At 61.4% G+C, this 922746-nt stretch carries 774 protein-coding genes, 18 tRNA genes, 1 other RNA gene, 14 pseudogenes and 3 riboswitches (2 of these 810 running past the window's edge); of the genes and pseudogenes, 433 read left to right on the forward strand and 374 right to left on the reverse strand.

The features are described from left to right. Nucleotides 1-39: the 5' portion of a YciK family oxidoreductase gene (locus tag C2U40_RS05000; RefSeq protein WP_016351568.1), read on the reverse strand. Its footprint begins 717 nt before the window's first position; 39 of the gene's 756 nt are visible here — the first part of the coding sequence; it begins with the start codon at nt 37-39; its stop codon lies beyond the left edge, outside the window. Between the two features lie 233 nt (nt 40-272). Between C2U40_RS05000 and sohB the strand changes: the two genes are divergently transcribed. After that, nucleotides 273-1280, forward strand: a complete 1008-nt coding sequence (sohB, locus tag C2U40_RS05005; RefSeq protein ID WP_042065667.1) for a protease SohB — start codon at nt 273-275, stop codon at nt 1278-1280. Between the two features lie 86 nt (nt 1281-1366). On the opposite strand, the gene astB is transcribed toward sohB, so the two are convergent. Beyond that, the gene (gene astB / locus C2U40_RS05010) at nt 1367-2704 is read right to left on the reverse strand and encodes an N-succinylarginine dihydrolase (RefSeq protein WP_024944132.1); all 1338 of its coding nucleotides are present in this window, start codon (nt 2702-2704) and stop codon (nt 1367-1369) included. 361 nt (nt 2705-3065) lie between these two features. Here astB and topA point away from each other — a divergent pair, with 361 nt between their 5' ends. Further along, on the forward strand, nt 3066-5687 hold the full coding sequence (topA, locus tag C2U40_RS05015; RefSeq protein WP_029304161.1) for a type I DNA topoisomerase: 2622 nt from the start codon (nt 3066-3068) through the stop codon (nt 5685-5687). Between the two features lie 114 nt (nt 5688-5801). Beyond that, nucleotides 5802-5969, forward strand: coding sequence for a hypothetical protein (locus C2U40_RS26465; RefSeq protein ID WP_005303277.1), 168 nt, complete (start codon nt 5802-5804; stop codon nt 5967-5969). A 15-nt stretch (nt 5970-5984) separates the two neighbouring features. Here the strand turns inward: C2U40_RS26465 and C2U40_RS05025 are convergent, their stop codons facing one another. The 11 genes from C2U40_RS05025 to C2U40_RS05075 all read right to left on the reverse strand — a co-directional run bounded on the left by C2U40_RS05025 (nt 5985) and on the right by C2U40_RS05075 (nt 22481). After that, the gene (locus C2U40_RS05025) at nt 5985-6341 is read right to left on the reverse strand and encodes an MGMT family protein (RefSeq protein ID WP_029299454.1); all 357 of its coding nucleotides are present in this window, start codon (nt 6339-6341) and stop codon (nt 5985-5987) included. A 67-nt stretch (nt 6342-6408) separates the two neighbouring features. Beyond that, nucleotides 6409-7962, reverse strand: a complete 1554-nt coding sequence (locus C2U40_RS05030; RefSeq protein WP_103827019.1) for a methyl-accepting chemotaxis protein — start codon at nt 7960-7962, stop codon at nt 6409-6411. A gap of 216 nt (nt 7963-8178) precedes the next feature. Further along, nucleotides 8179-10047 carry a beta-N-acetylhexosaminidase gene (locus C2U40_RS05035; RefSeq protein WP_103827020.1) on the reverse strand — a complete coding sequence of 623 codons (1869 nt, stop codon included), beginning with the start codon at nt 10045-10047 and terminating at the stop codon, nt 8179-8181. A gap of 160 nt (nt 10048-10207) precedes the next feature. Further along, nucleotides 10208-11080: a BadF/BadG/BcrA/BcrD ATPase family protein gene (locus C2U40_RS05040; protein WP_103827021.1), complete on the reverse strand. Its 873-nt coding sequence runs from the start codon at nt 11078-11080 to the stop codon at nt 10208-10210. Further along, nucleotides 11073-12806, reverse strand: coding sequence for a glycoside hydrolase family 9 protein (locus C2U40_RS05045; protein ID WP_103827022.1), 1734 nt, complete (start codon nt 12804-12806; stop codon nt 11073-11075). The genes C2U40_RS05040 and C2U40_RS05045 overlap by 8 nt, the downstream gene beginning before the upstream one ends. Nucleotides 12807-12908: 102 nt before the next feature. Then, nucleotides 12909-13901: an ABC transporter ATP-binding protein gene (locus C2U40_RS05050; protein ID WP_016351558.1), complete on the reverse strand. Its 993-nt coding sequence runs from the start codon at nt 13899-13901 to the stop codon at nt 12909-12911. Nucleotides 13902-13912: 11 nt separating this feature from the next. After that, nucleotides 13913-14935: an ABC transporter ATP-binding protein gene (locus C2U40_RS05055; protein ID WP_011706885.1), complete on the reverse strand. Its 1023-nt coding sequence runs from the start codon at nt 14933-14935 to the stop codon at nt 13913-13915. Next, entirely contained in the window at nt 14932-15852 is a 921-nt protein-coding gene (locus C2U40_RS05060) for an ABC transporter permease (RefSeq protein ID WP_011706884.1), read from the reverse strand. Before C2U40_RS05060 ends, C2U40_RS05055 begins: the two co-directional genes overlap by 4 nt. Nucleotide 15853: 1 nt before the next feature. Further along, nucleotides 15854-16837 (reverse strand): ABC transporter permease, encoded by a 984-nt coding sequence (locus C2U40_RS05065; protein ID WP_011706883.1) that lies wholly within the window; start codon nt 16835-16837, stop codon nt 15854-15856. Nucleotides 16838-16955: 118 nt separating this feature from the next. After that, nucleotides 16956-18641, reverse strand: a complete 1686-nt coding sequence (locus tag C2U40_RS05070; RefSeq protein WP_043160064.1) for an ABC transporter substrate-binding protein — start codon at nt 18639-18641, stop codon at nt 16956-16958. Between the two features lie 402 nt (nt 18642-19043). Then, a complete protein-coding gene (locus tag C2U40_RS05075; RefSeq protein WP_181014710.1) occupies nt 19044-22481 on the reverse strand; it encodes an ATP-binding protein in 3438 nt (1145 codons plus the stop codon). A 249-nt stretch (nt 22482-22730) separates the two neighbouring features. Here C2U40_RS05075 and C2U40_RS05080 point away from each other — a divergent pair. After that, nucleotides 22731-22806 (forward strand) — tRNA-Gly (locus C2U40_RS05080). Between the two features lie 55 nt (nt 22807-22861). Next, nucleotides 22862-22935 (forward strand) — tRNA-Cys (locus tag C2U40_RS05085). A 62-nt stretch (nt 22936-22997) separates the two neighbouring features. Here the strand turns inward: C2U40_RS05085 and C2U40_RS05090 are convergent. Beyond that, nucleotides 22998-23291: a hypothetical protein gene (locus tag C2U40_RS05090; RefSeq protein WP_011706880.1), complete on the reverse strand. Its 294-nt coding sequence runs from the start codon at nt 23289-23291 to the stop codon at nt 22998-23000. A gap of 214 nt (nt 23292-23505) precedes the next feature. On the opposite strand from C2U40_RS05090, the gene C2U40_RS05095 reads away from it, so the two are divergent. From C2U40_RS05095 to C2U40_RS05135, 9 genes are all read left to right on the forward strand, one after another. Further along, nucleotides 23506-23706, forward strand: a complete 201-nt coding sequence (locus C2U40_RS05095) for a YbfA family protein (RefSeq protein WP_011706879.1) — start codon at nt 23506-23508, stop codon at nt 23704-23706. Between the two features lie 358 nt (nt 23707-24064). After that, complete coding sequence (locus C2U40_RS05100) at nt 24065-24328, forward strand: BufA1 family periplasmic bufferin-type metallophore (RefSeq protein WP_016351554.1); 264 nt, start codon at nt 24065-24067, stop codon at nt 24326-24328. A gap of 71 nt (nt 24329-24399) precedes the next feature. Continuing rightward, the gene (gene bufB / locus C2U40_RS05105; RefSeq protein WP_103827024.1) at nt 24400-25248 is read left to right on the forward strand and encodes an MNIO family bufferin maturase; all 849 of its coding nucleotides are present in this window, start codon (nt 24400-24402) and stop codon (nt 25246-25248) included. Further along, on the forward strand, nt 25241-25996 hold the full coding sequence (locus C2U40_RS05110) for an HvfC/BufC N-terminal domain-containing protein (protein WP_103827025.1): 756 nt from the start codon (nt 25241-25243) through the stop codon (nt 25994-25996). The genes bufB and C2U40_RS05110 overlap by 8 nt, the downstream gene beginning before the upstream one ends. A gap of 5 nt (nt 25997-26001) precedes the next feature. Then, on the forward strand, nt 26002-26445 hold the full coding sequence (locus C2U40_RS05115; protein WP_103827026.1) for a DoxX family protein: 444 nt from the start codon (nt 26002-26004) through the stop codon (nt 26443-26445). Nucleotides 26446-26523: 78 nt separating this feature from the next. After that, complete coding sequence (locus C2U40_RS05120; RefSeq protein ID WP_103827027.1) at nt 26524-26985, forward strand: GNAT family N-acetyltransferase; 462 nt, start codon at nt 26524-26526, stop codon at nt 26983-26985. 193 nt (nt 26986-27178) lie between these two features. Continuing rightward, complete coding sequence (locus C2U40_RS05125) at nt 27179-28474, forward strand: methyl-accepting chemotaxis protein (protein WP_181014711.1); 1296 nt, start codon at nt 27179-27181, stop codon at nt 28472-28474. Nucleotides 28475-28602: 128 nt separating this feature from the next. Further along, the gene (locus tag C2U40_RS05130) at nt 28603-29223 is read left to right on the forward strand and encodes a DUF3332 domain-containing protein (protein ID WP_103827028.1); all 621 of its coding nucleotides are present in this window, start codon (nt 28603-28605) and stop codon (nt 29221-29223) included. 87 nt (nt 29224-29310) lie between these two features. Next, nucleotides 29311-30684, forward strand: a complete 1374-nt coding sequence (locus C2U40_RS05135; protein WP_103827029.1) for an HD-GYP domain-containing protein — start codon at nt 29311-29313, stop codon at nt 30682-30684. Between the two features lie 70 nt (nt 30685-30754). On the opposite strand, the gene C2U40_RS05140 is transcribed toward C2U40_RS05135, so the two are convergent. The 6 genes from C2U40_RS05140 to C2U40_RS05165 all read right to left on the reverse strand — a co-directional run bounded on the left by C2U40_RS05140 (nt 30755) and on the right by C2U40_RS05165 (nt 36651). After that, nucleotides 30755-31813: an FUSC family protein gene (locus C2U40_RS05140; RefSeq protein ID WP_103827030.1), complete on the reverse strand. Its 1059-nt coding sequence runs from the start codon at nt 31811-31813 to the stop codon at nt 30755-30757. A 63-nt stretch (nt 31814-31876) separates the two neighbouring features. After that, a complete protein-coding gene (locus C2U40_RS05145; RefSeq protein WP_103827031.1) occupies nt 31877-33622 on the reverse strand; it encodes a bifunctional molybdopterin-guanine dinucleotide biosynthesis adaptor protein MobB/molybdopterin molybdotransferase MoeA in 1746 nt (581 codons plus the stop codon). After that, a complete protein-coding gene (gene mobA / locus C2U40_RS05150) occupies nt 33619-34257 on the reverse strand; it encodes a molybdenum cofactor guanylyltransferase MobA (RefSeq protein WP_029299481.1) in 639 nt (212 codons plus the stop codon). The genes C2U40_RS05145 and mobA overlap by 4 nt, the downstream gene beginning before the upstream one ends. Then, nucleotides 34229-34924, reverse strand: a complete 696-nt coding sequence (locus C2U40_RS05155; protein ID WP_005303221.1) for an energy-coupling factor ABC transporter ATP-binding protein — start codon at nt 34922-34924, stop codon at nt 34229-34231. Before C2U40_RS05155 ends, mobA begins: the two co-directional genes overlap by 29 nt. 115 nt (nt 34925-35039) lie before the next feature. Further along, nucleotides 35040-35741, reverse strand: coding sequence for an ABC transporter permease (locus C2U40_RS05160; RefSeq protein WP_016351543.1), 702 nt, complete (start codon nt 35739-35741; stop codon nt 35040-35042). 67 nt (nt 35742-35808) lie between these two features. Continuing rightward, nucleotides 35809-36651, reverse strand: a complete 843-nt coding sequence (locus C2U40_RS05165) for a substrate-binding domain-containing protein (protein ID WP_103827032.1) — start codon at nt 36649-36651, stop codon at nt 35809-35811. Nucleotides 36652-36899: 248 nt separating this feature from the next. Here C2U40_RS05165 and C2U40_RS05170 point away from each other — a divergent pair, with 248 nt between their 5' ends. Then, nucleotides 36900-38255, forward strand: a complete 1356-nt coding sequence (locus C2U40_RS05170; protein ID WP_017409121.1) for a sigma-54-dependent transcriptional regulator — start codon at nt 36900-36902, stop codon at nt 38253-38255. A gap of 31 nt (nt 38256-38286) precedes the next feature. Continuing rightward, on the forward strand, nt 38287-40380 hold the full coding sequence (locus C2U40_RS05175; RefSeq protein WP_103827033.1) for a sensor histidine kinase: 2094 nt from the start codon (nt 38287-38289) through the stop codon (nt 40378-40380). Nucleotides 40381-40451: 71 nt separating this feature from the next. Here the strand turns inward: C2U40_RS05175 and C2U40_RS05180 are convergent, their stop codons facing one another. Then, entirely contained in the window at nt 40452-41318 is an 867-nt protein-coding gene (locus C2U40_RS05180; protein ID WP_029299489.1) for a helix-turn-helix transcriptional regulator, read from the reverse strand. Between the two features lie 15 nt (nt 41319-41333). After that, nucleotides 41334-42191: a formate dehydrogenase accessory sulfurtransferase FdhD gene (locus C2U40_RS05185; RefSeq protein ID WP_103827034.1), complete on the reverse strand. Its 858-nt coding sequence runs from the start codon at nt 42189-42191 to the stop codon at nt 41334-41336. Between the two features lie 266 nt (nt 42192-42457). On the opposite strand from C2U40_RS05185, the gene C2U40_RS05190 reads away from it, so the two are divergent. Then, nucleotides 42458-42949, forward strand: coding sequence for a hypothetical protein (locus C2U40_RS05190; protein ID WP_081013111.1), 492 nt, complete (start codon nt 42458-42460; stop codon nt 42947-42949). Between the two features lie 240 nt (nt 42950-43189). Here C2U40_RS05190 and C2U40_RS05195 read toward each other — a convergent pair whose 3' ends face one another. Then, on the reverse strand, nt 43190-44392 hold the full coding sequence (locus tag C2U40_RS05195; protein WP_081000878.1) for an ISL3-like element ISAeme19 family transposase: 1203 nt from the start codon (nt 44390-44392) through the stop codon (nt 43190-43192). On the opposite strand from C2U40_RS05195, the gene C2U40_RS05200 reads away from it, so the two are divergent. The 9 genes from C2U40_RS05200 (at nt 44384) to C2U40_RS05240 (ending at nt 53659) form a co-directional block, all read left to right on the forward strand. Continuing rightward, on the forward strand, nt 44384-44905 hold the full coding sequence (locus C2U40_RS05200; RefSeq protein WP_103829193.1) for a transglycosylase domain-containing protein: 522 nt from the start codon (nt 44384-44386) through the stop codon (nt 44903-44905). The genes C2U40_RS05195 and C2U40_RS05200 overlap by 9 nt on opposite strands. 333 nt (nt 44906-45238) lie before the next feature. After that, the gene (locus tag C2U40_RS05205; protein WP_103829192.1) at nt 45239-45805 is read left to right on the forward strand and encodes a DUF3305 domain-containing protein; all 567 of its coding nucleotides are present in this window, start codon (nt 45239-45241) and stop codon (nt 45803-45805) included. Continuing rightward, the gene (locus C2U40_RS05210) at nt 45798-46400 is read left to right on the forward strand and encodes a DUF3306 domain-containing protein (protein ID WP_181014966.1); all 603 of its coding nucleotides are present in this window, start codon (nt 45798-45800) and stop codon (nt 46398-46400) included. Before C2U40_RS05205 ends, C2U40_RS05210 begins: the two co-directional genes overlap by 8 nt. A gap of 104 nt (nt 46401-46504) precedes the next feature. Beyond that, the gene (locus C2U40_RS05215; protein ID WP_103829190.1) at nt 46505-48235 is read left to right on the forward strand and encodes a 4Fe-4S dicluster domain-containing protein; all 1731 of its coding nucleotides are present in this window, start codon (nt 46505-46507) and stop codon (nt 48233-48235) included. Between the two features lie 10 nt (nt 48236-48245). After that, nucleotides 48246-48866, forward strand: a complete 621-nt coding sequence (locus C2U40_RS05220; RefSeq protein WP_103829189.1) for a TorD/DmsD family molecular chaperone — start codon at nt 48246-48248, stop codon at nt 48864-48866. 69 nt (nt 48867-48935) lie between these two features. After that, nucleotides 48936-49139, forward strand: coding sequence for a transcriptional initiation protein Tat (locus C2U40_RS05225; protein ID WP_005303194.1), 204 nt, complete (start codon nt 48936-48938; stop codon nt 49137-49139). A 23-nt stretch (nt 49140-49162) separates the two neighbouring features. Next, a complete protein-coding gene (locus C2U40_RS05230) occupies nt 49163-52063 on the forward strand; it encodes a formate dehydrogenase subunit alpha (RefSeq protein ID WP_103829188.1) in 2901 nt (966 codons plus the stop codon). Nucleotides 52064-52067: 4 nt separating this feature from the next. Then, nucleotides 52068-52691, forward strand: a complete 624-nt coding sequence (fdh3B, locus tag C2U40_RS05235; protein WP_011706855.1) for a formate dehydrogenase FDH3 subunit beta — start codon at nt 52068-52070, stop codon at nt 52689-52691. Continuing rightward, entirely contained in the window at nt 52688-53659 is a 972-nt protein-coding gene (locus tag C2U40_RS05240) for a formate dehydrogenase subunit gamma (protein WP_103829187.1), read from the forward strand. The genes fdh3B and C2U40_RS05240 overlap by 4 nt, the downstream gene beginning before the upstream one ends. Nucleotides 53660-53724: 65 nt before the next feature. On the opposite strand, the gene C2U40_RS05245 is transcribed toward C2U40_RS05240, so the two are convergent. Continuing rightward, nucleotides 53725-54855: a hybrid sensor histidine kinase/response regulator gene (locus C2U40_RS05245; protein WP_060390040.1), complete on the reverse strand. Its 1131-nt coding sequence runs from the start codon at nt 54853-54855 to the stop codon at nt 53725-53727. 240 nt (nt 54856-55095) lie between these two features. Between C2U40_RS05245 and C2U40_RS05250 the strand changes: the two genes are divergently transcribed. Beyond that, nucleotides 55096-56811, forward strand: a complete 1716-nt coding sequence (locus C2U40_RS05250; protein WP_024944164.1) for an NAD-dependent malic enzyme — start codon at nt 55096-55098, stop codon at nt 56809-56811. A 71-nt stretch (nt 56812-56882) separates the two neighbouring features. Here C2U40_RS05250 and C2U40_RS05255 read toward each other — a convergent pair whose 3' ends face one another. Continuing rightward, complete coding sequence (locus C2U40_RS05255) at nt 56883-57224, reverse strand: RT0821/Lpp0805 family surface protein (RefSeq protein WP_103829186.1); 342 nt, start codon at nt 57222-57224, stop codon at nt 56883-56885. Beyond that, nucleotides 57221-58564 (reverse strand): hypothetical protein, encoded by a 1344-nt coding sequence (locus C2U40_RS05260; protein ID WP_103829185.1) that lies wholly within the window; start codon nt 58562-58564, stop codon nt 57221-57223. The genes C2U40_RS05255 and C2U40_RS05260 overlap by 4 nt, the downstream gene beginning before the upstream one ends. 305 nt (nt 58565-58869) lie before the next feature. Between C2U40_RS05260 and C2U40_RS05265 the strand changes: the two genes are divergently transcribed. Further along, nucleotides 58870-60108 (forward strand): uracil-xanthine permease family protein, encoded by a 1239-nt coding sequence (locus C2U40_RS05265; RefSeq protein ID WP_181014965.1) that lies wholly within the window; start codon nt 58870-58872, stop codon nt 60106-60108. Nucleotides 60109-60209: 101 nt separating this feature from the next. Here the strand turns inward: C2U40_RS05265 and pgl are convergent, their stop codons facing one another. Both pgl and C2U40_RS05275 read right to left on the reverse strand, forming a co-directional pair. After that, nucleotides 60210-61217: a 6-phosphogluconolactonase gene (pgl, locus tag C2U40_RS05270; RefSeq protein ID WP_103829183.1), complete on the reverse strand. Its 1008-nt coding sequence runs from the start codon at nt 61215-61217 to the stop codon at nt 60210-60212. A gap of 64 nt (nt 61218-61281) precedes the next feature. Continuing rightward, entirely contained in the window at nt 61282-62115 is an 834-nt protein-coding gene (locus C2U40_RS05275) for a hypothetical protein (RefSeq protein ID WP_103829182.1), read from the reverse strand. Between the two features lie 271 nt (nt 62116-62386). On the opposite strand from C2U40_RS05275, the gene C2U40_RS05280 reads away from it, so the two are divergent. After that, complete coding sequence (locus C2U40_RS05280; RefSeq protein ID WP_081000878.1) at nt 62387-63589, forward strand: ISL3-like element ISAeme19 family transposase; 1203 nt, start codon at nt 62387-62389, stop codon at nt 63587-63589. A gap of 50 nt (nt 63590-63639) precedes the next feature. Here the strand turns inward: C2U40_RS05280 and mscK are convergent, their stop codons facing one another. Together mscK and pykF are read right to left on the reverse strand one after the other, a co-directional pair. Then, on the reverse strand, nt 63640-66963 hold the full coding sequence (gene mscK / locus C2U40_RS05285; protein ID WP_039215032.1) for a mechanosensitive channel MscK: 3324 nt from the start codon (nt 66961-66963) through the stop codon (nt 63640-63642). A gap of 149 nt (nt 66964-67112) precedes the next feature. Then, nucleotides 67113-68525 (reverse strand): pyruvate kinase PykF, encoded by a 1413-nt coding sequence (gene pykF, locus C2U40_RS05290; RefSeq protein WP_019839755.1) that lies wholly within the window; start codon nt 68523-68525, stop codon nt 67113-67115. Between the two features lie 304 nt (nt 68526-68829). On the opposite strand from pykF, the gene C2U40_RS05295 reads away from it, so the two are divergent. After that, a complete protein-coding gene (locus C2U40_RS05295; RefSeq protein ID WP_043163626.1) occupies nt 68830-69042 on the forward strand; it encodes a hypothetical protein in 213 nt (70 codons plus the stop codon). Between the two features lie 74 nt (nt 69043-69116). Here C2U40_RS05295 and C2U40_RS05300 read toward each other — a convergent pair whose 3' ends face one another. The 4 genes from C2U40_RS05300 to rdgC form a co-directional block, all read right to left on the reverse strand. Further along, nucleotides 69117-70298, reverse strand: coding sequence for a M28 family metallopeptidase (locus C2U40_RS05300; RefSeq protein WP_181014894.1), 1182 nt, complete (start codon nt 70296-70298; stop codon nt 69117-69119). A gap of 400 nt (nt 70299-70698) precedes the next feature. Next, complete coding sequence (gene ybaL, locus C2U40_RS05305) at nt 70699-72342, reverse strand: YbaL family putative K(+) efflux transporter (protein ID WP_017409102.1); 1644 nt, start codon at nt 72340-72342, stop codon at nt 70699-70701. Between the two features lie 386 nt (nt 72343-72728). After that, nucleotides 72729-74507, reverse strand: coding sequence for a gamma-glutamyltransferase (gene ggt / locus C2U40_RS05310; RefSeq protein ID WP_103828573.1), 1779 nt, complete (start codon nt 74505-74507; stop codon nt 72729-72731). A 179-nt stretch (nt 74508-74686) separates the two neighbouring features. Next, on the reverse strand, nt 74687-75598 hold the full coding sequence (rdgC, locus tag C2U40_RS05315; protein ID WP_011706841.1) for a recombination-associated protein RdgC: 912 nt from the start codon (nt 75596-75598) through the stop codon (nt 74687-74689). Between the two features lie 180 nt (nt 75599-75778). Here rdgC and C2U40_RS05320 point away from each other — a divergent pair, with 180 nt between their 5' ends. The 5 genes and pseudogenes from C2U40_RS05320 to C2U40_RS05340 all read left to right on the forward strand — a co-directional run bounded on the left by C2U40_RS05320 (nt 75779) and on the right by C2U40_RS05340 (nt 82279). Further along, complete coding sequence (locus tag C2U40_RS05320) at nt 75779-76207, forward strand: GNAT family N-acetyltransferase (protein ID WP_103828572.1); 429 nt, start codon at nt 75779-75781, stop codon at nt 76205-76207. 101 nt (nt 76208-76308) lie between these two features. Then, nucleotides 76309-77535: an exonuclease SbcCD subunit D C-terminal domain-containing protein gene (locus tag C2U40_RS05325; RefSeq protein WP_103828571.1), complete on the forward strand. Its 1227-nt coding sequence runs from the start codon at nt 76309-76311 to the stop codon at nt 77533-77535. Then, a pseudogene (locus tag C2U40_RS05330) lies at nt 77532-77672 on the forward strand (exonuclease SbcC); the annotation flags it as partial. The gene C2U40_RS05325 and the pseudogene C2U40_RS05330, both read left to right, overlap by 4 nt. Nucleotides 77673-77710: 38 nt before the next feature. Then, nucleotides 77711-81463, forward strand: coding sequence for an AAA family ATPase (locus C2U40_RS05335; protein WP_103828570.1), 3753 nt, complete (start codon nt 77711-77713; stop codon nt 81461-81463). Nucleotides 81464-81637: 174 nt separating this feature from the next. After that, nucleotides 81638-82279, forward strand: coding sequence for a bactofilin family protein (locus C2U40_RS05340; protein WP_103828569.1), 642 nt, complete (start codon nt 81638-81640; stop codon nt 82277-82279). 41 nt (nt 82280-82320) lie between these two features. Here C2U40_RS05340 and C2U40_RS05345 read toward each other — a convergent pair whose 3' ends face one another. Next, complete coding sequence (locus tag C2U40_RS05345; protein ID WP_029299539.1) at nt 82321-82869, reverse strand: cytochrome b; 549 nt, start codon at nt 82867-82869, stop codon at nt 82321-82323. A gap of 219 nt (nt 82870-83088) precedes the next feature. Here C2U40_RS05345 and C2U40_RS05350 point away from each other — a divergent pair, with 219 nt between their 5' ends. Together C2U40_RS05350 and C2U40_RS05355 are read left to right on the forward strand one after the other, a co-directional pair. Next, nucleotides 83089-83829, forward strand: a complete 741-nt coding sequence (locus C2U40_RS05350) for an ABC transporter substrate-binding protein (protein ID WP_103828568.1) — start codon at nt 83089-83091, stop codon at nt 83827-83829. A 61-nt stretch (nt 83830-83890) separates the two neighbouring features. Beyond that, nucleotides 83891-84853: a sensor domain-containing diguanylate cyclase gene (locus C2U40_RS05355; RefSeq protein WP_181014893.1), complete on the forward strand. Its 963-nt coding sequence runs from the start codon at nt 83891-83893 to the stop codon at nt 84851-84853. A gap of 78 nt (nt 84854-84931) precedes the next feature. Here C2U40_RS05355 and crr read toward each other — a convergent pair whose 3' ends face one another. The 4 genes from crr to cysK form a co-directional block, all read right to left on the reverse strand. Beyond that, complete coding sequence (gene crr / locus C2U40_RS05360) at nt 84932-85441, reverse strand: PTS glucose transporter subunit IIA (RefSeq protein ID WP_005303134.1); 510 nt, start codon at nt 85439-85441, stop codon at nt 84932-84934. A gap of 43 nt (nt 85442-85484) precedes the next feature. Beyond that, a complete protein-coding gene (ptsI, locus tag C2U40_RS05365; RefSeq protein ID WP_103828566.1) occupies nt 85485-87212 on the reverse strand; it encodes a phosphoenolpyruvate-protein phosphotransferase PtsI in 1728 nt (575 codons plus the stop codon). 44 nt (nt 87213-87256) lie between these two features. Continuing rightward, nucleotides 87257-87514 carry an HPr family phosphocarrier protein gene (locus C2U40_RS05370; RefSeq protein WP_005303128.1) on the reverse strand — a complete coding sequence of 86 codons (258 nt, stop codon included), beginning with the start codon at nt 87512-87514 and terminating at the stop codon, nt 87257-87259. Between the two features lie 442 nt (nt 87515-87956). Then, nucleotides 87957-88925 (reverse strand): cysteine synthase A, encoded by a 969-nt coding sequence (gene cysK / locus C2U40_RS05375; protein ID WP_011706833.1) that lies wholly within the window; start codon nt 88923-88925, stop codon nt 87957-87959. A gap of 167 nt (nt 88926-89092) precedes the next feature. Here cysK and C2U40_RS05380 point away from each other — a divergent pair, with 167 nt between their 5' ends. The 3 genes from C2U40_RS05380 to C2U40_RS05390 are packed head-to-tail and all read left to right on the forward strand — an operon-like array spanning nt 89093 to nt 92279. Then, nucleotides 89093-89935 (forward strand): AAA family ATPase, encoded by an 843-nt coding sequence (locus tag C2U40_RS05380; protein WP_103828565.1) that lies wholly within the window; start codon nt 89093-89095, stop codon nt 89933-89935. A gap of 3 nt (nt 89936-89938) precedes the next feature. Beyond that, complete coding sequence (locus C2U40_RS05385) at nt 89939-91102, forward strand: vWA domain-containing protein (protein WP_103828564.1); 1164 nt, start codon at nt 89939-89941, stop codon at nt 91100-91102. A gap of 55 nt (nt 91103-91157) precedes the next feature. Beyond that, complete coding sequence (locus C2U40_RS05390) at nt 91158-92279, forward strand: beta-ketoacyl-ACP synthase III (RefSeq protein WP_103828563.1); 1122 nt, start codon at nt 91158-91160, stop codon at nt 92277-92279. Nucleotides 92280-92341: 62 nt separating this feature from the next. Here C2U40_RS05390 and tsaA read toward each other — a convergent pair whose 3' ends face one another. After that, nucleotides 92342-93049, reverse strand: coding sequence for a tRNA (N6-threonylcarbamoyladenosine(37)-N6)-methyltransferase TrmO (tsaA, locus tag C2U40_RS05395; RefSeq protein WP_103828562.1), 708 nt, complete (start codon nt 93047-93049; stop codon nt 92342-92344). A gap of 247 nt (nt 93050-93296) precedes the next feature. Here tsaA and C2U40_RS05400 point away from each other — a divergent pair, with 247 nt between their 5' ends. Further along, nucleotides 93297-94277: an NAD-dependent epimerase/dehydratase family protein gene (locus C2U40_RS05400; protein WP_103828561.1), complete on the forward strand. Its 981-nt coding sequence runs from the start codon at nt 93297-93299 to the stop codon at nt 94275-94277. A gap of 70 nt (nt 94278-94347) precedes the next feature. Here C2U40_RS05400 and C2U40_RS05405 read toward each other — a convergent pair whose 3' ends face one another. The 4 genes from C2U40_RS05405 to cydD all read right to left on the reverse strand — a co-directional run bounded on the left by C2U40_RS05405 (nt 94348) and on the right by cydD (nt 98895). Beyond that, nucleotides 94348-94740, reverse strand: a complete 393-nt coding sequence (locus C2U40_RS05405) for a DUF488 domain-containing protein (protein WP_011706827.1) — start codon at nt 94738-94740, stop codon at nt 94348-94350. A 22-nt stretch (nt 94741-94762) separates the two neighbouring features. Continuing rightward, entirely contained in the window at nt 94763-95134 is a 372-nt protein-coding gene (rcsF, locus tag C2U40_RS05410) for an Rcs stress response system protein RcsF (RefSeq protein WP_010633326.1), read from the reverse strand. A 253-nt stretch (nt 95135-95387) separates the two neighbouring features. Continuing rightward, complete coding sequence (gene cydC / locus C2U40_RS05415; protein ID WP_103828560.1) at nt 95388-97133, reverse strand: heme ABC transporter ATP-binding protein/permease CydC; 1746 nt, start codon at nt 97131-97133, stop codon at nt 95388-95390. Continuing rightward, entirely contained in the window at nt 97126-98895 is a 1770-nt protein-coding gene (gene cydD / locus C2U40_RS05420) for a heme ABC transporter permease/ATP-binding protein CydD (RefSeq protein ID WP_103828559.1), read from the reverse strand. The genes cydC and cydD overlap by 8 nt, the downstream gene beginning before the upstream one ends. Before the next feature lie 201 nt (nt 98896-99096). Here cydD and C2U40_RS05425 point away from each other — a divergent pair. Both C2U40_RS05425 and C2U40_RS05430 read left to right on the forward strand, forming a co-directional pair. Next, nucleotides 99097-99170: transfer RNA gene (locus C2U40_RS05425), tRNA-Gly, on the forward strand. Between the two features lie 94 nt (nt 99171-99264). Next, nucleotides 99265-99339, forward strand: a tRNA-Gly gene (locus C2U40_RS05430). Between the two features lie 146 nt (nt 99340-99485). Here C2U40_RS05430 and arcA read toward each other — a convergent pair. Next, a complete protein-coding gene (gene arcA / locus C2U40_RS05435; RefSeq protein WP_103828558.1) occupies nt 99486-100205 on the reverse strand; it encodes a two-component system response regulator ArcA in 720 nt (239 codons plus the stop codon). A gap of 376 nt (nt 100206-100581) precedes the next feature. Between arcA and C2U40_RS05440 the strand changes: the two genes are divergently transcribed. Together C2U40_RS05440 and C2U40_RS05445 are read left to right on the forward strand one after the other, a co-directional pair. After that, a complete protein-coding gene (locus tag C2U40_RS05440) occupies nt 100582-100998 on the forward strand; it encodes a DUF3293 domain-containing protein (protein ID WP_103828557.1) in 417 nt (138 codons plus the stop codon). A 42-nt stretch (nt 100999-101040) separates the two neighbouring features. Further along, on the forward strand, nt 101041-101520 hold the full coding sequence (locus C2U40_RS05445; protein ID WP_011706822.1) for a putative 4-hydroxy-4-methyl-2-oxoglutarate aldolase: 480 nt from the start codon (nt 101041-101043) through the stop codon (nt 101518-101520). Nucleotides 101521-101525: 5 nt separating this feature from the next. On the opposite strand, the gene C2U40_RS05450 is transcribed toward C2U40_RS05445, so the two are convergent. Continuing rightward, nucleotides 101526-102002, reverse strand: a complete 477-nt coding sequence (locus tag C2U40_RS05450; protein WP_103828556.1) for a hypothetical protein — start codon at nt 102000-102002, stop codon at nt 101526-101528. A 172-nt stretch (nt 102003-102174) separates the two neighbouring features. Between C2U40_RS05450 and C2U40_RS05455 the strand changes: the two genes are divergently transcribed. Then, nucleotides 102175-102573, forward strand: a complete 399-nt coding sequence (locus tag C2U40_RS05455; protein WP_103828555.1) for an META domain-containing protein — start codon at nt 102175-102177, stop codon at nt 102571-102573. 115 nt (nt 102574-102688) lie between these two features. On the opposite strand, the gene aceK is transcribed toward C2U40_RS05455, so the two are convergent. Continuing rightward, a complete protein-coding gene (gene aceK / locus C2U40_RS05460) occupies nt 102689-104416 on the reverse strand; it encodes a bifunctional isocitrate dehydrogenase kinase/phosphatase (RefSeq protein WP_024943685.1) in 1728 nt (575 codons plus the stop codon). A 195-nt stretch (nt 104417-104611) separates the two neighbouring features. Here aceK and C2U40_RS05465 point away from each other — a divergent pair, with 195 nt between their 5' ends. The 4 genes from C2U40_RS05465 to thrC all read left to right on the forward strand — a co-directional run bounded on the left by C2U40_RS05465 (nt 104612) and on the right by thrC (nt 110305). Next, nucleotides 104612-105304 (forward strand): tRNA/rRNA methyltransferase, encoded by a 693-nt coding sequence (locus C2U40_RS05465; RefSeq protein WP_103828554.1) that lies wholly within the window; start codon nt 104612-104614, stop codon nt 105302-105304. 260 nt (nt 105305-105564) lie between these two features. Further along, complete coding sequence (gene thrA, locus C2U40_RS05475) at nt 105565-108036, forward strand: bifunctional aspartate kinase/homoserine dehydrogenase I (protein ID WP_103828553.1); 2472 nt, start codon at nt 105565-105567, stop codon at nt 108034-108036. Between the two features lie 2 nt (nt 108037-108038). Continuing rightward, nucleotides 108039-109034, forward strand: a complete 996-nt coding sequence (gene thrB, locus C2U40_RS05480) for a homoserine kinase (RefSeq protein WP_103828552.1) — start codon at nt 108039-108041, stop codon at nt 109032-109034. Continuing rightward, nucleotides 109031-110305 (forward strand): threonine synthase, encoded by a 1275-nt coding sequence (thrC, locus tag C2U40_RS05485; protein ID WP_103828551.1) that lies wholly within the window; start codon nt 109031-109033, stop codon nt 110303-110305. The genes thrB and thrC overlap by 4 nt, the downstream gene beginning before the upstream one ends. Before the next feature lie 113 nt (nt 110306-110418). Here the strand turns inward: thrC and C2U40_RS05490 are convergent, their stop codons facing one another. After that, on the reverse strand, nt 110419-111333 hold the full coding sequence (locus C2U40_RS05490; RefSeq protein ID WP_044800454.1) for a DKNYY domain-containing protein: 915 nt from the start codon (nt 111331-111333) through the stop codon (nt 110419-110421). A 430-nt stretch (nt 111334-111763) separates the two neighbouring features. Here C2U40_RS05490 and C2U40_RS05495 point away from each other — a divergent pair. Next, nucleotides 111764-112998, forward strand: a pseudogene (locus C2U40_RS05495) (ATP-binding cassette domain-containing protein). Between the two features lie 155 nt (nt 112999-113153). Here C2U40_RS05495 and C2U40_RS05500 read toward each other — a convergent pair. The 3 genes from C2U40_RS05500 to C2U40_RS05510 are packed head-to-tail and all read right to left on the reverse strand — an operon-like array spanning nt 113154 to nt 115990. After that, the gene (locus C2U40_RS05500; RefSeq protein WP_181014970.1) at nt 113154-113849 is read right to left on the reverse strand and encodes a hypothetical protein; all 696 of its coding nucleotides are present in this window, start codon (nt 113847-113849) and stop codon (nt 113154-113156) included. Next, the gene (locus tag C2U40_RS05505) at nt 113836-114930 is read right to left on the reverse strand and encodes a hypothetical protein (RefSeq protein WP_103829222.1); all 1095 of its coding nucleotides are present in this window, start codon (nt 114928-114930) and stop codon (nt 113836-113838) included. The genes C2U40_RS05500 and C2U40_RS05505 overlap by 14 nt, the downstream gene beginning before the upstream one ends. Continuing rightward, a complete protein-coding gene (locus C2U40_RS05510) occupies nt 114923-115990 on the reverse strand; it encodes a hypothetical protein (RefSeq protein WP_103829221.1) in 1068 nt (355 codons plus the stop codon). Before C2U40_RS05510 ends, C2U40_RS05505 begins: the two co-directional genes overlap by 8 nt. 513 nt (nt 115991-116503) lie before the next feature. Between C2U40_RS05510 and C2U40_RS05515 the strand changes: the two genes are divergently transcribed. From C2U40_RS05515 to tsgA, 3 genes are all read left to right on the forward strand, one after another. Beyond that, the gene (locus tag C2U40_RS05515; RefSeq protein ID WP_162498663.1) at nt 116504-116884 is read left to right on the forward strand and encodes a hypothetical protein; all 381 of its coding nucleotides are present in this window, start codon (nt 116504-116506) and stop codon (nt 116882-116884) included. A 303-nt stretch (nt 116885-117187) separates the two neighbouring features. Next, nucleotides 117188-117889 carry a purine-nucleoside phosphorylase gene (deoD, locus tag C2U40_RS05520; RefSeq protein ID WP_017780915.1) on the forward strand — a complete coding sequence of 234 codons (702 nt, stop codon included), beginning with the start codon at nt 117188-117190 and terminating at the stop codon, nt 117887-117889. Between the two features lie 54 nt (nt 117890-117943). Continuing rightward, nucleotides 117944-119107 (forward strand): MFS transporter TsgA, encoded by a 1164-nt coding sequence (tsgA, locus tag C2U40_RS05525; protein WP_103829219.1) that lies wholly within the window; start codon nt 117944-117946, stop codon nt 119105-119107. A 97-nt stretch (nt 119108-119204) separates the two neighbouring features. Here the strand turns inward: tsgA and C2U40_RS05530 are convergent, their stop codons facing one another. The 5 genes from C2U40_RS05530 to C2U40_RS05550 form a co-directional block, all read right to left on the reverse strand. Further along, a complete protein-coding gene (locus tag C2U40_RS05530) occupies nt 119205-119882 on the reverse strand; it encodes a Crp/Fnr family transcriptional regulator (RefSeq protein ID WP_103829218.1) in 678 nt (225 codons plus the stop codon). 190 nt (nt 119883-120072) lie between these two features. Then, nucleotides 120073-123354: a response regulator gene (locus tag C2U40_RS05535; RefSeq protein ID WP_103829217.1), complete on the reverse strand. Its 3282-nt coding sequence runs from the start codon at nt 123352-123354 to the stop codon at nt 120073-120075. Nucleotides 123355-123517: 163 nt separating this feature from the next. Continuing rightward, nucleotides 123518-124285: a DODA-type extradiol aromatic ring-opening family dioxygenase gene (locus C2U40_RS05540; RefSeq protein ID WP_103829216.1), complete on the reverse strand. Its 768-nt coding sequence runs from the start codon at nt 124283-124285 to the stop codon at nt 123518-123520. A 247-nt stretch (nt 124286-124532) separates the two neighbouring features. After that, nucleotides 124533-125003 carry an FKBP-type peptidyl-prolyl cis-trans isomerase gene (locus C2U40_RS05545; RefSeq protein WP_103829215.1) on the reverse strand — a complete coding sequence of 157 codons (471 nt, stop codon included), beginning with the start codon at nt 125001-125003 and terminating at the stop codon, nt 124533-124535. 163 nt (nt 125004-125166) lie between these two features. Next, nucleotides 125167-126321 (reverse strand): sodium:phosphate symporter, encoded by a 1155-nt coding sequence (locus tag C2U40_RS05550; RefSeq protein ID WP_024945097.1) that lies wholly within the window; start codon nt 126319-126321, stop codon nt 125167-125169. Nucleotides 126322-126569: 248 nt separating this feature from the next. Between C2U40_RS05550 and C2U40_RS05555 the strand changes: the two genes are divergently transcribed. Further along, complete coding sequence (locus tag C2U40_RS05555; protein WP_043121510.1) at nt 126570-126950, forward strand: hypothetical protein; 381 nt, start codon at nt 126570-126572, stop codon at nt 126948-126950. Between the two features lie 98 nt (nt 126951-127048). On the opposite strand, the gene C2U40_RS05560 is transcribed toward C2U40_RS05555, so the two are convergent. Both C2U40_RS05560 and C2U40_RS26680 read right to left on the reverse strand, forming a co-directional pair. Then, complete coding sequence (locus C2U40_RS05560; RefSeq protein ID WP_103829214.1) at nt 127049-128392, reverse strand: APC family permease; 1344 nt, start codon at nt 128390-128392, stop codon at nt 127049-127051. Next, nucleotides 128392-128541 carry a hypothetical protein gene (locus tag C2U40_RS26680; RefSeq protein ID WP_162837661.1) on the reverse strand — a complete coding sequence of 50 codons (150 nt, stop codon included), beginning with the start codon at nt 128539-128541 and terminating at the stop codon, nt 128392-128394. The genes C2U40_RS05560 and C2U40_RS26680 overlap by 1 nt, the downstream gene beginning before the upstream one ends. Before the next feature lie 415 nt (nt 128542-128956). On the opposite strand from C2U40_RS26680, the gene C2U40_RS05570 reads away from it, so the two are divergent. Further along, nucleotides 128957-130159: an ISL3-like element ISAeme19 family transposase gene (locus C2U40_RS05570; RefSeq protein WP_081000878.1), complete on the forward strand. Its 1203-nt coding sequence runs from the start codon at nt 128957-128959 to the stop codon at nt 130157-130159. A 51-nt stretch (nt 130160-130210) separates the two neighbouring features. On the opposite strand, the gene C2U40_RS05575 is transcribed toward C2U40_RS05570, so the two are convergent. From C2U40_RS05575 to C2U40_RS05585, 4 genes are all read right to left on the reverse strand, one after another. Continuing rightward, entirely contained in the window at nt 130211-131554 is a 1344-nt protein-coding gene (locus C2U40_RS05575; protein ID WP_011706801.1) for an APC family permease, read from the reverse strand. Continuing rightward, nucleotides 131551-131676, reverse strand: a complete 126-nt coding sequence (locus tag C2U40_RS26825) for a hypothetical protein (protein WP_254902341.1) — start codon at nt 131674-131676, stop codon at nt 131551-131553. The genes C2U40_RS05575 and C2U40_RS26825 overlap by 4 nt, the downstream gene beginning before the upstream one ends. A gap of 235 nt (nt 131677-131911) precedes the next feature. Beyond that, complete coding sequence (gene gabT, locus C2U40_RS05580) at nt 131912-133201, reverse strand: 4-aminobutyrate--2-oxoglutarate transaminase (RefSeq protein WP_103829070.1); 1290 nt, start codon at nt 133199-133201, stop codon at nt 131912-131914. A gap of 148 nt (nt 133202-133349) precedes the next feature. Beyond that, the gene (locus C2U40_RS05585) at nt 133350-134813 is read right to left on the reverse strand and encodes an NAD-dependent succinate-semialdehyde dehydrogenase (RefSeq protein ID WP_103829071.1); all 1464 of its coding nucleotides are present in this window, start codon (nt 134811-134813) and stop codon (nt 133350-133352) included. A 310-nt stretch (nt 134814-135123) separates the two neighbouring features. Between C2U40_RS05585 and puuR the strand changes: the two genes are divergently transcribed. After that, nucleotides 135124-135735: an HTH-type transcriptional regulator PuuR gene (puuR, locus tag C2U40_RS05590; RefSeq protein ID WP_044800441.1), complete on the forward strand. Its 612-nt coding sequence runs from the start codon at nt 135124-135126 to the stop codon at nt 135733-135735. 51 nt (nt 135736-135786) lie between these two features. Beyond that, entirely contained in the window at nt 135787-137064 is a 1278-nt protein-coding gene (locus tag C2U40_RS05595; protein WP_024945092.1) for an NAD(P)/FAD-dependent oxidoreductase, read from the forward strand. A gap of 76 nt (nt 137065-137140) precedes the next feature. On the opposite strand, the gene C2U40_RS05600 is transcribed toward C2U40_RS05595, so the two are convergent. Further along, nucleotides 137141-137641 (reverse strand): SRPBCC family protein, encoded by a 501-nt coding sequence (locus tag C2U40_RS05600; RefSeq protein ID WP_011706794.1) that lies wholly within the window; start codon nt 137639-137641, stop codon nt 137141-137143. Between the two features lie 186 nt (nt 137642-137827). On the opposite strand from C2U40_RS05600, the gene C2U40_RS05605 reads away from it, so the two are divergent. Together C2U40_RS05605 and C2U40_RS05610 are read left to right on the forward strand one after the other, a co-directional pair. Then, nucleotides 137828-138250: a GNAT family N-acetyltransferase gene (locus C2U40_RS05605; RefSeq protein ID WP_181014949.1), complete on the forward strand. Its 423-nt coding sequence runs from the start codon at nt 137828-137830 to the stop codon at nt 138248-138250. A 415-nt stretch (nt 138251-138665) separates the two neighbouring features. Continuing rightward, the gene (locus C2U40_RS05610; protein WP_017410727.1) at nt 138666-139076 is read left to right on the forward strand and encodes an H-NS family histone-like protein; all 411 of its coding nucleotides are present in this window, start codon (nt 138666-138668) and stop codon (nt 139074-139076) included. Between the two features lie 581 nt (nt 139077-139657). Here C2U40_RS05610 and C2U40_RS05615 read toward each other — a convergent pair. The 9 genes from C2U40_RS05615 to nadK form a co-directional block, all read right to left on the reverse strand. Continuing rightward, a complete protein-coding gene (locus C2U40_RS05615) occupies nt 139658-140764 on the reverse strand; it encodes a 3-deoxy-7-phosphoheptulonate synthase (protein WP_181014950.1) in 1107 nt (368 codons plus the stop codon). A gap of 259 nt (nt 140765-141023) precedes the next feature. Continuing rightward, nucleotides 141024-141830, reverse strand: coding sequence for a siderophore-interacting protein (locus tag C2U40_RS05625; RefSeq protein ID WP_103829073.1), 807 nt, complete (start codon nt 141828-141830; stop codon nt 141024-141026). A 172-nt stretch (nt 141831-142002) separates the two neighbouring features. Continuing rightward, entirely contained in the window at nt 142003-143376 is a 1374-nt protein-coding gene (locus C2U40_RS05630; protein WP_103829074.1) for an efflux transporter outer membrane subunit, read from the reverse strand. Further along, complete coding sequence (locus tag C2U40_RS05635; RefSeq protein ID WP_103829075.1) at nt 143373-145316, reverse strand: MacB family efflux pump subunit; 1944 nt, start codon at nt 145314-145316, stop codon at nt 143373-143375. The genes C2U40_RS05630 and C2U40_RS05635 overlap by 4 nt, the downstream gene beginning before the upstream one ends. Continuing rightward, nucleotides 145313-146476 (reverse strand): macrolide transporter subunit MacA, encoded by a 1164-nt coding sequence (macA, locus tag C2U40_RS05640; RefSeq protein ID WP_103829076.1) that lies wholly within the window; start codon nt 146474-146476, stop codon nt 145313-145315. The genes C2U40_RS05635 and macA overlap by 4 nt, the downstream gene beginning before the upstream one ends. A gap of 215 nt (nt 146477-146691) precedes the next feature. Next, nucleotides 146692-147132: a universal stress protein gene (locus C2U40_RS05645; protein WP_011706786.1), complete on the reverse strand. Its 441-nt coding sequence runs from the start codon at nt 147130-147132 to the stop codon at nt 146692-146694. Nucleotides 147133-147482: 350 nt separating this feature from the next. After that, entirely contained in the window at nt 147483-148376 is an 894-nt protein-coding gene (locus tag C2U40_RS05650; RefSeq protein WP_043159669.1) for a DHHA2 domain-containing protein, read from the reverse strand. Nucleotides 148377-148960: 584 nt separating this feature from the next. Beyond that, nucleotides 148961-150625 carry a DNA repair protein RecN gene (gene recN / locus C2U40_RS05660; protein WP_103829078.1) on the reverse strand — a complete coding sequence of 555 codons (1665 nt, stop codon included), beginning with the start codon at nt 150623-150625 and terminating at the stop codon, nt 148961-148963. A 111-nt stretch (nt 150626-150736) separates the two neighbouring features. Next, nucleotides 150737-151621: an NAD(+) kinase gene (nadK, locus tag C2U40_RS05665; protein ID WP_005303013.1), complete on the reverse strand. Its 885-nt coding sequence runs from the start codon at nt 151619-151621 to the stop codon at nt 150737-150739. Between the two features lie 269 nt (nt 151622-151890). On the opposite strand from nadK, the gene grpE reads away from it, so the two are divergent. From grpE to dnaJ, 3 genes are all read left to right on the forward strand, one after another. Beyond that, nucleotides 151891-152466, forward strand: coding sequence for a nucleotide exchange factor GrpE (gene grpE / locus C2U40_RS05670; RefSeq protein ID WP_011706782.1), 576 nt, complete (start codon nt 151891-151893; stop codon nt 152464-152466). Nucleotides 152467-152769: 303 nt separating this feature from the next. Beyond that, the gene (dnaK, locus tag C2U40_RS05675) at nt 152770-154698 is read left to right on the forward strand and encodes a molecular chaperone DnaK (RefSeq protein WP_011706781.1); all 1929 of its coding nucleotides are present in this window, start codon (nt 152770-152772) and stop codon (nt 154696-154698) included. Between the two features lie 113 nt (nt 154699-154811). Beyond that, the gene (gene dnaJ, locus C2U40_RS05680) at nt 154812-155954 is read left to right on the forward strand and encodes a molecular chaperone DnaJ (RefSeq protein WP_011706780.1); all 1143 of its coding nucleotides are present in this window, start codon (nt 154812-154814) and stop codon (nt 155952-155954) included. Nucleotides 155955-156006: 52 nt separating this feature from the next. Here the strand turns inward: dnaJ and C2U40_RS05685 are convergent, their stop codons facing one another. Beyond that, nucleotides 156007-157209 (reverse strand): ISL3-like element ISAeme19 family transposase, encoded by a 1203-nt coding sequence (locus C2U40_RS05685; protein WP_081000878.1) that lies wholly within the window; start codon nt 157207-157209, stop codon nt 156007-156009. A 320-nt stretch (nt 157210-157529) separates the two neighbouring features. Between C2U40_RS05685 and C2U40_RS05690 the strand changes: the two genes are divergently transcribed. The 5 genes and pseudogenes from C2U40_RS05690 to C2U40_RS05710 all read left to right on the forward strand — a co-directional run. Then, nucleotides 157530-159020: a carbohydrate porin gene (locus C2U40_RS05690; protein ID WP_103828890.1), complete on the forward strand. Its 1491-nt coding sequence runs from the start codon at nt 157530-157532 to the stop codon at nt 159018-159020. A 115-nt stretch (nt 159021-159135) separates the two neighbouring features. Next, a complete protein-coding gene (locus C2U40_RS05695; protein ID WP_103828896.1) occupies nt 159136-160092 on the forward strand; it encodes an aminoimidazole riboside kinase in 957 nt (318 codons plus the stop codon). An 83-nt stretch (nt 160093-160175) separates the two neighbouring features. Then, nucleotides 160176-161540, forward strand: coding sequence for a sucrose-specific PTS transporter subunit IIBC (locus C2U40_RS05700; protein ID WP_103828889.1), 1365 nt, complete (start codon nt 160176-160178; stop codon nt 161538-161540). Then, nucleotides 161540-162955, forward strand: a complete 1416-nt coding sequence (locus C2U40_RS05705; protein ID WP_103828888.1) for a glycoside hydrolase family 32 protein — start codon at nt 161540-161542, stop codon at nt 162953-162955. Before C2U40_RS05700 ends, C2U40_RS05705 begins: the two co-directional genes overlap by 1 nt. A gap of 27 nt (nt 162956-162982) precedes the next feature. Beyond that, nucleotides 162983-163990, forward strand: a pseudogene (locus tag C2U40_RS05710) (substrate-binding domain-containing protein); the annotation flags it as partial. Nucleotides 163991-164084: 94 nt separating this feature from the next. Here the strand turns inward: C2U40_RS05710 and C2U40_RS05715 are convergent. From C2U40_RS05715 to C2U40_RS05725, 3 genes are all read right to left on the reverse strand, one after another. Next, the gene (locus C2U40_RS05715) at nt 164085-164813 is read right to left on the reverse strand and encodes an MgtC/SapB family protein (RefSeq protein ID WP_024945078.1); all 729 of its coding nucleotides are present in this window, start codon (nt 164811-164813) and stop codon (nt 164085-164087) included. Between the two features lie 203 nt (nt 164814-165016). Continuing rightward, nucleotides 165017-165391, reverse strand: coding sequence for a hypothetical protein (locus C2U40_RS05720; RefSeq protein WP_017410711.1), 375 nt, complete (start codon nt 165389-165391; stop codon nt 165017-165019). Between the two features lie 416 nt (nt 165392-165807). Next, nucleotides 165808-165993, reverse strand: coding sequence for a YgaP family membrane protein (locus tag C2U40_RS05725; RefSeq protein WP_103828887.1), 186 nt, complete (start codon nt 165991-165993; stop codon nt 165808-165810). Between the two features lie 88 nt (nt 165994-166081). Here C2U40_RS05725 and C2U40_RS05730 point away from each other — a divergent pair, with 88 nt between their 5' ends. From C2U40_RS05730 to C2U40_RS05750, 5 genes are read left to right on the forward strand one after another with little or no spacing between them, the layout of a single operon-like run. Then, nucleotides 166082-166399 carry an ArsR/SmtB family transcription factor gene (locus tag C2U40_RS05730; protein WP_024945075.1) on the forward strand — a complete coding sequence of 106 codons (318 nt, stop codon included), beginning with the start codon at nt 166082-166084 and terminating at the stop codon, nt 166397-166399. Then, nucleotides 166396-166809: a YeeE/YedE family protein gene (locus C2U40_RS05735; protein WP_181014937.1), complete on the forward strand. Its 414-nt coding sequence runs from the start codon at nt 166396-166398 to the stop codon at nt 166807-166809. Before C2U40_RS05730 ends, C2U40_RS05735 begins: the two co-directional genes overlap by 4 nt. 13 nt (nt 166810-166822) lie before the next feature. After that, nucleotides 166823-167269, forward strand: a complete 447-nt coding sequence (locus C2U40_RS05740; protein WP_167297462.1) for a YeeE/YedE family protein — start codon at nt 166823-166825, stop codon at nt 167267-167269. Between the two features lie 36 nt (nt 167270-167305). Then, nucleotides 167306-168343 carry an efflux RND transporter periplasmic adaptor subunit gene (locus C2U40_RS05745; protein WP_103828886.1) on the forward strand — a complete coding sequence of 346 codons (1038 nt, stop codon included), beginning with the start codon at nt 167306-167308 and terminating at the stop codon, nt 168341-168343. Continuing rightward, complete coding sequence (locus C2U40_RS05750) at nt 168336-171533, forward strand: efflux RND transporter permease subunit (protein WP_103828885.1); 3198 nt, start codon at nt 168336-168338, stop codon at nt 171531-171533. The genes C2U40_RS05745 and C2U40_RS05750 overlap by 8 nt, the downstream gene beginning before the upstream one ends. Nucleotides 171534-171593: 60 nt before the next feature. Here C2U40_RS05750 and C2U40_RS05755 read toward each other — a convergent pair whose 3' ends face one another. Then, nucleotides 171594-174023 carry a diguanylate cyclase domain-containing protein gene (locus C2U40_RS05755; protein WP_103828884.1) on the reverse strand — a complete coding sequence of 810 codons (2430 nt, stop codon included), beginning with the start codon at nt 174021-174023 and terminating at the stop codon, nt 171594-171596. Nucleotides 174024-174467: 444 nt separating this feature from the next. Between C2U40_RS05755 and C2U40_RS05760 the strand changes: the two genes are divergently transcribed. The 3 genes from C2U40_RS05760 to C2U40_RS05770 all read left to right on the forward strand — a co-directional run bounded on the left by C2U40_RS05760 (nt 174468) and on the right by C2U40_RS05770 (nt 178387). Then, a complete protein-coding gene (locus tag C2U40_RS05760) occupies nt 174468-175484 on the forward strand; it encodes a lipoate--protein ligase A (protein ID WP_103828883.1) in 1017 nt (338 codons plus the stop codon). A 188-nt stretch (nt 175485-175672) separates the two neighbouring features. Next, nucleotides 175673-177367: a pyridoxal phosphate-dependent decarboxylase family protein gene (locus C2U40_RS05765; RefSeq protein ID WP_103828881.1), complete on the forward strand. Its 1695-nt coding sequence runs from the start codon at nt 175673-175675 to the stop codon at nt 177365-177367. A 228-nt stretch (nt 177368-177595) separates the two neighbouring features. After that, nucleotides 177596-178387, forward strand: coding sequence for a hypothetical protein (locus tag C2U40_RS05770; RefSeq protein ID WP_103828880.1), 792 nt, complete (start codon nt 177596-177598; stop codon nt 178385-178387). Between the two features lie 103 nt (nt 178388-178490). Here C2U40_RS05770 and C2U40_RS05775 read toward each other — a convergent pair whose 3' ends face one another. The 9 genes from C2U40_RS05775 to C2U40_RS05815 all read right to left on the reverse strand — a co-directional run bounded on the left by C2U40_RS05775 (nt 178491) and on the right by C2U40_RS05815 (nt 192704). Further along, nucleotides 178491-178835: a copper-binding protein gene (locus C2U40_RS05775; RefSeq protein ID WP_181014936.1), complete on the reverse strand. Its 345-nt coding sequence runs from the start codon at nt 178833-178835 to the stop codon at nt 178491-178493. A 58-nt stretch (nt 178836-178893) separates the two neighbouring features. Continuing rightward, nucleotides 178894-182022 (reverse strand): efflux RND transporter permease subunit, encoded by a 3129-nt coding sequence (locus tag C2U40_RS05780; RefSeq protein ID WP_103828877.1) that lies wholly within the window; start codon nt 182020-182022, stop codon nt 178894-178896. Next, entirely contained in the window at nt 182019-183551 is a 1533-nt protein-coding gene (locus C2U40_RS05785) for an efflux RND transporter periplasmic adaptor subunit (RefSeq protein WP_181014935.1), read from the reverse strand. Before C2U40_RS05785 ends, C2U40_RS05780 begins: the two co-directional genes overlap by 4 nt. A 283-nt stretch (nt 183552-183834) precedes the next feature. Beyond that, nucleotides 183835-184272, reverse strand: coding sequence for a hypothetical protein (locus tag C2U40_RS05790; protein WP_103828876.1), 438 nt, complete (start codon nt 184270-184272; stop codon nt 183835-183837). Between the two features lie 174 nt (nt 184273-184446). Next, complete coding sequence (locus C2U40_RS05795; protein ID WP_011706758.1) at nt 184447-187575, reverse strand: efflux RND transporter permease subunit; 3129 nt, start codon at nt 187573-187575, stop codon at nt 184447-184449. A gap of 9 nt (nt 187576-187584) precedes the next feature. Beyond that, the gene (locus tag C2U40_RS05800; protein ID WP_103828874.1) at nt 187585-188784 is read right to left on the reverse strand and encodes an efflux RND transporter periplasmic adaptor subunit; all 1200 of its coding nucleotides are present in this window, start codon (nt 188782-188784) and stop codon (nt 187585-187587) included. 338 nt (nt 188785-189122) lie between these two features. After that, complete coding sequence (gene xthA, locus C2U40_RS05805) at nt 189123-189929, reverse strand: exodeoxyribonuclease III (protein WP_041217889.1); 807 nt, start codon at nt 189927-189929, stop codon at nt 189123-189125. 111 nt (nt 189930-190040) lie between these two features. Then, nucleotides 190041-191003, reverse strand: a complete 963-nt coding sequence (locus C2U40_RS05810; protein ID WP_103828873.1) for an ion channel — start codon at nt 191001-191003, stop codon at nt 190041-190043. Nucleotides 191004-191057: 54 nt separating this feature from the next. After that, a complete protein-coding gene (locus tag C2U40_RS05815; protein WP_043159709.1) occupies nt 191058-192704 on the reverse strand; it encodes a tetratricopeptide repeat-containing response regulator in 1647 nt (548 codons plus the stop codon). Nucleotides 192705-193030: 326 nt separating this feature from the next. On the opposite strand from C2U40_RS05815, the gene C2U40_RS05820 reads away from it, so the two are divergent. Together C2U40_RS05820 and C2U40_RS05830 are read left to right on the forward strand one after the other, a co-directional pair. Then, nucleotides 193031-194236: an MDR family MFS transporter gene (locus C2U40_RS05820; protein WP_103828872.1), complete on the forward strand. Its 1206-nt coding sequence runs from the start codon at nt 193031-193033 to the stop codon at nt 194234-194236. 228 nt (nt 194237-194464) lie between these two features. After that, nucleotides 194465-195664, forward strand: coding sequence for an ISL3 family transposase (locus tag C2U40_RS05830; protein ID WP_158656423.1), 1200 nt, complete (start codon nt 194465-194467; stop codon nt 195662-195664). A gap of 36 nt (nt 195665-195700) precedes the next feature. On the opposite strand, the gene C2U40_RS05835 is transcribed toward C2U40_RS05830, so the two are convergent. Beyond that, complete coding sequence (locus tag C2U40_RS05835) at nt 195701-196744, reverse strand: FAD:protein FMN transferase (RefSeq protein ID WP_103828467.1); 1044 nt, start codon at nt 196742-196744, stop codon at nt 195701-195703. Nucleotides 196745-197073: 329 nt separating this feature from the next. Between C2U40_RS05835 and azu the strand changes: the two genes are divergently transcribed. Together azu and C2U40_RS05845 are read left to right on the forward strand one after the other, a co-directional pair. After that, nucleotides 197074-197514 (forward strand): azurin, encoded by a 441-nt coding sequence (azu, locus tag C2U40_RS05840; protein WP_016351438.1) that lies wholly within the window; start codon nt 197074-197076, stop codon nt 197512-197514. Nucleotides 197515-197705: 191 nt separating this feature from the next. Continuing rightward, nucleotides 197706-197909, forward strand: a complete 204-nt coding sequence (locus C2U40_RS05845) for a hypothetical protein (RefSeq protein WP_011706750.1) — start codon at nt 197706-197708, stop codon at nt 197907-197909. Nucleotides 197910-197925: 16 nt separating this feature from the next. Here C2U40_RS05845 and C2U40_RS26000 read toward each other — a convergent pair whose 3' ends face one another. Together C2U40_RS26000 and C2U40_RS05850 are read right to left on the reverse strand one after the other, a co-directional pair. After that, nucleotides 197926-198381, reverse strand: coding sequence for a PD-(D/E)XK nuclease superfamily protein (locus C2U40_RS26000; RefSeq protein WP_124252374.1), 456 nt, complete (start codon nt 198379-198381; stop codon nt 197926-197928). 108 nt (nt 198382-198489) lie between these two features. Next, complete coding sequence (locus tag C2U40_RS05850) at nt 198490-199050, reverse strand: HutD family protein (RefSeq protein ID WP_103828466.1); 561 nt, start codon at nt 199048-199050, stop codon at nt 198490-198492. A 282-nt stretch (nt 199051-199332) separates the two neighbouring features. Here C2U40_RS05850 and C2U40_RS05855 point away from each other — a divergent pair, with 282 nt between their 5' ends. Both C2U40_RS05855 and C2U40_RS05860 read left to right on the forward strand, forming a co-directional pair. Next, nucleotides 199333-200301: a nucleoside hydrolase gene (locus C2U40_RS05855; RefSeq protein ID WP_016351435.1), complete on the forward strand. Its 969-nt coding sequence runs from the start codon at nt 199333-199335 to the stop codon at nt 200299-200301. Nucleotides 200302-200422: 121 nt separating this feature from the next. Continuing rightward, the gene (locus C2U40_RS05860) at nt 200423-200758 is read left to right on the forward strand and encodes a DUF3634 family protein (protein WP_017780689.1); all 336 of its coding nucleotides are present in this window, start codon (nt 200423-200425) and stop codon (nt 200756-200758) included. 62 nt (nt 200759-200820) lie between these two features. Here C2U40_RS05860 and C2U40_RS05865 read toward each other — a convergent pair whose 3' ends face one another. Continuing rightward, nucleotides 200821-202020 carry a c-type cytochrome gene (locus C2U40_RS05865; protein WP_103828465.1) on the reverse strand — a complete coding sequence of 400 codons (1200 nt, stop codon included), beginning with the start codon at nt 202018-202020 and terminating at the stop codon, nt 200821-200823. Then, nucleotides 202017-203942 carry an NAD(P)-binding protein gene (locus C2U40_RS05870; protein WP_103828464.1) on the reverse strand — a complete coding sequence of 642 codons (1926 nt, stop codon included), beginning with the start codon at nt 203940-203942 and terminating at the stop codon, nt 202017-202019. The genes C2U40_RS05865 and C2U40_RS05870 overlap by 4 nt, the downstream gene beginning before the upstream one ends. 609 nt (nt 203943-204551) lie before the next feature. Between C2U40_RS05870 and cyoA the strand changes: the two genes are divergently transcribed. The 7 genes and pseudogenes from cyoA to C2U40_RS05905 all read left to right on the forward strand — a co-directional run. After that, the gene (gene cyoA / locus C2U40_RS05875) at nt 204552-205622 is read left to right on the forward strand and encodes a cytochrome o ubiquinol oxidase subunit II (RefSeq protein WP_103828463.1); all 1071 of its coding nucleotides are present in this window, start codon (nt 204552-204554) and stop codon (nt 205620-205622) included. Next, nucleotides 205622-207598 (forward strand): cytochrome o ubiquinol oxidase subunit I, encoded by a 1977-nt coding sequence (gene cyoB, locus C2U40_RS05880; RefSeq protein WP_016351430.1) that lies wholly within the window; start codon nt 205622-205624, stop codon nt 207596-207598. Before cyoA ends, cyoB begins: the two co-directional genes overlap by 1 nt. 4 nt (nt 207599-207602) lie before the next feature. Further along, nucleotides 207603-208214 carry a cytochrome o ubiquinol oxidase subunit III gene (locus tag C2U40_RS05885; protein ID WP_103828462.1) on the forward strand — a complete coding sequence of 204 codons (612 nt, stop codon included), beginning with the start codon at nt 207603-207605 and terminating at the stop codon, nt 208212-208214. Next, nucleotides 208215-208547: a cytochrome o ubiquinol oxidase subunit IV gene (locus C2U40_RS05890; protein ID WP_041217878.1), complete on the forward strand. Its 333-nt coding sequence runs from the start codon at nt 208215-208217 to the stop codon at nt 208545-208547. It begins immediately after the preceding gene. 11 nt (nt 208548-208558) lie between these two features. Next, on the forward strand, nt 208559-209455 hold the full coding sequence (gene cyoE, locus C2U40_RS05895) for a heme o synthase (protein WP_005302932.1): 897 nt from the start codon (nt 208559-208561) through the stop codon (nt 209453-209455). Between the two features lie 189 nt (nt 209456-209644). Then, on the forward strand, nt 209645-211006 hold the full coding sequence (locus tag C2U40_RS05900) for an MFS transporter (protein WP_029304053.1): 1362 nt from the start codon (nt 209645-209647) through the stop codon (nt 211004-211006). 109 nt (nt 211007-211115) lie between these two features. Beyond that, a pseudogene (locus tag C2U40_RS05905) lies at nt 211116-211620 on the forward strand (IS1595 family transposase); the annotation flags it as partial. 6 nt (nt 211621-211626) lie between these two features. Here C2U40_RS05905 and torS read toward each other — a convergent pair. After that, nucleotides 211627-214440: a TMAO reductase system sensor histidine kinase/response regulator TorS gene (gene torS / locus C2U40_RS05910; RefSeq protein ID WP_103828461.1), complete on the reverse strand. Its 2814-nt coding sequence runs from the start codon at nt 214438-214440 to the stop codon at nt 211627-211629. Nucleotides 214441-214510: 70 nt separating this feature from the next. Between torS and torT the strand changes: the two genes are divergently transcribed. Both torT and C2U40_RS05920 read left to right on the forward strand, forming a co-directional pair. Continuing rightward, nucleotides 214511-215557 carry a TMAO reductase system periplasmic protein TorT gene (gene torT, locus C2U40_RS05915; protein ID WP_024945047.1) on the forward strand — a complete coding sequence of 349 codons (1047 nt, stop codon included), beginning with the start codon at nt 214511-214513 and terminating at the stop codon, nt 215555-215557. A gap of 37 nt (nt 215558-215594) precedes the next feature. Next, nucleotides 215595-215999, forward strand: coding sequence for a GFA family protein (locus C2U40_RS05920; protein ID WP_016351423.1), 405 nt, complete (start codon nt 215595-215597; stop codon nt 215997-215999). A 36-nt stretch (nt 216000-216035) separates the two neighbouring features. Here the strand turns inward: C2U40_RS05920 and torR are convergent, their stop codons facing one another. Next, complete coding sequence (gene torR, locus C2U40_RS05925; RefSeq protein WP_103828460.1) at nt 216036-216749, reverse strand: two-component system response regulator TorR; 714 nt, start codon at nt 216747-216749, stop codon at nt 216036-216038. Nucleotides 216750-216894: 145 nt separating this feature from the next. Between torR and torC the strand changes: the two genes are divergently transcribed. The 3 genes from torC (at nt 216895) to torD (ending at nt 221340) form a co-directional block, all read left to right on the forward strand. After that, on the forward strand, nt 216895-218061 hold the full coding sequence (gene torC / locus C2U40_RS05930; protein WP_005343495.1) for a pentaheme c-type cytochrome TorC: 1167 nt from the start codon (nt 216895-216897) through the stop codon (nt 218059-218061). Between the two features lie 27 nt (nt 218062-218088). Then, nucleotides 218089-220581 (forward strand): trimethylamine-N-oxide reductase TorA, encoded by a 2493-nt coding sequence (torA, locus tag C2U40_RS05935; protein WP_103828459.1) that lies wholly within the window; start codon nt 218089-218091, stop codon nt 220579-220581. Nucleotides 220582-220680: 99 nt separating this feature from the next. After that, nucleotides 220681-221340 carry a molecular chaperone TorD gene (gene torD / locus C2U40_RS05940; RefSeq protein WP_024945044.1) on the forward strand — a complete coding sequence of 220 codons (660 nt, stop codon included), beginning with the start codon at nt 220681-220683 and terminating at the stop codon, nt 221338-221340. 33 nt (nt 221341-221373) lie between these two features. On the opposite strand, the pseudogene C2U40_RS05945 reads toward torD, so the two are convergent. From C2U40_RS05945 to C2U40_RS06010, 13 genes and pseudogenes are all read right to left on the reverse strand, one after another. Beyond that, nucleotides 221374-221757: pseudogene (locus C2U40_RS05945) on the reverse strand (type IV toxin-antitoxin system YeeU family antitoxin). A 183-nt stretch (nt 221758-221940) separates the two neighbouring features. Continuing rightward, the gene (locus tag C2U40_RS05950) at nt 221941-222261 is read right to left on the reverse strand and encodes a hypothetical protein (RefSeq protein WP_103828458.1); all 321 of its coding nucleotides are present in this window, start codon (nt 222259-222261) and stop codon (nt 221941-221943) included. A 1-nt stretch (nt 222262) separates the two neighbouring features. Then, nucleotides 222263-222805 carry a hypothetical protein gene (locus tag C2U40_RS05955; RefSeq protein WP_016351418.1) on the reverse strand — a complete coding sequence of 181 codons (543 nt, stop codon included), beginning with the start codon at nt 222803-222805 and terminating at the stop codon, nt 222263-222265. Nucleotides 222806-222884: 79 nt separating this feature from the next. Then, nucleotides 222885-223247: a hypothetical protein gene (locus C2U40_RS05960; RefSeq protein WP_016351417.1), complete on the reverse strand. Its 363-nt coding sequence runs from the start codon at nt 223245-223247 to the stop codon at nt 222885-222887. Beyond that, nucleotides 223244-223459 (reverse strand): hypothetical protein, encoded by a 216-nt coding sequence (locus C2U40_RS05965; RefSeq protein ID WP_016351416.1) that lies wholly within the window; start codon nt 223457-223459, stop codon nt 223244-223246. The genes C2U40_RS05960 and C2U40_RS05965 overlap by 4 nt, the downstream gene beginning before the upstream one ends. After that, the gene (locus C2U40_RS05970; protein WP_103828457.1) at nt 223459-223965 is read right to left on the reverse strand and encodes a hypothetical protein; all 507 of its coding nucleotides are present in this window, start codon (nt 223963-223965) and stop codon (nt 223459-223461) included. Before C2U40_RS05970 ends, C2U40_RS05965 begins: the two co-directional genes overlap by 1 nt. A 110-nt stretch (nt 223966-224075) precedes the next feature. Beyond that, complete coding sequence (locus C2U40_RS05975; protein WP_016351414.1) at nt 224076-224618, reverse strand: hypothetical protein; 543 nt, start codon at nt 224616-224618, stop codon at nt 224076-224078. After that, complete coding sequence (gene radC, locus C2U40_RS05980) at nt 224615-225112, reverse strand: RadC family protein (RefSeq protein ID WP_016351413.1); 498 nt, start codon at nt 225110-225112, stop codon at nt 224615-224617. The genes C2U40_RS05975 and radC overlap by 4 nt, the downstream gene beginning before the upstream one ends. Nucleotides 225113-225455: 343 nt before the next feature. Further along, nucleotides 225456-225884 carry a hypothetical protein gene (locus tag C2U40_RS05990; protein WP_016351411.1) on the reverse strand — a complete coding sequence of 143 codons (429 nt, stop codon included), beginning with the start codon at nt 225882-225884 and terminating at the stop codon, nt 225456-225458. Nucleotides 225885-225894: 10 nt separating this feature from the next. Further along, nucleotides 225895-226320 (reverse strand): DUF2787 family protein, encoded by a 426-nt coding sequence (locus C2U40_RS05995; RefSeq protein ID WP_016351410.1) that lies wholly within the window; start codon nt 226318-226320, stop codon nt 225895-225897. A 35-nt stretch (nt 226321-226355) separates the two neighbouring features. Continuing rightward, complete coding sequence (locus C2U40_RS06000) at nt 226356-226919, reverse strand: lecithin retinol acyltransferase family protein (protein ID WP_103828456.1); 564 nt, start codon at nt 226917-226919, stop codon at nt 226356-226358. An 84-nt stretch (nt 226920-227003) separates the two neighbouring features. After that, nucleotides 227004-227690, reverse strand: a complete 687-nt coding sequence (locus C2U40_RS06005) for a hypothetical protein (RefSeq protein ID WP_016351408.1) — start codon at nt 227688-227690, stop codon at nt 227004-227006. 17 nt (nt 227691-227707) lie between these two features. Then, a complete protein-coding gene (locus tag C2U40_RS06010) occupies nt 227708-228073 on the reverse strand; it encodes a hypothetical protein (protein WP_060390113.1) in 366 nt (121 codons plus the stop codon). A 271-nt stretch (nt 228074-228344) separates the two neighbouring features. Here C2U40_RS06010 and C2U40_RS06015 point away from each other — a divergent pair, with 271 nt between their 5' ends. Beyond that, the gene (locus C2U40_RS06015) at nt 228345-228689 is read left to right on the forward strand and encodes a helix-turn-helix domain-containing protein (RefSeq protein WP_016351406.1); all 345 of its coding nucleotides are present in this window, start codon (nt 228345-228347) and stop codon (nt 228687-228689) included. A 320-nt stretch (nt 228690-229009) separates the two neighbouring features. After that, entirely contained in the window at nt 229010-229948 is a 939-nt protein-coding gene (locus C2U40_RS06020) for a LysR substrate-binding domain-containing protein (RefSeq protein ID WP_232105288.1), read from the forward strand. A 56-nt stretch (nt 229949-230004) separates the two neighbouring features. Here C2U40_RS06020 and C2U40_RS06025 read toward each other — a convergent pair whose 3' ends face one another. The 6 genes from C2U40_RS06025 to C2U40_RS06050 form a co-directional block, all read right to left on the reverse strand. Further along, entirely contained in the window at nt 230005-231249 is a 1245-nt protein-coding gene (locus C2U40_RS06025) for a cytosine permease (RefSeq protein WP_103828455.1), read from the reverse strand. 15 nt (nt 231250-231264) lie between these two features. Next, on the reverse strand, nt 231265-231660 hold the full coding sequence (locus C2U40_RS06030) for an allophanate hydrolase-related protein (protein ID WP_103828454.1): 396 nt from the start codon (nt 231658-231660) through the stop codon (nt 231265-231267). Between the two features lie 62 nt (nt 231661-231722). Further along, entirely contained in the window at nt 231723-232679 is a 957-nt protein-coding gene (locus C2U40_RS06035) for a carbamate kinase (protein ID WP_103828453.1), read from the reverse strand. Between the two features lie 2 nt (nt 232680-232681). Then, complete coding sequence (locus C2U40_RS06040) at nt 232682-234094, reverse strand: DUF1116 domain-containing protein (protein ID WP_103828452.1); 1413 nt, start codon at nt 234092-234094, stop codon at nt 232682-232684. 8 nt (nt 234095-234102) lie between these two features. Beyond that, nucleotides 234103-235650 carry an acyl-CoA synthetase FdrA gene (fdrA, locus tag C2U40_RS06045; protein ID WP_103828451.1) on the reverse strand — a complete coding sequence of 516 codons (1548 nt, stop codon included), beginning with the start codon at nt 235648-235650 and terminating at the stop codon, nt 234103-234105. 94 nt (nt 235651-235744) lie between these two features. Next, nucleotides 235745-236410 carry a cysteine hydrolase family protein gene (locus tag C2U40_RS06050; RefSeq protein ID WP_101613913.1) on the reverse strand — a complete coding sequence of 222 codons (666 nt, stop codon included), beginning with the start codon at nt 236408-236410 and terminating at the stop codon, nt 235745-235747. Between the two features lie 252 nt (nt 236411-236662). On the opposite strand from C2U40_RS06050, the gene C2U40_RS06055 reads away from it, so the two are divergent. Next, nucleotides 236663-237472, forward strand: coding sequence for a DUF2877 domain-containing protein (locus tag C2U40_RS06055; RefSeq protein ID WP_158656428.1), 810 nt, complete (start codon nt 236663-236665; stop codon nt 237470-237472). A 266-nt stretch (nt 237473-237738) separates the two neighbouring features. On the opposite strand, the gene C2U40_RS06060 is transcribed toward C2U40_RS06055, so the two are convergent. Then, on the reverse strand, nt 237739-238719 hold the full coding sequence (locus tag C2U40_RS06060; RefSeq protein WP_225319273.1) for a YagK/YfjJ domain-containing protein: 981 nt from the start codon (nt 238717-238719) through the stop codon (nt 237739-237741). Between the two features lie 373 nt (nt 238720-239092). Further along, complete coding sequence (locus tag C2U40_RS06065) at nt 239093-239296, reverse strand: helix-turn-helix transcriptional regulator (RefSeq protein ID WP_103828449.1); 204 nt, start codon at nt 239294-239296, stop codon at nt 239093-239095. Between the two features lie 458 nt (nt 239297-239754). Between C2U40_RS06065 and C2U40_RS06070 the strand changes: the two genes are divergently transcribed. Continuing rightward, nucleotides 239755-241254: a histone-like nucleoid structuring protein gene (locus tag C2U40_RS06070; protein ID WP_233768823.1), complete on the forward strand. Its 1500-nt coding sequence runs from the start codon at nt 239755-239757 to the stop codon at nt 241252-241254. 875 nt (nt 241255-242129) lie between these two features. After that, nucleotides 242130-242300 (forward strand): annotated as a pseudogene (gene cas5e / locus C2U40_RS26685) (type I-E CRISPR-associated protein Cas5/CasD); the annotation flags it as partial. 289 nt (nt 242301-242589) lie between these two features. Here cas5e and C2U40_RS06090 read toward each other — a convergent pair. Next, nucleotides 242590-243744, reverse strand: coding sequence for a YdcF family protein (locus tag C2U40_RS06090; protein WP_181014884.1), 1155 nt, complete (start codon nt 243742-243744; stop codon nt 242590-242592). Between the two features lie 482 nt (nt 243745-244226). On the opposite strand from C2U40_RS06090, the gene C2U40_RS06095 reads away from it, so the two are divergent. Both C2U40_RS06095 and C2U40_RS06100 read left to right on the forward strand, forming a co-directional pair. Beyond that, a complete protein-coding gene (locus C2U40_RS06095; RefSeq protein WP_017765670.1) occupies nt 244227-245438 on the forward strand; it encodes a NupC/NupG family nucleoside CNT transporter in 1212 nt (403 codons plus the stop codon). Nucleotides 245439-245620: 182 nt separating this feature from the next. Further along, the gene (locus tag C2U40_RS06100) at nt 245621-246064 is read left to right on the forward strand and encodes an inhibitor of vertebrate lysozyme family protein (protein WP_043159737.1); all 444 of its coding nucleotides are present in this window, start codon (nt 245621-245623) and stop codon (nt 246062-246064) included. Nucleotides 246065-246133: 69 nt separating this feature from the next. Here C2U40_RS06100 and C2U40_RS06105 read toward each other — a convergent pair whose 3' ends face one another. From C2U40_RS06105 to C2U40_RS06120, 4 genes are all read right to left on the reverse strand, one after another. Beyond that, on the reverse strand, nt 246134-246676 hold the full coding sequence (locus tag C2U40_RS06105; protein ID WP_043169783.1) for a beta/gamma crystallin-related protein: 543 nt from the start codon (nt 246674-246676) through the stop codon (nt 246134-246136). Between the two features lie 197 nt (nt 246677-246873). Continuing rightward, entirely contained in the window at nt 246874-247116 is a 243-nt protein-coding gene (locus C2U40_RS06110; RefSeq protein ID WP_005302916.1) for a DUF3297 family protein, read from the reverse strand. Between the two features lie 98 nt (nt 247117-247214). Further along, nucleotides 247215-248531 carry a HipA domain-containing protein gene (locus C2U40_RS06115; protein ID WP_103828447.1) on the reverse strand — a complete coding sequence of 439 codons (1317 nt, stop codon included), beginning with the start codon at nt 248529-248531 and terminating at the stop codon, nt 247215-247217. Next, the gene (locus tag C2U40_RS06120) at nt 248515-248718 is read right to left on the reverse strand and encodes a helix-turn-helix domain-containing protein (protein ID WP_230599148.1); all 204 of its coding nucleotides are present in this window, start codon (nt 248716-248718) and stop codon (nt 248515-248517) included. The genes C2U40_RS06115 and C2U40_RS06120 overlap by 17 nt, the downstream gene beginning before the upstream one ends. A gap of 370 nt (nt 248719-249088) precedes the next feature. Here C2U40_RS06120 and C2U40_RS06125 point away from each other — a divergent pair, with 370 nt between their 5' ends. Both C2U40_RS06125 and C2U40_RS06140 read left to right on the forward strand, forming a co-directional pair. After that, nucleotides 249089-249631, forward strand: coding sequence for a metal-dependent hydrolase (locus C2U40_RS06125; protein ID WP_043169781.1), 543 nt, complete (start codon nt 249089-249091; stop codon nt 249629-249631). Between the two features lie 231 nt (nt 249632-249862). Continuing rightward, nucleotides 249863-250843, forward strand: coding sequence for an IS5-like element IS5 family transposase (locus C2U40_RS06140; RefSeq protein ID WP_000019402.1), 981 nt, complete (start codon nt 249863-249865; stop codon nt 250841-250843). Between the two features lie 1260 nt (nt 250844-252103). Here C2U40_RS06140 and trpA read toward each other — a convergent pair. From trpA to C2U40_RS06175, 6 genes are all read right to left on the reverse strand, one after another. Then, complete coding sequence (trpA, locus tag C2U40_RS06150) at nt 252104-252910, reverse strand: tryptophan synthase subunit alpha (RefSeq protein ID WP_103828741.1); 807 nt, start codon at nt 252908-252910, stop codon at nt 252104-252106. Then, on the reverse strand, nt 252907-254100 hold the full coding sequence (gene trpB, locus C2U40_RS06155; protein WP_017780792.1) for a tryptophan synthase subunit beta: 1194 nt from the start codon (nt 254098-254100) through the stop codon (nt 252907-252909). The genes trpA and trpB overlap by 4 nt, the downstream gene beginning before the upstream one ends. Before the next feature lie 80 nt (nt 254101-254180). After that, nucleotides 254181-255689 (reverse strand): bifunctional indole-3-glycerol-phosphate synthase TrpC/phosphoribosylanthranilate isomerase TrpF, encoded by a 1509-nt coding sequence (gene trpCF / locus C2U40_RS06160; RefSeq protein ID WP_162498628.1) that lies wholly within the window; start codon nt 255687-255689, stop codon nt 254181-254183. Further along, entirely contained in the window at nt 255689-256717 is a 1029-nt protein-coding gene (gene trpD, locus C2U40_RS06165; protein ID WP_010633416.1) for an anthranilate phosphoribosyltransferase, read from the reverse strand. Before trpD ends, trpCF begins: the two co-directional genes overlap by 1 nt. Before the next feature lie 10 nt (nt 256718-256727). Further along, the gene (locus tag C2U40_RS06170) at nt 256728-257327 is read right to left on the reverse strand and encodes an aminodeoxychorismate/anthranilate synthase component II (RefSeq protein WP_016351382.1); all 600 of its coding nucleotides are present in this window, start codon (nt 257325-257327) and stop codon (nt 256728-256730) included. Then, complete coding sequence (locus C2U40_RS06175; RefSeq protein WP_103828742.1) at nt 257320-258954, reverse strand: anthranilate synthase component 1; 1635 nt, start codon at nt 258952-258954, stop codon at nt 257320-257322. Before C2U40_RS06175 ends, C2U40_RS06170 begins: the two co-directional genes overlap by 8 nt. Nucleotides 258955-259391: 437 nt before the next feature. Here C2U40_RS06175 and rnm point away from each other — a divergent pair, with 437 nt between their 5' ends. From rnm to tesB, 6 genes are all read left to right on the forward strand, one after another. Further along, nucleotides 259392-260273 (forward strand): RNase RNM, encoded by an 882-nt coding sequence (rnm, locus tag C2U40_RS06180; RefSeq protein WP_103828743.1) that lies wholly within the window; start codon nt 259392-259394, stop codon nt 260271-260273. Between the two features lie 102 nt (nt 260274-260375). After that, nucleotides 260376-260996: an L-threonylcarbamoyladenylate synthase gene (locus C2U40_RS06185; protein WP_016351379.1), complete on the forward strand. Its 621-nt coding sequence runs from the start codon at nt 260376-260378 to the stop codon at nt 260994-260996. After that, the gene (locus tag C2U40_RS06190) at nt 260989-261900 is read left to right on the forward strand and encodes a segregation and condensation protein A (RefSeq protein ID WP_162498629.1); all 912 of its coding nucleotides are present in this window, start codon (nt 260989-260991) and stop codon (nt 261898-261900) included. The genes C2U40_RS06185 and C2U40_RS06190 overlap by 8 nt, the downstream gene beginning before the upstream one ends. A 35-nt stretch (nt 261901-261935) precedes the next feature. Further along, nucleotides 261936-262532 (forward strand): SMC-Scp complex subunit ScpB, encoded by a 597-nt coding sequence (gene scpB, locus C2U40_RS06195; RefSeq protein ID WP_011706719.1) that lies wholly within the window; start codon nt 261936-261938, stop codon nt 262530-262532. Then, on the forward strand, nt 262525-263448 hold the full coding sequence (gene rluB / locus C2U40_RS06200; RefSeq protein WP_076360029.1) for a 23S rRNA pseudouridine(2605) synthase RluB: 924 nt from the start codon (nt 262525-262527) through the stop codon (nt 263446-263448). Before scpB ends, rluB begins: the two co-directional genes overlap by 8 nt. Nucleotides 263449-263648: 200 nt before the next feature. Then, nucleotides 263649-264512, forward strand: a complete 864-nt coding sequence (gene tesB, locus C2U40_RS06205; RefSeq protein WP_016351376.1) for an acyl-CoA thioesterase II — start codon at nt 263649-263651, stop codon at nt 264510-264512. Nucleotides 264513-264577: 65 nt separating this feature from the next. Here the strand turns inward: tesB and C2U40_RS06210 are convergent, their stop codons facing one another. From C2U40_RS06210 to C2U40_RS06220, 3 genes are all read right to left on the reverse strand, one after another. Then, nucleotides 264578-265756, reverse strand: coding sequence for a dicarboxylate/amino acid:cation symporter (locus C2U40_RS06210; RefSeq protein ID WP_103828744.1), 1179 nt, complete (start codon nt 265754-265756; stop codon nt 264578-264580). 195 nt (nt 265757-265951) lie between these two features. Next, entirely contained in the window at nt 265952-266443 is a 492-nt protein-coding gene (locus tag C2U40_RS06215) for a class I SAM-dependent methyltransferase (protein ID WP_324828668.1), read from the reverse strand. Between the two features lie 251 nt (nt 266444-266694). Beyond that, nucleotides 266695-267336 (reverse strand): TetR family transcriptional regulator, encoded by a 642-nt coding sequence (locus C2U40_RS06220; RefSeq protein WP_103828764.1) that lies wholly within the window; start codon nt 267334-267336, stop codon nt 266695-266697. 143 nt (nt 267337-267479) lie between these two features. On the opposite strand from C2U40_RS06220, the gene C2U40_RS06225 reads away from it, so the two are divergent. The 28 genes and pseudogenes from C2U40_RS06225 to C2U40_RS06355 all read left to right on the forward strand — a co-directional run bounded on the left by C2U40_RS06225 (nt 267480) and on the right by C2U40_RS06355 (nt 304366). Next, the gene (locus tag C2U40_RS06225) at nt 267480-268673 is read left to right on the forward strand and encodes an efflux RND transporter periplasmic adaptor subunit (protein ID WP_103828745.1); all 1194 of its coding nucleotides are present in this window, start codon (nt 267480-267482) and stop codon (nt 268671-268673) included. A gap of 17 nt (nt 268674-268690) precedes the next feature. Continuing rightward, nucleotides 268691-271840, forward strand: a complete 3150-nt coding sequence (locus tag C2U40_RS06230) for an efflux RND transporter permease subunit (RefSeq protein WP_103828746.1) — start codon at nt 268691-268693, stop codon at nt 271838-271840. Next, a complete protein-coding gene (locus C2U40_RS06235; RefSeq protein ID WP_103828747.1) occupies nt 271833-273242 on the forward strand; it encodes an efflux transporter outer membrane subunit in 1410 nt (469 codons plus the stop codon). The genes C2U40_RS06230 and C2U40_RS06235 overlap by 8 nt, the downstream gene beginning before the upstream one ends. Before the next feature lie 690 nt (nt 273243-273932). Beyond that, nucleotides 273933-275018, forward strand: a complete 1086-nt coding sequence (gene rfbB / locus C2U40_RS06240; RefSeq protein WP_103828748.1) for a dTDP-glucose 4,6-dehydratase — start codon at nt 273933-273935, stop codon at nt 275016-275018. Further along, a complete protein-coding gene (rfbA, locus tag C2U40_RS06245; RefSeq protein WP_103828749.1) occupies nt 275018-275899 on the forward strand; it encodes a glucose-1-phosphate thymidylyltransferase RfbA in 882 nt (293 codons plus the stop codon). Before rfbB (C2U40_RS06240) ends, rfbA begins: the two co-directional genes overlap by 1 nt. Continuing rightward, nucleotides 275896-277011: a DegT/DnrJ/EryC1/StrS family aminotransferase gene (locus C2U40_RS06250; protein WP_103828750.1), complete on the forward strand. Its 1116-nt coding sequence runs from the start codon at nt 275896-275898 to the stop codon at nt 277009-277011. Before rfbA ends, C2U40_RS06250 begins: the two co-directional genes overlap by 4 nt. Further along, the gene (locus C2U40_RS06255) at nt 277008-277694 is read left to right on the forward strand and encodes a WbqC family protein (RefSeq protein WP_162847486.1); all 687 of its coding nucleotides are present in this window, start codon (nt 277008-277010) and stop codon (nt 277692-277694) included. Before C2U40_RS06250 ends, C2U40_RS06255 begins: the two co-directional genes overlap by 4 nt. Nucleotide 277695: 1 nt before the next feature. Beyond that, the gene (purN, locus tag C2U40_RS06260) at nt 277696-278349 is read left to right on the forward strand and encodes a phosphoribosylglycinamide formyltransferase (RefSeq protein ID WP_103828751.1); all 654 of its coding nucleotides are present in this window, start codon (nt 277696-277698) and stop codon (nt 278347-278349) included. 2 nt (nt 278350-278351) lie between these two features. Continuing rightward, a complete protein-coding gene (locus C2U40_RS06265) occupies nt 278352-279872 on the forward strand; it encodes an oligosaccharide flippase family protein (RefSeq protein ID WP_103828752.1) in 1521 nt (506 codons plus the stop codon). Beyond that, a complete protein-coding gene (locus C2U40_RS06270; protein WP_103828753.1) occupies nt 279869-280747 on the forward strand; it encodes a glycosyltransferase family 2 protein in 879 nt (292 codons plus the stop codon). Before C2U40_RS06265 ends, C2U40_RS06270 begins: the two co-directional genes overlap by 4 nt. Further along, nucleotides 280744-281271 carry a serine O-acetyltransferase gene (locus C2U40_RS06275; RefSeq protein WP_162498630.1) on the forward strand — a complete coding sequence of 176 codons (528 nt, stop codon included), beginning with the start codon at nt 280744-280746 and terminating at the stop codon, nt 281269-281271. Before C2U40_RS06270 ends, C2U40_RS06275 begins: the two co-directional genes overlap by 4 nt. 9 nt (nt 281272-281280) lie before the next feature. Then, nucleotides 281281-282483, forward strand: coding sequence for an oligosaccharide repeat unit polymerase (wzy, locus tag C2U40_RS26005; protein ID WP_133295826.1), 1203 nt, complete (start codon nt 281281-281283; stop codon nt 282481-282483). Next, nucleotides 282483-284375 (forward strand): asparagine synthase (glutamine-hydrolyzing), encoded by a 1893-nt coding sequence (gene asnB / locus C2U40_RS06280; RefSeq protein WP_103828754.1) that lies wholly within the window; start codon nt 282483-282485, stop codon nt 284373-284375. Before wzy ends, asnB (C2U40_RS06280) begins: the two co-directional genes overlap by 1 nt. Further along, nucleotides 284375-285490, forward strand: a complete 1116-nt coding sequence (locus tag C2U40_RS06285) for a glycosyltransferase family 4 protein (protein ID WP_158656429.1) — start codon at nt 284375-284377, stop codon at nt 285488-285490. The genes asnB (C2U40_RS06280) and C2U40_RS06285 overlap by 1 nt, the downstream gene beginning before the upstream one ends. Nucleotides 285491-285524: 34 nt before the next feature. Next, nucleotides 285525-286793, forward strand: coding sequence for a Vi polysaccharide biosynthesis UDP-N-acetylglucosamine C-6 dehydrogenase TviB (gene tviB / locus C2U40_RS06290; RefSeq protein ID WP_103828756.1), 1269 nt, complete (start codon nt 285525-285527; stop codon nt 286791-286793). Between the two features lie 23 nt (nt 286794-286816). Then, the gene (locus C2U40_RS06295) at nt 286817-287830 is read left to right on the forward strand and encodes an NAD-dependent epimerase/dehydratase family protein (RefSeq protein ID WP_103828757.1); all 1014 of its coding nucleotides are present in this window, start codon (nt 286817-286819) and stop codon (nt 287828-287830) included. Nucleotides 287831-288024: 194 nt separating this feature from the next. Next, complete coding sequence (locus tag C2U40_RS06300) at nt 288025-289164, forward strand: glycosyltransferase family 4 protein (RefSeq protein ID WP_103828758.1); 1140 nt, start codon at nt 288025-288027, stop codon at nt 289162-289164. A 9-nt stretch (nt 289165-289173) separates the two neighbouring features. Beyond that, on the forward strand, nt 289174-290142 hold the full coding sequence (locus C2U40_RS06305) for a UDP-glucose 4-epimerase family protein (protein ID WP_103828759.1): 969 nt from the start codon (nt 289174-289176) through the stop codon (nt 290140-290142). 2 nt (nt 290143-290144) lie between these two features. Next, nucleotides 290145-290702: a sugar transferase gene (locus tag C2U40_RS06310; protein WP_103828760.1), complete on the forward strand. Its 558-nt coding sequence runs from the start codon at nt 290145-290147 to the stop codon at nt 290700-290702. 60 nt (nt 290703-290762) lie between these two features. Beyond that, entirely contained in the window at nt 290763-292724 is a 1962-nt protein-coding gene (locus tag C2U40_RS06315) for a polysaccharide biosynthesis protein (RefSeq protein ID WP_104467479.1), read from the forward strand. A gap of 203 nt (nt 292725-292927) precedes the next feature. Further along, the gene (rfbB, locus tag C2U40_RS06320) at nt 292928-294013 is read left to right on the forward strand and encodes a dTDP-glucose 4,6-dehydratase (protein WP_103827940.1); all 1086 of its coding nucleotides are present in this window, start codon (nt 292928-292930) and stop codon (nt 294011-294013) included. Further along, nucleotides 294013-294900, forward strand: coding sequence for a dTDP-4-dehydrorhamnose reductase (rfbD, locus tag C2U40_RS06325; protein ID WP_076360017.1), 888 nt, complete (start codon nt 294013-294015; stop codon nt 294898-294900). Before rfbB (C2U40_RS06320) ends, rfbD begins: the two co-directional genes overlap by 1 nt. A 175-nt stretch (nt 294901-295075) precedes the next feature. Continuing rightward, nucleotides 295076-295674: pseudogene (locus tag C2U40_RS06330) on the forward strand (sugar phosphate nucleotidyltransferase); the annotation flags it as partial. Between the two features lie 362 nt (nt 295675-296036). After that, a complete protein-coding gene (rfbC, locus tag C2U40_RS06335; RefSeq protein WP_233768824.1) occupies nt 296037-296543 on the forward strand; it encodes a dTDP-4-dehydrorhamnose 3,5-epimerase in 507 nt (168 codons plus the stop codon). Nucleotides 296544-296617: 74 nt separating this feature from the next. Next, complete coding sequence (locus tag C2U40_RS06340) at nt 296618-297679, forward strand: LPS O-antigen chain length determinant protein WzzB (protein WP_103827941.1); 1062 nt, start codon at nt 296618-296620, stop codon at nt 297677-297679. Nucleotides 297680-297788: 109 nt separating this feature from the next. Next, nucleotides 297789-299504, forward strand: a complete 1716-nt coding sequence (locus C2U40_RS06345; protein ID WP_103827921.1) for a PglL family O-oligosaccharyltransferase — start codon at nt 297789-297791, stop codon at nt 299502-299504. A 151-nt stretch (nt 299505-299655) separates the two neighbouring features. Then, nucleotides 299656-300309 carry a YceH family protein gene (locus C2U40_RS06350; RefSeq protein WP_024944808.1) on the forward strand — a complete coding sequence of 218 codons (654 nt, stop codon included), beginning with the start codon at nt 299656-299658 and terminating at the stop codon, nt 300307-300309. Between the two features lie 214 nt (nt 300310-300523). Beyond that, the gene (locus tag C2U40_RS06355; RefSeq protein WP_103827922.1) at nt 300524-304366 is read left to right on the forward strand and encodes a DEAD/DEAH box helicase; all 3843 of its coding nucleotides are present in this window, start codon (nt 300524-300526) and stop codon (nt 304364-304366) included. 136 nt (nt 304367-304502) lie between these two features. Here the strand turns inward: C2U40_RS06355 and C2U40_RS06360 are convergent, their stop codons facing one another. Then, nucleotides 304503-305396 (reverse strand): DNA replication terminus site-binding protein, encoded by an 894-nt coding sequence (locus tag C2U40_RS06360; protein ID WP_024944810.1) that lies wholly within the window; start codon nt 305394-305396, stop codon nt 304503-304505. A 521-nt stretch (nt 305397-305917) separates the two neighbouring features. On the opposite strand from C2U40_RS06360, the gene C2U40_RS06365 reads away from it, so the two are divergent. The 7 genes from C2U40_RS06365 (at nt 305918) to C2U40_RS06395 (ending at nt 311722) form a co-directional block, all read left to right on the forward strand. Further along, entirely contained in the window at nt 305918-306127 is a 210-nt protein-coding gene (locus C2U40_RS06365) for a DUF1127 domain-containing protein (protein ID WP_011706670.1), read from the forward strand. A gap of 275 nt (nt 306128-306402) precedes the next feature. Further along, nucleotides 306403-307428 (forward strand): succinylglutamate desuccinylase, encoded by a 1026-nt coding sequence (astE, locus tag C2U40_RS06370; protein ID WP_024944811.1) that lies wholly within the window; start codon nt 306403-306405, stop codon nt 307426-307428. A 281-nt stretch (nt 307429-307709) separates the two neighbouring features. Then, nucleotides 307710-308801, forward strand: coding sequence for a pyruvate dehydrogenase (acetyl-transferring) E1 component subunit alpha (pdhA, locus tag C2U40_RS06375; protein WP_024944812.1), 1092 nt, complete (start codon nt 307710-307712; stop codon nt 308799-308801). Continuing rightward, nucleotides 308798-309784 carry an alpha-ketoacid dehydrogenase subunit beta gene (locus C2U40_RS06380; RefSeq protein WP_024944813.1) on the forward strand — a complete coding sequence of 329 codons (987 nt, stop codon included), beginning with the start codon at nt 308798-308800 and terminating at the stop codon, nt 309782-309784. The genes pdhA and C2U40_RS06380 overlap by 4 nt, the downstream gene beginning before the upstream one ends. Beyond that, the gene (locus tag C2U40_RS06385; protein ID WP_024944814.1) at nt 309781-310881 is read left to right on the forward strand and encodes a dihydrolipoamide acetyltransferase family protein; all 1101 of its coding nucleotides are present in this window, start codon (nt 309781-309783) and stop codon (nt 310879-310881) included. Before C2U40_RS06380 ends, C2U40_RS06385 begins: the two co-directional genes overlap by 4 nt. 204 nt (nt 310882-311085) lie before the next feature. Next, nucleotides 311086-311295 (forward strand): cold-shock protein, encoded by a 210-nt coding sequence (locus C2U40_RS06390; RefSeq protein WP_005331438.1) that lies wholly within the window; start codon nt 311086-311088, stop codon nt 311293-311295. A gap of 121 nt (nt 311296-311416) precedes the next feature. Beyond that, complete coding sequence (locus tag C2U40_RS06395; protein ID WP_024944815.1) at nt 311417-311722, forward strand: hypothetical protein; 306 nt, start codon at nt 311417-311419, stop codon at nt 311720-311722. On the opposite strand, the gene C2U40_RS06400 is transcribed toward C2U40_RS06395, so the two are convergent. Then, nucleotides 311709-311957 (reverse strand): TIGR02647 family protein, encoded by a 249-nt coding sequence (locus tag C2U40_RS06400; RefSeq protein ID WP_011706664.1) that lies wholly within the window; start codon nt 311955-311957, stop codon nt 311709-311711. The two genes, C2U40_RS06395 and C2U40_RS06400, sit on opposite strands and share 14 nt — an antisense overlap. Nucleotides 311958-312207: 250 nt before the next feature. Between C2U40_RS06400 and C2U40_RS06405 the strand changes: the two genes are divergently transcribed. Next, nucleotides 312208-312765 (forward strand): hypothetical protein, encoded by a 558-nt coding sequence (locus C2U40_RS06405; RefSeq protein WP_024944816.1) that lies wholly within the window; start codon nt 312208-312210, stop codon nt 312763-312765. Nucleotides 312766-312858: 93 nt separating this feature from the next. Beyond that, the gene (locus C2U40_RS06410; protein WP_005302792.1) at nt 312859-313251 is read left to right on the forward strand and encodes a DUF2750 domain-containing protein; all 393 of its coding nucleotides are present in this window, start codon (nt 312859-312861) and stop codon (nt 313249-313251) included. 114 nt (nt 313252-313365) lie between these two features. On the opposite strand, the gene C2U40_RS06415 is transcribed toward C2U40_RS06410, so the two are convergent. The 5 genes from C2U40_RS06415 to C2U40_RS06435 all read right to left on the reverse strand — a co-directional run bounded on the left by C2U40_RS06415 (nt 313366) and on the right by C2U40_RS06435 (nt 320601). Beyond that, nucleotides 313366-315216 carry an extracellular solute-binding protein gene (locus tag C2U40_RS06415; RefSeq protein ID WP_077095372.1) on the reverse strand — a complete coding sequence of 617 codons (1851 nt, stop codon included), beginning with the start codon at nt 315214-315216 and terminating at the stop codon, nt 313366-313368. A gap of 121 nt (nt 315217-315337) precedes the next feature. Next, entirely contained in the window at nt 315338-316231 is an 894-nt protein-coding gene (locus C2U40_RS06420) for an EamA family transporter (RefSeq protein WP_024944818.1), read from the reverse strand. Nucleotides 316232-316358: 127 nt separating this feature from the next. Then, the gene (locus C2U40_RS06425; RefSeq protein ID WP_011706659.1) at nt 316359-317105 is read right to left on the reverse strand and encodes a DeoR/GlpR family DNA-binding transcription regulator; all 747 of its coding nucleotides are present in this window, start codon (nt 317103-317105) and stop codon (nt 316359-316361) included. 92 nt (nt 317106-317197) lie between these two features. After that, on the reverse strand, nt 317198-319630 hold the full coding sequence (locus tag C2U40_RS06430; protein ID WP_024944819.1) for a formate C-acetyltransferase/glycerol dehydratase family glycyl radical enzyme: 2433 nt from the start codon (nt 319628-319630) through the stop codon (nt 317198-317200). Nucleotides 319631-319704: 74 nt separating this feature from the next. After that, on the reverse strand, nt 319705-320601 hold the full coding sequence (locus C2U40_RS06435; protein ID WP_024944820.1) for a glycyl-radical enzyme activating protein: 897 nt from the start codon (nt 320599-320601) through the stop codon (nt 319705-319707). Between the two features lie 128 nt (nt 320602-320729). On the opposite strand from C2U40_RS06435, the gene fsa reads away from it, so the two are divergent. Next, complete coding sequence (gene fsa, locus C2U40_RS06440) at nt 320730-321380, forward strand: fructose-6-phosphate aldolase (RefSeq protein ID WP_024944821.1); 651 nt, start codon at nt 320730-320732, stop codon at nt 321378-321380. 99 nt (nt 321381-321479) lie between these two features. Continuing rightward, complete coding sequence (locus tag C2U40_RS06445) at nt 321480-321668, forward strand: hypothetical protein (protein WP_024944822.1); 189 nt, start codon at nt 321480-321482, stop codon at nt 321666-321668. Here the strand turns inward: C2U40_RS06445 and C2U40_RS06450 are convergent. Further along, nucleotides 321665-322861 (reverse strand): HD-GYP domain-containing protein, encoded by a 1197-nt coding sequence (locus C2U40_RS06450; protein WP_024944823.1) that lies wholly within the window; start codon nt 322859-322861, stop codon nt 321665-321667. The genes C2U40_RS06445 and C2U40_RS06450 overlap by 4 nt on opposite strands. Nucleotides 322862-323035: 174 nt before the next feature. Between C2U40_RS06450 and rsuA the strand changes: the two genes are divergently transcribed. Beyond that, the gene (rsuA, locus tag C2U40_RS06455; protein WP_016351327.1) at nt 323036-323728 is read left to right on the forward strand and encodes a 16S rRNA pseudouridine(516) synthase RsuA; all 693 of its coding nucleotides are present in this window, start codon (nt 323036-323038) and stop codon (nt 323726-323728) included. An 11-nt stretch (nt 323729-323739) separates the two neighbouring features. Here the strand turns inward: rsuA and C2U40_RS06460 are convergent, their stop codons facing one another. Then, complete coding sequence (locus C2U40_RS06460) at nt 323740-324645, reverse strand: DMT family transporter (protein ID WP_024944824.1); 906 nt, start codon at nt 324643-324645, stop codon at nt 323740-323742. Between the two features lie 273 nt (nt 324646-324918). On the opposite strand from C2U40_RS06460, the gene C2U40_RS06465 reads away from it, so the two are divergent. Beyond that, nucleotides 324919-326508, forward strand: a complete 1590-nt coding sequence (locus tag C2U40_RS06465; protein WP_051505334.1) for a peptide ABC transporter substrate-binding protein — start codon at nt 324919-324921, stop codon at nt 326506-326508. Between the two features lie 10 nt (nt 326509-326518). Continuing rightward, entirely contained in the window at nt 326519-327061 is a 543-nt protein-coding gene (gene yfcE / locus C2U40_RS06470; protein WP_024944826.1) for a phosphodiesterase, read from the forward strand. Nucleotides 327062-327118: 57 nt separating this feature from the next. Here the strand turns inward: yfcE and C2U40_RS06475 are convergent, their stop codons facing one another. The 3 genes from C2U40_RS06475 to flgA all read right to left on the reverse strand — a co-directional run bounded on the left by C2U40_RS06475 (nt 327119) and on the right by flgA (nt 328548). Continuing rightward, nucleotides 327119-327532 (reverse strand): flagella synthesis protein FlgN, encoded by a 414-nt coding sequence (locus C2U40_RS06475; protein ID WP_042862833.1) that lies wholly within the window; start codon nt 327530-327532, stop codon nt 327119-327121. Then, nucleotides 327532-327852, reverse strand: coding sequence for a flagellar biosynthesis anti-sigma factor FlgM (flgM, locus tag C2U40_RS06480; RefSeq protein ID WP_011706648.1), 321 nt, complete (start codon nt 327850-327852; stop codon nt 327532-327534). The genes C2U40_RS06475 and flgM overlap by 1 nt, the downstream gene beginning before the upstream one ends. 90 nt (nt 327853-327942) lie before the next feature. Further along, nucleotides 327943-328548 (reverse strand): flagellar basal body P-ring formation chaperone FlgA, encoded by a 606-nt coding sequence (flgA, locus tag C2U40_RS06485; protein ID WP_024944828.1) that lies wholly within the window; start codon nt 328546-328548, stop codon nt 327943-327945. Between the two features lie 222 nt (nt 328549-328770). Here flgA and C2U40_RS06490 point away from each other — a divergent pair, with 222 nt between their 5' ends. From C2U40_RS06490 to mgtE, 14 genes are all read left to right on the forward strand, one after another. Further along, complete coding sequence (locus tag C2U40_RS06490) at nt 328771-329682, forward strand: chemotaxis protein CheV (RefSeq protein WP_011706646.1); 912 nt, start codon at nt 328771-328773, stop codon at nt 329680-329682. A gap of 18 nt (nt 329683-329700) precedes the next feature. After that, complete coding sequence (locus C2U40_RS06495; protein WP_011706645.1) at nt 329701-330525, forward strand: CheR family methyltransferase; 825 nt, start codon at nt 329701-329703, stop codon at nt 330523-330525. A 63-nt stretch (nt 330526-330588) separates the two neighbouring features. After that, on the forward strand, nt 330589-330987 hold the full coding sequence (gene flgB / locus C2U40_RS06500) for a flagellar basal body rod protein FlgB (RefSeq protein ID WP_011706644.1): 399 nt from the start codon (nt 330589-330591) through the stop codon (nt 330985-330987). Continuing rightward, nucleotides 330987-331406, forward strand: a complete 420-nt coding sequence (gene flgC / locus C2U40_RS06505) for a flagellar basal body rod protein FlgC (RefSeq protein WP_011706643.1) — start codon at nt 330987-330989, stop codon at nt 331404-331406. The genes flgB and flgC overlap by 1 nt, the downstream gene beginning before the upstream one ends. Before the next feature lie 15 nt (nt 331407-331421). Next, entirely contained in the window at nt 331422-332150 is a 729-nt protein-coding gene (locus C2U40_RS06510; RefSeq protein WP_011706642.1) for a flagellar hook assembly protein FlgD, read from the forward strand. 10 nt (nt 332151-332160) lie between these two features. Beyond that, nucleotides 332161-333495: a flagellar hook protein FlgE gene (flgE, locus tag C2U40_RS06515; RefSeq protein ID WP_103827923.1), complete on the forward strand. Its 1335-nt coding sequence runs from the start codon at nt 332161-332163 to the stop codon at nt 333493-333495. A gap of 135 nt (nt 333496-333630) precedes the next feature. Continuing rightward, nucleotides 333631-334377: a flagellar basal-body rod protein FlgF gene (gene flgF / locus C2U40_RS06520; RefSeq protein ID WP_011706640.1), complete on the forward strand. Its 747-nt coding sequence runs from the start codon at nt 333631-333633 to the stop codon at nt 334375-334377. Nucleotides 334378-334391: 14 nt separating this feature from the next. Then, nucleotides 334392-335180 carry a flagellar basal-body rod protein FlgG gene (flgG, locus tag C2U40_RS06525; RefSeq protein ID WP_011706639.1) on the forward strand — a complete coding sequence of 263 codons (789 nt, stop codon included), beginning with the start codon at nt 334392-334394 and terminating at the stop codon, nt 335178-335180. A 14-nt stretch (nt 335181-335194) separates the two neighbouring features. Further along, nucleotides 335195-335866, forward strand: a complete 672-nt coding sequence (gene flgH, locus C2U40_RS06530; protein WP_011706638.1) for a flagellar basal body L-ring protein FlgH — start codon at nt 335195-335197, stop codon at nt 335864-335866. Between the two features lie 8 nt (nt 335867-335874). After that, complete coding sequence (locus C2U40_RS06535; RefSeq protein WP_103827924.1) at nt 335875-336972, forward strand: flagellar basal body P-ring protein FlgI; 1098 nt, start codon at nt 335875-335877, stop codon at nt 336970-336972. 44 nt (nt 336973-337016) lie between these two features. Further along, nucleotides 337017-338108: a flagellar assembly peptidoglycan hydrolase FlgJ gene (gene flgJ, locus C2U40_RS06540; RefSeq protein ID WP_181014812.1), complete on the forward strand. Its 1092-nt coding sequence runs from the start codon at nt 337017-337019 to the stop codon at nt 338106-338108. Between the two features lie 3 nt (nt 338109-338111). Next, on the forward strand, nt 338112-340112 hold the full coding sequence (locus tag C2U40_RS06545) for a FlgK family flagellar hook-associated protein (RefSeq protein ID WP_103827925.1): 2001 nt from the start codon (nt 338112-338114) through the stop codon (nt 340110-340112). 4 nt (nt 340113-340116) lie between these two features. Then, the gene (gene flgL, locus C2U40_RS06550; protein ID WP_017410419.1) at nt 340117-341325 is read left to right on the forward strand and encodes a flagellar hook-associated protein FlgL; all 1209 of its coding nucleotides are present in this window, start codon (nt 340117-340119) and stop codon (nt 341323-341325) included. A 214-nt stretch (nt 341326-341539) separates the two neighbouring features. Then, a riboswitch (M-box (ykoK) riboswitch) is annotated at nt 341540-341709 on the forward strand. 120 nt (nt 341710-341829) lie between these two features. Next, on the forward strand, nt 341830-343173 hold the full coding sequence (gene mgtE / locus C2U40_RS06555; protein WP_103827926.1) for a magnesium transporter: 1344 nt from the start codon (nt 341830-341832) through the stop codon (nt 343171-343173). A 297-nt stretch (nt 343174-343470) separates the two neighbouring features. On the opposite strand, the gene C2U40_RS06560 is transcribed toward mgtE, so the two are convergent. Further along, entirely contained in the window at nt 343471-344988 is a 1518-nt protein-coding gene (locus C2U40_RS06560; RefSeq protein ID WP_103827927.1) for an HD domain-containing phosphohydrolase, read from the reverse strand. A 165-nt stretch (nt 344989-345153) separates the two neighbouring features. Continuing rightward, nucleotides 345154-347610, reverse strand: a complete 2457-nt coding sequence (fadE, locus tag C2U40_RS06565; RefSeq protein WP_103827928.1) for an acyl-CoA dehydrogenase FadE — start codon at nt 347608-347610, stop codon at nt 345154-345156. A 244-nt stretch (nt 347611-347854) separates the two neighbouring features. Between fadE and lpcA the strand changes: the two genes are divergently transcribed. From lpcA to C2U40_RS06580, 3 genes are all read left to right on the forward strand, one after another. Continuing rightward, nucleotides 347855-348433, forward strand: coding sequence for a D-sedoheptulose 7-phosphate isomerase (gene lpcA, locus C2U40_RS06570; RefSeq protein ID WP_011705469.1), 579 nt, complete (start codon nt 347855-347857; stop codon nt 348431-348433). 141 nt (nt 348434-348574) lie between these two features. Then, on the forward strand, nt 348575-349354 hold the full coding sequence (locus C2U40_RS06575) for a class II glutamine amidotransferase (RefSeq protein ID WP_060388970.1): 780 nt from the start codon (nt 348575-348577) through the stop codon (nt 349352-349354). A 321-nt stretch (nt 349355-349675) separates the two neighbouring features. After that, nucleotides 349676-350011: an Hpt domain-containing protein gene (locus tag C2U40_RS06580; RefSeq protein WP_017410426.1), complete on the forward strand. Its 336-nt coding sequence runs from the start codon at nt 349676-349678 to the stop codon at nt 350009-350011. A gap of 51 nt (nt 350012-350062) precedes the next feature. On the opposite strand, the gene C2U40_RS06585 is transcribed toward C2U40_RS06580, so the two are convergent. Next, entirely contained in the window at nt 350063-350974 is a 912-nt protein-coding gene (locus C2U40_RS06585; protein WP_103827929.1) for a gluconeogenesis factor YvcK family protein, read from the reverse strand. A gap of 113 nt (nt 350975-351087) precedes the next feature. On the opposite strand from C2U40_RS06585, the gene C2U40_RS06590 reads away from it, so the two are divergent. Together C2U40_RS06590 and C2U40_RS06595 are read left to right on the forward strand one after the other, a co-directional pair. After that, nucleotides 351088-352272 (forward strand): FIST signal transduction protein, encoded by a 1185-nt coding sequence (locus C2U40_RS06590; protein ID WP_029303435.1) that lies wholly within the window; start codon nt 351088-351090, stop codon nt 352270-352272. Between the two features lie 18 nt (nt 352273-352290). Further along, nucleotides 352291-354387 (forward strand): ATP-binding protein, encoded by a 2097-nt coding sequence (locus C2U40_RS06595; RefSeq protein WP_181014813.1) that lies wholly within the window; start codon nt 352291-352293, stop codon nt 354385-354387. Nucleotides 354388-354614: 227 nt separating this feature from the next. On the opposite strand, the gene C2U40_RS06600 is transcribed toward C2U40_RS06595, so the two are convergent. The 3 genes from C2U40_RS06600 to narQ all read right to left on the reverse strand — a co-directional run bounded on the left by C2U40_RS06600 (nt 354615) and on the right by narQ (nt 357645). Beyond that, nucleotides 354615-355190: an LON peptidase substrate-binding domain-containing protein gene (locus tag C2U40_RS06600; RefSeq protein ID WP_017410430.1), complete on the reverse strand. Its 576-nt coding sequence runs from the start codon at nt 355188-355190 to the stop codon at nt 354615-354617. 104 nt (nt 355191-355294) lie between these two features. Further along, a complete protein-coding gene (narL, locus tag C2U40_RS06605) occupies nt 355295-355933 on the reverse strand; it encodes a two-component system response regulator NarL (protein WP_017410431.1) in 639 nt (212 codons plus the stop codon). Next, on the reverse strand, nt 355933-357645 hold the full coding sequence (gene narQ / locus C2U40_RS06610) for a nitrate/nitrite two-component system sensor histidine kinase NarQ (protein WP_016350249.1): 1713 nt from the start codon (nt 357643-357645) through the stop codon (nt 355933-355935). The genes narL and narQ overlap by 1 nt, the downstream gene beginning before the upstream one ends. A gap of 79 nt (nt 357646-357724) precedes the next feature. Next, a riboswitch (molybdenum cofactor riboswitch) is annotated at nt 357725-357864 on the forward strand. Between narQ and moaA the strand changes: the two genes are divergently transcribed. The 20 genes from moaA to C2U40_RS06710 all read left to right on the forward strand — a co-directional run bounded on the left by moaA (nt 357852) and on the right by C2U40_RS06710 (nt 373637). Beyond that, the gene (moaA, locus tag C2U40_RS06615) at nt 357852-358847 is read left to right on the forward strand and encodes a GTP 3',8-cyclase MoaA (RefSeq protein ID WP_103827930.1); all 996 of its coding nucleotides are present in this window, start codon (nt 357852-357854) and stop codon (nt 358845-358847) included. (Overlaps the previous riboswitch by 13 nt.) A gap of 249 nt (nt 358848-359096) precedes the next feature. After that, a complete protein-coding gene (napF, locus tag C2U40_RS06620) occupies nt 359097-359606 on the forward strand; it encodes a ferredoxin-type protein NapF (RefSeq protein WP_103827931.1) in 510 nt (169 codons plus the stop codon). 29 nt (nt 359607-359635) lie between these two features. Beyond that, a complete protein-coding gene (locus C2U40_RS06625) occupies nt 359636-359899 on the forward strand; it encodes a chaperone NapD (RefSeq protein ID WP_024943776.1) in 264 nt (87 codons plus the stop codon). A gap of 148 nt (nt 359900-360047) precedes the next feature. Continuing rightward, the gene (gene napA, locus C2U40_RS06630) at nt 360048-362537 is read left to right on the forward strand and encodes a nitrate reductase catalytic subunit NapA (RefSeq protein ID WP_103827932.1); all 2490 of its coding nucleotides are present in this window, start codon (nt 360048-360050) and stop codon (nt 362535-362537) included. Nucleotides 362538-362553: 16 nt separating this feature from the next. Continuing rightward, complete coding sequence (gene napG, locus C2U40_RS06635) at nt 362554-363288, forward strand: ferredoxin-type protein NapG (RefSeq protein WP_103827933.1); 735 nt, start codon at nt 362554-362556, stop codon at nt 363286-363288. Next, complete coding sequence (gene napH, locus C2U40_RS06640) at nt 363285-364160, forward strand: quinol dehydrogenase ferredoxin subunit NapH (RefSeq protein ID WP_103827934.1); 876 nt, start codon at nt 363285-363287, stop codon at nt 364158-364160. The genes napG and napH overlap by 4 nt, the downstream gene beginning before the upstream one ends. Further along, nucleotides 364160-364615: a nitrate reductase cytochrome c-type subunit gene (locus tag C2U40_RS06645; RefSeq protein WP_005299342.1), complete on the forward strand. Its 456-nt coding sequence runs from the start codon at nt 364160-364162 to the stop codon at nt 364613-364615. The genes napH and C2U40_RS06645 overlap by 1 nt, the downstream gene beginning before the upstream one ends. An 11-nt stretch (nt 364616-364626) precedes the next feature. Beyond that, nucleotides 364627-365217 carry a cytochrome c3 family protein gene (locus tag C2U40_RS06650; protein ID WP_011705485.1) on the forward strand — a complete coding sequence of 197 codons (591 nt, stop codon included), beginning with the start codon at nt 364627-364629 and terminating at the stop codon, nt 365215-365217. A gap of 262 nt (nt 365218-365479) precedes the next feature. After that, a complete protein-coding gene (moaB, locus tag C2U40_RS06655) occupies nt 365480-365986 on the forward strand; it encodes a molybdenum cofactor biosynthesis protein B (RefSeq protein WP_011705486.1) in 507 nt (168 codons plus the stop codon). Between the two features lie 9 nt (nt 365987-365995). Further along, entirely contained in the window at nt 365996-366520 is a 525-nt protein-coding gene (gene moaC / locus C2U40_RS06660) for a cyclic pyranopterin monophosphate synthase MoaC (protein WP_011705487.1), read from the forward strand. After that, nucleotides 366517-366762 (forward strand): molybdopterin synthase sulfur carrier subunit, encoded by a 246-nt coding sequence (moaD, locus tag C2U40_RS06665; RefSeq protein ID WP_077095555.1) that lies wholly within the window; start codon nt 366517-366519, stop codon nt 366760-366762. Before moaC ends, moaD begins: the two co-directional genes overlap by 4 nt. A gap of 2 nt (nt 366763-366764) precedes the next feature. Beyond that, complete coding sequence (moaE, locus tag C2U40_RS06670) at nt 366765-367238, forward strand: molybdopterin synthase catalytic subunit MoaE (RefSeq protein ID WP_011705489.1); 474 nt, start codon at nt 366765-366767, stop codon at nt 367236-367238. Between the two features lie 103 nt (nt 367239-367341). Beyond that, nucleotides 367342-368070, forward strand: coding sequence for a molybdate ABC transporter substrate-binding protein (gene modA, locus C2U40_RS06675; RefSeq protein ID WP_103827935.1), 729 nt, complete (start codon nt 367342-367344; stop codon nt 368068-368070). Between the two features lie 223 nt (nt 368071-368293). Beyond that, on the forward strand, nt 368294-368974 hold the full coding sequence (gene modB / locus C2U40_RS06680) for a molybdate ABC transporter permease subunit (RefSeq protein ID WP_016350259.1): 681 nt from the start codon (nt 368294-368296) through the stop codon (nt 368972-368974). Continuing rightward, nucleotides 368971-370047 (forward strand): molybdenum ABC transporter ATP-binding protein, encoded by a 1077-nt coding sequence (gene modC, locus C2U40_RS06685; RefSeq protein ID WP_103827936.1) that lies wholly within the window; start codon nt 368971-368973, stop codon nt 370045-370047. Before modB ends, modC begins: the two co-directional genes overlap by 4 nt. Before the next feature lie 64 nt (nt 370048-370111). Continuing rightward, entirely contained in the window at nt 370112-370888 is a 777-nt protein-coding gene (locus C2U40_RS06690) for an alpha/beta fold hydrolase (RefSeq protein ID WP_039213728.1), read from the forward strand. A 121-nt stretch (nt 370889-371009) separates the two neighbouring features. Further along, on the forward strand, nt 371010-372035 hold the full coding sequence (gene parM, locus C2U40_RS06695; protein WP_103827937.1) for a plasmid segregation protein ParM domain-containing protein: 1026 nt from the start codon (nt 371010-371012) through the stop codon (nt 372033-372035). Continuing rightward, entirely contained in the window at nt 372028-372846 is an 819-nt protein-coding gene (locus C2U40_RS06700) for a hypothetical protein (RefSeq protein ID WP_233768826.1), read from the forward strand. The genes parM and C2U40_RS06700 overlap by 8 nt, the downstream gene beginning before the upstream one ends. Nucleotides 372847-372897: 51 nt before the next feature. Further along, nucleotides 372898-373173 (forward strand): Bor family protein, encoded by a 276-nt coding sequence (locus C2U40_RS06705; RefSeq protein WP_233768840.1) that lies wholly within the window; start codon nt 372898-372900, stop codon nt 373171-373173. A 173-nt stretch (nt 373174-373346) separates the two neighbouring features. Next, nucleotides 373347-373637, forward strand: coding sequence for a Bor family protein (locus tag C2U40_RS06710; protein ID WP_017410450.1), 291 nt, complete (start codon nt 373347-373349; stop codon nt 373635-373637). A 72-nt stretch (nt 373638-373709) separates the two neighbouring features. Here the strand turns inward: C2U40_RS06710 and C2U40_RS06715 are convergent, their stop codons facing one another. The 3 genes from C2U40_RS06715 to C2U40_RS06725 form a co-directional block, all read right to left on the reverse strand. Then, entirely contained in the window at nt 373710-375218 is a 1509-nt protein-coding gene (locus tag C2U40_RS06715) for a helicase HerA-like domain-containing protein (protein WP_103827939.1), read from the reverse strand. A 122-nt stretch (nt 375219-375340) separates the two neighbouring features. Beyond that, nucleotides 375341-375835, reverse strand: a complete 495-nt coding sequence (locus tag C2U40_RS06720; protein ID WP_076361372.1) for a DUF2062 domain-containing protein — start codon at nt 375833-375835, stop codon at nt 375341-375343. Then, nucleotides 375829-376347, reverse strand: coding sequence for a DUF2062 domain-containing protein (locus C2U40_RS06725; protein WP_011706585.1), 519 nt, complete (start codon nt 376345-376347; stop codon nt 375829-375831). The genes C2U40_RS06720 and C2U40_RS06725 overlap by 7 nt, the downstream gene beginning before the upstream one ends. Between C2U40_RS06725 and C2U40_RS06730 the strand changes: the two are divergent. Continuing rightward, nucleotides 376285-377969 (forward strand): annotated as a pseudogene (locus C2U40_RS06730) (DNA internalization-related competence protein ComEC/Rec2); the annotation flags it as partial. The gene C2U40_RS06725 and the pseudogene C2U40_RS06730 sit on opposite strands and share 63 nt — an antisense overlap. Nucleotides 377970-377973: 4 nt before the next feature. Here the strand turns inward: C2U40_RS06730 and C2U40_RS06735 are convergent. Continuing rightward, nucleotides 377974-379176: an ISL3-like element ISAeme19 family transposase gene (locus tag C2U40_RS06735; protein ID WP_081000878.1), complete on the reverse strand. Its 1203-nt coding sequence runs from the start codon at nt 379174-379176 to the stop codon at nt 377974-377976. Between the two features lie 99 nt (nt 379177-379275). On the opposite strand from C2U40_RS06735, the pseudogene C2U40_RS06740 reads away from it, so the two are divergent. The 11 genes and pseudogenes from C2U40_RS06740 to C2U40_RS06790 form a co-directional block, all read left to right on the forward strand. After that, a pseudogene (locus C2U40_RS06740) lies at nt 379276-379887 on the forward strand (ComEC/Rec2 family competence protein); the annotation flags it as partial. Nucleotides 379888-380151: 264 nt separating this feature from the next. Next, a complete protein-coding gene (msbA, locus tag C2U40_RS06745) occupies nt 380152-381921 on the forward strand; it encodes a lipid A ABC transporter ATP-binding protein/permease MsbA (protein WP_011706583.1) in 1770 nt (589 codons plus the stop codon). Next, the gene (gene lpxK / locus C2U40_RS06750) at nt 381921-382922 is read left to right on the forward strand and encodes a tetraacyldisaccharide 4'-kinase (RefSeq protein WP_103828975.1); all 1002 of its coding nucleotides are present in this window, start codon (nt 381921-381923) and stop codon (nt 382920-382922) included. Before msbA ends, lpxK begins: the two co-directional genes overlap by 1 nt. A 121-nt stretch (nt 382923-383043) precedes the next feature. After that, a complete protein-coding gene (locus C2U40_RS06755) occupies nt 383044-383232 on the forward strand; it encodes a Trm112 family protein (RefSeq protein WP_011706581.1) in 189 nt (62 codons plus the stop codon). After that, nucleotides 383229-383990 (forward strand): 3-deoxy-manno-octulosonate cytidylyltransferase, encoded by a 762-nt coding sequence (gene kdsB, locus C2U40_RS06760; protein ID WP_039213717.1) that lies wholly within the window; start codon nt 383229-383231, stop codon nt 383988-383990. Before C2U40_RS06755 ends, kdsB begins: the two co-directional genes overlap by 4 nt. 212 nt (nt 383991-384202) lie before the next feature. Next, complete coding sequence (gene uvrY, locus C2U40_RS06765; RefSeq protein ID WP_011706579.1) at nt 384203-384847, forward strand: UvrY/SirA/GacA family response regulator transcription factor; 645 nt, start codon at nt 384203-384205, stop codon at nt 384845-384847. Nucleotides 384848-385035: 188 nt separating this feature from the next. Continuing rightward, entirely contained in the window at nt 385036-386886 is a 1851-nt protein-coding gene (uvrC, locus tag C2U40_RS06770) for an excinuclease ABC subunit UvrC (protein WP_011706578.1), read from the forward strand. Between the two features lie 269 nt (nt 386887-387155). Next, nucleotides 387156-387710: a CDP-diacylglycerol--glycerol-3-phosphate 3-phosphatidyltransferase gene (gene pgsA, locus C2U40_RS06775; RefSeq protein WP_011706577.1), complete on the forward strand. Its 555-nt coding sequence runs from the start codon at nt 387156-387158 to the stop codon at nt 387708-387710. 181 nt (nt 387711-387891) lie between these two features. Further along, nucleotides 387892-387967, forward strand: a tRNA-Gly gene (locus C2U40_RS06780). Between the two features lie 34 nt (nt 387968-388001). Continuing rightward, nucleotides 388002-388075 (forward strand) — tRNA-Cys (locus C2U40_RS06785). Nucleotides 388076-388116: 41 nt separating this feature from the next. Next, nucleotides 388117-388203 (forward strand) — tRNA-Leu (locus C2U40_RS06790). Nucleotides 388204-388433: 230 nt separating this feature from the next. Here C2U40_RS06790 and C2U40_RS26975 read toward each other — a convergent pair. After that, nucleotides 388434-388871: a methyl-accepting chemotaxis protein gene (locus tag C2U40_RS26975; protein WP_260094749.1), complete on the reverse strand. Its 438-nt coding sequence runs from the start codon at nt 388869-388871 to the stop codon at nt 388434-388436. A 135-nt stretch (nt 388872-389006) separates the two neighbouring features. Continuing rightward, a pseudogene (locus tag C2U40_RS26980) lies at nt 389007-389723 on the reverse strand (PAS domain-containing protein); the annotation flags it as partial. 553 nt (nt 389724-390276) lie between these two features. Between C2U40_RS26980 and C2U40_RS06805 the strand changes: the two are divergent. Next, complete coding sequence (locus C2U40_RS06805) at nt 390277-392358, forward strand: methyl-accepting chemotaxis protein (RefSeq protein ID WP_103828972.1); 2082 nt, start codon at nt 390277-390279, stop codon at nt 392356-392358. A gap of 178 nt (nt 392359-392536) precedes the next feature. Here C2U40_RS06805 and C2U40_RS06810 read toward each other — a convergent pair whose 3' ends face one another. From C2U40_RS06810 to C2U40_RS06820, 3 genes are read right to left on the reverse strand one after another with little or no spacing between them, the layout of a single operon-like run. Then, nucleotides 392537-394528, reverse strand: coding sequence for an MtrB/PioB family decaheme-associated outer membrane protein (locus tag C2U40_RS06810; protein WP_103828971.1), 1992 nt, complete (start codon nt 394526-394528; stop codon nt 392537-392539). An 11-nt stretch (nt 394529-394539) separates the two neighbouring features. After that, nucleotides 394540-395511 (reverse strand): DmsE family decaheme c-type cytochrome, encoded by a 972-nt coding sequence (locus tag C2U40_RS06815; RefSeq protein WP_077097851.1) that lies wholly within the window; start codon nt 395509-395511, stop codon nt 394540-394542. A 56-nt stretch (nt 395512-395567) separates the two neighbouring features. Further along, a complete protein-coding gene (locus tag C2U40_RS06820; RefSeq protein ID WP_181014942.1) occupies nt 395568-397682 on the reverse strand; it encodes an OmcA/MtrC family decaheme c-type cytochrome in 2115 nt (704 codons plus the stop codon). A gap of 247 nt (nt 397683-397929) precedes the next feature. Between C2U40_RS06820 and pdsA the strand changes: the two genes are divergently transcribed. The 4 genes from pdsA to netD all read left to right on the forward strand — a co-directional run bounded on the left by pdsA (nt 397930) and on the right by netD (nt 400987). Continuing rightward, complete coding sequence (gene pdsA, locus C2U40_RS26985; RefSeq protein WP_103828969.1) at nt 397930-398541, forward strand: periplasmic diheme shuttle PdsA; 612 nt, start codon at nt 397930-397932, stop codon at nt 398539-398541. Between the two features lie 149 nt (nt 398542-398690). Next, the gene (gene netB, locus C2U40_RS06830) at nt 398691-399320 is read left to right on the forward strand and encodes an Nrf-like electron transfer protein NetB (protein ID WP_103828968.1); all 630 of its coding nucleotides are present in this window, start codon (nt 398691-398693) and stop codon (nt 399318-399320) included. Continuing rightward, nucleotides 399317-399985, forward strand: a complete 669-nt coding sequence (gene netC / locus C2U40_RS06835) for an Nrf-like electron transfer protein NetC (protein WP_103828967.1) — start codon at nt 399317-399319, stop codon at nt 399983-399985. Before netB ends, netC begins: the two co-directional genes overlap by 4 nt. A gap of 48 nt (nt 399986-400033) precedes the next feature. Continuing rightward, nucleotides 400034-400987 carry an Nrf-like electron transfer protein NetD gene (netD, locus tag C2U40_RS06840; protein ID WP_103828966.1) on the forward strand — a complete coding sequence of 318 codons (954 nt, stop codon included), beginning with the start codon at nt 400034-400036 and terminating at the stop codon, nt 400985-400987. 79 nt (nt 400988-401066) lie between these two features. Here the strand turns inward: netD and lpxH are convergent, their stop codons facing one another. Genes lpxH through C2U40_RS06855 form a run of 3 tightly spaced genes read right to left on the reverse strand, consistent with a single transcriptional unit; the run spans nt 401067 to nt 403001 of the window. Next, on the reverse strand, nt 401067-401792 hold the full coding sequence (gene lpxH / locus C2U40_RS06845) for a UDP-2,3-diacylglucosamine diphosphatase (RefSeq protein ID WP_103828965.1): 726 nt from the start codon (nt 401790-401792) through the stop codon (nt 401067-401069). Further along, the gene (locus tag C2U40_RS06850) at nt 401789-402514 is read right to left on the reverse strand and encodes a DUF4269 domain-containing protein (RefSeq protein ID WP_103828964.1); all 726 of its coding nucleotides are present in this window, start codon (nt 402512-402514) and stop codon (nt 401789-401791) included. The genes lpxH and C2U40_RS06850 overlap by 4 nt, the downstream gene beginning before the upstream one ends. Next, complete coding sequence (locus tag C2U40_RS06855; RefSeq protein WP_005302674.1) at nt 402504-403001, reverse strand: peptidylprolyl isomerase; 498 nt, start codon at nt 402999-403001, stop codon at nt 402504-402506. Before C2U40_RS06855 ends, C2U40_RS06850 begins: the two co-directional genes overlap by 11 nt. Nucleotides 403002-403191: 190 nt before the next feature. Here C2U40_RS06855 and cysS point away from each other — a divergent pair, with 190 nt between their 5' ends. Continuing rightward, on the forward strand, nt 403192-404568 hold the full coding sequence (cysS, locus tag C2U40_RS06860; protein WP_017782367.1) for a cysteine--tRNA ligase: 1377 nt from the start codon (nt 403192-403194) through the stop codon (nt 404566-404568). Nucleotides 404569-405055: 487 nt separating this feature from the next. Here cysS and C2U40_RS06865 read toward each other — a convergent pair whose 3' ends face one another. From C2U40_RS06865 to C2U40_RS06875, 3 genes are all read right to left on the reverse strand, one after another. Beyond that, nucleotides 405056-406822: an ATP-binding protein gene (locus C2U40_RS06865; RefSeq protein WP_103828963.1), complete on the reverse strand. Its 1767-nt coding sequence runs from the start codon at nt 406820-406822 to the stop codon at nt 405056-405058. Further along, entirely contained in the window at nt 406812-407990 is a 1179-nt protein-coding gene (locus C2U40_RS06870; protein WP_103828962.1) for a hypothetical protein, read from the reverse strand. Before C2U40_RS06870 ends, C2U40_RS06865 begins: the two co-directional genes overlap by 11 nt. A 551-nt stretch (nt 407991-408541) precedes the next feature. After that, complete coding sequence (locus C2U40_RS06875) at nt 408542-409744, reverse strand: ISL3-like element ISAeme19 family transposase (protein ID WP_081000878.1); 1203 nt, start codon at nt 409742-409744, stop codon at nt 408542-408544. Between the two features lie 594 nt (nt 409745-410338). Between C2U40_RS06875 and C2U40_RS06880 the strand changes: the two genes are divergently transcribed. The 3 genes from C2U40_RS06880 (at nt 410339) to C2U40_RS06885 (ending at nt 412292) form a co-directional block, all read left to right on the forward strand. Next, nucleotides 410339-410647, forward strand: coding sequence for a hypothetical protein (locus tag C2U40_RS06880; RefSeq protein ID WP_076361387.1), 309 nt, complete (start codon nt 410339-410341; stop codon nt 410645-410647). A 197-nt stretch (nt 410648-410844) separates the two neighbouring features. Then, on the forward strand, nt 410845-410997 hold the full coding sequence (locus C2U40_RS26010) for a hypothetical protein (RefSeq protein ID WP_158656430.1): 153 nt from the start codon (nt 410845-410847) through the stop codon (nt 410995-410997). A 281-nt stretch (nt 410998-411278) separates the two neighbouring features. Then, the gene (locus tag C2U40_RS06885; protein ID WP_103828726.1) at nt 411279-412292 is read left to right on the forward strand and encodes a sensor domain-containing diguanylate cyclase; all 1014 of its coding nucleotides are present in this window, start codon (nt 411279-411281) and stop codon (nt 412290-412292) included. A gap of 57 nt (nt 412293-412349) precedes the next feature. Here C2U40_RS06885 and C2U40_RS06890 read toward each other — a convergent pair whose 3' ends face one another. The 7 genes from C2U40_RS06890 to C2U40_RS06920 all read right to left on the reverse strand — a co-directional run bounded on the left by C2U40_RS06890 (nt 412350) and on the right by C2U40_RS06920 (nt 417796). Further along, nucleotides 412350-413096 (reverse strand): substrate-binding periplasmic protein, encoded by a 747-nt coding sequence (locus C2U40_RS06890; RefSeq protein ID WP_011706560.1) that lies wholly within the window; start codon nt 413094-413096, stop codon nt 412350-412352. 101 nt (nt 413097-413197) lie between these two features. Continuing rightward, nucleotides 413198-413944 (reverse strand): substrate-binding periplasmic protein, encoded by a 747-nt coding sequence (locus tag C2U40_RS06895; protein WP_041216775.1) that lies wholly within the window; start codon nt 413942-413944, stop codon nt 413198-413200. A 73-nt stretch (nt 413945-414017) separates the two neighbouring features. Then, nucleotides 414018-414515: a GDYXXLXY domain-containing protein gene (locus C2U40_RS06900; protein WP_103828725.1), complete on the reverse strand. Its 498-nt coding sequence runs from the start codon at nt 414513-414515 to the stop codon at nt 414018-414020. After that, the gene (locus tag C2U40_RS06905) at nt 414512-415519 is read right to left on the reverse strand and encodes a DUF4401 domain-containing protein (protein ID WP_103828724.1); all 1008 of its coding nucleotides are present in this window, start codon (nt 415517-415519) and stop codon (nt 414512-414514) included. The genes C2U40_RS06900 and C2U40_RS06905 overlap by 4 nt, the downstream gene beginning before the upstream one ends. Further along, the gene (locus C2U40_RS06910; RefSeq protein WP_181014923.1) at nt 415512-416450 is read right to left on the reverse strand and encodes a DUF2157 domain-containing protein; all 939 of its coding nucleotides are present in this window, start codon (nt 416448-416450) and stop codon (nt 415512-415514) included. The genes C2U40_RS06905 and C2U40_RS06910 overlap by 8 nt, the downstream gene beginning before the upstream one ends. A 202-nt stretch (nt 416451-416652) precedes the next feature. Further along, on the reverse strand, nt 416653-417210 hold the full coding sequence (locus tag C2U40_RS06915) for a TMEM165/GDT1 family protein (RefSeq protein ID WP_103828722.1): 558 nt from the start codon (nt 417208-417210) through the stop codon (nt 416653-416655). A 256-nt stretch (nt 417211-417466) separates the two neighbouring features. Continuing rightward, nucleotides 417467-417796, reverse strand: coding sequence for a translation initiation factor (locus C2U40_RS06920; RefSeq protein WP_043123987.1), 330 nt, complete (start codon nt 417794-417796; stop codon nt 417467-417469). Between the two features lie 119 nt (nt 417797-417915). Between C2U40_RS06920 and C2U40_RS06925 the strand changes: the two genes are divergently transcribed. The 3 genes from C2U40_RS06925 to C2U40_RS06935 are packed head-to-tail and all read left to right on the forward strand — an operon-like array spanning nt 417916 to nt 420711. Beyond that, complete coding sequence (locus tag C2U40_RS06925) at nt 417916-418143, forward strand: FeoA family protein (RefSeq protein ID WP_005302641.1); 228 nt, start codon at nt 417916-417918, stop codon at nt 418141-418143. A 55-nt stretch (nt 418144-418198) separates the two neighbouring features. Beyond that, a complete protein-coding gene (gene feoB / locus C2U40_RS06930; RefSeq protein WP_044800326.1) occupies nt 418199-420472 on the forward strand; it encodes a Fe(2+) transporter permease subunit FeoB in 2274 nt (757 codons plus the stop codon). After that, nucleotides 420469-420711 carry a FeoC-like transcriptional regulator gene (locus tag C2U40_RS06935; protein ID WP_011706553.1) on the forward strand — a complete coding sequence of 81 codons (243 nt, stop codon included), beginning with the start codon at nt 420469-420471 and terminating at the stop codon, nt 420709-420711. The genes feoB and C2U40_RS06935 overlap by 4 nt, the downstream gene beginning before the upstream one ends. Before the next feature lie 113 nt (nt 420712-420824). Here C2U40_RS06935 and C2U40_RS06940 read toward each other — a convergent pair whose 3' ends face one another. The 4 genes from C2U40_RS06940 to C2U40_RS06955 form a co-directional block, all read right to left on the reverse strand. Continuing rightward, nucleotides 420825-421304, reverse strand: a complete 480-nt coding sequence (locus C2U40_RS06940; RefSeq protein ID WP_181014922.1) for a WbuC family cupin fold metalloprotein — start codon at nt 421302-421304, stop codon at nt 420825-420827. A gap of 135 nt (nt 421305-421439) precedes the next feature. Next, nucleotides 421440-422711, reverse strand: a complete 1272-nt coding sequence (gene glgC / locus C2U40_RS06945; protein WP_011706551.1) for a glucose-1-phosphate adenylyltransferase — start codon at nt 422709-422711, stop codon at nt 421440-421442. A gap of 282 nt (nt 422712-422993) precedes the next feature. Beyond that, the gene (gene tapW, locus C2U40_RS06950; protein WP_011706550.1) at nt 422994-424133 is read right to left on the reverse strand and encodes a type IVa pilus ATPase TapW; all 1140 of its coding nucleotides are present in this window, start codon (nt 424131-424133) and stop codon (nt 422994-422996) included. A 60-nt stretch (nt 424134-424193) separates the two neighbouring features. Then, complete coding sequence (locus tag C2U40_RS06955) at nt 424194-424550, reverse strand: DMT family protein (RefSeq protein ID WP_005302630.1); 357 nt, start codon at nt 424548-424550, stop codon at nt 424194-424196. Nucleotides 424551-424663: 113 nt separating this feature from the next. Here C2U40_RS06955 and C2U40_RS06960 point away from each other — a divergent pair, with 113 nt between their 5' ends. The 3 genes from C2U40_RS06960 to C2U40_RS06970 all read left to right on the forward strand — a co-directional run bounded on the left by C2U40_RS06960 (nt 424664) and on the right by C2U40_RS06970 (nt 427275). Beyond that, on the forward strand, nt 424664-425395 hold the full coding sequence (locus C2U40_RS06960) for a substrate-binding periplasmic protein (protein ID WP_103828719.1): 732 nt from the start codon (nt 424664-424666) through the stop codon (nt 425393-425395). A 100-nt stretch (nt 425396-425495) separates the two neighbouring features. Further along, nucleotides 425496-426503: a vitamin B12 ABC transporter permease BtuC gene (gene btuC / locus C2U40_RS06965; protein ID WP_103828718.1), complete on the forward strand. Its 1008-nt coding sequence runs from the start codon at nt 425496-425498 to the stop codon at nt 426501-426503. Further along, on the forward strand, nt 426490-427275 hold the full coding sequence (locus tag C2U40_RS06970) for an ATP-binding cassette domain-containing protein (RefSeq protein ID WP_181014921.1): 786 nt from the start codon (nt 426490-426492) through the stop codon (nt 427273-427275). Before btuC ends, C2U40_RS06970 begins: the two co-directional genes overlap by 14 nt. A gap of 21 nt (nt 427276-427296) precedes the next feature. Here C2U40_RS06970 and aac(6') read toward each other — a convergent pair whose 3' ends face one another. Next, nucleotides 427297-427755 carry an aminoglycoside 6'-N-acetyltransferase gene (gene aac(6'), locus C2U40_RS06975; RefSeq protein ID WP_103828717.1) on the reverse strand — a complete coding sequence of 153 codons (459 nt, stop codon included), beginning with the start codon at nt 427753-427755 and terminating at the stop codon, nt 427297-427299. A 6-nt stretch (nt 427756-427761) separates the two neighbouring features. Continuing rightward, nucleotides 427762-428826, reverse strand: a complete 1065-nt coding sequence (locus tag C2U40_RS06980; RefSeq protein WP_017410874.1) for a 3-deoxy-7-phosphoheptulonate synthase — start codon at nt 428824-428826, stop codon at nt 427762-427764. A gap of 155 nt (nt 428827-428981) precedes the next feature. On the opposite strand from C2U40_RS06980, the gene C2U40_RS06985 reads away from it, so the two are divergent. Continuing rightward, a complete protein-coding gene (locus C2U40_RS06985) occupies nt 428982-429362 on the forward strand; it encodes a diacylglycerol kinase (RefSeq protein WP_011706544.1) in 381 nt (126 codons plus the stop codon). A 207-nt stretch (nt 429363-429569) separates the two neighbouring features. Here C2U40_RS06985 and serA read toward each other — a convergent pair whose 3' ends face one another. The 4 genes from serA to C2U40_RS07005 all read right to left on the reverse strand — a co-directional run bounded on the left by serA (nt 429570) and on the right by C2U40_RS07005 (nt 433926). Then, a complete protein-coding gene (serA, locus tag C2U40_RS06990) occupies nt 429570-430802 on the reverse strand; it encodes a phosphoglycerate dehydrogenase (RefSeq protein ID WP_024946386.1) in 1233 nt (410 codons plus the stop codon). Between the two features lie 218 nt (nt 430803-431020). Beyond that, nucleotides 431021-431674: a ribose-5-phosphate isomerase RpiA gene (gene rpiA, locus C2U40_RS06995; protein WP_011706540.1), complete on the reverse strand. Its 654-nt coding sequence runs from the start codon at nt 431672-431674 to the stop codon at nt 431021-431023. 185 nt (nt 431675-431859) lie between these two features. Then, nucleotides 431860-432459, reverse strand: a complete 600-nt coding sequence (locus C2U40_RS07000; protein ID WP_039216002.1) for a 5-formyltetrahydrofolate cyclo-ligase — start codon at nt 432457-432459, stop codon at nt 431860-431862. Nucleotides 432460-432591: 132 nt separating this feature from the next. Next, a complete protein-coding gene (locus C2U40_RS07005; protein WP_016351189.1) occupies nt 432592-433926 on the reverse strand; it encodes a Na+/H+ antiporter NhaC family protein in 1335 nt (444 codons plus the stop codon). Between the two features lie 310 nt (nt 433927-434236). Between C2U40_RS07005 and dapB the strand changes: the two genes are divergently transcribed. The 5 genes from dapB (at nt 434237) to C2U40_RS07030 (ending at nt 443617) form a co-directional block, all read left to right on the forward strand. After that, nucleotides 434237-435049: a 4-hydroxy-tetrahydrodipicolinate reductase gene (gene dapB / locus C2U40_RS07010; protein WP_011706537.1), complete on the forward strand. Its 813-nt coding sequence runs from the start codon at nt 434237-434239 to the stop codon at nt 435047-435049. A gap of 688 nt (nt 435050-435737) precedes the next feature. After that, nucleotides 435738-436874, forward strand: coding sequence for a glutamine-hydrolyzing carbamoyl-phosphate synthase small subunit (gene carA / locus C2U40_RS07015; RefSeq protein ID WP_029300048.1), 1137 nt, complete (start codon nt 435738-435740; stop codon nt 436872-436874). A 16-nt stretch (nt 436875-436890) separates the two neighbouring features. Continuing rightward, complete coding sequence (gene carB, locus C2U40_RS07020) at nt 436891-440127, forward strand: carbamoyl-phosphate synthase large subunit (protein ID WP_103828716.1); 3237 nt, start codon at nt 436891-436893, stop codon at nt 440125-440127. A 485-nt stretch (nt 440128-440612) separates the two neighbouring features. Then, complete coding sequence (gene leuA / locus C2U40_RS07025; RefSeq protein WP_103828715.1) at nt 440613-442271, forward strand: 2-isopropylmalate synthase; 1659 nt, start codon at nt 440613-440615, stop codon at nt 442269-442271. 92 nt (nt 442272-442363) lie between these two features. Next, the gene (locus C2U40_RS07030; protein ID WP_103828714.1) at nt 442364-443617 is read left to right on the forward strand and encodes a DUF1615 domain-containing protein; all 1254 of its coding nucleotides are present in this window, start codon (nt 442364-442366) and stop codon (nt 443615-443617) included. 54 nt (nt 443618-443671) lie between these two features. Here C2U40_RS07030 and C2U40_RS07035 read toward each other — a convergent pair whose 3' ends face one another. Both C2U40_RS07035 and C2U40_RS07040 read right to left on the reverse strand, forming a co-directional pair. Further along, complete coding sequence (locus C2U40_RS07035) at nt 443672-444526, reverse strand: nuclease-related domain-containing protein (protein WP_103828713.1); 855 nt, start codon at nt 444524-444526, stop codon at nt 443672-443674. 222 nt (nt 444527-444748) lie between these two features. Then, a complete protein-coding gene (locus C2U40_RS07040; RefSeq protein ID WP_103828712.1) occupies nt 444749-445705 on the reverse strand; it encodes a hypothetical protein in 957 nt (318 codons plus the stop codon). 222 nt (nt 445706-445927) lie between these two features. Between C2U40_RS07040 and C2U40_RS07045 the strand changes: the two genes are divergently transcribed. The 7 genes from C2U40_RS07045 to C2U40_RS07075 all read left to right on the forward strand — a co-directional run bounded on the left by C2U40_RS07045 (nt 445928) and on the right by C2U40_RS07075 (nt 453122). Next, nucleotides 445928-447511, forward strand: a complete 1584-nt coding sequence (locus C2U40_RS07045) for a CHASE4 domain-containing protein (protein ID WP_043123959.1) — start codon at nt 445928-445930, stop codon at nt 447509-447511. Between the two features lie 230 nt (nt 447512-447741). Then, entirely contained in the window at nt 447742-448392 is a 651-nt protein-coding gene (locus C2U40_RS07050) for a DedA family protein (protein WP_011706529.1), read from the forward strand. 99 nt (nt 448393-448491) lie between these two features. Continuing rightward, nucleotides 448492-449025, forward strand: a complete 534-nt coding sequence (gene speG / locus C2U40_RS07055; RefSeq protein ID WP_016351180.1) for a spermidine N1-acetyltransferase — start codon at nt 448492-448494, stop codon at nt 449023-449025. Between the two features lie 251 nt (nt 449026-449276). Continuing rightward, nucleotides 449277-450572 carry a DEAD/DEAH box helicase gene (locus C2U40_RS07060; RefSeq protein ID WP_016351179.1) on the forward strand — a complete coding sequence of 432 codons (1296 nt, stop codon included), beginning with the start codon at nt 449277-449279 and terminating at the stop codon, nt 450570-450572. A gap of 99 nt (nt 450573-450671) precedes the next feature. Next, a complete protein-coding gene (locus C2U40_RS07065; RefSeq protein ID WP_103828711.1) occupies nt 450672-451310 on the forward strand; it encodes a DUF2913 family protein in 639 nt (212 codons plus the stop codon). Nucleotides 451311-451579: 269 nt separating this feature from the next. Beyond that, nucleotides 451580-452623: a M35 family metallo-endopeptidase gene (locus C2U40_RS07070; RefSeq protein ID WP_181014959.1), complete on the forward strand. Its 1044-nt coding sequence runs from the start codon at nt 451580-451582 to the stop codon at nt 452621-452623. A 64-nt stretch (nt 452624-452687) separates the two neighbouring features. Then, complete coding sequence (locus C2U40_RS07075; RefSeq protein WP_175610253.1) at nt 452688-453122, forward strand: protease; 435 nt, start codon at nt 452688-452690, stop codon at nt 453120-453122. Nucleotides 453123-453141: 19 nt separating this feature from the next. Here the strand turns inward: C2U40_RS07075 and C2U40_RS07080 are convergent, their stop codons facing one another. After that, nucleotides 453142-454137: a questin oxidase family protein gene (locus C2U40_RS07080; protein ID WP_181014958.1), complete on the reverse strand. Its 996-nt coding sequence runs from the start codon at nt 454135-454137 to the stop codon at nt 453142-453144. 66 nt (nt 454138-454203) lie between these two features. Here C2U40_RS07080 and soxR point away from each other — a divergent pair, with 66 nt between their 5' ends. The 6 genes from soxR to C2U40_RS07110 all read left to right on the forward strand — a co-directional run bounded on the left by soxR (nt 454204) and on the right by C2U40_RS07110 (nt 458251). Further along, nucleotides 454204-454671, forward strand: coding sequence for a redox-sensitive transcriptional activator SoxR (gene soxR, locus C2U40_RS07085; RefSeq protein WP_043167051.1), 468 nt, complete (start codon nt 454204-454206; stop codon nt 454669-454671). 68 nt (nt 454672-454739) lie between these two features. Then, the gene (locus C2U40_RS07090) at nt 454740-455318 is read left to right on the forward strand and encodes an O-methyltransferase (protein ID WP_103829127.1); all 579 of its coding nucleotides are present in this window, start codon (nt 454740-454742) and stop codon (nt 455316-455318) included. Nucleotides 455319-455327: 9 nt separating this feature from the next. Further along, on the forward strand, nt 455328-455738 hold the full coding sequence (locus C2U40_RS07095) for a nuclear transport factor 2 family protein (RefSeq protein WP_041217827.1): 411 nt from the start codon (nt 455328-455330) through the stop codon (nt 455736-455738). Between the two features lie 267 nt (nt 455739-456005). Further along, nucleotides 456006-456779 carry an amino acid ABC transporter substrate-binding protein gene (locus C2U40_RS07100; RefSeq protein ID WP_103829126.1) on the forward strand — a complete coding sequence of 258 codons (774 nt, stop codon included), beginning with the start codon at nt 456006-456008 and terminating at the stop codon, nt 456777-456779. Between the two features lie 57 nt (nt 456780-456836). Beyond that, on the forward strand, nt 456837-457493 hold the full coding sequence (locus tag C2U40_RS07105) for an amino acid ABC transporter permease (protein WP_175044332.1): 657 nt from the start codon (nt 456837-456839) through the stop codon (nt 457491-457493). Beyond that, nucleotides 457490-458251: an amino acid ABC transporter ATP-binding protein gene (locus C2U40_RS07110; RefSeq protein ID WP_103829125.1), complete on the forward strand. Its 762-nt coding sequence runs from the start codon at nt 457490-457492 to the stop codon at nt 458249-458251. Before C2U40_RS07105 ends, C2U40_RS07110 begins: the two co-directional genes overlap by 4 nt. A gap of 79 nt (nt 458252-458330) precedes the next feature. On the opposite strand, the gene C2U40_RS07115 is transcribed toward C2U40_RS07110, so the two are convergent. Continuing rightward, nucleotides 458331-459746 (reverse strand): FAD-dependent oxidoreductase, encoded by a 1416-nt coding sequence (locus C2U40_RS07115; RefSeq protein WP_103829124.1) that lies wholly within the window; start codon nt 459744-459746, stop codon nt 458331-458333. A 12-nt stretch (nt 459747-459758) separates the two neighbouring features. Continuing rightward, on the reverse strand, nt 459759-464216 hold the full coding sequence (gene gltB / locus C2U40_RS07120) for a glutamate synthase large subunit (RefSeq protein ID WP_103829123.1): 4458 nt from the start codon (nt 464214-464216) through the stop codon (nt 459759-459761). Nucleotides 464217-464829: 613 nt separating this feature from the next. On the opposite strand from gltB, the gene C2U40_RS07125 reads away from it, so the two are divergent. From C2U40_RS07125 to C2U40_RS07150, 6 genes are all read left to right on the forward strand, one after another. Next, on the forward strand, nt 464830-465765 hold the full coding sequence (locus C2U40_RS07125; RefSeq protein WP_103829122.1) for a TIGR01212 family radical SAM protein: 936 nt from the start codon (nt 464830-464832) through the stop codon (nt 465763-465765). Nucleotides 465766-466168: 403 nt separating this feature from the next. Further along, entirely contained in the window at nt 466169-468313 is a 2145-nt protein-coding gene (locus tag C2U40_RS07130) for a type I secretion system permease/ATPase (RefSeq protein ID WP_017410900.1), read from the forward strand. Beyond that, nucleotides 468306-469724 carry an HlyD family type I secretion periplasmic adaptor subunit gene (locus C2U40_RS07135; RefSeq protein WP_011706512.1) on the forward strand — a complete coding sequence of 473 codons (1419 nt, stop codon included), beginning with the start codon at nt 468306-468308 and terminating at the stop codon, nt 469722-469724. Before C2U40_RS07130 ends, C2U40_RS07135 begins: the two co-directional genes overlap by 8 nt. Before the next feature lie 35 nt (nt 469725-469759). Continuing rightward, the gene (locus tag C2U40_RS07140) at nt 469760-471088 is read left to right on the forward strand and encodes a TolC family outer membrane protein (protein WP_103829121.1); all 1329 of its coding nucleotides are present in this window, start codon (nt 469760-469762) and stop codon (nt 471086-471088) included. A gap of 158 nt (nt 471089-471246) precedes the next feature. After that, the gene (locus C2U40_RS07145; RefSeq protein WP_024945793.1) at nt 471247-471969 is read left to right on the forward strand and encodes a transglutaminase-like cysteine peptidase; all 723 of its coding nucleotides are present in this window, start codon (nt 471247-471249) and stop codon (nt 471967-471969) included. A 3-nt stretch (nt 471970-471972) separates the two neighbouring features. Then, complete coding sequence (locus C2U40_RS07150) at nt 471973-473898, forward strand: EAL domain-containing protein (protein ID WP_016351162.1); 1926 nt, start codon at nt 471973-471975, stop codon at nt 473896-473898. 70 nt (nt 473899-473968) lie between these two features. Here the strand turns inward: C2U40_RS07150 and C2U40_RS26700 are convergent, their stop codons facing one another. Then, nucleotides 473969-474337, reverse strand: a complete 369-nt coding sequence (locus C2U40_RS26700) for a hypothetical protein (RefSeq protein WP_233768841.1) — start codon at nt 474335-474337, stop codon at nt 473969-473971. Here C2U40_RS26700 and C2U40_RS26470 point away from each other — a divergent pair. The 4 genes and pseudogenes from C2U40_RS26470 to C2U40_RS07180 all read left to right on the forward strand — a co-directional run. Then, nucleotides 474227-475258, forward strand: a pseudogene (locus C2U40_RS26470) (retention module-containing protein); the annotation flags it as partial. The gene C2U40_RS26700 and the pseudogene C2U40_RS26470 sit on opposite strands and share 111 nt — an antisense overlap. A gap of 546 nt (nt 475259-475804) precedes the next feature. Further along, complete coding sequence (locus tag C2U40_RS26705) at nt 475805-487393, forward strand: DUF5801 repeats-in-toxin domain-containing protein (protein ID WP_104467480.1); 11589 nt, start codon at nt 475805-475807, stop codon at nt 487391-487393. 86 nt (nt 487394-487479) lie between these two features. Next, nucleotides 487480-488037: a hypothetical protein gene (locus C2U40_RS07175; RefSeq protein ID WP_103828138.1), complete on the forward strand. Its 558-nt coding sequence runs from the start codon at nt 487480-487482 to the stop codon at nt 488035-488037. A gap of 56 nt (nt 488038-488093) precedes the next feature. Next, nucleotides 488094-488798, forward strand: a complete 705-nt coding sequence (locus tag C2U40_RS07180; protein WP_029300114.1) for an SIMPL domain-containing protein — start codon at nt 488094-488096, stop codon at nt 488796-488798. A gap of 239 nt (nt 488799-489037) precedes the next feature. Here the strand turns inward: C2U40_RS07180 and C2U40_RS07185 are convergent, their stop codons facing one another. Beyond that, complete coding sequence (locus tag C2U40_RS07185) at nt 489038-490414, reverse strand: amino acid permease (RefSeq protein ID WP_039213294.1); 1377 nt, start codon at nt 490412-490414, stop codon at nt 489038-489040. A gap of 362 nt (nt 490415-490776) precedes the next feature. Here C2U40_RS07185 and C2U40_RS07190 point away from each other — a divergent pair, with 362 nt between their 5' ends. After that, the gene (locus C2U40_RS07190) at nt 490777-491064 is read left to right on the forward strand and encodes a hypothetical protein (protein WP_017407966.1); all 288 of its coding nucleotides are present in this window, start codon (nt 490777-490779) and stop codon (nt 491062-491064) included. Nucleotides 491065-491154: 90 nt separating this feature from the next. Here C2U40_RS07190 and ppsR read toward each other — a convergent pair whose 3' ends face one another. Continuing rightward, nucleotides 491155-491967 carry a posphoenolpyruvate synthetase regulatory kinase/phosphorylase PpsR gene (gene ppsR, locus C2U40_RS07195; RefSeq protein ID WP_005302533.1) on the reverse strand — a complete coding sequence of 271 codons (813 nt, stop codon included), beginning with the start codon at nt 491965-491967 and terminating at the stop codon, nt 491155-491157. A 308-nt stretch (nt 491968-492275) separates the two neighbouring features. Here ppsR and ppsA point away from each other — a divergent pair, with 308 nt between their 5' ends. Continuing rightward, nucleotides 492276-494654, forward strand: coding sequence for a phosphoenolpyruvate synthase (gene ppsA / locus C2U40_RS07200; RefSeq protein WP_181014838.1), 2379 nt, complete (start codon nt 492276-492278; stop codon nt 494652-494654). Nucleotides 494655-494954: 300 nt separating this feature from the next. Further along, nucleotides 494955-495932, forward strand: coding sequence for an AraC family transcriptional regulator (locus C2U40_RS07205; RefSeq protein WP_103828137.1), 978 nt, complete (start codon nt 494955-494957; stop codon nt 495930-495932). A 95-nt stretch (nt 495933-496027) separates the two neighbouring features. Here the strand turns inward: C2U40_RS07205 and C2U40_RS07210 are convergent, their stop codons facing one another. The 6 genes from C2U40_RS07210 to C2U40_RS07235 all read right to left on the reverse strand — a co-directional run bounded on the left by C2U40_RS07210 (nt 496028) and on the right by C2U40_RS07235 (nt 503527). After that, a complete protein-coding gene (locus C2U40_RS07210) occupies nt 496028-498409 on the reverse strand; it encodes a beta-glucosidase (protein WP_181014837.1) in 2382 nt (793 codons plus the stop codon). Nucleotides 498410-498829: 420 nt separating this feature from the next. Continuing rightward, complete coding sequence (locus tag C2U40_RS07215; RefSeq protein WP_103828136.1) at nt 498830-499288, reverse strand: serine protease chaperone; 459 nt, start codon at nt 499286-499288, stop codon at nt 498830-498832. 17 nt (nt 499289-499305) lie between these two features. After that, a complete protein-coding gene (gene asp / locus C2U40_RS07220; protein WP_103828135.1) occupies nt 499306-501180 on the reverse strand; it encodes a serine protease Asp in 1875 nt (624 codons plus the stop codon). 483 nt (nt 501181-501663) lie between these two features. Continuing rightward, on the reverse strand, nt 501664-502203 hold the full coding sequence (locus tag C2U40_RS07225; RefSeq protein ID WP_103828134.1) for an isochorismatase family protein: 540 nt from the start codon (nt 502201-502203) through the stop codon (nt 501664-501666). Nucleotides 502204-502218: 15 nt separating this feature from the next. Beyond that, nucleotides 502219-502593: a hypothetical protein gene (locus C2U40_RS07230; RefSeq protein ID WP_103828133.1), complete on the reverse strand. Its 375-nt coding sequence runs from the start codon at nt 502591-502593 to the stop codon at nt 502219-502221. 199 nt (nt 502594-502792) lie between these two features. Next, entirely contained in the window at nt 502793-503527 is a 735-nt protein-coding gene (locus C2U40_RS07235) for an NYN domain-containing protein (protein ID WP_073350749.1), read from the reverse strand. Nucleotides 503528-504011: 484 nt separating this feature from the next. On the opposite strand from C2U40_RS07235, the gene C2U40_RS07240 reads away from it, so the two are divergent. After that, nucleotides 504012-504842 (forward strand): MetQ/NlpA family ABC transporter substrate-binding protein, encoded by an 831-nt coding sequence (locus tag C2U40_RS07240; RefSeq protein WP_103828132.1) that lies wholly within the window; start codon nt 504012-504014, stop codon nt 504840-504842. Nucleotides 504843-504913: 71 nt separating this feature from the next. On the opposite strand, the gene C2U40_RS07245 is transcribed toward C2U40_RS07240, so the two are convergent. Then, complete coding sequence (locus tag C2U40_RS07245; RefSeq protein ID WP_042862780.1) at nt 504914-505636, reverse strand: phosphatase PAP2 family protein; 723 nt, start codon at nt 505634-505636, stop codon at nt 504914-504916. A 347-nt stretch (nt 505637-505983) separates the two neighbouring features. On the opposite strand from C2U40_RS07245, the gene C2U40_RS07250 reads away from it, so the two are divergent. The 7 genes from C2U40_RS07250 (at nt 505984) to dedD (ending at nt 514855) form a co-directional block, all read left to right on the forward strand. Then, on the forward strand, nt 505984-507114 hold the full coding sequence (locus tag C2U40_RS07250; protein ID WP_103828131.1) for a 4-phosphoerythronate dehydrogenase: 1131 nt from the start codon (nt 505984-505986) through the stop codon (nt 507112-507114). 142 nt (nt 507115-507256) lie between these two features. Continuing rightward, the gene (locus C2U40_RS07255) at nt 507257-508273 is read left to right on the forward strand and encodes an aspartate-semialdehyde dehydrogenase (protein ID WP_016351142.1); all 1017 of its coding nucleotides are present in this window, start codon (nt 507257-507259) and stop codon (nt 508271-508273) included. Nucleotides 508274-508548: 275 nt separating this feature from the next. After that, on the forward strand, nt 508549-510747 hold the full coding sequence (locus C2U40_RS07260) for a FimV/HubP family polar landmark protein (protein ID WP_103828130.1): 2199 nt from the start codon (nt 508549-508551) through the stop codon (nt 510745-510747). 178 nt (nt 510748-510925) lie between these two features. Beyond that, nucleotides 510926-511735 carry a tRNA pseudouridine(38-40) synthase TruA gene (gene truA / locus C2U40_RS07265; protein ID WP_103828129.1) on the forward strand — a complete coding sequence of 270 codons (810 nt, stop codon included), beginning with the start codon at nt 510926-510928 and terminating at the stop codon, nt 511733-511735. Nucleotides 511736-511854: 119 nt separating this feature from the next. Continuing rightward, nucleotides 511855-512718, forward strand: coding sequence for an acetyl-CoA carboxylase, carboxyltransferase subunit beta (gene accD, locus C2U40_RS07270; RefSeq protein WP_011706493.1), 864 nt, complete (start codon nt 511855-511857; stop codon nt 512716-512718). Between the two features lie 2 nt (nt 512719-512720). Continuing rightward, a complete protein-coding gene (folC, locus tag C2U40_RS07275; RefSeq protein WP_181014836.1) occupies nt 512721-513980 on the forward strand; it encodes a bifunctional tetrahydrofolate synthase/dihydrofolate synthase in 1260 nt (419 codons plus the stop codon). A gap of 74 nt (nt 513981-514054) precedes the next feature. Next, nucleotides 514055-514855, forward strand: coding sequence for a cell division protein DedD (gene dedD, locus C2U40_RS07280; RefSeq protein ID WP_103828128.1), 801 nt, complete (start codon nt 514055-514057; stop codon nt 514853-514855). A 57-nt stretch (nt 514856-514912) separates the two neighbouring features. Here the strand turns inward: dedD and C2U40_RS07285 are convergent, their stop codons facing one another. From C2U40_RS07285 to C2U40_RS07295, 3 genes are all read right to left on the reverse strand, one after another. Then, nucleotides 514913-515257, reverse strand: coding sequence for a TusE/DsrC/DsvC family sulfur relay protein (locus C2U40_RS07285; protein ID WP_011706490.1), 345 nt, complete (start codon nt 515255-515257; stop codon nt 514913-514915). Between the two features lie 20 nt (nt 515258-515277). Then, nucleotides 515278-517431: a YccS family putative transporter gene (gene yccS / locus C2U40_RS07290; protein ID WP_011706489.1), complete on the reverse strand. Its 2154-nt coding sequence runs from the start codon at nt 517429-517431 to the stop codon at nt 515278-515280. Nucleotides 517432-517594: 163 nt separating this feature from the next. After that, nucleotides 517595-518251, reverse strand: a complete 657-nt coding sequence (locus tag C2U40_RS07295) for a Bax inhibitor-1/YccA family protein (protein ID WP_016351136.1) — start codon at nt 518249-518251, stop codon at nt 517595-517597. A gap of 183 nt (nt 518252-518434) precedes the next feature. Between C2U40_RS07295 and C2U40_RS07300 the strand changes: the two genes are divergently transcribed. Then, nucleotides 518435-518522: transfer RNA gene (locus C2U40_RS07300), tRNA-Ser, on the forward strand. 102 nt (nt 518523-518624) lie between these two features. On the opposite strand, the gene C2U40_RS07305 is transcribed toward C2U40_RS07300, so the two are convergent. From C2U40_RS07305 to ascN, 10 genes are all read right to left on the reverse strand, one after another. Next, nucleotides 518625-519011, reverse strand: a complete 387-nt coding sequence (locus C2U40_RS07305; RefSeq protein ID WP_103828127.1) for a hypothetical protein — start codon at nt 519009-519011, stop codon at nt 518625-518627. Next, nucleotides 519008-519205, reverse strand: coding sequence for a hypothetical protein (locus C2U40_RS26015; RefSeq protein ID WP_141742635.1), 198 nt, complete (start codon nt 519203-519205; stop codon nt 519008-519010). Before C2U40_RS26015 ends, C2U40_RS07305 begins: the two co-directional genes overlap by 4 nt. A gap of 119 nt (nt 519206-519324) precedes the next feature. Next, nucleotides 519325-520383: a SctU family type III secretion system export apparatus subunit AscU gene (gene ascU / locus C2U40_RS07310; protein WP_039213268.1), complete on the reverse strand. Its 1059-nt coding sequence runs from the start codon at nt 520381-520383 to the stop codon at nt 519325-519327. Beyond that, on the reverse strand, nt 520380-521168 hold the full coding sequence (sctT, locus tag C2U40_RS07315; protein WP_029300156.1) for a type III secretion system export apparatus subunit SctT: 789 nt from the start codon (nt 521166-521168) through the stop codon (nt 520380-520382). Before sctT ends, ascU begins: the two co-directional genes overlap by 4 nt. Beyond that, nucleotides 521165-521431 (reverse strand): SctS family type III secretion system export apparatus subunit AscS, encoded by a 267-nt coding sequence (ascS, locus tag C2U40_RS07320; protein ID WP_017408012.1) that lies wholly within the window; start codon nt 521429-521431, stop codon nt 521165-521167. The genes sctT and ascS overlap by 4 nt, the downstream gene beginning before the upstream one ends. A gap of 1 nt (nt 521432) precedes the next feature. Then, nucleotides 521433-522086: a SctR family type III secretion system export apparatus subunit AscR gene (gene ascR / locus C2U40_RS07325; RefSeq protein WP_017408013.1), complete on the reverse strand. Its 654-nt coding sequence runs from the start codon at nt 522084-522086 to the stop codon at nt 521433-521435. Then, nucleotides 522083-523006: a type III secretion system cytoplasmic ring protein SctQ gene (gene sctQ / locus C2U40_RS07330; RefSeq protein ID WP_103828126.1), complete on the reverse strand. Its 924-nt coding sequence runs from the start codon at nt 523004-523006 to the stop codon at nt 522083-522085. Before sctQ ends, ascR begins: the two co-directional genes overlap by 4 nt. After that, nucleotides 523003-524118, reverse strand: coding sequence for a type III secretion system needle length determinant (locus tag C2U40_RS07335; RefSeq protein WP_103828125.1), 1116 nt, complete (start codon nt 524116-524118; stop codon nt 523003-523005). The genes sctQ and C2U40_RS07335 overlap by 4 nt, the downstream gene beginning before the upstream one ends. Before the next feature lie 6 nt (nt 524119-524124). Beyond that, nucleotides 524125-524586 carry a type III secretion system stalk subunit SctO gene (gene sctO / locus C2U40_RS07340; RefSeq protein ID WP_103828124.1) on the reverse strand — a complete coding sequence of 154 codons (462 nt, stop codon included), beginning with the start codon at nt 524584-524586 and terminating at the stop codon, nt 524125-524127. Further along, on the reverse strand, nt 524583-525905 hold the full coding sequence (gene ascN / locus C2U40_RS07345; RefSeq protein WP_103828123.1) for a SctN family type III secretion system ATPase AscN: 1323 nt from the start codon (nt 525903-525905) through the stop codon (nt 524583-524585). The genes sctO and ascN overlap by 4 nt, the downstream gene beginning before the upstream one ends. A gap of 190 nt (nt 525906-526095) precedes the next feature. Between ascN and sctW the strand changes: the two genes are divergently transcribed. From sctW to C2U40_RS07485, 28 genes are all read left to right on the forward strand, one after another. Continuing rightward, the gene (sctW, locus tag C2U40_RS07350; protein WP_017408018.1) at nt 526096-526974 is read left to right on the forward strand and encodes a type III secretion system gatekeeper subunit SctW; all 879 of its coding nucleotides are present in this window, start codon (nt 526096-526098) and stop codon (nt 526972-526974) included. Continuing rightward, on the forward strand, nt 526955-527236 hold the full coding sequence (locus C2U40_RS07355) for a TyeA family type III secretion system gatekeeper subunit (RefSeq protein ID WP_029300169.1): 282 nt from the start codon (nt 526955-526957) through the stop codon (nt 527234-527236). The genes sctW and C2U40_RS07355 overlap by 20 nt, the downstream gene beginning before the upstream one ends. Then, entirely contained in the window at nt 527233-527604 is a 372-nt protein-coding gene (gene acr2 / locus C2U40_RS07360) for a SycN family type III secretion system chaperone Acr2 (RefSeq protein ID WP_103828122.1), read from the forward strand. The genes C2U40_RS07355 and acr2 overlap by 4 nt, the downstream gene beginning before the upstream one ends. Before the next feature lie 79 nt (nt 527605-527683). Further along, nucleotides 527684-528049, forward strand: a complete 366-nt coding sequence (ascX, locus tag C2U40_RS07365) for a type III secretion system protein AscX (protein ID WP_103828121.1) — start codon at nt 527684-527686, stop codon at nt 528047-528049. A gap of 2 nt (nt 528050-528051) precedes the next feature. After that, the gene (gene ascY, locus C2U40_RS07370; RefSeq protein ID WP_103828120.1) at nt 528052-528396 is read left to right on the forward strand and encodes a type III secretion system chaperone AscY; all 345 of its coding nucleotides are present in this window, start codon (nt 528052-528054) and stop codon (nt 528394-528396) included. Continuing rightward, on the forward strand, nt 528329-530491 hold the full coding sequence (gene ascV / locus C2U40_RS07375) for a SctV family type III secretion system export apparatus subunit AscV (protein WP_275945684.1): 2163 nt from the start codon (nt 528329-528331) through the stop codon (nt 530489-530491). The genes ascY and ascV overlap by 68 nt, the downstream gene beginning before the upstream one ends. Continuing rightward, nucleotides 530488-530928, forward strand: coding sequence for an LcrR family type III secretion system chaperone (locus tag C2U40_RS07380; protein WP_103828119.1), 441 nt, complete (start codon nt 530488-530490; stop codon nt 530926-530928). The genes ascV and C2U40_RS07380 overlap by 4 nt, the downstream gene beginning before the upstream one ends. Before the next feature lie 39 nt (nt 530929-530967). Next, complete coding sequence (locus C2U40_RS07385) at nt 530968-531255, forward strand: LcrG family type III secretion system chaperone (RefSeq protein ID WP_158656432.1); 288 nt, start codon at nt 530968-530970, stop codon at nt 531253-531255. Between the two features lie 9 nt (nt 531256-531264). Further along, nucleotides 531265-532383 (forward strand): virulence-associated V antigen, encoded by a 1119-nt coding sequence (locus tag C2U40_RS07390; RefSeq protein WP_103828117.1) that lies wholly within the window; start codon nt 531265-531267, stop codon nt 532381-532383. A 15-nt stretch (nt 532384-532398) separates the two neighbouring features. Next, nucleotides 532399-532893, forward strand: coding sequence for a SycD/LcrH family type III secretion system chaperone AcrH (acrH, locus tag C2U40_RS07395; RefSeq protein ID WP_103828116.1), 495 nt, complete (start codon nt 532399-532401; stop codon nt 532891-532893). Continuing rightward, the gene (gene sctE / locus C2U40_RS07400; RefSeq protein ID WP_029300182.1) at nt 532877-533920 is read left to right on the forward strand and encodes a type III secretion system translocon subunit SctE; all 1044 of its coding nucleotides are present in this window, start codon (nt 532877-532879) and stop codon (nt 533918-533920) included. Before acrH ends, sctE begins: the two co-directional genes overlap by 17 nt. 12 nt (nt 533921-533932) lie before the next feature. Next, nucleotides 533933-534832 (forward strand): YopD family type III secretion system translocon subunit, encoded by a 900-nt coding sequence (locus tag C2U40_RS07405; RefSeq protein WP_181014834.1) that lies wholly within the window; start codon nt 533933-533935, stop codon nt 534830-534832. Nucleotides 534833-534967: 135 nt separating this feature from the next. Beyond that, nucleotides 534968-535411: a type III secretion system chaperone gene (locus C2U40_RS07410; RefSeq protein WP_103828115.1), complete on the forward strand. Its 444-nt coding sequence runs from the start codon at nt 534968-534970 to the stop codon at nt 535409-535411. A gap of 2 nt (nt 535412-535413) precedes the next feature. After that, nucleotides 535414-535647, forward strand: coding sequence for a T3SS regulon translocated regulator ExsE family protein (locus C2U40_RS07415; RefSeq protein WP_103828114.1), 234 nt, complete (start codon nt 535414-535416; stop codon nt 535645-535647). Beyond that, entirely contained in the window at nt 535644-536045 is a 402-nt protein-coding gene (locus C2U40_RS07420; protein ID WP_103828113.1) for a YscW family type III secretion system pilotin, read from the forward strand. Before C2U40_RS07415 ends, C2U40_RS07420 begins: the two co-directional genes overlap by 4 nt. A 338-nt stretch (nt 536046-536383) precedes the next feature. Next, complete coding sequence (locus C2U40_RS07425; RefSeq protein WP_103828112.1) at nt 536384-537199, forward strand: AraC family transcriptional regulator; 816 nt, start codon at nt 536384-536386, stop codon at nt 537197-537199. A gap of 118 nt (nt 537200-537317) precedes the next feature. Further along, a complete protein-coding gene (locus tag C2U40_RS07430) occupies nt 537318-538133 on the forward strand; it encodes a T3SS regulon anti-activator ExsD domain-containing protein (protein WP_103828111.1) in 816 nt (271 codons plus the stop codon). Nucleotides 538134-538148: 15 nt separating this feature from the next. Continuing rightward, complete coding sequence (locus tag C2U40_RS07435; protein WP_039213244.1) at nt 538149-538574, forward strand: YscB family type III secretion system chaperone; 426 nt, start codon at nt 538149-538151, stop codon at nt 538572-538574. After that, nucleotides 538547-540391: a type III secretion system outer membrane ring subunit SctC gene (sctC, locus tag C2U40_RS07440; protein ID WP_181014833.1), complete on the forward strand. Its 1845-nt coding sequence runs from the start codon at nt 538547-538549 to the stop codon at nt 540389-540391. Before C2U40_RS07435 ends, sctC begins: the two co-directional genes overlap by 28 nt. Beyond that, nucleotides 540388-541689, forward strand: a complete 1302-nt coding sequence (gene sctD / locus C2U40_RS07445) for a type III secretion system inner membrane ring subunit SctD (RefSeq protein WP_103828109.1) — start codon at nt 540388-540390, stop codon at nt 541687-541689. The genes sctC and sctD overlap by 4 nt, the downstream gene beginning before the upstream one ends. Further along, nucleotides 541652-541855: an EscE/YscE/SsaE family type III secretion system needle protein co-chaperone gene (locus tag C2U40_RS07450; protein WP_103828108.1), complete on the forward strand. Its 204-nt coding sequence runs from the start codon at nt 541652-541654 to the stop codon at nt 541853-541855. The genes sctD and C2U40_RS07450 overlap by 38 nt, the downstream gene beginning before the upstream one ends. 2 nt (nt 541856-541857) lie before the next feature. Further along, on the forward strand, nt 541858-542121 hold the full coding sequence (gene sctF / locus C2U40_RS07455) for a type III secretion system needle filament subunit SctF (RefSeq protein ID WP_045527187.1): 264 nt from the start codon (nt 541858-541860) through the stop codon (nt 542119-542121). Next, complete coding sequence (locus tag C2U40_RS07460) at nt 542121-542474, forward strand: YscG family type III secretion system chaperone (protein WP_103828107.1); 354 nt, start codon at nt 542121-542123, stop codon at nt 542472-542474. Before sctF ends, C2U40_RS07460 begins: the two co-directional genes overlap by 1 nt. Next, nucleotides 542471-543025, forward strand: coding sequence for a YopR family T3SS polymerization control protein (locus tag C2U40_RS07465; protein ID WP_103828106.1), 555 nt, complete (start codon nt 542471-542473; stop codon nt 543023-543025). The genes C2U40_RS07460 and C2U40_RS07465 overlap by 4 nt, the downstream gene beginning before the upstream one ends. Then, the gene (gene sctI, locus C2U40_RS07470) at nt 543025-543363 is read left to right on the forward strand and encodes a type III secretion system inner rod subunit SctI (protein ID WP_029302735.1); all 339 of its coding nucleotides are present in this window, start codon (nt 543025-543027) and stop codon (nt 543361-543363) included. Before C2U40_RS07465 ends, sctI begins: the two co-directional genes overlap by 1 nt. Before the next feature lie 6 nt (nt 543364-543369). After that, the gene (gene sctJ / locus C2U40_RS07475; protein ID WP_308457479.1) at nt 543370-544107 is read left to right on the forward strand and encodes a type III secretion system inner membrane ring lipoprotein SctJ; all 738 of its coding nucleotides are present in this window, start codon (nt 543370-543372) and stop codon (nt 544105-544107) included. Then, nucleotides 544107-544733 carry a Yop proteins translocation protein K gene (locus C2U40_RS07480; RefSeq protein ID WP_103828104.1) on the forward strand — a complete coding sequence of 209 codons (627 nt, stop codon included), beginning with the start codon at nt 544107-544109 and terminating at the stop codon, nt 544731-544733. The genes sctJ and C2U40_RS07480 overlap by 1 nt, the downstream gene beginning before the upstream one ends. Then, nucleotides 544712-545347 carry an HrpE/YscL family type III secretion apparatus protein gene (locus C2U40_RS07485; protein ID WP_103828103.1) on the forward strand — a complete coding sequence of 212 codons (636 nt, stop codon included), beginning with the start codon at nt 544712-544714 and terminating at the stop codon, nt 545345-545347. Before C2U40_RS07480 ends, C2U40_RS07485 begins: the two co-directional genes overlap by 22 nt. A gap of 220 nt (nt 545348-545567) precedes the next feature. Here the strand turns inward: C2U40_RS07485 and C2U40_RS07490 are convergent, their stop codons facing one another. Continuing rightward, nucleotides 545568-546782, reverse strand: a complete 1215-nt coding sequence (locus C2U40_RS07490) for an MFS transporter (protein ID WP_103828102.1) — start codon at nt 546780-546782, stop codon at nt 545568-545570. Between the two features lie 85 nt (nt 546783-546867). Continuing rightward, nucleotides 546868-547647, reverse strand: a complete 780-nt coding sequence (locus tag C2U40_RS07495) for a COG4705 family protein (protein ID WP_044800260.1) — start codon at nt 547645-547647, stop codon at nt 546868-546870. 380 nt (nt 547648-548027) lie between these two features. On the opposite strand from C2U40_RS07495, the gene C2U40_RS07500 reads away from it, so the two are divergent. The 4 genes from C2U40_RS07500 (at nt 548028) to C2U40_RS07520 (ending at nt 555087) form a co-directional block, all read left to right on the forward strand. Next, nucleotides 548028-549653 carry an MCR-3-related phosphoethanolamine--lipid A transferase gene (locus C2U40_RS07500; RefSeq protein ID WP_103828101.1) on the forward strand — a complete coding sequence of 542 codons (1626 nt, stop codon included), beginning with the start codon at nt 548028-548030 and terminating at the stop codon, nt 549651-549653. A gap of 477 nt (nt 549654-550130) precedes the next feature. Then, on the forward strand, nt 550131-552680 hold the full coding sequence (gene mprF, locus C2U40_RS07510; protein WP_103828099.1) for a bifunctional lysylphosphatidylglycerol flippase/synthetase MprF: 2550 nt from the start codon (nt 550131-550133) through the stop codon (nt 552678-552680). 9 nt (nt 552681-552689) lie between these two features. After that, nucleotides 552690-553376, forward strand: a complete 687-nt coding sequence (locus tag C2U40_RS07515) for an AcvB/VirJ family lysyl-phosphatidylglycerol hydrolase (RefSeq protein WP_029300220.1) — start codon at nt 552690-552692, stop codon at nt 553374-553376. Nucleotides 553377-553533: 157 nt separating this feature from the next. Continuing rightward, a complete protein-coding gene (locus C2U40_RS07520) occupies nt 553534-555087 on the forward strand; it encodes a methyl-accepting chemotaxis protein (RefSeq protein WP_103828098.1) in 1554 nt (517 codons plus the stop codon). Between the two features lie 68 nt (nt 555088-555155). Here C2U40_RS07520 and C2U40_RS07525 read toward each other — a convergent pair whose 3' ends face one another. Then, nucleotides 555156-556739 (reverse strand): GGDEF domain-containing protein, encoded by a 1584-nt coding sequence (locus tag C2U40_RS07525; protein ID WP_103828097.1) that lies wholly within the window; start codon nt 556737-556739, stop codon nt 555156-555158. An 86-nt stretch (nt 556740-556825) separates the two neighbouring features. Here C2U40_RS07525 and C2U40_RS07530 point away from each other — a divergent pair, with 86 nt between their 5' ends. From C2U40_RS07530 to maiA, 7 genes are all read left to right on the forward strand, one after another. After that, nucleotides 556826-557485 (forward strand): TIGR01621 family pseudouridine synthase, encoded by a 660-nt coding sequence (locus C2U40_RS07530; RefSeq protein WP_042066717.1) that lies wholly within the window; start codon nt 556826-556828, stop codon nt 557483-557485. Further along, complete coding sequence (locus tag C2U40_RS07535; protein ID WP_103828096.1) at nt 557482-558150, forward strand: HAD family hydrolase; 669 nt, start codon at nt 557482-557484, stop codon at nt 558148-558150. Before C2U40_RS07530 ends, C2U40_RS07535 begins: the two co-directional genes overlap by 4 nt. 236 nt (nt 558151-558386) lie before the next feature. After that, nucleotides 558387-559484: a 4-hydroxyphenylpyruvate dioxygenase gene (gene hppD, locus C2U40_RS07540; protein ID WP_017408053.1), complete on the forward strand. Its 1098-nt coding sequence runs from the start codon at nt 558387-558389 to the stop codon at nt 559482-559484. Between the two features lie 47 nt (nt 559485-559531). Beyond that, nucleotides 559532-560692, forward strand: a complete 1161-nt coding sequence (locus C2U40_RS07545; protein ID WP_011706477.1) for a homogentisate 1,2-dioxygenase — start codon at nt 559532-559534, stop codon at nt 560690-560692. Between the two features lie 100 nt (nt 560693-560792). Next, nucleotides 560793-561995, forward strand: a complete 1203-nt coding sequence (locus tag C2U40_RS07550; RefSeq protein ID WP_081000878.1) for an ISL3-like element ISAeme19 family transposase — start codon at nt 560793-560795, stop codon at nt 561993-561995. A gap of 20 nt (nt 561996-562015) precedes the next feature. Beyond that, on the forward strand, nt 562016-563014 hold the full coding sequence (locus C2U40_RS07555) for a fumarylacetoacetate hydrolase family protein (protein ID WP_016351125.1): 999 nt from the start codon (nt 562016-562018) through the stop codon (nt 563012-563014). A 72-nt stretch (nt 563015-563086) separates the two neighbouring features. Continuing rightward, nucleotides 563087-563725: a maleylacetoacetate isomerase gene (gene maiA, locus C2U40_RS07560; protein WP_181014978.1), complete on the forward strand. Its 639-nt coding sequence runs from the start codon at nt 563087-563089 to the stop codon at nt 563723-563725. A 78-nt stretch (nt 563726-563803) separates the two neighbouring features. Here maiA and C2U40_RS07565 read toward each other — a convergent pair whose 3' ends face one another. The 6 genes from C2U40_RS07565 to C2U40_RS07590 all read right to left on the reverse strand — a co-directional run bounded on the left by C2U40_RS07565 (nt 563804) and on the right by C2U40_RS07590 (nt 569978). Then, nucleotides 563804-564427, reverse strand: a complete 624-nt coding sequence (locus tag C2U40_RS07565; protein WP_103829318.1) for a glutathione S-transferase family protein — start codon at nt 564425-564427, stop codon at nt 563804-563806. Between the two features lie 123 nt (nt 564428-564550). Continuing rightward, nucleotides 564551-565051: a thioredoxin family protein gene (locus C2U40_RS07570; RefSeq protein ID WP_103829319.1), complete on the reverse strand. Its 501-nt coding sequence runs from the start codon at nt 565049-565051 to the stop codon at nt 564551-564553. Nucleotides 565052-565230: 179 nt separating this feature from the next. Next, nucleotides 565231-566895 carry an asparagine synthase B gene (gene asnB / locus C2U40_RS07575; RefSeq protein ID WP_029300238.1) on the reverse strand — a complete coding sequence of 555 codons (1665 nt, stop codon included), beginning with the start codon at nt 566893-566895 and terminating at the stop codon, nt 565231-565233. A 193-nt stretch (nt 566896-567088) separates the two neighbouring features. Further along, on the reverse strand, nt 567089-567457 hold the full coding sequence (locus C2U40_RS07580) for a cupin domain-containing protein (protein ID WP_017784880.1): 369 nt from the start codon (nt 567455-567457) through the stop codon (nt 567089-567091). A 127-nt stretch (nt 567458-567584) separates the two neighbouring features. Then, nucleotides 567585-569159, reverse strand: coding sequence for a cation:proton antiporter family protein (locus tag C2U40_RS07585; RefSeq protein ID WP_011706470.1), 1575 nt, complete (start codon nt 569157-569159; stop codon nt 567585-567587). A gap of 69 nt (nt 569160-569228) precedes the next feature. Next, entirely contained in the window at nt 569229-569978 is a 750-nt protein-coding gene (locus tag C2U40_RS07590) for an HAD-IIA family hydrolase (RefSeq protein WP_011706469.1), read from the reverse strand. A gap of 214 nt (nt 569979-570192) precedes the next feature. On the opposite strand from C2U40_RS07590, the pseudogene C2U40_RS07595 reads away from it, so the two are divergent. Both C2U40_RS07595 and C2U40_RS07600 read left to right on the forward strand, forming a co-directional pair. Beyond that, nucleotides 570193-571211, forward strand: a pseudogene (locus tag C2U40_RS07595) (adenosine deaminase). Nucleotides 571212-571379: 168 nt separating this feature from the next. Further along, nucleotides 571380-572582, forward strand: coding sequence for an ISL3-like element ISAeme19 family transposase (locus C2U40_RS07600; RefSeq protein WP_081000878.1), 1203 nt, complete (start codon nt 571380-571382; stop codon nt 572580-572582). A 28-nt stretch (nt 572583-572610) separates the two neighbouring features. On the opposite strand, the gene C2U40_RS07605 is transcribed toward C2U40_RS07600, so the two are convergent. The 3 genes from C2U40_RS07605 to C2U40_RS07615 all read right to left on the reverse strand — a co-directional run bounded on the left by C2U40_RS07605 (nt 572611) and on the right by C2U40_RS07615 (nt 576696). Further along, nucleotides 572611-573732, reverse strand: coding sequence for an alkene reductase (locus C2U40_RS07605; protein ID WP_103828528.1), 1122 nt, complete (start codon nt 573730-573732; stop codon nt 572611-572613). Between the two features lie 188 nt (nt 573733-573920). Beyond that, complete coding sequence (locus C2U40_RS07610; RefSeq protein WP_103828529.1) at nt 573921-575456, reverse strand: TerC family protein; 1536 nt, start codon at nt 575454-575456, stop codon at nt 573921-573923. A gap of 313 nt (nt 575457-575769) precedes the next feature. Beyond that, nucleotides 575770-576696 carry a cation diffusion facilitator family transporter gene (locus tag C2U40_RS07615; protein ID WP_011706465.1) on the reverse strand — a complete coding sequence of 309 codons (927 nt, stop codon included), beginning with the start codon at nt 576694-576696 and terminating at the stop codon, nt 575770-575772. A gap of 169 nt (nt 576697-576865) precedes the next feature. Here C2U40_RS07615 and ydiJ point away from each other — a divergent pair, with 169 nt between their 5' ends. From ydiJ to C2U40_RS07635, 4 genes are all read left to right on the forward strand, one after another. After that, the gene (gene ydiJ, locus C2U40_RS07620; RefSeq protein ID WP_181014889.1) at nt 576866-579925 is read left to right on the forward strand and encodes a D-2-hydroxyglutarate dehydrogenase YdiJ; all 3060 of its coding nucleotides are present in this window, start codon (nt 576866-576868) and stop codon (nt 579923-579925) included. Further along, entirely contained in the window at nt 579925-580413 is a 489-nt protein-coding gene (locus C2U40_RS07625) for a hypothetical protein (RefSeq protein WP_103828531.1), read from the forward strand. Before ydiJ ends, C2U40_RS07625 begins: the two co-directional genes overlap by 1 nt. 126 nt (nt 580414-580539) lie before the next feature. Beyond that, nucleotides 580540-581001 (forward strand): hotdog fold thioesterase, encoded by a 462-nt coding sequence (locus tag C2U40_RS07630; RefSeq protein WP_103828532.1) that lies wholly within the window; start codon nt 580540-580542, stop codon nt 580999-581001. A gap of 180 nt (nt 581002-581181) precedes the next feature. Beyond that, a complete protein-coding gene (locus C2U40_RS07635) occupies nt 581182-583077 on the forward strand; it encodes a DEAD/DEAH box helicase (protein ID WP_026080084.1) in 1896 nt (631 codons plus the stop codon). A 365-nt stretch (nt 583078-583442) separates the two neighbouring features. Here the strand turns inward: C2U40_RS07635 and C2U40_RS07640 are convergent, their stop codons facing one another. Both C2U40_RS07640 and rnt read right to left on the reverse strand, forming a co-directional pair. Continuing rightward, nucleotides 583443-584765 carry a Na+/H+ antiporter family protein gene (locus tag C2U40_RS07640; protein WP_024944876.1) on the reverse strand — a complete coding sequence of 441 codons (1323 nt, stop codon included), beginning with the start codon at nt 584763-584765 and terminating at the stop codon, nt 583443-583445. A gap of 259 nt (nt 584766-585024) precedes the next feature. Further along, on the reverse strand, nt 585025-585684 hold the full coding sequence (gene rnt, locus C2U40_RS07645) for a ribonuclease T (RefSeq protein ID WP_162901887.1): 660 nt from the start codon (nt 585682-585684) through the stop codon (nt 585025-585027). Between the two features lie 148 nt (nt 585685-585832). Here rnt and C2U40_RS07650 point away from each other — a divergent pair, with 148 nt between their 5' ends. After that, the gene (locus C2U40_RS07650; protein ID WP_103828533.1) at nt 585833-587806 is read left to right on the forward strand and encodes a methyl-accepting chemotaxis protein; all 1974 of its coding nucleotides are present in this window, start codon (nt 585833-585835) and stop codon (nt 587804-587806) included. Nucleotides 587807-587874: 68 nt separating this feature from the next. Beyond that, a complete protein-coding gene (locus C2U40_RS07655) occupies nt 587875-588750 on the forward strand; it encodes a flagellar protein MotY (RefSeq protein WP_024944879.1) in 876 nt (291 codons plus the stop codon). A 65-nt stretch (nt 588751-588815) separates the two neighbouring features. Here C2U40_RS07655 and gloA read toward each other — a convergent pair whose 3' ends face one another. The 8 genes from gloA to rsxA form a co-directional block, all read right to left on the reverse strand. Beyond that, nucleotides 588816-589229: a lactoylglutathione lyase gene (gloA, locus tag C2U40_RS07660; protein WP_016351107.1), complete on the reverse strand. Its 414-nt coding sequence runs from the start codon at nt 589227-589229 to the stop codon at nt 588816-588818. 132 nt (nt 589230-589361) lie between these two features. After that, nucleotides 589362-590003 carry an endonuclease III gene (nth, locus tag C2U40_RS07665; RefSeq protein WP_103828534.1) on the reverse strand — a complete coding sequence of 214 codons (642 nt, stop codon included), beginning with the start codon at nt 590001-590003 and terminating at the stop codon, nt 589362-589364. A 14-nt stretch (nt 590004-590017) separates the two neighbouring features. Beyond that, entirely contained in the window at nt 590018-590776 is a 759-nt protein-coding gene (locus C2U40_RS07670; RefSeq protein ID WP_181014890.1) for an electron transport complex subunit E, read from the reverse strand. A gap of 16 nt (nt 590777-590792) precedes the next feature. Further along, nucleotides 590793-591425 (reverse strand): electron transport complex subunit RsxG, encoded by a 633-nt coding sequence (gene rsxG, locus C2U40_RS07675; RefSeq protein ID WP_039214549.1) that lies wholly within the window; start codon nt 591423-591425, stop codon nt 590793-590795. Between the two features lie 34 nt (nt 591426-591459). Next, nucleotides 591460-592512, reverse strand: coding sequence for an electron transport complex subunit RsxD (gene rsxD, locus C2U40_RS07680; RefSeq protein WP_024944882.1), 1053 nt, complete (start codon nt 592510-592512; stop codon nt 591460-591462). A 3-nt stretch (nt 592513-592515) separates the two neighbouring features. Beyond that, the gene (gene rsxC, locus C2U40_RS07685; RefSeq protein ID WP_103850988.1) at nt 592516-595227 is read right to left on the reverse strand and encodes an electron transport complex subunit RsxC; all 2712 of its coding nucleotides are present in this window, start codon (nt 595225-595227) and stop codon (nt 592516-592518) included. Between the two features lie 6 nt (nt 595228-595233). Continuing rightward, nucleotides 595234-595797: an electron transport complex subunit RsxB gene (gene rsxB, locus C2U40_RS07690; RefSeq protein ID WP_011706450.1), complete on the reverse strand. Its 564-nt coding sequence runs from the start codon at nt 595795-595797 to the stop codon at nt 595234-595236. A 4-nt stretch (nt 595798-595801) separates the two neighbouring features. Beyond that, on the reverse strand, nt 595802-596383 hold the full coding sequence (gene rsxA / locus C2U40_RS07695) for an electron transport complex subunit RsxA (RefSeq protein ID WP_005302262.1): 582 nt from the start codon (nt 596381-596383) through the stop codon (nt 595802-595804). A 112-nt stretch (nt 596384-596495) separates the two neighbouring features. Between rsxA and C2U40_RS07700 the strand changes: the two genes are divergently transcribed. Continuing rightward, nucleotides 596496-597392 carry a DMT family transporter gene (locus C2U40_RS07700; protein ID WP_181014891.1) on the forward strand — a complete coding sequence of 299 codons (897 nt, stop codon included), beginning with the start codon at nt 596496-596498 and terminating at the stop codon, nt 597390-597392. Nucleotides 597393-597442: 50 nt separating this feature from the next. Next, complete coding sequence (locus C2U40_RS07705; RefSeq protein WP_103828536.1) at nt 597443-597640, forward strand: hypothetical protein; 198 nt, start codon at nt 597443-597445, stop codon at nt 597638-597640. Between the two features lie 61 nt (nt 597641-597701). Here the strand turns inward: C2U40_RS07705 and C2U40_RS26990 are convergent, their stop codons facing one another. Then, nucleotides 597702-598277, reverse strand: a complete 576-nt coding sequence (locus C2U40_RS26990) for a methyl-accepting chemotaxis protein (RefSeq protein ID WP_378003951.1) — start codon at nt 598275-598277, stop codon at nt 597702-597704. A 12-nt stretch (nt 598278-598289) separates the two neighbouring features. Beyond that, nucleotides 598290-599096 (reverse strand): annotated as a pseudogene (locus tag C2U40_RS26995) (PAS domain-containing protein); the annotation flags it as partial. A 230-nt stretch (nt 599097-599326) separates the two neighbouring features. On the opposite strand from C2U40_RS26995, the gene fabV reads away from it, so the two are divergent. Beyond that, nucleotides 599327-600520, forward strand: a complete 1194-nt coding sequence (gene fabV / locus C2U40_RS07720; protein WP_103828539.1) for an enoyl-ACP reductase FabV — start codon at nt 599327-599329, stop codon at nt 600518-600520. A gap of 163 nt (nt 600521-600683) precedes the next feature. Continuing rightward, nucleotides 600684-602159: a YfcC family protein gene (locus C2U40_RS07725; protein ID WP_103828540.1), complete on the forward strand. Its 1476-nt coding sequence runs from the start codon at nt 600684-600686 to the stop codon at nt 602157-602159. Nucleotides 602160-602224: 65 nt separating this feature from the next. Here the strand turns inward: C2U40_RS07725 and C2U40_RS07730 are convergent, their stop codons facing one another. Beyond that, the gene (locus C2U40_RS07730; RefSeq protein WP_011706443.1) at nt 602225-603439 is read right to left on the reverse strand and encodes a pyridoxal phosphate-dependent aminotransferase; all 1215 of its coding nucleotides are present in this window, start codon (nt 603437-603439) and stop codon (nt 602225-602227) included. Nucleotides 603440-603818: 379 nt separating this feature from the next. Between C2U40_RS07730 and C2U40_RS26490 the strand changes: the two genes are divergently transcribed. Further along, entirely contained in the window at nt 603819-604031 is a 213-nt protein-coding gene (locus tag C2U40_RS26490) for a DUF1653 domain-containing protein (RefSeq protein ID WP_017408079.1), read from the forward strand. Nucleotides 604032-604087: 56 nt separating this feature from the next. On the opposite strand, the gene C2U40_RS07740 is transcribed toward C2U40_RS26490, so the two are convergent. The 11 genes from C2U40_RS07740 to C2U40_RS07790 all read right to left on the reverse strand — a co-directional run bounded on the left by C2U40_RS07740 (nt 604088) and on the right by C2U40_RS07790 (nt 618890). Then, nucleotides 604088-604351, reverse strand: a complete 264-nt coding sequence (locus tag C2U40_RS07740; protein ID WP_010633640.1) for a GrxA family glutaredoxin — start codon at nt 604349-604351, stop codon at nt 604088-604090. 142 nt (nt 604352-604493) lie between these two features. Further along, a complete protein-coding gene (gene dacB, locus C2U40_RS07745; RefSeq protein ID WP_103828542.1) occupies nt 604494-605930 on the reverse strand; it encodes a D-alanyl-D-alanine carboxypeptidase/D-alanyl-D-alanine endopeptidase in 1437 nt (478 codons plus the stop codon). 131 nt (nt 605931-606061) lie between these two features. Further along, nucleotides 606062-607822, reverse strand: coding sequence for a DEAD/DEAH box helicase (locus C2U40_RS07750; RefSeq protein ID WP_103828550.1), 1761 nt, complete (start codon nt 607820-607822; stop codon nt 606062-606064). Nucleotides 607823-607936: 114 nt separating this feature from the next. Beyond that, nucleotides 607937-608974: an HlyD family secretion protein gene (locus C2U40_RS07755; protein ID WP_011706439.1), complete on the reverse strand. Its 1038-nt coding sequence runs from the start codon at nt 608972-608974 to the stop codon at nt 607937-607939. A gap of 3 nt (nt 608975-608977) precedes the next feature. Continuing rightward, the gene (locus tag C2U40_RS07760) at nt 608978-609316 is read right to left on the reverse strand and encodes a DUF3302 domain-containing protein (RefSeq protein ID WP_011706438.1); all 339 of its coding nucleotides are present in this window, start codon (nt 609314-609316) and stop codon (nt 608978-608980) included. A 289-nt stretch (nt 609317-609605) separates the two neighbouring features. Then, nucleotides 609606-611027 (reverse strand): carbon starvation CstA family protein, encoded by a 1422-nt coding sequence (locus tag C2U40_RS07765; protein ID WP_103828543.1) that lies wholly within the window; start codon nt 611025-611027, stop codon nt 609606-609608. A gap of 140 nt (nt 611028-611167) precedes the next feature. Then, the gene (gene btsR / locus C2U40_RS07770; RefSeq protein ID WP_103828544.1) at nt 611168-611872 is read right to left on the reverse strand and encodes a two-component system response regulator BtsR; all 705 of its coding nucleotides are present in this window, start codon (nt 611870-611872) and stop codon (nt 611168-611170) included. Between the two features lie 57 nt (nt 611873-611929). Next, nucleotides 611930-613600: a sensor histidine kinase gene (locus C2U40_RS07775; protein WP_103850989.1), complete on the reverse strand. Its 1671-nt coding sequence runs from the start codon at nt 613598-613600 to the stop codon at nt 611930-611932. A gap of 353 nt (nt 613601-613953) precedes the next feature. Further along, nucleotides 613954-615189: an HD-GYP domain-containing protein gene (locus C2U40_RS07780; protein ID WP_103828546.1), complete on the reverse strand. Its 1236-nt coding sequence runs from the start codon at nt 615187-615189 to the stop codon at nt 613954-613956. Between the two features lie 109 nt (nt 615190-615298). Then, nucleotides 615299-617962 carry a bifunctional acetaldehyde-CoA/alcohol dehydrogenase gene (adhE, locus tag C2U40_RS07785; RefSeq protein ID WP_016351087.1) on the reverse strand — a complete coding sequence of 888 codons (2664 nt, stop codon included), beginning with the start codon at nt 617960-617962 and terminating at the stop codon, nt 615299-615301. A gap of 295 nt (nt 617963-618257) precedes the next feature. Next, on the reverse strand, nt 618258-618890 hold the full coding sequence (locus tag C2U40_RS07790) for a 2OG-Fe dioxygenase family protein (RefSeq protein WP_181014892.1): 633 nt from the start codon (nt 618888-618890) through the stop codon (nt 618258-618260). A gap of 269 nt (nt 618891-619159) precedes the next feature. Here C2U40_RS07790 and C2U40_RS07795 point away from each other — a divergent pair, with 269 nt between their 5' ends. The 7 genes from C2U40_RS07795 (at nt 619160) to C2U40_RS07825 (ending at nt 626971) form a co-directional block, all read left to right on the forward strand. Beyond that, nucleotides 619160-619795: a YchE family NAAT transporter gene (locus C2U40_RS07795; RefSeq protein ID WP_016351085.1), complete on the forward strand. Its 636-nt coding sequence runs from the start codon at nt 619160-619162 to the stop codon at nt 619793-619795. A 279-nt stretch (nt 619796-620074) separates the two neighbouring features. Beyond that, nucleotides 620075-621694: an ABC transporter substrate-binding protein gene (locus C2U40_RS07800; RefSeq protein ID WP_011706430.1), complete on the forward strand. Its 1620-nt coding sequence runs from the start codon at nt 620075-620077 to the stop codon at nt 621692-621694. A 97-nt stretch (nt 621695-621791) separates the two neighbouring features. Then, nucleotides 621792-622712, forward strand: a complete 921-nt coding sequence (gene oppB / locus C2U40_RS07805; RefSeq protein WP_011706429.1) for an oligopeptide ABC transporter permease OppB — start codon at nt 621792-621794, stop codon at nt 622710-622712. A gap of 14 nt (nt 622713-622726) precedes the next feature. Next, the gene (oppC, locus tag C2U40_RS07810; protein ID WP_011706428.1) at nt 622727-623638 is read left to right on the forward strand and encodes an oligopeptide ABC transporter permease OppC; all 912 of its coding nucleotides are present in this window, start codon (nt 622727-622729) and stop codon (nt 623636-623638) included. Between the two features lie 118 nt (nt 623639-623756). Beyond that, nucleotides 623757-624737 carry an ABC transporter ATP-binding protein gene (locus C2U40_RS07815; RefSeq protein WP_017408089.1) on the forward strand — a complete coding sequence of 327 codons (981 nt, stop codon included), beginning with the start codon at nt 623757-623759 and terminating at the stop codon, nt 624735-624737. Beyond that, complete coding sequence (gene oppF / locus C2U40_RS07820; protein ID WP_011706426.1) at nt 624738-625733, forward strand: murein tripeptide/oligopeptide ABC transporter ATP binding protein OppF; 996 nt, start codon at nt 624738-624740, stop codon at nt 625731-625733. Between the two features lie 293 nt (nt 625734-626026). Beyond that, complete coding sequence (locus C2U40_RS07825) at nt 626027-626971, forward strand: TerC family protein (protein WP_017408090.1); 945 nt, start codon at nt 626027-626029, stop codon at nt 626969-626971. A gap of 58 nt (nt 626972-627029) precedes the next feature. Here C2U40_RS07825 and C2U40_RS07830 read toward each other — a convergent pair whose 3' ends face one another. Together C2U40_RS07830 and alr (C2U40_RS07835) are read right to left on the reverse strand one after the other, a co-directional pair. After that, nucleotides 627030-628232 carry an ISL3-like element ISAeme19 family transposase gene (locus C2U40_RS07830; protein ID WP_104467481.1) on the reverse strand — a complete coding sequence of 401 codons (1203 nt, stop codon included), beginning with the start codon at nt 628230-628232 and terminating at the stop codon, nt 627030-627032. A 120-nt stretch (nt 628233-628352) separates the two neighbouring features. Beyond that, nucleotides 628353-629579, reverse strand: a complete 1227-nt coding sequence (gene alr / locus C2U40_RS07835) for an alanine racemase (RefSeq protein ID WP_029300389.1) — start codon at nt 629577-629579, stop codon at nt 628353-628355. Nucleotides 629580-629767: 188 nt separating this feature from the next. Between alr (C2U40_RS07835) and C2U40_RS07840 the strand changes: the two genes are divergently transcribed. Beyond that, complete coding sequence (locus C2U40_RS07840) at nt 629768-630223, forward strand: methyltransferase family protein (RefSeq protein WP_103829105.1); 456 nt, start codon at nt 629768-629770, stop codon at nt 630221-630223. A gap of 74 nt (nt 630224-630297) precedes the next feature. Here C2U40_RS07840 and C2U40_RS07845 read toward each other — a convergent pair whose 3' ends face one another. From C2U40_RS07845 to C2U40_RS07860, 4 genes are all read right to left on the reverse strand, one after another. Beyond that, nucleotides 630298-631557, reverse strand: coding sequence for a dicarboxylate/amino acid:cation symporter (locus C2U40_RS07845; RefSeq protein WP_026080087.1), 1260 nt, complete (start codon nt 631555-631557; stop codon nt 630298-630300). A gap of 205 nt (nt 631558-631762) precedes the next feature. Beyond that, the gene (locus C2U40_RS07850; protein WP_045789529.1) at nt 631763-632239 is read right to left on the reverse strand and encodes a CC0125/CC1285 family lipoprotein; all 477 of its coding nucleotides are present in this window, start codon (nt 632237-632239) and stop codon (nt 631763-631765) included. Between the two features lie 133 nt (nt 632240-632372). Further along, nucleotides 632373-632449, reverse strand: a tRNA-Pro gene (locus C2U40_RS07855). Nucleotides 632450-632681: 232 nt separating this feature from the next. Further along, nucleotides 632682-634025, reverse strand: a complete 1344-nt coding sequence (locus C2U40_RS07860) for a dihydroorotase (protein WP_011706420.1) — start codon at nt 634023-634025, stop codon at nt 632682-632684. A gap of 79 nt (nt 634026-634104) precedes the next feature. Here C2U40_RS07860 and C2U40_RS07865 point away from each other — a divergent pair, with 79 nt between their 5' ends. Next, complete coding sequence (locus tag C2U40_RS07865) at nt 634105-634989, forward strand: 6-carboxytetrahydropterin synthase (RefSeq protein WP_029302773.1); 885 nt, start codon at nt 634105-634107, stop codon at nt 634987-634989. Nucleotides 634990-635064: 75 nt separating this feature from the next. Here the strand turns inward: C2U40_RS07865 and C2U40_RS07870 are convergent, their stop codons facing one another. Further along, complete coding sequence (locus C2U40_RS07870) at nt 635065-637065, reverse strand: methyl-accepting chemotaxis protein (protein WP_233768827.1); 2001 nt, start codon at nt 637063-637065, stop codon at nt 635065-635067. Between the two features lie 262 nt (nt 637066-637327). Here C2U40_RS07870 and hinT point away from each other — a divergent pair, with 262 nt between their 5' ends. From hinT to secF, 9 genes are all read left to right on the forward strand, one after another. After that, a complete protein-coding gene (gene hinT / locus C2U40_RS07875) occupies nt 637328-637678 on the forward strand; it encodes a purine nucleoside phosphoramidase (protein ID WP_010633658.1) in 351 nt (116 codons plus the stop codon). Further along, a complete protein-coding gene (locus C2U40_RS07880; protein WP_181014955.1) occupies nt 637678-639099 on the forward strand; it encodes a COG3014 family protein in 1422 nt (473 codons plus the stop codon). The genes hinT and C2U40_RS07880 overlap by 1 nt, the downstream gene beginning before the upstream one ends. Before the next feature lie 68 nt (nt 639100-639167). Continuing rightward, entirely contained in the window at nt 639168-639566 is a 399-nt protein-coding gene (locus C2U40_RS07885) for a YcfL family protein (RefSeq protein ID WP_016351074.1), read from the forward strand. Next, nucleotides 639566-640162, forward strand: coding sequence for a penicillin-binding protein activator LpoB (gene lpoB, locus C2U40_RS07890; protein WP_103829102.1), 597 nt, complete (start codon nt 639566-639568; stop codon nt 640160-640162). Before C2U40_RS07885 ends, lpoB begins: the two co-directional genes overlap by 1 nt. Beyond that, the gene (locus tag C2U40_RS07895; protein WP_103829101.1) at nt 640152-641006 is read left to right on the forward strand and encodes a choline kinase family protein; all 855 of its coding nucleotides are present in this window, start codon (nt 640152-640154) and stop codon (nt 641004-641006) included. Before lpoB ends, C2U40_RS07895 begins: the two co-directional genes overlap by 11 nt. Nucleotides 641007-641067: 61 nt before the next feature. Then, nucleotides 641068-641925 (forward strand): DUF6279 family lipoprotein, encoded by an 858-nt coding sequence (locus tag C2U40_RS07900; RefSeq protein ID WP_103829100.1) that lies wholly within the window; start codon nt 641068-641070, stop codon nt 641923-641925. Between the two features lie 66 nt (nt 641926-641991). Next, the gene (locus tag C2U40_RS07905) at nt 641992-642498 is read left to right on the forward strand and encodes a hypothetical protein (RefSeq protein WP_103829099.1); all 507 of its coding nucleotides are present in this window, start codon (nt 641992-641994) and stop codon (nt 642496-642498) included. Nucleotides 642499-642645: 147 nt separating this feature from the next. Then, nucleotides 642646-644448 (forward strand): protein translocase subunit SecD, encoded by a 1803-nt coding sequence (gene secD, locus C2U40_RS07910; RefSeq protein ID WP_024944905.1) that lies wholly within the window; start codon nt 642646-642648, stop codon nt 644446-644448. 112 nt (nt 644449-644560) lie between these two features. Next, complete coding sequence (secF, locus tag C2U40_RS07915; protein WP_024944906.1) at nt 644561-645475, forward strand: protein translocase subunit SecF; 915 nt, start codon at nt 644561-644563, stop codon at nt 645473-645475. A 64-nt stretch (nt 645476-645539) separates the two neighbouring features. On the opposite strand, the gene C2U40_RS07920 is transcribed toward secF, so the two are convergent. Continuing rightward, a complete protein-coding gene (locus C2U40_RS07920) occupies nt 645540-646142 on the reverse strand; it encodes a DUF924 family protein (protein WP_103829097.1) in 603 nt (200 codons plus the stop codon). 258 nt (nt 646143-646400) lie between these two features. Between C2U40_RS07920 and C2U40_RS07925 the strand changes: the two genes are divergently transcribed. The 3 genes from C2U40_RS07925 (at nt 646401) to C2U40_RS07935 (ending at nt 651180) form a co-directional block, all read left to right on the forward strand. Next, the gene (locus C2U40_RS07925) at nt 646401-647318 is read left to right on the forward strand and encodes a DUF808 domain-containing protein (protein ID WP_103829096.1); all 918 of its coding nucleotides are present in this window, start codon (nt 646401-646403) and stop codon (nt 647316-647318) included. A 181-nt stretch (nt 647319-647499) separates the two neighbouring features. After that, entirely contained in the window at nt 647500-649278 is a 1779-nt protein-coding gene (locus C2U40_RS07930; protein ID WP_103829095.1) for a M3 family oligoendopeptidase, read from the forward strand. Between the two features lie 93 nt (nt 649279-649371). Beyond that, complete coding sequence (locus C2U40_RS07935; protein ID WP_103829094.1) at nt 649372-651180, forward strand: M3 family oligoendopeptidase; 1809 nt, start codon at nt 649372-649374, stop codon at nt 651178-651180. A 52-nt stretch (nt 651181-651232) separates the two neighbouring features. Here C2U40_RS07935 and C2U40_RS07940 read toward each other — a convergent pair whose 3' ends face one another. Beyond that, nucleotides 651233-652654: a nucleobase:cation symporter-2 family protein gene (locus C2U40_RS07940; RefSeq protein WP_103829093.1), complete on the reverse strand. Its 1422-nt coding sequence runs from the start codon at nt 652652-652654 to the stop codon at nt 651233-651235. A gap of 469 nt (nt 652655-653123) precedes the next feature. Between C2U40_RS07940 and ycfP the strand changes: the two genes are divergently transcribed. Both ycfP and C2U40_RS07950 read left to right on the forward strand, forming a co-directional pair. Next, a complete protein-coding gene (gene ycfP / locus C2U40_RS07945) occupies nt 653124-653663 on the forward strand; it encodes an alpha/beta hydrolase YcfP (RefSeq protein ID WP_016351064.1) in 540 nt (179 codons plus the stop codon). Between the two features lie 78 nt (nt 653664-653741). Beyond that, nucleotides 653742-655034, forward strand: coding sequence for an NAD(P)/FAD-dependent oxidoreductase (locus C2U40_RS07950; RefSeq protein WP_044800224.1), 1293 nt, complete (start codon nt 653742-653744; stop codon nt 655032-655034). Between the two features lie 105 nt (nt 655035-655139). On the opposite strand, the gene C2U40_RS07955 is transcribed toward C2U40_RS07950, so the two are convergent. Genes C2U40_RS07955 through C2U40_RS07965 form a run of 3 tightly spaced genes read right to left on the reverse strand, consistent with a single transcriptional unit; the run spans nt 655140 to nt 658209 of the window. Then, on the reverse strand, nt 655140-655940 hold the full coding sequence (locus C2U40_RS07955; RefSeq protein ID WP_060390297.1) for a hypothetical protein: 801 nt from the start codon (nt 655938-655940) through the stop codon (nt 655140-655142). Between the two features lie 46 nt (nt 655941-655986). Next, complete coding sequence (locus C2U40_RS07960; protein ID WP_016351061.1) at nt 655987-657066, reverse strand: HBL/NHE enterotoxin family protein; 1080 nt, start codon at nt 657064-657066, stop codon at nt 655987-655989. A gap of 24 nt (nt 657067-657090) precedes the next feature. Continuing rightward, a complete protein-coding gene (locus C2U40_RS07965) occupies nt 657091-658209 on the reverse strand; it encodes a hypothetical protein (protein ID WP_181014957.1) in 1119 nt (372 codons plus the stop codon). A gap of 437 nt (nt 658210-658646) precedes the next feature. On the opposite strand from C2U40_RS07965, the gene C2U40_RS07970 reads away from it, so the two are divergent. Beyond that, nucleotides 658647-658964: a heavy metal-binding domain-containing protein gene (locus tag C2U40_RS07970; protein WP_011706400.1), complete on the forward strand. Its 318-nt coding sequence runs from the start codon at nt 658647-658649 to the stop codon at nt 658962-658964. A gap of 273 nt (nt 658965-659237) precedes the next feature. Beyond that, a complete protein-coding gene (locus tag C2U40_RS07975; protein WP_103829108.1) occupies nt 659238-659840 on the forward strand; it encodes a hypothetical protein in 603 nt (200 codons plus the stop codon). 219 nt (nt 659841-660059) lie between these two features. Here C2U40_RS07975 and C2U40_RS07980 read toward each other — a convergent pair whose 3' ends face one another. Further along, nucleotides 660060-660902, reverse strand: a complete 843-nt coding sequence (locus tag C2U40_RS07980) for a patatin-like phospholipase family protein (RefSeq protein WP_103829109.1) — start codon at nt 660900-660902, stop codon at nt 660060-660062. Nucleotides 660903-661167: 265 nt separating this feature from the next. On the opposite strand from C2U40_RS07980, the gene C2U40_RS07985 reads away from it, so the two are divergent. Beyond that, nucleotides 661168-662181 (forward strand): S66 family peptidase, encoded by a 1014-nt coding sequence (locus C2U40_RS07985; protein WP_103829110.1) that lies wholly within the window; start codon nt 661168-661170, stop codon nt 662179-662181. An 89-nt stretch (nt 662182-662270) separates the two neighbouring features. Here C2U40_RS07985 and C2U40_RS07990 read toward each other — a convergent pair whose 3' ends face one another. After that, complete coding sequence (locus C2U40_RS07990; RefSeq protein WP_103829111.1) at nt 662271-664532, reverse strand: LTA synthase family protein; 2262 nt, start codon at nt 664530-664532, stop codon at nt 662271-662273. A 254-nt stretch (nt 664533-664786) separates the two neighbouring features. Here C2U40_RS07990 and C2U40_RS07995 point away from each other — a divergent pair, with 254 nt between their 5' ends. Then, a complete protein-coding gene (locus C2U40_RS07995) occupies nt 664787-665875 on the forward strand; it encodes a hypothetical protein (RefSeq protein ID WP_103829112.1) in 1089 nt (362 codons plus the stop codon). Nucleotides 665876-665969: 94 nt separating this feature from the next. Here C2U40_RS07995 and lysC read toward each other — a convergent pair whose 3' ends face one another. Both lysC and argA read right to left on the reverse strand, forming a co-directional pair. After that, nucleotides 665970-667322 carry a lysine-sensitive aspartokinase 3 gene (gene lysC, locus C2U40_RS08000; RefSeq protein ID WP_017408119.1) on the reverse strand — a complete coding sequence of 451 codons (1353 nt, stop codon included), beginning with the start codon at nt 667320-667322 and terminating at the stop codon, nt 665970-665972. An 89-nt stretch (nt 667323-667411) separates the two neighbouring features. Then, nucleotides 667412-667636, reverse strand: a riboswitch (Lysine riboswitch). Nucleotides 667637-667743: 107 nt separating this feature from the next. After that, nucleotides 667744-669072 (reverse strand): amino-acid N-acetyltransferase, encoded by a 1329-nt coding sequence (argA, locus tag C2U40_RS08005; protein ID WP_103829113.1) that lies wholly within the window; start codon nt 669070-669072, stop codon nt 667744-667746. 259 nt (nt 669073-669331) lie between these two features. On the opposite strand from argA, the gene msrA reads away from it, so the two are divergent. Beyond that, complete coding sequence (gene msrA, locus C2U40_RS08010) at nt 669332-669964, forward strand: peptide-methionine (S)-S-oxide reductase MsrA (RefSeq protein ID WP_024944924.1); 633 nt, start codon at nt 669332-669334, stop codon at nt 669962-669964. A gap of 340 nt (nt 669965-670304) precedes the next feature. On the opposite strand, the gene C2U40_RS08020 is transcribed toward msrA, so the two are convergent. Genes C2U40_RS08020 through C2U40_RS08030 form a run of 3 tightly spaced genes read right to left on the reverse strand, consistent with a single transcriptional unit; the run spans nt 670305 to nt 671537 of the window. After that, complete coding sequence (locus C2U40_RS08020; protein ID WP_024944925.1) at nt 670305-670640, reverse strand: DUF3802 family protein; 336 nt, start codon at nt 670638-670640, stop codon at nt 670305-670307. 55 nt (nt 670641-670695) lie between these two features. After that, nucleotides 670696-671184 carry a GNAT family N-acetyltransferase gene (locus tag C2U40_RS08025; RefSeq protein ID WP_103829114.1) on the reverse strand — a complete coding sequence of 163 codons (489 nt, stop codon included), beginning with the start codon at nt 671182-671184 and terminating at the stop codon, nt 670696-670698. Next, nucleotides 671181-671537 carry an MmcQ/YjbR family DNA-binding protein gene (locus C2U40_RS08030; protein WP_103829115.1) on the reverse strand — a complete coding sequence of 119 codons (357 nt, stop codon included), beginning with the start codon at nt 671535-671537 and terminating at the stop codon, nt 671181-671183. The genes C2U40_RS08025 and C2U40_RS08030 overlap by 4 nt, the downstream gene beginning before the upstream one ends. Nucleotides 671538-671643: 106 nt before the next feature. On the opposite strand from C2U40_RS08030, the gene C2U40_RS08035 reads away from it, so the two are divergent. Beyond that, complete coding sequence (locus C2U40_RS08035; protein ID WP_005302068.1) at nt 671644-672426, forward strand: alpha/beta fold hydrolase; 783 nt, start codon at nt 671644-671646, stop codon at nt 672424-672426. 153 nt (nt 672427-672579) lie between these two features. Continuing rightward, nucleotides 672580-672975: a VOC family protein gene (locus tag C2U40_RS08040; protein ID WP_103829116.1), complete on the forward strand. Its 396-nt coding sequence runs from the start codon at nt 672580-672582 to the stop codon at nt 672973-672975. Between the two features lie 76 nt (nt 672976-673051). On the opposite strand, the gene C2U40_RS08045 is transcribed toward C2U40_RS08040, so the two are convergent. Together C2U40_RS08045 and C2U40_RS08050 are read right to left on the reverse strand one after the other, a co-directional pair. Next, nucleotides 673052-673366, reverse strand: a complete 315-nt coding sequence (locus C2U40_RS08045) for a ribbon-helix-helix domain-containing protein (RefSeq protein WP_011706383.1) — start codon at nt 673364-673366, stop codon at nt 673052-673054. Between the two features lie 65 nt (nt 673367-673431). Beyond that, nucleotides 673432-674337, reverse strand: a complete 906-nt coding sequence (locus C2U40_RS08050) for a LysR family transcriptional regulator (protein ID WP_103829117.1) — start codon at nt 674335-674337, stop codon at nt 673432-673434. 132 nt (nt 674338-674469) lie between these two features. Here C2U40_RS08050 and C2U40_RS08055 point away from each other — a divergent pair, with 132 nt between their 5' ends. From C2U40_RS08055 to C2U40_RS08075, 5 genes are read left to right on the forward strand one after another with little or no spacing between them, the layout of a single operon-like run. Further along, nucleotides 674470-676167 carry an L-lactate permease gene (locus C2U40_RS08055; RefSeq protein ID WP_103829118.1) on the forward strand — a complete coding sequence of 566 codons (1698 nt, stop codon included), beginning with the start codon at nt 674470-674472 and terminating at the stop codon, nt 676165-676167. A 13-nt stretch (nt 676168-676180) separates the two neighbouring features. Continuing rightward, the gene (locus C2U40_RS08060) at nt 676181-676972 is read left to right on the forward strand and encodes a (Fe-S)-binding protein (protein WP_103829119.1); all 792 of its coding nucleotides are present in this window, start codon (nt 676181-676183) and stop codon (nt 676970-676972) included. After that, nucleotides 676965-678401 carry a LutB/LldF family L-lactate oxidation iron-sulfur protein gene (locus C2U40_RS08065; RefSeq protein WP_104467482.1) on the forward strand — a complete coding sequence of 479 codons (1437 nt, stop codon included), beginning with the start codon at nt 676965-676967 and terminating at the stop codon, nt 678399-678401. The genes C2U40_RS08060 and C2U40_RS08065 overlap by 8 nt, the downstream gene beginning before the upstream one ends. Before the next feature lies 1 nt (nt 678402). Then, on the forward strand, nt 678403-679047 hold the full coding sequence (locus tag C2U40_RS08070; protein WP_103827536.1) for a LutC/YkgG family protein: 645 nt from the start codon (nt 678403-678405) through the stop codon (nt 679045-679047). Beyond that, the gene (locus C2U40_RS08075; protein WP_103827537.1) at nt 679047-681839 is read left to right on the forward strand and encodes an FAD-binding and (Fe-S)-binding domain-containing protein; all 2793 of its coding nucleotides are present in this window, start codon (nt 679047-679049) and stop codon (nt 681837-681839) included. The genes C2U40_RS08070 and C2U40_RS08075 overlap by 1 nt, the downstream gene beginning before the upstream one ends. Nucleotides 681840-682030: 191 nt before the next feature. On the opposite strand, the gene C2U40_RS26020 is transcribed toward C2U40_RS08075, so the two are convergent. Then, nucleotides 682031-682423 carry a hypothetical protein gene (locus C2U40_RS26020; protein ID WP_146054378.1) on the reverse strand — a complete coding sequence of 131 codons (393 nt, stop codon included), beginning with the start codon at nt 682421-682423 and terminating at the stop codon, nt 682031-682033. Nucleotides 682424-683091: 668 nt separating this feature from the next. On the opposite strand from C2U40_RS26020, the gene C2U40_RS08080 reads away from it, so the two are divergent. Continuing rightward, the gene (locus C2U40_RS08080; protein ID WP_103827538.1) at nt 683092-684030 is read left to right on the forward strand and encodes a hypothetical protein; all 939 of its coding nucleotides are present in this window, start codon (nt 683092-683094) and stop codon (nt 684028-684030) included. A gap of 78 nt (nt 684031-684108) precedes the next feature. Here C2U40_RS08080 and C2U40_RS08085 read toward each other — a convergent pair whose 3' ends face one another. The 4 genes from C2U40_RS08085 to C2U40_RS08100 all read right to left on the reverse strand — a co-directional run bounded on the left by C2U40_RS08085 (nt 684109) and on the right by C2U40_RS08100 (nt 688975). Then, a complete protein-coding gene (locus tag C2U40_RS08085) occupies nt 684109-684474 on the reverse strand; it encodes a hypothetical protein (protein ID WP_065477079.1) in 366 nt (121 codons plus the stop codon). Nucleotides 684475-684776: 302 nt separating this feature from the next. Then, nucleotides 684777-685841 carry a lipocalin-like domain-containing protein gene (locus tag C2U40_RS08090; RefSeq protein WP_103827539.1) on the reverse strand — a complete coding sequence of 355 codons (1065 nt, stop codon included), beginning with the start codon at nt 685839-685841 and terminating at the stop codon, nt 684777-684779. After that, on the reverse strand, nt 685838-688273 hold the full coding sequence (locus C2U40_RS08095; RefSeq protein ID WP_103827540.1) for an FtsX-like permease family protein: 2436 nt from the start codon (nt 688271-688273) through the stop codon (nt 685838-685840). Before C2U40_RS08095 ends, C2U40_RS08090 begins: the two co-directional genes overlap by 4 nt. Nucleotides 688274-688294: 21 nt before the next feature. Beyond that, complete coding sequence (locus C2U40_RS08100) at nt 688295-688975, reverse strand: ABC transporter ATP-binding protein (RefSeq protein ID WP_103827541.1); 681 nt, start codon at nt 688973-688975, stop codon at nt 688295-688297. A gap of 197 nt (nt 688976-689172) precedes the next feature. Between C2U40_RS08100 and C2U40_RS08105 the strand changes: the two genes are divergently transcribed. Continuing rightward, a complete protein-coding gene (locus C2U40_RS08105) occupies nt 689173-689640 on the forward strand; it encodes a DUF4357 domain-containing protein (RefSeq protein ID WP_016351033.1) in 468 nt (155 codons plus the stop codon). Between the two features lie 108 nt (nt 689641-689748). Here C2U40_RS08105 and C2U40_RS08110 read toward each other — a convergent pair whose 3' ends face one another. From C2U40_RS08110 to C2U40_RS08155, 10 genes are all read right to left on the reverse strand, one after another. After that, the gene (locus C2U40_RS08110) at nt 689749-690936 is read right to left on the reverse strand and encodes a Bcr/CflA family multidrug efflux MFS transporter (RefSeq protein ID WP_016351032.1); all 1188 of its coding nucleotides are present in this window, start codon (nt 690934-690936) and stop codon (nt 689749-689751) included. A 51-nt stretch (nt 690937-690987) separates the two neighbouring features. Then, nucleotides 690988-692271, reverse strand: a complete 1284-nt coding sequence (locus tag C2U40_RS08115; protein WP_103827542.1) for a hypothetical protein — start codon at nt 692269-692271, stop codon at nt 690988-690990. 106 nt (nt 692272-692377) lie between these two features. Further along, nucleotides 692378-692938 (reverse strand): hypothetical protein, encoded by a 561-nt coding sequence (locus tag C2U40_RS08120; protein WP_103827543.1) that lies wholly within the window; start codon nt 692936-692938, stop codon nt 692378-692380. 131 nt (nt 692939-693069) lie between these two features. Then, nucleotides 693070-694494 carry an FAD-dependent oxidoreductase gene (locus C2U40_RS08125; protein WP_181014771.1) on the reverse strand — a complete coding sequence of 475 codons (1425 nt, stop codon included), beginning with the start codon at nt 694492-694494 and terminating at the stop codon, nt 693070-693072. Nucleotides 694495-694590: 96 nt separating this feature from the next. Beyond that, a complete protein-coding gene (locus C2U40_RS08130; protein ID WP_103827545.1) occupies nt 694591-695409 on the reverse strand; it encodes an FTR1 family iron permease in 819 nt (272 codons plus the stop codon). Next, nucleotides 695409-698393, reverse strand: coding sequence for a YncE family protein (locus C2U40_RS08135; protein WP_181014772.1), 2985 nt, complete (start codon nt 698391-698393; stop codon nt 695409-695411). Before C2U40_RS08135 ends, C2U40_RS08130 begins: the two co-directional genes overlap by 1 nt. 4 nt (nt 698394-698397) lie before the next feature. Continuing rightward, nucleotides 698398-698847: a hypothetical protein gene (locus tag C2U40_RS08140; protein ID WP_011706365.1), complete on the reverse strand. Its 450-nt coding sequence runs from the start codon at nt 698845-698847 to the stop codon at nt 698398-698400. A 117-nt stretch (nt 698848-698964) separates the two neighbouring features. Further along, nucleotides 698965-699450 (reverse strand): YqhA family protein, encoded by a 486-nt coding sequence (locus tag C2U40_RS08145; protein ID WP_011706364.1) that lies wholly within the window; start codon nt 699448-699450, stop codon nt 698965-698967. Between the two features lie 143 nt (nt 699451-699593). Further along, nucleotides 699594-699669, reverse strand: a tRNA-Asn gene (locus tag C2U40_RS08150). A gap of 2 nt (nt 699670-699671) precedes the next feature. Further along, nucleotides 699672-699747: transfer RNA gene (locus C2U40_RS08155), tRNA-Asn, on the reverse strand. Nucleotides 699748-700241: 494 nt separating this feature from the next. Between C2U40_RS08155 and dauA the strand changes: the two genes are divergently transcribed. Together dauA and C2U40_RS08170 are read left to right on the forward strand one after the other, a co-directional pair. Continuing rightward, entirely contained in the window at nt 700242-702038 is a 1797-nt protein-coding gene (gene dauA, locus C2U40_RS08160; protein ID WP_175610140.1) for a C4-dicarboxylic acid transporter DauA, read from the forward strand. A gap of 183 nt (nt 702039-702221) precedes the next feature. Beyond that, a tRNA-Ser gene (locus C2U40_RS08170) sits at nt 702222-702309 on the forward strand. Nucleotides 702310-702640: 331 nt separating this feature from the next. Here C2U40_RS08170 and C2U40_RS08175 read toward each other — a convergent pair. Beyond that, nucleotides 702641-703243, reverse strand: coding sequence for a helix-turn-helix domain-containing protein (locus tag C2U40_RS08175; protein WP_103827547.1), 603 nt, complete (start codon nt 703241-703243; stop codon nt 702641-702643). Between the two features lie 43 nt (nt 703244-703286). Here C2U40_RS08175 and C2U40_RS08180 point away from each other — a divergent pair, with 43 nt between their 5' ends. Continuing rightward, nucleotides 703287-703982: a B3/B4 domain-containing protein gene (locus C2U40_RS08180; RefSeq protein ID WP_103827548.1), complete on the forward strand. Its 696-nt coding sequence runs from the start codon at nt 703287-703289 to the stop codon at nt 703980-703982. A 146-nt stretch (nt 703983-704128) separates the two neighbouring features. Here the strand turns inward: C2U40_RS08180 and alr (C2U40_RS08185) are convergent, their stop codons facing one another. The 10 genes from alr (C2U40_RS08185) to C2U40_RS08230 all read right to left on the reverse strand — a co-directional run bounded on the left by alr (C2U40_RS08185) (nt 704129) and on the right by C2U40_RS08230 (nt 715695). Next, on the reverse strand, nt 704129-705241 hold the full coding sequence (alr, locus tag C2U40_RS08185) for an alanine racemase (protein ID WP_181014773.1): 1113 nt from the start codon (nt 705239-705241) through the stop codon (nt 704129-704131). Nucleotides 705242-705716: 475 nt separating this feature from the next. Further along, on the reverse strand, nt 705717-707348 hold the full coding sequence (locus tag C2U40_RS08190; protein WP_029302814.1) for a methyl-accepting chemotaxis protein: 1632 nt from the start codon (nt 707346-707348) through the stop codon (nt 705717-705719). Nucleotides 707349-707459: 111 nt separating this feature from the next. Next, nucleotides 707460-708668, reverse strand: a complete 1209-nt coding sequence (locus tag C2U40_RS08195; protein ID WP_011706358.1) for an EAL domain-containing response regulator — start codon at nt 708666-708668, stop codon at nt 707460-707462. Between the two features lie 2 nt (nt 708669-708670). Further along, nucleotides 708671-709747: a protein-glutamate methylesterase/protein-glutamine glutaminase gene (locus C2U40_RS08200; RefSeq protein WP_103827549.1), complete on the reverse strand. Its 1077-nt coding sequence runs from the start codon at nt 709745-709747 to the stop codon at nt 708671-708673. Further along, entirely contained in the window at nt 709744-710607 is an 864-nt protein-coding gene (locus C2U40_RS08205) for a CheR family methyltransferase (RefSeq protein WP_103827550.1), read from the reverse strand. The genes C2U40_RS08200 and C2U40_RS08205 overlap by 4 nt, the downstream gene beginning before the upstream one ends. A 2-nt stretch (nt 710608-710609) precedes the next feature. After that, on the reverse strand, nt 710610-711137 hold the full coding sequence (locus tag C2U40_RS08210) for a chemotaxis protein CheW (protein ID WP_103827551.1): 528 nt from the start codon (nt 711135-711137) through the stop codon (nt 710610-710612). Nucleotides 711138-711146: 9 nt separating this feature from the next. Then, on the reverse strand, nt 711147-712823 hold the full coding sequence (locus C2U40_RS08215; RefSeq protein WP_103827552.1) for a methyl-accepting chemotaxis protein: 1677 nt from the start codon (nt 712821-712823) through the stop codon (nt 711147-711149). Nucleotides 712824-712866: 43 nt separating this feature from the next. Then, nucleotides 712867-715023: a chemotaxis protein CheA gene (locus tag C2U40_RS08220; RefSeq protein ID WP_103827553.1), complete on the reverse strand. Its 2157-nt coding sequence runs from the start codon at nt 715021-715023 to the stop codon at nt 712867-712869. Continuing rightward, nucleotides 715010-715330 carry an STAS domain-containing protein gene (locus tag C2U40_RS08225; protein ID WP_103827554.1) on the reverse strand — a complete coding sequence of 107 codons (321 nt, stop codon included), beginning with the start codon at nt 715328-715330 and terminating at the stop codon, nt 715010-715012. The genes C2U40_RS08220 and C2U40_RS08225 overlap by 14 nt, the downstream gene beginning before the upstream one ends. Continuing rightward, the gene (locus C2U40_RS08230; RefSeq protein WP_024941904.1) at nt 715327-715695 is read right to left on the reverse strand and encodes a response regulator; all 369 of its coding nucleotides are present in this window, start codon (nt 715693-715695) and stop codon (nt 715327-715329) included. The genes C2U40_RS08225 and C2U40_RS08230 overlap by 4 nt, the downstream gene beginning before the upstream one ends. Before the next feature lie 731 nt (nt 715696-716426). Here C2U40_RS08230 and hybO point away from each other — a divergent pair. The 11 genes from hybO to C2U40_RS08285 all read left to right on the forward strand — a co-directional run bounded on the left by hybO (nt 716427) and on the right by C2U40_RS08285 (nt 727600). Beyond that, a complete protein-coding gene (gene hybO, locus C2U40_RS08235) occupies nt 716427-717560 on the forward strand; it encodes a hydrogenase 2 small subunit (RefSeq protein ID WP_065477131.1) in 1134 nt (377 codons plus the stop codon). 2 nt (nt 717561-717562) lie between these two features. Next, nucleotides 717563-718588, forward strand: a complete 1026-nt coding sequence (gene hybA, locus C2U40_RS08240; RefSeq protein ID WP_102988576.1) for a hydrogenase 2 operon protein HybA — start codon at nt 717563-717565, stop codon at nt 718586-718588. Then, nucleotides 718581-719768 (forward strand): Ni/Fe-hydrogenase cytochrome b subunit, encoded by a 1188-nt coding sequence (hybB, locus tag C2U40_RS08245; RefSeq protein WP_011706348.1) that lies wholly within the window; start codon nt 718581-718583, stop codon nt 719766-719768. The genes hybA and hybB overlap by 8 nt, the downstream gene beginning before the upstream one ends. Further along, nucleotides 719765-721468: a hydrogenase 2 large subunit gene (hybC, locus tag C2U40_RS08250; RefSeq protein ID WP_103827555.1), complete on the forward strand. Its 1704-nt coding sequence runs from the start codon at nt 719765-719767 to the stop codon at nt 721466-721468. Before hybB ends, hybC begins: the two co-directional genes overlap by 4 nt. Then, nucleotides 721468-721998: a HyaD/HybD family hydrogenase maturation endopeptidase gene (locus C2U40_RS08255; protein ID WP_103827556.1), complete on the forward strand. Its 531-nt coding sequence runs from the start codon at nt 721468-721470 to the stop codon at nt 721996-721998. Before hybC ends, C2U40_RS08255 begins: the two co-directional genes overlap by 1 nt. Beyond that, nucleotides 721980-722540 (forward strand): hydrogenase-2 assembly chaperone, encoded by a 561-nt coding sequence (gene hybE / locus C2U40_RS08260; RefSeq protein WP_103827557.1) that lies wholly within the window; start codon nt 721980-721982, stop codon nt 722538-722540. The genes C2U40_RS08255 and hybE overlap by 19 nt, the downstream gene beginning before the upstream one ends. 107 nt (nt 722541-722647) lie before the next feature. Beyond that, nucleotides 722648-724279 (forward strand): ABC transporter substrate-binding protein, encoded by a 1632-nt coding sequence (locus tag C2U40_RS08265; RefSeq protein ID WP_103827558.1) that lies wholly within the window; start codon nt 722648-722650, stop codon nt 724277-724279. Continuing rightward, on the forward strand, nt 724264-725268 hold the full coding sequence (locus C2U40_RS08270) for an ABC transporter permease (protein WP_103827559.1): 1005 nt from the start codon (nt 724264-724266) through the stop codon (nt 725266-725268). Before C2U40_RS08265 ends, C2U40_RS08270 begins: the two co-directional genes overlap by 16 nt. Continuing rightward, nucleotides 725258-726070 (forward strand): ABC transporter permease, encoded by an 813-nt coding sequence (locus C2U40_RS08275; RefSeq protein ID WP_103827560.1) that lies wholly within the window; start codon nt 725258-725260, stop codon nt 726068-726070. Before C2U40_RS08270 ends, C2U40_RS08275 begins: the two co-directional genes overlap by 11 nt. A gap of 100 nt (nt 726071-726170) precedes the next feature. After that, nucleotides 726171-726959 (forward strand): ATP-binding cassette domain-containing protein, encoded by a 789-nt coding sequence (locus C2U40_RS08280; protein ID WP_103827561.1) that lies wholly within the window; start codon nt 726171-726173, stop codon nt 726957-726959. Continuing rightward, entirely contained in the window at nt 726959-727600 is a 642-nt protein-coding gene (locus tag C2U40_RS08285; RefSeq protein ID WP_103827562.1) for an ATP-binding cassette domain-containing protein, read from the forward strand. Before C2U40_RS08280 ends, C2U40_RS08285 begins: the two co-directional genes overlap by 1 nt. 301 nt (nt 727601-727901) lie before the next feature. Here the strand turns inward: C2U40_RS08285 and hypB are convergent, their stop codons facing one another. Continuing rightward, nucleotides 727902-728792 carry a hydrogenase nickel incorporation protein HypB gene (gene hypB / locus C2U40_RS08290; RefSeq protein ID WP_233768830.1) on the reverse strand — a complete coding sequence of 297 codons (891 nt, stop codon included), beginning with the start codon at nt 728790-728792 and terminating at the stop codon, nt 727902-727904. On the opposite strand from hypB, the gene C2U40_RS26720 reads away from it, so the two are divergent. Continuing rightward, on the forward strand, nt 728679-729053 hold the full coding sequence (locus tag C2U40_RS26720; RefSeq protein ID WP_233768831.1) for a hypothetical protein: 375 nt from the start codon (nt 728679-728681) through the stop codon (nt 729051-729053). The two genes, hypB and C2U40_RS26720, sit on opposite strands and share 114 nt — an antisense overlap. Here the strand turns inward: C2U40_RS26720 and hypA are convergent. The 18 genes from hypA to C2U40_RS08375 all read right to left on the reverse strand — a co-directional run bounded on the left by hypA (nt 729031) and on the right by C2U40_RS08375 (nt 749525). Next, the gene (gene hypA, locus C2U40_RS08295) at nt 729031-729372 is read right to left on the reverse strand and encodes a hydrogenase maturation nickel metallochaperone HypA (protein ID WP_024944968.1); all 342 of its coding nucleotides are present in this window, start codon (nt 729370-729372) and stop codon (nt 729031-729033) included. The genes C2U40_RS26720 and hypA overlap by 23 nt on opposite strands. 69 nt (nt 729373-729441) lie before the next feature. Next, entirely contained in the window at nt 729442-730446 is a 1005-nt protein-coding gene (gene hypE / locus C2U40_RS08300; RefSeq protein WP_103827564.1) for a hydrogenase expression/formation protein HypE, read from the reverse strand. Then, nucleotides 730443-731561, reverse strand: a complete 1119-nt coding sequence (gene hypD / locus C2U40_RS08305; RefSeq protein WP_103827565.1) for a hydrogenase formation protein HypD — start codon at nt 731559-731561, stop codon at nt 730443-730445. Before hypD ends, hypE begins: the two co-directional genes overlap by 4 nt. After that, nucleotides 731555-731806 (reverse strand): HypC/HybG/HupF family hydrogenase formation chaperone, encoded by a 252-nt coding sequence (locus C2U40_RS08310; RefSeq protein WP_042061786.1) that lies wholly within the window; start codon nt 731804-731806, stop codon nt 731555-731557. The genes hypD and C2U40_RS08310 overlap by 7 nt, the downstream gene beginning before the upstream one ends. A 5-nt stretch (nt 731807-731811) precedes the next feature. After that, nucleotides 731812-734250, reverse strand: a complete 2439-nt coding sequence (hypF, locus tag C2U40_RS08315; protein ID WP_103827566.1) for a carbamoyltransferase HypF — start codon at nt 734248-734250, stop codon at nt 731812-731814. After that, nucleotides 734247-736130 (reverse strand): selenocysteine-specific translation elongation factor, encoded by a 1884-nt coding sequence (gene selB / locus C2U40_RS08320; RefSeq protein WP_103827567.1) that lies wholly within the window; start codon nt 736128-736130, stop codon nt 734247-734249. The genes hypF and selB overlap by 4 nt, the downstream gene beginning before the upstream one ends. A 4-nt stretch (nt 736131-736134) precedes the next feature. Further along, nucleotides 736135-737613 carry an L-seryl-tRNA(Sec) selenium transferase gene (gene selA, locus C2U40_RS08325; RefSeq protein ID WP_181014775.1) on the reverse strand — a complete coding sequence of 493 codons (1479 nt, stop codon included), beginning with the start codon at nt 737611-737613 and terminating at the stop codon, nt 736135-736137. 313 nt (nt 737614-737926) lie between these two features. Further along, a tRNA-Sec gene (locus C2U40_RS26025) sits at nt 737927-738018 on the reverse strand. Between the two features lie 213 nt (nt 738019-738231). Further along, entirely contained in the window at nt 738232-738723 is a 492-nt protein-coding gene (gene hycI, locus C2U40_RS08330; RefSeq protein WP_103827568.1) for a hydrogenase maturation peptidase HycI, read from the reverse strand. Beyond that, the gene (locus C2U40_RS08335; RefSeq protein ID WP_103827569.1) at nt 738723-739136 is read right to left on the reverse strand and encodes a formate hydrogenlyase maturation HycH family protein; all 414 of its coding nucleotides are present in this window, start codon (nt 739134-739136) and stop codon (nt 738723-738725) included. Before C2U40_RS08335 ends, hycI begins: the two co-directional genes overlap by 1 nt. Next, nucleotides 739129-739944 carry an NADH-quinone oxidoreductase subunit B family protein gene (locus tag C2U40_RS08340; RefSeq protein WP_103827570.1) on the reverse strand — a complete coding sequence of 272 codons (816 nt, stop codon included), beginning with the start codon at nt 739942-739944 and terminating at the stop codon, nt 739129-739131. Before C2U40_RS08340 ends, C2U40_RS08335 begins: the two co-directional genes overlap by 8 nt. Continuing rightward, entirely contained in the window at nt 739944-740501 is a 558-nt protein-coding gene (locus tag C2U40_RS08345; RefSeq protein ID WP_005345227.1) for a formate hydrogenlyase complex iron-sulfur subunit, read from the reverse strand. The genes C2U40_RS08340 and C2U40_RS08345 overlap by 1 nt, the downstream gene beginning before the upstream one ends. 9 nt (nt 740502-740510) lie before the next feature. After that, on the reverse strand, nt 740511-742229 hold the full coding sequence (locus tag C2U40_RS08350; RefSeq protein ID WP_103827571.1) for a hydrogenase large subunit: 1719 nt from the start codon (nt 742227-742229) through the stop codon (nt 740511-740513). Nucleotides 742230-742294: 65 nt separating this feature from the next. Beyond that, nucleotides 742295-743251 carry a respiratory chain complex I subunit 1 family protein gene (locus C2U40_RS08355; RefSeq protein ID WP_103827572.1) on the reverse strand — a complete coding sequence of 319 codons (957 nt, stop codon included), beginning with the start codon at nt 743249-743251 and terminating at the stop codon, nt 742295-742297. 1 nt (nt 743252) lies between these two features. Beyond that, the gene (hyfB, locus tag C2U40_RS08360) at nt 743253-745124 is read right to left on the reverse strand and encodes a hydrogenase 4 subunit B (RefSeq protein WP_103827573.1); all 1872 of its coding nucleotides are present in this window, start codon (nt 745122-745124) and stop codon (nt 743253-743255) included. Continuing rightward, nucleotides 745124-745789 (reverse strand): 4Fe-4S dicluster domain-containing protein, encoded by a 666-nt coding sequence (locus C2U40_RS08365; protein WP_103827574.1) that lies wholly within the window; start codon nt 745787-745789, stop codon nt 745124-745126. The genes hyfB and C2U40_RS08365 overlap by 1 nt, the downstream gene beginning before the upstream one ends. A gap of 463 nt (nt 745790-746252) precedes the next feature. Beyond that, nucleotides 746253-748121, reverse strand: coding sequence for a low affinity potassium transporter Kup (gene kup, locus C2U40_RS08370; RefSeq protein WP_010633733.1), 1869 nt, complete (start codon nt 748119-748121; stop codon nt 746253-746255). A gap of 504 nt (nt 748122-748625) precedes the next feature. Beyond that, entirely contained in the window at nt 748626-749525 is a 900-nt protein-coding gene (locus C2U40_RS08375) for an HNH endonuclease (protein WP_103827575.1), read from the reverse strand. A 596-nt stretch (nt 749526-750121) separates the two neighbouring features. On the opposite strand from C2U40_RS08375, the gene C2U40_RS08380 reads away from it, so the two are divergent. The 13 genes from C2U40_RS08380 (at nt 750122) to C2U40_RS08450 (ending at nt 764771) form a co-directional block, all read left to right on the forward strand. After that, nucleotides 750122-750721, forward strand: coding sequence for a 4Fe-4S binding protein (locus C2U40_RS08380; protein WP_005301859.1), 600 nt, complete (start codon nt 750122-750124; stop codon nt 750719-750721). 46 nt (nt 750722-750767) lie between these two features. After that, the gene (fdhF, locus tag C2U40_RS08385; RefSeq protein ID WP_103827576.1) at nt 750768-752912 is read left to right on the forward strand and encodes a formate dehydrogenase subunit alpha; all 2145 of its coding nucleotides are present in this window, start codon (nt 750768-750770) and stop codon (nt 752910-752912) included. Between the two features lie 81 nt (nt 752913-752993). Continuing rightward, nucleotides 752994-753392 carry a hypothetical protein gene (locus C2U40_RS08390; RefSeq protein ID WP_103827577.1) on the forward strand — a complete coding sequence of 133 codons (399 nt, stop codon included), beginning with the start codon at nt 752994-752996 and terminating at the stop codon, nt 753390-753392. Nucleotides 753393-753746: 354 nt separating this feature from the next. Further along, nucleotides 753747-755876 carry a sigma 54-interacting transcriptional regulator gene (locus tag C2U40_RS08395; protein WP_103827578.1) on the forward strand — a complete coding sequence of 710 codons (2130 nt, stop codon included), beginning with the start codon at nt 753747-753749 and terminating at the stop codon, nt 755874-755876. Between the two features lie 11 nt (nt 755877-755887). Beyond that, the gene (gene fdhD / locus C2U40_RS08400) at nt 755888-756745 is read left to right on the forward strand and encodes a formate dehydrogenase accessory sulfurtransferase FdhD (RefSeq protein ID WP_017784686.1); all 858 of its coding nucleotides are present in this window, start codon (nt 755888-755890) and stop codon (nt 756743-756745) included. Between the two features lie 125 nt (nt 756746-756870). Continuing rightward, nucleotides 756871-757473: a recombination mediator RecR gene (recR, locus tag C2U40_RS08405; protein ID WP_010633741.1), complete on the forward strand. Its 603-nt coding sequence runs from the start codon at nt 756871-756873 to the stop codon at nt 757471-757473. 233 nt (nt 757474-757706) lie between these two features. Next, the gene (gene htpG / locus C2U40_RS08415; RefSeq protein ID WP_044800159.1) at nt 757707-759620 is read left to right on the forward strand and encodes a molecular chaperone HtpG; all 1914 of its coding nucleotides are present in this window, start codon (nt 757707-757709) and stop codon (nt 759618-759620) included. Nucleotides 759621-759874: 254 nt separating this feature from the next. Then, the gene (gene adk, locus C2U40_RS08425; protein ID WP_011706319.1) at nt 759875-760519 is read left to right on the forward strand and encodes an adenylate kinase; all 645 of its coding nucleotides are present in this window, start codon (nt 759875-759877) and stop codon (nt 760517-760519) included. 114 nt (nt 760520-760633) lie between these two features. Continuing rightward, the gene (hemH, locus tag C2U40_RS08430) at nt 760634-761608 is read left to right on the forward strand and encodes a ferrochelatase (protein WP_181014776.1); all 975 of its coding nucleotides are present in this window, start codon (nt 760634-760636) and stop codon (nt 761606-761608) included. Between the two features lie 73 nt (nt 761609-761681). Further along, entirely contained in the window at nt 761682-762074 is a 393-nt protein-coding gene (locus C2U40_RS08435; protein WP_011706317.1) for an MAPEG family protein, read from the forward strand. A gap of 179 nt (nt 762075-762253) precedes the next feature. After that, a complete protein-coding gene (locus tag C2U40_RS08440) occupies nt 762254-763558 on the forward strand; it encodes an inosine/guanosine kinase (RefSeq protein WP_011706316.1) in 1305 nt (434 codons plus the stop codon). Nucleotides 763559-763745: 187 nt separating this feature from the next. After that, nucleotides 763746-764108, forward strand: coding sequence for a DUF2750 domain-containing protein (locus C2U40_RS08445; protein WP_010674427.1), 363 nt, complete (start codon nt 763746-763748; stop codon nt 764106-764108). A 168-nt stretch (nt 764109-764276) separates the two neighbouring features. Further along, on the forward strand, nt 764277-764771 hold the full coding sequence (locus C2U40_RS08450) for a hypothetical protein (protein ID WP_017408190.1): 495 nt from the start codon (nt 764277-764279) through the stop codon (nt 764769-764771). Here the strand turns inward: C2U40_RS08450 and C2U40_RS08455 are convergent. Continuing rightward, on the reverse strand, nt 764734-766374 hold the full coding sequence (locus tag C2U40_RS08455; protein ID WP_029302852.1) for an EAL domain-containing protein: 1641 nt from the start codon (nt 766372-766374) through the stop codon (nt 764734-764736). The two genes, C2U40_RS08450 and C2U40_RS08455, sit on opposite strands and share 38 nt — an antisense overlap. 188 nt (nt 766375-766562) lie before the next feature. Here C2U40_RS08455 and glgC (C2U40_RS08460) point away from each other — a divergent pair, with 188 nt between their 5' ends. Then, a complete protein-coding gene (glgC, locus tag C2U40_RS08460; protein WP_039038908.1) occupies nt 766563-767837 on the forward strand; it encodes a glucose-1-phosphate adenylyltransferase in 1275 nt (424 codons plus the stop codon). A 58-nt stretch (nt 767838-767895) separates the two neighbouring features. Here glgC (C2U40_RS08460) and C2U40_RS08465 read toward each other — a convergent pair whose 3' ends face one another. Beyond that, nucleotides 767896-769896, reverse strand: coding sequence for a hypothetical protein (locus C2U40_RS08465; RefSeq protein WP_103827581.1), 2001 nt, complete (start codon nt 769894-769896; stop codon nt 767896-767898). Nucleotides 769897-770041: 145 nt separating this feature from the next. Next, nucleotides 770042-770593: a lipoprotein gene (locus tag C2U40_RS08470; protein ID WP_024944003.1), complete on the reverse strand. Its 552-nt coding sequence runs from the start codon at nt 770591-770593 to the stop codon at nt 770042-770044. Nucleotides 770594-770918: 325 nt separating this feature from the next. On the opposite strand from C2U40_RS08470, the gene amoC reads away from it, so the two are divergent. The 7 genes from amoC (at nt 770919) to amoH (ending at nt 786478) form a co-directional block, all read left to right on the forward strand. Continuing rightward, nucleotides 770919-772112: an amonabactin biosynthesis isochorismate synthase AmoC gene (amoC, locus tag C2U40_RS08475; RefSeq protein ID WP_103827582.1), complete on the forward strand. Its 1194-nt coding sequence runs from the start codon at nt 770919-770921 to the stop codon at nt 772110-772112. A gap of 76 nt (nt 772113-772188) precedes the next feature. Further along, on the forward strand, nt 772189-773850 hold the full coding sequence (amoE, locus tag C2U40_RS08480) for an amonabactin biosynthesis (2,3-dihydroxybenzoyl)adenylate synthase AmoE (RefSeq protein WP_103827583.1): 1662 nt from the start codon (nt 772189-772191) through the stop codon (nt 773848-773850). A 23-nt stretch (nt 773851-773873) separates the two neighbouring features. Beyond that, nucleotides 773874-774782 (forward strand): amonabactin biosynthesis bifunctional protein AmoB, encoded by a 909-nt coding sequence (gene amoB / locus C2U40_RS08485; RefSeq protein WP_103827584.1) that lies wholly within the window; start codon nt 773874-773876, stop codon nt 774780-774782. Next, nucleotides 774779-777868, forward strand: coding sequence for an amonabactin biosynthesis non-ribosomal peptide synthetase AmoF (amoF, locus tag C2U40_RS08490; protein ID WP_103827585.1), 3090 nt, complete (start codon nt 774779-774781; stop codon nt 777866-777868). The genes amoB and amoF overlap by 4 nt, the downstream gene beginning before the upstream one ends. Before the next feature lie 20 nt (nt 777869-777888). Then, complete coding sequence (gene amoA, locus C2U40_RS08495; protein ID WP_005301647.1) at nt 777889-778638, forward strand: amonabactin biosynthesis protein AmoA; 750 nt, start codon at nt 777889-777891, stop codon at nt 778636-778638. 14 nt (nt 778639-778652) lie between these two features. Further along, on the forward strand, nt 778653-784937 hold the full coding sequence (amoG, locus tag C2U40_RS08500) for an amonabactin biosynthesis non-ribosomal peptide synthetase AmoG (RefSeq protein WP_146054369.1): 6285 nt from the start codon (nt 778653-778655) through the stop codon (nt 784935-784937). Continuing rightward, nucleotides 784934-786478: an amonabactin biosynthesis glycine adenylation protein AmoH gene (amoH, locus tag C2U40_RS08505; RefSeq protein WP_103827586.1), complete on the forward strand. Its 1545-nt coding sequence runs from the start codon at nt 784934-784936 to the stop codon at nt 786476-786478. Before amoG ends, amoH begins: the two co-directional genes overlap by 4 nt. Before the next feature lie 68 nt (nt 786479-786546). On the opposite strand, the gene C2U40_RS08510 is transcribed toward amoH, so the two are convergent. Then, nucleotides 786547-787491 carry an amonabactin ABC transporter substrate-binding protein gene (locus tag C2U40_RS08510; RefSeq protein ID WP_017778923.1) on the reverse strand — a complete coding sequence of 315 codons (945 nt, stop codon included), beginning with the start codon at nt 787489-787491 and terminating at the stop codon, nt 786547-786549. A gap of 156 nt (nt 787492-787647) precedes the next feature. Here C2U40_RS08510 and amoD point away from each other — a divergent pair, with 156 nt between their 5' ends. Further along, nucleotides 787648-788418: an amonabactin biosynthesis phosphopantetheinyl transferase AmoD gene (gene amoD, locus C2U40_RS08515; protein ID WP_158656433.1), complete on the forward strand. Its 771-nt coding sequence runs from the start codon at nt 787648-787650 to the stop codon at nt 788416-788418. 61 nt (nt 788419-788479) lie between these two features. On the opposite strand, the gene C2U40_RS08520 is transcribed toward amoD, so the two are convergent. The 5 genes from C2U40_RS08520 to C2U40_RS08540 all read right to left on the reverse strand — a co-directional run bounded on the left by C2U40_RS08520 (nt 788480) and on the right by C2U40_RS08540 (nt 794752). Beyond that, nucleotides 788480-789283, reverse strand: a complete 804-nt coding sequence (locus tag C2U40_RS08520) for an amonabactin ABC transporter ATP-binding protein (protein ID WP_045526902.1) — start codon at nt 789281-789283, stop codon at nt 788480-788482. Between the two features lie 43 nt (nt 789284-789326). Next, nucleotides 789327-790394 (reverse strand): amonabactin ABC transporter permease subunit 1, encoded by a 1068-nt coding sequence (locus C2U40_RS08525; RefSeq protein ID WP_158656434.1) that lies wholly within the window; start codon nt 790392-790394, stop codon nt 789327-789329. A 13-nt stretch (nt 790395-790407) separates the two neighbouring features. Next, entirely contained in the window at nt 790408-791424 is a 1017-nt protein-coding gene (locus C2U40_RS08530; protein WP_011705838.1) for an amonabactin ABC transporter permease subunit 2, read from the reverse strand. Nucleotides 791425-791491: 67 nt separating this feature from the next. Continuing rightward, nucleotides 791492-793465 (reverse strand): siderophore amonabactin TonB-dependent receptor, encoded by a 1974-nt coding sequence (locus C2U40_RS08535; RefSeq protein WP_103827588.1) that lies wholly within the window; start codon nt 793463-793465, stop codon nt 791492-791494. Nucleotides 793466-793522: 57 nt separating this feature from the next. Beyond that, nucleotides 793523-794752 (reverse strand): siderophore amonabactin export MFS transporter, encoded by a 1230-nt coding sequence (locus C2U40_RS08540; protein WP_158656435.1) that lies wholly within the window; start codon nt 794750-794752, stop codon nt 793523-793525. A gap of 250 nt (nt 794753-795002) precedes the next feature. Between C2U40_RS08540 and C2U40_RS08545 the strand changes: the two genes are divergently transcribed. Then, nucleotides 795003-795755 carry a hypothetical protein gene (locus tag C2U40_RS08545; protein WP_103827590.1) on the forward strand — a complete coding sequence of 251 codons (753 nt, stop codon included), beginning with the start codon at nt 795003-795005 and terminating at the stop codon, nt 795753-795755. A gap of 13 nt (nt 795756-795768) precedes the next feature. Here C2U40_RS08545 and C2U40_RS08550 read toward each other — a convergent pair whose 3' ends face one another. The 3 genes from C2U40_RS08550 to C2U40_RS08560 all read right to left on the reverse strand — a co-directional run bounded on the left by C2U40_RS08550 (nt 795769) and on the right by C2U40_RS08560 (nt 799394). Further along, entirely contained in the window at nt 795769-796239 is a 471-nt protein-coding gene (locus C2U40_RS08550) for a DUF2919 domain-containing protein (protein ID WP_181014777.1), read from the reverse strand. Between the two features lie 142 nt (nt 796240-796381). Further along, entirely contained in the window at nt 796382-797329 is a 948-nt protein-coding gene (gene corA, locus C2U40_RS08555; protein ID WP_011705843.1) for a magnesium/cobalt transporter CorA, read from the reverse strand. 421 nt (nt 797330-797750) lie between these two features. Then, nucleotides 797751-799394 carry an electron transfer flavoprotein-ubiquinone oxidoreductase gene (locus C2U40_RS08560; RefSeq protein WP_103827592.1) on the reverse strand — a complete coding sequence of 548 codons (1644 nt, stop codon included), beginning with the start codon at nt 799392-799394 and terminating at the stop codon, nt 797751-797753. 124 nt (nt 799395-799518) lie between these two features. Here C2U40_RS08560 and C2U40_RS08565 point away from each other — a divergent pair, with 124 nt between their 5' ends. The 5 genes from C2U40_RS08565 (at nt 799519) to aroG (ending at nt 805319) form a co-directional block, all read left to right on the forward strand. Further along, entirely contained in the window at nt 799519-800268 is a 750-nt protein-coding gene (locus C2U40_RS08565; RefSeq protein ID WP_181014778.1) for an electron transfer flavoprotein subunit beta/FixA family protein, read from the forward strand. Between the two features lie 100 nt (nt 800269-800368). Next, a complete protein-coding gene (locus tag C2U40_RS08570; RefSeq protein ID WP_017408213.1) occupies nt 800369-801295 on the forward strand; it encodes an electron transfer flavoprotein subunit alpha/FixB family protein in 927 nt (308 codons plus the stop codon). A gap of 211 nt (nt 801296-801506) precedes the next feature. After that, on the forward strand, nt 801507-802595 hold the full coding sequence (gene serC, locus C2U40_RS08575) for a 3-phosphoserine/phosphohydroxythreonine transaminase (RefSeq protein ID WP_103827594.1): 1089 nt from the start codon (nt 801507-801509) through the stop codon (nt 802593-802595). A gap of 171 nt (nt 802596-802766) precedes the next feature. Further along, nucleotides 802767-804050 (forward strand): 3-phosphoshikimate 1-carboxyvinyltransferase, encoded by a 1284-nt coding sequence (aroA, locus tag C2U40_RS08580; protein ID WP_039213554.1) that lies wholly within the window; start codon nt 802767-802769, stop codon nt 804048-804050. A 213-nt stretch (nt 804051-804263) separates the two neighbouring features. Next, nucleotides 804264-805319 carry a 3-deoxy-7-phosphoheptulonate synthase AroG gene (gene aroG / locus C2U40_RS08585; RefSeq protein WP_011705850.1) on the forward strand — a complete coding sequence of 352 codons (1056 nt, stop codon included), beginning with the start codon at nt 804264-804266 and terminating at the stop codon, nt 805317-805319. A 106-nt stretch (nt 805320-805425) separates the two neighbouring features. On the opposite strand, the gene C2U40_RS08590 is transcribed toward aroG, so the two are convergent. Further along, nucleotides 805426-807021 (reverse strand): methyl-accepting chemotaxis protein, encoded by a 1596-nt coding sequence (locus tag C2U40_RS08590; RefSeq protein ID WP_026080109.1) that lies wholly within the window; start codon nt 807019-807021, stop codon nt 805426-805428. Between the two features lie 262 nt (nt 807022-807283). Between C2U40_RS08590 and hutW the strand changes: the two genes are divergently transcribed. Further along, complete coding sequence (hutW, locus tag C2U40_RS08595) at nt 807284-808654, forward strand: heme anaerobic degradation radical SAM methyltransferase ChuW/HutW (RefSeq protein WP_181014779.1); 1371 nt, start codon at nt 807284-807286, stop codon at nt 808652-808654. Nucleotides 808655-808726: 72 nt separating this feature from the next. Here hutW and xseA read toward each other — a convergent pair whose 3' ends face one another. From xseA to C2U40_RS08625, 6 genes are all read right to left on the reverse strand, one after another. Then, complete coding sequence (xseA, locus tag C2U40_RS08600; protein ID WP_103827596.1) at nt 808727-810091, reverse strand: exodeoxyribonuclease VII large subunit; 1365 nt, start codon at nt 810089-810091, stop codon at nt 808727-808729. A 107-nt stretch (nt 810092-810198) separates the two neighbouring features. Next, nucleotides 810199-811128 carry a DMT family transporter gene (locus C2U40_RS08605; protein ID WP_103827597.1) on the reverse strand — a complete coding sequence of 310 codons (930 nt, stop codon included), beginning with the start codon at nt 811126-811128 and terminating at the stop codon, nt 810199-810201. A 138-nt stretch (nt 811129-811266) separates the two neighbouring features. After that, a complete protein-coding gene (locus C2U40_RS08610; protein WP_039213559.1) occupies nt 811267-811686 on the reverse strand; it encodes an ExbD/TolR family protein in 420 nt (139 codons plus the stop codon). Continuing rightward, nucleotides 811686-812441 (reverse strand): MotA/TolQ/ExbB proton channel family protein, encoded by a 756-nt coding sequence (locus C2U40_RS08615; protein WP_039213560.1) that lies wholly within the window; start codon nt 812439-812441, stop codon nt 811686-811688. The genes C2U40_RS08610 and C2U40_RS08615 overlap by 1 nt, the downstream gene beginning before the upstream one ends. 2 nt (nt 812442-812443) lie before the next feature. Then, nucleotides 812444-813229 (reverse strand): energy transducer TonB, encoded by a 786-nt coding sequence (locus C2U40_RS08620; RefSeq protein ID WP_103827598.1) that lies wholly within the window; start codon nt 813227-813229, stop codon nt 812444-812446. 250 nt (nt 813230-813479) lie between these two features. Continuing rightward, nucleotides 813480-815348: a potassium transporter Kup gene (locus C2U40_RS08625; protein ID WP_199773243.1), complete on the reverse strand. Its 1869-nt coding sequence runs from the start codon at nt 815346-815348 to the stop codon at nt 813480-813482. A gap of 465 nt (nt 815349-815813) precedes the next feature. Here C2U40_RS08625 and guaB point away from each other — a divergent pair, with 465 nt between their 5' ends. The 4 genes from guaB to C2U40_RS08645 all read left to right on the forward strand — a co-directional run bounded on the left by guaB (nt 815814) and on the right by C2U40_RS08645 (nt 823751). Beyond that, the gene (gene guaB / locus C2U40_RS08630; protein ID WP_011705859.1) at nt 815814-817277 is read left to right on the forward strand and encodes an IMP dehydrogenase; all 1464 of its coding nucleotides are present in this window, start codon (nt 815814-815816) and stop codon (nt 817275-817277) included. An 83-nt stretch (nt 817278-817360) separates the two neighbouring features. Beyond that, nucleotides 817361-818950 carry a glutamine-hydrolyzing GMP synthase gene (gene guaA, locus C2U40_RS08635; protein WP_076360617.1) on the forward strand — a complete coding sequence of 530 codons (1590 nt, stop codon included), beginning with the start codon at nt 817361-817363 and terminating at the stop codon, nt 818948-818950. Nucleotides 818951-819328: 378 nt separating this feature from the next. Beyond that, a complete protein-coding gene (locus tag C2U40_RS26495) occupies nt 819329-819601 on the forward strand; it encodes a hypothetical protein (protein ID WP_042065037.1) in 273 nt (90 codons plus the stop codon). 298 nt (nt 819602-819899) lie between these two features. Beyond that, on the forward strand, nt 819900-823751 hold the full coding sequence (locus tag C2U40_RS08645; protein WP_103827600.1) for a hypothetical protein: 3852 nt from the start codon (nt 819900-819902) through the stop codon (nt 823749-823751). 315 nt (nt 823752-824066) lie between these two features. Here the strand turns inward: C2U40_RS08645 and C2U40_RS08650 are convergent, their stop codons facing one another. Further along, nucleotides 824067-824894: a bifunctional transcriptional activator/DNA repair enzyme AdaA gene (locus C2U40_RS08650; protein WP_103827601.1), complete on the reverse strand. Its 828-nt coding sequence runs from the start codon at nt 824892-824894 to the stop codon at nt 824067-824069. A 51-nt stretch (nt 824895-824945) separates the two neighbouring features. Then, entirely contained in the window at nt 824946-825710 is a 765-nt protein-coding gene (locus C2U40_RS08655) for an SDR family oxidoreductase (protein WP_181014780.1), read from the reverse strand. Nucleotides 825711-826034: 324 nt separating this feature from the next. On the opposite strand from C2U40_RS08655, the gene C2U40_RS08660 reads away from it, so the two are divergent. Together C2U40_RS08660 and C2U40_RS08665 are read left to right on the forward strand one after the other, a co-directional pair. Further along, nucleotides 826035-827384, forward strand: a complete 1350-nt coding sequence (locus C2U40_RS08660; protein WP_181025001.1) for a leucine-rich repeat-containing protein kinase family protein — start codon at nt 826035-826037, stop codon at nt 827382-827384. 204 nt (nt 827385-827588) lie between these two features. Continuing rightward, nucleotides 827589-828242: a thiopurine S-methyltransferase gene (locus tag C2U40_RS08665; RefSeq protein WP_103828423.1), complete on the forward strand. Its 654-nt coding sequence runs from the start codon at nt 827589-827591 to the stop codon at nt 828240-828242. A gap of 308 nt (nt 828243-828550) precedes the next feature. On the opposite strand, the gene C2U40_RS08670 is transcribed toward C2U40_RS08665, so the two are convergent. Beyond that, nucleotides 828551-831325, reverse strand: a complete 2775-nt coding sequence (locus tag C2U40_RS08670; protein WP_103828422.1) for an insulinase family protein — start codon at nt 831323-831325, stop codon at nt 828551-828553. Between the two features lie 162 nt (nt 831326-831487). Here C2U40_RS08670 and sixA point away from each other — a divergent pair, with 162 nt between their 5' ends. The 3 genes from sixA (at nt 831488) to C2U40_RS08685 (ending at nt 833413) form a co-directional block, all read left to right on the forward strand. Beyond that, nucleotides 831488-831955 carry a phosphohistidine phosphatase SixA gene (gene sixA, locus C2U40_RS08675; RefSeq protein ID WP_103828421.1) on the forward strand — a complete coding sequence of 156 codons (468 nt, stop codon included), beginning with the start codon at nt 831488-831490 and terminating at the stop codon, nt 831953-831955. Between the two features lie 133 nt (nt 831956-832088). After that, nucleotides 832089-832295, forward strand: a complete 207-nt coding sequence (locus tag C2U40_RS08680; RefSeq protein WP_016350921.1) for a DUF1107 domain-containing protein — start codon at nt 832089-832091, stop codon at nt 832293-832295. A 200-nt stretch (nt 832296-832495) separates the two neighbouring features. After that, nucleotides 832496-833413, forward strand: a complete 918-nt coding sequence (locus C2U40_RS08685) for a DMT family transporter (protein WP_011705870.1) — start codon at nt 832496-832498, stop codon at nt 833411-833413. A 49-nt stretch (nt 833414-833462) separates the two neighbouring features. On the opposite strand, the gene C2U40_RS08690 is transcribed toward C2U40_RS08685, so the two are convergent. Next, nucleotides 833463-835079, reverse strand: coding sequence for a peptide ABC transporter substrate-binding protein (locus tag C2U40_RS08690; RefSeq protein ID WP_073350532.1), 1617 nt, complete (start codon nt 835077-835079; stop codon nt 833463-833465). 384 nt (nt 835080-835463) lie between these two features. On the opposite strand from C2U40_RS08690, the gene fbp reads away from it, so the two are divergent. Beyond that, nucleotides 835464-836498 carry a class 1 fructose-bisphosphatase gene (gene fbp, locus C2U40_RS08695; protein ID WP_077096996.1) on the forward strand — a complete coding sequence of 345 codons (1035 nt, stop codon included), beginning with the start codon at nt 835464-835466 and terminating at the stop codon, nt 836496-836498. A 217-nt stretch (nt 836499-836715) separates the two neighbouring features. On the opposite strand, the gene mfd is transcribed toward fbp, so the two are convergent. Together mfd and C2U40_RS08705 are read right to left on the reverse strand one after the other, a co-directional pair. Further along, entirely contained in the window at nt 836716-840177 is a 3462-nt protein-coding gene (mfd, locus tag C2U40_RS08700; protein WP_103828420.1) for a transcription-repair coupling factor, read from the reverse strand. Between the two features lie 9 nt (nt 840178-840186). After that, nucleotides 840187-840762 carry a hypothetical protein gene (locus C2U40_RS08705; protein ID WP_011705874.1) on the reverse strand — a complete coding sequence of 192 codons (576 nt, stop codon included), beginning with the start codon at nt 840760-840762 and terminating at the stop codon, nt 840187-840189. A gap of 76 nt (nt 840763-840838) precedes the next feature. Here C2U40_RS08705 and C2U40_RS08710 point away from each other — a divergent pair, with 76 nt between their 5' ends. From C2U40_RS08710 to lolE, 3 genes are all read left to right on the forward strand, one after another. Then, nucleotides 840839-842074, forward strand: coding sequence for a lipoprotein-releasing ABC transporter permease subunit (locus C2U40_RS08710; RefSeq protein ID WP_016350916.1), 1236 nt, complete (start codon nt 840839-840841; stop codon nt 842072-842074). Between the two features lie 76 nt (nt 842075-842150). After that, a complete protein-coding gene (gene lolD, locus C2U40_RS08715) occupies nt 842151-842849 on the forward strand; it encodes a lipoprotein-releasing ABC transporter ATP-binding protein LolD (RefSeq protein ID WP_020480138.1) in 699 nt (232 codons plus the stop codon). Then, entirely contained in the window at nt 842849-844090 is a 1242-nt protein-coding gene (lolE, locus tag C2U40_RS08720; RefSeq protein WP_065477260.1) for a lipoprotein-releasing ABC transporter permease subunit LolE, read from the forward strand. Before lolD ends, lolE begins: the two co-directional genes overlap by 1 nt. Nucleotides 844091-844176: 86 nt before the next feature. On the opposite strand, the gene yfbR is transcribed toward lolE, so the two are convergent. Continuing rightward, a complete protein-coding gene (gene yfbR / locus C2U40_RS08725) occupies nt 844177-844767 on the reverse strand; it encodes a 5'-deoxynucleotidase (RefSeq protein ID WP_011705878.1) in 591 nt (196 codons plus the stop codon). A gap of 73 nt (nt 844768-844840) precedes the next feature. Beyond that, complete coding sequence (locus C2U40_RS08730) at nt 844841-845275, reverse strand: YccF domain-containing protein (protein ID WP_103828418.1); 435 nt, start codon at nt 845273-845275, stop codon at nt 844841-844843. A 428-nt stretch (nt 845276-845703) separates the two neighbouring features. On the opposite strand from C2U40_RS08730, the gene tig reads away from it, so the two are divergent. The 6 genes from tig (at nt 845704) to ppiD (ending at nt 854219) form a co-directional block, all read left to right on the forward strand. Next, nucleotides 845704-847014 carry a trigger factor gene (tig, locus tag C2U40_RS08740; RefSeq protein ID WP_016350912.1) on the forward strand — a complete coding sequence of 437 codons (1311 nt, stop codon included), beginning with the start codon at nt 845704-845706 and terminating at the stop codon, nt 847012-847014. An 86-nt stretch (nt 847015-847100) separates the two neighbouring features. Beyond that, nucleotides 847101-847724, forward strand: a complete 624-nt coding sequence (clpP, locus tag C2U40_RS08745) for an ATP-dependent Clp endopeptidase proteolytic subunit ClpP (RefSeq protein ID WP_005301526.1) — start codon at nt 847101-847103, stop codon at nt 847722-847724. A 146-nt stretch (nt 847725-847870) separates the two neighbouring features. Continuing rightward, a complete protein-coding gene (gene clpX / locus C2U40_RS08750) occupies nt 847871-849145 on the forward strand; it encodes an ATP-dependent protease ATP-binding subunit ClpX (protein WP_005301524.1) in 1275 nt (424 codons plus the stop codon). Nucleotides 849146-849286: 141 nt separating this feature from the next. Next, a complete protein-coding gene (gene lon, locus C2U40_RS08755; RefSeq protein WP_011705882.1) occupies nt 849287-851641 on the forward strand; it encodes an endopeptidase La in 2355 nt (784 codons plus the stop codon). A 240-nt stretch (nt 851642-851881) separates the two neighbouring features. Further along, complete coding sequence (gene hupB, locus C2U40_RS08760; protein WP_005315375.1) at nt 851882-852154, forward strand: nucleoid-associated protein HU-beta; 273 nt, start codon at nt 851882-851884, stop codon at nt 852152-852154. 151 nt (nt 852155-852305) lie between these two features. After that, nucleotides 852306-854219: a peptidylprolyl isomerase gene (gene ppiD, locus C2U40_RS08765; protein ID WP_181014879.1), complete on the forward strand. Its 1914-nt coding sequence runs from the start codon at nt 852306-852308 to the stop codon at nt 854217-854219. Nucleotides 854220-854446: 227 nt separating this feature from the next. Here the strand turns inward: ppiD and C2U40_RS08770 are convergent, their stop codons facing one another. From C2U40_RS08770 to C2U40_RS08790, 5 genes are all read right to left on the reverse strand, one after another. After that, nucleotides 854447-856039, reverse strand: a complete 1593-nt coding sequence (locus C2U40_RS08770; RefSeq protein ID WP_011705884.1) for an ABC-F family ATPase — start codon at nt 856037-856039, stop codon at nt 854447-854449. Between the two features lie 235 nt (nt 856040-856274). Further along, nucleotides 856275-857930 (reverse strand): cation acetate symporter, encoded by a 1656-nt coding sequence (locus C2U40_RS08775; RefSeq protein WP_017408234.1) that lies wholly within the window; start codon nt 857928-857930, stop codon nt 856275-856277. After that, nucleotides 857927-858238, reverse strand: a complete 312-nt coding sequence (locus tag C2U40_RS08780; RefSeq protein WP_011705924.1) for a DUF485 domain-containing protein — start codon at nt 858236-858238, stop codon at nt 857927-857929. The genes C2U40_RS08775 and C2U40_RS08780 overlap by 4 nt, the downstream gene beginning before the upstream one ends. A 109-nt stretch (nt 858239-858347) precedes the next feature. Next, the gene (locus C2U40_RS08785; protein ID WP_095592645.1) at nt 858348-858974 is read right to left on the reverse strand and encodes a 3'-5' exonuclease; all 627 of its coding nucleotides are present in this window, start codon (nt 858972-858974) and stop codon (nt 858348-858350) included. 2 nt (nt 858975-858976) lie between these two features. Then, nucleotides 858977-860764, reverse strand: coding sequence for a putative nucleotidyltransferase substrate binding domain-containing protein (locus tag C2U40_RS08790; RefSeq protein ID WP_103828417.1), 1788 nt, complete (start codon nt 860762-860764; stop codon nt 858977-858979). Nucleotides 860765-860940: 176 nt separating this feature from the next. Here C2U40_RS08790 and C2U40_RS08795 point away from each other — a divergent pair, with 176 nt between their 5' ends. Further along, entirely contained in the window at nt 860941-861747 is an 807-nt protein-coding gene (locus C2U40_RS08795) for a crotonase/enoyl-CoA hydratase family protein (protein WP_073350516.1), read from the forward strand. A 63-nt stretch (nt 861748-861810) separates the two neighbouring features. On the opposite strand, the gene C2U40_RS08800 is transcribed toward C2U40_RS08795, so the two are convergent. Next, a complete protein-coding gene (locus tag C2U40_RS08800) occupies nt 861811-863310 on the reverse strand; it encodes an alanine/glycine:cation symporter family protein (RefSeq protein ID WP_011705934.1) in 1500 nt (499 codons plus the stop codon). Between the two features lie 314 nt (nt 863311-863624). On the opposite strand from C2U40_RS08800, the gene C2U40_RS08805 reads away from it, so the two are divergent. Both C2U40_RS08805 and C2U40_RS08810 read left to right on the forward strand, forming a co-directional pair. Next, on the forward strand, nt 863625-864062 hold the full coding sequence (locus C2U40_RS08805; RefSeq protein WP_181014878.1) for a GNAT family N-acetyltransferase: 438 nt from the start codon (nt 863625-863627) through the stop codon (nt 864060-864062). Between the two features lie 18 nt (nt 864063-864080). Then, nucleotides 864081-864890 (forward strand): zinc-dependent peptidase, encoded by an 810-nt coding sequence (locus C2U40_RS08810; RefSeq protein ID WP_103828415.1) that lies wholly within the window; start codon nt 864081-864083, stop codon nt 864888-864890. Between the two features lie 82 nt (nt 864891-864972). On the opposite strand, the gene C2U40_RS08815 is transcribed toward C2U40_RS08810, so the two are convergent. From C2U40_RS08815 to C2U40_RS08855, 9 genes and pseudogenes are all read right to left on the reverse strand, one after another. After that, the gene (locus C2U40_RS08815) at nt 864973-865569 is read right to left on the reverse strand and encodes an acetate uptake transporter (RefSeq protein ID WP_011705937.1); all 597 of its coding nucleotides are present in this window, start codon (nt 865567-865569) and stop codon (nt 864973-864975) included. 674 nt (nt 865570-866243) lie between these two features. After that, nucleotides 866244-869144 carry a DUF748 domain-containing protein gene (locus tag C2U40_RS08820; RefSeq protein WP_103828414.1) on the reverse strand — a complete coding sequence of 967 codons (2901 nt, stop codon included), beginning with the start codon at nt 869142-869144 and terminating at the stop codon, nt 866244-866246. Between the two features lie 48 nt (nt 869145-869192). Next, nucleotides 869193-869952 (reverse strand): annotated as a pseudogene (locus tag C2U40_RS08825) (substrate-binding periplasmic protein). A gap of 37 nt (nt 869953-869989) precedes the next feature. Further along, entirely contained in the window at nt 869990-870412 is a 423-nt protein-coding gene (locus tag C2U40_RS08830) for a MerR family transcriptional regulator (protein WP_103828413.1), read from the reverse strand. Nucleotides 870413-870423: 11 nt separating this feature from the next. After that, nucleotides 870424-871380, reverse strand: coding sequence for a hydroxymethylglutaryl-CoA lyase (locus C2U40_RS08835; RefSeq protein WP_103828412.1), 957 nt, complete (start codon nt 871378-871380; stop codon nt 870424-870426). Further along, nucleotides 871377-873341, reverse strand: coding sequence for an acetyl/propionyl/methylcrotonyl-CoA carboxylase subunit alpha (locus tag C2U40_RS08840; RefSeq protein WP_103828411.1), 1965 nt, complete (start codon nt 873339-873341; stop codon nt 871377-871379). The genes C2U40_RS08835 and C2U40_RS08840 overlap by 4 nt, the downstream gene beginning before the upstream one ends. A 109-nt stretch (nt 873342-873450) precedes the next feature. After that, the gene (locus C2U40_RS08845; RefSeq protein WP_103828410.1) at nt 873451-874290 is read right to left on the reverse strand and encodes an enoyl-CoA hydratase-related protein; all 840 of its coding nucleotides are present in this window, start codon (nt 874288-874290) and stop codon (nt 873451-873453) included. A gap of 9 nt (nt 874291-874299) precedes the next feature. Next, nucleotides 874300-875901 carry a carboxyl transferase domain-containing protein gene (locus C2U40_RS08850; protein ID WP_103828409.1) on the reverse strand — a complete coding sequence of 534 codons (1602 nt, stop codon included), beginning with the start codon at nt 875899-875901 and terminating at the stop codon, nt 874300-874302. Beyond that, entirely contained in the window at nt 875898-877046 is a 1149-nt protein-coding gene (locus C2U40_RS08855; RefSeq protein WP_103828408.1) for an isovaleryl-CoA dehydrogenase, read from the reverse strand. The genes C2U40_RS08850 and C2U40_RS08855 overlap by 4 nt, the downstream gene beginning before the upstream one ends. A gap of 245 nt (nt 877047-877291) precedes the next feature. On the opposite strand from C2U40_RS08855, the gene C2U40_RS08860 reads away from it, so the two are divergent. The 9 genes from C2U40_RS08860 (at nt 877292) to ffs (ending at nt 886820) form a co-directional block, all read left to right on the forward strand. Next, the gene (locus tag C2U40_RS08860) at nt 877292-878803 is read left to right on the forward strand and encodes a CoA-acylating methylmalonate-semialdehyde dehydrogenase (protein WP_029302904.1); all 1512 of its coding nucleotides are present in this window, start codon (nt 877292-877294) and stop codon (nt 878801-878803) included. 65 nt (nt 878804-878868) lie between these two features. Then, nucleotides 878869-880026, forward strand: a complete 1158-nt coding sequence (locus tag C2U40_RS08865; RefSeq protein ID WP_181014877.1) for an acyl-CoA dehydrogenase family protein — start codon at nt 878869-878871, stop codon at nt 880024-880026. A gap of 135 nt (nt 880027-880161) precedes the next feature. Further along, nucleotides 880162-880974 (forward strand): enoyl-CoA hydratase, encoded by an 813-nt coding sequence (locus C2U40_RS08870; RefSeq protein ID WP_011705948.1) that lies wholly within the window; start codon nt 880162-880164, stop codon nt 880972-880974. Between the two features lie 59 nt (nt 880975-881033). Then, complete coding sequence (locus C2U40_RS08875) at nt 881034-882137, forward strand: enoyl-CoA hydratase/isomerase family protein (protein ID WP_103828424.1); 1104 nt, start codon at nt 881034-881036, stop codon at nt 882135-882137. Nucleotides 882138-882162: 25 nt separating this feature from the next. Then, nucleotides 882163-883083: a 3-hydroxyisobutyrate dehydrogenase gene (gene mmsB, locus C2U40_RS08880; protein WP_103828406.1), complete on the forward strand. Its 921-nt coding sequence runs from the start codon at nt 882163-882165 to the stop codon at nt 883081-883083. 71 nt (nt 883084-883154) lie between these two features. Further along, nucleotides 883155-883916, forward strand: coding sequence for an SDR family oxidoreductase (locus C2U40_RS08885; RefSeq protein WP_104467483.1), 762 nt, complete (start codon nt 883155-883157; stop codon nt 883914-883916). A gap of 389 nt (nt 883917-884305) precedes the next feature. Then, entirely contained in the window at nt 884306-885742 is a 1437-nt protein-coding gene (arcD, locus tag C2U40_RS08890) for an arginine-ornithine antiporter (protein ID WP_103827532.1), read from the forward strand. A 90-nt stretch (nt 885743-885832) separates the two neighbouring features. Further along, entirely contained in the window at nt 885833-886621 is a 789-nt protein-coding gene (locus tag C2U40_RS08895) for a sulfite exporter TauE/SafE family protein (RefSeq protein WP_103827531.1), read from the forward strand. 102 nt (nt 886622-886723) lie between these two features. Beyond that, nucleotides 886724-886820, forward strand: an RNA gene (gene ffs / locus C2U40_RS08900) — signal recognition particle sRNA small type. 560 nt (nt 886821-887380) lie between these two features. On the opposite strand, the gene C2U40_RS08910 is transcribed toward ffs, so the two are convergent. The 6 genes from C2U40_RS08910 to C2U40_RS08935 all read right to left on the reverse strand — a co-directional run bounded on the left by C2U40_RS08910 (nt 887381) and on the right by C2U40_RS08935 (nt 896295). After that, complete coding sequence (locus tag C2U40_RS08910; RefSeq protein WP_103827530.1) at nt 887381-891913, reverse strand: putative Ig domain-containing protein; 4533 nt, start codon at nt 891911-891913, stop codon at nt 887381-887383. 282 nt (nt 891914-892195) lie between these two features. After that, a complete protein-coding gene (locus C2U40_RS08915) occupies nt 892196-892732 on the reverse strand; it encodes a GNAT family N-acetyltransferase (RefSeq protein WP_103827529.1) in 537 nt (178 codons plus the stop codon). Further along, nucleotides 892732-893271 carry a phage tail protein gene (locus C2U40_RS08920; protein WP_103827528.1) on the reverse strand — a complete coding sequence of 180 codons (540 nt, stop codon included), beginning with the start codon at nt 893269-893271 and terminating at the stop codon, nt 892732-892734. The genes C2U40_RS08915 and C2U40_RS08920 overlap by 1 nt, the downstream gene beginning before the upstream one ends. 30 nt (nt 893272-893301) lie before the next feature. Continuing rightward, nucleotides 893302-893877 (reverse strand): phage tail protein, encoded by a 576-nt coding sequence (locus tag C2U40_RS08925; protein WP_103827527.1) that lies wholly within the window; start codon nt 893875-893877, stop codon nt 893302-893304. Nucleotides 893878-893912: 35 nt separating this feature from the next. Beyond that, nucleotides 893913-894467, reverse strand: coding sequence for a phage tail protein (locus tag C2U40_RS08930; protein ID WP_103827535.1), 555 nt, complete (start codon nt 894465-894467; stop codon nt 893913-893915). A gap of 925 nt (nt 894468-895392) precedes the next feature. Next, entirely contained in the window at nt 895393-896295 is a 903-nt protein-coding gene (locus C2U40_RS08935; protein ID WP_103827526.1) for a LysR family transcriptional regulator, read from the reverse strand. Nucleotides 896296-896452: 157 nt separating this feature from the next. On the opposite strand from C2U40_RS08935, the gene C2U40_RS08940 reads away from it, so the two are divergent. Further along, nucleotides 896453-897886, forward strand: a complete 1434-nt coding sequence (locus C2U40_RS08940) for a glycoside hydrolase family 1 protein (protein ID WP_103827525.1) — start codon at nt 896453-896455, stop codon at nt 897884-897886. Between the two features lie 113 nt (nt 897887-897999). Here the strand turns inward: C2U40_RS08940 and C2U40_RS08945 are convergent, their stop codons facing one another. Both C2U40_RS08945 and C2U40_RS08950 read right to left on the reverse strand, forming a co-directional pair. Beyond that, nucleotides 898000-899925 (reverse strand): putative bifunctional diguanylate cyclase/phosphodiesterase, encoded by a 1926-nt coding sequence (locus C2U40_RS08945; RefSeq protein WP_181014769.1) that lies wholly within the window; start codon nt 899923-899925, stop codon nt 898000-898002. Beyond that, complete coding sequence (locus C2U40_RS08950; protein WP_103827524.1) at nt 899925-900410, reverse strand: molybdopterin-dependent oxidoreductase; 486 nt, start codon at nt 900408-900410, stop codon at nt 899925-899927. Before C2U40_RS08950 ends, C2U40_RS08945 begins: the two co-directional genes overlap by 1 nt. A gap of 302 nt (nt 900411-900712) precedes the next feature. On the opposite strand from C2U40_RS08950, the gene C2U40_RS08955 reads away from it, so the two are divergent. After that, entirely contained in the window at nt 900713-902002 is a 1290-nt protein-coding gene (locus tag C2U40_RS08955) for an HD-GYP domain-containing protein (protein ID WP_233768832.1), read from the forward strand. 45 nt (nt 902003-902047) lie between these two features. On the opposite strand, the gene C2U40_RS08960 is transcribed toward C2U40_RS08955, so the two are convergent. Next, nucleotides 902048-902803, reverse strand: a complete 756-nt coding sequence (locus tag C2U40_RS08960) for an SDR family NAD(P)-dependent oxidoreductase (RefSeq protein WP_103827522.1) — start codon at nt 902801-902803, stop codon at nt 902048-902050. 126 nt (nt 902804-902929) lie between these two features. Between C2U40_RS08960 and C2U40_RS08965 the strand changes: the two genes are divergently transcribed. From C2U40_RS08965 to C2U40_RS08975, 3 genes are all read left to right on the forward strand, one after another. Then, the gene (locus C2U40_RS08965) at nt 902930-903883 is read left to right on the forward strand and encodes a LysR family transcriptional regulator (protein ID WP_103827521.1); all 954 of its coding nucleotides are present in this window, start codon (nt 902930-902932) and stop codon (nt 903881-903883) included. Nucleotides 903884-904047: 164 nt separating this feature from the next. Continuing rightward, on the forward strand, nt 904048-904893 hold the full coding sequence (gene nfo, locus C2U40_RS08970; RefSeq protein WP_103827520.1) for a deoxyribonuclease IV: 846 nt from the start codon (nt 904048-904050) through the stop codon (nt 904891-904893). Between the two features lie 33 nt (nt 904894-904926). Continuing rightward, entirely contained in the window at nt 904927-905916 is a 990-nt protein-coding gene (locus C2U40_RS08975; RefSeq protein WP_103827519.1) for a Gfo/Idh/MocA family protein, read from the forward strand. Between the two features lie 104 nt (nt 905917-906020). On the opposite strand, the gene C2U40_RS08980 is transcribed toward C2U40_RS08975, so the two are convergent. Beyond that, nucleotides 906021-906929, reverse strand: coding sequence for a LysR substrate-binding domain-containing protein (locus tag C2U40_RS08980; protein WP_041217995.1), 909 nt, complete (start codon nt 906927-906929; stop codon nt 906021-906023). A 99-nt stretch (nt 906930-907028) separates the two neighbouring features. On the opposite strand from C2U40_RS08980, the gene C2U40_RS08985 reads away from it, so the two are divergent. The 4 genes from C2U40_RS08985 to C2U40_RS09000 all read left to right on the forward strand — a co-directional run bounded on the left by C2U40_RS08985 (nt 907029) and on the right by C2U40_RS09000 (nt 911439). Then, nucleotides 907029-908012: a TDT family transporter gene (locus C2U40_RS08985; protein ID WP_103827518.1), complete on the forward strand. Its 984-nt coding sequence runs from the start codon at nt 907029-907031 to the stop codon at nt 908010-908012. Nucleotides 908013-908279: 267 nt separating this feature from the next. Next, on the forward strand, nt 908280-909269 hold the full coding sequence (gene lpxM / locus C2U40_RS08990; RefSeq protein WP_103827517.1) for a lauroyl-Kdo(2)-lipid IV(A) myristoyltransferase: 990 nt from the start codon (nt 908280-908282) through the stop codon (nt 909267-909269). A 172-nt stretch (nt 909270-909441) separates the two neighbouring features. Next, nucleotides 909442-910437, forward strand: coding sequence for an LpxL/LpxP family acyltransferase (locus C2U40_RS08995; protein WP_043161760.1), 996 nt, complete (start codon nt 909442-909444; stop codon nt 910435-910437). A gap of 141 nt (nt 910438-910578) precedes the next feature. Beyond that, on the forward strand, nt 910579-911439 hold the full coding sequence (locus C2U40_RS09000; RefSeq protein WP_103827516.1) for a PA4780 family RIO1-like protein kinase: 861 nt from the start codon (nt 910579-910581) through the stop codon (nt 911437-911439). 54 nt (nt 911440-911493) lie between these two features. Here C2U40_RS09000 and C2U40_RS09005 read toward each other — a convergent pair whose 3' ends face one another. From C2U40_RS09005 to C2U40_RS09015, 3 genes are all read right to left on the reverse strand, one after another. Next, nucleotides 911494-912021 carry a GNAT family N-acetyltransferase gene (locus C2U40_RS09005; RefSeq protein WP_181014767.1) on the reverse strand — a complete coding sequence of 176 codons (528 nt, stop codon included), beginning with the start codon at nt 912019-912021 and terminating at the stop codon, nt 911494-911496. Further along, the gene (locus tag C2U40_RS09010) at nt 912021-913259 is read right to left on the reverse strand and encodes a GGDEF domain-containing protein (protein WP_181014766.1); all 1239 of its coding nucleotides are present in this window, start codon (nt 913257-913259) and stop codon (nt 912021-912023) included. The genes C2U40_RS09005 and C2U40_RS09010 overlap by 1 nt, the downstream gene beginning before the upstream one ends. Nucleotides 913260-913467: 208 nt before the next feature. Continuing rightward, on the reverse strand, nt 913468-913959 hold the full coding sequence (locus C2U40_RS09015) for a prolyl-tRNA synthetase associated domain-containing protein (protein ID WP_103827513.1): 492 nt from the start codon (nt 913957-913959) through the stop codon (nt 913468-913470). A 210-nt stretch (nt 913960-914169) separates the two neighbouring features. Here C2U40_RS09015 and C2U40_RS09020 point away from each other — a divergent pair, with 210 nt between their 5' ends. Next, nucleotides 914170-916608 (forward strand): DNA polymerase II, encoded by a 2439-nt coding sequence (locus tag C2U40_RS09020; protein WP_181014765.1) that lies wholly within the window; start codon nt 914170-914172, stop codon nt 916606-916608. A gap of 134 nt (nt 916609-916742) precedes the next feature. Here the strand turns inward: C2U40_RS09020 and C2U40_RS09025 are convergent. From C2U40_RS09025 to C2U40_RS09055, 7 genes are all read right to left on the reverse strand, one after another. Then, nucleotides 916743-916819: transfer RNA gene (locus C2U40_RS09025), tRNA-Val, on the reverse strand. A gap of 37 nt (nt 916820-916856) precedes the next feature. Then, a tRNA-Val gene (locus C2U40_RS09030) sits at nt 916857-916933 on the reverse strand. A gap of 58 nt (nt 916934-916991) precedes the next feature. Then, a tRNA-Val gene (locus C2U40_RS09035) sits at nt 916992-917068 on the reverse strand. Between the two features lie 17 nt (nt 917069-917085). Beyond that, nucleotides 917086-917162: transfer RNA gene (locus C2U40_RS09040), tRNA-Val, on the reverse strand. 12 nt (nt 917163-917174) lie between these two features. Next, nucleotides 917175-917251: transfer RNA gene (locus tag C2U40_RS09045), tRNA-Val, on the reverse strand. 160 nt (nt 917252-917411) lie between these two features. Continuing rightward, nucleotides 917412-918791 (reverse strand): MATE family efflux transporter, encoded by a 1380-nt coding sequence (locus C2U40_RS09050; protein ID WP_103827511.1) that lies wholly within the window; start codon nt 918789-918791, stop codon nt 917412-917414. A 146-nt stretch (nt 918792-918937) separates the two neighbouring features. Then, nucleotides 918938-919144, reverse strand: a complete 207-nt coding sequence (locus C2U40_RS09055) for a YaeP family protein (protein ID WP_005301307.1) — start codon at nt 919142-919144, stop codon at nt 918938-918940. Nucleotides 919145-919274: 130 nt separating this feature from the next. On the opposite strand from C2U40_RS09055, the gene C2U40_RS09060 reads away from it, so the two are divergent. Further along, nucleotides 919275-919892, forward strand: a complete 618-nt coding sequence (locus tag C2U40_RS09060; RefSeq protein WP_103827510.1) for a riboflavin synthase subunit alpha — start codon at nt 919275-919277, stop codon at nt 919890-919892. Between the two features lie 89 nt (nt 919893-919981). Here C2U40_RS09060 and C2U40_RS09065 read toward each other — a convergent pair whose 3' ends face one another. From C2U40_RS09065 to C2U40_RS09080, 4 genes are all read right to left on the reverse strand, one after another. Further along, the gene (locus C2U40_RS09065; protein WP_005301298.1) at nt 919982-920185 is read right to left on the reverse strand and encodes a CPXCG motif-containing cysteine-rich protein; all 204 of its coding nucleotides are present in this window, start codon (nt 920183-920185) and stop codon (nt 919982-919984) included. A gap of 269 nt (nt 920186-920454) precedes the next feature. After that, nucleotides 920455-921114, reverse strand: a complete 660-nt coding sequence (gene hxpB, locus C2U40_RS09070; RefSeq protein WP_039214391.1) for a hexitol phosphatase HxpB — start codon at nt 921112-921114, stop codon at nt 920455-920457. A gap of 128 nt (nt 921115-921242) precedes the next feature. Then, complete coding sequence (gene purT / locus C2U40_RS09075; RefSeq protein ID WP_103827509.1) at nt 921243-922421, reverse strand: formate-dependent phosphoribosylglycinamide formyltransferase; 1179 nt, start codon at nt 922419-922421, stop codon at nt 921243-921245. Nucleotides 922422-922506: 85 nt separating this feature from the next. Beyond that, nucleotides 922507-922746, reverse strand: partial view of a DMT family transporter gene (locus tag C2U40_RS09080; protein WP_042006472.1) — the final stretch only. Its footprint extends 651 nt past the window's final position; the window shows 240 of its 891 coding nt (coding positions 652-891); the start codon falls outside the window, past its right edge — the gene reads right to left on this strand; its stop codon occupies nt 922507-922509.

Below are 922746 nucleotides of genomic sequence, written 5' to 3' on the forward strand. Positions count from 1 at the left end.
GTCCTTGAGCAGATCCCGGGGGGCCTGATAGTTGAACATGACAACTCCTGTTAACAATTCGTGGCAGATGCGCGCGGCAAATAGAGGGGCAAGTGTACTGATCCCGCACGGCGTTTGACCAGTATGAGATGGCAAAAATGTGAATAAATCAGAGGGGTTGTGATTGTCGATTGGCATTTTTGACGGGTTGACGCAGAGTTTTTGCGCACACCGGGCAAACTCCCTAGAATGTGAAAAAATCGTCCCCCCGGGGCACACCAGTGGAGCATCAAGTGGCATTTTTGACCGAATACGGCCTGTTCCTGGCCAAGACCCTCACCCTACTGCTCGCCATCGGCGCCGTCATCCTGATGGTGGTGAGCAGCCGTCAGCCCAAATCCCGCAAGGGGGAGCTGGTGGTGACCGATCTCTCCAGCGAGCTGGAGCAGGGACGTCACCAGTTGCAGGCCGCGCTGGCCGGCAAGGCGGAGCGTAAGCAGCTGGAGAAGGCGCGCAAGGCCGAGCACAAGGCCCGGGCCAAGAGCGAAGATGCGCGCAGCCGGCTGTTCGTCATCGATTTTCACGGCAGCATGGATGCCAAGGAGGTGGCCTCCCTGCGTGAAGAGGTGAGCGCCGTGATAGGGGTGGCCCAGCCGGGGGACGAAGTGCTGCTGCGGCTCGAATCCGGCGGCGGCGTGGTGCACGGCTACGGCCTGGCTGCCTCCCAGCTGCAGCGGCTGCGGGATCGTGACATCAAGCTGACCGTGGCCATCGACAAGGTGGCGGCGAGCGGCGGCTACATGATGGCGTGCGTGGCGGATCAGATCCTGGCGGCGCCGTTCGCCATCGTCGGCTCCATCGGGGTGATCGCCCAGCTGCCGAACTTCAACAAGCTGCTCAAAAAGCACGACATCGAGTTCGAGATGCACACCGCCGGTCAGTACAAGCGCACCATCACCATGTTCGGCGAGAACGACGATCAGGGGCGCGAGAAGTTTCGCGAGGAGCTGGGCGCCATCCACGAGCGCTTCAAGGCATTCGTGGCCGAGCACAGACCCAACCTCGACATCGACAGCGTCACCACCGGCGAGCACTGGCTGGCGAGCCAGGCCAAGCAGCTCGGGCTGGTAGACAGCCTCTGCACCAGCGATGACTATCTGCTGGCTCAGGCCAGCCAGCACAAGGTGGTCGGCATTCGGTACAGCAAGCCAAAGAGTCTGACCCAGAAGCTCGGTCAGCAGGCCGCCGTGGCGCTGGAGTCCGGTCTTGGTCGGCTGTGGCAGCAGGGCCCCTGGCGCTGAGTCTGGGCAACGTAAAACCCAATAAAAAAAGCCGGGCACTTGCCCGGCTTTTTCATGGGGTCGGCGCTGCAGGCCGATGGCGCGTCTCAGCGCTGGAACGGGTAGACGGAGCCGAGTTTGAGGATCTGGGTCAGCTCGTCCAGCGCGGTGCGGGACTCCATGACCAGCGCCGGATCCCGCAGGTCGTCCAGTGCCAGGCTGTCGCGGTAGTGGCGATCGACCCAACCATCGAGTCGGGCAAACTGGCTGTCGGTGATGAGGCAGGCAGGGTTGACCGCGGCCAGTTCGGTGTCGTTCATGGCCACCCGCAGCCGCAGGCAGGCGGGGCCGCCGCCGTTGCGCATGCTCTGCTTCACGTCCATGTAGTGCACCCCCTTGATCGGGGTCCCCAGGGTCACCAGCTTGGCCAGATAGGCCGATACCGCCGGGTTGTCGCGACATTCGGTGGGGGCAATGATCGCCATCTCGCCGGAAGGCAGGGTGAGGATCTGGGTGTTGAACAGATAGGACTTCACCGCATCCTGCACCGACACCTCGGCAGTCGGCACCTCGATAAAGTGCAGCTCGCCGTCGCCGAACTTGGTGCGCACCTCGGCCAGCGCCGAGGCGGTGTTGAGGAACGCCTGCTGGTGGAAGAACAGCACGTTCTGGTTGCCCACCGCGATCACGTCGTTGTGGAACACCCCCTGATCGATGACGTCCGGGTTCTGCTGGATGAAGACCGCGCTCTCGTCCCCCAGGCCGTGCAGGCGGGCGATGGCCTGGCTCGCTTCCAGGGTCTGGCGGGCCGGGTAGCGTTTGGGGGCGGGTTGGGAGACATCGAAGGCGCTGCGGCCATAGACGAACAGCTCGACCCCGGATTCGCCATAGGCGCGGCACAGCCGGGTGTGGTTGGCGGCCCCCTCGTCACCGAAGTGGTCGTTCTCCGGCAGGTGCTGATGGTGATAGAAGTGGCGGTCATTGTTGAACACGGCGCGCAGGATGCGGCCGGTCACCTCGGGTTCGAGGGAGCGGTGAAACTTGTTGGTCAGGTTGGCGGGGGTGAAGTGGATGCGGCCATCCTGGGTATCGGCACTCGGCGAGACGGTGGCGGCGTTGGCGGTCCACATGCTGGAGGCCGAGTAACAGGCGGCCAGCACGGCGGGGGCCTGTTTGGCGGCCTGGGCCAGCACGCTGGCATCGTTGCCGGTGAAGCCGAGGCGGCGCAGGGTGGCGAGATCCGGTCGCTCCTGGGGGGCCAGCACTCCCTGGGTCATGCCGAGTTCGGTCAGTGCCTTCATCTTGCGCAGACCCTGCTTGGCCGCCTCCTTCGGATTGGACGCCTCTTTGGCATTGTTCTGGGAGGCGACGTTGCCATAGGACAAGCCGGCATAGTTGTGAGTCGGGCCGACCAGGCCGTCGAAGTTGACCTCGAAGTGCTTCATTGAGTACATCCTTTCGATTTTTATATGGGTAGCGGTTCCTTCCGCGCACAATGCTGCGGGATGCAGCCATTATAAGGAGATTTTGTCTTTTGTAACAAGCCGATAACGAAACTGGTTTGTTATGTTACAAGAGCGGTTGGTTATGTCGTTTCAAATATAAAAAGAGGGTGGATATAGCATAAAAATAAAAAAGCGGTTGCTTCCCGCGGCTCGGCTTCGCATTAATAAATAAAGAAACAAAGTGGTTCGGGCTGCCGGGCAAATTTGCTCACAAGATTGCTTTTTCCCGTCAAATCTCTTATATAGCCCCACAAAACCGCACACCAACCCCGTCGGGTGCAATGAGGATAATAGTTACAGCATGGGCAAATCACTGGTCATAGTGGAGTCTCCGGCCAAGGCCAAGACCATCAACAAATATTTGGGCAAGGACTACGTGGTGAAATCCAGCGTCGGTCACGTGCGCGATCTGCCCACCAGCGGCAGCGCCAGCAACGAGCCCAAAAAACCTGTCATTCGCGGCATCAAGCTGAGCGAAGCAGAGAAGGCTGCCAAGGATCGCAATGCCCTGTTCTCACGGATGGGGATCAATCCGACCGCAGGCTGGCAGGCCAACTACCAGATTTTGCCCGGCAAGGAAAAAGTGGTCAGCGAGTTGCAGAGTCTGGCCGAGAAGGCCGACACCATCTATCTCGCAACCGACTTGGATAGAGAGGGAGAAGCGATCGCCTGGCACCTGCGCGAGATCATCGGCGGCGACGACAGCCGCTACAAGCGCGTGGTGTTCAACGAGATCACCAAGACCGCCATCCAGGAGGCGTTTGCCCAGCCATCCGAGCTGAACATTCACCGCGTCAACGCCCAGCAGGCCCGTCGTTTCCTCGACCGGGTGGTGGGCTACATGGTCTCTCCGCTGCTTTGGAAGAAGCTGGCCCGCGGCCTCTCTGCCGGTCGGGTACAGTCCGTCGCGGTACGTCTCATCGTTGATAAAGAGCGCGAAATCAAGGCGTTCGTGCCGGTCGAGTTCTGGGATCTCAACGCGGATCTGCTGACCGCCGACAAGAGCGATCTGCGGATGGAAGTGGTCAGCCGCAACGGTGCCGACTTCAAGCCGGTGACCCAGGCCGAGACCTTCGCCGCCGTGGCCGCCCTGGAAGGGGTCGACTACAAGGTGGTGAACCGGGAAGACAAGCCGACCGGCTCCAAGCCGTCCGCCCCCTTCATCACCTCCACCCTGCAGCAGGCGGCCTCTACCCGGCTGAGCTTCGGGGTCAAGAAGACCATGATGATGGCCCAGCGTCTCTATGAAGCGGGTTACATCACCTACATGCGTACCGACTCCACCAACCTCAGCAAAGAGGCGGTCGAGGCGGTGCGGGAATACATTGGCGAGCAGTATGGCGCCGCCTACCTGCCGAGCGATCCGAACCTGTACGGCGCCAAGGCCAATGCCCAGGAGGCCCACGAGGCGATCCGTCCCTCCAGCGTGCTGGTAACCGCCGAGATGCTGGAAGGGATGGAGCCCGACGCCATGCGGCTCTATGACCTCATCTGGCGTCAGTTTGTCGCCTGTCAGATGACGCCGGCCCAGTACGACTCCTCCACCCTGACCGTCAAGGCGGGTGAGTTCGAGCTCAAGGCGCGCGGTCGTACCCTGCGTTTCGCCGGTTGGACCAAGGCGCTGCCGCCCATGGGCCGCAAGGGCGAAGACAGCCAGTTGCCGGCGGTGACCGTCGGCGAGATCCTCAAACTCGTCAAGCTGGATCCGCGCCAGCACTTCACCAAGCCGCCCGCCCGCTTCACCGAAGCGGCGCTGGTACGGGAGCTGGAGAAGCGCGGCATCGGCCGTCCGTCTACCTACGCCTCCATCATCTCCACCATCGTCGACCGTGGTTATGTGCGGGTCGAGAGCCGCCGTTTCTTCGCCGAGAAGATGGGTGAGATCGTCACCGACCGGCTGGTGGAGAACTTCGTCGAGCTGATGAACTACGAGTTCACCGCCAAGATGGAAGACAAGCTCGATGGCATCGCCGAAGGGAGCCTGGAGTGGAAGAAGGTGCTGGACGCCTTCTACGCCGAGTTCACCCAGGAGCTGGAAAAAGCGGACAAGGCGCCGGAAGAGGGGGGCATGCGTGCCAACCAGATGGTGCTGACCGACATCGACTGCCCGGATTGCGGCCGCAAGATGGGTATCCGTACCGCCACCACCGGGGTGTTCCTCGGCTGTTCCGGCTACGCCTTGCCGCCCAAAGAGCGTTGCAAGAAGACCATCAATCTGGTTTCCGCCGACGAGTTCGTCTCCGCCACCGACGGTGAAGAGGCAGAAACCGAGGCGCTGCGTGCCAAGCACCGCTGTGGTGTGTGTGGCACCGCCATGGATGCCTACATCATCGACGACAGCCGCAAGCTGCACGTCTGTGGTCGCAACCCGGATTGTGATGGCTACGAAATCGAAAAAGGCCAGTTCAAGCTCAAGGGCTACGAAGGACCGAGCATCGAGTGCGACCGCTGCGGCTCCGAGATGCAGCTCAAGAACGGCCGCTTCGGCAAGTACATGGGTTGCACCAACGACACTTGCAAGAACACCCGCAAGATCCTGAAAAACGGTGATATCGCGCCGCCGAAGGAAGACCCGGTCCCGCTGCCGGAGCTCAAGTGCACCCAGTCCGACGCCCACTTCGTGCTGCGTGACGGGGCGGCCGGCCTGTTCCTGGCCGCCAGCAACTTCCCGAAATCCCGCGAGACCCGTGCGCCGCTGGTGGAAGAGCTCAAGCGCTTCAAGGAGCGTCTGTCGCCCAAGCACCAGTATCTGGCCGATGCCCCGGCGTCAGATCCTGACGGAAACCCCGCCATCGTGCGCTTCAGTCGCAAGACCAAGGAGCAGTACGTGATGACCGAAGTCAACGGCAAGGCGACCGGCTGGACGGCGCACTACGACAATGGCAAGTGGCAGGAGAGCCTGGCCAAGTCGAAGAAGGCGTGATTGCGCGCAGTTCACACTCTGATGAAAGAGGCCCCTCACAGGGGCCTTTTTGTTTTCGGATGGAGGTATACTGAAACCGCTGCAAGGATGGCAGCGCTGGACACGGAGGTTGTGATGGAGATTAACGAGATCCGGCCGGGAATGACCTGTCTGACCCGGGAAGGAACCGCCTATGTGCTGGAAGTCGACAAGCAGAGTCTGCTGGTGCTGCTGCAGCGGGAGTACGAAACCATCCCGGTGCAGGTGCGCAGCGACGAGATCCTGGCCCCCATCACCCGGTGAGGCGGGCCGCCATCGTCAAAAGGGCAGGAGAAACAGCAGCTCGGCGAGGTCGGGCTGCCACTGCCACTCCCGCATCCTGACCCGCCCGCCAATCACGGGCACCCCCTCTTCCTGCAGCAATCCCGCCTGTCTGTCGAAGCCTGCCGACCCCTTGGGCAGTGAGATGGTGCCCGCCGCGCCCAGCACCCGGTGCCAGGGCAGTACCTTGTCGGTCTCCCGCAGCACCTTGCCCACCAGCCTGGCCCGACCGGGCAGCCCCGCCAAATCCGCCACCTGGCCGTAACTCACCACGCGACCAGCCGGGATCAGGGCGAGGATCGCCTCGATGCGGGCAACCTTGTTCAGCGGGGCAGGCGTCGATTCCATTCTCATCCGGATCACTCGTCAATAACGACAGAAGCGCCATTGTGGCGCTTCTGTCGGGTGGCTGGCAAATGGGTCAGCCGAAGGTCTGGCTGAACCCCTTGAGCTGCTTGGCCCGCTCCAGCAGCTCCTGACTGGAGTCGTCGACCTCCTGCATCTTCTGGCTGTTGGCGTGGGAGTACTCGGAGATCTGGTTGATGCTGCGGCTGATGTCCTCCACCACCGTCTGCTGCTGCTCGGCGGCGGCGGCGATCTGGGTGGAGAACTCGGTGACCAGCTCGATCTCCTGCAGCACGGTATGCAGGCTGCTGGAGCCCTGGCGGGTCATCTCGGCGCATTCGCGGGTCTGCTGCAGGTTCTCCTGCATCATCCCCTTCCAGCGGCCCAGGGTGTGCTGGATCTGCTGGATGCTGCCCTGGATCTGCTCGGTCGCCTTGTGGGTGCGGGTCGACAGGGTACGCACCTCGTCGGCCACCACCGCAAAGCCGCGCCCCTGCTCGCCAGCCCGAGCCGCCTCGATGGCGGCGTTGAGCGCCAGCAGGTTGGTCTGGTCTGCGATGCCCTGGATCTCCCCCATCACGCTGCCGATCCGCTCCGACTCGCTGGCCAGCTCCACCGCCGAGTTGAAGGCGAGCTCTGCCTGTCTGGCGAGCTGCTCGATGCGCTGCTCGGTCTGGGCCAGCTGCTTGTCCGTGTGCTGGCAGCGGCTGCGGGCCTCGCTGACCTGACCGTTGGAGTCCTGGATGTTGCGGGCAATCTCGTGGGCCGTGCTGGCCATCTGGGTCATGGCGGCGGCCATCTGCTGGGTCTGGGCATCCTGCTCGTTGATGTCGAGACAGGCCTGATGGGAGGCCTGCTTCAGATTGGTGGCCAGGGTCTGCAACGGATTGGTCGCATCGTTGACCCGGCCCAGCACGGTGCGGATGCGGGCCTGCAGCATCTTGATGTGAAAGTCGGCGATGGCGCCGGGGCCGTCCCCGGAGTAGACCAGCCGGGTCAGGCTGTCATATTCGCGGCCCAGCTGCTGCAGATAGAGCGGCAGGGCGAAGAGCTCGCGCCAGTAGGCGCCGCCGATGAGCAGCAGGGGCAGCAGCATCAGCAGGGCGGCCATCGGGCCCTGACTGCTGGCGGTCCAGCCCAGCAGGCCGAGCAGCAACAGCGCGAGCAGCGGCAGGCGGGCACGGGTGAGGGAGGGGAGGCGGCTGCTGGTGCCGCGCTCCGCCTTGAGCAGGGCCTGGTAGGTCTGGCTGGCGATGCGCTTGAGCTGGGGATCCGGCTTGCAGCGCACCGACTGGTAGCCGCTGATCCGGTTGCCCTCGTAGATGGGGGTCACATAGGCATCGACCCAGTAGTAGCGGCCATCCTTGCAGCGGTTCTTCACCATGCCGCGCCAGGGTTTGCCCTCCTTGAGGCGGGCCCAGAGATCGGCGAAGGCGGCCTTGGGCATGTCGGGGTGGCGTACCAGGTTGTGATTGTGGCCGACCAGCTCCTCGACGGGGTAGCCGGCGATGCGGCAGAAGGCGGGGTTGGCGTAGGTGATCACCCCGCGCAGATCCGTGGTGGAAACCAGTTGTTCGTCGGCAGGAAACTCCACTTCGCTGTCCAGGGTATGGACGTCTCTGCGGGCCATAGGAATACGCTCCGATGTTCTTGTTGATAACTTTGTCGTTGTTATTGTGGCAGATCTGGAGGTGGCTGCAGGCTCGTGCCAGCAGGCGGCAGACCGGCTTCATAGGGGGCTGAATTTTGCCAACAATGGCGGATGAATGGTAGGGGCAAGTTGATGTTTTGTTGGCGAATCGTAAAAAAAAGGCGGCCATCGGGCCGCCAAGGAAAAAAGATAACACTACCTCTGTGGTACCCGGTAACGCACCTGAAGCTGGTCGAGGATCTGCAGCTGGCCCGGCAGACGGGCGGCGAAGTGCTCCCACGCCTTGCGGGCGGGGTCGCTCCAGGCCACCTCGGCGGTCGCCAGCATGCGCGGGAACAACATATAGTCGAGGCGATCGCGAGAGGTGATCAGCTCCGACCATAAGGGGCTCAACACCCCCAGGATGTTATCGTTGGCATGGAAATCGGCTGGGGCCGGGTCACATGCGTAGACCTGCGCCAGATTGAGGGTACCCGCCCAGTAGAGGCCGGGTTCATGGATGTCCTGGCTCCAGGCGAGATCCAGATAGAGGTGCTGGGCCGGTGCCATCACCACCGGATAGCCCGCCGTCGCCGCATCGAGCCCGGCCTGGAAGCTGGTCCAGGCGAAGACGGTGGCCTCCCGGCTCACCTTGTCACCGTGCAGTATCTCCTCCCACCCCAGCATCTGCTTGCCCTTGCCAGCCAGGTAGTGCTGGCAGTGGCGCAGCAGGTGGCCCTGCAGCTCGCGGCAATCCTGATACCCTTGCTCGGCCATCAGCTGCTGGCAGGCGGGACTGTCGGTCCAGACGCCGGTGGGCACTTCGTCCCCCCCCATGTGAACCTGACTCCCTGGGAAGAGATCGCACACCTCGTCCATCACGGCGTCCAGGAACCGGTAGGTGCCGGGCAGCGCCGGGTTGAGCACGTTGTCGTCAAAATATTGCACCGACAGGTAGCGGGAGCGGTCGGCTGCCTCCACCAGCAGCTCGGGCAGTGCCTTGATGGCGGCGTGGCAGTGACCCGGGATGTCAATTTCCGGAATGATGGTGATGCCTAGCCCGGCGCCGTAGGCCACCAGCTCGCGCACCTCGCTCTGGGTGTAGTAACCGCCGTAGGGCTCGGGACCGCCGCTCAGCTGGGGCCCCACCGGCAGGGCGTGACCGCGCCAGGCGGCCAGCTCGGTCAGCTGGGGGAAGGCCTTGATCTCGAGTCGCCACCCCTCGTCATCGGTGAGGTGCCAGTGGAAGCGGTTGAACTTGTAGAGACTCATCAGCTTGAGCAGGCGCTTGAGGGTGGCGAGGGAGTGAAAGTGGCGGGCACAGTCGAGAAAGATGCCGCGAAAACCGAAGCGCGGTGCATCGCTGAGCTCGATGCAGGGCAGGCTCTCGCCGTGCTGCAGATACCACTGGGCCAGGCTGACGAGGCCGTGGCGCCAGCCCGCCTCGCCGCCGGCGGCAATCACTATCTCCTCCGGGGTGATGGTCAGCCGGTAGGCCTCCGGGCCCAGCCCGCTTTCAACCAGCCGGATCTCGGCGTCGTGATCCTGCGCCAGCGCGAGCCCGGTCAGTTCGTTGAAGTGGGCCAGCAGCGGGCCGAGCAGGGGGCTCGGGCCGCTGACGTGGGCGCGCTCCGCCAGCCGGAAGTTGCCCTCCAGCAGCAACAGCCGATCCGGCAGGGGCACGATGCCGGCGAGGGGTTCCACCTCGGGCAGATCCGGCGCCGCAGCGGCGGATTGTGGCAGGCCCAGCTCCTCGCCGGTCAGTTCCACCGGCATCAGCTGGGGGCCGCCGCTGGCCTGGGGCAGGCTCAGGAAGAAGCCGCGCGGCATGTCGGAGAGGCGCTTGATGGGGGTGTTGCGACAGCAGAAGCACAGCTCGCTGGCCCCCGTTTGCGGGATCAAGACCTTGTAGCTGCCGCTCTGGCGCTCCAGCTCCCCCCCCTCTACCGAGCCGGGGTCGATGTGGCGGGCCAGGCAGAAGTGGAGTTTCCAGGGGGCATCCGGCAGCTGGCTCAGGCTGAAACGAAACCAGACGTCGTCACCGTCGCGTCGGTCGACCTGGGTGTGGATCAGGGGTGCAGACATGAAAATTCCTCTGATGGAGTGAAGGGGACGAACAGCCAGACAGCGTCCTTGTGGTATTGGTCAACCCCGGCAGGGAGCCGCAGGGCTGACATGGGCACCCCCCGCAGCGGGCAGACCGGGGTCAGGCCCGCACTTTGGGGTGGGGTGGATGGGGATAGGTTCAGGGATGCAGACACGGGTAGGCCTCCGAGCGGGCAAACAGGATGGCCCCCTCCAGCGCGTCAGCAGTGGGGCTGACCAGCGGCAGGTGTGCCAGGCGGGGGGCGAGGCGCATGCCGATGCCGCCGAGCAGGGCTATCCGGTCGGCGCCCAGCTGGCGCATCCCCTCCAGCAGAGTAGCCAGCTGTTGGCAGGTCTCGTCCAGCAGCTGGCAGGCAAGCTCGTCGCCGTCGCTGGCGGCATCGAACACCCAGGGGGCGAAGCGGCCGTAGTCGGCGGGAATGGCGCGGGCGGCCCAGCGCACCACCTCGGCCTGATCCCGCTTGAAGTGATCGAGCAAGCGAATGGCCAGCGTGCTGGGGGGCAGGATGCCGTCGTGACAGAGCAGGGATTGCTGGATGGCGCGCAGCCCCAGCCAGGCGCCGCTGCCCAGATCCGAGATGGGAAAACCGCGACCGGAGCAGGTGTGCAGCTGGCCGTGGCGATAGATGAGCCCGGCCGAGCCGGTGCCGGCGATGAGGATGGCCCCCTCCTCGCCGCCAAAGGCGCCGAGGCAGGCACCGAAGGCGTCGGAGGTGAGCCGCACGCTCGCAAACGGGAAGGGCATGGTCAGCATGGCGTGATAGCAGTCGGCCAGCTCGGCGGAGGCGAGCGCCAGCCCGACTCCCATCCGTTGCTGAGCATCCTCAGCCAGCCCGGCCTCGATACGGGCCTGTTCGATGGCGGCCAGCACGTTGCCGTGAGCGAGCGCGATGCCGAGCTCCAGATTGGAGCCGGCGGCGCGCCCCTCGCCGAGCAGCTTGCCGGCCCGATCCCGAATGCGGGCGCGGGTGTGGGTGCCGCCGCCATCCACCCCGACCCAGAACTCAATCATGTCGACCTCCATTTCCCTGCGCATTCTGCCAAGTGATGGCCAGAGCAAACCAGGCGGCGTGGGGGATCCACTGCTCGCCCCAGCGCCAGTTCTGATCCAGCCGATCCTTGTACGCCTCTGGAATGAATGCGATCTCCGCCTCGTCATCGAAGCCGGCGGTGATGCCGTTGCAGATCCCCCCCAGCGCATTGGGATAACCGGCGGTGTAGGCGGGGTTGTTGCTGCCATGGCCTGCCAGCATGCAGGCGTTGAACGGGTTCTGCCCCAGGATCCAGTCGAGCTGGTGCTGGCCGAAGCTGAGCAGCGGCTTGCGTTGGCGCGGCAGCTGGGCCGCGGCGGCAAACGCCATGGCGGCGAGCGACGCGAGGCGAGCGTTCTCCCCCTGCCACCAGTAACCAGATTCGTTGTTGTGAGGCATAAAGAAGCTCACCCGAGGGGCCTCATCGACCCCCTTCACATACTGGCGGGCGAGGGTGAAGGGGTTGCCGGGCCGGGCGCAGAGCGCCAGCTCGGCGGCCAGCGCCTGTTCGATGACGCGCTGGGCCGTTCCCTGGCGCGCCGGATCCGGCTCGATGGCGAGATACTCCAGCAGCGCCAGCACCGGCAGGCCCGCCTCGGCGGCGTGGTAGTAGGGGCGCGAGCTATCCTCGTTGGCCGACCAGTAGTGGCCGAGCTCAGGGTGAGGGTGCTGGCGGGCGCACAGCCTGTCGGCCCGCACTCTGGCCTCTGCCAGCCACTCGGGACCCAGGGTGCGGGTCAGTTCGATGGCGGCCAGCAGGGCGCAGTAGTCGTCGATGATGTTCTCGACCCCGTCGTCCAGATAGGCCAGGTTGTGTTCACGCAGGTGCAGGTAGCCGCGGCGGGCCGCCTCGGCGTAACGGCTGGCATCAAAGTCGCCGCTGACGCTCTCGCGGGCGGCGCGGGCCAGCGCCGCGATGGCCATGCCGCCCCCTTGTCGAAAACCCGCCTGCCAGCTGGTGGACTTGAGCCCCTGTTGGGTGGCGTAGGCGCACAGCTCGCGCTGGGCGGGATCCTTGCTCCACTTGTCGAACAGGGTCATGTAGAAGAAGCCCGACTCATCCTGCATCCGGCAGAGAAAATCGGCGCCGTGCAGCGCCTCGTCGTTGAGCCGCTTGCAGAGGTTGACCCCGTCGATGTCCTGGCGCGGGGCCAAAAGCTCCCGGCACCTGAGCAGGGACCAGACCACCATGGGGGTCTGCTGGGGGTTGAGGTAGTTGGCGTAGGAGAGGTGGCTCAGGTACTTGCTCACATCCCCGCTGGCGTCATACCAGCCGCCGTGCACGTCTTTGCGCTGATCGCTGTCAAACAGGCGGGCGCTGCGGTCGGCCCGATCGAAGGCGCCGCTGGCGCGCTGCCCCTTGAAGTAGTGAATGAGGTCGGAGAGGCAGCGGCTGGCCAGCAGATCCTGGCCGATGGTGAAGGGGGCGGTGCGCACGATGCGCTCCTTGGTGCCCGTCTGGATGAGGGCCTCCAGCCGGTAGTGGCCGGGCTCTTTGCAGGGGGAGAAGTCGGCGCGCCAGTAGTGGCGCCCCTGCCAGCCCTCGACCTGGCCGGCCGGCTGCAGCGGGATTTCCAGCAGGATGCGTTCGTCATCCTGGCGCAGCAGCCTGAGGTGGCCGCGGATATCGAGGTCGGTGTCGCTCTGCAGCAGGGCGATCTTCTCCCCGTCGCACTGGTAACCCACCTGATTGATCAAGAGTTCCATCAACGTCTTACTCCTGTGGCTCGCCTGGCGTGGCGAGGCACATTGCGGGGCCCTGACGGCCCCGTGGCGAGGCGTGGCCGGACGCCGTGTCCGGCCGGTCTGTCATTGGTAGAGGTAGCAGCGCACGAAGTGGTTGTCGGCGAGCTTGCTGACGGGGGGCAGGGTCTCCTTGCAGCGGGGCATCGCCTGATTGCAGCGCCCGGCAAACGGGCAGCCGCAGGATTCCGGCGTCCAGAGCGGGATCTCCCCCTTGCGGCCCCCCTCCAGCTCGGCGTGGATGCTCTTCTCGGGGTCCGGCACCGCCGAGATGAGCAGCTGGGTGTAGGGGTGCTGGGGGTGGTGCAGGATCTCGTCCACCTCGCCCCACTCCACCATGTGGCCCACGTACATCACCGCCAGATCTTCGGCCACGTAGCGGGCGGTGGCGATGTCGTGGGTGATGTAGAGCATGGAGACCCCGAGCTCATCCTTCATCTGCTCCATCAGGTTGAGGATACCGATGCGAATGGAGACGTCGAGCATGGAGGTGGGCTCGTCCGCCAGCACCACTTCGGCCTCCACCGCCAGGTTGCGGGCGATGTTGACCCGCTGGCGCTGGCCGCCGGAGAGCTGGTGCGGGTACTTGGCCGCGGTGGCCTTGGCGGGGGTGAGCCCCACCTTCTCCAGCAGGCCGTAGACCATGTCGGGCAGATCTTTCTTGTCGATCACCTTGCTGTGCAGCAGCAGGGGGCGGGCGATGTGGTGGTAGATGGTGTGGGTCGGGTTCAGCGAACCGAACGGATCTTGCCACACCATCTGCACGCTCTGGCGGTAGTCGAGCAGGGCGGTGCCCTTGTTGAACTCCTCGAGGTCGCGGCCACGATAGAGGATGCGGCCGCCAGAGAGCTTGTACATCTTGGCGATGATCTTGGCGATGGTGCTCTTGCCGGAGCCGGACTCCCCCACCACTGCCAGGGCGCGGCCCCGGTGCAGGTTGAAGGTGATGTCCGAGAGGGCCCGCATCTTGCCGCTCTTGATGGCGTTGGAGTTGACGGGGAAGTCCTTGTAGAGGTGCTGGACTTCGATGATGGGGGCGTCGGTTTGGGCGATTTGCATGACAGACATCCTTAACAGCCAGCGGCCTTGTCCAGATAGATCAGGGGATCTTGTTGCTCATCCTGCGCCTCATAGAGGTGGCAGGCGGTTTGTTGGCCGGGGCGGATCTCGGCCAGTTTGGTGTACTGCTGGCGGCAGCGCTCGTGCACCCTGGCGCAGCGGGCCTGAAAGCGGCAGCCCACCGGCACCTCCAGCAGGTTGAGCGGGGTGCCCGGGATCCCTTCCAGCACGGTTTTTGGGCCGTGCAGAGGCGGGAAGGAGTTGCCGAGCCCCTTGGTATAGGGGTGCAGCGGCGCGGTCAGGATCGCTTTGGCCGGCGCCACCTCCACCAGTTCACCGGCATACATGATGCCGATGCGATCGCAGAACTCGACCATCAAGGAGAGGTCGTGGGTGATGAACAGGATGGAGAAGTTGAACTTCTCTTTCAGGGCATAGACCTTCTGCAGGATCTCCCGCTGCACCACCACGTCGAGCGCCGTGGTCGGCTCGTCCATGATGAGCAGCTCAGGGTTGAGCGCCATGGCGATGGCGATCACCAGCCGCTGGCGCATGCCGCCGGAGAACTGGTGCGGGTAGTCCTTGAGCCGGCTCGGGTGGATGTCGACGATGGCGAGCAGCTCCTGGGCGCGCTTGATCGCCTCGTAGCGGGTCAGCCCCGGGTTGTGGGCCAGCAGCACGTCGCAGAACTGCTCCTCCATGCGCAGCACCGGGTTGAGCGCATTCATGGCGGACTGGAACACCACCGACACCTGCTGCCAGCGGTAGGATCGCAGGCGCTCGTCGCCGTAATGGAGGATGTTCTCCCCCTTGAACAGGATCTCGCCACCGCTGATGTAGGCGGGCGGCTTGTGCAGCCGCGCCACCGAGAAGGCGACGGTGGACTTGCCGCAGCCCGACTCGCCGGCCAGGCCGAACACTTCACCGGGGGCGATGTCGAAGCTGACCGAGTTGACGGCGCGCACGTCGCCGTTCTCGGTGATGTAGTCGACGCAGAGGTTGCGTACCGACAGCAGGGGTTGTTGCGATCTCATGCTGTCTTCTCCTGTACGGCCGGCACCGGCGTGGTGACGGGGGCGGCGAGTTTCTTCCAGCGATTGAGCCCCTTGTGGGAGCGCAGCTGCGGGTTGGCGATTTCGTCGATGGCGAAGTTGAGCAGGGCCAGGCCGGCACCGAGCGTTGCGATGGCGAAGCAGGGGGCCAGGATCTCCCACCAGGCGCCGACTAGGATGGCGCTCGAGGTCTGGGCGTTGTAGAGCATGATGCCCCAGCTCACTACGGTGGGGTCGCCCAGGCCGAGGAACTCCAGGGTCGCCTCGGTAACGATGGCGTAGATGATGGAGCCGATGAAGCTCACCCCTATGATGGAGATAAGGTTCGGCAGAATTTCCACCAGGATGATGCGCCAGGCCGGCTCGCCCAGCACCTCGGCGGCGATGACGAACTCTTTTTCGCGCAGCGCCAGAGTCTGGGCCCGGATGACGCGCGCGCCATAGGCCCAGGAGGTAAAGCCTATGATGAGCGCGATCACCGTCGGTGACGCCTCCCCGATAAAGCTTGCCAGCACCAGCAGCAAGGGGAGGTTGGGGATCACCAGCACCACGTTCATCAGGAAGGTGAGGCACTCGTCTATGACGCCGCCGAAGTAGCCGGCGGTGATGCCGACCGTGATGGCGAGGGCGCACACCAGAATGCCGGCACCGAAGCCCACCATCAGGGAGATGCGGGCGCCGTTGGTGAACTGGGCCCAGATGTCGTGGCCCATGCGGGTGGTGCCCATCACGTACTCGGCACTGGGCGGCTGGTGCGGGCGGGAGACCCGCTTGGTCGGCTCATAGCTGGCCAGCAGCGGGGCGAACAGCGCCATCAGCACGAAGCTGACCACGATGAAGAGGCCGCAGGCGGCCTTCTTGTTGCCCAGCAGGATTTTCAGAATAGTCGGCATGCGCATCTTATTTGCCTCCGGTACGCAGACGGGGATCCAGGAAGACGTAGAGCACGTCGGCCAGGAAGTTGAAGCTGAGCATGGTGATGGTCATGATGAGCAGCTGCCCCTGAATGAGCGGGTAGTCGCGGGCCAGAATGCCCTGATAGAGGGTCAGACCCAGTCCCGGGTAGTTGAAGATCACCTCGGTGATGAGGGATCCGCCGATGACGAAGCCCAGCGCCATGGAGAGGGCGGTGACGCTCGGCAAGATGGCGTTGCGGGCGCCGTAGTTGAAGATCACCCGGTTGCTGGAGAGCCCCTTGGCCTTGGCCATGGTGATGTAGTCCTCGCCGAGCAGGTTGATCATGTTGTTGCGCATGGTGATGAGAAAGCCCCCCACCTGCACCATGGCCAGGGTGCCTACCGGCATGATGGCGTGGGTCAGGATGCTCTTGATGTGCTCCCAGCCCCAGTCAGGCTTGATCTCCGGGCTGTAGGCGTAGCCGATGGGCAGCCACTCCAGGCTCACCCCGAACAGGAAGAGCGCCAGCAGCGAGATGACCACCGGCGGAATGGCCTGCATCACCAGGGTGAGTGGGGAGAGGAAGCTGTCCATGCGTCCGCCCCGGTGCCAGGCGGCGAAGATGCCGACGATGGAACCGATGGAGAAGCTCAGAATGGTGGAGGTGCCCACCAGGAACAGGGTCCAGCCGATGGCGCGGCCGAGCACGTCGGCGACCGGTTGGGGGTAGTAGCGCACCGAGGTGCCGAGATCCCAGGTGAAGACACTCTTCACATAGGTGAGAAATTGGGTGCCGATGGGGCCGTCCACGAACCCGAAGGTGGCCTTGAGGGCTTCCAGGGCGGCGGGTTCCATCATGGCGCCGGCCCGGGCAAACATGACGGAGACGGGATCCCCCGGCATGGCTCTGGGTAGCAGGAAGTTGATGGTGGCGGCCACCAGAAAGGCGACCAGATAGAAGGAAAAGCGTCTCAGTATGAATCCCATTATGATACCTTTTACTGCTGGTCCGCCCCGCGCCGGGCATAGTTACCCCAACCCCGGCAGAGCCGGGAAAAAGGGGGATGGGCGGGGAAGAGGGCCCCCCGCAGGGGGCCGGGATTGATTAGCTGTTCGGCTTGAGTGACAACACGTGCAGCAGACGCTCCGGGGTGTCCGGGTGAACCTGCGGCTTGGCGACCGGGTTGTCGGCACTGAACCAGCCGTGGAAACGCTTGGTGCTGTATTCGTACCAGGTCGGGTTGTTGAATACCGGGATGATGGTCTGGTTGGCACCGACCCTGTCCTGGATCTCGAACATGATCTCCTTCTGCTTGGCGGCATCAGCGGTCTGGGTAAAGTCGTCGATCAGCTTGTCCAGCGCCGGATCCTTGTAGCGGGGCGCCGCAAAGCGGTTGCCGCGCTCACCCATGTTGCGGGAGTGGAAAGCCGTCTCGAAGTACTTGTGCGGGTTGGCACCGGCAAAGTAACCCTGCAGGGCGACGTCGAAGTCACCGGTGATGAGGTTTTCAGTCCAGACGGTGGCTTCCGGGGTGGCGGTCTTGGCGTTCAGGCCCAGTGCCTGCAGCCCTTCCACGCCGATCTGGGCGGTGTTGACCCAGTCGGTCCAGCCGTTCGGTACCAGCACCTTGAACTCGATCTTCTGGCAGGTGGGGGTGTCGAGGAACTTGTCGCCGTCACAATCCTTGTAGCCGGCCTGTTTCAGCAGGGCCTTGGCGCCTTCCAGATCGAACTTGTTGTACTTGCCGTACTTCTTGTCCACTTCCGGGTTGTTCCAGGAGTCAAAGGCTTTGCCGAGCCCTGACGGGTACTCGTTGACGGTCGGGTAGCCATAGCCCGCGATATCCACCATGGACTGGCGATCCATCGCCATGGAGAAGGCGCGACGGAAGTTGATGTCGTTGAAGGCTTCGTGGTTACCCGGTTTCTTGGCCTGGAAGTTGACGTTGAACGCCACCGTGCCGGAGGCCGGGAACCAGTACTTGTTGTTCTTCGGATCGTTGCCGACGTAGAGGCGCTCGATGTCCGGAACGAAGGAGCCGAACCAGTCCACGTCACCCTTCATCACCGCGGCCAGAACCTGGTCGTTGGTGGCCATCTGCGGCATGCGCAGGCAGTCGATGGAGAGGTTGGCGTTGTCCCAGTAGTGCGGGTTGCGGCACTGGGTGTAGAGCTGGGCGGAGAAGTTGTCCACTTCGGTGAAGGGACCGGTGCCGACCGGTTTGTCGTTGGTGAAGGCGACCGGATCTTTCACCGATTTCCACTGGTGCTCGGGCACGATGGGCACCAGTACCAGGTCGTTCACCACGTTGGTGTTGACGTCGGTCAGGTCGAACTTGACCTTGTTGGGGGCCAGCTTCTCGACGCTCTTGATCTGGGTCCAGATTGAGCGCTCGTCCAGCGCCTTGTTGGCCTTGACCAGATTGAAGGAGAACAGGATGTCATCGGCGGTAAAGGGCTGACCGTCCGACCACTTCACGCCGTCACGCAGATCGAAGGTGACGGACTTGAGGTCCTTGCTGAACTCGTAGTGGGTGGCCAGACGATAGACGGGTTTGCCACCCTGCATATCGTTGAAGATCACCAGCGGTTCATAGATGAAGTGACGAGTGGTGTGCAACAGACCCGCTTGCAGGAAGGGGTTGAAGTTCTTGACCCACGCGGTCTCCTGTTGTGCGACCAGGGTCAGCACCGTCTTGTTGTCGGCCGCCATGGCGTTGCCGGCAGCGCCGGCAAGCATCATGGTGCCCAGCATTACAGCAGTAGAGATTTTGGATACTTTGGCAAGCATATTATTTCCTTTCTTATTTATATTCCTTGTTTGGATTTGAGCACCGACTTCGCATGCTGGGGAGGTCGGCCCTCAATGTTGGCCAGGTTTTGCACCCTTGTAGTTGTGTCATCCAACGTCCCTAGCAAAGCAGAGTTAACAGGAAAACAACAACTGTTCAGATCGTCGATATCGTAAAAATCGACGCCCTCACGTCAATTTCGTCAAAACCGCTTTTAACTCGATTTAAATCATTAGGTTATGTTAATTGCTTTGGCGTAATAAGTCCCTGTCAATCGACCTTCCATGACAATTGTGTGAATTGGATCGGCTCTTGTTTTGACGTATGGCGAAGGCTTAATTCTGCACAAAAAAAAACCGCCCCGGCAAGTGTGAGCCAGGGCGCAGATTGGGCGGTGGATATCAGGGCTTGCGGTTGGCGAGCTGACGCAGGGTCTGGGCGCTGTGGTGCAACTGCTGGCGCTGAGCCTCGTTGAGCGGGCCGTGGCTCAGCACATACTCGGCGGTGGCGACCACCGTCTTCCAGCGCGGCGCCTTGGGCAGGGTATCCAGGCTCAGGTACTTGTCGAGGGTGCGGGTCTGCGGGCTGGAGCGATCCATGTAGACCCGCCACAGCTTGCTCTTCTCGGCCAGCACTATCTTGCCCTTGCCGGTGCTCTGCTGCCAGGCATCCAGAGTGAGCCGCATGGTGTCCACCAGGGCGCGGCGCAAGGGCTCGTCATCCTGCTGGCGGATGAGGTCGTCGGCCAGCGAGCGGAACTCTCCGCCCAGCCGGCTCAGCTCGCCCAGCAGCTGGCCATCCTCGATGATGGCCTGGCGTGACAGGCTCTTGAGGGCGTTCTCCAGCGCCATCACCCGGTTCTCGTCCTGCCGCAGCTCGGTGCTGAGAGTGAGGGCGAAGGCGGCCTGGCCCCCCAGGCTGATGGGCAGGGCGCGGGCATTGAGCTCGTCTTTCTGGCCGGCCACCAGAAACGCCAGCTGCTGCTCCCCCCGATCGTGCAGCTCGGGCCACTGGCTGGTCAGCGGGCTGGCCAGCCAGTCGTCCAGCGGTTGTCCCTCCATGGCTTCCGGCTCCTGGCCCAGCAGGCGGGCCAGCGCCCGCGAGGCGAACAGCACTGTGCCCTGGCCGTCGATGAACACCATGGGGTCGGCCCCTTCGCCGAGCAGACCCAGCAGTCGCTCCTGATCCTGATGCAGCTGTTCCTGCAGCAGCAGACGGTGCTCTATCTCCTGCTTGAGCAAGCGATTCTCTACCAGAGAGGCGCGCCCGGCGCTGGCTTCCAGCAGGGCCCTGACCCGGGCGAACAGCTCCTCCTTGCAGAAGGGTTTGACCAGATAGTCGTTGGCGCCGGCGTTGAAGCCCTCCTCGATGTCTTTGGGCTGGTTGAGGGCGGTGAGCAGCAGTACCGGCAGCTTCTCCTTGGGGTGCTGCTGGCGTAGCCGGCGGCAGACGTCGAAACCGGAGAGGGTGGGCATCATCACGTCCAGCAGGATGAGGTCGACCGGCTCCTGAGCCAGCTTGGCCAGCGCATCGTGGCCGTCGCTGCTGGGCAGGATGCGATAACCGCAGGGCTGCAGCAGGTGGCGCAGGATGTGCAAATTGATGGGCTCGTCGTCCACCACCAGGATGAGAGGCGCATCCTCGGGGGGAGGGGGGAGATCCTCGCTCTCCCAGTCCGGCAGGATCAGCGGCTGCTGGCGCACCAGCTGGTGCTCGATCTGGCGGCTGTCGAGGGTCAGGCTGCCCGCCTTGCCGCTGGCGAGCGGCAGGGTGAAGGCGAAGGTGGAGCCGACGCTCGGCTCGCTCTCCACGAACAGCTCGCCCCCCATCAGGTGCACCAGCTGGCGGGTGATGGAGAGGCCGAGGCCGGCCCCCTGCTTGCTGACCTCCGGGCTCATCTGCACCAGCGGCTCGAAGATGTGCTCCAGGTGATCCGGGGCTATGCCGATGCCGGTGTCGGTCACCTTGATGCGCAGGAAGTTGTCCTCCACCAGGGCGCTCAGCACCACCTTGCCCTGCGGGGTGTACTTGATGGCGTTGCCCACCAGGTTGTAGAGCACCTGTTCGAGCCGCTGCTCGTCGGCCAGTACCGGCGGCAGCTCCACCGGGCTGATGTCTACCAGGGTGAGCGGCTTGGCCTGCACCAGGTGCTGGCAGAGATCCAGCACCAGCCGGATGACTCCCTTGGAGGAGACCGGCTGGGGGTGGATCTCCAGCTGGCCGTAGCGCATCTGGTGGTAGTCGAGCAGATCGTCCACCAGCCGGGCCAGGCCGTCGGCGCTCTTGATGATGAGCCCCAGCTGTTTTTGCTGTCCTTCGGTCAAGTCCTGCTGGCTGGCGAGCATGGACTCGGCCATCCCCTTGATGCCGTGAATGGGGGTGCGCAGCTCGTGGGAGGTGTTGGCCAGCAGTTCATCCTTGAGTTTGTCCGCCTGCTGCAGACTGAGGTTCTGCTTGTGGGTCAGCTTGACCTGCTGCTGCAGCTCCTGGGTCTGGCGCTCGATGAGTTCGATCTTGTCCTTCACCGAGCGCTGCATGTGGCGAAACGCCTGGGCGAGCCGGTCGATGTCGTCGTCGGTACGTTCGATGGCGATGGGGTGATCCAGCGCACCGTCGGCCACCTGTTCGGCGGCGGCGGTGAGGGAGCGCAGCGGCGCCGTGATGGAGTGGGAGAGCCAGCGGGAGAAGAGGATCAGCAGCAGTAGGGAGCCGGCCCCCAGCAGGATCACCAGGGTCTCCAGCTGGCGGATGGGGCGATAGGCCTCGCTGGTGGAGATCTCGGCGATGAAGGCCCACTCGGTGTCGAACACCTTCACCTGGGTGTAGGCGGCCAGCACCTCGTCATCGTGGTAGGAGCGAAACAGCCCGACCCCCTGCTCGCCGGAGAGCGCCTTGACTACCAGCGGGGTCTGCAGCGGCCGGAAGTTGGGGCTGAAGCTATTCTCCACGCTGAATTCAGGCGCCAGCCAGGCGTTGGCCCGCATCCGCTTGTCCGGGCCGATGAGGATGGTCTCGCCGGTCTCGCCCAGTCCTTCCCGCTCCGCCATGATCTGGTTGAGCTTGTCAGGCAGCAGCTCGAAGATCACCACGCCGCGCACATAGTCGTATTGCATAACGGGGGCCGCCATGTAGGCGACCACCTGGCCGGTCAGCTCGTTGCGGCCAAAATCGGTGAACTCGAAGATTTGCTGCGGCTTCTGGCCACCGTCGAGGCGGCGCTTGATTTTGGCAAAGGTGCTGCCAAGGCCGCTCGACTGGTAGGGGCCGGAGAGCAGGTTGGTGGCGAAGTTGGCGTGTTTGGTGACCGAATAGACCACGTCGCCGTTGAGATCGATGAGAAAGATGTCGCTGTAGTTGGACTTGCGCACCATGTCGGCGTAGCCGCGGTGAAAGCGCTGGTGTACCCGGCCGTACATCTCGTCCGCCAGGATCAGGGCGCTGATGGAGGGTTCGATGTCGCTGGTGCTGTCGGGTTTTTGCAGCTGATCCCAGGAGCCCGGCACATAGCGGGCCTGGGCGCGGGCGCGGGCCTCCTGCGGTGTGGTGCCGAGTTTCTCGAAGGCACCGGTGAAGCCGTAGAAGCGACCGATACTGTTGCCGGCAAAATCCTGCTGGGAGAAGTTGATGATCTGCTCTTTGAGGTTGCCGAAATAGTCTTCCAGCTGGTTCTTCTTGATGTTGCGAACGGAAACCAGATGGTTGGAAGTCTGGGTGGTGAGATCCTTGCCGTGGCTATAGAGGAAAAACAGGGTGACGACCAGGAAGGGCACCATGGCTAGCATGAAAAATGCCAGCATCAGCTGCGGCCTGAGCCCACGGGGCTTGAAGATCCATTTCATTGGGTGATTTTCAATTGAGAATCCGGTTACTAACCGCAGCAAGTCTCTGACTAAAGGCTAATCATTTCAATGACTTTATCTCAAATTCGCCTGTGGGGTCACAGCCTGGTGCGGATTTTTTGGGCAAGCCGTCTAAACCCTGAGCAAACAGCACGGGAAAGGGGCCAAAGTGCGAAAAAAGGGTTGTGCCCGCGCTCGGGGTACGTATAATGCGCCTCGTTGTCAGGCAACTGGCAGCAAGCAGTACAGGCGGGAATAGCTCAGTTGGTAGAGCACGACCTTGCCAAGGTCGGGGTCGCGAGTTCGAGTCTCGTTTCCCGCTCCAATTTTCCATGGCACCAATCATGGATATCACTTTCAAGGCAATGCCTTGTCAGCATGGCGCGTTAGCAAAGCGGTTATGCAGCGGATTGCAAATCCGTTTAGTCCGGTTCGACTCCGGAACGTGCCTCCATTTTCTCCTAGCTTCATTTCTTAAAGCATTTCATCACACCAGCCCGGTGTGGATCACTCTGCTCAATATCCTTGCTGCAACAACAGCTGCTCACAGCCCTGTTGCTGCCACTCTCGTTCCAGATAGCGGTTGACCTGCGTCAGGTCCTGTCCCCGGTATTGAAACTGCACTTCGGCCGAGTGTTCGGTCACATCCATCATCTTCTGTTTCAACTGGCCGCATTGCCACATGCTGACGGTCGGTGCTCCCTTGTAGGCCAGCGTGATGCTGTCGGCCTGGTTGAGTTGCCAATCCTGCCATTCCGACCAGAGCAGCAGGCCCAGTATCCCTATGATCGCCATTTCTGCGGGTTTCATCGCACCGACTCCATCTTGAGTGCCAACTCATTAAATCTGGTCGACGGGAGCTGCTTTGCCAGCTTTTGTTGCCTGTAAGTTAATGGATGTAACCCAATTTCACTTTAAGGCTTTTAAGGGATCTTTTTGCAAAAAAATGGGAATCTTGGTGTAGTAATCCTACAAATTGTGGAGTAATCTTTGTTCAGTGGTCTTACCAGTAAGGAGTTCTATCATGTTTCATCCCTATTCCCTGACTCAGATAATTCTTCGTCGCATCTATGTGCTGCTGGTGGGTATGCTGGCTTTCCCCGTGATGCTGTTTCGCAGCGATCGGGCCCGTTTCTACAGCTATCTGCACCGGATCTGGAACAAGACCAGCACCAAGCCGGTATGGCTCAAGATGAGCGAGCGTGGCGAGCGGATCTTCTACTAAGTCAGGTTTCAATTGAAAAAGACAGCTGCGGCTGTCTTTTTTGTCATTAAGTATCGACCGCCGATGCCCGCACGGTTGTATCGTGCCAATCAAACCCCGCCCTCTGGCGGGGTTTTTTATTGCCTGCATCCCTGGGATTGGCGGCGGCAGGGTGGCGCAGTGCACATTTTCATGGCGAAAGAACATTTGAAAGGGGAATGGAATAACCCTTTAAAAACAATATTTTGCCAATTGTGTTTTTTATAGATGTGTCGATTTTGCATTTTTTTTGAAATCAATTCGTCGGCGCTCCGGTTCTATGGAGGGCATCCGGTCGTGACCGATCGGGCACACCACACACAATCAGAAGGAACAGAGAATGAACGTTAAAAAGAGCACTGCCATCGCCTCCGCCATGACCGGTCTGCTGGCCCTCGGCGCCCAGTTCGTCGCCGCCCCGGCCATGGCGGCCGATGAAAAGGAGAAGTGCTACGGGGTGGTGAAGGCGAGCAAGAACGACTGCGCGACCAAGACCAGCTCCTGCGCCGGTACCGCCAAGATGGATGCCCAGGGTGACGCCTTCGTAGTGGTGCCAAAGGGGCTGTGCGAGAAGCTGGCGGGCGGCTCGCTGCAACCCAAGTAAGGCTGGGTGCCACGGTGTTGCCTCAGGGGCACCGTGGCCTTCTTTTGGCTGGTTTGCAGCGAGGCTTTGCGATGAACCCCTTGATTGGTATTGGATTGCGCACGCCCCATTACGACGAGATATTGCGCACCCTGCCGGCGGTTGGCTGGCTGGAGGTGCACAGCGAAAATTACTTTGAGCGTCACAGCCGGGGTTTTCAGGTGCTGAGCGAGTTGGCCCGGCACTATCCCGTCAGCCTGCACGGCGTCGGCATGTCCTTGGGCTCGGCCGATGCACTCGACCTTGATCACCTCGCCAGCCTCTCGGCGCTGGCCCGCGCCATCAAACCGGTGCGCATCTCGGAACACCTCAGCTGGGGCAGCATTGGGGGGCGCCACTTCAACGATCTGCTGCCGGTCCCCTATACCCGGGAGAGCCTGCTCAACATGAGCGACAAGATCATGCAGGTGCAGGAGGCGCTCGGCTGCCGGCTGCTGATCGAGAACCCCTCTTCATACCTGCAACTGGCGGGGGAGATGCCGGAGTGGGAGTTTCTGGCGGAGCTGCAGCAGCGCAGCGACTGCGCCATCCTGCTCGATCTCAACAACCTCTATGTCAGTGCCTTCAACCACGGCTTTGCATGCCGCGACTATCTGGCCGCCATCGACATCGCTACGGTAGGCGAAATTCACCTGGCCGGTTTTACCGATCAGTCCCTGCCGCAGGGGCACCTCTATATCGATACCCACAGCGCGCCGGTGAGCGAACCGGTGTGGGCCCTCTATGCCGAGATCTGCCGCCAGCGCGCCATCCCCACTCTGATCGAGTGGGACCTCGAGATCCCGCCGCTCCCCGTGCTGTTGGCAGAGGCCGAGCGCGCGAGCGCCATGCTGGACGCCGCCATGGCCGCTGATCTTGTGCCGGAGGCCGCCCATGTCTGAACTGGCTCGCCGGCAGCAGCAGTTTGCCGAGGGGCTGCTTGGCCAGAGCGAGGCCATTCTGCCCCACATCCACTCCCGTCTCTTTACGGCGAATGCCGTACTGCAGGTCTATCGCAACCACTTCATCCTGAGCCTTGGCGAGGTGCTGGCGGGCAGCTATCCGGCCGTCAAAGCCATGGTGGGGGAGGCGTTTTTCGACGCCGCGGCGCGCGGCTTCGTGCTGGCAGAGCCGCTCTGCGAAGGGAGCGTGATGCATTACGGCGCCGGCTTTGGCGACTGGCTTGCCCGGCTGCCGACCACCGCAAATCTGCCCTGGCTGGGGGAGCTGGCCCGCTTTGAGTGGGTACTGGAGCGCACCAGTTTGCTGGCTGCCGAGGGGCGCCACTGGCCGGCCGAGCGGGTGGCCGCCCTGTCACCAGCGGCCTGGCAGACGCTGGTGCTGATCCCGGCCTGCGATCTGTGTCTGTTCGACAGCCCGCGCCCGGTTGATGCCCTCTGGCAGATGGCCCTGCACGAGGGCGAGACAGTGCAGGATCTGGCGGCTCCCGCCTGGCTCGCCCTCAAGAAACAGCCCGATTGTCGGGTATTGCCGCTGAGCCTGAGCGAAGGAGAGTGGCGCCTGCTGGATGGCTGCCGCCGGGGCATAGCCCTGTCGGCCCTGCTGGCTCAGGACTCGCAGGCTGCAGAGTCTCTGACCCGCCTCGTCACCCTGGGCCTGCTGGTCGATGTGACCTCAACGCTGGAGTAATTTCGATGACAAATCACAAGTGGACACTGATGCAACCGGTGGGCCCTGCCGTTCCCTGGTGGCTGAGCGGCGCCCTGTTGCTGCTGGCCAGGTGCTGGGTGGCGGCGGCCTTCTTTCGTTCTGGCTGGCTCAAGCTGAGCGCCTGGGACAGCACCCTCTATCTGTTCGAGTTCGAGTATCAGGTGCCCCTGCTGCCCTGGCAGTGGGCGGCCTGGCTTGGCACGGCCACCGAGCTGTTGCTGCCGGTGCTGCTCTTGGCCGGCCTCTTTACCCGGCCGGTCGCCGCCCTGTTGTTTGCCTTCAACATGGTGGCGGTGATCTCCTATCCCACCCTCTGGGCCGGCGGTTTTTACGATCACCAGCTGTGGGGCTGGATGCTGCTGACCCTGGTCGTCTGGGGCGCGGGGCCGCTGGCCTGGGACCAGTGGCGCCTTGCCAGGCGGGCGTGAAGTCTCCACACTGGCGCTTTGTTCAGGCGCCCGCGGGGTGTCTGTTCACCTCAACGAGCGTCACAAGGAGAAGCGCCGATGATCATCCGTCAGGCAACGCAGGCAGACATTCCCGCGCTGGTGACCCTGCGCATGGCACTGTTTTGCGAGGTGGGGGAGCTGAGCGAACCGCTGGCTGACCTCGATCTCTGGCAGGCAACCAGCCGCTACTTCAGCACGGCGCAGGCCGAGGAGAGCGCCCGCTCCTGGGTGGCGGAAGTGGATGGCGAGGTGGTGGCGAGTGTGACCCTGGCCCTCTTCGTGCGCCCGCCCTATCCCGGCAACCTGGCGGGGAAGGAGGGCTATCTGCTCAACATGTATACCCTGCCGGCCCACCGTCGGCAGGGGTTGGCGGGCGCCCTGCTGGATCAGATGGCGGATTATGCCAGAGCGCAGCAACTGGGCCGGGTCTGGCTGCATGCCAGCGACGAGGGGCGCCCGCTCTATGAACGGATCGGTTTTGTGGCCAATCCGGCTTACCTGGAGTGGCAGCCCGGGTGATCCCTCGCCGGGCCTTGCACGTATCAGGCGCAGGCTGCACTGCGAGCCCCTCGCCGGCTGTGGCAAAATATCGGCCAAATTCTGATCGCACCACGGTGCTCAACTAAGATCAGCCTCAACAGGTTCGTGACGGTTCACCCAGCACCGAGTCTTGTGCCCTTTTCCATCTTGTCAGTACAGAGGTATGACATCCATGTTCAACAACAAGCTGAAGGCGCAGTTGCAGGCCTGCCAGGCACAGCTGGCCGAATTCCAGGGCTTCGTGGAGGCGGTCAAGGAAGGGATCGCAACCATCATGTTCACCCCGGATGGCGAGATCCTGGAGGCCAACCAGCCATTCTTGAGCCTGATGGGTTACAGCGCGATGGAGTTGCAGGGGCAGCACCACCGAATGTTTTGCAGCCCGGAGCTGGCTCGCTCTGCCGATTACCAGCAGTTCTGGGCCCAGCTCAAGCAGGGCCGGGTCAAGTCCGGCATCTTCTCGCGTCTCAACAAGCGGGGCGAGGTGGTCTGGCTGGAGGCGAGCTACTTCCCGGTCAAGTCGCAGGGGCGGGTGACCCGAGTGATCAAGATCGCCAGCGACATTACTGACAAGCATCAACAACTGCTGCGTCAGGAAGCTGTCACCAAGGCGCTGGAACGCTCGCTGGCGATGATCGAGTTCACCCCGAATGGCGACATCATTTCGGCCAATCCCAACTTCCTGAGCTGTCTCGGCTACACCCTGGCCGAGATAAAGGGGCGCAATCACCGCATGTTCTGTGATGACGCCTTCTATGAAGAGCATCCCCGCTTCTGGGAGGAGCTGGCTCAGGGACAGTTCAAGTCCGGGCTCTTCTTGCGGCGCAACAGTCATGGCGATGCGATCTGGCTGGAGGCCACCTACAACCCGATCTGCGACGAAAGCGGCAAGGTGAACCGGGTCATCAAGTTTGCCAGCGACATCACCGAGCGGGTGACCAAGAGCCACGCCGTGCGCGATGCCGCTCAGGTGGCCCATGCCACGGCGCAGGAGACCCTGCGCAGTGCCGAGCAGGGGGCGGATCTGTTGCGCTCGGTGGTGGACACCTCGTCGCTCATCAGCGAGCAGGTGGACAAGACCATTCTGCTCATCAACCAGCTCAACGAGCAGTCCAAAAGCATCGAGGCCATTGTCTCCACCATCAGCAGCATCGCCGATCAGACCAATCTGCTGGCCCTCAATGCAGCCATCGAGGCGGCCCGGGCCGGGGATCAGGGGCGCGGTTTCGCAGTGGTAGCCGATGAGGTGCGCCAGCTGGCGGCACGCACGTCGCTCTCCACCGACGAGATTGCCAAGGTGGTGCAGAAGAACCGCGAGCTGACCGCCAAAGTGACCGACGACATGGCCAGGGTGGCCGGCAGCGCCGAGCTCGGCAAGCAGCAGATCGACAAGGTCAACGAAGTGATGGCGGAGATCCGGCAGGAGGCCAACAACGTCTCGGCGACCGTCTCCAGCCTCTCCATCTGATGCCGTTCAGGGAGCCTGCCTCGTGAGAGGCAGGCTGTCATCCTGGCCGTTATTTCGACAGGCTGTGTGAATGGTGAGCAGTCGATATCCCAGTCTGAACCCCCGCTGTATCGCGCCCTGCTTGTGAATTGCCCGTTGGTGGCGGCCTGTTTAGGCTTGCCGCCTCATTATTTCTGGAGCAAGCGAAGACGATGGCAACGAGAAGAAAGGGCAGGGCACTGGCGCTGCTGGCGGGCATGGTGGCAAGCGTGGGACTGAGCGGCTGCATGGGGCAGATGGGGTTCTCCTCCATGGTGACCAAGGGCAACCTCAGCGTGGTGGACAACCGTTATGGCCGGGCCGGGGTCTTCGTCCTGCTCTCGCCGGTCTACGGCCTGGCGGCCACCGCCGATCTGTTCGTGTTCAACACCATCGAATTCTGGTCGGGCAAGAACCCCATCACCGGCAAGTCGCCGGCGCTGGTGGATCAGAAGCTGGACGCCCTGATCAAGGTCAACCAGCACCTGGATCCGTCCCTCAACAAGGTGCCGCTGGCCATGCTGCCGCAAGGGGTACGTGAGGTGGAGGTGAGCTACCCGGACGAGCGCACCGCCCAGATGGAGGTGCACTACCTGGACGGGCGCAGCAGCCTGATGCGTGGCGAGAAGCGCGGCGCGTTGCTGGACATCTACTTCGACGGCCGGCTGGTGTCGACCCTGACCCCGGCCCAGCTGGAGGAAAAAGCCCGGACTGGCAGCGCCGAGGCGTAAATTCATCTGAATCCAGATCTATTCCTCTCTGGATAAGGTATACCTAGTCAGCAGGCAAGATCGCCATGATGTCCAAGGGAGCAGGCTATGACGGTGAATGGATTGCGGTTGGCAGAGTTGATTGGTTCCCTCAGTCATGCACTCGACATGACCGAGGGGCAACCAAGAGGGCACTGCATTCGCTGTTGCTGGATAGGTTCCCGACTGGCCGAGCGGTTGGCGCTGGATGCCCGGCAGCGCCATGATCTCTATTACATGCTGCTGCTCAAGGATCTGGGGTGCAGCAGCAATGCGGCCCGTATCTGCGAGCTCTATCTCACCGACGATCTTCACTTCAAACGCGACTTCAAGCTGGTGGATGGCTCCCTCTCGGAGGTGGTTAACTTCGTGCTGGGCCACACCGGCCTACAGGCGGACCTGCTGGGGCGTTTTCGCAGCCTGTTCCATATCTTTCGCAACGGCGATCAGATAGCCAACGAACTGATCCAGACCCGTTGTCATCGGGGGGCGGACATTGCTCGCCAGCTGCGGTTCAGTGAAGAGCTCGCCGCCGGCATCCTCTCTCTGGACGAGCACTGGAACGGCAAAGGTCGACCGTTGCAACTGGCCGGTGACGCGATTCCGCTCTTCTCCCGTATTGCCCTGCTCTGCCAGGTGGTGGATGTGTTTCACGCCGCAGCTGGCCCAGATTCAGCCCTCAAAGAGCTGCGTGAGCGCAGCGGCAGCTGGTTTGATCCTCAATTGGTTAGCGAGTTTGAGGCGTTGGCGGATGACGACTTCTGGCAAGGACTGGCGGATCCCGGTTTGGCTGAGTGGGTGTTCGTTCACCCGGCCGGGCAGGGTGAAGTCGCTCTGGATGAAGATTATCTGGACGAGATCGCGGCGGCGTTCGGCCAGGTGGTCGACTCCAAAAGTCCCTACACCGCCGGTCATAGTAGCCGGGTGGCGCTCTATACCGACATCCTCGCCACCCAGATGGGCCTGTCCGAGCAGCGAAGACGCTGGCTCAAGCGCGGCGCCCTGCTCCATGACGTGGGCAAGCTGGGGGTGAGCAACGCCATTCTCGACAAGCCGGGCAAGCTGGATGCGCAGGAGTGGGCCGCCGTGCAGATGCATGCCGCCTATACCGAGGAGATCCTGAGTCGCATCGGGGCGTTCGAGGAGCTGGCGCAAGTGGCGGGTGCCCACCATGAGCGCCTCGATGGCAAGGGTTACCCCAAAGGATTGAAAGGGGACGAGATAGCCTTGGAGACCCGCATCATCACCACGGCCGACATTTTTGATGCCATCACTGCCAAACGGCCCTATCGCGGTGCTATCCCGGTGCCCCAGGCGCTGGAGATGATGGCCGAGACGCTGGGTTCGGCCATTGATCCGGACTGCTTTGCTGCCCTGCAGGCGGGGATCCAGGATTTTTCCCTTTACCTCCCGCTCAAGCAGCCGCTGGCAAACGCCAGTTAATGTTGGCGCCATATCGGGCCTCAAGTCACTGGCCTTTTAACGACAACGCCCCGCTTTGCGGGGCGTTTTGCTATGGGTGGTTCTGGCTGCGGGGCGGGTGTATCACCAGACCCAGCAGCCGGCGCAGGTGGATGAGCTGTTCGGTGAGCTGCAGATTGAGCCACAGATAGCCGCTGATGGCGGCCTCGCCACCGGCATCGATCCGCACCCTACCGGCCGCCTCCTGCAGACGGCTGATGGCCAGTTCAGAGCCCTGCAGCTCGCCGCTTTTGAGCATCAGCGCCAGCTCGCTCATCAGCGCCTCGGTCGCCTGCTGGCAGGCGCGCAGCTCCGGGGTGCTCTGCATCAGAAAGTGGCTCTGGCGATCGCGCCAGTAGGTGTTGGCCAGCATCTCCAGGGTGCAGAGGGTGTTGCGCATGGTGGTCTGGATCGCTTCGAACAGGGCGCTGCCAAGGCGGGTCTCCTTGACGGCCGGGGTCAGCAGGGGGCGCAGGCTCACCATCTTGGAGAGCAGTCTGGCGTGGCTGTGGGCGAGGCGCGGCCGCTCCAGCACGTTGGGGGAGAGGTGGGTGTGGTAGAGCCGCTGGGCCTGCTGCAGGGTGTCGTGCATCTGCAACCGCCAGTGGCTGTAGGCGCGCTGGGGATAGATGCTGCAAAACAGCAGCGCCAGCAGGGATCCCAGGATCACGTCGGCACTGCGCCACAGGGCGGTTTCGATGTCGCCGGGCATGGCCCCCATGGTGACGCCGAGGGTGATGCCGATGAGCAGCCCCACGTAGGGGCGCTTGCCGAGCGCCAGATAGCCGCACAGGAACATGATGCAGCCGCACCACAGCAGCATCAGCGGCAGGGAGTAGAGCTCGAGATAGAGCGCCACCACCCCGCAGCTGGCGCCGAAGATGGTGCCGACCACCCGCTGCAGGGCGCGCGACAGCACATTGCCCCAAAACGAGATGGGGCCCATCACCACCACCAGGGTGATGAGGGGCCAGGTGCTTTCCGGCAGCTTGAGCTCGCGGGTCAGCAGAAAGGTGAGCATGAAGGCGAGCGCGATGCGCAGGCCGTGGACGATGCGGTAGTGACCGTAGATCAATAGATCGAGTCGGGAGAGGGGGGCATTCAGGCGCAAGGGACAAGCCTCGGATTCATGGGGGCAGCCACCCCGCCACGCCCGGCGGGGTAGACACCGGTATCAGGCCACTCGTCCCTGGAGTGGGTGGATCCAGACCCGCTCGCCGACCGTGATGGCTGGCTGGGCGGGGACGATTTCAATCAGGCAGTTGGCATCACTCATGGAGCTGAGGATGCCGGAGCCCTGCGGCCCTGTGGTGCGTACCCGCAGCACGCCGCTGGCGTCCTGATGGAAGATGCCGCGCAGGAACTCGGTGCGTCCCGGCCGGCTCTTCATCTGCTGTTCGGCCAGCGCCGACAGGCGCAGCGGCTGCCACACCCGGCCTTGCAGGCGGGCGATGGCGGGTTCGACGAATTGCAGGAAGCAGATCATGGCGGCCACCGGGTTGCCGGGCAGGCCGAAGAAGGGGGTCTGCCCCAGCTTGCCGAAGGCGAGCGGACGGCCCGGCCGCATCTGGATGCGCCAGAAGGCGATCTGGCCAAGCTCGGCCAGCACCTGCTTGATGAAGTCGGCATTGCCCACCGACACCCCGCCCGAGCTCAGCACCAGGTCGGCGTCGGCCGCGGCCTGTGCCAGCTGCTGGTGCAGGATGGCGGGATCATCGGGGATGATGCCAAGGTCCATCACCTCGCAGCCGGCCCCGGCGATGAGCGCCATCAGGGTGAAGCGGTTGCTGTCGAAGATGTGGCCGGGGGCGAGCGTCTCGCCCGGTGCCTGCACCTCGTCGCCGGTGCTGAACAGCGCCACCTTGAGCGGCGCGCGTACCGTCAGCGTTGCCTGCCCCAGAGAAGCCGCAAGCCCGAGCTGAGGGGCGCCGAGGCGGGTGCCGGCTGGGATGGCGACCGCGCCCAGCGCCAGATCTTCGCCGGCCTGGCGCACGTTCTGCCCCGCCTTGACGGGGGCGCTGACGCTGACCCACTCATCCTCAAGCTGGGTCTCTTCGCGCATCACCACGGTGTCGACACCGGGGGGCAGCGGGGCGCCCGTCATGATCTGCACCGCCTGTCCGGTCAGTACCGGCTCGCTGCGCGGTTGGCCTGCCAGCACTTCTCCCACCAGCTGCCAGCGGCCGGCGGCGAGATCGTCGCTGCGCAGGCCAATGCCGTCCATCGCCGAGTTGGCGTGGGGCGGCACATTGATGGGACTGACGAGATCCCCCGCCAGCACGGCGCCGTGGCAGCGGGCGAGCGGCAGGTCGATGCTGCGGGTAGAGGGGGTGAGTGCATCAAGAATGGCCTGGCGCGCCCCCTCGACCGACAGGAAGCCGGCCCCCGGCGCCTGCTCCTGCTGCCGGCTCTGCACCAGGTAGGCGCAGACGAAGTCGGCGATGGCCTCCAGATCATTGATGTCGAGCCGGGGCAGGGCGGTCTCTGTGGGCTGATCGCTGGCCACGGCGATGATGTCGCGATCAAGCGGGAACAGCAGCGGCTTGCCGATGGCGGCGCGGTGCAGCTCGATTTTCGGGAAGTGCTCGTGCTTGAACCCTTCCACCAGCAGCAGGTCGAGGCTGCGCTGATCGAAGCTGGCCAGCAGCTCGCGAAAATCGGCCTCACCCAGATCGGTCTCAACGATGCGGGCGTGACGGCGGCGGGAGGCCACCATCATCTGGCTGGCACCGGCCTGGCGCAGGCGGTGGCTGTCTTTGCCCGGCTGGTCGATATCAAAGTCGTGGTGGGCGTGCTTGAGCACCCCGAGGCGCAGGCCGCGGCTCACCAGCAGGGGGATGAGCTGCTCGAGCAGAGTGGTCTTGCCGGTGCCGCTCCAGGCGGCAAAGCCGAGCAGGGGCAGGGTGGGGGCCGGGGTCATGAAGTGGCTCCTTGTCCGGTCGCGGAGTCTGGCAGGCGCGCCTCGTAGGCGGCCAGCTCGTCCGGGCTGTTGAGATTGATGAAGGCATCCGGCTGGTCGGCAAAGCTCACCACCGCCATCTGGTGGCGGGCAAACCAGATATCGATTTTGCGCTCTCCCTCGGCCAGCGCGGCGGATAGGGAGGGGAGCAGGGATTTGTGCAGCAGGGCCACCACGGGTTGCAGCCAGTCACCGTCATGGGCCACCACCAGCTCGGTCGCCGGGGTCAGGGCGGCGCGAAAGCGCGCCATCAGATCGCGGGGCAGGGCGGGGCCGTCGCAGGGCACGAACAGCACCCAGTCGTGGCGGGCGGCGGCAAGGCCTGCCTGCATGCCGGCCAGTGGGCCGAGATAGTCGGGGTTGTCGTCGCCGATGACCGGGGCCAGCGCCTGGTAGCGGGCCTGGCTGCGGTTGGCGTTGATCAGGATCTCGTCCACCTGGGGCCTCAGTCGGTCAAGCACGTGGTCGATGAGCGGGCGGCCCGCCAACTCGACCCAGCCCTTGTCGGCGCCCCCCATGCGGGTGGCACGGCCGCCGGCCAGCACCACGGCGGAGACGGGAAAGCGGTCAGTACGAGGTTCGCTGTTTGAGGTCATGTCGCTCGATGATTTTCAAAGGAGTGGGTTCGTGCAGCCGGCCCCGGGCGAGGGTCCATTGCCGCTCGCACAGGTCGGTCAGATCGTTGCTCTGGTGGCTGATGATGACCAGGCCGCTGCCCTGTTCCCGCAGATCTTGCGCCATGGCGGCCATCAGGGCAACCGAATGTGCATCCAGATTGGCGGTGGGCTCGTCCATCAGCAAAAAGGCGGGCTGCAGTGCCCAGGCGCGGGCCATGGCCAGACGCTGACGCTCGCCGCCAGACAAAATGCTGATGTGCTCCCGTGCCAGGCTCTCCAGTTCGACCCGGCGCAGCGCCTCGAACACCCGTACCTCGTCGGCGGCGCGATGGCCGAGGGCCCAGGCCACGTTGTCGTGCACGCTGCGATCAAACAGGTAGGGGGTCTGGTGCAGGTAGGTGACCCGGCCCGGCCCCGGATCGCGCTTGAGCCACTGGCCGAGCTTGCCGCGCCAGCCAGAAGGGAGGTTGGTGTGGCCCCGGGTCGGGGTGAGCAGACCGGCCAGGATCTTGAGCAAGGTGGTCTTGCCCACCCCGTTCGCGCCGCGCAGCCAGATGGCGTCGCCGGCCGCGATGGAGAGCTGCTCAATCTGGAACAGGTCGCGCTCGCCAAAGCGCATCATCAGCTGGTGGGCGGTCAGGGCCATGGCGTACTCCGGTGGATGGACGGTGGGGGCATGGTCGGTTCTTCACATAACCGTGACCGCGATAGAGAGGGGGTCAGCAGCATTTGGCTAGGGATGACAGTGCGCTGCGCCATGGTCAGTTCTTCAGATAGCTGTGACCACGGCACGCGGTCAGCAACAGGTTGAGCAGCAGGGCCAGGGCCAGCAGGACGATGCCGAGCGCGACCCCCTGGGTGAAGGCCCCTTTCTGGGTCTCCAGCGCGATGGCGGTGGGAATGTTGCGGGTGAAGTGCAAAATGTTGCCCCCCACCATCATGGAGCAGCCCACCTCGGTGACGATGCGGCTGAAGGCGCCGATTACCGCCGCCAACAGGCCGAAGCGGCACTCGCGCATCAGCCCGAGCAGCGCCCTGGGCCAGGAGAGCCCCAGGGTGCGGGCGGTCTCCCAGGCGCGCCGGTCGCTCTGCACGAACGCGGCGTGGGCCATGGTGGCGATCACCGGAAAGGCGATCAGCATCTGCCCCACCACCATGGCCTGCTGGGTGAACAGCATCTTCCAGTCGCCGAAGGGGCCGGCTCGCGACAGCAGCATGTAGAGCAAGAGGCCAATCACCACGGTCGGCACCGACTGCAGGGTATTGATGCAGGAGAGCCAGAGCCAGCGCGCCGGGATCGGCAGATAAGCCAGCGCGAAGCCGAGCAGCAGGGCTGGCAGCAGCACCAGCCCGAGCGCGAGGCCCGATACCGAGAAGGAGACCCCCACCACCTGCCACAGCTCGGCATCGCCGCTGAACAGCAGCGCCAGGGCCGCCAGTGTGGTTTCGATCAGGGTCGGCACCGGGCGCCTCCGTCACTCAAGGTGGCGAGGGGCGCCAGGGGCAGGTCGCGCAGGGTCGGCCGTGGCATCACTGTGGCTTGGCGTCGGCCACGAACAGCGGCTGGCCGGCCACCTTGAAGTCACCGATCAGCTGCTGGCCATGCTGGGAGACCAGCCAGTTCTTCAGGGTGCGGGCCCCTTCGGTGTTGAGATCCGGGTAGCGCTTGGGATTGACCAGGATCACCTGGTAGGGGTTGAACAACCGCTTGTCCCCCTCCAGCAGCACGGCGAGATCCAGCTTGCTCTGGTAGGCGAGCCAGGTGCCGCGGTCGGTCAGGGTGTAGGCACCCAGCTCCGAAGCCATGGTCAGGGTCGGCCCCATGCCCTGGCCGATGGACTTGTAGCCAGCGAACTCGGGCTTGACGTCGGCCGCCTGCCACAGGGTCTTCTCCTTGATGTGGGTGCCGGACTCGTCCCCGCGGGAGATAAAGGTCTGCTCCTTGTCCTTGATGGCTTCCAGCGCCTTGGCGGCATCGTGCAGCTTGCCAAGACCGGCCGGGTCTTTCGCCGGGCCGACGATGACGAAGTCGTTGTACATCAGGTGCTCAGGCTCGATGCCAAAGCCCGCCTCGACGAAGGCCTTCTCGGCAGAGGGGGCGTGGGTCATCACCAGATCCGCGTCGCCGTTCTCGCCCATCTTCAGGCTCTGGCCGGTACCGGCCGCCATCACCTGCACCGGGTAGCCGGTCTCCTTGGTGAACTGGGGCAGCAGCCAGCCCAGCAGGCCGGACTGTTCGGTGCTGGTGGTGGTGGCGAGGCGGATGGGTGCCTTGGTTTCGGCATGGCTGGCAGCGCTCCAGAGCGGCAGGCTGAGCAGCAGGGCGGAGGAGAGGGCAAGGGCGAGGCGTTTGCGCACTGTGGCTGTGATCATGATGTCAGGGTACCCGGTGATGGAGAGAGGGCAGGACTAAGCAAGCAGGGTGCCAAGCTGACCGCGAGCCTTGTTCGGCCCAGTTTTTAATGTGAAAACAGTCGGTTAAGCGCACTAATTGCGTGATGGCACCGTCGCTTTTAATAAACGGAGTTGGCACTTGGGGCCGGTTAGCGACAAAATGTCCCACAGTTTATAAGGTCGGTGGGACAATCCCGGAACCTTGTCGAATCTGAGGTACTTTTTTCATGACTGCACCCGCCAGCCGCTGGTCCGCCCTCTCCTTGCTCATCGTCGACGACGAACCAGGCATGCGCAGCTTCCTCGCCAAGGCGCTGGCCCGCCGCTTCGCCCAGATAGAGACGGCCGCCAGCGTGGAGGAGGCCGAGGCCCTGCGCTGCCGCCTGCATTTTGATCTCATCATCGCCGACATCCGCCTGCCGGGGCGCTCCGGCATCGAGTGGCACGAGGCCATCGATCCCGCCACCCGGCGCAGCGACATCATCTTCATGACCGGCTTTGGCGACATGGAGACCGCCCTCAAGGCGCTGCGGCTCGGCGCCAGCGACTTCATTCTCAAGCCTTTCAACCTGGATCAGATGGTGCAGGCGGTGGACCGGGTCATCGAGCGCCGCCAGATGGAGCGGGAGAACCTGCTGCTGCGCCGGGAGGTGAGCAAGCTGTTCCCGCCCACCCTGATCGGCGACAGCGCCAAGACCCGCGAGCTCAAGACGCTGATCGCCCGGGTCGCCCCCTCCAACGCCGCCGTGCTGGTGGAGGGGGAGTCCGGCACCGGCAAGGAGCTGGTGGCCCGCGCCCTGCACCAGCTCTCCGGCCGGATGGGGGCCTTCGTGCCGCTCAACTGCGCCTCCATCGCCCCCGAGCTTTTGGAGAGCGAGCTGTTCGGCCACGTGCAGGGGGCCTTTACCGGGGCCCGCAAGGGGCGCGACGGCCTGTTCCGGGTCGCCCACCAGGGCACGCTGTTTCTGGACGAGATCGGCGAGATGCCGCTCGCCATGCAGGCCTCCCTGCTGCGGGCGCTGGAGCAGAAAGCCATCCGCCCGGTGGGGGCCGAGCGGGAGCTTTCGGTGGATGTGCGCATCGTCGCCGCCACCAACCGCAACCTGAAGGCGGAGGTGGAGGCGGGCCGTTTTCGTGAAGACCTCTTCTATCGCCTCAACGTGGTGGCGCTGCCGGTGGCCCCCCTGCGCGAGCGCATCGATGACATCCCCGCCCTGGTGCACCACTTCACCCGCCAGCTCACCGCCGAGATGGGCATGGGCGCCCTGCACTGGACCCACGAGGACGTGGTGGCCATGCAGGCCTACCCCTGGCCCGGCAACGTGCGCGAGCTGCGCAACCTGATCGAGCGTTGCCTGCTGCTGGGCAAGCCGCCCGCCGAGTACTGGCAGAGCGCCAAGCCGGCCGAGTCGGCACGGAGCGAGGAGGGCTATCCGCTGGAGTGGGCGCTGGCCGAGGTGGAGAAGGCTCACATCCTGCAGGTGGTGGCGAGCCATGATGGCAACAAGTCGGCCGCCTCCCGGGTGCTCGGGGTGGCGCGCAAGACCCTGGAGCGCAAGTTCAAGGAGTGGGCCATCGAATGAGCCGGCTCGCCCCTTGTCGCCGGAGTGAGTCATGAGGCTGGCGCAGATCCCTGGGTTGCTCAGAACCAAGGTGCGCTGGCGCCTGCTGCTGCTCACCTCGGTGCCCATCATGCTGACTTTGGCCGGCATGATAGGACTGACCCTCTACTGGACCCTCACCTACAGCTGGCAGAACCTGCTCACCACGGTGCGCAGCGACCTTGGCGTTGCCCACCACGCGGTGAGCGTGCAGCAGCAGCGTCAGGCCGAGCACCTCGAACACCTGCGCGATGCCTGGGCCTTCCAGCTGCAACTGCGTGAATCCCCCGCTCGCTTGCGCCAATGGGTGATGCCACTGGCCGCCAACTACGGCCTCGATTTTTTGCGCCTGCGCAGCGGCAGCGAGCTGGATCTGCTGCCAGCGCAGGATCGCGCGGCCCTCGCCGCCGGGCGCAGCGTCAGCCATTTCGTGGTCTGGTCGCGGGAGCAACTGTTGGCGCTCTCGCCGGCACTGGCCAGCCGCGCCGTGCTGGAGCGGGAATATGATCCGGTGGCGGGGCAGGAGACCCGCGGCCTGGTCAGCCTCTCGCTGACCCCGGTGATGGGGCGGGACGGCGGTCTCTGGGGCGTGCTGGAGGGAGGCGAGCTCATCAACGGCAGCACCCGGCTGGTGGACGAGCTCAAGGGCCAGGTGTTCGCCAAGAACACCCTGCCTGCCGGCAGCATCGGCACCGTCACCCTGTTTCTCGGCGACCTGCGAGTGAGCACCAACGTGCCTGCCAGCAGCAGTCGCCAGCTGGGGCGGGCGGTGGGCACCCGGGTCTCGGCGCCGGTGCGCGAGCAGGTACTGGGGCGCGGCGAGCCCTGGATTGATCGCGCCTTCGTGCACGACGCCTGGTATGTGTCGGGCTACGAGCCGCTCTTGGGCGCCAATGGCGAGCGCATCGGCATGCTCTACGTCGGTTTTCTCGAGTGGCCCATCATCCGCACCTACCTCACCAACCTGCTGGAGCTGGGCTCCGGCGTGGTGGTGTTGCTGCTGCTCTCCGGCCTGCTGGTCTATCGCGGCGCGCGGGACTTGTTCACCCCCATCGAGCGGATGCACAAGGTGGTGCGCCAGGTGCAGGCGGGTCAGCCGGCCCGCATCGGCGTGCTGGCCCTCGACCCCGATCACGAGCTGGCCCAGCTCGGTCGCCAGTTCGACGCCATGCTGGACCAGCAGGCGGCGCACCAGCAGCAGCTGGCCCGCAGCGCCGACGAGCTGGAGCAGAAGGTGGCCGAGCGCACCCAGAGCCTTGAGCAGAAGACCGCCGAGCTCGAGCACCACATCCACATGCTGACCCAGGCCCGCCAGCAGCTGCTCATCAGCGAGAAGCTGGCGGCCCTCGGCGAGCTCTGTGCCGGGGTGGCCCACGAGATCAACAACCCGCTGGCGGTGATCCTCGGCAATGTGGAGCTGATGAAGCTGGAGCTGGGGGAGGCGGCCGCGCCGGTGAGCGAGGAGCTGGCGCTGGTGCTGGCCCAGATCGAGCGCATTCGCGCCATCACCCGCAGCCTGCTGCAATATTCCCGTCCCGGCGACTACGAGACGGCGCCGGTGTGGCAGCACCTCACCCCCATCATCGAGGAGAGTCTGACCCTGGTGCGCTCCGCCCTGCGCCAGCAGCAGGTGAACCTGGTGGCCGATCTCAGGGCCCAGCAGCCCATCGAGGCGGATCGCCAGCAGCTGCTGCAGGTGCTGATCAACCTCTTGGTCAACGCCAGCCATGCGCTGGGGGAGCAGGGGGAGATCCGGGTCGAGAGCCGCGACTGGCTGGATGACGCCGGCCAGTTGCAAGGGGCCGAGGTGCGGGTCATCGACAATGGCAGCGGCATCGAGGCGGCCATCATCGACAAGATCTTCGACCCCTTCTTCACCACCCGCGCCACCGGCACTGGGCTGGGGCTGGCCCTGAGCCACCGCATCATCAGCCGCTGGGGCGGGGAGCTGTTGGTGGATTCAACCCCGGGGCAGGGCAGCTGCTTTACCATCCGCCTGCGCAGCCACGCCCGGCTGGCCAGCGGTGGCGAGCGCGACCGGCTGGAGGGGTGGCGCATCGCGCTCAATGCCGAGGGGCGTGAGGCCGGTGGCGACCACCCGTCTTAACCACGCCAGTCACAAAAAAGCCCGTCAATATTGGTCTTGGCGGGCTTTTTTACGGGCGAGTGAGTGGTTATTTACTGCGGGCTCCACACCAGCTTGCCGCTCTGGGTCAGGTCATAGCCGCCGAGGCGGGCCGCCAGCTCGCGCCCCTCGGGGGATTGCAGCCAGCCGATCAGCTGCTGCAGCAGGGTGCGAAAGAAGACCCCCTGCGGCATCACCAGATCGAAGCACTCCTGAGAGAGCGGCATGAAATCGAGGCCGAACTCGGTGGCGGTGCTCTGGGCACCGGGCCCGACATCGGCATCGCCCCGGCTGATGGCGGCGGCCAGCTCCCGCTCGCTGTTGACCTCGAGGGTGCGCTCCAGCCGGGTCAGCGACTCCCCTTGCGTTTGCAGCCACTCCTGCAGGGCGCGCTGGCTGCCGGCCCCCTCCTGGCGCATGGCCCAGCGCCAGTCGAGCGCCTGTCTCGCCTCTTTCGGTTGCAAGCCTCGGCGCAGCACCAGTCCCTGCACCCGCCGAAATCCATGAACGATCACCCATTGCCGGTGGCCCTGATACTGCTGCACCAGCGCCGGATGGCGCAGGTGGGCCTCCTCGGCCTGGCCCCAGTGAATGGCGCAGAGATCCACGTGGCCGCGTGCCAGCATCGCCAGCCCCTGACGGGTGCCGCACGGAGTGTAGCCCACCAGTGCCTGGGTGCCGAGCTGCTGGGCCAAACGGCTGCTGGCGTAGTGGAGCAGCACGTCGTCGGAGCCTGCCAGCAGCAGGCGGTCGTTCATCACCCCCTCGTGGCAGCTGCCAAGCAGCCAGCGATCGAGCAGGGAGCGGGGAAACAGCCACTTGCCGGTCGCCTTGGTGGCGGGGATGCGCGCCTCGTTGGCGAGCTGGTAGACCTTCTTCTCGTTGAGATCGAGATACTCCGCCACCTGCTTCACGTTCATAAATTCATTCATGGCTTAGTCCCGCATCCCGAGACCGGCCGAACTGGGCGCCAGCACCGGCGGCTTCTCGTCCAGCACGAGATGGTCGTGGCCGCTGAATACCTCGAAGTGGCGCCCCTTGGCGCGGGCAATCATGGTGATGCCGAGCTGGCGGGCGAGATCCAGCCCCATTTGGGTGACGCCGGAGCGCGACAGCAGCACCGGAATGCCCATCTGCGCCACCTTGATCACCATCTCCGAGGTGAGCCGCCCGGTGGTGTAGAAGATCTTGTCGTGGCCAGCCTCGCCACTCATCCAGAGCTCGCCCGCCAGGGTATCCACCGCATTGTGGCGCCCCACGTCCTCGACAAAGGAGAGGATTTCGCTGCCGCGACAGATGGCGCAGCCATGGACTGCACCCGCCATCTTGTAGGTTTCGTTATGGGCCGACAGCGCCTTGAGCAGGGCGTAGAGGGTGCTCTGTTTAAGCTCGGGCGCCGCCAAGACCACCCCTTCGAGCTTCTTCATCACGCTGCCATACATGGTGCCCTGACCGCAGCCGGAGGTGACCGTCTTCTTCTCCAGTGACTTGTCGAGATCTTCGGCCTGCTGGCTGCTCACCACGGCGGCGGCCTCGCTCTCCCAGTCGACGATGACCGACTCGATGGTCGAAATATCCTCGATAAAGCCCTGATTTTTCAGATAACCCAGTACCAGCGCCTCGGGGCGGGCCCCCAGCGTCATCAGGGTTACGATTTCCTTCCAGTTGAGGTAGACCGTCAGTGGCCGTTCACAGGCGATTTGGCGGGTTTGCAGCATGCCCTGTTCATCCATCACCTCGACGGCCATGGTGAGCTGGGCGGCTGCATTGCTTTTGATAAAGGTCGGTGTCATGGGCCCCTCGCGACCGGTTGCCGAGATCTAAGGGGAGGGATACAGCAAGTTTTGTTCCAGATAAATGTGAGAAGACTAAGTATCAGAGTGATAGTTCGCAGCCAGCATTATTTGGAAGTTCAGACGTTATGCACGATGTCATTTTGATAAGGAAGTAAGTAATCATGCTTTTCTTTGAAAACTCATATGGTTAGAATTGGGAGGAATTAGGTTAAGATACAAAATTTAATGCCGATTAATAAGCAGCTAATGAAGGAAATAAGAATATGGATAATCTTTGGGGTGATGTATTAGCAACAGTGATCGGTGGTTGCATTCTAACATTTCTATTCTTCTTGATTAGGGAAAAATGTTTCCCTCTTCCTAATATAAGTGGCATGTGGCACTTAAAGAATATTACAGTAGATAGTGCTTATAACCCATACAAAGGAATGACTCTTGGCTATACTGCTATTCTTTGGTGCGAAGGAAATAGAGTTTCAGGCACTACAGAGAAAGTTTATGAGGATTCTGTCAATGGAGAAAGACCATTTATTGGTAAAAACAGATGTCGCGGTGTTGTTGATGGGTATATCCATAAAAACTATTTTTCAAAAGACATGGTAGTATTACATGTTGTAGAGGATGGTTTTGGGCGGGAGTCTACTTACTCGTACAAGCTCAAAATTCAAAATAAAACAGATACGCTGGAAGGTATATTTTCTACAATGGTTGCTGATCAGAATGGTTATACAACTTGGAGCCGGGAGAAAATTTGAGGTACATATATATAATATTATCTTCACCTTATTTATTAGCCTATTATTTTGTGTTCGCGTTTAGCCCCTATTTCCGTTTGCTACAGAGTAAAGTAGTCAATTCAATAGGTGAGCTTTGGTGTGACTTTCCATCAGATTATAAGTATTACTTGCAGATAGCAGAAGATCATAGGGGAGACTATCATTACGGGATAGACCAGATATCTTTCTGCAGAATAATTTATCAGTATATTTTTAGGTTCATCGCGGCTTTCCGGGGAAGGCCGCCTTGATTTTCAGAAAAAAGTATTCTGAGTCCCTAAATCCATATGCCATACGCTTTATCACTTTGATCTTGTTGTTCACCCCTTCCAGCACACTCGTGTGCATCGGGTAGTTTGCACTCGCCAGGATCCCCCGCATATATTTCGATAAATTTCGACCAAATCGTTGCAGCGGCGCTAGCCCGCTTTCCTTCACCTGCCGCATCCAGCTCCGCCATCGTCGCCATCCTTCCCACACGCTCGGCGCATACCAGATGCCCTTCAACCCCTCTTTCAGCACGTACACCATCGCCAGCGGTTGATTCGCCGCCAACAGCTCCTGCAACTTCACATCCTGTTTTTCACTCAACTTCGCCCGATTACGTAGCAGCAACCAACGCGCACTTTTGACCACTTTTCGCGCCGGTTTATCGCTTTTCAGTGCATTCGCCTGCTCCACTCGCACCCGGTCCACCACCTCTCGGCCATAGCGAGCCACCACGTGGAACAGGTCGTAGACCACCTCCGCCTGCGGGCAGTGTTGCTTCACCTCCAGGTCGAACGCCGTGTTCATGTCCATCGCCACCGCTTCAATCTGCTGGCATCGCTCGCCGAGCTGCTCGAAGAAGGGACGGATAGCGGCCCGGCTGTTGCCGTGCCCCACCCACAGGACGCGGGTTCGCTCGGCATCCATGATCACGGTGGCATAGCGGTGTCCCTTGTGCAGGGCAAACTCATCCATCACCAGCCGCCGCACCTCCCCAAGTTCGATGGTGCCCACACTGGTCTGCAAACGGCGCTTGTCGATCTCCTTGATGGTGTGCCAACCGACCCCGGTGAGCTGGCTGACATGGCGGATGGGGAGGTACTGAACGAGCGCTTCAATCCAGCACTGCATGCGCCGGGTGAGGCGGGAGCCAGAGGGGAGCCAGTCGATATGTTCACTGACGCGACCACAGCGCAGACAGTCGACGCGGCGAACAGGCAGTTGTAACCAGACTTGTCGGTCAAATAGGTCTCGCTCACGCACCCGGCGGATACGTTGGTCGTGGATCAATGGCGTGGGTTGCAGGCATCGGCGACAACGGGGCAAGAAGTCGGCGCGAGGCTCAAGGGTAAACAGGGTGTGATGGTTGGCAGAAAGCGCTTGGGCGATGACGGTATAACCTGGCCAGAAGGAGGCAATATCAATATGATGCACGGCGACAGCAGGGTGATGGTGGTGGTGTGTTTGGAGACAGCCAGTTTACCAGCACCCTGTCTGTCAACTTCCACTTCCCCAAGATCCCGCGAAGAACCTATTTTTAGGGGAATAAAGCAAGGGGGGAGCACCATTGAACAGCAATTAGTGAGGACTATTACTGGCCATTATGAGCCTACATTGAAGAGAAAGTTAATGGAACAACTATTAGCTATATCTATCGCTAGAAAATTCAATAAAGATCAGATTGTTTCTGCATATGTACAAGTTGCATATCTGGGGACAAAAATTTCTGGTGTTTTTGAATTAGCCAAATGTCTTGGGTTAGATGTTTTCCGAGATAGTACAATACTCTCAATTGAGCTATCCATACGATTAAAATACCCTGAGCCATCTAAATATAGTCTTATATGGCATGCAAAATATCAACGCAGAAAAAATCATATTATTAACCTGGCAAGTAAAAAGCTACCAAAGCATATAAGGGAAAATGTAAATGCTAGACAGATATAGCCCTTTTTAATGTTCCCTATATTTAGGAGCTTTTTATTTGAAAAGGTGGTTATTGGATAATTTGGTGTTATCCGATGACTGCTATCCCCCTTGAGTAGGCGCAGGTGAACTGGTTTTACTCCACATACTGGGCTTCGCTGCGCTCAGCGCTAACCCATGTGATGCACGACGCCCCAACCCGCAGTAAAGCCCCCATCAACCACCAAACCGGCCTTGGCCCCACTCTTGCTAAGTCTTATCCCACTGATGGCCGTGGCTGCCCTGAATGTACTGCCTTGATCCGCCCCGACTGGGGCTAAGCAAGGGGGAGGGTGGCCCGGCAGAGACCTTCTGATGGGAGCCGTGACAGTGCAAGAGACAACCAACCCCCTCTCCCCGCAGCGCTGGCTGCAGCTGGAGTTAAAGGCCATCGACAGTCAGGTTGGCCGCTGGCAGAGCCGCCGTTTCGAGATTGCGGCGCTCCACCCCGCCGAACCTGAGGCCGCCGGTGCCTTGCCCCTTACCCTGTTTCGCGATGAGCGGGGGGATTATCGCTTCAATCTGAGCTCCGGCTCGCCCCGCCTCTTTGTCACTGGAAGCCGCGTGGACAGTGGCTTTGTGGCCGATGGCCTCACCCTGAGTCAGACCGTGGCCGCCGCCTATATGGATGGTGAGCGGCAAGTGCTCTCCTGCCCGCTGCCCGAAGCGCTGCAAGCCTGGGTGGAGGCCTTTATCGGCCGCCACGGCGAGCTGCTGGAGGCCCGTCGCAAGGGCAAGAAGGGCAAGGGGCGGGCGCAGGATCAGCTGGGTGTCGATAGCCAGGAGCAAGCCAGCTGTGGCGCCGTCAAGGCTACCGGCCCCGATGGTCGCGAGCGTGGCAGCGATGCCGGAAACAAGGCCGGAAACAGCGCCCATGAGTGAGTTCCTCAAGCGCTGGTCGTCTCGCAAGAGCGAGGCGCGCAAGCATCAGGCATTGCAGCCACGAGAAGAGGTCACTCCTGAGGCACTTGCGACCCCCATCGATGGCAGCGGCGAAGGTGAAATGCCAGGTACAGAACTGGATGGCCGCGTAGTCAGCACTGACAAGGGGAGTGATGTTCCTCTTCGCGTTGAAGGGGGCAAGCCGCGCGGATCAGAGCCCAAAACGACCCCCTCAGAGAAGCCGGCACTCCCCGACAAGGAGGTGCTGCGCGCCATGTTTCGCAGCCACAAGCCGGATGGGCTCGACGACTACACCCAGGATTTCAGCCAGCCCGAATTGCTGCCCGCAGCCTTGAGCGCCGGGCTGCGTAACTGGCTGGTGGAGCAGGCGACGGCGCCCGATGGTGAAGCGCCTCACTTATCCTCCGCCGCACCCGAACCGGCGACGGTGGCCGCCACGGCCATAACCAGCGAGCCGCAAGGGTTGGCTGATAACCATTCTCAAAACCCTACCGATGATCGGGACATTTTGGTTGACCATGATGGACAAAATGTCCCAACCAAGGGTGGGGGAATGGAGCATTTGGGATCCTGACTCCCTGCCAGTCACTTTTTTCCTGGGGGAGTTGGCTCGGCTCTTGCTCTCCCAGCTGACCAACAAGCACGCCATCCCACGAGGTGGCGCGCACAGGAGTGCATGTGAGCATCGAACAACCCATAACAACATCCGTCGCAACTCTGACCGCCGATGGCGTGGCCGCGCGCAACGAACGTGCCCGCGCCCATGCCCTGCAGCATGCGGTCAAGACCGACAACCTGATCCCGGCTACTGTCTCCTACCAGAGTCAGGGGCGCCTGCTGCTGGTCGGCCCGGAAGACCGCATTCGCCGCGCGGCCAGCCTGCTGCCCCAAGGCGTGATGCCGACCCTGCTGGTCACCGAATCCGTCCACAATGCCGAGGCGGCGGATCTCGAGGCCATCTTCGAGGCTACCGCCACCCTGGATGCCCTGACCCTGCGCGAGCCGAGCCTGACCGGGTATCTCGGCCAGTTCCAGCTCACCGGCCTCAATGGGCAGGGTGAGCGTATTTCTCTGGCTGCGCTCTGTTTTACTCAGCAGGCCGCTGCAAATGGCGAACCACGCTTCGATCTGGTGGCCGATCTGGGCCGCGTCCCGCTGTTTGCGCTGGAACGCCCGCCAGTCGGTTATCTGCATCTTGCCGATGACCAAGGGCTGGCCGAACGGCTTGCCGAGCTCTGTGCGCTGACAGGTATCTTTGACAAGCCGCGCTATTTTCGCCTCGACCCCGAGGCCTGCGCCTTTACCGCCCGCGGCGTGCCCGGTTGCAGCCGCTGTCTCGATGTCTGCCCGACCGATGCGCTCAAGCCCGTCAATGGTCGCATCCAGATCGATCCCCATCTCTGTCAGGGCTTTGGCAGCTGCGCCTCGGCCTGTCCGACCGGGGCGATTGCCTATCACCAACCCGATGCCAACACCAGCGGCGACTATCTGCTGCGGCTGCTCAAGCACTACCGGGAGGCGGGGGGCGACGCGCCTCGGCTGCTGATCGCCGGTGAAAGCGAGCGGGAATGGGTGGAAGCCGAGCTCACCCGCCTATCTGCCAACTGGCTGCCGGTCTGGGTGGAGGAGAGCGCGAGTCTAGGCATCGATAGCTGGCTGGCCGCTATTGCCTATGGCGCCAACGCGGTGCGCATCGCGCTGGGCGATGGTGCCCCCGAGAGCGTCCGTGCGCTGGTTGAGCGGGAGCTGGCGAGCGCCGCCGTGCTGCTGGCTGGCGCCGGTCTTGCTGCCGATCGCATCGCCTTGTTTAACCCGGATGTCGAATTAGATAAGCCGATCTCCGGTGAGCCGACCCTTGCCCTGCTGGACAAGCCGCTCAAAGGAGACAAACGGGAGAACCTGTTTGCCGCCTTCGATGCCCTCTGGCAAGCCAACAATGGCGGCCTCGAGCCGCTGGCGGTGCCCCACGGCGCCCCTTACGGCAGCGTCGAGCTCAAAGACGCTGACTGCACCCTCTGCATGGGCTGCGTGGCGGTCTGCCCAAGCCGCGCTTTGCATGCGGTGGGGCATGCCCCCGGCCTCAACTTTATCGAGCAGGATTGCATCCAGTGCGGCATGTGCGAAAAGGCCTGCCCCGAGCAGGCCATCGTGCTGGTGCCCCGCCTGCAACCGGTGCCCGAGGCGCGCCGCGCCGTGCAGAGCCTCAAAGCCGAAGAGGCGGCCTGCTGCATTCGCTGTGGCAAGCCGTTTGCGCCGGCCTCCCTTATCCGCCGCATCCAGCAAAAACTGGCCGGTCACTCCCACTTTCAGAACGAGGCCGCCCAGCGGCTGCTGATGTGCGAGGACTGCCGGGTCAAGGATGTGTTTGCGGCGCTGGCGGCGGATCCCGTCTCCCAGCTCAAGGTGTGAGGGGGCTCTGATGACTGAACAACGCAATAACTACCTGGAGGCGCCGGCAATGACCGACCTGGATCGCAATAGCGCCGACATGTACGCCCTGCTGGCGAGCCTCTGGCGCGCCGCCCCCCGAGGCGAGCAGCTCGTCTGGCTGCAAGGCCTGCAGGCCATGCCCGGCCCCTTTGCCAGAGGGCTGGGGCTGGTGCAGCTGGCGGCCAGCAGCCACCACGAGCATGAGCTTGCCGAGGAGTATCAGGATCTCTTTATCGGGCTGGGGCGCGGGGAGATCGTGCCGTTTGCCTCCTGGTATCTCACCGGCTCATTGATGGAGCTGCCACTGGCGGTGCTGCGCGCCGATCTCCAGTCCCTCGGTTTCGAGCGCCAGAGCGGAGTGTGCGAGCCGGAAGATCACCTGGCCGCCCTCTGCGAGGTGATGGCGGTGTTGATTGCCGAGCAGCACCCGGAGCGTAACCGCTTCTATGAACGCCACCTTGCCCCCTGGGTACTGGCCTGCTGCCGCGATCAGCAACAGGCGAAAGGGGGCAGCTTCTACCGGGCGGTCGGTGCTCTTGCCGAAGACTTTTTCAAACTGGAACAGGAACTGCGCCTGCCCTTTGGCAGCCCGGTGGTGACGCAGCCATGACGCTGCTCCACCCACTCATAGCAAAGCCGGCTCACCGCAGCCGACCATAACAACAGAGGTCACAGAAAGATGAGCGATGAACAGCTGAAAGACCCGTCCCGCCGCAATCTGATCAAGGGGGTGGGGGTGGTTGCCACCATAGGCGTGCTGGCCGGTGCCACCGGCCGGGTGGTGGGCAAGGAGGTGCTGACCCACGACACCGAGCCCGACAAGGGCTATCGGGAGACCCCCCATGTTCACGACTTTTATCGCACCCTGCGCGGCACCGACTGAGCCGACTCAGTGAAGGAGAACTCATGAAACTGACGAAACGTGCCGAGCAGCCCCAGGCGGGCGAGCAGGGCAGCTTGCAAGGCGGTTTGCAAAATAATGGGGCCGCTCGCGGTCAGGGGCTGACCCGTCGCGCCTTTATGGTCAACTCGGGTCTGGTGGCCGGTGGCGCCGTGGCCGCCGGCTGGCTGGCGCCGGCCATGATGCAGCGGGCGGAGGCCAAAACCGTGGCAGCCGAGGTGCCGGTCGAGGTGAAGCGCACCATCTGCTCTCACTGCTCGGTGGGCTGCGGCGTTTATGCCGAGGTGCAAAACGGCGTCTGGACCGGGCAGGAGCCGGCCTTCGATCACCCCTTCAACTTGGGCGGTCACTGCGCCAAGGGGGCGGCCCTGCGCGAGCATGGTCACGGCGAGCGTCGCCTCAAGTACCCGATGAAGCTGGTGAGCGGCAAGTGGCAGCGTCTGAGCTGGGAGCAGGCCATCGAAGAGGTGGGCAATGAGGTGCTGCGGCTGCGCAAGGAGTCCGGCCCCGACAGCGTCTACTGGCTCGGCTCCGCCAAGCATTCCAACGAGCAGGCCTACCTGTTTCGCAAGATGGCGTCCCTGTGGGGCACCAACAACGTGGATCACCAGGCGCGGATCTGCCACTCCACCACGGTCGCCGGGGTCGCCAACACCTGGGGCTACGGCGCCATGACCAACAGCCTGAACGACATGCACAACAGCAAGTCGATCATGTTTATCGGCTCCAACCCGGCGGAGGCCCACCCGGTCGCCATGCAGCACATCCTGCTGGCGAAAGAGCGCAACGGCTGCAAGATCCTAGTGGTCGACCCGCGCCGTACCCGCACCGCTGCCAAGGCGGACATGTACCTCTCCCTGCGCCCGGGCACCGACGTCGCCTTTATCTGGGGCATGCTCTGGCACATCTTCAAGAACGGCTGGGAAGATAAAGAGTTCATCCGCACCCGCGTCTACGGCATGGACGAGGTGCAAAAAGAGGTGGCGCGCTGGACCCCGGCCGAAGTGGAACGGGTGACCGGCCTCAACGAACAGCAGGTTCATGGCGCCGCCAAGCTGCTGGCCGACAACCGCCCCGGCTGCGTGGTCTGGTGCATGGGCGGTACCCAGCACACCACCGGCAACAACAACACCCGCGCCTACTGCATCCTCGAACTGGCCCTCGGCAACGTGGGCAAAAGCGGGGCGGGCACCAACATCTTCCGCGGTCACGACAACGTGCAGGGCGCCACCGACTTTGGCGTCACCTCAGACTCCCTGCCCGGTTACTACGGGCTGGAAGAGGGCTCCTGGAAGCACTGGGCCCGGGTGTGGGACGTCGATTACGAGTGGATCAAGGCCCGTTTTGACAACAAGGCCTACAACGGCAAGCTGCCGATGAACAACAACGGCATTCCGGTCTCCCGCTGGGTGGACGGGGTGCTGGAGAACGCCGATCTCATCGAGCAGGGCTCCAACATCCGCGCCATGTTCTACTGGGGCCATGCGGTCAACTCCCAGACCCGCGGCCCCGAGATGAAGAAGGCGATGCAAAAGCTCGACATGATGGTGATTGTCGACCCGTACCCCACCGTCGCCGCCGTCATGAACGATCGCACCGACGGCGTCTACCTGCTGCCGGCCACCACCCAGTTCGAGACCTATGGTTCCGTCACCGCCACCAACCGCTCCATGCAGTGGCGCGACAAGGTGGTCGAGCCGCTGTTCGAATCCAAGGTGGACCACGAGATCATGTATCTCTTGAGCAAGAAGCTCGGCTTTGCCGATGAGCTGTTCAAGCACATCAAGGTGGAGAACAACGAGCCGCTCTTGGAAGACATCACCCGCGAATACAACCGCGGCATGTGGAGCGTGGGTTACACCGGCCAGAGCCCGGAGCGGCTCAAGGCGCACCAGCAGAACTGGCACACCTTCCACAAGACCAACCTCAAGGCCGAAGGGGGCCCGGTCAGCGGCGAAGTGTACGGTCTGCCCTGGCCCTGCTGGGGCACCCCGGAGATGAAACACCCCGGCAGCCATATCCTCTACGACACCAGCATTCCGGTCTCGGAAGGGGGCGGCGGTTTCCGCGCCCGTTTCGGCATCGAGTATCAGGGCGTCTCGCTGCTGGCCGAAGACTCCTGGCCGAAGGGGAGCGAGGTGGAAGACGGCTATCCCGAGATCACCGCCGATCTGCTGAAACAGCTTGGCTGGTGGGACGAGCTGACCGAGGCCGAGAAGAAAGAGGCCGAGGGCAAGAACTGGAAGACCGATCTCTCCGGCGGCATTCAGCGGGTGGCCATCAAGCACGGCTTCGTGCCTTACGGCAACGCCAAGGCGCGCTGCGTGGTGTGGACCTTCCCGGATCAGGTGCCCAAGCACCGCGAGCCGCTCTATACCCCGCGCCGGGATCTGCTGGCCGACTACGCCACCTGGCCGGACGCCAAGAGCCTGTGGCGCCTGCCGACCCAGTACGCCTCGGTGCAGGAGAAGGACGTCAGCAAGGAGTTCCCAATCATCCTTACCTCCGGCCGTCTGGTGGAATACGAGGGTGGCGGCGACGAGACCCGCTCCAACCCCTGGCTGGCCGAGTTGCAGCAGGAGATGTTCGTCGAGATGAACCCGGCGGATGCCAACGATGTCGGCGTGCGCGACGGTCAGGACGTGTGGGTGGAGGGGCCGGAAGGAGGCAGAGTGAAAGTGAAGGCGCTGGTGACCCCGCGGGTCAAACCGGGGCTCGCCTTTATGCCGTTCCACTTCGGCGGTCACTTCGAGGGCCAGGATCTGCGCGCCAAATATCCGGAAGGGTCAGACCCCTATGTGCTGGGGGAGTCGGTCAACATAGTCACCACTTATGGCTATGACCCGGTTACCCAGATGCAGGAGACCAAGGTCACCCTGTGCCGTTTTCGCCAAGTAGGAGCCTGATCTCATGGCCAGAATGAAATTCATGTGTGACACCAAGCGCTGCATCGAGTGCAACGGCTGTGTGACGGCGTGCAAGAACGAGAACGACGATGCCCTGGAGTGGGGCATCCAGCGCCGCCGGGTGGTGACCCTCAACGACGGCCTGCCGGGAGAAACCTCCATCTCGGTGGCCTGCATGCACTGTACCGACGCTCCCTGCATGGCGGTCTGCCCGGCCGACTGCTTCTATCACACCGACGACGGCATAGTTCTGCACAACAAGGATCTCTGCATCGGTTGCGGCTACTGCCTGTTCGCCTGCCCGTTTGGGGCGCCCCAGTTCCCGAAGACCGCCGCCTTCGGCGATCGCGGCAAGATGGACAAGTGCACCTTCTGCGCCGGTGGCCCGGAAGAGGATCACAGCGAGGCGGAGCGCCAGAAGTACGGTGCCAACCGCATCGCCGAGGGCAAGCTGCCCATGTGTGCCGAGCTCTGCTCCACCAAGGCGCTGCTGGCGGGGGATGCGCAGGTCATCTCCGACATCTTCCGCGAGCGGGTCGCCTATCGCGGCGCCAAGGAAGCGGGCTGGGGCAGCGGTGAAGAGCTGTTTTACGACGCCAGCAAGGCGGGCAAGGGAGGGGCGGCATGAAAACCTGGCTAATGGCCCTGTTTGCCGCCCTGCTGCTGGTGAGTACCGCCAGCTTCGCCGACGCCGAGAAAGAGGCGGTCGGCTTTGCCGGCGCCGACTACTGGCGAGCGGTGAAGGACGGGCAGGAGGGGGTGACCACCTCCCGCTCGCCGGAGCACGGGGTGCTGATCTCGGTGCCGGGCCAGCTCTGGTTCGAGGTGAAGACCAAGTGGGTGTCGCCGCTCGGTGCCATCGCCATCTTCGGCTCCTTGGCCATGTGCGGCCTGATGTACTGGGCTGTGGGGCCGACCAGGCTCTCCAAACCGCGCACCGGGCGCAAGCTCAAGCGCTGGAGCCGGCTCGATCGGGCGCTGCACTGGAGCACGGCGGGCATGTTCCTGACCCTGTCCGGGTCGGGGCTGGCCATCATCTATGGCAAGCACTTCATCAAGCCGGTGGTGAGCATGGGGGTGTGGGAGAACTGGATCTGGTTCGCCAAGGTGTTCCACAACTACGTGGGGCCGCTCTTCTTCCTCTGCCTGATGGGAGTGCTCATCAAGTGGTTTCGCCACAACATCGTCAACATGGTGGACGTGCAGTGGTTTATGAAGGCGGGCGGCATGCTGGGGCCCCACAAGGGGAGTCACCCCTCGGCGGGCTTCTCCAACGGCGGCGAGAAGGCGATCTTCTGGCTGCTGATCTGGTTTGGCGGCATCGTGGTGGCGACCGGGCTGTTTCTGGACTTCCCCATCTTCGGCCAGCTGCGCCGCCAGATGGAGTGGGCCAGTTTCATCCACATCGTCGGGGCCCTCATCCTCATCTGCGGCTTCATCTTCCATATCTACATGGGCCTGTTCCAGCTGGAAGGGGCGCTGGAGGGGATGATCAGCGGCGAGGTGGACGAAACCTGGGCCAAGGAGCACCACGACCTCTGGTATGAAGAGGTGAAGCACACTCTCGATGAGCCGAAGGCGGGCAAGTCAGGCTGAGGCTGATCGCGACATCAGGATGAAAGAGAAGGGGCGCTGCGGCGCCCCTTTGTTGTGTCTGCCGCTCAGAGCGGTGGCTGCAGCGGCAGCCGGATGCGGTAGCAGAGCCCCTCGCCGGGGGGGCTGGTGACGGCAAGCTGGCCGTGCAGGTTGTTCTCCACCAGATTGTGGATGCGACAGGCGCTCAGCCCGCAGTGGCGGGCGTCACCGCGCAGGGTGGTGAAGAAGGGCTCGAACAGATGGGCCAGCTGCTCGGCCGCCATGCCGGGGCCGTTGTCCCGGTAGATCAGCAGCAGCTCGCTGCCGGCCCGCTCCACCTGCAGGGAGAGGCGGTGTTCCCCCGGCCCCTTGAAGGCGTGCTCCATGCTGTTCTTGATGAGCTCCTGCACCAGGTCGAGAAACAGCGACTCGGGGGCGGTCAGGGTGACCTCTTCGCCGCCCAGATCGGCGTTGACCCGGGCGATGAGAAACTCGGGGGTGAAGGCCTGCAGCAGCTTGCGTAGGCTCTTCTGTACGGCGAAGGGGGTGGCGGGCAGTTCGGTCTGATCCCGGGTCAGCTCCTTGAAGCGGGTCACCAGCAGGGCGACCCGGCGCAGGCTGGACTCCACCAGCTCGGTGCCCTCCTTGATGTCGGTGAGCTGCTGCTGGAGCAGGCGCTGCCCCAGCATGCCGTTTTGCACCGCGCTGGCCAGCAGATCGCCGGCGCCGTGAATGAGGCTGGAGGCGGTGATGCCGATGCCGATGGGGGTGTTGATCTCGTGGGCGATGCCGGCGGTGAGCTGAAACAGGCTCTGGTAGAGCTGCACCTTGGCCTGCTGGCGCCCCAGCTCCTTGAGGCGCAGCTGGTTTTGCACCCGGGCCAGCACCTCGAGCTGGTGGAACGGCTTGGATACATAGTCGCAGCCGCCGGCCTGAAAGGCCTGCTCGAGCGCCCCGATCCCGCTGTTGGTGCTGATGAAGAGTACCGGCAGGCACCACTGGCCCGGCAACTGCTTGATGCGGCGGCACGCCTCGTAACCGTCCATCACCGGCATGTTGATGTCCATCAGCACCAGATCGGGGGGGAACTCGGTGGCGGCATCCACCGCCTGCAGGCCGTCGGTGGCCTCCCGCACCCGGTAACCCGCCTCTTCCAGCAGACTGCGCAAGATGTAGCGGTTGGATGCCATGTCATCGACGATCAGGATTTCACTCATCTGTGTGTTCTCTCCTGCCCCCGGGAACCTCTCCCTGCCGGTGGCCTGCTGTTGAGCATAGTTGGCCGCTCTCTGCGGCGCGTGGCCGGTATGAGACCATCATCCACCTCGGCGCGGATTTTGGCCGCAGGGTATGCCCAAGCTCACAAAACTAAACAGGCAAACGTCATATGATTGATTTCATTATGAGTCTTGCTCTCCTGCCGAACGGCAATTTCACGTAAATCAAAGAGAATGACTATGGCTACCGGACAATATCTGCTGTGGAAAGATGCACAGGGACAAGATTTTCGCCCCGTTGCACTGACTGGCACCGATCTGCTCAACGATCGCAATCTCAACAAGGGCACCGCCTTTACCGAACAGGAGCGCGCCGACTTCGAGCTCGACGGCCTGTTGCCTCCCCAGGTGCAAACCTTCGAAGCCCAGCTGGATCGGGTCTATCAGGGCTTTTTGAGCGCCTGCAGCGACATCGAGAAGTATCAGAACCTGCGGGCATTGCAGGATCGCAACGAGACCCTGTTCTACGCCCTGCTGGCGCGCCACGTGGAGGAGATGACCCCCATCATCTACACCCCGACCGTGGGCAAGGCATGCCAGGAGTTCAGCCACCGCTACCAGAAGGCGCGCGGCCTCTACATCACCCCGAAGAACGTCGATGACATGGGCTCCCTGGCCCGTCAGCTGGATGCCAAATCGGTGCGCATCATCGTCGTGACCGACAGCCAGGGGATCCTGGGGATCGGTGACCAGGGGGTGGGCGGCATGGGGATTCCCATCGGCAAGCTCTCCCTCTATACCCTGGCCGCTGGCATTCACCCCGCCTGCTGCCTGCCTATCGCGCTCGACGTGGGCACCGACAATCAGGCGCTGCTGGATGATCCCATGTACCTGGGTCAGCCCCACAAGCGCATTCGCGGCAAGGAGTACGACGACTTCATCGACAAGTTCGTGGCCGGGGTCAAGCGCCACTTCCCGAACGCCGTGCTGCAGTGGGAGGACTTCAGCAAGTCCAACGCCTTCAACAATCTCTCCCGCTATCAGCAGTCGCTGCCGTCGTTCAACGACGACATCCAGGGCACAGGTGCCGTGGTGCTGGCGGGCATCATAGGGGCGGTCAAGGTCAAGGGCGAGACCCTGGGCCAGCAGAACTACCTGGTCTATGGCGCCGGTGCCGGCGGGGTCGGGGTGGCGGATCAGATCTGCGCGGGCATGATCCGCGAAGGGCTGGATCCGCAGGCGGCTCGCGATCGCATCTACATCCTGGATACCCAGGGGCTGGTGTGTGACAACCGAGAGGGGCTCGACGAGTACAAGCGCCGCTACGCCAAGCCGGGCCTGCTGCTGGCCGGCTGGGACACCGAGGTGCCCGGCAAGGCCAACCTGACCGACGTGCTGCGCCACGTGCCGATCACCGTGCTGCTGGGCACCAGCGGCTCGGGCGGCGCCTTCAAGGAGGAGCACGTGCAGCTGATGCAAAAACACTGCGCGCGCCCCATGGTGTTCCCGCTCTCCAACCCGACCGCCAACTGCGAGGCGCTGCCGGACGATATCTATCGCTGGAGCCAGGGCAAGGCCATTGTCGCCACCGGCAGCCCGTTCAAGGATGTGCACTACGAAGGGCAGGAGTTCCGGGTCGGTCAGGGCAACAACGTCTTCATCTTCCCGGGGGTGGGTCTGGCGGCCATCGTCAGCCAGATCCGCGAAATTACGCCGGACATTTTCACCACCGCCGCCTTTGCGCTGGCAGAGTGCGTGAGCGAGGTGGACCTGGCCAAGGGGGCCGTCTATCCGCGCATTCGCGAGCTTCGCAACATCTCGGTGCACGTGGCGACGGCGGTGCTCAAGGACATAGTGCGGCGGGATCCTTCCCACCCGCTGATCGGTCAGGATCTGCAGCAGCATATCCTCAACCACATGTGGGAGCCGGTCTACCTGCCCTATCGCCGGGTATGATGGCCGCAAGCTTGCAGTTGCAATAGAAGGAGGGTGGCCATGGCCACCCTCCTTTTTTGTTACCTGAGCTGTCAGCCGCGCAGCGGCAGCCAGTGCCCCGCCTTGCTGCGGCAGGCGGTGTCCTGCCACTGCTGGCTGGTCTGGCCTATATAGAGCTGCTCGCGGTAGTCGCGGCACCAGAGGCCGTTGGGGTGGCGAAAGGTGCGCAGCGGGGTGACGCTGCCTGAGTGGCGGTTGGCGGAGTTGAACCAGGTGAGGCTCTGGCCCTTGGGGCGGGTTTGCAGCGCCTCGGCCAGCGCCTGATTGGCCAGCGCCACGTCCTGCTTGTCCATCTGGTGATAGAACGGGGCGGCTGGCTGGGTGGCACAGGCGGACAACCACATTGCCAGGCAGATCAGCAGATAACGGCTCATGGTTGCACCTTGCTGTTGAACCCTTGCTGGATCAGCGCTTGCTCTTGCGCATCGGTCAGGGTCTGGCCGCGATCGTCGACCGTACCGTCGCCCCGGATCTGGTTGCCACTGGCATCGACGGCATCTACCCCGTTGTCGTCGATCGTGCCGTCACCCCGGATCTTGTTGCCATTGGCGTCGACGGCGTCTACCCCGTTGTCGTCGACCGTACCGTCACCCCGGATCTCGTTGCCATTGGCGTCGACGGCATCCATGCCATTGTCGTCGACCGTGCCGTCACCACGGATCTCGTTGCCGTTGGTATCGACGGCGTCTACCCCGTTGTCATCGAGGCCGTTGCCGAGGCCACGCCCGCCACCATGACGATCTCCGCCGGCGTGGCGGTCCTCTCCGCCATGCTGTTCACCACCGGCATGCCGATCACCCCCTGCATGCTGCTCGCCGCCGGCGTGTTCCCCACCGCCGTTGTCATCACCACCATGGTTGCTGTCGCTGCCGCCATCGTGACTGCTTCCACCGCTGTTGCTACCGCCATCGCTGTCACTGCCTCCACCACCACTGCTGCCGCTGCCATCGCTGTCACTACCTCCACCACTGCTACCGCCGCCATCGCTGTCACTACCTCCACCGCTGCTGCCACCGCCGTCGCTGTCACTGCCTCCACTACTGCTATCGCCTCCGCCGCTGCTTCCTCCTCCACCGTTTCCACTGCCGCCGCCACTGCCATCGCCATCCTTGTTGTGAACGATCAGCCCATTGGCGACATAGCTGTGGCTGCCATCCAGGATCAGGTTGAACAGTGCGGTGGTGGGCGGGGCGTCAAGCCAGCAGAGGGACTCCACTAGTAGTTCGACGGGGTGCGGGGCCAGCGCCAGGTTGCCTGCGCTGCCGTGTTCCGACCAACCCAGCAGATGCATGCCGGTAAAGAGCGGCAGCACGGCGAGGGTCGGATTTTCGGTGCGGGTCATGGCCGGGGCGATGGCCGCCCAGCCGCGGGTGGTCAGCAAGGGGTGTTCGGCGGTGAAGAAGGGGGCCAGCCGGTTGAGCCCGTAGAGCCTGCGCTCTCCCAGCAGTACCCGTTCGATCGCCAGGATCCGGTTGCTGTGGCCATATTGATCCCGTACCCGTTCACCGATCCGCAGGGTCTCGATGGGACGCTCCTCCCCATCGGCCATCAGGATGCGGGTGCCGGCCACGAAACAAGACTTGGTATAGGCCTGATTCAGCTGCCATTGATGGTGGCTGAAGTCATAGCTCAGCGGGGTGGCAAACAGGGCCAGGGCGATGGCCGAGCCCACCAGCAGTCGACGCTGGCTGGGCTTGAAAGCGGGCAGTGACATGGGGGACTCCTTGTCCGGCTGGGTTCACGCCATCAAGTATAGAGGGGGCCGGTGGCGGGGCAGGGGCAACACCTGACAACAAAACAGCGTGGAAAAACGATTGGCGTCGGCCATAAAAGTGCGTAAAATCGCTTCCTCGATGCTTGTAGCAACGAATCCCGCCTAAAAAGCCAGTTTCATGCTCTCCCCAAGCAGTAAGAGGCAACAAATGACGCCGAATGGCTCATTCAGTGCCTTGAAAAAGTCTTGTGATAACTGAAAAGTGTCAAATATCCCTGTCAGTTATCAAAAAATTAAGGACATCCATGTTTTCCTTAGTCAAGCAAAGTGTCGCCGGGCTGCAAATCCTGTTTGTCGCCTTCGGTGCCATGGTTCTGGTGCCCCTGCTCACCGGACTGAACCCCTCCATGGCCCTGCTTGGCGCCGGTGTGGGCACCCTGCTGTTCCAGCTCTGCACCCGCCGCCAGGTCCCGATTTTCCTCGGTTCCAGCTTTGCCTTCATCGCCCCCATCATTTATGCCACCCAAACCTGGGGCCTGCCCTCCACCATGTTCGGCCTGTTTGCCGCCGGTTTCATGTACTTCATCCTGGCCGCGCTCATTCGCGTGCGTGGGATGGGCTTCGTGCACAAACTGCTGCCGCCGGTGGTGATTGGTCCGGTGATCATGGTGATCGGTCTGTCGGTCGCCCAGGTGGCCTGCAACATGGCGATGGGCCGCGCCGGTGGTGAGCAGGTGGTGCCAGCCTCGGTTGCGCTGACCCTGGCCGGCATCTCGCTGGCGGTGACCCTGATTGCGGCGGTGTTCTGCAAGGGCTGGATCAAGCTCATCCCCATCCTCTCCGGCGTCATCGCCGGTTATGTGGCCGCCGTGCTGATGGGGCAGGTGAGCTTTGATGGCATGGTGAACGCCCCCTGGTTGGCGATGCCCCACTTCGTGACCCCCGAGATCAACTGGGCCGCGGCGCTGTTCATGCTGCCGGTGGCCATCGCCCCCTGTATCGAACACATCGGCGGCGTGCTGGCCATCGGTGGCGTGACGGGCAAGGATTACACCAAGAACCCGGGTCTGCACCGTACCCTCGCCGGTGACGGCATCGGCGTCTGCTTCGCCGGATTCATCGGTGGTCCCCCCGTTACCACCTATGCCGAAGTGACCGGCGCCGTGATGATCACTCGCAACTTCAACCCGGTCACCATGACCTGGGCCGCGGTGTTCGCCATCATTCTGGCCTTCTTCGGCAAGTTCAACGCCCTGCTCACCTCCATCCCGATGCCGGTGATGGGCGGCATCATGCTGCTGCTGTTCGGATCCATCGCCGCCATCGGTCTCAAGACCCTGGTGGAGTCCAAGGTGGATCTGGGGCTGTCGCGCAACATCGCCATCGTGGCCGTGACCCTGACCGTGGGTGTCGGTGCGCTGGAGATGAAGATCGGTGACTTCGCCCTGGCGGGTGTGGGCCTGGCCTCGGTGGCCGCCATCCTGCTCAACCTCATCCTGCCCCAGCATTCTGAAGAGGGTGCCATGGAGAGCGCCAAGGATTAAATCCCTGCGTTGACTTGCATTGAGATGATGAAAAAGAGGCCACCCCAGGGTGGCCTCTCTGTTTTGTCGGTGCGCTGGACCCGAGGTTCAGGGCTAAGGGCTCAGGGCGCCAGCGTCAATACCCGCACCCACATGGCCCCTTTGCCCACCGGCTGGCGTGCCTGCAGGGTGAGGGCGCCACTGGCCGGATCGATGCGGTGCAGCGCCAGCTGGTGGGAAGCCTGCCCTGCCGCCAGCAGCCAACGGCCCTGCCCGTCGATGGCAAAGCCGCGCGGCATGGTTTCGGTGGGGAAGTGGCCGACCACCCCGAGCTCGCCATCCGGCGCAATGGCGAACTGGGTCAGCAGGCTGCTGGCCCGCTCGCTGCTGTAGAGAAAGCGCCCATCCGGCGTCACGTGCAGATCCGCGCCCCAGTACTCCCCATGATAACCGGCGGGCAGCATCTCCAGGCTCTGGCACAGTGTGATGTCGCCATCGGCGCTACGCCGGTAGCGGTTGATGGTGCAGTCGAGCTCGTTCAGGCAATAGAGGTCGCCATTGCTTGGGTGCAGCGCCAGATGGCGCGGGCCGGCGCCGCTGGCGGTCTGCAGATCCCCCAGCGGATGGGGGCGCAGCCGACCCTCCCGGCAGAGCACAAAGCGGCGGATACGGTCCTCCTTGAGGCAGGCGACCAGCACCTCCTGCTCGCCCCGGTCGTCGGTGGCCAGCAGGGTGACCGAGTGGGCGGCCTGCAAGCCGTCAAGCTGCTGGTGGGGCGGCGCTGCCCGACCGGTGCTGCCGATGGCGGAGACGGTGACATGATTGAAGGCATAGGAGGCTGCCAGCAGGAAGCGGCCGTTGGCCGAGATGGCGGTGTGGGAGGCGCTGCCCGCCAGCGGCGCCGAGCTCGGCTCGCTGAGCCGGCCATCCACGCCAATCCGGTAGCTGATGAGCGCAAAATCGGGCCGTACGGCGGCATGGAGCCAGTGCCCGTCCGGGCTGATCACCAGCGGCTGGACCTGGCCCGGGGTGTCGACCACTTGCAATGGCGCGAGCTCCCCGCTCCCGGCCAGAGCGAACACATGGATTTGCTGGCTGGCGGGGCTCGCCACATAAACGACCTGCTGCATCTGCTCTCTACTCCTTGTCATGGGCAACGGCGGTCATCTTATCCTCTTTCGGGCCCGCTCTGGCCTACTCTTTTGCCCGCCCCGGGCAGACCACCTGACGGGCCTTGAGGTGGTAGAGCTCCACCTGCGGGTGGCTGAAGAAGCCCACTTCCCACGGGTTCTTCTGCACGAAGGCGGCACGGATGGGCTCGAACAGCGGGTGATCCTGCGGGATCTGGTAGGCATCGGCGGCGATGATGGTGTAGTTCCACTCGATGGCGCGGGTGTAGGTGAACACTGCCCGCGAGTCGATGGCGAAGTGGCAGCGGTCGTCGCGCTTGAGCAACTGCGACTTGAAGGTCTCGGGGAAGGTGATGAAGAAGATATCGTCCTCATCGGAGGAGAGAAACGCCAACACAGTGGTGTGCGGCTGGGACTGGGCCCGGGTCACCAGCACCCCGATCTTGTTCTCCACTTCGCGCAGGTCAGGTACCGGCAGGCCGGTGAGCGGGGTGACCGGCAGCTCGCGAGCGGGGCGTTCATCGGCCGGATGCTGATAGTCCGGCCGGGCGAAGCCATAGACCACCCGGTTGCCGTACCAGAGCTCGAACTGCAGCGGGGTGACCTGCACCTTGTCCGGGGCGGTTTTTGTTATCACCCCCTTGTAGGAGACGCGATAGACGCTCAAGGAGGCGTCGTACTCGTCGACCCCGGTGCGGTTGTCCAGATGCAGGGTGATCTTCTCCCCCACTGCCAGCTGGTGCCCCTTGGGGAAGCTCAGCAACAGCTCGTCACCGGCCTGGATCTCGACCCCGCAGATGTAGACGCCGGTCTCCTTGCTGGCGGGGTCGACATAGGTAGCGGCCACCCCGAGCAGGGGAGAGCCGAGAAAAGAGAGCAGAGAGGATTGGGAACTCATTGGCGCACCTTGGCAAATGTGGGGGTTGGCCCCTCAGTGTATCGCGGCCGGCCCGGATTGGCAGACCCCCTCACTGGGGGAGGTAAGCGCTTCAGGCTAGCGGCAAACGGTGGCCCATTCTGGCCGGCACGTCACAAAACCAGCGTGGGCGGCCGGCCGCCGACCATAAAAAAGGTTCTTCGCGGGATCTTGGGGAAGTGGAAGTTGACAGACAGGGTGCTGGTAAACTGGCTGTCTCCAAACACACCACCACCATCACCCTGCTGTCGCCGTGCATCATATTGATATTGCCTCCTTCTGGCCAGGTTATACCGTCATCGCCCAAGCGCTTTCTGCCAACCATCACACCCTGTTTACCCTTGAGCCTCGCGCCGACTTCTTGCCCCGTTGTCGCCGATGCCTGCAACCCACGCCATTGATCCACGACCAACGTATCCGCCGGGTGCGTGAGCGAGACCTATTTGACCGACAAGTCTGGTTACAACTGCCTGTTCGCCGCGTCGACTGTCTGCGCTGTGGTCGCGTCAGTGAACATATCGACTGGCTCCCCTCTGGCTCCCGCCTCACCCGGCGCATGCAGTGCTGGATTGAAGCGCTCGTTCAGTACCTCCCCATCCGCCATGTCAGCCAGCTCACCGGGGTCGGTTGGCACACCATCAAGGAGATCGACAAGCGCCGTTTGCAGACCAGTGTGGGCACCATCGAACTTGGGGAGGTGCGGCGGCTGGTGATGGATGAGTTTGCCCTGCACAAGGGACACCGCTATGCCACCGTGATCATGGATGCCGAGCGAACCCGCGTCCTGTGGGTGGGGCACGGCAACAGCCGGGCCGCTATCCGTCCCTTCTTCGAGCAGCTCGGCGAGCGATGCCAGCAGATTGAAGCGGTGGCGATGGACATGAACACGGCGTTCGACCTGGAGGTGAAGCAACACTGCCCGCAGGCGGAGGTGGTCTACGACCTGTTCCACGTGGTGGCTCGCTATGGCCGAGAGGTGGTGGACCGGGTGCGAGTGGAGCAGGCGAATGCACTGAAAAGCGATAAACCGGCGCGAAAAGTGGTCAAAAGTGCGCGTTGGTTGCTGCTACGTAATCGGGCGAAGTTGAGTGAAAAACAGGATGTGAAGTTGCAGGAGCTGTTGGCGGCGAATCAACCGCTGGCGATGGTGTACGTGCTGAAAGAGGGGTTGAAGGGCATCTGGTATGCGCCGAGCGTGTGGGAAGGATGGCGACGATGGCGGAGCTGGATGCGGCAGGTGAAGGAAAGCGGGCTAGCGCCGCTGCAACGATTTGGTCGAAATTTATCGAAATATATGCGGGGGATCCTGGCGAGTGCAAACTACCCGATGCACACGAGTGTGCTGGAAGGGGTGAACAACAAGATCAAAGTGATAAAGCGTATGGCATATGGATTTAGGGACTCAGAATACTTTTTTCTGAAAATCAAGGCGGCCTTCCCCGGAAAGCCGCGATGAACCATAAAAAAGGCCCCTTGCGGGGCCTTCGAGTGGCATGGCGTGCTGCCTTAGCCGGGCTGGGCACCCGGCAGGGCAGGAGGCTGGGCGGAGTCGGACTCCACCTTCTGCTCTTCGCCCTTCATGTTCTTGATGTAGACGTCCATCTGGTTGAACGCAATCTCGATGCCGTTGGCCTTGAACAGGGCGTCGATCTTGCGGTTCAGCTCGTCCACCGCCGGGTTGCGATCGCCGAGCTCGCTCACGAAGAAGCGCAGCTCGTGATCCAGGGTGCTGGGGCCGAAGGTGAGGAAGTAGACGATGGGGGCCGGGTCTTTCAAGACGCGGCTGTTGTCGTCCGCCGCCTGTTTCAGCAGGGTGCGGGTCAGCTCCAGATCCGAGCCGTAGGCCACACCTACCCGCACGATGACGCGGGTGACGGTGTCGCTCAGCGACCAGTTGATCAGCCGCTCGGTCATCAGCACCTTGTTGGGGATGATCACCTCCTTGCGGTCGAAGTCGGTGATGGTGGTGGCGCGGATGCGGATCTTGGAGACGGTGCCGGAGAAGGTACCGATGGTGACGGTGTCACCGATCCGCACCGGACGCTCGAACAGAATGATGATGCCGGAGACGAAGTTGCCGACCACCTCCTGCAGACCGAAACCGATACCGACCGTCAGACCGGCGGCGAGCCATTGCAGCTTGTCCCACTGCATGCCCATCAGGGAGAGGGCGGTGAGGGTACCGACCCCGATCAGCACATAGTTGAGCATGGTGGTGATGGCGTAGGCCGTACCCTGGGCCAGGCGCAGTTTGGAGAGCACCAACACCTCCAGCAGACCTGGCAGGTTGCGAGCCAGTGACCAGGCCGCCCCCAGCATGAAGATGGCGGTCAGCACATCGCTCAGGCTGACGGGGTAGAGCACCGCATTGGCGCCGGAGCCCACGCTCTTGTGCCACAGCACCATGCTGTCGAGGTAGGAGAAGACCGCCACCAGATCGGACCAGAGCCAGTAGAAAGCGACGCCGAACACCAGCAGCAGCACGGTGCGGGTCAGGCGCAGGGACTGCTGGCTGACATCCTCCAGATCCATGGGCTGCTCTTCGATGGACTCACCCCCTTCCGCATCTTCCGAGGACTTGTGCTCGCGCTTGGCCACCGCACGGCGATAGGCCAGGCGGCGGGCCGCCAGCTCCAGCCCGCGCAGGGCGGTGCGGTAGACCAGGCTCCAGATGATGATGAGGTAGAAGGATTCGATCAGCCGGCCGGTCAGCTTGAGGGCGGTGTAGTAGTAGCCCAGCCCGACCAGCACCATCAGCGCCACCGGTGCCAGCGCCAGGGCGATGGCGGTGATGGACTGCTGCATGCTCGCCTCGCCCTTGATGCGGGCGCGGGAGATGGGGAACACCAGGTAGGCGGCCAGCCCCAGCAGGGCCAGGGTCAGCGCCTGACCCACCACGTCGTTGCCCAGCGACGAGGGTTCTACCACCGCCTTGGTCGACAGCATGATGAGCGGCAGCAAGGGCACCCACAGGTAGCGCATGCTGGTGCGCTTGGCCTGCAGCTCGGCTCTGGCAATGCGGAAATGGGTCTCGGCAATGCCGCCCGGCCGCATCACCGCCAGATAGACGCTGAACACCAGGTAACCGAGCGCCAGGTTGAGGGTGATCTGGAAAATCAGCTTGGAGCTGAGCAGACCGCAGTCGGTCAGCAGCAGGCCGGCAGCCAGGATGAACAGGCTGCCCGGCAGGCGCTGCAGCACGGTAAACAACAGGGCACGCGGGGTGTGCCACTGGCTGTCCTGACGAAAACGCCCCAGATCCTTGGTGATCTTCTTCTGCCGCTCCACCAGCGCCGGACGCTTCCAGATCAGCAGACCACCCACCAGCAGCAGCGGGAAGGCGAGCAGGGTGATGGGCAGCAAGGTTTCACCCCAGCCGCTCCAGTCCGGTTTCAGCACCCAGTCGGAGGCCTGCTTGTAGGCCTGGGCCGGCCAGCTGATGAACCACTTGCCATCGATGGGCTTGTTGCTGCTCACCCAGAAGATGTGCTGCTGCAGGGTAAATTCGATGGAGGAGTAGATCCGCGCCAGCTGCTGCTGGGTCAGCTGCAGGCTGATGGCGTTGGTCAGCTGGGCATCCAGCTGGCGGTTGAGCTGGTCGAGCAGGCTGATGCGGGTGTCGAGCAGCTTGGAGAGGCTGGTTCTGTCCTCCTCGCTCACCGGCTCGCTGCTGTTGGCGATCAGGTTGTCCAGATACTGGGTCTTCTGGAACAGCTGGTCGCGCTGCTGGCTCAGCTCGAACTGGGCCAGGTGCAGGTCGGCGATCTGCTCTTCCAGGTTCTTCACCAGCGTGGAAGGCGACGACTCCAGCTGTTGATAGAGCTGGTAGAGAATGCGTGACAGCAACAGGTTGCCCTTGAGCATCTGCACTTGTTCGTTGAGGTTGCGCTCGGTCTGGGTGCCGCGCTCCAGCCAGCTCTTGGCCTGCAGGTTCTTCTGCACCAGCGAGTTGAGGTTGGTGGTGGCGCTGACCAGCTGCTGGCTGAGCTGATGGTTGAGCTCCTGCTCTTTTTGTACCAGCGGGTTGTCATCCGCGGCGACCAGCTCGCCGGTCTGCTCGGCGGTCTTTTCGGTGTCACCGAGGCGCTTGGCACTGCTCTGCTCTTGCAGCAGTTGCAGCTTCTGCTCTTCGCTCGCGAGGCGGGCGCTCTGGTAGTCGCGCTGCTTGACCGCCAGATCCTGCATGCTGGTGCGGTTATCCAGCTGCTGTTGCAGGTTGGCCAGTTGCAGCTCCTGCAAGGCCAGCTCGGCGCCCAGCTTCATCTTCTCGGCACCGCTCACCCCATCACCGGCATTGAGGCGGGTACGGATCTCCTGGCTGCGCTGATAGGCGCGGCTCATCAGGGCCTGGGCCCGCTCCGGCAGGGTTTGCAGGCTGGTGATCTGGCTGCCGATGGTGCCGAGGGCTTCCTGGGCATCCTGCATGTTGGCCATGACGTCGGGCTGGCGACTCTCCAGCTCGCTCAGGCTCATGCTGGCGTATTCACTCTTGATCTGCTCGGCACTCTTGTTCTGGGTCAGGGCATCGAGCTTGGCGCTGATGTCCCTGAGCTCGGCCGGCAGGGAACGGATGCGCTCGCTCTGGCTCTTGGCCTTGCTCTTCTCCTTCTCGATGCTGTCGAGCAGGGTGAGGGTGTCGGTCAGGAATTTCTGGTCGGCCTGCTGGCTGACGGTGAGGGTATCAGACTTGCCAAGGGCATCGAGCGCCCGCTGCACACTGGCACGTGAGGGCACATCCTGCGCCATGGCTTGCGGGGCGCAGAGGCTGACGAGTAAGCAGAGCAGCGGCAACAGGGTGGCCGAGGCTCTTTTGAAGCGTGTTGAGAGCATAAAACTTCCGGGTTATTACGCGATATTTGGGAGATTTCCCACTTGGATTAAATCCGCGTGGATTCTAACACCGGGCAGGAATGGGCAGCAGGGGGGCAGATAAAAAAAACGGCGCCCGCAGGCGCCGTTTTCAGCTTGTTCAGTTCCGATTAAAGAACGTGAACAGAAGCGGTGTTGGTGGTGCCGCTCGGTACCAGAGCACCGGAGACCATGACAACCACGTCACCCTTCAGACCCATGCCGCTGGCCAGTGCCGCTTCTTTACCGATGCGATAGAAATCGTCGGTGGAGGCGATGCTGTCAACCACGTGAGCAACCACACCCTTGGTCAGTACCAGCTGGGCAGCGGTCTTCTTGTTGGTGGTGATGGCCAGGATCCAGGCTTTCGGGAAGTACTTGCGGATGGCCTTGGCAGACTTGCCGCCTTCGGTGGCAACCACGATCAGCGGGGCGTCCAGCTTCTCGGAGGTCTCTACCGCGCCTTTACATACGGCTTCGGTGATGCGCAGCTTGTTGCTGTCGTTGGCAGCAGACAGGTTGGACGGCATCACGGCATCGGTACGCTCGCAGATGGTGGCCATGATGGTCACGGCTTCCAGCGGGTATTTGCCCTTGGCGGACTCACCGGACAGCATGACTGCGTCGGTACCGTCCAGGATGGCGTTGGCCACGTCGCCGGCTTCGGCGCGGGTCGGACGCGGGTTCTTGATCATGGAGTCCAGCATCTGGGTGGCGGTGATGACCACTTTGCGGGCTTTGTTGCACTTCTCGATGATCATCTTCTGGGCGAAGATCACTTCTTCAACCGGGATTTCGACACCCATGTCGCCGCGGGCAACCATGATGCCGTCGGAGACAGCCAGGATCTCGTCGAAGTTGTCCAGGCCTTCCTGGTTTTCGATTTTGGAGATGATCTGGATGTTCTCGCCACCGTGGGCTTTCAGGTGCTCACGGATTTCCAGCACGTCTTCTTTCTTGCGAATGAAGGAGGCGGCAACGAAATCAACGCCTTGCTCGCAACCGAAGATCAGGTCGCGCTTGTCTTTCTCGGCCAGGGCCGGCAGCTTGATGGAGACGCCCGGCAGGTTGATGCCCTTGTTCTCGCCCAGATCGCCGTTGTTCAGTACTTTACAGACAACTTCGCGCTCGGTGATCTCGATGACGTCCAGCCCGATCAGGCCATCGTCAACCAGGATGCGGTTGCCGACGCGCAGGTCGTTGGCGAAACCGGCATAGGTCACGGCTACTTTGTCTTTGTTGCCAACCACGGTCTGGTCGGTGGTGAAGGTGAAGGTCTGGCCAGCGACCAGGGCAACGTCGTTGCCGCCTTCCAGCTTGATGGTACGGATTTCCGGACCCTTGGTGTCCAGCAGAATGGCTGCGTGCTTGCCGGTTTCGGCCATGACAGCGCGCAGGTTGCTGATGCGACCACCGTGCTCGGCGTAGTCGCCGTGGGAGAAGTTCAGGCGCATGACGTTCATGCCGGCGTCCAGCATCTTGGCCAGCATTTCTTTGGATTCGGTCTTGGGACCGATGGTGCAGACGATTTTGGTCTTTTTCATGTCAGTCTTCATGGTTAAGGAGTTTCCGCCGTGCAATATACACCAGTTTTTGGATACTTTTTATGATCCAGAAACAACGTTTTGACCAGATAACGTTTTCTTTTCAGGGATAACGTTTTCCTCTTGGCTACTTTTTAGGGCATAAATTAACTGGTCCGCGCATATTTGGCATAAATGTCGCCATATGTATCTCGGCGCCGGCCCGCCTCGTCAGATGTTGTAAAATGACGATCCCATCCCGTCATCAAGCCGTCATCGGTCCTCGACAAGAATAGACACTCTGCTGCCACCGGAGTGCTGCAAGATGGCCCCTTATCTGTTGCTGTTGTCCGTTGCCCTGCTGGGCGTGCAGGCGCTGCCCGCCAGCTGCTGGCCGGCGGATCCCGCTCCCCGCGATGGCGCGCTGCGCGCGTTCGAGCGCCTTGAAATGCACCAGACCCAGGCCGCCACGGCCCGCGCAAAGCAAGGCTTGCCGCGCCCCAATCCCCCGCTTGACGGGGCGCATCGACTGCCCTGAGTGGCAGATGCAGAGACACAAGAGGGAGGCCTGGCCTCCCTCTTGTTTTAGGTGCGTCACCTCGCCTTGGCGGCTCAGTTTATCTTGCCCATCTCGATGGCGAAGCTGGTGGCCAGCTGGGCGAACTTGAGGGCGTGGGCAGCCGAGGGATCTGAGTTCTGCAAGGTGTCCTGGGCGGTGTGGATGTTGGGGTTGTAGTCATTGAAGCGCGACTCGAACGGCATGGCGGCCGGGTAACCCTGATTGTGCCAGGAGGCGTGATCCGAGCAGCCGTAACCGCAACTGTCATAGCCGTAGCGGATCTGGGGCAGATAGGCGTCGAGCAGCTGGGCCAGATAGCCGGTCAGCCCCTTGTCGGTGTAGTCGGTCATGAAGACGATATCTTCCGCCGACCCCTGGTAGTTGGTCATGTCCAGCTGCAGCGCCGCCAGCACCTTGGTATTGGCCGCCTTGTAGCGGGTGGCGATGTCCTTGGAGCCGCGCAGCCCCACCTCTTCCGCCGCATAGCCGATGAACTGCAGGGTGCGCTCCGGCTGGCGGCCCTGCTCGGCGATGACCCGCAGTACCTCGGTCAGGGTAGCGATGCCGGAGGCATCGTCATCGGCGCCTGGGGCCAGGGTGCGGCTGTTGGGGGCCGAGCCCGCGGTGGAGTCGAGGTGACCGCCGAGTACCACCACTTCGTCCGGGTAGCGGCTGCCCTTGAGGGTCAGCACCACGGATTGTTGCGGATAGCCGCTGTGCTTGACCCGGCTGACGCTGGCCCAGGGCAGGGTGGCGCTCAGGGTCTGCCACTGGCCGGCCACCCAGTCCGCCGACTGCACCCCTGTGGTGGTGGTGTAGTAGCGGTTGCGCCAGCTGGCGAGCTGGCTGATGGTGCCGACTATGTTGCCCTGATCCAGATAGGGCAGCAGCCGGTTGACGCTGGCCCCCTGGGTCAGCGGCGGGGCGCTGAACAGGTTCTGGCTGATGGGTTGGGCCATGCTCTGCAGGGCGTCGGCCAAGGTGCTGTGCACCACATAGCCGCCGCAGCGTTGGTGCCCTTCGTGCATCAGGTGGGAGAGGGTGCCAAGCTCGCTCGCCTCGACCTGGGCCAGCTGAACGGGGGCACCGCTGGCGCTGAACAGGGGGGCCAGCTTGGCCTTGACCTGCTGGAGTTCGACGCCGCTGTCGGCACCGACCGTGATCCAGACGGGTTCGGCGGCTTGCGCAGCGAAGGGGAGCAGGGGGAGCAAGAGGGCGGTCAACAAGGGTTTCATAGCGGATCCTTCCAGAATGAGTTGCAGGCATGTGTGCCAAGTGGGTGTCATAAGACGACTGGCCCAGTCTAGCCAAAGGAAGAAAACGGCGAATTTGCCCATCTGGCGCGACCCTACCCCCGTCCGGTGGGGGCCGCTGCAGGATCTGCTGTCTACTGTGCCCCGCTGGGGGTGACCGCTGGAGCTTTGTGCTGGCGAGGGGAAGCTGCGCAGCGTGCCCGCCGCAGAGGCGGCGCGCAGCCCTGACCTGGGGGGCTGACAAAGGGAGTCAAATTGTGCCATCTCGGCGCGAAACGCCGGCGGGAATGGGTGGGGAGGGGTGTGGGTACCCAAAAGCGCGGGTGGACAAAGGGGCATAAAAAAGAGGGGCCAAGGCCCCTCAGGTTCACTGGATGGCGGTTTATGCGGTGGCCTGGGCCAGCATGCCGAGGGCTATCTCCCGCTCGCCCATGATCACCTTGTCCGCCCCCTGCTTGGTGAGGAAGCTCACCTCGTCGTCGCTGTGGGCGCGGGCGATCACCCGGATCGCCGGGTTGATGAGCTTGGCCTGGGCGATGGCCTCGCCGGCCTCGAAGCTGTTGGGGATGGCCACCAGCAGCCAGCTGGCGTCGGTGATGGCGGCGCGGCACAGCACCTCGTCATCGGCCACGTTGCCGTTGACGTGGGGAATGTCGGCCTGGCGCAGGCTCTCCAGCCGGTGCGGATCCTGCTCGATCACCACCAGCTCGCGCCCGGCCTGCTGCAGGCCGCTCACCAGCAGGCGGCCGACCCGGCCATAGCCCACCAGTATGGTGTGGGCCTTCATCTCCACCGCCGGGCATTTGCACTCGGCCAGCACCTTGGCGTTGTCGGCGTCCGGGTGTTTCTCCAGGTAGCGCTCGACGGCGTTGAACACCAGCGGGTTGAGCATGATGGAGAGGCTGGCGCCCACCAGGATCAGGTCGCGGGCCCCTTCCGGCACCAGCTTGAGCACGATGGCCAGCCCGATGAGGATGAAGGAGAACTCGCCGATCTGGGCCAGGCTGGCGGAGATGGTGAGGGCGGTGCGCCGGCTGTAGCGGAACAGCCGCACGATGGCGTAGGCCGCCGCCGACTTGCCGAACATGATGATGAACAGGGTGGCCAGCACCGCCAGCGGCTCGGTCAGCAGCACCGCCGGGTTGAACAGCATGCCCACCGAGACGAAGAACAGCACCGCGAAGGCGTCCTGCAGCGGCAGGGTGTTGTTGGCGGCGCGGTGGCTCAGCTCGGAGCGGTTCATGACGATGCCGGTGAAGAAGGCGCCGAGGGCGAAGGAGACGCCAAACAGCTTGACCGCGCCGAAGGCGATGCCGAGCGAGCAGGTCAGCACCGCCAGGGTGAACAACTCACGCGAGCCGGTGCTGGCGGTGTGGGCCAGCAGCCAGGGGATGAAGCGGCTGCCCACCACCATCATCAGCGCCACGAAAAGGCTCACCTTGCCTAAGGTCCAGCCCAGATCCAGCGCTATGCTCTGCCAGCTCAGGGTCTGCTCGCCGAACTGGATGTCGGCGATGATCGGCAGCATCACCAGCGCCAGCACCATCACCAGATCCTCGACGATGAGCCAGCCGATGGCGATGCGCCCCTGCAGGGTTTCCAGATTCTGGCGGCTCTCCAGCGCCCGCAGCAGCACCACGGTACTGGCGGTGGAGAGGGCGAGGCCGAACATCAGGCCGGCGACCGGATCCCAGCCCAGCAGGGAGGAGAGCCCCATGCCGAGCAGGGTGGCGACGGCGATCTGGGCGATGGCGCCGGGGATGGCGATCCGCTTCACCGACATCAGATCGCGGAAGGAGAAGTGCAGCCCCACCCCGAACATCAGCAGGATCACCCCCAGCTCCGCCAGCTCGGGCACCAGCTTCATGTCGGCCACATAACCCGGGGTGAAGGGGCCCGAGATCACCCCGGCCGCCAGATAACCCACCATGGGGGAGATCTTGAGGCGCTGGGCAAACATGCCGAGGATGTAGGCCAGCACGAAGCCGCCGACCAGAGTGGTAATCAGGGGAAGGGAGTGGTCCATGTCGTCACCTCGCTAATGGCAGTCAGGGGGCTACCAGATCACCGCGCGGGCGAAGAGGGCAGCTGTCAATGAGCAGGGGGCGAAAGAGACAGATGCTGGCCGCATGCACAGAGGGTGTGTCTGGGGGACAACAGTTGCCGTTTCTGTTGAAAAATAATACGTTTTTGGTAGAAAAACAATATTTATCCACATTTAAGACTTAATTTGCGATTAAAACTGTATAAGTGGCTATTTTGAGGCGAAAGCACGCTTCTCTGGCGGTCAGGCTGGCAACAGTAATCAATCGGTGATGGTTTTCTCCGGCACAACTGGGGGAGGGAGAGCACAAAAAAGCGGCCGACTGGCCGCTTCGCTGCATGGGGGGCTGAATGCAGATTCAGCCGAGTTCACTGGCCCTTGGCGATCCCCTCCCGGCGCGGATCGGCGGCACCAAGCCAGCCGTTTGCGTTGCGCTGCACGCCCTGCAGGCCCGAGGTCTGCTCGCTCAGCACCACTTCGTGCCCCTTCGCCTTGAGCGCCTCGACCACCGCGGCCGGGGTGCGGCCCGCCTCCAGCTCGGTGGGGCCGTTGCGACTGCCGAAGTTGGGCAGATTGATCGCCTGCTGCAGGTTGAGCCCCCAATCCTGGGTGCCCAGCAACGTCTTGCCCACGTAGTTGATGATGGCGGAACCCCCCGGCGAGCCCAGGCTCATCTCCAGCTCGCCGCTGCTCTTGTCAAACACCAGCAGGGGGGACATGGAGGAGCGCGGCCGCTTGCCCGGCTCCACCCGGTTGGCCACCGGCAGCCCGGCGGCGTCCTGCGAGGTGAAGGAGAAGTCGGTGAGCTGGTTGTTGAGCAGGTAGCCGTTGACCATCAGCCGCGAGCCGAAGCCGTCTTCGATGGAGCTGGTCATGGAGACCGCCATCCCCGCTTTGTCGACGATGGAGACGTGGCTGGTGGAGGGGAGTTCCGGGGTGGCATCCTGGCCGCGAGCCGGCGCCAGCGGCGGGGTGCCCGCTTTGGCCAGGCCCATGGAGCGCGCGCCGATGAGGGCGCCGCGCCGGGCCAGATAGTGCTTGTCGAGCAGGCCGCTGACGGGGACCGCCACATAATCGCTGTCTGCCACGTACTGGTTGCGATCGGCAAAGGCGAGCCGCGCCGCCTCGCTGTAGAGGTGGATCGCCTCGGCGGAGGCGGCCGGCTGGCCCTGCTCCCCCTGCACCGGCTTGAGGGCCGCCATGTTGCGGCTCTCCAGCATGCCGAAGATCTGGCCGAGCGCTATGGTGCCGGACGAGGGGGCCGGAAAGCCGCACACCCGGCTCTGGCGATAGTCAAAGCAGAGGCCGTCGCGCAGCTTGGCGCGGTAGCTGGCGAGATCGACCGCGCTCAGTACCCCGGGGTTGGTCGGGTGGGCGTGCACCTTGGCCACCATGGCCTCGGCCAGCGGGCCGCGATAGAAGGCGTCCGGCCCCTGGCTTGCCAGGGTTCGCAGCACCTTGGCCAGCGCAGGGTTGGTCAGTCGGGTTCCCGCCGCTTTGGGGCTGCCGTCGGCCTGATAGAAGTAGGCCCGTGCGTCCGGGTCCTTGGCAATGTAAGGGTCCTTGGCCAGCAGCGCGGCCAGCCGCGGGCTTATCACGAATCCCTGCTCCGCGAGGGTGATGGCGGGCTCGAACAGCGCAGCCCAGGGCAGCTTGCCATAGCGCTGATGGACCAGCGCCAATGCCCGTACCGTGCCCGGCGCGCCCACCGAGCGCCCGCCCACCACGCCGTCGTAGAAGGCCATCGGCTTGCCATCCTTCATGAACAGCTGATCGGTAGCAGCGGCGGGGGCCGTCTCGCGGCCATCCACCGCCGTGACTTTCTGGCCATCCCACACCAGCAGCAGGGAGCCGCCGCCGATGCCGGAGGATTGCGGCTCCACCAGGGTCAACACCAGTTGCACCGCGATGGCGGCATCCACCGCACTGCCACCGGCCTGGATCATCTGGTAGCCCGCCTCCACCGCCAGCGGGTTGGCGGCGGCCACCATGAAGTCGCGGCCTTGCCAGCCCTGCTTGTCCTGCCAGCCGCTGGCGGCCTCCGGCGCGATCAAGGTGTGGGCGGGGGGGGCTTGCAGGCTCTGCTGAGTGGCGCAGCCGGCCAGCAGTGCGAGGGCGATGGCCAGCCCCAGTGGTTTGCGCAACATGACATTCTCCTTGTCTGTTTTATGAGCATGAGTGGGGGACTATGTCACGATTGGCGCTAATGACTCAAGTTGTTGAATCAGATCAACAAGTTACTCATCTATCAACAAGTCGCACCGAGTGCACGCCCATAAAAAAACCGCCCGGAGGCGGTTTTTGCAATCAGGCTGAGCCAATTCGCTTAGATAGACTGCTCTTCACCACCCAGGGCGGCAAACAGGGCCGGGATGAACTGGGCCAGCTCGGCGGTGACCAGGGCGAAGTCGGCATCCAGACGGGCGGCCGGATCTTCGCTGGTGACGTCGTCGTTCTGCTCGCGCAGCTCTTCGCTGAATTTCAGGCGCTTGATGGAGAGATCGTCCCCCAGCACGAAGCTCAGGGTTTCGCCCCAGTTGAGGGCCAGCTTGGTGACCAGCTTGTCGTTGGCCAGGTGGTTCTTGATCTCGTCCGTCATCAGATCCTGCTGCTTGCAGCGGATGATGCCGCCGTGCTCCATGGCGCTGCGCAGCTCTGCCTCGTCCTCCAGGGTGAAGGAGGCGGGCAGGTTGCCCTCGTTCAGCCACTCGGTCATGGTGATTTCTGGCGGGTTCTTGAGGGCCACCGGCACCACCGGCAGGGTGCCGATGGATTTGCGCAGCAGGGCCAGCAGGTCGTCCGCCTTCTTGGCGGAGCCTGCGTCCACCACCATCAGGTTGTCGGCCGGGTTGATCCAGGCGAAGGTCTGGCTGGTGCGGCTGAAGGCGCGCGGCAGCAAGGTGTGGAGGATCTCCTCTTTCAGCGCTTCCTTCTCTTTCTTCTTGAGGGCGCGGCCCTGCTCGAACTCGATCGCTTCTACCTTCTCCGCCAGCATCTCCTTGACCACGGTGCCGGGCAGCATCTTCTCTTCCTTGCGGGCACAGATGAGGATGTGGCCGGCGGCGGAGTGGGTCAGGGTGGAGCCGAATTTGCCAAGGGGCTTGACCCACCCGAACCGGGAGATGTCCTGGCTGCCGCACGGGGTGAAGGCACAGGCTTCCAGCTGGGTTTCCAACTGCTCGACGGTCAGCTCGAAGGGGCGGGTAAAGCGATAAATCTGCAGGTTTTTAAACCACATGGCGTCCTCGGTCTCATAGATTGTCCGGCGGGCATTGTACTAGAGAGGCGCTTTGTGATCAGCCAATCATTCTTGTTAAATAAAGGGCGATCGACTTCACAGGGAGTCATATTCGTCCCCAAAGCCGTCATCAAACTCCCCTAGACTGCGGATGTTCAGGTTGTTAACAAGGATACCAATATGCTGAGGGCGAGTCGGTCCGACGACATGGACGAGATCGTCGAAATCTGGTTGCTGGCCTCCCTGCAGGCCCACGACTTTGTCGATGCCTCCTGCTGGTGGCAGGCCCAGGAAGATCTGCGCACCCGCTATCTCGAGCACGCCCGCATCTGGGTGTTCGAGGAGCGCGGCGAGCTGCTCGGTTTCATGGCGCTGGTGGATGATTACCTGGCGGCCCTGTTCGTGCGCCCCGACCGCCAGGGGCGGGGGGTGGGCCATGCCCTGCTGCAGGAGGCCAAATCCAAGGGGGCCCGGCTGCATGCGCGGGTGTTCGTGGAAAACGATCTGGCGGTGCGCTTCTATCGTCGCCACGGTTTCGTGATCGAGGGGGAGGTGGCCGATCCCCTCACCGGTCATCCCCAGTACCAGATGTGCTGCGAGCCCGCCTGAATCTGCCGGCCACGCCGGGTATGGCTTGAAAAAGGGGAGGCATATCCTCATCTTGTCTGCATCGGGTGCCGCTGACACCTCCTCCATACGAGCCGTTTTTCATGAAGATCCTGCATACCGCCGACTGGCATCTTGGCCATCAACTCCATGGCCACGATCGCCGTTTTGAACACGATGCCTTTCTTGACTGGCTGGCCGACACCATCAAGCGCCGCGACATCGACGCCCTGCTGGTGGCGGGCGACCTGTTCGATACCGCCAACCCCCCCGCCAGTGCCTGGCAGCAGCTCTACCGTTGTCTGGCGCGGCTGCGCGCCGAGCACCCGGCACTGGAGATGGTGCTGATTGGCGGCAACCACGACTCCCCCTCCAAGCTGGATGCCCCCCACGAGCTGCTGCGCGCCTTCGACCTGCATCTGGTGGGCAGCATCAGCCGGGACGACGAGGGGCGGCTCGAGACCGAGCGTCTGCTGGTGCCGCTGCGAGGCAAGGACGGCGAGGTGGCCGCCTGGTGCGCCGCCGTGCCGTTTCTGCGCAGCAGCGATCTGCGCCCGGAAGGGCTCAGCGAGGGGCAGGACAGACTGATCGAAGGGGTACGCCAGATCTATGAGGCGGTGCTGAGCGAGGGGCGTGCGCGCTGCCATCCGGAGCAGGCCCTCATCGCCATGGGCCACGCCTATCTGGCGGCGGGCCAGCTCTCCGAGCTCTCCGAGCGGCGGGTGCTCGGCGGCAACCAGCATGCCCTGCCTGCCGAGCTGTTTGCCGCCGCCGACTACACGGCGCTGGGCCACCTGCACCTGGCCCAGAGCCCGGCCGAGGGGGTGCACTACAGCGGCTCGCCGCTGCCGCTCTCGCTGGCCGAGGCGAACTACAACCATCAGGTGCTGGAGGTGACGTTTGAGGGGGGCAAGCTGGCCCGGCTTGAGCGGATCCCGGTGCCCCGCGCGGTGGAGATGATCCGGCTGCCCCAGAGCGGCCTCGACGAGGCGCTCCAGGCCATCGAGGCGCTGGCGCTGCCCGCTTGCCCGCAGCAGGCCCAGCCCTTCCTCGAGGTGCGGCTGCTGTTGCCCAAACCCGAGGCCCGCATCCGCGAGCGCGTGCTGGCCGCCATCGGCGACAAGCCGGTGCGCCTTGCCCGCATCACGACCAGTTATCAGGGCTCGGGCCAGGGGCTGGCGGATGGTGCCGGCCAGCGCCGGCTCGATGAGCTCTCCCCCACCGAGGTGTTTCGCCTCTGCTATCAGCGTCAGTTCGACGGGGAGCCGGAGGCCGAGCTGGTGGCGTCGTTTGAAGAGATCCTGGAGCAGGTGAAGGAGTCTAGCCAATGAAAATCTTGTCGCTGTCAGGGGAGAATCTGGCCAGCCTGACCGGCCCCTTTACCATCGATTTTGCCGGTGGCGCCCTGGGGGCTGCCGGCCTGTTTGCCATCACCGGCAATACCCGGGCTGATGGGGGCAAGAGCACGCGCGATATCGGGTCGGTATGGATGGAGGCGTGTGGCGTATGAAGATCCTCTCTTTGAGTGGTGAGAACCTCGCCAGCCTGACCGGTCAATTCACCATCGATTTTGCTGGTGGCGCCCTGGGGGCCGCCGGCCTGTTTGCCATCACCGGCAATACCGGCGCCGGCAAGAGCACCCTGCTCGATGCCATCTGTCTGGCGCTCTACGACGAGATGCCGCGCTTTATCGCCAATCGCAAGAACGTCGCCGAAGTGGGCCGCATGGACGACGAGGAGAAGCTCAAGGCCAACGACGTGCGCGGCATCCTCAGCCGCGGCCACGCCAGCGGTTTCGCCGAGGTGCAGTTTCGCGGCTGTGACGGCCGCATCTGGCTGGCCCGCTGGGCGGTGCGCCGGGCCCGCAACCGCGCCGAGGGGCGCTTTCAGGCCCAGGAGCGCAGCCTGACCGACGTGGCGTCGGGCCAGGTGTTCAGTGGCAGCAAGCGGGAGCTGCAGGATCGCATCGACGAGCTGGTGGGGCTCTCCTGGGAGCAGTTTCGCCGCGCCGTCATCCTGCCGCAGGGGGAGTTTGCCGCCTTCCTCAAATCGAGCGCCGACGAGCGTTCGGCCCTGCTCGAACGGATGACCGGCACCGAGCTCTACTCCGCCATTTCGGTCCAGACCCATGAGCGGGCGCGGGAGGAGCAGCAGAAACTGGCCGCCATCAGCCAGCGGCTCGGCGATGTGGCACTGATGGACGAGGCGACCCGCGAGCAGTGGGTGAGCCAGCAGGTGAGCCTTGCCACCAGCCTCAAACACGAGCAGCAGCAACAGCAGCTGATGCAGGACTTGCGCGATCTCAACGGCCGCATCGCCGCCCAGTTGCAGGCCTGTCAGGAGGGAGAGGCGGCCCTTGCCGCGGCCGAGGCGGCCCACGCTGCGGCCGTCCCCGAGCGCGAGGAGTTCGCCCGCGCCGAGCAGACCCAGGTGGCCCGCGCCGATCACGACGAGCTGGCCCGCCTTACCCTGGAGGTGCAGCAGCAGGAGAAGGCGCTGGCCGAGCTTGCCCCCGAACTTGGCAAGCTGGAGGAGCAGACCCAGCAGAGTGCCCTCACCGAGCAGCAACTGCTGGCGGAGAAGATCGCCGCCGAGCGCGAGTGGGGCGCCCTGCAGCCCGAGCTCAAACGGGCGCAGGAGCTCGACACCCGCATTCGGGAAAAGCAGCAGCAACTGCAGAAGATCCAGCAGGAGGGGGCGCAGGAGCGGGAGGTGCAGCTCACCCTGGAACAGGGCTGGCGCCAGCAGCGCCAGCAGGTGGAACAGCTCAAGGCCCAGCACCAGCAGTGGGGCGCCTGGCTTGAGGAGCACAAGGAGCTGGCGCCGGTGGCTCGCCAGTGGCAACCCCTGCTCACCGCCATGCAGGATTGGGCCGAGGATGCCGACAGGCTGCAGCAACTGCTCACCCTGCGCGAACACAAGCTGCGCGCCCTCAGGCAGTTGCAGCACCAGCTGGAGCAGGGGCAGCAGGAGCGCGACTACTGGCAGTGCGAGCAGGAGCGACTGCAGCAGCAACAGCACGAGCTGCAGGAGCAGCAGTGGGAGGGGCGTCTGGCCAAGGCGCAGGAGCAGTGGCAAGGGCAGACCGAGCAGCTGGGCCAGCTGCGCCAGCTGCTGGAGCTGGCGGACTATGGCCGCAATCACGGCGAGCAGCATGGTCGCCTGCAGCAGGAGATCGCCCAGCTGGAGCAGGCGGTCGGCAAGCTGGCCATCCTCGGCGACGAGCTGACGCCGGCCCGCGAGCGGCTCGCCCTGCAACGGGACGAGGCACGCCACGCGCTGGAGCAGTCCCGCGCCATCGCCAGTTTCGAGCAGCATCGCCACATCCTGCGCGACGGTGAACCTTGCCCGCTCTGCGGCGCCGAGGAGCATCCCTATCACCAGAGCCAGCCACAGGTGGCGGGCATTCTGGGGCAGTTGGCGGAGCGCGTCCGCAGCCTGGAGCTCGAGTGGGAGCGGCTCAATCACCAATATATTCAGTGCGAGAGCGAGCGCCAGGAGCTGGCCCGCCAGCTGGTGGTGCGCCAGCAGCATCTGCCTGAGCTGGAGACGCGCGCCGAGCAGCTGACCCAGCGCTGGCAGCAGCTCGGCGGTGCCGAGCTGCTGGGCCATCCGCTGCCGCTGCGTCAGAGCCCGATCGAGTGGAACGAACTGATGAGTACCCTGCTCGGCCGTGGCCAGAGTCTGGAGCTGGGGCTGGGCCGCAGCCAGCAGCAGCTGCGCGAGGCCCAGCTCGGCCAGCAGCAGTTGCAGGCCGTGCGCCAGCAGCTGAGCCAGCTGGCCAGCCAGCACCAGCAGTTTGAGCAGCAGTGGCAGGAGGCCGACCGCCAGCGCATCGCCCTGGAAGGGGAGGTGAAGGCGATGGGCGAGCAGGAAACGACCTTGCGCCAGCGCCTTGAGCAGGGGGGCAGCCGGCTCGACGAGCAGATGGGGGGCCAGCCCTGGCGTCAGTGGCTGGGCAGCCAGCAGTGGCGCGAGTGGCAGCGGGCCTGCGAGGCCTGGCTGCACGGCCAGAGCGAGTGGGAGCGGCTGACCGGCGAGATTGCCAGCCTCACCCCGGCCCTGAGCGCCCAGGAGGCGCGTCTGCAGACCCAGCGTGAGCTGCTGCACAAGCTCGAGCGCGACTACAAGGAGCATGAACAGCAACGGCAGGGGCTGGTTACCAGTCGTGCCACCTGTCTGGGGGGCGAAGAGATTGCCCTGGTGGAGAGCCGCTGGCAGCAGCGGCTGCAGCAACTGGCGAGCGAGCTGGAGACGATGCAGGGGGCGGCCCGCGCCCTGCGCGAGCGCCAGACCGAGCTCAAGACCCGTCTCAGCCATCTGGAGCAGGAGAAGCAGGTGAGCAGCCGGCGGCGACGGGAGGTGCTTGGACGCTGGGCTGCCCACGCCAGCAGCCTCGGCATCGCCGAATATGACCTGCGCCGCCTGCTGGCCATGAGCCCGGATGAGCTCAAGGCGCGCCGCGCCGCCTTGCAGGTGCTGGAGGATGCCCGTGCCGAGGCGCGTACCCGTTTGACCGAGCGGCAGCGGGCGCTGGCGCTGGAGGAGAGCAAGCGGGATCGTTACCGTGAGCATCACCCCGAGCTGGCCGCGTTGGCGCCGCAGGAGCTCGCCAGCCGGCTGACGGCGCTGGAGGCGCACTGCCGCGCCCTCGACGAGCAGCTGTTCCAGTGCAAGAGCACGCTGGCCCAGGCCGAGGCAGCAGCCCTCAAGGCGGGTACCTTGCAGGAGGAGCTGGCCGCCCAGCAGGCGGTGGCGGATCACTGGCAGCGCCTATCCGACCTTATCGGCTCGGCCAGCGGCGCCAAGCTGCGCACCTTCGCCCAGAGCCTCACGCTGGAGCGGCTGCTGCTGGAGGCCAACGCCCAGCTCGCCGAGCTCTCGCCCCGCTATCGGCTGGAGCGGGTGCCCGGCACCGATCTGGCGCTACAGGTGGTGGATCTCGACATGGGGGACGAGGTGCGCTCGGTGGACTCCCTCTCCGGCGGCGAGAGCTTCCTGGTGTCGCTGGCGCTGGCGCTGGCCCTCTCCAGCCTGTCGTCGCGCCAGACCCAGGTCGAATCGCTCTTTATCGACGAGGGCTTCGGCACGCTCGATCCCGACAGCCTGGATCTGGCGCTCTCCAGCCTTGACTCCCTGCAGGCGGCCGGCCGCCAGATCGGGGTCATCTCCCACGTGCAGACCCTGGTGGAGCGGATCGGCGTGCAGGTGCGGGTGGAGGCCCTCGGCGGCGGCGAAAGTCGGGTGGTGTTGCCCTGAGTCCTGCTTGGGTTTGCGGATGAATCGCGGCCCCGCCTTCTGGCGGGGCTTTTTTGTTTCAGTGTTTCGGCAATCTGGTCGCTTGAGCTAGGTCCATGCCCGCGTATCGCGGAAAACGAGAGTGAGGGGTTGACCCCGGTCTTGCATCCATCTGCCCGCAAGAGGGAATGGTCAATGACATTGATGCCTGAAAGGATCTTGGCTCGCATCGCGATGCGGCCACGCAGTGACGCGCTGTATCTCATCTGGTTCTGCTGGGGCCTGGCGTTGCTGCTCTATGTGGCGGGATCTGCATATTACAAATTACCCATAGTGCCGTTGCTACTGATGGTGCTGCTGTTGATGGTGGAGAAAACCAAGATGTTTGGACGAAAGCGCAATGAGTCTGAGGTGGTCGGGGCGGGGAGCACGACGACGGTGATCGCCAAGGGGGCCCGTTTCAAGGGCGAGTTGCAGGTGGAGGGCAATCTGGATGTGTATGGCCAGTTCGTCGGGACGCTGCTGCTGAACGGCGGGACGGTACGCATCATGGAAGGCGGCAGGATTGAAGGGGATGTCAGCGCCGCCCACGTGATCATCAATGGCACTCTGGATGGCACCTGCGCCTCGAGCGAGGTGGAGATCCTCGAAAACGGCAAGATGAAGGGGTTGTTCAAGGGCGGGAGCCTCTCCATCCGCAAGGGAGGCCAGTTTGTCGGCCAGTCCCAGTCTCAGGAGGAGCAGAAGGGCGAGAGCAAGGGCAACGTCAAGCAACTGCAGCCTGAAGGTAAAAGCAAGGCTGCTGATACCGCCGAGGTTGTGGCCAAACAGGCCTGATCCAAAGAGGGGCGAGTACGCCCCTCTTTGCTGGCAAGGGATTAACTGCGTCGCTCGGGCAGCATATTGGTCAGGGTGTTGTCCTTGAGCACATGATGGTGGTAGATGGCTGCCGCCGCGTGCAGGGCAATCAGGGCATAGCCAATGTTGGCCAGCGTCTCGTGCAGCTCCTTGATGGTGCCCTTCAGGCCGTCGTCGGGGGCGATGAGGGCAGGGAGCTCCAGGCCGAAGAAGGGAATGGGCTTGCCGCCCGCGCTCAGCAGCAGCCAGCCCAGCAGGGGGGTGAGGATCAGGAAGCCATAAAGCGCCAGGTGGGCGAGCTTGGCCAGTGTGAGCATCAGGGGTGAGAGCTCGGGCACGATGCGCGGTGAAGGGCTACCCACGCGCACCAGCAGGCGCACGACCACCAGCGCCAGGATCAGCAGACCCACCATGAAGTGAAACTCCTTCATCAGGTCGCGGCCAGCCGACCCTTTGGGGAAGATGTCCCTGAACTCCATCAGCGCATAGACGGCGATCATCAGCAGCAGGGTCAACCAGTGCAGCCCTATGCTCAGGCTGCCATAACGTTGTTCGGTATTTTTCAACATGCTCATATCCTTCTCGGGGCTCGCATTGCGTCAAGGGTGGTCGCAGCGGGCATCCTGCCCCTGCACCATTCTGTTTCATGTTACCGCGCAGATGTGTCAAAACCTTGATCTCGGTGTGTTTTTTAACATCTTATTTGCAACTCGCCCGACACGCTCTGTGCCGAGTCTATGCTTCTGATCAACAGGGCCATGCCGGCCAGGGTGGTGAGGGGTTGCATCATGAAGCATCTGAGAGTGGGCGTGCTGGCAGGCTTGATGCTGCTGGCCATGCTGCTGGGGATGGCGGGGCTCATCGATTCCAACGGCACCGGTCCCTTCGTCGACCTGGTCAAGGCCATCGCCGGGCTGGATGACGGGGTGGAGGTGAGCGTGATGGTCTACCCCATGTCCCGTGCCACCCGCAGCGTGGTGGTGGGGGAGGCGGACTTCAACCTGCCGGCGCTGCGCAATCCCTACATCGACGAGTCCATGCTGCCCTATCGCTTCAGCTCGGCGACCTTTGGCAAGGTGACCCACGTGCTCTACAGCAACAGTGCGGCGCCCATTACTCCCGCCATGGTACTCGGTTACGAGTACACCAAGCGCGATCTGCTCATCGAGGGGGTGACCGACTTCTGGCCCTTCTCGGTCAAGCGCTCCCTCTCACTCGAACAATCCCTCGGCAAGTTGAGCCGGGGCCGCATCGATGCTTTTCTGTGGGCGCAGGAGGAGGCGGATTTCACCCTGCGCAAGATGGGGCTGACCAATATCCACCGGGTCTATTTCGGTGAGTTTGACGATGTGTTCATCATCCCCAAGGGACCGAAAGGGGATGCGGTCGACCGCTTTCTGACCCAGTCCATCGAACGGCTGAGAGCCTCCGGTCAGCTCGACAAGATCTACTCCGCCATTCACGGTCCCTATCAGGAGTGGCAACCGGGAGAAAATGCTGCGACCAAGGCGGTCAGAGCCGCGCAATGAGCGCTTTACCCGCGATCTGCGCTCACTTACCTTGGAACGATACCTTGGTAAAGGAGTTACCTTGAACATCACCGATCCTGTGATCCTGACCGAGCTGCAGCAGATCCTGTTTCGCTCCTTCGACGTGATCCCGTTTCCGATCCTAATTTCGGAATCCGCCTGCAGCGAGACGCTGGGCAGCATACCCACCCGACTGTCGGAGATCCCGGCCCGTCATCACAGGTTCGTGAACCGGGCCTTCGTGACTCAGCTGGGCTACGACCTGACGGATCTGCCCGACATGGCCAGCTGGTTTGCCACCGTCTATCGCGATGAAGAGAGCAGGGCCCAGGCGATTGAGCGCTGGAACCAGGCGGTGATGACCAGTCTGGCCAACGGCGCGGCGGTGGCCGAGATGAACGCCTGTCTCTACTGCAAGAACGGCCAGCAGCGCTGGTTTACCATCACGGCCCAGCTGACGGCGGATGCCATGCCGGGCTGGCACATAGTGACGCTGCGCGACATCCACGACCTGCACTGCATGATCGAGGAGGTGAGCCGGCTCTCCTGCACCGATCCGCTGACCGAGCTCGGCAACCGGCGTGCCGCCGGCCAGCAGTTGCAGGCGCTCTGGCTGCAGGGGGAGCCTTTCTCGGTGATCCTGTGCGATATCGACCACTTCAAGCAGATCAATGATCGCTACGGCCATCCCGTCGGGGATGCGGCGTTGTGCGAGGTGGCCCGCATCATGACGCATCAGCTGCAGCCCGCAGAGCATCTGGCCCGCTGGGGTGGGGAGGAGTTTCTGTTGATCCTGCCTGGGGTGGACGCTGAACAGGTGGTCGAGCGAGCCGAGCAGTTGCGCCGGCAGTTTGTCGGCCATGCTGTGGGCTGGCAAGGAGAGCACTTCTCCCTGACGGTGAGCCTGGGTTGTGCCACCCATGAGGAGGGACAGGGCATCGACAGCCTGCTGCAGGTGGCGGACAAGGCGCTCTACCAGGCCAAGAGCAACGGCCGCAACCGGGTGGTATTTGGCAGGGCCTAGCCGGCAAACGCCCATAAAAAAACCGAAGCCAGGGCTTCGGTTTTTTGTTGCGGCGACGGGCGCTCGGCCCATGCGGCATTATTTCTTGATGCGGATCACCGGGGTCTCGCCCACGGTCACGGCACCCGTCATCTTCACCAGCTCTTTGATCTCGTCCATGTTGGAGATGACCACCGGAGTCAGGGTAGATTTGGCTTTGGCTTCCAGAACGGCCAGATCGAACTCGATGATGGTGTCACCGCGCTTGACCTGTTGACCTTCCTGAGCGATACGCTTGAAGCCTTCGCCTTTCAGTTCAACGGTGTCGATACCGAAGTGAACGAACAGCTCGATACCAGAGTCAGATTCCAGCGAGAACGCGTGGTTGGTCTCGAAGATCTTGCCGATGGTGCCGTCGCACGGAGCAACCATCTTGTTGCCAGCCGGCTTGATGGCGATGCCGTCGCCGACGATCTTCTCGGCGAAGACTACGTCGGGTACATCTTCGATCGGTACGATTTCGCCTGACAGCGGGGCAAAGATTTCGATGCCGCCGGTATCAGAACTGTCATCGGAAACCAGTTTCTTCAGTTTATCAAACAGACCCATAGTAAAAGCTCCTAGAGATGATTGTCGCTGTTTGCAGCCGATCTTAGCAGACTGCCTTCTGCTTAATAAAGTTATCTACACAGGCTTCGATTTCGGCGGCGGTGGCAAAGCTCAGCGCTTGATCAGCCATGGCCTTCACATCTTCGAAGTTGGTGTTGCGGATAAGCTTCTTGATACGCGGTACAGAGATGGCGCTCATGGAGAACTCATCCAGACCCATACCCAGCAGCAGCAGGGTGGCACGCTCGTCACCAGCCAGTTCACCACACATACCGGTCCACTTGCCTTCGGCGTGGGATGCATCGATAACCATCTTGATCAGCGTCAGGACGGAGGGTGACAGCGGGTTGTACATGGCGGAAATCATCTCGTTACCACGGTCGACAGCCAGGGTGTACTGGGTCAGGTCGTTAGTACCGATACTGAAGAAATCCACTTCCTTGGCCAGATGATGAGCCATCACGGCAGCGGCCGGGGTCTCGATCATGATACCCACTTCGATGGATTCATCAAAGGCTTTGCCTTCGGCGCGCAGTTCGGCTTTCAGCGTCTCTACGGTAGCCTTCAGGCTGCGGAACTCTTCGACAGAGATGATCATCGGGAACATGATGCGCAGTTTGCCGAAGGCAGACGCACGCAGGATGGCCCGCAGCTGGGCGTGCATGATGTCGGCGCGATCGAAGAAGATCCGCACGGCACGCCAGCCCAGGAAGGGGTTCATCTCTTTCGGGAAATTCATGTAGGGCAGTTCTTTGTCGCCGCCGATGTCCATGGTGCGCACGATGATCGGCTGATCCGGCATCGCTTCGGCCACTTCTTTGTAGGCTTTGAACTGCTCGTCTTCGGTCGGCAGCGCGTCACGGTCCATGAACAGGAACTCGGTACGGTACAGACCCACGCCCTCGGCGCCGTTGCGGATGGCACCTTCGGTATCCTTGACGGTACCGATGTTGGCGCACACTTCGACCTGATGGCCATCAAGGGTGATGGCAGGCAGATCTTTGAGCTTGGCCAGTTCATCTTTCTCGGCCTGGAACTGGGCCTGGAATTGCTTGGCTTCGTTCAGCTGTTCGGCGGTCGGATTGATGATGATCTGGTTGTTGATCGCGTCCAGCACCAGCACGTCACCATTCTTGACGCGCTCGGTGATGTCGTTGGTACCCACGATGGCCGGCAGCTCCAGGGAGCGGGCCATGATGGAGGTGTGGGAAGTACGGCCACCGATGTCGGTGACGAAACCCAGCACGTATTTCAGGTTGATCTGAGCGGTTTCGGACGGGGTCAGGTCTTTGGCGACCAGGATCACCTCTTCGTCGATGGTGCTCAGGTTGACAACGGCGATGCCCAGTACGTTCTTGACCAGACGGGTACCGATGTCACGGAAGTCTGTGGCGCGCTCGCGCAGATAGGGATCATCCAGCTCGGCCATCATCTTCGCGTACTGCTCGATGACCTCGTAGATGGCCTTGTCAGCGGTGGCCTTGTTGTCTTTGATGAAGGATCTGATATCCCCTTCCAGCTCTTCATCTTCGAGCAGCATGATGTGGCCTTCGAAGATGGCCTCTTTTTCTTCACCGAAGGTGCGACCGGCCATCTCTTTGATGGCTTCCAGCTGTGCGGCTGACTTGGTGCGGGCTTCGAGGAAGCGGTTGATTTCGGCATCAATCTGTTCGACAGCAATTTTGCCCTGATTGATAACGATTTCATCTTCTTTCAGAAGAAGCGCCTTGCCGAATGCGATACCGGGGGACGCAAGAATGCCAGATATCATAATCCTTCCTATTAAAACGACTGTGGGGGAGGAATAAAGCTGGATTACTCCAGCTCGTCCATCAGGGCAACCAGCTTCTCAACGGCTTTCTGAGCGTCCGGGCCGTCGGCCTGGATGGTCACGTTGGTGCCTTTGGTCAGGCCCAGGGTCTGCAGCTTGAACAGGCTCTTGGCGCTGGCGGATTTGCCACCGGAGACCACAGTGATCTCGCTTTGGAATTCTTTGGCTTCTTTCACGAACTGAGCTGCCGGACGGGTGTGCAGGCCGTTTTCAGCAGTAATAACAACAGACTTCTCGTACATGGTTTCACCCCATATTATTGATATTTTTTGGTGTGAGGGATGCTTTTGACGCTTCCTTCTCGCACCGTGTCAGTATGGATATGTTGTAAAGTAACGAAATTAGACCTGCAATGGTTTAATCCAGGTCAATTTTCTGTGCAGTATTCGGTGTCTGCCTCAACTCTTTTCCGTTATCGCTCTACAAGCCGCGTCAATGCTGGCTTGAAATTATTTTATAACGAAAAATAACACTTTGTTACTTTGTGATACCTAGTCGGCAAACACCTCGTGACGCGGCACAGGATATGAGATTTATCACAGAATGTCTGCTTTTTTTGTCGCTGGGTTGCTTGTTATTTTACCCCGAAAAATAAGGGGTCGACTGGCGCTGCCAAGTGCTCAGTCTAGCTCATAAAGAAACGGCGCTCCTGGGAGCGCCGTTGTTTTGAAATAATCCGATCACTTATTGCTGCAGTTCCTGCTCGCTGAACACCCCGGCAAACAGGGCGCTGGAGAGGTAACGCTCGGCGGCGCTCGGCAGAATGACGACGATGGTCTTGTCGGCAAACTCCGGCAGCTCGGCGAGACGGGCTGCGGCCACCACGGCGGCGCCTGAGCTGATCCCGGCCAGGATCCCTTCCTCTTCCATCAGACGGCGAGCCATCTCGATGGCATCATCGCTGTTCACCTGCTCGACGCGGTCCAGCAGGGTGAGGTCCAGGTTGCCCGGGATGAAGCCGGCACCGATCCCCTGGATCTTGTGGGGACCCGGCTTGATTTCAAGGCCGGCCAGACGCTGGCTGATCACCGGCGATTCGCTCGGCTCGACGGCGACGGAGACCACCGCCTTGCCCTTGGTCTGTTTCAGGTAGCGGGAGACACCCGTGATGGTGCCGCCGGTGCCGACGCCGGCCACGAACACATCCACCTGACCGTCGGTGGCATCCCAGATCTCGGGGCCAGTGGTCTTCTCGTGGATCTCCGGGTTGGCGGGGTTTTCAAACTGTTGCAGCAGTACGTATTTGCCCGGCTCGGACTCGAGGATCTCGTTGGCCTTGGCAATGGCGCCCTTCATGCCGAGCGGCCCTTCGGTCAGCACCAGGTTGGCGCCGAGTGCCTTGAGCAGCTTGCGGCGCTCCAGGCTCATGGTGGCCGGCATGGTCAATGTGATGGGATAGCCACGGGCGGCGGCCACGAAGGCCAGAGCAATACCCGTGTTGCCGCTGGTGGGTTCGATGATCTCCTTGCCCTTGGTCAGGACGCCGCGTTTCTCGGCATCCCAGATCAGGTTGGCGCCGATACGGCACTTGACGCTGAAGCTCGGGTTACGGCTCTCAATCTTGGCCAGCACGCGGCCCTTGGTAACACGGTTGAGACGAACCAGCGGGGTGTGACCTATGGTCTGGCTGTTGTCCTCAAAAATTTTGCTCATGGTGCTATCCCTGTTTGTTACGGCGATGAAACAAGATTACCCTGTGGTTTCTGAATGAGAAGTGACGATTTGTTATAACAATATGTTATTACAAGATATAGAGCTTATTCTTTCTTATTGAGGCCTCGATCTCAAAAAGGTCTCTCATCGTCAAAGGAATGGACGTTATGGGATTTGCAGGAAGCGATCGCTATCTCGCCTCTGAATCGCTCAAGATGGCGGTCAATGCCGCCATCGTGCTGGAAAAGCCCTTGCTTATCAAAGGGGAACCCGGCACAGGCAAGACCGAGCTGGCCGAAGCGGTGGCCCGCCATCTGGGCACCGAGCTTATCGCCTGGCACATCAAATCCACTACCAAAGCCCAGCAGGGGCTCTATGAGTACGATACGGTGGCCAGGCTGCGCGACTCCCAGCTCGGCGACCCCAGGGTAGGGGAGATCAGCCACTATATCCGTCGTGGCAAGCTGTGGCAGGCCTTCACCGCCGACCAGCGCCCGGTGCTGCTTATCGATGAAATCGACAAGGCGGACATCGAGTTCCCCAACGATCTGCTGCAGGAGCTGGATCGGATGGAGTTCGACGTCTACGAGACCGGCGAGCGAGTCAAGGCGCGCCAGCGGCCCGTGGTCATCATCACCTCCAACAACGAGAAGGAGTTGCCGGACGCCTTCCTGCGCCGCTGCTTCTTCCACTACATCCGCTTCCCCGACAAGGCCGAGATGCAGGACATCGTCAAGCTCCACTACCCCGACCTCAAGGAGAGCCTGCTCGGTGAAGCGATGGATCTCTTCTTCGAGCTGCGCGAGGTAGAGGGGCTGCGCAAGAAGCCCTCCACCTCGGAGCTTTTGGACTGGATCCGGTTGCTGTTGGCCGACGACATCGCCCCCGAGGCGATGCGTGCCCGCGAGCCCGGCAAGCTGGTGCCCGCCCTCTACGGCGCTCTGCTCAAGACCGAGCAGGACCTGCATCTGTTCGAAAAGCTCGCCTTTCTGGCCAGACGCGGCAGCTGACTCATGCTCATCGACTTCTTTACTCACCTGCGCCGCCACAAGCTTCCCTGCAGTCTGCGTGAACTGCTGGACTTGCACGGAGCGCTGGCAGCCCGGCTGGCCAGCCTAGACATGGACGAGTTCTACCAGCTCTCCCGCTGCCTGCTGGTGAAAGACGAGGCCCATTACGATCGCTTCGATCGCGCCTTTGCCGAGTATTACGAGGGGTTGGCCGCCATCCCCCTGTTGCCGGAGAGCCTGCCCGAGGAGTGGCTGCGTAAGGAGTTCGAGCGATTGCTGAGCGCCGAGGAGAAGGCGTTGCTCCAATCCCTTGGCGGACTCGACCAACTGCTGGCGACCCTCAACCAGCGGTTAAGCGAGCAGAAGGAGCGCCACGCCGGCGGCAACAAGTGGGTGGGTACCGGCGGGAGCAGCCCATTCGGCCACGGCGGCTTTCACCCGGAAGGGATCCGCATGGGGGAAGAGGGCCAGCATGGCAAGGCGGTCAAGGTGTGGGAGGCGCGCCACTATCGCAACTTCAGCGACGATTCCCCGCTGGGGCAACGGGCCATCCAGCTGGCGCTGCGCAAGCTCAGGCGCTGGGTGCGCAAGGGCAACCCCGACGAGCTGGATCTCGACGACACCATCCAGAGCACGGCCAGACAGGGCTGGCTCGATGTGAAGCTCAGGCCCGAGCGCCACAACGGGGTCAAGCTGCTGGTCTTCTTCGACGTGGGGGGATCCATGGATGCCCACGTGGCCGAGGTGCAGCGCCTCTTCTCGGCCCTGCGTCACGAGTTCAAGCATCTGGAGTACTTCTATTTTCACAACTGTCTCTACGACTTCGTCTGGCAGGACAACGCCCGCCGGCACGAGGCGCGCTTCGATACTCTGCGCCTGCTGCGCACTTACGGCAGCGACTACAAGGTGATCCTGGTGGGGGATGCCACCATGGGCCCCTATGAGATCACCTGGCCCGGCGGCAGCGTCGAGTATTGGAACGAGGAGGCCGGCCAGGTGTGGCTGGCCCGCCTGCAGCAGCACTTTCCCAAGCTGGTGTGGATCAACCCCACCCCGCGCCGGGAGTGGCTCTGGCACCCCTCCATCAAGCTGATGAACGAATTGATCGGCGGGCGCATGCACCCGTTGACTCTGGCGGGTCTGGCTGCGGCCATCGACCAGCTGTGACCCTCTCTACCCGAACAGACCAACAAGCCGGGAATGAACCCGGCGAGGAGCAAAGATGACCTCTATCGTGATCAGTGGCTCAGGCCTCTATACCCCTCCCTTTGCCGTCAGCAATGAAGAACTGGTGGCCGCCTTCAACCAGTATGTGGATCTCTACAACGAGGAGAACGCCTCCGCCATCGACGCCGGCCAGCTCCCCGCCAAGCAGCATTCGAGCAGCGAGTTCATCGAGAAGGCCTCCGGCATCAAGAGCCGCTATCTGGTGAGCAAGGAGGGGGTGCTGGACCCCGACATCATGCAGCCGCTGCTGCCCGAGCGACCCGATGACAAGCCCTCCATCATGGTGGAGATGGCGGTGGCCGCCGCCGAGCAGGCGCTGATCGCCGCCGGTCGCGAGCCCGGCGAGATCGATCTGGTGATCGTCGCCGCCTCCAACATGCCGCGCCCCTACCCGGCCCTCTCCATTGAGCTGCAGCACTATCTGGGGGCGGGCGGCATGGCGTTTGACATGAACGTGGCCTGCTCCTCCGCCACTTTCGGCATCAAGACGGCGGCAGACATGCTGGCGGCCGGCAGCGCCAAACTGGCGCTGGTGGTCAACCCGGAGATCTGCTCGGGGCACCTCAACTTCCGCGATCGGGACAGTCACTTCATCTTCGGCGACGCCTGTACCGCCGTGCTGCTGGAGCGGGAGGCCGATTGCAAGGTGGCCAACCCCTGGCAACTGGTGGCCAGCAAGCTGGTGACCCAGTACTCCAACAACATCCGCAACAACTTCGGCTTCCTCAATCGGCTCAGCCCGCGCACCCGCTACGGCGATGACAAGCTGTTCCGCCAACAGGGGCGCAAGGTGTTCAAGGAGGTGCTGCCGCTGGTGTGTGACCAGATTGCCGGCCAGCTCGACGAGCAGGGCTGGGCAGCAGATTCCCTGAGCCGGCTCTGGCTCCATCAGGCCAACCTCACCATGAACCAGTTCATCGCCCGCAAGCTGCTGGGCCACGATGCCAGCCAGCAGGAGGCGCCGGTCATTCTCGACAGCTACGGCAACACCAGCTCGGCGGGCTCCATCATTGCGTTCCACCTTCACAGCGGCGACCTTCCCGCCGGGGCGCGCGGCGTGCTCTGCTCGTTTGGGGCCGGTTACTCCATCGGCAGCCTGTTGCTCACCCGTTTGTAAGGGGGGCCTAGCCGCGGCAAGCAACAAAAAACCACCCGGGCGGGTGGTTTTTTATGGCTGGCTCACAGGGCCGGTTCGATGGCGAGCACCAGGCAACTGGGCTCGCTGATGCGAAAGCGCACGTTGCAGTCAAACAGCCTGACGCCGTACTCCTTGTCATCCGGCTTGCCCTTCTTGTAGGCGGGGCGCGGATCCTGGGCCAGCACCTCGCTCACCAGCAGGCGCAGCTCGGGGTGGGCCTTGAGCCAGGGTTGCAGCTGCTGCTCCGCCTCGGGGCTGAAACTCACCGCCAGCGGTGGGGTGGGCGCATCGGGGGCGAAACCGCCGCGAGCATCCGGCAGGCTGTCGGCATAGGGGATATAGGGCTTGATGTCGACGATGGGGGTGCCATCGAGCAGGTCCACCGCCCCCAGTTCGAGCCAGAGTTTGCCGCGCTCACGACCAACCCCGTGCAGTTCGACCACCGAAAGGCCGAGCGGGTTGGGACGAAAGGTGGAGCGGGTGGCAAACACCCCGACCCGCTCGTTGCCGCCCAGGCGCGGCGGGCGCACGGTCGGGTGCCAGCCCTGCGTCATGGTCTGGTGAAACACGAAGCTGAGCCAGAGGTGGGAGAACTGCTCGATGCCGCGCAGCACGTCCGGCTGATCGTAGGGGGGCTGCAACTCGAGGCGGGCGCGGGCCGATTTGACCAGACCGGGCTGGCGCGGGATGGCGAACTTCTCCTTGTAGGGAGAGCGGATGATACCCAGGGTGTCGATTTCGAACTTCATGGCGGATCCTGACTGAAAACCCCGGCAATGTAGCACAGCGGCCCTCAAAACGCAGGCTTGCCCGCCGGCCGGTGGCTGCCTGCTTGCCGTGATCCCGCTCCCATCCCGGCCGCTTCGGGGCTGTATCGCGCCGCCAAGTTGCGTAGGGTGGGCGCAGGATGAGTGAACGGCGCGTCCGCCAGCAGGGCGGCTCGCTACAACCGGCGTGACTGCAGGAGAGGGGCCGCGCCGCACAGGAGAGACAGGGATGAAACTGCTGATCATCGGCGGCACCGGATTTCTGGGGCGCCATCTCACTGCGCTGGCGCTGGACTGGGGCCACGAGGTGACCTTGTTCAATCGCGGCCGACGCCAGCACCCGGACTGGCGCGAACTCAGCCAGCTGCAGGGGGACCGGGATCAGGACCTGACCCCGCTGCATCGCTATCAGGGAAGCTGGGATCTGGCCATCGACACCTGCTGCTATCGTCCCGAACAGGCGACGAGCCTCTCGGCCGCCCTGCTCGGGCGCTGCGAGCGGTTGATCTTCATCTCCACCATCAGCGTCTACCGCGACTTCGCCCAGCCCGGGCAGGACGAATCGGCGCCGCTGCACGAGATTGCCGAGGGGGAGATGCCGGAAGATTACGGCCCCCTCAAGGTACTGTGCGAGGCCACGTATCGGGCCCGTTGGGGCGAGCGGCTCTGTGTTTTGCGCCCAGGTGTCTTGTGCGGCCCCCATGATCCCACCGGCCGGCTGGCCTGGTGGGTGAAGCGGGTGCAGCAGGGCGGTCCCTGGCTGCTGCCGGGGCAGGGGGAAGACCGGCTGCAATATCTGGACGTGCGCGACTGCGCCGAGTTTGTGCTGCGGGCCGCCGAGCAGCAATTGAGCGGCATCTTCAATCTGGTCAAGCCCGGTATCGCGCTGAACGACTGGGTGGATCGCCTGGCCGCCAGGCTGGCACCTGCTACCCCTATCGTGCCCAAATGGACACCCTGGCCTGCGCTGCTGGCCGCCGGGGTGGAGCCCTGGCAGAGCTATCCGACCCTGTTGCCCAACGAGCAGCCCGAGTATGCCGGTTATGGCCGCATCAGCGCCGAGGCGGCCATCGTGCAGGGCCTCAACTTTCGGCCGCTGGAGGAGACGGTGGCGGATGTGGCCGAGTGGCTGGCCGGCGCGCCGGACGCCGCGGTGGCTGCCGGCATCACGGCCGAGCAGGAGACGCGGCTGCGTCAGCTTGTCCGCTAGAGGCCGGCAAATGCGGTTTCAAAGCAAAAGGGCATCGAGAGATGCCCTTTTCTTTTCGGCGTGAGCGCAGCTACTCGGTGCGCATGGCGGCGCCGGCGGCGGTCAGTTGCTCGCGCAAGATGGCGCGATGACAGCGGGACTCCTGCTCGCAGTAACAGCCCACTGACAGGTTGGTGGTGTGGGAGAGGGCGGCCAGCAGCGCCAGATCGTGCCTGGCGGCCGGGGTCGCCAGCTCGGCCTTGTACTGTTTGCAGAAGGCGCTCCACTGGGCGGGCGTCTCGGCAGCCTGGCCCAGCTTCATGGTGTCGTTGCTGGGGGCTAGATTGGGGAACCAGACGTCGTACCAATCCTGGCTGGCAAACTCGGTTTTCGGCACGCCGCGGGGCGGACGGCGCACGGTGCCGATCCGCAGTCCCTCGTCGGGCAGGCGGGGCGTGCCGAGGCGAACGATGGCCAGTGCCATGCAGGCTCCTTGCAGTTGACGCTTATTTCTCGGTGGCGACTTTCAGCGCCTGGCCGTAGCAGATCACCTGCTTCAGGCAGCCCGGGGTGTCGCTGAATTCGGCGCACTTGTCGAAGGTGACGCCGTTGCCGCCCATGTCGGCCACGCGGCGGCGGGCCAGGGTTCGGGCCTCGCCGGCGTTGGGGATCGGCTGCTTGGCATCGCTCTGGCAGGACTCCCCTTCGACGGTGCCGAGATAGAGGTAGTTGAGATCGGCCAGCTGGCCCTGTTCATAGATCTGAACGCTGCCCGGCTTGAAGTACTCGTCGAAGTTCTCTTTGTCCAGATTGCTGTTGAAGGCAAAGTCGGCGCAGCCGGAGGCAATCAGGGGCATCATCAGGATCAGGCGTTTCATCGTCTCGTATCTTGTGTCGGTGATGAGGACAGTAGCAAGGCGCAGGCGCTCCATGTCGGCATCTTGTGGAATAACGAAGGGGCCATTATAGGGGCCAGTCGACGGTGTCGACCAGCCCCATTTTTAGCCGTATGGGCGGGGTGTGACCAGGATCCGGCCGTGTGTTGTCCGTGCAGCTTCACGCTGCCGGCAAAGATGACTGGCCTGGTGTCATGAGAGAGGGGCTCACCGGGCACCCCTCTCTCGTTGCTCATCAGGCCGGCGCCAGCCGCTGATGCAGGCTGCGGTAGTAGTCGTCCGCCAGCAGCGTCTGATGGGGGGCGCAGAGGCGGATCTGCCCCTCTTCCATCAGGGCGATCCGGTCCATCTGCTCCAGCCCCAGCAAACGGTGGGAGATGAGCAGCAGGGTGCGATCCGCCCCCAGCTTGAACAGCAGATCCATGATCTCTCGCTCGGTCTGGCTGTCGAGCCCCTCGGTCGGCTCATCCAGCAGCCAGAGCGGCGCGTCGTGCAGCAGGGCGCGGGCGATGCCGATGCGGCGGCGCTCGCCACCGGAGAGCGGCCGACCGCCATCCCCCAGCCAGGCATCGAGCCCGCTGTCGCTGTGGCCGTTGTCATCTTCCAGCAGATTGGCAAGGCCGACCTGGGTCAGCACCTGCACCAGCTGCTCGTCACTGGCATGGGGGGCGGCCAGCTTGAGGTTGCCGCGCAGGGTATCAGCAAACAGGTGCACCCGCTGGCTCACCACCGAGAGGGAGGCGCGCAGCGCCCCTTCGCTGTAGTCGGTGAGCGGCTTGCCATCGAGCAGGATCTTGCCGGCCTGCGGGTTCCATTCGCGGGTCAGCAGTCCCATCAGGGTCGATTTGCCGCAGCCGGTCTGGCCCAGCAGCGCCAGTTTTTCACCGGCCTGCAACTGCAGGGTGCAACCGCGCAGCACCGGCTGCGGGTTGCCTGGGTAGCTGAAGTAGAGGTCGCTAATCTGCAGCGCCCCCTGTGGCGCGTGGCGCTGTTCGTGGCCCCACTCGGGGGCCTTGGCCTCCTGCAGGATCTCGTTGAGGCGGCGGGCCGAGGTGAGGCTGGTGGAGAGGTGCTGGAAGGCACCGGCCAGCGGCATCAGCGCCTCGAAGCTGGCCAGGGTGGCGAACACCATCAGCGCCGTGATGGGATCCGGCGCGGCGCCTGCTACCCCGTGACCGGCCAGCCACAGCATCAGGGTGAGGGTCCAGCCGCTCAGCAGTTGCACCGAGCAGTTGGCCAGCCCGCTCACCCGGGCCATGCGGGCCTGGGCCTGGATCAGCGCCTGTTCGGCCTGCTGCAGCTCGTCGCGCGCCCGGGGGGCGGCGGCAAACATCTGCAGCTCGGCCTGGCCGTCCAGATAGTCCACCAGACGGGTACGCAGGTTGGACTTCTCGGCGATCAGCTGGCGACCGGGCTGGCGGCCGAGGAAGTAGAACACCAGCGGCAGGGCCAGCATGCCGAACAGCAGGATGGCGCCCAGTATCAGGGCCAGGTCGGCATCGAACAGCGAGAGGAAGAACACCAGACCGGCGCTGCTGAGCAGGGCCGCACCTATGGGGGTGACCAGCCGCAGGTAGACGTGGTCCATGGCGTCGATGTCGGCCACCAGCCGGTTGAGCAGATCCGCCTGGCGAAAGCCCGCCAGGGCGCCGGTGGAGAGCGGCGAAAGCTTTTGCCAGAACCAGACCCGCAGCCGGGTCAGCACCCGGAAGGTGGCGTCGTGGCTCACCACCCGCTCACCCCAGCGGCCGGCGGTGCGGATGATGGAGAAGAAGCGTACCCCGCCAGCCGGAGTCATGTAGTTGAAGGTATCACGGCTGGCGACGGCCAGCCCCGCCACGGCGGCGGCGGAGAGGAACCAGCCGGAGAGCGACAGCAGTCCCATGCCGGCCACCAGGGTCACCAGGGCCAGCAGCAGGCCGAGGGAGAGGCTCAGCCAGTGCTGGCGATAGAGGCGCAGAAACGGCAATAGATCAGTCATCGAGAGAATCCCCCGGGTGTTGGGACAAGAGGCGGGCAAACGGGCCTTGCGCCCTGCTCAGTTGCTGGAAGTTGCCTTGCTCCACCAGCTGGCCGCGCGCCAGCACCAGTATCTTGTCCATCTTGGTGAGCTGGTCGATGCGGTGGGTGATCATCAGCAGGGTCTGGCCTGCTGCGGCCTGTTCGAGCGTGGTCATGATGGCGCGCTCCGAGTGGCGGTCCAGGCTGGCGGTGGGCTCATCCAGTACCATCAGCTGGGTGGACTTGAGCAGGGTACGGGCCAGGGCGAGGCGCTGGGCCTGGCCGACCGAGAGGCCGCCGGCCTGATCCCCCACCGCATAGTCGAGCCCCTTCTCCATGGCAAACTCCCACGCCTGAGCCCGTTTCAGGGCCTTCTCCAGTTCGCTGTCACTGGCGGAGGGGTTGGCCAGCAGCAGGTTGTCGCGCAGCGAGGCATGGAACAGCTGCGGGTTCTGGGAGAGCCAGCCCAGCTGGCGGCGCCACTGGCTCATGTCGAGGCTGGCGAGCTCCTGGCCGTTGACCTTGAGCTCGCCGCGATAGGGGGCAAAGCCGAGCAGGGCATTGACCAGCGAACTCTTGCCGGCGCCGCTGATGCCGATGAGGGCGGTGCGCGAACCGGACGCCAGGGTGAAGTCGATGGGGCCGACCAGCACCTTGCCCTCGGCGCTCAGCACTTCAAGGCCTTTGGCTTCTACCTTGATGGGGGCGTCGGCATGGAAGGGCGCATGGCCTGAGGCGGGTTCCGTCACCTCGGCTTCGAGGAACTCCAGCAGCTGTTCGGCGGCGCCGATGGCCTGCGCCTTGGCATGGTAGTGGGCACCCAGTTCCCGCAGCGGAGCATAGAACTCGGGGGCCAGAAACAGCACGAACAGGCCGGTAAACAGGGTAACTTTGCTGCCATAGTGGCCGAAGTTCAGGTGATCGATATAGGAGAAGCCGAAGTAGACGGCTACCAGCGCCACCGAGAGAGCGGCGAAGAACTCCAGCACGGCGGTACTGAGGAAGGCAAGGCGCAGCACCTCCATGGTGCGTTCGCGAAAATCTTCCGACGCATCGCGAATGGCATCCCCTTCCGCCTGGGTGCGCATGAACAGCTGCAGGGTGCGCAGCCCCTTCAGGCGATCGAGGAAGTGGCCGGAGAGACGGGCCAGCGCCTGGAAGTTGCGGCGGTTGGCGTCGGCGGCGCCGACCCCCACCAGGATCATGAAGAGGGGAATGAGGGGCGCCGTGCCCAGCAGGATCAGGCCAGCGGCCCAGTTGACCGGGAACACGGCCACCAGGATCACCACCGGAATGAACACGGCAATCGCCATCTGCGGCAAGTAGCGGGAGAAGAAATCCTGCATGTTTTCAATCTGCTCCAGCAGCAGGCTGGCCCAGCTGCCGGCCGGTCGACGCTGGATGTAGGCCGGTCCTAACCGGCCAAGACGGGTGAGCACCAGCTCGCGGATGGCCTGGCGCACCGCGCTGCCGGCCTGGAAGCTGGCTACTTCACGGCCATAGGCCAGCACCGCCTTGCCGAGGGTAACCAACAGCAGGGCGATGAAGAGGGGAATGGATTGCGCCGGCGTGGTGCCTTCGATGATGAAACCGTGCAGCAGGGTGGCCAGCAGCCAGGCCTGTGCCACCATCAGGATGCCCTGACCCAGGCCAAAGCCGATGGAGAGGCCGATCCAGCGCCGGCCGTGGCTCGATTGATTGCGCAACCAGCCATAGAGTCGTTTTTGCGTTTTTTTATCCATTACCACCATCCTCGCGTCGAGTGGCGCAAGACTATCCTCGCCCCCCAGGCTTGGCAACCTTGTAAATTCCGGCTTGTGAAAACGGTTGATTGAAAAAGCGGCTTGCTGCTCATTAGTTGGTCGAACAGATTGATTTACGGTAAAAAACCGTATCGAGGTGATTGCGCTCGGCGGCAAAATGCATATAGTAGAGGCCCTGACGCGGGTGTAGTTCAATGGTAGAACGGTAGCTTCCCAAGCTGCATACGTGGGTTCGATTCCCATCACCCGCTCCAAATTCCAGATAATGGTCAAGGCCGTTGTCACCTCAGCCGAAACGGCTGTCTGTCATGGGGTTTCCCCATCACACCAAGCAAGTTTTGATGCCAGGCGGGCATCGTATAATGGCTATTACCTCAGCCTTCCAAGCTGATGATGCGGGTTCGATTCCCGCTGCCCGCTCCAGCCTTCATGCAAAAAGCCCACTCCTGCGAGTGGGCTTTTTGTTGTCTGTTTTTTGATGCCGGCGAGAGTGCCAGAGCGGCCACCCTGAAAGGCACAGAAATGGAAAAGGCGCCAACGGCGCCTTTTCAACTCGGGAGGAGGGAGGATTACTCCTGCTCCAGCTCGCCGCAGAAGCGATAGCCTTCGCCGTGGATGGTGGCGATGATCTCCGGAGTGTCGTTGACGCTCTCGAAGTGCTTGCGGATACGGCGGATGGTGACATCCACGGTGCGGTCGTGGGGCTTGAGCTCACGGCCGGTCATCTTCTTGAGCAGCTCGGCACGGGTCTGGATCTGGCCCGGGTTTTCACAGAAGTGCAGCATGGCGCGGAACTCGGAGCGCGGCAGCTTGAACATGTCGCCAGCCGGGCTGACCAGGGCGCGGCTGTTGATGTCCAGTGCCCAGCCGTTGAACAGGTAACGCTCCACCAGCTTCTTCTCTTCGCCACCAGCGGCCACATTCATGGTGCGGCTCAGCAGGTTGCGGGCACGGATGGTCAGCTCACGGGGATTGAACGGCTTGGTGATGTAATCGTCGGCACCGATCTCCAGACCCAGGATCTTGTCCACTTCGTTGTCACGACCGGTCAGGAACATCAGGGCGATGTTGTCGTCCTCACGCAGCTCGCGTGCCAGCAGCAGGCCATTCTTGCCCGGCAGGTTGATGTCCATGATCACCAGATTGATGGTGTGGGAAGTCAGAGCCTGATGCATCTCGTCGCCATTGTTGGCTTCGAGCACGATATAGCCCTCTGCCTCGAAGATGCTTTTCAGGGTATTGCGAGTGGCCAGTTCGTCTTCGACGATCAGAATGTGTGGTGTTTGCATGAGTATTCCCAGATTCTTATCAGTTAGTTATCTAAATTTTAACACTCTTTGGCGTTACCCGACCGGTCCTGAAAATTTATTACGTCATCCTGGGTATGAATGTCAGGTCGGATTATCGCGAATTTGGCATCAGCGTTGGCAAACATCCCTGTGCCACACATAGGCTCTCAATAAGTCTGATCGAGAGAAGCCTGGAAAGGTAGTCCATTACAAAAGTGGCTGCATTTTATCAGTTAACAGGCGCATAACAACACTCTTTGCCGTCAGATAGCAACTTTTTAACTCTGGTTTGATATAGGTCAAACCCTGAGTTCACAGCATGATACTTGGGGTTGCCCCTATTTTCGCCCCTATAAAATGTAATGGAATGTAACATGTGGTTGACATGAATTTGTGGGAAAACTACAGAAAAATCTGCTTTATTGCACCCTTTTCGGCGCCGAAATGGCCTGCCTACGCCATTGTGACGGCCTGGAATCCTGCCAGTCGCCAGCTGGGAATGCGTCGCAATACCCGCCGTCAGCGGGCCCTGTGGCGGGCCATTGCGGCGGTTCCTCGCTGGCAGGTGATGGGGCCCTGCCGGGGCAGTTCGCTGGATGAAAGCTGGCAGGAGTCGTCGCTGCTGCTGGCCTCCACGCGCAGCGAGGCCATCCAGCTGGCGGCCCGCTTTGGCCAGAATGCCATCTACTGGGTGGAACAGGGGGAGCTCTGGCTGCTGCCGGTGTTGCTGGCGGGGGAGCCACACCATCTGGGCAGAATTGAATCTCACTGGATTGTCAGGGGCTCTGCTTGATGAAAGAATGAGCGAATTCATGTCCATGGAAGGAGACTTATGATGCTGGATCTACTGCCCGATCTCTGTGACGAGTACGGCGATGCTCTGCAGGTGGCGGAGCCGCTGTTTCAAAATTTTGGTGGCAAGGCGCTGTTTCACGGCCAGGCGGTCACTCTCTCCTGCTATGAGGACAACAGCCTGGTGCGGGAGCTGGTCAACCGGCCCGGGCAGGGGCGGGTGATGGTGATCGATGGTGGTGGCTCCCTGCGCCGCGCCCTGCTCGGCGATCAGCTGGCGATCAAGGCGGCGGAGCAGGGCTGGGAAGGCATCGTGATCTACGGCGCCGTGCGCGACGTGGGCACGCTGGCGACACTGGCGCTGGGGGTCAAGGCATTGGCGCCCTGTCCGGTCAAAACCGAGAAGCGGGGACAAGGGGAACTGGATGCCGTGGTGTCGTTTGCCGGGGTAACCATACATCCGGGTGACTACGTCTACGCCGATCTCAACGGCGTGCTGGTGAGCGCCACCCGGCTGATCTGATCCCGCTAGAAGTTGAAGCCGACCCCGACGCTGAGGGATTGTTCGGTGCGAAAGGCGCTGACGCCGTAATTGGCGGTGATGGCCAGTTGCGGGGTCAGCAGCAGGCTGGTGTTGAGCTCCAGCAGGGTGCTGGGTTTGTTCACTTCCAGCTGTTTGAGCTGGCTGCCGATGTTGAGCATGGGGGAGAGCTGATAGCGCACCCCCGAGCTCAGGTTGTAGCCGGATTGCTCGCTGCTGGGGCCGATGGCTGGGCCTGCTTCCATGTAGAGGCTGACGCCATCGTGCAGCGGATACTGATAGCCGGTATTGATGAGCCAGAGATCGAAACTGTCGTTGTGATGAGCCTGATTGTCGAGCAGCACGCCGGAGTAACTCTTGACGTAGAGCTGGCTGTTGGCGTCGTTCTTGAGGAAATCCCAGTCGGCGGCCTGGGCGGTAAGGCTGAGGCATGAGACGAGTGCGATGACGGATGATTTGACCATTCTTTTCCCCTCCCTGGGTCCGGAACAGGAATACAAGCATGGCACATGCCAGCTGGTAGTAAAGGGAACCCCGATCACAATAAAACAGTTTTGATTTGCCCCGCTCTCATGATACACAGGCCCCCATCACCATGTTTCTTCCCCTATTTTGCTGATATCAAGAGGTGAACCCATGAACAAAAAACTGACTCTGCTGGCCGTACTGGCCCTGGGAGGCTGCGCCATGGCAACTGGTTCCAAGCTGACTCAACTGCAAGCTTCCACCTGGCAACTGCAAGGGGCGAACGGCGACACCTTTACCCTGCAAGTCGCCGGTGACAAGGTGGCGGGAAAGGGCGGCTGCAACCGCTATTTCGGCGCCATCACCCAGCAGGGTGACGGCGTGCTGGCGCTGGGCCCCATGGGGTCGACCCGCATGATGTGCATGGGCGATCTGGCCGGCAAGGAGATGCTCTATCTGCAGAAGCTGGAGAAAGTGGCGAGCTTCCAGATCAGCGGTCAGCAGCTGGTATTGAGCGACGCCAACAAGGCGGCGCTGCTTACCTTCGACGCCATGCCTGCCGCCAAGTAACTGACGGTTTTGTCAGGGACTGTCGTAGCGCGAGCTGACGGCCCAACGCAAAAGGGACGCCTCGGCGTCCCTTTTGCTATTTGCACTCCCTTTTGCAACTGGGCTCCCGGACAGGCTAGCCCCCCCGCTGAAACTTGAAGCGCTTCTTGCGCCGATAGGGATAGACATCCTCGAACACCCCCTCCTTGATGTTGCTCTGCAGCATCTTCCAGTAGTTGGCATCGAACAGCTCCTTGTGCAGCTGCATCATGATGTCGCGTACCTGGGGTTTTTGCAGCAAGAAGGTGGCGAACTCCTCGGGGAAGATGTCGTTGGGGGCCACCGAGTACCAGGGTTCTGCGCTCCACTCATCCTCGGGGTAGCGTGGTGGCGGGATCTGGCGGAAGTTGCACTCCGTCATGTAGCAGATCTCGTCGTAGTCGTAGAACACCACCCGGCCGTGGCGGGTGACCCCGAAGTTCTTGAACAGCATGTCGCCAGGGAAGATGTTGGCCGCCGCCAGCTGCTTGATGGCGTTGCCGTACTCCTCCAGCGCGAGTCGGGTCTGCTGCTCGTCCGCCTTGTCCAGATAGAGGTTGAGCGGGATCATCTTGCGCTCGGTGTAGAGGTGCTTGATCACCAGCTTGTCGTCGGTGAGGGTCAACGCAGACGGGGCCACCGTCTTGAGCTCGGCCAACAGCTCCGGCGAGATGCGATCGAGGGGAAACTCGAAGTTGGTGAACTCCTGGGTATCGGCCATGCGGCCCACCCGATCGTGCTGTTTTACCAGCCGGTATTTCGCCTTCACCTGCTCGTGGCTCACGTCCTTGGGCGGCGTGAACTCGTCCTTGATCACCTTGAACACCACGTCATAGGAGGGGAGGGTAAACACGCTCATCACCATCCCCTTGATGCCGGGGGCGATGACGAACTGCTCCCGGCTCTGGGCCAGGTGCTGCTGATAGTGGCGATAGAGCTCGGTCTTGCCGTGCTTCTGGCAACCGATGGCGTTGTAGATCTCGTAGTCCGGCTTGTGGGGCATGATCTGGCGTAGAAACAACACGAACAGCGCCGGCACGGGGGCATAGACCATGAAGTAGGCGCGGGCGAAGCCGAACACGATGGAGGCCAGCTCAGGCTCGAAGATGACGGTGTCCACATAGATGCTCTGACCGGTGCTGAGCAGCGGAAGGATGAAGGGGAAGACCTGCCCCTTGACCCGGATCAGCCCCACCAGATAGGCCCCCTTGTTGCGGTAGAACACCTCCTTGAGCAACTCGATGGCGAACGGCTCATCGTGCAGGATGGCCGGCCCGTTCTCGGCAAGATGGCGCTGGATGTCGACAATATCCCGCTGTTTGTCCTCATAGGGCAGGGTGAAGCTGTAATCCCCCAGCAGCTGGCTCAGGGTCTGCGGCAGATGGGCGAGATCGGTGCGATAGATGCGCAGCAAGGCGCTCAGGTCGGGGTGCTCCCCCCGGCTGCGAAATGGATGGATATAGAGGTTCTCGTCGCGAATGTTGCGATGGCGGAAGATACGGCGATAGACGGAGTTGAAGAAGGACTCCGCCACCTCGAAGTTCTCGCACTTGGGCAGCAGATCGCTGAACGCCCCCTTCACCTGCTTGAGCAGGGCCTGGCTCGGCAGGGTCGCCCCCATCATCTGCTTGATCAGCGCCGTGGTGGCGCCGACGTGATGATCGTAGAGGCGAATACGCTCGCGCCCGGCGAGCTGCACCCCCAGCCAGTCGCTGTTCTCGAAGCGGCTCTTGCTGCCCTGGGTTATTTCGAGAAACCGGCTGTAAAACGACTCGAAGCGTTGCAGAATCGTCTCGGCGACGGCCTGTTCCAATGGCTGCTGCATCTCTCTCTTCCTTGTGATCTGTCGGGCCGATGGCGCCTGGGATTGGCTGCAATTTGTTCACATTCCCGGCCACTATGGCAACATTCAAACGTCTGTTCAAGTGGCAATTTTCGGGTGAAAACGGTAGATTGCGCCCCTGTTTTGCCGATGATCCGCTGTTGTTTGCGCATTCGGCCCTGCCCAGGAGAAAACCCGATGAAACTCTATTTTGTGCTGGTGGCCCCCGCCCGCCCGGCCAACGTGGGCGCTGCCGCCCGCGCCATGAAAACCATGGGCTTTGATGCCATGCGACTGGTGGCAAGCCGGGTGCACGAAGAGGAGGAGGCGAGCTGGGTGGCCCACGGTGCGCAGGAGGTCCTGACCCAGGCCGAGGCGTTCGACACCCTGGAAGAGGCGCTGGCCGACATGGATCTGGTGGTGGCCACCACCGCCCGCCAGCGCGGTCGTTATCAGCACTACCTCACTCCGGCCGAGATCCGCGACCAGATCAAGGCCAAGCCATCGCTGGACAAGGTCGCCATCGTGTTTGGCTGCGAAGAGTCGGGGCTCTCCAACGAGCAGCTGGCCCAGGTCGACCTCATCAGCTATCTGCCGCTCAAGGTAAGCTACCCGTCCCTGAACCTGGGGCAGGCGATCATGCTGTACGCCTACGAGCTGAGCCAGTTGCTTGATGAGCCCGAGGTGCCAGCAGAAAATGTTGATAACTCCGGACAGGTTCGGGTGCTGAAAAGCAAAACAGCAGAAATTCTTGGTGATCTCGGGGTTTCGCAGGATGAAAAACTACATCAGTGGGTAATGGACCGAGTGCCCATGCTGCCGCAGCGGGATTTGAATATGCTTCACCTGCTCTGCAAAGACCTTGCCCGCAAACTTGGCAAAGAGGTTTAGGTTGACAGCCCGGCGCCCGGCGCGGTATTGCTAAAAGCCAGCTTCGTTCAAGAGTGTTCGTCATGCAGTTATTCACCAACGTCATCACCACCACCATTATTACCGGTACCACCACAGGTGGCACTGGGGCCGGTTGATGCGCTGACGAACAAGCACAGAAATCAGAAAAGGCCCGTACCCACCCAGTACGGGCCTTTTTGTTGGATGATTTTCAGAACCATTTTCGGGCAAATTTGCAAGGATCACAGGGAGAGAAAGCGATGAGAGTGTTGAAGTTTGGCGGGTCGTCACTGGCCGATGCAGAGCGTTTTTTACGGGTCGCCGATATCGCGGTGAATACCCACGGCCAATCCCAGGTTGCCCTGGTGCTGTCGGCACCGGCCAAGGTGACCAACCACCTGGTGGCGCTGGTGGAACAGACCAGCCGCGGCATGGATGCCAGCAGCACATTGTTCGAGATCAACGGTATCTTCTCCCGCCTGCTGGCAGGCTTGAAGGCAGCCTATCCGGCACTGGATGACAAGGCGCTGCAGGCCCGCCTCACCGCCGAGCTGGATCAGGTGGAGCGGCTGATGCAGGGCATCCGCCTGCTGGGGCTCTGCCCGGACAACGTGCAGGCCCGCATCCTGAGCCGGGGCGAGAACCTCTCCATCGCCTTCATGCACGAGCTGCTGCGGGTACGCGGCCTCGAGCTGGACATCATAGTGCCGGAGCAGCTGCTGGTGACCGACGGCGGCTACCTGGAGGCTCACGTCGACATCGAAGCCTCCCGCCTGCGCTTCGCCGCCAAGGGCCTGCGCTCCGATTGCCTCTACCTGATGCCGGGCTTTACCGGTGGCAGCGACAAGGGCGAGACCGTGCTGCTCGGTCGTAACGGCTCCGATTACTCCGCCGCCGTGCTGGCCGCCTGTGTCGATGCCGAGTGCTGCGAGATCTGGACCGACGTCGAGGGCTGCTACAACTGCGACCCGCGCCTGGTGCCGGACGCCTATCTGCTGAAGACCCTCTCCTACAAGGAGGCGATGGAGCTCTCCTACTTCGGTGCCAAGGTACTGCACCCGAAAACCATCGCGCCGGTGGCCCAGTTCCACATTCCCTGCCTCATCAAGAACAGCTTCAACCCGCAGGGGCCGGGCACCTTGATTGGCGTCGAGCAGGGGGATGACGACCTGAAAGTGAAGGCCATCTCGGATCTCTCCGGCATGTGCATGTTCAACGTCTCCGGCCCCGGCATGAAGGGCATGGTCGGCATGGCCGGCCGTATCTTCTCCGCCGTCTCCCGCGCCGGGGTCAGCATCGTCCTCATCACCCAATCCTCCTCCGAGTACAGCGTCAGCTTCTGTATCCACAGCTATGACTGCGACAAGACCCGCAAGGTGCTGGAGCGCGAGTTCGAGCTGGAATTCAAGAACCAGCTGCTGGATCCGCTCGAGATCATGCAGGATCTGGCGATCATCTCTCTCATCGGTGACGGCATGCGCACCTCCAAGGGGATGGCGGCACGCTTCTTCACCTCGCTGGCGCAAGCCTCCATCAACATCGTCGCCATCGCCCAGGGCTCGAGCGAGCGCTCCATCTCGGCGGTGGTGCGGGATCGCAAAGTGGCGGAAGCCATCAAGGCCTGCCACCAGAACTTCTTCGGCAGCCAGCAGTTCATCGACTTGTTCGTGGTCGGCGTCGGCGGTGTCGGCGCGGCTCTGGTGGACCAGATTGCCCGTCAGCAGCCGGTATTGGCCGAGCAGGGCACCGGCCTGCGGGTGGTGGGCATTGCCAACAGCCGCCAGATGGCGGTCAACAAGGACGGGCTGAACCTCGCCAACTGGCGTGAACAGCTGGTGGAGGCTCGTGACAGCTTCAGCCTGGAAGCGGTGCAAAAGCTGGTGGAAGAGAGCCACCTCATCAACCCGGTGATCGTCGACTGCACCTCCAGCGAGGCCATCGCCGTTCAGTACGCCGACTTCCTCGCCGCCGGTTTCCACGTGGTCACCCCGAACAAGAAGGCCAACACCGGGTCGCTCGATTACTACAAGGCGCTGCGCCGCACCGCCCGCCAGACCCGTCGCAAGTTCCTGTACGAGACCAACGTGGGCGCCGGCCTGCCGGTCATCGAGAACCTGCAGAACCTGATCAAGGCCGGCGACAAGCTGCGCGCCTTCGACGGCGTGCTGTCCGGTTCGCTCTCCTTTATCTTCGGCAAGCTGGACGAGGGGATGGCTTTCTCCGACGCCACCAAGATTGCCCGTGGCAACGGCTTTACCGAGCCGGATCCCCGCGACGATCTCAACGGCATGGACGTGGCGCGCAAGCTGCTCATCCTGGCTCGCGAGGCCGGCATGGCGTTGGAGCTCTCCGATGTGGAAGTGGAGCAGGCCCTGCCGCCATCTTTTGTAAAAGAGGGTGATGTGAGCGAGGATGTGGAATCCTTCATGGCCCGCCTGCCGGAGGCTGACGGCTGGTTCCGCGACCAGTTCGCGGCGGCCCAGCGTGACGGCAAGGTGCTGCGCTACGTGGGTTCCATCGAGGGTGGCAAGTGCAAGGTCGCCATCAAGGCGGTCGGCGCCGACGAGCCGCTGTTCAAGGTCAAAGACGGGGAGAACGCGCTCGCCTTCTTCTCTACCTACTACCAGCCGATCCCGCTGGTGCTGCGCGGCTATGGCGCCGGTACCGAAGTGACCGCTGCGGGCGTCTTTGCCGACGTGCTGCGCACCCAGAACTGGAAGCAGGAGTTGTAAGCATGAGTTCAGACATGTACCCCTCTTATATGACTGAAGGCAGCAGCGTGGTGGCCTATGCCCCCGCCTCCAGCGCCAATCTGAGCGTGGGATTCGATGTATTGGGGGCGGCGCTCGCCCCCGTGGATGGCTCTCTGCTCGGGGATCGCGTCCAGGTCAAGGCGGCTGATGTGCCGTTTGCCCTCTCCTCCGTGGGCCGTTACGCCCACAAGTTGCCGGCTGACCCGAAAAAGAACATCCTCCATGACTGCTGGCTCGCCTATGGCGAGGCGCTGGAGAAGCGCGGCCTTGGTCTCAAGCCGCTCGAAATGGTGCTGGAGAAGAACCTGCCGGTGGGCTCGGGTCTGGGTTCCAGCGCCTGCAGCGTGGTGGCAGCACTCGAAGGCCTCAACGCTTTTCACGGCTCGCCCCTCAATGAACACGACCTGCTGCTGTTGATGGGGGAGATGGAAGGCAAGATCTCCGGCTCCGTCCACTACGACAACGTCGCCCCCTGCTATCTGGGGGGCATGCAGCTGGTGCTGGAAGAGCACGGCGTCATCAGCCAGGGCATTCCGGTGTTTGAGCAGTGGTACTGGGTGGTCTGCTATCCGGGCACAGTGGTCTCCACCGCCGCCGCCCGCGCCATTCTGCCGGCCCAGTATCGCCGGCAGGATTGCCTCACCTATGGCCGCCGGCTGGCCGCCTTCGTGCACGCCAGCTACACCGGGCAGGAGGGGCTGGCGGCGAGCGTATTGAAGGACGTGATTGCCGAGCCCTACCGCGCGGCGCTCATTGAAGGTTTTGCCGAGGTGCGGGCCCAGGCCGCCCAGAACGGGGCGCTGGCTACCGGCATCTCGGGCTCCGGCCCCAGCGTGTTCGTGGTGATGAAGGATCTGGCCCAGGCCGAGCGGATGAAAGATTGGATGGATGCACATTTCGTGCAGAATGAAGATGGATTTGCCCGGGTTTGCAAACTCGACATGGCCGGGGCACGGGTAACAGGAAGCGAGCTATGAATCTTTACAATATCAAGGACAAGAGTGAACAGGTGAGCTTCGCCCAGGCGGTGCGTCAGGGTCTGGGCCGCGAACAGGGTCTGTTCTTCCCCGAGCGGCTCGAGCCGCTGGCCGATGTGGATGCCCTGCTGGAGTTGCCGTTGGTGGAGCGCTCCGCCCGCATCCTCAGCCACCTGCTGGGGGACGAAGTGGCCGCGCCTCAGGTACACGAACTGGTCAAGGCGGCCTTCACCTTCCCGGCGCCGCTGGTGAAACTCAAAGATGGCACCTATGCCCTCGAACTGTTCCACGGCCCGACCTTGGCGTTCAAGGACTTCGGCGGCCGCTTTATGGCCCAGTGCCTCGCGGCGTTTAGAACCAACGACAAGATCACCATACTCACCGCCACCTCCGGTGACACCGGCGCCGCCGTGGCCCACGCCTTCTACGGGCTGGAGGGGATCGAAGTGGTGATCCTCTACCCCAAGGGCAAGATAAGCCCGCTGCAGGAAGCGCTGTTCTGCACCTTAGGGGGCAACATCCGCACTATCGCCATCGACGGCGATTTCGATGCCTGCCAGGCGCTGGTGAAGCAGTCCTTCGATGATGAGGAGCTGAAAAAGGCGATTGGTCTGAACTCCGCCAACTCCATCAACATCAGTCGCTTGCTGGCCCAGGTTTGCTACTACTTCGAGGCGCTGGCCCAGTTGCCGAAAGCCGATCGTGCCAAGGCGGTCATCAGCGTGCCGTCCGGCAACTTTGGCAACCTCACCGCAGGTCTTATCGCCAAGGCACTGGGGCTGCCGGTGAAGCGCTTTATCGCCGCCACCAACGCCAACGATACCGTGCCGCGCTACCTGAAAACCGGCCAGTGGGAACCGCACCAGACAGTGGCCACTCTGTCGAATGCCATGGATGTGAGCCGCCCCAACAACTGGCCTAGGGTGGAAGAGCTGTGCCGTCGCAACGGCTGGGCACTGGAAACCCTGGGGTCTGGCATGCGCAGTGATGCCCAGACTCGAGACGCACTCAAGCGCCTGCATGAGCTGGATTACCTGTGCGAACCCCACGGGGCGATTGCCTGGGATCTGCTGGGCGAACAGCTGGTTGAGGACGAAGTGGGGGTGTTCCTCTGTACCGCTCATCCGGCCAAGTTCAAGGAGTCGGTGGACGAGATCCTGGGGCTGGACGTGCCGCTCCCTGGCCCGCTCGCCAAGCACGCCGTGCTGCCGCTCTTGTCCCATAACCTGCCGGCGGAGTTTGCCCGGTTAAGAGCATTTTTGGTTGAATAAAAAGGTTGAGCAAAATAGCTGGGTGCTGAATGGCAGCCATAAAAAATCCCCCGATATCGGGGGATTTTTGTTTTCTGCGTTGAGGTCGAGAGCAACCCGAAATCGGGAGCAAGTTATTCCACGGCCGTTTTTTCACAGCTGGGGTTGCCCAGATCATCGTGAACACTGCAATCCCAGTTGTGCACCCCATCGCTGAGCTGGTCGTATTCCACCTTGGCTGCAGCCAGGTTGACCCCTTCCAGTTCAGTCGGCTGGACGTTCACATACCACACGCGTGTGCCGTCGGTGACGAAGTTCTCCTGCAACGGTTTGATAAGGGCGCTGTCGACTCCTTTTGGCAGGGGAGCGATCCGCTGGTTGCCGCTATAGAAGCCGTCTTTGGTCACGGCGGAAGAGAAGTTCAGGCAGTGGAAGCTGGTGGCATCCACCCCTTGTTGGGGTTCACCTTCGAAATAGAGGGTGCCATCGATGTTGGCCCACCCTTGGCAGACGTCGTACAACGCCACTTTTCCTCGATGAGGGATGACCTTGGTCTGGTCGGCCACATAGTAGTAGTGGCGCTGGTCAGCAGCCTGACCATGGGCCGTCTTCAGGTGTTTGGGGTCCGCTCCCTCGAGCAGTTCACCGGTGATGAGAAAGACATGACGATCGTCGCTGGCAAAAGGGTGGTCAAGCAAGGTAAAGGCGGCGGTATTCACTGGCACCTTGATCTGCTCGCAATAGGCATAGGCCTGCTGCCCGCTCAGCAGAAAACTGCCGAGCGCCTTGGCAGTGTTGAGATCGAAGCTGTCGGGCAGTGGCTGGGCATTGCAGAAATAGCGCCCCTGCGAGTGGGCAATGCTGAAATCATCGTTGCGGTATGTGACATCAAAGTCGCTCGGCACAGCTCCGGCCAGCGGGATCCCCGCTTGATTGCCATAGGGTTTGAAGATGACCTTGCCGGCATCAAGCTGATAGGGGGCAACAATCTCTGCATGGCTTGCCAGCGGCAGACAGCACGCCAACAGGGCGCAGTAGCGAACATTCATAAGGGCTCACTGTTCATTGAGAAGGTGGGTGATGATGCGAAATGGCCGCCAGGGCTGCGAGAGCACTGCACGCCCCAAAACGGTGCCGTTTGGCATCATACGTAGATGGGTTTCCATATGGCAAGCATTAAGCGCTGCTAAGAGTGCCCACCCAGCTTGCACCTTGGCAGCAAGCTGTATGTTCAGTTGACCAACTCACCTTCGTCGGGTTAGCCTCTTGGCTCTTCTGATATATGAGTACTTCCTCCGATGCGCATTTAACCTGTCCGCACCCCGCTTTTGATTCCTCTCCCGCCAGGGAGATCGGGTGCGTCTTACCGTGACAGGTTGATGCTGATTCCTCTGCTTTTTTCCCACTTGTGGACACGTGTCCCTGTCATTTGGCTTGGCTCTTGGCCTGCGGCTTCCGCATTGGCCCACAGGAGTTCAGATGACCCATATCGCATGTCATATCAACGCCTTGCAACTGCCCTTCGGCGCCTGCACTGTGCCCCTTACCTTCACTTTACCCGCTGCGGGCTGCTCCCTGATCGGCCGCAACGGCATCGGCAAGAGCCTGCTGCTCGAACTGCTGGCGGGCCAGCGCCGCGCGGCTGCTGGCAAGATTGAGTGGTTGACCCCCATCAGCTGGTTGTCCCAGTTCGCGCCCGCGCAGGCTCATGACGACGGAGCCAGCGTGGCCGACCTTATCGGCTGGGGCGAGCCGCTGCGGGCCCTTGAGCGCATCGAGCAGGGGAGCTGTGCCCTGGACGATTTCGAGCGGCTGGCTGATCGCTGGAACCTGCGCAGCGATCTTGCCGACCTGCTGGCAGAGGCGGGCCTCAGGCTCGATGCCCATACTCCGGTCAGCACCCTGAGCGGCGGCCAGCTCACCCGCTTGCGCCTGCTGGCACTGTTTGCGAGATCTGCTCACTTTCTGTTGCTCGATGAGCCGGACAACCACCTGGATGCCAGTGGCATCGCGTGGCTGAGCCAGCGATTGGCCAGCCACAGTGGTGGCTATCTGCTGGTAAGCCACGACCGGCGCCTGCTCAATCAGACCAGCCAGATTCTGGAGCTGGGCGAGCAGGGGCTGCAGAGCGCGATCGCAAGGGGGCGGCCCAGCCGCTGGTGATCACGGCGGCGCGCCACAGGCGCTGGCACGATCAGCAGGTAGATCTGGTGCTGCAACGGGGAGAGCGTTGTTTGCTGGTCGGTCGCAACGGCAGCGGCAAGTCGAGCCTGCTGCAAATGCTGCGCGGTGAGTTGGCGCCCGAGGCGGGCAGCTTTCGCATCAATGGCCGGCTGGCGTGTCTTGATCAGGGGCTCAGCCTGATTGCGCGAGACCTCAGCCCGCTGGCCAATCTGCTGGCGGTTGCACCGACACTGTCTGAGAGCGACGCAAGAACCCGGTTGGCGGGTATCAAACTGCGCGGCGATCGCGCTCTGATGCCCTGTCATGGTCTGAGCGGTGGCGAGCGACTAAAACTGGGCCTGCTGATGGTGCTGGCGCAACTGCCAGACCTGTTGCTGCTGGACGAGCCGGACAACCATCTGGATCATGTCTCGCGCCAGCTGCTTATTCAGGTGTTGGCCGACTACCCGGGTACCCTGCTGCTGGTCTCCCACGATCCCGAGTTTATGGCCGGGGTAGGGGTTGAAAGGGAGTATTGGTTGGGGGGATAGGGGGCTAAATCGTGAGCCAGCCAAGGAATGGCTGGCTCAGAAAGGTGGGGGGCCTAGATTATGACTCATATAATACTCTTCTTGAACAGGATGTAAGTCTCATCTAAACAAAGCAGGTGTTCTCATAGTTATTATTCGCAGTAGATACAGAAAAATTATTGTTTGATTAATGTGTCTTTTAGTGATGGTATTATTTTTTTGATATGTTCCTCATGTATTTGCAAGCTACAGAACTTGGATATTTCAAAAGCTACAGTGGTATTATTGATATTAATAGAGGTGCTTAGCTTATCAATTTTGTATTCTTTGTTGGCTATTAACTGGGTTAACGATTCGAAGGCATCTTTTGTACTAGTTATTTCTATTGTGGCTCTTGCATTTTTATCTATAGCTAGCTGACTTACTTTAACTTTTTCTGCACCATTGATCTTGGATTGTAATTCTAGCTCAAGAATATCCTTGAATTTTTTTAAGTTTATTTCAGGGGTGCTGAATCCAATTTGAAAGTCCAGTGCGCTTGAAAAATTCCTTATAAAGTTTTTAATGGTACTCGGTGGGTTGTTAATTACCATCAACATTCTATTTGTATCTAATGTCTCAATGTGAAAATTGATGTTGCGATATGTTATGTATGAGATTTCATCGACTACATTTCCGAACTGATCATAAGCTTCCTCATGAAATTCAAGTTTCTCTGAGTAAGTGGCATAAAGAGTTTCATCCTCACTTAGCGATAATCCATAAAATGTAAAATCGTTATTCTCATTACCTGTTTTTTTTAAATCAGAGAGTATATTGAAAGTGTTCTTTTTACTGTTTATTAGTAACATTCTGAATCTATTTCGACTCATCTGAATTTTCCTCCAAAGCTGAGATCAAGATTTCATTAATTATTTTTTTAGCTGTTGTTTCTATGGCTTTTGATATTTCAAGCTCCTCTTTGGCATCTAATCTAGATGGGTTTTTATTATATTCACCTTGACTCTTATATTTATACTTGCCTCGGGTTATATAAGAAAAGTTTTCAAATGTTTCTGGTTCACCAAACATAGCCTCTATTTCATATATGTCCGAACCTATAAGGTTCTCTTCAAATTTCCATCTAATTTTAGATATGTAATACCCTCGTTCATAAAGCTCTTGAAGTTCACCTGACTGTAATACTCCTTCGCCTTTTAATGACGCTCTACTAATATGTATGCCTAGCTCACCAGATCTTTCTTTGTCATCATCAGAGGGTTTGGGATGATATACATAGACATCTGTCACATCGATAGGTTTATGGTTCTCCATGCCATATAATAATTTTTGGAAAAAAGATGTTCTCGCAATAGCATCATCAACAGATGCTAAATTTATGTTTGTAAAATCGAAAGGTGAGTCTGTTTCTTCGGCTTTTCGGACAAGGGATTCACGAATTATTTTTTCATACTCTCTTACTTTAGGGTTGTCTGGGTATCTTACCGTATAACCGGTATCATTTTTCTCAATTGTAATGCAGGCCTCTTTTTTTACTATTTGTTTAAACTCAGATTTAGTGTAGTCAGGTGTTTCATATGTTATGTCTATGATATAGCTACCATTTGAATCTTCATGCCATATGCATAAGTCTCTTTCTTGGGTTATCTTTGTTTTTAGGGTATTAAGAGTTTCTTCCAAAGCATCTTGATCAATTCTAGTCGTATAATCACCAGTAGTTACTTTTTCTTTACGTTGTATAATGCCCATTGCACTGGCTATTTTTTGATGATCATAGTAGTCGTGATTATATTTCGAGAACTCACGCGATAGATCTTCTCGTTTACTTTCTATTGAAATAATAACTCTTCGTGAAAGAAATAAATCTCTCAATTCTGAGTTGTTGATTTTGGATGTGTTTAATGCGTCAAATAAAGCCTTATCTGTAACGCTATATAGATAATTTTTATGCATGAACACTCTTCCAGCCAATGTTTTCAGAATCGTAGAACTCTCTTGTATATGGAATCATATCAAGATGTATATTTAGACTTCTTCCCGCATCATCGTAGCCCCATTCATGAGCATACTTTTCTAAAGCCCTTGTAAAATGAGAGCGAGCTGAAGAATCGGCATTAACTTGAGGTATTTTTAATCTTATTTTGTTTTCGCTATTTAGAAGTTGATATTTAGATAGCAAATCTAGTAGATAGATAAACTCTTTGTCTGTTTTTCCCTCTCGATTATAATAAACGATATACCCTGGGCCGGATACAGTTTCTATATTGGAATTTACAATTTCTTTTACTTCATCATGCTTAATTATAATAAATGGGGATGATAATAACTCTATAGTAGCTGGAAGATATTTCTCTGATGATGTTACCTTGTGGAAAGTTAGCTGTGGATAGTAGAATCCATAGTCATTTTTTGGAAATGTGCTTAAGCGAATCATATCGCTAATATCAGCAGCAATACTCATCCAATAGTTAATTAAAAGAGGTTCGACGAAATGAAGTTGTTTATCCTTGGGTACAGGGATTTTAGATAGTTGTATCGGCTTTGGTGGTCTGCCTAGCTGTCCTTTCTCTCTTTTTGGAGGATAAAAAAATTCATAAAACTCTTTTTGTTGCTTGTTGTCATGATTGTAAACAAAAAGGAGTCCACGGACTTCATAATCTCCAGGAGGAATAGCGTATTTTCGTTGCCAATCGGGGCTGTTCTCGGCGCAATCAATAGTTTTTGCTAATGATATTAATGCATCCTCTACCATTGTAGAGTTTATGGTTCCCTCACCATAACTCTTTAGATCTGTATTAAGAAGAACATTCTTGTTGCTGTATGGGTCTTTATATCCAAAGACAACATCTACAGGATGTGTATGCTTTTGGGTTTTATCTTTTTCTAGATGTTTTTGTTGTTTCCGACATGGAAAATCTTGGTCGTATGGGCCATATTGCTTCCATTTAAAAATGCTCAATAATTTTTCAGATACAATTTTTGCTATGTCCTCACGAGGACCATTTTCAGCCATTTAATATCTCCTATTTTGAAGTAATAACTTACTGACTTTCAACTCTAATTAAAGAACACGCTACCGCCCATGGATTACAGCTTCCAATATGCTCCATCGACCTGCAGGCGGGGCCCGGATGGTGCTGTAGGCGCCGAATGACCAGCATATCCTCAAGCCTCATACGCAAACCAGTCAAAAATTGACGTAACTATCAGGAAGATCTGCGTTTTATGCGCCAGTTCAAAAATGGGAGAGGCAGGACAAGGATTCCCATGGCCTTTGATTTTATTGGTGTTGGCGGGCGTGGTGGAGAAGAGGGGTCTGACTTGCTGTTGAGACGGAGCTGGCTGGGGAGAATCCCGCTTGGCCAATCGGCGCTATAGTGCGGCTATGGTGCCCTGTGCTCCGTGGCCCTGGCTGGCAAGGCGAGGGATCTGCGGCAACAATCAGCTGTTGTCATAACAGTTACTTGCAATCAGATCATCATGCAAACGGGTCACCATGCCAACACATCACAATAAGGAACGTCATATGAAGCGTATTGCCATCCTGTTCGGCCTGCTCTGCGGCAGTGTGCTGCTGGCCAATCCGGTCTTTGCCAACGACTCGGCCCAGTTGCAGTGCGAGGCGCAGGCCGCGGCCAAAAAGCTTAACGGCGCCGCCAAGACCAGCTTTGTCGGCAAGTGCGTGAAAGATGCCGCCGGCGCTGTGAGCGGCGAATGCGAGAAGGCGGCCGCCGACAAGAAGCTGGCCGGCGCGGCCAAGAACAGCTTTATTCAGAAGTGCGTGAAGACGGGGGCTGCGGTGGATCCGGCGGCCAAGTGCGAGAAGGCGGCGGCCGACAAGAAGCTGGCCGGTGCGGCCAAGAACAGCTTTGTCCAGAAGTGCGTGAAGGATAGCGCCGCCAAGTAAGGCGTTTTCTTGTCCGGTGTGTTTGCGGGGGGCCTGATGGCCCCCCGCGCTTTTTGGGGCGTGGGGCGTTATCGCTGACCGGGTGACTAGGCTGTGTTCTCAAAATGCTAGGGGCTTGCCGCAAGGGCTGGGCTGATTCAGAGCCAACAAGCGGCGGCGAAGGGGGGCAAGCTGAGGTGGTTCTGGAGAAGTTGCCGGAACTGGGATCTCGATCGGGGCAACAGGACTTTTGTCCTGCAAGGGGCGAGGGGGCGGGGGCTAGGATGCCCTCATCCACACGAGTCAAACTGGAGCACAACAACAATGACCGCTCATATCAATGCCAACCCGGGCGATTTCGCCGAGACAGTCATCATGCCGGGGGACCCGCTGCGGGCCCGCTATATTGCCGAGACCTTTCTGACCGATGCGCGCGAGGTGACCAATGTGCGCAACATGCTGGGCTACACCGGCTACTACAATGGCCAGCGCATCTCGGTGATGGGCCACGGCATGGGGATCCCCTCCATGGTGCTCTACGCCCACGAGCTGGTGAACGACTTCGGGGTCAAGCGCATTATCCGCATCGGCAGTCTGGGGGCGACCCAGCGCCACGTGCAGATGCGTGACGTGATCCTGGCGCAGGCGGCGGGCACCGATTCCCCCACCAATGCCAAGCGCAGCGCCGGTTACCAGATGGCCACCTCGGCCGATTTTGCCCTGTTGCACAAGGCCTTTACCAAGGCGCAGGAGAAGGCGATTCCGGTCAAGGTGGGCAATATCTTCACCGGCGACCTCTATTACGATCCGGACGACAACCTGATCCCGGCGCTGGAGAAGTTCGGCGTGCTCGGCATCGACATGGAGGTGGCCGGTCTCTACGGGCTGGCCCATCAGCAGGGGATCGAGGCGCTCGCCATCCTGACTGTCTCCGACCACTGCCTGACCGGTGAAGAGACCACTGCCGAAGAGCGGCAGCTCTCCTTCAACCAGATGATCGAGCTGGCGCTGCACACCGCGCTGTAAGCGCCGCGGCCTGCCCAACCCTGCACGCACCCTGACCCTTATGAGAGATCCAATATGAACAATAAGCTCTCCCTCACTGCCATCAGCTTCCTGGCCAACTTCGTGATGGCCGGTTTTGCGACCCAGTTCGGCATGCTGATCGACCCCATCGCCGCCAAGTTTGGCGCCGACGTCAATCAGGTGGCCTCCATCTTCTCCCTGCTCAACGGCGGGGCACTGGCGGGCACCATTGCCGCCTTCTTCCTCATCGAGAAGGTGGGCCTCAAGCGGATGACGCTGCTCTGCTACGGCCTGATCGCGCTGGCGGCGGCCGCGCTCCATCTGACCGGCTCGCTCTATGTGGTGATGGCGGCCATGACGGTGATCGGCCTGTGCGGCGGGGTAGGGCTCTGCATTGCGGGGACCCTGGTGGTGAGCGTCTGGCAGGCGCGGATGCAGAGCACCATGCTGGTGGTGCAGGATGCCACCTTCAACGTGGCCGGGGTGGTCTTCCCGCTCATCACCACCTACACCCTGACCCACGCCATGGCGTGGAGCTGGAGCTATCTGGCGGTGGGCGTGGTGGCGCTGGCGACCATGCTGGTGGCGGTGCTGACCAACTTCCGCAGCTGCGAGGCGGGCGGCGAGAGCGCCGGCAACGAGCACTCGGAGTGGAACCTCGGCATCATCAGCGGCGGATTGGGGCTCTTTCTCGGCATGCTGGCGCTCTACACCTTCCTCACCTGGGCGCCCATGTTCGTGAAGAACAAGTTCGGCATCCCCTTCGAGGAGGCGGGCAACATCATCACCCAGTACTGGACGGCGGCCCTGCTCGGCGCGCTGGTCTCGACCGCCATCGTGACCCGCATTGCGATCCGCACCTTCCTCTTGGTGATCATCACGCTGGCGATGGGGATGACGGCGCTTATCGTCACCACCGACAACCTGAGCCAGCTGCCTTACCTCACCTACGGTTACGGCTTTGTCTGCGCGGCCCTCTACAACGCCTTTATCGCCTACGGGGTGTCGTTTGTGCGCCAGGCATCGAGCAAGAACGTCTCCTACATCCTCATCAGCGGCAGCGCGGGGGCCATGTTCAGCCCGGCCATCAGTGCCATGTTCGAGCAGGTGATCGGCCTGCAGGCGGTGATGTACGCCATCCCGCTTATCTATGGCGTGATCCTCGCCATGCTGGTGGCGTCGCTGCGCATGGCCCGGCCCCAGCCTTGTCTGGCCTGAGCGGGGGAGTAAACAGCAAGAGGGGCGGTATCGACCGCCCCTCTTTTTTGTTGCTGTTCCGCTTGTTGCTGTTCAGGCGGCGACTGATGCCTGCGACTTATGGCTGCTCCAGAAAGGCCTTGAGCCCCGCCAGATCGCGGATCTGCAACCCCTCCTCGCCGCGCTCCACCAATCCTTTATCCATCAACTCTTTCACCGCCCGCCGGTAGACCCGGTCGGTGGTGCCGAAGCGTTCCGCCTCCTGATACCCCTTGCGAAAGCCGCTCACCGGGTTGTGGTGGCAGTGGCTGTGATAGAGGTCGAGGGCGATGTTGTAGCTGATGGGGTAGAGCATGCGGCAGGTGAAGATATCCACCGTGTCCTGATAGTCGATGGCAATGGCGGTGGCAAAGAAGAGCGCCACCTTGGGGTGGGCGACCAGCGCCTGCTCCAGCTGCTCGCCGTCGATGCGGGCCACCTCCAGCGGCTCCTCGGCGATGATGTCGAGCTGGCAGCGGTAGCCGGTGAAGAACTCCATCTCGCCAAACAGCTGGTGGTCGCACTCCAGGGTGCCGAGCTGAAAGCGGCGGCCATTCATGGCGGTGTGGCCCATGGCGATGCGGCCGCTCTTGACCAGCACCAGATCCCGCAGCGGTTCACCCTGGCGCATCAGGGGCTCTCCCTCGGGGATGAGACGCTGCTCCGTGATGCAGGAGCTGACCACCTGTTCGATGAGATGGTGGCCGGCCTGCCAGTGGGGCTGAAAGCGCCCCTTGAGAAGGGGTTTGAGTTGCATGGGGTTCCGGGTCGTCGCCAAACACAAACGGCTATTACACACCCTGCCGCTGGCAGACTCCAGCCCGAAGGCGCTGAGGGCCGGCGTGAGCATGCGAGGGTGTGACGGGGATCGGGCTGGCAGGACTGGGGCGGACACGGCTGGAGCGGATAGGGTGGGAGCACAGCCCAGCGCAAGCTGGCTCAGATTATCAGACCGGACTCAGGGCGCTGGCGCTGTTCTGCTCCAGGCTGGCGAGGGCCGTGCGCAGCCGGGCCAGGCCGATGGGCTTGTAGAGGCACTCGTCCATGCCGGCGGCCAGGCAGCGCTCCCGCTCGCGCGCGGTGGCGTGGGCGGTAAAGCCCCAGATAGGCAGGGTATGGCCGCGGGCGCGCAGGCGGCGGGTCAGCTCGAAGCCATCCATCAGCGGCATCTGGCAGTCGGTGATGACCAGATCGAAGGGGTGGCTCTGGATGGCTCGCAGCGCCTCGACCCCATTGCCGCGCACGCTCACCTCGTGGCCCAGGTGCTTGAGCTGCTGGCGCAGCAGCACCTGGTTGGCGTGGTTGTCGTCCACCACCAGCACCCGCAGCCGGCCGGAGGCGGCAGGGGGGGATGGCCGCTTGGGGGAGGGCACCATGGCCGACGCGGTGTCGAGCGGCGCAGGCAAGGGTTCGCACTCTAGCTTTGGCTCTGGCGCTGGCGCCAGCGGGGTGAGCGGCAGCCGGATCCTGAGCTCGGTGCCGGCGCCAAGCTCGCTGCTGACCGCTATCTTGCCCCCCATCAGCTGGCACAGCATGCGGGCGATGTTGAGGCCAAGACCCGTGCCGGCGAACTGGTAGGGGTAGTGGGCGCGGTAGAAGGGGTTGAACAGCCCGGGCAGCTTGTCGGGCGCTATGCCCACCCCGCTGTCGCGGATGAGCAGGTGCAGCTGGGGTTGCTCCGCGCTCCCCGCGAGGCTGGCCTGCAGGCTCACTTCCCCCTGCTCGGTGAACTTGATGGCGTTGCCGAGCAGGTTGAAGACGATCTGGCGCAGGCGCGGCCCGTCGATCAGCACCCGCGGCAGGGGATCCAGCTCGACCCGGTAGCTGAGCCCCTTCTGCTCGGCCATGCCCGCAAAGGCACGGGCCACCGAGTGCAGCAGCGGCGCCAGCTCGCACGGCTCAGGGGCCAGAGTCAGCTGGCCCGACTCGATGCTGGAGATGTCCAGCACGTCGCCGATGAGATCCAGCAGGCCGTTGGCGGATTCGGAGGCGATGCGCAGCTGCTCGCCGGTGTAAGGGGCGAGGGCGGGATCCTGGCTCGCCAGCTCCAGCATGCCGAGGATGGCGTTCATGGGGGTGCGGATCTCGTGGCTCATGGTGGCCAGAAAGTCGCTCTTGGCGCGGCTGGCGCGGTCGGCCTGCTCCTTGGCGCGGCGCAGCGCCTCCTCCATGGTCTTGCGCTCGGTGATGTCGATCCAGCCGTTGATCACCCCGCTGATGGCGCCGCGGTAGTCAAAGTAGGGCACCATCCAGTGGTAGACGAACTGGCGCGGGCCGCGCTGGCTGAAGATGCGATCCGACAAGATGGGGCTGCCGCTTTGCAGCACCTGCTGAAAATCCTGCTCCAGGGTAGTGATGGCGTCGGCGCCAAGCAGCCCCTTGAGCCCCTCGGCAAACGAGGTGCCGAGCACCCGCTCGATGGGGGCGTTGAGGATGGCCAGGTACTTGCTGTTGCAGAGGATCACCTTGCCGCGCTTGTCACGCACGACGATGGGGTGGGGCAGGCTCTCGCCGAGCGCCTCGATGAAGCGCACGTGCTCCTCCAGCTGGCGGCGGGAGGCCTGCTCCGAGCGGGCCAGCCGGTTGAGCATGCGGTTGCGATAGAGCAGCAGCAGGGCGACGGCGAACAGGCCGGCCAGCAGCAGGTAGAAGTAGGGGGCGTTGCGCTCCATGAAGGTGGGGGCCGGCAGTTTGCGGTTGCGCCACTGGTAGCTCATGGTGGCCAGCTCGTTGGGGGCGATGGAGAGGATGGTCTTGTCGATGACATCCATCAGCATCTGGTTGCCGGGCAGGCTGGCAAAGCCCATCCGGATGGGCTGGTTGTCGGCGGGGCCGGCGATGCGGATCTGGCTGAGCCGGCCGCACTCCACCGCGTGCTGGGCAAAATAGAGCGGCACGATGGCGGCGTCGAGCCGGCCGTCGTCGACTGCCGCCATCGCCTTGTCGGCGCTCTCCAGATAGCTCACTCTGCTGTTGTCGAGCCGCCTGGCGATGGGGTTGTAGTGGGTGCTGCCCACCCGCTTGCCGGCGAGCTGTGCCAGATCGCCGCTCAAGGCATCCCCCTTGCGGGCCACCAGCACATAGATGTCGTCGGTGGCATAGGGCAGGGAGGGGCGCAGCCGGTAGCTCTCGGCCACCGGGCGGGAGATGGCGCCGATGAGATCCAGCTCGCCCCTGAGCAGGGCCTCGTTGCGCGCGAGCTCCGAGCCATAACTGACGAACTCGAAGCGCAGGCCGGAGCGCCGGCTGATCTTCTCCAGCATCTCCACCGACATGCCGGTGAGCTGGTTGTCGTAGTCGCGCACCCCGTAGGGGTAGAGATCGTCCATCAACCACACCCTGACTGGGCCGGCCGTCGCCAGCCAGGCGCGCTCCTCTGCGCTGTAGAGCTCGCTGGGGCGCTCGACGATGTCGCGGATGGGGCCGTTCCACTGGCTGAAGATGAGGCTGTGGGTAATGTCGCTCACCCCCGCCAGGGCGTGATTGAGCAGCGCCAGCAGCCGGGGGCTGTCGGACGAAACCGCAAAGCGAAAGCCGTCTGCCGCGATGGCGGGCTGCGCCTGGCTGCGCTGCCGGATCTTGTCGAAGCGCTCGCTGTTGAGGTAGTGCAGGGAGTGGGGGTCGCTTAGCAGCAGCGGCTCGCGACCGAAGAAGACCGCATCGAAGGCCGCCACGTTGGAGGGGTAGTTGACCAGCACCAGATCCGGGTAGTAGCGCTTGAAGGCGGCCTCGTCCACATACCCCTGTACGGTGGCGACCCGCTGGCCCGGCAGCAGCAGCGGGCCCTGTTCGGCGGCGAGCGCCGAGAAGACCGGGGCACTGCTGAAATAGCGCTGGCTGAGGGCGATGCCCGCCTGGTCGGGGCCGCTCAGGCTGAGGTTGCCGAGATTGACGAGATCAAGCTCCCCCGCCCGCAGCGCCGCCAGTACGCTGCGCTTGTCGTCGAACACCCGCAGCTCGACCGGCTTTTGCAGGGTCTTGGCGACGATGTCGAGATAGTCGGCGGAGTTCCCCTCGAAGTGCTCGTCCGGCCCGGTCATGGCGAACGGGCGGTAGTCGTGGCGCAGCACACCGACGCGCAGCAGCTGGTGTTGGGCCAGCCACTGCTGTTCGGCCGCCTGCGTGGGGGCCGGGCTGCTCTGCAGATAGTGACGGCTGTGCAGGGTGAGCGCCTGGGCGCAGAGGGGAAACAGCAGGCAGAGCAGCAGCAGGGGTCGAATAAGGTTCATTGCCGGCTTGTACCCCTCCCGCTGGTCAGATGGTGATCGAAAGCGGCGATTCTACCGAAGAGCAGCGGACAATGAACCTTTATTCAGCAGTTTGTCAGTGCCGGCGCCATAAAAAATGGCGGGAAGCGACCCGCCATCTTGCACTGTCTGGCACTGCCAGGGCTCAACCGAAGCGGTAGGATCCCATGTAGAGGCTGCCGCCATCCCAGCTGTCGTGCAGCTTGACCGGCTTGTCCTGGCCGGCGGCACCGAGTGCCACAAACAGCGGACGCAGGTGATCGTCGTGGGGATGGGATTCCACCGCCCCCGGCGCGCGCGCCCGGTAATCTTCCAGCGCGGTCCGGTCGCCTTCGCTCATGGTCAGCTCCAGCCAGTTGACGAAGCTGCGGGCCCAGCCCGGCACCGGCGAGTTCTCCGGCCCCAGTGCCCGCAGGTTGTGGGTGATGGCGCCGGAGGCCAGGATGCCGATCCCCTGGGTGCGCAGCTGCTGCAGCGCCTCCCCCAGTTGCCACAGCTGGCGCGGGGTGAAGCTGGCCGGGATGGAGAGCTGCACCAGCGGGACGCTGCTGGCGGGATCCATCAGCGAGAGCGGCGACCAGACCCCGTGATCCAGCTCGCGGCGTACCGGCTCGGCGGGCAGGCCCGCCAGCAGCAGCTGATCGCTCACCGCCTCCTGCAGCCAGAGCGGGCTGCTGGCCGGCCAGCGGATGTGGTAGAGCGGCTCGGGGAAGCCGTAGAAGTCGTACATCAAGGCCGGATTGGGCTCGACGTTGATCTGCAGCTCGCTGCGGGTAAACCAGTGGGCCGAGATGACCACCAGCCCCTTGAGATCGCCAAGGCGCAGATTTTTGAGGAAATGGGTCGCCGGCTGGTCGCGCAGAACCAGATCCGGGGCGCCATGGGAGATGAACCAGACGGGGGCGATAGACATGACAGACTCCATATGCGTTGTGCCGGTGCGCGGCGCACCAAAAACTCTGGGCCAGGGCGACATGCCACTGACGATATGGTCATTATCTGCCCCGACAATGAAGTTAACAATCCAGCTTGATGAATAAGCACTGTTCACTATTGGTTGATAGTGAAGGGGGGGAAGGAGGGGTGGTTTACTTATGACAAGGCCGGCGCAGTGGCCGGCCCTGGGGGATCAAACAGGCGACAGGCCTGCCATCAACAACTTACTGAATACCCAGCAGTTCCACGTCGAAGATCAATACAGATCCCGGCGGGATCTTGCCGGCGGCGCGATCGCCGTAGGCCAGGTTGGCGGGGATGTAGAAGCGGGTCTTCTCCCCTTCCACCATCAGCTGTACCCCTTCGGTCCAGCCGGCGATCACCTGGTTGAGGCCAAACTCGATGGGCTCGCCGCGGGCGACCGAGCTGTCGAAGACGGTGCCATCCAGCAGCTTGCCTTCGTAGTGCACCTTCACCTTGCTGGTGGCGGTGGGGTGAACGGTGCCGGTGCCCGGGGTCAGCACTTCATACTGCAGGCCGGAGGCGGTGGTGGTCACCAGGGTTTTTTCCTTGTTGGCGGCGAGGAACTCGGCGCCCTTGCGCACGTTTTCCACGGCCTGCTTCTTGTTGTTGCTGCTCGAGTAGAAGTAGTAGGCGACGCCGGCAACCAGCAGCGCGATCAAAACGAATTTCATCGGGTATCCCTATGTCGTGAAATGCCGAGAGGGCAGTGAGTGCGGCATCTTATCCCAGCCGGGGGGCGAGGGCGAGCCGGCGGGCGGCAAGATGTGACTGGGCGGGCAAAGCCAGAGTTAGAGCCAGAGCCGAGGGACGCAGCGCATCCCCCGGCCCCTGTCGTTACTTGGCAGCCACCATCATCAGGGCGGGCAGGGCGAAGAAGAGGCCCGCCACGTAACCGAGCGCCAGCAGCTTGTTCTCGCTGCCGACCCGGGCCAGCCCCTCGGCCGCCTTGACCGGCAGCTCGCGCAGGAAGGGCACCCCGTAGATGAGCACCACGGCGAACAGGTTGAACAGCACGTGCACCAGGGCGATGGTCAGCGCCAGCTTGGCACCGGCGCCGCTGATGGCGGTGGCGGCCAGCAGGGCGGTGATGGTGGTGCCGATGTTGGCGCCCAGGGTGAAGGGGTAGAGCTGACGGGTGCTGAACACGCCGCCGCCGGCCAGCGGGATCATCAGGCTGGTGGTGGTGGAAGAGGACTGCACCATCACGGTGACCAGGGTGCCGGAGGCGATGCCGGTCAGCGGGCCGCGGCCCAGCGCCCGGTGCAACAGATCTCTGGCACGGCCCACCAGCACCCGTTGCAGCACCTTGCCGAGCCAGGTGACGCAGCCGAGGATCAGCAGGATGCCGATGCAGATGGTGGCGATGGCGGGCCCTTTGCCCGGCAGGAAGGCTACCAGGCCGTCGATGAAGGTGAGGGCCGGGGAGAGCAGCGGCTTCATGAAGTCCATCCCCTGCATCGACATGTCGGCGGAGCCCGCCAGCAGGTCGGCCAGCGCCTCTGCGCTCTTTTGCAGCAGGCCGAACATCAGTTCCAGCGGCAGGAAGATGAACACCGCCAGCAGGTTGAAGAAGTCGTGCACGGTGGCGGCGGCAAAGGCGCGGCGAAACTCGCCCCGATCCCGGATATGACCGAGAGAGACGATGGTGTTGGTGATGGTGGTGCCGAGGTTGGCGCCCATCACCATGGGGATGGCCATGCCGATGGGCAGGCCGCCGGCCACCAGGCCGACGATGACCGAGGTCACCGTGCTGGAGGATTGCACCAGGGCGGTCGCCAGGATGCCGAGCAGCAGGGCGACGAAGGGGTTGCTGGCGAAGGCGAAGATCTGGGCCGCGCCCTCGGCGCCGCCGGAGAAGCCCTTGAAGCCGTGGGAGACGGCGCCGACGGCAACCAGGATCAGGTAGATCAGAGTGATGACAGCGAGCCAGTTGAACAGTGGGCCGGTACGACGGGTCTGCTGTTGTGCGAAAGATGGGGTGCTGTGCATGAAGCCTCTTGGGACAGTCTGCGTGAAAATGGACGGGCGCATTAGACCAAGGCTCCATGACAGAAATATGACAAAGTGACACTTTTGTGATGCTTTGATGACATGAAAGGCGGGGCTCATTGGACAGGAGGTGTCGGAGCTGGCCGGGATCCCGGCCGGTTTGGCCGCAGATCCCCCGCGCGGCTTGCAGCCGGGAGTCAGGGCGCTATGCTGCCCCCTTTCCTTCCCTCAACGAGAGTGATGTTGTTATGCGTGCATGGGTGCTGTGTCTGTCCCTGGGTCTGCTGTCTGCCGGTGCGCAGGCGAGCGTGTTCAAATCCGAGTGCAACCTCGACAAGGCGGTGAAGAACGAGGCGCTCAACGCGACCCTGGGGGTCAAGGGCAACTGCGACACCGACAAGCTGGTGCGCCAGCAGAAAGAGAAGGCCAAGGCCGAGGTGAAGAAGCACACCACGGACGTGCTGGACCAGAAGACCGCTGGCCTCAAAGAGGGCAAGAGCCAGCTGCAGGGGACTCAGCAGAAGGTCAATCAGGCCGGTCAGCAGCTCAAGCAGACCCAACAGGATGTGAAGGCGGTAGCCAAGGATCCGCTCAAGGCGGCCGCCACCGCGGTGATCAATCAGGGCTGATCAGCCTGCCTGCTTTGGGCGGGGCCGCGAGCGCGGCGTGCACAGCAAGAAGGGGAGCCATGGCTCCCCTTCTGCATTTGTGCTTGTTCTTGCCGCCCTTACTGGGTGTCGGCCGCCTCTTCGTACTGACGGAAGGGGATGCGGAACACCGCGAGGCGCAGGAACAGGTAGGTGACGCCGAGGCCGGCCCAGATCAGGCCCAGCTCCAGCGAGCTCTGCTCCAGGTTGATCCAGAGCGCGCCTATGGTGGCGGCGCCCAGCAGCGGCAGCACCAGGAACAGCAGGTGCTCCTTGAGGCTCTTGTTGCGCTTCTCGCGCACCCAGAACTGGCCGATGACCGACAGGTTGACGAAGGTGAAAGCCACCAGGGCACCGAAGTTCACCAGCGCCAGCGCCATGTCCAGATCGAACGACACCGCGGAGAGCGCCAGGGCGCCCACCATCAGCACGTTGATGGCCGGGGTGCGGAATTTGGGGTGGATGTAGCCGAACACCCGCTCCGGGAGCATCCGGTCACGCCCCATCACGTAGAGGATGCGCGACACGCCGGCGTGGGCGGCCATGCCGGAGGCCAGCACCGCCACCGTGGTGCACACCAGTACCACGCTCTGGAACAGGGTGCCACCGACGTAGAGGGCGATCTCCGGCAGTACGGCGTCCGGCTCCTTGAAGCGGGCCAGATCCGGGAAGTAGAGCTGCAGGAAGTAGGAGACGGCCACGAAGATGATGCCGCCGATCAGCGCGGTCAGCACGATGGCGCGAGGGATCACCTTGCCGGCGTTGGGGGTCTCTTCGGAGAGCGAGCTCAAGCCGTCAAAGCCCAGGAACGAGAAGCAGAGGATGGTGGCGCCGGTAAACAGCGGCACCATGCCGGCCGACTCGAAGTGGAACGGCCGGCTGCTCAGCAGGGTCGCCGCCCCTTCACCGTGATAGATGCCCCAGCCCATCAGGCCGAGGAAGACGGTGATGATGGCGAGCTGGATGAAGACGATGACGCCGTTGAAGTTGGCCACCAGGTTGATGCCGCGCAGGTTGAGGAAGGTCATCACGGTCACCAGACCGAAGATGAAGATCCAGGGCTCGACGCCGGGAAACATGGCGGTCAGGTAGATCTTGGCCAGCAGGATGTTGATCATCGGCATGAACATGTAGTCGAGCAGGGAGGACCAGCCGACCATGAAACCGATGTAGGGGTTGAACACCTTCTGGGCATAGGTATAAGCCGAGCCCGCGGAGGGGAAGCGGCGCACCAGATGGCCGTAGCTGAAGGCGGTCAGCAGAATGCCGCCGAGCGCCAGCAGATAGGCGGTGGCGACGCGGCCTTCGGTAATGTCACCGACGATGGCAAAGGTATCGAATACCGCCATGGGTGTGAGGTAAGCCAGACCCATCACCACTACCTGGAACAGGGTGAGCGTCTTGAGCAGCTTGGCACCGGCCATCACGCTTTCTCCTCTGCGATCGCCAGGTCGGCGAAGGGGGACGGGATCAGGGACGCAGCGCGTCGCTGGACACAGGGGACGCCGGTCTGTGGCACAGACGGGTGGCGTACGCCGGCGGGCACCGGCAGGAAAGCAGTGAAATGCCCCATGTTTTTCCTCACAACGTCGGGAGATTGCCTGGCAATCTCGATATCAATTCCGGTACAAAGTCCGGCCTCTTGGTGAATGTGGTTTTCCCCTAAAAAACGAAGAACCGATGCTGCAAAAAACATCGGCTCTCAGGGGCGGCGTATTGTGCCCTCAGGGGGGGGAGGACACAAGCAAAAAAGCCCCGGTCGGGGGATTTTGTTGACCTGGGTCAGGTCGGGCTGCGCCACCGGGCTGGCAGCCAGTGTTGACGGGGGCTGCAGCGACGCAGGTCACGCGCGAAAAAGGCTGTTGCGCAGGGCTGACAGGGGTAAAAAAAGGTTCTTCGCGGGATCTTGGGGAAGTGGAAGTTGACAGACAGGGTGCTGGTAAACTGGCTGTCTCCAAACACACCACCACCATCACCCTGCTGTCGCCGTGCATCATATTGATATTGCCTCCTTCTGGCCAGGTTATACCGTCATCGCCCAAGCGCTTTCTGCCAACCATCACACCCTGTTTACCCTTGAGCCTCGCGCCGACTTCTTGCCCCGTTGTCGCCGATGCCTGCAACCCACGCCATTGATCCACGACCAACGTATCCGCCGGGTGCGTGAGCGAGACCTATTTGACCGACAAGTCTGGTTACAACTGCCTGTTCGCCGCGTCGACTGTCTGCGCTGTGGTCGCGTCAGTGAACATATCGACTGGCTCCCCTCTGGCTCCCGCCTCACCCGGCGCATGCAGTGCTGGATTGAAGCGCTCGTTCAGTACCTCCCCATCCGCCATGTCAGCCAGCTCACCGGGGTCGGTTGGCACACCATCAAGGAGATCGACAAGCGCCGTTTGCAGACCAGTGTGGGCACCATCGAACTTGGGGAGGTGCGGCGGCTGGTGATGGATGAGTTTGCCCTGCACAAGGGACACCGCTATGCCACCGTGATCATGGATGCCGAGCGAACCCGCGTCCTGTGGGTGGGGCACGGCAACAGCCGGGCCGCTATCCGTCCCTTCTTCGAGCAGCTCGGCGAGCGATGCCAGCAGATTGAAGCGGTGGCGATGGACATGAACACGGCGTTCGACCTGGAGGTGAAGCAACACTGCCCGCAGGCGGAGGTGGTCTACGACCTGTTCCACGTGGTGGCTCGCTATGGCCGAGAGGTGGTGGACCGGGTGCGAGTGGAGCAGGCGAATGCACTGAAAAGCGATAAACCGGCGCGAAAAGTGGTCAAAAGTGCGCGTTGGTTGCTGCTACGTAATCGGGCGAAGTTGAGTGAAAAACAGGATGTGAAGTTGCAGGAGCTGTTGGCGGCGAATCAACCGCTGGCGATGGTGTACGTGCTGAAAGAGGGGTTGAAGGGCATCTGGTATGCGCCGAGCGTGTGGGAAGGATGGCGACGATGGCGGAGCTGGATGCGGCAGGTGAAGGAAAGCGGGCTAGCGCCGCTGCAACGATTTGGTCGAAATTTATCGAAATATATGCGGGGGATCCTGGCGAGTGCAAACTACCCGATGCACACGAGTGTGCTGGAAGGGGTGAACAACAAGATCAAAGTGATAAAGCGTATGGCATATGGATTTAGGGACTCAGAATACTTTTTTCTGAAAATCAAGGCGGCCTTCCCCGGAAAGCCGCGATGAACCTAAAAAAAAGCGCCCGCAGAGGGCGGGCGCAGTGAACGCAAAGAAGGCTCAGGAGGCGTCTGTTTCGGGCCGGCGCAGCTGGACCCGGAACACGGTGAGCCGCAGCAGCAGATAGAGGGCGCCGAGGGCGGCCCAGATCAGCCCCAGTTCGAAGGAGGCCGGCTCCAGGTTGAGCCAGAGCACGCCGATGCAGGCGGCCCCGCACAGGGGCAGCAGCAGGAACACCAGATGGTCCCGCAGCGTCTTGTTGTGACCGAGCTTGACGTAGAAGTGGGCGATCACCGCCAGGTTGACGAAGGTGAAGGCCACCAGGGCACCGAAGTTGATCAGCGCCAGCGCCATCTCCAGGTCGAACGACACCGCTGAGAGGGCCAGTACCCCCACCAGCAGCACGTTCAGGGCCGGGGTCTGCCAGGTCGGGTGAACGTAGGCGAAGAAGCGGCTCGGCAGGGCGCGATCCCGCCCCATCACGTAAAGCAGGCGTGACACGCCGGCGTGGGAGGCGAGCCCCGAGGCCAGCACCGCCACCGTGGTGCAGACCAGCACCACCGCCTGGAACAGCTTGCCGCCCACATAGAGGGCGATCTCCGGCAGCACCGCATCCGGTTGCTGGAAGCGGGAGATGTCCGGGAAGAACAGCTGCAGGAAGTAGGAGACGGAGATGAACAGCACGCCGCCGATCAGCGCCGTCAGAACGATGGCGCGGGGGATCACCCGGGAGGCGTCCGGGGTCTCTTCGCTCAATGTGGTGATGGCGTCAAAGCCGAGGAACGACAGGCAGAGAATGGAGGCGCCGGTCAGCAGAGGGGCCACATTCATGTGCTCGGAGAAGAAGGGACGGCTGCTCGCCACCGTGCCGAGCCCCTCGCCATGGTAGACACCCCAGGCGATGAGGCCGATGAAGACGGCGATGATGCTGAACTGCATGATGACGATCAGGCTGTTGAAGTTGGCCACCAGCTTGATGCCGCGCAGGTTGAGCAGGGTCATGACGGTGGCCAGACCGAGAATGTAGGTCCAGGGTTCCACGCTCGGGAACAGGGCCTCCATGTAGATCTTGGCCAACAGCATGTTGATCATCGGCATGAACATGTAGTCGAGCAGGGAGACCCAGCCCACCATGAAACCCACGTAAGGGTGAAACACCTTCTGGGCATAGGTATAGGCGGAGCCTGCCGAGGGAAACTTGCGTACCAGATGGCCGTAGCTCATGGCGGTGAACAGCATGCCGATGAGGGCGAACAGGTAGGCGGTGGGCACATGGCCTTCGGTGATCTCGGTGACGATGCCGAAGGTGTCGAACACGGCCATGGGGGTCAGGTAAGCCAGCCCCATGATGACCACGTGCCACAGTTTGAGGCTTTTTTTCAGGCCGACGGGTTGGGCATTCATTGTGCTTTCCCCTCAATCCGGGCCGAAGGGATCAGGCTGACGGTATCAACCTGGGCATAGGGGGCGCCAGAGACGCGGCGCAGACCGGCGTGGGCCGGCAGGAAAGCAGTGAAATACCCCATGGTGTTCCTCACTAGAGAAGCGGGTGTCGTGAGATGGCAACCCATCTCGCTATCATTTCCGGTCGGTTCCGGCCTCGTTGTGGATTTGTTTGCCGCAAAAAAAGAACCTGACTCAGCAAGTGGTCGGTCCTTTGTTGCGGCGGCGCATTGTGCATTCGTGTTGCCCCCTTGACAAGCATATCAAGGGGGCAAAAACGCATTTTTTTGCACTGATGAGCGGATGTTGCGGTTCTGATCAGCCCTGGGCTGCCAGCAGGGCCTGCTCGAGCAGATCCAGCCCCTCGTCGATGAGGGCCGGCGAGGCCGTCAGCGGCGCCAGGAAGCGGATGACGTTGGCACGCACACCGCAGGCCAGCAGCACCAGCCCACGCTTGCCCGCCTCGGCCACCAGCCGCTTGGTGAGGTCGGCATCCGGTCTGGCCGCATCGCGCTGCTTGACCAGCTCCATGGCCACCATGGCGCCGGGGCCGCGGATGTCGCCGATGCAGTCAAAACGCTCCGCCAGCTGCTGCAGGCGGGCCTTGATCTGCTCGCCCTGAGCCTGGGCCCGTTGGTTGAGCTGCTCCTCCTCGATCACCTCCAGCACCGCCAGGGCGGCGGCGCAGGCGATGGGGGAGCCAGCATAGGTGCCACCCAGCCCACCCGGCTTGGCGGCGTTCATCACCTCTGCCTTGCCCACCACGGCGGAGAGCGGGAAGCCGCCGGCCAGGCTCTTGGCCAGGGTCATGATATCCGGCTCGATGCCGGCATATTCGGTGGCGAAGGTCTTGCCGGTGCGACAGAAACCGCTCTGGATCTCGTCACAGATGAGCAGGATGCTGTGCTGATCGCACAGCTGGCGCAGGCGCTGCATGAAGCTGGCGGAGGCGGGGTAGAAGCCCCCTTCACCCTGCACCGGCTCGATGATGATGGCGGCGACCCGGGTCGGCTCGATATCCGAGCTGAAGCAGAGATCCAGCGCGGCCAGCGCATCGGCCTCGCTCACTTCCAAGTAGTCGCTCGGGAAGGGCAGGTGATAGACCTCTCCCGGGAAGGGGCCGAAGCCGGTCTTGTAGGGCACCACCTTGCCGGTGAGCGCCATCCCCATCATGGTGCGGCCGTGAAAGCCCCCCTTGAAGGCGATGGTGCCGCTGCGACCGGTGTGGGCGCGGGCGATCTTGATGGCGTTCTCCACTGCCTCGGCGCCGGTGGAGAGAAACAGGGTGCGCTTTGGGGTGGGACCGGGCACCAGGGCATTCAACTTTTCCGCCAGCTCGATATAGCCGGGGTAGGGGGTAACCTGGAAACAGGTGTGGCTGAACTTCTCCAGCTGCGCGCGCACCGCCGCCACCACTTTCGGGTGGTTGTGGCCGGTGTTGAGCACGGCGATGCCGGAAGCAAAATCGATGTAGCGGTTGCCCTCCACATCCCACAGCTCGGCGTTTTGCGCCCGCTCGATAAACACCGGCAGCAGGGTACCGACGCCGTTGACTACGGCCGCTTCACGGCGCGCTTGCCACGCCTTGTTTGATGCTGACTGACTCATCTTTCCTCCCTGAGGGGCCGGGGGCCCCTGTCTCAATGTGGCGAGGCCCCTTGGGAGCACTCACTTCGTCCTTGTGAACTGATATGGCTGCGCCGGCGGGTGGCGGGCCCCTGTTGCAGGCCCGGCCGCCGGCGCAAGATGTGACTGCCTAGCGGATGCCGCCGAAGCAGAGGTATTTGGTCTCCAGGTACTCCTCCAGCCCCTCGGCCGCCCCTTCACGACCCAGGCCCGACTCCTTGATGCCGCCAAAGGGGGCCAATTCGGTCGAGATAATCCCCTCGTTGATGCCGACCATGCCGTATTCGAGCTGCTCGGCCACCCGCCAGACGCGGGCGATGTCGCGGCCATAGAAGTAGGCGGCCAGACCATAGGGGGTATCGTTGGCCAGGGCGATGGCCTCGGCTTCGGTGTCAAAGCGCACCAGCGGCGCCACCGGGCCGAAGATCTCCTCCTGCAGGATGGGGTTGGTTTTATCGACCTTGCCCAGAATGGTGGGCTGGTAGAAGAGCGGGCCGGCGGGGTGGGCTTCGCCCCCCAGCAGCAGCTCGGCGCCGGCGGCGGTGGCCTGTTTGACCAGCTCGGCTACCTTGCTGGCGGCGGCCGGGTTGATGAGCGGGCCTATCTGGGTGCCCTCGCCCATGCCGTCGCCCACCTTGAAGGCCTTGACTGCGGCGGTGAGCTTCTCGGCGAAGGCGTCGTAGATGCCGGCCTGCACCAGGATGCGGTTGGCGCAGACGCAGGTCTGGCCGGCGTTGCGGTATTTGGAGGCGAGTGCGCCGGCGATGGCGGCGTCGAGGTCGGCGTCGTCAAACACGATGAAGGGGGCGTTGCCGCCGAGCTCCAGCGACAGCTTTTTCATGGTGTCGGCGCACTGGCGCATCAACAGCTTGCCGATACGGGTGGAGCCGGTGAAGGAGAGCTTGCGCACCGTCTTGTTGTTGCACAGCTCGTTGCCCACCGCCGCGGCCTGATGGCTGGTGACGATGTTGATGACCCCGGCCGGGATGTCTGCCTGCTCCGCCAGTGCCGCCAGCGCCAGCGCGCACAGCGGGGTCTCGGCAGCCGGCTTGATGACGATGGTGCAACCGGCGGCCAGCGCCGGGCCCGCCTTGCGGGTGATCATGGCGATGGGGAAGTTCCAGGGGGTGATGGCGGCGACCACCCCGACCGGCTGCTTGATGGTGGCCAGACGGCGGTCGCTGGAAAAGCCCGGAATGGTGCGGCCGTAGGCGCGTTTGCCCTCTTCCGCGAACCACTGGATGAAGCTGGCGCCGTAGGCCACTTCCCCCTTGGCCTCGGCCAGCGGCTTGCCCTGCTCGCAGGTCATGATGCGGGCCAGCTCCTCCTGGTTGGCCATGATGAGTTCGAACCAGGCGTAGAGCCGGTTGCTGCGCTCCTTGGCGGTGAGCGCGGCCCAGCCGGGTTGGGCTGCGTGGGCGGCGGCGATGGCGCGGCGGGTGTCGCCCTCGTCCATGTCGGGCACCTGGGTAATGACCTGACCGGTGGCCGGGTTGTGCACCTCGAACCGGCGTCCGCCGCCGGCTTCACACCAGCGGCCATCTATATAGGCAAGGGATTTGATCAGGGAGAGTGCGGGTTGTGATGCTGACATAGATAGCAAGCCTCGATTGTGGGTCAGGGGGCCGGCTCATCCTGTGCCGCCACCGTATAGAATAATAAGCACAGGAAGACCATAAATTGAGCTTAAATGTTTTTCAAGTGTTAAATATATTTGAGTAAACTGTGTCTCGCGTGCTAGAAATGGAGCTGTTGGAGCGATTTTACCGGTTTTTGTGGCGCAGGGTGTGCAAAATAATGAACGGCATGCACTGTGCAGGATAACAAACAGGCCGGCGGGATTGACTCGCTATTTTAACCGGGTGCCCAGCTGGCACCTGACAGGCACACAGGGAGGTGGCCGAATGCAGCAACCACAGGGCGAGACGCGCTGGCAGTCCATGACCGACAACCCCATGACGGACAAGGGGGGGGCGCAGAGCATGGGCGAGCGTCTGGCGGCCACCCGCCGCCGGCTCGGCCTCTCCCAGCGGAGGGTCGCCGAGCTGAGCGGCCTGACCCATGGCGCCATCTGCATGATAGAGCAGGACAAGGTGAGCCCCTCGGTGGCCTCTTTGCAAAAACTGCTCAGCGTCTATGAACTGCCGCTGTCGCGCTTCTTCGCGGAGGAGGAGGGCGGTACGCCGAGCGTGGTGATCAAGGCCGAGCAGCTGATCGAGCTGGGCAGCCAGGGGGTCTCCATGAAGCTGGTGCACAACGGCAACAACCGCCGCCAGCTCGGTTTCATGCTGGAGACTTACGCCCCCGGTACCGACACAGGCGGCCAGGTCACGCATCTGGGGGAGGAGGTGGGCACCGTGCTGGAGGGATCGGTGATCCTGACGGTGGCGGGCCAGGCCTATCCGCTCAGCGCCGGGGACAGCTACGTGATCGACACGGGCGAGCCTCACAGTTTCAGCAATCCGTCGGGGCAGGTGTGCCGCATCGTCAGCGCCCACACCCCGGCCAACTTCTAGTGCCGAGACATCGTCTCGTTTGGGAAAAGAACCGGTAAGGAAACAGGGATCATGACCGAACATGTAAACAGTTACTACGCAGCCAGTGCCAACAAACACGCGCCCTATCCGACGCTGACCGAACAGCTGGAGTGCGACGTCTGCGTCATCGGGGCGGGTTATACCGGCCTCTCCAGCGCGCTGCATCTGGTGGAAAAGGGTTATTCGGTGGTGGTGCTGGAGGCGGCCCGGGTGGGCTTTGGCGCCAGCGGTCGCAACGGCGGCCAGATCGTCAACTCCTACAGTCGCGACATCGACACCATAGAAGCGAACTGCCCGCCGGATCAGGCCAGGCTGCTCGGTTCCATGCTGTTTGAGGGGGGCCAGATCATCCGCGAGCGGATCAAGCGCTACAACATCCAGTGCGATCTGCAGGAGGGCGGGGTGTTCGCCGCCGAGACCGAGAAGCAGCTGCACGAGCTCAAGGCGCAGCAGGCGCGCTGGGAGAAGTGGGGCAACGACAAGCTGGAGCTGCTCGATGCCGACGGCGTGCGCGAGGTGGTGGCGAGCGATCGCTACGTCGGTGCCCTGCTCGACAAGAGCGGCGGCCACATCCACCCCCTCAACCTGGCGCTGGGGGAGGCGGAGGCCATCCGCTTGCAGGGGGGCAAGATCTTCGAACAGTCCGCCGTCATCAGCATCACCCCGGGTACGCCTGCGTTGGTCAAGACCGCCAAGGGGGCGGTGAAGGCGCGCTTCGTGGTGGTGGCCGGCAACGCCTATCTCGGTAATCTGGTGCCTGAGCTCGCCGGCAAGAGCATGCCCTGCGGCACTCAGGTGATCGCCACCGAGGTGCTGGGGGAGGAGCGGGCCCGCTCGCTGCTGCCGCAAAACTACTGCCTGGAAGATTGCAACTACCTGCTCGACTACTACCGTACCTCCGGTGATCACCGGCTGATCTATGGCGGTGGCGTGGTCTATGGGGCGCGGGATCCGGCGGACATCGAGCGGCTGATCATCCCCAAGATGCTGAAGACCTTCCCCCAGCTGGCGGACGTCAAGGTGGAGTACACCTGGACCGGCAACTTCCTGCTCACCCTGTCGCGCCTGCCGCAGTTTGGTCGCATCGGCTCCAACATCTACTACATGCAGGGCTACAGCGGCCATGGTGTCACCTGTACCCATCTGGCGGGCAAGCTGCTCTCCGAGGTGTTGAGCGGTCAGGCGGAGCGCTTCGATGCGTTTGCCAAACTGCCGCACTACCCCTTCCCGGGGGGGCGCCTGTTCCGTATCCCCTTCACCGCCGCTGGCGCCGCCTGGTATACCCTGCGCGATCGGCTGGGGGTGTGAGTCAGCGTGCGCCGAGTCTGATCTCCATGAAAAAAGAAACACCGCCAGCTGGCGGTGTTCTTCTTTATATGGGCTCTTATTGAGCCAGGGATTTCAGTTGCTGCTTGTCCGGCGGGTTGTTCCAGTCGATGGGGCCGTGGGTGAAGCGGTATTGCAGGCGGGGCAGGCTGGTTTCCAGCCACTCTTCGCGAAAATAGGCGTAGCCCTGATCCCAGTCCGGGTCGTTGGCCCAGCCGGTTTGCAGGAAGTAGAGCCGGGTGCCCTGGCCTTCCGGCACGAATCGCAGGCTGACCTGGGTCTTCTGCAGGCGTATGTGGGGCAGGGAGGGCGGAAAATTCCAGCTGAAGCTGAGCAGGTCGTGGGGCATGACGGCCATCACCCGGCAACCTTCGCTGCCACGTTCACCCAGCGGGGCATCGGGTCTGAAATAGATTTCGAAGGGACCATTCGGTTCGGGTACCATCAGGCACTCCGGCGCCAGAAAACTGCGCAGGCCACTCTCGGTTGTCCAGGCGCGCCAGACATCGTCGATATGGGCCGGAACAAAGATGTTGCCTTCTATCTGCTTGTTATCCATAAATCAGCGAGCCTCAAACCATCCATACATGGGACTCAGGCAGTATAGTCCCATGGCTGATGAAATGGACAGAGGTGTGTCACACCCCTGCCATCGCCGAGAGACTATTATGCCCGTGCGATTTGACATGGTGCCTGTGTTCCATTGAGAGTGGGGTCAGGCAGTCACAATGACAAGGACGCTTTGATGATCAGAGTCATGCAAGAGACGGATATTCCCCAGCTGGCGCAGCTGTTTCTCAAAGGGCGGCGGCAGACGTTTCACTGGGTCGATCCCGCGCATTTTCGGCTGGAAAATTTTGACGAGCAGACCCGGGGCGAGCAGATCTGGGTAGCCGAGCAGGGGGGAGCGCCTTGCGGATTTGTCTCCATCTGGGGAGATGAAAGCTTCGTTCACCACCTGTATGTCTCGGCCGACTGGCATGGGCAGGGGGTGGGGCGGGCCCTGCTGAGTCACGGGTTGGCCTCTTTTCAAAAGCCCGCCTCACTCAAGGTGGCGACCCACAACACGGCGGCGCTGGCCTTTTATCATCGACTGGGATGGCAGAATACGGCAGAAACCGGCCACTGCGAGATCACCGGCCCCTGGCGGCGGTTGATCCTGGAATAGGGCGCCAGCGTCCTGCGACTGATCAGATCATGGTTGCAGAGCTGCATTGCCGGCAGTAACGAGCGGATGCTGCCGGTAATATATAGTGTCAATCGTCTACCTTGAGTCTCATGTGGGTGAGTCAGGTTTTAACAACCGTGGCCAATTGTAAAATAGCGGTCGCAACTGTGATGGAAAATATAACGGGGCACATCTGCGCTATTTGCCATACCCGGTATGGGGAATTGCATGGCAAAAGATGAGCTGGTGTGACGTAATGGGGAATGGCTGAATAAAGTCAGCGGTATATTCAGCCGCTCTTTTTTGTTAAGAAAGTGACAGCGGCTATAAAATCATTATGTTGTCATCAAACAGCCGTGCTATTCTCAAGCTGTGTTATCCCTGTGACAAACAAAAATAATTCTGTGAGGAAGTAATGAACGAGTTTCTGAAAGTTCTGCTGAACATTCGCAGCCTGCGCGCTGCCATCCGTGAATTGCCGTTTGAACAGCTGCAAGAAGCAAAAGAAAAGTTCGAGCTGGTATATAACGAGCGTGCCGAGTCTGTTGAACAAGAGCGTGCCGAACAGGAAGAGCGTCAGCGCAAGCTGAGCGAGTTCACTGAAATGCTGCAGCAGGCCGGTATCGATCCCCGTGAGCTGCTGAACAGCGCCGCCGCCCCGGCTGCCGCTGCTGGTGCGACCAAGAGCAAGCGCGCCCCGCGTCCTGCCAAGTACAAGTACCAGGAAGATGGCCAGGAGAAAACCTGGACTGGTCAAGGCCGCATGCCGAAAGCCATTGCCGAGCAAGTGGCACTGGGCAAGGATCTGAATGATTTCCTGATCTGATCCACGGGATCAGTCATGAATGATGCCGCCCATGAGGCGGCATTATTATTTGTGCTCACCAAAAATATCTTCTGTCAATTCCCCAACTCCCCTGATACGACCTTGTTGTGTCGCATTCAGACCGGCACTCTGCACGTCAATTGGTCGCCCCATGATGGAATGATTAATTGCAGATGGTCGTACCGATAGCTCCCTGTACGCGCTTTTGTTGTCACGTGATCATCGAAATGTCAGCCATATCTGGACTCATATAGCCCGTCAGGTATTAGTGGCTGGCGATGCGGCAATGGAAAAAGCATTAAGTCAGTCGTAGGGCGTGCCTCTTTTTTGCTCCGTAACCCGCCGAATTTTACTGAGTGGTTATCCACCCTGACCGGGGGCAGACTGCTTGTCTGCGGCGTGCAGTGGGTAATACCTGAGCCAACATATTATTAATTCCTGCCGGATCCGAATGTCAGCGTACTTTGCATGGAAAAAGAGTGAGCTGGTCATTTAATCGGTAGACCAGAGCGGTCGACAGGGTAGGAATATCTCCAAAATAATAAGGCTCCCGTCGCGGGAGCCTTATTGCTGATGGTGGTTCAACTGGCCAGCTGGGCATGCCAGCGGGTGATGTCCGGTTGTGCCCGACCAGGATGCTGGCGCCGTGTCTCGACGGCCTCTGCCAGCATGGCGAGCAGGGTCTGGGTATCGTCCCAGCACAGGCAGGCATCGGTGACCGACTGGCCATATACCAGCTCGGTCAGCGGCGCCGGTTTTTGGCTGCCTCCCTGCAGGAAGCTCTCGACCATGACGGCGGCGATGGCGTCGCTGCCTTCCCCCAGCTGGCGGCAGAGCTCTCCTGCCACCCGGATCTGGTTTTTGTGCAGCTTCTGGCTGTTGCCGTGGCTGCAATCCACCATCAACCGGGGCGTGAGCCCCTGCTGTGCCAGTCGCTCGGCCGCCTCTTCCACGTCGCTCTGGTGATAATTGGGGCGGGTACCGCCGCGCAAGATGATGTGGCCGGCCGGGTTGCCCTCACTCTTGATCACCACCATGCCGCCCTGGCTGCCGGGGGCGGTAAACAGGTGGGAGGCTTCGCTGGCCTGGATGGCATCGATGGCCACCCGGATGTTGCCATCGGTACCGTTCTTGAAACCGATGGGACAGGGCAGGGCCGAGGCCAGCTGCCGGTGCACCTGTGACTCCGTGGTCCGGGCGCCGATCGCTCCCCAGCTGATGAGATCGGCCAGGTAGAGGAAGCTGGTGGTATCGAGAAACTCGGTGGCGGTGGCCAGCCCCAGCTGGTTGATGTCGAGCAGCAGCTGGCGTGCCAGCTGCAGGCCATTACCTATGTCGTTGCTGCCGTCCAGATGGGGATCGAACACCAGCCCCTTCCAGCCCACCGTGGTGCGGGGCTTCTCGAAATAGGTGCGCATCACAATCTGCAGCCGATCCCGATAGTCGTGGGCCAGCACCGCCAGCCGCCGGGCGTAATCGAGGGCGGCGAGGGGATCGTGAATGGAGCAGGGACCGATGACCACCAGCAGGCGATCGTCATCCCCGCTCAGGATCTGGCGAACCTGCTGACGGTGCTGATCGATCCCGGTTGCCAGGTCGGCGGGACAGGGGTGAAGTGCCAACAGGTCGGCAGGAGTGGGGAGAGCCTCCACCGCGAAGGCGCGCATTACCGAGTTCAAGACTGCCATCTGGATTACCTTGCTGTGCAAATGGAGTGAATGACGTGCACTCCACACCGGGACCCGGGCGAGGGAGCTGCAATGGGGCGTCATCACCTGTTACTGTTGAGAGTGATTATCATTATCTTGTTGTCGGCCACAAATGCAAGCACAACCGAGTGGCATACCAGAATGGGGGGGAGAACAGGTGGGTGGCATTGCACCAATGGCAATCAAGCCCATGGCCGGCAGACCATGAGCTTGATATTTCAGGACAAAATCAGCTGATTCAGCTGTCCATCACGTCGTGACGCGCATGGTGATAGGCCTCTTCATCCTTGCCGTGGCGCCAGTAGGGCACGGCGTAGACCCGGGTGCGATCCACCTCGAGTGTGCGCCGTACGTGGCGGCGCATGGGGACCACCAATCCCTCTTCCCCGCCGAACCAGAAGTAGCTCTGTTGCTCCTCCAGCGGCAGGGCGGTGAAGTACTCCACCAGTGGCGCCGTCTCTTCGGGGGAACCGACAAACCAGCGCAGGGTCACCCCGGCGGGCAGCGACAGATCCTGCACATCTTCCTGATAGGGCACCAGCAGGGTGATGTGGCCGCGGGCATCGGCGGGCATCACCTCGGCCATGGCGCTGATGGCGGGCAGGGCGGTGAGATCCCCCACCATGTAGTAGTGGCTGGCAGGCTGCAACATGGGGTCCGGACCACCTGGGCCCGAGATGGCCAGCAGATCGCCTGGCTTGACCTCGTTGGCAAAGCGGCTGGCGGGGCCGCCATCGCCGTGCAGGGCGAAGTCGATATCCAGCTCCAGCGCCTCGCGGCGAAACGCGCGAATGGTGAAGGTGCGCATGATGGGGCGCTGGCTCGGATCTTCCCAGCGCGGCCCCTGCGGGGTGGGGGTGGGCAGCACGGCATGGGCCTGGCCCGGCTGGGGCAGCATGATCTTGATATGGGCGCCGCCACAGGTGAAGGGGTAGTCAGCGAGCTCCGGGCTGCTCAGGCAGATCCGGCGCAGGTGCGGGCTCACATCCTGAATGTGCTTGACCGTGAGCAGACGGGGACGATTGACCGGGGCGGACTGGGACATGGGCATACTCCTGACTGATAATGGCGCCCATTTTTCATTAAATGAAAATTATTATCAATTGCTTTGTGTGCCAGCGGTCAGACCCTGGCCGAGGGGGAAAAGGCACGCAAGGGGAGAAGTAAGGGAGAGGCCTCATGCCCTCGCACCGCGCGAGGGCATGAGGCAAGGCCGGTCAGCTGCGATCGCTCCCCCCCAGCGCCTTGTAGATCCTGGCCATGGTGTTGAGCTGCTCCTTCTGCTGGCCGAGCAGGGCGAGCTCGGCATCCCACAACCGGTTCTGCTCATCCAGCCAGGGTTGTACCCCGGTGGCGCCGGCCTGGTAGCGGGCTCTGGCCAGCCGCTCCGCCTCTTTGGCAAAGTCCAGCTGCTCGGCCAGGTAGTTCAGGCGCTGCTCGCCGTGGTGGCGGGCGGTCAGACCATCTTCCACCTCCACCAGCGCGCTGTAGAGCTGCTTGCGAAACTCTGCCTCGGCTATCTGGTAATCGAGCCTGGAGCCCGCGATGGCGAGCCGGGTCTTGTTGTATTCGAGGAAGGGCAGCGCCAGCGTGGCGCCCAGGGTTCCCACCGGGTTTTGCAGCACCTGTGTCAGGGTGTCCGAGCTGCTGCTGGCCCCGCCGGTCAGGCTCAGGGTGGGGTAGAAACCGGTGCGGATCTCGTCCCCCTTCGCCAGGGTCTTGCGCAGGCGCAGCTCGGCGGCGCGCACGTCGGGGCGCCGCGCCAGCACATCGGCCGGAATGCCGACCGCCAGCGTGGGGATGGGGGCCGTCGGCAGTGCCTTGGGTTCGAACGCCAGCGAGCCGCTGCTGCGACCGAGCAACAGCCGCAGGGCATTGCGGGCCTGCTCCTGTTGCATCAGGAGCGAGCTGAGCTCCGCCTGCTTGCCGGCTTTCTGCTGGCTGGCCTGCACCAGGTCGAGCCGGGTCACGGCGCCGGCCCGGTACTTGGCCTGGGTCAGCTGCTCGGCGCGCTCATAGTTGGCGAGCTGCTGCTGGCCGAGGGTGATGGCCGAGCCGAGATAGGCCAGCTGCCAGTACTGCTCCAGCGCCTTGCCGATCAGCATCAGGCGGGTGGCCGCCAGATCCTGGGCGGAGGCCTCGGCCTCCCAGCTCGCCTGATCCCGCACCGAGGCGAGCCGGCCCCACAGATCCACCTCGTAGCCGAGGGTGAGGGTGGGGCCCATGCTGCCGCTGGCCTTGCCGCTCTTCAGATCCTTGGTGCCATTGCCGCTGATGCCGGCATTGACCGAGGGAGTCAGGTTGGTGTCGGCCAGATCGGCGCCGAGCAGGGCACTGCGCAGGCGCAGGCCGGCTACCTGCATGTCCGGGTTGGCGGCCAGCACGGTCTCGATCAGCCGATCCAGCTCGGGGTCGTGGAAGCCTTGCCACCAGGGGCCGGCCTGCTGCCGGGTGAGGCCGTCGTCCGGCTGTTGCCAGTGGTCGGCCAGCGCCAGATCCTGCCGCTGATAGCTGCTCTGCTGGCTGCAGGCGCCGAGACCGAGCGCCAGGGTGAGGCAGAGCCCCAGTTTGGATAAGTGGTACATCGTCATTCCCTCGCCAGCGCCTCGACCGGGTCAAGCCGGGCGGCATTGCGGGCGGGCAGGTAGCCAAACAGGATCCCGATGAGCGAGGAACAGCCAAACGCCATCAGGATGGAAAAGAGCGAGAAGTGCATCTGGATGCTCTCCACAAAAAGGGAGAAGAGCAGGCCGATGAAGAGAGAGACGCCGACCCCGAGCATGCCGCCCAGTAGGCTCACCATCACCGCCTCGATCAAAAACTGCTGCAGTATGTCCGACTGGCGGGCGCCGACCGCGATGCGGATGCCGATCTCGCGGGTACGCTCCACCACCGACACCAGCATGATGTTCATTACCCCGACACCGCCGACAATGAGGGAGATCACCGCGATGGCGGAGACCAAGAGCGTCATGGTGGCGGTGGTCTTCTCCACCGACTTGATGATGCTGTCGCTGCTGAAGGTGAAGAAGTCCTTCACCCCGTGGCGCTGGGTCAGCAGCTCGATGGCGGCCTGTTCGGCCAGCGCCGGTTGCACCCCGTCCTTGACCCGGATGGTGAGCTGGCTGAAGTGGTTCTGGGAGATGAGACGGCTCATCACGGCGCTGTAGGGCAGCCAGACGTTCACCGACTGGCTGCTGCGGCCAAATCCGGTCTCCTCTTCCACCACGCCGATGATGCGCACCGGCAGGGTGCCGACCAGTACCACCTGGCCGACGGGATCCTGCTTGCCGAGCAGGCTCTCGATGGTCTTGCCGTCCACCACCGCCACTGCCGCCCGGTTCTGGATGTCACGCTCGTCGAACAACCGGCCGTTGGTGAGCTTCATCCCCTTGACCCGGAAGAAGTCGTTGCCGACCCCCACTATGCTGCCGCTGCTGGTCTTGTTGCGATAACGCAACTGGCCGGGAGCGGCTATCTGGGGACTGGCCCCTTCCAGATAGGGCTGACCGAGCAGGGCGTCGAGATCCCGCTTGTTGAGGGTCTGGATGCTGGCCGCCTTCTCGTCCCCCCAATCCTTGCCGGGGAAGATGTCGATGGTGTTGGTGCCCATGGCGTTGATCTGATCGATCACCTTGGCGCGCGCCCCTTGACCGAGCGCCACCACGCTCACCACGGCGGCGATGCCGATGATGATGCCAAGCATGGTGAGGAAGGTGCGCATGCGGTGGGCCAGCATGGCGTGCAGCGCCATGCGCGCCGCTTCCCGGTAGCGATCCCAGTCGTGGCCAGCTCCTTCCTTGCCGGCAGGGGCGGCGGTCGGGGTCACGGGGACGGCCGCCGGCTTGCGACCGCTGTCCTCCTGCACCCGGCCATCTTTCAGGGTGATGATCCGGTCGGCGTGGCTGGCCACCTCCATGTCGTGGGTCACCAGAATGATGGTGTGGCCCTGGGCGTGGAGCTCCTTGAGAATGGCCATCACCTCCTTGCCGCTCTGGCTGTCGAGGGCCCCGGTCGGTTCGTCCGCCAGGATCACCTCGCCGCCATTGGCCAGCGCCCGGGCGATACTGACCCGCTGCTGCTGGCCGCCGGAGAGCTGGCTCGGGGTATGATGGCTGCGCTCGCTGAGCCCCAGCCGGGTGAGCAGCGCCTGTGAGCGGGCCTGGCGCTCGGCCCGTGGCGTACCGGCGTAGACGGCCGGGATCTCCACGTTGGCGGCGGCATTGAGGTGCGGCAGCAGGTGGTAGCGCTGAAAGATGAAGCCGAAGTGGTGGCAGCGCAGCCGGGCGAGGGAGAGGGCATCCAGGGTCGCGGTATCCTGGCCACGGAACAGGTACTGGCCACTGCTCGGCCGATCGAGGCAGCCCAGCAGGTTCATCAGGGTCGACTTGCCGGAGCCTGAGGCACCGACGATGGCGATCATCTCCCCCGCCTCGATGGTGAGGTCGAGCGGATGGAGCACGGTCACTTCCTGCTCCCCGCTCTGGTAGCGGCGCTCGATCCCCTTGAGCTGGATCAGCGGCTCGCTCACAGCATGATCTCCACGTCATTGTTGCTGGCTGGCTTGCCCTGGCCCAGGGTGACCTTCTCCTGTTCGCTCAGGCCGCTAACCACTTCGATCTTGATGTCGTCCTTCATGCCGGTCTTGATGCGGCGGGTCTCCTTCTGATCGTCCTCCTTGAGCAGGGTGACCTCGTACTCGTTTTCCCCGAGCTTCTTGCCAAGGGCGGTCTGCGGAATCGTCAGCACCTGCTTGCGCTCGCCGAGCACTATGGTGACCTGGGTGGTCATGGCGACCCGCAGGGTGTGATCCGGGTTTGGCACGTCGAACAGGGCGTAGTAGTAGACGGCGGCGTTGCTGGTGGCCGTGGTGCTGGTGGCCTGTTCGTTGATGTTGGTGGGGGCCAGCTCGACGGTGCGCAGGGTGCCGTGGTAGCGGGTATCCGGGTCTCCCATCAGGGTGAAGTAGACCGGCATGCCGGCTTTGACCCGGGTGACGTCCGCTTCCGAGATCTGCGCCTTGACCGTCATGGTCTCCAGATTGGCGAGCTTGAGCAGGGTCGGCACCGTCTGGCTGGCGGCCAGGGTCTGGCCCTGACGGGTCACAATGCTGACGACGGTGCCATCCATGGGGGCCTGAATGCGGTTGTAGCCGAGCTCGGTCTTGGTTCTCTCCACCTTGATCTGGGCATTCTCGACCTCGGCCTGGGCGCTTTGCAGCTCGGCCCTGGTCACGGCCAGGAGGGCTTCGGCGCTCTCCAGATCGGCGCGCGAGCTTGCCTCCTGCCTGAACATCTGCTGCTGACGGCGCCAGCTCAGCTCGTTCTGCTTGAGCTGGGCCTGCTTGATCTTGAGCTGGGCGCGGCGGCTGGCGAGATCCGCCTCGGCGGTCTTGAGGTTGTTCTGGGCGATCAGCGGGTCGATCTCGGCCAGCAAATCCCCCTGCTTGACCTTCTGGCCCGCTTCCACCGCGAGATAGGTGACCTGGCCGGAGACCTGGGCACCGACGTCCACCTGCTCGATGGCCTGCAGTACCCCGCTGGCCAGCACGGTCTGCTCCACATCCTGACGGGTTACCTGGGCGGTCAGCACCGGCTCGGGCGTCTTGCTCGGCCAGAGCAGCCAGCCGATGGCGAGCAAGAGGACGAGGACGAGCAGGGCAACTTTTCTCTGCTGGGGAGTTATGTTCATGTTTCACCTGAAAGAAGCGAACGAAGGCGTGCAAGGGCAATATCCTGCAGCAAACGAGGCTTAAAAAACAGCGATGAATATGTAAGGAAACATGTAAATAGCCTTGTCATTAGGCCGGGGCAATGAGGAGGGCAAGCAGGGGATGGCGGGGTAAAAAGGACCCCGAAAGGGAGGTGGCAACAGGGTGCCCACCTCGCGGGTGGGCACCCCGGTCATCAACCGACGGCTTTGAGCTGCTCGCTGTAGGGTTCGTGGCAGATCTGGATGTCGATCGGCAGCTTGTAGATGAGCAGGCGGGCCAGGGAGCCTTCCATCCAGTGGTGGCGGCTGCCGACCAGCAGCAGATCGGTCGGGTTGGCGGCCAGCCAGCGTTTCAGGTCGGGCACCACGTCATCGACCACCAGACACTGGTAATCCACCGGGTGCTGCAGGGTGGTGATGAGTTCGCTGATGATGGCCTTGGCATCCAGCGTGCCCTGGGCGCTGCGCTCCTCTTCCGACAGCGACAGGCTCTTGCGGCGCATCTTGCTGCTGTGGGTCAGGTGCAACAGGGTCAGCTCGCCCCCCATGGCTTGTGCCAATTGACTCGCTTTGGCCAGCGTCTCCTGCTCGTAATCCTTGCCTTCCAGCAACAGCACAATATTGGTTGAGGTCATAAGCAGTTCTCCCTTGGCATGGCGCGGGTCACCCGGGACAAACGGCCTGTCCCATACCACTGTGTGCCCGCTATGTGTCGCATAGCACGAACCTGGCTCTCTGTACGGCAGGCGTCACCTCGTGTCGGTGATGCATCGCCAGGCCATGTTCGTTTACATCATCATAACAGACTGAGTTGAATGGAAAATGAAGGAAAACCGGGTTTTGGCGGGAAAATGGGATACGAGGCGGTAAAAGTGTGAGCAAAGCATGAGTCGTCTGGCCGGGAAGCGCCGTGAATGGGCCGGTGAGGCGGGGCTGAAAAGAGGAGTGGGCGGCGAGTCGGCAGAGGCCGGCCCGCCGCCTGGGGTCAGAGCTGCTCGCCGGAGAGATAGCGGGTCAGCCAGGGCAGCCCCTCCTTCTTGCGGCTGACGGCGCCAACCAGATGTGTCGGCTGCTCGGGCAGAATGCCGTTGCTGGCGAAGTAGAGTTGGCTGCCCCCCTTGGCCAGATCGGTCAGCATCAACACATAGGCATCCAGCTCGTCCTGCATCAGCCGCTCTTGCATGGCTTGCTCCAGCTCAGCCTGGCGGCTGTGCAGCTGGGCGGGATCCATCACGCAGATCTGGCTGACATAGAGCTGGTAGCCGGCGATCTGGTAGGCCTTCTCGTCGGCGGCAAGCAGCTCGGTCATAGGGGCGTCACCGAGCTGGGTGCGCCGTTCCAGCAGGGTCTGGGCAAAGGGCTCCAGCGCCAGATCGGCCAGCGGCAGCAGGGCATGGACGGCGGCGCGGTCGCGGGCCGTGGTGGTGGGCGAGGTGAGGCTGAAGGTATCGCTGATGATGGCCCCCAGCAGCAGGCGAGCCTGGGCGCGGGAGAGGGTGTCATAGCCCATCAGCTCCAGCAGCACGGTGGCGCTGCACCCGACGGCCCGGATCCAGGCATCGAGCGGGCCCCGGGTGATGAGGGTACCGATGCGATGGTGATCGATGAGGCCCTGCACGTCCGCCTCGGCCAGCCCTTCGGGGCCCTGCTCCAGCTCGCTGAAATCCACCAAGAACACCTCCTTGTTGGCCACGCTGCCCTGCAGCAGAGGCGGGGCGGCAACGCCGGCGGTTTCCAGAATGAAGCGGGTTTCGGCGATGGGCTCACCGAGGGCATAGGCCTGGGCCGCGCGGCCCTGACGATTGAGCCAGTCGGCGGCAACCAGAGCGGTACAGATACTGTCGCTGTCGGGATTCTTGTGACCAAACACGTGGAGCATGGTGCCATTCCTGCGGTTGATGACGTACCTGAGGCAAGATCAGGTATGCGGGGCAAATGGGAAAACAGGGGCTGACCCCCGCTCTGGTTTCACTCTATGCGCCGTCCCTGCTGATGGCAACCGGCGCAGGCCGCCCTACGGCGGGCGAAACCCTGTGGTCAAAGGGGCGCACACTTCTGCTGCTGAATCGTCTTGGGGCAGGGCAGGGAGGCAGACCAGGGCAGCAGATTAGGGCAGGGAGGCAAGCCCGGACAGGGAGACAAGCGGGAGGAGATGGCTGTGTGGCAAGCGCTGGCGGGCTCGCTAATCGCCGCAAGGTTCACGTTGCAAGAGGTGGATAGAGGGATGGGCAAGCAAAGAGATGAGATTGTGGCTCGGGTTGGTTAGCGACAAGAATGCTCCAACCCGGTTAGGCAGGCCGTGACCATCCAAACCGCCGGGGGTGACCCTTCAGGATACGGCAACGGCAGCATGGTGATGATGCTCCAGCCGCTAAGCCGCAAACCGCCGTCACCAAGGGGCTGGGTTACGCGGGGTACCTGATCCTCACCGTGGGCCCCGCGTTCAGATGGCTGATCTGTATCTCAGCAGGCCAGCAATTCGCGGGCGTTGGCCAGGGTATTGTCGGTGATCTGATCCCCCCCCAGCAGGCGGGCCAGCTCGTTGAGACGGGCCCCTTGATCCAGCGCCTGCATCTGGGTTTCCGTGGTCTTGCCGTCAGTGTGCTTGCTGACCACCATGTGCTGATGGCCCTTGCCCGCGACTTGTGGCAGGTGGGTGACCACCATCACCTGGGTGGATTCACCCAGCTGGCGCAGCAGGCGCCCCACTACGGCGGCGGTCGGGCCGCTGATGCCCACGTCCACTTCGTCGAAGATCAGGGTGGGGGTGGAGACCTTGCGGGCGCTGATGACCACGATGGCCAGGCTGATGCGCGACAGTTCACCGCCGGAGGCCACCTTGCCGAGCGGCTGGATGGGCTGGCCCGGGTTGGTGGTGACCATGAACTCCACCCGATCGATGCCAAGGGGCGAGAGGCTGCTCTGGGCATCGGGGCGTACCTCGATGGCGAAGCGGCCATCCGGCATCGCCAGCTCGTGCATGCTGGCACTCACCTTGGCGCCAAGCTCCTCGGCGTAGCGCTGGCGACTCTGGCTCAGGGCCTCGGCGGCTTGCACGAATGCCAGGCGGGCCTCGGCCAGCTCGTCTTCCATGCCCTCGAGGCGCTCCTCGTCGAAGTTGAGGCGCGCCAGATCGGCGGCCAGCTCCTGATGGTGCAGGGCCAGTTCGGCCGGTTTGACGTGGTGCTTTCGGGCGAGATTGATGGCCTTGGAGAGGCGGGCTTCCAGCTCGTTGAAACGCTCGGGATCCAGCTCCAGCCGGTCCAGATAATTGCGCAGTTCGCTGTGGCTCTCCTGCACCCCGATCAGCGCCTCGTTGAGCATGCCGAGCACGTCGCCAAGCCGGCTATCCATGGCGACCAGGCTCTCGGCCCGATCGACGACGGTCTGCAGCAGGCCGGCGATGGTGGTCTCTTCGTTGTCATAGAGCAGGTCGAGACAGGCGCCGCACTCCTGCATCAGCTCGGTGCCGTTGGCCAGGCGCTGGTGTTCCTCTTCAATCTCTTCAAACTCCCCCGGCTGCAGCGCGAACTCGTCCAGCTCCTGCACCTGATATTCGATGAGCTGGCGACGGGCCTCCCGCTGCTGCTGCTCGGCCTTGAGCCGGTTGAGTTCGTTCTGCAGCTGGCGCCACTGCTGGTAGTGGCGACGCACCTCATCGAGCAGCAGATGGTGGCCGGCGTAGCCATCGAGCAGGGCGAGCTGGTAGTCGGGTTTGAGCAACATCTGGTGGGCATGCTGGCCATGGACGTTGACCAGCAGCTGGCCCAGGTTCTTGAGCTGGGTGAGGGGGACGGGCACGCCGTTGATGTAGCTGCGCGAGCGCCCCTCGGCGGAGATGACCCGCCGCACGATACACTCCCCTTCGTTTTCCAGCTCGTTGGTGGCAAGCCAGGCGCGGGCGGCCGGGTTGCCGTCCAGCAGGAAGCGGGCGCTGACCTCGCTCTTGTCGCTGTCCGGTCGTACCATGCCGGCCTCGGCGCGCTCCCCCAGGCACAGGCCCAGGGCGTCGATGGCGATGGATTTACCGGCCCCGGTCTCACCCGTGATGCAGGTCATGCCCGGTTGCAGATCGAGTTCGAGAAACTTGACGATGGCGAAGTTGTTGACGGTCAGCTGGGTCAGCATGGTCTCATCCTGTATGGGCCAACATTACTGTGTATGCATCCAGTATATACTGGTTTTCCATACAGTAAAGAGTCGACCCGCAACAGGATGCGCAGGAACGTCAAGCGCGCGTCAGAACAGCTTGCTGCCCCAGCCGAGCTTGTTGCGCAGCACGTGGAAGTAGCTGTAATCGAGCGGATGCACCAGATGCAGCTTGTGGCTGCTCTTCTTGATGAGGATCTCGTCCCCCGGGTGGACCGCCAGGGTCACCTGACCGTCGCAGCTCACCTGCATGGCGTCATCCTGATTGTCCGGTGAGACCAGCAGCCGCACTTCGCTGTCGGCGTCCAGCACGATGGGGCGGCTGCTCAGGGTGTGCGGAAACATGGGCACCAGCGTGATGGCGTTGAGTTTGGGGGTGAGGATGGCACCGCCCGCTGACAATGAGTAGGCGGTGGAGCCGGTGGGGGTGGCCACTATGATGCCGTCCGAGCGCTGGCTGTACATGAAGCTGCCGTCGATGTAGACCTCGAACTCGATCATGTGGGCAATCTTGCCCGGGTGCAGCACCGCCTCGTTGACCGCCAGATTGTTGGACTTGCGCTCGCCATGGCGATAAACCGCCGCCTCCAGCAGGAAGCGGTGCTCGCTCTTGTAGTGGCCGCACAGCACCTGCTCCAGCGGCAGCAGGTAATCCTGCGGTGAGAGATCGGTGAGAAAACCGAGGTTGCCCCGGTTCACCCCGATCACCGCCACGTCGAAGCGCGACAGCACCCGTGCGGCCCCCAGCATGTTGCCGTCACCACCGACCACGATGGCGAGATCCGCCTGCTGGCCCAGCTGCACCAGATCCATCACGTTCTCGTCCATGATGCCGAGGGCATGGGCCACCCGGCTCTCCACCAGGACCCGAAAACCGCGGGTGGTCAGGTATTGATGCAGGCCGGTCAGGGTCTGGTTGGCCCCTTCGTGGTGGGGTTTGCCAATCAGGGCGATGGTTTTGAACGGAGAATCCATAGTCTGTCGGGTCTGGGATGAGTATTGGGGGGAGTATACCGCGCTTTGGGGGGGATTTGTCTGCCACCGGCTGGTCCGGCCGCGGCGGATGCCGGGAAAAAGCCCCAAATTGCCCGCCGCCGCACGCTCTTGGCGATAATGGCGCCCTTTTCCCCTTGAAAGCCGGGGATCCATCCCCATAATAGCGCCAACATAGTCGGCCCATTGCCGTCCGGTCGCTCAACCGGGTGGTCGGGCCCTCAATAAGTAACCCCGGAATTGGAGATGTCATGAACCACGAAGAACAAAAGGTTGAAGCGATGGAGCAAGTGGAAGCCCAGCCAGTCGAGCCGACCGATGTAGACAGTGAAGTGACAGCCGAGCAGGCCCGCATTGCCGAGCTTGAGGCACAACTGGATGCCGCCCAGCAAGCCTCCCTCGAGGAGCGCGAGCGTGCCATTCGTGCCGTCGCCGAGATGGAAAACCTGCGTCGCCGTGCGGCCCAGGACGTGGAGAAGGCCCACAAGTTCGCGCTGGAGAAGTTTGCCGCCGAGCTCTTGCCGGTACTGGACAACCTGGAGCGTGCCATCGAGCTGGCCGACAAGGAAAACGAGGCGCTCAAGCCGATGATCGAAGGGGTCGAGCTGACCCTGAAATCCATGCAGAGCTCGGTCGGCAAGTTCGGCCTCAATCCGCTGGACCCGCTCAATCAGCCGTTCGACCCCAATGCCCATCAGGCGATGAGCATGATCGAAAACGCCGAGCTTGCCCCCAACACCGTCATTGCGGTGATGCAGAAGGGTTACGAGCTCAACGGCCGTGTCATTCGTCCGGCCATGGTGATGGTCTCCAAGGCCCCGGCCTGAGCCCCATCGCTGTGCTGAGCCCGCCGCTCGGCGGGCTTTTTATTGGCAAGTGCCCCGGCCCTGTGGTCGCCGGGGGCACAGATAGCCGGCCTTCATCCTGCCAATGGCAATGAATGAAGGCAGGTTTTTTCAGGGCGGGGCTTGAAGCGGCGGCTTGCGACCCCATATAGGATGCAAGGCCACGGCGGCACAAAAAATTTGATGCCGGGAGCTTGAAAGCCAGATTGGCAGCCCCCACCTAGCCGTTAACGCATTAAGGCGAGCCCCTCGCCAGTTTATTCAAAGTATTTGGAGATTCGTCAAATGGGTAAAATCATCGGTATTGACCTGGGTACTACCAACTCCTGCGTCGCTATTCTGGATGGCGACCATGCTCGCGTGATCGAGAACGCGGAAGGCGACCGTACTACTCCGTCCATCATTGCCTATGCCGATGACGGCGAAATCCTGGTTGGTCAGCCGGCCAAGCGCCAAGCCATCACCAACCCGAAGAACACGCTGTTCGCCATCAAGCGTCTGATCGGCCGTCGTTTCGAAGATGACGAAGTACAGCGCGATCTGGAGATCATGCCGTACGCCATCGCCAAGGCCGACAACGGTGACGCCTGGGTAGAAGTCAAAGGCAAGAAAATGGCACCGCCGCAGATCTCTGCCGAAGTGCTGAAGAAAATGAAGAAGACCGCCGAAGATTATCTGGGCGAGCCGGTGACCGAAGCCGTCATCACAGTGCCGGCCTACTTCAACGATGCCCAGCGTCAGGCAACCAAGGATGCCGGTCGCATCGCCGGTCTGGATGTAAAACGCATCATCAACGAACCGACTGCCGCGGCTTTCGCCTACGGCGTGAACAAGGTCAAGGGCGAGCGCAAGGTTGCCGTCTATGACCTGGGTGGCGGTACCTTCGACATCTCCATCATCGAGATCGACGAAGTGGAAGGCGAGACCACCTTCGAAGTACTGGCGACCAACGGTAACACCCACCTGGGTGGTGAAGACTTCGACAACCGCGTCATCAACTACCTGGTTGAAGAGTTCAAGCGCGAGCAGGGCATCGACCTGCGCAAGGATCAGCTGGCCCTGCAACGTCTGAAAGACGCAGCCGAGAAAGCCAAGATCGAGCTCTCTTCCGCCCAGCAGACCGACGTCAACCTGCCGTACATCACTGCAGATGCCACCGGTCCGAAGCACATGAACATCAAGGTGACCCGCGCCAAGCTGGAATCCCTGGTGGAAGACATGGTGAAAGACTCCCTGGAGCCGGTCCGTGTCGCTCTGAAAGACTCCGGTCTGGCCGTTGGCGAGATCGACGACGTCATCCTGGTAGGCGGTCAGACCCGTATGCCGATGGTGCAGAAGGCCGTTGCCGACTTCTTCGGCAAAGAGCCGCGCAAAGACGTCAACCCGGACGAAGCCGTGGCCATGGGTGCTGCCATCCAGGGTGCCGTACTGTCCGGTGACAAGACCGACGTACTGCTGCTGGACGTGACCCCGCTCTCCCTGGGTATCGAAACCATGGGTAGCGTGATGACTGCGTTGATCGAGAAGAACACCACCATTCCGACCAAGAAGTCCCAGGTGTTCTCCACTGCCGAAGACAACCAGTCTGCCGTGACCATTCACGTGCTGCAGGGTGAGCGCAAGCGCGCCAGCGACAACAAGTCTCTGGGCCAGTTCAACCTGGAAGGCATCCGTCCGGCACCGCGTGGTCTGCCGCAGATTGAAGTGACCTTCGACATCGACGCCAACGGCATCCTGCACGTCTCCGCCAAAGACAAGGAGACCAACAAGGAGCAGAAGATCACCATCCAGGCCTCCTCTGGTCTGTCTGATGACGAGATCGAACGCATGGTACGCGAAGCCGAAGCCAACGCGGCCGAGGACAAGAAGTTCGAAGAGCTGGTGCAGACCCGCAACCAGGCTGATGGTCTGGTCCACTCCGTCCGCAAGCAGATCACCGAAGCCGGTGAAGCCCTGCCTGCCGACGACAAGACCAAGATCGAAGCCGCACTGAGCGAGCTGGAAAGCGCCATCAAGGGTGACGACAAGGCTGCCATCGAAGCCAAACAGCAGGCACTGCTGGAAGCGTCCCAGAAGCTGATGGAAATTGCCCAGCAGCAGGCTCAGGCGCAAGGTGCCGCCGGTGCTGATGCCGGTCAGTCCTCTTCTTCTGCCAAGGCTGACGACGACGTGGTCGACGCCGAGTTCGAAGAAGTGAAAGACGACAAGAAGTAAGCCCGACCCAGATGGGCGAAGCAGGCTTCGTCCATCGGCTTAGTCAATGAATTTACGGGCGTTGGGTGACCAACGCCCGTCTGCGTAACTGCTGATATAGCAACAGGATAAGTATGTCGAAGCGCGATTTCTACGAAGTGCTCGGGGTATCCAAGGATGCCGACGAACGCGAGATCAAGAAGGCGTACAAGCGTCTGGCCATGAAGTATCACCCTGACCGCAACCAGGGCGATGCCGGGGCCGAAGAGAAGTTCAAAGAGGTCAAGGAAGCCTACGAGATCCTGACCGATGCCAATCTGCGTGCCCGCTATGACCAGTACGGCCATGCCGGCGTGGATCAGAGCCAGGGTGGCGGTGGCCACGGCGGCTTTGGCGGCGGTGCCGATTTCGGCGACATCTTCGGCGACGTGTTTGGCGATATTTTTGGTGGCAGCCGTGGCGGTGGCCGTCGTGGCCCGGCCCGTGGCTCCGATCTGCGCTACACCATGGAGCTGACGCTGGAAGAGGCGGTACGCGGGGTCTCCAAGGAGATCAAGGTGCCGACCCTGGTCCACTGTGAAGTCTGTAACGGCTCCGGTGCCCATACCGGCAGCTCGGCCCAGACCTGCCCGACCTGCCACGGCTCCGGCCAGGTGCAGATGCGTCAGGGCTTCTTCGCGGTGCAGCAGGCGTGCCCGCACTGCCATGGTCGCGGCAAGATCATCAAGGATCCGTGCCGCAAGTGCCATGGCGAGGGTCGCTACCAGAAGACCAAGACCCTGTCGGTCAAGATCCCGGCTGGCGTCGACACCGGCGATCGCATCCGTCTCTCCGGCGAAGGGGAAGCGGGGGAAGCCGGTGCACCGGCGGGCGATCTGTACGTACAGGTACACGTCAAGGAGCACGAAATCTTCGTGCGTGACGGCAACAACCTCTACTGCGAAGTGCCCATCAGCTTTACCGCGGCAGCCCTGGGTGGCGAGATCGAAGTGCCGACCCTGGATGGCCGGGTCAAGCTCAAGGTCACCCCGGAAACCCAAACCGGCAAGATGTTCCGCATGCGGGGCAAGGGCGTGAAGTCCGTGCGCTCCGGCCAGGTGGGGGATCTGATGTGCAAGGTGGTGGTGGAGACCCCGGTCAAGCTGACCGAGTCCCAGAAAGAGCTGCTGCGCCAGCTGGACGAGTCCTTCAGCGGCGCCGCCGCCAAGACCCACAAGCCGAAATCGGAAGGCTTCTTCGAAGGGGTGAAACGCTTCTTCGACGATCTGACCAGCTGATTTTCGCGACCCAGATATAAAGAGCCGGCCCTGCGCCGGCTCTTTTTTTGGTTCATCGCGGCTTTCCGGGGAAGGCCGCCTTGATTTTCAGAAAAAAGTATTCTGAGTCCCTAAATCCATATGCCATACGCTTTATCACTTTGATCTTGTTGTTCACCCCTTCCAGCACACTCGTGTGCATCGGGTAGTTTGCACTCGCCAGGATCCCCCGCATATATTTCGATAAATTTCGACCAAATCGTTGCAGCGGCGCTAGCCCGCTTTCCTTCACCTGCCGCATCCAGCTCCGCCATCGTCGCCATCCTTCCCACACGCTCGGCGCATACCAGATGCCCTTCAACCCCTCTTTCAGCACGTACACCATCGCCAGCGGTTGATTCGCCGCCAACAGCTCCTGCAACTTCACATCCTGTTTTTCACTCAACTTCGCCCGATTACGTAGCAGCAACCAACGCGCACTTTTGACCACTTTTCGCGCCGGTTTATCGCTTTTCAGTGCATTCGCCTGCTCCACTCGCACCCGGTCCACCACCTCTCGGCCATAGCGAGCCACCACGTGGAACAGGTCGTAGACCACCTCCGCCTGCGGGCAGTGTTGCTTCACCTCCAGGTCGAACGCCGTGTTCATGTCCATCGCCACCGCTTCAATCTGCTGGCATCGCTCGCCGAGCTGCTCGAAGAAGGGACGGATAGCGGCCCGGCTGTTGCCGTGCCCCACCCACAGGACGCGGGTTCGCTCGGCATCCATGATCACGGTGGCATAGCGGTGTCCCTTGTGCAGGGCAAACTCATCCATCACCAGCCGCCGCACCTCCCCAAGTTCGATGGTGCCCACACTGGTCTGCAAACGGCGCTTGTCGATCTCCTTGATGGTGTGCCAACCGACCCCGGTGAGCTGGCTGACATGGCGGATGGGGAGGTACTGAACGAGCGCTTCAATCCAGCACTGCATGCGCCGGGTGAGGCGGGAGCCAGAGGGGAGCCAGTCGATATGTTCACTGACGCGACCACAGCGCAGACAGTCGACGCGGCGAACAGGCAGTTGTAACCAGACTTGTCGGTCAAATAGGTCTCGCTCACGCACCCGGCGGATACGTTGGTCGTGGATCAATGGCGTGGGTTGCAGGCATCGGCGACAACGGGGCAAGAAGTCGGCGCGAGGCTCAAGGGTAAACAGGGTGTGATGGTTGGCAGAAAGCGCTTGGGCGATGACGGTATAACCTGGCCAGAAGGAGGCAATATCAATATGATGCACGGCGACAGCAGGGTGATGGTGGTGGTGTGTTTGGAGACAGCCAGTTTACCAGCACCCTGTCTGTCAACTTCCACTTCCCCAAGATCCCGCGAAGAACCCTTTTTTTGCCCCTGTTTTAGCAAGATCCCCGCTTATTGAGTGGATCCCGATGAGGGATCTTCCTCACAACTTCCGCCAATTCCTGCTGTACGAATGTTATCCCGCTCACACTGCAGCTGAAACGGTTTAGCTGGCGTATTGAGTTAGCTAAATTGGTTTAGCTATGCTCTTGTCGTCGATAACAACAGGCCCGACCGGGCAACAGATGACAGGTGAGGACGATGACGATGTGCAAGAACAAGTTGGCGCTGGCGGTAGCGCTGGGATTGGGAATGAGCTGCCCGCTGTGGGCGGCGGATGGCGGTATCGAGGCCCGTCTGGCGGCGCTGGAGGCGCGGGTACAGGCAGCCGAGGCGCGCGCCACCGCCGCCGAAGCGCGGGCTGATGAGGCCCAGAGCAAGGCAAACGAAGCCCGCGAGACGGCCGTGGTGGCCAAGGCCCAGAGCGAGAAGGTGGACAAGCAGACCGCCGGGGCCCAGGGCTTGGAGTTCCACGGTTATGCCCGCTCGGGCCTCTTGGTCAACGGCAATGGCAACGGGGGCCGCGGTGGCCCCTATATCACCCCGGCCGGCTCGGTAGGCGGCGCTGTGGGTCGCCTTGGCAACGAGGATGACACCTACATGGAGGCCAATCTGCTGAAGACCCAGACCTTCGCCGATGGCAGCTGGGCCCGTTACAAGCTGATGCTGGCGGACGGGGTGGAGACCAGCAACGACTGGACCGCCAGCGATTCGAGCCTCAACACCCGTCAGGTGTTTGCCGAGATCGGCAATCTGGCGAGCTTCGACGGCCCCTTCAAGAATGCGGTACTGTGGGCGGGCAAGCGCTTTGACCGGGACAACTTCGACATCCACTGGCTCGACTCGGACGTGGTGTTCCTGGCCGGTACCGGCGGCGGTGTCTACGACGTGCAGCTGGCCGACAGCTGGAAGGCCAACTTCTCTCTCTATGGGCGCGACTACGGCGACATCAGCGCCAGCGGTCTCTCCGACATCGAGAGCTACATCCTCACCATGAACAACCGCGTTGGCAACTGGCAGTGGATGGTGAACGGCCTCTCCGCCAAGGACAACGAGACCCGCATCAACGATGGTGGCGCCGGCAGCGAAGCGGCGAACAAGGGGGCGCACACCCTGCTGGCCTACCACGCCGACAGCTTCTTTGGCATCAACCCCGGCTTCTCCAAGGCGGCGGTGCTGTATGGCCATGGCCTGGGTGCCGAGCTCAAGGGGCTGGGCTCCGACAGCGAGCTGCTGCCGGACGCCGATGCGGTGCGGGTCGCTGTGTTTGGCGCCACCGATCTCGCTCCGCGCTGGCGTATCGCCCCGGCCCTGCTGGCCGAGCAGAGCAAGGATCGCTACGTGAAGGGGGACGAATACCGCTGGGTGACCCTCAATGGCCGGCTGGCCCAGGTGCTGAGCCAGAACGTCGAGCTGGTCTACGAGGCCACCTGGCAGTACATGGACCTGGATCCCAAGGGCTACAAGGGCCGCCAGGCGGTGAGCGGCGACTTCACCAAACTCACCTTCGCCCCCACCTTCAAGGCGCAGACCGCCGGCTTCTTCGAGCGGCCTGAGCTGCGGGTGTTCGCCACCTGGATGGACTGGTCTTCCGAGCTCGACCACTACGCCAGCAACGATGCCATGGGTCAGAGCAACTTCACCGCCGGCGGCGAGTGGAACTTTGGCGTGCAGATGGAAACCTGGTTCTAGTTCGTTATCCCGATCACAAAAATGGCAGCCGGTATCGGGATCTGTTGGTTGGCTAAAACGGTTTAGCTGATAATGCCAGCCAACAGAACAGAGTCTGGGTTTGGCAGTCGATCCGATGCAGCAGTGGAGTAGCAAGGTGACGAATCGTGTGTGGGTAATGGGGGATGCGGTGGTGGACTTGATCCCGGAAGGGGAGAGGCACTACCTCCAGTGTCCGGGTGGTGCGCCCGCCAATGTGGCGGTCGGTGTGGCTCGGCTTGGTGGCGATGCGGCCTTTATCGGCCGGGTTGGTGCCGATCCGTTCGGTCGCTTTATGGCCGACACCCTGAGCGGAGAGGGGGTGGATGTGGCCGCGCTGCGGCTCGATCCAGACCATCGCACCTCTACCGTGCTGGTGGCATTGGATGACGAGGGGGAGCGCAGCTTCACCTTTATGGTGCGCCCCAGTGCCGACCAGTTCCTCACCCCGAATGAGTTGCCCCGCTTCGATGCCGGTCAGTGGTTGCTGACTTGCTCCATCGCGCTTGCCAACGAGCCGGTGCGCGGCAGTTGCCTGCAGGCTATGGCTGCCATCAAGGCGGCCGGGGGACGGGTCTGCTTCGACCCCAACCTGAGGCCCGAGGTATGGGGCAACCCGGCCGAGATGCTGCCGCTGGTGCGCGAAGCCATCGCGCAGGCGGACGTGGTCAAGCTCTCCATCGAGGAGCTGCAACTGCTGAGCGGTCTGGACGATCTGGCCGCAGGGATCGCCACCATAGCGGGGCCGGCGCTGGTGCTGGTGACCCGGGGGGCGGGGGGCGTGGTGGCCCGTCTGGGTGGCGAGCAGTTGGAGTGGGTAGGGCCGAAAGTGACCCCGCTCGACACCACGGGGGCGGGGGACGCCTTCGTCGCCGGTCTGCTGGCGGCCCTGTCCGGGCGGACCTCGCTGCCGACGCTGGCCGAGCTGCCCGCCATCCTGGCGCAGGCCCACGGCTGCGGGGCGCTTGCCACCACCGCCAAGGGGGCGATGACGGCGCTGCCGACCCGCTCCGAACTGGATGCCTTTTTGCGATCAGGCGCAGAGGGCTGTTGAGCTGCGGCTAGAAGCTCGGCTCGACAGCCCCTACTCTCATGTGACTAGGGCCCGCCAGTGTGGCGGGTCATAAGAGGAAGAATATGAATATCAGTGCGATAGCCAAGGATCTGGTGCCCCTGCTCGGGGGCAGGGAGAACATCGTCAGCGCCGCCCACTGTGCCACCCGGCTGCGGCTGGTGCTGGCAGACGACAGCAAGGTGAACAAGGCCGCCATCGACAAGCTGGAGGGGGTCAAGGGGTGCTTCAGCAACGCGGGCCAGATCCAGGTGATCTTCGGCACCGGTCTGGTCAACAAGGTCTATGCGGAGTTCGTGGCGCTGACCGGGACCGGCACCGCCAGCAAGGCGGAGCTGACCGACATGGCGACGGCCAAGCTCAATGTGGCCCAGCGGCTGGCACGGACCCTCTCCAACATCTTCGTGCCGATCATTCCGGCCATCGTCGCCTCGGGCCTGCTGATGGGGCTGCTCGGCATGGTGCGCACCTACGGCTGGGTCAACGCCGACAGCGCCCTGTTCGTCATGCTCGACATGTTCAGCTCGGCGGCCTTCATCATTTTGCCGATCCTCATCGGCTTTACGGCGGCGCGGGAGTTTGGCGGCAATCCCTATCTGGGTGCGACCCTCGGCGGCATCCTCACCCACCCGGCGCTGACCAACGCCTGGGGGGTGGCCGGTGGCTTCAAGACCATGGACTTCTTCGGGCTGGACGTGGCCATGATCGGCTACCAGGGCACCGTCTTCCCGGTGCTGCTGGCGGTCTGGTTCATGTCCCACCTGGAGAAACAGCTGAGAAGGCGCATCCCCGATGCGCTGGATCTGATCCTCACCCCGTTTTTGACCGTCATCATTACCGGCTTCGTGGCGCTGCTCTTCATCGGCCCCGCCGGGCGGGTGCTGGGGGATGGCATCTCGTTCGGCCTGAGCGCCCTCTATGAGCAGGCGGGCTGGCTGGCGGGGCTGGTGTTTGGCGGCACTTACTCGCTTATCGTCATCACCGGCATCCATCACAGCTTCCACGCCATCGAGGCGGGGCTGCTGGCCAATCCGCAGATCGGCGTCAACTTCCTGCTACCCATCTGGGCCATGGCCAACGTGGCCCAGGGCGGGGCTTGCCTCGCGGTCTACTTCAAGACTCGGGATGTGAAGATCAAGGCCATCACGGTGCCGGCTGCCATGTCCTGTCTGCTCGGTATCACCGAAGCGGCGATCTTCGGGGTGAACCTGCGTTACATCAAGCCCTTCCTCGCCGGTCTGTTTGGCGGGGCCTGCGGCGGCGCCTACGTGGTGGCGGCCAAGGTGGGGATGACGGCGGTGGGGCTGACCGGTATTCCCGGCATGGCCATCGTCCAGCCCATGAGCCTTATTCACTACATCATCGGGCTGGTGATCGCCTTTGGCGCCGCCTTCGCCGCTTCCTACCTGCTCAAGTACAAGGTGGAGTGATGAAGGAAAGCGATCTTCTCAACCAGATTGTCCGGTCGCTGCTGGCCGGACAGATCAAGGCGGCGGCCGATCCCCATCGGCCCCGATTGCATCTGGCAGCCCCGGTGGGGCTGCTCAACGACCCCAACGGCTTTATCGAGCACGGCGGGCGCTACCACCTCTTCTACCAGTGGAATCCGCTCGGCTGCGAGCACCGCAACAAGGGCTGGGGCCATGTCACCTCTACCGATCTGTTGCACTGGCAGCACGAGCCGGTGGCGCTGTTGCCCACCGAAGCCTATGAGAGCCACGGCTGCTACTCGGGCTCGGCGGTGAGCGACGAGCAGGGGCGCCTGACCCTCATCTATACCGGCAACGTCAAATACCCGGACGGCAGCCGCACCGCCTACCAGTGTCTGGCCCGCGCCGACGCTGAGGGGGGCTTTGCCAAGCTGGGGCCCGTGCTGGAGCTGCCGCAAGGCTACAGCGGCCATGTGCGCGACCCCAAGGTGTGGCACGACGGTCGGCAGTGGCTGATGGTGCTGGGGGCCCGCACCCTGGATGACAAGGGTGAAGTGCTGCTCTATCGCGGCGACGCGCTGGATGCCTGGACGCTGGTGGGCCCCATCGCCGGCAGTGGGCGCGGAGGGCTCGATGAGTTTGGTTATATGTGGGAGTGCCCGGATCTGTTTGCACTTGGTGAGCGGCATGTGCTGATCAGCTGCCCGCAGGGGATTGCCCCCCGGGGAGAGGACTATCGCAACCTCTACCAGTGCGGCTGGCTGGCGGGCGACTTCGACGGCGAGCACTTCGCGCACGGGGCTTTCCACGAGCTGGACCGGGGCTTCGAGTTCTATGCCCCGCAGACCACCCAGGACAGCCAGGGGCGGCGCCTCTTGTTTGGCTGGCTGGGACTGCCCGAAGAGAACGAGATGAGCCAGCCCACCATCCCCTATGGCTGGCTGCACCAGATGAGCTGCCCGCGGGAGCTGTTCTGGCAAGGCGACTGGCTCTGCCAGCGGCCGGTGGCGGAGCTGGCGGCACTGAAGGGAGAACAGACCCGCTTCGAGGGGGCGCTCGGCGAATTTCCTGGGCTGGCAGTTGAGTCGGCCTGGCTCGATCTGGCGCTGTGCGGTGAGGGGAGCTTCTGGTTTGGCGCCGTGGCCGAGCTGTGCTGGCAGCCGGGGCGCCTGGTGTTGCGCCGCCTGAACTGGCAGAGCGGAGCGTGGGAGGAGCGATGCTGCCCTTGGCTGGGCGGCGGCATCACCATCTTGTGCGATCGATCCAGTCTCGAGTGTTTCGTCGATGGCGGCCGCCATTCCCTGTCGGCGCGCTACTTCCCGGGACCGGGGCCGCAGCTTGCGCCGGGCAAACCGGTCGCGGGCGGCAAAATTTGCCTCGATCACTGGCCGCTGGCGGCCTGCCTAGTACAATAGCCCGGTGTCAGTTTGCCGGGAGGCCAGGTGGAGAAGAAGAAACGGATCACGATTGCCCAGATAGCCGAGTTGGCGGGGGTGTCCAAGGCGACCGCCAGTCTGGTGCTCAACGGCAAGAGTGCGGAGTACCGCATCGCCGACGACACCCGCAAGCGGATCCAGGCGGTGGCGGACGAGTGCCACTACCAGCCGAGCTTTCATGCCCGCGCCCTGCGCGAGACCCGCAGTTACACCTGGGGGCTGGTGATCCCCGACCTCACCAACTTCGGCTTTGCCAGCATCGCCCGTGCCCTCGAGGCGCACTGCCGGGAGGCGGGGATCCAGCTGCTCATCGCCTGCTCCGAGGATGATCCCACCCTGGAGCAGCGGGTGGTGGACAACCTCATCAGCCGCCAGGTGGATGGGCTGATTGTCGCCTCCAGCGGCCACAGCGATGATATCTATGCCCGCATTCACGACCGCCTGCCGGTGGTGCAACTCGACCGCCACATCGGTGAGTCGCGTCTGCCCATGGTGATCTCCGATGCCTGCAAGGCCACCGCCGAGCTGGTGCAGGAGATGGCCGGCCAGTGCGGCGAGGAGATCTACTACTTCGGCGGCCTGCTGGATCTCTCCCCCAGCCGCCACCGGCTGGCGGGCTATGAGCTGGGGTTGCACCGCGCCGGGCTGGAGGCGGACCCGACCCGGGTGCGCCACCGCGACTACCAGCCAAGCTCGGGCTATCAGTTGATGGCCGAGCTGGTGGCCGAGCTCGGCGCGCCGCCCAAGGGGCTCTTCACCGCCTCCTTTACCCTGCTGGAGGGGGTGCTGCGCTACCTCAACGAGGCGGGGCTGATGGAGACGGGTATGCGGCTCTGTACCTTCGATGATCACGACCTGCTCGACTGCATCCCCATGCGCATCGACTCGGTGGCCCAGGATTGCCCGGCCCTGGCCCGGGCGACCTTCGAGCTGATGCAAAAGCTTATTGCGGGCAATCCGCCGCCCCAGACCGCCCAGGTGATCAATCCGCGCATCCGCTGGCGCAGTCAGCGGGCTGCCCGGGTCGCCAGAGCTCCCCGCATCCTGAAAAGCAAAAGCCCCGCTGGCAATAGTGGGGCTTTTGCATTTTCAATGGTGGAGTCTGGTGTCAGTCGGTGGTACTGGCGCGCCAGAACACCTGCTTGATGTGGGGGTGGATGCCGAGCTTTACCATCAGGGCGTCGAGCTCGTCGCCATCGATGGAGGTGGCCAGCAGCACTGCCGAAATTTCCAGATCCCGCTCGCCGAAGGGCTCGATGTCGAGCTCGCTCAACGGGTAGTTGGCCTGCTCCAGCATCTCTTCCAGCCAGTGCAGCACCTCCTTCTGGTACTCGCGCTGGGTGAGGGCGGTCACCCGGTAGGTCACCTCGGTGTCGGTGTTGTCCACCGGGCGGCGGTTGATCTGGTTGACCAGCGGGCGCAGCAGGGTGTTGGCGGCCAGCACGAATAGGGCGCCGAGGATCGCCTCCATGGCCAGCCCGGCCCCGCTGGCGGCGCCAACTGCCGCCACGCCCCACAGGGTGGCCGCGGTGTTGATGCCGCGGATGTTGCCGGATTCACGCATGATGACGCCGGCGCCGAGAAAGCCGATACCGGAGACGATGTAGGCCACCACGTGCACCACCCCATAGGTGCCGCCGTGCAGGTCATAGATGCGCTGGGCCAGGTTGACGAACAGGGCCGCGCCCACCGCCACCAGCACGTTGGTGCGCAGGCCCGCGGTGCGCTGGCGGTACTGGCGCTCCAGCCCCACCAGGCTGCCCAGCACGAAGGCCAGCAGCAGGCTGGCCAGGGTGTCGAGCAGAGAGATCATGTCGAATTGCTGCCACATTCTCATGGCGTACTCCTTCTGTTGCAGATGGCCTTTCTGAAGGCGGGCGAGGGGACGGTACCCCCGCCAACGGCCCCGTGCGTGCAGGCCATGAATTGACGAGAAACACGCACGAGGCGCCCGGCCCGTCCATCCAGGATGGCGGGCAGGGCGGTGAAACGGATTGAAAGGGGCCAGCATGGCTGGCCCCGGATATCAGTCGTGCACGATCAATTGAGCACGAGTTCGGGGTCGCGGCGGGGATGCAGCTCCCAGCGAACCGGGTGATGTACCCCCACCTGATGCACGAACTGCACCAGATAGCGACGCTGGGGCGGGGTGCAGTGCAGGTTGAGCACCAGCTCCCGCCCGCCGCTGCGACCGGGTCGCAGGGACTGCAGAGGTTGCAGGCCCGCCGGTTGCAGGGTGTGGTTCACCAGATCCAGCACCTGCTCCATGTCGGCCCGATCCTCGCAACGGATCTGCAGCCGGTAGTGGTGCTGGCGCCGTTTGCCGCGCAACCAGAGCGGCAGCAAGCCGCGGCCCAGTCTGCTCAGCAGGGGGTGAGTCCGGTTGGATACGGACAGAGTTGAAACAAAACGCATAGCAGCCTCCTTGTGGGAAGCAGAAACTATGCAGGCAAAGTGTCATGGCAAAGCCAGGTCACCTGACGTCAAGTGTAAAAAAGAGAAGAGGGGAGTGGATTTCCGCTTCTCGCAGGGCTGCGAGCATGCGGCAGAGGAAGACCTGCGGCTAGCTCGCGACCCGGGTACCGACGACGAGGGTCGGTCTACAACTGTCACTTGATGAGTTGCCCACTGATGGTCTCCGCTGTTGATTGACGGCCTGATGGTACTCATCTAGAGCGGGGAGGTAAAGCCTCATCACCCTTTCAGCAACATTTAGATACAAGTTTGTCAATAATCGGGGCCGGCTGGCTACCGCTAGGACGATGAAAGCGCGGTGAGCATCCTCACCGCTCTCGTTCCACCTTCTGCTTTCCCCCTCGTTACCCGTCACGCTATTTCAGCCCCAGCCGCTTGAGAAGCATCGCGGCCGGACAGAAACCGGTGAAGGCGCTCTGGATCAGATTGACCCCGACAAAGACGCTCAGCCAGACAAACCCCGGGTGCACCCAGGCGGTAAGCAGCAGCGAGAGCAGCAACATGCAGCCCGCGAGGACTCTGACCCCGTTGTCTACCGTCATGACCTTCTCCCTAGTTAATTTAGATATTGCTAATTTAGTGTCGCTTTATACAATAGAACCAAATATCAGCAATTGCTAATTTACTGTCATGAGCCAATTCGACGAGATGAACAGACACGCGACAGCCGCCGCCTCCCTGCTCAAGGCGCTGGCTCATCCCGAGCGGCTGCTGGTGCTCTGCCAGCTGGTGGAGGGGGAGAAGGGGGTCGGGGAGCTGCTGGCTCACAGCCAGCTCGGGCAGTCGGCCTTCTCCCAGCAACTGTCGGTATTGAAGCGCCAGGGCCTTATCCGCTCGCGCAAAGTCTCCCAGCAGATCTACTACTCGCTGGTGAGCGAGGCCGCCGTCGATGTGCTGGCGGCGCTGCAAACCCATTTTTGTCACTCAGAAATTAAGGAATCTCGATGATGGAAAGCCAATGGCTGCTCTCTCTGGGCGGCGGCATGCTGGTGGGGCTCGCGGCCCTGATCCTGATGCTGTTCAACGGCCGGGTGGCCGGGATCAGCGGCATTCTGGCCGGTGCGCTGCAACACAGGGCGCCTTGGCGGCTGCTCTTCTTGCTGGGACTGGGGGCGGGGGCCTGGCTGGCGCTGAGCCTGGGCTGGGCCAGCATGCCCGCATTCAGCACCTTGCCAGGCTGGCCACTGGTGCTGCTGGCCGGGCTGCTGGTCGGCATCGGCACCCGCCTTGGCAATGGCTGCACCAGCGGCCACGGCATCTGCGGCATGGGGCGGCTTTCAGCACGATCCATCGTCGCCACCCTCACCTTTATGGCGGCCGGCTTTATCACCGTGTTCGTCACTCATCATCTGCTGTAAGGGACTGATCGCCATGAAGTTGCTGACAAGTTTGCTCGCGGGTCTGCTGTTTGGTCTGGGTCTTGCCATCTCCGGCATGATAGATCCGGCCCGGGTCATCGGGTTTCTCGACCTGGCGGGTCACTGGGATCCCAGCCTGGCGTTCGTAATGGGCGGGGCACTGCTGGCGTTCATGCCGGGTTACTTCCTGCTGGTCAAACCGCTCAAGCGCAGCCTGCTGGGGGAACCCATGGCCAGCGTACCGGCCCCCAAACTGGATCGCCGCCTCATCGGGGGCTCGGCCCTGTTCGGCATTGGCTGGGGGCTGGCGGGGATCTGCCCAGGGCCAGGCTTGAGTCTCATTTCCAGCGGCCAGCCCATGGTACTGTTGTTTGTCGCCGCCATGGTGGCCGGGATTTTGCTTGTTGATCGGGTTTGGGTGAAGGTGCGGGAGAAGCGCTGCCACCCCCACTCGGCCTGAATGGATTGCCCCTGGTGTCGGGGAAGGAGGAATATCATGGAACAGATCCGCTTGCTGGGGGCCACCATGCTGGCCGTGGTCTCCGCTCTTGTCTCTCCGATAACATGGTCTGCCGAGGCGACTGGCGATGCGATCCTGATCCTGACTCCCCGTCAGGTGACCGACTGGCTCACCCTGGATGGCACCGTGAGTGCCATCCATCAGGGGACGGTGGCGGCCCAGACCAGCGGCCGGGTCTCCCGTATGCTGGTGGATGTGAACGATGAGGTCGTCGCCGGGCAGCCCCTGCTGGAGATCAGCGGCAAGGAGCAGTTTGCCGCCGTCACGGGTGCCCAAGCGCGACTGGCGCGGGCACAGGCCCAGCAGGTGGAGGCAGAGCGCCAGCTTGCCCGCTTTCAGGCGCTGATCGCCAAAGGGGTTATCACCCGCGCCCAGCTCGACAGTGCCCAGGCGACTGACCGGGCTGCCCGCGCCGAGGTGAACGCCGCCGATGCTGCCCTCACTCAGGCCCGCGAGGCCTACGGCTATACCCGCATTCTGGCCCCCTACGCCGGAGTGGTGACCAAACGGCTGGTGGAGCTGGGGGAGACTGTCGCCCCGGGTACGCCGCTGCTCTCCGGCTTCTCTCTTGATGCGCTGCGAGTGGAGGTAGATCTGCCCCAATCTGCGCTCGCACTCGCCAGTCAGCCAGCGGATGTGCAGGTGCTGCTGCCGGATGGCAACACCGTTACCCCCCTCAAACTGACCCGTTTCAACTATGCCGACAGCCAGAGCCACGCCTTCAGGCTGCGCCTCGACTTGCCGCCGCAAACCGCGGGGGTGCTGCCCGGCATGTGGCTCAAGGTGCAGCTCAAGCAGGGTGAACGTCAGGTGTTGCAGGTGCCGGAGCAGGCCCTGCTCAGGCAGGGTGAGTTCAGCGGTCTCTACCTCAAACAGGGGGATGGCTGGGCGCTGACGCCGGTGCGGGTGGGTCACTGTCAGGGGGCGCAGTGCGACATTCTGGCTGGCGTCCAGAGTGGCGATCAGGTCGCGGCGGATGGCTGGGCTCGCCAGCAGGCGGTGGCCCATGAGTAAGGATGTTGACGGCAATAAAGGCAGGCTGGGGCCAGCGGGCCGACTGGCTGCGCTGTTTCAGGGCTCGGCCATCACCCCGCTGCTGGCGCTGGTGGGGCTGTTGCTCGGTCTGTTTGCGGTGCTGGTGACCCCCAAGGAGGAGGAGCCGCAGATCGATGTCACCTTCGCCGATGTCTATATTCCCTTCCCGGGAGCCACCCCGGCAGAGGTGGAGTCTCTCGTCACCACCCCTGCCGAGCAGGTGGTCTCCCAAATCAAGGGGGTCGATACCCTCTACTCTTTCTCTCGCCCTGATGGCGCCTTGCTGGTGGTGGTGTTCAAGGTGGGGGTGAGCCGCGAGCAGGCCATTGTCGCTCTCAACAACCAGCTCGACTCCAACCGCGACTGGCTGCCACAGGGTATTGGAGTCGGCCAGCCATTGGTGAAACCCCGGGGGATCGACGATGTCCCCATCGTCAGCCTCACCCTGTGGAGCAAGGAGTGGCAAAAGCAACTGGGCGCCGCCGAGCTGACCCGGGTTGCCCACGAGCTGGAGACCGAGCTCAAGCGACTGCCCGGCACCCGCGATATCTACAGTCTGGGCAGCCAGCGTGCCGTGCTGCGGGTGATGCCGGATCCGGCGGCCCTCAGCGCCCATGGCATCAGCTGGGGCGAGCTGAACCAGCGGCTTGCGGCCGCCAATCAGGTGGGTAGCGAGCAGGCCGTGGTGCAGGACAATCGGGAGATCAAGGTGCAGGTGGGGCAGTTCCTGCAAAGCGAGCAGGAGGCCCGCGAGCTGGTGGTGGGGTTGCAGGGCGGCAAGCCGGTTTACCTTGGTGATGTGGCGAGCGTGGCGCTCGGGGAGGAGACCCCGGTACAGTGCAGCTGGATGGGGCAGGGGGATCGCAGTTATCCGGCGGTGACCCTGGCCATCGGCAAGCAGCCCGGCCAGAACGCGGTCGAGGTGGCCAAGCGGGTGGAAGCGCGGGTCGAGAGCCTCAAGAATCGACTCATCCCTGTCGGCGTCGAGGTGACGGTGACCCGTGACTACGGCGTTACCGCCGAGACCAAATCCAACACCCTGATCGGCAAGCTGATTTTTGCCACCACGGCGGTGGTGCTGCTGGTGCTGGTGAGCATGGGCTGGCGCGAGGCGCTGGTGGTGGGTGTGGCCATCGTTATTACCCTGGCACTGACCCTGTTTGCCAGCTGGGCGTGGGGTTTTACCCTCAACCGGGTGTCGCTGTTTGCGCTGATCTTCTCCATCGGCATTCTGGTGGATGACGCCATAGTCGTGGTGGAGAACATTCACCGCCATCGCGGTTTGGGCAGGGGGTCGCTCAAGGATCTGATTCCGGGGGCGGTGGACGAGGTGGGGGGGCCGACCATACTGGCGACCCTGACCGTGATCGCGGCCCTGCTGCCGATGGCCTTTGTCAGCGGCCTGATGGGCCCCTACATGAGTCCCATCCCCATCAATGCCAGCATGGGGATGCTTATCTCCCTGCTGGTGGCCTTTATCTTCTCCCCCTGGCTGGCGAGCCACCTGCTCAGGAGCGAGGAACATGTCGCCCACGGTGAGGCCAGGGCCGGCCTCTTTCAGCGGCTGATGACCCCTTTCCTGATCGGTGACGGTGCCAAGAAATCCAGACGCAAACTCTGGCTGGCCATCCTGTTGTTGGTGGCGGGCGCTGCCGCCATGCCCATGGTGCAGTGGGTGGTGCTCAAGATGCTCCCCTTCGACAACAAGTCGGAATTCCAGCTGGTGCTCGACATGCCGGAGGGGGCGACGCTGGAGCAGACCGAACGCACCCTGCTGGCGGTCGGGCGGGAGCTTGCCAGGGTGCCCGAGGTGAAGGATTACCAGATCTACGCCGGCACCGCCGCCCCCATCAACTTCAATGGGCTGGTGCGCCACTACTTTATTCACAGCGGCGCCAACGTGGGGGATATTCAGGTCAATCTGGTGGACAAGCATGAGCGCCATCGTAGCAGCCACCAGATTGCCCAGTCGGTACGGGCGCCGCTGCAGGCCATCGCCAGCGCGGTGGGGGGCAACCTGAAAGTCGTTGAGGTGCCGCCCGGCCCGCCGGTCTGGTCACCCATTGTCGCCGAGGTGTATGGCCCGACTCAGGCCGCCCGCGAGGCGGCCGCGCGCGCCGTACAAGCCCGTTTTGTGGCGACGGCGGATCTGGTGGACGTGGATATCTATCTGACCGACCCGCAGCCCAAGTGGCGGCTGGTGCTGGACCGCAGCAAGGCGGCCCTGCTCGGGGTCGATCTCGGGGATCTGGTAGCGACCCTCAACGGGGGCGTGGGCTATCAGGATGCCAGCTGGTTCCATGGTCAGGGGGCCAAGTATCCGGTACCGATCCGCATCGAACTGGCCCCCGGTGACAAGCGGGATCTGGCGGGTGTGCTGGCGCTCAAGGTGCGCAGCCAGAGCGGCCAGCTGGTGCGGGTATCCGAGTTGGTGAGTCGCCGTGATGAGCTGGCTCCCAGCTATATCATGCACAAGAACATGCAGCCCATGGTGATGGTGGTGGCCGACATGGGCGGCCATACCGACAGCCCGCTCTACGGCATGTTTGCCGCTGGCGCCGATATCGAGCTGCCCCAGTATTACGTGCAGCAGCCCGACAAGCTGGGTGAGGTGGCGCTGTTGTGGGACGGGGAGTGGAAAATCACCTATGAGACCTTCCGCGACATGGGGATTGCCTACGGGGTGGGGATGATCCTCATCTACCTGCTGGTGGTGGCCCAGTTCCGCTCCTATCTGGTGCCGCTCATCATCATGGCGCCCATTCCGCTCACCCTTATCGGGGTGATGCCGGGCCACGCCCTGCTGGGGGCCCAGTTTACCGCCACCTCGATGATCGGGATGATTGCGCTCGCCGGGATCATAGTGCGCAACAGCATCCTGCTGGTGGACTTTATCGAACAGCAGCGCAGCGCCGGAGTGGCGTTCGAGCTGGCGGTGATCGAAGCGGCGCAGGTGCGGGCCAAACCCATCATGCTGACGGCGCTGGCGGCGATGATCGGGGCCCTGTTCATCCTCGATGATCCCATCTTCAACGGGCTGGCCATCAGCCTGATTTTCGGGATCCTGGTCTCCACCTTGCTCACCCTGGTGGTGATCCCGCTGCTCTACTACAGCCTGATGTCGCGCCCTGGAGTCGCGATCGCGGCAGACCAGCCGGGCGCACAATGACAGAAGGGCCACTTGGGTGGCCCTTCTCGTTTCACACGTTCAGGTGGCTGGGGCGCTGGGTCAGCGTCCTTTCATCAGCGGGAAGTAGCGCCGGTCGGCTTGGCTCATGTGGCCGACGACCAGCTCCTGAATGATGAAGTTGAGCAACTCGTCGTTGCCCAGGGTGCCCGCCCTAGCGGCGGTCATCAGCTGGCTGGCTTTTTGCAGCAACAGCTGGTGGTCTTGCTGGTGGCTGGCCAGCTCCGGATAGCCGAGTTCGGCCAGCATCTGCTCTTCAAAGGCGAAGTGGTGGCGGGCCACATCGAACAGGCTCTCCATGCACTCCAGGAACAGGGCCGGGTGCTCCTGGTGATCCTTCATGTGTTCCAGCAGCCGGTTGGTCAGCACGAACAGCTGGCGATGTTCGGCATCGATGCGGGGATGGCCGCATTCGTGGCTGCTCTGCCACACCAGCGAGCCCTGCTCCGGATCCAGTCCGGCGGTGAACAGACAGACCCGGCCCCGCCCTCTGCCCTTGGCCTGATACATGGCCTGATCGGCGTGGTGCATCAGGGTCTTGGGATCGGTGCCGTGCTCCGGATAGAGCGCCACCCCTATGCTGCTGGAGATGCGCAGCTCCTGCTCCTCGTCGATGCGAAACGGATGGCGCAGGCTCTGGTGCAGATGGTCGGCCACCGCCAGCGCCTCGTCCCCGGTGTCGGGCAGCAGGATCACGAATTCGTCCCCTCCCAGCCGTGCCACCAGATCCCGCTCCCGCACGCAGTGGCGCATCCGCTCCGCCACCATGTTGAGCAGCACGTCGCCGGTCTCGTGGCCGAAGGTGTCGTTGATCGGCTTGAAGTGGTCGAGATCGATGAACAGCAGGGCCAGCTGCGCTTCGCCCTCCATGGCTTCCTTCAACCGCTGCTGCAGCAGTCGGCGGTTGGGCAGGTTGGTGAGGGGATCGTAGAAGGCGAGCCGGCGCATCATCTCCTCGCGGGCGGCCCGCTCGGTGATGTCACGGGTCACCCCCAGGATCGCCTCCGGCTCCCCTTGCTCGTTGCCGTGCAGGGTGGTGACCGTTTCGGTGGCCACCAGATGTCCCTCTTTGTGACGCAGCTGGGTACGAATGACGCAGCGGGTCTGCTCGTGATCGCCGCGTTGCCAGGCGGCGAGGGAACCGCTCAGCTCGGCGCGCAGCTGCTTTCTGGATGTCTCCGGAATAAGCTGCCTGATGGGGAGGGTCAGCACGTCGATCGCCTCGTAACCGCTGAGCGGCAAGATGGCCGGGCTGACGTAGCGAAAGCGCAGGGTGGCGGTGTCCATGGTCCAGATCACGTCAGCGCTGTTCTCCGCCACGAAGCGGTAGTGCTGCTCGCTCTGGGCCAGCTCGCGGGTGAGCCGCTGGCGGTCGCGCGCCTCCTGGCGCAGGCGCAGGTAGAGGTAGCAGAAGATGCCGAGCAGGGTCAGCAGGGAGAAGGTCACCAGCATGGCTACCGCCACGCTCTTGTCGAGCAGCTGGCGCTGCTGGCGGATCCGCTCTCGATCCGGGTTGTAGAGGAAGTGTTCGAGGTCGGGCAGGGCCGAGAGCAGGCCTGCCTCGAGGTAGCTTTTGGCGATCTGCTGCCAGCGCTCCGGCTGCATGTAACCGGGCTCGACCAGATCTGGCTGCATCAGTTCCCGGGTGGCGCTGGCTTCGAACTCCAACTGCTCGCGGCCATAACCGCTCGGGTACTGCTCCATGATCCAGTTGATCATCTCGGCCGGGTTTTCCATGGCATAGCGCCACCCCTTGAGGCTCGCCTGCTGAAAGGCGTAGACCCGCTCCGGCCGGTTGTTCAGCTCGCGCTCCGAGGTGAACAGGTTGTCACCGTAGAAATCGAAGTCGATGCTGCGGGGGGAGAACACCCGATAGGGGATCCCCATCCGGGCCAGATAGAAGGGCTCGGTGGTGCTGTAAGCACTGATGGCGTCCACCTGGCCGGCGAGCAGCGCCTTCAGCCCCTGTTCATAGGGCAGCTTGCTCCAGCTGCCCGGCGGGGCATGACGATTGAGGTAGATCTGCAGCTCCTGGGAGCCGGGCTCCAGCATCAGCCGTTTGCCCGCCAGATCCGCCGGTTGGCGAATGTCGGGCCGCTCCAGGGTGAGCAGCACCAGCGGGGAATGCTGCAGCATGGAGGCCAGCACCACGACCTGCTGGCCACTGGCGCGCGCCAGCAGCAGATCGCTGCCGCTGACCCCGTACTGGGCATTGCCCGACATCACCTCGTTGACCACATTGGTGCCGGTGACGGCGGGTCGCAGGGTGACATCCAGCCCGGCATCTCGATAGAAGCCTCTGGCCTGGGCCGCGTAATAACCGGCAAACTGGAACTGATGTTGCCAGGGCAGTTGCACCACTATCTTGTCCACCGCCTTGGATGGCAGGGAGAAAAGGGTGCAAAACATCGCTGAACCAAGCATGGGCAGATACCGGAGCAGGCGATGAAGGGAGGAATTTACGACACTCATACTCATTCCTCTCGGGAGACGGGGGTCAGTCCTAGAGTCAAACAATTCCTTGTTGCCCGCAAGGGGGCGAAAGGGCGTTGGAATGGGGGATGCGTAACAGAAAAAAAGATTTCTGTGTCACTCATCACATTTGGCTTTCCTGCTCGGTATTTTTGGCAATTATGCGAATAATTACGGAGCCATATGACCAATAAAAACGGTCGCATTTTAATCGTATTTGCCAGCCGTTTACCTCAATATCAGTGAGTGATTACTTAATTTTCAGCGCAATGCGTCAGCCTGTGTCGCCGTATCAACGGATACATTTATGTTGCTGTCAGATTGTGTCGACCTTTCATTTGTTGCGTTATCAGTCAGTAACGAGCCGAAACAGGCAGAAGGGGGCCGGATCCTGTCGACCCGGGTGTTATGATAGCGACTCTTCCATCCCGATGAGGCCTTCTCATGTCCCGATTGCGTCTGTTGCTGTCCGACTCTCACGACCCTCTGTTCAACCTGGCGGTGGAGGAGTGCATCTTCCGTCAGATGGATCCGAACCAGCGGGTGCTGTTCCTGTGGCGCAACGCCAATACTGTAGTGATCGGCCGGGCCCAGAATCCCTGGAAGGAGTGCAACACCCGCCGCATGGAGGAGGACGGGGTGACCCTGGCCAGGCGCAGCAGCGGTGGCGGCGCCGTGTTTCACGACCTTGGCAACAGCTGCTTCACCTTCATGGCGGGCAAGCCGGAGTACGACAAGAGTATCTCCACCGCCATCGTGCTGGACGCGCTCACGCGGCTCGGGGTCGAGGCCTTTGCCTCCGGGCGCAACGATCTGCTGGTGGCGACCCCGGACGGAGAGCGCAAGGTGTCTGGCTCGGCCTATCGGGAGACCCATGATCGCGGCTTTCACCACGGCACCCTGCTGCTGGACGCCGACCTCGGCCGGCTCGCCAACTACCTCAATCCCGACCCGAAGAAGTTGGCGGCCAAGGGCATCAGCTCGGTGCGCAGCCGGGTGGCCAACCTCTGCGAGCTGCTGCCGGGCATCGATCACCCACAGGTGAGCGAGGCGCTGCAGGAGGCTTTCTTCAGCCATTACGGCGAGCGGGTGCTGCCTGAGCATATCTCCCCCGCGCAGATGCCCGACCTGCCCGGCTTTGCCGACACCTTCGCCCGCCAGCGCAGCTGGGAGTGGAACTTCGGCCATGCGCCTGCATTCAGTCATCAGCTGGACGAGCGCTTCGGCTGGGGCGGGGTGGAGCTGCACTTCGACGTGGAGAAAGGGGTGATCGGGCGGGCGCAGATCTTCAGCGACAGCCTGGATCCGGCGCCGCTCGATGCGCTGGCCGCGCGGTTGCCCGGTACGGCCTACCGCGCCGATGCCCTCGACGCCTTGCTGCGCCAGTGGCGCAGCGAGTTTCCTGCCCGCGAGGCTGAGCTGGAGGCGCTCTCTCGCTGGTTGCTGGCGGCGCTGCGCTGACGTTTTTCTCGCCGATGGGGCGGGTGGATCACAAAATCAAAAGAGGCGCCCGAAAGGCGCCTTTTTGCCAGCCGCCGTCCGCCCTCATGCATGACAAAAAGTAGGGGAGGCCATTAGATATTGTCGCTGTTTCAAACGGCGACCCGGGGGTATAAGGACTGCACATTTGCTGTACTAATGGTATAAAAATGAGTGACTTGGTCTATTTGAAAGATGAAGGCGTCAACGCCATCCACCCCGAATTCGAACGTCGTTTTGCCACAGTCAAAGCCAACTTCTTCTCGCGCAACCCCGATCTCTGGCCGGTCTTTCGTGAACCCGGTTTTGCCACCCTCAACGAGTTTCGCGCCCGTGGCCTGGCCCCGGACGCGCGGCTCAATGCCTGGCCCGATGGCCGCGCCCGCCTCGCCGACTTGTGCGAGACCATGCCGGTGCCGGCCACCATGCGTACCCCGTGCGAGCCCATGGCCGAGCTGCTGTTTGCCGGCGCCTTGTCCAAAGACTGGGAGAACCCCTCCAGCGTCGAGAACGTCATCACCATGTCGGCGGATCCCGCCATCTACGGCGCCCAGATGGGCATTCTCGCCAACCCCAACCTGGTCTACTCCGAGTATGCCGGGGTAGCCGAGGAGCTGGAGAAGAAGGTGGTGCGCCAGATAGCACTGCTGGCAGGTTACGATCCGGCCCGCGCCACCGGCATCTTCACCCAGGGCGGCACCTTCTGTAACCTCTACGGCTACCTGCTCGGCATCCGCAAGAGCCTGCCGGAGGCCAAGCACAAGGGGCTCGGCCACTATCAGGACTACCGCATCATCAACTCCCAGGGCGGCCACTACTCCAACATCACCAACCTCTCCCTGCTCGGGGTCGACATCGAGAACAAGACCATCCGCATCCAGGTTGGCGAGAACAACGACATCGACCTTGACCACCTGGAACGCACCCTGACTGCCTGCTTCGCTCTCAAGCACGTGGTGCCCACCATCATGCTCACCATGGGCACCACCGACACCTTCGGGGTGGACCAGGTGAAACCCGTGGTCGAGCTGCGGGATCGCCTCTGCGAGCGGTTCGAGGTGGTGGTCAAGCCGCACATCCACGTCGACGCCGCCATCGGCTGGTCGATGATCTTCTTCCTGGACTACGACTTTGCCGCCAACCCGCTGGCCATCAACAGCGCCACCCTGGCGGGGATCGAGCGCAATGTGAGCCGCTTTGCCGAGCTCAAATACGCCGACTCCTTCACCGTCGACTTCCAGAAGTGGGGCTATGTGCCCTACACCTCCAGCCTGGTGATGATCAAGGAGCAGGACGACCTCAAGGCGATGGAGAACGACCCGGAGAACTTCTCCTACTTTGAGCGGGATATTCAGGGCCAGACCCACCTGCAGTCCACCATCGAGTGCTCTCGCGGGGCGAGCGGCCTGTTCGGTGCCTATGCGGCGCTCAACTACCTGGGGGTGGAGGGCTATCGCACCGTGCTGGCCCACTGCCTGCAAAACGCCAACTACTTCCGCTTCCGGTTAAGCCAGCTCGGCAACGTCAAACTGGTGGCCCAAGAGAACCAGGGGCCGAGCGTGGGCTTCAAGATCTACAACCCCGAGTGGGTACAGGACCCCGACGCCGAGTTTGCCTTCGAGCTGGCGCGCAGCCCGGATGCGGCCTACAAGGCGCGCTTGCAGCGCAACACCGACTACCACCGCAGCCTGTTTACCGGGCGCGGCAAGGTGGGGCTCTACACCAACTGGGTGGAGGCCATCGCTCACTCCGACTATGACGCCCGCGGCAAGTACTCCTACATCGCCGGGGAGAAGGCGGTCTTCATGAACCCGGCCTGCGGCCGCGAACAGATCGATGCCTTTATCGACCATATCCGCGGCTGATGGTGCAGCAGTGACGGAGCGCAGGCGGGTTTCCCCCTGCGCCCTGTTTTTTTGATACGCCAAGCAATTGAATCAAAAGGGCTTGCTTGCGAATGGCCCGGGAAGTGTGAGGCGCTGCACGTTCCTCCCCTCTGCCTCCCTTTCTGACTTTTATCCCCCTGTTTTTTCCGTACGGTATGGACTCCAACGGGTTGATTTTCAGCCGTGGACATCAACAAAGGAGTCGTTATGGACAAGCACAGACGCAGAGTGACCCTGGGGCTGTTGAGTACCCCCCTGATCGCCACCCTGGCCGGTTGCAACAGCAGCAATGACAGCCAGGGGAGTACGGCGGATTTTCGCACCACCCTGACCGACCGGCTGAACACCGAGCTGCACGACGAGCAGACGGCCCGCCAGCTGGCCCCCTTCATCGAGGAGGCCTGCTTCAACATGACCCCGTCCCGGGTCGCCATCGACAGCGTCAACTGCGTCATCGCCTTTGCCTTTGGCAACCGCCCCAACGCCTCGGGCAACCCGGATGCACTGGCCGAGCCCGGCCCCATGAACGAGGCGCTGGCCGCCTGCTGCGCGGCTCTCTATCGGCAAAAGCCGGTGCCCATGTACGTACAGTGGGAGATCGCCCGCTTCCTGGACTCTAAAACTTATGGGGATATTCCAACCACGGATATCATCCCCATCGAGCCTTACTGGGATGACGCTGGCAAGCTTATCTATCTGAGCACGGATGATGTGGTTAAAAAGATTATTGAGGAGCACACCCAGGATCAAGACCCGGCCAGCCTCGGCACGGCGGCCGTCATTGGTCACCGCGACCACGTCAAACGCTGCATCATCACCTGCCGTGCCCGCAAGGTGACGAGCCATGCCCCGGAGGGGATCGAACTGCCCGTCTGGTATGACGAGCAATCCGATCAACCCTGGACCCGTCGCCGCGACCTCTATGTGCTGCAGGACATGTCTGTTCAGTTGCTCGGGATAGCTCAGGCGAATATCGCTCAGGCTTATCCGAACGGCTGAGGAGGCCGCTCGGCGGATAGTGCAGTAGCGGATGGTGCAGTAGATAGCGCAGTAAAAGAAAACGGCGGGATGATCCCGCCGTCTTTTATTGAAATGACTCCGCTTACTGTTTCTGGATGGCGGTCACGGTGAGTTTGCCGGCCGGGTTCTCGGCGTGAAAGCGGACCGCATCCCCCACCTTCAGATCCTGGAGCAGGGCCGGATCGGCCACCCGAAAGACCATGGTCATCGCGGGCATCTTGAGGTTGTCGATCGCCTCGTGCTTGATGCCGACCTTGCCGTTGGCCGCGTCGATGCGGCTGATGACCCCCTGGGTCATCGCCATCTCGTTCATGCCTTCCATCTGGCCCATGTCGTGGCCGGCATGGTTCATCATCTCCTCGGCCTGCAGGCTGGTGTGGGTGGCAAGGCCAAGCAGCAGGGTCAGGGTCAGCGTCTTGTAGTTCATGGTGTTTCCTCGTCGTTGATTCAGATTCTTGGTTGTCAAAAGGGGCGCTGCCACCGGGTTAGCCGGCGGGTTGGTGCTCGGTCGTGCCCAGGTGCCGGCTGCGCCACAGGTAGTAGGCGGCGGGCAGCACCAGCAGGGTCAGCACCAGCGCGCTCACCATGCCGCCGATCATGGGGGCGGCGATGCGCTGCATCACCTCGGAGCCGGTGCCGTGGCTCCACATGATGGGCAAGAGGCCGGCGATGATGGTCACCACCGTCATCATCTTGGGGCGCAGGCGCAGGGCGGCGCCGTGGATCACCGCCCGGTGCAGGCCCGCCTGGTCCGGTTTGCCGCTGGCAATGAGGTCATCCCAGGCGTGGTTGAGGTAGACCAGCATCAAGACGCCGGTTTCCACCGCCACCCCGGCCAGAGCGATAAAGCCCACCCCGACTGCCACCGAGAGGTTGAAGTCGAGCAGCCAGAGGGTCCAGATCCCGCCCACCACCGCCAGCGGCAAGGTGGTGAGAATGAGCAGCACCTCCTGGAAGCGGCGAAACGCCAGATAGAGCAGCAGCACTATGATGGCGACCGTGAGCGGCACCACGTAGGCGAGACGCGCCTTGGCCCGCTCCATGTATTCGAACTGACCGGACCAGGTGAGGGCGTAGCCCGCCGGCAGCACCAGCTGTTTGTCCACTTGTGCTTTGGCTTCATCGACGAAAGAGCCGATGTCGCGGCCGCGAATGTCGACGTAGACCCAGCCGTTGAGCCGCGCGTTTTCACTGCGCAGCATGGGGGCCTCGTCGCTGATGTAGACCCGCGCCACGTCCGCCAGCGCGATGCGCGCACCGCTCGGGGTCACCAGCGGCAGCAGCTCCAGGCTCGCCACCGAATCGCGATAGCTCTGGGGATAGCGCAGGTTGATGGGGTAGCGCTCGCGCCCCTCGATGGTCTGGCCCACCTCCATGCCGCCCACTGCGGTGGCGAGCACCGCCTGTACGTCGGCGATGTTGAGGCCGTAACGGGCCGCCTTGAGCCGGTCGATGTCCACCTTCACATAGCGGCCACCGGCCACCCGCTCGGCGTAGACCGATGAGGCGCCCTCCACCTTGCCGACAATCTGTTCCAGCTGCTGGCCGAGCTGCTGGATCACCTTGAGATCCGGCCCCGCAATCTTGATGCCGACCGGGGTCTTGATGCCGGTGGCCAGCATGTCGATGCGGGTCTTGATGGGGGGCACCCAGGCGTTGGTGAGACCGGGGAAGCGGATGAGGGAGTCGAGCTCCTCCTTGAGCTTCTCCGGGGTCATGCCGGGGCGCCACTGATCGCGGGGCTTGAGCTGGATGCTGGTCTCCATCATCACCAGATCCGCAGGGTCGGTGGCCGATTCGGCGCGCCCCGCCTTGCCGAACACGTTCTGCACCTCGGGCACGGTGCGGATCAGCTTGTCGGTCTGCTGCAAAATCTCCCGCGCCTTGCCCACCGAGATATTGGCCGCGGTGGTGGGCATATACATGATGTCCCCCTCATCGAGCGGCGGAATGAACTCGGAGCCCAGGTACTTGAGCGGCCAGAAGCCCGCCACCGTCACCACGGCGGCGATGGCCAGGGTGGTTTTCGGACGGGCCAGCACGGCTTTGAGCAGTGGCACATAGCCCTGGCTCAGCCAGCGGTTGAGGGGGTTGGCCTGCTCCGCCAGCACCTTGCCACGGATGAAGTAACCCATGATCACCGGCACCAGCGTGATGGCGAGCCCGGCCGCCGCCGCCATGGCGTAGGTCTTGGTGTAGGCGAGGGGGTGGAACATCCGCCCCTCCTGCGCCTCCAGCGCGAACACCGGCAGGAAGCTGATGGTGATGATCAGCAGGGAGAAGAAGATGGCGGGGCCCACCTCTATGCTCGCCTCGGTGATGATGCGCCAGCGGTTCTTGTCGGTGAGCGCCTCCCGCTCCATGTGCTTGTGGACGTTCTCGATCATCACGATGGCGCCGTCCACCATGGCGCCGATGGCGATGGCGATGCCACCCAGCGACATGATGTTGGCGTTGATCCCCTGCAGGTGCATCACGATAAAGGCGGTCAGGATGGCGATGGGCAAGGAGATGACCACCACCAGGGATGAACGCAAGTGGAACAGGAAGGCCAGACAGACCAGCACCACCACCGCGAACTCCTCCACCAGCTTGCCGGAGAGGTTGTCGATGGCGCGCTGGATAAGGTCGGAGCGATCGTAGACGGTGACGACCTCGACCCCCTCTGGCAGGCTGCTTTTCAGCTCCGCCAGCCGCGCCTTGACCCCGTCGATGGTGTGCTGGGCATTCTCGCCGTAGCGCATGACGATGATGCCACCCACCACTTCCCCTTCACCGTTGAGCTCGGCCAGACCGCGCCGGCTCTGGGGGCCGGTGACCACATCCGCCACGTCACCCAGCAGCAGCGGGGCGCCGCGCACAGTGGTACCGAGCGGGATCTGCTTCAGATCCTCGACGCTTTTCAGATAGCCATTGGAGCGCACCATGTACTCCGCTTCCGCCATCTCGATGACGGAGGCGCCGGTCTCCTGATTGCCCTGCTTGATGGCGGTCTCGATAAGGGAGAGCGGGATGCCGTAGGCGCGCAGCTTGTCCGGGTCGACCCGCACCTGATACTGGCGCACCATGCCGCCGACGGTGGCAACCTCGGAGACCCCCTCCACCGTCTGCAACTCGTACTTGAGGAACCAGTTCTGCAGCGAGGTGAGCTGGCTGAGGTCATGCTTGCCGGTTTTGTCCACCAGCGCGTACTGGTAGACCCAGCCCACCCCGGTGGCATCGGGGCCGAGCTGGGGGCGGGCGGAGGCGGGCAGATTGGGCGCAACCTGGCTTAAATACTCCAGCACCCGGGCGCGGGCCCAGTAGAGGTCGGTGTTGTCGTCAAACAGCACATAGACGAAGGAGTCGCCGAAGAAGGAGTAGCCGCGCACCGTGGTGGCCCCCGGCACCGCCAGCATGGCGGTGGTGAGCGGGTAGGTCACCTGATCCTCCACCACCTGAGGCGCCTGGCCCGGATAGGAAGTCTTGATGATCACCTGCACATCGGAGAGATCCGGCAGGGCATCCACCGGGGTTTGCTTGACCGACCAGAGCCCCCAGGCGGTGAGCATGAGGGTCAATAACAGCACCAGAAAGCGGTTGCCGATGGACCAGCGAATAATCGACGGGATCATGACTTCTTCTCCATCTCGGGCATCGCCATCTGATGCTGGCTATGATCCATGCCTTCCATCGTCTCCATCTCATCCGTTGCGGGCTTGGTGGCATCGCCGTTGGCCAGCGCTTGCTCCTGATGGATGCTGGTGATGCGGTACTCATCCCCCTCCTGCATCACTTGCAGATGGAGGGTCTGCCCTTCGGTGAGCTTGCTCATATCGACCCCGTCGGCCACGGTGAACTCCATCTCCATGGCGGGCCACTGCCACTCGGGGATGGGCTGGTGGGAGACCATCAGGGTGCGGTTGGCCAGATCGATGCTTTCAACCTCGCCCTGGGTCCACACCTGGGCGGGGCGCACCGCCGTCATGCGCTGGAAGTCAGAATCGATGGCCGATTCGGAGTCGAGCAGGAACTGGGCCGAGCTGACGATGTTATCCCCAGCCTCTACCCCTGCCTTGATGGCGACCTTGTCGCCAAACTGGGGGCCCAGGGTGACGGCCACTGACTTGAAGCTGCCATCCCCCAGTGCCAGCACCAGCCGGTCCTGGCTGCCGGTACGGATCACCGCTTCGCTCGGTACCACCAGCCGGGGTTCGCCCAGCCCGGTGCGAATGCTCACCTTGGCGAACATATTGGGCTTCAGGAACTCGTCCGGGTTGGCAAAGCGCAGCCGTACCTTGAGAGTACGGGTGGCAGCATCCAGGGTCGGGTAGAGGTAATCGACCCGGCCCTGCCAGTGGCGGCCGGGGGCGTAGTCCAGGGTCATGGTGACCGGATCGCCCACCTTCAGCTGGGCGGCCTGGCGCTCGAACACCTCGGCACTCACCCACACCTGCTTGAGGGTGCTGATATTAAAGAGTGCCGCGGCGGGCTCCACATACTGACCTTCGCGCACCTTCAGCTCGGAAACATAACCGCTGCTGGGAGCATAGATACGCACCGTCTCCTGCACCTGGCGGCTGCGCTTGAGGGCCGCAATCTGATCCGCCGGCACCTGCAGGGACTTGAGCTTGCCCTCGGCGGCGCGCAGCAGCAGCGGGTTGGCGGTATTGAGAGCGAGCAGATACTCGTGCTGGGCGTTGACCAGATCCGGGGCGTAGAGCTCGTAAATCAGGCTGCCCTTGCTCACCTGCTGCCCCTCGCTCTTGATGGCGAGGGTGCGGATCCAGCCCGCCATGCGGGCGTTGACCGCCTCCAGCCGGTCCTCGTCATAGCCGACGTAGCCCACCGTCTCGATCTGCTGGTGGATGGGGAGCTTCTCCACCTTGGCGAGCCGCACCCCCAGGTTCTGCTGGATCTCGGGGCTGATGGTGACGGTGCCGGGCGATCCGCCCTGTTTTTCCTCATAGACGGGGATGAAGTCCATCCCCATGTTGTCCTTGGCGGGGGCATCGCGCTTGTCGCGCGGATCCATGGGGTTGACCCAGTAGAGCGGCGTCTTCTCCTTGGCTGCAGTGCCAGTGGTGGTCTGTTTGGCGGCCCAGTAGCCGCCACCGGCGCCGAGGGCCAGCAGCAGGGCGGACATCAACAACGTCTTGTTCATGACAAGCCTCCGGCGCGCGGGAGGCGAAGGGGCGGCTGGCACGGCTGCGCGCAGGCAGACCGGGTAACGGGGGTGGATGACATGGTATCTCTTCTCTTCTGTCAGGCCGCCGGTGTGGTGGTGTGCGCGGGCAGGGCATCATCACGAGGCGGCAAACGGGGCGCAGCTGTGTCAGCGCGCACGGCTCCCTGCGCGCGGGCCGGTTTGGCCAGGGCGCAGGGTCAGGCAAGGCGGCAGAAAACGGACAAGCCGAGGCTTGCCGCTGCCGCGAGAGAAGATCTTTCTAGTGGCGCAGCACCGACAACATCAGGTGTCGGCGCGGCCAGGAGGGAGGGTGGGTGCCGCGGGATCGCAGGAAGGGATCCCGCAACCAGTTGTCCAGCACGCTGCTCGCCGTCCCGAGGGGCAGCAGCAACAGTGGCAGAGCGAGCAGGGTCAGCAGGGCGGCCAGCAGCGGCAGACCGGGAGTACCGGTCGAGGTGAGCCCGCCGTGCATCTGGCACTCCTGGCTGGCAGCATCTTGCGCTCCCGCATCCGGGCTTGCCCCGTGGCAGGAGAGCCCCTGCATGGCGCTGTCGCTCATGGCCTGATTGCCGTGAGTCATGGCAGCGTTGAGGGCATCCATCCCGTGCCAGCCGATGCAGAGGGTGAGATTGCAGACGAGCATCAGCCCCAGCAACAGCCGGGCAATGCGTTCGATGGGCAATCTCGCTACGATCATGGGGAAATCCTGACAATGACTGGGGGCACTGTAAACCTTACCTTGAGAGCAAGGTCAAGGTATGTGGGCAACGGGATGCCGGCCGCGTGATCCCGCTCGCGGCTCGGGCCCGGCTGCGAGGTGTTGGCCCGCCTGGCGGATAAAAAAAAGCCCCCGCATGGCGGGGGCTGTGACTTACGACTTGGGTTGCGCCGTCTTGCCGCCGGCGCGTTCCGAGCGCCGCATGATGAGGCGGAAGAACAGCGGGATGAAGAAGATGGCGATGAAGGTCGCCGCCAGCATGCCGCCGATGACCGGCCAGCCGAGGGCATGACGGCTCGCCGCCCCGGCGCCGCTGGAGGTGACCAGCGGCACACAGCCGAGGATGAAGGCGAGCGAGGTCATGACGATGGGGCGAAAACGCAGCCGCGCCGCCTCCAGCGCCGACTCGATGAGGCTCATCCCCTCTTCGTGCTTCATCACCGCGAACTCCACGATCAGGATGGCGTTCTTGGCCGCCAGGCCCACCAGGGTCACCAACCCTATCTGGAAGTAGACGTTGTTGGTCAGACCCACCAGCCAGGTGGCCAGCAGGGCGCCGAACAGGGCGAACGGGACGGCGGTGATCACCGCAAACGGCAGGCTCCAGCGTTCGTACTGGGCCGCCAGGATGAGGAAGATCATCACGATGCCGAAGCCGAACGCGGTGCCCGCACTGCCGGCGGCCGCCTTTTCCTGATAGGCGGAGCCAGTCCACTCCAGCTTGGCGTCGTTGCCGAGGGACTCGTCGGCCACGGCTTCCAGCGCGGCGATAGCCTGGCCGGAGCTGTAGCCCGGCGCCGGCTGCGCCATGATCTTGGCCGCCTGGAAGATGTTGAAGCGCTCCACCAGTTCGGGGCCGGTGGCATCACGCACCGTCACCAGGCTGCTGAGCGGGATCATCTCCCCCTTGTCGGAGCGCACATAGACGTTGCGGATGTCGCTCTTCTTGGCGCGGTAGTCCGCCTCGGACTGCAACTGCACCCGGTAGGTACGGCCGAACTGGTTGAAGTCGTTGACATAGACCTGGCCGAAGGTGGCCTGCATGGTGTCGAACACGGCGTTGATGGGCAGCCCCAGCGCCTTGGCCTTTTCGCGATCCAGATCGAGATAGACCTGGGGCACGTTGGCGCGGTAGGTGCTGGTCACGCTGGCGAACTCGGGGCGCTGCTTGGCCGCCTCGAGGAAGCGCTGCACCTCGGCCGAGAAGGCCTGGGCATTGCCGGTGCTGCGGTTCTGCAGGTAGGCCTCCAGCCCGCCGGTGGTGGACATGCCGGTGATGGGGGGCGGGTTGAAGGAGGCGACGAAGCCGTCCGCCAGCCCCATCAGGCTCATGCCCTGGAAGGTCTTGGCCAGGGAGAAGGAGTCCTGCCCGGCACCTTGCCGTTCACTCCAGTCCTTGAGGGTGATGAAGCTGATGCCGCTGTTGCTGATGATGGCGTTGGAGAGAATGTCAAAGCCCGAGAAGGTGATGACATCCTTCACGTTGGGGTTGGCCATCGCCATCTGGTCGAAGTCGTTCGCCACCGCCTGGGTGCGGGTGAGGGAGGCCGCATCCGGCAGCATGACGGCGGAAAGCAGGTAGCCCTGATCTTCGTTCGGCACCAGTTCGCCCGGCACCTTCATCAGCAGGCCGTAGATGGAGACCAGGATGAAGGCGATGATGGTGAACGCCACCCCGACCCGGCGGTTGAGGAAGGCGACACCGCGCACGTAACGGCGGGTGAGGCCGTCGAAGGCGTTGTTGAACCAGACGAAGAAGCGGGCCGGCTTGTGGTGGCCCTCTTTGAGCAACACGGCACAAAGGGCCGGCGACAGGGTCAGCGCCACCAGACCGGAGATGGCTACCGACACCGCCACCGTGATGGCGAACTGCTTGTACATCACCCCGGTCATGCCGCCCATGAAGGCGACTGGCAGGAACACGGCGCACAGCACCAGCACGATGGCGACCACCGGGCCGGAGACCTCCTGCATGGCGAGGATGGCCGCCTCTTTGGGCGAGCACTTCTTCTCCTGCATGATCCGCTCGACGTTCTCCAGCACCACGATGGCGTCATCCACCACGATACCGATGGCGAGCACCATGCCGAACAGGGTCAGCAGGTTGATGGAGAAGCCCAGCACCAGCATGCCGGCGAAGGTGCCGATGAGCGACACCGGCACCGCGATACAGGGGATCAGGGTGGCGCGGAAGTTCTGCAGGAACAGATAGACCACCACGAACACCAGCACGATCGCCTCGAACAGGGTGTGTACCACCTCCTCGATGGAGATCTTCACGAACTCGGTGGTGTCGTAGGGGATCTGGTATTCGATGTCCTGCGGGAAACGCTCCTTGAGGCGCAGCATGGTGGCGTGCACCTGATCGGCCACCGCCACGGCGTTGGCGCCCGGTTGCAGATAGGTGGCGATACCGATGGCCGGCTTGCCGTTGGCCTTGGCCAGCAGGTCGTAGTCCTTGCCGCCGAGCTCGACCCTGGCCACGTCCTTGACCCGGATCTTCGAGCCGTCCGGCATGGAGCGGATGATGATGTTCTGGAACTCGCGCACATCCTCCAGCCGTCCCTTGGTCTGCACCGTGTAGGTGAAGTCGATGGGAGCCGTGGTGGGCTGGGCGCCGATCTTGCCGGCCGCGAACTGGGTGTTCTGCTCGCGGATGGCGCCGATCACGTCGCTCGGGGTGAGCTCGAGCTGGGCCAGTCGATCCGGCCTGAGCCAGATGCGCATGGCGTAGTCGGTGCCGCCGAACAGGGTGGTGTCACCGACCCCGGGAATTCGCTTGAGCTCGTCGATGATGTTGAGCAGGGCGTAGTTCGACAGGTAGGTGGTGTCGAAGGTGCCGTCAGGCGATTGCAGGGTCACCACCTGCAGGATCGAGGTCGATTTCTTCTTGACCGTCACCCCCTGCTTCTTCACCTCTTCCGGCAGCTGGGCCATGGCGGCCGAGACCCGGTTGTTGACGTTGATGGTGGCCTGATCCGGATCGGTGCCGATCTCGAAGTAAACGTTGAGGTTCATCTGGCCGTTGGAGGCCGAACCCGACTGCATGTAGAGCATCCGCTCCACGCCGTTGATCTGCTGCTCGAGCGGCGCGGCCACCGTCTGGGAGATCACCTCGGGGGTGGCGCCCGGATAGAAGGCGGTGACCGACACCACCGGCGGGGTGATCTGCGGGTACTGCTCGATGGGCAGGGATCGCATCGCCGCCAACCCGCCCAGCACTATGATGATCGAAATCACGCTGGCGAAGATGGGGCGTTCGATGAAGAACTTGGAAAACATACGAACTCCTTACTTGGCCGCGTTCTGGCCGACCATCTTGGTGGTGATCGCCTTCATCTCGGAGGCCGTGACGGGCTTGACCACGGCGCCGGGCCGGGCCTTCATCAGCCCCTCGACGATATAGCGCTCACCGGGTTCGAGGCCGCTGTCGATCAGCACGCCGCTGTCGACCACGGAGCCCAGCTTGACGGGGCGGGGCACCACCTTGTTTTCTTTGTCCACCACCATCACCATGCGGTCGGCCTGGGACTGGACGATGGCGCGCGGCGGCACCAGGATGGCATTTTTGCGGGTGCCCAGATCGATGGTCATGCGCACGAACTGGCCCGGCAGCAGCACGCCGTCCTTGTTGTCGAAGATGGCGCGGGCCCGGATGGTGCCGGTTTGCGGGTCGACCCGGCTGTCGGAGAAGTTGAGCTTGCCCGCCTCGGGGTAGACGGAGCCGTCCGCCAGCCGGATGTGGGTGCGCCAGTTGGTGGCATCCTTGGCCTCAATCAATCCCTTTTTCACCGAGTTCTCGAAGTTGAGGCGATCCTGTTCCGAGTAGGAGAAGTTGACGTAGAGCGGGTCGAACTGGGTGATGGTGGTGAGCAGGCCGTTTTCGCCGCTGGTGGAGATGAGGCTGCCCTCGGACTGGGAGCTCTTGCTCGCCATGCCGTTGATGGGGGCGGTGACCTGGGTGTAGCTGAGGTTGAGTTCGGCCTCTTTCACCTTGGCCTGAGCCGCCTGATGACTGGCGATGGCGGCTTCGTAGTTGGCGATGGTGTCGTCATAGTCCTTGCGGCTCACCACCTGGCGCTTGAACAGCGGGATGATGCGATCCCGGTCGGCGCGGGCCTTGTTGAGGCGGGCCTGCTCCTGGGCCAGGGTGCCCTTGGCCTGCTCCAGCGCCACCTTGTAGGGCTCGGGGTCGATCAGGAACAGCGCCTGACCGGCGGTGACCGGCTGCCCCTCGATGTAGGTGCGTTTGAGCAGGATGCCGCTCACCCGGGAACGCACGTCAATTTCGCGAAAACCGGCGGTCTCGCCCACCATCTCGGTGGTCATCGGCACGTCGGTCAGCTTGACCTCGGCCACCACCACGGGCACCGGCGGCAGTGCCTGGGCTCCGGTGGCCGGTTCATCACCACAGGCGGTCAGTGCGCTGGCCAGTGCCAGGGCGATACAGCCGCGCTTTAACATCTCTTCCCTGACGTATTGCACCTTCATCATCACACTCCTGTGGGATGGTGCGCGATTGCCGCGCCCAGCCTTTTTCTTCATGAACATGGTTAACTGCATGGTTACAAATTTAACTCATTGGATTACTGACAGTTTTCTAATGATAGAGCACGAATATTGAACCCAGGCTGCTCGACACTGAAAGTTGTCGGTGTCGATCGCGCAGTGGCGGAGGGGGCCGCGACAATTTGTGTCAGGCACGCAGACCCTGCATCGTGACCTTGCTGGGGAGCTGGAGACCCGGAGGGAATTATAAGAAGGAAAAAGCGGGGGAAGTGGGGGCTTGGTCACAGAGGGGGCTTCAAATGCCCCCTCTGTTGTCGTTATCAGGCGAAGCATGCCCAGATGGGGGCGTGATCCGAAGGCTTGTCGATGCCGCGCAGCTCGTAGTCGATGCCGGTCTCGGTCACGGTGTCCTTGAGGGCGTCGGAAGCCATGATGAGGTCGATGCGCAGGCCCCGATTCTCGTCAAAGCCCCTGGAGCGGTAGTCAAACCAGGAGAAGCGCTCGCACTCGGTGGGGTTGGCGGCGCGGAAGGTGTCGGTCAGGCCGAACCCTTTCAGGCGCTCCATCCATTCGCGTTCGATGGGCAGGAAGGAGCACTTGCCATCCCGCAGCCAGCGCTTGCGATTGGCCTCGCCGATGCCGATGTCGAGATCGGTGGGGGAGATATTCATATCCCCGATCAGCACCAGCTGATCGCCCGGGGTGTGGTGGGTCTCCAGATAGTGCTGCAGATCCTCGTAGAACTTCTGCTTGGCCGGGAACTTGGTCTCGTGATCCTGGCTTTCACCCTGCGGGAAGTAGCCGTTCATCACCTTGATGAGGGAGCCGTCTTCGCGCTCGAAGGTGGCCATGATCATCCGGCGCTGGGCCTCTTCATCGTCGGTGGGGAAGCCTTTCTCCACCTTGACCGGCTTCTGCTTGCTCATGATGGCCACCCCGTAGTGGGCCTTCTGGCCGTGAAACGCCACGTGATAGCCCATGGCCTCCACATCCGCCAGCGGGAAGGCTTCGTCGTGCACCTTGATCTCCTGCAGGCCGATCACATCCGGCTGATGCTTGTCGATGATGGCTTGCAGCTGGTGCAGGCGGGCGCGCAGGCCATTGATATTGAAAGAGATGATCTTCATGTCCGGGATGCTCATGTCATTTTTATAAGTGGCTATTGGACTAGGAATCCGCCGTGGATGCAAGTGAAGGCGAGGGGCCACATCCGGGGTGGGCCGCCCGCCGCAGCGGGCTCAGCGGGTCATCTTCTTGACGAACACCACCACAAACAGCGCCAGCGTGAAGCTGCCGGTGAAGGCCTCGAAGGCGGCGAAGAGCCTTGAGAGGCCGATGGGGGTGAAGTCGCCATAACCCAGGGTGGTGAAGGTCACCACGCTGTAGTAGAGGCACTCCAGCAGGAAGATGGCGTTCTGCTCAAAAGGGGCGCCGGGCCGGTAGATGAGGTGGTTGCCGTTGAAGCTCAGGCCAAAGAAGAAGTAGAAGATGCTGCAGATGAAGATGAGCAGCAGGGAGAAGAGCACCACCCGCATGGGGGCCTCGCCGTAGCCGCAGAACAGATCGACGATCCAGGAGGTGAAGCGCTGGGTCGACCAGAACGGCAGCTGCAGCCGGCGCATGGTCAGCTCCTGCTGGATGTAGCGGCCGGACATGGTGAAGATGCCTTGCGCCTCCGAGGCCTTGCGCAGATCGCGATAGGTCTCTTCGGCCTCCTTCAGCCAGATGCGGGCCTGTACCGGGTCGCGCTCCTTGCGGCCGCGCCGCTCCTGCATCAGCCGTTTGCCGGTATCCAGGTTGTCGAGGCGGGTATTGTGCCAGCGAATGCCGAGCAGGTTGACGTCGTCGAGGGTGGCGCAGTGCAGGTTCGCTTCGCTGAGATCCGCCTTCATCAGGCTGCCGCCCTTGATGCGAATGCCGTAGAGGTGGGCCCCCTGCAGGTTGACGCGGTAGAGGTTGCACTGCTCCAGCAGGAATCCTTGCGGGGCTCCTTTTTTCACCAGGTTGAGGCCCGCCAGATTGGCGCGGGCCAGTTGCAGGCCGTGGCACAGCCCGCCCTGCTGGATGTAGTGCTCCAGCTCGCGGGCGGTGTGGGGATCCTGATGATTGGCGTGGGGATCGTGCCAGCGGCACAGATCATGGTCTCCCGCCTCTTCGCTGCAGTGGCGACCGTCCGCCACCAGATATCGACACATGGCCATCGCCACTCTCCTCCCTTTGCCGAGTCAGTATCAGCATAGGCGAGCGGGCCCTGGTCAGCTGAGCTGGGTAAACTCCTGACGCAGCTTGCGAAAACGATCCTGCTGGGCCGGATTGAGGGGGATGCCGTCCAGCACCTCCAGGGTCTCCTTGCACTCGGCGCCAAACTCCGGGCTCTTGCGGTTTTTCTGCATCAGCTGCAGCAGCACCTGGATCTTGTTGAGGGCGGCGCCGGTATTGGCCGGGGCACGGCGCAGCGCCTCGCGAAAGTGGCCAAGCGCCTGCTCCAGCTCGCCGCTCTGATAGGCCTTGATGCCCAGTTCGTTGAGCTGCTGGTAGCGCTGGCGACGCTCAAGCACCGTCTTGTCATCGCGGGTGGCCTGGATGCAGGTGGTGAGCAGCCGATCCTCGTCTTCGGCCAGCAGCGCCTGCAGGCTCTCGGCATACTCGAACTCGCCGAGCTGGTAGAGGGCGAGGATGGTCTCGCCCAGCAGGCTGGGGGGCATGGTGGCCGGCTGATCGAGCCAGTTCTGGTTGGCGCGGTAGAGCATCTTCTTGCCCTTGAGCAGCTCGCCCAGGGCGATCTGCACCCGGGCCTGGCAGATCTGCTCGAACACCGGGTAGTTGAACTCCGACATCATCAGTGAATCGCGGATGCGCGACAGGGCCGAGTTGACCTGCTTTTGCAGGTTGGCGATGTGGTAGATGTCGTTGCTGTTGAGGGCGTAGAGGGTCAGCGACTGGATATAGGCCCCCAGGTAGTGGGGGGTGCGATGGATGGAGTTGCGCGACAGGTCGATGAGCGACAGCAGCACGTCCTTGGCCTGGGCGTAGTCGTGGCGCAGCAGGCACACCTCCGCCAGCCGGCGGGAGAGCTGCACCGACTGGGGCGAGATGTCGACCGCCCGCTTCAGCTCCTGCTGGGCCTGTTCGTCGTTGCCGAGCGCCAGCTGGGACTCTGCCAGCCAGAGGTGGGCCTCCACCATCAGCGGGGTGTTCTTGAGGGTGGCCTGCAGGTGGCTCACCGCCTCTTCGTTCAGCCCCAGGGTGTGGCACGCCTTGCCGAGGGTGAGCCGGGCCCAGCTGTTCTCCTGGCCGGCCAGCAGCTGGCGCATCAGGCTGCGGGCCTCCTTGGCCTGGCCCAGCTTGAGTTGGGTATCGGCCTGCAGACAGCGGCAGAAGTTGGCAAAGCGCGGCACCGCGTCGGCTCGCTCGGCGCAGGCGGCGAGCAGGGTGGGCAGATCCTCTTTGGCAAGGGCGCTGAACACGCTCTCCAGCGCCTGACGGCGGGCGAGGGCGCGTTTGAGGCGAAACGAAAACTGCTCCTGGGAGAAGGGCTTCATCAGGTATTCGTCGGGCTCGGCTTCCAGCGCGCTCAGCACCATGGCGCGGGAGCTGTCGCCGCTTACCATGATCACCACGCTCTGGGGCGGAATGAGCTTCTGATCCCGCAGGCTCTCCAGCAGCTGGCGGCCGTTCTCGCCAACCCCCAGCTCGTAATCGAGCAGGTAGATGTCAAAGGTCTCTTTCTGGCAGCGCCGTCTCGCCTCTTCGGCCGAGTTGACATAGGTAATGCGGTTGATGCCGATGTTGATCAGCATTGCCTTCATCATCACCTGAAAGGAGCGCTGTTCGTTGACCAGCAGGATGCGCTTCGGTTTGGGTGGGGCTTTTTTCTCTGGCTCGGATTCCGGTGTCTGCATCTGTCTGGTCAGGGCGCTACGGGCGGATAACAGAAGTGTGCCACCAAAGCGCGCAGACAGGCAATTGAACATGGGGCGCAGCCGTGGTTTTTCCGCCAAGCCCCGCCATTCATGGCTTCTGCCGGACCAAATAGGGGGCAGATTGGGGGAGGGGAGGCGGCGGACGCCTGCCTGACTTGAACGGCGAAGCCGCCCACCGCCCGGCGCTGAGATCGCCCCTTCGGGTGGTTTTTTTTCCGGACGGGGATTGTGCGCTCAGGTGTCTTTTGATACCACTGAACGCTTTCCCCTGCGGATCAGCTGCGATTGCGCGACAAGGAGTTCCCATGCGCCTGCCCCCCTTTCCTCCGCTGGTCTGGATCGTGATCCTGGGCACCTTCATGGTGCGCACCAGTTTCTTCATGGTCTGGCCCTTTCTCTCCATCCTGCTCTACCGGGAGTATGATCTCTCGGCGTCCGGCATCGGGATGCTGCTGGGTGGCGCGGCCGTGCTCTCCTGCCTCATCGGCTTCTACGTCGGCTGGCTCTCCGACCGGCTTGGCCGGCGCACCATACTGCTGCTCGGCTGCGCCCTGTCGTGCGGCGCCTACCTGCTGCTCGGGTTTGGCCACTCCCTCTGGCTCATCGCCCTCGGGGTGTTTGGCTCGGGTCTCTCCTACGCCTTCATCGACACGCCGGGCAAGGCGTTGATGGGGGACCTGCTGCCCGAGAAGGCGCAGCGGGAGCTGGCTCAGCACCTGCGCTACTTCCTGCTCAACGTGGGGGCGGGAGTGGGTCCGCTCATCGGCGTCATGGTGGGGCTCGGTGCGCGCCAGGAGACCTTCGTGGTGACGGCCGCCAGCTATGGCCTGCTCGGCATCGCTTTCCTGCTCGGTTTTCGCCGCGAGTGCGCTGGCCGGCCGGATGCGGGTCTCACCCTGGGGGCCATGCTCAGGGTGGTGGGGCGGGATCGGGCCTTCATGCTGTTCATCCTCGCCAATCTGCTGATGATGCTGGTCTACGCCCAGGTGGAGTCGCCGCTGATCCAGTACCTGACCCGCGCCGGTGCCCGCGAGGTGGAGACCCTGGTGGCCCTGCTGGTGGCCACCAATGCGTTGACCATCATCACCCTGCAGTTTCCGCTGCTGCACCTGACCCGGCGCTGGCGGGTGAGCCTGCGGCTGCAGTTCTCCATCCTGCTGATGGCGTCCGCCCAGGTGCTGTTCGCCCTGTCGAGCCCAGCCCTGCTGTGGCCCTGGCTGGTGGCGGTGTTCTTGCTGAGCGTGGGGGAGGCGGTGCTGTTCCCGCTCTTCAACGTGCTGATCGACGAGATGGCACCGGCCCACCTCAAGGGGAGCTACTTTGGGGCCAGCGCACTGGCCGGGCTCGGCTGGGCGCTCTCGCCCCTGGTGGGGGGCTGGCTGTTGCAGGTGTGGGGCGGCCCGGCCCTGTTCGCCGTGATGACCGCAACTTGCGTGCTGGTGTTTTTCCTCTATGGGGCGGGCAACCGGGTGGCGCGTCCGTCTGCCGACTCGGCCGGCTGCGGGGAGTAGCATGAAAGCAGCCGGTCGGCGGTCACTGGCCTGATGCCAAGCCGCCGGTGGCCCCGGCGCCTTGGTGCATTCCCATCGACTCGCGCCGACATGAAGAGAACGAGGCCCCGCAGTGCGGGGCCTCTTTTTAGGTTCTTCGCGCAAGCGTGGGGAAAGGTAAGTTGACAGACAGGGATCGGGTAAACTGGTAGTCGCCAAACAAACCGGTTCCTTCACCCTGCTGTCACTATGCATGATATTAATTTTGCCTCGTTCTGGCCAGGCTACGACGTTTCTGTCCATAGCCGCTGTGCCACACAAATTACTTTCGCTCTTGAACCTCGTTCTAACCACCTGCCTCTTTGTGGCAAGTGTCATCAGCCCTGCCCATTGGTCCACGATCGTCGCACCCGCCTAGTCCGTGACCGCGATCTGTTTGAACTGCGGGTTCGCCTGCAAGTCCCCATCCGTCGCGTTGACTGCCTGCACTGCGGCCGGGTGTCTGAACATATCGCGTGGTTGCCTCCCAGTTCACGCATCACACAACGATTGCAGAGCTGGGTTGAGGCCTTGCTTGAGTTGATGCCCATCAGTCATGTCAACCTGCTCACCGGACTGCATTGGCATACCATCAAGACCATCGACATACGCCGACTCCAAGCCAGTGTTGGCACCTTTGAACCTGGCGCTGTGCGACGGCTGGTGATGGACGAGTTCGCCCTGCATAAAGGCCATCGTTATGCCACTGTGATCATGGATGCTGAACGGACTCGTGTGTTGTGGGTGGGCCACGGTAATAGCCGGGAGGCCATTCGCCCCTTTTTCAAGCTGTTGGGCGAACAATGCCAACAGATTGAAGCCGTTGCCATGGACATGAACTCCGCCTTCGATCTGGAGGTGAAAGAGCACTGTCCGCAAGCCGAGGTGGTTTATGACTTGTTCCATGTCGTGGCGGGCTACGGTCGGAAGGTGATAGACCGTATCCGGGTGGATCAGGCCAACGCATTGCAGCATGACAAGCCAGCTCGCAAGGTGGTCAAGCAAGCGCGTTGGCTGCTGCTGCGCAATCGGGAGAACCTCAAGGAAGGGCAAGAGGTGCAATTGCAGGAACTACTGGCCGCCAATCAGCCCTTGGCCACAGCCTATGTACTCAAGGATGCCTTGAAGGAAATTTGGTACGCCCCCGACATCCGGGAAGGCTGGCGACGGTGGAGGGGCTGGACGCGGCACGCCAGGGAAAGTGGTCTGGCACCCTTGAAGGATTTTGCCAGAAACCTCCGGCGTTACATCCGAGGCATCTTAGCGAGCGCCCTCTTTCCAATGCACACCAGCCAGTTGGAGGGGGTGAATAATCGAATCAAGGTGATAAAACGCATGGCCTATGGGTTTCGGGACTCAGAATACTTTTTCCTGAAAATCAAGGCCGCCTTCCCCGGAAAGACGCGATGAACCTCTTTTTATGACGGCTGGTTTATAGCTGCTGATTTATGGTTTTTTGGCCACCAGGTAGGGGGCGAACTGGGGTGTATGGCTGGCGGCGAAGCCCTGCTCGGTCTTGACGATGAGATAGACCGCGAGACCGTGCGCTTTGGCAAAGGCCATCGCCTGCTCCGGCCCCATCACCATGAGGGCGGTGTCGAGGGCGTCGGCCTCGAGCGCGGTCGGGGTGATGACGCTGGCGGAGACCAGCTTGTGGCTGATGGGCTGGCCGGTGGCGGGGTCGATGATGTGGGAGTAGCGCTTGCCGTCGAGCTCGTAGTAGTTGCGATAGCTGCCGGCGGTGCTGAGGGCCATGCCGTTGGGGATCACCACGTCCGAGAAGGCGCCGGGCTGGTCGGACGGCTCGACGATGGCCACTCGCCAGGGCTTGCCCTTGACGTTGTTGCCCTTGCTGCGCACGGCGCCGGCCACCTCGATGAGGTAGTTGTGCACCCCTTTTTGCTCCAGCAGGCCGGCAATCTCGTCAGAGGCCGCCCCTTCGCCCAGGGTGGAGAGATCGAGGTATAGATCGGGGATGCGCTTGCCGAGCAGGAAGTGATCCCCCTCGGGCACCAATGTCAGCCGGTCGATGCCCACCTTGTGGCGGGCGCTGGCGATCTGCTCGGCGCTGGGTCGTTTGACGGGCCGCTTGTCCGGCCCGAATCCCCACAGGTTGACCAGCGGCCCCACGGTGACGTCGAGCTTGCCTGCGGTGAGATGGCCGGCGTCGATGCCCTGCTGCACGATGTTGGCCATGGTGGCGGGAATGACCATGGGGGGCTGGCCGCGGCCCTGATTGAAGCGGGAGATGAGGGAGTTCGGGTCGTAGGTGGAGATCTCGTGATTCATGCGCAGCAGCAGGGCATCGACCTCTTGCTGCAGCGCCGGCTCGCCGCCCGGGAAGGGGTCGCTCAGGGTCACCGCGTAAAAGGTGCCCATGGTCTTGCCCTGAATGCGGGTCTGGGTCGGGGCTGGCTGACAGGCGGTCAGCAGCAGCAGCAGCAGGGTCAACAACAGGCCACGGTGGGCCGGGCGAGCAAAAAGCGACATGACGGATCTCTTTGGCTGAAACGGATGGCACGGGGCGCAAGCGTGCCGGGGTCGCCAGCTTAGCCAAGGGGGCGGCGGCGGGCGAGTCGCGGCTGGACAAAAGTGCGGGGGATAATTAAACAAAGAGTGATTAGTGCGTGGCGCGGCCGGTTCGTCCAGACAAAAAAGGGGGATAATCTGGTGACCTGACCCGCAGCTTTGCGCTAAAGACATAGCCGAATGACGACAGTTGAGTAGAATAAGGTCGATTTTGACAGCATGTTTGCCAGCCATGGTGCGAGCCCGCAGGCAATTGTGTTGCCATCTATTGCCAATCAAAGGAGAGGATGATGAAAAAGGCGATTACCCTGCTGTTTCTGAGCACCCTGGCGGCCCCGGCTCTGGCCGATGAGTGCGCGTTGGTCATCGAAGGCAATGATGCCATGCAGTACAACCTCAAGGAGATGAGCGTCCCGGCCACCTGCAAAGAGGTCACCGTGACCCTGAACCATACCGGCAAGATGCCGGTGACCGCCATGGGCCACAACTGGGCGCTGGCCAACACCGCCGACTATCAGGCCGTGGCCACTGCCGGCATGAGCGCTGGTGCTGACAACAACTACCTGCCCAAGGATGACCCGCGCGTGCTGGCCCACACCAAACTGGTGGGCGGTGGCGAGAGCACCAGCGTCACCTTCAAGACCGACGGCCTGGCCGGCAAAGATCTCACCTTCTTCTGCTCCTTCCCCGGCCACTTCGCCATGATGAAGGGCACCTTCAAGGTCGGCTAAGCACGTTGTGCCGATCCAGAAGCCGGGTACTGCCCGGCTTTTTTGTGGCCGCTTGCGGCGTGAGTTGGATGTCTGTGATGGCGCTATGGCGCGCCGTTTTATGATCCGGCGCCAGGTGAGCGGGGGAGTGAAGGGGTAAAATAGGCGCCTTTCGGGCCTGCTAGGCCCGCTCGAGAGGAACCAAGGTCATCATGAAAGCCATGAAATGGGTGATCAGCGGTTGCCTGCTGCTGGTGTGCGCCATCGCGCTGGCAGCGGAGCCGCCGGTCAAGAAGAGCAGAAACGGTATCTGCCATCCCCAGGGCGGCACCTATTACAGCCGCACCAAGCACTACACCCCCTACGACTCCATGCAGGCCTGCCTCGACAGCGGCGGGCGGGCGCCCAAACGCTGATTACTACACAGAGATATCAAATCCAAAGTGTGAAATCGGCCAAGTCAAAACATCGGATGTTTTTAGTTGTGCATTTGGCTGACTCAGTCTTTAACCATTCAAAGGCTGCTTTTTTATGTCCTTGTCCTTCTATCAAAATAATGACATTAGGTTCAGGCGCCTTATAGGCACTTTGTAGGAAGAAAGGGAACTTACGGTCAACAGAGCCAGATACCTGTTGTTGGTGGGGCTCAATTCGAGTGAGGCCATATAGAGGATGGTTAATTACAAAAGCGCTAATGGCTTTAAGACCGTATAAATCTTCATAAGGAACACGGCATTTGAATGTTTTTGGCGCAGACATTTTACTGTCTTCAACATACTGAAATTCAATAAGAATTTCTCTTATTTTGGTTTGTAGTTGTTGATTGCTTTTTTCTTCTTCTGAGGTCAGTTCTGGTGGCGCCTCGAATCCTTCAAGAGTGTATTGCATAGGGCCTCTCATTACATGAAAGCAATGAGACCCATACTACCCTCCAATATTGATGACATTCAATATTGGAGGGTGTTTTTTGAGCATGGCTATTATAGGAAAGTTTCTTCAAATAATGGGCTGCAGGGTAAAGAAGGCGATGGCGCTCTTCTTCTGGCAGTCGAAGTGGATGCTCTGCTCGCCGTTGATCAGCAGGGTTTCGTTGACCGCCATGGGGTGGCCCGCCGCTGTGAGCTGGCCGCTCAACAGGTAACAGAGATAGGTCTTGTCCGCTTCCAGAGTGAGGGTGAGCGGGAAGGGCAGGTTGAGCACCCGCACGTTGGCGCTGAGGCAGGCCGGATCATAGATGAGCCCCAGATCCGTCACCTCTTTTTTCAGCAGTTCGCAGTGGGTGTCGTCATCCCCGCTGAAGTGGGCCGCCTCGAAGGTGGCGTAGGGGTGGCCGTTGAGCACGAAGCCGGCCCCGCTGATGGGCAGCAGGATGCGCTGATAGCCGGGAAATTTCGAGAAGGGGCCGGCCCCCTTGATGGGCGCCGAGCTCAGCCGGTAGGCAAAATCGAGCTTGTCGAGGCTGGCGCCGGCAGGGGAGATGAGGATCTGGGCTGTGGTGCCCTGCTTGTTCTTCCAGGGCATCTTCAGCTGGTCGGACTCTTTTATCAGGGTGATCAATGGCGCCTCGGCAGGTGGTGAGCGGGGTGAATCGTGAGGCCAGTGATACCACCCCGCCCGCCGCTCCACAAGGCTGCGGCACTCACCGGCCATTCGCTTGCCCACTATTTCGCCGGCGCCACCCGCTTCGACCCTCCTGGTCCCCTGCCGCGTCGTCATCCCGGTATGAAATGCCGCCACTTGGGCAAGACGGGCAAGGGCAAAGCCTCAGGCTGTGATCCCGGCGCTGTTAAAGCGGCGGCGGCTCGCTACACTGGCTGCTCTGTTGCCCAAGGAGGCCCCATGACTCACAAGATCATTCTGGATACCGATCCCGGTATCGATGACGCCATGGCAATTCTGTTTGCCGAAGCCCACCCCGCCATCGAGCTGCTTGCCATCACCACCGTATTTGGCAATGCCACCATCGAGAACGGTACCCGTAACGCCCTCTGGCTCAAGCAGCAATACGGCATGAAGGCGGACGTGGCGCAGGGGGCGGCCGCCCCGTTGCGGCGCGAGCCGGTGGGCCCAACCACCGTAGTGCACGGGCCGAGCGGGTTTGGGGACGTGACGGCGGGGGAAGTGACCCTGGCGCCGGATCCCCGGCCGGCCTGGCAGTATATCGTCGAGGCGGTGAAGGCCGCGCCCGGCGAGATCACCCTGGTCACCATAGGTCCGCTCACCAACCTGGCGCTGGCGCTGCAAGAGGCCCCCGAGATCACCGGCCTGGTGAAGCAGGTGGTGGTGATGGGGGGCGCCTTTGGCGTCAATGGTCATCGCGGCAACGTGACTCCCTATGCCGAGGCCAACATCCACGACGATCCGGATGCCGCCGACCGGGTGTTCACCGCCGACTGGCCGGTGGTGATCATCGGGCTGGACGTGACCCAGCAGAGCTTCTTCAGCAGCGCCTATCTGGATGCGCTGCGCGACGACGCGGGCGAGCCGGGGCGCTTCCTGTGGGATGTCAGCCGCTTCTATCTGCGCTTCTACTCGGAGCGGATCGGGCTCGACGGCTGCCACGTGCATGACCCGTCCGCCATCGCCTACGTGATCGATCCGACCCTGTTCACCCTGCGCGAGGGGCCGGTGCGGGTCATCAACGAGGGGCCCGCCATCGGCCACACCCTGCAGAAATTTGACGGCAAGTCCCATCCCCATGACGGCTGGGCCGATTATCGTGCCCAGCAGGTCGGGGTGGCGGTGCGGGATCAGGCGCTGCTGGCGCTCTATCGGGAGACGCTGGTGGCCTGGGGCCGCAGCCGCTAGCGGGCTAGGCAAGCTGGGTAGCCTGCGGCCGGGCTTGAGGCGCGGCTGTGATCCGCGCCAAACAATCGGGGGCCAGTTGCGGCTTATACTGTCCGCAACCGTGTGAAGAAGGAGAAACAGGATGGCCTGGTTGTCGTTGCTGGTGGCGATCGCCCTCATCTGGTGGTTGATGAAGCTGGGGCGTGGCGCCCTGTTCGAGATCCGGCTTGCGCCAGGCAAGGTGCAGGTCAAGCGGGGCAAGGTGTCGCCTGCGTTCATCGAGCATGCCAGGCAGATCCTGCGCCACGAGACGGTGCGCGGGCGCATCCTGGGTCAGCGCGATGGAGATGGAGTCAAGCTGGTCTTCTCCCGCTCCATTCCCGAGCCGGTGGCCCAGCGCTTTCGCAACATCTTCCCCTATGGTGACTACCGGCTGGGGGCGGTGCCGCTCTCCGGCTCCAAACCGCGCAAGGGGTGAGTCGTCACTCACATAGCAAACGGGCCTCCACAGGAGGCCCGTTTCGTTATGGTCGGTGCGAGTTATTGGTGCAGGGCGCGCTGGGCCTTGACCGTCTCCGGCTTGATGGCCACCCCTTCATTGCCCCAGGAGGCGCGCAGGGTGTTGACCAGCTCGGCGATCTGCTGATCGTTGAGGGTCCAGCCATAACCCGGCATGTGGTAGCCGATGTTGCCCTGGGTGACCGGGGTCTCGGCGCCGTGCAGCAGCACGTTGAGCAGGCTGCTCGGGTCCTCGGCCAGCACGGTCTGGTTGCCCACCAGCGAGGGGATGACGTGGTCATTGCCCTGGCCGTTGACTCCGTGGCAGGTGGAACAGTACATGGCGTAGTCCGCCTTGCCGCCGGCGCTGGCGTAGGCCCGGTTGCCCTTGCTGGCCGCCGCGTCTCCGCCGAGTTCGGTCAGGTAGGTGGCGATGCTGGCCAGATCGGCGTCGCTGAAGTACTGGCTGCTGTGCGTGATCACTTCCGCCATGGGGCCGCTGACGGCCTGATGCTGGCTGCGGCCGGTTTTCAGCAGGTCGATCAGCGCCTGCTTGTCGTAGCGGGTGCCGCGAATGTTGGGGGCATACCAGCCATCCAGGGTGGCGCCGCTCAGATAGAGGGGATCTGCCTCGGTCAGGGCTTTTTCCTGCATGCCGAGCCCGCGCGGGGTGTGGCAGCTGCCGCAGTGACCCGCCCCCTGCACCAGATAGGCGCCGCGATTCCACGCCTCGCTCTTGCCGGCTACCGGGGTAAAGCGACTGTCATCGTGATAGACCCAGTTCCAGCCGTTGAGCGGCCAGCGCATGTTGAGCGGCCAGGGGATGTCGCTCTCCTTGTTGGCAACAGCCTGCGGCTGCACATCCTGCATCAAGTAGTGGTAGAGGGCGGTGAGATCCTCGTCGCTCATCTTGGCGTAGGCGGTGTAGGGCATGGCCGGGTAGAGGGGATCGCCGCTGCGGGTGATCCCTTCGCGCATCACCTTGATGAACTCGGGTAGGCTGTAGTTGCCGATGCCGTGGGTCTTGTCGGGGGTGATGTTGGTGGCATAGACGGTGCCGATGGGGGTGGGGAAGCCCTTGCCGCCCGCCAGCGGTTTGCTCGCCTCGCTGGTGTGGCAGGCGGCGCAGTCCCCCAGCTTGGCCACGTATTCGCCGGCCGACATGGCAGGCGCAGCCTGCAGGGTGTAGGCGGGCAGGGCCAGCAGCACGGCGCTGGCTGTCAGGGTCAGGGAACGGATCATTTGGCACCTCCCTTGTGCATGGCAACCAGCTCGTTGACGGCGCGCCAGGCCTGATCGATGGCGGAGTGGGCGTAGGGGCTCCAGTCCGAGTCGGAGTTGGCGATGGTGATGTTGCCGACCGGCTGGCGACCCAGCTCGATCCACTTGTCGCACTGCTCCTCGTCATCGAACAGGGTGTTGGTGATGTAGGAGTAGCCGTGGGACCAGCGGTTGACCGTGATGGCGAGGATATCCTGCTCGTGGTTGAAACCGGCGCCGCCCAGCATCCCCTGCAACTGTTCGCGGATCATCTGCTCGTGCTGCTCGAACGGCATGCCGAGGATCATGGCGCGCCCCTTGCGGGACTGCTCGCGGGCCGAGAGGCCGCTGCCAGGCAGGGTCGGCACGTAGACCATGTGCAGGCACATGGGCTGATCCGGGTTCTTGGGATGCTCGTAGCCACCGAGGTTGACCGGGTAGTCGAGCTTGACCCGGCTGTAGGGGGCGGCGGGGGAGTAGACCTCGTGCACCCCCAGCTTGACGAAGGACTGCCAGTTCTTGATCACCACCTTGGTGTAGACCAGCGGCGCCTTGACGTTCTGGCGCAGCGCCTCCTTCTGGGGCTCCGCCATCTCGGGCACCATGTAGGGGATCATCATGTTGTAGCCGGCCATGATGGACTGCCTGGCCCGCACCCGGTGCAGTTTCCCCTCCTTGATGTAAGTGACGTCCACTCCCTGTTTGCCGTCTTTGAGCGGCACGTTTTTGGCCTGCAGCGCCGTGCTGCCGAGGCGCAGCTGCACCTTGTGCTCGGGCAGGTCGAGCTTGCTGTAGTCAAACTTGGCCAGCACCACGTCCTGCATGGTGTGGCCGGGGGCTACCTGCGGGATGAGCTTGCGCACCATCAACCGGGTCAGGCCGGCGTTGCCGTCCGGGAAGTGGAAGATGTAGGGATCGTCGAGCTCCGCCTGCTCTTCGGCATCGAGCGGGGTCAGGTTCATGCCGCCGAAACCGGGCAGGGCGCACAGGCGTGCATCGGCGCAGGCGGTGGCGTCGATGCCGACCGCCTGGAAGTCGTTAGTGCGTTGCTGGAAGTAGGTGATGGCCCGCTCGCTCAGGCCCACCTTGTCGCGCAGGAAGGTGGTGTAGCTGTTGCGGGTCATCCAGAGGTCTTTTTCCGCCTGGGTCATGCCGCTCAGGTAGTCGGTCTGCTCCTCGTGCAGTGCCAGCAGGGCCGCCTTGTCGCTCTCATCGAGCGGGAAGTCGCCGATAAACTCTGCCAGCGGCCGGCCGTTCAGGCGATCGCGCGGGATGTCGTCGGCCACGTTGTGGCCCGGGTCACCGCTCACCACCTTGTTGACGCCAAAGTGCTTCTCGTCGAAGTAGACGCCGCGGCTCAGGCCCAGATCCGGGTAGAAGGTCTGCTGGAAGCCTTTGGCCAGTTCGTCGATGTTGACCTCGAGCGCCTTGAGCAGCCCCAGCGCCACCGGGCTGTAGACAGATCGCGGCGATTGCAGGGATTCGCTGCCACCGTAACCCAGCCGCAGGCCGTCGGGGGTGGTGAACTCGTTGCGCTTGGCGTGGCCGCCGAAGTCGTCGTGGTTGTCGAGCAGCAGGATCTTTTTGTCCGCGCCGAGCAGTTGCTGATAGAAGCAGGCGGCCGCCAGACCGCTGATGCCGGCGCCGACGATCACCAGGTCGTATTCGCCCTCGAGGGGAATGTTGGCGAAGTCATACTGCTTGCCGTCGCGGGCGATGCTGTGGGCCGGTTCGAAGGAGCCCGGGTGGTTGCCACGCAGCCCGGTGAGGGCGGGCGGGTAGACCAGCGTTTTTTCAGCCAGTGCCGTGCCGCCTTCGGCCGCTTGCAGCAACTTGATGGGGGCAACCCCGGCCGCAATGGTGATGGCGACGCCGTTGAGAAAGTCTCTGCGTGTGATGCTCATGGCAATCCCTGTGTATGAAGAGTCGAGTGAGAAATGGGATAAGGTTGAATTCGTGACTGGCGAGTAACGAAGGGGCGCAACCTACCGCCATATCCGGATGGAGTCCATGGGTTTGATAATAACTTATTAAACAAAATGATGGACCCTGTGATCGGCCAAGTTGCATGAGACGTATGTGGTGTGCATGTTTGCGGGTAAAGCCGCACCAACCTCATGGAATTAATTGAAATTTAATTTGATTAATTATGGTTGATTTCGAGTCCCGCTGTTGTTCGGCCCTGAGCGACCAAATGTGCACGGATTTCAGCCCGAAATTTCGCCGGCTAGCCACAAAGGGGTGTCATTTTTCCTTGTTAAGTAAAGGGTTAAATCGCGGAGTGTCTGTTTAATAAACAGATACAGGGTGAAATGGCACCAGCTGGCGATGAAAGGGGGTCGAGGCGGTTTTGATAATTTTCATGACGTCAAGGCATTAACATGCAACACACAGAAATCGCAATCCACACACAAGTGAAAGATTAATTTTTCATGTTGTTCACATCCCCCCCGGGTGAAATAGAATGCTGCGTTTTTCTTACAACTTTAGCCCTGCGAAGATGAGGACATTGCATGAGACCTTTTGATGTAAAGAGGGGCTTGGGCGCTTTGCTGTTGCTCGCGACTGCCGGCTTGCTGAGCGGCTGCGACATGGCTCTGATGAGCCCCAAGGGACAAGTTGGTCTGGAGCAGAAGTCACTGATACTGACCGCACTCGGCTTGATGCTGATCGTGGTGGTGCCGGTGATCGTGATGGCGGTGGCGTTCGCTTACAAATACCGAGCGTCCAACACCAAGGCCACCTATGCACCGGACTGGGCCCACTCCAACAAGATTGAAGCGGTCGTCTGGACCGTACCCGTCATCATTATCGCCATCCTGGCGGTGATCACCTGGAAAACCTCCCATTCTCTGGATCCTTACAAACCGTTGGAATCCGAGGTGAAACCGATCCAGGTCGATGTCATTTCCCTTGACTGGAAATGGTTGTTTGTCTATCCGGAACTGGGCATCGCCTCGGTCAACGAGCTGGCATTCCCGGTCAACACCCCGGTCAATTTCCGGGTGACGTCCGACACCGTGATGAACTCCTTCTTCATTCCCCAGCTGGGCGGCCAGATCTACGCCATGGCGGGCATGCAGACCAAGCTGCACCTGATCGCCAACGAGGCAGGCCAGTACAAGGGCATCTCGGGCGGCTACAGCGGCGCCGGTTTCTCAGGCATGAAGTTCAACGCCATCGCGACCCAGGATCAAGCCGGTTTCGACGCCTGGGTTGCCAAGGTGAAGGCCTCCTCCAAGGCGCTCAACACCATGGATGAGTTCAATGCCCTGGCCAAGAAGAGCGAAAACCACCCGGTGGAGTATTTCGCCAGCGCCGATCCCAAGCTGTTCGTCAACATCATCAACAAGTTCATGGGCGACATGAAGCACGGCGAGCACGCCGCCATGCAACACGGCGAAAAGCAGGCCGCGATGTCCCATGACGAGTCCATGAGCCACGAGGGGATGGAGCATGACGCCTCCATGAACCACGCAGGCATGGCGCACGGCGACGCCATGCACCATGAGGCCCAGGGCGAGCAGATGGACCACGCCGGCCACATGCCGGCCGACAAGACTGTGAAAGCGGGTACTAACTGATGTTTGGAAAATTAACACTCGACGCTATTCCGTACCATGAACCCATCATCATGGTCACGATAGCCGGTATCATTCTGGGGGGCCTGGCCGTCGCCGGGCTCATCACCTATTTCGGCAAGTGGCAATATCTGTGGAAAGAGTGGCTCACCTCGGTGGACCACAAACGCCTGGGTATCATGTATCTCATCCTCGGCATGGTGATGCTGCTGCGCGGCTTTGCTGATGCGGTAATGATGCGTACCCAGCAAGTCATGGCCTCGGCCGGTGGCGAGGGCATACTGCCGCCGCACCACTACGACCAGATCTTCACCGCCCACGGCGTCATCATGATCTTCTTCGTGGCCATGCCGCTGGTGATCGGTCTGATGAACATCGTGGTGCCGCTGCAGATCGGTGCCCGTGACGTCGCCTTCCCCTTCCTGAACAACCTGAGCTTCTGGTTCACCGCCGCTGCCGTGGTGCTGATCAACGTCTCCCTCGGGGTCGGTGAATTCGCCCAGACCGGCTGGCTGGCCTATCCGCCCTTGTCGGGGCTGGAGTTCAGTCCGGGGGTCGGGGTCGATTACTGGATCTGGAGTCTGCAGATCTCGGGTCTGGGGACCCTGCTGACCGGCGTGAACTTCTTCGCCACCATCATCAAGATGCGCGCCCCTGGCATGACCATGATGCGCCTGCCGGTGTTCACCTGGACCGCCCTGTGCGCCAACGTGCTGATCATCGCCTCCTTCCCGATCCTGACCGTCACCATCGCCCTGCTCACCGCAGACCGTTACCTGGGTACCCATTTCTTTACCAATGACATGGGTGGCAACATGATGATGTACATCAACCTGATCTGGGCCTGGGGTCACCCCGAGGTGTACATCCTGGTACTGCCGGTCTTCGGGATCTTCTCCGAAGTGGTGGCGACCTTCTGCAAGAAGAAGCTGTTCGGTTACACCTCGCTGGTGTGGGCGACCATCGCCATTACCGTGCTCTCCTTCATCGTCTGGCTGCACCACTTCTTTACCATGGGGTCGGGCGCCAACGTGAATGCCTTCTTCGGCATCACCACCATGATCATCTCCATCCCGACCGGGGTGAAGATCTTCAACTGGCTGTTCACCATGTACCGCGGGCGCATCGAGTTCACCTCGCCCATGCTGTGGACCGTCGGTTTCATTATCACCTTCACCGTGGGTGGCATGACCGGGGTACTGCTCTCCGTACCGGCCGCCAACTTCGTGCTGCACAACAGCCTGTTCCTGATCGCCCACTTCCACAACGTCATCATCGGCGGCGTGGTGTTCGGTTGCTTCGCCGGTATCACCTACTGGTTCCCGAAAGCGTTCGGCTTCAAGCTGGATGACGTCTGGGGCAAGCGCGCCTTCTGGTGCTGGATCACCGGCTTCTTCGTGGCCTTCATGCCGCTCTACGTACTGGGCTTCATGGGCATGACCCGTCGCGTCAGCCAGAACATCGATCCCGAGTTCCACGGCTGGCTGGTGGTGGCTGCCTGCGGCGCCGGCCTCATCGCGCTGGGCGTCCTGTGCCAGGTGATCCAGATCGTGGTCAGCATCCGCGACCGCGAGAAGAACCGCGACCTGACCGGCGATCCCTGGGGCGGTCGTACCCTGGAGTGGTCCACTTCCTCGCCGCCTCCCTTCTACAACTTCGCCATCGAGCCGAAGATCAAGGGGCTGGATGCGTTCTGGGAAGCCAAGCAGGACGGTTCCGCTTATCAGCAGCCCAAGCACTATGACCCGATCCACATGCCGAAAAACTCCGGTGCCGGCGTGATCATCGCCGCCTTCAGCGTGGTGTTCGGCTTTGCCATGATCTGGCACATCTGGTGGATGGCCATCGCGGGCTTCGTCGGCATGATCGCCACCTGGATCATCCACAGCTTCAACGACGACGTGGACTACTACGTGCAGGTTGACGAGATCGAGCGGATCGAGCGTCAGCATTTTGAAAATATCAACAAGGTGGCTTAATTCCATGGCGACTGACGTTCTACATCACCCCCAGGGTGCCCATGAGGATGGGCACCATGATGCCGGTGCCAACAAGGTATTCGGCTTCTGGATCTACCTGATGAGTGACTGCATCCTGTTCGCGACCCTGTTCGCGACCTATGCGGTCCTGGTCAACGGCACTGCCGGCGGTCCGAGCGGCAAGGACATCTTCGAACTGCCGTTCGTGTTTGCCGAAACCATGCTGCTGCTGCTGAGCTCCATCACCTTCGGCTTTGGCATGCTGGCCATGAACAAGAACAAGGTCGCGGCGGTGAACACCTGGTTGTTCATCACCTTCCTGTTCGGCGCCGGCTTCATCGCGATGGAGATCTATGAATTCCATCACCTGATTGCCGAGGGCTACGGTCCGGATCGCAGTGGCTTCCTCTCTGCCTTCTTCACCCTGGTGGGCACCCACGGTATCCACGTGACCAGCGGTCTTGTCTGGATCATCGTGATGATGGTGCTGGTCGCCAAGAAGGGGCTGACCGATCGCAACCGTACCCGTCTGATGTGCCTGAGCCTGTTCTGGCACTTCCTCGATGTGGTGTGGATCTGCGTCTTCACCGTGGTCTATCTGATGGGGGTCATGTAAATGAGCAATCATACCGTTGACAGTCACGGCGCCAGCCACGGCAGCGCCAAGAGCTACCTGATCGGCTTCGTGCTGTCCCTGATCCTGACCGCGGTGCCGTTCTGGATGGTGATGGACGGTTCTGCCTCCCACACTACCGTGCTGGCCACCGTGGTCGGCATGGCGGTGGTGCAGATCTTCGTGCACCTGGTCTACTTCCTGCACATGAACACCTCGTCCGAGGAGCGCTGGAACCTGGTGGCACTGATCTTTACCGTGCTCATCATCGCCATCGTGGTCGTGGGTTCCCTGTGGATCATGTACAACCTCAACATCAACATGATGGTTCACTGAGCAGGTTGGCAATGATGATGAAGCAATACCTGCAAGTGACCAAGCCGGGCATCATCTTCGGTAACCTCATCTCGGTTATCGGAGGATTCCTGCTGGCCTCCAAGGGGAGCCTGGATGTGCCCCTGTTCATTCTGACCATGGCTGGTGTATCACTGGTGGTCGCCTCCGGTTGCGTGTTCAACAACTACATCGACCGGGACATCGACTGCATCATGGAGCGCACCAAGAACCGTGCTCTGGTGAAGGGTCTGATCGCCCCCGGCGTATCGCTCTGGTACGCCACCGCGCTCGGCATTGCGGGCATTGCACTACTCTACTTTGCGGCCAATCCGTTGGCCGCCCTGCTGGCGGTGCTGGGCTTCATTGTCTATGTGGGGGTCTACAGCCTCTACATGAAGCGTCACTCGGTCTATGGCACCTTGGTCGGCAGCCTCTCCGGCGCCGCGCCGCCGGTCATCGGCTACTGCGCGGTGAGCGGTCAGTTCGACTCGGGGGCGCTGATCCTGCTGGCGATCTTCAGCCTGTGGCAGATGCCGCACTCCTATGCGATCGCCATTTTCCGCTTCAAGGATTACCAGGCGGCCAACATCCCGGTACTGCCGGTGGTGAAGGGGATCCCGGTGGCCAAGCTCCACATCACCCTCTACATCCTGGCCTTCATGGTGCCGACCCTGATGCTGTTCCTCGGTGGTTACGCCGGTTACAAGTATCTGGTGGTGGCCACCGCAGTGAGCGTCTGGTGGCTGGGGATGGCGCTGTCTGGCTACAAGGCGGCGGTGGATGACTCCCTCTGGGCGCGCAAGCTGTTCATGTTCTCCATCGTCACCATCACTTGCCTCAGCGTGATGATGTCGGTGGACTTCCAGCCGGAGGCCGAGCCTGCGGTGCTGGTGAGCATGCTGCCCTGAGTGGCCTGCCTGTCATGCTCCGTGTTGTGATGCGACGCGGGAAAATCAGTAGAATCCAGAGCCGGGAACCTTCCCGGCTCTGTTATTATGGGGCCGCCCCGTCGGGCACTTTTCCCCTCTGCCGGGTGTGGCATGGCGCGTGTCGGCCACCCCTTGAGTCTTCCTTTTCCCTGACCTATCGAGGCCATCATGAATGATTTCACCATGACGAGGGGCGAGCGCCGTGCCACCTGGGCGCTCGGCTCCGTCTTCTCGTTGCGCATGCTCGGCATGTTTATGGTGCTGCCGGTGCTGACCACCTACGGCATGTCGCTGGCGGGGGCCTCCGAGGCGCTCATCGGCCTGGCCATCGGCATCTACGGCATGACCCAGGCGCTGTTCCAGATCCCGTTCGGCCTGCTCTCCGACAAGGTGGGCCGCAAGCCCCTCATCGTCGGCGGCCTGCTGATGTTTGCCCTCGGCAGCGTGATCGCGGCGCTGACCCACTCCATCTGGGGCGTGATCCTTGGCCGTGCCCTGCAGGGCAGCGGTGCCATCTCGGCTGCCGTGATGGCGCTCTTGTCGGATCTCACCCGCGAACAGAACCGCACCAAGGCGATGGCCTTCATCGGGGTGAGCTTTGGCATCACCTTTGCCATCGCCATGGTGACCGGCCCCCTCATCACCCATGCGCTGGGGCTCTCCGGCCTGTTCTGGCTGATCGCCCTGCTGGCGCTGGGGGGTATCGCCGTCACCCTCTGGCTGGTGCCGACTCCGAGTGGCCACCTGCTCAATCGCGAGTCTGGCATGGTGAAGGGGGGGATGCGCACCGTGCTGACCAACCCGCGCCTGCTCAAGCTCAACTTCGGCATCCTCTGCGTGCACACCCTGCTGATGTCGAGCTTCGTGGCGTTGCCGCCGCTGCTGGAGCGCGCCGGCTTGCCCCGCGACAGCCAGTGGCAGGCTTATCTGGTCACCATGCTGATCGCCTTCGTCAGCGTGGTGCCGTTCATCATCTATGCCGAGAAGCGCAGAAAGATGAAGCGGGTGTTCCAGATCTGCGTGCTGGTGATGCTCATCGCCGAGCTGGTGCTCTGGCAAAGCGGCCTGCAGCTGTGGGGCCTGCTCGCCGGGCTGCAGATCTTCTTCATCGGTTTCAACGTGATGGAGGCACTGCTGCCCTCTCTTATCAGCAAGGAGTCGCCCCCCGGCTACAAGGGCACCGCCATGGGGATCTACTCCACCAGCCAGTTCATCGGGGTGGCCATCGGTGGCAGCCTCGGCGGCCTGCTCTACAGCCTGGGCGGCGGCGCCCTGGTGTTTGGCGGCTGCGCCGCGCTGGCCCTCGTCTGGCTCGGGGTCAGCCTGACCATGGCCGAGCCCCCCTATGTGAGCAGCCTGCGCATCGTGTTGCCGGAAGGGGTGGCGGCCGACGCGGCGCTCGAGCAGAAGATCCGCGCCTGCGAGGGGGTGAGCGACGTGCTGCTGGCCGCCTCGGAGCGCTCCGTCTATGTGAAGGTGGACAGCAAGCGCCTGAGCCGGCGCGATCTGGAGTCGTTGGTCGCCGCCTGAGGACGCCTGCCAGCATGAAAAAGCCCGCCAATCCTGAAGTGAACCCTTAGTGTTGTGTAGTAATGCACTGCTGGCGTTGTGAATCGCCCCGGCCTCTCTAGACACTTTTGAGTCGTTCAAAGGACAGCCGGATTACCCCGCCCGGCCCGCCATCGTGGAGACAAAGGCCGTACCCGGGGGACAGGGCCGGATTACATCCCAGTCATGGTGGTGCAAGACCGAGTAGGCCACCTGGCTGACTTCCAGTTGGAACGGCTGAATGCCAGGGCAAGTGAAGGCGGTGCTTCAGCCGCTTATCGCCCCGTATGCCGTCCTGTGCAGCGATGGTGCCGGGGGTGTATGCGAGTTTCAGCGAGGGACTGGGGATAACACACCAAGTGGTGCGCAATCGTGCAGGAGAGCGGGTGGTGGGTGCATATCACATCCAACATGTGAACGGGTACCACAGGCGATTGAAGGAGTGGATGGAGCGGTTCCATGGGGTAGCGACCCACTATCTGAGGAATTATCTGGGTTGGCGCAGGATGTTGGAGCGCTATGGGCGGGAAGTGAATATCTCACGTTGCTTGCATGAGGCGCTGGGGCACCCCATGCAACACGTAATTGGGACATAGCCTAATTTATGGGGCTTCATGATTTGCTTCGAGCCAACATTCTAAGTTTCTGACGGCTACTTTAAATGTTGTTTCCAGTTCGACAGGATTTCCAATAGCTGATTCTAAGTCTGAGCAATGTTTCGCAAACATATCAAGACCAAGGCTTAAGGCGCTTCCTTTAAGTTTGTGTATCAGTGATGCCCGTTCTTTAGGCTCGCTTGCTATAATTTCAGCAATAATAATCGTACCTTGTGTTTCAAATAACTCGATGAGTTCCCTTATTTTCACCATACCGAGCAGAGGCAAGTCGGTATCCAACACTGGATTGATGTTCCAGTGCCTCATAGGATTGGTCTCGACCGGCACCATTTTGGCCTGTGGTAAACTTTTATCCTGAAACTGACGAACAATGGCTGTTGCCAATGCGGCCAGCCGCACCGGCTTGCCGACAAAATCGACAAACCCGGCTGCAAGGCAGCGGCGGATATCCTCCGGATACATCTGGGCCGAGATGGCGATTGCAGGCAACGGGCGCTCATGCATCTCTTCACTGATGGCAGCCAGATCCTCGCGCAGGGTCATCCCGTCCATATCGGGCAGGTTGATATCGAGCAGCGCCAGCTCGAAGGGGCGCTCGGTCACCAGCGCCAGCGCGCTGCGACCATCCTCCGCCAGGGTGACGCGATGGCCGAGGCGGGTCAGCATGCCGTGCGCCACCAACCGGTTGATCTCGTTATCCTCCACCAGCAGGATGTCGCGGGACTGACCAAGGTGCAGCGGTTGCGCCTCGGCAGGCAGCTGGGCGCTCGAGCGTTGCAAGGGTAGGCTGAAGCTGAATTCACTCCCCTTGCCCGGTTCGCTAGCTAGGATAAGCTCGCCCCCCATGGCGGCCACCAGCTTGCGGCTGATCGCCAGTCCCAGCCCGGTGCCGCCCTGATGGCCCATATCGCGCTTGCGCTGGTGAAACGCCTCGAACACCGCCTCCTGTTCATCGGCCGGAATGCCGGGGCCGGTATCGCGCACCACGAAGCGGATGCAGGGCTCGGCGCAAGGGCCTTGGCAGACAAGCGGCGCTACCATCAGGGTAATCTGGCCACGGGCGGTAAACTTGACTGCATTGCCGAGTAAGTTACCGAGCACCTGCCGCAGCTTGCCCAGATCCCCCTCGACCACAGGCGCCAGCTCGGGTGCATATTCCAGCGCCAGGGTGACCCCCTTGGCCGCTGCCTTTGGCCGAAACAACGCGCTGAGCTCATTCACCAGCTGGAACAGGGGGAAGGGTTCACGGCGTGCCTCCACATGGCCTGCCTCGATCTTGGAGTAGTCGAGAATGTCGTTGAGGATCTCCAGCAGGGATTCGCCGCTATGCTCGATGGCGGCCAGATAGCGCTGCTGGGGCTCGCTGAGGTGGGTATCTTCCAGCAGCGTCAGACCGCCCAGAATGCCGTTCATGGGGGTGCGGATCTCGTGGCTCATGGTGGCGAGAAACACCGACTTGGCCCGGTTGGCCTGCTCGGCCTCGGCGCGGGCCTGCCGCTGCTTCTCCACCTCCTCATTGAGCCGCTCGTTGGCGTGGCTGAGCTGGCCTGTGCGCTCCTCGACCCACGACTCCAGCTCTCGCTGATAGCGGCCCAGCTCCACCGCATTGTCACGAAACACCTGCAGGGCCCGTCCCAGCTCCGCCAGCTCATCACGCCCGGTGCTGGCGATCGGCTCAAGGGGAGCCAGATCTCCGCGCGCCAACCGGCTCATCCCCGCCACCGCCCGTTGCAGCGGCCAGACGATCCGGCCATAGACCATGCGCCACATCAACAGCATCAGCAGTACCAGCGTAAACAGGCCAATGCCCATCAGCGCCTGCTCCAGCAGCCTGAGGCGCTGACTTAACGCCTGCTGGCTCTGCCCCAGCGAATCGCGGGCACGGCTGACCAGCTCACCGACCTGCTGGTTGAGGCTGCTCATCAGGGCTTCATTGGCATTGGCCAGCACCTGCAGCGCCTCCCCCTTGCCGAGCCAGTCACTGCGCAGTTGCACCAGCTTGTCGCTCTGCGCCAGCACGGTCAGCGCCTGTTCCACCGCCTGCCGGCGAGCCGGATCGGTCACCGCTCCGGCCCGCAGTTGCAAGATGGCCAACTCCCGCAGCCCCTCTTGCAATAGCGTTTGCAATTGTTCTTGTCGATCGCTGCGCCACATCTCTTCGATGCGCTGTTGCTGCATCAGGGTGCGATGACGCAGCTCGGTCATCTGCTCCTGCCAGTCGAGATCCTGCTCCAGCAGGCGGTCCAGCGTCCGGGCCGCCTGCACGCCTTGCTGTTGGTAGAGGGAACCCAATCCCGCCACCATCACGGTTTCGGCGTTCTCCATCTGGCTGCGTGCCAGCTCGGCAATCTGTCCGGCCGCCGCCACCAGACGGGCCCGCTGCGCCTCCCCCTGCGTCATCAGGGTCAGGCGCTCTCCCACCAGCCAGCCCTGCTGACCCAGATTGCCGATGATGCTCTGACTGAGCTGATCGAGGCTTGTTGAACCCTGCCCACGGCCAAGTTGTGCCAGTACCTGTTGTAGCTGTTGTCCCTGCAGGGTGAGCAAGCGCCCCTGATGCTCCCGCTCCTGCTCGCTGGTCGCGGTGGCCAGCAGCCGCGACGCGCTCTGGACCTCGCTGCTGAGACGAGAGAGCGTGCGCGCCAGCTCCTGGTCGGCCAGAGTCTGCTGCACCCCTTGCTCCAGCTGGCGCAGATGGCTAAGCCCCACCCAACCCAGCAGGGAGGCACTCAGTGTGAGTAATGCCATCAGGGAGAAGGCCAGCAGCAACTTGCCACCCAGGCCGGAAAAGATTCTCACGGTAAGTCCCTTGGTTGTGGTCGGCTTTGACCGGATAATATGGCCCAACACTTTAACAAAACCTCTGACCATGCGAAGCGTCTATCTCTCCCCGTTGTTGCTGATCTGGTTGCTAATGCTTCCCCGAGCCACTCTCGCCTTTGCGGTGGATCTCTGGCCCAGCGGTGAATTCAGCGGCCAACCGGTACGCCAGCAGTGGCCGGAACCCGCCGCCGCAACCAAACCACTGACCCTCTGTGCCCTCTACCCCCATCTGCGCGACGCCTACTGGCTCTCGGTCAATCAGGGCATGGTGGACGAGGCGAAGCGGCTGGGAGTCAAGTTGCAGATCCATGAAGCGGGGGGCTATGGCGCCCTCGCCGAGCAGCGCCAGCAGTTGCAGCGCTGCGTGCAGGAAGGGAGCGACGCCATCTTGCTCGGCGCGGTGAGCTATCAGGGCTTGCGCGAGGCAATCAAGGTCACGCCGCTGCCGGTCTTTGGGTTGGTCAACGATCTACCCAGCGGTCTGGTGCAGGCGAAGGTGGGGGTCTCCTGGTACCAGATGGGGTGGCAGATTGGCCACTGGCTGGCGCAGCGCCACCCCGCAGGCAGCAAACCGGTCTCGGTCGCCCTCTTCCCCGGCCCGCAAGCGAGCGGCGGCAACAACTTCGTCGAGCCGGGCTTTGCCGATGCCATCAAGGGGAGCGCCATCAAGCTGGTCACCACCGAGCGCGGCGACAACAGCCGGGAAATCCAGCGTACCCTGGTGCAGAAGATGCTGGCCCGCTATTCCGACCTCGACTATCTGGTGGGGGGCGCCATCGCCGCCGAAGTGGCGGTCAACGAGCTGGCACAGCGCCATCTCGACAGGCCCCAGGTGCTGAGCACTTACTTCAGCCACGGCGTACAGCGGGGCTTGCGCCGGGGCAAAATCCTGGCCGCCAACAGCGATCAGATGCGGCTGCAGGGGCGCCTTGCAGTGGCTCAGGCGGCCTGCCTGCTGCAACACCCTGATGCCAGTGCCGAGCAGTGCCCGCGGGTGATGGGGCCACCCATTCTGACGCTGTCTGCACCACTGGCTGATCCCGCCGATTCCCTCTCGGATGGCGCTTTTCGTCCCGTTTATCGGGTCGAATAGCTGTCCAAAATCCGATTAGCACACTCAAGGAGAAGAGATGAAAGAGTTACATGCCAGCTGCCTGTGCGGCGCCGTCGCCCTGACCCTGCCGGATCAGTTCGACTATATGGGGAACTGCCACTGCAGCGAATGCCGCAAGTTTTCAGGGGGTGATTACGCCTCGGTCGGCGGACTGGATGGCAACAAGGTCACCATAGTGAAGGGGGAAGAGGCCATCGGCCGCTACCGGAAATCGGCAGAGACCACCCTGGCCTTCTGTCGTCACTGCGGCTCCAGCCTGTTCAGCCAGAAGAGCAGCAGCGGCAAGATCAACCTGCGCCTCGGGGTGCTGGACGATGTGCCGAGCCAGCGGCCCGCGTTTCACATCTTTGTCGGCTCCAAGGCCCCCTGGCACCAGATTGGCGACGACTGCCCGCAATTTGAAACTCGCCCGCCGGTCTGATACCCGGCCAAACAGGCCAAGGCCACCGCAACGGGGTCAGGAGGCTATCTCGCCGGCAAACAGATAGCCTTCACCGTGGATGGTGACAAACAGCTGGGGATCTCGCGGATCTACTTCCATCTTGCCGCGCAGCCGCCGGATCAACACGTCTATGGTACGATCGCTCGGGCCATCGCCACGATGGCTGATGAGAGTCAGGATCCGCTCCCGACTGAGCACCCGCCCGGCATGGGCGACAAAGGCCACCAGCACTTCATATTCAGCCTTGGTCAGACGCACCGGCACCCCATCCTTGCTGAGCTGGCGGCGGGGAATGTCAAAACGCCAGGAGCCGAAGCGCACCGCATCGTCAACGACCGCAGGCTCGCTCGGCGCGGCGGCCGACAGCGAGATCCGCCACAGCAGATTCTTGACCCGCACCAGCAGTTCCCTGAGCTCGAACGGCTTGGTGACATAGTCGTCGGCCCCCATCTCGAGGCCGACAATCCGGTCCACCGCATCACTGCGGCCGGTGACCAGAATGATCCCCACCGTGCTGCGCGCCCGCAGTTCACGGGTTAGCAGCAGACCATCTTCCCCCGGCAGATTGATATCCAGCATCACCAGATCGACCGTCTGTTCCGCCAGCACGGCGCGCATCTCCTGGCCGTTTTCGACCGCAGTCACCCGATAACCCTCCCGCTCGAAATAGCCGGTCAGCTTCTCGCGGGTCACCGCATCATCTTCAACAACCAGAATGTGGTAGCTCATGGGCAGGGTTCACGAAGGTCGACAAGGGAGGATTATTCTATTCACATTTTGTCATAAATACCCCTATTTCATTAATTTGTGGCGGTAACCCTGTTCACAACACCTCCCTATCATGGCTCCCATCAAAAAAGTGATGTGAGAGAGCATGATGAAAAAACTGTGGCACTTCCTGCGCACCCCCAGCCGTCGCTGGTCGGTACTGGCGCTACTTCTGGTGGGCGTCGGCGTCACCCTCGCGGGCACCGTCGGCCTGCACTATGGTTTTGAGAAAACCAGCAGCCTCGAATTCTGTATCTCCTGCCACTCCATGAAAGACACCGTCTATCCGGAGTACAAGGAGTCCATCCACTTCAAGAATGCCTCCGGGGTACAGGCGGTCTGTACCGACTGTCACCAGCCGAAGGACTTTGTCGGCAAGGTGGCCCGCAAGATGGAGGCAGCCAACGACCTCTATCAGGAGTACATAGGCCACAGCATCGACACCCAGGAGAAGTTCGAGGACCGGCGCCTGCATCTGGCCGAGAAGGTGTGGGCTCGGATGAGCAGCCAGAACTCCAAGACCTGCAAGTCCTGCCACAGCTACGACAACATGGATCACGCCAAGCAGTCCCCGGCAGCAGCGCTGGCGATGAAAGATGCGGCGGCGAAGAACATGAACTGCATCGAGTGCCACAAGGGGATCGCCCACGAACTGCCCAACATGGCGGGCGGCTTCCGGGCCACTTACGCCACCTTGGTCAACGACGCGCAAGAGGCGCCAGCCGCCGAGACCCTCTACAACTTGGGTGAAAAAGATCTCTATGCCAGCGAACAGAGCACCGACCCGGTCGGCAAACTGCTGCCAGCCTCCCGCATCGACGTCGTAGACCGCAGCGGCGATCGCCTCAAGGTGACCATCGAAGGGTGGCGCGAGAGCGACGGCAAGGGCCGGGTGCTGAGCGAATACATGGGCAAGCGGGTCTTCGTCGCCACCATCCGTGACGAACTGAAAGCGAGCGAGAAAGTGCTCAAGCAGGAGACCGACAGCGCCACCCATATCAAGTGGGAACAGGTTCAGGTGCAGGCTTGGGTCGATGGCAAGGGCTTTGAATCCTCGCTCAAACCGATCTGGGATTACGCCGGCGAGATGTACAAATCCACCTGCAACTCCTGCCACGGCGCGCCGGATCCCGCTCACTTCACTGCCAACGGCTGGATCTCGGGACTCAAGGCGATGTCTGCCTACTATCGCCTGAGCAAGGAAGAGGAGCGCACCCTGCTCAAATACCTGCAAAACCATGCCGCCGATACCGGTGGTCAGGGCAGCCACTAAGTCCGGATTCGAAAGAGGAATAACAAGATGATCAATATTTCCCGTCGTGGTTTTCTGGGTGGCTTGCTGGCCAGCGGTGCCTCTGCCCTGATCGGCCCCTCCCTGCTCGGTCGCGCCGTGATGGCCGCCGAGTCCGGCGAAAAACTGGTGCAGTCCGGCTCCCACTGGGGCGCCTTCCGCGCCCGGGTGGTCGATGGCCGCTGGGTCGAGACCCTGCCGTTCGAGCATGACAAGCATCCGACCGAGATGCTCAAGGCCTTGAGTGAAGTGGTCTACAACCCCTCCCGCATCCGCTACCCCATGGTGCGACTGGACTGGCTGCGCAAGGGCCACCAGTCCGACACCAGCGAACGCGGCCAGAACCGCTTTGTTCGGGTCACCTGGTCACAGGCGCTCGATTTTTTCTATCACGAGCTGGAGCGGGTGCAGAAGACCTATGGTCCGAGCGCCCTCTATGCCGGTCACTCTGGCTGGCAGTCAGTGGGCAAACTGCACTCAGCTGGTGCCATGCTGGGACGCGCCATGAACCTGCACGGCACCTATCTGGCCAAGGCCGGTGACTACTCCACCGGTGCCGCCCAGGTAATCCTGCCCCACGTGGCGGGCGCCATGGAGGTGTATGAGCAGCAGACCTCTTGGCCGCTGGTGCTGGAGCACAGCAAGACCATCGTTATCTGGGGCTCCGATCCCATCAAGAACCTGCAAGTGGGCTGGCTGGTGCCGGATCACAGCGTCTACGACTATTGGGCGCAGCTCAAAGAGAAGGTGGCCAAGGGCGAGATCCGGGTGATCAGCGTCGATCCGGTCAAATCCAAGACCCAGAAATACCTCAACTGCGATCAGGTGACCCTGAATCCGCAGACCGATGTGCCGCTAATGCTGGGCATCGCCCACACCCTCTACAGCGAGAAGCGCCACGACGAGGCGTTCCTGAAAGACTACACCACCGGCTTTGACAAGTTCTTGCCCTACCTGCTGGGCACCAGCGATGGTCAGGTGAAGAATGCCGAGTGGGCGTCCGCCATCTGTGGCGTACCTGCCGAGACCATCCGCGAGCTGGCCCGCGCCATGAGCAGCGGCCGTACCCAGCTTATCGGCGGCTGGTGTGTGCAGCGCATGCACCACGGCGAGCAGTACTCCTGGATGCTGGTAGTACTGGCCTCGATGATTGGCCAGATCGGCCTGCCGGGCGGCGGTTACGGCTTTGGCTGGCACTACAACGGGGCGGGCACCATCACCTCCAGCGGCCCCATCATGTCCGGTTTCAGTTCGGTCATTCCCGGGGTCAAACCGCGCCATGACGGCGACTGGAAGGGCTACTCCAAATTCATTCCGGTGGCCCGTTTCATCGACTGCATCCTCAATCCGGGCAAGCAGATCGCCTTCAACGGCCAGACCATCACCTACCCCCACATGAAGATGGCGGTGTTCTGCGGCAACAACCCGTTCCACCACCAGCAGGATCGCAACAAGATGGTCGCCGCCTGGCGCAAGCTGGAAACCGTGGTCAGCATCGATCACCAGTGGACTGCCAGCTGCCGCTTCGCCGACATCGTGCTGCCCGCCACCACCACCTATGAGCGCGATGACATCGAGCAGTGGGGCTCCCACTCCAACGCGGGCATTCTGGCCATGTACAAGGTAGTGGAGCCGCTGTTCGAGGCGCGCGATGACTACGACATCTTTGCCGATCTCTGCCGTCGCTTCGGTCGTGAGGCCGAGTTCACCGGTGGCAAGAGCAAGCTGGAGTGGATCCAGAGCATCTATGACGACGCCCGCCTGCAGGGCCGCGGCATCGGCATTCGTCTGCCCCGTTTCAGCCAGTTCTGGCACGGGGAAGGCTTCGTCACCTTCCCGGCGGGCCAACCCTGGGTACGCCACGAGTCGTTCCGTCAGGAGCCGGATCTAGAACCGCTCGGCACCCCGTCCGGCCTTATCGAGATCTACTCCAAGACCATCGCTGACTACGGCTATGGGGATTGTCCGGGTCACCCGGTCTGGATCGAGCCCTACGAGCGCTCTCACGGCGGGCCGGGCAGCAAACAGTATCCGCTGCACCTGCAATCCTGCCACCCGGACAAGCGGCTGCACAGCCAGCTCTGCTCCTCCGACAACTACCGCGCCACCTACACGGTACAGGGTCGCGAGCCAGTCTATATGAATCCACAGGATGCCAAATCCCGTGGCCTCAAGGACGGCGATCTGGTGCGGGTATTCAACGGCCGCGGTCAGGTATTGGCTGGTCTGGTGGTAAGCGATGATTACGCCCCCGGCGTGGTACGCATTCAGGAAGGTGCCTGGTATGGTCCGCAAGAAGGCGGCAAAGTAGGTACGCTCTGTACCTACGGCGATCCCAACGTGCTGACTGCCGACATCGGCTCCTCCAGCCTGGCGCAGGCCACCACGGCCCATACCGCGCTGGTGGAGATCGAGAAGTTCCGCGGACAGGCTCCCGCCGTCACTGCCTTCGGCGCGCCGGAATCTGCCAAGGGCATCGACCCCATGTTCCCGGCACTCTGACCCCAAAGGGACGAAAGCGCCCCCTTGAGTTTTCTTTATTTTTAACGTCGTTAGAATCGGGAGCCTCTATGGCTCCTGATTGCCATCCACGGAGGAAAAATGCAGGAATTTATGGCTACCAGCGAACGCCGGGCCGAACTCTACTGGTGGTTCTCCACCCTGTTCGCCGCCGAGCTCAGTGATGAGCAGATCGCCGAATATGACACCTATGATGTACGAAGCTTCCTGAAAAGCCTCTCCACCCAGGATCCAATGCGCGAAGCCGTGGCCGAACTCAACGACGCCATCGCGCGCCTGCTGGTGCGCCCGGATCGCCAGCTGGAACTGGCCGCCGACTTCGCCGGCCTGTTTCTGGTGGATCCCAAACAGGGCGCCCTGCCCTACGAATCGCTCTACCGCGGCGAGGCCAAGTTGCTGATGCAGGCCCCGATGACCGAGATGCAAGCCCGCCTCGATCGCCTTGGTATCAATGTCAGCGATAAATACAAAGAGCCTGCGGATCATCTGGCCATCGAGCTGGATCTGATGGGCAATCTCATCATCCGCGCGGCGGAAGCCAAGAGCGCGGCCGAGCGGGAACGCTGGCTCGACGAGCAGGAAGCGCTGCTGCACGGCCACCTGCTGGGGTGGTTCGACAAGTTCGAAAGCGCCTGTCGCGCTGCCGACCAGTTTGGCTTTTATGGCGCCAGTGCACACTTGCTTGGATTGTTTCTCAAAATGGATACCAATTACTTGGATGAGCTCAAATATGTGTATTAATGCCATGAATGGATGAGAACAATTGAAATAATATTACTCAATAGAGCCAATTACGATATAGAGGTAACTATGGCTGCAGAAGGTATCAGCTTCACAGGGGACCCCATCATGCTTGATTGTGATGCATTGCTGACGTTGGGCGTCCAGTTCACCGGCCAGTAACTTGGTCTCCAGTTGTTTGATAATGACTGCAAAGGCATTGTCGAGCCTATCTATATTTCCTTTAGTCTATTTGCCGATCAGACTGGTTCGCTCGGATAAAAAATCGAATCGGTAGCGGCTCTGTATCAGACGATCGCCAAAGCGTGGTGAGATCTCATGCGGCAGACCCCAGCTGATGCTGGAAGGCAGTGTGAAAGCTTGGATCTCAGGAATGTGAATGTGTGTGGCAGGACATGTGGGATGGGGCATGGCCATAGGTTGAGCAGATGCAGCCTGTTATGCTCGGGGGCATCGCGATGCACCTCGAGCCTGTTGATAAGGCAGGTTGTGTTCGGTGACCCCAATGATGCAAAGGGCCAGCCTGTGAGGGCTGGCCCTTTATGCTGTTTGGGGATAAACGAGACGGAGGGGTGTCAACGAGCGATGTCAGTCGTCTCATTAATAACCGCTAGCCATTGAGCCGGTCCAGCAAGAGCAGTGAGCCGTACTGGGCCACCAATCAGTCTGGGCGCAGGCCGTTCTGCTGGGCTTATTTTCAGGTATTTCGTAACGCGCTGTGAGCCAGCCGCCGAGCAGGGCGATGCGGTAGCTGCTCGGGATGTGGGTGAGCGACGTCTCTATGCCCCTCCCGTGAATCAGGAAGAGCACGGCCTGGCCGCCGATGTCGATATCCATGCGTTGCCCCTTGGGCTCGAAGGTAGTGTGTTCCCCGGTTTGCGGATGTTTGCCGGGCACCTTGATAGTGATGTTCTTTGCCATCTCACACCTCCGGTTTGGCTTCAAAGTGGTGGGTCACAACGCCTACGTCCGGGTCGATACTGATAAACGCAGGGGCTTGCTGGTAGTACTGGTAGAGCCGCGCCAGTTCAGAGCGAAACGCCTCGACGTTCGGTGCTATCACATGGCAGGTATCCCCTTCGGCGTAGGTAAAGGTTTCGAGCTTCTCTGTGTGAATCCAGATGCCGAAATACCATGCATCTTCCTCGGTGTCGTATTGCTGCCAGCCCTGGGCCAGTAGTGTTCGGTCGTAGTAGTAGCGGTCTGCCTGATGGCTCCCTCGGTCGATGCGGCAACCCGTCACGGTGAGTTCAAACGGGATACAGCCCGCCTTGCGGGCCTTCTTGACCCGGTGCAGTAGCTTGAGGGCTTTGGCTCTGCTACGGCCATTACCTAGCGAGTGTGGTTGTGTGGCCCGCAATGCCAAGTGGGTCATTATCTTCGGGGCGGTGTTGTGGTTGAGCTGACCGATGGCAGCAGTGATCTGCCGAGCGGACAGGGTGTTGTAATCACGTAAGTCATGCATGGTGGGGTTTCCTTAAAATGCAAACAGCCCCTCGGAGTGAGGGGTTGTATGGGGTCTTGTTTGTGCTGGTGGCCGTGGCTCAGGTGTGACTACTCCAATCCGGCTTGTCATTACTACCGTGGTTGACGTAGGCCCCGACAATTACCCGTTGCCACTCACCGACCGGCTGACCCGCTGCATTACAGGAGCAGCGAAAGCGTGCGAAGTTAATCTCTCGTGGCAGGTGCTCACGCATATCCCGTGGGCTGACAAAGAGCGTGGTCTTGTGCAACACCGGGTTGGGCGCCACCAGCGGGCCTGCAATACGCCGCCCCTCCACATCGTGGGCATAGGCAAAGCCCGGCAGCATCAACTGCTGACTGATGAGCTTGGCGAGTCCTGAATGGGCACACATGGCCTCCGCTACGGCGGCTTGGCTAAAGCTGTCGTTGAACTCAATCATTGTTGTTTCTCCATTTCAGCTGGTGAACGGTAGGCCGCTGCAAGCAGCGCAAACTGTTCGACCAGATAACTGATATTGATGCCCAGTTCATCGCTCACCGCATCTCCCAGACGATGATGCAGGTGTGCCATGTCATCGGCGATGCGCTGAGCCAGGTGGGCGCTTGAGTTCGATAGTGAGCTTGTCACCGTCAGGGTGATGGAGAGAACCATTACATCTCTCCCCAGGGTGCTTGCTCCCACAGTGACAGCCGGGTCAGCACGTCTTGCGCCAGCGCCTGCTGCAACTGCTGTATTACTTTTACAAGCCGGGGAGCCTGCTCGGTGCTCCCACTCCATTCGCTCGATTGGTACAGGGTGCAGAAGGTGAATTTGTACAGCGCCACCAGCTCGCTATCGGTGAGCGATTCCTGGTGGTAATGATGGGCAGGTTTAAGCGGACTCAGCTTGTTTGAACGGTGCTGGCGCGGTTCCTTGCGTTCCTGCTGACGTCCTAGCTGATAGCGATGCCAGACCGCCCGCCGATTGGCGAGCATCATCAGTCGCACTAACCGGTCAACCCGCCACGTCCAGGTACTGGTCGTGCCTGCTGGCGGCAGCCACCAGAAGGATCGCAGCAACTCAAGGGTGTAGTGCGGTGGCATGGGGGCATTGCAAAAGCGGTGCAACTGTACGGCAAAGGCCAGGTAATCCTGGCGGTCGATCATGAAGGCAGACATGGTAATAGCTCCTTGAAATGCAAAAGGCCACCTGCAGTGAGGTGGCCCTTTAGGTGATATCGGGATATCCGGATCGTGGCGCTGATGATCCAGGTTTGGGGATGCTGGCGTTATTCGTGCACCAGTACTGCGCTTGGGTGAGCCACATCGAACAGGATGGCGTAGAATGCACAATCAATGCCATTGACGGCATCGTGGTGCGGGAAATAGGGCGGTGTGTCTCGGGATCGCTCGAAGTAGTCGCCAAAGTAACTGAGGCAGTCACGGATCTCGATGGTGGATCCCCGCGGCAAGGTCTCTTCAAACTGCTTGGCATAAACCTCGTCGTCACAGGCCTTGGTGACGGCCTTCTCCAGCAATGTCAACGCCTCCTCGTTGCTGGCGGCTGCCAGGCTATGACGCAGTTTGCCTAGGGTTTCCTCCAGAGAATAGGGATTGGGTAATCGCATGGTGTTTGTCTCTTCTTGGCGCAGCTGATGGAGCTGTGCATCAATGGCCTCGATACAGTCAGCCTGGGTGAGCCGGTAGCAATTGGGCTGATGAGCCACGATGGTGGGTTCTGCTTGCATCTCGACGTTGTCTGTCAGCCAACAGCGCAACTCGATGAGGATATCGAGGGCGGTGAGGTGTGATTTCGCTGAAGTAAGGTTCATAGCAGACCTCGCTCGACCAGCGAGACGACTCCCTCGGCACCGACCACCAGATGGTCAAGCAATCGTACATCGACCAGCGCCAAGGCCTCTTTGAGGGCTTGGGTGAAGACCCGGTCTGAGTGACTGGGCTCCGGGTCACCGCTGGGGTGATTGTGGACTGCGATGATGGCCCCGCAATTGAGTCGCAGGGCACGCTTGACCACTTCCCGTGGGTAGATGCTGGTACTGTCCAAAGTGCCACGAAACAGCTCCTCAAAAGCCAGTATGCGATACTGGGAGTCAAGGAACAGTGCGCCAAACACTTCGTGCTCCCGGTCCTGCAGCAGGGTTTGCAGCCGCTTGGCGGCCTCGGTGGTGTTGGTGATGGCGGTGCCTTTGGCCAGTCGCTTGCGAGCAATCTGGTTGGCGATACGCAGCAGGTCTTGCTCGGTCACCGGCTCGGTGACGACATAAGTGCCGGGGCATTCCCCAGCTTTGAGTTTGTGGTAACGCATGGTGGTCTCCAGAAAAAGAAAAACCCCGGCAGCGCGAGGCATCCCGGGGCTAAATGCAAAGAGGTTGTTGGTTCACTTTGAAGGTAGTTCAGTTGGCCTGGGTGGTGACGCCTTCCCTAGCGGTGGGTTCCTGCTTCATCGGTATCAGCGATGCCGGGGACCTGCACGGTGAGGGGGCTGCGAGCGCAACGCTCAGCCGTTCCGCCAGTTGGTAGGCGGTACCGATGGCGTCGTAGTCAGCGACCCAGGTGGCCAAGGCCAGCCCGCTGGTTTCCACTGCACGCAGGTGCCTTGTACGGTTAGGCCACTGTCACGCACCACCTGCGTCTCGCCATCTTCCAGCTCAACGGCTATCGGTTGTTTGGGCATCGTGCGCCTCCTCTTGGGGTAAGGGGTCACTCTCCACGCGATAACCGTGATGAATGCAGGTGCGCTGCAGGTTGCTCAAAAAGCTCCCCAATACACGGGGCTGGTCAGAGAGCGGGACTGGACCTGCCTGACAGCGCCAGAAACAGCGACGCTGAGGGTCTACACAGATTTCATCTATAGGCTGGCTCATGGTGTGCCAGTCCTCGGCATTGGTGAGGGATAACAGTTGCCACTGCACGCCAGACCAGCACAGATGCAGTGTGACGGTGCGGGCATTTGGACTACCAGGGGTGAGATGCAGCAACCAGCGCTCGCCTTGGCGAGTTGGTTGCAGCTTGGCTTTGGCGGCGACCAGCCCTAGCCACTGGCATGAGTAGTAGGAGAGCGGCAGTTTGTTAGTCATTACACACCTCCTAATCTCCGCTGACCGTGACGGTGAAATACCCCAACTGGGCGTAGCTAATGAAATTGCGCTGCCACAGGGTAAACAGTTCCCGTGCTTCCACGCCGGGCAGTGGTCCCCAGCCCTGCAGATAGTGCTTGTCGCAAGAGAAGTTGAAGTCGAGTTCCTTGCAGAGCTCGGCATCCTGGCCCAGCCTCTGATAACTGAAGTCAGTGATGTAATCGAAGACCCAGCCGTGCAACCCCCGGATCAGTCGCAGCTCTAACGGATGGATGCCACCTGTTTCGGCACTGTAGCCGGGGCTGCGAAAGTTAAAAGTCAGTGTCGAGAGGTGGGTGAGGTCGAGCCGTTGTTCCCGCACGACGCTGCGCAGCAAGTCAGACAGTTCGGGAGAAATCGGCAGGGCCATCCCTGCCAGGTGAAATGGCATGGTCATCATGGTGTGTCCTTTCGTATCGAATGTGAGAACCGTTAATCCCTGAGCCAGCGCCAGACGCGGTAGAGGCCGTAGGTGGCTGCCAAGGGGGCCGCCAGCGAGGTGGCTGAGCTTCCCAGCAACGTACCTACTGCAGCGGTCACAGCGGTAGTTGCTGACGGGGTCAGTACCGTGTTGGTGGCCATGCCAGGCAGGGCCGTAAGGGTAGGCTGCCGAGCCACAGTGCGAAGTGCCTGATGTGCGATACACCCCGTGGCAATGAGTTGGTTTATCTGCTTGCTGTAGTGAAAGCCCTCGATGCACCAAAGCACAAAGTGCTCGCAGTTGTTAAAGAGTGTGCTGTAGTGTGCCTCTCCTAGGCGGGAGTAAGCACGGTCGATACTCTCCTCCCGGTTGAAGGCTCGTGCGCTATGGTGCTGGATGCGATAGCCCCGCCCTTGGCTAAACTCGGCAAGCGTGGTGATAGCTATCTGACCGGAATGTATACCGGCACTGACCCCCTGGTAGTGGATGACCTGATGGCCCCCTAGATAGAGACCGTGGTGCTGGTAACCTGTGCGGAGTGAAACGAGGTGGTCCCCCGGTTGTGGTAATGACATGAACAGTTCCTTAAATAAAATGCGGCATAAAACAGAGGGCACCTTCGGGTGCCCTGATGGTGGTGAATGTGTGGAGGCTGGTGGTCAGGACTGCTTGCGCAGCGTCAAGCTGTTGGTATCCCATACCCAGCGCTGACGAGGATTGCCGGGCAGGTCGAGGGTGAAACCGTTGGGGGCGGGGGTCAGCTTGCCTTCATCACTACAGGTACCAAAGGGCTGTGAAAGCATGGTCAACACACCCGTCTGGGCGACAGCCAACTGATAGAGCACCGGGCATGCCACTCCGCCACTGTGTAGCTCAAACAAGACCGCCTGCCCGTTGGCCAGCGGCAATCGGTGCGTGAGCTTGATGGCGTCATATTCATCGGTGCGCAGCAGCACGTCATCCCCATACCGGATGACGATACTGTCCTCGTCATTTTTCACGATGGTAAATGACGTGGTACTTGATGCAACTGACGCAGGTGCAAAGGAGGGCTCGAAGTAACGACTGCCATCTGAATAGGTCAGCATAAAACCGTTCAGTGAAACCGGCTGGCTGACCCTGGGTATGAGCCTTGGCTCATCTTCATCCAGCGGCATCAGCATGATGCGTTCCCCTTTCGAGGTCTCTATCCAAAACTGCATGCTGGCGAAATTGAGGGTACCATCAACGTTGGCCGGTACCCGTTTAGTGACCGTTGGCACAGTGAACTGGGGCGCAGCCCAGGCCGGTAAGGCAAACAGCGATAACCATGTGCACCACAGGGCCAGTTTGATGTTTTCTGTCATGTCACTCTCCAGACGACTTATTCAATGGTGTAAGAGGCATTGCCCAGATTGGTGAAAAGGGTGACCTCTCTCAATCGGCACGGCTCGGTCATGACCAGCCGCCAGCTTTCGGTGTAATTGAGCTTGAACGGGAAATGGGTCCCCCCAAGCTGACCACCGATGTCATTGCGCAGCATCACCCGGCATTTACTCTTGCCGCCATTAATCAGCACCTTCTGAATAGTGACTTGATCGTTGAGCGAGGTGACGACTATCTGAGGTCGCCCGATAGCGGTGTATTCCACTTCCAGACTGAATTCTGGGCTATTAGCGGATGCTGTATCGCAAGCGCTCAGTGATAGGCCACAAGCCAGCAGTAAGGGATAAAACAGTGCGCGATTCATGATCTCTCCTTAATAAAAATGGCAAACGGATGCCTGACCGACGAGGCGAGCCTGTCGGGCTAATGGGTGTAAACGTAATGGGTTAATGGTGGTGAGGGCTGATAGCCAAATGCCACCAAGGGGATAGATTGAGGTTAGGTCGTGTTGAACTCCTTTCGATGTTGGGGTGACTATTCCAGTGAATTAGATCTAATAGGGTGATCCTCATCGCAAAGGGTCCTTAATGTCAATGAAAGTCCATAGTCAACTATCAGGGTTGACTGGAGGACTTATGACAAGCATCAACTCTGAAGAGCTGGCCAAGAGCGTGGGCAAAGCGATTGGACGCCAACGCCAGCTGGCAGGACTGACTCAGGAGCAAGTGGCAGAGCACTTAAAGATAGGTATGGAAGCGGTCTCCCGGATGGAGCGAGGTCTCGTGGTGCCGACCGTCGTGCGGCTCGCTGAGCTGGCTCAGCTGTTTGGCTGTGAGCTCGCAGACTTCCTGCGTGAGACCAGCAACCGCCCTACCGAACAAGGCATTGTGCTCAGCCAACAGTTGGCCAAACTCGATACAGCTGACAGAGCGCTGGTGCTGGAGGTGGTTGATAAGCTGGTGGCGCGACTGGCGCCTTAATGACTCACAGTGCGCATCGATGACAGACCGATGGGATACCAGGACCGATAACTTGGGAGGCCGCAATGGTGCTCCCAAGCGGACTTACGGCGATCTTTGCTTGGTGTCTCCTGATGATATCTATCTGAGTTACTTTTCAATCGCACTGATAGCAGACTAATCAGGTCTATTAATGCGGCAGTTGGAACTATAGCCGTGATGAAGCCAATGATTAATTGCGTTGGTATCGCTCAAGAAGGCAAGTGGCAACACGGTTAATCAAGTATTTTGAATCACCCCCAGTATTCATTGTCCCGTTGCGAAGTGAGGGAGATGTTACAATGCACCCCAAAAAGGAGCTGTACTTCATGGTAATCACTGCCGACGCGATCAAAGTTGTTATTGCCATTGTCCGTTGTGGTAGTTTTGCTGCAGCGTCGCAAGAGCTTCACAAGGTTCCGAGTGCGCTCAGCTATACCTTGCACAAACTGGAAGACTCTCTCGGTGTCAGTCTGTTTGAACGTCAGGGAAAGCAGTTGGTGCTTACTGAGGCTGGCTACCACTTTATCAAGCGTGGTGAGTTGATCTTAGGAGAGCTTAACAGTCTGGAGGACTCAACTCGCCTGATTGCCATGGGGGTTGAACCCTCGATACGCCTCTCTTTTAACAACATCCTCTCGTTGGCGCCGCTTACCCATTTGCTACATGAATGCGAGCAGCTTTTCCCCCAAACTGAAATTCAGCTGGCCATTGATGTTCACGATGGGGTGTGGGATGCCCTGTTGGGGAAACGTGCCGATATTGCTGTCGGTGCACCCAATCAGGTGATTGCCAACAGCGAAATAGGTGCAGAACCGATGGGAATGGTGGAATGGGTCTTTGCCGTAAGCCCGAATCATCCGGTAGCCAAGTTACCCCAGCCTATTACTGAACGCGCCCTGCGCCGTTACCCGGCGATTTGCATTCGAGATACCTCTGTGCAGCTCAAGCCCAAAGAAGCTTGGTTGCTGCGCGGCCAGAAAGCGCTACAGGTACCCGATTTTCACAGCAAACTCTCGCTTCAGACTGAGGGGGTCGGTATTGGTTTTGTGCCGCGTCATTTTGGCCAGCCGTTGATTGATGATGGTCGCCTGCAGGTGATGACGGTGGAATCTCCGAAGCAATCCACGCCTCTGTTCCTGGCCTGGCAGCGTCAGCACACGCGCCCCTGTTTTAGCTGGTGGTTACAGCAATTACGCGATCCGGCCTTGCTGCAAGGCTTGCTTGGGCCACTTGGCTAGTGCCGATCTGTTCATAAAAAAGGCCGCAGATGCGGCCTTTTGACTATATGCGGAACTCAGCTTGTCCGCTTGCTGACCATGAGGGCCGGACGGCGGCTCAGGGCCAGGTAACCCAGACTGGCGACCAGTATGGAGTCCGGCGACGGGATCATGGTCAGTGTGATGACGCTGTTGGCGGTCAAAAAGCCGACTAGCGAGCCGAGGATCCAGACTACAAAGGTGATCCATTTGATCGCCGGCTCTTGGGCCAGCAGGCGCTCGTCATACCCTTGGCTGCGATAGCGCAGGAAGTCGGCGATGTAGATGCCGGCCACCGGCGGCGTTGCGATACCCAAGAAGAGCAGGAAGGGGATAAACCAGCTCATAATGTCCATGCTGCCAACTAGGGTCGCCAGCACACCCAGTGCGATGGTGATCTGCCACTTGGGGATGCGTTCAAGCAGGGTCGAGACCACCAGTGTACCCTGAAACATATTGCCGGCATTACCGGTCACGCAGGCAAAGACCAGCAGCAGAGCCGCGGGTAGCGCTGCGCCGAGCGGTGCCATTGCTCCCAATAGGGAGCCTTGCCCCGTGATGTTGCTCGGGGTGGCCCCGGCCCAGAACAGAAGTGGGTAAGCGACCATAAAGGTGAGCGCTGCGGCGATAAGGGCATGCTTTCGGTTATGCACGAAGCTGCCAAAATCGGGCAAGGTTGCCACGAGGACGATAATGGTACCGACCACACTGGACACCGCGACGCCAGTCTCCATTCCGTTCAAGGTTTCGGTGACAGGCGCGGGCGGGGTATCGAGAACTACGCTCAGGATATAACAGAGCATCAGAGCAATCACTGGCACGGCCAGCTGGGCCACTTTGCCAAGCACGGCAAAACCGAAAGCAGTCGATATGGTGAATATCACACATCCAATTGTCACCAACAGGGGCGCCGGGACAGATACGCCTTGCTGTGCGAGCAGATCCTGTACCGTGTGACCAAACATGTTGGCTGTGACCGAGATCCAGCCAAACAGACTGATTGCCATCAAAATGTTGATGGCAATGGCGCCCTTATTGCCAAAAGAGAATTTGACTATGCCATAGGTTGGTAGTCGGGCCTTTTCTCCTACGCTGATGGTGATGGCAGAGAGGATGGCCAGGATAGCACCCCCCAATGCAACGACGCTGATCAGCTGCCCCTCCAGCAACTGGTTACCCAAGCTGGATGATGAGAGCAGGACTGGGGTCATGGCGATACCCAGCAGGATCATGGTGATATGCAGGCCGGATGCAGTTCCCGGGCTTGTTTCGGTTTTGCGCATGATGCTCTCCCTTGCTTAGTTGATGTGGTGGTGACCTGTGTAATTGCGCCAGCCGCCTGTTTCAGTGATCTCCCGTTCGCCCTCAACTAGCCAAGGCTCGGCCAGCACGCCCAGCACTTCCTGACCGTCCTTGAGGGTGACTTTGCCAATCGAGAGACCAGCCGGCTCTTTTTGCAGGATGTTGCCAAGTCCTGCGGGCGGCACAGCCCAAAGCTCCAGTGCAATCTCGGCACCTTCACCAGGGAAGCGGAGCATGCCGGGGTGGCGATCGCCGATGCTCCAGCAGCGGTAATCCGCGGTGGTGGATGACTCGGCGACAAACTCGGCGTCGACGGCCAGCATGTTGGGATTCAGTTCCAGGCCGCGCATCAGCGTGCCGTTGACTGCGAGCAGAACCTTGTTGTCAGACATGAGTACTCCTTAAATAGTGTGGTGCTGTGTATCTTGTGGTGGGGCCGTAGCCTCTTTTGTCGTCAGTGACCAAGAAAACGGGTGCCAGCCTGGCCAAGCACTGCCTTGCCCATGGAAGGCGGATTAGTGATAAGACCCACCCCATCAGGACATCCTTTGAGGTAGCTCAACATGGCTTCTACTTTGGGGCCCATGCTGCCGGCACCGAAGTGGCCGTCGGCTAGCAGTTGAGTTGCCTCTGCAAGGTTCAGGGTCTCGAGCCAACGTTGTTCTGGTGTTCCGAAATGGATGGCAACCTGTTCGACACCGGTCGGGATTAACAGCATGTCGGCTTGCAGCTCGATAGCGAGCAGGGCAGAGGCGCGGTCCTTGTCGATGACCGCTTGGGCGGCCTGCAGGGAACCGTCTTTTTCCCTCACCACAGGAATGCCGCCACCGCCACAGGCAATGACAAGCGCATCCTGCTCGAGTAGGGCTCGTATGGTGGGTGTCTCAACGATGCCAAGTGGTGCTGGTGAGGCGACCACTCGTCGCCAGCCGCGCCCGGCATCTTCGGCAATCTGCCACCCCTGCTCTGCGGCTAGCTGCTCGGCGATCGGCTGACTCATGTGTGCACCAATGGGTTTGTCGGGATGAGTAAAGGCCGGGTCGCAGCGATCAATCAGGGTCTGGGTGACCAGTGCGATGACCTTGGTGTGTGCCAGCCCACTGCGCCGCAACTCGTTACCGAGGGCGTTTTGGAACATAAAGCCAGTAGCGCCCTGGGTATCGCCAACGGCGTACTCGAGCGGCACGGTCGGCACTTGCGCACTGGCCAGCTCGCTTCGGCGCAAAATAAAGCCCACCTGTGGCCCATTGCCGTGGGTCAACACCACCTGCCAGCCCGCAGCAATCAGGTCCGCTACATGGCGCGCTGTTTCGACTACCGCATCGTATTGCTGATCGAGTGACACTTCGTCATTGCTTCGGATCAGGGCATTGCCGCCAACAGCAACAACCGCAAGTTTCTTCTTCTGCATGCTTATTCCTCCAGACTGCCAGCGATGGCCGAGAGAGCGCTGACAAAGCAGGAGAGCGGGGCAGTAGTGATCCCCGCGCCAATCTGGCCAACGCCAGCTTGCTTGTGAGCGATGCCGGTGTTGATGACAGGCAGGATGATGCGATCTACGACCTTGCGGGCATCGATACAGGTTGCTGAACCGGCAAAGTTGAGTGCAGGCAGGGTAAAGGCTGGATGCTGGGTCAGCGTGATTTGCTGCATCGCCATGCTGTGACCGATGGCATCAGCTGGGGTACCGCCAACAAACTTGACGATGGCAGGTGAAGCGGCCATGGCGAACCCGCCAATCCCTGCCGTTTCGGTAATGGCGGAATCGCCAAGGTCGGCGGCCGCATCATCGGCGCCGTAGCCAGGGAAGAATAGGCCATTTACTGGGTTGGCCGGAGCCTGGAACCAGCGATCGCCAGTGCCGGAGAGGCGGATGCCGAAGTTGACGCCGTTACGGGCCATCACGGTCACCATGGTGCTGTGAGGCACCCCGTGCGCCGCATCGAGCATCACCTTGCAGGCGGCCATCGAGAGGTTGAGGAAGAAGTGATCGTTGGCTGCGATGAACTCCAGCACCTCGGGTCCACGCTCAAGTCTGGCGAGGGTTGGAGCAAGCCGCTTGAACAGCAGGCCGCTGGCTGCCGCATTACGGTTATGGCACTCGTCACCCATATGCAAGGCTTGGGCAATAAGAGGCTTGAGTTCAATTTTGCCGTATTGCTCGAGTGCTGCGGCCAGGGTCGGGGCCAGTACGTCCCCCATCCAGCGCAGGCGTTTCAGCACCTCATCACTGTTGGAGCCAAAACGCAGGACCTTGCCGAGCCCTTCGTTGAAGTTGCAAAACGCACGGTTGCCGTGGGCACGATTTTCTACCACCCAGACGGGCATAGAAGGACTGATGATGCCGGACATGGGGCCGACAGCCTGATAGTGGTGGCAGGGCTCGAGTGCGATATCGCCCCGAGCGGCCATAGCCATGGCGCTGTCGACATCCTTGGCCCAGCCTTCGAACACAATGGCACCTGCGATGGCGCCCTGCATCGGGCCGCACATCTCGCTCCAATCGATGGGAGGGCCAGCGTGCAGGATGCGGCGTTTGCCATTCAGGGCTGATATTTCGCGGCTGGCGACACTCACACCGACCAGGGTGGGTTGGGCTTCTAGGTAGCGTTGCATAGCCTGCTCGTTGGCAGCCTGAATACGCGGATCTTCCAGTAGGGTGGCCAGCGTCCAGTTGGCGGCATCATCCCCTTCTGCGACCGGCTGCCAGGCCAGATGCAATATCTGACCACCGGCGTTGGTCAGGTTGTCAGAAAAGCTCTGCAGGCCCAGCCCCAAAACCCGGAGCGGTTGTTGAAACAGGGAGTTGGCGGATTGAATGCTCATCTTGGTTCTCACTTCAGTTGCAGGGCCAGTCGGGCGGCAAGCTGGGCGGCTTGCATGTTGCTTTGGGCGATCAGCACCCCCGCATCGTGCAGGCGATCGATCTGCTGCTGGCGCGGTTGGGGATCGAGTTCGGTGCCGCAGACGTGGGCGATGGTGATGAGCTGGCGGCCTGCCTGCCCAGCCTTTTGGCGCGCATGCACCAGCGTGGCAAGTAGTTCGCCAGTGGGATCGAGGTTCGCGCCATAGCCCAGTACCACATCAAAGAGCAAGATGGCGGTAGTGGGATCGGCGGCCTCTTGCAACAGACGTGCGTTGCGCAGGGTTGGGTCGATCATGGGGTGAGGACGGCCTTGAGTGAATTCGTCATCACCCATGTCCACCAAGCTGTGGCCATAACCACGGGCGGGGTCTTGCAGCGTGCTTGCGCCTTTAACTGGTGCGTTGGATTCGCACTCGAGACCGGCAGCAATGAGGGCAAGCTGTGCTTCGTAGCAGAAGGTGCCGCCGGCAAAGATGCCGCGAATATCCCGCTGCCCTGGTGCCATGGCGCCGAGTGTGCTTTGCACCTGATCCAGTGCCGCGTCATCAAGGTTGGTGGAGGAGGGCAGAGGTTCATTGCGCAGAATGGCAACGGCCATATCAGCTGCATGTTGCAGGCTGGTAGCGGGGAGGACGCCTTGTGCTGCCAATGCGGCACAGTCGGCGCCAAGGAAATGCACCACAACCGGCTTGCCGCACTCACGGGCCTGGGTCAGCACCTGTTGGCTCACGGCTTCTGAGGGCGGCTTGGAGATCAGGACGATAAGGCGGGTGCCGGGATCGGCGGCCAGCATCCGGAGCGCTTGCTGCATGCTCAGGCCACCGATCTCCTCATGCAGATCGCGCCCGCCGGTGCCGAGTGCTTGGGAGACACCTTCGCCCAGATGATGAATACGGCAGCTCACTTCTTGCAGGCCTGTACCGGATGCCGCTACCAGGCCAATGGTGCCGCGGCGTACCACATTGGCAAACCCCAGCGGCATGCCATTAACGATGGCGGTGCCGCAGTCGGGACCCATCACTAGCAAGTCGCGCTGCGCGGCGAACGCCTTGATGGCGAGCTCTTGTGCTTCGGGCACGTTGTCGGAAAACAGCATGACGTTCATGCCAAGGTGCAGTGCCTTGAGTGCTTCGGCGGCAGCGTAACGACCGGGTACCGAGATGAGGGCGAGGTTGGCGTCGTTGTCACGCTCCTTGCCCATGGCCAGAGCGGTGGCAGGCCGCTGGCCGACAGCTCCAGGGGTGTCGTCAACCGGTGCAGGGCGCAGCAGTTCGTCGGCCAGTGCCAGCGCCTGTTCGCCAACGGCCTCATCGGCCAGCAGGGCGATCAGCAGATCGCTGGGTTTGGCCGCAACAGTGATCGCCATTCCTGCATCGCGCATCCGATCGAGGTTGGCATCGGTTGCCATGGCGACGGAGGCCTGACGCACGCCCTCCAGTCCACTCAGACGGGAGGAGACCTGCATCAGCGAGACAGAGTCCTTGTAGAGATTTGAATAGATTTTGTAGTGCAACATGTCAGCGTTTCCGTAGTAAACGGGTGCAGAAGGCCCTGACCCGGTCACGGGCCTTCTGTCAGTCAATAGAAGGTGGGGCGATAGGCCCCGGGGGTCAGTCTTTTAGGGCTGCGACCAGTTGTTCTGCGTCGCTAACCCAGCCGACGATGGCGCCCTGGGCCTGGATCATCTCGAGGGTGATCCTGTGGAATTCGGGGAAGTAGGACGCGCAGCAATCTGCCGGGATCACCAACTCATAGCCACGGTCGTTGGCTTCACGGGCGGTGGTCTGCACACAGACCTCGGTGGTGACGCCGCAGATGATGAGGGAGCGAATGCCGCAGGCTTGCAAGATCAGGTGCAGGTCGGTGGAGTAAAACGCCCCCTTGCCCGGCTTGTCGATCACCGGTTCGCCAGCGATGGGGTAGAGCTCGGGGATAATGTCGTGGCCCGCTTCACCTTGCACCAGGATGCGACCCATGGCGCCTGGCTCCCCGATGAAACGCTTGCCGCCACGGACCAGCTTGGCAGGCAGACAGTCGGTCAGATCTGGACGATGACCTTCACGTGTGTGGATGACCAACATGCCTTTGGCTCGAGCCGCATCCAGTACTTTGCGGCAGGGCTCGATAGCCCGGCGCACGAGGGAAACATCGTTACCGAGGGCATGACCAAATCCATTTGGTTCGACGAAATCACGCTGCATGTCGATCACGATGAGGGCTGTGGTGGCCGGGTCGAAGGTGAAATCGAAGGGCTGTGCACTGATACGCTTGTTCATGGTGTTCTCCTACGAGGTGGATGATTCATGGCCAGTCTATGGAGGGGGTTGAGGGGGTGCGCAGAAAGAAATTGAGCCCAACCGACAAAAGATTTGAAGGATGGTAATTAACGCTGGTGGCACAATGGCTAAGAGTCCGGTCATTGCTGGCATTGCACCATACCGGTATCACATGACTGTCTGTTCAGCAGTTAGTGAAGCAGATCATAGAACTGTGATCCCCCTCGCCAATCCATGTTCAAGGAGCCTCTTTTGTCACAGCGTTCTCTCTCTGTCATTCGTGGTTGTCAGCGACTCCTGGTGATGCCAAAGCAGGATGTGTTGACCGTTCACTCTCGTTTTCAGCGAAGCTGCAATTTTATCTCGGACCAAGGTGAATGGTTGACTTTGGTGATAAATGGCGTGGCTTTGCCCCCGGCAGGGATGGAGCTGGCGACTGGATTGTTACCTGATGACATGCAGCCCGGGAGTCGCTGGCTTTGGCACGAGAATACACTGGTGGGGCCTCACTGTAAGATCCGGCTTGTCGATTGTCAGTGGCAGTCGACCCGCCTAACCTCGGGTCAGGGGAGCATGCCATGCCTGTTACCTTCGTTGGATCACTTCTTGTCATTAGCCCCTCCTGCAGGTGGTTTTTGGGCTCAATGGCATGGAGCAGACCATGACTATCTGTTTCCTCCATTAACAGCCCTGCAAAATTGGTTGGGTGGCACCAAGGTGGAGCTGGGTCCTGTTCTCACCCCTTTGCTGGGTTATGGGCATGGCCTGACACCCTCTGGCGATGACTTTCTGCTTGGGATTCTATTTGCTCTGGAGTGGACTGCATTTCAAGGGAGGGATGAGCTTATCGCTGCTTTGTTACCCCTTCTAACACGCACAACGGAGATCAGTTCTGTGATGCTTAAAATGGGGACAGCAGGTCATTATGGTGAGCGTTTGCTGCAACTGGTGACAGCCCGAAAAGAAGATGTTATGTGCGCCATTAAGAACATTGCGGATTATGGACACTCGTCAGGCCACGACATGTTATGTGGGATTAGATTTGCACTGGCAAACGGTTGAAAAACTGTGGGTTTAATCTAAATCGAACAGCCTGTAATGGCCTCACCAGCCTAAAGTGCCCGCTACACTCGGAGCTTTCTTCTTATTGGCAGATCAAGGGAATGTGGCTTTCTTATCGTGCTCACATACGCCATCGCGTCTCCTACCTGACAACTGTATTGTCAGAGACTAAAGTTTCCCGCCAGCAACGGTTGGAATCGGTATATTACCGCGTCTGTAAACGAGCGATGCTGCTCCCCCCCTATATCTGTGCAAGCAAGGGTAATTCAGTATGTAAGTGCATAGCTGGAGCGCCTTGGCCTGCCAAGGCGAGGTTGGGGCGATGGTCTCTCCATACGCCCGAAGGTCCGACGACCGGCTGGTAATATCGCCAGTATTTGCGTATCCAGCTTGGTCAGATAACTCAGCGCATTAATCAGGTTTTGACACTTGGTTGTATCGCTGTAGTGGACCATCCCAATGCCATCAGTGCCCCATCGTTGATATTCCTCCCGCCTGACTTGGCAGTTGTAATAGCTCCCGTCATTGTCGGTCATGACCTCCCACAGCTCCCCCAGTGTTCTACCCAGCGAGATATCTCGTTGGTGTACTGCCCCATTAAAAATGAACGTAATGTGGGTATGAAAATATCTATCAACACCGTACTCCAGTTTCCAGATATACCCCACCAATGCAGGATATTTATTCTGTATTCGACGAAGGTAACTATTCCGATCATTCGTCACGAGGTCTAACGTTAACTGGTCGTAGTAGTCTTCGTGATAGCCGATATCCAATCGGATGATTAATAGCTTGGCATGCTGGTCGAATAGGCTATTAACATACGTCGCTATACTGAGCTGATTGCGGTTCTCAACGCGTTTAAGGTTCTTGAGACGCTTTCGGTGTGCCTTACTCTTGCATTCTCTTAGAAACGCATACAGCGCGTTATTGATATCCTTGGCTAATTCATTGCCTTCATCACTATCGAGATATCGCTCATGGATGAGGTGCAACCCAAACACCTCTCGCATATGCGTTAGGAATAGCGCTACCGTTGGATGCGCTGACGATATCTCCTCATGACAATAAAAATAATCACACACAGTATTCAACGTATTAAAGAGTTGGGTTGATAGCTTACGGTCAATGCAAGTAATGCGTGACTTACCTGGGGCTGAATCAACAGCCATGACAATAGGAGGCGTTGTATTTTGGAGCAGGTCTGGTATGGATAGGATATCTAATAGTCTGACTGAGTTAAACATGATGGCCTCGCTTAGGCAGGAGTAACCCTACACTGTGTGATAGACACTCGTGTATATAGCGGCGATTGGTGGAGTGGTATTGGCTACCTATGCTGGTGGTAGCATGACCACCATATGGGAGTTGTGTAATGGTATGCGATAGTGGTAATGGTTATTGGTTGTATATGGGTGACTGTACATAGCGTAGGAATAGTATTGAATGGTAGTGATGTTAAATAATAAATAAACCTAAACGTGATGCGCCTATCCCACCTACGAAAACACCCAAAAACATATATAAGAAGGAATGGTTATTTCCCTAACCAATTAGCCTATCAAGGCATGATTGATAACGCTGGAAGTTATGGAGCTCACTAGGGATGAAAAAATGCACTCAAGACTGGCTTCTACCAATAAGCCAGCTATCAACATCGTGCTCAAACCAGCCAATAGAGGACTGCCCTATCTTGAAAGGTTTAGGGAAGGTCTCGTCATAACGAGGAGACTTGGGATTAAGCCAGTCATAGATAGTAGACCTGAACATGCCAATCTTGTTGGTGAGATCTTTGATGCGCAGGACTTTGATGGGGTTGTTCATGATGTACTCCTGATGATGAGGTAGTTGTTCATCAGAAGAGCGCGCCAGTTAAAAAAAACAGGGTATCGCATCATTCTCTTTAGAAGTTAGAAGTTAGAAGTTAGAAGTTAGAAGTTAGAAGTTAGAAGAGTGTGAACTGTAATTCCTATCCAAACTGCTTGCTATAACGCTACATAAAGTGACCAATCCAGGCAGCTGATACATGGATTGTAGGTAATGCAAAATTGCAGGCCCCTAGGTTAGGGCTATACCGATAGATGCTATTCATCTATCCGCAGCAAAGAGAACTGAAGAGCCTCCACCTGGATAAGGGCAGCTCAAAATATACTAAGTGCAACCATGCTATAAGTTAAGTGATGCTTGCATCACATCCTTAGTGCAACCTTGTTGATGTGGCTACATAAATCTATAGAATTGAAGGTTATGCTGGAATTAACACACCATAAAGAAGGTTAAATATGGCAAGAAATAAAAAATACAGACCACATCATCATATTGGTGTAAAAGCCAAAAGTGAGCTTCGCGCCCCCCCAACACAGCATAAAAAAGAAGACATTAAAATAAATGATGATATGTTCGCTGATGATAATAAAGTGGAGCAACCAACTAAAATCAAACGTGTTTTGCGAGGAAGTAAAACCGACAATAATAAAGATAAAAATAGTAAAATAAAAACAACAGAAAGGCCATATTCAATATACGACTGTGATAAAGAATGGCTCCTCGCTGCACAGCGAACTAGAAAGACTCCACATCTGGCAATTAGACATGAAGGGCTTAGTAAGAATGGATTGCAGATTGAGAACGACACACCTATCGGTCATTTTATTGAAAATAATAAGTCTAGCGAAGTAACTTACTATCAAAAAATTATAGCAACTGAAGATTACAGTAACTTCGAACATATTTATAATATATTGTTATTTATTTCATCTGTTAGGGAATATAGCTACCATGAACAATTTAAAATTGGGAGGCAATTTAAAAACAACAATCGATTAGAATTAACCGTTCAGGATGAGGTTAATCTAAATAAAGCACTTGTGTATAGTGCTCAGCAGAAAGTAGAAATAAAAAATAAAATAAGAATTTTGTTGAGGTCAAACGTAAATAACATTCTCAATAACCAGGATTATCTTGAACACTTTGATGTGCATCCCGCTGTATCTATATTCATAAAGATAGTAAATGAGAATGGCATTGACATCACATATAGAGATGATTTTGAAGAGTATTTCTCAATCGATCTGATGACCGCTTTCATCAATAAATTCAATGCAACCTATAACTCTCCACATTATAAAAAAGAGGTTTCTAAAAGACTTTACAATGTAAGAAAGAATATAAACTCTATCACTGACTTCATAAATAGAAAGGTCGATGGCGATTCTACGCATGTGATAAGGTGCTGTTTAGGATTTAACTGCATTTTCGATGATGGATATGATTCAAAATATGAAAAAGAAATTTATGAAATCTATAAAAGCCCTAACTCCTTATACTATTACAAGCTAACAAAGCTATTTGATGGCAGAGATGCAATATTTAGGCGAGGAGCAAAAAAACCAGTTATGAAGTATATAGATGGGTATATTTGGAAAGTCGATTATTGCTCAATAAGGAAGTATTATCTTCATCTATTTTTATTTTTAAAACCAGACTGGGGGAAGAGCTTTGATATCGTAGAAGAGATCGGTAACATGTGGAGAAGCAATGTAATCAACGGTGATGTTTTTAAATATAGCGGTGAAATAGACAACTTCCCAATTAAAAATAAAAGCGGTCGTGACATGCTGGCTAAATCTTTAAACGACTTATTCATTCAGGACATATTGGCTTATGCGATAGTGCGCAAGCCTAATGAAAAACATCTTCGTTCATTTGGAAAAAGTGGAAATAATGAAAGCACTGACAACCCATTACAAAAAATAATTAAATCAACACCAGTGAAAATATAGCGCAATATGATGATGATCTATTCGCTATAAATTGGCCATCTGGTTTAAACACTCCATGAGGGTATGATATGAATAAAAATGGAGGTTACACTCAGTGTAACCTCCATAGGCAAAGTCTAAAACTAGAGACTTAATAAACCCTATCCAACTTGTAGATGCACAATATTGTCAGCCGTTTTTTCTGATGGTTTAAAAATTCATCCCCATAACTCCAGCGCCATTTTTTGTTCCGGTAACCGAACTGTATGAACATAGTGAGCCATGCCTCCGGGTAAGGCATGACCTAATATCTGCTCCACAACATGAGCGGCGATCCCAGCCTCATTTAGCCGGGTAGCTAAGCTCCGTCGCTCCAAGGGAGTAGTATGCCCGATCCGTTTCCAAATCCCTCTTTCCCACTGACTGACAGCCTCTGGTCACTTGAGCTTCCTAGCAAGTATGAGGGTGACTGTGCGGCAGCTGCTTTCAGCAAGGCGTCTATCGTCGGCCGAATAAAATCAGGTATTGGTCTCACGATTTTATTACCTGTTTTTGATTTGGATGCAGGTACTGTCTATGTACCTTCGGCTAGATTCCATTCTTCGGGAGCTGATAGCCGATCTTCTTGAGTTCTTGCACCGAACGACAACAGAATCTTGGCCAAACTTCCGTAGTAGCAATATGGACCTAGCTTCTCAGCCCACTCCCATAGTGTTAGCAGCAGTGGGAAAGTGATCCACCGATGGGTCAGAATCCGACTGCTGTTGACACTCGAAGACTACCTCACCAAGAAAGAGGCTCTCACCGGCAGCCTGTTTGGCAAGCTGAGAGATTAGGAGTGGGGAGGATGTGTGGATCACCTGATCGCTAAGCTGCAAAGTCATGTGGAGTAACTCATGAATCAACCCTACCTGCTACTATGGCTGGAGGGGCCGCTACAAAGCTGGGGGCACGATTCCCGCTTTGGACGGCGTGAGACCCTGAACTTCCCGACCAAGTCCTGGGTCCTCGGGATGGTCTGCCCTGCCCTGGGGATTGGTGGCCCCCAGACATCCCTACTCGCCCATTTTGCTGCTCTCGATATGCAGGTCCACAGCTTTGCCCGTTGTCACCAGAACGGGGAGCTGGCTCCCCGCGAGCCTTTGTTGCGCGAGACGACGCTGACGCGAAGTGAGCAATGGGAAGAAGGACAGTAGCTGTTGAAAGGCTTGGGTATCCATGATGGAGACCCTCAAGGTGATGACCTACTTCAAGGTTATCCTTTCAACAAATAATTGGGACAGCACTATTAATAACGCCTTGTGATGCAAAAAGATCGCAGAGGCAACGAGCCGGGCGAGAGCGGCCCACCCGGGATCAGCGCTCCAGCAGGGGAGCAGAGCGGTAGCTCCAGAGCCCGTAGGTGCGCAGGGCGTCGCGGTAGATGCCGAGCAGCTCGCTGTCGCTCACCTTGGCAAGCTCGGAGAGCGGTTTGTCGGGATAGCTGACGCTGTCAATCCGGATCCCGGCCGGCCCGCTCTGCCAGCAGGCGATCTCCAGCAATGTCTGGCCCCGGCGCACATGGCTGGCGGAGCTCACCAGAGTGGCGTACTCGATCTGGTGGCGGGCGAGGGCATAGCCGCTGTAGAGGGCGTTCTCCACCGTGCTGGTGGCGTAGTTCTCCTCGATGATACGCGAGCGAGCGATCCCCTTTTTCACCAGCCAGTCGGCCATCAGCTTGCCCTCGGTCTGACGGTGCTGGGGCACGCCGCCGGTCAGGATGATGAGGGCCGCCGGGTTGGCCTTGGCCAGCGCCCGGGTGGTTTCCAGCCGGCCCAGCAGGATGTCGTGCATGGAGCCGTCGGGATTGAGGGCATAACCCAGGGTGACGATGGCCCGGTTGCCCGGCTTGGGTGAGCGCTCCCCCTGCTCTTTGAGCGGGGTGGCGATGACGCGGTCGACCGTGTCGAAGATGCGCTGCAGATCGGCGGCGCGGCCGGGATTGAGGGTCGCCAGCTTGCTCTGATAGCCCTTGGCGGCGGCCTCGTTGTGCTTGAAGGTCTGCCAGGTGGCGAGGTAGCTCAGCAGGTCGATGTCATCGGGCGCGGTGCTGAGGGCCTGCTCGAACAGGCCGATGGCCTTGTCCACGTTGCCGTTGTAGATCTGGGCGTTGGCCGCCGAGATGAGCAGGTCGGTGCGATAGGGCTCGAGCTGGTAGGCCTGCAGCAGCAGTTCGGTCACCTGTTCCATGTTGCTTGGCATCTTGGCGGTGAAGCCGGCGGTGGAGATGCGGGCGGGGGATTTGAAGATCTGCCAGGCATCCGCCAGCAGCTGATCCACCACCTGGCGCTTGCTGATGTACTGGTCGTAATTCTGCTCCTTTTGCAGGGAGCGTACCGGGGTAGCCCAGGCTGCGGAAGGGAGCACGGCAGGCAGTGTCAGCAGGCCGGCCAGCGTCAGGGCAATCGCGGTTCTTTTCATCATGATGGCGTTCCACCGAAGGTTGATGGCACCAGGCCATTCCAGGACCATGGGGCTTTTTCAATAAAAACATAAACTTGGTGATTGGTCAGTGTACCGCGTCGTGGCGTGAAAAAACGTGAACCGCTTCGGTTATCCGGGGAAGGGGGGGCGCCTGCCGTATCCGGGTGTTGCAAGGAGTGCTTTCCCTGTGGGTTTGCTCAGTTGTGGCGCAATCCTGCCGCGTTTTGGGTAATGCTCAGCGCTGCCGTGAAAAAGTTGGCGGGGCCAATCGTTTTACCGCTTTTTCTGTGACGGCGATCACTGTACCATCGCCGCCCGACCTGCCACCCGGCCGCAGCTCCCCCTGCGACGGCGCTGGCGTCACCCGATACTCGCCGTCACCCGGAACGTGAATGACCCCAGGATGGGACCCGCCACTAACCTGTAGGTTTGTGGTCTGCGTGTCGCGGGGTCGGCACCTCTCTCGCCCGCTCCCTGCGATGCCTGTCTGCAGACTTGCCGTATGAAACTTCTCTCTTCATAGGTGCAAGATGACGCTGTTATTGAGTCTGGTCGGTATGCTGGCCCTGATGTTTATCGCCTGGCTGGCCAGTGAAAACCGCCGTGCCATCCGCTGGCGGACCGTGCTGGGGGCCCTCGCCCTGCAAACCGGCTTTGCCGCCCTGGTGCTCTACTTCCCCCCCGGTCAAATCATGCTCGGTGCCATGAGCAACGGCGTCTCCGCCCTGCTCGGCTTTGCCGACAGCGGCATCCGTTTCGTGTTTGGCGATCTGGCCAGCAACGGCTTCATCTTCGCCGTGCGGGTACTGCCGCTGGTGATCTTCATCAGCGCGCTGATCGCGGTGCTCTATCACTTCGGCATCATGCAGTGGGTGATCCGGGTGCTGGGGGGCGGTATTCACCGCCTGCTCGGCACCAGCCGCGCCGAATCCCTGGTGGCCACCGGCAACATCTTCCTCTCCCAGGGTGAATCGCCGCTGCTGATCCGCCCCTTCCTGGCGGGCATGACCCGCTCCGAGCTGTTTGCGGTGATGACCTGTGGCATGGCCTCAGTGGCTGGCTCTGTGCTCGGTGGCTACGCAGGGCTGGGTGTGGATCTGAAATACCTGATCGCCGCCTCCTTTATGGCGGCGCCGGGGGGCCTCTTGATGGCCAAGCTGCTGGTGCCTGAGCAGCAGCAGGTGAACGATCAGGCCGAGATCACCCTCGACAAGAGCGACTACAGCAACGCCATCGACGCCCTGGCGGGTGGCGCCATGAGCGGCATGAAGATCGCGGTGGCCATCGGCACCATACTGCTGGCCTTTGTCAGCGTGATCACCATGATCAACGCCGGTCTCACCACGGTGGGCGAGTGGTTCGGCTGGGCCGATCTCTCCCTGCAGCAGCTGCTGGGTTACCTGTTTGCCCCGGTGGCCTGGCTTATCGGCGTGCCGGCCAGCGAGATGATGGCGGCAGGGTCACTCATCGGCCAGAAGGTGATCATGAACGAGTTCGTCGCCTACCTGGACTTTGCCAACATCAAGCAGGATCTGAGCGCCCACACCCAGATCATCATCACCTTCGCCCTCTGTGGTTTTGCCAACCTGGGCTCCATTGCGGTGCAGCTCGGCTCCATCGGCACCATGGCGCCGGAGCGCCGCCACGACGTGGCGAGCCTCGGTTTCAAGGCGGTGCTGGCCGCGACCCTGGCCAACCTGATGAGCGCCACCCTGGCGGGGCTGTTCGCCTCCCTCGGCTAAGCGACCCTTGCCCCCATGCACACCCCGTCTCGCCACTGGCGCGGCGGGGTGTCGTCCATCTGGCGCCAACCACTGACGCCTCGGCACGGCGTGGGCTCGACAGGGGCGGGCGCAGGCGGTAGCGTGATGGCGCGCGGCCAGTCCGTGCCCGTTCAGGCATTCATATAACAAGGAATCACACCATGACCCGTCTCTCACGCGCATTGGCGCTCTCCCTGCTGCTGGCCGGCGCCGCGCCGGCGTTTGCCGCCGCCACCTATACCTCTGATCTGCTGTTGTCGGCGGACTTCAAGGCCCCCTGGGCCAAGGCGACTCAGGGCATCAAGAACCTGCCCAAGTGGGTGCGCAGCGGCAATGGCACCAGCTCCCCGCTCGAAGCCGTGGCTGGCACCCCGTATCAGAGCGGTTCGGTCTGCAAACCCCACGACTGCGCCAGCCACTACATGCAGCTGTTGGTGGATGCCAAGGCCAAGCGGGTGTGGGGCGTGCTGATCGACCTGCCGGATAGCGACGCCGCTCGCGAAACCCCGTCCAAGTTCGCCCGCTACACCTGGCTCGGCCAGCCGGACAAGGGGATGCAGGCCGCCCTGATGAAGCAGGTTGAGGCCGACCCCAACTGGCAGTAAGCATCGAAAAGCAAAAACCTCTGCCCGGGCAGAGGTTTTTTTATGGCGAAGAGGTGATGGGGCAGGGTGCTAGCGGCTCAGGATCCGCACCGAGCGGATGCGATTGTTGAAGTCGGTCGCCTCCTGCTCGCCGCCCTTGCGGGTGTAGTAGCCACCGCGAAAATCGGTCTCCTCGAAGAAACGCACCACCCAGCCAGCTGGCACGGTGAAGGAGGAGATGCGGTTGGCAAAGCCGTAGCGGCCGAGATCCGCAATATCCCGGTCGATGCGCAGGGAGTCGCCGCTCTGATGGGCACCGTCAAACACCAGCAGGGGGCTGGCGTCGTCCCCTTCGTCCAATCGGGTTGTCAGGCAGCTCGCCTTGGCCGCCTCGCAGAACAGGCTGTTGTTGCCCTGGCCCTGCTGGCAGCGGCGGCTCACCTTCTGGCGCGCCAGCCATTCGCTGCGCCCCGCATCGGCATAGACGCTGTTGAAGGGGGTCAGGGTACAGATGTGGATACGCCCGCCACCCTGGCTTTGGCCGTTCACCACGATCTGCGGATTGATAAGGATATCGGCGTGGGCCGCTGTGCTCAGGGTCAACAGCGCCAGCAGGACAAACAGCTTGTTCATGGATGAGATCTTGCCAGTTCAAGGGGCGGCAAGGATTGCCGAGACGCCGCCCCGATGCAAGTGGGGGCGGCGCCCGCTGCGACACTCCTTGCCCGCCACAGGCGTCAAGATGAAAGGCCCAAAGCAGAACACCGGCACAAGGCCGGTGTTCTGAGCAGCATGGCGGCGGGCCCGACGGGGCGCGCGGTCAGGGCGGCTTAGGCGTAGAAAGCCTCGACGGTGCCTTTGACGGTGATCAGCATGGGGTTGCCATAGCGATCCTTGGCCTTGGGGGAGGGGATCTTCACCCAGCCTTCGCTGATGCAGTACTCCTCGACATTGGTGCGCTCCTTGCCGTTCACGCGAATGCCGATCTCGTGCTGGAAGCACTCCGCCACATGGTGCGGGCTGCGCGGGTTGGCCGCCAGACGGTCGGGCAGGGCCGGTTTGTTGTCGCTCATTTTATTTACCTGAGTGTGATAAAAAGTGGGCCATTGTAGGCAATGCCCGTCATGGGCTCAAGGCTGGGTTACGTCCCATGGGGGTGGACAAGGTTTGGCTATAGCTGCAGTTCGGGCAACAGCCCCGCCTGCTCCTGAAAATGGTGGCAACGGCGCTTAACGTCATCTTTATAGCGTGCTAGATAATCCAGCTCGGCGGGATGGTCTGTCTCGACCATGGCTATAGCGGCATCCAAATGGTGGAGGATGTCGCTGGCTATCTTCTGCAAGGTCTGTTGCAGCAGGCGTTCGGGTAGGTCACATGCCTCGGCCATTTCCAGCAACTGCCATGCGTTGATCGCCTCGGGAGCAAATTCGTCGCCTATGGCCATGGCCAGATGCTGGTTGAACTCGGGGTAAAGCCCCACATTGACCAGATCGTACCAAGGGGTGGGCGTCAGCCCTGCTTTTGATACGAAGAAGCTGTAGTTCTTGCCGTGGGCATCGTGATTGTTGACGCAGAGGTTGAAGAGCAGCCATTGCAGCATGTCCAGTCTGGCCTGCGCTGGATTGACGCAGAGAGCGCTAAGGCTGAACAGCCGTGGCAGGCTCACCCCTTCCCGAATATGGGCCACGTCCCGACCATCACCGAAGTTGCGTTCATATTTTCGGGCGACGGGGAACCCCAGCCCCTGACAGGCATCGATCATGTGGCGACGGCGGACCCTCATGCCATCCTCATCAAGACGACGGTCGAACCGTTCCACCAGCAAGCTTCTGTGGGACTTCTCACCCTGACCCACAGTATGCAGTTCGACCCGCGCCACCGGCATGCTAAGCTGTGCGGCCAGCTGCATGGTTACAAATTCATTGATCACTAGATGAGGGTGATGCTCGAACTTGAGGAGGTGGGTTGAACAGAGTTCACCTTCGCCAAATCCTAGCCTCCCCTCGAGTCGCAGCAGGTTGAGTTTGGCCTGCACACCCGCAACCGAGAGTCGGGGGCGGCCATCCCAGACTTCCAGCGGCCAAATCTCGGGTTGATCGAGGCGCAGCATCAACTCCTCTGGTGTGATGGGGCGAAACCGGGTGGGAATGTCGGGCTCTGCGGGTAGGGTGAAGGTGACAGCCCCGGATACATCGCGGCCGATACCGTGGATTAGGGCAAAGAGATTGCTGCGCGAAACGGAGAGTACCTCAATCAGATGATCCAGCCCGCGATTTTCTGGCAGTAAGTTGCCGAGATACGCCCGGATCTGAGCGCTGCTGGCCGAGCCATCCAACGCCAGTGGCGGTGAGAGTGGGAATCCGCGCGCTTGCCACTCTGGCAGATAGCCGAGCTGAAACGAATCCCGGTTGGAGTCATATTCGAGATGGCCAATCAGCTGATTACCCAGCCGAAGTTCCAGCCGATGGTGCTCAGAACCATTCATCATCACCGACCTCTGGTTGGCTGTAGCTGCTCATTACCTGTGATCCCGCTTCTTGCACCAGTTGCAACCTCAGTCCCAGCGCCTTCATCACCTGCAGCAGGGTCGAGAGGTAGACATCCCCCCCTTTTTCAATCTTGATCAGGGTTTTCTTGGAGATGCCGCACAGTGAGGCCGTCACCTCTTGGGTCATCTTGGCTGCTTTGCGTCTCTCCCGTATCGCCAGTCCCAGCGAGGCGGGATCCAGTTCTTTCGTGCCGGTTGGCAACGGTGTATCTGTCATCATGATCACGGAAAAAGTGTAGGTTGTTACACCTTAGCTCATGGTAAGAGCAAACAGCAACAAAAAGTGTACGATGGTGCACTTTTTATAGTCTCAGCGTTGTTTTCGATAAAAAAGTGTAGAAGTGTTCACCTTTTAGAACAGAAAAGGTGGTTAGGGAGGGTCTGGGAGATGATAGAGGGGCCGGGAGGATGTTGTGTGCAGAGCCGCATTGCACTTCACCTTCACTTCACCGAGCGGGGGTAGGGTAGGCTTACGTCTTCATTTGGAGCTTTATTCTATGCCCACCATGGTCACTCACGCTGCCGTTCCTCTCTGCCTTGGACTCGGGCTTGGCAGCCGGATCATTCCGCCGCGCCTGCTGCTGGCGGGGGTTGCCATCGCCATGCTGCCCGATGCCGATGTGCTCGCCTTCAAACTGGGGGTTGCCTATGGCCATGTCTTTGGCCACCGCGGTTTTACCCACTCCCTGCTGTTTGCCTTTGCCTTGCCCACCCTGGCCATGCTGTTTCAGCGCCAATTTCGGGCCAGCGCCGCCACCGTCTGGTCGTTTCTGCTGGTCTCCCTGCTCTCCCACAGCCTGCTCGATTCCCTCACCACCGGCGGCAAGGGGGTTGGCTGGCTCTGGCCGTGGCGTGACGAGCGTTTCTTCGCCCCCTGGCAGGTGATCCGGGTCGCCCCCTTCAAGCTGGAGGCCTATCTCACCGCCCGGGGCGAAGCGGTGATCCTCTCCGAGCTCTACTGGGTCTGGCTGCCGGGGGTTGTATTGATGCTGGTGTTGATGGGATGGCGGGTGTGGAGCAGGGGGGCTAGGGGATGCTGAGACTAGCGGCCAAGTGATGAAGATAGCCATAACTGTGCCACTGTATGGCACAGAGAGCGAGTAGGGCTGATGCCCTCAAGGCACCCTGATCCCGGTGTCGGAGCAATACACGTAATGCATGTATTATGCAGAGACCCAAGATCGTCAGGTAAATGATGGCTAAGGAAGGTGCGAACAAGTCCCTGATATGAGATCATGTTTGTCATCTGGAGCCATGGAACAGGGTTCATCATGAGTCATCAACTTACCTTCGCCGACAGTGAATTCAGCAGTAAGCGCCGTCAGACCAGAAAAGAGATTTTCTTGTCCCGCATGGAGCAGATTCTGCCATGGCAAAACATGGTGGAAGTCATCGAGCCGTTTTACCCCAAGGCTGGTAATGGCCGGCGACCTTATCCGCTGGAAACCATGCTACGCATTCACTGCATGCAGCATTGGTACAACCTGAGCGATGGCGCGATGGAAGATGCTCTGTACGAAATCGCCTCCATGCGTCTGTTTGCCCGGTTATCCCTGGATAGCGCCTTGCCGGACCGCACCACCATCATGAATTTCCGCCACCTGCTGGAGCAGCATCAACTGGCCCGCCAATTGTTCAAGACCATCAATCGCTGGCTGGCCGAAGCAGGCGTCATGATGACCCAAGGCACCTTGGTCGATGCCACCATCATTGAGGCTCCCAGCTCGACCAAGAACAAAGAGCAGCAACGCGATCCGGAGATGCATCAGACCAAGAAAGGCAATCAGTGGCACTTTGGCATGAAGGCCCACATTGGTGTCGACGCCAAGAGTGGCCTGACCCACAGCCTAGTCACCACCGCGGCCAACGAGCATGACCTCAATCAGCTGGGTAATCTGCTGCATGGAGAGGAGCAATTTGTCTCAGCCGATGCCGGCTACCAAGGGGCGCCACAGCGCGAGGAGCTGGCCGAGGTGGATGTGGACTGGCTGATCGCCGAGCGCCCCGGCAAGGTAAGAACCTTGAAACAGCATCCACGCAAGAACAAAACGGCCATCAACATCGAATACATGAAAGCCAGCATCCGGGCCAAGGTGGAGCACCCGTTTCGCATCATCAAGCGACAGTTCGGCTTCGTGAAAGCCAGATACAAGGGGTTGCTGAAAAACGATAACCAACTGGCGATGTTATTCACGCTGGCCAACCTGTTTCGGGCGGACCAAATGATACGTCAGTGGGAGAGATCTCACTAAAAACTGGGAATAACGCCTTAAATGGCGAAGAAACGGTCTAAATAGGCTGATTCAAGGCATTTACGGGAGAAAAGATCGGCTCAAACTGAAAAAATGAAATGACTGAGTCAGCCGAGAAGAATTTCCCCGCTTATTCGCACCTTCCCTAAAAATCGTAGGTTGGTGCTGAACGAAGTGAAGCCCAACGTTTACCGCGAAATATATCTATCAATCTGTTTTACGGATCTGCCACATCCATATTTATCCCGCTCTGGTTGGCGCAATGATTCTCGCCTGTTGGGCTTTGCTTCGCTCTGCACCAACCTGCAAAAACCACGCTACCGCCCCTGAGTGACAGCCCCCAGTTTGCTGCTGTTAACCTGCGAGATAGCAACAATCGCAGCCATGGTGTGCTCCCGAGAGAGAGATTGTCGTTTGGCTATCTTAATGGCGAGGGGAGAGAGTTGAGAAGCGTGTTTTGGTGGGAATCTGTGTTGGATCAATAAATTAGTCATTAAGGCGTGCGCTGTATGAACAACCAGCTTGGCTGGGGATGCACAATTCCCCTCACCCCAGCCCTCTCCCAAGGGGAGAGGGGGGCTTGTTCACTGTTGCACGGTAGCCTCAGGCGGGCACGGTTTTGATCCCCCTCTTATTCGCTGAGGCGAGTCCTCTTGTCCAGGCCGCGAGGCAGGACGCCGAGCGAGCGGCGTTGGGCTATGGGCAAAATCGGGAAAGGGCGAGCACCGCTCGACCCGATTTGGCGCGAGAACACGGATGTTCGAAGCGGGCTTTGGGCGAAGCCATGGATGGCGGAGGCCAAAGGCCCATCGGCGCGTGCCGTTGGACAAGAGGATGAGCCGAAGGTACCCGACGTCAGTCGGGCAAATAAGCGGGGGTGGCCTTTCTTTTGGTGACTTTTCTTTGGCCACGCAAAGAAAAGTCACTCGCCCCAGCCCGAAGGGCGGGCGAAACCCCGTCGAGGGCGGAGCCCTCGCATCCAGCGTGGCAAAGCCATGCCATCAGGAATATCTGCCGGCTCGAGCGTTCGGATTAACTCCGCCCGGATCGCGAATGTCCGAATACGCTTCGCTATTCGAACCTACATTCGAACCTACGATTCGATAACGTCGGAGGATTATGGGTTCCCTCACCCTGCCCCTCTCCCAAGGGGAGAGGGGACAAAGACGCAGGGAGCGGCAACAAGCAGGAAATAGAAAGGGAGCCTATCAGGCTCCCTTTTCGCAGACATGGCCAATGGCATTTGGTCAATGCCGCTCTTTACCGATTGGTCGCGGCCTTCATCCCTTCTACAAACTCTTTCAGACGAGTGAGCATATGCTCCGGGTTCTGGTGGTGGGTCTCGATGATCTTCACCACGGCGGAGCCGGAGATGGCACCGGCGGCGCCGGCGGCGATGGCTTCACGCACCTGAGCCGGTTCGCTGATGCCAAAGCCGAGCAAGGCAGGGGGGGCGTTGAACTCGCGCAGGGTGTTGATGAGCCCCTCCACCGGCATGCCGGCCTTGGTCTCGGCACCGGTGACGCCGGCGCGGCTCACCAGATAGGTGTAACCATTGCCCAGCTCCGCCACCTGTTTCAGGGTCCCGGCGTCGCCATTGGGCGGCGCGATAAAGATGCTGTCGATGCCGAACTTGTCGGCGGCCGCCTTGTAGGGCTCGCACATCTGCACCGGCACGTCGGCCACCAGCACCGAATCCACGCCCGCCTGCCGGCACTTCTCGTAGAAATCGTCAATTTTGCGCACATAGACCAGATTGGCGTAGACCAAGAGGCCAATGGGCAGCTGCGGGTACTTGGCGCGGATGCGGCCGAGCAGCTCGAAACAGTCGTCCGGGGTGGTGTGGCTGGCAAACGCGCGCAGGGCGGCGCCCTGAATGGTGGGGCCGTCCGCTACCGGATCGGAGAAGGGAATGCCGAGTTCGAGGGCATCGGCGCCCCCTGCGACCAGCGCATCGACGATGGCCAGCGACAATTCGGGAGTCGGGTCACCCAGCATCACGAACGGCACAAAGGCGCCCTGATTGGCTTCATCCAGACGGGAGAAGAGTTGTGCGTAACGGTTCATGACAAGGTTCCTTCTTTCTCGAAAATATCGGCAACGGTGAAGATATCTTTGTCGCCACGGCCGGAGAGGTTGACGATGAGCACCTGCTCTTTTTCCGGTTCACTGCGGGCCATCTTGAGGGCGTGGGCCAGTGCGTGGGAGGACTCCAGCGCCGGTATGATGCCTTCGGATTTGGCCAGCTCCTGGAAGGCGTCAAGCGCCTCCTTGTCGGTCACCGAGGGGTACTCGGCGCGGCCGATGGCGGCCAGGTGGGCGTGCTGCGGGCCGACGGAGGGGAAATCCAGTCCTGCCGAAACAGAGTAGGACTCCTGGATCTGGCCCTGATTGTCCTGCATCAGGTAGGAGTGCATACCAAAGAAGACCCCCTTGCTGCCGTGACCGAGCGGCGCACCGTGCTCGCCGCTCTCGATGCCGTGACCACCCGGCTCGACACCGATGAGACGCACCGACGGTTCATCGATAAAGTCGGCAAACATACCGATGGCGTTCGAGCCGCCGCCGACGCAGGCGATCACCGCATCGGGCAAGCGCTCTTCCTTCTCGAAGCACTGGGCCTTGGCCTCTTCGCCGATCATCTTCTGGAACTCCCGCACGATAGTGGGGAAGGGGTGTGGGCCGGCGGCGGTGCCCAGCAGGTAGTGGGCCGACTCGTAGTTGGCGGCCCAATCACGCAGCGCCTCGTTGCAGGCATCTTTCAGGGTGCTGGAGCCTGAGTGCACCGGGATCACCGTGGCGCCCATCAGCTTCATGCGAAAGACGTTGGGCTTCTGGCGCTCGCAATCCTTGGCGCCCATATAGACCCGGCACTTGAGGCCGAGCAGGGCGCAGGCCAGCGCGGTGGCCACGCCATGCTGACCGGCGCCGGTCTCGGCGATGATCTCTTTCTTGCCCATCCGCTTGGCCAGCAGCGCCTGACCCAGCACCTGGTTGGTCTTGTGGGCGCCGCCGTGCAGCAGGTCTTCACGCTTCAGATAGAGGCGGGTCTTGGTGCCCTTGGTCAGGTTGCGAGTCAGGGTGAGCGGGGTCGGGCGACCGGCATACTCGGTCAGCAGGGTCTGAAACTCGGCGATAAAGGCCGGATCATCCTTGGCGTCGACGAAGGCCTTCTCCAGCTGGAGCAGGGCGGGGATGAGGATCTGGGGCACGTACATGCCGCCAAATTCACCAAAAAACGGGTTGAGCAGGGTCATGGTTTCTTCCTTATACCTTGAGTCGAAAACGGAACATCAATTACGAAACAGTGATTCAGTAGTGGCCTCACAGGGCGCGCTTACAGGTTGCGCAGGGCGGCAAACGCCGCCGCCAGCTTGTGTGCATCCTTCTGGCCCGGGGCACTCTCTACCCCGGAGTTGAAATCAAGGCCGAGGCAGCCCACTTGCGCGGCTTGCAGGGCGTTGTCGGGATTAAGGCCGCCCGCCAGCATCAGCTTGGCTTTATCGAGATTGGCCAGCAGAGTCCAGTCGAACGCCTGACCAGTGCCGCCGCTCTGGCTGCCGACTTTCGTATCCAGCAGCAGGCGATCGGCCGGATAGTCGAGGGCGGGCAGCGGTTCGCCACTTGTGACTCCAACTGCCTTCCAGATCTGGCAGCCTGCTGGCAGCAGTGGGCGCAGCGTCTCGATATAGGCTGCATCCTCATCGCCATGGAGCTGCACCGCAGCGAGTCCCAGCGCCTCCACCGTCTTGACGATGGTGGCGGGCTGGGCATTGCGAAATACCCCGACGTAAGAGAGCGGCGCGCCCGCCATCACGGCGCGGGCGGCGGGAATGTCCACATAACGCGGGCTTTTGGCCACGAAGATCAGGCCGCCAAATACCGCGCCCGCCTGATGGGCGGCGGCGGCGTCTTCGGCGCGGGTCAGGCCACACACCTTGTTCTGGCCCAGAGTGAGCTTGCGCACAGCCGCCTCCAGATCCGGCTCGGCCATGAGGGATGAGCCCACCAGAAAGCCCTTGGCGTGGTGGCGCAGATCCGCCACTTGGGCGCGGTGATTGATGCCGGACTCGCTGATCACCACCTGATCGGCCGGGGCTTTTTGTGACAAGATGGCCGCCAGCTGTTTGGTGCGGTTCAGATCCACGCTCAAGTCCCGCAGATCCCGGTTGTTGATGCCGATCACCGGCGCCCCCAGCGCGATGGCGCGGGTCAGCTCCTCCTCGTTGCTCACCTCGGTGAGCACGCCAAGGCCCAGCTCCTTGGCCACTGCGAACAGGGCGCGATAGCCCTCGTCGGTGAGCACCGAGAGCATCAGCAGGATGGCGTCCGCCTGATAGTGGCGGGCCAGATAGACCTGATAGGGGTCAATCATGAAATCCTTGCAGAGCACCGGCTGGCTGACGCGACTGCGCACCCGGCTTAGATAAGCAAAATCCCCCTGAAAGAACTTCTCGTCGGTCAGCACCGAGATGGCAGTGGCGTATTTGCCATAGATGTCGGCGATGGCCTCCGGGCTGAAATCGTCGCGGATCAAGCCCTTGGAGGGGGAGGCCTTCTTGCACTCCAGAATGAAGCGGGTGGAGCCCGCCTTGAGCGCCCCGACGAAATCCCGATCGCTTGGGGTCAGAGCGCTCTCGAAGCTCTCCAGCGGCTGGGCCAGCTTGCGGGCGGCAACCCACTCCTGTTTGGCCGCCACGATTTTGCCGAGAATGGTCTGGCTGATGGAGGCCATGTTCAGAAAAGCATGGGGGGCAATAAGGTCTGACATCTCGTTATCCTTGCGAAACTGGCTCTTGCCCTGCGGGCGTTCTGAATGACTGTTATGCGACATGGTGGCTGACATCATGCCTCCTGATGGCCCGCTTCCTGATGGCTTAAAGTGGCCAGACGAGCGGCGAGCTCTGCCGTCTTGCCGCTTGCCAGCACCGCCAGCACCTCGGCCGCCGCGCTCTTGAGATCCTTCGCCTTGCCCGCCATCAGCAGCAGCGGTGCCACGTTGGCGGCGATGGCTGCGTTGTGGGCCGGGGTGCCACGCCCTTCCAGAATGGCGGCGGTGATGGCGCGGTTCTCTTCAGGCTCTCCGCCCTGAATGGCGCTGACCGGATAGGTCTCGAGACCAAAGTCAGCCGGGGTGAGCAGAAATTCGCGGATCTCGCCGTCACGGATCTGGGCCACCTGGGTCGGGCCGTGGATGGCAATTTCATCCAGCCCGGCGCCGTGCACCACCATACCGGTTTTCAGCCCCAGTGCCAGCAGGGTTTCGGCGATGGGGCGCACCAGCTCGGGGGCATAGACCCCCATCAGCTGATAGGTGGGGCGAGCGGGGTTGATGAGTGGCCCCAGCACGTTGAACAGGGTGCGGGTCTTGAGGGCCTGGCGCACCGGCATGGCGTGGCGCACGCCGGCGTGGTACTGGGGGGCGAACAGGAAGCAGATGCCGAGCTCATCCAGGCAGCGGCGCGCCTGCGCCGGGCTCATGTCGAGCTTGATGCCCATCTTGTCCAGCAGATCGCTTGAACCCGACTTGCTCGAGACCGAGCGGTTGCCGTGCTTGGCCACTTTCAGGCCGCAGGCGGCGGCGACCAGCGCCGAGGTGGTGGAGACGTTGATGGTGTTGAGGCCATCGCCACCGGTGCCGACGATATCGCAAAACTCATAATCCGGACGTGGGAAGTCGCGCGCTTCTGCCAAGAGGGCCTCGGCGGCGCCGGCGATCTCCTCCGGGGTCTCCCCCTTGATCTTGAGGGCGGTCAAGAGACTGGCGAGCACGATGGGATCCACTTCGCCACGTACCACCTGGCCGAAGGCGTCGCGGGTACTTTCACGGCTCAGAGACTGACCCTGATAGAGGGTGTTGAGATGATGATGCATGTTGGTCTCCTTACCGCACACTGCTTTCTGGACGGGTGATATGGGCGAGCGCCTGGGTCAGCAGACGGGCCCCTTCCGAGGTCATGATGGATTCCGGGTGGAACTGGAAACCCAGCACCCGCTCATCCTGCTGCTCGATGGCCATGGGCATGCCCTGATAGTGGGCAATCACCGTCAGCTCTTCCGGTACATAGGTGGCGACCAGCGAGTGGTAGCGGGCCACCGGTAAGGGGCTTTGCAGCCCCGCGAAGGCGCCGTGGCCGTTGTGCTCAATCAGGGAACGCTTGCCGTGGACGATCTCGCCCGCCGCGCCGACGGTGCCACCGTAGGCTTCGCACAGGGCTTGATGGCCGAGACAGATACCGAGGATGGGCACCTGACCGCGGGCCAGCTTGATGAGGTCTATCAGGCAACCCGCTTCATGGGGGGCGCCCGGGCCCGGCGAGAGCACCAGCACGGCGTCCCCTTCACAGGCGGCGATCTCGCTCATGATGCGGCTCGCCGGCAGGCTGTTGCGGTAGATCCGCACCGGATAGCCGAGGGAGCGGAACTGGTCGACGAGGTTGTAGGTAAATGAGTCGAAGTTGTCGAGCAGGAAGATATTAGTCATGGCTCACGTCCTTATGTTGCTCCTGCTGGGCGCTCAGGGCTTGCAGGGAGGTGCCATGGCTGGCGGCGATGGCGGCCAGCACGGCCGCCGCCTTGGCGCGGGTCTCGTCCGCCTCGGCCTGGGGTTTGGAGTCATAGACCACCCCGGCACCGGCCTGCACGTGGGCCACGCCCTCTTTGACAAACGCGGAGCGGATGACGATGCAGGTATCCATCTCGCCGGCGCCGTTGAGGTAGCCGACCGCGCCGCCGTAGCTGCCGCGGCGCTTGCCTTCCACCATGCGAATAAGCTCGCTGGCGCGGATCTTCGGCGCGCCGGTGAGGGTGCCCATGTTCATGCAGGCCTGATAGGCGTGCAGGGCGTCAAGGTCGGCGCGCAAGGTGCCGACCACCTTGGAGACCAGGTGCATCACGTGGCTGTAGCGATCCACCTTCAGCAGCTCCTTGACGTAGCGGGTGCCGGGCTCGGAGATGCGGGCGATGTCGTTGCGGCCCAGATCCACCAGCATCAGGTGTTCGGCCACCTCTTTCTCGTCCTGACGCAGTTCCAGCTCGATGCGGCCGTCGAGATCTCGGTTGATGCTGCCATCGGGGTTGAAGCCGCGGCGGCGGGTACCGGCGATGGGGTACATCTCCACGTCGCGGCTGGTGGCGCAGAATTTCACCGCGCTCTCCGGCGAGGCGCCAAACAGGGTGAAGCCCTCGTCCTGCACATAGAACATGTAGGGGCTGGGGTTGGTCTGTTTGAGGCGGCGATAGGCGGCGACGGGGCTGGGGCAGGGCAGGGAGAAGCAGCGGGACGGCACCACCTGGAAGATGTCGCCGCGGCGGATAAAGCCCTTGAGCTTCTCCACCTCGGCGCAGAACTGCTTGTCGCTCTTGTCCACGCTCATGCCGCCGGCGAGGGTCGGGGTGGCCGGAGCCTGCGCGGGGGCTTGCTGGCAGGCGTGCTTGAACTGGGCGAGGCGCTCGCTCAGGCGGTGGTATCTGTCTTCCACCTGGCTCTCGTCGCTGTCACCGCCGAAGATGCAGGCGAGCAGCGCAGTGGAGCGCGCGATGTGGTCGATGGTGATCAGGGTCTCGGCCACGTAGAAGCAGTAGTCGGGGCAGTCGTTGCTCCCCTCTGGCACTACGGGCAGATCTTCAAAGGAGGCGATGAGGTCGTAGGCGAAGCTGCCCGCCATAAACAGCGCCTCTTTGCCGAGCTGGCAATCAAGCTCTCGCTGCAGGGTGCGCAGCACGTCCAGCACGCTGATCCCCTTGAGGCGGCTGTCTTCATCGAGCGCCCGATCTGAGGCCGGGAAGTCGAGCTGCAGCTCGCCGGCCACCATGCTCTGGGCAACGGCGGCGGGCAGGCGCTCGGCCAGCAGGCTCTGCAGCTGGGCGCCGTTGTCGTTGAGGCTGCGCACCCGCACGGTGCGACCACGGCATTCGATGCGCAGGCAGGCGTCCACCAGTAGCAGGCTCTGTTTGCCGGCCTTGGAGTCGATCTCCACCGATTCAAGCAGCAGGTTGTTGGGGCGACCCTGGCAGAGCTCGCTGTAGAGTGCCAGCGGATCGGCCACATAGGGGGCGTTGAGGGTGAGGGTATCGAATTCACCCAGAGGAAGGCGATGGCTGGCTGTCATAGTGCGTTCCCTTGCGTGTGATGCTGTTTACCGATGTTCATGACGTTGAATTCCTTGAAAATTTAATGGGTCTGGGGTGGCTGGTTCAGGGGCGCCATCGCCAGGTCAGCTTGCTTGTCTGAATTCTCGGTTTCATCACAGGTCCATTTGCCGGATAATAAAAAAGCCCGCTGGGGTCAGCGGGCTTTTTCTTTGGGTTCTTTATTTGCTGTCAGATTTACAGGTACAGCAACGACCACACGCCCGCATGTCAGGGAGTGTGCCACCACCAGATGGTCAGGATGGAAGTCGTTTGCATGATAAAGTCCTGTAAAAAGATGTTTGCAATGAAGTGCCTACAGAAAACGATAAAGCCGCGGCCAAGTCAAGTCGCTTTTTAGCCTTCTTTCACCGAATGTGTACCCATGGTGACCTGACCACGAGAGCGGAATAATCTGATGAGATTCGATCTACACTGCCATACCACGGCCTCGGATGGGGTGCTGAGCCCCGCCGAACTGGTGCGCCGCGCCGCCGAAAAACAGGTCGAGGTGTTAGCAGTTACTGACCACGATACTCTTGCCGGGCTTGATGAGGTGCGCCGCACCATCGAGAATGAGCAACTGCCGCTGCGGCTGGTGAGCGGGGTCGAGATCTCCACCGGCTGGGAGCATCACGAGATCCATATCGTGGCGCTGGGGGTGGATGAAAAAAATCCGCAGCTGGTGGCGTTTCTGGCCGGCCAGCTGGCCCGTCGTGAGGCACGCGCCCAGGAAATAGGGCGTCGTCTGGAGAAGTGCCAACTCCCCGGCACCTATGAAGAGGCCAAGCAGCTGGCTGGCGACGCCGCCGTGACCCGGGCCCACTTTGCCCGGGTGCTGATGGCGCGCGGGGTGGCCGATACCATGCAGAAGGTCTTCAAAAAGTACCTGAGTCGGGGCAACAAGGGCTATGCTCCGGCCGAGTGGCCGGAGATGGGCGAGGCGATCAGCGCCATTCACGCTGCTGGCGGTCTGGCGGTGCTGGCCCACCCGAGCCGTTACGACCTCACCGCCAAGTGGATCAAGCGGCTGCTGGTGGCCTTCAAGGCGGCCGGTGGCGATGCCATGGAGGTTTCGCTGCCCCAGCAGAGCCCGCAGGAGCGGGCGAATCTCGGCCAGTGGGCCAAGGAGCACGACCTCTACATCTCGGTGGGATCGGATTTTCACTTCCCCTCCAACTGGACCGAGCTGGGGCGCCACCTCTGGTTGCCCAAGGAAGGGATGCCGCTCTGGCTGGCCCATCCCGGTCACTTCGGGCTCACCACCGAACAGCACGCCGCTCTGCTGGCCAGCCGTTAAGAGGCGTCTGCAGGCGTCAAACAGATTAAGGTAGTGTCGTGGAGCCCGGCTCCACGGCCATCAAGCGGGCAGGCATTGCCGCCCCCATTGCGAGAACGAGTCATGAGTCAGCACTTTTACGTACATCCGGAAAACCCCCAGGCCCGTCTGATCAGCCAGGCGGTACAGATCATTCAGAACGGCGGCGTCATCGTCTATCCCACCGACTCGGGCTATGCGCTGGGTTGCCAGATGGGCGACAAGGGCGCGCTGGAGCGCATCTGCCGCATCCGCCGCATCGATCCCAACCACGACTTTACCCTGGTGTGCCGCGATCTCTCCGAGATCTCCACCTATGCCAAGGTGGACAACACGGCGTTTCGCCTGATCAAGAACAACACCCCCGGCCCCTACACCTTCATCTTCAAGGCCACCAAGGAAGTACCGCGTCGCCTGATGAACGAGAAGAAGAAGACCATCGGCATCCGGGTACCGGACAACAAGATTGCCCAGGCGCTGCTGGAAGCGCTCGGCGAGCCGCTGCTCTCCACCACATTGATCCTGCCGGAATCGGACATGGCGGAGTTCGACCCGGAGGAGATCTTCGACAAGCTGGGCAAACAGCTGGATCTGGTGGTCAACGGCGGTTATCTGGGCGAGCAGCCCACTACCGTGGTGGACTTCTCCGACGACGAGCCGGTGCTGCGCCGGCGTGGTGCCGGTGACCCGACTCCGTTTGAGTGATACTGCCGATCCTGTGCCGGTGATGACCACGCCCACGGCGGGCGAGAGGGGGGCGAGCCCGGCGGGGGAGGCCATTCCCCCCCAGGCCGTCCCGTCTCCCATCGCCCGGGTGCTGGGGCAGCCCTATCACGAGCTGCCCCAGGATTTGTTCATCCCGCCCGATGCGCTGGAGGTGTTTCTCGATACCTTCGAGGGGCCGCTCGATCTCTTGCTCTACCTCATCCGGCGCCAGCAGCTCGACATCCTCAACCTGCCGATCCTGCAGATCACCTCCCAGTACATGGAGTACGTGGAGCTGATGCAGGGCCTCAATCTGGAGCTGGCGGCCGAATACCTGCTGATGGCGGCCTGGCTGGCGGAGATAAAATCCCGTCTGCTGCTGCCCAAGGCGCCGGAGCTGGAAGATGAGGAGGAGGGGGAAGACCCCCGCGTCACCCTCATTCGCCGGCTGCAGGAGTACGAGCGCTACAAGGTGGGGGCGGAGCGAGTCAACGAGTTGCCGCGGCTGGAGCGGGAGATCTTCATCGCCACCGCGCTGCCGCCGGATTTTGGCGATCTCAAACCATTGACGCCCGATGTTTCGCTGGTTGAGCTCGCCCTTTACATGCAAAGTGTGGTAAAACGCGCGACTCATTTTGAACATCACCAGATCCGCCGTGAGCAGATCCCGACCCGGGTGCGCATGGCGGAGATCCTTGCCATGCTCTCGCTGGGCCAGACCCTGCGCCTGGATCGGGTGCTGCGCGCCGAAGAGGGGCGCATGGGGGTATTGGTGACGTTTCTGGCGCTGCTGGAGCTGTGCAAGGAGCAGCTGATCTGGATCCTGCAGGCGGAACCGCTGGGGCCGATCCACTTTGCCTTGGCCGGCCAGCATGAGGAGAGCGTGCGTGGCGCTGCCCACTGAACGGTTGAAGAGGCCGATGTTGCGAGGAGCGGACCATGGCGCTGCCGGCTGAACGACTCAAGACGCTGATCGAGGCGGCGCTGTTCGTCGCCGGACGCCCGCTCAACGTCAGCGAGCTCAAGAGCAGCGTACTGGCGGACTACCCGGTCACCAGCCGCTACGTCCAGCTGTTGCTGGCGGAGCTCAGACAGGATTACAGCGAACGGGGGGTGGAGCTCAAGGAGGTGGCCTCCGGCTGGCGCTTTCAGGCCCGCCAGGAGTACGCCGAGGAGCTCTCCAGGCTCTGGAGCGAGCGGGCGCCCCGTTATTCGCGCGCCGTGATGGAGACGCTGACGTTGATCGCCTATCGTCAGCCCATCACCCGGGCCGAGATCGAAGCCATCCGCGGGGTGGCGGTCTCGAGCCAGATAGTGAATACCCTGAAAGAACGTGGCTGGGTGCGCAGCATCGGTCACAAGGAGGTGGTGGGCCGCCCGGAGCTGCTCGCCACCACCCGAGAATTTCTGGATTATTTTAATCTGCAGAGTCTGGAGCAGCTCCCCGAGCTTGACCCCGAACTGCAACCCTCGTTGTCCACGCTGACATTGGCAGCAGCGGGCAGCGATCAACAATCAGGTAACCCCGATGAGTGAAAAACTGCAAAAAGTGTTGGCCCGCGCGGGTCACGGCTCCCGTCGTGAGATGGAGGCCCTGATCACCGCAGGTCGGGTCAGTGTGGATGGCAAGGTCGCCACACTGGGGGATCGCGTCGAAGTGAACGCCGTGATCCGGGTGGATGGTCACCAGGTCAAGACCCGTGCCGCAGAGGAAGTGATCTGCCGCGTGCTGGCTTACCACAAGCCGGAAGGGGAGATGTGTACCCGTCACGATCCGGAAGGTCGTCCCACCGTGTTTGATCGTCTGCCCAAGATGGAAGGGGCCCGCTGGATTGCGGTCGGCCGCCTCGACGTCAACACCTCAGGTCTCTTGCTGTTCACCACCGACGGTGAACTGGCCAACCGGCTGATGCACCCGAGCCACGAAGTGGAGCGGGAATACGCGGTGCGGGTCTTTGGCGAGATCACCGAAGCCATGCTGCAGCGCCTGCGCAAGGGTGTGCAGCTGGAAGACGGCATGGCCAAGTTCAACAAGATCAAGCCGGCCGGTGGCGAGGGTCTGAACCAGTGGTTCAACGTCACCCTGACCGAAGGGCGCAACCGTGAAGTGCGCCGCCTGTGGGAATCCCAGGAAGTGCAGGTGAGCCGCCTGATGCGGATTCGCTACGGCGACGTGCAGCTGGATCGCGGCATCCCGCGCGGTGGCTGGCAGGAGCTGAAACTGCCCGAGGTGAACTACCTGCGAGGCCTGGTCAACCTGCCCAACGAGACCGAATCCAAGGTCGATCTGCAGCAGGATGGCAAAACCAGCCGTCACAAGCAGGCCGCCCAGATCCGTCGCGCCGTCAAGCGCCACAAGGAGATGCAGGGCAAGGAGCCGCGCGCCCGCGCCACCACGGCCCGTCGCAAGCCGACCTCTTCCACCCGCAACTCGGGTACCGGCAGCAAGTAAGCGCTGCGTGGCCGCAAGGCCGCACTGCAAAAGGCCCGCCTCTTCGGCGGGCCTTTTCGTTGGCGCCTTTTGAGTTCGTTATTGTTCAAGTTCGCATGAAGCTGAATTAATGGGGCCGGGCAGGTGACTGCCAGGGGCGGGGGTGGTTGCTCGGCACGGGCGGGCTTGTTAGCCTTCCCGCACTGACACAGGAGATAATAATGAGCAAGGTACTTGATGAGCTGCTGGCGTTGCTGGCGCTCGAGAAAATCGAGGAGGGCCTGTTTCGGGGCCAGAGCCAGGATCTCGGTCTGCGGGCCGTGTTTGGCGGACAGGTAATGGGGCAGGCCTTGTCAGCCGCCAAGCAGACGGTGGCAAGCGATCGCCAGGTGCACAGCTTCCACTCCTACTTCCTGCGCCCCGGCGATGCCAACCGTCCCATCGTCTACGACGTGGAGAACATCCGCGACGGCCAGACCGTCTCCACCCGCCGGGTCAAGGCCATTCAGGGCGGCAAGCCCATCTTCTATCTCAACGCCTCCTTCCAGGTCGAGGCGGACGGCTTTGAACACCAGATCGCCATGCCGGCGGGGATCACGCCGCCCGAGCAGCTCAAGAGCGAGCTGGAGCTGGTGCGCCCCTACGAGCAGCAGATCCCGCCCGCCCTGCGCGACAAGATCATGTGCGAGAAGCCCATCGAGATTCGCCCGGTGACTCTGGTCGATCCGATCCGCCCCGACGTGCACGAGCCGCTGCGCCACGTCTGGTTCAAGGCCAATGGCCAGATGCCGGACGATCAGCGGGTGCACAAGTACCTGCTGGCCTATGCCTCCGACTTCCACTTCCTGTTCACCGCACTGCAGCCCCACGGCGTGTCGTACTGGGAGCCGGACATGCAGGTGGCTACCATCGATCACTCCATGTGGTTCCACCGGGACTTCCGGCTGGACGACTGGCTGCTCTACGTGGTGGACAGCCCGAGCGCCAGCGCCGGTCGTGGCCTGGTGCGCGGCCAGTTCTTCACCCGCGATGGGGTGCTGGTGGCGAGCACGGCGCAGGAAGGGGTGATCCGCCGTCGCGGTTGAGCAGCGCTGAGCGCCAACAAAAAAACGGGAGCCGATGGCTCCCGTTTTTTTATGCGCTTGCGCTATCAGGCGGCGTCTTGCTCGGCGCTGAGCGCTGGCTCGCCGCTCTGGGCGAAACGGTCGGCCCACAGGGCGATGACGCCGTCGCCGGTGACGTTGCAGGCGGTACCGAAGCTGTCCTGCGCCAGATAGAGGGCGATCATCAGGGCGATGGAGGCCTCACCGAACCCCAGCATGGAGGTGAGCAGGCCCAGTGCGGACATGACGCCACCACCCGGAGCACCCGGCGCGGCAATCATGATGACACCCAGCATCATGATGAAGGGCAGCATGGTGCCTATGCCCGGAATGGCCAGATGCTCGGAGAGGAACATCACCGCGGTGGCGCAGGTCACCAGGGTGATGGTGGAGCCACACAGGTGAATGGTGGCGCACAGCGGCACGGTGAAGTTGGCGATGCCATCGCTCACGCCGTTGTTCTTGCTGGCCTGCAGGGCGACCGGGATGGTGGCGGCGCTGGACATGGTACCCAGCGCGGTGAAGTAGGCCGGCAGCATGTTCTTGATGAGCTGGGCCGGGGAGCGGCCCAGGGCCAGACCGGTGCCGACGAACAGCACGGAGAGCCAGAGCCAGTGCATGACGATGGCCATCACCAGTACCACGCCGAAGGTCTTCAGGGTGGCGAATACGGTACCTTCCACCGTCATCTCGACGAAGACGCCGGCGATGTAGAACGGTAGCAGCGGGATGATCACCTTGGCCAGCAGGCGGTCGATGATGTCACGGCCCTGATCGGCGACCCGGCGCAGATCGGTGGCCTGGGTGGCGCTGATGCCGATGCCGAACACGAAGGCGGCGGCCAGTGCCGACATCACCCCGAACAGCGGCGGGATCTCCAGGTTGATGTAGGAGGCGAGCTTGATGGCGCTCTCGGCGGTGGGCTCGGCGGCGGTGGTCAGGCGCGGGATCAGGTTGCTGGCCACGGTAAAGGCAAACAGCCCCGCCAGTATGGTGGAGCAGTAGGAGAGGGCGACCGTCTTGCCCAGCAGCTTGCCGGAGTTCTTTGGCAGGCTGGCGATGCCGCTCATGATGAAGAACAGGATGATGAGCGGAATGGTGAAGGTGATCAGCTGACCTATGACTGTCTTGGCCGTAAACAGCACGCGTGCGACCCATTCAGGGGCGTAGAGACCGAGCAAGAGACCGGCGAGGATGCCGGCAACCAGTTTGAGGACAAGTTTCATAAGTAAATCCAGGTGTTAGTGTCTGATTTGTTATTTAATTTTGATTTTAATGCCGCTTTTTAACACAAAATCCGCATCATGTCTGTCGTGGGTGCGTTAATGTCGAGTTAAATATTGTTAAATGTGATCATGGTGGTGATAGCCACTGGCGACCTGATCGCGAGGTGCGGTGGGTGATTAATTTTGCGCGCCCTTTCAGGCGCGGATCAGCAGGGCGTGCAGCCAGCGGCTATCCGTCTGCTCGCTCTCCCAGCACTGCTGCAGTTGCAGCGGCAGCGGGGCGATGAGCCGGCGCAGGCCGTCTTCATCGAGCCGGGTCTGGGAGAGGTGCTCCTCGGCAGGAGTGCTGCCGGTGGCAACGGGCTGGCCACTGGGGTGGGGAAAGGCACAATAGAGCGGCCCGGCGGGCTTGAGCAGCCCAGCCAGATGGGCCAGCGCGTCGCTGAGCTCGTCTGGCGCGATCGCTGGCAAGGCCCCGCGCGCCCAAATACCGTCATAGGGCACCACGCTGCGCAGCTGCTCGACGCGGCAGACCCGCACCGGCTGGCCGCTGCGCCGCGAGGCGATCCTGGCTTGTGCCAGGCGGGCATCGAAGGCCGTCACCACCAGCCCCTGCTGGCGAAAGAAACAGAGATCGTCGCCTTCGCCGCAGCCCGCCTCCAGCAGGTGGGCTCCCGTTGGCAGCAGCGCCAGAAACGATTGGCGCGCCGCTGACCATGGATCGGCTGAGGGCGTGGCAATGGAGGCCGGAGGGCAGGAGGGAGACGGACGGGACATGGCGGGCACCTTTGCTCTGGGGCGCAACTCAATTTCGGGGGCGTGACTATAGCAAACTTGAGCCAATTTGGCGCCGGGGCGCCAAAGGAATGAAAGGAGATGGAAGGGAGTGAGGGGTTGTCTGCGCCGGGCCAGGGCCGCCAGTGTTCGGCCTTGCTGGTTCAGGGGCGACGGGCGGCCGGGCTGGTTGGCTGGGCGATCAGGGCGAACAGGCTGTCCAGCAGGAAGTCGGCCTCCTGGCGCAGATCGATGCGCTCCGGAAAGTGCAGCCAGTTGATGATGTAGCCATCCAGGGTGCAGTGCAGCAGGGTGGCGGCCCGCTGCAGATCCAGCCCCTGCGGCAGCTGGCCGAGGCGCACCGCATTGGCCAGGGTGGCTTCCAGATCCCGGAAGAAGTTGTTTGACTGGCTGCGCATGTGCTCGCGCAAGGAGATGGCTTCCCCTTCCAGCGACTCCAGGTTGAACAGTATGGTGAACATCTGCTGATGGGCTGGCTCGCTGCTTATCTTGATGATCACTCCCTTGAGGAAGGTGCGCAGCTTGCCGAGGGGATCGGGTTCCAGCTCGGAGACGCAGGCGTCGAGCTGGTGGGAGAGGGGTTGGCACAGCTCCTCCCAGAGGGAGACGAACAGCTCTTCTTTGTTTTTGAAATGCCAGTAAATGGCGCCCCGGGTCAGCTCGGCGGCCCTGGCGATGTCGGTCAGGCTGGTCTTGGCCAGGCCTTGTGAGCAGAACAGATCCAGGGCCGTACTCATGATGTGGCAGCGGGTCTGCTGCGCCTCTTCTTTGGTTCTTCTGGCCATCTCTGCGCGCACCTTGTAAAAGTAAAAAAAGTCACTTACATACATTTATGAATGTATGTATATTGCCTCATCTTTCCGATTTTACCAACCGGGTCCTATAAACCCTGTGGTTATTCATTGATAGACAGAGGCTCAGGTTCTCCATGCATAAACATATTCTCGCACGTTCAGTCGGCCTTGCGCTGCTGGCGAGCGGTCTGCTGACCGCTTGCGGCGAACAGGGCAGTGCCCAGCAGGGGCCCGGTGCGATGCCGCCGGCCGCGGTGGATGTCGTCACCCTGCACACGGCGCCGCTGCAGCTCACCACCGAGCTGACCGGTCGCAGCGCCCCGCTGCGGGTCGCCGAGGTGCGTCCCCAGGTGAGCGGCATCATTCTCAAGCGTCTCTTTACCGAGGGCAGCGACGTCAAGGCCGGTCAGCTGCTGTACCAGATCGACCCCGCCGTCTATCAGGCTGCGGTGGCCAGTGCCAAGGCCAACCTGGCCAAGGCGCAGGCCAATGAGCAGAGCGCCCGCCTCAAGGCCAAGCGCTATGCCGAGCTGGTGAAGGTGAAGGCCATCAGCAGCCAGGAGTATGACGACGCCGATGCGGCCTGGAAGCAACAGCTGGCCGAAATCGGTGCCGCCAAGGCGGCACTGCAGACCGCCAACATCAACCTGGCCTACACCCGCATCACGGCCCCCATCAGCGGTCGCATCGGCAAGTCCGCGGTGACCGAGGGTGCTCTGGTGACGGCCCAGCAGGCTGACAGTCTCACCTCTATTCAGCAGCTCGATCCCATGTATGTGGACGTGCGCCAGTCCACCGCCGATCTGCTGCGCCTCAAGCGCCAGGTGGCGGCTGGCAAGCTGACCCAGGACGAGCAGAAAGGCGCCCGGGTGAGCTTCCAGCTGGAAGATGGCTCCACCTACGGTGAAGAGGGCTCGCTGCAGTTCTCCGACGTGACCGTGGATGAGACCACCGGCATGGTGACCCTGCGGGTGATCGTCCCCAACCCTCATCAGCTGCTGCTGCCGGGCATGTTCATGCGTGCCACCCTGCAGGAGGGCGAGCGCGCCGAAGGGTTGTTGGTGCCGCAGACCGCGGTGACCCGTACCCCGAAAGGCGGCGCCACCGTGATGGTGGTGACGGCGGACAACAAGGTGGAGCTGCGTGAAGTGCAGCTGGGCCGCATCGTCGGCAGTGACTGGGCGGTGGAATCCGGTCTCAAGGCGGGCGAACGGGTGATCGTCGCCGGCCTGCAAAAGGTAAAACCCGGGGTCGTCGTGGCACCTGCTGAACAGAGTGCCGCTGCGCAGTCTGCCCAGGCACCGGCCAATGCCCCGGCCAACAAGTAGGATGGAGTAGTCGCCTCATGGCACGATTTTTCATAGACAGACCCATTTTCGCCTGGGTGATCGCCCTGGTGATCATGCTGGCGGGGAGCCTGGCCATCATCAAGCTGCCGGTCGCCCAGTACCCGAGCATTGCGCCGCCGGCGGTGGGCATTTCCGCCAGCTACCCCGGGGCCTCCGCCAAGACGGTGGAAGACTCGGTGACCCAGATCATCGAGCAGAACATGACCGGCCTGGATCACCTGCTCTACATGTCCTCCCAGTCGGACTCCTCCGGCCGGGTATCGGTGACCCTCACCTTCCAGCCGGGGACCGATCCCGACATCGCCCAGGTGCAGGTGCAGAACAAGTTGCAGCAAGCCATGTCGCTGTTGCCGCAAGAGGTGCAGCAGCAGGGGATCCGGGTCCAGAAGACCTCCAGCAGCTTCCTGATGGTGGCCGCCTTTATCTCCAAAGATGGCGCCATGACCAACGATGACCTGGCCGACTACGTGGTGGCCAACATCAAGGAGCCGCTCAGTCGTCTGGACGGGGTAGGGGACATCACCCTGTTCGGCAGCCAGTACTCCATGCGGGTCTGGCTTGATCCCAACAAGCTCAACCGGGTGCAAATGACCCCTGGTGATGTACAGGCCGCCATCAAGGCGCAAAATACCCAGGTGGCCTTCGGCAAGCTGGGGGGCACCCCGGCGGTGACCGATCAGCAGTTCACCGCCACCATCATGGGGCAGACCCGGCTCTCCACCGTGGAGGAGTTCAACGACATCCTGTTGCGGGTGAACCAGGACGGCTCCAAGGTGCGGCTCAAAGACGTGGCTCGGGTCGAACTGGCCGGCGAAAGCTACGATGCCGAGGCGCTCTACAACGGTCAGTCGACCGCAGCGGTAGCCATCAAGCTGGCGACCGGTGCCAACGCGCTGGATACCGCCGAGAAGGTGCGTGGCAAGCTGAATGAGCTCTCCACTTACTTCCCGGCCAACATGGAGATCGTCTACCCGTACGACACCACGCCGTTCGTGAAGATCTCCATCGAGGAGGTGGTACAGACCCTGGTGGAGGCGATCTTCCTGGTGTTCTGCGTGATGTATCTGTTCCTGCAGAACTTCCGCGCCACCCTGATCCCGACCATTGCGGTGCCCGTGGTGCTGCTGGGCACCTTCGGGGTCATGTCGGCGTTCGGCTTCTCCATCAACACCCTGACCATGTTCGGTCTGGTGCTGGCCATCGGCCTGTTGGTGGATGACGCCATCGTGGTGGTGGAGAACGTGGAGCGCCTGATGAGCGAAGAGGATCTCTCTCCACTCGAGGCGACCCGCAAGTCCATGACCCAGATCACCGGCGCCCTGGTGGGGATCGCCCTGGTGCTCTCGGCGGTGTTCGTGCCGATGGCCTTCTTCGGCGGTTCGACCGGTGCCATTTATCGCCAGTTCTCCCTCACCATCGTTTCGGCCATGGTGCTGTCGGTGCTGGTGGCGCTGATCCTGACCCCGGCCCTGTGCGCCACCCTGCTCAAGCCCATCAAGCATGGCGAGTTCGGTGCCAAGCGCGGTTTCTTCGGCTGGTTCAACCGGGCCTTCGACGCCAGCGCCAACCGCTACCAGAGCGGCGTGCGCAAGGTGGTCAAACAGGGCGTACGCTACGGCATCATCTATGCGGCCATGCTGGCGGTACTGGCCATCCTGTTCATGCGCATGCCCACCTCCTTCCTGCCAGAAGAGGATCAGGGGGTCATCATGTCCATGGTGCAGCTGCCGGTCGGTGCGACCAAGCAGCGCACCGAGGTGGTGCTGGCCGACATGCGTGACTACTTCATGAAAAACGAGAAGGATAACGTCGACTCAGTGCTGACTGTGGCGGGCTTCAGCTTCGCCGGTAGCGGTCAGAACAGCGGCATGGCGTTCATCAAGCTGAAAGACTGGAAGGAGCGCAACACGCCGGATCGTAGCGCCAATGCCATCATCGGCCGTGCCATGGGCTACCTGTTCAGCATCAAGGAAGCCCAGGTGTTCGCCTTCAACCTGCCTCCGATCCCGGAGCTCGGGACGGCGACCGGCTTTGACTTCTTCCTGCAGGATCGGGCCGGCGTGGGCCACGACAAGCTGATGGCGGCACGCAACCAGCTGCTCGGCATGGCGGCGCAGGATCCCAATCTGGTGCGGGTGCGCCCGAACGGGATGGAAGATACCCCCCAGCTCGACATCAAGATCGACTACGAGAAGGCGTTGGCGCAGGGACTCTCCATCAGCGACATCAACAGCACGCTCTCCAGTGCCTGGGGCTCTGCCTATGTGAACGACTTTGTCGACAGAGGCCGGGTCAAGAAGGTCTACCTGCAGGCGGATGCCCCCTTCCGGATGAATCCGGAAGATCTCAAGCTCTGGTACGTGCGCAACAGCGCCGGTCAGATGGTGCCCTTCTCCGCCTTTGCCAGTACCGACTGGAGCTTCGGCTCGCCACGGCTGGAGCGTTACAACGGCGTGCCGGCGATGGAAATCGTCGGGGAAGCGGCGCCGGGCAAGAGTACCGGTGACGCCATGGCCGCCATCGAGCAGATGGTGAAGCAACTGCCGGAAGGCATCGGCATCGAGTGGACCGGTCTCTCCTATCAGGAGCGGCAGGCGGGCTCTCAGGCACCGGCACTGTATGCCATCTCCCTGCTGGTGGTGTTCCTCTGTCTGGCCGCCCTCTACGAGAGCTGGAGCATTCCGTTCTCGGTGATGCTGGTGGTGCCGCTCGGGGTGCTGGGGGCCATTGTGGCGGCCACCCTGCGGGGGCTCGAGAACGACGTCTACTTCCAGGTGGGTCTGCTGACCACCATCGGTTTGTCGGCCAAGAACGCGATCCTCATCGTCGAGTTCGCCAAGGAGCTCTATGACAGGGGCATGGGGCTGAGCGAAGCCGTGGTGGAGGCGGCGCGCCTGCGTCTGCGCCCGATCCTGATGACCTCGCTCGCCTTCATCCTCGGCGTATTGCCGCTGGTGATCAGTACCGGGGCCGGCGCCAGCAGCCGCAACGCCATCGGTACCGGCGTGATGGGGGGGATGATCAGTGCCACCGTGCTGGCCATCTTCTTCGTGCCGCTGTTCTTCGTGCTGGTGATGCGCTATTTCACCAAGCACAGCACCAGGCAGGCGCGTCTGGCCCATGCCGAGGAGATCAAACATGACTAAGACCCTGATCGCCCTGAGCGTGACTCTGCTGCTGGGGGGCTGTTCCATGGCCCCCGATTACCAGCGCCCGGCGCTGCCGCAAGGCGCCGCCTGGCAAAGCAACCAGGCAGGGGAGGCGGCCGTCTCCCCCTGGCGCCAGCAGTTCCTGGATCCCGCCCTGCAGCAGTTGATTGCCACGGCCCTCGAGAACAACCGGGATCTGCGCCTTGCGGCGCTCAACGTGGAGGCCTACGAGGCCAGATACCGGATCCAGCGGGCGGCCCAACTGCCGACCCTGGCGGCCAATGGCTCGGGTACCCGTCAGCAGGGATCGGACGATCTCAGCAGCACGGGGCAGGGCACCATCAGCAGCCAGTACGGCGCCAACATCGGCATCACCTCCTACGAGCTGGACCTGTTCGGCCGGATCCAGAGCCTCAAAGATCAGGCGCTGGAAAACTATCTGGCGCAGGTTGAGACCCAGCGCAGCACCCAGATCGCGCTGATTGCCTCGGTGGCCAACGCTTATCTCACTCTGCTGGCGGATCAGGAGTTGCTGGCGCTGAGCGAGGCGACCCTGGCCACCGAGCAGGAGAGCTATGGTCTGACCGAGCACAAGTACCGGCTGGGTGCCGCCTCCGAAATGGAGCTGGCCCAGGGCCGTACCGCACTGGAGAGTGCCAAGGTGAGCCTGGCCCAGTATCAACGGCAGGTGAAGCAGGATCGCAACGGCCTGGCGCTGCTGCTCGGGACCGGCGTCCCCGCGCTGATGACCCAGCCGGCGACCCTGGCCGAGGTGCAGCTGGCGGCCATCCCGGTGGGTGCACCATCCAGCCTGCTGCAACAGCGCCCGGACATCCTGGCGGCCGAGCACAGCCTGAAGGCGGCCAATGCCAATATCGGCGCCGCCCGTGCGGCCTTCTTCCCGACCATCTCGCTGACCGCGACGGCGGGCACCGCCAGCAACCAGTTGAGCGGGCTGTTTGATGGCGGCACCGGCACCTGGACCTTTATGCCGCAGATCAACCTGCCGATTTTTGACGGCGGCAAGCGCATCGCGGATCTGGACGTGGCCGAGGTGAGCACCAGGCAGGCGGTGGCGAGCTACGAGAAAAGCATCCAGACCGCGTTCAAGGAAGTGGCAGATACGCTCGGCGCCCAGGCCGACTATCAGCAGCAACTGCAGGCGCAGCAGGCACTGGTGGAGGCAAACCAGACCTACTTCAAGCTGGCGGAGGTGCGCTACGAGAAGGGGGTGGACAGCTATCTCACCCGACTCGATGCCCAGCGCTCGCTGTTCAGTGCCAAACAGGGGCTGATCAGTACCCGTCTGGCGCAGCTCAGCAACCAGGTTGCACTCTACAAGGCTGTCGGTGGCGGCTGGCAAGCCACCGATACCGAGGGTGGCAAAGGAAAAAGCTGACAGTAGCCACAGATCTCTCCTTGCGTTATCTTACCGTCACAGGGCGAACTATCAGGTTCGCCCTGTTTGTTTTGAGCAAAAACATATACATATGAAACCTAAGTGACATAATACGTCGTGCAGACAGCGTGTCGGCAGGCTGCAGAAATGGGTGAAAAAGCCTGAATGTTACGTACCCAGTGAATGGCAATTGTAAGAAAGTGTTACTCATCTTCTTCAACGATTGGGGCAAAGTGGTGTTCTTGTGAGCAAGCATCTACTTCGATGCGTTATTTATCACTATTTTTACTTGGGAACCCTGCTGTTTAGGATGATGGAAGGGTTTCAATAGGGGCTTTCTTGAATGGCGAGCGAACATTTTCGGCAGCCAATAGAACGTTGAGCATCAACAAAGCTGGTTATAAATGACTTGTCTTGAGCAAGGTTGTTTTGGCTATTCAAGCTGCCGTGAAAGGCGCTAGAATTCAGACTTTTCTGACAGCGATAGCCAATTTTCTCAAGCTGGAGGGCATCATGGCCAACAGCACACACAATCTGGTTAAAAGCAGCAAACTGGGAGCTGTAACTCAGGGGCGGTAGCTATTGCTTTTGACTTGCACTGCATCAGACATCCGCTGCAGAAACGAGAGTCACCGTCGCTTTAATCGCCTTCATAAAATAAAATTTCTCTTAATTTTCAAGAGCATGCATATGAAAATTCTTGTCACTGGTGGCGCCGGCTTTATCGGCTCTGCGGTTGTTCGTCATATCATTCAAAATACCAACGACTCAGTTCTCAACCTCGACAAACTCACCTATGCGGGCAACCTGGAATCCTTGGCCAGTGTCGCAAACAGTGAACGTTATGCCTTTGAACAGGTGGATATCTGCAACCGCGCCGAACTGGATCGGGTGTTTGCCCAGCATCAACCGGACGCCGTGATGCACCTGGCCGCCGAGAGCCATGTTGATCGTTCCATCACCGGTCCTGCTGACTTCATCGAAACCAACATCGTCGGCACCTATATGCTGCTGGAAGCGGCTCGCGCCTACTGGAACGGTCTGGACGAGGTACGCAAGGCGGCTTTCCGTTTCCACCATATCTCCACCGACGAGGTGTATGGCGACCTGCCCCATCCGGATGAAGTGGCCCCCGGTGTGGCACTGCCGCTCTTCACCGAAACCACCCCTTATGCCCCCAGCAGCCCCTATTCTGCTTCCAAGGCCTCCAGTGACCATCTGGTGCGCGCCTGGCGCCGTACTTACGGCCTGCCGACTGTCGTCACCAACTGCTCCAACAACTACGGCCCGTACCACTTCCCCGAGAAGCTGATCCCGCTGGTGATCCTCAACGCGTTGGATGGCAAACCGCTGCCGGTATACGGCAAGGGTGACCAGATCCGTGACTGGCTCTATGTGGAAGATCACGCCCGCGCGCTTTATACCGTGGTTACCACAGGTGTCATCGGCGAGACCTACAACATCGGCGGTCATAACGAGAAACAGAATCTGGAAGTCGTGCATACCATCTGCGATCTGCTGGATGAAATGGTGCCCAAGGCCGGCTCCTACCGCGATCAAATCACCTATGTGGCCGACCGCCCTGGCCATGACCGCCGTTATGCCATTGATGCCAGCAAGATGAGCGCCGAGCTCGCCTGGCAACCACAAGAAACCTTTGAATCCGGTATCCGCAAAACAGTGCAGTGGTATCTGGATAACCAGCAGTGGGTCAACAACGTGAAGAATGGATCCTATCAGTCCTGGATCGATCAGCAGTACGGGGAAAAGAAATAATGAAAGGTATTATTCTGGCTGGCGGCTCTGGCACCCGTCTCTATCCGATTACCATGGGTGTTTCCAAGCAGTTACTGCCTATTTACGATAAGCCGATGATATATTACCCTCTATCGGTATTAATGTTGGCTGGTATCAGGGAAATTTTGATTATCACCACCCCTGAAGATCAAGCTGCGTTTCAGCGCTTGCTGGGTGATGGCAACCAATTAGGAATAGCACTGGAATATGCCGTGCAACCTAGCCCCGATGGCTTGGCTCAAGCCTTTATCATTGGTGCGGAATTTATTGGTAACGATGCCGTATGTTTGGTGCTGGGTGATAATATTTTTTATGGCCAAAATTTCAGCGCCAAGTTGAAAAAGGCGGTTACCAAAGCGCAGACAGGTGAAGCTGCCACCGTATTTGGTTATCAAGTTAAAGACCCCGAACGCTTCGGTGTAGTCGAATTTGATCAAGACCAAAAAGCAATCAGCATTGAAGAAAAACCAGCAAATGCAAAGAGTAATTACGCCGTAACTGGGTTGTATTTTTACCCAAATGATGTGGTAAAACAGGCGAAAATAGTTAAGCCTTCGCACCGTGGTGAACTGGAAATTACCACCCTAAATGAGATGTACCTTAATCAAGATAACTTGCATGTGGAAATGCTCTCTCGTGGTTTTGCTTGGCTTGATACCGGAACCCATGAAAGCATGCTTGAAGCTGCACAATTTGTAGAAACCATTGAAAAACGCCAAGGCTACAAAGTAGCTTGTCTAGAAGAAATTGCCTACAACAATGGGTGGATGAGCAAAGAACGGTTGCAACAAGCCGGTAAATTAATGAACAAAAACAGCTATGGTCAATATCTGTTAGCACTTGCAAATGGTGAAGTATGAGCAACAAACAAATTTATGTAACACAGCCTTATTTACCCCCAATGGAAGAATTTGTGGTGTATCTGGAGCAGATCTGGCAAAGCAAAGTGCTGACTAATGGTGGCCCGATGCACCAGCAGTTAGAGAAAGAGCTTGCAGAATACTTGGGTGTCAATCAGGTTGTGCTGTTTAACAACGGCACCAATGCCCTGTTAACCGCACTGCAAGCGCTAGACTTAAGTGGTGAAGTGATCACTACACCGTATTCGTTTGTTGCGACGACTAACTCCTTGGTATGGAACAACTTAACGCCGGTTTTCGTGGATATTGATCCAATAACTTTGAATCTTGACCCAGCTAAAATCGAAGCTGCAATCACCGACAAAACCACTGCCATTATGCCTGTGCATTGTTATGGTAATAGCTGTGATGTACAGGCCATTCAGGCTATCGCTGACAAACATGGTTTGAAGGTATTGTACGATGCGGCTCATGCTTTTGGTGTGCAAGATGAAAGTGGCAGTATTCTTCGCCGTGGTGATTTAAGTGTTCTCAGTTTTCACGCCACCAAGGTATTTAGCACTTTTGAAGGCGGTGCAATTATCTGTCACGATGAAGCAACCAAGCAACGCATTAACCAGCTTAAAAATTTTGGCATTATTGATGAGGTAACTATTAATGATGCTGGCATTAATGGAAAAATGAGCGAAGTCAATGCTGCTTTTGGATTGTTACAACTCAAGCATATTAAAACAGCGTTAGCTGCCCGACAAGCTGTTGATGCGTTTTACAGAGAACATTTAGTACATGTTCCCGGTATAAATATTCTAACCAGTACAGCAGAAATCGTGCGCAACTATTCGTACTTTCCAGTACTGGTGACGGAAGAATACCCACTGAGCCGTGATGAACTGTACGAAAAACTTAAGCAAAATAATGTATTTGCTCGTCGTTATTTTTATCCGCTAATCAGCCACTTCCCAATGTACTCCGGTTTAAGTTCGGCTGACGCAAAAAACTTGAGTGTAGCAGAAGAAGCTACTCATCAGGTTCTGTGTTTACCTATTTTTCCAGATATGTCAGAAGATGATGTGAAAAAGGTAATCTTTAATATTATGGATGGTGCCCTATGATTGCAGTAATGCAGCCATACATATTCCCATATCTGGGTTACTACCAGTTGGTGAATATGGTCGATGTCTTTATACTGTATGATGATGTTAACTTCATAAATCGTGGCTATATTAATCGGAATAATATTTTGGTTAATGGAGCTGTGCAGCGATTTACGCTTCCTGTCCCAGGTTCGTCACAAAATAAGAAAATTTGTGAGTTGAGTTTCTCGCCTGACACTAAGAAAATTTTAAAAGCTATATCTCAGGCATATTCAAAAGCACCTTTTTACAGTGATGTGTACCCATTAATAGAAATGGTTTTGCAAAAGGAAGACCGTCGTATTGCATCTGTTTGCCAGGTGGGTATTAAAAGTGTTTTTGATTACTTGGATGTCGATAAAAAAATTATCAAGTCAACTGATCTTACTTATGACAGAGGGGCTAGCCCTGCTGATAGGCTCATAGAAATGACCAAGTTATTTGATGATTCCGTATATGTAAATAGTATTGGTGGTCAAGCATTGTACGATAAGGGATATTTTGATACTCGAGGTGTAGAGTTGAAATTCATGAAGATGAAGTCACTTCAATATTCACAAGCAAAAGGGGAGTTCATTCCAAATCTCTCGATGATTGATGTCCTAATGTGGAATAGTAAAGAGAAAGTAAAGCAAATTCTAGAACAATACGAGTTACTTTAAAATGAAGATAGTCTTTATATGCTCTACTAATGGTAGCGTTATAAAAGAAGCGATTAGTACGTCATTTTTATCTGAGCATGAGATTGAATTTGTTAGTGATAGACAATGTGGGATAATTGATTACGCAAACTCAAATAATTTTCCTGCCAAAGTTCTTAACGCTAAGTGTGGTCATGATTTCTCTAAGTTATTAGTTCAAGAGTATTCAAGTGGTGAGAATGTATTATTTATATCATTCTATACACGTTTGCTAAGTGATGTGTTTTTAAAGGCTCATCCTCACAGAGTGATTAATTTCCACCCATCAATTTTGCCCGCTTGTCCTGGTATGGATGGATTTGGTGATACATTGAAAAGTGGTGCATTATTTATTGGTTCAACTGTGCACTTTATCGATGAAGGTATGGATACAGGTAAACCTATTTTGCAAGCTGCATTCCCCAGAAATCCGGGAGAAAGTATCACTAAACTTAGACATAGAGTATTCTTACAGCAGGTAATAAGTTTATTACAAGTTGTGGATTGGTTTTTAAATAATCATGTAATTTGCGAAAATGATATTCATATTGAAAATGTTATGTTTGAACTGTCCGAATTTTCACCGAATATCAGCCATGAATATATGGTGATGTACCAAAAGTGGCTTTGTGAGTAGTTATGAAGAGTAGTCCTTCACTTAAAGTCAATATCTTAGCTAATTACGCCAGTCAGCTTTACTCCGCTGGCATTGGCATTGTAATTTTGCCCCTTTACATAAAGTACATGGGGGCCGAGTCCTATGGTTTAGTGGGGTTTTTTACCATGCTGCAAGCATGGTTTGCACTGCTTGATTTAGGCTTAACACCGACCATCGCACGTGAAACAGCTCGCTACTATGGCGGTTCTATGTCGGCATTGCACTACCGACAGCTCTTTCGTGCACTCAGTACCATTTTTGTCGGCACAGCAGTCATTGGTGGTACAGCCTTATGGCTATTAGCAGAACCCATCGCTTACAAATGGCTTCAGGTTGAAACCCTTAGCATGAATATGGTGGTAGTTGCTGTTCAGATCATGGCTGCCAGCGTTGCGTTGCGTTGGTTGGGGGGGTTGTATCGAGGTGTTATTACCGGTTCCGAACGCTTGGTTTGGTTGAGTGGCTTCAATGCCATCATCGCAACACTGCGCTTTCCGGCGGTATTTATCACTATGTGGCGGTATGGTTTTACACCAACAGTATTTTTCTGGCATCAACTCGCAGTGGCCATTATTGAAGTGCTAGGGTTGTACTTAATAAGTAACAAGCTTAAGCCTGCCGTCGCTAAGACTGAACTTATTGGCTGGAGCATACAACCCGTTAAACCTGTGCTGAAATTTGCATTAACCATAGCCTTTACGTCTTCGGTTTGGGTTTTGGTAACACAAACGGACAAGTTAATACTCTCCGGTATTTTACCGTTGGCAGAGTATGGCTTCTTTACCTTGGCTGTGCTGGTTGCCAGTGGGATTATGATTCTGAGCGCACCGGTAAGCTCCGTCATTATGCCCCGTATGACCAGGCTCCATACCGAAGGTAAGCATGATGAGATGATTCAGGTCTACCGCAATGCAACGCAGTTAGTGAGCGTGGTTGCGGGTTCCGCCTCGCTTACTATCGCATTTTTTGCCGAGCCATTGCTCTACGCATGGACGGGGGATAAAGAAATCGCCAGTAATGCCGCCCCGATCCTGACGCTGTATGCACTCGGTAATGGCGTACTGGCTGTATCCGCATTTCCGTATTACCTGCAATACGCTTTAGGAAACTTACGCTACCACCTGATAGGGAATCTGGTAATCGTAATCACGCTTATCCCTACTATCATCTGGGCAGCATCAGAGCATGGTGGTGTAGGTGCAGGCTGGGCGTGGCTGAGTATTAATAGTTTGTATTTAATACTTTGGGTTGGGTATGTGCATCATAAATTACAGCCAGGCGTGCACGTAGGTTGGTTGTCTAAAGATATTTTAGGAATTTATGCACCAGTCATACTACTTTTATTTCTAGCGAATGCTTATATGAGTTATCAAACTCGGCAAGAAGCATTATTTTCTGTGGTTGTGTTGTCATTTTTTGCAATTTCTGTTGCTACAGTTTCATCTTCGGTAGCCCGTAAAGTGCTTAACAAAAAATTATTTAGTGGTAAATGTAAATTATGAGCTCAGAGATTAAAGTGTCGGTATGTGTTGTTACATACAATCAAGAAAAATACATTGCTAAATGCTTACAAAGCTTAGTAGATCAGGTAACGGATTTTCCTTTTGAGATTATAGTCGGTGAGGATTGTTCTACGGATAAAACTCGTGAAATAGTTCTAGAGTTCCAAAAGAAATATCCAGATATCATTAAGCCGTTGTTACATGAGCAGAATGTTGGCGCTTGTCAAAACTATTTGATGACGCATGCTAAGGCACATGGTAAGTATATTGCACATATGGATGCTGATGATTATGCTTTGCCTGGTAAACTGCAAACGCAAGCTGACTTTTTAGATAAAAACCCCAAGTGTAATATGGTGTTTCATCGAATGGATTTTATTGATGGTGATAATTATATGTATACAAAAATGGTAACAAGGGGGGTGTTGGACTATAAGTTTTACAGGAAAGATATAATTGAATTTGTGGCAATAGCAGCTAATAGCTCGAAAATGTATAGGTCTAAGTTGAGAGAAATAGAATTGCCAAAATTCGAAATTGTTGATTATACAGTAAACGTAATACAAGTCGACGCTGGCTACGGCGCTTATTGTAGTCCAAATGCTCTAGGAGTTTATAGGCGCGGTATTGGTATTTCTGGAAGCTCTGTGGTATATGATTCTGTTTTGAACTCTTTAAGTTATTTTATAGATGCATACCCTGAATACATGCAGCACATAAACTCTTCTGCATGGACTTGGTTTTTATCTAATGTAAAACATCGAAAGGAAAGTAAATGGAGGTTTTTAATAATGGTTATAAAAACATTCTCTTTCAAAGGTCTTATTAGGTACTTAATGAGTAGAAAAATTAGACGGGAGTTGAGTGGCTTATGAATATAATTTTGTTAATAAATAAGGATTTAAGTAAATATGTGTCTTCTGGTGGTTTAAAAATAAAACTAAAGACAGTAATTGCAAGTCATGCGTTTCATTTGGTTTTGTGCATACGTATTGGGCAGCTCCTAAGAACTATCCCCTTCATTGGGTCACTATTAGGAGTGGTTGTTGAGTACTTTATTCGAGTTGTGTTTGCTAGTGACATTTCATTAAAGTCAAGAATAGGTCCAGGGCTTATGATTGTACATGGCCACGATATCGTGATCGGTGGCGATGTGTTAATTGGTGAAAACTGCAAAATACTTAATGGTGTTACACTTGGTAATAAAGATACTGAGTCTGCTATAAATCAACAGCCAGAAATTGGTAGCAATGTTGTGATTGGAGCTGGAGCTAAAATTCTTGGAAATATAAAAATTGGTGACAATGTGAAAGTCGGAGCAAATAGTGTAGTGTTAAGCGAGGTGCCTGACAATCATGTAGCTGTAGGTGTTCCTGCTAGAAATATGCTTAAACCTTAGGTGCGGGCCGTGACTGTTAATCCTGTTATATCTCTTTTTTATCTTTATTTTTTTGCTAATTTTATTGCATTGGTTCAGGGTATTAGTGGTAATGGATTGGTCCTTGAAGGACAGTTTTTTGAGCTAAAGGCCTCCTCGCTTGCTTATTCATTTTTATTGCAAGTGTTAATTCTCCTGTCCTTTTTATGGGTGTTTAAGTTTTTTCATTCCAGATTAAATTTTAAAAAAATCACATATGGAAAAGTCTGGGGTTGGTTTTTAATAATAATTCAAATGTTTTTTTTGATTTTTAATATAAAAACAGGCGTTAATATAGCTGGTGATGGTGCACGTATCGAAGGTGGCTCTATTATTAACTACATTTTTATTTTGTTGCAACCCGATATGCTTTTTATTTTGGTTGGAACTTCATTGTTATCTGGTCGGTTATTGCTTGTTAATTTGATTATTTTTTTGGTTTCGATGGCGCTACGTGGTTGGATGGGCGGGTTTTTTATAATTATTTTTATGCTATTATCAAGATATTACCCTGTTCGCATTTCCTTGCGGAGTTTATTTTATATTTTATTTTTAGTGCTGTTATTTATTTTGGTTTTACCCGTTATTATTGATATGAAATGGTCAATGCGACAGGGTGTTTCTGTTGGGGATTTTTTTTCTAGTATTTTCAACTCGTTTTCAGCTGAAAAGTATAACTTGGCTATTAGCTATTTACTAAATCGTTTTCAGCATCTTGGGCATGTGGCTCTGCTACTTGAAAACTCTGATAAATTATATTTTGATTTGTCTAATGGTTTATTTTCAAGTTACTGGATGGATGGTCTGCCTCAATACACTATTTCAAAGCTTTTTGGTTTTGAGCAATATTTACTTAATTCTTATATGGTTGAATATTTTTTTGGAATAGAAGATCCGACGTGGAATACTAATCCAGGTCTGGCTGGTTGGATTTTTATCCTGCAAGAAAAAGTAGTGTTTATGGTTTTATATTTGTTTCTTGTTGTCGTTGCTCCATTCTATTTTATTGGTAGGTATGCTGGAAGCACAATGCTTATGTTGATCGCTTGTTTTTCAATAGTTTATCTTTTTCATGGTTGGTTTGGAGCTTATTTCAATATAATGTTTTATGGATTGGCTCTGGTTATTATTAGTAAATTAAAGTTTACTAATAGATCTAGTGTAGAGTCATCAACAAATAAGGCTGTTAACTAATGTGTGGCGTATCTGGATTTTTACTATCCCGTCAACTTTCTAAGGCGGAACCAAAATTTCTGCAATGCATGATCGCTGCAATCAGCTATCGTGGCCCCGATGATTCAGGCGCTTGGTATAACGAAAAGCAAGGCATTGCTTTAGGCCATGCCCGTTTGGCTATCGTTGATTTATCATCCGCAGGACACCAGCCAATGACTTCGGCTGGTGATCGTTTTGTTATTGCCTTCAATGGTGAAATCTATAATCACCTTGATCTGCGAGATCAACTTGAATCTCAAGGTTCTGCACCTTCTTGGCGTGGCTATTCCGATACAGAAACCTTGTTAGCTTGTTTTAGTGCCTGGGGTGTCGAAGCTACGTTAAAAGCGACGGTTGGTATGTTTGCGCTGGCTCTATGGGATAAGCAAGCACAGCAATTAACTCTAGCCCGTGATCGTTTAGGTGAAAAACCCCTTTATTGGGGTTGGTGTGGTGATACCTTGTTGTTTGGGTCAGAGCTTAAAGCCCTCAAGGCTCATCCTGCATTCGATACACAAGTTGATCGTGGTTCTTTATCGTTGTTGCTACGCTACAACTATATTCCTGCACCTTATACGATTTACCAAGGTATTGAAAAATTACCTGCTGGCCAGTATGTGCAGATCAAAAAAGGGCAACTGCGTGCTGACGTTCAGCTGAAGGCATATTGGCAGTTGAATCAGTCGATTGAACGCTGTTTGGCTAACCCGTTCAGCGGCACTGATACTCAAGCAGCCGATTTATTGGAGCAAACGATTAGCCAAGCGGTAAGCGGGCAGATGCTATCTGATGTGCCTTTGGGGGCATTTCTCAGTGGTGGGGTAGATAGCAGTACCGTTGTCGCGTTGATGCAGCAGCAATCCAAGCAGCCTGTACGCACTTTTGCCATTGGTTTCGATGAGCCTGGCTACAACGAGGCTGAGTATGCGAAGGAAGTTGCGCGGTATTTGGGGACAGATCATACAGAACTGTATGTGAGTGCTCAGGATGCGGTGGATTTAGTACCGCATTTACCGGATATTTATTGCGAGCCTTTTGCCGATAGTTCTCAGTTACCTACTTTTCTTGTTAGCCGTATGGCAAAGCAACATGTTACGGTTGCACTCAGTGGTGATGGAGGTGATGAGCTATTTGGTGGTTATAATCCTTATCAATTTGCACCCCGGGTGTGGAGCAAATTACAACTGCTACCTTTGCCACTTCGGCAGATTGCTAGCCGATTATTATCTGGTCTGCCACTTCCTGATAAGCTTGCAAAGCTGTTACGTGTATTACCTGCCAAAGATCAAGAGCAGTTTTATCGGATATTGATGAGCCACTGGGATAACCCCGGGCAATTGGTGATCGGTGGAAATGAATATCCTACATTGATTAATAGTGCCGCGCAGTGGCCGAAAACTGACTGTTTTGAGCATTGGATGATGGCGATGGATGCCGGTCAGTACATGATCGATGACATTCTGGTAAAAGTTGATCGCGCTGCCATGGCGAATAGTCTGGAAACTAGGGTTCCTTTACTTGACCACCGGGTTGTGGAGTTAGCTTGGAAATTACCCTTGCACATGAAAATACGTGGGGGTGTCAGTAAATGGGTGCTGCGTGAGGTTCTATATCGTCATGTACCTCGTGAAATGATTGAACGTCCCAAGAAGGGCTTTTCGGTGCCTCTGGGGCAGTGGCTACGTGGGCCTTTACGAGATTGGGCTGAGGCGTTGCTGAATGAACAGCGTTTAGAACAAGATGGTTACTTAAATTCTGCTGTTGTGCGCCGTGTCTGGAGTGATCATTTGCAAGGCAAGCGTGATCATTCACTTAAACTGTGGAGTATTTTAATGTTTCAAGCGTGGTTAGAAAAACAATGGAAAAAATAATGCATGTTATCACCGGCTTAGGTGATGGCGGTGCTGAAGGTGTGCTTACTCGTTTGTGTCTTCTAAGTAAAAACTTAGAGCATGAGGTGGTTTCTCTTATCGATGCAGGTAAGTATGGAGAAGTTCTTGTTGCTGCAGGTATTAAGGTGCATTACCTGAAAATGAATCCTGCTAGGCCTAATCCTTTGAAGTTGATCAAACTAATTTCTATCATTCGGGAAAGTAAACCAAGTGTAGTTCAAACTTGGATGTATCATGCTGACTTGCTTGGTGGGATTGCCGCCAAGCTTGCTGGTGTAAAGCGAATTATTTGGGGTGTGCGGCACTCAACTTTAGATAAAGGTAATGCAAAGAGAAGCACTATATATGTTGCGTGGTTGTTAGCAAAGCTATCCTATTTTATACCTGATAAAATTGTTTGCTGTGCGCGTAAGGCATTGGAGGTTCATTCGGACCTTGGCTATGATAAATCAAAGCTCATATTGATACCCAACGGCTATGATTTAGAGTCTTTGAGGCATGATCCTGAAGCTGGGTTTCGCATCAGAAAAGAACTTTGTATCAGTAAAGATTCTTTTTTGATTGGCAAGGTTGGTCGATATGATCCTTTCAAAGACCATTCTAATTTATTGAAAGCTTTATCGATAATTAAGAATTCAGGAATCGAATTTACTTGTCTCTTGGTTGGAAATAGATTAACAACAGAGAATAAGTTACTAACTAAAGAGATTGCTGATTTGGGGCTTATTGATTGCATTCAGCTTGTTGGTCAACGTGCAGATATACCAGCAATAATGAATGCTTTAGATTTACATGTTTTAGCCAGCTCATCTGAAGCATTCCCGAATGTTCTGGCCGAGGCTATGGCATGTGGTGTGGTTTGTGTTAGTACAGATGTAGGTGATGCAAAGGAGATTTTAAATGAACCTAATTTAATTTGCTCACCAAAGAATCCCGAAATGTTGTCGGAATTGATAATTAAAGCGAAATATTTGTGGGCTAATGACAAGCAGCGCTGGTCGGAATTTAAACAGCGTAATATCGATAGAATTATAGGTCAATATTCTATTGCTAGTATGGTGCGGCAATATGAGCAGTGTTGGGTTGGTAAATAATTTTTAATCCTAATTAATATGGAATGTTTGAAACATGAGAAATTTAAGCATTGGTATCGTTGGTCTTGGCTACGTTGGTCTGCCACTCGCAGTTGAGTTTGGCAAGAAGTACCCCGTTGTCGGTTTTGATATTAATACAACTCGCTTGGTTGAATTAAGCAAGGGCAATGACAGTACATTGGAAGTGGAGGATCAGGAGTTGGCAGAGGCCAAACATCTGACTTACAGCAGCTCACTCGATGACTTAAAGGCATGTAATGTTTTCATCGTGACCGTGCCAACGCCTATTAATCAACACAAACAGCCTGACCTGACTCCACTGATTAAAGCCAGTGAAACCATTGGCAAAGTGCTCAAGCAAGGCGATATCGTTATTTATGAATCCACAGTTTACCCCGGCGCAACCGAGGAAGAGTGTGTACCTGTGCTTGAGCGGGTCTCAGGTTTAATCTTTAACAAAGATTTCTTCTGCGGTTACAGCCCAGAGCGTATTAACCCCGGCGACAAAGAACACCGGGTTACTACCATTTTGAAAGTAACGTCTGGTTCTACACCAGAAGTAGCAGAAACAGTCGATCAGCTGTATCGCTCGATCATTACCGCCGGTACGCACAAAGCCAGTTCCATCAAAATTGCTGAGGCAGCTAAGGTGATTGAAAATACTCAGCGTGATGTGAATATTGGCTTGATCAACGAATTAGCACTTATTTTTAACAAGCTGGGTATCGATACCGAAGAAGTGCTGAAAGCTGCTGGTACTAAATGGAATTTCTTACCTTTCCGTCCTGGCTTGGTGGGGGGGCATTGCATTGGCGTAGACCCTTACTATCTTACCTATAAGGCCCAATCGGTTGGTTATCACCCCGAAATTATTCTGGCAGGCCGTCGCTTGAATGATGGTATGGGTGCTTTTGTTGCCAGCCATCTGGTGAAGGCGATGCTGAAAAAATGCATTCAGGTTGAAGGTTCGCGTGTGCTCGTGTTGGGATTAACCTTTAAAGAAAACTGCCCCGATCTGCGCAATACCAAGGTGGTGGATATTATTGCTGAACTGCAAGACTACGGTGTTAGTGTTGATTGCTACGATCCTTGGATTAACGCTACAGAAGCACAGCATGAATACGGTATTACACCAGTTTCGAAACCTGATGCGGGAGCTTATGACGGTATTGTGTTGGCCGTAGCCCATAAAGAGTTTGCAGCAATGGGTGCTGAAAAAATACGTGCATTGGGCAAACCTGCCCATGTGTTGTACGATCTTAAGTATGTGCTGCCAGCTTCAGCAGCTGATTTACGTCTGTAACACTAAGGGAGCTTATTAATACAATGACTGTTTACAGTGAATTACTGAAAGCATTACCAACCCAGCCTAAAGTGTGGCTGATTACGGGCGTTGCTGGTTTTATTGGTTCTAATTTATTAGAGCAATTACTAAAGCTGAATCAGGCTGTGGTTGGGTTGGATAACTTTGCTACCGGTTATCAGCATAATTTGGATGAAGTAAAAGGTTTGGTTACAGCTGAACAATGGGCTGGTTTTACCTTTATTGAAGGTGATATCTGTAATTTGGATGATTGCCAGAAGGCATGTACAGGGGTGGACTACGTTCTGCATCAGGCGGCATTAGGCTCTGTACCACGCTCCATTAATGACCCAATCACCACTAACTCCACAAATATAAGTGGCTTTTTGAATATGCTGGTTGCTGCTCGGGATGCTGGTGTAAAAAGCTTTACTTACGCAGCCAGTAGCTCGACCTATGGTGACCATCCAGCGTTGCCGAAAGTTGAAGAAAACATCGGCAGACCATTGTCACCTTATGCTGTAACCAAATATGTAAACGAGCTGTATGCCGATGTATTTGCCAAAACCTATGGTTTCAAAGCCATTGGTTTGCGGTATTTTAATGTGTTTGGTAAACGGCAGGACCCGAACGGCGCTTACGCGGCGGTTATCCCCAAATGGGCAGCCTCTATGCTGTTGGGTGATGATGTGTTCATTAATGGTGATGGTGAAACCAGCCGTGATTTCTGCTTCATCGATAATGCTGTACAGGCTAACTTGTTAGCGGCAACGGCAGCTGAAGATGCCAAAAACGAAGTATACAACGTCGCTGTGGGCGACCGCACTACGTTGAATGATTTGTACCGTGCACTGCAGGCAGCTTTGGCCCAGAACGGCAAGCCCTATGAGAAAACAGCGGTTTATCGCGATTTTCGTACTGGCGATGTTCGTCATTCACAGGCGGATATTGGTAAAGCGGCTAGCAAATTAGGTTACGCGCCGGAATACCGAATTATGGAGGGTATTGCCAAAGCCATGCCTTGGTATATACCTTAGCCATCCCCTTATACGAGGCGTGGCGCGGCTTTCAGGGTATGATCACCGCAGGGCCAGAGCGTGAACTAATTGTTAAATTAACGTCAGTGCAGCTAGCCCTGCATCCAGCACTTTTTCCAAATAGGCACTGCTCATACCTGCAAATTGCTGCTTCTTCCGCAAGCTTGCCTTCCGGTTAGAGATTAATTAATGATATGAACAATAAAAAACTCGTTCTTGTTGTCAATACTGCTTGGTGCATGTTCAATTTTCGTTACGGTTTATTAAATCGTTTAATTCATGACGGCTATCAGCTTACCATTATTTCAGCACGCGATGAATTTTCGGATAAGTTACGGGCTATGGGCTGTGAGGTCATAGATATATTGATAGCGGCCAAGGGGATCAATCCGCTGCAAGATCTTAAATTGATCTACACCTTGTACCAACTATATCAAAAAATAGCACCTGATTTTATTATCCATTATACTATCAAACCCAATATTTATGGTTCGCTTGCGGCTAAATGGGCTGGTATTCCTTCTATTGCCATCACGACCGGTTTGGGGTATACGTTTGTTAACGATAATTTAGTGGCTAAGGTGGCTAGGTGCTTATATAAGCTTGCATTTCGCTTCCCCAAAGAGGTGTGGTTTTTAAATGAAGATGATCGCCAGGTGTTTTTGAAACATCAACTCATCACTGAAAATAAAGCGGTGTTGCTGCATGGTGAAGGGGTGGATTTAATGCATTTTGCACCACAGTCTAAGGTGGATAATGATGGCAAGATGCGTTTTTTGTTGAGCGCCAGAATGTTATGGGATAAGGGCGTAGGTGAATATGTTGAGGCTGCGAGGATTGTCCGTCAGAAATACCCGCAAGCGATCTTTCAGCTGCTCGGCGCGTGCGACGTGGCTAACCCCAGCGTGATTGAGCGCGAGCAAATTGCCAAGTGGGAACAAGCTGGGTTGGTTGAATACTTAGGCACTACGTCAGATGTGCGGCCCATTATCGCGAATGCTGATTGCGTGGTGTTGCCATCATTTTATCGCGAGGGTGTTCCGCGCACACTGATGGAAGCTGCTGCCATGTCAAAGCCATTAATTACCACGGATAACGTCGGTTGCCGTGATGTGGTGTTGCCCGACCAAACTGGCTATTTGTGCCCAGTGAAAGATGCCGCGGCACTCGCCGCTTGTTGTGAGAAAATTATTGTCATGTCGCCAGAAGCGCGTGCAGAAATGGGCGCTGCCGGCCGCTGTTTTATGCGCGATACTTTTGATGAACAATTAGTGATTCAGCAGTATTTAGCGACGTTAAAAAAATACGGTGTACAACAACACCCAGTTGAATAAGGTATTCTAATGATTCTACTAACTGGTGCCACCGGCTTTGTGGGTAATGCTGTGTTAAAGAAGTTAATGCAGCAACCTGATGTGGCCGTCCGTACTTATGGTCGCCGTGTGCCGGTGCTGGTGAACATTGACAGTGTTGCCGACGCCAGAGCCCAGATGATTAGCCATGTGACGGGTGAGATTAGCGCTACGGCAAATTATGCCTCTGCTTTGGTTGATGTTGATGTGGTCATTCATTGCGCCGCGCAGGCGCATGTGATGGATCATTCAGCGAATAACGGAGCTGATATTTATCGGGATATTAATGTTGATGGCACCTTGCACTTAGCGCGGCAAGCCATTGCTGCGGGCGTGAGGCGTTTTATCTTTATCAGTTCTATTAAGGTCAATGGCGAATCGACCTACGATAGTCAGCCCTTTACGCATAATTGTGCTGCAGCACCTGAGGATGCCTATGGGCGTTCAAAACAAGCCGCTGAGGATGGGCTACGAAAATTGGTAACTAATTCCAGCATGGAGTTGGTGATTATTCGCCCACCTCTGGTTTATGGACCAGGAGTTAAAGGTAATTTTCTTTCATTATTGACTATTGCGAAAAAAAATTTTCCGCTTCCATTTGGAGCTATCAATAACCAACGCAGTATGGTGGCGCTGGCTAATCTGGTCCATTTGATCATCACCTGTATCCGTCATCCAAATGCGGCGAATCAAACCTTTTTAGTCAGTGATGATGACGATATTTCAACAACCGAATTGCTTGAGATGATGACTCGCGCAGTGGGTAAACGGCCACGGCTATTAACTGTGCCGATGAGTTGGCTACAGTTCTTGGGACGTATGACTGGAAAACAGGCTGTGATAGAGCGACTGTGTGGTAATCTTCAGGTTGATATCAGTCACACCAAGCATACGCTGGGTTGGCAACCACCTATATCGGTCGCAGAAGGTATCCAGCGCTGTTTTATTGAGGAAGAATAATTATGTTGTTCCGGCTGTTGGATTTTTGCTCAGCTTTTTTGGGTTTGCTGCTGTTGTGGCCCATTTTGCTTATCGTCACTATTATTGGCCTATTTGACACCGGCTCACCGATTTTTGTGCAAACTAGGGTTGGTAAACACAAAAAACCATTCAAGCTGATTAAATTTCGCACTATGTCGGTCGATACCCAGTCGGTGGCGAGCCACTTGGCGAGCACAAGTTCGATCACCAAGTTAGGTGCCTTTCTACGCAAGAGTAAAATTGATGAGCTTCCACAACTCATCAATGTTCTTAAAGGTGAGATGAGTTTGGTTGGGCCGCGGCCTAATCTCTTTAATCAGGAGGAGCTGATTAAAGAGCGTGATGCCCTAGGCGTTTATGATGTTTTACCCGGGATTACAGGCTTGGCTCAGGTACAAAATATCGATATGTCGACCCCAGCATTGCTTGCCAAAATAGATCGGCAGATGATCGATACGCTCACCCTAACTAGCTACTTTCGCTATATCATCATGACTGCAACTGGTAGCGGTGCAGGCGATGCGGTTGGATCGAAATAGTATTTTTACCGATTTGCTTCACCTTATTTTACTTACTGCCGTTAACGAGATGATGCTATTATGTTAACCTCTTTCTTGGCTATCCCCCGTGTTTATAAACGGGGGATTAGCGTCTGTGCTGATCTGCTACTGCTAACTTTGGCATTCTGGGGCGGTTATTGGGTACGCCTTGATGACAATATTCCATTGCAGAGTCCGCTGCACTGGCAAATGCTGGCGTTGTTACTACCGATCACTATCGTGATCTTTATACGGTTAGGGCTGTATCGCGCTGTATTACGTTATGTCGGTTTCAAGGTATTGTGGACTGTTTCGCTTGGAGCTCTTCTTTCCACAATGTCGTTGGTTATGCTGGCGTTTTTTATGGGGGTTCCACTTCCTCGTACAGTATCTGTTATCTATTTTGCTTTTTCAGTGTTGCTGATCGGTGGGGTGCGTCTGTTTTTCCGGGCGCTGGTCCAGCGTGGTGGTCAGCAACGAGTGGCTGTGCTGATTTATGGCGCTGGTTCTTCCGGGCGGCAGTTGCAACTTGCGTTGAATCAAGGGCAGGAGTACCTGCCTGTGGCGTTTGTTGACGATGATTCCGCATTGGTTAAGACCGTGATTCAGGGGGTGAACGTTTACAGCACTGACGCTATCGAGGCGCTGATTGAGCGCTTTGATATTAAAAAAATCTTGCTGGCTATCCCGAGTGCTTCGCGTAGTGTGAGGCAAGCGGTGATCAATCGATTGGAACAGTGCCCATGTGAGGTTCTCTCTATCCCTGGTATGGCTGATCTGGTTGAGGGGAATGCTCATATCGATGAGCTTAAAGAGGTCAGTATTGAGGATTTGTTGGGGCGTGATGCAGTGGCCCCTATCCCTGAACTGATCAATGCCAATATATCTGGCAAACGGGTGATGGTGACGGGAGCGGGCGGTTCCATCGGCTCTGAATTATGTCGTCAGATAATCCGTTGTAAACCTGCTCGACTGGTATTGTTTGAGCTTTCTGAATATGGCCTATATGCCATTGATAAAGAGCTGCAAGAAATCAGCCGGCAGGAAGGGTTGCAGGTTGAGATATTGCCATTACTGGGGTCGGTGCAGCGGCAACATCGCTTGCAAGCTGTAATGAGTACCTTCCAAATCCAGACGGTTTACCATGCAGCTGCTTACAAGCATGTCCCCTTGGTTGAATACAACGTGGTGGAGGGGGTGCGCAATAATGTTTTTGGCACTCTTTATTGTGCACAGGCGGCTATCAGGGCAAAGGTTGAAACCTTTGTGTTGATTTCGACTGATAAGGCGGTGCGTCCCACTAATACCATGGGTACCACCAAGCGATTGGCCGAACTGGTGCTGCAATCTTTGGCAGCTGCGCAGCAGCAAACCCGTTTTTGCATGGTGCGTTTTGGTAATGTTCTGGGTTCTTCTGGGTCTGTTGTGCCATTGTTTAGTAAGCAGATCCGCGATGGTGGCCCTTTGACTTTGACCCACCCCGACATCATTCGTTATTTCATGACCATTCCTGAAGCATCACAGCTGGTGATACAGGCGGGGGCCATGGGGCAGGGGGGGGATGTGTTTGTGTTGGACATGGGGGAGCCGGTCAAGATCATTGATTTGGCGCACCGGATGATCCGTTTGAGTGGCCTGAAGCTCAAGAGCGACAAATACCCCACAGGTGATATCGAGGTTAAGATCACCGGCTTGCGCCCCGGTGAGAAGCTGTTTGAAGAGCTGCTAATTGGCGAGCAGGTTGAGGGAACTGCCCATCCCCGGATTATGAAAGCCTCAGAGTCGATGCTGCCATGGCCACAGCTACGGGCGTTTTTGGCCGAGCTCGATAGCGCGTGTTTCCGTTTTGATCATGAACAGATCCGTAGCCTGTTGTTAAGTATGCCAACCGGTTTTAATCCTACTGACGGGATCTGCGATCTGGTATGGCAGGCAAAAAATACTTTGTCGCATGAACCGAGCCTGAGTGTGGTCGAGGACATTGATTTTCTTAATTCAGAGAGTCATCAGCCAATGCATTAAACGGTGTGTTTTATGGGATGCCCACTGCTTGTGTGAATGAGAGAGCAGATAGATGGACAGAGGGACAAAATGCTGAGTACCAATAGTTTGTCTGGGCCAAAGCAACCCTCTGTTCTCATCAGGGGCAATACTCTGTCAGAGTGTGGCCTTCAACCATGTCTTGTCAGTCGGCCTTATATCGCAGAAATTCTCGCTTAAAAATGTTGAAAATTCTCGTTACTGGTGGCGCAGGCTTTATCGGCTCTGCCGTGGTACGCCATATCATCCATGATACTCAGGATGCCGTTGTCAATCTCGATAAACTCACCTATGCGGGCAATCTGGAATCCTTGGCCTATGCATCGACAAGCGAGCGTTATGCGTTTGAGCAGGTGGATATCTGCAACCGTGCAGAGCTGGATCGGGTGTTTGCGCAGCACCAGCCGGATGCCGTGATGCACCTGGCCGCCGAGAGCCATGTTGATCGCTCCATCACCGGTCCTGCTGACTTCATCGAGACCAATATCGTCGGCACCTACATGCTGCTAGAAGCGGCCCGCGCCTACTGGAACGGCCTGGATGAGGTACGCAAGGCGGCCTTCCGCTTCCACCATATCTCTACCGACGAGGTGTATGGCGATCTGCCCCATCCAGATGAAGTGGCTGCCGGTGAGCCACTGCCGCTTTTCACCGAAACTACCCCTTATGCCCCCAGCAGCCCCTATTCTGCCTCCAAGGCCTCCAGCGACCATTTGGTGCGTGCCTGGCGCCGTACTTACGGCCTGCCGACCATCGTCACCAACTGCTCCAATAACTACGGTCCTTATCACTTCCCCGAGAAGCTGATCCCGCTGGTGATCCTCAACGCCCTGGATGGCAAACCGCTGCCGGTATACGGCAAGGGTGACCAGATCCGTGACTGGCTCTATGTGGAAGAGCACGCCCGCGCACTTTATACCGTGGTCACCACAGGTGTCATCGGCGAGACCTACAACATCGGCGGTCACAACGAGAAACAGAATCTGGAAGTCGTGCATACCATTTGCGATCTGCTGGATGAAATGGTGCCCAAGGCCGGCTCCTACCGCGATCAAATCACCTATGTGGCCGACCGCCCTGGCCATGACCGCCGTTATGCCATTGATGCCAGCAAGATGAGCGCCGAGCTCGCTTGGCAACCGCAAGAGACCTTTGAATCCGGCATTCGCAAAACTGTGCAGTGGTATCTGGATAACCAGCAGTGGGTCAACAACGTCAAGAGCGGCGCCTACCAGTCCTGGATTGAGCAGAACTACGGGGAGCGTGCCTGATGCATATTCTGCTGTTTGGCAAAAACGGCCAAGTAGGCTGGGAGCTGCAGCGCGCACTGGCACCGCTGGGGCGCATCACTGCCGTTGATTTTGACTCCACCGACTATTGCGGTGATTTCAGCAACCCGGCCGGCGTGGCGGAGACTGTGCGCCAGGTGAAGCCGGATGTCATCGTGAACGCAGCAGCCCACACTGCGGTAGACAAAGCCGAGAGCGAACGAGAGTTTGCCGAGCTGCTCAACGCCACCAGTGTGGCTGCGATTGCCAAAGAAGCGGAGACATTGGGAGCCTGGTTGGTGCACTACTCCACTGACTATGTGTTCGATGGCAGTGGTGAGCGCCCTTGGCTTGAAACCGATGCGACCGCTCCGCTCAACGTCTACGGCGAGACCAAGCTGGCGGGTGAGCAGGCTGCGGCCCTGTGCTCGCGCCACCTGATCTTCCGCACCAGCTGGGTCTACGCTGCCCGTGGCGCCAACTTTGCCAAGACCATGCTGCGTTTTGGCAAGGAGCGTAGCGAGATGTCGGTCATCAATGACCAGTTTGGTGCCCCGACCGGTGCCGAATTGCTGGCAGATTGCACCGTTCATGCGCTCCGCGTGGCGCAGAACAGATCCGAGGTTGCCGGGTTGTACCATCTGATTGCCTCCGGTACCACCACTTGGTTTGACTACGCCCAGCTGGTTTTTGCCAAAGCCAGAGAGGCCGGGGTTGAACTGGCAGTCACGCAGCTCAATGCGGTGCCGACCAGTTCCTTCCCGACCCCGGCCAAGCGCCCTCATAACTCCCGCTTGGATACCAGCAAGTTCCAGCGCACCTTCGATCTGGTACTGCCGGACTGGACGGTCGGTGTGGAGCGGATGTTGACCGAGATCCTCGGCAAGTAAATCACAGGCCAGGGATGTACTGAATACATCTCTGGTTGACAGGGATAAAGCAGAAAGGTGTGGCCTCAAACCACCCTTCTCTTTTGCAATTTAAAAATAAGAAACAAGCATCATGACCAAACGTAAAGGCATTATTCTGGCAGGTGGCTCTGGCCCCCGTCTCTATCCAGTCACCATGGCGGTGAGCAAGCAGCTGCTACCCATCTATGACAAGCCGATGATCTACTATCCGCTGAGCACCCTGATGCTGGCGGGGATTCGCGATATTTTGATCATCAGCACCCCGCAAGATACCCCCTGTTTTGAGCAACTGCTGGGGGATGGCAGACAGTGGGGCCTGAATTTGCAATACAAGGTGCACCAAGCCCGGACGGGTTGGCACAGGCCTTTATTCTGGGCGAAGAATTTATCGGCTCAGACCCCTGTGCACTGGTGCTGGGCGACAACATTTTCTACGGCCATGACCTGCAGAAACGACTGGAAGCGGCAGCAAGTAAAGACAGTGGTGCAACCGTCTTTGCCTACCATGTGCATGACCCTGAGCGTTATGGGGTGGTGGAATTTGATAAGCAAGGCACAGCTATTTCACTGGAAGAGAAGCCACTGGAGCCCAAGAGCAACTATGCGGTTACTGGCCTCTATTTCTACGACAACAGCGTGGTGGAGATCGCCAAGAGCCTGAAGCCATCGCCACGCGGTGAGCTGGAAATCACCGATGTGAACCGGATCTACCTAGAACAAGGCAATTTGTCGGTCGCCATGATGGGCCGTGGCTATGCCTGGCTTGATACCGGCACCCACGAGAGAATGATTGAAGCGAGCAACTTTATTCAGACCATCGAGACTCGCCAGGGACTGAAAGTCGCGTGTCCGGAAGAGATCGCCTTTCGCAAGGGGTTTATCGATGCCGATCAGTTGCGCGTACTTGCTATCCCGTTGGCAAAGAATGAATATTATCAATACCTGCTTCGATTGTTTGTGACGCAACCTGATGTGTGACCTGAGGGGATTTGCGAGCATAAGTGGAAACTCTCAAGCTACTATCCTAGCAACAAAAACGTCAGTAAGTGATCACTTGGTTCTTTTTTCGTATGGGTTTATCAATGCAATATCGTACAACATCTCTGGAGGGGGTGATGATACTTACGCCCACGACTTTTTCAGATCATCGCGGTCAATTTCGTGAGTGTTTTCGTCAAGATGAGTTTGAAAAGCACTGTGGCCATTACCCGTTGGTGCAAGACAATCTGAGTCGTTCGGTCGGGGGCACGTTGCGCGGTTTGCATTACCAACATAATCGACCACAAGGTAAACTGGTACAGGTTATCAGCGGGGCTATTTTTGATGTGGCGGTTGATATTCGGCCAGCGTCGCTCACGTACGGACAATGGTTGGGTTGTCGATTAAATGCAGAACTCGGTGAGCTTATATGGATCCCCCCCGGTTTTGCGCATGGTTTTTATGTGCTAAGTGACAGCGCCGATGTTTTTTACAGATGCAGCGATTATTATTATCCTAGTGATGAGGTTGCTATTCGATGGGATAGTCCTAACTTGGCGATAAAGTGGCCATTATCTGAGCGTCAGCCGTTATTATTGTCTGAAAAGGATCGTTTTGCACCCTGTTTTGCTGATTACTCTTAGCGTCGTTCGTCAAAGGATAGTAGTGCATCGCAGTTGTGAGATATTTTTACACCTTGATAATCAAGAGAGAAAAGATGAACGAAAAAACACCGGTTATTCCCAATCAGTGGGTGCAAGAACCCAGCTCGGAGGAGATTGATCTTCGTGAGTTGATGGTGGTGTTGTGGCGCCAGAAGCTGCTTATTGTACTTATTGCCGGCGTATTTGCTGTGGGTGGTATCTTTTATGCTCTGTTGGCACCACAGCAGTGGTCGGCCAAGGCGGTGATCACAGAGCCCAAGCCGGAAGAGCTGCAACCGATGCAGAAGGTCGCTAGGCAGGCCGTGGCGCTCGGGCTGACGGGATTCCCCGATGGTAAAGGCCTTTATCAGGAGTTTGTGCAGGAGTTTAACTCTTATGAAAATCGCAGCGCGTATCTGAAGACAAGTCCGCTGTTTGCCAACGAAGTGACGGCGAAGGCGCTGGATGAAAAGGCCCAGCGGCGCTGGTTGCGTGACTGGGGCAAGCTGGTGGTAGCGCAGCCAGTCGATAAGAAGGGGGAGACGTTAGACATCGAGATTGCTTTTGCGGCCCCCACTAATGATGATTCGCTTGCGATGCTAAAGGGTTATGTCGATTACATCGTTACCTTGCAACAGCAACAGTTGATGAGAAGGCTTGGTGAACAACGTACCCTGCAGTTGGAGGAGATGGGTACTCGTTATACAGTGATGAAAGAAGAGGCCAAACGTACGCTGCAACAGGAGATCTCCGAGATCGCGTTGGCTATTAGAGTGGCCAAGGCGGCTGGTGTAAGTACACCGCTGGAGAGGGTTGGCATTACTCAGGATCGTTTCTCGATCGCGTTGGGCTCCAAGGGGCTAGAAGAGAAACTGACCTTGCTGAAATCCGTGGATCTGGCTTTCTACCAGCCGGGGTTGCAGCAGTTACAAGCGCAGATGGATCGCTTGAAGCGTGTCTCTTTGGAAGGAATAAGCTTCCGTCCATTTTCTTATCTGGACGCCCCCGAAGAGCCCCTGAGCCGTGATAAACCCAAGCGCCCTCTGGTGGTCGTGCTGGCCACCTTGCTTGGCGGCATGCTGGGGATCGGTGTGGTTCTGGTGAGGCATGCTTTTCGCCGGTCAAAGCAGGTATGATGACCAAATGAAATAAGGAACGGGGGGCTATGGCCCCCTTTTTTTCTGTATTTTTGTCACGCCGCTGACTTATGAACAGGGCTCAACAACATAAAGGGGATCAAGGAAGATGAGCAATAAGGGTCTCTTTGCTGCCGTCTGCGCTCTGTACTGGCTGCTGGGCATGCATTTTTTCATGCACAACCCCGGTGGGGCCGGGCTCTATCTGCCGTTCAATGCCTGGGGCTGGATCTTCGCGAGCCTGGTCATCGGCCTGGGGCTGTGGCAGGTGACGCTGCAGCAGCGGCTGGTGTTCTCCTCTTTGCAGGGCTGGCTCTGGCTGGGGGCGTTGCTGCTGCTGCTACCCATGGCCTATCCCGGCTTTGACCTGAAAGACTATGCGATTCCCCGTTTGCTGGGGTTGTTCGCCGGTCTGCTGTTTCTGTTCTGTCTCTATCAGTGGCAGCTGGTGCGGGCATCTCGTGATCGGCTGCTCTATCTGCTGCTGGGGGCGGTGGCCATCGAGGCGCTGCTGGGCCTGGTGCAGTACTACCTGCTGATCCCGGGTAATTGGCTGGGGTACGACACCCACGCCAATCGCCCCTACGGTATCTTTCAACAACCCAATGTGATGGCGACCTTCATGGCGACCGGGCTTGCCCTGGCCGGCTGGCTGGAGCTGCGCGGTAATGCCAACCCTTGGCTGAAGGGGCTGCGCTATGGGGTGATCCTGGCGGCCAGCCTGCTGCTGGTGGCGCTGCAATCCCGGGTGGGGCAGTTGGGGGGTCTGCTGGTGCTGCTCCTGCTCGTGCCCGCATTGCATCGTCAGGGGCGGCTGGCACAGGTACTGGGACTGGTTGCACTCGGTGTCGGGCTGGGGATCGCCTCCCAGTACGGGATCAGTGGTGTCAAACGTGGGCTGGAGGCTTATCAGTCCGGCGGAATGCGTTCCATCTACTGGCCCTATGCCGCCAAGCTGATTGCCCAGTCTCCGTGGGTTGGTTGGGGTTATGGCAGCTTTGAAACCACCTTTTTGCACCACTACATGGCCGACAAGGCGCTGAACCCGGCCATGGTACAGATTGAATACAACCTCGATCACCCCCACAACGAGTTCCTCTACTGGGCGGTGGAAGGGGGGCTGGCCCCCATGATCGGCATGGTGCTGATGGGCGGCGCTCTGTTGTGGCGTGTGCTCAAGGCCGGTTGGGTCAAGGGGGCGGCGCTGCTGGCGCTGGTGACCCCCATCCTGCTGCACACCCAGACCGAGTATCCGCTTTATCACGCCATCGCACTGTGGTGGGCCCTGCTGCTGCTGGTGTATGTGCTGGATGCGGAAGTGGAGGAGGGGCTGCAGGCCTCGGGCCGTGCCAGCTGGCGCGAGTATGTCTATCGCCCCTGGTTGTTGCTGCGCTTCGTGGCCATCATCATTCCCCTGCTGGTGGTGCCCTTCATGCTGACCGCCATTCATACCGCCTGGGTGGTCACCAAGTACGAGCGCGGCGGCTACAAGGAGCCGACCCTGCTGCTCGAGATCGTCAATCCCATGGCCTGGTTGACCCGGGTCGAGTTTGACGTCAACTCGGTGCGGCTGATGGTGGGTTTGCAGGCCAACAATCACGCAGAGCTGGAGGCGTATCTCGACTGGGGTCAGGCGTTTGTGCGCCACACGCCGAGAGCCAACATCTACGCCAACATGGTGATCGCGCTGGATGCACTGGGACGAAAAGAGGAGGCCAGAGTACTGCGCCGCGAGGCGCTGGTGCTCTACCCGGGTGATCCCTTGCTGACCGGCTCGGCCGCCACCTCCGTGGCCACGGCGCTGGAGCGCAAACCCTCGGCCTGATAGCGGCTGTCGAGGCCATGCCGGGCGGGCAGGCTGTGCGATGTTTCATCAACTGCCCCATCGCCTCGCAAAAATGGCGGCCGCTGCTGGACGGCAGAGGCACCATGGCTAAGATAGTGGCCTCAACGTCTTGTTCAGTAGGGAGTATGAAATGGAGTTAGTGCTTGGCCCGTTGGAGGCCCGCGTGATCGGCTGTCTGATCGAAAAAGAGATCTGCACCCCGGATCAATACCCCCTCTCTCTCAATGCGCTGGTCAATGCCTGCAACCAGAAGAGCAACCGCGAGCCGGTGCTGGAGCTGTCCGAGCTCGACATCCGGGCCGTGGTGGATGAGCTGATCCGCAAGCGTCTGGTGGTCAATACCGCCGGCTTCAATGCCCGGGTTCCCCGTTACCAACACCGCTTCTGCAACACCGAGTTCGGCGAGCTGAAGTTCACGGCCCAGGAGCTCGGCATTATCTGCGAACTCTTGCTGCGCGGCCCGCAGACGCCGGGGGAGCTGCGCTCGCGCACCAACCGCCTGTGCAGCTTCGATGACGTGACCCAGGTCGATGCGGTATTGGCCAAGCTCGCCGAACAGGGGCCCTACGTGGTCAAGCTGCCGCGCGAGCCGGGCAAGCGCGAGTCCCGGTATGCCCACCTGTTCAGTGGCGAGGTGGATCTGCAGGCGCTTGCCGAGGCGGCCCCCGCCAGCAGTTATGCCTCGCCCGCAGCGGATCGACTGACGGTGCTGGAGGAGGAGGTCGAGAGCCTCAAGGCGCAGCTGCAGCTGCTGGCCGAGCGTCTGGCGCAGCTGGAAGGCTGACACGCTGACAATATGTCCATCAAGAGGCGCCCAGGCGCCTTTTTTTGTGCGCCTTTTCTGTCATCTCCATCCGGTGAACCCCCTGGTCTCACCTTGCCCCAAGCCCGCCCCTGACGGGGATGCCGCAGCTTTTTTGCGTTATTTCGTCGTTAAGGGTCGAGCCGCCGTCGCTTTCCCGTTAAAATTCCGCTTTTGCACCTGCCCGTGAGTCTCGATGTCTGCGTCCACTCTCTCTTCAGATTGTTATGCCCTGCTCGGTGAGCTGCAGTTGCAGCGCACCGCCAGTACCCGCTATTTGCAAGAACAGCTGCCGTTCGGGCAGGCCCTGCTCGACAAGTTGAGTCAGTTGCAACTGCTGGGGTTGGTGCGGCTGCGTGGGGAACAACAGTGGAGTCTGACGGCAGAGGGAACCCTGGCGTTGATCCTGGCGGTGCGTCGCGGCGATTGTCCCATGCCCAACTGGGCACGGGTGCCGTCGGTCACCGGCCAGGAGATGGCACAGGCGCTGGTGCGTGAGCTCTGTCTGGGGGAGGCCGGGCAAGTGCCCGCTTACTATCTGGCGGCCGATCTGCTGAGCCTGCTCGATCTGCCCGATGCCCACCGCTTGCTGGCAGGCTCGAGCCCCCAGTGGCAGCGGCTGATGCTGCAGCACTTCGCCCTGCAAACGCTATTGGATGCCGAGCCCCATGGGCAGTGGCCGCTGGCCCAGGCGGCCGGCGAGTGTGCCGCCGAGCTGGCCAAGCTCAGCGACGGCTTTGCTGCCGAGTGGCAGTGGCTCTGTGGCGAGCTGAGCGGGAAAGCAAACACTCACTGGCCCGCCCTGCAACAACTGGCGGAGCAGGGGGGAGAGCAGCCCCTTGCCGAGCGCCTGTTGGCAGCGCTTGGGGCTTGGCAGACGCAGGAGGGGCAAGAGGATGGGCAGGGTAAGTGGCCACTGACTTTCAGTGCCTTGCTCTGGCTAGGCTGGTTGCAGCAGGCCGATCCCGTGCTCGCCAGCGAGCAGCGCAAGAAGTGGCAGCGCAGTCTGGCCAACCAGTTTCCTTTGCTGGCGGATCTGCTGGGGCAGTGGGCGGGTGATCGCCACGGTCAGGCGGTCGGGCTGTTCGATACCCTGCAATTGCCGCCGGAAGAGCTGCACTGGGGCTACCTCTGGCTCGATCTCTGCGCCCTTGCCCGGCATGGGGAGCAGAGCCCCCAGGTGGCCATCCTGCACAAATGGGATCTCTCCCACGTGCTGGATGCCGCGCCCCGCCACAGGTTGATGGCCTTCTGTCAGGATCTGCTGCGGCTGTTGTTGGGGCAGGGGGCGCAGCAGCAGCCGCTGCAGCAACTGCGCGCCGCCAGCGGCGAGCAGGAGGCCGACGAGCAGGACGGGGAGGACAAGACGCCTGCCTCTGCCAGCTGGCTCAACTGGCTGCAGGGGCTGGGACGCGCCAGCGGCGTGCGCAAGCCGCAGGAGCGACTGGTCTGGCTGCTGCATGCGGAAGGGCCCGAGCTCGATTGCAAGATCCAGAAGCAGAGCACCAAGGGGGAGTGGACTGCCGGTCGCCGGGTCGATCCCACCCTGCTCTCCACCCAGTACGCCAACCTGCTCGACGAGGAGGACTGGGCGCTGGTTCGCACGCTGCCGCGTACGCTGGGGCGGTTGCCGCGCGAGGTGTGGGCACCGCTTGCCAACCATTCCCGCCTGTTCAATGCCAGAGGGCAGAAGCTGCAGCTGGCCATCACGGCACCCTTGCTGCAGATAGTGGCCACCGAGCAGGGCATGAGCGCCGTGCTGAGCCCGGCTGCCGCGGCGCGAGGGGCTCACATACTGCCGCTGGCGCAGGATCTGTGGCAGCTCATTCTCACCCCGCAGCCGCTGCTCGACCGGCTGCCTGCGCTGGAGGCCATTCCGCTGCTGCCGGCCGAGGGGCTGGCGGAACTGCAGCATACCCTGGACGCCATTGCGGGGCTGCCCTGGCACAGCCAGGTGGCGGGCCTGCACGGCAATGCCGAGCTGGCTCCCTGGCCCGGTGTGGCCTCGGTTCAGCTCGACTGGCAGGATGGCCAGCTGGCGGTCCGGCTGGTGACCCGGTTTGACGACTTGCCGCCGCAGCCCCTTGGCAAGGGCGAGGCCATCGTGCGCCAGGGGATCAAGGATTATCACTACTGGCAGCGGGATCTGGCGGCCGAGAAAGGCGAGGCCCAGCGGCTGCGCAATCAGTTGCCCATCGAGTTGCCTGGCAGCGAGTGGCGCCTCGAGGGAGAGCAGGCACTGGCGCTGGTCAATGCCCTGCCGGAGCTGGTGGATGCCGGCGTGGTCATTCACTGGCATCAGGACAGCGCGCGTCTGAAGAGCCTCGATGAAGCTGCCCTGAGCCTGCGGATCGAGCGGCGCCAGGATTGGTTCCAGGTGGAAGGGGCGCTCTCTCTCGATGAGCACCAGATCCTCGACCTGCGCCTCATCCTGCGCCAGCTGACCCCGGGCCAACGCACCGTTCAGCTGGACGAGAAGACCAGCCTGATGTTGAGCGACAAGCTGGTGGAGCGGCTCACCATGCTGGGCGCCATGCTCGACGAAGAGCAGCGCATCAATCACAAGCTGGCCTACCCGCTGACCCGCCTGCTCTCCGTCATCACCACCGAGGGGGATGCCGCCTGGCACTCCCTGCAACAGGAGTGGCAGCAGGAGGTGGAATGCCCGGCCGAGTTGATGGGGCCGCTGCGGGATTATCAGAAGGAGGGGGTACGCTGGCTGGCGACCCTGGCCCACCATGGCTTTGGCGCCTGTCTGGCCGACGACATGGGCCTTGGCAAGACGCTGCAGGCGCTCATCGTGCTGCGCATGCGCCAGCATCTGGGCCCGGCGCTGGTGGTGGTACCCAAGTCAGTGGTCACCAACTGGCAGGAGGAGGTCGCACGCTTCGCTCCCGAGCTGGAGGTGGTGGTGTTCGACAACCCGTCCGAGCGGGAAGGGATGATCCGCGAAGCCAAGGCGGGCCAGATCATCCTGCTCAACTACGGCATGCTCGGCAGTCTGGCGGAGGCGCTCAAAGCCCGTCGCTGGTCCTCCATGGTGCTGGATGAGGCGCAGCAGATCAAAAATGCCGGTACCCAGCGGGCCAAGCTGCTGTTCCAGCTGGACGGCGATTTTCGGCTCGCCCTCTCCGGCACGCCCATCGAGAACCACCTGGGGGAGCTGTGGAGCCTGTTCACCTTCATCAACCCCGGCCTGCTCGGCAGCCTCGGCGAGTTCAAGCGCCGCTTCGGCAAGGCGGTGAAGGATCCCCAGCACATGGCGCTGCTGCGTGCGGTGATCAGCCCCTTCATCCTGCGCCGGCTCAAGCAGCAGGTGCTGACCGAACTGCCGGACAAGACCGAGATCATTCATCACATCAGCCTCTCCCCCGAAGAGCGTCAGCTCTACGAGGCAACCCGGCGCGAAGTGGTGCAGCAGGTACAAAGTGCCGACGGCCGCGCCCTGATGCACGTGCTGAGCGGGCTGACCCGGCTGCGCCGGCTCTGCTGCTCGCCCCAGCTGGTGATGCCCGAGTGGTCCCAGGCCAGCAGCAAGCTGGACGAGGCGATGGCGCTGCTGGAGGAGGCCATCGGCAATGGTCATCGGGTGCTGGTGTTCAGCCAGTTCGTCGATCTGCTGAGCCTGTTGCGGGCCCGCATCGAGCAGCAGCAGTGGGACTACTGCTACCTGGACGGCGGCTGCTCGGCCAAGTCCCGGCAGGAGTCCATCCTGCGTTTTCGCCACGAGGCGGTGCCGCTGTTTCTGATCAGCCTCAAGGCGGGGGGCACAGGCCTCAACCTCACCCAGGCCGATACCGTGCTGCACCTGGATCCCTGGTGGAACCCGGCGGTGGAAGATCAGGCGAGCGATCGGGCCCACCGCATGGGGCAGACCCAGCCGGTGACCGTCTATCGCCTGGTGTGCGAACAGACGGTGGAGGAGAAGATCGTCGCCCTGCACGATGAGAAGCGGGCGCTGGCCGACGGCCTGCTGAGCGGCCAGTCGGAAGTGCGCGGGCTGGATGTGGAGAGCCTGCGAGCCCTGCTGATGAGCTGACCGCGATCAGCTGGCTCGGGCTACAGACAAGGGGAGCATCCAATGATGCTCCCCTTGTTGTTTGGTACGTGTTATTTGGCTCGTGCCGTTTGGCGCACGTGACGCCTGGGCGAGGCTGCACAACAGTTCGTGCCGGTTATCCCTGATAGAGGTAGAGATGCAACCGCTCTATGATGGGCTCGCCGCCAATCTTGCGATCCCGCCGGGCCTGGCGCAGCTTGGGCGGGTAGTGGCCAAGGTGGGTGACGGCGGGCTGGGTGTCCGAGCAGAGCAGCAGGGGCAGGCTCGCCTTGAGCTGCTGCTTGCGAGGCTCCCGGTCCTGCCAGAGCAGGTTGATCATCGGGTGGGTCTTGACCGGCCGGCGGATCCTGAGCTCTGCATCCGCAGGCAGGCGGCGGATGTCGTACACCTCTTGATCCACCATCTTGCTCCACTCCTCGTTGTTCGACAGCGCCGGGATATAGCGGCGGCTGCGCTCCAGCATCTCCAGCACCTGCTCCCGACTGAGCCGACTGATGCTCTGCTTGTCAGCCCAGGTGAAGCCGAGCGAGTGCAGCTCTCCCTCAAGCCAAGTGAGCTTGCGATAGACCTGCAGGGTAATGACTCCTGGCAGGGCCCTGTGCACCAACTCGAACTTCTCATCCCGCCCGCCCGCCTGCTGCACCAGCGCCTTGAAAGCGAGCTTGCACCCGTTGACCTCGTCGATCAGCGGTCGCAGCAGGGGGGCACTGGCGGCAGGAAAGCGCAGCCAGCCCGGCAGGCGGTGGGTGGCCTTGGTGGAGCAACCGGGGCGGGCGCTGTGATCCCGATAGGCGCTGAGGGTCGCGGCCAGTGCGGCCTCCTCGCCCAGATAGCCCACCTCGATCTGCTCGATGGGCTCATGCTCCTGTCCTTGCGGTACGGCGGGCAGGGGATAGACGTGGGCCTCCAGCAACTCAAGCTGTTCCAGCTGCGTGGCCAGGCTGTCCAGCGCCTGTTCAAGTCGCTCCATCTGCTGGCGCAAGGCGGCTGTGGGGGTAAATGTCTCCATCGGCATGTCCTGTATTTGCCCCTGTCAGCCCTGGTGAATGGGCTGATCGTAGGGCAGTGAAAGCACTGTATAAATAACCATATCAGCCTGCGGCATGGGTGCCAAGTGCCTGCGTTCCAGGGGGTTGGAGAGGGACAAAAGATCGGAGTCATTTGAGGGTAAAATCTTTGTATCTAGCTGTTAATAAAGGATCAATAAAAGATCGCTTGGTTAACAACTGAATGTAAAGGCCAGGTTGCCCGCCTTGCTTGTGCCCACAGTGAATGCATAGCCAGTAGAGGAAACTGCATAGTTAGAAGGGATCCATGCAGGAGAATATGCTGCAGGGTATTCTGTACAGACGAAAAGATGATTAAGTTGTTATTAATCAATGCGTTATATTCATGCTCATGACGACATCAACCATTAGTTTTAATAATGTCTGCTATCAAAATTCGTCAATTGAGTCGGCTACCCCCCCTGACTAAGCTTTGCGCAACAAATTCGCACCCCGCGCAGACATTGTAAAGAGGAGCCACATCATGGCCAACATGACTTATACCGAAGCCGGTTACCAGCATTCCAGCCAACTGAATCTGGCTGCTCGCGTCAAAATGACCGTACTGACCTGGCTGGAACGCAGCCGCAGCCGTCGCCAGCTCTCCGAGCTGCCCGAGTACCTGCTCAAGGACATTGGTCTGAACGAAGCCGATCGTTATCAAGAGACCACCAAGCCGTTCTGGCGTGGTTGATCTGCCGGGCAAGGATGCCTCGTTTTACTGCTGACTCACTGTTGCCAGCCAGCGTCGCCATGGCGTGACAGACAGCCCCGTTTGCCTGGGCCCGTTCTCTTCGTTGTACCCGTTCCCCTCTCTCACGGCCTGTAGCCGACCCCTTTTGTTCCCTCGTGATGTTCCTCCCTCCCACACTTGTAACATTACTGTTTGAATTTGTTTAAAAATTGATTTTAAGCCCGAGGGCCTTGCGTATAATCCGGCCAAGCGTTCCTGACAAAAGGGTGAGATGGATGATTCCCCAGCATGACTTTTTGGCCCTGACTCGCCGCCACGAGTGGCAGCTTGAGCCGTTCTCATTTGATCTGCCGGATGGTGCTCGCGCGAGTGTGTGGGATACGGGGGTGCTCTGCCTGGAGCCTGCCAGCGGTGCCGGCGACCTGCCGGGCGGGCGCAAGGATATCGTGCTCTCCTGCGGCATCCACGGCAACGAGACGGCCCCCATCGAGATCTGCAACCAGCTGCTGAGCCGTCTGCTCAGTGGCGAGCTCAGGGCTTGTCACCGGGTGCTGTTTCTGTTCGGCAACCCGGCGGCCATGAACCTGGGCGTGCGCGAAGTGGAGGAGAACATGAACCGGCTCTTCTCCGGCGCCCACAGCAAGGGGGAGGGGCTGTGCAACCAGGAGCGGATCCGCGCCATGCGCCTCGAGCAGTATGTGAGCCGCTTCTTCGCCGACCCGGCCAGACCGCGCTACCACTACGACCTGCACACTGCCATTCGCGGCTCGCGTCACGAGAAATTTGCCGTCTATCCCTTCCCCCACGAGCGGCCCCATTGCAAGGAGCAGGTGCAGTTTCTCGGCGCCTGCGGCGTGCGCACCATTCTGCTCTCCAGCGGCCCCACCACCACCTTCAGCTATTACAGCTCCCACCGCCACGGTGCTCACGCCTTTACGGTGGAGCTGGGCAAGGTGCGCCCGTTTGGCGAGAACGACATGACCCGTTTCATCGAAACCCGGCAGGCGCTGCAGGATCTGGTGACCCGGGACGAGGTGGTGCTGGAGCCCTGGCGGGCGGATGACTTCACCATCTTTGCCATCGATCGGGTGATCAACAAGCGCTCGGAGCAGTTTCGTTTCCTGTTTGCCAGCGATGTGGACAATTTCACCGAATTTCCCCAGGGTTTCGTGCTGGCCGAGGATGGCGAGCTGCGCTACACGGTAGAGAAACCGCGGGAGGCGGTGGTGTTCCCCAACGCCAACGTGGCGATCGGCCAGCGTACCGTGTTGCTGGTGGTGCCGACCCGGCTGTGGGAGTAACCCGGCGCCACTTTTGATGGCAATGGCAGGCTGCCACCGGCATTGCCGGGCGTGCAGCCCTTTTCGGGAGCCTTGAGCGATCCCGCCCCCATCCTGACAGGGAGCCCGATGCAGCTCCCTGTTTCGTTTTCTCTCAGCCGAAAAATCCAGCTTCTTTCTGAAATTAAAGAAGTTTCTACTGGTCCTACCTGGCTAAATCTCATTGCCCTTTGGTTAACAATCTATTTACATTCAAAGGGTCACCTCATGGTGGTGACGTTGACAACGGCAAGGAGCCAGTTATGACCCATGTCGACATCCCTTTCCTTCGTTACCTCGATGAGGAAGGGCGCCCGGTCGCCACACTACCGACCTGGCTGGACAAGGCGATACTGCACACCTTCTACTGCAACATGGTGATGGTGCGCAGCTATGACAAGAAAGCGATCGCGCTGCAGCGAACCGGCAAGCTTGGTACGTTTCCCTCCCACCTGGGCGCCGAGGCGGTCGGGATAGGGGTCGGGCTCGCCATGCAGCCGCAGGATGTCTATGTGCCCTACTACCGGGACATGCCCACCCTCTATGTTCGGGGCGTGCCCATGGAGAAAAACCTGCAGTACTGGGGCGGAGACGAGCGTGGCAGCGTCTTTTACAAGGCGGATGGCGAACTCTCCGAGGACCTGCCCATCTGCGTGCCCATCGCCACCCAGATCACCCATGCCGCCGGCATCGCCGCGGCCTTCAAACTGCGCAATCAGCCCAGGGTCGCCGTGGTGACCATCGGCGATGGCGGCACCTCCAAGGGCGACTTCCTGGAGGGGCTCAACTGTGCCGGTGTCTGGCACCTGCCCATGGTGATGATCATCAACAACAACCAGTGGGCCATCTCGGTGCCACGCAAGCTGCAGTCGAGCGCTCCCACCCTGGCCCAGAAAGGGATAGGGGCCGGTGTGCGCAGCATTCAGGTGGACGGCAACGACGTGGTCGCCGTCTATGAGGCCACCCGCAGCGCCGTCGAGCGCGCCCGCAGCGGCAAGGGACCGACCCTGATCGAGGCGGTCAGCTATCGGCTGGGGGATCACACCACGGCCGACGATGCGACCCGTTATCGGGAAGCGGCCGAGGTGGAAGCCGCCTGGGCCAAGGAGCCAGTCAAGCGGCTGCGCCAGTTCATGTTTGCACAGGGCTGGTGGGACGAGCAGCAGGAGCAGGCATTGCTGGCCGAGGCGGCCCGCGAGGTCGAGCGCGCCGTGGCCGTGTATGAAAACACGGCGGCGCAGGCCCCGGAAACCCTGCTTGACTATCAGTTTGCCGAGTTGCCGAAGGATTACCGCACGCAGCGCCAGCGCATCATCGCCAAGGGCATGCAGCAGCACAGCGGGGAGGAAGCATGAGTGATATGACGTTGCTCGAGGCCGTCAATCTGGCGTTGCATCACGAGATGGAGCGGGACCCGGACGTGGTGGTACTCGGCGAGGATGTGGGGGTCAACGGCGGGGTGTTTCGCGCCACCGTGGGCCTGCGCGACAAGTTCGGCTTCAAGCGGGTGATCGATACCCCGCTGGCCGAGGGGCTGATCGCCGGGGTAGCGGTCGGGATGGCCACCCAGGGGCTCAAGCCGGTGGCTGAATTCCAGTTTCAGGGCTTCATCTTCCCGGGTATGGAGCAGATCATCTGCCAGGCGGCGCGGATGCGCAACCGCACCCGGGGCCGCATCACCTGCCCCATCGTTTACCGCTCCCCCTACGGCGCCGGCATTCACTCCCCCGAACACCACAGCGAGAGCGTGGAAGCCCTGTTCGCCCACATTCCCGGGCTGCGGGTGGTGATACCCTCCAGCCCGAAACGGGCCTATGGTCTGCTGTTGTCGGCCATTCGCGACCCGGATCCCGTGATGTTCTTCGAGCCAGACCGCATCTATCGCTCGATGAAATCCGACGTGGTGGATGACGGCATCGGGTTGCCGCTGGATGTCTGCTTTACCCTGCGTCCCGGCCGCGACCTCACGGTCGTCGCCTGGGGAGCCTGCATCCAGGAGGTGATGCGGGCCGCGACCCTGCTGGCGGAGCAGGACATTCAGTGCGAAGTGCTGGATCTCGCCACCATCAAGCCGCTGGACATGGAGAGCATCCTGGCATCGGTACGCAAGACCGGTCGCCTGCTGGTGGTACACGAGGCGTGCGGCAGTTTCGGGGTCGGCGCCGAGATCGTGGCGCGGGTCACCGAGGAGGCGCTGACTTCCCTCAAGGCACCGCCCAGACGGCTCACCGGGGTGGACGCCGCCGTCCCCTATTACCGCAACGAAGAGTATTACCTCATCACCGAGCAGGACATTGCCGATGCGGCTCATCAGCTGATGGAGAACCAGTGGCTATGAAATTTTTCAAATTACCGGATCTGGGTGAAGGCTTGGCCGAAGCCGAGATCGTCGAATGGAAGGTCAGCGCCGGCGACACCGTGAGCGTCGATCAGGTGTTGTTGTCAGTAGAGACGGCCAAGGCGCTGGTGGATGTACCTTCGCCAGTGGCGGGGGTCATCGCCAGGTTGTGTGGTGCCGAGGGGGACATCCTTCACATCGGCGCTCCGCTGGTGGAGTTTGAAGGCGGTGAGGATGACGGCACCGTTGTGGGCAAGGTCAATGCCCATCAGCAGCACATCGAGGATCACTTCGTAGTAGGGGCCATCGCTCCCGGCGGTGCCTTGGTGCAGGCCATGCCGGCTGTACGCCTGCTGGCCCAGAAACTGGGGCTGGATATCGAGCGGCTCAAGGGGAGCGGCAGTGCCGGCATGGTGACCGAACAGGATGTGCAGCAAGCATTCGAGGCCCAGCAGAGCAGTGGCAACGAGTTCCTCAAGGGCTCGCGCCGGGCCATGGCCAAGGCGATGGAGCTGTCCCACAAAACGGTAGTGCCGGTCAGCATCACCGATGAGGTGGACTTGCGTCACTGGCGCCCCGATGAAGACGTCACGGTGCGCCTTATCAAGGCCATCGGTGTGGCTTGTCGGGCGGAACCCTCCATGAATGCCTGGTTTGACGGTGACACCCTGTCAAGACGGCTGTTCAGAGAGGTCAACGTGGCCATTGCGGTGGATTCCAAACATGGGCTCTACGTGCCGGTAATGGAAAACGTGGCCGAACGGGAAGGGGCCGATCTACGGCAGGGACTGGATCGAATGATTGCCGACGTGAAGGCGCGCGCGGTGCCGCGCGAGATGTTGCAGGGGGCGACCATCACCCTCACCAACTTCGGCGCCATCGCGGGGCGCTATGCCAGCCCGATCGTGACGCCGCCTCAGGTGGCCATCATAGGGGCGGGCAAATTGTTTGAGAAAGTCGTGTTCATCCACGGGGAGGCACGCCCGGTCAGAGCACTGCCGTTGTCGATGACATTCGACCACAGAGCCTGCACCGGCGGTGAGGCGGCACGCTTCCTCAAGGCCCTGGTACAGGCGCTGGAAGCCCCCTCATTGTGACATTTGTGCCCTGCCGTGGCAGGGCACAAATTGTTTGCGTAATCCCCAAAGCCACGTATAATCTAAACCAGCTTGAAAGGGCGATAGTTATGTCAATGAATATGATGTTTTACATCTTTTCCTGTTGTTCATAAGTTAATCCCGTTTTTTGAGCTTTATCCGCTGAAAAGCATAAGTAATTATTTTGAATACAGGTTTAAAGATATGTCTAACATGATCACCGGTACCGTTAAGTTTTTCAACGAAACCAAAGGTTTTGGCTTCATCCAGCAAGAAAACGGCCCGGACGTTTTCGTTCACTTCAGCGCTATCAGCGGTAACGGCTTCCGTACCCTGGCTGAAGGTCAGCGCGTACAGTTCTCTGTGACTCAAGGTCAGAAAGGCCCGCAGGCTGAGAACGTAACTGCTCTGTAATTCTTACAGAATTTAAGAAAGCCGTGGTGCCTCTGGTTCCGCGGCTTTTTGTTTATGGACGCTTCACTCCCATCTGTGGGGAGTGAATGGTGCTACTTCCTACTCTCTCGTTGCCTCCACCATGCTGCCATCTCTTCTGCTTGCCGCCACGCTGATCACTTCTGCCGATGTACAGGGGCGGGATGCTGTCGAGGCCGAGGCAAAAGCCGTATGCCAGCAGTTTGTCGAGGTGCGCGTGGACGGCGGCTCCCTGCCCGACGAGATCAAGGCTCAACCATTGCCAAAACGGGTGGGGGAGTGGATGGTCGATGGCAAAGTAAAAGGACCCGAAGGTCCTTTGCTGTTTGCCTGTTTGCTGCGTCAGGGGAAACGCTGGGAGCTGCTCAACTTTTCGCTGTGGGCTCCCAAAGCAATCAAAGCGGTTTGAGTGCGACCAGCAGGTGCTGCAGGTGCTCGACCATGGTCATGCCGAATGGCGTCAGATAGCCACCATCTTCCGCGCTGATGAGCCCCTGCTGATGCAGGCGTGATGCTGCCTGGCAGAGTTCGTCGGACATGTCGCTGCGCAACTTGATCCCCAGGCTCATGTTGGCCGGATCAAAACATGCCAGTATTTTCAAATCGTTTACAAACTCGTTAGAAACCTGGTCGATCCCGATCATGAATGCACTCCTTACGCTAAAGATGTATGCAAACTAGCATTCCCGGATCCACTTTAGTGGGCGCTGGCTCAAACTATTGGGCTTTCTCCTTTCCATGCGTGCTCAAACGCTGCTTTTTTGGCCGTCCTGCCAGTGCTTGCAGGAGGCGTAGTTGAGTCCGCCCCTGCCATGCCAAACATGATAGGATAGGTGCCTCCTTTGTCTTTCTGGCCGAACGCTGTGTATCGGCCTCCGGTTCAAGGCGTATTCCATGGTCAAGATCACACTGGTATCACTGCTGCACACTCTGGGGACGCGTTTCCCCGTCTATCCCGCCTCCCTGTTGTTGCCCCTGCTCGAGCAGCATCAGGGCGATGTCTGGCTGCCAGCCTGCAAGGGAGCGGATGTCGCTGCCCTGCGTCAGCATGGCAAGGGGGCCGCCGCCCGGACCCTGGCCCCGCTGACGGCGGCCTGGTGTGATTTTGCCACCGGTGAAGAGGGGGCGACGCCCGAGCTGGATGCGCTGGCCAATTACGACAGCGAAATGATGGACAATTTGCTGATGTACTGGCACAGCCCGGCCAAGATCAACAGCCCGATCACCGACAACCTGTTCGAGTTGCGCCGCGAGGTGGTGGATGAGGCCCATGGCGGCAAGCTGGCCGCCGCCTGGCAAGCGCAACAACAGGCCCGTTTCGAGCAGATCATGGCCGCTGCCCTGGCCGGACGGGAGCCGCTCTGCTTCGTCGAGGTGGAGTCCGCCTACTGGCTGCGCCAGCGTTTCAGCGAGATGGCGGAGATCACCCTGGTGACCCCCGAGCTGGGATGAGATCGCGAAAAATCGGTGACCGATCTCTCATACTGGACAAGGCGCCGGCAAGATGTGAACATGGCGCCCTTTATTGCACAAGAGACTTGACCGATGAGCTATGAACTGAGCGACACCGAGCGCAATGCAGCGCTGCAACTGAACGCGGACTACCGCTTTGATCACTTCATCAGCAAGCTGGTCGAGCACGAAGAGCTGTTCGTTCTGACCGACGAGCACGGCGTCATGATGCTGACCACCGACGATGAAGACTGCATCCCGGTATGGCCGCATCCGGAATACGCCAAGGCGTGGGCCGAAGGGGAGTGGGCCGACTGCAAGCCGCAGTCCATCACCCTCAAGGTGTGGCTGGAGCGCTGGATCGACGGCATGGAGCAGGATGAGTTGTGCGTTGCCGTGTTCCCGACCCCGGATCAGGAAGGTATCGTGCTGGAGCCGGCCGACGTGGCCGACGCTATCGCCCAGAAGCAGGCCAAGCGCGGTTAATCGCTGCTGCTTCCAGCTGGCAACCCCGGTAGCAAAAAAGACCCCGCCACTGTGCGGGGTCTTTTTGTTGGTGGCCTAGGCCAACCTTGGCAAAGAGGCAGGCTGCGCAGGCCCCTATTTCTGCTGATAGGTGGTATCAATCCGGGTGACGGCCGGAAAGGTCTGATCCGCCTCGATGGCGGCCTGGGTCTGCGTCTTGGCCTCTTCATCAATCCAGAACAGGCCACCGTAGCTGTAGCCGCTGTTGCTGCCGTCCAGCGGCCAGTAGAGCACCTCGCTCTTGGGCGTCGCCGGCAGCTTGGGCAGTTTTATCCAGCGCCAGGCCCCTTCCCGGGTGTAGGGCACCTGGTAGGCGGGCACGAAGCTGGCCAGCTCATAGAGCCTCTGCTGGATCTGGCGCGACAGCGCCGTTTTTTTGGCGAAGTCGAACTCCTTGTCGTACTGCTCCACCAGGGCCGTGATGGCGTCATCATCGATGTTCATGATGTTGTTGGTCTGCGGCTTGTTGGCGTTGATCTTGTGGAAGAACTCCCAATAGGCGGGATAACGGCTGCCTGACCAGGCCATCCAGGCGCTCTGGTGCTTTTTCTCCAGCATCGACTTGAAGCCGGCCGAGGCATCCATCAGGTTGAGCTCGAGGTTGAGCCCCGCCTTCTTGGCCTCTTCGCGCAGCAGGGTGAGGCGCTGGGCGTGCTCCGCCGTGGTGTAGGTGATGGTCAGAGTCAGCGGCTGGCCCTGGCTGTTTTGCAGGGTACCGTCGGGACCGGGCTTGGTGAAGCCGGCCTTGGCGAAGTAGTGGCGCGCCAGCTCGGGATCAAACGGGCGGGCCTTGAGCTCCGTATTGGTGAATTCCCCCTGGCCGGAGCCATAGCTGTTGAGGCGCTGGTAATCTCCCCGTAGCAGGGTGGTGAGCATCTTGTCGAGATTGAGGGCGTGCTGGATGCCGAGCCGCACATCGAGATTGCGCAGCAGCGGATCGGCGGTGTTGAGATAGAGCCCCGTTGGGGGCTGGGGTGTCTGGTTGTAGAACCAGAGGCGTTCGATATAGCCCTTGGCGAACTCCGGCGTTTTGCTCTTGTCGTGCCACCAGTTGGGCATCACCAGCGGGAAGGTATCGAGCTCGCCGCGCAGGAAGTGCTGCCAGGCGATGTTCTGATCCCTGAGCACCTTGAGCTCGATCCGATCCGGGTTGAAGCGGTGCTGGAAGTAGCGCTCGTCATTGCCCCACCAATCCTTGACCCGCTCGAAGGTGACCGACTTGCCCTTCTTCACCTCGCCAAGCTGATAGGGGCCGGTCACCGGCAGCAGCTTCCAGTTGTACGCCTTGACCCAGTCGGCGGTGATCTTGATGGCGTGGCTGGGGGCCGGGCTGAAGGGCAGGGATTCCAGCAGATCCTGGCGACTCTTGGCACTGCCGCTGGAGATGGCCAGGGTGTGGTCATCAAACTTGGTCACTTCGCTTATCTGGGTGCTGTAGTAGTTGTTGTACCAGGGGTCGTTGATCTCTTTGCTGCGCAGCAGCTTGAGGGTGAACAGCCAGTCATCGGCGGTGACCGGTTGACCGTCCGACCAGCGTGCCTTGGGATTGATGCGCAGATAGAGGGTCTTGTGGTCAGCTCCGAAGGCCCATTCGTTGGCCAGCATCGGCATGGGATTGCCGGTGACGGGATGGGTGCTCAAGAGCGGCAGGTTGGTCTCCCGCATATAGCCGGCGAAGCCGCCGTTGGAGTCCGGGCCGTAGACCCGCAGGGTCAGCGGAAAACTGGTCATGAAGCCGCGAAAGGTACCGCCCCGCTTGGCGGCCGGATCCGCGAAAGCCGGATCCGCGTTGTTGCTCTCCCAGGTCAGATCGGCTGGCAGGGTGGCGCTCCAGCCGTAGTGGCTCAGGCAGAGGGTCAGGGCAATGGCGCTGGTGCGCAGAAGGCGCGGGATGATGCGGGGGCTGGCGGTGAAGGTCGATGGCATGTCCTTGCTCTCCTGATGGCTGCGTCCTGCAGGCCACTGGTGGGTGGCTCCAGCCCCGATGGGGGCTGGCTCATCATGGAAAGTTTCCCCGCCCTGGTCAATGGCGGCGGGCAAATAAGGATCAGGCTGCAGCCTGCGGCTTGAACCAGCGCAGCCGGCCGCCCAGCAGATGCACCACGAATCCCAGCAGCACCAGGGCCGAGCCCAGCCACTGCAAGGGGGTGGGGTGCTCATCCAGCAGCAGGGCCGCTGCCACCATGCCGACGCAGGGCACCAGCAGGGAGAGAGGGGCCACCTGCGCCACCGGGTAGCGCATCAGCAGCCGTCCCCACAGGCCGTAGCCGAGCCAGGTGGCGACAAAGGAGAGATAGAGCACGCACAGGAACCCCTGCCAGCTGATGTTGAGCAGGCTGCTGGCCATCAGCTCGGGCCCCTCGAACAACCAGGAGAGCGCGAAGAAGGGGAGGATGGGCACCAGTCCACCCCAGGCGATAAGGCTCGGCAGCGTGGTCTGGTAGCGCAGCCCGATCTGGCGATTGATGACGTTGCCAAGCCCCCAGCAGGCGGCCGCGCAGAGGGTCAGCACGAAGCCGAGCAGAGTGAGATTGCCTTCGCCATGGGTGGCGATGAGATAGAGGCCGGCCCCCGCCAGCGGCAGGGCCACCCAGTGGTGGGGTTGCCAGCGCTCACCCAGCCAGATCATGGCGAACAGCAGGGTGAACACCACCTGGGATTGCAGCACCAGCGAGGCCATGCCCGCCGGCATGCCAAACTTCATGGCGCAAAACAGAAAGGAGAACTGCCCCAGACTGATGGCTCCGCCATAGGCCAGCAGCCAGCGCCACGGCATGGCGGGTCTGGGGACCAGCAAGATGGCGGGAAAGACCACCCCGACGAAGCGCAGCGCCCCCAGCAGCAGCGGGGGAATCCCCTCCAGCCCCCACTTGATGGCGACGAAGTTGAGCCCCCAGCAGAGGATGACCAGAGCAGCCAGAAATTTGTCCTTGGTGTGCATGCAGCGTCCTTCGGTCTGTGGCCTCTGGCAGGAGAGGCCAAAAGAGGACGAGCATACCCCAGCCTCGGTGGGCGCCGTCAAGCCGCCAGGCGGGGGAGCAACCTGGCAACGGGGGGCAAGGTGCGATTCAGGCGGCGACGCAGTGCACTGTGATGCCGCGTGCGGCCAGGGTGGCCCGCATGGGGGCGGGCAGGGCGTCGTCGGTGACCAGCACGCCGATCTGGCCTGGCGTGCCGAGCGGGCTCGGGTGGATGGCGCCGAACTTGCTGCTGTCGGTGATGACCACATTAGTCACCCCCTTGGCCAGCACGCTGTTGACCACGTCGGCCCGCATCATGTCGCGGCCGGTGAAGCCCATCTCGGGATGAAAACCGTCTACCCCGATGAAGGCCTTTGAGAAGTGTACCTGCTCGATGCACAGCCGGGTCAGTGGCCCCACCACGCTCTCGCTCTGATGCTGGAACAGGCCGCCGAGCAGCACTACCTGAGCCTGGGTGTCGCGCAGCAGGTGGGCGATGTAGCTGCTGATGGTGATGATGGTGACCCGCTTGTGCAGGGCCAGATGACGGGCCAGCAGGGCGTTGGCGCTGCCTCCTTCGATAAAGACCGTCTCGCCATCCTCTACCAGCTGGGCGGCTCGCTCGGCGAGGCGCTCCTTGAGCAGGTAATTGATGTTCATCCGGGCGTCGGGATCGTCGCTCTCCAGCGCCATGGCCGAGCCGTGCACCCGCTTGAGCAGCCCCTGTTTTTCGAGCGCGGTCAGGTCGTTGCGCACCGTCACCTCCGATACCCCGGTACGTTGGGAGAGCTCGCTCACGCTCATCTTGCGGGCCTGATGGACCAGGGTGAGGATCAGTTGGTGGCGTGGGTTCATGGGGCCTCGCTGGCTGGCAGTGGATAGCGGCAAGCCACCGCGCGGGTGGCTTGCCGGTCATAAAGGGGCACAGCTGCCCCTGGTGGGGCCCGTCAGAGACTGTGCTCGGTGCGGGCGATGATATCATCTTGCGCATCGGGGGATAAGGCGGTGAAGAAGGCCGAATAGCCCGCCACCCGCACCACCAGATCCCGATACTGGTCGGGATGGGCCTTGGCGGCCAGCAGGGTTTCCCGCGAGACGATGTTGTACTGCACGTGCCACCCCTTGTGCACCTCGAAGAAGGTGCGCAGCAGGCTCATCAGCTTGGTCTTGTCCCGCTCGTTTTCAAGGCTGGCCGGGCTCAGCTTCTGGTTGAGCAGCACGCCGCCGAGGATGGCCGCCGTGGGCAGCTTGCCGAGCGAGTTGAACACAGCCGTGGGGCCGAGGCGATCCGAGCCTGACGCTGGGCTGGCCCCTTCCGCCAGCGGGGTGCGGGCGTGGCGGCCATCCGGGGTGGCCATGGTGGCCGCCCCAAACGGCACGTTGGCCGAGATGGAGGAGGTGCCCGCATAGTAGGTGCCGCCGATGGGGCCACGGCCGAAGCGGGTGTTGTGCAGCCCCTTGAGCTCGTCGATGTAGCTCTGGTAGGCCTGCACCAGCAGCAGGTCGACCTCGTCCAGATCGTTGCCGTATTTGGGGGCCGCGTGGGTGAGGCGCTGGCGCAGCTGTTCGCCCTCGAGCCCGGCAAAATCCTGCTCGAGCGCTTCGGCCAGCTCGCGCTGATCCACCACGCCCTGCTCGAACACCAGTTTCTTCAGCGCCGCCAGGCTGTTGCCCAGGTTGGCGATCCCCACCTGCAGGCCGGAGACCCAGTCATAGACGGCGCCCCCCTGCTTGATGGTCTTGCCGCGTTCGATGCAGTCATCCACCAGGGCGCTGCAGAGGATGTCGTGGGCCTGGGCCTCCAGCACGCTGTCGACCACGCAGTCGATCTCGATGGATTTGCGGGTGAAGTAGCGCACCTGCTCATCCCAGCGGGCCATCACCTCGTCGAAGTGGCCGAACGAGCCTTGCCGCAGTGACTGGGGCTGGGGCAGGAAGACCTTGCCGGTGGTGGCGTCACGGCCGCCATCCAGCGCCGCCAGCAGGATGCGGGCGAAGTTGATGAAGCTCATGCCGGTGCAGCGATAGCCCCACTTGCCGGGCACCGCGGTTTCGATGCAGCCGATGGCGGCGTAGTGGTGGGCATCCTCCTCGCTCACCCCGAGCTTGATGAACTCGGGGATCACCACCTCGTCGTTGTTGAAGGCGGGCATGCCGAAGCCGCAGCGGATCACCTGGATGCAGGCGTCGAGGAAATCCTCGCTCATTCGTGCGTGGTAGCGCACCGAGAGGTTGGGCTGGGTCGAGCGCAGCTGGCCGCAGGACTCCAGAATCGCGTAGGAGAGGCCGTTGACCGCGTCATGGGCCTTGCCATCCCGCCAGTTCTGGCCGCCGATGGTGACGTTTTGATAGAGCGGGCTGCCGGCGGAGGCCTTGGAGTGGGTGCCGGAGCGGATCTTGTTTACCTCCAGCAACTTGAGCCAGCACCCTTGCAGCAGCTCGATGGCGCGTGTGCGCGGCAGGGATTCCGACAGCTCTACTTCGCGGCGATACCAGGGATAGAGGTATTGGTCCATCCGGCCAAACGACACCGAGTGGCCGTTGGACTCGATCTGCAGGATGAGCTGAATGAAGTAGCAGAGCTGCAGCGCCTGCCAGAAGGTCTCGGGGGGCCGGTGGGCGATGTGAGCGCAGTTGAGGGCTATGGTCTCAAGCTCGCAGCGGCGCTCTGGGCGCGGCTCCTGCTGCGCCAGTTCGCGGGCCAGTGCGGCGTAACGCTCGATGTGCTGGCTGACGGCATCGAAGGTGATGGCGACGGCCTGCAGGAACTGCTCGCGCTGCAGATCGGCCCAGTCCGCCAGATCGAGCCGGCCGCGCCGCTCGGCCACCTTGGCCTTGAGGCCGTCGAGGCCGAGGGCAAGCAGTTGCTCGTAATTGACCGCGAGGTGGGCATCCCCCGAGGTCATGTTGCCCTCGGCCTTGATGATGCCGCTCTCCAGCAGCCCCTTCTGCTCGTCGGTAAAGAGGCCGTAGCAGCGATCCTGCACCGTCTGGCCACGCCAGAAGGGGGTGAGGGCGTGAATGGCCAGCTTGTCTGCCTCGCTCACCGCAAAGCCGGCGCCGGGGCGGTCGGCCAGCTCGTCGATCTCCTTCTCGATCCAGCCCACCGTGTATTCGGGAAAGAGCGGCGCCGCCCGCACCTGACTCGCCTGGTTGCCGACGATGAGCTCGTCGTGCTTGATCCAGATGGTGCGCTCCTTGAGGTGGTGGGCCAGCGCCAGGGCGCGGCGCACCGGCAGCGGCCGGGCCAGATGGGCCTGATAGGCTTGCGTGTAGTGGCGGGCGCGCTCGGTGCAGACCGGCGGTTGGACGATGTGGATCAGGCTCTCCTTGTGGGCACGGATCCGCGGGGGCAGGGTAGTGAGGTCGAGCTGGGTCATGGTCTTATCCTCTGGTCATAGGACGGTGAGTTGACGGTAAATGGTCGGTCAGTGGCGGATGTCATGGGGTGTTGCTAGCCCCGGGTGAGCGGGGTCAGCCCCTGCGCACGGGCACACTCATGGGCAAAGGCGAGCAGTGCCGGGTCATCGAGTGGCTGCAGGGGCGCCTGATAGGGTTGGTCGAGCAGGGCGTATTTGCCTGCGCCCAGGGTGTGGTAGGGGAGAAAGTGGATCTCCTGCACTGTGCCAAGAGTGGCGGCAGCTTGGGTAATGGCCTCGATGGAGGCGCGGTCGGCATTGAAGCCGGGGATGAGCGGCACCCGGATCTGCATGGCCACGCCGCGCTCGGCCAGACGCTTGAGGTTGGCCAGGGGCAGGGCGACCTTGCCGCGGGTCCAGTCGAAGAAGCGCTCCTCATCCACATGCTTGAGATCAGCCAGCAGCAGGTCGAGGTGGGGGAGGCTAGGTTCAATCTGGTGCCAAGGCACGTGCAGGCAGCTTTCTACCGCGGTATGCAGTCCCTCGGCCTTGCAGCGGGCCAGCAGGCTGGCGGCAAATTCGGGCTGCATGAAGGGCTCGCCGCCGGAGAGGGTGACCCCGCCGCCGCTGCGCTCGAAGAAGGGGCGATCCCGCAGGATGGTGGCCATCAGGGTGTCCAGACTCTCCTCCCGGCCGCACACCTGCAGCGCTTCGCTGGGGCAGAGGCCGCGCAGCCGTTCCACATCCTGATTGCCGAGGGCTGAGCGGGTGAGCTGGACACCCTGGCTGTCACGCAAGATTGCCGGGCAGGCATCGCTGCAGAGCCGGCATCCCTCGATGCATTGGCGCCGGTCGAGTAGTATGTCCGGCTTGGGAGAGCGGCTTTCCGGGTTTTGACACCAGCGACAGGCCAGCGAGCACCCCTTGAGAAACACCAGGGTGCGAATGCCGGGGCCATCGTGAGTTGAATAGCGTTGCAGGTCGAAAATCATACCGCCTCCTTTTGTTTTTGCATTCTATTTTCTTTCGTTCGAAAGTTGATTTGATTTTGATCAAACAATGTGCGGATGTTATCTCGCTAGAATGGCGACAGATTGAACATCCCATTAAGGAGTCAGAGATGGAGCTTTATCTCGATACTGCCGATGTGGCTGCGGTGCGCCGCTGGTCACGGATCCTGCCGCTGGCCGGCGTCACCACCAACCCGTCCATTACCGCGGCAGGCGGTATGCCGCTGACCGAGTTGCTGCCCGCCCTGCGGGAGGTGCTGGGTCCCAAGGCGCGGCTGTTTGCCCAGGTGATGGCCAAAACCGAGACCGAGATGGTGCGCGAGGCATTTGCCCTGCGTGAGCTGGACCGGGACCTGGTGATCAAGATCCCGGTATGTGAAGAGGGGCTGGCGGCCATCAAGACCCTGACGGCCAACGGGGTACCGACCCTGGGCACGGCGGTCTATACCCCGCTGCAGGGCTGGCTGGCGGCGGTGGCGGGGGCGGAATACGTGGCGCCCTACGTCAACCGGCTGGATGCCCAGGGGGGCGATGGCATCGCCACCGTACAGGAGCTGCAACAGCTGCTGGCGCTGCATGCGCCGCACAGCAAGGTGCTGGCGGCATCGTTCCGCACTCCGCGCCAGGCGCTTGACTGCCTGCTGGCGGGTTGCCAGTCCATCACATTACCGCTCGACGTGGCCGAACAGTTGCTGCGGGTGCCGGCGGTGGATGCGGCGCTGGCGAAGTTTGACGAGGATTGGCAGCGGGCGTTTGCCTGAGGCTGCTTGAAGGCAGGATGAAGGGGCGACAGGCGGGCTAAGCTAGAAGAGAGGGCCCGCAGTGATGGGCCACTATCGATGGCTGATCGGAGGTGCCCCATGAGCGACCATACCCTGCTGCCCCATGGTGAAGATCTGCGCCGCGCCGTGCGCTGGCTCAGCGAGCACCATCAACACGACATCCGGGCCATCGAAGAGGCCTGCATCCGCTTCGATCTGTCGCCGCTGGATGAGGAGTTTCTCATCCAGCACTGCGTCGAGCGGTTGCGGGAGGGAGATGCCGACTAGACGAAGTTGGCGAGGTTGATGCCGAACTCCTTGGGATCGACCGTGCTCTCGATGGTTTCCTGCACCCCGTTCTTGGCCAGATCCAGCCACTGCACCTCGAGGTAGTGGCGCTGGGTCCCGTGATAGATCACCTTCACCACCGGTTTGAGCGGCTCATGGGGATTGCGCTGCATGACGATGGCCAGCCGCTGGTTGGAGAGCTGCACCAGCGTCCCCACCGGATAGACCCCCATGCACTTGATGAACTTGGTGACCAGTTCGGCATCGAAGTGGTGGTTGATCCCTTTGAGCAGAATGCGAAAGGCCTGGGTTGGCTGCATCCCCTGCTTGTAGACCCGATCCGCCGTAACGGCGTCATAGACATCGACGATGCCGCTCATGCGGGTATAGAGCGAGAGCTGCTCGCCTTTGAGCCGCTGCGGGTAACCGGTGCCGTCGAGCCGTTCGTGGTGGTTGGCGGCCACCTCCAGCATGGTGGCGGTGATGCCGGGGGTGTTGCTCAGGATCTCGTAGCTGTGCACCACGTGCTGGCGCATGACGGCGAACTCCTCGTCGGTGAGCTTGCCCGGTTTGTTGAGCACCTCGTCCGGGGTCATGATCTTGCCCACGTCGTGCAGCAGGCCTCCCAGGGTCAGCTCCTTGAGCACGCTGCGATCCAGGTCCAGATAGCGGCCGAAGTTCGCCAGCAGGATGGCGACGTTCATCGAGTGCTCCATCAAGTAGGCATCCTTGGCGCGAATGCGGGCCAGACAGAGCATGGCGTCACCGTGGGTGAACATGGTGTCCACCATCTCCTCGGCGACCGCCGCCAGCGGCGTGATGTCGATGGGCTCCCCCGCCTTGAGATGGCGGATGAACTTGCCCTGCAGCTCGCGGGCCTCCTGATAAAGCCGGCGGATCTTCAGCTCGCGCCCCTCGCTGTTGCCGCTGCCGGAGGGACGCTGGGTGCTGGCCGGGGAGATGGCCGGGTCGGGGGAGATGACCTGCTCGATGCCGGGCAGCTTGCTGCGGGCGAGATCGACCCGCACCGTGAGTACGCCACGCTTGACCAGATCGTTGATCTGCTGGCGGGTGGTCACCAGCCCCATCTGGGCAATCTCCATGCCGCCGGTCTGGCTGATGATGGCGATCACGTACATGCCGGGTTGCAGCTGGTTGACGGGAATAACGGGATGAGGTGTTTGCGACTTCATACGGCTTCCTGAACTTTATTATTATGCGTAACGTTAGGCCCTCTGTTGGCAGTCTAACACCGGCGCCCCGGTTCGTCATGGCGACATGCGTGGCGGCCGCGGTGCTTAGTGCTGGAGTTGTCGGCCCCGGCCGATATAATGACGCCCCTTTCTTGATGGACTCTGAGGTTGTGCATGCGGCTCGATAAATTTCTTTGCGATTGTTCCGACTTGACCCGCTCGCTGGCGGGCAAACTGATCCGGCAGGGAGAGGTGATGGTGGACGGTATCGTGGTCAAGCAGCCCGCCTTCCACATCAACGAGCAGAGCCAGGTGGAATTTGACGGTGTCACCCTGACCCTGGATCAGCGCAATCGCTACTTCATGCTGCACAAGCCGGAAGGGTATGTCTGCTCCAACGAAGATCCGGATCACCCCACCGTGTTCTTCCTGATGGATGAGCCGGCCATGGGCAAGCTGCACGTGGTGGGACGGCTCGATCTCGACACCACCGGCCTGGTGCTGGTGACCGACGACGGCCAGTGGTCCCATCGCATCACTTCCCCCCGTCACGAGTGCGCGAAGACCTACCACGTCTGGCTGGCCGACCCGGTCAGCCCGGATGCCATTGCACTGTTTGCCGAAGGGGTGCTGCTGCGCAGCGAGACCGAGAAGACCCGGCCGGCCCAGCTGGAGATCCTGGGAGAGTGCGAGGCGCGTCTGACCATCCACGAGGGCAAGTACCATCAGGTGAAGCGGATGTTTGCCGCCATCGGCAACAAGGTGGTGGGACTGCACCGGGAGCGGGTGGGTGACCTGACGCTGGATGAAGAGCTGGCACCGGGCGAATATCGCGAGCTCACCGCCGACGAGATCGCCCGGTTCTGACCCTTCTGGAGTCAGTGTCCGCTGGCTCCCAGTACCAGCGTGGTGCCCAGGGTCGCCAGCAGGGCGCCGGCCCAGGCCGCCAGGGAAGGGCGCTGGCCCGAGTGCCACCACAGCAGTGGCAACAGGATCACCGGCGTGGTGGAGGAGAGGATCGCCACCATGCCGACGTCTCCCTGGCGCAAAGCGACCAGGATCAGCGTCATGCCCATGGCCATCGCCAGAAAGCCGTTGATGCCGATCATCCCCAATACCTGGCGGTTGATGGGGTTGTGCGGCAATGACAGCGGCACTCTCAGCGCACGCAGGGTGCAGTGGGCCAGCAGGGCGCTGCCCATGCGGATGCCGGAGGCGCTGATCGCATCCACGGTGCCACTTATCATCACCGGTTTGGCGATGATGGCACCCAGACTTTGGCAGAAGGCGGCGGTCAGGCCCAGACCGATGCCGATGACGAGATGGCCGCGCACCTGTTCCCATTCACTCTGCTGAGCATTGCCACGGCGGCCGAACAGGATGGCCAGCATGACACCGGCAAACACCAGCATGGCCCCCACCAGTCGCCAGCCACCGAGCTGTTCGCCAAACAGCCAGAGGCCGAGCAGGGCGGAGAAGAGGGCATGGCAGGAGAACAGCAGGCCGCTGCGTCTTGGCCCCAGCCGGTTCATGCAGGCAAACAGGGCGGTGTCGCCAACGAAGATGCCGATCAAGCCCGACAGTGCCAGCAGGGGCAGGGCGCTCTGGGTCAGGGTCTGCCAGCCGCCGGTGGCCAGACTGGCCGAACCCAGCATCAGGCTGACCAGCAACATACGCCAGCGGCTGTAGGCAAATGCCCCCAGGTGGCGAGCCGGTTTGACGGAGATGAGGGCAGCTACCGCCCATAAACTGGCTGCTGCCAGTGCCAGCCACTCGTACCCCATAAAAACTCCTGAAAATGTAGCCAGATGCAGGACGCAGGCGACAACCGCTCGCACCTCATAAAAAACTACGGAAAAAATAGCCCGAGAGACTCCATCTCTTGGGCAAGCCCGATACAATACGGGGCGTCTTCGGGGATAACAAGCGCGGCATCATGCATTCGTATTCAGGCGCGCCGCCGGCCTTCCCCCCTTCTTGAAATAAGTGTTTTGAACGAGGTTTATGTCATGGTTTTGTTCCCCGCTTCCCGGCCAGCCCGTCGCTGGCTCTCTCCCATGCTGCTGGGTCTGCTGCTGGCGCCGCCGCTGCAGGCGACCACGGTATCCCAGGAGCCTGCGCTGTCTGATCGCCAGATTCTGGTCAAGGGCAATGGCGCCGAACCCGAGTCCCTCGATCCGGCCCAGATCCGCTCCGGTTTCCCCGGTGAAGTGGTGCTGGTGGACTTGTTCGAGGGATTGGTGAGCGAAGATGGGCAGGGGCGGATCGTGCCGGCCCAGGCCCAGCGCTGGGAGACCAGCGAGGACGGGCTGGTCTGGCGTTTCTTCCTGCGCCCCCAGCTCAAGTGGTCCAACGGTGACGCGCTCACCGCCGCCGATTTCGTCTATGCCTGGCGCCGTCTGCTGGATCCGGCCCAGGCCTCGCCCTCAGCCGGCCTGCTGCTGGCGACCGGCATCAACAATGCCCAGTCCATCTACGCCGGTGCGCTCGATCTCAACACCCTGGGGGTGGAGGCGGAAAGCGACCAGATCCTCAAAGTGACGCTGGAGCGGCCGGTGCCTTACTTCCTGCAGCTGATAAGCCAGCGCCCCTTCGTGCCGGTCAACCAGAAAGCGGTCAGCCAGTTTGGCAAACAGTGGACCCAGCCTGGCAAGCTGGTGAGCAATGGCGCCTACAAGCTGGTGAACTGGGTGCCCAATGAGCGCATCGAGGCCGAACGCAACGTCCAGTACTGGGATGATGCCCACACCCGGATCCAGCGGGTGACCTACCTGCCGCTCGCCTCCCAGCATGCCGAACGGCTGCGCTACGAGGCGGGGGAGATACAGCTCACCAACAAGGTGGCGCTGGAGTATTACCAGAAGACCAAGGAAGCGACCCCCGAGCGGATCTGGGGGCTGCCGCTATTGGGCACCTACCTCTACACCTTCAACCTGCGTCGCCCCGAGCTGCAGGACGTGCGGGTGCGCCAGGCGCTGGCCATGACCATCGATCGGCACCTGTTGACCGAGAAGGTCAGCGGGCAAGGGGAGCAGGCCGCCTGGTCGCTGCTGCCCGGCATGCCGGGCTACGAGGCGCTGAGCTCCCCCCTGGCCCTGCAGGATCAGCCGACCCGGTTGGCCAAGGCGGCGGCGCTGCTGGCCCAGGCGGGCTATGACAGTCAGCATCCTCTCAAGCTGACGCTCACCTACAACACCTCGGAGAATCACAAGAAGCTGGCGCTGGCGGTCGCGTCCATGTGGAAGCCGCTGGGGGTTGAAGTGACGCTCAACAACATGGAGTGGAATGCCTATCAGGTGGCCAAAGACAGCGGTGATTTCATGCTGGCCCGCTCCTTCCTGTTCGGGGATTACGTGGAGCCCTCCGCCATGCTCAACAGCTTCCGCTGCCAGGATCCCCAGAACGAGAGTGGTTACTGCAACCCAGCCTTCGACGGCTTGCTGCAACAGGCGGCTGATACGCTGGATGGCAATGCGCGGACCGGGCTCTACCACCAGGCCGAGCAGCTGCTGATGGACGAGATGCCGGCCATTCCCGTCTATCACTACAACCAGATGCGGCTGGTGGATCCCACCCTGCGCGGCCTGCCGGTGCAGAACCTCAAGGGGGCGATCGCCACCAAGGATCTCTACTTCAGCCAGCAGTAAGGAGCTTGCCATGAAAATTGCCATTCTTTCCGATCTGCACGGCAGCCTGAGTGCGCTGGAGCGGGTGCTGGACCAGCTTGCCTCTTGGCAGCCGGATCACTACCTGCTGCTCGGCGATCTGCTCAACCACGGCCCGCGCAACCCGGTGCCGCCGGGCTATGCCCCTGCGGCCGTGGCCGAGCGACTCAATACGCTGGCTTCCCGCATCATGGCGGTACGGGGCAACTGTGATTCGGAAGTGGATCAGATGTTGCTGGATTTCCCCATCACAGCCCCTTACAACCAGATGCTGGTGGATGGTCGGCGCTGGTTCGTCAGCCACGGCCATCTCTATCGGCCTGCAGAGGTGCCGCTGCCTGCCGGCAGCCTGTTCATCAGCGGTCACACCCATTTGCCCGTGCTGCAGCGCGAAGGGGAGCTGGTACTGATGAACCCGGGATCCATCTGTTTTCCACGCGGCAATCTGGCGGCAAGTTATGGCCGCTACGAGGATGGGGTGCTCGGGATCCACGCCTGTGCGGACAGCGAAGAGCTGTTGCGGCTGGAACTGTAAAAGAGAGGGGGTTGGGATGGTCGTGCTGCGGAGCAGCCAATCGTCGTAACGGAGAGGTCAGGCCTTGATGCCGATGGAGCGGGTACCGGAGCGGGTATTGCCCTTGGCGTCATAGGTCAGGGAGTTGCGATCCCGCAGCTTGCTCAGGTAGCTGGCCAGCCGGCGGTTGGAGACGATGCTGAGCTCGAGCAGGCGCCCGTTCAGATCGTTCTGTTCCTGGCAGGCATCGAGTTTCTCACGCAGGGTGCGCATCTGCTCGGGGTAGGCATTCAGTTGCTGGTTCAGGTCTGGCAGCAGCGCCATGGCCTTGTCCAGTTCTTCAATATCGGCAAGCAGCTTCTGCTTGCGCTCTGCCAGCTCGGGCAGCGCCAGCGCCTGGTGCTGCTTGAGCAGGTTGAACTCCTCCTCCAGCAAACCTTGCATCTGGGAGAGGTAGTCATCTTGAGTGTGCAGCAGCGAAGGTAAATCCATTATCCCAGCAACTTGTCGAGGTTGGATTCGAAGCTGAACATCTTCTTGGCCACAGCTTCGCTGTTGACCTGATATTCACCATTGGCCACGGCTTTCTTCAGGCTCTCGACCCGGCTTTCATTGCCGGTGGAGGCTGAGTTGAGGTTCTTCTGCATCTGTTGCAATTGCTGCGCCTCGCTGGTCAAGGAGACGGAGTCGGTCTTGACGGTCGCCGCACGGTTATCGGGGGACGAGGTCGCTGGTTTGGTATTGGCACCCTGGCTGCTCCCGGTATTTTGCAACCGGTTGTTCGCCAAGTTGTTGATATTGTTAATAGCCATAGTGTTTACCTTCGTCTGCTTTGCTGTTCGCTTACCTGTTTATCGGTGGTCATCGCCATAACTTTAGAAAAAAAGTGATCTGAAAAACACTCAGAAGGTGACCACCACGGAGCCAACAGCGTTGACTTTACCCTGCACCGTTTTGCCTGAGCGGATATTGACGAGCCTGATCATGTCTCCGAAGCTGCCATCTTGCAAGGCTCGGGCCATGGTTTTGATTTGCATGCTGCTATTTTCTGCGCTGAGGGTCACCTGATCGCCCTTGCAGACCACGCAGACCTGACTGAACCTGATAGGCTGGCCTGGCTTGAGTTCGCGCTTGCTGCGCACGCCAATGAGCGCCGTGGTATCGCTGAGATAGTCGCCGCGCATCAGCGTCTGATCCTGATAGGCCTGCGTCAGCACGCCTTCGCTCAGAATATCGCCCTTGGCCACCGGGGTGGAGACGGTCACATAAGGCTTCTGTATGCTGACCCGCACCGGCAGGTAGAGATCCCAGGGTTTCTCTTCCTCACATTTGAGGTAGACGGTGGTATTGCGGCGGATCTCCATCTTGGCGGGCAGCGTGATGGCAAGATGTTCGTCGCAGCGACTCAAAGGCAGGCGTTCATCGATGGAGGCTGCCTGCACCTGTACCTGGGCATCGAGCGGGACATCGAGCTGGCCGAGCACAAAATCCTGCGCCTTTTCTTGCAAGTAACTGGTCACCTCGGATGCCGTGGCGTGAGAAATGCCGCAAAACAGCAGTAAGGTGAGGAAAAGTCTACTAATCATTTTCGCTCGCTGGCCGATAAGTTGTTCACGTATATCACCATATTTAACTATGCTTGCTTCAGAATTCGTTCGCAGTGACATCGATAGTCTGACGCAAGCCAACACGCATGCATGATTAATGCCAAGCGTTTTTAGGGAGTGTTTATGGCCAGTATCCTGGACTCGGTCAACCAACGTACCCAGCTAGTTGGGCAAAACCGGCTGGAGTTATTGTTGTTTCGTCTCAACGGACGTCAAAGATTTGGCATCAACGTATTCAAGGTACGTGAAGTGTTGCAGTGTCCTCCCTTGACTGTCATGCCCAAGCTGAACTCCTGCATTCGCGGGGTGGCCCATATTCGCGGCCAGACCATCTCGGTGATCGACCTCAGCATGGCGATGGGCAAGCGTCCGATCGAAGATCTGACCAAATGCTTCATCATCATCTCCGAATACAACCGCTCCATTCAGGGCTTCCTGGTGCACTCGGTCGAGCGCATCATCAACATGAACTGGGAATCCATCCTGCCGCCGCCGAAAGGGGCGGGGCGCATCAACTATATGACGGCAGTGACCGAGGTCGACGGTGAGTTGGTCGAGATTCTGGACGTGGAACGCATTCTCAACGAAATTTCTCCGGTATCGACCGAGGTCAGCAAAGAGCTGGTGGAAGCCAGCGTGGAGCATCCGACTCTGGGACGCCCGGTGCTGGTGGCTGATGACTCCTCCGTGGCTCGCAAGCAGGTACAGCGTGCGCTCGAAGCCATCGGCGTGCAGTGCGTACTGGCGAAGGATGGGCGTGAAGCGCTCAACATGTTGCTGGAGATGTCCAAAAACGGTCCCATCAAGGATCAGATTGCCTTGGTGATTTCGGACATCGAGATGCCGGAAATGGATGGTTATACTTTTACCGCCGAGATCCGCAACAATCCCAACCTCAAGGACTTACATGTTATTCTGCACACATCCCTCAGTGGGGTGTTCAATCAGGCCATGGTGCAGAAAGTTGGTGCGAACAATTTCATTGCCAAATTCCAGCCGGATGAATTGGCCAAGGCCGTACAAGGCGCACTCTAATCAAGAAGAACAAACTGCATGAAGACACTTTCGGACGACTTATACAAACAATTCAGCAATTTTCTGGCGGTACAGAGCGGAATCGTGCTGGGTGACAACAAACAGTATCTGGTCAAGAGTCGGCTTTCACCCTTGATGACTCAGTTTGGTATTGAGAGTCTGTCTGATCTGGTTACTCGAGCGATGAGTGTGCGTGAGCGTGACCTGAAAATGGCAGTGGTTGATGCCATGACTACCAACGAAACCCTGTGGTTTCGCGATACCTACCCCTTCCAGCTGCTGACGGACAAGATATTTCCCGAGCTCGGCAAGAGTGGCAGACCGATCAAGATCTGGTCTGCGGCCTCCTCTTCTGGGCAGGAGCCCTACTCCATTGCCATGACGGCACTGGAACAGCAGGTCAAAAAACCGGGCACCTTGCCAGGTGGGGTACAGATCGTCGGGACTGATATTTCCAGCACCATGCTCAATCAGTGCAAGGAAGGGGTGTACGACAGTCTGGCGTTGGCTCGCGGTCTGTCGCCCGAGCGCAAGAAGCTGTTCTTCGAACCTTACGGTGACAACAAGATGCGGGTGGTGGAGCGTGTCAGAAAATTGACCACCTTCCGGCCATTGAACCTGCTGGAAAGCTACAGCCTGCTCGGCAAGTTCGACATCATCTTCTGTCGCAACGTGCTCATCTATTTTGCACCGGAAGTGAAGTCCAAGATCCTCAACCAGTTTGCTGCCAGCCTCAATCCCGGCGGCTATCTGATGCTGGGGGCTTCTGAGTCGCTGGCCGGGTTGACCGACAGGTTCGAGATGATTCGGTGCAACCCAGGCATCGTCTACAAGGTTAAATGATCCCCGCTTAAATCCCTCTTTGGCACACCTCTTGCTAATAATTTCTCAAGCAGGAGGTGTGCTATGGCAATTTCATTCGACAAGGCATTTGGTATTCATCAATACACGCTGAGCGTTCGCTCCAAGCGTGCGGAGGTGTTGTCCAGCAACATTGCCAACGCGGACACGCCGGGCTTCAAGGCTCGGGATATCAACTTCTCGCAAGCATTGGAAGAGGCCCAGCAACAACAGGGCTTTGGCCTTGCCACGACCAGTGAGAAGCATTTCGCCCTGCAGATGGATGCCCCAGGCGTTACGCAATATCGCAATCCCCTGCAGCCCGATACCGGTGATGGCAACACGGTTGACGTGCAGCAGGAGCGCAGCGAGTTTTTGCGCAACAGCCTTGAATACCAGACCTCCCTTGAATTTATGAACAGCAAGATCAGCGGCCTGCTGAAGGCCTTGAAAGGAGAACAGTGATGAGTTTGTTCAAGGTCTTTGACATTGCAGGCTCGGCCATGAGTGCACAGTCTGTTCGCCTCAACACGGTAGCCAGCAACATGGCCAACGCCGACAGCGTCAGCTCCAGCGTGGAAAAAACTTACCATGCCAGGCGGCCAATTTTTGCCGCCCAGCTGGATCAGGCCATGTCGGACAAGCAGGCGTCGGCCGGGGTTGAAGTAAAGGGGATTGTCGAGAGCGAGGCACCCTTGCTCAAGGAGTACAACCCCAACCACCCCATGGCGGATAAAGATGGCTTCATCTTCAAACCCAACGTCAACATGGTGGAAGAGATGGCGGACATGATCAACGCCTCGCGCAGCTATCAAACCAATGTGCAGGTTGCAGACTCTGCCAAGAAGATGCTGCAGCAGACGCTCAACCTCGGCAAGTCCTGACAGGGGGACGCATAGATGGCAGATACAACCAGTGGCGTGAACGGCATCGGCCGCACGACCACCCAGACCACGGGAACGACGTCGACGCCCAAGAAGGAGCTGGATCAGGAGTCGTTCCTGAAGCTGCTGACCATGCAGCTCTCCTATCAGGATCCGTTCAAACCGGTGGACAACGCCCAGATGCTTTCCCAGATGACCTCCATGTCGACGTCACAGGGGATCAGCAGCCTCTCCAACCAGATTGGCAGCCTCAATAGCCTGATGACCTCCAGCCAGGCGCTGCAAGCCTCGGCACTGGTGGGACAAAACGTCTTGCTGCAGAGCAATGTGGGTTACCTGGAAAAAGACGGCTCTTTGCCAGGCGTGGTCGCCGTGGGTACAGAAAACAAGTATTCGAACGTCAAGATCACCATCGAAGACGAGAGCGGGCAGGTCATCAAGGAGTTTCCGCTGGAAGGTGACCAGAAGGGCAACGTCGAAATCGTCTGGGATGGCAAGGACAAGGACGGCAACCCGGCCAAAGAGGGCAAATACACCCTCAAGGCAAACGGTACCGTGGACGGGAAGTCGGAGAGTGTCCCAATCTTTGCCTATGGCAAGGTCGACAGCGTGATCCTAGGTACGGCAAGCAATCCGACTCAGCTGAATTTGAAAGGCCTCGGTACAACAAGTCTGAACAGTATCTTGCAGATTGCAGGTACGGTGAAAACACCATCAACTCCCACGCCAACAGCATCGATCTAAGGAGCTGGATATGTCATTTAACAATGCCTTGAGCGGTGTCAACGCGGCACAAAAAGATCTGAACGTTACCGCCAACAACATTGCCAACGTCAATACCACGGGCTTTAAAGAGTCTCGTGCCGAGTTTGCGGACGTCTACGCCAACTCCATCTTCGTCAATGCCAAGACCCAGGTCGGCAATGGTGTGGCAACGGGGGCGGTGGCACAGCAGTTTCACCAGGGGGCGCTGCAGTTCACCAACAACGCCCTTGATTTGTCCATTCAGGGCAACGGCTTTTTCGTGACGTCGGACGGTCTGACCAACCTGGATCGTACCTTTACCCGGGCCGGCGCCTTCAAGCTGAATGAAAACAGCTACATGGTCAACAATCAGGGCAACTATCTGCAAGGTTATGAAATCAACACGGATGGGACGCCCAAGGCGGTCAGCATCAACGCCACCAAACCGATTCAAATACCGGATCGGGCGGGTGAGCCCAAAATGACCGAGCTGGTGGAAGCCAGTTTCAACCTGAGTATCGAGTCGAAAACCAAACCAACGTCACCGGCTTCGTTTGATCCAACCAACTCGGCCACCTTTGCCCACTCAACCTCGGTGACAATTTATGATTCGCTTGGTGCTCCCCATGTGATCACCAAATATTTTGTCCGCCATGAGGATCCGGCTGCCCCGGGAACGCCGCTGACACCGGGTACCTGGAGCATGTACATGTATGAAGGGAACAAACCCATCGATATCGCTGGTGGTTCACCCAGCCCAGCCGCAGGCATCCCCACTGGCGTGAAGATGACGTTTACCTCCGCCGGTAAATTGGATCCCACGCTGACTGTCCCATTAGATCCGATCAAAACCGTCGCCCTTGGCACTGCGGCCGGGATTATCACCAACGGTGCCGATCCCACTCAGACATTGGAGATCCGTCTCGGTGATGTGACTCAATACAGCTCTCCTTTCAACGTCACCAAACTGACCCAGGATGGCGCCACCGTTGGTAACCTGACCAAGGTCGAGATTACGCCGGACGGTATTGTGTCAGCGACCTACAGCAATGCGACGACGTTGAAGGTTGCTATGGTGGCACTTGCCAAATTCTCCAACTCGCAAGGATTGACCCAGGTCGGCGATACCTCCTGGCGCCAGTCTCTGCTGTCTGGTGATGCGTTGCCCGGTACACCCAACTCGGGTACCTTGGGTAGCATCAAGTCCTCTGCGCTGGAGCAATCCAACGTGGATTTGACCTCCCAGCTGGTCAACCTCATCACCGCGCAGCGCAACTTCCAGGCCAACTCCCGTTCGCTGGAAGTGAACAGCTCCCTGCAGCAGACCATACTGCAGATCCGCTAATCATCCTCTTGTTAACAAAGGGCGCTACGGCGCCCTTTTTCATGGGGATTTGCTGCCTTGACGACCCAAGGTAATGGGGATTGGCATTCAAATTGCAGTTCCTCTGTCAGAGTCATCAGTTTGACGGAGGATCCCATGGATCACCTGCTATACATCGCCATGTCGGGCGCCAAGGAGAGCATGAACAGCCTGGCTGTTCGAAGCAACAACTTGGCCAACGCTAATACCACCGGCTTCAAGTCCGACTTCGAGCAGGCGCGCAGCATGCAGGCGTTTGGCGAGGGGCTGCCCACCCGGGTGTTCGCCATGGCGGAGCGGCCAGGCCAGAACCTGCAGCATGGCATGCTGATGACCACGGGTCGGGATCTTGACGTTGCCGTTGACGGCCAGGGTTGGATTGCGGTGCAGGATCCCAAGGGCGGTGAAGCCTATACCCGCATGGGCAATCTGCAGCTGAGCGCGACCGGCAACTTGCAAACCTCCACCGGGTTGAACGTGGTGGACGACGGCGGTCAGCCCATCGTGCTGCCGCTGCCGATGGAGAAAATTGAAATCAATCGGGACGGCACCATCAGTGGCCGTCCGGAAGGGGCTGCCGCCAACCTGCCGGAGAATTTCCAGCGCATCAAGCTGGTCAATCCGGCGGTGGATGCGGTGGAGAAGGGGCAGGACGGCCTGTTCCGTCGCAAGGATGGCCAGAATGAAGCGGCATCGGCCACTGTCGGCCTGATTGCCGGCTCCCTCGAGGGGAGCAACGTCAACGTGGTCGATGAAATGACCAACCTTATTCGGTTGCAACGTCAGTTTGAAACCCAGGTCAAAATAATGAAGACCGCGGAAGAGAATGACGAGGCTCAAACCCAGCTGCTGCGTATCAGCTAACCAAGGAGTTTTACATGAACCCTGCACTCTGGATCAGCAAGACCGGCTTGGATGCACAGCAGACCAACATCTCGGTTACCTCGAACAACTTGGCGAACGCCAGCACCGTGGGTTACAAAAAATCCCGGGCCATCTTCGAGGATCTGCTCTATCAAAACATCAACCAGCCCGGTGGCCGTTCATCGGCCGACACCGAGCGCCCTTCCGGCCTGATGCTGGGGGCGGGGGCCAAGGTGGTGGCCACCCAGAAGAACCACAGCCAGGGCAACGTGCAAACCACGGACAACTCGCTGGATCTGATGATAAGCGGCCGTGGCTACTTCGAGATCCAGCTGCCCGATGGCAGCGCGGCCTATACCCGCAACGGCCAGTTCACTCTCAACAGTGAAGGGACCATCGTCACGCCGGGCAACGGTTACCCGTTGCAGCCGGAGATCCAGATCCCGGAGAACGCCCAGAGCGTGACGATTGGCGAGGATGGTCAGGTGTCGGTACAGCTCAAAGGGGATGGCGCCTCCCAGGTGGTGGGTCAAATCAACACCACCGACTTCGTCAACGCCTCGGGCCTGCAGCCCATGGGCGAAAACATGTTTGTCGAGACCCAGTCCAGCGGTGCACCGGTTCAGGGTGTCGCCGGGACGGACGGACTGGGGGTGATCAAGCAGGGCATGCTGGAGACCTCCAACGTCAACGTGACCGAAGAGCTGGTGAACCTGATCCAGGCCCAGCGGGTGTACGAGATGAACTCCAAGGTTCTCTCGGCGGTGGATGGCATGATGTCCTTCCTGATCCAGCGCACATAAGTAGGAGGCGCATGATGAAAGCCATATGGATGCTGGGGCTGCTGGCGTTAGGGGGCTGCAGCAGCACCCCCAATACCGCCAAACCCGATGATCCCGAGTTTGCCCCCGTCTACGGGGAGTCGGAGCCGGTCTCGGTCAGACCGACCGGTGCCATCTTCCAGCCCGATCAGGTCAACGGCATCTATTCGGACATCAAGGCGCACAAGGTGGGCGACATCATAACCATCGAGCTGGCCGAGTCCACTTCCGCCTCCAAGAAGGCCAATACCCAGAGCGGCAAGGATAATAAATTCACCATGAATCCGGCTGTGTTGGGCGGTGTGCCAGTGACGGCCGGCCCCTACGATCTGTCGGCCTCCCTCAGCCAGAACGGTGCCTTCAAGGGGCAGGCTAAGGCGGATCAGAGCAACAGCCTGCAGGGCAACATCTCCGTCAGCGTGGCCAAGGTCCTGCCCAACGGCAACCTGCTGGTGCGCGGCGAGAAGTGGATCATGCTCAACAACGGCAACGAATATATCCGGATCACCGGCATGATCCGCCCCGAGGATGTGACCACCGACAACAGCGTCTCCTCCCAAAAGGTGGCCAATGCGCGCATCCATTACGGTGGCACCGGCGATCTGGCCAATACCCAGGAACAGGGGTGGCTCACCAGCTTTTTCAATGGCCCCTGGTGGCCGCTCTAGGAGGTGTTATGAAGTCGCTCCGTCTTGTTGCCCTGTTCTGCTGCCTGTTGCCCCTGGGGATGGCCCATGCCTCCCGGATCAAGGACATCAGCTCGGTGGAAGGGGTACGTAGCAACCAGCTGATCGGCTACGGTCTGGTGGTCGGTCTGCCGGGCACGGGTGAGAAGAGCAATGCCTTCACCGAGCAGACCTTTCGCACCATGCTGAACAATTTCGGCATCAAGGTGCCGGACAACATCAAGCCCAAGATCAAGGACGTGGCGCCGGTGGCCATTCATGCGGATCTGCCGCCGTTTGCCAAGCCGGGCCAGACCATAGACGTGACGGTGTCGGCCATCGGCGAGGCCAAGAGCCTGCGCGGAGGCACCCTGCTGCAAAGCTTCCTCAAGGGGCTGGATGGCCGGGTCTATGCGGTGGCGCAGGGCAGTCTGGTGGTTGGCGGGCTGGGTGCCGAGGGGGCCGACGGCTCCAAGGTGGTGATCAATACCCCGACCGTGGGTCGTATCGCCAACGGAGCGACCGTGGAGCGGGAAGTCCCGAACTCCTTCAGCCAGGGGGATACCATCACCTTCAACCTGAACCGCCCCGACTTCACCACAGCGCGCCGGCTGGCTGACGTGGTCAACGATCTGGTCGGCCCCAATACGGCGCAGGCGCTCGATGCCACCTCGGTCAAGGTCTACGCACCGCGGGACCCGGGCCAGCGGGTCTCCTACCTCGCCACCATCGAGAACCTGGAGGTGGATCCGGCCAGCGAGGCAGCCAAAATCATCGTCAACTCCCGGACCGGCACCATCGTCATCGGCAGCCAGGTGCGGCTCAAACCGGCTGCCATCAGCCACGGCGGCTTGACGGTCACCATCGCGGAAAATCAGCAGGTGTCCCAGCCCAATCCGCTCTCCGGCGGACAGACGGCGGTCACCAACAACTCCACCATCAACGTGCAGCAGGAAAAAGGACGCATGTTCAAGCTGGATACCGGGGCCACCCTGGATGATCTGGTGCGGGCAGTGAATCAGGTCGGGGTGGCGCCCGGCGATCTGATGGCGATCCTGGAGGCGCTGCAACAGGCCGGCGCCATCGAAGGCCAGCTGGTCATACTGTAATAAAGCGGCAAGGGGTTGCCACGGGCGGCAATGAGGTAAGCAAAATGGCAGAGTTAGATACCAACAGCGGCGTGAATCTGGGCATGGTGCAGGATATCCAGAACCTGGATCGCCTGCGCCAGCTGAGCCAGAGCAAGGAGGGCAAGGCGGATGCGCTCATGGCGGCTTCTCGCCAGTTTGAGTCCATTTTTACTCAGACCCTGTTTCAAAGCATGCGCCAGGCCAACCAGGTATTGACCCAGGACAGCCCCTTCAACAGCAGCTACACCCAGTTCTACGAGGGGATGCTGGACGAGCAGCGGGTCGCCGACATGTCGAGCAAGGGTGGCATCGGCCTGGCTGCCATGGTGGCCAAGCAGCTCTCGCCGGAGACCTTTACCCATCACGACGGGCGGGTGCTCAAGATGCCGCAGCGTACCGAGCGGGTCTATAAACCCTATCAACCGCCTACCTCGGCCGCCAACGATCTCATCTCAGCCTCAAAAGTTGGCAAAGATTTTGCTGACAAGGAGATGAGTGGCGATGTGCAGCCTTTGGCAACGGCTCATCGCAGTCGCCGCACCATACCGCCGATGGGGCCTGCACAAGTGGGACACGGCATTCGCGGCGCCAAGGCGCTCGATAAAACGACACAGGTGTTTGACACCCCTGAAGAGTTTGTCAACCGGCTGATGCCGCTGGCCAAGAAGGCGGCCGACAAGCTGGGATTGAGCCCGGCAGTGCTGGTAGCCCAGGCGGCGCTGGAAAGCGGCTGGGGCAAGCGGGTGATCAAGAACGGGGAGGGGCAGGTGACCCACAACCTGTTTGGCATCAAGGCCGATCCGCGCTGGGAAGGGCCCAAGACGGTGGTCAGCACCCTGGAATATGAGAAAGGAGTGGCATCGCGCCAGAAGGCGGCGTTTCGCTCCTACGAGTCGTTCGAGGAGAGCTTCAACGACTATGTCGATTTCCTGACCTCGGGTTCCCGCTACAAGGGAGCCTTGGCCAAGGTGGACAGTCCGGACCGTTATTTCGAAGCCTTGCAACAGGCTGGATACGCCACCGACCCGCACTACGCCAGGAAACTGAAACAGGTATTGCGCAGTGATGCCATTGCCGGCTACTCCGCGACCAACAATACAGAAATGGAGCTGTAAGTCATGGCAAGCGATCTGCTTGGAATTGGTACCTCGGGTGTGATGGCCCAGCAGCGACTGCTGCAGACCACCAGTAACAACATCGTCAACGTCAATAGCCAGGGCTATGTGCGTGAACGGACCCTGATCTATACCAATGCCAACGGACTTGGTACCGGCGACATGCTGACCGAGCGGGTCATCAACGCCTATGCCCAGGGAGAGGTCAGGCGCGACACGTCCGCCTTCTATGCCTCCACCACCCGTTATCAGCAGCTCGCCAACACCGACAGCTTGCTGGGAGACACCAGCAACAGCGTCGGCGCCGCCATCAGCTCCTATTTCGAAGGGTTCCATACCGCCAACGAAGCCCCCGCCGATATCTCTGGCCGCAAGACCACCCTGAGCCAGTTGAGCGGCATGGTAAACCGCTTTCACACCCTGTCGGCTCAGCTGGACAAGCAGACCGACACCATCAACACCACTATTGGCGATGAGGCCAAGCGGGTGAACAGCCTGATCAACAGCATCAACGATCTGAATCAGGCCATCATTCGCACCCAGGGCACGCCGGAAGAGAACCTGATGCTGTTCGACCAGCGCGACGAGGCCATCCGCCAGCTCTCCGAGAAGATGGAGATCCGCACCGTGCCGCAGGACAACGGCAGCATGCTGGTCAACATGAGCACCGGCCACTCCCTTGTACTCAATGGCAGCGTTGCCCAGCTCAGCGTGGTGCCGGGCAATCCCGATGCCCGTGAGCCCGAGTTGCAGCTGAACATGGACCCCAACAAGATCACCCTGAACAACAAGGATATTGGTGGCGGTCTCGGCGGTCTCTTCTCCGCCCGCAACGATCTGGAGCCATCCAAGCGCGAGCTGGGCCAGCTGGCCGCCGCCATGGCCGATGCCATGAACCAGCAGAACCGGTTGGGGATGGATCTGGACAACGAGCTGGGAGGGGATCTCTTCTCCCTCGGCTCGAGCGATGGTATGGCCTACAGCCAGAACACCGGCAGCGGCGCCGCCAAGGTGAGCTTCGTGCCCGGCAAGGGCACGGAAGTGACCACCTTCGACTACGAAGTGCAGTTCAGCAGCGCCACCGGTTACGAGGTGTTCTCGGTGGACAAGGATGGCAACCGCACCTCGCTGACCACAGGTACCACGCCGCCCGCCACGGTACAGGTGGCGGGTCACGGCATCCAGATCGATCTCTCCGGCACCCCGGCGGCGGGGGATAAGATCCTGCTGCAACCGACCAAGCGGGCGGCAGCCGGCCTGGGTCAGCTGGCAACCCGGGCCGAAGATCTGGCGCTGGCATCGCCGCTCAAGGCCGACAAAGGCAAGAACAACTTCGGTGCGGGCGAGATCAAGCTCAACAGCATCACCAATACCGGTGCCGGCTCCGGCTTTGGCACCAACAGTCTGGATCCGGCCTCACCCCAGGTGGTGAAGATCGACGGCAGTGGCAACTACGAGGTCTATGCGGCGGACGGTACCACGCTGATTGGGGTAGCCCCCGCTTCCAGCAAGGGGCAGAACCTGATGGCCGCCCTCGAGAGTCCGCTGGGTGGGCCCAAGGTCTACGCCACCCCGGCCCAGACTCCGGGGTACGAGTTCAGCATCACCGGCAAGGTGGAGGCCAAAGACAGCTTTACCCTCAGCTACAACACCGACGGTTTTGCCGACAACGCCAACGGGCTGGCACTGGCGGATCTGCAGAACAAGGATCTGGTGCGCAAGAGCAGCAACGCCGGCACCAGCAACGACAAGATGACCTTCAACGAGGCTTACTCCAGCCTGGTGACCGGGGTGGGCAACACCGCCAGCCAGGCCAAGAGCCAGCTCAAGGCAGACGAAACGAAATTGACCCAGAGCAGGGGGATTTTCGAGAGTGTCTCCGGCGTCAGCCTGGAAGAGGAAGCGGCCAACCTGATCCGTTATCAGCAGTCCTATGCCGCCTCCGCCCAGATCGTCAGCACCGCCAAGACCATTTTCGATACCCTGTTGTCATCAGTGAGGTAAATCGATGCGTATCACCACCAACATGGTCTATGACCGCAATATCTCCTCGCTGAATGGCGCCAACGAACGGCTGAGCACGGCGTATGAGCAGCTGATGACCGGCAACAAGTTCAAGACGGCGGGGGAAGATCCCTCCGGCATGAGCCAGAAGCTGGCGCTGACCAAGGAGATCGATCTCTTCAAGCAGTACGGGGTCAACGGCAGCCTGCTGGAAAACAGCCTGGGCCACGAGGAGACGGTGCTGACCGCCCTCAACACCGCCATGACCAGCGCCCAGACCCTGATCCAGAAGGCGAACGACTCGGCGGTGGGGTACGAGGATCGTCAGGCCATTGCCAGCGAGCTGGAGGGGCTGCAAAAGCAGATGTTCGACCTGATGAACAGCAAGAACTCCCAGGGCGAATATATCTTCGGCGGCAACCAGAGCAAGACCCAGCCTTTCATTCAGGATGCCAGCGGCAATTATGTGTTTCAGGGGGATACCGGCCAGCGCAACATTCAGGTGTCGCCGACGGTGCAGATCCCTGCCAATGATTCCGGCTTCAACCTGTTCGAGATAGTGCCGACCCGCAGAACCAGCAGCGCGGGGAGCGCCAATATTCAGGTCGGGGTGGCCGATCAGGGCCACTTCGACAGCTTCTACCGCAACAACTACGACCCCTCGCTCGCCAGCAACCAGTATACGGTGAACACCATCGCCGGCACGCCGGATACCTATGAGATCAGGGATGGCGGCGGTGCCTTGCTGCAAAGCGGCGACTATGTGGCGGGCAACAAGATCCCTTTCAACGGGCTGGAGTTGACCCTGTCGCTGCCGGCGGGGGGGGCGGCGCAAAACTTCGTGCTGGATCCGCCCCAGAACAACAACATCCTCGATGGCATGTCCGATTTCATCACGGCGCTGCGGGATCCCAACATCACGCCGGATACCTTCCAGCTGAAGGTGGCGGATGCCACCGCCCACATGAAGAATGCCCGGCTGAACGTGGATCAGGGGCTGGGGGAGATTGGCGGCAGAATGAACGGGCTGGAGCAGGTGATGGGCTCGAACGAAGGGCTGAGCACCTTGAACCAGCAGGCGAGGGCCAAGGTCTCCGAAGCGGATCTCTATGAGGTGATTGCCACCCTGTCAAAAGAGGATGCGGCACTGAGCGCCACCCAGCTCTCCTTCAGCAAGATCAGCAAGCTGACCCTGTTCGACTACATTCGTTGACCGGTCACCCATCGCTCGCGGCCCTGATGGCTGCGAGCGATGATTGCCCGCTTGGCTCCTGTTTTTCCCGTTCGTTTATCCTCATTCAACTCCCCATGTCGGCCAATTGTAACAAGCTGTTGCCACAGGCTATTTAGCGCATTGCGACGGGTTGACTCCTATTGAGCATTCGATAATCATGCAGCCCGCACAACAGAGGGTTGTGCGCATATTTGCAGCATCTCGTTAGGCGAGGCTCCTGTATAAACACAGGCCACTGATCTCACGACGTCCAGAGACGCCCAAGATCAGGACAGTTTTCATCGGATTAAGGTGTAAACCCAAGTGGCTTCCGGCATGCCGGATACGTTATGCAGTGCTAAAGCTGGTACGTGGGGATGATGACACGCCGGACGGCGTCATTTCCTGCCTATTACTCGTCAATCAAATTGCTGTTTTCTTTCAGACGGCGACGGATCACCGTTCGCGCTCAGGCTTGCCTGAAATCACATGAGGTCATTTGTGATGAAGAAAACACAGACTTTACTCAATCGTCATCAACTGCTCGATCTGGCTGCCCTGCAGGGCTGGCTAGAGCACAACCTGGATCCGGTTCAGCGTGCCGATCAGCTGCTGACCCTGCGTCCGGAAGAGCTCAACTGCATCTTCGATACCCTGCCCACTGCCGAGGGTGCGGCGCTGCTCAGTTCGCTGTCGGCTGACTGTGCCGGGCGTCTGCTGATGCGGCTGCATGCCAGCATCGTCAGCGTGTTGCAGGGGGCCATGCCCCGCCGCGACATGCTGGCCATTCTGCGCCGGCTGGGCAGCAGTGATCGCACCATGCTGCTTGCCCGCTTCCCGGAGCAGGTACAGTCCACCTTCTACTCCCTGCTCGACTGGCCGACCGAATCGGTGGGCGCCAACATGCGCCACGAATTCCTGGCCATCAGCGATCAGGAGACGGTGGGCAGTGCCAAGCAGCTGATCCACGATGCCTGGGACAACGCCCAGCTGTTCCAGAACCTCTATGTGGTCAACAACGACCACCGCCTGCTTGGCAGCATCTCGCTCAAATCCCTGCTGATTGCCGACCCGCAACTGCCGGTGAGCGAGTTGATGGACCGGGAGACGGTGCGCATCAACGCCCGGGCGGATCAGGAACTGGCAGCCCGCCTGCTGATCGACCGCGATATCTCGACCCTGCCGGTCGAGGATCAGGGCAAGCTGGTGGGTATCTTCCACGTGGACGATGCCGCCGACATCCTGGAGCTCGAATCCACCGAGGATGCGGAGATGCAGGGTGGTTCCTCGCCGCTCGACACTCCCTATCTGCAGGCGACCCCCTGGCAACTGTGGCGCAAGCGGGTGGGCTGGCTGCTGATCCTGTTCGTGGCCGAAGCCTATACCGGTACCGTGTTGCGGGCGTTTGAAGAGCAGCTGGAAGCGGCCATCGCGCTGGCCTTCTTCATTCCGCTCCTGATCGGCACTGGCGGCAACAGTGGTACCCAGATCACTACCACCATAGTGCGAGCCATGGCGGTCGGGGAGGTGAGTCTGCGCAACCTCGGCACCGTGCTGAAAAAGGAGATCTCCACCGGTCTGCTCATCTCGGCCGCCATCGCGCTGGCCGCCTGGGTACGGGCCTGGAGCCTGGGGGTTGGTCCCCAGATCGGCATGGTCGTCACCCTGACCATCATCGCCATCGTGCTGTGGAGCGCCACCGTTGCTTCTGTGATCCCCATGGTGTTGCGTCGCTTCCGCATCGACCCGGCCGTGGTATCCGCCCCCTTCATCGCCACCCTGGTGGATGGTACCGGTCTTATCATCTACTTCGAAATCGCCAAGTTGCTGCTGCCCGAACTGCAGTAAGCCGCCATCCCGCAAATGCAAAAGGCAGCCCATGGGCTGCCTTTTTTGTATTGGTTTATCCAGTTTTGAAAATGTGTTAGGGGAATGAGTGAGTGGTACATTGAAAGGTAAGTTTCTGATGTAGGGCTAGTTGAGCCTAACGCATGAGATAGGGGATATTTATAACTGGGTTCGCTCGCATAAGGCACTGCAATATGGCGCCTCCGATGCAGTGCATCGGAGGCGCTGAGCCACTAGAGGTTATCCGAGAATGTGCCCCCTATTTTAGGACTTGGTAGTGAGTATTAATCTTCAACATCAATGTTCCCCGACGTAGATGTCCTTGTGTTGATCACGGATCTCGAGGAATTTGTCGAGGTTGGCCAGCATCAGTTCTACCAACTGAGGATCGAAGTGCTGACCTTTCTCCTCCTGGATCAGCGCCAGCACCTTGTCCAGCGGCCAGGCCTTCTTGTAGCAGCGATCCGAGCCGAGCGCATCAAACACGTCGGCCAGCGCCACCACCCGCCCTTCCAACGGAATGGCATCACCCTTGAGGCCACGGGGATAGCCGCTGCCATTCCACTTTTCATGGTGGTTGCCGGCGATGGTGGCGCCAATCTGGAACAGCGCCAGATCGCTGCCGGAAAGTATGTCCTGCCCCAGTTGGGCGTGGGTCTTCATGATCTCCCACTCCTCGGGGGTCAGCTTGCCCGGTTTGTGAAGGATGGCATCCGGGATGCCCACCTTGCCGATGTCGTGCAGCGGGGAGGCGCGTTTGATGAGCTCGCTCTGCTCCTCGCTCATGCCAAGCAACTGGCAGAACAGTTCGGTGTAGAGGGCGACCTGTTTCACGTGCAGGCCGGACTCCTTGGAGCGGGTCTCCACCAGCTCGCCGATCCGATAGATGATCTCGCGCTGGTTGTCGGCGATGACCTCGTTGAGCCGGATGTTCTCCAGCGCCACTATGATGTTTTCGGTAAACAGGCTGAGCAGCCCCATGTCCATCTGGCTGAGCTGACGAGTGGTCTCGATATGAAACAGCAGGTGATGACGGGGGTTCTGGCAGTAGAGCACCATCTGGTTGCCATCATAGACGTTGGCACGATTGGCCATGGCCTGGCGCAGAATAGAGGGTGCATCCGCCAGTCGCAGTGACGGGTGACCCGGCAGCAGGGGCTCCAGAATTTGATCCCGCACTTCGTAGGCGAACTGCTTCACGTCGTAGATTTGCGACTCTTCCAGACTGAGCAGGGCCCCGAGCTGTTCCTGAGCCCCTTCAACAAACTGGCGCAGCGCCCGTTTCTCGAAGATCCCCTTGGAGGCCTCGATGACTTTTTCCAGCCCCTGGCGATTGCTCTCCAGCGTGCGGATGTCGCGGTATGAACGCAGGCTGGCCCGCAGCAGGGTGCGCAGCTTCTGGGAGGTGAGCTCGGTCTTGTCCTTGTAGTCGTTGATGTCGTAGTTGGTGACCACGTCATCTTCCGGGGCCTGACCGGGTTGGCCGGTACGCAGCACGATGCGCACCATCTTGTTTTGCAGATCCTCGCGCACGAATTTGACCACATCGAGGCCGGCGTGATCGACCTCCATGACCACGTCCAGCAGCAACAGTGCTACGTCCGGGGTCTTGGCGAGCAACTCCCTGGCCTGGGCGGCTGAATAAGCATGCAAAAATTCAATGGGTCTATTATCGAATTCAAACTTGCTCAGGGTGATCTTGGTGATGCGATGAACCTCGGGTTCATCGTCCACAATCATCACCTTCCATCCTGCCTGCTGGTCATCGAGAAGGGGCAGATCGTCATCGTCAATAATCAGGATTTGGTCATCCATCATGCAATCCTGTTTGGGATCCTGTGCTTACATTAACTGCTTCACTAAGGATAGGAAACTTATTGAGAAATAAAATTTGATCTGTGAAATCTCTTTGTCGTCATCCTGTTGTAGCCCCATAAAAAACGCCTCCACTTAGGAGGCGTTTGACTATCAATGTGTCTGTCAGGCGGCTCTGTGATAGGCCGATGGCTCGAACAGCGCCTTGTTGGCCACCAGGTCGATAGGATCAAAATCATCGACGTTGATGGTGCGCAAGCGGCTCTCTTCGGCGCGGCGCAGCAGGTCCGCTTCGGTCTGGTTGAGTACTCCCTGCGCCAGGCCGATCTCTGCCACCTTGTCCAGTTGCATAAACGGACGCTTGATACCGTCAGCCTTGCATACTTTCTCAAACAGCGGCTCGGCAGAGAGCACGTCGTCCAGTGCCTGCTCCAGCAGGCCGAAGGGGTTGCCCTCTTCGCGGGTGAGATACTGCCCCTGGGCCAGACGGCTGCGGGTTTCACTCGGAGTTTGCAGCAGGCGGGCGACCTGGCTGTCCAGCTTGTCGCTCGGGCGCTTCAGGTCGCGACCCAGCGGCAGCACGATGACGCGCAGAGCCAAGCCAATCCAGCGATTCGGGAAGTTGCGCAGCAATTCGTCGATGGCTTCCTGCGCCTTGAACAGGGCATCTTGCAGTGCCCAGTGCAGCAGCGGTAGGTCGGCGTGCTGACGACCCTCATCCTGATAGCGCTTGAGGGCACTGGAGGCCAGATAGAGCTGGCTCAGTACGTCGCCGAGACGGGCGGAGACCCGCTCCTTGCGCTTGAGCTCGCCCCCCAGGGTGCCCATCGCCATGTCTGACAGGAAGGCCAGGTTGGCAGAGAGGCGGGAGAGCTGCTGGTAGTAGCCCTTGGTCTGATCCTTGAACGGCGCGGCGGCGAAGCGAGCACCGGTTAACCCTAACCAGAAGCTGCGCACCAGATTGCTGATGGCAAAGCCGACGTGGCTGAACATCGCCTTGTCGAAGTCCTTGAGGGCCTGTTCTTGATCCGGATGGCTGGCGGCCAGCATCTCCGGCAGCACGTACGGGTGGCAGCGGATGGCGCCCTGACCGTAGATGATCATGCTGCGGGTCAGGATGTTGGCCCCTTCGACCGTGACGGCGATGGGGGCACCTTGATAGCCGCGGGCCAGATAGTTGTTGGGGCCCATGCAGATGGCCTTGCCGCCGTGGATGTCCATGGCATCGATGATGCACTTCTGGGCGCGGTCGGTGAGGTGGTATTTGACGATGGCGGAGATGACCGAGGGTTTCTCGCCCAGGTCGATGCCGGTCACGGTCAGGTTGGCGGCGGCCCCCATGATGTAGGCGTTGCCACCGAGACGGGCCAGCGGCTCTTCAATCCCTTCCATCTTGCCGATGGGCAGCTTGAACTGGCGACGGATCCGGCTGTAGGCGCCGGTCGCTAAGGCCAGCATCTTGACACCGCCGGTGCTGTTGGAGGGCAGGGTGATACCGCGTCCGACCGAGAGGCATTCCACCAGCATGCGCCAGCCCTGACCGGCCATGGCCGGGCCGCCAATGATGAAGTCGAGCGGGACGAACACGTCCTTGCCGCGGGTCGGGCCGTTCTGGAACGGCACGTTGAGCGGGAAATGGCGGCGGCCGATGTCGACCCCCTTGATGTGGGTCGGAATGAGGGCGCAGGTGATGCCAAGCTCTTCTTCGTCACCCAGCAGGTGATCCGGGTCGCGCAGTTTGAAGGCCAGACCCAGAACGGTGGCAATCGGGGCGAGAGTGATGTAGCGCTTGTTCCAGGTGAGGCGCATGCCGAGCACCTCTTCTCCTTCCCATTCCCCCTTGGCGATGATGCCGAAGTCGGGGATGGAGCCGGCGTCTGAACCCGCTTCCGGACTGGTCAGGGCGAAGCAGGGGATCTCCTTGCCGACCGCCAGACGGGGCAGGTAGTAATCCTTCTGCTCGTCGGTGCCATAGTGTTGCAGCAGCTCACCCGGGCCCAGCGAGTTGGGCACGCCGACGGTGGAGGCCAGCACTGCGCTGGCGCCGCACAGCTTTTGCAGCACGCAGGATTGGGCATAGGCGGAGAATTCCAGCCCGCCGTATTTCTTCTTGATGATCATGGCGAAGAACTTGTGGTCCTTCAGGTATTGCCACACTTCGGGAGAGAGGTCGGCTCGCTCGTGGGTCACTTCCCAGTCGTTGACCATGCGGCACACTTCTTCAACCGGGCCGTCCATAAACGCCTGCTCTTCGGCAGACAGCGTGCTGACCGGAATGGCGTGCAGCTTTTTCCAGTTCGGGTTGCCGGCAAACAGGTCTGCTTCCCACCAGGTGGTGCCCGCTTCAATGGCCTCTTTTTCGGTGCGGGACATCTCCGGCATGATGGATTTGTAGAGTTTGAACAGCGGTTTGGTCAGCTGGTTGCGACGAAAATCCACCAGGTTGAGGGGGATGGCGATCACGGCAAACAGCGCCCAGACCAGCAGGGGGACGTGGCCATAGAGGGTGCCGACAATCAGGGCTGCCGCCGTGGCAAGCGTGGAGGTGAACAGAGACGCCCGGCGATAAGCCATGGCGCCGATCACCAGGATCACTCCGAGCAGAGTGAGGGTCGTCGTCATTTTTCGCTCCTTGCATGAGTTGCCGAAGTTGGGTGAATATGGTTGAACTGATCCAGAGGTCTGACCTGTTGGATATGGTCCCTGTTGTAATTCATACGCACAAACTTATCAAGCTGTTTACAAGCTCGTTACCTTGGCTCTGTGATCGGCATAACGTCCTGCAGAGGGGCGCTTGACGGGCAGGGGGCGACTCCGGGATTGGCTTGTGCGACAATGGCGCGGCCCATATTTTGGAAGAGACATCATGTACCAAGAACTGATCCGCAATGAATTGACCGAAGCTGCCAGCGTGCTCCAGGCGTTCCTGGCAGATGAGCAAAATCTCAAGGACATCGAAGCGGCCGCCAAGCTGCTCGCTGACTCCTTCAAGCAGGAAGGCAAGGTACTCTCCTGTGGCAACGGTGGCTCCCACTGCGACGCCATGCACTTTGCCGAAGAGCTGACCGGCCGTTATCGCGAGAACCGCCCCGGTTATGCCGGTATCGCCATCTCCGATCCCAGCCACCTCTCCTGTGTGTCCAACGACTTTGGCTATGACTACGTCTTCTCCCGCTACGTGGAAGCGGTCGGCCGTCGCGGTGACGTGCTGCTCGGCATCTCCACCAGCGGCAACTCCGGCAATATCCTGAAAGCCATCGAAGCTGCCCACGCCAAAGGCATGAAGGTGATTGCGCTGACCGGCAAGGACGGCGGCAAGATGGCCGGTCTGGCCGATGTCGAGATCCGGGTGCCGCACTTTGGTTACGCCGACCGCATTCAGGAAGTGCACATCAAGGTGATCCACATCCTGATCCAGCTGGTCGAAAAAGAGATGGCCAAGTAAGGCAGGGATCTCGAGCCGGGATAGTCGTGCCTTGTCTGGCCGTGTCCCGGCGGGATCTTGCGCAAGCGGCCGGTGTCAGCGCAGGCTGAGCCGGCCGATTGGCAAAATGAGATGGTCAAGTAAGCAAGGAGCCCGCAGCCTATGTGCGAACTGCTCGGCATGAGTGCCAATGTGCCGACCGATATCTGCTTCAGCTTCACCGGCCTGATGCTGCGCGGCGGCAAGACCGGGCCTCACAAGGATGGCTGGGGCATCACTTTTTACGAAGGGAAAGGCTTTCGTACCTTCAAGGATCCCGAGCCCAGTGCCCAGTCGCCGATTGCCAGGCTGGTGCAGGCGCTGCCTATCAAGAGCCGCGCCGTGGTCAGCCATATTCGGCAGGCTAACCGCGGCTGCGTCTCGCTGGAGAATACCCACCCCTTTACCCGCGAGCTGTGGGGCCGTTACTGGACCTTTGCCCACAATGGCCAGTTGACGGGTTACAAAGGGTTGGCCACCGGCCGCCATCGACCGGTGGGCGACACCGACAGCGAGCACGCCTTCTGCTGGCTGCTCGATCGGCTGGAACAGAAATATCCCCGACGCCCTGCCAACTTTCCCGCCATGTTTCGCTACCTAGCGACCCTGTGCGACGAGCTGCGCAGCCTGGGGGTATTCAACATGTTGCTGTCGGATGGGGAGTTCGTGATGACCTACTGCAGCAACAACCTCTACTGGCTGACTCGGCGAGCCCCGTTCGGGGAGGCCCGTCTGCTGGATGAAGATGTCGCCATCGACTTTCAGAGCGAGACGACACCGGACGATGTGGTAACCCTGATTGCGACCCGGCCGCTGACCGGTAATGAAGACTGGGTAAAAATGGCGCCAGGCGAGTTCAGTCTGTTTCGACTGGGTGAGCGGGTGGGTGCCAATCAGCTGTGATAATCAACTGATCCAGAGATAAAAAAATACCAGGGTAGAATCCTACCCTGGTTCTTCGCAGCAGCCATACAGGCAAAAGGGATGAGAGAGGTGTTGCTGAGTCGCATCATTCTCACGGCCGCCATTGTTATTTAATTGTTAATTTCATGGCAACATTTATGTTGCAACTCGGCCATCTATTGTCTGGTTAGGCGATCCTGATCACGTTTTTCTGATTCACGTCCCGTTTGAGTTCGATTTTCTGACGGCGATGAGACGTGACTGAGTCGTGCCGGGCATCTATAGTATGGTCTGTTTGAATACCATCAGGAGGATGACGGAATGGAGTGGCTGGATCAGAAGGTGTTGCGACAGCTGGCGGAAGATATCGGCCAGGAGATGATGCCGGTGGTGATCTCGGTCTTCATCGAAGAGGTGGGGGAACAGCTTGCCCAGCTGCGCCCGCTCTATGAACAGCAGGACTGGCCCGCATTAGCACGGCTTGCCCACAGCATGAAGTCCTCCTGTGGCAGCTATGGCGCCCAGCTCAGTTACCAGCAGGTGGTGGCGCTGGAACAAGCCTGCAAACATGAAGATGGCGAGCAAGTCGCCCGTCTGCTGGCCGAGCTGGAGCAATCCCTGCCCCAGGTGCTTTCCCACCTCGCCAACTATCACTGAGTCCCTGCAGCCGGCGCATCGGCGCCGGACTTGCCATCCTCTACCCGTCCGCTAGCGTTGATTGACCAGTTGCTGGATAACCCTGTCCAGTGCCAGCTTCAATTTCAGGCGATCGTGCCGATGGGGGAGGGCGGCCTCACCCAGCTCGGCCAGGATCAATCGGCCAGCCAGTTCTGCCGGGTATTCCCCCGCCGGGGCCAGAATGGCATCGACCCGACCCGCTCCGACCCGTGATTCCAGCCAGCGCCATTGATTGTGCAGGCTGAGCTGGCTGGCAGGGCCGTTTTCGGGGACCAGATTGCAGATGAACACCAGCATGGCATCGCTCTCGTTGATGGCCTGGGCCACCTCAGCCAGCAGCAGGGGCGGCATGATGGAGGTCAGAAAGCTGCCGGGGCCGAGGATGATCATGTCGGCCTGTGCCAATGCCTGCACCGCCTCGCGGGTGGCCGGTACCTCCGGGCTCAGGCTGAGAGAGAGCGGCGGGGTGTCGAGCTGATCGATGGAGACTTCCCCCAGGATCTGGTTGCCACAGACCGTGTGAGCGCACAGGTCGGTGGGAAATTCAGACATGGGTAACAATTGTGACTCTATTTTCAGCATGTCGCTGATGAGCTTGATAGCATCAAGAGGGCGCACGCAGAGGTTGTCGAGCGCCAGCAGCATCAGATTGCCGAGGTTGTGGCCCGCCAGTTCGCCGCGACCGGCGAACCGATATTCGAACAGCAGGCTGCCGATACTGGGATCGGTCACCAGTTGATTAAGGCAGTTGCGCAGATCCCCCCAGGCGATACACTCCTGGCTCTTGCGCAGTCGTCCGGTAGAGCCGCCATCATCGGTGGTGGTGACGATGCCGGTCAGGCGCGATCCCAGAAATGAGAGTGAAGAGAGCACACGGCCCATGCCGTGGCCGCCACCGATGGCGACGACCCGGTCAAAATCATTGATGTTCTTCTGCCACATGCCGTTTTCCTGTGGTTGGGCTCAATTGAATGTGATTCTAATCGATAAGACGGGATAATTGTTTGATTAAGGTATGATTTTTGCTTACCCCCAGCATCATGAACAACTAGGAGATGGTGTTGAACTTCCTGACGGCTCACTCTCTTGAAGAGACCTCCCTGCTGGCTGCCCGGCAGGTCAGTGAGCGGCTGCTCGCTCAATCACCTCATTCCCCTTCGCTGTTACTGGTCTATTTTACTCAGGCTCACGATGCCGAGGAACTGCGCCATCACTTCAAACAGCAGTTCCCGTCGTCTCGGATGATAGGTTGCAGCTCCTGTGGCGGGGTCATGACCCAGACCGGCCATCATGCCCGCCAGGGGATCGGTCTGGCAGTGGCGGCCATCTACGATGACAAGGGGGCCTACGGCGTGGCGGGCCAGGCGGGGGATGCGGTGGATGTGCGCCAGCTGCTGCGCAGTGCCATCGCCGACGGGGGGCGCCCCGGCGAGCTGCCACAACTCATCTTGCTGCATGCCAGCCCGGGCCAGGAGGAGGCGATGCTGGAGAGCATCGAGGCCGAGCTGGGCACGACGGTCCCGGTCGTCGGGGGCTCCGCCGCCGACAACAGTGTCAGCGGTGACTGGCAGCTGTGCTGGGATGAGGGCAGTACCCGCGAGGGCGTCGCGCTGGCCGTGCTCTATCCCGATTGCCAGCTGGCGTTCCAGTTTCACTCCGGCTATGTCCCCACCGAATATCGCGGCACCATCACGGCCCTGTCGGGGCGGGAGATCCTCACCATCGATCATGAGCCGGCGGCCGAGGTCTATGCTCGCTGGAGCGGACGGACAACCCCCTGGCCGGTCGGTCCCATCTTGCGGGAGACCACCCTGTCGCCGCTGGCGAGACAGGTTGGTACCCTGGATGATATGCCCTATTACAAGCTCTCCCACCCGGAAGCCGTGACAGAAGGTGGCGGATTGCGCCTCTTTACCGATACTCAGGTCGGGGAGCGGTTGCTGCTGATGTACAGCAGTCAGGAGGGCTTGCTGCAACGCAGTCTGAATGCAACCCGCATCGAACCCGAGTACGGCATGGCCACCGAGATGCAGCCGTTTGGCGCCCTTGTGATTTTTTGTGCTGGTTGTCGCTTGGCTCTTGGTGATAGCTTATGCCAATTTGTCGATCAATTTCATACCCGGCTGGGGGACATCCCCTTCATCACCCCGTTCACCTTCGGCGAGCAGGGCCGCCTGCCCCATGGTGAGCTGGCGCACGGCAACCTGATGGTCTCGAGCGTGATCTTCCTCGACAGCTGACATTGCGCTGGAAACAAGATGATTGGTAACACGGAACTGGAAGCCCTCGGCGACAAGCTGCAGACCACCCTGGTGGAGCTGGTGCGTTGCCGGGAACGCGAGGCCAAATACCGCCAGGAGTCGCAAACCCTGTTGTGCGGGGTGGCGACGCTGGCCGATGCCCAGACGCTGGAACAGGTGCTGGACAGCCTCATTCAGGTGCTCAAGCCCTTCATCGGCTTCGAACATGCGGATGTGGTGGCCTGGGAGGGAGAGGGCGGCATCACCCACCTCAGCACCCAGGATGGTGAAGTGGGGCGCAGCTGGCAGCTGACCCCGCTGTTCTCTCGTGCCATCGAGGGAGAGACCCTGGTCATCTATGATCCGACCCAGTTGCCGGAACTGGCGCCGCTGGCCGATGTGGCGGGCTGGGCCAGCGTCATGATGACGGGCTTGCGCGCTCCCGGTTTTTCCGGCGTGCTCATCTGCCGTCACGCCGTGATGGGGACCTTCGATCTCAAGAGCAAGGCTGCCATGCAGCGCTGTCGCCCGCTCATCTCCCAGGCGCTGGTCAACATCGCCTATCGAGCCCGTCTGCAGGAACAGGTCGAGCTGAAAACGCTGGCCCTGCAAGCGGGCGAACAGCGTTTTCGCAGCTTTGCCGGCATGGCGTCCGACTGGTTCTGGGAGACGGATACCGAGCACAGGCTGAGCTATGTATCCGCCCCCGGTCAGCAGGGAGACATGCTGGTGCATCAACCCGGCCAGAGCCTCTACGATTACGCCCATGACAGGCGCGACCCCGAATGGGGCAAGTATCGCCGGCTCATCGGTCTGCACCTGCCGGTGCGGGCGGTGCGGGCCCAGGTCAGCCTGGCAAAGGGGCCACGCTGGATGGAGATCAACGCCGAGCCCTGTTTCGATGCGGCCGGCGTCTTCATCGGTTATCGCGGCACGGCGCGGGACGTGGGCAACCAGATCCGCCGTGAGCAGGAGCTGGCCAGGGCGCGGGACGAAGCGGAAGCGGCCAACCGCGCCAAGTCGCAGTTCCTGGCCATGATGACCCACGAGATCCGCTCTCCCATGAACGCGGTGCTGGGCATGCTGGACCTGCTGCAACACGCCCAGCTTGAACCCCAGCAACAGACGCTGCTGGGCCATGCCACCCATGCCGCTCGCCTGCTGCAAACCATCATCGACGACGTGCTCGATTTCTCGAAGATTGAATCCCATACCCTGGAGTTTCACTGCGAGACGCTGCAGCCGGCCCAGCTCTGCCAGTCCCTCATCGAGCCGCTGCTGGCCCAGGCGGGCAGCAAGGGCATCGACCTGCGTTGGCGGGTAGACGACGCCGTACCAGCCCAGCTGCAGGGGGATCCGGTGCGCCTCTCCCAGGTGATCAGCAATCTGCTCGGCAACGCGGTGAAATTCACCAGTCAGGGCAGCGTATTGCTGCAACTGAGCTGGCATGAACAGCAGTTGAGGGTCTCGGTGACCGACAGCGGGATCGGTATCTCGGCCGAGGATCAGGCGCTGCTGTTTGAACCCTTCTCTCAGGTCGACAGTTCGGCCACCCGTCGCTTCTCGGGCACCGGGCTGGGGCTGGCTATCAGCAAGCGGCTGGTGGAGTTGATGGGCGGCAGCATTCAGCTGCGCAGTGCCCCCGGTGAGGGGAGCTGCTTCTGGTTCGATTTGCCGGGCATGGCGCTGCCATGCGAATGCAGCAGCCGGCCCGAGCCGGATCAGCAGCCCATTCAGGATCTGGATGTGCTGGTGGTGGAAGACAGTCCGGTCAATCAGCTGGTGGTATCGCTCATGCTGCAAAAGCTGGTGAGCCGGGTCAGAGTCGCGGCCAACGGGCTGGAGGCGCTGGCCCAGGTGGCGGAGCAACGGCCTGATCTCATCCTGATGGACATGCGGATGCCGCAGATGGATGGACTGGAGGCGACCCGGCGTCTGCGAGAACTGGGTTGTAGCGTGCCCATCGTGGCGCTGACAGCCAACGCCATGGCGGAAGACAGGGCTCGTTGCCTGGCCCAGGGGATGGATGACTTTCTGGCCAAACCGATAAGTCTGATGCGGCTGCGAGAGTGTCTGCAACGCCATTTTCAGCCCGCAGCGCCGGATCGTAGCTAAAAAAAATGGTCAACCTGGGTGGTTGACCAATTCTTCAGCAAATACTGAAGAGAGCACGGGATAAATCGGGTTGTACGATTCTATATGAAAAAGTCGTGCCAACTTTTCAGAACCAGTTTATGCGGCTTGCAGCGCGGTTATTGATTTCTATTGGGCGCTTGATTTGCAAAATGCGAAATTCTTGTTTTCATTATCGGAATATTCGCATTTTGCAATACACTTCTGACTCACTGTGCGATCAGTCGGCGCAAGAATTGACGGGCCGCTTCGCTATTTTGTTTGGCAATCAACATCTGCTTTTCATAGATCGGCATCGGCAGGATTTCGAGCCAGCGTTGGCAGAGCCAGGCCGCATCGTCAAACTGCTTGTCCGGGTAAAGTTCATCCAGTTCCGGATACTGTTCAAACACTTCCCGTAGCCGGGTCACCAGCGGCTTGTCGCTGAAGTCTGAATGGGTGCTCGGCCAGTTGGGCAGGGCTTCGACTCTGGCCCGGCGCAGACCCAGCTCGTCCGTTTCCATCTCGTGGATGCAGAAACGTTCCATGCCGAGTACGGTGACGCCGAGCAGGCCGTCATTCAGGGTGTAAAAGTCGGTGACTTTGACCCGGGTGCCGACCGGCAGGATCCGCCCGGACTTGCCAGTCGTTGTCGCCTCTTCCATCACGATGCCGAAGCCCTGGTCATTGATGAATGACTCCTTGAGCATCTGCAGGTGGCGCGGTTCAAACAAACGCAGAGGAAGCTTGCCACCAGGCAGTATGTGGGAAGGCAAGGGGAACAGTGCCAAGGGTTGAAGTTTCATGTTCCATCCTCCATTGAGTAGTTGCTGAATAGGACAATGCAGCGACTGTGCCAGAGAATGAAAAAAGCCACCGGAAGGTGGCTTTTTGCTGGATGGGAGGGCGTTTAGTTGCGCTGCTCCAGGTACATGACAGCAGCTTCCACGCGGCTTTGCGCCTCGAGTTTCTTGAGCAGGCTCTTGACGTGTACCTTGACCGTGCCTTCGGAAATATGGAGCACGGAGGCGACCTGTTTGTTGGAGAGGCCCTTTGCAATTTCGCGCAGGATTTGCATTTCGCGACGCGTTAAGCTCTCCAGCTTCTGCTGCAGGTGATCCAGCTCGTAGATGTTCTCGAGGTAGGGACGCAGCGGCTCGCTCAGGATCTGTTTGCCGGTCATCACGTCCGCCAGCTGGGCCAGCAGCATGTCTGGCTCGGTATCCTTGAGCAGGTAGCCGTCGGCGCCGGCCTTGAGCAGCGCCACCACGTCCTGACGGGCGTCGGAAACGGTCAGGATCACCACCCGGGAGGTCACTTCCTCGGTGCGCAGCGCCTTGAGGGTGTCCAGACCGGAGAGGCCTTTCATGTTGAGGTCGAGCAGGATCAGATCCGGTTCGGACTCCTTGGCCATGGCGACGGCATCGGTACCGTTGGAAGCTTCACCGACGACTTCGATGTTCTCCTCCAGGGCCAGCAGCTGCACAATCCCTTTGCGCATGAGGGGATGGTCATCCACGACCAGAACACTATATTTCATCTCGTCCATCAGGCATCTCTTGTTAGGCTGGTGGGAAAGGTCAGATGTACGCAGGTGCCTCTGGGCGGCCTTTCGCTGATGGTCAGCAGACCATGCAGCTTGCTGGCACGCTCGTTCATGATGCTCAGGCCATAGTGGTTGACCGCCGAGCTTGCGATCCCTATTCCGACACCATCATCTGAAATCTGAACCTGGATGTTACCATCGGCGAGGGTCTCACAGCTAACATCAATCACTTGCGCACTGGCATGTTTGATGGCATTGAGCACTGCCTCACGGATCAGCTGCAAGATATGGATATGCTGACCGGCTTCGAGATCGGTATCGGCCAGACCGTAATGGAGCCTGATGTCGGCCTGGGTCTGCGGCTTGAGCTGCTCCAGCATCACCTTGATGGCTTCACCGAGGTTGGCGTCGCCAATGCTGAGGCGGAAGGTGCCGAGCAGCTCGCGCAACTGGGTATAGGCGCTGCCAAGCCCCTCATCGATCTGCTGCATGGCGGCTTCGGCTTTGACCGTATCCCCCTTGGCGAAGGAGCGCTTGAGCAGGGTGGACTGGATTTTGAGATAGGAGAGGGCCTGGGCCAGCGAGTCGTGCAGCTCGCGGGCGATGACGGCCCGCTCTTCCATCAGCAGCAGACGCTGGTGTTGCAGCAGGGTCTGATCCTTGTGCAGCACCTGGGCCAGCAGCATGGAGAAGTTCTTCATCAGCCGCTCGTCGATGGGGTGGCTGCTGATGACGTCGAGCCGGCCATACTCCTGCTCGTCCATCTGCAGATAGAAGCTGACCACGGCATCCAGATCGCCGGGCCAGCCCTTGCGGCCTGTGATGTAGTCCGGCATGGCATTGTGCTCGAAGCGGGTCAGCCGGATATAGTCGATGTGCTGGTGGGCCGCCGCCCGCTCCAGCAACTTGAGCAGGGTACGCCGGCTCAGCGGCGCCGCGTGCAGCTTCTGGGCGGTGCTGTAGAGGAAGGAGAGGGTGTCGTTGGCCTGCTGCAGCTTGGCGGTCTTCTCTTCGACCTTGCTCTCCAGCTCCCGGTAGAGCTTGCCGAGCTCGTCGGCCATGGTGACGAAAGCCCCCGACAGCTCCCCCAGCTCGTTTTCGCAGTGGGGAGGCAGGGTCAGGTCGAACTCCTGGCGCTGGATCTGGCGAGCGCAATAGACCAGCTGATTGAGCGGAGCCACCACCTGCTGGCGGGTAAAGCGCACCGTGAACCAGGCGATGGTGATGATGGAGAGCAGCCCCAGCCCTTCGGCCAGCGCCAGCATGCGCACCTTGAACTCCACGTGGTATTGCATCTGGTTGACGAAGTCGTCGATGGCCGCGACGAACTGCTCGGTGTTGTCGGTGTAGCGCCGCGGGGTGGCGTTTTCGATGTGTTCGCGCATCACCTGCCACTGCTGCAGCACCTCGCCATAGGTGCGGCGCAGGGAGGCGGGAGTGATCCAGCGCTGGGTCTCCTGCAGCTCGGCGGCATGCAGGGTCTGCTCGAACTGATCGAGCCGGCTCAGCACCTGCTGGCCCTGTTCAATCTCGTAGGCCATCCGGTAGGCCTGCATCCGCAGGGAGCCGGAGAGGTTGATCGCCTTGGCATCGGGGACCGAATAGAACAGGGTCACCATGGCCACCACGGCGATCAGGCTTGCCATGAACAGGATGAGCACCATGGAGCGCCCGATGGCGCTGCTGACCGAATGTACCTTGAACCACTTTCCCATGCCGGCTCTCTTCCTTCACTTCAGACAATAACCCCACAAAGTAGCATGGGAGTGTACTCCAACTTGTGCTAGCATCGAAAAACTAGATGAACTCCGAGCGGTTTTGCCTAAGTCCTCATGATAGGGGGAAACCGCCGTCAGCCGATGTTCGAGCTGTAAGGGTCAGGAAAGAAATGCCCTGGCCTCCCGTATTTGGAAAGGTGTTTATGTCGCCACTGCAAGATGGTTTTTCCCGTCGTTTCTACTATTTGCGCCTGTCGATCACCGACGTGTGCAATTTTCGCTGTACCTACTGCCTGCCCGATGGTTACCGTCCACCGGCCGGTGACAAGGCGGGGCGTCGGCCCTTTCTCTCTCTGGAAGAGATCCGCCGTGTCGTGTCTGGATTTGCCGCCATGGGCACCCGCAAGGTGCGTCTGACCGGCGGGGAGCCCTCCCTGCGCCGGGACTTCACCGCCATCATAGAGACGGTGGCCAATACCCCCGGCATCGAGAAGGTGGCCATGACCACCAATGGTTATCGTTTGAAAGAACGGGCCCAGGAGTGGTTCGATGCGGGCCTGACCGCCCTCAACGTCAGTGTCGACAGCCTGGATCCGCGCCAGTTTCACCAGATCACCGGTGAGAACAAGCTGGCGGAGGTAATGGATGGCATCGAAGCGGCGCTGGCCGCTGGCTTCAAGTCGGTCAAGATCAATGCCGTGCTGCTCAAGGGACTCAACGATCATCAGCTGGATGCGTTTCTGGCCTGGATCCGGCACAAGCCCATCGAGCTGCGCTTCATCGAGCTGATGCAGACCGGTGAGATGGATACCCTGTTTCGCGATCATCACGCCAGCGGGGCGCTCATCAAGCAGCGTCTGCTCGATGCCGGTTGGCTGCAGCAGCTGCGCGGTGCCGACGATGGCCCCGCCCAGGTATTCATGCACCCGGAGTCGATGGGCGGGGTTGGGCTCATCATGCCCTACAGCAAGGATTTCTGTGCCGGTTGCAACCGGCTGCGGGTCTCTTCCCTCGGCAAGCTGCACCTCTGTTTGTTCGGCGACCACGGGGTGGAGCTGCGGGATCTGTTGACGGCCGACGGCCAGCAGGATGAATTGCAGCAGCGGATCCGCAGTGCCCTTGCCGGCAAGGCGGCGACCCATCGACTGCACGAAGGCAATGCCGGCATGACCCCGCATTTGGCCTCCATCGGCGGCTGATCCACGGCAGCCGACAAAAATAGCCATCGATTAATAAGCAATCCTCAAATGGGGGTATTTTGCCTTGCCCCCGTTGTTCTTTATTGCGCCAAGGGTTTGATCCAGCGCAAGAATCCCCCCTGATTATCTCCCTGGTGGTATATCCCTGAACTTGTCAGGGCCGCAATATACACCCACTCTTATAATAGGTATTGAAAATACCTGTCATGGGACTCACTCGTGCGCCATTACCAGCAGCAAGGAGCCGTTATGCCGGATGGGGTCAACCTGTCGCGTCGCAGTCTGTTTCGGGGTCGTCTGACATTGAATGAGCCTCGGGTGCAACTGCCCTGGTCTGTCGCCTGGTCCGATTTTGCCGCCGACTGCACCCGCTGCGGTGACTGCCTCACGGCTTGCCCGGAGCAGATCCTGGTCAAGGGCGATGGTGGTTTTCCAAGCGTGGATTTTCTGCGCGGCGAGTGCACTTTTTGCGGGGAATGTGTCGCCGCTTGCAAAGTGCCGATATTTCGCCCGACCACGGAGGCACCCTGGCAATACATCGCCCATATTGAAGCCAACTGTCTGGCCTATGGCCAGGTATTTTGCCAGCGCTGCCAGGACAGTTGCGAGCCCCGGGCGATCCGTTTCTCCCCCGTGCTGGGCCGGGTGCCGACCCCCAGCATCGATGCGGCAGCCTGCACCGGTTGCGGTGCCTGCGTGATGGATTGTCCGGTGGGCAGCATCCGGGTGGGGGCCCCCGCTGGCGAGGAGTCCAGATGAAGCAGGATCTGTGTGAAGCAGGAGTCACAATGAAACAAGAGTTCCATGTATCGAGCCTGGTGGTGCTGACCCAGCCCTCCTTGCGTCACCAGCTCGCAGACGAGATCGCGACCCTCGAGGGGGCCGAGATCCATGCCGTCAGTGATGAGGGCAAGCTGGTGGTGACCCTGGAAGGTCCGAGCCAGCGTCCCATCATGGCGGCCATCGACGCCATCAATGCGATGCCGGGCGTATTGTCCGCCGCCCTGATTTACCACCAGTTTGATGAGCTCGAGGCCCAGTGCAAGGAGTAGCGCCATGAGGCCGAGCCTGCGTGACTCATCGTAATGGCCGCCATGGATGCAAAGATAAAGCGATGCCGGGGTACGAGTTCGCCGCCCTGAGCCAAAACCAGTTCGATACACTCGACAACTTACGCGATAAGCAATGTGAGGATATGCCATGAAGCTGAGTCGACGCGACTTTATGAAGGCCAACGCGGTGGCGGCAGCCGCTGCCGTTGCTGGTGTCAGTGCCCCCACGCTGGCGGCCAATCTGATCACCAGTACCGACAAGACCGCTATCACCTGGGACAAGGCTCCGTGCCGTTTCTGCGGTACCGGCTGTTCCGTGCTGGTGGGTTCCCAGGATGGGCGCGTCGTGGCGACCCAGGGCGATCCCGATGCACCGGTCAACCGCGGCCTTAACTGCATCAAGGGTTACTTCCTGTCCAAGATCATGTATGGCCAGGATCGCTTGACCCAGCCCATGCTGCGCATGACGGACGGCAAGTTCGACAAGAACGGCAACTTTGCCCCCATCAGCTGGGATCAGGCCTTCGACATCATGGCCGAGAAGTTCAAGACCACCCTGAAAGAGAAGGGACCGACCGCTGTCGGCATGTTCGGCTCCGGCCAGTGGACCGTGTGGGAAGGCTATGCCGCCGCCAAGCTGATGAAGGCGGGTCTGCGCACCAACAACCTGGATCCCAATGCCCGTCACTGCATGGCTTCCGCAGTCGTGGGCTTCATGCGTACCTTCGGCATGGATGAACCCATGGGCTGCTACGACGACATCGAGCAGGCCGACGCCTTCGTGCTGTGGGGCTCCAACATGGCCGAGATGCACCCTATTCTCTGGTCGCGCATCTCCGATCGCCGTCTGTCCCATCAGGATGTGCAGGTGCACGTGCTCTCCACCTTCGAGCACCGCAGCTTCGAGCTGGCAGACAACGGCATGGTGTTCACCCCGCAGACCGACTTGGCGATCCTTAACTACATCGCCAACTACATCATCCAGAACGACAAGGTGAACTGGGAGTTCGTGAACAAGCACACCCAGTTCCGCAAAGGGGTGACCGACATCGGCTACGGCCTGCGTCCCACCAACCCGCTGCAGCAGAAGGCCAAGAACCCGGACAGCGGCGACTCCACCCCGATGAGCTTCGACGACTTCGCCAAGTTCGTGGCGGATTACGATCTGGAGTCCGTTTCCAAGCTCTCCGGCGTGCCGAAGGACAAGCTCGAGAAGCTGGCCCAGCTCTATGCCGATCCGAGCAAGAAGGTGGTCTCCTACTGGACCATGGGCTTCAACCAGCATACCCGCGGTGTCTGGGCCAACAACCTCTGCTACAACATCCACCTGCTGACCGGCAAGATCTCTACCCCGGGCTCGGGTCCGTTCTCCCTGACCGGTCAGCCCTCCGCCTGCGGTACCGCCCGTGAAGTGGGTACCTTCGCCCACCGTCTGCCGGCCGACATGGTGGTGACCGAACCCAAGCACCGCGCCATCGCCGAGAAGATCTGGAAATTGCCGGAAGGCACCATCCCGGAGCAGGTGGGTTATCACGCCGTGCTGCAAAACCGCATGCTCAAGGACGGCAAGCTCAACGCCTACTGGGTGATGTGCAACAACAACATGCAAGCCGGCCCGAACATGAACGAAGAGGGGCTGCCCGGTTATCGCAACCCGGCCAACTTCATCGTGGTGTCCGACCCTTATCCGACCGTAACCGCCCAGGCGGCCGACCTCATCCTGCCGACCGCCATGTGGGTGGAGAAAGAGGGGGCCTACGGCAACGCCGAGCGCCGTACCCAGTTCTGGCACCAGCAGGTCAAGCCGCCGGAAGGGGCCAAGTCCGACCTGTGGCAGCTGATGGAGTTCTCCAAGCGCTTCAAGGTGGAAGAGGTATGGCCGGCCGAACTCATCGCCAAGATGCCGGAAGTGAAGGGCAAGACCCTGTTCGACGTGCTCTATACCAACGGTCAGGTCAACCAGTTCCCGAAAGAGCAGAGCAAGGGGGCCCTGAACGATGAGGCCGAGCACTTTGGTTTCTATGTCCAGAAGGGGCTGTTCGAAGAGTACGCCACCTTCGGTCGCGGCCATGGCCACGATCTGGCTCCGTTCGATCAGTATCACGAAGCCCGTGGCCTGCGCTGGCCGGTGGTGGACGGCAAGGAGACCCTGTGGCGCTATCGCGAAGGGTTCGACCCTTATGTGAAAGCGGGCGAAGGGGTGCGTTTCTACGGCAAGCCCGACGGCAAGGCGGTCATCTTCGCGCTGCCCTATGAGCCGGCCGCCGAAGCTCCCGACAAAGAGTACGACATGTGGCTCTCCACCGGTCGCGTGCTGGAGCACTGGCACACCGGCACCATGACCCGTCGCGTGCCCGAGCTCTATCGCGCCTTCCCGGATGCGGTGCTGTTCATGCACCCGGAAGATGCCAAGGCCCGTGGCGTGCGCCGTGGTGAAGAGGTGATCGTCTCCTCCCGCCGGGGCGAGGTGAAGACCCGGGTCGAGACCCGCGGCCGCAACCGTCCGCCCAAGGGACTGGTGTTCATGCCCTTCTTCGACGCGAGCCAGCTGGTCAACAAGCTGACCCTGGACGCCACCGATCCGCTCTCCAAAGAGACGGATTACAAGAAGTGCGCCGTCAAGGTCGTCAAGGCATAAGGCGGGGGAGCGCGAGATGAGTCGTAGTCGGCGCCAGTTTCTGGCCGACATGGCCAAGGGGGCCTGCGGTGTGGGCCTGCTTGGCGTGGGGCTCGGCGGCATGGCGCGCCAGCAGGTGCAGGCGGTGCCTGCCCAGGCGCTGCGCCCGCCGGCCGCCCTCGACGAGGCACAGTTCCTCGGCGCCTGCGTGCGCTGTGGGCTCTGCGTCGAGGCCTGCCCCTACGACACTCTCAAGCTCGCCCGGCTGTTTGAACCCGTGACCACCGGCACCCCCTACTTCAAGGCGCGCGCCGTCCCGTGCGAGATGTGTGAAGACATCCCCTGCGTGGTGGCCTGCCCGAGCGGGGCGCTGGATCAGACCATGACCGACATCGATCAGGCACGGATGGGAGTGGCTGTGCTCATCGATCATGAGACCTGCCTCAACTACTTGGGGCTGCGCTGCGACGTCTGCTACCGGGTCTGCCCGCTGATCGACAAGGCGATCACCCTGGAGCTGCAGCACAACCAGCGCACCGGCAAGCACGCCATGTTCCTGCCCACGGTGCACAGCGATGTCTGCACCGGTTGCGGCAAGTGCGAGCATGCCTGCGTGCTGGAGGAGGCGGCCATCAAGGTGGTGCCTCGCCAGCTCGCCAAGGGGGAGATCGGCCACCACTACCGGCTCGGCTGGGAAGAGAAGGCGAAGGCGGGCAAATCGCTCATCGGCGACAGGCTCATTCTGCCGACCCGCAAACCGGAGGGGCTATGAGTCGTTATCCGGGAGCCGAGGCTGCCGCCAGGCTGGGCTGGTGGCGGTCACACCGCTTCCTGCTGCTGCGCCGGCTCTGCCAGTTCGGTGTGCTGACGCTGTTCCTGCTGGGGCCGCTGGCGGGCATCTGGATCCTCAAGGGCAACCTCTCCAGCTCGCTGCTGCTGGAGACGGTGCCGCTCACGGATCCGCTGACCCTGCTGCAGTCGTTGGCGGCGGGCCATTGGCCCATCCCCACCCTCTGGCTGGGGGCCGTCATCGTGCTGCTGGGTTACTGGCTGGTCGGGGGGAGAGTGTTCTGCTCCTGGGTCTGTCCGGTCAACCTGGTCACCGATGCCGCGGCCTGGCTCAGGGGGCGACTTGGCCTCAAGGGCAACGGTCAGTTCAGCCGTACCACCCGCTACTGGCTGCTGGCCATGGTGCTGGTGGCACCGGCCATCGCTGGGGTGCTGGTGTGGGAGCTGGTCAATCCGGTGTCGCTCACCCTGCGCGGCCTGTTGTTTGGCATGGGGGCGGGCTGGGCCTTGCTGGCGGTGCTGTTCCTGTTCGACCTCTTCGTGGTAGAGCGGGGCTGGTGCGGTCACCTCTGTCCGGTGGGGGCCTTCTATGCCCTGGTCAACCGGGTCGGGTTCATCAAGATTTCTGCCAAGGGGCGCGAGCGGTGCAGCAACTGCATGGATTGTTATGCGGTCTGCCCGGAACGTCCCATCCTGCGCGGCCCCGTTCACGGTGCCAAGCGTGGTCACGGGCCCTTGATTGTGGCTCAGGAGTGTACCAACTGCGGCCGTTGCATCGATGTCTGCGCGGAGCAAGTTTTTGAAATCACTGTAGGTTTTGCCGTCAAGGCAGAGAAAACGTCGGAGAACACATAATGAAGAAGCTGATTGGAGCAATGCTGGCCTGTCTGATGGCAGGTTCCTTGATGGCGGCAGTCCCCGAAATCACCAACAGCACGGGGGGCATCAAATCGGAGCGGGGGAGCACGGATCTGGTGACGGATGCCGATGCGGCTCCCATGAAGAACTTTCGCAAGGATGGTGATCTCTATGATCGCCAGTACATGCATCAGCCCCCGCTGATCCCCCACGACACCCGCAACTATGAAGTGGACAACAAGGTCAACAAGTGCCTGGCCTGTCACAGCTTCAAGAACGCCAGCGCCATGAAGGCCCCCAAGATCAGCCCGACTCACTTCGAGACCCGTGACGGCATGACCCTGGGCGAGGTCTCGCCGCGTCGTTACTTCTGCCTGCAGTGCCATGTGCCGCAAGCGGATGCCAAGCCGCTGGTGGAAAACACGTTTAAACCAGTTGAAGCGCTGAACTGAGGAGCCCATAGATGAAATTACCCGGTTTTGTGCAGCGTCTGTGGACCACCTTCAAGTCTCCCTCGAAGGCCGCCCTCTGGGTGCTGCTGTTGATGGGATTCTTCGGCGGGGTCATCTTCTGGGGCGGTTTCAACACCGCCATGGAAGCCTCCAACACCGAGAAGTTCTGTACCGGTTGCCACGAGATGAAGGACAACGTGTTCGTGGAGTACCGCGACACCATCCACTACGCCAACCGTTCCGGCGTGCGCGCCAGCTGCCCGGATTGCCACGTGCCGCATGAATGGACCTACAAGATCATTCGCAAGGTGCAGGCGTCCAAGGAGCTGTGGGGCATGCTGACCGGCAAGGTGGATACCCGCGAGAAGTTCGAGTCGCACCGGCGCGAGATGGCTGAGCGGGAGTGGAAGCGGATGAAGGACACGGATTCAAGGGAGTGTCGCAACTGCCATAACTTCGAGTACATGGACTTCTCCCTGCAAGGCAAACGGGGTGCCCAGATGCACTCCACCAGTCTGGCCAGCGGCGAGAGCACCTGTATCGATTGTCACAAGGGTATTGCTCACCAGCTGCCCGACATGACGGGCGTGAAGGGCTTCTAAACCCACCTGATGCAGGCCGGGTTCGCCCGGCCTGTTCATATTCCGCCCGGTCAGGGCAAAAGCGCCGCCGTGCGCCCTTTTAATCCCCCCTCTGGCGCGAGTTTTGGTAGAATCGGCCCGCCGTGAGTCGCAGCGCGTGACCGACTGGTCAAGGTTTGGTCCTGATGGACACGAGCCTCTCCTCGCAATCGAGCGCTGCCAGCCGGGATCCTGGCCACTTTTCTTCTCTTTGCTCACGGTCCTTTGCCATCAGGAGCTGCCCATGGGACAGAAAAACAACGCATTCATTCCCCTCAAGATCGCCGTGCTGACGGTCTCCGACAGCCGTACCGCCGCCGATGACAGTGCGGGCGACTATCTGGTTTCTGCCCTGACCGATGCCGGCCACGTGCTGGCCGACCGGGCGCTCTGCCCCGACAATCTGTTTCGGATCCGCGCTCAGGTGAGCGACTGGATCGCCGATGAAGGGGTGCAGGTAGTGCTCATCAACGGCGGCACCGGCTTCAACGAACAAAACCGGGTGCCCGAGGCAGTCGGCGTGCTGTTCGAGCGCACCGTGCAGGGCTTTGGCGAACTGTTCCGCCAGCTCTCCTTTGCCGAAATCAAGGGCTCCGCCATGCAGAGCCGCGCGCTGGCGGGGCTCGCCAATCGCACCCTGATCTGCTGCCTGCCGGGCTCCCCCGGCGCCTGCCAGCTGGGTTGGGAGAAGCTTGTCCAGGACCAGCTCGATGCCCGCACCAAGCCGTGCAACTTTGTCTCCCATCTTTGAGGGCCTTTGATGAACCCGACCGAACCCAAGCAGACTCAGCCCAATCTGACCCATCTCAACCAGAGCGGCGAAGCTCACATGGTGGATGTGACCGACAAGCAGGTGACCGAGCGTGAGGCTCGCGCCGAGGCATTTGTCACCATGGCCCCCGCTACCCTGGCCCTGATCCTGAGCGGTCAGCACCACAAGGGGGACGTGTTTGCCACCGCCCGCATCGCCGGCATCATGGCGGCCAAGAAGACTTCGGATCTCATTCCCCTCTGCCATCCGCTGGCCCTTACCCGGGTGGAGGTAGAGATAGAACCCCAGGCGGAGCAAAATAGGGTCCACATTCGCACCCTCTGCAAGCTGGCCGGCAAGACCGGGGTCGAGATGGAGGCACTGACCGCCGCCTCGGTGGCGGCGCTGACCATCTACGACATGTGCAAGGCGGTGCAAAAGGACATGGTGATCGAACAGGTGCGGCTGGTGGAGAAAAAGGGCGGCAAGTCCGGCCATTTTCAGCTGGGAGTGACTGACGGAGAGCAAGCATGATCAAGGTACTCTTTTTTGCCCAGGTAAAAGAGCTGGTGGCCTGCGACGAGCTGAGCCTGCCGTGCGACTACGCGAGTGCCGAGCAGTTGCGAAGCGCCTTGAGCGAGCGCGGCGACAAGTGGGCGCTGGCGCTGGAGGCGGGCAAGCTGCTGGTGGCGGTCAACCAGACCCTGGTGCCGCTGGATACGCCTCTCCATGATGGCGATGAGGTCGCCTTCTTCCCGCCGGTGACCGGAGGTTAAGGATGAGCGAGGCAACCATGACCGATCGCATTCTGGTGCAGCGGGATGACTTCTCGCTGGCCGACGAATATGCCCGCCTCGCCGCCCGGCAGGACACCGGCGCCGTGGTCAGCTTTGTCGGCAAGGTACGCGACTTCAATCAGGGGGAGCAGGTGAAGGGGCTGGCCCTCGAGCACTATCCCGGCATGACCGAGAAGGCGCTGACGGACATAGTGGCCGAGGCCCGCAGCCGCTGGCCCCTGCAGGAGTGCACCCTGATCCACCGCATCGGCGAGCTGCTGCTCGGCGATCAGATCGTGCTGGTGGTGGTGAGCAGTGCCCACCGCGAGGCGGCCTTCGAAGCCTGCCACTTCATCATGGATTTCTTGAAAACCCGGGCGCCGTTCTGGAAAAAAGAGCTGACCGCCGAAGGGGTACAACGCTGGGTCGAGGCCAAGGAGAGCGACAACACTGCCGCCGCCCGCTGGCAAGCTTGACCTGTTCAAGGGGGCTGGCTCATCGGGAGCCGCGGCCCCTGTTTTCGGGGCCGCCCCCTTGGCTGGGGATTCATAAAAGTGGCCCCAGTCAGGAGGTAAAGGAATGAAACCGCTGTTATCCGTTGTCATCGCCGGGGTCTGCGCCAGTGCGCTGCAGGCAGGTGCCGTGCAGGCCGACGAGGTCAAGGTGGCCGTGGCCGCCAACTTCAAGGGCACCATAGAGCGCATCGGCAAGGAGTTCACCGCCAAGACCGGCCACACCCTGGCCATCTCCTCCGCCGCGACCGGGGTGCTCTACACCCAGATCAGCCACGGCGCCCCGTTCGATCTCTTCCTCTCCGCCGATGTGAAAACCCCGCAGAAGCTGGAGCAGGAGGGCAAGGGCAGCGAGCGTTTCACCTATGCCATCGGCCAGCTGGGCTTGTGGAAGAAGGGCGGGCCTGCTCCTGACGAGGCAACCCTGCGCAGCTGGAAGGGCAATCTCGCCATCGCCAACCCGAAAACCGCTCCCTACGGCACCGCCGCCATGGCAACCCTCGACCATCTCAAGATCGATCCCAAGCAGTACCGCCTGCTGACCGGCACCAACATCGGCCAGACCTGGCAGTTCGTCGACACCGGCAACGCCGAGCTGGGCTTCGTCGCCTGGGCCAACCTGGTGGAAGCGGGCAAGACCGGTGAAGCCTGGGCCGTGCCGGCCGACTTCTATCCGCCCATCGAACAGCAGGGGCTGATATTGAAGAAAGGGGCGGCAGTCGAGGCGCTGGTGGCCTGGCTCAAGGGGCCGGGTCAGGTAGAGATCAAAGCGGCGGGTTATGCGCTGCCCCACTGATGGCGCAACCACACACCTGCCTGATGAGTGGCCGGCCCTCGGGTCGGCCCACTTTTGCCATAAGGATGCGCACCATGCCGTTGCCTGAACTGACCCGGGAGGTGGGCGATGAGTATTGAAAGAGATCTGCTGGCAATGACTCGTTTAACTCGGGAGCAGCGCTACCGGGAGTGCGGCTTATTCGCCGTGTCTGGTGCTGGATCTGGCGTTGGGAGTGAGTCCGATGAGTGAAGGGGATCTGCTGGCGGTCTGGCTCACCCTGAGACTGGCAGCCAGCACCACCGCCATCCTGCTGCTGCTCTCGCCGCCGTTGGCCTGGTGGCTGTCGCGCAGTCAGCACAGGCTCAGACCCGTGGTGGAGGCCCTGGTGGCGCTGCCGCTGGTGCTGCCGCCAACGGTGCTCGGTTTCTATCTGTTGCTGGCCTTCTCCCCCTCCTATGGCCTGGGCGCCTGGTGGCGCGACACCTTCGGGGCGCCGCTCGCGTTCAGTTTTACCGGCCTGCTGCTGGCTTCCATCCTCTACTCGCTCCCTTTCGTGGTGCAGCCGCTCACCTCCGCCTTCGTCAACATGGGCAACAAGGAGCTGGAGGCCGCCGCCACTCTGGGGCTCGGGCCGGTGGAGCGCTTCTTTCACATCATCTTGCCAATGACGCTGCCCAGCTTCGTGATGGCGGCGGCGCTCGGTTTTGCCCACACCCTGGGGGAGTTCGGGGTGGTGCTGATGATTGGCGGCAATATCCCCGGCGAAACCCAGGTGCTCTCCATCGCCCTGTTTGATCACGTTGAAACGATGGACTATCAAAATGCCCACCTGCTGGCGGGCGGCCTGATGGGCTTCTCGCTGGTGATGCTGGTGCTGGTGTACGGGGTGCTGCAGCGCCGGCAACGGAGGCTGTTCGGATGAGCGACACCCGCAAGGCGCAACCTTTGCTGCTCAAGGCGAAGCGGGCGTTTGGCGCCTTTACCCTCGACTGTGAACTGGCCCTGGAGCTGGGGGGCATCCTCGGTCTGTTTGGCCCCTCCGGCTGCGGCAAGAGCAGCCTGCTGCGCATCATCGCCGGGCTGGACAGGGTGCCGGACGACAAGCTGAACTGGCAGGGCAGGGCGCTGAGCGAGCTTCTGCCCGAGGCGCGCCGCATCGGGCTGGTGTTTCAGGATTCGCGTCTCTTCCCCCATCTGAGCGTGCTCGGCAACCTGCAACTGGCGGCCCGCAAGGGGCGAGGGCGCTGGCAACCCGAGGCGCTGGCGACCCGGCTCGGCTTTGCCGAACTGCTGCCCCAGCCGGCCCACGGCCTCTCTGGCGGCCAGCGCCAGCGGGTGGCATTGGCCCGGGCCCTGTTGGCCGAGCCCGATCTGCTGCTGCTGGATGAACCTTTTTCTGCGCTGGACAGGCGCAGCCGCATCCACCAGGCCCACGTGCTCAAGGGCTTGCAGCAGGAGAGCGGCATTCCGATGATCTTCGTCAGCCACGCCATGGAGGAGGTGAGCCTGCTCTGCGATCAGCTGGTGCTGCTGGCGGATGGCCGGGTGGAGGCGCAAGGCCGGCCGAGCGAGATCTTCGCCCGCACCGACTTGTCGCTCGCCAGTCGCGACGACGCCGGGGTGATGCTGGCGGCGACCCTCTCTCACTACGATGACGACGAGCAGATGGCGACCCTGCAGCTCGGCGAGCAGCAGCTGCGGGTCACCATGACCCAGGTGCCGGACGATGGTGGCCCCCTGCAAATAAAGGTGGCCGGGCGGGACGTGGTGATTGCCACCGCCCCCATCGAACACTCCAGTCTCTCCAACTGCCTCACCACCCGATTGCTGGCCGAACGTGAAGTGCGCCCCGGTCAGACCCTGTTGCAGTTGGCGCTGGGTCAGCAGATACTGCTGGCCCGAATCACCAGCCGCTCCGCCAGACGGCTGGCACTCGCCCCGAACCAGCAGATCTACGCCTACATCAAGGCGGTGAGCCTGGTCAGCGAGGGTTGAGTGGATTGCAGAAGAGGCAGAAAATCAGGATGGTTCAGCGGATGAGTCGAGAGGCAATGAACTGATGCGCCGCAATCAGGTGATGAAATCCAACGGTCTTGCCCTGCGCAGCGCGGGGGAGGGCCCCTTGTTGTTGCTGCTGCACGGGCTGGGCTCCTCCAGCCTCGACTGGCAGGCGCAGATCGAACGCTTTTCCGAGCACTACCGGGTGGTGGCGCTGGATCTGCGCGGCCACGGACAGAGCATGCAGGAGGGGCCGTTCGATGTGACGACCCTGGCGGCGGACGTGGTGAACTGGCTGGACGAACAGCCTGAGCCCGCCTGGGTGGTGGGATTGTCATTGGGGGCCATGGTGGCGCTGGAGCTGGCACTGCAACTGCCCCACAAGGTGCAGGGGCTGGTGCTGGTCAACGGCTTCAGCGAATTTCTGCTGGAGACGCCAAAAGAGCAGGAGCGCTTTGCCCAGCGCCTCAAGTGGCTGCGCTGGTTCGGCCTGCGGCCGCTCGCCTGGTGGCTTGGCCGCGAGCTCTTTCCCGGCCCCGACCTTGCCCAGGTGCGTCACACCTTCCGGCTGCGTTTCGTGCGCAACAAGAAGAAAACCTACAAGGCGCTGCTGGAGGCACTGCCCGGCTGGTCGGTGCGCGCCCGGCTCGGCAACATCTGGCAACCGGTGGCCATCATCTCCACCAGTCACGACTATCTGCCGCTCGCCAAGCGGGTGGAGCAGTTCGCCTCCCTGCCCAACGCCACCATCCACACCCCCAACGGCCACCATGCTTGGCCGGCGGAAGATCCCTCCGGCTTCAATCATTTGCTTCACCGGATTTTAGAAACTCATTAAACTGGTCGCCCTTTTATCCCGTGTATGTATTGGTCCGATCGCCTTGCCACGCAAAAAGGCAAGGCAATCGGACCCATTTTGCTCTATCAACAGGTATTTCCTCATGTCTGAAGTAATGAAAATGGCCATCGATGATGGTTCAACCAACGTCAAGGTGAGCTGGATTGAGAACAAGGTGCTCAAGACCATCATCTCTCCCAACTCCTTTCGCAAGGACTGGAAGAGCGCCGCCTTGCGCAAGGACAAGAAGATCTACAACTACGAGATAGGCAACACCAAGTACACCTATGACGCCACTTCCGATAAGTCGCTGGCGACCACCCACGTGGAGTATCAGTACGATGATCTGAACCTGCTCTCCGTGCATCACGCCCTGCTGCAGACCGGCGTGACCCCCTGTGATGTGGCCATCACCGTGACCCTGCCCATCACCGAGTTCTACAACCCGGACGATTGTCAGCGCAACGAGGATAAGATCGAGAAGAAGCGCCGCAACCTGATGCGGGCCATCTCCCTCAACAAGGGGGAACTGTTCAACATCGTCAGCGTGGAAGTGATGCCGGAGAGCCTGCCTGCGGCGCTCTCCCGTCTGATCGGTTCGGGCTGCAACGAGTTTACCAAGACCCTGGTGATCGATTGTGGCGGTACCACCCTCGATATGGGGATCATCGTCGGTGAGTTTGACGATGTCTCCGATGTCTATGGCAACAACGAGATTGGTGTGTCCATGGTGACCGATGCCGTGCGCAAGGCACTGGCGGCGGCGGACAGCGATTCCAGTTATCTGGTGGCCAACGAGTTCATCAAGCGTCGCCACGACACGAGCTTCGTGCGCGATGTGGTGAACGACGAGAGCCAGATCCCCAAGATCCTCGAGAAGATGCAGAACAAGATTGACGAACTGGGCTCCCAGGTAGCGCATGAAGCCAAGAAGTTTGCCAAGAACCCGAACCGTGTTTACTTGGTTGGGGGCGGGGCGTCGCTTATCCACGAAGCAATCAAGAACGCCTACCCGACTCTGGGTGACAGGGTCGAACTGCTGGACGATGCCCAGTCAGCCCTGGCTCGCGAGATCTGCCTCTACACCACCGAAGAAGAGGAAGTGTACCGCGAAGCAGCCGTGATGGCCGAGGTTGGTGATGAGTAGTCAACTCAAGCGCATGACCTTCTCCATCTATATGGATCCGGGTGCGCTGGAGTCTGATCGTTACGCGGTCGGGGTATTGCAGAACTGGTACCAACGGGCCCGCAAGATCCAGGATGGCAGCGAGGAGTTCGACTTCTCCAAGAGTCGTTTCCACAAGGATATCTATCTCTCCGGCATGTTCATGTATGTGCTGGCGCCCAACCTCTGCAAGGCCATTGCCAATGCGCTGGGTCCCGAGCAGGTAAGCATGACCACCTTGCGTCATGCCTTTGCCAGTTGTGGCTTCAACCTGGGAGAGGGGGGGGCATCGGCGCAACCTGCTGCCGATCTCATGATCGAGCAGATAGTGGCCAGATTATCCCCCCGGCTTGGCCAGGGTGATACCGGCGGGCTGGTGGATGAAATCGTTCAGCGTCTGGGTCAGCAAGCCGCCGTGTCCTCTTCGGACAGTCTGGTCGAAGAGATCGTCAGCCGGCTTGGGGAGCAGCAGCCCACCGAGCTGTGGGATGAGTTGCGGCAGGGAATGCCGGCTCCTCTCGACCATGAACAGCTGGCCGAGGCGATCGCGGGCAAGCTGCCATCTTCTGCCGGCGAGCAGGATCTGGCGCCGCTGCAGAGCAGCATTCAACAGCTCTCTCGTCAATTGGAAGAGCAGTCGCGGCTTATTCGTGAGCAGCATCGGCTGATCCAGCGTCTGGCCAGTGCCCCTGGTCGCCAAATGACGGCCGCGGGGGACACCGAGCCGCTGGTGCAAGATCTCTCCAACCAGGTGGCCAACATGAAAAAGGTCAAGGCCAAAGGGATCTTCTAAGGCTTCCTACTGACCATCGCCAGAGTAAGAGAGATGAAAAAAATAGTATGGATGGCGTGCGGCGCCTTGCTGTTGTCGGGGTGTGCCCAGCAAACCTTTTTCGTGCACGAGGGTAACCCGGGTCAGCCAACCCGAGAAGTGAGCCATGATTTCGTACTGGCGGGGATTGGCCAGAGTGAGATGGTTGATGCAGCTCTGGCCTGCCATGATGATCCGCAGAAAGTGGTACGAGTAGAAATGCAACAGAGCCCGCAGGACACTTTGATGGCCGTCTTGACGTTGGGAATATATACCCCGAGGACGGCTCGGGTTTATTGCAGACTGTGATTTTTGTACTGACATTATAAAGTCTCAAATAAAGCCTTGTTGCCCTTTCTGGATTTTGATAATGTGCGCGCACTCAGGAGTGCTTCTTTATTTATATCATTGATAATTAACGGAAATGTTTCTTTGTGTGGCACCGGCATAGCCGGGAAAATAATGTTGTCAGGGATAATAAAATGAAAAAAATGGTATTGACTGCAGCCGTTGCAATGATGATGGCGGGCTGTGCTCAGCAAGGTTTTACCGTGCATTCCGGTAATGCAGTGAAACCCACCAAAGAAGTGACCCACCACTTCTTCATCTCCGGCCTGGGTCAGAGCAAAACCATCGATGCCGCCGCCGTTTGCAACGGTGCCGACAAGGTAGTGCGTGTTGAAGCGCAGCATACCTTCCTCAATGGCCTGCTGGGGGCAGTGACCTTCGGTGTTTACACCCCGCGCGAGGCGCGTGTTTACTGCGCTGGTTAATCCCCGCCGTACGCATGTTGCAAAAAGCCGACCTCATGGGTCGGCTTTTTTGTTGGGTGTATTACGGCTGTGTCAGCGGCGGCGTTTGCCGCCCCCCAGCAGAGAGCCAAGAACGCCGCGTACCAGCTGGCGACCCACCTCGCTGCCGATGGTGCGGGCCACGCTCTTGGCAGCGGTCTGCACCACGCCGTCGTGCTGGCCGCCACGGGGGCCGGTGCGGCCAAACAGGATACCATTGAGAGCATCGAGCAAGCCGCCTTCCCTGTTGGATGACGGCTCACTGCCTTGCTCGCCAGTGGTTGTCTCCTTGCCGCCGTTGAGCCGCTCGAAAGCCGACTCGCGATCCTCCGGCGTCTCGTAGCGGCCGTGCAGCAGGGAGCCCTGAATGAGCGCCTGCCGCTCGGCGTCGCTCAAGGGGCCGATGCGGCTGGCTGGCGGGGCGATGAAGGCGCGCTCCACCATGCTGGGCCGCCCTTTCTCGTCGAGCAGAGAGACCAGCGCCTCGCCGACACCGAGTTCGGTGATGACGCCGGCGGCATCGAAGGCGGGGTTGGCCCGCAGGGTGTTGGCGGCGATCCGCACCGCCTTCTGATCGCTCGGGGTAAAGGCGCGCAGGGCGTGCTGCACCCGGTTGCCAAGCTGCCCCAGCACGCTGTCGGGGATGTCGGCTGGGCTCTGGGTCACGAAGTAGACGCCCACCCCCTTTGAGCGGATGAGCCGCACCACCAGTTCGATCTTCTCCAGCAGCGCCTTGGGCGCGTCGTTGAACAGCAGGTGCGCCTCGTCGAAGAAGAACACCAGCACCGGCTTGTCGGGATCCCCCACCTCCGGCAACTGCTCGAACAGCTCGGAGAGCAGCCAGAGCAGGAAGCAGGCATAGAGCCGGCTGGATTGGGTCAGCTTGCTGGCGGCCAGTACATTGATATGACCGTGGCCAGCCTCATCGGTCTGCAACAGGTCCTGAATGTCCAGCATGGGTTCGCCGAAGAAGTGATCGCCGCCCGCACTCTCCAGGGTGAGCAGGTTGCGCAGGATGGCGCCGATGGAGGCGGTGGAGACGTTGCCGTAACGGGTGGTGAGCGATTTGGCGTTGTCACCGGCAAACTGCACCATGGCGCGCAGGTCCTTGAGATCGAGCAGCAGCAGCCCCTCGTCGTCCGCCACCTTGAACACCAGCTCCAGTACCCCGCTCTGGGTATCGTTGAGGCCGAGCAGGCGGGCGAGCAGCAGGGGGCCCATGTCGGAGACGGTGGCCCGCACCGGGTGGCCCTGTTCGGCAAACAGATCCCAGAACAGAGTGGGGCTGGCGGCAAAGGCGGGGGCCGCAATGCCGAGCTGGGCCAGCCTGGCGTCCAGCTTGGCCGAGCCCGCCCCGGCGGCGCCCAGTCCGCTCAGATCCCCCTTCACGTCGGCCAGAAAGACTGGCACGCCGAGGCGGGAGAACCCCTCCGCCAGCACCTGCAGGGTGACGGTCTTGCCGGTACCGGTGGCGCCGGTGATGAGGCCGTGGCGATTGGCCATGGCTGGCAGCAGAGAGAGAGGATGACCATTGGCATGGGCCAGCGTGAGCGGTTCGGCCATGGTGGGCTCCTTGTGGCAAATGGGGGACGAAAAACAACGGGTTACAAGGAGTGTGGTAGCGGGGCCAGGGGATGGCAAGGCAGTGCCTCGTCAGCGCGCCAGAGGCTGACGAGGCGGGGGGATCAGCGGGGGCGGACCAGCTTGCCGAGGCGCAACAGCAACAGGGTGAGGAGGCCGCCGGTGGCGGCGGTCAGCACCGCCAGCAGCAGGCTGCCGAGCAGGAAGGGGGGCACCAGGGTGGCCGCCTCGTGCTCCAGCCAGTGCAGGGTCCAGCTGAGGTGGAACGGCTCCGGCGTCTTGTGCAGCACCAGACAACCGGTGCGATAGGCATAGAGGTACATGAAGGGCAGGGTCAGCGGGTTGTTGAACCAGACCGCCAGCAGTGCCAGCGGCAGGTTGAGGCTGAACGCCAGCGCCAGCCCGACCGCGATGAGTGAATGCATGGGGATGGGAAACCAGCAGGCGAAGATGCCCGCCGCCACCGCCCCGCTCAGGGCGCGCGGCCCTCCTTGCCAGAGGGCGGGTGCGAGCAGGCGCTCGCCAAACAGGGAGAACCACTTCTGCTGGCGCAGGGTATCGGGGTCAATCTTGAAGCGGGCAAACCAGCGATTCAGCATGCGCGTGCCACCTTGCGTTTCTGCCACTGACGCACGGTGCTGATGCGCCAGCAGGTACGAATGAGGGCGTAGCCGATAAGGGAGCTGAGCAGGGCGAGCACCAGGGAACCCAGCAGCAGCGGCGGTGCCACGGTCTCGAACACCGACACCAGCCAGGCCCAGGTGAACTCGATCTCGATGTGCTGGGAGGATTGCCCCAGCAGCTGGCAGCCGGTCAGATAGGCGCCGTAGAACAGTGGCGGCATGGTAAAGGGGTTGGAGAGCCAGACCAGGGCTACCGAGAGCGGCAGATTGACCCGGCAGGCGATGGCGCCGCCGGCCGCCAGCAACATCTGGCAGGGGAGCGGCACCCAGGCCATGAACAGCCCCACCGCGAAGGCACCGGCCGCCGAGCGCCGATTGAGGTGCCACAGGTTGGCATCCAGCAGCAGCTTGCCAAACAGCCGCAAGTGCTTGTGTTCCTTGAGTGTCGCCGGATCAGGCAGCCAGCGTTGTATGAGTCGTTTGGGCATATTGAAACCTTGCTAAATACTTGCACCATGGATCTGCGTCTGTTGTCGTTTGCCCTCGGGGCAAGCTCCTCACTGCTTTGGCCATGGTTGCCTTCATGGGAATGGGGTGGCCTGATGCTGCTGCTCGCGTTCCCCCTGGCCGGTTACCGCTGCTGGCGGCTGCTGTTTCTGCTGTGCGGCATCCTCTGGATGCAGGGGAGTTTGCACTACCGGCTTGCCTGGCTGGATCAGCTCGGCAAAAAAACGAGCCACATCATAACCGCACAGCTGCAAAGTGCAGAACCCGAGGGCGATAAATTTATCCGGCTGGTGCTGCGGGTGAACAGGCTCGACGAGCAGGCGCTCACTCCGGCGCCGCTGGTGCGCATCAATGCCTACCAGGCGCTGCCCGCCATGACGGCAGGTAGTCGCCTCACTCTGGTGGTCTCTCTCAAACCGGCCCACGGCCTGGCCAACGAGGCGGGGATGGATGGGCGGCGCCTGCTGCTCGGCAAGGGGATCACCGCCACCGGCAACCTGCGCCGGGTGATCCAGATTGAGCCGGCGCAGACGGGGCTGCGCGAGCGCTGGCTGGCCCGGGCCGCCGCCAGCTGGCAGGATCTGAGCCAGGGCCCGCTGCTGGCGGCGCTCACCTTCGGCGAACAGGGCGGTATCACGGATGAGCAGTGGAGCTTGTTTCGAGGCAGCGGGCTGACCCACATCATCGCCATCTCGGGACAGCATATCGCGCTGGTGGCGGTGCTCGGCTGGTGGCTGGGGCGGCTGTTCGGGTTGCGGGGGGCGACTCTGGTTGCCCTGTTGTTTGCCGCCCTCTACAGCTGGCTGGCCGGTTTTGCGGTGGCCACCGAACGGGCCCTCATCATGGTGCTGGTGTGGAGCCTGCTGCGCTGGCGACGGCGGGAGTGGCCGGCCCATCGCATCTGGTTGTGGGCCTTCGTGGTGCTCACGTTCTGGGATCCCTTCGCCCTCTACTCGGCCGGATTCTGGCTCTCCTTCCTGGCGGTGGCTCTGCTGTTGGTGGCGAGCCTGCTGGAGGCCAAACCCGGGCTCATTCGCCTGCAGGGCTTGTTGCTGCTGGGGCTGCTGCCACTGCAACTGGCGCTGTTCGAGGGAATGCCCCGCTGTCGCTGCTGCTCAATCTGCTGGCATTGCCGATCTTTTGCATCGGCATCATACCGCTGGCGCTCATCGGGGTGCTGCTGGCGCCGCTGTCGGGGGAGCTGGCCCACCTGCTGTTCTGGCTGGCGGATGTCGGCCTGCAGTGGGTGTTGTGGGCATTGGCCCGGCTGGCCAGCCAGTGGCAGCTCTGGTGGCCGGTGCCGGGCTGGGTACTGCCGTTCACGGCGCTGCTGACCCTGCTCTGGTGCGCCTGGCATGTGCCGGGCGGCCGTCCGCTGCTGTTGCCGGGGGGAGTGGCTCTGCTGCTGGCGGCCTGGCCGGCGCCGACCCACTGGCAACTGAGGGTGCTGGACGTGGGGCAGGGGCTGGCGGTACTGATCACCCGGGGTGAGCGTGGCATCCTCTTCGACACCGGCGATCGCTACCCGGGCGGCTACAACATGGCGGATGCCGTAATCCTGCCGCTGCTCAACCGGCTCGATGTGCGGGTGCTGGATTATTTGAGGTTCATCGCGGCTTTCCGGGGAAGGCCGCCTTGATTTTCAGAAAAAAGTATTCTGAGTCCCTAAATCCATATGCCATACGCTTTATCACTTTGATCTTGTTGTTCACCCCTTCCAGCACACTCGTGTGCATCGGGTAGTTTGCACTCGCCAGGATCCCCCGCATATATTTCGATAAATTTCGACCAAATCGTTGCAGCGGCGCTAGCCCGCTTTCCTTCACCTGCCGCATCCAGCTCCGCCATCGTCGCCATCCTTCCCACACGCTCGGCGCATACCAGATGCCCTTCAACCCCTCTTTCAGCACGTACACCATCGCCAGCGGTTGATTCGCCGCCAACAGCTCCTGCAACTTCACATCCTGTTTTTCACTCAACTTCGCCCGATTACGTAGCAGCAACCAACGCGCACTTTTGACCACTTTTCGCGCCGGTTTATCGCTTTTCAGTGCATTCGCCTGCTCCACTCGCACCCGGTCCACCACCTCTCGGCCATAGCGAGCCACCACGTGGAACAGGTCGTAGACCACCTCCGCCTGCGGGCAGTGTTGCTTCACCTCCAGGTCGAACGCCGTGTTCATGTCCATCGCCACCGCTTCAATCTGCTGGCATCGCTCGCCGAGCTGCTCGAAGAAGGGACGGATAGCGGCCCGGCTGTTGCCGTGCCCCACCCACAGGACGCGGGTTCGCTCGGCATCCATGATCACGGTGGCATAGCGGTGTCCCTTGTGCAGGGCAAACTCATCCATCACCAGCCGCCGCACCTCCCCAAGTTCGATGGTGCCCACACTGGTCTGCAAACGGCGCTTGTCGATCTCCTTGATGGTGTGCCAACCGACCCCGGTGAGCTGGCTGACATGGCGGATGGGGAGGTACTGAACGAGCGCTTCAATCCAGCACTGCATGCGCCGGGTGAGGCGGGAGCCAGAGGGGAGCCAGTCGATATGTTCACTGACGCGACCACAGCGCAGACAGTCGACGCGGCGAACAGGCAGTTGTAACCAGACTTGTCGGTCAAATAGGTCTCGCTCACGCACCCGGCGGATACGTTGGTCGTGGATCAATGGCGTGGGTTGCAGGCATCGGCGACAACGGGGCAAGAAGTCGGCGCGAGGCTCAAGGGTAAACAGGGTGTGATGGTTGGCAGAAAGCGCTTGGGCGATGACGGTATAACCTGGCCAGAAGGAGGCAATATCAATATGATGCACGGCGACAGCAGGGTGATGGTGGTGGTGTGTTTGGAGACAGCCAGTTTACCAGCACCCTGTCTGTCAACTTCCACTTCCCCAAGATCCCGCGAAGAACCTTATTTGATCATTAGTCACAAGGACCGGGATCACGCCGGCAATCGGCGCGCCATCCTGCAGGCTCTGCCGGTACGCCATGAGCTCTCGTCATTCGACTTTGGCCGCTTCACGGCCCTGTGCCGGCGTGGCCAGCAGTGGCGCTGGCAGGGGCTCGAGATGGCGGTGCTCTGGCCGCAGCAACCGGGGCGCGGTCACAACAACGACGGCTGTGTGCTGCAGATCCGCGACGGGGAGCGGCGCATCCTGCTCAGTGCCGATATCGAGCGACAGGCAGAGCAGCGGTTGCTGGCGCTGGAAGGGGAGGGGCTTGCCAGCACCCTGCTGGTGAGCCCTCACCACGGCAGCCGCACCTCCTCCACGGCGCCCTTCGTGGCGGCGGTGGCCCCCCGCTATGTGGTGCACAGCGCCGGCTTCATGAACCAGTGGGGCTTTCCCCGCCCCGAGGTGGTGGCCCGCTACCAGGAGGCGCAGCAATGGGTCACCGGGCTGGACGGAGAAATTCTGGTCGAGCCTGCGCCGGGTGGGCTGCGGATCCGGGCCGAACGGGAGCAGGGCCCCTGGTTTCGCCGCCATGGTGACTGGTGGCGGCCTGCATTCTGGCCTGATCGCTGAGCGTAAACCCGGCTTTGGCTGGGATAACGGCCGTCATTTCCTCTTTTGGCGAGGGACATGCGCTGGCGATGCTTGGTGTAATCCTGCGCTTTGGCTGGGATAACGACCGTGATTTCCCGCCTTAGTGATGCGCACCGCTTGGTGTAATCCTGCGCTTTGGCTGGGATAACGACCGTCATTTCCCGCCTTGGTGATGGGCACCGCTTGGTGTAATCCTGCGCTTTGGCTAGAATAGCCCGTCATTTCCCTTATTAACGGCTATTCATGCAACAAGAAACCTCACAAGACAGCTGGCCTGTCTTCAAGCGTCTGCTCGGCTATGTCCGTGACCGCAAGCTTGGCCTGATCGGCGGCATCATCGGCATGCTGGGCTACGCCGCCGTGGATACCACCTTCGTCTATTCCATCAAGCCGCTGATCGACCAGGGGATCAACGGCAACGATCCGACCGTGCTCAAGTGGATGCCCTTCTTCGTTCTGGGTATCGTGGCCCTGCGCGGCGTCGCCAACTTCCTCTCCAACTACTGCATGGCCTGGGTCGGCAACCACGTGGTGATGCGTCTGCAGCAGCAGGTGTTCAATCACATGGTGGCGATGCCGATGAGCTTCTTCGACCGCCAGAACACCGGTCACCTGCTCTCCAAGGTGACCTATGACGCCAGCCAAGTCTCCTCGGCTGCCAGTACCACTCTGGTCACCCTGGTGCGGGAAGGGGCGACCGTGATCGGCCTGCTCGGCCTGATGTTCTGGCACTCCTGGCAGCTGTCGGTGATCTTCCTGGTGGTGGGGCCCGTGGTGGGTATCATCATCGGCCTCATCAGCCGTCGCTTCCGTCAGATCAGCCGCCACATCCAGCAGGCGGTGGGTGACATCACCACCTCCACCGAGCAGATGCTCAAGGGGCACAAAGAGGTGCTGATGTTCGGTGGCCAGAAGGTGGAGGAGAAGCGCTTCTTCAAGGTCAGCAACAACATGCGCCAGCAGACCATGAAGATGGTCGCCGCCGATGCCATCGGCAGTCCGGTGGTGCAGATGGTTGCCTCCATCGCGCTGGCGGCCTTCCTCTATGTGGCCACCATCGACAGCGTGCGCAGCGAGCTGACTGCCGGTACTTTCACCGTCATGATCACCTCCATGATGATGCTGCTCAAGCCGCTGAAAAGCCTGACCGACGTCAACAACCAGTTCCAGCGCGCCATTACTGCGTGCCACAGCCTGTTCGGCCTGCTCGACACCGAGCCGGAGCAGGATACCGGTACCCGTACCCTGGAGCGCGCCCGCGGCGAGATCGAGTTTCGCAACGTCACCTTCACCTACCCGACCAAGGACACCCCGGCGCTGCACAACGTCAGCTTCAAGGTGGAGGCGGGCAAATCGGTGGCGCTGGTGGGGCGGTCCGGCTCCGGCAAGAGCACCATCGCCAGCCTGTTGACCCGCTTCTACGACATCGAACAGGGGGAGATCCTGCTGGACGGTGTCAATATCCGCGATTACCGCCTGAGCGAGCTGCGCAAGCAGTACGCGCTGGTCTCCCAGCATGTCCACCTGTTCAACGACACGGTGGCGAGCAACATCGCCTACGCCGCGGAAGAGAAATACAGCCTCGACGAGATCAAGCAAGCGGCCCGCATCGCCCACGCCGACGAGTTCGTCAGCAAGATGAGCAACGGTTATGACACCGTGGTCGGCGAGAACGGCGCGTCGCTCTCCGGTGGTCAGCGTCAGCGTATCGCCATCGCCCGCGCCCTGCTGCGCGATGCGCCCGTGCTGCTGCTGGACGAGGCCACCTCGGCGCTGGATACCGAATCCGAGCGCCACATCCAGGCGGCCATCGACGAGCTGTGCAAGGCGCGCACCTCGCTGGTGATCGCTCACCGCCTCTCCACCATCGAGAAGGCGGACGAGATCCTGGTGATCGATGAAGGCCATATCGTCGAGCGCGGCAACCACGCGGCGCTGATGGCTCAGCAGGGCACCTATGCCCAGCTGCGCGCCATCCAGTTCGGCCATGCCACCGCAGGTGGCAACGCCTGATGCTGGAGCGGCTCTGGTATGCAAAGAGTGGCTGGCGCTGGTTGCTGGCCCCCTTTGCCCTGCTGTTCGCCGTCATCAGCGGCACTCGCCGCTACGCCTATCGCCACGGCTGGCGCAAGGGCTATCGTGCCTCTTTGCCGGTCATCGTCGTGGGCAATATCTCGGTGGGGGGCAACGGCAAGACCCCGGTAGTGGTCTGGCTGGTGGAGCAATTGCAGGCCCGCGGCTATCGCCCCGGGGTGGTGAGCCGCGGCTATGGCGGCAAGGCGCCCCATTACCCGTACCGGCTCGATGCCGCCAGCACCACGGCGCAGGCGGGGGATGAACCGGTACTGATTGCCCGGCGCTGTGGCTGCCCGGTGGTGGTGGCGCCCAGGCGGGCCGATGCGGTGCGTCTACTGGAGCAGAGCGGCGAAGTGGACATCATCATCACCGACGACGGCCTGCAGCACTATGCGCTGGCCCGCGACATCGAGCTGGTGGTGGTGGATGGCGCCCGCCGTTTCGGCAACGCCTGCCTGCTGCCCATGGGGCCGCTGCGCGAGCCGGTCACCCGGCTCAAGCGGGTGGACGCCATCATCTGCAACGGCGGCGAGCCGGGGCGGGGAGAGTACCCCATGCAACTGGTGGCCGACGCTCCCCGCCGGGTGTGCGACGAGGCCCCGCTGGCCACGCCGTTGGTCGGTCCGGTCGACGCGCTGGCGGGGATTGGTCATCCGCCCCGTTTCTTCGCCACCCTCGAGGGGCTCGGTTACCAGCTGGATCAGCGGGTGGCTTACGGGGATCACCACCCCTTCGATCGGGTCGAGCTGGTGGGCCGTTTTGCCGGCAAGCCGCTGCTGATGACCGAGAAGGATGCGGTCAAGTGCCGCTCTTTTGCCCTCGACAACTGGTGGTATCTGCCGGTCAGCGCCGAGTTGCCCGCCTCCCTGCTCGATACCCTGCTGCACAAGCTGGGGGCAAACGGGAAGGGGCAAGGCGCAACCAAGGCACAAGGTTAATCTCTCTCGCCCGCGTGGGGGGGAAGGGGCTTATCATGCCCCGCATGGCATATCTGGTTGCTCGACATCCATCGCCGGCGTGATGAAACAGCCGGCGCGACATCGTTGAAGGAGTATCGTTTTGGCTTTGGACATCAAGTTGCTCGACATCATTGCCTGCCCGGTCTGCAAGGGCAAGCTGCACTACAACAAGGCCGTGCATGAGCTGGTCTGCCGGTTCGACAAGCTGGCCTATCCGCTGGAGGAGGGGATCCCGGTGCTGCTGGAGAACCGCGCCCGTCCGCTCAGCAGCGACGAGCTGTCGTCATGAGCTTCGTCGTCGTCATTCCTGCCCGCTACGCCTCCACCCGGCTGCCGGGCAAGCCGCTGGCCGACATCCACGGCAAGCCCATGGTGCAGCACGTGGTGGAAAAGGCTCTGCAGTCGGGCGCCGATCGGGTGATTGTCGCCACCGATGACGAGCGGGTGCAGCAGGCACTGGCCGCCTGCGCCGGGCAGGCGGGTTTCGAGGTGTGCATGACCTCTAAGGATCACCAGTCCGGTACCGAGCGGCTGGCCGAGGTGTGCCGTCACTACGGCTTTGCCGCCGATACCATAGTGGTCAACGTGCAGGGAGATGAGCCGCTCATTCCGCCGGTCATCATCCGTCAGGTGGCGGACAACCTGGCAGCTGCCACAGCGCCCATGGCCACCCTGTCGGTGCCGATCCAGGACGCCGAGGAGGTGTTCAACCCGAATGCCGTCAAGGTGGTGACCGACCAGGAGGGCTATGCGCTCTACTTCAGTCGCGCCTCCATTCCGTGGGATCGGGATCGCTTTGCCGCGAATCGCGAGCAGATTGGCGATCACTACCAGCGCCACATCGGCATCTACGCCTATCGCGCCGGCTTCATCCAGCGTTATGTGGACTGGGCGCCGAGCGCGCTCGAGCAGATCGAGGCGCTGGAGCAGCTGCGGGTGCTCTGGTATGGGGAGAAGATCCACGTGGCCCAGGCGCTCGAGGCGCCGCCGGTCGGGGTGGATACCCAGGCCGATCTGGACAAGGTGCGCGCGCTGCTGGCGAACTGATGCCGACAACAGCAAAAATGACTCTGAACGGTGCCTGTGGGCGCCGTTTTTTGTGTTTAATATTTATATAATTATTTGATTCAAAACACCATTTATGAGCACTTTCAAACTTTTCCCGGCCATGGTTTGCCAAATCAGCGAGTTTGGTTATGATGCAAGACGCCGTGTTAACCCTAACTGGCATATAACGAGATAAAAAACGGGGTGTTTGGGTGATTAATGTATTCCTGGTCGATGATCATGAGTTGGTGCGTACAGGGATAAGACGCATTCTGGAAGATGTCCGCGGGATCAAGGTGGTGGGCGAGGCGCAGAGCGGGGAAACCGCAGTCACTTTCTGTCGTCAGCACCATCCCGACGTGATCCTGATGGACATGAACATGCCGGGCATCGGCGGCCTGGAGGCGACCCGCAAGATCCTGCGGATCCGGCCCGATGTGCGCATCATAGTGCTGACCATTCATTCAGAAAATCCGTTCCCGACCAAGGTGATGCAGGCGGGTGCCGCCGGCTATCTCACCAAGGGGGCCGCGCCGGACGAGATGATCCACGCCATTCGCCTGGTCCACTCCGGTCAGCGTTACATCTCCCCGGAGATCGCCCAGCAGATGGCCCTGAGCCAGTTTGCCTCGGCCGACGAGAACCCCTTCAAGTCCCTCTCCGAGCGCGAGCTGCAGATCATGATGATGATCACCAAGGGGCAGAAGGTGACCGATATTTCCGAACAGCTCAACCTGAGCCCGAAGACGGTCAACAGCTACCGCTACCGGCTGTTCAGCAAGCTCAACATCAATGGCGATGTGGAGCTGACCCATCTGGCCATTCGCTATGGCATGCTGGATGCCGACACCCTGTAACGGGCGGCGTGTAGCCATCAAAGGCGGCCTGTGCCGCCTTTTTGCTTTTTGCCGGCCTGGCGCAGTATGCTCTGTGCCGTCTTCTGCTTTCATCCGTTGAGCCGAGTTGCCGATGAGCCTCTCTTTCGATCTTCCGTTTGCCGCGATCCCCCAGATCCAGCACCTCGATCCCCGTTGCCGGAGCCAGCATGACCTCGTCTGAACCTCTCTTCGACAGCAAGGCGTTTCTCAGTGCCGTCACCCACCAGAGCGGCGTCTACCGCATGTATGACAGCGGCGGCACCGTCATCTACGTGGGCAAGGCCAAGGATCTGAAAAAACGGCTTGCCTCTTACTTTCGGGCCAACGTCGACAGCATCAAGACCCGCACCCTGGTGCGCCAGATCGCCGACGTGCAGGTGACGGTCACCCACACAGAGACCGAGGCGCTGATCCTCGAGCACAACCTCATCAAGCAGTACCAGCCCCGCTACAACGTGCTGCTGCGCGACGACAAATCCTACCCCTGGATCATCATCACCGCGCACCAGCACCCGCGCATCGGCGTCCATCGCGGTGCCCGCAAGGTGAAGGGGGAGTACTTCGGCCCGTACCCCTCCGGCGGTGCGGTGCGCGAGAGCCTGCACCTGATGCAGAAGATCTTCCCGGTGCGCCAGTGCGAGGATGCGGTCTATGCCAACCGCAGCCGCCCGTGCTTGCTCTACCAGCTCAAGCGCTGTGCCGGCCCTTGCGTGGCTGGGCTGGTGAGCGAAGCCGAGTATGCCCAGCAGGTGGAGCTGGCCAAGCTGTTTCTGGCGGGCAAGAACCAGCAGGTGATCGGCGAACTGGTGGGCAAGATGGAGTCCGCCAGCGGCGATCTGCGTTTCGAGGAGGCGGCCCGCTACCGGGATCAGATCCAGGCGCTGCGCCGGGTGACCGAACAGCAGTCGGTAAGCGGCAACGTGCTGGACGAGCTCGACGTGGTGGGGGTGGCTTTCGAGCAGGGGACTGCCTGCATCCACGTGCTTTTCATCCGCCAGGGCAAGGTGCTGGGCTCGCGCAGCTACTTCCCGAAAGTGCCGGCCGATACCCAGCTTGACGAAGTGGTGCAATCCTTCCTGCTGCAGTTCTATCTGTCGGGGCAGGGGGGGCGGCAGATCCCGAGCGAGGTGCTGCTGGACGTGGCGCTCGAAGACGAGAACGTCATCGCCGAGACCCTGAGCCAGACCGCCGGCTACAAGGTGCGGGTGGTGAGCCGTACTCGCGCCGAGCGGGCTCGCTTCATCAAGCTTGCCTCCATCAACGCCCAGACCGCGCTGCGCTCGCGGCTCGCCCACAAGAGCACCACCACCGCCCGCTACGACCAGCTGGAGGAGCTGCTGGAGCTGGAGCGCCCCATCGCCCGCATGGAGTGCTTCGATATCTCCCACACCATGGGTGAGCGCACCGTGGCCTCCTGCGTGGTGTTCAACCGGGAGGGACCGCTCTCATCGGAATATCGGCGCTTCAACATCGACGGCATCACCGGCGGCGATGACTATGCCGCCATGGAGCAGGCGCTGGAGCGGCGTTTTGGCAAGCAGCAGGAGCCGGACAAGGTGCCGGACGTGCTGTTTATCGACGGCGGTCTCGGCCAGTTGCGTCGCGCCGAGGAGATCCTGGCCCGCCAGCTGGAGTTTCTGGGGGGCAAATATCCGCTGCTGGTGGGCATCGCCAAGGGGGTGACCCGCAAGGCGGGGCTGGAGACCCTGATCCTGGGGGAGAGTCACGAAGAGCTGCATTTGCCGGCAGATATGCCCGCCTTGCACCTGATTCAGCACATCCGCGATGAATCCCACCGTTTTGCCATCACCGGCCACCGCGCGAGACGGGCGAAAGCCCGCACCACCAGTACCCTGGAGGACATTCCGGGGGTGGGGCCGAAACGGCGGCAGGCGCTGCTCAAGTACCTGGGCGGCCTGCAGGAGGTGAAGAAAGCCGGGGTGGAGGAGCTCGCCAAGGTACCCGGCATCAGCCAGGAGCTGGCCCAGTCCATCCACGACGCCCTGCACTCGCTCTAGCCATTGGTAGCCGAGAAGGGGTGAATGCGCCTCCATGTCGCCCCGGGTATCGGCAAGGGGCGAATTGAGTCACATCATTCACCCTGGGTTCATTCACTTCGGGGATCCCGGCACACAAGAGCCGTGACGCAGGGGGCCCGTAAATGCCATAATGGCCCGCATCCTGAGGTTGTTGATGGATTCATAGACCAAGGCGGGCGCCTGTCCGGTTGCATCCGTGATCGGCTTGGGGCTACCATGTAGCGGCATACAAGAAGTGGCTGAAAATAATGACAAATATTCCTAATCTACTGACGTTTTTTCGGATCTTGCTCATCCCCGTCTTCGTCATCCTGTTCTACCTTCCCTATCAATGGTCCTATCTGGCGGCGGCCATCGTCTTCATCCTGGCGGCGGCGACCGACTGGTTTGACGGCTACCTTGCCCGCAAGCTGAACCAGTCCACTGCCTTCGGTGCTTTCCTCGATCCGGTAGCCGACAAGATCATGGTGGCGGCGGCGCTGGTGGTGATCGTCGAGCACTACAACACCATCTGGGTGACCATTCCCGCCATGACCATGATTGGCCGCGAGATCATCATCTCCGCCCTGCGCGAGTGGATGGCCGAGCTGGGCAAGCGCTCCTCGGTGGCGGTCAGCTGGATTGGCAAGTGGAAGACCATGATCCAGATGGTGTCGCTCACCGGTCTCATCTGGCAGTACGACATCTGGATGGTGTGGCTGGCCTATGTGCTGCTCTATGTGGCCACCGTGCTCACCTTCTGGTCCATGTTCCAGTACATGAAGGCCGCCTGGGGCGATCTGACCTACCACTCCCGCTTCTAGTCTGCGCTTGCACTAAGCACCGTTTCCCCGCACTTGGGGCAGGGAAACGGTCGTGAACGTTGAAAATGCAGGAAAAGGGCAAAAAACACCCGAACGATCAGGGTATTAAACATTTTTGGTTGACTGGGCTAGGAACATCGCTAGAATGCGTCCTCGTAGTCAGGCAGTCAGCCAGACCATTGCGGGAATAGCTCAGTTGGTAGAGCACGACCTTGCCAAGGTCGGGGTCGCGAGTTCGAGTCTCGTTTCCCGCTCCAAATTCAGACAATAGAGAGTTTCTCTCTTTTGCATGGCGCGTTAGCAAAGCGGTTATGCAGCGGATTGCAAATCCGTTTAGTCCGGTTCGACTCCGGAACGTGCCTCCATATTGACAAGCCCGCGGTGCGAGCTTGATACCGATTACGGTGCCCGAGTGGTGAAATCGGTAGACACAAGGGATTTAAAATCCCTCGACGTTCGCGTCGTGCCGGTTCGATTCCGGCCTCGGGCACCATTAAAATCAAAGACTTACTAAGGCCGCTAGCAATAGCGGCCTTTTTGTTTTTCATCCATATCCACATTTTGTCCACGCAGATTTATTCCGGTAGCTCCTCGAGTTTCACCTCTAGCTGGAGGCGGTTGGTGTAGCCCTGGTTGGTGAGGTCGTGCACCACCTGGGTGAGTAGCCAGTCTGCCTTGTCTACCAGAGGGGTTGAGCTCCTAAGGTGACCCTTGTTGCTTTTTCTAGAGTTCCGAGATGATGGTCGACACTTCTTCGGCGCCATTTCTTATCTCTTGCATCACTTTCGCGACATCATCGATCTGTCTTTGTCCATGGATGGCGCCATCAGCTGCGGACTGGATCTGTTCGCTGACCTGATGGGTGAGCTGCTGGTTCTGGCTGACCACGCTTGCTATCTCGTTGGTGGATTGAGAGGTTCTTGCCGCCAGTTGACGAACTTCATCAGCGACGACGGCAAAGCCTCTGCCTTGTTCACCGGCTCGCGCGGCTTCGATGGCGGCGTTGAGTGCCAGCAGGTTGGTCTGATCTGCAATGCTGCTGATAGTTGAAACGATGGCGGTGATATTTTGGGATTGGGCATGCAGCTTGCTCATCAGCGTACTGGCATTTTCCATCTGGGTGACGATGTTGTCCGAGGTGGAGACGACGGTGGTCAGCATGTCCTCACCCTTGATGGCGGAAGCCTTGGTGGTGACGGAGGTTTCGTTGGCCACTTTGGCCACATTTTGCACGGCCTGATCTTTTTTGATTTGCGAGGTGATGTTGGAGGCGAACTTGATGACCTTGATCACCTTGCCATGGCTGCCCCGCACTGCGTTGTAGGTCGCTTCCAGCCAGATTTCATGGCCTTGCTTGTCAAAGCGCTGAAAGCGCCCCGATTTGAAGGTTCCCTGAGCCAGTTCCTGCCAGAAATCGGGGTGTTCCCGATAAAACAACTCATCACAGAACATGCGATGCTGACGACCTTTTATTTCATCGAGTCGATAGCCCATGGTGTCGAGAAAATTGCGGTTGGCGTTGATGATGACGCCGCTTGGCTCAAACTCGATGACCGCAAGGGAGCGATCCAGCGCTTCGAATATCGCTTTCTGCGTCATGAGCTGATCATGTTGCAAGGTCACGTCGGAGGCGATTTTAACTACTTTGCTGACCTTGCCATCCTGGCTGACCGGGAAGTAGGTTGCTTCCAGCCAGATTTCCTGGCCGTGCTTGCCGACCCTTTGAAACGTGCCGTGCTGGTTGTGACCATTGGCCAGATTTCTCCAGAATTCCCGGTAAGAGGGGGAGTCTGAGTCCTCTTTTCGACAGAAGATGGCATGGTGCTGCCCCACGATCTCCTTGAGGCTGTAGCCGACGGTGCTCAGAAACAGCGGGCTGGCATCGAGGATATGGCCCTCGGGAGTGAATTCTATCATGGGGAGATGGGCGTGCATGGCGTGGTTCAGCGCCTCGCTCTGCAAGGCTCTTGCTCTCTCTGCAACCAGCTCTTGTTTCAGTTTCGTGTTAAACATAAGCACTCCCCAGCCAGGTAGTAATTGTGCATGTGCAATGAGCCTTCAATCCACTTCATACAACTTAGTAGGTATAAGGCTCCATTTGTGAGTGTAACAGACGCCGACAACTGACTCAGGTTACTCCATACAAAAATCAGGCCTAATACTCCATGGTGCACTGACTGGTGGTGTTCACTTCTAGGTTGGGCTGCCACCAATACTATGTTTTTCATCAATATGACTGAGTGTTGAACGTGACTCCCCCTTGGCTGAGAAGCTGTGTCTGTGCACTTTGTATGGTAAAGGGGACCGCCCTTATCAGGGCTGAGCATGGTTATCCAAGGGCGAACGGGCAAAATACAGCACTTTTTTTGCAGTTTGCATCGCGTTTTGCTCGCCTTGGGCGGGCTTTGTGGCAAGTTGCCCGCATTGGGGGTGGGAGAGGGGGGAAATCCGGCCATTTTTTCTGGCTTGGGTTTTGCTTGGGTCGACAAAACGGATCGGCTCTTTGCAGCTGAATGCCTTGCTGCGATGGCCCAATGACGCTCTGCTACCAGGATGAGGTGATGCCATGGCTACTGCACAAGGACTCTTGCAGGACACCGCCTTCGACCAGACCGAGGCACATGCGATGTCGCATGCGCCCCGAGGAAGGCATTCGGTCAAACGGATGATGATCCTGGGGGGGATCCTGGTGGCGGTGCCGCTGATCATGGCATCCATCGTCTCCTTGTGGAGCAGCCAGGCCCAGCTGCGTGCGCAGGAGAAGGTCGAGCGCTTCAATCAGGCTCACCTCATCTTCAAGGAGACGCGCTATGACCTGGTGCAGATCCAGCAGTTCATCACAGATGCGGCGGTGACCGGCAACACGGAAGAGGGCCTCGCCGAGGCCGCCACGTTCCGCGATACCGCCTTGCAGAATCTCGATACCCTGATGCGCAGCCTGCCGGACTTGAGCGACGAACTGCTGCCGATGCAGGAGACGGTCAAAGGGCTGTATGAGAAAGGGGAGGCCATGGTGGATACCTACAGTCGCCAGGGCCAGGCGGCGGGCAACCTGATGATGAGCAGCCAGGGTGGCTTTGATCACATGGTGATAAGCATCAACGAGCGGCTTGAGCGTATCAATCATCAGCTGGACAGCCGGATCACCAGTGCCGTCGCCAGCCGCGACGAGGCCAAGGAGCTGGCCCTGCTGATGGGGCTGGTGGCCGGGCTGGTTTCCCTGCTGTTCGTGGTGCTGGCCTATTTCATCCAGTACCGTCACCTGATGCGCACCCTGGGCGGCGAGCCGGATTATGCCGCGCGGGTGGCCGCCGAGATTGCGGCGGGCAACCTCACCGTTACCATCCAGACCCGTTCGGCAGACAATCACAGCGTGCTCGGAGCCATGCGGCTGATGGCGGCGCAACTCAGCCGCCACATGCGCCAGATAGACCTGCGGACCCGGCAACTGGCCCAGTCCTCCTATCAGATCTCCGATATCTCGAGAACCATCACCGATGCTTCCCAGCTGGAGCAGCACCACTCGACGGAAGTGACCCGCGCCAGCAATGACCTCTCCTGCGCGGCCGAGGCGGTCTCCGGCCTGGCAAGCCAGGTGGGGCAGCAGGCCGAGCTTGCCTATCAGAGCGCCCATCGAAGCACCCGGGTGATGAGTGAAAACATCGAAGAGATGCGCCACGCCGTGACCGAGGCGCAGCAGGCGGAGCAGAAGACCCGCCAGCTAAGCGAGGCGAGCCAGCGCATTCAGGTGATCACCCAGTCCATCACCGCCATCACCGAGCAGACCAACCTGCTGGCTCTCAACGCCGCCATCGAGGCGGCCAGGGCCGGGGAGTATGGCCGCGGCTTTGCGGTGGTGGCCGACGAGGTGCGCAAGCTGGCCAACAATGCCGGTCAGGCCACCAAGGAGATCAACGAGATCGTCACGACCCTGAGCCGGCTCATCGGCGAGAACGAGTCCTCGGTGAAGAGTGTCATCGCCCGTACTCACCTGACCATGGACAAGGCGCACGAGGCGAGCCAGTCCATCAACGGCCTGATGACGGAGATCGAGCGCAGCGTCGGCGCGGCGGATCAGATCCGCGGCACCAGCGACGAGCAGATGGGCAAGCTCTCCTCGCTCAATGCCCATCTGCACGATCTGCTGCATGCGCTCGCGGAAAACACCGAGAAGGTGCAGACCACCGGGATCATCAGCCGCACCCTCTATCAGGAGTCGAGCCAGCTGCGCGATATCATGGAGCAGTTCCGCTTCGAGGCCGAGAGTGGGGCGGATCGCAGCGAGCACGAGCTGCGCCGGGCGCCGCGCATGTACCAGCACATGATGGTGAAGGTACAGGCCGGGGGCGGGTTCCACGAGTCGATCACCGAGGACTTCAGCATCACCGGCCTGCGGCTGCGCACGGTACAGCCCCTGGCTCTGGACAAGCGTGCCGAGGTGGAGCTCAAGATCTACACCCCCAAGCCCTCCATCGAGCTGTATCGCAACCAGACGCCGCTGGCGATCAAGGCCAGGGTGATGTGGTCCCGTCAGGCGGAAGAGGGCGAGGTATACGGGCTGGAGTTCATCGAGGTGGCACCGCAGGCACGCAGCCAGCTGGAGGCCTGCTTCAAGCACTATGCGCTGGAGCCGACCTATACCGGCTGATGCCGTGTCGAGCCCGACAGGTGGATGGCCGCCATGCGGCAGCCTGCTTGGCCGACAGAGTGAAGAGGCAATCAAGAGAACAAAGACGAAATGATGAAAGAGGGGAGCCTGGGCTCCCCTCTTTATTGCTGGGCTGGCAACACAGGGTGTCTGCCCTTATGCGGCGCGTGGCGCCCCTTTAGAACTTGTAGAGCCAGGAGACGGCGGTGAAGTAGCCGTTGTAGTCCTGGTTCAGGTTGCCGAGGTTGCGCTCTTCGCCGGTGTAGAGGTAATCCACGTCCTGGAAGTATTCGTAGCGCACATCCCAGCGCAGCGAATGCTGCTTGGTCAGCTGATAGAGGGCGTAGCCTTCCAGCCGGTGCTGCTTGCTGGTCAGATCCGGGTAGTCATAGCCCTTGCTGGCGTCGGTTTTGCCGCGGCCATAGGCGAAGCTGTAATCGAGCCCAAGCTCGAGATCCCGGTCAAACGCCTTCTTATGGGTGAGCCCGAGCCCGAGGGTGGTGATCTCGTCGCGCACCGCCGTGCTGTAGGGATCCCAGTCCGGTGCGCCGGTGTAGGCGTGGTTCTGGCTGGAGGTGATCCACTGCAGGTTGCTGAACAGGTGGCCGCTCAGGTTGTCGTCGAACTGCTGGTTGAGGGTCAGGTCGATGCCATAATCCTTGCCCTCGCTGCGCCCTATGTCCGGCTCCTTGTAGTCATCCCTGGCCCACCACCCTTCGAGGCGGGCATCCATCCCCTCGCTGAACTGATAGCCGAGATCCCCCCTGAGTTCGACCCTGTCCCTGTCCGCCAGATAGAACTGGCGCAGGGTCGGGCTGCCGTTGCCACCGGCGCTGTCGTGGCGCCAGTCCGAGCCGTCGCGGGTGCTCCAGGCGAGCTTGCCGCCCAGTTGCAGCGCCCCGGCCGGGCGGTAACGCCCCTTGAGGAACAGGGTGTGCTCGTCGGTATCCTGCCGGTCGGCCTGCTCGCGCTGGTCGGCCTTGTACTGATAGCCGGTGGTGAGCTTGACCGAGCGGCTGAGCCGGTAGTCGGCCGCCAGATCCGCCTTGCTGCGGGTGCGATCGCTCTTGCCGCGCTGCTTGCCGACCACCGCGTATTCATCGGACTTGTCCTTGCGGTCCCGATACTCGCCGCCGGCGCGCAGGGTGAGATCCCGGCCAAAGCGACCCACCCACTTGGCATCGGCCTGCAGGGTGCTGACCTCGCCGTGGAAGTCATCCTGGGTGATGGGGGCGTTGCGAAATGCGGTCAGGCTGCCATTGGAGGTGGCCTGACTGGTGAGCACGCGGCCGGTCAGGCTCTGCCGGTCCCAGTTGTACTGGCCGGAGAGGCTCAGCTGGTGGAAGTTGTTGTCCGGCTCGTAGGCGCGCTCGTTGGCGTAAGGGTCGGCGACGCTGCCATAGTAGAGCGCCGTGTCATCGGTACGGTAGAGGGAGCCGTTGTAGGCGAGATCGACCAGCCAGCCTTCTCCCAGGTAACTGACGCCGCTCTTGACCAGGGTGGTCGAGCTGCCGTCGACGGGTTTGGGCAAGAGGCCTGGCCCGCTGCCGATGCCGGGCACGCTCGACTGGTAGTAGGCGAGGGTGGCCTCTTTTTTCTCATGAGAAAAATCGGCGTAGGGGCGCCACGGGCTCTTCGGGGTATAGGCGAGCCCGGCGGTCAGCTTCTTGCGCACCACCTCCTTGTCGAACTCGGCCAGCGATCCCTGGGTCAGCGGGCTCTCGCCCGGCTGATAGACGCTGCGGCCGTGGCTGTTCCAGTAGAAGGGGGACTCCGAGTAGCCCAGCCGGGCGCGCATGCCGTCGTAGTGGCCCTGTTCGGTCGCCAGGCTGAAGCGCTCCATGCCGAGGTTTTTCACCTCCAGGCTGCCGTAGCGGGAGCCTTCCCCCCGGTATTGCAGGTCGGCGTTGAAGATGCCGAGCATGCCGCTGTCCTGCTGGCTGGGAACCCAGTTGCGAAAGCGGGTGGCGCCATCGTCGTTGGCATAGCCGGCACCCAGCCCCACTTCGCCAAACCAGCCCTCATCGCGCTCGCAGGACTTGCAGCTCCAGCGTTCGGTCTTGGCCGGTTTGCTCTGCTGCAGGGCGTAATCCCCGACTGCAAGCGGCTCCTCGGCCGCCTGGGCCGAGCAGACCGCCAGCAGGGAGAGCCAAAGTGTTGAGTATTTCATGACTTCTCTCCTCAGCGCCGCAGTGATTGACCGTTGGGATGGTTGGTCCCGTGGATCTGGTTATGACAGTTCAGGCAACTGCCGCCACGCACCTTGAGATCCCCTTCGGGGATGGAGACGTTGGCATGGGGCACGCTGTGGCACTCCTGGCACAGCTGGGGCACCCGCTTGTTGAGCAGCGCCTGGTTGATGGAGCCGTGCGGGCTGTGGCAGAGGGAGCAATCCTCGGTCACCGGCTCGTGTTCCCACAGGAAGGGGCCCCGTTTCTCGGCGTGGCACTCGTAGCAACTCTCGTTGAGGCTGGGCTGCTTGAGGCTGGCCTCGTTCTGCGACTGGTGCGGGTTGTGACAGCTGGAGCAGGGCAGCTCGCCATTGAGAATGGGGTGGCTGGTGCGCTTGTGCAGATCGGCTTTTTGCTGGGCGTGGCAGTTGGTACAGGTCTCCACCTGCAGCTTGCTGTCCATCACCGGATCCTTGGCCTGGTGCAGGCTGTGGCAGCTGGTGCAGGAGACATCCTCCACCGCGTGAGCGCTGGCATGCCAGCCCATCCGCTGGGTATCGGTGTGGCAGGAGAGGCAGACGCTGTTCTGCTTCTCCACCGGTACCGGCGAATCGGGGCCGAAGGTGATCATGGGTTCCCGCTTCTGCCCCTTGCGGGGATTGCGCGGGTGGTTGCCGGCGGGGCCGTGGCAGGCTTCACACTGTTTGTCGGCCATCGGCCCGTTCTGGTTGCCGAGGTTGCCGTGCACATTGTGGAAGATGCCGGTGGCGGGCTTGCGCGAGTCGGCATCGTGGCACTTGAGGCAGGTATCGGCCCCCTTGGGGGAGTATTTGCCCTGGTCGAATTTCTGGTCGAGGGTGGCCTCGACCTGCAGGCGCGGATCGGCATCGGCCGCCGGCTGGGCATCGCTCTTGGCCCAGACCGGCAGGCAACCGAGTGCCAGCAAACCCGCCAGGAGCCACTGCGGGGTGATTCTTTTCATATCGTGTCCTTCAACGGCAAAGGGCCGGGGGGAGGCATCCCCCCGGCCTGGTGGTCTCAACGGAAGTCATACACCTTGTGAACCTTGTCAACGCCCTGCTCCTGCCCGACGGCATGGCAGGACGCGCACTGTTCAACTCCGGTGGCGGCCTCTATCGTCTCTGCACCAAAGATGGCGCCGTTGTTCTTCATGTGGGTGGCCCACTCATCCCCGGCGACCGGGTTGTCCGGCTTGACCAGCCCCAGCAGCGACTTGAGGTGGCAGCTGGCGCAAACCACCAGGGTCGGGCTGAAGAACTTGGGCTGCTTGTTGTCCGCCGTGGTCGCCACCAGCGAGGGTCGTTCGTTCTGCTGGTTGGGCAGGTTGTACTGACCCTTGGTGTGGCAGGACTCGCAGTTGTTCAGCTTGCCCGGGAAGGTGGCATCACCGCTGCGATGGGAGCCGAAGGCGTGGAAGGAGTGCACGTGGTACTTCAGATCCCCCGGCACACCCGCATAGAAGGAGGTGCGGGTGGCGTTGTGACAGCTGGTGCACTGGGCGAAGTCCTTGGAGGCGTGGGCCGAGCCCGCGTTGCCCTCGGTGTGGACAGCCAGATCCTTGTGACAGCCGTTGCAGGAGGCCAGATCCGCGCCTGCCTTGAGCACATAGCTGCCGTCGACCCCGCCTTCGACCCGGAAGTAGGCCTTGACCGGGTTGATGGCCACGTAGGAGAGGGCGCTGGCGGTGCTGCTGCAGGGGAGCAGATCCCCGGCGGCGAAGGCACCGTTGCGATCCGCCTTGCGGGCCACGCACACCTGCAGTTCGGCGACCGTGGCCGCCAGGGTGCCGGTCACCTCGTTACCCACCTCTTTGCGGCACAGGAAGCTGCCGCCGCCCTGGCTTTCACACTTGGTGAAGTCAATCTTGTTGCCGGCGACGAAGGTCTGCGGGTTGGTGTAGCCCAGCTCGAAGCCGCTGCCCTGATCCCAGTTGACCAGCACGTAGGGGGCCTTGGCCAGATCGCCGTACTTGATGTACTTGAGCACCCCGTCCATGGTCTCGACCGGCGTGCCGTTGGCGGTCACGGTCAGCTCGACCTCGATGTTGGGCGCGGCGTAGCGCACGTCGTCAAACTTGAACACCAGTTTGTCGCGACCGGCGGCCTCGTTGGCGAGGTAGCCCATGTGCACGCTGCTGGGGGACTTGGTGTTGCCGGGGGTCTCGGCGTGGCACTGGGTACAGAGGGTACCGCTGGTGATCTTGCCGTTGATGTGGCTGACGTAGCCGGTCGCCGTGGTGGAGTCCGCGTGGCAGGCGCCGCAGGGTTTCTCCTGGGCGTGCTGCCAGTTGTTGGCATCCGGGGTGGTCGGAGTGACGCCCTTGTGGCAGGTGTCGCAGTTGCGCGGATCCTGCGGGAAGTGGCTCACCAGCTTGGTGGCGGTGGCATCCAGGTTGCCGTGCAGCTTGTGCACCAGGGTGGTCAGATCGCCCCGTCCGCTGCCGGGCACGCTCTCGTTGTGGCAGGTGACACAGAGCTTGGGATCGGCCCGGTTGCTGTGGTGGATCGGTTGCTTCATGTGGCAGCTGTCGCAGCTCTGTTGCTCCAGGATGTCGCGGGTCAGCAGTGGCGGCGTGCCGGCCGGTACCCAGTCCAGCACGTAGTCGGTGACCGGAATGCCGTTGCTGCCGCCAAAGTAGATACCGAGGCGGTGGGTCGCTGCCTCATCCCAGCGGATCAAGCCGTTGTTGTCCTGCGAATCGCTCGGATAAGGGTCGCGCACCGTGGTGGTATTGAAGGAGAAGGTGTAGCGGTACTGGCCATTGCCAAGGGTTTCCAGCTTGCCGCCGTTCTCGCCGGTGGGCCGGTTGTTCTTGGTGCTGTAGATGAAGCTCTTCCAGATGACAGGGTCTTCCCGTTTGGCGTCGCGGCCGGGGATCACCTTGGCCAGGGTGAAGGAGGGAAGGGTGGTTCCCAGCTCATAACCCTTGCCTTGCTTGTCGGTTACCTTGAATTGCACCGAGAGCTGACCGCTCTCGCCAAGTTGTGGGGTGGAGGCCGAGATCACCAGTGAATCTGGGGTTCCCGGCGGAGGGGGAGGTGGATCCGTCTTGTCGTTGCCATCACCACCGCCCCCACAGGAGGAGAGGGTGAACACCATTGCTGCAGCCACCAATACTTTCCAGTATTTCATTGTTTTATCCTTTTTTATCGGACTTATTGTTCCATATATGAGCCAGCTCAAAAAATTCCCAAAAAGATACCACTTAAGGGTCAAAAGAGGACTGAATACGGTATAAATCATTTCCATCTTAATTGTAAGGTTTATATATTAGACGGCGTTGATCTAAGTCTCAAAAACGGATCGAAAATCAACCTTGAGTATAAAAATGTCTGTTTTTACTGGGGTTTATAGACCTTTTCTGGAAGAGGGATAAGAAATGAAACGCAGTGTGAAGCTGGAAATACTGGTACTGTCGTTGCTTTTGGGCTCTATTGGCACCGCACATGCCAGCCTGGACTCATTGGTGGATACATGTAACTCATGTCATGGAAATCAAGGGATCAGCACCCAGAACGATATTCCGACTATTGCAGGGCTGGCAGAATCAAATCTTGCCGAGCAGATGCGCACCTACCTGGACGGCCGGCCAGCAAAGACCGTTAATCATGTCACCGGTGATACCAGCAAGAAGGGGAACATGACCGACATTGTTAAGGGCCTTAGCGACGAGCAGATCGACGAGTTGGCGGCGCACTATGCCGAGCTGCCTTACAAGCCGATGAAGCAGCCGTTCGATGCGGCGCTGGCCAAGGCGGGGCAGAAACTGCACGACGACTCCGGCTGCAAGAAGTGCCACTCCGAAGGGGGTTCGGTGGCCGAAGACGAGGCCTCCATCCTGGCCGGCCAGCCCAAGGGCTACCTGCTGACCTCCCTGCAGGAGTTCAAGGCCGGCAAGCGCAGCAACGACGAGAAGATGAACAAGGCCATCATCGCCATGAGCGATGCCGACCTCAAGGCGCTGGCCGAGTACTACGCCAGCCAGCAGTAACGTCGCTGCCCCTCCCGTTGACGCAGCCACCCCGCTTCTGGCGGGGTGTGGTCTCGTGTTCATGACCGTCAAAGGAGCTGTCACCAGCTCCTTTTTGTTGCCAGGCGGGCAGACGGCACCCTTCGGGTGCCACCGTTTCGGAGTTTCCTATGAAAAAGATCATCAAGTGGCTGCTGCTTGCCTCCCTCGCCTTGGGGGCGGGTCAGCTGGCGCTGGCCAGCGCGCAGGCAGCCGATGTCACGCCAGCCGCGCCGAGTGCCACATCCAGTGCCGATCAGGCAGCGCAACCCACCCTGGCTGAACGGCAGGCCAAGGCGGAAAAGAAGAAAGCCGCCGCCAAGAAGGCCGCGGCCCGCTTCGCCAAGTGCGAGAAGTGCCACGACGGGGAGGAGGGGATGCACGGCAAGCACGGCCAGGTCACCAACCCCAACACGGGGGAGCAGGTCACCTGCACCAACTGCCACGGCAATGCGTCGGCCGATCACCGTAAACAGCGCGGTGGCATGGTCGATGTGATGCGCTTTGGCAATGACGCCTTCCCGCTGAGCCAGCAAAACGGCGTCTGCATGAGCTGCCATGAACCGGACGATTTGCGCAAGGCTCTCTGGGCCCACGACGTGCACGCCACCCGGATCAGCTGCACCAGCTGTCACCAGCTGCACCCGGCCAAGGAGCCCATGGTGGGGATCCCCGAGAAGTCGCGCATCAAGCTGTGCGTCGACTGTCACCGCAAGCAGCACGAAGCCGATCTGGGCGGCGCCGCCAAGGAGGGTTCATGAGCACGACCCGCCGCGACTTCATGGTGGGCATGAGTGCCGGCGCCCTGATCCTGCTGACGGGGGCCCCGCGCGCTCTGGCCAACAGCATGACCATCAAGGGCGTGCGCTACGGCATGATCCACGACGAGACGGCCTGCATCGGCTGCACCGCCTGCATGGACGCCTGCCGCGAGGTGAACCAGGTGCCGGCAGGGGTGGCCCGCCTGCAGATCCTGCGCAGCGGCCCGGTGGGGGAGTATCCGGCGCAGGAGTATCGCTTCTTTCGCAAGTCCTGCCAGCACTGCGACAACGCCCCCTGCGTGCACGTCTGCCCGACCGGCGCCTCCCACATCCGGGTGGAGGATGGCATCGTCGACATCAACCCCGACCTCTGCGTCGGCTGTCGCTATTGCCTGGCCGCCTGCCCCTATCAGGTGCGCTTCATCAACCCGGTCACCCGCGTTGCCGACAAGTGCGACTTCTGCCGCAAGACCAATCTGGCCAACGGCAAGCAGCCGGCCTGTGTGGAAGCCTGCCCGACCAAGGCGCTGGTGTTCGGCAATCTGGACGATCCCGACAGCCCCATCGCCAAACGGCTGGTGCAGGAGACCACCTATCGCTACAAGCAGTTCCTCGGTACTTCGCCCAAGATGTACCGGGTGCCGAAAGGGGAGGTGAAGTCATGATCCCATCTCATCTGTATGACGCAGACCGGCTGACAGGAGGGAGGCACCATGTGGCATGATGCGTTTCACTTCGACTCGCTGGTGTGGGATGGCCCCATCGCCATCTACCTGTTTCTGCTCGGCATCTCGGCAGGCTCGGCGACCCTCTCGGTGCTGCTGCGCCGGCAGGGAGCCGGCAGCGAGAGCGGCATCATCAAGGCGACCGCCATTCTGGCGCCGGTGAGCGTCGTGTTGGGGCTGCTTATCCTCATCTTCCACCTGGCCCGCCCCTGGACCTTCTGGAAGCTGATGTTCCACTACCAGTTCGACTCCGTGATGTCGATGGGGGTCATGCTGTTTCAGATCTACATGGCGGTGCTGTTCGCCTGGCTGGCGGTGGTGTTCCGGGCTGAAATCGAAGCCCTGCGCCGACGGCTGCTGGTGGACAGGCTTGCCTTTGTGGATGGGGTGATCGGCTGGCTTGCACGCCTCGAGCGGCTGTTGGCGCCGCTGCTGTTGCTGCTGGCCGTGCTGCTCGGGGCCTACACCGGCTTTCTGCTCTCCGCCCTCAAGACCTACCCCATGCTCAACAACCCGATCCTGCCGGCGCTGTTTCTGGTCTCCGGCATCAGCTCGGGGGTGGCCTCCACCATCTTGCTGGCGGTCACCCTGTTTCGGGAGGATGGCCACAGCCGCGGGGTGAGCTTCGTGCACCGCTTCGAGCGGCCCATCGTCGCCATCGAGCTGTTCCTGCTGCTCTGCTTCTTCACCGGCCTCTATTTTGGTGGCGGCCAGCGGGAAGCGGCCATGTGGGCGGCCATCGGCGGTGGCTTCTGGTCCCAGGTGTTCTGGTTCGGGGTCATCGGGCTGGGGATCCTGTTGCCCCAGCTGCTGGGGCTGGTGGGCAGTCCGGCCAAGGCCCATCAACCGGCCCGGCTGGCACTTATCTGCAGCCTGAGCCTGGTGGGGATATTGCTGCTGCGCTACTTCATCCTCTACGCGGGGCAGATGACGGTGATGTAGCCGTTATAGAGGTAGATCGCAGGCAAACAAAAGGCGGGATCTTCCCGCCTTTTTTATTGCCGCCAGCCAGCCGGCTAATTCAGATCAGCGCGCGTTGCTCGAGGCGCTGCTCGCCGGGGCGGCAGATCAGCACCGAGCCTTGCTCGAACCAGTCCCCCAGCACGATACGCCGAGCAGGCGCGCCGTCGAGGTTGAAGTCGTGGATGGCGGGCCTGTGGGTGTGGCCGTGGATCATCATCCGGCAGTCGTGCTGGCGCAGCATCTCGTCCACTGCCGCCGGGGTCACGTCCATGATGGTCTGGCTCTTGTGGGCATTTTCCATCTGGCTCTGGCCACGCATCTTGTGGGCGATGGCCTGGCGGCGCGCGAGCGGCAGGCGCAGGAACAGCCAGCGCAGCCACTTGAGCTGGGTGATGCGGCGAAACTTCTGGTAGCCCTCATCCAGGGTGCAGAGCAGATCGCCGTGGCTCAGCACCACCCGCTCGCCATAGAGCTCGATGACGCAGGGATCCCCCAGCAATGTCATGCCGGCGCGCTTGGCAAAGGCCTGGCCCAGCAAGAAGTCGCGGTTGCCGTGAATGAAGTAGAGGGGCACCCCCTGCTGGCTCAGGGCCGCAAAGGCGTCGGCCACCTCGCCGTGGAGGGGATTGGGATCGTCGTCGCCAATCCAGAATTCAAACAGATCGCCCAACACGTAGAGGGCATCGGCGCCGGGGGCGTCGTGCGCCAGAAAGCGCACCAGGGCGGCGGTCATGTCGGGCCGCTGGGCACACAGGTGAATGTCACTGATAAAGAGGGTGCTCATGAGAAAGTGCGCTGGGCCCTGTTGAGGTGGCTGGAAGTGGAACTGGTATTGGAGCTAGCAGTGAAATTAGCAGTGAAGTAAGGGCCCGTTGTCACCGGCTGCCACACCAATGGGGCAAGCTCGCCGCCCTCCAGGGTGAGCAGCGCGGCATACGGGTCGCCGGCAAGGCCCAGCAAGTGGCACATGGCCGCTTCCCCTTTGAACCCTTCCTCGAGGCGCAGGCGCAGCACTTGGTGATAAAACACCGCGCCGAACTGCTCAAGCAGGGCGGCCATCAGGCTGAGGTGGCGCCAGCCGTTGAGGCGCTCGAGGGGTTCTGGGGTGAGGTAGAGCTCAAAGGGCCAAGGGTGGCCATCGGCGCCGGTGACGGTCTGCTCGGCGAGCCAGATGTCAGCGCCCTTTTGCACAACCCGCCAGCCTTGGGCGGCCAGCGCCGCCGCAAACGTGGCCGGCTCCGGATGCTGGCAGACGATGTCGAGATCGCTGCCGGGTTTGTCGAGCCCGATGGCGACCGTGCTCACCAGCGCCAGGTCGCTGCACTGCGCTGCCAGCGCATCCCACACACCGGCTGTGAGCAGGGCATGGGCCGAGCGTTGGCGTGGGTTGCCGTGGGCCAGGTAGTCGAGACGGCGCCAGTCGATGGGGCCGGCCTTCACAGATGGAAAAACTGCGGCCGGGGCCGCAGTCAGTTCATCTCGTAGAAGGCAGAGATCACTCGGCAAGGGTCACCTTGGTGATCACCACGTCTTCGGTCGGCACGTCCTGGTGGATGCGGCCGTAGTTGCCGGTCTTGACGCCCTTGATCTTGTTGACCACGTCCATGCCGGCGGTCACTTCACCGAACACGCAGTAGCCGAAGCCCTGGGTGGTGGCGGATTTGAAGTCGAGGAAGTCGTTGTTGTTCACGTTGATGAAGAACTGGGCGCTGGCAGAGTGCGGCTCCATGGTGCGGGCCATGGCAATGGTGCCGACCTTGTTGGACAGGCCGTTGGCCGCTTCGTTCTTGATGGGGGCGCGGGTGTCTTTCTCTTCGAAGCCCGGGGCATAGCCGCCGCCCTGGATCATGAAGCCGTCGATGACGCGGTGGAAGATGGTGTTGTCGTAGTGACCGTCACGGCAGTATTGCAGGAAGTTGGCCACGGTTTCCGGGGCTTTTTCAGCGTTCAGGGTGAGGGTGATGTCGCCGTGATTGGTGTGCAGAGTGACCATGATATGTCCTTTCATTTGATGCGGGCGACCAGGTGCCCGCAGGTGTATGGCATAAAGTGGTGGCAATTCTAGCCCATCAGGGCCCTGCGGCATAGATGGTGCGCCTGATCCGGCACGTTTTCTGCCTCGTTTTCTACGCGCGATGCGGGTAGAATGGCAGGCCATTTTACTCACAGGCAGTGGTCATAAGATGCTGAAGATATACAACACACTCACTCGTCAAAAAGAAGAATTCAAACCTATCCACCCGGGCAAGGTGGGCATGTATGTGTGTGGCGTCACTATCTACGATCACTGTCATATCGGCCACGGCCGCACCTTCGTCGCCTTCGACGTCGTGGCCCGTTACCTGCGCTACAGCGGCTATCAGCTCAACTACGTGCGCAACGTCACCGACGTGGACGACAAGATCATCAAGCGCGCCGCCGAAACCGGCGTCACCTGTGACGACCTGACCGAGCGCCTGATCGGCGACATGCACGCCGACTTCGATGCCCTCGGCATGGTGCGCCCGGACGTCGAGCCGCGCGCCACCCAGCACATCGGCGAGATCATCGAGCTGGTGCAATCCCTGCTGGATAAAGAGCACGCCTACGTGGCGGACAACGGCGATGTCATGTTCATCGTCGACTCCTACGCCGACTACGGCAAGCTCTCCGGCCAGGATCTGGAACAGCTGCAGGCCGGCGCTCGGGTTGACGTGGTGGATGCCAAGAGGAACCCCTTGGACTTCGTGCTGTGGAAGATGTCCAAGCCCGGCGAACCGACCTGGGACAGCCCCTGGGGCCCGGGCCGTCCTGGCTGGCACATCGAGTGCTCCGCCATGAACTCCAAGCACCTTGGCAACCACTTCGACATCCACGGCGGCGGCTCCGATCTGCAGTTCCCGCACCACGAGAACGAGATCGCCCAGTCCTGCTGCGCCCACGGTGGCGACTACGTCAACACCTGGATGCACAGCGGCATGGTGATGGTGGATAAAGAGAAGATGTCCAAATCCCTTGGCAACTTCTTCACCATCCGCGACGTCCTGGCCCACTACGATGCCGAAACCGTCCGTTACTTCCTGATGTCTGGCCACTACCGCAGCCAGCTCAACTACTCGGAAGATAACCTCAAGCAGGCCCGCGCCGCGCTGGAGCGCATGTACACCGCCCTGCGCGATCTGCCGGCGGCCGCTGCTGCCGGTGGTGACGAGCAGGTGGCCCGCTTCAAAGAGGCGATGGACGACGACTTCAACACCCCGGAAGCCTACTCCGCCCTGTTCGATCTGGTGCGCGAGATCAACCGCCAGAAGGGTGAAGACATGGCCGTTGCCGCTGCGCTGGGCGCCCGTCTGCGTGAGCTGGGAGCCGTGCTCGGCATCCTGCAACAGGATCCGGATGCCTTCTTGAAGGGTGATGAAGCGGACGAAGAGGTCGCCGAAATCGAGCAACTGATCGCCCAGCGCAATCAGGCCCGTGCCGACAAGAACTGGGCCGCTGCCGATGCCGCCCGCAACCGTCTCACCGAGATGGGCATCGTGCTGGAAGACAGCGCCGGCAAGACCAGCTGGCGCCGTGCCTAAGGCCGGTGGCGCTGTTGGCGTCTGGAGCCAACAGGTTGAGCCAATAAAAAAACCGCAGCCTTAGGGCTGCGGTTTTTTTGTGGCCTGTCTGAGAGCTGGCACCTTCCCTCTCTCCTGATTGGCATGGCTTCGCCATGCAGGACATGAGGGCGCTGCCCTCGATGGGGTTTCGCCCGCCCTTCGGGCTGGGGCGAGTGACTTTGGAAAGACCCAAAGTCACCAAAAGTCTTCTCCCCCGGCAAACCGCCCGCTTCGCGGGTTCCCTCCTCTCATCCAACGGGTCGGACGGAGCGCCGCAGACGGCACATCCCTGTGCCGACTGCGGCTGCGCCATCATCCCTGATGGCACTCCTGACCCGTTGAACTCGACTCGGCGGTTTGCAGGGGGAACCAATACCGTGCCCGATTCAGACAGGGGGAGCAGATCGCCGAACTGTTGGCCGCTATGCGGTTCTCAGAACAATGGTGGCCCCAATTTAGGTACTCATTATTTTCTCCAGCGTTTGATAACTTGTGCGAAGGCAACTTCGCGCCACGGTTCCTTCCACTCCTTATGAACCTTAACGCTTTGGGAATGAGGTTCGGGGGCCGGGAGTGGCATTTTTATTACTGCTGGGAGCAGTACTGCGTCACCAACCACAACGCACTCACCCGGAGCTAGGTTCGGCAAAATTTCCGTTATCGCGTTAGAGTTGTCGGGAAAGAGCCGCCGAATGTAGGCTTGATCAGCGTCATTTGTAAGGCGTAAGGACATAAAATTGTTGCACTGGGCGAAAATTGTCTCTGATACCTCAGAGGGCCGCTGACTTACGACCATCAGGCTCAAGCCGTATTTTCGTCCCTCCTTTGCGATCCTCTCAATGGACTTGCGGGACGCCCGATAGGCTGCAAGATTATCTCGGGGTACGTAGTTGTGTGCTTCTTCGCAAACAAGCATAACTGGGATGTCATTGAGCTTGCCTTGTGCATGTTGCAATTTGGAATAGTGGAAGCAAAAGTCAAAGATGAGGCGAGAAATCAGGCTGACAGTGATGCTGAGAACCTCGAAAGGAATGCCACTCAAATCTACGATAGTGACGTTAGCCTTATCGAGGTAGCCGATAAACTGCTTCATCAATACTTCAAAGTCTGCCGTTACGTGAGTCTGTCCATCAGGCTTCTTCGCATTTAGAAGAAACCTGAGACGCCTGTCACCCAGCTTCGCCTCCAACCGGGAAGTGAACCTGTTAAACTCTCCGTTGAATGGCCCATTGGTCGCTCTGGTCGCAGCTGCGGTGGAATTTGCAATGAAGTCGTGGATCTTGTCGAAATAAATTTTCCGATCAGTCACCAATTTTCCATCAGCCAGCTTAGGCTTATCCTCCCCGGCTAATCGTCCAATAACCTCTCGATTCAAGTTTTCAATAAAGTAGTATACCTCCTTGATTGAAAAATAAACTGGAGTGTCGTAAGTAACCTCCGGAATATCCGGGTTATGCATTTCTTTATTTAATGTGACAGCATGTTTAAATTGACTAACTTGATTATGAGAGTTTGCTTCATTGCTTTCAATGAACATGCTTTCCAACTCTTCCGAGTTCATAAGCCAGTAGGGAAGCTGTAAAGAGTCGATGTCGAGTCGACTTAATGTAAAAAGTTCATCTTGATCAAGGGTAAATGCTGCGGAATATTCATCATGAATATCGAAAATCACTATGTGAGAGTTATTTTGTTCTCCCTTGGTCTTGTTTTTATGCTGGGAAACACCAACAACGTTTTGCAGCATACTTGCAACTGTACATGACTTACCAGAACCAGTCGAACCAACAACAGCGATATGCTTGCTAAAAAATCTATTTCCATTAATCATGAGGTCAATAGATTTATTCATGGAGAGCTTTCCTAGTGTAAAATTGTGTTCTCCATCAGCTGAGAACATTTTGTCGAGAGTGTTTTTATCCACGAGGAATGCATGCTCTGTCGGAACAGGTAAAAGAAGACTACCACGATCAAATGTCTTGTCTTCAAGCAAAGTCCCTATGGCTTGGCATTCAATCTGAAAATTCCAGACTGGCTGTCCGTTTATATCGTTGGTATTTGTTCCTTTAATATTTCGGATAACGGCTATTGTAAAGTCATGGTTTCCTTGTGCAATTTTTAAAAAACGACCAACCTGTAGTCCTGCCTTATTTTGCTCGAAGGTTTCTAGGTTATCTACCGCGACAATGACTGCTTCTGGCGAGCATGAAAGCACAGCTCCAATTTTAATATGCATAATCTATCCCCATTACATATCTGATTTCACCAAAATTTTCGGTGTCAAGTATCTCTAGGTTTATATCTTGGACGTTTAAACTCTCGATATTCCCATGCCCGAGGACAAATAGATCATCCGCTTTTTTATTAATCGTGATGTTCTTGTAATCATCCCAGCGAATAAGTCTTAGAGAAAATTCCTTTTTGTCCTTTATCATCATTGGTTCTCGCAAGAAATGAACTTCTGAAAAATTTATTACTGGGCGACCATGGTTTGGTATTATATCTTTCGCAATTAGTCGCTCCGCAATCTCATCAAATTCTCTTTGTGGAACGTCTAATGCGAATAGTGGTGTCTGCGTATGCGCGACCTTAAAATGGTATTTGTCGATGAACGATTTTATAAAAATGACAATTTGATCGTCAAATTGGTCCAAAAGCTTAGGGAATACGACTAAGTGACGTAAGCGAGCATTTGTGTTTAAGTTACCTTTGAGTTGCTTACGCCGCGTATCTAGAATTTTTTGTCGTGTTTTAAGTGCCAACGTCCATTGAGAAATAGCTGTAGCCTTTATTTTCCTTAGCGAATCAAAAAATTCCTTTTTGGTAATGCTTCTCAATTTTGCATCGTGCTTAACACTTAAGTCGGCAATCATTTGAATTGCATTAGGGTAAAATAGTACTTCCACTTCACTTTTATCGAAGCCCATGTCCACAAGCTTCTCTGAATTCTCTGTCATCAAGTCATCGTATTTAGGCGTTACAGAAATAAAAAACACCTTTAGGAAACCATCAACATCAACGCCATCAACTTCTGCAGTTAAGTCTTTCAATGCTTTATTTTTAGATTTGATCGCAGCATTAAGTTCTAATGCAGATATTTTTATATCTGGATTGTTAGGGAAATGCGCAAATAAGTGATAACTTATTTTTGCGTTAGGGTTGGATTTATACTGCTTCATCATTTGAAGTAACGGGTGATAAAGAATGCTTGGAGTATAGTTGTCTTGGGTTTCGTGATACTTACACTGAATTACCTTGGTGCCTTCAAAGTTAACCACCTCTATGTCTTCGACAATTTCCTCTATAGTAATCACGTCTTCATCCTCCGCAATTATTAATTCGGAGAGTGTCTGATTAAATTGGTACAGAAAGCCTTGAATGGTATAGTCTGCTGAACGGCCCATTTTGACCCCTACAAGTTGATTTTAAATATCATGGATACCAAATTTTTTGGGGGATGGAATCCAATTATAAAGGACCATAGGCTCGATTAGCGAAGCGTAATCGGACGTATGAGAAATAAGGTTTTATTACGGTGAAATATTCACTATCGAGCCTTCAATATAAAACTGTTTCCTGATAGGGGTTTGTGCCGAATTCTGTTGTACTCATAGTGATTCTTTCACCCATTCAACCACGTTGATGATTCTTGTTTCATCGGTGCGGCAATCTGGCCTCGCAATACGGCGGGTGAGGGGTCGGATTAGAGATAACGTCTCTCCCGATCACAGCCTCGAATACACCGGATGCTGTTAACCAGTCTCGGTGCTGCAGGTTCGGTGTTGCCCCCTGTTGTTCGCCGAGGTGAGCCCGTTTGTCCAGGCCGCGAGGCAGGACGCCGAGCGAGCGCCGCTGGGCCATGGATGGCCCATCGGCGCGTGCCGTGGGACAAACGGGTGAACCGAGGGGACCCGACGCAGGAGGGCGAACAAGTGGGGGTGGCCTTTCTTTTGGTTCATCGCGGCTTTCCGGGGAAGGCCGCCTTGATTTTCAGAAAAAAGTATTCTGAGTCCCTAAATCCATATGCCATACGCTTTATCACTTTGATCTTGTTGTTCACCCCTTCCAGCACACTCGTGTGCATCGGGTAGTTTGCACTCGCCAGGATCCCCCGCATATATTTCGATAAATTTCGACCAAATCGTTGCAGCGGCGCTAGCCCGCTTTCCTTCACCTGCCGCATCCAGCTCCGCCATCGTCGCCATCCTTCCCACACGCTCGGCGCATACCAGATGCCCTTCAACCCCTCTTTCAGCACGTACACCATCGCCAGCGGTTGATTCGCCGCCAACAGCTCCTGCAACTTCACATCCTGTTTTTCACTCAACTTCGCCCGATTACGTAGCAGCAACCAACGCGCACTTTTGACCACTTTTCGCGCCGGTTTATCGCTTTTCAGTGCATTCGCCTGCTCCACTCGCACCCGGTCCACCACCTCTCGGCCATAGCGAGCCACCACGTGGAACAGGTCGTAGACCACCTCCGCCTGCGGGCAGTGTTGCTTCACCTCCAGGTCGAACGCCGTGTTCATGTCCATCGCCACCGCTTCAATCTGCTGGCATCGCTCGCCGAGCTGCTCGAAGAAGGGACGGATAGCGGCCCGGCTGTTGCCGTGCCCCACCCACAGGACGCGGGTTCGCTCGGCATCCATGATCACGGTGGCATAGCGGTGTCCCTTGTGCAGGGCAAACTCATCCATCACCAGCCGCCGCACCTCCCCAAGTTCGATGGTGCCCACACTGGTCTGCAAACGGCGCTTGTCGATCTCCTTGATGGTGTGCCAACCGACCCCGGTGAGCTGGCTGACATGGCGGATGGGGAGGTACTGAACGAGCGCTTCAATCCAGCACTGCATGCGCCGGGTGAGGCGGGAGCCAGAGGGGAGCCAGTCGATATGTTCACTGACGCGACCACAGCGCAGACAGTCGACGCGGCGAACAGGCAGTTGTAACCAGACTTGTCGGTCAAATAGGTCTCGCTCACGCACCCGGCGGATACGTTGGTCGTGGATCAATGGCGTGGGTTGCAGGCATCGGCGACAACGGGGCAAGAAGTCGGCGCGAGGCTCAAGGGTAAACAGGGTGTGATGGTTGGCAGAAAGCGCTTGGGCGATGACGGTATAACCTGGCCAGAAGGAGGCAATATCAATATGATGCACGGCGACAGCAGGGTGATGGTGGTGGTGTGTTTGGAGACAGCCAGTTTACCAGCACCCTGTCTGTCAACTTCCACTTCCCCAAGATCCCGCGAAGAACCTTTCTTTTGGTGACTTTTCTTTGGCCACGCAAAGAAAAGTCACTCGCCCAGCCGCGCAGCGGCGGCGAAACCCCATCGAGGACGGAGTCCTCGTGTCCTGCATGGCGAAGCCGTGCCATTTAGACGGCGATATTTAGCCAAGCAAAGACGTTACCGAACCCCTCACCCTAACCCTCTCCCACAAGGGGAGAGGGGACGGTTACCGCGGACGATTACGCTCCGCTAATCGACCCTACTCGACCCCACCCATTGACCCCAAGGGGAGAGGGGATCGTTCCCCGGTGCAATGCGCTTCGCTTATTGGCACCCTACCTGTCTCCCGCAGGGGGAGAGGGGATGGTTACCGCGGACGATTACGCTGCGCTAATCGACCCTACAGGCTTATTGCACCCTGCGCCTCATCCCGTGGTGGGAGAGGTGCACTCCCGCTGCTTGGTGACCCATCCTCTGGAATGCTAGGATGCCCAACCGTTTTCTTACCCAACTCTTATCACTTATGGCAAACCGGCTCGTTGGCAGTAAAAACAGGATCACTCGGGCAGGGCGCTGGCTCGCGACCCGCGGGGCCGCGCTCTTTGCCGAACTCTCGGAGTTTCAGCAGCGCATCTGGGTGGTCAGCATAGTGAACGACACCTACACGGATACCTTTATCGTCAACGAAGGCAGCTTCGAGGAGCCCATGCAGTGGATGCGGCGCAAGCAGTACAGCGCCGACATGCTGCAGCGGGTCGATGCCATGCAGCGCTCCCAGGTGATCCAGGTCGAGCTGGGTGACATCCGCCATCGCCTGATGCGGGTCAAATAACCCGGATAGTGCCGAGCCGTATCGGGTGTTGGGCCAAACAGGGCGGCTGGCTCACAGTCCGCGTGCTATCTGCCAAAGACGCTGCCGCCCCTGACTGTCGCCGCCACCTTGCGCCCTTGACCATCCATGAATACTCGGGGCCAACAGGGGCCGATGGTCATCTTACGGAACCCGCTTCGGCGGGGCCATCCAAATCCATGAAATTAGTGATGCAACTATCAGAATTAAATGGTTTTTCTCCTTTGCTGCAAAGTGGCAACCGGCGGTTGACCCGCGACCGGGGTGTGATGGAAGATGAGCGCCGCGTCTGGCTGATAAGCAGACAAGCAGAGCGCCAGGGGCCATCATGAGCCCAGTCCTCGACAGCATTCGCGCCACAGCCAAGCCGCCGCAGCCAATAATGCCGCCCGACAGGCGCCGCTGCCCTCAATAGGGGGCGGTCACCACGGCTCAGATCGGGCCGCCCCGCGTTGGCTGCAAACGGAGCGCGTTGTCGGACAATCGAGGGCCGTTCGACGACAAAGGCTGCCAAAACCGCAAAAATTGTGCCACGGCGGGCGCGCGCGGCTTGTGAAGGGCCCCCGAGGTTGGCTATCGTTTCAGCAATAGACATGCAAGCAGGGAGGTGTGCATGGACAGAATATTGCAGGCGTTGTCGCTGCAAGTGACCGGGGCGCGGGATCTGGAGAGCCTGACCCGCCCGCTGCTGGAGATGCTCGAGACGGTCACCGGGCTTGAATCCACCTATCTGACCGAAATCGACCTTGGTCACGACACCCAACATATCCGTTTTGCCCGCAACGCCGCCGCCCTGCAGATCCCCGAGGGGGCCTCGGTGGCCTGGGGCGATACCCTTTGCCGACGGGCCCTCGACGAGGGGCGTTTTTACACCGAAGATGTGGCGAGCTGCTGGGGGGATTCCCAGGCGGCGCGGGCCCTTGGCATCCGCACCTACCTGAGCTGTCCGGTGCAGACCCCTTCGGGCTCCCTCTATGGCACCCTGTGCGCCGCCAGTGCCGAGCAAAAGCCGCTGACGGCGGGCTCGGATCACCTGATCGCCTTCTTTGCCCGATTGATCGCCGAACAGGTGGAGCGCGAACAGCTGCTGCAGCAGTTGCAGCAGGCCAACCACGAGCTGTCGCGCCAGGCGCTGAGCGACCCGCTGACCGGGCTGCCCAACCGGCGGGCGCTGATGCACGAGCTCAACCGGCTGTTTTCACTGGCGGAGCGGGTCGAACATCCGCTGCTGCTCGGCTTCATCGATCTCGACGGCTTCAAGGCCATCAACGATACCCACGGTCACGACACCGGCGACCTGCTGTTGCAACGGGTGGCTGCGGCGCTCTCAACCGTGCTGCGCGGCAGCGATCTGCTGGCGCGGGTGGGGGGCGACGAGTTCGTGGCGGTGGGAATGGGGCCGCAGTGCGGCGAAGAGACGCGGGAGGCGGCGGTGCAGGGCTTTCAGCGCCGGCTGTTCGAGGCGAGCCTGGTGCAGCTCGAGGTGCCCGCCGGCCTGCTGCACTACCCCGGCGCCAGCGTGGGGGTGGTGGCCATCGATCCGGCCAGCAGTACGGTGGACGAGGCGCTGAGGCTGGCCGATGCCTGCATGTACGAGGTCAAGCGCCAGCGCCGTCGGCCGAGCTGACCGCGCAGGCGAGACAAACAAAAGGGGCCCCGGCGGGCCCCTTTTTCATGCCGCCCCTCAGCGGGCGGGGAAGTACTTGGCCTGGATCTGCTGGAACTCGCTGCTGGCCAGCACCTGGGTCAGGCCGCTCTGGAACTCCTTGACCAACTCGTCGCTCACCGGGTGGCTGAAGGCGAAGCAGAACTGCTCCGAGCTCAGCATCCAGAACACCTTGAACTGGGCGGGATCCAGCTGCTGGGAGGCGATCAGATCCAGCATGGTGGTCTTGTTGGTGGAGATGAGATCGACCCGGCCCGAGGTGAGCATCTTGAGCGCCTGGGGCAGGCGGTTGGCGGTCATGATCTTCTGCTCGTCAAAGCCGTTGTTGAGCAGCAGCTGCTCCCCCACGTCGGCCCGCACCGCCCCTATGTTGTACTTTTCGGCATCTTCCAGCTTGGCGATGTTGACCGGGCTCTTGGCCAGCCCCATCAGCACGATTTCGGCATAGCCGATGGGACAGGCCCACTTGAACAGCGGATCCCGCGCCTCGGTGCGGGCGGTGGAGAAGAGCACCACGTTGGGTTTCTGGGTCAGCAAGTAGTAACCCCGCGCCCAGGGCATGATGGTGATGGGTTGCTGCGGGGTGTTGGTCTTCTGCCATACCTGCTGCAGCAGCTCGACGGCGAGCCCGGTGGGGGCGCCGGATTCGTTGGAGAAGTTGTAGGGTTTGTACTCTTCGGTGAGGTAGTGCAGCTTGCCAAGCTCCGGGCTGGCCTGGGCGAGGGTGACAAACGCGAGTGCGGCGAATCCAATCCATTTTTTCATGTTGGCCATCCTGGTGGGGTGTAGCGTCATTCTCAAGTGTTATCAAAGCCCGCCAAATCGCCACTCACGACTGACTGGCGGCGAGAGGTAGCGGGCCTTGCTCAGGGGGCAGGCAGGTATTTGAGCCGCAGTCCCTGATATTCCGAAGAGGCGAGCGCCTGGGTGAGGGCGCGCTGGAACTGCTTGATGACGCCGTCATCCACCTGGCGACTGAAGGCGTAGCAGAGCTCCTCGGCATCCAGCACGAAGGCTACCGTGAAGTCATTGGCATCGAGCTGCAGCGCCTTGATGGCGTCATAACCCGCCAGCTTGCCGGTGGCCAGCAGATCGGCGCGGCCCGACACCAGCATCTTCAGCGCCTGGCTCAGCCGGTTGGCGGAGATGATGCGGCTCTCGTCCATGCCGCGGTTGAGCAGCAGCTGTTCGGAGGCATCGGCGCGCACGGCGCTGATGCGGTAGTCGTTGATCTGCTCGACGGCGCTGAGGGTGAGGGGGCGGCGCTTGTGGGCCAGCAGCACGTACTCGGAGTAGCCGATGGGACACACCCACTTGAACAGGGGGTCGCGGGTGTCGGTGCGGGCGGTGGAGAAGAGCACCACGTTGGGTTTCTGGGTCAGCAGGTAGTAACCCCGCGCCCAGGGCAGGATGCGTATCGGCTGGGCAGGGGTCTGGGTGCGCTGCCAGATCAGTTGCAGCAGCTCCACCGCCAGCCCGCCGGGCTGACCGCTCTGGTCGGTGAAGTTGTAGGGGGGATACTCCTCGGTCAGGTACTCCAGCTTGCCGAGCTCGGCCTGCGCCGTGCCAAGGCATGACAACAGCAGCAGGCAACCGCAAAACCTTATCCTCATGGGCATTCCTTGGCGTAGTGCGGGCGATCCATCTTGCCCTAGTGTGGGCAAAAAAGCCTGATATTGCCAGTAGTTACCAGCGCGCTCTGGTATTTCCCACCGGTTTCAACTGCTCATCGCGAAGCCCCACCAAGAGCGCCTTGCCGCTCTCCTGCAGGCGAAATTCGCCGTAGCGCGCCGCCTCGTACTGCTCGCCGGTGCCCTCTTCGAAGAAGTAGGCGTCGGGGCCGATGAGCCACTGGCCGTCGCTGCGGCGCACCTGCAGCCGCCGCTCATCGCGGGCCAGCTGATCCGGCTTGCCCCCTTCCACCCAGCTGGCGACCTGCTGCTCGTCGAGGCGGATCACCAGGGTGTTGGTGGGGGCCTCATCTTGCTGCCGGTTGCCAAGCTGGCGGGCCAGCTCGTAGTTGAGGCGCATGTAATCCCCCTGCATCAGGGAGCGGGGGTCGACCGGGGCGAGGCGCAGCAGCACCACCTCGCCGCTGCTCATGGCGCGCTCGTAGCGCCAGACGGTGACATTGATGGCCGCCAGGATGGTGATACCGGTCAGCAGCAGGGCGAGTCGTCTCATGAGGGGCTCCGCAGGCTCAGCCGTTTGAGCAGCTGGCGGGCGCCGAGCAGCAGGGCGCCCGAGCCCAGCAGCAGCCAGGATTTGGTCATCAGGGTCAGCCCCAGATCGTAGTAATAGAGGGAGCCAAAGCCGACCAGCAGCAGGCCGGCCAGGGTCATCAGGCCGACGCTGCCGGCATAGAAGCCGAGCACCAGCACCAGGGCGCCGGCCCCCATGCCGGGAATGAGGGCGCTGATCAGCACCAGCGGCAGCCCGTACAGCAGCGGCAGTTTCAGCCGGACCATCAGCCCCAGCAACAGGGCGGCGCAGAGCAGCGGGTTGAGCCAGAGCGGCAGGCGGGAGTGGCCCAGCTCGTCGAGCATGCTGGCGCCGCCGTCCCATAGCGGGTGGTGCAGGCGCCCCAGCACCAGCAGGGAGAGCGCCAGCCCCAGGGTGAGGGATTCATAGAGCTGGTGGCGCACTGGATCGCGCTCGGCCTGCAGCCAGCAGAGGGCCACCGCCGTCATCACCAGCGGCAGGGCCAGCAGTTGCAGACCGAGGCAGGCGAGGCCAAGGGTGAGCAGGATGGCGGCGGCGAAGCTGTGGAACAGCCGGATCAGCCAGTGCTCGAACAGGGCGGCGATGGCCAGCGACAGCAGGGCGAGGCCGAACCAGAGCGGAGCCGAGTGCAGATCCAGCCGATCGAGCAGGCCGTAGAGCAGCCAGGCGTCGCCGGTCAGCGCCAGCGCCAGCACGAACTGATCCCACAGATCGCTGCGGGTGGCGAAGCGGTTGAGGCAAAAGGCGATGACCATCAGCACGGCACCCATCAGCAGGGCGCTGTCGGCATCCCGGGTGAGCTGGGAGAACGACATGAACAGGAAGAACAGCAGGAACAGGGCGGCAATCCAGCCCACCATGCCCAGCAGAAAGCGGCTCGACCAGTGGGGCTGGTCGTCACGGGGGGCATCCCCTTCTACCAGTTGGGCCCGTTGCAGTCGCTGCCAGGGGGTCAGATCACTCATGGGGCCTCCGTTGTTGTTGCAGCCAGCGGCTGGCAGCCACCGACAGGCCGATGGCGATGAGGCAGAGCAGCAGGAAGCCGTCCACGTCCGGCTCCATCCATTTGCCGAGCGCGGTCAGCAGCACCACGATGAGGCTCAGGCAGCCCATGGCGAGCCCGGCGATGAATCTGTGATGCCAGCGCAGGTAGGCGGCCGCCAGCCAGCTGAGCCAGGCCGGCCAGACCCAGGGGGAGGCGACATCGAACAGCGCCAGCAGGGTGAGCAGGGTGACGCCGAACCCGGCGGCCAGCCCCGCCAGCCAGGAGGGCATCAGCCGGTAGTGAGCGGGCACCAGCAGCAATATGCCCCAGAGGGCGGCATTGAACAGGGTCAGGCACCAGCCGAGGGCCTCCTCGTTGAAGGCGAAGAAGAAGTTGAACAGGCCGAGCCGCCAGTAGAGCACCAGCGCCAGCTGGCCGAGCAGCCAGCTCAAGGTCCACAGCAGCGGGCTCTGGCCGAGCGCCGCCAGCGGCAGCAGCATCAGCGCCCAGGTGGCGAACAGCTGCCAGGGATCGGCACCGGTCTGGTAGGTCTGTCCCACCAGCGCCAGCAGGGCGCCGATGTTGAGGGCGATGGCGAGCAGCAGCGCCTGGCGCTGGCTATCGGCGAGGGGCTTGCGCCACAGCAACAGCAGCATGGCGAGCAGCGGCAGCTCCAGCAGCACGAGGCGCGAGAGGCGGCCCAGCTCCTGCCAGTTGAAGGCGACGAAGAACACCAGGCCGGCGCCGAGACACAGGCTGCCAAGCCAGAGCAGCAGCCGATCGAACAGCCACTGCCAGCGGGCAGGGCCGGGGGGCAGCTCGCACAGGGCGAGGGCGGCGGGCAGACTGGCCCGCTCGAGGCGTCCACGCCTGACCCAGTCGAGCAGCGTCTGTCTTGAAGTGAAGTGCATGGGATGCTCCATCAGGTTTGCCGCATTATGCCACGGCCATGGCGCCGATTGGCAGCCCCCGTCTGCGGTCGCAACCAGCCCGGCAAGCGGATGCAAAAAGCCCCGCCAAAGGGCGGGGCTTGCTTGCAAAGACACGACATGGGCGCGGGAGTGGCGTCGGCAAGTGCTCACCCTTGCCTCGCCACCTTCTGATCCGGCCGGGTCAGGCGAACAGCAGGGTGCTTACCCCGAGGCCCACAAACAGGATGGCGCAGGCGATGCGGATCCCCTTGAGCGGCAGGCGGTCGGCCCCCAGCTTGCCAAGCAGCACCACTGGCACGTTGGCCAGCATCATGCCGAGGGTGGTGCCGGTGATGACCTGGGTCAGCGAGTCGTACTTGGCTGCCAGCAGTACGGTGGCGATCTGGGTCTTGTCGCCGATCTCGGCGATGAAGAACAGCACGAAGGTGGCCATGAAGGGGCCGTATTTGTCGAGCGGGCTCTCCTCGTCGTCCATCTTGTCCGGCACCAGGATCCAGGCGGCCATGGCGATGAAGGCACCGGCCACCAGATAGATCATTACCTTGGGATCGAGCCAGCGGCTGATGAACTCGCCAAGCCAGGCGGCGCCGGCGTGGTTGAGCAGGGTGGCTGCCAGCATGCCGGCGATGATGGGCCAGGGCTTGCGAAAACGACAGATGAGCAACAGCGCCAGCAGCTGGGTCTTGTCGCCGATTTCGGCGATGGCCACGCTGAGGGTTGAGGTTAACAAGGCTTCCATAAAAATGACCGGGGGACGGAATTGTTATACCTGAGACAAGCCTGCGCCATCCGTCCCCGGTATTGGCACTGGCCCGTCAAAGGTCTTGTCAAATCCGCGGCTGGCGTGGATCACCCTGACCATGGTGAGTTGGCACCAAGTATGTTGATCAGGGTCGCGAACCGGTTTGGGGCCGGCTGGCGAGACTACTCCCCCTCGATGGGAGCGGGCATTCTAGGGAAAAAGCGAAAATGACGCAAGCCGGGCGGCGCGGGGATCAGCCGCCCACCAGCTTGACGCTGAAACCGGCCTTCTCGAGCTCGGCCTTGATCAGATCCCGTTTGTCCCCCTGGATCTCGATCACCCCCTCTTTCAGGCCGCCGCCGGTGCCGCACTTTTTCTTGAGCAGGGTGGCGAGGCTCTTTTGCTGTTCGGCCGGGACGCCGTGGATGGTGATGACCCCGGCGCCCTTGCGCCCCTTGGTTTCGCGGCGAATGCGCACCACCCCGTCGGTGGGGAAGGGGGAGGCGGATTGCGGCTGGCTTTGTTCTTTGATGATGCCGCCGTCCGTGCTGTAAACCAGGCGGCTGTTGTTGTCGTGACTCATGGCAGTTATTTGTAGGTTAGCTAAGCGGAGTTTGATTTTACTCAAATAAGCGTTGAAAACACGGATTATAATGCCCCAAGTAAAAGAGAATTATTATTGTTTAACTTCAGGAGTCAGTCATGGTACTCGCGCAGTTGTCACCGGGACAGAGTGCTCGCATCAAGAACATGAATCAATTGACCCGTCCCCTGCGGCGCAAGCTGATGGTGATGGGCTTGCTGCCCCAGACTGAAGTCATCTATTTGCGCGCGGCCCCGCTCGGGGATCCGCTGCAGATCCAGTGTCAGGGGATCTGCCTCTCCATGCAAAAAAGCCTTGCCCAGCAAATCGAGGTCGAGCCGGTATGAAACACACCTCACAAAACAATCGTCTTGGTCAAAGCACTATCGAGGTCGAACCGGTATGAACTACTCCCTGGTAACCGTCGGCAATCCCAATAGCGGCAAGACCTCCCTGTTCAACGCCCTGACCGGGGCCCGCCAGCAGGTGGGCAACTGGAGCGGCGTCACCGTCGACAAGAAGATGGGCGAATTCAGTGCCCAGGGCCACGACTACAAACTGATGGACCTGCCCGGCATTTACAGCCTGGCCAACCAGGAGGGGAGCCTGGACGAGCAGATCGCCAGCCGCTTCGTGGAAGGCCAGCAGCCGGATCTGCTGCTCAACGTCATCGACGCCGCCAACCTGGAGCGCTCCCTCTACCTCACGCTGCAACTGCGCGAGCTGGGGCTGCCCATGGTGGTGGTGCTCAACAAGATGGACATCCTGCAAAAGCGGCGCATCACCATCGACGAGAGCAAGCTCGCCAACACCCTCGGCTGCCCGGTGGTGGCCCTCTCGGCCCACAACCGCCAGCAGGTCGCCGCCTTCAAGAACCAGATCCAGCAGTTCATCGGCCAGCCGCAGCCGGCGCTGTTGCTGGACTACGGAAGCGAGCTGGAAAAAGATCTGGCGGAGCTCGAGACCCTGCTTGCCCCGCACCACCTCACCACCCGTGGCCGCGCCCTGCGCCTGCTGGAAGAGGATGCGGTGATGCAGGAGACCCTGCTGCCCGGCCAGCAGGCCGCCGCCGCCAACGTGGTGGCCCGCGCTCACCACGGGCAGGACGTGGACCTGCAACTGGCGGACATCCGCTACGGCCACATCCACCAGTGGGCCGCCCAGGCGTGCCAGCAGAAGGGCAAGCTCACCGCGGCCCAGAGCGAGCGGCTCGATCGGGTGCTGCTCAACCGCTGGTTCGGTATCCCCTTCTTCCTGCTGGTGATGTACCTGATGTTCATGTTCGCCATCAAGGTGGGCAGCGCCTTCATCGACTTCTTCGACATCATGGGTGGTGCCCTGTTTGTCGACGGGGTGCACCACCTGCTGGGGCTGATCCATGCGCCGGACTGGCTGGGGGCCATCCTGGCGGACGGCTTCGGCGTCGGCTTGCAGACCGTTGCCACCTTCATTCCGGTGATCGGCTGCCTCTACCTGTTCCTGGCGGTGCTGGAGAGCTCCGGCTACCTGGCCCGCGCCGCCTTTGTGGTGGATGCCCTGATGCGCCGCCTCGGCCTGCCGGGCAAGGCGTTCGTCCCCATGCTGATGGGCTTTGGCTGTACCGTGCCCTCGGTGATGGCGACCCGTACCCTCAACTCCGAGCGGGAGCGGCTGATGACCTCGGCCATGGCCCCCTTCATGTCGTGCGGTGCCCGCCTGCCGGTCTACGCCCTGTTCGCGGTGGCCTTCTTCCCCGAATCCGGCCAGAACCTGGTGTTCGGTCTCTATCTCATCGGCATCCTGGTGGCGGTGCTCACCGGCCTGTTGCTGCGCAGCACCCTGCTGCCGGGCAAGAGCGACTCCATGCTGATGGAGATGCCGGACTACGAGTGGCCGCGCCCGGTCAACGTCGGCATCAAGACCTGGCAGAAGCTCAAATCCTTCGTCTTTGGCGCCGGTAAAACCATCGTGCTGGTGGTCGCCGTGCTGAGCGTGCTCAACTCGCTCGGCACCGACGGCAGCTTCGGTCATCAGGATCAGGAGAGCTCGGTGCTGAGCAAAATCAGCCAGGCGGTGACCCCGGTGCTGCACCCCATCGGTGTGCGCGACGACAACTGGCAGGCCACGGTCGGCATCGTCACCGGCATCTTCGCCAAAGAGGCGGTGGTCGGTACCCTGAACAGCCTCTACGCCGGCAGCGGTGACGGGGAAGAGGAGGCGAGCGAGTTCTCTCTGGTGAACAGCTTCCAGGAGGCGATCGCCGCGGTCGCCACCAATCTGGCCGACATCGACCCGACCGACCCCATGGGGCTGGCGGTGGGCAACCTGGATGACCAGAAAGCTGCCGCCGAGGCGCAGGAGGTGGACGTCTCCACCTACGGCAACATGCAGAGCCACTTCGACGGCGCGGCCGGTGCCTTCGCCTACCTCTTGTTCGTGCTGCTCTACATGCCCTGCGCCGCCGCCATGGGCGCCCTGGTGCGGGAAACCGGCCGCCAGTGGGCCCTGCTGACTGCCGCCTGGTGCAACTACATGGCCTTTATGTGCGCCACCGTCTTCTATCAGCTGGCCACCTTTGCCGCGCACCCCGAGCAGAGCCTGTTCTGGGTGGCGAGCTACGGCGGCTCCCTGCTGCTGCTCTGGTGGGCCGGCCGTCGCCACGGCGACATCGTCGCCCGCAAGGTGGTGACCCTGTGATCCTGCGCGAGCTTGGGGAGTACCTCGCCGCGCAGCAGAAGGTGAGCCGGCGCGAGCTGGCCCGCCACTTCCACACCTCGGAAGATGCGGTGGAGGCCATGCTCGGCGTCTGGATGCGCAAGGGGCGGGTCGCCAAGCGGGAGACCCAGGTGTGCGGCGGATCCTGCTGCGGCAAGAGCCAGGAGGTGATGTTCGAGTGGTGCGAGCCGGGCCAGATTGGTCTGGTGCAGAAGGGCTGAGCTCGCGCCCGATGCCCCGCATTCAGATATATAAAAAGACCCGCCGCTGGCGGGTCTTTTTATTGGCGCGTGTTCGCTGTGTTGGCTGTGTTCACGTTGGGGGGGGGGGCAGATCAGCGCCCCAGCCAGCGCTGGCCCACCTCGGCGTGGCGATACCAGGCCATCAGCGCCTGCTGGCCGGCGATGTCGTCCACCGCCGGTGACCAGGGGGCGAAGTCCTCTTCCCGAAAGGGGGCGTAGGGGCCGTGTTTCACCTCGAAGATGACGGCGCCGGGATCCAGAGAGAGCACCGCATGCCAGCTGGCGATCGGGGTCTCCAGCACCGAGGTCTCTTCCCCCAGCACGGCTCGGGCAATGACGGTGCCCTCGTCATCGAAGTTGAGCACCACGAAGCGCCCTTGCAGCGAGGTGAGCAGCTCCCAGGTCTGCAGGTGGCGATGGGGGTGGATATAGGTGCCCGGCTCCATGGCGATGGCCAGGCGCTGGATGGGGTCGGCCAGCTCCTGATGCAGGTTGTGGTTCATGCGCAGGCGCGGGGAGTGGGCGGCCTCGTCGGCGAGGCTGGCAAGGCGGGCAACATCCAGTTTTTTCATATGCGATTCCATGGTGAGACGAAGGCAGGGCCGAGCGCAGAGTAGCATGCCCGGCAACCTGTCAGGCAAGGGGCGAGCGGTAAGCAAATGTAAAAAGGGAGCCTCTATGACTCCCTCTGCTATGACTGTTCGGCATCACAATCTGGCCAGCATCTCCTTGGTGACCAGCACTATGCCCTGCTCGGAGCGGTAGAAGCGGCGGGCATCCTCGCAGGCGTTTTCCCCCACCACCAGCCCTTCCGGCAGCTTGCAGCCCTTGTCGATCACCACCCGGCGCAGCCGGCAGCCCGGGCCTATCTCGACCCCGGGGAAGATCACCGCCTGATCCAGGGTGCAGAAGGAGTCGACCCGCACATTGGTAAACAGCACCGAGCTCACGATGAAGGAGCCGCTGACGATGGTGCCGCCGGCAAACATGGAGTTGATGGTCATGCCGTGCTGGCCGTTTCTGTCCTGCACGAACTTGGCGGGCGGGGTCATGTTCTGGCTGGTCCAGATGGGCCAGTCCTGATCGTAGATGTCGAGCTCCGGGGTGACGGAGGCGAGATCCATGTTGGCCTCCCAGAACGAATCCACCGTGCCCACGTCGCGCCAGTAGGGGCGCTTTTGCGGGCAGCAGCCGACGCAGGACATGCTGAACGGGTGGGCGTAGGCGGTGCCCTCTTGCACCACCCGCGGGATCACGTCCATGCCGAAATCGTGGTGGGAGGCCGGGTTGGCGAGATCCTCTTCCAGCAACTGGTAGAGATAGTCGGCCTCGAAGATGTAGACCCCCATGGAGGCCAGCGCGGTGTCGGGCTTGCCCGGCATGGCGGGCGGGTTGGCGGGCTTCTCGACGAAGGCGTTGATCTTGCGATCCCCATCCACCGCCATCACCCCGAAGGCGCTCGCCTCATCCCGCGGCACCTCGATGCAGGCCACCGTCACCCTGGCCCCCATGTTGACGTGATCGAGCAGCATGGCGGCGTAATCCATCTTGTAGATGTGATCTCCCGCCAGCACCACCACATACTTGGGACCGTGATCGCGAATGATATCCAGATTCTGGTAGACCGCATCGGCGGTGCCGCGATACCAGTTGACCTCGTCCACCCGTTGCTGGGCGGGCAGCAGGTCGATGAACTCGTTCATCTGGTAGCGCAGAAAGGACCAGCCGGACTGCAGGTGGCGCAGCAGGCTGTGGGATTTGTATTGGGTCACCACCCCGACCCGGCGAATGCCGGAGTTGATGCAGTTGGAGAGTACGAAGTCGATGATGCGGAACTTGCCGCCGAAATGCACTGCCGGTTTCGCCCTGTTGTCCGTCAACTGTTTGAGGCGACTGCCCCGCCCTCCTGCGAGAACCAAGGCCATGGTCTCGTTCAGCAACTGTCTGGACTGTGCTGTATTGGCAGGTTGTAACAACATTGAATACCCCTTTATTGATAGAACTCCTTGATACTGCCTCCTTTGAAGCCAGTATGAAAGTGCTTTCACTCACACTTCTCACACGGTTTTTCGGTGAAGTGATGGTTTTGTCATTTGTGATGACAAAACCTGTCGCAGATGGTGCGATAGTTCACCAGATGTCACGGCGGCGCTGGGCTGGCGGGGAGGGAGGTGGCGTTGAGGGACGGCCAGATGCGGGCGTTTCTTGTGCAAACACCCGCCGAAGCGGGTGTTTGCAGGTGCCGTCAGGGGCGGGCGAGGTCAGAACAGATCGTCTTTTTCGTCCTTGGTGGGCTCCAGGCTCCAGCCGGTGGCATCGCTGCTGCTCGCGATCTGGCCCTTCTCCTTCCACAGCTTGATCTTGAGGCGCAGGTTGTTGGCCGAGTCGGCGTTCTTCACCGCCTCCTCCTCGTCGATCACCCCCTCTACCACCAGATCGAACAGGGCGCTGTCGAAGGTGACCATGCCGAGGGCCTTGGATTTCTCCATCACCTCCTTGAGGCCGCCAAATTCGCCGCGTTTGATCATGTCGCGAATGGTGTGGGTGCCCAGCATGATCTCCACCGCTGCCCGGCGACCACCGTCGCTGGTTTTGACCAGCCGCTGGGAGACAAACGCCTTGAGGTTGTTGCCAAGGTCGTTGAGCAGCTGGGGCCGGCGCTCTTCCGGGAAGAAGTTGATGATGCGATCCAGCGCCTGGTTGGCGTTGTTGGCGTGCAGGGTGGAAATCGCCAGGTGGCCGGTTTCGGAGAAGGCCAGCGCATGCTCCATGGTCTCGCGATCGCGGATCTCGCCGATGAGGATCACGTCCGGCGCCTGGCGCAGGGTGTTCTTGAGGGCAGCGTGGAAGCTGCGGGTGTCCACCCCCACCTCGCGCTGGTTGATGATGCTCTTGCGGTGACGGTGCACGAACTCCACCGGATCCTCGATGGTGATGATGTGGCCGCCGCTGTTGCGGTTGCGATGGTCGATGAGGGCCGCCAGCGAGGTGGACTTGCCCGAGCCGGTACCGCCGACGAACAGCACCAGGCCGCGCTTCTCCATGATGGTGTCGAGCAGCACGGGGGGCAGTTTCAGATCCTCGAAGCGGGGGATTTCGGTCTTGATGTTGCGCGCCACCAGCGACACTTCGTTGCGCTGCTTGAAGATGTTGATCCGAAAGCGGCCGATCTGGGGCAGCGAGATGGCGAGGTTCATCTCCAGCTCCCGCTCGAACTGCTGCTTTTGCTCGCCGTCCATGATGGCGTCGGCTATTCTGGCCACCTCGCCGGGCTCGAGCGGCGTTTCACTGAGCGGACGCAGGCCGCCGTTGAACTTGGCGCAAGGGGGGGCGCCGGTCGACAGATAGAGGTCGGAGCCATCCTGTTTGGCCAGGATCTGTAGCATGTCTCGCAATTCCATTGGTTTTGCCTCGTCTATCAAGCAGATGCAATTACATCGAATGTCATTGAGTGTACAGCGTCAGGCGCCGGTGAGTTTCTCGCGAAAAACAAAAAACACCGCGCCCAGGATGCACAGGCCGGCCCACAGGTAATCCCATTTCAGATCCTCTTTCAGATAGAAGATGGAGAAGGGGACGAACACGGTGAGGGTGATCACCTCCTGCAGGATCTTGAGCTGGCCGACGGAGAGCACGGTGTGGCCGATGCGGTTGGCAGGCACCTGCAGCAGGTATTCGAACAGTGCAATGCCCCAGCTCACCAGGGCGGCGATGATCCAGGGTTTGTGATTCATGCTCTTGAGGTGGGCATACCAGGCGAAGGTCATGAAGACGTTGCTGCACAGCAGCAGGCCGATGCTGGTAAAGATAGGGTTCATTAGGTTCTCCTTTAAAATCAATCGCATTTTATCTCCGAACCACGGGTTTTCATAAGTGGGGCGGCAGGGTATTTTTAATCCATCAAGGATGAAGTCACAGAGGGTTGTACGGGATGGGCAAGACAAGCTGGGGTGTGCTTGGTCTGCTGTTTGCCTGCCTGGTGCATGGGGCGCCGACCCTGACGGTGGCCACCGATGTCTGGCCGCCGTTTCGGATCGTGCAGCCGGACGGCCGCTTCGGCGGACTGGACATGGACATCTTGCAGCAGTTGCAGCGCCGCAGCGGCATCCGCTTCGAGGTGAAACGGGTGCCCTGGGGGCGGGCGCTCAAGCAGATGCAGACCGGCCAGGTCGACCTCATGATCGGGCTGGCGATGACGGTGGAGCGGGCGGCCTTCATCGATTATCTGCAGCCGGCCTACTATCAGTGCCGGCCGGCCTTCTATGGCAAGGCGGCGGCGGTATCGACCCTGCGCACCTACGCCGACCTGCAGGGCAAGAAGGTGGGCTATGTGCTCAATTCGGCCTATTTTGCCCCCTTTGATGCCGATAACCGACTCGACAAGCACGGGGTGCCCACCGAGGATCAGCTGCTGCGCATGGTGCAGCGCGGCCACCTGCCGCTGATGATCGGCACCGACTGCCAGGTGGACTACGCCCTGAGCCAGGACAACGAGGCCGGCCTGCTCAAGGCGGCCTATCAGCCACCGCAACCTGTGGTGCTCTATCTGGGCATGAGCAAGCACTCCCCCCATCAGGCGCTGCAGCAACCGCTGGCCTTGGCCCTGCAGGAGCTGGTGGCAAGCGGCGAAATTGCCGCCCTCGCCAAGCCTTACCAGCCTTGACCTCGGGTAGTAACACGCTGTTATCATGCGTTTTTCATGACTCGCGCCGGCTGCTCGACAGGCTCTGGCGCCGGCTCCTTCTCACCTTCGGAGAGCCTCTGTGTATCTCTCTTTGCTCGCCCGCCAGCAGCGCTGGCAGCGGCGCTGGTTGCTCGGCCTGCTGCTGCTGACCCTGGCGCTGTTCCTCTGCTCCCTCGCCTGGGGCGAATTCGTCTTGTTGCCCTGGCAGCCGCTGGGGGATCTCGAGCAGCGCATCCTGCTGGAGCTGCGCCTGCCGCGCGCCCTGCTGGCCCTGCTGGCGGGGGCGGCGCTCGCCTGCGGTGGCGCCGTGCTGCAGGTGATGCTGCACAACCCGGTGGCCGAACCCGGCCTGCTCGGCGTCTCGAGCGGGGCGGGATTGGCCGCCATGGTGGCGATGGCGGTGGCCAAGGCCCTCGGCGTTTATCTGCCGGGCTGGGGGCTGTCGCTGGCGGCCTTCGGCGGCGCCCTGCTGGTGACCATGCTGCTCATTCGGCTGGCGCGCCGGGCTCGGCTCGGCCACGCCCGGCTGCTGCTGTTCGGGGTCGCCATCGGCATCCTCACCAACGCCGCCATGACCTGGCTGATGTACTTTGCCGATGACGGCTCCCTGCGTGAATTCATGTTCTGGATGATGGGCAGCCTGGCCTACGGCAGCCAGCAACTGGCCTGGTGGTGGCTGCTGTTCCCGCTCGCCCTCGGCTGGCTCGGTTGGCAGGGCAAGGCGCTGCAGCAACTGCTGCTGGGAGAGACCCAGGCCCGCCTGATGGGGCTCGATGTGGACAAGATGCGGGTGCGGCTGGTGCTGGCGGTGTGCCTGCTCACCGGCATGGCGGTGGCGCTGTGCGGCGTCATCGGTTTCGTCGGGCTGGTGGTACCCCATCTGCTGCGGCTGTGTGGCGGCAGCGATCAGCGCTTCCTGCTGCCCGCCTCGGCGCTGGGGGGCGGCGCCCTGCTGCTGGCAGCCGATCTCATTGCCCGCTCCGCCCTGCAGGCGGGGGAGCTGCCCATCGGGGTCATCACCGCCTCGGTCGGCGCCCCGCTCTTCATCTATCTGTTGTTGAGGCAAGATGCCCATGCCAGCACCTGATCTCCTCGGGGGCCAGCCCCCCTTGCTGGCGGCCCGCGCCCTGGCCGTCGCCAACCGGCTCGCACCCCTCGACCTTGCCTGGCAGGGGGGCCAGCTGGTAGCCCTGCTCGGCCCCAACGGCAGCGGCAAGTCGACCCTGCTCGGCGCCCTGGCCGGCCTCTTGCCGGGGCAAGGGGAGGTGCGCATCGGCGGGGCGTCGCTGGCGGACTTGAGCTGGCCGGCGCTGGCACAGCGGCGGGCCATGCTGCCCCAGCGCCAGCCCCAGCTGTTCCATATTCCGGTGTTCCAGGTGCTGAGCTTGGGGCTCGATGAGGCTCAACCTGCGGCCAGACAGAACGAGGCTATTCAGGCGCTGTGCCAGGCGCTGGAGCTGGAAGCCTTGCTGGCGCGGGACTTCAGCCGCCTGTCGGGCGGGGAGCAGCAGCGGGTGCTGATCGCCCGCACCCTGCTGCAGGTGTGGCCGAGCCTCAATCCGGGCGGGCGCGTATTGCTGCTGGACGAACCGCTGGCGGGGCTGGATCTGCACCATCAGCTGGCGCTGCTGCGGCTGCTCAAGCAGCTGGCCGGGCAGGGGTTGCTGGTGGTGCTCGCCATCCACGACATCAACCTGGCCATCGACTGGGCTGATCGCCTGCTCTGTCTGCAACAGGGACGGGTGGTGCGGGAGGGGGGCGTCGAGCTGGTGGACGAGGCGCTGCTGGCGCAGGTGTTTCAGATAAAGACCGATCGCATCGAGGCGGGCGGCCGGGTCTGGTTTATGCCGAGCCTGTGAGAGACAAGCAAGGCCCTGGCGTCAGCCGAGGGCCTTTTTGAAGAAGACGACCCGCTCCGTTTCGGCAAAGCCGAGCCGCTGGTGCAGCTGCTGGGAGGCAAGGTTGTCGATGGCGACATCGGAGGCCAGCTCGCGACAACCCAGCTCGCGGCCCCACTGGGCCACCCGGGCGATCAAGGCCTGGGCCAACCCGCGCCGGCGTGAAGCCGGCTGCACATAGACCCCTTCCAGATAGACCACCGGGCTGCTCTCGCAGCCGTTCACGTAATCGCGGCGCAGGGCCGCATCGGCAAAGGCCACGGCCTGGCTCTGCGCATCCAGCACCAGAAAGGCGTTGAGATGGGCTGCGGCCAGCAGTTCGGCCCCGTCCTGCAGATGGGCCGCCATTTTGTGGTGCGGCCACAGCTGCTGGCGCAGGGTTGCCCACTGCGCCAGCAGCGTCTCGTCGAGGGGCACTATCCGCCAGTCGGCGTTCGTCATCCGCACTCAACCCTGCTGCTTGGCAAGGCGCACCAGGGCGGCCTCGGCCAGCATGGCCAGCAGGGTTTCGGTGTCGCTCCAGGAGAGGCAGGCATCGGTGATGCTCTGGCCGAAGGTGACGGCGCAGCCGTTCTCCACATCCTGCCGCCCTTCCACCAGGAAGCTCTCGGCCATGATGCCGGCAATGCCGGTGCGGCCGCGGCGCAGCTGATCGCAGATGTCCTGCGCCACCAGCAGCTGGCGACGGTGATCCTTCATGCTGTTGCCGTGGCTGAAATCCACCACCAGCCGCTCGGGCAGGCCGACGTCGGCCAGCGCTTCGCACGCTTCATCGATGCTGGCGGTGTCGTAGTTGGGGCGGTGACCGCCGCGCAGGATCACGTGACCATAGGGGTTGCCGGCGGTGCGGTAGATGGTCATCTTGCCGTCCTTGTCCGGGGAATAGAAGATGTGGCTGTGACGGGCGGCGCGCACCGCATCGATGGCGATGCGGGTGTTGCCGTCGGTGCCGTTCTTGAAGCCGACCGGGCAGGAGAGGGCGGAGGCCATCTCGCGGTGCACCTGGGATTCGGTGGTGCGCGCGCCGATGGCACCCCAGGTGATGAGATCGCTGATGTACTGGCCGGTCACCATGTCGAGGAACTCGGTGGCGGTGGGCATGCCGAGGGCGTTGATGTCCACCAGCAGCTTGCGGGCCAGTTTCAGCCCTTCGTTGACGTCGAAGCTGCCATCGAGGCGCGGATCATTGATGAGGCCTTTCCAGCCGACGATGGTGCGCGGCTTCTCGAAATAGGTGCGCATCACGATGCACAGGCTCTCTTTATACTGCTCGCGCAGGGCATTGAGGCGCAGAGCGTACTCGTGGGCGGCGGCCGGGTCGTGAATGGAGCAGGGACCGACGATGACCAGCAGGCGCTGATCCTCACCGGCCAGGATCGCTTCCACTTCGCGGCGGGCATCCAGCAGATTCTGGGCAACGGTGTCGCTTAACGGGAAGGCGTGCGCCAGTTCGCTGGGAGTGATCAGGGACTCCAGGCGACGGGTGCGCAATTCATCGGTGTGAATGGACATACGACTCGATTCTCGAAATGGGTGGCGTGGGCAGTAGCAATGACTGAGTGCCGAAGAGGCAAAGGGATAAAATAAAGCAAAAAACCCCTGATGGAAACCTCGAGGGGCTCTGATAGGATGTGAGCCCCAAAACGATTCCAAATGAGGTAGATAGCGTGGCAAAGCCAGGGGCAACCGGGGTCACCCGCATCATCAATGCAACCGGTTACAGCATGAAGGGGCTCAAGTCAGCCTGGATCAACGAGGCGGCCTTCCGGCAGGAGCTGATGCTGATCCTGCTGTTGATGCCGCTGGCATTCTGGATCGGCGATACGCTCGAGCAAATCCTGCTGCTGGTCTGTATCAGCTGGCTGGTGGTGATCGTCGAGGTGCTCAACTCCGCCGTCGAGGCGGTGGTGGATCGCATTGGCTCCGAACATCACGAGCTCTCCGGTCGCGCCAAGGATCTGGGCTCCGCCGCCGTCTTTATCGCGCTGGCCCTGAACGCCCTGGTGTGGGGCGCTTTGGTTGGCCGAAATCTGCTGGGTTGGTGGTAAGTCAGGCCGCATTTTCTATCGCGTCATTGCTCTTTCCTTTGGAAGATGGCTGGGTGAGGGAGGTCTCCTCTCCCCCTCATCCCCACCCCTTCTCCCACGAGGGGAGAAGGGGGTAAAGGAGCAAGGACGCGGATGTGCGTTGAGCATCGCAGCATAAAAAAGCCCGTCATCACGACGGGCTTTTTGCTGGGCGGCTCTGCAGGCCAATCAGTGCAGGATACGGGCACGGATGGTGCCGCCGATCTCCTTGAGCTTGGCCAGCGCCTTCTCGCTGTGCTCGGTCTCCACGTCGATCACCACGTAGCCGATGTGGCTGCTGGTCTGCAGGTATTGACCGGCGATGTTGATCCCCTCGTCGGCGAAGATCTGGTTGATCTGGTTCATCACGCCGGGCTGGTTGCGGTGAATGTGCAGCAGGCGGCTGGAGCCCTTGTGGCCGGGCAGGGAGACCTCGGGGAAGTTGACGGCGGAGAGGGTGGAGCCGTTGTCCGAGTATTTGACCAGCTTGTTGGCCACTTCCAGCCCGATGTTCTCCTGGGCTTCCTGGGTGGAGCCGCCGATGTGGGGGGTCAGGATCACGTTGTCCAGCCCGCGCAGCGGAGTGAGGAACTCCTCGTCATTGGACTTGGGTTCGCTTGGGAAGACGTCGATGGCGGCGCCGGAGATGTGACCGCTCTTGATGACGTCGGCCAGGGCATCGATGTCCACCACGGTGCCGCGGGAGGCGTTGATGAAGATGGCGCCCGGTTTCATCATGCGCAGTTGCTCGGCACCGATCAGATCCTTGGTGGAGGCGGTCTCAGGCACGTGCAGGCTGATGACGTCGGACATGTTGAGCAGCTCGACCATGCTCGGCACCTGGATGGCGTTGCCGAGGGAGAGCTTGTTCTCGATGTCGTAGTAGTAGACCTTCATGCCGATGCTCTCGGCGATGATGCCGAGCTGGGTGCCGATGTGGCCGTAGCCGATGATGCCAAGCTTCTTGCCACGGGCTTCCACCGAACGGTTGGCCAGTTTTTCCCACACACCGCGATGGCACTTGGCGTTCTTCTCGGGGATGCCGCGCAGCAGCAGCAGGATCTCGCCCAGCACCAGTTCGGCCACCGAGCGGGTGTTGGAGAAGGGAGCGTTGAACACCGGGATGCCGCGCAGATGGGCGGCGTCGAGCTCGACCTGGTTGGTGCCGATGCAGAAGCAGCCGATGGCCACCAGCTTGTTGGCGGCATCCAGCACCTTCTCGGTGATCTGGGTGCGCGAGCGCAGCCCCACGAAATGCACGTCACGAATGCGCTCGATCAGATCTTCTTCGGAGAGAGAGGTCTTCAGATACTCCACACTGGTGTAACCTGCGGCACGAAAGGTTTCCACCGTGTTGGGGTGAACCCCCTCCAGCAGCAGTACCTTGATTTTATCCTTGTCCAGTGAAAACTTGGCAGTCATGACGATCCCTCTATGTTTGCAAAAGTGAGTGCAGATATGGTGTGTGAAGAAAACCGTAAAGTAGCAAAAACGTTTGGGAGAGGGAATATTTGTGACGAAAGTCAAATTCTTTGAAGTTTTCAACGATAGTTGTAAACGAGGGTTTGCAACTCATTGAGCAACCAATAAAAACGGCGCCATGGGGCGCCGTCTTTCATTGGGGTGTCTTGGCAGGCACCTTATTGGGTGATGACCCCGTCGGGAGTACCAATCAGCACCACGTCTGCACCGCGGTGGGCGAACAGGCCGTTGGTGACGGTGCCTACGATGGCATTGAGCTGCACTTCCAGCCCCTTGGCGTCGGTGATGGCCATGCCTTTCACGTCCAGGATGTGGTTGCCGTTGTCGGTGACCACCCCTTCACGCCAGACCGGGTTGCCGCCGAGCTTTCTGATCTCGCGGGCCACGTATTCGCGGGCCATGGGGATCACTTCCACCGGCAGCGGGAAGGTGCCGAGCACGTCGACTGTCTTGGTGTTGTCGATGATGCAGATGAACTTGTCGGCCACGGCGGCGACGATCTTCTCGCGGGTGAGGGCGGCGCCACCACCCTTGATCATGTCGCGGGTGCCGTTGATCTCGTCGGCACCGTCCACGTAGACGGAGAGGGCGTCGATCTCGTTGAGGTCATACACGGTGATGCCGAAGCCCTTGAGGCGTTCGGTGGAGGCCACGGAGCTGGATACCGCCCCCTTGATCTCGTCCTTCATGGTCGCCAGTGCATCGATGAAGTGGTTGACGGTAGAGCCGGTGCCTACCCCGACGATGGTGCCGGGAACCACATACTTGAGCGCAGCCCAACCGGCCGCCTTCTTCATTTCATCTTGAGTCATGATCGATCCTTTGGAAAAAAGCGGCCGCATTATATCCAAGCCGCCCCCCCAGAGCGACCACCCAGCTCACGTTCCGGGCCAAAAACTCGCAAGATGTAAATCGTTTGCCTGTTTATTGTGCCATGTCATTGCACCATGGCTGTGGCAGCAGGGCGTGACGAGTGCGGCAGAGGGGGCAGACGGTCCTAGCCGGGAAAGTGCCAGCAGCGGCTGGGGGTGATGATCTGGGGCAGCGGTACGTCCCACTCCTCCTGCGGCACCGCGTCCACCTGCTGGCAGTCGTGGGCGAGCCCCAGTGGCTTGGGACCGAGCCGATGTTCATGCCAGCAGGCGAGGGTGCGATCGTAGTAGCCGCCGCCCATGCCGAGCCGGTTGCCCGCTGCATCGAACGCCACCAGAGGGGTGCAAATCAGATCGAGGGTGCTGTGGGGCACCACCTGCTGCATGTCGAGCTCCGGCTCGGCGATGCTGTAACGGTTGCGGGTCATGGGGCTGGTGGCGGTGTAGCGCAAGAAGAGCAGGTGGCCCGGGGTGAAGGGGTGCAGCACCGGCAGGTAGACCTCTTTTTGCTGGGCCCACAGCCAGTGGATGGCGGGCAGGGGATTGAGCTCGCCGTCGTTGGCCAGATAGAGGGCGATGCGTTTGGCCGCCAGGATCTCGGGATGCTGCTTGAACTGGGCAACCAGCTGCTGGGCCGCCTGCTGCTGCTCGGCCTGGGTCAGGCTCTTTCTGCGCTGGCGGATGAGCTGGCGCAGGGATTGTCTTTCAGGCTGGGTATCCGGCATGGGGGCTCCTCTGATGAACGGGCGGGGGGCGACGAGCGGATCGCGCTGACAGGCGATCACCTTAACAAGGCCGCGCCGGGTTGAACAGCGCGGTTCGGCCGCCGGATCCTCGAGGACCCGGCGGCCGCACTATCAGGCGTGGGCGGCTTTGCGCATCTGGTGCTTGACGAACACCGCCACCAGGGCGGCCAGCGCCAGCGCCATGGGGTAGAAGCTCATGCTCACCACCGCCAGCGGCGAGAGGGCGAAGATGGAGCCCAGCAGCAGTGCCTGGGCACCCCAGGGGATGAGCCCCTGCACCACGCAGGAGAAAATGTCGAGCATGGAGGCGGCGCGGCGCGGGGTGACCCCGTGGTGATCCGCCAGCTCCTTGGCCACCTTGCTGGCGACTATGATGGCCACCGTGTTGTTGGCGGTGCAGAGGTTGGTGAGGCTCACCACCCCGGCGATGCCGAGCTCGGCCGCCTTCTCGTTCTGCTCGCCGTCGTGCTGACGGGTGAAGCGGGCGATGAGGGCGCTGATGCGGGCGCTGATCCAGGCCAGCCCCCCCTGACGCTCCATCAGGGCGCCGAGGCCGCCGATCAGCATGGAGAGCAGGAAGATCTCCTGCATGCCGGTGAAGCCCTGATAGATGTCCTTGCTGAACTGGCCGAGGGGGTAATCCCCCAGCAGACCGACCCCGCCGGCTGCCAGAATGCCGAGCCCCAGCACCATGAAGACGTTCATGCCAGAGAGGGCCAGCACCAGGATCAGCAGGTAGGGCATCACCTTGAGCAGCTCGACATGGGCCTCGGTGGCAGGGGCATCCCCGACCGACCCCAGGGTCAGATAGAGCAGGATCACCCCGATGGCGGCCGGGGCGGCAATCTTGAAGTTCTCGCGAAACTTGTCCTTCATCTCGCAGCCCTGGCTGCGGGTGGCCGCAATGGTGGTGTCGGAGATGATGGAGAGGTTGTCGCCAAACATGGCGCCGGAGAGGATGGTGCCCGCCATCAGCACCGGATCGATGCCGGCGGCCTGGGCCACACCGAGCGCCACCGGTGCCACGGCGCCAATGGTCCCCATGGAGGTACCCATGGCGGTGGCGATGAAGGCGGAGATGAGGAACAGCCCCGGCAGCAGGAACCAGCCGGGGATGAGGGAGAGGCCGAGCGCGACCGTGGCATCCACCCCGCCGGTGGCCTTGGCCACGGTGGCGAAGGCACCCGCCAGCAGATAGATGAGGCACATCGCCATGATGTTGCTGTCACCGACCCCTTTGAAGAAGGTCTCGAGGTTCTTGTTGAACCCCTCCTTGCCCAGCACCAGCGCCAGCATGACGGCGGGGAGAGCGGCGACGGGGGCGGGCAGCTGATAGAAGGCGAACTCGACCCCCTGCAGGGTCAGCCAGGTGCCGGTACCGATAAAGAGAGCAAGAAAGACCAGCAGAGGCAGCAGGGCTCTGGCGCTGGGTTGAGTCTGGATCATGTGTTCCTCGATGGTTGAACATGACCTCCCTGTCTCAGCCAGCCCGCAGTGGGGTGAGCGTGGCGGGCATCCTGCCGCTATGGGGCGTCTACAGTAGTGAGTCGTGCCCGCCCGGTCAAGATAGCCGTCCAGATGGATGCTGCTTTTTGTCTGGTGATTTTGCTTAATTGATTAAATCCGTCAAATATTCGGATTTAAAGAGATATGTCGTTGAATTTTCGGGTGACTAACGGCGGCCACGGCGGGCTTTTCAAAGCCGGCGCAGGCTGGTAAAACGGTCTCTTTCCTTAATAGAGATGAGAGGGTGGAGATGGACAATCCGATCCGTGTGGCCGTGATGGGCTGTAATGGTCGTATGGGCAAGGTGCTGCTGGAGGCGATCAGCCATGCCGAGGGCGTGGTGGTCGGGGCGGCGCTGGAGCGACCGGGCTCCGCCGTGATCGGGCTGGATGCCGGCGAACTCAACGGGCTGGGTCGGCTCGGCGTCATCATCAGCGACAGCCTGGACAAGGTACGGGACGAGTTTGATCTCATCATCGATTTCACCCGCCCCGAGGTGACCCTGGCCAACCTGGCCTTCGCCCGGGCCCACCACAAGCAGATGGTGATCGGTACCACCGGCTTTGACGACGCGGGCAAGGCGGCGCTCAAGGCTGCCGCCGGCGAGATCGGCATCGTCTTCGCCTCCAACTACTCGGTCGGCGTCAACCTGGTGTTCAAGCTGCTGGAGCAGGCCGCCAAGGTGATGGGGGATTACACCGACATCGAGATCATCGAGGGGCACCACAGACACAAGGTGGATGCACCGTCCGGCACTGCGCTCTCCATGGGCGAGGTGGTGGCCAAGACGCTCGGACGTGACTTGAAAGAGTGCGCCGTCTACGGCCGCGAGGGGATCACCGGCGAGCGGGATCGCAACACCATCGGCTTTGCCACCATTCGCGCCGGCGATCTGGTGGGGGAGCACACCGTCATGTTCGCCGACATCGGCGAGCGGGTGGAGATTAGCCACAAGGCCTCCAGCCGCCTCACCTTCGCCAACGGTGCGGTGCGCGCCGGCAAATGGCTCAAGGGGCAGGGTGCCGGCCTCTATGACATGCAGGACGTGCTCGGCCTCAAGTAACCAGATCAGCTGACAACAGGGGCCCCGTGGTGCGCACGAAGAGGCTGCCCGGCCCGTTTGTCTGTTAAAAACCCCGCTCATGCGGGGTTTTTTATTGGTGATTTTGTATAAATGCCGATTACGCAGCGATTTTCATGCGAAATGGCATAAATCCTTCCTCTCTGCTGCTGCGCCGGATCTGCCATTGCACAAATGTCATCGGCTGGTAACGAAATTGGGCCTCAATAGCCCCTGTCAGGGCATTTTTTTACATCCATCAAAACAGACTAAAAATTCAAACACAGAAAAACGTTTTCCATTTTTCAAGGCCACTCATCTTCCATAAAAAAGCTGTTTGCAGGCTTTGATATTTTTTATGTAAAACTTCATTTTATTGTTTTTTAAGGATTAAAAATGGATTTTTGTATCAATGGCGGCCTCTTGGTCTGGATCGGTAGCAACTTTTGCCTTTTCTTTTCAGGGTGGGGGTTGCAAAGCGATTGAGTGCATAGATAATGGGTAATGTTGCTTGTTTATTGAATTTAGATGCATTTCAGATGAGAAAAGACGTTGAAATGCGATCGTTTTTAAGTAGAATGCGCCCAATTTGCCAGAAATCTGCCGGGTTCGAGTCCTGTCCAAGGCCGGAACCGAGCCCGCAACACCCAGGTAAATTGCTGAATTTAAAGCTAAATAACTGGAGGTTGTCTTGAATCACACTGCATTGCTAGTGCTGGAAGATGGAACTGTGTTCAAAGGCGTGTCGATAGGCGCCGAGGGATGTTCCGTTGGTGAAGTGGTTTTCAATACGTCGATGACGGGCTATCAGGAAATCCTCACCGATCCCTCTTATTCCCGCCAGATAGTCACCCTCACTTACCCCCATATAGGCAACACCGGCACCAACAGCGAAGATGAAGAGTCCAGTCAAATCCACGCGCAGGGATTGATCATCCGGGACCTTCCGATACTTGCCTCCAATTTCCGCAATCAGCAATCCCTCTCCGAATACCTCAAGTCTCACAACATCGTTGGCATCGCCGACATCGACACCCGCAAACTGACCCGCATCCTGCGCGAGAAAGGCGCCCAGGCCGGCTGCATCCTGGCGGGTAAACAGATAGATGAAGGGTTTGCCCTCGAACAGGCCCGTGCCTTCCCCGGTCTGAAGGGGATGGACCTGGCCAAAGAGGTGACGGTTGGCGAGGCGTACAACTGGACCGAGGGCAGCTGGCAGCTCGGCAAGGGGCACGTCACCCCGGCTGCCGACCAGCTCAAATACCACGTGGTGGCCTATGACTTTGGCGTCAAGCGCAACATCCTGCGCATGCTGGTGGACCGTGGCTGCCGCCTGACCGTGGTGCCGGCCAAGACCCCGGCTGCCGAGGTACTGGCGCTGAACCCCGATGGCATCTTCCTCTCCAACGGCCCTGGCGACCCCGAGCCGTGCGACTACGCCATCGAGGCCATCGAGGCCTTCCTCAAGACCAATATCCCGGTGTTCGGCATCTGCCTGGGTCACCAGCTGCTGGGTCTGGCCTCCGGCGCCAAGACCATCAAGATGAAGTTCGGCCACCACGGTGCCAACCACCCGGTGAAGAGCCTCGACGACAACACCGTCATGATCACCGCCCAGAACCACGGCTTTGCGGTGGACGAGCAGACCCTGCCGGCTTGCCTGCGCGCGACCCACGTCTCCCTGTTCGACGGGTCACTGCAGGGCATCCATCGCACCGACCGTCCGGCCTTCAGCTTCCAGGGTCACCCCGAAGCGAGCCCGGGCCCGCACGACTGTGCCGGTCTGTTCGACCACTTTATTGAATTGATCAAGCAGTATCGCGCTTAAGAGGAAAAGAGAAGCCATGCCAAAACGTAACGACCTACAGAGCATCCTGATCCTCGGCGCCGGCCCCATCGTCATCGGCCAGGCCTGCGAATTCGACTACTCCGGCGCCCAGGCCTGCAAGGCCCTGCGCGAGGAGGGCTACCGCGTCATTCTGGTGAACTCCAACCCGGCCACCATCATGACCGACCCGGAGATGGCCGACGCCACCTACATCGAGCCCATCACCTGGGAAGTGGTGCGCGAGATCATCAAGAAAGAGCGCCCGGACGCCATCTTGCCCACCATGGGTGGCCAGACCGCACTCAACTGCGCGCTGGATCTGGAAAAGCACGGCGTGCTGGCCGAGTTCGGCGTGGAGATGATCGGCGCCACCGCCGATGCCATCGACAAGGCTGAAGATCGCTCCCGCTTCGACAAGGCGATGCGCAGCATTGGCCTGGAGTGCCCGCGCGCCGGCATCGCCCACAACATGGAAGAGGCCTGGGGCGTGCAACAGATGGTGGGCTTTCCCTGCATCATCCGTCCCTCCTTTACCATGGGCGGCTCCGGCGGCGGCATCGCCTACAACCCGGAAGAGTTCGTCGAGATCTGCGAGCGCGGTCTGGACCTGTCGCCGACCAAAGAGCTGCTCATCGACGAGTCGCTGATCGGCTGGAAAGAGTACGAGATGGAGGTGGTACGGGATCGCAACGACAACTGCATCATCGTCTGCGCCATCGAAAACTTCGACCCCATGGGTATCCACACCGGTGACTCCATCACGGTCGCGCCAGCCCAGACGCTGACCGACAAGGAGTACCAGCTGATGCGCAACGCCTCCATGGCGGTGCTGCGCGAGATCGGCGTCGAGACCGGCGGCTCCAACGTCCAGTTCGGCATCAACCCGAAAGATGGCCGCATGGTCATCATCGAGATGAACCCGCGGGTGTCGCGCTCCTCCGCGCTGGCTTCCAAGGCGACCGGCTTCCCCATCGCCAAGATCGCCGCCAAGCTCGCCATCGGTTACACCCTGGACGAGCTGATGAACGACATCACCGGCGGTCGCACCCCGGCCTCCTTCGAGCCGGCCATCGACTACGTGGTCACCAAGGTGCCGCGCTTCAACTTCGAGAAGTTCGCGGGCGCCAACGACCGCCTGACCACCCAGATGAAGTCCGTCGGCGAAGTGATGGCCATCGGCCGCAACTTCCAGGAGTCCCTGCACAAGGCGCTGCGCGGCCTCGAGACCGGCAAGACCGGCTTCGACCCCATGGTTGACCTGAACGCTCCTGACTCCCTGACCCGCATCCGTCACGAGCTGCAGGATGCCGGCGCCGAGCGTATCTTCTACATCGCCGACGCCTTCCGCGCTGGTCTCTCCATGGACGGCGTGTTCAAGCTGACCAAGATTGACCCCTGGTTCCTGGTGCAGATTGAAGAGCTGGTCAAACTCGAAGAGCAGGTGAAAGAGCGCGGCATGGCGGGTCTGGATGCCGACTTCCTGCGCGCCCTCAAGCGCAAGGGCTTTGCCGACGCCCGTCTGGCCAAGATCCTCGGCGTGGCCGAAGGGGAAGTGCGCAAGCTGCGTGCCCGCCACAACATCTTCCCGGTCTACAAGCGGGTCGATACCTGCGCCGCCGAGTTCGCCACCAACACCGCCTACATGTACTCCAGCTATGACGAGGAGTGCGAAGCCAACCCCACCAACCGCGACAAGATCATGGTCATCGGTGGCGGCCCGAACCGCATCGGTCAGGGCATCGAGTTTGACTACTGCTGCGTACACGCGGCGCTGGCCCTGCGCGAAGATGGTTACGAGACCATCATGGTCAACTGCAACCCGGAGACCGTCTCCACCGACTACGACACCTCGGACCGTCTCTACTTCGAACCGGTCACTCTGGAAGACGTGCTGGAAATCGTGCGCGTCGAAAACCCGAAAGGCGTCATCGTCCAGTACGGCGGCCAGACTCCGCTCAAGCTTGCGCGAGCATTGGAGGCCAACGGCGTGCCGGTCATCGGCACCAGCCCGGACGCCATCGACCGCGCCGAAGACCGTGAGCGCTTCCAGTCCGCCGTCGAGCGCCTCGGCCTCAAGCAGCCGGAAAACGGCACCGTCACCGCGCTGGAGCAAGCGGTGCTGACCGCCGAGCGCATCACCTACCCGCTGGTGGTCCGTCCCTCCTACGTACTGGGTGGTCGCGCCATGGAGATCGTCTATGACGAGCAGGACCTGCGCCGCTACTTCGCCGAGGCGGTGAGCGTCTCCAACGAGTCGCCGGTACTGCTGGACCGCTTCCTGGACGACGCCACCGAGGTGGACGTGGACGCCATCTGCGACGGTGTGGATGTGGTCATCGGCGGCATCATGGAGCACATCGAACAGGCCGGCATTCACTCCGGTGACTCTGCCTGCTCCCTGCCGCCCTACACCTTGTCCAAGGCCATCCAGGACGAGATGCGCGAGCAGGTTCGCAAGCTGGCCCTGGAGCTTGGCGTAGTCGGTCTGATGAACGTGCAGTTCGCGGTGAAAGACAACGAAATTTACCTCATCGAGGTGAACCCCCGTGCCGCCCGTACCGTGCCGTTCGTCTCCAAGGCCACCGGCGCCCCGCTGGCCAAGATCGCCGCCCGTGTGATGGCCGGCCAGAGCCTGAAAGAACAGGGCTTTACCCAGGAGATCATCCCGCCCTACTACTCGGTGAAGGAAGTGGTACTGCCGTTTGCCAAGTTCCCAGGCGTGGATCCGCTGCTGGGGCCAGAGATGCGCTCCACTGGTGAAGTGATGGGCGTGGGCAGCAGCTTTGCCGAGGCCTATGCCAAGGCGCAGCTGGGTGCCGGTCATCAGGTGCCGCGCGAAGGGCGTGCCCTGCTCTCCGTTCGCCACAGCGACAAGGAGCGGGTGGTCAACCTGGCCGCCAAGCTGCTGGAGCTGGGCTATGACCTCGACGCCACCCACGGCACCGCGGTGACCTTGGGGGAGGCGAGCATCAACCCGCGCCTGGTCAACAAGGTGCACGAAGGTCGCCCGCACATTCTGGATCGCATCAAGAATGGCGAGTACACCTACATCGTCAACACCGCCGAGGGTCGTCAGGCCATCCAGGACTCCAAGCAGCTGCGCCGCGGGGCCCTGCAGCACAAGGTGGCCTACACCACCACGCTGCACGCCGCCTTTGCCACCTGCATGGCCATCAGCGTGGATGCCACCGCCAACGTCAACTCGGTGCAGGAGCTGCACCAGAAGGTCGAGAGCCAGCTGAAAAGCCGCTAAGACCGCGTGATGAAGGAGGGACGCCTCCTTTGTGACCCGATAAAACCCCGCCAGCGATGGCGGGGTTTTTTATTGGCAAACAGGTTGGACTGTGATGGCAACCGGCGTCACCGAGCAACAGGTTCAGGGTGATATTCACCACCGTGAAGCAGAAAGTGTCGCAATGATTGCGCAATAGATGTATTTGACAGCATTCTTTGCAATCTCTCGCTCGCGTCACCTCTCTATACTGGTTTCTCGTCACAGGATTTATCGACCCAGGTCGTCTGCGCCTGCCAACGCAGGGGCAAGCAGATCGGGCCCGCAGCCTTATCGGGTTGTGCGGCCGGCCCCCACTTACCGGAAGGGGCCACAGGAAACCGGGCGTGGGGCTACCGCCGCACGACCGGCCAGGGCCAGCGTTATCGCGCCAACCCGCTTCCCCTCCTTGTCCCCGTCAATCAGCCCAGCCGTACCGCCAGGACATCTGCCAAGGGAATCAGAATATGAGCTTCGATCATCGCAAATACCGCCGTGCCCCCGTCATCAATCTGTCGGATCGCCAGTGGCCCAACCGGGTGCTGGAGCGGGCCCCGCTCTGGTGCGCGGTGGATCTGCGCGACGGCAACCAGGCGCTGGTCGAGCCCATGACGGTGGCCCAGAAGCTGCAGATGTGGGCGCTGATGGTGCACATCGGCTTCAAGCACATCGAGGTAGGCTTTCCGGCCGCCTCTCAGCCCGATTTCGACTTCGTGCGCGAGCTTATCGACCGCAATCTCATTCCGGACGACGTCACCATCCAGGTGCTGGTGCAGGCGCGCGAAGATCTGATTGCCCGTACCTTTGAGGCCCTCAAGGGGGCGAAGCGGGCCATCGTCCACGTCTACAACTCGGTCAACCCGACCCAGCGCAACTACGTGTTCAACTCCGGGCGCGAAGGGGTCAAGGCCATCGCCGTGCAGGGGGCGCGCTGGGTGCGGGAGTATGCGGCCCGCAATCCGGGCACCGAGTGGAGTTTCCAGTATTCCCCGGAGAGCTTCAGCAGCACCGAGGTGGAGTTCGCCGTCGAGGTGTGTGACGCCGTTATCGATCAGTGGCGCCCGGCTGCCCGCCCGATGATCCTGAACCTGCCCGCCACCGTGGAGGTGAGCACCCCCAACGTGTTTGCCGATCAGGTGGAGTGGTTCTGTCGTCACCTCAAGGCGCGCCCCGAGGTGAGCATCTCCATCCACACTCACAACGATCGGGGCTGCGGGGTGGCCGCCGCCGAGCTGGCGGTGCTGGCGGGGGCGGATCGCATCGAGGGCACCCTGCTCGGCAACGGTGAGCGCACCGGCAACATGGACATCGTCACCATGGCCATGAACCTCTACAGCCAGGGGATCGATCCCGAGCTCAATCTGGCGGACATGGATGCCATCGTCGCCACCGTGGGGGCCTGCACCCAGATTGCCCTGCACCCGCGCCACCCCTATGCCGGCGAGCTGGTTTACACGGCGTTTTCCGGCAGCCACCAGGATGCCATCCGCAAATCGCTGGCGGCAGAAAAACCGGATCACTACTGGGACGTGGCTTACCTGCCCATCGATCCTGCCGATCTCGGCCGCAGCTACGAGGCGGTGATCCGCATCAACAGCCAGTCCGGCAAGGGGGGCGTCACCTATCTGCTGGAGCGCGACCTTGGCCTGCAACTGCCGCGCTGGCTGCAAATTGACTTCAGCCGCCGGGTCCAGGCCGAGGCTGAGGCAAGCAGCAGCGAGGTAAGTCCGGAGCAGATCCGCACCCTGTTCGAGCGCCACTATCTCGAGCCCGCCCACGGCTATCGCATCGGTCGCTTCCAGCTCGGTCGCGACAGCCAGGAGAGCCTGCGCCTCGAGCTGCAGACCCCGACGGGCTCGCTGCAGCTCAGTGGTGAAGGGGAGGGGGCCATCACGGCGCTGGTCAACGGCTGGCAGCGCCAGACCGGCATGCACATCGACGTGCTGGATTACTCGGAACATGCCTTAAGCGCCGGCACCGAGTCCCGCGCCGCCGCCTACGTGCTGCTGAGCGTCGACGGGACCCGCACCTGCGGGGTGGCCATCGGCCGCGACGTGGTCAGTGCCTCCCTGCAGGCGGTGATCAATGGCGCCGCCCAGATAGAGGCGCTGCGCCAGAGCGCCTGATCCTGGCATCGTCTCGACCCTTGGGGGCCCTCGCCACACAGGCGGGGGCCCTTGTCATTGATGGCTTCTGCTCCCCGTCTCAATCCTCTACAATGCCCTGCCTGTCTGCGTCCGGATACCCTTTGCGGGGGCCGGGACGCCTCATCCACCGGGAAGCATTCATGTCTCATCTCATCGTCTGTCGTCATTATCTGGCCCCGCTGCTGGCCACCTTGCTGCTGGCCGCCTGTGCCAGTGAACCCGTCAGTCAGGGCGATGCCAGCAAGCCTGGCAGCGCCGCCGTCACCGGGCCGGCCATCGCCAGGCCCGCCCCGCTGCCCAAGGCCCAGGTCCCCCGGGCGCCCGCCAGCATGCAGTCACGCATTGTGCGGCTGCTGCCGGCCCGCACTGTGGATCGCAACGGCTGGGCCCAGGATATCGTCACCGCCCTCGCCAAACAGGAGCTGGCGGTGACCGACGAGAACGTCTGCTCCGTGCTGGCGGTGGCGGAGCAGGAGTCCACCTTTCAGGCCGACCCCGTGGTGCCGGGCCTTGGCAAGATCGCCTGGAAGGAGATCAACGCCCGCGCCGGCAAGCTGCTGATCCCCGAGTTCGTGGTGCGCACCGCGCTCTCCATCAACTCGCCTACCGGCAAAACTTACGCCGAGCGCATCGACAAGTTGCGCACCGAGCGGGAGATGAGCGAGATCTTCGAGGACATGATAGGGGAGGTGCCCATGGGCAAGACCCTGTTCGGCAACATGAACCCGGTGCGCACCGGCGGCCCCATGCAGGTGAGCATCGCCTTTGCCGAGGCCAACACCGACGGCTATCCCTATCCGATCAAGGAGTCCATTCGCCACGAGGTATTCAGTCGCCGTGGCGGCATCTGGTTCGGCACCCGTCACCTGCTCAACTACCCGGCCCAGTATCCGGATCACCTCTACCGTTATGCCGACTTCAATGCCGGCTGGTACGCCAGTCGCAACGCCGCCTTCCAGGCGGCGGTGAGCCGGTTGAGCGGCAAGCCGCTGGCGCTGGATGGGGATCTCATTCGCTACGACTCCGAGCTGCCGGGCAAGACAGAGCTGGCGGTGCATACCATCGCCGGCCAGCTCAGCATGAGCCAGCAGGCCATCCACCAGAGCCTGAAGCTCGGCGACACCAGCGAGTTTGCCCAAAGCGATCTCTACCACAGGGTCTTCGTACTGGCCGATCGCAAGGCGGGCAGCCGGCTGCCCCGCGCCGTGCTGCCGGGGATCTCTCTCAAGAGCCCCAAGATCACCCGCAACCTCACCACCGCCTGGTTTGCCAAGCGGGTGCAGTGGCGCCAGCAAACCTGTCTGAAGCGGCTGGGGTCGCTGTAACTGCAATAACAAAGGCGGCCAATGGGCCGCCTTTGTTTTATGTCGTGAAGTGGATCAATTCCCCTGCAAAATGCCTCTACATTTTGGAAATCCGCTGCATCCCCAAAACTGATTGCCCTTGTTCTCCCCTCGAGTTGCGGTGCGCAATACCATTGTGCTGCCACATCTGGGGCAGAGCGGGGGTGGATTGTCCGCTGGCGATACGCTCTGTGAGGGTGGGTTTGCAACGGATTGCCTGACAGGCGTGCGGGTGGAAACATGGTTGGCGGATGGGTCGGCATGGCGTGCCTTGAGCTGGGTGACATGCTGCCGGTGGGTTTGCCAACTGGCGGTCAAGCGGCCTTGCTGAATGGTGTCGACAATCCGATCAACGTCGGCGGTGCTCAAGACGGGAGTGGTCTTGCTCTTGATATGGCTGATCAGTCCGCGACGCATGACGTTCTCCGGCATGGGGGTCTTGAAGGTGCAGTCGCCAATAAAATAGACGATGGAATGCAACTGGTGATCCGCCAGCCCCAGCAGGGATTTGAGGGTCATCAGGTGCAGATAGTTTTGATGCAGCGGGTTTTGAAAGCCGTGCCGGCGTCGAAACAGCTGCTGGGTCCAGCGCTTGTGTCTGGGATCGCCGAAGATCCACCCTTTCATGTTTTTGGTTTCTATCACGAATACCCCGAAGCGGGAGATGATCACCTGATCGATCTGGGTGCTGCCCTGCTCGAGCGGCAAGGTGACATTGCTAAGCAGATGATATTCCTGCCGATCGAGAAAGAGCCGGATGCTGAGATTGAGCAGCCACTCCCCGATCATGCCCTTGAACCAGGGGCTCTTGGCGATGGTGGCCAGCAAAAACAGTGGCAGCAGAAACCAGAGCTGGTTCAGCAGAACGGCCATCAGGGCGGTAACGTCCATGTCATCTCTCCTCGCTCCCGATACCTCTCCCTGGTGACGGGGCACTCTTATGGTGTGAGCCTGGTGTGGCACCAGAGGATTGGCGCCATCCGGAAAATGGGGTGCCGAAGTGAGCACTGTAGCGAGTTGACCAGAAGGAATGTGTGACCGCTTGCACCAACTGAGCGGCGCATCACTCTTTTTGTGCCAATGCCAGAGAGGGAAGCAGCCGCAGGGAGTGGCCTAGAAGCTCATCGCCAGCCCGACGCCGTAGCCGCTGGTGTTGTGGCTGAACATATAGCGGGCCACCAGCCGGGTGCGGGTGACGAAGATATCGTACTTGCTGCTGTCGAGCTCCACCCCGAGGCCGAGGGAGTTGAGGGAGTTGAAGCCGAGCAGGCCGCGCTGCTCGCCCAGGTATTCGGTGCGGGCTCCCTCCATCACGTAGCGCACGGGTTTGCCCAGCAACGTCAGATTGCCGATGGGGGCGCGCCGACGCAGATAGAGGCCGAGGTTTTCGGCATTGGCCTGGCCGGTCACGCTGGCGGCAGTGCCACCGAAGCTCTGCAGATGCTGATAGGAGTAACGCAGCTCGGCGTCGATGTCCTGGCTGGGGGAAAACAGCTCGTAGTCCAGCATCATGGCGCCGCCGAGGCCGTAGACGTCGAGCCGGCCACCATCGAGAAAATCGAGGTTCTTGCCGGTGTACTGGCCCAGCAGCCAGTTGCCGATGCGCAGATCGCTCGCCACCGTGCCGAGGGTGACGTTGCCGATGGGGCGCAGCACCCAGTTGCCGCCGTGGCTGTCCCGGTGCAGCCCTATGTCCCAGCCGATCCCGCCGGTGGCCGTCAGGCTGTTCCACTTGGTGGGAACGGTGCGGCTCTCGCTGCCGTTGCTGACCACGAACTGGGGATCGTAGCGGCTGAACCCCAGGGTTCCTTCCAGATAAATCGGCACGCTCTCGCTCATGGTGGCGCCACCGCCGACCTGGGTCATGTTGAGCGCCGCCGACTGGTTGGTGCCGCTGCCGATGTTGATGTTGCTGGCGGTGATGTCGGGCACCACGGTAAAGGTCATCAGGGAGACCACGGCGTTGGCGCGCTGCTGCACCAGCGAGTCGTCGTCAGCCATGGCCTGGCAGCTGCACAGCAGGCCGAGCAGCAGGGCGGGGCGAAGCGGAAGGGTGAGAGGTGTGAACATGCCGGGATCCCGTGAAGCCTCTTCCGATGAGGCACGGTTACACTGTAGCGATTTTTTGTTCGCTTGGCAGCCCCAACCGTGAGCCGGATGACGCCATTTGTGCCCATTCACGCCATGGCAGTGCAGGCAGGTCACCCTGGCGAGCTTTTTCGCGCAAGGGGCAGGCGCAGAGGCAAAATCCATTAAACTCAATGGGTCACCTGTTCGGGAGTGTGGGTAAAGATGAAGATCAGCCGCAAGATTACGCTGACCATAGTGCTGACGCTGCTGCTGTTGCTGGGGGTCGGCTATGTCGGCCTTCATTATGTGGTCGGCAACAAGTTCGGCGAGCTGGAGCGCATGAGCGTGGAGCGCAACCGCGAGCGGGTCCGGGCCGTGGTGCAGGCCGAGCTTGGTCAGCTCACCATGCTGGGGCAGGACTGGTCCGAGTGGGACGAGACCTACGCCTACATGGTGAGCCGCGATCCCGCCTATCTGGCGGCCAATCTCAACGTGCGCACCTTCGAGACCCTGGGGGTGGATCTGGTGGCCCTCTATGATGCGGACAAGCAGCCGCAGGCGGCGTTTGCCTATCATGGCGGCCAGCTGGTGACGCAGACCCCGGCCCAGCTGGCGCCTCTGACCGATTATCTGGTGCGCTACGGCAGCCTCAAGCCCAATGCCGGCATCTGGTTTGACGGCGAGCGTTACTACCTGCTGGCCGCCACCCAGATCCTGACCAGCGAGGGGGAGGGGCCGAGTCGCGGCACCCTGCTGCTGCTCAAGGCCTTCACCACCCGGCTGGTCCATCAGCTGCAAAAGCGCACCAATCTCTCGCTCTCCTTTTTGAGCCCGCAGCAGCTGGCCACCAGCCTGGGGGTCACCACCCTGGCCCGGCTCAGGGCCAACGACAGCCTGATACTGCCGCAGGAGGAGCGGCTGCTCACCCTGGCCCAGATCGATACCCTGCAGGAGGACTCTCCCCTCATTTTTCGCTTCACCCTGCCACGGGATCTGATGCTGGAGGGCAAGGCCATCGAGCGCCACATCTTCTGGCTGCTGAGCCTGGGGACCTTGCTGTTCGGGGCTCTGGTGCTGCTGATCCTCAACGGCTATATCGCCGCCCGTCTGCAGCGGCTGAGCGCCAATCTGCGGCTCATCGGCGACGACGGTGCGGTGCGCCGGCTGCTGGTGGAGGGCAACGACGAGATCTCCCAGGTGGCCATCGACTGCAATCGGATGCTCGATCATCTGGACAGCCTGCGTCAGCGCCAGCTCGACAGTGAAGCCCGCCAGAAACTGCAGCATGGCGCCCTCATTCATCTGGCCAAGAGCGATCTGCTGAGCGGCGAGGATCCGGGTCAGGCGGCGCGCCACATCAACGAGGCGATCTGTTCCGGCACCGGCGCGGCGCGGGCCAGCGTCTGGTTCAGTGCCGAAGACAAGCAGAGCATGTACTGCCAGGATCTGTTCTTTTTGCCCAAGCTCCATCACCAGCAGGGCTTTCACCTGCCCTATGCCTTGATCCAGGGGCGCTACGAGGTCTCCAAACCCGAGCATGAACCCTGCCTCATCCTGCGCGAGCCCTACGATCTGGCGCGCTTTGGCGCCATGCTGGCCCAGCTCGGGCTGGAGGGGCTCTCCGGCACCATCTTGATGGCCCCCCTCAAGCAGGGGGATGAGCTGCTCGGCTTCATCATTGCCGAGCGGGCCAGGCTGAGCGAGGTATGGCATCCCGACGAACTCGCCTTCGTGTTGTCGGTGTGCGATCTCTCGGCCCAGACCCTGCTCACTCTCACCAAGCTGCAGCGCCTCAAGCGCAGTTGACGCCGTTTTGCTGTCTGGGCCCCTCCAGCCGGAGCGGGCCCGATTTTTTTGCTGGCCCTGGCCGATTATCTCTCCTATCCATGACCTGTATTAATTTCTTGTTCACTTGGCCGGGTGTATAACGGGCCACCCTCAGGGAGAAAAGGGGTTGGCGACAGGGAGGGTCTGCCGCACCGGAGGCCGTCAGGCCGCCCAGGATGGATGCTCACGAAGTTGATGGGAGTCACCAGATGCAGGACATGCTGCTTGCCATATGGCAACAGGACTTTGACCAATTGATCCAGATGCAGGCGGTGGGCCTGCTCGTCACCTGCCTGGTGGTGATCCTTTTTCTCGAATCGAGTTTCGTGTTTCTGCCCCTGCCCGGCGACAGTCTGGTGCTGCTGGCCGGCGGGCTGGTGGGAATGGGGGTGCTCGGCCCCGAGGTTACGCTGCTCTACATGCCGCTGGCGGCGGGGCTGGGCAGCCTGATCGCCTATGTGCAAGGGCAGGCGCTGCACGGCACCGCCTTCATGGGCCACGTGGAGCGGATGATCCCGGACGGCAGCCTGCCGCGAGCCTCCCGCCTGCTGCACAACTACGGCTTCTGGGCCATGTTCTCCTCCCGTTTCGTGCCCTTCGTGCGGGTGCTGACGCCCATGCTGATGGGGGTCTCGCGGCTGCACCTGCCGCGGGTGATGATCGCCAGTTTTGCCAGCGCCTTCCTCTGGGCGCTGGTGCTGAGCCTGGTGGGCAAGGCGGTGATGGCGGCCCCGGTGTTCGCCCAGTATCACGAGCTGCTGACCAAGTGCCTGCTGGTGACCTCCCTCGGTCTGTTCGTCATCGCCATGGCCGCCATCGCCATCCGGCTGCTCAAGCGCCCGACCAACCGCATTCGCTGACCGGCCGGGGCAGGGGCCCCGCCGTCTGTTGCTCTCACTCTTCATGGCGCCGCCGCCCCTGGCTGGCCGGCGTCCCTTCACTCTGCAAGCAGGTACCTTATGTCATCCCACGACACCTTGACCCTTCGCCCCCTCGAGCGCGAGGATCTCAAGTTCGTCCATCAACTCAACAACAACGCCAGCATCATGCGCTACTGGTTCGAAGAGCCTTACGAGGCGTACATGGAACTGGCCCAGCTCTATGACAAGCACATCCACGACCAGCACGAGCGCCGCTTCATCCTCGAGGTGGCGGGCGACAACGTGGGGCTGGTGGAGCTGGTGGACATCCGCAGCATCCATCGCCGCGCCGAATTCCAGATCATCATCGCCCCCGCCCATCAGGGGAAGGGCTATGCCAAGACCGCCACCTTGAAGGCGATGAAGTACGGCTTCAATGTGCTCAACCTGCACAAGCTCTATCTCATCGTCGATCGGGACAACGCCCGGGCGATCCACATCTATCAGGAGCTGGGCTTCGAGCCGGAAGGGGAGCTCAAAGAGGAGTTCTTCATCGATGGCCAATACCGCACCGCCATTCGCATGTGCCTGTTCCAAAGAGACTTCCTGGCCCAGAATGGTCGAGGTGGCTGAACTCCCGTGCGGACATGAAGGGCTGCTGGCGGGGCGTGTTCGCCTTGCCAGCCAGGCGGCCCTGGCCCCATGAAAAGGGCGCGTATTTGAGGCAGAATTTGCGCCATCTATCTGTTACACTTCGCGCCCGCCATTTTCCGGCCACTCTCTGACTTGATGTCAGGCACAGCCGTCGGTGGTCTGCACCGACTTTTCGCTCATGCCGAGCTAACCAAGCCAGCCACAGTCCAGCTGGAACACAGGAACCCATTATGAGATTTGAATCGTTCGATTTTGCCCCCGAGATTTTGCGCGCCATCTCAGAGTGCGGTTATCAGGAGATGACCCCTGTGCAGCAGCAGGCGATCCCGGCCATCCGCCGTGGTCGTGACGTGCTGGCCAGCGCCCAGACCGGCACCGGCAAGACCGCCGCCTTTGCCTTGCCCATCCTGCAGCGGCTGGTGGACAACCCCGCACCGGTGCAGCCGTCCAATGCCCGGGTGCTGATCCTGACCCCGACTCGCGAGCTGGCGGCCCAGGTGGCGAGCAACATCAATGACTTCGCCAAGCATCTGGATATCACCACCCTCACCATCTACGGCGGTGGCAAGCAGGATGTGCAGGCCAGAAAACTGAAAGCGGGCGCTCACATCATAGTGGCGACCCCGGGCCGGCTGCTGGAGCACCTCACCGCCTGCAACCTGAGCCTCTCCGGTGTCGAGTGCCTGGTGCTGGATGAAGCGGACCGCATCCTCGACATGGGCTTCAGTGCCGATGTGCAGCAGATCCTGCAAGCGGTCAACAAGACCCGTCAGAACCTGCTGTTCTCCGCCACCTTCTCCGAGGCGGTGAAGAAGCTGGCCAACCTGATGCTGGACAAGCCTCAGATAGTGAGCGTCAACAAGCAGAACTCCACCGCCGATACCGTCAGCCACACCGTCTATCCGGTGGAGCAGAAGCGCAAGCGCGAGCTGCTCTCCGAGCTCATCGGCAAGCAGAACTGGCCGCAGGTGCTGGTGTTTGCCAGTACCCGCGAGAGCTGCGACGAGCTGGTGGCTGAGCTGAACCTCGACGGCATCAAGTCGGCCGTGGTGCACGGTGACAAGGCGCAGGGCAGCCGTCGCCGCGCCCTGCGCGAGTTCACCGAGGGCAAGTTGCGGGTACTGGTGGCCACCGAAGTGGCCGCCCGTGGCCTGGACATCCCGGATCTCGAATACGTGGTCAACTATGATCTGCCGTTCCTGGCGGAAGACTACGTGCACCGCATCGGCCGTACCGGCCGTGCCGGCAAGAGCGGCATGGCCATCTCCTTCGTCAGTCGTGAAGAAGAGCGCACCCTGCTGGAGATCGAGGCGCTGATCGGCCAGAAGATCCGCCGCATCATGGTGCCGGGCTACGAGGTGAGCAGCCGCGACGAGCTGATCAAGCAGCTGCAGGAGCGTCGCCGCTTCGGCAAGCGGCCGCAGCGGGAAGACAACGCCGCCGCCCAGGCCATGGCCGAGGCCAAGCTGCAGGGCCAGCGCCTCAAGCGCCTGGCTGCCGCCAAGAAGCCGCGCCAGCCGAAATAAGGCGCGCAGGCCGCTCTATTGAACCGCAAAGGCGCCACTGGCGCCTTTGCTATCTCTGTCATCGGTGTTGACCCATGGTGGTCAACTCAAGGATTGCTTATGACCGCTCCTACCTACAATCAGGCCCTGTTCGAGATGGCCAGCCAGAGCCTGGCCGAGCTGGCGCGCACCGCCGAACTGAAGGCCGGCAAGCGTACCCCCGCCCAGGAGAGCCACTTCCTCTGCACCTGGATGGCCGACTCCCTCAAGGAGAAGCGCTTCTCCCGGCTGGTGATGGAGGATTTGAAGGATTGGGTGCAGCTTGGCCGCACCCTGGGGGCCGGCGCCGATCTCAAGGGGCTGCTTGAGCGGATCATGGGCCAGTATGAGCGGGCCATGGCCGAGCCGACTGGGCTGGGCAGCCGGCTGGCCGCCCTGCTGGCCGAGCTCGCGGCCGAGGGTTGGTTAGTGATTACCGACAGCGAGGTGAGCGCCAAGCTGCGTCTGCAATCGGGCGGTCAGCCGAGCCTCATCATCAGCGCCAGCGAGTATCAGGGCCACATCGAGGCGGGCGAGCTGGTCAAGCCGCTCACCCTCTATGTGCGCGGCGACGAGGCCCGGCTGGCACGGGCAGCCTTTGCCCATTGCCTGCTGCTGAGCCAGGGCAACAAGAAAACCACCCTGGTCAAGCACCACAAGGCTTACCGGCTGGTGCCGGGCAACGCGCAGCCAGCGCTGGCGCTGCTGATGGGCCCCTGAGCTGGGTCTGCTTCATTTGTCTGATACCCCGGCCCGGTGCCGGGGTTTTTTATGGGCGCGGGGCGGGGTGGCAGGCAGGAGAAAGGGGGAGGGCGGCGCGACTCTTGTCGCAGCAAGAGGGGGCATCTGGCATTCCCCCTATCCTGGGGGGCGTCCCCCATATGGTGGGATGGTCGCGGGAAAAAACTGCTCTAGGGTGAGTGGGCCCCAAAGAGGGCCTTGAAGGAAGCAAACCGCCTGACAAGGCGACACTCAATGAATGAGGAAACATGATGAAAGCGACTCCCATTGCCCTGTTGCTGGCCGGCGTGCTGGCCTCCCCGCTCTGCGCCGCAGGGCTCGACGCCCAGCTCACCCTGGTGGATGGCAACAGTGACGACGTGCGCGTCAACCTGACCCTGACCAACAGCGGGGACAAGCCGGTTAGCCTGCTCAAATGGCAACTGCCGGGCAGCGAAGATGCCCCCCTGTTCCTGGTGGAGCGGGACGGCCAGCCGGTCAGCTACGAGGGGGCCCTGATCAAGCGGGCTGCCCCGACCGACAAGGACTTCCAGCTGCTCAAGGCCGGCCAGAGCCTGACGGTGCAGGCCGAGGTCTCCGGTCTCTACGACATGAGTGCCCAGGGCCAGTACAGCATCCGCTACCTGCTGCCGACGTTGCCGCAAGAGGCGAAAGTCGCCAAGGCCAAGCAGGCCCAGGCGAGCGAATCCAATGCCGTGACCCTGTGGGTGGACGGAGTGAGTGACGAGCGGGTGCTGGCCAAGGCAGCCCCCCTGGCCGAGCCGCAGGCGGTGACCGCCTCGGTCAGCTTCAGCGGCCGCTGCACCAACACCCAGAAGAGCGACATCCTGGCGGCGCTCGATGCGGCCAGCGGCATCACCAACAACTCCAGCAGCTACCTGGCGGTGGACAAGCCGGAAGGCCAGCGTTATCGCAGCTGGTTTGGTGCCTATGATGCATCGCGCTGGGATCAGGCCGAGACCCACTTCAGCAAGATCAAGGATGCCATCGACAACAAGCCGCTCACCTTCGACTGCGGTTGCAAGCAGAGCTACTTTGCCTATGTCTATCCGGATCAGCCCTACAAGGTCTACCTGTGCAAGAGCTTCTGGACCGCACCGGTCAGCGGGACCGACTCCCGTGCCGGCACCATCGTTCACGAGCTGAGCCACTTCAACGTGGTGGCGGGCACCGACGATCTGGGTTACGGTCAGGCCAATGCCCGCAACCTGGCGAAGACGGATCCGGCCAAGGCGCTCAACAACGCCGACAACCACGAGTACTTCGCCGAGAATACGCCGAGCGAAAACTGATTTGCCGACCGGGGGCCGCAAGGCCCCTTCTTGTCCATGTCGTTTGTCACAGGAAGGAGCGACCATGATGACACTCTTGCTCACCACCCTGGCGCTGGCCCCCCTGCAGTGCGATCTGTCGGTCAAGGCACAAAGCCGGGTCAACGAGCCGCTGCCGCTGGTGATGACCCTGACCAACCGGGGGGAGGTGCCGCTCGAGGTGCTGAGCTGGTTCACGCCGTTTGAAGGCTGGTTTGCCGATGCCATCGATCTCACCCTCGATGATCGGCCGATACCCTACAAGGGCCCGCTGGCCAAGCGGGGCAACCCGGGCGCCGAGGATTTCTTCTTGCTGGGGGCCGGTCAGCAGAGCCAGGCCGACGCGGATCTGACCCTGGTCTACGATCTCTCCCACCCCGGCCGCTACCAACTGAGCTACCGCGCCCAGCCGCTGACCCTGACCCGGGGCGTGGCTCCCCGCTGCCCCGTCATTCACTTCACCCGGCTGCCCGCCTCCTAGGGCAGCCCCTGTGTACTACCTAGATGGCATCCGGCCCGGTGTGAGGCGCCAGCAGCCCTGCCGTGCGGGCGGCCACCGCCAGATAGCGGTCTGCCAGCAAAGGCCTGGCGAGCCCCTCTCGCCAGCAGCAATGCACCAGCTTGATCACATGATCGTCGAGGCTCGCCACTGCCCGGGCCAGCACGTTTTGCCACGACAGCTTGCCGGTATCGGGCCAGACCGGCGTCTGCAGTGACGGCGCGCAGACCGTGACATAGGCGGCCGTCACCGCCTGCCACATCAGGGTCTGCCAGCGCGCGAGCCATGGCGCGGGCAGATAGCTGGCGACGATGGCGGCGGCGCGACTGCCGGTCACCATGTGCAGCACGGTAAAATTGCCGGTCTGCCAGTAGAGGGTGAGGGCCGCGTCGGCCAGCTGCACCAGCAGATCCGATGATGATACCCCGCTCGGCAACCCGCTCGCCCAGGTCGGCGCATCCGTCACCTGCCGCAGTCGTTCGGTGATCCACTCGCCTTGCCAGCATGCGCCTTCCCATTGCTGGGCCAGCGCGCTCAGCAGAGCGTCGATATGCTGCACCGGTGCCCGCTGCCCGGCCGGCACCCGCAGGGGGCTGCACTGCCAGGCGGCCAGTGCGGCGGCCTGCTCTCCCAGATGGCCATTTTCCAGCGCGCAGGCAAAGCGGATCAGCGGATGGAAGGCGCCGCCGGCCGGCGAGAGACCCTGCTCCAGCAGGGCGGCAAAGGTGGGCAGCCACCCCTCGTCGGCCAGCCGTGTTGCCAACTGCTGACGCAGCCGGACAAACTGCAGTTCCTCCTCATCCCCCTGCTGTTGTTCACCCCCCGGCAGGGCATAGTTGGCCTGCCAGTGTGCGAAGAACTGTTGCAGCTGGCGGGGATTGGCGCCCATCTCGTGCAGGGCGTGCAATGCCATCGGGCAGTGGTTGGTGGTGCCGCGTTCGTTGAGGGCAAAGGCTCGATTGGCATCGAGCAGATGATGAAGATAATGCATAATCATTTGACTCCTTTCATAAGGGGAGACAGGATTGTGCAAGTTAAAGCTAACTTGAGGTCAAGCGTGGCGATGGAACGCAAATGGCTGGCCATCGGCCAGATAGCCAAACGCTCGGGCGTCAAGGCCAGCGCCCTGCGCTTCTACGAGCAGAAGGGGCTGATTGGCAGCGTGCGCAGCGAGGGGGGCCAGCGGCTCTATCCGCAGGATGTGCTGCGCCGCATCGCCTTCATCCGGGTGGCGCAGGGCATGGGGTTGAGTCTGGGCGAGATAGGGGAAGCCCTGGCCGGCCTGCCCGAGGGGCGCACCCCGGATCGCCGTGACTGGGACGGCATTGCCGGCCAGTGGCAGAGCCTGCTCGATCGGCGCATCACCGCTCTGCAGCAGCTCAAGGAGAAGCTCGGCGCCTGCATTGGTTGCGGTTGCCTCTCGCTGGAGCACTGCGCACTTTACAATCCGGATGATCAGGCCGCCGGGCAGGGCGAGGGCCCCCGCTACCTGCTGGGGGATACGCCACCGAGCGGGCCGACAGCAACATGATGAACATGAGGGGCGGTCCAGCCATGCCATGCACCGGGCCGACTCGTTTACACCGTCAAGGAGGAGACATGGCACTGGAACAACTGAAACGGGAGTTGGAGCTGTTTGGCGAACAGAATGACGGCGCGCAACAGTCCCGTGGCAGCAAGATGCTCAACATTACCCGCGATACCGGCGAGCTGCTGGCGGTGCTGGTACAGACGAGGGGGGCCGATGCGGTGTTGGAGATCGGCACCTCCAACGGTTACTCCACCCTCTGGCTGGCCGAGGCAGTAAAACGGCTGGGGGGCCGGGTCACTACCATCGAGCTGGACGAGGGAAAACGGGCCATGGCGGCCGCCAACTTTGAGCGGGCCGGTCTTGAACCCTGGATTGAGCAGTTGGCAGGGGAAGCTGGTACGCTGCTGCCCACCCTGCCGACGGCCGCTTATCCGCTCATCTTCCTCGACTCCGATCGCCAGCACTACCAGGCCTGGTGGCCCGAGATCCAGCGCCTTCTGGCCCCCCGCGGTCTGCTGGTGGTGGACAATGCCATCTCCCATCGCGAGGAGCTGGCCGAGTGGATGGCAGAGGTGGAGCAGGATCCGGCCTTCGCGACCTCGCTGGTGCCGGTGGGCAAGGGGGAGTGGCTGGTGGTGCGGTTGTAGGGGAGAGGCATGGAAAACAAGACCATGGAACCAAAAGCAGTGGTGGAGGCCTACTGGCAGGCCATGCAGAGCAACGATTTCGTCAAGGCCTCCAGGTGGCTGAGCGATGACTTCCTCTGTGACTGGCCCCAGTCGGGGGAGCGGATCGAGGGGCGGGCCAACTTCGTCGAGATCAATCGGCGCTACCCGGCGGCCGGGCCCTGGAATTTCGATGTCGTCCGCCTGCTGGAGCAGGGGCGAGAGGTGGTGACCGAAGTGGTGATCACCGACGGTGAAGTGGAGGCGCGCGCCATCACCTTCCACACGGTGCGTGGCAATACCATCTGCCATCAGACCGAATTCTGGCCCGATCTCTACGAGGCGCCGCACTGGCGTCGTCACTGGGTCACCAGCATCCCGCGGGAGCCGCAACCCGCCTGATATGGTTTCCGCTGGCGGAGCGCCGCCAGCGGGGCTATTCCTCGGCCAGCCCGGCCACTATTTTTTCGTTATCCATTATTTCGCTAAATATCCCCGTATTTCATGGTTGGGTCATGCCATGAGCCACGTTATGTTTCATCCATACCGCCGGCAAGCATTATGAAAGTTCTCTCTGCCGATAATTAATTTCAACATGATAACCGGCTGGTTTTATTTTGTGGTGGTTGGCAAGCGTTCTGGATGTTCATAAATATAACGAGGTGAATAATGAAAAAACGGCACTCTCTGTTTTTAATGGCGGCACTTCAGCTGGCACTGATGACCTCGGTACAGGCACAATCAAGCCTGGCCGAGATCCAGCGGGCCGGGGTGATCAAGATCGGCACCGAAGGGGCCTATCCTCCCTTCACCTATCACGACAAGAGCGGCAAGCTGGTGGGCTTTGACGTGGAGATCGGCGAGCTGATTGCAAGCGGTCTCGGCGTGAAGCCGCAGTTCGTCGAGGGCAAGTGGGACGGGCTCATCGCCGGGGTGGACGCCAAGCGCTACGACCTGGTGCTCAACGAAGTGGCCATCACCCCGGAGCGGCTGAAAAAGTATGATTTTTCAGATCCCTACATCACCTCCAAGGCGGTGATCGTGGTGCACAGCGACAACCACAGCATCAAGAGTTTTGCCGATCTGAAGGGCAAGAAATCCTCCCAGTCGCTGACCAGCAACTTCGCTCAGCTGGCGAAATCATCGGGCGCCGAGGTGGTGGCCACCGAGGGATTCAACCAGTCCCTTGAACTGGTGCTGACCGGGCGGGTGGATGCCACCCTCAACGACAGCCTCTCCTTCCTCGACTTCAAGAAACAGAAGCCGGACGCCAAGTTGAAGGTGGCGGCCACCGAGGCCAAGGGAGATCAATCTGCCGCCCTGCTCGCCAAGGGACAACCCGAGTTGCTGGCCGCCATCAATCAGGCGCTGCGCAATGCCAAGCAGGATGGCGCATATCAGAAAATATCGCAGAAATATTTCGGCACCGACGTCTCGCAATAATATCGCGGCAACATAATAACAACTGAGGATATTAACGTGCCGGCCTGGTTGCAGTTAATGATCGACTCTTTTTGGCCCCTGCTTAGTGCGGGGCTTATTTTTACCGTGCCACTCACCCTGATTACCTTCGTGCTGGGAATTGTGCTCGGCTTGTCGGTGGCGCTGGCCAGATTATATGGTCCGGCCCCGCTGGTGATGCTGGTCCGGTTTTATGTCTGGCTTATTCGGGGCACTCCGCTGCTGGTGCAGCTGTTTCTGATCTTTTACGGTTTGCCGAGCGCCGGTATCGTGCTGGATGCCTTCACCGCCGCCGTCATCGGGTTCACCCTCAACATCGGTGCCTACAGCTCGGAGATCATCCGTGCCACCCTGGCGGCGATCCCCAAGGGGCAGTGGGAGGCGGCCTATTCCATCGGCATGAACTGGCCTCAGGTGATGTGGCGGGTGATCCTGCCGCAGGCGGCGCGCATCGCGGTGCCGCCGCTCTCCAACACCTTCATCTCCTTGGTCAAGGACACCTCGCTGGCGGCAGCGGTGACCGTGCCCGAGCTGTTTCAGGCGGCTCAGCGACTCGCCTCCGTCACCTATGAGCCGCTCATCCTCTATGTCGAGACGGCCCTCATCTACCTGTTGTTCAGTTCGGTACTCTCCACCCTGCAAGACAAGCTGGAGCAGCGACTGGCTCACAAAGAGACCCGGGAGGTCGCCCTATGATCCGCTTGAGTGGCATCGAGAAACAGTTTGCGGGGCAGCGAGTGTTGAAAGGGGTAGGGTTGGCGATGGCCGCGGGCAGCGTCACCGCCCTGATCGGCCCCTCCGGCAGCGGCAAGAGTACCCTGCTGCGCTGCGTGAACCTGCTGGAACGACCCGACGCAGGCCAGCTGGTGCTGGGGGGCAGCGAGCTCGACTTTGCCCATCACCTGTCCCGGCAAAGCGTGCTGAGCCTGCGCCAGCAGACCGGCATGGTGTTCCAGAACTTTCAGCTGTTTCCGCACATGACGGTGCTGGAGAATGTGCTGGAAGGGTTGGTGACTGTGTTGAAGTGGCCGAGGGAGCGGGCGGCGGCGCGCGCCCTGCAACTGCTCGACAAGGTGGGGCTCAGGCACAAGGCCCAGGCGGTGCCTGCCACCCTCTCCGGTGGTCAGCAGCAGCGGGTGGCCATTGCCCGGGCGCTGGCGCCAGCTCCCAAGGTGTTGCTCTGTGACGAGCCCACCTCGGCGCTGGATCCCGAGCTTGCCCAGGAGGTGGTGGCGGTGCTGCGCCAGCTGGCCAGTGAGGGCACCACCATGCTGATCGCCACCCACGACTTGCGCCTGGCGGCCCAGATCGCCCAGCAGGTGATCTTCCTGGAGGCGGGGGAGGTGGTGGAGGCGGGCAGTGCGCGCCAGATGTTCACCACCCCCAAGCGGGCGCGTACCTTCGAATACATCTCCACCCTCACCGAGCGGCTGCCGGAGAGCTGGAGCATCTAGCCGGTACTGCCTGATCGAGAGCGATATAAAAAAAACAGCCCCGCACGAGCGGGGCTGTTTGCTTGGCTGCGATGGCAGATCACACGGCCAGGTAGTCCATGATCCCTTCGGCCGCCTTGCGCCCCTCATAGATGGCGGTGACCACCAGATCGGAGCCGCGCACCGCGTCGCCACCGGCGAACACCTTGGGGTTACTGGTCTGGAAGGGATGTTCGGCCTGCTCGGAGGCCTTGATACGATCCCGGCCGTCAAGCTCGATGCCGTGTTCCGCCATCCAGGGCTGGGGGTTGGGCTGGAAGCCGAACGCCATTACCACCGCATCGGCAGCCAGCACCTGCTCGGAGCCGGCGATCACCACCGGGTTGCGGCGGCCATTGGCATCGGGGGCGCCGAGCTCGGTGCTCACCACCTTGATGCCGCAGGTGCGGCCCTGGGCGTCCAGCTCGACGCCGACCGGCTGCAGGTTGAACATGAATTCAACCCCCTCTTCGCGGGCATTCTTCACCTCCCGCTTGGAGCCCGGCATGTTCTCCTCGTCGCGGCGATAGGCGCAGATCACCTTGTCGGCCCCCTGACGGATGGCGGTACGCACGCAGTCCATGGCGGTATCGCCACCGCCGAGCACCACTACCTGCTTGCCGGCGAAGTCGATGTAGTCGGCTTGCGCCTTCTCAAAGCCCAGCAGCCGATTGGCGTTGGCGATGAGGTAGGGCAGGGCGTCGTAGACTCCCGGTGCCTCCTCGTTGGCAAAGCCGCCCTTCATGTACTTGTAGGTGCCGACCCCGAGGAAGACCGCATCGAATTCGCCGAGCAGGTCGGCGAAGGTGACATCGCGACCCACCTCGGTCTCGAGACGAAACTCCACCCCCATCCCCTCGAAGATCTCGCGGCGACGCTGCATCACCTCTTTTTCCAGCTTGAAGGAGGGAATGCCGAAGGTGAGCAGACCGCCGATCTCCGGATACTTGTCGAACACCACCGGGGTGACGCCGCCCCGTGCCAGCACGTCGGCGCAGGCAAGACCCGCCGGGCCGGCGCCGATGACGGCGACCCGCTTGCCGGTCTTGACCACCTTGGAGAGGTCGGGCTTCCAGCCCATCTCGAACGCCTTGTCGGTGATGTATTTTTCGATGTTGCCGATGGTGACGGCACCGAAGCGATCGTTGAGGGTGCAGGCACCCTCACACAGTCTGTCTTGCGGGCAGACCCGGCCACACACCTCCGGCAGGCTGTTGGTCTGGTGGGAGAGCTCCACCGCCTCCAGAATGCGTCCCTCGTTGGCCAGCTTCAGCCAGTTGGGGATGTAGTTGTGCACCGGGCACTTCCACTCGCAGTAAGGGTTGCCGCAGTCGAGGCAGCGATCCGCCTGCATGCCGACCTGGGCCTGGTTGAAGGACTCGTAGATCTCCACGAACTGGATCTTGCGGATCTTGAGCGGCTTCTTGGGCGGGTCGACCCGCTGCACGTCGATAAACTGAAATACGTTCTGGCTCATAGGGTTCCCTCCTTATTGCGCCTGGATTCTGAGTTCTGCACTGGAACGGCTGGTGTGGCCAAGCAGCGATTTGACGTCGCTGGACTTGGGTTTGATCAGCCTGAACTTGGGCACATAGGAGTCGAAGTTGGCCAGGATCTCCTCGGCGCGCGAGCTGCCGGTTTCGTTGAGGTGCGCCGTGATGATGCCGCGCAGGTGCTCCTGATGGATGGCGAGGTCCGCCACGTCCAGCAGTTCCACCAGCTCGGGGTTGGTGCGCTTGGCAAAGTTGCCGCACTCGTCGAGCACGTAGGCGAAGCCGCCGGTCATGCCCGCCGCGAAGTTGACGCCTGTGGTGCCGAGCACGGTGACGATGCCGCCGGTCATGTATTCACAGCCGTTGTCGCCGATCCCCTCGACTACCGCCAGCGCCCCTGAGTTGCGCACCGCGAAGCGCTCGCCGGCGGTACCTGCGGCATAGAGTTTGCCGCCGGTGGCGCCGTAGAGGCAGGTGTTGCCGATGATGGCCGCCTCGTGGGATTTGAATGCCACGCCGACATGGGGTTTGATCACCAGCTTGCCGCCGGTCATCCCCTTGCCCACGTAGTCGTTGGCGTCCCCGGTGAGGATCATCTCAAGGCCGCCGGCGTTCCAGACGCCGAAGCTCTGGCCGGCGGTACCGTTGAAGTGGACCCGCACCGGATCGGCCGCCATCCCCTGGTTGCCGTGGCGCTTGACGATTTCGCCGGACAGACGCGCCCCCACCGAGCGGTCGGTGTTGCGGATGTCGTAGCGAAACTCGCCGCCGCTCATGTTTTCCACCGCCTCCAGCAGATCTTCCACCATCTTGAGGTTCAAAGGCCCCTTGTCGAAGGTGGGGTTGTGCTGCTGGCTGAACAGGCTGGAGCCTGCCGGTGCCACCGGGCTGGTCAGAATGCCGGAGAGATCCAGCTTGGCCTGACGGGCGGTGAGGCCGGGCAGCGCTTCCAGCAGGTCGGTACGACCGATGAGATCGGTCAGCTGGGTGACGCCAAGCTGGGCCATCAGCTCGCGGGTCTCCTCGGCGATGAACTTGAAGTAGTTCATCACCATCTCCGGCAGGCCGGTGAAGTGCTCGCGGCGCAGCTTCTCATCCTGGGTGGCGACGCCGGTGGCGCAGTTGTTCAGGTGGCAGATACGCAGGTATTTGCAGCCCAGCGCCACCATGGGGCCGGTACCGAAACCGAAGCTCTCGGCGCCGAGAATGGCCGCCTTGATGATGTCCAGACCCGTTTTGAGGCCGCCATCCACCTGCAGCCGCACCTTGTGGCGCAGGCCGTTGGCGACCAGCGCCTGCTGGGTCTCGGCCAGGCCCAGTTCCCAGGGGGATCCGGCGTATTTGACCGAGGTGAGGGGGCTCGCGCCGGTGCCGCCGTCGTAGCCGGAGACGGTGATGAAGTCCGCATAGGCCTTGGCCACGCCGCAGGCGATGGTGCCAACGCCGGGCTCGGACACCAGTTTCACCGACACCAGGCAGTTCGGGTTGATCTGCTTGATGTCGAAGATGAGCTGGGCCAGATCCTCGATGGAGTAGATATCGTGGTGGGGTGGCGGCGAGATCAGGGTCACGCCGGGCACGGAGTAGCGCAGCTTGGCGATCTGGGCCGTCACCTTGTCACCGGGCAACTGGCCCCCTTCGCCGGGCTTGGCGCCCTGGGCCACCTTGATCTGCACCACGTCGGCGTTCATCAGGTAGTGGGGGGTGACGCCAAAGCGCCCCGAGGCCACCTGCTTGATGCGCGAATTCTTCTCGGTGCCGAAGCGCTTGGGATCCTCGCCGCCTTCACCCGAGTTGCTCTGGCCGCCGAGCCGGTTCATGGCCACCGCCAGCGCCTCGTGGGCTTCCGGGCCCAGCGCACCGATGGACATGGCGGCGGAGTCGAAGCGGGGGAACAGCTTGGCAGCCGGCTCCACCTGCTCCAGTGCCACCGGGTTGTCGACCTTTTTCAGGGTGAGCAGATCACGCAGGGTGGCGACCGGCCGTTCGTTCACCAGACGGGCGTACTCCTTGTAATCGGCATAGTTGCCGGAGCGCACCGCCACTTGCAGGGTCTGCACCACATCCGGGTTGTAGGTGTGGTACTCGCCGCCGTGGACGAATTTGAGCAGGCCACCCTGGGTGAGGGCCTTGCGGGCCAGCCAGGCTTGACGGGCCAGATTGAACTGATCCTGCTGGATGTCGGTAAAATCGGCGCCCTGAATGCGGCTCGATACGCCGCGAAAACACATCTCGACCACGGCTTTGGAGAGGCCCACCGCTTCGAACAGCTGGGAGCAGCGGTAGCTGGCCACCGTGCTGATGCCCATCTTGGACATCACCTTGTAGAGCCCCTTGTTGATGCCGTTGCGGTAGTTGAGCATGGCCTGGCGCAGGCTCATCTTGAGCACGCCCTCTTCTACCTGCTTGGCGAGCGTCTCGTAGGCGAGGTAGGGGTAGATGGCAGTGGCGCCAAAGCCCAGCAGCACAGAGAAGTGGTGCGGGTCGCGCACGCTGGCGGTCTCCACCAGGATGTTGGCGTCGCAGCGCAGGTTGTTGTCCACCAGGGTGCGCTGCACCGCCCCCACCGCCATGGCAGCCGGGATGGGCAGGGTGTCGGCACTGACGTCCCGATCCGAGAGGATCAGCAGCACGGTACCGGCCTTTGCGGCAGCCTGGGCCTCTTCACAGATGCGCAGGATCGCCGCTTCCAGTCCCTCTTCGGGTTTGAAGTTGAGGCTGATCACCTGATGGCGATAGTGCTCCCCTTCCAGTGCCAGCAGCTGGTGGAAGTCGGAGTAGAGCAGGATCGGCGACTGGAACAGCACCCGGTGGGCGTGGCCGAAGGTCTCGTTGAACACGTTCTGCTCGCGGCCGATACAGGTGGCCAGCGACATGACGTGGTTTTCCCGCAGCGGATCGATGGGCGGGTTGGTGACCTGGGCGAACATCTGGCGGAAGTAGTCGTACAGGGTGCGCTGGCTGGAGGAGAGCACCGCCATCGGGGTGTCATCCCCCATGGAGCCCACCGCTTCCTGGCCGTTTTCACCCAGTACCCGGATGATCTGGTCCAGCTCCTCATAGGAGTAGCCGAACAGTTTCTGATAGGTTTTCAGCTGATCGTCGGAGAACTCGCGGGCGCCGGTACTGGCGTCATCCATCTGTTCGAACGGCACCAGCCGCTTGCAGTGCTTGTCCATCCACTGCTTGTAGGTGTGACGGCTCTTGAGATCGTCGTCGATCTCGAAGCTGGTCCAGATCTTGCCGTTGCTGGTGTCGACCACGAACAGCTCGCCCGGGCCGACCCGGCCCTTCTCCAGCACTTCGTCCGGGGTGTAGTCCCAGGTGCCGACCTCGGACGCGAGGGTGATGAACTTGTCCTTGGTGATGACGTAGCGGGCCGGACGCAGGCCGTTTCTGTCGAGCGCGCAGGTGGCGTAGCGGCCGTCGGTCATGACGATGCCAGCCGGGCCATCCCAGGGCTCCATGTGCATGGAGTTGAAGTCGTAGAAGGCGCGCAGGTCGTCATCCATGTTTGGGTGCTTCTGCCACGCAGGCGGGATCAACAGGCGCATGGCGCGGAACAGGTCCATGCCGCCGGCCAGGAACAGATCCAGCATGTTGTCGAGGCTGGAGGAATCCGACCCCGTGGTGTTGACGAAGGGGGCGGCCTCTTGCAGATCGGGGATCAGCGGGGTGGCGAACTTGTAGCTGCGTGCCTTGGCCCACTGGCGGTTGCCGGCTATGGTGTTGATCTCGCCGTTGTGGGCCAGATAGCGGAACGGTTGCGCCAGCGGCCAGCGCGGGCTGGTGTTGGTGGAGAAACGTTGGTGGAACACGCAGATGGCCGCCTGCATGCGGATGTCGGCCAAATCCAGATAAAAACGCGGCAAGTCCACCGGCATGCACAGTCCTTTATAGACGGTGACCAGGTTGGAGAGGCTGACCACGTAGAAGTAGTCGTCGCTGATGCGTTTCTCGATGCGGCGGCGCACGATATAGAGGCGGCGCTCGAGATCCTTGTCGACCCAGCCGGGGGGGGCGTTGACAAAGACCTGTTCGATGCTGGGCAGGGAGGACTTGGCGATGGGGCCGAGTACATTGGTATCGATAGGCACCTTGCGCCAACCGACCAGGCTCAGGGTCTCCTTTTCCAGCTCTTCGTCGATGATGTCGCGAGTGGCTTGCGCCAAGACGGGATCGGGGTTGAGAAACAGCATGCCGACCGCGTAGTTGCGGCCCAGGTGCCATCCCTTCTCTTCGGCGACAGCTCTGAAGAAGCTGTCGGGTTTTTGCAGCAACAGACCGCAGCCGTCGCCGGTCTTGCCGTCGGCGGAGATGCCGCCACGGTGCTGCATGCGAGCCAATGCTGACATCGCGAGACGGACAAGCTTGTGGCTGGCTTCACCTTCCATGTGGGCCAACAGGCCGAAGCCACAGTTATCCCTCTCCAGCTTTGGATCATATAGTGACATTGCATTTCTCCCTTGCTCGGCCTTGCATCGCACTGTCATCAACAGACTGCATAAATTGCGATTGGCTCTTGTGGTTCCGTCCGCCTGAGGTGGCGAATCTCCAAACTAATGGGATTTTTCGGCAAGGTCAATTGGACATCCCGGCTGTTTTCATTATCACAAACCCATAACAAAATGTCGGGGTGCGGGTATATATGGGGTATTAACTGGCGATTGCTCTGGTTATTTTTGTTTTCGTGGAGTTTTGTATTGCCATATTGGACTTTGCTGGTTGACTCAATGGGGGCAAGGATTTGTAGTAATTTTACCAATCCACTCGACAAGTGAATGGCCGAGATCACAATAACGATGCAGGTGACTTGCATTTGCAAAACCACCGTCTATGAGAAAATTTTCATTATTCAACAAACTGTTAGAAGATGGTTTTGTGGTGGTGTTGAGCCTTCGTCAAATTTGGGATGAGTCTCGAAAGCGTCGATAACTACCCATTCGCTGATATTTATCCGGTTATTGGTGAATATTTATATGTTTTCCCGACCCTCTCCTCCCTTGATCCAGCGCAGCGCCGAGCGCGGCCAAGCTCGTACAATGACGCCCCTTTACTGGAGGTGTCATGCAGTTACACGAACTCGTCAATACATTCGGCCAGGATCTCAAGCAACGCCATGGCCAGAAGATCCACAAGCTCTCCATTCACGGTGCCTTCACCTGCCCGAACCGGGACGGCACGCTGGGCCGTGGTGGCTGCACCTTCTGCAATGTCTCCTCCTTTGCCGACGAGTCGGCCCAGCAGCTTTCGGTGGTGCAGCAACTGCTGGCTCGCCGGGATGAAGTGACCCGGGCCAAACGTTATCTCGCCTACTTTCAGGCCTATACCAGCACTTATGCCGAGGTGGAGTACCTGCAGCGCATGTATGAAGAGGCACTGTCGGTGAGCGACATGGTGGGCTTGTGTGTGGGGACGCGCCCAGATTGCGTGCCGGATGCGGTACTGGACCTGCTGGCCGGTTATCAGGCTCGGGGTTACGAGGTGTGGCTGGAGCTGGGGCTGCAGAGCGCCAACGACAAGACGCTGCAGCGCATCAACCGGGGTCATGGCTATGCCGCCTATGTTGACGCTGTGACCAGGGCCCATCAGCGCGGCATCAAGGTGTGCGCCCACCTGATCGTCGGTCTGCCCGGTGAAGTCGCCATGGACAGCCTGAATACGCTGCAGCGCATCGTGGAGACGGGGGTGGAGGGGATAAAACTGCACCCGCTGCACGTGGTAGAGGGAAGCACCCTTGGCAAGGCGTGGCAGGCGGGTCGACTGGAGGTGCCGAGCCTGGCGCAGTATGTGGAAGCGGCGGTTGCCATGATCCAGCACACGCCGCCCGAGGTGGTGTACCATCGCATCTCGGCGTCGGCACGCCGTCCGACTCTGTTGGCGCCGGCCTGGTGCGAGAATCGCTGGACAGCCATGGCTGACATTGCTAGTGAACTGGCCCGCTCCGGCGCCCAGGGTCATGCGCTGAGGCGCCCTTTTTCGCTTTCTGGCAATATCGGCTAGGTAATCAGATTTCATCAAAAAAACAGTGAGTTATTAGATGAAATTCAGTCTTTGCGGTATAGTTTCGGTAAAATTGTCTTGATATAGTACTTGGCTTGAAAAAGATATCATTATCAATAAGCTTGTATTATTTCCAATTTGGACGGGATATATCGGAGGTGGCGCCATCTTGTGTCGCGATCCGCAACCAAACTGCCCGTCTCGCCTTTGGGTGTAATGCCTACCAGGTCTGCCAATGACATTCAGTGTCATGTACCTGTGCTTAATGTGTATCAGGCTGTTGATCCCTTCTCGGGGAGCTCTGTTCTTTATGTCACGGGATCGTCTGCGCCAAACTGCGCCCGTGAAGCTTGAATATCGGTGTGGCGATAGAGCCGGCCCAATCATGCAGTGACAGGATGCTATGCAAGCAGAAACTAACCGTATTGACGAGTTGTTGGAGTGCCTGGTCTTTCTGACCCGCTTTTATGGGGTGCCCAACAGCAAGGATGCCCTGACGACCGGTTTGCCACTGGTGTCCGGCCTGCTGACGCCCAACCTGTTTGGCCGTGCCGCCGAGCGGGGCGGACTGTCGGCCCGGGAAGTGATCCAGCCGCTTGCCGAAATCTCTCCCTTGTTGCTGCCTTGCGTGCTGCAGATGCGCAATGGTGGCGCCTGCATTCTGCTGGAGTGGAATGAAGACAGAAGCCAGGGCAAGGTCATCTTTCCTCAGGCGGGAGATGCGGCCCAGTGGCTCAATGCAGCCCAGCTGGGTGATGAGTATCTGGGTCGACTGTTTTTTGTCAAAAAGCAGTTCAAATTTGATGAGCGCTCCCCCAAGGTGCTGGAGACCCGTGATGGGCACTGGTTCTGGAGCACTCTGTTTGAATCCCGTGGCATCTATCGTGACGTACTGATCGCGTCCATCCTGATCAACCTGTTTGCCATCGCCAGCCCGCTGTTCACCATGAACGTCTACGACAAGATAGTGCCCAATCTGGCATTCGATTCCCTTTGGGTGCTTGCGGTCGGGGCCATGGTGGTGTTCACCTTCGATTTCGTGATGCGTCAGCTGCGCAGCTACTTCATCGACATTGCCGGTAAAAAATCGGATGTGCTGTTGTCGGCCAAGATCTTCGCCAAGGTAATGGGCATGCGGATGGAGTCGCGGCCGGCCTCGACCGGAGCGTTTGCCAAACATCTGCAGGAGTTTGAATCGGTACGGGAGTTTTTTACCTCCGCCACCGTCTCTACCCTCATCGACCTGCCGTTCGCGGTCTTCTTCCTGTTCATCATCTGGATTTTCGCCGGGGTTATGGTCGTGGTGCCGATCGTCGCCATGCTGATCCTCATTATTTACAGCTTCTATATTCAGGCGCCGCTCAAGCAGTCCATCGAAGAGGGATCGCGGCTTGCCTCCCAGAAGAATGCCAATCTGATCGAGAGCATTTCAGGCCTTGAGACCGTCAAGATTTTCGGGGCCGAGAGCATGTTCCAGCATCGCTGGGAGCAGGCCGTCTCCCATATCTCGACCTGGGGCGTGCAGACCCGCCGCATCACCAACTCCATGTCCTCGCTGGCCAGTTACATCCAGCAGGTGGTGACGGTGGCACTGGTGATTGTCGGTGTTTATCAGATCTCGGAAGGGTTGGTCACCATGGGGGGCATGATTGCTGCCGTCATGCTGTCAAGCCGTGCCATTGCGCCCATGGTGCAGTTGTCGGTGCTCTCCACCCGTTACAACCAGGCCAAGTCCGCACTGGAAATCCTGGAAAAAATCATGGTGACACCGGGTGAGCAGGAAGAGGGCAAACAGTATATCCACCATCCCGTGATCTCCGGTCGGATCGAATTTGACAATGTCTCGTTCAAGTACCCGGGGATGGAAACCAGCACGCTGCACAACATCAATCTGCGTATCGAGCCGGGTGAGAAGGTGGCCATCATAGGCCGGATCGGGGCGGGCAAAACCACGCTCGAGAAGATCTTGATGGGCTTGTATCGGCCCACCGATGGCTCGGTGCGACTCGATGGGTTCGAGCTGGATCAACTGCCGGCCTCGGTTATCCGGCGCAACATAGGTTGTGTCCCGCAGGACGTGACCCTGTTTTTTGGCTCGGTACGCGACAATATCATGCTGGGCAATCCGCTGGTGGACGATGTGCGGGTCATGCGGGCCGCCAAACGGGCTGGCGTCACCAATTTTACCAATCGGGATCCCAACGGGTTGGATCGGCAAATCGGCGAAGGAGGCCGTCAGCTCTCGGGTGGTCAGCGTCAGGCCATCCTGCTGGCGCGAGCCTTGCTCAACGACCCCCCCATTCTGGTGATGGACGAGCCCACCTCCAACATGGATAACCAGTCCGAGATGCAGGTCAAGCATGAGCTGGCACGATTGGGGCCGGAAACAACCCTGATCCTGATCACGCACAAAACCTCCATGCTCGATGTCGCTTCACGGGTCATCGTGGTTGAGCAGGGGCAGGTGGTGGCCGATGGGCCCAAAGAGGCTGTGCTGCAACAGTTGAAAGAGGGCAAGGTGCGTGTGCAGGAGGCGTCCAATGGCTAAGTTTGGACTGTTTAAGAAGGCGCCATCCGATACCGTACTGCCGGCGCCGGAGCACCTTGAATTCGTTGATGACGGTGCGGCTGCGGTACTGCTGAGTACTCCGACTCGAGCCAGGGCATTGCTGTGGGCCTGCTTCCTGTTTTTCATGAGCGCCATCGTCTGGGCCGCCTGGGCCGAGCTCGATGAGGTCACCGTTGGACAGGGCAAGGTCATCCCTTCCCGTCAGTTGCAGGTGATCCAGAATCTGGAGGGGGGGATCGTCAAGGAGATCTTCGTCAAAGAGGGTGACATCGTTGAAAAAGGGCAGCCGCTCTTGCGCATCGATGACACCCGCTTCCGCTCCGATTTTCGTGAACGGGAGCAGGAGCTGGTGACCCTCAAGGGGGATATTGCCAGGCTGCGCTCCGAAATCCAGAGCGTGGTGGTCAAGACCGGCCCCAATTTGGGATGGCGCGAACAGGTCGTGGTCGACAAGCAGCCCATCGATTTCCCTGATGGTTTCGAAAACGTCTTTGCCGAATATGCGGCTCGAGAAAAATCAGTTCAGGATGAGCGTCTCAACAATTTGAACAACCAGCTCTATATTCTGGGGCAACAGATTGAACAGAAAGAGCAGGAGACCATAGAGCTCAACGCCAAGATCAGGACGGTGGCGCGTAGCGTGGATCTGGCGCGGCAGGAGCTCAATATCAGCCGCCCCTTGGCCAAGGAGGGGATAGTACCTCAGGTCGAGCTCATCAAGCTGGAACGTCAGGTCAACGAAATGCAGGGGGAATTGGAGAGCAACCGACTGCTTATTCCCAAACTCGATTCCGTGTTGCGGGAAACCATCTCCAAGCGCAACGACATTGCCTTGAAATTCCGGGCCGATTCACAGACCGAGCTCAATGAACGGCAAGGCAAATTGAGCCAGCTGTCCGAAGGCCAGGTTGGGCTGCGGGATCGGGTGGATCGCACCAGCGTCATTGCGCCGCTCAAGGGTACCATCAAGAAGCTCAAGATCAACACGCTGGGTGGTGTGGTGCAACCCGGTATGGATCTGATGGAAATTGTTCCACTGGAAGACACTCTGCTGGTCGAGGCCAAAGTGTCGCCCAAAGATATCGCGTTCTTGCGGCCAGGGCTGGAGGCCGTGGTCAAGATTACTGCCTATGACTTCACAATTTATGGAGGATTACATGGCAAGGTTGAACAGATAAGTGCTGACTCGATCCAGGATGAAGATGGCAACTCCTTTTACCTGGTACGAGTACGCACCGAGAAAAGTTACTTGGGCGATGAGCTTAACGCACTTCCCATCATCCCCGGTATGTTAGCCAGTGCAGATATTATTACTGGTAAAAAAAGTGTCCTAGACTATTTGCTTAAGCCGATTTTACGGGCAAAGCAGTCGGCACTGAGAGAACGATAAGCCAACAATCTAAAAACAACATGACTGGAGATACCATGAAGAAGACGATTGTTGCCATGTTAGTAAGTGGCGCCGTGCTGTTCCCGGGCCTTACCCAGGCCCAAACACTGGAACAGTCAGTGGCACAGTCACTGGCTACCCATCCCAAAATCAAGGAAGCTTTTGATCTCTATCAGGCGCGACTGTATCAGCATGATGGGGCCAAAGGTGGTTACTATCCCACCATCGATCTGCGTGGCGGTGTTGGCTATGAGAAAACTGACAGCCCGTCAACTCGTGCGGCCGATGCGAACTCGACCACTATCGATGACTCCATGACCCGTAAAGAGGCGGGTATCAGCCTGCGCCAGATGCTGTTTGATGGTTTCAACGTCAGCAGCAACGTGGCTCGTACCGATGCCGAAGCCAATGCTCAGCGTCTGGCCATGATCTCCGAGGCGGAGAATACAGCCCTGCGCGTGGCTGAGGTTTACCTCAACATGCTGCGTCAGCAGGAGATCCTGGAGCTGTCTAAACAGAACCTGGAAACTCACGAGCAGATCCGCAGCGACATCAGCAAGCGGACCGATTCAGGCTTGGGATCCACGGCAGACCAGACTCAGATTGATGGTCGTGTCGCCAGAGCCTATGCCAATCAGGCGGCTGCCGAAAACAACTACCGGGATGCCGAGAGCGAGTTCATCCGGGTAGTCAACGAGATGCCAAAAGATTTGGTACAGCCGGTGCCGGATGCTCAGCTCATTCCGAGCAGCCTGGATGCCGCCTTGAAGACGGCGACCGAGGTGCATCCGACCTTGCTGTCATCCTTGCAGGATATCGAAGCCGCCAAGTATCAGCATGAAGGCTCCAAGTCCGGTTTTTATCCCAACGTCACGTTTGAAGTGGATCAGAACTGGAACGAGGACATTGATGCAGTCAAGGGACGCAATGACGATCTGACCGCCATGGTGCGCATGCGTTACAACCTGTTCCGTGGTGGTTCCGATCTGGCGCAGAGCAAGGCGACGTCCGCTCTCTATTCCCAGGCGAAAGATATTCATATGAATGCTTTCCGTCAGGTTGAAGAGGGAACCCGCCTGGCCTGGAACGCCAAAGAGTCTTTGACCAAACAGAAGACCTTCCTGAAAGAGCACGTGGATGCCAGCTATGACACTGTACAGGCGTACAAGAAGCAGTTCGGATTGGGCCAGCGTACCTTGCTGGACGTACTGAACACCGAGAACGAACTGTTTGAGGCCCGTCGCAGCTACATCACGGCCGAGTACGACTCCTTGTTGGCGGATTATCGGATCCTCAATGCCACTGGTAGTCTGCTCAATGCGTTTAATGTGAAGCAGCCCGCCGATTGGCAAGCTAAACAGTAATGGAGTGCGCATCAGGTTTGATGCGAGTGAAAGGGATGGCTGCAGCCGGGCTGCCGCCATCCCTTGTCTCTGACGGCCACTTCTGGCCAGCGTTGTAACAGCCAATGGATCTTTTGAAGATGCATGTGACTGAGCAGTATCGGGCAGGCAGTGTCGGCATGGCGTCAAGCTTCGGCTTGGCTCCGTTTTTGCGCGCGCGCTGGTTGCGCTGGTCTCTCTGGCTGCTGTTGGTTTCTCTGCCTTTGCTGCTTTCTGCCAGCCAGCCTCTTACCCCCGAAGATCTCAAACTGGTACAGCGGGCACAGGAAACATACGGTGTCAGAGCCGGCAAACGGGTCACGACTTGGCGTACGCTGGTCATGCAGAATCGTGCCGCCGGTCTGACAGACCGTCAGAAACTGGAGAAGGTAAACCAGTTTTTCAACCAGATGCGTTTTATCGACGACATCAAGTTGTGGCGCAAAAAAGACTATTGGGCGACCCCGTTGGAATTTTTAGGCGCGGCGGGTGGTGATTGTGAAGACTTCAGCATTTCAAAGTACTTTACCCTGCTGGAATTGGGGGTGCCGGATGAAAAAATGCGGATGGTCTATGTCAAGGCATTGGATTACAACCAGTTTCATATGGTGGTTGCTTACTATGACACGCCATCCTCAGTCCCCGTGATTTTGGATAACTTGATTGGGTCGATCCGGCCAGCCAGCCAGCGCCGGGATCTGATGCCGATATACAGCTTTAACGGTAGTCACTTGTGGTTGATGAAGGCGCGTGGTCAAGGGGAACTGGCTGGACAGTCCTCACGCCTGGGATTATGGAATGATTTACGCAATCGCATGACTTCGGGGCGATTGGCTCAGCCTGTGTTGAATTTGGATGATTAACCTATGACGCTCTACAGACAATTACTGGCCACCATGTTGATCCTGTTCGGGTTGTTATTTGCAGCCACCTATTGGGTGCAATTCAACTCGACTCGTACCTATCTGGCGCAGCAGCAGGAAACCACAGTCATCAACACCGCCACATCCCTGGGATTGGCGTTGACACCTTATCTGGAAAATGGTGACAAGGTGGGGGCTGAATCCGTCATCCAGGCGATATTTGATGGGGGATATTATCGCTTGGTCCGTCTGGACTTGTTGGCTTCCAAGGATGTCATTGAGCAGGAAAATACCAACAATATTCAGGGGGTGCCGCAGTGGTTCATTAATTTGGGCCTGTTTCCGGAAGTATCCAACGAATCGATTCTGACCTCTGGCTGGCTGCAACTGGGCAAATTGAAGGTTGTTGGTCACCCCGGGCAAGCCTACTACGAGTTGTGGCGTGGTATGAGCGAACTGGCGAGCTGGTTTCTGATAGGTTTTCTCATCACCACCATTTTGTTGATGCGTGCGCTCAATTATTTGCTCAAGCCGCTCAAGCAGATCTGCGAGCAGGCGGTGGAGATCGAACTGCACCACTTTGGCCATGCCATTCCTGAACCCAAGACCCATGAATTGAAACAGGTGGTACAAGCCATCAATACACTTTCCAGCAAGCTGGCCCTGCAGTTCAAGGAACAGGCTGATGAGGCTGAAAAATTGCGGGAGCGGGTTTATGTGGACGCTGTATCCGGCTTGGGCAACCGTGCTTATTTCGTGGGTCAGGTAAACGCATGGATTGCCGAGGCAGGACAAGGCGGCGTCATGCTGGTCGCTGTCGATATGCTGGATGACCTGTACCGTGAGGAGGGGTTTGCCGCTCGCGACAACATGGTCAAGTCGATAGCACAGGCTCTAAAGGAGCAGCTGAAAGGCTGGGATGGGTCGGCACTGGCGCGGATTTCGGCCACGGAATATGCCTTGCTGTGTCCTACCGATGATCTGGCCCAGCTGAAAGATTTGGCGGAAGTGATCAATAGTCGCATTGCCGACCTGGTTGTGAACCCCATGGGTGAGGGCGGTGCACTCTCCGTTATCGGTATTGCAGGGCGCGATGGTAATGATGATTTGTCAGCGTTGCTGACCAAGGCCGACAACGCCTTGGGCAAAGCGCGTAATGAACGTCGTGGTGCAGTAGTCATGGAGGGCGGTGTTGATCAAGGACTGATGGGACGTCTGGCTTGGCGCGATCTGGTACAAGACGCCATCGCTCGGCACTTGTGGCGCTTCAAGGCGCAACCTGCCTGCCGATTTGATAACGGCGTTCGTTTGCATGCGGAATTGTTTGCCTCTATTTCTCGTGATGGCACTGATTATTTTGCCGGTCAATTCTTGCCTGCCATCGAACAGTTCAAATTGGGCGGCGAATTCGATCAGGCGATACTTGAAGCTTCTATTCCATTGCTCCAGCAACAGGCGGATCTGGTCTTGGCGGTCAATATTACCGCTGGCTCGCTGTGTTCCGATGAGTTCAGGGCGTGGTTGACCGGCTATCTGACGGATCATACCGAGCTGCAAGAACGGCTGCTGTTTGAAATCCCGGAAGCCGCCATCATGAAGCATAAAGATCATGTCACCGCCTTGGTTAAGGCCTTGCAGGAACATGGATTCCAGTGGGGCGTGGATCATTATGGACGTCACTTCCAGTCACTGGGATATCTGGAAGAGCTGGCTCCAGCCTATGTCAAGGTTGATCATGGCTATACCAGTCAGGTGATGGAGCCGGGGGCGGATACCTCTTTCTTGGCAGCAGTGTGCCGCGCCGCTCACAATGCAGGCGTCACAACCATTGCGACCCGGGTGGAAGATCAACATCAGGTTGAGCTGCTTGCTAAATTGCATATCGATGGTTATCAGGGTTTTGTTCATCCCGCATTCCCACTGGCTTGAACGTTATCAAATCAAAAGGGGCCCATAAGGGCCCTTTTTTTATTCTAAAGATGAATAAGAATAGGTATTTTTAGGGCACCTCTCTGTTTGAGATTCGCTTGAGCCGCCACCAAGTGATTGATTTGACATTATAAAAAAGACCCTTCGATTTAATACTTTGCATTCCCCCAAGACGGAACAAATCCAATACATTTTTGCAACGGATGCGAAGCGTACAGACATCTATGGTGTAGACATCGAGATCTGTCACGTTGGAGCAAAGGATATGCGCACTCAAATCATCGACAAAACGGTTGTGGTCTCTTCCATTGAAGGCAGTGTTCAAATCGTGCTGGCTGATGGAAGCAGCCGCCCATTGCAAAAAGGCGAGATCCTCCAGCCGGGAGCCAAGCTTAATATTGCAGATGACGCCAAACTGGTATTGGCTCCCTATGACGATTCCCCTGCCGCTGCTACTCCAGATGCTCCTGCTCATGACGCACCAGCCCCTGGTCAACCTCAAGCCCCTGATGCGGGTACTGCGGCTTCTCCTGATATCGCTGCATTGCAAAAATCAATTCTGCAAGGGGTAGACCCGACACAAAACTTTGAAGCTTCTGCTGCCGGTGGGGCACCTGCCGCCGGTGGTGGTGGCGGGATCGGTGGTGTAGCCGGCGCCAGTGGCAATGGTGGCTTTGTCACCATTGACCGTATTGGTGATGCAACCATTGCTGCCGCAGGCTTTGACACCACATATCAGACAGAGCCGGTTGTAGATACACAACAAGTAGTAGAGCCTTTGCTGGTCAATGAACTGACGGATCAGGGCGAGCAGCTGGTTGTTGCGGAAGACGGTGTATTGAATGGCAATTTGCTGGATAACACGGTCAATACCGATGGGCCGTCAGCTGCGTCTGTTCTGCTCTTCAGCTGGGGAGGCAACGCCAATGTGGCTGTCGGAACCAGTGTGACAATCGACGGGATCGGTACGCTTGTCGTCAATGGCGATGGCAGCTTCACATTCACTCCGGCTCCCAACTACGACGGTGCTGTTCCCCCTGTCGTATACACGGTTACCGATGGCACCGATACGGTCCAATCCACCTTGGAACTCACTATCACGCCAGTCAATGATCTTGCTGATCAGGGTGAGAACGTCGTGGTGACGGAGGATGCGACGGTATCGGGCAATTTGCTTGACAACACCGTCGATAATGATGGGCCCCAGGCTGCTACTGTCACCGGATTTAGCTGGGGTGGGGTTGCCAACACGACTCTGGGCACCCCCGTCACTCTGGCAGGGGTCGGTACCCTGCTGGTCAATGCAGATGGCAGTTATCAGTTTACGCCTGCCACCAATTATGACGGCCCTGTCCCGGCGGTGAGTTATACCGTCACAGATGGTACAGATTCAGTACAGTCCTTACTGACTATCACGATCACTCCTGTTGATGAGCCGGTTGAGCTTGCCGGTCTGCAGCTGGAGGGCGGAGAACTGACATTAAATGAATCCTCATTGGCAGGAGGGAGTAATCCGAATGCAGCCGCTGTGACTCAGAGCGGTACTTTTACCTTCAGTGCAGCCGATGGTGTGCAGAGTCTGACACTGGGAGGTGTCGCCTTGGTCACCAATGGGCAAGCTGTTACAGCCTTCCCACAAACCATTACCAGCCCACTTGGTAATCAATTGATCGTTACCGGCATTAATTACAATCCCGTGACCGGCACTGGTAGCGTGAACTACAGCTACACCTTGGGAGGGAGTGAAACCCACACTCAACCTGCCAATGACAATTCGCTTAGCGAGAGTTTCAGCGTTGTACTGGTTGATACCGATGGTGACAATACCAGCGGGAGCCTGGATGTGGTCATTCTGGATGATGTTCCCAGTGTCACCCTTACTACCAATTCTGAAGGATTGGGCGCAGTGTCCGTGGATGAAAGCCTGGTCAGCCTGGGCGGTGCCGGCAGCGACGGGGTGGCCAGTGCCACCCTGAGTGCGGCCAATGTGCAGGCCCAGTTCAACCCGGCCTTTGGGGCCGACGGGGCGGGCAGCATCGGCTACAGCCTGGCGCTGACCGGCAGCAACGTGGCGAGCGGCCTGTATGCGGTCGATCCGGCCGCGGCCAACGGCCAGGGTGCTGCCATCGTGCTCAATCAGGTGGGCAACGTCATCACCGGCAGCGCGGGTGGGGTGGACTACTTCACCCTGACTATCAACCCGAGCACCGGTGAAGTGACCCTGGCCCTGCTGGACAACGTCTGGCACGGTGATACCACCAATGCGGATGACAGCGTGGCGCTGACGCTGGGTCAGGGCGTGCTGACCCTGGTGCAGACCGTGACCGATGCCGATGGCGACAGCGCCAGTGCGGCGGTGGACTTGGGCGCCAACGGTGTGTTCCGCTTCGAGGATGACGGCCCGCGGGCCGGGCTGGCGGTGGAAGCGCCGAGCCTGGGTGCGAGCGTGGATGAAAGCCTGGTCAGCCTGGGCGGTGTCGGCAGCGACGGGGTGGCCAGTGCCACCCTGAGTGCGACCAATGTGCAGGCCCAGTTCAACCCGGCCTTTGGGGCCGACGGGGCGGGCAGCATCGGCTACAGCCTGGCGCTGACCGGCAGCAACGTGGCGAGCGGCCTGTATGCGGTCGATCCGGCCGCGGCCAACGGCCAGGGTGCTGCCATCGTGCTCAATCAGGTGGGCAACGTCATCACCGGCAGCGCGGGTGGGGTGGACTACTTCACCCTGACTATCAACCCGAGCACCGGTGAAGTGACCCTGGCCCTGCTGGACAACGTCTGGCACGGCGATACCACCAATGCGGATGACAGCGTGGCGCTGACGCTGGGTCAGGGCGTGCTGACCCTGGTGCAGACCGTGACGGATGCCGATGGCGATAGCGCCAGTGCGGCGGTGGACTTGGGCGCCAACGGTGTGTTCCGCTTCGAGGATGACGGCCCGCGGGCCGGGCTGGCGGTGGAAGCGCCGAGCCTGGGTGCGACCGTGGATGAAAGCCTGGTCAGCCTGGGCGGTGTCGGCAGCGACGGGGTGGCCAGTGCCACCCTGAGTGCGACCAATGTGCAGGCCCAGTTCAACCCGGCCTTTGGGGCCGACGGGGCGGGCAGCATCGGCTACAGCCTGGCGCTGACCGGCAGCAACGTGGCGAGCGGCCTGTATGCGGTCGATCCGGCCGCGGCCAACGGCCAGGGTGCTGCCATCGTGCTCAATCAGGTGGGCAACGTCATCACCGGCAGCGCGGGTGGGGTGGACTACTTCACCCTGACTATCAACCCGAGCACCGGTGAAGTGACCCTGGCCCTGCTGGACAACGTCTGGCACGGTGATACCACCAATGCGGATGACAGCGTGGCGCTGACGCTGGGTCAGGGCGTGCTGACCCTGGTGCAGACCGTGACCGATGCCGATGGCGACAGCGCCAGTGCGGCGGTGGACTTGGGCGCCAACGGTGTGTTCCGCTTCGAGGATGACGGCCCGCGGGCCGGGCTGGCGGTGGAAGCGCCGAGCCTGGGTGCGACCGTGGATGAAAGCCTGGTCAGCCTGGGCGGTGTCGGCAGCGACGGGGTGGCCAGTGCCACCCTGAGTGCGACCAATGTGCAGGCCCAGTTCAACCCGGCCTTTGGGGCCGACGGGGCGGGCAGCATCGGCTACAGCCTGGCGCTGACCGGCAGCAACGTGGCGAGCGGCCTGTATGCGGTCGATCCGGCCGCGGCCAACGGCCAGGGTGCTGCCATCGTGCTCAATCAGGTGGGCAACGTCATCACCGGCAGCGCGGGTGGGGTGGACTACTTCACCCTGACTATCAACCCGAGCACCGGTGAAGTGACCCTGGCCCTGCTGGACAACGTCTGGCACGGTGATACCACCAATGCGGATGACAGCGTGGCGCTGACGCTGGGTCAGGGCGTGCTGACCCTGGTGCAGACCGTGACCGATGCCGATGGCGACAGCGCCAGTGCGGCGGTGGACTTGGGCGCCAACGGTGTGTTCCGCTTCGAGGATGACGGCCCGCGGGCCGGGCTGGCGGTGGAAGCGCCGAGCCTGGGTGCGAGCGTGGATGAAAGCCTGGTCAGCCTGGGCGGTGTCGGCAGCGACGGGGTGGCCAGTGCCACCCTGAGTGCGGCCAATGTGCAGGCCCAGTTCAACCCGGCCTTTGGGGCCGACGGGGCGGGCAGCATCGGCTACAGCCTGGCGCTGACCGGCAGCAACGTGGCGAGCGGCCTGTATGCGGTCGATCCGGCCGCGGCCAACGGCCAGGGTGCTGCCATCGTGCTCAATCAGGTGGGCAACGTCATCACCGGCAGCGCGGGTGGGGTGGACTACTTCACCCTGACTATCAACCCGAGCACCGGTGAAGTGACCCTGGCCCTGCTGGACAACGTCTGGCACGGCGATACCACCAATGCGGATGACAGCGTGGCGCTGACGCTGGGTCAGGGCGTGCTGACCCTGGTGCAGACCGTGACGGATGCCGATGGCGATAGCGCCAGTGCGGCGGTGGACTTGGGCGCCAACGGTGTGTTCCGCTTCGAGGATGACGGCCCGCGGGCCGGGCTGGCGGTGGAAGCGCCGAGCCTGGGTGCGAGCGTGGATGAAAGCCTGGTCAGCCTGGGCGGTGTCGGCAGCGACGGGGTGGCCAGTGCCACCCTGAGTGCGGCCAATGTGCAGGCCCAGTTCAACCCGGCCTTTGGGGCCGACGGGGCGGGCAGCATCGGCTACAGCCTGGCGCTGACCGGCAGCAACGTGGCGAGCGGCCTGTATGCGGTCGATCCGGCCGCAGCCAACGGCCAGGGTGCTGCCATCGTGCTCAATCAGGTGGGCAACGTCATCACCGGCAGCGCGGGTGGGGTGGACTACTTCACCCTGACCATCAACCCGAGCACCGGTGAAGTGACCCTGGCCCTGCTGGACAACGTCTGGCACGGCGATACCACCAATGCGGATGACAGCGTGGCGCTGACGCTGGGTCAGGGCGTGCTGACCCTGGTGCAGACCGTGACGGATGCCGATGGCGATAGCGCCAGTGCGGCGGTGGACTTGGGCGCCAACGGTGTGTTCCGCTTCGAGGATGACGGCCCGCGGGCCGGGCTGGCGGTGGAAGCGCCGAGCCTGGGTGCGAGCGTGGATGAAAGCCTGGTCAGCCTGGGCGGTGTCGGCAGCGACGGGGTGGCCAGTGCCACCCTGAGTGCGGCCAATGTGCAGGCCCAGTTCAACCCGGCCTTTGGGGCCGACGGGGCGGGCAGCATCGGCTACAGCCTGGCGCTGACCGGCAGCAACGTGGCGAGCGGCCTGTATGCGGTCGATCCGGCCGCAGCCAACGGCCAGGGTGCTGCCATCGTGCTCAATCAGGTGGGCAACGTCATCACTGGCAGCACGGGTGGGGTGGACTACTTCACCCTGACTATCAACCCGAGCACCGGTGAAGTGACCCTGGCCCTGCTGGACAACGTCTGGCACGGCGATACCACCAATGCGGATGACAGCGTGGCGCTGACGCTGGGTCAGGGCGTGCTGACCCTGGTGCAGACCGTGACGGATGCCGATGGCGATAGCGCCAGTGCGGCGGTGGACTTGGGCGCCAACGGTGTGTTCCGCTTCGAGGATGACGGCCCGCGGGCCGGGCTGGCGGTGGAAGCGCCGAGCCTGGGGGCGAGCGTGGATGAAAGCCTGGTCAGCCTGGGCGGTGTCGGCAGCGACGGGGTGGCCAGTGCCACCCTGAGTGCGGCCAATGTGCAGGCCCAGTTCAACCCGGCCTTTGGGGCCGACGGGGCGGGCAGCATCGGCTACAGCCTGGCGCTGACCGGCAGCAACGTGGCGAGCGGCCTGTATGCGGTCGATCCGGCCGCAGCCAACGGCCAGGGTGCTGCCATCGTGCTCAATCAGGTGGGCAACGTCATCACTGGCAGCACGGGTGGGGTGGACTACTTCACCCTGACCATCAACCCGACCACCGGTGAAGTGACCCTGGCCCTGCTGGACAACGTCTGGCACGGCGACACCACCAATGCGGATGACAGCGTGGCGCTGACGCTGGGTCAGGGCGTGCTGACCCTGGTGCAGACCGTGACGGATGCCGATGGCGATAGCGCCAGTGCGGCGGTGGACTTGGGCGCCAACGGTGTGTTCCGCTTCGAGGATGACGGCCCGCGGGCCGGGCTGGCGGTGGAAGCGCCGAGCCTGGGTGCGACCGTGGATGAAAGCCTGGTCAGCCTGGGCGGTGTCGGCAGCGACGGGGTGGCCAGTGCCACCCTGAGTGCGGCCAATGTGCAGGCCCAGTTCAACCCGGCCTTTGGGGCCGACGGGGCGGGCAGCATCGGCTACAGCCTGGCGCTGACCGGCAGCAACGTGGCGAGCGGCCTGTATGCGGTCGATCCGGCCGCAGCCAACGGCCAGGGTGCTGCCATCGTGCTCAATCAGGTGGGCAACGTCATCACTGGCAGCACGGGTGGGGTGGACTACTTCACCCTGACCATCAACCCGACCACCGGTGAAGTGACCCTGGCCCTGCTGGACAACGTCTGGCACGGCGACACCACCAATGCGGATGACAGCGTGGCGCTGACGCTGGGTCAGGGCGTGCTGACCCTGGTGCAGACCGTGACGGATGCCGATGGCGATAGCGCCAGTGCGGCGGTGGACTTGGGCGCCAACGGCGTGTTCCGCTTCGAGGATGACGGCCCCAGCGTGACCATCAACGCGGTGGCGGACGGTGGCATCACTCTGACTACCCAGGATGCACAGACCATCGGGTCGGCCAGTGACACGGCGACCGGCAGCTTTGCGGCGGCGTTCCTGGCAGCGGCGGTGCCGAGCTATGGCGCGGACGGTCCGGGCACCACGACGGTGAGCGATTACAGCCTGAGCGTGACCGACAGCAACAGCGGGCTGACCAGCAATGGGCTGGCCATCACCCTGACCAAGGTGGGCAGCGACATCGTTGGCTCGACCACGGCCGGGGAGGTGTTCCGCATCAGCGTGGCGAGCAATGGCACGGTGACGCTGACGCAGTCAGCGGAGCTGGACCATCTGCCGGAGGACGTGGACAACAGCAACGACAACAACCTCATCAGCCTGGCCAATGGCAAGGTGCTGCTGAGTGCGACGGTGACGGTGGTGGATGGTGACAACGATACCGCGACCGGGACAGTGAGTGCAGACCTTGGTGGCAACATCAGCTTCGAGGACGACGTACCGAGCGTGACCATCAACGCGGTGGTAGACGGTGGCATCACTCTGACTACCCAGGATGCACAGACCATCGGGTCGGCCAGTGACACGGCGACCGGCAGCTTTGCGGCGGCATTCCTGGCGGCGGCGGTGCCGAGCTATGGCGCGGACGGTGCGGGCACCACCACGGTGAGCGGCTACAGCCTGAGCGTGACTGACAGCAACAGCGGGCTGACCAGCAATGGGTTGGCCATCACCCTGACCAAGGTGGGCAGCGACATCGTTGGCTCGACCACGGCTGGGGAGGTGTTCCGCATCAGCGTGGCGAGCAATGGCACGGTGACGCTGACGCAGTCGGCGGAGCTGGACCATCTGCCGGAGGACGTGGACAACAGCAACGACAACAACCTCATCAGCCTGGCCAATGGCAAGGTACTGCTGAGTGCGACCGTGACGGTGGTGGATGGTGACAACGACACCGCGACCGGGACAGTGAGTGCAGACCTTGGTGGCAACATCAGCTTCGAGGACGACGTACCGAGCGTGACCATCAATGCGGTGGCGGACGGTGGCATCACCCTGACCACCCAGGATGCACAGACCATCGGGTCGGCCAGTGACACGGCGACCGGCAGCTTTGCGGCGGCGTTCCTGGCAGCGGCGGTGCCGAGCTATGGCGCGGACGGTCCGGGCACCACGACGGTGAGCGATTACAGCCTGAGCGTGACCGACAGCAACAGCGGGCTGACCAGCAATGGGCTGGCCATCACCCTGACCAAGGTGGGCAGCGACATCGTTGGCTCGACCACGGCCGGGGAGGTGTTCCGCATCAGCGTGGCGAGCAATGGCACGGTGACGCTGACGCAGTCAGCGGAGCTGGACCATCTGCCGGAGGACGTGGACAACAGCAACGACAACAACCTCATCAGCCTGGCCAATGGCAAGGTGCTGCTGAGTGCGACGGTGACGGTGGTGGATGGTGACAACGACACCGCGACCGGGACAGTGAGTGCAGACCTTGGTGGCAACATCAGCTTCGAGGACGATGTACCGAGCGTGACCATCAATGCGGTGGCGGACGGTGGCATCACCCTGACCACCCAGGATGCACAGACCATCGGGTCGGCCAGTGACACGGCGACCGGCAGCTTTGCGGCGGCGTTCCTGGCAGCGGCGGTGCCGAGCTATGGCGCGGACGGTCCGGGCACCACCACGGTGAGCGATTACAGCCTGAGCGTGACCGACAGCAACAGCGGGCTGACCAGCAATGGGCTGGCCATCACCCTGACCAAGGTGGGCAGCGACATCGTTGGCTCGACCACGGCCGGGGAGGTGTTCCGCATCAGCGTGGCGAGCAATGGCACGGTGACGCTGACGCAGTCAGCGGAGCTGGACCATCTGCCGGAGGACGTGGACAACAGCAACGACAACAACCTCATCAGCCTGGCCAATGGCAAGGTGCTGCTGAGTGCGACGGTGACGGTGGTGGATGGTGACAACGATACCGCGACCGGGACAGTGAGTGCAGACCTTGGTGGCAACATCAGCTTCGAGGACGACGTACCGAGCGTGACCATCAACGCGGTGGTAGACGGTGGCATCACTCTGACTACCCAGGATGCACAGACCATCGGGTCGGCCAGTGACACGGCGACCGGCAGCTTTGCGGCGGCGTTCCTGGCAGCGGCGGTGCCGAGCTATGGCGCGGACGGTCCGGGCACCACCACGGTGAGCGATTACAGCCTGAGCGTGACCGACAGCAACAGCGGGCTGACCAGCAATGGGCTGGCCATCACCCTGACCAAGGTGGGCAGCGACATCGTTGGCTCGACCACGGCCGGGGAGGTGTTCCGCATCAGCGTGGCGAGCAATGGCACGGTGACGCTGACGCAGTCAGCGGAGCTGGACCATCTGCCGGAGGACGTGGACAACAGCAACGACAACAACCTCATCAGCCTGGCCAATGGCAAGGTGCTGCTGAGTGCGACGGTGACGGTGGTGGATGGTGACAACGATACCGCGACCGGGACAGTGAGTGCAGACCTTGGTGGCAACATCAGCTTCGAGGACGACGTACCGAGCGTGACCATCAACGCGGTGGTAGACGGTGGCATCACTCTGACTACCCAGGATGCACAGACCATCGGGTCGGCCAGTGACACGGCGACCGGCAGCTTTGCGGCGGCATTCCTGGCGGCGGCGGTGCCGAGCTATGGCGCGGACGGTGCGGGCACCACCACGGTGAGCGGCTACAGCCTGAGCGTGACTGACAGCAACAGCGGGCTGACCAGCAATGGGTTGGCCATCACCCTGACCAAGGTGGGCAGCGACATCGTTGGCTCGACCACGGCCGGGGAGGTGTTCCGCATCAGCGTGGCGAGCAATGGCACGGTGACGCTGACGCAGTCAGCGGAGCTGGACCATCTGCCGGAGGACGTGGACAACAGCAACGACAACAACCTCATCAGCCTGGCCAATGGCAAGGTGCTGCTGAGTGCGACGGTGACGGTGGTGGATGGTGACAACGATACCGCGACCGGGACAGTGAGTGCAGACCTTGGTGGCAACATCAGCTTCGAGGACGACGTACCGAGCGTGACCATCAACGCGGTGGTAGACGGTGGCATCACTCTGACTACCCAGGATGCACAGACCATCGGGTCGGCCAGTGACACGGCGACCGGCAGCTTTGCGGCGGCATTCCTGGCGGCGGCGGTGCCGAGCTATGGCGCGGACGGTGCGGGCACCACCACGGTGAGCGGCTACAGCCTGAGCGTGACTGACAGCAACAGCGGGCTGACCAGCAATGGGTTGGCCATCACCCTGACCAAGGTGGGCAGCGACATCGTTGGCTCGACCACGGCTGGGGAGGTGTTCCGCATCAGCGTGGCGAGCAATGGCACGGTGACGCAGACGCAGTCGGCGGAGCTGGACCATCTGCCGGAGGACGTGGACAACAGCAACGACAACAACCTCATCAGCCTGGCCAATGGCAAGGTACTGCTGAGTGCGACCGTGACGGTGGTGGATGGTGACAACGACACCGCGACCGGTACGGTGAGTGCGGACCTTGGTGGCAACATCCGGTTCGAAGACGATGTACCTACAGCCAAAGACAACAGCGTCGTTATCCCCGAAGCAGGGTTGCCCCCCTTCAACCTGGTGATGGTCATCGATACATCAGGCAGCATGTTGTGGCAGATCGGTACGTCGACAAATGGTTCGCAAAATCGCCTGGAACTGGCGAAGGATGCACTAAACCACATGATCGACTCCTATGTGGCGCTGGGTGTGCCGCTGGTCTTCACGGTCATTGATTTTGCTAGTGGAGCAGTATTGATCCCGCAAACCAGCGATCCTGATGTGGCCAAGGCCAGTATTTCCGGTTTGCCGACAGATGGTGGCGGTACCAACTACAACGCACCACTCGTATTGGCGCAGAATCAATTGACAGCGGATCTGGCGAACCCCGCTTTGGCTGGGTATGAAACCAAGGTCTATTTCCTGTCGGATGGTGCTCCCAACGAGGGGAATGTACCGGCTGGCTGGACCAGCTTTGTGAACAGCAACAATGTTGAGGTTTACGCGGTGGGGTTGAACGTCAGTGGCAATGCGACGGCGATCGCTCAGCTTGGTCTGGTGGAGGATCATGGGGATGCCGTCACGTTGGTCAACAACATCTATGACCTGGACGCCACACTCCAGGCCACCGTGCCGCCGCCAGCTACCGGCAATGTGATCACGGATGTGGATGCCAGTGCCGGTGTGGACAGTGCCGGTGCCGATACCCCCGTGACCGTATTGCAGGTCAGCTTTACCGTCAGCAATCCGGCCGCTTATGTCGGGGTTGCCGACAGTGTGAATGGCAATGTGGTGACCTTCCTGGTGCAAGGAGGAACGACCGGCCCCATCACTACACCTCTGGGTGGGCATCTGACAGTGAATGCGGACGGTTCCTACTCCTATACTCCGCCCAATGATGTGGCCGTCGATACACAGGAGACCTTTACCTACACCATTGTGGATGCCGATGGAGACACCTCCAGCGCCCTGTTGAAGATACTGGTACTGGATACCACCCCGATCACGGCTTCCGTGTTCGAAGATGGCCTGCCTGCCGGTCTGCCTGGCAACAACCCGACCCTGACCACGGTTGCAGGCTCTCTGGCCCATATGGTGGTCGACAGTATCGGCGTCAACTTCGGCGTCGGCAGTACAGCCGGTTTGCCTGCGTTGACCTCCGGTGGTGTGGCGATTACCTACAGCATCATCCACGGTGTCGGAGTCGATACCCTGGTTGCAGTGGCAGGCAGCAAACCCATCTTCACGCTGGCTGTCGAGGCTGATGGTGATTACACCTTTACCCTGCAGGGCCCGATTGATCATGCCCTGGCTGATGGCAACGATCTGGAACTGAAGGCGCTGAATCTGTCCAGTGCGATCACGGCCCACGAAGGGGTGGATAATGTGACACTGGTTCGCGACTTCATCGTGCAGGTTGAGGACGATGTGCCGGTTGTCATGACGCCGGCCATGGGTGTCATGCTGAATCAGTCCGGGGTGACTGGCATTTTCCTGCTGGATGGTGATGGCTCCTTGTCCAACAACTACGGGGGGGATGGTGGTTCAATCCGGTTCGACAGCAGCTTGAATGGCAGCAGCAGTGGCATGACCTCAGGCGGTTTGCCTGTCACCTATACCTTGTCTTCGGATGGCATTACGCTGACTGCCGCAACAGCGGCGGGTACTGTGTTCATTGCTACCCTGCAGCCGGCATCCGGGACCTATCAGGTTCAGATGATTGGTGAGGTCGATGGCGGACAGACCACGATCGACTTCAATGGTGGTGATTACAACTTCGTCGGTGGTAATGCTTCCTGGGCCGGTTTTAATACGATTGCGAATGACAACAGCAAGGATCTGCTGTTGACGGCGATGACCAATGGTGCGGATGGTGGCACCGTAAACACCTCTGCCAATACGGGGGGGATTAGCAGTGGGGCATCGGTTGGATCTGGTGAGGCGATGCGGATCGACTTTGTCATCGACCTGACAGGTAATCCGGTCAGTGGTGGGTCTTACGGCAACCTGGCCAACCAGACCCATGCCTTTGAAGCCCACTACGATGTGAATGGCGCTTCCGCCCTGTTCACATCAATCAGCAGCGGTGGTTCCAGTGTAAAAGTGGTTGCCCGTCAGGATGTCGATAGTGACAACGATATTGGCGATGGCAACAAGGAGTCGCTGACCGCCGTTGCAATCAGCTTCAACGGTTCAACCAGGATCGTCAGCATCGGTGCAGGCATGTCCCAGACTGTGGCGGTGGGAGGCCGCAGCTTTACAGTCAACTTTACTGACGATGATCCCACCTCTGGCGTTGCATATGCCGCGACTGTGGTAGGGGTTGTGTCCAATACCAAGCTGGCGGCCTACACCGCGGATGGCTATAACAGCCTGGAATTCCATTATGCGGCCGGGAGTGACTTCAAGATTGGGGACTTCGGTTCCAGTGTCGCCACTCCCGGGATCCCGGTCAGTTTGCAGCTGCCGGTCACGCTGACGGATGGAGATGGTGATGCAGTCCACAGCAACATTGGTCTTAGCCTGCTGCCGGAAGCACCGTTTACCTTGGACTACGACAATTCTGCCAGCGGTGTGAATGTGACCTTCAACAGCACGCAAGGGCACGCCATCGGGTCTGATTTCGGTGACAGCATCACGGGCAACAGTCTGGACAACATCTTGTCTGGCGGTGATGGTGATGACTTGCTGTACGGAATGGGTGGCAAGGATACCCTGGTCGGTGGCAAGGGCAACGACGTACTGGATGGTGGCAGCGGCAACGACACGCTCTACGGGGAAGCTGGCGACGATACCCTGATAGGCGGGATTGGCAACGACATACTGCAAGGAGGCGATGGCAAGGATCTGCTGATCGGTGGTCTGGGTAGCGATACCATGACGGGTGGTGCCGGTAGCGATACCTTCAAGTGGCTTGCTGGCGATGCGGATGGCAGTACCGACAAGATTACCGACTTTACGTTGGGTAATCCGACCAGCGGTGGCGATGTACTGGATCTGTCGGATCTGCTGGTTGGTGTTCCCTCGGCAGCCAACAACAACGATCTGGCGACGGCGCTGGACAACTACTTGAAGTTTGATACTGCAACCAACAAGCTGACCATTGATACAAATGGTCTTACCAGTGGTGGTTCACAACTGACGGTACAGTTCCAGGGTAGCCTGGATCTGGATCACAGCGGTGGGCTGACGACCAACCACGACATCATCAAGCAACTGCTGGATGACGGCAACCTCAAGGTTGATCCGTAACCAGCCAAGGGGGCCGGGTAATACCTGGCCCCTGTTTTTTGACTGAGGGGGCGGCTAAGATAGCAGCAGTACAGGAGAGGGTCACCATGCAGTCATTTAATTGGGTCGATATCGATGGCATTCGCTATAGCTGGGACGGGCAGGGCAGCATTACCTGTACCGGCCAGTTTGGCTATCACGCCACGATGGCGGGTGATCGGATTGATGCGATGGATCTGGAGAGCGATGATGGCGAGGTTGCTGGTTCACTGAATGTGGACTTTGCGGCGGCCACTATCTCATTTACGCCAGCCTTCGATGCCGCCCCACCCCACATGATGGTGCTGGTTGGTCATGAACAGGGGCAGCAGGAGTATACGTTGCAGAGTTTGAGCGATGTGTGCCTGCAGGATCTGCTCGGCCACTCCGACAACATCGACTGTGCTCCTCTGGTGACCACCACGATGACGGAGCCGGTAGCTCCGCTGGCCGGACATGTTCTGTCGTGGGACTCCTTCCATTTTGATGATGACGTGCTGCTGGGTTCCCGCAGCGCCACACCATTGGCTGCTGCTCATCAGGGGCTGCCGGGTGGCGAGATCAGCATCAATATCGATATGACCAATCAGGTGCTGGATCAGATCCCGCCGTTGCACGATATATGAATCCCATTCGACGACGGGCATAATGACCTCACTCCAATAGATTGAGGTCTTTTTTTATGTGGCGTCCCCTGCTTACCCTGTCAGCCCTGGTTATCAGTGCACCCCTGTTTGCCCTTGAAGTGCCGCAAGCCCCCCATCTGGTGGTGAGCGGTTATGCCGAGCAAAAAGCCGAGCCCGACATGCTGACGCTGAATGTCTCCGTGACGGCGCTGGAAAAACAGGGCATCAAGGCCAAGCAGCAGGTGGATGGCAAGGTTGCCGCTTTCTTTGGCCAGCTGGAAGGGCTGGGCATCAAGCGCAGCGACGTTGAGGCGGGCAATCTGGTGATCTCTCCGGAATACCAGTATCCGCAGAACAAGAAGCCGGAACTGGTGGGCTACCGTGCCCAGCGCCAGCTTGCGGTCAAACTCTATCAACTCGACAAGCTGAGCGAGCTGATGGACACCGCACTCAAGGCCGGGCTGGAATCCGTGTCCCAGATTGAGTACGGGCTCAAGGCGCCGCAAACCATCAAGGAGCAGGCGCGTCTCGGAGCGGTTGAAGATGCCAAAACCAAGGCTGAGTCTCTGGCCAAGGCGTTTGGCATGAAACTCGGCAAGGTTTACAGCGTCGAGTACCGCAACAATAGCCCCATGCCGATCTACAGCCGGGCCCTCAAGGCTGCCGCCATGGCACCTGCCGCCGACATGATGGAAAACAGCTACCAACAGCAGCAGATCACCATCACGGACAACGTGGAAGCCGTCTTCCTGCTGGAATAATCCTGCGCGGTTTTCTACCTGCCTTTTTGCAACAAGCCCGAGCGCTCTGTCTCGGGCTTGTTGTTTTTAGACGAGCAAGGATGCTTGCCAAAGAGAGAGGGCTGGCGATGGCCAGCGTGCTCACATGGTCATGGCGGGCTGGAAGGGGGAGGCGGGCGGTGGCAGCCTGCAGGGGTAATATCCGGGTAGAAAAAAAGCCGGTCAGTGACCGGCTTTTGAGGGGGATGAGGCTGATGCCATCAGCCCAGGTTGGCCGCGACGCGAGCCCGGCGCTTCTGCTTGAACTGATAGCCGATGGCCAGCACGATGATCCAGACCGGAATGAGCAGTACCGAGATCTGGATGCCCGGGGTCAGGTACATGATGACCAGGATGCCGGCCATGAAGGCAAGGCAGAGGTAATTGCCGAACGGGTACCAGAACGCCTTGAACTTGGGAACCACGCCTTCGGCTTGCTTGCTCTTGCGAAACTTCAGGTGCGCCAGGCTTATCATGGCCCAGTTGATGACCAGGGCGGAAACCACCAGCGCCATCAACAGCTCGAACGCCTTGCCCGGCATCAGGTAGTTGATGAGTACGCACAGCAGGGTTGCTGCGGCGGAGACGGAGATGGCCACCACCGGCACCCCGCTCTTGTTGGTCTTGAGCAGACTGCGCGGGCCGTTGCCCTGCTTGGCCAGACCAAACAGCATGCGGCTGTTGCAGTAGACACAGCTGTTGTAAACCGACAGGGCTGCGGTCAGTACCACCATGTTGAGCACGGTTGCCACCAGATTGCTGTCCAGTGCATGGAAGATCATGACGAAGGGACTGCCACCTTCTACCACCTTGCCCCAGGGGTAGAGGGACATCAGCACGGCCAGGGCGCCGATGTAGAAGATGAGGATCCGGTAGATCACCTGATTGGTGGCCTTGGGGATGCTCTTCTCGGGATTGTCGGCCTCGGCAGCCGTGATGCCGACCAGCTCGAGCCCGCCAAACGAGAACATGATCACCGCCATCGCCATCACCAGACCGCTGATGCCGTTGGGGAAGAAGCCGCCCTGGGCCCACAGGTTGCTGACGCTGGCGTCCGGGCCGCCGTTGCCGCTGGCCAGCAGGTAGCCGCCAAAGCCGATCATGCCGATGATGGCCACCACCTTGATGATGGCAAACCAGAACTCCATCTCGCCAAACGCCTTGACGTTGGAGAGGTTGATGGCGTTGATCAACACGAAGAAGAAGGCCGCCGACATCCAGGTCGGGATCTCGGGCCACCAGTACTGGACATAAATGCCCACCGCGGTCAGCTCGGCCATGCTCACCAGCACGTAGAGCACCCAGTAGTTCCAGCCGGAGGCAAAGCCGGCGAAGTCACCCCAGTATTTGTAAGCGAAGTGGCTGAAGGAGCCGGCTACCGGCTCTTCCACCACCATCTCGCCCAGCTGGCGCATGATCAGGAAGGCGATAAAACCACCGATGGCATAGCCAAGCAGCACGGAGGGGCCCGCCATCTTGATGGTCTGGGCAATGCCGAGAAACAGGCCGGTGCCGATGGCGCCGCCCAGCGCGATGAGCTGGATATGGCGGTTTTTCAAACCGCGTTTCAGCTCCTCGCCGTTTTGTTGAAGATCCATTCTTCCTTCCTTACGTCTTCTGAAATCATTCGTCTGTCATCTCGCCCGTCGGGTCACTCCATGTGACCGTGCACGGCAAAGCGTGCCTGAAACGTGACGAAATCCGTATTTATTTCGTTACAGTGAGTCGCTTTCTGTTTTTTATGGCGACTACCAACGGAAGCAGAATAGTGATAATCCATCGCTGATGCACCTGTTTTCCTCATCATTCGCTGGTTTTTTCGGCAAAAGACAGGTTTTTAGGGAGCGGTGAAGCTGGCAGGGAAGTGGTTGGTTGTATTGTGAGCAGTTGGGCGCGGTTTGGTTGACTCTATCGGCAATTCCTGTTTTATGAAGCCTCCTTTGCAACAAGGATGCACTTCATGCAACGTATTATTGGCAGTTTGCTGGCCGTCGCGCTGTGGCTCACCGTGTGGCTTTCGCCCCTGCTGCTGACCATGGCGGCAGGATGTCTGCTGGTGTGGGCCGTGCAGGGTGATGATTATCTGGTGATGCACTTGCGGACGGTCTTGTTGATCGCCGGTGCCATCGGCCTGCTACCGGCCCTCTGGCTGACCGAGCGGGTACGCCGGCGTCACGGTGTGCTCAACTTCTACGCCATGCTGATGAACAACAGAGAGCTGAACCGCCCGGGCTCCCAGCCCCGCTGAGGTCCAGTCGACAAGCGCCGGATACGGTTGTATCCGGCGCTTTTTTATTGGCGTTTGCCGTGTCGTCAGCTTGCCGGCAGGCGGTGCTGCTCAATAAAGCTGACGGCGCAGGCCGGTGGCCTCAAGGATCTTGGCGCTGATCTCCTCCACCGAGTGGGAACTGGTGTCGAGGAAGCGGATCGCCTCCTGGCGAAACAGCCGCTCGACGCAGGCCAGCTCCTGTTCGCACTGCTCCAGCGAGGAGTAGCGGCTGTTGGCGCGGCGCTGGTTGCGGATCTCGTGCAGCCGCTGGGGAGCGATGGTGAGGCCGAACAGCTTGTGGCGATTGGCCTTGAGGGCGGCCGGCAGATCCAGGACCCCCATGTCCTGCTCGATGAAGGGGTAGTTGGCGGCGCGAATGCCGAACTGCAGCGCCAGATAGAGGCTGGTGGGGGTCTTGCCGCAGCGGGAGACCCCGATCAGGATGATGTCGGCCTCCTCATACTCCTTGGTGGTGATGCCATCGTCGTTGGCCAGCGCGAAGTTGACTGCCTCGATACGATCGTCATAGAGCTTGCGGTTCTCCATGCCGTGGGTGCGGTGCAGCCTAGGTTCGGCCTTTACCCCAAGCTCGTGTTCCAGCGGGCTGACGAAGGTGTTGAGAAAGTCGTGGCTGCTGGCCTGGGCCTTGAGCACCTCCTCGCGCACCTGATGATCGACAATGGTGTGGAACAAAATGGGGCGTACCCCGGTCTGGCGGAACTGCTCGTCGATTCGCATCCGTACCTGGCGCGCCTTCTCCAGGGTTTCGACAAAGGGAATGGTGATCTGCTCGAAGGCCAGCGGAAACTGGCTCAACACGGCGTGGCCGAACACTTCGGCGGTGATGGCGGTGCCGTCTGAAACATAGAATACGGTGTGCACTGGAGGCTCCTGTGAGGGGGTCGGCGAGCTGGCAAGCAAGAAGTATCTCTCGAAACCATATCGTTTTTGTCAACCGGTCTGCCGTGCCCAAGTTGTGAAGTGGCTTGCAAACCTGAGTCGTTACCTTTTTGTGTTGGCATTGTAGAATGTCTGTGTCATTCGACCATCCCCAAATCTTGCTCGGGGATTTTTTTGACAATAAGTAGAAAACGTTTTCATGGTCGTTGGCAACAGTAGAAACAGGCAATAACGCACATAAACTGGCGCACAAGGTGCCATGGCGGCACAGTGCCCACCAACCTGGAGACATGCAAGTGCAACAGTACGTACTCTGGTACGAGCAACTCGGAATGCAGGATGTAGAACGAGTTGGCGGCAAAAATGCATCCCTTGGCGAGATGATCAGCAACCTCTCTGGTGCCGGCGTGTCGGTGCCGGGCGGGTTTGCCACCACCGCCTTTGCGTTTAACGAGTTTCTGGAGTCAAGCGGCCTCAACGGCAAGATCCACGATCTGCTCGACAGCCTGGATGTGGACGACATCGCCGCCCTCAACCGGGCCGGCCAGCAGATCCGTGACTGGGTGATCGAAGCCCCGTTCCAGAGCGCACTGGAACAGGCGATCCGGGTTGCCTACGACAAGCTCAGCGGTGGGCTTGATGCGTCCTTTGCGGTGCGCTCCTCCGCCACTGCCGAGGACATGCCGGATGCCTCGTTTGCCGGCCAGCAGGAGACCTTCCTCAACGTGCGTGGCATCGACGCCGTCATGATTGCCGTCAAGCATGTGTTTGCTTCACTGTTCAACGATCGCGCCATCTCATATCGGGTGCATCAGGGCTATGACCACAAGGGGGTCGCCCTGTCGGCCGGGATCCAGCGCATGGTGCGCTCGGATCTCGCCGCCTCCGGCGTCATGTTCACCCTGGATACCGAGTCGGGCTTCAACGACGTGGTGTTCATCACCGGCGCCCAGGGTCTTGGCGAGATGGTGGTGCAGGGGGCGGTCAACCCCGACGAGTTCTACGTGCACAAGCCGACCCTCAAGGCAGGACGCCCGGCGGTGGTGCGCAAGACGCTGGGCTCCAAGCTCATCAAGATGACCTATTCCGGCGATGCCAGCCACGGCCGCCAGGTGCAGATCGTCGACACCAGCGAGGCTGAGCGCAGCCGCTTCTGCATCACGGATGCCGAGGTGATGGAGCTGGCCAAGCAGGCCCTCATCATCGAGCAGCACTACGGCCGGCCGATGGACATCGAGTGGGCCAAGGACGGGCAGGATGGCAAGCTCTACATCGTGCAGGCGCGCCCGGAAACCGTGCGCAGCCGCCAGGAGGCCAACACCCTCGAGCGCTTTGCCCTCAAGCAAGCGGGCAAGGTGCTGATCGAGGGGCGCGCCATCGGCCACAAGATCGGGGCGGGCCCGGCGCGGGTCATCTCCTCCATCAGCCAGATGGACGAAGTGCAGCCCGGCGACGTGCTGGTCACCGACATGACCGACCCGGACTGGGAGCCCATCATGAAGCGGGCCTCCGCCATCGTCACCAACCGGGGCGGGCGCACCTGCCACGCCGCCATCATCGCTCGCGAACTGGGCATTCCGGCGGTGGTGGGTTGCGGTGATGCCACCAAGCGCATCGAACCGGGCCAGCTCATTACCGTTTCCTGCGCGGAAGGGGATACCGGTTTCATCTACGACGGCGAACTCGACTTCGACGTGGCGGTGACCGAGGTGGGCAACATGCCGCGCCTGCCCATCAAGATCATGATGAACGTTGGCAACCCGGACAGAGCATTCGACTTCGCCCAGCTGCCCAATGCCGGTGTCGGTCTGGCCCGCCTCGAATTCATCATCAACCGGATGATCGGGGTGCACCCCAAGGCGCTGCTGGAATTCGACCAGCAGAGCTCCGAGCTCAAGGCCACCATTGGCAAGATGATCGCTGGCTACGAGAGCCCGCGCGAGTTCTACGTCGCCAAGCTGACCGAGGGCATCGCCACCCTGGCTGCCGCCTTCTGGCCGGAGCGGGTGATCGTGCGGATGTCGGACTTCAAGTCCAACGAGTACGCCAACCTGGTGGGCGGCCGTGGCTACGAGCCTCACGAAGAGAACCCGATGATCGGTTTTCGTGGTGCGTCGCGCTACATCGCCGACAGCTTCCGTCCCTGTTTTGCCCTCGAGTGCGAGGCGATCAAGCGGGTGCGCGATGTGATGGGGCTGACCAACGTTGAGGTGATGATCCCCTTCGTGCGCACCGTGGGCGAGGCGGAGCAGGTGATCGACATCCTGGCCGAGAACGGTCTGCGCCGTGGCGAGCGGGGGCTCAAGGTGATCATGATGTGCGAGATCCCGAGCAACGCCCTGCTGGCAGACAAGTTCCTCGAGCACGTGGATGGCTTCTCCATCGGTTCCAACGACATGACCCAGCTCACCCTTGGACTTGATAGGGACTCGGGGCTTATCGCCCACCTGTTCGACGAGCGCAACGAGGCGGTCAAGGCGCTGCTGGCGATGGCCATTGCCGCCGCCCGCAAGGCGGGCAAGTACGTGGGGATCTGCGGTCAGGGGCCGTCCGATCACCCGGACTTCGCCGCCTGGCTGGTCGAGCAGGGCATAGACTCTGTGTCGCTCAACCCGGATACCGTGGTCGACACCTGGCTCTATCTGGCCGAGCAGCACAAGGTGAACTGACGCCGGCTGCACAGCCCCCATCAAAATGGCGCCCACGGGCGCCATTTTTCATGGCCGAACCTGACGCAACTGGTCCGATATGGCAGCCACATCTGCCCAAAATGGCGCGCTGGCGCGTGCTTTTACACTCCGTTACATCTGCTCGCTTTGCAACCGCCCCATAATGGTCGCGCCAGCCCGCTGCACGGGGTGGCAGGCCCGCCGTCAGTGGCGGGCCGGGGGATCACGAGCAGTTTCCTGTCAGCACGGAGGCCAGGACGGCAGATGTCACAGAGCGTATCAAACCAGGTGATCAGACGAATGCTGGGCGCCTGCCAGCAGCAGGGGGGCGATCCCGATGCCATTCTGATGGCGGGCGGCCTCACGTCGTTCGACATCGAGCGGGAGCAGGGCCGGCTGCCGGCCCACAGCCACTACCGGATGCTGCAGCTGATGCAGCCCTATCTGGCCAGTTTTCACGAAACCATCCTCTCCTACGACATCGGCCAGCTCTACCAGCACTATCCGCCGCTCATCAGCCTGTGCCTGAACCAGCCCTCGCCGCGGGCGGCGCTCGAGGTGCTGCTGGCTTATCGCCCCATCATCGGCAGTTGTGACGAGCTGCGGGTGCGGCGGGGGGCGCAGGCCAGCCAATACCTGTATGTCAATCAGGGGCCTGCCAGCCTGGGGGCGAGTCAGGCCATCCCCAACTTCATCATGCTCTACCGGATTTTGCGGGTCTATCTGGCGGATCCTCGGGTCTCGGTGGGCTTCACGGGACGGCCGCCACCGCGCCATCAACTGCTGGATCAGTTCTTCGCCACTCGCTGCCGCTGGGAGCAGGGGGAAAACACCCTGACTATCGACAACGGCCAACTCGACTGCCCCAGCCACTGCTACAACGAACCGCTGGGTCATCTGCAACTGGCCCAGCTGGCGCAGATCTGCGCCGACATCGCCGAGCGGGCCCCTTTTGCCTATCTGGTGGGGGAGCGGATCCGCCACAAGATCCGGGAAGGGGAGCTGGAGAGCGACGAGAGCCTGCTCAAGGAGGTGTGCGCGGCCATGAATGTCAGCCGCTGGACCCTGAATCGCAAATTGCAGGGGGAGGGGAGCAGCTTCTCCACCCTGCTGAGAGAAGCGAGGGTGAGCGAAGCCTGCCGCTTGCTGGGTGAGGGGGATCAACCGCTGCAGAACATCAGCGATCGGGTCGGTTTCTCGTCCCAGAGCGCCTTCAACCGCTTCTTCAAGGCTAACACCCGGATGACGCCGCTGGCCTATCGCAACGCCCGCCAATAAGAACGGGACCGGCGCAAGGCCGGTCCCGTGGTCGGGTCATTGCTGAGGAACTATCGGGCAAGGCCAGGCTGGGAGCCCGGCCGTGCCTGCCTCTGTTAGCGGGTGATTGTGGTGACGCTGGCGGGATCCACCCCGGCCGGCAGTGCCAGTGCCCCTGGCGTGGTGTTGCTCACCACGATCTCCTTGCTTACCGTGAAGCTGACCGGCGTGCTGGCGGAGACATCCGACGAGGGGCTGATGTAGGCGCTGTAGCGACCCGGCTCCACGATCCACTGGTTGCTGGCCTCATCGAAGCTGGCGAGGATGCTGGCCGGAATGGTGAAGCTCAGCTGTTCGCTGGCCCCCGGTGCCAGTTGCGCCGTCTTGGCAAAGGCCTTGAGCTCGATGAGCGGTTTCTTCAGTTTGACCTCGGGGGCGGTCACATAGACCTGGGCCGCCTCCTTGCCTGCCACGGCGCCGGTGTTGGTGATGGTGGCGGTCAGCACCAGGTTGCCGGCACTGCCGCCCTCCAGGGTATTGCTGGCGATGGCGGGGCTGGTGTAGCTGAAGCTGGTGTAGGAGAGACCGAAGCCGAACGGGTAGGAGACCGCCTGCTCGAAGGTGCTGTAGTAGCGATAGCCCACGTAGATCCCCTCGTTGTAGTAGAGATCGTCCGGTTCGCCGTCCCCGTCGGTGTCCTCACCCGGGAAGGTGCCGGCAGAGGGTACGCTGGCGTAGCTGTGCGGGAAGCTCTGGGCCAGTTTGCCGCTCGGGTTGACCGCGCCGGAGAGCACGTCCGCCACCGCGTGACCGGTCTCCTGGCCAGCCATGTAGGCCAGCAGGATGCCATCCACCTTGTCGCTCCACTGGGCGGTGTCGATGACGCCGTTGACGTTGAGCACCACCACCACCTTCTTGCCTTGGGCGTGGAAGGCGCTGCTCACCGCGTCGATGAGGGCGCGCTCGTCATCACCGAGCAGATAGTCCCCCTTGCCGCTGCTGCGATCCGCCCCTTCCCCGGCCTGGCGGCCGATGCTGATGACGGCGGCTTGCTGGGTGGTGGCCGCATTGGCGATCAGGGCCGCCAGATCGCCGCTGATTGGCGCCTCGGCGCAGGTGTAGTAGCCCTTGGCACCAAATTGCCCCTCGTGATAGACCTTGTTGTTCTCGTAAAAATCGCGGTAGTAGCTCTGCAACGCCTCGTTGACCGGGAAGCGTGCCGCCAGTCCCTGCGCGATGGTGGTGGTGCTGGCGGCGTTCACATCCCCGCTGCCGGTGCCACCCTTGTAGGTGTTGATCTGGTTGATGCCAAAACTGGCCAGGGTGCTGCTTGCCGAAAGCGGCAAGGCCGCGGCGTCGTTGCGCAGCAGCACCATGCTCTCGGCACCGGCCTGACGGGCCAGTTTGGCGTGAGCGATCAGATCCGGGCTGTTGCTGATGGCCAGCTGGCTGTAGGAGGGGCTCTTCATCACCTGGGTCAGGATGTGGATGGCGGCCTCGTTTACCTTGGCCTCGTCAAGATCGCCGTGCTCGATGGATTGCTGCAACTGCTCCTTGACGTTGCCCGGCTCGATCAAATCCTGTCCCGCCAGCACCTGCTTGTAGGCGTTGTTGGCCACATCGCCAGCAAACCAGTCGGACATCACCAGGCCGTCGAACTTCCACTCGCCACGCAGCAGGTCGGTCACCGCATCCCTGCGTTCGTTGACATAGGTGCCGTTGACCTTGTTGTAGGAGGTCATCACCGCCCAGGGCTGGGCCTCGTCCACCGCTATCTGGAAGCCGCGCAGATAGATCTCGCGGAAGGTTCTCGGCTCGCCGATGTCGTTGATCTGGTTGCGGTTGGTCTCGGAGTTGTTGCCGAAGTAGTGCTTGATGGTGGTGCCCACCCCGTTGCTTTCCACCCCGTTGACCATGGCGGCGCCGATTTTGCCGGTGAGCAGGGGGTCTTCCGAGTAGTACTCGAAGTTGCGGCCATTGAGCGGGTTGCGCTGGATGTTCATGCCCGGGGCCAGCAGGATGTCGACCCCGTACTGGCGCACCTCGTCCCCCATGGCTTCGCCGACGGCCTTGACCAGCTTGACGTCCCAGCTGGAGGCGAGCAGCGAGCCGATGGGCCAGGCGGTGGCGTAGTAGCTGGCGCTGTCACCGTCGCGGTTGGCGTTGATCCGCACCCCGGCCGGCCCGTCCGCCAGTTTGAGGGCTGGAATGTCGATGCCGTCCGCGCTGCGCAGCACGCCGTTGATGTAACCCGCCACGCCGGGCACGTCCTGCTTGACGTTGATGGCGCCGTTGGCACTGCCGTAACCGGGGCCGGAGAGCAGGTCCAGCTTCTCGCCGAGGGTCAGCTTGGCCACCATGGCCTCGGCCTGACCGCGGTAATAGGCATCGTCCTTGACCAGGGGATCCGAGTCATTCTGGTTGCAACCGACCAGCAGGCCGGCCAGCGCTAGGCTGACACCCAGTGAAACCGCTTTCAATTTTGTGGTGATAGGCATGAAGACGTCCTCGTAACTGTCTGAATAAAAATAAAAAGGAGATATCGACACCGGGTGGAAGGCATCCGCCCGGGCTGGGCCGCTCTGCTGGCGGCTGCCATTGGATATCGCAAGGAAGGCCGAACGGGCCCGTGGGCAGACGTTTGGCTGCAGGCAGGTTAACAAGCCGGGCGAGGGCCGCCTTGCCCCGGGGGAGCGAGAAATGTGCCGGCGGGAGCAAGGGTGTCGAGTTGTGAGCAAGGTCGCATCGAAAGGCGGTGCCAAACCAAGGGTGGAAGGTGGCAAGAGGGGAAAAGGGCAGGGGAGATTGGGGAAACGGGTGGCCTGATGGCCAATGAGGATGGCTGCGAGCAACGCGCGAGGGGGCCGGCGGCCCCCTCGAAGATCAGCTGATATGCCCGGGCAATGGCCCGGGACGGCTCACTTGGGCTGTTTGAGGGCCCCGGCGAGTTCAATCTGCACCTTGACCCCCTCCTGCTTGAGCGCCGTGGCGACGGCGTTCAGATCGGTGCCCGGCTTGGCTTCCAGCAGGGCGATGCCGCCGCTGCTCTGCTTGAAGCGCAGGCCGTGACGGCTGGCCAGCGCGCTGGCCTGGTTGTCATCGGCTTCCACCAGCAGGGTGCCGCTGGCGGTGAGCTGTGGGCTGGCCACCCCTTGCAGCAGCACGTCGCCGCTGCGCAGGGTTTGCCGGGGCGCCTTGCCGTCTGCGCTGCGGGCGACCCGCTGCTTGCTGCCGTTGTCCGGGGTGAGGTAGGTCTGACCGTTCACCTCGATGGTGCGGTACTGCTTGCCGTCGATCACCACCGACTCATCGGCGGCGTGTGCGCCGGCCGAAGCCAGGAGGCCGGCCAGAGCGAGGCCGAGTAAGCTGTGTTTCATCTTGTGACTCCTTGTGATCATGAGCGGGCGGCATCGTGGCCGATCACCCGCAGGGACCAGTTGAGCAGTTGACCCGGCTGGCTGTTGTTGCGCTCGGTCAGGGTGCTGCGGCGGTTGGTGTTGAGGTCAACCAGCGTCAGCTGGCGGCTGCTGTTGGAGACGTCGGTCACCTCCAGTCGCCACTCGCCCTGGGCCGCTTCGCCATAGAACTTGTGGGAGAGCATACGCATGTCGCGCAGCCCCTTGGTGCGCACGTAACCCAGCTGCTGCCGGTCGAGGGATTGCCCCACCAGGCTGTTGTTGGGGTTGAGCAGCACGCTGCGGGTACCGGACGGGGAGACCAGCTCGATCAGCAGGTCGGGCAGGCGCTGATGATCCAGGCTCACCGTGACCTGGACCGCTTCCACGGTCAAGGCTTGCGCCACCTGGGTGCTGGAGCGGGTGGCACTGCTGCCCACATCCGCGATGCTCCCTTCACTGCGTGGCACAGTGACCTTCTGAGCCGGCAATTGCACCAGCGGCGGTAGCGGGGTGTGGTTGGCGGCGGCTGTCAGGGTCTTGTTCACGTCGATGAGACCAAAGCCGTAGGTGGGGCTGTACCAGAGGCCGGCGGCGTTTCGCTCCCACCCTTCCAGGCCGGTGACCTGGCGGGGTTGACCGTTGGCGGCGGTATAACTGACCTGGACCGGCTGCTGGCCGGCATCGATGCGGGTGGCGTTGCGGGCCAGCAGATCGCGCAGATCCCGCACCGACAGATCCGGATAGGCGGACATCAGCAGCGCCATGGCGCCCGAGGTGTTGGGGGTGGCCGACGAGGTGCCGTTCATCACGCCGTTGTAGTCGCAGGTGGCATCCAGCTGCGGGTTGTTGTGCAGCCGGTTGGTGCTGGGATCGTCGGTGCGGTTGTAGCCCATGTCGCAGCCGGGCAGATCCGTGGTCACCATGGCCGGCGCATCGGTACCGTACTCCCCGCCGGGGGCGCTCAGGAAGACGTTGCTGCCGACGCTGGAGTAGGAGGAACGCACTCCATCGGCGTTGATGGCGCTCACCACCAGGTTCCAGAAGTTGCTGTTGGAGGGGTCTATGTTGCTGTTCTCGAACGGCAGCTTGGGCAGGACGCCGGTGCGGCTGAACATGTAGTCACCCGCAGCGATGCGGTTGAAGCCGTTACCTGCCGCCTTGATGTAGGCCGCGCCCTGCGCCTGCTGGGTCTGCTGCTCGAACAGGCGATCGAGCTGAACCTGATCCAGCCCGCTGGCGCTTTGCGGATCCACCAGGCTCATGCCGTAGCTCTGGTTGAAGACCCGGTTGTCGGCGGTGGCGGTGCTGCCGCCCAGCGCATAGATCCAGTCTTTCTGCAGCTGCTTGCTGCGCTCATCCAGCAGGTTGAACCCCTGCAGCTGGACACGGGGGGCCACCCCCAGAGTACCTATGCCATTGTCGACCGCCCCGATCAGGCCAGAGACCGAGGTGCCGTGGGCACTGTCCGGCTCGGTCGGGGTGGGGTCGCTGCTGCCGGTCACCACGTTTTTCGAGCCGGGGCGCACATTGTCGGCCAAGTCCGGGTGGGCGATGGCCAGGCCGTCATCCACCACGGCCACGTTGATGCCCTGACCCTGCACGCCGGTACGGTGTGCCCACCAGAGGTTGAGGTCGTTGCCTGCCACGCCGCCGCGGGAGCTGAAGGCATTCTGGCCGCTGTTGAGCAGGTGCCACTGCTGATCCTGCAGCGGGTTGATGCCGGGCAGGCAGCGCGCTGCGCTGCTGCGGCCGGTATCGAGGCCGGCTTCCTTGCCGGTCAATGGGGTGCAACTCTCACTCGCCTGAACTGAAGCGATGGGCAGGGCCGAGAGCAGGGCCGAGATTGCCAACGCTAACGATGTTTTTCTCATTAATAAACTCCATCTTATATCGCACCGTCCTGGGTGCGACTGGCATCTATACACGGGAAAAACAGAGTCAAAAAGCACTCGTTTTGATTCTGAGATAAGGCTCAAAAAAATCCCACAACAAATATTTTACAGACCATGTGGGGGTTCCTGTGAATCCTTTTATGTGGTGTATTGAGAACTTTTCTCAGCTGGCTAGTGTTGATATTTATCTTTGTAGATCAACCTATTAGTAACCGTTCATTAACGTTTGGTGAGGATGCCGGTGCGAAAGGGGTGTGCGGAGCGGCGTGAAATGGGAGGCGCCCCGTGCTGGCGGGGGGCGCCGAGATCGAAAGCAGAGTGAGGGTCAGTGCAGGGAGGCCACACGGCGCCAATGGCGCCATGTGGGATGAAGCCGCTGGTCGGCAGGGAAGGCGATTTGATCAGCGCCAGCATGGCGCGAAACGTCGGATGGGCGGACGGAGAGGCCGGGCGGCAGGAGGGCTATTTGATCAACGCCAGAATGGCGCGAAACGCCGGATGGCGGCAATCGCCCAGCAGTTCGTAGAGGCACATCTCCACCGAGGTGAGTTCGGCCCCGTGCGCCGCCAGCTTGTTGATGGCGAGCTCTCGGTTGGCGGCGCTGCGCGACGACACCGCATCCACCACCAGCGACACCTGGCTGCCCGCGTCCAGCAGTCCCTGCACCGTCTGGTAGACGCAGATATGGGCCTCGATGCCGCACACCAGCCAGTGGCTGACGCCCTGGCGGGCGAGGGCGTTGGCCAGCGCCGGTTCCCCCAGGGCGCCGAAGCTGTGCTTGGGCAGCACAAGATCGCCTGCCTGCATCAACTGCAGCTCGGGCACGGTGGCCCCGAGCTTGTCCGGGTTCTGCTCCAGCCAGACAACCGGCAGGCCCAGCAGTCTGGCCCCCGCCACCAGTCTGGCGGTGTTGGCGATCAGGGCGTCGCTCCCCTCAACCAGCCGAGCCAGTTTGCCCTGAATATCGACGACCAGCAGGCCGGTGTTCGTGGTGGTCAGCATGGATACTCTCCCGGATCAGAGTGAGACAGTGGCGCCGAGTGGGCGGGCGAGGGATGCGCGCGACAGGTTCCACAGATAGATGAGGGTCAGCGCGATGACGGTACCTATCGGAAAGGCGAACAACTGCAGGGCGACGAAGCACCAGAAGACCACCTTGAAGGCCGTCACCTGTTCGGTGAGCCCGCGGTAGGCCACATAGTTGAAGGCGAGCACAAACAGGGCGATGGCTGTTGCCAGGCCAAGGCTGAGACTCTGCGATGGTGCCATGTCAGCCGGATGGAGCGGGCTGACCGTGACGACGGCCCAGGCAACGAACGCAATCATGGCGAGGGAGAGCATGGTCGCAACGACAAAGATGGCCTTGGCGAGCAGATGTTGTTTGGGGGTCATGGTTACTCCTGAAGGTGGTAACGGTTACTTTGGGATGACTATGTGAATCACTTCCGCAAATTACCGGCAGGGCGGGAACAGGTCAAAAATAAAGTAATGCAAAATGTAAATTTAGTTGCAGCCTGGCCATACAATGAAAGCCTGAGGTAAGGCGTTTTCCTTATGTCAGCCTGCCAATCGAAAAAAAACGACCATCGTTTCATTTGGATTTGGTTAATTGGGATGCCCGCTTTTTATCTCTTACCCATAAGACCGAGTTGTCAGTTTTCTTCATTTCGAACAGATCAATTGCCATGAATAGATCGCTGAGCTTTCTAAAACCATAATTTCTTTGATCGAAAGAAGCATGATTTGATATATGATTCCCTATCGCTCCCAACATTGCCCAACCACCACCTTCTTCAACAGCATCGATGGCTTGGCGTAGCAAATTAATTAGACGAGTATCACTTTTAATGTTTTTTATCTGTTTTGCGATTGGAAGATCTTCTTTAATGTTATTACACTCTGCATCCAGATAGAGAAAACGAGAGCAGCTATTGACGAAAGGCATCGGGGCTTTCCGTTCGCCAAACCCGATCACAAACTTGCCATCAGCCAGACATCGAGTAACAAGTGGGGTGAAGTCACAGTCAGAAGAGACGAGGCAAATAACGTCGACATCCTTGGTATAGAGAACATCCATGACATCAATCACCAGTGCCATATCGGTGGCATTTTTCCCCTTGGTCAAGTCGAATTGCTGAATTGGTTGAATTGCAAACTCGTGCAGTATTTCCTCCCATGACTTGAGGGTTGGGTTTTTCCAGTTACCATATGCCTTACGAATATTGACTACACCATAGCGAGCCAGTTCTGACAATACCCTGTCCATCTTACCGGCTGGCGCATTATCTGCATCTATAAAGACCGCTATTTTCTCTTTATCCTTCAAGTGACCTCCTGTCATCACAATAAATCCAATTGTAAAAAACGTATCACGGTCTAGATACTCTTCCTGTTTGGAATAATAACTGTGCGGTAGTCTGCTGCATGCATGGAATATGCTCAGCCTGCAAAATGAGAGCATTGACACCCAGATATGTGTCCACAGCAGTTCCTTTGCTGATTGAATAACAAGGTTAATCAAATGCAACAGCCATCAAGTGACCACAATAAGTCACTTGAGGCCCGCTTGGGGAGGGGGTCAATCAATAACTGTGTGGTTTATCAAATATTTCTTGTCATGGGTACCCGGCAGAGCTGAGTGCCGGGCTTCACTGCCATCCGGTAAAGCTTGCCCGGTTTTGTTGCTTGGCGAAGAGAAACGGCTCTGTTATGGTGTGGTTAATTAGCCGTTTGGATGGCTAGATGGTTGCGGTGGTTCAAGCACGACTCTGCCATCGCGCCAGCCGTTGAGATGTTTACAGGGAGTTTTTATGCAGCGTTGTTCCTTCTTTACCCTTTCCGCCCTGGCCCTGCTGGCCGGTACTCTGCCATTGGCCGCGCTGGCTGCCGATCCGGCCAAACAGGAAATCGTCATCGGCACTACTGTGGGGGATTTTGCCGACATGGTGACCGACTCCATCAAGCCGCAGCTCGAAGCCAAGGGCTACCAGGTCAAACTGGTGGAGTTCACCGACTACGTGACGCCCAATATCGCGCTGGCCGACGGCTCGCTCGATGTGAACTGCTTCCAGCATAAGCCCTACCTGGAGAGCTTTGCCAAGGATCGGGGGCTGTCGCTTGCCCCCATCACCCAGGTACCGACCGGCCCCATGGGCCTCTATGCCGGCAAGCTGGGAGAGCTGAAGGCGGTGAAGGAGGGGAGCACGGTGGCCATTCCGAACGACCCCACCAATCAGGCGCGGGCGCTGCTGATGCTGCAGGATCTGGGCTGGCTGACCCTGAAGGAGGGGATCAACCCGCTCAAGGCGAGCGAGTTCGATGTGGTGAAAAACCCGCACAACCTCAAGCTGGTGCTGCTGGAGGCGGCCCAGTTGCCTCGCTCGCGCGAAGACGTGGACTTCTCGGTCATCAACGGCAACTTTGCCGCCTCCAGCGGCATTCCCTTCAGCTCAGGCCTGTTCCTTGAGCGCAGCTACGACTTTATCAACTGGGTGGTGGTAAAAAGCACCGATGCGGACAAGCCTTTTGCCAAAGATGTGGCTGCGGCCTACAACTCGGCCGCCTTCAAGGCTTATGCCGCCAAGCGCTTCGTCGATTACAAGTACCCCGAAGGGTGGCAGGGAGCGAGCGCCAGCAACTGAGTGGCCAGCGTCACAGGCTTTGAACAAAAACGGGCACCCGCGGGTGCCCGTTTTTTTGTGTCGTGCAGATGTCAGTAATGGCGCAGCCACCAGCGGGCGGCGAACAGTGCGGTGAGGCTGCCGAGCAGGGCGCTCGCCAGCACATCCAGCGGCCAGTGCATGCCGATCAGCATGCGCGAGAGGCCGACACCGATGGCCCACAGCGGCAGCAGCCAGGCGCCGGCAGGGGCGCGCGCCAGCCAGATCAGGCCGAAGAACTGGGCCAGGCTCATGGCGGCGATGCTGTGGCCGGAGGGGAAGGCGTAGTTCACCTCCGCCTGCCAGTGGTTGGCGAGCCACTCGGGCAGTGCCAGCAGCTGGCTGGCGGCATGGACCTGCTCGCTGCGCACCTCCACCTTGCCGGCGTAGAACTGCTGGATGGCGGGGATCAGTTGCTGGCTCTCCAGCCAGAGCAGGTAGGGGCGGGGCTCCTCGGTCAGATGCTTGATCAGGCTCTTGATGAGCCAGTCGCCGGCCAGCACGGCAAACAGGGCGCCGCCGAGGGCCAGCAGCGCCGGCAGGCTCAGCGTCAGCTTGTGACGGGTCAGCAGCAGCAGGGCCAGGATGCTGACGGCGATGCCGGGCACATCCACCATGCGGGTGAGGGCGTAGGGCCACCAGAGCCAGTCCGAGTGAAGGGCCTGGCTCATGAACGGTTGCCAGGGGAGGCAGGCCAGCAGGAGCAGCGGCAGGATCAGGGCGGCACTGAAACACAGCACCTGGCGGCGCGGCAGGGAAGAGGCGTGAGTCGGCATAACGGGGCTCGGCAAGGTGCCCATTCATGGGCAGCAAAAAAAGAGGCGCCATTGTGCCAGCCCAGTCCGGTCGGTCAAGTCGCGCCCCGCTCGCTGTAACACGGGGTTACAAATGAGTGTGGTGATGGCCAACCCGCCGAGTGCAATCCGGCTGGTGGTGAGGGGGATCGTCCGGGGTTGCCCGTGCAGACCGTCCCACTCGGTTGAGCAGAGATGAGTCAGCAGCGCGCAGATTCCCGCCAGAAAGTCGCGGCGGCGGCCGCTCATGGATGAATAAGCATCTGAAACTTCGGTCTGTTTGGGCTAGAATGGCGCGCTTGTGGCCGCTAGCGAAGTGAGAGAGCCCGATGAAGATCGTCGTTGATGAAAATATGCCCCACGCCCGTGAACTGTTTGCCGAATTTGGCGAGGTCATCCCGCTGCCCGGCAGGCAGATGCAGGCGGCAGATCTGCAAGAGGCCGACGTGCTGCTGGTGCGCTCCGTCACCCGGGTAGACGCCGCGCTGCTGGCCAGCTGCCCTCGGCTGAGCTTCGTCGGCACCGCCACCATCGGTACCGATCACGTGGACAAGGGGCTGCTGGCCGAGCGGGGCATTCCCTTCTTCAGCGCCCCCGGCTGCAACAAATATTCGGTCGGCGACTATGTGCTCTCTGCTCTGCTGGTGCTGGCCGAGCGCCATGAGCTCAACTTGAACGAGATGAGCCTCGCGGTCATCGGTGCCGGCAATACCGGCGAGTGTGTGGCAGGCAAGGCCGAGGCCCTCGGCATGCGGGTACTGCGCTGCGATCCGCCCCGTGCTCGCGCCGCCGAGGCCAACGAGGCTGCGCAGTTTGTCGACTACCAGCAGGCCCTTGGCGCCGACATCGTCAGCTTCCACGTTCCCATCACCCGTCAGGGGCCGGACGCCACCTTCCACCTGCTGGATGCGGCGCAGATTGCCGCCCGCCCGGCCGGGCAGATCCTCATCAACGCCTCCCGTGGCGAGGTGTGGGACAACCAGGCCTTGCTGGCGCGCCAGCAGAGCCAGGCGCCGCTGCGGCTGGTGATGGACGTGTGGGAAGGGGAGCCGGAGCCGCTGCAGGCCCTGGTACCCCACACCGAGCTCGCGACCCCGCACATCGCGGGTTACAGCCTGGAAGGCAAGGCCCGCGGCACCTGGATGCTCTATGAAGCTCTCTGCCGGCAACTGGGGCGCACACCGCGCCAGGATCTGCAGAGCTTGCTGCCCATTCCCGAGGTGCGCGAGGTGACGCCGGGCCAGCCGGCGGATCAGGCATTGATCAAGCAACTGGTCCACCTTGTTTATGACGTGCGCCGCGATGACGCCCGTTTTCGCAACCGACTCGGTGTGGCGGGCAGTTTCGATGAGCAGCGCAAACACTATCCGGAGCGGCGCGAGCTCTCTTCCCTGCAACTGAAGGGGCCGTTTGCGGGCGATGCCCTGGCCCGGCTCGGGTTTGTCTGCCAGCCAGACTGAACACTTTACATACTTGAAGGGGCGGGAGCCTTGTCCCGCCCATACCCGGTCTGGCCCGACGCCAGACCCGCTATCAGGCAGGTCCGCCTGCCAGCGGTGATGCCAGCGCGCGTCACCGGCACCATCATAGGAGAGAACAGCAGTGAGTCAGCAATTCAACGTAGCGGTATTGGGCGCCAGCGGCGCCGTGGGCGAGGCGATGATCGAGATCCTGGAAGAGCGAGCATTCCCGATCGCCACCCTCTATCCGCTGGCCTCCAGCCGCAGCGCCGGCGACACGGTGCGTTTTGCCGGCAAGAACGTCGAAATTCTGGACGTGGAGGAGTTTGACTGGAGCCAGGTGCAGATCGCCCTCTTCTCCGCCGGGGCCGAGGTCTCTGCCAAGTGGGCGCCGATTGCCGCCGAGCACGGTTGCATCGTCATCGACAACACCTCCTGCTTCCGTTACGACGAAGACATTCCGCTGGTCATTCCGGAAGTGAACCCGGATGCGCTGGCCGATTTTCGCAACCGCAACATCATCGCCAACCCCAACTGCTCCACCATCCAGATGCTGGTGGCGCTCAAGCCTTTGCATGATGAAGTGGGTATTGCCCGCATCAACGTGGCGACCTATCAGTCCGTCTCCGGCTCCGGCAAGGAGGGGGTGAGCGAGCTGGCCGGCCAGACCGCCCACCTGCTCAACGGTCGTCCGGTGGAGCCGAGCCTCTACCCGCAGCAGATCGCCTTCAACCTGATCCCGCAGATCGACAGCTTCACCGACAACGGCTACACCCGGGAAGAGATGAAGATGGTGTGGGAGACCCAGAAGATCCTGGGGGATGCCAGCATCGCCGTGAACCCCACCTGCGTGCGGGTGCCGGTGTTCTACGGCCATGCCGAGGCGGTCCACGTCGAGCTGCACCAGCCACTCGACGCCGAACAGGTAAAAGAGCTGCTGCGCAATGCGCCGGGCGTCACCCTGTTTGACGACGAGAACGACTATCCGACCCCGGTGCGCGACGCAACCGGCAAGGACGAGGTGCTGGTGGGCCGGGTTCGCCAGGATATTTCTCACCCCTGCGGTATAAATATGTGGATCGTGGCCGATAACGTTCGTAAGGGCGCGGCGACCAACAGCGTACAGATTGCCGAACTGCTGGTGCGCGATTACCTCTGATCGTCGGGTCCATTGGCCTGGCGGGGAGGGAAATCCGCCAGGCTGCCAGCCTGTGCACCCATGGGGTGGATGTGACCGGGGGCGCACTCTGCAGCCCCGAGAATTTTTCGCGATATCAACTGATTAAGTTTTTTCCTACACTCAGGGGCAAGTTGGGTGCTAAATGTGTCGGACTGCTGGCTTGCAACCTGAGCCTGATTTATATTGAACCGACTGTTTTGGGGTAACTATCCAGATTTTTCAATGTGATAGGGCCGTCATACGAAGGAACGAATATGGGACATTCCCGCATAACATTGGCAACGCTACTCGCATTGGGTCTGCTGGGCACGGCCCAGGCCGAAGACTCGGCGCGGGAGCCTTTTTTTGTTGAGCTCAAAGGCCCGGACGAGCCGGCTCCGCCCGCCGTCAGTTCCCAGCCGCTGGCACAACCCGTCGCCGCTCCCCGCGCCACGTCCCAACCCAGCCGAGCCACGACCCAGCCGATCGTGCGGCAGGTCGCGAGCAATGCCGGCAGTTATGGCCCCATTCGTCCCACCGACACCCTCTGGAGCCTGGCGAGCAAGTACCGTCCCTCCAGCAGTGTCAGCGTCTACCAGACCATGGTGGCGATCTACGAAAAGAACCCCCGCAGTTTCGCCGACGGCAACATCAACCACATTCTGGTGGGCTCGCGCATCCAGCTGCCCACCACCGCCGAGGCCAGCGTCATCACCGATGCCGAGGCCCGCGCCAAATTCCGCAGTGACAACGCCAGCTGGAAAGGGCTGAGCCCGAAATACCTGGCCAGCAAGCATACCCAGCCGGCCAAGCCGGTGACCACCAAAGCGGCCCCGACCAAGGCGGCCGAGCCGGCCAAACCCGAGGTAGCCAAGGTCGCACCCGCCAAGGCGGCGCCCATTCCGGCCCCGGCACCCAAGGTGGAGACGCCCCAGCCGGCCACCGAGGTGAAGGCGGTCGCCAAGGCTCCCGAGCCGGTAGCCAGCCAGGCGGCTGCCACCAGCGCCGCCACGGCCAGCGCACCGGCGCCGTTGCCGGCCGATGTCAATCAACCGGTCGGCAAGCCCTCCACCGAGATGGCGCTGGCGCTGGAAGATGCCAACGCCCAGCTCGGCCAGGTCACCGAGATGAACCACAGGCTCAAGCTGCGGCTGCAATCCCTGACCGAAGAGGTGGAGACCCTCAAGGCCCAGTTGCAGGATCAGACCGCGCTGCAAAAAGAGATTGCCGAGCTCAAGGCCAAGCCGGTTCCGCCGGTGGCACCGGCCCCCGAGCCCAAGCAGAACTGGCTGATGGACCTGCTCTCCTCGCCGCTCAACCTGGCCATGATCATCCTGTTGCCGGTGCTGCTGGTGCTGGCATTGGTGACCCTGTGGCTGCGGGCGCGGGCCCGTCGCGAGCTGGAAGAGCAGGAGAAGAGCCTGTCCGAATCCACCGCCATGGTGATGGATCAGGAGAGCAGCGAATTTGACGAGCTGATGACGGTCGGCATCACCGACGACGAGCCGGTACGACCGCGCCCGGATCTCAACACGCCGGATGGCTACATGGCGGTGGAAGAGCCTGCCGCGCCGGCCGATCTGGTGTTCAGCGACGACGGCGAGATGGACCTGGCCAGCTTCGATGCCGAGCCGGCCCCGCCCGCCAAGGCCGCCATCCGGGATCCGGATCTGGTGCCCGAGCTGGATCTGGCCCATGACGAGTCCATCACCCTCGACACCGAGCCGGATCTGGACCTTGCCAGCGAATTCAATCCCAAGCCCAAGGCTGGCAACGAGATCATGAGCGAAGAGGAGCTGCAGGCAGCCCTGTTCGCCGAGCTGGACGCAGACCTGGAAGCCGATCTGGCGCTGGACGGCAGCGATGACGGTCAGCCCGATGCCGACCCCATGGTTAGCGACGAGGATCTCGCCTCCTTCGATTTGAGCGACTTCGAGACCGCCTTTGCCGAGCCGGGCGCCGACAAGGCAGCCAGTGGCACGGCCGATGCCAGTGCCGATGAGCTGTTGGCGGAGCTGGGGCTGGAGCCCGAGCCGACCAAGGGGAAACAGGAGGCCGCTGCGGATCTGGAGTGGGATCCCAACGAGCTGGCCCTGGCCGATTTCGAGGATGCCTTCGCCGAGGTGGAGTCCCATCCGGGCGAGGTGAAGCCACGGGAGCAGGCCCAGGAGAGCGGCTATGTCGAGATCGACAAGCTGCTGGCCGAGGCGGACGCCACCACCACCGAGCAGGAGCCCTATCAGGGCTTCTCGCTGGATGTGGGGCTGGATGGCTTCCCCGAGGTGTTGCCGGAGTCCACCGGGTTTGACGTGGATGCCGACGATGGCGGTGTGGGTGCCAAGCTGGATCTGGCTCGTGCCTACCTCGAGATCGACGACAAGGATAGCGCCCGCGAACTGCTGCAAGAAGCCGCGGAGCAGGGCACCGAGTATCAACGGGCCGAGGCCGAGAAGCTGCTCAAGCGTCTTGGCTAGAGAGCCAGCGCATAGTGGTGAAACAAGGGGCAGCCGATGGGCTGCCCCTTGTTTTTGGTACCTGTGTTTTGGGCGTCTGGTCCGGCCTGGGCGCGGCTATTTGGGATTTTTGAGGCGAGACGCGTATAATCCGCCCCGTTTCGTTCACCGCCCTTTTCATCAGAAGACAAGTTTATCCATGCGAATTGCCCTAGGTATTGAATACGACGGCAGCCGGTATTTCGGCTGGCAGCGTCAGCGCGAAGTGATCAGCGTACAGGAGGAGCTGGAGAAGGCCCTCAGCCGGATCGCCAATCACCCTGTCTCCATCCAGTGCGCAGGGCGCACCGATGCTGGTGTCCACGCCACCGGCCAGGTGATCCACTTCGATACCGATGCAAATCGCGCCGAAGGGGCCTGGACCCTGGGTCTCAACTCCAACCTGCCACCGGACATCGCCGTGCGCTGGGTCAAGCAGGTGGACGAGGGGTTTCATGCCCGCTTCAGCGCCACCGCCCGTCGCTACCGCTACGTCATCTACAACCACAACTTCCGGCCGGCCATTCTCGGCAGTGGCGTCAGTCACTACCACGAAACCATCGATGCCGATCTGATGCACCAGGCGGGCCAGAGCCTGCTCGGAGAGCACGACTTCAGCACCTTCCGGGCCGTCGCCTGCCAGTCCAACACCCCCTGGCGCAATGTGACCCACCTCTGTGTCAGCCGCTCCGGCCCCTACATCGTGCTCGACATCAAGGCCAACGCCTTCCTGCACCACATGGTGCGCAACATCACCGGCTCCCTGCTGCTGGTGGGGCAGGGGCTCCAGCCGGTGGAGTGGATTGCCGAGGTGCTGGCGGCAAAGGATCGCAACCTGGCGGGCCCGACTGCCAAGGCGGGGGGACTCTATCTGGTGGACGTGGATTACCCGGCAGAACTGGGGTTGCCGCAGATGCCGCTGGGCCCGTTGTGGCTGCCGGACTCGGCACCGGGTACGACCAGTTTTTAGTAACTGGCCCCGAAAATTTGTGGTTTAATGATCCGTCATTTATTGCCATCGAGCTATTAAGTCATTGAACAATCTAGGCTCGATGCGTTTTGTCAGGCACAAAAGCATTAAGGAATTCCATGAGCTGGCTTGAGAAGATCCTTCCCAAGAGCAAGATCACTACACCTCGTCGTCACAACATTCCGGAAGGGGTGTGGACCAAGTGCAGTGCTTGTGAACAGGTGCTCTACCGGGCAGAGTTGGAGCGCAATCTCGAAGTGTGCCCCAAGTGTGATCATCATATGCGCATCAGCGCCCGTGCCCGTCTCGAGAGTTTTCTCGACGAGCAGGGCCGCACCGAGATCGGTGCCGAGCTGGAGCCGCAGGATGTCTTGAAATTCAAGGATTCCAAGCGCTACAAGGATCGTTTGTCTGCCGCCCAGAAAGAGACGGGAGAAAAAGATGCGCTGGTGGTGATGAAGGGGACCCTCAAGGGGGTGCCGGTCGTCGCCTGTTCATTCGAGTTCTCCTTCATCGGTGGCTCCATGTCCTCCGTGGTGGGTGCCCGCTTCGTGCGCGCCGTCGAGGAGAGCATCAAGGAAGGTCGCGGTCTGGTCTGTTTCTCCACCTCGGGTGGTGCCCGCATGCAGGAAGCGCTGTTCTCCCTGATGCAGATGGCCAAGACCAGTGCGGCGCTGGACCGCCTCTCCAAGGCTGGTCTGCCCTATATCTCCGTGCTGACCGACCCCACCATGGGTGGCGTCTCCGCCAGTCTGGCCATGCTGGGTGACATCAACGTGGGCGAGCCCAAGGCACTGATCGGCTTTGCCGGTCCGCGCGTCATCGAGCAGACCGTGCGCGAGAAGCTGCCGGAAGGCTTCCAGCGCTCCGAGTTCCTGCTGGAGAAGGGCGCCATCGACCTCATCATCGATCGCCGCGAGATGCGTAACCGTCTGGCCAGCCTGCTCGCCAAAATGCTGAATACTCACGTCATCGAAGAGTGAAGATGAGTTCCAACATGCAACAATCCCAAAGCCGGTCGCTGGTCGACTGGCTTTCTTATTTGGAGCAGATCCACCCGGTCAACATCGACATGGGGCTGGATCGGGTCGGCGCCGTGGCCCGCCGCATGGGTCTTACCCAACTGCCGTTCAAGGTGATCACGGTGGCGGGCACCAACGGCAAGGGCTCCAGCTGTGCCATGGCGGCCAGCATACTGATGGAAGCCGGTTATCAGGTCGGCGTCTACTCCTCCCCCCATCTGCTGCGCTTCACCGAGCGGGTGCGGATCAACGGGGCCGAACTGGCCGACAGCGATCACTGCATCGCCTTTGCCGAGGTGGAAGCGGCCCGCGGCGAGATTGCCCTTACCTTCTTCGAGTTCGCCACCCTGGCGGGCTTGTGGCTGTTCCGGCGTGCCGCGCCGGATGTGCTGCTGCTGGAAGTGGGGCTGGGCGGCCGGCTCGATGCCACCAATGTGGTGGAATCCGATGTCGCCATGATCACCTCCATTGCGCTCGATCACTGCGACTGGCTCGGGGATACCCGCGAGGCAGTGGCGGTGGAGAAGGCGGGGGTGTATCGCGCCGGCAAACCCGCCATCAGCGGTGAGCCCAATCCGCCCGTCACCATCGCCAGCGAGGCTGCCCACCTCGGTGCTTGCCTGCGTCAGGTCGGCATTGATTTTCATGGCGATGAGCACGCCACCGGCTGGGATTATCACGGCCTTCATCAGTGGCGCGACCTGTCCAAACCGGCCCTGCCGCTGATGAACGCGGTCACAGTTCTGGCGGCGCTGGAGTCCCTCGGCCTGCCGCTGCCGGAAGAGGCTATTCGGCAAGGGCTGGCCAATGCCCGGCTGGCCGGGCGGATGCAGCAACTGCAAAGCGCGCCGCTGGTCATCGTCGATGTGGCCCACAATCCCCATTCAGCCGCCTACCTGGCAGCCCAGCTGCGCAAGATGCCCTGCACCGGCGTGCGCCGCGCCGTGGTCGGCATGCTCAAGGACAAGGACATGGCGGGCTCGCTTGCCGAGCTCGATGGTCTCATCGGCAAATGGTATCTGGCCAGCCTGACCGGCCCGCGGGCGGCGAGCTCGGCCCAGCTGGCGGCCGCCCTTGGCAGCGAGCGGGGGCCGGCGACCACCTTTGACAGCGTGGGGCAGGCCTATGCTGCCGCGTTGGCCGCATCGAGTCCTGATGATATGGTCATTGTGTTTGGTTCGTTTTACACTGTTGCCGACATTCTGGCGGGTGTCGCCGTCTAGGCCACACCCCGGCTCCCCGGCCCTCTGGCGGGGAGCCAAATCGCATATTGAGTTACGTAAAGGTAGGATTCAACTTGGCCTCTAAGTTTCAAAACCGTCTGGTGGGCACCGTCATCCTGGTGGCCCTGGTTGTCATTTTTCTGCCGGATTTGATGGACGGCCACAAGCTGGAGCAGAAGGAAGAGGCGTTTGCCAAGATCCCGCTGCGCCCTGAGCTGGAGCCCGCCAAGCCCGCCTTGCAGGTATCGGCCGCCAGCACCTTGCCGGCGGAACACCTGGCCAGCCAGCAGCAGGCCTCTGCCGCCGAGCAGTGGCAGGTGGAAGAGGTATCTGAGCCGGTAACCCTGGGGGCCAAGCAGGGCCAGCCGCCGGTGCAGCAACCGGCCGCCAAGCCGGTGACCCAGCCCGTCACTCCGCCTGTGGTCAAGCTCCAGCCCAAGCCTGAAGTGATCGCCAAGAAACCGGTGGAGCAGCCCAAGCCCAAGGTGGTGCCGCCCAAGCCGGTCGAGGTGCAAAAACCGGTTGAGAACAAGCCGCAGGCGGGCCAGATCAAGTCGATGGACGATCTCATCGCCAGCAAGATGGGACAACCGACCACGACGACAGCCCCGGCGCCTGCCGCTACTGCGCCGGCCCAGGGCAGCTGGATCCTGCAGCTCGGCGCCTTCAAGAACGTCGACAGCGTCAATGCGCTGGTGGGCAAGCTGCGGGCTGCGGGCTACTCGGCGCACACCTCGCCGCGCACGCCGGTCCAGGGTCAGCTCAACCGGGTCTTCATCGGGCCGGATGTCTCCAAGGCCAAGCTGCAGGGCATGCAGAGCCGCATCGGCCAGATGACCGGCTTGAGTGGTTCCGTGGTGGCTTACAACCCCTAAGAGGGTCGACAAGGTAAAAAAATACCGCGCTGCATCTTGGATGGGCGCGGTATTTTTTTAGATGCATTTCACCGGTTTGGGCAGGCCGCCAATCTTGGTGGCCTGCTTGGCGGGGCCTTCCGGGAACAGCTTGTAGAGGTAGCGGCTGTTGCCCTTTTCGGGGCCATACTGCTTCTCCATCGCCTTGACCAGGGCGCGGATGGCGGGGGAGGTGTTGAACTCCAGATAGAAGGCGCGCACGAAGCGCACCACTTCCCAGTGCGGCTCCTCCAGCACGATACCTTCCTGCTCGGCCAGTACCAGTGCCAGCGCCTCGCTCCAGTCGTTGCTGTTGAGCAGATAACCCTTGGCATCGGTTTCGATGAGTTGGCCGTTGAATTCCAGCTGGTGATGCTCGGACATGGTGGGCTCCTTGTGGCCTGTCAGGATTGGGCGGGCATGGTAGCGCCTTGTTCCCGGGTGAGCAACCGGCTCTCGTTGGCCAGGGTGAGCAACTCATCCGCCAGCTGGCTGATGAGGTTGAGCTGCTGGGTCAGCATCAGCTGCTCCTCGCTGCTGTCCGGGGTGATGACCGGGCACTGCCCCTCGATCTGCTCCGGCATCTCTCCCGCCAGGTGGCCGGCAGCCCGCTCCAGAGTGTGGCTCAGGTGACGGCTGATCTCGTCCAGCTCGCCGATGGCCTCCAGCTTGTCGCGATGGGCCCCCAGCGCCGAGATGTAGGAGAGCAGGGCGTGGTTGCGCCAGGTGAGGGTGAAGCAGAGGTCGAGAAAACGACGGCGCTTTTGCGGCTCCACCAGCATGCTCTGCCAGGCCATGGCCAGCTCGCTGTCTGCCAGATGGGCGCTCTTGCGCGCCACCCGGTAGTCGATGGACTCATCCCGCTGCTGCTGCAGGCTGGCGAGCACCGCCGAGAGATAGCGGGCGTTGGCCGAGAGCGAATTGGCGATCAGGGTCGGCAGCCGCTTGTACTGCCAGTCCGGCCACAACCAGGCCACCAGGGCGTAGGAGAGCAGGCAGCCGAGGAAGGTATCGAGCATGCGCGGCCCCAGGATGGCGAAGCCGATGCCGTCCAGCAGGTTGAACGCCATCAGCACGTAGAGGGTGATGAAGCAGACCGCGGCGCTGTAGTTGCTGCGCACCTGGGTGAAGAACAGGAAGGCGGCCAGCCCCATCACCACCAGCTGTACGTGCAATTCGGGGAACAGCCAAAGCACCGGGATCCCCACCAGCAGGCCGGCGAAGGTGCCGAGCATGCGCTGCACCAGCCGGCGACGGGTGGCGCTGTAGCTTGGCTGACAGACGAACAGCACGGTCAGCAGGATCCAGTAGCCCTTGTCCAGGTGGAACGCCTGCAGGATGCCATAGCCCACCACCAGCCCGAGCGACAGCCGCAGGGCATGGCGAAACACCATGGAGTTGGGGGTGAGATGCTGTTTGAGCTGGGTCAGCAGCGGCAGGCGGGCGGGGCGGGCCAGGGGCGGCAGGCTCTGCGGGGCCTGCTCGGGATTTTGCAGCTCCTCGGCGCTTTGCAGCAGCTGGTTGATGCTGGCCAGATTGCGGCGCAGGAACTTCATCGGCGTCAGCAGGGTTTTCGGGTAGTGCTGCTTGAGGTGGGTGAACTCCAGCTGATCGCCGAGGGCCTCCAGCGTCCAGTGGATGCGCTTGTTGTGGGCATAGGGCTTGTGTACCAGGATGGCGTAGCCGAGCCGCTGACACGCCTCGGAGAGCTGCAGGAACACCTCCTGAAAGCCGTCAAGCACGATGCCCTGCTTGAGTTCGGCCTCCAGCTTGCTGTAGGGGTAGTGGCTGGAAGTGGCCCGCTCGTGGATCTCCAGCGCCAGCAGGTAGAGGCGCAGCAGGCTGGCCAGCTCGGGGGAGGCCCGGTGACGGGTGCTGAGACGGGCGTTGAGCGCCGACTTGGTGAGCGTCAGGGCGTTGACCAGGTTGATGTTGAGCTGGGCCAGGTTGTGACGAATGGCCTGGGCGCCGTGCTCGTCGGCCGGAAAGAAGCGGGATTTTTCCAGCAAATAGCGGGAGAGGGCAAAGTAGCTCTGGGCCAGCTGTTCGTGCAGGGTCTTGTAGGGCAGCAGCCAGAGCCAGACCAGCGATACCAGGCCATACCAGAGTGCCCCGGCGCCGAGGGCCAGCGGCTGATAGAAGAGATCCGGCGCCTTGGCGGCCCCCAGCATGGTGTAGATGGCGATGAGCAGGGAGCCGAAGCTGATGGTGGCGTAGCGCTGACCGAGCGCCCCCACCATCACGAAGATAAAGGTGGAACCCGCCAGCCCCAGGGCGAACAGCCAGGGAGTGGGGAAGAGGTACTGCACGCACAGGGAAGCGAACAGGAAGCAGAGCAGGGTCATGGCGAGGTTCTTGACCCGGCCCCACAAACTGTCGTCGGTCTCGGCGATGGCGCCGGCCACCACCCCGAGGGAGAGCAGCACGGTGAGCTGGATGTCGCCGGTCGCCAGGGTGAAGGCAAGCAGCCCCATGATGGCCAGCAGTACCTTGAGGGCGAAATAGATATGACTGTCAGTCAGCAAACGGCGCAACAGGCCAGAGAAATCCATGGGCATGGGAGAGCGCAACCCTTGAGCGAAACGAAAACCAGAGCATAACCGGTCAACAACGAAACGGCCCTGATTTGGATCAGGGCCACTTCGCTTCATATCCTTGATTTACAACTTATCCTGACAGAAACAGGTGCCAATAAAAACCCCGCCGAAGCGGGGTGTTTGATTAGTTGCGGTTGCCGCCGAGCAGACTCAGCAGGCTCAGGAAGATGTTGTAGATAGAGACGTACAGGGTGACGGTGGCCGAGATGTAGTTGGTCTCGCCGCCGCGCACGATCTGCTGGGTGGTCAGCAAGATGGCACCGGAGGAGAACAGCATGAACATGGCAGACAGGGCCAGGCTCAGGGCGCTCATCTGCAGGAAGATGTTGGCGATCATGGCCACCAGCAGTACCCAGAAACCGACGAACAGCATGCCGCCGATGAAGGAGAGGTCACGCTTGGTGGTCAGGGCATAGGCCGACAGACCGAAGAAGGTGAGCGCGGTGCCGCCGAGCGCGGTCATCACGATCTCGCCACCGCCGTTGTTCATGTACATGTTGATGATGGGGCCCAGGCTGTAGCCCAGCAGACCGGTCAGGGCGAAGGTAAACACCAGCCCCATGCCGTTTTCGCGATTCTTCTCGGTCAGGAACATCAGACCGTAGACGCCGATGAGGAAGATGGCCCAGTGCAGGGGCGGCATGTTCATCACGGTGGCTACCCCGGCCACCACGGCAGAGAAGCCAAGAGTGAGGGAGAGCAGCATATAGGTGTTGCGCAGTACCTTGTTGGTATCGCGCGCGGCACTCTGGGTGCCGGTATAGATAGAACGGGTATCCATCTTGGGTGTCCTCTTGATTTCCGGGGTGAGACGGCAATCCGCCTCGTTAACGCATTGTATGCACTGAATGTCGGGATGACGAGCGCTGATTTCAAGCCCCACCCCAGCCTGTTGCCCCCTACTATCCCAAATCAAATATGTATTGCATATGAACAAGGGGCTGACGTAGTATGCACGCCGTTCGGAGGGGTGGCAGAGCGGCTGAATGCACCGGTCTTGAAAACCGGCGATGGGCGACCATCCGTGGGTTCAAATCCCACCTCCTCCGCCATCTTCAGAAAAGCCCCCGGCAACCTGGTTGCCGGGGGCTTTTGCTATCCGGCCGCTCAACATTTAGCCGGAGTCTTGTCGGGATGAGTTCCCTGTAGGGCATTTAGCTATGAAGATCTGCAGAGTGTCGATTGTCTGACAAAGTAGTGGACGGTTGGCTGTCCAGTGTCAAGGCTTGCGCCTGATGCAGCATGCGGCTAATCAAATCCACCATGATTTCTTGGTTGAGCTTGTCGAGCCACTCGCGAGCCCAGAGCAGGGTATTACGTTCATCTGTGTTACTGAGCTGGAGTATTGGCCAATCAGCCATGTTGGCGAGCGATGTGGCCTGAATATCGCCCAATGGAATGAACAGGGTGACCAGCCGATCCTGCTGTCTGATATGAAGAGTGAAGGGGCCCACCGGGATGTCCAGTCCATCTGCATGTTGATAGTGTGGAGGCAGGTAAAGATGGCGGCAGAGGGCGGATAGCATGGCATCGAATGTCATGGGAATTCCTGGCTGGTGGTTTCAAAAACGGACGTTGCTTGTGGCCATAAATTAGCCATCAATGCTCTGTCTGGAGTGTCGGCTGGCGAGCGTCTATCCGCTGCGAGCAGCCGCCACTCGTCGGTAGACAGTTGATTGAGTTGATAGGCATCCAGTTGTCTGGCCAGTCGGGGCAAGCGGGAATTGAGTTCCATACCCATCTCTTCGTGTGGTTGATGATTGGCGCACAGGATCGCAAAAACAGGGGCCAACTGGATATAAATTGAAGCCGGGTATTTTTAGATGAAGCGGTGCGCAGATAACCCGATGGCGGTTACCATTGCGGCCCTTCGTTTTGACGCCACTGTTCCAACCAGCGCAGCACCTCGGCGGTCGCTTCGATCTGATCGGCAGGGATGTAGTTGTTGATCAGCGCATCTCGATAGAGGGCACGGGCCAATGGGATACGCTGCAGCACTGGGATACCTTCCTCTTCGGCTATCTTGCGAACCTGCAGTGCTTGGGCATCGGTGAATTTGAGAGTCACCACAGGCAGGGGCGTCTCCCCTCGCTCGTAGCGGATGCCGATGGCAATATGGGTCGGGTTGGCGACGATGACCGAGGAACGCTTCACGTCGGCACGCATGTTGCTCGACTGCAGCTCTTGATGGAATTGACGGCGTTTGCTCTTGATCTCTGGACTCCCTTCCATTTCTTTGTATTCCCGTTTTACCTCGTCCTTGCTCATCTTGAGCTGCTTGGTGTGCTGATAGTGTTCGAAGGCGTAGTCGGCGATGGCGATCACCACGAAGCCCATGGCGCAGACCGCCATCAGCTGGCCCAGCATGCCTCCCAGCACAGGAGGAATGCAGCTCATGCCGCACCCTGGCAGCTGCAACAACGCCTGCAGGTTGCCCTCGATGGTGATCCAGACCAGCAGGCTGAGCAGAGTGACCTTGAGCAGGGATTTGACGAACTCCATCAGGCTCTTGATGGAGAATATCTTCTTGGCCCCTTCCACCGGGTTGATCTTCTTGATGTCCGGTTTGATGGATTCGCCGCTCAGCAGAAAGCCGTACTGGGCAAAGTGGGAGATGAGCACCACCAGTACCGAGACTCCGAGCAGCGGGATGCATAGATAAGCCATCTCCTGCATCAGGTTTTCCAGCACATGGTTGAGAGCCTGGGTAAAAGGGAGGTTGAGATGGGATTCCGGGATCAGCATCAATTTGCCCAGGTGTTCCAGATAGTAATCGGACATCGCCATCAACATGCCGATAAGACTCAGAATGATGGCGGTGGAAACCACCTCCTTGCTTTTGACCACCTGACCCTTCTTGCGTGCGTCTCGCAATTTTTTAGGGGTGGGCAGCTCGGTTTTCTCTCCGCTCATCGGGCCTCCAGAATGGGGATCAGCAGTCGCAGCGGATCCATGACCGCCAGCACCTGCCTATAGGCGTGGTCCATCATCAACTTGATGTAGATAACCAGCAGCAGACTGGCAACGGCGCTCTTGATCGGCATTGCCAGTACGAAGACGTTGAGGGAGGGGGCAAAGCGGCTGATGAGTGCCAGCCCGAATTCAGCCAGAAACATGGCGATAAGCAGCGGTGCGGCCAGCAGAGCGCAAAGCAGCAGCATCTGGCTGAACTGGCTGTAGAAGAAGCTGACCCAGTGATCGCCGATAGTGGGGAAGAAGTGTGCGACAGGCCAGCTGGCATAGCTCTGAAACAGAGCAGAAAGGAGGGCGAGAAAGGCACCGCTGGCAAAGAAGAGGGTGATAAGAGTCTGGGTCAGCAATAGTCCGGTCGGGCTGGTTTGGCTGGCAAGACTCGGGTTGAAAATGGAGGCCATGGCGGCGCCACGCTGGTTGTCGATGAGAAAGCCGCTTGCCTCGATAGCCCAGAAGGGGATAGCTGCCACAAAGCCGATCAGTAGGCCAAGCAGTACTTCCTTTGCTACCAGCAGGGCAAGATCCAGAGCTGTGATGGTGGGTGGCAACGTGTCGGCCACCATGGGGTAGGCAAAGAGGGCCAGCGAACAGATTACGCCATTGCGGATCATCGCCCCCCCCAGCATCTGTTTGCTCAGTACCGGCAACATGACGAAACAGCTGATAAAGCGCGGCAGCAACAGGGTGTAGGCCAGCATCTGGCCCTGCAGGCTATCCAGGTTCATTGGATCTGAGGCACCTTGAATAGCACCATGTCGGCAAAGCTGTAGAGTTCGTTGCCAAGCCAGGCGGTAGTGGCAAACAGGGTGATCACCACGGCAATCAGTTTGGCGACGAAGCCCAGTGTTTGTTCTTGGATCTGGGTCAAGGCTTGCAATAAAGAGACAAGCGTCCCCACCAGCGCTGCCACCAACACCGGCGGCATGGAGAGGATCAGCACCAGCCAGAGGGTCTGGCTGGTGAAGTGGAGGATATCGGCGTGACTCATGTTAGCCTCCGTAACTGATGACCAGCCCGTGGGTGAGACGGGCCCAGCCATCAAGCAGCACAAACAGCAGCAGTTTGAAGGGTAGCGAGATGGTCATGGGGGACACCATCATCATCCCCATCGCCAGCAGAATGTTGGAGATGATGAGGTCGATGGCGATAAAGGGGAGATAAATCAGGAACCCTATCTCGAAGGCCCGGCTCAACTCGCTCACGGTAAAAGCAGGCAGCAGGATCAGCAGGCTGTCGGATTCCAGTCGATCGGCATACTCGCTGGGCCAAAGCTGTTTGGTGCTGTCGATGAAGAAGGCGTGCTCCCGCGGCTTGATCTGTTTTTTCAGGAAGGCGCGATAGGGGGCCATTCCCTCGTCGAGAAACTTCTCCACCGATTCGGATTTGGCCAGCGACACCTCGTTTTGGCGCAGGTAATCCTGGGTTGCGAAACCGACCGGGGCCATCACATAGATGCTGAGGATGATGGCCAGTCCGTACATCGCCATGTTGGGGGGGATCTGCTGTACCCCCAGGGCGTTGCGCAGCAGCGAGAAGACCACCGCCAGCTTGACGAAGGAGGTAGCCATCACGGCAATAAAGGGGAGCAGCGCCAGCAGCGCCAGCCCGACGATAAGGTTTAGCTCGTCTGGCAACTGGATCATGACGCTGGCTCGCTCTTGAGGCTCTCGACCCGCACACCGAGTCGCCCCTGGATCTCAACCAGTCTGCCGCTACCGAGCTGATGGCCATTGCTGATGATGCGTACCTCGCCGTCGATGGGGGTGCCGAGATCGATGAGTGAGCCCGGTTGCAAGGTGGTCAGAGAGTGCCAGTCCAGCGTCTGGCGGCCCACTTCAAAGGTAACTTGGATGGGGAGGTTATCCAGCTGGGTGGCATCGAGATTGTCATCGGCGGCGTTGTGCATGGCAGTCAGTTCCAGATGTTGTTGATGGGGAAGGCAGTAGGCAAAGGGTCGCCCCTCGACGCAGACCAGCAATTGCTGGCCGAGCAATGGGTGAGGTGGTGGCAACAACACATCGCCACAGGTCAGCGTCTCAAGCTCACTGATGGCGACCCGCATTGCCCCCCACTGCAAGGAGAGGGTGAGGGGCAGCGCCAGGCGCTGTTGGCTTGGTCGAGTGGGCAGCTTGCCAAACAGCGGGCCTGGTTCGGCAAGCCAAAAGGCGAGAGTGGCCCCCTCCCGCTTGAGCAGCAGCTGCAGTGCCGGCTGACTGGCGGCTTCGTTGGTGGTGAGCGGAGCCAACGCCGAGCAGCTGAGGTTGCCAAGAGGTTGACCAAGGCGCTCGACCAGCGCCAGTTGCAGCGATTCTGGCAGGCTGAACAGTGCTGCCTGCTGCAAGTCCGGCGCAAGCCAGCGGGCCAGTTCGGCGCCATGGCACAAAAGCGGCAGGGAGAGCCCCTGCCACTGCAGTTGCAAGCGGTAGTCGAGGGACGCCGGCTGCGATGCGATGGCGAGCATGAGCTCGCCGCCGCTCCAGCCATAGTGGTGGCGGCACTGGCTGAGCCGCTGTTGCAGGGCCAGCTCCGCCGGTGAGGCGGAGGTAAAGGCAATCGATGTCATGCGTCGGCATCCCATTCGTCATAGATGGATCGTTTCTGGCGTGACCCCTGTTCGCTGTCGCCCCGGGTAAAGAGATCAACGGCGACTCGCTCACCGGGGTAGAGACGTTGCAGGCGATCGATAAGCTCACTGCGACCCTGATTGAGTAGCTGGGAGCCCTGTTCGCTGGCCAGCATCTCCACCTGCAGCATGCCCTGATGACGCTCGATGCGGATGGTGAGTTCCCCGAGCGCGGGCAGGGAGAGTTGCAGCAGAGGGGGGCGATCCAGACGATCCAGTTCAAGGTGCATATCCACCGCCAGCCGGCTGATCAGCTGGCCCAGTTCGTGATGATTGACACTGGGCGTTACCCGGGCCAGCAGCAGGTCTCCAGGCGTGGTCGCGAGAGGAGGAACCCGGATGGCCGAGCCGGCAAAATTCTCTCTGGCAAGCAACTCCTCCTCACTGGCCACCGGTGCCAGTTCAATAGGTTCATCTTCTGTTTGCAGCCGTTCGCTGACCTCAGGCCGAGTGGCCAGTTCGCCGGGCTCTTGCAGTTTGTTGCTGTCGCTTAGCTGTAGCCGGCTGAGTATTTCGTTGGAAACCTCGGTCAGTGGCAGGTCTGCTGCATTTTCATAAATTCCGTCCCTAGTCTCCGGTTCGGCTGCGCCAAGTAACTCATGACTGCTGGTGATATCACTAGGCACTCTCCTGGACTGCTCAGCTTGTGCTGTCTCGCGCTCTTGCTGAGTAGTTGGTACCAATACGCCCTCGGGTATCTGCGGCAACATCGCAGGAAGCAACTGGGATTCCTGCCAATCGCCTCCCTCCTGTTTGTCATAGGGGGCTTTGGCGTGTGGGGCTGGACGTGCCAGCTTCCTCTCTGCCAGTTCCGACTCCTTGTTAGCCACTTTGCTGTTTGACAGGGGGGCATCCGGTTTTGACCGACGCTCTTGCTCCTGTTTGCCTAGCACTCTTTTTTGATCACGCACTTTCTGTGATGCGGACTCGAGCTGCAGGGCCTGCTCGAAGCGCTGCTGCTGCGCCGGATCAGCCTTGTTCGCTTCGCGTTGCAAGCTGTGCTGCTCGCAAGCAATCTTGGTATCAGCGCGGGGGGCGGTGAGTCGGTTCATCTCTGGTCACATCCTGATCTGCTGGCGGAACTCTTCCTGTTCCTGCTCTTCGTTGTAGTCGCGCAGGGCTTGCTGGGCTGTCAGCTCCTGCCGGTGTAATTCGGCAAACTTTTCCTGCTGCTGGCGGGCACGATGCACTGCTAGCTGGCATGCCTGTAGTCGGGTGCGTTCTTCGGCGACCCGCTCGCCCTGTTCGGCGGCCAGTTGTTCAAGGTAGGCTTCTTGTTCTCGCAGCAGAGCGACCTGCTGTTGCCACTCTTTGAGTCCTCTGCGATCAAGCGGCTCTGCCTGACAGAGGGCAAACAGACGATCTTCTTCGACGAGGCGCCACTGACGGTAGTCAAGGCACTTCTGCTGCGCCTCTCGTTGCCGGGCATGGGCCTGCTGCAATCTGGCCTGCTGGGCGGCGAGCTGCTGCTCGGCCCGCTCCAGCCGCAACTGTTTTATCTGTTGCAGACGGCTGATCATCGGGTCAACGCCTCCAGGGTTGCGAGCGCCTCGGGCAGCGAGCTCGGCTCATGGGTGCCTTGTTTGAGCCACTGGCGGATCGCTTCAATGCGGGCGATTGCCTCGTCGGCCACCTTGTCTTGACCCTTCTGGTATTCGCCGATCTGCAGCAGCAGTTCGACCTCTTCGTACTTGGCCAGCCAGCTGCGCAGGCGACCGGCCTGTGCCTGATGCTCAGGCTCGATGATCTGGTTCATGACCCGACTGGCGGAGCGCAGTACGTCGATAGCCGGGTAGTGATTGGCGGCCGCCAGCTTGCGCGAGAGGATGATGTGGCCATCGAGGATGGAGCGGGTCTCATCGGCCACCGGTTCGGTCATGTCATCACCTTCCACCAGCACGGTATAAAGAGCGGTGATGGAACCTTTGTCCGACTGGCCTGCCCGTTCCATCAGACGGGGCAGGGCAGCAAACACCGACGGCGGGTAGCCGCGGCGGGTTGGCGGTTCACCGGCGGCCAGGCCAATCTCGCGCTGGGCACGGGCGAAGCGGGTGACGGAATCCATCAACAGCAGCACGCGTTTGCCCTGATCCCGGAAGTATTCAGCGATGGAAGTGGCGACAAAGCCGGCTTTGGCGCGCTCCATGGCGGGGCGATCAGAGGTGGCCACCACCAGCACGGCCTTTTTTAACCCCTCTTCTCCCAGATCCGCCTCGATAAACTCCCGCACTTCCCGGCCACGTTCGCCGATGAGGGCAAGCACGGTGACATCCACTTCGGCGCTGCGAATAAGCGAAGCCAGCAGGGTGCTCTTGCCGCCACCGGCTGCGGCGAAGATCCCCATCCGCTGTCCCTCGCCACAGGTCAGCAGACCGTCGATGGTGCGAATGCCCAGCGAAATGGGTTGAGCGATCCGTTTTCGGCTCATGGGAGGAGGAGCATCCCGATAGACCGGATACCAGGCGGCTGGCTCTGGCAGGTGTCCGCCGGCAAAAGGATTGCCAAGCCCGTCCAATACCTGGCCCAGCAAATGCTCGCCCACTCCGACCTGATGCATGGCACCGGTAGGGCTCACCTCGGTGTTGGAGGAGATGCCGAACATCTCGCCAAGGGGGGTGAGCAGCGCCTGATTCTGAGCAAATCCGATCACTTCTGCTTGCAAGGAGAGGGTGTTGTCCGGGTTGCGCAGATGGCACAACTCGCCAATGCGAACGCCGGGGACCACGGCTTTCAGCAGGGTCCCGGTCACCTGGGTGACCCGGCCACGGATCTGGATCAACCGGGCGTCGTCAATGGCGTGACGCAGTTGGCCTGCAATGTGGTCGAAGGAAAGATTCATAGGAAGCAACACCAGTAAAAGCGGTGAGCACTATAAGTGATGGCGGCCAGAGCTGGATTTCAGCGCGAGTCGGGACTTTTTAGAAAACAGTTGGGAGAGGGCTAAAAATTCACGGCTGATTTTGGCATAGGTGAGGAACGGTGATTTTTATAATGCAATCCTCGTCAATCCATTCATCACGGGAGTTTCCATGGCCATTATCCAGAGCAACCCCTACCTCTCTGCCGCCCAGCCTGAAGGGCGCGCGGCAGAGGAGGTGTCCCGGCAACCCGCTTTGCAGAGAGGGCAATTTCAGGGCGAGCGGGTCGTACTGGTGCCTGCATCCCAATCCCTGGCTGATGCGGCTGAAGAGCTCACGTTTGCCTTTTCCGAGCGAGCCGAATTATCCCTGTCCAAGCGCAAGCTGAGTGACAGCCATGCCCGGATCAGCGAGATCGAGGCGCTGGTGGGGGAGTACCTGGACAAGGTTCCCGAGCTTGAACGCCAACAGAAGATAAAGGAAATGGTGAGTCATCTTGGCAGCGGGCGACTGGCCAATCTATCGCAACTTCTGGCCTACCTGGAGAGCTATTCCGGTGAGGTTAGCGAACAGTTTGAAGCGCTTTGCCAGGCGCGAACAACCCTGGCGGGACGCCCCGAGATGCAGGGCACCCTCAATCTCATTGAGCAGGCGCTGGCCAAACTGGCTGATGAGCAGGGAACTGCCATCGTACTTGGCGCGCGCATCACGGGCCCGGCAGCCGAAGCTGCCAGGCAAGGTGTGGGGAGTGAGCAGGCACTGCGGGACCTCTATCGTGATGCGGTGCAGGACTATCGCGCCCTCTCCAGTGCGTGGCGTGATATTCACCATCGTTTTGGCAACGGTTCTCTGGAAAAGGTAACCGGTTTCATGATGAAGGCACTCAGTGCTGATCTGGACTCACAGCAGCGCTGGCTCGATCCGGTCAAGTTGGAACGGGTGATGAGCGACATGCACAAGCTGCGGTTGCTCAATACCCTCTCGGCTCAGGTAGATGAACTGTGGCAGCGGGTGAAGGAGGGGGCGGCCCATGGCATACGGGCCTTCTGATCTGATGGGCGATCTGATTGCATTGGTGGAGAAGCGCTGGGCAACGGTACGGGATGTAGAGCAGGTCGGGACTGCACTGGAATTGGAGGATACCCGGCAGCAGGTGCAGCTCTATCAGGAGCTCAAGCGGTTGATCCGTTTGTTGCCGATCGAGCTGTTCAGTGAGGAAGAGCAGCGTCAAAACCTGTTGCAATGTTGTCAGGGGGCGCTCGATAACGCCATCGAGCGGGAAGAGGATGAATTGTCTGGAGACCCGTCATGAACTGGATTGAACCTCAGCTGGTACAGTTTTGCCAGGATCTGGGCATTCCCATTGGAGAGCACCCTCACCACCTGATCCAGCTGGAACTGGAACAGAGCGGTACGTTGCAACTGGAGCGTCATCAGGGACGGCTCACTCTCTGGTTGGCTTGCCGAGTGCCGTGGCATCAGAGTGCGGATGCCATTCGCCATGCGATGACCCTTACCGCTGCGGCGCAGGCTCCCGTCTTGCCAGTGCGTTGTGGTTGGCTGGGTGAGGATCAACTGCTTTTGTTTGTCACGCTGGATGAGCGAGCGGTTACTCTGCCGCTGCTGCATCAGGCGCTGAGAACCCTGACGCAGCTGCAACGAGAGGCCCTGGCACCATGAGCTGGATCACGACAGCCTGTCATCCAGCAATCGCCTGCTTTGACGAGATCACTGAGCTCTTTCGCAAGGGATGGAGACGATGAGCCGTATTACTGCCGCCCATATCGGCATAGAGCAGCTCAGCGCCCTCACTCTGGATGAGCAAGAGCAGAGCTTGCCCGGACGCTACGCTCTATTGCCTGATGGACAGTCCATCGAACCTCACATCAACCGGCTCTATCCCGAACGCCTGGCAGAACGAGCACTGCTGGATTTTGCCGCTCCCGCCCACGGCTTTCACGATTTGCTGCGGCCACGGGATTTCACCCTGGCGATGCAGGGGTTGCGAGCCCTTTTGAAAGAGGGGGGAACGGACGAGCTCATAGCGGCGTCGGTATTGCTCGAACAGATGCATGAAGATGAACAACTGATGCAGATGACGCTTCATCTGTTGCACAAGGTATGACCATGCCCCTTTCGTCACAGCAACAGGATCTGTTGTTGCTCACCGGCTGGCTGCATTTGCAGTACGGCCACCCTGATCGTGCCCGTACCCTGCTGACGGCACTGCTGCAGCTCCACCCGGGACATGAGAGCGGGCGACGTACGCTGTTGGTGGCCTTGCTCAAGCTGGGCAGAGGAGAGGAGGCACTGGCTCATGTCGATTATCTGGTCTCAAAAGGCGTGACCGACGAGGCTTTATGGCTCTGCCGCAGCCGAGCCTGCCAGCTGGCAGGGCGACTCGATGAAGCCCGTTTTGCCTATCAATACTATCTCGAACTGGAAGAGCAGAATGAATCAACGCACCCTTGAGCTGCTGCGCCGGATTGGCGAGCGCAAGGACATCATGCTGGCGGTATTGCTGCTTGCCATCGTCTTTATGATGGTACTGCCGTTGCCGCCGGTGGCGCTCGATATTCTCATTGCCATCAACATGACCATCTCGGTGGTGCTGCTGATGATGGCGGTCTATATCAACTCACCATTGCAGTTCTCCGCCTTTCCGGCGGTGTTGCTGATCACCACCCTGTTCCGGCTCGCCCTCTCGGTGAGTACTACCCGAATGATCCTGCTGCAGGCCGATGCCGGCCAGATCGTCTACACCTTCGGCAACTTCGTGGTAGGGGGCAATCTGGTAGTGGGGATCGTCATCTTCCTCATCATCACCATCGTCCAGTTTCTGGTGATCACCAAGGGCTCGGAGCGGGTGGCGGAGGTTAGCGCCCGCTTCTCCCTCGATGCCATGCCCGGCAAGCAGATGAGTATCGACGGCGACATGCGTGCCGGGGTGATCGACGTTCATGAGGCGCGGGAGCGGCGCAGCGTCATCGAGAAGGAGAGCCAGATGTTTGGCTCCATGGATGGCGCCATGAAGTTCGTGAAGGGGGACGCCATCGCGGGCCTCATCATCATCTTTGTCAACATACTCGGTGGCGTCACCATAGGGGTGACCCAGAAGGGGTTGTCGGCGGCCGATGCGTTGCAGCTCTACTCCATCCTGACCGTGGGGGACGGCATGGTCTCCCAGGTGCCGGCGCTACTTATCGCCATCACGGCGGGCATTATCGTGACCCGGGTTTCTTCCGAAGAGTCGGCCGATCTCGGTTCCGACATCGGTGCCCAGGTGGTGGCCCAGCCCAAGGCGATGCTGATCGGTGGTGTGCTGCTGGTGCTGTTTGGTCTGATCCCTGGCTTCCCGATGGTGACCTTCTTCACCCTTGCCGCCGTCGTGACCGCTGGTGGCTACTTTATCGGATTGCGCCAGCGTAACGCGCAGACCAGCAACCAGGATTTGCCCACTGTCCTGGCGCAGGGAGCAGGGGCCCCGGCGGCTCGCAGCAAACCCAAGGCCGGTGGTAAACCCCGCGGCAAGCTCGGTGAAAAGGAAGAGTTTGCCATGACGGTTCCTCTGCTGATCGATGTGGACGCCGCCCTGCAAGCTGAGCTGGAGGCGATAGCCCTCAACGATGAGTTGGTGCGGGTGAGGCGGGCTCTCTACCTCGATCTGGGGGTGCCTTTTCCTGGGATCCACTTGCGATTCAACGAAGGTGTGGGCGCCGGTGAATATCTGATCCAGCTGCAGGAGGTACCAGTAGCCCGTGGCCTGCTAAGACCAGGCTATCTGCTGGTACAGGAGAATGCCTCTCAGCTTGAGCTGTTGGGGATCCCCTATGAAGAGGGCACTCCGCTGTTGCCGGGGCAGCCCACCCTGTGGGTGGCCAAGGAGCATCAGGAGCGGATCGAGAAGATGCGCCTTGCTGCTCTGACCCCCGATCAGGTGGTGACCTGGCACCTATCCCATGTGCTGCGTGAGTATGCCGAGGACTTTATCGGTATTCAGGAGACCCGCTATCTGCTGGAGCAGATGGAGGGGAGCTATGGAGAGCTGGTGAAAGAGGCTCAGCGGATCATCCCGTTACAGCGGATGACTGAAATATTGCAACGGCTGGTAGGGGAGGACATCTCCATCCGCAACATGCGTGCGATTCTGGAGGCCATGGTTGAATGGGGTCAGAAGGAGAAGGATGTGGTGCAGCTCACCGAATATATCCGCAGCAGCCTCAAACGCTACATCTGCTACAAGTACGCCAACGGCAACAACATTCTGCCTGCTTATCTGCTTGATCAGCAGGTGGAGGAGCAGATCCGTGGCGGTGTTCGTCAAACCAGCGCGGGCAGTTACCTGGCGCTCGACCCCACTATTACCCAGAGCTTTCTGGAACAGGTGCGCCATACGGTAGGAGACCTGACCCAGATGCAGAACAAACCGGTGCTCATCGTCTCCATGGATATTCGCCGCTATGTGCGCAAGCTCATCGAAGGTGATTACCATGCGCTGCCGGTACTCTCCTATCAGGAGTTGACTCAGCAGATCAATATTCAGCCGCTGGGGAGAGTGGGTCTATGACGCAGGATCCCTTGCTGCCCTGGTTTGCAGAAAGAGGGATTGCCTGCGCCGTGCATACCCTGTGCAGAACGCCTATCCCGCTTGGCCATGTGTTTGAGCATGCAGGGCTGCGGGTTGCCTGGCGTGTCGAGGCGTCAGAGCGGCGTATCTGGATTGTATTTATTGAGCGAGTGCATGAACGAGCAGGACTCAGTAATCCATTCGCCGCCCTTTATCTTTTGGCCCGAGCCGGCTTTTCCGTCTTGGGGAACGGTTATGTGCTGTATGGCAATGTCTGTGTGCTGGGGGAAAGTCCCCTGAGCAGTGACCGTCTTTCCCGTTTTTACCGTCGTTGGGCCGGGGCAAGTGAGCCGCAGCCAGGTTGGTTTTCACTCGATGTTGCAAAAGTTATCTCGTTGACATCCATGAGAAAACAACAAAACAGCGACCTCCCTTGATAGGAAGGGACGGCACGCAAAATTAAAATGGGAGGCAAGATGAAAGAACGCTCGGGCAATACCGATGAGGCAACGATTGCGCAAGCGGAGCTGGCCATAAAAGACAGTGAGCAGCGCACCGCCTTGTTGAATGAAATGTGGGATTCCCTTGGTATCAGCCCACAAATAACCCACTTGTTGTTTGCGGAAGGTTCGGCGGCACAAAAGTCACAGGCTGAGCAGGAGTTGCTGGGGGAGCTGCATCGACGTCGTCAACACTCCCCACAGGAAAAAAACAGTGGGGCTCGTCCCAGACGCCCGGCCATGATGCGCGGTTTGGTCATATAGGATATAGCGATGGAAATTAGCTCGTACAAAAAAGATCCCCAACTGTTCCTCTCGGGGCTTGATTCGGTCGAACTGGATAAGTTGCAAGGTGGCGGTTCATCGGAACTGCAAAAACTGGTCAAACTTCTTCAAGAGAAGAAAATAATCATTACCGCCACCTACGACAAGAAAATAGACAGCAATCCTTTTGCCGACAAGGTCGTCACCGAAAATGAGATGCTGTTGAAAAAAGTACTCGCCTATTTTATGCCTGCCGATTCGAAGAATCCGGGCGGACAATATGATCTTCAGATAAAAGCCGGATTTGAGCAGCTTCATAAGTTAATTAATGAGGCTGCCGCCGCTGGCAAGACGAAATTTACCCTGCGAGAGTTCTTGGCTGCCACCCACTTTTCCCTGACCCCCGATCGCATCGATGATGATGTCATCGGAGCCATGCTCGATGCCATGGGCAGCCACAGCAGCAAACGGGATACGCTCAAACACGAGGTGGGCAAGTTGACTGCCGAGTTGCGAAGCTACTCAATCATACAGACGGAGATCAGTACCGCACAGCAGCATAACGGTACCGTAGAAGTCGGCAGGAAAGGCGCCAATATATTCGATTACCAGCATTATGGTTATAACAGCCATGAGGCTTTTGCCAAGAAAGATGCCAATGGCCAATATAACCCGCAGTACCAGCTGCTGAAAGAAATTGCTGTCGAGAGAAAAGAGGCAATGTTGGTCAGCGGTAATGGTGATATTGATAAAATAGTGGATTATGAAGCTTCAGAGCTGGGCATTACCAGTGAGCAATATCGCGCTAAGCTAAGAAATGAACTGAGCGATCTTAAAAGTGACAAACCGGTATTCCTCTCGGCTAGAGATTTTCTGACTTCACCAAAGAAAGATACCGGTGCTCTGAGCAACGTTCATCATTCCTATAAATATGAAAAAGATAACAATCCACTGAGCAATTTTGCGACCACAGTGGGCGATCGGGCCAAACCTCTCAATGACAAACTCGGCCAGAAGACCACTGAGTTGAATGATATCAGCTCTCGTTATAACTCGGTTATTGAAGCGCTCAATCGTTTTATCCAGAAATATGAAAGCGTAATGCAGCAGATCCTTCAGGCTATTTAATTTTCAGGAGCAGTAATGGAACACGACATGACCCAAGTGAATGAGCAGGCGGTAGAGGCCTTCCTGCAGGATGGTGGCACCCTCGCCATGCTCAACGATGTATCTACCGATACCCTCGAGCAGCTCTATACCTTGGGTTTCAATCAATATCACGCCGGCAAGCATGACGAGGCACACAAGATTTTTCAGGCCCTCTGCGTGCTGGATCATTACGAAGCGCGTTTTTTTCTGGGACTGGGGGCTTGCCGCCAGGCGCTGGGACAATTCCGGCTGGCCATCGACAGTTATAGCTATGGCGCCATGATGGACCTGCAGGAGCCCCGCTTTCCTTTCCATGCCGCCGAGTGTCTCCTGCAGTTGGGAGAACTCGAGGGGGCCGAGAGTGGCTTCCACTCGGCCCAGTTGCTGGCGGCAGCAAAGCCGGAGCTGGCGGAACTGGCCGCCCGTGCCGGCATCATGTTGGAAGTAGTCAAAACCAAAAAGGATATGGAGCATGCATTCGATAAGTAGTGAACGCCCTCTCTCCATCGGAGGGATGCAACCCCCTCTGGTTGAGGACAACAAGGGGAGCAGTCAAGCCACTCAGGTGGCTGCCGGGGATAGCCATCGTCACGTCGAAAAACATGGGCAGGGGGTGGTGTTGCCGCAACCCATGCCAGGTGTCAGGCAGCAGGTGAGTGCATCCCAACAGCAGGAACTTGATCAATTGAGGAAGACGGCGCAGCTGGGGGCCGCCAACGCGGCCAAGCTGCTGGGCAGCAGTACCTTGCTGAACAAACTGGCGTTTGCGTCTCCCGAAGAGTTCGAGATTGAGCTGGGCAAGATGACCAGCGAACTGGAGCAGACCCAGAAGAAGTTGAAACTGGCCGATCTCGAGCGGATCCGCGCCGAGAATCTGAAAAAAATTGATGAAAACCAGACCAAGATGAAGGAAGCCAGCGAGGCTGCCGACAAGGCCAAGAAGTCTGGTCTGGCTTCCAAAATCTTTGGCTGGATCAGCGCCATCGCTTCCATGGTCATTGGTGCCATCTTGATCGCTACCGGCGTAGGGGCTGCCGTTGGAGCCATGATGATCGTCGGCGGTGCCGTTGGGGTCGCGAATATGGCGATCCAGCAAGCCGCTGCAGATGGCCGTATTTCGCCCGAAACGATGAAAGTATTGGGGCCCATCATGATTGCGGCCGAGATTTTAGTGGCCATTGTTTCTATTGCGGTCACCTTTGGGGCAAGTGCCGCAAGTACCGCCATGAAGGCCGTCAAATTTGCCACTCAGGCGGCCGATCTTGTAGTTGATATTGGCACCGGGACAGCCAAGGCCATCGATAGCGGGTTGCAGGCCGATGCGCAGATCAAACAGGCGAACCTGCTGGAGAATCGGCAGGTGATGACCGAGCTGCAAGGGGTGATGGATAAACTCAAGGAGGCCTTGTCGCAGATGACGGAATCATTCCAGCAGGTAATGGAGATGATTTTCCAGATGATCACGGCCAAGGGGGCCATGCTCAACAGCCTTGCCAGCAGACCGACAGCCATTTAAGGAGAATACAAGATGAACAATATCAATGCGAATAACTACATCCCGGGTAACACCTATGTAGGACCTGCCGATGGGCAGGGGGTAGAAAACAAAGAGGGCTTGACAGGGCAGGGGACCACCCATGAGCCAGGTCACAAAACAGTGCACACAACCCCGCAACGTCAAGCATTGCCCGAGTTGATAGGGCCACGTCAGGGGCTGGATTCGAGCCTGCTGAGCAAGGGGGGGTCTGAGCTCGACAATGTTCTCAGTATTATGAGCCTGCTGTTCGAGATGGCGCGCAAGGCCCGCGAGATGGGTTTGCTGCAGCGGGACATGGAAAATCAGGCCGTGATCGCCGCCCAGAAGGATCAGGTGAGCGAGATGCGACATGGTGCCAATCTGATGATCGCCATGGCGGTGGTATCCGGTGTGATGACCGTCGCTTCGGCCGTCATGGGCGGCTTTTCCTTGAGCAAGTCTGCCAAAGCCATCAAACAGGACAAGGCACTGAACGCCAATATGGCGGGTCGAGAGAAAGATCTGCAAAAAATGGCGGACGTGAAGAAGAGTACGGGGCAAGAAATGGGGGATGCTGGTCAGGAGTTAATGACCAGGAACCAGCATGACAAGGCTGCCTTGAAAACACTGAACAAGAAGTTTGAGGCCAACAATGCGCGTCAGCAGCTGGCTGGCACCGTGTTGCAAGGGTCTGCCCAAGTGGGAAATAGCACCACACAGGTTTTCCAGGGCTATTCCCAGGCCGATGCCAAGGAAGATGAAGTGCGCTCCAGCATTGCCCAGACACAGAAGCAAAAAGTGGAAGATCTGATGAACTTCAACAACAACTTCATGAAAGATGTGCTTCAGATGATGCAGCAATACGCCCAGAGTCACAATCAGGCCATGCGCGCCGCATTTGGCGTGGCATAACGGCCTCGTCACCAATGTGTGTCAAGCGCCCATCCGGGCGCTTTTTTTATCATTTTTCTTAAAAGAGCCGCCTTTGAGTGACAGCCAGCGTGGTACAGGCAGGCTAACATCCTCTCCTCTCTGCTGGAGGACATCATGGATCTAACCCTCACCATCAATCAGCTGTTTGCTGAGTTTGCTACCAAATATGGCTTGCCATCTTTAGCCTTGAATCCGGAAGGCGTTGCGGCATTGTGCTTTGATGACCAGCTAAAGCTGGGTCTGATCCTGGTGCCAGAGCGGGATCATCTGGTTTTGCAGGTTGATGTCGCCGAATTGCATCAGGTTGGCGAAGGTATTTTTCGTCAACTGGCCAGTTTCAACCGCCATTGGTATCAGTTCAATCTGCACTTCGGTTTTGATGACGAGAGCCTGACGGTACAGCTATATCGTCAGATGTCCGCCAGTCAACTGACACTGACAGCCCTCGAAGATAGTCTGGCCAGCATGCTGGAACATGCCGAGTTCTGGCAGGAGTTGCTGCAATCACGGCATGAGGTCGAGCATGGCCATGAAGAGATGAGGGGAGTTCGGGTATAGCCATGAAGATACAGGAACAGCAAGCGATGACGGTATCGCAAGACACGCTCCAAGCAAGAGATGGCAGCTTTGCCGGGCGAGCGATGCATGTGCTCCCCATGACCCGCGTTCAGCAGCCCTTGTCGGTATTGTTGCGTGGTTGCATAACCCTCGATCGGGTTCAGGAAGTGGCGTTGCAGCGTTTGCAGCAGGGTGAGCATTTGCCGCTGTCCGCACGCAGGATCAGGGTCGTATGAGAATATGGCTTGCGCTGGTGCTGCTGACTGCGCTGAGTGGTTGCGTCACGACACCCGTGTTCAAACCCGCGTTGACACAGGTAAAAGGAGAGGTGCGTCTGGCGGGAAAATTGCCTTTCCCAGCCCGGGTGGAGGTCACTGTGCTGAGCGTGATCGATGGTCGTCCTTTGGCTGTGGCGGCAACGGAATATGATGTGACCATGTTGCCACTGGTATTTGAACTACGCCTGACACCTTTGCAAATGGCGGAGGGTGACTTATATCTGCGTACGCGATTGCGTTTCATCGGCAGTTCAGCAGTACAAGCCAGTCATCAACAGAAAGTTTTTAAGGCGTTTAATCCTGATGGTTACGTCATTAATTTGCAGCCCAGAACTTGCTATCCATTATGTCAATAATGACGTTATTCACAAACAACACTGAAATCAGCTGTTTATGGCTCTTATGATTCAATGGGAAAGTTTCTTTTTGTAACAAACTATCCCAGCATATAACAGTAACTTAATTTTAATCTCCAAATAACGCATGACTAGTGTATTGACTCTAATTTGTGGCTGGTTTTCTTGCATATAGCTGTTGTAGGATGCTCCCCCTCATTTCAATGGTGATTAATTAGTTGCTGGTATTGAGATGAATTAATTTAAAAATAAAACGCCAATAATAAGACTCCCAGCAGAAATCCTGTCTTTGCTGAGGCGTCACAGGCACCACACGCAGATTCAGGAAAACGAAAAATATGAAAGGCATTACAACCACAGAGAAGGGCGATATAGCCCAGCTCCAGTGGTGCATGTCTGCTTTTAACGTCATTGAGCATACACAGGAGGGAATATACATCCTGCTGGAAGGCTCCATGACTTGGCAAGACTGCACCGATACCTACGAGTTATCCGCCAATGAGTTGATGTTCGTACGTCGTGGCAATTATGCGGTTTGTACCGGTGAAGAACCTTGCCACCTGCTTTGGTTACCCCTTTCAAATACCTTTCTGCAAGGCTTCTTGCAACGTTTTGGTTCACTGCTGAGCGACGTGCCCAGAATTGACGCCATGGCCCCCAGTCTGTTGCCATTTTGTGCCTCGCCACTATTGACCCAATGTATTCAGGGTTTACGTGGCTTGACGGAACATGAATACCCGCCAGCATTAGCTCAGCTACGTACTGAGGAGCTGTTGTTTCTATTGGCTTTTGGTGAGTCCGGCCCTCAATTGATGTCGATTCTGCGTCAATTGAGCAACCGCCAGGTTGAACGATTACAGCACTTCATGGAAAAGCATTACTTGATGGAGTGGAAACTCAGTGAATTTGCCAAAGAATTTGGCATGGGCTTGACCACATTCAAGGAGCTTTTCGGGTCTATTTATGGAGTGTCTCCCCGAGCCTGGATCAGCGAGCGGCGTATTCTCTATGCTCATCAGTTATTACTCAATAGCGAGATGAGCATAGTGGATATTGCGATGGAAGCCGGGTTCTCCAGCCAGTCCTATTTCACCCAGAGTTATCGCCGCCGTTTCGGTTGTACGCCAAGTCGTGCCAGACATGGCAAAGATTAACGTCGGACTAAAATAATCTGACGTTTTTTATAAGTCAGGGAAGGGCTTAATGGATAGAATGGTCGCATATCAAAACATTATCCCATTATTGCCCGCAGCAAGATGAGCAAGGCATAGCATGAGTCAGCAAGATCACCACTCTCCCAAACGAGGTCTGTTTGCAGGCCGCCGGGTCACTGTCGTCCAGTCAGCGTCTCTTTGTAAAGACCAGCTGGTTGGCCAGCAGTCCGTGCTCAGCTATCAGGATGCCGGTGTGTTGACTGCCCAGCAGATGAGTCTGTTGCAGCGGGTGTTGCCCAGAACCCGTCTGGAGAGTCTGCTGGCATCGGTCTGGTTTCAGCGTCGTGTGGATGTCGCCATGGCCGTGTCACGTCAGGATCTGCAACGGATCCTGCGGTTGGCTGCGGGTGAGGAGGGTGACTGGATTGCCCAACTGGGGGATAGCATCAATCTGGCAGAACGGTCGAAATTATGGCATTGGGTGCTGTATCCCTTGCATCGCTGGTGGGTCCGTCATCAGGAACCCCTTCACACCGGCTGGATCAATGAGTTGGCACAGTTGCAGGTCATGCGACGGCAGTTGCATGCCCAGGCCGCCTTCTGGCAGACGGTGGTGGATGTACAGTCTGGCATTGAGAGCAAGATTGCAGCCCAGCTGGCGCAGCTGACCCAGCGTGAACGGGAACTGCAACAGCTGCAGGCCGAATGTGAAGATCGCCTTCATCTGGCCTGGCCTGCCTGGTATGGGCAGCAGACTGAGGAGGGGGACCCGGCTGTGCTCATGCCGGTACCGCTCGAGCTGGAGGCATTCTGGCATGCCCTGCAGGTGTTACCGCATCAATCCACAGCTGCTCATATGTTGCACGAGTGGCTTGCTGAAAGAGGGCTGGCCCTTTCTCAGGACCGCTTCTACTGGCAGCCACCGGCCCGCTAGATAACCCGAGGAACTATGCAAAATCTACTTAATCGATTGGCCGAAAAGCTTGGCCAAGGGCCTTTTGTTGCCGACGTTCAGGGCAAATATCATTTGCGACTCGATGGTTATCCTCTGTTTCTGCTACCCAGGCACAACGAACTGCTGCTGAGCACTCCTCTGGCAAGCGCCGTCACGTCAGAAGGTGAATCTCTGGATCCGGCATTGTTGAAACGCCTCTTGCAACAAGTTGTGGCCTGGGGGCGCCATGCGCCCCAGGCTCTGACACTCGATGAACTCGGCAATCTGCAACTGGAAGCCAGGCTGGAGCTTGACGGGCTTGATGAACACCAGCTGGAAGTCTTTCTGAGCCAGCACATTACCTTGCTGGAGCGGTTGGAGCCCCAGTTGAATGAGGCGGCCTTAGCCCCGGAATGGAGACAGATGATATGGCATCCGTAAACATGCAACGTCTGCTGCATCCTCTGCTATGGCTCGGCATGGGGATTATGATGTGGTCGCGTCCCACATTGGCACAAGAGCTTGACTGGTTGCCCATGCCCTATAGCTATGTGGCGGAAGGGGAAAGCCTGCGTGATGTGCTTGTCAACTTCGGTGCCAACTACGAGGTGTCGGTCGTCGTCAGCGATAAGGTCAATGATCAGGTCAACGGCCAGTTCGAACATGATGAGCCGCAGGCGTTCTTGCAGCAGCTTGCCTCTCTCTACAACCTGGTCTGGTACTACGATGGCAACGTGCTGTACGTGTTCAAGAACAGTGAAGTTCAGTCTCGTCTCATCAAATTGGCACAGACTGGTGCGGCGGAATTGCAGCAAGCGCTGCAGCGTGCCGGGATCTGGGAGGCGCGTTTTGGCTGGCGCCCAGACACAGACAATCGCCTGGTCTATGTTTCCGGCCCTCCCCGCTACCTTGAGCTGGTTGAACAAACTGCCCTGGCGCTGGAGCAACAGTCCCAATTGCGTAGCGAGAAGACGGGACCGCTTGCCATCGAGATCTTCCCGCTCAAGTACGCTTCCGCGACCGATCGTTCCATTCAGTATCGCGATACGGATGTTGAAGCACCCGGCGTTGCCACCATTCTCTCTCGCTTGCTCAGCGATGCTGGCGTACAGATGGTCAATGGTGAGGGCACAAAAGGGGGCACATCCCATTCAGGGCAGGCAATCGTGCAGGCTGATCCTTCCCTTAATGCCGTGTTGGTGCGCGATGCTCCGGAGCGGATGGCCATGTATGGCAAATTGATTGCTGCACTGGACAAGCCGTCTGCCCGTATTGAAGTGGCGCTCTCCATCATTGATATCAATGCCGAGGATCTCTCCCAGCTGGGGGTAGATTGGCGAGTCGGGATCCGTACCGGCTCCAACCAGCAGGTGATCATCAAGACCACCGGCGATCGCAAGGGCATTGAGGGAGGCGCAGCCCTCGGCAGCCTGGTGGATTCCAAGGGACTCGACTATCTGCTGGCCAGAGTGAATTTGCTGGAGAACCAGGGCAATGCCCAGGTTGTCTCCCGGCCGACACTGCTGACCCAGGAAAACACCCAGGCGGTGATCGACCACAGCGAAACCTACTACGTCAAGATCAGTGGCGAGCGGGTGGCGGAGCTGAAAGGGATCACCTATGGCACCATGTTGAGAATGACGCCCAGAGTGATCCAGTTGGGGGACAGACCGGAAGTGAGTCTGAGCCTGCATATCGAGGATGGTAATCAAAAACCAAACAGCTCGGGTCTGGATGGCATTCCCACCATCAGTCGTACCGTGGTGGATACCATAGCCCGGGTAGGACATGGCCAGAGCCTGCTGATCGGCGGTATCTACCGCGATGAACTGAGCGAAAGCCTGAGCAAGGTGCCTTTTTTGGGCGACATCCCCTATCTGGGTGCCCTGTTTCGCAGCAAAGAGAGTCAGACACGTCGTCAGGTTCGGCTCTTCGTCATCGAGCCTCGGCTGATCGACGATGGCATCGCTCACTATCTGTCGCTCGGGCATGGTCAGGATCTGCGTGCAGGTGTGCTGGGGGTTGACGAGATATCCAACCAGAGTCTCTCTCTTGGCAAGGTACTGGGAGGTGCCCAGTGTCAGCCGTTGGCGGCCGCTCGTGAGGTGCAGCAACTGATGCGCCAGGGAGGCAAGAGTTCTTCTTTGACGCAATGCCAGATGGGCAATGAACTGGGGTGGCGGCTGGTCGAAATGGGCAAGGCGCAGAAGTGTACGCCGGCATTGACCTGGTGCGTGCAAGCCGGGGAAGCCCGATGAGCTGGAAATGTCGCATATACCGCGGGTTGAACCACGGCGTTGAAGTCTCCCTGCCGGAGGGACGCCTGATAATCGGTGCCGATCCGCTGCAAGCCGACTTGGTATTGGTGGACGAGGGCATGGCGCCTGTTCATCTGACGCTGATGGTGACGGCAGAGGGCATCGTACTGCAGGAGTGGGCCGAGGGCGTGATGCCGACTCAGGATGGGGAAGTGTTGGCTGCTGGGGCTTTGCTCAAGGCGGCAACCCGGCTGGAAGCGGGCCCGCTGCTCTGGAGTTTTTGTGATAGCAGTCGTTCGTTGCCAGAGCAGCTTGAGCCACTGACTACCGTGCAGACGGCCCTTCGCCCACCGAAACGGGCTGCACGTGCCGATGTCTGGATGGGAGGGCTATGCCTGATGTTGATCATCGCCGTGCTGGCACTGCTAGGGCATGGCTGGTGGCAGGGGAGCAGTGAAAATGATGCGGCACGCCAGGAGCAGGCTCTGAAGCGTTTCCTTGTGGCGCCAGCCTATCAGCAGGTCACGCTGATTAACGATACCCATGGTATTTGGCAGCTGGCTGGTTATGTCGATGAGAACAGCACGCGACTGGCTCTGCAGCAGTATCTGGAGGGGAACGGTTTCAATTATCGGCTGGACGTTCGCACCATGGAGGATCTGCGTCAGGGAGCCGGTTTCATCTTGCAAAAGCTGGGATATGAGCGACTGCAGATCCGCAATGGCAAGGAACCTGGCTGGCTGCGGCTAAGTGGCGAGATTGATACGCAGGACCCGAAGTGGAGCACGCTCGATACGCTACTAAGGCAAGAGGTGCCCGGTGTGCTGGGGATAGAGAATCAGGTTCAGGTGGCAGGGGCCTATCGTAAACGACTCGATGACCTGCTGCAGGAGCAGGGGTTGGTCGGGCTGTTGCGGGTGGCTGAAACCAGCGGCCGTATCGAGGTGTCCGGTCAGCTGGACAGTGCCCAGCTTGCCAAGTTTCAGCTGGCCCAGCAGCAATTCAAGCGCGAGTTTGGTTCCCACCCTGTGCTGGAGCTGGTCAATCAGGAGCGGATCCCACGTCAGGATGAGCTGGAGTTTGAGGTACGCAGTGTCTCGTTTGGCCGGATTCCTTACGTGACCCTGGCGGATAAGCAGCGTTATCCAATCGGCGGGGCGACTGCCAACGGGGTTCGCGTATTAGCGATTCGTCCTGATGCCGTGGTGGTCAGCAAGGGCAAACAGCAATATATCGTCAAGTTAAAAGGAGTCGAGCGTCATGATGACCAATTTGGAAACGCGACTGTCCGGCGCTGATCCGGTATTTGCCCGCGAGCTGCATGCGCAGCTTGTCCAGGCGCTGGGTGACGTGAAGCGGCGACTGCTACGTGGGGGTACCCAGCAGCAGTATCAGCAGTGGCAACAAGAAGCCGACGCCATCGAGGCGGGGCTCAACATAATTGAGAAAATAAAAGGAGAGTAACCATGGCTATCGAGAGATTTTTTGACAATGGAGGGGATAATAACAACACCCTTGATAGTGTTGCCAAAGCATTGAAAGATCAGGCTAATGAGAGCAATCAAGCAGTTAACAAAGCTATTGCTGATATGAAAACTGCCCCGGACAACCCGGCCCTGCTGGCCGAGCTGCAGCACAAGATCAACAAATGGTCGGTGGTGTACAACATCAACTCTACCGTGACGCGGGCGATGAAAGACTTGATGCAGGGCATTTTACAGAAGATCTGATGATGAACGTTCAACTGAAAAAACAACTGGCAGAACTGGCCCTGGCTGGAACAGGTCATCATTGCCACCAAGAGGCTGCATCCATTGCCGACTGGCTGGCGCAAGAGGAGTGCATGGCCGAATGCGTCACGTTGATCCGCCTCTCATCTTTGATGAATCAAGGGGATTATCAGAGCGCACTGCTGCTGGAAACCTCGCACCACTCTGCGGATGTTGAACCCTGGTTCGCCCTGTGTGAATGGCGGCTCGGTATGCATGATGAGCTGGTATTGCGCTTGGCAAGGCTGGAAGCGAGCGGTCAGCCCTCCCTGTGTCAGTTTGCGGCAGGCTTGCGTGAACAGATGGCATTATGAAGATTGAAGGCAGCGAGCATCCGCCCCGAAGCGGATTTACCGATATCGAACCACTTCCCAGGCAACAGGTTCAACATCAATTTGAACGGCTGCTGGCAAAAGCAGATGAGCCTACCCTGTTCAGTCGCTGGCAGCAGGGGGCTGGGCTTGAGACCCTGCTCGAGGGTGCTTCACCTTCTGCCCAGCGGGACCTGCTCTGGCAGATCCATCAGCAGGGAGGAGAGCATGCCCAGGCGGTTGGCAAGCGACTGTTCCAGCCTGTCACCGACAAGTTGGTGGCACATTTTTCCGGCCGTCAGCTGCCTGTCGTTGCTGCCATTGACCAGCCTGAGCTGCGCGCGCTGATGCGAGAGTTTGATCCACTGTCATCACGGCGGGAGACTGTGCTGCTGAACGTGATGGCAGATATCAAGAAGGCTGCCAATGGAACTCAGGTTGACCTGGCATATCTCGAGGAATTGGCTCGTCGTGAGCTGATGACGTTGATCCCGCTTAACGGCGTGGTGAACAACCTGATACGGCATTCACACAAACTTGATCTGGAGGCGTAATGGAGATTACCCAGTCAGCCCAGGCGGTCGTGACCAGCCTGGATGAGTTGAAAACGGCGGACACAGCCTCTTCCCAAGTTGCCAGCTTTGAACAGGCGATGAGTACTCCATCCCAGGGCATAGGCGGTTCTTTGCTTGGTGAGCTGGGGGAAATAAAGCAGCAGTTTGTGGAGGCCAAGGAGAGCCTGCGGGCCGAGCTGTCGACACCGGGAGACGATCCCAACAGCCTGATGCAGATGCAGTGGGCGCTGATGCGTATCACCATGCAGGAAGAGCTGATTGCCAAGACAGTTGGCAAGATGAGTCAGAACGTAGAAACCCTGTTGAAGACCCAGTGAGGTAGTGTGAAGAAATCGATGCTGATGGGGGTGTTGTGCACCTCACTGCTGCTAGGTGGCTGCAAAGTGGAGCTCTATACCGGAGTCAGTCAGAAAGAAGGTAATGAAATGCTGGCGTTTCTGCGTACCGAGGGGATCTCCTCAGACAAGCAACCGGACAAGGATGGTAATATCAAGTTGTTGGTGGAGGAGTCCGATGTAGCGCAAGCCATCGAGGCACTCAAGCGCAAGGGCTATCCGCGGGAGAGTTTCTCCACCTTGCAGGACGTATTTCCCAAGGATGGTCTCATCTCTTCGCCTACCGAAGAGCGGGCTAGGCTCAACTACGCCAAAGCCCAGGAGATTTCCCACACCCTCTCGGAGATAGATGGCGTATTGGTTGCGAGAGTACATGTGGTACTGCCAGAAGGAAATGAAGGGATCAGCAAGAAACCCTCACCCGCTTCGGCATCCGTTTTCATCAAGCATGCCGCCGATATCCAGCTGGACAGTTATATTCCGCAGATCAAGCAGCTGGTCAACAACAGCATTGAGGGGTTGGCTTACGATCGGATCAGCGTGGTGCTGGTACCCTCGGCCGATATTCGCCAGATGCCTCTGGTATCGCGTAATACCAGCCTCTTCTCCATCGAGGTGAGTGAGTCGTCGAAGTGGCGGCTGGCAGGACTGATTGCCCTGTTGTTGATGCTGGTCGTGACCACCAATCTGGCCCAGTACATGTGGCACCGGAGCCGGAGTCGTTGATGACGGTAGGCCTGACACCTTACCAATTGCGCTTCTGTCCGGCAGCCTATCTTGATGACGGCCATTTTCCCGATTCATGGCGCTGGCTGCAGGATGCACTGCCTGACTGGCGTACCCACCCCGCCGTTAATGAAGCGCTGCTGGAGGAGCTGGCCTTGGACATTGCCTATGAGTCGCCCTCATCCCTTGGCGGCTTGGCATTATTCCCCCAGTCTGAGCTCGCGAGTACCTTGTCACACCTTGGTGCCGTGTTGCATGGGGAGGCCATTCGTCATTGTCTGCAGGGGAGCACGCTGCGCCATATCATCGGCTTGTTGGGGGAAGAGGGGCACAGGAATCTGCTGTCCCAGCTTGATCTGTTGATCGGCCCCTGGCCTGCAGGCTGGCAGCAGCCGTTGCCGCTTGAACTGAATGGCTCTTATCTGGAAGCGGCCGGCTTGCAATTTTGGTTGGCAGCCGCAGGGAATGCTGAATCTGGCTGGGCTCGCAGGCTTGCCCTGCGTCTTCCTCCATCATCCACCGTACCATCCTGGCATCTGGCGAGTGAGTCGTTGCCACTGGCTCGGGCGCTCTGTCTTAAAATCGCCAAACAGGTCACACCACAATGCTGCCATTTGTTGAAATAAAGAGTGAACACCTGCAACTGGAGCCTGGTCAGCGGATCCTGCGCAGTCAGGATTACCAATCCTATCTGAGTGCCCAGGCACTGGTTGAGGCGGCCAGGGAACAGGCGGCCGAGATTGTGCAGGAAGCTCGTACCGTGTACGAGCAACAGCGCGAGCTTGGTTGGCAAGCTGGCATGGAGCAGGCTCGCCGTGAACAGGCGGTGTTGATCCACCAGACTCAACTGCAGTGCCAAGAGTACTATCGCACTGTAGAGCAGCAGATGAGCGAGGTGGTGTTGCAAGCCGTGCGCAAGATCCTGCATGACTATGACCAGGTTGCATTGACCCTCAAGGTAGTGCGCGAGGCACTCTCGTTGGTGAGCAACCAGAAGCAGGTCACTGTGCGGGTGCACCCTGAGCAAGTCACGGCGGTACGGGATCAAATCGCCAGGGTACACAAGGATTTCCCGGAGATCGGTTATCTGGATATTTCCGCCGATGCCCGGCTCGATCAGGGGGGATGTATCCTGGAAACCGAAGTGGGGATCATTGATGCCAGTCTGGATGGCCAGTTGGAGGCACTGTCACGGGCTATTTCCATGACGCTTGAGCGGGGCGACCATCCTGCGCATTAATACGTACCATGTCAGGTGATTTGCGCCACAGAGCATATATCACTCTGCTGCCGCTGTTGCAGAGAGGATGCTGTCCCCGTCCATGCTAGCAATCTATTTGTCTGAAAATAACCGTTGATGATGGGGTTGAGCACCTCCGCCATATTCAGAAAAAGCCCCCGGCAACCTGGTTGCCGGGGGCTTTTTGCTATGCAGGTTCCGATATTTTCGGGTCATGGTGTCATGGTGTCATGGTGGATGGCGGCGGCTGGTGTTTATTGAGTATCAGCAGGGTGAGCAGGCAGCAGGCGGCGCCGGCGTAGAAGGTGAAGGCGGGGCTCAGATGGTCCCACAGCAGGCCGGCCAGCAGGCTGGCCAGCAACATGGCGAGGCCGCAGACGAGGTTGAATAAGCCAAACGCGCTGCCGCGCAGATCCGCCGGGGCCGTGTCGGCCACCATGGCGGCCAGCAGCCCCTGGGTCATTCCCATGTGAATGCCCCACAGCATCACCCCTGCCAGCAGCACGCCCCAGTGGGTGCTGGTCGCCAGCACCAGGTCGGCGGCAATCAGCACCAGCAACCCCCAGATCAGCAGGGTGCGGTGACTCATGCGATCCGAGAGGCGGCCGAACGGGTAGGCGCTGAGGGCATAGACCAGATTCATCGCCACCATGACCAGCGGCACCAGTGCCAGCGCCATGCCGCTTTGTTGGGCACGCAGCACCAGAAAGGCTTCGCTGAAGCGGGCCAGGGTAAACAGGGCGCCGATCAGCAGCACCCAGCGATAGGGTTTACCCAGCCGGCGCAGGTTGTCGCGTCGCAGGGGGTTGCGGCGCTCGCGCCGGTCGCTCTCTTTGGGTTCACGTAGGCCGATGGCGAGCAGGGCGACCGAGGCCAGCCCGGGAATGACCGCCAGCCAGAAGATGGCGCGAAAATCATCGTGCCAGAGCAGCATCAATCCCACGGCCAGCAGTGGCCCCAGCAGGGCGCCGACCGTGTCGAGGGACTGGCGCAGGCCAAAGGCGGCGCCGCGCAGCTCAAGGGGGGTGAGGTCGGCCACCAGCGCATCGCGGGGGGCGCCCCGAATGCCTTTGCCAATCCTGTCCAGCAGGCGGGCGGTCAGTATCAACCCGCTGCCAGTGGCGATGGCGAACAGCGGTTTGGTCAGGGCTCCCAGCCCGTAACCCAGCAGGGCCAACCCCTTTCGTCTCCCCAGATAGTCGCTCAAGGTGCCGGAGAAGACCTTGACCATCAGTGCCGTGGCCTCCGCCATCCCTTCGATGAGCCCGATGGTGAGGGCGCTGCTGCCGAGCACCGTCACCATGAACAGGGGCAGCAGGCTGTGGATCATCTCGGACGAGATATCCATCAGCAGGCTGACGAAGCCCAGCACCCAGACCCCGCGCGGGATCTGGCGGGAGGGAGTGGTCGGGTCTTGTCTGTTGCCTGTCGTCATCGGGGGGAGCCTTGCCTCGCATCAATTCCCACAGAGCATAGCCAGCCCGGCGACCCAGAGGCGGCCGGGCTGGCTTGCTGCGTGATTACTGTTCGATATCGAGTTCAGCCTGGACCGGTTGCCGGTTGCGCAGAGTGGAGATCAGCACCAGCGCGGCGATGGCGGCCAGCAGGGTGAAGGAAGCGGAGTAACGACTCAGCTCCAGCCCGCCCTTGCTGAGCGGCTTGTCCAGAAAATCCCCCACCACGGCTCCCAGCGGCCTGGTCAGAATGAAGGCGGCCCAGAACAGCAGGGTCCGCGACACCCGGGTCAGGTAGTAGGTAGCGACGATGGCGGCCAGCATGCCGCCGAACAGCACGGCACTGCCTGCATAACCAAAGCCGGCCTCGTCTGCGGTCCAGTCACCCAGTGCGGTGCCCAGTGTCTGGGAGAACATGATGGTGACCCAGTAGAACAGCTCGGTGCGCGGGGTGGTAATGCTGCCGGTGGAGATGCTGCCTTGCAGCCGATACCAGAGCAGGAAGGAGCCCATCAGCAAGGCCAGCAGCAGGGTGGAACCACCGGCATAGCCCAGCCCGAGCGAGCGATCGGCAAAGTCTGCCAGGGTGGTGCCGACCGTGGTGGTGGCGATGATGGTGGTCCAGTAAAGGAGGGGGTTGTAGGAGGTTGCCGCGATCTGCGCGCTGACCGACACGAAAAAGATCACGGCAAAGATGGCCGTGCTCACCAGATAACCGAGTTCCATCGACATGGAGACGGCGTCACCCCCCGTCTCCCCCAGGGTGGTCGCCAGAATCTTGATGACCCAGAACGCCAGGGTGATCTCTGGCACCTTGCTGATTGCTGCGCTGTTGCTGTTGTGCATGTTAACCCTCTCTCGCATCTGTCGTGTGACGAGGACTCGTCAGGGAACAGCCTCGCCGAGCAGTCTTAAGCAAAACTTAAGGACGAGCGGTCGTCTTGAAAAAGAGTGGTGCGAGCGCGAGGCGGGGAGGTGAGTCGTATATGCATGGCTGTTTTTTGAGCGGTTTCATAACACGAGTATCTTAATTTTTCCTTAAGTATTGTCGGCTAGGCTGTCAGTTTGCTGATGATTGTTGATATACATCACATTATTGAAGATATTTGAAAATAGTATATTTGGTGTTTTCAGCACGCTGTTACTATCCGGCGCCAAATATCGGCGTGTCGACTCTGGTTCGGCTATTTCGACGTGTAATAAAGAAGCGTAACAGGGAGATATGCATGCCTTCTTTTCTTAGAATAAGAATTGTTCCATTTATTTTGTTGTTGGCATTTATTTTTGCCTTCTTGCTCAACTGGCCAGTCCTGCTACATTTTTATGAGATATTGACGCAGCTTGAGCATTTTAAAATCGGGTTTGCCATCTCCATTCCCATCGTATTGGTCGCGGCATTGAACTTTGTATTCATGCCATTCTCTGTGCGTTATTTCATCAAGCCTTTCTTTGCCTTTCTGTTTATCACCGGTGCCATTGCCAGCTACACCATGATGAAATACAAGGTGCTGTTTGATGGCGACATGATCCAGAACATCTTTGAGACCAACCAGAGCGAGGCTTACTCCTACCTGAGCGTGCCCATCGTGGTCTGGGTATTGCTGGCCGGGGTGCTGCCGGCGGTACTGCTGTTCTTCGTCAAGATAGAGTATCCGGCCAAATGGTATCAGGGCCTGTTGCAGCGCGGCCTCTCCATGCTGGCCTCGCTGGCGGTATTGGGGATCATCGCCGCAGCCTACTATCAGGACTATGCCTCGGTCGGGCGCAACAACCAGACCTTGAACCGGGAGATCACGCCGGCCAACTACATGTACAGCACCACCAAGTATCTCTACAAACGCTATCTGGCGGAGCCGGTGCCGTTCCAGCGCATGGGCGACGACGCCAAGCGGGTGGCCGGCAAGGAGAAGCCGACCATGATGTTCCTGGTGGTGGGGGAGACGGCGCGTGGCAAGAACTTCTCCATGAACGGCTATCACAAGGAGACCAACCCCTTCACCAGCAAGCAGGCGGGGATCATCTCCTTCAACGACGTGCGCTCCTGCGGCACGGCGACGGCGGTCTCGGTGCCCTGCATGTTCTCCAACATGGGGCGCAACCAGTTCGACGGCAACCAGGCCCGCAACAGCGAAGGGCTGCTGGATGTGCTGCAAAAGAGTGGTATCTCCATCTTCTGGAAGGAGAATGACGGCGGCTGCAAGGGGGTGTGCGATCGGGTGCCGAACATGGTGGTCAAACCCAAGGATCACCCCAAGTTCTGCGACAAGAACACCTGCTATGACGAGGTGGTGCTGGAGGGGCTGGACGACGAGCTGGCCGCCATGAAGGGGGACAAGCTGGTGGGCTTCCACCTGATCGGCAGCCATGGCCCGACCTATTACAAGCGTTATCCGGGGTCGCATCGCCATTTCCTGCCGGATTGCCAGCGCAGCGATATCGAAAACTGCACCGATCAGGAGCTGGAGAATACCTACGACAACACCATTCGCTACACCGATTTTGTGATTGCCAGCATGATCGAACGGCTGAAAAAATATGAAGACAAATACAACACGGCGCTGATCTATATTTCCGACCATGGCGAGTCACTGGGGGCATTGGGGCTCTATCTGCACGGTACCCCTTACAAGTTTGCGCCGGATGATCAGACCCGGGTGCCCATGCAGGTGTGGATGTCGCCCGGTTTCTCCAAAGAGAAGGGGATGAATCTCGATTGTCTGCAGCAGAAGGCAGCCAATACCCGTTATTCCCACGACAACCTGTTCTCGTCCATGCTGGGGATCTGGGATGTGAATACGGCGGTATATGACCAGCAGCTGGATATCTTCAGCCAGTGTCGCGGCGTGCAGTAACGCCATATTGAGATAAAGGGGAGCCTGGCTCCCCTTTTTATTTGGGCGCAGCCTGATGATGACCCGTGAGCGGCTTGCCAGCCTGACCAGATGGGTCGGGTAAACCCCGTTATCTGGTGTATGATGTCACTGCTCATTAATTGTGCTGTGCGCCAACGGGATGTGGCGGGGCTGACCGCCAGGGTAAGCGGCGAATTAATCTGCCAGCAGCTGAGTAATTTTATTTCGGAGGCAAGACTCGTCTTTTGCAAAAAAGTCGATATAAAGTGGGATGCCATGCTGGGCGGGGGCATTTTCCGGGCAGCCAGGGCCAAACTGGCCATGTCATCAGTGCCGACCGTTCGCCGCCCACGGCCCATAAAACATCTATTTGAAGGCCAAGGCGCGAAGGAGTGCAGTCTGTGCTTCCCGCTGCGGGTGGCCATGTTCAGCAACGTGACGCGCATGGCCATGGCCTCGCGTCGGTAGGGATCGGCAATGCGGCGTCATCTGTTTATCTGGTTAGGCCCGTTATGTAGCTTGTTGTTGTTGGGGGCGGCGCTGGCCGTGCTCTATCGTCTGACTCACCTCTGGCACTGGCACGACATCCGGCTGGCCATCTGGTCTTTGCCGCTGCCGCTGCTGGGCGGTGCCCTGTTGCTGACCCTGCTCAGCTATGCCTGCCTCTGCTGCTACGACATGCTGGCGGTGCATGCCCTCGGCAAGCGGCTGCCCTGGCAGCAGGTGGGGGTCACCTCGTTCATCGCCTACACCTTCTCCAATACTCTGGGTTTCGCCCTGCTGACCGGCTCGTCGGTGCGCTATCGCATCTACTCGTCGCTGGGGCTTGGCACCGGGGAGGTGGCCAGGATCATCGTCTTCTGCTCGGTGACCTTCTTCCTCGGCCTGCTGGCCTGGGGGGGCACGGCACTGCTGGTGGGACAGGCTACCACCTTGCTGCCGGACTGGCCGCTGTGGGCCGATCAGCTGCTCAACGTGGCGGGTGGGCTGGCACTCTTGGCGGTGCTTGGCTACCTGTTCTGGCCAAAGCCTGCGCTGGTCTGGCGCGGCCACGAGCTGGTGTTGCCGGTATTCAGAACCCGGCTGCTGCAACTGCTGGTGGCGCTGCTGGACTGGATGGCCGCCGCCGCCGTGCTCTATGTGCTGCTGCCGGCGGACAGCGTCTCCTATCCGGTGCTGCTCAGTGCCTTCGTGCTGGCCAGCTTCCTCGGGGTGCTGGCCCATGTGCCCGGCGGGATCGGGGTGTTCGAGGCGAGCATGAGCCTGCTGCTGGCCAAATACCTGCCGGTGGACAAGCTCTTGGCCTCCCTGCTGCTCTATCGCTGCATCTACTATGTGCTGCCTTTCCTGTGCGCCCTGCTGCTGTTCACCAGCCAGGAGCTGCTGCAGCAGAAGGCGCGCTGGAGCCGGTTGCAGGGCATCATGACCGCAGTGCGCGAGTTCCTGCCAGCGCTGATCAGCCTAGGGGCGTTCGCGGCGGGCAGCCTGCTGCTCTGCTCGGGGATGATCCCCACCATGCGCGGGCGCATCGAGATGTTCCTGCAGGTATTGCCGTTGCACCTGCTGGAGCTCTCCCATGTGCTTGGCAGCGTCAGCGGCGTGCTGCTGATCCTGCTGGCCCGCAGCCTCTACCGGCGCCACGATGCGGCGTTTCGCATCACCCAGCTGCTGCTGGGGCTGGGGATGATCTTTTCCTTGCTCAAGGGGTTCGACTGGGAGTCGGCCCTGCTGCTCGGGCTGTTCCTGCTCATCATCACTCCCTGCCGCTCGCTGTTCTATCGCAAGGGCTCCCTGCTGCACGCCCAGTTCACCCCGGGCTGGCTCATCTCGGTGGGGGCCGTGCTGCTGGGGGCGCTCTGGCTGCTGCTCTTCTCCTACCGCCAGGTGGAATATGACCACGCCCTCTGGTTCCACTTCTCGCCCCATGGCGCCGCCTCCCGCGGGCTGCGGGCCATGGGCAGCGTGGTGGCCGTGCTGGCCGTGGTCGGGGTAGCCCAGCTGCTGGCGCCGCTGCGGGTCTCCGGGCGCAAGCCGGAAGCAGAGGAGCTGGCCCGCGCCCATGCCCTGGTGCTGCGCGAGGGGGGCGGTCATGGCTACCTGGCCCAGCTTGGCGACAAGTCGCTGCTGTTTCATCCCGGCGGCGAGGCGTTCTTGATGTACGGCGTCGAGGGCAATGGCTGGATCGTGATGGGGGATCCCATCGGTCAGCCTGAGCTTATCGAGGAGCTGCTCTGGCAGTTTCGCGAGCTGTGCGATCAGCACGATGCCAGCCCGGTGTTCTATCAGGTGTCGGCACGCTACCTGCCGCTCTATCTGGAGCTGGGCCTGATCCCGTTCAAGCTGGGGGAGGAGGCCATCGTCGATCTGGCAGCCTTCGAGCTGGCCGGCAGCCGGCTGCGCAACCTGCGTCAGAGCCATGCCAAGGGCAAGCGGGAGGGGCTGTCGTTCGAAGTGGTGGCGCCTGAATGCGTGCCTGCACTGTTACCGCGCCTCAAGGAGGTATCGGACACCTGGCTGCAGAGCAAGCAGGGCAAGGAGAAGGGCTTCTCGGTGGGCAGTTTCGAGCCCGCTTACCTCAGCCTGAGCCCGGCCGCGCTGGTGCGTCACGAGGGGCAGATCGTCGGCTTTGCCAACCTCTGGGTCAGCGACAACAAGGAGAGCCTCTCCATCGATCTGATGCGCTACAGCCTGGACACGGGCACGGCGCCCATCATGGACTTCCTGTTCGTCGAGCTGCTGCTGTGGGGCAAGGCCGAGGGCTACGCCAGCTTCAACCTCGGCATGGCGCCCATGTCCGGTTTCAACGATCACCCCCTGAGCGGCTACTGGACCCGGCTTGGCAACACCATCTTCACCCGGGGCAGCCGTTTCTACAATTTCCAGGGACTCAGACGCTACAAGGAGAAGTTCTCGCCGGACTGGGAGCCGCGCTACCTGCTCTGTACCAGCAAGCTGGTGCTGCCGAGGGTGCTGACCAACCTGATATCCCTGATCAGCCGAGGCCCGTTCGGGCTCATCAAAAAATAGGAGTCGGCCATGAAAATCCTGTTATTGCTGCTGGCGTGCTGCGCCTTTTCGCTCTCTGCCGCGCCGGTGAAAGAGGAGTTGGGGTTGGTGGAGCTGCCGGTGGCGCAAGCCTCAAGTGCCCCCATGGTGGTGTTCATGAGCGGTGACGGCGGCTGGGCGGCGCTGGACAAGGGCCTCAGTGCCCAGTTGCAGCAGCACGGCATGCCGGTGGTGGGCTGGAGCTCACTCACCTACTACTGGAAGAAGAAGGATCCAGAGCAGGTCACCGCCGATCTGGTGCGGATCCTGGACGATTACCAGTCCCGCTGGGGGCGCCAGCGCTGGCTGCTGGTGGGCTTCTCCTTCGGTGCCGAGATAGTGCCCTTCGTCATCAACCGGTTGCCAGAACCTTATCGGCAGAGCCTGATCGGGGCCGTGATGCTCTCGCCCTCGACCGCCTCCGACTTCGAGATCCACGTCAGCGACATGGTGACCCACGACAAGGCGGGCAGCTATCCCACCCAGCCCGAGGTCAACGCCATCCACACCCTGCCGATGCTCTGCGTGCAGGGGGCGGATGACGACTCGCCGGTACGGCTCTGTCCCCGTCTGCAGCAGCCCAACGTGACCACGGTGACCCTGCCCGGTTCGCACCATTTCGAGGATGACTACCCGGTGCTGTTCAAGACCATTGCCAGCCATCTTTCACTGCAATAAATATCGCGTGCCGGCAGGAAATATTGATTTAAATCAATGATTATTTCCTGCCGACCCGATCCATTTTCGGCCCGTCAGAATCTTTTTGCATTGACCTTTACAGGTGCTGATTGCTTCCCAACACTCTACTGAGCAATAACGCAAGAGTGGGGGCTACATGCGCGAACAAAAAGGCCATCTTGTTGATCAGGAAGTGGATTTCGCAGCTGATGAACAGCTGGTGTCCACCACGGATCTGCGGGGCGTGATCACCTACGCCAATGACAACTTCTGCCGGGTCGCCGGTTACAGCCGGGCCGAGCTGGTAGGGCAGCACCACAACATGGTGCGCCATCCCGACATGCCCAAGGCGGCATTTGCCGACTTGTGGGGCAAACTCAAGCAGGGCCAGCCATGGCGCGGCATGGTGAAGAACCGCTGTCAGGATGGTCGTTATTACTGGGTGGATGCCTACGTCACCCCCATCTTCGAGCAGGGCAAGATCAGCGGCTATCAGTCGGTGCGATGCCGCGCCGATCCGCAGATGAAGCAGATCGCCGCCCGTACCTATGCGCGGCTGCGGGCGGCGGAGCAGGGTGGCGGCAAGCCCAGGATTTCGCTGGCACGGCTGCGCCACGGGGTCGCGGTGGCCGGGTTGTTGGCGCTGGGCTGGCTCGGCACAGTGCAACTGGGCGGTTGGGCTGCGCTTTACATGGCGTTGCCGCTGATCTTGCTGGGGTTGCTCTATCGCCACGAGCTCATCACCACCCCCCGTTATCTGCAGCAACTGGCCGGCGAGTACGACAGCCTGACCCGGCTCATCTACTCGGGCCAGGAGCCAAGCGCCATCGCCGACTTCCACATCAAGCTGCTGCAGGCCCGTATTCGCACCGTACTCGGCCGGGTGGATGATGCCACTCACGCCCTGCAGGATCTGGCGGTGCACCTGAAGAGCGCTTCGAGCGAGGCCAGCTCGGATATCGCCGAGCAGGATGCCCAGACCCAGCAGATGGCGGCCGCCATCACCGAGATGGCGAGCACGGCCCAGGAGATCGCCCGCAACATCCAGGACACCAACAGCCAGATTGCCGAGGCCAAGTCTCACTGCCAGCACACGGATCAGCAGTTGATCGAGACCGAGCACAAGATCACCGAGCTGGCGAAGGAGGCGGAGCACGCCTTTGCCTCGGCGGTGGCGCTGGCCAGCGAGTCGGATCGCATCGGGGTGCTGATGGGAGAAATCCAGGGCATTGCCGATCAGACCAACCTGCTGGCGCTCAACGCCGCCATCGAGGCGGCCCGGGCAGGCGAACAGGGGCGCGGCTTTGCAGTGGTGGCGGACGAGGTGCGTACTCTGTCTACCCGCACCCACAAGGCGACCGAACAGATCCAGAGCAGCATCGGCCAGATCCAGCGCACCCTGAACGGCTGGAAGGGGATGATGCAGAACAACCTGCAACAGACCCAGGCCTGCGTAGCGATGACCCGAATGGGATCGGACAGCCTGCATCAGGTGCTGGCGGAGATCGAGCTGGTGATGGACTTCTCGGCCCAGATCTCGGCGGCGGCGGAGGAGCAGCAGGCGGTGGTGGAAGACATCAGCCAGAACGTCAACCTCATCTCCCAGCACTCCCATGCCAACAGCAACAAGATGCAGGATGTGGACGAGTCGAGCGAGATCCTGCTGACCAAGGCCAGACAGCTCAAATCCCTGGGGCAGACCTTCGGCTAGCCGCCGCTGCCATCCATACAACAACAAGGCCACCCGCGGGTGGCCTTGTTGTTGTAGGGGGCTTGGGGTCAGCCTGGGGGCGCTGCCAGCGGAGCCCCCTTGTCCTGGTACATGGCGCGATCGGCCTGGATCAGCCACTGCTCGGGGCGCCAGCCCGGCTGGTACTGGCTGATGCCGACGCTGATGCCGACCGCCAGCGGAACCCCTTCCACCTCGAATGGCGACTGCATGGTGGCCCTGATCTGCTCGGCGATGGCGTCGGCCTGCGCCTGATCATGGCCCGGCAACAGCAGCACAAACTCGTCGCCGGCCAGTCTGGCGAAGAAGTGCTGTGGCCCGAGGCTGCGGCTGATCCGCTCCGCCAGCTGGCAGAGGAGGGCATCGCCGTGGCTGTGGCCGAAGTTGTCGTTGACCTGCTTGAAGTCGTCGAGGTCGCAAAACAGCAGGCAGCCGGGGGCCGGGCCCTTGATCTGGGCATCGAGCCGCTCCATCAGGCTCAGCCGGTTGGGCAGGCCAGTGAGCGGGTCGCGGCGGGCCAGCTGCCAGATCTCCTCCTCCCGCTGGCGGCGCAAGGCGATTTCGCGATTGAGCCGCTGGTTGCACATCAATAGATAGAGGGCCAGCAGCAGGATCAGCACGCTGGCCGCCAGGCTCAGCAGGAACCAGGGACGCCAGAAGATCCACTGCTCGGAAGGGGCCTGATAGAGAAATTCGTGCAAGGAGACCGGCTTGGACACCAGCCCGATCTCGACCAGCTGCTGCATGACGTGGGTCATGCGATCGGGATTCATATACCCGATCTCCACATAGAGCGGCTGGATCATCTCCTTGCTCACCTGCAGCTCGTACTCCATGTGGGCCTGACTGCGGTTGACGCCATACTCCTCGCGCAGCAGGGCGATGGCTTCTTGCGGGTGGGCGAGGGCGTAGCGCCAGCCCGCCAGGCTCGCGGCCCGAAACCGGGCCACCCGATCCGAATGGGCGCGCTCCTGCGCCTGGGTGGTGAACAGGATGTCGCTGTAGAAATCGATGCCGTAGTTGCGCGGATTGATGACGGAGACGGGAATGCCGCGCTCCTCCAGATAGAAGGGCTCGTTGCTGAGGTAGGCGTTGAAGATATCGACCCGGCCCTCGATGAGATCCTCGATGTTGACCGAGGTGGGCAGCGGGATGAGCTGGTGCTCATTGAGCCCCTGATAGAAGAGAGTGGCCAGCAGTTCGGCGTCCTGATGGGCCGAAAACATCATGATCCGTTTGCCACGCATGTCGTCAACGGTGAGAATGCCGCTGTCACGGCGAGCCAGAAAGATGGACGGGGAGTGCTGATAGACGCTGGCAAGCGCCAACAGCGGCTGGCCGCTGGCGTAGCTGGTGAGCACCTCGGTGTTGCCGACCCCGAAATCGGCCCGCCCGCTCAGCACCTCTTCTACCGGGCTGATGTCCTTGCCGCCGGGCCGTATCTCGACGTCCAGCCCGGCACTGGCATAAAAGCCCTTGGCCTTGGCCATGTGATAGCCAACGAACTGGGGCTGATGCAGCCAGCGCAGCTGGAGTACGACCCGCTCCGGTGCTTCAAGGGTGGATTCGCTGGCCCGCAAGGGAACAGCATGACTGATGCCTATCAGCAGTAGCCAAAGCAGGTATCTCTTCATCCGTGCGAGTCTTGTTCTGAGTGTTCATGGGGTGCGACCCCACAGGGTCATGTTCTTGTAATTAAAAACATTCTAAAGGGTTATTGATGTACCGGATACTAGCGCAGCACAAAGATTTCATGGTTATCAACAAGGGGCCCGGGCTCGGCATGCATGACGAGACCGACGAGGCCGGCCTGCTCCATCCGGGGCTGGTCAGTCGGGTCAAGGCCGACACCGGTCTGCTGCTCTATCCGGTGCATCGGCTCGACAAGATGACCTCCGGGCTGGTGCTCTTGGCGCGCACCACCGAGGCCAACCGGGCCCTCAGCATGGCCTTTGCCGCGCGGGAAGTGAGCAAGCAGTATCTGGCCCTCTCCGATCGCAAGCCCAAGAAGAAGCAGGGCTGGGTGAAGGGGGACATGCAGAAGGGACGGGGCGGCAGCTGGATGCTGGCGCGCAGCCAGGACAACCCCGCCATCAGCTGGTTCGACTCGGTCTCGGTGCGCGAGGGCTTGCGGCTCTACCGGATCAAGCCCAGAACCGGCAAGACCCACCAGATCAGGGTTGCCCTCAAAAGCGTGGGGGCGCCGATCTTGGGGGATGAGCGCTACGGCGGTACGGCGGCCGATCGCGGCTATCTGCACGCCTGGCGCCTCGCGTTCACCCTGGCGGGGGAGGCGTTCGATTTCGTCTGTCCGCCCGACGAAGGCACGCTGTTTGTGCTGCCCGAGTTGCATGCCGCCATCGCGGGGTTGGCCGAATGAAGGGGGCAACAGTACCAGGAGTGCCGGATCTGCCCGCCAGCGGCTGGATCCTGGCGGATTTTGACGACACCCTGGCGCCGGATGACAGCCATGCCGGGCTGCTGCGCTTCATCCTGCGCCGCCGCATCTGGCCGCTGCTGCTGTGGCCGGTGATGGCGCTGGGCGGGCTGGTCTATCTGCTGCCAAGCCAGCGTCGGCGCGGCATTTCACTGATCTGGTGGGCCATCACCCTGGGGCTGTCGCCGCTGGGGTGGCGACGCCTGGTGCGGGCCTATTGCCGCACCCGGCCTGGGCTGTTTCGTGAAGCGCGCGCCCTGCTGCTGGCCGAAGGGCATCGCTGCTGGGTGCTCTCTGCCAGCCCTCGCGCCCTGGTGCGGGGCCAGCTCCATCAGCAACTGCCCGGCCAGCTGCCCCATCGCATTCTGGGGTCGCGGATGCACTATCGCCTCGGCGGCCTGATGCCGCGTTTTTACTGCCACGGCCGCCACAAGATCCTGCCCGGGATCCACACCCTCGGCGCTACCCTGGCCCTGAGCGACAGCCTGCACGACTTGCCACTGCTGGCAGAGGGGCAGGCGGCCTGGCTCATCAATCCCACCCCGGCGCGGCTGCAACAGGCGCGGCAGGCATTGCCCCGCATCGAGCCCAGATACTGGTCCCTGTAAGGCAAAGCTGACAGCCTTGCGGGGCGCCACCGAGCGCGCCACAAGGCTGCGGCCTTAATGTCACAATCTATTTACATCTTTTGGACGTCCCCCCCGGCAAACTATCTGAACGCCGCCTCTTCTCTTCCGCCGCGCCGCCACCTCTAATGAAACAAGTTGTTAACAATGCTGGTGCAGCTGCCCGCAGCGCCCCGGTGTTACCCTCTTCGTTATCAGTCAATCGCAAGGAGCGCATCATGACGACCACTTCTTCTGCCCGTACTCACACCATCAATCCGCTCGGTACCGATGGTTTCGAATTCGTCGAGTACACGGCGCCGGATGCCAAAGGGATTGCCGCTCTCAAGGCGCTGTTCGTCTCGCTGGGCTTTGCCGAGGTGGCGCAGCACAAACACAAGCAGTGCTGGCTCTACCGCCAGGGGGACATCAACTTCGTGGTCAATGCCGAGCCCCACTCCCAGGCCGAGCAGTTTGCCAGCCTGCACGGGCCGAGCGTCTGCGGCATGGCGTTTCGGGTGAGCGATGCCGGCAAGGCCCAGCAGTACGCCATCGGCAAGGGTGCCAAGCCGTTCGTCGGCAAGATTGGCCCCATGGAGCTCAACATCCCCGCTATCTACGGCATCGGCGAGAGCACCCTCTCCTTTGTCGATCGCTACGGCGACAAGGGCTCCATCTATGACGTGGACTTCGTCTTCTATCCCGACTGGCAGGCCCGCATGGCCGAGGTGGATGCCGGGCTGTACGAGATTGACCACCTGACCCACAACGTGCAGCGCGGCAACATGGATGTCTGGTCCAATTTCTACGAGCGGATCGGCAACTTCCGCGAAATTCGCTACTTCGACATCGAGGGCAAGCTGACCGGGCTCCATTCCCGCGCCATGACAGCCCCCTGCGGTAAAATTCGCATCCCCATCAATGAATCTTCCGACGACAAGTCCCAGATCGAGGAGTACCTGCGTCAGTACAAGGGGGAGGGGATCCAGCACATCGCCATGGCGTCGAGCGATATCTACCACACCATCCGTACCCTGCGTGGCCGTGGTACCGGCTTTATGCCGACCCCGGACACCTACTACGAGAAGGTGGACAGCCGGGTCGAGGGGCACCAGGAGGATCTGGCGGCGCTCAAAGAGCTGCGCATTCTCATCGACGGCTCCCCCACCAAGGACGGTATCCTGCTGCAGATCTTCACCGACACCGTGATCGGCCCGGTGTTCTTCGAGATCATCCAGCGCAAGGGCAACGAAGGCTTTGGTGAGGGCAACTTCCAGGCACTGTTCGAATCCATCGAGCTGGATCAGATCCGCCGCGGGGTGCTCAATGATGCGTAACGGGAGCCGCCACGGGCGGGTTGGTTGTCAAGCAAGGGAGGTTGGCGATGCGCAACTGGATTAACTTTCCCCACCGGGAGGGGACACACTCCCGTCAGGCTCATGCCGACCTGCCCGAGCAGGCCATCTATGAGCGCGAACTGGGCCGCTCCGGCTTTTTCGGGCCGGCCACCCACATGCACCACAAGCATGCCCCCACCGACTGGGTCAACTGGGAGGGGCCGCTGCGCCCGCGCCTGTTTGATCTCAACGCCCTCGGCGAGGAGGTGAGTTCCCTCTCCCCCTGGGTGATGCCGGATATTCTCAGCAACCCCCACTGCCGCTACCGTATCTGGCGCCTGCATGAGCCCATGCCGTTTCTGGTGCGCAACGCCGACGGCGACGAGCTCCTGTTCATCCATGAGGGGAGCGGCGAGTTCTATTGCGACTACGGTCACCTGACCCTGCGCGATGGCGACTACCTGGTGATCCCCCGCGGCACCATGTGGCGCATCGAGCCGACGGCGCCCCTGTTCATCCTGATGATCGAGGCGACCAACGACAGCTACCAGCTGCCGGACAAGGGGCTGGTGGGCAATCACGCCATCTTCGATCCGGCGGCGCTGGACGTGCCGGCCATCAACGAGCGCTTCCTGGCCCAGCAGGATGAGAACCCCTGGTCGCTGCAGGTGAAGCGTCACAACCAGGTCTCGGTCATCACCTGGCCGTTCAACCCGCTGGATGCACAAGGGTGGCACGGGGATCTCTGCGTGGTGCGCCTCAACTGGCGGGACATCCGCCCGCTGATGAGCCACCGCTACCATCTGCCGCCCTCGGCTCACTCCACCTTCGTGGCGAGCCGCTTCGTGGTCTGCACCTTCGTGCCGCGCCCCATCGAGAGCGATCCCGGTGCCCTCAAGGTGCCCTTCTATCACAGCAACGACGACTACGACGAGGTGCTCTTCTACCACGCCGGGGATTTCTTCAGCCGGGACAACATCGAGCGGGGCATGGTCACCTTCCATCCTGCCGGGTTCACCCACGGTCCCCATCCCAAGGCGTTTGCGGCGGGTCAGGCCTATGCCAAGAAGTTCACCGACGAGGTAGCGGTGATGCTCGATACCCGCGATGCGCTCAACGTCGGCAGCTTGTGTGACGGGGTGGAAAACCCGCGTTACGTCACCAGCTGGTTGCGCCCGGAACTCACGCCAGCCACGAACGGCAAATAAAAGGTTCTTCGCGGGATCTTGGGGAAGTGGAAGTTGACAGACAGGGTGCTGGTAAACTGGCTGTCTCCAAACACACCACCACCATCACCCTGCTGTCGCCGTGCATCATATTGATATTGCCTCCTTCTGGCCAGGTTATACCGTCATCGCCCAAGCGCTTTCTGCCAACCATCACACCCTGTTTACCCTTGAGCCTCGCGCCGACTTCTTGCCCCGTTGTCGCCGATGCCTGCAACCCACGCCATTGATCCACGACCAACGTATCCGCCGGGTGCGTGAGCGAGACCTATTTGACCGACAAGTCTGGTTACAACTGCCTGTTCGCCGCGTCGACTGTCTGCGCTGTGGTCGCGTCAGTGAACATATCGACTGGCTCCCCTCTGGCTCCCGCCTCACCCGGCGCATGCAGTGCTGGATTGAAGCGCTCGTTCAGTACCTCCCCATCCGCCATGTCAGCCAGCTCACCGGGGTCGGTTGGCACACCATCAAGGAGATCGACAAGCGCCGTTTGCAGACCAGTGTGGGCACCATCGAACTTGGGGAGGTGCGGCGGCTGGTGATGGATGAGTTTGCCCTGCACAAGGGACACCGCTATGCCACCGTGATCATGGATGCCGAGCGAACCCGCGTCCTGTGGGTGGGGCACGGCAACAGCCGGGCCGCTATCCGTCCCTTCTTCGAGCAGCTCGGCGAGCGATGCCAGCAGATTGAAGCGGTGGCGATGGACATGAACACGGCGTTCGACCTGGAGGTGAAGCAACACTGCCCGCAGGCGGAGGTGGTCTACGACCTGTTCCACGTGGTGGCTCGCTATGGCCGAGAGGTGGTGGACCGGGTGCGAGTGGAGCAGGCGAATGCACTGAAAAGCGATAAACCGGCGCGAAAAGTGGTCAAAAGTGCGCGTTGGTTGCTGCTACGTAATCGGGCGAAGTTGAGTGAAAAACAGGATGTGAAGTTGCAGGAGCTGTTGGCGGCGAATCAACCGCTGGCGATGGTGTACGTGCTGAAAGAGGGGTTGAAGGGCATCTGGTATGCGCCGAGCGTGTGGGAAGGATGGCGACGATGGCGGAGCTGGATGCGGCAGGTGAAGGAAAGCGGGCTAGCGCCGCTGCAACGATTTGGTCGAAATTTATCGAAATATATGCGGGGGATCCTGGCGAGTGCAAACTACCCGATGCACACGAGTGTGCTGGAAGGGGTGAACAACAAGATCAAAGTGATAAAGCGTATGGCATATGGATTTAGGGACTCAGAATACTTTTTTCTGAAAATCAAGGCGGCCTTCCCCGGAAAGCCGCGATGAACCAAATAAAAGGAATCCCTATGAAACTGGCAACCCTGAACAATGGCAAACGGGACGGCGCCCTGGTGGTGGTGAGTCGCGATCTGAGCCGCGCGGTGCGCGTGCCGCAGCTGGCCGCCACCCTGCAGGCGGCCCTCGACGAGTGGGCCGAACTTGCGCCAAAACTGACCGCCGTCTATCAGCAGCTCAATGATGGCGCCTGCGCCGACGCCTTCCCGTTCGACGAGACTGCCTGTCTCTCCCCGCTGCCGCGCGCCTACCAGTGGGCCGACGGCAGTGCCTACGTCAACCATGTGGAGCTGGTGCGCAAGGCCCGCGGCGCCGAGATGCCGGAAAGCTTCTGGCACGATCCCCTGATGTACCAAGGGGGCTCGGACAGCTTCCTGCCGCCCCGTGGCACCATCCCGATGGGGTCGGAGGAGTGGGGCATCGATTTCGAGTCGGAGATCGCCGTCATCACCGACGACGTGCCGATGGGCACCAGCCCGCAGGCGGCCGCCGGCCACATCAAGCTGCTGATGCTGGTCAACGACGTGAGCCTGCGCAACCTCATCCCGGGGGAGCTGGCCAAGGGCTTTGGCTTCTTCCAGTCCAAGCCCTCCAGCAGCTTCTCGCCGCTGGCCATTACCCCGGACGAGCTGGGGGATGACTGGCGCGACGGCAAGGTGCATCTGCCCCTCGAGACCCACCTCAACGGCGCCCTGTTCGGAGCCCCGGACGCCGGGGTGGACATGACCTTCAACTTTTATGAGCTGATCGCCCACGCCGCCAAGACCCGGCCGCTCGGGGCGGGCTGCATCATCGGCTCGGGCACCGTCTCCAACTACGACAGAAGCCGCGGTTCATCTTGCCTCGCCGAGCTGCGAATGCTGGAAATTATCGAGTCAGGTCAAGCCACTACACCCTTTCTGCGCTTTGGTGATACAGTGTCCATCGCGATGCAGGATCGCAACGGGATGAGTCTGTTTGGCACCATTTTGCAGCGGGTCACGCCGGCGGGGGCCAGTCAGACGAAGTGAGGGGCCAGCATGGATACGAGGCCGGCTGGTGAGCGGCAGGTGCCCTTGCACCTGCCAACACAGGGACAGATTATGTTGCAGTTGTTTGGATATTGGCGTTCATCGGCAAGTTATCGGGTACGGATCGTGATGCAGCTCAAGGGGCTCGATTATGAGCAGCATCCGGTCAATCTGCGGCAGGGCGAGCAGCGCGAGAAGGCCTACCGTCGGCTCAACCCTCAGGGGCTGGTGCCGTTTCTGGTGGATGGCGAGGTGCAGGTGGGCCAGTCGGTGGCCATCATGGAGTACCTCGACGAAACCTACCCCGCCCACCCGCTGATGCCCTCAGCCCCGCAGGAGCGCGCCCGGGTACGCCAGATCGTCAACATGATCGCCTGCGACATCCACCCCCTCAACAACCTGCGGGTGCTCAACTATCTGGAGCAATCGCTGGGGCAGGGCAAGGCACACCGCGATGAGTGGTATCGCCACTGGATTGACGAGACCTTCACCGCGCTGGAGCAACTGCTGATGACCACCGCCGGCATCTATTGCGTCGGCAACGAGGTGACCCTGGCCGACTGCATGCTGGTGCCCCAGGTCTACAACGCCCGCCGTTACGACATGTCGCTGGAAGACTACCCCACCATCAATCGCATCGTCGCCAACTGCGAGCAGCTGCAGGCCTTTATCAAGGCCGCGCCAGAGCAGCAGCCGGATACCCAACCCTGACATACGGCAGGCCGGGCCTGGTCATCCCGGCCCGGCCTGCCGTGTTCACTCTGCCAACACCCTCCCTTCCCGTTCGCCTCAGGGCGTTCCGTTGCAGCCATAGCGCCGAAAGCCGGGCCGCTCGCCCAGTCGCTGGTAGTAGTCGTTCACGGCCGGCAGTTGCGGACGATCATAGGGCGTCTCCAGCCAGCGGTTGACCGACAGCCCGATGGGAATGTCCGCCAGCGAGAAGTGGGGGCCGGCCACATATCCCCCGGTTGCTTGAAGCTGTCTCTCCAGGATCTCCATATAGTGAGACCACTGCAGGCACGCTGCGTGAAGGGTCTGATGGTCTTGATGCTGGGGGGATCGCCGCACCAGCGACAGGAAGGCGTAGCGCCAGGCGCTGTTCAAGTCCGATGCCTGCCAGTCAATCCATTGATCGACCCGGGCCCTTGCTCTCGCCTCGACGGGATAGAGCGCGTTGTCGCCGTAGCGCGCCGCCAGATAGCGGATGATGGTGTTCGACTCCCACAGGGTGAAGTCGTCATCCTGAATGACCGGCACCATGGCATTGGGGTTGAGTGCCAGGAACGCCGGGGTATCCGTCGGCTTGAAGCCGGACCCCCACTGCTCCAGCTCGAACGGGAGATCCAGCTCGGCGCAGGCCCACAGCACCTTGCGCACATTGATGGAGGAGGCCTTGCCCAGTATCCGTAACATCTTTTCGTCCTTGTCGGGGGGATGGCCGGCTTGCCGCAGGCCTACAACCTCCCTGCTTGCACGGCCATCGGGGCCCAGCACAGTCACCGACCGTGCAGGGCCCTGATTGCATCGATTGGCGAGTCAGCCGTGGGTGGTCTTGGGCTGGAAGAAGGCGATGAACTTGCCGAATTTCTCCCCGTCGTAGCTGTCACCCTTCTCCAGCAACCCGGTGTTGAAGGATTCCAGCAGCTTGCCCTTGGCATCCAGCACGTAGAAGTGGGGCACCCCCAGATACTCGGGATAACCGTTGAGGAAGGATTCGTTCTTGTTCTGCTTGCTGACGTTCACCTTGACCACCACGAAGGTGCGGTTGAGCTGACTGGCAAGATCGGGTTGTTGGTCCAGAAAGTGGTTCATCTCCTGGCACCAGCTGCACCACTCGCCGCCCACCAGCAGCAGGACTTTCTTGCCCTCGGCGCAGGCCTTGGCGGTAGCGGCGGCGAGATCGCGGGCCGGGTCTCGTTGCTCGTCATAGCCCTGGCTGTAATCGGGCAGGCTCTGGCTCCAGAGGTGGCCGGCGCTGTACGCCTCGCCATGAAACAGGGCGGTGCCAAGCACCAGCGGCAATAGCAGTCGGTTCATCACGTGCTCCTTGTGTTGTTGTGGTTGCTTCCAAGCCGCAACAATGTGACACGAGCGAGCCCGGCCGCCAAGGGCGAGATGGGCGCTTGTTATGCAAAAAGCGGGAATGGGTCGGCGGGAAAAAACAAAGCCCCTCGCAGGAGGGGCTTGGTATTCAGGCAAGGAAGGTCGCCGGCAGATCAGTAACCCTGCTGGTGGACGTCCATCACGGCGCGACCGGAGGGGTCTGCCATCTCCTTGAACTTGGCATCCCACTCCAGCGCGGTCGGGGTGGAGCAGGCGACCGACTTGCCGTAGGGCACGGTACGGGCGGCGGACTCCAGCGGGAAGTGCTCGTCAAAGATGGCGCGGTAGAAGTAGGCCTCCTTGGTGAGCGGGGTGTTGACGGGGAAGCGGAAGGCCGCCGCCTCGAACATCTGATCCGTCACCTCTTCCTCGACCATGGCTTTTAGGCTGTCGATCCACGAATAGCCCACGCCGTCGGAGAACTGCTCCTTCTGGCGCCACGCCACTTCGTGGGGCAGCAGATCCTCGAACGCTTCGCGCAGGATGTGCTTCTCGATCTTGCCCTTGCCGCACATCTTGTCGGCAGGCTGCAGGCGCATCGCCACGTCCATGAACTCCTTGTCGAGGAAGGGCACGCGACCCTCCACCCCCCAGGCGGCCATCGACTTGTTGGCGCGCAGGCAGTCATAGAGGTGCAAAGAGGCGAGCTTGCGCACGTTCTCTTCGTGGAACTCGCGGGCGTTGGGTGCCTTGTGGAAGTAGAGGTAGCCGCCGAACAGCTCGTCGGAGCCTTCGCCGGAGAGCACCATCTTGATCCCCATCGCCTTGATGTAGCGGGCCATCAGGTACATCGGCGTGGAGGCGCGGATGGTGGTGACGTCATAGGTCTCGAGGTGATAGATGACGTCCCGCAGGGCATCCAGACCCTCCTGCACGGTGAAGTGGATCTGGTGGTGGATGGTGCCGAGGTGATCGGCCACCTTGCGGGCGGCGGCGAGATCCGGCGAGCCTTCCAGGCCGACGGCGAAGGAGTGCAGCTGGGGCCACCAGGCTTCGCTCTTGCCATCGTCTTCAACCCGGCGGGCGGCATAGAGCTTGGTGATGGCGGAGATGACGGACGAATCCAGCCCGCCGGAGAGCAGCACGCCGTAGGGCACGTCGCACATCAGCTGGCGCTTGACCGCCGCTTCCAGCGCGGCTTTCAGCTCGGCCTTGTCGCTGACGTTGTGCTCGACCGCGCCGTACTCCATCCAGTCGCGTTTGTACCAAGTTTTAAGCTCGCCATCCTTGCTCCACAGGTAATGTCCCGGCGGGAAGGTTTCGACGCTCTTGCAGACCGGTACCAGCGCCTTCATCTCGGAGGCGACGTAGAAGTTGCCGTGCTCGTCGCGACCGGTATAGAGGGGGATGATCCCCATATGGTCACGACCAATCAGGTAGGCATCCTGCTCGGCGTCATAGAGGATGAAGGCGAAGATGCCGTTCAGGTCATCCAGGAAGGCGGGGCCCTTCTCCTTGTAGAGGGCCAGCAGCACCTCGCAGTCGGAGTGGGTCTGGAACTGGAAGTCGACCTTGAGGTTCTTCTCCAGCTCCTTGTGGTTGTAGATCTCGCCGTTGACGGCCAGCACGTGGGTGCGCTCGGGGTTGTAGAGCGGCTGGGCGCCGTTGCCCGGATCGACGATGGCCAGGCGCTCGTGCACCAGAATGGCTTTGTCGGAGCTGTAGACGCCGGACCAGTCAGGACCGCGGTGGCGCAATCGCTTGGACATCTCCAGCGCCGATTTGCGCAGCGCGGCCGCATCGGATTTGATGTCCAGAATGCCGAAAATAGAACACATTGGCGGTAATCCTCTTGATTTTTATATGAGCCCCCCACGTTCGGGCTCGAAATTCCATTTACATTCCTCGCCAATCACAATGCCTAGTGCAAAAACCTTTTGCAAGCGGGAAAACCGCAGAAAATCATGCCGCTCACGTCAACCCGGTCAGCCTGAAAAAGGGCGGCTACGGCGGCCCGGGTTGACGCAGACGTCAAGTCGCGGCGGGCTCGAAGATCACGTAGAGCTTGCGGCAGGGGGTGAGGGTCTCCCACTCCCCGACAAAGCCGGCCGGGATGACGAACTGATCGCCGGGCTTGAGGGGCAGCCTGCCGCCCTGGCCGTCGTGGATCACCGCCTCGCCCTCCAGCAGCTGGCAATATTCGTGCTCGGTGTAGTGGATGGCCCAGCGGCCGGGCTCGCAAGCCCAGAAGCCGACGTGAAACTGCTGGCTGGGGTCGGAGTAGTGGTTCCATACCGTCTGGCGCGGATTGCCGGCGCGCAGGCGCTCGGGGGCGGGCATCAGCGGGGTGGGGGCCGCCTCGTGGCGGTCGAGCAGGATCCAGTCGTTGAGGGTCTTCATGCTGCCTCCTTGGTAAGGGATAAAAAAACGGGGCCATCCAGACCCCGAGATTGTTCGTTTTATTAAACGAGGTTGCGCATAACGTAAACGATAGCGCCTCCCTTGCCAAGGGGGCTGCCGCCCCCCGTCAGCGTGGTTGCAGCCGCTTGATGACGTGGCGGGCGAAGCCGCTGCCCGCTTCGTCGTAGACGTTGAACACCGCATCCACCCCTTGTTCTTTCAGGGAGGCGATGTCGTCCTCGAAGCGGACGATGGCGGCAATCTTGCCGGCAAAGCCGTGGCTGCGCAGTTTCTCGATGGCGTAGAGGTTGCCCGAGTGGTGAGGCATGGCCAGCAGCACCAGGTTGACCTGGTTGGAGAGCAGCACCTTGTCCCAGAAGTCGGTATCGGTGGCATCCCCCTCGATGACGTTCATGCCCTGGGCGCGCAGGGTGGGCAGCTTCTCGCTGTCGTTCTCCACCCCGAGGATCACGGTGCCGTACTTGTTCTCCAGCTCGAAGTAGGCGCCCTGACCGATCCGCCCCATGCCGAGGATGATCACCTCGGCATCGCCGAGCTCGATGGGCCTGTCCTCCGGGTGCAAAGTGGTGGCCTGCATGCCGCGCAGCCAGTTGCCGAGCCGATGGTAAATGCGCTCGCTCTGGCCGTTGAGGGGGGCCGAGATCATAAAGCTGGCCGCCAGCGCCAGAGAGAGAGCAACCAGCCACTCGTGGGAAATCCAGCCCGCCTTGGCGGCGATGGCCGCGACGATGAGACCGAACTCCGAGAAGTTGGTGAGCGCCAGGGTGGAGAGCAGGGCGGTACGCACCCGAAGGTGGGCGCCGCTGTAGACCAGATAGTAGAGCGCGCTTTTGAGCGGCAGGGCCAGCACCAGGGCCAGCGCCAGCAACATGGTGTCGTGGGTCGGCAGGCCGTTGAGGCCGATGGTGAGAAAGAAGCAGATGAGAAACAGATCTTTGAGGTTGAACAGCGACTTGGCCAGCCCAGCGGAGGCGGGGTGGGAGGCGATCAGCATGCCGATGACCAGCGCCCCCAGATCGGGCTTGAGCCCCACCACCTCGAAGCCGGCAGCCCCCACCACCAGCGCCAGGAAGATCCCGAACAGCACCTGCAACTCGCCGTGACCGGCCCGCTCCAACAGTTTCAGCAGCAAGGGGCGCAGCAGTGGCAGCCCCAGGATCCAGAGCGCCCAGATGCTGGGCCACTGACCGCTGGAGACCGCCAGGAAGGCCACCGCGAACAGATCCTGCATCACCAGCACGCCGACGGCGAGGCGGGCATAGAGGGCGTTCATGTCGCTGCGCTCCTCCAGCACCTTGACCGCAAACACGGTACTGGAGAAGGAGAGGGCAAAGCCCAGCAGCAGTGCCAGCCGCCAGTCCAGCGACATGGCCAGTGCCAGCCCGAGCCCCTTGCACACCAGCAGCACCACGGTGAACAGCAGGGTGGAGAGCAGCAGGTGCAAGCTGGTGGTGCCCCAGACGTCGCGCCGCATCAGGATCTTGACGTTGAGCTTGAGGCCGATGGTGAACAGCAGCAGGGTGACGCCCAGATCGGCAATTTCGTTCAGGGCCGGGGTGTTCTGATAGCCCATGCCGTTGAGCAGAAAACCGGCCGCCAGAAAGCCCAGCAGGGGCGGCAGGCCGATGAGGTTGACCAGCATGCCGCAGCCGAAGGCCACGGCGATCATGACAGGTTCCATTACACGTCCTTCAGGGGTAACGAGGCAGACCTGGGCCTTGCGCCAGGCCGGCCCGTCAGCCGGCAGGGATCAGACGATGTCGATATCCACCACTGAATCGAAGATGTGGTTCGGCCGAAACGGCATGCGGTCGATGTCGGCCACCTTGCTCACCCCGGAGAGCACCAGCACCGTCTCGAGGCCGGCCTGGAAGCCCGCCAGAATGTCGGTGCGCAGGTTGTCGCCGATGATGATGGTGTCGTCGGAGTGGGCCTCCATCCGGTTGAGCGCCGCGCGGATGATCCAGGCGCTCGGCTTGCCGACGTAAAACGGCTTCTTGCCGGTCATCCGCTCGATGGGGGCGCACAGGGCGCCGCAGGCCGGGTGCATCATGGGGCCGTGGGTATCGGGGTTGGTGGCGATGAAGCGGGCCCCCTGATCGACGAACTTTGCCCCCAGCTGCATCATGGTCCAGTTGTAGTTGCGGGTCTCGCCCACCACCACGAAGTCGGGGTCGATGTCGGTGATGGTGAAGCCGGCCTTGTAGAGTTCGTGGGTCAGCGCCCCTTCGCCGATCACATAGGCCTTCTTGCCGTCCTGGCGCTTGAGAAAGTCGGCGGTGCCCATGGCGGAGGTGTAGAAGCACTCCTCCGGCACCTCGATCCCGGCGGATCGGAAGCGGTTTTGCAGATCTTTCTGGGTCTGGGCCGGGTAGTTGGTCAGAAACAGCAGCTTGCTGCCCTGCTCCAGCAGGCGGTGGACGAAGCGGTCGGCACCGGGCACCAGATCGTTGTTGTGCAGGATGACGCCGTCGATGTCGCAGATGACGTTTTTCTTCATGGGGACTCCTTGTGTAGGCGCAAGAGGCGGCGGAAAGTTGCGCCAACTCTCAAGATCTTCAAATAGTTATGTTGTTTTTGTGACGCCATTATAAGTCTGTTTGATGACAAGTCTCCCCCATAAACAGAGATAGGTGCACAATGAACGACAGAGGGGAGGGATCCGCTCTGCCACTGGCTGGTCCCGCTGTCTGTGAACCGATGGAGCCGTCATCATGGATAACTTTATTGCCGGTCTGCCCAAGCTGGAGCTGCACCTCCATATCGAAGGCTCGCTCGAGCCGGAACTGATGTTTGCCCTGGGCCAGCGCAACGGCGTTGCCCTGCCCTGGCCCGACGTGGCCAGCGTGCGCGCCGCCTACGAATTCGACTGTCTGCAATCCTTCCTCGATCTCTATTACCTGGGGGCCAGCGTGCTCATCACCGAGCAGGATTTCTTCGACCTCACCTGGGCCTATCTGGAACGCTGCGCCGCCGACAAGGTGGTACACGTGGAGATCTTCTTCGACCCCCAGACCCACACCACCCGCGGCGTGCCCTTCGCCACCGTGCTGGGCGGCATCGAGCGGGCGCTGCAGCGCGGGGAGAAAGCGTTTGGCATCAGCTGGCGGCTCATCATGAGCTTCCTGCGCCACCTGAGCGAGAAGATGCCTTTGCCACGTTGGCAGAGGCCACTCCCTTCCTGTCGCGCATTCACGGCATCGGCCTTGACTCGGGGGAGAAGGGCAACCCGCCCAGCAAGTTTGCCCGGGTCTTTGCCCGCTGCCGCGAGCTGGGGTTGCCGGTGGTGGCCCACGCCGGCGAAGAGGGGCCGGCGGACTACATCTGGCAGGCCATCCGGGAGCTTGAAGTGCGGCGCATCGATCACGGGGTACGCTGCGTCGATGATCCCGATCTGCTGCGCTATCTGGCCGATACCCGGCTGCCGCTCACCGTCTGCCCCCTCTCCAACACCCGTCTCAAGGTGTTTGACAAGATGGCCCACCACAACGTGCTGGCGCTGCTGGAGCAGGGGCTGTGCGTCACCATCAACTCCGACGATCCCGCCTATTTTGGCGGCTACATGAGTGCCAACTTCCACGCCCTGGCCCATGAGCTGGGGGCCAGCATGAACCAGCTCTGCCGCTTGTCACTGAACGCGGTGGAGGCGAGCTGGCTGAGCCTGGCCGACAAGGCGCGGCTGACCCGGGAGATCAGAAGCTACGCCGCCTGCTACGGGGTCAGCCTCCATTAACCTGCGGTGCCGGCAAGCATGACAGGTAAAAAACGACGCGCCCACCAGAGAGGTGGGCGCGTTTTTTTATGGTTCTTCGCGGGATCTTGGGGAAGTGGAAGTTGACAGACAGGGTGCTGGTAAACTGGCTGTCTCCAAACACACCACCACCATCACCCTGCTGTCGCCGTGCATCATATTGATATTGCCTCCTTCTGGCCAGGTTATACCGTCATCGCCCAAGCGCTTTCTGCCAACCATCACACCCTGTTTACCCTTGAGCCTCGCGCCGACTTCTTGCCCCGTTGTCGCCGATGCCTGCAACCCACGCCATTGATCCACGACCAACGTATCCGCCGGGTGCGTGAGCGAGACCTATTTGACCGACAAGTCTGGTTACAACTGCCTGTTCGCCGCGTCGACTGTCTGCGCTGTGGTCGCGTCAGTGAACATATCGACTGGCTCCCCTCTGGCTCCCGCCTCACCCGGCGCATGCAGTGCTGGATTGAAGCGCTCGTTCAGTACCTCCCCATCCGCCATGTCAGCCAGCTCACCGGGGTCGGTTGGCACACCATCAAGGAGATCGACAAGCGCCGTTTGCAGACCAGTGTGGGCACCATCGAACTTGGGGAGGTGCGGCGGCTGGTGATGGATGAGTTTGCCCTGCACAAGGGACACCGCTATGCCACCGTGATCATGGATGCCGAGCGAACCCGCGTCCTGTGGGTGGGGCACGGCAACAGCCGGGCCGCTATCCGTCCCTTCTTCGAGCAGCTCGGCGAGCGATGCCAGCAGATTGAAGCGGTGGCGATGGACATGAACACGGCGTTCGACCTGGAGGTGAAGCAACACTGCCCGCAGGCGGAGGTGGTCTACGACCTGTTCCACGTGGTGGCTCGCTATGGCCGAGAGGTGGTGGACCGGGTGCGAGTGGAGCAGGCGAATGCACTGAAAAGCGATAAACCGGCGCGAAAAGTGGTCAAAAGTGCGCGTTGGTTGCTGCTACGTAATCGGGCGAAGTTGAGTGAAAAACAGGATGTGAAGTTGCAGGAGCTGTTGGCGGCGAATCAACCGCTGGCGATGGTGTACGTGCTGAAAGAGGGGTTGAAGGGCATCTGGTATGCGCCGAGCGTGTGGGAAGGATGGCGACGATGGCGGAGCTGGATGCGGCAGGTGAAGGAAAGCGGGCTAGCGCCGCTGCAACGATTTGGTCGAAATTTATCGAAATATATGCGGGGGATCCTGGCGAGTGCAAACTACCCGATGCACACGAGTGTGCTGGAAGGGGTGAACAACAAGATCAAAGTGATAAAGCGTATGGCATATGGATTTAGGGACTCAGAATACTTTTTTCTGAAAATCAAGGCGGCCTTCCCCGGAAAGCCGCGATGAACCTTTTTTATGCCTGGGCGGGTTTGATTCAGGCCGTGTGGGGCTGGGGGGCTGCCTGATAGGTCGGGTAGTCAATCAAGCCCTTTTCGCCGCCACCGAACAGGGTGGCCGGATCGTGGGGGGCGAACGGGTAGCCGTGGCGCAGCCGCTCGGGCAGGTCGGGGTTGGCCACGAAGGGGCGGCCGAAGCCTATCATGTCGGCCCAGCCCGCCTCGAGCGCCGCCCGGGCACGCTCGCCGTCGTACTTGCCGGCATAGATGAGGGTGTTGGGGAAGGCGTCGCGCAGCCCCTGCTTGAAGCCCTCCGCCATCAGCGGGGCATCGTCCCAGTCCGCCTCGGCGATGTGCAGGTAGACCACGTCGAGCCGGCCCAGCAGGCGGGCGGCGGCCAGGTAGGTCTCCTGCGGGTTGGCATCCACGGTGCCGTTGAGGGTGGTGAGTGGCGCGAGGCGCACCCCGACCCGGTCGGCCCCGATCTCGCTGCAGACTGCCTCGGTCACCTCTTTGAGGAAGCGCAGACGATTTTCCAGCGAACCGCCGTAGCCGTCGGTGCGGGTATTGGACTCGGAGTCGAGGAACTGGTTGATGAGGTAGCCGTTGGCGGCGTGCAGCTCGATGCCGTCAAAGCCGGCCAGCATGGCGTTGCGAGCCGCCTGACGGAACTGGCCCACTACCGCGTCGATATCGGCCTGGGTCATGGCGCGCGGGGTGACGGTTTCGACGAACCCGGGGGCATCGCTGCCGTTGTCGACGAACACCCGTACCCCTTTCGCCTGAATGGCGGAGGAGGAGATGGGCTGGGCACCGCCGAGGTTGTCAGGGTGAGTGACCCGGCCCACGTGCCAGAGCTGGGCGAACATGGTGCCGCCCTTGGCGTGGACGGCGTCGGTCACCAGCTTCCAGCCGGCCACTTGTTCGGCGCTGTGGATCCCCGGCGTCCAGGCATAGCCCTTGCCCATGGGGTCAATCTGGGTGCCTTCACTGATGATGAGGCCGGCCCCGGCGCGCTGGGCGTAGTAGATGGCCATCATGGCATTGGCCACGTCACCGGGCTGGCTGGCGCGGGAGCGGGTCATGGGGGGCATGACGATGCGATTGTTGAGGTGCAGCTGGCCGAGGCGCAGGGGGCAGAACAGGTGATCGTGGTGCATGGTGAATTCCTCATGGTGATGATGGGCTCACTCTAGTGCCGGCATCCCTTGCGAAAAAGAGGGGTAATTGCACAAAAGAATTGCACTGATGGCAGCAATGGTGAAACGAGGGAGGGGCAGGGGGAGGCGCCGGAATAAAAAAGGGGACCAGCAAGGCCCCCTTTTTCAGCATGGTTCACGTAATGGTATCAGGCCTCCAGCGGCATGACGCGCACCCGCTCGATGCGCCGCTCGCTCACCTCGACCACCTCGAAGCCGAGCTGCTGCAGTTGCAGCTGCTGGCCCGGGGCGGGCAGGGTGCCGAAGTGGGAGAGCAGCATGCCGGCCAGGGTCACGTACTCGTCGCTCTCGCTCACCAGCCCTTCGTGTTCCAGCACCTGCTCCACGTGGTGGATGTTGGTGCTGCCGTTGATGAGCCAGCCTTCTCCATCGCGGACGATGTCCGGCGTTTCGTCTTCATCGGGCAGCTCGCCGACGATGGCCTCCAGCAGGTCGTGGGTGGTCACCAGGCCCTGGATCACGCCGAACTCGTCGGCCACCAGGATGAGGCTGCCCTTGGCCTGGCGCAGCTCTGCCAGCAGCTTAATCACGTTGATGGTCTGCGGCACTATGATGGGGTCGTTCTGCTTGGCCAGCTCGCTCAAGGATTGCCCTTCATTGAGGGCAAACAGCAGATCGCGTGCCTTGACCACCCCGATCACCTCGTCCAGATCGCCGTCACAGACCGGGAACAGGCTGTGGGGCTCCTGCTGCAGCAGGGCGCGGATCTCGTCGTTGGAGTCGTTGACGTCGATCCAGGCCATCTCGGAGCGCGGGGTCATGATGGTGCGGATGGAGCGTTCGGCCAGCGACAGCACCCCGGTCACCATGTAGCGCTCCTCCTCGCCAAAGCTCACCGGCTCGGCGGCGGGGGCGTCCAGATCGTCGTCCGGTCGGTCCTGATACGCCTTGCTGCCCATCAGTTTGAAAATGGCGGCGGTGGTGCGCTCGCGCAGGGGCTGCTTGGCCTCGTGGCGCTCGGCACTGCGCTGGGAGAGCTGGTTGAAAAACTCGATCAGCACCGAGAAGCCAATGGCCGCGTAGAGGTAACCCTTCGGAATATGGAAGCCAAACCCTTCCGCCACCAAGCTAAAACCGATCATCAGCAGGAAGCTCAGACAGAGTACCACGACTGTGGGGTGGGCGTTGACGAAGCGGGTCAGCGGCTTGGAGGCGAGCACCATCACCAGCATGGCGATGGTGACGGCCGCCATCATGACGCCGAGGTGTTCCACCATGCCGACGGCGGTGATGATGGAGTCCAGCGAGAAGATGGCATCCAGCACCAGGATCTGGGTGATCACCACGCCGAAGCTGGCGTAGACGCCGACCGGCCCGTCCTCGGGCGGCTTGGCCTCCAGCCGCTCATGCAGCTCGGAGGTGGCCTTGAACAGCAGGAACAGGCCGCCCCCCATCAGGATCAGGTCCCGACCGGAGAAGGGGTGATCCCACAGGTGCAAAATGGGGGCGGTCAGGGTGACCAGCCAGGACATCACGCTCAGGAGCCCCAGGCGCATCAGCAGCGCCAGCGACAGGCCGATGACACGGGCCTTGTCCCGCTGGGCGGGGGGCAGCTTTTTCACCAGGATGGCGATGAAGACCAGGTTGTCGATCCCGAGCACGATTTCCAGGACGATCAGGGTAAACAGACCGATCCAGATGTGGGGATCCAGCAGCAATTCCATGTAGTGACCTCAATAAAAAACAGACAGAGCAGAGAGTAAGCACGGCGTACGATGGCCGCAGTGACAGCAAGGCAATGGCGTTATTCAGAGGCGCTGATTAAGCAGATAAAGATAGGCTTTGACGGGAAGAAACGAAGGGCAACTTCGGGGATTGTCCATGATGGGCAATAAAACCTCGGGTTAAAAGTGAGCCCTGATGATAACGGGAATCCCGTATTTGGCAAGAGGGGTGGGCAGCGCAGGGGAAAGGGGTATTAACCGAGCGGGGCGACAGGAGCGGGCGGAGCTTGCCAGGCAAGCCCCGCCGTGCGGCTTACAGCCAGCGTTTCTCGCGGGTGAAGCAGACCGACAGCCAGGCGTCCCCCAGGGTATCGCCGAGGCGGGACCAGAGCTCCTGGCGCAGGGCATCCTGGCGCTCGACGGGCCACTCCTGACCTGGCGCCACCAGAATGTTGAGTTCGAGATCGAAGCGGCGGCCGCTTTTCGCCAGGTGGCTGTAGCACTCGATGCCATGGCGCAGGCGCAGGGCCTCGACTTCGCTGGCCACCAGCCGGGAGACATCCCCCTTGGGGGCGATCTTCAGCACTTCCCGCAGGTTGCGACCGAGCACCTTGATGGGAATGAGGGTGGCGCACAGGGCCAGCAGCGAGACCAGCACCGGGTCTATGTAGCGGTTGTAGTGGCCGTAGCCGATGGCATCGAGACCGATAGCGACCACGAAGCCGATGAGCAGGGTGGTGCTGAGCAGGGTGTCGACCAGCCACTCCTTGGAGTCCACCCGCACCAGCTCGGAGTTGACCCGCTCGGCCACGTCGGCCTCGACCCGGTAGATGATGCCGCAGAAGAAGGTGGAGACGACGGCATAGATGAGGGCGTGGCCGAGATCGATCTCCCGTCCGCCCGCCAGCAGGGTGGTGAGGCCGTTGTAGAGGGCCGCTAGGCAGAGCAGCAGAATGATGGTGCCGTTGATGACGTTGGCGATGGGTTCGAAGTGGGCGTAGCCGTATTGAAAGCGGGCGTCGGAGGGACGGGTCACCAGGTAGGCGGTGATGAGCCCCAGCCCCGTCATGCCCATGCTGAACAGGGTGAAGATGCCGTCCAGCATGATGGCGTTGGAACCGACGAACAGGCCATAGCCGATCCCGAAAATGGCAAAGGTGATGCAACCAAACAGCGACAGGGTCAGCGCCTGTTTTTCGGTGCGAATAAGCGTACTGATAACATGGCTGTAATGAGCCATAAAAGTCCTCCTTTCAAATGGTGAAGATTGCGCGCGCAAGCGGTTTTCTAGCTGATATACTGCCCGCTCACATGTGAGCGGACTGGTTCGGGGGCCCGCGAAGAGGCTGGCCCGAACGGTCGTTGTCGCCGGAGTTCCGGCATCAAGCAAAGGAAGGGAACAAGGATTCATGATCCCGAGACTCGATTACCAGGACAGTTTGTCACCTACAACCCTGCAGTTTCTTGAGTTGCTGGCGCGATCAGCATTTCGTGGTGATATCGAAAAGTCTTATGCAAGCCGGTTGGCGATGGCGACGGATAACAGCGTCTATCAGGTAGTACCTCAGGCGGTTCTCTATCCGCGCAGTGCGGACGATATTGCGGTGATGCTCAAGCTGGCCCAGGGGCCCGAGTACGCAACCTTGAGTTTCTTCCCTCGCGGCGGCGGTACCGGCACCAATGGTCAATCCTTGGGCGGCGGCATTATCGTCGATCTCTCGCGCCATATGAACCAGATCATGGAAATTAATCTGGAAGAGGGCTGGGTGCGGGCCCAGGCCGGGGTGGTTAAAGATCAGCTCAACGCCTATTTGAAGCCCCACGGCTACTTCTTCTCGCCGGATCTCTCCACCTCCAACCGCGCCACCCTGGGGGGCATGGTCAACACCGACGCCTCGGGGCAGGGCTCCTTGGTGTACGGCAAGACCTCGGATCACGTGCTCGGCCTCAAAGCCGTGCTGGAGAATGGCGATCTCATGGCCACCGAGCCGGTGACCGGCCCGCGTCTGGCGGACAAGCTGGCCCTCGACAACCGCGAAGGGGAGGTCTATCGCACCCTCTATCGCATCGGCAAGGAGCGCCGCGCCGACATCGAGGCCACCTTCCCCAGGCTCAACCGCTTTCTGACCGGTTACGATCTCAAGCACCTCTATCAGCCCGATACCGACACCCTGGACGTCAGCCGGGTGCTGTGTGGCTCGGAAGGCTCCTTGGGCTTTATCACCGAAGCCAGGCTCAACATCACTCCCATCCCGCGCTACCGCACCCTGGTCAACGTCAAGTACGACAGCTTCCCGTCGGCCCTGCGCAATGCCCCCTTTATGGTACAGGCCCAGGCGCTGTCGGTAGAGACGGTGGACTCCCGGGTGCTGGGGCTGGCTCGCGCCGACATCATCTGGCACTCGGTCAAAGAGTTCATTCAGGAGGTGCCGGGCAAGGATCTGCAGGGGCTCAACATCGTCGAGTTTGCCGACACCGACGAGGATGAGCACCAAGCCAAGGTGGCCGAGCTGTGCCGGCGCATCGACGCCCTGCTGGCCAAGGGGGAGGCGGGGATCATCGGCTATCAGGTGTGCAACCACCTGGCCAGCATCGAGACCATCTACGCCATGCGCAAGAAGTCGGTGGGGCTGCTCGGCAACGCCGAAGGGCGCAAGAAGCCGGTGGCCTTCACCGAAGACACCGCCGTGCCGCCGGAGTCGTTGGCGGACTTCATCATGGAGTTTCGTGCCCTGCTGGATGCTCACGGCCTTGACTACGGCATGTTCGGCCACGTCGATGCCGGGGTGCTGCACGTGCGCCCGGCGCTGGACTTGTGCGACCCCGAGCAGGAGGTGCTGCTGCGGCGTATCTCCGATCAGGTGGTGGCGCTCACCGCCAAATACGGCGGCCTGATGTGGGGGGAGCACGGCAAGGGCTTTCGCTCCGAATACAGCCCCGCCTTCTTCGGCGAGCTGTGGGAGGAGCTGCAACGGGTCAAGGGGGCGTTCGACCCGGCCAACCGCATCAACCCGGGCAAGATCTGCATGCCTTATGGCAGCGGCGCCGAGCTGGTGTCGGTGGATGGGCCCAAGCGCGGCAAGTTCGACCGCCAGATCCCGCTGGCGGTGCGCACCAGCTATACCCGGGCGCTGGATTGCAACGGCAATGGTCTGTGCTTCACCTTCGAGACCGACTCCCCCATGTGCCCCTCGGTCAAGATCAGCCGCGACCGCCGTCACTCTCCCAAGGGGCGGGCCGGCCTGATGCGCGAATGGCTGCGCCAGCTGGCAGAGCAGGGCTTCGATCCGCTGAGTGAGGAGGTGGCCCTGCAAAGCGGCGGTCTGCGCTTCAAGCAGATTGTCGACAAGTTTCGCAACACAGTGGCCCGCGCCCGCGGCGAGTATGACTTCTCCCACGAGGTGATGGAGGCGATGGAGGGGTGCCTGGCGTGTAAAGCCTGCACCAGCCAGTGCCCCATCAAGGTGGATGTGCCCACCTTCCGCGCCCGCTTCATGCAGCTCTATCACAGCCGCTATCTGCGCGGCCCCAAGGATTACTTCGTCGGCACGGTGGAAAGCTATGCCCCCCTGCTGGCCAAGGCGCCGAAACTGGTCAACTTCTTCCTCGAGAAGGAGTGGGCCCAGAAGGCGACCGAGAAGAGCATCGGCATGGTGGACGTGCCGTTATTGAGCGTGCCGACCCTGGCCGAGGAGCTGCGCGACCATCGCGCCCGCTATTTCGATCTGCCGGGCCTGGAGGCCATGAGCCCCGAGCAGCGTCAAAAAGTGGTGCTCATCGTGCAGGATCCCTTCACCAGCTACTACGACGCCCCCGTGGTGCGTGATCTGGTGAAGCTCGCCAGCAAGCTCGGCCTGCAGCCCTATCTGCTGCCGTTCAAGCCCAACGGCAAGCCCCAGCACGTGAAGGGCTTCCTGCGCGCCTTCGCCCGTACCGCGGCCAGCAGCGCCCAGTTCCTCAACAAGGTGGCGGCGCTCGGCATCCCCATGGTGGGGGTCGATCCCTCCCTGGTGCTCTGCTATCGGGACGAATACGTGAAGGCGCTCGGCCCCGCCCGCGGTGACTTCCAGGTGCTGCTGCCCCAGGAGTGGCTGCTCTCCTTGCCGGCCGAGGCGTTGCCGGTGCGAGAAGCGGATGCCGGCGTCGAGCCCTGGTATCTGTTCGCCCACTGTACCGAGAAGACCGCCAAGCCGTCGACCCACGGTGACTGGAGTACCCTGTTCCGCCGCTTCGGTGCCACGCTGCAACCGGTGTCGGTGGGCTGCTGCGGCATGGCCGGTACCTATGGCCACGATGCCAAACAGGTGGATAACTCCAAGGGCATTTATGGCCTGAGCTGGGCCGAGCCCCTGGCTCGCCTGCCGCAAGCCCGTTGTCTGGCCACCGGATATTCGTGCCGCAGCCAGGTGAAGCGGATGGAGGGGGAGAAGCTCAAGCACCCGCTGCAGGCCCTGCTGGAACTGCTCTGATGCTGACGCTCCCCAAGCGGTTTCGGGTGCCGCAAGCCTATCGGCACCCGCACTTCCTGCTGCTGCCGGTCAATCCGACCCAGGCGGTGGTGGAGTTCGTCGCCATGCTGCGCGAGCGCGAGCAGCTTCATCAGCTGTTTCGCCCGGACGATGTGTGGCCCTCCGCCAATTTCAGCCTGAGCCAGCACGAGGCCGATCTGGAGTGGCAGCACTCCGAGTTTCTGGCCAAACGCTCCTTTGCCTATGGTCTCTGGAGCCCGGCGCGGGAGCCCGAGTTCTGGGGCGGGGTTTACCTCTATCCCTCGGTGTTGCCGGAGGTGGCGGTGGAGCTCTTCTTCTGGAAGGTGGCCGAGGCGCCGCTCACCGATGCCGAACTGGAGGCCGAACTGCGCGCCTGGCTCGGCAAGGTGTGGCAGTGGTCCGCGCCGCGTCTGCCGGGGCGCGACCAGCCCTGGGCCGAGTGGCCAGGGGTGACCTATCCCTGGTGAGGGTCAACCTCGATACAAGATGCCCCAGCGTGGGCATCTTTTTTTTTGGTCCTTTTTCGCCGACACTGCTGGTTTGCCGCTATGGCGCAGTGATAACCCGTTGATCACGCAAGGAGTCCGCTCACCATGAGTCAAGAAAGCAGCCCTATCTGGCGCAAACCCATGAGCCTTGAAGGGCTCAACGCCAGCTCTCGCAACACCCTGATGGCCCACCTCGACATCGTCTACACCGCCTTTGGCCCCGACTGGCTGGAGGCAACCATGCCGGTGGATCACCGCACCCATCAGCCGCTCGGCATGTTGCACGGCGGCGCCTCCGTGGTGCTGGCGGAGACGCTGGGATCGCTCGCGGCCAACATGGCGGTCGGGCCTGACAGTTACTGCGTGGGGCTGGAGGTCAATGCCAACCACCTGAGAGCCAAGCGGGAAGGGGTGGTGACGGGGCGTTGCACGCCACTGCATCTGGGGGCGACGACTCAGGTGTGGCAGATAGAAATTCGCGATGAACGTGGTCGTTTATTGTGCACCAGCCGGTTGACCATGGCGGTGCTCAAACACAAGCGGGACAAGGACTCTGGCGAAGCGTGATCTGCAATAACGCACCATGAGTGAAAAATAAGCAAGCCATAGTCGCAAGATCCCTCTATAATTGCCAACGTCTTGAGAGGCTTATCACATTTTTCAAGACAGCAGAACAAAGTGGCGCTATAATCGCCGCCTTTTTGCTATTCCGCGGTGTTAGCCGCCTGCCTTAATCTGGAAGAATCTATGTCTGATACCGAACAACTGCCCCTTTTTAGTGAGCTTGGACTGGCCGCGCCTGTACTGAAAGCGCTGCAGGACGTGGGCTATGAGCGCCCGTCCCCCATCCAGGCCGCAGCAATTCCCCACCTGATGGCGGGCCACGATCTGCTGGGGCAGGCGCAAACCGGTACAGGGAAGACCGCTGCTTTTGCCTTGCCTCTGTTGTCTCGTCTGGAAGCTGGTAACCGCAACACCCAGATCCTGGTGCTGGCACCGACTCGTGAACTGGCTCTGCAGGTGGCTGAAGCGTGCCAACGCTATGCCCACCACATGCCTGATTTCCACGTGCTGCCCATCTACGGCGGCGCCTCCTACGAAACCCAGACCCGCGCCCTGCGCCGCGGTGCTCAGGTTGTCGTGGGTACCCCGGGCCGTGTGATGGACCTGATCCGTCGCAAGAACCTGGACCTCTCCGGCCTGAAAGCCCTGGTGCTGGACGAAGCGGACGAGATGCTGCGCATGGGCTTCATCGACGACGTGGACTGGATCATGGAACAGTGCCCGGCCGGTCGTCAGGTTGCCCTGTTCTCCGCCACCATGCCGGAGCAGATCCGTCGTGTGGCCCAGAAGCACCTGAAGCAGCCCAAAGAGATCAAGATCGCCTCCAAGACTGCGACCGCTACCACCATCCGTCAGCGTTACTGGCAGGTGACCGGTCTGCACAAGCTGGACGCCATGACCCGTCTGCTGGAAGTCGAGCCCTACGAAGCCCTGCTGGTGTTCGTACGCACCAAGAACGCCGCCGAAGAACTGGCTGGCAAGCTGGCTGCCCGTGGTCACGCCTGTGAAGCGCTGCACGGTGACATCCCGCAGAAGCTGCGTGAGCGTACCGTCGACAAGCTGCGCCAAGGCCAGCTGGACATCCTGATCGCCACCGACGTGGTCGCCCGTGGTCTGGACGTTGAGCGCATCACCCACGTGGTGAACTACGACATCCCCTACGACACCGAATCCTACGTTCACCGTATCGGCCGTACCGGTCGTGCCGGTCGCAAGGGTGAAGCCATCCTGTTCGTGGCACCGCGCGAGCGTCGCATGCTGCGTGCCATCGAGCACGCAACCCGTCAGGCCATCGAGCCGATGAAGATGCCGAGCACCGAGGACATCAACCAGCACCGTCTGGCCAAGTTCAAGGAGCGCATCCGCGAAACCATGATGGGCGAAGAGCTCGAGATCTACGTGAACCTGGTGAACGAGCTGATCGAAGAAGACTCTGCCGATCCGCTGGAACTGGCTGCCGCACTGGCCAAACTGGTACAGGGCGACCAACCGCTGCTGCTGGATGACTCCATTCCGGATCCGGTGTTCAACGCCGGCAACGATCGCGGTGGTTTCGAGCGTCGTGACTTCAACGACCGTGGTGGCCGTGATTTCGCCGACCGTGGCGATCGCCCGGCTCGTCGCATGCCGTCCCTGGAACCGCGTCCGCTCAAGGACAACCCGGATGTGGAGATGGAGCGCTACCGCGTCGACGTGGGTGCCCATCACGGCGTCAAGCCGGGCCAGATTGTGGGTGCCATCGCCAACGAAGCGAACATCGAGAGCCGCTTCATCGGCAACATCGATATCGCCGATGACTTCTCCACCGTCGATCTGCCCAAGGGCATGAGCGCCGACGTGCTGGAAGTGATCAAGAAGGCCCGTGTCTGCCAGCGTCCGCTGCAGATCAGCCGCTACACCGAAGTGCCGGCCGGCAGCAACACGGCTCCCCGTCCGCCCCGTGGTGATCGTCCGTTCCGTGGCGACCGTCCTTTCAACAAGGATCGCCGTCCGCAGGGTGACCGTCCCTTCAACAAGGATCGCCGTGAAGGCGGTTTTGACAAGGGTCGCAAATTCGGTGGCAAGCGCCGCGACAGCTAAACCCTGACTGCTAGCTAAAAAGGCCGCTCATCGAGCGGCCTTTTTGTTGCCCGTCGTTCACCCAGGCGACGTTGCAGCGCCGCATGGGGGGATGTGAAAGGGTCAGTCCATGGCGCACCGTTGATGTTGCCGATGGGTTGCCTGACATCGTCCTGGTAGTGTGGGGATGGGGCAGGGAAGCGACGGGTAAACGCAGGGTAGCGGAGGGTTGGGACGAGCGACGCCAGCATAAAGGGAAGAATGTAGCAGCAAGAGCAGGCTGAGAGGGGCGCCCGGGCTGACTTGTCCGGACCTATGCCATCGCGGTGAAGGCAGCAAAAAGGCGACCCTGGGGTCGCCTTTTATGTTTATGCATCTTGAGGGGCTTAGAGCACCATGGCGGCAATCCAGCCGAAGATGATGAGCGGGATGTTGTAGTGGATAAAGGTGGGCACCACGCTGTCCCAGATATGGTCGTGCTGGCCGTCGGCGTTGAGGCCCGAGGTGGGGCCCAGGGTCGAGTCGGAGGCGGGAGAGCCCGCATCCCCCAGGGCGCCGGCGGTGCCGACCAGAGAGATGGTCGCCAGGGGGGAGAAGCCGAGGTGCAGGCACAGCGGCACATAGATGGTGGCGATGATGGGCACGGTGGAGAAGGAGGAGCCGATCCCCATGGTGATGAGCAGGCCCACCAGCAGCATCAGGAAGGCGGCCAGCCCCTTGTGGCCCGCCATCATGCCGGAGACGGCCTGTACCAGGCTCTCCACCCCGTGGGTCTCTTTCATCACGGCGGCGAAGCCGGCGGCGGAGATCATGATGAAGCCGATGAGGGACATCATGCGCACCCCCTGGGTGAAGGCATCCTGGCTCTCGCGGAACTTGATGACGCCGCCACAGGTGAAGATGACGAAGCCGGCCAGCGCCCCCAGCACGATGCTGTTGGTCATCAGCTGCAGCCCCAGCGCCACGGCGATGGCCAGCAGGGCGACCCAGATGTGGTTGAGGTTGAGATCGACCGTCTCCGGCTCGGCGGCCAGGATCTTCTCCAGATCATACTGGCGTGGCTTGCGATAGCTGAAGAAGACGGCGATCAGCAGGCCGACGAACATGCCCAGTACCGGAATGGCCATCGCCAGCGGCAGCTGGCTGTGCTCGACTGGCACGCCGTTGTCGATCAGGTTCTTGGCCAGGATGTTGTTGAGGAAGATGCCGCCAAAGCCCACCGGCAGCAGCATATAGGTCGCGGTCAGGCCAAAGGTGATGACGCAGGCCACCTGACGGCGGTCGATCTGCATCTGGGCCATGACGTGCAACAGCGGCGGGATCAGGATGGGAATGAAGGCGATATGGACCGGGATCAGGTTCTGGGAGGAGATGGAGACCCCCAGCACCGAGCTGAGCAGCAGGGCCTTGACCCAGAGGATGCGGGAGCTGCTGGCATCCTTGCCGAGTTGGCTGATCACCTTGCGCGCCAGCAGATCCGTGATGCCGGAGCGGGAGATGGCGACTGCGAAGGCCCCCAGCATGGCGTAGGAGAGGGCGATCTCGGCGCCGCCACCCAGGCCACCGCTGAAGGTGCTGAGGGTCTGCTCGAGGGAGAGACCGCCGATCAGGCCGCCGACGATGGCGCCGATGGCGAGAGAGACCACCACATTGATCCGCAGCAGGCTGAGCACCAGCATCAGCGCCACCGCGATAACAACAGGATTCATTTGCTTTCCTTATAGTTTGTGTTGCTGTCTGTCGTGTGAAAGGCAGTTAGTTTGCGAAAAATGTGACAAATGTCGAGTAAAAAATCAGGTGAATGGCCTATCTACAGCATTCCCGGCGGTTCAACCCAGGTGATGAGTCTTGAGAGGTAAAAAACGGTGCTGGATGGGCCTTTTTTCGACATTCTGGTCAAACCAGATGGCTTGCCAAATGGCGCAAGAAAAGAGGCTGCCGTGGCAGCCTCTTGGGAAGGGGGCGTCGTTACTCGCTGGCGTCGTTGGCCACCTCGTCCGGGTGGGCCGGGGGCCAGCCACCCAGGCTCTTCCAGCGGTTGACGATATGACAGAACAGCTCGGTGGTGCGCTCGGTGTCGTAGAGGGCGGAGTGCGCCTCTTTATTGTCAAACGGAATGCGCGCGCTCTGGCACGCCTTGGCCAGCACCGTCTGGCCAAGCGCCAGGCCGGAGAGGGCGGCGGTGTCGAAGGTGGCAAACGGATGGAACGGATTGCGCTTGAGGCCGGCCCGCTCGGCGGCGGCCATGACGAAGCCGTGATCGAAGGTGGCGTTGTGGGCCACTATGATGGCGCGGCCGCAATCCTGCTCCTTCATCCCCTTGCGGATGCCCTTGAAGATCTCGGTCAGCGCCTCTTTCTCGCTGACGGCGCCGCGCAGCGGATTGAAGGGGTCGATGCCGGTGAACTCCAGCGCCGCTTTTTCCAGATTGGCCCCTTCAAACGGCTCGACATGAAAATGGAAGATCTGGTCGGGCACGAGCCAGCCCTGCTCGTCCATCTTGAGGGTATAGGCGGCGATTTCCAGCAAGGCGTCGGTTCTGGCATTGAACCCGGCGGTTTCAACATCGATGACGACGGGGTAAAAGCCACGAAAACGGCCCTTGAGGGTGTGAACAGCGTCGGTCATGGTATCTCGGTCGGCGTGAAATGAGGCGGCATTATGGCAAAAAAGCCGGCCTTTGTCCCTCATCGGCCGCCATCGGCACAGTGGCCGATTCTATTATCGACACGCGGGCTTATAATTGACCACTTCAACAATGGAATGGGGAGCAACGATGAAGAAGCTGGGATTGGCGCACAAGATGTTGCTGGTGGTCTGCCTGCCACTGCTGGCCTTGCTGTTCTTCTCCGGCCGATACGTCTATGAGCGTTATCGGGTCGAGCAGGAGATGAGTCAGGCCCAGTCCGCACTGGCGGTGGTGCGGGAAGCGGCGCAGCTGGCCCACGAGCTGCAAAAGGAGCGCGGCATGTCGGCCGGCTTCCTGGGTTCCGGTGGCAACAAGTTTCGCGATGCCCTGCCGGCGCAGCGCAAGCAGGTAGATACCCTGCTGCAGCGCTTTCATGAGGATCCCGCTCTGCTGGCGCTCAAAGAGGTGCAGCAGGAGCTGGCCGGGCTCACCGCCATGCGCGAGCGGGTCAGTGCGCTGGGGGTCGAGGTGGCCGAGCAGGTCAGCTTCTATACCCGGATGATCACCCAGTTGCTGGCGGTGGTGGATCAGATCAGCATCAATAGCCGGGATGCCACCATAGCGCTGCAGACCAATGCCTATGCCGCCTTCTTGCAGAGCAAGGAGCGGATGGGGCTGGAGCGGGCAACCTTGAGCAACGTGTTCGGCCGCGACAGCTTCACACCGGCGCTGTTGCAGCAGTTCATCTCCCTGTTGGCGGCCCAGAATACCTATCTCGAGCGTTTCCAGGCGGTGGCGAGCCCCTCCCAGCGTCAGCTGCTGGCCGACAGCCTGGCCTCGCCGGTGGTGAGCAAGGTGGCCGCCATGGAGAAGCTGGCGCTGGACAAGGCGGCCGGCGGCGGCTTCGGGGTGGATGCCGAGGCCTGGTTTGCCTTGAGCACCGACAAGATCAGCCTGCTCAAGGAGAGCGAAGACCGCCTTTATCAGCAGCTGTCCGAGCGGGTGGACCAGATGCGGGCGAAGAGCGCCAGCGACTTCTGGTGGGCCGCCACCGGAGTCCTGCTGTGCGTGCTGCTCACCAGCTTCGTCTGCTGGCGGGTGGTGCGGGATCTGCATCTGGGCTTCATGGCCCTGCACCATACCTTCAAGCGGCTGGTGCAGGAGAACGATCTGACGGTGCGGGTCAACTGGCGATCCGGTGATGAACTGGGGGCACTGTCGCGGGATCTGAACCACTTCCTCGAACATCTGGAGGGACTGATGCTGGCGGTGCGCCGCTCCTGCGAGGTGCTGGCCCGCAGCGCCGCCGCCTCGGCCAACGTCATTGCCGAAGTCAACGCCGGGGTGGCCAAGGGGTTTGGCCAGGTGGATCTGGTGGCGACGGCGGCCACCGAGATGGCCTCGACGGTGGCCGAGATCGCACGCAACGCGACCCAGACCTCGCTGGCGACCCAGCAGGCCATCGGCCGGGCCCGGCAGGGTGACAAAGAGGTGGATCAGACCATCGATGCCATCCAGCAGGTCGCGGGTACCTTGAGTGATACCCAGCAGCTGGTGGACAGCCTGCATCAGGACACCGAATCGGTGGGCGAGGCGCTCAACCTCATCAAGCAGATCTCGGATCGCACCAACCTGCTGGCCCTCAACGCCGCCATCGAGGCAGCCCGCGCCGGCGAGTCCGGCCGCGGTTTTGCGGTGGTGGCGGAAGAGGTGCGGGCGCTGGCGTCGCGCACCCAGCAGGCCGCCGACGACATAGAGCGGATGCTGGTGCGGCTGCGACAGGGGGCCAATCAGGCGGTCACCGCCATGCACCTGGGGACCGAGCAGGCGGGGCTGAGCGTGACCGAGGCCAAGCGGGCGGGCAGCGAGTTGACCGACATCGTCAACGAGGTGCGCAAGGTGAGCGACATGACCGCCCAGGTGGCGACCGCCACCGAGGAGCAGCGCTATGTCACCGACGACATCCAGCACAACGTGATGACCATCCGCGAGGTGTACGAAGCGCATCGCCAGCACTCGGAAACCCTGCAGCAAAACAGCGCCGAGCTGGATCAGCTGGCGCGGGAGCTGGCGGGGCGCATCGCCCGCTTCAAACTGATGGACGCCGCCTCGACCCACTGATCGGTTTGCCCTAAAGCTTGTCCTGCCCCTGCCGATATCTAACCTGAGATCGTGTGGAGGGCAGGCAGTTGAACGCTTGGATGTTGGGGTTGGTCAGCATATCCGTGAGTATGCAGTTACAGGCGGGAGTCACCGAGTTCGGTGCCGGCCTGGATCAATCCGTCTGGCGCTTGACCTCCGACACCCAGGTGGAGTGCCGGCTCGAGCACCCCATCCCCAACTGGGGAACAGGGGCATTCGTCAGCCGCGCCGGTCGTAAGATCAATCTGGATTTCGAGCTCAAGGGGCTGCGCCAGCAGGCCCAGACCCAGACGGTCAGCCTGGGCATCATGCCGCCGGTCTGGCGCCCCGGCATCGCCGGGCGGGAAGTGAGCCAGCTGCGCTTTTACCAGCAGTTTGACGGGCTGGTGGAGGGGCAGACCGCCTGGACCATGCTGGACGAGCTGGAAGGGGGGCGCATGCCGACCTTCCAGTACCGCGACTGGTATCGGCAGAATCGACCGGTGCGGGTCTCGCTCTCCTCGGTCAACTTCCGGGTCAAGTATCAGGCATTCGTGGATTGCCTCAATGGCCTGCTGCCCTACAGTTTCAACGACATCGCCTTCAGCGTGCTCACCTATGACAAGAACAGTGACGAGCTGTCGCTGGCTTCCAAGCGGCGGCTGGCGATGATCGGCGAGTATGTGAAGGTGGACAAGAGCATCGACGTGGTGGTGATCGACGCCTACAGCGACAGTTATGGCGGTCGCTGGCCGAACCAGAAGCTCTCCGAGAAACGGGCCGATGCCATCAAGAAGGTGTTTGTGGATCTGGGCATCGAACCCGGCAAGATATCGGTGGAGGGGCACGGCGAGAAGCAGCACGTCGCTTCCAACGAAACCGAAGATGGTCGCGCCAAGAACCGGCGGGTGGTGATCAACATGGGCCGTAACGGCGCCATCTGAGGAAAACGAATCCATAAAAAAGAGCGCCTTGGCGCTCTTTTGGTTTTTCTGGGGATCAGGCTGGTTTAGACGCTGTCGCCGAGGCCGCTGCCGGCATCCTTCTTGGCGATCAGCTCAATCTTGTAACCGTCCGGATCTTCCACGAAGGCGATGACGGTGGTGCCGCCCTTGACCGGGCCCGGCTCGCGGGTGATCTTGGCACCGGCGGCGCGCAGCGCCTCACAGGTTGCGTAGATGTCGTCCGCTTCCAGCGCGATGTGACCGTAGGCCGAGCCCAGTTCGTACTCGCTGACACCCCAGTTGTAGGTGAGCTCGATCACCGCTTCATCTTTCTCGTCACCGTAGCCGACGAAGGCCAGGGTGTACTTGTATTCGCTGTTCTCGCTCTTGCGCAGCAGTTTCATCCCCAGCACTCGGGTATAGAAGTCGATGGAGCGTTGCAGATCGCCGACGCGCAACATGGTATGCAGGATTCTCATTGCTCAATTCTCCGGGTAGTGGTTCTTGTGGTATGGGTACCGCCCAGGGGGGCGGATACCGGCGCTGGGCTCAAGCCCGTGCTCGCCAGGAGCGGCGCCATGACTGCGCCGCTTGCGGGCCGGCAGCCGTGTTCAGCTCTCCGGGTAGACCTTTTCCTTGTACTCGCACAAGTCCTCGATGATACAGGAACCGCAGCGCGGTTTGCGAGCCAGACAGGTGTAGCGCCCGTGCAGGATCAGCCAGTGGTGCACGTCCAGCTTGAATTCGGCGGGGACCACCTTGAGCAGCTTCTCCTCCACCTGATCGACGTTCTTGCCCACCGCAAAGCCGGTGCGGTTGGAAACCCGGAAGATATGGGTATCGACGGCGATGGTGGGCCAGCCGAAGGCGGTGTTGAGCACCACGTTGGCGGTCTTGCGGCCGACCCCGGGCAGGGCCTCAAGGGCCTCGCGGTTCTCCGGCACCTCGCCACTGTGGCGCTCCAGCAGGATGGCGCAGGTCTTGATGACGTTCTCGGCCTTGGTGTTGAACAGGCCAATGGTCTTGATGTACTCCTTGACCCCGTCTACCCCCAGTTCCAGCATGGTCTGGGGGGTGTTGGCCACCGGGTAGAGCTTGTCGGTGGCCTTGTTGACGCTGACATCGGTGGCCTGGGCCGACAGCAGCACGGCGATCAGCAGCTCGAACGGCGTCTTGAAGTTGAGCTCGGTGGTGGGGTGGGGGTTGTCGTCCCGCAGTCGCTCCAGTATCTGCCTACGTTTCTGATTGTTCATGGCTCTCTCTTGGCTCAGAGCTGGGTCGCGCGGGCACCCGCGGCCGGCACGCTGCAGTGGGCCTTCTCGGCGCTCTGCTTGCGACCCATCCAGTCGTTGATGGCGTTCTTGCTGGCGATCATCAGACCGAGGCCGATGAAGCCGCCAGGGGGCAGGATTGCCAGCAGCAGGCTGGCATCGGCGTGGAACAGCTCGATGCGCAATGACTTGGCCCACTCTCCCAGCAGCAGGTCGGCACCGTCGAACAGGGTACCCATGCCAATGATCTCGCGCAGCCCGCCCAGCACCAGCAGCACCAGGGTAAAGCCGAGCCCCATCATGAAGCCGTCGAGGGCCGCCAGCAGCGGCGGGTTCTTGGAGGCATAGGCCTCGGCCCGGCCGATGATGACGCAGTTGGTGACGATGAGGGCGATGAAGATGCCGAGCGCCTGATAGAGGCCGTAGGTGTAGGCGTTCATCAGCAACTGCACGCTGGTCACCAGCGCCGCGATGATCATCACGTAGACCGGGATGCGAATATCCTTGGGCACCAGGTTGCGCACCAGCGAGATGGCGAGGTTGGAGCTGACCAGCACCGCCATGGTGGCAAGGCCGAGCCCCAGCGCATTGGTGAAGGTGGAGGAAACCGCCAGAGTGGGGCAGAGACCCAGCACCTGCACCAGGGAGGGGTTGTTCTTCCACAGCCCCTGCAGCATCAGCTCCTTGAGCTCTTCGCGGCGGCCATTGCTCTCGCTGAGCGGGCCCTGCCCGTCAATCACATCGACTTGTTCCATAGCTTGTGCTCCGGCGTTAGGGGGTGGCGTCACAGGCGGGGGCGTCGCGCAGCAACTCTGGGTGCTCCTGTTGCAGCAGCAGCAGGTTCTTCACCGCCTTGACAACGGCCCGGGGGGTGATGGTGGCACCGGTGAAGGCGTCGAACTCGCCGCCGTCTTTCTTCACGGCCCAGCTGGGCTCGTTGTCGTGGCTGAGAAACTTGCCGACGAAGCTGTTGATCCAGTCCGATTTCTTCAGCTCGATCTTGTCGCCAAGGCCGGGGGTTTCCTTGTGGGCCAACACCCGCACCGCGCTCACGGCGCCCTTGGCATCGGTGCCCACGATGAGGCGAATGGCCCCACTGTAGCCGTCGGGGGCGACGGTTTCCAGCGCGTAGCCGGTGATTTCGCCCTGCTTGGTCGCGGTGTAGAGCGGCATGGCTTGGTCGCTGCCCAGATAGCGTCTGCTCTGCACCAGCTTGCAGCTGGCGACCAGATCGTTGTCATAGCTCCCCTCCGGCAGCAGGGCGGAGAGGGTGCGCAGCTTCTCCAGCTGTTGCTGATGGGCGATCCGCCCCTGGGTCAGCTCGTTGGTCAGCACCACCACGGCGGTGCAGGCGAGGGCAAACAGGGCGAGAGTGACGCCGTTTTTGCGCATGCTCTTTAACATTGCATCATTCCTGAGGGTGAGGTGTGCGCGAGGGTCATTTGCGACGGGCTCCGTAGACTTTCGGGCGCGTCAGGCTGTCGATCAGCGGTACGCACAGGTTGGCCAGCAGCACGGCAAAGGCGAAGGCATCCGGGTAGCCGCCAAAGCGGCGGATGACATAGACCAGCACGCCGATGAGCACGCCATAGACCAGGCGGCCGCGCGGGGTGGTGCTGGCACTCACCGGATCGGTGGCAATGAAGAAGGCCCCCAGCATGGTGGCACCGCTGAACAGGTGGAACATGGGGGTGGCGGTGGCATCCGGGGTGATCAGATAACCCAGGGTGGCCGCCAGCAGCAAGGAACCGAGGATGGCCCCCGGAATGCGCCAGTTGATCACCTTCTGCTGCAGCAGGAACAGGCCGCCCAACAGGTAGCCGAGGTTGACCCAGCTCCAGCCGATGCCGCCCCAGCCTTCGAATACGGTGTGGGTCATCACCTCGCCGGCGGTGAGGCCCTGAGTCAACCCGGTTTTCAGGGTGTCGAGCGGCGTGGCCATGGTCAGCCCATCCACCCCCTGCTTGAGCTGCGCCATGCTGTAACCGTCGAGGCTGAAGCCGGTGAAGATCACCGAGGCCGCATCGCCAAAGCCGATGTCATAGGCGGCGATGCTGGAGGGCGGCAACCAGCTGGTCATCTGCACCGGGAAGGAGACCAGCAGCAGCACATAGGCCACCATGGCGGGGTTGAACAGGTTTTGACCGAGCCCGCCATAGAGGTGTTTGGCGATGATGATGGCAAACGCCGTGCCCAGCACCAGCATCCACCAGGGCAGCAGCGGCGGCAGGGAGAGACCGATCAGCACGGCGGTCAGGGCCGCGCTGCCATCCAGCAGGGCCGGTTTGACGGGGCGTCCGCGCAGGCGCAGCACCAGCGCCTCCGAGCCCAGCGCCGTGACCAGCGCCAGCAGGATCTGGATCAGGGTGCCCCAACCAAAGAACCAGCTCTGCGCCAGAAAACCGGGCAGGCAGGCCAGGATCACCAGCAACATCAGGGTTTGGGTCTGTTTGCGGTTGTGGGCAAACGGCGCACTCGCGATATTGAACATGGATCAGTGGCTCTTGTCGGTCGATGGAGAAGGAGAGGCCTGGGCTGCTGCCTCGGCCGCCAGTTTCCGGGCCTTGGCACGGGCCACGGCGGCGGCAATGGCCGCTTTCTTGGGATCCGCATCGGCGGCTGGCTGCGGTGCGTCGGCAGCCGGTGCCGCCACTGTGGTCACCTCGGGCTGGGCAGCGGCCTCCTCGTCATGCACCTCTGCGGGCTTGGCAACGGCCTCTTTACCTTCGACCACGGCTATGTTCCCTTGCGCCTGAGCAGCCTTCTTGGCCTTGGCGCGGGCAATGGCAGCTGCGATGGCGGCTTTCTTGGGATCCGCGTCGGCAGCAGAGTCAGGCTGCGGCGCTGCTGCAGGGGCTGCCACGGCGGCCTCTTCACTTTCGACCACGGCTGTGTCCCCTTGCGCCTGAGCGGCCTTCTTGGCCTTGGCACGGGCGATGGCGGCAGCAATGGCGGCCTTCTTGGGATCCGTGTCGGCGGCTGAGTCAGGCTGCGGCGCTGCTGCAGGGTTATCCGCAGCCGCTTCATCACCTTGCGCTTGAGCGGCTTTTTTGGCCTTGGCGCGGGCAATGGCAGCAGCAATGGCCGCCTTCTTGGGATCCGCGTCGGCAGCTGAGTCAGGTTGCGGCGCTGCAGCAGGGGCTGCCACGGCAGCTTCGTCACCTTCGGTCACGGCTGCGTCCCCTTGCGCCTGAGCGACCTTCTTGGCCTTGGCACGGGCGATGGCGGCTGCGATGGCCGCCTTCTTGGGATCCGCGTCGGCAGCGGGGTCAGACTGGGGCGCGCCTACAGGGCTATCCGCAGCCGCTTCATCGCCTTGCGTGCTAGCGGCTTTCTTGGCCTTGGCGCGGGCGATGGCAGCAGCAATGGCGGCCTTCTTGGGATCCGCGTCGGCGGCTGAGTCAGGCTGAGGCGCAGCAGCAGGGCTATCCACAGCCGCTGCTTCGCCTGGCTCCTGAGCCGCTTTTTTGGCCTTGGCACGTGCCAGCGCCGCCGCAATGGCCGCTTTCTTGGCATCCTGCCCGTCCGCTGCCGGTGCATCGGCCTGGACCGAGCCGGGCTCGCCGGCGGCCGCCTTGGCGGCGCGGCGGGCGATGGCCTCCTGCTTGCGCGCCTCGCGGGCGGCAATCATGGCGCTGTTGTCCGGTGCGAGTTCGCTGGCACCGACTGGCGCAGCGTCCTGTTTGGCCTTGATGCGGGCCAGTGCCGCGGCTACCGGATCTTCTCCGCCGGCCGCCGCCATGGCCTGGCGACGCTGGGCGGCAGCCTCGGCATGGCGGGCTTCGCGGGCGGCTTTTTCCCGCTCGAAGCGGGCCTGTTTGGCCTCGAAGCGCTGCTTGGCGCGTTCGGCCTTCTCGGCCTCGGCACGCGCCTCGCGAATGTCATCCTTGGCAATCTTGTAGTACTGCACCAGCGGGATCTCGCTTGGGCAGACCCAGGCACAGGCGCCGCACTCGATGCAGTCGAACAGGTTGAGCCCCTCGGCCTTGTCATACTCCTTGGCCCGGCTGTACCAGTAGAGCTCTTGGGGCAGCAGATTGGCCGGGCAGGCGTCGGCACAGGCACTGCAGCGAATGCAGGCCTGCTCCGGACCGGGCGGTGGCAGCTCGGCCCGGGTGGGGGAGAGCAGGCAGTTGGTGGCCTTGACCACCGGCACCATGGCATGGGGCAGGGTGAAGCCCATCATGGGGCCGCCCATGATCACCCGCTGATCCGCCTCGGGCTGCAGCTCGAAACGCTGCAGCAACCAGCGCACCGGGGTGCCCAGCAGCACCCAGGCGTTTCCCGGCTTCTTGAAGGCGTCGCCGGTGAGGGTGACGATGCGGGAGATGAGCGGCTCGCCGTCGATGATGGCGCGCTTGATGGCAAACACGGTGGCCACGTTGAGCACCATGATGCCCATGTCCACGGCGCGGCCCCCCTTGGGAACCTGGCGGCCGGTGAGCAGCTCGATGGTCTGCTTGGCACCGCCCGAGGGGTACTTGGTGGGCACCGTCTTGACCAGTACGTCTTCGTCGGTGGCATGACGAGTCAGCTCACCGATGGCGGCCGGCTTGTTGTCTTCCACCCCGATCAGGGTCAGCTTGGGCTTGAGCAGGTGCTTGAGCACCCGGATGCCGTCCATGATCTCGTCGGCATACTCCTGCATCAGCCGGTCATCGGTGGTGATGTAGGGTTCGCACTCCAGGCCGTTGACGATCAGGATCTCGGTCAGCTGACCGCGGCCATCGAGCTTGCTGTGGGTCGGGAACACGGCGCCGCCAAGGCCCGCGATGCCGGCCTGCTGGATGCGTTCGAGCAGCTCGCTCCGCTCCAAATTCCAGTAGTCGCTGCGACCCTGACGCTCGCCCCAGGCATCTTCGCCATCCGGGGTTAGGGTGATGCAGAGATCGTCGAGACCGGAGGGGTGGGCCACCGTGTGGTGACCGATGGCGGTGATGGTGCCGGAGGTGGAGGCGTGCACCGGCACGAAACGCCCCTTGTCATGGCGGGTGAGCGGCTGGCCCTTCTTGACCTTGTCACCGACCCGCACCAGCAGGTCGCCGGCCGGGCCCGCGTGCTGGCGCACCGGGATGATGAGCTGGGGCGGCAGACCCGCGTCCACCACCGGGGTGAGACTGGATTGGTCTTTGTTCTCGGGAGGGTGAATGCCGCCGTGAAAATCCCACAGAGTGCCGGCTTTGATGCGTTCGAGTAAGGACTGCATGGTTACTTATTCCACTATCTTGACCGGAATGGCGACGTTGGCCAGATCCCACTTCCAGTTGTCGACCGTGGTCGGCACCGGGATCATTTCGATACAGTCGGTCGGGCAGGGATCGACACAGAGATCGCAGCCGGTGCACTCGTCGGCAATGACGGTGTGCATCGCCTTGGTGGCGCCGACGATGGCATCGACCGGACAGGCCTGGATGCACTTGGTGCAGCCGATGCATTGATCTTCATGAATGAAGGCGACTTTCTTGATGGGGGCGGCGGCTTCGGCGCCGCCGAGCGGCTGGGGTTCGACCCCCATCAGGTCGGCAATCTTGCGCATGGTGGCATCGCCACCTGGCACGCACTTGTTGATCTGGTCGCCATTGGCCAGCGCCTCGGCGTAGGGCTTGCAGCCCGGGTAGCCGCACTGGCCGCACTGGGTTTGCGGCAGCAGGGCGTCGAGCTGATCAACGATGGGATCGGCTTCCACATGAAATTTGACGGCGGCAAAGCCCAGGATGATGCCGAAGGCCAGAGCCAGCAGCGCCAACACCAGAACGGCAAAGAGTATGTGAGTCATAGCGCTATATCTTGATGAGGCCGGTAAAGCCCATAAAGGCCAGCGACATCAGGCCGGCGGTGATCATGGCGATGGAGACGCCGCGAAACGGAGTGGGCACGTCGGCGGCCACCAGACGTTCACGCATGGCGGCAAACAGGATCAGCACCAGCGAGAAACCGGTGGCGGCGCCGAAGCCGTAGATGATGCTCTGGATGAAATTGTGGTGCTCGTTGATGCTGAGCAGGGCCACCCCCAGTACGGCGCAGTTGGTGGTGATGAGCGGCAGGAAGATGCCCAGCAGACGATAGAGGGTGGGGCTGCTTTTGCGGATAACCATCTCGGTAAACTGAACCACGACGGCGATCACAAGAATGAAGGCGAGCGTGCGCAGGTAGGCGATGTTCAGCGGGATCAGGATATAGTGTTCCATCAGATAGGAACAGGCGCTGGCCAGGGTCATCACGAAGGTGGTCGCCAGCCCCATGCCGATGGCGGTTTCCAGCTTGCCGGAGACGCCCATGAAGGGGCACAGGCCGAGGAATTTCACCAGCACGAAGTTGTTAATCAGCACAGTGCCGACCAATAAAAGCAGGTACTCAGTCATTGCAGGTTGGTTATCCGGTGTGAAGGCGGCGGTATTATCTGATTTTAGGTGCCTTTTAACAACCGCAAGGCCGCATGGTTATTATTCAAATGGCCAATTTCATGGAGGAAACGTGCGCCCTTTACCCATTTTTACCCTGACCCTGGCGATGCTGCTCTGGTCCAGCTCCTTCATCGCGCTCAAGCACGTGCTGGGGGTCTGGGGCTTCGGCCAGGTGCTCTTCATGCGCATGAGCGTGGCCGCGCTCTGCTGGCTGCTCTGCTACCGCTACCTGGGTAATTTTTGCTATCAAAAGGGAGACTGGCGCTGGCTGACCCTGATGGGGGGACTGGAGCCCTGCCTCTATTTCCTGCTGGAGGTGAATGCTCTGCGCTACACCAGCGCCGGCCAGGCGGGCATGGTCTGCGCCTTGTTGCCGCTCATCGTGGCCCTGGTGGCTTTTGTGCTGCTCAGGGAGCGGGTGAGTCGCCGCCAGTTGCTCGGGTTTGCCATCGCCATCTTCGGCATAGCCCTGTTGGGGCTGGGCAGCGGGGTGGACGAGTTTGCCCCCAACGCCCTGCTCGGCAACAGCCTGGAGATGGCGGCCATGTTCTGCGCCGCCACCTACTCCGTGGTGTTCAAGAAGCTCTGCAGCCGTTACAGCGTGTTGACCCTGACCGCGTTGCAGGCCTTCGTCGGCACCCTCTTCTTCGCCCCCTTTGCCTTTGGCGAACCCTGGCCGACGGCCTGGGTGTGGCAGGATATGGCGGTCATCGTCTTTCTCGGCGCCTGCGTGACCCTGGGGGCCTACCTGCTCTACAACTGGTCGGTGACCCAGGTGAAGGTGACGCTGGCGGCGGCCTACGTCAATCTCATCCCGGTGTTCACCCTGCTGCTGGCCTATCTGCTGCTGGGAGAGACCCTCAACGCCTTGCAATGGGTGGCCTGTGGCGCCGTGCTGCTGGGGATCGCGGTGGGACAGCTGCCGGCCAGGCGCGTGCGGATGCCAGCGGCCACCACAGGATCGTGATGGCCGCAAATTGACTACAGTCAGGGCTGGTAGCAGCGAGGAGCGAGATCATGAGTGACATGAGGTTACTGGCGCAGGCGCGACTGCTGCTTGGCCACCATCCCTTCACCCTGGCCGATGCGCGGGCACTGGAGGCGCTGGAAGAGGAAGCGGTGGGCGAGGAGGGGCTCTGCATCGCCGAGTTGTGGGAGTGCGCCCTGCAGCAGGCCGACGAGGAGGCCAGGCACTATCTGTCGGGGCAGGATTGACACTTTGATCGGAAGATAAAAAACACGGGGCCTGGCCCCGTGTTTTGTGATGGCGAGGCCCCTAGATGGAGAGGCCCTTGACGGTGTCCGACACCGAGTTGGCGTCCTCGATGATCTCCTGAATGACGCCAGCGATGATGTCGGCCTGGGCCTGGCCCGCCATCGCCTTGTCCGATACCACCGAGACGGTCTGGGTGATCCTGGAGGTGATGTCGGAGTTGAGCCGGATGACGGAGACTATCTCGCCGGTGGAGGTGGAGGTTCTCGCCGCCAGCTGGCGCACTTCATCGGCCACCACCGCAAACCCACGACCCTGCTCGCCGGCGCGGGCGGCCTCGATGGCGGCGTTGAGCGCCAGCAGGTTGGTCTGATCCGCGATGCTGCTGATGGTCGAGATGATGGACTCGATGCTTCTGGATTGCTGGTTGAGGTTCTCTATCTGCCGGCTGACTTCACTGACCGAGCTGTTGATGTGGGCCGAGGTTTCCAGCACCTTGTCGATCACTTCCCGGCCCCTGGCGGCGCTCAGTACCGTCTCTCCGGCAATGGCGCAGGCCTTCTGGGCCGCTTCGCGCACCGAGATGGACTTCTCCACCCGTTCGCTGATGTTGCTCGCCAGCTTGATGATTTTGATCACCTTGCTTTCATGGTTGAAGATGGGGTTGTAGGTGGCCTCCAGCCAGATCTTCTCGCCGTGGCGGCCACGGCGCATGAAGAGCCCGGACTGGATGGAGCCCGTCCCCAGATCCCGCCAGAAGTTGGGATTCTGCTGATAGAAGGACTCGTCGCAGAACATGCGGTGGGACTGGCCCACCACCTCGTCCAGCCGGTAGCCGAAGCAGTGCAGGAAATTCTGGTTGGCAGTGATGACGGTGCCATCGGGCTGGAAGTCGATGACGGCCAGGGATTTGTCCAGTGCCGCCAGCAGAGCCTGGCTGCGTTCCAGGGTGGATTGCTGCTCGGTGACGTTGGAGGCCACCTTGGCTACCTTGATCACCTTGCCATCGAGGAGGATCGGGAAGTAGCTGGCTTCGAGCCAGACCGCCTTGCCCGATTTGGCCTGCCGGATGAAACGGCCGTTACGTGATTCCCCCCTGCGCAGATCCTGCCACAGCTGCTCATATTCGCGGGTTTTCACGTCCTCGGGAAAGCAGAGGGCGCTGTGGTGCTTGCCGATCACCTCCTCCCGGGCATAACCCACGATGGCGAGCAAACGATCGTTGACGAAGGTGACCACCCCCTCCGGGGTGAACTCGATATAGGGAACCCGTGACTGGATGGCCTGCTCAAAGGCGCCAAGTTCTGCGATCTGTGCCGCTTGTTCACTCTGTTCACTTTTACCCGTGCGATTCCAAAACATGGCGGAGCTCCTTGTTAAGACCCTGGTGAGGCCTTTCATGACAATACCCGACCGGCTGAATACTAGTACAGGTTGTTTGGCCGTCGCCTCAGCCATCAGGGTTAATTGTTTGTTTTATCATTATCGATCTTGTCATGTCGTCAAGCCATGCAGAGGGGCGGGGAGGCCGGTCCTGTTCCTGCAGGCTGACGGCAGGCCCCTGCGGCGGCATTTGTCCCACGCTTTGCTCATTTTCCCTGCGATTCAACACATCAGAGCACCTTATCGCGGCAAGATGAGGTATCTTATGCCCCGATTTCATCCATTAAACGGATCCGAGACCCCATATGATCATCAAACCCAAGGTTCGCGGCTTTATCTGCACCACCACTCACCCGGTCGGTTGTGAAGCCAATGTTCGTCGCCAGATCGCTTATACAAAGGCCAAGGGCACCATCGAAAATGGTCCCAAGAAGGTGCTGGTGATCGGCGCTTCCACCGGTTATGGCCTGGCTTCCCGCATTGCCGCCGCCTTTGGCTCTGGCGCTGCCACCCTCGGTGTCTTCTTCGAAAAAGCCGGCAGTGAGACCAAGACTGCCACCGCCGGCTGGTACAACTCCGCTGCCTTCGACAAGGCCGCCAAAGAGGCGGGCCTCTACGCCAAGAGCATCAACGGCGATGCCTTCTCCAACGAGTGCCGCGCCAAGGTGATCGAGCTCATCAAGCAGGATCTGGGTCAGATTGATCTGGTGGTCTACTCCCTGGCCTCACCGGTGCGCAAGTTGCCGGATACCGGCGAAGTGGTGCGCTCAGCCCTGAAACCCATCGGCGAGGTCTACACCACCACCGCCATCGATACCAACAAGGATCAGATCATCACCGCCACCGTCGAGCCGGCGAATGAGGAAGAGATCCAGAACACCATCACCGTCATGGGCGGTCAGGATTGGGAGCTGTGGATGGCGGCCCTGCGCGATGCAGGCGTGCTGGCCGACGGCGCCAAGTCCGTGGCCTACTCCTACATCGGCACCGACCTGACCTGGCCAATCTACTGGCACGGTACTCTGGGCCGCGCCAAGGAAGATCTGGACCGCGCCGCCGCCGCCATCCGTGGCGATCTGGCTGCCAAGGGCGGCACCGCCCACGTGGCCGTGCTGAAATCCGTGGTGACCCAGGCCTCCTCCGCCATTCCGGTGATGCCGCTCTACATCTCTATGGCCTTCAAGATCATGAAGGAGAAGGGCATTCACGAAGGCTGCATGGAGCAGGTGGACCGCATGATGCGCACCCGTCTCTATGGCGAGGAGCTGGCGCTGGACGATCAGGCTCGCATCCGCATGGATGACTGGGAACTGCGCGAAGACGTGCAGCAGACCTGCCGCGACCTGTGGCCGTCTATCACCAGCGAGAACCTCTCCGAACTGACCGACTACACCGGTTACAAGCAGGAGTTCCTGCGTCTGTTCGGTTTCGGGCTGGACGAAGTGGATTACGATGCGGATGTGAATCCGGACGTGAAATTCGATGTGGTCGAGCTCTGAGTCTGACCCAAGTGAAAACAGGGCCCCGCGGGGCCCTGTTTTTTTGGCAAAAATCCCGCTAAGTTGCGGAATTTTATTATCCGCGATCACCTTTTTCCCATATCAAACCCGCTAGTCTGGCGGTGATCGGATCACATGACGGCATTGCCGAGGTACGGAAGCTATGACCACTCCACATGAGGCGCCCAAGAAGCGCCAACTCCCCACTGTCTATACCCTGCTTTTCATCATCATCGCCCTGATGGCGGCCCTGACCTGGGTGCTGCCGGCGGGCAAATACAACTACGTGACGGCCAAGACCCAGCAGCCGATTGCTGCGGCGGCCGTGGCCGACTACAGCGGCGACGAGCGGCTGTTGCCGGTGCCCGGCAGCTACACCGAGCTGCCCTCCCAACCGCAGGGGGTATTCGATGTGCTCAAGGCGCCGATCCAGGGCTTTCACAAGGCGGCCGACGTGGCGCTGTTCGTGCTCATCATCGGCGGTTTTCTGGCGGTGACCATGCAGAGCGGCGCACTGGATGCCGGGGTAGGGGCCATCGTGCGCGGCTTTGCCGGGCGCGAGCGGCTGCTGATCCCGGTGCTGATCGCCCTGTTTGCCCTCGGCGGCTCCACCTTCGGCATGGCGGAGGAGACGGTGGCCTTCTGGGCACTGATCGTGCCGGTGATGATGGCGGCGGGCTTCGATCGCATGGTGGCGGCAGGGATCATATTGCTCGGCTCCGGGGTCGGGGTGCTCGCTTCCACCGTCAACCCGTTTGCCACCGGCATCGCCTCCGGTTTTGCCGGCATCCCCATCGGTGAGGGGATTGGCCTTAGGGTTGTGCAGTGGCTGCTGTTGGTGATCTTCGCCTCCTGGTTCGTGATGCGCTACGCCAAGCAGGTGCAGCAGGACAAGTCCCGCTCCGTGCTGGCCGACATCGCCTATGACGACGAGTTCTCCCAGATGAAGAGCGGCAACCTCGCCTTCAGCGGCAAGCAGAAGCTCACCATGCTGGTCTTCTTCGGCACCTTCCTGCTGATGATCTATGCGGTGGTACCCTGGTCGGATCTGGGCATCGATCTGCTGCCCACCCTGGGCTGGTGGTTTGACGAGCTTTCCACCCTGTTCTTCAGCGCCTCCATCCTGATCGCGCTGATCAACCGGATGCCGGAGTCCAACTACGTGGCAACCTTCCTGAGCGGGGCGCGGGACCTTATCGGGGTGGCGCTGGTGGTGGCGGTGGCACGCGGCATCTATGTGGTGATGGAGCATGGCGTCATCATCGACACCATACTGCACTGGGCCGAGGGGCTGGTGAGCGGGCTGTCGTCGTCGGTGTTCATCCTGATGGCCTATCTGGTGCACATCATCCTGAGCTTCTTCATCCCCTCCACCTCGGGGCTGGCGACCGTCTCCATGCCGCTGATGGGGCCGCTGGCGGACTTCTCCGGCATCTCGCGGGATCTGGTGATCACTGCCTATCAGTCCGCCTCCGGCTGGATCAACCTGTTCGCCCCCACAGCCGCTCATCTGGTGGCGGGGCTGGCGCTGGCCAAGATCCCCTACGATCGCTTCGTGCGCTGGGTGCTGCCCTTCATCATCGGGGTGGCTCTCATCACCATGGCGGTACTGGTGGCCGGTGCCCTGCTGCACGGCTGATGGCACGGATAGCAAACGACAGACAAAAAAAAGGCTCCCGCGGGAGCCTTTTTCATGAGCCTTGCTTACTGCTTGTAGCCCTTGAGGAAGCGGGCGAGACGGCCGATGGCCTCTTCCAGCTCCTCTTCCCGGGGCAGGAACACCAGCCGGAAGTGATCCGGTGCCGGCCAGTTGAAGCCGGTGCCCTGCACCAGCAGCAATTTTTCCTGCTGCAGCAGATCGAACACCATCTTCTGGTCGTCGCGGATGTCGTACACCTTGGGGTCGAGGCGCGGGAACATGTAGAGCGCCCCCTTGGGCTTGACGCAGGAGACCCCAGGAATGTCGTTGAGCAGCTCCCACGCCTTGTCGCGCTGGCGGCGCAGACGGCCGCCCGGCAGGATCAGCTCGTTGATGCTCTGGTAGCCGCCAAGGGCGGTCTGGATGGCGTGCTGCATCGGCACGTTGGCACAGAGCCGCATGGAGGCCAGCATCTCCAGCCCCTCGATGTAGCCCTTGGCACGGCCTTTGGGACCGGTGATGACCATCCAGCCCTGGCGGAAGCCGCAGGCGCGGTAGGCCTTGGAGAGGCCGTTGAAGGTCACCACCATCACATCGTCGCACAGGGTGCAGACGCTGGTGTGGGAGATGTCGTCGTAGAGGATCTTGTCGTAGATCTCGTCGGCGAAGATGATGAGGTTGTGCTGACGGGCGATCTCGATCACTTCAAGCAGGAACTCGCTGCCGTAGACGGCGCCGGTCGGGTTGTTGGGGTTGATCAGCACCAGGCCGCGGGTGCGCGGGGTGATGCGGGCGCGGATGTCGTCGAGATCCGGATACCAGTCGGCCCCTTCGTCGCAGCGATAGTGCACCGCATGGCCGCCGGAGAGGGTCACTGCCGCCGTCCACAGCGGATAGTCGGGGGAGGGCACCAGCATCTCGTCGCCGTTGTTGAGCAGCGCCTGCATCGCCATCACGATGAGCTCGCTGGCACCGTTGCCGATGTAGATGTCGTCGATGTCGACCTTGCGCATCCCTTTCTGCTGGTAGTACTGCATCACCGCCTTGCGGGCCGAGAACAGCCCCTTGGAGTCGCAGTAGCCCTGGCTGAGCGGCATGTTGAGGATCACATCCTTGATGATCTCTTCCGGCGCATCGAAACCGAACGGGGCCGGGTTGCCGATGTTGAGCTTGATGATGCGGTGGCCTTCGTCTTCGAGACGGCGAGCTTCTTTATGCACCGGGCCGCGGATGTCATAGCAGACATCGTCGAGCTTGTGCGACTTGTCGATAGTGAACATGGTGAGTGTGATTCCTTCCCCTGGGGGCGCGTTGGCGAAAAAGGCGTTTTTTAGTATCAAATTTCTTTTCCCCTATTCTTCACAGAATTGAATGCTAGAACAATCCTCTTTTTAGTAGAATTCCCTGATTTTTAGCCCTAAAACAGGGTTGCCAAAACGTTAAATTCAGCACGATCGTTTGTGGTAACCGAGTTTCACCAGTGAAAGATGAGGGGCTGATTAACAAAGCTACCCGACTGTGTTGAAATATTCACTCTCGCTGGCACGATTGGCTTGCGTGAAAAATGTCATTATTTTTGTCGGCGCCGGTCCAAAAAGCAGAGCATGTGGTCTGCGCACCATGCTGGCGCCGCCCGGCGTCGATATCGAAGGAGTTCCCATGCAAGCCCCCGCAGTTGGTCGCTACCGCCATTTCAAGGGTGGGTATTATCAGGTGTTGACCCTGGCCCTGCACACCGAAACCGGGGAGCAGCTGGTGATCTACCAGAGCGAGCAGGATGGCGCCGTCTACGCCCGCCCGGTGGCCATGTTCATGGAGTGGATCGAGCATCAGGGAGACGTGGTGAGCCGTTTCACCCCGGTTGCCGGCTGAGGCTGACCATTGACCATGAAAAAGGCGCCTGACGGCGCCTTTTTCACAACGTGAGCTTACTGGTAGAGACCCAGGTTCTCTTTGGCATAGGCTTCGAAATCGGTGCAGCCACCGATGTGCTGCTCGTCCAGGAAGATTTGCGGCACGGTATTGACCGGCTTGCCGGCGCTCTTGGCCAGATCTTCCTTGGTGATGCCCTCGGCGTGGATGTCCACGTAGCGGAATTTGAAATCGTCACGCTGTTCAACCAGCTGCTCGGCGATCTGCTTGGCACGGACACAATAGGGGCAACCGGGACGACCAAAAATCACTGCAAACATGTTCTCTCTCCATTCATATGAGACTGGGGACAGGATAGCCCCGCCTCGTGACTAGTCAAAGTGGAAATTGTCGATACGGCCGTTCGCCATCTTCGATAAGGCGCGCTTCGCCGGCCGTCATCGTCAATCACCTTGCGGCAGCTCAACCCTGATCGGCGATCTGGATCGGCTGCTGCTGATAGATGCTCTCCAGCACTCCCTTCTCGAACACGGTCCAGGGCCAGGCGGCCTTGCTGGCGCGGTAGCGCTCGTGGGTTGCCGGATCCTGCGACAGGCCACGCTGGAACATCACGAAGGCCTTGCGCTGGCCGCCGGCGGTGTCGATGAAGCCCACCAGGTTGGAGGTGCCGGTGATGGTGCCGGTCTTGGCATGCACCTTGTTCTTCATCATGGGGGCGGTGACGCTGCGTCGCCAGGCCAGGGTGCCATCCACCTGGGAGCTCGGCAGCAGCTTGATGAGGCCAAGTTCCGCGTCATTTTTCTGGATGAAGTTAAGCACCGACAGCATCTGGCGGGCGCTGATGAGGTTGTGGGCGGAGAGGCCCGAGCAGTCGGCCAGGGTGGCGTTGCCCAGATCGATGCCATTCTTGGTCAGGATGGCGCGCACTGCCATGGTGCCGCTGCGATAGCTGCCCGGCTTGTTGTAGTAGTGGCGACCGACGGTCTTGAGGAAGGTATCGGCGTAGAGGTTGTCCGATTTCTTCAGCATCTTGGCCAGCATCACCGGCAATGAGACCGAGTAGTGGGTGCCCAGCGTCTCGGCATTGTCCGGGGACTTGTGGGTCACCCGCAGCAGGCCGTCATGCTTGATACCGGCCCTGTCCATGGCCCAGCGGATGTTGTCCCAGCCCCAGGCCTCCACGTCGTGGATGGCGAAGCGCAGCCCCTGGGGCTCCTTGTTCGGGGTGATGCAGCCCTTGAGCTCGTAGAAGTTGCCCTTGGCCATGTCCACTTCCAGTGCGCAGAACTGGCGCGCCATGTCGGCGTAGCTCATCACCTCCACGTTGTCGGCACCGATGCCGATGGGCACACCGGTGGCCACGTTGCCGGTGGCCGGTTTGCCGATCTGGGTGGCGGTGATGGTGCCGTAGGCGCAGTTCTTGTCGATGATGACCGAGGAGACCGGGGCGGCGAAGCAGAGGGTCTGATCCCCCCACGACCAGCCGTTGCCGCGCTCGTAACCGTTGTAGGCGCCGGTGTTGACGTAGACGTTGCCCTTGATGCGGTTCACGCCAAGCTGCTTGAACAGGGCCAGCAGGTCCATGCGGGAGAGGGTGGGGTCGCCGACGAAGTTGATCCAGATGTCGCCATTGATGGCATCACCCTGCTTGGCGCCGGGCTGAGCCTGAATATCGGTGGCAAAGCGGAAGTCGGCACCGAGCTCGAGACGGGCCGCCAGCGCGGTGAGTACCTTCATGGTGGAGGCGGGGGCGATCATCTGATCCGCATGGCGGGCAAATTCAACCCCGTTGTTGCCCTGCACTATGATGGCGTACTGGCCCCCCTGGGGCGGGGTGAGCGGGGCGGCCTGGGCCGCCAGGGAAAAGAGAGTACAAAAACCAATCAACAGCCGCTGCATAACATCCTCTAAACGTGACGAAGGGCCCGGCAGTGGTGCCGGCCCTGACAATTCAACCTTGTTTCACCCGCCGATGCGGGATCGACCGTGGCAAAGCCATTCATACGATTTATGCCGGTCGCCACTGGCCATCACGCCATCGAGTTGGCGGTGCGATAGCGACCCTCATAATCAAAAATCTTCTCTTTTATCTGCCAGAACCGCCCCGCTTTGCGGGCGATGACGAAATCGGGGTGGCGAAACTGGCTTTGCGCCGCCAGCACGCTCGCCAGGGTGGCAAATTCGGGTTCCAGACCCGGTGCGGGCCAATGATGACGCACAAAGACCTGTTGAAACAAGCGCCGTGCGCCCTCGGAGTGAAATCCGAAGTACTCATTGAGGGTGAGACCATCCTCATCGTGATAGACCACCTCCAGCCGCTCCCCCTGTTTGCCACGTCCGACACTCAGCGTCAGCCCGGCGCAGCGAATGACCATGCAGTCCTTGAGATTGAGCGCCTCTTTGAGCTTGTCGTCAGGGTCCACCAGCAGCTGATCGCAGCTCTGGCAGCGGCGGGCGGCGATGTCGTTTTCGCTGCCGCAGGCGGGGCAGACCTTGGCGCGAAAGCGGTAGTCGCACTCCTCGCGATGGCCCTCGTCATCTTCAAACAGCCCCTGGCAGCGGCGACCGTAGTGCTCGATCACCTTGCCATCCTCGTCGGTCTTGCCCCAGAAGGTGTTGGCAAAGCCGCAGGCGGGGCAGGGCACCTGCACCGGCTCGGTGCCAGCGTGGGGTCTGGGCTCCCCCACCTCGGGGGCGAACAGGTTGAAGTTGTTGCCCGCATAGTCGAGCACCAGACAGTCCGTCTTGCCGGGCGAGAGGCGCAGGCCCCGACCGACGATCTGCTGGTAGAGCGAGACCGACTCGGTGGGTCTGAGCATCACGATGAGATCCACGTGGGGGGCGTCGAAGCCGGTGGTGAGCACCGCCACGTTGACCAGAAACTTGAGCTCGCGCGCCTTGAAGGCGTTGATGAGGGCGTCGCGCTCCGGCCCCGGCGTCTCGCCGGTGATGAGAGCGGCCTGCTGGCCTCTGGCGCCCAGCAGGCCGTGAATTTCGCGGGCATGTTCGACGGTGGCGGCGAAGATCATCACCCCCTGCCGGTCGGCCGCATACTCCAGCACCTGGCTCAGGATATGGGGGGTGACCCGCTGCTGACGCTTGAGCTCGCCGTTGAGATCCGCCTCGCTGAACAGGCCATTCTCCCGCGCCACCAGCTTGCTGAAGTTGTAGTGGACGATGGGGGCATCCACCATGCGCGGCGGCGTCAGATAACCGTTCTTGACCATGAAGCGCAGCGGCAGTTCGAACACGCAGTCGCCAAACAGCCGCTCACCGTGGCTCTTGACCATGCCGTGGTAGTGGCGCCGGTAGATCCAGCCCAGCCCCAGCCGATAGGGGGTGGCGGTGAGACCGAGAATCTTGAGGGCCGGATTGGCGGCCTTGAGGTGCTCGATCACCCGATGGTACTGGCTGTCGTCATCGAGCGAGACCCGGTGGCACTCGTCGATGATGAGCAGCGAAAACGCCCCGTCGAAGGCGTCCAGATTGCGCGCCACCGACTGCACCGAGCCAAACACCACCTGGGCGCTCGCCTCCTTGCGAGCGAGCCCTGCGGCGAAGATGTCGGCCTTGAGCCCCCACGCCTCGTACTTGGCGTGGTTCTGCTCCACCAGCTCCTTGACGTGGGCCAGCACCAGCACCCGGCCGCGCGCCTTGCGGGCCAGTTCGGCGATCACCAGACTCTTGCCGGCCCCGGTGGGCAGCACCACCACGGCGGGATCCGGGTGCTGACGAAAGTGGCTGATCACGGCGTTGACGGCGTCGGTCTGATAGGGTCTGAGAACGAACATGCAGGCTTGGTGGTATCGATATGGGGTGGTGCAGGATGGCGCCATTATAGGGATCTTGGCGCCAAAAAACAGCGGGCCGGCATGGTGCCGGCCCGCTGGCGATGACGTCTTCGCTTAGTGGAAGGGGAAGACGTAGTTCATCCAGCTGGCCATGCGCAGCAGCACCTTGCGCATCACCGAGACATGGTGGAAGTGCTTGGTGTAGATGGCAGCCTGGCCGCTGGCCCCGGCGATCACCTGATACTTGGGCCATTCGGGGTCGGTGATGGAGATGAGCACCGGCAGGCGGCCCGGCTGAACGGCACTGGCCTGATCGAGCAGGCCGGCGTTGGCCTGCACGTTGCCGGCGGCGATGGCCGGGATCACGGCGGTCACCTGGCCCTGGAAGATCTTGCCGGGGATGCCGTCGATCACCACTTCGGCCTCATCGCCCACCGCCAGGCGCTGCATGCTGTTCTGCCAGAACCAGCCCACATAGGCGGTCTCGTCCTTGTGGATGAAGGTCATCACCGGGCGATACATGAAGGGGGTGGCTATCATGCCGGGGCGCAGGGCCAGCTGCACCACGTGGCCGTCGCTCGGGGCATAGACCACTGTCTGTTCGACCTGATACCTGGCCTCGTCGAGCTGGGCCTGCAGATCTTCCAGCGTCGCCTGTTGTTGCTCGATCTGGGCCACGATGTCGTCCACGTTGGCCTGGGTGACGTCGAGGTCACGCTGCTTGCCGACGCCGCGACGCATCAGGTCGCTGGCGCGATCCCGGTCGAGCTTGGCGGAGCGCAGCCTGGCCTCGATGGACTTGAGGTGGTTGCGGTTGGATTCAACCCGCGCCGTCAGGCTGTCCGCCCTCAACTGGAAGGGGGCGGCATCCAGACGAAACAGCACGTCGCCCTTCTTCACCGGCTGGTTGGCCTGTACCGGCACCTCGATGACCCGGCCCTTGACCAGCGGCACGATCGGGGTGGAGACGTAGTAGTTGCGTGCCATCTCGGAGTAGGGATGGTTGTAGTTCATCAGCATGATCAGGGTGCCGATGAGCAGCACGCCACCCAGCGCGGCGGTGGGCACGGTCCACTTGTTGAGCGGGATACGGAAGATTTTGAAGATGGCCACGCAGACGGCCGTGTAGGTCAGGATCAGTAGCAGGTCCATGATTTATCCCTGTTGCTCGGTCTGTTCGATGGTATTGAGGCGGGCCTTGAGGTCGGCCAGCTCCTGTTTGAGCTGCTGGATATCATCTTCATCCTGCTGCAGCCGCTGGTTGAAGCCCCAGCCCCGCTCGGGACGATAGAGGGTGGCCCAGATCCAGAGGAAGGGCCACAGCACGTGCAGGGTGAACAGACTGACCCAGCCGGCCACGTGAATGGCGTCCTGATGGGGGTGTTGACGATGTTTGGCTATTTCATAGGGAATGTCGTGAATGACGATGACCCCGTAAAAAATGACCAAACCCACAAAAAAAAGCAGACCAAGAGCAAAATAATCGAGTGCCATTTACGCCTCCGCTGGCTTGACGCACCGCATTGTCATTGGGATCAGGGCTCTGCAAGGCAGTCAGCCACCTGATTTCCCTCCTGTCGGGCCCGAAATCTTAAGTTGTTTTGTTGTACTGAAGCTTAAGCAGTTTCCAAGTCGTCAAAACAGACGCTGATGTTGTTGGGGGCAAGTCCGTAAAGTCGTATCCATGACAAGGACTTACGCTGGGAGTATGGCATTGCTGAAGGGAAATGTTCAGCAAAAAAAGGAGCCCTGACGGCTCCTTTTTTGACATGGTTGGCGTGGATCAACTTTCGCTGGGCTTGTTGATCAGCGCGGGCCTAAATTTCACCAGGAAGGCCACTGTGACGATCAGGGTGCTGGCCAGTCCAATTGTGGTGGAGACGCCCATCTCCAGCCCGAACCCGATAGGGGCGTTGGCCAGGTAGGTGAACACCACGGCGGTCATGAACATGGCGGGAATGGTGCAGACCCAGTGCAGCTTGCCCTCTTTGGCGAGGTAGGCCGCCGCCGCCCACAGCATCATCACCGCGGTGGTCTGGTTGGCCCAGCCGAAATAGCGCCAGATCACCCCGAATTCGGCCTTGGAGATGATGAAACCGAGGATGAACATGGGGATGGCGATGAGCAGTCGCTTGGCCATGGGCTTCTGGGTCAGTGTCAGGAAGTCCGCGACGATGAGGCGGGCACTGCGAAACGCGGTGTCACCGGAGGTGATGGGCAGGATCACCACGCCGAGGATGGCGAGGATGCCGCCGACGGTGCCGAGCAGGCTGGTGGAGACCTCGTGCACCACGGCAGAGGGGCCGCCGCTGGCCAGGGTGGCGTTGAGCGCCTCGGTGCTGTCGTAGAAGGAGAGACCCAGGGTGCACCAGATGAGGGCGATGATCCCTTCACCAATCATGGCGCCGTAGAAGATGAAGCGGCCGGAACTCTCGTTTTGCATGCAGCGCGCCATCAGCGGCGACTGGGTGGCGTGGAAGCCCGACACGGCGCCGCAGGCGATGGTGATGAAGAGCAGCGGCCAGAGCGGCAGCTCGGTCGGGTGCAGGTTGGAGAAATCCATCCCGGTGTTGTAGAAGCCTTTGCCGGAGACGATGAGGCCGATGATGAGGCCGACCGACATGAACACCAGCAGGGCGCCGAAGATGGGGTAGAAACGGCCGATGATCTTGTCGATGGGGACGATGGTCGCCAGGATGTAGTAGGCGAAGATGGCCGCAATCCAGTAGACCAGATCGGTGGAGGTGAGGTTGGCCAGAAGGCCAGCCGGGCTCAGCACGAACACCACGCCCACCAGCATCAACAGCACCACGGCGAACAGGTTCATGAAGTGCTTGGCGGTGGTGCCGAGGTGTTCACCGACCACGGTCGGCACCGAGGCGCCCTTGGCGCGCACTGACAGCATGCCGGAGAAGTAGTCGTGCACCGCACCGGCGAAGATGCAGCCGAACACGATCCAGAGCATGGCGACCGGACCGTAGAGGGCGCCCAGGATGGGGCCGAAGATGGGGCCGACGCCGGCGATGTTGAGCAGCTGAACCAGATAGACCTTCTTGTCCGACATGGGGACATAGTCCACCCCGTCCGCCATGGTGATGGCGGGGGTTTTCAGCTCCGGCTTGGGGCCAAATATCCGTTCGATGAATTTGCCGTATACGAAATAGCCGGCCACAAGTAAGCCGACACAGAGGAAGAACCAGATCATTGCTACGCTCCTGCTTTGTTATTGTTGGGTGTGCGCGGCCAGTGTAGGGGCTTGCTCTGTTAACGGCAGGTAAAACGGCATGAGCGGTCATATGGCGGACCGAGCGGTCGGCGCTCGTGATCCGGCTCACATCGTGGGGCTTATTCCAGCCCCAGCATCTCCTTCAACTCCTTCAGGTAACGGCGGCTGACCGGCACCCGGGCGCCGCTCGGCGTCACTATCTCCGCCAGCTGGTTCTCCAGCAGCCGGATCTCGAAGATGGCGGCCGGGGCCACCAGATACTGGCGGTGGCAGCGCAGCAGCGGGGTCTTCTCCTCCAGCGATTTGAGGGTGAGCTGGGTGTGAAACAGCTCGCCCTGGCTCGCCACGTGCACCCCGCCGAGATCGGAGAAGGCGTACTCAACCTGCTCGATGGGCAGCAGCCGTACCCGGTTGTGCAGGTAGCCCGGGATGTGGCGAATGGCGGGGACGAGCGCCGTCATGGGCTGGGGGGTTAGATCTTGCCTGAGCCGCGCCAGCGTCTTGGCCAGACGCACCGGCTCCACCGGCTTGAGCAGGTAGTCGAAGGCGTTCTCCTCGAACGCCTGGATGGCGTACTCGTCAAAGGCGGTGACGAAGACGATGCGGGGCAGGGGATCGAGCATGGCCACCAGCTCCATGCCGCTGAGCTTGGGCATCTGGATGTCAAGAAACACCACGTCGGGTTTGAGCCGCTGAATAAGCGGCAGCGCCTCGATGGCGTTGGCGGCCGCCCCCAGCAGTTCGATATCGGACTCGGCGGCCATGTGCTGCATCAGCTCCTCGCGGGCATAAAGCTCGTCATCGACGATGAGGGTGCGGATCATGGGGTTCTCCTGCGTGATGGGGGGGGTGGGTGAGGATGGTGTTGTACGGCGGCCGGATCATGGCAGCTCCCTTGGCAGGGTGACGGAGACCCGGGTCCAGCAGTCGGGCTCACAACTGACGCTCAGGCCATAGCGGTTGCCGAAGGCGCTCTTGAGACGCCGGTCCACCAGGGTCATGCCGAGCCCGTCACCGGCTGGTTTCTCCTGCCAGGTGCCGGCATTGTCCTCCACGTGGATGGTGACCCGCTCTGCCGTCTGCTCGGTGTAGAGGCGAATGTGTCCCAGCTCCAGCAGAGTGGAGATGCCGTGCTTGATGGCGTTCTCGATGAGGGGCTGCAGGGTGAAGCTCGGCAGCTTGAGGTCGGCGAGGGCCGGCGGGATCTCGTTTTGCACCGTCAGCCGGTCGCCAAAGCGGGCCAGCTCGATCTCCAGATAGGATTGGCAGTGCTCCTGCTCCTCCTGCAGGGTGGCCAGGCCGCTCTGGCGCTTGAGGTTCTTGCGAAAGAACAGGGAGAGGTGCAGCAGCAGCTGGCGCGCCCGCTCCGGTTCGCGCCGGGTGATGGCGCTGATGGTGTTGAGGGTGTTGAACAGAAAGTGGGGATTGATCTGGGCCTGCACCAGCTTGAGCTCGGACTGCACCAGCAGCCGCTGCTGCTGCTCCAGCCGGCCGGTCAGCAACTGCTGGGAGAGCAGGTTGGCAATCCCTTCTCCCAGGGTGTGGTTGATCTTGAGAAACAGCCGCTTCTTGGGCTCGTAGAGCTTGATGGTGCCGATCACCCCCTCGTCGCCGTGCAGCGGGATCACCAGCACCGAGCCGAGCTGGCACTGGGGCGAGATGCTGCAGCGGTAGGGCTGGCTGTTGCCGTCGGCAAACAGCACCTTGTTGCGGGCGATGGCCTGCATGGTGATGGCCGAGGTGATGGGGGTGCCAGGCTGGTGGTGATCCTCGCCGATGCCGATGAAGGCGAGGATCTTGTCGGTATCCGTGATGGCGACGGCGCCGACCCCGGTCTCCTCTTGGATAATGCGGGCAATCTTGTGGCTGGCCTCTGGGGTGAAGCCCTGGCTCATGATGCCGACGGTGCGGTTGGCTATATTGAGCGCCTTGGCGGAGAAGACCCGGGAGAACTTCTCGTACATCTGCTGCTGATCGCGGATCATGCTGATGAAGAGCGCAGCGCCGCAGGAGTTGGCCAGGATCATGGGGGTGGCGATGGTACGCACCAGCAGCAGGGATTTATCGAATGGCGTGGCCACCAGCAGGATGATCACCATCTGCATGATCTCGGCGTAGAGGGTGGTGAAGAAGGCGATGCGCGGCTCGAACAGCGCATCCATCTTGCCCGCCCGCATCAGCCGCCAGTGCACCAGCCCGCCCAGCAGCCCCTCGCAGGTGGTGGAGATGGCACAGGCCAGATCGGTGAAGCCGCCCAGGGTATAGCGGTGCAGGCCGCCGGTCAGCCCCACCAGAAAGCCCACCAACGGGCCCCCCAGCAGCCCGCCCAGCACGGCGCCGACGGCGCGGGTATTGGCGATGGCGTCGTCGATATCCAGCCCCACGTAGGTGCCGAGAATGCAGAAGCAGGAGAAGGTGATGTAGATGAGCACCTTGTGAGGCAGCCTGACCGAGTAGTTGGCCAGCGGACGCAGCAGCGGACTCTTGGAAAAGAGGTAGGCGATGACCAGGCTGACGCTCATCTGTTGAAGCAGGGAGAGGACCAACTGCATAAAAAACGTTCCTCAGAGTCCGTGCCGAAAAAAGCGGCAACCTTGAATAAATGTGATCAGGATCTTGTTCTGCGGGGCGCCAGGGCGGGATTGCGGCCGCAGTGTGCCAGAAACGTGAAATAAAACCATATTAAATCAGCATGTTAAATTGATATTTGTGTAATCGCCCAAGGGTTGATATTGCTGGATGGAGCATGAATGTATCCGCTGGATACGCCACACGGAGGTGGCATGCTCCGCCCGGCCCCTTGGCTGGGCGTTTTTTATCCATGGTGGATGGCGAACAATTTTGCGGGCAATCGAGTGATTATTCAGGTTTGTCCAATGAGTTATCCCCAGCTTCTGGGGATAACTCAGAAGGCAAAATAGTAACAGAAGCGTCGGGTCAGGTTGAAAAACAGCCGTTGCCCCTCATCCAGCTCTTCCTGCTTGATAAATGATTTGATGGTGCGCTCATCTTCCCGCAGGTCGATCATCGCCACCCCTTCCGGCCGCTGCGCCTTGATGTAGGGCAGCACCTTGGGCTTGAGCGGCATGGTGGGCTCGGTGGAGAGCACCAGCGCCACCGAGTCGTCGGAGAGCATCACCAGCGAACCGGGCGGATAGACCCCCAGCACCTTGATCAGCAGCTTGACCAGATCCTGGTCGAATTTCTTCTGCGACAGCTTGTAGAGCTGGCTGATGGCCTGGCTCGGCGCCGCGGGCGTGGCGCTGTTGCGCGGGTGCAGCAGCTCGTCATAGTAATCCACCAGCCCGATGATCCGCGCCAGCGGCGGGATCTCGCCCCCCTTGATGCCGAGCGGAAAGCCGCTGCCGTCGAGGCGCTCATGATGCAGATGGGCCACCTGGCGGATCTTGGGCTCGAAGGCCTGCAACTGGGTCAGCATCTCCAGACCGTACTGGGGGTGCATGTTGAGGAAGTTTTGCTCTGACTTGTTGAGCTCCCCACGTTTCTGGGTGATCTGGGTCGGGATCTTCAGCTCGCCGATGTCGTGCACCAGGCCGGCCAGCCCGGTTTCTTCGATTTCAATGGGGCTCATGCCGAGCTCGCGGGCCATCAGCATGGCGATGAAAGCCACGTTCAGGCTGTGCTGCAGCAGGATGTCGGTGTGCGGGCTGCGAATGAGGTGCAGGCCGAGCGGGCCTTCGTGGGCACTGATGCGGGCGGCGGCGTTGCGCACTATCTGCGCCGTGTTGGCGAGCCCTTCGTCCGGCTTGAGATTGAGAGCCCCCAGTGCATCGCGCAGTTCGGACATGGATTGGCCGAAGGCCTTGTCGGCGGCGCGCAGGGAGCGGCGAAAGGCTTTCTCATCAAACGGGGCAGGGCCGCTCTCCACCAGCTCTTCGATGATCGAGAGGTCAGGCCCGGCGGAAGGAATATCACCGCGCAAGATGGGTTCGATAGGCAGGTCGCTCTTGTCGGGATCCACCATCAGCAGGCTGAGATCGAGATGGCGAATGATGTCGAGTTGCTGCTGATCCTTGATCTTGAATGCATTGAACATAAAAGGGTGGTTGGTCCATCCCGTGGGGAGATGGATGTAGTGGCCTACCCGCAACTGCTCGATGGAGGCTTGTATCAGCGCCATACGCTAGCTCGCATTTCATGAATGCCTATGAACAAGCTAGCAAAATTAAGCAGATAGACAAACAAAAAAGCCCGCGCATGTGCGCGGGCTCTCGAGTCGGTTCAGCTTATCAGGCTTTGGACTTCTTCTTGCCTTCAACCTTGGCTTCAACCTTGGCCGCTACCTGAGCGTCTTCGGTGAAGGGACGGCCGTAGTAGGTGTCCAGCAGGATGGCTTTCAGCTCGCTGATCAGCGGGTAGCGCGGGTTGGCGCCGGTGCACTGGTCATCGAAGGCTTCCACGGCCAGCTGGTCAACTTTGGCCAGGAAGTCAGCTTCAGACACGCCGGCTTCACGGATGGAGGCCGGGATACCCAGAGTGGCTTTCAGCTCGTCCAGCCATACCAGCAGCTTCTCGATCTTGGCTGCGGTACGGTCACCGGCGGCAGTCAGACCCAGGTGGTCGGCCACTTCGGCGTAGCGACGGCGAGCCTGCGGGCGGTCGTACTGGGAGAACGCAGTCTGCTTGGTCGGGTTGTCGTTGGCGTTGTAGCGGATCACGTTGCTGATCAGCAGGGCGTTGGCCAGACCGTGCGGAATGTGGAACTCAGCACCCAGTTTGTGAGCCATGGAGTGGCACACACCCAGGAAGGCGTTGGCGAACGCGATACCGGCGATGGTGGCAGCGTTGTGCACTTTCTCGCGAGCAACCGGGTCGTTGGCACCGTTCTGGTAGCTGGACGGCAGGTACTCTTTGAGCAGTTTCAGGGCTTGCAGCGCCTGACCGTCGGAGTACTCGTTGGCCAGTACGGAAACGTAGGCTTCCATGGCGTGAGTCACGGCATCGATACCACCGAAGGCACACAGGGATTTGGGCATGCCCATGACCAGGTTGGCGTCGACGATGGCCATGTTCGGGGTCAGCTCGTAGTCGGCCAGCGGGTATTTCATGCCGGTGGCGTCGTCGGTCACGACCGCAAACGGGGTCACTTCAGAACCGGTACCGGAAGTGGTGGTGATACAGACCAGTTCGGCCTTCACGCCCATTTTCGGGAACTTGTAGATACGCTTGCGGATGTCCATGAAGCGCATGGCCAGGTCTTCGAACGCGGTTTCCGGGTGCTCGTACATTACCCACATGATCTTGGCCGCATCCATCGGTGAACCACCGCCCAGCGCGACGATTACGTCCGGCTTGAAGGAGTGGGCCATCTCGGCGCCTTTGCGAACCACAGACAGAGTCGGGTCGGCTTCTACTTCGTAGAACACTTCCACTTCCATCTTCAGGCCCTTGAGCAGACGAACCACTTCGTCGGCGTAGCCGTTGTTGAACAGGAAGCGGTCGGTCACGACCAGTGCGCGCTTTTTACCTTCCAGGTCGCCCAGGGCGATCGGCAGGGAACCACGACGGAAGTAGATGGATTTCGGAAGTTTGTGCCACAGCATATTTTCTGCCCGTTTTGCGACTGTCTTCTTGTTGATCAGGTGCTTGGGACCCACGTTTTCGGAGATGGAGTTACCACCCCAGGAACCGCAACCCAGCGTCAAGGACGGTGCGATGGCAAAGTTGTACAGGTCACCGATACCACCCTGGGTGGTCGGGGTGTTGATCAGGATACGGGCGGTCTTCATCTTGTCGCCGAAGTACTTGATGCGGTCGGCGTTGCGATCCTGGTCGGTGTACAGGCCGGAGGTGTGGCCGATACCACCCAGGTTGACCATGGTGCAGGCCATTTCGACGGCTTCTTCAAAGTTCTTGGCACGGAACATACCCAGGGTCGGGGAGAGCTTCTCGTGAGCGAACTCTTCCTCTTCACACACTTCCAGACCTTCACCGATGAGGATCTTGGTGGTGGGGGGCACGGTCACGCCGGACATTTCGGCGATCTTGGTGGCCGGCTGGCCCACGATGTTGGCGTTCATGGCGCCGTTGATCAGGATGACCTTGCGGACCTTGTCAGCTTCTTCTTTGGTCAGCACATAACCGTTGTGAGTCGCGAAACGCTCTTTCACCTGGTCATAGATGGAGTCAACCACGATGACGGCTTGCTCGGAGGCACAGACCACGCCGTTGTCGAAGGTTTTGGACATCAGAATGGAGGCGACAGCGCGCTTCACATCGGCAGTTTCGTCGATGACAACGGGGACGTTACCGGCACCTACACCGATGGCAGGCTTGCCAGAGGAGTAAGCGGCTTTCACCATGCCCGGGCCACCGGTGGCCAGGATCAGGTTGATGTCGTTGTGCTTCATCAGGGCGTTGGAGAGTTCAACGGTCGGTTGATCGATCCAGCCGATGATGTCTTTCGGTGCACCGGCGGCAATGGCTGCATCCAGTACCAGCTTGGCAGCGGTATTGGTGGAGTTCTTGGCACGGGGGTGCGGGGAGAAGATGATGGCGTTGCGGGTCTTCAGGGAGATCAGTGATTTGAAGATCGCAGTGGAGGTCGGGTTGGTGGTTGGTACGATACCGCAGATGATACCTACCGGCTCGGCGATGGTGATGGTACCCATCTCGTCATCTTCACTGAGGATGCCGCAGGTCTTCTCTTCTTTGTACTTGTTGTAGATGTATTCGGAGGCGAAGTGGTTCTTGATAACCTTGTCTTCGATGATACCCATACCGGATTCTTCCACGGCCATCTGGGCCAGGGGGATACGGGCATTGCTGGCGGCCAGGGCGGCGGCACGGAAGATCTTGTCTACCTGCTCTTGCGAGAAGCTGGCGAATTCACGCTGTGCTTCTTTGACGCGGGCGACCAGTGCATCCAGTTCAGCCATATTGGTTACTGCCATGTTTATCTCCTGATGATTTGAAAACTGTTTAGTAAGACGTTGGCAATGCCCGGCAATTATAGATGCCCTGTCAAGAACAGAATCACCACAACGGGGTATTTACATGCCTTACTAAATCGCTTTCTGAGTCGATTATAGAGCGGGGCTGACTCAGAAAAACTTGATCTGGATCATGTGTAACAAAAGAACAAAAGAAATTTTGTTTCACAATACATGTTTGCTAGATGTTGCGCAGTTGTTGAGTGGGCCAGAAGCGGGATGAATGGGGCGTGAACAGGGGCTCACGCACCATTTTTCAAGCAGTTAGCACGATTACGTCCCAGTGTCCCCGGTGCGGACCCTGGGGCAGTATGGGGGCGGCATTGTGATAGAAACGGTGATCATCCAGGATCAGATACTCGCCAGCGTTTAATTGTTGTTGAAAAAATGGTTGTTCTTTTAATCCATGATAGAGCTGCAAGACACCGCCGCTGACCCCGTCACTGCCACAAAAGAACACCCCGATGAAATCAAAGCCGTCCTGATGCACGCCTTCCGGGGCGGGTGGCACGCTTTCACCTTCGCCGGTGACGATGCGCATCTGGTGAATGCCGATGGCCTGGCCATCCGCCAGCCGGGTATGGCGGGCAAAGCGGGTCAGCATCAGCTGAAAGGTGGGGTGGGCGACGAAGGCGGGATCCAGCTCGGCATAGGTTCTGGGCACGTCCCCCAGAAACTTGTTGATGGCGGCCGCCTGAAAGAAAACGCCGTTGTCGAGGGGGTAAAAGCGGCTGCCCTCTTTTTCAACCCGGCCGTAACGGCGTTCGCGAAAGCGGCCCTGGATATAGGGATCAACCGGCAGCCGCTCGAAGAAGCCCTGCAGGGGGGCGACACTGCCTGCGGGCAGTGAATCCAGATGCCATTGCAACTTGATGTCCGTATCAATCATTACAAAATCCTTTTTTACGAAGATGAAATGTTGCGCCAAAACTCCGTGGCCGCATAAAACTCGAAGTGATTTTATCAGAGTGTTAAATGGCGACAATCTTTATTAACAACTCGATATGTTGAATTTCGTCGTTACATTAGAGGAACTAACTGAAAAGCCACGGAAAGGGTGAGATTATTTGATTGGTGAAGGTTTCGGCCATGGTGTAAATTTACGCACGGTTTATCGGGGTGGCCCGCAGGGCCTCGTTCTACTTCTGGATGGCGCCTATGGCAGCAATTGACGTCTCTTTATATCTGAAGTTTTTCATCGGTTTGTTTGCGATCATCAACCCGCTCGGCCTGTTGCCGGTGTTTGTCAGCCTGACCAGCCATCAAACGCCGGAAGAGCGGATGAAGACCAATACCACCGCCAACATTGCGGTGATGATCATCCTGCTGGTCTCCATGTACATGGGGCAGCTGATCCTCGATGGTTTCGGCATCTCGCTGGCGTCGTTTCGCATTGCCGGCGGCTCGCTCATCACCCTGATTGCCTGGTCCATGCTGCAGGGCAAGCTGGGGGAGGTGAAGCACAACAAGCAGGAGAAAGGGGAGCTCGCCGCGCGGGAATCTGTCGCTGTGGTGCCGCTGGCGCTGCCGTTGATGGCCGGCCCCGGCGCCATCTCTTCCTCTATTGTCTATGCCAGCCAGAGCACCTGGTCCCAGATGCTGGGGATGTCGGTGGTGGTGATGGTGTTTGCCTTCTGCTCCTGGCTCATCTTCCGCGCCGCCCCCCTGCTGTTCAAGGTGATGGGCAACACCGGCATCAACGTGGTCACCCGGATCATGGGTCTCATCATGATGTCGCTTGGCATCGAGATCATGGTGGCGGGGATCAAGGGGGTCTTCCCCGGATTGATGTGATTCAGGTCTGTTTCGTTGGAGCCGGTCCTCGTGACCGGCTTTTTATTGTTTCTTTTTTGTTGGTCATTTCCTAGAATCGAGCGGGTTTGTATAAAAAACGTCCATCACGCGATATTTAAATTCTGAATAATTGGTTAAAAGCTGCTTTTTTGACCATGAAGCCCAGTCCTGCCTGACAATATCTATTGCATTATCAGAAATGTCAGGGAATTATGCTGGCAGCGGGGTACTTGTCCCGTTGATGGAAAATTGCATGGAATGTTCTTGTGGAGTATGGAAATGACTCATAAAAAAACAATGATTAATACCCTCTTGGTGGCAGCACTGTTCGGCGGTGTCAACGCGGCACAAGCCGCCGATGTTCCCGCAGGTACCAAACTGGCTGACGTTCAGCAGCTGGTAAAAGGCAATGGCTCCGAGCCTGCCACTCTCGACCCGCACAAAACCGAAGGAACGGTTGAATCCAATATTCTGCGTGACCTGTTCGAAGGTCTCGTTGCCTCCGGCCCCAAAGGGGAAGTGCTTCCCGCCATGGCCGAGTCCTGGGAAACCAAGGACAACAAACACTTCGTGTTCCACCTGCGCAAAGATGCCAAGTGGTCCAACGGGGATCCCGTGACAGCCCATGATTTCGAGTTCGCCTTCAAGCGGGCCGTGGATCCCAAGACGGCGTCTCCCTACTCCTGGTATCTGGAGATCCCGACCATCGTCAATGCCAGCGAGATCATCGCCGGCAAGAAAGCGGCCGACACCCTGGGTGTGAAGGCGGTGGACGACTACACCTTCGAGGTGCAGCTGGAGAAGGCGGTGCCTTACTTCGTCAGCATGCTCTCCCACACCACCACCTACCCGGTGCCGAAGAAGGTGATCGAGAAGTTCGGTGACAAGTGGACCCAGCCCGGCAACATGGTATCCAACGGTGCCTATGTGCTGAAGGATTGGGTGGTCAACGAGCGCGTCGACGTCGAGCGCAACCCGAACTACTGGAACAACGCCAAAACCGTCATCAACAAGGTGACCTATCTGCCGATCCAGTCCACCAACGCCGAGCTGAACCGCTATCTGGCCGGCGAAGTGGATCTCACCTACAACATGCCCATCGAGCGCTTCAAGCAGATGAAGAAAGAGCTGCCGAACGAGGTGAAGGTGAGCGGCTATGTCGGTACCTACTACTACCAGTACAACTTCAAGCACAAGCCGTTTGATGACGTGCGGGTGCGTACCGCCCTCTCTTATGCCATCGACCGCAACGTGATCGCCGACAAGGTGATGGGCAAGGGCGAGACTCCGGGCTACACCCTGGTGCCTGATTTCGTGGACGGCTTCAAGCCGGTGGCGCCGGCCTGGTCCAAGCTGACCCAGGCAGAGCGTGATGCCAAGGCGAAAGAGCTGCTGACCGAAGCCGGTTTCGGCCCGGGCAAACCGCTCAAGTTCGAGCTGCTCTACAACACCGACGACAACCACAAGAAGGTGGCGGTTGCCGTGGCTTCCATGTGGAAGAAGCTGGGCGTGCAGGTGAGCCTGGTCAACCAGGAATGGAAAACCTACCTGGAAACCAAGAAGCAGGGTCAGTTTGATGTGGGTCGTGCCGGCTGGATCGCCGACTACAACGAAGCCTCTTCCATGCTGGATCTGATGCAGACCACCCACGGCAACAACGACGGCAAATACTCCAACCCGGCGTTTGACAAGCTGATGAACGAGTCGCGCAATCAGGTGGATGCCGATGCCCGCAACAAGCTCTATGTGCAGGCTGAAGAGATCCTGGCCAAGGACATGCCGATCGCTCCCATCTATCAGTACGTGACCTCCCGTATGGTCAAGTCCTACGTGGGCGGCTACCCGGCCAACCCGCTGGACAACCTCTACAGCAAAGACATGTACATCATTGCTCACTGAGTAAAGTAACACGTCGCATAACAAAGCAGGCCCGCCGGATGGCGGGCCTTTATTACAACCGCGACCCTTTGGAAGCAGTACAGGACAGGAATTGTCTATGTTGAAATTCATTTTTAAACGTCTACTGGAAGCGATCCCGACTCTGCTGGTCTTGATCACCGTCTCCTTCTTCATGATGCGTTTCGCGCCGGGCAACCCCTTCACCAGCGAACGCTCCCTGCCGCCGGAAGTTCTGGCCAACATCGAAGCCAAATATGGCCTCGACAAGCCCATCGGCGTGCAATACCTCACCTATTTGGGCAACCTTGTGCAGGGCGACCTCGGTCCCTCCTTCAAATACAAGGACTTCACCGTCAACGATCTGGTGAGCCAGGCGCTGCCGGTATCAGCCAAGATTGGCTCCTTTGCCTTTCTGTTTGCGGTGACACTGGGGGTCACCTTCGGCACCATTGCCGCCTTGAAACAGAATACCGTCATCGACTACCTGTTGATGTCGTCGGCCATGGCCGGGGTGGTGATCCCGGGCTTTGTGTTGGCGCCCTTGCTGGTGTTGCTGTTCAGTATTCATCTCGGCTGGTTCCCGGCCGGTGGCTGGCAGGGCGGCGGGGTGCAATTCATGGTGCTGCCGGTGTTCGGCATGATGATGTACTACATCTCCGCCATCTCGCGGATCATGCGGGGCAGCATGATCGAGACCATGAACTCCAACTTCATCCGTACCGCCCGCGCCAAGGGCTTGCCGCTGCGTCACATCATCCTCAAGCACGCGCTGCGTCCGGCCATGCTGCCGGTGGTCTCCTATCTGGGGCCGGCATTCGTCGGCATCATCACGGGTTCCGTGGTGATCGAGACCATCTTCGGCCTGCCGGGGATTGGCCAGCTGTTCGTCAACGGTGCCCTCAACCGTGATTACTCCATGGTGCTCGGTCTGACCATTCTGGTCGGTGCCCTCACCATCACCTTTAACGCCGTGGTCGATATTCTCTATGCCTTTATCGATCCCAAGATCCGTTACTAAGTCGGGAGTACATCATGGTTGTCACAACTGAAAAACGCGAAGCCGTCGAGGCGTTCGCCCAGCAAGTGGAAGTGGTGGAAGGACGCTCCCTGTGGAAGGATGCCCGTCGCCGTTTCCTGCGCAACAAGGCCGCGCTCACCAGCCTCATCATCCTGACCATCATCGGTCTGGCGGTGATCGTGGGACCGCATCTGTCCCAATACACCTTCGACGATCCTGACTGGGGCGCCATGCAGGCAGCCCCGGACATGGAAACCGGCCACTGGTTCGGCACCGACAGCCTGGGGCGCGATCTGTTCGTGCGCACACTGCTCGGCGGGCGCATCTCGCTGATGGTCGGCATCATGGGGGCCATGGTGGCCGTCATCATCGGCACCCTCTACGGCGCGGCCTCCGGTTTCATCGGCGGTCGGGTCGACAGCCTGATGATGCGGGTCCTTGAGATCCTCAACGCCTTCCCCTTCATGTTCTTCGTGATCATGCTGGTGACCTTCTTCGGCCGCAACCTGGCGCTCATCTTCATCGCCATCGGCGCGGTGAGCTGGCTCGACATGGCGCGGATCGTGCGAGGCCAGACCCTGAGCCTCAAGAGCAAGGAGTTCATCGAGGCGGCTCACGTCTGCGGTGTCTCCAAGTGGAAGATCATCACCCGTCACATCGTGCCGAACGTGCTGGGTATCGTGGCGGTCTACGCCACCCTGCTGGTGCCGGGCATGATCATGTTCGAATCCTTCCTGAGCTTCCTGGGGCTGGGCGTACAAGAGCCCATGACCAGCTGGGGCGCTCTGCTGGATGAAGGCTCCAAATCGATGGAAGTGGCCATCTGGCAACTCCTGTTCCCCGCCGGTTTCATGGTGGTGACCCTGTTTTGCTTCAACTTCCTCGGGGATGGTCTGCGTGACGCCCTCGATCCGAAGGATCGCTGAGAAAGCGGCGAAGAAGCGCTGAAACAACGCGCCGAGGGGCCGCAGAGTGCGGCTCAATCGGGCGGATAGCGCATCGGATCGACAGGAAAACGTCACGAAAGATCGATAAGGAGTTTTTATGAAATTACTGGATGTAAAAGATCTGCGGGTCGAGTTCAAGACCCCGGACGGCAATGTGGTGGCGGTCAACGATCTCAACTTCTCCCTCGCTGCGGGCGAGACCCTGGGGATCGTCGGTGAGTCCGGTTCGGGCAAGTCCCAGACCGCGTTCGCCATCATGGGGCTGCTGGCCAAGAACGGCGTCATCACCGGCTCGGCCAAATTTCAGGGCGACGAGATCCTGAATCTGCCCGAGCACAAGCTCAACAAGATCCGCTCCGAGAAGATCGCCATGATCTTCCAGGACCCCATGACCTCGCTCAACCCCTACATGAAGGTGAAGGATCAGCTGATGGAAGTGCTGATGCTGCACAAGGGCGTCAGCAAGGCTGAAGCGTTCGAAGAGTCGGTGCGCATGCTGGATGCGGTCAAGATCCCGGAAGCGCGCAAGCGGATGGGGATGTACCCTCACGAATTTTCCGGTGGCATGCGCCAGCGGGTGATGATCGCCATGGCGCTGTTGTGCCGGCCGCAGCTGCTCATCGCAGACGAGCCGACCACCGCGCTGGACGTGACCGTACAGGCCCAGATCATGACCCTGATGAACGAGCTCAAGCGCGAGTTCAACACCGCCATCATCATGATCACCCACGATCTGGGCGTGGTGGCGGGGATCTGCGACAAGGTGCTGGTGATGTATGCCGGCCGTACCATGGAGTACGGCAAGGTCAACGATATCTTCTATCGCCCGAGCCACCCCTATACCGAAGGCTTGTTGCGCGCCATTCCCCGCCTCGACACCGAAGGGGAAGAGCTGCCCACCATCCCGGGCAACCCGCCCAACCTGCTGCGTCTGCCCACCGGCTGCCCCTTCCAGGAGCGCTGCCACCGAGTGAGCGAGATTTGCGGCAAGCAGTCACCGATCCTGACGCCGTTCAACGACGGCCGGGAGCGGGCCTGCCACTGGGTATCGGATGCCATGATCAAGGGAGTGAACTAAATGGGGACTGACAAGAAACTGCTGCTGGAAGTGTCTGACCTCAAGGTCCACTTCAGCATCAAGAGTGACAAGGCCTGGCCCTGGGCCAAACCCTCCGCCCTGAAGGCGGTGGACGGGGTGACCCTGCGCCTGTACGAAGGGGAGACCCTCGGCGTGGTGGGCGAGTCGGGCTGTGGCAAATCCACCTTTGCCCGGGCGCTGATCGGCCTGGTGCCGGCCACCGACGGCAAGGTGGTGTGGCTGGGCAACGATCTGACCAAGCTCGACCAGAAGGCGCTGCGCGAGAAGCGCAAAGAGATCCAGATGATCTTCCAGGATCCGCTGGCCTCCCTCAACCCGCGCATGACCATCGGCGACATCATCGCCGAGCCGCTCATCACCTTCTATCCCGACCTCTCCCGAGATCAGGTGAAGGAGAAGGTGCGGGCCATGATGAGCAAGGTGGGGCTCTTGCCCAACCTGGTCAACCGCTACCCCCATGAGTTCTCCGGCGGTCAGTGCCAGCGCATCGGCATCGCCCGGGCGCTGATCCTAGAGCCCAAGATGATCATCTGTGACGAGCCGGTGTCGGCGCTGGACGTTTCCATCCAGGCGCAGGTGGTCAACCTGCTCAAGGCTATCCAGAAGGAGATGGGGCTGTCGCTCATCTTCATCGCCCACGACCTGTCGGTGGTCAAGCACATCTCGGATCGGGTGCTGGTGATGTATCTGGGCAATGCGGTGGAGCTGGGGACCCGCAAGGAGATCTTCGCCAACCCCTTGCACCCCTATACCAAGGCGCTGATGTCGGCCGTGCCCATTCCGGATCCGGATCTGGAGCGCAGCAAGACCATCCAGATCCTGGAGGGGGATTTGCCATCGCCGATGAACCCGCCCTCAGGCTGCGTGTTCCGCACCCGCTGCCCGGTGGCCGGCCCTGAGTGTGCCAAGACCCGGCCTCAGCTCGAGGGCAACTTCGACCATGCGGTCTCCTGCCTCAAGGCGGATCCGCTCTGAGGGTGAGCAGGCAGAACAGGGCGCCCGGGTGGCGCCCTGTTTTTTGCTGCCGGCATGAAGATGCCTCTTGGCGTTATCTTTTTCCGCTGTTACTATCCGCGCAACAAGGGGAGTAACTTCTCGCCGGTTTGTCGTCATTACGGTGCACCCATATCCTGCAGTGCACCCGGCAGCCGGGCAGTTGACGCAAGTCGGCTGTAAGTGAGACCTTGCCGAGAGGCAAGGTGTATCTGCTCCAAACGCAAACCCACGCCTCTCGGTCGTGGGTTTTGTCGTTTTTGGGAGAAGTGAATATGGGTGAATGGTGGATGTGGACCGGTTTCTTCAGCATAGTGCTGGTCCTGTTATGGATAGACATACGGTTTGTCGGTGGTGGCAAATCCCACAAGGTGTCGCTCAAAGAGGCAGGGATCTGGTCCCTTATCTGGGTCAGCGTGGCGCTGCTCTTCAATCTGGCCATCTGGCTCTGGCTGGATCACAGCGCAGGCCGTGAAATTGCTAACCAGAAGGGGCTGGAGTTCCTCACCGGCTACCTCATCGAGAAGGCGCTGGCGGTGGACAACGTCTTTGTCTGGCTGATGCTGTTCGGCTACTTTGCCATTCCGGCCGAGCTGCAGCGCCGGGTGCTGCTGTACGGGGTACTGGGTGCCATCGTGATGCGGGCCGGTATGGTGTTTGCGGGTAGCTGGCTTATCGAGCAGTTCCACTGGATCCTCTACCTGTTTGGCGCCTTCCTGCTGCTGACCGGGGTCAAGATGCTGTGGGCTGCCGACAAGGAGCCGGATCTGGCCAACAACCCGCTGCTTGGCTGGATGCGCCGTCGCTTCAAGGTGACGGAGACGCTGGAGGGGGAGAACTTCTTCGTCTGGCGCGATGGCGTGCGTTACGCCACGCCGCTGCTGCTCATTCTGGTGCTGGTGGAGGTGAGCGATCTCATCTTTGCGGTGGACAGCATCCCGGCCATCTTCGCGGTGACCACGGATCCCTTCATCGTGCTGACCTCCAACATCTTCGCCATCATGGGTCTGCGTGCCATGTACTTCCTGCTGGCGGGCGTAGCCGAGCGTTTCGCTCTGCTCAAGTACGGCCTGGCGCTGATCCTGATGTTCATCGGGGTCAAGATGCTGCTGCTGGATATCTTCAAGATCCCCACCGGCATTGCATTGGGCGTGGTTGCGCTGATCCTGCTGGCCTCCATGGGGTTGAGCCTCTGGGTGACCCGCAAAAAAGCCGCTTGAACGCGGCAGACTATAAAGCATTAACAAAAAGGGCTCCCGCGGGAGCCCTTTTTTAGGTTCATCGCGGCTTTCCGGGGAAGGCCGCCTTGATTTTCAGAAAAAAGTATTCTGAGTCCCTAAATCCATATGCCATACGCTTTATCACTTTGATCTTGTTGTTCACCCCTTCCAGCACACTCGTGTGCATCGGGTAGTTTGCACTCGCCAGGATCCCCCGCATATATTTCGATAAATTTCGACCAAATCGTTGCAGCGGCGCTAGCCCGCTTTCCTTCACCTGCCGCATCCAGCTCCGCCATCGTCGCCATCCTTCCCACACGCTCGGCGCATACCAGATGCCCTTCAACCCCTCTTTCAGCACGTACACCATCGCCAGCGGTTGATTCGCCGCCAACAGCTCCTGCAACTTCACATCCTGTTTTTCACTCAACTTCGCCCGATTACGTAGCAGCAACCAACGCGCACTTTTGACCACTTTTCGCGCCGGTTTATCGCTTTTCAGTGCATTCGCCTGCTCCACTCGCACCTGGTCCACCACCTCTCGGCCATAGCGAGCCACCACGTGGAACAGGTCGTAGACCACCTCCGCCTGCGGGCAGTGTTGCTTCACCTCCAGGTCGAACGCCGTGTTCATGTCCATCGCCACCGCTTCAATCTGCTGGCATCGCTCGCCGAGCTGCTCGAAGAAGGGACGGATAGCGGCCCGGCTGTTGCCGTGCCCCACCCACAGGACGCGGGTTCGCTCGGCATCCATGATCACGGTGGCATAGCGGTGTCCCTTGTGCAGGGCAAACTCATCCATCACCAGCCGCCGCACCTCCCCAAGTTCGATGGTGCCCACACTGGTCTGCAAACGGCGCTTGTCGATCTCCTTGATGGTGTGCCAACCGACCCCGGTGAGCTGGCTGACATGGCGGATGGGGAGGTACTGAACGAGCGCTTCAATCCAGCACTGCATGCGCCGGGTGAGGCGGGAGCCAGAGGGGAGCCAGTCGATATGTTCACTGACGCGACCACAGCGCAGACAGTCGACGCGGCGAACAGGCAGTTGTAACCAGACTTGTCGGTCAAATAGGTCTCGCTCACGCACCCGGCGGATACGTTGGTCGTGGATCAATGGCGTGGGTTGCAGGCATCGGCGACAACGGGGCAAGAAGTCGGCGCGAGGCTCAAGGGTAAACAGGGTGTGATGGTTGGCAGAAAGCGCTTGGGCGATGACGGTATAACCTGGCCAGAAGGAGGCAATATCAATATGATGCACGGCGACAGCAGGGTGATGGTGGTGGTGTGTTTGGAGACAGCCAGTTTACCAGCACCCTGTCTGTCAACTTCCACTTCCCCAAGATCCCGCGAAGAACCCTTTTTTATGGCAAAGACTGGCTTAGCGCTTGATCTTCTTGGGGTTGGTGTAGCCCCAGATGGTGTACATGTCCGCCAGCAGGGCGCCGTTGTACTCCTCGAGATCCGCCTGTTTCACCTCGGTTTCACCCTGGCGGCCGAACAGCACCACCTCGTCACCGGGTTTGACTCCCTTGAGATCGGTCACGTCCACCATGATGGTGTTCATGGAGGTCTTGCCCACCACCGGCACCTTCTGGCCCTGGATCAGCACATAGGCCTTGTTGCTCAGCGCCCGACGATAGCCGTCGGAGTAGCCCAGCGGCAGGTTGGCGAGCCAGGAGTCGCGCTTGAGGGTGAAGGTGCGGTCATAACCGACGGTGTTGCCGGCCGGGTAGTGGTTGACGGAGGCAACCTGGGTCTTGAACGCCATCACCCGCTTGTACTCGGTGTAGGAGGGGATGGAGTCACCGTACAGCAGGCCGCCCGGGCGCACCATGTCGAAGTAGGCGTCCGGCACTTCCAGAGTGGCGAAGGAGTTGGCGGCGTGGATGGTGATCTTGCTGCGATCCAGCTTGCCCGCTTCCAGCAGCCACTGGGAGTCCAGCTTGAACTGGGCCAGTCCCATCTTGACGTCCTCTTTCTCCTCCACCGGGAAGTGGGTCATGATGCCGACCGGGGTGATCCCCTTGAGCTTGAGCATGGCCAGCGCGTCTTCCTTGGAGTCAGCCAGCCGCAGATCGATGCCGTTGCGGCTCATGCCGGCGGAGTTGAGCGCGATGTGTACCGGGATATTGGTGTGGTGGCGCTGGGCGATGTCGGCGATGCCCTGGGCACTCACCAGGCTGCCGATGAGTTCTTCCATCTTGTAGGGCAGGGCCTGTTCCACTTCGGCCGGGGTGGCGGCACGCACCCGCATCAGGCGGCCGGTGAAGCCCTTCTCGCGGGCCACGCGGGCCTCTTCGTTGCTGGCGATGCCGATGCAGGGGATGCCGGCCTTGACCACAGAGGGGACCAGCAGGTCGATGCCGTGGCCGTAGGCGTCGGCCTTCATGATGGCGCAGATCTTCGGCCCTTTGTCACCGAGGCGATCCTTGAGGGTCTGGATGTTGTGCTCGAAGGCGCCGAGATCGACTTCCAGCCAGGCATTGCTGGCGGTCTGCACTTCGCCGTTGCGATGATCGCTGGCCAGCGGCAGGTAAGGGGCCGCGACGGCCTGACCGGCCAGCAGGCCCAGGATCAGCGTGGCCAGCAGTGTCTTCTTGTGCATGGGGTGGTTCCTTTTTATTGTTTGGGTTGAGGTGCATGACGGTCGCTAGGGGCCGTTTTCACGCAGATGGGATAAAGTGTAGCCAAGGCATTGTTATTGTTATGAACTTTGACAATTTTCCAGGGCGCTATTCCCGTCGGGAAGTGTAACGCAAGGTGCCGATCGTGGCACCCTCCAGGAGTCAATAGATGATGAGTCTTGAGTGTCGGGTGCCACCGCTGCTGCTGTTTGGCCTGATCGTGGCGGCCATGCTGGGGTGGGGGGGCGTAGCAGAGAGCAATTCTGGCGCCGGTTGGCGGCTGGCCGCTCTGTTGTTGGCGGTGCTGGGCACTGTGTTTGGCTTGGGGGGCGTGCTGCGCTTTCGCCGCCAGGGCACCACGGTGACGCCGCTGCACCCCGAGCAGGCCAGTGCACTGGTAACGGGCGGGCTCTATCGCCTCAGCCGCAATCCCATGTACCTGGGGCTGCTCTGCTGGACGATGGCGCTGGCCTGCTATCTGGGCGGGCTGCTGGTGTGGCTCGGTCCGCTGCTGCTGTGGGGCTGGCTCAGCCGCTGGCAGATAGTGCCGGAGGAGCGGGCGCTGCAGGCCCGCTTTGGCGATGCCTATGCCGATTATTGCCGGCGGGTGAGGCGTTGGTGTTGAGCCTTGCCGTGTCGCCATGAAGCATAAAAAACGGCCCGCAAATGCGGGCCGTTTGTATGTGAATGATGCGGGGATCACGCCTTGGCGGTATCCACGTCACCCAGAGGTTCGGTTTCACCTAGGCTGTCTTCGCTCTTGGCGACCACGCTGGCGGCGATGGCGTTGCCCAGCACGTTGGTGGCGGAGCGACCCATGTCGAGGAAGTGGTCGATGCCAAGCAGCAGCAGGATGCCTGCTTCCGGGATGTGGAACTGGTTGAGGGTGGCGGCAATCACCACCAGAGAGGCGCGCGGTACGCCGGCCATCCCCTTGGAGGTGACCATCAGCAGCAGCAGCATGGTGATCTGCTGGGCCATGGAGAGCTCGATGCCGTAGGCCTGGGCGATGAACATCACCGCGAAGGTGCAGTACATCATGGAGCCATCCAGGTTGAAGGAGTAGCCCATCGGCAGCACGAAGCTGGCGATGCGTTTGTCACAACCGAACTTCTCAAGACGATCCAGGGTTTTCGGGTAGGCAGCTTCGGAGCTGGCGGTGGAGAAGGCCAGCAGGATCGGCTCGCGGATCATCGCCAACAGGGTCACGATGCGGCGGCGGATAAACAGGCTGCCCATGGCGATCAGCAGCAGCCAGAGGCAACCCAGAGCCAGGTAGAACTGTGCCATGAAGGTGCCATAGGTGGCCAGGATGCCGAGCCCTTCCTTGGCGACCATGGCGGCAATGGCGCCAAACACCGCGAACGGGGCGAAGTTCATCACGTAGCCGGTCACTTTGAGCATGATCTCGGCGGCGCTGGCCATCAGCATCACCACCGGTTTGGCGGCATCACCCAGCGCGGCAGCAGCCAGCCCGAAGAACAGGGAGAACACCACGATCTGCAGGATCTCGTTGGTGGCCATCGCCTCGATCACGCTTTTGGGAATGGCGTGGGTGACGAAATCCTTGAGGGAGATGGCGCTGGCAACCACACCGGAGCTGGCGGTGTCGTCAGGCAGGGAGAGGGAGAGTCCCACGCCCGGTTGCATCAGGGTGACCATCACCAGACCCAGGGTCAGTGACAGCAGGGAGGCCAGCATGAACCAGCCCAGGGTCTTGGCGCCGATACGGCCCACGGTCCGGGTATCGCCCATCTTGGCGATGCCGACCACCAGAGTGGTAAACACCAGGGGGGCGATGATCATCTTGATCAGACGCAGGAAGATATCGGTCAACAGGGTGATGTCGCTGGCAAAGCCGGCGGCCTGGTCAGGGGCAAACATGCGATAGCCCTGGCCAGTCAGGATACCAACCAGCATCGCGATGAGGATGGCAACCGTCAATTTGTTCATTTTCATGGGGTGGGTCCCAGTTTTGATAAGTGCAGAGCGTTTCAAGCGGCAAGGGTGCCACTTCAGTCCGTTTTTGTGATCCGAGCCGTAGATTCCTGACAGCCGGTGTGCTGGCAGCATGCCTAATCCGGGGGGGTAAATCCAGCGCCTTGTGGCAGAATTTTATCTTGTCATTAGTTGTATGTGATATAGATCTTGCAATTTGGCTATATTAATCGCTGTTTATTTTAATCTTTGCAAGATAATCAGCTTTCATGGTTTGGTCGTTTTTCGCACTGCGAGTGAGGGTGAAGATGAGCAACGCCGAGATGCGGTGCTCCACGGTGCGCTGATCCAGAAAGGGATCTGGCTCGTCGTCATCGAACCCGAACAAGGGACGACTGGGCGTCACCCTGACCGCGTCCCGTTGCAGGGTCAATTCATTGACCTCAAGCCACTGATAACCTTCGGCTTGTGCCACTTCACCGGCCCGTTTCAGCACATACTTGCGAGCGGTTTCCCGGCTCACCAGATCGTTGCCGACAAATTCCAGCTGCCACTTGTCAGGCCCGAGCCGGGTCTGGGAGAAACCGGTCTGGCCGTTCCAGAACGATGGCTGGCTCTGATAAGGGGTGGCGCAGCCGAGCAGCAGGAGAGCGCAGAGGCCGAGCCACAGCAGACGCTGGCAAAAGGGGCGGGGAGAGGACATCTCGAACACCGGTTGGCAACACAGGGCATCACTACAGCACAAACCGATCGGCGGCACAATGCAGGCTGCGTGGTGGCGCGCCGTACCAAAAAGAAAAGGCCTTGTCATCTGACAAGGCCTTTCTCGGGGAATTTGGTCGGTGTGAGAGGATTCGAACCTCCGACCCTCTACACCCCATGCAGATGCGCTACCTGGCTGCGCTACACACCGACGGAGTCAGCTCGGCTGACGGGGGCTGAGTTTATGGAGATGGACCCTGCCTGTCAACAGTGGAAATTCCACTCCGGGATCGTTCGCCTGCTTTGCGAGCAATCTGCGCTTAAAGTGCCGCCAATCGCCGAAAAACCGCGCATGACAGGGCCGTGAGCGGCTGCAAAAAAACAGGCCGCCCGGGTGGGCGGCCTGTGGTGGCGCTGTGGTGACGGCGCACATACAAGAGGGATCAGCGGGTGAAGGTGAGCCGCTTGCCCAGCACCTCGTTGGTGACCTGGCCGTTTTGCCAGGCGATCTGGCCGTTGACCAGGGTCATCTCCACCGTGCTGTGGAAACGGTAGCCGTTGAAGGGCGACCAGCCGCACAGATAGAGCAGGTTGCTGTCGTTGACCACGTAGGGCTTGCCCAGATCCAGCAGCACCAGGTCGGCGAAGTAACCCTCGCGGATGTAGCCGCGATCCTGCACCTGGAAGCGCTCGGCCACCGCGTGGGAGGTCTTCTTGACGATGGTTTCCAGCGAGAATACCCCGTTGTGGTAGAGCTCCAGCAGGGCCAGCAGGGAGTGCTGCACCAGCGGCACGCCGGACGGTGCCTTGAAGTAGCTGTTCTGCTTCTCTTCCCAGGTGTGGGGAGCGTGGTCGGTGGCGATAATGTCGAGCACGTCATTGCGCACCGCATCCAGCAGGGCGTGCTGGTCGGCGGCACTCTTCACCGCCGGGTTGCACTTGATCTGGCTGCCCAGGGTGTCGTAGTCCGCCTCATTGAAGAACAGATGGTGAACGCACACCTCGGCGGTGATGTTCTTGTCCTTGAGATCCTTCAGATCCGGGGTGGCGGTGAAGAGCGACAGCTCCTTGGCGGTGGTCAGGTGCAGCACGTGCAGCTTGGCGCCGTACTGCTTGGCCAGGGAGACCGCCAGGCTGGAAGATTTGTAGCAGGCGTCGGCGCTGCGGATGCGGCCGTGCTCGCGCATCGGCACATCCTCGCCCCACTTGGCGCGGGCTTCGTCTTCCAGCACCTTGATGGTGGGGGTGTCCTCGCAGTGGGTGACGATCATCACCGGGCTCTCGCGGAAGATGGCGGCCAGGGTCTCCTGATTGTCCACCAGCATGTTGCCGGTAGAGGCGCCCATGAAGATCTTGATGCCGCAGGACTGTTTGGGATCGAGCTTCTTGATCTCTTCCAGGTTGTCGTTGGTGGCGCCGAGGTAGAAGCTGTAGTTGGCGGCGGAGGAGTTGGCGGCTATCTGGTATTTGGCTTCGAGGGCATCGAGGGTGGTGGTCTGGGGATTGACGTTGGGCATTTCCATGAAGCTGGTGGTGCCACCGGCCACGGCGGCCCGGGATTCACTGGCGATGGTCCCCTTGTGGGTCAGCCCTGGCTCCCGGAAGTGGACCTGATCATCGATCATTCCGGGGATGAGGTGACGGCCCGCAGCATCGATCACCACTGCATCGGGCGCCTGGATATCCGGGGCGATGCGGGCGATCCGTTCCCCCTCGATCAGCACGTCGGAGGCATAGATGCGGCCTTCATTGACCAGGGTGGCATTCTTGATAAGCAATTTGTTCATGGGGGAGTCCGGTTCCTTTGTCAGTGATCGCGGGTCATAATAGCGCAAACCGCCCTTTCTCTGTAGCAAGGCCTGACTGATGAAGTTATTTGTAAAAGATTTGACCGTGATCGACTCCAGCTACCTGTGCGAACGCCGCGGTATGGTGGGGGAGAGCTGGTTGGTGGACATCGAAATGAGCGGCGAGCTCAACGAGATGAGCATGTTGCTGGACTTCGGCCGGGTCAAGAAACTGATCAAGTCGATCATCGACGACGAGGTGGATCACAAGCTGCTGGTGCCGACCGAGTGCCCCCTGGTGCAGGTGGCCCAGCTGGACGGTGACGAGAGTACCGTCGATCTGCTGCGGCCGGGTCGCTCCATTCACCTGCGCTGCCCGAGCCAGGGCTTTGCCTTCATTCCGGCCCCTCAGGTGGACAAGGAGTCCGTCACCCGCTATCTGCTGGCGGTGCTGGCCAAGCGGCTGCCGGGCAACATCAAGGATCTGTCGCTGACCCTGCGCCAGGAGGCCATCGACGGCGCCTTCTACCACTACAGCCACGGCCTCAAGAAGCACGACGGCAACTGCCAGCGCATCGCCCACGGCCACCGCTCTCCCATCGAGATCCACGTGGACGGCGAGCGCGACCAGGAGCTTGAGCTCAACTGGGCCGAGCGCTGGGCCGACATCTACCTGGGGACCGACGAGGATCGGGTGGCCCTCGGCGATCTCGCGTTGAGTGAGCAGGCCAAGGCCATCCTGCAAGAGGCTGGCGAGCACTATGTCGGCTTCAAGTATGTGGCGCCGCAAGGGCTGTTCCAGCTGGCCATGCCGGCGGCGGAGGTGGAGATGATCGACACCGACACCACCATCGAGCTGCTGGCCCACTACATCGCCCGCGAAGTGAAGAAGAGCGTGGGCGACAAGTTCATCAAGATTGTCGCCTATGAAGGGGTGGGCAAGGGCGCCATCGCCTACGCCTGATCCCGCGCCGCTTGCCAGTAAAAAACAAGGCCCCGCATCTGCGGGGCCTTGTCGTTGCCGGGGCTGGCGTGGGCGTCAGGCGCTGAGCCTAAAGCGCTTGACCAGGCTCTCCTGCTGCTCGGCCAGCGAGTCGAGCTGCTGGCTGGTCTCGGCCACCCGCTCTATGCCCTGATAGTTGAGATCCGAGATGTCGGAGATGCGGTTGAGGTTGGTGGCGATGTCGGCGCTGGTGGCCTGCTGCTGCTCGGCGGCGGAGGCGATCTGGCTCGACATGTCGCTGATGAGCACCACTATGCCCTGTACCTCCTCCATGGCGTTGTTGGCGTGGGAGCTCTGATCCATGCAGCTGTCCATCTCGCGCGAGCACTCCTGCATCACGCTGACCGCCTTGGCGACCCCCTGCTGCAGGTTCTCGATCATGGTCTGGATTTCGCTGGTGGACTGGGCGGTGCGCCCGGCCAGGCTGCGCACCTCGTCAGCCACCACCGCAAAGCCGCGTCCCTGCTCGCCGGCCCGCGCCGCTTCGATGGCCGCATTGAGGGCCAGCAGGTTGGTCTGCTCGGCGATGCCGCGAATGACGTCGAGGATGTTGCCGATCTGGCCGCTCATGGCACTCACGTCGCCAATCACCTTGCCGGTCTGCTGCAGCTTGCCCGCCAGCTGGTGGGTGGTGGTGATGTTGCCGGCCATCACCTTGCGGCCGGTCTCGGAGGCTTTCTCCACGTCCATCACCCGCTCCAGGGTCTGGTTGGCGGCCTGGGCCACCTCGCGCACCGAGGCCTCCATCTGGGTCATGGCGGCGGCGACCGAGGCGGTCTCCTGGCGCTGTTTTTCCAGGTCCGCCCGCACCGATTCGGTGGTGTGGCGGTTGTCATGGGCGGCGTTGTTGAGCTGGGCCGACGCCTGGGAGAGCTGGCTCAGCACTTCGCCCATCTGCTCGATCAGCAGGTTGACCTGGCTGCCGAGCCGGCCAAATTCGTTGTTGCTGCGAAAACCGATGCGCTGGGTCATGTCGCCCTGGGTCACCTCGGTCAGCACCCGCAGCAGCTCCTTGAGCGGACGGCGGATGGCCTTGCCGAGGGTGTAGGCCACCAGGATGGCGATGGTGATGGCGATGACCAGCGCCACCCCCTGGGTGAGGGTGCTCTGGGTCTGCACCTTGCCGGAGGCGCGGATGCTGTTGTTCATCAGCTGCTGGCTCTGGGCGGTGATCTGCTCGAGCTTGCTCTGGATGTTGACGATGAGCTTGCTGGCCTGCTTGCTCTGCTCGCGCATCCGCTCCTGCTGCTGCATCAGCGCCAGGTACTGGGCCAGTACGCCGTCGCTGGCGGTGGTGTCGCGCACGAAGCCGTGCACGTAGTGGCCCATGTTGTTGTCAAAATCCTTGAGCTCCCCCTGCAGATCCTTGATGGTGCTGTTGAAGCCCTCGATCTGCATCTTGTTGCGCTTGAGCGCCGCCTCGATGGGGGCGGGGATGCTCTGGTTGAGGGCATCCATGGTGGAGAGTTCAATGGCGGAGAGCTTGGTGGTCAGGGTCTCGGAGAGCATCTTGATGAAGCTGTCGTCGATGGTGATCATCATGTCGCCGAGGTTCTTCTTGAACTGGGGCAGGCTGACCTGGAACTGACCCTTGGCCTGATTCACCTTGTAGAGCCGGGTGAGCAGGGCCTGGTGTTCGGTGGGCAGGGTGTCGGTCAGCTGCAGGTAGTCCTTGACCAGCTGGTTGAGCGTACCGAGCTCCCCCTGCAGCTCCGGGTGCTCCGCCGCCTGCCGGGCGAGGGTGGCGAGGGTCTGGTCGACCAGCGCCTTGGCCTGCTGCAGCTCTGCCACTTCGGCCGGGATCTGCTTGAGATCCTGCTCGGTCAGCACGTCGGTGAGCCACTTGTTGGCGCTGAGCAGGCTGATCTGGGTCTGGCTGCTGGCGATCACCAGCGGCATGGTCTGCCGGGTGACCTGATCCAGCGCCTGATTGAGCTCGCTCTGGCTGCGGAAGGTGAGTACCGAGGTGGCCGCCATCACGGCCACCAGGATGGCAAAGCCAAGATAGACCCTCTGCAAGATGGAGAGGTCTGACATTGTTTGTTTCATTATTGTCCCGCTGTATATGCAAAAGTCCCTTGCCTGAATACCCCGTCCATTTGATACCCTGCTACCACTGTGGGCGAGCAACGTCGGCAGACGTCTTCCGGCTATCGGTATTTTTAACAATAACTGAAGAGAATGGGACAACGGCTGTGTCAAATGTCGGCTTGTGTCACACTTGCCGGGCCTCGATGACGGGCGTTGGAACCGCTTGAGACAGGCATTGAATTTTCTTTTTCATATAAAGGAGTTATCCATGGCGCAAGAAACCATTTTCAGCAAAATCATCCGCAAAGAGATCCCCGCCGACATCCTTTATCAAGACGACCTGGTGACCGCCTTTCGCGACATCCAGCCCAAGGCCAAGACCCATATCCTGATCATCCCCAACGTGCTGATCCCCACCGTCAACGACGTGGAGCCGGATCACGAGCTGGCGCTGGGCCGGATGTTCACCGTCGCCCGCAAGCTGGCCAGCGAGGCAGGCATTGCCGAGGATGGCTACCGCCTCATCATGAACTGCAACCGCCACGGCGGGCAGGAGGTCTACCACATCCACCTGCATCTGGTCGGCGGCCAGCCGCTGGGACCCCTGCTCAGCCTGTGATGCCGCGCCTTCCGCTGGCCGGTCTGCTGCTGGCCGGTTCCCTGCTGGGGGGCTGTGCCTCCCACTGGCAAGACATGTTCGTCTCTTATTCCGATCAGATGGTGCCGCTGCGCAACCAGCTGTTGCTGGGTCATGCCGCCGAGGCGCTGCCCGAGGTGCGCGACTCCACGCCGGGGGACGATACCTATGTGCTGGACCGGCTCGAGCAGGGGCGCATCGCCTGGCTGGCGAGTCAGGACGCCGCCAGCAAGCAGGCCTTTGCCGCCGCCGACAGCCGGCTGGCGTGGGAAGACAATCAGGCCGAGTACCGGGTCAGCCAGGGGCTGGCCCAGGCGGGCAGCCTGCTCACCAACGACCAGACCATGGTTTACCGTGCGCCCGATTACGAGCGCACCATGCTGCACCACTATCTGGCTCTCAACTACCTGCAGCGCGGGGATGCTGAGGGGGCCCTGGTGGAGGTGCGCCGCGCCAACCAGGTGCAGGAGCAGGCCCTCAAACGGCGGGCCGACGAGGTGCGCAAGGCAAAGGATGAGAGCGAAGAGGCCGAGGCCGAAGGGGAGATGCGCCAGCTGATGTCGCGCGGCGCCCCCGAGCTCGACCGGCTGATCGGGCGGGTCAAGAACGGTTTTCAGAACGCCTACACCTTCTATTTCTCCGGCGTGCTCTATGAGGCGGCCGGTGATCTCAACGATGCCTGGGTCGACTATCAGCGCGGTTACCAGATAGCGCCGGACAACCGCAGCCTGCAGGATGCCTTGCTGCGCTTGGCCCGGCAGCGTGGCGCTGCAGACGAGATCCGCGAAACCGAGAAAAAGGTGGGCCGCAAGGCACCGCCCTTGGCCAAGGATCAGGGCCAGCTGGTGGTGCTGTTTGAAGATGGGCTGATCCCGGCGCGGCGCGAGCTGTTCCTGCCGCTGCCTATCTCCACCTCCGGCGGCGATTTTCGCACCTTTACCGTGGCCATCCCCTATTACGATAATCGGGCCAGCGACACCGGGCCGCTCACGGTATCGGTGGGCAAGCGGGTCGAGCAGACCAGCGAGCTGGTCAGGCTGGAGGCGCTGGCGGCCAAAGATCTGCAGGAGCGGCTGCCCGGCATGCTGACCCGCCAGGCGCTGCGGCTGGTGGCCAAGGAGCAGGTGCGGCGCACCGCGGCCAAGGAGGGGGGCGATGTGGGCAACATTCTGGTCGGCATCTTCAATACCCTCTCGGAGCGGGCTGACACCCGCAGCTGGCTGACGCTGCCGGCGCAGGCAGCGAGCTGGCAGGGGATGCTGCCTGCGGGCGACGTGGCCCTCACCCTGGGCGCGGGGGCAGCACAGCGGCAATTGCCGCTCACCATCCACCAGGGACGCACCACCCTGGTGTGGGTGCAGCGCCTCGGCGCCGGGTTGACGACGCGGGTGATGCCGCTGTGACGGCGAACGATGGCAATACACATGAGTGACCGGTCGGGCCCCTCGGGGTCGCCGGCAAGGAGAGCAAGATGAAAGCACACGGGTTGGCTCTGGGCCTGGTTCTGCTGCTGGCAGGCTGCGCCACCAATACCTCCGGCGTGGCGCTCTATGGGGCGGCGGGCGCCGCGCCAGTGACGGAGCAGCATCAAAACGTCAATGTCACCCTGACCGAGCTCAGCCGGCGCGAACAGAACGGCCTGCTGCAGGTCAATGTGGCGGCGGCCAGCACCCAGCGCGGTGACAACAAGCTGCAATACCTGTTCTATTGGTATGATGAGGCGGGGCAGGAGGTGGCCAGCGATGGCCGCGGCTGGACGCCGCTCAAGCTGCACGGCTATCAGACCCGCACCCTGTCTGCCCTGGCGCCGAGCCCGGCCGCCCGGGGCTACCGGATTTACGTACGCGAAGTGATTGAGGAATCCTACTGATGAAAATGAATCATGCCCTGCTGATCCTGACCGGCGCCCTGGTGCTGGGCGGCTGCTCCAGCACCACCGTCAGCTATGGCGATCCGACCGAAACCGAGACGGTGACCGTCGATTACGGTTCCAGCGATCTGCAGGCCATCGCCGACAAGATGGCGGATTCCATGCTGGCGTCGCCGGCCACCAGCGAGATCACCGCCGGCGGCCGTCCGGTGATGTTCATGGACTCCATCCGCAACAAGACCTCCGAACACATCGACACCGAAGCCATCACCGACACCATCCGTACCAAGCTGCTGCGCGCCGGCAAGTTCCGCTTCGTCGACATGAGCAAGGTGGCGGCGGTCAAGCAGCAGCTCGAATACCAGCAGAGCAGCGGCATGGTGGATCCTGCCTCCATGGTGCGCCTGGGCAAGCAGACCGGCGCCCGCTACATGGTCTATGGCAACCTCGCCAGCATCGTCAAGGACAACGGCAAGGTGAAGGATGTCTACTACCAGATGACCATGAACCTGATGGATCTGCAAAACGGCGAGCTGCTGTGGGCCGATCAGAAAGAGATCCGCAAGCAGGCCAAGAAGTCCACCTTTGGCTGGTAAGTCGAGCGAGGCCTCTCTGGAAGCGGCCGAGCGCGCCCTGCTGGCCCGCCTGCCGCCGCCCTGGCGCTCGGGCCGGCTGGAGCCATTGGCCAGCGGCCTGACCAACTGCAACTATCGACTGCGCCTCCCCTCGGGGCGCAGTCACTTTTTGCGCCAGGGCCACCCCGATCCGGTGCGCCTTGGCATCGATCGGGCCACCGAATGGCAGCTCTATCAGGGGGCCGTGGGGCAGGGGCTGGCCTTGCCCTGCCATCACAGCGATCCCGCCACTGGCCTGATGCTGCTGGACTGGTGCGACGAGCCGAACTGGCTGGCGGCGCCGCCCCCGGCTGCGTTGCAGCCAGCGCTGCTGGCCGGGGTGCTGACGCGGCTGCACCGGCTGCCGGTGCCGACCGTGGTGATGGCGGTGCGGGCCCACAGCGCCGGCTATCGTGCCAGGCTGGCCCGGGTGCCGGCCTGGCTGCCGGCGCTGGAGCGGGGGCTGCTGGCCAGCCGCGAGCCTGCCGATTGCTGGCTCCCTTGCCATCATGATCTCAATCCGGCTAATTTGTTGGGGAGCCGGCCCTGGGTCATAGACTGGGAGTATGGCGCCGCCGGGCATCCCGGTTTCGAGGTGGCCAGCATCCAGCGCACCCACAACTGGCAGGATGCCCAGCGCGAGGCTCTGGAGCAGAGCTATTGCGAGCGGGCAGGGGGGCCGGTCGGCCCGCGCGGCTTTCAGAGCCGGGCCTTTTTGCCCTGGGTCGATTACATAGGGCTGCTGTGGGCGCTGCTGATGGCCGAGCAGCAGCCGGGGCCCGACTACCAGGCGCTGATCGATCTCAACCGGCAGCGGTTGGAGTAGGCATCAGGCATTATGAATCATCCGTTGCGTCAACCCTGTTTCATCAACATTGGAGCCCTGCATGGTGACCACCTTTTCCTGGCGCAAGCCCAGTAGCTGGAGTCTGCTGCTGTTCTGTCTGCTGCTGGCTGGCTGCTCCACCCGGGTCGTCTATTACTGGCTCGACGTGGCCATCGTCTGGCAGCTGGACGACTACTTCTCGCTGGATCGCGGCCAGAAGCGCTTGCTGGACAACGAAGTGAAGGGGCTGATGGCCTGGCACCGCCAGCGCGAGGTGCCCCGTTATGCCGATGATCTCGATGCGCTGGCCAAGGCGGTGGCGAGCCCCATGACCCCGGCCCAGGTCTCCCGCCATCTGGATGCGGCCCAGCAGAGCCTGACCCGCACCCTGGAGAACACGGTGCCACGGGCGGTGCGGCTGGCACGCACCCTGACCGAGGCGCAGGTGGCCATGTTCATGAAGGACCGGCTCACCCGCCAGGCGGAACGGGAAAAGGAGTTTGCCGACAAGCCCAGGGAGGAGATGCTCAAGGAGTTTCGCGACAAGATGAACGAGCGGCTGGTGTTCTGGATTGGCGAGGTGAAACCGGCCCAGGCCCCGCTGGTGGCCCAGTGGGCCCAGTGGCAGTACGAGCTGCAGGCCCCCTGGCTTGAGTTTCAGACCGCCTGGACCAAGGAGCTGGACCGGCTGATGAAGCAGCGCCAGAGCCAGGACTTCGGCGCCCAGCTCACCGCCCTGCTGCAACAGGGGGACGGCCTGATGGATGGGCGCTTCACCGGCTACACCGATCAGTCGCGCCAGCGCACCGTCAACTGGCTGAGCGATCTCAGCCAGTCGCTGGACATCTCCCAGCGGGCCCACCTCTACAGTCTGCTCAAGGGCTATGCCCGCGATTTCAGGCAGATGTCGGAGGGATAATGGCGCCAAGGGGGCCGCAGGGCAGGGGCCGGCCGGCCCCCATGCCCTTGTTCTGGCGGGGCCCCTGTGGTAGTTTGCCCTTTCTATTATGCGGGAATTAACTTTTTGAGCCTGACCGACAAAGTGAAACTGGCGCTGATGACCCTGCTCATCACCCTCGCTCTGTTGTTCTCTACCCTCTCGGTGGAGGGGTTCAAGCTGCCCGCAGCCCAGCAGTCGACCCAGCAGGTACAGCTGATGGGGGAGAGTGCGGCGCCGACCGATGGCGGTCAGGTGATCCACTCGGCCAGCGACAGCGACGACGGGGTCGTCAAGTTCGTCAGCTCCCATCAGAATCACCTGCTGCGGCTCGAACACTCCCTGCGCAGCGATCATCAGCCCGGCAACGTGGTGTATCAGCTGATCATGAGCTGGTCCCAGCAGGCGATCCTGTTGCTGCTGTGCGGCCTGCTGTTCTATGCCGCCCTCTTCTATCGCAAACACAGTTTCCGCGATCGGTTTGCCACCATCCATCGGCACCGGTTGCAACGCCAGCATCTGCAATACCGTTTCTGTCAGAGTTACCTCGCCTGATCCCGATGGGGTCCGGTCCTTTCGCACCACCTCATCGCCTCCTGCTGCCTGCTCACCGCGTGTGAACGGGCCACTGTCTCATTCGTATTTTCTTGCGTGCCGCCTGCGTGGCGAGTGCGCAGCCTTCTCCTGACAGAGGCTGATTTCATGAGAAAAAAGAGTCGTATCACCTTGAACCGCATGAACATGTGGCAGTACGCCCTGCTGCTGCTCATGCTGTTCACCTTTGCATTTTACTCCCTGCCCACCTTCTTCGGTGAGCAGCCCTCTCTCGGTCTGCACGGCCAGACCAGCCTGACCGAGGCGCAGCGTACCCTGCTGGCCGACAACCGCATCGAGCCACTCAAACAGGTGCAGCAGGGCGAGCGGGTCGAGCTGGTGTTTGCCAGCCAGGCCGAACAGCAGCGCGCCAAGCAGCTGCTGGAGCAGCAGGGCTATGACAGCTCGGCGCTGACCCTGGAGTTCTACTCCAACGCCCCGGGCTGGATCAGCCAGCTCGGCGCCGCCCCCATCAAGCTCGGGCTGGATCTGCGCGGCGGCTCCCAGCTGCTGATCGGGGTCGATCTGAGCTTTGTGGTCGACAACCAGACCAAGAACCTGGTGGATATGCTGCGCACCCAGTTTCGCGAGGCGCGCCTGCGCGGCGCCAACGTGGCCCGGGTGAGCGAAGGGGAGGTGAGGGTGATTTTGCCTGAGGTGGCCGATCAGGCGCCCTGGCTCACCATCATCAAGGATTCCGCCGGCACCCGGCAGGATCAGTGGACCCTCAAGCGCAGCGGCAACGAGCTGCGGCTGGTGATGAGCGAGGCCGAGCGCACCCTGCTGGCCAACAACGCGGTGACCCAGAACCTGTCGATCCTGAAAAAGCGGATCAACGAGCTCGGCATCGTCGAGGCCTCGGTACAGCGCCAGGGTCAGGACGGCATCCGCATCGAGCTGCCCGGGGTGCACAATCCCAAGCAGGCGAAAGAGGTGATCGGGGCCACTGCCTCGCTGGCCTTCTACGAGGCCCAGGCCGACAGCCGCTTCTTCATGGCGGATCGCAACGGCCAGGCGGTGGGGCTGGCCCGCAAGCCGGTGCTGACCGGTGAGCACATCGTCGATGCCCGCGCCAACATGGGCGAGATGGGGCAACCCCAGGTCAACATCGTGCTCGACAGCCTGGGTGGCAGCAAGATGAACCAGTTCAGCCGCCAGAACGTGGGCAAGCCGATGGCCACCGTCTTTACCGAGTACAAGACCAATGCCGAAGGCAAGCTGCGGGCCCGGAGCGAGGTGATCAACGTCGCCACCATCCAGACCGCCCTTGGCAACCAGTTCCGCATCACCGGGATAGGTAGCCTGCCGGAAGCCCAGGAGCTGGCCATGCTGCTGCGCGCCGGCGCCCTCACCGCGCCCCTCAAGATCCTGGAAGAGCGCAGCATAGGCCCGACCCTGGGTCTGCAGAACATCGAGGCGGGCTTCACCGCGCTGGCGTTCGGCATGGCCGGCATGATGCTGTTCATGATGGCCTGGTATCGCAAGTTCGGCTGGGTCGCCATCACCGCGCTCATCGCCAACCTGTTGATGCAGGTGGGCATGCTGGCAGTGCTGCCGGGCGCCGTACTGACCCTGCCGGGGATCGCCGGTCTGGTGCTCACCGTCGGCATGGCGGTGGATACCCATGTGCTGATCTTTGAGCGGATCAAGGACCGGCTGCGGGAAGGGGGCTCGTTGGCCAACGCCATCGACTTTGGGTACCGCTCGGCGTTTCGCACCATCTTCGATGCCAACATCACCACGCTCATCTGCGCCGTGGTGCTCTATGCCATCGGTTCCGGGCCGCTGCAGGGCTTCTCCATCACCCTGATCCTGGGCCTCATCTCCAGCATGGTGACCGGCATCTGGGGCACGCGCGCCATCATCAACCCCCTGTGGGGCAAGAGCAGCGCCAAGCTGCTGAGGGTGTGACCATGACTGACCACCACCTGTGTCATCGCGCCGCGCGTTCGAGCCTGCTCCGCGCCCGCGTCACACGCTTCCCTGTGGGAAGCCCGAGCCATCTGCTGTCGAGGGAACAACAATGCTGAGAATGATCATTGCCATGGGGCTGACCCGCTGGCGTTACATCGGCCTGTGGGCCTCCGTGCTGCTGACCGTGGCGAGCATCGCGGTGCTGGCCATCAACGGCCTCTCCCTCGGTCTCGACTTCACCGGCGGCATCCTGCTGGAGTTTCGCATCCAGACCCTGAAGGAGGCTCATGAGCTCAACGCCCTGTTGACGGCCCCCCTGGCGGGCGTGGTCGAGCTGCACGGCGCCGGCGTGCCCGGCGAGTGGCTGATCAAGCTGCCGCCCCACGAGCTGCCCTGGGCGGCCGAGGAGCTGGCGGTGATGCTGGGTCAGCAGCTCAACCTGCCGGTGGAGCTGCTGCGCACCACCATCGTCGGCCCCCAGGTGGGCGCCGAGCTGTTCCAGCAGGGGATGCTGGCGGTGCTGGTGGCCTCGCTTGCCATCTCCGCCTACCTGGCGGTGCGTTTCGAGTGGCGCCAAGCCATCGGCATCCTGGTGTCGGTGCTGCACGACGGTCTGGTGGCGCTGGGGCTGCTGGCGCTGTTCAACATCGAGTTCGACCTCAACGTCATCGCCGGTCTGATGGCGGTGATCGGCTACTCCCTCAACGACAGCATCGTCATCTCCGACCGCTTGCGGGACTTGCTCAGCTCGCGCACCCAGATGGGGATCCACGACTGCTCCGACGTGGCCATCAAGGCCACCTTCAGCCGCACCATGATCACCTCGGGCACCACCTTGTTCACGGTGGGGGCCCTGCTGCTGTTCGGTGGCGACGCCCTCTACGGTTTCTCCTTCACCCTGTTCGCCGGCATTCTGGTGGGCACCATCTCCTCCATCACGGTGGCCTCCACCGTGCAGGAGCTGCTGGGCCTCTCGCCGCAGGCTTACCAGAAAAAAGAAGAGGAGCTGGCGGAGGCGGCGTGACCCCGCCATTCCCATGCAAAACGGGCCCTCGGGCCCGTTTTTTTATGCGCATCTGAAATGAGCCTCAAAAGCCCGAGCCAGGTTGCAGCAAGAAGGCGGCCTCCTCGGTCGTGTCCTGGCGGCCCAGGATGGCGTTGCGGTGGGGGAAGCGGCCAAAACGCTCGACGATCACCTGATGGCGGCGGGCAAAGTCGGCAAAGCCGGCGAAGGTCTCCCGCGCCGGGCCGTCAGCCTGCTCGGCCGCCAGCCCCTCGAACAGGGTCACGCTTCTGGCCTGCTGCTCGCGGGATTCGGCGTGCTCCAGCGGCAGGTAGAAAAAGACCCGTCCCAGCGGGGGCAGTGCCAGATCCGCCCCCAGCGAGAGCCCCTTGAGGCAGAGATCCCGCGCCTTGGCATCCTGGGCAAAGGCGGCGGGAGTGCCGCGGTGGATGTTGCGCGGCAGCTGGTCCAGCAGCAGGATCAGGGCCAGCCGGCCCTCGGCCGAATCGGCCCAGTGGGCGAGCTCGCCGGCAGCGGCTGCCGCGGCCAGATCACCGAAGCGGCTGGCGAGCAGGGCGTCGGTGTCGCTGTTTTTGCCCCACCAGAGGGGCGCTTGGCGTTTGGCGCGGGTGACGTCGTCGGTCTCTTCACCAAACCAGAATGTGATCAGCGGTTGCCAGGGTTGCATGGAATACTCCTTGGGCCTGCGGGCACCGGATGAATCAAGGCCAAATGACCCTGATGTGGTTGCTGCCGAACGGGCGGCTTCTCGTTACACTGTGCCATCTTTTCCCGCAATAGGGATCCCCCTTCGGCCGGCATCGGTTGGTCGGTCCTGTCGGATGACATGGCCAATGTACTCGATGGTGTGGCGCAGATGATGTGGCCAACAAGGGCGTGGTGTGCTGCGGGAAGCTCTCTTCTACTGACATAAGGATTCTCTGATATGGCCGGAACCAGTTTGTTGGCCCTGCTCGACGATATTGCCAGCGTGCTCGACGACGTGGCGCTGATGACCAAGATGGCGGCGAAGAAGACCGCCGGGGTGCTGGGGGACGATCTGGCCCTCAATGCCGAGCAGGTCTCCGGGGTGCGCGCCGAGCGGGAGCTGCCGGTGGTGTGGGCGGTGGCCAAGGGGTCGTTTCGCAACAAGCTCATTCTGGTGCCCGCCGCCATCGCCATCAGTGCCCTGGTGCCCTGGCTCATCACCCCGCTCCTGATGCTGGGGGGCGCCTACCTCTGCTTCGAGGGGGCCGAGAAGCTGGCCCACAAGTTTCTGCCCCACGAGGAGAGCGAGGGGGAGGCGCACACCGCACCCATTCCCGATGATCTGGTGGCGTTTGAACAGCAGAAGATAAAGGGGGCCATTCGCACCGACTTTATTCTGTCGGCCGAGATCATCGTCATCGCCCTTGGCACGGCACAGGGGGCGAGCCTGGCGCTGCAGCTGTCAGTGGTGGCGGGCATCGCCCTGCTGATGACGGTGGGGGTCTACGGTCTGGTGGGGCTCATCGTCAAGCTCGATGACATCGGCCTGCACCTGCTGCAAAAGCCCGATGGCAGTGCCTTGCGCCGGGCGGTGGGGCAGGGGCTGCTGGTGACGGCGCCGCGGCTGATGCACCTGCTGGCACTGGTCGGCACCATCGCCATGTTCATGGTGGGGGGCGGCATTTTGGTGCACGGCTGGCCTTTCGTGCACCACCTGATTGAAGGGGCCGCCGCCGCCGTGGCTACCCTGCCTGCGGTCGGCGCCGCCCTCGCGCTGGTGACGCCGACCCTGCTCAATGCCGTGGCCGGCGTGGTGGCCGGGCTGGTGCTGGTGCTGGCCATGACCCTGGTGAGCAAGCTCAAGCCCGCCAAATAGTGGCGGCGGGCTGACCCTCGCGGGGGATATCCCTGCGATGGGGGGCCTCCCGTCAGATACTGTCTCGTCTGTTGCCTCGGATGGGGGCTAGGCAAGGACCTGCCCCCTTCGTACTATCCGGCAGACACCCGCTCACAGAGGCGGGGTCAGCCCACATGGACGCAAACAGACAAGGAAGGTCATGAAACCACCCGTTTGGCTGGATGATCACATCTATGCCGCCCCCGACTGCCCGGCGATCGACGCCGATTTCCAGCGTGCCCGCGAGGCCCTTAACCGCCTGCCACCCCTGCTGGATGAACTACCCAAGACCAACGACATCAATGCCTTGCGCCATCTGCTTCGGGCCATTCGGGCCTGCTGGCGCGAGGTGCGCAGGCTGGAGTGGAACTGCCAGATCTACGGTTACAACCGGCTCAGCCGGGATGGGCGCGACGAGGCGGCCCGGCTGCTGCTCTCCCGTGGCCAGCAGTTGCAGGCAAGCCTGGCCCAGCTCTGCAAACCGGTGACCCTGTTCTGGGTGCGAGCCCCCGAGGAGCTGGTGCGCGCCCTGCTGCAGGATCCCGAGCTGTTCGAACTCGCCTACGCCATTCGCCACGATCGGCGCCAGCGGGATCAGTGGTTGTCGCTCGAGAGCGAGCAGTTGATCGCGGGGCTGAGCGTGGATGGCCTGCAGGGGTGGGGGGATCTCTACGGTAGCCTGGTCGGCAGGCTCAGGCCGGTGGTGGAGGGGCAGCCCATGGGGCTGGCCCAGGCGGACAACCTGCTGGCCCACCCGCAGCGGGCGCGGCGCGCCGCCGCCTGGCACGCCATCCAGGCTGCCTGGGGGGCGGAGCAGGAGACGGTGGCCGCCATCCTCAACGCCATCAACGGCTGGCGCAACGAGCTGACCCGCCAGCGTGGCAGGGAACGCAGGTGGGATGCGCTCGACGTTTCCTGCCATCAGGGGCACCTGGAGCGGGTCACCCTGGAGACCCTGATGACGGCAGCCGGCGAGCACAAGGCGCTGGGGCGACGGGCCTTGCGCGCCATGGCCTGCGGCCAGCAGATCAGTGATTTCGCCCCCTGGGATCTCTATGCCCCGGCGCCGGCTGCGGCGAGCGGCCTGATCAGTTTCGAGCAGGCGCTGGCCCTGGTGGCCGACGCCTTCGCCGGGTTTGACCCCGAGATGGGGGCCTTTGCCCGCATGATGGCGGCCAATGGTTGGATCGACGCCGCCCCGAGCGAACACAGGCGCAGCGGTGCCTACAGCACCGAGTATGCCGATCCGCCCGAACCGCGGGTGTTTCTCACCTTCGAGGGGACCCTGGACAACGTCATCACGCTCGCCCACGAGTTGGGCCACGCCTGGCACAGCTGGCTGCTGCGGGAGTTGCCACTGGAGCAGCGTGACTACCCCAAGACGCTGGCGGAGACCGCCTCCCTGTTTGCCGAGGCGCTGGTGCGCGATGCCCTGCTGGCGGCCACCGACAACATGGAGCAGCGCCGGGCCATCGCCTGGCTGGACGGGGAGCGCGCTGCCAGCCTGCTGCTCGACGTGCCGGCCCGCTTTACCTTCGAGCGGGCCCTGGTGGCGGCGCGGGAGCAGGGCTACGTGGGGGCCGGCCAGCTGCGGCAGATGATGAAATCGGCGCAACAGCAGTGGTATGGTGACACCCTGAGTCAATATGACGAGCTGTTCTGGGCCAGCAAGGGCCACTTCTCCATCGCCGAGCTCGGGTTCTACAACTACCCCTATCTGTTTGGCTATCTGTTCAGCCTGGGGCTCTATGCCCAGCAGGCGCGGGCGGGGCGCGAGTTCGTCCACGCCTATCGGGAGCTGCTGCGCGACACCGGCCGCATGAGCGCAGAAGAGCTGGTGGAGAAGCATTTGGGGGTCGACATCCGTGAGCCCGCCTTCTGGCAGGAGAGCCTCGATTATGTGGAAGAAGCGGTCGCCCGCCTCGAGCGGCTGGTGTAGGCAGTACGGCGGTTTTTATCCTGGTGGCGGGCCCTGTGGCTCGCCACGCGCATTCAAAGGGGCTCGGCCCCGCAACCTGATGACGAGCATTTGATGCAGCAACCAATCTACCCACAACAGTGGCAAAACCAGCATATCTATCCCGCCCTCGACTGCCCGCAGGTGGCCGCCGATCTCGCCCTGGCGCGCGCCAGTGTGGACGAACTCGGCCTGTTCCTCGAGGGGCTTGGCGCCGTGCGGGCCAATGCGCAGGCACTGCAGGATTTCTTGCGTGAAGTGCGGCTGCGGGCCCAGTGCATTCGCAACATCGGCTGGAACCTGGCCGTGCTGGCGGCCTGTCAGGGCAGTCAGGATGCCCGCGACGAGCTGGCCAAGCAGCTGGCCTCCCGCGCCCGCGCCCTCAATGCCGATCTGTTCAAGACCCTGGCCCCGGTCGAGGATCTGATGCTGGCGCTGCCGGAGCCCGAATTCGAGCAGCTGATGGCCGACTCTCTGCTGGGGGAGGAGGCGTACCGGCTGCGTCACGAGCGCCGCTTGCAGGATCAGCGCCTGCCGGTGGAGGCGGAGCAGCTGGTGATCGGCCTTGGTACCGACGGTCTGCACGCCTGGGGTAACCTCTACAACGATCTGGTGGGCAAGATCCGGCTGGTGATCGATGGCCGCGAGATGGGGTTGGCCGAGGCGAGCAACCTGCTCTCCAGCTCGCTGCGTGCCCTGCGCCGGGAGGCGTTCGATGCCATCAGCGCCGGCTGGGAGGGGGAGCAGGAGACGGTGGCCGCCATCCTCAACGCCATCAACGGCTGGCGGCTTGAGCTTTCGCGCCAGCGCGGTCGCAGCCGCCAGCTCGATGCGCTCGACCTCTCCTGCCATCAGAGCCATATCGAGCGGGCGACCCTGGATACCCTGATGCAGGAGACCTGGCGCGCACGCGGGCTCGGTCAGCGGGCGCTGGGACTGATGGCCGAGCGCCTCGGCATCGAAGAGCTGGGGCCGGAGGATTTGTTTGCCCCGCCGCCGGCCGCGGTGAGCCGCGAGATCCCGTTCGAGGAGGCGATCGAGATCATCGCCGAGGCGTTCTCTCGTTTTGATCCCGAGATGGGCGAGTTTGCCCGTATGATGGCCGAAAAGGGGTGGATCGATGCCGCGCCCACCCCCAACCGGCGCACCGGGGCCTACTGCACCAAGTTTGCCGAGCCGGTGGAGCCGCGGGTCTTCATCACCTATGCCGGCACCATGGACAACGTCATTACCCTTGCTCACGAGCTCGGCCATGCCTGGCACAACTGGCTCATTCGCGATCTGCCCATGAGCCAGCGCAGCTACCCCATGACGCTGGCCGAAACAGCCTCCATCTTCGCCGAGACCCTGGTGCGCAGCGCCCTGTTCGAGCAGGCGCAGACCCCCGAGGAGCAGCAGGCCATTGCCTGGGCGGAAGCGGACGGCGCCGCCACCTTCCTGGTCAATATCCCGGCCCGCTTCGATTTCGAGCGCGCCCTGGTGGCGGAGCGGGCGGCGGGCTATGTCTCGCCAGCACGGCTCAAGGCGTTGACCGACGAGGCCTGGGGCCGCTGGTACGAGCAGAGTCTGTGCCGTTATCACCCCCTGTTCTGGGCGGCCAAGGCGCACTTCTCCATCGCGGGCTTGGGTTTTTACAACTATCCCTACCTGTTCGGCTATCTGTTTAGTCTCGGCGTCTATCAGCAACTGATGCATCGCCAGAAGGCGGGAGAACAGAATGTGGCCCAGGCCTATCGCGACCTGCTGCGCGATACCGGCCGCATGAGCGCCGAAGATCTGGTGGCCAAGCACTTGGGCCAGGACATCCGCCAGAGCGCCTTCTGGCAGGGCAGCCTGGCGCTGGTGGAAGCGGCGGTAGAGCGTTTCGCCCAGACCTGCGGCTAACACAGGCTTGCTGAATGAAACCGCCGGGCAGCAATGCTGCCCGGCGGTTTTTTTATGGGACGGGTTTGCCTGGCTGCGGCTGAGCGGGCGGGCGCACCGGCCCCACCAGCAGGGGCCTCGGTTGGTGGCGAAGATCTGGCTGGTAGCCGTTGAAAAAGAGGTTGAGCAGCACCGAGCTGAGGGTGGCCAGCAGAATGCCGCTGTGAAACAGCGGTTGCAGGGCGGCGGGGAAGTGCTGGAAGAAGTGGCCGGAGACGGTGGGGATCATGCCGACGCCTAGGCTGATGGCGACAATGTAGAGGTTGTGGCGATTGCTGTTGTAGTCGGCCCTGGCCAGGATGCGGATGCCGGTAGCCAGCACCATGCCGAACATCACGATACCGGCGCCCCCCAGCACGAAGGGGGGAATGGAGGCGACCAGCACCGACATCTTGGGCACCAGGCCGAAGGCGAGCAGGATCCCCCCCGACATGACGCAGACCCAGCGGCTCGATACCCCGGTCACGCTCACCAGGCCGATGTTCTGGGAGAAGGAAGTGTGGGGGAAGCTGTTGAAGATGCCGCCGATGATGGTGCCGATGCCGTCCACCCGCAGGCCGCGCACTATGTCGCCCCGGCTGGCCGGGTGGCCGACGATGTCGCCGAGCGCCAGAAACATCCCCATCGACTCGATGAAGGTGATCAGCATGATGACGGTAAGGGTGGCGATGGAGATGGGATCGAAGGTGGGCCAGCCGAAGGCGAACGGCACTATGGGGGCGAACCAGGCCGCTTCACTCAGACCGTCCAGGCTCACTTCTCCCATGGCAATGGCCACTCCGAAACCGAAGATGATCCCGAGCAGTACCGAGATGTTGCTGAAAAAGCCCTTGGTGAAGCGGGTCACCAGCAGGATGAAGGCCAGCACCAGAAAGCTGGTGCCGATGTAGCGCAGGCTGCCGTACTCGGGGTTGCCCTTGCCCCCCGCCATCCAGTCGATCCCCACCTGCATGATGCTGATGCCGATAGAGGTGATAACCACCCCGGTCACCACGGTGGGAAAGAGCGGCATCAAGCGGCCGATGAGGGGCACCAGCAGGGTGGAGAGGATGCCGGCGGCGATGGTGGCGCCGAAGATGCCGGTGAGCCCCAGCGCCGGGTTGGCGCCGATGGCCAGCATGGGCATGACGGCGGCGAAGGTGACCGACATGATGACCGGCAGGCGGATCCCGGCGAAGCGGCCGATGCCAAGGCACTGCAGCAGGGTGACGATGCCGCAGCAGAAGAGATCCGAACTGATGAGATAGGAGATTTGATCCTTGGGCAGCCCCAGGCTGCCGCCGATGACCAGCGGCACCGCCACGGCGCCGGCATACATCACCAGCACATGCTGCAGGCCGAGGGTAAAGAGCTGGCCGGGGGGGAGCAGGCGCTCCACTTCGTCGATGGCGCGGCCCTTGGCCGCCCCGGGGGGCTGGGTCTGGTTCTGGTTCATGAACAGATCACTCCTTGCGACCCGGCGGCGAGAGCCGGGCAAGATGGGGCAGGCTGGCTGTCCCGTTCATGGATGGGGTCCGGGTCGCCCTGGATCCGGCCGCGCAGGCGAAGGTTGCCTTCACGCGGTATCGCAGGGGGAGTGCAGGAACCGTGCTCAGCCGGCAGGCATGGGTGTCTGTTGGCCCTGTTTTTGGGTATTTTTGCAGGCGGGATCACGCTTGCACGCGCCGACGGCTGACAATCGTTTGCCAGTCGATGGGGGCGGGCTTTCAGATTGGTAGCCCGGTTATCATTTCGGTCGGTCGGGCTCTCAGATTGATAGCCGGCAGCGGACGGCAGCGCGCCGTCTGGTTTCATCCGTAACCGAGGGCGTGATCCAAAGCAAGAAAGTAGGATGTTTTGGTGGCGCAGGGCCCTGCCGCTGGGGTAGTTTCGATAAAACCGACACAGATCCTGAGGTCTTATCCATGATCATCTATCTGCATGGCTTCGATGCCACCAGCCCGGGCAATCACGAGAAAGTGCTGCAGTTGCAGTTTATTGATGATGATGTGCGTTTCGTGCACTACAGCACGGTTCACCCCCGTCATGACATGAGCCACCTGCTCAAGGAAGTGAAGAAGCAGCTCGACATGAGCACCGATCCCAAACCCCTCATCTGCGGGGTGGGGCTGGGTGGGTACTGGAGCGAGCGCATCGGCTTCCTGTGCGGCATCAAGCAGGTGATCTTCAACCCCAACCTGCACCCCGAAATCACCATGCAGGGCAAGATCGACCGACCGGAAGAGTACGAGGATATCGGCACCAAATGTGTGTCTGAATTTCGTAGTAAAAATTCAGGAAATTGCCTCTGCATCCTTTCCGTTCAGGATGAAGTGCGCGATAATGGCGAAACTGAGCGTGAATTGAAGAATTATTACAACATCGTGTGGGATGAGCGAGAGACGCACAAGTTCAAGAACATCTCTCATCACCTGCAACAGATGAAGGCTTTCAAAGAAGCCTGATTGATCGTCACGTCATGGATTCAACTATCAAGGGAGCCGATGGCTCCCTTCGCTTTAATGGAACCGAGGTAATTAACCATGACCAATATTGTTGTCGTCGGCGGCGGTGCCGGCGGTCTGGAGCTGGCCACCAGCCTGGGCCGCAAGCTGGGCAAGAAGAACAAGGCCAAGATCACCCTGGTTGATCGCAACCGTACCCACCTGTGGAAACCCCTGCTGCACGAAGTGGCCACTGGCTCCATGGACGCGGGCATCGACGCCCTGAGCTACCAGTCCCACGCCAAGAATCACGGCTTCGACTTCCAGCTGGGAACCCTGACCGACATCAAGCGCGACGAGAAACGCATCGTGCTGGGGAAGATCGTCGACGATAACGGCGACATCGTGGTCAACGAGCGCGAGCTGCCCTACGACTACCTGGTGATGGCCATCGGTTCCGTCTCCAACGACTTCAACACCAAGGGCATCAAGGATCACTGCATCTTCCTGGACAGCCCCACCCAGGCGCACCGTTTCCACAACAGCATGATGAACCGCTTCCTGCAGTTCGCCACCGAATACCAGCCGGGCGACAAGGTGAAGATTGCCATCGTCGGCGGCGGCGCCACCGGGGTGGAGCTCTCCGCCGAGCTCTACAACGCGGTCGAGCAGCTCTATGCCTACGGCTTCAAGAACCTGACCACCGACAGCCTGAAGGTGACCCTGGTGGAAGCGGGCCCCCGCATCCTGCCGGCCCTGCCGGAGCGCATCAGCGGCGCTGCTCATCAGGAGCTGGTCAAGCTCGGCGTGGACGTGCGTACCGCCACCATGATCACCGAAGCGACAGCCGAAGGTCTGCACACCAAGGATGGCGAGCTGATTGAAGCGGACCTGATGGTGTGGGCGGCCGGTATCAAGGCGCCGGACTTCATGAAAGATATCGCCGGTCTTGAGACCAACCGCATCAACCAGCTGGTGGTGAAAGAGACCCTGCAGACCACTCGCGACGAGAACATCTTCGTCATCGGTGACTGCGCCGCCTGCCCGCAGCCGGACGGCAAGTTCGTGCCGCCGCGCGCCCAGTCCGCCCACCAAATGGCGACCCAGGCGTTCAAGAACATCCTGGCCAAGATGAACGGCGGCGAGCTCAAGCCCTACCTCTACCACGACCACGGTTCGCTGGTGTCCCTGAGCCGCTTCTCCACCGTGGGCAGCCTGATGGGCAACCTGATGCGCGGTTCCATGATGGTGGAAGGCTACATCGCCCGTCTGGTCTACATCTCGCTCTACCGGATGCACCAGATCGCCCTGCACGGCTACGTCAAGACCGGCCTCATCATGCTGGTGGGCCGCATCAACCGGGTGCTGCGCCCGACCCTGAAGCTGCACTAAGCCGCTTGGGGCAAACGTGGCGGGGCGGCAATGGCCCCGCGCACCATGAAACGCGCACTATGAAAAAGGAGAGGCCTTGGCCTCTCCTTTTTTGTGGCTGGGGTATCAGGAGGCGTCCACCTGCAGGGTGCGCACCTCGGTGAGGGCGGCGGTGAAGAACAGCCGCGCCAGCTCCGGATCCCCTTGCCCGGCATCGCGGGCGACGTTGGCAATGTCGCCGCCGAGCAGGGTGATGGTGTTGCCGACCTTGCTCACCCGATCGATGAGGGAGCCGAACTGCTGGGAGAAGGCCGTCGTCTGGCCGAGGAAGCCTTGCTGACGCTGGATCTGCCCCTCAATCTGGTTCACCTGTCCCTCCAGGCTGCTCACCTTGTTCTGGGTCTGCGTCAGGGTGACGGCCAGGGCGATGAGGCCCGGCAGCCCCAGCAATCCCAGCCCCAGCAGGTAGAGTTTTTTCTTGTTGAGGGAGTCGAGCTCCTGCCGGGCGCCATCCAGGTTGGATTGCAGCCCGGCGATGGTGGCTTGCAGCTCCACGCCGATCCGTTGCAACGCGATGTTGTCTTGCGTGATGCGATCGTTGGCGGTCTGGCTGGCGGTCAGGGTCTGGGCGGTCAGGGTCTGGATGGGGGCGATCTCCTGCTGGACCAGATCGACGAACGCCTTGAGCGCCTCGGGGTTGAAGGGGCCGGTATTGGCCAGCTGCTGGGTCAGTTGCTGCTCCAGGCGGGCAGCAAATGCCAGGACTTGCTGCTGCATGGTTTGCACCTGGGGCAGCAGGGCGGCAACCACCTCACCGACGTTTTGCTGGATGTTGACGGCGTTTTGCGGCAGACCGCTGAAGGACTGAATGGTCGCTTCGGCCTGCTGCATGTTGGCAATGGATTGGGAAAGAATGCCGTTGCTCATGGGGTCTCCTTGATGGAAGAGGGCGGCCAGGCCGCCCTCCCGTGGTTTAGGCGGCCAGGCGCGCCACGAAGTTGGCGATGGTGTCGGTCTGCGGCACTTGCAGCGGGCTCACCCCGGCCATCTGGGCCTTGATGGTGGTCACGTCGGTGAGCACCGTCTTGACCGTGGTGTCGGCGGCGGTCAGCCAGAGCTGGCGGATGTCGTCGCCGCTGGTGATCCCCTTGTCCAGGTCGGTGATCAGGCTGCCCAGATCGGAGGTGAGGGAGTCCCAGGCGTTGCTCATCTGGGTGGCGGCGGTGACGGCGTTTTGCGCCTGCACCTGCAGCCCCTTGTAGCCGTTGCCGATCTGGGTGGCGATCAGCACCTCGCTGTTGAGGCTGCTGCGTTTTTGGTACAGATCCTGACGGGCGCCCAGCGAGTTGTGCAGCACAATGGCGCCAGCCGTGATGCCGCCGGCCCCGGCCACCATCATGGCAACCCCGCCGATGACCACCGGGGTCGAGGTGCCGGCGGTGACGAAGTCAGCCACGGCACCGATGGCGGTGACGAAGGCGCCACCAATCACCAGCAGCCCCCCGGCGACGATGCCGGCGATGGCGCCGTCGATGGCCGCGTTCACCTTGTCGATGTCGCCGTTGAGCTGGGCGAGCACCCCGTTATCCCCCTGCACCTTGCTGTTGAGGTTCACCACGATCCCCTGGAAGTTGCTGGAGTCGGTGATGAGGTTGTTGTTGAGATTGACGATCACCAGGCGGGTGTCGGAGGAGAGGCGCTGATATTCGGTGGCCTGCTCCTTGATGACGCTCAGCTGCCTGAGCCACTGCGCCTTGGTAGAGCCAGGCGGCAGCACGGCCGGAATGGCGTTTTGCAGGGCAAAGTAGTTGGAGATGTTGCTGATGTTGGTGATGATCTGCGGCTGGATGGTATTGAGATAGAGGTCGGCGTGCCCCTTCGCCAGATCGAGCCCCTGGTTGATCTGGGTCTGGTTGTCCTTGAGGTTCGGGAACTGGCTGAAGTCCACCGGCACCTGCTGCTTGACGCTGTTGCAGTAGGTCTGGATCTGCATGGCTTGGGAAGCCTGGTTGGCCATACCCTGGTCCATGGTGATGGTTGTTGCGTTGGTCATTTGGCGTGTCCTTGCGTGGTGGGATTAAGCGTCGGGCAGGATGCCGTTGCCGGCGTAGGCTGCCTTGATGTCGTCAACCTGGCTCGAGAGCAGCTGCCAGGACTGGGTGTTGAGCGCCACGGTGCGCCGCAGCTGGCGTACGTCGTCGGGGCTGTTGAGGTCAGTGACCACGGGCACGGCCCCTTGATAGGCGTCGGCCACCTTCTGCCAGCCTGCGGGCAACTGGGTGACGGTGTCGGCAACCCGGCTGTAGGTGTCGACAAACAGCTGGTTTTGCGCCTGGACCGACTTGGCCACGCTCAGCAGGGTGTTGGTGGCAGCCAGTGCCTGATAGGCCTGGGCCAGCTTGTCGGTGTTGGTCTTGAGCTCGCGGGCCGCCTGGCTGGAGCCAGCGATGCCTGAGGAGAGCGCCTTGAGACCGGAGATCATGTACTGGGTCTGCTGATCGGTCTCTTTGGCTATCTCCTGCGACGTGGCGGGTTTGGCCCCCTTGTCGGCCGGTTTCTGCTCCAGTGTCAGCGAGGTGACGATGGCTCGCCCCAGCTGGTTGACCCCTTCACCGGCCTTGCCACCCTCATCGACGATCGCCTGGATATTGGCGGCGATAGCCTGGTTGAGGGTGTCAATGATCTCGGTCTGACGCTTGGCGTCGGCCATCAGATCCTGCTCGAGCTGGGTGATCACGCCGTTGAACTGGGTCATCAGGGGGCGCAGGGAGCCCCAGGCCACCTGCACGCGGGTATTGAGTGCCTGGGCATTGAGCCGGTAGCTCTGGGCCTGATCGACGAGGGACGTCAGTTGCTGTCCCAGCCGGGCTCCGCCCGCGAGAACGGCGGCGTCGTCTTCCTGACCCAGCAGGCGGTTGAACGCGGCGACCAGGGCGTAGAAGTTGGAGCCGTTGCTCAGCAGGTGGATAAGACCGGACAGGTTGGTCTGCTGGTAATAGCGTGCCTGATTCATCATCTGGGCCTGGTAGGCCTCGATTTTTACCGCGAGGGTGGAGTCGATCTCGCTATTGGCCAAGGACTGCTGCATCAACAGCAAGTTCGCATAGGTCTGGTTGAGCAGGGCGGGTGAGGTCGCCGACAGGTAGGCGGCCAGCAGACCTTGATCCCCCAGATCCAGGGTGGCGATCGTGGTCATGACATGGCCTCCATCGCGGTGTCGGCGAGCGGACTGGCGGGGGAACATGCCCCCAGTGCGAGGGTGGGGTGAGGTAGTCGGGTATCCTGCTGCATCATGCTGCTCTCCTCGTGACGAAGTGGGTCTGTCCCCGCGCTGGTGCCGGGACAGACTCACCCTAGGGAAAGGCAAAATGGGTCACAACTGATAGTTTTGTCACTTGATGTTTGAGCCGGATCGGCTAATGAAAGGGGCGTCTGCACGGGGCGTTTTGGCGGCCCGGCGTTACCTTTTGTCGATAACTTCTGCCGGTAAACAGGCCTGTCATCGGGCACTGGCTTCGGGATATGGGAGACGATCAGTCATGGTCTGGCTGGCACGTATCGAGTCTGCCTGCTTGCCTGGTCCCCTGCGCTGCTTTAGGCTGTCTCCCCAGTACACTCCACAAGGAAAGCAAGATGATCCTCTCAACCACTCCCACCCTGGAAGGCAAGACCATTCGCGAGTACCGCGGCATCGTCGTGGGCGAAGCCATTCTTGGCGCCAACGTGTTCAAGGATCTGTTCGCCGGCATCCGCGACATCATCGGCGGCCGCTCCGGCGCCTATGAAAAAGAGCTGGCCCGGGCCCGGGAAATCGCCTTCGACGAGCTCAAGGAGCGCGCCGCGGCACTGGGGGCCAATGCGGTGGTCGGCATCGACATCGACTACGAGGTGGTGGGACAAAGCGGCAGCATGCTGATGGTCAGCATCAGCGGAACCGCCGTGCTGGTTTAAGCCTGCGTCCCTGCTGTTGTGGCAAAGGCCGATAACCTGGTTATCGGCTTTTTTGTGGGTGCTGGCGGTGCCACTTCCCTGGCGATCAGCGGGAAAAGTGCAGATGTATGTTCATAACTTGTTGATTGTTATCTTTAATATTTTTTAATAATGGCCCGCTGCCGATTTCATATTTTTTAACTGGGCGGCGGTGAGCCGTCAGCACTAGAGTGATGTGCCATCAGGACGACATCCGGCACGGATGACATTTCATCTCTCTCAAGGCGTATCAAGATGCACAAGAAATCAGCTCTGTTGACCATCATCACCCTGGCCATCACCGCCCATGCCGGCAGCGTTGCGGCGGCCGTGCCCAACTTCAGCGCCAGCTGCCCCATGAATATCCAGGTCAAGGGAGAAGGGGGCAGCGTCTACATCAACGGCAAGAAGGCCACCCTGAAAACCGATGCCCCCAATGCCTATTCGGCCCAGAGCGGCAAGATCATGATCGGCATCACGTCAGATTCCGCCACCAGCGAGCCCAGCATCGACTACGCCATCAAGCACGACAACCGGGCCAACGGCCTCTGTACCGTGCAATCCTGGTCGGCGGGCAAGGCGGCCGCGTTGCCGATGGTCAAGGGAAACTCTCCCTATCAGGGCAAGTGGACCGCCAAGAACAGCGGGACCGGTCAGACCGTGGCCGAGATCCGGATCGATGGCAAGGAGCAGGTGTGGGTCAACGAGGTCAAGGTGAAGGCGAAGCGCACCGACGGTACCCTGCAGTTTCGTCAGGGGATGATCTTCTATACCCTGCAGGGCGATCCGCGAGTACGCAGCGAAAGCAGCTGGCAGGATACGGATGCCGGCTCGACCGGTCCGATCACGCTGGAATAACCGACAGTTCATCTCGAGGGGAACAGCGGTGCAGGCGATGGCTTGTGCCGCTTTTTTGTGTGGCCAAGAAAAAAAGGGGAAGCGGAGCCACGCGCCGGCCGACGACAGATCCCCACCGGTTGTCGACCTTGATGCTCTGCTTCCCCAAACGAGGTTACGGTTGGGTTGTGATGAGGGACGAGCCAGCCAGTTGCCCGGCGGCGTCACTCTCTGTCGGTGCTAGTTGAGCAGGGCGGCCTGATAGCCGGCGCACTTGCCCATCACGTAACCGAGCTCCAGCTTGTCGGGATCACGGGTAAAGCGGGAGACCGGGAAGTAGTCGGCCGGTGCTATCACCTCGATCTGGCAGTCCGCCGGCGGATGGGCGATGAAATCGAGCGCCCGGTTGTAGCTGCGATCCCGCTGTTCCAGCGCCTGCGCCAGGGCGGGGCGGGTTTTCAGCAGGGTGCGGATCATCCAGGGGAAGGGCATCGGCTTGAGCCGATAGCCGAGCGGCTCGGAGAGGATCACCGTCAGCTGACGGGCACCGCGCCGGTAGGCCTCGATCACCGGGATGGAGTCGGCCACCCCGCCATCGGTCATCGGCACCCCGTGCACCTCGGGATATTCGCGAGAGGCGAGGGGAATGGCGCAGCTGGCGGGCAGTACCTCGTTCATGTTCTCCGGTTTGACCCGGATGTACTCCGCCTTGCCAGTCAGGGTGTTGGTCACCACTGCGTAGAAGGGGATGCCGGTCTCCCGGTAGGCGTGAATATCGAGGGGGTACTTGCGGCAGCTGGTGTTCCATAGCCAGTGGATATCCACCAGATTGCCCCCCTTGGCAAAACGCAGCGGATCCATGAACTCCTGGCGGCAGGCCAGCTCGGTCAGGATGTCGTGGCTGCGACCATGCTGGCTGGCGAGATAGGCCAGCAGGTTGGTGGCACCCGCCGAGACGCCGATGGCAAAGTCAAACGGGCGATAGTCATGCTCGATGAAGGCATCCAGCACGCCGCTGGCAAATATGCCGCGCATGGCGCCGCCTTCGACAACCAGAGCGCTGGGGGATGGGTGTGTATTCATGACTGACGCCTCATCGATGATCCGGCCAAACAGAGCCGTATTAGAAAGGCCAGCAGCGGGCTGGCGAGCTGATTAGGTTTATTCTAGGCAGGGGATTTTGTTCGGTATATCTGTAAATTTTGAATCAGTCGTTTTGTTTTAATAAACAAAAGGGGTTGCTTGACTGCTTGTGAAGCAGGCCAGAAAGGGACTAGTATGGGGACGTTTTTATCCTCGACCCCGGGAAGGAGGGGCCCCATCATCTCTGTCAGGGAGTACGCAATTCATGGCTCTGCTCAAACCGCCGGGGCTCAAGCCCGGCGATACCATCGGCTTTTTTTCTCCCTCCAGTGCGGCCACCGCCTGGGCACCAAACCGCTTTGCCCGTGCCGGGGCGTTTCTGGAGGAGCAGGGCTTCAGACTCAAGGCGGGCAGCCTCACCGGCCAGCAGGATCACTGGCGATCCGGCTCCATCGCCGCCCGGGCCGAGGAGCTCAATGCCCTCATTCGCGATCCAGCGGTGCGCTGCATCATGTCGGTGATTGGCGGCAACAACTCCAACTCCCTGCTGCCCCACCTCGATTTCGATGCGCTCAAGCGCGATCCCAAGATAGTGATCGGTTACTCCGACGTGACGGCCCTGCTGCTCGGCATTCATGCCCGCACTGGCCTCGTCACCTTCTACGGGCCGGCGCTGGTGGCCTCTTTCGGCGAGCTCTCTCCGCTGGTGGACGAGACGCTGGCGGGCTTTCGCCAGATCTGCCAGGCCGGTGGCGCCGCCGTGCCCCACACAGTGCCGACCCCGGCGCAATGGACCGAGGAGCGGCTTGACTGGGAGAACCAGACCCGTGCCAAGCAGTGCCAACCAAACCGGCTGATCTCGGTGGGCTCCGGTCGGGTGCGGGGCCGGCTTATCGGTGGCAACCTCAATACGATGGCGGGGATCTGGGGCTCCCCCTATATGCCGGCCATCGAGCAAGGGGACATTCTGCTGCTGGAAGACAGCCTCCATTTGGCAGCGACGGTGGAGCGCTCGTTTGCCCACCTCAAGCTGTGCGGGGTGTTTGATCGCATCGGCGCCCTGGTGCTCGGCAAACACGAGCTGTTCGACTGTCAGGGCAGCGGCCGGCGGCCGCTCGATATCCTGCTGGAGGTGGTGGGGGAGCCGACCTTCCCCATTCTGGCTGAGTATGACTGTGCCCATACCCACCCCATGCTGACCCTGCCCCTTGGCATCGAGGCGATGCTGGATCTCGATGCCCAGCGTCTCACCCTGTGCGAGCCCTGGCTCGGCGAGTGAACCCGCTTTGGCTGCCATGGCCGCATCGGCACATAGACAAAGAGGTCGCCTGGGCGACCTCTTTGTCATCTGTCCCGCGGTAGCGGGGCTCAGGGCAGGGCGTCGGGCCGGAAGCTGGCGCGGATCTGCGGCACCAGGGGAGCGACATCGAATCCCTTCTCTTCTCCCAGCACCGGGTGGAGCAGGGCCAGATCCGGGATGGGGGTCATGTCGCCGGCCAGCAGCTGGCGAGTGGCCTGGCCCATCTGATAGAGCTGGCGCACCGGGGCAAACTGGGTCGCCAGATTGAGGGAGTCATCGGCGCGGGCAAAGGCCATCATGGGGATCTGGTAGCTGGCATCGCGGGGCGGCTTGTCGCCGTGAATGCCCTTGCCGGCGGACATCAGGAACGGCTGGTGATCGCCAAACGCCACCACCAGGTAGCGTTTGCCTGAGCGATCCAGGCTGGTCAGCAGATGCTCCAGCGACGCCATGGCATCCACCACGCCGGTGTAGTAGGTGTTGAGCAGCTGGCGATCGGCGTCGCTCTGATCCGGGCAGGCTTTGTCGAGCTGCTGGGCCTGGTAGCGATCCCCGTCGAAGGGGCCGTGCCCCTGCATGGTGACCGCGTAGGCAAACAGCGGTTTGTCATCCTGCTCGCTGCGCTTGAGCAGGTGGTCGACGAGGGCATCGTCCGAGATATAGAGCCCCTTGTGTTCGAGCGTGGAGAAGCGGGTATCGAACCAGCGCTCCTCATAGCCAAGGGCCGGGATCGCCTTGGCGCGGCCCCAGAATTTCTCCACATAGGGGTGGGCAAACAGGGTCTGGTAGCCACTTTGCTTCGCACTTTGCGCCAGACCCGGCACCTGCTCCGAGAGGTAGTAGTAGGGCACCACCCCCTGTTTGAGCAGCCCTACCGGCAGACCGGTGTTCATCTCGAACTCCGCCAGTACCGTCATGCCGCCGGTGGTGGGGGAGTGGATGGTCTTGTGCCACTGTTGCACGCTGGCCGGCAGGCTCAGGGTGGGGGGCGGCGCGCAGATCTTGCCCTGCCAGCCGAGCCAGAGAGATTCATATTGCAGCACGATCACCAGATCGAAGCGGGGCGGCTGGCTCAGGCTGACGTGGCTGAGCTGAGGGGTGAACTCGTTGATCTGCAAGGGATAGCGAAACACGCTGCCACTTTGCAGCATCTCGTCCACCAGGTTGAACAGATAGAGGCCGGGCCCCGAGCGGATGATGTCCCTGTGGTAGTTGACCGCTCTGTCCACGTAGCGAATGTTGTGCCCCAGCAGCTTGTTGCCGGTCTGGGTGGCGAACACGCACAGCGCAAAGAAGGCGGCGGTGGCGGCCATGGTGCGCAGGATCCAGCGCGACAGGGCGAAGCGCCAGCACAAGAAGAGGGCGAGCGCACCGCCCAGCAGCGGCAGCACCGGGTGCTGCTCCAGCAGGATGCGCAGCAGCGCCACCAGGTTGCCGAGATCGTCCCCCCCGAGCGGTACCCCGTAGATGGCGATCTTCATGAAATTTGCCAGCAGCCCGATGCCGGACAGCGCCGTGAACACCAGCCCCATGTAGAGGTTGAAGCCCGCCAGCGCGCAGAGGCTCCAGCCCAGCACCATGCTGCCCCAGGCCAGGTAGTAGTGCTCCGGGCGAAAGCCTGACCAGAGCAGAAACTCCCCCAGCTTGAACACCACGAAGCCGTGCAGCAGCACGAAGGTGAGGTTGCCGAGCAGCAGGCTGCCGGCGATGCGCCAGCGCAGATTGCGCCTGAGGGTGGGCAGCACCACCTTCAGCACGGCGGCGCTCAGGGCCAGCACCAGCAGCAGACTGGTGCAGAGATAGGTGAGGTTGAAACCCCGCTCCGGCAGGGTTTGCAGGATCTGGCTGAATTCACCGCTCTCGGGTCTCTCCTTGAGCAGCAGGCCGATCCGCAGCTGATAGCGGCTGGCCAGGGCGTCGTCGGGGGCGCGCAGGGTGCTGTTGAGATCCAGGGTACAGCGCCCCTTGCGGCACTGCTGGCGCTTGTCCACCGGCTGGCTCAGCTGATCGATGCGCTCACCCCTCTCATTGAGCAGCTCCACCCTGACCTTGTCACCCTCCTGCAGCGGCCCGCGCAACTGCCACTGGCTGCGAACCACCAGATAGAGGCCGCGGCTGTCGCTCTTGTAGAGCAGGGCGTGACGGGTGAGGGTGGCGATGGGGTTGTCCGCCGGCCCCAGCACCAGCGGCTGGGCCCGGCCGAGCCAGCTGGCGGGGTTGATCTGCGGCAGCAACAGGGTCAGCAGCAGCAGCGCGGCCAGCAGGGCGAGCAGCACGGCGGGCAGAGCGGGCACCCTGGCTGACAAGCGCGCTGAAGTGGGGGCTTTCATATGGGCTCATCCTTTGAGCGAGTGACGATGAAATATGGCTGCTGCCTTTAATTTGACCCGATGGTGATGGGCTTATTCCTTGTTGTCAATTTAATGACCGAACAATGAACATTACGTGACCGTGAAACCATGCAAACTGTGATCCCGATCCGGGGGCCGCACTCATTCTGTGATGAAAGCGTCATCATGGCGCTTTGCCACTGGCCTGCCTCTGCCTTGCTGCTTAGTCTCTCAATATGGATGGAGGTACATGTATGAATCCCAAAGTAGCGGCACGTCAGGCAAGATTGCTCCGCATGCTGGAGAGCAAACAGGAGATCCGGATCGGGCGCGAGCAGGACTGTCCCTTGTCCGTGGCCAAGCTGGTGCGACTCAAGGAGGATCATCCAGCGGTGCTCAAGGTCTATCGTCACGGCCTCACCGCCGAGGTGTTCCACCTCAAGGTGGAGGGACATCACTGGTGCCTGAAGCGGCGCCGGCACGACTCCCTGGTGGCCAACGTGGACGGCAGAACCGCCTTCCTGACCGAGCTGGAGCGCCGCCGCGAGATAGAGGCCCTGCGGGAGTTGCACCCCACCATCCTGGCCAACGTGGTCTGTACCTGTTTTGGCTCGGCCCGGGCCGGCGTGCTGGTCTCCCCCTGGCTGCGGGGCGTGCCGGTGCATGCACTGAACGAGCGCAACCTGGCGCAGATGCTGGCGGTGCAGGCGGAGCTGGCCCATTGGGGCTGGTTCGACTGGGATCCGAGCCCCGGCAACCTGCTCGACGACGGTCAGCAGATCAGCGTGTTCGACTTTGGCTACATGTGGCCCTTTGACCCCCGCCATGAATTCAACTCCAACGGCCTCACCGATCCCGCATTTCACGTGCCGGAGCGGCTGGAGACCCGCACCCTCTCGGGCCTGTGGCTCGACGAGCCGGATCCGCTGCCGCAGTTTCGCTACTGGCGCGGCCTGTGTATCAATTGGGCGCAGCGGGAGCTGCAACACCTGACCCGGGAGGGGGCGAGTGCGCCGGTGCTTGCCCGCTTGCAGAGCCTGCTGGGGGAGTGGCGCTCGGCGCTGGCCAGCGAGGAAGCGCTCGCCGCCAACTGGTGGCGCGACATGTATCGCAGCCATCGGCTCGACATTGCCGACGATCTCAGCGGCAAGAGCTGCGGTCCGCTTACCCTGCGCCGGCTCGACTGGTTGCAGCAGGCGGTGACCGAGCATTTCGCCGAGCTGGTGGACAACCTGGGCCCCGACGAGGCGGGCTTAAGTCAGGTGGCGCTGCTGAGCCGGCTGGAAGGGCTGCGCGAGGAGATCCGGGCCAACCTGCTGCCGGTACCGACCCTGGTGGGCTAGGGAGAACCGCACTTAGGTTTCATCTGCGTATCACCCTATATAAAGAGAGGGGCCAGCCGGCCCCTCTCTTTATTTCCATGCTGTGCCTGCACAATCAGTCGAGCAGCTCCTGGTGGAGGCGGTTGACGATGTGGCCCGCCTCGTCCTCCTTGACCAGGAAGCAGAGGTTGTGGGCGCTGGCGCCGTAACAGATCATGCGGATGTTGTGCTCGCGAATGGCGTCAAAGACCTGACTGCCCACCCCGGCCGCTTCGCTCATCCGGTTGCCGATGAGCGCCACCAGCGCCAGCCCCGTCTCCACCTGCACCTTGCACAGCTGGCCAAGCTCCGCCAGCACCTTGTCGCCGAGGATGGGCTCGCCATTGCTCTGGCTGCCGGTGTGATCCAGGGTGAGCGACACGCTCACCTCCGAGGTGGTGATGAGATCCACCGAGATGCGGTGGCGGGCCAGGATGCCGAACACCTCGGCCAGAAAACCGTAGGCGTGGAACATGTTGAGGCTGTGCAGGGTGACCAGTACCTGGTTGCGGCGCAGGGCCACGGCGCGAAACAGCGGATTGGTGCGAGTGCTGGCGCGGATCCAGGTGCCGCCGGCAGCCGGATCCTTGCTGGAGCCGACAAACACCGGGATGTCCTGGCGCACCGCCGGCTGCAAGGTGGCCGGGTGCAGCACCTTGGCGCCGAAGGTGGCCATCTCGGCTGCCTCCACGAAGCTAATCTCGGGGATGGGGCGGGCCCGGGTGACCAGGCGCGGATCCGTGGTGTAGATGCCGGGCACGTCGGTCCAGATTTCGATGGTTCCGGCGTCGAGCGCTTCGGCCAAGAGGGCCGCGCTGTAATCGGAGCCGCCCCGGCCCAGGGTGGTGGTGCGCCCATCGCCGTCGGCACCGATAAAGCCCTGGGTGATGATGAGGCTGTCGCCAAGCAGGGGGCCCAGCGCGGCCTGGCAGAGGGCGCGGGTGGCGGCCAGATCCACGCTGGCCTTGCCAAAGCGGCTGTCGGTGCGCAGCAGCTGGCGCGCATCCTGCCAGCAGGCTTTCACGCCGCGCTGGCGCAGCAGTTCGGTAAAGAGGCGGGTGGACATCAGCTCGCCGCAGGCGATGAGCCTGTCTGCCAGCTCGGCATCGGTGTGCAGATGGGCCTGGCGTGCCATGGTGCGGATCTCGCCGAGCTGGCCGTGGATGAGGTCGCTCAGATCGCCTGGGTCGCCCAGCTCCGTCAGAATGGCCTGCTGGATCTCGGTGAGCCTGGCCAGTTGCGCCTCCTGGCCCGCCTCGTCCAGATCGCCCTGAGCCAGTGCCACCAGCAGGTTGGTGACGCCGGCGCTGGCGCTCAGCACTACCACCCGGGTGGCCGGGTTGGCCAGCACCACATCGGCGCAGTTGTTCATGGCCGCCGCGTTGGCGACGCTGGTTCCGCCAAACTTGGCGACATTGATCGGGCTCATTGCTTACTCCTGTCTTAATATGAAAATCCGGATCCATCGGGCAAAAAGAGAGGAGGAGGCTAAAAATGGCAGGAATGATCGAAGCTATCCCGGCCAGAAGCACTCCACCCGCAGAGCCCATCCCGTACCCGCCCCTGACGGGGCGCGGTGGGGGATGACCACTACCGATGACAACCCGGGGGATTCAGCCCCCGCAGCCGACACTGAGGTATCCAGTTGCCTCAGATGTCTCGGCGCTGCTCCCCCTGACCCAAGTTCACCGGACACTGGTGTCCTCCCTCGGGCTGCCTGGGCAGCGCTCCTCTTCTGGCTCCACCAGGGCGGTGGAGTGCATTTAGAAATACCTTGCGTTGGATTGCACTGTCAATCGAGTTTGTGAAAAAGTTCAAAAAGTCAGCCAAGGCAACGCAAAATCAATGGCTTATACGATTGTCTTTGACAAAACCTTGGAGCGACGCTGCCAGTTGTAGAGGCGCTGGCGTGCCACCGGCAGATCTTCCACCTCCAGCGGATCGAAGCCCCGTTCCCGGAACCAGTGGATGGAGCGGGTGGTGAGCACGAACAGGCGGCGGATGCCGAGCCGTTTCGCCCGCTCGGCCACCTTGGCCACCAGCTGATCCCCCCGGTTGGAGTTGCGGTAGTCGGGGTGGATGGCGACGCAGGCCATCTCCGCCATCGCCTCTTCCATGAAGCAGTAGAGCGCCGCGCAGCCGATGATGAGACCGTCGCGCTCTATGATGGTGAACTTGTCGATCTCCATCTCCAGCTGCTCGCGGGAGCGGCGTACCAGAATGCCTTCCTCCTCCAGCGGGCGGATGAGATCCAGGATGCCACCGATGTCTTCGATGGTGGCGGCGCGCGCCTGCTCGGCACTTTCCCGCACGATCTGGGTGCCGAGGCCGTCGCGGCTGAACAGCTCCTGCAGCATGGCGCCGTCATCCTGATAGCTCACCAGGTGGGAGCGGGGCACGCCGCCGCGGCAGGAGGCGATGGCCGCGCGCAGGTAGCGGGCGGTGCCGGACATCTCTTCCCCTGCCTGCTCCAGCTCTACCAGCAACTCTTCGGCCTGCTCGGGGAAGAGTTCGGAGATGGCCTCGCCGTGGCGGTCCATCACCCCCTGGGTGCTGCTGAAGCAGATGAGTTTGTCTGCTTTGAGGTCCACCGCCACCCGGCGGGCCACCTCTTCCGAGCTCAGGTTGAAGCTCTCGCCGGTGACCGAGCAGCCGATGGGGGAGATGAGCACCAGGCTCTTCTGATCCAGCTGGCGGGTGATCCCTTCCACGTCGATGCGGCGCACCCGACCGCTGTGGCAAAAATCGATACCGTCATCCACCCCGAGCGGCTGGGCGGTGACGAAGTTGCCGCTCACCACGCTGATGCGGGCACCCTGCATGGGGGTGTTGGCGAGCCCCATGGAGAGCTGGGCTGTGATGTCGTACTGCAAGCCACCGCACACCTGCTTGATGATGGCGAAGCTTTCGTCATCGGTGACCCGGATGCGCTTGTGGTAGTGGGCCTCGATGCCGGCACGGGCCAGCGCCTCGTCGTTCTGCGGACGGGAGCCGAATACCAGCACCAGGCGAATGCCCAAGGTCTGCAGCAGGGCGATATCGCTGACGATGTTGGCGAAATTGGGGTGGCAGAGGGCTTCCCCCCCCATCATCAGCACGAAGGTGGCGCCTCTGTGCACATTGACGTAGGGGGTAGACTGCCGAAAGGCATAGACCAGGCTGGGTTCGCGTTCACGCACTTGAGGCTTCTTCCATAAAAAAACAGCAATGGGCTCAATATATGAAAATAAATGCACAAATCAAGATTAAATATTGATTTGGCGCGATTTTGTCATCGGGACGGCCTGGCGGCCCGAACAGCGGCGACACCAGGCAGGGCAGGGGTGTCAGCGGTATGACGGTGCGCCTCAGGTTGATCCCGGCCCATAAACTGTTATCTTCGATATTCCTTTTCGTCAGCTGTGCGATCGCACAGGTTTTTATACAAGGACAGGGTGCATGGAACAGATTATTTCGCCGGCAGACGCGCTGCCGGGACGCCGCGAGGCGATGGTGATTGGCCAGCAGCATGCGGTCAATGGTCACCCGACTCAGGGACCCTGGCCTGAAGGGATGGCGGTGGCCTGGTTCGGGATGGGCTGCTTCTGGGGTGTGGAACGCCTGTTCTGGCAACAGCCCGGGGTCTACTCCACCGCCGCCGGCTATCAGGGCGGGGTGACCCAGAATCCCACCTACAAGGAGGTGTGCAGCGGATTGACCGGCCATGCCGAGACGGTGCAGGTGGTGTTTGATCCCAAGGTGATCAGCTACGGCGACCTGCTCAAGCTGTTCTGGGAGCAGCACGATCCGGCCCAGGGCATGCGCCAGGGTGGCGACATCGGCACCCAGTACCGTTCCGTCATCTTCTTCGGGGACGACACCCAGGAGGCGATTGCCCAGCAGAGTCTGGCCGCCTACCAGCAGGCGATGACGGCCAGCGGTGACGGGCGCACCATCACCACCCGCATTCTGCCGCTGGCTCCCTTCTATTACGCCGAGGATTACCATCAGCAATATCTGGAGAAGAATCCGGACGGGTATTGCGGCCTGGGTGGCATCGGCGTCTGCCTGCCACCGAGCCTCAACCGCTAGGTGAAGATGACGGGTATCTGTTACTTGTCATTGATTGAAAAAGAAAAAGGCCGCGTTTGCGGCCTTTTTATCGGGCTTTGTCAGGAGAGTGAAAAAAATCATAAAAAAATGTGTCATGGGCGGGAACTAAATTGAACCCGCTTTGCCTAACCTAGTAGCCACCATGGATGGCGGCTAAGACCAGACACATTTCTTGCCTCGAAAATTCATAAAAGTCATTGAAAAGCTTGATGAGTTGAAATGATAGCAAGCAGGGCTGCCCGTTGAAGGCGGCCCTTTTCATGTTTGCGGTGCGGACAAATTTGCGAGGGAGTGACGAACTTGGCGTTCGCCATTGTGATCAGCTGATGGCGCCGTCAAACAGGTTCTTGATGAGATCGATGAACTCTTCGAGGAAGGCTTTCTGCTCCGGGGTCGGGGCGCGCAGCCAGACGGCGGAGAGCACCTCTTCCAGATCGGCCACTACCGCATCGGCTTCTTGCATGATCACGAAGCGCAATTTGGGATCGAGCTGCGGGTTCTGCTCGCAGATGGCCATCAGGTTGCTGGCCACCCGGCCGCTCACCAGATCTTCGATGGTCTGTTCACCACTGCTCTGTTGCTGGGTTTCAAACAGTCCCAGACTCTCCACCAGATACTCAATCAGGGCGATATAGCCTTCGCTTTCTACAACCATGGCGGCCTCAATCCTCAACAATACGAAAAAACTGTGCGTATTTTAGTGGCTGGACCTAGCTTGGCAAGCGGCAGTGCAGGCGATAACGGATAAAACCGACCCCGCCGCGCTCCACACTCTCCAATCCGGTCAGCTCAAAGCCATACCGTAAAAATAGCCCATAGCTGAAGGCGCTGGCTTCCGTTGTCAGCTGTGTGAGTCCGAGCCGTTTTGCCTCGGCGAGGGCCGCAGCCAGCAGCAGGCCGCCATAGCCCCGGCGCGGGTGATCGGCGCTCACATAGAGCAGGCTGAGGTGGCCATCCTGGCTCAGGGTGACAAAACCGAGTGGCTCACCGCCTTGCTCCAGCACCCAGCCATGGTGCTCGCGCAGCTGGCCGGCAAAGCCGGGATGATGGGCGCCGAGGGCCCACTGCTCCACCTGCTCCGGGCTGTAGTGCTGCGGGCCAATCCTTCGCACCGACTGCTCGAACAGGGCGCAAAGGGCGGGGATGTGCTGCTCGTTCAGCTGAACGAGCCTGGGCTCTGCCGCCATGGCGGGGTTCATCGCTGCAGCGCCTGCGGGCGCTTGGCTTTGGGCAGACCGGCCACCACCCGCTCGTAGGAGTGATGCACCCAGCCTTGCCAGAGATCGTCGGCCAGGCTGTCGCTGAAGGTGACCGTGTTCCAGTGCTGCTTGTTCATGTGCCAGCCCGATTTGACCTCGGGGTGGAGTTCGCGCAGCAGCAGGGCCAGCTCGGGTTCGCACTTGAGGTTCAGCCGCAGCGGCTCGGCCTGCCAGTCCAGCAGGGCAAACATCTTGCCGGCGATGCGATAGACCAGGATCTCTGGGCCGAAGGGGGTATCCTCCTGAGCGCCCGGCAGGGTCAGCAGAAAGGATCTCAAACGGGTCAACTCCATGGTCATGCTCCTCGCCGCTTGCGGTGCAAACGTATTAGTCGGGTGAAAAAATCTGCTAAGATGCGCGCCTACTATACCCCAATGCCGTTGATGAGGGAGTCGCAAGATGCTGTATCACAAGACCTTCGAGCTGGGTCCCGAGCGGGATTGGGTAGTATTCGTGCACGGGGCGGGCGGCAGCTCCTCCATCTGGTTCAAGCAGCTGCGCGCCTATCGCGAACACTTCAACGTGCTGCTGCTGGATCTGCGCGGCCACGGCCAGTCCCACAAGCTGCAGCAGGTGATCAAGGGCCACTACAGCTTTCGGGCGGTGACCGAGGATATCCTGCAACTGCTCGATCATCTCAACATTCGCCGCGCCCACTTTGTCGGCATCTCCCTTGGCACCATCCTCATTCGCCATCTGGCGGAGCTCTGTCCCGAGCGGGTCAAGAGCATGGTGCTGGGCGGCGCCATTCTGCGGCTCGACATCCGCTCGCGGGTGCTGGTGCAGCTCGGCCGCCTCGGCCAGCACATCCTGCCTTACATGTGGCTATACCGGTTGTTTGCCTTCATCATCATGCCCCGTCAGCACCATCAGGAGTCGCGCAACCTGTTCGTGCGCGAGGCGCGCAAATTGTGCCAAAAAGAGTTCAAGCGCTGGTTTCGCCTCGCCACCGAGGTGAACCCCCTGATGCGCTACTTCAAGGAGCGGGCCCTGCCCATTCCGACCCTCTATGTGATGGGGGAGGAGGATCACATGTTCCTGGCGCCGGTGCGCGAGCAGGTGGCGCGTGATCCCTACAGCCGGCTCGAGATCATCGACGGTTGCGGCCACGTCTGCAACGTGGAGCGGCCCGAGCACTTCAACCGCCAGTCGCTGGCTTTTCTCACCGCCCAGCCCGGCTGAATCGGCGCCAGCCGTCGATTTGATGCGGCCCTGGTGGCTTGATCCTGCGAGGTCATGTCAGGTTTTGGCCGCCAATTTCCGGGTGCTAGTCCACTACTACCCGGCCGGCTGAGCCCTTGGTTACCCTGTGACTCCCATCACCAAGGAGTCCCTATGACCAAACTCGTCCACACCATGATCCGGGTTCGCGACCTGGATAGATCCGTGCGTTTCTACCGCGAGGCCCTCGAGCTGGCGGTGCGGGATCACTTTCCCTTCGACGGTTTTTCCCTCACCTACCTCGCCAATGACCAGAGTGGCTTCGAGCTCGAATTGACGCACAACCAGGGCCAGGCCGAGCCCTATCGCCACGGCAACGGCTACGGCCATCTGGCGGTGACGGTGGAAGACATCGAGGCGGCGCATCAGCGTCTGACGGCACTGGATCTGGCCCCTGCACCGGTCAAGGCGATGTACCATGAGGGCACCCTGCTGGCCCGGCTGTTCTTTTTGACCGACCCCGACGGTTACCAGATCGAGTTCATCGAGCGGGCCGGCCGCTTCGCCTGAGCTTGAAGCGTGGAATAAGAAGGGGCCGCAGCCCGGTGCTGCGGCCCTTTTTTCATGAGGAAGGAAGCGGCGCCCCTCAGGCGGCGACGTCCGGCTCCTGTCTTGTTTCCAGATGGACCAGGCAGGAGCAGCGCAGCAGGGAGGCAAAGTTGCTCATCTCCATGCCGTTGCCGAGAGCCTCCTGATAGAGCTCGGAGAGAAACAGCCCCATGGAGCGCCCCTGGGCCTGACAGAGCTGCTCCAGGATGGTCCAGAACTTGTTTTCCAGCCGGATGCTGGTGCTGTGGCCGCAGATCCGCACCGAGCGGGTGGTGCAGGCGTAGTGACTGGGATCCTGGCCGGAGAAGACGGTGCACATGGGCTGGTCCTGAGCGGTAAAGGGGAGGGCCATGGTAGGCAACTCTGCCGTCCGGGTCAAAAAAGCCCCCCGTAGTACAGGATGCTCACCATCCTCCGTCAGCCAAAATAGTGGGCGATGTCGAGATAGCGCTGGCGGATGTGCTCGATCAGCAGCCGGATCTTGCGCGGCGGCTGGCGGGTAAAGGGGTAGACGGCGTAGATGCCGAGCTTCTTGCCCACCTGATCGGGGAAGAGATCCACCAGCTCGCCGTTCATCAGGTCGTGATAGACCAGGCAGCGCGGCACATAGACGATGCCGCGCCCCCCCAGCGCCGCCTTGCGCAGGGCGCCGGCGTTGTCGGTGCAAAAGCTGCCCGATACCGACAGCAGGTAGTTGCCCCCTTCCCCCTTGAAGGCCCACTCCGAGGCCCCCGTGCTCTGGTAGGCGTAGCGCAGACAGTTGTGGGTGAGCAAGTCTGATGGCTCACGCGGTGCACCGAAGCGGCGCACGTAGGCGGGGGCGGCGCAGATCACCCACTGGGAGTCGAGAATGTGGCGGGCAATCAGGCTCGAGTCATCCAGATAGCCGGTGCGAATGACCAGGTCGAACCCCTCTTCCACCAGATTGACGAAGCGGTTGTCCAGCGACATCTCCACCGTGAGCCCCGGGTGCTGCTGGCAAAAATCGGCCACCGCGTCGGCCAGCAGCAGCTCGCCGGAGATGGTGGGCACCGACATCCGCACATGGCCGCTCACCTTTTCACCAAAACCCGCCACCGCATCGAAGGCGTCCAGTGCGGCGGCCTTCACATTTTTGGCACCCTGATAGAGCGCCTTGCCCGCCTCGCTCAAGGTGAGCCGGCGGGTGGTGCGATAGAGCAGCTGCACCCCGAGCTCCTCTTCAAGACGCCCGATCCGCTTGCTAACCACTGAATTTGTCAGGGAATTTTGTTCAGCTACCTTGCTGAAGGAGCCGGCCTCCACCACCTGGGCGAAGAGGATGAGGTCGTCGGTACTGGCCATATTGATCAACTTTTGGAACTAATGTTGTTCATTATTTCCATATATCGCGAAAAAGGAACAGGGTAAGGTCACGTCCGCTTAACAAAACAACAACAAGGTGCGCCTCTGCACCGCTCGGACAAGGACGCAATGATGACAGACACCCTGCTGGCCCTGGTGGCCTTCTCGCCGATCCTGGTGGCCGCCGTGCTGCTGGTCGGCCTCAACTGGCCCGCCAAACGCGCCATGCCCGTCGCCTTTTTGTTGACCGTGTTCATTGCCCTGTGGGGCTGGCAGATGAGCCCGACCCGGGTCTTTGCCTCCACCCTGCAGGGGCTGGTGATCACGGTGACCGTGCTCTGGATCGTGTTCGGCGCCATCCTGATGCTCAACACCCTCAAACACACCGGCGCCATCAGTGCCATTCGCGGCGGCTTTACCAACATCTCGCCGGATCGGCGCATCCAGGCCATCATCATCGCCTGGTGCTTCGGCGCCTTTATCGAAGGGGCCTCCGGTTTTGGCACTCCGGCGGCCATCGCGGCGCCGCTGCTGGTGGCCATCGGCTTTCCGGCGCTGGCCGCGGTGCTGCTCGGCATGATGATCCAGTCCACACCTGTGTCGTTCGGTGCGGTGGGTACCCCCATTCTGGTGGGGATCAACAAGGGGCTCGACAGCCAGACCATCGGCCAGACCCTGAGCGCCGGCGGCAGCAGCTGGGAGGTCTACCTGCAGCAGGTGACCACCAACGTGGCCCTCATTCACGCCGTGGTCGGCACCCTGATGCCGGTGCTGATGGTGATGATGCTGACCCGCTTCTTCGGCCGTCATCGCAGCTGGACCGAGGGGCTCGCCATCCTGCCGTTCGCGATTTTTGCCGGGCTTGCCTTCACCGTCCCCTATGCCCTGACCGGCATGCTGCTTGGCCCCGAGTTCCCGTCCCTCATCGGCGGCCTGGTGGGGCTGGCCCTGGTGGTGACGGCGGCGCGTGCCGGTTTTCTGGTGCCAAAAACCAGCTGGGATTTTGCCCCCGAGCAGGAGTGGCCCGCCGAGTGGCTGGGCTCCCTCAAGCTCGATCTCAAAGAGGCCGCCGCCCGCCCCATGTCGCTGCTGCTGGCCTGGCTCCCCTATGTGGCGCTGGCGCTCTTGCTGGTGGCCAGCCGGGTAAGCCCGGCATTCAAGGCCAGCCTCCTGTCGGTGAGCCTCGCCTTCACGGATCTGCTGGGGGAGAAGGGGGTCAGCGCCTCCATTGAGCCGCTCTACCTGCCGGGGGGGCTGCTGGTGCTCTGCGCCCTGCTCGCCACCTTGCTGCAATCGCGCTCCCTGGCCCCCTTCGGGCGGGCGCTGGGGGAGTCCAGCCGCACCCTGATCGGCGCCGGCTTCGTGCTCATCTTCACCGTGCCCATGGTGCGCATCTTCATCAACTCCGGCGTCAACGGGGCGGATCTCGCCAGCATGCCGGTGACCACCGCGAATTTTGCTGCGGGGCTGGTGGGGGAGTTCTTCCCGGCGCTCAGCGCCACCATAGGCGCGCTGGGGGCCTTTATCGCCGGATCCAACACGGTGTCGAACATGATGTTCAGCCAGTTCCAGTTTGAAGTGGCGCAGACCCTGGGGGTCTCTACCGCCGCCATGCTGGCGCTGCAGGCCGTGGGCGCCGCCGCCGGCAACATGATTGCCATTCACAACGTGGTGGCGGCGTCGGCCACCGTGGGGCTGCTCGGCCGTGAGGGGGCGACGCTGCGCAAGACCGCGCTGCCGACCCTCTACTACCTGCTGGCCACCGGCCTGATCGGGCTGGCGCTCATGTACAGCTTCCACATCTCGGACGTCCTGCTGCAGTTGAAGTAAAGGAGAGCAAGTGATGAAGGTAATGCGGGTCTATCCGGCCAAGCCGGCCGATGTCTATCTCTACGCCACCTGTCTGGTGGACCTGTTCGACCCGGTGGCGGGGCTCGATGCCATCGCCCTGCTCGAGCGGGAAGGGATCAGGGTGCACTTTGTCGAGAAACAGACCTGCTGCGGGCAGCCGGCCTACACCTCGGGCCATGAAGAGGAGGCACGCCAGGTGGCGCAAAGCCAGATGGCACTCTTCCCCGAGCCTTGGCCGGTGGTGGTGCTGTCGGGCTCCTGTGGCGGCATGATGCACCACCACTACCGCCGACTCTTCCCCGAGAGCTCCGAGGTGGCGGCGTTTTGCGAGCGGGTGTTCGAGCTCACCGAGTTTCTGGCCCAGGTCTGCCGGGTGCGCTGGCACGGGGTGGGGAGGGCGAGCATCGTCATGCACACCTCCTGCTCGGCCCGGCGCGAGATGCAGGTACACAGCCGGGCCCGCGCCCTGCTGGGCCAGCTCGATGGGGTCACCTTGCATGAGCAGGCCTATGAGAGCGAGTGCTGCGGCTTTGGCGGCACCTTCTCGGTGCGCCATCCCCACATCAGTCAGGCCATGGTGGAGGACAAGACCCGTCACCTGCTGGCCACCGGCGCCGACACCCTGGTGAGCGCCGACTGGGGGTGCCTCTTGAACATCAAGGGGTCCCTGGCCTATCAGGGCAAGACACTGCCCGCCATGCACTTGGCCAGCTTCCTGCTCGCTCACAGCAAGCCGGTGGCTCCGTGCTTACAAGAGCCAAAACAGGAGGCCCATCATGAGTGAGCACGCCAAGTATTCGCCGCGCCGCTTCCATCCCCAGGCCGAGGCGGCCCTGGCCGACCCGGTACTGCGCCAGAATTTTCGCGGCGCCATGGATTACCTGCGCGCCAAGCGCCGCGACGCCTTCGCCGATCCCGCCGAAGAAGCGGCGGTGCGCGATGCGGCGGAGCACATTCGCCAGCGCTGTCTCTCGCGCCTGCCGGAGCTTTTGGAGCAGCTCGAAGCCAACTGCGAGCGCAACGGCATCCGGGTGCACTGGGCCCAGACGCCGGCCGAGGCCAACGCCATCATCCTTGGCATCGCCCAGCAACACGGGGTGAGCTCCATCGTCAAGGGCAAGTCCATGGTGAGTGAGGAGGTGGGCTTCAATCACGAGATGGCGCGCCACGGCATCCGCTGCCTGGAGAGTGACATGGGGGAGTTTATCGTCCAGCTCGACGGCGACACCCCGTCCCACATCATCATGCCCGCCATCCACAAGAACAAGCAGGAGGTGAGCGACACCTTCGCCGGCAATCTGGCGGATTTCACCCCCACCACCGACGTGGACGCCCTGATCCAGACCGGACGGCGGGCCCTGCGTGAAGAGTTTCGCCGCGCCGGCATGGGGCTCTCCGGCGTCAACTTCGCGGTAGCCGAGACCGGCAGCCTGTGCCTCGTCGAGAACGAGGGCAACGGGCGCATGTGCACTACTGTGCCGAAAGTGCACGTGGCCATCACCGGCATCGAGAAGGTGGTGGAGTTCTTATCCGACGTGCTGCCCCTTTATAGTGCCCTGACCCGCTCGGCCACCGGTCAGGCCATCACCACCTACTTCAACGTCATCAGCGGCCCGCGCCGGGCAGGGGAGTTGGATGGCCCGGACGAGGTGCACCTGGTATTGCTCGACAACGGCCGCAGCCAGGCCTATCGGGACGAAGAGCTGCGCAAGACCCTGCAGTGCATCCGCTGCGGCGCCTGCATGAATCACTGCCCGGTCTACACCCGTATCGGTGGTCACGCCTACGGCACCATTTACCCGGGCCCCATCGGCAAAATCATCTCCCCCCATCTGCTGGGGCTGGAAAGTACCCAGGATCTGGTGACCGCCTCGAGCCTGTGCGGCGCCTGCGGCGAGGTGTGCCCGGTGCGCATCCCCATTCCAGACCTGTTGCAGCGTCTGCGCCGGGAGGCCAAGCACGACGCACAGCCCGGCCACGCACCGCTGGCGGGGCAGGGGGCGGCCAAGAGCCGGCTCGAGACGCTTGCCATGCAGGGCTTTGCCTTTGCCGCCACCCACCCGCGCCTCTATCACGCCGCGACCGGTGTCGCCGGTCGCCTGCGGGGCTTGATGCCCAAACATCTGGGCCCCTGGACCCAGTGCCGCGAAGCCCCCCAACCCGCCCCCCAGAGCCTGCATGCCCTGCTGCGCCAGAAGAAGAAGGAGTCCTGAGATGTCGAGCAAAGAGGCCATATTAAGTCGCCTGCGCGGCGCCGCCCCCCCCATTGCCCACGCCCCCCATGGCTGGCAGCCCTGGCGCGGGGTAGATGATGGCGCGCGGCGCGAGCGCTTTGTTGCCGGGATCAGCGCCAGCCACGCCGAGATCCTCACCGTCAAGGAGGCGACCCTTGCCAGGGAGCTGAGCGCCTGGCTGGATGAAGAAGGCGTGACGCATCTGGCCTGTGGCCAGGGCGGCCGCTGGCAGGCGGCGGTCGCGGCCGCCTGCGCCGGGCGCTCTGTGTTGACCCCGGCGGGGGAGTTCGCCGGCTGGAAAGACGATCTGTTTGACGTTTGTCAGGCGGGCATCACCCACTGCGCGGGCGCCATCGCCGATACCGGCACCCTGGTGTTGCTGCCGGATGGCGGCGAGCCGCGCACCCTATCTCTGGTGCCCCCCTGCCATATCGCCCTGCTGGCGGCCTCCACCATAACCGACAACCTGGCGGGATTGGTGGCGGCCGGGCGCTGGCAGCAGGCCATGCCCACCAACCTGCTGCTGGTTTCCGGTCCCTCCAAGACTGCCGACATCCAGCAGACCCTGGCCTATGGCGCCCACGGCCCGAGCCGCCTCTTGGTAGTGCTGGTGGAGGATTGCTGATGCCCTGGAACCAGTTTGATGCCGCCGTACTCTCGCGCATCCCGCCGGAGCGGCTGGTGAGCGACCCAGATCTTCGGCTGGCCCACGGCACGGACGCCAGCTTCTACCGGCTGGTGCCCGAGCGCATCGTGCGCCTCGACTCCCTCGATGAAGTGCGCTTTGTGCTGGCGGTGTGCCGCAAATTGCACCTGCCGTGCACCTTTCGCGCCGCCGGCACCAGCCTCTCGGGCCAGGCCCTGAGCGATTCGGTGCTCATTACCCTGACCGACAGCTGGCGCGGCCATCGCATTCTGGACGAGGGGGCACGCATTGCCCTGCAACCCGGGGTGATCGGCGCCGATGCCAACCGCTATCTGGCGCCTCTGGGGCGCAAGATTGGGCCGGATCCGGCCTCCATCAACGCCTGCAAGCTCGGTGGCATCGCCGCCAACAACGCGAGCGGCATGTGTTGCGGCACCGCCCACAACAGCTATCACACCCTGCACGCCATGACCCTGCTGCTGGCCGATGGCACCGTGCTGGACAGCGGCGATCCGCAAAGCCGCGCCGCCTTTGCGGACAAGCGCCCGGAGCTGCTCACGGGGCTCGCCGCCCTGCGCGCCGAAGTGCTGGCGAACGCCGAGCTTGCCGCCAAAATTCGCCACAAGTACCGGCTCAAGAACACCACCGGCTACGCCATCAATGCCCTGCTCGATCATGAGGACCCCGTCGATATCCTCACCCACCTGATGATCGGCTCGGAGGGGACCCTCGGCTTTATCGCCGAGGTGGTGCTCGACACCGTGCCGGAATACCCCCACAAGGCCTCGGCCCTGCTGGTGTTCCGGGACGCCGAGCAGGCCTGTCTGGCCACCTCGCGCCTGAAAAGTGCGCCGGTGGCGGCGGTGGAGCTGATGGATGGGCGATCCCTTCGCTCGGTCGCGGGCAAGCCCGGCCTGCCGGACTTTATCAAGACGCTGGATCTGGCTGCCTGCGCCTTGCTGATCGAAGTGCATGGGGAATCGAAAGAGGAGCTGGTGGATCGCTGCGAGCAGGTGACGGCCATGGCGGCCGAGTTCGTTCAGGTCGCCTCTGTGCCTTTTACCGTCGACTACGCCGGGCTCTGGGCCATTCGCAAGGGGCTCTTCCCGGCGGTGGGGGCGGTGCGCACCACCGGCACCACCGTCATCATCGAGGATGTCGCCTTTCCCATCGAGCGTCTGGCCGAAGGGGTGGCGGGGCTGCAAGCCCTGTTCGATCGCTTCGCATACGGTGAAGCCATCATCTTCGGCCACGCGCTGGAGGGGAACCTGCACTTCGTCTTTACCCAGGGTTTTGACGAGCAGGCCCAGGTGGCCCGCTACGGCGCCTTTATGGATGCGGTGGCCGAGCTGGTCGCGGTGCGCTTTGGCGGGTCGCTCAAGGCCGAGCATGGCACCGGCCGCAACATGGCCCCCTATGTGGAGCTCGAATGGGGGCCGGAGGGGATGGCGCTGATGCGCCGCATCAAGGCGCTGCTGGACCCGGACGGCCTGCTCAATCCCGGCGTCATCATCAACGACGACCCCAAGGCCCACCTGGCCCATCTCAAGCCTATGCCGGCGAGCGATGCCATCGTCGATCCATGCATCGAGTGCGGCTTTTGCGAGGCGGTCTGCCCCTCGCGCACCCTGTCGCTCTCGCCGCGCCAGCGCATCGTGCTCTATCGCGAACTGGCCCGCCGCAATCGTGCCGATGAGCCCTCCAACCAACTGGCCCGGTTGTTTGACTATCAGGGCATCGACACCTGCGCCGCGACCGGGCTTTGCGCCGATCGCTGCCCGGTCGGCATCAATACCGGTGCGCTCATCAAGAAGCTGCGCACTGACAAGTACCGGCGCTTCGTGCCCATCGCCCGCTGGAGCGCTGATCACTTCGCAGGGGTCACCCGCACGGCGCGTGGGGCCCTCGGCCTCAAAGCCATTGCCGGCAAGGTGTTGGGAGACAAGGCGCTGGCAGGATTGGTGGGGGGCGTGCGCAAGCTTAGCGGCCAGCGCACACCCGCTTGGCTGCCGACCCTGCCGGGGCCGAGCCGCTACCAATGGCCCTCAGGGGAGGGGAGCAATGATGGATCCATCGAGCGCGCCGTGGTTTATCTGCCTTCCTGTGCCAGCCGGGTATTCGGCCAGCAGGAGAATGCCCCGTCACTGCCGGACGTGGTGTTATCCCTGCTCAAGAAGGCGGGTTGCCGGGTCATAGTGCCGGTGAGAGTTGAGGGGCTCTGCTGCGGCATGCCCTATGACAGCAAGGGGATGGTCGAGGTGGCGGAAGCCAAGCGTACGGAACTGGCCGAGGCGCTGTGGCAGGCAAGCGAGCAAGGGCGCTGGCCCGTGCTGCTCGACACCAGCCCCTGCGTGCAGCGACTGCTGTCGGGGGAGCTCGGCAAGGGGCTTCGGGTGTTCGAGCCCTCCGCCTTTGTGCTGGAACACCTGCTGCCCCACCTTGAGCTGACCCCCATCGATGAGACTGTGATGCTCCATATCACCTGCAGCAGCCGGCGCATGGGGCTCGGCGATAAGATGCTGGCGGTGGCCCGCGCCTGCGCCCGCGAGGTGATAGTTCCCGAGCATATCCAGTGCTGCGGCTTTGCTGGCGACAAGGGGCTGATGACCCCGGAGCTCAACGCCGCCGCGCTTTCCAGCCTGCCCGCCCAGGTCCCCAGCGATTGCCGGCAGGGATTCAGCAACAGCCGCACCTGCGAAATGGGGCTCAGCCAGCACGCCGGCATTCCCTATCACAGCATCCTCTATCTGGTTGATCAGGCGGCGAAATAGATAATCCCCTGGCAGAATATATTCTGCCAGGGGATTATCTCATGAAGAGTGAATGTTTTTAGTAATTCGTGTTGCCTTTGTATTGGTCAATGTGACTTAAATATATGCAGGGTTCCTTTTCATTTCATATGAAATTTCATGTGAAATCAGACTGTCAATTTCGGATGAAAAATCATTCATGAAAACAGAGTTTACTTCGTGGTAGGAGTAAAACATTGATATACCACTGCGATATGAGCGCTCTTCCCTGTTCCCCAGTCACATGGTTCTCTATTATAAGTGGTGTAGAATAAGACACCACCATTTGGCATATCTTGTGCCTGTTTTGGGTTCATAACAGTCACACCATCCTCTGCTCCACCACATATACTATGCACACTAATAGAGCCAACACATTGTCCTTGAGGAAGGAATTGGCAGTCATCCTCTTTCCAAGAATATCTATTGTCTGCTCTTTTAACCTCACCTACATTAAAAACCTTTTTACATTCAGTAATAAATGAAAATGGCAGTTTTGTATTTGCGTTAGCGAACGCTGGAATTGAAAAAAATACCATTAGCAAAAGTAGCAAAAGTTTTTTCATGTTTTTTCTCCAATGTGAATATGTCATGTTACAGATAGATTAATTCTTGGTGAAGTGCCCATGTGGGGGGCAATATTGATTTAATTTATTTGAATCTTTAGTGTTCTGTGGCATCCATTGAAATTTCTTTGCGGAGGGTAGTGTTTTTAGTTGATGGGGATTGTGAGCAGATATTGGTTTCGGAATGGAGGGGCATAATAGATTATGCCCTTCTAAGAAGGGTAAAAATCTGTGGGGTTCGTCATTTAAATGCCTTGTTTAATAATGGGATACCGGTCATTAATCGTAGCATGGGTATATTTAGGGCCAGCTAATTTTCAGTCATCACGCTGACATTCCTTACCACAGAATTCTGTGAGACGAAGAGATACATAAAGCCCTGTTAGAGTGATTTGTGGTGTTTTTTTTGAGCAGTGGTGCCTGATCACGCCTTGCAATGCCCCGTTGCATACATCCCTCTTGAGAGCCTCGTTACTTGTGTTTTTGTCATACCACTTTGCTGCACCGCCCTGGTCAACCAAGTCATGTGTTATCTCTTGCTCATCAATGCCTTGTAACAGCTGGTTACAGATCTTGCGTCGACCGGCGAACCCTTCCTCCAGTAAATTCAGCGGCGATTGAATGCACCTCACATAACAAAGCAATTGCAAGGAACAAGAGTCATGAGAATGCACCACAAGGCCATGCTGGCCATCGCCTGCACCGCCGTCCTGTCCGCCTGTGACAGCGAGAAGGCGGCCAACAGCATCGCCAAGCGCGCGCCGCTGCCGTTGCCCGATGCCGGCGTCTATGAGGCGAACCTGCTCAGCCGCGATGGCGATGGGCCGCTCAAGATGATCAAGGGACTGGAGGGATTGGCGCTGGTCTATCCCAAGGGGGATGGCGAGCAGCGCTGGGGCGTCTGGGTCGAGAACGACGGCAAGTCGATTACCTCTTCGCAGTGGATGGGGCAGGCGGCCCAGAAAGAGAACAAGGAGGGTATCTATCCGGTGCTGCTGGAGCGCACCTCGGTGCGGGGCAAGCGGCTCGATGCCCAGAGCAACGACCACAACCTCATCAGTTTTCAAGACAAGGCGGTAACCGATCTGGCTGGCAAGGAGGTCAAGCGCTGGACCTTTGACTTCAGCCGTACCGGCACCCAGTTCCGGGATCCGGATCAGAGCACCGCCCTCTATCGCGACTGGAGCGGCCACCTGGCCGTGAACAAGCTCGCCACCCGGACGATCAGCTGCGACAGCTGGCGGGTGGCAGAGGACGCCGGCTTTGGCGATGCCATGGTGGGGCTGATCCGCAGCACCAACAATGGCGGCTCCCTGACCCTGGAGATCGAATTTCCCAAGGCGGGCTGTACCCTGACCGGCAAGGGCAATGCAGAGTCTGGCAAGGGGCTCAGCAAGCTTAACCTGAGCGGGTTTGGCAAGTGCAGCTTCAAGGCATCAAGCGATCTCAACCCGCTTGAGAACAAGTGGATGCTGGGCCTGGCCAAGGCTAAAGAGGGGGCAGCGGCCTACGTCGCCGCATTCGAGATGCCGGAAACCCGCAAAACTACTCTGGTGGTGGGCTTCCCCGAACAGCACGGTCTGATGATGGTGGGCGAGAAATACTGACCATCTTGTGTTATCAATCAGACCGTGGGGTTGCCTAGGGTCTGATTGGCACAATCTTAAAATGTGTCAGGGGAGGATTTAGACTTTATCCAATGCTTTGGTATCTGACGCATACTTGCACATGGTGGCGGTATTATCAGGGGCATAATTATAGCTGGTCTCAATATAACTGCCACGATCGCCAGTCAAAATGATATTCACTTTACTGTTTGGATTAGGGTAGTGGTTATCACCATCACCACCATACCAATGACCTTTATTAAGGTCATAGGAATATATATTTTCCAGCACTCTGATTTTTAATATGAATCGTTCAAAGTTGGTTGCAACCTTTGCCACTGCTGATTGGCCATTCTTGATGGTCAGCGTCATGAATTGGTAAGGGCTTGCTTCGATAATCTCTACATCAACACCTAGGGCATTCACTATGGTTAAACTTCCCATATTATCATCCTCTAATTTGTAGTAATGATGCAATTTTTTAATTTCGAAGAGGCCGGATGGACGACTTAACTTGCCATCAAGGACACCGATGAAATTAAAGGCATGAAGACTTTTCTGATTGCCGATAGATGTTCAACACTCTCTATATAAGTATCAACTGCAAGATTTGACACTTTGCATGCGGTGGATCTCTGCTATTTTGTCTGAGAATAAAAACCCTTTATTTTCAATCTATTGAGTATGGTAAGAGAAAGCCATTCAGAAATCAGGTGAACAAACTCATTGCCGAATATCTGAACAGCTCAATACCCCGTCATCTCCAGATAGCCGACCCCCTTGGCATCCCCCGAGACGGAAACCGCCCCCTCCCAGTAGTCAAAGCGCCCCGTCATGGCCTGATCGGGCTGGCGGGCCTTGATAACGAGCTTCATATCGGCGGCTTCCAGTTGCCACTCGATGGGGTAGGCTTGCCCCTTGGGGCCGCGCCAGGTCTTGCCGGGGGTGAGGCGGATCTGCGCAGGATTCAGCACCTGGCTGCTGCCATCCCGTTCAATCAGGATGCCGTAGCGGTTCTCCGGCTCGGTGCGTCCTGCTTTGGTGCGCAGGCGAAACAGCATCAGCTCGCGGCCATCTTCAAATTGCAGCGAAAACCAGTCCCAGCCCGATTGCCACTGGGCCAAGACCGAGCTGCTCCACTCGTGATCAAACCAGCCCTCACCGCTGACGTTGCGGGTCTCGCCATCCAGGGTCAGCGTGCCGCTGATGGTCAGGCGCGGGTAGGAGTAGTAGAAGGAGGCGTTGCCCGGGCTCTTCTCGCTGTAACCCAGTTTGCCTTGCAGCACCGCCGGCTTGGCGGCACTCACCTGCAAATCAAGATCCCCCGCCTTGCTCTGCACCTTGAGGGTGGCGGGAAAAAGCGATTCCCCTTGAGAGGTAAGCCGCCACTCTTTCAGCCAATACTGACCGCCGCTGGCACCGGCCAGCCCTGGCCCCTGGCGGCTGGTGCGCTCGTCCTGCTGGTGGCTGCCTTTGCTCACATCCGTGATGGCGAACTGGGCCAGCCAGAGCTGGGGCGTGAGCCAGGGGTTGTCGGATGTTATCTCCTGCTCGATGCCTTGGCGAAACAGGGTCCACTGCATGCCGTAGACGCGCCCCTGCTGGTCTTTCAGATTGCCAGTGAGATACCACCACTCGGAGCGGTAGTCGGGGTGGGCACCGTGATCCGTGGGCAGGTGGATGGATTGACCCGGCAGGGCCTTTTTGAAGTGATCGTTGCCGCCGCCAAGGATGGCACCCAGATCGTTGGCACTGCTCCCGGCGCCATACAGGGTGCAGATCAGTGCCAGCGGCCAGATGATTGCTTTCATACCACTCTCCTTGCTGCGTACCAGGAGGCGAGCGCGCCACAGACGGGGGCGAGCAGGAGCGCCGTGACGGCGTGTAAGGGGGCGGCCTCGAAGGCCAGCCGCCAGCCGAAGGCGCGGGGGTTGACCACCTCAATCAGCACCCAGGCAAGGCCATAGCCCACCGGCAGGGCCAGCAACGCGGTGAGCAGCCCGAGGCCCGCCCCTTGCCACACCAGCAGCCGGCGGCAGTGGCGCGGGCTCAATCCAAGACTTTGCAGGGTCTGCAACTCGCCGCGCCGGGCCAGCCCCAGCACCATGAAGGCCGAGCCGATGCCGACGAAGGCGATCCCCAGGATCAGCAACTTCAATAGCTCGGTCACCACGAAGGTTTGGTCGAACACCTTCAGCGCCGCGGCGTGGATGGCGGGGGCGGGCAACAGGTTCACCCGCTCGCCAAACTGGGCCCGCAGGCGATCGGCGAGGCGATCAACGTGCGGGCTGAAGAGGGCCAGGGATTGCACCTTGCCCCCCTCGAAGGCGTGCAGTATCTGCCCCTTGTCGCTGCCGTAATCCTGATAGACGCCGGTGACAGTGAGCGTGCGCGGCCCCTGCTCGCCGCTCACCTCGAGGCGCTGACCCACCTTGACCCCTAGGCGCACCGTCAGCGGTTCGCTGGCCAGCACCTCGTCGGGGGTGGCGGGCCAGCGTCCGGTCAGCAGCGGATAGGCGGCTTTGAGCTCGGGGATAAAGTCCATCTGCGCCCACTCGATGGGCTGCCCCTGCCAGCGGGCCGGGTGCACCGAGCGGCGCGAGGCGGCGCCCACGTCCGGCGCGGCCAGTATGGTGTTGAGGGTCTGCTCGCTCAGGGCGCCCTTGTTGCCGGCCACCCCCTTGGGGGCGGTGACATAAAGATCGGCGGCCAGGCGCTGGCCGAGCCAGATCTCCACGCTCGAGCGAAAGCTCGACACCATGACGCCGATACCGATGGCCGCCGCGATGGCCAGTTGCAGCGCCATCACCGCGATGGCGGTGCGATCCAGGTGATAGAGGGTTTCGGCCACCCCGAGCCGGGCGCTGAGGGGGCTGCGCTCGCATCGGCGCAGCCGGCCCAGCACGGCGCGCAGCACATCGGGCAGGGCGAGCGCCATGGCCAGCAGCCAGCCGCCGGCCACGAAGAGGGCGCCGCCCAGCCCGGTTTCTGGCCGCCACAGACAAAGTGCGCAGAGCAGCAAGATGGCGATGGCGAGCCCCCGACGTTGCCAGGGATGAGCCGGCGGGCGGCTGTTGCCCTCTCGCAGCTCTAGGGGGGATTGGCGCAGCAGTTGCCACCAGCCGGGCAGGTTGGCGGCGAGCGTGCCCAGCAGGCCAATCACCAGCGCCTTGCCAAGGCTGGCGGGGGAGAGGCGCAGCAGGTCGATGGGGTTGGGGCCATAGAGATCGGCCAGCGCCTGGGTGAGCTGCCCCATCAGGGCGAGGGCCAAAAGGCTCCCCAGCAGCAGCCCGAGCAGGGTGCCGATGCTGGCGAGGATCAGGATCTCCAGGGTCAGCCAGCGCAGCAGCCGGCGCGGCGGCATGCCGAGGATGATGAGCTGGGCCAGCTGGGGGCGGCGCACGCTCTGCACGAAGCGCTGGGCGTTGAACACCAAAAACAATCCCACCGCCATGGCGAGAAGGGAGAGCGCCGTGAGGTTCAGCGCCAGCGCATCGCCGAGCTGGCTAGCATCGAGCGCCGGGCTGATGGGCTCAAGCCAGAGCGGCTGATGGGGGGCATAGGATTGCAGGGCCGCCTGCAAGGCCGTGGCCTCTTGCTCGCTGAGCTTGAAGACGATGCGATCGAGCCGCCCTTCCTTGCCAAGCAGCGGCTGGGCGAGGCCGATGTCGGTCACCAGCAGCCGCTCCATGGGCACGGCGCCGGGCTCGAAGGTGCCGGCCAGGGTGAGGGTCAGCGGGCGGGGCGACGCCCCTTCACCGCCGCCCAGCACGAAGCGCCGGCTCTGGCCCGTTTGCCAGCCAAGGCGCTTGGCCTCGGGGGTGGCCAGCCAGACGCTGTCGGCGCGGGTGAGGGAGAAGGTGGGCTCTTTGTCCGGCGCGGCGCCAAACAGCCGGCGCAAGGGGCCGGGGTTGAACAGATCCATCCCCAGCAGCTGAAAACTGCGCCCCTGTTCGTCCTGCAGCCAGCCGTGCAGCTGGGGCATGGCGTCGAGGTTCGGTTGGCTGCGCACCAGCGTCACATAGAGCTGTTCGTCCAGCCCGCCGTCCGGTGCCAGCCGGTAGTTCGCTTCCCCCGCCAGCTGGCTGCGGGCGGCGACGAAGTTGGTGCGGGCGCTGTGGTTCAAGAGCTCTATGGCCACCACCAGGGAGACCCCGAGGGTGAGCCCGACCAGGCTCATCAGCAGCAGCCAGGGGTGGGCGCGATAGAGGCGCAGCAGCGCCTTGAGCGGCAGCGGCAACATCACTGCCCTCCGTGGCGGGCGTCAGTCATGGCGGCGCCCCTTGAGCTCGACCAGATGGCCCCCTTCAAGGCGCAGCACCCGATCCGCCAGGGCGCCATAGGCGGGGTTGTGGCTCACCAGCAAGAGGCCTGCGCCGGTGCCCCGCACCGCCGTCATCATCAGCGCCATCACCTGCTCGGCGTTGTGTTCATCGAGACTGCCGGTGGGCTCGTCGGCGAGCAGCCACTGGGGCTGGTGAATGAGGGCGCGGGCCAGCGCCACCCGCTGGCGCTGGCCGCCGGAGAGCTGCTCCGGCCAAGCATGGCGCTTGTGGGCCAGATCGAGGCGCTCCAGCAGGCCGTCAATGCGTGTCTCATCGCGGGCAAGCTGGTTGATGGCCAGGGGCAGGGCGAGGTTCTCGGCCACGGTCAGGGTCGGCAGCAGGTTGAAGTCCTGATAGACGATGCCAAAATGGCGGCCGCGCAGGCGGGCCCGCTCGTCCGCCGACTGGTTGTCAAGGCGGGTCTCCCCCAGCCAGATCTCCCCCTCATCCGGGGGGAGGAGGCCGGCGATGAGGTTCAGCAGAGTCGACTTGCCGCAGCCGCTCTGCCCCAGCAGCAGGGTGATCTCGCCGGCCGCCAGGGTCAGATCAAGGTGGTGAAACAGCGGCAGCCGTTCGCTGCCGTTATCGAAGCTCTTGCCGAGATTGCGCAGGGTCAGCATGGGATAACCGGTTGATGGTCAATGGCTTTCATCATGCCATGTACGTTGCTCCCCTGCCTAATGATCACGCTGCTTTGCTTTTGCGCGAGAGTGCCAGTTAGTGATCAAGGCTGCAAAAGAGGTGAGGATCCTAGCTGGATCCCGCTCGCCTGTGGTGGTTAGAATAGGGGCCTCCATGGGTCACAGGATGCGCAAGGATGTTACACAAGCAAGTCAGTTTTATCATCGACAGCAAGGGCAACAAGCAGGCTGCCGTGGTCCCCATCGAGATTTACAACGAGCTGATGACCCTGCAAAAGGCGCTCTCCGACAACAAGCCGGGCGAGCGCGAGCTTTACCACTTCAACGGCAAGGGGGCCGAGGCCCACGGTTATCCGGTGGGCAAGCGGCAGAACCCCGGCTTCATGGTGCTGGCGGGCTCCACCGCCAACGGCGAGGATGCGGCTTCCCTGCGCGAGGCGGTGATCGAACTGCGCCAGGAGCTGCTGGGCAAGGGGATCCTGGCCCCGCGCAGCGAAGGGGGCTTCGTCTTTACTGCCGATCAGCTGTTCAACAGCCCGAGCCTGGCCGCCAGCCTGGTGGCGGGCAACAACCGCAGCGGGCTGGACGCCTGGCAAAACAGCGCCGGCTACACCCTCAAGCGCTCGGGGTTTGGCAAGAAGTAGGCTGAGCCCTCACCCCTCGGGGCAGAGGATGGGTTGACAAGGTGCAGATAACACAAGGCCGCCCCTGCGATGCAGGTGGGCGGCCTTGTTGCTTGTTGGTGGTTGGGCTTATTTTTTGCCGGTCAGCAGCCAGTAGCTCAGGGTCGAGCCGAACCCGCAGCCGGCGATGGCGATGGCCATCGGCAACGGCGATTCGGGGGGATTGAGGTTGACCAGGATCCCCACCACGGCGCCGATGCCAAAGCGCAAGGTGCCCGCCAGCGCCGAGGCGGTGCCTGCCGACTGCGGGAAGTGGCCCATCAGGCCGGTCATGGCGTTGGCCCCCACCAGGCTGATGTGGCCGACGAACAGCACCACCGGAATGACGATGCCCCACAGGCCGCCGGTCTGGCTCCAGGCGTTGTAGATGAGCAGGGCGCCGGCACAGGGCAGCACCAGCAGACCGTATTGCAGCATCCGCTCGGCGCCCACCCCCTTCACCAGCCGGCTGTTGACGAAGGTGACCACCATCATCAGCAGGATGTTGAGGCCAAACAGCCAGCCATAGTGCTCGGTCGGTACCTTGAAGTACTCGATGTAGACGTAGGGGGAGGCGCTCAGGAAGGCGAACATGCCGGAGCTTGAGAGCGAGCCGCACAGCACGTAGCCCATGGCGCCGCGATGGGAGAGCACGCCCCAGTAGTTCTTCAGGATCTGGCCGAGGTTGAGGGGCTGCTTGTGCTCGGGCTTCAGGGTCTCCTGAATTTTCCACTGCATCATCAGGCAGATGAGCAGGCTGATCCCCACCAGCAGCCAGAAGATCACCCGCCAGTCGCTGTGGGCGCTGATGTAGCCGCCCACCACCGGCGCGACAAGAGGGGCGAGCGTCATCACCAGAATGACGAACGACATGGCGCGGGAGAAGGCCTCCTTCTCGAACAGGTCGCGCAGCAGCGCATTGACCACCACAGAGCCGGCCGCCCCGCCAGCTGCCTGCAACATCCGATACGCCAGCAGCTCGGGCAGGGAGTCCGCCATGGCGCAGCCCACCGAGGCGATGGCAAACATCACCAGCCCCGCCAGGATCACCGGCTTGCGGCCATAGCTGTCGGCGAGCGGGCCGTAGAACAGCTGGCCGATGGCGAAGCCACCCAGAAAGGCGCTGATGGTGAGCTGGGCGCCGTCGATGCTGGTGGCCAGATCCCGGGCGATGGCCGGAATGGCGGGCAGGTACATGTCGACCGCGAGCGGGGTCAGGCCCGCCAGCGCGCCGAGCAGGATGAACAGGAAACGGGGGGAGAGGGGGGCGTGGGGCATAGGCTATCCAGTCTTGATGAGTGCGAAGTCAGGGAGTGACAAACATCCAGTCTACCAGTTTTGGTGACGGGGGTGATCCTGTATGCCGAGCCACAGGCCGGGCTCGGCGTGAAAGCGGGGGGCAAACCAGACCCGTTGGCCGCCGGCGGGCAGATCCTCCGGGCCGAGGGGACGCCGGCTGAGCCGGCAGGCCCCTTGTGCCAAAGCGAGGCGAGCATCCCCCTGATACCAGCCGTCGGTGACGGGCAGGGGCGTGGTTTCGCGCAGCAGCCTCACCCCCCACTGGGTCACCAGCGCCGGGCACGCCTGCTCGGCCAACCTGGTGGCCCGGGTCATGGCTGGCGCCGTGGGAGGGGTGAGGGTGCAGAGCAGCAGCAACAGGGCTCCCAGCATGGCTGGCAGCTCGCCCCGGCGCGGCAGCCAGCCTGCCAGCAGCACCAGGCCGAGCAGGGTGATGGGGGCCAGATGACGGGGATTGTCCGGGTTCTGGCCAAACAGGGTCCACAGCAGCAGGACGAGCCAGTAGAGGATCCAGAGCACGGAGGGGGCTGCATTGTGATCCTTTGACCGTTGCCAGAGTGGCAGCATCAGCAAGGTTCCCATCAACAGGGGCCAGAGCGGGGTCAGCTGCTCGTTGAAGGTACGGGCCCAGCTGAGCAGTCGATCGCCGTGGGCCGCCGCCGTGTTGCCCCACAGGGTAAAGTGACCGTCGGTGAAGCGGCGCCCCTCGGCAAAATAGGCCCAGCCATCGGCCTGCCAGACAAACAGCAGGCAGGCTAGCCCCACCAGAACAATGGGGAGCAGAAAGTTAAGTCGCTGACCCTTTTGCGCCATCCCGAGCCAAAGGGGCAGCAGGGCCAGCACGAAGTAGGAGGGGCGCAGCGCCAGCATAAGGCCCAGCAGCAGACCCGCCAGCGCTATCTTGCGCTGTTGCAAAGCCAGGATCGCGCCCAGCCAGGCGGCCAGCGCCGGCCCGTCCGAGAGGCCGGAAAGAGCGAGCGTCGGGGTGAGCGGCAGGGCCAGCACCAGCAGCCAGACCGGCGCCAGCAGGCTGGGCCGCTGCCACAATCTGACCGCGAGGGAGGCGGCGAGCGGCGCCAGCAAACTGCTACCCAAGAGGCTGGCCCACTGCACCGCGCGGGCGGGATCGTCCAGCAGCAGATTGATCAGCCGCGCCAGCCAGATAAAGGCGGGGTAGCCCGGAAAGTGGGGGGAGAACTCCAGCACGCTGAAGCGCACCACCCCGTGGGCGAAATTGAGGGCATCGTCGGAATCGAGCGCCACCGGGAAGGTCAGCAACCAGCCAAACCAAGCCAGTTGCAGCAGGATTAGCAAGTAGGGCCGATTGGCGAAGCGTAATCGGCCGTGGTGACGCCCCCCTTCTCCCCGTGCGGGAGAAGGGTTGGGGATGAGGGGGGCCATCGGCATCAATGAGAGGCCATCAAAGCGGTGCCAGCACGGCCATCAGCGCTTTTTCGGCGTCGGCGAAGGCGGCGGCATCGGCAGGCTTGGCACCCACCCCGAACACCCCAGGGTTGCCGATGGCATCCAGCACCTTGGCCAGCGCCTGTTCGGCGGCCTTGCGATCTCCTTCATTCAGGGAGGGGAGGATCAAATCCAAGAAGCGCTTGCTCTTGACTACCAGCACCTTGGCGGTCTGGTAGTCGCCAAGGTTCTGGCTGGCCCCCTCGAGGCGGCGCTCGATCTCCGCCTTGTAGGCCCGGTTGAGCAGGGCGGCGGTAGCTGCGGCGTCTTTGGCCTTGATGGCGGCCGCGAGCGGTGCTTGCAGCTCGACCTTGTGGTGCTGTTCCAGATAGGTCAGCTCCTCGGCAATCTCGCTCAAGGTGGCACTGGCATCCTTGCCGTCAGTGGCGGCGCCCAGCAGCGCTTCGCGGGCGTCGATCAGCGGCTCCTTGCCGGCGGCGGCGTAGGAGTAAGCCTGCGCCTGCCCGCAGAGGGCCAGCAGCAGGGTGAGGGCAAGTAAACCCGGGCGGATGGTCATCCAGTTCTCCTTACTTATGCCAATGGCGCGGTCAGGCCACGCTCTGGGTTTCAATCACGGTGTTTTCGTTGCGATGGTTGAAGGTGTTGCGGCGTCTGTGCACCTCTCTCGTTCACCACATTCAGGGGCCATCAGGCCACGCTCTGGGTTTCAATCACGGTGTTTTCGTTGCGATGATTGAAGATGGCGTGGCGTCTGTCCACCCCGTCGATCACCATGTCGGCGGCCATCATCCCCATCTCCATGGCGGTGTCGGTGAAGATGTAGCGGAATGTCCCCTGACGGCCGGTCATGATGAGGTTGCCTATCGGCATCAGCGCCTTGATGGCTTCGTTGCGGCGGGCCTGATAGCCGAGATCCATCAGCGGATAGGCGTACTCGCTACGTGCTTCAAAAGTTTCATCGCCAAGCTTCTGGGTATCGACGCCGAGGCTGGCGAGATCGGCGGTGACCCGGCCGCGCAGATCAGAGAGCGGCGCCTGCCAGGTGGCATCTCCCGGGTTGCAGGGGATCTCCAGCATCACGGATGTTTGCCCCATTGGCGCCATAAAGGGGCTGCGCCGGCGCGGCTCCTGCAGGCGGGTCGCCAGAATATGGGGGTCGGAGAGGTACTGCCAGGTGTTGTCCGACAGGTTCTCCTGTTTGAGCGGCATATTGACGAAGCGTAGGGACCGGTAGTGCAGATCGCACGGCAAGCCCAGGTGCTGGCAGGTGAGCGGCAGCGGCAGGGTGGAGATCACCTGATCAAAGCGCTCGCTCTGCTCCACATTATCTTGTGACCAATAGACCCGTTCGATGCGGCCATCGGTCTGCTCGAGGCGGGTGATGGTGGCGCCGGTTTTGAGCTCAACCCCTTCGGCAACCAGCCGCTCCCCCAGGGTGGTGAAGATCTGGCCGAAGCCGTACTTGGGGTAGCGGTACTTGCGGGCATAGGTGCGCACCGAGATGCTGCCGTTGCGTCTTGGCAGCAGGCGGCGCGCCACGTCTTTGAGATCGATCAGGCTGATGCGCTGGCCGGCCCAGTCGGCGGAGAGCTGGTCCGGGTTGATGCCCCACAGCTTGCCGGTGTAGCCCTCGAAGAACTGGCGATAGAGGGTGCGACCGAAGTGGCTCTGGATCCACTCGGCAAAGCTCGCCTTGGCAAAATCGGTGGGCTTCTTGGCAAAGGGCAACAGCAGCAAGTCTTTTACCGCACCGGCCATCAGGGCGAGCGGCGCCGTCTTGAGCAGGTTGGGCAGGTTCAAGGGGTAGTCATAGGTGCGCCCGCCAAAGCGGATCACGCTCTTGCGCTCCGCGTGGAGCAGATCGTCCCCCATCAGCTCGTCGATAAAAGCGAGCAGCTCGGGGTTCTTGGTGATGAAGCGGTGGCCGCCGTAGTCGAAGCGATACTCGCCGTCGCGCCCCTTGAAGGTCTGGGTGGCGCACATGCCGCCCACCACGCTCTCCTGCTCGAACAGGGTGACCGCAAAACCGGCCTGGCGCAGGCGCCAGGCGGCCATCAGACCGGCAGGGCCGGCACCCAGTACCGCAATGTGTTGTGTGTTGTTGTCGCTCATGACTCTGTTATCCGAAAAGCTGACCAAAAGAGAAGACGTTGAAAAGGCGGCCCCGCTGAGCCGCCTTGTCATCCGCTGCTGCGCCGCGCTGGGCGATCAGCGCTGGGGACGATAGTTGCGATGCCAGACGGTGACGAAGATCACCAGGTAGCTGGCCCAGGTCAGCAACTGCAGGCCGGCTGGTGAGGCATTGTAGCCAAACAGGGCGCGCAGGAAGGTACCAAATACCCCCTGATCGTCGAGAATGTGACTGATGTTGAAGACCGGCGTCGTCCAGAAGGTGATGAGCCCGGCCGCCTGCAGCATGTTGACGGCGGACGACAGCAGCCCGGCGGCGATGATGATGATGAGCAGGCCGGTCCAGCGGAAGAAGGGGGCCAGCGCCACCTTGCGGGTGGAGCGCAGCAGCCCCCACACCAGCACCACCGACAGCAGCAGGCCGCCCAGCGCTCCCATCAGCCCCTCGTGCAGATCCACCCCTTGTCCGGAGTAGACCAGGGCCGAGAAGAACAGCACGGTTTCAAAGCCTTCGCGCATTACCGCCAGGAAGGCGAGCAGCACCAGACCAAACAGGTTGCCGCCGTCGATGGCGGCATCGATGCGCGCCGTCATGGCCCCCACCTGGGATTTGGCCTGCTTCTGCATCCAGACCGCCATGTAGGTGAGCACCAGGGTGGCGAAAATCAGGATCCCCGCCATTAGTAAATGGTTGTAGCGCTCGCTCTCGAACTGGCTCACCACCACCTGGAACAGGAAGGCGACGACGAGAGAGGCAAACAGACCCAGCCCCACCCCCAGATAGACGAATTTGTTGTAGCGGCTTGCCCCCAGCTTGGCGAGGTAGGAGAGGCAGATGCCGACCAGCAGGAAGGCTTCCAGCCCCTCGCGCAGGGTAATGAGAAAACTTGCAAACATCAGGTTTGAGGCTCCGTAGCGGGCGTGACGGGGAGAGGCGGCAAGGTGAGTTGCAGCCGATTGAGTAGCACTATGGGTGGCTCCGGGAGGCTCGGCTCGGCGGCGCGCACCGCATCATTGACCCACTTGGGATAGGTGCGGAAATTGAGTTTGATATCGGCCTTGAAGGGCCCCTTGGCATCCGCCGGCAGCGGCCAGGCTTCATCGCGCCAGCCATCGGCCGGAATGCGGGTATCTTCCAAGAGCTTGGCGTAGCGCCAGAACTTGAGCCCCATCGGCTTGCCCTCGGCATCGCCGAACACTTTTCTAAATAGCCGCGCATCGTCGGGCACGGCGCCATCCACCGGCTGGCCGCTGGCAAGCACCCGCTTGCCGCTGGCGTCGGTGACGGTCAGCTCCAACCAGAGTTCACGGAAATCGGCGACCCCGGTGGGCAGGGCGTGGCCGGCGCCGGTATTGGCGACTCTCACTACCAGCACGGGTTGGCCACTCTGGTTTTCAATGCGGGCCGAGAGGGTGGCGCTGGAGCGCAAGAGCGCCAGGCTTTCCTGCTCGAGCGTTGCACTTCTCAGCCCCACCAGCTGATGCTGGGCGCCGGTAAAGTTGTGGCGATAGAGCCGTTCTTTCACTGTGCCGTTTTCGGTGGACTGGCCCGCCACCGGCGCGCCGCCGTTGCCCGGCTCCGGATTCATGTGGCAGTCGATGCAGGTGCGCCGCTTGGCGGGATCGTCCGCCTTGGCGAAGCTGGAGTTCTCCCACTCGTCCCAGGTGTTGACGATGTTGGCGCCGGTGCCGGGGGCAAACTCGTTGTGGCACGATTTGCACAGGGCCGCGTCGCGGTAGAAATCCTTCTGGTAAGAGGCCTTGTGCATGGCGGGGCGGGCGTTGATCTGACGCTCGGCCAGCCAGTGCTGGAGGCTGCCGCCCTGGGCATCCTCGAACACATAGCTCTCGCGGTCTTTCAGATTCACGGTAAAGGCGCTGTTGCCACCGGCATCCTCGAGCCGGGTGATGCGATGGCAGAGCACGCAGCCGGTGCCTTCTTCCACCACGGGTTCGCCTTTCTGGTGTGCCGCAATGAGCGAGGCGCCACCGCGCTCAAACATGTGGGAGCCCTTGGGCAGATCCTGCTGGCCGTTCATCACCTGCTGGGGCATGTGGCAGCCCTGGCACCACTGGCCGAAGGCTTCGCCCTCGGTTTCGCGAGCCAACGCCTGCACCACCTTGTAGTAGGGGTGGGAGTTGCCCATCAGCCGGTGGTTGCTCTCGCTCCAATCCTGGAACGCCTGTTGGTGGCAGTTCTGGCAGGAGGCGGAGTTGAGCCACTCCTTGGGATGAGTGGTCGGCGCCTTGGCGGGATCCGTGCGCGGGGCATCGAGCCTGAGCCAGTTGGCAAGATAGGGGAGGTTGCCATCGGCGGTGACGAAGGCGTGTAACTCCTCCATCATCGCCTTCACCTCTGCTTGGGGCTTGGTGGGGTCGACCGGCTCGGCCCCATCGCGGGTGTCATGACCCATGCCGCCCTGGGTCTGCTGGGTCATGCGCAGGTATTCGCCGATAAAGTCCCCCGCCACCATGTTGGCGAGGTTGGCGTGGCCGTTGATGGCATTGTCGCCGCTCTGCTGGCGGTGGGCCGCCATCAGATAGCGGTTGGTGAAGTTGAAACCGTCCAGATGGCAGGAGTTGCAGCTCATCCAGTTGTCCCCCGCCATGGGGAAGCGGCTATTGGCGGCAGTGTTGCCCAGGTTGAACAACCGCTCGCCGCGCTGAAGCGGTTCAGGGCGCTGATCCGTCTCTACCAGTTTGGCGAAGTGGGGCAGATCCACGGTGACCCGGGCAAACGGGCCGCTGCCACCGGTGTTGAGGCGGGTGAGATCCTGCCCCATGACGTTGTGCACCAGGATGTGGTCGCCGTCGACAAACAAGTCGCGCGGATTCTGGCCCGGCAGGTGGCGAAGGAGCTGGGTCGCCTTGGCGCCCCCCTGGAACTTCTTGCGGCGGTGGCGGTTGCTGTTCTGCTTGCCGCTGCGCGACAGGTCGAACACCAGCAGATCCTCCGAGCCCGCCAGGGTCAGATAAACCCGCTTGCCGTCGGCGGCGAAGCGCGCCGCAAACGGATTGGAGACGATCTGGCTGCGGTTGCCGACGCTGGGCAGGTTGATCTGTAAAAAGAGCTGCTTGCGCTCGTCCACCCGCTCTTTCTCTTCATCGAGATCGATGATGGAGACGGCCGGGAAGACGGTGCTCTGAAACTGGAAGGGGTGGTCGAAGCTCCACAGCACGTGGGGCAGCCAGGCTTCGCTGCCATCGGGGGAGAGGGTGATGCCATCCAGCAGGCGCGGCAGGCCCTGCGAGTCGCTTGGGGTGTCGCTGTGGGTCTCGGCCAGGGTGATGAGCTTGGGCTTGGGCAGGGTGGTGTCGAGCAGGGAGGCACCCTTGGCACCGCTGCCCAGTTTGGCGAGATCATAGATGGCAAGCTGGCCGGTCATGGCGTGGGTGAGCAGCAGGCGATCGTCGTCGGTCAAAGCCAGCCCGCGCGGGGTTTCGGCAGTGGCCACATCCAGCTGCAGCTTGCCCGCGCTGTCATAGGCCTGCAGGCGAGCTGATTCGAACAACGTGACCCAGAACCATTTCCGCTTGGGATCGAAGATGACCCCGTAAGGGCGATGGCCGGTGGGGATCGCCTTGTCCAGGGTGAGATCATCATCCAGCAGCAGCAGGCGATCGCCGCGATAATCGCTCACCAGCAGGGTGCCATCGTCTGCGCGGGCCAACTGGCGCAGATCGCCCCCCAACTGCATCTCTTTGAGTCGCTTGCCGCTATTGCGCTCAAGCAGGGTGACCGAGCCGGCGCTCTGGTTGGCGGTAACAAGGCGCGGGGCGTTCCCCTCGTCATAGGCAATCATGGCGGTGCCCATCTCCTGGGCCGAGGCGGTCCCCAGCAGCAGGGTGGCCAACATCAGGGATAACAACAACTTCAACATAAGATCAGGTGCGCCATTTCAAGATGGTCCAGCGCCAGGCGTGGCGCAGCACCAGGGGAGTCAACGCGAGCGCGCTCAGCCAGTGGGCCCAGCTGGCAAGGTTGCCCATGCCATCGCCCGGGGTGCCGTGCAGTACCAGCAGCAGCCCGCTGGCCAGACAGACCAGCAGCAAGGCTTCGATGATGCGGCCGGTGGTGCGCAAGAAAGGCTTGCGGCTTTTGCGCAGCAGGCTGCGATGAGAGAGCCAGAAGGCGCCGAACAGCAAGGGGAACAGGGTGAGCGAGAGGGCGACGTGCAGAAACAGGTTCCAGCGCGCCAGCGACCAGAGCGGGGTCAGCGGTTCCCACAGCAGCAGGCCGGAGAAGAACATCAGATAGAGGGAGCCCTCGGCGGCCTGATGGTGATAGGCCAGCCACTGCCAGCAGTGTCGTGGTGAGAGGGAAAGGCTTGTCATAGGTGCTCCAACGCCCGGGCAGTGCAGCCCGGGGGAGCAAGTTTACAATGCAGGAAAGGTAATGAAAAGAGTTATCAATTCCGCTCTTGATGAATAAAGGCTGAATGAAAACCGGCGCTATTTGTGGTCCGCCAGCCGCTCGGTCACCGCGTAGATGAGTGCCGCGGTGGAGAAGGCGAGAAACACGATCACCGACCACTTCATCTCCACCTCGTTGCCGACCCCGTCATCCAGGAAGGCCTTGAGCACTTCAATCCCGGCAATGGTGACCAGGGAGTTGATGACGATGAGCTTGAGGGAGGCGAAGTTGATCTTGCTGAGCCAGTTGTTGCCGAGCGCCTCGCGCTGCTCCTGGGTCTGGATGAACTGCACATAGCCGCAGATGGAGACCAGTATCAGCATCTGGGCCACCAGCACGAAGTCCACCAGGGTGAGCACGCCGGTGATGAGATCCATGTAGTGAATGCCCACGATGTCGATGCACAGGGCATAAAGCAGCATGGCGAATTTCACCATCAGCAGGGCCACGCAGACCAGAATGCAGACATAGAAGGGGAACATCATCAACCGGCTGCCATTGAGCATGAAGTTGAAACGGCGCATGAAAACTCCTGAAGAGGGTGAGGTTGCGCTGATTATGGCGCGGATCCGCCATCGAGGGCATCCCTGTTTGCGCACAGAGGGCTGATGGCGGCAGAGCAAGCGGAAACGAAAAAAGCCCAGCCATAAGGCTGGGCTTTATAATTTGGCTCCCTCGACAGGACTTGAACCTGTGACATACGGATTAACAGTCCGCCGTTCTACCGACTGAACTACGAGGGAATTGGCTCCTCCTACTGGACTTGAACCAGTGACATACGGATTAACAGTCCGCCGTTCTACCGACTGAACTAAGGAGGAATTGCCTGTCTCGTCGAGACGGTGCGGATATTAATGGCCCATCCGCCGGGTGTCAACCCGCGATCCGCTGCAAAAAGGGTATTTTGGCCCGTTTGCCCAAAACTTGGCCGTTGCGGACTATTTTCAGCACAATCAGCAGCTTGGCGTTGGCCCCTTGGGCTGAGTGAGACGGCTCAGTGGCATGAAGAGGGGATGGATGAGGATATGTCGATGCCCGGGATGGCATGGTGCGGGATAGGCAGCTGTCTTAGGGCCGAGCAATGGCAGATACAACAGAGGGGAGAGACAGGGCATGCATAAGGGCGGAATAAATTGGTTAGCAGGCGAAGTGAGAGTGCTGCGTAATGGTGAGAAAAGTGGCCGATATGCTGACAATAAACGGTAATTCTGCGTGGTAACGGTCATTCATTGATCCCGCCCATCGAAATATTTCATCGGCTGGGGTATGGTTGGCCAGGATACCATCGCCGTGTCGACAGCTCTGCCGGCCCTTGATGATGATCGGGCGCCGGTTCAATCCGGCCTTTATCTCCCTCTTCTGGTATTACGAATACATGCACAACCAAGCACCTTTGCAAAGCGTGAAGCTGGCCATTGCTTTACGCCAATCCTGTATTGACGAACCCTACAGCGTTCCCCGCTTCGGCCGCGACCTGATCGCCGGCATCACGGTCGGCATCATCGCCATTCCGCTGGCCATGGCGCTGGCCATCGCCAGTGGCGTGCCGCCGCAGCACGGTCTTTATACCGCCATCATCGCCGGTATCGTCATCGCCGTGACCGGTGGCTCCCGCTTCTCCATTTCGGGGCCGACCGCCGCCTTCGTGGTGATCCTCTATCCGGTGGCCCAGCAGTTCGGTGTGGGCGGCCTGTTGATGGCGACCCTGATCTCGGGCTTCTTTCTGGTGGCCATGGGGGTGGCCCGGCTCGGACGTCTCATCGAGTACATTCCGCCTTCGGTGACCCTGGGCTTCACCGGTGGTATCGCCATCGTGATCGCAACCCTGCAGATCAAGGACTTCTTCGGTCTGCACGTGCCCGAGATGCCGGAAACCTACATCGGCAAGGTCGAGGCGCTGGCTCATGCCCTGCCCAGCTGGCAGTGGGGGGATACCCTGGTCGGGATTGCGACCCTGGCGGTGCTGTTGCTCTGGCCGCGCCTGCGGCTGCCGGTGCCCGGCCACCTGCCCGCCGTGCTGGTGGGGGTGGGCCTTGGCTTTGGCCTGCATCAGTTCGGGGTGGACGTCGCCACCATCGGCAGCAAGTTCAGCTATACCCTGGCCGACGGCAGTCAGGGCATGGGGATCCCGCCCATCGCGCCGACTCTGGTGATGCCCTGGGCCCTGCCGGGGCCGGATGGCTCGCCGGTGGAGTGGAACCTGGCTGCCATCGAGCGCCTGTTGCCCGCCGCCTTCTCCATGGCGATGCTGGGGGCCATCGAATCCTTGCTCTGCGCCGTGGTGCTGGACGGCATGACAGGTCGCAAGCACAGCTCCAACGCCGAGCTGGTGGGGCAGGGGCTTGGCAACATAGTCGCCCCCTTCTTCGGCGGCATCACCGCCACCGCCGCCATTGCCCGCTCCGCCGCCAACGTGCGGGCCGGGGCTACTTCTCCCATCTCCGGCATCGTGCATGCGCTGGTGGTGCTGGCGGCCATCCTGGTGCTGGCGCCCTGGCTCTCCTGGCTGCCGCTCTCGGCCATGGCGGCCCTGCTGCTCATCGTCGCCTGGAACATGAGCGAGGCGCACAAGGTGGTGGAGCTGATCCGGCGTGCACCAAAATCCGACGTGCTGGTGCTGCTGGTCTGTCTGTCGCTGACCGTCATCTTCGACATGGTCATCGCCATCACCTTCGGGGTGATCCTCGCCTCCCTGCTGTTCATGCGCGAGATTGCCAAGATGACCAAGCTGCACGATCTGGCGGATCACAAGCGCTATGCCCATGAGGTGCCGGAGCAGGCGCTGCTCTACAAGATCAACGGCCCGCTGTTCTTTGCCGCTGCCGAGCGGGTGTTCGGCGAGCTGGTAGCCCAGGTCAAGGGCCACAAGCTGCTGGTGTTGCAGATGGAGGCGGTCTCCATCCTGGACGCGGGCGGGCTCTCCGCCTTCCTGCAGTTTGAAAAGCAGATGGCCAAGGCGGGAGTGCAACTGCGGGTCGCCGAGTTGCAGTTCCAGCCGCTCAAGACCCTGGCGCGCGCCAAGGTGCGCCCGGTGCCCGGTCAGCTGGAGTTTTACGGCTCGCTGGAAGAGGCGCTCAAAGGCGAGCACTTGCACGAAGCGACTGGAAATTGATGGAAAGGGATACGAAATGGCATGTTTTTAGTCACTTGGTTCGGATAATGAGCAAACGAACGCAAAAAGTGAAAAATTGCATTGACCGCATGCCGTCGTATCCCGTACATTACGCCCCGTTCCAGCGCAACAGCGCAGCGAACATCGTGCTGGCTGAGCACGTTAAACAGCAGACCAAAATTTGGTGAGGTGTCCGAGTGGCTGAAGGAGCACGCCTGGAAAGTGTGTATACGGCAACGTATCGAGGGTTCGAATCCCTCCCTCACCGCCAAATAAAGTAAAAGGGCCTGTCTTTCGACAGGCCCTTTTACTTTATCCGGTGACGGGCGGCTCGGTTCGAGCCCTGGTTCGACAGGTGGGCAGGATAGCCCATCTGGACGGCCAGAGGCTCGCCCGCAGGGCGAGCGCCAGGGATGGCGCGAGTCAATCCCGACCCATCGCCCATATTGAAGAACCGACCTGATGGTCGGTTTTTTGTTTTGGGCGCAGCAATGTCCGTGCTCGCCACCAATTGGCAAAGGCCCCGTCGCAAGACGGGGCCTTTTTGTTTATCAGGAGGCGTGTTTACCAGGATACGGCTTGTCACCTCGCAGCGACCAGCCTCAGCCGTGTGGCTCCATCACCGTCATGGTAAAGCGCAGCACGCTGTCGCCTGCGTTGCGATAGGCATGGGGCCGGTCGGTGCGGGCCACCGCAGAGCAGCCCTGAGTGACGGCAAGCTCGCTCGCTCCCAGCTGCAGTTGCAGGGTGCCCTGCTCGACGTGAAACAGCTCCACCGTGCCGGGCGGGTGGCCGTCAGAGTCAAACTGCTCGCCGGGGTACAGTTGCCAATGCCACAGCTCGATCATGTCCGGTCCCCGGGTACCGGCCAGCAGGCGGGCCGAGCCGCCGAGCGGGCCCTGCCACAGGGTCGGGATGGCTTGCGGCTCGATCAGGTGCACCGTCGGGGTGCTGGCTACGTCGACGATATCGGCAACCGATACCCCGAGCGCGGCGGCCAGCTTGCACAGGATGGCGATGCTGGGGTTGGCCGCCCCCTTTTCGATTTCGACCAGCATCCCCTTGCTCACCCCGGCCCGGCGCGACAGCTCATCGAGCGACAGTCGGCCCTGTTGTCTGTACTCCTTGAGCCGGCGGGAGACGGCGGCAGTGACATGCCCCACATCGGCGCCGGCATCGGTCGTTATATTGACTCTCTTGGTCATCGGTCATTATCATGAAATAAAATAGTCGATATAAGGATGTTCCATGAGATCGGTACAACCGTCAATCGATCCCGCGCTGGCGACGCTGGCCCCGGGATTTCGGGCTATCAGCATTACCCTGCAGACCGACGATATCGTCAATCCTGCCATCGCCGCGGAGGCGCTGGCGCAGGCCTGCCTGCGGGTTCTGCACGACCCCGCACCCTGGACCGAGGCGCATCTGGCCGCCTGGGCCGAGGTATTCAAGGGGTTTGGCGCCAAGCCCCAGCGTACACCCTGTTCGGCGGATGCCCTGCGCAAGCGGGTGCTGCGTGATGGCGCCCTGCCGAGCATCGATCCCGTGGTGGATCTCTACAACGCCATCAGCCTCGCCTACGCCCTTCCGGTCGGCGGGGAAAACCTGGCCGCCTATGTCGGGACGCCCCGTCTGGTCATTGCCGATGGCAGCGAAGCCTTTGACACCATGAAAGAGGGAGCGCCGGCGCAGGAGTGCCCGGAGGCGGGCGAGGTGATCTGGCGCGACGATCAGGGTGTTACCTGCCGGCGCTGGAACTGGCGTCAGGGGGTGAGAACGCGCCTGGATAGCGATGCCAGACAGATGTGGTTCATTCTGGAGAGCCTGCCCGAGATGCCGCTGGCGGCGTTGCAGGAGGCCGCTGCCAGGCTGGTGGACGGGCTGCGGCGCATGATGCCTGACGCCCGCATCGAGCAGAGCCTGGTCGGCTTCGATCTTCCTTGAACCGGGCAGCAGGGGAGCCCTTCATCCCAACGCTGGGAGGAAGGGCGCCCCCGCCGTGGTATTGCTGCTCCCGCCATGAGGAGCGGCCAACTTATTGCCTGATGACGGCATAACAGGGCCCACATTGCAGGCCCGTACCCGCTTGCTCAGGCCAGCTTCAACATCGGCATCTGGTCGCGCTTGTCACAGTGCCTGAGATGGACCCGGCTGGTCAGGCGGGTCAGCAGCTCGTAGGGGATGGTGCCTATCTTTTCGGCCACCTGTTCCACCGGCAGCCCTTCCCCCCACAGCGTTACTTCGTCTCCTACCTTGTCGCGGGCCGCCGGCCCCAGATCGACGGTGATCATGTCCATGGAAACCCGACCCACGATGGGTACCCGGCGGCCATTGATCAGCATGGGGGTCCCTTGGGGCGCCATGCGCGGGTAACCATCCCCGTAGCCCGCCGCCACCACGCCGAGGGTGGTATTGCGATCCGCCACCCAGTGTCCCCCATAGCCGACCGCCTCGCCCTGCGCGCAGGCGCGGGTGGCAATGAGCTGGCTCTTGAGGGTCATGACCGGGCGCAGGTCATGGTCGGTGGCGAGCTGACCGGCAAACGGGGAGGCGCCGTAGAGCATGAGGCCAGGCCGGATCCAGTCGCTGCGCGATGCCGGCCAGGCGAGGATGCCGGCGGAGTTGGCCATGGCCCGCTCGCCCGGCAGATGAGCAGAGAGGCGGTTGAACTCCTCGATCTGCAACTGAGTGGCCTGGGTATCCTGCTCATCGGACTGGCTGAAGTGCGTCATCAGATGGAACGGCTGCACCACGTTGCGACAATGGCTCAGCCGCTCGATGAAGGCGGGCAGCTCCTCGGCGCGCAGCCCGAGTCGGTTCATCCCGGTATCGAGCTTGAGCCACACCTTGATGGGGGCGGGCAGACTGGCCTGCTCGAGCAGTGCCAGCTGCTCCCAGGTATGCAAGGTGGTTTGCAGTTCGTGTTTCACCAGCAGCGGCAGTGCTTCGGCACTGAAGAAGCCTCCCAGCACCAGAATGGGCTTGGTGATGGCGTTGGCGCGCAGCACCAGCGCCTCCTCGACCCTGGCCACCGCATAGGCATCGGCCTGGGCGAGTGCATGGGCCACCGGCAGCAGCCCGTGGCCATAGGCATTGGCCTTGAGTACCGCGATGATCTTGCTGTGGGGGGCATGGCGGCGCACCACGGCGAAATTGTGCTGGAGTGCATCGATATCGATGCTGGCCGTAACTGTGTTCATCATGGGGTCGGGTGTCTGCTCGATGAGAAGTTGGCTGCTGGTTTCAATCCTGATCCGGTGATCCTGGCTGCCACGACGAGCAAACGGGGGGTCACTGAATCATGTTGTTTTATATGCTTTAAAATGTAAAAAGATGTTATCAGTTGTTTTTTGGTTGGTAAATTATGTGGCGAATGGGAATATGAAAATGCGCAAAATACGGGATATTCCTCTGTATAAATTTGCCTGCCAACGCTTTCTCTGGCTCCCTATGACCCAGTATTTATCACTGGTTTTGTCCCTCCAAACGGGAGGGGCATGAGGCTGTTTTGGGCTGTTTCTGATGGATGGTTGAGCGGATACCGCTCTGATGTCGGCATTCCTGCGTCGGACCGTCGTGAGCCCGTGGCAAGGAGGCGGGGTAAAGATGGGAGCTTGATGGCAGGATAAGGAAGAGGGACCCGCCAGGCCCATGGCCGGGCGGGTCTCGGCGTTTTTATTAGACCTTGAAGAACCCGATGCCCTGATTGAGCTGCTGGATGATGGTGGTCAGCTGGGAGGCGTCGTGATTGACGCTTTCGGCGGCGGAGACGTTTTCCAGCGACATCTGGGTGATCTCTTCCACGGACTGGGCGATGAGCTGGCTGGCGGCAGCCTGCTCGTGGAGCATGGAGCTTATCTCCTGGATCAGCTCCACCACCTTGCGGGAGCTCTGATCCACCTGGGCCATGGTTTCGCTGGATCCCTCGGTGGTCTCCCGCACCGTGCTCATGCTGTCGGAGCAGGCGTTCATCCCCTTGACCGCGCTGGTGGCCCCCTGCTGGATGGAGGTGAGCATCTCGTTGATCTCCTGGGTGGCCTGGGTAGTGCGTGCCGCCAGGGTCCGCACCTCGTCGGCCACCACGGCGAAGCCACGGCCCATGTCGCCGGCCCGGGCCGCTTCGATGGCGGCGTTGAGCGCCAGCAGGTTGGTCTGATCCGCGACCCCTTGGATCATCACCGAGATCTGGCTGATGCGGGTGATGTCGTCAAACAGTCCCTGCACCTGCTTGGCGGAGTCGTTGACCGCCGTGGTGACTCTGAGCACCTCCTGGGAGGCGTGCTTGACCTGCTTCTCGCCGGCCTGGGCTATCTCCCCGGATTGCATCACCACGCTGTTGGCCTGATTGGCAAACGAGGAGAGCTGGGAGACAGAGGTGGTGAGCTCTTCGACCGAGGCGGCCGTGTTGGCGGTGGCGAGGGATTGCTGCTGGGAGCTGGTATTGACCTGCTCGGCCGCCGCACCCAGCTGGGAGGCGCTGGCAGTGAGGCTCTCGGCGGCATGCTGCATGGTCGAGACGATGTCGCGCAGGCTGCGGCGGGTGCTGATCATCGCCTGCTGCATGCGGGTCAGCTCGTCGTTGCCCTCGGCCTGATCCGGGGCGGTGAGTCGGCCCTGCGCCAGTTGCTGCAGATCCTGCATGATGGCGAGCAGCGGCTGGTTGATGCTGCCGCTGAGCAGCCAGCCCAGCAGCAAGGAGAGCAGCACCGAGATGGCTAGTATGGTGTAGGTAGCGGTGGTGATGTCGCTGGCAATCACGTCGCTCTCATCGAAGGCCTGTTTGCCCAGCCCTTGGTTGATGTCGACCAGCTTGCTGAGCAGATCGTCCACCACCTGAAACGTGGTGGCAGCCTCGCCTTTCATCAGCTTGATGGCGCTGTCGTTGTCGTTGGCGTAACTTGCCGCCATCGCCTTGTGCGCCGCTTCCTTGTAAAGCGGCCAGGCGCGGTCAAAGTCCGCCAGAGCCAGTTTCTCCGGTTCGCTCAGCTGGGTTGCCCGGTACTTGTCCAGCAGGGCGGCCATCTTCTGCTCGTGCAGATCCATATCCCTGGCAATCTTGTCCATGCCGCTTTGGGTCGGCTCGATGACGTAATCGAACAGCGAGCGGTTGTGATAGATGGCCTGCATGTTGGCGTTGGCAACATCCGTGATGGGGGTCAGGATGTTGAGGTACATGTCGTTGAGCATGTCATTGATGGTGTTGGTGTTCTGCTTGCCGTAGAGCCCGACCCCGATCAGGATGAGATTCAGCAACAGGAAGGAGACGATAAGCCGCGTCTTGATGGAGAGCTGGCGAAGTAGGTTGTTCATGGTAGCCTCATGCTTGTTTCAAGCGTCCATGCAGCGATGTCGATACTGCCGGTGTTGTTGTTATCCCGCCCTCTCAGAGCGGGGTTCCTCAATAGCGCAAAGGGACACGATTCAGGTCGCCCTGGCCTGCCATTCGGCAAACCATTTTTCAATCTGATCGACCGGCAGCGGTCGGCTGATGTAATAGCCTTGCGCCAGCTCGCAGCCAAGCAGTGCCAGTTGCTTCCAGTCCTCTTCGGTCTCCACTCCCTCGGCGACCGTCTTGAGGTTGAGCTTCTGGCTCATGACGATCGCTGAGGTCAATATAGCCAGCTTCTTGGGGCTGCTATGGGCGTCGTGCACGAATTCCTTGTCAATCTTGATCTCGGTGAAAGGACAGCGAGATAGCTGCTTCATGGAGGAGTAGCCGGTGCCATAATCATCCATTGCGATGCCGAATCCCCGCAGTCTCAAGCGTGCCAGGGTGCCCAGCGACATGGCGAGGTTGGACATGAAGGTGGTCTCGGTGACTTCGATGATGATGGCGCTGCAGGGCAGTTGATGGGCCTGCACGATGGCAATCATGTTCTCGACCAGCTTGTCCGTCAGCAGCAGGCTGACCGGCATGTTGATGGAGCAGGTGGGGTGCTCGGACAGTGCGCCCAGGGTGGTGAGCGCCTCGCAGGTGGCGTGCAGAAACTGGTAGAAGAAATCGAGCGCCAGCTGCCCCTCTTCCAGGTGATGAACGAAGCAGATGGGGGGGATGACCCCGTGCTCGGGATGGATCCAGCGCACCAGTGCCTCGAAGCCGTAGAGACTGGCGTCCGCCATCAGCACCTTGGGCTGCAGGAAGGGGATCAGCTGGCGGTTGTCCAGCGCCTGCTGTACATCCTCGGCGGTGAAGGTGAGCTGCATCCACTTCTTGTTTTCCCGGTGTGCCAGCGGATCGCAATGCTGCAGCATGTTGCGCAGATCGCTTTGTCGCAGCGGCTTTGACAGCACGCCGATCACCTCCAGGGTGCTGGCATCGGCGATGGCGTGGATCACGTCCAGCACGTCCCGCTCCACCCCGCTCATCACGGCCACGAACATCCGGTAGTGGGTGTTCTTCTCCAGGTTGCTGATGAGCTCGACTCCGTCCATGCCGGGCATGTTGAGGTCGGTCAGCAGCAGATCGATGCGCTCGAGCTGCTGCAGCTTGTTCAGGGCATCCTGGCCATCATGGGCAACGTGGATCTGGCCGAACCCCAGCTCCTGCAGCAGACAGGTCACTTCGTACTGCTGGGTGCGGGAGTCATCCACCACCATGGCACTGCGGCCTTGCCATTTTTCCAATGACATAATTACACGCCTCGTAGATCCGGACGGCTGAGCGTCTGGGTAATGTGGGTGAGGGACATGACTTCATCCACTCCGCCGTGGGCTATGGCCTCTTTGGGCATGCCGAACACCACGCAACTGGCTTCATCCTGGGCAATGGTGCGAGCGCCCGTGTCGTGCAGCTCCCGCATGCCGCGGGCGCCGTCATCCCCCATGCCGGTCATGATGACGCCGAGGGCGTTGCGCCCCGCACTCACCGCCACCGAGCGAAACAGCACGTCCACCGAGGGGCAGTGACGGGAGACCGGCGGCCCCTCTTTGACTTCCGCCAGATACTGGGTGCCACTGCGCTGGATCAGCAGGTGCTTGCCCCCCGGTGCTATGATGGCGACCCCGGGCAGCAGGCGATCGCCGGTCTCGGCCTCTTTCACCTCCAGCTGGGAGAGGCCGTTGAGCCGCTCGGCAAAGGAGGCGGTGAAGCGGGCCGGCATGTGCTGGACGATGGCGATCCCCGGGCAGGTGGCGGGCAGGCGGGAGAGCAGGTACTCCAGCGCCTGGGTGCCACCGGTGGAGGTGCCGAGCGCAACTATCTTCTCGGTGGTGCGAAAGGAGATCCGCTCCGCCGGCGGGGAGAGCACCTCGTCGGCATTACGCCTCGGGGTGACCGGCAGCGGGGCGGCACCTGGCAGCAGATTGCGCAGCTTGGCGCCGACGGCGCCCCGGATCTCCTGGATGAAGTCGTTGGCGGACTGCTGCAGGAAGCTCTTGATGCCGACGCTGGGCTTGGTGACGATGGAGATGGCCCCCGCCGACATCGCCTCCAGGGTGATCATGGCTCCCTCTTCGGTGAGGGAGGAGCAGATGATGACCGGGGTGGGGTGCTCGGCCATGATCTTCTTGAGGAAGGTAAGGCCGTCCATGCGCGGCATCTCGATGTCGAGAATGATGACGTCGGGCCAGCACTTCTTCATCTGCTGCATGGCGAAGATGGGATCGAAGGCGGCGCCGATCACCTCGATATCCTCCGCATTGCTCAGCATCTGGGTCAGTACCTCTCGTACCAGGGCCGAGTCGTCAACGATAAGCACGCGTATAGTCATGGCAGTTCCTTGGGCTGAAGGGGCAGGCAGCGGTAGCGGGAGGGGGCCTCCTGCACCAGCGGCAGATCCTGCTGGCGAATGATCTCGGAGTGGCCGACCAGCAGGTAGCCGTCCGGGCGCAACAGGTTGCAGAGCTGCGTCAGTACCCGGGCCTTGGTCTCCTCATTGAAGTAGATGAGCACGTTGCGCAGGAAGATGACGTCGAAGTTGCGCTCCGGATAGTCGCCGCAGGTCAGCAGGTTGAGGTTGGCAAAGGTGACCTTGCCGGCCAGCTCCGGCTTGACCCGGATCTTGCCGGCGAACTCGTCATGGCCGCGCTGAAAATAGCGCAGCCACAGATGGGGCGGCACGTGCTGGGCTCGCTCGACCGAGTAGACGGCGCGGCGGGCAAAAGGGATGACCCGGGTGTTGATGTCGGTGCCGTGGATGCTCCAGCGATCGTTGATGCCGAGCTGTTCGGCCAGCACCATGGCGGCGGAGTAGGCCTCTTCCCCGGTGGAGCAGGCGGCGGACCAGATCCGCAGCGGCTGGCGGCGAGTGGCAAGCAGTTGTTCGGCATGGTGCTTGAGCCAGCTGAAGTGCTGGGATTCGCGAAAGAAATAGGTCTCGTTGGTGGAGAGCAGGTTGATGGCGAGCTGCCGCTCGTGGGGATCGATGGACTGATTGATCCGCTCCCAGTAGGCGTGATAGCTGGAGAGGTGCAGTGCCCGCAGCCGCTTGGCGAGCCGGGATTGCACCAGCGCCCGCTTGCAGGGGGCAAGATCGATGCCGGCCGAATTCAGAATGAAGCGGCGAAACAGATCGAACTCGCTCTGGCTGAGGGTCGGGGTAAGTTCGGACGTGAAGGGGGGCGCCACCATGGTCAGCCGCCCTGTTCCGGGGAGAACTGCTGCTCGGTGGCCGCCTCGGCCATGGCGCTCAGCTCGGCGATGGAGAGGGCCCTGTGCATGTCGAGCAGGATGGCGAACTGCTGATCGATGGTGACCACCCCCTGAATGAAGTCGCCGCGGATGTGGGTGCCGAAGGTGGGAGCCGGTTCGATGGTGTCGCTGCGGATCTCCAGCACCTCGCAGACCGCATCCAGCAGCATGCCGATCTCCTGCTCCTCGCCGGTGCTGTTGGGCAGGGAGAGAATGGCAACGCAGGTGGTGGGTTGCAGCAGGGTCTGGCCCCGGCCGAAACGGATTGAGAGGTCGATCACCGGCACCACGGCGCCGCGCAGGTTGATGATGCCCCGCACGAAACGCGGCATCATGGGCACCGGGGTCATCCCCTCGAACTCGATGATCTCGCGGATGCAGCCGATGTCGATGCCGTACAGTTCGCCGCCCAGCATGAAGGTGACGCAGTGAAAGTGGGCGCTGGTGTCAGGGGCAAGCTTGTCTCTCATCGCCAGCTCCTAGTAGTTGGTGAACTTGCCATCGTCTATCTCTCGCTCCAGATCCTCTTCATGAAAGGGGTAGGGGCGGGAGAATGCCGACTTCGGCTTGCTGCGCCGGATGACATGGGCGCCGCCGTGCGGGGTATAGGGCTGGCGGGTGTTGCCGCCGCGCAGGGTGAACTGCTGCATCAGCTCCTGCAACTGCAGGGCGGTGGAGCTCAGCTCTTCCGAAGTGGAGCTCAGTTCTTCCGCCGAGGCGGCCGAGGCCTGCATGCCGTCGCTTATCTGGGTCACGGCGATGTTGATCTGGGAGACGCTGGCCCGCTGTTCGCGGGAGGCGGAGGCGATCTCCTGCACCAGGGTGGCAGTCTGATCGATGCCGGGCAGCATTTCACGCAGCAAGGATCCTGCCTGTTCGGCGACGCTGACCGAGCGCCCGGCCAGCTCGCCAATCTCCTTGGCGGCGGTCTGGGAGCGTTCGGCCAGTTTGCGCACTTCGGCGGCAACGGTGGCAAAGCCCTTGCCGTGCTCGCCGGCGCGGGCCGCCTCGATGGCGGCGTTGATGGCCAGCAGGTCAGTCTTGTTGGCGATGTCGTTGATGACGGTGATGCGCGACGCTATCTCCTTCATGGCGTGCACCATCTCACCGACCGCCTTGCCGCTTTCGGTGGCGCTGCTGGCCGCCCGGGTGGAGATGTTTTCGGTCACCTTGGCATTGTCGGCATTCTGGCTGACGGTGGCGGTCATCTCCTCGACCGAGGCACTGGTCTGTTCGACGCTGGAGGCGAGCTCGGAGGAGGTCTGGGAGAGGGCATTGGCGGTGGCGGCCACTTGCTCGGAGGCCGAGCCGATGGCTTCCGACATGGCGCCCACCTCGTTGAGGGTGTCGGAGAGGCGGTGGGCCATGCTCTTGATTGCATAGAGCAGGCTCGAGGTGTCGTCGGCCTTGAGCAGCACCGGGGTGGAGAGATCCCCCTCCGCGACCAGGGCTACCACCTGCACCGTGTAGGAGGGGTCGCCCCCCAGCTGGCGCAATATGCTGCGAGTCACCAGCAAAGCCAGGATGAGGCAGATGAGAAAGGCGGCGCTGGCGATGGCGATGAGGATCTGCAGGTTGTCCTGATAGATGTTCTGGCTCTCATCCATGGATTGGGTGGCGAGCTCGGCATTCACCTTGACCAGATCGCTCAGCAGGGCATCGGCGATGTCGAAGGCGGGGCGCCCCTTGTCACCCATCAGCCGAAAGGCGTTGCGCTCGGGCACCCCATCCTGGCCCGGTGTCTGAGCCAGCTTCAGGATCTCGCTGGCGTACTGCTTGTAAGTGGCCCAGGCCTGATCGAAGCGGGTCAGCAGGTCCACCTCCCGCTGGGTGAGATAGGTCTTGCGGTAACTGGCCAGAAAATCCCACATCCCCTTCTCGAACTTGTCGACATTGACCAACGCCTGGGCCTTGAGATCCGGGTCGACCTCACCGATGTAGCGATAGAGGGCCCGGTTCTGGTAGACCGCATAGATGTTGGCGTTGGCGATGTCCTTGATCGGCAACAGCTGGTTGGCGTGCATGTTGCTGACCAGCTGCACCATGGTCCTGGTGGAGTAGTAGCTGGTGAGCGACAGCACCACCAGCAGCACCATGAGGATGGAGAACGAGAACACCAGCTTTGTTCTGACTTGCAAGTTGTGAAACCAGTCCATGGTCTGACTCCGTCAATTCCGTTGATGTGCTTAAGGTGTGTGGTCAATCTCTGAGACTGTAAAGGGCATCGGCCTGTTGCCGGAGCGCATGCTGTTCCCGCCGCCAGGCCAGCTGGATGAGCTGGGGGACGTCGAGGATGAGCGCTGGCTGGCCGTTGCCAAGAATGGTGGAGCCGCTCACGTAGCGCAGGGACTTGAACAGCTCGCCGAGCGGCTTGATGACGGCCTGTACCTCGCCAATCAGGCGATCCACCACGATGCCGGCACGGTGGTCGGCATAGTCCACCATCACCACGAATTCGGGTTCGTCGGCAGGGGGCAGGGCAAACAGCTCGCGCAGGACGATGAAGGGCACCCATTCGCCGCGCACGTTGATCTGGCGGGCCGGGGTGCGCAGGGCATCCGGCGGCAGGTCGATGCACTCGACCATCATGTCGAGGGGGATCACCAGGGAGGCGTGATCCACCTCGATGCGAAAACCGTCGATGATGGCCAGGGTGAGCGGCAGTCTCAGCCTGAAGGTAGTGCCCAGCCCCAGCCGGCTGTCGATGGTGGTTTCGCCGCGCAGAAACTCCAGATTGCGCTTGACCACGTCGAGCCCGACTCCCCGCCCGGAGAGATCGCTGACATCGCTGGCCGTCGAGAAACCGGGCAGAAACAGCAGTTGAAAGATCTCCTGTTCACTCAATACCTTGCCTTCCGGCAGCAGCCCCTGGCCATGGGCCTTGGCGAGGATCTTGTCGCGGTCGATGCCGCGGCCGTCATCGCTGACCTCCACCACCACGGCGCCGGCGTCGTGATAGGCATTGAGGGTGATGGTGCCCTGCGCCGGCTTGCCGGCGGCGAGCCGAATCTGTTGCTCTTCGAGGCCATGGTCGGCGGCGTTGCGCACCAGGTGCATCAGGGGGTCGGTCAGCTTCTCGACCATCGACTTGTCGATGTCGGTATCGGCGTTGCGGATCTGCAGCTGGATCTCCTTGCCGGTCTGTTGGGACAGTTCGTGCACCAATCGCGGGAAGCGGTTGAAGATCTCGTTGATGGGCACCATGCGCAGAGTGAGCGCGTCGTCGCGGATCCCTTCCACCAGGGTGTTGACGATGGCGACTGACTCGATGAGCTCCGCATCGCCCCTCATCCTCGCCTGCAGGGTGGTGGCCGAGGTGGCGATCACCAGCTCGCCGACCCGATTGATCAGCCGATCGAGCTTGGCCGCCTCGATGCGGATGTAGTGCCCCTCCGCCCGCAGCGGTGCGGGTCTGCTCTGTTGTTGGGGGACCTCTTGCGGCGCGGGGGCTGAGTGGGTGGTAGCCACGGGGACCGGTTCGGCGCTTGCCGTGCCGGGGGCCAGTTCGCCCCGCGCGATGCAGGCCGCTTCCTCTTCGCTTAGCGCGCCGGCCTGCACCCAGCGCTGCAACTGGGCCGCGAGCGGCTCATTGCGCCAGGCTGCCAGCTTTTGCCCCTGTTCTGAAAACTGCGCCAGATCCTGATGGGGGCTGAGCAGGCAGATGAGACTGGCGTGGGCAACGAAATCAAAGGTGCTCCGGATCCGCTCGGCCGGTTCGGCACTGAGCAGGCCAATTTCGTAGCCGAGAAAACACTCGGTGGCATCGAGCAGTTGCAGCGGGGGCCACTCCTGCCAGACCGGCTGGATGACGCGGATTTCCCCCAGGTTGCCGAGGTAGCGGATGAAGGCCAGCAGATCGAAACCGTCCTGGTAGAGGGCGGGATAGAAGCGCAGGGAGAGGTGCCAGGCGCGCCGATCCGTCTGATTGACCGGGGCGGGAGCCGGCATGATCAGCGGCTGGCTGGGCAGGGTCTGGTGCCCTTGCAGCTGGGAGAGCAGGGCCAGGATCTGCTGGGTCTCGGTCTGCTGCAGCTCGGGGTTGTGTTCGGCTCCCTGCAGCAGGTCGCGCAGTTGATCGTTGCAGGCCAGCAGCAGGTTGATGAGGTGTTCGTCCAGCGCGATCTCGCCGCTGCGCAGCCGCTCCAGCATGTTCTCCATGGCGTGGGCGAAGCGCACCAGCATGGCCAGCCCCAGCATGCCGGCCGAGCCCTTGATGGTGTGGGCGGTGCGAAACATCAGGTTGTAGGTGTCGGGGTTGGCCGGATAGGTGTCGCGATCCAGCAGGGCGTGTTCCAGATTGTCGCACTGCTCGTAGGCCTCTTCGAAGAAGAGGGCGCGGGCCTTATTGATGTCCATCCACGTGGCCCTCCCCATGGTCGGTCGGCCACAATCCCATCAGGCTCAAGACATGGCGGGCCTGGCTCCCTTCAGCGGCCTCGAGTCGCAGCTGCTTGCCCTGCTGGCCGGCCTCCTGCCGCAGGATGGCGATGAGCTGGGCACCGCAGCCATCGAGCATCTCCAGCGGGGTGAGATCCAGCGTCAGCACCGAGAAATTGAGCAGACCGAACAGATCATCCTGCAGATCACCCAGCGTAATGACGCTGAGCTCGCCGCTCAGGGTGGCGGTCACCGGTGTCTGCCGGGTGTCGATCGTCAGGCTCATGGCTGCACCACCTTGCAGACATCGTCCAGCAGCTTGAGCGGTTCGAACGGCTTGGTGAGCCAGACTCGGGCGCCGGCCTCGAATCCTTCCCGCTTGATCTGCTCGGAGTCTTCGGTGGTCAGCATGATGAAGGGGAGGTAGCGGGTAGTCTGCTGGGCCTTGACCCGTCTTAGCAGGGTCATGCCATCCATGCCGGGCATGTTGAGATCGGAGATGATGAGGTGTACCCGCCGCTGATCCAGTTCGATGAGAGCGGCTTCGCCGTCGCCGGCCTCAATCACCTCAAAACCGGCGCTGCTGAGCGTCATGGTGATGGCCGCCCTGATCCCCACGGAATCATCCACCACCAGTATGGTTTTGCTCATCGGTCATCCTCATCGACTTCATGGGTTCCTTGCCCTTAGCGCCAAGGGCAGAGCTCGCACAGGGCTCAGTGATAATTGTTGTTCAACAGCTTGATGTTGGAGAGATTTTTATGTCATCACTGACTAATAGAGACAAATGGCGCCAGTTGTACGGGCCAGGTGGTGCAGCCGGGCCGGGCAGGAGGGGGCGGGTCACCCGTTGCAAGAGGGGGAATAGGGGGGAAATGCAGATACCCTGTTGATGACAGTTAATTAATCAAGCAAGGGAGATATTTCTTGAAATAGGCAGGTAAGCTTATTTTAGAAGCTGATAATAAATATCGTTTGCGCGTCCGTTCCACTTGTTTACATATAATCATACAAATATAAAGGTATATATTATCAGCCACTTTTGACGAGGTAAAATAGCCTATGGCTGGTAACATAAAGACCGGGTCAAATAGTGTGACAACGCTTTCATTCTGATTATTTAACATCACGAATTAACGGGTAATTTAAATGAATTAAATTCATTAACACGCAAAATTACCCCCTAGTGGGTATTTTGACGGTGTGCGCCATGCTTTCTAAGTCTATGCTACATATGAAATTTTTAAATCCATGCTGATGAGTTTTCTATTTGAATAATGTTCCGTCACTTGATGGAGATCAACGCGGGGCAGGGGGGGAGTACTTAGCATTTCCGCTATTAAGCATTTATCAAACAAGTGCTCACTACGGGAATAAAAAGAATGGTCGAGGATACTTTTTTATCGGCTCATGGAATTAATCGCCGTGACTTTATGAAACTGTGCGCCGGGATGGCCGCAACCCTTGGATTAAGCCAGCATGCCGTGGCCAGGATGGCCACCGCGCTCACCAGCCCCGAGCGGCCACCGGTGATCTGGATAGGGGCGCAGGAGTGTACCGGTTGCACCGAATCGCTGCTACGCGCCACCCACCCCACCATCGAGAACCTGATCCTCAACACCATTTCGCTGGAGTACCACGAGGTGCTCTCGGCGGCCTTCGGTCATCAGGCCGAAGAGAACAAGCACAATGCCATCGAACGCTACAAGGGCAAGTATGTGCTGGTGGTGGATGGCTCCATCCCGCTCAAGGATGGCGGCATCTACTGCATGGTAGCGGGTGAACCCATCGTCGACCATATTCGCCGCGCGGCTGCCGATGCGGCTGCCGTCATCGCCATCGGCTCCTGCGCCGCCTGGGGCGGGGTGCCCGCCAGCGGTGGCAACCCGACCGGTGCCGTCAGCCTGGAGGAGGCCCTCGGCAACCTCGGCACGCCGATTATCAATATCCCGGGCTGCCCGCCCAACCCTCACAACTTCCTCACCACGGTCGCCTACTACATCACCTACGGCAAGCTGCCGGCGCTCGATGCCAAGAAGCGGCCGCTGTTTGCCTATGAGCGGCTCATCCACGAAAACTGCGAGCGCCGCCCGCACTTCGATGCCGGCCGCTTCGCCAAGGAGTTTGGCGACGAGGGCCACCGTCAGGGCTGGTGTCTCTACCATCTTGGCTGCAAGGGGCCGGAGACCTACGGCAACTGCTCGACCCTGGAGTTCTGCGATGTGGGCGGCGGCATCTGGCCGGTGGGCATCGGCCACCCCTGCTATGGCTGCAACGAGCAGGGGGTGGGTTTCAGCAAGGGGATCTTCCAGCTCGCCAAGGTGGAGAATCCCACCCCGCGGGTGAACAAGCCCGACGTGGCCATCCAGGAGGGAGGACACATGTCGCCCACCGCCACCGGCCTTATCGGTGGGGCGCTCGGGGTGCTGGTCGGGGTGAGTCTGATGACGGTGCGTGAGCTCGGTCGCCAGCAGAAGCGCCATGAAGCCGGGCAGCACACCTCACGGGAGGAGTGACCGTGAACAGACGCAACTTCCTCAAATTCGCCTCCGTCGGTGCGTTGGCGGCGGGCACCACCGTCTCCGGTACTGCCCTGGCGGCGGCCGAGAACAAGCCGCCCATTCCCGGCGCACTCGGCATGCTCTACGACTCCACCCTCTGCATCGGCTGCCAGGCCTGCGTGGCGGAGTGTCAGCGCCTCAACGGCAACCCGGCCAATCCGGCCGGGGAAGCGACCTGGTCCAACAACGACAAGCTGAGCCCCTACACCAACAACATCATTCAGGTGTGGAAGAGCGGCACGGGTGAGCACAAGGATCAGCTGGTGGATGGCTATGCCTACATCAAGAAGCAGTGCATGCACTGTGTCGATCCCAACTGCGTCTCCGTCTGCCCGGTGCAGGCGCTGACCAAGGATCCCAAGACCGGCATCGTCCATTACGACCCGGATGTCTGCACCGGCTGCCGCTACTGCATGGTGGGCTGCCCGTTCGACGTGCCCAAATATGACTACGACAACCCGTTCGGAGCGATCCACAAGTGCGAGCTCTGCAACCAGAAGGGGCTTGCGCGCATCGATCAGGGCAAGTTGCCCGGCTGCGTGGAGGTGTGCCCCACCGGCGCCGTCATCTTCGGCACCCGCGAGGCGCTGATGGCCGAGGCCAAGCGCCGGCTGCTGGCAACGCCGGGCAGCGAATATGCCTATCCGCGCCAGACCTTCAGCGCCAACGATCCCTACCTGCATGAAGTGCCCAACTACCAGCCTTACGTCTATGGCGAGAAGGAGGGGGGCGGCACCCAGGTGCTGGTGCTGGCCGGGGTGCCCTACACCAAGCTCGACATGCCTGACTTGCCGGAGCTCTCCTCCGGGGCGCGCTCCGAGCACATCCAGCACACCCTCTACAAGGGGATGGTGCTGCCGCTGGTGGTGCTGACCGGGCTGTCGGTGCTCATTCGCCGCAACACCAAGGACCATCAGGATGGCGACGATCATGACTCGCACGCGGGCCATGACAAGCAATCGGGAGGCAAGGATCATGAGTAATCACAAGGCACATCCGCTGGGGGGCAGGCTGGTCAGCTGGCCGGTCATGGTGCTGGCGCCGTTCGTCATCCTGTGCGGCATGCTGATCCTCAAACGCCTGATCTTCGGGCTGGGCTCGGTCACCGATCTCAACGGCGGCTACCCCTGGGGGCTCTGGATCTCGTTCGATCTGCTGATCGGCACCGGTTTCGCCTGCGGCGGCTGGGCGCTGGCCTGGGCGGTCTACGTCTTCAACCGGGGCGAGTATCATCCCCTGGTGCGGCCGGCCCTGCTGGCGAGCCTGTTCGGCTATTCGCTGGGCGGCCTCTCCATCACCATCGACGTCGGCCGTTACTGGAACCTGCCCTACTTCTACATTCCGGGTTTCTTCAACACCTCTTCGGTGCTGTTCGAGACGGCGGTCTGCATGACCATCTACATCGGGGTGATGGCGCTGGAGTTTGCCCCCGTGCTGATGGAGAAGTTCGGCTGGAAGGTCTCCCTTGCGCGGATCAACAAGGTCATGTTCTTCATCCTGGCGCTGGGGGCCCTGCTGCCCACCATGCACCAATCCTCCATGGGATCCCTGATGATAGTGGCGGGAGAGAAGATCCATCCGCTCTGGCAGAGCTACGAGCTGCTGCCGGTCTTCTCCTTGCTCACCGCCTTCATCATGGGCTTCTCCATCGTGGTGTTTGAAGGCTCCCTGGTGCAGGCCGGGCTGGCGGGGCGCGGCCCCAACGAGAAGCCGCTGTTCTACAAGTTGACCCAGGTGATCGACATCTTCCTGATCCTGTTTGTGGCGCTGCGCTTTGCCGAGATCGTCATCAACGACAAGTCGGAGTACCTCTCCCAGTGGGATCGCTACGCCTTGATGTTCTGGAGCGAGATCGCGCTGATGATCTTCCCGCTGCTGGTGTTCCACTGGGACAAGAGCCGCCGCGATTCGCGCATGTTGTTCCTGGGGGCCCTCAGCATGCTGCTGGGCGCCGCCCTCTGGCGACTGGACTACTCCCTGCTCGCCTTCAACCCCGGCAATGGCTACCACTACTTCCCCTCCGCGGCGGAAGTGCTGATCTCCTTGGGCTTCGTCGCCATCGAGGTGTGTGCCTATTTGCTGCTGATCCGGCTCTTGCCGGTACTGCCATCACTTGAACGTGTTCACCAAGATTATCAGGCCCGAGGGAAAGCCAACGTATGAGCCAACGTATCACCATAGACCCCATCACCCGCATCGAGGGTCACCTGCGTATCGACTGTGAAATCGAAGGCGGCGTCGTCACCAAGGCCTGGTCGTCCGGCACCATGTGGCGCGGGATGGAGGAGATCGTCAAGGGCAACGACCCGCGCGATGCCTGGATGATAGTGCAGCGCATCTGCGGGGTCTGCACCTCCATTCATGCCATCGCCTCGGTGCGGGCGGTGGAGAATGCCATCGGCGCCAAGGTGCCGGTCAACGCCCAGTACATCCGCAACCTGATCATTGCGGCCCACAACATCCACGATCACATCGTCCACTTCTATCAGCTCTCCGCGCTGGACTGGGTGGACATCACCGCGGCCCTTGAGGCCAATCCGCAAAAAGCGGCCGACCTGCTCAAGGGGGTATCGACCTGGTCCCTCAACAGCGCCGACGAGCTGACCAAGGTGCAGGACAAGATCCGCGCCCTGGTGGCGAGCGGCCAGCTCGGCATCTTTGCCAACGGCTACTGGGGCCACAAGGCGATGAAACTGAGCCCGGAGGTGAACCTCATCGCCGTGGCCCACTACTTGCAGGCACTGGAGTGCCAGCGCGATGCCAACCGCATCGTCGCCATCCTCGGCGGCAAGACCCCCCACATCCAGAACCTGGCGGTGGGCGGCGTGGCCAACCCCATCAACCTGGATGCACCGAGCGTGCTCAACCTGGAGCGCTTGCTCTATGTGAAGAGCTTTATCGATCGGCTCGGCGAGTTTATCGAGCAGGTCTACAAGGTGGATGCCGCCATCATAGCCGCGCACTACCCCGAGTGGCTGAACCTGGGGCAGGGGGCCAAGCACTACCTGAGCGTGCCTGAGCTGCCCACCGACGGTGACGGCGGCAGCTTCCTGATGCCGGGTGGCTACATCGAGAACGGCGATCTGGCCGGCTATCGCCCCATCGAGAGCCATCAGGATGCCTGGCTGATGGATGGCATCGCCGAGAGCAACAAGCACGCCTGGTACAAGGATGATGCCCCCCTCAAACCCTGGGAGGGCAAGACCGAGCCCAACTACACCGGCTGGCAGGATGACGGCAAGTACTCCTGGGTCAAATCCCCCACCTTCTACGGCAAGGTGGTGGAGGTGGGGCCGCTCGCAGACCTCTTGGTCAAGCTGGCCGCCAAGCACCCGGAGACGGTGGCGCACTTCGATCAGCTCAACGGCTTCTATAAGACGCTCACCGGTTCAGCCATCAAGACTGAACAGCTGCACTCCACCCTGGGCCGCATCATCGGCCGGGCGGTGCGCTGCTGCGTGCTCAAAGACACCTTGTCTCATCAGTGGAAGGCGCTGGTGGACAACATCGGCAAGGGGGATTTCAGCGCCTACATCAAGACCGAGATCCCGGCGGACAAAGAGTTTCGCGGGGTAGGCTTTGAAGAGGCGCCGCGCGGCATGCTCTCCCACTGGGTAGTCATCAAGGGCGGCAAGATCGAGAACTATCAGGCGGTGGTGCCATCGACCTGGAACTCGGGCCCGCGCAACTTCAACGACGAACCCGGCCCCTACGAGCAATCCCTGGTAGGCACCCCGGTGGCCGATCCCGCCAAGCCGCTGGAGGTGGTGCGCACCATCCACTCGTTCGACCCCTGCATGTCCTGCGCGGTGCACGTGGTGGATACCCAGAGTGGTGAAACGACTCAGGTGAAGGTGCTGTGATGAACACCCTGATCCTGGGCGTGGGCAACCTGCTGTTGAGTGACGAGGCCGTGGGTGTGCGGATCGTCGAGGGGCTGGAGTGCGACTACCGTTTCGCCCCCGGCATCGAGCTGCTCGATGGCGGCACCGCCGGCATGGAACTGCTCGAAGCGATGGCCAGTCGCGACCACATCATACTGGCGGACGCGGTGCGCAGCGGCAATCCGCCGGGCACAGTGGTGACCCTGAAGGATGAGGAGATCCCGACCCTGTTCGGTCGCAAGATCTCCCCCCATCAGCTGGGGCTGGCGGACGTGCTCTCGGCGCTGCACATGACGGGGGAGTCGCCCAAGCGGCTCACCCTGATCGGGGTCGAACCCGAATCCCTCGAGCCCCGCATCGGCCTCACCCCCGTGGTGGCGGCGGCGTTGGGGGAGGCGACAGATCGGATCCTGACCCTGTTGGCCAGTCTGGGTGCTCCGGCCATCCCGCTCTCTGAGCAGGAGAAGGCCGAGCGAGCGCGGGAGGGTGTATGGCGCAATCCATTGTGAATGAGGCAGTGAACGAGACAGTGAACGAAGCCGCGAAAGAGTCGGTGCAGGAATTTGCCGGTTTTGCCGCGAATCCCGCGCCATTGCTGGTAGCCCAGTACGAGCGGATCGCCAGAGAAGAGATGCAGGCCCTGCCCTTCTATCACCCGGCCATGCCCATCGTGGCCGAGTGCACCCTGTTTGAAGGGCAGTGGCTCGGCTGCGTGCTCACCCCCTGGATGCTGAGCGTGGTGGTGTTGCCGGGGCCGGATCAGCTCTGGCCGGTGCGCGGCAGCAGCGAACGCCTCGCCCTGCAGCTCCCCTGCGGCAACCTGACCTTTATGGTGGGGGCATTGCCCGAGACGGGGCAGTTGCTGGCCTGCTCGCTCATGTCCCCCATCGACCCGCACCTGGGGGCCGACGAGGGGCGCGCGCTGGTGAGCAGCACCCTCAAGATGCTGCTTTCGCTTCCGGTGCAGCAGGGGGAGGGCGGCGTGAACTTGAGCCGGCGTCGCCTGTTCAGCGGCCGGCGCGGCGACCCTGTGGGCGACACCCAGCGCTAGGTCTCATCTGCAATCAGGTTTAGAATAGGGGCCGTTTTGGCCCCTCACTCGCTTCTGTCGTGCCCCTGTTTTTTGGGTAGTGAGTGGTAAAACGAACAAGGGATCTTATGACCATTCAATGCTTTGGCTGCCACTCAGGCAGCAATGCCACCCGCCGCAAAGGCCTCTCTGTCACTGCGGCCGCCTTGCTGGCCCTGCTCTCGGGCGGTTTCTCTTCCATGGCGCTGGCGGCCCAGCCCGTCCCCGCCGAACTCAAGCTCGCCATCGGCAGTGAGCCCACCGAAGGGTTCGACCCGCTGCTCGGCTGGAGCCACGGCAGCTACCTGCTGCTGCACAGCCCGCTGCTCAAGCAGAACGTCGACCTCAGCTGGCAAAACGTGCTTACCCAAGCGGTGACTCCGAACCAGGATGGTAAGGGGTGGCTTATCCGCCTCAAGCCGGATTTGACATTCTCCAACGGCGCGCCGCTCACCGCCGAAGACGTGGCCTTTACCTACAACAGCGCAGCCCAGGGTGGCGGCAAGATCGACATGGGCAACTTTGTCTCGGCCAAGGTGCTCTCACCTACCGAGGTTGCCATCAGCCTGAGCGCCCCCCAGAGTACCTTCGTCAACGTGCTGGGATCGCTCGGGATAGTGTCGAAGCGGGATTACGATCCCAAGGCTTACGCCCGCCATCCAGTCGGCGCCGGCCCCTACCGGCTGGTGAGCTTCCTGCCCGGCCAGCAGCTGGTGGTGGAGGCCAACCCCCATTACGCCGGCGGCAACAATGACTTCAAACGGCTGGTGTTTGTCTTTATCGATGAAGAGAGCGCCTATGCCGCCGCCCAGAGCAGCCAGCTCGACCTGGTGCGCATCGCCCCGTCGCTGGCGCCCACAGTCCCTGCCTCCCTCAAGCTCTGGGTGCGGCCAAGCGTGGAGAACCGCGGCATCGTCTTCCCCATTCCACCAGCGGGCGGCAAGGATGCCAAGGGTTATCCCATCGGCAACGACGTGACCTCGGATGTAGCGGTGCGCCGCGCCATCAACTACGCCATCGACCGCAAGCTGCTGGCCGATCAACTGCTGGAAGGGCACGCCATCCCCGCTTACAGCGCGGTGGAAGGCTTGCCCTGGCTGAACAAAGCCACCGCCTTCAAGGATGGTGATGCGGCCCACGCCAACGCCCTGCTCGATGAAGCTGGCTGGCAGAGGGGGAGCGACGGCGTTCGCCACAAGGGCTCCCTGCGCGCCACCTTTACCCTCTGGTACACCAGTGGCGACAGCACTCGCCGGGATCTGGCGGAAGCGGTGCGGGCCATGCTCAAACCCATCGGCCTCGAAGTGAGCCTCAAATCCGGCAGCTGGGAGCAGGTGGAGCGCGAGATGCATGCCAATCCGGTGCTGATGGGGTGGGGGAGCCTGGATCCCATGGAGCTCTACCACCACTACCAGAGCGGTTCCGCCGGCGTGGAGTTCTACAACCCGGGCTATTACCAGAATCCGGTGGTGGATGGCCACCTCAAGCAGGCGCTGGATGCCCCCGATTGGCAGGCGGCCGTGCCGTTCTGGCAGCAGGTGGAGTGGGATGGCAAGCGTGGCGCCGGGGTGCAGGGGGATGCGGCCTGGGCCTGGCTGCTCAACGTGCAGCATACCTATCTGGCCAATCGCTGCATCGACCTTGGCAAGGGGGCGCCGGAAATTCACGGTAGCTGGTCTTTGCTCAACAACCTGCAGGATTGGCGGTGGACGTGCCGCTAAGTTCGTCCACCATGATGACTGCCACTCTGAAAGCCCTGCTGCGTTTGGCAGGGCTGCTCTGTCTGGTCTCGGTTGCCACCTTTGTGCTGCTGAGCTACTCCCCCATCGATCCCATCAAGGCCTATATCGGCAACGATCTGCTCCATGTGCCGCCCGAGCAGTACGCCCGCATCGCCGCTCGCTGGGGGCTGGATCAGCCGCTCTGGCTGCGCTACTGGCACTGGTTTACCCAGGTGCTGCGGGGGGATCTCGGCTACTCCATGCTCTACAACGCGCCTGTAGGTGAAGTCATAGGCCAGCGCTTTGCTGCCTCCTTCCTGCTGCTGGCGGGTGCCTGGCTGCTCTCCGGCTTTTTCGGCATTCTGCTTGGCCTCTGCGCCGGTCGCTATCTCAACCGCTGGCCCGACCGCCTGATTTGCCGCTTTGCCTACCTGCTCGCCTCTCTGCCCACCTTCTGGGTGGGCCTCTTGCTGCTGGCGCTGTTTGCGGTGCACTGGCCACTGTTGCCGGTCTGCTGCGCCTGGACGCCGGGACTGGCTGCCGATGAGGCGGATTGGGCCATGCGGTTGCGTCATCTGCTGTTGCCGGTGACCACCCTGGCCCTGCTGGGGCTTGGCAATATCGCGCTGCACACCCGGGAGCGGGTGGCCGAGGTGCTGGCGAGCGATTTTATTCGCTACGCCCGCGCCCAGGGCGATGGCGGCTGGCCCATGCTGCGCTTTCACGTGCTGCGTCATGCCCTGACCCCGGCGCTCTGCCTGCAGTTTGCCTCGCTGGGGGAGCTGATTGGCGGATCGCTCTTGGCAGAGAAGGTCTTCTCCTACCCGGGGCTCGGTCAGGCCACCGTGGATGCGGGGCTGCGGGGCGATATCCCCCTACTGATGGGAATCGTGCTCTTCTGCACCCTGCTGGTCTTTTTGGGCAACACGGCGGCGCGGGTGCTGCTGGCCCGCATCAACCGCGGTTGGGAGGGTGTGCATGCTGTTTAATCCGCTCCCCTCCTTGCTGCGTCTTGGTTTTGCGCTGATCTGCCTGCTGCTGCTGGCCAGCTACGGCTGGAGCCTCTCTCATCAGGATGTGCCGATGGATCTGCTGGCGCGCCAGCAGCCCCCCTCGCTGGCCCACTGGTTCGGTACCGATCAGATCGGGCGGGATCTCTGGCTGCGGGCCTTTCAGGGCACCCTCACCAGTCTGGAGCTGGGCATCAGCACGGCCCTGTGCAGTGGCCTGCTGGCCATGGTGGCGGCCAGCCTCTCGCTTATCCATCCCAGGTGCGATGCGGCGGTGCGCCTCGTGATCGACGCCATGCTGGCGCTGCCCCATATGCTGCTGTTGATCCTCATCTGCTTTACCGCAGGGGGGGGCATGCGCGGGGTGATCCTGGCGGTGGCGCTCACCCACTGGCCCAAGCTGGCGCTCATTCTCTGCGCCGAGGCGCGGCGCATCGCCAGCAGCGACTACGTGGTGCTGGCCCGCTGTCAGGGGATGGGGGCGCTGCGCCGCTGGCGTACCCACCTGCTGCCGGGGCTGTTGCCACAGTGGTTTATCGGCACCCTGCTGATGTTCCCCCACGCTGTGCTGCACAGCGCGGCGCTGAGCTTCCTCGGTTTTGGCCTGGCGGCCCACGAGGCTTCGCTGGGTCTGCTGCTGGCCGATGCCCTGCGTTATCTGGCCGGTGGCGGCTGGTGGCTGGCCCTCTTCCCTGGTCTGATGTTGCTGACGTTGGTCCTGCTGTTTGATCAGGCTACCCGCGCCCTGCAACAACTCTGGTTTGGGGGTGAAGCATGCTGAGTTTTGAAAGCGCCATCTGGCGTCAGCACAGTCTGGCTGGCGCCGCTGTTCGATCAGGTGGCTCGCGCGCCCTGCAACAACTCTGGTTTGGGGGTGAACAATGCTGAGCTTCGACCAGGTGACCATAGAAGCGGCCCACTACTCCTGGCTGGGGCGGCGCAGCTGGCAGCCTTTGCTGACCGACATCAGCCTGCAACTGGCGCCGGGGGAGATCGTCGCGCTGGTGGGGGGGAGCGGCGAGGGCAAGAGCCTGCTGCTGCAAAGCGCCCTGACATTGCTGCCGGACAACCTGCGCATGCGCGGCACTATCTCCCTCGATGGCGTGCCCCTGTGCGACGCCAGCCGGGCCGGACTGCGCGGCCACACCCTCTGCTATGTGCCGCAGGGGGTGAGCGCCCTCAATCCGTTGCTGACGGTGGAGCGCCAGCTGGGCAGGGCGGCGCGCCTTTGCGGTCAAAGTGGTTCCCGCGAGCGGCTCGGCGAGCAGCTGCTGCGCTACCAGCTGCCCGCCACCACCCTGGACAGCTATCCGCGCCAGCTCTCCGGCGGCATGGCCAAGCGCATTCTGGCCTGCACTGCGGCGCTCGGCGGTGCCCGCTACATTCTGGCAGACGAGATCACCGCCTGGCTCGACGAGGGGCTGGCCTGTCTGCTGCTCGGCCAGTTGCGTGAATTGGCCAATCAGGGCAGCGGTATCCTCTGGGTGACCCACGATCTGGCGCTGGCGGCCCGCTTTGCCGATCGCATCGTCGCGCTGCATCAGGGGCAGGTGAGCGACACCTTGAGTTGCCACCACTTGCGCCAGGGACAGGGGAGCGAGATGCTCAGAGCCCACTGGCAGGCGCTGCCGGAGTTCAATGCACTCTTCTCTGTGCCGGAGGTTTCCTGATGTTGGAACTACGAAATCTCACCATCGCCCAGGGGGAACGCCCCCTCTGGCAGGGGTTGTCGCTGACGGTGAAAGCGGGGGCGCGGCTTGGCATCTCCGCGCCGAGCGGTCATGGCAAGACCACCCTGGGGCGGGTATTGGCGAGTTGGCAATCGGTTGGGGCTGGCGGGCAGATCCTGCTGGATGGGCTGCCTGTGCCTGAACAGGTAAAAGGCTATAACCCTATCCAGCTGGTGCCCCAGCACCCGGAACTCACCTTCAATCCCTATCGCACTACCGGCCAAGCGCTGTGGGATGTATGGCGCCCCGATGACACCGTGCTGGCCCGTTTTATGGTCAAGCCTGCGTGGCTTGGTCGTAAACCCGGCCAGCTTTCCGGCGGCGAGCTGGCCCGCATCGCGCTGCTGCGCGCCCTCGATCCTCGCACCCGTCTGCTGATTGCCGATGAGGTGACCGCCCAGCTGGACCCGCAAATTCAGCGCCAGCTCTGGCTGGAGTTGATGGTTGAATGCGAGCAGCGCGGGCTCGCCATGCTTGTCTTCAGTCACCAGCAGGCGCTGCTGCGCCAGATATGCCATCGGGTGCTGCGCTTTGGTGAAGTGCCTGCGGAGCAGGAGGCGATGGCCCGTAGCGTGGCCTGAGGATTGGCTTCCCCCTCATCCCCAGCCCTTCTCCCGCAAGGGGAGAAGGGAGCAATATGCGATTCGCCAGCAAGATGTACCTAGGCGTATCTGGATACTGGCATAGCATTATCGGTGTTCACTCATCGGTTCCCTCTCCCTGGGGAGAGGGTTAGGGTGAGGGGGGCGAGTATGAAACGCTGGCTATTCGGTATAGAGAGAGCGCCTGACAAGGTTCGCAGATAACAGATAGAAGAGAGGGAGGCATCAGCCTCCCTCTCTTGCTATCCGCCGTTGGTAACGGCATTTAACCGGTTCTGGTTCAGGCTGTAGCCAGCCAGTTGAGCCAGGCATCCATCCCTTCGCCCGCGGTGGCGCTGACCTGGATCACCTGGATATAGGGGTTGACCCGTTTGGCGTTCTCGATGCAGCGGGCCACGTCAAAGCTGACATAGGGCAGCAGATCGATCTTGTTGATCACCATCAGCTGGGCGGCGGCGAACATGTCCGGGTATTTCAGCGGCTTCTCTTCCCCCTCGGTGACGGAGAGGATCGCCACCTTGTACTTCTCGCCGAGATCGAAGCTGGCGGGGCAGACCAGATTGCCGACGTTCTCGATAAAGAGAATGCCCCCTTCATTGGCAGGCAGCTGGTGGCAGGCGTCGTGGACCATTTTGGCGTCCAGATGACAGCCCTTGCCGGTGTTGATCTGCACCGCAGGGACGCCGGTGGCGCGAATGCGATCCGCATCGGCGCTGGTCTGCTGATCCCCTTCGATTACCGCGCAAGGCCGCTTGTCGGCCAGCTGGCGCAGGGTTTCGCACAGCAGGGTGGTTTTGCCTGAACCCGGGCTAGAGACCAGGTTGAGTACCAGCTGGGCCGCCTCATCGAAGTGTTCGCGGTTGTGGGCGGCCAGCGCGTTGTTCTTGGCCAGTACGTCCATCTCGATGGCGATCAGCTGGCGCTGCCCCATGCCGGGGACCGACAATCCCGCTTCCCCTTTGCCGTAGTGCAGATCAGCCTGCTGATGGTCATGGTCATGGTCATGGTCATGGTCATGGTCATGGTCATGGTCATGGTCATGGCTGTGGGGGTGATCATGGGGATGTGCGTGGGAATGGCCGTGGTCATGATAGTGGGCATGTTCATGATGATGGTCGTGGGGGTGATCATGGTGGTGTTCATGCGTCTGATCATGACCCTCATGGCTCATCGGAGCCCGTACCCCGTGGTAGTGGTGATGGACATCCCCCTGATGGTGATAGTGGTGGTGAATGATCAGGGTGCGCGGCGCACTCTGCTCGTGGTCATGATGGTGATGGGCGTCATGAGCATGATGATGGTCGTGCTCATGACCATGTTCATGGTGATGCTCATGCTCGTGATGATGCTCATGATCGTGCTCATGGCCGGCGATCCGCGCCTGACCGCATCCGCATACGCTACACATATCAACTTACCTCGATGTCGGTGATGCGCAGGCTATCGCCCTGCGCGACTCGTAATTTGTATCCGCCACACTCGGGACAGGCTTGCCCGCGTTCGGTGAGGGTGACCGTCTGGTTGCAGTCGTAACACCAGGCCTCTGCCGCCTGGTGCTGAAAGTGCAGCTGGGCTCCTTCGACGGCGGTGCCCTTGGCGGCCGCCTCGAAACAGAAGGCAATGGTGTCCGGGTCGACGCAGGAGAAGCTGCCGACCTCGAGCCAGAGGGCGGTCACCTTGGTAAAGCCCCGCTGGGTGGCCTGCTCGGCCGCCAGATCGATGGCGGCCATGGCCAGAGACATTTCGTGCATGGTGGCTCCTTAACCGATAGGAGGAGGAGCAGTGACTCCTCCCTGTAATTGACCGAACGGCATGGCCGCTCAACAGATCCGCGGTAGCAATTCCCCTTGCGGCAGCTCCAGATAACGGCGGCTGCCCCAGGGGTTGTTCAGGATCACCTTGTGGCGCTCGCTCGCCTGCACCACGCCGATCTGGCTGGCTGAGGGGTTGAACTGCCGCAAGATGCCCAGCGCGTCCTGCGCCTGTTCAGCAGGCAGGGCCAGTACCATGGTTCCCTCGTTGGCGAGATCATGGGGCTCGAAACCGTAGAGCTCGCACAGGCCGCGCACCGGATCGCACACCGGAATGGCGGACTCCTCCAGCTCGATGGCAACGCCGGAGGCGCTGCTCCACTCGTTGAGCACTGCCGCGAGGCCACCGCGGGTGGCATCGCGCAGGGCGTGAGGGGTAATCCCCGCTTTTAGCAGCGCTTCTACTTGTGGCCAGAGGGTGGTGCAGTCGCTCTTGAGATCGGAGCCCAGTTGCAGGGCGTCACGGGCCATCAGGATGCAGGCGCCGTGGCTGCCGATATCCCGCGACACCAGGATGGCGTCACCGGCCTTGAGGCTCCGTACCGAGATGCCTCGGCTCTGTTCGGGCAGCGGGAAGGTGCCGACCCCGCTGGTGTTGATAAAGATCTTGTCGGCTGCCCCCTTGGGCACCACCTTGGTGTCGCCGCAGACGATGCGGGCACCGCTCTTGGCAAGCTCAGTGGCCATCGACTCGACGATGCGGGCCAGATCGGCGTAGGGGAAACCCTCCTCGATGATAAAGCTGGCGCTCAGATACTCTGGTTTGGCACCCATCATGGCGAGATCATTGACCGTGCCGGCAATGGCCAGCTTGCCGATATCCCCCCCCTCGAAGAAGAGCGGCGAGACGGTAAAGCTGTCGGTGGTGAAGGCGACGGGGCCGCTCACCGGCAATAGGGCGGCATCCTCACCGCGCAGCAGGATCTCGTTGCCAAAGTGGCGAAAGAAGAGCTGGTTGATCAGCTGATTCATTTCCACACCGCCGCCGCCGTGGCTAAGTTGGATTTCTCTCATCGTTCCTGGATCCCCATATATCGGTAGTAGGCATTGCAGGCCCCTTCGGAGCTGACCATGCAGCTGCCCATGGGCTGGGTCGGGGTGCAGCCCCGGCCAAAGACTTTGCACTGGTTCGGTTTGGCCAGGCCGCGCAGAATATCGGCGCACTGGCACGCCTTGTGGTCATCAATGGGAGTCTGATCAAGCTGGAAGTGGCGCTCCGCATCGCGTTTGGCAAACGCATCGCGCAGGCGCAGGGCGGAGGCGTTGATATCCCCGAGACCTCGCCAGCGAAAGTGCTCGCGGGTCTCGAAAAAGCGCTCGACCAGCCGCTGTGCGGCTTTATTGCCACTGGCGGTAACGGCGCGGCTGTACTGCACCTCCAGCGCGTAGCGACCCTCCACCTTCTGGCGCACCATCATCAAGAGCGCCTCCATCACGTCCACCGGCTCGAAGCCACTCACCACCACCGGCACCTGATAGCGATCGACGATGGGCAGGTAGATATCGGCGCCGGTGATGACGCTGACGTGGGAGGGGCCGATAAAGGCGTTCACCTTGGCCACCCCGTCGGCCATCACGGCGTGGATGGCGGGCGGTACCAGCACATGGTTGATATGAAACAGCAGGTTCTCAATCCCCTCAGCTTCAGCGGCAGCCAGCAAGGCGGCGGTCATGGGGGTAGAGGTCTCGAAACCGATGGCGAAGAAGACCACGGTTTTCTCCGGGTTCTCCTTGGCGATGCGCAGCGCATCGAGGGGGTCATAGACCGGGCGAATATCGCTCCCCTTGGCCCGCTGCTGGGCCAGCGTGCCTTTGGAGCCCGGCACCCGGATCATGTCACCCAGGGTGACCAGAATGACGCTGGGCTGGCTCGCCAGCTCGATGGCCTGATCGATGCGCTCTTTGGGCATGATGCAGACCGGGCAGCCGGGGCCGTGAACGAACTCGATGCTGGCCGGCAGCAGCTGGTGCAGGCCGTACTTCATGATGGTGTGGGTATGGCCGCCACACACCTCCATCACCCGCAGCGGTTCGGGCAGATCTTTGGCCAGTTCGGTGATCTGGGCTGCGAGGGCGCGGATCACCTCAGGCTGGCGAAAGCCCTGAAAGAGATCATTCAAGGTCAGCATGGCAAGATATCCTGGTTGGGCATCAGGGCCACCATCTGGCGGAAGCTCTCGAGGCTGGCCTGCGCCTCCTCTTCGTCAATCTTGCTCATCACAAAGCCGATATGGAGCAGCACATAGTCGCCCACCTGGAGGGGCTCTTCGAGCAGCATGCAGCTGACGCGTCGCTGCACCCCCAGGGTGTCGACGGTGACGCAGTTATCTTCGGGGTGCAGCTGCACCACCTGAGAGGGAATGGATAGACACATGGATTTCAGGACTCCGACAAGGTGGCACAACCGGTTGTGACAGGCTGATGCGTGGCAAGATGGTGGATGGCAAACCAGAGCTGACCGGCGGCGATGCCACCGTCATTGAGCGGCAGGGTTTCGCTGGTTAATACCTGCCGGCCGGCGGCTTCGAGAGCGGGCACCAGCTGGTCCATCAGCACCCGGTTTTGAAAGACGCCGCCCCCGAGCGCCACCGGATAGCCGGGGAAACTCTCGGCCAGGGCGATGACCAAAGCGCTGATGGCGCGGATAAAACCGGCGGCCAGGCTAGCGGTGGAGGTGCCTTGGCGCCGCTCGCTGACAAGGGTATTGATGAGCTCTGCCCACTCGATATGCAGTGACCCCTCTGATGATTGGCTGAGATCAAAGGCGAGGGGGAAGGGCTGTTCATCGGGGGCCAGCTGCAAGGCGGCCGCCTCCAGCAGGAGCCCCGTTTCACCCTCGTAATCGGGGGTATCGATAACCCCCAGTAGTGCCGCCACCGCATCGAACAGCCGACCGATGGAGCTGGTGTAGGGGGCGTTGCGACCGAGATGCCAGAGCTGGTGCAGGTTGCGGATCCGCTTAAGGGGCAGTTGCTTGATCAACGGAATATCGAGGGCACTGATCTGCTCAGGGCTGTGCGATTCAAACAGCAGCCCCAGCAGCTGACGTACCGGCTCGCGGATGGCCGCTTCGCCGCCGATCAGCTTGAAGGGGGCAAGGTGGGCAACACGCTCGAAGCCCTTCACATCGGCCAGCAGCAGCTCGCCGCCCCAGAGGGTGCCGTCATTGCCAAGGCCGGTGCCATCGAAGGCAACCCCCAGCACCGGGCCCGTGATGTCGTGCTCGGCCATCACCCCCAGCAGGTGGGCGTGATGGTGCTGCACCTCGAGGTGGGTCGCACCCTGATCGCGGCAATAGCCTTTGGCCCACTGGTGGCTGAGGTAGCCGGGATGGCAGTCCGAGACCAGCAGCTCGGGCTTGAGATCGTAGAGATCGCGAAAGGTGGCCAGGGTCTGCTCGAAGTGGCTCTGCATCGGCAGGCTGTGCAGATCGCCGATATAGGGGCTGTAGATGCGCTGGCGGCCGAAGGCGAGCGCCAGCTGGTTCTTCTGCTGGGCTCCGACCGCCAGCAGCGGCACCTTGACCGCCTCTTGCAGGCTGGGGGTGCAGGGGGCATAGCCCCGGGCTAGCCGCAACGTCTGGTGTCGCCCACCGGCCCACTGCACCAGACTGTCGTCGCAGGGGTGCAGGATGGGGCGGTTGTGATCCAGGATGCCGTCAATCTCGCCCCCGAGTTCCCTGACCACAGCCTCGTACTCGATAAGGATCGGGCTGCCGCGACCATTGGCACTGGTGGCCACCAGCGGCATGGCGCAGGCATCCAGCAACAACTGGTGCAGCGGGGTATAGGGGAGCATGACGCCGAGGTAGGGGATGCCGGGTGCGATCCCCTCGGCCAGCGGGGCCGCTGGTTGTTGCGATTCTGAGAGCCGATCATCGTTTTTGCGCTTGCGCAGCAAGGTGATGGGTCTGGCCTGAGAGGCGAGCAGTTGCCACTCTTCTTCGCTGCCGGTGACATGCAGTTTGGCCTCGGCAAGGGAGCCCATCATCACCGCCAGCGGCTTGCGCGCGCGCCGTTTGAGCGTTCGCAATCTGGCGACACTCTGTTCATTGCGGGCATCGCATATCAGGTGATAACCCCCCATCCCCTTGACCGCAATCAGGGCTCCCGCTTGCAGGGCGCGGGCGGCTTCGAGCAGGGCATCCTCGCGCTCGGCCAGCGCATCGCCGCGGCCGGAGCGCCAACTGAGATGGGGCCCGCACTCGGGGCAGCTCACCGGCTGGGCGTGGTAGCGTCTGTCCAGCGGGTTTTCATAGGCCGCTGCGCAGCGCGGGCACATGGCAAAGCCCGCCATGGCGGTATGGGGGCGGTCGTAGGGAAGGCGGCGGATGATGGTGTAGCGCGGGCCGCAGTGGGTGCAGTTGGTAAAAGGGTAGCGGTGGTGGCGATCCGCCGGATTGGCCACATCCGTGGCGCACGCCTCGCACATCCCCTGATCCGGCGAGATGGCGACCGTGGCAGCGCTCTGCTGCTGGCTGGCTTTAATTCGAAACTGGCCATGAAATTGGCCATCGAAGTCGGGATCATGAGCGAGGGGCAGTTCCCGCTCGCTGAAGTGATCGATACGGCTTAAGGGCGGCGCCAGTTCCCGCAGTTCGCGGGCAAAGCTGGCGAGCTGCTCGGGGGAACCTTCGGCGCCTATGGTGACGCCGTTGGCATCGTTCAAGACATAACCGGCAAGGCCGTGGTGCAGTGCCAGTCCATAGACGAAGGGGCGAAAGCCGACCCCCTGTACGATGCCGTCGATATGAAATTCGCGGCGCAGCCGGCTGGCCACAGGATTGGAAGAGCCAGAGGAGGCTATGGTGGCGCTCATGCTGGCTCCATCTCATCTTGAGTCTGCGGCAAACGCAGCACCCGGCGCTCGTTCTCCTCGCGTCGCACCCAGCCATCCATCTCCATGCGCAGGCAGAACGGAATGGCGTATTTGCGCGACAAACCGGTGATCTCCTTGAAGGATGCCATGTCGATCAGATCTCCTACCTGCTGGCCCGCCAGCACGGCGGCGACCATCTGGTTGTAAAGGGCGGCGTCGTAGTAGATGGGGCCGTCGAGCTGCACCAGATACTTGAGTCGCGCCAGGTTACGCAGCTGCTTTTGCAACGCGCCTTTTTGTAGCAGGCCCTGCTGCAGAACTGCGGGCAGCTTGCGGGTGATAAAGGGATCCAGCTCCACGCCGCCGGGGCCCAGTTTACCGGGCTCGTAACCCTCCTTGCCTTGATCTCGCACCACCTTGAGCACCAGCTGCGCCTCTTCCCCCAGATCATCTTCCGACTCGCCGCTGCCCGGCTGCCACTTGTCATGGTGCAGGCGAACAAGTTGCTCACTTTTGAGCTGCTGGAGCAGGGCCTGAATGACCGGCAGGGCGATGCCGAAGCGGGTCGTGAGCTCCGCAGCACTGAGCGGTTCGCTGGCCAGGGTGGCGAGCAGCTGGTCGCGGCTCTGGGTGAGCCAGCAGCTATCCAGCAGCCACTCACCGAGGGGGGTAACCTGCTCGGGCCGCTGGTCAAAGCGGCTGGCCAGCACATAGCCGTTGAGCCCCAGTTGCAGGGTGGCCGGGTTGTATCGCTCCAAGCCATCCGGCAGCTCGCCCAGCAGGGCGTGCAGCGTCTTGCGTCTGGCGGGATGGATATCGCCGCACCAGACGATGCGGGCGCCGTGCAGCAGTTCGCTGCTGCCGTGGCGAATGATGGCGAGCGGCTGGCCAAAGAAGCAGGGGATGGGGCTGGTAAAGATCAGCCGTGCCAGCCGGGTGTCCTTGATGGGCACGAAACGGGCTCGGCCATGCCAGCTGCCGAGGGCCACCTCCACCTCCTGCGTGCGTAGCGCCTTGCCGCTCAGGCTCTCGGCGTTGAGTCGCACGATAAGGTGGGTTGCCACCTCGCACTGGCCAGTTGCGCTGGTCAGGCAGTGACCGCGGGCCACCTCCTTGTGGGGCACTTTTTTCAATCCCACCGCCACCCGGCAGACGGCGCCGATCTCGTCGACGCTCTGGTGATAGGCCTGCAGGGAGCGCACCTGTACTTCCCGATCGGCGGGGTAGAGGCGCAGCTTGTCCCCCACCTTGAGGCTGCCCTGCTGCAGGGTGCCGGTGAGCACGGTGCCGGTGCCATTGGCGGTAAAGACCCTGTCTACATACAGTCGCGGGGCGGCCTGTTCGCGGGGGGCATGATGCTCGGCCATATCCCCCAACTGGCGCACGATGGCGACGTGCAGGGCAGCCATATTGGCGCCGGTTTTGGCGCTGACGCTGACGATGTCGGGCACCATGCCGCTCTCGTCCATCACCCGCTCCAGCAGGCTTTCTTCCAACAGCAAAAGCTCGTCAGGGGAGACCAGATCGCACTTGTTGATGCAGACCAAGAGGCGCGGCACCCCCATCGCCCTGAGCAGGCGCAGGTGATCGCCGGTCATCGGCATCCACCCCTCGTCGGCGGCGATGACCAGCAGCACCAGATCCAGACTCCAGAGCCCCGCCACCATGTTGCGGATATAGCGCTCGTGACCGGGTACGTCGATGACGCCTATGGTGTTGCCCTGACCGTCGTCGAAGTGGGCAAAGCCGAGATCCTGGGTCATGCCGATGGCCTGCTCATGGGCGCGGGCGGTGGTGATGCCGGTGAGGGCCTTGATCAGCAGGGTCTTGCCGTGATCCACGTGGCCGGCAAGACCGATAACGGCGCGATAGGGGGTCATGGGATCAGGGCTCCTCGGTCGCATTTGTTGCATTGAACGGGGTGGGCAGCAGCAACTCCTTGAGTTGGGCGATCAACAGCGCCATCTCCGCCGGCAGCAGGGTGGCCATATTGAGCAGCACCTTCTGCTGGCGCACGGTGGCGATGACCGGCACCGGCAGTTCGCGCAGAGCGTCGAGCAGCTGCTGGGCCGGACGCGGGTCGGTGCACTCCAGCGCAGGCGCCGGATAGAACTCGTCCGGCAAGGTGCCGCCGCCCACCACCAGTTGGGCGGGAACCGGCACAAAGCAGCCGGGAAGGGCGGCCATCAGCTGGTCTGCTCTAGCCTGCATGGCGGCCGGGTTGCTTAAGACTTGCTGGGCGATGCCCTCGCCGACGGGAGATTTGTTGAGCTTGTGGATGAGCAGCCGTTCGAGCAGGGAGTAGACGATGCGGCTCGGGCGGAAGGTGCGCATCATGGGGTGTTTTTCCAGCCGCTTGATAAGGTCGCTGCGGCCGCTGATGATGCCCGATTGCGGGCCCCCCAAGAGCTTGTCGCCTGAGTAGCAGACCAGATCCGCCCCTGCCTTGATGTACTGGCGCACCGAGGTTTCATCCGGAGCAAACTCTTCGCTGGTCAAGCCGGAGCCCTGATCCACCGCCAGCACCACGTGTTCGGGCAGGGCGCGGGCCACCTCGCCGATATCGGGGGTCTCGGTAAAGCCGCGAATGGCGAAATTGGATCTGTGCACCATCAGTACCAGCGCGGTCTGATCGGTGATGGCATCGAGGTAATCTTTGGCGGTAGTGATATTGGTAGTGCCCACCTCCACCAGTTTGGCACCGGAGAGCGCCAGAATATCGGGAATGCGAAAGCCGCCGCCAATCTGGATCTGCTCGCCGCGCGAGACGATCACCTCGCGTCCCTTGGCCACCTCCTGCAGCAGCAAAAAGAGCGAGGCGGCGTTGTTGTTGACCACCAGTGAATCTTCGGCCTGGGTGAGGCAACGGAGCAGGGGGGCGATTAGCCCCTTGCGCCCGCCACGCTTGCCGGTGGCGAGATCCAGCTCCAGATTGTTGTAGCCGGTGTTGAGGTCACGCACCTCATCCCACAGATCGGCACTTAACGGCGAACGCCCCAAATTGGTATGCACCAAGGTGCCGGTAGCGTTGATCACCCGGGTTTGACGCTGGCGCAACTGCTGTTGGCAGCGTTTGGCAATTAGCGCCTCGATCTGCTCGGGGGCAACGCCATGCTGGCGAAAATCTTCGCTCTGGCGCAGCTCGCTCAGGGTGTCGCGCACCGCCTGAGTCACCAGCGGGCGGCTCAGCGCCTCGATAAAACCGGCGAGAAAGGGTTGCTGCAGCAGTTGCTCCACTTGCGGCAAACGGCGCGTTTGTTGCTGGCTGGGCTGTTGCTGTGAATCTGGCAGTGAATCGTCGGCAGCCGTACCTGATGCAGGCTGGCGGTGGGGGATGGCTGACGCGTGAGACGAGTTCGGCATGGGATTACCAGTGCAGTGCGTGGGTTCGGGATGCGCACCGGTTTGCCGATAGAGAGGCCGAGCTGACGGGTTATGGCACTGCTGGCGATTTGCGGATGAGTGCAAACTGGGTGCATCCATGAGCGGGTATAAATTAATGCTGCATCAATGCTGATAAATTAATTTTTGGCCAGCGAGATAACCTGAGTTCGGATTATATTGGCAAGCGGCAAGCACCTTTTTAAGGTATTACTTCAAACATATTGAACAAATAATGGAAATAACATCCAGGCCGAAAAATTCAGCGAGAGAGTATTTGTTCAATAGATAAATTTGGCGGAAGAGGCAGGAATCGAACCTGCCAAAGCCTTCTCGGCTCACATCGGTTTTGAAGACCGAGGAGGCCACCAGACCCCATCAACTTCCGTAACGGCCGCCATTTTGTGGCAAATTTCTGTGACTGGCAACGCTTTTTTTGTCATAAAAATGCGAGAGTTAGCGATTTTTTGAAAAAATCAAAGAACCTTGTTTTATATCAAGTTCAGCACAATTAGCCCGATGTTTTTAATTTAACATCGGGCCTCGATCACATTGCCATAACCGTTGGTCAATAACGGTCGTTAACAACTCGCTAAATAATCACCGCTTGGCGTTGGCAATATTCCACTGATCCAGTTTATCTATTAACAGACTGGTGTCACTGGCGGCATCAAGATGCTGATAAAGATAATCCATCGCCTCGCTCACCATCTCGGTCATCGGGAAGGAGAACGCCACGATGGCCGGTTGTACCCCGACAAAGATCACCTCTGGGACAAAGGTCTTGAGCTCGTCGATCAGGAAATTGAGCGGCATATTGTGGGTCGAGAAGATAAACATCTCGGCGATGGTCTCGGGGGGGATCACCTGCAGGGTGCCCGCCTTCTCGCCGATCTCGGCGGCATCCACCAGCACCACTCGCTCCGGTTGCAGCTCCCGCACCTTGTAGACCACATTTTCCGGCGCGATGCCGCCGTCGATATGGATCCAGCCGGGCATGGGGGCGGCCTGCAGCTTGTCGGCGAGATAGGGGCCGGCACCGTCGTCCCCCATCATGGCATTGCCCACGGTCAACACGAGATTGCAGCCCATCAGCGGCTCCTTACCATCAGGTACATATGGGGGTCGTTAAAGAGGGCGGTGAGCTGATCCATAAAGGTATTGGTCCAGCCCAGCTCCTGCTCATCGAGCAGATTGTCGGCTTTGCGCAGTCGGTCGAAGGCGCAGGCCAGCATATGGCAGTGCTCGCGATAGATGGTGATCTCGCCAAAGGTGAGAAACCCCTCCATCTTGCGGCGCGCCTCGCTCCCCTCTGGCAGCTTGGCTACCCAGTCGCGATAACCGGTCAGCGAGCAGACTAGGTCTGCTCGCAGGCAATCGACGATGCCGAGGTGATGGCCGATGGCGAGGCTGTAGTACATCACCTCCTTGGCCTCTTTCGGCACGTCGAACTGCTCGTCGACGAACTTGCGCGAGAGGCGATAGAAGAAAACCTCGTCAGCCATGCACCGCCTCTCCCTTGCCGGCCGCCCGGCTGAGGCAGGCGTTTGCGAGGTTGTTGACGATCTCCGCCAGACGCGGATCGTCGTGCTGATCGAGGTAGCTCTGGATGCGCAGATCCACATCCTGCTGGGTTGCCCCTTCGAGCAGGGCCATGAACTCGTCGGCGATGATCCGCCCCTGACGGTAACCGGCCATGCGGCGCGCTTCGCGCTCGATCATTACCCGGATTTCGTTGGGGATGCCGGTGAGGCGCAGCTCGACCCGCTCACCCGGTTGCACCTCGTGGCTGGTGGCTTTGAGTTTCTGCTCAAGCAGACCGAGCGCCACGGCAAAGCCATAAATGGTAGCCGCCGGTGTCGGAGGGCAGCCCGGGATATAGACATCCACCGGCACGATCTTGTCGGTGCCGCCCCAGACGCAGTAGAGGTCGTGGAAGATGCCACCGTCACAGCCGCAGGCGCCGTAGGCGATGCAGATCTTGGGATCGGGCGCCGCCTCGTAGGCACGCAGGGCCGGCACCCGCATCGCCCGGGTCACCGCGCCGGTAAAGAGCAGGATGTCGGCGTGGCGGGGGGAGGCGACCACCTTGATGCCGAAACGCTCGGCATCGAACAGCGGGGTGATGGTGGCGAAGATCTCGATTTCGCAGGCGTTGCAGCCGCCGCAATCGACCCGGTAGACATAGGCCGAGCGGCGAATGTCCTTGAGCAGGGTCTTCTTGAGTTTGGTGATCTCGGGATCCTGTGCCAGCGGCACGGCGCGGGTATGGGCATGGCCGACAACCGGTTCTATGCCTTTGATCTTGCTCATCACATCCACTCCTTTTGTGCGGCCATCGGTGTGGCTATCGGTGTGATCAGGGCCGAGTCAGGCTGGCTCAGCATGCTCTGTTTTCGTTTGCAGTCGGGGCAGTGGTGCAGTCGCTCCGGGGTGGCCAGCGGCGTGCCCGCCTGCTTGAGGGTGTCCTCCACCAGTGCTACCAGTTTGCTCGGGGCAAAGTAGGTGCCGCACAGGGTGCAGGGGGCCAGCGCGAAGCGGGCCTCCTCATAGAGATCCGCCTTGTTGGTCACCGCCAGCTCGAACTCGGGGGAGAGGGCGATGGCGCGGGTCGGGCAGACCTCTTCGCAGCGGCCGCAGAAGATGCAGCGCGCCATGGAGATCTCCCAGCGCCGCTCGCCGGTCTCCATGTCCACTTCCATCACCAGCGCGTTGGCCGGGCAGGCCTTGGTGCAGGCGGCGCAGGCGATGCACTGATCCGCCTGATATTTGGGTTTGCCGCGAAAATCCCGGTTCACCTCATAAGGGGCGAAGGGGTACTTGGCGGTCGGGGTGCCAGCCTTGAGGATGGTCTTGAACAGCTTGATCATGATGACCCCTTATTTCAGCGGAGAGTTTTTGCGATCGATGCCGTAGCGCTCGATCTCCTTGTAGGAGACCACGGTGGATTTGCCCTTCTTGGGGTCGACCAGAGTGACCCGGTCGGTACAGGAGTAGCAGGGATCCAGACTGCCGATGATGAGCGGCGCATCCGCCACGGTATTGCCGCGCAGCATGTAGCGCAGAGCAGGCCAGTTGGCGTAGGTGGCGGCGCGGCAGCGCCAGCGGAACAGCTTCTGGTTATCCCCGGTCATGCTCCAGTGGACGTTCTCGCCACGGGGCGCTTCGGTAAAGCCCAGCGCAAACTTGCCCGGCTGGTAGGTGAAGCCTTCGGTCAAAAGCGGCCCCTGTGGCAGGTGCTCCAGACCGAACTCAATCATGTCGAGGGAGTCGTAGAGCTCGTGGATCCGCACCAGCACCCGGGATTGCACATCGCAGCCCGCCTTGGTCTGGATCTCCATCGGCAGCTCGCGGTAGCCGGCAAAGTCGTGGACCCGGCGCACGTCGCGCTTGAAGCCGCTCGCCCGTACCATGGGGCCGACGCAGCTGAAATCGCGGGCAATTTGCGGGTCGAGCTTGCCGATGCCGATGAGGCGGGAAGAGATGTTGGCGGTATCCAGCAGCATGGCCACCAAGGGTTTGAGCTCATCACGCAGCTCGCGTACCAGCTGGGCCCCCTTGATGCGATCCTCCTTGAAGATGTCGCGGCGCACCCCGCCAATCAGGTTGAGGCCGTAGGTTTTGCGGGCGCCGGTCAGCAGCTCGGCCAGGGTCATGGACTTCTCCCGCACCCGGAAGAACTGCATGAAGCCGGTGTCGAAACCGGTGAAGTGGCTCGACAGGCCGATGTTGAGGATATGGCTGTGCAGGCGCTCCACCTCCAGCAGCACGGCGCGGATCATCTTGGCCCGCTCGGGTACCACAATACCCATGGCGTTCTCCACCGAGGTGGTGTAGGCGACGCTGTGGGTAAAACCGCAGATGCCGCAGACCCGGTCGGTCAGAAACGCCACTTCGTTGTAGCCCATGCGGGTTTCCGCCAGCTTCTCCATGCCGCGATGGACATAGAAGAGGCGGTAGTCGGCATCGATGATGTCTTCACCATCGACGAACAGACGAAAGTGGCCCGGTTCATCCGAGGTGATGTGCAGCGGGCCGACCGGCACGATGCGGTTGGCATCATTGCCGAGCTCGTTGACGAAGGGGTAGGTCTCGGTGTCAGTGGTGGGCATCGGGCGCTGGCGATAATCCATGGCGTCCTTGCGCAGGGGGTGGATATCCTCCGGCCAGTCGTCCGGCAACACCAGACGGCGTTCGTCCGGCAGACCGATGGCGCGCAGGCCGTACATGTCGCGGATCTCCCGCTCGCCCCACACCGCCGCCGGAATGGTCGGGGTGATGGAGGGGTACTCCTGGGTATCGGCATCCACCAGCACCTTGACGGTGATCCAGCACTTGGTGTCGCCCTCCATGGAGAAGACGTGGTAGACCGCGAAGTGGCCGTTGAGGCTGCGCTCGTCATTGGCAAAGGAGAGCGGAAGCCAGCCCCCCAGCTGATGGAAGATCAGGCTGGCGGTCTCGACCAGACTGGTGGGCTTGACGGTGATGGTGGCCTGATCGGCGGTTTGCCACTCCTCGTCGACGATGGCGTGGGGCAGTTGTGCTCGCACCTGCTGGATGTAGTCGCAGCCGATGCGATCCGAAATGGCGATGGTCATGCAGTTCTCACTTTAAATTCACAAAAGGTGAAATCGAAAAAAATGGCTGTGATGGCGGGCATGGCTTATATCCCGACCAGATAGGCGAGCAGCGCCAGCAGGGCCAGCCCCAAGCCGTAGCGGGTGAGCTTGTGGGTGCGCACGAACTGGGTACGGGCCATGGCGTTTTCGATGATGCCAGCCAGCAAAAAGGCCACCAGCAGCTTGCAGGCGAGGATCAGCGCCGCGCCGATCAGTGCAGGCAGACTCCAGTTGGCCGCCTTGCCGAAGGGCAGGAAAATCACCAGAAAGAGCTGCACCACCACCAGTTGCTTGAGGCCGATGGAGAGCTTGAGCAGGGCCAGGTCCGCACCGGAATACTCGGTGAGCGGCCCCTCCTGCAACTCCTGCTCGGCCTCGGCGCAGTCAAAGGGCAGCTTGCCCATCTCGACAAACACCGCGAAGGCGCAGGCGGCGCCCGCCAGCAGGGTGGCAACCGGCGCGGCCAGCGGCTGGGTCGCCACATAGCGGCTGATGTTGCCCAGATCCGAGCTGCCCACCATCATCGCCATGATGAAGCAGGCGAGCACCAGAATGGGCTCCACCAGAATGCCCAGCGTCAGCTCGCGGCGGGCACCGATCCCTGCAAACATGCTGCCGCTGTCGAGCCCCGAGAGGGAGAAGAAGAAGAAGCGGAAGATGGCGAACAGATAGATGTCGGTGATGAGATCCCCGGCGATGGGGAAGGGAGACTCGTGAGTCAGGGTCGGCAGCGCCATCCCCACCAGCAACAGAGCGGCAATGAGCAGCGCAGGCATCAGGTTGAAGATGATGCCGGCAGGCTCCGGGGTCACCTCCTGACGGCGCAGGAGCTTGGCGATATCCCGGTAATCCTGCAGCAGGCCCGGCCCCTGACGGGAGTGCATCTTGGCCCGCAGCACCCGGTTGAAACCGGTGGCGAGCGGCGCCAGCGCCAGCATGGCGATGGCCTGGGTCAGGGCGAGGGCGACCATGCCCCAGCTCGGCATTTCAAGAACAGGCATATCAGACTCCTACTGCCATCAGGATAAAGAGCGCCAGCACAAGGCCGTGCAGCAGCCAGCCGGTCGTCCCGCTGGTATCGCTCACCCCGTGCAGGGCGCTGGCCAGATCGAGCTGCGGCTGCTTGCGATAGAGCGGCGCGCAGAGTTGGCGCAAGGTGTGGGTGACACCGCCAGAGGTGAGGCTCATGCGCTCCTCGTAGGCGTAACCGCAAGCCCACGGCGTGCCGGCGTGACGACGACCCAGCTTGGGCCCCTTGAAGATGGCCAGTACCAGCAGCGGGATGAGGAACAGACCCAGCAAGGTGATGGCGATAACGGGCGGGGAGAGGATCGCTTGTGAGCTGTCGAGTGGCAGCAGGGTGGCGCCGGTGGCCACGTTCATTTGGCCGCTTACCAAGGCTTGGCCATAGCTGGCGATATGGGGGGCAATCCAGGGGGCGCCCAGACCCAGCACCAGACAGACTGCGGCCAGCAGCAGGGTGCCTGCCACCATGGCGCCCGGCACTTCGCGGGCGTGGCTCGCCTTCTCGCTGCGCGGGGCGCCGCAGAAGCAGATGCCGTACACCTTGACGAAACACATCACCGCCATGGCGCCGGTCACTGCCAGCATCACTACCGCGAGCGGCGCGACAACGGAGGTGCCGAGTTTGGTCATGGAGAGCAGAGACTGGTAGATAAACCACTCGCTGACAAAGCCGTTGAGCGGCGGCAGCGCCGAGATGGCCATGGCACCGATCAGGAACGCCAGCGCGGTCCAGGGCATCAGCTTGGCCAGGCCCCCCATATTGTCCATGTCGCGGGTGTGCAGGCGGAACATCACAGATCCGGTGCCCATAAAGAGCAGGCTCTTGAAGATGGCGTGGTTGAGCAGGTGATAGAGGGCGCCGAGCAGCCCCAGCACCACCAGCGCCGGCTGCTGGTTGGCGATGCCGATCATGCCGATCCCCATCCCCATCAGGATGATGCCGATGTTCTCTACCGTGTGGTAGGCGAGCAGCCGCTTGAGGTCATGCTCGGCCAGCGCAAACAGCACCCCGAGCACTGCCGAGCAGGCACCGAAGATCAGCACCACATAGCCCCACCAGAGCTGGCTGGCGCCGAGAAAATCGATGCTGACCCGCAAAATACCAAACAGCCCCAGCTTGACCATGACGCCGGACATCAGAGCCGAGATATGGGACGGCGCAACGGGCTCGGCCACCGGCAGCCAGCCGTGCAGCGGCACGAAACCGGCGCGCAGGCCAAAGCCGCAGAAGCTGAGCAGGAAAACCAGAGAGGCCAATCCGCCCGCCAGATGGTGCTCGCGCAGCGCGGCGAACTCCAGCGAGCCGCTTTCGCGGCAGAGCAGCCAGAAGGCGATCAGCACCAGCGCCATGCCGATATGGTTCATCACCAGATAGAGACGGCTCTGTTTGGCGGCTTCCGGGTTGGTCTTGACCAGCCAGTAGGTGGTGAGGGTCACCAGCTCGTAGCAGAGCAAGAAACCGAGCGCGTTGTCGGCCAGTACCATGCCCACCATGGCAAAGAGGAAGAGGTTCATCAGCGCGCCGATGGCCACATCCCCCTTGCCCTGATATTCGCGAATATAGGCAAAGGAGTAGAGGGCGACGGCGACGCCGACGGTGCTGATCACCAGCAGCATCAGCGCGGCAAGCATATCGAGGTGAACCGAACCCAGCAGCCAGAGCTGGCCGTCGACGGGGGCGCCTTGGGCAAAGATCTGGATGGCGGCGATGAGGCCCGTGAGCGAGCCCAGCAGGGCAAGGCCACTGTTGAGGCGGTTGGCCAGTGCGGGCAGCTTTTGCAGCAACAAACCGGCGGCGGCGCCCAGCAAAAAGAGCAGGAGCGTGGCCATAACAAGGGGGGACAACATCAGCATGCTCCCTCTGTGGTGGATAGATCGGATGTAGGGAGCGCCGTGATGGGCGCCGAGAAGGCAGAGGCCCCCTGCGGGTTGGTGTCGGCTGCTTGCTGGCGACGGATACGGGCGGCGCGTTCGGTGTCGCTGTCATTGACCAGCTTCAGCGCCTGGGAGGGGCAGGCATCGACACAGGCCGGGCCTTCGGCACGAAATTCGCACAGGTCGCATTTGACCGCGATGCTGCGCACGCCCGGCTCCCAGCTCAGCAGATCCTCGCCAAAGCAGCGCAGGCCAGCGGAGGTGGAGGGGTTGCTGGAGCGGATGGAGCTGGGAATATAGGTGTCGTAACTGGTGGCCATGGCCACCGGACGGCTGCCGCCGCTCTGGATGGCGCCAAAGGGACAGGCCACGGCGCAGAGGTTGCAGCCGATGCAGAGCGACTCGTTGAGTTGCACGCAATCGCCGGTCTGGCGAATTGCCTCGACCGGGCACACCTTGCTGCAGGGGGCATCGTCACAGTGACGGCACTGAACCGGCATGGTCGCCTGCTCGTGTCGCATAACGGTTAAACGGGGGGCTTGTTGCAAACCTTGCGCCTTGTGTACCTCGCTGCAGGCCGCCATACAGGTGCCACAGCCGATACAAAGCTTGGGGTCAGCGATAACGAAGCGGTTCATAGCCTACCTTGTCGTGTCGCGAACGGAGAAAGTAGGGGCAGGTTGGCAAGATACGGGCCAGCTTGGTTTTGCCTGGCTGGATGAGTGTAAGTGTTTGTTTTTAAATGACGTTAAAAATAGCGCCGACGGGTGTCGAGGCCTTGACCCACTGTCGAAGCGTGACGTTCGTCACTTGTGACGAAGGGTTGGAGAGGGTTCGTCACCTTGGAAAACACAGCATGAGTAGGGTGCAATGAACGAAGTGAATTGCACCGCTATCAAAATATGTTTGTGGTGCACGGCGCTGCGCTTGTTGCACCCTACGGTTGTTGTGAGAGGGGAGATGAGCTGGTTCGATTTGCCGTGGTTTGCCCCTTTCTCCCCTCGGGGGAGAAGGGGGGGGGATGAGGGGGCGGCCATCGGGGTTAACGGTAAAAAAGAGGGAGGCCAATGCCTCCCTCTCTCTTTAGCGCAACTCACGCCATCAGATATCCACCTGGGATCCCAGCTCGATGACCCGGTTGGGCGGGATCTCGAACTGATCCGGTGCGCGCAGGGCATTGCGCTGCAGCAGCATAAAGAGTTTGCCGCGCAGGTAGAGGTACCAGGGGCGCTCCTTCATGATCAGCGACTCGTGGGCCATGAAGAAGGAGGTCTCCATCATCCGGCAGCTCAGCCCCTCGGCGTTGCAGCGGTGGAAGATCTCCTCCACGTTGGGAGTCTCGCGCCAGCCATAGCTTGCCACCACCCGCCAGAAGGTGGGGGATAGCTGCTCGATGCAGACCCGGCGCACGTTGTGAACGTAGGGCACCTCTTCCACCCGCAGGGTGAGCAGGATGATCCGCTCGTGCAGCACCTTGTTGTGCTTGAGGTTGTGCAGGAGCGCATGGGGGATCACGTTGACCACCCGCGACATATAGACCGCCGTGCCGGCCACCCGGGTCGGCGGGGATTTTTCCAGCGAGGCGATCATCGGCTCCAGCGAATTGCCGTGCTCGTTGAGGCGACGAATAAGTTGGAAGCGCTCGCTCTTCCAGCTGGTCATCACGGTGAACATCACCGCGCCCAGGGTGAGCGGCAGCCAGCCGCCGGAGAAGATCTTGGCAAGGTTGGCGGCAAACAGCGGCACGTCGATGGCCAGCAGCGCGATAAACAGGGCGGCCACCAGGTACTTGTTCCAGTGCCAGCTGTGGCGGGCCACCGAGCAGGAGAGGATGGAGGTGAGCACCATGGTGCCGGTGACGGCGATGCCGTAGGCCGCCGCCAGATTGCTGGAGTGCTCGAAGCTCATGATGACGATCACCACCGAGATATAGAGCATCCAGTTGATGACCGGAATATAGATCTGGCCGGACTCCTGCTCGGAGGTGTGCACGATGCGGATGGGAGAGAGATAACCGAGCCGTACCGCCTGCCGGGTCAGTGAAAAGACCCCGGAGATCACGGCCTGCGAGGCGATCACCGTGGCCAGGGTCGCCAGCAGCAGCAGCGGCAGCAGCGCCCATTTCGGTGCAAGCAGGAAGAAGGGGTTGGTGATGGCCTCGGGATGAGCCAGCAGCAGCGCCCCCTGGCCGAAGTAGTTGAGCACCAGAGAGGGCAACACCACCATAAACCAGGCGCGCCGGATCGGGCTCTTGCCAAAGTGGCCCATGTCGGCGTAGAGCGCCTCTACCCCGGTGATGGCCAGCACCACGGCGCCGAGGGCAAAGAAGGAGGCCGTCTGGTACTTGGCAAAGAAGCGCAGCGCCCAGACGGGGTTGAGCGCCCCCAGCACCTCGGGGTGCTGGAAGATGCTGTTCAGACCCAGCACCGCCAGGGTGATGAACCAGGTGAGCATGATGGGGGCGAACAGCTTGCCCACGGTGGCGGTGCCGTGTTTCTGGATGGCGAACAGCAGGGTCAGCACCAGCACCGAGAGCGGCACTATATAGGGGTCGAGGGAGGGGGCGGCGATGTTCAAGCCCTCGATGGCCGACATCACCGACATGGCCGGGGTGATCACCACCTCGCCATAGAAGAAGCTGCCGCCAATCAGCCCCAGGATGATCAGCAAGGGGGTCCACTTGGCCGGGGTGTTGCGGGTGGCCAGCGACATCAGGGTGAGGATGCCCCCTTCGCCGGCGTTGTCGGCCCGCATCACGAAGGAGAGATACTTGACCGAGACCACCAGGATCAGCAGCCAGAAGATCAGTGAAAGAAAGCCCAGGATGGAGGCGGGCTCCACCCCGAAACCGAACTGGCCGGAGAGGCACTCGCGCAGGGTATAGAGCGGGCTGGTGCCGATGTCGCCATAGACCACGCCGATCGCCGCCAGCGTAACGCCGGACAGGGCTTGTTTGTGATTACCGTTCATGAAGTTGTCTGTCAGTTTGATGGTGACAATTGGCCAGCACGGGCCGCCCCCGTCTATCGGGCGTGCGGCAGGTGCCGCAGGAACGCATTAATGGATTGCGATGGGAAAGGGAGCTAACTGGATATAAAGAGGCTTATCATGGGACACAGTCTGTTCATCTGCCGTTAAGGGTATAATGACACACCCGTCGTGGGTTTATGCTCAGGTATAAATAATCAAAAAGGGGTGGCTAACGAAATTATTAATTGGCCACTGATTGAAATACCCCGCCCAGACCATGGCAAGTGATTGTTTTAACTGGCTATCCATTTTTGCCAGCGTTTTGCATCAAGCTGGCTAAGAAATAAACGATAAAATGCTGACCAATAAAGAGGGGCTCTGGCAGTAAAGGATGGGGGGTAAGGCTGCGATGGAGTCTTTATTAGACGAAAGGTCAGGTGCAATGAACGATGTTCATTGCACTATTTACATGAATAGCTAGGTTATGAAATAAGGGTAAATTTTCTAATAATAATTGCCAGAGAGAACAAGACTTTTCAACTGAGATAGTGTTTTCATTGGACTATCTCGATGAAGCATTCGATGACAGTTAGAGCAAACTACAGCTAAATCAGATAATGTAGTCTCTACTTGCTTTTCTGCATCCGCCAATTTGATAAGGTGGTGAATTTCACAAAAGTCCTCACCTAGAACACCATAGACTTTTTTAAAGTCGAAAGAGCATACTTCACATACGAGTTTTCCAGTGCGTTCTAAAATTTGTCTTTTCTTAAGTTTAACTATTTTCTGGTTTCTTTCTCTTTTGATATGAGCTAATAACCGAGGGTTACCTTCCAGAGCAGAAAAGTCGATATCTGGAATGATGTCGCTAAAATCATAGCCCTCAATAAATTCTAGAATTGGTCGAGTATATTGGTTGCTGTCTTCAGTGTTGGCAAACCAAACGTTACTTTGTCCTATACCTCCTTTTACTGCCCTAGGAATCATTAAATGACGTTGCTCCATGGGAAGTAAGGTTACATTGTCTTTATGTGCTTTAATTCGAAAGATATTTATCCCACTCTCCTTGTGTTTTATGCTTTCCAGGTTTAAAAATTGCTCATGTCTAAATACTGTCGCATGTTTATACCAACCCACAACCGCAGTACCACCAGAATCTGGACCAGCAGTCCAAATTACTAGTACATCATCTATGGATTCATCTGATTTGGATGCGCCTAATTTTTCTAGTTTTATTTGCCCAGTAGGTCTTACATAGCCAAATATTTGGTTGTCAACCTCTGTGAAATTACAAGCCTCATGTCCAGTATCATTTTTATTATAGGCTCCACCACGCTCAGGCTTATCATTGTAAATTCCATCATATCGTTTCATCCAGCCGACATTGCAGAATAAATATTTCATACTCCCTCCGAAAAATAAACTTCATGACTGCGATATTGTCATATTGGTTTTCAAGTGAGGCACATGATAACCGGAAAGATGAAAAATAGAAGAGCGAGAGATATAAAACAGGATCTAACTCAATAAATTAATTATTAAGGTTTTTGTTTTGCCTCGCGATTTTACAGTAAAACCAAAAAAACTCTGACTGTACTGCGCTAGCTTTGCGCTTTATGGTGGCTATTTGGAGCTCTTTCTTCAGGGGGCATTTTCTCGGATTTTGCCCTCCCACTTGCTAGCTGTATGGTGCCCGATCCCTGTGTAGAGCCACTCGGGTCTGCTCTGTAAAGTGGTTGGGGAGGAGATCATCAGCCAGTGTCGACCTCGTCACTTTTGTCATGTCGAGCAGGGGGGCGGCCTCTTCGTCACCCTCGTCAGTTGCGGCTAATGCCGCCTTTGTCATCCAGATTATCTCTTTATTTTCATAGGTTTGTGATTTTATGACGGGCCATCTGCCGGTGTTGGTCTGATAAATGCTTTGTGGGGGCAGACCGCGTTGTCACCTGCCAGGTGGGTGAGGGCGGTCGGGTGTAACGAACCATTTAGGATCCCTCTCTATGAACAGCTTCGTGATTGCAGATCCCAGTCTCTGTATTGGGTGTCGTACCTGTGAGGTGGCCTGCGCCGTTTCACACCAGTCAGGGTCCTGCAGCGGGACCCTTGAGCGGGAGGGCGGCCTGCATCTTGCCATCGAGGATGGACATCTGGTCTCCAAGGACAGCCATTTTCAGCCGCGCCTGAAGGTGATCGTGGGCAGCAAGGTGACCACGCCGGTGCTCTGCCGCCAGTGTGAAGACAAGCCGTGCGCAATGGCCTGCCCCAACAACGCCATCGTCACCGAGGATGGTTGCGTCAAGGTGCTGCAGGCGCGCTGCATCGGCTGCAAGTCCTGCGTGGTGGCCTGTCCTTACGGCGCCATGGCGGTGGTGGTGAAAGAGGTGGCCCCCACGGCCGATTCGCTCTTCAAGCGGCCGCAGACCAAGGCGCAGGCGCTCAAGTGCGATCTCTGCCAGCACCGCGAGGCGGGCCCGGCCTGTGTCGAAGTGTGCCCGACCCAGGCGCTGCGGCTGGTCACGCCGGCCCATCTTGACACCCTGAACCGGCAGAAGCAGCTGGCCAGTGCCGAGGCCCTGCTGGCGATGCCGGCGCGGGTGTGAGCGGGCTTGCCGAGCCGTTTTTCGTTAACAAACAAGAGTGTGAGTCATGAAAAAAGTCATTACCGTGTGCCCCTATTGCGGCACCGGTTGCAAAATCAACCTGCTGGTTGAAAACGACAAGGTGGTGGGGGCCGAAGGCGCCAACGGCCGGACCAACGAGGGGCAGCTCTGCCTCAAGGGCTATTACGGTTGGGATTTCTTGAACGACACCAACCTGCTGACCCCCCGTCTCAAGAGCCCGATGATCCGCCGCGAGCGCGGTGGCAAGCTCGAAGCCGTCTCCTGGGACGAAGCCATCGAGTTCGCCAGCAGCCGTCTCTCCGCCATCAAGGCGAAATATGGCCCGGACGCCATCATGACCACCGGCTCTGCCCGTGGCCCCGGCAATGAAGCCAACTATGTGATGCAAAAATTTGCCCGCGCCGTGCTTGGGACGAACAACGTCGATCACTGCGCGAGGGTGTGACACGCACCCTCAGTCTCCGGTCTGGAGACAACTGTAGGCAACGGCGCCATGAGCAACGCCATTCCCGAAATTCAAGAGACCAAGTGCCTGCTGGTGTTTGGTTACAACGCTGCTGACTCTCACCCCATCGTCGCCCGCCATATCCTCAAGGCGAAGGCAAACGGGGCCAAGGTGATTGTGTGTGATCCCCGAATGGTGGAGACCGCCCGCATCGCCGATCAGTGGCTGCCGCTCAAAAACGGTTCCAATATGGCGCTGGTCAACGCCTTCGCCAACGTCTTGATCAATGAAGGGCTCTACAACAAGGAGTTCGTCGCCAACTACACCGAAGGGTTTGACGCCTTCAAGGCCACGGTGGCCAAGTACACCCCGGAATACGTGGAGGGGATCACCGGCCTCAAAGCCGCCGATATCCGCGCCGCCATTCGCACCTATGCCGCATCGCCTGCTTCCATGATCCTGTGGGGCATGGGGGTGACCCAGTACGGTCAGGCGGTGGACGTGGTCAAGGGGCTCGCGGGTATTGCGCTGCTGACCGGCAACTTCGGTCGCCGTGGCACTGGCTGTGGGCCGGTACGCGGTCAGAACAACGTGCAGGGTACCTGCGACATGGGGATGCTGCCGCACCAGTTCCCGGGCTATCAGTCGGTGAGCGATCCTGCCATCAGCGCCAAGTTTGCCAAGGCGTGGGGGGTGGATGCGCTCTCCCAGAAACCGGGTTATCGGCTGACCGAGCTTGGCCACAAGGTGGAGGAGGGCAAGTGCAAGGCCTTCTACATCTTCGGGGAAGATCCGGCGCAGACCGAAGCAGATCTCGGTCAGTTCCGCCGTACCCTGGCGGGGATGGAGCTGGTGATCGTGCAGGATATCTTCATGACCCAGACCGCCGAGATGGCGGATGTGATCCTGCCCGCCACCAGCTGGGGCGAGCACGAGGGGGTTTACAGCTCGGCGGATCGCGGCTTCCAGCGCTTCTACAAGGCGGTGACGCCGCCGGACAACGTGAAACCGGACTGGGCCATCTTCTCGCTGATGGCGACCGCCATGGGGTATCCCATGGAGTATCGCGACACCGAGCAGATCTGGGACGAGCTGCGCGGACTCTGCCCGCTCTACGCCGGGGTCAGCTATGACAAGATGGCCGATCTCAAGAGCGTGCAGTGGCCCTGTCCGACCGAGGATCACCCGGGCACCAGCACCCTGTTCGAGGGGAACGTGTTCACCACCCCGAGCGGCAAGGGTCAGCTGATTGCCTCCGAGTGGCGGCCGCCGCTGGAGCAGCCCTGTGCCGAGTACCCGCTGGTGCTCTCCACCGTGCGCGAAGTGGGTCACTACTCCTGCCGCTCCATGACCGGCAACTGCTCGGCGCTGCAAACCTTGGCCGATGAGCCGGGCTATGTGCAGATCCACCCGAGCGATGCCAAGAAGCTCGGGGTGAAGGATCAGGCGCTGGTCTGGATCTCGTCGCGGCGCGGCAAGGTGATCACCCGGGCCAACTACAACGAGCGGGTCAACGCCGGGGTGGTCTACATGACCTACCAGTGGTGGATCGGGGCCTGCAACGAGCTCACCATCGAGCACGTTGACCCCGTCTCCTACACGCCGGAATACAAGTACTGCGCAGTGAAAATTGAGCGTATCGAGGATCAGCCGGGGGCGGAAGTGTACGTCCAGACTGAATACAGCGCGCTCAAGGCGAAATTGCGCAGCGCCGCCAAAGGGTAATCGTCGTTAATAAAGTGGATCCAGGCTCTGTATACAGGGCCCGGATCCGCTCATCCTTTTTTCAGCTGGCAGGTGTCCATCATGAAAAATGAATTAAATCTTTCGTTCGGGATCTTTTATGTCTCCGCTTATTTGCTGGTGATGTTGTTAGGGATTGGGTGTTTTCTATGGCACGACGAATTGATATTTCTGCTGGGGTTTTCCTTCTTTGGCTGTTTTATCGCCGCGCGCATCGCCATGAGCGCCGTGCTGGCGGCATTGAGCGTGCAGGCGGCCTGGCTCATTGCCTTTCTCTCCACCACCCTGGTCAATTGCCTGCTGGCGGGCGTGCTGGGGCTCGGTGTTTATCTCACCCATCGGGTAGTGTCGGTGGAAATAGCTGACAATATCAGTGGGTTATTGCTGGGGCTTCAGCTCTTTTCAGCCGCCTTCATCTTCGGCGGGCTGAAACTGCACAACTACCGGCTGCTCTCCTCATGATCCTGCGACAGCGGCAACAGGGGCAGAGGATGGGCCAGTTGGCGGCGATATGCGGCGAATGACGGCGATAGTGACGCCATATTTGGGCGCGGCGGGAAATATCCGCTGACGGAGCTGTAATATGTGCCAGGGCCGGCTTGGTTGTAATGGGGATGGGGCTAACTTATTATGCCAACCATCCTGCGATAATCTGCGCGATGCTATTTCGCTGCATGTTAGTTTTTATAATTAAGCGTTAAGTTTTTAAAAATTAATTATAACATCTGACTGCGATGGCTGATGCATTGTTTACCGTTGTTGCCGTGCTGCAATTGGCCGGCAAGGGTACCCATCTAGATGTAATGCGAGGCCTGAATGCTGAATGTGAGTGCCATTCCGTTGACCGACATCTCACCCATCTGGGATGACGGCTTTCTCTCCCTCTCCAAGAACCTGCTCTCCGCCGTCACCCTGGACGACTTCATCAAGAAGCTGAACCGGATCCAGCCCTGCTTTCGCCAGGTGGATCGGGTCAACCTCATCCTCAACCTGGGGACGGGGGAGGAGGCGGTCTTCTACTACCTGGGGGTGCAGGGGCCGGCTCACCTCATCTGCCGCAAGGCCGATCTCCATTTTTCCCGCGAGCAGGCCATCGTGCTGCCGGCGAGCCGCTTTCGCCACCGCTGCGAACAGCTGGCGAGCACTCCTGTCTATGACGGCTTGCAATCCTACTGCCAGCTGCCCATCACCACCGCCCGCAGCCACCTGGGCGGGGTGGAGTTCATCAGCCGCGAGGCCAACGCCTTCCCGATGGAGACCCTGGCCAAGCTGACCCAGCTGGCGGCCATCGTCGCCATTGCGCTGGAGAACGTGCTCGACAAGGAGCGCACCCTGGAGCAGGCCAACTCCCTGCGCCTTGAGCGCGACAGCTGCAAGATCCTGGTGGACGTGACCAACGCGGTGATCAAACTGGTGCGTATCGCCGAGCTGCCCCAGAGCCTGTTCACCATACTGCACCACCACTTTGGCATCAGCAGCCTGTGCCTGGCCGAGTACAACGCCACCTCCGACAGCTTCAAGAGTTACCTGGTCAATCAGCAGCAGCGTGAACAGCCCGGCATCATCAACCATTCGTGTTTTGAGAAGAACTGCCTGCAGGGGGCCCTCGGTCACAGCGAGCCCTTCTTCCTCTATCGCGAGCAGGGTCACGGCTGTCAGTCGAGCTGCCGCTTCACCTCCCAGATCCTGCCCCCCGACGCCGACAGCTCCTGCATCCTGCCGCTGCGCTATCGGGGCAACCTGCTGGGGGTGTTGATCCTCTCCCACCCCGAGGCGGATTTCTTCGCCGACCTCGATATCTCGCTGCTCGAACAAGTGGCGGCGCGCACGGCGATTGCCATGAACAACGTGCAGGCGCAGCAGGAGATCTCCAACACCACCGGCGCTAGGGAGAAGACCCTTAGGGTCGACGGACCCGCACCGCAGGGGGACTTTGCCAACATCATCTACCAGAGCGCCGTGATGGAGAAGGTGCTGGAGAAGGTGAAGCTGGTGGCCCAGAGCGACTGCACCGTGCTCATTCTGGGGGAGACCGGCACCGGCAAGGAGCTGATCGCCCAGGCCATTCACGCCCTGAGTGCCCGCCACGATCACGAGATGGTCAAGGTGAACTGCGCCGCCATTCCTACCGGCCTTATCGAGAGCGATCTGTTCGGCCACGAGAAGGGGGCCTTCACCGGGGCGCTGACCCAGCGCATCGGCCGCTTCGAGCGGGCCCACAAGGGCACCCTGTTCCTCGACGAGGTGGGGGACATGCCGCTCGATCTGCAGCCCAAACTGTTGCGGGTCTTGCAGGAGCACGAGCTGGAGCGGGTGGGCAACAGCAACCCCATTGCCATCGACGTGCGGCTGGTGGCGGCCACCAACTGCGATCTGCTCTCCATGGTCAAGAACAAGCGCTTTAGAAGCGATCTCTATTACCGGCTCAACGTCTTTCCCATCGAGCTGCCGCCCCTGCGTGAGCGGCGTGAGGATATTCCGCTCTTGGTCAACTTCTTCATCAAGAAGATCGCCAAGCGGATGCGCCGCACCATCACCTCCATCCCGGCCGACGCCATGAAGATGCTGGTGTCGCTCCCCTGGTACGGCAACATCCGTGAGCTGGAGAACATCATCGAACGGGCGGTGGTGATGACCCGCGGCCATGTGCTCAACCTCTCGCCGGACGAGCTGCTGCCCCTCAAGGGCTTTCACAAGATAGAGACCCTGGTCTATGACGAGCCGGCCCGGGAGCTGTTCCGTGAACCGCTGCCCGCCTTGCCGCAGAGTGACGAGGCACAGGGGGAGGATGAGCGGGTCAGCATCATCCGGGCGCTGAAGGCGTGCAATAGCATCGTTGCCGGCGAGCGGGGCGCGGCCCAGCGTCTCGGCATGAAGCGCACCACCTTGCTGTCGAAAATGAAACGGCTCGGGATCTCGGCCAAAGATCCCCGCACCCTCAACTAAGGGGCACTTAGATGTTGCTTGAACTCGACCCCGATACCCCGCAGGCGCTCAGCGCCCATCGCGAGGTGGTCCATTATCATCAGCGCGGCGTCACCACCGACAGCGCCATGCAGCTGCCCTGCGAAACCCCGGTGGCGCTGGTCTACAACGGCATCGCCCACAGCGTGATGATGTGCTCGGCCGCCGATCTGGAGGATTTCGCCATCGGCTTCTCGCTCTCCGAGGGGATCATCGACAGCCTGCTCGATATCCACGACATCGAGCAGCAGAGCGCCTGTCGCGGCATCGAGCTGCACATCACCCTGGCCAATCGCTGCGTCCATCGCCTGAAAGAGAAGCGGCGCACCCTGGCCGGGCGCACCGGGTGCGGCATCTGCGGCAGCGAGAGCCTGGAGCAGGTGGTGCGCGCCCAGCCAAGGCTGCCCGACAGCCAGCGCTTTGCGGTGGGCCATATCGACAAGGTGCTGGCGGCGCTGCGCCCGCTCCAGCTGCTGGGGCAGAGCACGGGGGCGACCCATGCCGCCGTGCACGTGGACGGCGAGGGCAACATCCTCGCCATTCGCGAGGACGTGGGGCGCCATATCGCGCTGGACAAGCTGGTGGGACACCTGCAGCGAAGTCAACGGCGCGACGGAGCCATCCTGGTGACCAGCCGCGCCAGCTTCGAGATGGTGCAAAAGTGCGCCAGCGCGGGGGTGGAGATCTTGCTCGCCATCTCGGCTGCCACCGAGCTCGCGGTCGAGCGGGCCGAGCAGACCGGGCTCACCCTGGTGGGCTTTTGCCGCCCGGGGCGGGCGGAGATCTACAGCGGCCGCCAGCGCATCCTGCTGGCGAGCGCGGCATCATCCCCCGTTTCGGCAGAGGGCTGAGGGCACAAGGCCATTGGCGCTCGGGGTTGGCTCGGGTATAGTCCTGCGCCAACAAGATAGGTTCGGTCGCGCTCCTTGCCCGTCAGGGCGCCGCGGCCGACACAGCGCCAAAGGATACCAAGCCCATGAAATTCAGCCCGCTGCTGGATGAGATGATGAAAGCCCTGCAGGTGCTGCCGGGTGTCGGCCCCAAGTCGGCCCAGCGCATGGCATTTACCCTGCTCGAGCGTGAGCGCAGCGGCGGCCTGCGGCTGGCCCAGCTGCTCTCTCGCGCCCTGACCGAGATTGGCCACTGCAGCCACTGCCGTACCTTCACCGAGAATGAGCGCTGCGAGATCTGCGCCAATCCCAAGCGCGAAGAGAACGGCCTGCTGTGCGTGGTGGAGAGCCCGGCGGACGTGGCTGCCATCGAGCAGACCGGCCAGTTCTCCGGCCGCTACTTCGTGCTGATGGGCCACCTCTCGCCGCTGGACGGCATTGGCCCGGAAGAGCTGGGGCTGGAGATCCTGGAGCGACGGTTGAAAGACGAGGCGATCAGCGAGCTGATCTTGGCCACCAACCCCACCATCGAAGGGGACGCCACCGCCTGGTACATCGCCGACATGGCCCGTGCCGCCGGCGTCAAGGTGAGCCGGATTGCCCACGGGGTGCCGGTGGGCGGCGAGCTGGAGCTGGTGGACGGCACCACGCTCTCCCACTCCCTGATGGGGCGTCAGCCCCTTAATTGAGTCAGCGTCAGCCCCTGAACTGAGTCAGCCTGTGTTCTTCAACAGGTCCTGCGTCGCGACTCAGCAGCAATACCAGAACCCGCCCCGGCGGGTTTTTTGTTGGGTAACAGGGTCGATTGGCGCAAAAATCGCCATTCGCACACCTCGGCGTTTTGTCCCCCTTGAAATGGCGATCGCCGGCCCCATCTTGGATCGGGAATATGTTCAACCCGAATCGCCTGAGGATAGTGTCGATGACCCAAAGCGTTCATGCCGAAACCCACGGGTTTCAGACTGAAGTCAAACAACTGCTGAGCCTGATGGCCCACAGCCTCTACTCCAACAAAGAAGTGTTCCTGCGCGAGCTTATTTCCAACGCCTCCGATGCGGCGGACAAGCTGCGCTTCAAGGCGCTTTCCGATGCCTCTTTGTTCGAAAACGACGGCCAGTTGCGCGTTCGCCTGGTGGTTGATAAAGAAAATCGGACCCTGACCATCTCCGACAACGGGATCGGTATGACCCGTGATCAGGTGATCGAGCACCTGGGCACCATCGCCAAGTCCGGCACCGCCGAGTTCTTCAAGAACCTCTCCGGTGATCAGGGCCGCGACTCCCAGCTGATCGGCCAGTTCGGGGTCGGTTTCTATTCCGCCTTCATCGTTGCCGACAAGGTGACCGTGGTGTCCCGCGCCGCCGGTACTGCTGCGGAGCAGGGCGTGCAGTGGGAGTCGGAAGGGGAAGGCTCCTTCACCGTGGCTGACGTGACCAAAGCCGGCCGCGGTACCGACGTCATCCTGCACCTGCGCGCCGAAGAGGACGAGTTCCTCGACGACTGGCGTCTGCGCTCCGTGGTGAGCAAATATTCCGATCACATCAGCGTGCCGGTGGAGATGTTCAAAGAGGGCACCCCGGATCGGGAAGAAGACGGTGAGACCATCGTCGGTACCCCGGGCGAGTGGGAGCAGGTCAACCGCGCCACTGCACTGTGGACTCGCAACCCGAAAGAGATCAAGGACGAGGAGTATCAGGAGTTCTACAAGCACGTCGCCCACGACTTCGAAGATCCGCTCTTGTGGGGTCACAACCGGGTGGAAGGGGCGCAGGAGTACACCAGCCTGCTCTACGTGCCGGCCCGCGCACCGTTCGATCTCTACAACCGGGATCAGAAACACGGCCTGAAGCTCTACGTGCAGCGCGTCTTCATCATGGACGACGCCGAACAGTTCATGCCGGCTTACCTGCGTTTCGTCAAAGGGGTGCTGGACTCCAACGATCTGCCGCTCAACGTCAGCCGTGAAATTCTGCAAGACAACAAGGTGACCGTCTCCCTGCGCAAGGCCTGCTCCAAGCGCGTGCTGACCATGCTGGCCAAGCTGGCCAAGGACGATGCCGAGAAATACGCCAAGTTCTGGAGCGAGTTCGGCAATGTGCTCAAAGAAGGTCCGGCCGAGGATTACGCCAACCGCGAAGAGATCGCCAAGCTGCTGCGCTTTGCCAGCACCGCCGGCGAGGGCGAAGCCCAGACCGTGTCGCTGGAGGATTATGTTGGCCGCATGAAGGAAGGTCAGCAGAAGATTTACTACATCACCGCCGACTCTTATGCCGCTGCCAAGAACAGCCCGCACCTCGAGATCTTCCGCAAGAAGGGTGTCGAAGTGCTGCTGATGTGGGAGCGGGTCGACGAGTGGCTGATGAGCCACCTGACCGAGTTCGACGGCAAGCAGCTGGTCTCCGTCACCCGTGGCGAGCTGGATCTCGGCGATCTGGAAGACGAAGCCTCCAAGCAGGCGCAAGAAGAGGCCGAGAAGGCCAACGCCGGTCTGGTGGAGCGGGTCAAGCAGAGCCTCGGGGATGCGGTAAAAGAGGTACGGGTCACCCACCGTCTGACCGACTCACCGTCCTGCATCGTCACCGATGCCCACGGCATGAGCACCCAGATGATCAAGCTGATGCGCGCCGCCGGTCAGCCGGTGCCGGAGCAGAAGTACATTCTGGAACTGAACCCTGACCACGCTCTGGTGAAGAAACTCGACACCATCCAGGACGAGGCGCTGTTCGGCGAGTGGGTCACCCTCTTGCACGAACAGGCCCAGCTGGCCGAGCAGGGCGGGCTCAATGATCCGGCGAGCTTCGTCTCCCGTATCAACCGTCTGTTACTCCAGGCATGATGTTTGGGCCCACTGCGTGCAGTGGGCTCTTTCTTTTCTGGCGCCTGCCCCGTTTGGGGCGGGCGCCAGTTGCGTGCAGCGCTGCTGCATTTTCACTCATTTTTCGTACACGGATCTGCGCCAATGGTCGTATTGCCATGTCGGAAAGATGGTGAAAAATAAGCCACTCACACGGGGCAAGCTTGTGAAAATGGGCGAAACCGTGTAGTTTTTTGCCTTCTCAAGAATTGAATAACCAATCAATAGGAGCGTGTATGCGCATTGTTCTGTTGGGGGCTCCGGGTGCCGGCAAGGGTACTCAGGCTCAGTTCATCATGGAAAAACACGGTATTCCGCAGATCTCCACCGGCGACATGCTGCGTGCCGCGATCAAGGCGGGCACCGAGCTGGGCCTCAAGGCCAAAGCCGTGATGGACGCAGGTCAGCTCGTCTCTGACGACATCATCATCGGCCTGGTCAAAGAGCGTATTGCCCAACCGGATTGCGCCAACGGCTTCCTGCTGGACGGTTTCCCGCGCACCATTCCCCAGGCGCAAGCCATGAAGGACGCCGGTGTTGCCGTGGACTTCGTACTGGAGTTCGACGTGCCGGACGAAGAGATCGTCAAGCGCATGAGCGGTCGTCGCGTTCATTCCGGTTCCGGCCGTACCTACCACGTGGTGTTCAACCCGCCGAAAGTGGAAGGCAAGGACGACGTGACCGGTGAAGATCTGGTGATCCGTGCCGACGACGAAGAGACCACAGTGCGCAAGCGTCTGGATGTGTACCATCAGCAGACCGCACCGCTCATCGGCTTCTACGGCAAGGAAGCGGAAGCGGGCAACACCCGTTACGTCAAGATTGATGGCACCCAGCCGGTGGATCTGGTCAGCAAGCAGCTGGCGACCATCCTGGGCTAAGCCCGCCATTGCCATCGTCCCCAAGGGGCCTGCGGCGATGTGCCAGTGAGACAAGGGCCCGGCATGGGCCCTTTCTTGCATTCAGACATAACAACAGAACGACAGGAAGCATACGTGACCACGAAAACCGGGATCTTGCTGGTCAATCTGGGTACCCCAGCCGCGCCCACCACGGCCGCCGTCAAGGCGTTTCTCAGCCAGTTTCTGCACGATCAGCGGGTCGTCGACCTGCCGCGCTACCTCTGGTGTCCTCTGCTCCACTTCATCATCCTGCCGACCCGCTCTCCCAAGGTGGCCAAGCTCTATCAGCAGGTGTGGACCGAGCAGGGCTCGCCGCTGATGGTGATAAGCAAGCAGCAGTGTGCGGCGCTGGAGCAGGAGCTCAAGCGCGAAGGGGTCGAGGTGCCGGTGGAGCTGGCCATGACCTACGGCTCCCCTTCGCTGGATGAGGGCTGGCAGGCGCTCAAGGCCAAGGGAGTCAACCGGGTGATCCTGTTGCCGCTCTATCCCCAGTATTCGGTCAGCACCACCGCCTCGGTGTTCGATGGCTGGGCCAAGGCGATGAAAAAAGAGCGCAACCTGCCGGTGGTGCGGCTCATTCGTGATTACCATGCTCACCCCGAATATATCCAGGCGCTGGCCATGAGCGTACGCCGCCACTGGGAACAGCACGGCCAGGGCGAGCACCTGCTGATGTCGTTCCACGGCATTCCCGAGCGCTACGAGCGGGAAGGGGATCCCTATGGTCACCAGTGCCGGCGCACCGCCGCCCTGCTGGCCGAGGCGCTCGGCCTCGATGCCAGCCAGTGGACCGCCAGCTTCCAGTCCCGTTTTGGCAAGGAGGAGTGGCTCAAGCCCTACACCGACGTGACCATCGGCGGCCTGCCGGCCACCGGGATCAAGCGGCTCGATGTGATCTGTCCCGCCTTTGCCGCCGACTGCCTCGAAACCCTGGAGGAGATCCAGGTGCAGAACCGGGAGATCTTCATGGCCGCCGGTGGCGAGCAGTTTGAATACATTCCGGCCCTCAACAGCGATCAGGCCCACATCCGCATGATGGTGTCGCTGATCTGCCGCGAGCTGGCCTGACAGACATACAGCCGGTGCCGCCCATCGGCACCGGCTGCCAGTCGTTCGCTATCCAAGGAGAAGGAGTTTCACCATGATGCATATCACCCTGATTTACGCCGGCCTCTTGGGGCTGCTGTTCCTGTTGCTCTCCTTCTGGGTGGTCAAGCGCCGGGCCCAGTTCAAGGTGATGATAGGGGAAGGGGAGGCGCCGGAGATGCGCGCCGCCATCCGGGCCCACGGCAACTTTGCCGAGTACGTGCCGCTCACCCTGCTGCTGATGGCGCTGTGCGAGCTGGCGGGTGTCGGGGCATTCTGGCTCCATGCTGGCGGCCTGGCGCTGCTGGTGGGACGGATCCTGCATGCCATCGGCATCCAGATCCCCAAGGCGCCCAACCTGCCGAGGCTGGTCGGTACCCTGCTGTTCTGGCTGGCGCTGGGGCTCTTCTCGGTGCTGGCGCTGGCACAGGGGCTCGCCGCCGGCTGAGTCTTGTTCGCTGCAAAAACCACCTCCTTGCGAGGTGGTTTTTTTGATGGGTTTTGGTAAACGTTTTCCTCTGCAGCCCGTGTCTATACTGACTTCATATTTTAATCAGGCGACTTTTCGGCACGGCGGATTGTGTTAAAATCCCGCCCCTCTTTCCCCCAGAGCACAAGAACATTGCCATGAAATTTCCCGGTCAGCGCAAGTCCAAACACTACTTTCCAGTGGATCGTCGTGATCCCCTCATCTCCCAGAGCGCGGTGCTTGCGGAGCGGGGCAAGGCCTATGTGGTCGGGATTGACCAGACACTGGTCGACATCGAGGCGCACGTTGATCTGGCATTTCTCGAGCGTTACGGCCTGAGCCGCGGCCACTCCATGCTCATCTCCGATGACGTGGCCGAGCAGATCTACGACGAGCTCAAGAGCAACAACATGGTGGTGAGCGAATTTGCCGGCGGCACCATCGGCAACACCATGCACAACTACTCGGTGCTGGCGGACTCCCACTCTATCCTGCTCGGCGTCATGAGCCAGGACATTCGCATCGGCAGCTACGCCTACCGTTACCTGTGCAACACCTCGTCACGGGTCAACCTCGACTACCTGCAGCCGGTAGACGGCCCGGTCGGTCGCTGCTTCACCTTCATCACTGAAGGGGGCGAGCGTAGCTTCGGCATCAACGCCGGCAAGATGGACCATCTGGATGTGGCCCACATCCCCGAGACCATCATCAAGGAGTCCTCCGCCCTGGTCATCACCGCCTACCTGGTGCGCGGTGAAGATGGCACCCCGATGAAGGACGCGGCCATGACCGCGGTGCGTTATGCCCGCGAGGCCGGTGTGCCGGTGGTGCTGACCCTGGGTACCCGCTTCGTCATCGAGTCCGACCCCCAGTGGTGGCGCGATTTCATCAGCGAGAACGTCACTGTGCTCGCCATGAACGAGGAGGAGGGTGAGGCCCTGACTGGCTTCTCCGATCCGCTGGCTGCCGCCGACAAGGCGCTGGACTGGGCCGACATGGTGCTCTGCACCGCAGGGCCGGTGGGGCTCTACATGGCGGCCTACACCGAAGAGGATTTCAAGCGCGAGACCACGCTGCCGCTGCTGCCCGGTGTCATCCCCGAGTTCAACATGTACGAGTTCAGCCGCCCCATGACCCGCAGCGGCTGCCGCGTGCCCAAGCGTATCTACTCCCACATCTCTCCCTACATGGGCGGGCCGGAGAAGATCAAGAACACCAACGGGGCAGGGGACGGGGCCCTCTCCGCCGTGCTGCACGACATGGTGGCCAACGCCTATCACCGCAGCGCCGTGCCCAACTCCGCCAAGCACGTGGCCGAGTTCCTCACCTACTCCTCGCTCTCCCAGGTGTGCAAGTACGCCAACCGGGTGAGCTACGAGGTGCTGGCTCAGAGCAGCCCGCGCCTGTCGCGCGGTCTGCCGGAGAAGGAAGACAGCCTGGAAGAGGTGTACTGGGAGCGTTGATCCCGCCCCTTGCGCTGAAAACGCCTCCTTCGGGAGGCGTTTTGTCAGGTAAAACCCGGCCGCGGGCAGTTTTTTGTGTGATAAACCCCAAGATGCTTGAGTCCATGTTACTTTTGCGACACCATTTGGCCACCGCATTGCCACTCGGCACTGCCGTGGCCGCAGCACCCGATAGAGAGAGAGCCCCATGAGTAAGTTAACTGACAATCTTGACGCCAATTTCCAACTGTTCATCGAAGAAGTCCGCGAGTCGGGTCAGGTATGGGGCTTGCGTTACGGTGAAGACTGGGTCGTCTGCCGCTCTGCCGAGTTCGAAGATGCCGACGTGATGCCGCTCTGGTCTGCCGAAGGGGATGCCCGCCTGCACTGTGTGGACGAGTGGGCCGATTACGAGCCGGAAGTGATCGAGCTGGAAGAGTTTCTCGACATCTGGATCAACGATCTGGACGAAGACGACGTGCTGGTCGGCCCGAACTGGAACGCCGATCTGGAAGGGCAGGAGCTCGAACCCATCGAGCTGGCCAAGGCGCTGGTGGAACTGGACGCCTGAACCACACTGCATTGAGCCGGGCCTTGGCCCGTCTGATGAGAACCGATATCCGCGAGGATGTCGGTTTTTTTATGGCCGGCTTGCAGAATACTGAATGAAAAGGCGATTTGGCTTTGCACCCGTCAGAGGGATGGTCCATCATCAACCTTTTGCCGAGCGGGAGGAGCCATGTTTGTATTCGACGTCACCGGCGTTGCAGGGGCGCGAGCCGAGATCCGGGTTCAGGCGCTGGACTGGGGGCAGAGCGGCCCCGTCACCTTCCGCTGCGATGACGATCAACTGGCGGTGCTGCTGCTGACCGACTGCCGCTGCGATGCGGTGGGCTTCTTCAATCTGCTGGCGGGCTGCAAGCCGCTCTACCTGGAGCAGTGGCTCAGCTATCTGCAGGAGACCGGCCGCATCGCTAAGCAGAGCTGCCAGCTGGAGAGCCCGGCCCAGGAGGATTACCTCGCCAAGGCCGGTCTTGAACACGAAGAGCTCAATGCCCTGCTCGGGCAGGTCTATCAGGTGGCCGGTTTCAACCGGCTGCAGATCAACCGTTACCTCAAGAATCGCCACAATCCCACCACCCTGGCGACCCGTTACGATCAGAAGGAGCTGGAGCGTTATCGCCAGCTCAACGACATCATTCTGACTCTGTTGAAGTTGAAGCATCCTCAGTAAACAGTCCGAGCTGGCTGATATCCGGTCGCAACTGCTGGGGCTTGGCGATGAGATAGCCCTGCAGTCCGTCCACATACATGCCCTGCAGCAGCTGCTTCTGGCCCAGCTGCTCCACCCCTTCCGCAATCACCTGACAACCCATCCGGTGTGACACGTCGACGATCATCCGCACGAACTGCTGGTTGGTCAGATCCTGCTCCAGCCCGGTGATGAGGGCGGGATCCAGCTTGATGTAGTCGGGCTTGAGCTCGCGAAACAGGTTGAATGACCCTATCCCCTTGCCGAAGTTGCAGATGGCGGAGCGGCTGCCGTTGCGCCTGAGCAGCTCGAACACCCGCTTGGCCCCGGTCAGATTGCGCTCCAGATGTTCTTCATCCAGTTCGAACACCAGGTTGGCGCTGGTGTTGGGGTCGTTGAGCAGCTGTCGGTCCAGCCAGATCAGAAAGGCGCTGTTTTGCAGCAGGTTGCTGGAGAGGTTGATGCCCCAGCGACTCTGATTCGAGCCAAAGGCCCGGTACTGGCGCATGACGTGGGTCACCAGCATCTGTTCCAGCCGCATCACCATGTCCAGCCGCTGGGCCATGGCGAACAGGGTGTCGGTGGGCAGCACAGTGCCGTCGGCACTGCTGAAACGGGTGTAGATCTCGTTGTAGGCCAGCATGCTGCGGTGCATCGGCTGGATCGGCTGGTAGGTGAAGCTGATCCGCTCCTGCTCCAGCAGCTCGGTCAGTACCAGCTTCCAGTGATGCTGCCCCTGCAGCTCCACCACGCTGTCATCCTGCTGGATGGCCCAGCCGTTGACCGTCTCGGTCTGGGCACGGGCCAGCGCCAGATCCGCCCTGGCCAGAATGGCCTCGATCTTCTGGCCGCTGCTGAGCCGAGTCAGCCCGGAGTAAGCGGCGCTCTCCAGTTCATGCTGCTGCTGATAGTGATCGAAGGCGATCTTCAGATCCCGCCCGAGCAGGGGGGGCGGGATATTGGCGACCGGCTGCACCAGCACCGCGAAGTCGGCCCCCGAGATGCGGTAGACCTGATGGCCGGGGAAGCGGCTCACCACCCTGGTGATGATATTGGCGATATCCTTGATGTAGGCATCCCCCGACTGAAAACCGCGCTGAGCGTTGAGCTTGCCGAGTTCGGTAGCGCGGATCAGCACCAGGGTGGCGGTCTGGGTGTCCTGATCCCGCTGCAGCAGCTCGGTCATGTCGCGCCGAAAGGCGTGGCGGTTTTGCAGCTGGGTCAGCTCGTCCTGGGTCGCCTGGTTGTGCAGCTCGCTGATCTGGCGGTGAGCGTCGCGCTCGGCCTCGTTGAAGTGGGCGAGCAGTTGCTGCAGGGCGGCCTGGGCCTCGGGCGTGGTCAGACAGGTGGGGTCGCGCAGCTGCAGCGCCCGGCACCACACCTGCTCCTGATGGCTGCGCTGCGCCTGCTGGAGGCGCAGGGTCAGCATGCTCAGCAAGCCGAAGCCGAGCAGGCTGGTGGCGAGGATGATAAGCAGGGTCAGCAGCGTGCTGGTGAAGGCGAGCCAGAGCCCCTGCAACAGCAGCAGGGGAGCACAGAGGAGAGCGATCACCAGCAGCTGGTTGCTCCCGAGCTTGTTCAACATGGTGTCATCCTTGATGATGTCGTTGATGTTGAAATTCTAACCAAGCTCGCGCCGCAAAGCATGAGATCACGCTCAACTCCTGGAAAAGGGCCAATTGAAATCAGTTAAATGTGAGTGAAACCACTTTCATGGCGCCGGAAACAGGCGAAGATGAATCGAAAATGGACCAAAACAAGGCAGAGGTAATTATGTTGTTAGAACCCGTAGACACCGCCAAAGCACGGCAACTATTGAATCAGAGTATGGCCTTGGTGCTCGCAGGGGGACGGGGCAGCCGCCTGAAGCAGTTGACCGATAACCGCGCCAAGCCCGCCGTCCACTTTGGCGGCAAATTCCGTATCATCGACTTCGTGCTCTCCAACTGCATCAACTCCGGTATCCGCCGGGTGGGTGTGGTGACCCAGTACAAGTCCCACAGCCTGTTGCGCCACCTGCAATCGGGCTGGTCTTTCCTGCGCTACCAGATGAACGAGTTCATCGACCTGCTGCCGGCCCAGCAGCGGGTGGACGAGGTGCACTGGTATCGCGGCACCGCAGACGCCATCTACCAGAACGTCGACATCATCCGTGACTACGGTCCCAAGTACATCGTGGTGCTGGCGGGGGATCACATCTACAAGATGGACTACGCCGCCATGCTGCTCGATCACGTGCGCCTCGGCGCCAAGGTGACGGTGGCCTGTATCGAGGTACCGCGCTGCGAGGCATCGGCTTTCGGCGTCATGGACATCGACGAGCAACGCAAGATCCGCGCCTTCGTGGAGAAACCGGCCAATCCGCCCGCCATGCCGGGCTGCGAGGATCGCTCGCTGGCCTCCATGGGCATCTACATCTTCGAGGCGGAGTACCTCTACCAGTTGCTGGAAGAGGACATCCACAACCAGGAGTCCAAGCACGACTTCGGCATGGACGTGATCCCGCGCATCGTGGGAGAGGGCAAGGCCTTTGCCCACCCGTTCAACATGTCCTGTGTCGGGGCCAAGGAGGGGCAAAAACCCTACTGGCGCGACGTGGGGACCCTGGATTCGTTCTGGGAGGCGAACATGGACCTGGCCTCCGTGGTGCCCGAGCTCGACATCTATGACGAGAACTGGCCCATCTGGACCAGCCAGAACATGTCGCCCCCGGCCAAGTTCGTGCAGGACAGAAACGGCCAGCACGGCATGACCATCAACTCCATGTTCGCGGGGGGCTCCATCGTGAGCGGCTCCTTCGTGCTCAACTCGGTGCTGTTCACCAACGTGCGGGTGCACTCCTTCTGTACCCTGGACCAGGCGGTGATCTTCCCCGGGGTCGAGATCGGGGCTGGTTGTCGCTTGCGCCGGGTGGTGGTGGACAAGGGGTGCAAGCTGCCAGACGGCCTGGTGGTGGGGGAGAACGCGGACGAGGATGCACGCCGCTTCTACCGCTCCGAGCAGGGCATAGTGCTGGTGACCAAGCCGATGCTGGCCAAGCTCGGCTAACCTTGTCGACACAGACAAAAAAAGGGAGCCCTGGGCTCCCTTTCTATTGGTGGTCGATTTATTTCTCGCTGACCAGGGCCTTGCCGGCCATCACCATGGCGGTGCCATGCTTGCCACCGGCGGCGGTCACTTGTGGGACACCATCTTCGTCGGTGTCGCTGCCGGCACCCTCGATGACGTTCTCGCCGGAGTCGCCGACCCATTCGGCCATCTGCATGCCGCCGTTGACGGTGCCACGGAACCAGCTCACGTAGCGCTGGGTCAGCTGTGCCAGCTCAAGCTCGGGTGCCTTCTCGGCCCCTTCGTTGCGCAGGTTCAGCATGGCAGAGCGCAGGGCGCCGGAGATGGCGGCCTGGGTCCAGGGGGTGTATTCACCCTGCTTGCCGGCGAGCCAGGTTCCGGCCTTGGCATTGAAGTAGGCCTTGTCGGCGGCGATGAAGAGCTCGCGCGCCGCGGTGCGGTACTTGGCATCCGAGGTGGCCAGGAAGGCGGCGGTCAGGCCGCGGATGGCGGCGAACTGCGCGTCGATGGACTGACCGGCGTCAAGCTTGCCGCCCAGTGTCAGACCGTCATGGACCAGGCCGTTCTTGCCCTTGAGGTTGGAGAGGATGAAATCGGCCTGCTTGCGGACCAGTGCGATCGCCTGCTCACCCTGTGGGGTCTTGAGGTTCAGCTCGCCATTGCCACCGGCGGCGTAGCCGACCGGCAGCGCATCCTGGGCGCGCTGGAAGATCTGTAGGGCGACCAGGGCGTAGGCGGCGTCGAAGGTAGTGACGTGCCCGGCCTGTTTGCCAGCTTGCCAGCTGTCGACCAGGGTGCCAGCCTTGGGTTCGAAGTGCAGGGCCAGCAGGTTCTTGAAGGTGAGGTTGGAGAGGTTCAGGGCCAGGGAGAAGGCATCGCTGCCCGCTACCGCCTTGCCCAGATCGTTGGTCTGGTTGGCAGCCGGAGCGGCGGCGAACGGGGCACCGTCAAACACGGCGTGGAAGGCCGGGTTCTGGTTGGTGTTGGCCGTGCGCTGATCGCTGAAGGCGTAGAACTCGGAGAGGGGCCACAGCAGCATCCAGGCGTCGCGCAACTGGGCGGAGCCGTCCACCACCTCCAGCTTGCCGATGGCACCGGCGTCGTTCTTGCTGGTCTCGGTCACTTTCACCTGATGAGGGAAGTAGACAACCCCCTTGGCCGGATCGTACTGCGGGGTGATTTTGGCGCCCAGGGTCTTGCCGTCAAAGCCGAGCTGACCTTGCAGGATGGCGAGCTTGTCGATGGACTGCTCGGTCAGCATCATGCCGTTGAAGCCGTCGGCGGCAGAAACCCCCAGCTTGTGCTTGCCGTCCTGATCCATGGTGGCGGACGCGGCTTCCACCTCTTCATCGGTCTCGGCTACGTGCATGCCGCCGAGGAAATCCTGGGACCACATCACTTCCTTGAGCAGGATGCCGCCCACGGCGGCCGGGACCAGCAGGTTGTCACTGCCGCTCCAGCGCAGGGTGGCGTAGTCGCGGAAGTAGGCGGGGACCTGGGTCTTGACGCTCTTCTCGTTGCCCTTGGCGGTCTTGATGGTGATCTGGTCACCGTTGACCGGGGTGGCGTTCACGGCCTGGGCGAACTCCGGGTTGGCGGAGGCGTAGGGCAGGGAGAGGGGATACATACCCTGCGGCACTTCATCGGCCGGGAAACCGACCGCATCAGCCATGGCCAGCACCCGCTGGCCGAGGGAGGCCATGGTGCCACCGCGAGCCTGGTTTTGCGGCCCGTTCACCAGATGGGGGCCCATGCCGGATTGGTAGTTGAGGGCGTACATCGCCTCTTCGGAGTATTCGTAGGATTCGATGCCAGCGGCGAAGTCGAACGGGGTCGGCTCATCGGCGCGGTTGGCATCCAGCACATCCAGATCCAGACCGAGGGCCTCGGCCAGCGGCTCGCCGGAGAGTTCGAACTCGGTGTAGGCCAGCATGTTGGCGGCGGTGTTGAATGTCTTGTCTTCTACCTTGACGGCGGCGTGTGCGGCGCCGCTCAGGATCGCGCAGGCGATCGCCTGGACCAGTACGGTTTTTCTCATGTCCCTTCTCACCATATGTTTGATTTTATTATGACGCTTCTCATGAATCTAAATGAGAATGGTGTGCATTATGAGGCAAAGGGGGAAGCTTGAGAAGAAAAAACCGCGCCCCTGGAGTTGAAGAGAAGAGGGGCGCGGTTGGGGGTCAGAGCAGCTTGAAGGGGATGACGAGTCGGCCCGGTTCCACCTTGAGGGCTTCGACTTTATCCTTGATCCTGGCTTCGTTCTTGCGACTGCCGTCAAGCCGGTAGACGGGGGTCTGGGAGAGGAACAGCGAGAGCGACTGGTTGAAGGTAGGCAGCAGTGGGGTGAGAGCGGTGCCCACGTCGGCCGGCTCGGTCTTGACCGAGATGAGCTCGAGATCGCGCAGGTAGATGGCGCCCTGCTCGGCCACGTAGTCGGGGCGGGCGCTCAGGGAGAGGCGGATCTTCATCTGCTGGCTGCCAAGGGGGCTCGCTACCTGCAGATCGCCGGCGGCATCCAGTTCGACCCGGTCGGCCTGGCGGCGACCGATGCGGCTTTGCATCTCATCGAGGCGGATCTTGCTCGACATGATGCCGGGGATCCCCAGCTGCTTTTCGAAGGCGACCCTCTCTTTGAGGTATTGGTTGATCTCCCCTTCGCTGACGTTGTACTGGGTGAGTGAACAGGCGGCCAGCAGCAGGCTGAGGGGGAGCAGAAGCAGGTGCTTTAACATCGAGGATCCCGTGGGTTGAGACAATGGTCATAAAGATGGCGCCATCTTAGGGGGAAATGGCGTTCGCTGCCAGCGCGGGCGGCGAGTCCGCGGTTTTTGTCGCAGCCTCATATGGGGGGTTGGCTGCGGTGCTCATACGGACAAGGCTGGCCGGACCTGCACGGTGGGCCGCAGCAGCCGTGGCACCCGCCATATCCACAGATAAGTTCCAGTTTTATCGGCATAAAAATCCCATTGACCGGGGGATTTCAAAGCGAGTATTTTACCGCCGCACAAATACAAACTGATAATCATTATCATTTTGAATCATATTTGAGGGTGTAACGTGGATACTCTTGTGATGGAAAATAGCGCGCCTGCCCAGGCTGCGTCTTCGCCCGAATTCTTGTTTACCTCGGGTCAGGGCACGCTCAGTGCCACTGACCTGGGGCAGCCTATCACCACCCCCGCCTGTGAATGGCCTTTGCTGGAACAAAAGATTGCCGATGCGCTGGCAGCGGCCAGCGCCGCCGGCCAGGTTAATCCTCTGCTGATCGGTGCCTTCGCGTTCGACCCGGCGGAAGCCTCCTGCCTCTATGTGCCCGGCCGCTATGAGCGGGGCGATCGCCCTGTCCCGCTGGCACAGGTGCCGGCAACAGCGGCGATGGCAGAGCAGGCCGTCGAGGCCAACCGGGTCATTTCGGTGCAGAGCACCCCGCCGGCCAGCGAATTCCAGGCCTCGGTCAGTGCGGCGCTGGATGCGTTTGCACAAGGCAAGCTCGCCAAGGTGGTGCTGTCGCGCAAACTCACCCTTACCCTGCACCAGCCCGCCGACCCTAAGCAGGTGATGGCCCGTTTGATGGCCCAGAACCCCCATGCCTTCCACTTCTCCCTGCCGCTCGGCCACGGCCGCCGCCTGCTTGGCGCTAGCCCCGAGCTGCTGCTGCGGGTCAGCGGGGGAGAGGTGTTTACCCACCCGCTGGCGGGCTCCGCCAGACGGGCGAGCGAGCCGGCGCAAGACGAAATGGTGGCCCGGGATCTGCTGGCCTCTCGCAAGGATCAGCATGAGCACCGCCTGGTGATCGACGAGATCCGCCGGGTGCTGACGCCCCACTGCCGCGAGCTGGCGATCCCCGCTCATCCCTCCCTGATGAGCACGGATACCCTCTGGCATCTGGGCACCCCCATCGCCGGCCGGCTCAATGGCGGCGAGGCATCGGTACTGTCACTTGCCTGCCAGCTTCATCCCACCCCGGCCCTGTGCGGCTATCCCACCGATCTGGCGCGCCAGTTCATCCGCGAGCAGGAGCCCTTCCGGCGCGCCCTGTTCAGCGGCATCGTCGGCTGGTGCGACAGCCAGGGCAACGGCGAGTGGGCCGTGGTGATCCGCTGCGGGGTGCTCGATGGCCATCAGGTCGAGCTGTTTGCCGGCGCCGGTATCGTCGCGGGCTCGGACCCCGCCATGGAGTGGGCCGAGACCGGCACCAAGCTGGGCACCATGCTCAAGGCCCTGGGCCTGGATTTGGAGGTAGCGCAATGACCCAGCGTCAATATCTGGGCTGGCCGAGCGGGCAGCCGAATCTGAAAGCCCTGGGCCTGAGTCCGGAGGTGGCGCAATGACCCAGTCCAACCGCCTCCTGCCCTATACCCGCTGGCCTGACGCATTGGCCCAGCTGTACCGCGCCAAGGGCTATTGGCGCGGCGAGCCGCTGACCGCCATGCTGGCGCGTCAGTGTGAGCTGGCCCCCGACGCCGAGGCCATCCTCTGCGGTGAGCGCCGCTTCAGCTATGGCGAGCTGGACGCGGCCTCGAGCCGGTTGGCCGAAAATCTGGCCCGCCATGGCCTGGGGGTGGGGGACACCGCGCTGGTGCAGCTCCCCAACGTGGCCGAGTTCTATCTGGTGTTCTTCGCCCTGCTCAAGGCCGGCATTGCGCCGGTCAACGCGCTCTTTAGCCACAACCGGCTGGAGCTCCTCTCTTATGCCGAGCAGATCACGCCGCGCCTCTTTATCGGTTCGCTGGCCCATCCGCTGTTTGCGAGCAAGGGGCGCGAGAGCGAGCTGCTGACGACCATCGGCGCCGAGCTGGTGCTGCTGGATGGCGACGCAGGAGAGCTGGGGCTGACCCGCTGGTTGGCAAAGGGGGCTGAGAGTGAGCCGGTGAAATCTGGCCCGACCCCGGCAGACGAGGTGGCCTTCTTCCAGCTCTCCGGCGGCAGCACCGGCACCCCCAAGCTCATTCCCCGCACCCACGATGACTACCTGTACAGCGTGCGCCGCAGCGTTGAGCTCTGTGGCCTCGGCCCCCATACCCGCTATCTGTGCGCCCTGCCGGCGCCCCACAACTTCCCCCTGAGTTCCCCTGGCACCCTGGGGGTGTTCGAGGCGGGCGGTACCGTGGTGCTCGCACCCGACCCCAGCCCCATCAGCTGTTTCCCGCTGATCGCCCGCCACCGGGTCAATCTCACCTCGCTGGTGCCGCCGGCGGTCTCGCTCTGGCTGCAGGCCGCAGAAGCGGATCCCACTGCGCGCACTCAACTCGAGAGCCTCGACTTGCTGCAAGTGGGCGGCGCCAAGCTGGGGGAGGCGGTGGCCAGCAAGATTGGGCCGCTGCTCGGCTGCCGGCTGCAGCAGGTGTTCGGCATGGCGGAGGGGCTGGTCAACTACACCCGGCTGGATGACCCCGACGAAAAGGTGATCCACACCCAGGGTCGCCCCATGAGCCCGGACGACGAGGTGCGCATCCTCGATGAGACGGGCAACCCGGTCGCCCCCGGCCAGCCTGGCGCCCTGCACACCCGTGGCCCCTATACCTTCCGCGGTTACTACCAGAGCCCGGCCCACAACGCCCGGGTGTTCGATGCCGAGGGGTTTTACTGCTCCGGCGATCTGGTGGTACAGGATGCCGATGGTTACCTCACCGTGGTGGGGCGGCAGAAGGATCAGATCAACCGGGGCGGCGAGAAGATCGCGGCGGAAGAGGTGGAAAACCAGCTGCTGCACCACCCGGCCATCACCCATGCGGCCCTGGTCTCCATGCCCGACAGCGCCATGGGGGAGAAGAGCTGCGCCTTTATCGTCAGCACGGATCCCGCCTTGAAGCCGCTGGCCTTGCGCAAGTTTCTGCGCGAGCGCGGGGTGGCGGACTTCAAGCTGCCCGACCGTTTCGAAGCCCTGGACGCCCTGCCCATGACGGCGGTGGGCAAGATTGACAAGCAGGGGTTGCGGGCGCGCATTGCGCACGCCATCACCGCCAACCAGCCCCTGACAACAGCATAAAACTAAAAAGGAATCATGACGTTATGGCTATCCCAACCCTGAACAATTACGCCATGCCCAGCCAGTGGAAGGCCAACAAGGTCGACTGGTCTCTGGATCCCAAACGCGCCGCCCTGCTGATCCACGACATGCAGGAGTACTTCACTGCCTTCTATGGCGAAAACAGCCCGCTGATCGCGGCCCTGACCGAGCGCCTGGCTGCCGTGCGCAAGCAGTGCAAGGCCCTCGGCATCCCGGTCTTCTACACCGCCCAGCCCAAGGATCAATCCCCTGAAGATCGCGCCCTGCTCAACGACATGTGGGGCCCGGGCCTGAACAAGCGGCCCGAGCAGCAGCAGGTGGTGGCAGCACTGCGCCCGGAGCGTGACGACACCGTGCTGGTCAAGTGGCGCTACAGCGCCTTCCAGCGCTCCGAGCTCGAGCAGATGCTCAAAGCGCTGGGACGGGATCAGCTGATCATCGGCGGCATCTACGGCCATATCGGCTGCATGATGACCGCTTGTGACGCCTTCATGCGCGACATCCAGCCCTTCTTCCTGGCAGACGGGGTGGCGGACTTCTCCCTGGCCGACCACCAGATGGCGCTGGACTACGTGGCGACCCGCTGCGGCAAGGTGATCCCCTGCGAGGAGGTGCTGGCCCTTGCCCCGGCGTCCGCTTCTGCCGCCCAGACTAATCCACTCTTGACTTACGAGGGGCTCAAGACGCGGCTGCTGAGCCATATCGACGAGGACGAAGGGGAGTTTGACCCCGACGAGAACCTCATCGACTACGGTCTGGATTCGGTGCGGATCATGGCTCTGCTCACCGAGTGGCGCGCCGCCGGGGTGGAGCTCGGCTTCGTGGATCTCGCCAAGCTGCCGACCCTCAATGGCTGGTGGCGCCTCATCGAGGCCAAGCTGGCAGCCCAGGCGCTGGAGGTGACCCCATGAACCGTTTCCCCTTGACCATCCCCCAGCAGGGGCTCTGGTCCGGACATCTGTTAAACGACGACAAGGCGATGTTCAACACCGCCGAGTGCATCGCCTTCGATGGCAAGGTCGAGGCGGCCGTGCTGGCCGCAGCCCTTGCCAAGGCGGTGGGGGAGTGCGAGGCGCTCAGAGGCCATTTCGAAGAGGATGGGGAGGCGGTCTGCTTTGTCTCGGACGAGGCACAGCTCGCCTATGGCGAGGTGAACCTTGCGAGTGATGACGAGGCCGCCGCCCGCGCCTGGGCCTGGGCCGATCTGCGCCGCCCGTTCGAGTTGACCAAAGAGGCGCCCTGCCGCTTCGCCCTGTTGCGCGGCCCCGGCCGCGATTACCTCTACAGCTGCGTGCACCACATTGCCCTCGACGGCTTTGGCACCACCTTGCTGTTCCAGCGCATCGCCGAGCTGTATGCAGAGGGGCTGGCCGGTGAGATGAACTCCCCATCCCCCTTCGGCTCGTTGGCGGAGGTGCTGGCGGAAGAGGCGAGCCGAGAGCAGAGCGGCAAGAACGCCGCCGCCCGCGCCTTCTGGCAGGAGCAGCTGCAAGGCTGGCCCGAGGTGACATCCTTTGGCTCGTTACGGGCGCCGATTGCCGCCAACTTTATCCGCGAGAGCCGTCCGCTGCCGGCGGCGCTGTGGCAATCCCTGACCGGCTTTGCCGACGAGCACAAGCTGGGCTGGCCCGATCTGCTGCTGGCCGGCCTGTCTGCACAGCTGTCGCTGTCGAGCGGCCAGGGCCAGACCCTGCTCGGCCTGATGATGATGAACCGCATCGGCTCGGCGTCCCTGACCGTGCCCTGCATGCAGATGAACATTACCCCCCTTGCTCTGGAGCTCGAAGAGGGGCTGAGTCTGGCGGGGGCCGCCGGCGCAGTGGCCAAGGCCAAGCGCGGGGTGCGCAAACACCAGCACTACCGCTACGAGCTGCTGCGCCGCGACCTTGGCCTGGTGGGGGGCGACAAGCGCCTGTTCGGCCCGCTGGTCAACATCATGCCGTTTGATCACGCTCGCCGCTTCGGGCCGCTATCTGCCCATATTCTCAACATCAGCGCCGGCCCAGTGGAGGATCTCACCATCGAGGTGCAGGTCGGCGTCGATGGCCAGCCACGCCTGGATCTGGACGCCAACCCCGGCTGCTACTGTCAGGCGGATCTGGCTGCCATCGCCGATACACTGTTTGCCCTGCTGGGGCGCTGGCTGGCCGAGCCCGCCCAGACCCTGGGTGCGCTCAAGGCCGACTGGCTGGCCAAGCAGCGGGCCAGCGCCCTGATCGCCGGCCCCGCCCATGAAGTGATCAAGGCACGGCCGGTGCTGGAGGCGCTCTGCCACTTCGCCGCCCAGACCCCGGACAAGATCGCGCTGGAGCAGGGAGAGGCCCGCTTCAGCTACGAGGCGCTGCTGGCCAGAGCCGAACAGATGGCGGCCGCCCTGCAGGCCGCAGGCGTCGCCCCCGGCGACAAGGTGGGGGTCATGCTGGCCCGCACCCCCCAGGCCATCTTCGCCCAGCTGGCGGTGCTGCTGGCGGGCGCCGTCTACGTGCCGCTCGACCCTGAGCAGCCGCTGGAGCGCCAGGGCCATATTCTGCGGCTGGGGGAGGTCAAGACCCTGATCACCCAGGCCGAGTATCGCCACAAGCTGGCCAGCCTGTTTGAGGGGCGCACCCTGCTGGCGGGGGATCTGGTGAGCGATAACCGCTTGAACCAGCCGGCCGCCGGCCGCGCCGTCGCCTACCTGATGTTCACCTCGGGTTCGACTGGCCTGCCCAAAGGGGTGGCGGTCAGCCACGGTGCGCTGGATCACTTCGCCGCCGCCGCCCGCTGCCGTTATCACCTGGATGAAGAGGCGCGGATGCTGCAATTCGCCCCCTTCAACTTCGACGCCAGCATCGAGGAGGTGTTCGCCACCCTGAGCGCCGGCGCCACCCTGGTGCTGCGCACCGACGCCCTGCTCGAATCCATGCCCGCCTTTGCGGCCGGGGTGGAGCAGATGGGGATCACCCACCTCGATCTGCCCACCGCGTTCTGGAACGAGTGGGTGGTGGCGCTGACGGCGGGTCAGGCCCACATTCCTGCCGGGCTTACCACCGTCATCATCGGCGGCGAGGCGGTCTACCCCGAGCAGCTGGCCCAGTGGCAGCGTCAGGGCCGCTCCGATGTGCGCCTGTTCAACACCTACGGCCCCACCGAAACCACTGTGGTGGTGACCACCCAGGAGTTGCAGCAGGAAGACCCGAGCCAGGCCCAGTTGCCCATCGGCCTGCCGCTGCCCGGCATGCAGGCGCTCATTCTGGGAGCGGGGGAGCAACCCGCCGGCGAGGGGGAGCTGGTGCTGCTCGGCCCGCAGCTGGCCAATGGCTATGTGGGGGGCGTGCAAGGGAGCTTCGATACCTTGCGGGTTGGCGCGGAGCCGATGCCCGTCTATCGCACCGGCGATCGGGTGCGCCTGGTGGCCGGCCGGCTGGTCTACCTCGGCCGGCGCGACAACGAATTCAAGATAAGCGGCTATCGCATCCAGCCCGGTGAGGTGGAGGCCCAGCTGCTGGCCCTGCCGGGGGTGGACGAGGCCTGCGTGCAGGGGGTGAGCATCGGCAGCGTGCGCCGGCTGGTGGCCTTCGTGGCGGGGCCGGAGCGCGACAGCCGGGTCATCAAGGCGCAGCTGGCCAGGGTGCTGCCTGCCGCCATGATCCCCACCGACTATCGCCACTATGACCAGCTGCCCCGCACCGGCTCCAACAAGCTGGATCGCAAGGCCCTGCTGGCCGCCTACCAGGCGGGTGGTGAGGCGTTGACCCTTGGCAGCGAAACCGAGAACCGGGTTGGCGCCATCTGGCAGCAGATCCTGGGGCTCGCCACCATGGCGCCCACGGACAACTTCTTCGAGCTGGGGGGCCAGTCCCTGCAGACCATCCAGATCGTCAATCGGCTCGGCGCCGAGTTCGGGGTGCAGGTCAAGGTCTCCGACGTGTTCGATCACCCGCGACTCGATGACTTCTGCCGCTTCCTCGACGGCCTGCTTGCCGAGGACGAAGAGAGCGTGGAGATGGTGTGGTGATGGATAAGGAGCAACAAGCAATGGCCTTTGATTTCACTGGCAAGCGGGTCTGGGTGACTGGCGCCGGGCGCGGCATCGGCCGCGAGGTGGCAACGCAGTTCGTGGCGGCCGGAGCAATCGTGGTGGGGCTGGATCTGGCGTTTCCCGAAGCCGACTACCCCTATGCCACCCGGCTGCTCGATATTGGCGACTCGAAGGCGGTCAACGCCTGCTGCGCAGCGCTGCTGGCGGACGGCGGGCTGGATGTGCTGGTGAACGGGGCCGGGGTACTGCGCCTCGGCCCCACCGAAACCTTAAGCGATGACGACTGGCACGACTGCATGACGGTCAACGCCAGCGGCGTCTTCTATCTGCTGCGGGCCCTGGTGCCCCACTTCAAGGGGCAGCGGCGCGGTGCCATCGTCACCATCGGCTCCAACGCCGCCCATGTGCCGCGCATGCAGATGGCGGCCTATTGTGCCTCCAAGGCGGCGGTCACCAGCCTGACCCAGACGGTGGGGCTGGAGCTGGCCCCCTTCGGCGTGCGCGCCAACCTGGTGTCGCCGGGCTCGACGGATACCCCCATGCTGCGCGGCATGCTGCCCAGCGAGGAGGCCATGGCCCGCACCATCGCCGGGTTGCCGGAGCAGTTCAAGCTCGGCATCCCCCTGCGCAAGGTCGCCACCCCGGCGGAGATCGCCCATACCGTCCTTTTCCTGGCCTCGGATCTGGCCAGCCACATCACGCTGCAGGATCTGGTCGTCGACGGCGGCGCCACCCTGAGTGCCTGAGGCTTGAGAAACAGATGAACAATATGATTTTGCTGTTGAAACAGCTGGAACGGCAGGGGGTCAAGCTGGCGCTGAACGACAAGGGCCAGCTTATCTCCCAGTCGAGCAAGGAGGCGGTGACGCCGGCCATCGGCGCCACCATCAAGGCCCACAGGGATGAACTGGTGCGCTGCCTGGCGGCCCGCGCCGCCTTCGAGGCGCCCATTCTTGCGCAACGTGAGGCCGAGGGCGCCCGGCAGGGGCCGCTCTCCTCGTCCCAGAGCGGACTCTGGTTTATCGAGCAGTACGAGGAGGCCTCCCACCTCTACAACATGCCGGTCTATTTTCGCGTCAAGGGAGAGCTGGACACGGCGGCGCTGGAGTTTGCCTTCGACCACCTGTTTGCCCGCCATCCCAGCATGCGCACCCGCTTCATCAAGGACGAGGCGGGCAGGGGCGCGCAGGAGATCCTGCCCCACGTGCCCTTCAAGCTGCAGATTGAGGACGTGAGCGCAGAGCCCATTGCCGAGCGCGAGGCCTATGTGGCCCGCCGGGTGCGCGAGGAGATCGGCCGCCCCTTCTCCCTGACCCAGGGGGATCTGAGCCGGGTGCACCTTATTCGGCTGGGCAGCCGCGAGCACGTGCTGCTGATCACCCAGCACCACATCATCTCCGACGGCTGGTCGGTCAAGAACATGTTCGCGGATCTCAAGCGCGCCTTTCTTGCCCACCAGAATCGCGAGCCCCTGCAGGTGAGCGAGCTGCCGCTCACCTACATCGACTATGCCCGCTGGTTCAACTCACCGCGTTTTCTCGATTATCACGCCGAGTTCAAGCCGTTCTGGGTCGATCGGCTCGGTGGCAGCCCCGAGGTGCACGGTCTGCCGCTCGACAAGCCGCGCCCGGCCCATCAGGCCAGCGGCGGCGAGCTGGTCTTCTCCACCATCGACAACGATCTGTGGGAGAGTTTCAAGCGCCTCTGTCAGCGCCACAGCACCTCCAACTTCATCGGTCTGCACGCCCTGTTTGCATTGCTGATGGTGCGCCAGAGCGGCGAGAAGGAGGTGGTGATCGGCACCCCGCTCGCCTATCGCGAGCGCCACGAAATCGAGTCGCTGGTGGGTTTCTTCGTCAATACCCTGGTGCTGCGCACCCGGCTTGAGGGGCGCCCCAGCTTTGTCGACTATCTGCAGCAGTGCCGGGAGGAGGATCTGGCGGCCTTCGATCACCAGCTCTACCGCTTCGAGGCGCTGGCCGAGGCCATCGGCGCCGATCGCACCACCGCCATCAACCCCATCTTCCAGATCATGCTGGTCTATCAGGCCAAGGTGGACTTCAACGATCTCATCCCCGGCTGCCAGCTGGTGGAGGAGACCTCGCCGGTGCTGCCGGCCAAGACCGACATCTCGGTCAAGGTGACCGAGCTGATGGACTCCGTCAGGGTGGACTGGCTGTTTGCCACCGCCCTGTTCGAGCGAGAGACCATCCAGGCTCTTGCCGATCGCCTGCTGCACCTGATGCGCGCCGTGGTGGCGGCCCCCGAGACCGACATCTGGCAGCTACCGCTGGAGGCGGGCACCGACGAGGCGGCGCTGGCCGCACAGCTTGCCGATCTGCCGCTGGACTACCCGAGCCGCGACACCCTGCTCTGTCATATCGAGCGGCGCGCCACGCAGTTGCCGGACTCGCTGGCGGTGAGCGACGGCGTGCAATCGTTGACCTATGGCGAGCTGGAGGTGCGTGCCAACCGGCTGGCTCACTGGCTGCAGGCTCAGGGGGTCACCCCGGGCGCCGCCATCGGCATCCAGGCCAGACGCGATGTCGCCTTCGTCATCGCCCTGCTCGCCTGCTGGAAGGCGGGGGCGGCCTATGTGCCGCTCGACCCGGCCTATCCCGCCGAGCGGCTGGCCCATATCCTCACCGACGCTGGCATCAGCCTGGTGTTGGGGGGCGTGCCGGATCCGCGGCTTGGCGAGGCGCTGGCGGGCACGACTGCCGAATATCATGATCTGCACCAGCTTGCGCTGGACAAGGTGCCAACCAGCACACCCGCACTGCCCCGGGACGCAGCCATGCTGGCCCAGATCATCTACACCTCCGGCAGCACCGGCCTGCCCAAGGGGGTCATGGTGGAGCAGGGCAGCCTGGTCAACCTGATGGCGGATCACGGTGAGCGCATTGCCCTTGATCAGAATGGCGCCATGTTCAACTGCATGTCCCTCTCGTTTGATGCGGGCAACATGACCGCCTTGCTGCCCCTGTACTGCGGCGCGGCCCTGCACTTCGGCGAGCCGGGCGAGGGGGTGATCAGTGCAGCGGTCGCTTGCGGTGCCAGCCATATGATCCTGCCCACGGCGCTGTTGGCGAATCTATTGCCAGTGGCGGATCTCGGTTCCCTCAAGGCCATCGGTTTTGGCGGCGAGGCGTGCCCGAGCAGCCTGGTGGAGCGTTGGGGGGAGCGGGTGGCGCTGTTCAACATGTACGGCCCGACCGAGTGCACCGTCACCGCACTCTGCGCGCGGCTCACCCCGGGGGAGCCCATCACCATAGGTCGACCGGTCAACCACCTGAAGGCGCTGATCCTGGACGAGGCGGGCAACCTCTGCCCGGTGGGGGTGCCCGGCGAGCTCTGCCTGGCAGGGTTGGGGCTGGCCCGCGGCTACCTCAATCTGCCGGAGCGCACCCAGGAGGCCTTTATCGAGCTGGCGCTGGCGGAACGTACCCATCGCCTCTATCGCACCGGCGATCGGGCCCTGCTGCGCCGCGATGGCAACATCCAGTATCTGGGCCGGATAGACGAGCAGATCAAGCTGCGCGGCTATCGCATCGAGCCGGGGGAGATAGAGACCCGGCTTGCCGAGTTGTGCCCGGTCATCCGCCAGATCAAGGTGGTGGTGCAGGAGGGTCGTCTGCTCGCTTACGCCTGTTTGCAGGCCGGGGCGAGCGAGCCCGACGGCGACGCCCTGCTGCAGCGAGCCGGCGAGTGCCTGCCCGAATACATGGTGCCGGCGCGCCTCTGCTGGCTGCCCGAGATGCCGCTCACCCCCAACGGCAAGCTGGACTTGCGCCGCTTGCCCGCCATCGTCTGGCAGCAGAGCAAGGGCGAGCCGCAAAACGAACTGGAGCAGACAGTGCTGGCCATCTGGCAAGGGGTGCTTAAGCAACCGCTCGGGGTGGAGGATGACTTCTTCCGCTTAGGCGGTGACTCCATCCTCAGCATCCAGCTCACCACCCGGCTGCGGGATGCGGGACTGCATTGCAGCGTGAAGGACGTGTTCGAAGCCAAGACGGTGCGTCGCCTCTGCCGCCAGCTCGGCCAGCAGCAGGCAGTCAGCCACAGGAGCGAGCAGGGCAGCCTGACCGGCGAGTTCCCGCTCCACCCCATTCAGCACTGGTTCTTCGAGCAGGGCTTTGCCAAGTCCGGTCACTGGAACCAGGGGGTGATCCTGCGCCTGCCGGCCGGGGTGGACGATGAGGCCCTGCGTGGCTGGCTGGATGCGTTGCGCCAGCACCACGATGCCCTGCGTCTGGCGGTGACCCCGACCGGCCAGCGCTACCTGGCCGAACTGCCATTGCCGCCGCTGCCGACCCTGGATGCCGCCAATTTCGATGAGGTCGAGCTGCAGGCCCGCCTGACCGAGCTGCAGGGAGATTTCGACCCTGCCAGCGGCCACACCCTGGCCTGGGCCCGCCTGCGCAATCTCGCCCTCGAGGGGGCGCGCGAGGGCGAGACGGTGGAGGGGCTCTTCCTCGCCTTCCATCACCTGGTCATCGATGCGGTCTCCTGGCGCATTCTGGCCGAAGATCTGGCTCGGGTGAGCAGGGGCGAGCCGCTGCCCGCCAAGGGCAGCAGCTATCGCCAGTGGGGCGAGGGGCTGGCGGCCTACGCCAAACGGGAAGAGGAACAGCTTGGCTTCTGGCTGGCTCAGGGGGAAGGCAGCCAGGGTCACCTGCTGGAAGCGGCGCGCGCCGCCGATGGCCGAGCCGCCGCCAGCCTGCTGCAACTGAGTCAGGAGACCACGGCTCGTCTCATCGACGCCGCCAACCAGGCCTACTTCACCCGGGTGCCCGACCTGTTGCTGACGGCACTGACTCGTACCCTGAGCGAGCAGGGTTACGGCAGCCGTCACTGCGTGATGCTGGAAGGACACGGCCGTGAGGCCATCGATGCTGAACTGGACGTGAGCCGTACCCTCGGCTGGTTCACCAGCACCTACCCGCTGGCGCTGGCGGATGCCGGGGCGTGGGATGCGCTGGTGTGCGCCACCAAGGAGCAGCTGCGCGCCGTGCCGGACAAGGGGGTGGGTTTCAACGCCCTGCGGCTGCACCACCCACGTGGCTGGGCACTGCCCGAAGCCCTGGTGGTCTTCAACTATCTGGGGGTCAGCCATCAGGGCGAGGCCGCTCAACCCTGGCAACCCCTGCCGCTGGCGCCGGGGGCCCCCACGTCCCCTGACAACCTGCCGCGCGAGCTGGTCAGTCTGCACGGGGGCGTGTTTGATGGCCGCCTCACCCTGCGCCAGGTGGGCGCCCTCAACCAGCAGGCGAGCGACGCCTTGATGGCGCGGCTGGCGGACAACCTGACGGCGCTGGTGGAACACTGCTGCGCGGTGAAGGCCCCACGCCATACCCCGAGCGACTTCCCGGGGCTTGGCCTCTCGCAAAGCGCGCTCGATCGGGTGCTGAGCGGGCGCGAGGTGGAGACTCTGCTGCCGATGACCTCTTTGCAGCAGAGCATGTTCCATCACAGGGCGTTGCTGCCCGGGGATCACGCCTATCACCTGCAGACCGAGATGGACTATCACCAGCCGCTGGACGTGGCGGTCTACCGTCAGGCCTGGCAGGGGCAGATCGCCCTTTGGCCGGCCCTTCGCAGCGAACTGGTGCTGGCGGACGGGGTGGCGCTGCAGCGCATCCTCAAGCATGCCGAGTTGCCATTCCACTATGAGGACTTGTCCGAGGTAGGGAATGAGGCGGGAGAGGCCGAGGCACGGGTCCAGGCCTATCGCGAGCAGGATCTGGCCCGCCCGATCCCGCTCGATCAGGCGCCCCTGCTGCGCCTTGCCTGCTTCAAATTGGCCCCCGATCACCACAAGGTGATCTTCAGCGCCCATCACGGCGTGCTGGATGGCTGGAGCGGCCCCGTGTTGCTGGGTTCCCTGCATCGCGGCTATCAGGCGCTGATGAACGGCCTGTTGCCGCAGCGCGAGCCGGATACGGCCTGGCTCGAATTTGGCCGCCATATCGCCAGCCAAACCCGCAGCGCCGACGCCTACTGGCAGGGGCGGGGCGAGCTCTTGGCAATGCCTAACGATCTCGCCTGCCTGTTTGGGGTGACGCTGGACGCTAGCTCAAGCGGGCGCCATACCCAGCAGCGACCGGCGGTGCGCGCCACGGCATTGCCGGCCGAGGTGGCGACCTTGCTCGCGCACCGTGCCCGCGAGCTTGGCGTGACTGCGGGCCTGTTGGCCCAATATGCCTGGCACCGTCTGCTGGCACGCCGCTCTGGCGATGCCGTCACCCTGGTGGGCAATGTGACCCCGGGTAGGGATTACCCCATCGAGGGGATCACCGCGAGCGTCGGGCTCTACATCAACAGCCTGCCACTGGCGCTGGCGTGGTGCACCGAGCTGACCCTGGCCGAGCATATCGCCCGGTTGCAGACCGATTTGATGGCGCTCAACGAGCACGGCACCCAGTCACTGGCGGCACTGACCAAAGGCCGAGCACGCCTGTTCCAGAGTCTGTTCGTGTTCGAGAACTACCCCATGCCGGCGGTCCCTGCCGCCCCCGAACCCCACCAGCTGGTGCCGCGCTTTGGCACCGTGGTGGAGAAGGTGGAGCTGCCGCTCTCCTTGGTGGTCAGCAGCCGGGGCGAGACGCTCCAGCTGCGCCTCGAATTCGACGGCGAGCAGATCCCCGAGACCCGGGCCGAGGCGGTGCTGGCTGACTGGCTGGCCGAGCTCGACTGGCTGGCGCAGGCGGATCTGAGCCAGCCGGCCAGAGTGGCGGCGGCACAGCCCCCGGTGATGCCACAGGTGGCCTCCACCAGGGTTGAGTCCGGCCTGGCTCAGCCGCCGGCCGAGGCCCGCGCGCTGGTGGCCCTGTGGGAGCGCCAGTGCGGCGTGCCCGGCATCTGGCAGCAGACCCTGTGTGAACTCGGGGTGGATTCGGTGCAGCAGCTCGCCCTGCTGGCGGCCCTCAACGAGGCGTTTGGCCAGGAGCGGGCGCCGCTTACCCTGCAGATGCTCAAGGCCCATCCATCCCCCAGCCGGCTCTATCGGCACTGGCTGGTGCGCCAAACGGAGGCCGCGCTATGACAGTGACCATCAAGCATGAGGCTTCGCTCGTGCAAACCCGGCCTGCCCCCCGCGAGGGGGCGGCCAATCTGGGTGCGCGGCTGGCGGCTTGCCTCTCTGCCACCCCGCTGGCCCCCGCCATCCGTATGGGCGGGGAGGGCATCAGTGAGGGCGGATCAGATGAGCAGTGGCTTAGCTACGGCGCGCTCAATGATCGGGTTGCCCAGATTGCCGCCCGATTGCAGGGGCTGGCGGTGGGGGAGCGGGTCGGCCTCTATCTCTCCCGCAGCCCCGATCTGGTGGCCAGCCTGCTGGCCTGCCTGCGGCTCGGCCTCACCTTCGTGCCCCTTGAGCCGGACTTTCCGGTGGAGCGGCTGCAGGGGATCGCCCGCCAGGCGCGCCTGTCGGCGGTGATCTGCGACGGCGACAGGCCGGCTCCCGCCTTCGGCTGTCCACTGCGCACCCTCGACGGACCGGCAGCGGCAGGGCCCGTCTCCTGGCCCCAGGTGGATGACGCCCTGGCTGCCTACATGATGTTCACCTCGGGCTCCACCGGCGAGCCCAAGGGGGTGGTCATCAGCCGTCGGGCCCTGCTCTGCTTCCTCGACGGGATCCGCGAGCGGCTCGGGTTCTCACCTGGCTGCCACTGGCTCTTTATCACCACCCCGGCCTTCGACATCTCCCTGCTGGAGATGCTGGGGCCGCTCTGGGGCGGTGGCCGGCTCACGGTGGCCGGCGGCGAGCACAACAAGGATCCGCTGGGGATGCTGGCGCTGCTCGAGGCCGATCCCTCCATTAACTGGCTGCAGGCCACCCCGGCCTGCTGGCGCATGCTGCTCAAGGCGGGCTGGCAGGGGCGCAATACCCTCACCGCCCTGTGTGGCGGTGAGGCGCTGGACTCAGGATTGGCCGAGCAGCTCTGTGCCCGCACCCGGCGGCTGTGGAACTGCTACGGGCCGACCGAGGCCACCGTCTGGTCGCTGGTGAGCGAGGTGCGCTGGCCACCGACTGATGGCCAGATCACCATCAGCCACAGCCTGCCCGGCTATCGGCACTGGGTGCTGGATGAGGCGGGGCAGCCGGTGGCAGAGGGGGAGTGCGGCGAGCTCTGTATCGAGAGCCCGGCCCTGTGCGAGGGGTACTGGCGTAAGCCGGCTTTGACCAGCGCCGCCTTCCTGCGCCTTGCCACCCATCGCCTCTATCGCACCGGCGATCGGGTGCGGCGGCTGGGGGCGGACCGCTTCCTCTATCTGGGACGGCGCGACGATCAGGTCAAGCTGCGCGGTTTTCGCATCGAGCTCGGCGAGGTGGAGGCGGGACTGCGCCGCCAGGCCGGGGTGCAGGAGGCAGCGGTGCGTCTGGTGGGCGAGGGGGACGAGGCCATGCTGGTGGGCTACGTGGAGGCGAAAAGCGGGGTGACCCTCAATCGCCTCTCCCTGCGCAAGGGGCTGCAGGCGACGTTGCCGCACTACATGGTGCCGGCGCGGCTCATCCTGCTGGATGCCCTGCCCAAGACCGGCAGCGGAAAATTAGATAGGAAGGCGCTGCCCTTGCCCGAGTAAGTGCCGCGCAGCAGATAAAAAAGAAGCCCGCAAATGCGGGCTTCTTTGTGGGCGCTGATCACGCGGGCTTATTGGGTGATGGGGGCCGCATCGGGTTTGGCCAGCAGTTGCTCGACGTCGTCGATCACCTTGAGGGCCGCCTGGGGGCCGCCGGTGGAGGTCCACAGGGAGCCGTCCACGGCGCCGAAGCGCTTGCTCTTGATGGCGCCGAGCTGCTGGAAGGCCGGGGTCTGCTCGGCCTGCTTCATGGCATCCACCGCATCGCCACTGGCGCTGAGGGTGCCGATCACCAGCCAGTCGCCGTCCAGCAGGTTGAGGGATTCGAGGCTCAGGGCCGGGGAGTGGGGGGTCTTGTCACCGATCTGGTGGGTCGGCCGGGTCAGCCCCATCTCTTCCACCACGCTGCTGGCGAAGGTGCCGCTGTGCATGTAGCTCGGGCCCTTCGGGTTCCAGCGCACTATGCTCAGGCGCTCACCCTGATGCTTGGCGAGCTTGCTGCGGGCTTCCTGCAGGCGGGCGTCATACTGGGCGAGGAAGGTCTTGGCTTCGGCGTCCCGGTTCAGCACGTGGGCGCTGCGATTGAAGATCTCCTTCCAGGAGTCACCCCAGTTGCCGGTAACCACGGTGGGTGCGATCTCCTTGAGCAGGGCCAGCAGCTCGGGCTTGGTCTGGCCGGTGAGGATGAGATCGGGTTCGAGGTCGATCAGCTTCTCCAGGTTGGGGTTGTCCAGATCGCCGACCACGGCGATCTCCTTGCCCGCCTGTTGCAGCAGGTAGCGGGGCAGGGTGGACTGGCCGCGGCCATTGACGGTGCCGACCGGCTGCAGCCCCAGGGTCAGGGCGCTGTCCAGATCGATTTCGCTCAGCACCACCACCCGTTTGGGCTGGGCCGGTACGACCTGGGTCTTGCCGTCGGCATCGGTCACCTGACGGGTCTCGCTGCCGGCCTGTGCCTGGAAGCCGACCAGACTGGCCAGCATCAGCACGGCAGCCAGGGGAGAGGAGATCTTCATCGTTACATCCTTCTTGGTGAAATCAGTGGAACACTGGGTCCCAAACGGGCGAACTCATGCTACCACAAATTCAAATGATAAGAATTGTCATTTGTGTTTGTGGCGTAGGGAGAGGACGGTTTGCTACCATGCGGGCTCACCAACCAAGGGCTCTTCGTGATGTTCATTGCCAGCGCGCCAGCCTGTTCACTGGATCGCTTTATCGTGCAGGCTGACAGCCTGCCGCTGCCCGGCGCGGCGCATCTGGCGCTGCAACGGATCTGCTTTGATCCCGCCGCCTTTACCCCGGCCTGTTACGACGCGGCCGGCATGGTGCTGCCCGCCAGCTTGCAGCGCGCGGCCCCCAAGCGACTGGGGGAGTTTTTGGCCGGCCGGCTGGCGGCGCGCCGGGCCTTGCACCCCTTTGGTCTGGGCCAGCAGCAGGTGAGCATAGGGGAGGCTCGCGAACCCTGCTGGCCTGCGGGGTTTGAGGGCAGCATCAGCCACAGCCTGTTGCAGGGGCGCGGCATGGCGCTGTGTGCGGTACGCCCCGGTCGGGCGGGAATGGGACTGGATCTGGAGGGCTGGCTGGCAGAGGGGCAGGCGAGCGAGCTCTGGCCCGGCATTGTTAGTGGAGAGGAGTGGGCCCGGCTGGCGGCAACTGCCCCTGCCATCGGCCTGAGCAGGGCTGAGGCGCTTACCTTGATTTTTTCGGCCAAGGAGAGTTTGTTCAAGGCGCTCTACCCCAGGGTGGGGCGCTATTTTGACTTTCTCGATGCCCGCTGGCTGACCATGACGGCGCAGACCCTCACCCTCGAACTGGTGGGCGGACTGACCCCGACACTGCCCGCCGGTTGGCGCTGCACTGTGTACTGGCAGCCAATGTACTGGCAAACACTGCATTGGCAAACACAGCCGGGCGGGGTGCTCACCAGCCTGCTGCTGTGAGTGGCGGCGCGCCGAGCTGCAAACATCAAAAAACCGCCTCTCGGCGGTTTTTTGATGTGGCTCAGGCCGGCTGGCGCATGGCAAAGGCGTGCGGTCTGCGGCGCGGCACTATGATGGGGGCGCCGTCACCGGGGGCATGCAGTATGTCCACGTCGGTCTGGTAGAGGCGGTCGATGAGGGACTTGGTCACCACCTCGCGGGCCGGCCCCATGGCCTGGATGCCGCCATCCCCCAGCGCGATCAGCTCGTCGCAGTAGCGGGCGGCGGTGGCGAGATCGTGGATGACGATGAGCACCGTCTTGCCCTCGGCGGTGATCTGGTGGATGGCCTCCATCACCTCGGTCTGGTGACCAATGTCGAGGGCGCTGGTGGGTTCATCCAGCAGGATGATGTCCGCATCCTGGGCCAGCACCATGGCGAGCCACACCCGCTGGGCCTGGCCGCCGGAGAGAGAGCTGGCGCTCTGCTGCAGAATGTCGCCCAGCTGCATCCGCTCGCAGGCCCAGCGCACCATGCGCGCATCCTCCTCGCTCCACTGATTGAACCAGCCCTGATGGGGATGGCGGCCGTACTGCACCAGCTGCTCGACCTGGATGCCGGCGGGCACCAGCGGACGCTGGGGCAGGTAGGCGAGCTCGCGGGCCAGCGCTTTCTTGCCGTAGCTGGCCAGCGGCTTGCCCTTGAGCAGGATCTCGCCGGCTTGCTGCTGCTCCTGGCCTGCCAGGAGTTTGAGCAGGGTGGACTTGCCGCCGCCGTTGGGGCCGACGATCCCTACCAGCTTGCCCTGGGGAATGGTGAAGGAGATGTCCTTGAAGACGGGCTTGTGCTGATAGCCAAATTGCAGGTGATTGATGGTGAGCGTCATCAGGCGGCCCTCGGTCTGTCTTGAAAATGGATGAATGGCATCGTCAGTCGGCCTTCTGGCGGTCTTTGAGCAGGATGAACAGCAGCAGCAGGCCGCCGAGAATACGGGTCATGATGCCGGTGGCCACTTCGTGGGGGCTGGCCAGCACCCGCACCAGGGTGTCGCTGGCCAGCAGCAGCAGGGCGCCGCACAGGGCGGCAATCCACAGCGGCACGATGCGATCCCGGCTGAGCCAGGAGGCGAGCACCGGGGCCGCCATGGCGATGAACACCACGGGGCCGCCGATGGCGGTGCCGAGCGCCGCCACGACGATGGCCTGGGCCAGCACGCCGAGCTGCACCCGGTTGACGTTCACCCCCAGACTCTGGGCGGTGACGGGGCCGAGGCGCAGCACGCCCAGAGCCCGGGAGAGATAAATGATCCAGGGGCAGACCAGCAGGATCAGGATCCCCACCGGCAGCACAGTGCTGTAACCCTGGCCGACGAAGTTGCCCATGTTCCACAGGTAGAGGCTGGTGAGGTGCACCAGCGACTGGGTGGACATCACGAACTGGCCGATGGCGTTCATCAGCTCGGAGACGCCGATGCCGATCACCACGAACAGATAGCCCTGCTCCCCCGGCTTGTTGCACAGGGCGTAGAGCACGGCGGCGGCAAACAGGGCGCCAAGCGGGGCGGCCCACCAGGGCCAGCTGCCGAGGGTCAGGTAGAGGGAGAAGGCGATGATGGCCAAGGAGGCCCCCTCGTTGACCCCGATCATGTCCGGGGTGGCGAGGCGGTTGCGAATGAGGGTCTGCACCAGGCAGCCGGAGAGGCCCATGGCCGCGCCCGCCACCAGCACGGCGACGATGCGCGGCAGCCGGATCTTGAAGACGGTCACCTCGCTCAGCCGGTTGCCCTCGCCAAGCAGGGTCTGGATCACCCCCAGCATGGTGAGCTTGCCGGAGCCCAGGGTCAGCGCCAGCAAAGAGAGCAGCACCAGGGCGACCAAGAGCCCCAGCGTGATGAGCCAGGCGCGGCGGTGCAGCAACAGGGTGCGGCTGCCAACGCGCAGGCAGACGGTGCCGGTGGGAAGCGCCGTGTTGAGGGTGGGATGGATTGGATTGTTCATGAGGCAGGCAACCTTATTTGACGGCCAGCAGGGAGCGGAAGCCGCCGCTGCGCACCACCAGGATGAGCACGGGGGCACCGATCAGCGCCAGGATCACCCCGTTGGGCAGCTCGAACGGCTGGATCAGCCAGCGTGCCAGGATGTCGGCGCCGAGCAGGAACAGTACCCCGAACAGGGCGGAGAAGCGCACCTGGATGGCGAGGCGCACCGGCTCAACCAGACGGGCGCAGTAGGCGGCGAGAAAACCGACGAAGCCGATGGGACCGGCGATGGCGATGGCGCAGGCGGTAAACAGGGTGGCGGCCAGGAGCACACCGATGCGCACCCGGGTCGGCCGGATGCCGAGCGCCAGCGCCTGGTTGTCCCCCATCTGCATCAGGGTGAGCTGACGACAGAGCGCCAGGGTCAGCAGCAGGCCGAGCAGGGCAAAGGGCATCACGGTGAGCACCGCATCGAGATCCGAGGCGGCCAGCGACCCCAGATTCCAGAAACGGAACTGTTCCAGCACCACCTGGTTGGAGAGCAGCAGGAAGTTGGAGAGGCCGCCGAAGGTGGCGGAGAGGGCAACCCCCACCAGGATGAGCTTGAGGGGGTTGGAGCGCCCCACCATCAGGCCGAGGCCGAGCACGATGAGGTTGCCGAGCAGGGCCCCCATGCCGGACCAGAGCAGGTAACCGTAGGCGGATTCGACGCCAAAATAGGTGAGGCCGATCACCAGGGCGAACACGGCGCCGGCGTTGACTCCGAGCAGGCCGGGTTCGGCCAGCGGATTGCGGGTGGCGCTTTGCAGCATGGAGGCCGCCAGCGCAAGACAGACGCCCACCACCAGGGCACACAGGGTGCGGGGCAGACGCAGGGTATGAACGATCATGGCGAGCTTTTCATCGGCCATGAGGGCGGGATCGCCCAGCAGAAATCCGGCGACCTCGCGGCCACCATAGACACCGGCGCCGGTGGCCAGTGAGAGACAAATGAGCAGGAACAGGAGAACCACTCCCAGCCAGAACAGGTGTGTTTGGTGTCTGTGCACCCGGCTACTCCTTAATGTCGAGGCAATAACAGCAGAAAAGGGAGCCCTGATGGGCTCCCTGCGGGGTTTACAGCTTGTAATCCACGCCGGCGTAGACGGTACGACCTTCCAGAATGAAGTCGGCGTCGGTGGCGACCTGGTCACGCTTGGTGTTGGTGAGGTTGGTGATGCCCAGCTTGAAGTCGAGCTCCGGGGTCACCTTCCACTTGGTGTTGACGTCCAGGGTCTGGTAGCTGTCGGACTTGAGCGCCTGGGAGTTGTGCATCGGCACCTTGATGAACTGGCTGCCCACGTACTGCCAGGCCAGGTTGGTGCTGACGATCTCGGTGGCTTGCCAATCCAGGCTCAGGTTGCCGGTGTGATCCGGGGTCTTGGCCAGATCGTCGCCAGTGCTCTTGTCTTCGGAGTCCAGCATGGTCCAGTTGCCGGTCAGCTTGACGTCGTCCATCACATCGACCCAGCCGGTCAGCTCCAGCCCCTTGACCCGCGCCTTCTTGACGTTGAGGTAGGTCATGACGGTTGGACGGTAGCCCGGGCCCCACTGATCGCTCTGGATCAGATCCTCGATGTCGTTGTGGAAACCGGTGAGGCCGGCGCCAAAGCGATCGGCTTCATAGGCGGTGCCCAGCTCGTAGCTGACGGCGGTTTCCGGTTTCAGATCCGGGTTGCCGATCACCTTGCAGGCGCCGCGGCAGGCGGTGGTGGCGAAGCCTTCGCTGGACTGGGCCAGGGTCGGGGCCTTGAACGCCTTGCCGGCGCCACCCTTGATCACCCACTCGTCGCTCAGCTTGTAGAGCGCATAGGCGCGCGGGCTGAACTCGTTGCCATAGGTCTCGTGGTGATCCAGACGACCGGAGAGGGTCAGCGCCAGATCTCCCAGGCTGAACTCGTCCTGCAGGTAGAGGGCGCTCTGGCTCGCATCCACGCTGCCGCTGGTGATGCTGCGGCTGTGCTCCAGCTCGGTCTTGCGGAATTCCGCGCCTGAGGTCAGCAGGTGATCCCCGAGGTAGCCGCTCAGCTGGCCGTCGACCGTGTGGTTGGTCTGGGTAACATCGGCCGCGCCGCCATTGAGCTGGGAGTCATCCATCAGATCGGTCTGTTCGAAGTAGTAGCGGGCGCGGCTGTCGAAGTGCTCCCAACGACCGTTGTGGGTCAGCCCCAGGCTCAGGCGATCGAGTTTTTGCACGTTGTGCGGGGTGGCCGGGGCGGTGGGGGCACGCGGCACGTTGTTGAAATAGCTGTCCATGTCGTTCTGGTTGTAGCCCAGATCGAAATCGATATCCTGGTTGTCACTGACCAGCCACTTCAGGCTGGAGAGCATGTTGACCACTTCCCGTTTCTCCAACGCATCGGCGTCCTTGTTGTTGGACTGATCGCTGTGCCAGCGGTCGCGCTGATAGCCTTCCACCACCAGGCTGCCGAGCAGCTTGTTGTCGATCAGGGCGCCGGAGACGAAGGCGTTGCCACGGTTGGCATCGCCACCATCACCCTTGGTAGGCATGGTGTGGATGTAGCCGAAGGCCGCCTCGGTCTGCTCCTTGGCCTGGCGCAGGATCACGTTGACCACGCCGCCGAGGGCGTCGGCGCCATAGAGGGAGGAGACGGGACCGCGGATCACCTCGATGCGCTCGATGGCGGCCATGGGGATGGAGCTCAAGTCGAAGTCATTGCCAAACGAGCTGCCCAGGGTCTCGCGAGCGTTGACCCGCTTGCCGTTGATCAGCAGCAGGGTGTAGTCGCCGCCCATGCCGCGGATCTTGATCTCGCTGCGGCCGGTGGGGTTGGTGCCGATGATGTTGACGCCGGGCACGTGCTTGAGCGCTTCGCCGACGTTGTTGGCGTTCATCTTGTCCAGATCAGCGCGGGTCACCACAGAGACGCTGGCCGGGGCGGAGAGTTCGGTGTGCTGGGTCTGGGTGGCGGTAACCACCATGGTCTCGTTGGCCTTGACCGCTTCGGCCTGGGCCAGGCCCGGCAAGGCAAACAGGCCGAGGGAGAGCAAAATCGGGTTCAAGCGAAATACGCCAGGCTGCAACTGCATAGTCAAAACTCCATGAATAAAACAGAGGTTATGGGGTCCGGCTCTGGGGCCGGTGGCTCACTGACTTCCTTGTCTGGCGGTGCCAGACTCGGGGTTATTGTTATTCCTTGTCTGTGCCAGCCCCTTGAGCAGGAGCCAGACACCGCCGCAGGCCAGCAGGCCGCAGCCGATATTGATCCAGGCCAGATGGGCAAATCCGTGCAGGACGCCGCTCTGATCCGACACCAGCAACCTGGCGGAGAGCAGGCTTCCTAGCCCGGCCGCCACATTGGTGACCGTGCCCTGAAAAGACATGAAGGCGGCGCGCTGATGGGGGGCCGGGATGGAGGCCGTGATGGCGAGGGTGGTGCTGGAGCGGGCCGAGCTCAGCGCCATGAACAGGGTGAACAGCAGGTAGACGGGCACGCCGACCGGCATGGCGAAACCGAGCATGGTGATCAGCGCCAGCAGCAGGCTGGTGATCAGGATGGCGGCCTGGGCCCGGCCCTGATCAATCCAGCTGCCGCACAGCCGCATGGTGGCCATGCTGGCGAGGCCGCCGCACAGATAGAGGGCGGCGATCTGCTCGCGCGGGAACGCCAAGTTGAACTGGAAGTAGTTGGCAAAGTGCGGGATCAGCAGGAAGTGACCGAACATCTGCAAACAGAGGATGAACAGGGCGCCCTGGCAGAGCGGGGAGGCCAGCAACTGGCGCAGGCCGCTGCCGTGAGGGGCGCGGCTGACCGGCAGCGAAGGCAGCAGGGTGGCGCAGAGCAGGGCCAGCAGCAGGCCGCAGACGCCAAACAGCAGGAAGGGGCTCTGCCAGCCAAACCACTGGGCCAGCACCAGAGCGATGGGCACCACCAGGATGGCGGCCAGCGAGAACGCCATGCCCACGTAGGCGAGACGACGGCCCCGCTCGGCAGGCGGTACCAGATCCAGCACGGCGGCCATCAAGATGGCGGCGAGGGGTCCGGCCACACAGCCCGACAGGACGAACAGCACCAGCAGCTGCTGGCTGTTTTGCACCAGGGCGCAGGCCATCAGCAGCAGAAAACGCAAGGTGAGCAGCACCAGCAGGGCCGGTTTGCGGTTGACCCGATCGAGCCAGGGTGCGGCGATGAGCCCCATCAGGGCGGCGCCCAGGGTGGCACCGCCGCTGAAGTAGCCGGTCTGTTCCGGCTGCATGCCGAGGCTGATGACCAGATCCGGCCCGAGCGGCATCACCATCATCATGCTGCCCATGGAGAGCATGTTGACAAGCAGGGCCAGGTGGATGGCGGCGGGGGTGGTGGTCACTGGCTTCATCGACGGCAAGCTCAAAAAAATGAGACCGAATTGTATCCGAGCGATTTTTTTGTGACAACAAATGGTAATTATTTTTATTTGTGTTATTTGATCTGTCTCTGCTCTTTTCATAGAAAAATGAAGGGCCTGACCTTCACGACGCGCATTGCTCACGGGCAAAATCATTGAAAAGCGGGGCGGATGGCCCATGATGACGAGGTGATATGCAGGACATGATCTCGTTGGCCGCCGAGTGGGAGGGGAGGACAAAATGAGAAGATGGCGCGGGTTTGGATTCTGGCTGCTGTGGGGGCTCTGGTGTCTGCCGCTGCGGGCCGAGGTGAAGGTGATCCCGGTATTCGAGACCCAGGCGGCTGTGCAGACCCTCAAGGATCTCTATCCGGAGCTGGGGGTGAGCGCCATGGGCAACCAGCTGGTGCTGAGCGGCAGCGCCGCCCAGCTGCAGGAGGCAGAAGCGGCGCTGGCCAAATTCAATCAGCCGCCCCAGAGCCTGCTCATCGAGTGGCGGGTGGATGGCGCTTCCAGCAGTCAGCAGGCCGGGGTGGGGCTGGGCCGGGATGCCGCCAAACGGCAGTGGTTGCTGGAGGGCAATGCCCAGCAGTATCAACGCAGCCAGAGCGACAGCTGGCAGGTACGTGGCCTGTCGGGTCGGCCGGTGTTATTGCAGATGGGTACCTATCAACCGGTCACCTTCTATCAGTGGAATGGAGGGGCAGTGGTGGGGATGATGCCGTTGGTGAACGGCCTCTATGCCACCGCCACCCTGATCGGCGACAGGGTACAGATAGCGCTCAGCAGCGAGCAGGCCAGGCTGGAGCAGGGCACCATCAACCGGGGGCAGAGTGCCACCGAGGTGAGCGGTGCCCCCGGTCAGTGGCTGACGGTGGGGGAGCTCTCTACCAGCGCGGCGCAGCAGGGCAGCAGTCTGGGCACCCAGTTGCAGGGGGGACGTGGCAGTCAGAGCGATCGCCAGACCCTGCAGATCCGGGTCACGTGCCAGTGAGGTGCCTGGCTGATCAGTTGCCGGCGTGGGGTTGATCGGCTGCGTATTCACGCAGCTGGCGGCTGCGCAGCAGGTACCAGAGTGACCAGAGGGTAGCGACCAGCACCAGCGCGGTGGGCCAGCTGAACGACCACTTCTGCAGATTGAGACTGTGCAGTTGCATCAGCAGGCCGCTGACGGCAGAGCAGAGCAGCAGCAATGGGCTGTGGCGCCTGAGCCAGGCCCGGAGGCTGCGGGTCTGCTGATAGGTGCCGCCGCAGGCGAGCAGCGCCATTATGGCGGGCACGTCGGTCAGCAGGCTGATGTAGAGGGCGAGCCGGTCCGGGTAGAAGAGGGTCAGGATGGCGCTGCCGCTCTCGCGGGTGACGCCGGCCATCAGAAACAGCCAGACCGAGCGGGTCAGCAAGAGTGCGATGGGCCAGAACCAGAGCGGGGGACGCAGCTGGCCGTGATCGTCATATCTGTGTTCGGGGTAGAGGGTCATGGTTGCCCGGGGTCGTCTGTGCAAAGGATGAAGGGGATATGGGGCGAAGGGGCGCCCTTTGCAAGGCGGGCGAGGGGCGGGAATTAATCGGGGGGCCATGCCCCCCAATCCGCTTATCTCTTTTCGTGCCGGGTCGCCGGCGTCACAGCCAGCCTTTTCGCTTGAAGAAGAGGCCTGTGCCGAGCGATGACATCACCATTAGCACCAGAGAGAGCGGATAGCCGTACTCCCAGGCGAGCTCCGGCATGCGGCCGAAGTTCATGCCGTAGATACTGGCGATCAGCGTCGGCGGCAGGAAGATGACCGCGGCTACCGAGAAGATCTTGATCACCTTGTTCTGCTCCAGATTGGTGACCCCCATGGAGGCCTCCAGCTGGAAGTTGATCTTGTCGAACAGGAACTGGGTGTGGGGCAGCAGGGACTCCACGTCGTGCAGCATCTCGTCGATCCACTTGTTCTGCTCGTTGCTCATCCGCTGACGCAGGCTGCGTTTCAAGAAGCGCAGGGCGCGACGGGTATCGTGCAGGGAGAGACGGATCTGGCCGTTGGCCTCTTCCTGGGCCATCAACTCCTTGAGCATGGGATTGATCTGATCCGGCTCGAAGATCTGATCGGCGGTGTTTTCCAGGGTCTTGTAACCATCTTCGATGAGATCGGAGAGGTATTCGACTTTCAGGTTCTGCACCTCCAGCAGGATGTCGAGGGCGTCCTCCACCTCCAGCCGATCCTGGCGCATGTAGTGGCGCAGCAGGCGTACCAGACCGATGTCATCCTCGCGGATGCTGATCAGCAGGTTGTTGCGCAGGGTAAAGGAGACGTGGACACCCTTGGTGTCACGGCCGATCCGCTGGGGAAACAGGGAGTGAATGTGCAGACCGTCGGTATCCCAGTAGAAACGGGCGGATGCTTCGATGTCATCGAGCTCCTCCTTGTCGGGAACCTCTTCCAGAAACAGGCCCGTCAACCATTCTCGTTCCGCCGTGTCCGGCTTGTAGGCATCAAGCCAGACGGTGTTGTCAGGCACTATGTCGTCAGGCCCGAGCGTGACTATGTCCAGTACCTTGTTATTGAGAATGTAGGCGGTGATCATCTGTCCCCCCTTAAGAAGTCATGGGTAATCAGGGATGGTTGCACAGGTCATGCGGCCTAGATCGCATAGAAAGCGATCCCGTGGACAAGCTGAACGGGCCGATGGAAAACCTGAATGCGGCGAACTATACAGGGGCGGGCCGCGCTTGTCAGGGTCTATTCATCGGAGGTTCAGCCTGTTCGCTCAAAAAAACAGCGAGGTCGGAGCAGCCACGCCGACCTCGAAACGGGTGATCCCGGCGTCGCCTCCTTTATTCCCCCTGGCACGCGGGAGGAGTCGGGCTCACCGGCCGGGATGGCGGGCTGCCGAGCGCCCTGCGACAGCCCTGGCCGCGCGCCGGAAACCGCCTCTATTTGATGTGTTGGGGCTGAGCATTTTTGTTGTCTGCACAGGTCTGCACAGGTCTGCATGGGCAAGCCTGTTACATGTTGGGATAGTTGGGGCCACAGCCGCCCTGCGGCGGTGTCCAGACGATGTTCTGGCTCGGATCCTTGATGTCGCAGGTCTTGCAGTGGATGCAGTTGGCCGCGTTGATCTGCAGGCGGGGCAGGCTCTCTGAACCCAGGATCTCGAACACCCCGGCCGGGCAGTAGCGCTGGGCGGGTTCGGCCCAGGTGGGCAGGTTGACCGCCACCGGGATAGTCTCATCCCGCAGCTTGAGGTGGCAGGGCTGATCCTCGTCGTGGCTGGTGTTGGCGAGGTAGACAGACGAGAGCTTGTCGAAGCTGAGCTTGCCGTCTGGCTTGAGGTAGTCGATGGGCTGGCAGCGGCTGGCCATGCGCAGCTGGCGGTAGTCTGGCTCCTTGTCCAGCAGGGTGAAGGGCGAGGTACGAGCAAACAGCCGCTGCTCCAGCCAGTTGAAGGCGCCACCGAGCCAGGGGCCCCAGCGGTGCAGGGCGGCGCCGAAGTTGCGCGCCGTTTTCAGCTCATGGGCCAGCCAGCTCTGTTGCAGCGCATCGCCGTATTCGGCCAGATCCCGGCCCCCTTCATCGCCGCCGCGCAGACTCATGGCGACTGTCTTGGCCGCCAGCATGCCGGACTTCATGGCGGTGTGGATCCCCTTGATGCGGGAGAAGTCGAGGGTGCCGGCATCGCAACCGATGAGCAGGCCGCCGGGAAAGTGCATGCGGGGCAGGGAGTGCCAGCCCCCCTTGGCGATGGCGCGGGCGCCGTAGCTGATGCGCTCGCCCCCCTGCAAAGCCGCGGCGATGAGCGGGTGGTGCTTGAGGCGTTGAAACTCGTCAAACGGGCTGAGCCAGGGGTTGCGGTAGTTGAGATCGACGATGAGACCGACCGCCACCTGATCCTGCTCCAGATGGTAGAGATAGAAGCCGCCCTGGCTCTTGTCTTCCTTCCCCTCAGAGAGCGGCCAGCCGCTGCCGTGCAGCACCCGGCCCGGTTTGCCCTGGCCGGGAGGGAGCTGCCACAGCTCCTTGAAGCCGATGGCGTAGTGCTGCGGCTGGGCGGCGTTTTCCAGCTGAAAGTCGGCGATCAGCTGCTTGCCGAGATGGCCGCGCGCCCCTTCGGCAAACAGGGTGTAGCGACCGAGCAGCGCCATGCCGGGCACGTGATCCGCTTTCGGATTGCCCGCTCGATCCAGCCCGAGATCGCCGGTGATCACACCCTTGACCCGTCCCGCTTCCATGATGAGTTCGCTTGCGGTAAAACCCGGGTATATTTCGACTCCCAACTGTTCGGCCTGCTGACCGAGCCAGCGACAGAGGTTGCCGAGGCTGATGATGCGGCAGCCCTCGTTGTGCATGCGCGGCGGCACCGCCCAGTTGGGCAGTTGCAGGGTGCGGCTGTCGCTTTGCAGCAGGTGCACCTGATCGTCGTTGACCTCGACCCCGAGCGGGGCCTGTTGCCAGCTCTCTGGCAGCAGCTCCTTGAGGGCGACGGGATCCAGCAGGGCGCCGGAGAGCAGATGGGCGCCGATCTCCGCCCCCTTCTCCAGCAGGCAGACCGACAGCTCGGCATTGTGTTGTTTGAGGGCGATGGCGGCACTGAGTCCCGCCGGGCCGCCACCGACGATGACGACATCAAATTCCATTGCTTCGCGTTCCATCTTGCCTCTGTGCTCGACTTGGCCTAGGGTAGTGCTGGTAGTTTACGTAAACGTAAAGTAAATGTAAGCAAAAAAATGTGAGGGTTTTCATGGATTCACTCAACAGAAGCGAGGGATGCGCGTCATGAAGCTGCTGGTCGCGGTCAAGCGGGTGCTGGATTACAACGTCAAGGTCCGGGTCAAGAGCGATGGCTCAGACGTGGAGCTGGCCAACGTCAAGATGGGGATCAACCCGTTTTGTGAAATTGCGGTGGAGGAGGGGGTCAGGCTGCGCGAAGCCGGCGTGGCGAGCGAGCTGGTGGTGGTGACCTTCGGCCCCGAGGCAGCGGCTGAACAACTGCGTCACGCCCTGGCGCTGGGGGCGGACCGGGCGCGTCATTACATGACTGGCGAGACCCTGACCCCGCTCACCGTGGCTCGCGCCCTGCAACAGGTGTGCGAGCTGGAGCAGCCCGATCTGGTGCTGCTCGGCAAGCAGTCCATCGATTCCGACAACAACCAGGTGGGCCAGATGTTCGCCGCCCTCAATGACTGGCCACTTGCCACCTTCGCCTCCGCCATCAAGCTGGTGGAGGGGGAATTGCAGGTGACCCGCGAGATCGACGGCGGCCTCGAGACCCTTGGCATGCCGCTGCCGGCGGTGGTGACCGTGGATCTGCGCCTCAACGAGCCGCGTTTTGCCTCGCTCCCCAACATCATGAAGGCCAAGCGCAAGCCGCTCGAGAGCGCGCCCTTTGCTGACCTCGGCGTCGAGCCGGCCGCTCAGACCCGGCTGCTCGGGGTGATGGCCCCCGCGGCCCGCAGCGCCGGCATCATGGTTGGCTCGGTGGACGAGCTGCTGGAAAAACTCAAGCACGAAGCGAAGGTACTCTGATGCTGTCAGCAATCAACAGAACCCCGCCCGTCGGCGGCAAGCTCGAGGGCGTGATGGGCGCACAGGCAGGGACATCAACGGACGATAGCAAGGGGCAGTCATGAGCGTATTGATCATTGCCGAACATCATCAGGGCCAGTTGGCCGACAACGTGGCCCGTCTGGTCACCGCCGGGAGCCAGCTGGGCGGCGAGGTGCATCTGCTGTTGCTGGGGCAGGGGCTGACCGAGGCGGGCGAGCAGGCCGCCGCCCTGCAGGGAGTGAGCCGGGTGCTGCTGGCCGAGCATCCCATGCTGGCGGAGGGGCTGAGCGACGGGGTCGATCCGCTCTTGGCCCATATCGCGCGGGATTATCAGCACTGCCTGATGGCCGCCAGCACCCAGGGCAAGGATCTGCTGCCACGGGTGGCGGCCAGGCTCGGGGTGGAGATGCTCTCCGAAGTGACCGGCATCGAGAGTGGTGATACCTTCCTGCGCCCCATCTACGCGGGCAACGCCGTGGCCCGGGTGGCCAGCAGCGCCCCCATCAAGGTGCTGACCATCCGGCCCACCGCCTTCGCCAAGGCGGCGAGCGGTGGCCAGGCTCAGGTAGAGCGGTTGCCGGTGAGCGAGGTGGCCTGCCGTACCCGCCTCATCGAACGGCGCGCCGTGCGCTCCGCCAGACCCGAGCTCGCGGCGGCACGGGTGGTGGTTTCCGGTGGACGGGCGCTCGGCTCCAAGGCGCAGTTCGCCCTGATAGAGGCGCTGGCCGACAAGCTGGGCGGCGCGGTGGGGGCATCGCGGGCCGCGGTGGATGCGGGCTTTGTCGCCAACGATCTGCAGGTGGGCCAGACCGGCAAGGTGGTGGCTCCCGAGCTCTACATCGCGGTCGGTATTTCCGGTGCCATCCAGCATCTGGCGGGGATGAAGGAGTCCAAGGTGATCGTCGCCATCAACAAGGACAGCGAGGCCCCCATCTTCCAAGTGGCCGACTACGGGCTGGTGGGGGATCTCTTCACCTTGCTGCCGGAGCTCACCGCCAAGCTGTAACCTGATGAAAAAGGGGGCCGGGGGCATTGAGCACCGGCAGACGCCTGTTTCCACGCATGTTCTCTGCAAGCCCTGACCCGTTCAGGGCTTTTTTCTGTCGGCGGGTCGACAAAAGGTTGAGCCAGCTCCCAAAAAGCCTTTGATCCGGGGGCTGCACTTGTGTAAAACCAGACAAGTCACCGATCACACTCATCCACTCACGGAAAGCGTCATGAGCAAACAGATTTACAACTTCTGCGCCGGCCCCGCCATGTTGCCGGTCGAAGTCATGGAGCGCGCCCAGCGCGAATTTTGTAATTTCCAGGGGCTGGGAGCCTCGGTCATGGAGCTTTCCCACCGCGGCAAGCCCTACATGGCGGTCGCCGCCAAGGCCGAAGCCGATCTGCGCGAGTTGCTGGCGGTGCCGGACAACTACAAGGTGCTGTTCATGCACGGCGGTGGCCGTGGCCAGTTCTCTGCCGTGCCCATGAACCTGCTCGGCGGCGTCAACAAGAAGGCTGACTATCTGCTGACCGGTGTCTGGGCTGCGAGTGCCGTGGACGAGGCGCGCAAGTACGGCGACATCCAGACCTTTGACGGGGTGGCCAAGAGTGCCGAGGGCATCTCCCACCTGCTGCCGACCCCGGCGTTTCGCGCCGATGCGGCCTATGTACACTACTGCCCGAATGAAACCATCGACGGCATCGAGATGTTCGACATCCCGGCAACCGGTTATGTGCCGCTGGTGGCGGATCTCTCCTCCACCATCCTCTCCCGTCCCATCGACGTGAGCCGCTTCGGCATCATCTATGCCGGCGCCCAGAAAAACATCGGCCCCTCGGGGCTGGCCATCGCCATCGTGCGCGACGATCTGCTGAGCCAGGCTCGTGCCGATGTGCCGTCGATCTTCGACTACCAGCTCACCGCCAAGAACGACTCCATGTTCAACACCCCGCCCACCTATGCCTGGTATCTGGCCGGGCTGGTGTTCGAGTGGCTGAAAGAACAGGGTGGCCTCGAGGCGATGGAAGCGCGCAACAAGGAGAAGGCCGATTTCCTCTACGGCTATCTCGATCAGTCGAGCTTCTATGGCAACCAGGTGGATGCCAGCTGCCGTTCGCGGATGAACATCCCGTTCCAGCTGAAAAATGCCGAACTGGACAAGCTGTTCCTGGCCGAATCGGAAGCCGCAGGCCTGCTGGCACTCAAGGGCCACCGCATCGTCGGCGGCATGCGCGCCAGCCTCTACAACGCCATGCCGCTGGAAGGGGTGAAGGCGCTGGTCAGCTTTATGGACGGCTTTGCCAAGCGCCACGGCTGAGGCGTTTTTCCCCGATTGCCGACGCCGGGGACTCCCCGGCGTCTGTTTTTTCCGTGATGCCGGACCGGCCGCCCTCGCGGTCTGCTTTTGTGCCACCCGCAGTCTTGCCGAGCAGGGCGCGGGCTGCTAACGTCCGGTCAGGTCATTTTTTTGAGATCGTACAGGAAGTCTATGAATTCGTTGCGTTTGGAACCCATTTCTCGTGTGGCCGGTGAGGTCAATCTGCCCGGATCCAAGAGCGTGTCCAACCGGGCGCTGCTGCTGGCAGCCCTGGCCCGTGGCACCACCCGGCTCACCAACCTGCTCGACAGCGATGACATTCGTCACATGCTGGCGGCGCTGACCCAGCTCGGGGTCAAGTACAAGCTCTCCGCCGACAAGACCGAGTGCACCGTGCACGGTCTGGGTCGCAGTTTCGCGGTATCGGCGCCGGTCAATCTGTTCCTCGGCAACGCCGGCACCGCCATGCGACCGCTGTGCGCCGCGTTGTGTCTGGGTTCCGGTGAATACACCCTGGGCGGGGAACCGCGCATGGAAGAGCGCCCCATCGGCCATCTGGTGGATGCCCTGCGCGAAGCGGGCGCCCATATCCAGTACCTGAAGAAAGATGGTTATCCGCCGCTGGTGGTGGATGCCAAGGGGTTGTGGGGCGGCGATGTGCACGTCGACGGTTCCGTCTCCAGCCAGTTCCTGACGGCGTTTTTGATGGCGGCACCGATGGCGGCGGGCGACACCCGCATCCATATCAAGGGGGAGCTGGTCTCCAAGCCCTACATCGACATCACCCTGCACATCATGAAGCAGTTCGGGGTGGTCATCGAGCACGACAACTACAAGCTGTTCTACATCAAGGGCAACCAGAGCTACGTCAGCCCGGGTGACTTCCTGGTGGAAGGGGATGCCTCCAGCGCCTCCTACTTCCTCGCAGCGGGCGCCATCAAGGGCAAGGTGCGGGTCACCGGCATCGGCAAGCACAGCATTCAGGGCGATATCCACTTCGCCGACGTGCTGGAGAAGATGGGCGCCCGCATCACCTGGGGCGATGACTTCATCGAGGCCGAGCAGGCGCCGCTGCACGGCATTGACATGGACATGAACCACATCCCCGATGCGGCCATGACCATCGCCGTGGCAGCGCTGTTCGCCGAGGGGCCCACCTCCATTCGCAACATCTACAACTGGCGGGTGAAGGAGACCGACCGCCTGCACGCCATGGCGACCGAGCTGCGCAAGCTGGGCGTCGAGGTGGAGGAGGGGCGTGACTTCATCACCGTCACCCCGCCAGCGCAGCTCAAGCATGCGGCCATCGATACCTACAACGACCACCGTATCGCCATGTGTTTCTCGCTGGTGGCGCTGTCCGATACCGCCGTCACCATCAATGATCCGGGTTGTACCTCCAAGACCTTCCCGGACTACTTCGACAAGCTGGCCAGCATCAGTCAGCGCGCGTGATGAACCCAGGCCCGCCTCGCTGCGGGCCTGTTTCTTTGGGCTGTCCCGCTCTGCTCCCCCCCTCTCTTCATCCTCGCTTAGCAGCATTATTAAAACTTGCAAGGCAGGATAAGAAAATTCCTTCCAAGATAATGTAATTTTCTATTTACACCGCTGCCCGTGCGGGCTAGATTGAAGTTTCTTTATCGCAGTCATCTAGCAGGAAGCCTTGTCATGCAGCATCAAACCGACGACGTTCGTATCAGTGAAATCAAAGAGTTATTGCCCCCGGTTGCGGTGCTTGAGAAGTTTCCGGCCACCGAGACCGCATCCAGTACCGTCTTTGAATCCCGTCAGGCCATCCATCAGATCCTGGCCGGTGAAGATCAGCGCCTGCTGGTGGTGATCGGCCCCTGTTCCATTCACGACCCCGCCGCCGCGCTGGAGTACGGCAAGCGCCTCAAGGTGCTGCGTGACGAACTCAAGGGCCAGCTGGAAATCGTGATGCGGGTCTACTTCGAGAAGCCGCGTACCACGGTGGGCTGGAAGGGGCTGATCAACGACCCTTACCTCGACAACAGCTGCCAGATCAACGACGGCCTGCGCATCGGTCGCAAGCTGCTGCTGGATCTCAACGACATGGGGCTGCCGACCGCCTCCGAATTCCTCGACATGATCACTCCGCAATACGTGGCGGATCTGATGAGCTGGGGCGCCATCGGTGCCCGTACCACCGAATCCCAGGTGCACCGCGAGCTGGCCTCCGGTCTCTCCTGCCCGGTGGGCTTCAAGAACGGCACCGACGGCACCATCAAGGTGGCCATCGATGCCATCGGGGCCGCCAGTGCACCGCACCACTTCCTGTCGGTGACCAAGTACGGCCACTCCGCCATCGTCGCGACCCGGGGCAACCCGGACTGCCACATCATCCTGCGCGGCGGCCGTGAGCCGAACTACAGCGCTGCCCACGTGGACGAGGTGGTGAAGGGGCTGGACAAGGCCGGTCTGCCGCAGAAGGTGATGATCGACTTCAGCCACGCCAACAGCAGCAAGCAGTTCAAGAACCAGATGCTGGTGGCCGAGGACGTGGCCGGTCAGCTGCGTGCCGGCAGCCGGGCTGTGTTCGGCGTCATGGTGGAGAGCCATCTGGTGGAGGGGCGCCAGGATCTGGTGGAAGGGTGCGAGCTCACCGTCGGTCAGAGCATCACAGATGCTTGCATCGGCTGGGCCGACACCGAAATCCTGCTGCGCAATCTGGCCGATGCGGTGGCCACCCGCAACGCAGGCTGATCCCGGCCTGGCTGCGCCGCGTGGCGCACCTGAGCTACGACACACACAACAAAAGCGCGACCCTGGGTCGCGCTTTTTTATTGGCCAGAGCGGACGGCAGGCATGATCACCAGCGGTAGGTCTTGAGCAACTGCTCGAGCTTGCGGCACTGCTCGACCAGCTGGACGCTGGCGAGGTTGGCGGCGTGAGCCTGGCCCAGGGTGTCGTTGGAGGTGTTGCGAATGTCGCTCACCGAGCCGTCCACCTCGCTGCAGACCCTGTCCTGCTCCTCGGCGGACTGCGCCATCTGGGCGTTGAGATCGTTGATGCTGCTGATGCGGCCGATGATGTTCTGCATGGCGGCCAGGGTCGCCTCGGTCTTGTGGATGCTCTCGTCCGCCTTGGCCTTGGCATCCCCGATCACCGACACCGCGCTCTGGGCCTCGTTCTGCAGGGCGGCGATCATCTGGGAGATCTCCTCGCTGGCGGCGCGGCTGCGGTTGGAGAGGGCCCGTACCTCGTCGGCCACCACCGCAAAGCCACGGCCCTGCTCGCCGGCCCGGGCCGCCTCGATGGCGGCGTTGAGGGCCAGCAGGTTGGTCTGATCCGCGATCCCCTTGATCACCTCCAGCACCCCGTCGACCGCCAGACAGCGGTTGTCGAGCTGCTGGATCACCCTGTCGACCCGCTCGATCTCCGCCGACATCTCGCCCATGTCGTTGATGGAGTGCTGGGCCAGGCGACTGGTGTTGGCCGCATCCTGGTTGGTGAGGGCGGAGAGCTCGGCGCTCTTGCGGGCGTGTTCGCGCACCTCGTGGGAGCTGGCGGCCAGCTCGCTCACGGCGGCGGCCACCTGTACCGTCATGCTCTCCTGCTGGCGGGCCGAGCCTTCGGTCTGGGTCGCCACCTGGCGGATCTGGTTGGACTCCTGATAGAGCTGGTGGGTGGCACTCTCCACCTCCTGCAGGCTGTGGCGAAACCCCTGCACCATGTCGCTGACGGCGCGGGTCATCTCGCCCAGCTCATCCCGGTTGGGATTGATCAGGGGGAGGGAGAGATCCCGCTCCTTGGCCATGCGGGTCATGGCCAGCTGCAGATGGCGTACCGGCCGCTTGATGTAGCGCTGCAGCACCCAGCCCAGCAGGCCGAAGCCCAGCCCGAACACCGCCACCAGGCTGCCGCTCAGGATCAGGTTGTTGCGATGGATCTCGCCAAAGGTGTGGCTGAGATCGTAACTGATGCGCACCGCCCCCATGACGGTGCCTTCTGCCACCTGGTGGCAGGTGGTGCACTGGGTACCGCGGTACTCCTTGTAAGCCTTGAAGGGCTTGATCAGGGTGAGCTGGTTGCCCTGCTGCTCGAGAATGGTCTCCCCCTGGTTGATGGCGCGCTCGTCCAGCTTGTCTTCAATCTGCTGATCCGGGTGGCCGGGGCCGAACAGGCTGGTCACCGCCGGGGCGCGGATCAGACGGGCCTCGACGATGCCGGCCTCGCTCTTGAGCTTGGTCTGCACGATCTGGCGGTTGGCGATGGCCCCTGTCATCATCAGCACGTTGAGCTGATCCATGTAGGTGTTGGCGGCGCTCTCCACCTTTTCCCCCGCCAGCCGGATGGCGAGATCCCGTTGCAGCCAGGCGGAGAGCTCGAAGCTGAGGGCGAAGGTGCAGCCGATGACCAAGGCGAGGGGGAGAAAGATTTTCCAGTTCAGAGACAGATTTTGCATCGTTGGCAGGTCCATGCGCAGGTGAGCGATCGTCAATGGTTGATGACTCTCCCCGCGCTCGCTCATCAGAACGGGGGAGATGGTTCTCTATCGGCACACCCTACCTCATCTTGAGTAAATTATCTGTTAACTGGATCCGTGTTGGAGGTTAATGGTGCGTAGCAAACGAGGGCTGTTCGTCGTTGAGTTGATCCAGCACAAACTTGGCATTTATTGATAGTGGTTATCATTTGCATTATTTCACTTGATAACCTTGCCTGCGATGACACCACAGCTGACTCCGACCATGACCGGTCTTGCCACCCCGGATCCCCTCAAGTTCGCCTTTGGCGCCAAGACCTCGGCCCACGCCAGTCGCGGCGGCATGCGCCCGCTCACCCTCGACCATGCCGACTGGCAAGCCTGGTGGCACCGCGAGAGCGAGGCGGACGAGCGAGCGCTCTATATCCACATCCCGTTTTGCCGCAAGCGCTGCAGCTTCTGCAATTTCTTTGAAAATGGCGCCAACCCGGCCCGTATCACCCGCTATGTCGACGCGCTCTGCCGCGAGCTTGCCCAGGCCGCCGAGACACCCTTCACCCAGAGCCGCCCCTTCTCGGCCGTCTATGTGGGGGGCGGCACGCCGACGGACATGAGCGCCGACGAGCTGGCGATGCTGGCCGCTGCCATCCGTCGTTTTCCTCTGACTTCGGATGCGGAGGTGACCCTGGAGGGGCGCCTCAACGGTTTTGACGATGCCAAGTGGCACAGTGCGCTGGCGGGCGGCTTCAACCGCTTCTCGTTCGGGGTGCAGAGCTTTGACACCGAGGTGCGCCAGGAGGCGGCCCGCTTCGACGACAGGGAGACCCTGCTGACCCGGCTAGGGGAGCTGACCCGTCACGACGACGCAGTGATCGTGGCCGATCTCATCTTCGGCTTGCCGGGCCAGGATGATGCCGTGTGGCGTCAGGACATCGCGGACGTGATGGCGAGCGGGGTGCACGGGGTGGATCTCTATCAGCTCATCGCCATGGCCGGCACCAATTTGGCCCGTGCCGAGGCAAAGGGCAAACTCGGCTGGGCCGCCGATGGCCAGCAGCGGGCCACCATGTATGCCTATGGCGCCCAGACGCTGGAGCAGGGGGGCTGGCAGCGGCTCTCCTGCAGCCACTGGCGGCGCGGCGAGGCCGAACAGAGCCGCTACAACCAGATGGCCAAGCGCGGCGCCGAGATCCTCCCCTTCGGGGCCGGGGCTGGCGGCAACGTGCATGGGCATGGCCTCATGTATGGCCGGGATCTGGCGCTCTGGCACGAGGCGCTGGCGGCGGAGCAGCGGGCCCCCGGCATGGTGATGGGGCGCAATCCAAATGGCCGCCTCGATGGTCTGCTGCGCGGCGCGCTCGACAGCGGCTGGCTGGCGCTGGCCCGCTTGCCGACGCCGCTGCGGGTACATCTGCACCCCTTGTTCGAGGCCTGGCAGCAGCACGGACTGGCAACGCTGAGCGAGGCGCGGCTCGAGCTCACCCTGGCGGGACGCTTCTGGAACGTCAATCTGCAGGCCGGACTGTTTGAATACTTGCAGCTCAACCCGCTGGCGGGGTCGGGTACGCCACCTGCCGATCCGGCGCAGGCGGTGCGCCATTCGCTGGTGTGAGTGCACTGGCCGAGAGGGCCTGACAAAGAGAGGATGATAAACAAGGGGGCACCTGATGTGCCCCCTTGTTCGTTATGGCTGGTGGACCTCTTCCACCCGTACCCGCAGTTGCCCCTCTGCAAGCTGGGTGACCAGCGTCTGGCCGGCATCCACCTGGGCGGCGCGGCTAATGACTTCGCCACGTGCGGTGCGGGTGATGGAGTAGCCGCGCCCCAGGGTGGCGAGCGGGCTCACCCCGTCGAGGCGGGCGCTGAGCATGGCGAGGCGGTGGTCGGCCAGATCCCGGCGTTTGGCGATGAGGGCATGGAGGCGCTCCTCGGCCAGCTGGTGGCGACGCTTGCCGGCGGCCAGCAAGCGCTCCGGGCTCTTGCCCTGCAGGCGCAGCTCCAGATTGGTGAGGCGCTGCTCCCCCTGATGCAGTCGGTGATTCATCAGCTGTTGCAAACGGGCGGAGAGCTCGTCGAGGCGCTGGGATTGCTGCTCCAGCCGCCGCTTCGGATCCTGATGATCGAGCCGCTTTTGCAGCAGGATGAAATCGTGGCGGGCGGCGGTCTGCTGGCGGTTCATGGCCTGCAGCAGTTGCTGCTTGAGATGGGCGAGGCGCTGGGCGCGGGCGCTCTGATCCGGCGCCACCAGCTCGGCGGCTGCCGACGGGGTCGGGGCGCGTAAGTCGGCGGCAAAGTCGCTGATGGTGACATCCACCTCGTGGCCCACCGCACTCACCACCGGGATGGCGGAGCCGGCGATGGCGCGCGCCACCGCCTCTTCGTTGAAGCACCAGAGATCTTCGAGCGAGCCGCCGCCGCGCCCGACGATCAGCACATCCACCTCGGCGCGGCGGTTGGCCAGGGCAATGGCAGAGACGATCTGGCCGATGGCGGCGCTCCCCTGCACCTGAGTCGGGTAGATAAACACCGGCAGATCCGGCGCGCGCCGTTTGAGCACCGTCAGCATGTCATGCAGGGCAGCACCGGTAGCGGAGGTGATGAGGCCCACCGCGCGCGGTTCACGGGGCAGCGGCCGCTTGCGCCCTTCGTCGAACAGCCCCTCGGCGCCAAGGCGACGCTTGAGCTCCTCAAAGCGCAGCGCCAGCACGCCGTCGCCCGCCGGCTGCATCGATTCGATGATCAGCTGGTAGTCGCCGCGCGGCTCATAAAGCGAGACCCGCGCCTGCACCAGTACCTGCATGCCATCCTGCGGGCGGAACGCCACCCGCCGGTTGTTGCCCTTGAACATGGCGCAGCGCACCTGGGCTGACATGTCTTTGAGCGAGAAGTACCAGTGGCCGGAGCTTGGCATCGCCAGGTTGGAGAGCTCGCCGGTCAACCACACCAGCCCCAGATCCTGCTCCAGGATCATGCGCACGGCGCTGTTGAGGCGGGTGACGGTAAAGACCTGCTGTTGTCTGCTTTGACTCGGTTCGTTGCGGTAGTTCAAGGCTGGTCCTGCACTGTGTGCCCCGCCTTGGGGGCGGGGGCATAAAACAATGGCGCCATCTTAACGCAGTTCGGGGCGAACGCCGAGCGGCGCTGGCCCTGTCGGGTTCAACGTGCGTCCGGATCCTGAGGCTGCGCCTGGGCCTGAACGGCCGGGGTGCTGGCCTGGCTGGTCACCAGCCAGACCGAGAGGCAGACGACTAGGCCCCCCAGCACGAAGCCCTGGCTCAAGGTCTCGCCCAGCACCAGCGCGCCCCACAAGATGCCAAAAGGGGGAATGAGGAAGGTGACGGTGAGGCTGCGCAGCGGGCCGATATCGGCGAACAGTCGAAAATAGAGCAGATAGGCGAGGGCGGTACAGACCACGCCGACCGCCAGTACGCTGGCCCAGGCGGTGGGCACGGCCCAGTCGACCGCGGGGCCGGCGGCCAGCTGGTAAGCGAAAAAGGGCAGCAGGAACAGGCTGGCACCCAGCTGGCTGCCAAAGGCCACCAGCTTGGCATCGAGCCCGCCGCGATGGGTGATCCAGCTGCGGGTGAGAAAGCCGGCGAGGCCGTAGCAGGCGGTGGCAAACAGGCAGGCCAGCACCCCGGGCAGCAGATGCCCACCGGCACTCACCTCGCCGGTGGTGGTGATGAGGCTGATCCCGAGCACCCCCAATACCACCCCCAGCCATTTGCGCCTGTCAAGGCGCTCGTTGAAGCAGGAAAAGCCGATGAGGGCCCCCATCAGCGGCGTGGTGGCGTTGAGGATGGCCGAGTAGCCGGCCGGCAGCCAGAGGGCGGCGATGGCGTACATCAGAAACGGGATGGCGGAGTTGATGACGCCGAGCAGCATGGCTGACTTGAGCTTGCCCTGAAACCCCATGGGCGCGCGCAGCAGCAGGAGCATGACGGCAAGCCCGATGAGGGCGAACAGGACCCGCAGGAAGGTGGTGTTGACGGCGCCAAACGCCGGGGCGGCGATGCGCATGAACAGGAAGCTGGCGCCCCAGATGGCGGCCAGCAGGAGCAGGCGCCCGTAATCGGCAGGTTTCATGGTGTCGTCCTTGAGGTGATGGTGGCCAATATTGGCGCTGCATCGGCATGATGCCGACAAGGTGCCTGTGCTGGCAACTGCCTGGATGGCAGCAGGGCATCCATGCCCTGGCGTACCGGTGTGTGGGTGACGGGAGCGTTACGGCTCCGGCTGGCTCACGAAAGCAATCTTGTGCAGGCCGTGCTGGGAGGCCTGGGCCATCACCCTGGCGATGATGCCGTACTCCACCTTGCGATCGATGCGCAGCTGGATCTCGGGCAGCTCCCCCTCGGCCTGGCCGGCGCTCTCCATCTTGGCGAGCAGGGCGGCCTCGTCGACCTCCTGATCGTTCCAGTAGATCTTGCCGGTGCTATCGATGGCGAGGTTGATGTCCTGCTTGTCTGGCTGGTTGAGCTGGCTGCTGGCCTCTGGCAGCTCCAGCTTGACCGCGTTGGTGAGCAGGGGGGCGGTGATCATGAACACGATGAGCAGCACCAGCATGACGTCGATCATCGGGATCATGTTGATCTCGGAGAGGGGTTGATCGTCCCCTTCGTCCGACAGTTTGCCAAATGCCATCAGCCGCGCCCCTGTCTGGTTTCCCGCTCGACCAGCGGGGTGACGTTGTTGGTGGCGACCTGCTCGAAGCCGGTCACCAGCAGGGTGAACAGATCGTGGCCAAATTCCTCCAGCGCCGCGAGCCTGAGGCGATTGCGCCGCACGAAGAAGTTGTAGATGAGCACGGCCGGCAGGGCGACCGCGAGGCCGAAGCCGGTCATGATCAGCGCCTCGCCCACGGGGCCGGCAACCTTGTCCAGACTGCTCTGACCGGCGGCGCCGATGGCCAGCAGGGCGTGGTAGATACCCCAGACGGTGCCGAACAGCCCGATGAAGGGGGCTGCCGAGCCCACCGAGGCGAGGAAGGCCAGCCCCTGCTCCAGCCGCACCCGCTCCTGGGTGATGGCCCGGCGCATGGCGCGCAGCAGATATTCATCCGGCGAGCCCAGCTTGCAGCTGACTGCACGCTCCTCGGCCCGGTTCAGCTGGGCCACGGCCGCCAGCGCGGCGCTGGTCAGCCGGCCATAGGCCTCCTGCGGCGGCAGGTGGGCCAGCTGGCGCTCCATCTCCTGCACGCTGTCGTGCTGCCAGAAATCGGCGATGAAGCGGGCGTTGAGGCGTTGTTCCCGCTGCGCGAGATAGCCCTTGAGCAGGGCGTAATAGCAGGTGCCAAGGGACATCAATACCAGCAGGATGAAGGGGATCAGCCCCACACCGCTGTTCTGGCTGAGCAGGTGGGCGATGCCCATGCCGTTGCTTGCGATTTCAGGATCCATGTTCAAGCCCTTAATTTGAAAATGATGGTGACTTTTGCCGAGGCCTCGACGGCCACGTTGTTCTGTTTGGCAGGAATGAATTTCCAACGGCTGACGGTCTTGCGGGCTGTCATGTCCAGCCGCCGATAGCCGCTGCTCTTGTCCACCTCCACCGAGGCGGCGGTGCCCTCGGCCGTCACCCGCACATTGAGGATGACCCGCCCCTCTTCTCCCCGTCGTCTCGACTCATAGGGGTATTGGGGCTCGGGGTTGTTGAGCCGGGCATCGCGGGCGATGGGGGCGCTGTTGCCCGCGCCGCCGCCAGCCTTCTGGGCAGGATTCTGACTGGCACTTCCGCCACTCGCCTGTGTGGCCGTTGTTGCCGCTGCAGGGGCGGGCGCGGTGACCGGCGGTTGCGGACTGCTCACCGGCATGACCTTGGCGGGCTGCACCGGCGGGGTACGGTGTTTAAGCGGTTTGACCACCGGTTTGACGCTTTTCTTGACTGGCTTGAGCGGCGGTTTTTTGGGTGTCGGCAATGGCTTGGCTTTTTGCTGCACTTTTTGTACTTGCTGCGCTGTGGGAGCAGGGGCCGGGGCCGCCTTGGCTGGCGCGTCATTGGTCGCTGCCTCACCAACCCAGCGGGCCGACAGGGTCAGCGGCAAGGGCGGGGTGATGGGCGCAGGCTGGTGCGCATAGAGCCACCAGAAGGCGGCAAGATGCAGGGCGATCGCGATGGCAAGGCAAACGAGACGGGCGGCGTCGGGATCGTTGGCGGGCAGTGTTGGTCTCGGGCTGCAGGAGTCCATCACTTGTCTCCCTTCCAGGTCTTCATATTCATACTCAAACGGCTAGTGTGAAGGCGCCAGAACAGGCGTCAGGCCGCTAGCATGCCTGACAACGAGTGTCGCAAACAACAACCATTATCAATCGTATTTTAATCGTGACGAGGCTGGCTCGCAGAATATAAGAAGCCGGGCCGGCAAGCTGCGTTCCCGACTGGCAATGGGTTGAGCGGTGTGTGTTCGCACCGGTTTTTCCCCCTGTTGGCTAGCGGCGTCACAGCTCCAGCAATACCCCCAGCTCCACCACCCGGTTGGCGGGAATATGAAAGAAGTCGGTCGCCTTGAGGGAGTTGCGGTTCATCCAGACGAACAGGCCCTCCCGCCAGCGCGCCATGCCGGGCAGATCGGTGCTGACCAGGTTCTCGTGGGAGAGGAAGAAAGAGGTCTTGGCCATGGTGACCTTCAGATCCTCCTGGGCGCAGGCTTGGAAGATCTCCTCCATGGAGGGCACCTCCTTGTAGCCAAAGTGGGCGACCACCTGCCAGAACCCCTCGCCAAGGTGGGTGAGCTCGATGCGCTCCTTGAAGGAGAGCCAGGGCTCGTCCTTGATCTGAACGGTCAGGAAAATGACCCGTTCGTGCAGGATCTTGTTGTGTTTGAGGTTGTGCAGCATGGCGTGTGGCACCACCTGCACCGATTTGGAGAGAAACACGGCGGTGCCGGGGACCTGCAGCGGCGGGTGTGCCTGCATGTTGTCGACAAACCCCTTCAGCGCCAGTGACTTGTGCTCCAGCTTGTCGAGCACCAGCTCCCGTCCGCGCTTCCAGGTGGTCATCACTATGATGGCCAGCAGCGCAAACAGGATGGGGAGCCAGCCACCGGCCAGAAACTTGGTGGTATTGGCGGCAAAGAAGGTGACATCGACCAGCAGCAGCGGTGCGCACACCAGCGCAATCAGCCAGCGCGACCACTTCCAGCGGCGGGCGGCCACCACCATCAACAGCAGGGTGGTGAGCGCCATGGTGCCGGTCACCGCGATGCCGTAGGCGGCGGCCAGGTTGCTTGAACTCTGGAACCAGAGGATGACGATGACGATGCCCCCCAGCAGCAGCCAGTTCACCAGCGGCAGGTAGATCTGGCCTATCTCGTGCTCCGAGGTGTGGCGGATCTCCTGGCGCGGCAGGTAACCGAGCAAAATGGCCTGGCGCACCACCGAGTAAGTGCCCGAGATCACCGCCTGGGAGGCGATGACGGTGGCCAGGGTGGCGAGGATCAGCAGGGGAAAGGCCAGCCAGGAGGGGGCAAGCAGGTAGAAGGGATTCTCGATGGCGGCAGGATTGCGCAGCAGCAGGGCTCCCTGGCCGAAGTAGTTGAGCAGCAGGGCTGGCATCACCAGAGAACCCCAGGCCAGCTGGATGGCGCCACGGCCAAAGTGGCCCATGTCGGCGTAGAGCGCCTCCGTCCCGGTGACGCAGAGCACGACGGCCCCCAGGGTGATGAAGGCGATACCCGGTCGGCTGATCATGAAATCGAGGGCGTAGAGCGGGTTGACCGCCTGCAGGATGGCGGGGTTTTGCGCTATCTCATAAGCCCCGAGCGCCGCCAGCACCCCGAACCAGAGCAGCATGATGGGGCCGAACAGGCGACCGATGCCGGCGGTGCCGTAATGCTGGGCCCCGAACAGGCTCACCAGCACGGTGAGGGTGATGGGCAGCACGAACGGCGCCAGCTCCGGGGTGATCACCTGCAACCCTTCGACCGCCGAGAGCACCGAGATGGCGGGGGTGATCACCGCATCCCCGATAAACAGCCCCACGCCGACCAGACCGAGCAGCATGAGCAGGGCGCGCGGCTTGGCCGGGAGGCGGCGGGAGGCCAGTGAGGCGAGGGTGAGGATCCCCCCTTCTCCCTTGTCGTCGGCCCGGAGCACCAGCAGCACATATTTGAATGAGACCACGATCATGATGGTCCAGAAGAAGAGGGAGACGATGGAGAGGATCCCCTCCGGAGTTGGCTGCAGACCCAGGTGTCCGGCGAAGCTCTCCTTGAGGGCATAGAGCGGGCTGGTGCCGAGATCGCCATAGACGACCCCCAGTGCTGCCAGGGTAATGGCCATGCGCCCTTGCTGGTGTCCGTGGCTCATCATGAAATTCCATTTCAATTCAGACTGTTAATCATGATACGCAGGCACAGGCACAAAGGAAACCCGCGCCACGAAAAGGCCCCTGCGTTGGGCGTGCCGATTTGGGTGAAATACCCCGGATGTTGCTCTGCCTGATTTAGTGTTTGAGGGGGACGGCCAAGCGCGCATGAGCTGGTTGTCGAGTGCGCTTGAGCAGAACCAAACGGTCTGCAACGGGGGAGGGGAAGCGGGGTTGTGTGAAAAAATGAAACGGGAACTTTTTTGCATAAAACCGCAATGAGACAACTCTTTTGTCCCCAAAAGGCTGTTTTGCGACTGAAAATGTTGGTTTTTTAGCGGCTTGGCGGCTGAAAAGGCCAAAACGCCATAAAAAATTCAAAAAACTTCTTTACCAGTGACCAATGCGTGAGTAAACTTCGTCGGCAATATTTTACACCCCCACTTCCTCAACGGTGAGATATTGCCATGCTCAGGATTGCCAAAGAAGCGTTAACCTTCGACGATGTACTGTTGGTTCCCGCCCACTCCGAAGTTCTTCCCAATACTGCCGATCTGCGTACCAAGCTGACCTCTGCCATCAGCCTGAACATCCCCATGATCTCCGCTGCCATGGACACAGTGACCGAAGCCCGTCTGGCTATCGCACTGGCCCAGGAAGGCGGTATCGGCTTTATCCACAAGAACATGTCCATCGAGCAGCAGGCTGCCGAAGTGCGCAAGGTCAAGAAGTACGAGAGCGGCGTGGTCACTGACCCCGTCACCGTACGCCCCGACATGACCATCGCCCAGATCAAAGAGCTGAGCCACAAGAACGGTTTCGCCGGTTATCCGGTGGTGACCGAGGGCAATCAGCTGGTGGGCATCATCACCGGTCGTGATGTGCGCTTCGTGATCGATCTCTCCCAGACTGTCGAACAGATCATGACCCAGAAGGATCGTCTGGTCACTGTGCGTGAAGGCGCCCCCCGCGAAGAGGTGGTTGGCCTGATGCAGAAGCACCGTATCGAGAAGGTGCTGGTGGTCAACGCCGACTTCAAGCTCAAGGGCATGATCACCGTCAAAGACTTCCAGAAAGCCGAGCGCAAGCCGAACGCCTGTAAAGATGACAAGGGTCGTCTGCGGGTGGGTGCTGCCGTAGGTGCCGGTGCAGGTAACGAAGAGCGCGTCGCCGCCCTGGTGGAAGCCGGTGTGGACGTGCTGCTGATCGACTCCTCCCACGGCCACTCCCAGGGCGTGCTGGATCGCATCAAGGCGACCCGCGAAGCCTATCCTGATCTGCAGATCATCGGCGGCAACGTCGCCACCGCCGCCGGTGCCAAGGCGCTGGCCGCTGCCGGCGTCAACGCCGTCAAGGTGGGTATCGGCCCGGGCTCCATCTGTACTACCCGTATCGTGACCGGCGTGGGCGTGCCCCAGATCACCGCCATCTCCGACGCCGTCGACGCGCTGGAAGGCACCGGTATCCCGGTAATTGCCGATGGCGGCATCCGCTTCTCCGGTGACGTGGCCAAGGCCATCGCCGCCGGCGCAAGCTGCGTCATGGTGGGCTCCATGTTCGCCGGTACCGAAGAGGCGCCGGGCGAGATCGAGCTCTATCAGGGTCGCTCCTTCAAATCCTACCGTGGCATGGGTTCTCTGGGCGCCATGTCCAAGGGCTCCAGCGACCGCTACTTCCAGACCGACAACGCCGCCGACAAGCTGGTGCCGGAAGGGATCGAAGGCCGCGTACCGTACAAGGGCCGTCTCAAAGAGATCATCCACCAGCAGATGGGCGGCCTGCGCTCCTCCATGGGGTTGACCGGCAGCGCCACCATCGACGACATGCGCACCAAGGCTGAATTCGTGCGCATCTCCGGCGCCGGGATGAAAGAGTCCCACGTTCACGACGTGACCATTACCAAAGAAGCCCCCAACTATCGGATGGGCTGATAAAACGGGGCTGCGGCCCCGTTTCTCCACCCCTTTTTTATCCCGTGCTTTTTGTGACAACAGCAGCCTGATGCAGGAATAAAATGACTAAAGACATTCACCAGCACCGTATCCTTATCCTCGACTTCGGTTCCCAGTACACCCAGCTGATCGCCCGCCGCGTGCGCGAAATCGGCGTCTACTGCGAACTGTGGGCCTGGGATGTGACCGAAGAGCAGATCCGCGAATTCAATCCGAGCGGCATCATCCTCTCCGGCGGCCCCGAGTCCGTCACCGAAGCGGGCAGCCCGCGCGCGCCCGAGTACGTGTTCAACGCCGGCGTGCCGGTGTTTGGCATCTGCTACGGCATGCAGACCATGGCCGAGCAGCTGGGTGGCAAGGTGCAATCCTCCACCGAGCGTGAATTCGGCTACGCCAAGGTGGAAGTGCTGGGCAACTCTGGCAAGACCAGTGCCCTCTTGCGCAACATCGAAGATGCCATCGCCGACAACGGCAATGCACTGCTGGATGTGTGGATGAGCCACGGCGACAAGGTCACCACCATCCCGGCCGACTTCACCACCATCGCCCAGACCGCCACCTGCCCGCACGCGGCCATGGCCAACGAAGCCAAGCGTTTCTACGGCGTGCAGTTCCACCCGGAAGTGACCCACACCCGCCAGGGTGCCCGCATGCTGGAGCACTTCGTCAAAGACATCTGCGGCTGCGAATGCCTGTGGACCCCGGCCACCATCATCGACGACGCCGTTGCCCGCATCCGCGAGCAGGTGGGTGACGACGAGGTGATCCTCGGCCTCTCCGGCGGGGTCGACTCCTCCGTGGTTGCCATGCTGGTGCACCGCGCCATCGGCGATCGCCTGACCTGTGTCTTCGTCGACAACGGTCTGCTGCGCCTGAACGAAGGCCAGCAGGTGATGGAGATGTTTGGCGATCACTTTGGTCTGAACATCGTCAAGGTCGATGCCGAAGAGCGCTTCCTTTCTGCCCTGGCGGGTATCGACGAGCCGGAAGCCAAGCGCAAGATCATCGGCCGCGTCTTCGTCGAAGTGTTTGACGATGAAGCGAAAAAGCTGAAAAACGCCCGCTGGCTGGCGCAAGGCACCATCTACCCGGACGTCATCGAATCCGCTGCCAGCAAGACTGGCAAGGCCCACGTCATCAAGTCTCACCACAACGTCGGCGGCCTGCCGGAAGAGATGAAGATGGGTCTGGTGGAACCGCTGCGCGAGCTGTTCAAAGACGAAGTGCGCCGTGTTGGCCTCGAGCTGGGTCTGCCCTACGACATGCTCTACCGTCACCCGTTCCCGGGCCCGGGTCTGGGCGTGCGGGTGCTTGGCGAAGTGAAGAAAGAGTACTGCGATCTGCTGCGCAAGGCCGATGCGGTCTTTATCGAAGAGCTGCGCAAGGCCGACCTCTACAACCAGGTCAGCCAGGCGTTCGCCGTGTTCCTGCCGGTGCGCTCCGTTGGCGTCATGGGCGATGGCCGCAAATATGACTGGGTCATTGCGCTGCGCGCCGTCGAGACCATCGACTTCATGACCGCCCACTGGGCCCACCTGCCGTACGACTTCCTCGGTCACGTGTCGAACCGCATCATCAACGAGATCAACGGCATCTCCCGCGTGGTGTACGACGTCTCCGGCAAGCCGCCCGCAACCATCGAATGGGAATAAGCGGCTAACGCCCTTTCGTCCTTCAAGCATAAAAATGTAAAAAAGACGCCCTTGCGGCGTCTTTTCTTTTTCCAATCGTTTGCGCCTCACTTTTCCCCTCGCTAGCCGCTTTCTCGCCTCCCTGCCTCTGTCATATCTGACAGGGGGTGTTTTATGGATCTCGCACTAGGCTCAGCCATGCCAATTGAGACCGGCGCTGTGAGGTGGCGGTCATGGCAGCAGGGGAGGGTGACGACAGCAAAGTCTTCATGTGCACTGTCGACACCGGACATACCAAATCTGGTATGGCACCCGGTGGAGTCCGGACACCACTTGAATAAACGGGGCGGAACCCGAACAGCCAAACGAGTAGGGACAAGAGATCACGGAGGGTTTGTTATGTCAGAACAAGCAGTGTTGTTGGGCGGATGGACTGCCTACCACAAGCTGAGCGCCAAAGATCAGGCCGTATTCAACCAGGCACTGGAAGGATTTGTCGGGGTGCAGTACACCCCCTTTGAAGTCTCCACCCAGGTCGTCGCCGGCACCAACTATCGTTTCAAATGCAAAACCATGGTGCCGCTGCCCAACCCGATCCACGGGGAAGCCGTGGTGCAGATCTTCCAATCCCTGGATGGATCGGCCCATATCACCTCCATCACCCCGATCTGATTGGGTTGCGGGTAAGGCGGGGAGGGGCATAGTCTCCAACCTGTTTGCTCCAAATCCTGAAAATAAGAAAGACGCCTTAGGGCGTCTTTCTTATTGTTGGAGTTTGCATGTCAATTTTGTTCGGACAACTAAATAGTGGAGGAATGAAACTCATACGATTGTTGACGTGGATAGATATTTTTTGTTCGAAATGCAATCACCTTCCGATATAGGTCACACCACTTCTTGTACAAGTAGATTATGGATTTGTATGCGAATAACATAGTGACCTTCTAACTCGGAAGCATCAGAGGGCATCGTGGCGATTTTTGATATTGAGAAAGACGAATTACTTCGGCTCTCTGATACCCAGCTTGAAGAGTTAATAGCGCGCCTTGCTGAGGCGGAAATTGCAACCCACGGTCATAGCCCTGCTTATGTACACTGGTCAGGCTCTATAAATGCTCCCGATGGCGGTATCGATGTGCACGTTAAAGCACCGGTCGAGCAAATGAGCACTGGCTTTATTGAAAGACCTGATACGATTTTTCAAGCCAAAAAGCATTCAATGCCGAGGGCCGCGATAACCTCAGAAATGACTATTGATGGTGCATTATCATCGACTATCTCGGAGCAATCTGCAAAGGGAGGGAGTTATATCATCGTCAGCTTGGGTGATGATTGCTCTCATCTTATGAAAAAGGATCGCCTGCAAGCAATGCAGTATGCGGTAGCCGATGATCCTAACCACTCTAATCTTCACTTGGATTTTTACGACCGCTCGAAACTGGCGCAATGGTTGCGACAGCACCCATCAGTCATGCTCTGGGCCAAAAAAACGCTCGGGCAGGGATATTCTGGATGGCAGCCATATGGTGCTTGGAGCAATCCGCCTCAGGGGTCAGAAGATACCTTGATTTCAGCTCCCGGGGTGACAATTACTCTGCCATCAGGAAAAGGGCAAAAGCTAGCCATTCAGGATGCTATTGGGCCAATGCGTGAGCTGATTCGCTCAACCAATAAAGCTGTTCGCATTACGGGATTATCCGGTGTTGGGAAGACCCGAATCGTACAGGCACTTTTCGATGAATCAGTCGGAGCAGATGCGCTCGATCGTACTATCGCAGTTTATGTTGATACCGGTGAAAACCCAGAGCCCTCTGCAATAGCAATGCTGGATCGACTGATTGCTGAGGGGCGACGGGCCATTATGATCCTTGATAATTGTCCTTCTGAATTGCATACCCTCTTGGCCAGTAAAGTGACGGCAAACGGCTCGCAGGTGAGGCTTATCACAGTTGAATATGACATTAAAGAAGGTGATAGACCGCAATATACAGAAGTTATTCATATAGAGACTGTTGGGCCAGAGGTTGCTGAACAGCTTCTTTTTCGTCGCTTTCCTGATATTGGTCGAAATAACGCCCGCCGCATAGCCGAGTTTGCGGATGGGAATGCACGGGTTTCCTTGGCTATTGCAGAGAGAGTTGAGGAAGGTGAAAGTCTGGCCCAACTTTCAGATGCACAGTTGTTTAACCGCTTGTTCGAGCAGCAGAAAAATCCGGATGATAATCTACGGGATCAGGCTGAAATATTGTCTCTGGTTTATTCATTTTCGGTTTCATCGGCGAAGGAAGGCCAAAACGAACTGGAGGTATTGGGTTCTATCTCGGGGTATTCCGTAAAGCAGTTGTTCCAAGCAACAAGCAAGTTGTCAGAACGCCATATCGTACAAAAGAGGGCTCATTGGCGTGCCATTTTGCCTCATGCTATCGCCAACAGGCTGGCTGCATTGGCATTGAATAGCATTCCAGTTGAACTGCTAAAAGAGACGTTTGAAACCCCTGGGCGTCAGCGTTTACTCATGTCATTCGCGCACAGGTTAGGGCTGTTGCACGAGCATCCCGTGGCGAAAGAGATTGTGGAGAATTGGCTTGAACCAGATGGGCTGTTAGGGAATATAACAGCATTGAACGAGATATCGGCACGAATGCTGGATTATATCTCACCAGTGGCACCAGAATATTTGCTTGACAGGATTGAGGCTGTACTCACCGCCTCTGACTTTAACGACATAAAATCGGGTTGTAATTCACGCCGAACATCAATTGTTAATATTTTATGTCAATTGGCATATGAACCAAAAGCCTTTGAACGTTGCATGAAACTCCTGGTTAATATGGCTGTTCATGAGAAGGAAAACGATGGCAATAACTCACTGACAAGGCAGATAACGAATTTCTTCCAAGCATATTTGTCTGGTACGCACGCTACTTTAGTTCAGCGAATTGCCATTATGAATGAATGTTTTTTATCTGATGTACCTAGACGTAGATCATTGGGTTTCAAGATGCTTTCGACAGCCCTAGAGGATCGCTGGACTGGCTTTGGAATGAATGCGTTTGGTGCTCGGCCGAGAGACTATGGACTTCACCCTAATCATGATGAGCTTGTGCAGTGGCGCCGCGCTTTTATCGATGAGGCTGTACAATTGGGTACTTCTGGCGATCCTGCTCTTGAAGTCCCTGCACGACAGATCATGGCTAATACATTTCGAGGGATGTGGGGTCAGCACGCGATAAGGGAAAAGCTTATTGATGCTGCCCGTAAACTACATGCACATTGCCCTTGGGGAGATGGTTGGAAAGCTGTCCGCTCTACGATCTATTTCGATCATACTGAGCGTAGAAACGCGAATAATATCGAGCCCATACCCGATAATCTTGCTGCCTTGGAGAAAGAGCTAGAGCCACATGATTTGATTTCGGCAATCCTTACTTATGTGTTGAGCAAGGGGCAAAACTATTGGGCTCTGGATGCCAGTTTTGATCATGAAAAAATCCATAAATATGATGAAGCTAGGCAACGACTTGAAGCTAAGGCATTCCGGCTAGGTAAGGAATTTGCGGCATCAGGCCATACGTTAGATGTGTTAGGACCACACCTTTTTTCAAATGGTTGGATGCCTAATCGCACTGCATTTGGGAAGGGATTAGCGAAGAAATCGCATGACTTGTTGGCTACTTGGCAGCAACTAGTCGAGCAGTTGGAGCAGCACTCAGAGGCAAGCTGGAATTTTGGGATCTTTGATGGCTTCATCACAGAGGTTAATTCTATCAATTCATTGCTGACTAAAAAACTGCTCGACCAGTGTGCCCAACATCCTGTGCTTCGGCGGGCATTGGTTTATCTACATCCTTGGGGAAAGTTTACTGAAGCCGACTTGGATCGTTGCCTAATGCTTCTGGATGACCCTGATATTGACCTAAATATGTATGAACCAATCTTATGGCGAAACGAGTATGCATCCTTGCCGAGAGAGAGAATACTCGAGCTTGCAATGCGACTCCTGAGTAAACCTGGCGGCAGTGATGTGGTGCTGGAGGCGCTAAGCATGCTCCTTCATGACAAAGATGTGATGGTGGATACGTTGGGGCTCGATTTTCGTCATATAGGTCTTAGGGCTGCAATTTTAAATTTGCCAAAAGATCACAACGATCCTAGCGGGACAAGAGGCTACAGCATGGAATGCGTCATCAATGCTGCATTACGTTTCGATGGCAATGAGTCCGAAAAACAGGAGTGGTTGGACGTGATCTTTGCTGTTGTTGATCTGCACTATGGTTACGTTCATTCATATGAAAGCGCCATTGAGACAACAGCTGCGCTGATGCCAGAAGCATTTTTAAATCGAGTCTTTGAAGGCACTGAAGAGCAACAAGAACGACGGCAGTTTTTTATTTGTAATAGAGACTTACGATTCTCACCTCTTGCCCATATTAATATGGATTTTCTGATTTCGTGGTGTTGTGCCCGAAATGAGCCCCGCGTGTGGGGGGCTATTGCAGCAAGCATTAACTTGTGGAAAAAGGATGAAGAGATTGAAGGATTTGAGATGTCAGAGTTAGCTCTCAGGCTGCTTGAGTCATCTCCTGACCCTGCTATTGTTCTGGAAATATTCGCCGAGCGTGTCACTCCTTCATCTTGGTCTGGTAGCCGAGCCAAAGTAATGCAGTCCAGAGCGGAGGCAATTCATAAGTTGGTTGAACATGAAAGAGCAGATATTTCGACTGCGGCTCAAACAGTCTCTGCAAACCTGGTTCAGCTAATCGAGCGCCAGAAAGAACGAGAGCAGCGGGAGGATGTGGAGCATGAGCAGCGGTTTGAATAAAAAGCACTCGTTTCAAGTCCGTAGGGTGTAATGAACAGCGTGAATGCACCTCTAATTTGGTGTTTCATACCTTGCACAACAGCTACTCAGCAAACGGTGCAATATTGCACCCTACGTGTTTCGTTAATTTGCTGGGGTGGTGTTGCTAAGCGCAATGCCTCGCCAAAGCAACAAAAAGGGGCGATTTGCGCCCCGACTCTGCTAATGCCCTCGCTTTATATCGTGAATGCTCGTTCGGCGTGACCTGGATAGTTTGCTGACTCACAACCAACACTCCTGTTTCTCCCCCATCAGGGCGAACAGAAAAGGCCACATTCACTCATACCTTGCCGCTTCCCAAGCGTGTATCGCCTGTTTGCGGGTCTCGCCCCAGTGATAGCCGCCGAGTTTGCCGTTTTGCTGGATAACCCGATGGCAGGGGATCATCAAGGCGACGGGGTTGGCGCCCACCGCCAGCCCCACGGCACGGGCGGCCTTGGGGTTGCCGACGGCGCTCGCCACTTGGGCGTAGCTCACCACCTTGGCGGGCGGGATCTGCAGCAGCGCCCGCCAGACACTGATCTGAAAGTTGGTGCCGCTCACGTGCAAGGAGATGGGGCGATCCGGTGCCTTGCTGTCATCGAACATGGTGTGGATGACCCCCTGGGTGCGTGACGGTGCCTCCCTAAGTTCTGCCTCTGGCCAGTTGTGGGCGAGGGTGGTCAGCGGCGCCTGTGGGGCCTGGTCATCGAGAAACGAGAAGTTGCACACCCCTCGCGGGGTTAGGGCGACAAACGCCTGGCCGAAGGGGGTGTCGTGCACCCCGTGATCGATAACCAGCCCGGCCCCGCGCTGCTTGTACTCGCCCGGCGTCACCGCTTCTAGCTGCACGAAGTGATCATAGAGCCGCGAGCCGCTGCTAAGACCCAGGGTATCGGCCACCTCCAGCAGCGGGCGTGACTCCTGCAGCAGCGCCTTGGCCCGCTCCAGGGTCAGCACCTGCAGATAGCGTTTGGGCGTCACCCCGGCCCAGCGGCTGAACAGCCGCTGGAAGTGAAAGGGGCTTAAGTGCACGTGCGCCGCTATCTCGTCCAGGGTGGGCTGGCGCGCCACCTGGCTTGCGATAAAACGGATGGCATCGGCGATGCGGGCGTAATCAGACATAAGGCGCTCTCACGATAGGTTTGCAGCCGCAGTATCTTGGGTGCGACAAGGTCATGTGCGACAAATAGATACCCCACCATCGGCCAGCAGGGCAATGCCGGTGGTAAAGCTGGATGCATCGGACGCGAGATAAAGGGCCGAGCGGGCGATCTCCTCCGGTTGGGCCAGCCGTTTGAGGGCATGCATATTCTGCACAAAGGCGAGGCTCTCCGGGGTATCGGTAAAGGCCCGTCCCATGGGGGTGTCGGTGCCCCCCGGCAGCAGGGCGTTGACCCGCACCCCTTGTGCCCCATATTCGGCAGCCAGCACCTGGGTCAGGCCGATGAGGCCGGCTTTGCTCGCGGCATAGGCCGCCATGCCGGGCAGACCCAGAGTATGGCCGACGAAGGTGGAGGTAAAGATCAGCGAGCCGCCCCCGCGTGCCTGCATGGCGGGGATCTGGTACTTGGCCCCCACAAAGGCGCTGGTGAGGTTGGTATCCAGGGTCTCCTGCCACTGCGCCAGTCCAAGCGCCGGCACGCTGCCCGGTGTCCCCGTGGTGCCGGCGTTGTTGAAGGCGATATCGAGCCCGCCGAAACGGGTCAGCGCGAGATCCACCAGGGCGCGGGCGTAAGTCTCGCTTCTGACGTCTCCCGCCAGGCTCAACGCCTGCCCCCCCTCGTGGCGGATCTCCTCCACCAGCAGACCCAGCTCGGGCTGGCGGCGGGCGCCGACGACGACGCTGGCCCCTTCCCGGGCAAACAGGATGGCGCTGGCGCGGCCGATGCCGGAGCTGGCGCCGGTGATAATGGCGACCTTGTTGGACAGTAATGACATGGCAGTTCCCTCGCTGGTGTGTTGTGCGCCAGCTAAGTGGTGCACGGGGTTGGCAGTGGGTTGGACCCTCAGCGGGTTCGACCCACTCTGGTTCGGCTCCACTATGGCAACCAGCCCTCGCAGACACGACCCGGATCTTGCTCTCTTTGCCCCCCATGCCGCTTTGCTGCGCGCTGATACCGGCCCTTGCGGCAACAAAACAGGGGATCTTCGGCCGTCATTCTCTATAATGCCCCCTCTTTTTTTGACTGCCGGTTTGATTGCTGGGCCAACCACCGGCGGCGCCGTTGGCCGCGAGCCGGCCACCCCGATAGAGACGATGTCATGCATACCCTGGAACAGCTGCGCGCAGGTGAACTCTGCGGCGCCCGCCACCTCAAACTCGCCGAAAACCTGACGGAGTTCCCACCCGAGCTCCTGACTCTCAAAGAAACGCTGGAGGTGCTGGATCTCACCGGCAACCAGTTGAGTCGGCTGCCTGACGAGCTGGCCGAGTTCAGCAAGCTGCGCATCATTTTCTGCTCCGAGAACCGCTTTACCGAGCTGCCCGAGGTGCTGGGGCGCTGCCCTGCGCTCACCATGGTGGGCTTCAAGGCCAACCGGATCGCCACGGTTCCCGCTGCGTCGCTGCCGGTGGGGCTGCGCTGGTTGATCCTGACTGACAACGCGGTGGAGCAGTTGCCCGATGAGCTGGGTCAATGCGGCGCCCTGCAAAAGCTGATGCTCTCGGGCAACCGCCTGCGCGAGCTGCCGGCAAGCCTTGCCAACTGCCAGCGTCTGGAGCTGGTGCGCATCGCCGCCAACCGGCTTGAGGCGCTGCCGCATTGGCTGGCGAGGCTGCCGCGTCTTGCCTGGCTGGCGTATGCGGGCAACCCCTTCAGCGACAAGCAGGAGCAGCGGCTGGGTCAGTGCGCCTCGGTGGCCGACATCCCGTGGGCTGCGCTGACGGTGGGCGAGCTGCTGGGGCAGGGGGCATCCGGCGTCATCCATCGCGCCGAGCTGGCAACGCCAGCGGGGTCGCGGGCGGTGGCGGTCAAGTGCTTCAAAGGGGCCGTGACCAGCGATGGGCTGCCCCGCTGCGAGCTGGCGGTGTCGCTGGCGGCTGGCCGTCATCCCCATCTGGTCGGGGTCGAGGGGCGGGTGGGCGATCACCCCTCCGGCATTCCGGCACTGGTGATGGCGCTGATAGACCCAGATTTTATCAACCTGGCGGGGCCGCCGAGTCTGGACTCCTGCACTCGCGACATCTATCAAGCCGATGCCCGCTTTACCCCGGCTGCGCTGCTGGCCATGGTGCAGGGGGTGGCGAGCGCCGCGCTGCATCTGCACGGGCGCGGTATCCTGCACGGCGATCTCTACGCCCACAACATGCTGCACTCTTTGCAAGAGGAGGGGCGGCTGCTGCTTGGGGATTTCGGCGCCGCCTCCTGTTATGAGCGAACCGATGGTGAGCTGGCCGGCTTGCTGGAGCACCTGGAAGTGAGAGCCTTCGGCTGCCTGCTGGAAGAGCTGCTGGCCCGCTGTGCCCCCTGTGATGACAGGCTGGATGCCCTGCATGCGCTGGTGGATGACTGTCTCGCCGAGGTAGTGGCGGCGCGCCCCGACTTTGCCGAGATTGCGGCCAGGCTTGCTGCGGTGGCGGCGGTCATCTGCGCCGAGCCAGTTTTGCTCTGATCCGGCTAGGCCTGCCGTCGCTGTAGTAGCAGGCGCAAAAGAGCAGTAGTGGATGACAAAAAGATGTCAAAAGGGGGCCTTCTGGCCCTTTTTTGTTTTGTTCCGCTTTTTTGGGCAAAAGTTACGGCAGCCGCCCTGTTGGTGCTTGCGTGTGCCGGGCTAAGTTGTGATATTGAGGCATCTTTACATGACAGGGGTTACTGGATGGAAGCGGCATTTTGGCATCAGCGTTGGGAAGAGAACCGGATCGGCTTTCATCAGGCGGATTTCAATCGCTGGCTGCAATCCTGGTGGTCGGCCCAGCAGCAGGGCGAGCCCGTGCTGGTGCCCCTGTGCGGCAAGTCCCGCGACATGCTCTGGTTGAGCGGGCAGGGCCATCCGGTCGACGGGTTCGAGCTCTCGTCCGTCGCCATCAACAGCTTTTTCAGCGAGAACACGCTGAGCGACACTGAGAGTGCCGAGGGGCCCTATCAGTGCCATCAGCACGACAGCCTGCGCATCTATGAGGGGGATTTTTTCGCCGCCCCCGAACTTGGCCGCCGCTATCGGCTGGCCTACGACAGGGCAGCCCTCATCGCGCTGCCGACAGCCATGCGCCGTCAATATGCCGAGCTGATGAGCCGGCTTATCGAGGCGGGTGGTCAGATCCTGCTGGTGACTCTGGAATATCAGCCGGAGCAGCAGCGCCAGCCGCCGTTCTCGGTGGGGGAGATGGAGGTGCGCACCCTGTTCGAGCGCCACTTCCAGGTCGAGGTGCTGGGACGAGCGGCGGAGCTCGATCACCCCAGGGTGCTGTCGGGTCAGCTCTCTTACTTCGACGAAGTGGCCTACCGGCTGGTGCGCCGTCCAGAGGCTTGACCAAAAGCGTGAGCCGAGGCGATAAAACTCACCATAAAGCTGCAGCTGGTTGACTCTTTATTACCTCCTTTGACATAGATCAACGTGACAAGGGAGGGGAGTGCCTAAGATGAGCCTGTTTCTCAATCACTGTTGTCATCGGCAGGCGCGCTCTGGTTTGGGACTGCCCGTCGACCATCAACTCAGTGTCTGATTTTCACGCTCATGTTCACTTTTGGCGGCTCTGGTCGCAATTGATTATGGTTTTTCCAGCCGACCCCACGGGGTCGGCTTTTTATTGGCTGCAAGAAGGGGAACAGGCGGCCTGATCAGGCCTCGAAGGTGGCGGCATTGAGCCGGAACGCACGCGGGTCGTCGATGAACTGGCCGGTGATGCGCTCGTCGTGCTCGTGGCCCTGACCATAGCTGCAGAGGATCAGCCGATCCGACGTTCTCGATCTCAGCTGGGTGATAAAGCGCACCAGATCGGCGCGGCTCAGGTTGCCGACCTCCTCGCACACCCTTTCGCGCTGATCAAAGCCCAGATCCTTGTTGCCGATGCTGACCCACAACCGCTGGCCGCGACTGCGCAGGTTGGCATCCCGCTCGCTCAGCTGGGCCTGCAGGCCCGTCTTGCTGTCCTGCCATTGACGGGCGGTGAGCTCGAGCATGGCCAGCGGAAACAGATCGATGAACTCCTCCACCGCATCCAGCAGGATCTGCGGCCCGGCCACCGGCGACTGGATATAGAAGATGAGGCCGGGATGGCGGTTGAGGGGCAGGTTGCCGGCCCCCACCACGTAGCCGAGCTGCTGGCGGGTGCGCAGTTCGTGGAAGAAGGTGGAGGACATGATGTGGTTGGCCAGGGTGAAGCAGGCCAGATCCCGTGCCCGGGTGGTACGCGACTGGTAGTAGACCAGCAGGGCCGAGTCTTCATGCTCGCAGCCCTGTTCGCGAATGAGGGTGCCCCTGTCCTGGATGGAGATGAGCGGACGACGGGTCTCGGCACTGGGCTGGCTGTTGACGCCGAGGTGGCGCTCCAGCAGGGCGGCGAGCTCGAGGGCCTCGGCGGCGGTCCAGTCGCCGTGCACCAGGGTCTCTACGTGCACCTCGGCAAAGAGGCTCGCCACGAAGGCGGGCATCTCGCTCAGCTCGACGCTGCGCAGGTGGCGCAGCAACTGCTCGAACGGCGGGTTGTTGGGCTGCAGCAGGCTGGTGAGCTGGTTGAACAGCTGGGAGATGGGGCGCGCCTTGGACTGGTTGTCCCAGTTGCGGATGAGCTGCTCTTTGATTTCGGCAAAGCGGGCGGGATCCGGGTAACCCAGGGTGCGGTTGCCGAGGATCATGTCGAGCAGCAGTGGCTGCTTGTCGGCAAAGCCGCTCAGGTTGATGGTAAAGCCGCCCTGGTGGGCATAAATCTGGTAACCGAGCCCAGCCAGCTCCGCCGGGTAGGTGAGGGCGTTGAGGTGGTCGGTGAGCAGCTCCACCGCCAGGCGAGCCATGGCGATGTGGCGCGGGCTCTTGACCGCGTGTTCGCTGTCGATGGAGATGTAGAGGTTGCCCTTGGGCACGCTGAACTGATGCTCGTGCAGGTGCCAGAGCCGAAAGCCGGGCCGATCAATCAGGCAGGCGGGCATGTCGGCGGTGAGCTCGGGCGTGCGCACGTCGAGCCGGTTGCTGATGAAGGGGTTGGGCAGCGGCAGGGCCAGCGCCGGATCCGGTTCGCTCTGCTGCCAGCGGATCTTCTCCGCCTCGGTGATGGTGGTCACGCTGTAGGGAGTCTGATACCAGCGGGCCAGCCGGTCCGTGCCGAGCTCAGGCGCCGTGATGGTCAGGCGCAGATTGTGTGGCGTGAGCTTGGCGAGCAGGCGGCGAATGAGCGGCTCGTCGTATGCGCGCATCATGTAGTCGCCGTAGAGCAGGTCGTCGGGAGCATAGCTGAACAGGTTCAACACCAGCCCGGAGACGGTGTCGAGCGCCCGGCCCCGCTCCTGAAAGCGGAAGGCGGACTCAAGCACGGTGCGCTTTTCGTCATAGCGCCAGGCTTCCACCCCGCCGCGCTCGATGAGCTTCAAGTAGCCGAACAGGGCCGCCACTATCTCGTTGACGTGTTCGAGCCCGAGCGGGGTCAGCCCGAAGTTGACGCCAAAATCCTTGAAGTTGGCGCCGCTGATGCCGCCGCCGGCGGAGAGCTGGTTGACCCAGCCCTTTGCCTTGAGCAGGGAGAGCAGGCTGCCGTCTCCTTCGTAGCCGATGAGGTGGCTCAGGAAGGTGAGGGGCTTCTTGTCGTAATACTCATCCACGTTGGGCAACGGGAAGGTGAGCGCGAGTTTGCGGGTCTCCTTGACCGGGTTGATCTGGATGCGAATGCCCAGATCATCGAGCCGGTAGAGGGGCATCTCGAGGGTCGGCGTTCCCAAATTGCGATTCAAAATGGGAGCGAAAAAGCGATCGCACCAGCCGAGCTGAGTCTCGATGGTGGCTGGCGAAATCATCACCAGCGCCATGCGATCCGCACTGTAGTGGGTTTCGTAAAACCGAATGAGGTCGGAGCGCAGATCCCGGCCGGGCAGGTCGGCCAGGGTATCCAGGTTGCCCACCGAGAATTTGGCGAAGGGGTGATCGGGATTGACCGTCTCCTTATGCACCTGGTAGCTGCGGCGCACGTCGTCCTGCAGCTTGAGGCGGTATTCGGAGTCGACCGCATTGCGCTCCTTGTCTACCCACTCGGGATCGAAGGTGGGGCAGATGAAGAACTGGGAGAAGCGATCCAGCCCGGCCTCGAAGAAGCCGTTGTCGATCTCGAAGAAGAAGTTGGTGAACTCGGTGCCGGTCCAGGCGTTGTTGCTGCCGCCATGACGGCTCATAAATTGCTGGTATTCACCAGGTTTGGGATAGGTGCAGGTGCCAAGGAACAGCATATGCTCAAGGAAATGAGCCATCCCCTGCCGGTCCGCCGGATCGTCGAAGTGGCCGGTGTTGACGGCCAGGGAGGCGGCAGACTTGTCGGTGTCGGGATCGCAGATCAACAAGACCCTGAGCCGGTTTGCCAGCTCCAGATAGTGGTACTGCCGATGGTCGTTGGGACTGGCATATGGGCTCATTGGCGCGTGACTCTTGTTGGATTTATTTGAATTTAAACATGATTATCGACCCCGCTACCCGGTGAGGCAAACCCTTTTCTGAGAGGTAGCGCAATTGTTTCCCCCGGCATGGCGGGGTAAGATCCCCCCGCTATCAAAACAGGCCCGTTGGGCGAGGTTGTAATGAAAATCTACATCATGCGTCATGGCCAGGCTGGCATGAATGCGAAAACAGATGAACAGCGTCCACTGACCGAGCAGGGAATCGAAGAGTCCATCCACATGGCCCGCTGGCTGGCCCCCCAGCTTGGCGGCAAGCTGGATCGGGTGATCCACAGCAACTACCTGCGCGCCAAACAAACCTGGCAGAGCATATGCAGTGAATTACCCAAGGCAGGGGCCGTCGAAGAGAGTGGTGACATCACCCCCTATGGCGATCCGGCCTTCGTGGCGAGCTACCTCACTGCGCTGGCGGCCAAGCACGACAGCATCCTGATGGTGAGCCACCTGCCGCTGGTGGGCTATCTAGTGCAGAGCCTCTGTCCGGCAGCCGGTGCCCCCATGTTTGCCACCTCAGGTCTGGCCTGTATCGAGTGGCAAGATGGCAAGGGGGTCTTGCTCTGGTTGGAAGGACCACATACAATACGCTAAAAGTTAATAAAAAGTTATAGATTGGTTTTTTGGGGAAGAGAGTCGCGATTTTCCCGGATTTTTATACAGAATTTACGGAATTATTTCGCAGAAGCTGCTGTCATACGGATACAACTGCAAGAGGTTGCAAACGATGAGAGTGTTCAAGAAGTACCTGCCGCTGATGGTGGCAAAACATGTCAAAACCTTCTTCAAGGGGCGGATTTACATCCACGGCAGAGGACGCTTTGACTTCCAGTCCGGCCTGCTGATGATGCCCACGTCGGCGGACATTCCCCACCGCCAGACCGTGGTCGAGGTCAACGAGTTGATCTCGAGACTGCACATGGATGCGGCGTGATTGCTTCGTCACCTCGCTGATCCGCGTCATGCCCGCCACCGTGCGGGCATGACTGTTTTTAGGCTCCCTCCGGCCTCTTCAGCGCTGTTCGAACCCCTTTATGTCAGCCAATTCTGCCTTGGCGGCACGGCGCTTGCTAATCCTGTTGACCCCCCTATACTGCCGCCAGAAATACCCGCTGCTTTTTTCTGGATATAGCGATGCCACTTGCCTTCTTGTTTCCCTTCTCCTGCATGGCCATCTGGGCCGGCAACGCCATCGTCAGCAAACTGGCGGTGGGGGTGCTCTCGCCGGCGGCGCTGGCCTGGTCGCGCTGGATGGTGGCCGCCATCATCTTGACGCCGTTCCTTGCGCACCGGGCCTGGCGGGATCGCGCCAAGCTGCGCGCCGGCTTCTATCAGCTGGCGGCGCTGGCCCTGCTCGGCATGGTGCTCAACCAGACCTTCGGCTATTACGCGGCGCAGACCCTGGGAGCCACCGAGATCGGCCTGATGATGGGGCTGACTCCGCTGATGACGGTGCTGCTCAGCATCTGGTTGCTGCGCGAGCGCCCAACCTGGGGGGCGCTGCTTGGCGGCGTCATCTCCATTCTGGGGCTGGCGATCTTGCTGGGGCAGGGGGATCCCGCCCGCCTCTTTACTCAGGGCATCCACATCGGCTCCGTCTACATGCTGCTCTCGGCGGGCACCTATGCGCTCTACAGCGTGTTGCTCAAGAAGTGGGATCTGGGGCTCGACAACTGGTCCATGCTTTACGGCCAGGTGCTCTGCAGCCTGCTGTTCCTCACCCCGTTCTATCTGCTGGTGGACGGGCAATGGCCAGACGGCCGGGCACTCTGGCTGATCCTCTATGCGGGGATCCCGACCTCGGCCCTGTCGCCCTGGCTGTGGATGCAGGGCATCGCCCTGCTCGGGGCTAGCCGCACCGCCATCTTCATGAACCTGTTGCCGGTGATGACCGCCGGTCTGGCCATCAGCTGGCTCGGCGAGAGATTGACCAGTTATCATCTGATCGGCGGCGGCATGACCCTGTTTGGGGTGCTGCTGGCCCAGTTGCTGGTGCAGCCTGTGGTGCTGCGCCGGCGCAGGGTGGCACTGGCCGCCTGCCGGGACGAGTGAGAAAAAAGACCGCCGAAAGGCGGTCTTTTTGTCTGCGGGATAGCGAACCTTATTGCGCGGTCAGATAGAGATCTTTCGAGTAGACCAGATCCTGCGGGTTCTGATAGGGGTAGCCCTTGATGTTGGGTTTGAGCAGGCGGGACTTGACGTAGAAATAGACCGGGGCGATGGGCGCTTCTGCATCGATCAGGGCCTCGGCCTGCTGATAGAGCTGGTTGCGTTCGGCCGGATCCCTGGCGTCATGGGCCTTGGCCAGCAGGGCATCATACTGCTTGTTGAACCACTTGCCGCTGTTGGCGCTGCTGCTGGAGGTCATGATGTCGAGGAAGGTGGAGGCATCGTTGTAATCCCCGTTCCAGGCGTAGCGGCTGACCCCGAAGTCCCCTTCGTTGAGGGCCGACACCATGGTCTTCCACTCCATGTTGTTGAGCTTGGCCTGTACCCCCAGGTTGTGTTTCCACATGGAGGAGATGGCCAGCGCTATCTTCTTGTGCCCCTCGTTGGTGTTGTAGAGGATGTCCACATCCAGCGGCTTGCCCGGGCCGTAGCCCGCTTCGGCGAGCAGCGCCTTGGCCTGCTTGATCCGCTCCTCCTTGCTCATCTGCTCGCTGGCCGGTCGCTTGAGTTCGAAGCCGTCCACTATGGGCGGCGTCAGGCTGAAGGCGGAGATCTGGCCCTGCCCCAGGATCTTCTCGGTGATGGTGTCCCGGTCGATGGCCAGGGAGAGCGCCTTGCGCACCTTGGGGTTGTCGAACGGTTTGCGCTGGGTGTTGAACACGTAGTAGTAGGTGGCCAGGGTCGGCACGCTCACCAGCTCCTGCGGGCTCTGCTGCTTGAGCTGCTTGTACTGCTCGAGCGGATAGCTGGTGTAGTGCAGCTCGCCGGCGCGATAGCGGTTGTAGGCGGCGGTATCGGAGACGATCTCCAGATAGAACACCTTGTTCAGCACCGTATGCTGGTTGTCCCAGTAATAGGGGTTGCGCTCGGAGATGAGACGCTCGTTGGGGGTCCACTCCTTGAGCACGAAGGCCCCGTTGGAGACGATGTTGCCCGGCTTGACCCACTCATGACCGAACTTCTCGATGGTCGCCCTCGGTGCCGGGAAGGTGGTGTAGTGGGAGAGGGTCTTCAGGAAGAAGGGCACCGGGTTTTTCAAGGTGATCTGCAGGGTATGGGCATCGAGCGCCTTGATGCCCAGCGTATCCGGGCTCTGCTTGCCCTGAATGACCTCGGCGGCATTGGTGACGCCGGTCAGCTCGATGAACCAGGCGTAGTTGGAGGCATTCTTGGGATCCGCCGCCCGCTGCCAGCCATAGACATAATCGGCCGCCGTCACCGGCTCGCCGTTGGACCATTTGGCATCGGGTCTGAGCTTGAAGGTGTAGACGGTGCCCGTGGGATCGAGCTCGTAGCCAAGGGCGCCGGCAAGCTGCAGTTTGCCGTCCCCGTCCAGGGTGTAGAGTCCCTCGAACAGGTCGTTGACGATTTCGCTGCCCGCTGTCTCTTCCACCATCTGGGGATCGATGGAGGCGGGTTCGGTACCTATGTTGCGGATGAAGGTTTGCTGTTCTGCCGGCAGCAACTTGGTACCGGCCGGTACCTGGGCTGCCAGGGCGGGGAGTGCGAACAGGGCGGCAACCGTGCCGGCAATGAGTGTCCTTTTCATTGAATATCCTTATGTTTTTTTGCTTCCAAAGCCGGGCCAGTGTGCGGGATTGATGGCGAGATCTCAAGAGGCAGACAGGTCCCCCATGGCATGCGTCCCAGATAGGGGGCATGGCGGGGATCTTGCCATCCTCATGGCGACATCTTCGTGAGTTTTTGCCACGAATTAACATCTAAAAAGTTACCGATTGAAACCAGTTTTAGGGCGGTTTCGGGCGAAAAAGGTGGGGGAGATGTGCGTTTATTCAGCGGCTTAATTCGCTGCAAAAACAAAAAACAGGCGTTACATTAGGTTACAAAACAAGGCTGCCGAGGATCGGCACTTTTTTTGTCTATGCGTGCAAACGTTTTCAAAGCCAACGGAAACGATCTTAAAGGAACAATAATGCGAAACATGATCACCATGGGCGAGTTCATCGTCAAAAAGCAGGCGGATTATCCCACCGCGACCGGCGAGCTGACCTCGCTGCTCAGCTCCATCCGCCTGGCCGCCAAGGTGGTGAACCGGGAGATCAACAAGGCGGGGCTGGCGGACATCATCGGCTCCATGGGCGCTGAAAACGTGCAGGGCGAGGTGCAGCAGAAGCTGGACGTCTACGCCAACGAGCGCTTCAAGGCGGCGCTGGAAGCCCGTGGCGAAGTGTGCGGCATGGCCTCTGAAGAGGAGGAAGATTTCGTCTCCTTCGATTCCGAGCTCTCCCGTCATTCCAAGTACGTGGTATTGATCGACCCCCTCGATGGCTCCTCCAACATCGACGTCAACGTCTCCGTCGGCACCATCTTCTCCATCTACCGCCGGGTCAGCAAGCCGGGCGCCGGCGTCACCCTGGAAGACTTCCTGCAGCCGGGCAACCGCCAGGTCGCCGCCGGTTACGTGGTCTACGGCTCCTCCACCATGCTGGTCTACACCACCGGCTTTGGCGTCAACGGCTTTACCTACGACCCCTCCATCGGCTGTTTCTGCCTCTCCCACGAGAACATCCGCATTCCGGAGGAGGGCAAGATCTACTCCATCAACGAGGGCAACTACATCAAGTTCCCGGACGGGGTTAAAAAGTACCTCAAATATTGTCAGGAGCGGGACGAGGCGACCCACAGACCCTATACCTCCCGTTATATCGGCTCGCTGGTCTCCGATTTTCACCGCAACCTGCTCAAGGGCGGCATCTACATCTATCCGTCCGGTACCAACTCGCCGAACGGCAAGCTGCGTCTGCTCTATGAGTGCAACCCCATGGCGTTCCTGGTGGAGCAGGCCGGTGGCAAGGCATCAGACGGCTTTGGCCGCATCATGGACATCCAGCCCACCGCGCTGCACCAGCGTACCCCCTATTTCGTGGGTTCCACCAAGATGGTGGAGCGGGCCGAGGCCTTCATGCGGGAGTTCTCTTCCCATGAGGATCCGGCTAATCAGGGTTGATCGTCAGAGGTGTAGGTTGGTGCTGAGCGCAGCGAAGCCCAACGTTTACCGGTGCGATTCCCTCTCCCTCTGGGAGAGGGCAGGGTGAGGGGAATGGTTTTCACTGCCCCCCTCATCCCCGACCCTTCTCCCACAAGGGGAGAAGGGAGACGCTCGTCACCAGCCAACATAAACAAAACGGGAGCCACAGTGGCTCCCGTTTTGTTTCGCTTTCCGCCTACAGGCTGTTGTTGGCGAGATCCGCCAGCAAGCCATCCACCAGCTTGAGGCGCATGGCCCTGTCCTGGGTCGGCACCTGGAAGCGCAGCCGGGTCGGCCCGTCCATCTTGTAGATGCGCGGCTGCTCGGAGAGCAGCTTGACCAGATAGGCAGGGTTGACCTTGGTCTCCTGGGTAAAGTCCAGATAGCCACCGCGCTCGCTCATCTCCACCCGGCGAATGCCCAGCGCCGTGGCTCGTTGGCGGAAGGCCGCCAGCTCCAGCAGCGTTTTGGTCGGCTCCGGCAACAGGCCGAAGCGGTCGATCAGCTCCACTTTCAGTTCGCGCAGCTCCTGCTCGTCCGCCGCACTTGCAATCCGCTTGTACATGGAGAGGCGCATGTTGACGTCCGGGATGTAGTCGTCCGGCAACAGCGCAGGCAGGCGCAGTTCCACCTCGGTGTGCTGGCTCATGAGCTGTTCGAGCGACGGCTCCTTGCCCGATTTCAGCGCCTCGACTGCCTGCTCCAGCATCTCCATGTAGAGGGTGAAGCCGACCGATTCAATCTGGCCGCTCTGATCGTCGCCAAGCAGTTCGCCGGCGCCGCGGATCTCCAGATCGTGGGTGGCCAGCGCAAAGCCGGCGCCGAGATCTTCAAGGGACGCAATGGCCTCCAACCGCTTGGCCGCATCCTTGGTCATCAGCTTGGGATGGGGGGTGAGCAGGTAGGCATAGGCCTGGTGGTGGGAGCGGCCGACCCGGCCCCGCAGCTGGTGCAGCTGGGCCAGACCGAGATGATCCGCCCGATCCATGATGATGGTGTTGGCGCTCGGCACGTCGATGCCGGTCTCGATGATGGTGGTGCAGACTAGCAGGTTGAAGCGCTGGTGGTAGAAGTCCGACATCACCCGCTCGAGCTCGCGCTCGCGCATCTGGCCGTGGGCGATGCCGATGCGCGCCTCCGGCACCAGCTCGGCAAGATCCGCCGCGCACTTCTCGATGCTCTCCACGTCGTTATGCAGGTAGTAGACCTGGCCGCCACGCTTCAATTCCCGCAGCACCGCCTCGCGGGTGACCGCCGGCTCCTGCTGGCGCACGAAGGTCTTGATGGCGAGCCGCTTGGCGGGCGGGGTGGCGATGATGGAGAGATCCCGCATGCCCGACATCGCCATGTTGAGGGTACGCGGGATGGGGGTGGCGGTGAGGGTGAGGATGTCCACATCGGCCCGCAGCGCCTTGATCTTCTCCTTCTGGCGCACCCCGAAGCGATGCTCCTCGTCGACGATGAGCAGCCCCAGATCCTTGAAGGTGAGCTCGGCGCCCAGCAGCTTGTGGGTGCCGATGATGATGTCGACCTTGCCTTCGGCGAGCTCTTTCATCACGGCGGTCTGCTCCTTGGCGGAGCGGAAGCGGCTCAGCACCTCGACCCGCACCGGCCAGTTGGCGAAGCGGTCGCGGAAGTTGTCGTAGTGCTGCTGGGCGAGCAGGGTGGTGGGCACCAGCACGGCCACTTGCTTGCCGCCGTGTACTGCCACAAACGCCGCCCGCATCGCCACTTCGGTCTTGCCGAAGCCCACGTCGCCGCACACCAGCCGATCCATGCTCTTGGCCTGGCACATGTCGCCGAGCACCGCATTGATGGCGTTGAGCTGGTCATCGGTCTCCTCGAACGGGAAGCCGGCGGCAAACTGGCGATAGGCCTCGCGGTCGTGTTTGAAGGCAAAACCGTGACGGGCCGCCCGCATGGCATAGACATCCAGCAGCTCGGCCGCCACGTCGCGCACCTTTTCGGCCGCCTTGCGCCGGGCCTTGACCCAGGCCTCGCCGCCGAGCTTGTGGCTGGGCGGGTTGTCCGAGCCGGTATAACGGCTGATCAGGTGCAAACTGGTGACCGGCACGAACAGCTTGTCGCCGCCGGCATATTCGAGGGTCAGAAACTCGGTGGGCAGGCCGCCGGCATCGATGGTCTCCAGCCCCAGATAGCGGCCGACCCCGTGATCCAGGTGCACCACCGGCTGACCCTGGGTCAGCTCGCCGAGGTTGCGGATCACCGCATCCGAACTCAGGTTCTTGCTCTTCTCCCGTTGCCGTTTGCTGCGGATCTTGCCGCCCAGCAGTTCGGTTTCGGTGATGAGCGCCAGCTCCTCTTGCCCCGGTTCTCGCAGCAAGAAGCCGCGCTCGAGCGGTGCCACCAGCAGGCCGTGACGGGCCTTGCTGGTAATGAAGGCGTCCAGTGACGCGAACTCCTTGGGCTGCAGCGCGATGCGGGCCAGCAGATCGCCCAGCACCTCGCGTCGCCCCTCGGACTCCACCGCAAACAGGGTGCGCCCGGTAAAACCTTGCAGGAACTGGTTGAGGGCCAGCAGTGGCTGCTCCTTGCTGTGATCGAGCTGCAGCTCGGGCAGCGCCGAGATGGGCAGATCGTGCTGGCCCGCATCGCCGGCGGTGGGGGCCTCCTGCAGTCGCACGGCCGCGTATTGGCCGAGCGCCGCAAACAGTTGCTCCACCGGCAGATAGATCTGCTGGGGTGGCAGCAGGGGACGGGTATTGTCCCAGCGCCTGTCCTCGTAGCGTTGAGCGATGTCGTTCCAGAAGCGCTGGGCGGCGGGGTAGATCTCCCCCACGGTCAGCAGCAGGGTGTTGTCCGGCAGGTGGTCAAACAGGCTGGCGGTCTGCTGGAAGAAGAGCGGCAGATAGTACTCGATGCCGGCCGGCCAGCGTCCCTTGCTCACCTCCTGATAGACGGAGCCCTCGGCGCGGGAGATCTCGAACTGTTCCCGATACTGGCCACGAAACAACTCGATGGCCCCCTCGTCGGTGGGAAACTCCCGGGCCGGCAACAGGCTGACGCTCTTGACCGGTTCGCTGGAGCGCTGGGTCTCGGGGTCGAACGGGCGGATGGAGTCCACCTCGTCGTCGAAGAAGTCGATGCGATAGGGGCTGTTGCTGCCCATGGGGAAAAGATCGAGCAGGGAGCCGCGGGCGGCAAATTCGCCGTGCTCCAGCACCTGCTCCACCGCCACATAGCCCGCCTCGGCAAGGCGCGCGCGCAGCTGCTGTAGATTGAGGCGCTGGCCGCTTTTCACCATCAGGCTGTATTTGTCGAGATAGACCCGGGGCGCCGTGCGCAGCATCAGGGTGGAGATGGGCACGATCAGCACGCCGCTGCTCATCTGCGGCAGCTTGTAGAGGGTCTCGAGCCGCTGGGAGATGATGTCCTGATGGGGGGAGAAGGTGTCGTAGGGCAGGGTCTCCCAGTCCGGGAACAGCAGCACCGGACAGCCCGTGTCGGCCAACAGGTATTGCAGTTCCTGTTCGAGGCGCAGGGCGCTCGGGGTATCGGCGGTCACCAGCAGGACGGGGCGATCTGCCTCCTGGGTGAGGCGGGCGGCCATCAGCGAGAGGCTGCTGCCTGTCAGCTGGCCGAGCGTTAACTTTTGGCCCGCCTTGGCGGGCAAGGCGGGAAGCTTCATTGGCATCATTCGATTCTTTTAACGTTGACGGTCTTGCGCACGAAGTTTGAGTTGTTTGGACTGGATATGCAGGCTGGCACGTACCAGCAGTTCGCGGTCATCCTCGCGGATCCGAACATAGTCGAGCATCACGTGGGTGCCGTGCTCACTCGGTTCCAGCTGCTTGACCTGGCCGTAGCAGTAGATGGCGGAGGCCTCTTCGCGCAGGAAGATCTTGAGCCGCACTATCTGGTGCAGGTGCGGCACCTCGCCGTGGCCCTGGCGCGGATGCAGATAGGTCAGCTGGCCGGCACCAAAGCGCAGGGTGTGAAAGCGATGTTCCGGGTGATCCTGCACCGACAGCACATAGCCCATGATCATGTCGATCTTGCGCGACTGCTGGTTGATGATCTCCACCAGATCGTGCATCGAATCGTTCTGATTGCGGATCAGGCGGCTGGTCACCATGTCGATGGAGGTAATGGCGGAGGCGATGCGAAAGGGTTCGGGCAGCTCGGCCTCCAGTGCTTCCAGCGAGGGCAGATGAAAGTCACCGGGCATGGGGATCACATTGACCGGTGTGGCATGGGTGACACTGAAGAACTGTTCCTGCATGGAGGCTATCCCTTGTTGTCATAGACGGTTTCCCTTTATTATCCGGTATCTTATTTTGTTGGCAATGTAGATATCCTTGAAGACTGGACTTTTTCAGCCACTGTCGCTGGCCATCGGCCTGCGTTATGCAGGCTCGCGACGCAGCAATCGCTTCGTTTCATTTATCTCCCTGTTTTCCACTTTCGGCATCGCCATCGGGGTCGCCGCCCTGATGGTGGTCATCTCGGTGATGAACGGTTTTGAAGGGCAGCTCAAGGGCCGCATCCTGGGGGTGATCCCCCATGTGGTGGTGACCAGCCCGGCGGGGCGCATCGATGCCGCGCCGCAGGGCCTGCCCGACCTGGCCAGGCTGCCGCATGTGATTGCCCATGCCCCCATGCTCGACAGCGAAGGCATGTTGCAAAGCCCCGGTCAGCTGACCGGCGTCAGCGTGCAGGGCATCGATCCCGCCCAGTGGCCCAAGGACGACATCCTGCACGCCCAGATGCAGATGGGGCGTCTGGACAGCCTGCAGGCGGGCGAATACCACATAGTGTTGGGGCAGGGGGTGGCCAATCGCCTCAAGGTCTCCATGGGCGACCAGGTCCGTCTGATCCTGACCGAAGGTACCCGCTTCACCCCGTTTGGCCGGGTGCCGGCCCAGCGCCTCTTCACCGTCTCCGGCATCTTCGGGGTCGGTGCCGACGTGGACAGCCAGGTCGCGCTGATTGCGCTGGGGGATGCCCAGCGGATGCTGCGGTTGCCTGCGGATCAGGTGGGCGGTATCCGCCTCTGGCTGGATGACCCCTTCGCCGCCGACGAGGTGGTGAAGACGGCGCTGCCGGACGGACTGGAGTGGCAGGACTGGCGCCGCGAGCGCGGCGAACTGTTCCAGGCGGTGGCCATGGAAAAACGGATGATGGGGCTGATGCTGGTGCTGATCATCGCGGTCGCCACCTTCAACATCCTCTCCGCCCTGGTGATGGTGGTGACCGACAAGGAAGGGGAGGTGGCCATCCTGCGCACCATGGGTATGAGCGAGGCAGGGATAGTCAAGATCTTCATGGTACTCGGCGCCTCTAGCGGGGTCATCGGCGCCCTGTTCGGCGGTCTGGCGGGACTGGCGCTCTCCATGGGGCTCAACCCCCTGCTCGATGCGGTGGGGCTCAACCTCTACATGACGGCCGGCGGCTCGGGCTTGCCGGTCATCGTCGAACCCGCCCAGGTCGTGACCATTTTGCTGGGCGCCGTGCTGCTCAGCTTCAGCGCCACCCTCTACCCGGCGGCCCGTGCGGCCCGGGTCAAACCGGCCGAGGCGCTGCGTTATGAATAATTCATCTTCTGTTGTTACTGGTTCCGGTGTTGCTGCCGGCGCCGGCGTTGTTACAGGTGCAAGTGGAGCCTCCTTTATGAATCAATCCGTCTCCTGCGAGCCGCTGCTGCGCTGTCAGGCCCTCAACCATGTCTACAAAGAGGGCGATCTGGAGACCCAGGTACTCAAGGGCATCGACCTCAGTGTGGCGCCCGGCGAGATGCTGGCGGTGGTGGGCAGCTCGGGCTCCGGCAAGACCACCCTGCTGCACCTGATGGGGGCGCTCGACAACCCCTCCAGCGGCGCCGTGCTGTTCAAGGGGCAGGACATCCATCGCTGGGACAGCCGTACCCAGGCGAAGTTTCGCAATCAGGAGCTGGGTTTTGTTTACCAGTTCCACCACCTGCTCTCCGAGTTCACTGCGCTGGAAAATGCCGCCATGCCGCTGCTGATCGCCGGTGAATCGGTGAAGAGCGCGACCGACAAGGCGAGTCGGATGCTGGGGCGGGTAGGGCTCTCCCATCGCCTGAATCACAGACCGTCCGAGCTCTCCGGTGGCGAGCGCCAGCGGGTGGCCATCGCCCGTGCCCTGGTCAACGAACCCAGCCTGGTGCTGGCGGACGAGCCCACCGGCAACCTGGATCACGCCAGCGCTACTGCCGTCTATGAGCTGCTCTGCGAGCTCAACCGCGAGCTCGGCACCGCGTTCGTGGTGGTGACCCACGATCTCAGCCTGGCAGCCAAGCTCCATCGCCGGGTGACCCTGGTGAGCGGCGTGATGGCGGAGGTCGCCTGATGTTCAAACCGCTGCCCCTGTTTCTGGGCCTGCGTTACAGCCGCTCTCGCCGTCGCAACGGCTTCATCGCCTTTATCTCCGCCTCTTCCCTCATCGGCATCGCCCTCGGTGTGATGGCGCTGATCCTGGGGCTCTCCGCCATGAACGGCTTTGAGCGGGAACTCAAAAACCGGGTGCTCTCCGTGGTGCCCCACGGCGAGCTGATGGGGATGGAGGCACCGCTCCCCAACTGGCCCAAGCTGCGGGATTACCTGCTGGCTCAGCCCGGGGTGGAGGCTGCCGCCCCGGTGATCCGGCTCGACGGCCTGCTGGAGCACGGTAGTGCCCTCAAGGGACTGCAGGTGCGCGCCGTGCTGCCGGAGCTTGAGGCCAATCTGTCCGATGCGGGCAACTACATGACGGGCCGGGGTCTGCGCGAGCTGGAAGCCGGCGAGCACGGCCTCATTCTCGGCAAGACCATCGCCGACAAGCTGGGGGTCAAGATAGGGGACACTGTCACCCTGCTGCTGCCCCAGGGCGGCGATGCCGCCGGCATCAAGAACCCGAAGCGCGAGTCTCTCACCGTGGTGGGGCTGCTCGAGATCGGTGGCCAGCTGGACGGTGTGCTCGGCTTCATGCATCTGGCGGATGCCCAGGCCATCACCGGCATGGGCAGCGCGGTGGAGGGCTTCAGCCTCAAGGTGAACGACGTGCTCAAGGCGCAGTCCATCACGGTGGCAGCCGCCCAGAAGTTCCCGCACTATGTCTACATCAGCAGCTGGATGAGCCGCCAGGGCTATCTCTATCAGGACATCCAGATGGTGCGCACCGTGATGTACGTGGTGATGCTGATGGTGGTGGCGGTGGCCTGTTTCAACATCGTCTCCACCCTGGTGATGGCGGTGAACGAGAAGCGCAGCGAGATCGCCATCTTGAAGACCATGGGAGCGAGCCCGGGCCAGATCCGGCTCACCTTCGTCATTCAGGGGATGGTGAACGGGGTGGCGGGTGCCTTGCTCGGCGCCCTGCTGGGCGGCCTGCTCTCCAGCAAGCTGACCCAGATTCTGGGTGTCATCGAGAGGCTCATTGGTCACCGCTTCCTCAACCCGGACATCTACTTCATCGACTTCCTGCCGACCGAGCTGCACATGCAGGACTTGCTCATCGTGACTGGCGCCGCCATCCTGATGAGCCTACTGGCCACCCTCTACCCCGCCTGGCGGGCGAGCGGACTGGTGCCGTCCCGCGAGTTGGGGCACTGATACGCAGTATCTTGTCTGCTGATAAAAATGAAGGGCCCGCCGGTGCAAACCGGCGGGCCCTGCTGTTTTGGGGGGATCTGGCTGGTTCAGTGGGCGTTGAGTTCATCCAGCGGCAGCGAGAAGCTCGCCACGAAGATGTCGATGAAGTAGCGCATCTCGTCGCTCATCCGGGCCGCCAGCATCTGCTCGAGGCGCTTGCGCGCCGGCTCGAACTCCCGGTTGCCGGCATTGATCTCTTCCAGGCACTTGGTATAGGCGCAGAGGGTGTCGGCATCCTTCACCAGCCTGGCCAGCTCGCCATCCTGAGCTGCCGAATCAAGCAGCGGGCGAAAATCCTCGACCAGCTCCGGCGGCAACATGCCCAGCAGGCGCTGCTCGGCGGCCAGCTCAATCTTCTTGTATTCGCGGGCAATCTCGGGATTGAAGTACTTGACCGGGGTGGGCAGATCGCCGGTCAGCACCTCGCTGCTGTCGTGGTAGAGGGCCATGACGGCGGCGCGATCGGCATCCACGCTGCCGCCAAAGAGCCGGTTTTTGATGAGGCCGAGGGCGTGGGCCACCATGGCTACCTGCAGACTGTGCTCGGCGATGTTCTCGGGCTGGATGTTGCGCATCAGCGGCCAGCGATAGATGAGCTTCATGCGGGCGAGATTGGCGAAGAAGTGGCTGGGCAGCATGGATGACCTCGAAGATAGCAATGAAAAAGGGCAGACCCTAGTCTGCCCTTTTTTACGGCTGGCGGCATCGCCTTCAGCGAATATAACGGCCGGATTCGGCCTCCTGATTGGTGACGATCATCTGGCCGATGGGGGCCAGGCTGATGAGCGCCAGCTTGAGGTGCTGGATGCCGAACGGGATGCCGACGATGCTGACGAAGCAGGCCAGCGCCGAGGCGATGTGGCCGATGGCCAGCCAGATCCCGATCAGCACGAACCAGATGATGTTGCCAATCAGCCCCATGGTGCCGGTACCCATGTCGCTCAGACCGGTCATGGTCTTGCGGTTGACCGCCTGCTTGCCGAACGGGAAGAAGGTGAAGGTGCCGATGACGAAGCAGGCGCGTCCCCAGGGGATCCCGATGAGGGAGATAAAACAGATCAGCCCGGCCAGCCACCAGGCCAGCCCCATGAAGACGCCTCCCAGTACGAACCAGAGCAGATTGAACAAGAAGCGGAAAAAGGCCATGTCGGTGACTCCAGACTTATCAAGATGGCTGCCACCATAACGAGCGATGGTCATGGACGCAATGGTTGAAGGGGCGGGGTGGACAATTTGGGTCGCAGGGGGTGAAAAGAGACCGCGATGGAGAGATATGAGGTGAAAAAGTAGGCTCTTGCACGAAAAAAAGTGAGCAAGTGCAAATTCTTGCGGCTTGTGTGCTTGAAGTCGGCCCTGCTATTCCCCATATAAAGGGCAGTTTGGCGGGAATTGTGCCATCCCCTGCCCGGTTGGGGGACGTGTGGCTCGACTCGATCAAAGTGCGCCGCTATAATGTCGCGTCATATTTTCTCATCACAAAGACAGTCGTTGTCTTTATAAACAGGAAGACTCCGGGCTTTGCCCAGGGGCAATAAAGGGTCAGCACGCAGTGCTGAGTTGAACGAGGTAGAAGAATGCAAGTTTCTGTAGAGACAACCCAGGGTCTGGAACGCCGTCTTACCATCACCGTACCGGCCGCTACCGTTGACGCCGCCGTGCGCAAAGAATTGAACGGCCTGGCCAAAACCCGTCGCATCGACGGTTTCCGTCCTGGCAAGGCTCCGGTTGCCATCATCAAGAAGATGTTCGGCGCCATGGCTCATGCTCGCGTTGCTGACGAAATGATGCAGAGCAACTTCATCAAGGCCATCATCGAAAACAAACTGAGCCCGGCCGGTGCCCCGACCATGGATCCGAAAGAGATCCAGGAAGGTCAGGACTTCGAATTCACCGCGACTTTCGAAGTGTACCCCGAGTTTGAAGTGGCTGGCCTCGAGACCATCAAGGTCGAGAAGCCGGTTGCTACCGTGAAGGATGAAGATCTGGCCAACATGATCGACACCCTGCGCAAGCAGCACGCTACCTGGAGTGAAGTGGACGCCGCCGCTGCCGATGGCATGCGTGTGACCATGGACTTCGTCGGTTCCATCGACGGTGAAGAGTTCGACGGCGGCAAGGCCGAAGGCTTCAACCTGGTACTGGGTGCCGGTCGCATGATCCCGGGCTTCGAAGACGCCATCATGGGCAAGAAAGCAGGCGACGAGTTCACCATCGACGTGACCTTCCCGGCTGACTACCACGCTGAAAACCTGAAAGGCAAAGCTGCCAAGTTCGCTTCCAAGCTGAACAAGGTTGAAGAGCAGATCCTGCCTGAGCTGACTGAAGAGTTCGTCAAGCGTTTCGGCATCGAGAGCGGCAACGTTGAAGAGCTGAAAGCCGAAGTGCGCAAGAACATGGAGCGCGAACTGGCTCAAGCTCTGAAAAACAGCGTGAAAGAGCAGGTGCTGAACGGTCTGGTTGAAGCCAACCAGATCGATCTGCCGAAGGCTGCCGTTGCTCAGGAAATCGATGCCCTGCGTCAGCAGGCGCTGCAGCGTTTCGGCGGCTTCCAGGGCGGCAACGCTCCTGAACTGCCGGCCGAGCTGTTCCAGGGCCAGGCCGAGCGTCGTGTACGCGTAGGTCTGCTGCTGGGCGACGTGATCCGTACCAACGAGATCAAGGCTGATGAAGCGCGCGTCAACAGCATCATCGAATCCATGGCCACTGCCTACGAAGATCCGAAGGAAGTGATCGAGTACTACCAGAAGAACGAACAGATGCTGAACGGCGTTCGCAACCTGGCAGTTGAAGATCAAGCCATCGACCTGATCCTGTCCAAGGCTCAGGTGACCGAGAAGGAAGTTGCATTTGACGAAGTGATCAACAAGTCCGGTGCCGCTGCCTAAGAACATTTGACTTAAGGTCAAGACTGTTAAGTATAATGGCTCGTGTGATCTCCACTCGGGCCATTTTATTTTAGGGACAATGCCTTATGTACAAGAACTATAACGATGTGACTGAATCCCCACGCAATGCGCTCATCCCGATGGTGGTAGAGCAAACCGCGAAAGGGGAGCGTTCCTACGACATCTATTCTCGTCTGCTGAAGGAGCGGGTGATCTTCCTGACCGGTCAGGTTGAAGATCACATGGCGAATCTGGTGGTGGCTCAGCTGCTGTTCCTGGAGTCTGAAAATCCGGATCAGGACATCAGCATCTACATCAACTCTCCGGGTGGGGCCGTCACGGCCGGTATGTCCATTTATGACACCATGCAGTTCATCAAGCCGGACGTCAGCACGGTCTGCATGGGGCAGGCCTGCTCCATGGGTGCCTTCCTGCTGGCCGGTGGTGCCAAGGGCAAGCGTTTCTGCCTGCCCAATGCCCGCGTGATGATCCACCAGCCGCTGGGCGGTTTCCAGGGCCAGGCATCTGATATCCAGATCCATGCCCAGGAGATCCTGAAGATCAAGAATACCCTGAACGAGCGTCTGGCCTTCCATACCGGTCAGGACATGGCCACCATCGAGCGTGACACCGACCGTGACAACTTCATGTCGGCCGAGCAGGCCGTGGCCTATGGTCTGGTTGACGGTGTCCTGAGCCGCCGCGGCTGAGCCACGAGCTAGCCCGTACCATCGTCGAGGGCATCATCTGGTTTGATGATGTCCTCAATCGGCAGATCAGGCATGGGCAGGGTGTTCCGGACTGTTGTAAACTCAACAGGACAATCCATCCTCTATTGATAAAACGAGGTTGCTGAATGACAGAAAAACGCAAGGGTGAGGGTGATAAGCTGCTCTACTGCTCTTTTTGCGGCAAAAGCCAGCATGAAGTGCGCAAGCTGATCGCTGGCCCTTCCGTCTACATATGTGATGAGTGTGTCGAGCTGTGCAACGACATCATCCGCGAAGAGATCCGCGAGATCTCCCCCAAGCGCGATGGTAGCGAGCTGCCGACCCCTCATGAAATCCGCGCTCATCTGGATGACTATGTGATCGGGCAGGAGTATGCCAAGAAGGTGCTGGCGGTAGCCGTCTACAACCACTACAAGCGGCTGCGCAGCGGCAGCGAGTCTGGTGGCGTAGAGCTGGGCAAATCCAACATCCTGCTGATCGGTCCGACCGGCAGCGGCAAGACCCTGCTGGCTGAAACCCTGGCTCGTCTGCTGGACGTTCCCTTCACCATGGCTGACGCCACCACCCTGACCGAAGCCGGTTATGTGGGCGAGGATGTGGAGAACATCATCCAGAAGCTGCTGCAAAAGTGCGACTACGACGTAGAGAAGGCCCAGCGCGGCATCGTCTACATCGACGAGATCGACAAGATCTCCCGCAAGTCGGACAACCCCTCCATCACCCGCGACGTGTCCGGGGAAGGGGTGCAGCAGGCCCTGCTCAAGCTGATCGAAGGGACCATCGCTTCCGTGCCGCCGCAAGGTGGTCGCAAGCACCCGCAGCAGGAGTTCTTGCAGGTTGATACCTCCAAGATCCTGTTCATCTGCGGTGGCGCCTTTGCCGGTCTGGACAAGGTGATCGAGCAGCGCTCCGTCAAGGGCACCGGCATCGGTTTTGGTGCCGAGGTCAAGTCCAAGAGCGCCAAGGCGACCTTGAGCGAGAGCTTTGCCAAGGTAGAGCCGGAAGATCTGATCAAGTACGGTCTGATCCCCGAGTTCATCGGTCGTCTGCCGGTGGTCGCGACCCTGACCGAGCTGGACGAGGCTGCCCTCATCCAGATCCTGAAAGAGCCGAAGAACGCGCTGACCAAGCAATATGCCGCGCTGTTCGATCTGGAAGGGGTGGAGCTGGAGTTCCGTGACGACGCGTTGAACGCCATTGCCCGCAAGGCGATGGAGCGTAAAACCGGCGCCCGTGGTCTGCGCTCCATCGTGGAAGCCGTGCTGCTCGATACCATGTACGACCTGCCGTCGCTGGACGGTGTCAGCAAGGTGGTGATCGACGAAACCGTGATCAAGGGGGACTCCGCGCCCTTGATGATCTACGAAAATCCCGAGACCCAGGCCGCCGCATCAGAGTAAATGTCTGATTTTTAATCAAATGAAAGGGGCTTTTTGCCCCTTTCATGCTTTTTGCGGTTTCGGCGATTGAATCTCATCTAAGCGCCCCCATATACTCAGCCAAGCGCTTTGCCAACGGTATAACAAGCCGAGAGGACATATATGAACCTAGAGCGTTCAGAACGCATCGAGATTCCCGTCCTGCCTCTTCGTGACGTGGTGGTTTACCCCCACATGGTCATTCCACTCTTTGTGGGGCGGGAAAAATCCATTCGCTGTCTGGAAGCGGCCATGGAGCAGGACAAGAAAGTTCTGCTGGTGGCCCAGAAGGATGCGTCAACCGATGAGCCGACGGTGGAGGAGATCTTCTCCGTCGGGACAGTGGCCAATATTCTACAGATGCTCAAGCTGCCCGATGGCACCGTCAAGGTGCTGGTGGAAGGGGGCCAGCGTGCCCGTCTTGAGCGGATGATCGACGACCGGGACTTCTTCGTTGGCGAGGCGCAGTACATCGCCTCCAAGGCGATTGAGGAGAAGGACCAGGATGTGCTGGTGCGCTCCGCCATCGGTCAGTTCGAAGGCTATATCAAGCTCAACAAGAAGATCCCGCCCGAGGTGCTCACCTCGATTTCGGCGATCGATGATGCGGCGCGCCTGGCCGATACCATGGCCGCCCACATGCCGCTCAAGCTCGAAGACAAGCAGAAGGTGCTGGAAATCGCCTCCGTGTCCGAGCGCATCGAGTTTCTGATGGCCATGATGGAGTCGGAGATTGACCTGCTGCAGGTCGAGAAACGCATCCGCTCCCGGGTCAAGAAGCAGATGGAGAAGAGCCAGCGCGAGTATTATCTCAACGAGCAGATGAAGGCCATCCAGAAAGAGTTGGGTGAGCTGGAAGACAGTCCGGATGAGTTCGAAGCCCTCAATCGCAAGATTGAAGAGGCCGGCATGCCGGAAGATGCTCGTGAGAAGGCGCAGGCCGAGCTCGCCAAGCTGAAGATGATGTCGCCCATGTCGGCCGAAGCCACCGTGGTGCGCAGTTACGTCGACTGGATGGTACAGGTGCCGTGGAAGGCGCGCTCCAAGGTAAAGAAAGACCTGGGCAAGGCGCAAGAGGTGCTGGATGCCGATCACTATGGCCTGGAGAAGGTCAAGGATCGCATTCTCGAGTATCTGGCGGTGCAGGCGCGCGTCAACAAGCTCAAGGGACCGATCCTCTGTCTGGTAGGACCTCCCGGTGTGGGCAAGACCTCGCTCGGTCAGTCCATCGCCAAGGCGACCGGTCGCAAATATGTGCGCATGGCGCTGGGCGGGGTGCGTGACGAAGCGGAGATCCGCGGTCACCGCCGTACCTATATCGGTTCCATGCCTGGCAAGCTCATCCAGAAGATGGCGAAAGTCGGGGTGAAGAACCCGCTGTTCCTGCTCGATGAAATCGACAAGATGAGCTCGGACATGCGTGGCGATCCCGCCTCAGCCCTGCTGGAAGTGCTGGATCCCGAACAGAACAACAGCTTCAACGATCACTATCTGGAAGTGGATTATGACCTGTCGGACGTGATGTTCGTGGCCACCTCCAACTCCATGAACATCCCGGGTCCGCTGCTGGACCGGATGGAAGTGATCCGCCTCTCCGGTTACACCGAAGATGAGAAGCTCAACATCGCCAAGCAGCATCTGGTCTCCAAGCAGATCCAGCGCAACGGCCTGAAAGAGTCCGAGATCACCATCGAGGATTCCGCTCTGGTCGGGGTGATCCGCTACTACACCCGCGAGGCGGGGGTGCGTAGCCTGGAGCGCGAGATCTCCAAGATTTGTCGCAAGGCAGTCAAGCGCATCCTGCTGGACAAGAGCATCAAGCATGTTCAGGTCAATCAGGCCAACCTCAAGGAGTTCCTCGGGGTGCAGCGCTTTGACTACGGCAAGGCCACCGACCAGAACCAGGTGGGTCAGGTGTGTGGTCTGGCGTGGACCGAGGTGGGGGGCGATCTGCTCACCATCGAGACCACCAACATGCCGGGCAAGGGCAAGCTCACCTACACAGGTTCCCTGGGTGATGTGATGCAGGAGTCCATCCAGGCTGCCATGACGGTGGTTCGAGCTCGTGCCGAGAAGCTGCGCATCAATGCCGACTTCTACGAGAAGCGCGATATCCACGTGCACGTACCGGAAGGGGCGACCCCGAAAGACGGTCCGAGCGCCGGTATCGCCATGTGTACCGCCCTGGTCTCCAGCTTGACCGGTAATCCGGTTCGTGCTGATGTGGCCATGACGGGGGAGATCACCCTGCGCGGCGAAGTGCTGCCGATTGGCGGTCTCAAAGAGAAGCTGCTGGCGGCTCATCGCGGTGGCATCAAGCGGGTGCTGATCCCGAAAGAGAACGAGCGTGACCTCGAGGAGATCCCGGACAACGTCAAACAAGACCTTGAAATCTATCCGGTTCGCTGGATTGACGAGGTGCTGGAACTGGCGTTGCAGGACAATCCACAAGGGTTTGAGCGCGTTTCTGTCGTGTAAATGTTGATGCGCCGCAAATTTGGCGCATTCGGGGGGTGGTTAAGGCTTGCATGCGCCGGATAACGGAAGTAGCCTTGACCACCGATCGGGTACTCATGATGAGTCGCAATGCGTGATGTGGCGCGGGTTTGCGCTAGATTGTCACTTGCAACTGATCAGGAGGCTTGCTATAAAACCTCCACTTGTTGTGGCCAGGGAAATCGGCGCCGCAGCGATGTTCGATAAAAGGGGAATATAAGAGTGAATAAATCTCAACTGATTGACAAGATTGCAGACGGTGCTGATATCTCCAAAGCCGCTGCTGGCCGTGCGCTGGATGCTTTCATTGACGCCGTGGGTGAAGCCCTGAAAGAGGGTGACCAGGTTGCTCTGGTAGGTTTCGGTACTTTCGCCGTGCGCGAGCGTGCTGCCCGTTCTGGCCGTAACCCGCAAACTGGCGCGACCATCGAAATCGCCGCTGGTAAAGTTCCTGCCTTCAAAGCCGGTAAGGCCCTGAAAGACGCTGTCAACTAAGCCGGGCGCTGATATCACATCGGCCACCGTCCTTGGTCACAGACCAGACAAGTGAGAGGGCTCTCCCTCATACTGATTGACCAAGGCGCATCGCAATCGGTGCGCCTTTTCATTATTTACGCCCATCGAGTTCGGGAGCATAAGTACAAACATGATGTTGGATAAACTACGCGAAGGGGCGCAGGGCAAGGTAGCCAAGGTTATCTTGGGCCTGATCATCCTCTCCTTTGCCTTGGCCGGTGTAGGTAGCTACCTCAACGGCCCGGCTCGTACCGCCCCCGCCACCGTCAACGGCAATGACATCAGCTCCGCTGCGCTGGAAAATGCCTATCGCAACGAGCGGGCCCGCATGGAATCCCAAATGGGGGAGTCTTTCAGCCAGTTGGCCGCCAATCCTGACTACATGAAGCAGTTCCGCCGTGGCGTGCTGGACCGTCTGATCGATCAGGCTCTGTTCGACAGCAAGGCCCGTGAACTGGGTCTGCGCGTCAGCGATGAGCAGATCAAGCAGGCCATCGTCGCCATGCCCGAGTTTGCCGAAGATGGCAAGTTCAACAACGATCGCTATCTGCAGCTGATCCGCCGTGCCGGCATGACCCCGGAGATGTTCCGTGACTCCCTGCGCCAGGACATGGTTCGCCAGCAACTGATGGGCGCCCTGCTGGGCACCGAATTTGCACTCAAGGGTGAAGCCGAGCAACTGGACAAGCTCTACAACCAGACTCGCGATCTGCGTCTGGTGCGCCTGGCCGCATCTGCCTACCTGGGGGATGTGAAAGTCTCCGATGAAGAGGTGGAGCAGTACTACAAGGCCAATAGCAGCCACTTCATGAATGACGAGCAGGTCAAGGTCGACTACCTGCTGCTGGACGCCACCACCCTGGGCAAAGACGTCAAGGTGAGCGAGCAGGATGCCCAGGATTACTACGATCAGCACCAGGATCTGTTCCAGCGTGCCGAGCGTCGTCATGTGGCTCATATCCTGATCCCGTTCGGCAAGGACGAGAAAGCCGCCGAGCAGAAGGCCGAGGCCGTGCTGGCCAAAGCCAAGGCCGGTGACGATTTCGCCGCGCTGGCCAAGGCTGACTCTTCCGATACCTTCTCCGCCAAAAAAGGCGGCGAGCTGGATTGGTTCGAGAAAGGGGTGATGGATCCGGCGTTCGAGAAGGCCGCGTTTGCACTGGCCAAGGCCGGCGATCTCTCCACCGTGGTGAAGAGCCCGTTCGGTTTCCACGTCATCAAGCTGCTGGGGGTTGAACCGGCCCAGACCAAGCCGTTTGCCGATGTGAAAGCAGAGACCATCAGCCGTCTGCAGGCAGACAAGGCCAAGGAGCTGTTCTTTGCCGAGCAGCAGAAGATGGCAGACAGCAGCTTCGAGAACCCGGATTCGCTGGACTTGACCGCCGACACCATGGGTCTCAAGGTGCAGTCCACCGGTTACTTCAGCCAGGCTGATGCACCGGCACCGCTCAGCGATCCCAAGGTACTCTCCGCCGCCTTCTCCGAGCAGCTGCGCGATGACAACACCAACTCCGACGTGATCGAGCTGGCGGATGGCAAGGCGCTGGTCATGCACATCACCGGTCACCAGCCGAAAGCGGCCAAACCGCTGGCGGAGGTGAAAGAGCAGGTGATTGCAGCCATCAAGCACGACAAGGCCAGTGAAGTGGCCCGTGGCAAGGCGCAGGGTCTGCTGGACAAGCTCAAGGCTGGCGAGAATATCCAGGCCGAGCTGACCGCGCTGGGTCTGAAGGTGGAGAATCATGACGGGGTAGCCCGCTTCGCTCAGGATCTGGATCAGAACCTGGTGGCACAGGCCTTCCGCATGCCTCATCCGATTGACGGCAAGCCGAGCGTCGAGCTGGTGACCGAAGCCAATGGCGACCGCGTGGTGGTGGCCCTGGACAAGGTGACTGTCGCCAAGGAGCCGTCTGGCATGGCCAAGCTGCTGCAAGGCCAGCTGGGTCAGGGCAAGGCTCAGGTGAGCTACAAGTCTCTCATCGACGAGCTGCGCAAGTCTGCCAAGATCGAGTACTTCACCGATGTGGAAGCCACGGTCGAATAAATCGAACCGACTCCAATCCATGTGAAAACGGCCCCTTGATGGGGCCGTTTCTTTATCTGCGAGGCGCCGTTCGGTCTCCTTCCTGGCGGGATGACAACCCGGTCCTGGCAGGGGGCAGGGGATATGGCGCAAGGGATGATCCGCGTCGTTCGGCAGATATCGCAGGCATAAAAAAACCGGCACTCAGGTGCCGGTTTTCATTGACGGGATATGCGGGCAGGAGGGGGTTACACCACGCCCTGGGTACGCAGGTAATCCTCGTAGGTACCGCCGAAGTCGCGGATGCCATCTTCAGTCAGCTCCAGGATGCGGGTCGCCAGGGAGGAGACAAACTCACGGTCGTGGGAGACGAAGATCAGGGTGCCCTTGTACATCTCCAGCGCCAGGTTCAAGGATTCGATGGATTCCATGTCCAGGTGGTTGGTCGGCTCATCCATGATCAGGATGTTGGGGCGCTGCATCATCAGCTTGCCGAACAGCATGCGGCCCTGCTCACCACCTGACAGCACCTTGACCGGCTTCTTGATGTCGTCCTGGGAGAACAGCAGACGGCCCAGAACGGAGCGTACGGCCTGCTCGTCTTCGTTCTCCTGTTTCCACTGAGCCATCCAGTCGAACACGTTGAGATCGGTGTCGAAGTCCTCGGCGTGATCCTGGGCGTAGTAACCGATCTGGGCGTTTTCGGACCACTTGATGGTGCCGGTGTCCGGTGCCAGCGCGCCCACCAGGGTTTTGATCAGGGTGGATTTACCGATACCGTTGGTACCCAGAATGGCGACCTTCTCGCCCACTTCCAGCATCATGTTGAGGCCCTTGAACAGCGGAGCCTCACCATAGCCTTTGGAGACGCCTTCGATCTCCAGGATGTTGCGGTAGAGTTTCTTCTCCTGCTCGAAGCGGATGAAGGGGTTCTGCCGGCTGGAGACCTTCACTTCCTCAATCTTGATCTTGTCGATCTGCTTGAGGCGGGAGGTGGCCTGGCTGGACTTGGAGGCGTTGGCGCTGAAACGCGACACGAAGGATTGCAGATCGGCGATCTGGGCCTTCTTCTTGGCGTTGTCGGCCAGCAGGCGCTCACGGGCCTGGGTGGCGGCCGTCATGTACTCGTCGTAGTTGCCCGGGTAGACGCGCAGCTCGCCGTAGTCCAGATCCGCCATGTGGGTGCAGACGGAGTTCAGGAAGTGACGGTCGTGAGAGATGATGATCATGGTGCTCTCGCGATCGTTGAGCACCTGTTCCAGCCAGCGAATGGTGTTGATGTCCAGGTTGTTGGTCGGTTCGTCCAGCAACAGGATGTCGGGGTTGGAGAACAGCGCCTGTGCCAGCAGCACCCGCAGTTTCCAGCCCGGGGCCACTTCGCTCATCGGGCCGTTGTGCTGCTCGATGGGGATGCCGGCACCCAGCAGCAGCTCGCCTGCGCGGGATTCGGCGGTATAGCCGTCATACTCGGCGACCAGGCCTTCCAGCTCGGCGGCCTTCATGTAGTCGTCGTCGGTCGCTTCCAGATTGGCGTAGATGGCATCGCGCTCGGCGATGGCGGCCCACAGCTCGGTGTGACCCATCATGACCACGTCCAGTACGCGCATCTCTTCGTAGGCGAACTGATCCTGACGCAGCTTACCGATGCGTTCGTTGACGTCCAGGCTCACATTACCGCCAGTGGGCTCCAGATCGCCGCCGAGGATCTTCATAAAGGTGGACTTGCCACAGCCGTTGGCACCGATAAGGCCGTAGCGGTTGCCGCCGCCAAACTTGACGCTGATGTTCTCAAACAGCGGCTTGGCGCCGAACTGCATGGTGATGTTGTTACTCGAAAGCACTGGAATGTCCCGGTTGATCTGTCAAATGGCGCGCATTATGGCACAGATCCCCCGAAAGTTTTAGCAAGAACTGTGATCCGGGCCTATTGCAGAGGGGATAGAGAGGGTGGTGCTGTGTCCTTGCGCCCCCTGGCGGCGATGGCCGCATCGTTCCGATTGCAACGGGCGCTAACTACTGCCTCTTTGCATGAAAAAAGCCGGCCCGGGGGCCGGCTTGCAACCGTCAATCGAAGGTTCAGTGGGAGCTGGCGCTGGCTGCCCCCAGTCCGGTCTGGGAGCGGACGAACTGCGGGAAGAACTTGGCGTGCTCGTCGAGCGCATTTTGCGACTTGTCTGTGACCGAGAACAGCCAGATCCCGACGAAGGCCACCGCCATGGAGAAGAGGGCCGGGTATTCGTAGGGGAAGATCGCCTGGGCATGGCCCAGCACCTTCACCCACACGGTCGGGCCCAGGATCATCAGGCTGACCGCGCTCACCAGCCCCAGCCAGCCGCCGTAGACGGCGCCGCGAGTGGTCAGGCGAGACCAGAACATGGAGAGGAACAGCACCGGGAAGTTGCAGCTGGCGGCGATGGAGAAGGCCAGGCCCACCATGAAGGCGATGTTCTGCTTCTCGAACAGGATGCCAAGCCCGATGGCCACCACCCCCAGTACCACAGTGGTGTACTTGGAGACGCGCAGCTCGTCGGCTTCGTTGGCCTTGCCCTTCTTGATGACGCTGGCATAGAGATCGTGGGAGACCGCAGAGGCACCGGCCAGGGTCAGCCCGGCCACCACCGCCAGAATGGTGGCAAACGCCACGGCGGAGATGAAGCCGAGGAACAGGCTGCCGCCCACTGCATCGGCCAGGTGGATGGCGGCCATGTTGGTGCCGCCCAGCAGGGCGCCGGTGGCGTCCTTGAAGTCCGGGTTGGTGCTGACCAGCAGGATGGCGCCAAAGCCGATGATGAAGGTCAGGATGTAGAAGTAACCGATAAAGCCGGTGGCATAGAACACGCTCTTGCGCGCTTCCTTGGCGTCACTCACGGTGAAGAAACGCATCAGGATGTGGGGCAGGCCGGCGGTGCCGAACATCAGGGCCAGACCCAGCGAGATGGCGGAGATGGGATCGGCGACCAGGCCGCCCGGGCTCATGATGGCGATGCCCTTCTCGTGCACCTTGACCGCTTCACTGAACAGGGTGCCGATGTCGAAGTTGACCGACTTCATCACCATGATGGCCATGAAGCTGGCACCGGAGAGCAGCATCACCGCCTTGATGATCTGCACCCAGGTGGTGGCCAGCATGCCGCCGAACAGCACGTAGAGCACCATCAGAATGCCGACCAGCACCACGGCCACATGGTATTGCAGGCCGAACAGCAGCTCGATCAGCTTGCCTGCACCCACCATCTGGGCGATCAGGTAGAGGGCGACCACCACCAGCGAACCGCTGGCGGAGAGGGTGCGCACCTCGGTCTGCTTGAGACGGTAGGAGGCTACGTCGGCAAAGGTGTACTTGCCGAGGTTGCGCAGCCGCTCCGCGATCAGGAACAGGATGATGGGCCAGCCCACCAGAAAGCCGATGGAGTAGATGAGGCCATCGTAGCCGGAGGTGTAGACCAGCGCGGAGATGCCGAGGAAAGAGGCTGCGGACATGTAGTCACCGGCGATGGCCAGGCCATTCTGGAAGCCGGTGATGCGCCCGCCGGCGGCGTAGTAGTCGGAGGCCGAGCGGTTGCGCTTGGAGGCCCAGTAGGTGATGAACAGGGTGGCCGCCACGAAGATCACGAACATCACGATGGCCGAGATATTGAGCGGTTGGCGATGCACCTCGCCGGTCAGCGCATCGGCTGCCAGCAGGGGGGAGGAGGCCAGCGTGGCCAGCAACAGCAGAGACTTGCCTTTCATGATTGGGCTCCCTTGAGGATCTTCTGGTTCAGTTCGTCAAACTCGCCGTTGGCCCGAAACACATAGATGCCGGTCAACACGAAGGAGGAGAGGATGAGGCCGACGCCGACCGGGATACCGCGGGTAATGGTGGACCCTTCGCTCAAGGGGGTGCCCAGCCAGCCGGGGGCGAAGGCGATGAGCATGATGAAGGCCAGATAGAGCCCCAGCATCAGGATGGAGAGGGACCAGGCAAAGCGCTGGCGCTTGGCGACCAGCTCCTGGAAGTTGGGATCTTGCTGGATCCGAAGATACGGTTGCTGTTCCATTGCAGTGCTCCATGACATTGAGTGTCGACGGTGAATGAAGGGAGGTCCCTACCGAGCAGCAGGGCTGCTCATGTAAGCAAAATGTGAATCAAATGTTATTTGTGGACAATTAGACTTTGGGATAAGCCAGTGGCCCGCCCCGGGTGAGGCGCAAGAAGATGAGGGCGGCGGTGATGGCATCGCTCAGGGCGTCGTGGGCGGGCAGGGCCGGCAGGCCCAGGTGGCTGCTGATGGCGGCCAGATGCAGGTCGATGGCGGCATCGGGATAGCGGCGATAGAGGTGATCGTGGTAGAGCCGGCTCACCTCTATTCCCCGCTGCGCCAGGGTCAGTCCCCAGCATCGCTGGCAGGCGAGATTGAGGATCCGCAGGTCGTAGGCGATGTGATACCCCACCAGTTCGCGCGGGCCGATAAAGGCGAGCAGCAGGCGCAGCGCGGCCTCCAGCGTCATGCCCTGTTGCAGATCCTGATGGCGCAGACCGTGGATCACCACCGAATGTTCGCTCAGGCTGGCCGGCGCTTGCACCCGGATGGACAGCGCCTCGCCGGTCAGCACCCGGTTGCCCTGGATGCGCACCGCGCCGATGGCGACGATCTCGGCCTGGGCGGGATCCAGGCTGGTGGTCTCGAAGTCGAGGGCCACCCACTCGTCGGCGGGCGGGTCGGCATAGAGCGGGGCAAATGCCGGGTCTTTAACGCGGCGGCCATGCCAACGACGGCGCAGGCGGCTCAACATGGCTATTGCCTCAGACGAAAGTGCAAGGTGAGCCACTGCTGGAACTTCTTCACCTGATGCAGCGCCTGGCGCAGCAGATCCCGCTCGCCGTGGCTGAGATCATTGACCTGCACCCGGCTCTCTCCCTCCTTGAGCTGGCTGCGCAGCCGCAAGCGGACGAACAGCCTGAACGCCTCCGCCAGATTGTCGCCAAAGCCGGCGCTGAGCCGTCCGGCCGTCACCAGCGCTTCGATCCGTGCCAGGGTAGAGGTCTCCAGAATAGCGGCTTCCAGCGCCAGCATGCGAATGCCATGTACCAGCGGGAAGAGGCCGCCACGTTTCAGATCCAGCCCCTCCGGTGCCCGCTCCAGACGGCCAAACAGGGTGAGCGGTGCATGAAACGCCACCGCCGGTCGCACCATCTCCGCCAGCAGATCTCCCCGCTCGGCCAGCTGCTCGCGCAACTTGCGGGCGAGAGGAGGAAGCAGGGCGCGATCGCCGGCGATGGGGTGGGCATCGGCCAGGGTGGCGAGCCAGAGCAGGTCCGCTTCACTGGCCTCGACACAGGCCCGTTCGATCTCCTGCTGCCAGAGTGCGAGAGGCTTCACCCAGGCCGGATTGTTGACCATCACCCGGCCGGGGCAGGGCGGGTAGCCGAGCCGGGCCAGCAGATCGCTGAAGGCGACAAGGTCGGCCTGCTGGGTCGGCCAGTGCAGGTCGGCGGGCAGGATCAGTGCATTGTCCTGATCGGTTTTGAGGATCTGCTCGCCGCGCCCCTCCGAGCCCAGCATCAGCAGGCAGACCCGCTCCTGCACCGCGGGCGGGATCACCAGCGCAAAGGCCTTGGCGATCAGCTGCTCGTTGATGGTGGCGATGAGTTTCATCAAAAAGGCGGTGTGGATCCCCTGGCCGAACAGGGAGCGGGTCAGCTGTTGCTGCTCCTGGGCCACTGCCTCCAGCGCCGGCAGAGTGTCGGCGCGGGCGATGCGCAGGGTCAGCACATGGGAGTGGGTGGAGAAGAGACCGAGCACCTGGGTCAGGTGCAGGATCCCCGCTACCTCCTGCCCCTGCCAGACCACTAGCCGTTTGATGCGATGACGGGTCATCAGCAGCAGGGCGTCGAACAGATAGCTGTCCAGTGGCAGGCCGATGAGCGGGGTCGGATCCAGCACCGCCAGCGGCGTCGTCAGTGGCAGTCCCTTGAGGGTCAGGGCGTGCAGCAGGGTCTTGCGGGTCGCCAGACTCAGGCTGCCATCCGTGGCTGGATAGAGCAGGCAGTCGGTGCCCTTGGCCACCATGGCCTCGGTAGCGGCCAAGAGCGACAGGCGGCTGTCGACGATGAGTGCCGGCTGCAGATGGCCGGGCTCGATGCGGGTCAGGATGAACTCCGCCAGATTCTTCTGCCCCAGCTGGGCGCGCTGCTCCTGCTGTTGTTGCCGCTGTGCCAGGCTGGCGGTGAAGTAGCGGGCGAAGGCGGGGTTGCCCTCGCATAGCTCGATGAAGGTGGCTCTGGGGATCAGCTGGCAGAGCAGATCTTCCAGCGCACTGAACTGGTGGCGGCAGTGGCCGTCGAACTGGGCGCGCACGTCGAACAGATCCCCCTCGCCATAGTCGCCAAACTGATGATGGGGGCTGGATTCTTCCACCGCCCCCTTGAGGACGAGATAGAGGCCGGGGGGCGCATCGCCCGCCTTGAGCACAGGCTGGCCGGCGCGAAAGTAGCAGATGGAGAGGTGCTGCTCGAGCCGTTGACGTTCCTCTTCGGTCAGGCAGTCAAACGGCGGGCGGGCAAAGTTGAACAGGCTGGTCATGGCAATCCTTGGCCGGTGGCGTCAAGCCAGTCTGACAAAGCGGCGCCTGACCAGCCAGCCGACTTTAGTCGCACGCGCCGCAGCAGTGGGAAACCGGGCTCCTCGCTGTACCTGGCGATAACACTCTGATAACGTGGTGGTATGACCAGTACGAACTCAGGAGAGGACAGGGGAAAATGGAAAAACCAAGGGTCAAATGCGAGATCCGGGACGGCATCGCCGAGGTGATGCTGGCGCGGGGCGACAAGCTCAATGCGCTGGACAGAGCCATGTTCAGCGCCATCGACGGGGTACTCGAGCAGTTGCGCCAGCACAAGGGGTTGCGGGCGGTGATCCTGCACGGGGAGGGGCGGGCCTTTTGTGCCGGGCTGGATGTGAAATCCATGCTCAAGCAGCCGGTGGCGGCGCTCGAGATCTTAAAACGCGAGGCGGATGAAGCTACCAACCTGGCCCAGCGGGTAGCCTATGGCTGGCATCAGTTGCCGGTGCCGGTGATCGCCGTGACTCAGGGGGTCTGCTTTGGCGGCGGGTTGCAGATTGCGCTCGGCGCCGACTTTCGGTTCAGCACCCCCGATTGCCGTTTCTCGGTGATGGAGATCAAGTGGGGCATCATCCCCGACATGAGCGGTAGCGTCACCATGCGCAACCTGATGGGGGTGGATACCGCCATGGAACTGGCCATGAGCGGGCGCGAGCTGGCGGCGCCGGAGGCCAAGTCCCTCGGGTTGGTGAGCCGGGTCTGCGACGATCCACTGGCCGAGGCGCGGGAGTTCGCGAAGACCCTCATCACCAAGTCGCCGGACGCGCTGGCGGGGATCAAGCAGCTCTACAACCAGGCCTGGGCCCGCAGCGATGAGGCGATGCTAAAGGAAGAGACCCGGTTGCAAAAGCAGATCTTGGGGCGCCCCAACCAGTGGCGCGCCACCCTCAACAGCCTGTTTCGCTGGCGACTGCCGTTCGGGCCGCGCCGCAACGCGCTCTGACAGGCAGGGATAAACAAGAAATGGCAGCCGAGGCTGCCATTTTTGTTGGGGAGTGGTGCGCGATCAGGAGATCTTGCGATCCTGGTCCGGTTCGAAGGGGTGACCGGATTTTTCCTGCTCCAGGTTGTCTTCGGAGCGATGACCGGCCCAGTAGTCGGCGTTCTTGATGCCGAGTTTCTCCGGGTGGAACACCGGATCCAGCCCCTTGGCTTGCTGCGCTTCATAGTCGCGCAGGCAGGCAAAGGCGGTCTTTTGCAGCAGCAGGATGGCGATGATGTTGAGCCAGGCCATCAGCCCGACGCCGATGTCACCCATGCCCCATGCGAGTTCGGCGGTCTTGACGGTGCCATAGACGGTGGAGGCCATCAGGGTCAATTTCAGCACGAAGGTCAGCCAGGGACGGTTCACCTTGCGGTTGATGTAGGCGATGTTGGTCTCGGCGATGTAGTAGTAGGCAACGATGGTGGTGAACGCGAAGAAGAACAGCGCGATGGCCACGAACATGCTGCCAAAACCAGGCATCATGCTCTCCATGGCGGTCTGCACGTAGCCCGGGCCTGCGGCTACGCCGGCGATGCCGGTGTAGAGGGCGGCGCCGTCCGGACCCTGCACGTTGTAGAGGCCGGTGATGAGCAACATAAAGCCGGTGGCGGAGCAGACGAACAGGGTGTCGATGTAGACGGAGAACGCCTGCACCAGACCCTGTTTGGCCGGGTGGCTCACCGCGGCGGCGGAGGAGGCGTGCGGCCCGGTACCCTGACCCGCTTCGTTGGAGTAGACCCCACGCTTGACCCCCCACATGATGGCCAGACCCAGAATGGCGCCGAAGCCGGCATCAAAGCCGAAGGCACTCTTCCAGATCAGCAGGATCACGCCGGGCAGGGCGTGGATGTTGAGGGCGATGATGACGCAGGCGACGATGATGTAGCCGAGCGCCATGAAGGGCACCACGGTACTGGCGAAGTTGGCGATGCGCTTGACGCCGCCGAAGATGATGAAGCCGAGCAGCAGCGCCAGACCGGCCGCGGTGACGTTCGGATCGATATCAAACGCGGTTTGCAGGCTGGCACCGATGGAGTTGGCCTGCACCCCCGGCAGCAGCACGCCGCAGGCAAAGATGGTGGCGATGGCGAACGTCCAGGCGTACCACTTCATGCCAAGCCCCTTCTCGATGTAGAAGGCCGGGCCGCCGCGGTATTCGCCGTTGATCTTCTCCTTGTAGACCTGGCCCAGGGTGGACTCCACGAAGGCGGAGCTGGAGCCGAGGAAGGCCACCATCCACATCCAGAACATGGCACCCGGGCCACCAAAGGTGATGGCGGTGGCGACCCCGGCGATGTTGCCGGTACCCACCCGGCCAGCCAGGGTCATGGCCAGCGCCTGGAAGGAGGAGACGCCCGCATCCGTGCTCTTGCCATCAAACATCAGCCGGATCATCTCCTTGATGTGACGCAGTTGCAAAAAGCGGCTGCGCAGGGAGAAGTAGAGGCCTACCCCCAGACACAGATAGATGAGCGCCGGGCTCCAAATCACACCATTGATGGCATTGACGATCTCATTCATGTACAACAACTCCTTTGTTGTGCTGTCTTGTTGGCGGGGTCTGTGCCCCGCTCCCTCAAATTGGTGGTGACCCTCGGGTCACTCGTTATGGTGTGGGACGGGTCGGTGGATGTTTCCACTGGCCAGTCCGCGGGTTTTAACATATCGATTTGTGTTGGGGCTTCCCAGCGAAATATGTTGTTATCTTGTTAATTTGTGAATTGACATTAACAAATGGCCGGTGCAACTGGACAGAATGCGGTGCCGGCCCGGTATCATCTCCTCTTTCGTCGGCGCTCTGCGGTGGGAGAGGGAGAGCAAAATCAAGGCCAAGGATGAAGATGGAGCAAGAAATAGCGATGATCCGCCCGGCGTGTGCCGAGGATACGGCCGCCATGGCCGACCTGTTCGGCCAGCTGGGTTACCCGGTCAGCCCGCAGGTGCTAGGCGAGCGGTGGCTGGCGCCGGATCCGGCCCGCGAGGTGCTGGTGGCCTGCCTGGGGGAGGAGATAGCGGGCGTGCTGGTGTGGCACTGGCTGAGCCCGCTGCACGTTGCACCAGCGTGGGGCCTGATCTCGGCGCTGGTTGTCGATGAGGGTGCAAGGGGACGCGGCGTTGGCGCCGCCCTGCTGGTGGCGGCAGAGGTGCGGGCGCGAGCGCAGGGTTGCAGCCAGCTGGAGCTCTCCAGCAGCCTCAAGCGGGAGGGGGCCCATCGCTTCTATCTGGCGCAGGGGTATGTCGAGCGTCCGAAACGGTTTGTGAAAACAGTCTGATCAGCAAGAGGAGTCTGCGTGTTCTGGTCCCGCTTACGAAGTGTGTTTGGTGGTGCGTCCCGGCAAGATGGCAATGGGCCTGGCGCGCTGGAGTGGCAGCAGGCCCTGGCTGCAGTGCCCATTTTGCAGGGCTTTTCCCGGGAGGAGGAGCAGACCCTGATCGAGTTGGCACAGCAGCTGCTGGCCCGCAAGACCCTGACCCAGCTCGGGGTGTCGCTCACTCCCCGTCAGCAGGCGGTGCTGGCCCTGCAGGCGGCGCTGCCCATTTTGCATCTGGGGCTCGACTGGTATCGGGGCTTTCACGAGATCATCCTGATCCCCGAGCCGGTGGTGCGCCGCCAGCAGGTGCAGGACGAGTTCGGGCTGGTGAGCGAGGTTGAAGAGGAGAACGCCGGCGAATCCTGGCCGCAGGGGCCGCTGGTGCTGGCCTGGAGCGAGCTGCAGCAGGACGGGGACTGGGACGGCTTCAATCTGGTGATCCACGAGCTGACCCACAAGCTCGACATGCTGGGGGGGGAGGCCGACGGGGCGCCGCCACTGCCGGCGGGCATGGATCCGCGCCCATGGAGCGGTGCGCTGCAGGCGGCATTCGATGCCATGCAGGCACAGCTGGATCGTCACGAGCCTACCGCCATCGATCCTTATGCAGCCTCGCACCCGGCTGAATTTTTTGCGGTGTGCAGCGAGTGCTTTTTTACCGATCCGCTGCGGCTGCGCGACACCTATCCGGCGGTGTACCAGCAGTTCACCCGCTTCTTCGGCCAGCAACCGGCCGCGCGTTTTCCGGCCACCCGGCTGCTGGCGGGGGAGCCCGAGCATCACGGCTAGCCGGGCGATCCTGGCAAATCGCGCCCAACAAAAAGGCACCCCGCGGGGTGCCTTTTTCGTGACAGCTGTGTCGGCCGGGTGCTTAGGCAGCGGCTTTGAGCTGAACGGCGGCGGCTTTCTTGTGATCGCCGATGGGCATCACGGTGCGGCCGAACTGCTCGTTGATCACGGTAGCCATGGCCAGATAGATGGCGCTGGCGCCGCAGATGATGCCTTCGAAACCGGCGATGGTGCCGATCAGGGTGCTGCCGGTGAAGTCACGGGCGGCCAGCAGGAAGAACAGCACGGTCAGGGAGGCGAACACGAACTGCTTCACGCGCGGGTAGTTGACGGTCCCGATCAGCATGAACAGGGTGAACATGCCCCACATCAGCAGGTACCAGCCCATGTAGGCGTGCGGGGTGGCTTCGGCCAGACCCATGGTCGGCATCACCAGCAGGAACACCAGGCTCCACCAGAAGGTGCCGTAGGAGATGAAGGCAGTCACACCGAAGGTGTTGCCGCGCTTGTACTCCATGATACCGGCGATGATCTGGGCCAGACCACCATAGCACAGGCCCATGGCCAGGATCATGGCGCTGATGGGGAAGAAACCTGCGTTATGGATGTTCAGCAGAATGGTGGTCATACCGAAACCCATCAGACCCAGAGGGGCAGGGTTGGCCAATTTTTCGCTCACGTGGCGTTCTCCAAAAATAGAGGTGGGGGTTGATAAAAGACGCGCGATTTTAGGCAGGCTCTGGGCGCTGGGCAAGGGGGGGAATGACCGAAACGGTAAAAAAATAACGGGAATTTTTACCTGACTGACCATTCGTGCGATCCAGGTAGATGACAGGTGAATGAATGGTGCGGGCAAGGTTGAAAAATTGTATTGAGTAGCACGATTCTGAAAGTTTCATACAAATCTGGCCGATGGGCTGAGCAGTGCCGTCGACAGTATTTCCATCGCCAAGCCAGAACACATTTGAGGCTAAAAAACACTCTCATATGCCATCAGACAAGAAGTGTTCATTGCTTGATTAAGGCAAACGGCCAAGCTGTCTGCTCGCAGCACTGGCAAGGTTAGGCAGAGGTCTTTGCGCCGGACTTGTTCGCTCAGGGAGTTGAGGTGTGAAACGACCAAAGGCAAAAGGGGATGAGTGAGAGAATTCTGGGCCGATAAGTGGCTGTGTCATCACGCAGGCGTGGCCGTGCGGTGGCTGAATGGCCGAAGAGCCAGTGGCCGGTCGAAGAAGGGGGAAAAGCAACGTTGCGGCGAGACTATGCATGTAGCGGCAGGCGCGAGAAGAAGGCGAGCGTGCCACGTGCAGGATGAGGAGATGGCATCCCCCTCATCCTGCAGATGTCAGCGACTCAATCGTCCAGGGTCAGCACCACCTTGGCCTCCTTGTCGGCCTCCTTGACCTGGCTGTCCAGCACGAACAGCCGCTCCGGTGCGATCCCCTGACGGTCCACCAGAAACTCCTTGGTGTTCTGGGCGCGGCGCATGGCCAGATTGCGCAGGGACTTGGCGGTGATGAGCTGCTGATCCCGCAGCAGGAGAACCGCTTGGGCGCGCAGGGCCGGGCTCTCTTCATCGAGTTTCAGCCGATCGGCCAGATCCCCGAGATCTTCGTTGAAACGGGCCTCATAAGCTTGTGCCAGCGCCGATTGCATGGTGGGGTCCTGCTCCAGCAGCTCGAGGTCCACCGGGCCGCCGGTGATCTTGGCCAGCGCTCGCTCCAGCTTCTGGCGTTGCAGGATGGGGCGCTCCTCGTTGAAGTTGACCTTGCCGCGAATGTTCATGCTGAGCTTGGGCCTGTCCTTGAGGGCCTGCGCCAGTTTGGCCAGCTTCTCCTGCTGGGTGGGGGTGAGATCCGGCTCACCGGGCAGGAAGGGCAGCTCATCGAGATCCTCGCTGCCGCCCGCCAGGGAGGCGAGCAGCGAGAAGGGGGAGGTGACCGCCTTGCGCAGGGTGTTGCCGAGCACGTCCCAGAAGATGTTGCCGAGGCTGAAGTCCGGCTGATCCAGGTTGCCCTTCACCTTCAGGTTCATCTGGATGACGCCGTTGGCATCGCTCAGCAGGGCGACCGCCAGTCCCAGCGGCAGATCCTTGGCCTGCTCGCTTTTGACCTTTTCCCCCAGCTGCAGCTTCTTGATGGTGATGTCGTTGTCCCCCTCCAGCCGGTTGCCCTGCAACTGGTAGTTGAGCTTCATGGAGAGCTGGCCCTTGTCGATGGCATAGCCGGCGTAGGTGCTGGAGTAGGGGGTGAAGGTGGTGAGCTCCAGATTGTTGAAGGTGACGGCTACGTCCAGCACTGGCTGCTCGATCAGCAGGTTGGTGCCGCCGCGGATGGTCACCGGGGCGTAGCGGTCCACCTTGCCGTTGAAGGCCAGCTCGGAGCGCTGGCCGGGGATGTTGCTGATGTGGCGGCTCTGGCCGCTGAGGGAGGCGATGTCCACCACGAATTCCGGGCTCAGGCTGCGATCGGCAAAGCGCAGGTTGCCCTGCTCGGTGCGGACCTGGGCAATGCTGACGCGAGGGGCCGGCCCGCTGCTGGCGGGCTTGGCCGTGGCGGGTTGCGGCAGCAGCAGTTGCTGCACGTTGGTGACCCTGTCTTCGTTGATCTCGATGCGGGCGAAGGGTTTGCGCAGCAGGATGTCGTCGATCTTCACCTGCTGGCTGATACCGTCGTAGTGCAGACCGCTCAGCTGCAGCTGCTCAATTTGCAGCAGGCGCTGGTTGTCGGCCCGATCCAGCACGTTGAGCCGTTCGATATCGAGCCCGCCGCTCAATTCCAGCTTGCTCAATCCCCCCTTGGCATCGGTGGCCAGCGCCAGCTTGGTGCGACTGGCAAGCTGGCCGTCGCGCACGCTGATGCGCAGCAGATCCTGCAGATAGGGCTGGGCCCAGCTGAGCGGCAGGCCCTGTTGCTTGATCTCGCCGTTGAGGCTGAAGGGGGTGAGGGCGAGGTCGCCGTCAAAGTCCAGTTTCGCCTGGTTGTTGAGCGCCCCGCTCAAGGTGAGCGGGCTGCTCTGTCCGCTCTGGCTGCCCAGCGGACCCAGCGCCAGCGTCAGGGCGGAGAGCTCGCGCAGCAGTGGTTTGCCGCTGCTCGATTCGGTCAGCTTGAGCTGGCCCTGCTCGATGCGGGTCTGCTTGAGGTTCCAGTGCCAGGGTTGGCCCGGCGCCGCCGGTTTGGCGGCTTTACTGGTGTTGACCGGCGGCTGGGGGATCAGCAGGGTGGCCAGATCCAGCCGCTGGTTGGCATCGAGCACCGCGCTGACGGCCGGCGCCTTGAGCGCCAGCCGGTCGATCAGCAGCGCCTGCTTGTTGCCGTCGAGCGCGATGCCGGTCAGCGCCAGCTGCTTGAAGCGGGCAAATTCGCCGCCCTTGCGGCGCTGGAGCTGCCAGTCATTGAGGGTCAACTTACCCTTGGACAGTTGCCAGCTCAGCCCCTGCTTGCCCTCGGCTATCTGGTAGGAAAGCTCGGCGTTGGCCTCGCCCTTGGCCAGCTTGACGTCAAGATAAGGGGTCCAGAGCGGGGCGAAGGGGGCAAGCACCAGCTTGCCGAGGCTGATCTTACCCTTGCCGGCGCCGCTCATGATGTCGAACTCGCCGCTCGCCTTGAGCGGGCTCTGCTGATTGATTGTGGTGGCGAGCGTGAAGGGGTTGGCGCGGCCAGGGGCGGTGGAGAAGGTCGGCAGTTGCAGGTCGAGTCCGCTCAGGGTCAGGGTGGGCACCCAGCCGGGGCTGCTCTGCTTGCGGCTGTCTTGATAGGCGATGTGACCCTGCTCTGCCGCCAGTTGGTTGATCTGCACCAGCAAGGGGGCACCGCTGTCGGTGGTCGCGGCGTCACTTGGCGCGAGCAGGCTGGCCAGCGCTTCGGTCAGATTGAAGCGAACGGTTTTGCCTTGATCCGCCAGCCGCACCAGGTTGACGGTTGGCTTGACGAGGCGCGCCTCGTCGAGGATCAGGGCGCGCTGGCGCCAGCTTTCCCCAATCAAGGGGGTGAGCTGCAGGCGCTCGAAGGCGACGAGGGGCTGCTGCTGGTCATCGAACAGAGTGGTGGGGCCAATGGCGAGGGAGGGGTGGCGCAGGCCGACGTCGATCTCCCCCAGGTTCAGGTGCAGGCCGTAGTGTTTGGCCAGCCAGCTTGGCAGGTGGCGCTGGGTCAGCGTGGGGGCTTGCCATAACAGAATAAGCAGGGAGATCAGCAGGGCGGCGCAGAGGTAGAGGGCGTAGCGCAGCAGACGGGCACGCAGAGGCTTGGGCATGAGGGTCTCCAATTGATGCGCATAGGGTAACAAACTTTCAGGTCATGATCATGGTGCCACTTGATGCTGTACGCCGTACTTTGTCCAAAGACTTGCCAATTTCCCGCTCTCTTTCAGCTGCGCTAGCCACTGCTCCAGCTGCTGTACCGAGATCCCGGCGTCCGGACTGAGCAGGGCTCGCAGCTCATACTGCTGATCCCACCGGTTGGATCGCAGCAGCTGGTCGGCCTGCTCGGGGTACTCCTTGTCGAACTGGTTGAGGTAGGAGAGGTTGAGGATGGCCACCTCGCCGCGCCCCTTGAACAGCCCGCAGGGCGCTGATGTTGTCCTTGACCAGGGTGATATTGAAGCGCTGCTTCAGGGTGCTCGCAGTGGCGTCGAAATCGGCGATGCCGTAGTGATAGCCGCTGACCCCGATCAGCTGGCGTTGCGCCAGGTTGTCAAAGAAGGATTGATCCCGCCCTGGCGCCTTGAGGGCGACATAGCGCTCGCCGCCCAGCAGCAGCGGACGGGTGATGCGCACCTGATCGGCATTCCAGTCCCAGCGGATATCTTCGAACAGCATCAGCGAGAAGCGGCCGAGGGCCAGCGCCTTGTAGCGGTGGGGGGCAGAGGTAGGCACGAACACGAAGTGCACATCTTGCTGGATGTCGTTGAGCAGGGCGATAAGATCCAGGGTCAGCCCGCGATAGTGGCTGCCGTCGTCCTTGACGACGAAGGGGGCATAGGGGTAGCCACCGACCCGGATCAGCGGGTGGCTCCATGCCGTACAGCAGAGCAGCAGCAACAACCAGCACCAGCGTTTCATGGGGTCTCCCAGCAGGCAGAGATGATCCCAGATTCGGTTAATCTGCGCTGGTTTTCAAGCTGTTAAGGGAATTAACGCAGCGCTGCTCAGCCGCCTCCAGCTCGGCCATCACCATCTGGATATCCTCCAGCTGCTGGCGCAGGGAGTGACGCTTGGCCTCGATGAGCTGGATCATGGAGTTGAGCTGGGTCTTGCTGGAGCGGTCGGTGTCATACATGTCGAACAACTCGCGGATCTCCGCCAGGCTGAAGCCGAGCCGTTTGCCGCGCAGGGTCAATTTCAGCCGGATCTTGTCCTTGTGGCTGTAGATGCGGGTCTGCCCCTCCCGGGTCGGGGTGATGAGCCCCTCGTCCTCGTAGTAGCGGATGGTGCGCGGCGTGACATCGAACTCGTGGGCCAGCTCGGAGATGCTGTAGGTCACCTCCTTGCCGGCGAGCCCGTGGGCGAGGGTATTGGACATGGCAGGGCTCCTTATTGCGGGGATGGCTGGCACAGCCGGGTGCGCAGCCGCTCGGCATTGGCGTGCAGGGCCCGGCCGACCCGCGAGCCGTTGGGGCGGCCGAGCTGCTCGCTGACCCACTGGCCGGTGGCAGCCAGCTGGTCGAGATCGACGCCGGTGCTCATGCCAAGGCCGTGCAGCAGGTAGACCACCTCCTCCGAGGCGACGTTGCCGGAGGCGCCGGGGGCATAGGGGCAGCCGCCGAGCCCGGCCACCGAGCTGTCTATGGTGCGGATGCCGCGCTCCAGCGCTGGCAGCAGGTTGGCCAGCCCCTGGCCATAGGTGTCGTGAAAATGGACCGCGAGCCGGCCGGCCGGGATCTCGTGTAGCACCGCATCCAGCATGGGGGCGACCGTGCCCGGGGTGCCGACGCCGATGGTGTCGCCGAGGGATATCTCGTGGCAGCCCAGATCCAGCAGTCGCTCGGCCATGGCGGCAACCCGCTTGGGCCGGGTGGGGCCATCGAACGGGCAGGCAATGACGGTGGAGAGGTAGCCGCGCACCTTGATGCCGAGGCTGCGCGCCTCCTGCACCAGCGGGGCGAAGCGCACCAGCGACTCCTCCACGCTGATGCCGATGTTGGCCCGGGTAAAGCCGTCGGAGCAGGCGGTGAAGAGGCCTATCTCGTCGGCGCGGGCGGCAATGGCGGCCTGCAGACCCTGCAAATTGGGCACCAGGGCGCCATAGCGGGTCGGCCCCCTGCGCGGCAGGGCGTTGAACAGTGCGGCGGAATCCGCCATCTGCGGCACCTTTTTGGGCGACACGAAGGCGCCCACCTCGATGCGCTGCAGCCCGCTCTCGGCTAGGCGGGCGATGAGCTCCAGCCGCTGCACCTGCGAGAGGGTGGCGGCCTCATTTTGCAGGCCGTCCCGCGGCCCCATCTCCACCAGGCTGACCTTGTCGTCCCGGCTCTCCTGTGCTCGGCTCATGAGCGCTCCTCCTGCGCGGTATGCTGCTCGGCAAAGCGCACCAGCAGTGCGCCTTGACTCACCTGTTCGCCCTGGCGGCACTGCAGCGCTTCGATCACTCCATCCCGGTCGGCCTTGAGGACGTGCTCCATCTTCATCGCCTCCAGCACCAGCAGGGGCTGCCCCTTGCTGACCGGCTGGCCGGCCTCGACCTGCAATGCCACGACGATGCCGTGCATGGGGGCCAGGATGCCGGGGGCGTCGCCTGCCTGGTGATCATGGTGCAGCTGATGATGCTGATCATCGGCCGAGAAGCGGATGCGCCTGCCCGCCAGGTGCAGCAGATAGTCGCCCTCGCCGAGGGGGTGCAGCGGGTAGCGCTGCCAGCTGCCGGCCTGCTGCAGGCGGATCTGATCCGTCCCGAGCTCGAACGGGATCTGCTCGCCCTGCCAGAGCAGGCTGCCTGCCCGTTCGACGAGGGTCAGCACGCGGGCCTCCTCGCCGATGCGCACCGCTGCGCTAAAGCTGCGGGTGGGGCCCAGCCGAAAGCCTGCGGCCTGCTGCCAGGGGGAGGCGCCGTGCTCGCGACTGGCGAGCCAGAGGGCGGCGAGCGGCCAGGCGAGCGCCGGAACGGGCAGAGTGTCGGTGGGAATGGGCCACTGGGTGTGGTGGCCCATGGCCAATACTTCTGGCTCTTCGCACAGGCGCAGCAACAGCGGGCCGTTGTGCACCAAGGGGCCGAGTTCCAGCGCCGCCAGCGCGTCGGCCAGGCTGGCAAAGGCCTCGCTGCGGCTCGGTGCGTGGGCGATCAGCTTGGCGATCATGGGGTCGTAATAGGGGCTCACCGCATCGCCGGCGCCGACGCCGGTGTCGATGCGCACGCCAGCCGGCCAGTGGAGCCATTGGATGGGGCCGATGGCGGGCAGAAAACCGGCCGCCACGTCCTCGGCGTAGAGGCGCGCCTCCACCGCGTGGCCGCGCAGCACCACTTCCTCCTGGGTGAGCGGCAGCGGCTTGCCTTCGGCCACCGCCAGCTGCCAGGCCACCAGATCCTGGCCGGTGACGGCCTCGGTGACCGGGTGCTCCACCTGCAGCCGGGTGTTCATCTCCATGAAGAAGAACTCCTCCCCGCAGAGCAGAAACTCGATGGTGCCGACTCCCCGATATGTGATGGCCCGGGCCGCGGCGACGGCTGCTTCGCCCATGGTACGGCGCAGCGCCGGTGCAATGTCGGGGGCGGGGGCCTCCTCGATCACCTTCTGATGGCGGCGCTGCAACGAGCAGTCCCGGTCCCCCAGATAGATGGCGTTGCCAAGGGTATCGGCAAACACCTGCACCTCCACGTGGCGGGCGCGGGCGAGATAGCGCTCCAGCAGCACGTGGTCGTCACCGAAGGCGGCGCTGGCCTCCCGCTTGACCGCCGCCAGGGCGTCGTCAAAGCCGGCCAGCTGATCGACCCGGCGCATTCCCTTGCCACCGCCGCCACTGGCCGCCTTGATAAGGAGCGGAAAGCCCACCAGGCTCGCCTGATCGCGCAAAAAGTCGGGGTGCTGATCTGCGCCGTGATAACCGGGCAGCACCGGCACGCCGGCTGCCTGCATCAGCGCCTTGGCGCCCGACTTGTCACCCATGGCAAGGATGGCGGCGCCGCTTGGCCCGATGAAGCGCACACCACGCTGCTCGCAGGCGGTGGCAAAGTCGCTGTTCTCTGAGAGAAAACCGTAGCCCGGGTGGATGGCGTCGGCGTTCGCCTGCTGGGCGATGCGCAGCACCTTGCCGGTGTCCAGATAGCTTTCTCTGGCCGGTGCGGGCCCCAGATGCCAGGCTTCGTCGGCTTCCCGCACATGCATGGCGCGGGCGTCGGCGTCCGAGTAGAGGGCGATGGTGTGAATGCCGAGGCGCCTCGCGGTCTTGATGATGCGCACGGCGATTTCGCCGCGGTTGGCGATCAGCAGGCGCTTAATTGGAGTGTGGTTGGTCATGCTGGCTCCCTGTCGTTCAAGGCGCACAAGTGCGGAGCGTGTTGATCCACACTCCCGTTATCTTGACCACAGTTGGCGATCAGCAGGGGCTTGATGGGGTGGTATTGAGTCATGCTTCGTCCTTGAAACGGGGGCGCCAGGCGGGGGGGCGTTTATCGAAGAAGGCTTGCATCCCCTCCTGGGCTTCGAGACCGACCCGTACCCGGGCGATGGTCTCGACGGTTTTCTCTTCGTGCAGGCTGGCGCCGTGGCTCTCGAGGGCGGCCAGCAGCCGCTTGGTCTCTTTCATCGCTTCCGGCCCGTTGCGGCACAGGCGCAGGGCCTGCGCGCGCCCTTCGGCCAGCAGCTGATCCGGCGGGCAGCGCCGGTGCGCCACGTTGAGCCGGCAGGCGGTCACCGCATCGAACGGTTCGGCGCAGAGCATCAGGGCGCGGGCCTGGCGCATCCCCATGGCGCGCACCACGTAGGGGCTGATCACCGCGGGCACCAGCCCGAGGCTCACCTCGGAGAGGCAGAAGCGGGCGTCATCGGCGGCCAGCACCAGATCGCAGGCGCAGATGAGGCCGAGCGCTCCGCCGTAGGCGGCGCCCTGTACCAGCGCCACCGTGGGGAAGGGGAGCTCGTCCAGGGTTTGCATCAGCCGGGCCAGCACCCGGGCGTCTTCCCGGTTGTGCTCGAAATCGGCGTGAGCCAGGTTGCGCATCCAGTTGAGGTCGGCGCCGGCGCAAAAATGCTTGCCTTCGGCCCGCAGCAGCAATGCGTGGGGGCGATTGGCGAGGGCCTGGCCGTGGGTGTGGGCCAGCTCGTCGAGGCAGTCGAGCAGCCCCAGCATGAGGTCGGCGTCAAAGGCGTTGTGGCGGGCCGGGCGGTCGAGCACCAGCTCGGCCAGCGGGCCGTGTCGCTCCAGCCGAAAACCGGGCTGGAGAGCGTGACTGAGTGGATCGGACATGTGAACTCCTTACATCCGGAAGATGCCGTACTGTTCCGGGCCGGTCTCGGCCCCCTGACAGGCCGCCAGCGCCAGCGCCAGCACGGTGCGACTCTGGGCCGGGTCGATGACGCCATCATCCCACAGGCGAGCGCTGGCGTAGTAGGGGTGACCCTGACGCTCATACTGCTCGATCACCGGGGCACGGATGGCGGTCGCCTCCTGCTCGCTCAAGGGTTTGCCCTCGGCCGCCAGCTTGTCCCGGCGCACCTGCACCAGCACCCCGGCTGCCTGCTCGCCGCCCATGACGGAGATGCGGCTGTTGGGCCAGCTGAACAGAAAATCGGGGTCGTAGGCGCGCCCGCACATGCCGTAGTTGCCGGCACCGAAGCTGCCGCCGACGATCAGGGTGATCTTGGGCACCCGGCTGCAAGCCACGGCAGTGACCAGTTTGGCGCCGTGCTTGGCGATCCCTTCGCGCTCAGCTTGGCTTCCCACCATAAAGCCGGTGATGTTTTGCAAAAAGATCAGCGGGATGGCGCGCCGGTTGCAAAGCTGGATGAAGTGGGCCCCCTTCTGGGCGCTGTCGCTGTGCAGCACGCCATTGTTGGCGAGGAGCCCCACCGGCATGCCGCAGATCCGGGCAAAACCGGTCACCAGTGTAGTGCCGAACAGCGCCTTGAATTCGTCAAAGTCCGAGCCATCTACCAGCCGGGCGATCAGCTCCCGTGCGTCATAGGGGCGCTTGAGGCTGGTGCCCACCAGACCGTAGAGATCCTCGATGGGGTAGCAGGGGGGCTCATAGCCGGGGCTGGTCTCTACCGGTTCGCTCCTCAGGTGGGTCACCAGGGTGCGGGCGATGGCCAGGGCGTGGCCATCGTCGCGGGCCATGTGATCTGCCACCCCTGAGTGGGCGCAGTGCACTTCGGCCCCGCCCAGCGCCTCGGCGCTGATCTCCTCGCCGGTGGCGGCCTTGACCAGCGGCGGCCCCGCCAGAAAGATGGTGGCCTGCTCCCTGACCATGATCGACTCATCCGCCATGGCGGGCACGTAGGCGCCACCGGCAGTGCAGAGCCCCATCACCACCGCCAGCTGGGGGATGTTCTGGGCCGACATGCGGGCCTGGTTGTAGAAGATGCGGCCAAAATGATCCCGGTCGGGGAACACCTCGTCCTGCATCGGCAGGAAGGCACCGCCGGAATCCACCAGATAGAGGCAGGGAAGGCGCAGCCGCTCGGCGATGGCCTGGGCGCGCAGGTGCTTTTTCACCGTGAGCGGGTAGTAGGTGCCGCCCTTCACGGTGGCGTCATTCACCACCAGCATGCACAGGCGCCCAGAGACCCGGCCGATGCCGGTGATGATGCCGGCGGCGGGCACCGGCTCGTCATAGACCTGCCAGCCGGCCAGCGCCGAGAGCTCGAGAAAGGGGGAGCCCGGGTCCAGCAGCTGGTTGATGCGCTCGCGGGGCAGCAGCTTGCCGCGAGCCTGATGGCGGGCGTTGTTGGCAGCGCCGCCGCCCAAGGCTATCTCCTCCAGGCGGGCATTGAGATCGTCGACCAGGGCCTGCATGGCGGCCCGATTGGCCGCATATTCCGGACTAGCGGTGTCGAGGCGGGAGTGGATTCTGCTCATGCATTATCCCCCATCAGCTCGCGGCCGATGAGCCAGCGGCGGATCTCCGAGGTGCCGGCGCCTATCTCGTAGAGCTTGGCATCCCGCAGCAGGCGACCGGTGGGGTATTCGTTGATGTAGCCGTTACCGCCGAGCAGCTGGATGGCATCGAGCGCCATTTGGGTGGCGTTCTCGGCGGCAAACAGGATGGCGGCGGCGCAATCCTTGCGGCTGGTGCGGCCCTGATCGCAGGCGCTCGCCACCGAGTAGACCAGCGCCCGGCTGCTGGCGAGGCGGGTATACATATCGGCAAGCTTGCCTTGCACCAGCTGGAACTCGCCGATGGCTTGGCCGAACTGCTTGCGCTCGCGCACATAGGGCAGCACCACGTCCATGCAGGCCTGCATGATGCCAAGGGGGCCCGCCGCCAGCACCACCCGCTCGTAATCCAGCCCGCTCATCAATACCTTGACGCCGCCGTGCAGGGGACCCAGCAGGTTCTCCTGCGGCACCCGGCAGTTATCGAATACCAGCTCGCAGGTACTGGAGCCGCGCATGCCGAGCTTGTCGAGTTTCTGGGCGGTGGAGAAACCGGGAGCCCCCGCCTCGACGATAAAGGCGGAAATCCCTTTGGGACCGGCAGCGGCATCGGTCTTGGCATAGATGACGAAGGTGTCTGCATCGGGCCCGTTGGTGATCCACATCTTGTTGCCGTTCAGCACGAAGTGATCCCCCTCACGCACGGCAGTCAGGCGCATGCTCACCACGTCGGAGCCGGCGCCCGGCTCGCTCATGGCGAGCGCCCCCACATGCTCCCCGCTCACCAGCGGGGGCAGGTAGCGCGCTTTTTGCTCCGCCGTGCCGTGGCGGTGGATCTGGTTGATGCAGAGGTTGGAGTGGGCGCCGTAGGAGAGACCGACCGAGGCGCTGGCGCGGCTCACCTGCTCCATCACCAGCACGTGGGCCAGATAGCCGAGGTTCACCCCGTCATACTCCTCCGCCACCGTGATGCCGTGCAGACCCTGCTCCCCCATACGGGGCCAGAGATCGCGGGGGAAGGCGTTGCTTTGATCAATCTCGCTGGCGCGCGGCGCGATCACTTTCTGGCAGAAGGCCTCGACCTGCTCGGTCAGGGCGCACAGGGTCTCGTCCATCACTGCATGCATCCTTGCTCTCCTCATATGAAGGGGGTGACAGCCTGGCGGCCGAGCTGAAACAGGGGGCCAAACTGGTCAGTCCATTTGTGATTTAAGTTTACGTTAGCGTAAACGTAAATTGATTGTTAGTCTAAGGTAAATTTGTTGCGCCATGACGGCAAGGGCGATTGCCCGGTCGTGATGGCCCCCGTCACAGGAGTGCCCATGGTCCGTTCGCAAGCGGCCCATGATGTGCCAGCAAGGAGAGAGTGCCCATGAACAACCATCAGACCCGGTTCGGCGACGTGCCGCTGCACATCGGCGGGGAGGCGTATCCTTCCGCGAGCGAGCAGTGGATCGAGGTGACCGATCCGGCGGATCAGAGCCTGCTGGCGCGGGTGCCGAAGGCCACCTCGGCGGAAATTGAGCTGGCGGTGCGCACCGCCCACGACGCCTATCTGCTGTGGCGGGAGGTGCCGGCCTCCGAGCGAGCCCGGGTGATGTTCAACTACCAGCATCTCTTGAAGACGCATCACGACGAGCTGGCGGCCCTGCTGGCCCAGGAGACCGGCAAGAATCTGGCGGATGCCAAAGGGGATGTGTGGCGCGGCATCGAGGTGGTGGAGCAGGCTTGCGCCATCGCCAGCCAAACCCTGGGGGAGACCATGGGCAACGTGGCACGGCGGGTCGACGGTCACTCCTGGGTGCAGCCGCTCGGGGTCTGCCTTGGCATCACTCCTTTCAACTTTCCGGCCATGATCCCGCTCTGGATGTTCCCGCTGGCGGTGGCCTGCGGCAACGGCTTCGTGCTCAAGCCCTCCGAGCAGGATCCGCTCACCCCCATGCGGCTGGCCGAGCTGTTTGCCGAGGCGGGGGCCCCCAAGGGCATTTTGTCGGTGGTGCACGGCGGCGCCGAGCAGGTGGATGCACTGCTGGCCCATCCCGACATCAAGGCGGTCAGTTTCGTCGGCTCGGCCCGGGTTGGCGGCCACGTCTATCGCAGCGCCACGTCGCAGCTCAAGCGGGCCCAGTGTTTTGTCGGTGCCAAGAACCACATGGTGATCATGCCGGATGCCAACAAGGCGCAGGTGCTGAGCAACCTGGTGGGAGCCGGGGTCGGCGCCGCCGGTCAGCGCTGCATGGCCATCAGTGTGGCGGTGTTCGTGGGCAGTGCCCGGGAGTGGATCCCCGAGCTCGCCGCCGAGTTCGCCAAGGTGAAGCCCGGCGTCTGGCACGATCCTGAAGCGGCTTATGGCCCCCTCATCAGCCCGGAGGCGAAAGTCAGGGTGGAGGGGCTCATCGAGGCGGGGATCGCTGAGGGCGCCGAGTGCCTGCTGGACGGTCGTTTTTGCGACGTGCCCGGCTACCCGGTGGGCAACTGGGTGGGGCCGACCCTGTTTCGCGGCGTGACCCCCGAGATGCGCATCTACCAGGAGGAGATCTTCGGGCCCGTGCTGGCCTGTCTCGAGGTGGCGAGCCTCGATGAGGCGCTCGCCCTCATCAACGACAACCCCTACGGCAACGGCACCTCCATCTTCACCGGCTGTGGCGCTGCTGCCCGCAAGTTTCGCCACGAGGTGGCGGTGGGCCAGGTGGGGATCAACGTGCCCATCCCGGTGCCGCTGCCGTTTTTCTCCTTCACCGGCTGGCGCGGCTCCTTCTACGGGGATCTGCACGCCTACGGCAAGCAGGCGGTGCGTTTTTACACTGAGACCAAGACGGTCACCGAACGCTGGTTCGACGAAGACATTCCCAGCGGCCCCAACATGACCATTCAGCTGCGCTGATGGCAGGTTGCCCGGGCGCACCCACTGACAGAAACGGATCGAACAAGTACAAGGAAGCGAACAAGATGGATTTTACGTTGACCCCGGATCAGCAGGCCTATATGGAGGCCGCCAGCGCCTTCGCCGAGGAGGCGCTCAAGCCTCACGCCGCGCGCTGGGACAAGGAGCATGAGTTCCCCATCCCTACCATCAAGCAGGCGGCGGCGCTTGGCTTTTGTGGCCTCTACACCCCGGAGCAGTACGGCGGCCTCGGCCTGCCGAGGCTCGATGCCAGCCTCATCTTCGAGCGCCTCGCCATGGGCTGCACCTCCACCACCGCCTATCTGACCATCCACAACATGGTGAGCTGGATGCTGGGCAGCTGGCTGCCTCCCGAGGTGGCCGAGGAGTGGGTGCCAAGGCTCGCCAGCGGCGAGCTGCTGGGCTCCTACTGCCTCACCGAGCCGGGCGCCGGATCCGATGCCGCGGCCCTCAAGACCCGCGCCGTGCGCGATGGCGAGGATTACGTCATCGACGGCAGCAAGGTGTTCATCTCGGGCGCTGGCAGCACCGACGTGCTGGTGGTGATGGCCCGCACCGGGGGCGTGGGGGCGAAGGGGATCTCCGCCTTCATGGTACCGGCCCAGACGCCCGGCGTGAGTTACGGCAAGGCGGAGGAGAAGATGGGCTGGAACAGCCAGCCGACCCGGGAGGTGAACTTCAGCGCCGTGTGCATTCCTGCCCGTTACCGGCTGGGGCAGGAGGGGGAAGGGTTCAAGTTCGCCATGCAGGCGCTCGATGGTGGACGCATCAATATCGCCACCTGCTCGGTCGGCACTGCCCAGCAGGCCCTCGACGATGCGCTGGCCCATGTGCAGCAGCGCCAGCAATTTGGCCACCCGATCAGCGAATTCCAGAGCGTGCAGTTCCGCCTGGCCGACATGGCCACCGAACTCGCCGCCGCCCGGCTGCTGGTGCGTCAGGCGGCCGCGAGACTCGATGCCGGGGCGCCGGACAAGAGCGCCTGGTGCGCCATGGCCAAGCGTTTTGCCACCGATGTGGGTCACCGCATCTGTGACGACGCCCTGCAACTCTTTGGCGGCTATGGTTATATCCGCGAGTACCCGCTCGAGCGCTACCTGCGCGATACCCGGGTCCACCGCATTCTGGAAGGGACGAATGAAGTGATGCGGCTCATCATCGCCCGCCGCCTGTTGGCCGAGCCCGGATTGGCGCTGGAGTAGCGGGAGGGCCGCCGTGCCCAGCCCGCCCTGACGACGCGGCTGGCGTGACGCGTCGTCAGGCTTTGTGAGCCAGCCGCAGGTCGGCTCCATTCAACCCTGTCATCATGGGGCAGGTTTTTTGACAAGGACAACGCAATGACAAGGATCAGGCTCGAATATCACGGTCACGTGGCCTACATCACCCTCGACCATCCTCCCGCCAACACCTGGACCCTCGCCAGCCTGCAGGCCTTCTTGCAGATGATGGTGGAGCTCGACAGCCGCCCCGACGTGGTGGCGCTGGTGATCCGCGGGGCCGGGGACAAATTCTTCTGTGCCGGCGCCGATCTCAACATGTTTGCCGACGGCAACCTGGAGCACGCCCGCGAAGTGGCCGAGGCCTTTGGCCGCGCCTTCGAGGCGCTGGCCCGCTTTCACGGGGTCAGCATCGCCGCCATCAATGGCTATGCCATGGGGGGCGGCCTCGAGGTGGCGCTGGCCTGCGACATCCGCATCGCCGAGCAGCAGGCCAAGCTGGGCCTGCCGGAGGCCTCGGTGGGCTTGCTGCCCTGCGCCGGCGGCACCCAGCGCCTGACCGAACTGGTGGGGCCGGGCTGGGCCAAGCGGATGATCCTCTGCGGCGAGAAGGTGAGCGCCACCCTGGCCTACGAGATGGGGCTGGTGGAGGAGGTGGTGAAGGAGGGCCACGCCTGGGAGGCGGCGCACCAGATGGCCCAGCTGGTGGAGCGTCAGAGCCCGAGCGCCCTGCGCGCCTGCAAGCAGCTCATCAACCAGGGGCGCAGCAGCCATCGGGACGCGGCACTGCCGCTCGAGCGCAGCCTGTTTCTCACCCTGTTTGACGATGCCAACCAGCGTGAAGGGGTGGCCGCCTTCCTCGAGAAGCGAGCCCCGCGCTGGCACTACGACCAATCCAAGCCGGTGAAGAGTGAGGGAGTGAAGGATGAATGAGGTAATGATGGCGGCCCGCCATGTCGCAGGGGCTGATACCCTGTCTGCGGGGGCTCGCCATGAGTGAGCCTGTGCGCATCGAGACCCACCCCACGGCGGATGGCCGCCACATCGGCATGCTGACCCTGGACAGCCCCGCCTCCCTCAACGCCCTGAGCCTTGAGATGATCCAGTTGTTGCAGGCGGCGCTGACCCGCTGGGAGCAGGATCCGGCCATCGTCTGCGTGCTGCTGCAGGGGGCAGGCGAGAAGGCGTTTTGCGCCGGTGGCGACATCCGCTCCTTCTACTACCGCAAACAGGAGGGGAGCGAGTCGGCACTGTTTGGATATGCCCGCGACTTCTTCCTGCAGGAGTACCGGCTCGATCATCACATCCATCGCTACAGCAAGCCACTCATCTGCGTGGCTGACGGCATCTGCATGGGCGGCGGCATCGGTCTCTTTGCCGGGGCCGGGTTCCGGGTGGTGACCGAAAAGAGCCTGTTTGCAATGCCGGAGGTGACCATCGGCCTCTATCCGGATGTGGGGGCCAGCTGGTTTTTGAGCCGCATGCCGGGGCGGCTCGGGCTCTGGCTCGGCCTCACCGGGGCCCGCTTCAACGGGGCGGATGCCATCGGCCTGGGTATGGCGGATCACGCCATGGCGAGCCGTGAACGGATGGAGCTGCCGGCGCGCCTCGCCGCCCTCGACTGGTCTGACTCTGCCGATACTGGCGAGCAGATCGAGGGGCTGCTCGCCGGCTTGCAGCGATCCCTTGGCCGGACGCTGCCGGCTCCCGTGCTCTTGCCCCACCAGGAACGCATCGATGCGCTGTTGGCCGGCCGCTCCCTGCAAGGGGTGTTGGCACGCCTCGCGGGGGCCGAGCTGGCCGAACCGGCGCTGGCCCAGGCGAGGGAGACTTGCCAGAGCGGCAGCCCCATCAGCCGTGCCATCCTCTGGCGCCAGTTCTGGCAGGCACGGCGCCAGTCGTTGGCCGAGGTGTTTGCCGACGAGCTGGCCCTCTCGGTCAACTGCGTGCTCAAAGGGGATTTCGTGGAAGGGGTGCGGGCCCTGCTCATCGACAAGGACAAATCACCCCGCTGGCAGGCCCCACAGGCGGGTGAGGCCTGGCTGGATGGCTTCTATCGTTGGCCCGAGGGGAACAACCCTCTGCGCCCCTGCTGACGGGCGATCACACAAGGAACAGACCATGACAAGGATTGGATTTATCGGGCTTGGCAACATGGGGGGCCCCATGGCCGCCAACTTGGCCAGGGCGGGGCACACGGTGCAGGTGTTTGATCTGGTGGCCGAAAGCCTGACCCGCGCCATCGAGGCCGGCTGCATCGCCGCCGGCGATGCCCGCGAGGCGGTGAGCGGCTGCGAGCTGGTGATCAGCATGCTGCCGGCGGGTGAGCATGTGCGCAGCCTCTGGCTGGGCGAGAGCGCCGGTGAACGGGGCGGGCAGGATCTGCTGGCAGCCCTGCCGCTCGGCGCCCTGGTCATCGACTGCTCCACCATCGACGTGGCCTCGGCCCGTCAGGTGGGGGCGGCGGCGAAGGCGCGCGGCATCCGTTTTCTCGATGCCCCCGTCTCGGGGGGCGTGGCCGGCGCGGCAGCGGGCACGCTCACCTTCATCGTCGGTGGCGAACAAGTGGATTTTGAGGCGGCCAAACCCGTGCTGGCCTGCATGGGGCAGAACCTGTTTCACGCCGGGGCGCTCGGCGCCGGCCAGATCGCCAAGATGTGCAACAACATGCTGCTCGCCATCCACATGGCGGGCACTGCCGAGGCGCTGGCGCTCGGGGTCAAGGAGGGGCTGGATCCGGGGGTGCTCTCCACCATCATGGGCAAGAGTTCGGGCAACAACTGGAGTCTCGAGCGCTACAACCCCTGGCCCGGGGTGATGGAAAACGTACCGGCGTCGCGCAACTATCAGGGGGGCTTCATGACCCGGTTGATGGTCAAAGACCTAGGGCTCGCCATGGCCCTGGCCGAGCATGCCCACAGCGCCGTGCCCATGGGGGCCCTGGCCCGCAACCTCTTCAACCTGCACGCCACCAAGGGGCAGGGGGCTCGGGATTTTTCCAGCATCGTCGAACTCTATCTGGACAAGACAGAGCCGGGTTAAGGGCCGCTATCTACCTTTTTACCCGATAGTCTTTGACTCGACAGTCACCGGCCATCTCACCAGGAGCATTTATGGATATCACACAGAAAGTCATCGCCATCACGGGGGCGGGCAGGGGGCTGGGCCGCGCCATCGCCCTGAGTCTGGCGGAGCAGGGGGCGCAACTTGCGCTCATCGACGTCAACCGCACCGATCTGGAGGTGACCGAGGCGGAAGTGCGCAGCCGTGACGGCCAGTGCGCCCTGTTCGTCTGCAACGTGGCGAGCGAGCCGGAGGTCGAGGCGACCTTCGCCGCCATCAAGGGGCAGTTTGGTGCCCTGCACGGCCTCATCAACTGTGCCGGCATTCTGCGCGACGGCATGCTGATCAAGGTGAAGGAGGGGGCGCTGACGGAGAAGATGAGCCTGGCCCAGTGGCAGAGCGTCATCGACGTCAACCTCACCGGCACCTTCCTGTGCGGGCGCGAGGGGGCGGCGCTGATGGCCACCGGCGGGGAGGGGGGCGTCATCATCAACATCTCCTCCATCGCCCGCGCCGGCAACATCGGCCAGAGCAACTATGCCGCCAGCAAGGCGGGGGTGGCCTCGCTGGTGGTCACCTGGGGGAAGGAGCTGGCTCGCCACGGCATCCGGGTGATGGGTATTGCTCCCGGGGTGTTTGCCACCGACATGACGGCGGCGATGAAGCCGGAGGCGATGGCCCGCATGCAGCAGGCCATCCCGGTGGGCACCCTCGGGCAGGCGGCGCAGCTGGCCCAGACGGTGCATTTTATTCTCGCCAATGACTATCTGTCGGGGCGGATGATCGAGCTGGACGGCGGCTTGCGCCTCTGAATATCGGCGCTCTTTTGCAGATGCCCCTGGCCCTCGGCGCAGGGGCATTTTTATTGAAACGTTTGTCAGCAACCGGGTTTGTCGACCTCGGCCGCAAGCTGCATTCTCATGCAGGTCTGATCCGTAAAAACGGGGCTCAGGTCATGGAAAAATGTGAAATATCAACGGGTCTTTCTTAATTTGAACCAGCTCACAGGCCCCCGGGGTCAGTGCTGTAAAATTGCGCGCGGTCAAGACGGTGCATGATTGACGGTACGAGGGATTGCGGTCGGAATAGTCATGCAATATAGTTGCCGCCTTTTTCACGGGGTACGGATTTCTAGCCCCTCCCATATTGCGCGCAGTATGAATACGGACGCTCTGCCGCCGCCTAATTAAACAGGATTGAGATGGACAAGAAACTGGGGCTTGGTGCCCTCATCTCGCTGGTGATCGGCTCCATGGTCGGTGCCGGAGTCTTCAGTCTGCCGCAAAACATTGCCGCTCATGCCAGTGCCGGGGCCGTCGCGCTGGGATGGGCCATCACCGGTATCGGCATGATCTGCCTCGCACTGGTGTATCAGAACCTCTCCATGCGTCGCCCGGATCTCGATGGCGGCATCTTCAGCTATGCCAAGGCCGGTTTCGGCGATTTCATCGGCTTCAACGCCGCCTGGGGCTACTGGCTCTGTCAGTTGCTGGCCAACGTCTCCTACGCCATCGTGGTGTTCAGTGCGCTGAGCTACTTCTTCGACACGCCTGACAAGGTCATCTTCGGTGACGGCAACACGCCGGTGGCAATCACGCTCGCCTCCCTGCTCATCTGGTCGGTGCACGCCCTGGTGCTGCGCGGCATTCAGGTGGCGGCGCTGGTGAACATCGTCACCACCATCGCCAAGATGGTGCCGCTCATCGTGTTCTGCGTGGCCATCCTGCTCGCCTTCAACATGGAGACCTTCACCCTGGATATCTGGGGTCAGGGCACCCCTGAACTGGGTTCGGTGATGGATCAGGTCAAGTCCACCATGAAGGTGACGCTCTGGGTCTTCATCGGCATCGAGGGGGCCGTGGTAGTCTCCGCCCGTGCCCGTCATCGCAAGGATGTAGGCCGTGCCACCGTGCTGGCGCTGCTGGGTGCCCTGGCGCTCTACGTGATGGTGACCCTGTTCTCGCTGGGGGTCATGAACCAGCCGCAACTGGCGGCCCTCAAGAATCCCTCCACCGCCATGATCCTGGAAGCCGTGGTCGGCCCCTGGGGCGCCTGGCTCATCAACATCGGCCTGGTGATCTCGGTGATGGGGGCCCTGCTGAGCTGGACCGTGCTGGCGGCGGAAGTGCCCTACATCGCGGGCAAGACCGGTGTCTTCCCCGGCTGGTTTGCCAAGGAGAACAAGAACGGCTCGCCGCAGGTGTCGCTCTGGTGCTCCACCTGCCTGGTGCAGACCTTCCTCATCATCATCTACTTCCAGAGCAGCACCTATCTGGCGCTGGTCAACATCGCCACCTCGGCGGCGCTGGTGCCCTACGTCTTCTCCGGTGCCTACGGGCTGAAGCTGGCGCTGAAAGGGGAGACCTACGCAGGCCAGCCCCATCAGCGCAAGCGCGACCTGCTCCTGGCGCTGGTGGCCACCGGCTACGGCTGCTGGCTGGTCTATGCCGCCGGGGTCGAGTACCTGCTGCTGGTGGCGCTGCTCTACAGCCCCGGCATCTTCATCTACTGGAAGGCGCGCCAGCACCACGGGCTGCGCGGCCTCAACCGGCTGGAGCAGGGGATGACGGCGGCCCTGCTCGGTTGCGCGGTGCTGGCCTTCTACAAGGTGATGGACGGTACCATTCCCTTGAGTTAACCGGCACAATAAAGAGATGGCCCAAGGGCCATCTCTTTTTTTATGTGCAGCGCACTCTTTGCTCGCTGCACCGCCTCGGAAGGAATTTTTATGCTGTTTATGGGTTATCTGCTGCTGGGGGCGTTCGCCGGCATGCTGGCGGGATTGTTCGGCATCGGCGGCGGTCTCATCATAGTGCCCGTGCTGGTGCTGAGCTTTCACGCCCAGGGCGTTGCGCCCGACATCATTACCCATCTGGCACTAGGTACCTCGCTGCCCACCATGATCTTCACCGGCTTCAGCTCGCTGCGTGCCCACCAGGAGGCCGGTGCGGTCGACTGGGTGATGATCCGCCGGCTCGGCGCCGGCATGCTGGTCGGGGCCTGGCTCGGCGGCATGACCGCCAACCTGCTCAGCGCCAGCACCCTCAACATCATCATCGGCTGCTTCGCCTGGACCATGGCGTTGCAGATGGGGCTCAACCTCAAGCCCAAGGCGGAGCGTCATCTGCCGGGGGCGCTCGGCACCGGCATCGCCGGCACCGTCATCGGCTGGATGTCGGCCTTGTTCGGCATCGGTGGCAGCTCGCTGACCGTGCCTTATCTGAGCTGGAACAGCGTGCCGATGCGCAACGCCGTGGCAGCCTCCGCCGCCTGCAGCATGCCCATCGCCCTGGCGGGCAGCCTCAGCTACCTCTACGCCGGCTGGAACAATCCAGACCTGCCAGAGTGGAGCCTGGGGTTCATCTACCTGCCGGCGCTGCTCGGCATCGTGCTCACCAGTACCCAGTTTGCCCGGGTGGGGGCCAAGCTGGCGCACCGGCTCTCTCCCCAGCGGCTCAAGCAGGCATTCGCCCTGCTGATGCTGCTGGTGGGCGCCAAATTCATGCTGTTTAGCTGAACCCTTGGCCAGATTGTTGAAAAATAAGGCGAACAGCATGAGCGAGGGCAGAAAGCCGTTGCATTGAGAGGCCAGTTTGCCTATTCTCCTCGCCGGTGGTCCTATTGGTCCTCTCGCATTGATAACCCGTCGACCTGGTCAGGACCGGAAGGTAGCAGCCAAGGCGGGGGACTCGAGTGCCGGGATGTGGCTGGTAGGGCCACCACTTGTTTATGCAATTCAATAAGTTACAGCTAGTCAGCCCCTTAAGACCGCTTGGTAATCCACTTCGTGTGGATGAATCAGGAGTCTGCAAAGTGAATCTCTGGCTCTCTCCGCAATGTATCAGGTACTACCGCAAGGTGACTGTGCTTCCCTGTGGTCGCCGCAAAGACATCAAGAAATCTCTCCGAACTCGGGACAAGCTGGTCGCTCGTGAACAAGTGGCTCAGATGCTTGCCTGTGTGCGTTCCCGGGTTAAACCTGAGACTGTCCAGCCAGAACCTCAGTCACATTCCCTGCCGGAGTTTCAGCAACTACCGCAACAGACACTCTCCGCGGTCAATCCTGCCCCTAAGGCAGTCTCTGCGGCTCCTTCTGCCATTTCATCCCCTGTGCCTTCAGAACTCAGTGAGCGTTACCTGATAGAGCGGGCTGTCTTGGTCATCCAAAGAACTCAACAACTCGAAGCACTACATCGGTTAAATCATCACTGCAAATGCACAACACTTAGCAGGGGCGCGGAGTGTTGTGCATTGTTGTTATCTCTTGGATCTGGGTTCAGAAGCTGCCATTTAAACCCAGACGGAAAGAGTCGTTGCGTTCATTTGAACCAAGGTTGGTTTTGTATGAAATTCCTAGTAACCAAGCGTGTCCCAGGTTGAAATCGAGACCCATATCCAGGCTTGCTAAATCGCTCTCCCGAGCATCGGGCTGGAGGCTGTAGAGTATGCCTTCGTCGCCCTGGTCGGTATAGCGCATCTTGTAGTCGCTGCTACGACTGAAGTTATGGCCCCACGCCAGGCCAATCTTTGGTGTTACCACCCCAAGCGGGGCCATCAGGTCATAGCTGGTACGCACCCCGAGGTAAGATGTGAAATTCTCTTGGCGGTGACCTTCGTAGGACAGACCGTAAATACCGCCACCATTTTCACGGTAAGCCTCCATGAGGGTTGTGCTGGCATTCAAGCGGCTGTAGGGGGCCAGTGACAGAGGCCCATTGCGATATTCATAGCTGGCAGTCAGGGATGCGAAGAATTGATCTGCACCCCGTGAGCCACTGGCAAATTCATCATCACTGCCGGTGATGTAGCGGTACGAGTCCAAGCTGATGCGGTTGTAGCCCAGCAGGCCATCGACATACACCTGCGGCACCTGACTCAGGCTTAGATAAGTGGCGATACCGATGGCATCCCCATCGCTGCGAGTGTTGTTTTTGCCAATATCACTGCGGTCGTTACCGATACCGATACCGATACCGACAATCGCGGTTGGTGATATGCGATAGTCAAAACCAGCGCTCAGGCCCAGTGTCGTGAAGATATTGTCTTGCGCGCCCAGCGCATGGGTCGAGCCGACGTTAACGAAGCCATCGCTCCAGAATGCCAAGGCATCCTGTTTGCAACCATTCTGTACAGAGGTTACGGCCTTGTCTTTTTCCAGTTGTGTCTGATAGGTGGGTTCTCCCTGCTGACTCTGGATAGCTTTGGCGATCTCGCCGAGAGGCATATCACGGTCATCCTTGCGCAAACTGGCATTGAACGAAGTGCGGTCGCAATTTGTTTGATGCAACTGCTCAAGACGTCGGTTGAAGTTGTCCATCTGAGTGCTGGCGAAGCGCTCTGCTGTTCGGGTCTGAGCGTTAAGCAGGCCGATAACTTCGGCATCTTTGGTCGGGTCTGGACGTTCCTGAATGACGAAACTGATGGTGCTTGCTGAGCTGGCTCCGCTACCGTTTCGCAGCCTGAAGCTGACGATTGCCGTCCCGGCGAAGGCGACTGACGGTACAAAACGCATCGAGAATGGCCCCATCATCATTGCTCGCCCGGCGGAAGCTGGGGTGACCGAACCCAGTGTTGCTTGGGTGAACGGGCCACCAGTGGCACCTTGGGTCAAGTCGACAGTGGCAGATTGCCCCGCCGCCAGGGTCTGGCTGGATGCTGGTACGGAGATCTCCATGGCAGATATGGTGATCGAGAAGTTTTGCAAGCTGGTAGCTCCGTTGGCATCAGTTACTGTGATGGCCAGCTCGGTAGTACCGGCTGTGCTTGGCGTACCGCTAATGAGGCCGCTGGTTGCATTCAGGCTCAGCCCTTCAGGTAGGGCTCCGGCGGTGATCGCATAGGAGTAGGGCGCGCTGCCGCCAGAGGCGGTGATGGTCTGGCTGTAGGCCGTGCCTACGCTGCCGTTGCTCAGGGTGCCGGGGTTTAGGGTAATGCTCGGCGTGCTGACAGTGATGGACACCGTCGCCGGGCTGGAGGTACCGCTGGCGTTGGTGGCGGTGTAGGTAAAGCTGTCGGGGCCGGAGAATCCGGCGGCCGGGGTGTAGGTGATGCTGGTACCGCTGGCGGTGGCGATGCCATGGCTGGCGGTGCTGGCCACGGCCACGCTGGTGGCTGTGCCGGTGATGTTCAGGGTGATCGAGTTGGCGCTGCTGTTGGCCGCTACCGTGGCGCTGACGGCGCCTGCTACCGGCGCCAGGCTGTTGATCACCAGGCTGTAGGCCTGGAGCCCGCTGGCGCTGTTGGCGTCGGTGGCGGTGACGGTCAGGTTGAAGGTGCCGCTGGCGCTCGGTGTACCGCTGATCACGCCACTGCTGGTGTTCAGGCTCAGGCCGGCCGGCAGGCTGCCAGCGGTGATCGCGTAGGTGTAGGGCGCGCTGCCGCCGGTGGCGGTGATGGTCTGGCTGTAGGCCATGCCGACGCTGCCGTTGCTCAGGGCGCCAGGGCTCACGACGATGCTCGGCGCGCTGACGGTAATGGTCACGGTGGTGGGGCTGGAGGTGCCGCTGGCATTGGTGGCGGTGTAGGTGAAGCTGTCGCTGCCAGCGTAACCGGCGGTCGGGGTATAGGTGATGCTGGTGCCGCTGGCGGTGGCAGTGCCATGGTTGGCGGCGCTGGCAATGGCCACGCTGCTGGCGGCGCCGCCGGTGATGTTCAGGGTGATTGGGTTGGCGCTGCTGTTGGCCGCTACTGTGGCGCTGACGGCATTGGCCACCGGTGGCAGGCCGTTGATCACTAGGCTGTAAGCCTGGAACCCGCTGGCGCTGTTGGCGTCGGTGGCGGTGAGGGTCAGGTTGAAGGTGCCGCTGGCGCTCGGCGTACCGCTGATCACGCCGCTGCTGGTGTTCAGGCTCAGGCCGGCCGGCAGGCTGCCGGCGGTGATCGCATAGGTGTAGGGCGCGCTGCCGCCGGAGGCGGTGAGGGTCTGGCTGTAGGCCGTGCCCTGGGTGCCGTCGGGTAGTGTCGTCGGGGTTATTGCCAGGGTGGGCGCGCTGACAGTAATGGTCACCGTGGCGGGGCTGGAGGTGCCGCTGGCGTTGGTGGCGGTGTAGGTAAAGCTGTCGCTGCCAGCGTAACCTGCGGTCGGGGTATAGGTGATGCTGGTGCCGCTGGCAGTGGCAGTGCCATGGCTGGCGGCGCTGGCCACGGCGACGCTGCTGGCGGCGCCGCCGGTGATGTTAAGGGTGATCGGGTTGGCGCTGCTGTTGGCCGCTACCGTGGTGCTAACGGCATTGGCCACCGGTGGCAGGCCGTTGATCACCAGGCTGTAGGCCTGGGAGCCAGTGGCGCTGTTGGCGTCTGTGGCGGTGACGGTAAAGTTGCCGGTACCGCTGGCGCTCGGTATACCGCTGATCACGCCACTGCTGATGTTCAGGTTCAGGCCGGCCGGCAGGCTGCCGGCGGTGATCGCGTAGGTGTAGGGTGCGCTGCCGCCGGAGGCGGTGACGGTCTGGCTGTAGGCCGTGCCCTGGGTGCCGTCGGGCAGTGTCATCGGGGTTATTGCCAGGGTGGGCGCGCTGACAGTAATGGTCACCGTAGTGGGGTTGGAGGTGCCGCTGGCGTTGGTGGCGGTGTAGGTGAAGCTGTCGCTGCCGGAGTAACCGGCGGTCGGTGTGTAGGTGATGCTGGTGCCGCTGGCGGTGGCGGTGCCATGGCTGGCGGCAGTGGCCACCGCCACGCTGCTGGCGGCGCCGCCGGTGATGTTCAGGGTGATCGGGTTGGCGCTGCTGTTGGCCGCTACCGTGGCGCTGACGGCATTGGCCACCGGTGGCAGGCCGTTGATCACCAGGCTGTAGGCCTGGGAGCCGGTGGCGCTGTTGGCGTCGGTGGCGGTGACGGTAAAGTTGCTGGTACCGCTGGCGCTCGGTGTACCGCTGATGGCGCCACTGCTGGTGTTCAGGCTCAGTCCGGCCGGCAGGCTGCCGGCGGTGATTGCATAGGTGTAGGGCGCACTGCCGCCGGTGGCGGTTACGGTCTGGTTGTAGGCCGTGCCCTGGGCGCCGTCGGGCAGTGTCGTCGGGGTTATTGCCAAGGTAGGCGCGCTGACAGTAATGGTCACCGTAGCGGGGCTGGAGGTGCCGCTGGCGTTGGTGGCGGTGTAGGTGAAGCTGTCGCTGCCGGAGTAACCGGCGGTCGGGGTGTAGGTGATGCTGGTGCCGCTGGCGGTGGCGGTGCCATGGCTGGCTGCCGTGGCCACGGCCACGCTGCTGGCGGTACCGCCGCTCAGGCTCAGGGTGATCGGGTTGGCACTGCTGTTGGCGGCCACTGTGGCGCTGACCGGCCCGACGGTCGGTGCTGGTACTGTGTAGGTATAACCGTTGGTCAGGGTCGCGGTGCCGCTCGGCGTGGTGACCACCACGTTCACCGCGCCGGCTGCGTGGGCCGGGGTGGTGGCAGTGATGGTGGTGGCGTTGCTGACGATGTAACCGGAGGCGGCTGTTCCGCCAAAGCTCACTGCTGTGGCGCCGGTAAAGTCGGTGCCGGTGAGGGTAACGGAGGTGGCGCCATCAGTGCTGCCGCTGTTCGGTGCAACGGAAGTGAGGGTCGGTACTGTGGAGCTGGTGACCACCAAGGTATAGGTTGCGACACCGCCCTGATTCAGGCCGTCATTCAGGGTGATGCTGAATGTGTAGGTGCCGGCTGTAGTTGGTGCGCCGTGGAGCGTGGTGGTCGAGCTACCCGGCGACGGGTCGAGGATCAGGCCGGGTGGTAGGCACGGCGTCACGCCATCGTAGTTCGGGTCGTTGGCATCGCACTCAACCCATTGGTCCAGCGGCAAGGCACCGCCAGTCGAGCTGATGGGAATACTCATGGACTGACCTACCGCCACGCTAGGTAAGGTACTGCCCGAAGCTGGACTGGTGATCACGGGAGCTGCGGCCATTGCCTGGGTGGGCAGTGCCAACATTACCAGTAATATAATGAGTGAAATCAGTGGGCCTTTTACCTTGGTACCGAGTGTGGCAACTGGTGTTTTCATGAGGGCTTCCTGCCTTGCGACCGGTTCTTGGGTCGAATCCAACGTAAATGTTGATAAAGGTCCTACGGTTACAGCGTGGTTACAGCCAGTCAAACCACCTGTTCTTGCATGCGTTCAAGGGTTATTTAGGTGCTGATTGACAGCAGCCCTAGCGGGTCGCTGCATCTGGATATAAAGGCCGCTGTCGGTACTGGTCTGGAAGCCCAGTCGTTCATAGAGCCTGCGAGCTGGGTTACCTCGTTCGACGCTCAGACTGCAGGTGTGGTGATCGGCATCCGCCTCGGCGAGCAATGAGTACAGCAACTGCGTACCTATGCCCCGGCCGTGCCAGGCCGGGAGCAGGGCAATATCGACGATACGCACATCGTGCGCCTGGCGATTCACGCACAGGCGTCCGATGGGCATTCCTGCCTGCTCGATGATCAGGAAGTCCGCCTTGGGGTAGTGTTTTTCATAGTGCTGGCGTTGCAGCTCGGCCTGGGAAGCCAGAAAGGCACGACGTTGATCGTCATGCCAGCCGGGCACTGCGCTGACCTCGGCCCAGCGGCGTGACAGGTACAGCTCATGCAAAAAAGCCCGGTCGTGGTCGTCCTGCTGACGCAGTTCGACCACCCGGCTTGTGGTTGGGGGCAGGTGGATGAAGTGTGTCATCAGCTTCTCATCGGGTACTCGCCATCCAGGCAGATGCAATAAACCAGCGTCAGGAAGGGTTGCATGGTGTTGCGCATGATCGGCGGTATCGTAGCATTGCCGCTCGGCATCACCGTGCCTGGTGCCAGCTTGGGGTCAGTCGCGGACGGAGTGGTGTTGTTGTACAGACGCACATTGCGTGGTTGTGCCAGGTAAGTGCTGTTGCTGGGGGTGTCCACGGCAGCTGCTGTCTCGCTGCCGTCTTTGGCCAATACCGTGTGGCTGTGGGACGAGATATTAGCGGGCACCATTTGTATCCTGTCGGCGCCCTGTTGAGTGCCGGGGATGGAGCCTATGGTTCCTCCTGTACCCATGGCGACCCGTCCGTTGAGATTGGGCAGTTTGAAGTTCTGTCCCGGAGTGCCTCCATACAGGGTGCCAATCACCGAATAGAGTGCCGGATTCTGCTGGACAAGAAGGGTCGTTCCATCGCAATAGGCCCAGTTTTGCGGGGCGAAGTTGTAGGGGAACAGTCTGATTTCACCGGTAAATGCATCCATGGTCGGTCGTTCCAGATTGAGTGATGAAAGTTACTGGGGGCGAGTCGGGTACAGGCCGACCAGGCAAATGATGTAGCTGATGCTCAATGAACCCATCAGATTCGAATGAGGGGTCACATTGATGCTGGGGGGAATCAGTGCCGTGCCGAGAAAGCCCGAGTTCAGGCTGTGGGTCGCTGAGGTACCGCTCGACTTGCTGTACAGGCCGGTGATGATGCCCGCTCCCGGGAACTTGCCGAAGGTCATTTTTCCGGGCGAAGTGGCGGGTGACGGCTCCGCGGAGGTGGCGGCGCCGGTGTTGGCCATGAAGGCATGGGTATGGCTCGGCGTGTTCTCCGGGCGCATGGTGACTTCTGCCAGGCCTGTGGTTGTCGACAGCACCCTTGGGGTCAGGCCCGGACCAGTCCCTGCCCCCACAACGAGTCGGCCGGAGTAGTCCGGCACTGCGAATGTATTGCTGCCGTTGCCACCGTACAGGGTGCCCAGTAACGAATACAGGGCTTGATTGTCGTTGATCGACAGCAGTTTGCCGTCACACAGCGTCCAACCTTCAGGCGCGTAGTTGCCGGCGAACATGCGGATTTCTCCAACGAATGCTTCAGACATATCAATTTCCTTGCTTGAGGGTCTGTTAACTGTCGTTAAGGCCGCGGTGGGTAGTAGCCGGTCGTGGCGATGCAGAAATAGCCCACGATCGAAGGCTGCATGTTCGGCATGGGCAAGCCCTGGGTTGGAACGACAGTGGTGCTGACCAAGGACACCAGCACACTGTCTGCGGCGTCCTCCGAGGTGTAGGTCGGTTTCGAAACCGCGCCTAGGGAGTTGGAGCTGATGGCAGGAATGTTGCCGGCGGGGCCAGCGTTGCCGGGGGTGTTCGAGACATGGGTGCTATGGGTGTGGGCGAGCAGCGAGTTTTGCGGCATCGTCACGGTTTCGCTACCGCCCATGGTGCCCCGTGCATGGGTATCCATGATCGGAGCGACAGGCGAGGCCTGGACGTTCTGCCCCAAGGCGACCCGGCCACGCAGGTCCGGCAGGCCGAAGGTGGTGCTGCCATTGCCACCATAGGTATTGCCCAGCAGGGAGGCCAGCGCCACATTGCTTTGGAATGGCAGTACCTGGCCCTCGCAAGCGAGCCAGCCTTCAGGTGCCCAGCCCCAGGGGAACAGGCGAATTTCACCGAGAAAAGGATCCATGTTTTTCTCCTTGAACAAGATAATGGCGCCTAAATCCATTTACTGCAGGAGAGTAGCAAGCGCTCTTTTAGAGAATAGACTGGCTTGGATTCATTTGGCAAGTGTGTCTTCATATTTAATAGTGCATACGACGAATCACTAATAGTTGATATAATTACTCAACATCTTTTTTCATAAAAGCCCATGTGGTGGCTTAGAGTGCATTCGCATGCTATGTCGTAAATATATTGATTGAAAACCAGTATCCATACTGCACTATCAGAGTGAAATGATCAGCTGACAGCATTGATACATGCGGAAGTATTCTTCTATAGCCACTACGATGACTTGCATCAATATCATCCAACTCGATGACGAGCAATGAGTGGTCAATCCGGTATAGATGAAAACCAATTCATTTCAATGCGTTATGGCGCTTAATCAAAAAATATAACTGTATTGATTTAGTCATCCCGGACACAAGTTTAGATGGCAAAGTCGTTTGCATATCCAGATGTGAAAGCTACGTTGTTTATTTAAGGCTGAATTCAAACTGAAAGACAGGCTAAAAAATAGTGAGTATTGATATTTTCCTACGCCTTGACTGTTCCAGAACCCTTATCATGAAAAGAGAACTGTTTTATGGCGAATCATGTGGGTGTCTGCTGCAAGCAGAAAGTAAAATTAGGTAGTCTATTACATCAATTTCGGCATCTTGGTGACTTTTGATATGGTGGGATAAGATGCCTTTTAACTGAACCAATAACCCTCTTCGCATGTTTTCCGATCCTAGCGCAAGGTGGCCCATCGTTTTCGCAATGTTGGTATGAACTTCTTGATATTGTGGCCATGGCAAAGAGATGTCAGCGCTATCACGAAGCAACGGGTTAGTTTTGAACCTATGTATCAGGTGAAGAGACAAGAGCTGGCCATAACGCCAGCTGGCTCATGGCTGCTCTGGAGAAGGCCCCGCTTGCAGCGCGGGAGCCGGCTCATTCAGGTCGGCGACAATCTGCCAGAAGGCGTCGATGAGCGGGCCCTTGCTGTGGGGCGGGCAGATGAGGCCGATGATCCAGCTCGCCTCGGCATCACGCAGCGGCAGGGTCAGCACATCCGGATGTTCTATGGTGGTGGAGGAGGGCACCAGGGTCCAGGCGATGTCGGCGGCGGCGGTAGCGACGCCGGCGGCGAAGTCGTTGACGTACTGGATATCGCGAAAGCGCAGCCCGCTCTGGGCCAGATAGTTCATCAGGTGATCATAAAACGAGGGGGCCTTGTCCCGGCGCAAGATAGCCAGCGGCTTGTCCACCAGATCCGCCAGTTCGTGTACGCCGGCGTAGCTGGCCGGCAGCACGGCGACAAAGTGTTCCCGCACCACCGGCAGACAGTGCCACCCCTTGGGGGCGGGCAGGCGGCAAAAACCGAGGTCCAGCTTGCCCTCGCTCAAGGCCAGCAACTGGTGGTGAGTAGAGAGATCGTTGAGCTCTATGGTGACCTGCGGGCGTTCGGTGCGAAAACGGGCGATGGCGGCGGGCACCAGGATCTTGGTGGCAACGCCAAAGCCGATGCGCAGGGTGCCGCTGTTGCCCGCCAGCACGTCACGGGCGGTGCGGCCGAGTTGCTCGCTGGCCGCCACCAAGGCGCGGGCATCCTCATAGAGGGCCCGCCCCAGCACGGTGAGGCGGGTACTGCTGGCATTACGCTCGAACAGCTCACCGCCCAGCGCCTCTTCCAGCCGCCGTATTTGCTTGCTCAGGGCCGACTGGGTGACGTGCTGGCGCACCGCTGCCTGACCGAAGTGCAGCACTTCTCCCAGGGTGACGAAGGCTTTCAGATCCCGTAACTCCATCCCGGCCCCTATGATTCCTGTTTGGAATGTTGAATGGTTTGATTTGTCATTGGACGGAATTTTATAACTGTTCGATGCTTATGCCAATTCCATTGGGCGCCGCCAGTCGGCGCGATAAAGGTGGCAGGTGCCACCGCCGCAGAAGGAGCAACCCCAGATGCATCACCACAAGTTCAACGACTTCCCCGCCGATTTTCTGTGGGGCGCCGCCTCCGCCGCCTACCAGGTGGAAGGGGCCTGGAACGCCGATGGCAAGGGCCCCTCGGTGTGGGATCTGTTCACCAAGTTGCCGGGCAAGACCTTTGAGGGCAGCAACGGCGACGTGGCGGTGGATCACTATCACCGCATGGAGGAGGACGTGGCGCTGATGGCGGAAATGGGGCTCAAGGCCTACCGCTTCTCGGTGAGCTGGCCGCGTATCTATCCCACCGGCCGCGGCGAGGTGAACGAGGCGGGGCTGGCCTTCTACGAGAAACTCATCGACACCCTGCTGGCGCACCAGATAGAGCCGGTGCTCACCCTCTATCACTGGGATCTGCCCCAGGCGCTGCAGGATGAGTACGGCGGTTGGGAAGACCGACGCATCATCGAGGATTTCGAGCGCTACTGCGTGACCTTGTACCAGCGCTTTGCCAGCAAGGTGAAGTACTGGGTATCGCTCAACGAGCAGAACTACAACCTGACCAACGCCTATCAGCTCGGCACGCACCCGCCCGCAGTGCAGGACCGCAAGCGCTTCTTTGCTGCCAACCACATCGCGTTTCTGGCCAACGCCAGGGTCATCAAGGCGTTCCGCCAGCACGTGCCGAACGGCCTCATCGGCCCAAGCTTTGCTTATTCGCCCGCCTATCCGGCGTCGTGCGATCCCAAAGACATGCTGGCGTTTGAAAACGCCGAGGAGTTCACCAACCTCTGGTGGTTGGATGCCTACTGCTTTGGCCGCTATCCGCAGGCGGCGCTTGCCTATCTGCGGGAAACCGGCGAGGCGCCGGATATCCTGCCCGGCGATCTCGAGCTGCTGCGGGAAGGGACGCCCGACTACATCGGGGTCAACTACTACTACACCCTGACCTTCACCGACAATCCGCTCGGCGGCCAGACCCTGCAGCGCATCAACACCACTGGCAAGAAGGGCACTACGCCGTCCAGCGGCATTCCCGGCCTCTACAAGACGGCCCCCAATCCGCACCTTGAGACCAGCAACTGGGACTGGGCCATCGACCCGACCGGGATGCGCATCGCCCTGCGCCGGCTCTCTTCCCGCTACGGTCTGCCGCTGATGATCACCGAGAACGGCCTCGGCGAGTTCGACAAGCTGGCAGCGGGAGATCGGGTACACGATGACTACCGCATCGACTATCTGCGCAGCCACGTCAAGGCGTGCCAGGAGGCGCTGCAGGACGGGGTGGAACTGCTGGGCTATTGCGCCTGGTCGTTCACCGACATCCTGAGCTGGCTCAACGGCTACCAGAAGCGCTACGGCTTCGTCTTTGTGGAGCGTGACGAACAAGGCGGCTCCCTGCACCGGCTCAAGAAGGACAGCTTCTACTGGTATCAGACGGTAATAAGCTCGGGCGGCAAAACGCTCTAAGCAAATCGAGCCGCAGTACTTTGACAGGCTCCGCCCACCGGCGGGGCCTGTTGTTTTTGGTGGGAACGAGACGGTGAGGCGAAAGAGGGGGTGGACTGCAATGGGATGTGGGGTCAGTGATAGCTGACGTCCACGCTCTCCTCGGCGCTATGGGCCAGATGGGTCATGGCATAGATGAAGAATTCGGCTGGGGAGAGCGGCTTGGAGTAGTAGTAGCCCTGGATCTCGTCCACCCCGATATGGGCCAGTTGCTGCAGTTCATGCAGGCTCTCCACCCCCTCGGCCACCACTACCAGCCCCAGCTGATGGGATAGTTTGGTGATGGACTCGACGAACATGAATTGCCGCGGGTCGGTCTCGATGTTGCTGACGAAGGACTTGTCAATCTTGAGCTTGTCAAAGCTCAGGGACATCAGATAGGAGAAGGAGGACCAGCCGGTGCCGAAATCATCCAGTGCGATGCGCACGTGGATGTGTTTGAGCTCCTTGAAGATGCGCTGGCTGAGCGGCAGATCGTCGAGTGCGATGGTTTCGGTCAGTTCCAGAATGAGCTGTTCGGCGCGCAGCGGGCTCTGTTGCAGCATCTCGTTCACCTGGTGGAACAGGGCCGGGGTGAACATGGAGTTGGAGAGGTTGATGGCCAGCTCCAGCTTGTCCACGAAGCTGGCCGGCAACTGCGACATGTCGTGGTTGACCCGGCTGAAGATCCATTTGCCGAGCAGCTCGCCGAGGCCGTTCTCCTCCGCCATGGCGATGATGTCCAGCGGGTTGATGAAGCCGTATTCGGGGTGGTGCCAGCGGATCAGCACCTCGGCCCCCATGTTGTAGGCATTGCCCGGTTTTATCACCGGCTGATAGTGCAGATAGAGGGTGCTGTTGGAGATGATATTCAGATGTTCACGCAGTTCGGCGGCCAGTTTCCGGTTGCGGCTGTAGTGTTCGAACATCCGGTGGTTGAACACCTGCAGGTGGTTCTCCTTGAGCTTTTTGGCATTGGCGAGGGCAATGTCGGCGAACAGGATCAGCTCCTCGATCTTGTGGGCCGTGATGGGGTGCTGGCTTATTCCCATGCTGACGCGCACCCGGTGCGCCGGATCGGCCTGAAAGACGGTGGGCCTCAATTCATCCAGCAGCCGGACAAGGTAGGGAACACGGTGCTCGATGGGCATGGCGCCATAGATGAAGAGGGCAAATTCATCGCCGCCCATGCGGGCGATGAAGGCCTGGTCATGGGCATACTCTCTGATCTGGTTGGCCACCATGGTGAGCAGCTCATCCCCGGCGGCATAGCCCAGGCTGTCGTTGACCTCCTTGAAGTTGTTCAACTCGACCAGACAGATGGTCAGGGTACAGTCAGCGGGCTGCTTGCCCTTGGCCAGCCGCGCCAGGCGGGTCATGAAGGCAGCCCGGTTGGGCAGCAGGGTCAGTGGGTCGTTCCAGGCCAGGAAGTATTGCAGCTTCATCTCCCGGGAGACCACGAACAGGATGAGCAGGCCGATGGCCAGCAGGGCGACCAGTACCAGTACGTGCCCTTCCTTGGACTGCTGTAGCTCCTGACGCTGCTTGATGGCGGAGGGGCCGGTGAAGTTCATCACCATCAGATCCCGGATGGAAGGCAGCAGCTTGTTCATTCTGCCTTCCATCTCGGCCAGCCGGGCTGAATCGGGGGTGGGGTTGACCACGTCCTGCTCATACTCCTTGAGCACGTCAAAGAAGGCGCCGACTCTCTCGCTGGCGTTGAAACGCTCGCGAATGAGAGCCGTCTCCTGCCCGGTCAGAAAGATGTCCAGCCGATTCCAGGCGATGTCATAGGCCTTGTTCAACTGCTTCGCATCGGCCTGACCGCTGCGATACAGCGACAGCTGCTCTTCAACACTGTGCAGCTCAAGCTCCAGCTGGGCCAGAGACCAGGCGGAGAGCTGGTTATATTTGACCATGTCATTGAAGGTGCGATCGTAATTGAAGAGTGACCACATGGTCACCCCCAGAAAGGAGACCATGATAAAGGCAAGGGAGAGGAACTTGCCCTTGATCATCATTACATCCCTTCAAGCTTGAGCACTTGCCACACCATCAGGCTGTGATATTGCTCGATATTGAGCTCGGGGTGGTCCGACAGGGGGTAGATGACCCAGATCGGGCCCTTGTTGCGCAGGGTCAGTGCCTTGCCATCTTCCTCGATGGCCAGCAGCACGGGGTATTTCTCGACATCTTGCCGCGGGATCACCGCAAAGTAGTCGTTCTGGGCCATCACTTTTATCTTGTCGGCAGTGACGCCGAGGGTATCGAGCACCGTCTTGAGCAAGACGCCGCGATAGACATGGGAGCCCTTGGTCCAGGGAGTGGTGGTGGTGACGCTGGCTTGCGGCAGCGCCTGCAGCTGGGCGCGGCTGTACTCCATCTTGTCGGCGTTGTTGCAGCAACCCTTGGCGGCGACGCTGAGGATGACTTCATCGGCACTGTAGGCCTGGCCGCAGAAGAGTAAAGACAAGAGGTAAAACAGGGGTAAGGTTAGCGCTTTCATGGTGGGTTCCTTATGGGCAACTTATTGATATCCAGCCTGTTGAGGCCGTTTCGCTCTAACCATAGACCATTTCCGAATGGCTATTGATGATGGTTTAAGGTAACCACAAGGCCTCATTTTCTTCACATCTATTACACAACCGGCACGTGCCTTGCCAAATTGATCCAACTCATCTTTTTGTCAATTAGATGAGGGGTATCTGGGTGAGGCTACCACCAGAGTGCATATTCTGATTTAAATTCAATGTGTTTACCCGGCCCCAGACACGGGATGTTTCACGTTGGCAGATGTGGACACGCATCATGAACAGCAACACCCCATACACCCGCAGCGGTGAGCACGTTTCCCAGCAGGTTGATCTGCGCCAGGTGGTATACGCCTTGTCGGCGTCGCTGGATCTGGTCGGCATCGGTGATGTGGCACACGGCAAGCGGGTCGGCATCATGGCCGCCGAGTGCGGCAAGGCGCTGGGAGCAAATGCCAGCGAGCGAGCCTGCCTGTTCGAACTGGGGGTGCTGCACGATATCGGCGTCTCCTCCACCTTCATCCACTGCCATCTGGTCAGCGAGTTTGACTGGGAGTCCTCCCAGTTCCACTGCGAGGTCGGTCATGACCTGCTAAAGGACTTTCCGCCGCTGGCGCCGCTGGCGGAACCCATCCGTTATCACCACACCCACTGGCACCGGTTGGTACAAACCCCTGGACTGGCGGCGGGCGTGATGCGCCAGGCCAATCTCATTTTTCTGGTGGACCGGGTGGATGCCCTGGCGGCACCTCATTACGGCGATGGCTCCCTGTTGATGCACACCCACGAGATCCGGCAACGGATCGAGGCGTGTGCCGGCGAGTTTTTCGATCCCGAGCTGGTGGCGGCCTTCCTCTTGGCATCCCGCTCGGAGGCGTTCTGGCTGCAACTGGAAGGACGTGCCATCAGCGACTACATGCACGACATGCTGAGCGAGCGGGAACCTTGTCTCACCAGCAACGGCGAGCTCAAGCAGCTGGCGCGGATCTTCTCGGCCATCGTTGATGCCAAGAGTCCCTTCACCGTGGCCCACTCCCTCGGCGTGGCCAGACTGGCCCGGCTGCTGGCCGAGCTGATGGGCATTGAAGAGGGGCACTGCGAGCAGCTGGAGATTGCCGGGCTGCTGCACGATCTTGGCAAGCTGCGGGTGCCTGACGAAATCCTCGACAAGGCGGGGTCACTCGATGAGCGGGAGCGGGCCATCATCAATACTCACTGTTTCGAGACCTATCAGATCCTGCGCCATATCGACGGCTTCGAGGCCATCGCCCTGTGGGCCTCCTATCACCATGAAGAGCCCAATGGCTGCGGTTACCCTTTCCACCTGACCGCCGAGGCGATGCCGCTGGAGGCGAGGATCCTGCGGGTGGCCGACATCTTCCAGGCCATGGTGCAGAACCGCCCCTACCGGGAGGGGTTGAGCGCCGGGCAGGCGCTCGGCTTTTTGCAGCAACTGGCCAGCCAGAACCGGGTCGATGTAGAAGTGGTTGCGACCCTGGCCGCCCATCTGCCGCAGGCGCTGTGTGCCGCCTGCGGACAAGCGCCTGACGTCAGCTCAAGCCACTGACGGGCTGTCTCCGTTGGCAGGGGTTTATCCTCTGCGCAGGCAGGTCTAGAGGAACATGCCGCCCGAGGCCTCGATGCGCTGGGCATTGATCCAGCGGCTGTCAGGGGAGAGCAGGGCGGCAATCACGCCGCCGATGTCTTCCGGCTGGCCCACCCGTCCCAAGGCGGTCTGACTGGCGATGAAGTCGTTGACGGCCTGATTGTCCCGCACCACACCCCCGCCAAAGTCGGTTTCGATGGCCCCCGGCGCCACCACGTTGACGGCGATGCCGCGCGGCCCCAGCTCCTTGGCCAGATAGCGGGTCAGCACTTCGACACCCCCCTTCATGGCCGCATAGGCGGCATAACCGGGCAGTGCAAAGCGGGTGAGCCCGCTCGACAGGTTGAGGATGCGCCCGCCATCGCGGATCAGCGGCAGCAATTGTTGCGTCAGAAAGAAGACCCCCTTCAGGTGAATGTTGAACAGGGTATCGAACTGCTGTTCGGTGGTCTGCTCTAGGGTGGCGTGAATGCCGATACCGGCGTTGTTGACCAGAAAATCGATCTGCTGGCGCTGCCATGCGCCCAGCTGCTCCTTTACCTGGCGGGCGAAGGTGGCAAAGCTGCTGCTGTCGGACACATCGAGGGGCAAGGCGTGGGCCTTGACGCCGAGTGCGGTCGCCTGGGCCACCACGGCCGCCGCTTCATCGGCCTGACTGCGATAGGTGATGATGAGGTCGACGCCGCGAGCGGCGAGGGTCAGCGCCGCCTGTTTGCCAAGGCCGCGGCTGGCGCCGGTGATGAGTGCGATGGGGTGGGCCATGTGGGGACTCCTGTCTGTGGGTAATGCGCTCGGGATGAGCCGGTGTGATCACTTTATTGTCCGTTGTTGATTGGATAAATAAGGTGATAATGAATGCACTGTTCCAATTGGCGAGACAATGGCGGCATGGATCAACTGGATGCGATGAGGATGTTTGTACGGGTGGCGGAGCTGGAGAGCTTTACCCGCAGTGCCGAACAGCTAGGAGTCCCCAAGGCGACGCTCTCGGCGACCATTCGGCGGCTGGAGGAGCAGATGGGCACCCGCTTGCTGCAACGCACCACCCGGCGGGTGCAGCTGACCCCGGATGGCAAGCTCTGTTACGCCCGCTGCCAGGATCTGCTGGCGGACATGGAGGAGTTCAACGCGCTGTTTCGCCAGCAGGGGCAGCTGAGCGGCCAGCTGCGGGTGGACATGCCGAGCCGGATGGCCCGCCATCTGGTGATCCCGGCGCTGCCCGCCTGGCTTGCGGCCCACCCCGACCTGCAACTGCTGCTGAGCAGCACGGACCGGCGGGTCGATCTGGTGCGAGAGGGTTTTGACTGCGTGATCCGGGTCGGGGCACTCGAGCCCTCCAGCCTGGTGGCGCGCCCCCTCGGCCACTACCGCCAGATCAACTGTGCCAGCGCTGGCTACCTGGCCCGCCATGGAACACCGCGCAGCCTGAGCGAGCTGAGCGACCATCGGCTGGTGCACTACGGTGGCGGCAGCGGACCTAGGGAGAGCGGTTTCGAGTACCTGCAGGCGGATGGCTCTCGCGCCGTGCTGGCGATGAGCGGGGCGCTCACGGTGAACGACAGCGAATCCTATCTGGCGGCGGCGCTGGCCGGGCTTGGTATCATCCAGCTGCCGCGAGTCGGGGTGGAGCCACTGCTGGCCAGTGGCGAGCTGGTGGCCATCCTGCCAAAGTGGCAGGCGCCGCCGCTGCCTATTCACGCCCTCTATGCCCATCGCCGTCAGCTGGCTCCCCGGGTGCAGGCGTTCATCCTGTGGTTGAGCGGCATTCAGGCGTCGGCGCAGGAGCCTGACAAACTGTGCGATGGCGGGCAGCCAAGCAGCGGGAGCGACGCGGCCGATTGACTCGTTGACGTTACTCTCATCGGCGGCCGGCACTGCGGGCCTCTCTATGGTTGCCATCGACAATCCCGGTTTGGCGCAAGGGGTGGGCTTGGGCATAATGGCGCCCCATGTTGGCCGCCCCTTTGCTGTGTGGCCAGACCCAGCAACAGTGCAGAGGAGATGAGATGAAATTTATCGGAGCCCACGTCAGTGCGGCCGGCGGGGTGGAGAATACCATCGCCCGCGCCCAGGCCATCGGCGCCAATGCCTTCGCCCTGTTTACCAAGAACCAGCGCCAGTGGCAGGCGGCGCCGCTCTCCGAGACCAGCATCCGCGCCTTCAAGCTGGCCTGCGAGAAGGGGGGCTTTCGCCCCGAGCAGATCCTGCCCCACGACAGCTACCTCATCAATCTGGGCCACCCGGATCCCGATGGCCTCGCCAAGTCCCGAGACGCCTTTCTGGACGAAATGAAGCGCTGCGAACAGTTGGGGCTCTGCTACCTCAATTTTCATCCGGGCAGCCACCTGAAGCAGATCCCGGAGGCGGCCAGCCTCAAGCTGGTGAGCGAATCCATCAACTGGGCGCTGGAGCGCAGCCAGGGGGTGACGGCGGTGATCGAAAATACCGCCGGTCAGGGCACCAACCTCGGCTGGTCGTTCGAGCATCTGGCCACCATCATCGACGGAGTGGAGGACAAGAACCGGGTCGGCATCTGCTTTGACACCTGCCACGCCTTTGCCGCCGGTTATGATCTGCGTACCCCCGAGGGGTGCGAGGCGGTGTTTGCCGACTTCGACCGTATTGTGGGGTTCGACTACCTCAAGGGGATGCATATCAACGGCGCCAAGTGCACTTTCGGCAGCCGGGTCGATCGCCACCACAGCCTGCGCGAGGGGAACCTGGGGGAGGCTGTGTTCCATCACATCATGAATGACCATCGCTTCGACGGCATTCCGCTGATCCTGGAGACCATCGACGAGTCCATCTGGGGCGACGAGATCCGCTGGTTGCGCAGCCTGGCGAAGGCATGATGACTGACTGGCAGACAGCATAAGGAAACAGGGATGCAAGATAGATCAAGCGACCAGCCGCTGCGCTGGGGGATTGCCGGGGCGGGGGCCATTGCTCGCCGTTTTTGTCAGGATGTGAACGGGCATGCCAGTGGCAGCCGGGTGGTGGCGATCGCCGCCCGTGATCAAGCGCGGGCGCAGGCCTTTGCCGACGAGCAGGGGCTGCCCCACGCCCATGGTAGCTATCAGGCGCTGGCGGCCAGCCCCCAGGTGGAGGCGGTTTATGTGGCGGTGATCCACCCGGAGCACGCCGCCCTGATCGAACTCATGCTGCTGGCGGGCAAGCACGTGCTGGTGGAAAAACCGGCGGTGACCCGGGTGGCGGACTGGGATCGGCTGGTGCGGCTCGCCGCCGAGCGAGGCCTGCTGCTGATGGAGGCGATGAAGGTGATGTGCTTCCCCGCCATGCGTGAATTGCTGGGGCGGCTTGCGGCCCTGCCGGCCCCCGACAGGCTGCGGGCCGCCTTTGGCTCGGTGCAGGCATGGGACGGCAAGCTGTTCAACCCGGCGCTGGCCGGCGGCGCCGCCTGGGATGTGGGGGTCTACCCGCTCTGGCTCTATGCCGCCCTGTGTCACCAGCTCGGGCTGGCGGCGGGTGAGCCCGAGGTCACGCTGTCTCGCCAGGCGGGCGAGGTGGACGAAGCCGCCCGCTTTGATTTTGCCGGCCCGCTCAAGGCCGAACTTGCTGCCTCCATCGTCGCAGATCTCGACAAGTCGGCCTGGCTGTCCGGGCCCGGCTGGGCGCTGGAGCTGGTGGGCAAGTGGTGGAATCCCCAGCAGATAGCGTGGCGTGGTGGCGACCCCCTGCCAGCCTGGCCGCACGACATCGCGCAGCCGGTCGGGGGCGGCGGCATGCAGCACGAGGCGGATCACTTTGCCGCCTGCGTCAGACAAGGATTGAGCGACTCGCCCTGGGTGCCGCAGGCGCTGAGCAGACAAGTGCTGGGCTGGGTCGAGCGGGGATTGCAGCCCGCGAAACGCTGAGTCACAAGGCTGAATGACAAAGAGGGAGAGCCTGGGCTCTCCCTCTTATATTGCGGCCGATACCCCGGCGGCAAGGGCAATGCCGGGCAGATCATCCCATTGGCTCAGGTGCTGCTGGCATCGCTGTGCAACACATCCTCCTGGGCGCGGCAAAATTGCAGAAAGCGGCGCAGGGTGGCGGAGTGATACTTCTGCCGGTGCCAGATGAGGGAGAGCTGACGGGGGAAGCGACGGGTCAGGGGCAGGGCCACCAGACGGCCGGCCTGCAACCGATCCGACACCGCCAGGTGGGAGATGAAGGAGATGCCGAGCCCCTTCTCGACCGCCAGCATCACCGCCTCCAGGGTGTTGAGCTCGAGCCCGGCCTGCCAGCGGGGCAGCTCGGGCTGGATCTGCTGCTCGAACTGCTCGCGGCTGCCGGACTGGGGCTCGCGCAGCACCCAGGTCTCATCGCTCAGCTGGGCGAGGGAGAGACGGCTGCGGCCGGCGAGGGGGTGCGCGGGCTGGGCCACGATCAGCATCTCGTCGTGGAGCCAGGGCTCGCTGACCAGATCCGGGTGATGGTTCTCCCCCTCGATCAGCGCCAGATCCAGCTCGAAGTTGGCCAGCAGGTGGCAGAGCTGGTGGGTATTGGTGATGGTGACCCGGGGTGGCTGTCCCAGCTCCTGCTTGCTGGTGGCGAGCAGGGCCGGCAGCAGGTAGTTGCCGATGGTCTGGCTGGCGCCCAGACGCAGCTGGCCGCTCGGTTCGGCATCCGGGCTGAACAGGGTTTCGATGTCCTGCATCCGGGTCAGCAGCTCCTCGGCCGCCGGTTGCAGCAGGCGCCCCTCGTTGTTGAGCTGCAATCTGGGGTGAATGCGATCGAACAACGGGGTGGCGAGCTGGCGCTCCAGCTCCTGCAACGACTGGGAGACGGCGCCCTTGCTCAGGCACAGTTCATTGGCGGCCAGCCCCAGATTGCCGTAACGGGCGATGGTGGCAAAGACCTTGAGTTGTTGCAGGGTCAGCTTCATGTTTGGATATCCTGAACGATTGATTTAATTCATTTAGATATCGTAAACGATACGGGGCCATTATCCTATGCCCATCGTCTCTCATCAGAGGTTTCAGACATGATCGCAAGAACCCGTCAATCCTTAGGCAAAGCCCCGACTCCCATGGCAGGGCTGGCACTCGGGATCGCCAGTCTCGGTTGGTGCTGGGAAAATGCCGGTCACTTCGATGGCCGTCTGCAGTTGCTGGGGGCAGCCATTGCCGCCGTGCTGCTGGTGATCCTGACCTTCAAGTTTCTGCTGCACCCGCGCCTGCTGTGGCAGGATCTGGCTCACCCCGTGGTCGGCAGCGTGGTGCCCACCTATGCCATGGGCACCATGGTGGTTTCCAAGGCGGTCGGCATGCTCGACGCCGGTCTGGGCGAGGGGCTCTGGCTGTTTGCCGTGCTGCTGCACCTGGCGTTCCTGGCCACTTTCGTCTGGCATCGGGCCAAACAGTTTGAAATCCACCACATGGTGCCGAGCTGGTTCGTGCCGCCGGTGGGGATCATCGTTGCTGACGTCGCCTTCCCGGGCGGCCAGTTTGCGGGGCTGGCCAACGGCCTGCTCTGGTTCGGCATGCTCTGCTATGGCCTGATGCTGCCGCTGATGCTCTATCGCCTTATCTTCAGCCATGAAGTGCCGGATGCCGCCAAACCGACCATCGCCATCCTGGCGGCCCCCGCCAGCCTGTCACTGGCCGGTTACCTGACCGTGAGCGAGGAACCCTCCCTGCTGCTGGTGGCCGTGCTGCTGGGGATTGCGGTGCTGATGACCGGCATCATCTATCTGGCCTTCATCAAGCTGCTGCGTCTGCCGTTCTCACCGGGCTACGCCGCCTTCACCTTCCCGCTGGTGATCGGCGCCACCGCCCTGTTCAAGGTGAGCCACCTGGTCGAGCAGTGGCCCCAGGCGGCCGAGTATGTCGAGCAGATCCGGCTGCTGGCCCACTTCGAACTGGGCGCCGCCACCCTGATCGTCGGCTATGTGGCCCTGCGCTACCTGATGTTCTTCCTGCCACTCGGCGGCAGCGATGAGATGACGCACGGCATGGTTCGTCGCTAAGAAAAAGACGGCGAGAGCCGGGATACGGGGCGTTGATGAGCAACCTTGCAGCAGACAGGGGCCATCAACCGGATAATGACCAAGCGCTTCACCCCCGGGTGAAGCGCTTTTTGTACCGGTTCTGGCAGAGAAAGGTGCCATTCATGCCCGTTGGCGCCCCGTTTTTTGCGCCAGCGCCCAGCCTGGGGGGACAATGATGAATTTCACTGGTATTACCTGTCAGGACGAATACAATGCAGCTCCATTTTCTTAGTTTGATCCCCATCCATGTCTTCCCATGATCCCGTGTTTGACACCCGCTTCGAGGCCAGATTCCTGCATCCACGCTATTGGCTGAGCTGGCTGGCGCTTGGCGTACTGATGCTGCTGGCCTTCGTGCCGGTCCGTCTGCGCGACCGTCTCGCCGCCGCCCTGGCACCGCTGGTGTTCCGTATCTCGAAAAAGCAGATCTATATCGCCAGAACCAACCTGGCACTCTGTTTTCCGCAAAAGAGCGAGGCCGAACGCGACGCCATCCTGATGACCTCGATCCGGGTCGGTCTCAAGAGTCTGCTCGGCTTTGGCGAGTTCTCCGTGCGCAGCCCCGCCTATCTGATGAGCCGGATGCAGGTCAGCGGCTGGGAACATATCGAGGCGGAGCAGGCCGCCGGCCGACCGGTGATCCTGGTGGTGCCTCACAGCTGGCCGGTGGATGCGGCCGGTTACTACTTCACCCGGCGCGGGGTGCCCATGTGCACCATGATGAAGCGGGCGCGCAATCCGGTCTTTGACTGGCACCTCAATCGGGCCCGGGCCCGCAACGGTTGCCGGGTTTATGAGCGCAGTGCCGGCATCAAGGCGGTGATCCGTACCATCAAGGGCAGTCGCAGCTTCTTCTATCTGCCGGATCAGGATCATGGCCGCGAGAAGAGCATTTTTGCCCCCTTCTTCGGGCACCCCAAGGCGACGCTGCCGGCGTTGCCACGGCTGGTGCAGGTGAGCGGTGCCAAAGCGGTGCCGCTGCTGGCCTGCTATGACGAGGCCAAGCACTGTTACCGGCTGGAGATCGACGCGCCGTTTGACAACTATCCCACCGAGGACGTGATGGCCGACACCTGCCGGATGAACGACATGGTGCAGCAGCAGCTCTGCCGCGACCCCGGTCAGTACATGTGGTTCCTCAAGATCTTCGACACCCGCGAGGATCAGGTGGGCCTGGATGGCCGCTACGAGGCGGGGATCCAGCGCATCCGCAGTGGCTTGCAGCCGCTGCCTTGAGGCGGCACGCCTTTATGTCATATGGCCCTGCGGGGCCATTTTTGTTGGCGATGGTGACCCGTCATGGGGGGAGGGCTTCCTTGCCTGCCAGCCCGGTGGCCGGGGGGCGTGGCCGCCAAAGTGGAAAAATCTGTCAGGATAATTAAAATAACCGTTTATTTTCTATGACTTGATGGCGGCCATGTCCTCACACGATCCGGTTTTTGACACCTCATTTCATCCCCGTCTGCTGCATCCGCGCTGGTGGGGCAGCTGGCTGGCGCTCGGTCTGCTCTGTCTGCTGGCGCTGGTGCCCCATGGTCTGCGCGACCGGCTCGCCAACCGTCTGGCGCCCACCCTGCTGCGGATTTCTAAGAAGCAGGCCTACATTGCCGAGACCAACCTCAAGATCTGTTTTCCCGAGCTGGACGAGGCTGGTCGTCAGGCCCTGCTGCTCAAATCGATCCGAGTCGGTCTCAAGACCTTCATGGGCTTTGCCGAGCTGACCCTGCGCAGCGCCGCTCATCTGGCCAGCCGCGTCAAGGTGCGTGGCTGGGAGCATATCGAGGCAGAGCGGGCCGCCGGGCGGCCGGTGATCCTGGTGGTGCCCCACACCTGGGCGGTGGACATGATCGGCCGCTACTTCGCCATTCGGGGGCTGACCATGTGCACCATGATGAAGAGCCCGAAGGATCAGGTGTTTGACTGGTACATCAACCGTGAGCGGGCCAAGGGCGGCAAGGTATATGAGCGCAGTGTCGGCATCAAGCCGGCCATCAAGGCGATCCGCAGCGGCGCCAGCTTCTTCTACCTGCCGGATCAGGATCACGGCCGCGAGGCCAGCATCTTCGTACCTTTCTTCGGCCATCCCAAGGCGACCCTGCCGGCCCTGCCCAAACTGGTGAAACTGACCGGCGCCAGGGCGGTGCCCATTCTCGCCTGTTATGACGAGGAGGAGGGCTGCTACCGGCTGGAGATCGAGCCGCCTTTCGACCCCTATCCCGGTGCGGATCTGGTGGCCGATGTCTGCGCCATGAACGGCATGGTGGAGCAGCAGCTGCGACAGCATCCCGAGCAGTACATGTGGTTTCTCAAGATCTTCGAGACCATGGAGCACCAGCAAGGATCGGATGGGTTCTACGAAGAGGGCATTAAGCGGATCCGTGGCGATCTCCCTCCCGGGGAGTGAGGCCGGCCGACCCGGCGGCGCGGGTTATCGCACCGGGATCATTGCGGTTGTCGGCACGCCGGGTGCCGTCAGGAAACAGGGATAGGCAAGTGGCCCGGGAGGGGCTATCTTCTGATGCGCAAATAGGGTAAAAGGGCGGCCATGAAAATTCCAAATCGAATCCAACCTCTGGTTGATGACGGCCTGGTCGATGACGTCATCAGCCGGCTGATGAGCGGCAAAGAGGCCGACGTCTATGTGGTGCGCTGCGGCGACGAGATCCGCTGCGCCAAAGTCTATAAAGAGGCGTCCAAGCGCAGCTTCAAGCAGGCCGTGGTCTATCAGGAAGGGCGCAAGGTGCGCGGCAGTCGCGATGCCCGCGCCATGGAGAAAGGCTCCAAATACGGTCGCAAGCAGCATGAAGAGGTGTGGCAAAACACCGAAGTCGATGCCCTGTTCAAGCTGGCGGCGGCCGGGGTGCGGGTGCCCAGGCCCTATGTCTGCCTCGATGGCGTGCTGCTGATGGAGCTCATCACTGACGAAGAGGGCAATGTCGCCCCCCGCCTCAACGACGTGGCGCTCTCTGCCGAGCAGGCGCTCATCGACCATGGCAAGGTGATCCGTTACGTGGTGCGCATGCTCTGCGCCGGCCTCATCCACGGCGATCTCTCCGAGTTCAACGTGCTGGTGGATGAACAGGGCCCGGTCATCATCGATCTGCCCCAGGTGGTGGATGCCGCCGCCAACAACCAGGCCAAGGCCATGCTGGAGCGGGACGTCAACAACATGCGCAACTACTACGGCATGTATGCCCCCGAGCTGCTCAAGACCCGCTACGCCCGGGAGATGTGGGCCCTGTATGAAGATGGCAAGCTGACCCCCGACAGCGAACTGACCGGCTTGTTCGAGGAGAGCCGCGAGCAGGTGGATCTCGATTCTGTATTGCACGAGATCGAGAGCGCCCAGGAGGAGGCACTGGCCCGTCAGGCCAGGATGAAGGCCGAAGAGGAAGACAGCTACTGATCTTGCTGCGGGTGGCCGTAGTCAGTGAAAAAGAGCGCCTTGTGGCGCTCTTTTTTATTGTCGGCTGGCTGGCCCCTTGGCCGGGGCCAGCCGGTAAAACCGGAGCCAGCAGCGATCGCCGGCATGGTAGCGGCGATCCAGCCATTGCCCGCCGACGGCATCAATGACCTTGAGCGAGGCGGCATTTGCCTCGTCACAGCTGATGAGCACGGGCTCGCTCAGCACATGGCGCTGCAGCCAGCCGAGCAGGGTGCGGGCGACGCCTTCACCCCGGCGGGTGGGACGGGTCTCGTAACCGATGTGGCCAAGCCACTGGCGGGTGGCGGAGTTGTCGCCGTGACGCAGGCGCAAGGTGGCGAGGATCTCCTCCCCTTCGAGGGCAAAATAGGTGGTGGTGAGTAGGTAGCCCGGTGGCAGATGCAGCCCATCGGCATGGGCGAGCAACTCCTGCAGCCACTGATCCGGGTCGAATTGCGCCACCTGATAGAGCGGCAACCCGGCGGCGCCACATTCGGCCACGTAGCGGCGGTAGGCGGGGGCGTCGGTCAGCCGAGCGGCCCGGCACTCGATGGGGGGGGGCATCAGGTCTGGGTGGCCAGGGGCCACAGCGGCCTGGGCTCGCTGTGGTGCGGCTCCTGGATGCAGGCGCGCTGGCGGCCGGCCTGTTTGGCGGCATAGAGTGCCCGATCCGCGCGCGGATAGGCCTGCTCGAAGCTCTCGCCCTGCTGCAGCGAGGTCAGTCCGATGCTGAGGCTGATGGGGCCGCCGGCCAGCAGCCGGGTGGCGTCTGCGACCCGTTGCTGCAGGGTATGGCAGCAGGCCGGCAGCGTCTGCGATGTCTCCATCACCAGCAGCGCCAGCTCATCGCCGCCAAGGCGCCCGGCCAGCCCCGCCGGTGGCAGGCTCTCTCGGATCACCCGGCCCACCGCCCGCAACATGGCGTCGCCGGCGGGGTGACCGTGGCGGTCGTTGATCTGCTTGAAGTTGTCCAGGTCGATCAGCAGCAGCTGCCAGGGGCGGGCACTGCGACAGGCGCGCGCCGCCAGCTGCTGCTCGAAATGGTGGCGGCTGTCCAGCCCGGTCAGAGCATCCAGGTTGGCGCGTCGCTCCAGCTCGCGCTGGGTGGCGAGCAGCGCCTGCTGCTGGCGAGTGTGCACCAGGCTCAGCAAAATGAAGCTGCGGGCGATGGTAAAGAGCAGACTGAGCAGGATCACCGGGCCGAGCAGGGGATCGGTCAGGCTGGAGGCGGCCGACTCCGGCCACCACTGATGCTTGGCCATCCTGACCAGCTGCAGGGCCAGTTGCAGGGCGAGCAGCAGGATGGCGAAGCGCAACACCCGGTAGGCGGGCGCCAGCCGCTGATAGCGCCAGAGCTGCCACAGCAGCAGGCATATCTGCAGCGAGATGGCCCCGGAGAGCACCACGATCCGGCTGTGTATGTCATCCGGCGGCAGCTGCGCGGCGGTGACGGCGAACAGCAGGAAGCCGGCGAGGGCGAGGAGCGGGCAGAGCCAGCCGAAACGGTCGGCCTCGCGCCGAAAGAAGTGGCGCAGCCCCCGCTCATAGAGCAGCGGGGTGGCGATGAGCAGCAGGTTGGTGAGCAGGATGTTGGCAAGGGAGCTATCCCCCGTGAGGGTTCGCAGCAGCAGGCAGCCAAAGGCGGCGGCGATGGCCAGTTCGCTGGCCGACCAGTAGAGCAGGGAGCGCAGCGGTCGCTGGGTATGCCACAGGTAGGCGAAAATGGCCGCGACCCCGATGTGCGACAGGCTGACGAACAACACCAGGCTCAGCAACTGGGCCGAGGAAAACAGACTCTGCATCAAGGGTGTGGGCTCTTCCTGCCGGGAACGGCGCAGCGACCTCAGGGCCGGGTGACTGGGCCGGATCACAGCATGAATTGCGCCGCTGAGCAATGGTTTAAGTGATCCGGGCACGATCGCGGCAACAACCGCCACAAGAGGGCTGCTGACTCGATTAATCAGGGGAGGGGCATGACGCCGGGGCGTTTATGCTTCCCTCACGCTGAGGTCAGTTGCTCACGACCGGCAGCCGCATGACGGTGGCCTCCCGGCCGAGGTGGGCCAGCAGGCGGCGCACGTCGTCGAGACGGATAAGCAGGGTGGCGGTATTGACCAGCGGGTGGCACTGCACCCGCTCGGCCTGCCAGATCGTTTCATCCACCACCAGTTCCACCGCTTTTTCCCTGTCGCGCACCATGGCGAGCAGGGTGACCGCCCCCGGGGTGAGGCCAAGCACGGATTCCAGGCGCTCGGGCGAGCCAAAGCTCAGCCGCTTGACGCCAAGGGTGCTCGCCAGCGCCTTGAGATCGACCCGGCTCTCTTCAGGGGCCACCACCAGAAACAGTCGCTCGCTCTTTGGATCGCGCAAAAAGAGGTTCTTGGTCTTGGCGGCGGGCAGCTTGGGCAGCAGCCGGCTGGCCTCCTCGCAGGTGAAGACGGGGGCGTGATCGATGCGCTGATAGGGAATGGCCAGCTGATCCAGCAGAGAGTAAAGCGCCACATGACCTCCTGATGTCGGGTGAAGAGTGAGTGTTGGATGAATGGCGCGGCGAATAAAGCCGCCACCGGCAGTCGCTGCCAGTCTGGCCGAGCTTACCAGTTTTGCGGCGCGGCTCGCAGCCTGGCGTGGCCGTGGCCATGGCGGCTGGGCGTGCCGATTGCAGCAAAGCACTGTATGAACGTACAATACTCCCATTTCCATGTTGATCCGATGACTTGCATGACCGATCACCCGCCCATCCCATCCACTACACCACCGCGAGACGGCTTTATTCTGACCCGTCACGGGCGGGATGTGCGCGGCCGCAACGGACATGGCGAACGCACCGAGATCGTGATGTGGCTCTGGAGCGAGCAGGGGCCGGTGCGGGTGGTAGTGCCGGGGCAGGAGCCGGTCTTCTTTCTGCCACAGAGCCATATGGAAGAAGCCGCCGAGCTGTTCAAGGGGGCCGGGGTGAGCGGGCGGTTTCGCCGCCTGCCGATGTACACCTTCGACGGCCGCGCCGTGGTGGGCTGCTACTTTGCCACCTTGAGCGCCTTTCACCGTGCCATCGAGCTGCTGCTCATCCGCGGGCTGGAGCATTTCGAGGCGGATATCCGGCTGCCGGAGCGCTACCTGATGGAGCGTTTCATCACCGCCGGCGTGCGCTTCGAGGGGCGCACCCTCAAGAAAGGGGGCAAGCACGGCTACTGGGAGGTCAACGAGGCGCGCTGCGCACCGCAGGCGGTGACGCCGACCCTCTCCTGGGTGTCGCTGGACGTGGAGTGCGCCATGGACGGGGCGCTCTTCTCGGTAGGGCTCTACAGCGAACAGGATGCGCGGGTCATCATGATCGGTACGCCGGAGGCGGATGCCGACAGCTGGGGTACCCAGGTCGAATGGGTGGCGGACGAGAGCGCCCTGCTGAGTGCGCTGGAGCGCTGGTTTGTGCGGCATGACCCGGATCTGGTGATTGGCTGGAACGTGGTCAACTTCGACTTTCGCCTGCTGCTGCGCCGCGCCGAGCTCAACAAGCGGCGGTTGCGGCTGGGGCGCGGCCACGAGCTTTGCTTCTGGCGATCCTCGCGCAACGACCCCCAGAGCGGCAGCGTCATCATCCCCGGGCGCATGGTGCTGGATGGCATCGACACCCTGAAAAGCGCCACCTGGCAGTTCCCGAGCTACAGCCTGGATGCGGTGGCAAGCGAGCTGCTCGGCCGCGGCAAGGATATCGAGGACGTGGCCAACCGGGGCGAGAAGATCACCGAGCTGTTCCACTCCGACAAGGAGGCGCTGGCCCGCTACAACCTGGAAGATTGCCGGCTGGTGTGGGAGATCTTCGATTTCTGCCACCTCATCCCCTTTGCCATCGAGCGCGCCTCCCTCACCGGCCTTGAGCTGGACCGGGTCGGTGGCTCGGTGGCCGCCTTTACCAACCTCTATCTGCCACGGCTGCATCGCGGCGGCTACGTGGCCCCCAATTTGCCGGCCGACGGTGGGCTCGCAAGCCCCGGCGGCTATGTGATGGACTCCAAACCCGGCCTCTATCGCCACGTGCTGGTGCTCGATTTCAAGAGCCTCTATCCCAGCATCATCCGCACCTTCTGCATCGATCCCATGGGGCTCATCGAGGGGCTGCAGCATCCCGACCACGCCATTCCTGGCTTTCGTGGTGCCATGTTCTCCCGCGAGCGCCACTTCCTGCCGGATCTCATCGCTACTCTGTGGGCGGCGCGGGATCGGGCCAAGGCCGCCAGCAACAAGGCGCTCTCCCAGGCCATCAAGATCATCATGAACTCCTTCTACGGGGTGCTGGGCTCGGGGGGCTGCCGCTTCTACGACCCGCGGCTTGCCTCCTCCATCACCTTGCGCGGTCACGGCATCATGCAGCAGACCCGGGAGTGGATCGAAGGGGAGGGCTTCGAGGTGATCTATGGCGACACCGACTCCACCTTCGTGTACCTGGGGCGGGATGCCAGCCCCGAGCAGGCGGACGAGATTGGCCGGCGACTGGCGAAGATGATCAACGACAACTGGGCCGCGCTGATCAAGCGCGAGTTCGATTTGCCAAGCTATCTGGAGATCCAGTACGAGACCCACTATCGCCGCTTTCTGATGCCCACCATTCGCGGGCTGGAGAAAGGGAGCAAGAAGCGCTATGCCGGGCTGGTGGCAGGCCATCAGGAAGGTGAAGAGGAGCAGCTGGTGTTCAAGGGGCTCGAATCGGTGCGCACCGACTGGACGCCCCTTGCCAAGGCGTTTCAGACCCGCCTCTATGAAATGGTGTTTCACGACCAGGATCCCAGCGGCTATGTGCGCACCATGGTGGACGAGACCCGGGCCGGCCAGCACGACGAGCTCTTGGTCTATCGCAAGCGGCTGCGCCAGAAACTCGAGGAGTACCAAAAGAACGTGCCACCCCATGTGCGGGCGGCGCGTCTGGCGGATGAAGAGAACCTGCGCCGCGGCCTGCCTCAGCGCTACCAGCACAGGGGCTCCATCGCCTACCTGATGACCCTCAATGGCCCCGAGCCGCTGGAATACCGGCGCAGCGCCATCGACTACGAGCACTACATCGACAAGCAGTTAAGGCCCATTGCCGATGCGATCCTCCCCTTTATTGGCGAGTCGTTCGAGCGGATCTGCGGCCAGCAGCTCGATCTCTTTTAAGCGGTGTGGAGCGGGCGGGGAGGTTGGCCTGCCAGGCATGGTTGAGCGTATGGCGGGTGCAGCCGTGCGGATGCCGCGAGAAGCAGGAAAGGGGAGATGCAAAAAGCCCGCTCGAGGAGCGGGCTTTTCTAATCTGGTGCGTCCTAGTGGATTCGAACCACCGACCCCCACCATGTCAAGGTGATGCTCTAACCAGCTGAGCTAAGGACGCAGGGTGCGCAAGGCGACGTTATCTGATTGCGGGGGAGTGGTGGGTTTAATTGGATTCGAACCAACGACCCCTACCATGTCAAGGTAGTGCTCTAACCAACTGAGCTATAAACCCACATCTGTGCTTGAGCCATCAGCTCACACTCAATTCCTGCAACTTATTCAAACTGTTATGGTGCGTCCTAGTGGATTCGAACCACCGACCCCCACCATGTCAAGGTGATGCTCTAACCAGCTGAGCTAAGGACGCATAACAGGTTTCCATGATGGTGCGTCCTAGTGGATTCGAACCACCGACCCCCACCATGTCAAGGTGGTGCTCTAACCAGCTGAGCTAAGGACGCATCACGGAAAAGTGGTGGGTTTAATTGGATTCGAACCAACGACCCCTACCATGTCAAGGTAGTGCTCTAACCAACTGAGCTATAAACCCACTTTGCAAACCGGGTCAGAAACCCGTTTCACCACACCAGCACTGCTGGCGTGGTCGGCATACTACCCATGCCCCCCAAGGCTGTCAACAGGCCGCACGCACAAAGCAGACTGTTTGCCCAGTTCTTGCGCAGCCTGTTGATTTTGCAGGCGAGTTTGCCCTATTGCGCCTTGGAGAGGGCGCTGCAGGCCTCCGGGCTGGCAAAGCGGCCATAGATATGACGCAGGCGGGCGCCCAGCATCAGGGCAGCGCCGGTCAGGCCGACGATGAAACCGATCCAGAAGCCCTGCGGCCCCATGCGTGGCACCACCCAGTCGGTCAGCCCCAGGATCATGCCGGTGGGCAGCCCCAGTCCCCAGTAGGCGACGATGGTGACGTAGAAGATCGCCTTGGTGTCCTTGTAACCGCGCAGGGCGGCTGCGGCCACCACCTGCACCGAGTCGGAGATCTGGTAGATGGCGGCGAAGAACAGCAGTATGGCCGCGAGGGTGATCACCTGCAGGTCGTCGGTGTAGATACTGGCGATATGCTCGCGCAGCAGCACGGTGAGGGCGGCGGTACCGGCAGCCACCGCCATGCCCAGCATCAGGCCGGTGCGGGCGGCGACGCGGGCGTGCGCGGGCTGACCCTCGCCGATGCTGTGGCCGACCCGGATGGTGACACCCACCCCAATCGACAAGGGCAGCATAAACACCAGGCTGGAGAAGTTGAGAGCTATCTGGTGGCTCGCCACCGTCTCCGCACCGAAGGGGGCCAGCATCAGCGCCACCACGGTGAACAGGGTCACCTCGCAGAAGATGGCCATGGCGATGGGGAAGCCCAAGCGGAACAGGCGCCAGATCCGGCTGCCATTGGGGCGTGCGAGCCGGGAGAAGAGGTTGATCTCCTTGAAATGAGAGGAGAGCTTCACATAGATGATCATCGCCAGCAGCATGGCCCACAGCACGATGGCGGTGGCCACGCCGCAACCGACCCCGCCCAGTTTCGGCATGCCGAGGTGGCCGTGGATGAAGACATAGTTGGCGGGAATATTGACCGCCAGCCCCACGAAGCCGATCACCATGGTCGGCATGGTGTGGGAGAGCCCCTCGCTGAAATTGCGCAGCACCTGGAACAGCACGAAGGCGGGCAGACCCCACATGATGGCGTGCAAGAAGCCGGTGGTCTTGGCGGCCATGACGGGATCCACCTCCATCAGGTGCAGCGCCAGCGGGCTGAAATAGAGCGCCAGCATGGCGATCGGGATCACCATCAGCGCCAGCCAGAAGCCCTGATGCACGGCGGGACGTACCTCGTCCCGCTTGCGGGCCCCGTTGAGCTGGGAGACGATGGGGGTGAGTGCCATGATGATGCCCTGGGTCAGCAAGATGATCGGCAGCCAGAAACTGGAGGCCACCGACACCGCCGCGAGATCCACGGCGCTGACCTGGCCCGCCATCACGGTATCGACGAAGCTCATGGCGACCTGGGCCACCTGGGCCACCAGAATGGGACTGGCTAGACGAACGAGTTGCCTCGCCTCGGACCAATAACGTTGCACTGACACCTCCGAGTGGATCAGATAAAGCGTAAAAAGAGCGGATAGCGGGAAGAGCCTTTGCACTCCCGAAACGGGAATGCAAAGTGCGGGGGGGTCATTCTAGCCTGAAATTCATCCGGGACGAAACGTTTGGCGCAAGGGCCGGATCAGGCGTCTTCGTGATCGCTGATCAGCAGGTTGGCGGCGGCGTAGGCGGCCTGTTCGCGCAGATCCGCCGGCACCCGCTCGTCCGATGCCACGGCGTTGAGCGCCCTGATGGTGGCGGCAATCGCCTGCGGCACATAGCCCTGCTCCCCGGAGCCAATCTGGTTGTAGGCGATGCGAATGGCCTCACAGCATTGATATACCTGCATTTTTATTTCCTTGTCAGCGCTGGTTTGAATGTCGTCACTATAGCGATCGGCCGCCCGCTTGTCAGCCAGCGCGCTTGTCTGGGGCCCGGGGCGAGGTTACCCTGCCTTTTTTCGTAGCAGGAGACGAGACATGTTCACCGGCATAGTACAGGGGACCGCCGAACTGGTGGCCATCGACGAGCGGCCCAACTTTCGTACCCACGTGATCCGCATGCCGAGCCCGGCCTGGGGCGAGGGGCTGGCGCTGGGCGCCTCCGTGGCCCACAACGGCTGCTGCCTGACCGTCACCCGGGTCGAGGGGGAGCTGGTCAGCTTCGATCTGATGCAGGAGACCCTGCGCCTCACCAACCTCGGCCAGCTGCAGCCGGGGGACAAGGTCAACGTGGAGCGGGCCGCCCGTTTTGGCGATGAGATTGGCGGCCACGCCATGTCCGGCCACATTATGGGCACCGCGCAGGTGGTGTCGGTCATCGACACCCCCAACAACCGGCAGGTGTGGTATCGCCTCGCCCCAACGCTGATGAAATACGTGCTGACCAAGGGTTACATCGGCATCGACGGCATCAGCCTGACGGTGGGTGAAGTGCGCGGCAACGAGTTCTGCGTCAATCTCATTCCCGAGACGCTGGCTCGCACCAACCTGGGTTGGGTCAAAGCCGGCTGGCACACCAACATCGAGATTGACCCCCAGACCCAGGCCATCGTCGACACGGTGGAGCGGGTACTGGCGGCCCGTCAGCCGGGGTAAGCTGACCAACTCGCCCTCAGGGATTTGCCATTGAAAAGGGCCTGCATCATGCAGGCCCTTGGCGATCTTGTGGGTGGGTTCACTGGCAGTCAGAACATCTGTTCGTCGTCTGCGTCCACAAACAGTTGCAGGCAGTCGCGCGCCTCATCCCGGTGCAGTCGCAGGTGGATGGGGTTGCAGCAGGCCATGCAATCCTCGTAGAACTCCTGATCCCCCTGGCTGGCATCCAGCTCGACCCGGGTATGATGGCCACAGTGGGGGCAGACGATGCGCTTGCTGGTGTACTCGATCATGATGACCTCCTCGGGCCCGTGGGCCGCCTCTCTCCCCTGATTCTAGTTGGTTCGCACTGTCCTGACCGCGAGCAAGCGCACGTTTATGACCGGGATCAAGGGAGGCAGGAGGTCACTCCGGCAGCGCCTGCCTGTTGTTTACTTGACCCAGTTGGCCAGCATCTCGGCATCCAGCTCGGTGAGCGAGCGTAGCTGATGATCAGCAATGGCCAGACGAGGATCGCCCACTCATGCAGGGTGCATGGGAACGATCGGCGCCTGTTTGTTGTTTATTTGGTCCAGTTGGCCAGCATCTCGGCATCCAGCTCGGTGAGCGAGCGTAGCTGATGATCGGCAATGGCCAGACGGGGATCGCCCACTAATGCAGGGTCCGGCACGATCAGCGCCTTCATGGAGGCGGCCTTGGCCGCCAGCAGGCCGGTGAAGCTGTCTTCGATGGCCAGACAATGCACCGGCTCCACTCCCAGCTTCTCGGCGGCGTGGATATAGACATCCGGGTGCGGCTTGCCGAAGCGCTCCACCTCGGCGGAGTGGACCGCCAGGAAGCGATCGCGAATGCCGAGCTTGCCGAGCACCGCTTCTACCATGGCAAAGGGGGAGGAGGTGGCCAGACCCACTTTAAGGCCCTGGGCCTCGATGAGATCGAGCGCCTCCAGCACGCCGGCCTTGGCCTGACCTTCGGAGAGGATCAGGGCGTTGACCCGATCCAGGATGCGCTGCACCACCTCTTCCTGGCTGGGACCGCTCCAGGGGCGCAGGCGATACCAGTGGGCCACCAGCTGATCGATGCGCACGCCGATGGTCGATTCGCAATCTTCCACCGTGTGGGGATGGCCCAGCTCGGAGAACACGGCCATCTGGGCCCGTTGCCAAAAGGGTTCCGAATCGATCAGAACACCATCCATATCGAAGATCACGGCAGTTAACATCTTGTACTCCTGACATAGGTGAAGGGGGAATTATAAGCGAGGCGCCTCAATGCAAAAGGGGCATTGCCATGCCCCTTGCGCCGGATCACGCAGGCAAACGTTTGTTTGTGCGAGACAAAAAACAGTGGTCAGAAGAGCACGTCCACCCTGGCGGCCACGGCCTTGGCCTGCTCGACTGCGATGGAGCAATCTTCAGCCCGGGCCAGCGCCACGCCGAGCCGGCGGCGACCGGCGATCTCCGGCTTGCCAAACAGCCGCAACTGGGCGCCTGGCACCAGCGCCAATGCCTCGCCAATCCCCTGATAACGGATGTCCTGGCTGTGACCCTCGCGCAGCACCACGGCGGAGGCGCTCGGCCCGTACTGGGTGATGGTGCCGACCGGCAGCCCCAGAATGGCGCGCACGTGCAGGGCGAACTCGGAGAGATCCTGAGAAATCAGGGTCACCATGCCGGTATCGTGGGGGCGCGGCGAGACCTCGCTGAACCACACCTCATCGCCCTTGATGAAGAGCTCGACCCCGAACAGGCCGTAACCACCGAGGGCCTCGACCACCTTGGCGGCGACTTCTTTGGAGCGGGCCAGCGCCAGTTCACTCATCGCTTGTGGCTGCCAGGATTCGCGGTAGTCGCCATCTTCCTGCCGATGGCCGATGGGCTGGCAGAAGTGGATGCCGTCGACGGCGCGTACCGTGAGCAGGGTGATCTCGTACTCGAAGGGGACGAAGCCCTCGACGATCACCTTGCCGCGGCCGGCGCGACCGCCCTCCTGGGCATAGGTCCAGCTCTCGTCGAGCTTGGCGAGATCGCGCAGCACGCTCTGGCCCTTACCGGACGAGCTCATCACCGGCTTCACCACGCAGGGCAGGCCGATGGTGTCAACGGCGGCGACAAACTCCTCCTTGCTCTGGGCAAAGCGGTAGGGGGAGGTGGGCAAGCCCAGCGTCTCGGCGGCGAGGCGGCGGATCCCCTCCCGGTTCATGGTGAGTTGGGTGGCGCGGGCGTTTGGCACCACCTTGACGCCCTCCTGCTCCAAGGCTGCCAGGGTATCGGTGGCGATGGCTTCAAGCTCGGGAATGATCAGATCCGGTTTGACCTCGTTGACCAGGGCGCGCAGGGCGGCGCCGTCCAGCATGTCCAGCACATGGGCTTTGTGCACCACCTGCATGGCGGGGGCATCGGCATAGCGGTCGGCGGCGATCACCTCGATGCCGAAGCGTTGCAGCTCGATGGCGACCTCCTTGCCAAGTTCGCCGGAGCCCAGCAGCAGGGCGCGGGTAGCGCCGGGGCGGGTAGCGGTTCCAAACATGTGATCTCTCCTGATGTCGTGAGTGATGATTGATGGCCGCTATTGCGCGAATAGCGGGCAAAAAAAGAGGCACGCATGGCGTACCTCAGGAAACGGATTTGTGGGCGCGCTGCTCCAGATGGGTGAGCAGCGTGATGGCGCCGATGATGATGGCGGCCCCGAGCCACAATCGGCCGGGCGGCGCCCAGCCAAACACCAGCCAGCCGGCCAGCACGTTCATCGGCAGCTTGGCAAAATCAAAGGGTTGCACGAACGAGGCCTCGGCCACGCTGTAGGCGCGGGCGATGGACATCTGGGCCAGTGCCGACAGCACGCCGGAGGCGGC

Source organism: Aeromonas sp. ASNIH4 (assembly GCF_002934425.1).
Classification (GTDB): Bacteria; Pseudomonadota; Gammaproteobacteria; order Enterobacterales; family Aeromonadaceae; genus Aeromonas; species Aeromonas hydrophila.

What these genes read in the sequence shown, in the direction of transcription:
- C2U40_RS06340 (WP_103827941.1), top strand. Translation starts at nt 296,618, where the DNA reads ATGAACGAAAAAACACCGGTTATTCCCAATCAGTGGGTGCAAGAACCC.
- C2U40_RS08435 (WP_011706317.1), top strand. Translation starts at nt 761,682, where the DNA reads ATGATGCATATCACCCTGATTTACGCCGGCCTCTTGGGGCTGCTGTTC.
- C2U40_RS07740 (WP_010633640.1), bottom strand. Translation starts at nt 604,351, where the DNA reads ATGTTTGCAGTGATTTTTGGTCGTCCCGGTTGCCCCTATTGTGTCCGT.
- aceK (WP_024943685.1), bottom strand. Translation starts at nt 104,416, where the DNA reads ATGCAGCAGCCATTGGAACAGGCCGTCGCCGAGACGATTCTGCAACGC.
- C2U40_RS08835 (WP_103828412.1), bottom strand. Translation starts at nt 871,380, where the DNA reads ATGAGCCGAGCACAGGAGAGCCGGGACGACAAGGTCAGCCTGGTGGAG.
- C2U40_RS08145 (WP_011706364.1), bottom strand. Translation starts at nt 699,450, where the DNA reads ATGCGCCGTTTCAACTTCATGCTCAATGGCAGCCGGTTGATGATGTTC.
- amoE (WP_103827583.1), top strand. Translation starts at nt 772,189, where the DNA reads ATGACCCAGTCCAACCGCCTCCTGCCCTATACCCGCTGGCCTGACGCA.
- amoF (WP_103827585.1), top strand. Translation starts at nt 774,779, where the DNA reads ATGAACCGTTTCCCCTTGACCATCCCCCAGCAGGGGCTCTGGTCCGGA.
- C2U40_RS08560 (WP_103827592.1), bottom strand. Translation starts at nt 799,394, where the DNA reads ATGGAACGCGAAGCAATGGAATTTGATGTCGTCATCGTCGGTGGCGGC.
- selA (WP_181014775.1), bottom strand. Translation starts at nt 737,613, where the DNA reads ATGCCGAACTCGTCTCACGCGTCAGCCATCCCCCACCGCCAGCCTGCA.
- C2U40_RS05325 (WP_103828571.1), top strand. Translation starts at nt 76,309, where the DNA reads ATGAAGATCCTGCATACCGCCGACTGGCATCTTGGCCATCAACTCCAT.
- C2U40_RS07430 (WP_103828111.1), top strand. Translation starts at nt 537,318, where the DNA reads ATGAGTCAGCAAGATCACCACTCTCCCAAACGAGGTCTGTTTGCAGGC.
- grpE (WP_011706782.1), top strand. Translation starts at nt 151,891, where the DNA reads ATGAACCACGAAGAACAAAAGGTTGAAGCGATGGAGCAAGTGGAAGCC.
- C2U40_RS07880 (WP_181014955.1), top strand. Translation starts at nt 637,678, where the DNA reads ATGCCGCGCCTTCCGCTGGCCGGTCTGCTGCTGGCCGGTTCCCTGCTG.
- C2U40_RS26720 (WP_233768831.1), top strand. Translation starts at nt 728,679, where the DNA reads ATGGGGATGTGCGTGGGAATGGCCGTGGTCATGATAGTGGGCATGTTC.
- C2U40_RS05735 (WP_181014937.1), top strand. Translation starts at nt 166,396, where the DNA reads ATGATGGAAAGCCAATGGCTGCTCTCTCTGGGCGGCGGCATGCTGGTG.
- C2U40_RS07965 (WP_181014957.1), bottom strand. Translation starts at nt 658,209, where the DNA reads ATGACCACGATCGCCACCCTGGATCTGGGGGATCAAGGTCTGCTGGCC.
- C2U40_RS07225 (WP_103828134.1), bottom strand. Translation starts at nt 502,203, where the DNA reads ATGCTGACCACCACGAACACCGGCCTGCTGGTCGTCGATATTCAGGGC.
- C2U40_RS08620 (WP_103827598.1), bottom strand. Translation starts at nt 813,229, where the DNA reads ATGGACTCCTGCAGCCCGAGACCAACACTGCCCGCCAACGATCCCGAC.
- C2U40_RS07535 (WP_103828096.1), top strand. Translation starts at nt 557,482, where the DNA reads ATGAAGGGGGCAACAGTACCAGGAGTGCCGGATCTGCCCGCCAGCGGC.
- hypE (WP_103827564.1), bottom strand. Translation starts at nt 730,446, where the DNA reads ATGAGAGAAATCCAACTTAGCCACGGCGGCGGCGGTGTGGAAATGAAT.
- flgM (WP_011706648.1), bottom strand. Translation starts at nt 327,852, where the DNA reads ATGGCTATTAACAATATCAACAACTTGGCGAACAACCGGTTGCAAAAT.
- C2U40_RS05155 (WP_005303221.1), bottom strand. Translation starts at nt 34,924, where the DNA reads ATGGCCCTGACCGCCCACCAGCTGATGATGCGCTTTGGCGAGCGCGAC.
- leuA (WP_103828715.1), top strand. Translation starts at nt 440,613, where the DNA reads ATGAGCTTCGATCATCGCAAATACCGCCGTGCCCCCGTCATCAATCTG.
- C2U40_RS05650 (WP_043159669.1), bottom strand. Translation starts at nt 148,376, where the DNA reads ATGCTCCACGTGTTTGGTCACAAGAATCCCGACAGCGACAGTATCTGT.
- C2U40_RS06700 (WP_233768826.1), top strand. Translation starts at nt 372,028, where the DNA reads ATGAGTAGTCAACTCAAGCGCATGACCTTCTCCATCTATATGGATCCG.
- C2U40_RS08805 (WP_181014878.1), top strand. Translation starts at nt 863,625, where the DNA reads ATGAAGATGGAGCAAGAAATAGCGATGATCCGCCCGGCGTGTGCCGAG.
- C2U40_RS05370 (WP_005303128.1), bottom strand. Translation starts at nt 87,514, where the DNA reads ATGTACGAGAAGTCTGTTGTTATTACTGCTGAAAACGGCCTGCACACC.
- rfbC (WP_233768824.1), top strand. Translation starts at nt 296,037, where the DNA reads ATGATACTTACGCCCACGACTTTTTCAGATCATCGCGGTCAATTTCGT.
- btsR (WP_103828544.1), bottom strand. Translation starts at nt 611,872, where the DNA reads ATGATCCGCACCCTCATCGTCGATGACGAGCTTTATGCCCGCGAGGAG.
- C2U40_RS08345 (WP_005345227.1), bottom strand. Translation starts at nt 740,501, where the DNA reads ATGATCAAGCTGTTCAAGACCATCCTCAAGGCTGGCACCCCGACCGCC.
- deoD (WP_017780915.1), top strand. Translation starts at nt 117,188, where the DNA reads ATGACCGCTCATATCAATGCCAACCCGGGCGATTTCGCCGAGACAGTC.
- C2U40_RS05555 (WP_043121510.1), top strand. Translation starts at nt 126,570, where the DNA reads ATGCGTGCATGGGTGCTGTGTCTGTCCCTGGGTCTGCTGTCTGCCGGT.
- C2U40_RS07980 (WP_103829109.1), bottom strand. Translation starts at nt 660,902, where the DNA reads ATGAATACACACCCATCCCCCAGCGCTCTGGTTGTCGAAGGCGGCGCC.
- C2U40_RS08985 (WP_103827518.1), top strand. Translation starts at nt 907,029, where the DNA reads ATGATCGCAAGAACCCGTCAATCCTTAGGCAAAGCCCCGACTCCCATG.
- nth (WP_103828534.1), bottom strand. Translation starts at nt 590,003, where the DNA reads ATGAACAATCAGAAACGTAGGCAGATACTGGAGCGACTGCGGGACGAC.
- C2U40_RS06535 (WP_103827924.1), top strand. Translation starts at nt 335,875, where the DNA reads ATGAAGTCGCTCCGTCTTGTTGCCCTGTTCTGCTGCCTGTTGCCCCTG.
- C2U40_RS08035 (WP_005302068.1), top strand. Translation starts at nt 671,644, where the DNA reads ATGCTGTATCACAAGACCTTCGAGCTGGGTCCCGAGCGGGATTGGGTA.
- C2U40_RS07860 (WP_011706420.1), bottom strand. Translation starts at nt 634,025, where the DNA reads ATGAACAAATTGCTTATCAAGAATGCCACCCTGGTCAATGAAGGCCGC.
- yccS (WP_011706489.1), bottom strand. Translation starts at nt 517,431, where the DNA reads ATGCCCATGGATTTCTCTGGCCTGTTGCGCCGTTTGCTGACTGACAGT.
- C2U40_RS08135 (WP_181014772.1), bottom strand. Translation starts at nt 698,393, where the DNA reads ATGTTGAAGTTGTTGTTATCCCTGATGTTGGCCACCCTGCTGCTGGGG.
- C2U40_RS08920 (WP_103827528.1), bottom strand. Translation starts at nt 893,271, where the DNA reads ATGGATGCATTTACCGGTGAAATCAGACTGTTCCCCTACAACTTCGCC.
- msbA (WP_011706583.1), top strand. Translation starts at nt 380,152, where the DNA reads ATGCAACAAGAAACCTCACAAGACAGCTGGCCTGTCTTCAAGCGTCTG.
- C2U40_RS06220 (WP_103828764.1), bottom strand. Translation starts at nt 267,336, where the DNA reads ATGGCCAGAAGAACCAAAGAAGAGGCGCAGCAGACCCGCTGCCACATC.
- C2U40_RS06445 (WP_024944822.1), top strand. Translation starts at nt 321,480, where the DNA reads ATGAGCGACCATACCCTGCTGCCCCATGGTGAAGATCTGCGCCGCGCC.
- C2U40_RS06350 (WP_024944808.1), top strand. Translation starts at nt 299,656, where the DNA reads ATGGAGTTAGTGCTTGGCCCGTTGGAGGCCCGCGTGATCGGCTGTCTG.
- rnm (WP_103828743.1), top strand. Translation starts at nt 259,392, where the DNA reads ATGAGATTCGATCTACACTGCCATACCACGGCCTCGGATGGGGTGCTG.
- C2U40_RS05180 (WP_029299489.1), bottom strand. Translation starts at nt 41,318, where the DNA reads ATGAACGTGAAGCAGGTGGCGGAGTATCTCGATCTCAACGAGAAGAAG.
- cydC (WP_103828560.1), bottom strand. Translation starts at nt 97,133, where the DNA reads ATGACTGATCTATTGCCGTTTCTGCGCCTCTATCGCCAGCACTGGCTG.
- amoB (WP_103827584.1), top strand. Translation starts at nt 773,874, where the DNA reads ATGGCTATCCCAACCCTGAACAATTACGCCATGCCCAGCCAGTGGAAG.
- C2U40_RS26465 (WP_005303277.1), top strand. Translation starts at nt 5,802, where the DNA reads ATGGAGATTAACGAGATCCGGCCGGGAATGACCTGTCTGACCCGGGAA.
- C2U40_RS05725 (WP_103828887.1), bottom strand. Translation starts at nt 165,993, where the DNA reads ATGACGGTAGACAACGGGGTCAGAGTCCTCGCGGGCTGCATGTTGCTG.
- torR (WP_103828460.1), bottom strand. Translation starts at nt 216,749, where the DNA reads ATGAGCTACCACATTCTGGTTGTTGAAGATGATGCGGTGACCCGCGAG.
- C2U40_RS06920 (WP_043123987.1), bottom strand. Translation starts at nt 417,796, where the DNA reads ATGAGTCACGACAACAACAGCCGCCTGGTTTACAGCACGGACGGCGGC.
- C2U40_RS07090 (WP_103829127.1), top strand. Translation starts at nt 454,740, where the DNA reads ATGGCACTGGAACAACTGAAACGGGAGTTGGAGCTGTTTGGCGAACAG.
- C2U40_RS07755 (WP_011706439.1), bottom strand. Translation starts at nt 608,974, where the DNA reads ATGGACCTGCTACTGATCCTGACCTACACGGCCGTCTGCGTGGCCATC.
- C2U40_RS08030 (WP_103829115.1), bottom strand. Translation starts at nt 671,537, where the DNA reads ATGGAGTTGACCCGTTTGAGATCCTTTCTGCTGACCCTGCCGGGCGCT.
- C2U40_RS08175 (WP_103827547.1), bottom strand. Translation starts at nt 703,243, where the DNA reads ATGACCAAGAGAGTCAATATAACGACCGATGCCGGCGCCGATGTGGGG.
- C2U40_RS07425 (WP_103828112.1), top strand. Translation starts at nt 536,384, where the DNA reads ATGAAAGGCATTACAACCACAGAGAAGGGCGATATAGCCCAGCTCCAG.
- C2U40_RS08830 (WP_103828413.1), bottom strand. Translation starts at nt 870,412, where the DNA reads ATGTCCAATACCCTCGCCCACGGGCTCGCCGGCAAGGAGGTGACCTAC.
- C2U40_RS06510 (WP_011706642.1), top strand. Translation starts at nt 331,422, where the DNA reads ATGGCAGATACAACCAGTGGCGTGAACGGCATCGGCCGCACGACCACC.
- C2U40_RS08660 (WP_181025001.1), top strand. Translation starts at nt 826,035, where the DNA reads ATGCATACCCTGGAACAGCTGCGCGCAGGTGAACTCTGCGGCGCCCGC.
- C2U40_RS08800 (WP_011705934.1), bottom strand. Translation starts at nt 863,310, where the DNA reads ATGAATGAGATCGTCAATGCCATCAATGGTGTGATTTGGAGCCCGGCG.
- C2U40_RS05690 (WP_103828890.1), top strand. Translation starts at nt 157,530, where the DNA reads ATGACGATGTGCAAGAACAAGTTGGCGCTGGCGGTAGCGCTGGGATTG.
- C2U40_RS05605 (WP_181014949.1), top strand. Translation starts at nt 137,828, where the DNA reads ATGATCAGAGTCATGCAAGAGACGGATATTCCCCAGCTGGCGCAGCTG.
- oppC (WP_011706428.1), top strand. Translation starts at nt 622,727, where the DNA reads ATGGTTGTCACAACTGAAAAACGCGAAGCCGTCGAGGCGTTCGCCCAG.
- netD (WP_103828966.1), top strand. Translation starts at nt 400,034, where the DNA reads ATGTGGCATGATGCGTTTCACTTCGACTCGCTGGTGTGGGATGGCCCC.
- C2U40_RS07565 (WP_103829318.1), bottom strand. Translation starts at nt 564,427, where the DNA reads ATGTTACGGATACTGGGCAAGGCCTCCTCCATCAATGTGCGCAAGGTG.
- C2U40_RS07215 (WP_103828136.1), bottom strand. Translation starts at nt 499,288, where the DNA reads ATGAAACACAGCTTACTCGGCCTCGCTCTGGCCGGCCTCCTGGCTTCG.
- asnB (WP_029300238.1), bottom strand. Translation starts at nt 566,895, where the DNA reads ATGTGTTCTATTTTCGGCATTCTGGACATCAAATCCGATGCGGCCGCG.
- C2U40_RS06900 (WP_103828725.1), bottom strand. Translation starts at nt 414,515, where the DNA reads ATGAGACGACTCGCCCTGCTGCTGACCGGTATCACCATCCTGGCGGCC.
- feoB (WP_044800326.1), top strand. Translation starts at nt 418,199, where the DNA reads ATGAACTACTCCCTGGTAACCGTCGGCAATCCCAATAGCGGCAAGACC.
- C2U40_RS06360 (WP_024944810.1), bottom strand. Translation starts at nt 305,396, where the DNA reads ATGGAGACATTTACCCCCACAGCCGCCTTGCGCCAGCAGATGGAGCGA.
- cyoB (WP_016351430.1), top strand. Translation starts at nt 205,622, where the DNA reads ATGTTTGGAAAATTAACACTCGACGCTATTCCGTACCATGAACCCATC.
- tviB (WP_103828756.1), top strand. Translation starts at nt 285,525, where the DNA reads ATGAGAAATTTAAGCATTGGTATCGTTGGTCTTGGCTACGTTGGTCTG.
- C2U40_RS06270 (WP_103828753.1), top strand. Translation starts at nt 279,869, where the DNA reads ATGAGCTCAGAGATTAAAGTGTCGGTATGTGTTGTTACATACAATCAA.
- sctF (WP_045527187.1), top strand. Translation starts at nt 541,858, where the DNA reads ATGGCTATCGAGAGATTTTTTGACAATGGAGGGGATAATAACAACACC.
- C2U40_RS05505 (WP_103829222.1), bottom strand. Translation starts at nt 114,930, where the DNA reads ATGCATAAAAATTATCTATATAGCGTTACAGATAAGGCTTTATTTGAC.
- C2U40_RS07380 (WP_103828119.1), top strand. Translation starts at nt 530,488, where the DNA reads ATGACGCAGGATCCCTTGCTGCCCTGGTTTGCAGAAAGAGGGATTGCC.
- C2U40_RS05860 (WP_017780689.1), top strand. Translation starts at nt 200,423, where the DNA reads ATGGCCTGGTTGTCGTTGCTGGTGGCGATCGCCCTCATCTGGTGGTTG.
- C2U40_RS06590 (WP_029303435.1), top strand. Translation starts at nt 351,088, where the DNA reads ATGGTGTTGAACTTCCTGACGGCTCACTCTCTTGAAGAGACCTCCCTG.
- C2U40_RS07410 (WP_103828115.1), top strand. Translation starts at nt 534,968, where the DNA reads ATGGATCTAACCCTCACCATCAATCAGCTGTTTGCTGAGTTTGCTACC.
- C2U40_RS07135 (WP_011706512.1), top strand. Translation starts at nt 468,306, where the DNA reads ATGGCTAAGTTTGGACTGTTTAAGAAGGCGCCATCCGATACCGTACTG.
- C2U40_RS06100 (WP_043159737.1), top strand. Translation starts at nt 245,621, where the DNA reads ATGACCCGTCTCTCACGCGCATTGGCGCTCTCCCTGCTGCTGGCCGGC.
- parM (WP_103827937.1), top strand. Translation starts at nt 371,010, where the DNA reads ATGGCCATCGATGATGGTTCAACCAACGTCAAGGTGAGCTGGATTGAG.
- C2U40_RS06420 (WP_024944818.1), bottom strand. Translation starts at nt 316,231, where the DNA reads ATGCACACCAAGGACAAATTTCTGGCTGCTCTGGTCATCCTCTGCTGG.
- C2U40_RS08450 (WP_017408190.1), top strand. Translation starts at nt 764,277, where the DNA reads ATGTTTGTATTCGACGTCACCGGCGTTGCAGGGGCGCGAGCCGAGATC.
- C2U40_RS07190 (WP_017407966.1), top strand. Translation starts at nt 490,777, where the DNA reads ATGCAACGTATTATTGGCAGTTTGCTGGCCGTCGCGCTGTGGCTCACC.
- sctO (WP_103828124.1), bottom strand. Translation starts at nt 524,586, where the DNA reads ATGATCAGCCGTCTGCAACAGATAAAACAGTTGCGGCTGGAGCGGGCC.
- aroA (WP_039213554.1), top strand. Translation starts at nt 802,767, where the DNA reads ATGAATTCGTTGCGTTTGGAACCCATTTCTCGTGTGGCCGGTGAGGTC.
- C2U40_RS08525 (WP_158656434.1), bottom strand. Translation starts at nt 790,394, where the DNA reads ATGAACAATCCAATCCATCCCACCCTCAACACGGCGCTTCCCACCGGC.
- hybB (WP_011706348.1), top strand. Translation starts at nt 718,581, where the DNA reads ATGAGTAATCACAAGGCACATCCGCTGGGGGGCAGGCTGGTCAGCTGG.
- C2U40_RS26490 (WP_017408079.1), top strand. Translation starts at nt 603,819, where the DNA reads ATGCAAGCCCCCGCAGTTGGTCGCTACCGCCATTTCAAGGGTGGGTAT.
- napA (WP_103827932.1), top strand. Translation starts at nt 360,048, where the DNA reads ATGAAGCTGAGTCGACGCGACTTTATGAAGGCCAACGCGGTGGCGGCA.
- C2U40_RS06020 (WP_232105288.1), top strand. Translation starts at nt 229,010, where the DNA reads ATGCACCCCAAAAAGGAGCTGTACTTCATGGTAATCACTGCCGACGCG.
- C2U40_RS06580 (WP_017410426.1), top strand. Translation starts at nt 349,676, where the DNA reads ATGGAGTGGCTGGATCAGAAGGTGTTGCGACAGCTGGCGGAAGATATC.
- rnt (WP_162901887.1), bottom strand. Translation starts at nt 585,684, where the DNA reads ATGACCGACGCTGTTCACACCCTCAAGGGCCGTTTTCGTGGCTTTTAC.
- sctQ (WP_103828126.1), bottom strand. Translation starts at nt 523,006, where the DNA reads ATGACATCGATTGCCTTTACCTCCGCCTCACCGGCGGAGCTGGCCCTG.
- C2U40_RS08680 (WP_016350921.1), top strand. Translation starts at nt 832,089, where the DNA reads ATGAGAGTGTTCAAGAAGTACCTGCCGCTGATGGTGGCAAAACATGTC.
- ptsI (WP_103828566.1), bottom strand. Translation starts at nt 87,212, where the DNA reads ATGATATCTGGCATTCTTGCGTCCCCCGGTATCGCATTCGGCAAGGCG.
- serC (WP_103827594.1), top strand. Translation starts at nt 801,507, where the DNA reads ATGAGCAAACAGATTTACAACTTCTGCGCCGGCCCCGCCATGTTGCCG.
- C2U40_RS08105 (WP_016351033.1), top strand. Translation starts at nt 689,173, where the DNA reads ATGTTACACAAGCAAGTCAGTTTTATCATCGACAGCAAGGGCAACAAG.
- C2U40_RS07625 (WP_103828531.1), top strand. Translation starts at nt 579,925, where the DNA reads ATGCTGACGCTCCCCAAGCGGTTTCGGGTGCCGCAAGCCTATCGGCAC.
- C2U40_RS08910 (WP_103827530.1), bottom strand. Translation starts at nt 891,913, where the DNA reads ATGAGTATTCCCATCAGCTCGACTGGCGGTGCCTTGCCGCTGGACCAA.
- C2U40_RS07210 (WP_181014837.1), bottom strand. Translation starts at nt 498,409, where the DNA reads ATGCCTATCACCACAAAATTGAAAGCGGTTTCACTGGGTGTCAGCCTA.
- C2U40_RS06405 (WP_024944816.1), top strand. Translation starts at nt 312,208, where the DNA reads ATGGTCAAGATCACACTGGTATCACTGCTGCACACTCTGGGGACGCGT.
- C2U40_RS09060 (WP_103827510.1), top strand. Translation starts at nt 919,275, where the DNA reads ATGTTCACCGGCATAGTACAGGGGACCGCCGAACTGGTGGCCATCGAC.
- C2U40_RS07100 (WP_103829126.1), top strand. Translation starts at nt 456,006, where the DNA reads ATGAAAAAACGGCACTCTCTGTTTTTAATGGCGGCACTTCAGCTGGCA.
- C2U40_RS07050 (WP_011706529.1), top strand. Translation starts at nt 447,742, where the DNA reads ATGCAGGACATGCTGCTTGCCATATGGCAACAGGACTTTGACCAATTG.
- C2U40_RS05595 (WP_024945092.1), top strand. Translation starts at nt 135,787, where the DNA reads ATGACCGAACATGTAAACAGTTACTACGCAGCCAGTGCCAACAAACAC.
- C2U40_RS26015 (WP_141742635.1), bottom strand. Translation starts at nt 519,205, where the DNA reads ATGGAACTCAATTCCCGCTTGCCCCGACTGGCCAGACAACTGGATGCC.
- C2U40_RS08925 (WP_103827527.1), bottom strand. Translation starts at nt 893,877, where the DNA reads ATGTCTGAAGCATTCGTTGGAGAAATCCGCATGTTCGCCGGCAACTAC.
- C2U40_RS26010 (WP_158656430.1), top strand. Translation starts at nt 410,845, where the DNA reads ATGAAATTAGTGATGCAACTATCAGAATTAAATGGTTTTTCTCCTTTG.
- hybC (WP_103827555.1), top strand. Translation starts at nt 719,765, where the DNA reads ATGAGCCAACGTATCACCATAGACCCCATCACCCGCATCGAGGGTCAC.
- corA (WP_011705843.1), bottom strand. Translation starts at nt 797,329, where the DNA reads ATGATCACCGCCTACATTCTCAATAACAAGGTACTGGACATAGTCACG.
- xthA (WP_041217889.1), bottom strand. Translation starts at nt 189,929, where the DNA reads ATGAAGATCATCTCTTTCAATATCAATGGCCTGCGCGCCCGCCTGCAC.
- modC (WP_103827936.1), top strand. Translation starts at nt 368,971, where the DNA reads ATGAGCGACACCCGCAAGGCGCAACCTTTGCTGCTCAAGGCGAAGCGG.
- C2U40_RS07730 (WP_011706443.1), bottom strand. Translation starts at nt 603,439, where the DNA reads ATGTTCACTATCGACAAGTCGCACAAGCTCGACGATGTCTGCTATGAC.
- C2U40_RS08565 (WP_181014778.1), top strand. Translation starts at nt 799,519, where the DNA reads ATGAAGCTGCTGGTCGCGGTCAAGCGGGTGCTGGATTACAACGTCAAG.
- pdhA (WP_024944812.1), top strand. Translation starts at nt 307,710, where the DNA reads ATGACCCATGTCGACATCCCTTTCCTTCGTTACCTCGATGAGGAAGGG.
- C2U40_RS05210 (WP_181014966.1), top strand. Translation starts at nt 45,798, where the DNA reads ATGAGTGAGTTCCTCAAGCGCTGGTCGTCTCGCAAGAGCGAGGCGCGC.
- nfo (WP_103827520.1), top strand. Translation starts at nt 904,048, where the DNA reads ATGAAATTTATCGGAGCCCACGTCAGTGCGGCCGGCGGGGTGGAGAAT.
- C2U40_RS08820 (WP_103828414.1), bottom strand. Translation starts at nt 869,144, where the DNA reads ATGCCCAAGCCTCTGCGTGCCCGTCTGCTGCGCTACGCCCTCTACCTC.
- guaA (WP_076360617.1), top strand. Translation starts at nt 817,361, where the DNA reads ATGACTAAAGACATTCACCAGCACCGTATCCTTATCCTCGACTTCGGT.
- C2U40_RS05990 (WP_016351411.1), bottom strand. Translation starts at nt 225,884, where the DNA reads ATGACTAACAAACTGCCGCTCTCCTACTACTCATGCCAGTGGCTAGGG.
- hppD (WP_017408053.1), top strand. Translation starts at nt 558,387, where the DNA reads ATGACGACCACTTCTTCTGCCCGTACTCACACCATCAATCCGCTCGGT.
- C2U40_RS05705 (WP_103828888.1), top strand. Translation starts at nt 161,540, where the DNA reads ATGAAGGAAAGCGATCTTCTCAACCAGATTGTCCGGTCGCTGCTGGCC.
- C2U40_RS05500 (WP_181014970.1), bottom strand. Translation starts at nt 113,849, where the DNA reads ATGAGTCGAAATAGATTCAGAATGTTACTAATAAACAGTAAAAAGAAC.
- C2U40_RS09005 (WP_181014767.1), bottom strand. Translation starts at nt 912,021, where the DNA reads ATGCCCCCCCCCATCGAGTGCCGGGCCGCTCGGCTGACCGACGCCCCC.
- C2U40_RS08785 (WP_095592645.1), bottom strand. Translation starts at nt 858,974, where the DNA reads ATGTTGAGCCGCCTGCGCCGTCGTTGGCATGGCCGCCGCGTTAAAGAC.
- C2U40_RS09055 (WP_005301307.1), bottom strand. Translation starts at nt 919,144, where the DNA reads ATGCAGGTATATCAATGCTGTGAGGCCATTCGCATCGCCTACAACCAG.
- C2U40_RS08025 (WP_103829114.1), bottom strand. Translation starts at nt 671,184, where the DNA reads ATGAACCCCGCCATGGCGGCAGAGCCCAGGCTCGTTCAGCTGAACGAG.
- C2U40_RS06710 (WP_017410450.1), top strand. Translation starts at nt 373,347, where the DNA reads ATGAAAAAAATGGTATTGACTGCAGCCGTTGCAATGATGATGGCGGGC.
- C2U40_RS06690 (WP_039213728.1), top strand. Translation starts at nt 370,112, where the DNA reads ATGCGCCGCAATCAGGTGATGAAATCCAACGGTCTTGCCCTGCGCAGC.
- asp (WP_103828135.1), bottom strand. Translation starts at nt 501,180, where the DNA reads ATGAGAAAAACATCGTTAGCGTTGGCAATCTCGGCCCTGCTCTCGGCC.
- sctE (WP_029300182.1), top strand. Translation starts at nt 532,877, where the DNA reads ATGCATTCGATAAGTAGTGAACGCCCTCTCTCCATCGGAGGGATGCAA.
- C2U40_RS08180 (WP_103827548.1), top strand. Translation starts at nt 703,287, where the DNA reads ATGAGATCGGTACAACCGTCAATCGATCCCGCGCTGGCGACGCTGGCC.
- C2U40_RS08965 (WP_103827521.1), top strand. Translation starts at nt 902,930, where the DNA reads ATGGATCAACTGGATGCGATGAGGATGTTTGTACGGGTGGCGGAGCTG.
- C2U40_RS07865 (WP_029302773.1), top strand. Translation starts at nt 634,105, where the DNA reads ATGAAGTTATTTGTAAAAGATTTGACCGTGATCGACTCCAGCTACCTG.
- C2U40_RS05870 (WP_103828464.1), bottom strand. Translation starts at nt 203,942, where the DNA reads ATGAGCATCACACGCAGAGACTTTCTCAACGGCGTCGCCATCACCATT.
- C2U40_RS05250 (WP_024944164.1), top strand. Translation starts at nt 55,096, where the DNA reads ATGGCTACCGGACAATATCTGCTGTGGAAAGATGCACAGGGACAAGAT.
- sctW (WP_017408018.1), top strand. Translation starts at nt 526,096, where the DNA reads ATGGCCATTATCCAGAGCAACCCCTACCTCTCTGCCGCCCAGCCTGAA.
- ybaL (WP_017409102.1), bottom strand. Translation starts at nt 72,342, where the DNA reads ATGGACCACTCCCTTCCCCTGATTACCACTCTGGTCGGCGGCTTCGTG.
- C2U40_RS07460 (WP_103828107.1), top strand. Translation starts at nt 542,121, where the DNA reads ATGATGAACGTTCAACTGAAAAAACAACTGGCAGAACTGGCCCTGGCT.
- C2U40_RS08775 (WP_017408234.1), bottom strand. Translation starts at nt 857,930, where the DNA reads ATGAAAGGCAAGTCTCTGCTGTTGCTGGCCACGCTGGCCTCCTCCCCC.
- rfbA (WP_103828749.1), top strand. Translation starts at nt 275,018, where the DNA reads ATGAAAGGTATTATTCTGGCTGGCGGCTCTGGCACCCGTCTCTATCCG.
- C2U40_RS06905 (WP_103828724.1), bottom strand. Translation starts at nt 415,519, where the DNA reads ATGAGTGATCTGACCCCCTGGCAGCGACTGCAACGGGCCCAACTGGTA.
- trpA (WP_103828741.1), bottom strand. Translation starts at nt 252,910, where the DNA reads ATGAACCGTTACGCACAACTCTTCTCCCGTCTGGATGAAGCCAATCAG.
- C2U40_RS08075 (WP_103827537.1), top strand. Translation starts at nt 679,047, where the DNA reads ATGCCCTGGAACCAGTTTGATGCCGCCGTACTCTCGCGCATCCCGCCG.
- C2U40_RS07795 (WP_016351085.1), top strand. Translation starts at nt 619,160, where the DNA reads ATGGCAGCAATTGACGTCTCTTTATATCTGAAGTTTTTCATCGGTTTG.
- kup (WP_010633733.1), bottom strand. Translation starts at nt 748,121, where the DNA reads ATGAACGGTAATCACAAACAAGCCCTGTCCGGCGTTACGCTGGCGGCG.
- C2U40_RS07070 (WP_181014959.1), top strand. Translation starts at nt 451,580, where the DNA reads ATGATGAAAGCGACTCCCATTGCCCTGTTGCTGGCCGGCGTGCTGGCC.
- accD (WP_011706493.1), top strand. Translation starts at nt 511,855, where the DNA reads ATGAGCTGGCTTGAGAAGATCCTTCCCAAGAGCAAGATCACTACACCT.
- C2U40_RS06545 (WP_103827925.1), top strand. Translation starts at nt 338,112, where the DNA reads ATGGCAAGCGATCTGCTTGGAATTGGTACCTCGGGTGTGATGGCCCAG.
- C2U40_RS08310 (WP_042061786.1), bottom strand. Translation starts at nt 731,806, where the DNA reads ATGTGTCTATCCATTCCCTCTCAGGTGGTGCAGCTGCACCCCGAAGAT.
- C2U40_RS08625 (WP_199773243.1), bottom strand. Translation starts at nt 815,348, where the DNA reads ATGAGCCACGGACACCAGCAAGGGCGCATGGCCATTACCCTGGCAGCA.
- lpxH (WP_103828965.1), bottom strand. Translation starts at nt 401,792, where the DNA reads ATGAGCACCCTCTTTATCAGTGACATTCACCTGTGTGCCCAGCGGCCC.
- dnaK (WP_011706781.1), top strand. Translation starts at nt 152,770, where the DNA reads ATGGGTAAAATCATCGGTATTGACCTGGGTACTACCAACTCCTGCGTC.
- C2U40_RS06925 (WP_005302641.1), top strand. Translation starts at nt 417,916, where the DNA reads ATGGTACTCGCGCAGTTGTCACCGGGACAGAGTGCTCGCATCAAGAAC.
- napH (WP_103827934.1), top strand. Translation starts at nt 363,285, where the DNA reads ATGAGTCGTTATCCGGGAGCCGAGGCTGCCGCCAGGCTGGGCTGGTGG.
- C2U40_RS08940 (WP_103827525.1), top strand. Translation starts at nt 896,453, where the DNA reads ATGCATCACCACAAGTTCAACGACTTCCCCGCCGATTTTCTGTGGGGC.
- C2U40_RS08045 (WP_011706383.1), bottom strand. Translation starts at nt 673,366, where the DNA reads ATGGCCCTCCCCTTTACCGCTCAGGACCAGCCCATGTGCACCGTCTTC.
- asnB (WP_103828754.1), top strand. Translation starts at nt 282,483, where the DNA reads ATGTGTGGCGTATCTGGATTTTTACTATCCCGTCAACTTTCTAAGGCG.
- C2U40_RS06295 (WP_103828757.1), top strand. Translation starts at nt 286,817, where the DNA reads ATGACTGTTTACAGTGAATTACTGAAAGCATTACCAACCCAGCCTAAA.
- yfcE (WP_024944826.1), top strand. Translation starts at nt 326,519, where the DNA reads ATGAAAATTGCCATTCTTTCCGATCTGCACGGCAGCCTGAGTGCGCTG.
- C2U40_RS05125 (WP_181014711.1), top strand. Translation starts at nt 27,179, where the DNA reads ATGTTCAACAACAAGCTGAAGGCGCAGTTGCAGGCCTGCCAGGCACAG.
- C2U40_RS06380 (WP_024944813.1), top strand. Translation starts at nt 308,798, where the DNA reads ATGAGTGATATGACGTTGCTCGAGGCCGTCAATCTGGCGTTGCATCAC.
- C2U40_RS08390 (WP_103827577.1), top strand. Translation starts at nt 752,994, where the DNA reads ATGAAAAATGAATTAAATCTTTCGTTCGGGATCTTTTATGTCTCCGCT.
- C2U40_RS08520 (WP_045526902.1), bottom strand. Translation starts at nt 789,283, where the DNA reads ATGACGCTCACCATCAATCACCTGCAATTTGGCTATCAGCACAAGCCC.
- trpCF (WP_162498628.1), bottom strand. Translation starts at nt 255,689, where the DNA reads ATGTCAGCCACCATGTCGCATAACAGTCATTCAGAACGCCCGCAGGGC.
- torD (WP_024945044.1), top strand. Translation starts at nt 220,681, where the DNA reads ATGCAGGAATTTATGGCTACCAGCGAACGCCGGGCCGAACTCTACTGG.
- C2U40_RS06170 (WP_016351382.1), bottom strand. Translation starts at nt 257,327, where the DNA reads ATGACTAATATCTTCCTGCTCGACAACTTCGACTCATTTACCTACAAC.
- C2U40_RS05100 (WP_016351554.1), top strand. Translation starts at nt 24,065, where the DNA reads ATGAACGTTAAAAAGAGCACTGCCATCGCCTCCGCCATGACCGGTCTG.
- C2U40_RS06025 (WP_103828455.1), bottom strand. Translation starts at nt 231,249, where the DNA reads ATGCGCAAAACCGAAACAAGCCCGGGAACTGCATCCGGCCTGCATATC.
- carB (WP_103828716.1), top strand. Translation starts at nt 436,891, where the DNA reads ATGCCAAAACGTAACGACCTACAGAGCATCCTGATCCTCGGCGCCGGC.
- C2U40_RS08895 (WP_103827531.1), top strand. Translation starts at nt 885,833, where the DNA reads ATGCTGTTTATGGGTTATCTGCTGCTGGGGGCGTTCGCCGGCATGCTG.
- C2U40_RS05075 (WP_181014710.1), bottom strand. Translation starts at nt 22,481, where the DNA reads ATGAAATGGATCTTCAAGCCCCGTGGGCTCAGGCCGCAGCTGATGCTG.
- glgC (WP_039038908.1), top strand. Translation starts at nt 766,563, where the DNA reads ATGTTGTTAGAACCCGTAGACACCGCCAAAGCACGGCAACTATTGAAT.
- netC (WP_103828967.1), top strand. Translation starts at nt 399,317, where the DNA reads ATGAGCACGACCCGCCGCGACTTCATGGTGGGCATGAGTGCCGGCGCC.
- C2U40_RS08065 (WP_104467482.1), top strand. Translation starts at nt 676,965, where the DNA reads ATGAGTGAGCACGCCAAGTATTCGCCGCGCCGCTTCCATCCCCAGGCC.
- C2U40_RS07465 (WP_103828106.1), top strand. Translation starts at nt 542,471, where the DNA reads ATGAAGATTGAAGGCAGCGAGCATCCGCCCCGAAGCGGATTTACCGAT.
- C2U40_RS06450 (WP_024944823.1), bottom strand. Translation starts at nt 322,861, where the DNA reads ATGAAGTCGCAAACACCTCATCCCGTTATTCCCGTCAACCAGCTGCAA.
- C2U40_RS08570 (WP_017408213.1), top strand. Translation starts at nt 800,369, where the DNA reads ATGAGCGTATTGATCATTGCCGAACATCATCAGGGCCAGTTGGCCGAC.
- crr (WP_005303134.1), bottom strand. Translation starts at nt 85,441, where the DNA reads ATGGGTCTGTTTGATAAACTGAAGAAACTGGTTTCCGATGACAGTTCT.
- C2U40_RS08110 (WP_016351032.1), bottom strand. Translation starts at nt 690,936, where the DNA reads ATGCCCCACGCCCCCCTCTCCCCCCGTTTCCTGTTCATCCTGCTCGGC.
- C2U40_RS08465 (WP_103827581.1), bottom strand. Translation starts at nt 769,896, where the DNA reads ATGAGAAAAACCGTACTGGTCCAGGCGATCGCCTGCGCGATCCTGAGC.
- C2U40_RS06870 (WP_103828962.1), bottom strand. Translation starts at nt 407,990, where the DNA reads ATGGGCCGTTCAGCAGACTATACCATTCAAGGCTTTCTGTACCAATTT.
- C2U40_RS06560 (WP_103827927.1), bottom strand. Translation starts at nt 344,988, where the DNA reads ATGGATGACCAAATCCTGATTATTGACGATGACGATCTGCCCCTTCTC.
- adk (WP_011706319.1), top strand. Translation starts at nt 759,875, where the DNA reads ATGCGCATTGTTCTGTTGGGGGCTCCGGGTGCCGGCAAGGGTACTCAG.
- C2U40_RS06810 (WP_103828971.1), bottom strand. Translation starts at nt 394,528, where the DNA reads ATGAAATACTCAACACTTTGGCTCTCCCTGCTGGCGGTCTGCTCGGCC.
- arcD (WP_103827532.1), top strand. Translation starts at nt 884,306, where the DNA reads ATGGACAAGAAACTGGGGCTTGGTGCCCTCATCTCGCTGGTGATCGGC.
- trpD (WP_010633416.1), bottom strand. Translation starts at nt 256,717, where the DNA reads ATGCATCATCATCTCAACACCCTCTATCAGGGTCAGTCTCTGAGCCGT.
- C2U40_RS06110 (WP_005302916.1), bottom strand. Translation starts at nt 247,116, where the DNA reads ATGAGCGACAACAAACCGGCCCTGCCCGACCGTCTGGCGGCCAACCCG.
- C2U40_RS06120 (WP_230599148.1), bottom strand. Translation starts at nt 248,718, where the DNA reads ATGACCCAAGAGGTGACGGCCTCACTGTGCGGCATCTCCAAGAAAACC.
- fdrA (WP_103828451.1), bottom strand. Translation starts at nt 235,650, where the DNA reads ATGTTGCACTACAAAATCTATTCAAATCTCTACAAGGACTCTGTCTCG.
- hypA (WP_024944968.1), bottom strand. Translation starts at nt 729,372, where the DNA reads ATGCACGAAATGTCTCTGGCCATGGCCGCCATCGATCTGGCGGCCGAG.
- C2U40_RS08540 (WP_158656435.1), bottom strand. Translation starts at nt 794,752, where the DNA reads ATGAAGCCAGTGACCACCACCCCCGCCGCCATCCACCTGGCCCTGCTT.
- C2U40_RS07585 (WP_011706470.1), bottom strand. Translation starts at nt 569,159, where the DNA reads ATGGAACCTGTCATGATCGCCGTGGCCTTCGGCTGCGGCATGCTGGTC.
- C2U40_RS05530 (WP_103829218.1), bottom strand. Translation starts at nt 119,882, where the DNA reads ATGCAACTCAAACCCCTTCTCAAGGGGCGCTTTCAGCCCCACTGGCAG.
- napG (WP_103827933.1), top strand. Translation starts at nt 362,554, where the DNA reads ATGAGTCGTAGTCGGCGCCAGTTTCTGGCCGACATGGCCAAGGGGGCC.
- C2U40_RS06465 (WP_051505334.1), top strand. Translation starts at nt 324,919, where the DNA reads ATGCTGCTGGGTCTGCTGCTGGCGCCGCCGCTGCAGGCGACCACGGTA.
- C2U40_RS07920 (WP_103829097.1), bottom strand. Translation starts at nt 646,142, where the DNA reads ATGCAACCCTGGCAACCGCTGATCACATTCTGGTTTGGTGAAGAGACC.
- rfbB (WP_103828748.1), top strand. Translation starts at nt 273,933, where the DNA reads ATGAAAATTCTTGTCACTGGTGGCGCCGGCTTTATCGGCTCTGCGGTT.
- aroG (WP_011705850.1), top strand. Translation starts at nt 804,264, where the DNA reads ATGCAGCATCAAACCGACGACGTTCGTATCAGTGAAATCAAAGAGTTA.
- C2U40_RS05855 (WP_016351435.1), top strand. Translation starts at nt 199,333, where the DNA reads ATGACTCACAAGATCATTCTGGATACCGATCCCGGTATCGATGACGCC.
- C2U40_RS07145 (WP_024945793.1), top strand. Translation starts at nt 471,247, where the DNA reads ATGGCGTCAAGCTTCGGCTTGGCTCCGTTTTTGCGCGCGCGCTGGTTG.
- C2U40_RS06940 (WP_181014922.1), bottom strand. Translation starts at nt 421,304, where the DNA reads ATGAAAAAACTGGATGTTGCCCGCCTTGCCAGCCTCGCCGACGAGGCC.
- C2U40_RS26495 (WP_042065037.1), top strand. Translation starts at nt 819,329, where the DNA reads ATGTCAGAACAAGCAGTGTTGTTGGGCGGATGGACTGCCTACCACAAG.
- C2U40_RS05975 (WP_016351414.1), bottom strand. Translation starts at nt 224,618, where the DNA reads ATGAACCTTACTTCAGCGAAATCACACCTCACCGCCCTCGATATCCTC.
- C2U40_RS07950 (WP_044800224.1), top strand. Translation starts at nt 653,742, where the DNA reads ATGACCAATATTGTTGTCGTCGGCGGCGGTGCCGGCGGTCTGGAGCTG.
- C2U40_RS07095 (WP_041217827.1), top strand. Translation starts at nt 455,328, where the DNA reads ATGGAAAACAAGACCATGGAACCAAAAGCAGTGGTGGAGGCCTACTGG.
- pgl (WP_103829183.1), bottom strand. Translation starts at nt 61,217, where the DNA reads ATGCAGCAGGTCGTTTATGTGGCGAGCCCCGCCAGCCAGCAAATCCAT.
- C2U40_RS05560 (WP_103829214.1), bottom strand. Translation starts at nt 128,392, where the DNA reads ATGGCCGGTGCCAAGCTGCTCAAGACGCTCACCCTGTTCCAGGTAGTG.
- C2U40_RS07520 (WP_103828098.1), top strand. Translation starts at nt 553,534, where the DNA reads ATGCGCGAACAAAAAGGCCATCTTGTTGATCAGGAAGTGGATTTCGCA.
- C2U40_RS07150 (WP_016351162.1), top strand. Translation starts at nt 471,973, where the DNA reads ATGACGCTCTACAGACAATTACTGGCCACCATGTTGATCCTGTTCGGG.
- truA (WP_103828129.1), top strand. Translation starts at nt 510,926, where the DNA reads ATGCGAATTGCCCTAGGTATTGAATACGACGGCAGCCGGTATTTCGGC.
- C2U40_RS07750 (WP_103828550.1), bottom strand. Translation starts at nt 607,822, where the DNA reads ATGTTCGTTCTCAGACCCTATCAGACCGACGCCGTCAACGCCGTGATC.
- clpP (WP_005301526.1), top strand. Translation starts at nt 847,101, where the DNA reads ATGTACAAGAACTATAACGATGTGACTGAATCCCCACGCAATGCGCTC.
- C2U40_RS05115 (WP_103827026.1), top strand. Translation starts at nt 26,002, where the DNA reads ATGACAAATCACAAGTGGACACTGATGCAACCGGTGGGCCCTGCCGTT.
- C2U40_RS06895 (WP_041216775.1), bottom strand. Translation starts at nt 413,944, where the DNA reads ATGAGGATAAGGTTTTGCGGTTGCCTGCTGCTGTTGTCATGCCTTGGC.
- purN (WP_103828751.1), top strand. Translation starts at nt 277,696, where the DNA reads ATGAAGATAGTCTTTATATGCTCTACTAATGGTAGCGTTATAAAAGAA.
- C2U40_RS05145 (WP_103827031.1), bottom strand. Translation starts at nt 33,622, where the DNA reads ATGACCCCGGCCCCCACCCTGCCCCTGCTCGGCTTTGCCGCCTGGAGC.
- C2U40_RS06065 (WP_103828449.1), bottom strand. Translation starts at nt 239,296, where the DNA reads ATGAACAACCCCATCAAAGTCCTGCGCATCAAAGATCTCACCAACAAG.
- C2U40_RS08285 (WP_103827562.1), top strand. Translation starts at nt 726,959, where the DNA reads ATGTTGGAACTACGAAATCTCACCATCGCCCAGGGGGAACGCCCCCTC.
- recN (WP_103829078.1), bottom strand. Translation starts at nt 150,625, where the DNA reads ATGCTGACCCAGCTGACCGTCAACAACTTCGCCATCGTCAAGTTTCTC.
- C2U40_RS08355 (WP_103827572.1), bottom strand. Translation starts at nt 743,251, where the DNA reads ATGCCTGTTCTTGAAATGCCGAGCTGGGGCATGGTCGCCCTCGCCCTG.
- C2U40_RS08220 (WP_103827553.1), bottom strand. Translation starts at nt 715,023, where the DNA reads ATGGACATCAATAAGGCCCGCGCCCTCTTCTTCGAAGAGGCCTACGAG.
- C2U40_RS05765 (WP_103828881.1), top strand. Translation starts at nt 175,673, where the DNA reads ATGAGTGACTTGGTCTATTTGAAAGATGAAGGCGTCAACGCCATCCAC.
- C2U40_RS05775 (WP_181014936.1), bottom strand. Translation starts at nt 178,835, where the DNA reads ATGAACTACAAGACGCTGACCCTGACCCTGCTGCTTGGCCTTGCCACC.
- sixA (WP_103828421.1), top strand. Translation starts at nt 831,488, where the DNA reads ATGAAAATCTACATCATGCGTCATGGCCAGGCTGGCATGAATGCGAAA.
- C2U40_RS08375 (WP_103827575.1), bottom strand. Translation starts at nt 749,525, where the DNA reads ATGAAATATTTATTCTGCAATGTCGGCTGGATGAAACGATATGATGGA.
- sctT (WP_029300156.1), bottom strand. Translation starts at nt 521,168, where the DNA reads ATGAACCTGGATAGCCTGCAGGGCCAGATGCTGGCCTACACCCTGTTG.
- C2U40_RS08545 (WP_103827590.1), top strand. Translation starts at nt 795,003, where the DNA reads ATGAGAAGATGGCGCGGGTTTGGATTCTGGCTGCTGTGGGGGCTCTGG.
- C2U40_RS08225 (WP_103827554.1), bottom strand. Translation starts at nt 715,330, where the DNA reads ATGAGCCTGACGATCGACACCCGGCAGACACCGGTGACCGCCACCCTG.
- torT (WP_024945047.1), top strand. Translation starts at nt 214,511, where the DNA reads ATGCGAAGCGTCTATCTCTCCCCGTTGTTGCTGATCTGGTTGCTAATG.
- C2U40_RS07245 (WP_042862780.1), bottom strand. Translation starts at nt 505,636, where the DNA reads ATGCCGACTCACGCCTCTTCCCTGCCGCGCCGCCAGGTGCTGTGTTTC.
- lolD (WP_020480138.1), top strand. Translation starts at nt 842,151, where the DNA reads ATGAATCAATCCGTCTCCTGCGAGCCGCTGCTGCGCTGTCAGGCCCTC.
- amoA (WP_005301647.1), top strand. Translation starts at nt 777,889, where the DNA reads ATGGCCTTTGATTTCACTGGCAAGCGGGTCTGGGTGACTGGCGCCGGG.
- C2U40_RS06625 (WP_024943776.1), top strand. Translation starts at nt 359,636, where the DNA reads ATGAAACAAGAGTTCCATGTATCGAGCCTGGTGGTGCTGACCCAGCCC.
- C2U40_RS06855 (WP_005302674.1), bottom strand. Translation starts at nt 403,001, where the DNA reads ATGGTCACTCTGCACACCAATCACGGCGACATCACCCTCACCCTGAAC.
- C2U40_RS06315 (WP_104467479.1), top strand. Translation starts at nt 290,763, where the DNA reads ATGTTAACCTCTTTCTTGGCTATCCCCCGTGTTTATAAACGGGGGATT.
- C2U40_RS07780 (WP_103828546.1), bottom strand. Translation starts at nt 615,189, where the DNA reads ATGGCGCTGATACAAGCCTCCATCGAGCAGTTGCGGGTAGGCCACTAC.
- C2U40_RS08840 (WP_103828411.1), bottom strand. Translation starts at nt 873,341, where the DNA reads ATGACCAACCACACTCCAATTAAGCGCCTGCTGATCGCCAACCGCGGC.
- C2U40_RS06310 (WP_103828760.1), top strand. Translation starts at nt 290,145, where the DNA reads ATGTTGTTCCGGCTGTTGGATTTTTGCTCAGCTTTTTTGGGTTTGCTG.
- gltB (WP_103829123.1), bottom strand. Translation starts at nt 464,216, where the DNA reads ATGTCACTATATGATCCAAAGCTGGAGAGGGATAACTGTGGCTTCGGC.
- C2U40_RS08975 (WP_103827519.1), top strand. Translation starts at nt 904,927, where the DNA reads ATGCAAGATAGATCAAGCGACCAGCCGCTGCGCTGGGGGATTGCCGGG.
- C2U40_RS05845 (WP_011706750.1), top strand. Translation starts at nt 197,706, where the DNA reads ATGAAAGCCATGAAATGGGTGATCAGCGGTTGCCTGCTGCTGGTGTGC.
- C2U40_RS06300 (WP_103828758.1), top strand. Translation starts at nt 288,025, where the DNA reads ATGAACAATAAAAAACTCGTTCTTGTTGTCAATACTGCTTGGTGCATG.
- C2U40_RS06820 (WP_181014942.1), bottom strand. Translation starts at nt 397,682, where the DNA reads ATGAAATACTGGAAAGTATTGGTGGCTGCAGCAATGGTGTTCACCCTC.
- C2U40_RS05800 (WP_103828874.1), bottom strand. Translation starts at nt 188,784, where the DNA reads ATGAAGGTGCAATACGTCAGGGAAGAGATGTTAAAGCGCGGCTGTATC.
- C2U40_RS07610 (WP_103828529.1), bottom strand. Translation starts at nt 575,456, where the DNA reads ATGGAATTGCTGCTGGATCCCCACATCTGGATCGGTCTGTTTACCCTG.
- C2U40_RS08705 (WP_011705874.1), bottom strand. Translation starts at nt 840,762, where the DNA reads ATGCAGGAACAGTTCTTCAGTGTCACCCATGCCACACCGGTCAATGTG.
- C2U40_RS05740 (WP_167297462.1), top strand. Translation starts at nt 166,823, where the DNA reads ATGAAGTTGCTGACAAGTTTGCTCGCGGGTCTGCTGTTTGGTCTGGGT.
- C2U40_RS05025 (WP_029299454.1), bottom strand. Translation starts at nt 6,341, where the DNA reads ATGAGAATGGAATCGACGCCTGCCCCGCTGAACAAGGTTGCCCGCATC.
- htpG (WP_044800159.1), top strand. Translation starts at nt 757,707, where the DNA reads ATGACCCAAAGCGTTCATGCCGAAACCCACGGGTTTCAGACTGAAGTC.
- C2U40_RS05065 (WP_011706883.1), bottom strand. Translation starts at nt 16,837, where the DNA reads ATGGGATTCATACTGAGACGCTTTTCCTTCTATCTGGTCGCCTTTCTG.
- puuR (WP_044800441.1), top strand. Translation starts at nt 135,124, where the DNA reads ATGCAGCAACCACAGGGCGAGACGCGCTGGCAGTCCATGACCGACAAC.
- C2U40_RS08875 (WP_103828424.1), top strand. Translation starts at nt 881,034, where the DNA reads ATGAGTGAGCCTGTGCGCATCGAGACCCACCCCACGGCGGATGGCCGC.
- C2U40_RS05755 (WP_103828884.1), bottom strand. Translation starts at nt 174,023, where the DNA reads ATGAGTGTCGTAAATTCCTCCCTTCATCGCCTGCTCCGGTATCTGCCC.
- C2U40_RS07250 (WP_103828131.1), top strand. Translation starts at nt 505,984, where the DNA reads ATGAAGATCGTCGTTGATGAAAATATGCCCCACGCCCGTGAACTGTTT.
- C2U40_RS26975 (WP_260094749.1), bottom strand. Translation starts at nt 388,871, where the DNA reads ATGCTGACCACCGTCGTCTCCACCTCGGACAACATCGTCACCCAGATG.
- rfbD (WP_076360017.1), top strand. Translation starts at nt 294,013, where the DNA reads ATGCATATTCTGCTGTTTGGCAAAAACGGCCAAGTAGGCTGGGAGCTG.
- C2U40_RS07970 (WP_011706400.1), top strand. Translation starts at nt 658,647, where the DNA reads ATGATCCTCTCAACCACTCCCACCCTGGAAGGCAAGACCATTCGCGAG.
- C2U40_RS05035 (WP_103827020.1), bottom strand. Translation starts at nt 10,047, where the DNA reads ATGTCTGCACCCCTGATCCACACCCAGGTCGACCGACGCGACGGTGAC.
- C2U40_RS05695 (WP_103828896.1), top strand. Translation starts at nt 159,136, where the DNA reads ATGCAGCAGTGGAGTAGCAAGGTGACGAATCGTGTGTGGGTAATGGGG.
- C2U40_RS05040 (WP_103827021.1), bottom strand. Translation starts at nt 11,080, where the DNA reads ATGATTGAGTTCTGGGTCGGGGTGGATGGCGGCGGCACCCACACCCGC.
- fadE (WP_103827928.1), bottom strand. Translation starts at nt 347,610, where the DNA reads ATGACGACGACCCTCACTCTGCTCGGAGTGATCCTGGTGATCGGCGCC.
- ycfP (WP_016351064.1), top strand. Translation starts at nt 653,124, where the DNA reads ATGATCATCTATCTGCATGGCTTCGATGCCACCAGCCCGGGCAATCAC.
- C2U40_RS05200 (WP_103829193.1), top strand. Translation starts at nt 44,384, where the DNA reads ATGATGCACGGCGACAGCAGGGTGATGGTGGTGGTGTGTTTGGAGACA.
- C2U40_RS06600 (WP_017410430.1), bottom strand. Translation starts at nt 355,190, where the DNA reads ATGAAACTTCAACCCTTGGCACTGTTCCCCTTGCCTTCCCACATACTG.
- C2U40_RS05720 (WP_017410711.1), bottom strand. Translation starts at nt 165,391, where the DNA reads ATGCGTTTTGTTTCAACTCTGTCCGTATCCAACCGGACTCACCCCCTG.
- C2U40_RS05110 (WP_103827025.1), top strand. Translation starts at nt 25,241, where the DNA reads ATGTCTGAACTGGCTCGCCGGCAGCAGCAGTTTGCCGAGGGGCTGCTT.
- C2U40_RS26680 (WP_162837661.1), bottom strand. Translation starts at nt 128,541, where the DNA reads ATGGGGCATTTCACTGCTTTCCTGCCGGTGCCCGCCGGCGTACGCCAC.
- C2U40_RS06265 (WP_103828752.1), top strand. Translation starts at nt 278,352, where the DNA reads ATGAAGAGTAGTCCTTCACTTAAAGTCAATATCTTAGCTAATTACGCC.
- C2U40_RS07985 (WP_103829110.1), top strand. Translation starts at nt 661,168, where the DNA reads ATGGCTCTGCTCAAACCGCCGGGGCTCAAGCCCGGCGATACCATCGGC.
- C2U40_RS07995 (WP_103829112.1), top strand. Translation starts at nt 664,787, where the DNA reads ATGAATCCCAAAGTAGCGGCACGTCAGGCAAGATTGCTCCGCATGCTG.
- C2U40_RS07530 (WP_042066717.1), top strand. Translation starts at nt 556,826, where the DNA reads ATGTACCGGATACTAGCGCAGCACAAAGATTTCATGGTTATCAACAAG.
- mgtE (WP_103827926.1), top strand. Translation starts at nt 341,830, where the DNA reads ATGAAGAAAACACAGACTTTACTCAATCGTCATCAACTGCTCGATCTG.
- C2U40_RS06495 (WP_011706645.1), top strand. Translation starts at nt 329,701, where the DNA reads ATGAAGACACTTTCGGACGACTTATACAAACAATTCAGCAATTTTCTG.
- C2U40_RS08445 (WP_010674427.1), top strand. Translation starts at nt 763,746, where the DNA reads ATGAGTAAGTTAACTGACAATCTTGACGCCAATTTCCAACTGTTCATC.
- thrA (WP_103828553.1), top strand. Translation starts at nt 105,565, where the DNA reads ATGAGAGTGTTGAAGTTTGGCGGGTCGTCACTGGCCGATGCAGAGCGT.
- C2U40_RS08070 (WP_103827536.1), top strand. Translation starts at nt 678,403, where the DNA reads ATGTCGAGCAAAGAGGCCATATTAAGTCGCCTGCGCGGCGCCGCCCCC.
- C2U40_RS06595 (WP_181014813.1), top strand. Translation starts at nt 352,291, where the DNA reads ATGATTGGTAACACGGAACTGGAAGCCCTCGGCGACAAGCTGCAGACC.
- purT (WP_103827509.1), bottom strand. Translation starts at nt 922,421, where the DNA reads ATGTTTGGAACCGCTACCCGCCCCGGCGCTACCCGCGCCCTGCTGCTG.
- C2U40_RS06970 (WP_181014921.1), top strand. Translation starts at nt 426,490, where the DNA reads ATGCCAGCACCTGATCTCCTCGGGGGCCAGCCCCCCTTGCTGGCGGCC.
- C2U40_RS08945 (WP_181014769.1), bottom strand. Translation starts at nt 899,925, where the DNA reads ATGATGATCAAGGGCAAGTTCCTCTCCCTTGCCTTTATCATGGTCTCC.
- C2U40_RS07185 (WP_039213294.1), bottom strand. Translation starts at nt 490,414, where the DNA reads ATGGATCTTCAACAAAACGGCGAGGAGCTGAAACGCGGTTTGAAAAAC.
- C2U40_RS07605 (WP_103828528.1), bottom strand. Translation starts at nt 573,732, where the DNA reads ATGCACCACGATCACCTGTTCTGCCCCCTGCGCCTCGGCCAGCTGCAC.
- C2U40_RS06365 (WP_011706670.1), top strand. Translation starts at nt 305,918, where the DNA reads ATGGCCAACATGACTTATACCGAAGCCGGTTACCAGCATTCCAGCCAA.
- C2U40_RS06015 (WP_016351406.1), top strand. Translation starts at nt 228,345, where the DNA reads ATGACAAGCATCAACTCTGAAGAGCTGGCCAAGAGCGTGGGCAAAGCG.
- C2U40_RS08685 (WP_011705870.1), top strand. Translation starts at nt 832,496, where the DNA reads ATGCCACTTGCCTTCTTGTTTCCCTTCTCCTGCATGGCCATCTGGGCC.
- C2U40_RS06585 (WP_103827929.1), bottom strand. Translation starts at nt 350,974, where the DNA reads ATGTGGCAGAAGAACATCAATGATTTTGACCGGGTCGTCGCCATCGGT.
- C2U40_RS05625 (WP_103829073.1), bottom strand. Translation starts at nt 141,830, where the DNA reads ATGTCCCAGTCCGCCCCGGTCAATCGTCCCCGTCTGCTCACGGTCAAG.
- C2U40_RS05535 (WP_103829217.1), bottom strand. Translation starts at nt 123,354, where the DNA reads ATGAACCTTATTCGACCCCTGCTGCTGCTCTGCCTGCTGTTTCCCCTC.
- C2U40_RS05050 (WP_016351558.1), bottom strand. Translation starts at nt 13,901, where the DNA reads ATGCAAATCGCCCAAACCGACGCCCCCATCATCGAAGTCCAGCACCTC.
- C2U40_RS05135 (WP_103827029.1), top strand. Translation starts at nt 29,311, where the DNA reads ATGACGGTGAATGGATTGCGGTTGGCAGAGTTGATTGGTTCCCTCAGT.
- C2U40_RS05950 (WP_103828458.1), bottom strand. Translation starts at nt 222,261, where the DNA reads ATGGCAAAGAACATCACTATCAAGGTGCCCGGCAAACATCCGCAAACC.
- acr2 (WP_103828122.1), top strand. Translation starts at nt 527,233, where the DNA reads ATGAACTGGATTGAACCTCAGCTGGTACAGTTTTGCCAGGATCTGGGC.
- C2U40_RS05120 (WP_103827027.1), top strand. Translation starts at nt 26,524, where the DNA reads ATGATCATCCGTCAGGCAACGCAGGCAGACATTCCCGCGCTGGTGACC.
- C2U40_RS05265 (WP_181014965.1), top strand. Translation starts at nt 58,870, where the DNA reads ATGTTTTCCTTAGTCAAGCAAAGTGTCGCCGGGCTGCAAATCCTGTTT.
- C2U40_RS05465 (WP_103828554.1), top strand. Translation starts at nt 104,612, where the DNA reads ATGAAACTCTATTTTGTGCTGGTGGCCCCCGCCCGCCCGGCCAACGTG.
- C2U40_RS08130 (WP_103827545.1), bottom strand. Translation starts at nt 695,409, where the DNA reads ATGTTTGCAAGTTTTCTCATTACCCTGCGCGAGGGGCTGGAAGCCTTC.
- C2U40_RS05540 (WP_103829216.1), bottom strand. Translation starts at nt 124,285, where the DNA reads ATGTCTATCGCCCCCGTCTGGTTCATCTCCCATGGCGCCCCGGATCTG.
- C2U40_RS06385 (WP_024944814.1), top strand. Translation starts at nt 309,781, where the DNA reads ATGAAATTTTTCAAATTACCGGATCTGGGTGAAGGCTTGGCCGAAGCC.
- clpX (WP_005301524.1), top strand. Translation starts at nt 847,871, where the DNA reads ATGACAGAAAAACGCAAGGGTGAGGGTGATAAGCTGCTCTACTGCTCT.
- C2U40_RS07870 (WP_233768827.1), bottom strand. Translation starts at nt 637,065, where the DNA reads ATGTCAGACCTCTCCATCTTGCAGAGGGTCTATCTTGGCTTTGCCATC.
- C2U40_RS07840 (WP_103829105.1), top strand. Translation starts at nt 629,768, where the DNA reads ATGATGAGTCTTGAGTGTCGGGTGCCACCGCTGCTGCTGTTTGGCCTG.
- C2U40_RS05730 (WP_024945075.1), top strand. Translation starts at nt 166,082, where the DNA reads ATGAGCCAATTCGACGAGATGAACAGACACGCGACAGCCGCCGCCTCC.
- yfbR (WP_011705878.1), bottom strand. Translation starts at nt 844,767, where the DNA reads ATGCTGCCCAGCCACTTCTTCGCCAATCTCGCCCGCATGAAGCTCATC.
- C2U40_RS06035 (WP_103828453.1), bottom strand. Translation starts at nt 232,679, where the DNA reads ATGCAGAAGAAGAAACTTGCGGTTGTTGCTGTTGGCGGCAATGCCCTG.
- C2U40_RS05890 (WP_041217878.1), top strand. Translation starts at nt 208,215, where the DNA reads ATGAGCAATCATACCGTTGACAGTCACGGCGCCAGCCACGGCAGCGCC.
- cydD (WP_103828559.1), bottom strand. Translation starts at nt 98,895, where the DNA reads ATGGATAAAAAAACGCAAAAACGACTCTATGGCTGGTTGCGCAATCAA.
- C2U40_RS07240 (WP_103828132.1), top strand. Translation starts at nt 504,012, where the DNA reads ATGCAGCGTTGTTCCTTCTTTACCCTTTCCGCCCTGGCCCTGCTGGCC.
- C2U40_RS07450 (WP_103828108.1), top strand. Translation starts at nt 541,652, where the DNA reads ATGATGACCAATTTGGAAACGCGACTGTCCGGCGCTGATCCGGTATTT.
- cyoE (WP_005302932.1), top strand. Translation starts at nt 208,559, where the DNA reads ATGATGATGAAGCAATACCTGCAAGTGACCAAGCCGGGCATCATCTTC.
- C2U40_RS05715 (WP_024945078.1), bottom strand. Translation starts at nt 164,813, where the DNA reads ATGAGAATGTGGCAGCAATTCGACATGATCTCTCTGCTCGACACCCTG.
- ascR (WP_017408013.1), bottom strand. Translation starts at nt 522,086, where the DNA reads ATGATCCAGTTGCCAGACGAGCTAAACCTTATCGTCGGGCTGGCGCTG.
- C2U40_RS07825 (WP_017408090.1), top strand. Translation starts at nt 626,027, where the DNA reads ATGGGTGAATGGTGGATGTGGACCGGTTTCTTCAGCATAGTGCTGGTC.
- dacB (WP_103828542.1), bottom strand. Translation starts at nt 605,930, where the DNA reads ATGCAGCGGCTGTTGATTGGTTTTTGTACTCTCTTTTCCCTGGCGGCC.
- alr (WP_029300389.1), bottom strand. Translation starts at nt 629,579, where the DNA reads ATGCACAAGAAGACACTGCTGGCCACGCTGATCCTGGGCCTGCTGGCC.
- acrH (WP_103828116.1), top strand. Translation starts at nt 532,399, where the DNA reads ATGGAACACGACATGACCCAAGTGAATGAGCAGGCGGTAGAGGCCTTC.
- C2U40_RS08060 (WP_103829119.1), top strand. Translation starts at nt 676,181, where the DNA reads ATGAAGGTAATGCGGGTCTATCCGGCCAAGCCGGCCGATGTCTATCTC.
- ascV (WP_275945684.1), top strand. Translation starts at nt 528,329, where the DNA reads ATGAAGCCCGTTTTGCCTATCAATACTATCTCGAACTGGAAGAGCAGA.
- modB (WP_016350259.1), top strand. Translation starts at nt 368,294, where the DNA reads ATGAGTGAAGGGGATCTGCTGGCGGTCTGGCTCACCCTGAGACTGGCA.
- C2U40_RS05920 (WP_016351423.1), top strand. Translation starts at nt 215,595, where the DNA reads ATGAAAGAGTTACATGCCAGCTGCCTGTGCGGCGCCGTCGCCCTGACC.
- cyoA (WP_103828463.1), top strand. Translation starts at nt 204,552, where the DNA reads ATGAGACCTTTTGATGTAAAGAGGGGCTTGGGCGCTTTGCTGTTGCTC.
- rdgC (WP_011706841.1), bottom strand. Translation starts at nt 75,598, where the DNA reads ATGTGGTTTAAAAACCTGCAGATTTATCGCTTTACCCGCCCCTTCGAG.
- thrB (WP_103828552.1), top strand. Translation starts at nt 108,039, where the DNA reads ATGAGTTCAGACATGTACCCCTCTTATATGACTGAAGGCAGCAGCGTG.
- C2U40_RS05795 (WP_011706758.1), bottom strand. Translation starts at nt 187,575, where the DNA reads ATGTTTTCCAAGTTCTTCATCGAACGCCCCATCTTCGCCAGCGTGATT.
- hinT (WP_010633658.1), top strand. Translation starts at nt 637,328, where the DNA reads ATGGCGCAAGAAACCATTTTCAGCAAAATCATCCGCAAAGAGATCCCC.
- C2U40_RS07515 (WP_029300220.1), top strand. Translation starts at nt 552,690, where the DNA reads ATGAAAATCCTGTTATTGCTGCTGGCGTGCTGCGCCTTTTCGCTCTCT.
- C2U40_RS05335 (WP_103828570.1), top strand. Translation starts at nt 77,711, where the DNA reads ATGAAGATCCTCTCTTTGAGTGGTGAGAACCTCGCCAGCCTGACCGGT.
- C2U40_RS06475 (WP_042862833.1), bottom strand. Translation starts at nt 327,532, where the DNA reads ATGGATTTACCTTCGCTGCTGCACACTCAAGATGACTACCTCTCCCAG.
- C2U40_RS08215 (WP_103827552.1), bottom strand. Translation starts at nt 712,823, where the DNA reads ATGGACTGGTTTCACAACTTGCAAGTCAGAACAAAGCTGGTGTTCTCG.
- C2U40_RS06705 (WP_233768840.1), top strand. Translation starts at nt 372,898, where the DNA reads ATGGCGTGCGGCGCCTTGCTGTTGTCGGGGTGTGCCCAGCAAACCTTT.
- radC (WP_016351413.1), bottom strand. Translation starts at nt 225,112, where the DNA reads ATGCGTTACCACAAACTCAAAGCTGGGGAATGCCCCGGCACTTATGTC.
- topA (WP_029304161.1), top strand. Translation starts at nt 3,066, where the DNA reads ATGGGCAAATCACTGGTCATAGTGGAGTCTCCGGCCAAGGCCAAGACC.
- gloA (WP_016351107.1), bottom strand. Translation starts at nt 589,229, where the DNA reads ATGAGAATCCTGCATACCATGTTGCGCGTCGGCGATCTGCAACGCTCC.
- ascY (WP_103828120.1), top strand. Translation starts at nt 528,052, where the DNA reads ATGCCCCTTTCGTCACAGCAACAGGATCTGTTGTTGCTCACCGGCTGG.
- fsa (WP_024944821.1), top strand. Translation starts at nt 320,730, where the DNA reads ATGGAGCTTTATCTCGATACTGCCGATGTGGCTGCGGTGCGCCGCTGG.
- dapB (WP_011706537.1), top strand. Translation starts at nt 434,237, where the DNA reads ATGGACAATCCGATCCGTGTGGCCGTGATGGGCTGTAATGGTCGTATG.
- C2U40_RS06105 (WP_043169783.1), bottom strand. Translation starts at nt 246,676, where the DNA reads ATGAACAAGCTGTTTGTCCTGCTGGCGCTGTTGACCCTGAGCACAGCG.
- C2U40_RS08085 (WP_065477079.1), bottom strand. Translation starts at nt 684,474, where the DNA reads ATGGGAAGTTTAACCATAGTGAATGCCCTAGGTGTTGATGTAGAGATT.
- C2U40_RS08200 (WP_103827549.1), bottom strand. Translation starts at nt 709,747, where the DNA reads ATGACTATACGCGTGCTTATCGTTGACGACTCGGCCCTGGTACGAGAG.
- C2U40_RS05585 (WP_103829071.1), bottom strand. Translation starts at nt 134,813, where the DNA reads ATGTCAGCATCACAACCCGCACTCTCCCTGATCAAATCCCTTGCCTAT.
- C2U40_RS05745 (WP_103828886.1), top strand. Translation starts at nt 167,306, where the DNA reads ATGGAACAGATCCGCTTGCTGGGGGCCACCATGCTGGCCGTGGTCTCC.
- C2U40_RS07485 (WP_103828103.1), top strand. Translation starts at nt 544,712, where the DNA reads ATGCTGCCATTTGTTGAAATAAAGAGTGAACACCTGCAACTGGAGCCT.
- ydiJ (WP_181014889.1), top strand. Translation starts at nt 576,866, where the DNA reads ATGATCCCGAGACTCGATTACCAGGACAGTTTGTCACCTACAACCCTG.
- C2U40_RS08365 (WP_103827574.1), bottom strand. Translation starts at nt 745,789, where the DNA reads ATGAACCGCTTCGTTATCGCTGACCCCAAGCTTTGTATCGGCTGTGGC.
- C2U40_RS08100 (WP_103827541.1), bottom strand. Translation starts at nt 688,975, where the DNA reads ATGCTGACCCTGCGCAATCTCGGCAAGAGCTTCGATAACGGCAGCGAA.
- hypB (WP_233768830.1), bottom strand. Translation starts at nt 728,792, where the DNA reads ATGAGCCATGAGGGTCATGATCAGACGCATGAACACCACCATGATCAC.
- C2U40_RS07570 (WP_103829319.1), bottom strand. Translation starts at nt 565,051, where the DNA reads ATGAACCGACTGCTATTGCCGCTGGTGCTTGGCACCGCCCTGTTTCAT.
- C2U40_RS08205 (WP_103827550.1), bottom strand. Translation starts at nt 710,607, where the DNA reads ATGGTGGCGCCCCCCTTCACGTCCGAACTTACCCCGACCCTCAGCCAG.
- C2U40_RS05760 (WP_103828883.1), top strand. Translation starts at nt 174,468, where the DNA reads ATGTCCCGATTGCGTCTGTTGCTGTCCGACTCTCACGACCCTCTGTTC.
- C2U40_RS05175 (WP_103827033.1), top strand. Translation starts at nt 38,287, where the DNA reads ATGAGGCTGGCGCAGATCCCTGGGTTGCTCAGAACCAAGGTGCGCTGG.
- C2U40_RS08590 (WP_026080109.1), bottom strand. Translation starts at nt 807,021, where the DNA reads ATGCAAAATCTGTCTCTGAACTGGAAAATCTTTCTCCCCCTCGCCTTG.
- C2U40_RS08790 (WP_103828417.1), bottom strand. Translation starts at nt 860,764, where the DNA reads ATGACCAGCCTGTTCAACTTTGCCCGCCCGCCGTTTGACTGCCTGACC.
- C2U40_RS06255 (WP_162847486.1), top strand. Translation starts at nt 277,008, where the DNA reads ATGATTGCAGTAATGCAGCCATACATATTCCCATATCTGGGTTACTAC.
- C2U40_RS07335 (WP_103828125.1), bottom strand. Translation starts at nt 524,118, where the DNA reads ATGAACCGACTCACCGCCCCCCGCGCTGATACCAAGATTGCTTGCGAG.
- C2U40_RS06030 (WP_103828454.1), bottom strand. Translation starts at nt 231,660, where the DNA reads ATGTCTGACAACAAGGTTCTGCTCGCAGTCAACGGCACGCTGATGCGC.
- C2U40_RS08340 (WP_103827570.1), bottom strand. Translation starts at nt 739,944, where the DNA reads ATGAGCAAGATCAAAGGCATAGAACCGGTTGTCGGCCATGCCCATACC.
- lpxM (WP_103827517.1), top strand. Translation starts at nt 908,280, where the DNA reads ATGTCTTCCCATGATCCCGTGTTTGACACCCGCTTCGAGGCCAGATTC.
- C2U40_RS26825 (WP_254902341.1), bottom strand. Translation starts at nt 131,676, where the DNA reads ATGGGGTATTTCACTGCTTTCCTGCCGGCCCACGCCGGTCTGCGCCGC.
- C2U40_RS05600 (WP_011706794.1), bottom strand. Translation starts at nt 137,641, where the DNA reads ATGGATAACAAGCAGATAGAAGGCAACATCTTTGTTCCGGCCCATATC.
- C2U40_RS05835 (WP_103828467.1), bottom strand. Translation starts at nt 196,744, where the DNA reads ATGTCGCTTTTTGCTCGCCCGGCCCACCGTGGCCTGTTGTTGACCCTG.
- C2U40_RS07650 (WP_103828533.1), top strand. Translation starts at nt 585,833, where the DNA reads ATGAAGAAGCTGGGATTGGCGCACAAGATGTTGCTGGTGGTCTGCCTG.
- C2U40_RS05320 (WP_103828572.1), top strand. Translation starts at nt 75,779, where the DNA reads ATGCTGAGGGCGAGTCGGTCCGACGACATGGACGAGATCGTCGAAATC.
- C2U40_RS08055 (WP_103829118.1), top strand. Translation starts at nt 674,470, where the DNA reads ATGACAGACACCCTGCTGGCCCTGGTGGCCTTCTCGCCGATCCTGGTG.
- C2U40_RS06235 (WP_103828747.1), top strand. Translation starts at nt 271,833, where the DNA reads ATGACTAAGACCCTGATCGCCCTGAGCGTGACTCTGCTGCTGGGGGGC.
- arcA (WP_103828558.1), bottom strand. Translation starts at nt 100,205, where the DNA reads ATGCAAACACCACACATTCTGATCGTCGAAGACGAACTGGCCACTCGC.
- moaA (WP_103827930.1), top strand. Translation starts at nt 357,852, where the DNA reads ATGTCGCCACTGCAAGATGGTTTTTCCCGTCGTTTCTACTATTTGCGC.
- C2U40_RS05240 (WP_103829187.1), top strand. Translation starts at nt 52,688, where the DNA reads ATGAAAACCTGGCTAATGGCCCTGTTTGCCGCCCTGCTGCTGGTGAGT.
- C2U40_RS09065 (WP_005301298.1), bottom strand. Translation starts at nt 920,185, where the DNA reads ATGATCGAGTACACCAGCAAGCGCATCGTCTGCCCCCACTGTGGCCAT.
- C2U40_RS07760 (WP_011706438.1), bottom strand. Translation starts at nt 609,316, where the DNA reads ATGGCACTCGATTATTTTGCTCTTGGTCTGCTTTTTTTTGTGGGTTTG.
- C2U40_RS05350 (WP_103828568.1), top strand. Translation starts at nt 83,089, where the DNA reads ATGAAGCATCTGAGAGTGGGCGTGCTGGCAGGCTTGATGCTGCTGGCC.
- C2U40_RS08950 (WP_103827524.1), bottom strand. Translation starts at nt 900,410, where the DNA reads ATGAAAGCGCTAACCTTACCCCTGTTTTACCTCTTGTCTTTACTCTTC.
- C2U40_RS08040 (WP_103829116.1), top strand. Translation starts at nt 672,580, where the DNA reads ATGACCAAACTCGTCCACACCATGATCCGGGTTCGCGACCTGGATAGA.
- astB (WP_024944132.1), bottom strand. Translation starts at nt 2,704, where the DNA reads ATGAAGCACTTCGAGGTCAACTTCGACGGCCTGGTCGGCCCGACTCAC.
- C2U40_RS06815 (WP_077097851.1), bottom strand. Translation starts at nt 395,511, where the DNA reads ATGAAAAGAATCACCCCGCAGTGGCTCCTGGCGGGTTTGCTGGCACTC.
- C2U40_RS06880 (WP_076361387.1), top strand. Translation starts at nt 410,339, where the DNA reads ATGGCAAACCGGCTCGTTGGCAGTAAAAACAGGATCACTCGGGCAGGG.
- C2U40_RS08670 (WP_103828422.1), bottom strand. Translation starts at nt 831,325, where the DNA reads ATGAGCCCATATGCCAGTCCCAACGACCATCGGCAGTACCACTATCTG.
- adhE (WP_016351087.1), bottom strand. Translation starts at nt 617,962, where the DNA reads ATGGCAGTAACCAATATGGCTGAACTGGATGCACTGGTCGCCCGCGTC.
- C2U40_RS05380 (WP_103828565.1), top strand. Translation starts at nt 89,093, where the DNA reads ATGGGATTTGCAGGAAGCGATCGCTATCTCGCCTCTGAATCGCTCAAG.
- C2U40_RS05225 (WP_005303194.1), top strand. Translation starts at nt 48,936, where the DNA reads ATGAGCGATGAACAGCTGAAAGACCCGTCCCGCCGCAATCTGATCAAG.
- C2U40_RS06410 (WP_005302792.1), top strand. Translation starts at nt 312,859, where the DNA reads ATGAGCTATGAACTGAGCGACACCGAGCGCAATGCAGCGCTGCAACTG.
- rsuA (WP_016351327.1), top strand. Translation starts at nt 323,036, where the DNA reads ATGCGGCTCGATAAATTTCTTTGCGATTGTTCCGACTTGACCCGCTCG.
- C2U40_RS06010 (WP_060390113.1), bottom strand. Translation starts at nt 228,073, where the DNA reads ATGAATCGCGCACTGTTTTATCCCTTACTGCTGGCTTGTGGCCTATCA.
- C2U40_RS08380 (WP_005301859.1), top strand. Translation starts at nt 750,122, where the DNA reads ATGAACAGCTTCGTGATTGCAGATCCCAGTCTCTGTATTGGGTGTCGT.
- C2U40_RS07415 (WP_103828114.1), top strand. Translation starts at nt 535,414, where the DNA reads ATGAAGATACAGGAACAGCAAGCGATGACGGTATCGCAAGACACGCTC.
- C2U40_RS07105 (WP_175044332.1), top strand. Translation starts at nt 456,837, where the DNA reads ATGATCGACTCTTTTTGGCCCCTGCTTAGTGCGGGGCTTATTTTTACC.
- C2U40_RS06415 (WP_077095372.1), bottom strand. Translation starts at nt 315,216, where the DNA reads ATGCCATCGACCTTCACCGCCAGCCCCCGCATCATCCCGCGCCTTCTG.
- C2U40_RS05345 (WP_029299539.1), bottom strand. Translation starts at nt 82,869, where the DNA reads ATGTTGAAAAATACCGAACAACGTTATGGCAGCCTGAGCATAGGGCTG.
- C2U40_RS07125 (WP_103829122.1), top strand. Translation starts at nt 464,830, where the DNA reads ATGCAGTTACACGAACTCGTCAATACATTCGGCCAGGATCTCAAGCAA.
- C2U40_RS08275 (WP_103827560.1), top strand. Translation starts at nt 725,258, where the DNA reads ATGCTGTTTAATCCGCTCCCCTCCTTGCTGCGTCTTGGTTTTGCGCTG.
- C2U40_RS08930 (WP_103827535.1), bottom strand. Translation starts at nt 894,467, where the DNA reads ATGGATCCTTTTCTCGGTGAAATTCGCCTGTTCCCCTGGGGCTGGGCA.
- C2U40_RS05385 (WP_103828564.1), top strand. Translation starts at nt 89,939, where the DNA reads ATGCTCATCGACTTCTTTACTCACCTGCGCCGCCACAAGCTTCCCTGC.
- C2U40_RS08140 (WP_011706365.1), bottom strand. Translation starts at nt 698,847, where the DNA reads ATGACAAGCCTTTCCCTCTCACCACGACACTGCTGGCAGTGGCTGGCC.
- C2U40_RS07000 (WP_039216002.1), bottom strand. Translation starts at nt 432,459, where the DNA reads ATGCCGGATACCCAGCCTGAAAGACAATCCCTGCGCCAGCTCATCCGC.
- flgE (WP_103827923.1), top strand. Translation starts at nt 332,161, where the DNA reads ATGTCATTTAACAATGCCTTGAGCGGTGTCAACGCGGCACAAAAAGAT.
- C2U40_RS06000 (WP_103828456.1), bottom strand. Translation starts at nt 226,919, where the DNA reads ATGTCATTACCACAACCGGGGGACCACCTCGTTTCACTCCGCACAGGT.
- C2U40_RS05170 (WP_017409121.1), top strand. Translation starts at nt 36,900, where the DNA reads ATGACTGCACCCGCCAGCCGCTGGTCCGCCCTCTCCTTGCTCATCGTC.
- C2U40_RS08125 (WP_181014771.1), bottom strand. Translation starts at nt 694,494, where the DNA reads ATGAGCGACAACAACACACAACACATTGCGGTACTGGGTGCCGGCCCT.
- C2U40_RS06910 (WP_181014923.1), bottom strand. Translation starts at nt 416,450, where the DNA reads ATGCACTTCACTTCAAGACAGACGCTGCTCGACTGGGTCAGGCGTGGA.
- tapW (WP_011706550.1), bottom strand. Translation starts at nt 424,133, where the DNA reads ATGGAATTGCGAGACATGCTACAGATCCTGGCCAAACAGGATGGCTCC.
- hybE (WP_103827557.1), top strand. Translation starts at nt 721,980, where the DNA reads ATGGCGCAATCCATTGTGAATGAGGCAGTGAACGAGACAGTGAACGAA.
- C2U40_RS07130 (WP_017410900.1), top strand. Translation starts at nt 466,169, where the DNA reads ATGCAAGCAGAAACTAACCGTATTGACGAGTTGTTGGAGTGCCTGGTC.
- bufB (WP_103827024.1), top strand. Translation starts at nt 24,400, where the DNA reads ATGAACCCCTTGATTGGTATTGGATTGCGCACGCCCCATTACGACGAG.
- C2U40_RS08855 (WP_103828408.1), bottom strand. Translation starts at nt 877,046, where the DNA reads ATGCATGCAGTGATGGACGAGACCCTGTGCGCCCTGACCGAGCAGGTC.
- C2U40_RS05700 (WP_103828889.1), top strand. Translation starts at nt 160,176, where the DNA reads ATGAATATCAGTGCGATAGCCAAGGATCTGGTGCCCCTGCTCGGGGGC.
- C2U40_RS06430 (WP_024944819.1), bottom strand. Translation starts at nt 319,630, where the DNA reads ATGACCCAGCTCGACCTCACTACCCTGCCCCCGCGGATCCGTGCCCAC.
- flgL (WP_017410419.1), top strand. Translation starts at nt 340,117, where the DNA reads ATGCGTATCACCACCAACATGGTCTATGACCGCAATATCTCCTCGCTG.
- C2U40_RS08550 (WP_181014777.1), bottom strand. Translation starts at nt 796,239, where the DNA reads ATGACCCTCTACCCCGAACACAGATATGACGATCACGGCCAGCTGCGT.
- narQ (WP_016350249.1), bottom strand. Translation starts at nt 357,645, where the DNA reads ATGGGAAAGTGGTTCAAGGTACATTCGGTCAGCAGCGCCATCGGGCGC.
- moaB (WP_011705486.1), top strand. Translation starts at nt 365,480, where the DNA reads ATGGGACAGAAAAACAACGCATTCATTCCCCTCAAGATCGCCGTGCTG.
- kdsB (WP_039213717.1), top strand. Translation starts at nt 383,229, where the DNA reads ATGAGCTTCGTCGTCGTCATTCCTGCCCGCTACGCCTCCACCCGGCTG.
- C2U40_RS07390 (WP_103828117.1), top strand. Translation starts at nt 531,265, where the DNA reads ATGGAAATTAGCTCGTACAAAAAAGATCCCCAACTGTTCCTCTCGGGG.
- alr (WP_181014773.1), bottom strand. Translation starts at nt 705,241, where the DNA reads ATGATGAACACAGTTACGGCCAGCATCGATATCGATGCACTCCAGCAC.
- C2U40_RS05770 (WP_103828880.1), top strand. Translation starts at nt 177,596, where the DNA reads ATGGACAAGCACAGACGCAGAGTGACCCTGGGGCTGTTGAGTACCCCC.
- hypF (WP_103827566.1), bottom strand. Translation starts at nt 734,250, where the DNA reads ATGAGCGCCACCATAGCCTCCTCTGGCTCTTCCAATCCTGTGGCCAGC.
- C2U40_RS06395 (WP_024944815.1), top strand. Translation starts at nt 311,417, where the DNA reads ATGCTGCCATCTCTTCTGCTTGCCGCCACGCTGATCACTTCTGCCGAT.
- C2U40_RS07555 (WP_016351125.1), top strand. Translation starts at nt 562,016, where the DNA reads ATGAAACTGGCAACCCTGAACAATGGCAAACGGGACGGCGCCCTGGTG.
- C2U40_RS05645 (WP_011706786.1), bottom strand. Translation starts at nt 147,132, where the DNA reads ATGACCTCAACCAATATTGTGCTGTTGCTGGAAGGCAAGGATTACGAG.
- C2U40_RS07075 (WP_175610253.1), top strand. Translation starts at nt 452,688, where the DNA reads ATGATGACACTCTTGCTCACCACCCTGGCGCTGGCCCCCCTGCAGTGC.
- C2U40_RS07175 (WP_103828138.1), top strand. Translation starts at nt 487,480, where the DNA reads ATGCAGTCATTTAATTGGGTCGATATCGATGGCATTCGCTATAGCTGG.
- C2U40_RS05750 (WP_103828885.1), top strand. Translation starts at nt 168,336, where the DNA reads ATGAGTAAGGATGTTGACGGCAATAAAGGCAGGCTGGGGCCAGCGGGC.
- moaD (WP_077095555.1), top strand. Translation starts at nt 366,517, where the DNA reads ATGATCAAGGTACTCTTTTTTGCCCAGGTAAAAGAGCTGGTGGCCTGC.
- moaE (WP_011705489.1), top strand. Translation starts at nt 366,765, where the DNA reads ATGAGCGAGGCAACCATGACCGATCGCATTCTGGTGCAGCGGGATGAC.
- C2U40_RS05205 (WP_103829192.1), top strand. Translation starts at nt 45,239, where the DNA reads ATGGGAGCCGTGACAGTGCAAGAGACAACCAACCCCCTCTCCCCGCAG.
- C2U40_RS05405 (WP_011706827.1), bottom strand. Translation starts at nt 94,740, where the DNA reads ATGGCACTGGCCATCGTTCGCCTCGGCACGCCCCGCCTGCCCGACGAG.
- C2U40_RS05615 (WP_181014950.1), bottom strand. Translation starts at nt 140,764, where the DNA reads ATGGCAGTCTTGAACTCGGTAATGCGCGCCTTCGCGGTGGAGGCTCTC.
- C2U40_RS05295 (WP_043163626.1), top strand. Translation starts at nt 68,830, where the DNA reads ATGGCCCCTTATCTGTTGCTGTTGTCCGTTGCCCTGCTGGGCGTGCAG.
- gabT (WP_103829070.1), bottom strand. Translation starts at nt 133,201, where the DNA reads ATGAGTCAGTCAGCATCAAACAAGGCGTGGCAAGCGCGCCGTGAAGCG.
- C2U40_RS05900 (WP_029304053.1), top strand. Translation starts at nt 209,645, where the DNA reads ATGAATGATTTCACCATGACGAGGGGCGAGCGCCGTGCCACCTGGGCG.
- C2U40_RS07940 (WP_103829093.1), bottom strand. Translation starts at nt 652,654, where the DNA reads ATGAACCAGAACCAGACCCAGCCCCCCGGGGCGGCCAAGGGCCGCGCC.
- C2U40_RS05970 (WP_103828457.1), bottom strand. Translation starts at nt 223,965, where the DNA reads ATGTCTGCCTTCATGATCGACCGCCAGGATTACCTGGCCTTTGCCGTA.
- C2U40_RS05575 (WP_011706801.1), bottom strand. Translation starts at nt 131,554, where the DNA reads ATGAATGCCCAACCCGTCGGCCTGAAAAAAAGCCTCAAACTGTGGCAC.
- selB (WP_103827567.1), bottom strand. Translation starts at nt 736,130, where the DNA reads ATGACCCCCTATCGCGCCGTTATCGGTCTTGCCGGCCACGTGGATCAC.
- C2U40_RS07975 (WP_103829108.1), top strand. Translation starts at nt 659,238, where the DNA reads ATGCACAAGAAATCAGCTCTGTTGACCATCATCACCCTGGCCATCACC.
- C2U40_RS06040 (WP_103828452.1), bottom strand. Translation starts at nt 234,094, where the DNA reads ATGAGCATTCAATCCGCCAACTCCCTGTTTCAACAACCGCTCCGGGTT.
- mscK (WP_039215032.1), bottom strand. Translation starts at nt 66,963, where the DNA reads ATGCTCTCAACACGCTTCAAAAGAGCCTCGGCCACCCTGTTGCCGCTG.
- C2U40_RS07480 (WP_103828104.1), top strand. Translation starts at nt 544,107, where the DNA reads ATGACGGTAGGCCTGACACCTTACCAATTGCGCTTCTGTCCGGCAGCC.
- mprF (WP_103828099.1), top strand. Translation starts at nt 550,131, where the DNA reads ATGCGGCGTCATCTGTTTATCTGGTTAGGCCCGTTATGTAGCTTGTTG.
- C2U40_RS07640 (WP_024944876.1), bottom strand. Translation starts at nt 584,765, where the DNA reads ATGAATCCTGTTGTTATCGCGGTGGCGCTGATGCTGGTGCTCAGCCTG.
- C2U40_RS07260 (WP_103828130.1), top strand. Translation starts at nt 508,549, where the DNA reads ATGGGACATTCCCGCATAACATTGGCAACGCTACTCGCATTGGGTCTG.
- C2U40_RS08230 (WP_024941904.1), bottom strand. Translation starts at nt 715,695, where the DNA reads ATGAGCAAAACCATACTGGTGGTGGATGATTCCGTGGGGATCAGGGCG.
- rsxG (WP_039214549.1), bottom strand. Translation starts at nt 591,425, where the DNA reads ATGTTAAAGAGCATGCGCAAAAACGGCGTCACTCTCGCCCTGTTTGCC.
- C2U40_RS05790 (WP_103828876.1), bottom strand. Translation starts at nt 184,272, where the DNA reads ATGATCGTAGCGAGATTGCCCATCGAACGCATTGCCCGGCTGTTGCTG.
- oppF (WP_011706426.1), top strand. Translation starts at nt 624,738, where the DNA reads ATGGGGACTGACAAGAAACTGCTGCTGGAAGTGTCTGACCTCAAGGTC.
- C2U40_RS08610 (WP_039213559.1), bottom strand. Translation starts at nt 811,686, where the DNA reads ATGGCATTTGGCAAACTGTCGGACGAAGGGGACGATCAACCCCTCTCC.
- C2U40_RS06865 (WP_103828963.1), bottom strand. Translation starts at nt 406,822, where the DNA reads ATGCATATTAAAATTGGAGCTGTGCTTTCATGCTCGCCAGAAGCAGTC.
- modA (WP_103827935.1), top strand. Translation starts at nt 367,342, where the DNA reads ATGAAACCGCTGTTATCCGTTGTCATCGCCGGGGTCTGCGCCAGTGCG.
- C2U40_RS07420 (WP_103828113.1), top strand. Translation starts at nt 535,644, where the DNA reads ATGAGAATATGGCTTGCGCTGGTGCTGCTGACTGCGCTGAGTGGTTGC.
- C2U40_RS08605 (WP_103827597.1), bottom strand. Translation starts at nt 811,128, where the DNA reads ATGAAACCTGCCGATTACGGGCGCCTGCTCCTGCTGGCCGCCATCTGG.
- C2U40_RS06885 (WP_103828726.1), top strand. Translation starts at nt 411,279, where the DNA reads ATGGACAGAATATTGCAGGCGTTGTCGCTGCAAGTGACCGGGGCGCGG.
- C2U40_RS05885 (WP_103828462.1), top strand. Translation starts at nt 207,603, where the DNA reads ATGGCGACTGACGTTCTACATCACCCCCAGGGTGCCCATGAGGATGGG.
- rsxA (WP_005302262.1), bottom strand. Translation starts at nt 596,383, where the DNA reads ATGACTGAGTACCTGCTTTTATTGGTCGGCACTGTGCTGATTAACAAC.
- C2U40_RS06125 (WP_043169781.1), top strand. Translation starts at nt 249,089, where the DNA reads ATGCCCACCATGGTCACTCACGCTGCCGTTCCTCTCTGCCTTGGACTC.
- C2U40_RS08730 (WP_103828418.1), bottom strand. Translation starts at nt 845,275, where the DNA reads ATGGCCTTTTTCCGCTTCTTGTTCAATCTGCTCTGGTTCGTACTGGGA.
- C2U40_RS05450 (WP_103828556.1), bottom strand. Translation starts at nt 102,002, where the DNA reads ATGGTCAAATCATCCGTCATCGCACTCGTCTCATGCCTCAGCCTTACC.
- C2U40_RS07295 (WP_016351136.1), bottom strand. Translation starts at nt 518,251, where the DNA reads ATGGATACCCGTTCTATCTATACCGGCACCCAGAGTGCCGCGCGCGAT.
- serA (WP_024946386.1), bottom strand. Translation starts at nt 430,802, where the DNA reads ATGACTGCCAAGTTTTCACTGGACAAGGATAAAATCAAGGTACTGCTG.
- C2U40_RS06305 (WP_103828759.1), top strand. Translation starts at nt 289,174, where the DNA reads ATGATTCTACTAACTGGTGCCACCGGCTTTGTGGGTAATGCTGTGTTA.
- C2U40_RS06425 (WP_011706659.1), bottom strand. Translation starts at nt 317,105, where the DNA reads ATGAACCCACGCCACCAACTGATCCTCACCCTGGTCCATCAGGCCCGC.
- C2U40_RS05550 (WP_024945097.1), bottom strand. Translation starts at nt 126,321, where the DNA reads ATGCACAGCACCCCATCTTTCGCACAACAGCAGACCCGTCGTACCGGC.
- lon (WP_011705882.1), top strand. Translation starts at nt 849,287, where the DNA reads ATGAACCTAGAGCGTTCAGAACGCATCGAGATTCCCGTCCTGCCTCTT.
- C2U40_RS05955 (WP_016351418.1), bottom strand. Translation starts at nt 222,805, where the DNA reads ATGCATGACTTACGTGATTACAACACCCTGTCCGCTCGGCAGATCACT.
- C2U40_RS06720 (WP_076361372.1), bottom strand. Translation starts at nt 375,835, where the DNA reads ATGCTGAATCGCTGGTTTGCCCGCTTCAAGATTGACCCCGATACCCTG.
- sctD (WP_103828109.1), top strand. Translation starts at nt 540,388, where the DNA reads ATGAGCTGGAAATGTCGCATATACCGCGGGTTGAACCACGGCGTTGAA.
- flgF (WP_011706640.1), top strand. Translation starts at nt 333,631, where the DNA reads ATGGATCACCTGCTATACATCGCCATGTCGGGCGCCAAGGAGAGCATG.
- fdh3B (WP_011706855.1), top strand. Translation starts at nt 52,068, where the DNA reads ATGGCCAGAATGAAATTCATGTGTGACACCAAGCGCTGCATCGAGTGC.
- pykF (WP_019839755.1), bottom strand. Translation starts at nt 68,525, where the DNA reads ATGAAAAAGACCAAAATCGTCTGCACCATCGGTCCCAAGACCGAATCC.
- C2U40_RS05190 (WP_081013111.1), top strand. Translation starts at nt 42,458, where the DNA reads ATGGATAATCTTTGGGGTGATGTATTAGCAACAGTGATCGGTGGTTGC.
- C2U40_RS07080 (WP_181014958.1), bottom strand. Translation starts at nt 454,137, where the DNA reads ATGATTATGCATTATCTTCATCATCTGCTCGATGCCAATCGAGCCTTT.
- C2U40_RS06005 (WP_016351408.1), bottom strand. Translation starts at nt 227,690, where the DNA reads ATGACAGAAAACATCAAACTGGCCCTGTGGTGCACATGGTTATCGCTG.
- cysS (WP_017782367.1), top strand. Translation starts at nt 403,192, where the DNA reads ATGCTGAAGATATACAACACACTCACTCGTCAAAAAGAAGAATTCAAA.
- C2U40_RS05830 (WP_158656423.1), top strand. Translation starts at nt 194,465, where the DNA reads ATGCATGATATTAATTTTGCCTCGTTCTGGCCAGGCTACGACGTTTCT.
- C2U40_RS05515 (WP_162498663.1), top strand. Translation starts at nt 116,504, where the DNA reads ATGAAGCGTATTGCCATCCTGTTCGGCCTGCTCTGCGGCAGTGTGCTG.
- C2U40_RS05340 (WP_103828569.1), top strand. Translation starts at nt 81,638, where the DNA reads ATGACATTGATGCCTGAAAGGATCTTGGCTCGCATCGCGATGCGGCCA.
- C2U40_RS08265 (WP_103827558.1), top strand. Translation starts at nt 722,648, where the DNA reads ATGACCATTCAATGCTTTGGCTGCCACTCAGGCAGCAATGCCACCCGC.
- C2U40_RS07775 (WP_103850989.1), bottom strand. Translation starts at nt 613,600, where the DNA reads ATGCAGTTGGTCCTCTCCCTGCTTCAACAGATGAGCGTCAGCCTGGTC.
- C2U40_RS07525 (WP_103828097.1), bottom strand. Translation starts at nt 556,739, where the DNA reads ATGAAGAGATACCTGCTTTGGCTACTGCTGATAGGCATCAGTCATGCT.
- C2U40_RS08665 (WP_103828423.1), top strand. Translation starts at nt 827,589, where the DNA reads ATGGAAGCGGCATTTTGGCATCAGCGTTGGGAAGAGAACCGGATCGGC.
- C2U40_RS07060 (WP_016351179.1), top strand. Translation starts at nt 449,277, where the DNA reads ATGAGATTTGAATCGTTCGATTTTGCCCCCGAGATTTTGCGCGCCATC.
- folC (WP_181014836.1), top strand. Translation starts at nt 512,721, where the DNA reads ATGAGTTCCAACATGCAACAATCCCAAAGCCGGTCGCTGGTCGACTGG.
- C2U40_RS07180 (WP_029300114.1), top strand. Translation starts at nt 488,094, where the DNA reads ATGTGGCGTCCCCTGCTTACCCTGTCAGCCCTGGTTATCAGTGCACCC.
- ascX (WP_103828121.1), top strand. Translation starts at nt 527,684, where the DNA reads ATGAGCCGTATTACTGCCGCCCATATCGGCATAGAGCAGCTCAGCGCC.
- C2U40_RS06400 (WP_011706664.1), bottom strand. Translation starts at nt 311,957, where the DNA reads ATGATCGGGATCGACCAGGTTTCTAACGAGTTTGTAAACGATTTGAAA.
- C2U40_RS05815 (WP_043159709.1), bottom strand. Translation starts at nt 192,704, where the DNA reads ATGCAGACACCGGAATCCGAGCCAGAGAAAAAAGCCCCACCCAAACCG.
- C2U40_RS07990 (WP_103829111.1), bottom strand. Translation starts at nt 664,532, where the DNA reads ATGAAAGCCCCCACTTCAGCGCGCTTGTCAGCCAGGGTGCCCGCTCTG.
- C2U40_RS05045 (WP_103827022.1), bottom strand. Translation starts at nt 12,806, where the DNA reads ATGGAACTCTTGATCAATCAGGTGGGTTACCAGTGCGACGGGGAGAAG.
- C2U40_RS08335 (WP_103827569.1), bottom strand. Translation starts at nt 739,136, where the DNA reads ATGGCTGACGAGGTTTTCTTCTATCGCCTCTCGCGCAAGTTCGTCGAC.
- C2U40_RS06980 (WP_017410874.1), bottom strand. Translation starts at nt 428,826, where the DNA reads ATGTCCATTCACACCGATGAATTGCGCACCCGTCGCCTGGAGTCCCTG.
- C2U40_RS07205 (WP_103828137.1), top strand. Translation starts at nt 494,955, where the DNA reads ATGCTGGGCGCCTGCCAGCAGCAGGGGGGCGATCCCGATGCCATTCTG.
- C2U40_RS07800 (WP_011706430.1), top strand. Translation starts at nt 620,075, where the DNA reads ATGACTCATAAAAAAACAATGATTAATACCCTCTTGGTGGCAGCACTG.
- C2U40_RS08255 (WP_103827556.1), top strand. Translation starts at nt 721,468, where the DNA reads ATGAACACCCTGATCCTGGGCGTGGGCAACCTGCTGTTGAGTGACGAG.
- scpB (WP_011706719.1), top strand. Translation starts at nt 261,936, where the DNA reads ATGGCGCTGCCGGCTGAACGACTCAAGACGCTGATCGAGGCGGCGCTG.
- C2U40_RS06960 (WP_103828719.1), top strand. Translation starts at nt 424,664, where the DNA reads ATGGGCAAGACAAGCTGGGGTGTGCTTGGTCTGCTGTTTGCCTGCCTG.
- oppB (WP_011706429.1), top strand. Translation starts at nt 621,792, where the DNA reads ATGTTGAAATTCATTTTTAAACGTCTACTGGAAGCGATCCCGACTCTG.
- C2U40_RS05400 (WP_103828561.1), top strand. Translation starts at nt 93,297, where the DNA reads ATGAAACTGCTGATCATCGGCGGCACCGGATTTCTGGGGCGCCATCTC.
- C2U40_RS05965 (WP_016351416.1), bottom strand. Translation starts at nt 223,459, where the DNA reads ATGGTTCTCTCCATCACCCTGACGGTGACAAGCTCACTATCGAACTCA.
- C2U40_RS08980 (WP_041217995.1), bottom strand. Translation starts at nt 906,929, where the DNA reads ATGAAGCTGACCCTGCAACAACTCAAGGTCTTTGCCACCATCGCCCGT.
- C2U40_RS26020 (WP_146054378.1), bottom strand. Translation starts at nt 682,423, where the DNA reads ATGAAAAAACTTTTGCTACTTTTGCTAATGGTATTTTTTTCAATTCCA.
- C2U40_RS06955 (WP_005302630.1), bottom strand. Translation starts at nt 424,550, where the DNA reads ATGAACCCTATCTTTACCAGCATCGGCCTGCTGCTGTGCAGCAACGTC.
- C2U40_RS07900 (WP_103829100.1), top strand. Translation starts at nt 641,068, where the DNA reads ATGGTGACCACCTTTTCCTGGCGCAAGCCCAGTAGCTGGAGTCTGCTG.
- ascN (WP_103828123.1), bottom strand. Translation starts at nt 525,905, where the DNA reads ATGAATCTTTCCTTCGACCACATTGCAGGCCAACTGCGTCACGCCATT.
- C2U40_RS06490 (WP_011706646.1), top strand. Translation starts at nt 328,771, where the DNA reads ATGGCCAGTATCCTGGACTCGGTCAACCAACGTACCCAGCTAGTTGGG.
- C2U40_RS06345 (WP_103827921.1), top strand. Translation starts at nt 297,789, where the DNA reads ATGAGCAATAAGGGTCTCTTTGCTGCCGTCTGCGCTCTGTACTGGCTG.
- C2U40_RS06095 (WP_017765670.1), top strand. Translation starts at nt 244,227, where the DNA reads ATGACGCTGTTATTGAGTCTGGTCGGTATGCTGGCCCTGATGTTTATC.
- C2U40_RS08535 (WP_103827588.1), bottom strand. Translation starts at nt 793,465, where the DNA reads ATGCAGTTGCAGCCTGGCGTATTTCGCTTGAACCCGATTTTGCTCTCC.
- C2U40_RS05510 (WP_103829221.1), bottom strand. Translation starts at nt 115,990, where the DNA reads ATGGCTGAAAATGGTCCTCGTGAGGACATAGCAAAAATTGTATCTGAA.
- C2U40_RS05055 (WP_011706885.1), bottom strand. Translation starts at nt 14,935, where the DNA reads ATGAGATCGCAACAACCCCTGCTGTCGGTACGCAACCTCTGCGTCGAC.
- C2U40_RS06140 (WP_000019402.1), top strand. Translation starts at nt 249,863, where the DNA reads ATGAGTCATCAACTTACCTTCGCCGACAGTGAATTCAGCAGTAAGCGC.
- C2U40_RS08280 (WP_103827561.1), top strand. Translation starts at nt 726,171, where the DNA reads ATGCTGAGCTTCGACCAGGTGACCATAGAAGCGGCCCACTACTCCTGG.
- C2U40_RS08960 (WP_103827522.1), bottom strand. Translation starts at nt 902,803, where the DNA reads ATGGCCCACCCCATCGCACTCATCACCGGCGCCAGCCGCGGCCTTGGC.
- C2U40_RS07935 (WP_103829094.1), top strand. Translation starts at nt 649,372, where the DNA reads ATGCAGCAACCAATCTACCCACAACAGTGGCAAAACCAGCATATCTAT.
- C2U40_RS07765 (WP_103828543.1), bottom strand. Translation starts at nt 611,027, where the DNA reads ATGATCTGGTTCTTCCTCTGTGTCGGCTTACTTGTGGCCGGCTATTTC.
- C2U40_RS08120 (WP_103827543.1), bottom strand. Translation starts at nt 692,938, where the DNA reads ATGACCATCCGCCCGGGTTTACTTGCCCTCACCCTGCTGCTGGCCCTC.
- C2U40_RS05185 (WP_103827034.1), bottom strand. Translation starts at nt 42,191, where the DNA reads ATGACACCGACCTTTATCAAAAGCAATGCAGCCGCCCAGCTCACCATG.
- flgJ (WP_181014812.1), top strand. Translation starts at nt 337,017, where the DNA reads ATGGCAGAGTTAGATACCAACAGCGGCGTGAATCTGGGCATGGTGCAG.
- C2U40_RS26000 (WP_124252374.1), bottom strand. Translation starts at nt 198,381, where the DNA reads ATGCAATACACTCTTGAAGGATTCGAGGCGCCACCAGAACTGACCTCA.
- C2U40_RS09020 (WP_181014765.1), top strand. Translation starts at nt 914,170, where the DNA reads ATGACTTGCATGACCGATCACCCGCCCATCCCATCCACTACACCACCG.
- C2U40_RS05630 (WP_103829074.1), bottom strand. Translation starts at nt 143,376, where the DNA reads ATGACGATGTACCACTTATCCAAACTGGGGCTCTGCCTCACCCTGGCG.
- C2U40_RS07065 (WP_103828711.1), top strand. Translation starts at nt 450,672, where the DNA reads ATGACCGCTCCTACCTACAATCAGGCCCTGTTCGAGATGGCCAGCCAG.
- C2U40_RS06050 (WP_101613913.1), bottom strand. Translation starts at nt 236,410, where the DNA reads ATGAACAAGCGTATCAGTGCACAGCCCTTCGATTTCACCTTCGACCCG.
- C2U40_RS07705 (WP_103828536.1), top strand. Translation starts at nt 597,443, where the DNA reads ATGAGTGACATGAGGTTACTGGCGCAGGCGCGACTGCTGCTTGGCCAC.
- C2U40_RS05390 (WP_103828563.1), top strand. Translation starts at nt 91,158, where the DNA reads ATGACCTCTATCGTGATCAGTGGCTCAGGCCTCTATACCCCTCCCTTT.
- C2U40_RS08780 (WP_011705924.1), bottom strand. Translation starts at nt 858,238, where the DNA reads ATGGAACAGCAACCGTATCTTCGGATCCAGCAAGATCCCAACTTCCAG.
- C2U40_RS07960 (WP_016351061.1), bottom strand. Translation starts at nt 657,066, where the DNA reads ATGACCAACGCAACAACCATCACCATGGACCAGGGTATGGCCAACCAG.
- C2U40_RS07435 (WP_039213244.1), top strand. Translation starts at nt 538,149, where the DNA reads ATGCAAAATCTACTTAATCGATTGGCCGAAAAGCTTGGCCAAGGGCCT.
- C2U40_RS07725 (WP_103828540.1), top strand. Translation starts at nt 600,684, where the DNA reads ATGACCACTCCACATGAGGCGCCCAAGAAGCGCCAACTCCCCACTGTC.
- C2U40_RS08455 (WP_029302852.1), bottom strand. Translation starts at nt 766,374, where the DNA reads ATGTTGAACAAGCTCGGGAGCAACCAGCTGCTGGTGATCGCTCTCCTC.
- macA (WP_103829076.1), bottom strand. Translation starts at nt 146,476, where the DNA reads ATGAACATAACTCCCCAGCAGAGAAAAGTTGCCCTGCTCGTCCTCGTC.
- C2U40_RS08915 (WP_103827529.1), bottom strand. Translation starts at nt 892,732, where the DNA reads ATGACACACTTCATCCACCTGCCCCCAACCACAAGCCGGGTGGTCGAA.
- C2U40_RS08655 (WP_181014780.1), bottom strand. Translation starts at nt 825,710, where the DNA reads ATGTCATTACTGTCCAACAAGGTCGCCATTATCACCGGCGCCAGCTCC.
- C2U40_RS07615 (WP_011706465.1), bottom strand. Translation starts at nt 576,696, where the DNA reads ATGGCTCATTACAGCCATGTTATCAGTACGCTTATTCGCACCGAAAAA.
- tig (WP_016350912.1), top strand. Translation starts at nt 845,704, where the DNA reads ATGCAAGTTTCTGTAGAGACAACCCAGGGTCTGGAACGCCGTCTTACC.
- lpxK (WP_103828975.1), top strand. Translation starts at nt 381,921, where the DNA reads ATGCTGGAGCGGCTCTGGTATGCAAAGAGTGGCTGGCGCTGGTTGCTG.
- C2U40_RS08850 (WP_103828409.1), bottom strand. Translation starts at nt 875,901, where the DNA reads ATGAGCAGAATCCACTCCCGCCTCGACACCGCTAGTCCGGAATATGCG.
- tesB (WP_016351376.1), top strand. Translation starts at nt 263,649, where the DNA reads ATGAGCAAGGTACTTGATGAGCTGCTGGCGTTGCTGGCGCTCGAGAAA.
- recR (WP_010633741.1), top strand. Translation starts at nt 756,871, where the DNA reads ATGAAATTCAGCCCGCTGCTGGATGAGATGATGAAAGCCCTGCAGGTG.
- C2U40_RS06175 (WP_103828742.1), bottom strand. Translation starts at nt 258,954, where the DNA reads ATGACAGCCAGCCATCGCCTTCCTCTGGGTGAATTCGATACCCTCACC.
- rsxC (WP_103850988.1), bottom strand. Translation starts at nt 595,227, where the DNA reads ATGCAGTCCTTACTCGAACGCATCAAAGCCGGCACTCTGTGGGATTTT.
- ppsA (WP_181014838.1), top strand. Translation starts at nt 492,276, where the DNA reads ATGCAAGTGCAACAGTACGTACTCTGGTACGAGCAACTCGGAATGCAG.
- ggt (WP_103828573.1), bottom strand. Translation starts at nt 74,507, where the DNA reads ATGTTGCGCAAACCACTGGGGCTGGCCATCGCCCTCGCACTGCTGGCC.
- astE (WP_024944811.1), top strand. Translation starts at nt 306,403, where the DNA reads ATGATTCCCCAGCATGACTTTTTGGCCCTGACTCGCCGCCACGAGTGG.
- C2U40_RS06805 (WP_103828972.1), top strand. Translation starts at nt 390,277, where the DNA reads ATGGCTACTGCACAAGGACTCTTGCAGGACACCGCCTTCGACCAGACC.
- fbp (WP_077096996.1), top strand. Translation starts at nt 835,464, where the DNA reads ATGCGAAACATGATCACCATGGGCGAGTTCATCGTCAAAAAGCAGGCG.
- C2U40_RS08650 (WP_103827601.1), bottom strand. Translation starts at nt 824,894, where the DNA reads ATGTCTGATTACGCCCGCATCGCCGATGCCATCCGTTTTATCGCAAGC.
- hycI (WP_103827568.1), bottom strand. Translation starts at nt 738,723, where the DNA reads ATGGGCTGCAATCTCGTGTTGACCGTGGGCAATGCCATGATGGGGGAC.
- C2U40_RS05060 (WP_011706884.1), bottom strand. Translation starts at nt 15,852, where the DNA reads ATGCGCATGCCGACTATTCTGAAAATCCTGCTGGGCAACAAGAAGGCC.
- C2U40_RS05490 (WP_044800454.1), bottom strand. Translation starts at nt 111,333, where the DNA reads ATGAATGTTCGCTACTGCGCCCTGTTGGCGTGCTGTCTGCCGCTGGCA.
- netB (WP_103828968.1), top strand. Translation starts at nt 398,691, where the DNA reads ATGAAAAAGATCATCAAGTGGCTGCTGCTTGCCTCCCTCGCCTTGGGG.
- C2U40_RS08020 (WP_024944925.1), bottom strand. Translation starts at nt 670,640, where the DNA reads ATGGTTGTAGAAAGCGAAGGCTATATCGCCCTGATTGAGTATCTGGTG.
- mmsB (WP_103828406.1), top strand. Translation starts at nt 882,163, where the DNA reads ATGACAAGGATTGGATTTATCGGGCTTGGCAACATGGGGGGCCCCATG.
- sctI (WP_029302735.1), top strand. Translation starts at nt 543,025, where the DNA reads ATGGAGATTACCCAGTCAGCCCAGGCGGTCGTGACCAGCCTGGATGAG.
- C2U40_RS05245 (WP_060390040.1), bottom strand. Translation starts at nt 54,855, where the DNA reads ATGAGTGAAATCCTGATCGTCGATGACATGGCATCCAACCGCTACATC.
- C2U40_RS05810 (WP_103828873.1), bottom strand. Translation starts at nt 191,003, where the DNA reads ATGGCCATGTGTCGATATCTGGTGGCGGACGGTCGCCACTGCAGCGAA.
- C2U40_RS06915 (WP_103828722.1), bottom strand. Translation starts at nt 417,210, where the DNA reads ATGGAAGCCTTGTTAACCTCAACCCTCAGCGTGGCCATCGCCGAAATC.
- C2U40_RS08095 (WP_103827540.1), bottom strand. Translation starts at nt 688,273, where the DNA reads ATGTTGCCGCTGCCGCTCAAGGCGCTGCTGCGCCTCTATCGCGCCCAC.
- C2U40_RS06185 (WP_016351379.1), top strand. Translation starts at nt 260,376, where the DNA reads ATGAGTCAGCACTTTTACGTACATCCGGAAAACCCCCAGGCCCGTCTG.
- C2U40_RS07500 (WP_103828101.1), top strand. Translation starts at nt 548,028, where the DNA reads ATGCCTTCTTTTCTTAGAATAAGAATTGTTCCATTTATTTTGTTGTTG.
- trpB (WP_017780792.1), bottom strand. Translation starts at nt 254,100, where the DNA reads ATGACCCTGCTCAACCCGTTTTTTGGTGAATTTGGCGGCATGTACGTG.
- tsaA (WP_103828562.1), bottom strand. Translation starts at nt 93,049, where the DNA reads ATGAAGTTCGAAATCGACACCCTGGGTATCATCCGCTCTCCCTACAAG.
- C2U40_RS07630 (WP_103828532.1), top strand. Translation starts at nt 580,540, where the DNA reads ATGAGTCAAGAAAGCAGCCCTATCTGGCGCAAACCCATGAGCCTTGAA.
- C2U40_RS08860 (WP_029302904.1), top strand. Translation starts at nt 877,292, where the DNA reads ATGAACAACCATCAGACCCGGTTCGGCGACGTGCCGCTGCACATCGGC.
- rsxB (WP_011706450.1), bottom strand. Translation starts at nt 595,797, where the DNA reads ATGACTCACATACTCTTTGCCGTTCTGGTGTTGGCGCTGCTGGCTCTG.
- C2U40_RS08190 (WP_029302814.1), bottom strand. Translation starts at nt 707,348, where the DNA reads ATGAACAACCTACTTCGCCAGCTCTCCATCAAGACGCGGCTTATCGTC.
- C2U40_RS06275 (WP_162498630.1), top strand. Translation starts at nt 280,744, where the DNA reads ATGAATATAATTTTGTTAATAAATAAGGATTTAAGTAAATATGTGTCT.
- lpcA (WP_011705469.1), top strand. Translation starts at nt 347,855, where the DNA reads ATGTACCAAGAACTGATCCGCAATGAATTGACCGAAGCTGCCAGCGTG.
- C2U40_RS07405 (WP_181014834.1), top strand. Translation starts at nt 533,933, where the DNA reads ATGAACAATATCAATGCGAATAACTACATCCCGGGTAACACCTATGTA.
- thrC (WP_103828551.1), top strand. Translation starts at nt 109,031, where the DNA reads ATGAATCTTTACAATATCAAGGACAAGAGTGAACAGGTGAGCTTCGCC.
- maiA (WP_181014978.1), top strand. Translation starts at nt 563,087, where the DNA reads ATGTTGCAGTTGTTTGGATATTGGCGTTCATCGGCAAGTTATCGGGTA.
- C2U40_RS06070 (WP_233768823.1), top strand. Translation starts at nt 239,755, where the DNA reads ATGGCAAGAAATAAAAAATACAGACCACATCATCATATTGGTGTAAAA.
- C2U40_RS05165 (WP_103827032.1), bottom strand. Translation starts at nt 36,651, where the DNA reads ATGATCACAGCCACAGTGCGCAAACGCCTCGCCCTTGCCCTCTCCTCC.
- speG (WP_016351180.1), top strand. Translation starts at nt 448,492, where the DNA reads ATGTCATCCCACGACACCTTGACCCTTCGCCCCCTCGAGCGCGAGGAT.
- C2U40_RS07305 (WP_103828127.1), bottom strand. Translation starts at nt 519,011, where the DNA reads ATGACATTCGATGCCATGCTATCCGCCCTCTGCCGCCATCTTTACCTG.
- C2U40_RS07580 (WP_017784880.1), bottom strand. Translation starts at nt 567,457, where the DNA reads ATGAAGACCCTCAACGACTGGATCCTGCTCGACCGCCACGAGGCGGCC.
- C2U40_RS08845 (WP_103828410.1), bottom strand. Translation starts at nt 874,290, where the DNA reads ATGTCCGATCCACTCAGTCACGCTCTCCAGCCCGGTTTTCGGCTGGAG.
- rpiA (WP_011706540.1), bottom strand. Translation starts at nt 431,674, where the DNA reads ATGACTCAAGATGAAATGAAGAAGGCGGCCGGTTGGGCTGCGCTCAAG.
- C2U40_RS07885 (WP_016351074.1), top strand. Translation starts at nt 639,168, where the DNA reads ATGAAAGCACACGGGTTGGCTCTGGGCCTGGTTCTGCTGCTGGCAGGC.
- C2U40_RS07110 (WP_103829125.1), top strand. Translation starts at nt 457,490, where the DNA reads ATGATCCGCTTGAGTGGCATCGAGAAACAGTTTGCGGGGCAGCGAGTG.
- C2U40_RS08885 (WP_104467483.1), top strand. Translation starts at nt 883,155, where the DNA reads ATGGATATCACACAGAAAGTCATCGCCATCACGGGGGCGGGCAGGGGG.
- C2U40_RS08995 (WP_043161760.1), top strand. Translation starts at nt 909,442, where the DNA reads ATGGCGGCCATGTCCTCACACGATCCGGTTTTTGACACCTCATTTCAT.
- C2U40_RS07230 (WP_103828133.1), bottom strand. Translation starts at nt 502,593, where the DNA reads ATGACCCCCAAACAACATCTGCTCGCCAAGGCCATCTTTGTCGTTGCG.
- C2U40_RS08935 (WP_103827526.1), bottom strand. Translation starts at nt 896,295, where the DNA reads ATGGAGTTACGGGATCTGAAAGCCTTCGTCACCCTGGGAGAAGTGCTG.
- C2U40_RS07635 (WP_026080084.1), top strand. Translation starts at nt 581,182, where the DNA reads ATGTCTGATACCGAACAACTGCCCCTTTTTAGTGAGCTTGGACTGGCC.
- C2U40_RS08510 (WP_017778923.1), bottom strand. Translation starts at nt 787,491, where the DNA reads ATGAAGATCTCCTCTCCCCTGGCTGCCGTGCTGATGCTGGCCAGTCTG.
- C2U40_RS07955 (WP_060390297.1), bottom strand. Translation starts at nt 655,940, where the DNA reads ATGAGCAACGGCATTCTTTCCCAATCCATTGCCAACATGCAGCAGGCC.
- C2U40_RS07545 (WP_011706477.1), top strand. Translation starts at nt 559,532, where the DNA reads ATGCGCAACTGGATTAACTTTCCCCACCGGGAGGGGACACACTCCCGT.
- fdhD (WP_017784686.1), top strand. Translation starts at nt 755,888, where the DNA reads ATGTTGCTTGAACTCGACCCCGATACCCCGCAGGCGCTCAGCGCCCAT.
- C2U40_RS06390 (WP_005331438.1), top strand. Translation starts at nt 311,086, where the DNA reads ATGTCTAACATGATCACCGGTACCGTTAAGTTTTTCAACGAAACCAAA.
- C2U40_RS05070 (WP_043160064.1), bottom strand. Translation starts at nt 18,641, where the DNA reads ATGCTTGCCAAAGTATCCAAAATCTCTACTGCTGTAATGCTGGGCACC.
- ppiD (WP_181014879.1), top strand. Translation starts at nt 852,306, where the DNA reads ATGATGTTGGATAAACTACGCGAAGGGGCGCAGGGCAAGGTAGCCAAG.
- narL (WP_017410431.1), bottom strand. Translation starts at nt 355,933, where the DNA reads ATGGACGAGATGAAATATAGTGTTCTGGTCGTGGATGACCATCCCCTC.
- C2U40_RS08210 (WP_103827551.1), bottom strand. Translation starts at nt 711,137, where the DNA reads ATGAGAGACAAGCTTGCCCCTGACACCAGCGCCCACTTTCACTGCGTC.
- C2U40_RS08865 (WP_181014877.1), top strand. Translation starts at nt 878,869, where the DNA reads ATGGATTTTACGTTGACCCCGGATCAGCAGGCCTATATGGAGGCCGCC.
- azu (WP_016351438.1), top strand. Translation starts at nt 197,074, where the DNA reads ATGAAAAAGGCGATTACCCTGCTGTTTCTGAGCACCCTGGCGGCCCCG.
- C2U40_RS05610 (WP_017410727.1), top strand. Translation starts at nt 138,666, where the DNA reads ATGAACGAGTTTCTGAAAGTTCTGCTGAACATTCGCAGCCTGCGCGCT.
- C2U40_RS05275 (WP_103829182.1), bottom strand. Translation starts at nt 62,115, where the DNA reads ATGAGTTCCCAATCCTCTCTGCTCTCTTTTCTCGGCTCTCCCCTGCTC.
- flgB (WP_011706644.1), top strand. Translation starts at nt 330,589, where the DNA reads ATGGCAATTTCATTCGACAAGGCATTTGGTATTCATCAATACACGCTG.
- C2U40_RS06090 (WP_181014884.1), bottom strand. Translation starts at nt 243,744, where the DNA reads ATGGTCCTGGAATGGCCTGGTGCCATCAACCTTCGGTGGAACGCCATC.
- C2U40_RS08350 (WP_103827571.1), bottom strand. Translation starts at nt 742,229, where the DNA reads ATGACCATCGCCATTTCGGATCGCATCGGCTGCGACTACATCCAGCAG.
- cysK (WP_011706833.1), bottom strand. Translation starts at nt 88,925, where the DNA reads ATGAGCAAAATTTTTGAGGACAACAGCCAGACCATAGGTCACACCCCG.
- ascS (WP_017408012.1), bottom strand. Translation starts at nt 521,431, where the DNA reads ATGAGTCACGCCGATATCCTCCACTTCACCAGCCAGACCCTCTGGCTG.
- C2U40_RS05820 (WP_103828872.1), top strand. Translation starts at nt 193,031, where the DNA reads ATGCGCCTGCCCCCCTTTCCTCCGCTGGTCTGGATCGTGATCCTGGGC.
- dnaJ (WP_011706780.1), top strand. Translation starts at nt 154,812, where the DNA reads ATGTCGAAGCGCGATTTCTACGAAGTGCTCGGGGTATCCAAGGATGCC.
- C2U40_RS07815 (WP_017408089.1), top strand. Translation starts at nt 623,757, where the DNA reads ATGAAATTACTGGATGTAAAAGATCTGCGGGTCGAGTTCAAGACCCCG.
- C2U40_RS07925 (WP_103829096.1), top strand. Translation starts at nt 646,401, where the DNA reads ATGGCCGGAACCAGTTTGTTGGCCCTGCTCGACGATATTGCCAGCGTG.
- C2U40_RS08440 (WP_011706316.1), top strand. Translation starts at nt 762,254, where the DNA reads ATGAAATTTCCCGGTCAGCGCAAGTCCAAACACTACTTTCCAGTGGAT.
- C2U40_RS07495 (WP_044800260.1), bottom strand. Translation starts at nt 547,647, where the DNA reads ATGCACAACAGCAACAGCGCAGCAATCAGCAAGGTGCCAGAGATCACC.
- sctC (WP_181014833.1), top strand. Translation starts at nt 538,547, where the DNA reads ATGGAGACAGATGATATGGCATCCGTAAACATGCAACGTCTGCTGCAT.
- rsxD (WP_024944882.1), bottom strand. Translation starts at nt 592,512, where the DNA reads ATGTTCAATATCGCGAGTGCGCCGTTTGCCCACAACCGCAAACAGACC.
- C2U40_RS08870 (WP_011705948.1), top strand. Translation starts at nt 880,162, where the DNA reads ATGACAAGGATCAGGCTCGAATATCACGGTCACGTGGCCTACATCACC.
- C2U40_RS08955 (WP_233768832.1), top strand. Translation starts at nt 900,713, where the DNA reads ATGAACAGCAACACCCCATACACCCGCAGCGGTGAGCACGTTTCCCAG.
- C2U40_RS08690 (WP_073350532.1), bottom strand. Translation starts at nt 835,079, where the DNA reads ATGAAAAGGACACTCATTGCCGGCACGGTTGCCGCCCTGTTCGCACTC.
- flgH (WP_011706638.1), top strand. Translation starts at nt 335,195, where the DNA reads ATGAAAGCCATATGGATGCTGGGGCTGCTGGCGTTAGGGGGCTGCAGC.
- mobA (WP_029299481.1), bottom strand. Translation starts at nt 34,257, where the DNA reads ATGACCTCAAACAGCGAACCTCGTACTGACCGCTTTCCCGTCTCCGCC.
- C2U40_RS06650 (WP_011705485.1), top strand. Translation starts at nt 364,627, where the DNA reads ATGAAATTACCCGGTTTTGTGCAGCGTCTGTGGACCACCTTCAAGTCT.
- secF (WP_024944906.1), top strand. Translation starts at nt 644,561, where the DNA reads ATGCTGAGAATGATCATTGCCATGGGGCTGACCCGCTGGCGTTACATC.
- hxpB (WP_039214391.1), bottom strand. Translation starts at nt 921,114, where the DNA reads ATGTTAACTGCCGTGATCTTCGATATGGATGGTGTTCTGATCGATTCG.
- C2U40_RS05445 (WP_011706822.1), top strand. Translation starts at nt 101,041, where the DNA reads ATGCTGGATCTACTGCCCGATCTCTGTGACGAGTACGGCGATGCTCTG.
- C2U40_RS07140 (WP_103829121.1), top strand. Translation starts at nt 469,760, where the DNA reads ATGAAGAAGACGATTGTTGCCATGTTAGTAAGTGGCGCCGTGCTGTTC.
- C2U40_RS05030 (WP_103827019.1), bottom strand. Translation starts at nt 7,962, where the DNA reads ATGGCCCGCAGAGACGTCCATACCCTGGACAGCGAAGTGGAGTTTCCT.
- C2U40_RS08195 (WP_011706358.1), bottom strand. Translation starts at nt 708,668, where the DNA reads ATGTCATTGGAAAAATGGCAAGGCCGCAGTGCCATGGTGGTGGATGAC.
- C2U40_RS05230 (WP_103829188.1), top strand. Translation starts at nt 49,163, where the DNA reads ATGAAACTGACGAAACGTGCCGAGCAGCCCCAGGCGGGCGAGCAGGGC.
- C2U40_RS09010 (WP_181014766.1), bottom strand. Translation starts at nt 913,259, where the DNA reads ATGCAGAGTCTGTTTTCCTCGGCCCAGTTGCTGAGCCTGGTGTTGTTC.
- C2U40_RS05545 (WP_103829215.1), bottom strand. Translation starts at nt 125,003, where the DNA reads ATGAAATTCGTTTTGATCGCGCTGCTGGTTGCCGGCGTCGCCTACTAC.
- mfd (WP_103828420.1), bottom strand. Translation starts at nt 840,177, where the DNA reads ATGATGCCAATGAAGCTTCCCGCCTTGCCCGCCAAGGCGGGCCAAAAG.
- hyfB (WP_103827573.1), bottom strand. Translation starts at nt 745,124, where the DNA reads ATGTTGTCCCCCCTTGTTATGGCCACGCTCCTGCTCTTTTTGCTGGGC.
- C2U40_RS08050 (WP_103829117.1), bottom strand. Translation starts at nt 674,337, where the DNA reads ATGGCCAGTACCGACGACCTCATCCTCTTCGCCCAGGTGGTGGAGGCC.
- C2U40_RS05220 (WP_103829189.1), top strand. Translation starts at nt 48,246, where the DNA reads ATGACTGAACAACGCAATAACTACCTGGAGGCGCCGGCAATGACCGAC.
- flgG (WP_011706639.1), top strand. Translation starts at nt 334,392, where the DNA reads ATGAACCCTGCACTCTGGATCAGCAAGACCGGCTTGGATGCACAGCAG.
- C2U40_RS05780 (WP_103828877.1), bottom strand. Translation starts at nt 182,022, where the DNA reads ATGATCCCGTCGATTATTCGCTGGTCCATCGGCAACCGCTTTCTGGTG.
- C2U40_RS06210 (WP_103828744.1), bottom strand. Translation starts at nt 265,756, where the DNA reads ATGAAACTTGTCCTCAAACTGGTTGCCGGCATCCTCGCCGGTCTCTTG.
- C2U40_RS05785 (WP_181014935.1), bottom strand. Translation starts at nt 183,551, where the DNA reads ATGAACAAGACGTTGTTGATGTCCGCCCTGCTGCTGGCCCTCGGCGCC.
- C2U40_RS07670 (WP_181014890.1), bottom strand. Translation starts at nt 590,776, where the DNA reads ATGGAACAAGTCGATGTGATTGACGGGCAGGGCCCGCTCAGCGAGAGC.
- napF (WP_103827931.1), top strand. Translation starts at nt 359,097, where the DNA reads ATGCCGGATGGGGTCAACCTGTCGCGTCGCAGTCTGTTTCGGGGTCGT.
- C2U40_RS07385 (WP_158656432.1), top strand. Translation starts at nt 530,968, where the DNA reads ATGAAAGAACGCTCGGGCAATACCGATGAGGCAACGATTGCGCAAGCG.
- lolE (WP_065477260.1), top strand. Translation starts at nt 842,849, where the DNA reads ATGTTCAAACCGCTGCCCCTGTTTCTGGGCCTGCGTTACAGCCGCTCT.
- C2U40_RS06575 (WP_060388970.1), top strand. Translation starts at nt 348,575, where the DNA reads ATGTGCGAACTGCTCGGCATGAGTGCCAATGTGCCGACCGATATCTGC.
- moaC (WP_011705487.1), top strand. Translation starts at nt 365,996, where the DNA reads ATGAACCCGACCGAACCCAAGCAGACTCAGCCCAATCTGACCCATCTC.
- C2U40_RS07045 (WP_043123959.1), top strand. Translation starts at nt 445,928, where the DNA reads ATGAAGATCAGCCGCAAGATTACGCTGACCATAGTGCTGACGCTGCTG.
- C2U40_RS08615 (WP_039213560.1), bottom strand. Translation starts at nt 812,441, where the DNA reads ATGGATCCTGAAATCGCAAGCAACGGCATGGGCATCGCCCACCTGCTC.
- C2U40_RS07490 (WP_103828102.1), bottom strand. Translation starts at nt 546,782, where the DNA reads ATGACGACAGGCAACAGACAAGACCCGACCACTCCCTCCCGCCAGATC.
- C2U40_RS05090 (WP_011706880.1), bottom strand. Translation starts at nt 23,291, where the DNA reads ATGAAACCCGCAGAAATGGCGATCATAGGGATACTGGGCCTGCTGCTC.
- C2U40_RS06250 (WP_103828750.1), top strand. Translation starts at nt 275,896, where the DNA reads ATGAGCAACAAACAAATTTATGTAACACAGCCTTATTTACCCCCAATG.
- torC (WP_005343495.1), top strand. Translation starts at nt 216,895, where the DNA reads ATGATGAAAAAACTGTGGCACTTCCTGCGCACCCCCAGCCGTCGCTGG.
- rluB (WP_076360029.1), top strand. Translation starts at nt 262,525, where the DNA reads ATGAGTGAAAAACTGCAAAAAGTGTTGGCCCGCGCGGGTCACGGCTCC.
- C2U40_RS07355 (WP_029300169.1), top strand. Translation starts at nt 526,955, where the DNA reads ATGGCATACGGGCCTTCTGATCTGATGGGCGATCTGATTGCATTGGTG.
- C2U40_RS06230 (WP_103828746.1), top strand. Translation starts at nt 268,691, where the DNA reads ATGGCACGATTTTTCATAGACAGACCCATTTTCGCCTGGGTGATCGCC.
- secD (WP_024944905.1), top strand. Translation starts at nt 642,646, where the DNA reads ATGAGAAAAAAGAGTCGTATCACCTTGAACCGCATGAACATGTGGCAG.
- C2U40_RS07845 (WP_026080087.1), bottom strand. Translation starts at nt 631,557, where the DNA reads ATGAAAATGAACAAATTGACGGTTGCCATCCTCATCGCGATGCTGGTT.
- C2U40_RS06060 (WP_225319273.1), bottom strand. Translation starts at nt 238,719, where the DNA reads ATGTTTAACTCAGTCAGACTATTAGATATCCTATCCATACCAGACCTG.
- C2U40_RS06225 (WP_103828745.1), top strand. Translation starts at nt 267,480, where the DNA reads ATGCATAAACATATTCTCGCACGTTCAGTCGGCCTTGCGCTGCTGGCG.
- C2U40_RS07590 (WP_011706469.1), bottom strand. Translation starts at nt 569,978, where the DNA reads ATGAAGAAAAACGTCATCTGCGACATCGACGGCGTCATCCTGCACAAC.
- guaB (WP_011705859.1), top strand. Translation starts at nt 815,814, where the DNA reads ATGCTCAGGATTGCCAAAGAAGCGTTAACCTTCGACGATGTACTGTTG.
- torA (WP_103828459.1), top strand. Translation starts at nt 218,089, where the DNA reads ATGATCAATATTTCCCGTCGTGGTTTTCTGGGTGGCTTGCTGGCCAGC.
- C2U40_RS08470 (WP_024944003.1), bottom strand. Translation starts at nt 770,593, where the DNA reads ATGTTAAAGCACCTGCTTCTGCTCCCCCTCAGCCTGCTGCTGGCCGCC.
- rcsF (WP_010633326.1), bottom strand. Translation starts at nt 95,134, where the DNA reads ATGAAACGCCTGATCCTGATGATGCCCCTGATTGCCTCCGGCTGCGCC.
- ascU (WP_039213268.1), bottom strand. Translation starts at nt 520,383, where the DNA reads ATGAGCGGAGAGAAAACCGAGCTGCCCACCCCTAAAAAATTGCGAGAC.
- amoH (WP_103827586.1), top strand. Translation starts at nt 784,934, where the DNA reads ATGACAGTGACCATCAAGCATGAGGCTTCGCTCGTGCAAACCCGGCCT.
- C2U40_RS07115 (WP_103829124.1), bottom strand. Translation starts at nt 459,746, where the DNA reads ATGAGCCAGAACGTATTTCAGTTTATCGACGTGCAGCGGGTCGACCCG.
- hypD (WP_103827565.1), bottom strand. Translation starts at nt 731,561, where the DNA reads ATGCTGACCTTGAATGATCTCTTTCAGGGCTTTCGCCAGCCTGAGGTG.
- C2U40_RS08795 (WP_073350516.1), top strand. Translation starts at nt 860,941, where the DNA reads ATGGAAAAACCAAGGGTCAAATGCGAGATCCGGGACGGCATCGCCGAG.
- C2U40_RS09000 (WP_103827516.1), top strand. Translation starts at nt 910,579, where the DNA reads ATGAAAATTCCAAATCGAATCCAACCTCTGGTTGATGACGGCCTGGTC.
- msrA (WP_024944924.1), top strand. Translation starts at nt 669,332, where the DNA reads ATGGAACAGATTATTTCGCCGGCAGACGCGCTGCCGGGACGCCGCGAG.
- hutW (WP_181014779.1), top strand. Translation starts at nt 807,284, where the DNA reads ATGACACCACAGCTGACTCCGACCATGACCGGTCTTGCCACCCCGGAT.
- C2U40_RS06460 (WP_024944824.1), bottom strand. Translation starts at nt 324,645, where the DNA reads ATGGGGTACGAGTGGCTGGCACTGGCAGCAGCCAGTTTATGGGCGGTA.
- C2U40_RS08395 (WP_103827578.1), top strand. Translation starts at nt 753,747, where the DNA reads ATGCTGAATGTGAGTGCCATTCCGTTGACCGACATCTCACCCATCTGG.
- C2U40_RS07035 (WP_103828713.1), bottom strand. Translation starts at nt 444,526, where the DNA reads ATGGACGTTACCGCCCTGATGGCCGTTCTGCTGAACCAGCTCTGGTTT.
- pdsA (WP_103828969.1), top strand. Translation starts at nt 397,930, where the DNA reads ATGAAACGCAGTGTGAAGCTGGAAATACTGGTACTGTCGTTGCTTTTG.
- C2U40_RS05865 (WP_103828465.1), bottom strand. Translation starts at nt 202,020, where the DNA reads ATGATCCGTTCCCTGACCCTGACAGCCAGCGCCGTGCTGCTGGCCCTG.
- fabV (WP_103828539.1), top strand. Translation starts at nt 599,327, where the DNA reads ATGATCATCAAACCCAAGGTTCGCGGCTTTATCTGCACCACCACTCAC.
- C2U40_RS06435 (WP_024944820.1), bottom strand. Translation starts at nt 320,601, where the DNA reads ATGATTTTCGACCTGCAACGCTATTCAACTCACGATGGCCCCGGCATT.
- lysC (WP_017408119.1), bottom strand. Translation starts at nt 667,322, where the DNA reads ATGAGCCCGATCAATGTCGCCAAGTTTGGCGGAACCAGCGTCGCCAAC.
- C2U40_RS07930 (WP_103829095.1), top strand. Translation starts at nt 647,500, where the DNA reads ATGAAACCACCCGTTTGGCTGGATGATCACATCTATGCCGCCCCCGAC.
- lpoB (WP_103829102.1), top strand. Translation starts at nt 639,566, where the DNA reads ATGAAAATGAATCATGCCCTGCTGATCCTGACCGGCGCCCTGGTGCTG.
- C2U40_RS08090 (WP_103827539.1), bottom strand. Translation starts at nt 685,841, where the DNA reads ATGAAAGCAATCATCTGGCCGCTGGCACTGATCTGCACCCTGTATGGC.
- C2U40_RS07790 (WP_181014892.1), bottom strand. Translation starts at nt 618,890, where the DNA reads ATGATTGATACGGACATCAAGTTGCAATGGCATCTGGATTCACTGCCC.
- soxR (WP_043167051.1), top strand. Translation starts at nt 454,204, where the DNA reads ATGGAACGCAAATGGCTGGCCATCGGCCAGATAGCCAAACGCTCGGGC.
- C2U40_RS06115 (WP_103828447.1), bottom strand. Translation starts at nt 248,531, where the DNA reads ATGATGAATGGTTCTGAGCACCATCGGCTGGAACTTCGGCTGGGTAAT.
- C2U40_RS06725 (WP_011706585.1), bottom strand. Translation starts at nt 376,347, where the DNA reads ATGCCCAAACGACTCATACAACGCTGGCTGCCTGATCCGGCGACACTC.
- C2U40_RS05995 (WP_016351410.1), bottom strand. Translation starts at nt 226,320, where the DNA reads ATGACCATGCCATTTCACCTGGCAGGGATGGCCCTGCCGATTTCTCCC.
- C2U40_RS08080 (WP_103827538.1), top strand. Translation starts at nt 683,092, where the DNA reads ATGCACCACAAGGCCATGCTGGCCATCGCCTGCACCGCCGTCCTGTCC.
- glgC (WP_011706551.1), bottom strand. Translation starts at nt 422,711, where the DNA reads ATGTTGTTACAACCTGCCAATACAGCACAGTCCAGACAGTTGCTGAAC.
- C2U40_RS07850 (WP_045789529.1), bottom strand. Translation starts at nt 632,239, where the DNA reads ATGTCCTCTCCCCGCCCCTTTTGCCAGCGTCTGCTGTGGCTCGGCCTC.
- C2U40_RS07040 (WP_103828712.1), bottom strand. Translation starts at nt 445,705, where the DNA reads ATGTTCACACCTCTCACCCTTCCGCTTCGCCCCGCCCTGCTGCTCGGC.
- C2U40_RS06285 (WP_158656429.1), top strand. Translation starts at nt 284,375, where the DNA reads ATGCATGTTATCACCGGCTTAGGTGATGGCGGTGCTGAAGGTGTGCTT.
- C2U40_RS06645 (WP_005299342.1), top strand. Translation starts at nt 364,160, where the DNA reads ATGAAGAAGCTGATTGGAGCAATGCTGGCCTGTCTGATGGCAGGTTCC.
- dauA (WP_175610140.1), top strand. Translation starts at nt 700,242, where the DNA reads ATGATGATCGGGCGCCGGTTCAATCCGGCCTTTATCTCCCTCTTCTGG.
- C2U40_RS05260 (WP_103829185.1), bottom strand. Translation starts at nt 58,564, where the DNA reads ATGTCACTGCCCGCTTTCAAGCCCAGCCAGCGTCGACTGCTGGTGGGC.
- C2U40_RS06355 (WP_103827922.1), top strand. Translation starts at nt 300,524, where the DNA reads ATGTCTGCGTCCACTCTCTCTTCAGATTGTTATGCCCTGCTCGGTGAG.
- amoG (WP_146054369.1), top strand. Translation starts at nt 778,653, where the DNA reads ATGAACAATATGATTTTGCTGTTGAAACAGCTGGAACGGCAGGGGGTC.
- C2U40_RS06890 (WP_011706560.1), bottom strand. Translation starts at nt 413,096, where the DNA reads ATGAAAAAATGGATTGGATTCGCCGCACTCGCGTTTGTCACCCTCGCC.
- C2U40_RS05095 (WP_011706879.1), top strand. Translation starts at nt 23,506, where the DNA reads ATGTTTCATCCCTATTCCCTGACTCAGATAATTCTTCGTCGCATCTAT.
- C2U40_RS07005 (WP_016351189.1), bottom strand. Translation starts at nt 433,926, where the DNA reads ATGATCCAGACTCAACCCAGCGCCAGAGCCCTGCTGCCTCTGCTGGTC.
- uvrC (WP_011706578.1), top strand. Translation starts at nt 385,036, where the DNA reads ATGACCTCGTCTGAACCTCTCTTCGACAGCAAGGCGTTTCTCAGTGCC.
- flgC (WP_011706643.1), top strand. Translation starts at nt 330,987, where the DNA reads ATGAGTTTGTTCAAGGTCTTTGACATTGCAGGCTCGGCCATGAGTGCA.
- C2U40_RS05255 (WP_103829186.1), bottom strand. Translation starts at nt 57,224, where the DNA reads ATGAGCCGTTATCTGCTGATCTGCCTGGCAATGTGGTTGTCCGCCTGT.
- C2U40_RS05300 (WP_181014894.1), bottom strand. Translation starts at nt 70,298, where the DNA reads ATGAAACCCTTGTTGACCGCCCTCTTGCTCCCCCTGCTCCCCTTCGCT.
- hybO (WP_065477131.1), top strand. Translation starts at nt 716,427, where the DNA reads ATGGTCGAGGATACTTTTTTATCGGCTCATGGAATTAATCGCCGTGAC.
- C2U40_RS07030 (WP_103828714.1), top strand. Translation starts at nt 442,364, where the DNA reads ATGCCCTGCCTGTCTGCGTCCGGATACCCTTTGCGGGGGCCGGGACGC.
- C2U40_RS05960 (WP_016351417.1), bottom strand. Translation starts at nt 223,247, where the DNA reads ATGATTGAGTTCAACGACAGCTTTAGCCAAGCCGCCGTAGCGGAGGCC.
- C2U40_RS05455 (WP_103828555.1), top strand. Translation starts at nt 102,175, where the DNA reads ATGAACAAAAAACTGACTCTGCTGGCCGTACTGGCCCTGGGAGGCTGC.
- tsgA (WP_103829219.1), top strand. Translation starts at nt 117,944, where the DNA reads ATGAACAATAAGCTCTCCCTCACTGCCATCAGCTTCCTGGCCAACTTC.
- nadK (WP_005303013.1), bottom strand. Translation starts at nt 151,621, where the DNA reads ATGGATTCTCCGTTCAAAACCATCGCCCTGATTGGCAAACCCCACCAC.
- C2U40_RS06715 (WP_103827939.1), bottom strand. Translation starts at nt 375,218, where the DNA reads ATGGCCGAACCGCTCACGCTGGCCCATGCCAATGGTCATCCTCTCTCT.
- C2U40_RS07285 (WP_011706490.1), bottom strand. Translation starts at nt 515,257, where the DNA reads ATGTCCGAGCATCACCAGCTGGAATTCAACGGCCAACTCATCGAAACC.
- pgsA (WP_011706577.1), top strand. Translation starts at nt 387,156, where the DNA reads ATGACAAATATTCCTAATCTACTGACGTTTTTTCGGATCTTGCTCATC.